Genomic DNA, 922746 nt, shown 5'->3' on the forward strand with positions numbered 1-922746 from the left:
GTTCGCCACCGCGAGCCACACGGTGGCCCTGAACCCGGAGGCGGTGTCCCGGGTACTGGGCACGGGCCACACGACTGCCGACGCGCGGCGGCAGGTGCGGGAGTTGCTCGGCGACAACAGCCGCACCACGCTGTCGCACGCCGCCGGGCAGGGGGCTCCGGCCCGGTAACCGAACAGGAGCGAGGCAAGGGCCCCGGCGATGAACCACCGCCGGGGCCCTCGCCGTTCAGCCTTCCGTGACCCGGGTCCGGACGAGCAGGGCGGGCCCGTCGGGCCGGCCGGTGACGACGCCGTTCATGCCCTTCGACGGCTGCTCCCAGCGATATTCCCATGCGGGTCCGGTGCCGTCCGGGCCGCCCAGCGCGACCTCGACCACGCCGTCCGGCCCGGCGGTCGCCGTCCAGGTCAGGCACGGCAGGGTGAAGGTCGTACCGGACACGAAGGGCCCGGGAGCGTGCAGCAGCAGCGCACCGCCGACCCGCTCGGTGTACGGCTCCGTGTCGCCTAGGCCGCTGCCTCCGGACAGGGTGCCGCCGCTCGCGTCCGCTCCCCGCGGGGGCACGAAGCCCAGCCGCAGGTCCCGGACGAGGCTGCTGAACCGGGGGCTGAAGGTGAGCGGTTCAGGCTGTACGGCGATGGTGAAGGACTCGCCGGGACCCACTGCGTCGGGGGCCGTGACGGTGAAACCGAGGCGGTAGGGGATGTCATGGGTGTCACCGGCGGGCTCGGTGTACACCTGGCAGGTCAGTGCGACCGTCGCGGCGGCCGGGGCGGTGGGCGCGGCCATCCCGTCACCCTTCCCGCACGGCGGTGACCAGTCCGCCCGCGCCGGTGCCGGTGCGGGCGTCGAGGAGGGCCTCTCGTCCGTAGCGCCGGTGCAGTTCCTCCATGGTCGGGGCGTCGGCCGGCCGCCAGCCGTGCCGGATGAGCCAACCCGACGGATCGGGCTGGGTGGAGCGCCACGGGGCGTTGATCGAGGACTGCATGCGCTTGAAGCCGCTGACGTCGCCGCGGTAGGTGGTGGTGGGGTTGACGACTTCGATGCCGACCCGGCTGCCGGGCGCGGACAGTTCGCCGACCCGGTCGACGAGCCGGTCGTTGTCGGTTTCGGTCAGATACGGCAGCAGTCCCTCCGCGAGCCATGCGGTCGGCGCCTGTGGACTGAATCCGGCGCCCGCCAGGGCGGCGCCCCAGTCCTCGCGCAGATCGGCCGGGACGGTCGTGCGTCCGCGTCCGGCGGGCTCGGCGGCCTCGCCCAGGACGTCGTACTTGAAGTCGAGGACGTCCGGCAGGTCTATCTCGAACACCCGGGTTCCGGGGGGCCAGTCGAGCCGCAGGGCGCGGGTGTCCAGGCCGGCGGCGAGGATGACCACCTGGGTGCAGCCGCCCCGGGCCGCGGCCAGCAGGTAGTCGTCGAACAGCGCGGTCCGCAGGGCGATGTAGCTGCCGAACACCTTCATGCTGCCGACCGTCTCGTCGCCGACCGCGTCCACGAACGCCTTGGCGTACGAGTCGTCGAAGAGCCGGTCCTCGCGGGCGCTCTCCCGTGCCCGGGCCAGCGCCACGCCGACCGCCGTCAGTCCGACGCCCTCGGGCAGCCGGCGTCCGTCGCCCTGTGGCGGTGCGCCGCCGAGTCGTGTCTGGTCGAGCTCGCCCATGCGCGCTCCCCTTCCCTTCCCTGTGTCGGGTCTCCGTGTGTCGGGTCTCCGTCCGGCCGCCGGATGCCGGCCGCCGTCCACTTGTGTCAGGTGCCGCTCGACTTCCACTGGAAGCGGCCGAAAGCCGCCGCCGGGCGGGAGCGCGCCTCGTACGGACCGCCGTGCACGAGCCATGCTTGAGCCCCGGTCGAGTCCCCTCGGCCAGCCTGACGACGGACGTGCGGCATCACCGCACCGACGAACGGAGGTCGTTCCCAGTGACTGGTGCTCAGCGGCAGGACACCCACCTGGCTGCCGTCGCCGACCGCCCGGCGCGGCGTCGGCTGCGGGTCGGCGGTGATCTGCCGTACTTCGACGATCCGGCCGAACTCCGCGACTACGCCCAGGCGTTCGAGGATCTCGGCTACGACCATCTGGGCTTCGGTGAGCATGTGCTCTCGGCCCGGACGGACGACTGGCCCTCCGAGATCTCCCCGTGCGCGCCCTGGCACGAGTCGTTCACGCAGGCCGCCTATCTCGCGGCGGTCACCTCCCGGGTGGAGCTGACCGCCGCGGTCCTGCTGCCGCAGCGGCCGGTGGCGCTCGCCGCCAAGCAGGCCGCCGAGGTGGACATCCTGTCCGGTGGGCGGCTCAGGCTGTCGGTGAGCGTCGGCTGGAACCGGGAGGAGGTCCGCGCCCTCGGCGTGGATCCGACCGTCCGCGGCCGGCTGATCGAGGAACAGATCGAGGCCATGCGGCTGCTGTGGGAGGAGCCGGCGGTCAGTTACGGCGGTGAGTTGGTTCAGCTGCGGGACGTGGCGCTCAACCCCCGCCCCGCGCGGCGGCTGCCGGTGTGGATGGGCGGCGGCGACTTCGCCGGGGGCGGCGTGCCACGGCCCGCCGTCCTGGACCGGATGGCGCGCCTGGCGGACGGCTTCAGGATGTTCGGGCCGCTGATGCGGGACACGGAGGCCGGGATGAAGGTCGTCGCGGAGCTGCGCGCACTTCTCGCCCGGTACGGCCGGGACGAGGAGGCCTTCGGGATCGAGGCGCGGATCCCGTTGCAGCTGGTGCCCGAGGAGGAGTGGGCGGCGCGCCTCGCCACCTGGCGGGACGCCGGGGCCACGCACGTCTCGCTGTCCAACCGGCGCGGAGCGGGCGGTGCGGACGCCGAGATCGCCAGGCTGGCCCGGTTCGTGGAGCTGACCCGACAGGACTGGTGACGCCGGAGTGCTGCGCCGACTGACCCCCATCACCGGATACGGGGGTCAGTCGGCGTCCGTCGCCACGTCCCGGGCGTGCACGCCGGGGGTGTCGGGGTCGAGGTTCCAGGCGACGATGCGGGCCGGGTGGATGCGGATCAGCTCGCCGCTGAAGTACGGGTTGGGCGGAGCCTGCTCGCGCAGCGCCTCGGCGCGGCCGCGTATCTCGATGCCCCGGCCGCGGAACGGGGAGTTCGTGCTCCCGGCGGGCGCGAAGTCGTCGACGACGAACGAGACCTCAGGGTGCGCCTCGATGTTGCGGAACTTGCGGCTGGCGGCGAGGTTCGGGCCGCCGATGTCGATGGTGCCGGTGTCCGTGTCGAGGACGAAGCTGACCGGACGGTTCTGCGGCTCGCCGGACGGGCCGACCGTCGCCAGGCGGCCGTGTCCCTGTGTGGCCAGATAGCTCAGTTCCGCCTCGCTGAACGGCACGGTCATCGGGCGCTCCCCTCGTCGGGTTCGGTCACGGTTTCTTCCGGGAACCGCGGTGCGGTGGCTCCGAGGTGGCGTACGAGCCGGCGCAGCTGCTCGCCGTAGGACTCGTTGAACTCCGGTGAGCCGGGGTCCAGGCCGGTCACCTGACGGGCCGTCTGCGGCAGCATGATGGGGGCCAGGATGACGCCCATGAGCGCCAGCCGGACGAAACCGGGGTCGAGGTCGTCGGCGATCTCGCCCCGCTCCTGGGCGTGGCCCAGGTTGGCCACGTCCTGGCCGAGTGTGGCGTCGTCGTACGTGTCCGCCGTCGACTCGCCGGTCAGGCCCCGCCAGATGAGCAGCCGGGCCGGGCGCGGGTCCGCGAGGCCGGCGCCGAGGTAGCGGGTGGCGATCTCCTCCAGTGGCAGGTCCGGGTCGGCGAAGACCGTCTCGTGCTCCGCCCAGCCGCGCTGGATCTCGCGGTAGAGCCCTTCCTTTCCGCCGAAGTAGTAGTTGATCAGCTGCTTGTTGACGCCCGCACGGGCCGCGATGTCCTGGACGCGGGCGCCGGCGAAGCCCTTCTCGGCGAACTCGTCCAGGGCTGCCTCGCACAGCGCCCTGCGGGATCGCTCGGCGTCCCGCTGCCGCTCCTCGGGGGCGGGGGAACGGCGCGACCCCTGCCGTCCGCTCGCTGCCGGTGGGGTCTCCTCGGCCGTCGGGCCGGTGGTCGGGCTCATGACTCCACCCTAGCAAACGTATCAACCACACACCTGACTGAATCAGCCAACTCTCAGCCTTAATCAACCAGTCGTTTGACAGAGGAGAACGTCCGGTTGAGACTGCTGGTGTGACAGCTTCCCCCAGCAATGAACCGGACCGCACGACGGAACAGCCGGGACTGACGCCCGAGGCGCGACGAGCCGTGATCGTCGTGCTCGTCGGCGCCGTACTGGCCTTCCTGGACGCGACCATCGTCAACGTCGCCCTCGACTCGCTGTCGTCGGCGCTGCACAGCTCCCTCCAGACCATCCAGTGGGTGGTCACCGCCTATCTCCTCGCCCAGGCGGCGGTCCTCCCCATGACGGGGTGGGCCGCGCGCAAGGTCGGCCCACGGCGCCTGTACGTGGCGTCGCTGCTGCTGTTCACCCTTGCCTCGGTGGCCTGCGGACTGGTCGACAGCGCCTGGGCCCTCATCGCCGCCCGCACCGTCCAGGGCATCGGCGGCGGCATGATGATCCCGGCCGGGCAGATCATCCTGGTCACGGCGGCCGGGCAGCAGGGGCTGGCCCGGGTGATGGGCGCGGTCGGCATCCCGATGGTGCTGACCCCCGTCTTCGGCCCCACCGTCGGCGGCCTGCTGGTCGATCACGCCGGCTGGCAGTGGATCTTCCTGATCAACCTGCCGCTGGGTCTGGCCGGTCTGACCCTCGCGCTGCGCCTGCTGCCCGCCGACCGGCGGGGAGAGGACCCCGGGCCGCTGGACATGACCGGACTGATCCTCGTCTCGCTGGGCATGGTCGGCATCACCTTCGGACTGTCCGAGGCGGGCAGCGACCACGGGCTCGGCTCGGTCCAGGTGCTCGGCTCGTTCCTGGCGGGCCTGGCGCTGACCGCCGGGTTCGTGCTGCGCGCCCTGCGGGTGCGGCATCCGCTGCTCGACGTACGGCTCTACCGCGACCGGTTGTTCGGCTCCGCCTCGTTCGTGACCTTCGTCTTCGGCGCTGCCACCTACGGCGGAATGATCCTCATGCCGCTCTACTACCAGGTGGTCCGGCACGAGGACGCCTCGACGACCGGCCTGCTGCTCGCCCCGCAGGGCATCGGCGCCGCCGTCGCCATGGGCCTGTCGAGCCGACTGTTCGAGAAGATCGGCAGCCTCACCTGTGTCATCGGGGCGGTGGTCAGCGTGGTCGCCAGCGTGCCGTTCGTGCTCATCGGGGCCGACACCTCGTACTGGCTGCTCGGCCTGGCCATGGTGGTACGGGGCCTGGGCATCGGCCTGTCCGTCATGCCGGCCATGACGGCTGCCTTCCAGGCCCTCGACCCCGGCCAGATCAGCGACGCGACACCGCAGCTCAACATGGCGCAGCGGGTCGGCGGGTCCATGGGCACGGCCGTGTTCGTCGTGGTGCTCCAGCGGCACCTGGCCGGCGGCACCGGGCCGTCCGACCAGGCGGAGGCGTTCGGCACCACGTTCTGGTGGGTGCTCGGCACCGCAGTACTGGCCGTGCTGCCGACCCTGCTGATGGCGGCCGTCGAGCGCCGCCGCCAGCAGGGCACGGTGTCAGCCAAGGACAGCGGGCAGCCCGCCGTGGACGGCGTCGGCACCGCCTGAGCGGGCCGTCGGCCGCGCCGCCCCGCTCACGCGGTGTCCGACGAGGGTGCCACGGTCCGCTCGGACCGCGGCACCGTCCCCCGCTCCCTCGGGCCCGGCACGGCCGCGGGCCCGCGGGGGCGGGACCAGCGCCGCATCACCGGCATCTCGACCAGTGAGTGCAGCAGCCAGGCGACCGGCAGACAGGCGGCCAGGAACAGCAGGCTGAGCCCCGCCGCCTGCCAGCCGGACAGCCCCATGCCGAACCCGATCGCCCGGGTGCCGTAACTGAGCACCAGCTGATGGACCATGTAGAGCGCGAAGGACACCTCGCCCAGCCAGACGGCCACCCGCCCGCGCAGTGGCGAGTACCGCCCGCTCAGGTCGGCGACCGCACCGGCCGGGATGAGCAGGGCCAGCGGCACGATGGTCAGGGCGACCGTGCCGTACTGGCCGGGGGCGTACAGCGCGCCGGCGTAACCGGCGAGGAAGAGCACCGCGGCCGGCCCGAGCCCCACCGGAAGCCAACGGCCGAGGACCACCAGCCGGGCCAGGAACATCCCGAGCACGAACTCGAAGGCCCGCGCCAGCGGGAAGAAGTACACGAACCACAGCTGCGTGACCGAGTAGTCCATACGCGGCGACAGATGCGGGCCGTCGTCGAGGAAGAGCGCGGAGACGACCGGCAGGCACCACACGGCGAGCACCGCGCCCGCCGCACCCCACCACAGCGCCCGGGCGGAGAGCCGGTTCACCAGCGGCAGCAGGAACGGGAACGCGGCGTAGAACACCAGCTCGCTGCAGAGCGACCAGCTCACCTGGTTGATGCCGGTGAGGACGTCGTACCTCGGGATCCAGGACTGCACGAGCAGCAGGTTGGGCACCAACTGCCCCGCGGTGAACGCGTCGCCGAATCCCAGCATCAGCACGACCGCCGCCAGCGCGGTCACCAGATGGGTGGGGTAGATCTTGCACAGCCGGCGCCGCCAGAAGGCACGTGCCGCGGTGCCCGCCCGCGCCGACCAGGTCAGGACGAAGCCGCTGAGCACGAAGAAGAACGACACCCCCGTCGAGCCGGCGGCGCTCCACCAGAAGCCCGGGCCGGTGCCCGAGATCCAGCTCGCGGGCAGCAGGATGAAGAAGGCGTGCGAGAAGAAGACCATTCCGGAGGCGACGAACCGCATTCCGGTGAGGGTCGGCAGGGCGGGGCGGCGCGACTGCGCCGCCGTCTCCACGGAACCGGTCGTTTCCACCTGCCGCCCCCTCACCTGCTCGGCGGCGTCCAGCCGCTGCGGCGCAGGAGGTCGGCGAAGGTCAGCAGGTCCGGGTGGGCGGCGCGCAGCGCGGGGATGTCGGCCCGGTAGCCGATGTCGTTGAACCACTCGAACGTCTTCGCCATCCAGATGTCCTTCTTGGCCAGCTCCTCGAGCGGGATGAACTCGTAGCGCGCCGGGCGGCCGGTGTGCGCCGCGAAGGCGTCCGCGATCTCCGGCCCGGTCAGCGCCTCGCCGGCGACCTCCAGGCTGCGCCCCACGAAGGACTCCGGGTCGTCGAACGCGTCGGCGACGAAGTGGCCCATGTCCTGGGAGGCGATCACCTGCAGCTTGGTGTGCGGATACAGAGCGCGGCGGAACACCAGCGTCCCGTCCGCGTCGGGCTCGGGCGGCAGGTCCAGGAAGTTCTCCATGAAGTAGACCGGGCGCAGGAATGTGGTGGGCACACCCGCCGTGCCGATCGCCTGCTCCGCGCGGAGCTTGGTCTCCCGCCAGCCCACGCCGCCCGGCTTCTCCACGCCGCCGACGGAGCTGTGCACGAGGTGGCGGACACCGGCCCGGCCGGCCTCCTCGGCGAACAGCCGGGCGTGCCGCTCCTCACCGTCCAGGCCGTTGCCGTGGGTCGGGGTGAACACCGTGAACAGGCCGTGGGCGCCGGCCAGGGCCGACCGCACCGCCTCGCGGTCGTCGAACTCGCCGGGCACCAACACGGCGCCCTTGGCGGCCAGTTCACGGGCGGCGGGCTTGTCGGGGTCGCGCACCAACGCGTGCACCGTCCAGCCCCGGTCCAGCAGATGCCGGGCGGCGCTGCCGCCCTGGCGGCCGGTCGCGCCCAGGACCAGGATCCATCGCTTGTCGTCTGCCGTCATCGCGGTCTCCTCGGATAGCCAGAGTGCTGCGCCGCGGAACGCCGGTGCGCCGCGCGGCCAGCGTCACCGCCACCGCTCGAATCCGACTTGAGATGAGCCGCCGGCACGGAGTGCGAGCCGTCTTCGAGCGCTCTTCGAGAACTCGCCGGAAGCCTTGCCCAGGGATTGGCGCGCCGGCGACAGAGCCCGTGAACCCGAGACCCGAGAGACGAATCGCTGAACGCTAAGGAGAAGGCGGCCCATGCCTGAAGGACCTCAGCTCATCAGCCGACTGGCCCGGCCACTGCTGGCGGCGAGCTTCGTCGCCGGCGGCTACGGCGTGCTCCGCGAACCGGGCCCGCTGCCCGAACTGGCCCGGCAGCACGGCGTTCCGCTGCCCGAGGCCGCCACCCGGGCGACCGCCACCGGCATGGTCGTCGGCGGACTGGCCCTGGGCAGTGGCATCGCGCCGGTGCTCGGCGGCGGCACTCTGATCGCCTGCCTGGTGCCGACGACACTGACCGTGCACGCCTTCTGGCGCCAGGCGGACCCGGCGCGACGGCGCATGCAACGCAACGAGTTCTTCAAGAACGTCAGCCTGCTCGGCGGCCTCGTGATCGCCGCCGCGGCCTCGTCCCGGCGATCGCTGCCGGTCGGCGGGGACGGTGCCTGATGTCCGACGACGGACAGACCCGAGCAGTCATGGCGCCGACCGCCCCGCCCGCGCTCGCCGAGCGCGCCCGCGACCTCGCGTCGCTGGCGGGCAAGCACGCCGCCGACGCCGACAGAGAGCGGCGGCTCCACCCCGACGTGGTCCGCTCGGTCGCGGACGCGGGGTTCGGACGGCACTTCGTCCCGGCCCGCTGGGGCGGTGCCGAGGGCACCTTCGCCGACCTGCTGACCGCGGTCGCCCGCGTCGGCGAAGGATGCACCTCCGCCGCCTGGGTCGCTGCCCTGGCCGCGACCGTACCGCGCATGGCCGCGCATCTGCCCCGCCAGGGGCAGGGCGAGATCTGGTCCGACGGCCCGGACACGCTGCTGGTCGGCGCGCTGATGCCGCTCGGCCGGGCGGAGCGGGCGGCCGGCGGATGGCGACTGACCGGCACCTGGTCGTACGTCAGCGGCGTCGACTTCTCCGACTGGGCCCTGGTGTGCGCCAGGACCACGGAGAACGGTGCCGAAGTACCGCGCTACTTCGCGCTGCCGCGCGAGGCGTACGCGATACGGGACACCTGGTTCACCGTCGGGATGCGCGGCACCGGCAGCAACACCCTGTCCGTGGACGACGTGTACGTCCCGGACCACCGGGTGTGCACCCGCGCGGCCGTACTGGACGGCGAGTGCCCGGACGGGCCCGCCACCTGTACCCGGGTGCCGCTGAAAGCGGTGAACGGCCTGTCCTTCGCGGCGCCGGTGCTGGGTGCCACCAGGGCGCTGCTGGCCGAGTGGACCCGCTGGGCCGCACCCAGGATCTCGGCGGCCGGCGGTGGCGATCCCCGCCTCGCGGAGAACGCGCTCCGGCACGGGGTGCTGGCCCGCGCCGCCGGGGAGGTGGACGGAGCCGAGCTGCTCCTGGCCCGCACCGCCCGTGCGGCCGACGCGGGCACGCTCGACCCGCTGGTGACCGCGCGCGGGGGCAGGGACTGCGCGCTCGCCGCGGAGCTGCTGCTGGCCGCGGCGGACCAGCTGTTCAGGGCCGCGGGCACGTCCGCGCAGGTCGAGGGAAGTCCGTTCGAACGCGGCTGGCGCGACGTCAGCGCGGCGGTGAGCCACTTGGTGCTGCGCTTCGAACCGGCGGCGACGGCCTACGCGCAGGCGGTGCTGGCGGCACAGCGGGAGACCTGAGGGGCGGTACGACGCGAAACCCGCCCTCCTCACCGGCGATACGGGAGGAGGGCGGGTCTCGTGGTGTCAGCGGGTGGGGGCGGAGCGCGACACGGTGGCCCGGCGCACCGTCACGCGTACACCGGAGAACTCCGGGATCTCGCTGAACAGGCCGATGCCCAGGGCGAGTCGGTCGGGCCGGACGCTCTCATCGGGACCGTCGGCCGACCGGGTGAGGTGGGCGGAGCGGGACAGGAGGCGGCGGCCCAGGTCCGGCACCGCGAGGACCTCCTCGCCGTCCAGCGACCACACCGCCGTGCCGCGGGCCCGGTCGACCCGTACCGCGCACTGATGGCGGCGGTCCGGCGAACGCTCGGCGACCGGGATCTCGTAGGTGAAGGTGCCGTGGCCGGTGCCGGGCCGGCCGAGCCGCTCGTACAGCACCCAGACCCGGTCGTTGGTGAGCAGGAAGTCGAGAACCAGGCCGGAGCCCAGGTCCACGCAGAGCATCCCGCCCATCCCCGCACGGGTGTCGGCGACGCCGCTACCGCTCACCGGCCCGGTGCCCGGCCCAGCCACGGGCACCCGCACAGCCGGGCCGTATATCTCGGCCGCGAGTTCCATGTGAGCGGTGAGTACCGACCCGTCGCGCAGGGCGAAGCCCGGTGGGGTGGCGGTGCCGGCGAAGGCGACCCAGCGCAGGTGGCTCACGGCGTCCGAGGACGCGGGGGCCGCGAACCGGGGCCGGCCGGTCGCCGGATCGCGGCCCGGCGGCGCCACGACCAGGCCCTCCGGAGTGACGCGGGCGATCCCGTCCCCGGCGGCCAGCCCGGCCGCGGGACGGGCGAGCCACCCCGGCGGCAGCCCGGCCGGTTCCCGGTCCGGTCCCGCGGGCCGGAACTCGTCGACGAATACCGACTCGTCCTGGACGTCCGTCGAAACGCCCGTACCGCTGTGTCGTGTGTACGTCACCGTGCCTCCTGTTTCCCACGCCCCGCCCGGGCGCTGTCCGTTCGCGCGTGCCACGACGCCGGGTCAGTCGCCGACCCCCGACATCTCCAGCGCCTCCGCCGCCGCACGCAGGATCCGCAGCCGCCCGTCCAGGGACGTCGCCGCCGCGGACACCATGACGCCCAGGGTGGTCACGCCGGCCTCCGCGTACGCCTGCATCCGGTCGGCGAGCCGGGGCACCGGGCCGGCGAGCGAGGTCTGGTCGATGAAGTCCAGCGGCAGCGCGGCCGCCGCACCGGCCCGGTCGCCGTCGGCCAGCCGCTCGTGGAAGACCTCGATCTCGTCGGCGTAGCCCATCTCGCGTGCGAGTGCGCAGTAGAAGTTGTGCGCCGGGTCGCCGATGCCCAGCAGGTAGACGTACTGGCCGCGCAACGCGTCCACCGCGGTGGGCACGTCGTCCGCGACCGACGCGGGCAGGCTGGGCAGGATCTCGAAGCCGGTCATGTCCCGCCCGGCCGCCTCCCGGCCCGTACGGATCTCGGTGACGGCCTTGGCCGCCGCCTCGGGCGGAGTGAACACCCCCAGCCAGCCGTCCGCGATCTCACCCGCGAGCCGCAGACTGCGGGGTCCCACCGCCGCCAGGTAGACCGGGATCCGGGACCGGGGCAGCTCGGTCAGCACGTGCAGCGGCGCCCCGTCACGGCCGTCGGCCGGCAGCTGGAAGTGCCGGCCTCGGTAGGTCACGGGGCCGCCACCGAGCGCCTGCCGGACGATATCGACGTACTCCCTGGTCCGCTCCAGCGGCCGGCCGAACGGCACCCCGTACCAGCCGTCCGAGACATCGGGGTTGGACACCCCGAGGCCCAGCCGGAACCGGCCGCCGCTCAACGCGTCCAGGGTGGCCGCGGTGAGCGCGGCGAGTCCCGGCGGGCGCGCCGGTATCTGCATGACGGCGGACGCCAGGCCGATCCGCTCGGTCCGGCCCGCCACCAGGCCCAGCACGCTGGCCGCGTCGGACCGGTAGCCCTCCGGGGCCAGCACGAGCCCGTAGTCCAGAGTCTCTGCGGCGCGGGCGAGTTCGCCCGCGCCCTGGTAGACCAGATTCGCCGCAAGCCGCATCGTCAACTCCCTCGGAGGATCCCGGATTTCGCAGAACTCGTCAGATGAGGTGTGCGCCGCCGTCCACGAGCAGCACCTGCCCGGTCGTGTACGCGGCGTCGGCCAGGCCCAGCACGGCCTCGGCGACGTCCTCGGGCCGGCCCACCCGGCGCAGCGGCGTGCTCTCCCGCACCTTCCGCGCGATCGGCACGAAGAAGTCCTTGCCCTGCGTCCACGGCGTCTCGACCAGGCCGGGAGCGACCGCGTTGACGCGGACCTCGGGCCCGGTGGCGTTCGCCAGCAGCCGGGTCATGTGCTCGATCGCCGCCTTGCTGACGGCGTACGGGATCGAACTGCCCGCCGGGCGGCTGCCGGCGATCGAGGAGATGTTGACCACCGATCCACCGCCGGTCCGGGCCAGGTGCGGCATCGCGGCGACCGTCGTCTGCCAGGTGCCGATGACGTTGAGGCCGAGGATCTCCCGCCAGAGGTCGGGCGTGGCCGCCGCCAGGTCGGCGTGGGGTACGGGCCGGGAGACGCCGGCGTTGTTCACCAGGATGTCGAGCCGCCCGTAGTGCGCGACGGCGGAGTCGACGAGGTGCCGGGCCTGGGCCTCGTCCGAGACGTCGGCCCGTACGTAGATCGCGTCGGGCAGGGCGGCGGCGACCTTCTCGCCGGCCTCCACCGAACGCGCGGAGTTCACGACGACGCGGATCCCCTCGGCGGCGAGGCGGACGGCGACGGCCTCGCCGATACCGGAGGAGGAGCCGGTGACGAGCGCGACCCGTGCCTCGGTCATCAGTAGTTCCCCAGTCCGCCGCAGACGTTGAGGGCCTGGGCCGTCACGGCGGCCGCGTCGTCGCCGACCAGGTACTCGACCATGGCGGCCACCTCGCGGGGCTCCACGTACCGGCCGAGTGGCACGCGCGTGGTGATGCGGTCGTGCGCCTCCTGCTCGTCCACGCCCCAGATGGCCGCGTAGTGCTCGCGGACCCGCGCGGCCATCGGCGTCTCGACGAAGCCGGGGCAGACCGCGTTGACCGTGATGCCGGTGCGGGCCAGCTCCAGGCCGAGGGCCTTGGAGAAGCCGACCACTCCGTGTTTGGACGCCGAGTAGGGCGCGGCGTGGACGACTCCCTGCTTGCCGCCGGTGGAGGCGATGTTGATGATCCGGCCGCGCTCGCGGTCCAGCATGCCGCCGGCGTTGAGCACTTCCTTGGTCATGAGGAAGACACTGTTGAGGTTGGTGTTGATCACGTCGAGCCACAGCTCGTCGGGGATCTCGGCGGTGGCGCCGCCGCCGCTGCGGCCCGCGTTGTTCACGAGGATGTCCACCGGGCCGTACCGTTCGACCGCGGCACGGACGTACCCCCGGATCTGCTCGGGGTCGGCCACGTCGCAGACGGTTCCGTCGACCTCCAGGCCCTTGTCCCGCAACTCCTTGACCACGGCGGTCAGTTCCTCGGAGCGGCGGGCGCAGATGAAGACACTCGCGCCGCGGCTCGCCAGCCGGGTGGTGATCTCCAGGCCGATCCCGCTGGTGGCGCCGGTCACCAATGCCACCGGCCGCACTGCCTCCGTCATGCTGCCTCCCTGCACGTCCTCGACGACGGCCCGCCCCCTGCGGGGCCTGCGCGTCCTGCGGACCGAGACTGACCGGCGGGACTAGAGGCGGGGTGGAAGGCGGATGGAGCCGGGCGGACGGTGGAATCGCGGATCCGGTGGGCGCCGTACCGTCCTTCGAGCTGCCCTCTAGGCGGGCCGGGCACGGTTGGTGCGGCATCAGCCGTTCGCACCCGGAGCCCTGGAGGAGCCGATGACCGTCACCCCGGTCCGTACCGACCTGTACTCGCAGGTCCAGCACTTCTACGCGCACCAGATGCAGGCGCTGGACGCCGGCCGGTTCGCGGACTACGCCGCGACCTTCACGGAGGACGGCAGTTTCCAGCACTCGCCGGGTGCCACGCCCGCGGTCACCCGGCCGGGCATCGTCGCCGAACTGGTCGAGTTCCACCGCCGGTTCGAGAACGATCCGGTCCAGCGCCGGCACTGGTTCAACCACATCGCCCTGGAGTGGCAGCCCGACGGCACGATCCGCTCCACGGTCTACGCGCTGGTGGTCACGGTCCGTCCGGGCGGCAAGCCGGAGATCGCGCCGAGCTGTGTCGTGCACGATGTGCTGGAGGCCGGCGAGGAGGGCATCCTCACCAGGTCGAGGCTGGTCACGCACGACCAGATGTCCTGAGGACCGGAGAAGACGGGGCCGGGCGTCCCAGAAACACGAACTCCCGCCCCCGTCCCCTCCCCACGATCGACGCCCGAGCGGCGCGGCGCGGCGCGTCGCGTCGCCAGACCAGCACACCCCACCGCCCCGGCGGCCCGCCGACCCGACGGACGACCCGGCAGCCCGACGGCACGGTCCTCCAACAGGCCCGACGGCCTGGCGTTCCGACAGGCCGGCGGCGCGGTGGCCTGACGGCTCAGCGACCCGAGGGCTCGGCGGCCCGGCGGTCCGGTGCCTCAGCAGCCCGGCGTGCGAGCAGCCCGGCGCGCCAGCGATGCAGCAGCCCAGCGATCTGACGGCCCGGCAGCCGGCGGCCTGGCGTTCCGGCAGCCCGGCGGCGCGGTGGCCTGACGGCGCGGCGACCCGAGGCTCGACGGCCCGGCGGCCCGGTGCCTCAGCAGCCCGGCGTGCGAGCAGCCCGGCGCGCCAGCGACGCAGCAGCCCAGCGACCTGGCGGTCAGGCAGCCCGCGGCGCGGTGGCCTGACGGCTCAGCGACCCGAGGGCTCGGCGGCCCGGCGACCTGACGGCCCGGCGCTTCAGCAGCCTGGCGCGCCAGCGACGCAGCAGCCCAGCAACCCGGCGACCCGGTGCTCTGACAGCCCGGCGACCTGACGGCCCGGCGCCTCAGTGCGTTGTGGCAAAGGGAGTCCCTGTTCGATGAGCAGGGGCTTCTTCGTGTGCGGGGCATGATCGCGGAGGGGTAGGGGCAGGCAGCGGACGGCTTGTTGTTGATCGAGGAGGGTGCGATGCCGTCGGTGCTGGGGTTGATGGAACAGCGTGAGGCGCGGGCGAGGCAGGATCTGGAGTCCTGGACGGAGGTCCTGGAGCAGGCTCAGGTGGAGGTGGATGCCGCGCGGGAGCGGGTCGAGCGGGCCCGGGTGGGGCGTGAGGAGCTCGTGTCGGTGCTGGCCGGGGAGAGCCCGGTGAATACGCCGGTTTCCGTGCCGTCCGGTGGTGAGATGGCTGCTGCCGTGGGATCGGGCGGCCCTGGCGCAGGGAGGGTGGCGAGAGGCCGCCGGGGTGGCGGTCGGACATGGGCGAGGAGGTGCTCAGCGGCCTGTATCGGGAGGTGTTCGCCGCGGTGGTGGCCGCTTTGGGGCCGGTGAACGGGGTGGAGCTGACGCGGGCGGTGGGCCGGGAGGCGGAGATCAAGAACGAGGTGGAGAAGATCCGGCACCGTGCCCATGTGCTGGAGAAGCGGGGCTGGCTGGTGCGGGCTGAGGACGGACGGTTCATGCCCGCGCCCGGAGCAGTCGGGCGGGACGCTTCTCCGGCCAGCGCGGAGCGTCTGCGGCCAGGCGCCGGGACAGTCTGATCACGGCGGCCCACCACACCATCTGGGCGTGGTGGTGGGGGCGGCGTTCGTGGTCGCGGCTGAGGCGGCGTGAGCGGGCCAGCCAGCTCAGCGTTCGCTCCACGATCCACCTGCGGGCCAGGACGACAAATCCGCGTTGTCCGTCGCAGCGGCGCACGACCTCGATCCGGACTCCGTGGCGGGCGAACGCCTTCGCCAGTGCCGGACCCTGGTAGGCGCTGTCGACCCACACCAGCTTCAGCAGCCGGCCCGGCTGGTCCATGAACGTCTCCAGCAGCGCGGGGGCGGCCTTGGAGTCGTGCACATCGGCCGTGGTCACGGTGACTTCGAGGAGCAGGCCCTCGGTGTCGGTCAGGATGTGGCGCTTGCGCCCGTCACGTGATTTGCCGCCGTCGTATCCGCGGCTGTCCTCGCCGACGGTCTCGGAGGCGTCCACCGACTGACTGTCGATGATTGCCGCACTGGGTTCGGCGTTGCGGCCTGAGCGTTCCCTCGCCGTGCAGCGCAGGCGTTCGTGCAGTTCACGCACGTAGTCGTAGGACCGCCAGCGGCGGAAGAAGTCGTAGACCGCCCGCCAGTACGGGAAGCCGACCGGCATGGCCGTCCACTTCACGCCGTTGTCGACCAGGTAGCGCACCGCGTCGAGTATCTCGCGGTGGCAGTACGCCTCCGGGCGCCCGCCAAGCTCGAGGAGCCAGGCCGGCACCGGCATCGCCGAGCGGACCTCGGCCCACTCCGCATCCGTCATGTCACTGGGACAGCAGCCTGCCCGCAGCCCCGGAGCGATCGAACCGAACCGGTGCACGTAGCAGTCACACCCAGGTGTGACCGCAGTGGACGCAGGCACAGTGGTACTGCTCAACTGATCGGGCAACGGGCTTCCTTGGTCGTGCTGGTGTCGTAACCGCGTCACTACCAAGGGGCCCGTTCTTTCATGCCCGCGACCGCACCCGTACCTCTGTCCAGATGATCACCCGCGCCGCACACCTCGAACGAAATCCGGTTAGCCACAACGCACTGACATGCGGGCAGGATTTTCGGTCCGGCACCGATCCGCTCCCGCAGCCGAACTCGTAACCGCCACGATTCGCCAGACCAACCCTAACCAGCGCATACCTACCCACCCAGGCCGCGCAGCCAAAAGGAAATCCTGAGCCGATCACTACATTCCGAAATGATCACTAAACCTGCACCTCAGAGCTTGCCCGCATCCCAACTGCCCCAGGAAAACCCAGGTCAGAACCATGCCGTACCACGGCAAGAGATCCCGAAACGATCACTAAGATATGCATGTCAGCGCATCATTCACCTAGTGATCATTTGTCACAGGCGCGCTTGTGCCAGATGGCGTGGTCCATGCCGACCACGAAGGTGTCCAGCAGGTTCGGGAGCACCGAGAGCGGGACGGGGACCGAGGAGATTACCCCGCCGTCGTCGAAGATGGTCGCCGCCCAGGTACCCGTGCTGTCCGACCAGACCAGGCGGAGGAGGGCGTGGTCCGTGGCGCTGACCGCCACGGCGCGGAGTTCTGTCGCGGAGGGGGCGATGGCCCTGGGCTCTGAGGCGAGCGGGCCGCTGACCGAGACCGAGTGCTCTCCCCAGCCGTCGGACCACGACCGGTGGTGCAGCGTCATGTCGGTGCTGCGGAAGAAGACGTCCAGCTGGTTCTGGTCCCTGGCGACGATCACGGGTGCCGAGGTCAGGGCGTCGTTGAGTGACTCCCTGATGATGAAGCCGTCAGCAGGCTTGTACACCAGGTGGTACAGGTCGCTGTTCCCGCCGAGGCCCACGATCTGCAGCTCGCCGTTCCAGGCGACGACCGAGGGCCGCGACAGGACGAACCCGCCGCCGTTGTCCCAGGGGCTCCATTTGCTTCCGTCCCAGAAACTGTGCAGCAGAGCGCTGTCCTGACCGACCATCAGCAGATCCAGGCGATCCGCGCCCAGCGACACGGCGGCGACGTCGGAGAACGCTGGGCCGCCGAGCGAGGTCCACTGGCCCCACTGCGTGCCGTCCCAGGACAACTGCCAGACCGCGCTGTCGAGGCCCACGCCGAACACGTCGATCAGGCCCGGGGCCCGGGAGAGGACCGTGGGTGAGCCGACGAGGGCGCCGTGGAGCGGCTCCCACCCGAGCCAGCGGCTGTTCCAGACGTTGCGGTAGAGCGCGGAGTCCGGGCCCACGGCGAATACCTGAATGGTCCCGGACCCCATGGCCAGCACCGCGGGCGGGTGGGCGAGGACACCGCTGAGGGACTCCCACTGCCCCAGCGGGAACGGGTTGTCGGTCAGCAGCCCGCAGGCGGGCCCCGGCGGGAAGAACGTGTCCATCAGCTGCTTGAACGGGCCGAAGGCGTCCGTCTTCCCGGTGAGGTTGCGGTAGGTGTCCGCGAGCGTGGGGCCACCTTTCTGGATGATCTCCTTGAGTTCGTGACCCAGCTGGAAACGCAGGTAGTTGATGAACAGCGCTGCGCAGCCGAGCGAGATGTTGTCCTTGTCGGTCGGAAAGTTCTCACTGACGAAGTCGGGCCGATCACTGTCCAGCCAGTAGTGCGCCGTCGCCCATCCGTAGGCGACGCCCGGCGCGTTGAGCTCGGCCGGGTAGAAGTCGGTCGCAAGAACGCGGGAGAGCGCCTCCCCGTTGCTGGAGCCGCAGTTCCAGCCGACGTCCTGCACCGCCATGAACACTTCGCTCTCCTCTGCGATCGCGAGGAAGCGGACCAGGTCCTGGTCGGTGCCGCTGTAGGTGGACAGCATGATCTGCGGGTTGCGGCAGGTCATGTGGCGCCCTCCCTGGTCCCCCGGAATGAGGTAGAGACCGATGGGGGCACCGATGGTCTCGTCCCAGGGAACGGTGACCCCGAAGAGGTTCGCCAGCCGCGTGTAGTCAGCCTCCGAGGTCGCCTTGAGCGCCTGGGTCAGTGCCTTTCCGGTGGGGCCGAGCGGGGAGAGGTAGAAGTACGCGATATTCGTGGTGGACCCGTCCGCGATGAACTGCACGTCGGAACCGGTCTCTGCGAAGGCGGTCGGAGCGGTGGTGTCGGCGGACAGCACGCGGAAGTCGTCGGTCATGACAAGATCCCTTCTTCTTCGGTCCCCTGGTCGTTGTGGCGGCGCTCGTCGTCCAGGGCGAGTTCCAGCGCCCGGATCAGCGCCACCCATCCGGCGAACGGCTTGTCCGGGCCGTATTCATGGCGCAGAACGCCCTGGACCGGTTCGGCGTTCAGGTCGAGATCCATGGTCAACCGGGCACATGGTCGGAGGTTGCTCACCTGGACAGCGTGCTGGGGACGGGCGGGCCGCGCGTCGGGGGCGGCACCCTGACGTTTGCCGGCCCCGGCGTCTACCGGTCAGGCCTGCGACTGCGGGTGGTGCGCGAAGGCGACCTGCAGCTGTCCGCGGTTGCTGATCGCCAGCTTGCGGTAGGCGCGGGCCAGGTGGGTTTCCACGGTCTTGGTGGTGATGAAGAGCGCCTGGGCGATCTGGCTGTTGCTGTCGCCGTGGAGGGCGAGCAGGGCGACCCGGCTCTCGGCCGGGGTGAGGGCGCCGACGCCCTCGACAGCGGTCCGGCGCGGGCGCACGCCGATGCCGTGCAGCTCGGTGCGGGCCCGCTCGGCGAGCGGACGGGCGTGCATGCCGTCCGCGAGGGCGAGGCCCTGCCGCAGCGGCTCCCGGCAGGCGTCCCGCTGCCCGCTGCGGCGCAGGGCGGCGCCCAGGTCGACCAGGCTGTGCGCGTACTCCAGCGCCGCCGGGGTGCCCCGCAGCACCGCGGCGGCCTCGGCCAGGCGGTCGAGGTCCGGGCGCGGGCGGGCGACCGTGCCGGCCGTGCGCAGCGCCACGCCGACAGCCTGCGCGACGCCGACGGCCCGGGCACGGTCCAGGGCCTGGTCAGCGAGCTCCTGGGCCTGCCTGTGGTCGCCGAGGTGGTGCGCGGCGAGCGCAGCCGTCGTCCGCCAGGGCAGCAGGCCCGGATGGTCGATGCGGTAGTCCTGCTCCAGATGGCGGCCCGCGGCGCGGGCGGCGGCGAAGGCCGTCGACGGGTCGTGCTCGGCCAGTGCGAGCCGGGCGCGGGCGTGCAGCACCAGGGCGGCGTCCATGGAGACTGCGGGGTGCTGGTCGGCCAGGCGCAGGGCCTCGCGGGCGGCGGCGAGATCACCGCGTTCGAGGTGCAACTGGGCGAGCAGCGAGCCGATCCAGCCGTTGCCCGCGGACCAGCCGGCGGCGTGGGCGGTCTGGGCTGCCGCGAGGTCGGCGAGCGCCGGTGCCAGGGCGCCCTGGTGGTAGCGGGACAGAGCACGGTGGTAGTTGGCGTTGGCGTAGGCCAGCAGATCACCCCGCCTGCGGGCCGCGGTCACCGCGGCGTCCGCGGCCTGCTGGGCGGCGTCCAGTTCGCCGCAGATGACCAGGGCGTGCAGGACGATCCCGGTCAGCGCTCCGTGGCCGGCCGGCGGGGGCAGCACGTCGTCGGCCAGCGCGGCGTCGGCCAGCCGGCGCACGTCGCAGGCGGGGTCCCCGGCCAGGGCGAGCCGCAGGGCGACGTGGGCGAGCAGGCTCGGCCGGCTCGGCGGGTTGGCGCCGCGTGCTGCCGCGAGCACCGGGAGCAGCCGGAGATCGGCCTTGGCCAGCAGGGGAGGATAGAACGTCGCGATCGTCAGGTAGTCGGCCAGCAGCCCCTGCCAGACCGGGTCGTGTGGTGGGAGCAGGTCAAGGGCCTCCTCGCTGGCGGCGGCCCCCGCCGGAAAGTCGCCGCGCGCGTGGCAGGCATGGGCCAGCATGCCCAGCGCCTGGGCCCGCTCGTGCGGGGCCGCCCTGCCGAGCAGCGTGAGCGCCTCGGTGAGGGAGTCGTGCGCGGCCATGTCGCCGCCGGTCAACTGCGCCCGAGCCAGTTCGACCAGCAGCTCGCCGCGCTCCCGCGCGGGCTCGGCCAGCGCGCGGTGCAGCAGCCGGGCGGCGGCGGCCGGGTCGCCGCGGCGCAGCGCGCGCCCGGACGCCTCGCGCAGCACGGCCACCGTCGCGGCGTCGCCCGCCGGCTCGGTGGCCAGCAGATGTCCGGCCACCCGGTCGACGCCCTCGCCGTCGGCGGCGAGCAGGTCCGCGGCGCGTCGGTGGGCTCGGGCGCGCTCGAACGCCGGGACGTCGGCGTGGACGGCGGCGGCGATCAGCGGATGGGTGAACGTCAACGGGTTGCCGGGCAGCAGCAGATGCGCCTCGGCGAGCACGTCGGCGGCCCGCTCTGCCGAGGGCAGGTCGAGGGTGGCGTGGGCGGCGGCGCGGCGCAGTGGGGTGCCGTCACCGAGCACGGCGACCGCGGCCGCCAGCCGTCCGGCCTCGGCGGGCAGCCGGGCCATCCGTGCCAGCACGGACCGCAGCACCGTGTCGGGCAGCAGGCCTGCCACGGCGCTTGGCACGGGGCTGAGGCCGTCGGCTCGCAGCGACCGCAGCAACTCACCGACGAGGAAGGGGTTTCCGCCGCTGGCGCGGGCCACAGCCGCCCCGAGCTCGCCGTCCGCGGCTGGAAAGGCGCTGGTCACCAGCAGGTTGACCGCGCCGGTCGTGAGCGGCGCAGGGGTGAGTAGCCGACCGTGCGGATGCGCCGCCAGCTTGTGCAGCATCGACTCGCCGCTTCCGTCCTCACCCTCACGCACGGTGATCACCAGCGTGAGCGCCAGCTCATCGACCCGGTCGGCCAGCATCGCCAGGAAGCGCAGCGAAGCCGCATCCGCCCACTGCGCGTCGTCGACGGCCAGCAGCACCGGCCGTGACGTGCCGTCGGGCAGGTCCCAGCCGCTCAGGTGCGCGGTCAACCAGCACAGGCCGAGCAGGGTGGCGTCGGCGGTCGGCGTGGGGGCCGTGATGCCGTGGGCACCGGCCTCCAGCAGCAGCGGGGCGGTCAAGGCGGCCAGGCCGGTCAGCAGCCGCGCCCGCTCCCGCGCGTCCGCCGCGGCCACCGGTGGTGACAGCAGCTCGACGGCAACACCCAGGGCGATCTGGCGCTCCAGTTCACGTCCGCGCCCCGCCAGCACCCGCAGTCCTGCCATCCGTGCGTAGTGGTCGGCGGCCGCCAGCAGTCTCGTCTTGCCGACGCCGGGCGGCCCCTGCAGCACGACCACCGTCCCGGCCCCGTCCCGCGCCGCGTCGATCGCGGCCCGCAGCGCCCCCAGCTCCTCCTCACGCTCGAGCAGTTCCCCGGCGCTGCCGACCCGTTCGTCCGCCCACGTGTCCACGGCGCGCCCCCCCGTGTGGGGGCCTGCCGACACGCCCGGCCCCACGGCGCATACCCTAGAGGAAAGATGCCTGCTCCAGGGCGATATGACTAGCCGTCACATCAAGTGCGAGCGATGCGACTGACTCCGGGCCGCTCAGTCAATGCCGTGGCAGCGCGCTTCCCCCGCTGACCCTCAGCCGTATCACCAGCCTGCGCGCTCCTGGCCTTCGTGCTGTCCGGTGCACCGTAATACGCCACGCTCATCGGGTCCGCTCCCAGAGTTACTGCCTCCTGGTCGCCCTGAGCCTTGGCAACCCAGACGAACGCCATGAACCGATTCGCGAACTCCGCCGATGCCCCCGACTTCGACGCGCCCCAGATCCTGCGCCGCACCCGGCGCAGGCGCACCATCGGCATCGCCGCCGTCGCCGCCCTCATCGCGGCGGGCGGGGGCACGGCCCTGGCCACCTCGGTCGCCGGCAGCTCGACCCCGGCGGCTACCAGCACGGCCACCAACAGCGACGCCACCACCATGGTCGTGCTGGTGTCGTAACCGCGTCACTACCAAGGGGCCCGTTCTTTCATGCCCGCGACGGCACCCGAACCTGCGTCCAGATGATCACCCGCGCCGCACGCCTCGAACGAAATCCGGTTAGCCACAACGCACTCAGCAGCCCGGCGCGCCAGCGACGCAGCAGCCCAGCGACCTGGCGGCCCGGCAGCCGACGGCCTGGTGTTCCGACAGCCCGGCGGCGCGGTGGCCTGACGGCGCGGCGACCCGAGGGCTCGACGGCCCGGCGGCCCGGTGCCTCAGCAGCCCGGCGTGCGAGCAGCCCGGCGCGCCAGCGACGCAGCAGCCCAGCAACCCGGTGCTCTGACAGCCCGGCGACCTGACGGCCCGGCGCCTCAGCAGCCTGGCGCGCCAGCGACCCAGCAGCCCAGCAACCTGACGGCCCGGCAGCCCGGCAGCCCGACGGCGCGGTGCTCCGGCGGCCCGGCGGCCCGGCGGCCCGGCAGCCCGACGGCCTGACGGCCCCGGCGTTCAGCCGGCAAGTCGTCCCGGGCGTTCCCAGTCAGGGGTCTCCAGGGCGGGGTCGCCGCTGAGTACGGCCTGGTGGAGTCGCTGCAGCCGGGAGGACGGTTCCACGCCGAGTTCCTCGGTCAGGGTCTCGCGCAGTCGGCGGAAGGCGTAGAGCGCCCGCCAGCCGCTGCCGGACCGGTACAGCGCGATCATCAGCAGGGCGCACAGGTTCTCGTTCATGGGGTGGCGGGCCACCAGGGTCCGCAGCTCTCCGAGGAGCGGGGCGTGCCGGCCGAGCCGCAGATCGGCCTCGATCCGCCGCTCCAGCACCTGGGTCCGGCTCTCCTCGATGCCGAGGAGCTCCATCTCCAGCACCCGCCCCACCGGAACGTCGGCGAGCGCCGGCCCCTTCCAGCAGGCCAGTGCCCGGCTCAGGCTGATGGACGCGGCACGCGCGTCCCCCGCCTCCAGAGCGGCTCCGCCGCGGGCGGCCAGTCGCTCGAACTCCCGCAGGTCGAAGGTCTCGAGGGGCGCGGCCAGTTTGTATCCGCCGAGCGACGTGACCAGTACGTCCTTGGCGGACAGGTCCGAGCCGGGCGGCAGCGTCCGCGTGATCTTGCGGCGAAGCTGGAGGATGTAGGTCTGCAGGGTGGTCAGCGCGCTGCGCGGGATGTCGTTCCCCCAGACCTCCTCCATCAGTGTGGGCACCGGGACGAAGTGCCCGGCACGCAGCGTCAGCAGGGACAGAATCTGCCGGGGCTTGCCGGCGCTCGGCACGATCGACAGGCCGCGTTCGCGGACCGAGAACTGTCCCAACACCTCGATGTTCACCGAGAGTGCCCCCATTCGCGTCAGGTTCTCATGTCGTGTTCGGTCGTAGCCGAGCTTGTCACTCAGTGCCTCACGGGGCCCAGTGCACACGTCACGACTCCGCCGTGAACACCTCACCCGGCACGTGAGTTCCTCACAAACTGCCGCTCACCACGGCTTTCTGACGTCACGTCAGGCTCAGACGGGCGGGTTGCCATGCTTGCGGACGGGCAGGTCGGCGTGCTTGGTGTGCAGCATCGCCAGGGACCGGGTGAGCACCTCGCGGGTGTCGGCCGGGTCGATGACGTCGTCGACCAGGCCCCGCTCGGCGGCGTAGTAGGGATGCATCAGCTCGGCCTTGTACTCCTTGACCAGCCGGGCACGTACGGCGTCCGGATCACCGGCCGCGGCGATCTCGCGGCGGAAGATGACGTTGGCCGCGCCCTCGGCGCCCATCACCGCGATCTCGTTCGTCGGCCAGGCGTAGGTCAGGTCCGCCCCGGTGGACTGACTGTCCATCACGATGTAGGCACCTCCGTAGGCTTTGCGCAGCACCAGGGAGATCCGCGGCACGGTGGCGTTGCAGTACGCGTACAACAGCTTCGCGCCGTGCCGGATGATCCCGTCGTGCTCCTGACCCACGCCCGGCAGGAACCCGGGCACGTCCAGCAGGGTGACCAGCGGGATATTGAACGCGTCGCACATCTGCACGAACCGCGCCGCCTTCTCGGACGCCTCGATGTCGAGCACTCCCGCCAGCACCTGCGGCTGGTTGGCGACGATGCCGACGACCCGCCCGTCCAGCCGGGCCAGTGCGCAAACGATGTTGCGGGCCCAGAGCTCGTGGACCTCCAGGTACTCGCCGTCGTCGACGATCTCCTCGATCACCCGGGTCATGTCGTACGGCCGGTTTCCGTCCGCCGGCACCAGGTCCAGCAGCGCCTCGCACCGCCGGTCGGCGGGGTCGGCCGGTTGGGCCGCCGGCGGGTGCTCGCGGTTGTTCTGCGGCAGCAGGGACAGCAGGTGGCGGACCTCTTCGAGGCAGGTCTCCTCGTCGTCGTACGCGAAGTGGCAGACGCCGGAGGTACCGGCGTGCACGTCCGCGCCGCCGAGGGCGTTCTGGCCGACCTTCTCCCCTGTCACCGCCTGGATGACGTCCGGGCCGGTGATGAACATCTGCGCGGTGTCGCGGACCATGAAGACGAAGTCCGTCAGAGCCGGAGAGTACGCGGCTCCGCCCGCGCAGGGGCCCAGCATGACGCTGATCTGCGGAATGACGCCGGAGGCCCTGGTGTTGCGCCGGAAGATGCCGCCGTAGCCGGCGAGCGCCACCACGCCTTCCTGGATACGGGCACCCGCACCGTCGTTCAGGGAGACCAGTGGGGCCCCGGCCGCGATGGCCATGTCCATGACCTTGTGGATCTTGGCGGCGTGCGCCTCACCGAGAGCGCCGCCGAACATGCGGAAGTCGTGCGCGTACACGAACACCGGCCGGCCGTGCACCGTCCCCCAGCCCGTCACCACGCCGTCCGTGTGAGGCCTCTTGGTCTCCATGCCGAAGCCCACCGCGCGGTGCCGCCGCAACTGCTCCAGCTCCGTGAACGATCCCTCGTCCAGCAGCACGTCGATGCGCTCCCGCGCGGTCAGCTTGCCCTTGGCGTGCTGCGCCTCGGTCGCCTTCTCGCTCGGGCCCTGCCGGGCCTGACTGCGGATGGTGCCCAGTTCCGTCACGAGTCGCCGCTGGGGCGAGATGGCCGGCGGCCTTTCTTGAGCGGTCGTCATCGGATGCCTCCTGGTCGGCGCCCGGACGGTGTGTCCGTCCAGGTACCGACTCTCCGGCGACCGCCTAGACGCTGGGTCGAAGGCGGGTGGACCGCAGCCGTCCTCCAGGGGCGGTCCAGCGGGGTTCCAGCAGCGGCCGAAAGGGTCGTCAACGTTCCGGACCCACCGACGTGAGGTGAGACGGCATGGCCGTGGATGTGACGCGCTTTCAAGAACTGTTCGGCTCGTTTCCGACGATGGTCTCGATCGTCACGGCGGTGGACGCGGACGGCAGACCCCGCGGACTGACCTGCAACGCGGTGTCGGCCGTGTCGGCCCGGCCGCCCCTGCTGCTGGTCTGCGTGGACAAGCAGTCGCACACCCTGGACGCCCTGCTGACGTCGGGGGCGTTCGTCGTGAACGTGCTGGCTGACGGCGGGCAGCAGGCGGCCCGGGTCTGCGCGGGCCGCTCCGAGCGGAAGTTCGCCGGGCTGCGGTGGATGCCGTCGGCCGTCGCGGGCGGCGCCCCCGTCCTCGTCGACGCCGTGCTGGCGTACGCCGAGTGCGTCGTCGTACAGACGGTGGAGGCGGGCGACCACTGGATCCTCATCGGCCGGGTGGAGGGGGCCGAGGTGCTGCCGCGGTCACCCGTGCTCTACCACCGGGGGGAGTTCGAGGTGTGGAACCCTCAGGCCCGGCAGGTCGGCAGCCGGCCGTGAAACTCGACCATCTCGGCGAACAGGGCCCCGATGTCCAGCGGCGCTCCCGGAACCGCACCCTGCGCCTCCGCGTAGGCACGGCGCAGGTTCGGCAGTAGCCGCTCGGAGTCGCGGAGCCCGGCGAAGTCGCCCAGGTCGCAGGCGCGGGCGGCCTCCAGGGGGCTCAGTCCCGCGGCCATGCCCTGCCGTGCCGTCGCCTGGACCCACCGCAGGTAGCTCTCGGTGACGTCGAACACCTCGGGGCCCGCGACCGGGCCGTGGCCGGGCACCACGGTGCGGGCGCCCAGCGACCGCAGCCGGTCGAGGACGGCGAGCGATCCGCTGACCGATCCCATCGCGCAGAACGGCGTGACACCCGACATGACGATGTCTCCGGTGAACAACACCTTCTGGTCGGGAAGCCAGACGACGGAGTCGTCGGTCGTGTGCGCCGGGCCCGGGTGCAGCACCTCGACGCGCACCTGGCCCACGTGCAGGGTCACGCCGTCGCGGTAGGTGAGGGCCGGGGGCGCGAGTTCGAGCGCGCCCCAGTGCACCTCGGGCCACAGGCCGGTGAGGTGCAGCCCGGCCGCCATCGCCTCGCTGCGGGTCCGTTCGTGGCCGACGACCAGCGCTTCGGGGAAGACGAAGTTGCCGAAGGTGTGGTCGCCGTGGAAGTGGGTGTTGACCAGGATGCCGGGAGGTGCCGCCGTCACGCCGCGCACGGCCTCCCGCAGGCGGCGGGCCCGGGTTTCGGTCGCGGCGGTGTCGACGAGTGCCGCCCTGCCGTCGTGGACGACGAGGCCCGCGTTGTTCAGGCACCAGCCGCCGTCCGGCTGGACGTAGGCGAAGACGCCGTCCGTCACCTCCTCCAGCCACGCGTCGTCCGGGGCCGCGCGGCCGTGCTGTTCGTCGGATGTCGCACGCGGTGTCATCACATGGGCCTCCCGAGGGCTGCCGCGGTCGTCGCGGGGTCCGGTTGCGGTACGACCCTTGCCGCAGCGGGTCGAGTACGACTCGAACCCTGAACGCCCGGGCCGTGTCCCCGGCACCCGGTGCCGGGAGTCCGGCGCGCGGCCCGGCGGAGCGTTGCGCACCTGCACGGCACCGGGCCCTATTGTGCCGTTCGGGACATGCCACGGACACTGAGTGACAACGGGAGCATCAGGGCTGCGGGAAACGGGGAGGCTTGAGTGATTCGCGTCTTGCTCGCCGAGGACATGGGGATGGTGCGAGGGGCGCTGGTGGCGCTGATGGAGATGGAGCAGGACCTCAGCGTCGTGGCGCAGGTGGCCGACGGCCGTGAGGTCCTCTCCGCCGGTCTGGCGCACCGCCCCGACGTCGCCGTGATCGACGTGGGCCTTCCCGGAGTGGACGGCATCGCGGCCGCGACCCAGTTGCACGAAAATCTGCCGGAGTGCCGGACCCTGATGCTGACCGGCACGGACCAGCCCGGCACCGTGCGTCGGGCGATGGAGGCGAAGGTCTTCGGCTATCTGCTCAAGGACGCCCCGCCGTCGGAACTGGCCGCGGCGATACGCAAGGTGGCGGACGGTCAGCGGGTGATCGACACCCGGCTCGCCTTCACCTTCTGGCAGTGCGACGACCATCCGCTGACCCAGCGGGAGTCCGACGTCCTGTCACTGGCGTCGGAAGGTGCTGAGGTCCCGGAGATCGCGGCTCAGCTTCACCTCGCCGTCGGTACCGTCCGGAACTACCTGAGTTCTGTGGTGACCAAGCTGGGTGCCCGCAATCGTCTGGACGCGGTACGGATCGCCCGTGACGCCGGCTGGATCGCCTGAACCCGTGCCGTGCCGGGGACCGGTCGGGCATTCGGCGACCAGGTAGAACCAGCCGTCCGGATCCGCGGTCGCGCGCAGCCGGCCGCCCACTCGCGTCAGCCGTTCGGTGAGGTTGTCCAGCCCGCCGCCCAGCCGGTTCGTGTTCTCGGAGCCCGGGACGACCCCGTCGTTCGAGAGGGTGAGGCGTACGCCGCCGTCCACCTCGCGCAGGACGATGCGGCAACGTTTCGCCCGGCTGTGCCTCAGCAGGTTGGTCACACCCTCGCGCAGAACCGTGGCCAAAACCGTCTCCTTGTCGACGGGGAGACCGTGCACGGACATGTCCATGGACACCTCGATGCCCGCCGCGAGCAGGACGCCTCGCACCGAAGCGGTCTCGTCGGCGATCCGCATGTTCCGGTAACCGCGGGACATCGAACGCACATCGGAAAGCGCCTGGCGCGAGGTCTGCAGGATGTCCAGGAGTTCCGTCCGGGCCCGGTCGTCGCTCGATCCCACCAGCCGGACGGTCAGCTCGCTCTTGAGAGTGATGACGGACAGGCTGTAGCCGAGCAGGTCGTGCAGGTCCCGGGCCATCCGCAGCCGTTCCTGTTCGGTGGCCAGCCGGGTCGCCGCGCCTCGGGCCCGATGCAATTCGGCCACGAGTTCGGCGATACGGCCGAGACCGTAGATCATCGTGCCGATCATCAATATCGAAACAACCAGCCAGGACGCGCCGAATATTCGGCTCCCGAAGAGGAACGCGATGCCACTGGCGGCGATACACACCCCAGCGAATAGCCCTACGGACAGAGGCGGGTCGAGGACCAGCAGGATCGAACCGGCCAACAGGCCCGCGAGCCCCACCCAATTAAGGCCGAAAAGCATCGGTGGTATAAAGGTCAACAGGGTCTGTAATATCAGGGTCAACTTTCCGTAGCGCTCACGTAACCATAGTGCAGCGGGTGCGCAATGTATGGCCTGTACGGCGCCGACCAGCGGCAGAGTGATCAGGAAACCGACGATTTGCCAGGGTCGTGGATGTGATGCCAGAAAGTTGAGAGCGATCATAAATGCCACGCTGCATTGGATGGCGGCCATGAGATGCAGCGCCAGACGGGGTGCCTGCTCTCCACCAGGAATTTCCGTCACCGTAATTCCCCCGCGAGTCGACCTTCGAAAAATCTCATTGAACCCTAACATGCACCCCCAATCCGCCCCGAAGCTTTTCGGCTGTGGTCGAAGTGCGGGAACGCCGCTCAGTGGGCGGGCGCGTCCTGCGCGTCCGACAGCCAGAGGAAAGCGATTTCGCCGTAGAGCTCGCGAAGCGAAGCGGCTGCACATGAGTACGCCCCCGTGGAGGCCGGCTCCGTGACTTCCTTCGGGACGCAAGGGTGTGTCGGCGTAACGTCTTACCGTGGTCGTGCCGTTCGTGCCGGCCGCGTCTGCCCTTGGGGTGAACGCCCAGGTGTGACCGGGCGGTTGGGCTTCCGCGTCGTTTCGCCTCGCGGCCGTACGGGCAGACCACGGGCACGGGAGGGGGACTCGGCGGTGCCTGATCTGGTGGAGACGAAGAGCGGGCGGCGGCTGCAGGTGGAGGTCTCGGGGGACCCGCGGGGCCGTCCCGTGTTCCTCCTCCACGGCATGCCCGGCAGCCGCGTCGGGCCGCGGCCCCGGTCGATGTTCCTCTATCAACACGGCGCGCGGCTCATCAGCTTCGACCGCCCCGGATACGGCGGTTCGGACCGCAGGCCCGGCCGGCGCGTCGTGGACGTCGTCGAGGACGTGACAGCCGTGGCCGACGCCCTCGGGCTCGGCCGTTTCGCGGTCGTCGGCCGGTCCGGCGGCGGACCGCACGCCCTGGCCTGCGCCGCGCTGCTGCCCGGCCGGGTGACCCGCGCGGCGGCCCTGGTGGCACTCGCGCCGCGGGACGCGAAGGGGCTCGACTGGTTCGCCGGGATGGCGCCCTCGAACGTCCTGGAGTTCCATACGGCGTTCACCGACCCGGAGCGGTACGCGGCCCGGATCATCCCGCGGTCGGCGGCCATCCGCAGCCACCCGGCCCGCCTGCTGGAGGAGCTGCGCTCGGAGCTGACCGACGAGGACCGGCTGATCGTCTCGGACAACAGCATCCGCTCCATGCTGCTGCGCAACTACCACGAGGCGCTGCGGACCTCGCCGTACGGCTGGATCGACGACGCCATCGCCCTGACCCGCCCCTGGGGCTTCGACCCGGCGCACATCGGGGTGCCGGTGCTGCTGTGGCACGGCGCGAAGGACGTCTTCTCGCCCGCCGCCCACTTCTCCTGGCTGGCCGCGCGCATTCCGCGGGTCAAGGGCGTCCTGGAGCCCAAGGCGGCCCATTTCTCGGCGCTGCGCGCGCTGCCCGACGTACTGGACTGGCTGCTGTCGGGCACGCCCCGGGGCTGACGGTCACACCGCGAGCGGTTCCAGGTCCCGGTACACGCGCCGCTCGTGCGTCGCCAGGTGGGTGATGCCGTTGTTCTCGCCGAGCTGCCGTGCCTGCCTGCGCAGTTCGGTCACCGCCTCCTGACGCAGCACGTGGGCCTCGTCGGTGCGGCCGAGCGCGTCGAGGGTGAGCGCGCCGTTGCTGACGACGGCCAGGGTCTCGGGGTGCTGCCGGCCGAGGATCTCGCGCAGCGAGTCGATGGCGCGCTGTTCCAGTTTCCAGGCCTCCTCCAGCCGGTCGGTCTCGGCCAGCACGATCGCGTAGTTGGCGGAGCAGAACAGGGTGTGCGGGTGGTGGTCGCCCAGCACCGCGTTCATCCGGTCCAGCGCCTTGCGGAACACCGACTCGGCCTCTTCGAGGTCGCCGCAGCCCCAGTGGAAGATGCCGAGGTTGTTCATGGCGGTCTGGGTGTACGGGTGGGCCTCGCCCGGCACCTTCACGTACTCGGCGAGCACCCGCTGGGCGGTCCTGCGCGCGTCCTGGCGGTCGCCGGCCGCGAACAGGTCGGCGGCGAGGTTCAGTTCACAGGCCAGCGCGTCCGGTGTGCTCGCCGCGTTCTGCTTGCGGTACTGCTCCAGCGTGGCCGACGTGAGCCGCTGGCCCTCGTCGAACCGGCCCGCCCTGCGCAGCGACACGGCGAGCGACTTCGCGCACCGCAGGGTGCCGGGGAACTCCGGGCCCAGTGTGCGTTCGTGCTTGGCGTACGCGTCCTCCAGCACGGTCACGGACTCGGTGTAGCGGCCGACCTCGCGCAGGTCCCGGCCGAGGTTCTCCCCGGACGACAGCGTGTAGATGTGATCGGGGCCGTGGACCCGGGTGCGCCGGTCGAAGGTGTCCTTGTCGATCTGGCGCGCGTCGCTGTACCTGCCGACCATGCGCAGCGCCAGCGCCAGGTTGTTGGCCGCGTTCAGGGTGCGCGGATGCGACTCGTGGAAGATCTCGCTGAACCCGCTGTGCGCCTCCCGGGCCAGTTCCACGCCCCGCGTGTACTGGCCGAGGGCGGCGAGGTCGGTGGCGAGGCTGGAGGTGGTGACGTACGTGTGCGGGTGGGTGCTGCCCAGGACCCGTCGCTGTCGCTCGCGCAGGGCTTCGTTGATGTCCTGCGCCTCGACGTAACGTCCCTGCGAGCGCAGGACGTTGGCGAGCTGGCCCTGGAGGTAGAGGTACTGCACGTCGTCCTCGCCGAGTATCGGCTTCCAGTGCGCGAGGAGGGTCTCGGCGAGTTGCTGGGCGCGGGGGAAGTCCCCGCGCTTCCACAGGTAGCGGACGCGGTCGATGAGCAGTCGGCGGGGGTCGGACTCCGTGCAGTTGCGGATGTCCGAGGCCGACAGGTGCGGCCAGATGGCGTCGAAGCGGGGCCAGGACTCGCGGTCGTCGGTGGGCTCGTCGCCGTCGGGCCGGGCGCCCGCGAGCACGGTGTGCACCATGTGCCGTGCCGTGCGCCGCTCGTCCTCCGTCATCTGCGAGCGGATCACGGCCTGGACCAGCCGGTGGATCTGGATGGAGCTGGACACCTGGTCGACCTTGGCGAGCGCGAGCCTGCCGATCTCCCGGATCACCCGGCCGAGGAGCAGACCTTCCTGGAGCGCGGGGTCGTAGGGCTTGAGTGCGTCGAGCATCTCCTTGCCGTAGAGCAGATGGGAGGAGATCGGCTCGGGGGCGAGGAAGGCGCAGAGCTGGAGCAGTCGTACCGAGGCGGGTGAACGTTCCTTCAGGCGCTCGATGGAGATGTTCCAGGTCGCGGCCACTGTCTCGGGGTAGTCGGCGGCCTGGTTGAGGGCGAGGACCGCGGCCGCCTGTTCGGTGAGCCTGCGCAGGTACTCGGCGGTCGGGGTGGCGGTCTCGGCCAGCCAGGCCGCGGCCTGTTCCACGGCGAGCGGGAGGTCGCCGACGGCGGTGGCCACCTCGTCGGCCTCCTGCAGGGTGAGCCCCGGGGCGCGGCGGGAGAGGTGCTCGGTGCTCTCGCGGCGCAGGAAGACGTCGACGCCGAGGGTGGCTCCCCGCTGGGACCACGACTGGTTGCGGGAGGTGACGAGGATGTGGCCGCCGCTGCCGGCCGGGAAGTAGCCGACGAGGTCCTCGGGGGCGTCGGCGTTGTCGAAGACGAGTATCCACCGCCGGGTGGGGTTCCCCTCGGAGAGCATGTGCACGGCTTCCTGGCTGGCCAGCGCCATGTCGTCGCCGCCGGGCGCCCCGATGAGGGCACCGAGTTCGGCGAGCGAGGCGACGACGTCGTCGACGTGCTCCGCAGAGACCCACCAGACCAGGTCGTAGTCGGCCATGAAGCGGTGCACGTACTCCAGTGCGATCTGGGTTTTCCCGACCCCGCCCAGGCCGAAGAGGGCCTGGGGCTGCGGCAGGACGACCGACATTCCGCCGCGCAGCTGTTCGCGCACCTGGTCGAGGATCGGGCCGCGCCCGGTGAAGGTGGTGTTGCGCTGCGGCACGTTCACGAACCGGGGCTCGTGCGCGGGGAACCGGGGCGCCGCGGGCCCGGCGTCCGGCAGCTGCACGGGCAGCTCCAGCGCGCTCAGCAGGGCGGCGGCGCACTGCGACTCGTCGGACCCCTGGAGGTCGATCATCAGGTCCTGGTCCAGATACGACTCCTGCGGCCGGGCCTCGTCGATCCGCACCGGCACCAGCGTGCCCGGTGCCGGGGTGGAGCTCACCAGGGCGCTCAGGACGCCCTCGGCATACCGTGAGTGCTGGAGGGCGCTGGACAGCAGGACCAGGGTGCGGGTGGCGGGCCCGGTGCGGTCGACGGGACCGCCGGACAGCTCGTGCAGCGTGACGTTGCAGCCGGCCCGCTTGAGTAACGACTCCACCCAGTCGGCCCACATCCGGTTCTCCGCCGCGTACACGATGATCATCTCGGCCGTGGTGGCCGACGGCCGGCGCCGGATGAAGGCGTCGCGGCAGCGCTGCCGTACCGGTTCCGGGATGGTCGGCAGACTGGTGATCGCGCCGTCGGTGAGGACCGAGGTGAGCCGCTCGAAGGCGGACAGCAGGGACTTGGGATCGCCCTTCTCGTCGCCGAAGGTGGCGAGCGTTTCTTCGTAGGCGTAGTAGGGGCGGTAGGGGATCTCGACATGGCCCCAGTAGTCGGTGATCTCGTCGGCGCCCAGCTGCTCGCCCTGCCGCCCCTTCGGCAGTCCGGCGAACTTCAGCCGGGCCAGCGCGCGGCCCGCGTCGACCTTGTCCTTCTCGCCCTCGTCGATGCGCATCGGCACCGGGAGCACGCGTATGCGCCGTTTGCGGTGCTCGTCCCCGACGCTGTGCGCGACGTCGGCGGCGCCGTTGAGGGACTGGTCGCTCAGGGTGAAGCAGTCGACCAGGACGTCGGGCATCTGCAGGGTGCAGATGTCCGCGGTGTCCGAGAGGCCGGTGCGGGAGTCGATCAGGACGTAGTCGTAGGAACGCTTCATGCTGTCGCGCAGTTCGTCCAGGAAGGCGCCGCCGCCGAGCCGGTCGTAGAAGTTGTCCCACTCCAGGGAGGAGGCGGTCGCCGAGTAGGCGCGGAACTGGCGGCCCGCGGAGAGGAAGTCGAGCGAGCCGCCGTCCGGGAAGCTGAGCCCCAGCGGTTCGGGGGACAGGGAGGCGGCGTGCTGTTCGACGTCCGCGAACTCCCGGTGCCAGGCGCCGGTGCGATGCGTGCCGTCCGTCGCCGCCCAGGCGTAGTCCTGGAGGATGTTGAGGACACCCGTGGTGGCCGTGATCACGTTGGGGTCCAGGAAGGGATGGAAGAACCGGTGCAGGCCCGGTGCCTCCAGGTCCCAGTCGACGGCGAGCACGCGCTTTCCGTTGGCGGCCAGAATCCACGCCGTGTTGGCCAGCGCCATCGTCCGTCCGGTGCCGCCCTTGTACGAGTAGAAGGTGATGATGCGTCCGTCTCGTGCGGCCGTCATGCCTCTCCTTTGTCGTCGTCTTCCGGGTTCTCCGGACCCGGTCCGGGCGGTGCGGAGAGGTCCCGCAGCCGAGGTCGCGGAACATGCGGGACCTCTGGCGGCCGGGCCTCGGCGTGCTTGAGGAACTGCCGGGTGGTGTGTGCCACCACGGCGGGCAGCACATTGGTGAAGGCCGTCAGGGTGGGGACGCCGTTGACGGCGATGCGGTGGTCGCTGCGCCGGGCCCGGTCCAGGATGGTGGGCATCGCCCGCTCCAACTCCTCGGCCAGGCGCTGTCCTTCGGGCCCGCGGCACTGGAGGTCGGCCCGGTTGCGGGGGATGATCGCGCTCAGCCAGGGACGGGCCGCCGCGTCGAACGTCTTGAGCCGGCGCCGGCGTTCCTCGTCGCTCAGCGCCCACTGGTCGACCAGCAGGATGCCGGGGCCCTGGACCGGGGGTTCGTGCGCGCCGGGGGTGAACACGTGCTCGCTGGTGTCCTCGTCGTCGAAGGAGGCGACGGTCACCCGGTAGTCCAGGGTGCGGATCAGATCCTCGGCGACCGCGGGCAGCGGCCGGGTCGACTCCGAGTGGTACGGGTTCCAGCCCAGCGCGTCGTCGCCGTACGGCTGCCGGTCGCGGTGCTGGGGGACGGTGTCGCGGGTGGGCGCGGCCACGGTCAGGCGGATGTGGCGGGGGCCGGTGCCGGGCGGTTTGAAGGCGCTGGGGGTGGCCTCGTAGTCGCGGGGCCGGCTGGGCGGGAGCGCCGACTCGTGGGCGACGCGGACGATGCGCTCGGCGAGACCGAGCACGGTCTCCTCGTACTCCTCGCGCAGGCGCTTGAGCTTGATCAGTCCGTAGATCCCCCGGGTCGCGTATCCGCTGCCGAGACCCGAGTCGTCCAGGTGGATGTGGCGTACGGAGTCGGGCAGTTCGTTGAACTCGACGCGGGTCCACAGCGCGGGCACGATCGCGGGCACATCGCTCTCCCCGGTAGTCCTGGCGTGCAGCATCCGCTCGGTGAACGCGAACCACTCCCGGCCGCACATCTCGCTGGAGAAGTAGCGGGGCGAGAAGAGCGGTACGAACACCCGGCACGAGGCGAGGTTCTGGCTCAGCTTCTCGGGCCAGCCCTCCCCGGAGCGCATCTCCCGGTCCATGAAACCGGCGTTGGAACCGGCGGGCAGGGCGGTGAGGGCCATGATGTGGCTGCACAGATCCTTGAACAGGACACGCACCCAGTGATCGGGGTCCCCGCTGTCCGGACCCCATGGCGGTGTGTGGGCGTAGGACAGGAAGAAGTAGGGCCGATGGTCCGGAACGCGGCCCTGTGCGCGTTCAGCTCTGTCCACCAGTCCCCCTGCCTGCCGACAAGCCGCCGGTCCGCCCCGCCGACGGCGCCCCTCCGGCCGGAACCAACAATGTGCCGGACTGGGCGCCCCTACGGTTCGTTATTTTCAGGCCAAAGGCTGGCGATATCTGGACATCTGGGCTTGGGCGTGACCGACCACGTCCCTTATCCCACACAAGGTGACCGTTTTTGATGCCCACGCGGCTTCGCGCAGCAGTTCTCCCGGCAGCCGGGAGCCGATCGCGCCGAAGTCGCTGTCGTCCAGGACGAGATCGCGGTACTCGACCCAGTTCCCCTCCTGCCCCATCACGCACCGGTACGTCCGCCGGGCGGCCCGGCGACGCAGGAAGCAGTCGGTGCGCGGGCGCGCCAGATACTCGGCGTAGTGGAAGGCGCTGCACACCTCGAACCCCACCCGCAGCAGCAGGATCTGGGCGTCGGCGGCGTACAGCCGCCGCATCGGCGAGAGCCTGCCGAGATGGCTGCGCAGGGGATGCCGGCTCAGCAACTCCCCTGCCCGCGGCCCGAGTCCGGCGAACGAGGTCTGCGGATGCGCGCTGCGCACGGCGCCGGGCGTGGAGCGCACGCACTCGGCGAGCGCCCCCATCGTGGGGCACCCGGTGGAGCCGGGGTCGAAGGGCGGCATCGTCGCGCGGTACCGCTCCGCCTCCTCCTCGCTCAGCCCCGCGACGGCCGTCCGGTACGCCCGTGAGGTGTCGGAGTTCTCGGGAGTGAACGCGGGCACGATCAAGGTGCCGTCGGGGCCGAGCGCGTCCAGCAACGCGTCCCGGACCGGCCCGGGAGCGGTCCCGGTGCCGTTCAGCGCCGCGTGCACCATCAGCACACCACCCCGGCGGATGCCCAACGACCCCAGCAGGGACGGGAGTTCACCGGTCCGCAACCCGCGTTCGGTCACGGAGGCATACGACTGCTCAGCCACGGGCGTCCGCCCACTGGGACCACATCCGGGCCACCAGCACGGCGCCGGTGACGGTCAGTTCGCCCTCGGGCAGCAGGGTGAGCGCGGTCAGTGCGCGGGCGGTCCGGTGGTCGTCCGCCGCCGCGCCCAGCGCCTCGTCCGCCTGGTCCAGCAGGGCGCCGGCCGGGCTGCCCAGCACATGCAGGTCCGCCGTCTCGCGCAGAGCGGTCAGCCGGGCCCGGCGGCCGATGCGGGGGAGTTCCCGGGCGAACTCCTCGGGCCGCACGTCCACCGCCACGCCCAGCGCGCCCAGCCCGTGGGCCCCGAGCCGCAGACCGCTGCCGCGGACGAGCGGGGTGAGGACGGTGGGGCGGAACAGGCCGGGGCCGGTGTGCCGCGCCGAGGTGTCCTTCTCCAGCAGTTCGTAGCCACGGATCACCCGTTCCGCGAACGCTCCGCACTCCAGCGGCGGTGCGACGGGCACGGGGAAGCAGTCGCGGTAGGGATCCGCGTCGTCGATCAGCGGGCCGTCCTTCGCCCACAGCCGGCCGAGCGGGCGCCAGCGCCCGGATGAGGCCGGCTCGTCCAGCGCGATCCGTGTCTCCTCCGTGCCCCCGCCGGACTCACCGCTCTCGCGCACCCGGAACTCGCCCGGTCCCACGGTCACTTCGATGCGGCCCGGGGCGCCCAGCCGGTATGTGCCGAGGGCGGGCAGATGCAGCCGGGTGCCGGGCTGGTCCCAGGAGAGGGAGGTCCTGACCCCCGTCCAGAGGGCCACGGCGACGGACAGCGCCATGAACCGGGCCGTGTCGGGGGGACCGCTGAGGGACCGCTGGAGGCCGGTGCGGACGTAGGGATGGGCGAGGATCTCGTCCAGGAGCGGGGAGGTGTCCCGGTCCCCGTCCACGGCCAGCAGAAACCGCCAGGCCTCCAACTCGTCCGGACCGCCCGCCAGTTGCTCCCGCGCCCGGCGCAACAGCACCCGGTCCAGGTCGAGTTGGGCCCATTGCAACTGCTCGGCGCCCAGCACCGCCGGGGCGAAGGAGCGGTCGGTCACCCGGTCGGCGATACCTTCCACCAGCGAGCGCAGATCGCCGCAGAAGACGCTGGGGTTCCCGAATCCCGGTTCGATGCCCGGCTGTTGCCCGGAGCTGTACCGGTGCCCGTACAGCCCGCCGCCGCACGAACTCACCACGGGACAGCGGCGGCAGGTGTCGCTGATTCCGTCGATCCCCAACTGCCGTGCCTGCACGCCCTCGTGGGAGGCGAACTCGGCGAAACCGTGCTGGAACACGTCGTAGCCGGTCTCGGGAGCGCCCGCATAGGCGGTCTTCAGCCAGTCGGCCTGCTCGAAGGTGCCGTCCGTCTCGATCACGGCCAGATCGCTCGGCGCGAGTCCCATCGCCTCGGTCAGACTGGGCCCCCCGCGCAGGGTGCTGAGCACGGATTCGAAGGTCCGCACCGGCATCGGGCGGCCCTGCTGATCCCAGCGGTCGAAGACCTTGAGCAGCCAGTCCGCGTACGGGGTCTCGGCGCCGGACGGGTTGGGCGGCGGCCGGTCCCAGGTGGAGTGGGGGAGGAGGTAGTCGATGCGGGGCGGGCCGAGTTCGCTGAGGGCGTCCTGGACGGCGACCGGGTCGTTGGTCACGTCCACCGTGCAGAGCAGTCCGCTGAACAGGTGCCGGTACTCGGGCTCCTGGAGCAGCCGGATGCCGCGCAGCACACGGTCGTAGCTGCTGCGTCCCTGACGATCCACCCGGTGTCTGTCGTTCGCCGCACGGCCCCCGTCGAGCGACACGCTGACGTGGACCCCGAACTCCTTGCAGACATCCAGGTGACGGCGGTTGAGGGTGACCGCGTTGGTGTGCATACGCAGGTCGAGTGCGGTGTGCGGGGCGAGGGTGCGGGTGAGTTCCGCACAGATGTCCCGTAATCTCCTCGGGCCCACGAGAAGCGGTTCTCCCCCGTGCATGATGACGGAGACGGAGTCGAGGCCCTGTGCGGTGGCGTGGTCCGCGAGTCGGCGGGCGACGGTCCGCACGGTGTCGGGACGGATGAAGGTAGGGCGGGAGCGCCAGCTCTGGTCGGCGTGCTGGTACACGTAACAGTGGTCGCAGAGCAGATCACACCTACTGTGGATCTTGAGGACCAACTGTCTCAGAGGTGGGTTGCCGGGATCCTGACTCGTCACCGGCAGCACTATCGCAGATTCGGAGCAGAGGGAAGTGCGAATGGCACAACCCTGTCGAAGCATTGACGTCCTGACGGCTCACTGACGTGGGTACGGGTGGTGGACGCGTCCGCCGGGCGCACCCACGTCAGTGTGAAGTTTCGCGGACGGCGGCCCGGATCAGGTCGCCGAGTTGAAGGTGATCGGACGGCGCGTCCCGTGGTCCGGGCGATCGGTGACGCGGCCCGCGTTGTGCACGGTGGCGGCGGTGTACGGGTCGATGTCCTTCAGCGGGGTGGTGCGCCGGGGGGTCCGCCCGGCAGGGCTGGAGGAAGACCTCATGTCATTGATGACGGCGGTCATGTCGGTTGGTCGCTCCGGTTCGACTGGATCGGATGGAGATTACGGGGGAGTCCAGCTAGCCGGTCGACTCGTGTTCCCGATGATGCGGACCATACCGGAGGATCGCGCCAAGAGGTGTCCCACATCAGGCTGGTTCCCGTACTCACGGACTTCTTAGTCTGGGTGCCGGGGCGCGCAAAACAATTCGGGGCGCGCAACGACATCGGGGGGCGCCATGGGGGCTGCTGCCACACCTGTGCCGAGCACCGTATTGCACGACGAGGACCTGCCGCCGCTGTTCCGTTTCAGTGATGAGGCGGCGTTGCACCATCAGAGTGACGCCTTCCGGGGGACCCGCACCCATCTGGCCGTCCTGATCCTGGCCACTGCCGCCGCCGCACTGACCCAGGCGGCGTCCGGCCGGGCGATGACGGTGTGCGCGGGCGTGCTGTACGGCGCGACCATCCTGCTGGGGCTGAGCACCTCGCGTCGTCGCGCCCGGGCCCGCTGGCAGACCCACCGTGCAGCGGCCGAACTGCTCAAGTCGCTGGCCTGGCAGTACATGGTGCACGGCGGCCCCTTCCACTCCGGGGTGCAGGACCCGGACGGGCTGTTCGCCGAACGGCTGGAGGAACGTTTGCGCGAGCTGCGCAAATGGGGCTGGGAGGACTCCCGCGACGGCTCGGGCGAACGCGGAAAGGGGCAGATCACGCCCCGGATGCGGGCGGTGCGGGCCAAGCCGTACGCCGCGCGCCGGGACCTCTATCTGCGCGACCGGCTTCTCGAACAGCTGCTCTGGTATCGGAACAAGGCGTCGAGGGCGTACCGCTCCGCCGCCCGCTGGTCGGCCGTCACCGCGATCCTGACCCTGTTCGCCCTGGTGGCGGCCCTGCTGCCGAGCGCGGGCGCCGGACTCGGCGGCGCGGACGTGGCGGGACTGCTGAGCGCGGCGGCAGCGGCGGGCGTCGCCTGGCAGGAGGTGCGCCGGCACGGTCCGCTGACCTACGCCCACTCCCTCATCGAACAGGACCTGGAGACGACCCGGATCGCCATGTCCACCACGGTGAACCAGGGCGGCTGGGCGGAGGCGGTGGAGCAGGCGGAGCGGCTGATGTCACCGGCGCACACGGAGTGGCTGGTGCGGTTCGGCGGCTGATGTGGCGTCAGTTCACGTCTGTGAAGGGCGGGTTGGTCCGCGGCCGGGCGGTCGGATCAGTCCCGCCGCGCGCCCGGCCGCCACACCACAGTGACCGGCACCCCCGTGCGCTCGGCATACGCCACCACGTCGCCGGTGCCGCCCGGGCCGCGTGCCGGGCGGCCGTCCCAGACGGCGATCAGCAGGTCGCAGTGGTCCACGATCCAGCGGCCCGCGGCGAAGTACGCTTCCTCGTGCGTCGGTTCGACGGGCAGGTAGACGCGGGCCGCGCAGGACCTGAGAATCCTGCGGTACGCGGAGCGGACCTCGGCGCCGCCCAGGTGGGCTTCGTAGTCCATGCCGGGGATCACCGCCGTCAGGGACACCCCGTGGTCCAGGGCGATGTCGGCGAACATCTGGTCGGCTCCCGCCGCGAGGCTGCTGAGGGCCGCCAACTCGCCCTCGGTGCCGGACAGTTTGTGCCGCAGTGCGGAGTGGACCCAGGGCAGTACGGCCGGCGGGATCACGCGATGTCCAGTGATGCCGATACAGGTGGCGGCGACCCGCGTTTTCAGGACGGCGGTGTCGAGGGTCCGGGTGGTCTCAGCCGACATGGGAACGCCCCTCCCGACACCATCAGTACGCATACCATAACTCAGGGCGATGAAGGCGCACAGGGGGCGCAGGGGGTCACGGACGGTGTGCGCTCCGGGGTGTGGGGCGTCGAAGCCCGACCGAGTGAACGCCCGCCGCGCCCCACCCGTACCCCCTGCCGTGACCCACCAGACACAGCAGCCCGACCGGCACCGCACAGCCGGTCTCCGTCTCCGTCGTGGCGCCGTGCTGGCGCTGCTTCCGCTCGCCGTGGCGTGCGGTGGGAGTGAGGACGACGGGGAGGGGAGACGGAGGTCGGCCGCGCCCTCCGTGACCGCCGCCCCCGAAGCCGGTGTGGTCGCGCCCGCGAAGGTCGAGGTGATCGCCGGACTGACCGGATGCACCGCCGAGATCCGGATCGAGGCGGAGGAACTCCGTGAGGGGCAGTGCCGTACGAAGCAGGGCGAGTACCGGATCACCACGTTCCCCGAGGAGCGGTTCAAGGTGACCTGGCTCGACACCGCGGCCGTCTACGGCGGCAAGTACCTCGTCGGCACCCGCTGGGTCGTCAGTGCGCGGCCCGAGCTGCTGGAGGGGTTCCGGGCCCGACTCGGCGGAACCGTACAGGAGTTGCGCGGTGTCGGGCCCGCGGCGTCGCCCTCCTACGGGCCCAAGGCGTCGGCCTCCTGAGTCACCCCTCCGTGCGGAGGTGCCCCAACACCTCCGCCAGCGGCAGGTCGAACCGGTCCTTGTCGCCGGCCCACCGGCGCAGCACGCTCGCCGCGCCCTCCGCCAACTCCGGCGGCAGTTCCGCCGTGCGCAGGGTCGCCGCGATCTCCTCCAACTCCGGTGCCCAGCGCCAGGCCCGGGCGGCGACGCTCGGCAGCTGATCGGTCTCGGCGAGGATGTTGGACGTCAACGAGCCTGCCTCCAGCGCCAGTTCGGCCGCCACGCCGTGGCTCGCGGCGAGCGCGTGTGAGACGGCGGCCAGCACCCGGGCCGACTTCTGGTACGAGGCGTACGACATCTTCAGCGCCGACGCCGCGCCGATCCCGGCGTCGAGGGGACGGGCCAGTACCTGGGTGCCCTCGAACACCGCCGCCACCCTGGCCACTTCCTTCCCGTCGCCGCTCAGATAGAGGCGCGGGGCGCTGCCCGGTCCCGGCGGGCCGCCGACGATCGAACCGTCGAGCATCGGCACGTCGCGCTCCGCGCACGCCGCCGCGATACGCCGTGTGCGGTCCGGGCTGATCGCGTTGGCCTCGACGTACACGCCCCGGAAGGGGTGTGCGAGGACCTCGTGCGCCACGTCCTCCGCCGCGTGCGGCGGGCACACCGACAGCACGAAGTCGCTTGCCGCCAGGGCGGATTGGAGGGACCCGGCCGCCTCCAGGCCCGCGTCCCGGGCCCGTTGGAGGCTGGCGGCGCCGCGGCCGGTCGGGACGTACAGGACCCGGGCACCCGCAAGGGCCGCCTGGCCGCCGACTCTCGCGCCCATGGCGCCGGGATGCAGAAGCGTCAACGTGGTCATGGGCCCCACGTTAGGCGGGGCCCGCGACCGGGTCGGCGCGCGGTGCCGACAACCAAGCGCGGGCCATGACTTGCCCTCCGTCGGCCCCTGCTCACTGAAACATTCAACAAATGGATCTTCGGGACCGGTAAAGGGCTCTACCCGCATAGATGATCCCGGTGCTGTCATGCTCACGACTGCCCGGAATCCCTGCCGGGCACCGCTCCGGGAGATCCCCCATGCCCCGAATATCCCGCTCCCTGGTCACCGCCCTCTCCTCCCTCGCCCTCGCCGCCGCCGGCCTCACGGTCGCGGCGGGCACCGCGCACGCGCAGAGCTGCAGCCAGGGCTACCTCCCGCTCCCCGACCCCAGTTGCCAGCCCGGCGACTTCAACCCGGACGTCACCCAGTCCACCATCGACACCACCATCTGCGTCTCCGGGTGGACCGCGACCGTCCGGCCCTCCAGCTCCTACACCACCGCGCTGAAGAAGAAGCAGATCGTCGAGTACGGCTACACGGACACCAGCACCTCGGACTATGAGGAGGACCATTTCCTCCCGCTCGAACTCGGCGGCTCCCCCAAGAGCGAGCTCAACCTCTGGCCGGAGCCGGAGTACGGCACCAAGACCGCCGCCAACAAGGACACCGTCGAGAACAAGCTGAAGAAGGCCGTCTGCGCGGGCACCGTCACGCTCTCCGACGCCCAGGACGCGATCCTCACGGACTGGACGACCGCACTGTCCGACCTCGGCCTGAGCTGAACCCTCGCCCGACTCAGGGGCCGGTCTCCTCCCTCGGGAGTAGCCGGCCCCTCGCCACTCCTTCCAGGGAGGCAGATCAAGTGCCTCCGCAAGGGCGATGTTCTTGGGCGTCGCGAGGAAGAGTGTGGGGCATAGGAGAGGGGCATAGGAGATATGAGCCTCGGGAGGGCGCCATGAACCGACAGATCCGTGTTCGCGTGATTCGCCGGCCCGCCGCGCCCCGCGACGACACCATCGACCGCAGGACGCCGTCGGGGCGGATCCTGCCCTACTGACGCGAGCGGCCCCCTCTCACAGGGGCGACCGCCAACTCGCCGTCGTACCCGCGCCGTCGTACACCCTCAGTCGTACGGCGTCCCGGCCGTCCGGCAGCGGAGTCGTCACGTCGACCGTGATCTCCAGGCGGGACACGTCGGCACGACCGGACGCGGCGGCGAGGGCGCGGCGCAGGGCGGCGAGGAGCCGGGCCGCCACCCGGTCGGGGACGAGGGCGTCCACCGGGCCCTTGAAGCGGATCGAGGGCTGGACCGCGAGGGTGGCCGCCGCCTCCCGAAGTACCTTGCCGCGCAGACTCGTTGGCGCCCCGGCCGGTGGTTGCTGCAGGGCGAAGATCGCCGTGCGGACCTCCTGGACCGTCGACTGGAGTTCGTCGACGGCGCGTCCGAGGGCCTCGTGGGCCGGGTCGGCCGGCCCGCCCCTGCGCTGCGCGGACTCCAGCAACATGCCGGTGGCGAACAACCGTTGGACGACCAGGTCGTGCAAGTCGCGGGCGATGCGGTCGCGGTCCTCGTAGACCGCGAGGCGTTCCCGGCCGTGCCGGGCGTCGGCCAGGACCAGGGCGAGTGCGGCCTGGGACGCGAACTGCGTCGCCAGCGACCGTTCTACGGCCGTGTAGGGGCGGTCGCCCGGCCGGCGCGGGAGGGCGAGCGTGCCGATGAGGCGGCCCTCCGCCTGGAGCGGCAGCATCATGCTGGGTCCGAACCGGTGCCGTACATGCGTCGTCATGCGCGGGTCGGTCGCCGAGTCGTCGATGAACACCGGTTCACCGCCCAGGAGTTGGACCAGGACGGGGCTGCCGGGCGCGATGGTCGTACCCAAGATGTCGCCCGGGTCCTCGAAGGTGGAAGCGGTGACGATCTCCATGCCGCCCGCCTCGGTGGGCTGCAGGATCACACCCGCCGCGGCTTCGGCCAGCGCCCGGGCGCCCTCGGCGACCGTCAGCAGCGCGTCGGCCGCCCGCTCGCCGGCGAGCAGCGCGGTGGTGACGGCCGCGGCGCCCTCGATCCAGCGCTCGCGCTGCCGGGCCGTCTCGTACAGGCGGGCGTTGCCGATCGCGATACCGGCCTGCGCGGCGAGGACGTGCAGCAGCTGTTCGTCCTCGGCGGTGAAGGGGGCGGCGGGCCGCTTGCCGGCCAGGTGGAGGTGGCCGAACACCTCGTCGTGGACGTGGATCGGCACGCTGAGCACGCCCGTGGGCGGCTGCTCGGCCCCGCCGGTGCGGATCTCGGTGAGGCCGTCCTGCCCGGGATCGGTCGTGCCGAGCGCCGCGTACCGCGCGCCGGTCAGCTCGGCGGCGCCGTCCACGATGTGCTGGAGGGTGGTGCGCAGTTCGAGCTCGGAACCGACGCTCAGGACGGCTTCGAGGAGGCGGGAGAGGCCAGGGACGCCGGCCCGCGGGTCGGCCGGGTCCGGGCTCAGGCGGTCGCCAGGGGGGCCAGGACCAGCGGCTCGATCTTGCCCTCCAGCATGTAGCCGAGGCCCTGTACGGCGCACACGTCCGGCCGCTCGGCGATGTTCACCGGCATTCCGGTCGCCGTGCGCAGCATCTGGTCGAAGCCGGGGAGCAGCGCGCTGCCGCCGACCATCATGATCCCGCGGTCCGCGAGGTCGGCCACCAGGTCGGGCGGGCAGTTGCGCAGCACCCGGCCGATACCGTCGAGCACGGCGGTCAGCGGGGTCTCGATCGCGTCCCGTACGGCCGCGGTGTCGACCCGTACGGAACGGGCGAGGCCGCTCGCCACGTCCCGCCCGTGGATCTCGGTGGTGGTCGGGCCGTGCGGGGTGAGACCGTTGCTGGAGAGAGCGAGCTGCAGCGGACGTACGGACTGGCTCGGCAGCATCAACTCGTGCTCGTGGCGCAGGTGTTGGACGATCGCGTGGTCGACGGCCTCGCCGCCCACCGGGATGCGTTCGGCGGTGACGATCGAGCCGAGGGAGAGCACGGCGACCTGGGTCGCGGCGGCCCCGCACACCATGATCATGGTGGCCTCGGGCCGCTCGACCGGGAGCCCGCAGCCCACGGCGGCGGCGATCAGCGTGTCGACCAGCTCCACCCGGCGCGCCCCGAGCCCGACCAGCGTCTCGATCGCGGCCCGCTGCGCCAGCGGATCGGCGTCGTGCGGGGTGCAGGCGGCGGCCCGCAGCCGGGGCTTGCGGCGCAGCGCGCGGCGCACCTTGTCGCCGAGCAGGTGCCGCAGCATGCGCTGCGCCATCTCGATGTCGACGACGGTCCCGCCGGAGACCGGCCGGACGACCCGGATGTAGTCGGGCGTACGGCCCGTCATCTTCTCCGCGAACTCTCCTACGGCGATCAGCGCGCCGGTCCGCGTGTTCACGGCGGCGACGGACGGCTGGTCGACGACGAGCCCGGCGCCCTTGACGTAGACACGGGTGCGGGCCGCTCCCAGGTCGACGGCGAAATGGCAGCGTCGCAACTGCTCCAGACTGACGGTCATGGAAGGTTCTCCCGAGAGCGGACCGGGGCGTCGCCGGGCGGCGGGCCTCTTTCGCATCGTGCGGGGGCGGGGCAGTCGGCGCGCCTTGTGGTGGGCCGGGCGGGGTGCGGCTGAATGGGGGTATTTGTCTGTTATGTATTAAGTAAGGAAAGCGTAAAGAGTATGGGAGGGTGTCCTCATGACAGCCCGTCGCTCACACGGGCCCGGTCCGGATCACCCCCAGTTCCGCCAAGTCCTCCGGACGCACCCGGAGTTGGTCCGCCGTCCGCTCCGTCTCCGCCGGCGCCCGCTTCAGGATCGCGGTGGCCGGCTCCGGGGCGATCACCGAGAAGTAACTGTCAGGCGTGGCCCAGATGTTGCCCGGCGCGGCCAGCGCCAGCGCACCCCCCGAACCGCCCTCGCCGATCAGCAGCGTGGTGACCGGGACCCGGGCCGACGCCACCGCGCCGAACAGGTCCGCGATCGCCGCCCCCGCGCCCTGCCGCTCCGCCTCGGCGTCGTTCGCCGCGCCCGGCGTGTCCACCAGCGTCAGCACCGGCACCCCGAGCCGGTCCGCGAGCCGGATCAGCCGCGCGGCGGTCCGATACCCGGCGGGCCGGGTCGCCGTCCCGGCCTGCGCGGCATACGCGACGGTCCGCCCCGCCCGCTCCCCGAACCCACACAGCATGCCCGCGTCGGTACCACCGCACCGGTCCCCGCTGATCGCCAGCCGGTAGCTGAAGTAACTGTCCAAGTAGCGCTCGGCGCGGGGCCGTTGGGGAGAACGGGCACGCCGCACGGCTTCCCAGCCGGTGGCCGGGAGGCCGGCCGCCCCGAGAGGCACCGGTACCGGCGCCTGCCCCTCCCACGGCGTGGTCAGCAGCCGCAGCCACCTCCCCAGGGTTTCCCGCAGCTCCTCCGGTTCCACGATCGCGTCGGCCGCGCCCGCCGCCACCTGGGCCTCGGCCGTGTACGCCGTGGGGTCCGCGTCCGGTGGGCGGACCCGGGAGCCCGCGAAGCCGACCTGGGCGCCGGGCAGCGCCAGGATCACATCGGCGCCCGCGCCCAGCGTGGCCCAGCCACCGCCCGTGGTCGGATCCCGCAGCACCGCGATCTGCGGCAGCCCGGCCTCCCTGGTGAGCGCCGACTGCCGTGCCACGCGCTGGAGTTGGGTGAGGGCGATCATGCCCTCCTGCATCCGGCTGCCCCCGGTGGCGATCAACGGCACGACCGGCAAACGGTGTTCACGGGCGTACGTGTACGCCGACTCCAGCCGGTCCCCGGTGCGCTCGCCCAGCGAGCCGCCGAGAAAGCCGAACTCGAAGGCGATCAGCACCGCCCGCGTGCCCCCGACCGTCGCCGTACCGCACACGACCGACTCCGACTCACCGGTGCGGCCGGCGGCGCGGGCCCGCGAGGCGTCGTAGCCCTGCCAGGCGAGGGGGCCGTCGGGCTCGGACTCCCTTGCGGGGTACGGGAGTTCGGTGAAAGTGGAGTCGTCCGTGACCAGGGCCAGGGTCTCGCGGGCGGACAGGCGGTCAGTCATGGGTCAGGGCCCGCTTCAGGATCTTCCCCATGTCGTTGCGGGGGAGCGCGGAGAGGTGGTGGACGACGCGGGGGCGCTTGTGCGGGGCCAGGCGGCCCGCCACATGGTCGGCCAACTCGGCGAGTTCCGGCGGGGATTGGGGGTCCGCCGGCACGATCCAGGCCACGATCCGCTCGCCCAGGTCGGGGTCCGGTTCACCGGTGACGGCGGCCTCGCGCACCCCGGGGTGTTCGAGCAGCGCGTTCTCGATCTCACCCGCGCCGATCTTGTAACCCCCGCTCTTGATCAGGTCGGTGGCCTTGCGGCCGACGATCCGCACATAGCCGTCGGGATCGCGTACGGCCATGTCCCCGGTGCGGAACCAGCCGTCGGCGGTGAACGCGGCGGCCGTGGCATCCGGCCGGTTGAGGTACTCGGTGAACAGGTTCGGCCCGCGCACCTGGATCTCGCCGACGCTCTCGCCGTCGTACACCGGAAGAGGCGTGCCGTCCTCCTCGACCAGGCGCAGTTCCACGCCGGGCAGCGGGACCCCCACCGTCCCGGCGCGCGGCTCGCCGTCCGCCCGCACGCTCGTGTTCATGAGGGTCTCCGTCATGCCGTAGCGCTCGATCACCCGGCGCCCGGTCGCCGACGCGATCCGCTCGTGGTCGTGGACCGGCAGCGCGGCCGAACCGGAGACCAACAGCCGTGCCCGGGCAAGGGACTTGGCGAGTCCGGGGTCGTCGGGGAGGGTCTCCGCGATGCGGTGGTACATCGTCGGGACGCCGAACAGCATGGTCGCCCCGTCGTTCAGCTCCCGTGCCACGCCCTCCGTGCTGAACCTGCCCAGGTGCCGCACCGAGCCGCCGCGCCGCAGCGGGCCCAGGATGCCCAGCACCAGCCCGTGCACATGGAACAGCGGCAGCCCGTGCACGAGCACGTCATCGCCGGTCCACTGCCAGGCGTCGGCGAGCGCGTCCAGCGTCGTGGCGATCGCCCGGCGCGGGAGCACGGCGCCCTTGGGCGGGCCGGTGGTACCGGAGGTGTAGACGACGAGGGCGGGGTCCTCGTCGGACGACTGCACCTCGGCGACCGGTCCCACCGCGTGCACGTCGACGTCGACGCGCTCCAAGTGCCGTAGCGCAGAGGGAAGTTCGTCGCCGGGCGCCGCAAGTACCAGAGTCGGCGCGCTGTCCGCCAGGATGTGCCCCAGCTCCTTGTCGCCCGACTTCGGGTTGAGCGGCACCGCGGCCACCCCGGCCCGCAGTGCCGCCACCACGGCGACCGCCGTCTCCAGCGAGTTGGTGGCCCATACGGCGACCCGGCCGCCGCCCGCGCACCGGACCGCGAGGGCGTCCGCCGCCGCGCCCAGCTCCGCGTAGGTCAGGGAACGGTCACCGAACCTGAGGGCGGGCTGCTCGCCCGGGTTCGTCAGGGCCGGGAAGAGGGTGGACACGCGGCGCGCTCCTTAGCCGTCGGGGGCAGTGGTCCCCGGCGTCGGGGACACCCCCGTTCCTACACCACGTCCGCCACCACACAACTGATGTTGTCCGGACCCCCGGCCGCGTTCGCCGCGTCGACCAGGGACCGTACCGTCTCCTCCGGGTCCTGGCCCGCGGTGAGGAGTTCGCGGATCCGGTGCTCCGGGACGACCGCGGTCAGGCCGTCCGAGCACAGCAGATAGCGGTCGCCGCGGTGGGTGTCGTGGAGTTTCAGGTCGGGGCCGCCGGTGGTGAGGGCCTTGAGGAGCAGCGAGCGCTGCGGGTGGGATCCGGCCTCCTCGGCGGTCAGCCGGCCCTCGTCGATCAGCGACTGGACGACCGAGTGGTCGTGGGTGATCCGGAAGAGCCCGCCCTCGCGCAGCAGATACGCGCGCGAGTCCCCGATGTGCACGAGCGCCAGCTGCGAGCCCGTCCACAGCAGCGCGGTCAGGGTCGTGCCGTTCTCGTCGGGATCGGCCACGTCACGGACCGCGTCGGTGGCGCTCCGTACCGCCTCCTCCAGGAGGTTGAGCACATTGCCCGCGGGCACCTCCTCGGTGTCCAGGAAACGCAGCGCCTCCACCGCCGCGCTGCTCGCGGGCCCGCCCGCCGGACCGAAACCGTCGGCGACCGCGAGCAGCCGCGTGCCCGCGTACGCGGTGTCCTGGTTGGAGGGGCGGACCCGCCCGCGGTCCGAGTGGGCGGAGTAACGCAGTTCGAGCATGGTGGTGTCCTTTCCGGGTACGGCCGCCAGGGCCGCGAGATGGTCGGCGAGGAACCCGGCGAGATCCCGCCGTACCGCCGTCTCCGCCTCGACCCGGGCCCAGAAGGCGCGGATCTCACGGGCGGCGGCGGCCGGTTCGAGGGCACACACCTCACGGATCGAGGCCAGCGGCATCCCCAGCCGCCGCAGCCACGCGACCAGCCGCGCCCGCTCCAGCTGCTCGACCGCGTAGTAGCGGTAACCGGTGTCGTGGTCCACCCGGGCCGGCCGCAGCAGGTCCAGCTCGTCGTACAGCCGCAGCGCCTTCGGCGACAGCCTGCACGCCCGCGCGAAGGCCCCGATCGTCAGCATGCTCATGCGGGCCCCCCTTTCTCTTCCGGTTCCGCCACCGATGCTGGGGCTTCACCGAGGGTGAAGGTCAATCCGGTTGCCCCGGTCGCGGGGGCCGTGGTTACCCTGCGAAAACGATCTACCGCCGTACGAAGCTGGAGGCTCCCGTGCCCCGAATCGCGCTCGCCACCTACGACCCCGGACCGGAACCCAGCAAGGACCGCGACCTCCCGGTGCTGGTCGAGGCGTTGCGGGCGGCCGGGGCGGAGGCCGTCGCCGTGCCGTGGGACGACGGGGGGACCGACTGGGGCGGCTACGACCTCGTCCTCATCCGGTCGACCTGGGACTACAGCTGGCGGGCGGCCGAGTTCGTGGCCTGGGCGGAGCGGGTCGGCAAGGCGACGCGGCTCGCCAATCCGGTGCGGGTCGTGCGCTGGAACACCGACAAGCGCTACCTCGGCGACCTCGCGGCGGCCGGCGTGCCCGTCGTACCGACCCGCTATCTCGCCCCCGGCGACCCGGCCGACCTCCCCGGCGAGCACGAGTACGTCGTCAAGCCGACCTCCGGCGCGGGCGCCCGCTTCGCCGCCCGCTACACACCCGACGAGCACGAGACGGCCGTACGACAACTGGAGCGCATGCACGCGGAGGGGTTCACCGCGATGGTCCAGCCGTACCTCACGAACGTGGACGTCAGCGGGGAGCGGGCGCTGCTCTTCTTCGGCGGGCGCTATGTGCACGCCTCCCGGAAGGGCGCCGTGCTTTCGCGGGGCACGGCCTACGACGACGACAAGGTGTCCCACCCGGACCTGGAGCCGTGGACCGCCACCGAGGCCGAACTCGCCGTCGCCGAACGGGCGTTGGCCGCGGTACCGGACGCGCCGGAGCTGCTGTACGCCCGCGTGGACCTGGTGGACGGGCCGGACGGGGAGCCGTGCGTGATGGAACTGGAACTCGTCGAGCCGAACCTCTTTCTGGATCTGCATCCGGGGTCGGTGGGGGTGGTGGTGGAGGCGGTGCTCGCCGCTATCCGCTGATCGCCGTTCTCTGGAGCAGCCCCCACGTGAACTCGGCCGCGCACCGGTGGCGTACGCCCTGCGCGTCCGGGGCGGTGAAGGCGAGGCCCCAGCGGGTGGGGGCCGTGCCCTCCAGGGGGCGGGCGGGGGCGAAGGCGCGGGCCGCCTCGTCGACCGTGCAGGACCAGGGGGTGAGGTCGTCGAGGGTGCGGAGGGGCGGGGGCGCGGCGCCGGGGGCGCGGACCAGCCATTCGTTCCACACGGCGCCGTTCGGGGCGGTGAGCACCTCGAAGCGGAGGTCGGGCCAGAGCGGGAGGGGCCACTGCCGGGCCTCGCAGTCCAGGTCGCCGATCTTCCTGTTCACGGTCGACTCCGGGGTGCCGAGGATCGCGCGGTAGCGCGAAGCGGCGGCCCGGCCTCTCGGGGAGTGCAGCATGGCCTGCCAGCGCTTGTTGGCCTCGCGCATGTCGGCGATCGAGACGCCCAGCTCATGACGGGCGTCCTCGACCAGGTCCGGGTTGTGGTCCGCCATGCGGCGCAGCAGGACGAGTTGGAAGTCGAGGGGGCTGAAGGGGTTCGCGGGGCGTTTCGCGTCGGGCATGCGATCCATCGTCGCGCACGGCACTGACATCGGGGCTGCGGCCACCTGGGCTGCCGCCGTCGGGCAGGAACAGGACCGAGTTGACGTAACGGGGACCGCGCGCGAAGGGCAGGACGCGGCGCAGCAGGCCCCGGGAGACGACGTACGAGGTGCGGGCCTGGTGTTCCTCCAGGGGGAAGGCCGACAGTCTCATCCAGGTTGTGTCCGGCAGGACCCAGCCCTCGTAGCCCAGCAGCGACAGGTAGGTGACGACCGGGGCGATCGGCTGGATGCGTGATTCCAGTTCGACGAAGAGCGCGGGGCGGTCGCGGGTCAGGAGGCCGGTCGCGCCGTGCAGGACGGCCAGTTCGTTGCCGTCCACGTCGATCTTGATGAAGCCGACGTCCTTGAGGCCGAGCCCGTCGAGCGTGACGCAGGGGACGTGCAGCGCGCGGGCGTGGATGTCCCGGCGGACCAGCGAGGACACACCCCGGTCGCCCTCGTCGTCCGGCGGCAGCCACAGGCGGGCGGTGCCGGGGCGGTCGGAGGCGGCGGCCGGAATCACCCGGGCGTTCGCGGGGGCGGCGGCGGCGAGCAGTCGCGCAAGGTGGGGGACCGGTTCCACGGTCACGACCTGGCGCGCGTGTCTCCAGAGGCGGTGCGTCCAGGGGCCGTACCAGCCGCCGACGTCGACCGCCGTGCCGCAGTCGGGGGGCAACAGGTCGCCCAGGCGGGCCAGCTCGGGTTCGAAGCGGGGGTAGACGGCGCGGGCGGTGGCGGCGACCAGGCGGGTGGGGAGGAGCGGCGCGAGGCGGGCGGTGAGGGTGCGGGGAGTGTGTGCGGCGGTCATCGGGCCATCCGTTTGAGGAGTTCCAAGTGCTCTTCGTCGTCGGTCACTTGCTCTCCGGACGAGGGCAGGAGCTGTGGGATGCCGTCGACGATGGGGTAACGGCGGCGCAGGCGCGGGTTGTAGAGGGCGTCCGTGGGCAGCAGGTGCAGCGGGCCCTTGTCGAGCGGGCAGGCCAGGATCTTCAGCAGGGGGTCGTCCGGGTTCATGGGGGAGTCAACTCCTTGGCCTCGACCGCTGGTTGAGGCGCGTTGTCGTGCTTCGGCATGGTCAGCAGGACGGTGACCGCCAGGGTCGTGCCCCCGATCCGCAGGGCCAGCCGCAGCGGGTCGTGCGGCAGCGCCTCGCCGAACGCGAGCGTGCCGAGTACCGCCGTGAACAGGCTCGTCACCGTCGTGCAGACCGGCACGATCAGCGAGGCGCGGCAGCGCTGCAGCGCCGCCTGGGACATCACCAGGCCGAACGCGCCCGTGCAGAGCAGGAGATACGGGTACGGGGACCGCAGCAGGTCAACCACCGCCCCGCCCAGGTCACTTGTGGTGAGGAAGCTCGACACCCCCTTGATGGCGAGGGAGCTGACCCCGTACAACAGGCCCACCGCCACGCCGTATTCGACGCCCGTGGTGGGCAGCCGGTGCCGGTGGGCCGCGCGGCGCTCGGTGGACCGGTACAGCCAGACGCCGGCCGCCAGCGAGGGCACGCACACCAGCAGGATCAGCGGATAGGGCGCGGCGCGGCTGACGTGGTCCGAGCCCTCCTTCAGTGACAGTACGACCATCAGCAGGGCGGCGAGGATCGCGCCGAGCGCGTACCGTTCCCGGCCGCTGGTCTCCTCGCCGAGCAGGCGTGCGGACAGCAGCACGAGCAGCACCAGACCGGACACGAAGATGCCCTGCGCGGCGGCGATCGGCAGCGTCCGGTACACGGCGAGCTGCGCGCCGAACCCGGCGGCGAGGGCGAGGGACCCGCCGATCCACAGCGGGCTGCCCAGCACCAGCCTCAGCAGCCTTGCCGGTTGACGGACCGTCACCTCGGGCAGGGCCGTGAGCGCCCGTTTCTCCAGCACGAAACCGGTGCTGTACAGCACGTTCGCCAGCAGGGCCGCGGCCACTCCCCACCACACGGCCGCGCCCCCTACGTCTTTCGCGCGTGCAGCAGCAGGATCGACGCCAACTGCGGTCTGGCACAGGCCAGTCGGTCGAGGGGACGTAGCGGGCGCGGTACGCCGTGGAAGGGGGCGCCCTTGAGTCCTACGACCTCGAAGCCGGCCGCCGTCACGAACTCCCGTAGCGCGCGCGGGGTGTAGAGCCGCAGATGTCCTACGACCTCCTTGCCCGGGCGGCCGTGGATCGCGCGCAGGCTCACCTCCGAGAACACGGGCTGGACGCCGGCGAGCAGCAGGGCGCGGTTGTACCAGGCGGCCAAGTTCGGTGTGGACAGCATGAGATGGCCTCCCGGGCGCAGGACACGGTGGATCTCGGCGAGCGCCGTGTCCGGGTCGACGAGATGCTCGATCACCTCGCTGAACAGCACGGCGTCGGCGGCGGCCGTCCGCAGCGGCAGCGCGGTGAGTTCCCCACGGACCGTGTACGGAAGGTGAGTTCGGGCGCGGGCCAGGGCGTCCTGGGACCAGTCGACGCCGATGACGCGGTGGCCGGTGAGGAGGGGTGCGGCGGTGGCGGCCGCCGTGCCGTCGCCGCAGCCGATGTCGAGGACGGTGCGGGGATGTCGGGTGGCCGGGCCGAGGGCGGCGGCCAGGACGCGGGCCTGGCGGAGGGTGCGGGACGGGCCGGAGGCGACCGGGACGGCGGGGTTCTCGTAGAAGTCGCGGAGGCCGGGGTGGTGCGGGGCGGTGGTCGTCATGCCTCGTGCTCCTCCGTCGTGTGCAGGTAGTGCTCGAACAGGTCGCGGAGGTGGGCGCCGTCGCCCGGGCCGAGGAGGGTGCGCGACCAGCGCAGGGCCACGTGCAGCTTTCCGGCGGTGGAGGCGGTGGTCACGGTGAGGCCGCGGGGCATCCGGGCCGGGGCCGAGAACCACACGGCGTGCGCGCGGCCCGCGGTGCCGCCGAAGTCCAGGGCGTACGGGATACGGCCGATGTTGCTCAGGAGGGTGGTCGAGGTCCAGGGCGCGGCGGCTCTGCGCAGGCCCCGGGTGAGGCTCGCCCGCCAGGCCACGGGGACGACGGGAGCGGTCAGCAGAGCTGCCCCGTGGCCCAGTTGGGGGCGGGGGAGGGCCTTCAGCGCGCGGGTGCGGGTCGCTGTGCGGTGGAGCAGTTCGCCCATCTCGGCGGGGTCGGTGGTCAACTCGTGCGGGGCGAAGGTCACTTCGACGAGTCGGGTGCCGTTGCCGATGGGCATGTCGGTGCCTCGGGGGCGGTCGTCGACGGGCATCGTGACGCGCAGCGGGCGGGGGTGCTGGCCGTGTTCGCGGTTCCAGTGGGCGATCATCAGGGCCGTCGTGACCATGAGTTGGTCGTTCACGGTGTACGGGGAGCCCTTGGGGCGGTGCGGGACGCCGAGTTCGGTGAGGAGGAGGCCGTTGCCGCCGGGGGAGGGGTCGGGGGTGCCGGGGGCGACGCGGGCGGGCGGGGTCCATACGGACGGGGTGGGCGTGGGGGGCTCGGGGGTGTCCGGGGGGCGGGTCGGCGGGGCGGTCGGGGCGTTGGAGTGACCGCCGTACAGCTCCGCCGCGGTGGCGAGGATGCGGAGGCAGGCGGGGCCGTCCAGGGCGGTGTGGTTGACGGTGAGGAGGAGGGCGGTTCCGTGGGGGAGTCCGACGGCTTCCAGGCGGATGGGTGGGGATGCGGTCAGGGGCGGGGTGTGGTCCAGGGAACGGGTGCGGGCGTGTTTCAGGGCGTCTCGGGTGGGGGGTGGGAAGGTCACCACCTCTACGTCCGGGTCGTCGGTCAACTCCCATTCGTAGCGGCGGCGGTACCAGGGGCCCGGGGCCTCGCGCATGAGGATGCGGGGGTGGTGGTGCAGGGCCCGCGTGAACGCGGCGCGGAGCCGTTCCGGGTCGAGCGGGCCGGGGAGATGGACCTCTATGTGGACGGTTTCCGGTTCGGTGGACTGGTGGCAGTGGCGGGCTATTTCGTCGACTGTGGGGAAGGAGATGCGGGTGGGGGAGCGGGGGTGGTCGAGTGTGGTCATCGGGGGTCGTCCTTTTCGTGCGGGTGCGTGGGGGCTGGTCGCGCCCGCGCGGCGGAGCCGCTTATGTCACGGCCCCGCGCCCCTTCAGGGGCACCTTGTGGTGACGTCGGCCGAGACTCCCGGTGGCTCGGGCCGCGCGCCGAGATCGTGGGGCCGGACTCGATCGCCCCTGGGCCCTCCACAGCGTCCGGCTCCGGTTCGGTCTCCGACCACCGTCCGGCCAGCTCCTCCCAGGTACTTGGACTTCCCTCGCCTCCCGGCTGCTCGCCCATCGCGCTCGTCCCCCGCTCCCGTTGCGGCAGCGGTGTCGGTGACGGTGACGGTGGCAGGACCAGCGTCGAGTCCGGGGTCTGCGGGTCCCGCCACTCCCGTACGCTCACCAGGCCCGCGAACAAGCCGATCAGCGCGAGGAGTTGGGCCGTGCGGCTGAACGCTCCCTCGCCCGCGCCCACCGGGTCGCCGGCGCCCGTCGCCGCCACGATTCCCGCGCCCGCCAGCGCCACGAACGCGATCGGGACGAGCAACGCGTGGCGGCGGTACGCGAGCAACGCCAGCGCCGGTACCAGTAGGGCGAACCAGCCCGCGATCACCACTCCCACCAGCGTCAGCGCCACCGTGCCCAGCCACAGGCCCGGGAGTGGTGGGGGTGGTTGGAACTCGTCGGGGTTGGGCTCGTGGCGGCGCCAGATCACCAGGGCCAGGAGGGCGGCCAGGGCTACTCCGCTGCCGATGAGGCCTGCCTCGTATGGTGTCGCCGGGGTGTAGGACAGCTTGATCGTGCCGCCCGCGCCTGCGGGGACGCGCCAGCCCTGTTGCCAGCCGTCCAGGCGGACCGGGGACAGCTCCTTGCCGTTCAGGGCGGCTTTCCAGCCGTCGTTGTAGTTCTCGTACGTGGTGAGGTACGAGGCCGTGCCCGAGCCGAGCGTCACCTCTCGGCGGTCGCCCAGCCAGTCCAGGACCCGCAGCCCCCGACCGGCGTCCGTCGCCGGTGTGACACTTCCGCGGGTCAGTGTCACGTCTGTCAGGGAGAGGGGTCCCGCGTCGCCCGCCTCGACCCGGTGCGTGCCCGACGTCAGCTCCAATGCCGGGTCGTCCCGGCCTTCCTGGCAGAGCGTCACCTGCACGGCCCGGCGCTCGGTCAGGTCCCGTACCGTCCCCGTCACGCTCGTCTGGTACAGCTCGCCGTCCACCGCCACCACCGGGCCCTTTCCGCAGGCCAGCGTGAAGGTGCGGGCGGGGTCGGGCTGGGGGGTGCGGTACTGGTCGAGGGCCGGGATGTACGCCTCGGTCAGGCCCACGGGGAGTTGGAGGTTCTCGTCGGCCACCGGGTTGTGGAGCGTGAGCGGGGCCGTCTTCGTGATCGTGATGTCGAGATGGTCCGTGGTGATCGGGTCGAAGCGGACCACGCCGTTCTCGTCGACGCCGGCGATCGTCGCGCCGTCGGGCGAGCTGATGTCGACCTCGGTCGCCCGGGTCGACAGACCGCCCGCGGGCGCCAACACCACTTCACCCACGGCCTGTTTACCGGTCCAGGACAGATGGATCGTGGGGCGGTCGCCCGCCACCCAGCCCGTCGTCAGGTCGCCGTCCGTCAGGTTGCGGGCCGAGAGGCCTGCCCCGAGCGCCGCCGTGGAGTCCGCCGTCGCCGTGATGCGGTGCTGCTGGGCGGGGGCCACCTCGTAGAGGAGTTTGTCCAACTCCTCGCCGGGGATCGCCACCGCGCTCGCCTTCATCTCGTACGTTCCCGCCGTCGACGTCGAGAACGTGCGGTGCAGGCCCGCTTCCGTGCCCGTCGGGGAGAGTCCGGTCGGGTCGGCCGTGCGGTGCAGGGAGACGATCTCGGCGGCGGCGTCGGAGCTGTTCGCGTCGGTGGGGAGTTTCAGGAGCCGGGTGACCTGGACATGCGGCAGGGCGATCTCGGAGAAGCCCGCGCCGGTGAGACCGGTGCGGCGGGCCACCGAGTCGACGATCGTCAGCTTCATCCAACTCGTCGTGCCTGAAGGGGCTTTGATCGTCTGCGTCATGCCGTTCGGCTGGAGGTAGCTGGTCGCCGACCCCTTCGCCGTCTCCACCCGCACCTCCGTCGCCGCCGCCCGCACGCTCTCCTGCGGGAGCGGGGTCACCTTGAACGAACTCGGCATGTCGTACGACCCGCCCGTGAAGCCGATGCGCAGCCACTGCCCGTTCGGGGAGCCCGCCGCGCCCTCCGCCCACGCGGTGTCGGGGTTGCCGTCGAAGGCGTTCACCGGGTCGAACTGGGGCAGCTGGAACAGCCAGTTGCCGCTGGAGGACGCCGTCACCGAGCGGGCGCCGCGCAGCTCGGCCACCGTCTGATGGGCGATGCCCTTGGTCGGCAGGATCTGTTTCGGCTTCTTGCCCGCGTCCTGGACGGCGTCCGGCGCGTTGCGTTCGTCGGGGGTGTACGTGTACGACGTGTTGGCGTCGACCAGTCCGAACCGGGTGTCCGCGCGGCGCAGTCCGTCGCCGAGTATCTGGAGGGCGGGGGAGCCGAGCCCCGGGTGGTTGTCACCGGTCAACACCGTTGCCCGGCCCCGGAGTTCGGTGGCCAGGGGCAGGATCGACTCCGGTCCGCCGGAGACCACCGCCGTGTCGGCCACCGGCGTCAGGCCCGCCTGGCCCGGCCGTACGACGTCCTTGCCCGTCGGCTCGTAGATCTCCACCGCCCGCTGGCGCGGGTAGAGGCCCTCGACCTGGAGCGGGGTGCCGCCCGCGATCCGGCCGCCGGTCATGACCGGGCCGAGGCCGGTCACCCGCTGGTAGCCGGACTGTTCCAGGGTGCGTTTGACGGTGGTCGTCGGGACATAGCCGATCTGGTCGGGGTCGAGGTCGTTGCGGACGACGACGTAGTAGATGCCGGCCCGGCTCAAGTAGTCGGCCAGGCCCGGGACTTCGCCGCCGGAGTCCAGTGCCTGTTCCACCGCGTCCATCGCGCGCCGGTTGCCGGGGGTGCCCATCGGGACGTAGTCGCGCTCCGCCCAGCGGGAGTCGGCCAGGACATCCAGGGGCTCGTCGATGGGGGAGCCCCAGGTGTAGATGCCGTGCGCGGTCGCAGGGACGACCAGGGCGCGGGAGTCGGGGGAGTACTTGTGCAGCCAATCGGCCGTGGACTGCCAGTACTTGGGGAGCTGCTGGAACGAACCCGGGTTCAGGATCGACCCGTTGAGATACGGCCACGCCAGGCCGGGGAGCACCAGGACCACCGCGACCAGCGGGGCGAGCCGGCGCCCCCGGACCCGGCGGGCGCCCCGCGACTCGGCGGCCACGCCCACGAGGTGGGCCAGGCCCAGGACGAGAGCGAGAGCGAGCCCCGCCTGGAACTTGTAGATGTTGCGGAAGGGCACGAGCGGGCCGTTCAGCCAGTCCTGCACCAGCCCGTGGAAGGGCGCCCCGAACGAGCCGCCGTACCCGGCGAACAGGATCAGCGCGACCGACACCGCGACCAGCACCAGCCAGCGCCGCTCCGGCATGTCCCGGCGGGCCAGTCCCGCTAGCCCGAGGCCCGCCGCGAGTGCCGAGCAGACGATCACGATCACCGAGGAGGCGACCGTCCAGCCGGCCGGTATCCAGGCCTCGCCGAGGTGCAGATAGGCGACCCAGTCACCGGCTCCGCGCAGGCCCTCCGTCGCCGACATGGTGTCCGTCGTGGTCTGCGAAGTCTCCACGTAGGGAAGGAAGTTCTCGCCGTAGACACCGAGCATGAGGAGGGGGATCCACCACCATGCCGTAGCCAGAACGACCCCCGGCACCCACCAGGCGATCAGCTTGCGCTGCCGTGGTCCGGCCGGGCGGGAGAGCAGATACAGACCCACCGGGAACAGGGACGCGAGGGTCGCCGCCGCGTTGACTCCGCCCATGAACGGGACGATCAGCGCCGAGCGCAGGGCGGCCACACGGGCCGTGCAGCGCTCGTTGGTCAGCGGCAGCAGGACCCAGGGAAGGAAGGCGCCGGGAAGCGCGGCGGCCGACGTAGAGCCGACGACGATCGTGAACACCGGCCACAGCGCATAGGTCACGGCGGCGAGCAGCCGGGACACCGGGCTCCCGACCCGCAGCCGCTCGGCCAGCCGCAGCGCGCCCCAGAAGGCGACCGAGACGACGAGGGACAGCCACAGGCGTTCCGCCGGCCACACCGGCAGGTGCACGGCGTGGGCCAGCCAGTAGAACGGCAGCATCGGCCAGAGATAGCCGGCGTACTGGTCCTGGATACCGCCGAAGGAACCCCGGTCGTGCCACAACTGGCCCAGATCGGAGAGGAATTGGCCCGGGTCGACGGTGACGCCGAGCTTCGTGTCGAAGGTCTGCCGACCCGGGTGCACGGCCAGGAACAGCACGAACACCACGGCCCAGAACCCCAGCAGCCAGCGCCACGACCGCGGACCCTCCGGGGGCCCCGCCAGGGTCGCGATGGTGGGGTCGGCCGCCGGAGGCGGTGTCTGGACCGTGGTCGCCGTCATCGTGGACACCGCCGGAGGATGAGGAGGAGGTTCCAGGTGGCCAACTCCCTTATCCCGGGCGCCTTGACGACGGCTCGGTCGAGGAAGGGCCAGTAGCGGGAGCGCGCCGCGACGACCATGACGTCGTCGCGGGCACGGACCTGCCGCAGGGTGGCACCGATGTGCACGGCGAACAGGTTCTCGCCGAGGGTGTGCTTGGCGGCCTTGCCGGTACGGCGCCGGTAGCGGGCGCGGGCCCGTTCGGCACCGAGGTAGTGCCAGGGCGCCCACTCGTGACCGCCCCACGGGGACAGCCAGTTGGTGAACGACACATAGATCAGCCCACCGGGCCGGGTCACCCGCGCCAGCTCACTGAGAAACGTCTGCGGATCGGCCACATGCTCAAGGACGTTGGACGAGAAGGTCACATCGGCGACCCCGTCGGACAGCGGCAGCAGATACCCGTCCGCGACGACCGTCCCGTCCGGCGGCTTCTCCCCCAACTCCCGTACGTCGGGCTCGAAAAGGTAGGCGTGGGCCCCGCGCCGCCGGAACTCCTCGGTGAAGTAGCCACTGCCACCGCCGACATCGACGACCGTGCGTCCGGCGAGGGACCCGTCGTAAGCCTCGACCTGATCGGCAGCGTCAAGGGCGAGGAGCGCGTAACAGGCCTCCGGATCGTCCTGCTCATGCAGGAAGGCACGAAAGAGGGAGAGAGATCGACGAAGAGACGGATCTTTGAACCGCCGGTCCACTGTGGCGCCCCTAAAGGGGCGCGGGGAACTGCGCGACCAGCCACGACGCACCCGCACGGGCGTCACGACCCCCAGCCCCTCACCGCCTCAGAGGCAACCGCTCGAAACTGTCTGACGGTCCGGTGCCAGCGATAGCGCGCCGCCCGATCACGAGCCGCCTTGCCCATCAACTCACGGCGATGCGCGGACAGCGCAAGCGCACACCAGGCTGCCGCGAAGGAAGACTCCCCCCGAGCCAGTACCCCCGTCTCCCCGTCCACGACGGAGTCCCGAAGCCCAGGCACGTCGAAGGCGATCGCCGGCGTCTCCCGGGCGGCGGCCTCCGTCACCACCAGCCCCCACCCCTCCAACGCGGAAGGATGCAGCAACAACCAAGCCGCGCAAAGGAGTCGGTGTTTCTCCGCCTCCGAGACATGGCCCGTGAACTCCACCCCGGGCCCCGCGAGTCGCTCCAGAGACTCACGCTCAGGACCGTCACCGACGATCAGAAGACGCCCGCCGACCACGGGACGTACCCGCTCCCACAGCCGTAGCAGCAGATCGATCCGCTTGTACTCGACAAGCCGCCCCACTGCCACGAACAACGGCTCCGGCGAGCGCTCGGCACAAGGACCAGGTTCTTCGACTCCGTTGTGGACGACCCGGATCCGGTCCCGCTCGATCCCGATCCCGCGCAGCGCGTGTGCGGTGGAGGGAGAGACCGCGACCAGCAGGCCACGATGCTGCGCCCCGGTCAGCGCCCACTGTTCGAGCCGTCGGCCGATTCTCGCCGCCGGGGCCATCGGGCCGTCGAACCGCATCCTCCACACATCGGTGTGGACATGGTTGACCAGGCAGATGGTCGGCCCGTGATGCCAGACGGGAGCGAAGTAGGGCATGCCGTTGCACACCTCGACCAGCAGATCGCAGTCACCGATCCGCCGGGTGAACGCCGTACGGGCGCGCAGGAAGTGGCCGTAGGTACCGCCCGCCGACACGACCCGGTAGTCGCGGTAGGCCACGGGGCCGCCGCACAACAGGGTCACCTGGTGGCCGAGCCGGGTCAGGCCGTCGGCGAGTCTGTCCACGAGGAGTTCGGAGCCGCCGGCCGAGGGGTTGTCGAGGTCCCGGTGGGCGAGGAAAACGATGCGGCGCGGTTGCGGCACCGGCGCCGGGGGGTACTGCGCGGCCGGCGGAGACGCGGTGCGCAGCTGGTGGGGCACGTGCTGGGGCATGGGTGCTCCAACTCGTCTCGGGGTGCGGAACTCTGCGGGGACAAGGGGTGGCAAGGGCGGCCAAGGGCGGGCGCGGTGCGGAGTTCTGTGGGCGGGCTGTGCTCGGGTGGGTGGACAGTTTTCGCTTCGGCGTTCCTGACGGCTACTCACCCGCGTGACAATTTCCGGGGTTATTAGAACTGACGTCACGTCACATCGTGGGCGGATACTCGGGCGAAGCGGGCGATTCGGGGCGCCGGCGTCCTCGTAGCACCAAAACGCCGCCGATCACGGCCAGGACGAATCCGGCCACAGCGGTACCGATCGGCAACGACTGCCCCACCAGGCGCAGTTGACCGCTCTCCTTCTTCGCCAGTTTCACCTGTTCCTGCTGCGTGGCCGTGGTGAACGCGAGCTTGTCGGCGTCCAGGAGGAGGACCGCGTCGTAGGCGTGACCGGGGGCGCGCAGGGTGCGGCGGGGGCCGGTCTGGGCGTAGATCACCCGGCCGGTGCGCTGGTCGACGACCAGCTCGATGCCGTGGTTGGAGTACCACTCCTCGGCCAGGATCTGGGGGGAGTCGGGCTGGTCGACGAGGCTGCCGGGGACCAGCCGGGTGCCGATCTTCGTGGGCGGGACCGTGCCCTTGAAGACATAACCCGAGTAGCCCTGCACCTTCTTGGTCCCCGAGTAGCGCAGAGTGACCGTCCCGCCAAGGGAGTTGTCCCACCACTGGTACGGCTGTTTCCGCACGTCGAACGGGAACTTCAGGTAGGCGTCGCCCTCGAAGTGCGGGTTCTCGTGGCAGCAGTGCACCGGCTGGTTCGTCTTACGGTCCGTGACCCAGCGGTTGGGAAAGAACTCCAGCGCGTCGTGCGGATCGGCGGCCGGCAGGGACTTGTCGGTGTCGACGGTCGTGGTGACGTCCCACACCGCGTCCCCGCTCTTCTCGCTGTCCGCGACATCGCCGCGCACCTGCTGGGTGACAGTGATCCGCTGGTCGTCGACGGTCCGCAACTCACCGGTGTCGAAGTAGCTTCCGGTGCCCCGGTACACGGCGGTCGTGTCGATGTCGATCGGCGTCACGGCGGCCCGCGGCTCGACGTACCAGGCCAGCAGCGGCGCCAGGACCAGCAGAAACGTGCCAAGTCCCAGGAGAATCAAGGAAAGTGGAGAGGCTGTACGGCGCATCCGGACACTCCAGTGAATTCGGTGAAGGAGTTCGGGCCGGCCCTTGGGCCGGGAACCGTAGGCGCCCCTTGACGGAGTGTCAATGTCTGCCGACACTGGGCCGACGGGCAGGGGCGGACGACCTCGGGACAGAACCTCAGGACAGAGAGGCCGACCCTGCGATGTCCAGACTGCTCGCCGCCGTACTCACCGTGGCTCTTGCCGCCGCCCTCGCCGTCGGCGCCGCACTCGGTGTCGTCGCGCTGCTCGACGCCAGGCCCGACCAGCCGAACACGCCCCTGATCACCTACGAGCAAGCGGGTCAAGGGAGTTGACCCCATGGCCGCTCGACCGGCGACCGTGACGGCACGCTCGGCATGGCTCGACGTGCCACGCCCCCAGGTGCGCGAGTTCGCCGCGATCGCCATGGCCGAGGCGCCCGTGCTCGCCGAGGAGATCCTGCGCGAGATCCGCCGCGAGCATCCCCAACTGCCCCTGGTCCTCGACGACTCGGGCGAACCCATGGCCCTGATCGGCATCCGCCGCGCCATCGAGGTCTTCGTCCAGCACCTGGAGACCGCCGAGGGCCGCCCGACCGTACCGCCGGGCGTCTTCCAGGAGTTCGGGCGCGGCGAGGGCCTCAACGGCCGCAGCCTCGACTCGCTCCAGGCGATCTACCGCATGGGCGTACGGCTGGCCTGGCGGCGGTTCGCCGAGATCGGCCAGCGCGTCGAGATCCCGCCGCCCGCGATGTACGAACTCGTCGACGCGGGCTACGAGTACCTGGACGGGCTGGTCGATCAGTCCGTGCGCGGCTACGCGGAGGCCGCTGCGAGACAGGCGGGGGAGCGGCTGCGCCTCCAGCGCCGGCTGATGGAACTCCTCCTTGCCGAACATCACCGCGGCGACCCGGCCGAGGTGCTCTCCGAACGCGCCGCCCGCATCGGCTGGCCGCTGCCCGACAAGGTCTCCGTCGGCGTCCTGCTGCGCCCGGCCCGCGAGGCCGTCGCCCCCGCCGTGGGCCAGGAGGTCCTGCTCGACATGGAGTACGAGCAGCCCCGCATGGTCGTCCCGGAACCGGACGCGGCCGGCCGCCCCGAGCTGCTGCACCGCGCGCTGACCGGCTGGGCCGGCGCGATCGGGCCCCCGGTGCCGCTGGCCGACGCGGTGAAGTCGGCGCGCTGGGCCGAGGCCGCCGTAGGGCTGATGGAGCGGGGGCTGTTGCCGGCCGGAGGCGTTCTGTACTGCACCGAGCACACCGAGGCGCTGGTCCTGCTGCAGCCCGAGGAGCTGATCGACGATCTCGCGCTGCGGTGTCTGGCGCCGCTCGCGCACTGCGGGCCGACGCACGGGCGGCGGCTCGCGGAGACCCTGCTGGCCTGGCTGGAGACCCGGGGCGGGGCGCCGGAGGTGGCCGCGCGGCTCGGTGTGCACCCGCAGACCGTGCGTTACCGGCTGCGCCAGATCCGCGAACTGTGGGGCGGCGAGATCGACAATCCCGACCGGCGCTTCGAGCTGGAACTCGTGCTGCGGGCCCAGCGGTTGCGCGGTGCGCTGGGCGATCCGCGGGCCCGGCGGTAGTCGGGCGGTCACCCGACCATTGCCCGTGCAACCCTCTATGGCTAGCCTGTGTTCGTTATCCCGATCGTCAGTTGAAATTTCGAACACGCCAGCTGACGCAGCCACTCATCGACATCCAAGAAGGGGGCCGGTTGTGGGACGCCTCGTACCTGCCGTGACCCGGGCTCTCGACATCCTTGAGCTCTTCCTCGACGGGGACGGGACGCTCTCCGCCCCCGACATCGTGCGCAAGCTGCAACTGCCGCGCACCACCGTGCACGAACTCGTCACCACTCTCTCCGCCCGGTCGTACATCGTGCCCATGCCCGGACAACCCGGACGCTACCGGCTCGGAGTCCGTCCGTACCAGCTCGGGAGCCGGTACGCCGAGCAGCTCGACCTCGCCGCCGAGGGCCAGCAGGTCGCCCGGTCCGTCGCCGAGACCTGCGACGAGACCGTGCACGTGGCCATCCTCGAAGGCACCGACGTCATCTACATCGCCAAGGTCGACTCCACGCACGCGGTGCGCATGGTGTCGGCGGCCGGCCGCCGGCTGCCCGCCCACTGCACCTCCGTGGGCAAGATGCTGCTGGCCTCCCTCCCCGAGCCGGAGCTCACCGCACGCATCCCCGCGGGTGCGTCACTGGTCGCGATGACGCCCAACAGCATCGTCGAACCGGACGCCCTGCGGGAGGCTCTCGCCGAGATCCGGTCGCGCGGGGTCGCGGTCGAGAGTCGTGAGTCGAATCCGGATGTGTCCTGTGTGGCTGCTCCGGTCCGGGACCGCACCGGCCAGGTCGTCGCCGCGCTCTCCATCTCCGTCCCCATGATCCGCTGGAGCGACGAGCGCCGCGTCGAACTGGAGCAGCTCGCCGCGAAGGGTGCCGCCGAACTGTCGGAGCGACTCGGACACCGGAGCGTGGCATGACGTACGAAGTGGCGGTACGGGCCGAGGCCACCCTCGGCGAGGGGCCGACGTGGGACGCGGCGGCCGGGCGGCTGATCTGGATCGACATCCTCGGCTCCAGGGTCCATACGTACGACCCCGCGACCGGCGCGCGTACGGTCCGGGTGACCGAACAGCACGTCGGCGCGGCGAAGCCCCGGGTCGGCGGGGGGCTGGTCCTCAATCTCCGGGACGGGGTCGGGCTCGTCGATCCCGACGGGGAGTTCCGGTGGCTGCACCGGGAGCCGGTGCCCGGGCGGCGCGCCAACGACGCGGCCGTGGCGCCGGACGGGGCGCTGTGGGCGGGGACGATGCGGTACGACGAGGCGGCTTGCGGCGGCACGTTGTCCCGGATCACCGGGGACGGGTCTGTGCGGCTTGTCCTCGACGACGTGGCCGTCAGCAACGGGACGGGGTGGAGTCCGGACGGGCGGCTCATGTACTACATCGACTCGCCCACGCGGCGGATCGATGTCTTCGAGTACGCGGACGGGCGGGTTTCGAAGCGGCGGCGGTTCGCTGAGGTTGAGGCCGGCGCCGGGTTTCCTGATGGGCTGACTGTCGACGCCGATGGGTGTGTGTGGGTGGCGTTGTGGGGTGGGAGTGCCGTGCGGAGGTATACGCCGGACGGTGAGTTGGAGCGGGTCGTTTCGTTGCCTGTGCCGTTGGTGACCGCGTGTGCGTTCGGCGGGGCGGACTTGACTGACCTCTACGTCACTACAGCGCGGGTGGGGCTCAACTCGCCGCATCCTGTTGCTGGTTCGCTGTTGGTTGTGCCGGGGGCGGGGAAGGGGTTGGCGCAACCTGCGTTTGACGGGTGAGGGTTGAGTTTTGAGACAGAGCCTCAGCTCGCCGCTCGCTCCAAGCCGGCCAGTGTTTGTCGTTCCGACGGAGTCAGTGGCGGGCCCGAAAGCGGCGGCAGGAGTGGGCCGTTGAGGGCCGCCAGCAATGTGCCGGGGCGCATCAAGGCTGACGCGTCCGCCTCCATGCTCGTCACCGCCGCCAGTGCTGCCGCCGCCTTGTACGAACCCGTCGCCGACTTGAGGAGGCGGCGGGAGTAGCCGGTGATCAGGCGGTCCGCCCTGGTCGGCTCGGGGCCCTTCGTCTCGGGGTACCAGATGTCCTGGCCCACTGCCATGGCCCAGGCGCCCTCCACGGGGGCGGCCACTCCGTGCTGGACCTTGGCGGCGAGGCCGGGGGCGGTGAAGCCCTCGTGGTCCAGTTCGCGGGCGAGTATCTGTGCGCCGAGCGCGGCCACCGACATGCCTTGTCCGTAGGCCGGGTTGAAGGTGGCGAGGGCGTCGCCGAGGACGACCAGGCCGGCGGGCCAGTCCTGGAGCTTCTCCAGGTAGCGGCGGACGTTCTTGCTGCTGTGGCTGGTGTGGATGTCCGTCAGGGGTTCGGCGCCGGTGACGAGACGGCCGAGGATGGGGTCCGGCAGGTCGCGGATGTACTGGAGGAAGCCGTCGGGGTCGGCGGGCGGTTCGCCGCCGCGGGTGCCGGCGAGGCTGACCATCCAGCGGTCGCCCTCGATGGGCAGGACCATTCCGGCGCGGCCGGGCCGGGACGCGTACGGGTTCGCCTGGAGGATCGTGAGGGGGAAGTGCTCGGCGCCCTCCGGCCTGCGGTAGATCCGGGTCGCGTTGACGAGGCCGGAGTCGACGGTCTTCTCGTCGATCCCGGTGACCCCGAGCGCTCCCAGCCAGCGCACGATCCGGGAGCCGCGGCCACTGGCCTCGACCACGAAGTCGGCGTCAAGTTCCGTGATCCCGGCGTCCGTTGAGATGCGTACGCCGGTCACGCGCCGGGCGTCGCCGAGCAGGTCCAGGCCCCGGGCCGTACGGATCTCGGTCTTCGTGCCGGCCAGGACCGCCGAGCGCACCACCCAGTCCAGCAGCGCGCGGGTGCAGGTGAGCATCCGGGGGCCCTCGTGCTTCCAGCGGCGCAGCCAGCCCTCGGAGGTCAGGGCGAGCATGCCCGAGCTGAGGGAGATCTCGTGGGCGCCCGCGGCGAGCAGCTGTTCGCGCACGCTCGGGCCGGGCACGAGGCCGTCGATCGCGGCCAGGCCGCCGGACATCAGCAGATGGGCGTGGCGCCCCTGCGGGAGACCCCTGCGGTGCTCCGGTCCGTCGGGCAGCTCGTCCCGGTCCAGCACGATCACCTCGTCCGTGTGGACGGACAGGGCGGCGGCGGCCAGCAGGCCGGCCAGACCGGCACCGACGACGACAGCTCTCCGCGGCATGGGGCTCCTCAAATCAGCCTGGTAACAGGGGTGTTCGCGCGACCGAGGGTCAGCGCGGGGTGGCCTTCACCGTACTCTGCGGTACGGCCGTGGCGAGCCGCGAGCGGGCGAGGGCCCGGGCCAGCTCGACCAGGCCACAGGTGTCGGAGACCTCCGTGGCGTAGAGCCGGTAGGTGCTCGGTGTGCCGAAGGGCTCCTCGCGGGCGGCGGCGCGGCGGGCGGCGTCGGCCACCATCGCCGCCTCGGCCGCCACCCGGGCCTCGTGCGCGGAGCGGCCCTCGTTCAGCGCGGCGTCGCGGGTGCGTTCGCGCAGCCGGTCGTCGAAGTACGGGGCGAGCGCCAACAGGCCGTCGTGTATGGACACTTCACGCCAGTGCAGCCGCATCCGGGGCAGCTGCCAGAGCGCGCTGGGCGGCTTCGGGGCGAGGGACGCGAACCGGACCTCCGACCAGAGCGGGCCCAGTCCGCGCAGCGCGCACAGGTCGCGCCGTTGCGCGCGGAGCGCCGGCAGCAGCCTCGGCAGGGCGAAGCCCGCGGAGCAGGTCAGGGCGGCCAGCGAGGCCATCGGCGGGGCCACCCCGGTGGAGAGGAAGTCGAGGTTGTGACCGGTCCAACGGGCCACCACCGACGTGTACTTGGTGAGTTGGAAGCCGACCACGTCCAGCAGGGTGCCGACGAGGATCAGTCGCAGCCCCGTCCGCAGCAGACCGGTGACCTCCCGGGCCCAGGAGACGCACACGGCGCACATGGCGAGGGTGGCCGCGCTGTGCCCGAGCAGATAGAGCACGATCATCTCGCGCACGTAGGGCGTGTTGGCGTAGTACGTGTCCAGGTCGGTGAGCCGCTCGGTGCTCGCGTCGCCCAGCGCGAACAGCACGACGATGGCGACGATCAGCGCGCCGTAGGCGGCCATGCCGCGCAGCATCATGCGGCGGACACGGGCGGGGGAGCCGCCGCGCCACTGGAACAGCAGGATCACCAGGGAGCAGCTGTACGCGGAGATCATGCCGTAGGTGAGGGGGGCGCCGAAGTTCGGGATGCCGGTCAGGCCGTTGACCGCACTTAACGTCGTCGGCGCCGCGCAGACGAGGCCCAGGGAGCCGAGGACGATCGCCGCGCAGGTGGACACGGTCAGCGGGTCGCGAGGGGCGTTCAAGGGCCGGGCCAGCAGGGCGGTGCAGGAGAGCAGGAACACGGCGGCGGCGAGATACACCATGAGGCTCATGCCCGGGTGCTCCCTTCCGTCGTACCGGCGCGGACCCGCGCGGCGTCGACGAGCGGGGACCGGGTCAGCGCGTCGGCGATGGGCACGAGGAGGGCCGTGCTGGGAGCCCGGTCGGGGAGCCCGCCCGGTTCGCCGGCGGGCGCGAGGTGCGGATCGCTCTCGTGTTCCCCGGTGTCACGGTCGCGCTCCTCGGCCACGGCCGCGGCGACGACCGCCGCCCACGCGGTCGCCTCGGCCTGCTCCGCCCCGCCCGTCGTGCGCGCCACGGCCTCCAGCGTCCGCTCGTACAGGGCCCGGTCGAAGAACGCGTCCAGGTGGCCGAGCGCGTTGTGGATGCTGGTCTGCCGCCACACCAGCCGGGTCGCGGGGGAGGAGAAGCGCGGCCGGGGCAGCCGTAGCGCACGGCGGGTGAGGAGTTCGTCCAGTTCGTGTTCGAGCGGTTCGAGGCGGGCGTACGTCCGCCGGGCCTGCCGGCGCTGGGTCAGGCGGGGGCCGGCCAGCGGGATCAGCACGCCGACGACGATCAGGACCGCGCCCAGTCCGGCGGCGGCCGGCGAGACGGTCGTACCGAGCTTTGTCCAGTCCCGTCCGAACCAACGCGCGATCACCGCCGCGAACTTGGTCAGGCTGTATCCGGCGCCGCACAGCGAGCCGACGCCCAGCGTGACCAGCCCGGCGCGCAGCCAGCCGTGCACCTGCCGGGCCCAGCGCAGCGAGGAGACCGTGGTGACACTGACGGCGGCGAGGTGCCCGGCCAGATACAGCACGATCATCTCGGCGGTGAACGGTGTCGTCGCGTAGTAGGTGTCGAAGTCGGTGCGGCGCTCCACGGGGGTGTGGCCGAGCGCGAACATCACGGCGATGCCGACCAGGACGATCGTGTAGGCCACGATCCAGCGGCGGGCGGTGCGGTGGACGTGCGGTCCGCCCCGCCAGTAGACGATCAGGACCTGGGAGGACGCGCTGTACGCGGTGATCGACGCGTACGTCAGCGGTGCGTCGAGGTTGGGGACGCCGCTGAGCCGGTTGACCGCGCCGACGGTGGGCGGCGCCCCGAGGAAGAAGCAGGCCCCGGCCAGGGCGAGGAGTACGCAGATGACCCGGAGATAGGGGTCGCGCCAATGGCGTATGAGATCCGGGGCCTTGACCAGCATGCCCAGCCACAGCAGGCCGCAGCTGAGGTAGTTGATCAGGCCGCTCATTTTCTGGTCCCGCGGTAGTTGAGGGCGGCGCCGATGCGCCCGGCGACACCCTGCTGCGTACCGTCGTCGGTCTCGGCGGGGCCGTACGCGGAGTCGGTGCCGGCCGCGGACTCCAGCCAGGGGCGCAGCCGCCCGCTCATCAACATGCCGAACCGGTCCGCCTCTTGCTCGTCGGCGACGCTGAAGTCGGTGCGGGCGGCGACGGGCCGGGGGCCGCGCTCGGCGGTCAGCTGGGGAGGGCGCTCCGTGGTGCGCCGGTGCATGTGCCACACCTCGTGGCAGAAGATCACGATCTGATGCCAGGCGGCGGCCCGCTTGTCGATCACGATGACGTCGTAGGTGTCGCCCTCCAGCCAGAGCCCGCTTGCGGTGTGCGGCGGGAACACCTCGCGGCGCACCACGATTTCACGTCCCCGCCAGCGGATGACGGAGTCGACCAGCGCGTCGAACAGGGCCTCGGGTTCGGCGGGGACCGGGACGCGCATGGGGTCGATGAGGGCGCCGGCGAGCCGCCTCATCTCCTTCTTCGTGCGCACCGCTGCAATATGCCAGGACATACGTCGACTCAGCCACCTCACCGTCGCCGCGGCAGCGGGAAACCGGCCGCTTCCACCAAGGAGGAGACGGAGGTGATCCAACGTCTGGCGTGTCGGGTCGTGTTCGAGTGATCGGACAGCCCGCCGAGGAAGGTCGTCACCACGTCGTACGCTCCCTCGTCTCGCCGTCCGCCGCACAGCCGGTCCGAGGTTACGCGTCCACAACTGCCGACGTCATGTCGTTCGGTGGCCGTTGTGGGACCGGGAACGACCGCTGTGTCCGGAAATCGACCCCGAGAATGAATGTTGCACTGTGCTCAACCCATTGACGTGGACGCGCTTCGATTTTACGGTCCCGTTCGAAGTTGCGAGCGCTATACGGTATTTCGAACATGACGGGACTCCTACCGGCAAGGGGCGGGGCATGGGACCACGTGAGCCGCAGCGCGGGCACCTCCCGGCCGCGGCCGAACCCGGCCGCACGCCCGGCCGTCTTCCGGATCCCCGGGGCCCGGACCCGCTCGCCAAGTACGGCGTGAAAGAAGCGGACGCGCGGCGGGCCGGTGACTCACCGACGGAGGTGCCGAGTTGAAGCACCCGAGACTGGCGCCTCAAGTCCGGTGGCTACGTGGCCTGTTCGACCGGCGGCGTCATCGGCGCCCGCACCTCCGGGGACCGCGTCAACGCCGTCTCCTCCTGGGGCAGCAACCACTCCGCGATCGGCGTCGCCACCTCCCCGACCGGCCTCCCCGGCACCTGGACCGACCACGGCAAGGCCTTCACCTCCGCATGGTCCGGCTCGACCCCGCGACCGGCGTCAGTATGTCTTGGCATACCACTACTACGACGGAGAGGATTCAGGGATCCCAAAGCTGGGGCTGAACACCTTGAGCTGGACAACCACCGGCTGGCCAAAGCTCCTTTAGGGGCGCGGGGCCGTATCGATATGCGGCTCCGCCGCGATGGGGGTCCCCCGCTCGAGCGAAGTCGAGAGTGGGGGAGCGACCAGCCCCCACAAAGCCGCAGACGAAACTCAACCCAGAAAGGCCCGCATGCGCACCGCCCGCTTCACCCTCGACCCCGCCTTCACGGTCGGCGAAGTCAACCCCCGCCTCTTCGGCTCCTTCGTGGAACACCTCGGCCGCTGCGTCTACACCGGCATCTTCGAACCGGACCACCCCACCGCGGACGAGGACGGCATCCGGCAGGACGTCCTCGACCTCGTCCGCGAACTCGGCGTGACGGCCATCCGCTACCCCGGCGGCAACTTCGTCTCCGGCTACCGGTGGGAGGACTCGGTCGGCCCCGCCGAATCCCGCCCCCGCCGCCTCGACCTGGCCTGGCGCTCGACGGAGACGAACCGTTTCGGCCTCTCCGAGTACATCGCGTTCCTGAAGAAGGTCGGCCCCCAGGCGGAGCCGATGATGGCGATCAACCTGGGCACCCGGGGAGTGGCTGAGGCCCTGCAACTCCAGGAGTACGCCAACCACCCCGCCGGCACCGCCCTCTCCGAGCAGCGCGCCGCCCACGGCGACAAGGAGCCCTTCGGCATCAAGGTCTGGTGCCTCGGCAACGAGATGGACGGCCCCTGGCAGACCGGCCACAAGACCGCCGAGGAGTACGGCAGGATCGCCGCCGAGACGGCCCGCGCGATGCGCCAGATCGACGCCGACGTGGAACTCGTCGCCTGTGGCTCCTCCTCCCAGGCGATGCCGACCTTCGCCGCATGGGAGGCGACCGTCCTCCAGGAGACGTACGACCTGGTCGACTACATCTCGCTGCACGCCTACTACCAGCCGCTCGACGGCGACCTCGACTCCTTCATCGCCTCCGCCGTCGACATGGAGTCCTTCATCGAGAACGTGGTCGCGACCGCCGACCACGTGGGCGCCCGCCTGAAGTCGAAGAAGAAGATCAACCTCTCCTTCGACGAGTGGAACGTCTGGTACACGGCTGACTGGGAGGAGCACACCAAGAACGCGGACCCCGGCGACTGGCCGGAGGCCCCGCGTCTGCTGGAGGACAACTACAGCGTCATGGACGCCGTCGTCTTCGGCTCGCTCCTGATCGCCCTGCTGCGGCACGCCGACCGTGTCACCGTCGCCTGCCTCGCCCAGCTCGTCAACGTGATCGCGCCGATCATGACCGAGCCCGGCGGCCCGGCCTGGCGGCAGACGACGTTCTTCCCGTTCGCGCAGGCCTCGAAGTACGGCCGGGGCCAGGTCCTGGACGTCCGCGTCGACTCCCCGACCCACGAGACGAAGCAGTACGGCGAGGCCGACCTGCTGCACGCCACGGCGGTGCGCGGCGAGGACGGTTCGGTCACGGTGTTCGCCGTCAACCGCAGCCGCACCGAGTCGCTCCCGCTCCAAGTCGGCCTGAACGGGCTCGACTTGACCTCGGTCGTCGAGCACAGCGCCCTCGCGGACGCCGACCCGGACGCCCGCAACACCCTGGCCGACCCGGAGCGGGTGGCCCCGCACCAGGTCGAGGGCACCGCCCTCCAGGACGGCACCCTGACCGCCGTACTGGAGCCGCTGTCCTGGAACGTGATCCGGCTCGCCTGAGGTGGTCAGTGGCCGGGGGAGGCCACCGGTGTCACCGGTACTCCTCCGGCCGCGCTGCCCAGCAGCGTCAGGCGTACGTCCTTCGGGCCCGCCGGTGTGGTGCCGTCGGACAGGACCGCCAGCGCGAGTGTGTTGGTGCCACGTGTGCGGAGGATCCCGTTCGGCAGGGCGAAGGTGTGCTGTGGGCCCACGTCGTTGATGTACTGGCCCATGTTCCAGCCGTTCAGGAAGATCTGGACGCGGTAGGCGCGCGTCGGGTCGTCGTCGAGGACTAGGCCGATCGAGGCGTCGATGCCGGTGTCCACGGCGAGCTTGAAGGTGGTCCGGTACCAGGCCACGCCCTGGCGCTTGTCCGCGCGTGGGAGGGTGACGGCGTCCCAGCCGGAGTCCGGGAAGTCCGGCAGATGCCAGCCCTCGCGTTCGCCGTACAGGCCGCCGTTGTTCTGCGGGCCGCGCACCGGATCGGGCGCCGCCTCGCCCTGGAGGCGCCAACTCACCTTCGGGGAGGCGCCCTTGAAGGTCACGGCGGTGAGGCCGCGGGCGACCTTGTGGGTGTCGAGGGCCTTGCCGTCCTGGTCGTGCTGCATCCGCCGGACCAGGACGGACAGGACGTGCGGACCGGCCGTGCGCAGCTTCTCCGGAACCGCGAGGGTCGCCTTGGCGGTCCAACTCCCTTGCCGCACACTGCTGGTGGTCGGCACCGGCATCCGGTGGGTGCCCAGCGGTTCGCCGTCGAGCCAGGCCATCAGCAGGCCCTGGGTGCCGGAGCTGTAGGCGAGGGTCACCGATTCCAGGGCGTCGGCGGCGGCCGTGGTGAACCGGCCCCGGTACCAGACGTCGCCGTAGTGGAAGCCGTAGTCGTCCGCGAAGAGGACGGGCTGTCCCGACGGGACGGCCGTCGTACTGAACGACGAAGTCCGGTTCGCCTGCGTCCACTTGGAGTCGTCGAAGGCGACCGCGGCCTCCTGGTTCTCCACCTTCCGGCGCCAGCCGTCGAGCGCGGGAAGCGGTACCGCGGGCACTCCCGGCAGCAGCGCGTCCGGGTTCGAGCGCAGGCTGAATGCGTTGGTGACGGTCGCGGGCACGGCCTGCCCGTTCCAGGTGACCTCGGTGATGCCGCGCGGCCCCCACACCTCCAGGCCGGTCTCGCCGATGGTGTCGCCGGTGAGGTGGGCGGTCGTGCCGCTGACGGTGGCCTCGCGCAGCAGCGCCGGGCCGTAGACCAGCGCGGTGCCCGAACCGGTCTCGTAGGGCCACAGGCGTACCGAGCCGGCCTCGTCGGCGAAGACCAGCAGGAGGGGGTTGTCGACGCCGCCGCCCTGGACCAGGATCCGGGTCAGGCCGCCGATGCCGAGCGGGACGGTGACATGCAGGATGCCGCGGTCCCAGACCCAGGCGGCCTGCGCGTCGAGCCGGGTCACCACCGGCTCCTCCGGGCACTCGACCACGGCGTGCGCCATCTCGCCGCGCTTGCCGGCGAACACGGCGATGTCCTGCCGGCCGGCGGTGAGGACCATCATCGGGGTGGCGGTCGAGTACCTCAACTTCCGTCCGCCGAGGGCGAGTCGGGCGACGAGGAGGCGGGCGTCCTGGGCCGGGACGGTGACCTCGATGTCGTCGTCCGGGGCCGACAGTGTCGAAGTCACGTCCGCCGCGGTGTCGTTGCGCAGGACGTAGACGTGCGAGCCGGTGTCGGCGTTGGTGAGGTGGTACGCCTTCAGCCCGTCCACCGTGACGTCCGCCGCCCGGTCCAGCTTGGCGAAGTCGGGCACCGTCCGCAGCAGATGGCCCAGTTGGTGCATCGGGACGAGCTTCGGGGTCGGGTTGCGGCCCTCGTCGAGGGCGGCGCCGTAGTCGTACGACGTGTAGACGACCGGCGCCGGCAGCCAGCCCCACGAGGTGCCGCCGAAGGTCATGTAGACGTTGTGCAGGGTGAGCCCGTTGGCGAGGTTGGTGAGGTAGAAGCGCCGCTCGTACGCCGCGTCACGCGTCCGGCGCGACTCCGCGTAGCCCTTCCCGTCGAACCAGGACCCGCCCCACGGATCGAACCAGCCGCCCCCGAACTCCGGTACGAAACCAGGGGTCTTGGGGCTGGCGGTCGCCCCGCCCTTGGCCCCGCCGATCCCGAAGTGGCCCCAGTCCGGCGGCGGTTGCGTCGGCGTCGGATAGCCGTCGAAGCCGTAGAGCCAACCGCCCGTGTCGCCGCCGGTGTCGAAGGACCCGGGGGTCCAATAGCCGTTGCGGCCCTTGTCGTTGTGGAACAGGGGGACGTCGATGCCGTCGGCGCGCACCTTCTTGTACAGGTGGGACATGTAGGCGGCGCCGGTCGGCTGGGTGGTCTGGGCGTCGTACTCGTTCTCGATCTGGTAGAGCAGCACCGTGCCCGTGCCCTGGGTGAACAGGTGCTTGGAGACGATGGAGTTGACCTGGGTCAGCCACTCGTCGACGTGCGAGAGATACGTCGGATCGGCCGTCCTGGCGGTGCCCTTGGTGGCGGTCAGCCAGCCGGGGAAGCCGCCCGCGTCGATCTCCGCGTTGATGTAGGGGCCCGGGCGCAGGATGACGTAGAGGCCGGTCTCGGCGGCCGTGCGCAGGAACAGGTCGAGGTCGCGGACGCCCGTGAAGTCGTAGTGGCCCTGCGCGGGGGAGTGGTAGTTCCACGAGACGTAGATGCTGACCGCGTTGTAGCCGAAGGCGCGCATCTTCTGCAGGACGTCCCGCCACAGGGACGGGCTCGGCAGCCGGAACGGGTGCATCTCGCCCGACCACAGGACCAGGCGTCTGCCGTCGACGAGCAGGGAGTAGCGGTCGTAGCCGATCGTGTGCGGCAGCCCGTCCGCGCCCGGCGGGGCGGGGGGCGGGCCGGTCGGTACGACGTGCGCGGCGTACGCGTCCGGGGAGCCGGCGCTGCCACCGCCCAGCGCGAGTCCGAGCGCGGCCGTACCCGCGAGGGTGCTGAAGGTACGCCTGCTCAGCTCCACTGGAAGCTCCTTTCGGGTCCGGTCCGTCGGCGGCACGTGCGAAGCCATTTTCCGTGGTGATCCCAGGAGGCTTTCGTGCGGGGTCATTCTGTACGCCAGAACGGCCCACAATGGACGCATGAGGATCTCGGCACGGGCGGATTACGCGGTACGGGCGGTACTGGAGCTCGCCGTACGGGGTGACGACGGCCCGCTGAAGGCCGAGACCATCGCCACCACCCAGGGCATCCCGCACAAGTTCCTGGAGGGCATTCTCGGCGATCTCCGGCGCGCCGGGATCGTCGACAGCCGGCGCGGCGGGGGCGGCGGCTACCGGCTGGCGCGCGACGCGACCGCGATCACCGTCGCGGATGTCATACGCGCGGTGGACGGCCCGATCGTGTCGGTGCGCGGCGAGCGCCCCACCGGCCTCGCCTACACCGGCTCCGCCGAACCCCTCCTCCCGCTGTGGATCGCGCTGCGCGCCAACGTCCGCAAGATCCTGGAGGGCGTCACGCTCGCGGACATCGCGGCGGACGCGCTGCCGGAGCCGGTACGGCGGCTGGCGGCGGAACCGGCGGCGTGGGAGAACCCGTAGCGGCGGGCCGTTCACCGTCGTCTCAGGCCGCGCTCAGATTCACCCTTTAGCGTCACCTCCCGTTCATCCCTACTCAATCGGTGGGAAAGCCGGGAACGGACGGGACGCACCACATGCGCACGCTGATACTGCTCGCTCTCGCGGGCCTGGGGGCCCAGCTCGTGGACGGCAGCCTCGGCATGGCCTACGGGGTCACCTCGACGACGCTGCTGCTGGCCATGGGGACCAATCCGGCCGCCGCCTCCGCCACGGTCCATCTCTCCGAGATCGGTACGACCCTGATGTCCGGGGCCTCGCACTGGCGGTTCGGGAACGTGGACTGGAAGGTCGTCGTGCGGATCGGCGTACCGGGCGCGGTCGGGTCGTTCCTGGGGGCCACCGTGCTGTCGCAGCTCTCGACGGAGGTCGCGGAGCCGGTGATGTCGCTGATCCTGCTCGGGCTGGGTGTCTACGTCATGTCCCGGTTCACCTTCAAGGGGCTGCCGGAGGGGCAGCTGGGCAAGCCGCTGCGGAAGCGGTTCCTGGCGCCGCTGGGCCTCGTCGCCGGGTTCCTGGACGCCACCGGCGGGGGCGGCTGGGGGCCGGTCGGTACGCCCGCGCTGCTGGCCAGTGGCCGGATGGAGCCGCGCAAGGTGATCGGGTCGGTCGACACCAGCGAGTTCCTGGTCGCGGTGGCGGCGAGCCTCGGTTTCCTGTTCTCGCTGGGGTCCCAGGGGCTGAAGTGGACCTGGGTGATCGCCTTCCTGCTCGGCGGGGTGGTCGCCGCGCCGGTCGCCGCCTGGCTGGTCCGGCTGGTGCCGCCCCGGGTGCTGGGCTCGGCGGTCGGCGGGATCATCGTCGTGACCAACGTCCGTACGCTGCTGCACAGCGACTGGATCGGTGCGCCGGGCGCGCTGAGCACACCGGTCTACGTCGTGCTGTACGGGATGTGGGCTGCCGCTCTGGCGTACTCGGTCCGCGCCCATCGCCGGGACGAGGCGAGGAAGGCGCGGACCGAGTCCGAGTCCGCCGAAGGGCGGCAGCCCGTCAGGGTGTGATCGGCGCTCGCCGATCAGTGCGTTCTGATCAACTGCCTCCCGATCAACTAGTACTGACGCCCACGGTCAGGGTGGCCGTGTAGCCGTCGGAGACGCTCGTGCCGAGCGCGGTCAGGGTGAGCAGGCCGGACGCGGCCCCTCCGTCGTCGTAGACCGTGTCGTCGGCGAGGACCGTCTCGGCGGTGGTGTTGTCCGAGTACGGCGAGGTGGCCTGCACCATCTCGTTGAGGTCCGCGTCGAAGAACAGCTGGCCGGTGTGGACGAGCGTGCCGCCGGTGTAGGTGCCGTCGGCGATCGTCACGCCCGTGTGCACCCGCATATGGACGTGGACGGCGCGCGAGACGTAGTGCCCCGGCCAGATGGAGATCAGGCTCACCTGACCGTTGGTGTCGGTCAGTTGCCCGCCGCGCAGGAAGGTGCCGTCGTCGTCCTCCGTGTGTCCGTTCTTGCCGACGTAGCCGGAGTACTCGCCGAGCGCGTCGCAGTGCCAGAGCTCGACGAGGGCGTCGGCCAGCGGCGCGCAGTCGTTGTCCTGGTCGACGACGGTGAAGGTGTACTGGACCTCGACGCCTTCCTTCTCCTCTCTGAGGTCCGTGCGGACGAGAGCGCCGTCGAGCGAGTACGGACCCTCGGTGACCTCGGCGGTGAGGGTGCAGACACCGCTGGAGGCGGAGGCCGACGCGTCCGTGGAGATGGTGGTGGTCGCCTCGTCGGTGGCTGTCGCGCTGCTCGTGACCGTGTCGGCCGAGGCGAGGCCGGCCGCCACCAGGCCTCCCGCCAGGGCCGCGGTGCCGCCGCCGATCAGGACCCGGCGGCGCTGCATTCCCTTGTCCCGGCGGTGCCGGGCGGGTTGTTCGTGGTGTTGCTCGGGGTGCTCTCGTGTTCCCGTCATGGACAGCGAAGTTAGGGCCGTACCTGAAGAATTCCTTAATGTGCGGCTGTGAAGGGCCTGGGGACGGATCGGTCAACGCCCGCTTATTTCCACAGAGTTCACACACTGTGGGGAGAGTGTGAAAGGCGCATCTGTGAATGGCCTGAGTTCGCCCTGACCGTTCCGGGTGCGGCTTCCTACGATGCGAGCGCCCCGTCGGTCTTCACAGGAACTTCATTGGTTCTTCAAAGATTGGGTCTTCAAGGACCTGGGGCACAGCCACCCCCCAACCCAAGGAGAAACCATGCCTGGTGGGCTCCTCCTGAGTGGTGCGGTCGCCGCACTGCTCGCCACCGCGCTGCCGTCCGCGCAGCACTCGTCGTCGCCGGTCTTCGACGACCCGCCGCCGGACAAGATCGTCATCAACGTCGCGACCGTGAACGGCTCGGGCTGCCCGCAGGGCACGACGGCGGTCGCCGTCTCCGAGGACAACACCGCCTTCACGGTGACCTACAGCGCGTATCTCGCCCAGGTCGGCGGCAACTCCGACCCCACGGCGTTCCGCAAGAACTGCCAGCTCAACCTGGTCGTCCATGTCCCGCAGGGCTTCACGTACGCCATCGCGAGCGTGGACTACCGCGGCTTCGCCTCGCTCCAGCGCGGCGCGAGCGGTGCGCAGAAGGCCTCGTACTACTTCCAGGGCTCGTCGAGCACCGCGTCCAAGAACCACCCGTTCAACGGCCCCTACGACGACAACTGGCAGGCGACCGACAGCACCGACTGGGCCCAACTGGTCTGGGCGCCCTGCGGAGTTCAGCGTAACTTCAACATCAACACGGAGCTGCGGGTCGCCGCCGGCACCTCCTCGTCCAGCGCGGTCAGCTTCATGACCATGGACTCGACGGACGGCGACATCAGCACGGTGTACCACATGGCGTGGAAGGAGTGCCCGGCCTCCTGAGGTGATGTGGGGGTGGCCCGTGTCGCACCGCGGGCCACCCCCTTGGGTTCAGCTCTGCTGGACGCCGAGAGTCAGCGTGCCGGTGTAGCCGGACGAGGTCGAACTGCCCAGCGTGGTAAGGGTCATGAGGCCGGACGCGGCGCCTCCGTCGTCGTAGATCGAGTCCTGCGCGAGGGTGGTGCGGGTGACCGTGTTGGTCGAGTACGGCGAGATCTTGGCGACGGCGGTGGTGATGGTCTCGTCGATGAACAGCTGGCCCGTGTGGAGTTCCTGGCCGCCGGTGAACGAGCCGTTCGAGGTGAGCGTGACGCCGGTGTGCACCTTGACGTGGATGTGCACGCAGCGGCCCCGGTACCAACCCGGGTAGATCGTGGTGATGTTGGCGAGTCCGGCGGTGTTCGTCAGGACACCGCCGCGCAGGAAGGTGCCGTCGTCCGGTTCGCTGTGGCCGTTGTTGCCGACGTAGCCGGAGTACTCGCCGAGCGCGTCGCAGTGCCAGATCTCGACGAGCGCGTTGGGGATGACGGCGCAGGTGCTGTCGTTCACGACGGTGAGGGCCAGCTTGAGCGGGATGCCGGCCTTGCCTTCGGTGACGTCGGCGCGGACGAGGGCGCCGTCGAGGTAGTAGGGGCCTTCGGTCATCTCCTTGGTGAGGGTGCAGACTGCCGCCGCGGCGGCGGGAGTTGTGCCCGTCGTGGTGGTTGTGGGGGCCTCGGGCGCGGCGGCGCCGACGGCCAGTACGGCGGCCGTGGTGCCGGTGGCGATCAGTACGGTGCGGCGCCCGATCGGGTTGGTTCCTGCTCCAGAAGTGTCTGTCATGGACACGGCACCATAGGTAAGGATTCTGTTGGTCAGCTGTGGGGTTGGTAAAGTGACACTTCGTCAAGTTCCTTGCAAGACAGGGGACATGGTCTTTGCCGATACCTGCCTCCTGCCGGCTCGATGGCTCGGGAGAGGATCGCAGGGTGAACGACTTCGACTCCCGCCGTGCCGAACCCGGCGAGTTCCCGCGCCTGGGCGCCGCGCTGGACACGGTCAACCGCGACTTCGCGGCGATCTTCCCCGACCGGGAGCCGCTGGTCCTGATGGTCTGGGCGGGGACGAGGACCTTGGCGAGCATGTCTACGTCGCGCTGTCCGACGGCACCTCGCAGGGCAACGGTCTGTCCGAACCCGAGGATACCCACGCCGATCCTCTCGTCCATGTCGCGGAGGCTGCGCAGGAGACCGTGGTCGAACTGCTCTGGCAGGCCTGGCCGGTGTGCCCGTTCCACAAGCTCGGCACGCATCCGCGTCCCGAGGGGACGACGGCCGACTGGGAGTACGGGGAGAGCTGGGGCCCGGGGGTGGTGTGGTGGTGCCGGGGGCATCGCGGGGACGACTGCCACGACCTCGCGTCGGTAGGCGAACTGGCCGGTGCCCTGCCGGGCAAGCAGCGGCGCGAACTCCGGCGCGGGAAGCGGAAGCGGGGCAGGACCGGATGATGCCGCGGCCCCGCTTCACCCCACGTCAGGGAGCCAGGCGGCGTTCGGCCGAGACGGAGTAGGCGTGGCGGCGGAAGGTCACCATGGTGTCGTCGGAGAGGTCCACGCCGGGGGCGAGCCGGGTGGGGTCGAACACCTGCTGCTGCCAGTGGTCCTCCCGCGCCGAGCGGGCCGTGATGTGCAACTGCCCGGCCGGGATCAGCGGCCGGTGCTCGGGCCAGGCCTGTGAGGGGTCGTGGGTCGGGTCGCCCGGCTCCGCGAACTGGAAGACCAGGGTGAAGGAGAGGGGCCCGGCCGCGAGCCGGGAGTCGAGGTCGCCGATGAGGAAGTCCGGGGCCAGCGTCTCGCCGTACGCCGAATCCAGCTCCACTTCACCGAGTTGGGGCACGAGGCGGTAGCGGAACGGCCGGCGCTCACCCGCCTCGTCCACCAACACGAAGGCGTGCAGGCCGTCGTAGCGGGCGGTGGCGAAACTGGCGGGCGCCTGCTGACCCGCGAAGGACTTCAACGCCCCCCGGCTCTCCGGGTGTTGGGCGAGCACGGTGGCGAACTTCCCGGCCGCCGCCAGCTTCCCCTTGGCCCGGTCGGCGAGCCCGCCCTCCGTGCCGGCCTTGCCCAGCGCCTCGACGAGGTCGATGAACCCCTCGGGATCGTGACTGGGAAAGACCCGGAAGGTGGCCGCCACCAGATCCATGACGCCCTTGCCGGCGTCGAGGAACTTCACGGCCATCCCGCGTACGCCGCGCGCCCGGTCGTCGGCGTCGTAGCGGCCCGACCCGTTGGAGAACCGTACGACCGCCTCGGACTCGGCGGTGAGACAGGCGGCGGTCGTCCACTGCGAGACCTGCCCGCTGGGCACGAAGCGCGCGTCGTAGACGGCGCCGCGCGCGTGCAGCCGGCGGTCGTGCGGGCGCGGTGGCGCCGCGGCCTCGATCCGGTCGACGGCCTGTGCCGCGGTCATGCCGTCCTTGGTGACCGAGGAGTCCTGTGATGACTGAGCCATGCCCGCATCATCGCACCAGCGGCTCCCGCAACTCCGTTCCCCGCCGACACCACGGCGCCAGTTGGAGCACGCCGAACACCGCCTCCACGCCGAGGAACAGCCACAGGAACCGAGGGGCGCCCTGCGCGAGGGCGTACCCCTGCCAGGCGGTGAACAGCACACGGGCCACCCCGTCGAGCAGACCGTGCAGAACCAGCGGCCGGACGATCCGCAGCACGGCCCAGACGACCACCACGGATCCCATCAGATTCGCGTACAGAGTCTGTATGGGGTCGAGTTCGGGCAGCACACCCGGCGTCGACAGTGCGTCGTGCACCAGTGCGTACGTCCACGGGGTCGCGAAGCCGGCCGCCACGACACGGGTGGGCCTGAGCAGGGACGCCTTCCGGTTCTACGAACAGGTGGGCATCCTCACGAGCGAGCGCCGGCCGAACGGCTACCGCGACTACCCGCCCGAGGCGGTCTCCTGGCTCGAATACGTCCGTACGGCACAGGCCCTCGGCTTCTCCCTGGCCGAAATCGCCGAGCACGGCGACCTGCTTGTCCTCGCCCGGTTTGCCGACGTGTTCGCCGTCGACCTCAAGCCAGCGAGAGGAAGAGCTTTTCCAGGCGGGCGCGCATCTGTTCGCGGCTCTCGTCGGACGTGGCCTCGCCGTTGACATCCGTCAGGCACTGCTGCAGACCGGTGGCGATGATGGCGAACCCGGCCCGGTCGAGCGCACGGGAGGCCGCGGACAGTTGTGTCACCACATCCTCGCAGTCTCGCCCTTCCTCGATCATCCGGATCACCCCGGAGATCTGGCCCTGGGCCCTGCGCAGCCGGTTCAGCACGGATTTCAGCTCCGCACCCGCGAGTTCCAGATCCACCATCACTCCTCACCGATACCCCTAGGGGTAATGTAACAAATCCGGCCATCACACAGGAGACGGCCGAGGACTGGTCTCAGTCGTGCGAGAAGCGGATCGCGGGCAGCGCCCGGCGCAGCCAGGCCGGGGACCACCAGGCGGCCCGGCCGGTCAGGCGGAGCAGGACCGGGAGCAGGAGAAGCCGGATGAGGAAGGCGTCGAGCAGGACTGCGACGCCGAGGACGATGCCCATTTCCTTGGGCGGCAGTGGATCGGCGAGGGCGAAGGTGAAGAACACGGCGACCATGACCGCGGCGGCTGCGAAGACGACCCGGCCGGAGTGGGCGAGCGCACCGACGACCGCCTGCTTCGGGTCGCCCGTCCTCTCATGGTGCTCCTTGGCCGAGGAGAGCAGGAAGACCGTGTAGTCCATGGCGATGGCGAAGATCATCGCGAAGAAGAACACCGGCCCCCATCCGTCGAGGAAACCCTGTGGTTCGAAGCCGAGCAGGCCCGAGAGACGGCCGTCCTGGAAGATCAGCCTGGCGACGCCGAAGGCGGCGGCGGTCGCGAGCAGGTTCGTCAGTACGCCGACGGCGGCGACCAATGGGGCCTGCAGCGCGACCAGCAGCAGGAGGAAACCGAGAACCAGGATGACTCCGATGACCAGAGGTGCCTTGTCGTCAAGGGCCTGCTTGAGGTCGAGGTTCTCCACGGCCGCGCCGCCGACCAGCGCGTCGGCCGGGAGTTCCGTGCGCACCGTGCTGACGGTCCTCGTCAGTGAGGGGTCGGACGGGTCGACGGACGGCATGGCCTGGATGAGGTTCCACCCGGATCCGTCGGCCGCCCGCTGGGCCGGCAGGACGCTCGCGATGCCGTCGGTCGACTTGAGCGCCGTGAGTGTGGCGGTGACCGACGTGTCGGGTACGGCGACCTGGAGCATGCCCGGCGCACCCTTGCCGAAGCTCTCCTGCACCAGGGTGTAGCCCTGACGTGAACTGTCGTTGGCGGGGACCACCTTGATGGACGGCATCGCCGTCTTCAGTCCGAACACCGGCACGGCCAGGGCGATGAGTACGGCCAGTGCGAGGGCTCCGAAACGCAGAGGCTGCCGCCACAGGCGCTCACCCCACGCACCGAAACGCGGTGACTGCGTCCGGTCGGCGCGGGTGCGCGGCAGGGCCCACCTGTTGACGTTCGGCCCGAGCTTGGCGAGAACCGCGGGCAGCAGCGTGAGGGTGGCGGCGAGGACGAAGAGCACGGAGAGCATGATGCCGACCGCCATGGTCCGCACGGCGGGCGCGGGCACCAGCATGACCGCGGACAGGCTGACCAGCACGGTCAGCCCGGACAGCAGGACCGCCTTGCCCGCGGTGTCCATGGTCTCCTCGACGGCCCGCCGTGGGTCACGGCTGTGCCCCAGGGCGGCGCGGAACCGAATCACCAGGAACAGCGCGTAGTCGATGCCGAGCGCGAGCGCGAACATCAGGGCGAAGTCCATGGCCCAGATGGAGATCGGCGTGACATGGCTGATGAGGACGAGGGAGCCGACCGACGCGGCCAGGCCCGCCATGGTGAGCAGCAACGGCAGTCCCGCGGCGATCAGCGAACCGAACGCCACGACCAGAACGGCGAGGGTCACCGGCCAGGACAGGATCTCCGCGTGGATCATCGCCTTGAGGTTGGCGGTGTTGAAGTCGCTCCACATCGCCGAGGATCCGGTGGCCCGTACGGTCACGTCGGCGGTCGACAGTCTGCGCAGCGGCTCCTTGAGATGCTCCGCGGCACGCACCATGTCGTCGGTGCCGGACGCGGCTGCGCCCAGGACAAGGCCGGTCCTGCCGTCACGGCTGATGCTCGTGCCGGGCTGAGGAGGCACGACCTCACTGATCCGGTCGTCGGACTTCATCTCCTCGGTGACTTCGGCGATGACCCGCCGCACCGAGGGATCGCCGAGCTGATGACTCTTCGACGTCACGACCACCTGGATCGCGGAGGAGCCGGCCCCGCCGAAGTGCTTCTCGGCCAGCTCCCGGACCTTCACCGACTCCGAGCCGTTGCTCTGCCAGCCCGCACCCGAGAGCACGGAGGTCACCTGCGGGGCGAACGCTCCGAGGACGGCGACGATCACCAGCCAGCCGACGAGTACGTGCTTGACGTGTCCGGCGGTCCAGGCCCCGAGCCGACCCAGCGGGCCGACCCGGCCGGGCGGCGAGGGGTCTTCCTCGGTGCTCCTGCCGGTTGCGGCGGTGGCGGATGTGGACATGGTTCCTCCTGGCATTTAATACCCCCGGGGGTATGGCATGCCGATGAGGGTACCCCCAGGGGTATCTAAATTGGTAGGCTGTATACCCGTGGGGGTATTGAAGAAGCGATGTCGGACATCGGCGTCGCCGCGCTCTGAAGGGATCTGAGCCATGCGCTACGACCGCACCGTGTACGTCAGGACCGACTTCGCCACCACTGTGGCGGCGGTGCGTGAGGCTCTCGCCGAGCAGGGGTTCGGGATCCTCACCGAAATCGACGTCGCCGCCACACTCAAGGCGAAGCTCGGTCAGGGCATGGAGGACTACCTGATCCTCGGCGCCTGCAACCCGCCCCTGGCCCACCGGGCTCTTGAGATCGACCGCACCATCGGGCTGCTTCTGCCCTGCAATGTCGTCGTGCGCGGAGACGGTGAGGGGACCGTCGTCCAGGCGCTGGATCCCGACACGATGACCGCCTTCACCGGACTCGAAGCCCTGCGCCCCGTGGCCGAGGAGGCGGGACGCCGGCTTGACGCGGCTCTGGAGGCCATCGAGCGGCCCTGAAGGCGGAGAGGCGGGTGGGCTGTGGGTGACCCGGTGATCAGAGCGTGCGGATGAACTCGGTCCAGGCGGTGGGGGAGAGGGCGAGTTGGGGGCCCTGCTTGTCCTTGGAGTCGCGGATGCGGATGGTGGAGGGGCAGGTGGCGATCTCGACGCAGTCGCCGTCTCCACCGCTGCTGTAGCTGCTCTTGAACCAGGCGAGTTCGGGCGTGCTCATCACGCTCCCAGGGTGATGATGAATTTCGTCCAGGTGGCGGGGGCGAGGGCGAGTTGAGGGCCCTCGGTGTTCTTGGAGTCGCGGACGTGGATGGTGGAGGGGCAGGTGGCGATCTCGACGCAGTCGCCCGAACTGCTGCTGCTGTAGCTCGACTTGTGCCAGGAGAGGGCGACTTCGACGCAGTCGCCATCGCCGCTGCTGCTGTAGCTGCTCTTGAACCAGGCCAGTTCGGACGTGCTCATAGCGCTCCTCGTATCCGTTCCAGCAGGCTCATGGACTCCTCCGAGGTGAGAGCCTGTGAACGCATCCTGGCATAACGCTGCTGGAGCACGCTTACTTCCTTCGCCTCAGAGATCAGCAGACCGGCTCGCTGTCCCTCGCAGTAGGCGAACCACGTGTTGTTGGGGGTCTCCAGCAACTGCATGGGACCGGCCAACCCTGCGTGGCTCTCCCGTACTTGTGGCATGACCTGGATCTCGATGTTCCGCAGCCTGGAGAGCGCAAGTACGTGGTCGATCTGCCCCAGGGTGACCTCAAGCCCGCCGGTGCGCCGCAGGAACGACCCCTCCTCCAGGATGAAGTTGAACGCCGTGTTCGGCCGTCCCCTCAGCAACTCCTGCCTCTTCGCCCGCTCTACCCACTGCGCTTCGACCTGCGCGTCGTCCATCGGCGGTAGTTGTTCGAGGAACAGCGTCCGCGCGTACGCCTCCGTCTGCAACAACCCAGGAATCATCCGGCATTCGTACGTGTACAGCGTGATCGCCGTCTTCTCCTTCAGCGCCCACTGCCGGAACCAGGACGCCAACCCCGGCCGCCGTTCCAGATGTTCCGCCGCCCGCCGAACCGCCCCGGTGTTGCCCAACACCGGGGCGGAGTGCTCGACGAAAGCCTGGTCCGGCATCCGCCTCCCCAACTCCACCGACTCCACGGTGTGTTTGGAGTAGCCGATCCGCCGCCCGAACTCCTCCCGGCCCAACCCCGAGTGCTCCCGCAACGCCTGCAACATCGCCCCGAACGTCCGCAGGCTGTCGGACGCCTCCGGCTCGCCGCTGCCCTCGACCATGGTCACCCACCTCCCGCGCACATGGTCACGGAACGTAGCGCGTACTGTCCAGCGGGTGACCCCGTACGCTCGCGCAGCGTACGGGCCCGGAAGCTGGTGAAGTGGCCTCCCCTAACGCCACATTGGGCACATGACCACCCAACCAACCGTCACCGTACACACGTTCAGTCAGCGCCTCAGCCCCACTCCCCGCGGTGCCCGTCTCGCCCGTCACCTCGCCCTGAACCAGCTCCACGCCTGGGGCATCCCGCACGGCAGTGACGCCTCCGACGCCGTCGCCGTGATCGTCGCCGAACTCGCCGCGAACGCCGTGACCCACGGGCGTGTGCCGGGACGGGACTTCGAGCTGCGGCTCTCCCTCGTCACCGGGAGTATCCGCATCGAGGTCACCGACACCCGTACCGGGCCGCGTCCGCCCGGACCCGGTGCCGTACGGCAGCCCGAGACGCTCGACGATTTCGGGCGTGGGCTCGTGTTGGTGGAGGCGATGGCGGACCGGTGGGAGGTGCTGGACCGGGAGCCGTTGGGGAAAACCGTCCGCGCGGAAGTCGACGTCCGCGCTGGTCATCCCTTTTCCAAGTAGCCCTACTGGTGCGATGATTGGGCAGTGCTCATAGCCCTGAACGTGCTGCTTTTTGCCGCCGCCTTCTTCAGTCTCGCCGTGGGCATCACGGCCGTCACGTCGTCCTGGGTGTTTCCCTGGCTGGCCGGCAAGATGCTCAGGCCCCGGCTCTGGGGCGCCGGATACACCTTGTTCGGCGTCGTCGTCCTGTATCACGCGGTAATCGCGCTGGTGGATGTCGACCCGGAGCTCCAAATGGTGCTGGCGGTCGTCACCTCGGTGGTGGCTCTTGGTGGCCTCGGCATGATGGTCTTCGCCCAGCGGATCGGCCGGGGAGCGCCGCCGTCGCTCCCTACCAGGCCCGGCGCCCCCGAGTAGCCTCCTCCTCACAGGTTCCGGACAAGAACACTTCAGGTTCGGCATGGACTCTGATCCCCATGCATGGACACCGACCCCACACCCCCGCATCCGCACGCAGTCGCCGCTGGTTCATGAACAAGGCGCTGCTCGCCGGAGGTGTCGCCGCCGTGGCGACCATGACCGGATGCTCCAACGACTCGTCGGCCACGGCGAGTTCGTCCTCCGCCGCACAGTCCGGCGCCCCGAGCGGTATGCCCTCGGGCGGGCCCGGAGCCGGCGGTGGCGCGGGCGGCGGCATGGGCCCCGGGGTCTCCCAGGTGAAGTACAAGGACCTCAAGGGCGTCACCGCCGACGGTATGGTCGTCGACGACCTGTTCACGATCCACTCGACCGGTGTGTCCACGGATGGACTGGTCAAGGCGGCGCAGGCGTTCCTCGACGGGCTCTCCGCGAAGGAGCGCAAGTCCTGCACCTTCGACGTCGACGCCGACGAGTGGACGGCCTGGAGCAACGTCGACGGCTACGCCCGCAAGGGCGTCCGCATGGGCGACCTCGCGGAGAAGAAGCGCGACCTCGGCTACGCCCTGCTCGGCGTCGCGCTCTCCGCTGAAGGGCTCACCCAGACCCGCAACATCATGAAGCTCAACCAGTTCCTCGGCGACTCCAACGGCGGCAACCAGAAGACCCTGACCGAGGGCCACTACTTCTTCACCTTCATGGGTACCCCGTCGACCACCAAACCGTGGGGCTTCCAGTACGAGGGCCACCACGTCGCCGTCAACTACTTCGTGCTCGGCGACCAGGTCGTGATGACACCGACCTTCATGGGCTCCGAGCCGACCACGGCCACGTACAAGGGCGAGAAGATCACCCTGTTCCGGCCGGAGACGACGGCCGGCCTGGCGATGATCCGCTCCCTCACCAAGGCGCAGCTCGCCAAGGCGGTCTCCTCGCAGGACAACGGCAACGAGGACATGAAGGCCGGCGCCGGCTCGGACAACCTCAAGCTCGCCTACGCGGGCCTGCGCGGTTCCGAACTCACCACCGCACAGCGGAAGAAGCTGCTGGACGTGGCCGGGGTATACATCGGTTACATCAACGAGGGGCACGCCGAGGTCAAGATGACCGAGGTGGAGAAGCACCTGGACGACACGTACTTCTACTGGATGGGCGAGACGAAGGACGACTCCGCCTTCTACTACCGCATCCACAGCCCGGTCGTGCTCATCGAGTACGACGCCCAGGCCCCGCTCTTCTACCACGAGGCCTCCTCCGCGAGCCCCAGCGCCAGCGCCAGTGCGAGCCCGAGCTCCAACGCCGGCGGCCCTCCCGGCGGCATGGGCATGGGCGGCGGCACCCCGTCCCAGGAGCACATCCACACCATCATCCGCACCCCCAACGGCGGCGACTACGGCGTGGACCTGCTGAAGCTGCACCTGGACAACGACCACTGACATATGCCCAATTGGAGCGGGCCCGGCGGGGCTGGTCCTGGGGAACCTGCTCCTGGACCAGGGCATCGACTGCGAAGAACTCCGCCGCCAGGGCTTCGAACCCGGCTCCGTCACCCCGAGCGTCGTGGTCCGCGAACGCCTCGCCCGCCGCTACGGCCCCACCCTCGCCGAAACCCCGCTCGCCATCGTGCGCGCGGTGGTGACGTCACCGTCCTCTATCACCGCACCCGGACCGCTTCGAACTCCGCCTCCCCGGCCGCCACACCCCCTCCCCGACCCGACCGCCTCACTCCTCGGCGTCATGACGGGAGCCTGGGCCACCCAAGTGGTCGCCACGATGGCCGAGCTGCGCATCGCCGACCACCTGGCCGACCACCCGGGCACCGACGCCGACACCCTGGCCCACCTCACCGCCACCGGCCAACCCCTGTGCACAGGCACGGAGTTCAGCCTCCACCCACTGGCACGCCTCTACGCGGGCCCGTTCTACGACTCCTTCGCGGGGCTGTCGCATTGTGCGGCTCCGCCGCGTGGGCGCGACCAGCCCCCACACACCCGCACCCGGCAACGAACGCCTAGCCCGCCTGCCCCATCCCCGCAGCATTGGGCCAACTCTGAGCATTGGGCCACCCAGTGGCAGGCGCCGGCGCAAGATTCTGCATCCCATTGGGACTGGTAGCCCCCCGCACCTGCGCGGCCGTAAGCCCATTACGAGCAGGAACTCCAGTGGGCGTCGGCCCTTGAGGAGCCGGCGCGGGCGTACCGTACGGCTGCTGCTGAGGCTGCTGCATGACGGGCATCTGCTGCGACACCTGAGCCAACTGCTCCGGCATCTGCGCAACAGGCTGCATCGGCATCTGCGGAACCTGCGCCGCGGCCACCATCGGCTGGTACTGCGGCTGGGGTTGGGGTTGGGGCTGCGGCACGAGCTGCGGCTGAGGTGCCGCGGCCGCCGGCACCTGCATGGGTACGGGCTGCGGCTGCGGCTGCATCTGCGTGATCGCCGCAGGCATCTGCATGCCCGCGCCGTTGGTCGCGCCGACGAGCCGGTCCACGGCCGCCGTACCCGAGCTGTAGCTGGTCCCTGTGCTCAGCTCGGGTACGGCGGCTCCCCTCCTGGTCCCGTAGAGCACCTGTTCCAGGCCGGACACCAGGCGACGCACGTCCACCTGGGGGCGCACCACGAGGCGCAGGAAGCGGCTGGACGAGCCGATCTTGTTGCCGCACTCGCGGACCAGGATGCGGTGCTCGGTGAGCATCCGGTCCCGGACCACGGTCCCCTCGGCGCCCACGGGGAGGCGTACGAAGAGGAAGTTGCCCTGCGACGGATAGACCGTCAGGCCGGGCAGCGCGGAGAGATGGCTCGCCATGTCGAGTCGGTCGCGGCGCACCTGCTGGAGGCTCTGCGCGTACTCCGCGCCGTGCTCCTTGAGGATGAACACCACGTGTTCGGCGAAGGCGTTGAGGTTCCACTTGGGCAGCATCGAGCGGACGCGCCCGGCGAGGGCGGGGTTGGCGACGAGGTAGCCGAACCGTATGCCGTGCAGGCCGAAGTTCTTGCCGAGGCTGCGCAGCACGACCACGTTGGGGCGCAGCATCGCCTCATGTACGACGCTGGGTTCGACCTCCGCGTCGGCGAATTCCAGGAACGACTCGTCGATGACGATGAGGTCCAGGTCGGCCATCGCGTCCATGAACTGGACGAGTGCCTGCTTGTGCAGGAAGCCGCCGTCGGGGTTGTTCGGGTTGCAGATGACCGCGACCTTGGTGTTGCGCTTGCGGATGAACTCGGCGTACTGCGCGAGGTCCAGGGCGAAACCGTTGGACTCCTGGAGCGGGAACATGTCGACCCGCTTGCCGGTCTCCATGGGCTGGTCGGTCCAGCGGCCGAAGGTGGGGACGGGGATGGCGAGTGACTCGCGGACCATCAAGTGGTCGATCCAGGTGATCAGTTCGGTGGAACCGTTGCCCATCGCCACGCAGCTCGGCGGGAGTTGGAGCAGATTGCAGAGCTCGGCCGTGATGGTGTCGGCGCTGCTCGGGTAGTACGTGATGATCTCGCGCAGCCGGGCCGCCATCTGGTCGAACATGGCGGGGGTGGGGAAGTACGGGTTGCACGGGATACAGAAGTCCACGGGGCCTGTGCCGTCGCTCTCACGCGCCAGCGCTGCCATCGACGGGCTGTGCGCCGCCGTACTGCGGAACAGCGAGGTGACGTTGGAGTCGGCCAATGGAACCTCCGTATGAAGGCGGGCCCGGCGGGGACGACCGGGCCCGTCGTCTTGGGTGGCCCGCGCGGGGGAGCACGGGCCGCCCTTGAATACGGAGACGAGTGTGGCGCTGTTCAACGGATGTGAAATTAGTGTGAGTTCGGGAACCCCTGGCCCGAGCTTCGCGTCACGCGCTGAACGTGTGGATCGTCGACGTCTTGTACGTCTGACCCGGCCTCAGCACTGTCGACGGGAAGTTCGCGTGGTTCGGCGAGTCCGGGAAGTGCTGGGTCTCCAGGCAGAGTGCGTCGCCCTGGCGGTAGGTGTGGCCGCCGGTGCCGGTCAGGGTGCCGTCGAGGAAGTTGCCGGTGTAGAACTGCAGCCCCGGCTGGTCGGTGGCGATCTTCAGGGTGCGGCCGGAGTGCGGGTCGTGCAGCGTCGCGGCGTGCTCGGGCTTCGCGGTGATGCCCTTGTCGAGGGCCCAGTTGTGGTCGTATCCCTTGGCCTGCACCTGCTGGACGTGGGCGGCCCGGATGTCGCGGCCGATCGGCTTGGTCTTGCGGAAGTCGAAGGGGGTGGCGGAGACCTTGGCCAGTTCGCCCGTGGGGATCAGCCCCGAGTCGGTGGGCGTGTAGCGGGAGGCGGGGATCGTGAGCTCGTGGTTCTCGATCGTGCCGCTGCCCTCGCCGGCGAGGTTCCAGTAGACGTGGCTGGTCAGGTTGACGACCGTGGCCTTGTCGGTGGTGGCCTCGTAGTCGATGCGCCAGTCGCCGTGCTTGTCGAGCGTGTACGTCACCTTCACCTTGAGGGTGCCCGGGTAGCCCATCTCGCCGTCGACGCTGGTGTAGTACAGGTGCAGGCCGACGTCGGAGCCGGCGGTGAAGCCCTCCACGTCCCAGATGTGCTTGTCGAAGCCCTGGGTGCCGCCGTGCAGGCTGTTGACCCCGTCGTTGACGGAGAGCTGGTAGCTCTTGCCGTCCAGGGTGAACTGGCCCTTGGCGATGCGGTTGCCGTAGCGGCCGATCAGGGCGCCGAAGTACGGGGTCTTCGCCACGTAGTCGGCGATGTTGTCGAAGCCCAGGGAGACGTTGGCGTACCGGCCGTGCCGGTCCGGGAGCTCCAGGGACTGGACGACTCCGCCCCACGACAGCACCTTGAGCCGGGTGCCGCCGTTCTCCAGCGACCAGCGGTAGACCTTGCTGCCGTCGGCGAGCGTGCCGAAGAGTTCCTTCACGGGCTTCCTGCCTCCGGATGCCGCCTGCGCCGTACCTGTACCGAGGGTGCTCGCGGCGATGCCTGCGGCTGCCGCGCCTGCAATGACCGTGCGTCTGTTCAGTTCCATTTAGCGGCTCCTGCAAATGGGAGGGGCCCCGCCGTGCCTTTCGTGCCTTGCGACAGGACAGACAGACGGGGCCCGATCTGGACTTACGAACCGGACTTGCGTTTGTTCCACACGTCGAAGCCGACCGCGGTCAGCAGGGCGAGGCCCTTGATGACCTGTTGCCAGTCGGTGCCGACGCTGAGGAGGTTCATGCCGTTGTTCAGCACGCCGAGGACGAGACCGCCGATGATGGCGCCGAGGACGGTACCGACACCGCCGCTCATGGAGGCGCCACCGATGAACGAGGAGGCGATGGCCTCCAGTTCGAAGCCGTCGCCCGCCTTCGGCGAGGCCGCGTTGAGACGGGCGGTGATCACCAGACCCGCCAGGGCCGCGAGCACGCCCATGTTCAGGAACACCTGGAAGGTGACGCGCTTGTCCTTGACGCCGGACAGCTTCGCGGCCGGCAGATTGCCGCCGATCGCGTAGATGTGGCGGCCGAAGACGGTGTTGCGCATCACATAGCCGTAACCGGCCACCAGGACGCCGAGGATGATCAGGATGATCGGCGCACCGTCGTAGCTGGCGAGCAGCAGGGTGAGCCAGGCGATCGCGGCGACGATCGCGACGAGCTTGAGCAGGAACAGCTTGGTGGGCGGTACGTCGAGCGAGAACTCCTGCTGCCGGCGCCGGTCGCGCACCTCCTGCCACACCACCGCGGCGATCATCACGAGGCCCAACAGCAGCGTGATGTTGTGGTAGTTGGTGTTCGGGCCGGCCGCGGGCAGGAAGCCGTTGCCGATCTTCTGCAGGCCGCCCGGGAAGGGGCCCAGCGTCTGGCCCTGCAGGAGGATCTCCGTGAGGCCGCGGAAGAGCAGCATGCCGGCGAGGGTGACGATGAAGGACGGTATGCCCGCGTAGGCGATCAACAGCCCCTGTACCGAGCCCGCCACGGCGCCCATCAGCAGGCACAGCACCAACGCGACCGGCCACGGGACCTGGTGATTGACCATCAGGACCGCCGCGAAGGCGCCCACGAACGCGGTCAGCGAGCCGACCGACAGGTCGATGTGCCCGGCGATGATGACCAGCATCATGCCGATCGCGAGGATCAGGATGTAGCTGTTCTGCAGCACCAGGTTGGAGACGTTGCGCGGCAGCAGCAGGTCCCCGCCGGTCCAGATCTCGAAGAGGATCACGATCAGGCCGAGGGCGATCAGCATGCCGTACTGCCGCATGTTGCGCCGCAGGCCGTCCAGGACCAGCCACAACAGGCCGCCGCCCGCGCCCGATCCGTCCTTGCCCGGCGGTGCCGCGGCCGGGATCTTGTCGGTGACGTCCGTGCTCATCGCGTTACCTCTTTGTCCTTCGTCATCTGGCGCATCAGCACTTCCTGCGTGGCCTCGGCCCGGGGCACCTCACCGGTCAGCCGGCCCGCCGCCATCGTGTAGATGCGGTCGCACATGCCGAGCAGCTCCGGCAGTTCGGAGGAGATGAAGACCACCGCCTTGCCCTCGGCGGCGAGTTGGTCGATGACCGTGTAGATCTCGTACTTGGCGCCCACGTCGATGCCGCGCGTGGGCTCGTCCAGGATCAGCACCTCGGGACCCGCGAAGATCCACTTGCTGAGGACGACCTTCTGCTGGTTGCCGCCCGACAGCTTGCCCACCGGCTCGAAGACGGTCGGCGCCTTGATGTTCATGGATGTGCGGAACCGCTCGGCGACCTGGCGTTCCTCGTGCTCGTCCACCACACCGCGCTTGGCGACCTTGTTCAGGGCGGTCAGCGAGATGTTCCGGTTGATCGTGTCGATGAGGTTCAGACCGTAGTGCTTACGGTCCTCCGTGACATAGGCGATGCCGTGCCCGACCGCCTCCGCGACGGACTTGGTGCGGATCTCCTGGCCGTCCTTGAGGACCGTGCCGCCGGCGTACCGGCCGTAGGAGCGCCCGAAGACGCTCATGGCGAGTTCGGTGCGGCCGGCGCCCATGAGTCCGGCGATGCCGACGATCTCGCCCCTGCGCACATTTATTGACACATCGTCAACTACCTTGCGCTGCTGGTCGATCGGGTGGAACACGGTCCAGTCGCGGATCTCCAGCGCGGGCGCCGCCTCGGGCTCTCCCGCGTACGGGGTGCGCTCGGGGAAGCGGTGGTCGAGGTCGCGGCCGACCATGCCGGAGATGATCCGCTCCTCGGTCGTCTCCGGCGCCTTCACGTCGAGGGTCTCGATGGTGCGGCCGTCGCGCAGGATCGTCACCGAGTCGGCGACCCTGCGGATCTCGTTCAGCTTGTGCGAGATGATGATGCAGGTGATGCCCTGCTTCTTCAACTCCAGGATGAGATCGAGGAGTTTGCCGCTGTCCTCGTCGTTCAGGGCCGCCGTCGGCTCATCCAGGATGAGCAGCTTCACCTTCTTCGACAGCGCCTTCGCGATCTCCACCAGCTGCTGTTTGCCCACGCCGATGTCGGCTACGCGGGTCTCCGGGTGGTCGCTGAGGCCCACCCGGCGCAGCAGTTCGGTGCCGTGCCGCAGGGTCTCGTTCCAGTTGATGAGCCCGCGCGTGGCGTGCTCGTTGCCGAGGAAGATGTTCTCGGCGATCGACAGGAACGGCACCAGCGCCAGCTCCTGATGGATGATGACGATGCCTCGGTGCTCGCTGGCCCGGATGTCGCGGAAGCGGCACTCCTCCCCTTCGAAGAGGATGTCGCCCGAGTAACTGCCGTGCGGATGGACGCCGGAGAGCACCTTCATCAAGGTGGACTTCCCGGCGCCGTTCTCACCGCAGATGGCATGGACCTCGCCCTGACGGACCGTCAGTGTGACGTCCGAGAGCGCTTTGACACCGGGAAAGGTCTTGACGATCGAGCGCATTTCCAGGACGGGTCCCGCCATGGTCGTGCCTTCCAATCAAGTGTGGGGTCGGGTGACGGGCAGCGGAACTACTTGAGTTGCGCGTCCGTGTAGTACCCGCCCTTGACCAGCACGTCCTCGTAGTTGGACTTGTCCACGCTCACCGGCTGCAGCAGATAGGCCGGGACGACCTTGGTGCCGTTGTCGTAGGTCTTGGTGTCGTTGGTCTTCGGCGTCTTCTTGTTGAGGACGTCGTCGATCATGGTGTCCGCGACCTTGGCGAGCTCACGGGTGTCCTTGTAGACGGTCTGCGTCTGCTCACCGGCGATGATCGACTTCACCGAGGCCAGCTCGGCGTCCTGGCCGGTGATGACCGGCAGGGGCTTGCTGGCGGAGCCGTAGCCGTCCGACTTCAGCGCGGACAGGATGCCGATGGAGATGCCGTCGTAGGGCGACAGCACCGCGTCGACCCGGCCCGTCTTGTACGAGCCGGTGAGGATGTCCTCCATGCGGTTCTGCGCCTTGGTGCCGTCCCAGCGCAGGGTGGTCACCTTGTTGAGCTCGGTCTGCCCGGACTTGACGACCAGCTTCTTCTGGTCGATGTACGGCTGGAGCACGCTCATCGCGCCGTTGAAGAAGTACTTGGTGTTGTTGTCGTCGTTCGAGCCGGCGAACAGCTCGATGTTGAACGGGCCTTTCTTGCCGCTGTTCAGACCGAGCTTCTGGATGAGGTATGTGCCCTGGAGCACGCCGACCTTCGTGTTGTCGAAGGAGGCGTAGTAGTCGACGTTCTTCGTGCCGAGGATGAGGCGGTCGTAGGCGATGACCGGGATCTTCGCGTCGGCGGCCTCTTGGAGCACGTTGTTCAGGGACTTGTTGTCGATCGCCGCGATGATCAGGCCCTTGACGCCCTGGGTGATCATGTTCTCGATCTGGGAGACCTGGGTGTCCGGGTCGTCCTCGCCGTAGACCAGCTTGGTCTTGTAGCCCTTGGACTTGAGGTCGCTGACCATGTTGTTGCCGTCGGAGATCCAGCGCGCGGAGGACTTCGTCGGCATCGCGATGCCGATCGTGCCGCCCTTTGCACTGCTCTCCTTCTCCTTGCTGCCGCCCGAACCGCTCTGCCCGCACGCGGACAGGGTCAGCGCGAGGGTGGCGGCGCCGGCTATGAGGGGGAGGGCGCTTCTGCGGATGCGCATGTGAACTGGCCTCATTCTTCTCGTCGTTGAGAGGTGCAGCGAGTGCGTGGGGGTGGTTCAGGATGCGGTGCGGTGGTGCGGGTGCGGGATGGTGCCGGTTGTGTTGTGTGGTGCGGGCCCGGTGGGGGCTGGTCGCGCAGTTCCTCGCGCCCCTGGAGGGCGGGCCTGCGTTTCCAGGTGCACCTGGAAACCGGGCTGCGTTTATAGGGGCGCGGGGAACTGCGCGACCAGCCACAGGCGGCCTGCAGACCCCATCGGTCAGTCAGTGGCACTCTCTGTCGGGAAACGGTTGAGGGATCCCGGCAACCTGGTACCGAGCGGAGCCATGTCGCCGTCCGCGCCGTGCCTGGCCAGCAGGTCGAGGGCCAGCCGCCCCCGCCGTACCCGCTCGCGCGCCGTGTCGAGGGTGACGTCACGGAGGTGGGTGCCCCACGGGTAGATGCCGGGGGCCTTGGACAGACCGAACTTCAGGTACAGCGGGGCGCCGCGCCGGATCAGCTCGGCGACCTCGTACATCCGGATGTAGCCACCGAGGTCGTCCGGCGCCTCGATGTACATGTCCATCGGAGCCGCCGACACCCGCCGGATCTCGGTGAGATGATCGAGCGTCAGATCGCTGGGCACGTTGAGGGAGTCGGCGCCCAGCCGCTCGTAGACCGCGTACGCCGCCGGGTTGACCGGACCGATCAGCGCCGAGACCTTGAGCGTCGTGTCGGCCGGGATGATCCCGGCGACGCGCGCCCGGTGCAGCGTCCACAGCACGCCCTCGTCGGCGACGAGCAGGCACTTGACGCCCAACTCCGTTGCCCGCACGGCGTCTTCGATACAGCCGGCGACCGCGTCGTGGCCCCGGGCGCGCAGACCCCCGCCGCGCGAGTCGGAGCGGACCGAGCCGCCGATGTCCCAGGTCCCGCGCGGACCCGTGAACAGGCAGAGCTCGATGTCGCGTTCGGCCGTGGCCTCGACCATCTCGGTGATCTCGGCGTCGGTCAGCATCCACACGCCGCTGCCCTGGCTGATCCGGTGGATCGGGACGTCGAGGCGCGAGGACTCCTTGAGGATGACCGCCAGCGCCTCGGGACCCTCGCAGGAGGGGATCTCGGTGCGCCAGCGACCGCCGCCGGGGAAGGTGTGCGGCGAGGCGTCGGCGGGGTCGAGGGCGGGCGCGCCCAGGCCGAGCGCGGAGAGCGCCTGCTCCCCGGGCCTGCGGGCTGCCGTGGCGGTGTCGGTCACTGGCTGTCCTTCGTGTTCGGTATTTCGGACGCGGTTCGCGGCTCGGGGTACGGAAAAACTGTGGTGGTACGTCGGCACGGGGTGGTCAGGACACCCCGTGCCGACGTACGGCTGGGGGTTTCCTACGGCCGCAGCAGCACCTTGCCGACCTTGGGATCGCCGGACCCCACCAGCTCGATGGCCTGCGGGAACTCGGCGAGCGGAAGCTCATGGGTGACCAGGGGAAGCGGATCGAGCAACCCCGCCCCGAACACCCGCACCGTGTGCGCCCAGGCGTCCGGCGGTGCCCCGAAGACGGTGTGCACCTCCAGCTGCCGTACGACGAGATCGGTGGGGTCGAGCCCCTCGGCGCCCGGCGCTGGGATGCCGGTCAGGACCAGGCGTCCGCCGCGCCTCAGCAGCGCGGCGGCCGTGCGGGCCGCGTCCGCGGAGCCGGCGGTCTCGATCACCACGTCGAAGTCGTCGGGGAGGGGTTCGTGCTTGGTACGGAAGTCCGTGGCGCCGAACTGCTGCGACAGGGCCGCACGGTCCGGGCGGGAGCCCACGACCAGGAGTTCGGCGGGGGAGTTCGCCTTGAGGAACTGGATCGCGAACATGCCCAGGGTTCCGGTGCCGACCACGGCTGCCCGCTCACCCGGCCGCGCGTTCGCCTTCAGTGCCGCCGCCGCGATGCAGGCCGCCGGTTCCAGCAGCGCCGCCGCCGTCAAGTCGGCCTCGTCCGGGAGGACATGGAGCAGCCGGGCGGGGAGGGTGAGGGTGGTGGCCATGGCGCCGGGCTGGGTGAAGCCCGTCTCCTCATAGCCTGCCGTACACAACGTTGTCTCGCCCGCGTGACACCGGTCGCACACCTGGCAGTTGCGGAAGCCCTCGCCAACGACCTTGCGGCCGACCAGACTTGACGGCACCCCGGCGCCGACCGCCTCCACCGTGCCGGACCACTCGTGGCCCGGCGTGAGGGGGTAACGGACGTATCCCTCGGGCCTGTTGCCCTGGTACACCTCGCGGTCGCTGCCGCAGATGCCGACCGCGTGGACGCGCACCAGCGCCTCGCCCGCGTCCGGCTGCCGCGCCTCGTGCGGGACCAGCCGGTGCTCGCCCGGTCCCGCGACGACGACCGCCGTGCTCACTTCGAACCCTTCGGCTTGCGCTGCTCCCAGCCGTCCGCCCACAGGTCGAACCGGGCCTGCTGCTGCGGGAATTCGGCCGCCGCGTCGGTGTCCAGCTCGACGCCGAGACCGGGCGCGTCGGAGAGGTGGAAGTAGCCGTCGATCACCTGCGGGGCACCCTTGACGACCTTCTTGATCTCCGCGTCCGCGAAGTCGTTGAAGTGCTCCAGGATCTTGAAGTTCGGGGTGGAGAAGCCGACTTGGAGCGAGGCGGCGGTCAGCACCGGTCCGCCGACGTTGTGCGGGGCGACGAGGACGTAGTGCGCCTCGGCGGTCGCGGCGAGCTTGCGCGTCTCCCAGATGCCGCCGATGTGACCGACGTCGGGCTGGATGATGTCGACGGCCTGGCTCTCGAACAGCTCACGGAACTCGACGCGGTCGTGGATGCGTTCACCCGTGGCGACCGGGATGTCCACCTTGGCGGCGACCTTCTCCAGCGCCTTCAGGTTCTCCGGCGGGACCGGCTCCTCCAGCCAGGCGGGCTTGAACGGCGCGAGTTCGCGCGCGAGCCGTACGGCGGTGGAGGGTGAGAAGCGGCCGTGCATCTCCAGCATCAGCTCGGCGTCCGGGCCGATCGCGTCCCGTACGGCCTCGATGAGCGAGACGGCGTACAGGGTCTGCTCGTGGTCGAGTTCGAAGTGCCCGGTCCCGAACGGGTCGATCTTCAGCGCCTTGTAGCCGCGCTCCATGACTCCCTGGGCGGCCTTGTGATAGGCCTCCGGGGTCCGTTCGGTGGTGTACCAGCCGTTCGCGTACGCCTTCACCTTGTCGGTGACCTTGCCGCCGAGCAGCTGCCACACCGGCACACCGAGGGCCTTGCCCTTGATGTCCCAGCAGGCCATCTCGATCACGGCGATGCCGGACATGACGATTTCGCCCGCCCGGCCGTAGTCGCCGTACTTCATCCGGCGTACGAGGTCTTCCACGGCGAACGGGTCGGAACCGACAATGTGGTTTGCCTCGGCCTCGCGCAGGTAACCGATCAGCGCGTCGGTGTGGCCCAGCATCCGGGTCTCGCCGACGCCGGTGACGCCCTCGTCGGTGTGCACTTGGACGTACGTCAGATTGCGCCATGGCGTCCCGACCACGTGCGTACTGATTCCCGTGATGCGCACGGCAGATGCCCCCTGTGCTCTTCGGTGCTGTTCGAAATTTCGGCTCACGTTCGAAATGCTGGGCAGACAGTAAGGACGGCGGGGCTGGGGTGTCAATGGGTCGAACAAGTAACGGTTTCGGCAAGAGGTTCGATCGCCGGTTGGGTCCCGGATGGGTCTCGGCCGGGTTCGGCGCGCGGTTCCTTGCACAATTTTCACAGACGTGACTATGAACGTTACCTGTGGGGAACTTAGTCTTCGGGCGTCATGGACTACTGCCACCCCTGCGGCCGGCACCTGAACGGCGCCCTCGCGTGCCCGGGGTGCGGCGTATCAGCCGAAGTGCCCGTCGAGTCATCTCCTGCCTACGCGCCCGTAGTTGACGTACGTTCGCAAACGGATGGTGGGGCGGGGGAGGGCCGGGACGCGCCCGAAGGCGGGCATGAGGAAGCCGTCGAGGGCATCGAGGACGGTGAACCCCAGGGGCGCGCTGCGCGGCGGAGGAGTCGCGGGCGGGGTGACGGTGACGGCGCCGCCGAGGGCCCGGACACGCCGGGTGCGAGTCGTCGCGATCGCAAGGCCGCGGCACATCGCCGGCGGCGGCGCCGGGTGCTCCTCGTCACGGCCGGCTTCGTGCTCGCGGCCGGCGGGCTGAGCCTGGCCGAGGTGGGCGCGGACGCGCCGTTCTCGACCTCGAAGCCCGCGGCGCCGGGCGACGCGTCGGCGGAGGGTGCGGCGTCCTCGGAGGCCAGCGGTACGGCCGAGCCCTTGGGTGACACGAAGACCGTGGGGGCGGGTGCGGGTTCGGCGTCTCCGGCCGCGTCGGCGTCACGGTCGGCTTCGCCTTCGGAGTCCGGGAAGGGGACGAAGAGTCCCTCCGCGTCGCTGACACCGACGACCGCCGCCGGCAACACGTCCCCCACATCGCCGTCCACCACCGAGCCGACGACCACTCCGACCTCGGAGCCCTCGTCCTCGCACCCGAGCCCGACGCCGTCGCCTTCGGAGACGTGCAAACAGATCTTGTGGTGGTGCTCCTGAGCCGTTCGGCTTGGGGGTTCGGGGTGGCTCGGGTCGGGGTTCGGGGTCGAGTGGGTTGGGGTTCGGGGTGGCTCGGGTCGGGGGTTCGGGGTGGCGTGGGTCGGGGTTCGGGGTGGCTCGGGTTAGATCTTCAGCATTCGTCGTAGCAGGCCTCGGAGTGCCAACCTTTCGTCGTCCGACAGCCCCGCCAGCGGCTCCCGGGCGAACCGCAGCGATTCGCGCAGGCTACGGGCCACCCGTCGCCCCTCGTCCGTCGCCGCCGCCAGCTTCACCCGCCGGTCGGCGGGATCGGGGCGGCGCTCCACCAAACCCCGCGTCTCCAGCCGGTCCACGATCCCGGTGACGTTCGACGGCTCGCACTTCAGCTTCTGCGCCAGCTTGCGCATCGGCAGTGGTTCCAGGGACAGCAGGCTGAGCAGCCGCGCCTGGGCGCCGGTCAGCGAGTGGTCGCCCGCCGCCTCCTCGTAGTCCTCGTAGAACCGCGCCACGACATCGCCGATCAGCTCGACGACCTCCAGGGTCACGGGGTCGGCGCGGCGCGTGTTGTCGGAGCGCGTCTTTTCGGGTGTGGACATGCGCTCCAGCGTACCCCGTTACTTGACATCATGAAATATTCAGAGGCATGGTTGTTTCAGGTACTGAAGTATTTGAGGCTCCCCGCACGGAGACACGAAGAAAGGCGCTTGTGATGATCAACCGCGAATGGCACCTGCTCAGCCGTCCGGTCGGCTGGCCGAAGCCCGAGGACTTCGCCCTGGTGGAGACCGAGACCCGGACCCCGGGCGAGGGCCAGGTGCTGGTGCGGAACAAGTACCTCTCCGTCGACCCGTACATGCGCGGCCGGATGAGCGCCGCCAAGTCGTACGTCGCCCCGTTCGAGCTCGGCAAGGTCATGCAGGGCGGCGCGGTCGGCGAGGTCGTCGAGTCCAACGCCGAGGGCATCTCCGTCGGCGACCACGTCCTGCACTTCGGCGGCTGGCGCGAGTACGCGACCATCGACGCCAAGGGTGCCGTCAAGGTCGACCCCGACCTCGCCCCGCTCTCCACCTACCTCGGTGTCCTCGGCATGACCGGCCTCACCGCCTACGCCGGGCTGCTGCGCACCGCCTCCTTCAAGGAGGGCGACTCCGTCTTCGTCTCCGGCGCCGCCGGTGCCGTCGGCAGCCAGGTCGGGCAGATCGCCAAGCTCAAGGGTGCGTCTCGGGTCATCGGTTCCGCCGGGTCCGACGAGAAGGTCAAACTTCTCGTGGAGGAGTACGGGTTCGACGCTGCCTTCAACTACAAGAACGGGCCGGTGAGTCAGCAACTGCGGGAGGCGGCTCCGGACGGTGTCGATGTTTACTTCGACAATGTCGGGGGCGACCACCTTGAGGCTGCGATCGGTTCGCTCAACGAGCGTGGGCGTATTGCCATTTGCGGCATGATCTCGGTTTACAACAGCACCGAGCCCGTGGCCGGGCCGAAGAACCTCGGGCGGCTCATTCAGACGCGGGGGCGTATTGAAGGCTTCCTCGTCGGCGACCACTACGACCTTCAGCCTGAGTTCGTGCGGGAGGTCGGCGCCTGGGTGGCTTCCGGTGAGCTGAAGTACCGGGAGACCGTCGTCGAGGGGATCGAGAACAACCTTGAGGCGTTCCTGGGGCAGCTGCGGGGGGACAACACGGGGAAGATGATCGTCAAGCTCTGAGCGGGCGGTGTTGGGTAGGCACCGTGCGCACCTCCTTTGGTTCGGTCGCCTTCGGGGCGCCTGAAGCCGGTGTCGAGAGCCCCACCGTGCTCGGCGCTGCGCGCCTCCGCGCGGTGGGGCTCTCGACACCGGCGCGCCCCTGCGGCTCCCTCTCGGCCGGCGCGTGGGGACAGTGCAACTTGGTGGGCCCTCGTCGTTGGTGAGGGCTTGCGCCGTTGGTTCAGCTTGCCAGTGCTGCTTGGTGGGCGGTTTGGACCAGGCGGGTGTTTTCTGGGGCCGGGCCGCCGGGGAGGGTGAAGCGGCGGCGGGTGTAGCCGTAGGTCAGGCCGGTGCGGGGGTCGGCGAAGGCCTGGGAGCCTCCGGCGCCGCTGTGGCCGATCGTGCCGGCGCTCAGGAACGGGTACCAGGTGCTCGCCGTCGCCTGGAAACCGAGGCCGTACGCCCGGTGCGTGCCGGTGATCATGTCGTGGCCGACGGAGTGGAGCTGGCCGAACTCCGCTACCGTGTCCGGCTTCAGGAGCGGGGCCCGGTCCTCGACCACGCTGATCGCCGCCGCGTAGAGGCCGGCCAGGCCGCGTGCCGATGCCACTCCGCCGACCGATGCGGGGCCCTTGGCGCGGATCGTCGTTTCGTTGGGGAGCGATGAGAGCTCGGTGGGCTGGGCCGCGTGTTCGTTGAAGGCGATGCCGGTGAGGCTGTGGCGGCTGTCCGGTTCGTGGGGGGTGTGCGGGGACTGGTGGTCGGGGGAGGGGGGCTGGGTGGTACGGAAGCGTGGCTCCTGGGTGGAGGGGAGGCCCAGGTAGAAGTCCAGGGTGTAGGGGGCGCGGACTCTTTCCTCGTACACGTCCTGGAGTGAACGGCCTGTCGCTCGTCTGACGATCTCGCCGGTCAGGGCGCCGATGACCAGGGCGTGATAGCCGAAGGCCGTGCCGGGACGCCAGAACGGGCGCTGGTCGGCGAGGCGTTCGGCGACCGCGCGGTCGTCGGCCAGTTCGTCGAGGGTGAAGCCGGTGTCCGTGCCGATCAGGCCCGCACGGTGCGCGAGCAACTCGCGTAGAGTCAGCGCGCCTTTGCCCTCGGATGCGAACTCCGGCCAGTAGTAGGTGACTTTGCGGTCCAGTTCGAGGGTGCCGTCCTGGACCAGCAGGGCCACCACGAGGTGGGCTGCGCCCTTGGTGGACGAGAACACGCCGTAGAGGGAGTTGTTGGTGGTGCCGGACGGTCCGGCCCACAGGTCCACGACCTGTCGGCCGTGTACGTATGCGCACAACTGGCCTTCGTAGTCCGCGCGTTCCGTCGACACGAACGCGGCGAACTCCTCCCGGACCGTTTCGAAGCCGTCGGCTACGGTGCCGTGGATCTCCTGGGTCATCCGCTCTCCTCAACTGATCCGCTGCTCGCGTGTGCCATGGTGAACAACGCCTGTCCGACCTGCGGGAGTTCCCCCTCGGACCTCCTCCTGGTTCCAGAGATCGGTACGGCGAGCGGCACCCGTTCGACTCAATGGGCGAGGGAAGGTGTTGGTGTCACCGATGCCCGGATGTCGCATTCAGGGGGGTGGGGAGTGGGCATGCTGAGTGCAGCTACCGGGTGGCGGGCGCGTGGAGAGGGGTTCCCATGGCGACCATTCCTTCGCTTCCGAGCAGGGACGAGGTGTTGCGCATGGCACGCAGCACCACCGACATCACCGGGCAACTCCTGGACACCGCCGGGAACATCACCAGAATCGCCATCAACACCCTTGATCCACGGGATGGTTCGGGTGCCGAGGCGCTGCGGGTGCTGCGGGAGACCACCGCCGAGCTGGCCGAGGCGAGCGCTTCGCCGCAGGCTCAGGAGGCCTTCTATCGCATGGTCGACACCCTGACGCGGCTCGGTACGACCGGTGCGCCGCTGGCCGTGCATCCGGTGAGTCGGCCGGCGCAGGTGCTGTTGGGTGTGCTGGGGGACAGCCTGTTGCCCGTTCTCGACGTGGTGGAACCCGCCGTCGAGGAGTTCGCCGCCGCGCTCGGCGATCTGGTCGAGGCGGCCTCCCCGCTGCTGCCCGCGGCGGCGGGCGTGGCGGCCGGCATACTGCTCGCCCTCACCCCGCTGCTCCGCGCGGCGGCCGACGCCCTGGCCGACTCCTCCCCCGAACTCCGGCGCATCGCCGAGGCGTTGACGGCAGCGCTGGCTCCGCTGCTGCCCCCGCAGGTGGCCCTCGCGCAACGCGCGGCCGCTGCGGGCGCGAAGGTTCTCCGGGCCACCTTGCCGCCTCTCGCCGACCTTACGGAGGCCGCGGCCGCGACCACGAAGACGGCCGTGCCGATGGTGGTCGCGGGCGAGGAGTTGTTCGTCTCCGCCCTGGAGAGGGTTCAGCCGGTTCTGCTGGCTGCCGCCTTCCGTGCGGGGCGGGTGGCCCGGGCTACCGCGGTACGGGTGACCGCTGCGGTTTCACCTGCGGCGGATCGGGGCGTTGTGGTGGCTGTATCGACGGCCTAGGGCAGGCCCAGGGCAGGCCTGGGACATACCCAGGACATGCCCAGGACCCGTCCGGCGTCGACCCTGAGTAAGGTTCTCCCCATGCATGATCTTGGGGCGGGGTTCGGCTATCTCCTGAAGGGCCAGCGCTGGGTGGCCCGGCACGGGCGGCAGTACGGGTTTGGTTTGGTTCCTGGGCTGATCACGCTGGTTCTCTATGTCGCGGTGCTTGTCGCGCTCGCGGTGTGGGGTGAGGACTTCGTCGGCTGGGCCACGCCCTTCGCGGACGGCTGGGCGAGTCCGTGGCAGGGGCTGTTCCGCGGCTTCCTTACCGTTGTGCTGTTCGTACTGGCCCTGCTGCTCTCGGTGTTGACCTTCACGGCGGTCACCCTGCTGATAGGGCAGCCCTTCTACGAGACCCTCTCCGAGAAGGTCGACCGGGATGTCTCACCCGACGGCACGGCCCCCGAGTCGGGCCTCCCGCTCTGGCGCGAACTGTGGGTCTCGGCCCGCGACAGCCTCCGGGTGCTGATTCGTGCGCTTGTGTGGGGGGTTCTGCTTTTCGCCCTGGGATTCCTTCCGTTCGTCGGCCAGACCGTCGTTCCGGTGATCGGTTTCTTCGTCACCGGGTTCTTCCTCACCGAGGAACTGACGGCCGTCGCCCTGCAGCGCCGAGGCGTCGACCTCCGCGCCCGCCTCACCCTCCTCCGCTCCCGCAAGCCCCTGATCTGGGGCTTCGGCACCCCCCTCGGCCTCGCTTTCCTGGTCCCGTTCGTCGCCGTCTTCCTGATGCCGGGTGCGGTGGCGGGGGCGACGCTGATGGCGCGGGACCTGCTGGGCGAGGAGACCGAGGGGGAGGACACGGAGAGCGGGCCCGCGTCAGTCGACCGCTGACGCGTCCATCGCCGCTGTCACCATCGCTCTGACCTGCGCGATGATGTCCACCCGGTGCTGTACGAAGTCCGGGTCGGTGATCGTCCCGGTCGCCGGGTCCGTGTTGCCCGTTCCGAACTGCAGCACCGGCGTGTGGATGTGTCCGCCCGGCAGCGAGTCGTGCAGCCCGAGCCGGTCCCGCAGCAGGGTCGCGCGGTAGGCGATCTCGTTGGAGAGGTAGTTGCCGCCACCACCGGCACGGGCCGTGGAGCCCGCGGTAGGTCCGTCCGGCCGTACGACGGGGGCCGTCCCGCCCGCCGGGATCTCGGTGACCTCGGTGTGGTCGTAGACGGGGAAACGTCCGGTGTTCGCGGCCACAATCGCCTTGTACGGCAGGGTCGTCGACGTCCACTGGGGCTGCGAGGCCGGGTCGGTGACCGGGACGGTCTCCGTGCGCGAGATGTTGTCGTTGTCCGGATAGCCGCCCCGCCAGGCCCCGTTGGTCCGCTCGACGTCGAAACGGCCCACCCGCCCCTGACTCACCGTCGTGAACAGATCCACCTTCGGGAGGTACGGCCGCAGCGTCCGCTCCACGGTCCCCTCGGCGAAGTCGGCCCAGCGCACCGGGAACATGGCCGTCTCGATGCGGGCCGGACCGTCCGCCGTCTGGATCACCGTGCCGTCGAGCGCGAGCGCGGTGGCCCCGGACGGGTTGGATATCCTGATGTCCGCGTCCAGAGTGAACGGGTCGAAGCCGGTCACCAGGATCCGCTTCAGCCCCTTGTCGCGGGCCGGATAGCGGATGCTGCTCTGTCCGCGCGAGGTCCGCTCCAACTCGGAGAGGAGTGCGGTTCGTTCGGTGCCGCTGATGCCGAACTCCGGTGCCCAGGTCCGCACTTCCCTGGTCATTCCCAACCGCGCCCAGTACAGCGGCCGGTCGTCGTCCCGGCTGAGATCCCCGCCGGCGGGACCCCGTCCCTGCGCCCGGTCGACTGCCCGCTGCCACAGCGCGGTTCCCTCGCTTACGACGATGCGGCGGGCCTGCGCGTAGCTGTGCGCCGCTTCGAGCGCGTGGGTGAACTCCGGTGCCACGGTGTCGAATCCGGAGTGTTCGAGGATCTCCTGGGGGACCGCCCTGTCGAGCCGTTGTTCCTCGACGGTCGGGGGGAGTGTGGTGTCGGCTGCCGCCGCGCTGGTGCCGGTGGCGGAGAAACCGGCCAGCAGGGCCAGTCCGAGGACGCCTGTCCGAACTCGTATGCCATTCAAAGTGGTTGAGGCCTTCCGTCGCAGTGGGGTGCGGTGCCAAACGGCCGCAGTATCGCGTGACGGGAGTGGTCTACGCCACGGGTGCGACGGACGATCCGATCCCCCGTCTCCTCGGCCGGGACGGAGTGATCCGCTCCGGGTGATACTGCCGCTCATGACGGCACTGAAGACAGCGAAGACAGCGAACCTCGGCGTGCTCTTCGCCATCGAGCTCGGCGCCCTTGTCGCCGTCGCCTACTGGGGGTTCACCCGGGACCTCGCCACCCCGCTGACCTGGCTGCTCGGCCTCGGCGCGCCCGTCGTGCTCGCGGTGTTGTGGGGGCTGTGCGGTTCGCCCAAGGCCAAGTACAAGACGCGCGGCGCCGGCCGGGTCGCCTTCGAGGTGGTGTGGTTCGGTGCGGGGGTCGCCGCGCTGGTCCTTGCCGGGGCCTACGACTGGGCGCTTGTCTTCGGCCTCGTGTGCGCGGTGAGCAAGACGCTCGCCGTCATCTGGCGGCAGGTGTAGGGGAGTCGGGCGAGGTCACGTCTCGCCCAGCAGGGTCAGGAAGTCGCGGAACGCCCCGGGCATGTCCACCGACTCCGGGTCCAGCAGCCACTGGTACTGCAGGCCGTCCATCACCGCGACCAGCAGGGGAGCCGTCCGCTCGGGGGTGAGGCCGTTCGGCAACCGGTCGCCGTACTCGGCGCGCAGCACCCCCGCCATGCTCGCCCGCACCCTGGCGTACCGCGCGGTGAAGTAGTCCCGTGCCGGGTGCCCCTCCGTGACGCTCTCGCCGAGGAGTGCGGAGAAGGTCTGGATGATCGCGGGCCGCATCGCGTTGTACTCGACCAGGGATGCGAGGAGGTCGATTCGCCACTGGCTGTCCGGGACCGCGTCCCACTGGTCCCGCTCCTCCAGGACGGCGACCAGCAGCGCGTCCTTCGTGGGGAAGTAGTGCAGCAGGCCCTGCTGGGTCAGCCCGACCCGCTCCGCCACCGCCGCCAGGCTCGCGCCCCGGTAGCCGCGCTCGGCGATCACCTCCAGCGCCGCCCGCACGATCTCGGCGCGCCGCTCCGCACTCTTGGCCCTGGCGTTCATGGCGTCACCGTACGACATCCGTCGTATGCAAATATAACGGCAAGGTTACGAAACCTACCGATCTACAGGTAACCGTTGCACGATGGAGGCGCAGGGCACAGGACGGACTCAACGAGGAGGCGCCGCGGTGGCGGAAACCCATGAAGCGCGTGAAGCAGTCGTCGAAGCGGCCCTCGGCGCACTCGGCCTCGATGCCAAGGCCCGGCTGCTGGCCGGTCAGGACATGTGGTCCCTGCCCGCGCTCCCGGAGATCGGCCTGACGTCCCTCGTCATGTCCGACGGCCCGATCGGCGTCCGGGGCCGGCACTGGACCGCCGACGACCCCTCCGTCGCACTGCCGTCCCCGACCGCCCTCGCCGCCGCCTGGGACCCCGAACTCGCCCGCCGTGCCGGTGTGCTGCTCGCCCAGGAGGCCCGCCGCAAGGGCGTCCACGTGCTGCTCGCGCCCACCGTCAACCTGCACCGCTCCCCGCTCGGCGGCCGGCACTTCGAGGCGTACAGCGAGGATCCGTACCTCACCGGGCGGATCGGCTCCGGGTATGTGGAAGGCGTTCAGGCGGGCGGCGTGGGCACGACCGTCAAGCACTTCGTCGCCAACGACGCCGAGACCGAACGCTTCACCGTCGACAATCTCATCTCCCAACGCGCGCTGCGCGAGCTGTACTTGGCCCCCTTCGAGCTCATCGTCGAGCAGGCCCGCCCCTGGGGCGTCATGACCGCCTACAACACGGTCAACGGCACGACGATGACCGAACACCGCCTCCTGGTGAACGAGATCCTGCGCGGCGAATGGGGCTTCGACGGCTTCAACGTCTCCGACTGGACCGCCGCCCGCTCCACCGTCGGCGCCATCGAGGGCGGCCTCGACGTCGCCATGCCCGGCCCGAAGACCGTCTACGGCGAGGCCCTCGCCCGGGCCGTGCGCGCCGGTGAGGTCGCCGAGGCCACGGTCGACGCGGCCGTACGGAACGTGCTGCGGCTCGCCGCCCGCGTCGGCATCCTGGCCGGCGCGGAACCCGTCGTCGCGGAAGCCGAACTCCCGTCCCCCGTCGACGGCGAGGCTCTCGCCCGCGAGATCGCCCGCCGCTCCTTCGTCCTCGTGCGGAACCAGGACAACGCCCTTCCGCTGAAGCCGAACACCACCGTCGCGCTCATCGGCGCCGCCGCCCGCGACGCCCGTGTCCTCGGCGGCGGCTCCGCCACCGTCTTCCCGGCCCGGATCGTCTCCCCGCTCGACGGCCTCACCGCCGCCCTCCCCGAAGGCACCCTGAGCTACGCCGTCGGCGCCGACCCGAACACCGAACTCGCCGTCGCCGACCAGGGGTTCACCCTGCGCGCGATCTGCCGCGACGCGGCGGGCCAGGTCATCGCGACCGTCCCCCTGCCCAACGGGCAGATCAAATGGGTGGGTTCGGACCTCCCCGAGGGCGTCACCCACGACACCCTCCACACCGTCGAACTCACCGGCACCTTCACCCCGCGCGCCACCGGACAACACACCTTCGGCATCAAGGGCATCGGCGCGTTCACCCTCACCGTCGACGGCACGACGTACTACGACGACGTCCAACGCCCGGCCAAGGACGACCCGTTCATCTCCTTCTTCGGCGCCCCCGAACCCCGCGCCCTCGTCGAACTCACCGCCGACGCCCCCGTTGACGTCTCCCTGACCTACACCGTCGCCCGCCCCGTCGGCATCCCCCTGCGGGTCGTCGGCTTCGCGCTCGCCCACCAGGAACCGCAGCGCGACCCCGACGAACTGATCGCCGAGGCCGTCGCGGCGGCCCGCGCCGCCGACACCGCCGTCGTCGTGGTCGCCACCACCGAACGGGTGGAGTCGGAGGGCTACGACCGCACGGACCTCCAACTCCCCGGCCGCCAGGACGACTTGGTGCGCGCCGTCGCCGCCGCCAACCCGAACACCGTCGTGATCGTCAACTCCGGCTCCCCGGTCGAACTGCCCTGGCGCGAGGAGGTCGCCGCCGTCCTGCTCGGCTGGTTCCCCGGCCAGGAGGCCGGCGCCGCCCTCGCCGACGTCCTCACCGGCGCCCACGAACCCGGCGGCCGGCTCCCCACCACCTGGGGCTCCCTCGCCGACGCCCCGGTCAGTCAAGTGGTCCCCGAGAACGGCGAACTCCCTTACCGCGAGGGCGTGTTCATCGGCTACCGCGCCTGGGAGAAGGCGGGCCGCGTCCCGTCGTACCCCTTCGGGCACGGCCTCGGCTACACCGACTGGACCTATGACGACATCAAGGCCGACAGTTCGTCCGTCACCGTGCGCGTCACCAACTCCGGTGGCCGGCACGGGCGTGAGGTCGTCCAGATCTACCTGGCCCCGACCGAGCACGACCCCGAGCGCCCGGCCCGCTGGCTGGCCGGATTCGCCGGGGTCGAGGCCGGGCCCGGCGAGAGCGTCGAGGTACGGGTCGAACTCCCGCGCCGATCTTTCGAGATCTGGGATGAGACGGCGAACGGGTGGGCAGTTGTAAAGGGTTCGTACGAGATCCAGGCGGGCCGCTCGATCACGGACCGCCGGGTCGCCACGACGATTAACGTCTGACCCGGGACCCGTCTCCCCACAGACAGCCCCGGTCCGGGACCTGACCCCTGGACCGGGGCTCATTTCATGCCCGCGCCGCCGCCACGGTCAGCGGGCCGAGAAGCCGTACACCGTCTCCGAGCGGTAGACCTCGCCCGGGCGCAGCTCCGTGCTCGGGAAGTCCGGGCGGTTCGGGGAGTCCGGGAAGTGCTGGGTCTCCAGGGCGACTCCGGCACCCGGGGCGAACGGGTCGCTCAGGTAGTCACCGGTGTAGAGCTGGATGCCGGGCTCGGTCGTAGCGATCGCCAGTACCCGGCCGGACGCCGGGTCGTGCAGCTCGGCGATCTCGACGGGGGCCGGGGTCAGGCCCTTGTCGAGCGCGAAGTTGTGGTCGTAACCGGTGCCGACCTTCCGTGACTCGCGGAAGTCGAAGCGGGTGCCGGTGACGTCGTCGAGCGTGCCGGTCGGGATCAGGTCGGCGTCGACCGGGGTGAACCGCGAGGCTGCGAGCCGGAGTTCGTGACCGGCCGCGCTGCCGGTGCCGCTCAGGTCGAAGTAGCTGTGGTTCGTGAGGTTCACGACGGTCGGCGCGTCCGTCGTCGCCTCGTAGGCGATGCGCAGCGCGCCCGACTCGTCCAGCGTGTACGTCGCCGAGACGTCCAGGCGCCCCGGGAAGCCCTCCTCGCCGTGCCCGCTGACCCGGCTCAGCCGCACGCCGTGCTCGACCGGCTCGACGTCCCACACCCGCTTGTCGAAGCCGCGCTCGCCGCCGTGCAGGGAGTTGGGCGCGTTGTTCCGCGCGAGGGAGTAGGTCACGCCCTCCAGTGGGAAACGGCCGCCCGCGATCCGGTTCGCGTACCGGCCGACCAGCGCGCCGAGATACGGCTCCGGATGGGTGAGATAGCCGTCCAGACCGGCGAACCCGAGCACCACGTCCGCCGCGTGGCCCGCCCGGTCCGGCACCTCCACCGACTGCACGATCCCGCCGTACGACAGCACCCGCACCCGTACGCCCGCCCGCTCCAGGGTCCAGCGGTGCACGGGAGTGCCGTCGGGAAGGGTGCCGAAAAGTTCGCTCATGAGGGAAACCCTAGGTCACGGGGTCGTTCGCGGTGACGTGCCGGTACGCGATCTCGGCGAGCCGCGCCTGACCGTTCGTACTCGGGTGGAACCAGTCCCAGTGGCTCAACTGGTCCGTGCCGAAGCGGTAGTCGTAGACCGCGCCCCCGTCGAAACGGCAGCGCACATCCGTCGCGCACACCTGTTCCAGGACCTTGTTGTACTCCTGTACCCGGTCCCGCACCGTGTCGCGCCGCTCGGTGGCCGCCGAGTCCAGGGAGTCCGCGTCGGCCAGCATCGAGGGGCAGATGCCCAGCTTCCACACCGCCTTGCCCAGCGGGTTGGTCCGCCCCTGCGACCAGAGGCGCTTGAGATTCGGCACGCTCGCGACGTAGACCTGCGTCTTCGGCAGTGCCCGGCGCAGGGACTTCAGCGAGGTCTCGAACTCGGTGCGGAAGTCGGCGACCGAGGTCATCGCCGAGGCCGAGGTCCGGCAGGCGTCGTTGGCCCCCACCATCACCGTGACCAACTGCGGCTTGCGGGCGACCGCCTGGGTGATCTGGCCGGGCAGGTCGGCCATCCGCGCGCCGGTCTCCGAGTAGTTCCAACTCCGCTCGGCCGCCCCGGTCTTGCCCAGCAGCCGTACGGCGAGACTGTCGACCGAGGCTTCGCTGCCCGTCGCCCAGGACACCTCGGGGCAGTCCGACAGGACCGTACAGGCGTCGAAACCACGGGTGATGGAGTCACCGACCGCCGCGACCGAGGACGGGCTGCGGTCCCAGACCGGGGTGGGGGAGGGGTTCGCCTTGGCCGCCGTACCGCTCTTGCTGTGGGTGCCGGCGGACGTATCCCCGCCCGAGTCGCAGCCGGCCGCGCCCAGCACGGCCGCTGTCATGAGGGCGAGCGCGGCCCGTGAACGACGACGTCGCATTCGCATGTTGAGACCCATCCCCTCCATAACGGTCTCAACCCATAACAACGCGCCAGGGTTCCCGTTGCGGCCGGATGCAACGGCTCACCCCCGTACAAGCGTCCCCCTGGGTGAATGGCAGGGTTTCCTGGCACCGGGAGGGACGGTACGTCACACTCCGCGCGTCGCCGCACGGTAGCCTCGCCCTCAACGTGGCGGCCCTGCCGCCGCCGTTTCCCAGTCAGCAAGATGCCCCGCTCTGTCCGGAGGTCCCGGTGACGACACGTGGAGTTCTGTACGTGCACTCCGCGCCGCGCGCGCTGTGCCCGCACGTCGAGTGGGCCGTCGCCGGGGTGCTCGGCACACGCGTCAGCCTCGACTGGATCCGACAGCCCGCCGCGCCGGGAACGTGGCGCTCCGAATTCTCCTGGCAGGCGGAGGCGGGAACGGCGTCCAAGCTGGCGTCGGCCCTCCGCGGCTGGCACCTCCTCCGCTTCGAGGTCACCGCCGAGCCCTGCCCCACCGCCGAGGGCGAGCGCTACAGCTGCACCCCCGACCTCGGCATCTTCCACGCCGTCACCGGCATCCACGGCGACATCCTCATCCCCGAGGACCGCCTCCGCGCCGCCCTGACGAGGTCTCAGCAGGGTGAGACGAACCTGGAAGCCGACATCGCGAAGCTGCTCGGCAAGCCGTGGGACGACGAGTTGGAGCCGTTCAGGTACGCGGGTGAGGGTGCTCCGGTGCGCTGGCTGCATCAGGTGGTCTGACGTTTCGTTCCGCACACGCTGAGGGCCCCCACCGTCCGGTGGGGGCCCTCAGCGTCGTACAGGAAGTTCTCAGACCGTCCGGAACGCCAGCACCACGTTGTGCCCGCCGAACCCGAACGAGTCGTTCAGGGCGGCGATACGGCCCTCGACCGGCAGCTTGCGGGCCTCGCCGCGGACGACGTCCGCGTTGGCCTCCGCCTCCGGGTCGAGGTTGTCGACGTTGATGGTCGGCGGGGCGATGCGGTTGTAGAGCGCGAGGACGGTCGCGACCGACTCGACGCCGCCCGCGCCACCCAGCAGGTGACCGGTCATCGACTTGGTCGCCGAGACGGCCATGTGGTCGGCGTCGTCGCCGAACACCTTGCGCAGCGCCTTCAGTTCGGCCACGTCACCGGCCGGCGTCGAGGTCGCGTGCGCGTTCACGTGCACGATCTCCGCCGGGTCCAGGTCGGTGCTTTCGAGCAGGTGCTTCAGGGCCTGCGAGATACCGCGGCCCTCCGGCTCCGGCTGCACGATGTCGTGGCCGTCGGCCGAGATGCCCTGCCCGACCGCCTCCGCGTACACCCGGGCACCGCGCTTGGCGGCGTGCTCGGCGGACTCCAGGACCAGGACACCGGCGCCCTCGCCGAGGACGAAGCCGTCCCGGGCGGTGTCGTAGGGACGCGAGGCGCCCTGCGGGTCGTCGTTGTTCTTGGACATCGCCATCATGTTGCCGAACGCGGCGATGGGGAGGGGGTGGATGGCCGCCTCCGTGCCACCCGCGACGACGACGTCGGCGCGGCCGGTGCGGATCATCTCGATGGCGTAGCCGATGGCCTCGGCGCCGGAGGCGCACGCGGAGACCGGCGTGTGCACGCCCGCGCGGGCGCCCACGAGCAGACCCACGTTGGCGGACGGGCCGTTCGGCATCAGCATGGGGACGGTGTGCGGGGAGACACGGCGGACGCCCTTCTCCTTGAGCACGTCGTACTGGTCGAGGAGGGTCGTCACACCGCCGATGCCGGAGGCGATGACGGTGCCCAGGCGGTCGGGGTCGACGGCGGGGTCCTCGCCGGCCTTGTCGGTGAAGCCGGCGTCGGCCCACGCCTCCTTGGCCGCGATCAGCGCGAACTGCGCCGAGCGGTCCAGTCGGCGGGCCTGCGGACGCGGGATCACCTCGGAGGGGTCGACGGCGGCCGGCGCGGCGATACGGACCGCCTGCTCGGCGGCCCACTCCTGCTCCAGGGCCTTCACGCCGGACTTGCCGGCGATCAGACCTTCCCAGGTCGAGGCTGCGTCGCCACCCAGCGGTGTGGTTGCGCCGATACCGGTGACGACCACGGTGCGATTGGTCGGGCTCACGGGAATTCTTTCTCCAACGGTACGAGGATTAAGCGGCGCCACCGCCGGGTGGCGGGGCCATGCAGCCGGGCCTATGGGGTGGCTCGGGCCTGGTGGTGGTCCGGGCCTAGGAAGTGGCTCAGCCCTGGTTCTTGAGGATGTAGTCGGTCGCGTCGCCGACCGTCTTGAGGTTCTTGACGTCCTCGTCGGGGATCTTGACGTCGAAGCGCTCTTCGGCGGCGACGACGACCTCGACCATGGACAGCGAGTCGACGTCCAGGTCGTCGGTGAAGGACTTGTCCAGCTGGACGTCCTCAACCGGGATGCCGGCGATCTCGTTCACGATGTCGGCGAGACCGGCGACGATCTCTTCCTGAGTGGCGGCCATGTCAGGCGCTCCTTCTTTGTGATCCAGAGGGTGTGGCGGTGCTTTCCGAGTCGGATCCGATGATGATCCGGCACGGAGTGCCTAGGGGAGGGTAACGACCGTCGCGGCGTACACGAGACCCGCCCCGAAGCCGATGACGAGCGCGGTGTCGCCGCTCTTCGCCTCGCCGGTCGCCAGAAGCCGCTCCATAGCGAGCGGAATCGAGGCGGCCGAGGTGTTGCCGGTGGTGCGTACGTCACGCGCGACCGTGACGTGCTCCGGCAGTTTCAGCGTCTTCACCATCGAGTCGATGATCCGCTCGTTGGCCTGGTGGGGAATGAAGACATCCAGGTCGTCCGGGGTGATCCCGGCCGCGTCCAGCGCCTGCTGGGCGACCTTCGCCATCTCGAACACGGCCCAGCGGAACACCGCCTGGCCCTCCTGCGTGATCGCAGGGAACTTGCCCGTGGAGTCGTACTCGTTCCACGGCACGGTCTGCTTGATGGTGTCGGACTTGTCACCCTCCGAACCCCACACGGTCGGGCCGATGTGCGGCTCCTTCGCGGGGCCCACCACGACCGCGCCCGCGCCGTCGCCGAACAGGAAGGCCGTCGCGCGGTCCTCCAGGTCGGTCAGGTCGGACAGCCGCTCCACGCCGATGACGAGGACGTACTCCGCGCTGCCCTCGACGACCATGCCCTTGGCGAGCGTCAGGCCGTAGCCGAAGCCCGCGCAGCCCGCCGAGATGTCGAACGCGGCGGCCTTGTTCGTGCCCAGCTTGTCGGCGATCTCCGTCGCCACGGCCGGGGTCTGCTTGAAGTGCGAGACCGTCGCCACGATCACGCCGCCGATCTGCTCGGCGGAGATCCCCGCGTCCGCGATCGCCTTGCCGGACGCCTCGATGGACATCGCGGCGACGGTCTCCTCGTCGTTCGCCCAGTGGCGGGTCTCGATACCGGAACGCGAGCGGATCCACTCGTCGGACGAGTCGATCGTCTCCAGGATCACCTCGTTCGGCACGACGCGGACCGGACGGTAACCGCCCACACCGAGGATGCGCGCGTACGGTGCGCCCTTGCTCGGCTTGATCTTCGACATGTTCGTACGGCTCCTTCTTCAGGCGTTGGCGCCCGCTGCGTCAGCAGCAGAACCGGCCGCAGCTGCGATGAGCTCGCGGGCCGCGTCGAGGTCGTCGGGGGTCTTCAGGGCCAGCGTCTGCACGCCGGGCAGGGCGCGCTTGGCGAGGCCGGTCAGAGTGCCGCCGGGGCACACCTCAAGGAGCGCGGTGACGCCGAGCTCCTTGAAGGTCTCCATGCACAGATCCCAGCGGACCGGGTTGGCGACCTGGCCGACGAGGCGGTCCAGCACCTCGGTGCCGGTGGCGACCGCCTTGCCGTCCTTGTTCGAGACGTACGTCAACTTCGGGTCGGCGGGCGTCAGTTCACGCGCGGCCTCGGCGAGCGCGTCGACCGCCGGGCCCATGTGCTCGGTGTGGAACGCGCCGGCCACCTTCAGTGCCACGACCCGGCGCACCCCCTCGGGCTTGTCGGCCTCCAGGGCGGCGAGCTGCTCCAGCGTGCCGGCGGCCACGATCTGGCCCGCGCCGTTCACGTTGGCCGGGGTCAGTCCCAGCTTCTTCAGGTGCGCGACCGTGGTGTCCGGGTCCCCGCCGAGCAGCGCGGCCATCCCGGTCTCGGTGATCGCGGCGGCCTCGGCCATCGCCAGACCGCGCTTGCGTACGAGGGTCAGGGCGGCCGTGTCGTCGAGGACACCGGCGAACACGGCGGCGGTGATCTCGCCGACGCTGTGACCGGCGACGGCGTTCGGGGACACCTCGCCGAGAGCCGTCGCGGAGACCAGTCCGGCGGCGACCAGCAGCGGCTGGGCGACGGCGGTGTCACGGATCTCGTCCGCGTCGGCCTTCGTGCCGTAGTGCACCAGGTCGAGGTCGATGGCGGTCGAGAGGGCACGCAGACGGTCCTCGACACCGGGGAGGTCGAGCCAGGGGGTCAGGAAGCCGGGCGTCTGGGCGCCCTGGCCGGGAGCGACGAGTACGAGCACTCTCACACTCTCTCTTGGGGACGGGCACGACCGCCCGTGGGGACAGGGACGAAGAACACGAGGGGGTTTTGTGGGGCCCCGACAAAAACCTAGGTCTGGAGATCTCCATCGGCCAGACGCCCCAGGATCAGCGCGATCCGCAGCGTGAACGCGGAGCGTACATCGGACGGCGACCAGCCGGTGACGTCAGTCACACGTCGAAGCCGGTAGCGCACGGTGTTGGGATGGACGAACAGCATGCGCGCCGCGCCTTCGAGACTACTCGCCTGCTCCAGGTAGACGCTGAGCGTCTCCAGGAGCGCGGACCCGGCCTCCTCCAGTGGTCTGTAGATCTCCTCCACCAACTGGTCGCGCGCACTGGGGTCACCCGCCATCGCGCGTTCCGGAAGCAGGTCGTCCGCCAGCACCGGGCGCGGTGCGTCCTGCCAGGCGGAGCAGGCCTTGAGCCCGGCCGCGGCGGCCTGCGCGGACCGGGTCGCGGCCAGCAGATCCGGCACGATCGGCCCGGCCACGACAGGTCCGGCCGCATACGGGCCGATCAGCGACTTGGCGACCGCGAGGGGGTTGTCGCTGCCGCCCGCGATGACCACGAGCCGGTCGCCGAGCACCCCGGTCAGCACCTGGAGCTTGGCGTGCCGGGCGGCCCGCCTGATCGCCTCCACGGTCAGCTCGCTGTCACCGTCGGGCGCGGTACCCAGCACCACGCACACATGCTCGGGCGAGTTCCACCCGAGCGCGGCGGCCCGGGAGACGGCTCCTTCGTCGGCCTCCCCGCTCAGCACGGCGTTCACGACCAGCGACTCCAGCCGTGCGTCCCACGCGCCGCGTGCCTCGGCGGCCTGCGCGTACACCTGGGCGGTCGCGAAGGCGATCTCACGGGCGTACACGAGCAGCGCCTCGCGGAGGATGGATTCGTCGCCGGGGGCCGCCACCTCGTCGATCGCGGACTCCATGACCTCGATCGTCGTACGCACCATCTCCACGGTCTGGCGGAGCGTGATGGCCCGGGTCAGCTCGCGTGGCGCCGTACCGAAGACGTCGGTGGAGATGGCCTGGGGCGCGTCGGGATGCCGGAACCACTCGGTGAACGCGGCGATACCGGCCTGCGCGACCAGCCCGATCCAGGAACGGTTCTCCGGGGGCATCGCCCGGTACCACGGCAGCGACTCGTCCATGCGCGCGATGGCCTGGGCGGCGAGACTCCCGGACGACTGCTCCAGCCGCTTGAGGGTTGCCGGGTGCGAGTGGGCGCGGGGCGGGGGGCCTGCGGGTTTGGTGGTTTCGGGTTCGGGCACGGAACAAGACTGCCTTATCCGGTGTGGCTTGGTTGCTTGCGGGGCGGGGAGGTGGGGCGGTGTTGGGTAGGCGCCGTCGCGCGCACCTCTTTTGGTTCGGTCGCCTTCGGGGCGCTTCAAGCCGGTGTCGAGAGCCCCACCGTGCTCAGCCCTTCGGGCCTCCGCGCGCTGGGGCTCTCGACACCGGCGCGCCCCTACGGCTCCCTCTCGGCCGGCGCGTGGGGACAGCGGGAGTTGGTGGGCCCTTGCCGTTGGCGCGACTACCGTGGTGGGTGTGATGGACGTACGGCGTGCAGTCGAGCGGTACTCAGGGGGGGACCCGCAGGCCGGGATCCAGTCGTGGCACGCCTTTTCCTTCGGGCCGCACTACGACCCCGACAACCTCCGGTTCGGTGCGGTCATCGCCTGCAACGAGGAGCGGCTCGCCCCGGGCGCCGGGTTCGGCGAACACCCGCACAGCCACACCGAGATCGTCACCTGGGTCGTCGAGGGGGAGCTCAGCCACCGCGACTCCACCGGCCACCTCAGCCGCGTCCGCCCCGGTGACGTGCAGCGCCTCAGTTCGGCGGCCGGGGTGCGGCACGTCGAGCGCAACGACAGTGACTCGCCCCTGACCTTCGTGCAGATGTGGCTGGCACCGCTGGAGCCCGGTGGCGAACCGTCGTACGAGATCGTCCACGGCATCGCCGACTCCACCCCGTACGCGGTGCCGGAGGCCGGCGCGATGCTGCATGTGCGGCGGCTGGTCCCGGGCGAGCGGACGGCCGTACCGGACGCGGTGCATGTGTATGTGCATGTGGTGCGGGGTGAAGTGCGGCTCGGGGGAGAGGAGTTGGGGCCCGGGGACGCCGCCCGGATCACGGATGCGCGGGATCTGGTGGTGGAGGCGGCGGCGACCGGGGCTGAGCTGCTGATGTGGGAGATGCTTTAAGGGGTGGGGAGTTCGGCGAGTTCGGCGAGTACCGCGTCCGTGAACACCGGCCAGGCGTCGACCGCCCAGGCTCCGAACGCGTGGTCCGTCAGTGCCACGCAGGCCGCGCCCGCCGTCGGGTCCACCCACAGGAACGTACCGGACTGGCCGAAGTGGCCGAAGGTGCGCGGGGAGGACGAACTGCCCGTCCAGTGGGGGGACTTGGAGTCGCGGATCTCGAAGCCGAGGCCCCAGTCGTTGGGGTTCTGGTGGCCGTAGCCCCGCAACACGCCCTTCGTGCCCGGATATTGGACCGTCATCGCCTCGGCGACCGTCCGGGGGTCCAGGAGGCGTGGTGCCTGGAGTTCGGCGGCGAAGAGGAGGAGGTCGTCGACGGTCGATACGCCGTCCTTCGCCGGGGAGCCGTCGAGGGTTGTTGAGCTCATTCCCAGGGGGGCCAGGACCGCCTGGTGTAGGTACTCGGCGAACTCGATCTCCGTCGCCTTCGCGATGTGGTCGCCGAGCTGCTCGAAGCCCGCGTTCGAGTACAGGCGGCGCTGTCCGGGGGGTACCGTCACGCGGTGTTCGTCGAAGGCCAGGCCCGAGGTGTGGGCGAGGAGATGGCGGACGGTGGAGCCGGGCGGGCCCGCCGGTTCGTCCAGCTCGATGGCGCCCTCCTCGTACGCGACGAGGGCGGCGTAGGCCGCGAGGGGCTTGGTGACCGAGGCGAGCGGGAAGCGGTGGGCGGTCGGGCCGCGGGTCCCGAGGACGGTTCCGTCGGCTCGTACGACACCTGCCGCCGCGGTCGGCACCGGCCAGTTCTCGATCAACGCGAGGCTCTGCAAGGACATGGCGTCGAGCCTAAGCGCTCGGTCTCGGCCGTCCCGCCGATTTCTTACCGGTTCCGCTTGCTTCGAGTGCACTCCAAGGCCATAGCGTGGTGGTCATGACGGTGATGGAGACCACGGGTGCCAGGACCGACAGCTGCGGAGGCCCGCCGCAGACCGAGCGGCGTCCCGACGGCGCGGACAGTTACACGATAAGCGAGGTCGTCGCGTTCACCGGCCTGACGGCTCACACCCTGCGCTGGTACGAGCGCATCGGACTGATGCAGCACATCGACCGCTCGCACACCGGCCAGCGCCGCTACAGCAACCGCGACCTCGACTGGCTCGACCTCGTCGGCAAGCTCCGCCTGACCGGCATGCCGGTCGCCGACATGGTCCGCTACGCCGAGCTGGTGCGCGAGGGCGACCACACTTACGGCGACCGCTTCGACCTCCTCGAAGCCACCCGCCGGGACGTCCTGGCCAGGATCGCCGAACTGCACGACACCCTCGCCGTACTCGACCGGAAGATCGCCTTCTACGGCGAGGCCCACGCCTACGAGAAGGAGAAGGCAGGATGACCGACACCACGATCCCGACCGCGCGGCTCGGCGCGGACGGCCCCGAGGTCGGCGTCCAGGGCCTCGGCTGCATGGGCATGAGTTTCGCCTACGGTCCCCCCGACGCGAAGGAGTCGCTGGCCACCCTGGACCGGGCGCTGGAGCTCGGCGTGACCTTCTACGACACGGCGGACGTGTACGGGGCCGGGGAGAACGAGCGGTTCCTGTCGCCGTTCTTCAAGGCGCATCGCGACGAGGTCGTCGTCGCCACCAAGTTCGCCATGTCGATCCCGCCCGGCGAGCCCACCCGGCGGGTCATCCGCAACGACCGGCCCTACATCCGCCAGGCCGTCGAGGCGAGCCTGCGACGTCTCGACATCGACGTCATCGACCTCTACTACATGCACCGCCGCGACCCGGACGTCCCCATCGAGGAGACCGTCGGCGCGATGGCGGAACTGGTGCGCGAGGGCAAGGTCAGGCATCTCGGGCTGAGCGAGGTCACGGGAGCGGAGCTGCGCGCCGCGCACACCGTGCACCCGATCGCCGCCGTGCAGTCGGAGTGGTCGCTGTTCAGCCGGGACGTCGAGATCAGCCTGGTCGGGGCGGCCGTCGAACTCGGCTCGGCCGTCGTGCCGTACTCGCCGCTCGGCCGCGGCTTCCTCACCGGCTCCTTCGCCAACGCCGAACAGGACCTGACGGAGGGCGACTTCCGCCGGCACCAGCCCCGCTTCACCGGCGAGAACGCGGCGGCCAACGCGGGCCTCCTGGAACCCGTCCGCACGGTCGCCGAGGCCCACGGCGCCTCCCTCGGCCAGATCGCCCTGGCCTGGGCCCAGCAGCGGGCCCAGGTCCACGGCCTCCCGGTGATCCCGATCCCCGGCACCACCAAGCGCACGCGGGTGGAGGAGAACACGGCGGCGACGCGGATCGTCCTCACGGACGACGAGCTGAGTCTGCTGGAGCCGATCGCCGGCAAGGTGGCGGGGGACCGCTACGCGGACATGGCCTTCGCATCGACGAGCAGGGAGTAGGGGTTCTTACAGTTCCGCGAGGAGTTCCGCCTTCTTCACGGTGAACTCCTCGTCCGTCACCAGCCCCGCCTGATGCAACTCCCCGAGGTGCCGGATCCGCTCGGCGATGTCCGCCGGGTCACGCCGAGCAGCCGGTATCACGGCCGTAGGCCGGGCGGACCGCACCGCTGAGAGGACCGCTGCCGCGAACGGCAGCGACTCGTGCACCGGTCCGTACCCGAGCCCGAACACCACGGCCGCCGGGTCCTGATCCACCGGCACAGGCGGCGCGGCCCCCCGCAGCAGCCGTAGATGCCCCTCGAAGACCTCGGGGGAGCGCCACTCGACGCCGTTGAGGTCGGCGACCGGGAAGGTCTGGTCGCCGGCCTTCCACTTCGCGGACGAGGCGCCCGTCCAGAACCAGCGGAAGGACACCGTCTTTCCGTCGAAGGTCGCCTTTCCGTCGTATGCCTTGAAGCGCAGCGGCACTTCGGGCGCGGCCACCAGGAACCGTTCGGCCGGCCCGCGGTCGCGTTTCAGGTGTGCGCGCAGCTCGTCGGCGTAGTACTCGGCGAGGGTCTCGCGCTCGGCCGGCAGCACCAGTTGACAGGGGTCGCTGCCCTCCTTGAGCTGGCCGGCCGCCGCCTCCATGAGGGGGTCGGCGCCGGGGCGCGGCACGATGCGCAGGACGACGGTGCCGCGTCTGCCGGGGGCGAGTGTCACGGTGTCGATCGCGTCGAAGGGGATCAGGCGTTCACCGAGTGTCTGGAACAGCTTGGGTGTCCGAATGCCCCGCTCGTAGCGGATACGCACGAAGTCGGACTCGAACTCCCAAGCGGCATGAAATCCGGCCAGTACGTCACCCATGCGGCTCATCGTAGGCGGCACACACTCCTCCGTCCCATCCCCGCGCAGACCGCAGTTCCTGCTGTTTCTACGCGCGTCCGGCCGCCGTGGCGTCGGACAGACCCTGTCGGCAGGTGTCGGTGTCGTGTGCGCACGACACCGCGTCGTACGCGCCCACACCGATGTCGGCGAAATTGGCGAGGCTGTCGGTGCCCGACGCGAAGTAGCCGGTGTGACCCTTGGCGTCCTTCGCGGCCAGCACCCGCGCGCCGAACACGTTGGACACCGGGTCCTCGCCGTGGCCGAGACCGCCGACCTCCATGTACGGCACGTCCTGGATCCAGTCGTCGGCGTCCCGCATCGCCCACACCCGGGCGAGGGTGTGCAGGTGGGAGGCGTTCGAGGCGCGCATACCGGGGCTGCCGGCCACCGCGATGTCGGTCACCCGGGGCGGCAGTTCGTGCGCGGCGACCCCGCACACCACAGAGCCGTAGCTGTGGCAGAAGAGGGCGATCTGCGAGGAGCCGGGCAGCGCGCGCACCAGCGCGTTCAGCCGTACGGCACCGGCTTCGGCGCGTCCGGCGGTGGCCGAGTCGATGCCGAGGCCGCCGGGCGCGGTGTAGTCGGCCCAGGCGATGACGGCCGTGCGCGTGCCGGTGTCGGTCGCGGACCTCGCCGTGTTCTCGGCGGCGTACAGGTTCTGCGCCATGCCGACCGGCGCCGAGTAGCTCTTGTTCGTCTTCTGGAAGGTCAGCAGGTCGGTGTCGACACCGGGGACGATGATCGAGACGCGCTGCGCGGTGTCCAGGTCGCCGAAGACCTCGGCGATGCGGCCCGAGCCCTCGGGGTCGAAGGCCAGGATGTGGTGGTTCCCGCTCATCAGCGCCTCGAAGCGGTGCATGAGGCGGCCCGCCTCCTGCTTGCCGTAGGGCGTGAGGCGGCTGTCGTGCATGCGCTTTTTCTCGACCTTGCGGGCCTGGTCGAGGGCGATGTGGTTGGCGCGGTAGCGCAGCTGGACCGGGGCGCCGTTCATGTTGCCGACCGCGAGGGGATAGCGGTGCGCGAGGCGCGTGCGCTGCTGTGCGGTGAGCGAGGCGAAGAAGCGGGCCAGCCGGGTCGGGGAGGCGTCCGGGTCGGGCAGCTCGCGCCCGTTTATGTGGCCGTGCTCCCATGCGGAGAGGGAGGCCTGGAGCGCCGTTTTCCCGGGATGGCTGCGCACCGCGGTCCAGCCGGTGGTCGCCAGCATCACGAACACCACGGCCAGCGCGAGCAGCGCGCGCCAGGCGTTCAGCGTGGGGGAGGAGTCGAAGGAAGTCACTGGGAGGACACACTAGGAGAACGAGAGGGTCTCGCGTTAACCGAGTGATGGGGATCACGTTTCAGCGGTACGTGATGAGGAACTCAATACGACTCGCTCGCGCGCCAGTTCCCCGCGAGCGCCGGGCCCACCCCGTCGAGGTAGGCGGCGGTCAGCTCCCGCATCGCCTCGATGCTCAGGTCGTCCCCCGCGATCCAGGTCCGCTCCACCACCCGCATCGCGCCGCCGAACACGGCCACCACCAACCGGGGGCGATGGTCCGTGTCCACGTCGAGCTCCTCGCGTACGGCGATGATCTGCGCGAGTTCCTCCTCCAGCTCCATCGAGCGCCGCAGATGCGCGGCGAGCAGCGCGGGCGTCGACTCGATGACCCGGTAGGTGCGCATGTGCAGTTCCAGCGGTACGACCTGCTGGATCGCCTCGTTGATGGTGTCCCAGCTCTCCAGCACGGCCCGGCGCAGCGCCTCCAGCGGGGCCTCGTGCGGCGGGCGGGCGCGGACGGCTTCGACGAAGTGCGTCTCGGTGAGCCGGGGCACGAAGAACACGGCCTCCTCCTTGCTCGCGAAGTAGCGGAAGAAGGTGCGCTGCGAGACGTCGACGGCCTCGGCGATCTCGTCGACGGTGGTCTGTTCGTAGCCCTTGGCCGTGAACAGTTCGAGGGCGGCACGCAGCAGCGCGTCCCGCGTACGGGCCTTCTTGCGCTCGCGCAATGTCTCCATGCCGTTCTCCTCGCGATTGTTGACAGCCGCCGACATCTGAACCTGTTTGTCAACTGTCAGCGGCTGACACTAGCCTCGAACGCATGACTAGTCAGACCACCATCAGCGCGACGGGGCCGGGGGACAAGGCAGCAGCCGCCCCGTCCGACCCGACGCCCTCCACGGGGCTGCGCGGCCACCCGTGGTTCACCCTCATAACCGTCGCCGTCGGCGTCATGATGGTGGCCCTCGACGGCACCATCGTCGCCATTGCCAACCCGGCCATCCAGAAGGACCTCGGCGCCAGCTTCGCCGACGTCCAGTGGATCACCAACGGCTACTTCCTCGCCCTCGCGGTCTCCCTCATCACCGCCGGCAAGCTCGGCGACCGCTTCGGCCACCGCCAGACCTTCCTGATCGGCGTCACCGGCTTCGCCGCCGCTTCCGGTGCCATCGGGCTCTCCCACAGCATCGCGTTCGTCGTCACCTTCCGCGTGCTCCAGGGCCTCTTCGGCGCGCTGCTGATGCCGGCCGCGCTCGGCCTGCTGCGGGCCACCTTCCCGGCCGAGAAGCTCAACATGGCCATCGGCCTGTGGGGCATGGTCATCGGCGCCTCCACCGCGGGCGGCCCGATCCTCGGCGGCGTCCTCGTCGAGCACGTCAACTGGCAGTCGGTGTTCTTCATCAACGTGCCGGTCGGCGCCATCGCGCTCGTCCTCGGCCTGCTGATCCTGCGCGACCACCGCGCCAAGAACGCGCCGCGCTCCTTTGACATCCTCGGCATCGCGCTGCTCTCCGGCGCGATGTTCTGCCTCGTCTGGGCCCTCATCAAGGCTCCCACCTGGGGCTGGGGTGCCAGCCTGACCTGGACATTCCTCGCCGTGTCCGTGCTCGGCTTCGCCCTGTTCGCCTTCTGGGAGCAGCGGGTGAAGGAACCCCTGATCCCGCTGGGCCTGTTCCGCTCGGTCCCGCTGTCCGCGGGCGTCGTGCTGATGGTCCTGATGGCGATCGCCTTCATGGGCGGCCTGTTCTTCGTGACGTTCTATCTGCAGAACGTGCACGGTATGAGCCCCATCGACGCCGGTCTCCACCTCCTCCCACTCACCGGGATGATGATCGTCGGCTCCCCGCTGGCCGGCGCCGCGATCACCAAGCTCGGCCCGCGCATCCCGCTGGCCGGCGGCATGGCGGCCACCGCGATCGCCATGTACGGCATGTCCACCCTGGAGTCGGACACCAGCAGCCCCGTCATGTCCATCTGGTTCGCCCTGCTGGGCCTCGGTCTCGCCCCGGTGATGGTCGGCGCCACCGAGGTCATCGTGGGCAACGCGCCCATGGAGCTCTCCGGTGTCGCCGGCGGTCTCCAGCAGGCCGCGATGCAGATCGGCGGCAGCCTCGGTACGGCCGTCCTCGGCGCGGTGATGGCTTCCCGCGTCGACAGCGACCTGCCCGGCAACTGGACCGGCGCGGGCCTGCCCAAGCTCACCCAGCCCCAGTTGGACGCGGCCTCCGAAGCGGTCCAGGTCGGTGTCGCCCCGGTCGCCAAGGGCACCCCGGAGGCGATCGCCGCGAAGATCACGACGGTCGCCCACGACACGTTCATCTCCGGCATGAGCCTGGCCTGCCTGGTCGCCGCCGGCGTGGCGGTGGTCGCGGTGTTCGTCGCCCTGCTGACCAAGCGCGGCGAGAACGCGGAGGCGGGCGCCGGAGCCGCTCACATCTGACGGCACATCTAACCCTGATTCAGGGCGAGTTCGCCTATCAGGGTGACTGCGCTAAAGATTCCTGGCGTTCGGTACGCGCCGCAGGTCACAGTAAGTCAAGTCCTCCGCAGGGCAGGGGGGACGGGGTGGTCTGCGGCGCGCTGCCGGAGGGGGGCAGCGCGCAGGCAGGCTTTTTTCATGCGTACGGGGGTAGCCGTCGTAGTACGGAACTGGCGTGGACATCCAGGGAGTTGACGATGACGGGCTCAGGACGCGGAACACGCATCGGGTCGGACCGAGCGACCCTCGCCATCGTCGGACTGGTCTGCGCGATCGCGGGCTTCTTCCTGGCGGGGAACCTGGGGATCGTCCTCGGCCCGATCGCGGTGATCTGCGGCTGGCTGGCCATGGGCCGCAGGTGGGCGGGCTCACGCCGGGTGATGGCCCTGGTGGCCCTGGTCCTGGGCGCGATAGACACGGTGGCGGCGGTTCTATGGACGTTCTTCTGAACCGGGGCCGACCAGGCTCGGCACCCCCGACAGTGCCGCCACCTCCGCCCGCAGCGCCCGCACCTCCTCCGTGAGCGCCTCGATGGCCTCGGTCTGCCGGCGCTCCTCCACGTCGTCCTTCTCGAACCGGGCGATGAACCAGGTGGCGATGTTCGCGGTGACGACACCGAGCAGCGCGATCCCGGACAGCATCAGCCCGACGGCGATCATCCGCCCCAGCCCGGTGGTCGGCGCGTGATCCCCGTACCCCACCGTCGTCATGGTCGTGAACGACCACCACACGGCGTCACCCAGCGTCCGGATGTTCCCGTTGGGGGAGTCCCGCTCCACGGACAGCACCGCGAGCGAGCCGAACATCAGCAGCCCGACCACCGCGCCGGCGACATACGTCGTCAGCTGGATCTGCGAGGCCATCCGGGCCCGCCGCCCGACGAGTATCAGCGTCGACACCATGCGCAGCAGCCGCAGCGGCTGGAGTATCGGCAGCACGACCGCGCACAGGTCCATCCAGTGCGTCCGCACGAACCGCCGCCGGTCCCGGGACATCGCGAGCCGCATCAGATAGTCGGCGGCGAACGCCGCCCACACCACCCACTCGACGGCCGTGCACACCGCCGTCAGCGAATGACCGGCGGTGGTGTCCACGATCGGCACGGCATAGGCCAGGGCAAACGCAACGGCGAGCGCCAGCAACGGCCGCTGAGTCCGCTGCTCCCAACGGGCTTGCGCCGATTGTTGCTTCATGCCCGCATGTTAGGGGGATGGGCAGCCCCGAAGGGGCGCCCATCAGGGGCGCGGGGAACTGCGCGACCAGCCCCCACGCACCCGCAGCCGACGAACTACGCATCTCCTCCAGCAGCCCCAGGATCAGCCGAGGCAACATCCAGCAACTGATACCGATCGATCGCCTGCTTCAGCACAGACCGATCGACCTTCCCCTCCCGGGCCAACTCCGTCAGCACAGCCACCACGATCGACTCCGCGTCGATGTGGAAGAAACGCCGAGCGGCCCCCCGAGTGTCAGCGAACCCGAACCCGTCCGCCCCCAGGGACTGGTACGTCCCCGGCACCCACCGCGAGATCTGATCAGGAACCGACCGCATCCAGTCGGAAACCGCCACGAACGGCCCCTCCGCCCCGCTCAACTTCCGCGTGACATAAGGAACCTGCTGCTCCTCCTCGGGATGCAGCAGATTGTGCCGCTCCACCTCGACCGCCTCGCGCCGCAGCTCGTTCCAGGAGGTCGCCGACCAGACGTCGGCCCGTACGTTCCAGTCCTCCGCGAGGATCCGCTGCGCCTCGATCGCCCACGGCACCGCCACACCGGACGCCATGATCTGCGCCGGAACCGTGCCCGAGGCGCCCTGGCTGATCCGGTGAACACCCTTGAGGATGCCCTCGACGTCGACGTCCGCCGGCTCGGCCGGGTGCTGGATCGGCTCGTTGTAGACGGTGAGGTAGTAGAAGACGTCCTCACTGTCCGGCCCGTACATCCGCCGCAGCCCGTCCTGCACGATGTACGCGATCTCGTACGAGTACGCCGGGTCGTAGGCGACACAGCCCGGGTTGGTGGAGGCCAGCAACTGCGAGTGTCCGTCCGCGTGTTGCAGACCCTCACCGGTCAGAGTCGTACGCCCGGCGGTCGCGCCCAGTACAAAACCGCGCGCCAACTGGTCGGCCATCTGCCAGAACTGGTCACCGGTGCGCTGGAAACCGAACATCGAGTAGAAGACGTAGACCGGGATGAGCGGCTCGCCGTGCGTGGCGTACGCCGAACCCGCCGCGATCAGCGAAGCGGTGCAGCCCGCCTCCGAGATGCCGTCGTGCAGCATCTGCCCGGTCGGCGACTCCTTGTACGCGAGCAGCAGATCGCGGTCCACCGACTCGTACTGCTGGCCCAGCGGGTTGTAGATCTTCGCGCTCGGGAAGAACGAGTCCATGCCGAACGTGCGGTACTCGTCCGGCGCGATCAGCACGAACCGCTTGCCGATCTCCTTGTCCCGCATGAGGTCCTTGAGCAGCCGTACGAACGCCATCGTAGTGGCGATCGACTGCTGGCCGGAGCCCTTCTTCACGCTCGCGTACGTCTTGTCCTCGGGGAGGGCAAGCGGCTTGGAGCGCACGACGCGGGTCGGGACGTAGCCGCCCAGCGCGTTGCGCCGGTCGTGCATGTACTGGATCTCCTCCGAGTTCCGGCCCGGGTGGTAGTACGGCGGCGCGCCGGACTCCAGCTCCTGGTCGGTGATCGGGAGGTGCAGCCGGTCGCGGAAGCCCTTGAGGTCGGCGACCGTCAGCTTCTTCATCTGGTGCGTGGCGTTGCGGCCCTCGAAGTTGGGGCCCAGCGTCCAGCCCTTGACCGTCTGCGCGAGCACGACCGTCGGCTGGCCCTTGTGCTCCTTGGCCGCCTCGAAGGCGGCGAACACCTTCCGGTGGTCGTGGCCGCCGCGCCCCAGGTGCAGGATCTGGTCGTCGGTCATGTTCTCGACCATCGCGCGCAGCCGGTGGTCGTGCCCGAAGAAGTGCTCGCGGATGTACGCGCCGGTCTCCGTGGCGTACGTCTGGAACTGGCCGTCCGGCGTGGTGTTGAGCTGGTTGACCAGCACACCGTCGCGGTCCTGGGCCAGCAGCGGGTCCCAGGTGCGGTCCCAGACCAGCTTGATGACGTTCCAGCCGGCGCCCCGGAACTGCGACTCCAGCTCCTGGATGATCTTGCCGTTGCCGCGCACCGGGCCGTCGAGCCGCTGGAGGTTGCAGTTGACGACGAAGGTCAGGTTGTCCAGGCCCTCGCGCGCGGCGATCGACAGCTGGCCGAGCGACTCCGGCTCGTCCATCTCGCCGTCACCGAGGAACGCCCACACGTGTGACCTGGAGGTGTCCGCGATCCCGCGCGCCTCCATGTAGCGGTTCATCCGCGCCTGGAAGATCGCGCCGAGCGGGCCGAGGCCCATGGACACGGTCGGGAACTCCCAGAAGTCCGGCATCGACCGCGGGTGCGGATACGAGGACAGCCCGTACGGCGCCTTCGACTTCTCCTGGCGGAACGCGTCCAGCTGCTGCTCGCTGAGCCGGTCCAGGAGGAACGCGCGGGCGTAGATGCCCGGCGAGGCGTGCCCCTGGAAGAAGATCTGGTCGCCGCCGTCGCCCTGGTCCTTGCCCCGGAAGAAGTGGTTGAAGCCCACGTCGTAGAGCGAGGCGGAGGAGGCGAAGGTGGCGATGTGGCCGCCGACCCCGATACCGGGACGCTGGGCCCTGGACACCATCACGGCCGCGTTCCAGCGGGTGGCGTTGAGGATCTTGCGCTCGATCTCCTCGTTGCCGGGGAAGAACGGCTCGTCCTTGGTGGCGATGGTGTTGACGTAGTCCGTGCTGCGCATCTCGGGCACGGCCACGCGCTTCTCGCGGGCCCGCTCGATCAGCCGGAGCATCAGATAGCGGGCCCGCTCACGGCCGCGCTGGTCCACGGCGGCGTCGAGCGAGTCGAGCCACTCCTGGGTCTCTTCGGGATCGAAGTCAGGAACCTGACTCGGAAGGCCGCCAATGATGATCGGATTGCGATCGGATCCGGAAGCCACGCTGTTCCTTACCTGTCAGAGGGAGCTGGGTGAGGGGGCTGCACCGTTCCCCATGGTCTACCGCGGGGCGGCAATCGTCATCTCTACCGTGAGGTAACCGTGACTCGTTTAGCAAAGTCATTCGAGTCGCGTACCCTCGGAGGGTTCTCAAACGTGCAAACCGGGCAGAACGCTGTGGTGTACGTCACCAGCGGCCGCGATAGCGTGCCTGGAGTTGCGGCGACACGGCCAGGATCGTCACCGTTTCGGCGTTCCGAATCGCCGGGTACTTGCGCGATCCGGTCCGTCCGTGTGGACTACGGCCAATGCTTCGCGCACGCGCGATGCTGGACATTCATCAAGACATGATCAGGAGGCAACCCGTGAGCGCGACCGCGGACCACGCGGAGGAGCGGACGAACCCTGCCGTCAGGCTGGGGTTCCAGCCCGAGCAGGTGGTCCAGGAGATCGGCTACGACGACGACGTAGACCAGGAACTCCGCGAGGCCATTGAAGAAGTCATCGGCAGCGACCTGGTGGACGAGGACTACGACGACGTCGCCGATGCCGTGGTGCTGTGGTTCCGCGACGAGGACGGCGACCTGACCGACGTGCTGGTGGACGCCATCTCGTACGTCGAGGAGGGCGGCTCCATCCTGCTGCTGACGCCGAAGACCGGCCGTGACGGCTACGTCGAGCCGAGCGACATCTCGGAAGCCGCCACGACCGCGGGCCTTTCCGCCGCCAAGAGCGTCAGCGTGGGCAAGGACTGGAGTGGCAGCCGGCTGGTGACGCCCAAGGCGGCCAAGTCCAAGAGGTAGTCCACGGAGGTACCTCGATCGTCGAACCCCGGACGGGCTGGCCACGCCAGCCCGTCCGTCCGCATGCCGTGATCGCTGCGTAGGGTGGTGGGCCCAGGGTGGTCTCACCCGAACAGCCCCACCGAAGGGATGCAGGACGAGATGGCGATCCAGGTCGGCGACAAGGCCCCCGATTTCGAGCTCAAGGACAACCACGGCGCCACCGTGAAGCTCTCCGACTTCCGCGGCGACAAGAACGTGGTGCTGCTCTTCTACCCCTTCGCCTTCACCGGCGTCTGCACCGGCGAACTGTGCTCCCTGCGCGACAACCTGCCGCAGTTCACCGACCGCGACACCCAACTCCTCGCGGTCTCCAACGACTCCATCCACACCCTGCGCGTCTTCGCCGAGCAGGAGGGCCTGGAGTACCCGCTGCTCTCCGACTTCTGGCCGCACGGCAACACTTCGCGCGCGTACGGCGTCTTCGACGAGGACAAGGGGTGCGCGCTGCGCGGCACCTTCATCATCGACAAGGAGGGCGTCGTGCGCTGGACGATCGTCAACGGTCTCCCGGACGCGCGGGACCTGGGCGAGTACGTGAAGGCGCTCGACACCCTGTGATTGTTAGGTTCCAGGGCCTGCGAGGGTCGGGAACCCGTCACTAGGATCGAGACGTTGATCCGATACCGACGCACTACGGGGCATCCCCGCCCCTGGACACCAATGGAGGACTCGTGGGAGTCAGCCTCAGCAAGGGCGGCAACGTTTCACTGACCAAGGAGGCCCCGGGCCTGACCGCGGTCATCGTCGGTCTGGGGTGGGACGTCCGCACCACCACCGGTACCGACTTCGACCTCGACGCCAGCGCACTGCTGCTGAACAGCGCGGGCAAGGTCGCGAGCGACGCCAACTTCGTCTTCTTCAACAACCTCAAGAGCCCGGACGGCTCCGTCGAGCACACCGGTGACAACACCACCGGTGAGGGCGAGGGCGACGACGAGGCGATCAAGGTCAACCTGGCGGCGGTCCCGGCCGACGTCGACAAGATCACCTTCCCGGTCTCGATCTACGACGCCGAGAACCGCCAGCAGTCCTTCGGCCAGGTCCGCAACGCGTTCATCCGCGTGGTGAACCAGGCAGGCGGCGCCGAGATCGCCCGCTACGACCTCTCCGAGGACGCCTCGACCGAGACGGCCATGGTCTTCGGCGAGCTGTACCGCAACGGCGCGGAGTGGAAGTTCCGCGCCATCGGCCAGGGCTACGCCTCGGGCCTGCGCGGCATCGCCCAGGACTTCGGCGTCAACGTCTGACGTCCCCAGGCTTCACCCCTAGGCGCCGCACGGTTTGCGTGCGGCGCCTGGGGGTCCCCCTCTGGGGGAGCGCAGGACAACTCACACAGCATCGCCTCGGGGAGGACCAGCACTATGGGCGTCACACTCGCCAAGGGGGGCAACGTCTCCCTGTCCAAGGCAGCACCGAACCTCACGAACGTACTCATCGGACTCGGCTGGGACGCGCGTTCCACCACCGGAGCCGACTTCGACCTCGATGCCAGCGCGCTGCTGTGCAACGGCGGCCGGGTGCTCGGGGACGAGTGGTTCATCTTCTACAACCAGCTCAAGAGCCCGGACGGCTCGGTGGAGCACACCGGCGACAACCTCACCGGTGAGGGCGAGGGCGACGACGAGTCGATCCTGGTCGACCTCTCCAAGGTCCCGGCCAACGTCGACAAGGTCGTCTTCCCGGTCTCCATCCACGACGCCGACAACCGCGGCCAGACCTTCGGCCAGGTCAGCAATGCCTTCATCCGCGTCGTCAACCAGGCCGACGGCCAGGAACTCGCCCGCTACGACCTCTCCGAGGACGCCTCGACCGAGACGGCCATGATCTTCGGCGAGCTCTACCGCTACCAGGGCGAGTGGAAGTTCAGGGCGGTCGGCCAGGGGTACGCGTCCGGCCTGCGGGGCATCGCGCTGGACTTCGGGGTCAACGTCTCGTAAAGGGCCTTGGTCCCGACCGGCTGTCCCGGTCCGGGAAGTCTCCCTCTAGACTCAGTGCTCGACGTCAAATTTTAAGTAAAGCCGAGTGCGGCGCGGGGGAGACCCGTACACACAGGGATTGGGTAGCCAGTGCTTCTGAAAACCTTCGGCTGGTCGTTCGCGGTCACCGCGCTCGGTCTGGTCGCGGCGGCGTTCTACGGGGGGTGGGAAGCCTTCGGAATCGTGGCGATCCTGGCCGTTCTGGAGATCTCGCTGTCCTTCGACAACGCGGTGGTCAACGCCGGGATCCTGAAGAAGATGTCGGCCTTCTGGCAGAAGATCTTCCTCACGGTGGGCGTCCTGATCGCCGTCTTCGGCATGCGGCTGGTGTTCCCCGTCGTCATCGTCGCCGTCACCGCCAAGATCGGCCCGATCGACGCGGTCGACCTCGCGCTCAACAACAAGGACCACTACCAGCAGCTGGTCACCGACGCCCACCCGGCGATCGCGGCCTTCGGCGGCATGTTCCTGCTGATGATCTTCCTCGACTTCATCTTCGAGGAGCGGGACATCCAGTGGCTGCGCTGGATCGAGCGCCCGCTCGCCAAGCTTGGCAAGGTCGACATGCTGTCGGTCTGCATCGCGCTGATCGTCCTGCTGATCACGTCCTTCACCTTCGCGGCCCACGCCCACCAGCACGGCGGCGCCCACGCGGACAAGGCGCAGACGGTCCTGATCGCCGGTATCTCCGGCCTGATCACGTACATGATCGTCGGCGGACTCTCCGGCTACTTCGAGGACAAGCTCGAAGAAGAGGAGGAGCGGGAGCACGAGGAGGAGGAAGAGGCCGCGCGCACCGGCAAGCAGCGCTCGGCGGTGGTCCTCGCCGGCCAGGCCGCGTTCTTCATGTTCCTGTACCTGGAGGTCCTGGACGCGTCCTTCTCCTTCGACGGTGTGATCGGCGCGTTCGCCATCACCAACGACATCGTCCTGATGGCCCTCGGTCTCGGTATCGGCGCGATGTACGTCCGCTCGCTGACGGTGTACCTGGTCCGCCAGGGCACGTTGGACGACTACGTCTACCTGGAGCACGGCGCCCACTACGCGATCGGTGCCCTGGCCGTGATCCTCATGGTCACCATCCAGTACCAGATCAACGAGGTCATCACGGGCCTGGTCGGCGTCATTCTGATCGGCTGGTCCTTCTGGTCCTCGGTCCGCCGCAACAACGCGATCGCGGAAGCCGAGGGAAAAGCCGGCTCGGACGAGAAGACTGAGGTCTCGTCCGGGGTGTGACAAGCTCCCTGGTAAGGGAACGCTCTGTTCGGGGCGGCAGACAGAGGACATGCCCTCGGTCCGTCGCCCCGACGGCTTTGTCATGCGGAATGCGGTACGTGGATGTGGACGTGGGGGCGGGAATGGGCTTCTTCGACGGGATCTGGCGGCGTGAGGCCGACTTCGACTCGGGCAGCGCTGCCAGCAACGCGATCGAACTGACCAAACGGCACCACCAGGTCTCGCTCACCAAACAGGGCGCGGCCACCGGCAACCTGCGCGTCAACCTCACCTGGCGGATGCGGACCTCCGACATCGGCGGCCCCCAGCGGGACAGCCTGCTGCGCCACCCCTTCAAGGCCCTCAAGCCGCCCGAGGTCATGGGCCACAGCCAGAGCATGGTCAACGTCGACCTCGACCTGGGCTGCCTCTACGAACTCATGGACGGCACCAAGGGCGTCGTCCAGCCCCTCGGCGGCCTCCTCGGCGACGTCAACTCACCCCCGTACGTGAAGCTCAGCGGCGACGACCGCTTCGGCTCCGCGTCCGGCGAGACGATGTACGTCAACCTCGACCACCGCGACCAGATCAAGCGCCTCCTGGTCTTCGTCTACATCTACGACCAGACCCCGGCCTTCGACCGCACCCACGCGATCGTCACCCTCTACCCCAGCAACGGCCCCCGCATCGAGATAGGCCTCGACGAACGCCACCCCCAGGCCCGCTCCTGCGCGGTGGTGATGATCGAGAACGTCAAGGGCGAGCTGGTGGTCCGCCGGGAAGTGAAGTTCGTCTACGGCTTCCAGGCGGAGCTGGACCGCTTGTACGGCTGGGGACTGCAGTGGGGCAGGGGCTACAAGACGAAGGTGGAGCGATAGCTCCCCTTCAGGGGCGCGGGGCTGTGCCGATTTGCGGCTCCGCCGCGCGGGCGTGCCCAGCCCCCACCGGCCCGCACCCGAAAAACTACGCACTCACCCTCAAATGAACTGCGGCCCCTGCGGAGGCAACCGAAAATCCGGATCCACCGCACTCGCCGCAGGCACAGGCTGGGGATACCCGTAGGTCCCCGCAGGAGCCGCCTGCGGATACCCGTACGCAGGCTGAGTCACCGGCTCCTGCGCCGGCGGATACCCGTACCCGGACTGCACCGGAACCGCCGGAGGCACCTGCACCGGAACCGCCGGAGGCAACGGCTGCGAGACCTCAGGTCCGCCCCCCGCCTCCGACTCGTCGACCGTGATGCCGAAGTCCATGGCCAGCCCGCGCAGCCCGTTCGAGTACCCCTCGCCGAGCGCCCGGAACTTCCACCCCTCACCCCGCCGGTACAGCTCCCCGCAGATCAGCGCGGTCTCCTCGCCGGTCTCCGGCTTGATGTCGAAATACAGCAGCGGATCACCCTCGGCGACGGCGGCGTCGTACAGCATGATGCGCAGGCCCTGTACGCGGTCGAAGGTCTCGTCCTCCGCGGATGCGACCACCAGAATCCGGCTGACTTCGGGCTCGACACCGGCCAGATCTGTCTGGATCGTGTCGGTGGGGCCCTCGGCGACACGCTTCTTGCCGAGTCGCCAGACCTTCCCGGAGGGGTGCCGGGGCTGGTTGTAGAAGACGAAGTCCTCGTCGGAACGCACCCGACCGGCGGGGCCGAGGAGCAGTGCCGAGACATCCACGTCCGGGCCCCCCTGCCCGGGCGTCCAGCGCAGCACGGCACGTACCATGGTGGCCTCCAGCGGGACGTTCGACCCCTTCAGCATCGCGTGCGTCATGCGGTCATCCTGCCCTCTCGGTCCTGGTCACGACAACGTGGGGTGCGGACTCCGACACGGCCGAGTTACCTGAAGTTCATGCCCGGCGGGAACCCCCGACATGGGTTTGTACGTACTATTACCGGCCACCTATCGAAAACACTCACGGTTCACATCGTCACCACGGGGGAGCTTTATGCGTCATTTCGGGCACATTGCCCCTGAGGTGCGGCAGCGTCTCTTCTTCCAGGAGCCGTGCGAGTTCGACGCGGACTCCCCGGCCCGGCTGCTCGCCGCCGCTCTCGGCGCCACGCTCTACAGCCCGGCCACCCGGCCCCGGCTCGCCGACGACATCGTCAAGCTGGCCGGACGCGGCGTCGTGTCGATGGTGCTGTGCCTGGAGGACTCGATCGGCGACGAGGACGTCCCGGCCGCCGAGGAGAACCTGGTCCAGCAGTTCACCGAGCTGGCCGCCCGCCCCGACGCGGAGCTCCCGCTGCTGTTCGTCCGGGTCCGCGTGCCCGAGCAGATCCCCGATCTCGTCCGCCGCATGGGCCCGGCCGTACGACTCCTCTCCGGCTTCGTGATGCCGAAGTTCACCGAGGAGCGCGGCATGCCCTTCCTGGAGGCGCTGGCCGCCGCGGAGGTGTCGAGCGGCCACCGCCTGTTCGGCATGCCGGTCCTGGAGTCGCCCGAGCTGCTCTACCGCGAGTCGCGCGTCGAGACCCTGGAGGGCATCTCCCGCGCGGTCGACAAGTACCGCGACCGCGTCCTCGCCCTGCGCCTGGGCGTCACCGACTTCTGCTCCTCGTACGGCCTGCGCCGGGCCTCCGACATGACGGCCTACGACGTCCAGATCGTCGCCTCCGTGATCGCCGACGTGGTGAACATGCTGGGCCGCGCCGACGGCACCGGCTTCACGGTGACCGGCCCGGTGTGGGAGTACTTCCGGGTCCAGGAGCGCATGTTCAAGCCGCAGCTGCGGCGCAGCCCCTTCCTGGAGGGGCAGGCCGAGGAGCTGCGCGAGGCGCTGATCGAGCACGCCATGGACGGGCTGCTGCGCGAGATCGCCCTCGACCAGGCCAACGGGCTGATGGGCAAGACCTGCATCCACCCCACGCACGTGCTGCCCGTGCACGCGCTGTCCGTGGTCAGCCACGAGGAGTTCTGCGACGCGCAGGACATCCTGCGCCCCGAGCGGGGCGGCGGGGGCGTGCTGCGCTCGGCGTACACGAACAAGATGAACGAGGTGAAGCCGCACCGCGCCTGGGCCGAGCGGACCATGCTGCGCTCCGAGATCTTCGGCGTCGCCCGCGAGGACGTCGGCTTCGTGGAGCTGCTCGCCGCCGGAATCCCCGGCTGAATCGCAAGGGACGCATGAACAAGGCAGTGAACAACGAGGTCTGGTCCGGCAGTTGGGTCGCGGAGCGACTCGGCGTCGAACTCCTCGGCGACCCCGAACTGACCGGCCTCCTGGGCCTGGCCCTCCGCCGCAACCCCAAACGGGCCCACCTCCTCGTCTCGAACGTGCTCGGCAAACACGTCCCCCAGTCCCCGTCGATCGTCTACGGCTACGGCTTCACCCTGGGCCACCGCGTACGCGACCTGCTGGGCCCCGAGGAGTCCCGCCGAGCGGTGGTCCTCGGCTACGCGGAAACCGCGACGGGCCTGGGCCACGCGGTGGCCGACGGCATCGCCGTCGCCCCCTACCTCCACTCCACCCGCCGCCCGGTCCCCGGCGTGGCCACGGCAGGCGGCTTCGAGGAGTCCCACTCCCACGCGACCTCCCACCTCCTGCTGCCGGAGAACCCCGCGCTGCTGGCCGGCGAGGGCCCCTTGGTCTTGGTGGACGACGAGTTCTCCACTGGCAACACGGTCCTCAACACGATCCGCGACCTGCATGGGCGTTGCCCGAGGGACCGGTACGTGGTGGTGGCCCTGGTCGACATGCGGTCGGCGGCGGACGCGGGGCGGTTGGAGGAGTTCGCGGCGGAAATAGGCGCGAGGGTGGACCTGGTGGCAGCGGCTTCGGGCACGGTTCGCCTGCCGGCGGGGGTGCTGGAGAAAGGGCAGGAGTTGGTGGCGCGGTACGAGGCAGGGGGTGCCGGGACAGGTGGTTCGTCGTCCGCAGCGCCGTCTGGGCTGGCCGCGCAGTTCCCCGCGCCCCTAAAAGCCAAAGACCAGGGCGTTGAAAACAGCCCGACCCCCAACTCCCCAGGGGCGCGGCGCAGTGTCGATATGCGGCTCCGCCGCGGGGCGCGACCGGCCCCCACCGACCCGCACCCGACCCACAACCGAACCACCAGAGTCGAACTCCGCTGGCCCCACAACCTCCCCGACGGCGGAAGACACGGCTTCACCCCCGCCCACCGAATACGACTGGAGGCCGCTCTCCCAGCCATGGCCGCCCGCCTGGCCGAGGCGCTCCCCCCAGAAGCCCACCGCGTACACATCCTCGGCTTCGAAGAGCTGATGTACGCCCCCCTGAGACTCGCCCGCGAACTGGAGCAGATAGTCGACGCCGACGTCACCTACTCCACCACCACCCGTTCCCCCGTCCTCGCGGTCGACGACCCCGGCTACGCGATCCGCACCCGCCTCACCTTCCCCGCCCACGACACCCCCGCCGACGGCCCCGGCGACCGCTACGCCTACAACATCGCCGGCGCCGGCTTCGACGCGGTGGTCGCGGTGGTCGACTCCCGCGGGGACACTCCCGAACTGCACGGCCTGCTGGCCGAGTTGGCCGCACACACCCCGCACGTCGTCCTCGCGGTGGTCCCCTCGTACGTCCCCGAAAGGCCCCCCATGCTGCCCGAGCCCCTCCGCGGCCCCGCCTTCTCCTCGTACGCGCCGGAAGAGGTCGGCTGGCTGCTCCAGGATCTCTCGGACGTGACGCTGGAGGCGCCGACCGAGGAGCGCGAGGAGGCCATCCAGAGCGGCGGCGCGCACTACGCGGAGTCGCTGCCGGTGGAGTACCAGCCGAGCGAGCAGTACCAGGAGCTGTTCCACACCGCACTGGACGAGGCCGCCGGACGACTCGCGCTGGCGGTAGGGGCAGTCACCGAACTGGTCCTCGCCGAGCGCTCACCGCACCCCGTGCTCGTCTCGCTCGCCCGCGCCGGCACCCCCGTCGGCGTCCTGATGCGCCGCTGGGCCCAGTACCGCCACGGTCTCGACCTGCCGCACTACGCCGTGTCGATCGTGCGCGGCCGAGGCATCGACGCCAACGCGCTGCGCTATCTCGCCGCCCACCACGACCCCGCCGACGTCGTGTTCGTCGACGGCTGGACCGGCAAGGGCGCCATCACCCGCGAACTCGCCGACGCGATCAGGGAGTTCGAGGAGTCCGACGGCATCACCGGCTTCGACCCGGAGATCGCGGTGCTCGCCGACCCCGGCTCGTGCGTGAAGACGTACGGCACCCGCGAGGACTTTCTCATCCCCTCCGCCTGCCTCAACTCGACCGTGTCGGGGCTGATTTCACGCACGGTGCTGCGCTCGGACCTGGTCGGCCCGCACGACTTCCACGGCGCGAAGTTCTACCGCGAACTCGCGGGCGCGGACGTCTCGGTGGAGTTCCTGGACGCCGTGGCCGCCCGCTTCCCGGACGTCACGGACGCCGTGGCGACCCTCGCCAAGGAACTGCTGGCCGCCGACCGCACCCCAACCTGGGAGGGCTGGGCGGCAGTTGAGCGGATCAGCGAGGAGTACGGCATCCACGACGTGAACCTCGTCAAGCCCGGCGTCGGCGAGACCACCCGGGTGCTGCTGCGCCGGGTGCCCTGGAAGATCCTCGCGCGGGCCGGTGCGGGTGCCGACCTCGACCACGTCAGACTGCTCGCCGAGCAGAGAGGCGTGCCCGTCGAGGAAGTGGCCGAACTGCCGTACACCTGCGTGGGGTTGATCCACCCCAAGTACACGCGCGGTGCGACCGGTGCCGACGGCAAGGCGGTGGCGGTCTGATGCCGGTGCTTGTCGCGAGCGACCTCGACCGTACGCTCATCTACTCCTCGGCCGCCCTCGCCCTGACCATGCCGGACGCGCGGGCGCCCCGGCTGCTCTGTGTCGAGGTGCACGAGAGCAAGCCGCTGTCCTTCATGACGGAGACGGCGGCCGGACTGCTCACCGAACTCGGCGACGCGGCCGTGTTCGTGCCGACCACCACCCGCACCCGCAAGCAGTACCAGCGCATCAGCCTGCCCGGCCCGGAGCCGAAGTTCGCGATCTGCGCCAACGGCGGCCACCTCCTGGTCGACGGCGCGACCGACGAGGACTGGCACGTCGGGGTGCAGGCGAGGCTGGCCGCCGAGTGCGCGCCGCTGGAGGAGGTCCGCCAGTACCTGGCCGACTCCGCCGACCCGGCCTGGGTACGCAAGCACCGCGTGGCCGAGGACCTCTTCGCCTACCTCGTCGTAGAGCGCGAACTCCTCCCCGAGGAGTGGGTCAAGGAACTCGCGGTCTGGGCGGAGAACCGTGGCTGGACGGTCTCCCTCCAGGGCCGCAAGATCTACGCCGTACCGAAGCCACTTACCAAGAGCGCCGCCATGCGAGAGGTGGCCCACCGCACAGGCGCAACCCTGACCCTCGCAGCTGGCGACTCCCTCCTCGACGCCGACCTGCTGCTGGCGGCCGACAAGAGCTGGCGCCCGGGCCACGGCGAACTGGCAGACGAGGCTTGGACCGCCCCACAGGTCACCGCCCTACCCGAGCGGGGGGTCTTGGCGGGCGAGCGCATCCTGCGGGAGTTCTTGCGAGCGACGCACCCGACAACCCCCTAGGGGCGCGGGGCTGTATCGATTTGCGGCCCCGCCGCGTGGGCGCGACCAGCCACGAAGCACCCGCTGCCAATAACGCACAGGCCTTGCCTAGCTGCAGCAGCCCCCGCCGCAACAACCGCCGCCCCCGCCACCAGCTCCGGCCGCGGGGGCGGACGTAGTACCGCCCACCGCCACGGCCGACAGAAGCTTCACTGTGTCGTCATGCCCCGAGGGGCATGACGCCGGCGCGGAGGACTCCGCCATCGGCCGACTCAGTTCGAACGTGGATCCACAGGTGCGGCAGCGGTACTCGTAGCGGGGCATGAGTACAGGCTACTGAGCTTGAACTCGGGTTGTCGTAGCCGCTGACAAGGCTTGATCCTCGCGGTACGCCGTCTCTTATGAGGTATGCGCAGGGTGGCGGTCTGTCGGACGAGCGTCGGCAGTTCCGCGAGGAGATCCGGTTGAGGGCGGCCGATGGGTTCGCTGCGGGTGAGCCGATTTCGGTGATCGCGAAGGAGTTACGGGTCAGTGTCCGGTCGGTGCAGCGGTGGCGGCGGACCTGGGACAAGGGCGGTCCTCGGGCGCTTCGGTCGGCGGGTTCGGCCTCGCCGCCGCGGCTGAGTGAGGCCCAGTTCGTGCAGTTGGAGGCGGAGTTGGCCAAGGGGCCGGTGGCACACGGGTGGCCGGACCAGCGGTGGACGCTCTCCCGGATCAAGACCGTGATCGGCCGTCGGTTCCACAAGAGCTACACCCTGCAAGGGGTGCGCAAGCTGCTGATCCGGCACGGCTACTCCTGCCAGATCCCGGCAAGGAGAGCCGTCGAACGTGACGAGGAGAAGGTCACCGGCTGGGTGAAGGAGACCTGGCCGCAGGTGGAAGGACCGCGGCGGCGCTCGACGCGTGGATCGTCTTCGAGGACGAGTCCGGCTTCTCGATGACGCCGCCGATCGCCCGCACCTGGGCCCGACGCGGACGCACTCCGGTGATCCGGGTCCGTGGCCGCTCCCGCCGTCGCATCTCAATCGCCGCACTGACCTGCTACAAGGCAGGAGAACGGTCCCGGCTGATCTACCGGCCGCGCCGCGACGACGGCCGGCGCGACGGACGCAAGAGCTTCGCCTGGACCGACTACCGCGACCTGCTCATCACCGCCCACCAGCAGCTCGGCGGCCCGATCGTGCTCGTCTGGGACAACCTCAACGTCCATCTCGCCGCCGGGATGCGGCAGTTCACCGCCGGACGGGACTGGCTCACCGTCTACCAGCTGCCGTCCTACGCACCGGACCTCAACCCGGTCGAGGGCATCTGGTCACTGCTACGGCGTGGATGGCTGTCCAACACCGCCTTCACCACCCCCGAACACCTCATCCAGACCATCCGGCACGGCCTCCGCACCATCCAGTACCGCCCCCACCTCATCGACGGATGCCTCGCCGGAACCGGACTATCCCTCACCCCAACGACTTCATGAGTTCAAGCTCAGTAACGGGAGTGATGGGCACGGCGTGCGGCCGCTATCGCCAGGACGCTGGGTGTGGGCGATCCGTCAAGGAGCCAGAGTCCGTGGCCCCGGGTCATGCATGCCACGGATTTCTCTGACGCATCCTCACCACGGCTTCAGGAGAGTGTCTTTGCTCAACCATGACCTGACGATGATCCGCCCTTGGTTCCGAGCGTGCATTTTTTGACCCCATGCGACCAAACGCTTTGGGTTTAATTGCCACCCGAGTGCGCATATTGGCTCGGCGATCATTTTTCGTCGTAATTGATCAGCTTTGGTGGCCTGAAATGTGTCTAGACCGTGAAGATCCCGGCCGGTATCTCTTGTGTGATTCTGGGCGCCGCATGCGCCCTGACATATCAGAGGAGTCCCGTGAGGACCAGTCGCATAGGCCCTTTCCGGAGAAGACCCAACGGCAGACCCCTGGTCTCACCTCGGCAGGTGGCAACGGCAACTACGCTGGTGCTGTTGCTCGTCACCGAAGCGGCCGTAACGCTCTCGACCACAGGACAAGCCTTCGCCGTCTCCGCGCACAAGGCGCGCACCACTTCGGCGGCGAAGTCCCGCTCCGCCTCTGCCGGGCCGCTCTCGGCTCCTGACGCAGCGTCGGCATTCGCCACAGCCCGACTGCGTAAACGCAAGGTCGAGATTCTCGACCAACTCACGGCCAAGACCACCACTTGGGCAAATCCGAATGGCACAGTGACCACCCGGTCATATGCGGCGCCGATCCGCTTCGAGCGAGCCGGGAAATGGGTTGATGTCGATACAACCCTGCATATGAATGCCGATGGCGATGTGGCGCCCAAGGCCCAGCCAAATGCCTTGGTTCTCGCGCCCGGTGGCAAGAATGCCGTGCTGGCCGGCATGGGATCGGGCAAGCATCGGCTAGCGGTTGGCTGGAAGGGCACGCTTCCCAAGCCGTCCCTCAAGGGCACCACCGCCACCTACGCCAACGTGACACCGGGCGCGGATGTGACCGTACAGGCGACGCGGACCGGCTTCGAGGAGAACGTGATCCTCAAGTCGCGCCCCAAGACCGGTTACACGGTGACCATTCCCGTCTCCGCGAAGGGACTGACGGCCAAGCAGCGCAAGAACGGCTCGATCACCTTCACCGATGCCCACCACAAGGTCGTCGGCACCATACCGGCGCCGGTGATGTGGGACGCGCAGGTCGACGCCAAGTCCCTGGAGCACCCGCACCGTGCCCGGGTGAAGATGACGATGTCCCAGTCCGGTGACACGGTGAATCTCACCCTGACCCCGGACGCGAAGTTCCTGGCCGACCCCAACACGCAGTACCCGGTCACGGTGGACCCCTCCACGAGTCTTTCTCCCCTGCTGGACACGTTCGTGGAGAACACCGACACGGCCCCCGAGTACACCTCCACCGACCTGAAGGTCGGCACTTACGACAGCGGCACGGACATCGCCCGCTCGTTCCTGGAGTTCCCGGTCCTCCAGCTCGACAACACGCAGATCCTGTCCTCGTCGCTGAACCTGTACGAGTACTGGGCCGGTGGCTGCGTCCAGTCGCCGTGGGAACTCTGGGAGTCCGGAGAGTCCTCCACGGACACGGTCTGGTCGAACCAGCCGGTCTGGAAGTCGAAGTACGCCACGACCTCCCAGACCAAGGGCTACTCCAGCGACTGCACCACCTCCAGCGCGGAGGGCTGGGTCTCCATCGACCCCTCGACCTTCCTCCAGTACGCCGGTGACAACGGCTACGACGTCGCCTACATGGGCTTGGAGGCGTCCGACGAGACGGACAGCAACAGCTGGAAGCGTTTCTACTCCGCCAACGCCTCCGCCAACGTGCCCTACCTGTCGGTGACGTACAACTCGTACCCGATGCCGTCCGCCCCCACCGTGGCGCCCGGTGTCTCCTCGGTCTCCGGCTCCACCACGACGCTCTACACCAACACGACCACCCCGCAGCTCCAGTCGACCGTCAGCGACGCCGACGGCGGCAACGTCATGGCCCAGTGGAACGTCTACGACACCACCGGTGGCGCCAACACCAAGGTCATCTCCAACCTCAACGGCAGCTGGACCGCCTCCGGAGGCATCTCCAGCGCCTCCGTCCCGTCCGGAACCCTGGTGAACGGCCACACCTACACCGCGTGGCCCTACGGGTACGACGGCTCCCTGTGGTCGCGTCAGACCGTCCCCAGCGGACTGGTCTTCACGATCGACACCACCAAGCCCGGCGCGCCGACGGTCGCCTCCACGGACTACCCCTCCGGCGGCTGGGGCAAGGGTGCCGGGCAGAGCGGCGCGTTCACCATCACCCCGCCCTCCGGCGGCACGGACACCTCCGGCGTCGTCTGGCAGCTCGACTCCGGGGCACAGAACTCCGTGGCGACCACCGGTAGCGCCGTGAGTGTCAGCGTCACCCCGGCCGCGGACGGCCCGCACACCCTGACCGTCTCCACCCGCGACAATGCCGGCAACCTGTCCGCATCGACGGTCTACAGCTTCAACGCGGGCAACGGCGCCGTCACCTCGCCCACCGACGGCACCAGGACCGCGCGGCGTGTCACGCTGACCGCCGCCGCGGCGTCGTCGACGTGGCAGTCGGTTAAGTTCCAGTACCGGCGATCCGCCACGGACAGCTGGACCACCATCCCGGTCGCCGACGTGACGTCCGGCGGCAACGCGGTGAGCAGCTGGCCGGTGGCCGTCACGAGCGGTGCCAACTCCCCGCTCGTCTGGGACGTTTCCAGCACCTTGGGCGACGACGGCTCGGTCCAGGTACGCGCCGAGTTCACGGACACTTCTTCGGCGAGCCACGACACCTCCGCCGTCACCGCCACCCTGGACCGCGCGGCCACCCAGACCGCCACCGCCTCGGTCGGCCCGGGCACGCTCAACCTGTCGACCGGCAACTACACCCTGTCCGGCCCGGAGACCTCCGTCTTCGGCATGTCGGTCGCCCAGACACTCGATTCCCGCACCCCCCAGGGGACCCCGCCGGCCGGTCAGATCGCGCCGTTCGGGCCCGGCTGGCAACTGGCGGGCGCTTCCGCGACGGCGATGACGGACTTCACCGAGATCCGTCCGGTGACCTCCACCGCCGTGCAACTCGTCGGCTCGGCCGGCTCACAGATCTCGTTCACCAAGACCAGCAGCGGGTGGACCCCGGAGCCCGGCGCCGAGGCGTACACACTGACCTACAGCAGCTCCGCGGACACCTACACGCTGACCGACACCGCGGGAACGACGACGGTCTTCGCCAAGTCCTCCACCACGGCGGGTGTGTGGGCTGTCGCTTCGTCGAGCCCGGCGGGCAGCGGCACCTCGGTGCGCTACCGCTTCGACTCCGTGACCAGCGGCGGCACCACTTCGATGCGTCTGGCGCGGATGGCCGCGCCCACGTCCGCGATCTCCGACACCAACACGTCCTGCCTCACCCCGACGACGCCGGCAGTGGGCTGCCGGGTCCTGCAACTGAGCTATGCCACGGCGACCACGGCGACGGGCACGACCAGCGGTACGTTCGGCGACTACGCCGGCCAGGTCAACATGATCGTCATGTGGGCCACCGACCCGGCCACGGGTACGGAGACGTCCAAGGTCGTCACCCAGTACGCGTACGACTCCACCGGTGCCCTCCGTCAGGTGTGGGACCCGCAGATCACGCCCAACCTCGTGACCGCGTACACCTACACCTCGGCCGGCCGGGTGGCCACACTCACGCCTCCGGGCCAGCTCCCCTGGACGTTCACCTACGGCACCGCCGGCACCAACGGCGACACCAACGCGGGACGTCTGCTGAGCGTCTCCCGTCCGACCCTCACCCCGGGCTCCGCGTCGACGACCAACGGCACGGCAACCACCACGGTCGTCTACGACGTGCCCCGCACCACCGCGGCGGGGGGCCCCTACGCGATGGGCGCTTCGGACGTGGCCTCCTTGGCCCAGGCCGACGCGCCGACCGACGGCACAGCGATCTTCCCCGCCGACCAGGTGCCCACTTCCAACACCGGATCCGGGAACCTCACGTCCAGCGCCTACACCCGCGCCACGATCCACTACCTCGATGTCAACGGGCGCGAGTCCAACACCGCTTCCCCCGGTGGGCACATCACCACCACCGACTACGACGCTGTCGGGCACCCCGCTCGCCGGCTCAGCGCCGCCAACCGCGAACTCGCCCTGGCCGCGAGCACCAACACCGAGCTCAACGTGCTCGGACTGGCGGCGATGACCACCGCGCAGCGTGCCAACCTGCTGTCCTCGGTGAGCGTCCTCGACAGCAGCGGCCAGCTCCTGACCGACACTTACGGCCCGCTGCACCAGGTCACTCTGGAGCACGCGTTGGCCGCCTCAGGTACCAGCGCCGCCCGTGCGTCCGGCTCCGTCGTCGCCGCGCGGACACACACCCACAACACCTACGACGAAGGCCGTCCCACCGACGGCTCCGCGAACGCGTCCGGCCTGGCGACCACGTCCGTCACCGGCAGCACCATCGCGGGCTACGCCACGGACGCGGACACGCGTACCACCAAGTCCATCTACGACTGGACGCTGGGACAGGAGACCAAGAGCACGGTCGACCCGGCGGGCCTGGCGATCGCCACCGCGACGGGGTACAACTCCGCCGGCAAGGTGATCTCCAACTCCCAGCCGTCCTCCACCGGTTCCGACGCCGGTGCCACCACGACCACCTACTACACCGCCAGCGGAAGCAGTCCCTGCGGAGGCCACCCCGAGTGGGCCGACATGGTCTGCCGGACCGCCCCCGCCGGCGCCATCACCGGTGGTGGCTCCAACCCGAGCCAGCGGGCCACCACGACGACCACGTACAACCTGTACGGCTTGCCGAGCACGGTGACCCAGACCGCCAACGGCGTCACCCGCAGCACCACCGTCACCTACGACGCGGCAGGCCGCAAGAGCACACTCGCGGTCTCCGGCGGTGTCGGCCAGGCCGTGCAGACGACGACCACGACGTACAACACGAGCAACGGCCTGCAGGCCAAGGTCTCCACGCCGGACGGCGCCTCGACCATCATGAATTACGACCAACTCGGCCGTGCGATGTCCTCGACCGACGCGGACGCGAACACCTCCACCGTCCAGTACGACGCCCTGGACCGACCCACGCAGACCAGCGACTCGGCGCCGTCGACCACCACCTACACCTACGACACCAGCAAAGACCCGCGCGGTGTGCCGACGACGCAGACCGACTCCAAGGCCGGGGCCTTCAGCGCCACTTATGACGCCGATGGCAACGTGAGCACGGAGTCCCTGCCGGGATCGATCACCCTCAAGATCGCCACGGACGAGACCGGGCAGGCCACCTCCCGGGTCTACACCGACGCGAACGGGAACGTGCTGCTCTCCGACCAGGCGGGATACTCCGGAACCGGGCTGGAGGTCAGCCGGGCCCAGTCCACCACCGGAGGCCTCGGCGTCAACAACACGTACGCCTACGACGCCGCGGAGCGCCTCTCGGACGTCAGCCAGACGGTCCTCACCACCAGCGCCACCACCGGCGCGACCAGTACCTGCACCACGCGGCACTACGCCTTCGACAAGGACTCCAACCGCACGGGTCTGACCACGGCCGTCGGCGCCGCCAAGGCGGCCTGCCCCACCAGCGGTGGAACCACGGTCAGCCACAGTTACGACAGTGCCGACCGTGTGGTCGACAGCGGTTACACCTACGACGCCCTCGGTCGCACGACCGCTGAGCCGAGTGGGACGACGACCGCGTACTACGCCAACGACCTGGCCTATCAGCAGACCTCCGGCACGAGCCGCGTCACCTGGCAGTTGGACCCCCTGGGCCGCAACCGGTCCTACACGTCGGAGACCAACACATCCGGAAGCTGGGCCCAGACCGCAGCCCGCACCAACCACTACGACGGCACCTCGGACTCGCCTTCCTGGACCAGCGAGAGCACGAGCGCGTACACGCGCAACATCAACGACATCGCCGGGGACCTCAGCGCCGTCTACTCCTCGGCGAAGGGCGACATCCTGCTGCAACTCACCAATCTGCACGGTGACGTCAACATCGTGCTGCCCATCAACGACAACGCCACGCCGGTCCTGGTGATGGTGGCCGACGAGTACGGCAATCCGCTCACCGGTACCAGCACCTCGCGCTATGGCTGGCTGGGCGGCAAGCAGCGCTCCAGCGAGACGCCCTCGGGCGACATCCTCATGGGCGCCCGCCTGTACAACCCGTCACTCGGCCGCTTCCTCCAGACCGACCCGGTCTTCCAGGGATCTGCCACCGCCTACGACTATGTCAATCAGAATCCCACCACGGGCTTCGACCTGGACGGCACCCGGGGCAACCGCAACGGCATCTACTGCTCCCGGTCCGGCCGTTGGAAGACGTGCGACCTGTACCTCAGCGAGTACCGGACCCGGATGCTCATCGACACCATGTGGGACGGTGTCGGAGCGGCCGGCGTGTGCGCGGCAGCGGGTGCGGCGAGCTTCGTCAGCTTCGTCGGCGCTGCGGCCGGAGCGGTCTGCGCCGTCATCGGTGCGATTCTGGCGATGAGCGCGTACGCACTCAGCCATATCGATGACGCCGGGCACAACCGCGGTATCTACATCGAGATGTGGTTCTACCACTTCCAGTGGTGGTGGTTCGGATGGCACTACAGGTGGGTCCCGTCCGGGGGATACGTCTGGCATCAGTGATCGTCCGACCCTGCGGGGCGGGGGTGCGTCCCCCGCCCCGCAGGGCTTCGTTCCGGTGTGAATGAGAGGAGTGCAGATGGACAGTGCGACGACGCTCGTGCTGTGGATCGCTTTCGCCACGCTGGCCGCCGTGGGGGTGGCCGGCGGGGTCGGTCTGGTACGGGACCGAGGCCGGGAGGCGCCGCCCGCTGCCGCGGGCCTGCGCAATCCCCGTCTGGTGCAGATGGTGCTGGGCCTGTGGGGACTGCTGACGATCCTGCCCAGGCTGCTCGGTGTCGACCCTGCGGTCGGGCTGCTGCTGACCGTCGTGGGCCTGGTGCCGCTGGTCACCGTGCTCGTGCTCGAGGTCAGGGCGCGGCGGCAGCATCGTTGACGAAGACCCAGGTCGACATCCCCCGCACGGGTTGTCCTGCGGCAGGTTCGTACTGACCCTGCCGCACATCCCGAACACCGCTCGGTCTCTAGGGACGGTTGCAGTCGTAGAGCGTGAAGCTGCCGCCGGTGCGGCGGCCGTAGGAGGCGGGCGGGATACGGGTGCAGTGGGACTTCACCCAGGTGGTGGCGGCGGTGGTGGGGCGCTGGGTGGTGAGCAGCGCGTAGCGCACCTGGTGGGCGGTGACGAGGCTGCCGAGCTGCTGGGTGGTGGGGAAGGGGGTGTTGCCGGTGAAACCGCCCATGACGAGGATCGGTTCGGACTTCGCTCGCAGCAGGGGCTCGGCGGCGTAGGCGGTCTGGGTGGCCAGCAGGTACTTCTCGCCGCGGCGGTGCTTGGTGAGGTAGTCGAGCAGGGCGGTGTCGCGGGCGCTGGGCCGGTCGAGCGCTATCCGCCGCGGAGCGTGGTGATCACGGACGCTGTTGTAGTACGCGTTGCCGACCGGACCGGCTATCGGCGCGGTGGAGGCGCCCGCGTAGAGCGGGTCGAGGCTGGAGAGGGCCCAGCCGGCCGGTACGACCAGGGTGGCCGCGATCCCGGCGGCGAGGGCGCCGTGGACCATCCGCGGGGAGGTGCGCGGCCCGCGGCTCCACAGGCCCGCCACCCCGCACAGCGCGAGCATCACGGCGATCGGCAGCAGCCAGGAGACGAATCGGGTCGGCCAGTCCAGCACCAGCGCCCACACCACCGTCAGCACGATCGCCGCCGGCAGCGCCATGTGCCGCCGGCCGCCCGACCTGTCCTCCGACCCATGCGTCGATTCGTCCGCCGACCCGTGCTCCGATTCGTATGCCGACGCGTACGGCGACCAGCGCTCCGGCTCGTGTTCGGGCTCGTACGCCGACTCGTGTTCGGGTTCCGGCTCAGGCTCGGGCTCGGGCTTGTGTTCCGGGTCGTACGCCGACTCGTACTCCGACCGGAAGAGCGCGAGTCCGCCGCCGGTCAGCGCGGCGAGTGCCGGGGCGATGACGGCCATGTAGTAGGCGTGGTTGCCGTTGGAGGCGCTGAACACCACGGCGTGCACGGCCAGCCAGCCGCCCCACATCAGAAATCCCGTGCGCAGCATGTCGGTTCGCGGTTGCCCGGTGCGCCAGACGATGCCCAGGACCGCGGCGAGCACGGCGAGCGGCAGGAACCAGGCGACCTGCGGGCCGACCGTGTCGTTGATCAGCATGTTCCAGCCGGTGTTGCCGGTGGTGCGGCTGTTGGCGGTGCCGGCGACGGCGCCGAACGCGGTGGAATCGCTGCTGAAGCGGCTCAGGCCGTTGTAGCCGAAGACCAGGGCGAACGGATTGTTGTCGGACGTGCCGTCGAGGTACGGGCGGTCGGCGACCGGTGTCACCCAGGCGATCAGTACCCAGAAGCAGGAGACCGCCAGCGCGACCGCACCGCCCAGCAGAAAGCGCAGAGCCCGCTTCAACTGCGTGCCGGGCGCGGCGATTTGGTATACGGCGGCGAAGACCGGCAGCACCAGCCACGCCTGCAGCATCTTGGCCTGGAAGGCGAGCCCGATCCAGATCCCGCAGGTGATCAGCGGCAGCAGCCGCTCGGTGCGCACCGCCTTCTGCAGCGCTCCGGCGGCCGCCACCAGGAGCAGAGTGAGCGCGGTGTCCGGGATGGTGGCCCGGTTGAGGACCACGGTGACCGGGGTGAGGGTGAGCGTCAGCGCGGCGATCAGCGCGGCGAACGGCCCGGCCCAGGCCCGTACGATGCGGTGCAACAGCCAGACCGTCAGCACGCCCTCGACGACCTGCGGAAGAGCGGCCGCCCAGGTGTGCGGGCCGAAGAGCCAGACGGAGACGGCGTCGGGCCAGAAGGCGCCGGGGAGCTTGTCGATGCTGATCGAACCCTGGGTGTCGAGCCCGCCGAAGAAGAAGGCACGCCAGCCGCCGGCCATCGACCGTATCGCCGCACCGTAGAAGGGGTGGAGCGCGGCGTGCCCGATGCCCCAGGAGTACAGCGCCGTGGCGACGGCCAGCACCGCGGCGAGTGCCGGGCGTTCCCAGCGCGGGGCGTCTTCCGGCGGGCCGGTTCGGCGGTTCGCCGCCCGGCGGCCTCGGTGCGCTCCGGTGGGCCGGGCGGCGGAGATGGCGGTCATGGCAGTGGTCCTCGGGTCAGCAGGTCAGGTGGGGCTGCGGTGTGCCGGCGGCGGGATCACAGGCGGCGGGCCGACCGGAAGCCGCGGGCGTAGAAGTCGGTGCCGTCCAGCAGCGCGTGGCCCGACAGGTCGCCCATGGTCGGGCCGTTGGCGGCGGAGCGGCTGGAGTAGAAGCGGTGGCGGCCCTGGTCGTCGAGGCCCATGTAGATGCCCACGTGGTCGATGAAGTCCGGCCGGTCCTTGATGATGGCGAAGAAGACCAGATCGCCGGGTTGCAGGATGCTCAGGTCGGTGGCCTGCTTCGTGCCGGTGTGGGGGATCACCAGGCGGCCGGGACCGTAGGCGGCGATGGCGAAGGCGCGGCGCGGCAGACCGGTGCCCTTGGTGTTGGTGTTGTGCATGGGGATGCCCATGCGGTAGCCCCACACCAGCCGCTGGAAGCCGGAGCAGTCGACGCAGCCGTAGCGGGCCTGCTCCGGCTGCACGCGCGTGCCGTCCGGGAAGTCCCAGGGGACGCCCAGATAGTCGTAGAAGTCGGACTGTTCGTCGTAGTAGGCGAAGTCCAGCGGGTTGGCGACCTTGGAATTGCGCGGGCCGAAGTGTGCGGTGCCCGCGTAGCGCACGTCGTCGGAGTTGTGCTTGTCGGCCGCTCCGGCGCTGCTGTACTGGAAGGCCACCGCGAAGACGTCCGGGCTGGTGTCGCCGAGTGTCTTGCCGAACCAGGTCTTGAACCAGGCGGCCTTCTCCATGCCCGCCTGCCAGGTGTGCGGCAGCACCCGCACCCAGGCCTCCGTGGTCACCTTGGCCTCGGTGGTCCGCCGCTCGCTGAAGGTGCGGGTGGGCCCGGTGAGTACGGCCGTACGGGCTCCGTCGGTGAACGTGGCGAGCGTGCCGCCGTCGGAGCCGCGGACCACGGTGCGGTCGGGGGCCGACAGCCGCTCGAAGGTCTGCTTCCCGGTGTTCGAGCCGGTACCCGCGCCGTCGGCGGCGGTGCCGACGCTGTCGTCGCTGCCGTTTTCCAGGTGGTTCCAGGCGTATCCGCCCGCCACCCCGGCGGCCGCCACGCCCGCGATCGTCCCGAGCAGGGCGCGGCGGGTCGGGCGGCTGCGTCTGCCGGCGGAGTGGGAGTGCATGGCCGTTCCTCCTGGAAGTACGGGGGTGAGAGGGGGCGAGTCAGCCGGTGGGCAGGACGCCGATCAGGAGACCGGAGACCAGCACCACGTACGTGGCCAGCGTCACCGCCGTGGTCGAGATGAGTGTGGCCGCTATCGGCTGACGGACCATCTGGTAGGAGACCAGACCCGGGACGATGAAGCCAAGGGTCTGAGATGTGTACAGCAGCGGGAACTCGTGACTGAGGGCGAGCATCACGGTGGTCTGTATCAGCACCGCGCTCAGCACCACGGCGGCGAACAGCCGCTTGCCGTAGAGAATCACCGTGCGCTGCAGCAGTTTCGTCGTGAAGTACGTGAGTACCGCTACAGCGACCATCAGCCCGGCCATCTGCACGTCTGTGAGGAGCGTGAGGGCGATCCAGCCCGGGGTGATCATCCCTCCGGGGGAGAGGTTGGTGGTCAGGTAGCAGACGAGCGAGAAGACCAGCCCGAGGGCGATCCCGAGCGCGGCGGTCTGGGCGGTGAGGTTGGCGGGGATCACGGGTTCCTCGGGGACTGGGACTGATCGTAGGAGTAACGCGGGTCGTCTGTGGCGCTCTGGCTGTCGGGCCGGCTCTGGCGGGCGGCGAACTGGCGGGCGAGTTCGCGCTGATTCGGGATGTGGATGCTCTGGGTCGTCTCCAGCGGTGCCACCCAGCTGTACGGCTCCGGCTCGGGCGGCCGGGCCGTCGCGACCTGGGGCCGGACCAACACGATCTGCATGGTCTCCTGGTCCAGGCCGTCGCCGGCGGGTACGGCGTCGAACAGGTGGTCCTCGGAGTCGTCCAGCGGCAGCTCGGCCAGGCATTCCAGGAACAGCTCGCCCTGGCCGTGGATGTTGCCGATCGCCACCAGCGAGGAGCTCGGGCCGAGTTCCGCGAGGATCGCCTCGGTCACCTCCTCGGGGTCCCGGCGGTCGCCGCCGAGATCCACCACCCGCCCGGTGAAGCCGGCCGGGATCGCGTCGCGGGCGCTCTTGGTCGGGTGGCCGATCAGGAACACCGTCTCGGCGCCGAGGTCGGGCACGATCGCGCCCATCTGGCCGTTGCGCTCCACCCGGTCCGGGCGGCAGTTGATGACGACGCCGACCGGCCGTCGGATCGCGCCCAGATCCTCCAGCTGCTGGACGTTCATCAGCGTCGACTCGGGGTCGTTGGCCGCGAAGACGTTGGCGAACCGCAGCTGCTTGCCCTCGGGGGTGACATAGCGTTCCACAGACAGCACGCCCGGGTCGGGCGGCGCGTCCCACATGCCCTGCATCGCGGTCTGCCGCTCCACGCCGAGCAGTTCGGCGACGGCGAGCGCGATCGCCACGTTCTCCTTGAAGGTGAACCAGCTGAAGCCGCGCAGCTCGGCGTCGGTCACCGACTCCGGATCGACCGCGATCAGACGGCAGTTCCGCTTGTCGGCCTCCTCCTGGAGGATGTGCAGCCGGTCTTTCTCCGCCGTCACGCACACCCCGCCCACCGGCATCGAGCGGGAGAGCGAGCGGGCGACATCGTCCAGCGTCGGCCCCATCTCCTCCAGGTGGTCCTCGCGGACATTGCACAGCACGCCGATCGTGGAACGGATCAGCTTCTCCTGGTTGATCTCCTGCAGCGCGGGCATCACCGCCATGCACTCGATCACCAGCGCGTCCGGCCGGTAGGTGGCCGCCCGCCGCACGATGCCGATCTGCTCGACGATGTTGGCCAGCCCGAACTTGCGGTACACCGGCTCCTCGGTGGCATCCGGATGGATGAACCGGGCCGCGGTGCCGGTGGTCTTGGCCACCGTGACCAGGCCGCCGCCGCGCAGCGCGCCCGCGCACAGCCGGGTGATCGAACTCTTGCCGCGGATGCCGTTGACCAGCACCCGCGTCGGTATCTGTGCCAGCGAGGCGAAGTGCCGCCGCTGTTCCACGATTCCGGCGATCCACAGCCCGGCGCAGCACAGCAGGACTATGACGTAGAGGAAGAGCACGTCGATTCCGTCCTTACTACCGCTGGAGGGTGGTCTGGCGCAGGGACGGGGAGGGCCCGGCTGCGTGGCTGGATCTGTCCGCCCGGTCGCGTTCCGCCAGGGCCTGGCGCATCAGTTCCAGGCTGCGGGTGACCGAGCCGATCTCGTCGTGGTTGACCGGGTGCAGCACGGTGCGGCGGTCTCCGCCGGCGAGCCGCTCGACGAGTACCGCGACCGAGCGCAGCGGCCGGATCACCACGACGTACAGCCAGCCCAGGCAGGCCGAGCCCATGGTGAGGCCCAGGATCCCCGCGAGCATGGTGCGCTGCTCGGCCTGCACCGCGGGAATCTGGAGCGCGGCCGCGGGTTCCGCGGTCACCACGTGCCAGCCGAGGCGGGCCGTCGGGCCGCTCTGTGCCAGCGGCGCGGCAGCGTCGACCGAGGGGCCCGAGGACGTGTGGAGCACCCGTGAGACCGCGGTGCCCGCGGTCCCCGGGGCGCCCTGGGTGGCGCGGGCGAGACGGCTCAGGCCGGAGTCGGGCAGGGACTGGAAGGCGCGGTAGCCCACACTCGCCGCCAGCACCTTGTCGTCGTCGTCCGTCACCCAGACGCTGCCCAGCTTCGGCCTGGGCAGGATGGAGTTGAGCGCCTTCACGTCGATCTCGCCGAACAGGACCACCCCGGCCGCCGGGGCCTTGCCCTTGGCGGCCGGTACCTGGGCGTAGGCGGCGATCGCCGGGATCCGGCCCGAGGCGTTGACGGTGGTGATCCCGCCGCCGTCGGGCACGTGGACGAGGGTGCGCAGCGGTGTGTCGCCCACGCGCAGCGTGATGCGGCCCGAGCGGTCCAGGAGATACAGCGAGCGGTACTGCTTGTGGTCGGTGAGGGTGTGCCGCAGCACCTTGGCCTGGGCGGCCCTGCTCGTGCCCGGCAGGCTCGCGGTCGCGTCGCTCAGGTCGGTGTACAGCTGGTCGAGGGACTGCCGGATCCGGTTCGACGCGATCTCGGTGCGCGTCTGCTGGACGGCGAGGACCGGAGCCGGAACCGCGGTCGCGGTGTCCGCCCGGTTCAGCACGAAGATCATCGGTACCGTCCAGCAGACCACCACCAGCACGCCGACCACGGCCAGCGCCCGGTAACCCGGTCCGCGCCGGGCCGGGAACTCCTGCGGGCCGCTCTCGCCGAGCAGCTGTCGGCGCAGCGACTCCAACGCCCGCCCGATCCGCGCCAGTTCCCCGAAGCCGTGCACCGGCACCGGCCGGGACAGCTCCTCCCACGCGGTCGGCCCGTCCTCGGTCGTGCCGCGGGCCAGGCGGCCGGCGGACAGGTACAGCCGCAGCAGCGGCCGCTGCAGGGAGTAGTGCAGGGCCAGCCCGAGCAGCAGCGCGAGCAGGGCCAGCGCCCCCGCTGCCTGGAGCGCGAAGCCCGAATAGTCGACGGCGGTGGTCGTGGCGGACACCGCGCGGTGAGTGAGCACCACAAGACCGAGGTCGTCGGTGTCGCCCGGACCGGTCGTCGAAGCGACCTGGGCCCAGCCGGCCACCGTGCGCCCACTGCCCGTGGCGGCGCCCAGCAGGCTTCCCGAGGCGTCGGTGTCACGCGCCGACTCCTTCGCCGCGCGGCTCGCCGCCGAGGGCAGACCGCCCTCGGCGGCGGCCGGTGACGCCGTGCCGTGGGACTTGGTGGCGAGCGCGGTGCCGCTCGCGTCCAGCAACTGGGCGGTGCGTCCGTCGCCGTACACCGTGGGGGCGGGGAGCGCCTCGGAGACCACCAGCAGCCAACGCCGTTGGGTCAGGACCTGGTTCTGGTCCTGGTTGGCGTCCTCCTGCTGCGCGGGCAGAGTGAGCCTGGCGAAGTACAGCAGTTGCCGCGTGCCGGCCGAGGTCACCAGCCGGGGTGGGATCGCCCCGTGCCCGGACGCCGCCTTGACGACGTTCACGCCGGCCAGCTGCACGGTCTTCCCGCCGGCCGCCAGGAGTTTGCCGGTGTGCGGGTCGAGCAGCACACCGCCGAGGATCGCCTTCTTGGCAGAAGTCAGTCCTTTGAGTGCGGTCGCGGGGGTCGAGGTGCTTGTCGCCGGGTACGCGTCGGCTGTACGGCGTACCGTGCGCGCCTCTGCGTCGATCGTGGTGCGCATCGACAGCGAGGTGTCCGCGGCGATCTGCTGCTCCCCGTCCAACGCGGCCTGCGGCACCCGCCCGGCGTGGATGCCGTCGAGGGCGATCATGGTCAGGGTGGCGACCACCAGCAGAAGTACGACGAGTGAGGCGATCGGCGGGCGCACCCCGCCAAGTATCGGCATGTCGGCGCGGCGGCGGATGCGGTGTCGGCGCGGCGCCCGGGGAGCGGAGGGCAGGGCAGGGAATCCTTCCTCAACTGGCGCCGGGCGCCTGAATGTTCGACCAGTCAAACACTCTAGCCCTGCGTCATCACATTACCATCACACAATCATCCCAGTGTCGTACGTGTGAACGGACCACTGGGCGGCGGGCCGGCAGATACCGGGCCACCATCACTCCCGACATGCCGAAGGGCGGGCCCGCGAACGGGATCCGCCCTTCGGATGCCGGATGTCTGATCAGTCGTCAGGTCAGGGGACGAACGAGATCTCCGGGTACTTGCTGCTGGTCCCGTCGAGCAGGGTGCTGTGCTGCTTGCGCAGCTCCTGGTCGAAGAAGGCCGCGAGATAGACGCGCTGGACCGCGATCGCGCGGGTCGGGTCGATCGTGCCGTACTGCTGCTGGAGCTGCGCCTTGGAGAGCCCGAGCAGCTGAGCCTCCTGGGCCAGCATCCACTCGTTGTCGCTGAAGGACAGGTGCGCCGCGCCCTTGAGCTTGATGTCGACCTTGTATCCCTTCAGGTGCGACCACAGCGTGCGCCACGACGCGTCGTTGTTGCGGTTGTGGTTGGCGGAGCTGAAGAGCATGAAGGGGCGCTTCAGGTCCTTGCTCGGCGCCGTCCCGAAGAACTGGCCGTCCAGGTTGGCGCCGGCGACGATACGGCTGTCGAGCTGCATGGCGTTGACGACCGCCGCGCCGCCCAGCGACCAGCCGAACATCCCGATACGGGTCATGTCGACCGACTTCGTCAGCCCGGTGGGGAGCGTGGCCTTGCCGGCGTCCGGGTTGCCGCCCGTGCTGAGCGTTTTGAGCTGGTTGATGACGAACTTGATGTCGGCCGCGCGCACCTTGAGGGTGTCGGAGGAGTGCGTGCCCGACGGCATCTTGTTGGTCTCAAGCCGGTTGCTGGGGAACTGCACCTCGTTGGCGTCGTGGGTGTGGTCGACGGTGACGACGAGGTAGCCGCGGCTGGCGAGATCCTGGACGAGCGCGGTGCCCATCGCACGGTCCGAGTGCAGCCCGGTCGAGTACAGCAGGATGGGCAGCTTGCCGAGCGTGGTGTTCACCGGGGCGAGAACATGACCCGCCGTGGTCGGCAGGGTCACCAGCTGCGGCGACAACCCGCGCGTGGCGAGGAAGTGGGCGCCGGAGATCGACGGCATCCACGGCGCCTGATAGTGCCCGGACGTGGCGGTGGCCGGATACCAGAGCGAGACCATGAGCTCGCGGGACGTGCTGCTGGACACGTACGGATCTGTACGGGTCTTGTCGACGAGGTGCAGACCGACCATGCCCACGCTGTACTTCCCGCTCGGTGCGGGGATCTTGAGCTGCAGAGCGGACGCGGCCTTGCGGTCGGCCGCGAGAGTCTGAGGGTGCACGGCCTTCTGGTTGCCCAGCGGCGCCTCGTCGTTCTCGGGCGCCCAGGGCGTGCTCGGGGCGGACGAGGACGCGGTGGCCGCAGGCTTTGCGGACGGCGTCCCGGTGGCCATCGCCGACGTCAGCCCCACACCCAACGCGACGGCCAGCGCAGCCGCCGAACCGACCGATATCGCGATCAGTCTTCGACGGTGGAGCGGGCGGCGGTGATTCATGAAACCCCCTTGTTGGTCAGCCTTGTTGGTCAGCGATCACAGAACGGGCGATCGACTGCCGCACACCGTACCGCGACAGCGGCCGATGGCCCGCGCCCCGGACGTCGAGCACCGCCACAGTCCGATGATCCGTCGCAGGTTGATCCGGTTGCCGACCTCGGTGCGGGATGTGCTGCGGGAGGCCTTCGTGCCGTAGGAGAGGGGCCTCAGTTGTGCCCGGGCGTCCCGCGCTCCTCGCGGATCTGGCCGACCACCCGCGCGACCGTCTGCCGTACGGCCTCCGTCTCGGTCAGGAAGTGCCAGTAGTCGGGGTGGCGGCCCTCCAGCGTGGCGACCGCGCGGTCCAGGCGGGCCACGGCGTCGTCGAGCGGACGGGCGTGCCGCGGCTCGGGTGTGGTCCGCCCCGACATGGCCAGGCGCTGGGCGTCGCGGATCGCGAAGCGGGTGCGGTCGATCTCCTGCTGGGGGTCCTTCTGTACGGCGTTCAGCCGCCGCAGCCGGTCACCGGCCGCCGACACGGCCTCGTCGGTGGTGTTCAGCAGCGCCCGTACCGTCGACAGCAGTGACGTGGCGTCCGGCCAGCGCTGTGCGTCCCGCGCGGCCTGCGCCTCCTTCAGCTTCAGCTCGGCCTGCCGTACGTTCTCGCCGGCCTGGTCGGGCACGTGCTGGAGGTCCTGCCAGCAGGCGGCCGAGAACCGCCGCCGCAGCTCGCTCAGCACCGGGTCGACCTGCCCCGCGCGGGTGGTCAGCGCCTGCGCGCGGGTCCGCAGCGACACCAGCCGGTGGTCGATCTCGGCGGCCCGCTCGGGCAGTTGACCGGCCTCGGCCGTGATGGCCTCCGCCTCCCGCGCGACCTGCGTCGCCCGCTCCAGCGTCTGCGGCACCCCGTGCTGCCCGGCGCCCTGGTTCAGCTTCGTCAGCTCCGGCCCGAGCTTGGCGAGCCGCCCGGCGAGATCGTCGGCGCGCAGCCCCGACGCCCTTACGGCGTCCAGCGCGTTGCTCGCGGCCAGCAGCGCCTGCCGGGCCCGCTCCACGGCCGGCGCCAGCCGCGCGAGCTGTGTCTCCGCCTTGCCGAGCAGCGGCCCGAGCCCGCTCTCGAACCGGTCCAACTCCTGCTTGACCTGGCCGAGTTGGTCCTTGGCGGCGGTCAGCTCGGCGCGGGCGCGGTTCGCGGCGGCGGCCTCCAGGTCGTCGCGGTCGAGGTCGTGCGCGTCGACGGCGTTGATGTACCGGCCGCTCGCCTCGTCGATCCGCCGGCCCAGCGCCTCGAAGTCGGTCACCGCGCGGCGCGCGGCCGGCGAGGCGTCGACCGCGGTGATGGTGTCTATCGAGATCCGCAGATCCCGCTGGGCGGTGTCCAGCTCGTAGAACGCCGCGGCGGCGGCGTCCTTCGCCGCCTGCGCCTCGGCCCGCTGACTCTCCGCCCGCCCGCCGAACCAGCGCCGGGTGCCACCGCCCGCGAACGCGGCGGCCAGCGCCGGCGCGGCGAGCAGCGGCAGGCTCATCAGCGTGAGGGTGTCGAAGGCGGCACGGGCGGCTGCGGAACCGCGCCGGGGCCGTGTGAGCGGCGAATACGGCTGCGCAGGTGTCGCCGTCACATCCCTCTCCCGTGTCTTGCGTCCTGACCGTTGTCATTCTCCCACCGGTAGAGGACGAACACACGGGCCGGTCAGTTCGCGTTCCGCACCGTGACTTTCCCGTCGCTCGTACGGGCGCTCACCACATGGGAACTCGACGAGTCCCGGGGCACCGACACATCGACCGATCCGTCCCCGGTCCTGGTCGTCACGCGGTACTTCGTGCCATCGCCCTTCGGCAACGTGATCGTCACCGACCCGTCGCCGCTGCGGGACTCCACCAGATCCGGTACGGCCCCGAGTTCCAGATGCACCGACCCGTCGCTGGTGGTCGTGCGCACCTCCCGGGACGACACCTCGGCGTGCACGGACCCGTCCCCGGTGTGCAGCGTCAGCGGCCCCGTGGAGTCGGTCACATGCACGGAACCGTCGCCGGTACGCACACTCAGCGCGTCCTCGAACCCCCGTGCCCGCACACTCCCGTCCCCGTCCTCCACCTTCACGGAGACCCCGCGCGGCACCTCGATCCGGTGCTTGGCCGAACAGTCGGCGATCACCCCGGAACACTTCAGCCGCAGCACCAGCCGGTCGCCCTTCATGGCCCAGGTCACCTTGGGATCCGAACCGAGCGCCACGCTGCCCTGCCACCACCGGGTGACCTCGATCTTCCCCGCCGGGTTGGAGTCCGCGGCGACGACTTCGAGCGCCGAGTCGTCCGAGTCGATGGTGAGGGTACGGCCGGACAGCGCGAAGGTCCGCTGATCGGGATGCTTGTCGTCACCGGCGGAGGCACCGGCGCACGCGGTGGCACCCGTGAGAAGCAGGGCGACACCGGCGGTAGCGGTGAGGACACGGCGGGTGCTGCGGGTGCGGGTCACGGCGATTTCCCCCTGGGACGGTCGCGGAGTCCCGGTGACTCCTACGGCTCCCCTCGACCGTAGGGAGCGACGCTCCTGAGGGGCATCCGGCGCGCTCCCGGACTCGGGGTGGGGAAAACCCCCGGCACATCTCCGTGGGGATACGGGTTTGCAGGACAGGCCCCCTGGCAATGTAGGCTGTCGAATCGTCCTGGGCGCGTAGCTCAGGGGTAGAGCGTCGCCCTTACAAGGCGAATGTCGGCGGTTCGAAACCGTCCGCGCCCACCAGGATCAGTAGCAGGTCAGAGGCTCAGGTCAGCCGGTGTGAATCCGGTGACCTGGGCCTTTGTCTTTTGTCTTCGGTGAGCCTTCTCAGCAGCCGGTGAGGATGCGCCGCACAGCCGCGCGCAGCCCGTCCCGGGCCGGGTCGACGAGGATGCCGGGGATTCCGAGGGCCTGCGCTCCGGCGATGTCGGCCATCGGGTTGTCGCCGACCATCCAGACCCGCTCGGGATCCCCGGCCAGGTCCAGGGCCGTCTCGAAGATCCGGCGGTTCGGCTTCTCCCAGCCGATCAGCGAGGAGTTGACCACGGTCGCGAAGTGTCCGGCGAGGCCGAGATCCCGTAGCAGGCCGTCGAGTTCCGGGACGTGGTTGCTGACGACGACGTGGCGCCAGCCGGCCGCGGTCAGTTCCGCGAGCGCGGCGGTCGTGTCGGGGAAGACGGTCCACCGGGTCGCGTCGGTGTAGTGCGCCCGTACGCCCCGCGCGGCGCGGGCGGCCGGTTCGGCGTCGACGCCCGCGCCGACGTAGGCCTTCACGAAGAGCGGATGAAGGGCGTCCCACCAGGTGTCAGGGGTGTTGAGGGCGGGATGCCCGGTCTCGGGCCGATGCCAGGGGAATCCGTCGTGCAGCCCGGGTGCCAGATCGGCGCGGGCCACGCCGTGACCGGGTGCGACCTCGGTCAACGCCTCCACCAGGCAGCCGCGCCACATGCCGTCCCTGAAGGCCAGGGTTCCGTCGAAGTCCCACAGCACGACGCTTCCGGTCACGCGCGGGATTCTACGGAAGGTACCGGAAGGCGCTCGCGGATTTCGGGGGCGGTGGGCAGGATGGGCTCATGACTCAACCTGGCGCCACGCCCTCGGGCTCCGTGTTGTCCCTGTGGTCGAAGGACTCGGTGTTGTCGATCGGTTCGGTGGGGTCGGTGCTGTCCATCGGGTCCGTCGGGTCGGCCCTGTCCGTCGGGTCGATCGGGAGCTCGCTGTCGGCCGGGTCGATCGGTTCGGCGCTGTCGGTGGTCTCGGCGGGCTCGTGGCTCAGTACGGGTTCCGTGCTGTCGGCGCAGTCGCGGTGGTCGGTGCTGTCGTGGCGTGCGACGCGCGGCTTCTGGGCGGTCGGGGACGGGGCGGGGACCGGCACCGGGGTCCGTTTCGGCGGGGTGCCGGTCGTGGGGGTGGTGGGAGTCGCCGGGGCTGTCGCTGCCCTGGCGCTGGCCCAACGGGCGCTGCGCAAGCCGTAGTTCGGGGACGGCGGGGTCAGGACCAGAACTCGTTCGCCTTGTCGATGTCCTCGACGCACTCGTCCAGGTCCGTCATCTTGTCGCCGAGGATGCGGAACACGATGCCGCCGGTCTCGTCGATGCGCTTGCCGTCGCGCTCGGCCGTGATGCGGTGGAGTGTGACCGCGTGGCCCCGGCCGTCGACAAGGACGTTGCGCAGTTCGACGTGCAGGGTGCCGTTCGTCTGCGCGAAGAGCTGACCGTACATGTCGATGGTCGCGTCCAGACCCTTGAAGTCGCCGGACAGCGGGTGGGTACCGGGAACGTGGTGCGTGACGTCCGAGGACATCAGTGAGCGCAGGGTGTCCATGTCGCCGCGGACGAAGGCGTCGTAGCCCTTGCGGACGAGGAGTGCGTGCGGGTGGTCGGCCATGATCGGTCGCCGCCTCTCGGTTGTTTCGGCGATATAAGGCTTAACTCACCCATTGTCCGCCTTTTCGTCCACCGGTGGCGCCTCGTGGGCGTGCTTCAGCTTCATCCGTGATTCCACGCGCTCCGCCGCGGTGACCTCCGTCCAGAAGCGGTGGCCGCTGACGAAGACCGCGAGTTCGTGCTCGCGCTGCCGGAGCTTCTCCACCTCGGCCTGTTCGTCGGGCGTCCAGCCCGGGGAGGCGGGCCGTTCCACCTTGCGCCAGCCGCCCGTGTCGCTGAACCCGTCCAGGGGCTCGACCGACCAGGGCAGCCGCTTCAGCAGGGTCGCCAGCTCGGCCCGGACCTGATGCAGCTCCTCCTGACCGGCGAGGAGGTCACTCGGGAAGTCGTAGGTCGTTGCCACGCGCTAATGCTACGCCTGTTCGAATTTGGGTCGCGAGTTCCTTCCGGGACTTCATACGAACGGGTGTGGGCGGCCATGGTGGCCGAGGAACCTGGCGGTGTCAGTGGGGCTGCCTACTGTGGTCGGCATGGACGTGGAACGGGTGCGGCTCCGGCCGTGGGCGGACAGTGACTTCTGGTTGTTGGGTCGGCTCAACAGCCCTGAGATGACCGAGCACTTGGGGGGTCCCGAGACCGAGGCGCAGATCGAGGCCCGGCATCGGCGGTACGTCGGGCTGGAGTTGGGGTGCATGTACCGGGTCGAGTCGGCGGGGAGTGCGGAGACCGTCGGTTCGATCGGGTACTGGGAGCGGGAGTGGCGGGGTGAACCGGTGTGGGAGACCGGGTGGGGGGTGTTGCCCGCGTTCCAGGGGCGCGGGCTTGCCGCCCTCGCCGCCCGCGCCGTCATCGAAGCGGCACGGGCAGCGGGGCGGAACCGGCATGTGCACGCCTTTCCGAGCGTCGGCCATCACGCGTCCAACTCGGTCTGCCGGAAAGCCGGGTTCACCCTGCTCGGCGAGGTGGAGTTCGAGTACCCCAAGGGGCACTGGCTCACCTCGAACGACTGGCGGCTCGACCTCGGGGCCTGAGGCGCGGTTCAGTTGGCGCCCGGTGTGCCCAACTCCCGTACCAGCTTTGCCGCCACCGGCACCGCGATCCCGTGCCGCTCCGCCGCCCGCAGCAACGCCCCGCCGATCGCGTCCAGTTCGAGCGGGCGGTGGGCCTCCGCGTCGCGCTGCATCGAGGACTTGGTGCCCGGAGGGAACGTGTCGTAGCGGGCCAGCGCTCCCGCCGGGTCGGACGGGCCGCCGTAGGAGCGGCTCACCGCCGCCGTCTCCTCCAGCAGGGCCGTCAACTCCTCGCGGTGGCGCGTGCGTACGTCGCCGAGGGGGAGGTTGTACCGGGTGGTGAGGAGGGCCAGTGGGGCCAGGAACGTCATCTTGGCCCAGAGTGCCGCTGTCTCGTCGGGCAGGACCCGGGTCGTGGGGCCGGCTGCGCGCAGTGCGGCTGCCAGTGCCTCCAGGCGTTCGCGGGGGACCGGGTCGCCCGTGACGTCGATCTCCGCGAACGGGCTGCCGTGCTCGATCACCCCGGGGGCGACGCGAGTTGACTCGACTCGGATGATCGCGGGGGCGACTTGGGTGGGCGGGTAGTGGGCGCGCAGGTGGGCCGGGTGTTCGACGCCGTTCAGGAACGGGACGAGGAGGCCGTCGCCCAGTGCGGTCGCGGGGACGCGGGCCAGTGCCGGGTCGAGTGCCGTCGCCTTGACCGTGATCAGGCAGGCGTCGACCGGTTCGCGCAGTTCCGTGTCCGCTTCCACCGGTGCCGTGAAGTCCCCGAAGGGGGCGCTGCGGACCCGGATTCCGTTGCTGCGGAGGGTCGCGGCCGTTTCTGCTCCGGCCAGGCAGATCACCCGGTGGCCGGCCCGGGACAGCAGCGCCGCGAGCAGGCCGCCCACGCCGCCGGGGCCCAGTACGGCCACGGTGAGTTCGTTGTTCGCCATGTTGTCGGTCCTCTCGTCGGTCGGCCCCGTGCAGGGTGACGGTGGCCGCCTCGGCAGGATCATCGCAGGTGTGTTCGGGGGAGTGGCGGCGGTATCGCTTCCGGGGCGCGAGACTGGACGTATGTGCCGCAGTATCAAGACTCTTCGACCGCCCGCCCTGCCCGACGAGGCCACGGAGGAGGAGATTCGCGCCGCCGCGCTGCAGTACGTGCGCAAGGTCTCCGGGTTCCGGGCGCCCGCCGCGCACAATCGCGAGGTCTTCGACCGCGCGGTTGATCTGATTGCCGACGCGACGGCTGAGCTGCTCGCGGGGCTTGAGGTGAGGGGGGTTTCGCGGTGAGAGGTGCGGGCGCTTCGCGGGTGGCGCCGTGATCAAAGCGCGGGCCGGTGGGGGCTGGTCGCGCCCACGCGGCGGAGCCGCACATGTCACAGCCCCGCGCCCCTAAGGGCGGTCGCCTGCGGCGCCCGGCCCTTACGGCACGATAGCTCCGGCGCCCAGGCCCCTTGGCGCGACGGCTCCGGCGCCCGGGGCCCTCTACGGCGCGGCCGTCGCCTCCGTCGCCCCCGGCTGCCGTCGCATGACATACGCCGCCCCCGCCCCCGCCCCGAACAGCGCCGCCAGCGACACGCCCGTCGCCAGCCACGTCGTCCCCAGCCACTGGGCGCCGTAGTAGCCGAGTGCCACGCTGTACGCCGCCCAGGACAGGCCCGCCAGGGCCGACCAGGGGAGGAAGTCGCGGACTCGGCGGTGGGCGGCGCCCGCGCCGAGGGACACCACCGAGCGGCCGGCGGGGGCGAAGCGGGCCAGGATGACCAGGGCGCCGCCGCCGCGGGCAAGGGCGTGGCCGAGACGTTCCTGCGCGGTCGTGAGCCGGCGGGAGCGGGAGATGGCGTGGTCGAGGCGTTCGCCGCCCAGCCAGGCCAGCCGGTACGCCACCAGGTCGCCCAGGACGGACGCGGCGGCGGCCGACGCGATCAGGGCCAGGATGCTGGGGACCTCGTGCGGGACGGGCACGGCGTCGGTCGCCGCGCCGGTGCCCGCTGCCGCCGCCGTGGCCGCCGCGATGACCAGGACCCCGCTCGGCAGTACCGGCAGGAACACATCAAGCAGCACGGACAGGGCGATCATGGCGTAGATCCATGGGCTGCCGGTCAGCGACCCCACACTCTCGAACAACGCGGCTCCCCGTGAACTCCCCCGTGGGCCGCGGCAAGGACGGCCAGTGACAGCCATACAGCGTACGCCTGGGTGGGACAGGAGATTCACGGGGGGTGCGTGTGATCGGCACAGCTTGTTCACTCGGCTGCCCGTCCCGAGGGGCGGGGCGGGTCCGCATCCCGTAGCAACGTAAAGGGGCTTCAAGTACACCTGAACGTAAGGAACGGTACACATCATGGTGGCAGGCATGTGCGCGGGCGCCGTCGTCGCGGCCCTACTGGCGAGCGGCGGCACCAACACCGGTACCCCGGACGGCTACTCGATGCGGACGGACGCCCGGTTCGCGCCGGTCGGCGCCCTCGTTCCGTCGGCGGCGGTGACGTACGACACGAAGCTCGTCCCCGCCGCCGCGTGGATCGAGGTCGGCCAGCGGACGACGGTGGGCGGTGCCACGACCGTACGGCTGCGGGTCGACGGGATGGTGCCGGGGCACGCGTACGCCGTCCATGTGCACCAGAAGCCGTGCGGCGCGGACCCCGCCGCCGCGGGCGGGCACTTCCAGCACAAGCCGTCCACCGACCCGGCCGACGTCAGCGCCGACAACGAGGTCTGGCTCGGCTTCACGGCCGACGAGCACGGCGCCGGTGAGGCGAGCGCCCGGCACGACTGGAACTTCCGGGAGGGCGAGGCGTCCTCCGTCGTGATCCACGAGATGCCGGGCAGCGAGGTCCGCGCGGCCTGCTTCACCGTGCCGTTCGGCTGGGCTCCCTGAGCTGCGGATACGTCCAGGGGCGGGCGTCGGTCGACGGCGTCCGCCCTGTCGTCGCGGCCCGGAGAACCGCTCGCGCCACCGCGTCGGCGTCCGACAGCGTGACCGAGTCGACGCCGGGCCGGGCGCCCGCCGCGGTCACCCAGTGGACGCCCTCCGTGGGCACCCCGAACGCGAACCGCCGTGCGTGCGCCCGTCCCTGACGGTCTATCAGACGGTACGGGCGCGCTGTCACATCCAGCCCGCCCGTCTCGTAACCGTCCACGGTGTGCGGCCGGCACCCGCCCCTCTTCAGCAGCCGGCCGAGCAGCGCGTCGGCGGTGCGCCGCAGGTCCGGTTCCGGGAGCCGGGCCTCGACGAGCGTGGTCACCCGCACCGCCGAGCCCGGTATCGCGGCGGAGCGCGCCACCCAGGCGCCCTCTGCCTCCCGCACCTCCAGCCGCGGCCCGAGCACCTCCACCACGCCCGCCGCCACCAGCGCGGCCAGCTCCTCGATACGGCGCCGGGGCGGGCCGATGGACAGGAACGCGTTGAGCGGGGTGTACCAGCGGTCCAGGTGGTCGCGGCGCGAGTCGCCGGCGAGGCCGCGGTGGTCGACGACCAGCCGCAGTTCGTTGCGAAGATCGCGCAGCACGTCCAGGGCGGCCTTGAGCGGGCCGTCCACATTGCCGAGCGCGGCCTGCCCGGCGTCCTCGCGCAGATACGACAGCAGCCAGTCCCGCCAGGCCGCCGGGGCGGCGAGAGCGCGGTCCGGGTACGGCCGGGACAGCCGGTCCCAGCTCCACCGCTCGGCGTCCGGGATTCCGAACTCGTCGAGTATCAGCGCCTCTTGGGGATCGCGGTGCGGGACGGAGAGGAAGCGCCCGGTGAACTCCGGCTCCGGGCGCCAGGACGGCCGTAGCGTCCGCAGCAGCGTGGCGTAGTAGACCGTTTCCACCTCCTTCGCCACCAACGGCCATATCTCCGTGAGGAATTCGGGGGGCTCGCCGGAGTCGGCGCGTTTACGGAAGGCGGCTATGGCCTCCGGGGTGAGGGCGAGGGGGGTGTGGCGGCCGTGCGGGCCCTTCGCGTTGTCGCCGCGGGCCTGGTACGGGATGCCTCGGCGTGAACCGGCGTACAGGCGGGGCTCGTTGCCGGAGGGCAGATAGCGGAGAGAGCCGTCCTCCGCGCGGACGAAACAGCCGCCCCTGCCCGTCGTCAACAGGGCCGTGTGGTCGAAGAAGTTGAGACCGAGACCGCGCAACAGCACTGGTTCGCCCGGCTGTACGGCGGACAGGTCGGCGTCGGCCGGGTTGGCGGGCGGAATGTGGCGCAGGCCGTGGTGGCAGGCGTAGGCGGCGAGGCGCCGTTGGGTCGTGTCGCCGAGCGTCGGGAGGTGGCCCTGGGCCAGGACCACCGCCGAAAGGGCGGACAGGGTACGGCCGTTGTCCAGGGTGAGGGACTGGTGGCCGTCGGGTGTGTCGTCGAGACGAATCGCGCTCGCCCGGTGTGTCGCGACCTCGACGGAGTCCGGCGCCTCGTGGACCGTGCGGGCGAACACCCACTCCAGATAGCGGCCGTAGTGGGCGCGGGTGGGGTAGTCGTCGGGGCCCAGTTCGGCGGGCGCCCACTCGTGCAGGCTCGGGCCGGGGCGGATCGGGCCCGAGCAGTCGACGCTGTCGTCGGTGAAGAGGGTCACCTGGGAGGCCACGGTGTTCATCAGCAGCTCGGGGGACTGCGCGGAGCGCCAGACGCGGCCCGGGCCCGGGGGTGCCGGGTCGACGACGTGGACGGTTAGCCGGGTGCCGGGCGGGAGGAGTTCGGGAGCCGAGGCGCAGAGGCGTTCCAGGACGCTGGTGCCGCGCGGACCGGCGCCGACCACGGCGACGGAGACGGATGCCGGTTCGTCGTCGGACGCGTTCACTGCAGACAAAGGGGGGACTCCCGGGCGTGTGGGGCGCAATGGAGCGGACCGCCCACCGGAAGCGGACGGTCCGCCTCATCATGCCCTCAGTGAGGTCACGGGGATGTCAGCGGGGACTCCTCCACGGTCCTCAGCGTCCCGTCCGCCCGCGCCTGCTCCAACCGAAGCCGGGCCGAACGGCCGTGCAGCGTAAGGGTCATGAGCTGGTTGCCGAACCAAGGCCCGCCCGTCTTCCGCCACTTGACCGAGGGATCGGCGCAGCGGCCGTGCCGGGCGAAGCGGCGGCCCAGGCCACGGGCGACGGCACTCCAGCCGAAGCGGAAGCCGACCCGTATGTAGGCCGGGACGGAGTTGTGGACGGGGGAGCAGGTCAGCTGCAGGACGCGCGAAGTCGGGCCGCCGGTACGCCACTTGGGCTCCGCGACATACGCGTGGTGCACGTCCCCCGACAGCACGAGCACCGACGCCGGTGCCGCCGCGCCCGACCCCACCTCGGCGATCAGCCCCGCCAGCTCCTCGAAGGAGTCCGGGAACGCCGCCCAGTGCTCCAGATCGGCGGCCCGCCGCAGCTTCTCGCCGAACTCGGCCCAGCGGACGCCCCGTTCACCCCGGCACAGGGCCGCGTCCCAGGACTCGGCGTCGTGGATGAGGTGCGGCAGCAGCCAGGGCAGTGAGGTGCCGATGAGGAGATGGTCGTAGGAACCGGGTTCGGCGAGCGCCTCGGTGCGCAGCCAGTCGGCCTCGCCGGGGTCGAGCATCGCGCGCTTCTGCTCTTCGAGGACGCGAGCGGCGCGGCTGTCCACCATCAGCAGGCGTACGCGGCCGAAGTCGCGCCGGTAGCTCCAGCGGACGGAGGCCGGGTCGGCGTCGGCCCTGCAGGCGAAGGCGCGGAGTTCGTCGGTGCCGTCCGGGGTGTCACGGATCGCCAAGTAGAGGGGATCGGCGGCGAGTTCGGCGGGGGAGAGGTTCCCCAGGTGCTGGTGCACCCAGTACGACATCAGCCCGCTCAGCAGCCGCTCGCGCCACCACGGGGTGGCCCGCATGTCGGCGAGCCAGGAGGCGCTGGTGTTCCAGTCGTCGATGACGTCGTGGTCGTCGAAGATCATGCACGACGGCACGGTGGACAGCAGCCAGCGGATCTCCGGGTCCAGCCAGGACTCGTAGTAGAGGCGCGTGTACTCCTCGTAGTCCGCGACCTCGCCGCCGGGCGGCTCGCTCAGGTCGCGGCGGGCGGAGAGCCAGCGGCGGGTCGCGTCGGAGACCTCGTCGGCGTACACCTGGTCGCCCAACAGGAGGAGTACGTCCGGCCGTTCGGCCTCCGGGTCGCGCGCGATGCGCGAGGCCAGCGTGTCCAGGGCGTCCGGGCCCACCGGGTCGTGGTCGTCGGCGGGCGGCGCGGCCCACCGGCAGGAGCCGAACGCGACGCGGACGGTTCCGTCGGCCTCCGGGACGCGGATCACCGGGGGCGGGAACGGCGAGTCGGGCAGCGGCCACACCCGCGTACCGTCAAGGAGGACGTCGTACGGCGTCGAGGTCCCGGGCGTGAGGCCCTCCACCGGCACCAACGCGTAGTGATGGCCCGCGACTTGGAAGGTGCGGGCGGTGCCGCCGGCCCCGTCCGCGCAGCGCACCTCGGCGGTACATGGACGGCTCGCCTCGACCCACACGGTCGCGGACGAGCCGTCGGCGTAGCGAAGCAGTGGTCCAAGGCGCAGTCCGGCCAAGGTTGATCACCTTCCTCCGTCGCCCCGTACGGTACGGAACGACGGAGGCCGGCGCCTAGATCTCCAGGGAGATCAGCAGCCGCTGAGAACCGAGGTCAGCTTGGCCTTCTCGGCGGTGTCGACCGAGAGGTCGTAGTAGTACTTCACCTGGACCCAGGCACGGACGTACGTGCAGGCGTACGAGGTGAGCGGGGGCATCCACTCGGCCGGGTCCTGGTCGCTCTTGGACTGGTTGACGTTGTCCGTGACGGCGATCAGCTGCGGCCGGGTGATGTCGTTGGCGAAGGCCTGGCGCTGGGCGGTGGTCCAGTTGCGGGCGCCGGAGTCCCAGGCCTCGGCGAGCGGGACGAGGTGGTCGATGTCCAGGTCGGAGGCGGCGGTCCAGGTGGCGCCGTCGTAGACCGAGTACCAGCTGCCGCTGGTCGCGGTGCAGGCGGAGTTGGTGACGACGTTCGTACCGTCCCGCTTGAGGATGTACTCACGGGTGTTGCAGGTGCCGCTGATCGTGATCCAGGTGGGGAACAGGTCACGGTCATAGCCGGTCCGGACCTCGGTGGCCACGGTGAGCGAGGCGAGGTAGGTGCGGGCGGTGGCGGCGCTGACGGGGGTGGGGAGGGCGGCGGAGGCGGTCGGGCCGTTGAAGAGCGCGACAGAGGCTATGAATCCGGTAAGAGCCGCGAGTATGCTCAGCCGTCGACGCGCGTAGAACTTCGGCATACGAACTCCCTTGTGGCGTGGGGGTGTTGGAGTCGAGCGAAGGAATGCTTGCGGTGCCGTGTTGCGGCCGGGTGTGCGTTCGGTAAGAAGTTAGTGACGTGTGCATGACAATGCAATGCTTTGGCGGTCGCGTACTATGAATGGCGCAGAAGGGGAGTAGCTCTTCGCCGGACCGTCGACATACTGCTCAGCTCGTCTGAGCCGGCGCCCGGAGGCAGATCCGTTGCGTTGAAGCGCATGGATCGGCCAGCGAGACCTTCGGTAAAGCAGTGCACCATCCGCGTGTGCTGCCGTGCCGAGGTGTCCGCAGACGGTCATCGCACTCTCGGTGGGGCAGTACCCGACCGATTGAGGAACCTTGATCAGCATCAGTGTGACGGCGCTAGTCTTCGGCGTCGTCTTCCTGGCCGAACTCCCCGACAAGACCGCACTCGCCGGACTCGTCCTCGGCACCCGCTACCGCGCCTCGTACGTCTTCGCCGGCGTCGCAGCCGCATTCCTGCTGCATGTGGTGCTGGCGGTCGCGGCCGGCAGTGTGCTGACCCTGCTCCCGCAGCAGCTCGTGGCCGCGGTGACCGGTGTGCTCTTCCTGGGCGGGGCCGCGGTGCTCCTCTTCAAGAAGGGCGACGACGAGGAGGAGGTCCGGGGGCCCAAGGATCAGTCCTTCTGGAAGGTCTCCGGTGCCGGGTTCATGCTCATCCTGGTCGCCGAGTTCGGTGATCTGACCCAGATCATGACGGCCAACCTCGCCGCCCGCTACGACGATCCGTTCTCCGTCGGTCTCGGCGCGGTGCTGGCGCTGTGGGCGGTCGCCGGCCTCGGCATCGTCGGCGGAAAGGCCCTGATGAAGCGGGTGCCGCTGAAGCTGATCACGCAGGTCGCGGCGGTGCTGATGCTGGCGCTGGGAGCGTGGAGCCTGTGGGAGGCCGTGGCGGGCTGAGCGGGCGCGCGAGCTGAACGGTGAGTGAACTGTTTCCGGGGATGGTGGCGCGATGCCGGTCCGGTTTTGTATCGTAGAGAAACAAAGTGGCTCCCGTCCGTTTTCCCTGACCGGCGGACGGGGCCACTTGGGTCTGTCCGCCGGATCAGGTCGGAGGGAAGTGGCGGCGCCTCATCGACCCCGCGTCTCCGACATGATCCGGCGGACAGACCCAAAGTCCCTCCGGGGGCCATCCTGCACCCACTCATCCGTTCCGTTCCTTGGAGCCTGCCGATGACGGCCACCACCGTGCTCACCGCCCGCGCCCTCCTGCTGGACATGGACGGCACCCTCGTCGACTCGCACGCCGTAGTCGAGCGGATCTGGCGGCGCTGGTCCGAGCGGCACGGGCTGAACGCGGACGAGGTCATGAAGGTCGTGCACGGCCGGCAGGGCTACGCCTCCATGGCGCTGCTGCTGCCCAAACGGCCCATGGAGCAGAACCACGCCGAGAACGCCCGCATGCTCGCCGAGGAGACCGCAGACGTCGAGGGCGTCGTCCCGATCCCGGGCGCGCCGGAGTTCCTGGCCTCGCTGCGGGGGCTGCCGCACGCGCTGGTGACATCGGCGGACGTCGCGCTCTCCACGGCGCGGATGGGCGCGGCCGGGCTGGAACTGCCGGACGTCCGGATCACCGCCGAGTCGGTCGGCGCCAGCAAGCCCGACCCCGAGGGCTTCCTGAAGGGCGCCGCCGAACTGGGCATCACGCCCGCGGACTGTGTCGTCTTCGAGGACTCCGGGGCGGGGATCGCGGCGGGGCGCGCCGCCGGGATGCGTGTGGTGGGGGTCGGGCCGCAGGCCGCGTTCCACCGGCCGGACGTGGTGGTGCGGGATTTGCGTGCGGTGCGGGTGGAGGGCGTGGGCGGGGAGATTCGGTTGTACGTGGGGTAGGGGCGGGCCGCCTGGGCGCCTGGGCCTCTGCGAGTGAGGGGGCGGTGTTACGGCTCGGTCGTCTCCGACTCCAGCTTTGCTCGTGTTGCCGCCCCGTACACCCCGAGCGTGTCGGACTGGATGCCGCGCGCCAGCTGGTAGGTGCGTACCGAGGACTGCACCTGCTTGTCGAAGACGCCGTTGTCGGGGCCGGTGTAGAGGTTCAACTGGGCCAGCCGGAGCTGGAGTTCGGTGACCTCGGGGCCCTCGTCGCCGCGTTGCAGTACCGGGGCGGTGCTGCTGCCCTGGCGGTCGGTGGCGGACGCGCCCGACGCCGTGGCGCTGGTCGTCGGGGTCGGGCTGGAGGCCGGGGACCGTGACGCCGTGGCGGACGGGCTGCTCGTCGTCGACGGTGACGTGCTCGCGCTGAGCGTCGGGGACGGAGACGCCGACGTCGGCTGTACGGACGTAGAGGCGCTCGTGGACGGTGTCACCGGTGCCGCGCTCTTCGACGCCGTGGGGACGCTCGCGCGGACGTCCTTCGGGGCCGCCTCGTTCCGCGACGGCGTCTCGTACGAGAGCATGCCGCTCGCGAAACCGGCCGCCGCCACCACCGCCACGACGGCTCCCGCGGCGGCGAGGAGCACGGTACGGCGGCGACGGCGCGGGTGGTCGCCGTCGGCGAGCGGTTCCGGGATGTCCTCGCCGCCCTCGAACAGGCTCAGGTCGTTCATGTCCGGGGCCGTCGGCGGTACCGCGCGCAGTGGCATCGTCTGCTCGACTGCCGGCAACTGCTGCGTCTCACCCTCGGGTGGCGCGGGTGCCTGCATGGGGGGCTGCTCCTGTGAGTTGCCCTCCAGTTCCACATACGGTCTGATCCGCAGGGGGTCGAAGTCCTCCGCCGCTGCCGCCTCCGCCGTGCGCGCGTCGCGCAGCGCGTCGGACGCCCGTTGGGTACAGGTGCAGGACGGGGAGCCGTCGGTCGCCCGGGGCGCCCCGCACTGCGGGCATATGTGGCCCTTCGCCTCGTTCACGTGTTCGTCCCTCCCCGTCGGACTCCCGAGGTTATGCGGATCTCCTTCACGCCGTCTCCTCCGACCCCCGGAATGACTGCTTCCATTCGGACTCGACAGGCCGTAACGGGACACACCGATCACCATGGATGTGTAACGAGAGCCTCGGGAGGTCTTCATGGTCGGCGATGCGCACGGTATGACAGGGAATGTGCACGACGCGCAGCCACCGGAGAAACCCCCGCGGCGGGGCAGCGCCGCCCAGGAACACGTGTCGGGCAACGTCCTCGTCTCCATCGGGGCGCTGCTCCTCGGGCTGCTGCTCGCCGCCCTCGATCAGACCATCGTGTCGACCGCGCTGCCGACGATCGTCAGCGATCTCGGCGGGCTGGAGCATCTGTCGTGGGTGGTCACCGCGTATCTGCTGGCCTCGACCGCCGCGACCCCGCTGTGGGGCAAACTGGGCGACCAGTACGGGCGCAAGAGGCTGTTCCAGATCGCGATCGTGATCTTTCTCGTCGGGTCCGCGCTGTGCGGGGCGGCGCAGAACATGCCCCAGTTGATCGGCTTCAGGGCTCTGCAGGGGCTCGGTGGCGGCGGGCTGATCGTGCTGTCGATGGCGATCGTCGGCGATGTCGTCTCACCGCGTGAACGCGGGCGCTACCAGGGGCTGTTCGGTGCTGTCTTCGGCGCGACGAGTGTCCTCGGGCCCCTCCTCGGCGGGCTGTTCACCGAGCACCTGAGCTGGCGCTGGGTCTTCTACATCAACCTCCCGGTCGGTGTCGTGGCCCTCGCCGTCATCGCGACCGCGCTGCACATCCCGCGCAAGTCCACCCACCATGTCATCGACTACCTCGGCACCTTCCTCATCGCCGCCGTCGCGACCTGCCTGGTGCTTGTCGCCTCGCTGGGCGGTACGACCTGGGGCTGGGGGTCGCCTCAGATTGTGGGGCTGGCGGTGCTTGGGGTGGTGCTGGCGGTGGGGTTCGTTGCGGTGGAGCGGCGGGCCGCCGAGCCTGTGCTTCCGCTCAAGTTGTTCCGCGTCCGCACCTTCTCGCTGGCCGCCGTCATCAGCTTCATCGTCGGTTTCGCGATGTTCGGCGCGATGACCTATCTGCCGACCTTCCTGCAGGTCGTGCAGGGCATCTCGCCGACCATGTCCGGCGTGCACATGCTGCCCATGGTGTTCGGCATGCTGATCTCGTCCACCGCGTCCGGGCAGATCGTCAGCCGTACCGGCCGGTGGAAGGTGTTCCCGATCGCGGGCACTGGTGTTACCGCGCTTGGTCTGCTTCTGCTTCATCAGCTTGACGAGAACAGTTCCACCGGCGAGATGAGTGCCTACTTCTTTGTCTTCGGGCTCGGACTCGGGCTGGTCATGCAGGTGTTGGTGCTGATTGTGCAGAACGCCGTGTCGTACGAAGATCTTGGCGTCGCCACCTCCGGCGCGACCTTCTTCCGGTCCATCGGCGCCTCGTTCGGTGTCGCCATCTTCGGCACGATCTTTGCCAGCCGGTTGGGGGACAAGCTTGCGGATGCTCTGCGGGGTGCCTCGTTGCCGGGTGGCGTCACGGCGGACGGCCTTGAGTCCGATCCGCGTGGCATCTCCCAACTGCCGGGCGCGGTACGGCCGGAGGCGCTGCATGCTTATGCGTCCTCGATCACCGACGTCTTCCTGTACGCCGCCCCCGTAGCCCTCGTCGGCTTCGTCCTGGCGTGGTTCCTCAAGGAGGACAAGCTGCGCGGCTCGGTCACGGCACCGGACCTCACGGAGACCCTTGCCAGCAATCCGGTTCAGCGGTCTTCGTACGACGAGGTGTGCCGCGCGCTGTCCGTGCTCGGCACGCGGGAAGGCCGCCGCGAGATCTACAAGACGATCACTGTGAAAGCGGGCTACGACCTTCTGCCGGCGACGAGTTGGCTGCTGCTGCGCATCAGGCGGGACGGCTGGGCTGAACCGGGTGTGCTCGCCGAACGCAGCTCCGTGCCGCTGCCCGTCATCCTCGCCGCCGTCCGCCAGATCGAGGGGCGGCAGCTGGCGGTGCGGGAAGGGCTGGACCTGCAACTGACCGGCCAGGGGCGGGAGGTGGCCGAACGGCTGGCACAGGCCCGTGAGGAGTCTCTTGCGGAGACGCTGGGCGACTGGTGGGGGCCGGACCGGCCTACTGATTTGATCCAGCTGGTGAAGGAGCTCAACGCGGAGTTGTGCGGGTCGGATCGGGAGCAGCCGCTCAACGGGGCGGTGATCAGCGGTAGTTGAGGGTTTTGAGGGATCCGGTGGTGGAAGGTGTCGCGCAGCTGGGCCGGTGTTGGGTAGGCGCCGGGTAGGTGAGCCCGTGCTGGATAGGCACCGTGCGCGCACCTCTTTTGGTTCGGTCGCCTTCGGGGCGCCTCAAGCCGGTGTCGAGAGCCCCACCGTGCGCACCTCTTTTGGTTCGGTCGCCTTCGGGGCGCTTCAAGCCGGTGTCGAGAGCCCCACCGTGCTCGGCGCTGCGCGCCTCCGCGCGCTGGGGCTCTCGACACCGGCGCGCCCCTACGGCTCCCTCTCGGCCGGCGCGTGGGGACAGTGGGAGTTGGTGGGCCCTCACCGTTGGTTGAGCAGGGCCTTACGGAACCAGTGTTCTGCGTACGGGTCGTTGTTGTGGCGGTCGGTTTCCTTGTAGCCGAGGTGGGTGTAGAGGGCGCGGGCCTCGACTAGGTCGTGGCGGGTGTCGAGGATGATGGTGTTGGCGCCCAGGTCGCGGGCTGCCTCCTCTGCCGCCGTCACCAGCTTTGCGGCGCCGCCCCGGCCGCGCATCCCCTCGTAGAGGAAGACCCTCTTCAGCTCGGCGGTCGTCGGGGAGAGGAGTCGTACGCCCGCGCTGCCGGCCGGTTCGCCCCCGTACCGGGCTACCAGCAACTGGCCCCCGGGCGGGGCGAGTTCGGCGCCGGTGACGGCGGAGATCTCGCGCTCCAGCTCCGCCGGATCCGTCCGCCGCCCCTCGTGGAGCAGGTACCAGCGGTCGCTGACCTCGGTGTAGTACGCCCGCCAGAGCGCGGCGGCGACCGGGGAGTCGTAGGGCTCGGGGGTGATGGTCCAGGTCATGGGCGGTATGTCAGCCGACCGGGTCGGCCTTCCGCAACCGAATATGGGTGACCCCCGGAGAGTCCAGCACCTGTGTCTTCCGCCACTCGATGTGCTCGTCGCCCACATTGTCGAACAGGCGCCGTCCGCCGCACGCGAGCACGGGCACCACATGCAGGAGGAGTTCGTCCAACCACCCGGCGCGGATGAACTGCTGGACCAGGTCGGCGCCGCCGGCGAGGGAGACGGCCCGGTCGCCGGCCGCCTCGCGGGCCAGCTCCAGTGCGCGCTGCGGGCCTTCGGTGACGAAGTGGTAGGTCGTGCCGCCCTCCTTCAGCACCGGCTCGCGCGGGTGGTGGGTGACGACGAACACGGGGGCGTGGAAGGGGGGTTCGTCGCCCCACGGGGTCTCCCCGGTGATGAACATGCCGTGGCCCATGACCACCGCGCCCGGCCGTTCGGTCCACTCGGCGAGCAGTTCGTCGTCCGGGCCCGTGTCCCCGCCCGCCATGCCCTGCATGCGACGGAAGCTCCGCAGCCCGAACACCCACGAGTGCAGCCGCTCCCCGCCGATCCCGAGCGGATGCTCCCGCCCCGACTCCGGTCCCGCGATGTACCCGTCCAGCGACATGGCCAGCCGTGCGATGACCTCACCCTTGACCGTCTCACCCATGACAACCTCCTCGATCGGTTCTTACCCGTACGTCGATCGGGCCGCCGCCGGATCGACACACCGGCACCACGAAATCCCCGGAGTGGTGGCCGTCGTTTGAAGGGGGCCGTTGCGGCAACCCGGTACGAGATCCGACCGGCTACGAGAGCCGGTTGGCCAAGAACCCGGAAGGCACTCATGTCCACAGGCGTGATCATCGTTTTGATCGTGATCGTGGTCGGCGTGGTCGCTGCCGCGGCGGCCTTGGCGCTGCGTTCCCGGGGCGCGATCGGCGGCTCGGGACTGAAGCGCCGCTTCGGGCCCGAGTACGACCGGACCGTGGCCCGGCACGACGGCGACACGAAGGCCGCCGAGCGGGAGCTCGGCGAGCGCGTCCAACAGCACGGTTCGCTGCGGGAGCAGCCGTTGGAGCCCGCGGCCCGTGAGCAGTACCAGGCCCGTTGGGCCGCCGCCCAGGAGCTGTTCGTCGACTCGCCCCGCCAGTCCATGACCGACGTCGACCAGCTGCTCGGCGAGGTGGCCGGGGCCCGGGGCTTCCCCGACGTCGAAGAGTACGAGAAGCAGTTCGACGCACTGTCCGTGCACCACGCGGACCACGTCCACGGCTACCGGCGCGTGCACCGCGTCGTCACCACGCGCGCGAACGGCGCACCGGAGAGCCAGGCCAGTACCGAGGAGATGCGCGAGGCCATGCTCGAAGCCCGCGCCCTCTTCGACGACCTGATGAGCGAGGACAAGGGCACCGGCACTGGCAGTGGCCGCGGGCGCACCGGACGCCACACGTTCGGCTCATTCAACAGGCAAGCAGTGAAGGGAAGTTGAGCCGCATGACCGATGTGACACGACCCAACGGCGACACGACCGACGAGCGCAAGGGCGCGGACACGGGTATGGGTACGGGTACGGAGAGGGGTACGGGTATCGATCGGCGGGAGCCTGCGAAGACCGCCGGACAGCAGCAGGGCCCCGCGAAGACCGCCGAGCGCCGGGAGGCCACGACGGTCACCCCGACCCCGCGCCAAGGCGACCGCCTGGCCGACAAGACGGCACCGCGCGAGCGTGACGAGACGGCCCGGGGCGACCAGCAGGCGCAGTCGACGCGGCCCGTGCACGCCCCCGAGCCCCCGCCCACGTCTTCCGCCGCCGACAAGCGGCACGACCGGCTGGACACCGGGAACGGGAGCCTGCTGCCGCACGACGAGAGCGACAAGTTCAACCTGCGGCTGCAGCACGCGGTGACTGGGTTCGTCGACGAGCCCCGCGCCGCCGTCGAGGAGGCCGCCCACGTCCTGGAGGAGGTCGCCGACCGCCTCACGCAGGCCGTCACCAGGCGGCGTGACACCCTGAACAGTTCCTGGGAGTCCAAGGGCTCGGACGACACCGAGCAACTCCGGCTGGCCCTGCGGGACTACCGCGAACTGACGGAGCGGCTTCTACACATCTGACCCGCCGGGTCCACCGGACCCGTCATCCGCCCGGCGCTCCCGCCACTCCCGTGCGACCTCTTCCACGTCGTACGGCTTCATCCCCAGCGGAGGGCCGGGCGGCGGCTTGAACATCATGTCGCGGATCTTCACGTTGACTTCGGTGATGATCTGCCGAGCGATCCGCTCCGAAGGGGCCGAGTACGCCGCAGCCAGGGCGTCCTCGGCCTCTTTGCGCAGTGCCAGCGTCGGCGGCAGCACGGAGATGCCCTCGCGGGCCATCTTCTGCTTGATCCACCACAGTTCGTCGTACGTCGTGTCGGAACCGGAGGGCAACGGCTTGCCCGCGCCCGGGAGTTGGGCGAACTCGCCGGCTCGCTCGGCGTCCCGGATCTGCTTGTCGACCCAGGATTCGAAGGACACCCCCGGTGGCTTTCGCTCGGTCATGACTCCATTGTGCCGGACGTGGCGCGGCCGGGGGATTTATCATGCGGCGGCTGTGTAAGGACACCTCAAGGGGGAAGCGCACGTGCTCGAACTCACCATGGCCTCGGTCTCCGGGACGGACGAGGGCGCCACGGCCGGCATGCTGATGGCCGAGGCGCCCAGCGACCCGGGCGCGGTGCTGCGGGTGGGCCGCGACGAGTCGGTGTGCCGGCTGGTGACACCGGACGACTGGCTGTTCATCTCACGGGTCCATCTGGAGTTCCTGTGCGGACCCGAGGGCACCTGGCAGGTGAGCTGGCTGCGCGGCTCCCAGCCCGACCCGTCCTCCGAAGTACGGCTGATCGTCGGCGAGTACGCCCAGACCGTCGGCTACGGCGGCAGCGTCCCGTTGCCCCGTGGTGGCAGCGGCGAGATCGTCATCAAGGACCGCACCGGGCCGCGCAGCGTCAACGTCGGCTTCTACCACGGGAGTTGAGCGCCTCGGCGAAAGCCCTCAGTCGATCACCCTGGCCAGCGCGAACCCGTCGTAGCCCTTCTCGCCCACCGTCTGGATCGCCGTGCCCGACAGGCGCGGGTGCGAGCCGATCAGTTCGATCGCCGCGCGGGTGCCCAGGACGTCCGGATCCGTGTTGGCCGGGTCGGCGACCCGGCCGCCGCGGACCACGTTGTCGACGATGATCAGGCTGCCGGGGCGGGTGAGCTTGAGGGCCCATTCCACGTAGTTCGGGTTGTTGGCCTTGTCGGCGTCGATGAAGACGAGGTCGAAGGGGGCAGCGTTCTCGTCGGCGAGTGCGGGCAGTGAGTCGAGGGCCGTGCCGACCCGGATCTCGACGAGCTTGTCGAGGCCCGCGCGGGCGATGTTGCGGCTGGCGACCTCGGCGTGCTTCGGGCTGTACTCCAGGGTGATCAGGCGGCCGTCGGCGGGCAGCGCGCGGGCCAGCAGGATCGTGCTGTAGCCGCCGAGGGTACCGATCTCCAGGATGCGGGCGGCGCCCTGGATCCGGGCGAGGAGATGCAGCAGTTTGCCCGCGGCGGCGGACACCGCGATCTGCGGGAGGCCGGCGGCGTCGCTGTCGCGGAGTGCCGCCTCCAGAACCTCGTCGTGCGGGGAGAGGTGGCCGATCAGGTAGTCGTCGACGTCGTTCCACAGCTGCGACTCGCTCATGTGCCGGTGCCCTTCGTGAATCCGGTGATCGTGAATCGGGTGAGAATTGTTGCGACCCGTTCGTGTGCAATCACTCACTGTACGGATACGCGGTTATTTGCCGTGCCCAGGCAACCCGGGGCCGACTATCGTCATCCGGACAAAAGGAGGGCGGCCGTCAGGTGAAGAGGGGGTTGCCTGCGTCCCTCCCGCAGGGGGTGCGAACCTCATAGGGTTCGCAGAGGGAACAGCCGCGCGTGTGACGCGTGGGACGAGCGGGGCGGGAGGCCTACGAGGCGTGGCGAACGTGGAGCACAGCGGGCGACCGGGGGGAGCGGCGGGAGCCTTCGGGTCGAGTGCCGCCCAGACGGCCAGGGCACGGCTGCGCGCGGCGCGCCTGGTCCTGTGGCTGGTGGCCGCGGTCCTGGCCGTACGGCAGGTGGCCGTGGTCCTCAGGACCCCGCGCGGGGACCGGCTGACCGACCTGGAGACCTGGGTCGGGCCGAACGGTGTGCTGCATGTGAAGGGCTCGCTGTACGACTCGACGCAGTTCACCGGCACCCCCTTCGGCGGGCTCGTCCTCAAACCGCTTACACGGGCGGCCGAGCAGGCCCTCGGCTGGGGCTGGACCTTCGGCACGCTGCTGCTCGTCGTGGCGCTCGGTCTGGTCGTCTCCCGGGCCCTGCCGCAGCCTGTCACCCGCCGTGCCTCGCTGCTCGCCGCGCCCGTCGCGATCAGCCTGCTCATGCTGTCGCTGCCGGTGCGCAACACGCTCTGGCTCGGCCAGACCAGCGTCATCCCGGTCCTGCTCGTGCTGCTCGCCTGTTTCACGGTGCGCGGCGAGCGGGCCAGCGGCGTGCTGATCGGTCTGGCCGCCGCGCTCCAGCCGACGGTGCTGCTGTTCGCGCCGCTGCTGTGGTTCACCGACCGGCGACGGGCCGCCGTGACCTCCGCGCTGACGTTCGCCGCGAGCGTGGTGATCGCCTGGGCGGCGATGCCGCACGACTCGTACACCTACTGGGTGCACCACATGGCCGGCGTCGGCCTCGGCGGCAAGGCGGACGGCCTCGGCAACCAGTCCCTGCACGGCGCGCTGCTGCGGCTCGACCTGACCGGCCCGCTGGAGATCGGTGTCTTCCTGGCGCTCGGCGCGGTCGTCGCGTATGTGGGCCTGCGCCGGGCCGTGGGCTACGCGCGCGACGGGCAGCTGCTGCTCGCGGTCGCGGTCACCGGCTGCGCGGCGATCGCCGTGTCGCCGACGACCTGGCAGCACCAGCTGCTGTGGGTGCTGCTCGCGGTGGTGGGCCGGGTCGGCAAGCGGGCCTCGGACCGGTATGTGTGGCCGGTGGCGGTGGTCCTCGTCGTCACGCTGCCGGCGAAGATGATGCTGCCGAACATGTCGGCCGTCTACCCGCTGCGTGACAACGTCGTTCTGCTCATGGCCCTCGCCGCCGCGACCGTCGTGCCGTTCCTGCCGCGCACCGCGGAGTACTACCGGCGGCCGATCCCCACGGAGTACGCCGAGCCGGTTCCGGCCCGCTGGAAGCACGTCCCGCTGATCCCGCAGCTGCGCCGCGTCCTGACCCGCCCGAACCTCCTCCTCGAACTCCTCCTCATCCGCGTCACCTACGCCGCCTACCAGCAGGTCCGCCTCGCGGCGACGGGCGGCACCAACGCGGGCGGCCGGGTCACGGCGGAACACCACGGCCACCAGATCCTCGACATCGAACGCTTCCTGCACATCGACATCGAGCACGCGGTCAACCACTGGGTGTTCGAGGTCGACTTCCTGCGGGAGTTCTTCAACTTCTACTACGAGTCCTTCCACTTCGTGGTCCCGCTGAGCGTGATGGCCGTCCTGTACTGGCGCCGCCCGGTCGACTACCGCTGGGCCCGCTCCTCCCTCGGCTTCGCCACCCTCCTCGCCCTGGTCGGCTTCTGGCTCTACCCCCTGGCCCCTCCGCGCCTGCTCCCGGGACTGGGCATCATCGACACGGTCCACGGCGTCCAGGACTTCTCCAAGCCGGACTACGGCACCCTCACCGCCCTCACCAACCAGTACGCGGCGATGCCGTCCCTGCACTTCGGCTGGTCCCTGTGGTGCGGTGTGGTCATCGCGATCATCGCCCCGAAGTGGTGGATGAAGGCCCTCGGCCTCCTCCACCCCTTCTTCACCGTCTCCGCGATCGTCGCGACCGGCAACCACTGGGTACTGGACGCGGCGGGCGGCGCGGCGGTCGTCGCGGCGGGCTTCGGCCTGTCGTACGTCTTCCAGGGGCCGCGGGCGCGGTCGCTACGGCCACAACAGGCGGAGGCCAGCGCCGAGTTGGAGCCGGCGACGGGCGCGGCCGGGATGCGGAGCTGATCCGATACTCGTCGGACGCGGGTCCACCGGGGGTGAGGCGCGAAAGTGTGACACTCGGCGTTGAAGTGTCCCACTTTCGCGGGGGCCCCTCCGGCGGGAGCCATCCGGACCGATGGCTCCGCGCAACTACCGGTAGAGGAAGGTCTCGCCCGCGGGGGACCGGGTCCTGACCGCCACGGACGCCATGCGTCGGCCGTAGGCGCTCAGCACCCCTGCGGCCCGCCGTCCCAGGGCGAGCGGCTTCGGACGGCTCATGCACGTCTTCTTTCCGGTTTCCTCGCTGAGGCCCATGACGTTGTCGGTGTCGTAGCCGACGGTACTGCTCGTGGCTTGAGCGCCAATTTGCCGTCCTGAATAAGATCGTGTTCTTGACTGGCGTGAACACGTCTGATTCCAGGGGGAGTTGTGGGGATTTCGGTGCGTGTGGCGTTCGCCGTCGTGCTGCTCGGTGGGGGAGCGGTCGGCTGCGGGGGCGACTCAGCGAAGGCGGACTCGGCCGAGCTGACACCCTCGGCGGCTGTGGCCAAGGCGGTGGAGAAGGCCGAGGGCATCACCTCGCTGCACTACCGGGTCAGCGGGACCGTGCCCGAGAAGGGGCGGCTGACGGCCGAGGCGTCCATGAAGGCGAAACCGGCGGTCATGACCATGGTGATGACCGTGGCCGGCGCGCGTAAGCCCGGCGAGTTGGACATCCGGTTCATCGGTAAGTCGATCTATGTCGGCGGCAGTGGCCTCGACACGTCGAAGTGGGGCGGCAAGAGCTGGCTCACGGCCGAGCCGGCCGTGTGGGGGCGCGGCGCGGCGGACAACAACTCCTATGGCGTGCTGCCCGGTTCCATGGAGGGGAGCCCGGTTGTGCAGTCCACGATCATGGTGGGCTCCCAGGACGTGCGGAGGATCGGCGCCGAGACGGTCGACGGCACGAAGGCCACGCACTACCGGGGAACGGTCACCACCCGCGGCCTGCGCGACGCCCAGAGCGCAGCCAAGGGCAAGGCAGCCTGGCAGCGCCGGACCGACAGCCTCGACCAGTTCGTGGCCATGCAGGTCGACGGGACCATGACCATGGACCTGTGGGTCGACGGCGACGACCACCCCAAGCAGTTCCGGGTACGGGGCAAGACCTATCCCACGCAGAACGACGCCGACGGCGGCAGGCTCGACCTGACCGTCACCTTCCTCGACATCGACCAGAAGGTGACCGTCAAGACCCCGCCCGCCGACGACACCGCCGAACTCGGGGGCTGACGGCCCGAGTTCACGAGCACTCGAACCACACCGTCTTTCCGCCCCTGGACGCCGGTGACACCCCCCACTTGTCGGTCACCGCGTCCAGGATGACGAGCCCGCGGCCGTTCTCCGACTCGGGGTCCAACTCCGGGTTCAGGGTGGGGAGTTCAGGGCAGCCGTCGGTCACCTCCACGCGGATTCCGGCGACCTGGCGTTGCAGCCGCAGTCCGCAGCGCCGGCCCGGGACATGCCGGACGACGTTGGCGAGCAGCTCCGTCACGGCCAGTTCCACCGCGTCCGACAGCTCCGGCATGCCCCACTCCAGCAGGAACGAGCGGACGATACGGCGGATGTGCCGGGCGGAGTGTTCACCCACGGTGAGGTGCATGACGTATTGCCGGCGGTCGGGAAAGGCCAGCATGGCGGGGGGAGTTGGTTCATTCACACTACGAGGCTGACGCCCCGCCGCTACCCTCGGCAACTGTATGAATACAACCCGTTCGCGGGTGGACAGTTCTGGTCAGTTGTCGGGAGGCAGGGGGCTTCGCGTGCACATCAACACCCTCGATCCAGGGGCGTCGCCGCTGGACTACTACGGCTTCGAGCTGCGCCGCTACCGAGAGGCCGCCGGCCTCACACAGCGGGAACTCGGCAAGATCGTCAACTACACCGGGTCACTGATCGGCCAGATCGAGACGGCCCGCAAGCTTCCCACGCTGGAGTTCAGCAGGCGGGTGGATGCCGCGCTCGACACCGACGGGCTGCTGACCAGGTTGCTTGATCTGGTGCTGCGCAGCCAACTCCCCGCGTGGTTCCGCCAGGTGGGCGAGCTGGAGGCGCGAGCCGTCGAGATCTGCTCCTTCGAGGCGCACATGGTCCTCGGTCTCCTCCAGACCGAGGAGTACGCCCGCGCCGTGCTCGGCACGCTGGACCAGAGCAACCTGGACGACCGGACCGCCGTACGAATCGGTCGTCAGCGCATCTTGGAGAAGGAGAATCCGCCGGTCTTCTGGGCGATCCTGAGCGAGGCCGCGCTGTATCTGGAGATCGGCGGCCGGAAGACCATGAGGAACCAACTGGCCCGCCTGTTGGCGTACGAGGACAATCCTCGGGTCAACATCCAGATCCTGCCGTTCTCGGCGGGAGCGCACGCGGGACTGACAGGCTCGTATGACCTCTACCGCTTCCCGAGCGATCCGCCCATCGTCTACACCGAGGGCTACGGAAGCGGGCATCCGACTGCCAACCCGGACACTGTCAACGACTGTTCGCTCCGTTACGATCATCTCCAGGCCGCCGCCCTCTCCATTCGAGACTCGGCGGAGCTGATCCGGCGCGTGATGGAGGAACGTTATGGGGAACAACGCGATGCCGACAGGGACTCAGTGGCGGAAGTCCAGCTACAGCAGTGACCAGGGCGGCCAGTGTGTAGAAATCGCCGAAACCACCTGTCCCACCCCCATCCTCGCCATCCGCGACTCCAAGACCCCGGCGGGGCCGATCCTCACCCTCGACCCCGCCGCGTTCACCACCTTCGTCAACTGGACCGCTACGACGGTTGGTTGAAGTAGTAGTCGTGGTCGAGGTCGGCCAGCAGGCCGATCCGGGTCGGTGTCCAGCCGAACCGCTTCTGCGTGAGCGTGCTCGTTCCCGTGAGGTCGGACGAGACGAAGTGGCCCAGCCAGCCGAAGTGGTCCCCGGCCTCCTCGACCGGCACGCTCGTCACCGGTAGGTCCAGCCGCCTGCCGATGACTTCGGCGATCTCCCGTACGGGGATGCCCTCGTCGGCGACCGCGTGCAGGACCGAGCCCGCCGGGGCGTTCTCCAGGGTCAGCCGGAAGAGGACCGCCGCGTCGTCACGGTGTACGGCGGCCCAGCGGTTCGTGCCGTCGCCGGGGTAGGCCGAGACACCCTTGGCGCGGGCGATGTCGATGAGGGCGGGGACGAAGGCGTGGTCGCCCTCGCCGTGCACCTGTGGCAGCCGTATCGCCGACGCGCGCACGCCCCGGTCCGCTGCCGCCAGAGTCGTCAACTCGGCTGCGAGGCGCGGCATTTCGGGGTGGGTGGCGAGGTCGGGTAGCTCGTCCTCGGTGCGGCCGTGGCTCATCACGGAGCTGATGACGAGAGGGCGGTCCGAACCGGCGAGGGTCTCGATCAGGGCCTCCACCGCGCTCAGGTCCGTCGCGACGCACGCGGCGTAGTTCGAGAAGTCGTGGATGAAACCGGTGTGGATCACACCGTCGGCGGCGGACGCGCCCGCGCGGAGTGCGTCGAGGTCCTCCAGGGAACCCCGGTGGACCTCCGCTCCGGTCGCGGCCAGCCGTTCCGCCGAGGTGTCGGAGCGGGCGAGGCCGAGGACCTGGTGTCCGGAGTCGAGCAGTTCGCGGACGACCGCGCCGCCGACGAATCCGGTCGCGCCGGTGACGAAAACACGCATGACGAAATCACCCCAGGTGGGTCGGGAAGTGGTGTGCTTCCAGCCTGCGCCCGCCCGGGGCCGCCCGTCCAAGACCGACTCCGGAAGACGTGATTCACTTCCGGTATCACCACAGCTCGTACGGTCGTACAGTCGATGTATGAGTGACCTGGACCTGCGCCTCGTCCGCTACTTCACCGTCGTCGCCGAGGAACTGCACTTCGGCCGGGCGGCAGCCGTACTGCATCTCGCGCAGCCTTCGCTCAGTCGCCATGTGCGGCGGCTTGAGGGCGAGTTGGGGGTGCGGCTCCTCGACCGGACCACGCAGGGTACCCAACTCACCGAAGCGGGGGCGGCGTTCCTGCCCCGGGCCGAGGCGCTGTTGCGGTCGGCGGCGGAGGCGACCGCCGTGGCGCGGGCGGCCGGGCATCCGAGCCGGATCGTCATCGGGTACATGACCGGGCTCATCGTCACCCCTGCGGTGCGCGCCCTGCGGGTGCGTTGCTCGGACGCCGAGGTGCAGCACTGCTTTCTCGGGTGGGGCGAAGTGTCGTCCGCCTTGCTGGAGCACCGAGTTGACGTGGTGGTGGGCCGACTCCCCTTCTCCACCGAGGGGTTGAGCGTGACGGTCCTCTACAAGGAGCCCCGGGTGCTGCTGATGCCGGTCGGCCACCGGCTGGCCGGCAAGGAGTACGTCACCCTCGACGACATCGCGGACGAGCCCGTACCCCGTTTCCCCGACCCGGAGCTCAACGCGGTCTGGCGCATCGACCCCCGTCCGGACGGACGGCCGGCGCCGGACGGTCCGCTGGTCGAGAGTCTGGAGGACAAGCTCGAAGTCATCGCCGCGGGCGAGGCGGTCGCGCTCGTTCCGGTGGGCGCCATCCAGAAGGGCCTGCGGCACGACCTGACCACGGTCCCGCTGGAGGGCGCGGACCCCGTCCCGGTCGTCCTGGCCATGCGCGCAGGCGAGGAGAACCGCCGACTGCTCGCGGCCTTCCGCGCCTGCGCGGCGGAGCAACTGACCCCGCAACTGCCCCCTGCCGACCAGGACTTGTCCTAGCTCGGGCTCAGGCCTTCTCGGCGATGTGCCTGCCGAGGTCGAGTTCGATGCCCTGGGGCTGCTGGAAGCCGCGCGCGAAGAGACCGCGTACGCGCTCCGCGCTCTCCGGACGGCTCGCCGTGCGCCGGAAGGCGTCCAGCGAGGCCGCGAAGTCGCTCACCGGAATCGCGGTGGCCGCGTCGACGAGTTCCTTCGTGCCGGAGACCGCGGGCTTCTCGAAACCGGCGATGCGGCGGGCGAACGTATCGACGAAATCGTCCAACTCCCCTTCGGGCAGCGCACGGTTGACATAGCCGTACTCGGCCGCGAGCCGGGCCGGGAAGTCGTCGCCGCCCACCACGATCTCCATCGCGCGGGCCCTGCCCACCAGTTCGGCCAGCCGCCCCATGGCGTTGCCGCCGGGCACGGCGCCGATGCCGATCTCGGGCTGGCCCAGGATGGCGCCCGGGCCCGCGAAGCGGATGTCGGTGCTCAGGACGAACTCGCTGCCCGCGCCCCGGACTCGGCCGTTGATCGCCGAGATCGTGACCGCCGGGACCTTGCTCAGCCGCACCAGGTTGTCCGAGACCAGGGGGAGCCCGGTGGGGCCGAGCGGCATCGCGGCGGCGCGCTTGCCGTCCATCAGCAGGTCGAGGTGCGCCATGAAGTAGTCCGGGTTGGCGCTCTGGAAGACCACGACGTTCAGATCGGGGTCCTGCTCGATACGGGTCACCAGATCGGCGAGCTGCTCGACGGTGTCGAGGTCCATGAGGTTCATCGGGGCGTTCTCGAAGGTCACCTTCCAGTAGGAAGGCGACACCACATGCACATCGAACTGCGAGTGATTACTCATTGTTGTCATCCATTCGGATTTCGGAGGTTTTTGCGCAGGATCTTCCCGGCCGGGGATTTGGGTATCACGGTCAGGAATTCGACCGCTCTCACCTTCTTGTACGGTGCGACCCGCGCCGCGACGAACGTCATCACCTCGTCGGCGGTCAGCGTTTCGTCGGCGGTGACCACGAACGCCTTCGGAATCTCCTCGCCGTCGGCGTCGGGGATGCCGATGACAGCGGCGTCGGCGATGGCCGGGTGCGTGAGCAGCAGTGCTTCCAGTTCGGCAGGGGGAACCTGGTAGCCCTTGTACTTGATGAGCTCCTTGATGCGGTCGACGATGAAGACGCATCCGGTGGAGTCCACCCTGGCCAGGTCTCCGGTGTGCAGGAACCCGTCCGCGTCCACGGTCGCGGCGGTCGCGTCGGCGTTGCCCAGGTAGCCGGCCATCACGTTCGGGCCCCGCACCCAGAGTTCGCCCGGCTCGCTCAGACCGTCCTCGGGTACGCCGATCTCGGCACCGGTCGCGGGATTGACGAGCTTGTTGACGGTGTTGGGCACCGGCCAGCCGCTCGCCGCGATCGGCGCACGCCGGCCGGCGATGGAGACACCGCCGTCGGCGGTCGGCACCAGGTGGCTGACGGGGCTCAGTTCCGTCATCCCGAAGCCCTGCACGACCGGCACCGACAAGCGCTTCGACACGGCCGCGCCCAACTCCTCCTCCAGTGGGGCCGCGCCGCTCACCAGCATCCGCAGCGACGACAGGTCGTAGTCGTCGACCAACGGGTGTTTGGCCAGGGCCACCGCCACCGGGGGCGCGATGAACACGTAGGTGACACGGTGGAGTTGGACGGTCTCCAGGAACCCGGTCAGGTCGAACCGGGTCATGGTCACTATCCGGCTCCGGGCCGCGAGCGCGGAGTTCATCAGGACCGTCATGCCGTATATGTGGAAGAACGGCAGTACCGCCAGCACGACGTCGTCGGCGCGGAGGTCCAGAAGGGGTGCGATCTGCGTGACGTTCGCGACCAGGTTCCGGTGGGTGAGCATCACCCCCTTCGGTTCACTGGTGGTGCCGGAACTGAACGGCAACACGGCCATGCGCTCTGCGGGTTGGAGTCGAGTGTCCAGCGGAATCCGGTGGCCGGAGTCGTCGTGCCCGGCCCGTTCGCCGTCCAGGAGCAGGATCGACGCCTTGTCGAGCCCCGCGCTGTGGACGGCCTCCTCGGCCTGCGGGAGGAAGGCGCGCGCGGTCACCAGCAACACGGCCTTGGCCGCGGTGAGTTGCTTGGCGATCTCCGGGCCGGTGGCCATCACGTTGATCGTGGTCACGATCGCGCCCGACCGGATGATGCCGTGGAACGCGACCGCGAACGCCGGAGCGTTCGGGTGCAGCAGAGCCACCACATCGTCCTCGCCCACGCCGGCGGCCGCCAGCCCGCGGGCGAAGGCGTCGATGCTCGCGACCAGCGATGCGTAGGTCAGTTGCTCGCCCGATTCCGCCTCCGTCAGGGCGACCCGGTGCCGGTCCGCGGGGCTCACGTCGGTGAACAGGAACTCGTGCAGCCCGGTATCGGGGATCCGCACGTCTGGGAAGGGGCCGGCGAAACTCATGGACATGCCTCCGGGGGGTTCACGGGAGGTGGTTGGTCGCTGACATGCAGTCAGTTCAGGGCGGCGTAGACCTCGTTGACGTAGGCGATCGTGCGGTCGCTGCCCAGCAGCCCGGCGCCCATCTTGTTCATGACGTAGGAGATCGTGGTCCGGCGTTCGGTGTCGGCCACGACGATCGATCCGCCGAAGCCGGGCCAGAAGCAGACGCGTCCTCGCGGGATGTACGGAACGGAGGGCGAGGGCAGTCCGTATCCGATGCCGAAGCGCAGGTGTGCGCCGAGGACCAGATCCGGGCCGTCGGACTGCGGCCGGAAGATGAGGGCGATCGTCTCCGGCGACAGCAACCGCACTCCGTCGACCGCACCGCCACAGGCGACGACGGACTGGATCCTGGCGAGTGAGCGGGCGTTGCCCTGGCCGTTGGCCGCGCCGATCTCGGCGCGACGCCACTCGGGTGTCAGCGATTCGCGTGGGCCGACCAACGGTCCTGTGAAGGTTCGCAACCTGATGTGGTCCGGGTCGGGCGCGGAAGGATCGAGCGACGCGCCCTGGGGCGGAACCACATCGGCGACCCGGTCGGCTTCGCTGTCGGGCAGGCCGATGTGGAAGTCGGCGCCCAGCGGACCCGTGACCTCCTCGGCGACGAACCGGCCGAGGGTGCGGCCGTCCACCCGCCGGATCAACTCACCCACCAGATGGCCGTAGTTGAGGACGTGATATCCGGACGCGGTCCCGGGCGTCCACCAGGGCGCCTGCGCGGCCAGTCGGGCCGCCGCGCCCTGGGTGTCGTAGACGTCCTCGATCGTTATCGGCTGTTCCCATCCCGGGACGCCTGAGGTGTGGGACAACACGTGCCTCACTCGCACGTCTTCCTTGCCCGCGGCGGCGAACTCCGGCCAGTACCGCGCCACTTGGGCGTCGACATCGAGGAGACCGCGCTCGACCAGCAGCAGCGCCGCCAGCGCGGTGACCGTCTTCGTGCACGACCAGACGTTGGTGAGCGTGTCCCGCTGCCACGGCCTGGTCCGCTGCCGGTCCGCCCAGCCGCCCCAGATGTCGACCAGCGGCACACCGCCGACGTCGACCACGAGCGATCCGCCCAGCTCGTCGCCCGTGTCGACGTTCTTCGCGAACAGCGCGCGCAGACCGGCGAAACGCTCGTCGCACGCACCGGATATGTCAGTCATCGTCAACCTCACGCTTCGGCTCGGACTGCGGGTTCGGCCGACGGCCTACGGCTCGACGGTCTCGTAGAACTGCATGTCCCGGGTCTCCAGGGCCGGGATGGCCTGTCCGAATCCCCAGGTCCTGAAGTGATCGCTGGCCGCGTGGGCCTCGAAACCGGCGCGGTCCGCATAGATCTCAAGGATGTGGATCGTCCTGGGCCGCGCCGGATCCCGGTACGCGACGTAGCTCAGGCAGGCAGGTTCCCGCCTGCTCGCCGGCACCAGTTGCTCGACGGCCTGATACAGCGTCTTCTCCATCCCTTCGCGGGCGGTCCAGACGACCGAGGCCACGAATGCCATGGCGTCAGCCCTTTCCTCCGGATGCGGCGGTCCGCACCGCGATGGTGATCGCCTTGGTCAGTTCGGGCTGGATGCGGTCCAGCGCCCGGGTGTTCCGCTGGGCCTTGGCCAGCAGCAGCGCGCCTTCGATGGAGGTGAGGACCATCGTGGCCAGCGACTGGGCGTGTTCCATCGTCAGTCCGCGCTGCCACAGGCCCTGGGTGATCAGCTCCTCCCAGGAGGAGAACGATTCACCGGCGGCGGTCATCGCCTCGGGGTAGTTGTCGCCGTGCATCACGCTCGCGGCGACGGGGCATCCGGCTCGGTAGTCACTGGCCCGCAGCTGCTCCCGGAACATGTCGATGATCTCGTCGACGATCCGGGTCGGGTCGTCGTCGGCCACGAGGGCGGCGATCTGCTTGCTGCGCAGCGTCCCGGCCAGGCGGATCGCGTCGCGCAGCAGCTCGGCCTTGCCGCCGGGGAAGTGGTGGTAGATCGAACCGCGCGGAGCCTGGGCCCGGTCGGCGACCTCGGTCAGCGATGTCGCGTCGACACCGTTCTCCTGCACGGTCTCGAACCCGGCGAACAGCATCCGGCGGCGTACATCGGTCCGTGGCTTGCTGGGCACATCAACCTCCTCGCGTTCTATAGCTGAGACTATAGCTCATCGCTTCAGACGTGGGGGAAGAAGGCTGATTAGTCGCTGAGAACGGCTTTCAATGTGACTCATGGCACTCAATTTTCTATATCTCTAGGTATAGGATCCGCTCATGACTGATTCGATGCGGTCCCTCTGGTTCGTCGAGCCCCGTCGGCTTGAGTGGCGTGAAGTGCCCGCACCGGTGCTGACCGGCGACACCGACGCGCTGGTGCGGCCGGTGATCGCCGCACGCTGTCCGCTGGACGTGCCGATCCTGCACGGCCGGCTTCCCATGCCGCCCGGATACGCCTTCGGGCACAACGCGGTCGCCGAGGTCGTCGCCATCGGGGACACGGTCACCGGCGTCGCCGTCGGAGACCTGGTGGTCGTCTCGCCCGAGCTGTCCTGCGGGCAGTGCGAGCCATGTCGGCGCGGCTGGAGCACCCAGTGCACGACCATGCCCCACGGCGCCACCTTCGGAGTGGCGGTGAACGGAGCGTGGGGCGGCCTGTTCGACGACTTGGTGCGCGTCCCCTACGCGGACCAGATGCTGCACCGCATCCCCGCCGGGATCGACCCCCTCGACTGCGCGACGCTCGGCGACATCGCCGGCGCCACCGAGGAGTTGGCCCGCCGTCACATCGTGGACGGCGGCCGCAGGCGGGTCCTCATGCTCGCCCCGGGAATCACGGGCCTCTTCCAGACGGCCCTGGCATTCGCCTACGGCGCCGAGCACGTCCTCTACGTCGATCCCGACCTCGCCAACCGGGCCATCGCCGAACAGTACGGAGCGCAGACCGCGCCCGAGCCCCCGGCCGACGGGGAGGGCCTGTTCGACCTGGCGATCGAGGCGTCCGCGAGGGTCGAATGGTTCCACCGCGGACTCAGCCTGCTCGCGGGGGAGGGCTTCTTCGAGAGCCTCGGCGGTCTCACCGGCGAGATACCGTTCCCCGCGTTCCCCGTGTTCATGAAGGGCATCACCGTGCGCCTCGCGCGCTTCAACAGTGCCTCGAACGTGTCCAGGGCACTCGACGCCGTCGCCGCCGCCAAGTTCAAGCCCTCGGACTTCTACTCCCCGCTCGTGAACTGGGAGGATCTGCCCGAGGCGATGCTCGAACCGGCCCGCATGCTCGTGGCCGCGAAATGACACACAGTCAGGCCGCCCGCCGCGCAAAGGCTTTCGCGGCGGACGGCAGGCTACTGGTGGGGTTCAGAGCCGCTGAATGATCGTGCCCGTGGCCAGCGCCCCGCCCGCGCACATCGTGATCAGCGCGAACTCCTTGTCGGCGCGCTCCAGTTCGTGCAGGGCGGAGGTGATCAGCCGTGCGCCGGTCGCCCCGACCGGGTGCCCGAGGGCGATCGCGCCGCCGTTCACGTTGACCTTCTCCAGGTCCTGTCCGAAGACCTGCGCCCAGCTCAACACCACTGACGCGAAAGCCTCGTTGATCTCGACGATGTCGATGTCCTTGAGCGTCATACCGGCCTTGCCGAGCACGGCTCGCGTCGCGTCGATCGGCCCGTCGAGGTGGTAGTGCGGGTCGGCCCCGACCAGCGCCTGGGCGACGATCCGGGCCCGGGGGCGGAGTTTGAGCGCCCTGGCCATCCGCTTCGACGCCCACATGATCGCCGAGGCGCCATCGCTGATCTGCGAGGAGTTGCCCGCCGTATGAACTGCTGTGGGCATCACCGGCTTCAGCCGCGCCAGCGCCTCCATCGACGTGTCGCGCAGCCCCTCGTCCCGGTCGACGAGCCGCCACATGCCGAGGCCCGCGCGCTGCTCGTCCTCCGTCGTCGGTACCTGGACGGCGAACGTCTCCTTCTTGAAGCGCTCCTCGGACCAGGCGATCGCCGCCCGCTCCTGCGAGATCAGGCCGAGCGAGTCGACGTTCTCGCGGGTCAACTTCCGGTTGCGGGCGATGCGTTCGGCGGCCTCGAACTGGTTGGGCAGGTCCACGTTCCACTCGTCCGGGAACGGCTTCCCGGGTCCGTGCTTCGACCCCGACCCCAGCGGCACCCGCGACATCGCCTCGACACCGCAGCTGATCCCGACGTCGATGACGCCCGCCGCGATCAGGTTGGCGGTCATGTGCGAGGCCTGCTGCGAGGAGCCGCACTGACAGTCGACCGTCGTCGCCGCCGTCTCGTACGGCAGGCCCATCGTCAGCCACGCCGTGCGCGCGGGGTTCATGGACTGCTCGCCGGCGTGGGTCACCGTGCCGCCGACGATCTGTTCGACGCAGTCGGCGTGAATGCCGGTGCGGCCGAGGAGCTCACGGTAGGTCTCGCCCAGCAGATAGGCGGGATGCAGATTGGCGAGCGCGCCGCCGCGCTTGCCGATGGGGGTGCGTACGGCTTCCACGATGACGGGTTCCGCGGCCATGGGACACGTCCTCTCCTCGTCCACCGCGCGGCGCGGGCGTCCCGGCCACCCGCCACGCAGAACTAGTACGCGTTCTAGTTCTGTGTGCAGTCTGCTGACAGGCCGTCCACAACCGCAAGGGTCGTGCAGGGAATTCGGCTTGCCGTGCCTCTTGCTACTTGTAGAACCCGTTATTACCTTCACGGCAGCCGGGTTCCTGATGGACCGTCAGATGACGGGAGTTGCCGATGCCCTGTCCAGCGTTGCCCGAAGGGTTCGACTTCACCGACCCCGATCTGCTCCACCACCGCGTGCCCCTACCGGAGTTCGCCGAACTGCGCGCGGCCGAACCGGTCCGCTGGATCCCGCAGCCCGCGGGCATCGCGGGGTTCCAGGACGAGGGCTACTGGGTCGTCACCCGGCACGCCGACGTCCGGTACGTCTCCACCCACCCGGAGATCTACTCCTCCACCCTCAACACGGCGATCATCCGCTTCAACGAGCACATGGAGCGCGACTCGATCGACGCCCAGCGGCTGATCCTGCTCAACATGGACCCGCCCGAACACACCCGCGTCCGCCAGATCGTCCAGCGCGGCTTCACCCCCCGCGCGATCCGCGCCCTGGAGGAACGCCTGCGCGACCGGGCCCAGTCCATCGTGGCGAACGCCCGCACCCACTCCGGCCCCTTCGACTTCGTCACCGAGGTCGCCTGCGAACTGCCCCTCCAGGCCATCGCCGAACTCATCGGCATCCCGCAGGACGACCGCGTCAAGATCTTCGAGTGGTCCAACAAGATGATCGCCTACGACGATCCCGAGTACGCCATCACGGAGCAGGTCGGCGCCGAGTCCGCCGCCGAACTCATCGCCTACGCCATGGGAATGGCCGCCGAACGCAAGCAGTGCCCGGCCCACGACATCGTCAGCACCCTGGTCGCCGCCGAGGACGAGGGCAACCTGAACTCCGACGAGTTCGGCTTCTTCGTGCTCATGCTGTCGGTCGCCGGGAACGAGACGACCCGCAACGCCATCACCCACGGCATGCACGCGTTCCTCACCCACCCCGAGCAGTGGGAGCTGTACAAGCGGGAGCGTCCGTCGACCGCCGCCGAGGAGATCGTGCGCTGGGCCACCCCGGTCAACGCCTTCCAGCGGACGGCGACCCAGGACACCGAACTCGGCGGCAAACACATCAAGAAGGGCGACCGCGTCGGCATCTTCTACGCCTCCGCCAACCACGACCCCGAAGTCTTCGAGAACCCGGACGAGTTCGACGTCATGCGCGACCCGAACCCGCACCTCGGCTTCGGCGGCGGAGGCCCGCACTACTGCCTCGGCAAGTCCCTCGCGGTCCTCGAAATCGACCTGATCTTCAACGCCATCGCGGACGCGATGCCCAACCTGACCCTGACGGGCGACCCGCGCCGGCTGCGCTCCGCCTGGATCAACGGCGTCAAGGAGCTTCAGGTGACCGCCGGTTGAGAAGCTCGGGCCGGCGGCATCCCGGCGCCGCCGGCCCGTCCTCGATCACCGCTGTACTTACTTCCGTACCGCGAACTTCATGAGTTCCCGCTCGTCTCCCTGCTTGATCTTCCCGGTCTCGTTGATGACCTGGAGCTTCCAACTGGCGCCCTCGCGGACCGCCTTGGCGACCGCGCAACTGTTGTGGTCGCTCAGCAGGTTGGGCCAGATCTCGGCGACCTGCTGGGTGCTGCCGCCCGTCGCGTCGTACACCTTGAAGGCGATGTTCCGTGCCTTCTGGAAGGAACTGCCCTTCTTGTAGGCGGCGGCGACGAAGACGATCGACGTGATGTTGGTCGGTATCCGCGCGAGGTCGACGGTCACCGTCTCGTCGTCGCCCTCACCCTTGCCGGTCTGGTTGTCCCCGCTGTGCACCAACGAGCCGTTGCCCAGCGGGTCCATGGAGTCGAGCCCCGCGAGCCGTACCGGGTCGGAGCCCTGCATCGCGATGGCGATGAGATCGAGGTCCGTACCGGCCTTCTGACGCAGCTTCCCGATGATGCCGCCGCTGCTGCCGACGGTGGGGTCCCAGGACGCCCCGATCGCCAGATGGGTCACTCCGTCCAGATCCGCCGGACCGTCTTCCTTCGTGAGCGTGATCATGTGTGATCGATCCTCTTGATCGTGGGACTTAGACGCACGAATTCTGCCTTCTTGGCCGGGCTTTGGGCTACTCCCGTCCAGATGCGATCACGGCGAACACCCCGGCGACCAGAGCCGCGAGCAGGAGCGGGTAGCGCAGATCGTGGTGCAGGGTCAGCCACGCGCCGAAAAACGCGCCGACGGCCATCGCCACGGCCGCCGACAGGCGACGGAAGGTGCCGCGGCCCCAGCTTTCGCCCGCGACCGAGTCGGCGACCAGTCCGGTCAGGGTCATCGTCAGGACCGTGGTGGTCGAGAAGTCGGTGACCTTGAGCTTGCGGACCACCGCGTTGCGCAGTCCCATCGCGAACGCGGTGAGGGCGATCAAGGGGTACGTGGTGGCGCTGTCGCCCGGTGCCACGAACGCGATCACCGCGGCCACGCCCACGAGCAGCGCCTCCGCGCCGAGACTCACCCGGGCCCAGGTCCGGCGCGAGCCGGTGTCCATCCGCACCGCGATCCGGCCCCCGGCCGCCGCGCCCACCAGAAAGGCACCGAGCGAGGTGAGGGTGCGCGACACCGAGAAACCGGGTGCCCCGGCGGCGGCGAAGCCGAGGACGACGACATTGCCGGTCATGTTCGCGGTGAAGACATGCCCGAGGCCCAGATAACTGACGGCGTCGATCAGCCCGCTGACCACGGTCAGCCCCAGCAGCACGACCACCAGCCGGAGTCCGCGCGCCTCACGGTCGTAGGACTTGGGCTGTGTGTTCTGGTCCATGAACGCAATGTAGCGGCGGCCCCCGGGATGCCGGGGGGCCGCCGCTACGTGTGCGTGTGTGGGCCGGTGATCAGTACCAGCCGTTGGACTGCCAGAAGCTCCAGGCCGCGGCGGGGGAGCCGTAGCGGGAGTTCATGTAGTCCAGACCCCACTTGATCTGCGTGGCGGGGTTGGTCTTCCAGTCCGAGCCGGCCGAGGCCATCTTCGAACCGGGCAGCGCCTGGACCAGGCCGTAGGCGCCGGAGGAGGAGTTCGTGGCGGTGACGTTCCAGCCGCTCTCGTGCTCGACGATCTTGCTGAACGCGTTGTACTGCGCCGCGCTCGGGATCATCTTGTGCGCGATCGACTGAGCGGAGGAGGCGGAGGTCGTCGCGGCCTGAGCGGGAGCCGAGGTCAGCACCAGACCGGTGGTGGCGGCGGCCAGAGCGGCGGCGGTCAGGGCCTTCTTCGGGGAGGCGATGCGAGCGACGATGCGGGAGACGGACACGGAGAACCTGTTTCTTCGGGGACAGAGACGTCGTATGCGTGCCGGTGTCACGTGGTGCGCGGCCCCGGCAAGGCGTCGGCGCCGAGGCCCGTGAGGACTCGTCGGCGCCGTGCGACTGCTCCACAGAAGCACTCTCGATCCGTGTCCGCAAAGACCCCTTTTACTAGTTGTGGTCGCATGTGGGTGAATCGTCAACTGTGTGACGTGGCTCTCAAACCCCAGGTCAGAGGCCATGCGGGCGCGTACATGACACCTATTTGACCTACTAATCCACATCGTTGGTGACTTGCGTCATGTGGGACGCTTCACGCGGTTCGTCCGTCGAAAGTGACCCGCGTCTCGAAGGCCGCCCGCCGGGTCGCCCGGCGGAGCGCCCGCAGCAGCGCCGGACCGACGGTCAGCGTGAGCACGACGGTGACCACCGCCCGCCCCCGGGTCGAAGGCGCACACGCCCGCGCCCCTGGGCATCGGCTGTGGGGAGGGGTGCCCCGGTCCGGAGGCCCCGGTAGGTTCTGGCCATGTCGACGACGGGGAAGACGACGGGGAAACTGATCGGCTCCGGCCGTACCGCGGACGTGTACGAGATCGACGAGACGTGGGTGCTGCGCCGCAGCCGGGAGGACTGGGGGGACGCGGCGGCCGAGGGCGCGGTGATGGAGCATGTGCGCGCGTACGGCTATCCCGTGCCCCGGGTACGGGTACGGCCGGGGGACTCGCTCACCCCGCGCACCGACCTGGTGATGGAACGGCTGGCCGGGCCCACCATGCTGGAGGCCCTCGCCGCGGGCTCGATCGACGTGCGGGAGGCGGGGACCGTACTCGCCGCGCTGCTACGGCAGTTGCACGCGGTACCCGGCCGGCGCCCCGGCACCCGCGTCCTGCATCTCGACCTCCACCCGGAGAACGTGATCCTCACCCCGGCCGGCCCCCGCGTCATCGACTGGGGCACCGCGGAGGACGGCGACCCCGGGCTCGACTGGGGGCTCTCCGCGGTCATCCTCGCCCAGGTCGCCGTGGACGACCAGCCGATCGCCGAACCGGCCCGCGCGGTGCTCGCCGCGCTCCTCGCCGATCCCGCCGACCTCACGGCGGCGGGGCTGGAGGAAGCCCGGCGGAGGCGCGCGGCCAACCCGACGATGACTTTGCGCGAGGTCGAACTCCTCGGTGCGGCAGCGGAGTTGATCCGGTCGCTCGCGTCTCCTCGGGAACCGTGAATCAACGTGAACGCGTCACCGCCGACGAGTGCGTGAGGGGCCGGGGCGCCGAACGGCGTCTTCGGATGGGTTCCGAGGGCTGCGGGGCAGTGTGGGGGAACTTCGGGCACGTGGGGAAGAGGGCGGGATGCGGGGCGGCGCCGTCCCGCTTCGCCGGCGGCTGCTTGCCGGGGTCGTGGCGTCGCTCGCCGTGCTGGCGCTGACAGTTTCCTGCGCCAACTCGGCCGCACCGCAACGTCGTTCGGCCGCCGGGGTGCGCCCGTCCGCGTCCGCCGACAGCCCGTCCGCCTCCGCGAGCGCACCCGCGGCGACCGGCGGGAGCTGCGATCCGTTGCGGTCGTTGAAACCGCTCGCCGACATGCCGACGCCGGGCGGCAAGATGCCCGGCGGTACGGCGATGGAGCGGATCGTCGCCAGGGGGCGGCTGATCGTGGGGGTGGACCAGAACACCTATCTCTTCGGCTACCGCAACTCCGACACGGGGCAGTTGGACGGGCTCGACATCGACCTGGTGCGGGAGATCTCCCGCGCGCTGTTCGGGCGGCCGGACCGGGTGCAGTTCAAGGCCGTGCCGTCCGCGCAGCGGATCGAGATACTGCGACGCGGTCAGGTCGACCTCGTCGCCCACTCCATGACGATCACCTGCGAGCGCATGGAGCAGGTGCTGTTCAGCAGCGACTACCTCGACTCCGGCCAACGCGTCCTCGTCACCGACACCTCCCCGGTGAAGACCCTCGCCGATCTCGCCGGACAGAAGGTGTGCACGGCCCGGGGCACCACCTCACTGACCGAGCTGCAACGCGCCCGCCCGGCAGTGCGGCCGGTGACCGTCTCCGACTGGACCGACTGCCTCCTGCTGCTCCAGCAGGGCGAGGTGGCCGCCGTGTCGACCACCGACAACGTCCTCGCCGGACTGAGCGCCCAGGACCCCGCCACCCGCATCACCGGACCGCGCTTCACCTACGAGCCGCACGGAATCGCCGTACCGAAGACGACACCGGAACTCGTCCGCTTCATCAACGGCGTCCTCGCGCACCTGCGCACCTCGGGCACGCTCCGCGCCCTGCACGAACGGTGGTTGGGCCCCTACGGCGACTTCTACCCGCCCGCGCCGCGCTACCGCGACTGACGGCGCCCGAGCCCGGTACGGAGGATGCGCCAGGCGGACCCGTCACGGGGTCCGGTGACCGCCAGCAGCATTCCGGGGAGCAGGGTGACCCGCGTCACACGGTCCTACCCGGTGACCTCGGACCGGGGACGGCCGGTGTCCGGTGTGCGGGTGGCGGACGCGAGGAGGGCCAGTTTCTCGGCGGCGTCGGTGCCGGGGTCCGGGTGGTAGACGACCAGGGTCTGACCCGGTACGCCGTCGATGCTCAGTCGCTCCCGGTTCAGCTCCAGTCCGCCGACCTGAGGGTGGGCGATGTACTTCGGCGCGGCCTCGCAGGCCTGTACGTCGTGGCGGGCCCAGAGCCGGCTGAAGAGCGGGCTGGCGAGGGAGAGTTCACCGACCAGTTCGATGAAACGGGGGTCGTTCGTGTCGGGGCCCACGGACTCGCGGAACGCTGCGACCATGCCGCCGACGGCGCTCTCCCAGTACGGGTAGAGCGCCTGCTCGGCCGGGTCGAGGAACAGGGACAGCAGCCGGTTGGACCCGGCCGCGAAGCGCGGAGACAGCGCGGTCGCCAGGGAGTTGGCGGCGAGGACGTCGAAGTAGCGGCCCTCGACCAGCGCGGGGAGCGGGAGCGTGACAAGGAGCTTGGCGATCCCCTCGGGCACGGTCTCCTTCACCGGGCGGGGCCGGCGGCGCCGGGGCTTCGCGGCGCCCAGCCGCAGCAGATGGGCCGTCGCGTCCTCGTCGAGCCGCAGCACCCGGGCGATGGACTCCAGGACCTGCACGGAGGGGTTGCGGTCGCGGCCCTGCTCCAGGCGCAGGTAGTAGTCGGCGCTGATACCGGCGAGCAGCGCGACCTCCTCCCGCCGCAGGCCCGGCACGCGCCGTACCCCGTAGGCGGGGATACCGGCCTGTTCGGGGGTGACGAGTTCGCGGCGGGCGCGCACGTACTCGCCCAGCAGATTCGGTTCACCGGCCATCCCCGCACTGTAATTCGGCCGCCGCGCGCGTGCCTGGTCCTGTCACCCCCAGGGGCGCGGGGGCCCTGGCTGGGGCAATGCGCGGACGGCAGCGTCACCGGTGGCCGGCCGAAGGCGTGCCGATGCCGATCGGCGACGCCGGCCACGACGACTAGGAGCGACGACCATGTCCACGTATCTACTGGTGCACGGTGCCTGGCACAGCGGGGCGAGCTGGCAGCGGGTGGTCACGCTGCTGACGGCGGCCGGACACCGGGTGTTCGCGCCCTCGCTGACCGGCCACGGTGACAAGGCGCGGCTGCTCGGCCCCGAAGTGGGCCTCGACACACACGCCGACGACGTCGTCGGGCTCATCGCCGAGGAGGACCTCACCGAGGTGATCCTCGTCGGCCACAGCTACGGCGGGCTGGTTGTCTCGTCGGCCGCCAACCAGGTCCCCGACCGGATCGACCGACTCGTCTACCTCGACGCGATGGTCCCGGAGGACGGGGAGAGCGCGATCGACATCATGCCGGTGACGCAGGTGTTGATCGATCTGGCGGCGAGTTCGGGTACCGGCTGGCGGATTCCGCCGCTGCCCGAACTGCCGCCGCCCGGGGGCCTGTTCGGGGTCACCGAACCGGCGGACGTCGCCTGGCTGCGGACCACGCTCTCGGACCAGTCGGCGCGCTGCCTCCAGCAGCCGGTACGGCTGGACAACCCGGCCGCGCGCTCGATCCCCCGCACCCACATCCACTGCGTGGGCAGCGAACCGGAGGGCTTCGAGCGGCGACCGGTCCCCGCGATCCAGCCCAATGGCACCCCGGCCCAGGTGTGGGAACTGGAGACCGGCCACGACTGCATGGTCACCAAGCCGGCCGAACTGGCCGACCTGCTCGTCAAGTTGGGCTGATCCGGGGCCGGCCTCAGACCCGCACCGGCGCCGTCACCTCCGTCGGCTGGCACAGGACGAGGGCCAGGTCGTCGGTGGGCGGGCCGCCGGCGTGCGCGACCAGACGGTCGTACAGCGCGTGCAGTGCCCCGTCCGGCGTCGGCTCGCTCAACGCCGTCGCGCACTCGGTGAGCAGGGCGAACGGGGTGCCGTCGAGGGCGCGGGACTCGGTGAGGCCGTCCGTGTAGAGGAGGAGGCGGTCGCCGGGCTGGAGGCGGACCCGGTACTGCCGCGGGTCCGGGCACAGGCCCAACGGCAGTGCGGGGAACCGGGGTTCGAGAAGTTCGAGGCGCTGCCCGGAGCGCAGGGGCGCCGGATGGCCGCAGTTGACGAGCCGCACCTCGCCCGGCCCGAACTCGGCCAGCACCGCCGTGACGAAGTCCTCAGGACCGAGACCGGGGGCGAGCCGGGCATCCAGCGCCTTCGCCAGGGTCGTCAAGTCCGGTGCCGCATAGGCGAGTTCACGGAACCCGATGAGCGTGTCGGCCGCCGTCCGCAGCGCGTCGAGCCCGTGCCCGCGCGCGTCCCCGACCAGCACGCGCAGGCCGTACGGCGTCACCGCGAGGTCGTACAGGTCGCCGCCGACCGAGGACTCGCGGTTCGCGCAGTGGTAGCGGGTGCTGACGTGGGTGCCGGAGAGGGTGCGGGAGACCGGCCGCAGGATCGCCTCCTGGGCGATCCGGGCCACCCCCCGCGCCTCCGCGAGCCGTTCCCGCAGCCGGCCGCGCTGCCTCGCCGCGTACACACTGCACGCGCAGCCGAGGAGCAGCCCGCCCCAGCGGACGGCGAAGCCGGCGTTCAGCTGTGCCCCCGAGTCGAGCCCCGCCGCCAGGGCGAGCAGCACCGTCCAGCAGCAGACCAGGAGCGTACGGCGGGTACCCAGGAAGGTGGCGGCCATCAGCGGCCCGATCGCCAGCAGCGGCAGGATGGGCTGCACCCGGCCGATCAGCAGACCCGGCGTGGCCGCCAGCAGACAGCCGACCGGTGCGACGAGCAAGCGGCGTCCCCCGTCCATCGCGTTGTCCATCGCGTTCGTGTCCATCGCGTTCACTCCACGACGATCGCGGAATTCCCGGCTCCGTACCCGTGGCACGGGGGAGTTGACCAGCTCTCGAACACAACTCGTCGAATCAGGGCGGAAGGTGATCGAAAAGGGCGGCTGTTCCGGTGCTATGACGACTTTTGCGGGCAGCCGCGGGCCGGGTTCCGGGACCCGCGCATGGAGCCGGTGATGTACGGACACACTGGCCTAATGCCGGACAGGACTGACCATGGGAACCCAGGCAACTCCCACACCCCCGGGAACCCTGGGAATCTGCCGCCCGAGACCCGCAGTTTTGTCGGGCGGCGCGCCGAACTCGCCCGGCTCCACGCCGCGTTGGACCCCGCCGTCGGCCCGGCCAGGCTGGTCAGCGTCGTCGGGGTCGGCGGGGTCGGCAAGACCCGGCTCGCGCTGCGCGCGGCGGCGGAGGTCCAAGGCGCCTACCCCAACGGCGTCTGGCTGGCCGAACTCTCCCTCCTGCACACCGCCGGACTCGTCGACCTCGCCGTCATGGAAACCCTCCGGCTCGCCGACCAGTCGACCCGCCCGGTCATCGACGTCATCACTGAATGGGCCCACGGCAAAAGGCTGTTGATCGTCCTCGACTCCTGTGAGCACCTTCTCGCCGACTGCGCCAGACTTGCCGCCGCCCTGCTGTCCCGCCTGCCCGGCCTGCGCGTCCTCGTCACCAGCCGGGAACGGCTCGCCCTGCCCGGCGAGGAGGTCCTCCACCTCGAACCACTGCCCGTGGACGGCCGACCCGGCGATCCAGCCCATTCCGGTGCCGGTGACGCCGTAGCCCTGTTCGCCGAGCGTGCCGCAGCCGCCGGACGCCCTCTGAGGGACGACGACTCGGCCGCCCGCGCCACCGCGGTCGCCGTCTGCCGCCGCCTCGACGGCATCCCGCTAGCCCTCGAACTGGCCGCCGCCCGCCTCACCGACCTGACCCTCGACCAGCTCCACACCCGCCTCGGCGAACGCCTGCCCTCGCCGCTGGACCTGCTCACCTCCGACACCGGCGAACGCCCGCCCCGCCACCAGACCCTGCGCACCGCCATCGGCTGGAGTCACGAACTGTGCGCGCCTCTCGAACGGCTGTTGTGGGCGCGGCTGTCCGTCTTCAGCGGTGGCTTCTGCCTGGAGGCCGTCCGGCAGGTCTGCGCGGGCGGGCCGTTGCCCCTGGAGTGGATCGCCGGGCTGCTCGACCGGCTCGTCGCGCAGTCCATCGTGCTGCCCGACCCTGTCATCTCGGCCCGCTACCGGATGCTCGACACCGTCCGCGAGTACGGCGCCGACTGGCTGCACGCCCTCGGCGAGGAACGCGCCGTACGCCGACGCCACCGCGACTACTACGCCCGCCTCGCCCGCGAGGGCTGCGCCGAGTGGAACACCGGACGGCAGGTCGCCTGGTGCGAGCGTGTGCTGACCGAACACGCCAATCTGCGCACGGCCGTCGACTGCGCGCTGGCCGAGCCGGACGGGGCGCCCGCGACCGCCGTGGAGACGGCGGGGCATGTCGGCTTCCTGTGGCGGCACTGCGGCTACCTCCGTGAGGCCCAGCACTGCCTGGACCAGGCCCTCGCCGCCGAGTCGCCGCCCGGCCCCGGCCGCACCCTCGCCCTGTGGTCGCGTGGCGCGGTCGCCATCCTTCAGGGCGACCAGGAGGCGGCGGCCAACTGGGCGGTCCGCTGCGCCGACGCGGCCCGCGAACAGGGCTCCCCGGTCGCCCAGGTCGCCGCCGCCTACCTCAGGGGCGGCCACCTGGCACTCACCGGCCGACAGGCCGAGGCGATCGACGTCCTCGACGCGGCACCTCAACTCCCGGTCCAGGACGACGGGTTCGGCGCCGCCCAGCTCCAGGCCAGGCTCGCGCTGTCCCTCGCGCATGTGCTGCGCGGCGAGTTCGAGCGCGGCCGTGAGGTCGCCGACGAGGTGCGCACGGCCAGCCGGAAACAGGACGAGTACTGGTGCGGGGCCTTCGCGGACTATCTGATCGCCCAGGCGGACCTGGCGCGCGGCGACCTACGGGCCGCGGTGTCCGGCGCCCGCACCTCGATCGCGGGCCACGCCCTGCTGCACAACACCGTCGGCGCCGCCATGTCCCTCGACCTGCTGGCAGCCGCCGTCGTCACCGCGGGCGACGCCCACCGCGCCGCCCGCCTCCTCGGCATCGGCACCCGCCTCTGGGAGCTCACCGGCCGCGCCCAGATGGACTCCCCGGACCTGATCGCCACCCGCCGCACCTGCGAACTCCGCGTCCGCGAACGCCTCGGCGACGACGCCTACACGACCGGCTACCGGGCGGGCCTGGCGATGTCGTACGACGAGGGAATCGCATACGCGGCCATCAGTCAGTGACGCGGGGTGGGGCCGCCGAACGGCAGGAACAGGGTGCGGGCGCTGATCAGCCAACTCCCTTCCACCTGGCGGAAGGTGTCCTCGTAGTGGCCGACCTGGACCGGGGGACCGGCGGGGACCGTGCCGCCGTGGTGGCCGTCGACTCGGTACGTCGTGAAGTACGCCGTCGAGATCGCCGTGCCGGGGGAGGTGAGGGTGACCAGGACGTTCGACATCAGGCGGCGTGAGAGCCGGCCTGCGGGACGGGCGCCGAAGTACTTCCGCAGCGCCTCCCGCCCCTCGACCGCTCTGTTCCCCTCCGGCCACTCCCAGCGGCCGTCCTCGGTGAACAGCCCGGCGACGGAGGACGGTTCACCGAGATCGAGCCGGCGGACGAAGTCCAGGACGACGCGCTCACAGGCACGTTCGGCGAGCAGTCGCTGCAAAGGGTCCAGGTCCATGGGGTCGTTGCTATCAGCCGCGCCCCCCGCCCCACGACCGAATTACACCGCCACGTACGTCACCGGCTCGCTCCCCGTCATGACCTCAGCCTGCCCCAGCTTCACCAGGCGCCGCAGATGCGCCTCCGCCTCGGACACCGCGATGTTCCTTGACGGGAAGGGGATTTGGGCCCAGGGCCGGTTCCACTCCATCCGCTCCGCGACCTGCCACGCGGTGAGCGGCTCGGAGAGCAGGGCGAGCAGCCCGGTCAGCCGGTCCTCGTGGTGCGCGAGCAACTCCCGTACGCGGCCCGGCGCGTCGGTGAAGGTGTGCTGGTGGGCCGGGAGTACTTCGGCGGGCGCGAGCCGCCCGACCCGCTCCAACGAGTCGAGGTAGTCGCCGAGGGGGTCGGCGATCGTGGTGTCGTCGGGGTCCTCGTACAGGCCGATGTGCGGGGTGATCTCGGGAAGGAGGTGGTCGCCGGAGAACAGGCGGCCGTGGCCCGGGAGTTGGGCCGGGTGCTCCTCCTCCAGGTGCAGGCAGACATGGCCGGGCGTGTGGCCCGGCGTCCAGATCGCGCGCAGCCGCCGGCCCGCCAGGTCGAGGAGTTCACCGGGGACGATCTCCCGGTCGGGCAGCGCGGGCGCGAGCCCCGGCACGCTGCGCGGACGGGCCGCGCGGAGCGGGGCGAGGTGTTCCTCGGGGGCACCGGCCGCCGCGAGCTTCGCGGTCATGTACGCCAGCCAGCGGCCCGGTTCGGTGGAACGGGCCCGCCGTACGATCGCCGTGTCCGCCGCGTGCATCGCGAGCCACGCCCCGGACACCTCGCGCACCCGCCCGGACAGGCCGTGGTGGTCGGGGTGGTGGTGGGTGATGATCACGCCGTGCACCTCGCCGACCTGCGTACCGCAGGCATCGAGACCCGCGACGAGGGTGTCCCAGGAGGCCGGGTCGTCCCAGCCGGTGTCGACCAGGACTGGGCCGCGGTCGGTGTCGACTACGTAGACGAGCGTGGTCCCAAGTGGGTTGTCGGGGATGGGGACTTCGATGGAACGAACACCGCCGCCGTGGTCGTGGACCTGACCCGTGGACGTCATGGACTCCCCAATCGCCGCCTTCCGGCCACTATACGTGGACTCCATCGACCGGAACTGGTATTCAGTCCTCGTATCTGATGGATCGTCAGACAGCGGTTCAGGCAGCGGCACCGGGGAGGCGTTCGGCCATGACGGAGCTCGTGGAACACCGACAGCTGTTCATCGGCGGGGAGTTGACCGACCCCCTGGGCAAGGACGTCATCGAGGTGATCTCCCCGCATACGGAAGAGGTCATCGGACGCGTCCCGCACGCGTCGAGGGAGGACGTGGACCGCGCGGTCGCCGTGGCGCGCAAGGCCTTCGACGAAGGGCCCTGGCCGCGTATGACGCTCGACGAACGGGTCGCGGTCGTCACCCGGATCAAGGACGCGATCGCCGCCCGGTACGAGGAGATCGGCCGCGTCATCTCCTCCGAGAACGGGTCGCCGTACTCCTGGAGCATCCTCGGGCAGGCCCTCGGCGCGATGATGGTGTGGGACGCGGCGATCACCGTCGCGAAGAATTTCGGGGGTTCCGGGGGTCGTCCTCCGGGTGGGCACAGCACCTACGAGGAGTACCGGGACGGAGTCCTCGGCAGGATCCTCGTACGGCGGGAGCCAGTTGGGGTGGTCGCGGCCGTAGTCCCCTGGAACGTCCCGCAGTTCGTGGCCGCCGCCAAACTCGCCCCCGCGCTGCTCACCGGCTGCACGGTGATCCTGAAGCCGTCGCCCGAAGCGCCCCTGGACGCCTATCTGTTGGGCGAGATCGCCAAGGAGGCCGGACTGCCGGACGGCGTCCTGTCGATCCTCCCCGCCGACCGCGAGGTCAGCGAGTACCTGGTCGGGCACCCCGGTATCGACAAGATCTCGTTCACCGGTTCGGTCGCGGCCGGCAAGCGCGTGATGGAGGTCGCCGCCCGCCATCTCACCCGCGTGACACTGGAGTTGGGCGGCAAGTCGGCGGCGATCGTGCTGCCCGACGCGGACATCACGACCTCCGTCCCCGGCATCGTCTCGGCGGCCTGGATGAACAACGGCCAGGCGTGTGTCGCCCAGACCCGCATCCTCGTACCCCGCTCGCGCTACGACGAGTTCGCGGACGCGTTCGCGGCGGCGGCGAGCGCGCTCGTGGTCGGCGACCCGCTCGACCCGGCCACCCAGGTCGGCCCCCTGGTCGCCAAACGCCAGCAGCAGCGCAACCTCGACTACATCCGCATCGGCCAGGAGGAGGGCGCCAAAATCCTTACCGGCGGCGGCCGTCCACCCGGCCTCGACCGCGGCTGGTACGTGGAGCCGACCCTCTTCGGAGACGTCGACAACTCCATGCGCATCGCCCGCGAGGAGATCTTCGGCCCGGTCATCTGCCTGCTCCCGTACGGCGACGAGAGCGAGGCCGTGAAGATCGCGAACGACTCCGACTACGGCCTCAGCGGCAGCGTGTGGACGGGCGACGTGGCCCACGGCATCGACATCGCCCGCCAGGTCCGCACCGGCACCTACAACGTCAACACCTTCAGCCTCGACATGCTCGGACCCTTCGGCGGCTACAAGAACAGCGGTCTGGGGCGGGAGTTCGGGCCCGAGGGCTTCTCCGAGTTCCTCGAACACAAGATGATCCACCTGCCCGCCGGCTGGGAGGGGTGAACAGGGGATGGGTGACCGCTGGCAGGTCGAGGTCGACCGCTCCGTCTGTATCGGCTCGGCCCAGTGTGTCCACCAGGCCCCCGACCGCTTCCGCCTCGACTCGGCCATGCAGTCCCACCCGGCCGAACCGGAGACCGACGCCAACGAGCGGATCCTCGCGGCGGCCGAGGGCTGCCCGGTGGAGGCCATCATGATCACGCTGCTGGGGAGCGGGGAGCCGGTGTTCCCGCCCGAGGAGTGATCCTCTCGGGCGGGAGTGGAGTCCGGTCAGCGCCAGCCGGCGATGGCGCGGGCGACGTCGCGGAGGTCGGCTTCCTGTGCGCGGATGGCACCGGTTATGCGGTGCGCCTCGTCGGGCTTCGGCGGTGAAACGGGTTCACCAGAGGCGAGCATGTACTGCGAGACGCACGCCCAACCGATCACCGCGTTGTAGTCGGCGAACGGTCGCAGGAGGACCGCACTGTGCAGGAAGGTGGCTGCCCGGGCTGCGGGCTCCTCGTAGTACGGCTGTTCGTAGGGCTGCTCGAACATGTGGCGCCTGGCCATGGCGTCGAGGGCTCCCCAGTCCGCGATGGGGGTGTTGAGGGGAGCGACGCGGGTCTGGATTTCGAGAATCCATCCTGCGTCGACCCGGATGAGAGGGCTCAACGCTGGCCCTCCGGGGCGTCCTTGAAGACGTCCATGTAGTAGGCGACAGTCTCGTCGACGCCCTTCAGGAACGCCGCCCGCTGTACATCGGCGAGGATTATGTCGTGCGCATGGGCACGCATCGATTTTCCGAGCGAGGCTGCGTGCTCCTTGGCCACGGCGAGTTCTTCCTCGGTGAATTCCACTGTGATCATCGGCATGCAGCCATAGTATCAGCGGTGAAATCATTGGTTATGGCATCGGTCAATCGTCGGTTGACGTCAGGTCGATCAGGCGGCACACCGTCTCGATATCGATCTTCACCTGGGCGATGGACGCGCGGCCCGACAGCCAGGTGATCAGGGCCGAGTGCCAGGTGTGCTCGATCACGCGGACGGCGGAGAGCTGCTCGGGCGTCGGATGCTCCAGGCCCATCGCGTCCAGGATGATCACCGTGGTCTGCCGGGAGACCTGGTCGACCTCGGGGGAGACGCTGCGGTCCGCGAAGGTCAGCGCGCGCACCATCGCGTCGGCGAGATGCGGCTCCCGCTGGAGCGCGCGGAAGGCCCGCATCAGGGTCTCCGCGACCCGCTCGGCCGCCGTCTCACCGCCCGGCGGCTTCTTGCGGAGCGTGCCGTGCATGTGCTCCAACTGGTCCTGCATCGTGGCGACCAGGAGATGCACCTTGGACGGGAAGTACCGGTACAGCGTGCCGAGCGCGACCTGCGAGGACTCCGCGACCTCCCGCATCTGCACGGCGTCGAAACCGCCCCGGCTCGCCAGCTGCGCGCTCGCGTGCAGGATGCGGCGCCGGCGCGCCTCCTGCCGCTCGGTGAGGGGCGGCGAGGTCCGCGCAGTGGCTTCGGGCTTGGCTTCCACTGGCATGGCTCCCGTTCCGTGACTGTTCCCGTGACTGTCGGTGAGGGCGGGTGATCGGACCGATCGTGGCAGGGTCTCAGCCGTGGTGTGAATCACCTGATCCACTTCTCACAGCGCCCGTACCGGCCGGTAGATTCAGAACCTCCTGGACGATCAAGTCTGAAACTTGTTCTAGATTAGCGTCCCGGCGTAATCTCGCGGGACAGTGCAGGCAGAAGGGGGCTCAGAGTGACCGCTGAGGCCAGTCAGGCGGGCCCCCAGGAGGGCCCGGCCGCAGACGGCGAGCGACCGCTCCGTATCGCACTCCTCACCTATAAAGGGAACCCGTTCTGCGGCGGTCAGGGCGTCTACGTCCGCCATCTCTCCCGCGAACTGGCCCGCCTCGGGCACCGCGTCGAGGTCATCGGCTCCCAGCCTTACCCGGTCCTCGACGAGGGCTGCCCCGGCATCTCCCTGACCGAGCTGCCCTCGCTCGACCTCTACCGCTCCCCGGACCCCTTCCGCACCCCGAAGCGCGACGAGTACCGGGACTGGATCGACGCGCTCGAAGTCGCGACGATGTGGACCGGCGGCTTCCCCGAGCCCCTCACCTTCTCGCTGCGCGCCCGCCGCCATCTCCGCGCCAGACGCGGCGAGTTCGACATCGTGCACGACAACCAGACGCTCGGCTACGGCCTGTTGGGCGACGTCGGCGCCCCGCTGGTGACGACGATCCATCACCCCATCACCGTGGACCGGCAGTTGGAGCTGGACGCGGCGGAGAGCTGGCGGCAGCGGATGTCCAAGCGCCGCTGGTACGCCTTCACGCAGATGCAGAAGCGGGTCGCCCGCCGCCTGCCCTCCGTCCTCACCGTCTCCGGCACCTCGCGCCAGGAGATCATCGACCACCTCGGCGTACGGGACGACCGCATCCACGTCGTCCACATCGGCGCCGACACCGACCAGTTCTCCCCGAACCCCGCCGTACCCCAGGTACCGGGCCGGATCGTCACCACGTCCAGCGCGGACGTCCCCCTCAAGGGCCTCGTCTTCCTCGTCGAGGCCCTCGCGAAGGTCCGCACGGAACACCCCGACGCCCACCTGATCGTCGTGGGCAAACGCCCGACGGAGGGCCCGGTCGCCCAGGCCGTCGAGCGCTACGGCCTCGAAGGCGCCGTCGAGTTCGTCAAGGGCATCTCCGACGCCGAACTCGTCGACCTGGTCCGCTCGGCGGAAGTCGCCTGCGTGCCCTCGCTGTACGAGGGCTTCTCGCTCCCGGCGGCCGAGGCGATGGCCACGGGGACGCCTCTCGTCGCGACGACCGGCGGAGCGATCCCGGAGGTCGCCGGAGGCGACGGCGAGACCTGCCTCGCGGTACCGCCGGGGGACCCCGGCGCGCTGGCCACCGCCCTGAGCCGGCTCCTGGCCGACCCGGCGCTGAGAGTGCGGCTGGGCCGGGCGGGCCGGGAACGCGTACTCGCGCGTTTCACCTGGGCCAAGGCCGCCGAGGGCACGGCAGCCAGGTACCGCGAGGCGATCGCGGGCCGTACGACCTCTCCACCCCCGTCTCCGACCAGTGTTACCGGCGTCTATCCCGAAAGCAGGGCCACGTGCTGACCGTCGACTTCTCCCGGTTCCCGCTCGCCCCTGGCGACCGTGTCCTGGACCTCGGGTGCGGTGCCGGGCGGCACGCGTTCGAGTGCTACCGGCGAGGGGCACAGGTCGTCGCCCTCGACCAGAACGCCGAGGAGATCCGCGAGGTCGCCAAGTGGTTCGCGGCGATGAAGGAGGCCGGCGAGGCCCCGGCCGGCGCCACCGCCACCGCGATGGAGGGTGACGCGCTCCAACTCCCCTTCCCCGACGAGTCGTTCGACGTCGTGATCATCTCCGAGGTGATGGAACACATCCCGGACGACAAGGGTGTGCTCGCCGAGATGGTCCGGGTCCTGAAGCCCGGCGGCCGGATCGCCATCACCGTCCCGCGCTACGGCCCCGAGAAGGTCTGCTGGGCCCTGTCCGACGCCTACCACGAGGTCGAGGGCGGCCACATCCGCATCTACAAGGCGGACGAACTCCTCACCAAGATCCGCGAGGCCGGCCTCAAGCCCTACGGCACCCACCACGCGCACGCGCTGCACTCGCCGTACTGGTGGCTGAAGTGCGCGTTCGGCGTGGACAACGACAAGGCGCTGCCGGTGCAGGCTTACCACAAGCTCCTGGTCTGGGACATCATGAAGAAACCCCTCGCCACCCGGGTCGCCGAGCAGGCGCTGAACCCGCTGATCGGCAAGAGCTTCGTGGCCTACGCGACCAAGCCGCACCTCCCCCTGGCGGAAGCCAAGTGACCGCTCCCCGGACAGAACACCTCGTCCTGCCCGGGGTCCTCACCGCGGAGGAGGCCGCCGCGACCGTCGCCGGCATCCTCGCCGTGCAGCGGGAGGACGGGGCGATCCCCTGGTTCAGGGGCCATCACCTCGACCCGTGGGACCACACCGAGGCCGCGATGGCGCTCGACGCGGCGGGCGAACACGAGGCCGCCGAGCGGGCGTACAACTGGCTCGCCCGGCACCAGAACGAGGACGGCTCCTGGTACGCGGCCTACGCCGACGGCGACGCGCACGACGTCACCGACCGGGGCCGCGAGACCAACTTCGTCGCCTACGTGGCCGTAGGCGTGTGGCACCACTACCTCTCGACCGGCGACGACACGTTCCTGGACCGGCTGTGGCCCACCGTCTACGCGGCGGTCGAGTTCGTCCTCCGGCTCCAGCAGCCGGGCGGCCAGATCGGCTGGAAACGGGACGCCGACGGCACGGACACGTCGGACGCGCTGCTGACCGGTTCCTCCTCCATCCACCAGGCGCTGCGCTGCGCGCTCGCCATCGCCGAACAGCGCGAAGAACCGCAGCCCGACTGGGAGTTGGCGGTCGGCGCGCTGCGGCACGCGATCCGCCGCCATCCGGAACGGTTCCTGGACAAGGACCGCTACTCGATGGACTGGTACTACCCGGTCCTGGGAGGCGCGTTGACCGGTACGGAGGCCAAGTCCCGGGTGGAGGAGGGCTGGAGCCGCTTCGTCGTGCCCGGGCTCGGGGTGCGGTGTGTCGTCCCCAACCCGTGGGTGACGGGTGGCGAGTCCGCCGAACTCGCCCTCGCGTTGTGGGTGTTGGGGGAGTCCGACCGCGCGTTGGAGATTCTCCAGTCGATACAGAATCTGCGCGATGCGGAGACCGGGCTGTACTGGACGGGGTATGTCTTCGACGACGATGCGATCTGGCCGCGTGAGCTGACGACCTGGACGGCGGGGTCCCTGCTTCTGGCCGTGGCCGCTCTGGGCGGCCACGACGCTACGTGCGCGGTCTTCGGCGGCGAGCATCTGCCGATGGGGCTGGACCCGGACTGCTGCGGCCGGGTCGTCTAGTACTTGTGCATACGGTTGGCGATGGCGTGGCCTATGAACAGGTAGACCACGGCCGCCAGGCCGTAGCCGCAGACGACACGGGCCCACGCCCTGTGGAACGTGAACAGGTCGTGGGACCAGCCTGCGAGCCAGGTGGCCGCGTCATGGACGAACTTCACGAGGTCGTTGCCTCGGTTCGCGTCCAGTAGGTACATCACGATCCAGAGACCAAGGATCAGGGCCGCGATGTCTGCGGCGACCGCGACGATGTTGCCGGCCTGATTGGGGCCGCGACGGGATTCAGGGGACATGCACACCGGATTGCCGCTCAAACGTGCATGAAACCCGAACGGGTTCCCTCAAGTGGCGCAACCGCCCGGGCCGGGCGAGGCTGCCGGGGTAAGGACACCCACTCGGGGAAAACCCCGGAGGATTCCGTGCCCGTACCGATACGGCGCCTCTTCCTGGCGCTCACCCTGTGCTGCGCCCTGCTCGCCGGCGCCACCGCCTGCGGCAGCGCCACCGGCGACGCCACACAGAACACCGCGGCCGTCGTGGCTGCCGCCGCCACCCCGAGCCCCAGCACCACCGCCGAGCGCCAGAAGCTGGCCAAGACCCGCTTCGTCGCGAACGCGGGCCTCGCGGCCGGTGCCACCTACCAGTGGATCGTGAAGCCCTGGAAGGCCGGCAAGTTCAAGAAGGGTGCGAGCGGACGCAGGTTCGCCCTCGTCAAGGCGGGCCTCGCGGGCGCGTTCGCGTACAACCGGCTCAAGGCGGCCAAGAAGAACGCCCAGGGCGACCCCACGCTCTCCAAGGCACTCGCCCCGCTGACCGCCGGCATCGCCTCCCTCAAGGACCTGCCGTCCAAGCTCCGCAAGGGCGACTCGACCGACGCGACGGCGAGTTCCTTCGACGACATCATCAACAAGGTCAAGGACGCCGGGAAGAGCGCGGGCGCCGAGGTGACCGACAAGGTGCCGTCGGCAGGCCAACTGGCGGGCGGCTCCTAGGAGTTCAGCTCCGCCAGCACCCGCAGTGTGTGCGGGTCGGGCGCAAGGGCCAGCAAGTCCGTCACCGGGCCCTTGCGCCACAACTCCAGCCGCTCCGCGATCCGTTCACGCGGGCCGACGAGCGAGATCTCGTCGGCGAACGCGTCCGGCACGGCGAGGACGGCCTCCTCCCGGCGCCCGCCGAGGAACAACTCCTGTATGTGCCGGGCCTCTTCCTCGTACCCCATGCGTGCCATCAGATCGGCGTGGAAGTTGCGGGCCGCGTGGCCCATCCCGCCGATGTAGAAGCCGAGCATCATCTTCACGGGGAGCAGGCCTTCGGCGACGTCGTCGCAGACCTTCACCTGTGCCATGGGCGCGACGAGGAAGTTGTCACGGAAGTCGGTCGTGCCGTAGACCTCGGGGCGGCTCGGCGACCAGTACAACGGCAGCCAGCCGTCGGCGATTTCGGCCGTCTGCGCCACGTTCTTCGGCCCCTCGGCGCCCAGCAGGACCGGCAGGTCGGGGCGGAGCGGGTGGGTGATGGACTTGAGCGCCTTGCCGAGGCCGGTGCCGTCCGCACCCCGGTACGGATGCGCGTGGAACCGCCCGTCCACCTCGACCGGCGCCTCCCGCCGCAACACCTGCCGTACGACCTCGACGTACTCCCGGGTCGCGGTCAGCGGCGACCTGGGGAACGGCCGCCCGTACCAGCCCTCCACCACCTGTGGCCCCGACAGCCCGAGCCCGAGCATCATCCGCCCGCCGGAGAGATGGTCGAGGGTGAGCGCGTGCATCGCGGTGGTGGTCGGCGAACGGGCCGCCATCTGCGCAACCGCCGTCCCCAGCTTGATCCTTGACGTCTGCGCGGCGATCCAGGTCAGCGGCGTGAAGGCGTCGGAACCCCACGACTCGGCCGTCCACACCGAGTCGTACCCGAGCCGTTCCGCCTCCTGAGCCAGCGGCACATGGTCGGCGGAGGGCCCGCGCCCCCAGTACCCGAGTGCGAGACCGAGCCGCATGTCGCCTCCACAGTCAGCAATCTGACGGACCGTCAGTCAGTCGATGAGACGGCTGCGACTGTACGACAACGGCCCCCCACCCGGAAGGGCGAGGGGCCGTGGGAGACGGTGCGGGGCTCAGCCGCGCTGGATCCCTGACGTGTCTTGCAGTACGCCACGACGGCCGTCCTGCGTCTGTGCGATCAGCGCAGGACCGCGCTGCTCGACGGCCAAGTACCAGGTACCCGGCGCGAGTTCGGCGATCGGCGACGGCGAACCGTCCTCCCCGAACAGCGGCCGGGCCACCGGCACGGCGAACCAGAACGGCGAGAAGTCCCCGGCCGGAGGCGGCGTCGGCTGCGGCTGGGGCTGCCCGAACGGCTGCGCGGTCTGCGCCTGCTGCGGCGGAGTGCCGTACGACGGTTGCGGCGCACCGGCGCCCGGGTAGCCGTAACCACCGGGCGGCTGGGCGCCGTAGGGCTGCGGGGCGGCCGGCTTGGGGGCGGGGACGAGAGCGGCCTGGAGGGCCGGGACGAGCGGCGTCGCGACGGCGGCGCCGGCCAGGACGAGGGCGGCGATGAAGCCGAGGATGAGGCCTGCGCCGGCGCTGACGTTGTCCCCGACGTCGACCAGCGTCCAGAACAGGGCCCACGCGGTGAGAACCGTGAACGCCACGCCGACTGTTCCGAGGTCCAGGCCCAGGATCTTGCGCGGCTGGGGCAGGCTGCGGTTGACGACGATGAGAGCGGCACCGATGACGCCGCCCATGTAAGTGCCGAGGCCGTTACCGAGGCTCGTCCACGCGGTGATGTCCAGGTTGTACCCGTTGGCCGTGTAGAACTTGAGGAACGACGCGATGAAGAGCAATACCGCTGCCCCGATCACCACACCGTCGCCTCGTGTGAGGGAGCGGATATTCACTTCAGGTCCTTCGTAGGTCGTCTCGTCGTCGGTTGACCCTATCGTCCACCTTGCCAGGGTGTCCGCCCGGATCAGCCCACTGATCGCTACCCGCGCAGGAAACTCACGATTCCCTCAGAGATCCCCTGCGCCGCCGTCTGTCTCCAGGCGCCGTTCGTCAGCAGTGCGGCATCCTTGCTATCGCGCATATTGCCGCACTCGATGAACACTTTGGGAACCGTTGACAGATTGAGACCGCCCAGGTCCTTACGCGTGACGAGACCGGTGCCGTCGCCGACGTAGTTGGAAGGCTGTTCGCCCGTCGCGCGACGGTAGTCGCTCTCGATGTCGCGGCCGAGAACGGCGGACGGTGCGACGATCGCGCGGGTGTCGGCGGCGCCCGCGTGCACGGAGCCCGGCAGGATCACATGGAAGCCGCGGTCGCCGGCCGCTGCGCCGTCCGCGTGGATGGAGATCGCGGCGTCCGCGTGTGCGTTGTTGCCGATCTTCGCGCGCTCGTCGACACACGGTCCCCAGGCCGGGGAGCCGCCGTCGTGCGTCAGCTTCACCGTGGCGCCCTGCCGCTCCAGGATCTTCCGCAGCCGGTGGGACACGTCCATCGTGAACTGGGCTTCCGCGTAACCCGAGTTGGTGGACGTCCCGGTCGTGTCGCACTCCTTCCGGTTCGTGCCGATGTCCACCTTGCGGTTGATCTCGGCGGTGTGCTGGAAGTTGGTGACGTTGTGCCCCGGGTCGATGACGACGACCTTGCCCGTGAGGGGCCTGGAGTTCGGCGGCTTGTCGTCGTTCGACGCGGTGACAGAGGGCGAGGAGGACGCACCGGGCGCCGTGGCCGACGTACCGGCCGCCGCCCTGCCCGAGTCACCCGGGCCACCCACCGCCTCGTACACGAACCACCCGATCAGCGCCCCCGGCACCAGCGCGGCCAGCGCCACGGTCAGGGGGCCTCGACGGAAACGACGGGGCTGTGGAGGATCAAAGTCCGGACCTACGTACGACACGGAAGCCACCCTAGCCGTCTGACGGTGCGGTCCCGCCGAAGCGGCGGCAAGCGGCGCCAGGAGTCGCGGTCGACCTCAGATGCCGGTGCCTGTGCGCCGTAGCACCCGCAATGAGTCCGTCACCGACACCTCCGTGAACGCGCCCGAGTCCAGGGCCCGTTGGTACACGCGGTACGGGGCCTGCCCGGTGAACTCGTCCTCCGGGTCCGGGAACACGTCGTGGATGACGAGCAGCCCGCTCTCGGCGACATGCGGCGCCCAGCCCTCGTAGTCGGCGTTCGCGTGCTCGTCGGTGTGACCGCCGTCGATGAAGACGAGGGCGAGGGGAGTGCCCCACACGCGTGCCACTTGCGGCGACCGCCCGACGAGGGCCACCACATGCTCCTCCAGCCCGGCCTTGTGCAGCGTGCGCCGGAACGTGGGCAGCGTGTCCATCAGCCCGATCTCCGGGTCGACGGTCTCCGGGTCGTGGTACTCCCACCCCGGCTGCTGCTCCTCACTGCCCCGGTGATGATCGAGCGTGAGCACGGTGACACCGGCCGCGCGGGCGGCATCGGCGAGGAGGATGGTGGAGCGCCCGCAGTACGTCCCGACTTCCAGCAAGGGCAGCCCGAGGCTTCCGGCTTCTACGGCGGCGGCATACAGGGCCAGTCCTTCACCGACCGGCATGAACCCCTTCGAGGCCTCGAACGCGGCGAGGATTTCGGGCTTGGGTGCCAGGGGCATGCGGCGGTTCCTCCGGTAGGGACGAGCTTGTAGGCGCCCCTAGGCTACGTCTTTGTCTTTGTGCTTTTAGGGGCGCGGGGCTGTGTCGATATGCGGCTCCGCCGCGTGGGCGCGACCAGCCCCCACGCACCCGCACCCAACGAACTACCGATTACGCGCTAACCGTCTCCCCGGGCAACGACAGATCAAGGTCAACCGCAACCTCGTCACCACCGTGCGTCGCGGACGAGGCCAGCGGACCATGCCCGGTGGCACGCGCCGCCAGGACATACGCGCCCTGGGACGGGACCGCGAGGGCGTAGGTGCCGTCCTCGTCGGAGAGCGTCGCCCCCGCCTGCCGCCCCCGCCGGTCGATCAGCGTGACCTTGGCCCGCGCGACAGGCGAACCGTCGGCGCCCAGAACCCGCCCCCGGAAACCCCGCAGGATTTCCTCGGCGCGCTCCAGGTTGGCCTCCTCCTCGCTGCTGAAGTTCAGCTGCGGCGCCCGGTTCGGCTTGGGGAGGAACAGCGCCATCAGCAGGCCTACGGCGACCGCACCCGTCGCGATCATGAAGGACACCCGGAACCCGTGCATGGTGGGGATCGCGACCCCGCCCACATGGTTCGCGGTGTTCGCCAGCACCATGCCGATCACGGCGCTCGACACGGACGTACCGATGGACCGCATCAGGGTGTTGAGCCCGTTCGCCGCACCGGTCTCGGAGGCCGGCACCGCACCCACGATCAGCGCGGGCAGTGAGGAGTACGCGAGGCCGATGCCGGCGCCCAGGACGACCGCGATGACCAGGCTCTGCCAGGCCGCGCTCATCAGGCCGAGGCCGGCGCCGTAGCCGATGCCGATGATCAGCATGCCGAGGATCAGGGTGAACTTGGGGCCGTACTTCGCGGAGAGGCGGGCGTAGACGGGGGCCGTGAACATCATCGTCAGGCCCAGCGGCGCGACCAGCAGACCAGCGGTGACCATCGACTGGCCGAGACCGTAGCCCGTGGCCTTCGGCAGCTGGAGGAGCTGGGGCAGGACGAGGGAGACGACGTAGAAGGAGACGCCGACCATGATCGAGGCGAGGTTGGTGAAGAGGACCGCAGGGCGGGCCGTGGTGCGCAGGTCGACCAGCGGGGCCTTCAGCCGCAGCTCCATCACGCCCCACAGCAGCAGGACGACGGCCGCCGCGGCGAACAGGCCGAGCGTGGTGGTGGAGGTCCAGCCCCAGTCGCTGCCCTTGGTGATCGGCAGGAGGAAGAGGACGAGGCCGGCGGAGAGGCCGATCGCGCCGAGCACGTCGAAGGTGCCCTCGGCGCGCATCGGGGACTCCGGTACGACGAGGAGGGTGAGGGCGATGGCGAGGACACCGAGGCCGGCGGCGCCGTAGAAGAGGGCGTGCCAGTCGGCGTGCTGCGCGACCAGGGCGGCCAGCGGGAGGGCGAGACCGCCGCCGACGCCGATCGAGGAGCTCATCAGGGCCATGGCCGAGCCGAGCTTCTCGCGGGGCAGCATGTCGCGCATCAGGCCGATGCCCAGCGGTATCGCGCCCATCGCGAAGCCCTGGAGCGCACGGCCCGCGATCATCGTGAGGAGATCGCTGGTGAGGGCGCTGACGAGGGCGCCCACCACCATGATGGACAGGCTGGTGATCAGCATCCGCCGCTTGCCGAAGAGGTCGCCGAGGCGGCCCATGATCGGCGTGGCGACGGCTCCGGAGAGGAGCGTCGAGGTCAGGACCCAGGTGGCGTTGCTGGGCTCGGTGCTCAGCAGCTGCGGCAGGTCCTTGATGACCGGGACGAGCAGGGTCTGCATCACCGCGACAACGATGCCCGCGAAGGCGAGCACCGGCACGATGGCGCCGGACGGCCTCCGTGCGGGCTGTTCGGTCGACGTGTGCGTCATGGAGTGAGGCCTCCAGGCCGTAAGTGTGAGGTGATCCGTGCGGGATAAGTGCACGGTAAACCTCGTATGCATGGGCAACTATTCCGATGCTTCGGCGTACTAACGAATTCTTGACCGTCCCATGAATATCTGACCCTCCGTCACCCCTGGCCATTTACTGGAACGTGTTCTAATCTCGCCCGCCATGAAGGCCTATGTCGCCGGCGTCGGGATGACCAGGTTCGAGAAGCCGGAGAGCCGGGAGTGGCAGTACTGGGACATGGTGCGGGAGGCGGGGAGCGCCGCCCTCGCGGACGCCGGGATCTCCTACGGCGACGTAGAACAGGTTCCGATCGGCTACTGCTTCCAGCCCTCGACCGCCGGCCAGCGCGCCGCCTATGAACTCGGTCTCACCGGCATCCCCGTCTACAACGTCAACAACAACTGCGCGACGGGGTCGACCGCCCTGATGCTCGCCCGCCAGTTCGTCGAGGGCGGAGCCGCCGACTGCGTACTGGCGGTGGGCTTCGAGAAGATGAAACGCGGCGCGCTCGGCGGGGGCACGGACGGCGGCGACTTCGCCACGTCCCCCGTCGCCCGCCACTACGGCATCATGGCCGCCCGGCACGGCTTCGAGATGACCCCGCCCACCGCCCAGATCTTCGGCGACGCGGCCCGCGAACACATGGAGAAGTACGGCACGACCGAGGCCCAGCTCGCCGCCGTCGCCGCCAAGAACCACCGCCACTCCGCGCACAACCCCTACGCCCAGTTCCAGGACGTCTACGACGTCGACGACATCCTCGCGGCCCGGGTCGTCCACCACCCGCTGACGAAACTCCAGTGCTCACCGACCTCGGACGGGGCCGCGGCGGCGGTCGTCGTCTCCGAACGCTTCGCGCAGGAACGCGAGTTGAGGGGGTCTCCCGTCGAGATCGTCGCCCAGGCGATGACCACCGACACCGAGGACTCCTTCGCCTCCGGCTCCTGCGTCGACGTCGTCGGACAGCCCATGTCCCGGGCCGCCGCCCGCCAGGTCTACGAACGGTCCGGACTCGGCATCGAGGACGTGGACGTCGTAGAACTCCACGACTGCTTCTCGATCAACGAACTGCTGACGTACGAGGCCCTCGGCATGTGCGAACCCGGGGAGTCCGGGAAGCTCGTCGAGTCCGGGGGTACGACCTACGGCGGGCGGTGGGTGGTCAACCCGTCCGGCGGGCTGATCTCCAAGGGGCATCCGCTGGGGGCCACCGGGATCGCCCAAGTCGCCGAGCTTGTGTGGCAGTTGAGGGGAACGGCGGGGGAGCGGCAGGTGCCCGGGGCCGAGGTGGGGCTCGCCCACAACATCGGGCTGGGCGGGGCGGCGGTGGTCACCTTGCTGCGGGCGACGTAGGTCCTACGGCGGTGGTACGGCTGAGGCGAAATGCCGATGCCAGGGGCGTGGGCCGGTTGACAGTATGACGACCATGCCCCGAGCCGCTGATGTCTCCCGAATATCCCGCCTGTCCAGCAAGGGCGCGGCACCGCCCGCCTGGCTGGTCGTGGCGCTCGCGTGCGCCGGACAGTTCCTCGTCGTGCTCGACGTGTCCGTGGTCAACGTGGCGCTGCCGTCGATGCGGACCGACCTGGGCATGAGCGCGTCCGGACTGCAGTGGGTGGTCAACGCGTACGCCATCGCCTTCGCGGGGTTCATGCTGCTCGGCGGGCGCGCCGGTGACCTCTACGGCCGCAAACGGATGTTCCTGGTCGGGCTCGCGCTGTTCACCCTGGCCTCCCTGTGCGGCGGCCTCGCCCAGGACGGCTGGCAGCTCCTGCTCGCCCGGGCCGTACAGGGACTCGGCGCCGCGGTGCTGGCGCCCTCGACGCTGACGATCGTCACCTCGGCGGTGTCGGAGGGCGCGGCCCGCGCCCGGGCCATCGCCACCTGGACCGCGGTCGGCGCGGGCGGCGGGGCCGCCGGCGGACTCGTCGGCGGAGTGCTCGTGGACACGCTGTCGTGGCGATGGGTGCTGCTGATCAACGTGCCCGTCGGCGCTGTCGTTCTGCTCAGCTCACTGCGGTGGCTCCCGGAGAGCCGGGCCGGGGACGGGCGACGACTCGACCTGCCCGGTGCCGTCCTGGTCACGGCGGGCCTCGGGGTGCTGGCGTACGGGATTTCACAGACCGAGGCCGAGGGCTGGACGGCCACGGCCACCCTGCTGCCGCTGGCCGCCGGACTCGCGCTGGTCGCGCTCTTCCTGATCGTCGAGGCCCGCACGGCGGCTCCGCTGATGCCGCTCGGACTGTTCCGGTCGCGGGCGGTGTCGTCGGCCAACGCGGCGATGTTCCTGAGCGGTTCCGCGATGTTCTGTATGTGGTTCTTCATGACGCTGTACGCGCAGAACGTCCTCGGGTACACCCCGCTGGAGGCCGGGCTCGCACTGGTACCGAGCTCCCTGGCCGTTCTCGTTGGCTCCAAGTCCGCGCCCCGCTTCATGCCGGCCCTCGGCGCGCGCAACGTGGCCGTCCTCGGGACGCTGATCGCGGCGGTCGGCTTCGGCTGGCAGTCGCTGATGACCGCGCGGGGCGACTACCTCACCGAGATCATGCTCCCCGGAATCCTGATGATGCTGGGCGCGGGCCTGACCGCCACCCCGCTCGCCGCGCTCGCCACGTCCGGGGCCGCGCCGGGCGAGGCCGGTCTCGTCTCCGGGCTGATCAACACCTCGCGCACGATGGGGGGTTCGCTGGGCCTCGCCGTGATGTCGACGATCGCGGCGGCGCGGACGGCGAGCAGCGGCGGGAGTACGCGGGAGGCGCTGACGGAGGGGTACGCGCTGGCGTTCCGTACGGGAGCGGGGGTGCTGCTCGGCGGGGTGGTGCTGATGGTGGTGTGGCTGCCGTGGGTTTCCAGGAGAATCTCGACGAGTTCTGCGGGATGAGGCAACGGTCCGGGCGGCTCATGGACTCCTTTAGACATCTAGGAGGTGCCCATGGGGGATCGCAAGGAGGCTCGGGGGACTCGGGATGACGAGTTCCAGAGCTTCGTCATCGGCCGCTGGCCGCGGTTGATGCGGACGGCATTTCTTCTTACGGGGGAGCAGCACGCCGCGGAGGACCTGGTCCAGTCGACGTTGGAGCAGGTCTTCGTGGCCTGGCGCAAGGTCGGCTCGGCGGACGATCCGGAGGCGTACGTACGGCGCGTGATGATCAACGCCCACGCACGCAAACACCGCAGACGGCTCAAGGAGTTCCTGGCCCCGAAGGACGACTCGGGACTGGTGCGCGAGATCGCCGACACCGGTGACCGCATCGCCCAGGCCGAGGACCGCAACGCCCTGCTCAAGGCGCTGGCCCAACTCCCCGCGAGGCAGCGGGAGGCGGTGGTGCTGCGGTACTGGGAGGACCTCACCGAGACACAGACGGCACAGGCGATGGGCTGTTCCGTCGGCGCGGTGAAGAGCAACGCGGCCAAGGGGATCGCGAAACTCCGCGCCATACCAGGACTCGCCGAGACGGTGACGCAGGGAGGGCCGAAGTGATGAGCGCGGACCGGGAGACGAACCACACCATGACGGACAGAGACATCGCCCTCCTGCTGGCCGACGCGGCGGACGGGGTCGAGATCGGCATAGCCCCCTACCAGGCGGTGATCCGCGGCGGCCGTCGCCGCCGGGCCCGCCGCTGGGCGCTCGCCACGGCCGCGGCACTGGTGATCACGGGCGCGTCGGGCACCCTGGCCCTGGCCTCGCTGCGTGACGGGAGCGGCGCGGAGGTGACACCCGCGGTGACCCAGAAGCCGACCCGGCCGTCGACACCGGAGGAGCGGCATGTGTACACGCCGCAGGAGACGATGCTCGGGGCGGGCACCGAGAAGGGCCAGCAGTGGTACGTCACGGTCGATGTGTGGGGCGCCCCCCTCACAAAGGCGGAGGCCCAGGCCCAACTGCTGGCCATGTCCAACCGCCACGAGGAGCCCTGGGACAAGGACAAGGCGTCCGCACTGGTCGGCAAGATCACGTACTTCGTACGGCGGACGTACGGGAGCGGAGCCCCGAGTCTCCTGATGGGTGACTCGGCCTCCCCTCAGGACACCATGGCGGGCACGGACCTCAAGTCGGGCGCGTCCACCCTGGACCCGAAGAAGACCGACGGCCCCCAGCGTCTGGTGGTCGGCCAGGTAGCCAGGACCGCGCAGACGGTCCTCTGCACCTGGAAGGGCGGCACGTCCACCGAGGCCCGCAGGGTGGCCGCGGGCGCCGACGTCAACAGCGACGAAGCGACGATCCGCCCGGTGGCCGGCTCTCCGGACAACTGGTTCGTGTGTGTCGGGGCGGAGGGGGCGATGTTCGACTCGGTGAAGGTGACGAAGTAGCACGGCGCCTCGGGCGAACCGGCGCCGTGGAAAAGTGCGGTCGCCGTGGCCGGGAAGGCCACCCCGACGGCCCTCGGGCGGGGTGCCGGCAGGGGTTCGGTGCGGTGCCGGAGTGACGTCCTCGCGGCGCCGACTCCGGGCCCGCACAGGGGCGTTGACGGTATCCGCGTGAGCGTCCCGGATGGGGGATGACCTGGGCTTCCGGCCCGTTCGACTCTACGCTCGACGCCTCGGGGAGCCGGATAGTCGGAGTGGGGGGACCGGATGGAGGACCGGATGGACCAGAACCGGCACAGGCGGGACATACGCACGGTCGACGACGTACTTCGGCTTCTGGACGGGCTGTTCGCGCCGGAGGCCGATCGTTGGAGTTCTCGGGGTGCCTCCTGGTGGGACAGCTTCTATGCCGATCGGGACAGGGCGGTGCCGTTCTTCGTGGCGAAGCCGGACGAGAGTCTGGCCGGGTATCTCGACCGGGGGCTGATACCCGGGGATGGCCGTGCCCTGGACCTGGGGTGCGGTCCGGGGCGCAACGCTCTTCAACTCGCCGCGTGGGGCTTCGAGGTAGACGGAGTGGATCTGTCGCCCGCGGCTGTCGCGTGGGCAGAGGAGAGAGCCCGTGACTCGGGAGCCCGGGTCCGGTTCCACTGCGGAGACGCGTTCGCCCTCGCCCCCACCGAACTCCCCGGCCCCTACGACCTCGTCTACGACTCCGGCTGCTTCCACCACCTGCCCCCGCACCGGCGCGTCAGCTACCTCGCCCTGCTGGACCAAGTCCTCGCCCCCGGCGGTCACTTCGCGCTCACCTGTTTCGCGGCAGGCGGGATGGGCTCGGAGCTGCCCGACTCCGAGTTCTACGGTGGTTCCGGTCTGCAGGGCGGACTGGCCTACACGGCCGACGAGTTGCGGTGGATTTTCGGGGACCTGGAGGTGGTCGAGCTGCGTCGGATGTGGGACGAACCCGCCGAATCCCCGTGCTTCGGGGAGGACTTCCTCTGGACGGCACTCTTCCGCCGAGCCCCTGAGGTGTAGGGCGGGGCTACAACCACCCCTGTTGCCGGGCCTCCCGCATCGCTTCCATGCGGTTGCGGGTGGCTGTTTTGCCGATGGCGGAGGAGAGGTAGTTGCGGACGGTGGACTCGGAGAGGTGGAGCTTCGTGGCGATGTCGGAGACCGTCGCGCCGTCGACCGAGGCCTTGAGGACGTCGCATTCGCGGGCGGTCAGCGGGTTCGGGCCCGCGCTCAGCGCGGCGGCGGCAAGGGCCGGGTCGATGACCGTGTCGCCGGTCAGGACGCGGCGGATCGCGGCGGCCAGGTCCTCCACCGGGCCGTCCTTCACCAGGAAGCCGGCCGCGCCCGCCTCCATCGCCCGGCGGAGATAGCCGGGGCGGCCGAAGGTGGTGAGGATCAACACCCGGCAGTCGGGGGCCTGTTCGCGGAGTTCGGCGGCGGCGTCCAGGCCGCTCATGCCGGGGAGTTCGATGTCCAGCAGGGCGACATCGGGGCGGTGGGTCAGGGCCGCGTCCACGATCGCGTCGCCCCTCCCGACCTGGGCGACGACCTCCAGGTCCGCCTCCATGCCGAGCAGCAGGGCGAGGGCGCCGCGCATCATGCCCTGGTCCTCGGCGAGCAGCACTCTGACGGACTTGGCGGGCCGGTGCTCCCGGGGCATCTCATCCACGGGGCAAGCGTAAGGCCCGGAGCGGATATCAAAAACTCTTCATTGTTCGCGTCCGTGAGTCTTGACGGCCTTCGGCTGCGGGCAAACAATCGCTTCGGCATTCCGCCGACATCCTGGAATTCCCCGAGCCGGGCCGCTTTCGGAAAACTTTCGACAGTTCGACATTTCGATCGCGAATTGGTTCGGCATTTCGATCGAACGACGTCCGGTATATCGAACATCGCCCATCCCGCCCGCTCCTCCGGATGCCGGCCACCCGCACCGCCCTACCAGAAGCAGAAAAAGAGGTGCACCGTGTTCTTGAGACTCCTCCGCACTCGGCCGCGCCGGCTGAGAAACGCGACCCTGGCCGCACTGTCGGCGCTCGTGACCGTCCTCGCACTCGCCGTAGGTGTTCCGCAGGCGTCGGCCGCCACCTCGCTCCCGTGCGACATCTACGCCACCGCCGGGACACCGTGCGTCGCCGCGCACAGCCTCGTCCGGGCGCTCTACTCGTCGTACAACGGCTCGCTGTACCAGGTGCAGCGCGCCTCCGACAGTGCCACCGCGAACATAGGCCTGCTGACGGCCGGGGGATACGCCAACGCGGCGGCCCAGGACTCGTTCTGTTCCGGAACGACGTGCATCATCACCAAGATCTACGACCAGTCCGCGCGCCACAACGACCTCACGATCGAGGGTGCGGGCGGGGCCGGCGTGGCCGATGTCGGGTCGCCCGCGGACGCCCTGCCGGTGACCGTCGGCGGGCATCAGGTCTACGGCCTGGAGATCTCGGCCGGTATGGGCTACCGCGACAACTCCACCTCGGGCGTGGCCACCAACGGCGCCGCCGAGGGGATGTACATGGTGACCTCGGGCACCCACGTCAACGGCAGTTGCTGCTTCGACTACGGCAACGCCGAGACCAACAACCAGGACACCGGCAACGGTCACATGGACGCGATCAACTTCGGTACCGAGTGCTGGTTCGCGCCCTGCTACGGCAGCGGTCCCTGGGTGCAGGCCGACCTGGAGAACGGGCTGTTCCAGTCGGACTCCGGGTACAGCAAGAACACGGCGAACACCGGCACCGGAGCGATACCGTTCGTCACCGCTTTGCTGAAAAACAACGGTCAGGACCATTTCGCGCTGAAATACGGAAACGCGCAGTCGGGGAGTCTCACGACCACCTATTCCGGGGGTGAGCCCACCACGAGCGGTTACTCGCCCATGCACCAGGAGGGCGCGATCGTCCTGGGCACCGGCGGCGACAACAGCAACGGCTCCATCGGCTCGTTCTTCGAGGGCGTCATGACGGCCGGCATCCCGACGGACGCCGCCGACAACTCCGTACAGGCCAACATCGTGTCCGTCGGCTACGGCGGCTCGACCGGCACCACCGGCACGCTCGCGGCCGGTTCGGAGATCTCGCTGCGGGCGACCACCTCGTGCTGCACGGCCGACTACATCCGCCACCAGAACAACGCGGCGGTCCTCTCGGCCATCACGTCGAGCAGTTCGGCGCTCGACAAGGGCGACGCCACCTGGATCGTCCGCCGGGGCCTGGCCGACAGTTCCTGCTACTCCTTCGAGTCGCGGAACTACCCCGGCGACTTCCTGCGGCACTACAACTACCAGCTCTACCGCCAACCCATGGTCGGCACCGCGCAGTTCAGACAGGACGCCACGTTCTGCTCGTCGACCGGCAAGAGCGGCACGGGCACCTCGTTCGCGTCGTACAACTACCCGACCAGATACCTCCGGCACTACAACTACAACCTCTACATAGCGAGCGACGGCGGCTCGAACGCCTTCGACAGCGCCACCTCGTGGACGGACGACGTGAGTTGGGTCGTCACGGCTCCCTGGGCGCCGTAGCCACGACTGAGGACGTCAAGTCCGCCTGCTCCACCGGGAGTTCGGCGGTCACCGTGAAACCGCCGCGCGGCGACGGGCCGGCCCGCAGGGAGCCGCCCGCCGCCGCGAGGCGTTCCGTGAGGCCCTTCAGACCGGTGCCGCCGATGCCGTCGGCGGAACCGGACACGGAGGAGTCGCCCGGACCGTCGTCCGCGACCGTCAGGCGGGCGCGGTCCAGGACGCCGTCGAGGGTGATCTCGCAGCGGGTCGCGCCGCTGTGCCGTACGACGTTGGTGACCGCCTCGCGGACCACCCAGCCGAGCAGGGCCTCGGTCTGCGGGGTCAGCGGCGGGCCGGACTGGCGGACCACCGGGTCGATGTCGGCGGCGGACAACGCGGAGCGGGCGCGGTCCAGTTCGGTGGCGAGGCTGCCCTCGCGGTAGCCGGTGACGGCCTCGCGGATCTCGGTGAGCGCCTGCCGGCCGACGGCCTCGATGTCGGTGATCTGGCCGAGCGCGGCCTCCATGTCACGGGGTGCGAGGCGCCGGGCCGCCTCCGACTTCACCACGATCACCGAGAGGGTGTGCCCGAGCAGGTCGTGCAGGTCGCGGGAGAAGCGCATGCGTTCCTTCTCGACCGCGCGGCGGGCCAACTCCTCGCGGGCGGCGCGCAGTTCGCGTACGGCCTCGGAGAGGGAGAGGATCGCCGCGGTCACCATCGTCGACAGAAAGGTGCCGTAGGCGACGTTGATCGCGTCCCAGCCCGCCCGGAACACGGAGACCGCCGCCGCGAGCGCGGTCAGCGCGAGGCCGACCTGGCCGAGGCGCGGGCCACGCAGGCAGGCGCCGGTGGCAAGGCCGAGCAGCGGGAAGAAGTACAGCCAGCTGCCGCCGTAGCCGAGGGCGAGGCCGCAGGTGACCAGGCCCATCACGACGAGTGCCACCCGGGTCGAGACCGCCTCGCGCATCTCCTTCACGAAGGAGCGGAACACCACATAGATGTAGAGGGAGTTGAAGGCCAACAGGCCCAGGCCGCCGATCCAGGGGTTGGAGGTCTTGCCCTGGAGGAGGTTGGAGAAGGAGCCCAAACCCATCAGCAGCCACGGCAGCAGGGAGAAGCCGGTCGGCGGCGGGCCGGGGTTCTCGGGCCACTCGCCCCTGCGGCGCGCCTCCTTCTGCGCGACCTTGAACTCCGCCATGTCGGCCCGCCACCGGGCCCGTGCCGCCCGCCAGGCGCGGACCTGGCACCTGATCCCTCGCATCCAGGACATCTTTCTCGCTCCCCCGGTCACACGGTCCGCCCGGTCCGGCGGTACGCCAGCACAGCGTACGAACCGAACGCGAGCAGCCAGGCCGTCAGCACCACGATCGCGCCGAGTGCCGGGGCGTGCCCGTCGGCGACGGAGGTGCCGAGCTGGGCGAAGCGGTTGGTGGGCGTGTACTTCGAGATCGCGCGCAGCCAGCCGGGGAACAGGCTGATCGGGAACCACAGGCCGCCGATCACCGCGAGCCCCAGGTTGCAGGCCATGTTGGCGACGCCGGTGGTCTGGGAGGTGAGGCCGTAGCCGTTGGCGAGGCCGAGGAGGGTGAAGGGGACCGAGCCCAGCCACAGCAGCAGCGCGATCGCCGCCCACTGCCAGGCGTCGAGTCGTACGCCGTTGACCAGGCCGCCCGCCGCGAGCACCGCGACGATCGCCGGCAGCACGGTCACCGAACCGGTCAGCGCGCGGCCCAGGACGACCTGGCGCGGGGTCATCGGCGTCACCCGCAGCTGCCGCAGCCAGCCGATCGCCCGGTCCTCGGCGACCCCGCCGCCGGTGTTGAGCGCGGAGCCGACCGCACCGTAGGCGGCCATGCCGACCATGGCCGTGGCCTGGTAGCCGCTGTCGTCACCGCCGAGGTTCGTGAAGAGCAGATACATCATCACGGGCATCGCGATCCCACCGATCACGAAGCCGATGTCGCGCAGGGTCCGGCGGACTTCGAGGCGCAGGTAGTCGATCATCGGACCGTCTCCAGTTCACGTGCCGTCAGGGCGAGGAACGCGTCGTCAAGAGACGCCGGGGTGACCTCCAGGCCGTGGATCGCGTCCAGGTCCGCCAGTGCGCGTACCGTCGCGTCCGAGTCGTCGGTGCGCAGCAGGGCGCGGTCGCCGCGTATCTCCAGGGTGCGTACGCCGGGGAGCTGGGCCAGGCCCTCGGTGGGGCGGCCCGCCAGGTCGATGGTGACGAGGTTGCCGCCGGCCGCCCGCTTGAGCTGTTCGCCGGTGCCGTCGGCGACGATCCGGCCGCGGTCGATGACGACGATCCGGTCGGCGTGCGCGTCGGCCTCCTCCAGGTAGTGGGTGGAGAACAGGACGGTGTGGCCGCGCCGTGCGTACGCCCGCATCGACTGCCAGAACGCGTGCCGCGCCTCCACGTCCAGCGCGGCGGTCGGCTCGTCCAGCACGATCAGCGACGGGTTCCCGGCCAGCGCCACGGCGAACCGCACCCGCTGCGTCTGCCCGCCCGACAGCCGGTCCACCCGCCGCCCGGCCAGCTCGCCGATCCCGGCCAGCGCCAGGGCCCGCGCGACGGGCATCGGCGCCGGATAGCGCCGGGCGACGAACGCGACCAGCTCGCCGACGGTGACCCGGGGCACCGCCCGCGCCTCCTGCAGCATCGCCCCGACCAGGCCACCTCGTACGGCCGACTCCGGTGCCGCGCCGAACAGTTCTACCGTGCCGGCGTCGGGCGCGTTCAGCCCGAGCAGCAACGAGATCGCCGTCGACTTGCCCGCGCCGTTGCAGCCGAGCAGTGCGACCGTCTCGCCGCGCCCGATCTCCAGGTCCACCCCGTCGACGGCGCGCACCGTGCCGAAGGTCTTGACCGCCCCCGTGAAGGACACCGCGTGCTCTGTCCCACCTGTCTGTGTCATGGCTACGACGCTACGAACCCGCACCCCCTGTCCGGCAGATGCGCATGTACGGACTCGGGCAGGACAAATGTCACCGGTCCTCAGCGGTGGCACGCGGACCTGACACAGTGTCAGGAGCCTTCACAACTGCCGGGTGCTGGGCTATACAAGGGTCGCCGGACTGGAACGCGTTCTAGGTCGGCCCGTGACGACCTCGGTGCGGCCGACGGTGCGGACGGCCGCACCGAGGTCTTCGACCACCGGCGATCAGGAGCCCCATGCCCATCGACGCAGCCCTGGCCCTCGCGGCCGAACCCCGGACCGGCGAGATCTCCTGGACCACCAAGGACGTCCAGCTCTACCACCTCGGCCTCGGCGCGGGCACCCCGGCGACCGACCCCGACGAGCTGCGCTACACCCTGGAGTCCCGGCTGCACGTCCTGCCCAGCTTCGCCACCGTCGCGGGCAACGGCTCACCCGGCGTGATCAGCGGTCTGTCCATGCCCGGCATCGAGGTCGACCTCGCCCGCGTCCTGCACGGCGGCCAGTCCCTCCGCCTGCACCGCCCCATCCCGGCGAAGGGCACCGCGACCAGCACCGGCCGTATCGCCGCCGTGTACGACAAGGGCAAGGCGGCCGTCCTCGTCATGCGCACCGAAGTAGCGGACGCCGACGGCCCGTTGTGGACCAACGACGCGCAGATCTTCGTACGGGGGGAGGGCGGCTGGGGTGGCGACCGCGGCCCCTCCACCCGACTCGAACCCCCAACGGACGCCCCCGACAAGGTGGTTGAGCGCCACATCCGCGAGGACCAGGCCCTCCTCTACCGCCTCTCCGGCGACTGGAACCCGCTGCACGCCGACCCCGAGTTCGCCAAGGTAGCCGGGTTCGACCGGCCCATCCTGCACGGGCTGTGCACCTACGGCATGACGCTCAAGGCCGTCGTCGACACCCTGCTCGACGGCGATGTCACCCGGGTGCGCGGCTACGACACCCGGTTCGCCGGAGTCGTCTTCCCCGGCGAGACGCTGCGCATCCGCATGTGGCGGCAGGGCGACGCCGAAGTGCGGGTCGCGGTGAGCGCCGTGGAGCGGGACGACGCACCCGTCCTCGCCGACACGACCGTCGAACACGCCTGAGCCAGGCCAGAGTTGACCAGAGTTGAGGGGAGCCGCGCCATGCGCGCAGCCGTACTGCACGAGATAGGCCAGGACAAACTGGAAGTCCTCGACGACGTCGAGACGACGGGCTTCGGGCCCGGCCGGGTCAGGATCCGGGTGCGCGCCACGGGGCTGTGCCACTCGGACCTGTCCGCGATGGCAGGCGTACTGCCGCAGCCCGCCCCGTTCGTGCCCGGCCACGAGGGCGCCGGCGAGATCCTCGAAGTCGGCGAGGGCGTAAGCCACTTGAAGCCCGGCGACCGGGTCGTCGTCTGCTGGCTGCCGGCCTGCGGCGTGTGCGCCGCCTGCAAGCGCGGCCAGACCCAGCTGTGTCTGGCCGGGTTCATGAACGCGGGCACCCCCAACTTCAAGCGCCCCGGCGGCGAAGTGTTCGGCTTCGCGGGCACCGGCACCTTCGCCGAGGAGGTCGTCGTCGACGCCGGCTGCGCCGTGCCGATCCCCGACGACGTGCCCTTCGACATCGCGGCCCTCATCGGCTGCGGGGTCACCACCGGACTCGGCGCCGCCCTCAACACCGCAGATGTGGAGGCCGGTTCGTCGGTCGCCGTGATCGGCTGCGGGGGCGTCGGCATCTCCGCGATCCAGGGCGCCCGGCTCAAGGGCGCCGCCGAGATCGTCGCCGTCGACCCGGTCGCCTCGCGCCGCGAGGCAGCGCTCAAGTTCGGTGCCACGAAGGCGGTTTCACCGGACGAGCTGCCCGCCGCCAAGCAGGAGGTCACCGCAGGCGAGGGCTTCGACTACGTCTTCGAGGTCGTCGGCCGCTCCGCCACCGCCCGCACCGCCTACGAGAACACCCGCCGCGGCGGCACCCTCGTCGTCGTCGGAGCGGGCGCGCTCGACGACTTCCTCCAACTCAACATGTTCGAGCTGTTCTTCGACGAGAAGCGCATCCTGCCCTCGATGTACGGCGGGGGAGATGTGCTGCGTTCCTACGAGCGCACGATCGCCCTGTGGCGGGCGGGCCGCGTCGACCTGGAGGGCCTGATCACCCACCGGGTGCCGCTCGCCGACATCAACGAGGCCCTGGACCAGATGCGTTCGGGGACGGCCCTGCGTACGTGCATCGAGATCTGAGGGCTGGGCATGACGTTGCCACTTGAGGGTCTCGCCGCGATCGTCACCGGCGCCGGACGCGGGCTCGGCCGGGCCGAGGCGCTCGAACTCGCCCGGCTCGGCGCGGCCGTGGTCGTCAACGACTACGGGCAGCCGGGCCGGGACGGCTCCGGCGAGGCCTCCGCGGGCCCCGCCGAACGGGTCGCCGCCGAGATCCGCGAGGCGGGCGGCCGGGCCGTCGCCCACACCGGTGACGTGGCCGACACCCAACAGGCCAGCGAACTGGTCGAGTTGGCGATCGACGAGCTCGGCGGGCTCGACATCCTCGTCAACAACGCGGGCATCCTGCGCGACCGCATGGTCTTCTCCATGACGGAGGGCGAGTGGGACTCGGTGATCCGGGTCCACCTCAAGGGCCACTTCAACACGACCCACTTCGCGTCCGCGCACTGGCGCAGGCGGTCCAAGGAGACGGGCGCGCCGGTGTACGGGCGGATCGTGAACACCTCGTCCGAGGCGTTCCTCGCCGGTTCCGCCGGACAGCCCAACTACGCGGCGGCGAAAGGCGGAATCGTCGGCCTGACCACCTCCACGGCCCTCGCGCTGGCCAAGTACGGCGTCACCGCGAACGCCATCTGCCCGCGCGCCCGCACCCGGATGACCGAGGACGTCTTCGCCGGTTTCCAGGAGCCCGACGACGGCCTCGACCCCCTTGCCCCCGAGCATGTCGCCCCGCTCGTCGGCTACTTGGCCTCACCCGCCGCCGCACGGATCAACGGACAGCTGCTCGTCGTGCACGGCGGCATGGTCGCGATCGTCGAACGCCCGCACGTGCAGGCCAAGTTCGACAGCAAGCAGGACACCTTCACCTACGACGAGCTGGACGCCGTACTCACTCCGCACTACGCCCGGCGGCCGGCGGAGGAGACGTTCGCGGCGGCCGAGGTGCTCGGGCTCAAGCGGGAGTCCGGCTCGGCATGACAAAGGGCCCCGCTCGTCCGGAGACGAGCGGGGCCGTGTCGTGCTCAGTGACGCAAGCGGTCTGACGTACCGTCAGGCGTTCGCGTACTCGGACTGCTCGGACGGCTTGCGGTGACGGCCGTGGGCGGCAGCGTCGCCGTCCTGCGCCGAGACCGGGCCCCGGTGCCTGCCGTGGCCGGAGGTGTCCTGGGCGTCGGCGGACATCGTCTGTGCGGTGCTCGTGTCGTTCATCGGAAACTTCACCCCGTAGTAACAAGATCCTTCATACAGCTCGGCGATCTTATCCAGCCGTTCCCGGGGTGACGCGCGACGGCCTGCCGTCCGGAACGACTTCGTTACCGACCCGCACCACTTCGTTACCCGACCGCCACCCGGCCTTTGAGCGGAGCCTCCCGCAACGGCACCGGACGCGGTGCGACCGGCACCGGAGGATCCGGTTCCGACGGTTGCGACGGCTCCGGCGCGGCCTCCCCAGGCGCGCCGGCCGTCCCGTCCCGAACCGGATCCTCCGGGCGTGTATCCCCCGTACCCCCCATTTCCCCCGCCATTCCAGGGTTCCCCCCGACCCCCGAGCCCCCGTGGCCCCCGTTGTCCCCCGCCCCCCTGGGCACCGCCAGCCGCAGCACACCGCACGGTTCGTCCCGTGTGGCGTACGGCAGTTGCAGCACCCCGTCCTCGCTCCACAGCCCGGCGCCCGCCAACCACCCCTCGGGCGCCGGGAGTTGGAGCAGCTGCCGGTCCGAGGGCCGCCATACGCCGAGCCAGCTGCCGGCCGGCCCGTCGATGCGCAGCGCCACCCCGCAGTTCTCCGGCGTCAGCACCTGTCCCGGCTGGATCGCGAACGGTGTCACCGTGCAGTCCGGCACTCGCAGGCACTCAGGGAAGCGCACCGGCAGCGTGGAGCCGATCACCCCCCAGCCCAGCCGCTCCTCCCGCCCGGGCGACGGCGCGTCCGAGCGGATGAGGAGCAGTCCGCTGTCGGGGTCGGCCGCGAGCAGCCGGTCGTCGCTGTCCGCCGCGATCTGCAGCAGCGGCGACACCTCCCCGTCCCGCTCCAGATCCACCACGATCGCCTTGGTCCGCCCGCCGACCTCCCGGTCCAGCGCCAGCATCCGCCCCGCCCGGTCCAGCCAGACCCCGCCCGAACACCGCCCCGGGATCATCGCGAGATGCTCAGGACCGAACGCCCCGCCCGCCACCAGCCACACGGCGGTCGAACGCCGGCCCACGGCGAGGGCGTACGCCTTCTCGCCCCCCGGCGCGGGCGGCAGCAGCCGCAGCCGGGTGTCCGGGTCCGGGCACTCGACCGCGCCGAGCGGCAGCTCACCGGTGCCCGGGCCGGTCGGGTAGAGCAGCGAGAACGTGTGCCGCCCGTCGACCAGCCGCCGGATGAGCACCCGCCCGTCGCCCATCGGCTGCACCTCGCTGCCGGGCTCCTCCGGCTGGTTGCCGGGCAGCGGCACGGCGTACGGCTCGGGGCCGTCCAGGGTCCACCGCTCCGGGAACAGACAGTCGCCGGCCGGCGCCAGGCGGGCGGCGTACGCCCCGTCCGCGGTGATCGCACACGCGGTGCCCCCGGCACCATCAGTCCGCGTCTCCCCGTCCTCGTCCGCCGCCGTGGGCTCGATCGCACAGGCCGTCATGGTTCGGTCACCTCCGGCGACGAAACTAGTTTTCGTACGTACGGACGTGGGACCGATGAGCAGCCTCATCACACATAAGGATGGCCAAGTAACGATTCGCCTGAGGAAACGGGGGCGGGTGTGCTGAACGGGGTCGTAGGCCGGGTACGGCCGCTTCAGCGGTTCAGCCGATCGGTCCAGCCAGGTAGCCTTTCCCCGTGCCCCGTCAGTCCGTACCCCGCCTGTCCGAAGTCGTCGCCGCGCTGGAGAACCTGTGGCCCGCCGAGCGGGCCGAGTCCTGGGACGCGGTCGGCACGGTCGTGGGCGACCCGGAACAGGACGTCACGCGCGTGCTGTTCGCCGTCGACCCGGTCCAGGAGATCGTCGACGAAGCCGTGAAGTTGGGCGTAGACCTGCTGGTCACCCACCACCCCCTCTACCTCCGCGGTACGACCACGGTCGCGGCCTCCACCTTCAAGGGCCGCGTGGTGCACACCCTGATCAAGCACGACATCGCGCTGCACGTCGCCCACACCAACGCCGACCGCGCCGACCCGGGAGTCTCCGACGCCCTCGCGGGCGCGCTCGACCTCCGTGTCGTACGACCCCTCGTGCCGGACCCCACCGACCCGGAAGGCCGCCGGGGCCTGGGCCGCGTCTGCGAGCTGGACCACCCGCTCACCGTCCACGAACTCGCCGCCCGCGCCGCCGAGCGCCTGCCCGCCACCGCGCAGGGCATCCGCGTCGCCGGCGACCCCGACGCCCCGGTCCGCACGGTCGCCGTCAGCGGCGGCTCCGGCGACAGCCTCTTCGACGACGTACGCGCGGCGGGCGTCGACGCCTTCCTCACCGCGGACCTCCGCCACCACCCCGCGGCAGAATTCATTGCGGATCGCGCCCACAGTCCTCTCGCGCTGCTCGACGCGGCGCACTGGGCCACCGAGTGGCCCTGGTGCGAGCTGGCCGCCGCCCAGCTCGACGAGATCTCCGACCGCGAGGGATGGGGCCTGCGGGTCCACGTCTCCAAGACGGTCACCGACCCCTGGACCGCCCACGCGGCGTCCACCACACCTGACTCAATGGGAGCCCCCAACTGAACGCCGCGCCCGCCGACCAGATCCGACTTCTCGACGTCCAGGCCCTCGACGTACGCCTCCAGCAGCTCGCGCACAAGCGCAACTCGCTGCCCGAGCACGCCGAGATCGACGCGCTGACCAAGGACCTCACGCAGCTGCGCGACCTGCTCGTGGCCGTGCAGACCGAGGAGAGCGACTGCGCCCGCGAGCAGACCAAGGCCGAGCAGGACGTCGACCAGGTCCGCCAGCGTGCCACCCGCGACCAGCAGCGGCTCGACTCCGGGGCCGTCACCTCGCCCAAGGACCTGGAGAACCTCCAGCGCGAGATCGTCTCCCTAGCCAAGCGCCAGGGCGACCTGGAGGACATCGTCCTTGAGGTCATGGAGCGCCGTGAGTCCGCGCAGGAGCGCACCGCCGAACTGACCGAGCGAGTCGGTTCCGTGCAGGGCAAGATCGACGACGCGACCGCCCGCCGCGACGCCGCCGCCGAGACCCTCGACGCGGACGAGGCCAAGGCCGAGAAGGAGCGCGAGGTCATCGCGGCCACCATCCCCGCGGACCTCCTCAAGCTCTACGACAAGCTCCGCCAGCAGCAGGGCGGCATCGGCGCGGCCAAGCTCTACCAGCGCACCTGCCAGGGCTGCCGCCAGGAGCTCGCCATCACCGACATCAACGAGATCCGCGCGGCGGCCCCCGACACGGTGGTCCGCTGCGAGAACTGCCGCCGCATCCTGGTGCGCACGTCCGAGTCGGGTCTGTAAGGGGTTAACGGCGTGCGGGAGTTCATCGTCGAGGCAGACGGCGGTTCCCGGGGCAACCCGGGGCCCGCGGGCTACGGCAGCGTGGTCATCGACGCGACGACGGGGGAGACCCTGGTGGAGGCGGCCGAGTACATCGGCGTCGCCACGAACAACGTCGCCGAGTACCGCGGCCTGCTTGCGGGCCTGCGCGCCGCCCACGCCCTGGACCCCGCCGCCCGGATCCATGTCCGCATGGACTCCAAGCTGGTCGTGGAACAGATGTCGGGCCGCTGGAAGATCAAACACCCCGACATGAAGCCGCTGGCGGCGGAGGCGGGTGCGGTGTTCCCGGCGGACCGGGTGACGTACGAGTGGATCCCGAGGGCGCAGAACAAACACGCGGACAGGCTGGCGAACGAGGCGATGGACGATGGGGCGAAGCCCCTCCAGGGGCGCGGGGAACTGCGCGACCAGCCCCCACCGGCCGCAACTGTGACGACAACCGACAAGACTGACGTCCGCGCCGCACGCAACGTAGCCTCCCCCAGCGCGGGTTGGGCCCCCGCAGACATGGGCGCCCCCGCCACCTTCGTCCTCCTCCGCCACGGCGAAACCCCCCTCACCCCCCAGAAGCGCTTCTCCGGCAGCGGCGGCACCAACCCCTCCCTCTCACCCGTAGGCCAGGACCAAGCCGCCCGCGCGGCAACCGAGTTGGCGGCCCGGGGCACCATTCAGCACATCCTCGCCTCCCCCCTCACCCGCACCCGCGAGACCGCCGCGGCCGTGGCGGAGCGCCTCGGTCTGGACGTGACGATCGAAGAGGGCCTGCGCGAAACGGACTTCGGCGCCTGGGAGGGCCTCACCTTCGCCGAGGTCAGGGAGCGCTACCCGGACGACCTGACGACCTGGCTGGCCGACCCGACGGCCCAACCCACGTGCGGCGGCGAGAGTTTCGCGGCCACGGCAACCCGTATCGCCGCCACCCGCGACAAGCTGATCGCGGCCTACGCGGGCCGCACGGTCCTGCTCGTCACGCACGTCACGCCGATCAAGACGTTCGTCCAACTCGCCCTGGGCGCCCCGCCGGAGTCCCTGTTCCGCATGGAACTCTCGGCTGCCTCCCTGTCCGCGGTGGCGTACTACGCGGACGGCAACGCGAGCGTACAGCTGTTCAACGACACGTCCCACCTGCGCTGAGCGTCGCCGCCTCGCGGGCCAGCGCCTCGATCCGCCCCCAGTCCCGCGCGGCCACCGCGTCCGCCGGGATCATCCAACTCCCGCCCACACAGCCGACGTTGGGCAACGCCAGGTATTCCGGCGCCGAGTCGATCCCTATCCCACCGGTGGGACAGAACCGCGCCTGCGGCAACGGCCCGGCCAGCGACCTGAGATAGGCCGTACCGCCCGCCGCCGCAGCCGGGAAGAACTTCATCTCCCGCACCCCGCGCTCCAGCAGCGCGACAACCTCCGACGTCGTCGACACCCCGGGCAGGAACGGCACTCCGGACCCCCGCATCGCCTCCAGCAGCAGCTCCGTCCACCCGGGGCTCACCAGGAAACCCGCCCCCGCCGCCACCGACTCCTTCACCTGCCCCGGAGTCAGCACCGTCCCCACTCCGACCACGGCCCCCGACACCTCGTCCGCGATCGCCCGCAGCGCCTCCAGCGCGGCCGGCGTCCGCAACGTCACCTCGATCGCCGGCAACCCCCCGGCGACCAGCGCCCGCGCGAGCGGTACGGCGTCGGCCGCGTCCTCGATGACGACGACGGGCAGAACGGGAGCGAGATCGAGCAGTGAGGAGGAGACCATGACCTCATCCTGCCGAGCCGATGCAGCCCGCGCAAAGCTCATTGCGCATGCTGCAATGAGTGCCTCCGGGGGCGCTCAGTGAATCTCGTCCACCAGCACATCCAGCGACCAGGCCCGCCCCGCCTGCCCGGGCGCCTCCGCCTCCACCTCGTAACCCAGCCCCCGCAACGCGTCCACCAGCTCGGCGGGCGTTCCCGGCGCGCTCGCCGCCGAGAGCAGACTCCGCACGATGCGCCCCTTCGTCGCCTTGTTGAAGTGGCTGACGACCTTCCGGGTCGGCGCGTGCAGCACCCGTACGGTCGCCGTCCGCCCCGCGACCTCACCCCTCGGCTTCCACGCCGCCGCGTACGCGGAGGACCGCAGGTCGAGCACCAGCCCCTTCCCGGCGGCCTCGGGCAGCACGGCCGCCATCGGCGCCCGCCAGTGCGCGCCCAGCGCCCCGAGCCCCGGCAGCCGTACCCCCATCGAGCAGCGGTACGACGGGATCCGGTCCGTCACCCGCACCGCGCCCCACAGCCCGGAGAACACCAGCAGCGAGCGCGCGGCCCGCTTCTTCGCGGCTGTGTCCAGCGAAGCCAGGTCGAGGGCGTCGTAGAGGACACCGGTGTAGATCTCCCCGGCGGGCCGCGCGCCGGCGGTCCGGAGGTCGACGTTCTTCGCGATCTCGCCGCGCAGCCCCTCGCTCAGCCCGAGCACCTCGCGCGCCTTGTCCTCGTCGGCCGCGCACAGGTCGACGAGTTCGTCGAGTACGGCCGCGCGGGCCTCGGCGAGTCCCGGCAGCGACAGCGATTCCGGCTTGAGCGGGGCACCGCGGCCGGAGGAGGCCTTGCCTTCGGAGGGCGGCAGCAGGACGAGCACGGCGGTTTTCTCCTTACGGTGGGTGCTGCGCCAGCGTAAAGGGTGCGGCCGGGCGGATTGTGCCTACGCTCGTGTCATGCCCCGCCGCCGCATCCGGGTGACCGGCACCCGCGAAGCCCCGCTCCGCGCCGCCCTCACCGCGCTCCGCACCGAACTCGGCGTACCCGAGAGCTTCCCGCCGGCTGTACTGGCCGAGGCGGAACGGGCGGCCGCAGCGCCGCTGCCGCAGGTCCCGGACGTCACGGACATCCCCTTCTTCACCGTCGACCCGCCCACGTCCATGGACCTCGACCAGGCGATGCACCTGTCCCGCCGGGGGACCGGTTTCCGGGTCCGGTACGCCATCGCCGACGTCGCCGCCTTCGTCGTACCCGGCGGAGCGCTCGACGCGGAGGCCCACCGCCGCGTGACCACCCTCTACTTTCCCGACGAGAAGACCCCGCTGCACCCGCCCCTGCTCAGCGAGGGCGCCGCGAGTCTGCTGCCGGACGCGACCCGGCCGGCGGTGCTGTGGACGATCGACCTGGACGCGGACGGCCGTACGGTCGCCGTCGACGTCCACCGGGCCCTCGTCCGCAGCCGGGCCAAGCTCGACTACGCGACCGTGCAGCGGCGGATCGACGCGGGCACGGCCGAGGAACCGCTCGCGCTGCTCAAGGACATCGGCGAGGCGCGCGAACGCCTGGAGGTGGAGCGCGGCGGCATCTCCCTCAACGTGCCCGAGCAGGAGATCGTCGAGCGCGACCACACCTACGAACTCGCCTACCGCGCCCCGCTCCCCGCCGACGGCTGGAACGCCCAGATCTCCCTGCTCACCGGCATGGCCGCCGCCGACCTGATGCTCACGCACGGCACGGGCGTCCTGCGCACCCTGCCCGCCGCCCCCGACGGCGCCGTGGGCCGCCTGCACCGCACCGCGCACGCCCTGCACATCGACTGGCCGCACCACGTGTCGTACGCCCAGCTCATCCGCTCCCTGGACCCGCACCTCCCGCACCACGCGGCCTTCCTCCAGGAGTGCACGACCCTGCTGCGCGGCGCGGGCTACACGGTCTTCCGCGACGGCGACCTCCCGCCCATCACCGCCCACGCGGCCGTCGCCGCCCCCTACACCCACTGCACGGCCCCGCTGCGACGCCTGGTCGACCGCTACGCCGCCGAGATCTGCCTCTCTCCCGCGTCCCCGCCCGCCTGGGTCCTGGCCGGTCTCGACGCCCTCCCCAAACAGATGGCCGACGGCACCCGCCTCGCGGGCACGGTCGAGCGCGAGTGCGTGGACATCGTCGAGGCGGCGCTGCTGAAGGACCGTGTCGGCGACCTCTTCGACGGCTATGTGGTCGACGTGGACGAACACCAACCCGCCGTAGGAAAGGTGCAGTTGGACTCCCCGGCCGTCGTCGCCCGCCTCGACGGCGGTGCGACTCCGCTGCCGCTGGGGGAGCGGCTGCGGGTCCGGCTCACGCAGGCGGACCCGGGGACGTCGAAGGTACGGTTCGCGCCTGCTTGACCGCCGCTACGAGGGTGTCGGCGTCGTCGGCGTGGAAGCGGACGGTGCCCACCTCCCGTTGGCGTCCGAGGAAGGTGAAGTGGGTTACGGGCTCGGCGAGTTGGAGTGTGACGGTGGTCTGCGAGCCGACGGGGAGGTTCAGTTCGCCGTCGGTCCGTTCGTGGGTCATGCGCAACTCCCGCCGTACGGAGGCGACTTGCTCCAGCGGTATGCGCAGGTCGACATGAACGCCCCGGCGGACCCGGAGCGAGTCCGCCGCCAGGACGTGCGGGCGGACCGTGAAGGCCGCGTGCATGCCGACGACGAACACGACCGTGTAGATGTCCAGGGCGAACACGACGCGGTGCACCGCCGGCCAGTTCCGCAGCAGTACGGACATGGTGAGCGTCTCGATCACGCACACGAACACGAGCGCGGCCATCATCGCCCCCTGCCCCCGCCCGTACCCGAACGCCCGCCCGCCGTCCGCCCCTTGGGTCCGCCGGGTGATCCACAGCCAGAGGCTCGCCAGCAGTCGCAGCTCGTGCCGCAGGAGCACGGACACGGTTCTCATGGCCGCTCCCGGGTGACGAGCCGCAGCATTCGGCGGATCGCCTCCGCCTGGGCCGGCGCGAAGTCCGCGTAGAAGGCGCGCAGGAAGCCGCTGTCCTGCTCGACCGGGCTCCCCTCCGGGAGCAGCGTGGCCGGAACGCAGGCGGCGAGGGCGCGGGCCGCCTCGTCCACACGCGGGTCGGCGGGGTCGACGGGGTGCTCGGTGTCGGCGAGCGCGTCGAGCAGCGCGTACGCCTCGTGCGCCCGGGCGACCGCGTCCGGTGTCGCGACGGCGCTGCCCACCAGATCCATGATCCGGGCCCGTTCGGCCGGGGTCGCCACGGTGTCGAGCAGGGCGAGCATCTCGCGGTCCTTGGCGGCCATCGGCGAGTCGGCCGGGAGCGTCGAGGCGTGGGTCAACTCGCTGAACACCGCCGTCAGTTCGGGGGAGACGGGCCCTTCGGCGGGCAGTTCTCCCGAGTCCAGCAGGGTGCGCAGCCGGGCCCGGCGCTCCCGGATCGCCGACTCCTGCCGGGCCAGGTCCTCGTCGAGTTCGGTGAGCACCTCGACGAGATCCCGGCCCGCGTCGTCCGCGAGCACGTCCCGTACCTCGGTCAGCCCCAGACCCAGCTCGGTGAGCCGCCGGATCCGGGCGAGGACGACGGCGTGCCGCAGACCGTAGTCGCGATAGCCGTTGGAGCGCCGCTCCGGTTCCGGCAGCAGGCCCAGGTGGTGGTAGTGCCGGACGGTCCGCGTGGTGACGCCGACGGTCTCGGCGAGTTCTCCGATCCGCATGGGACCAGTAGAAACGCTGACGTTACGGCAGGGTCAAGCGCCGGCCGGCGCGCCGAACCACAGCCGCAGCGCGTCCGAGGGATCGCCCTCGGTGCCGTCCGTGTCCGCCGCCCAGGCGGTGAACCCGTCGGGCCGCACCAACAGCCCGGCGAGCTCCGGCCGCCCGGGGCAGGAGGCGGTGAGGACGTCCACCACACCCTCGTAGCCGTCCGCGCGGGCCCGGAGTTTCGGGTCGTCGGCGAGGTCGAGGAGGAGGGCGCGGCCGTTGTGGAGATGGTCGGCGAGGCGGGTGCCGTCGGCGAGTTCGAGGTCGGGGGCGCCGCGGCCGGTCAGCGGGTGGTCACCGGGGAGGTCGTAGTGCTGCCAGACGCCGGAGATCCGCTTGACGAGATACGTCGTCCCGTCCACCGTCCCCGCGAGGTCGGTGACCACCGAGCGCAGGGCCCGGGAGTGCGGCTCGGGGCGCATCACCGCGATCTGGGCGCGCGTCCAGTCGAGCACCCAGGCGCCGATCGGATGCCGCTCCACCGTGTACGAGTCCAGGAGCTCCACCGGTGCCCGGCCGCGCACCACCAGGGCGAGCTTCCAGCCGAGGTTCATCGCGTCCCCGACACCGAGGTTGAGCCCCTGCCCGCCGAACGGCGAGTGGACGTGCGCCGCGTCGCCCGCGAGCAGCACCCGGCCCGCCCGATAGGTGTCCGCCTGGCGGCAGTTGTCGGTGAAGCGGGTCGAGGAGTGGACCTTGTGCACGGTCACGTCGACGCCGGTCACGCGGCGCACACTCGCCTGCAACTCCTCGGCGGTGACGGGGGATTGGCGGTCGGCGGGCGGCCCGTCGAACTCGATGGAGACCATCCGTCCCGGCATCGGGCCGTAGGTGTACATCCCGGTGCCGGTGGCGTTCCAGCCCTTGCTCAGCCCCTCGGTGCCGGTCAGGTCGGCGATGGCCTGGTAGCCGGTGATCTCCGGTGCGGTGCCCGGGAATTCGATGCCGGCGAGCTTGCGCACGAGGCTGCGGCCGCCGTCGCAGCCGACCAGCCAGCCCGCGCGGACGGCCTGCGGCGCCGATCCGTCCGTAGCGGCGAGGTGGACGGTCACCCCCTCGTCGTCGGCGTCGTAGCCGGTCAACTCGACCTGCCTGCGCGCCTCGACGCCGAGTTCGTCGGCGCGCCGGCCGAGCAGCCGCTCCAACGCGGCCTGCGGGACGAACCGTCCGACCTCGCCGGGCGGGCCGACGTCCGCGAAGGCGGGGTCCGACGCGTCGAGCAGATCGGCCCGCAGGGTGATCCCGGCGAAGTGCCCGGCGGACTTCGGCGGCGGGGCGGCACCCTCGCCGCCGCTCTGTGCCTGCAGGAACTCCTTCATGCCGTTCGCCGTCTCCACCTGCACCTCGGTCAGCGCGGGCAGCAGCCCCCGCCGGTAGAGGGCGACGGCGGTGAGGGTGTTGATCCCGCCCGCCTTGACGGTCTCGTCCACCTTGGCCAACCGCTCCGCGACCAGCACTCGGGCTCCGCCGAGCCGCAGCTCACAGGCGAGCAGCAGCCCGATGGGCCCGGCTCCGGCGATGACGACGTCGTAGTTCGTGTCAGTGTTCACGAGCTTGAGTGTAGTCACTAAAAAATTATGTTGGCTACACTGTTCTCGTGAGCGAGAGCGTGAACAAGAGCAGGGACGCGGCCGAGCTGCCGCTGAGGGAGCGCAAGAAGCGGGCGACGCGGCAACGGATCTCGAACGTCGCCTCGGCGCTGTTCCGGGAGCGCGGCTTCGACCAGGTGTCGGTGGCGGAGGTCGCGCGCGCCGCCGAGGTGTCGACGATGACCGTCTTCAACTACTTCCCGCGCAAGGAGGACCTGTTCCTCGACCGCATCCCGGAGGCGGTCGAGATGTTCAGCGGTGCCGTACGCGACCGCGCCCCCCGCGAGACCCCGCTCGCCGCGCTCCGCCGCCTCGCCCTCGAACTCCTCGACCGGCGCCACCCGTTGGCCGGCCCCGACAGCGGATTCCCGGACTTCTGGGAGGTCGTGGCCGACTCGCCCGCCCTGCGCGCCCGGGGCCGCGAAGCCCTGGAGGAGATAGAGAACGCCCTGACCACCGCCCTCACCGAGACCGCCCCGGACACCCCCGACCCCGCCCTGACCGCGGCCCTGACCGTCGCCGCGTACCGCACGGTCTACGTCACCACCGCGCGCCGCGTCTTCGCGGGAGAGGGCGCGGAGGGACTCGTAGCAGACCATCGGGCAAGGGTGTGCGCCGCCTTCGACGCGTTGGAACGGGCTCTCGCCCCGGCATGACACGCGGCCCCGGCGCGTTGCACCCTGTAGAGGAGAGGGGGTGCGGCCGGTGAACGCACGCGAACAGGCCCTGTGGACGAGGGCGAGACTGGGCCACTGCGGCCCGCCGCTCGACCTCCTGACCGCCCGCTTCGACCGGCACGTCTACGCCCCGCACGCCCACGAGGAGTTCACGATCGGCGTCTGCGTCGACGGCTCCGAACTCATCGCCTACCGCGGCGGCCACATCCGCGCGACCCCCGGCTCCATCGTCGTACTCGCCCCCGACGAAATGCACACGGGCGGCCCGGCCAACGCCACCGACGGCTACGCCTACCGAGCTCTCTACGCCGACCCGGCACTGTTGACGGACGGCATCCTCGGCGGCAGCCTCCCGCACTTCCGCGAACCCCTCCTCGACGACGCCGAACTCGCCGTAGCGCTACGCCTTGCGCACACCGAACTCAGCGTCTGCCCCGACCCGTTGGAGGCGGAGTCCCGTCTCCCGTGGCTGCTCACGGCCCTGGCCCGCCGCCACTCGACGTCCCGCCCCGCGCCGGACGAGATCCCGGGCGCGGCCTGGGTGGCCCACGCGGTGCGGGATCGCCTGGCGGACGACCTGCTGACCCCGCCGTCGCTCTCGGCCCTGGCCGCGGACTTCGACCTGTCCCGCTACCAACTCCTCCGCGCCTTCCGTACGACGATGGGCATACCGCCGTACGCCTGGCTCGCCCAGTACCGGGTCACCCGGGCGCGCGGCCTGCTGGAGGCGGGCGGACGCCCCGCCGAGGTCGCGGCCCAGGTGGGCTTCGCCGACCAGGCGCATCTGACCCGCTGGTTCCGGCGGGTGCTCGGGGTGACCCCGGCGGCGTACCGCAACAGCGTTCAAGACGCCCGATGAGGGGGCGGCGCATCCTCGCCGTATGACTGCACGCGGCTGGTTCCTGTTCTCCCTGATGGGAGTGGTGTGGGGCATCCCCTACCTGATGATCAAGGTAGCGGTGGACGCCCCGCTCTCCCCGTCCATGGTCGTCTTCACACGCTGCGCCCTGGGCGCCGTACTCCTGCTGCCCTTCGCACTACGACAGGGCGGCCTCGTCCACACACTCCGGACGCACTGGCGCCCGATGCTGGCCTTCGCGTGCATAGAGATCATCGGCCCGTGGTTCACACTGACGGACGCGGAACGGCACCTGTCGAGCTCTACGGCGGGTCTGCTGATCGCGGGCGTACCGATCGTCGGGGTGGTCATGGCGCGCTTCTTCGGCGACGCGGAGCGGTTGGGCGGCCGGCGTGTGGCGGGCCTCGCCCTGGGCCTGTCCGGGGTCACGGTCCTCACGGTCCCGCACCTGACGGGCGGCGACGCGCGCTCACTGGCGGAGGTGCTGCTGACGGTGCTCGGCTACGCGACGGCCCCGCTGATCGCGGCCCGCTACCTGAAGGACGTCCCGACTCTCCAACTGACGGCCCCGTGCCTGGCACTGGCGGCGCTGGTGTACGCCCCGGCGGCGGCGCTGACGTGGCCGTCGTCGGTCCCCTCTCCCCAGGTCCTGGCGTCCCTCGCCGGCCTGGGCGTGATCTGCACGGCGGTGGCGTTCGTGGCCTTCCTGGAACTGATCAAGGAGGTCGGCCCGACCCGCTCGACGGTGATCACATACGTCAACCCGGCGGTCGCGGTGGCGGCGGGCGCGCTGTTCCTGGGCGAGGACCTGACGGTCGGCATCGGGGTGGCGTTCACGCTGATCCTGGCGGGGTCGGTGCTGGCGACGGCGGGGAGCGGTCCGAAGGGCGGCGGTCCGAGGGGCGACGGTTCGAAGGGCAGCGGTCCGAAGGGCGGTGCCCGCCCGGTAGCATGGTCGACACGGCAGACGAGCCGGGCGGACGGCCGCGTGGAGTACCCCTAGCGGGAACTCCCCGAGGAACGTCCGGGCTCCACAGGGCAGGGTGATGGCTAACGGCCACCCGGGGTGACCCGCGGGACAGTGCCACAGAAAACAGACCGCCCGGCGCTTCGGCGCCGGGTAAGGGTGAAACGGTGGTGTAAGAGACCACCAGTGCCCAGGGCGACCTGGGCAGCTAGGTAAACCCCACCCGGAGCAAGGTCAAAAGGAGCCACCGCTTCGAAAGAGGCGCGGCTCTGCGCGGACGTCCGAGGGCTGCCCGCCCGAGTCCGCGGGTAGACCGCACGAGGCCGGTGGCAACACCGGTCCTAGATGGATGGCCGTCGCCGGGGGGACCGCGAGGTCCCTCCGGACACAGAACCCGGCGTACGGCCCGACTCGTCTGCCATCCAGGCCCCTTGACCAGCGAAATTGCTGGGCAGGGGCTTTTTTCCGTAGGTCGACGGGCTTCGCCGGACCCCGGTCCATACCGGTTCGAACCGGACCGCGCGGCTACGTACGTAGCCATGAAAGCAGCCATGCCTGTGGGGCTGGAGACGGGCGTCGTGGGGAGTGCTCCTCGAGTGCATCGCTCGCCGGTCACCTCGTGCCGGAAGCCAAGGCTGCCCCTTCACCTTTCGGGACCGGCCTGTCGGGTCATGTGTTCAGGAGCGGTCTCAGACCCAGTCGGCCTTGCCGGAGCCACCACCGGCGTGTGCCGAGGAACGGATCAGGACGCCGGAGGACGAGCTGCGGTTTTGAGAAGAGGGTGAACCAGCACTGACTCCCATGCCGACTGAGGCACTATGGGCTCTTCTGCCTCAGGTGCGAACCGGGTGAAGCGACGGAGGGTGCAAGACGTCATGCAGGCCAAAGAAACTCTGTTCGCCGACCTTGTACAGGGACGGGCTCAGCAGTTCCAGGTTCCTCTCTACCAGCGGACGTACTCCTGGACGGAGAAACAACTGGTGCAGTTGTGGGGTGACATCCTCGAACAGGCCGAACTGCTGGAGTCCGGTGCGGAGGCGAGCACACACTTCCTCGGCTCGGTCGTGCTCGCGCCCTCCCCTCAGAACGAAGCGACCTTTCCCCGCTGGCTCGTTGTCGACGGCCAGCAGCGGTTGACCACCCTCTCCCTGGCGTTGGCCGCGATCCGTGACCACATCGCCGATACGCAGCCGGACGAGGCGGAGCGCATTGATGAGGAGTACCTCATCAACAAGCGCAAGCGCGGCAGCGATTACTTCCGCCTGCTGCCGACCCAGGCCGACCGTGCACAGTACGCCGCTCACATTCGTGTGGCCCAGGAGGAGCAGAGCGCGGGGGACAGGGTCGCCGCCGCCTACCGCTTCTTCCGCCGTAAGCTTGTCGAAGCGCACGATCCGACAGCGTTCCAGAACGTGCTTCGCATCGAGCAGGCGATCACGTCCCGCCTCACGCTGGTGTCGGTGACCGCCGAACGCGGCGACAACGTCCACCGCATCTTCGAGTCCCTCAACAACACGGGGTTGAAGCTCAGTCAGGCGGATCTGCTGCGGAACTACCTGTTCATGCGGCTGCCGACGCTCGGCGAGCAGGTGTACGAAACGTACTGGCTGCCCATGCAGGACAGCCTGAGCAACGGCGAGCTGGAACAGCTCATGTGGCTGCAGTTGGTGCTCGACGGCGACGACCGGGTCCGCCGCCAGGATCTCTATGCCGCGCAGCAGCAGCGCTTCGAGCGCTCGGAGGTGAGCGAGGCCGACATTGAGGCGTACATCAGGGAACTCCACCGCCGCAGCGCCCACTTCCGCCGGATCGTCCGCCCCGAGAACGAATCCGATCCGCTGGTACGAGGGCACCTGATCCGGCTGCAGGACTGGCAGGCGGTGGTGGCCTACCCCGCGCTGATGCTGCTGTTCGACCGTCGGGCACGCGGGGAGGCGGACGCCGCGGAGACGGCACGGGCCATGGAGTACATCGAGAGCTTCCTCGTGCGCCGGACGATCTGCCGGGTGCCGCCGAACAATCTGAACAGGATCTTCCAGGCCGTGCCCGCACAGTTCCCGCAGGGTGTTCCGGTCGCGGACGGCCTGCATCAGCTGCTCTCCGCGGAGAACCGCTTCTGGCCCGACGACGAGGAGCTGCGTACGAAGGTCCGGGAGGCGCCCTTCTACCGGTACGGCCTCCCGCATCAGCGCAGGCGTGTGCTGCAACGCCTTGAGGAGAGTTACGGCCACCCCGAGCCGGTGGACTTCACCTTGGCGCAGCTCACCATCGAGCACGTCATGCCCCAGTCCCCCGGACAGGAGTGGATGAGAGTGCTGGAGGAGGAGGCGGGTGACGGCGAGAGCGCGGAGGACCTGCACTCCCGGCTGATCCACTCCCTCGGGAACCTCACGCTGACCGCGGTGAACTCGGAGTTGTCCAACCATCCCTTCGAGAGGAAACAGGGACTGCTGCAGGGCAGTCACCTGGAAATGAACCGCCGTATCGCCGCCACCGACCGCTGGGGCGTGAAGGAGATCCTGGCCCGGGCCGACGATCTCGCCGACCGGGCGATCAGGTTGTGGCCCGCCCCGTTGCGCGGCGTCGGCCGTGCCGAGCGCAGCCGCGACTGGCACCTTGCCCACCAGGTTCTCGCCGCGCTTCCGCACGGCACCTGGACGTCGTACGGAGATCTCGCGGCGTTCATCGGTTCCGGGGCCCAGGCCGTGGGCAACCACCTTGCCGGTATCGCCGGCGTGGCCAACGTGTACCGGGTGCTCAACGCGGAGGGGAAGGTCGCCGACGGCTTTCGCTGGGGCTCCGAGGACCAGGGCGACGTCCGCGCGCTGCTGACGGCCGACGGCATCCACTTCACGATCACCGGGGCCGCCGATCCCGCCCAGCGGCTCACCAGTGACGACCTCGCCCTGCTCGTCGCGGACGCGGAGGGTGAGCCGGAGGAGGCTGGGGAGGTGGCGCGGCCCGTACCCGGCGGCCAGGCCGTGCAGACCCGGGCCGCGCGGTTCCTCCGGCAGTTGGCGGCGGATGACAGTGCGCAGACCGTGAGCGCGGTGAGTGAGGTGCTGGCGAGGTGGGAAGAACTCGGCGGCTGGGTCGGCTACGGCACCGGGAAGGTCACGACCAGCGCCTTCCTGATGCTGGGTGAAGCGGGCCTCCCGGGCCGAGGCGTCTGGCCACTCACCCTGTACCCAGGCGGTGGTCGGGGCGGTACTGCCGAAGTCGTGTTCCAGCACATGGCGACCCGGGAGCCGTTCACGGACCGTGCGCTGCGCGCCGAACTCCTCGCGCGGCTCAACGAGTTGGCGGGCGTCGACATCCCGGAGGGCAAGCTCGAACTGCGGCCCAACTTCCGCCTGGTGCACTTGGCGGAGAGCGCCAACCGCGAGTTGCTGATCGCGACGCTCACCTGGTTCCGGGACCGCTGGCCGGACCGTGACCCTGTCTGAGGCGCTGGGAGGGCGGGAGTACCGTCCGGTGCGAGCGCCACGCGTCTCGCGCCGCACGTAGCGCCGTACGGGCCCCGCCTCCAACTCGCTCCGCCGTCGCGACCTTTCAGCCTCCGTCGGCTTCTCTGTGAGCATGAACCAGGGCTCGTGCTGGGCGACGAGCGGGTTTTCCTCCCAGCGCGGCCTGACCCACGGCGGATTCCCCACCTGAAGATCAAACCCCCACTAGCCCCCAGAAGACATGCGCGGAGTGCAGCTCCCACTGGCTGTTCCCAAGGGGTGACGCCCTGATCCGGGCTTCCTTGCCAGCCGGAGTGGCGGGCGTCAACCCGTTGTGACCAGCTCGTCGAGTAGCTGCTCCAACAGATTGTTGTCACCGAGGAAGCTCTTCACCGAGGCGTCCTCGTTGCCTTGAGGGTCCAAGCCTGACCAGTTCAGGGCGTATCCCGCGTCGGCGCTGAGTTGGGCAAGGAACGCCCGCTGGGCACGGCCGTTGCCCTCGCGGAACGGGTGGAGCACCTGCGAGTTCCCTGGAGCTCCGCGCAAGTGTGCACGCGTGCGCACTGGGGCGCGGTGCTGGACGGTGGGCTCGATGAGTACTGGCACCGAGCTCCAGGGGAAGTGGGCGAATTCCAGTGATCGTCGCAACACGTAGTCGGTTGATCAGGCAGCGAGCAGTTTAGACAGACGCTCGGCTGGGGTTTTCCAGCCGAGCGTCTTGCGTGGGCGATTGTTCAGTTCGACAGGGACGGCGTCGAGGTCCCGGCGGGTGTGGGTGGACAGGTCGCTGCTCTTGGGGAAGTGCTGTCGCAGCAGGCCGTTCGTGTTCTCGCTGGAGCCGCGTTGGCAGGGGCTGGCCGGGTCGCGAAGTAGACCGGGACATTCGTAGCGATGGTGAACTCGTAGTTGGCGGCCATCTCGGAGCCCTGATCCCAGGTCAGGGACCGCTTCAGATGCGGCGGCAGGGCTTGCACGCTGCCTGGAGGGCGTCGCGGACGCTGACGGCTGTGTGGTCGGCGGGCAGATGGATGAGTATGCCGAAGCGGGTGCTGGGTTCGACCAGCGTCCCGATGGCGGAGCCGTTCTCCTTGCCGACAATCAGGTCGTCCTCCCAGTGGCCGGGAACAGCCCGGTCAGCGGCCTCAGCCGGACGTTTGCTGATCACGACCATGGGCCGCGAGAAGTGCTTCTGGCGCTTGAGTTGCTGCTGGGTCTGGCGATGGGGTCTGCGAAGAGCCGGTCGTCGCCGGCGAAGGCGTGCATCTCGTCTGCCAGGACAGCCCTCACACTGCCCAGCAGGTGGGCGTGGTCCGTCTTCGGGGTCCGAGCCACTGGGCGTGCGTGTGGACGCGGGGCGCCGTTCTGTTGAGCAACGCGCCTTGAGCGGGTCCAGGTAGAGCACTGAGGTGTCCTCCCGCCCTATGTCTGATTTGTGCTGCCAACTCGCCAACCGCTGGCTTTAGTTGTATGAAAATCTGACTGCCATGTGGCAAGGTCATGGGCTCAGTCGATCGTTGGGATCGGCGCAGAGGTAGGCGGTCACGGAGGAAGGCACTTGGCGAGGCACGAGGACAGCCGCAAGGACGACGATCCTGCTCCCCTCCACAGTCCCTCGCGGACATCTTCGTTCGTGATGGTCCACGTAGGCCAAGCGTCCGGAACCCAGCGCAATCTGCAGTACGGGATCGAAACCCGGTCGTGGGGGTTCCCTGCATGGAGGCCCGAGTACCGGTCCGCGCGCCCGCGCTTCGCCGTGCTGGCCACGGGAGTGGGTCCGCGCGTACAACTCGACGTATGGAGTACCAAGAAGATCACTCTGTACCTGTTCGAAGTACGTGAGAACTTCTACGAGGCAGAGGCCCCTCACTGGCCGGACGAGGAAGCCGAGAACGCCATCAAGTACCCGGTGCGCTTCGGCATCGAGCCGTTGGCTGTACTCCACGACGTCCGTCTCGATGAGGACGGGCCGCTGGGAATGGCCGCCAGTGACGCCATCCGTGTTTCGGGGACTCAACGAGGCATAGGCATGGTCGTCGACATGGATCCGCAGCCGTTGCTCGATGCGGCAGGGATCCCAGCGAACTGGTCCGAACGGCAGACGGTGGCCCTGAACCGCACGCCCGGCTTCACCGCGGAGCAGGTGAAGCCGCCCAAGCCACCGAAGCGGCCCTCCAGTGGTGCGGGCTTCGTCTCCGACCCCAAGAAGCGCAAGGCCATCGAACTGCACGCGGAGGACATGGCAGTCGCTCACTACGAGGAGGAGGGCTGGACGGTCGAACGCCTTGGCAAGCCGTACGACCTCCACTGCACCCGTGACAGGGAAGAGCGTCGCGTAGAGGTGAAGGGCACAACGGGAGCGGCCACGAGCGTCGACCTGACGATCAACGAGGTCGAGCATGCCCGGGACCCGCAGAACACCGTGGACCTATTTGTGGTCAGTGACATCAAGGTGGACTTGCGGACCGACAACTACACAGCGAGTGGCGGCAGGGTGTTGCACCTCTATGACTGGGCGCCGGCTGAGGAGGACCTGAGGCCGCGGAGTTTCGAGTACCGCCTACCGCTCGCCTGACTGCCCAGATGCACTTCAGGGGTTCCGGGAGCAAGCCCCCGCTAGCCCCTTGCCTTCGAGTCCACCGCCCTTACGGAGATCTTCCGTGCCTCTTCTTCGCATGTCCGCACGCGCACTGTTCGATCAGTGCAGTGACGGAGCCCTCTCTCAGCGGCTCGCTCAGAAGTACCGCTCCGTGCTCTTCCAGAACCCGCCGCCCAGTGAACGCCGCTCATGGGAGAACAGCATCCCGGCCCTGGCAGAGGTTCTGTGCGATGCAGGGCTTGATGACATCGAGGTGCTGATAGAGCACCGATTACCCCTCACCAGCCTTCGCGCAGACATTATCCTTGCTGGCTCCCACCCCGCGACGGGCAGACCGTCCTACGTCATCGTCGAACTCAAGCAGTGGAGCGAAGCGCGCCTCGTTCCTGGCACTGACAATTTATGTCTAGTAGCGAGAATGGGCAATCGACCGGCTCTGCATCCCGTGGCCCAGGTGCGCCGCTACTGCGACTACCTGCAGGATTTCACCAATGTGCTGAGCGATCAGGAGGGCGCCGTCGCGGGCGTGGCCTATCTGCACTACGCAGCCGATCAAGATGTCAGCGAACTGTTAAGATTACCCGACGCAAAGGCGCAACTCTTCACGGATACATCCCGCGGAGAACTTATTAAGTATCTACAGACCCGCCTTTCTGCCTTGGATGGTTCGGTAGAGGGTGATTATCTCCTGGACAGCCCCCGTGCTCCCGGCCGTCAACTAATGCGTGCCGCTGCTGCTGAGATAATCGACGGCGGTGAGTTCCTCCTGATGGATGAGCAAGAGGTAGCGGCGCGTTTGGTGAAGCGGGCGGCGGACCTGTCGCGACAGTCGGACCAGAAGGAAGTAATAGTGATATCCGGGGGTCCTGGTTCGGGTAAGAGCATCATTGCGCTGCACCTGATGGGACACCTCGGGAGGAACGGGCGAAGCGTTGTCCACGCCACCGGGTCCAAGTCCTTCACTACCACTCTTCGGCATGTCGTCGGCACTAAGAACGGCCGAATTCCAAAGCTCTTCCGTTATTTCTTCGACTTCGCAAGTGCTGAACGAAACGGGCTGGACGTCTTGATCTGTGATGAAGCCCACCGCATTCGCCAGCGGTCGTCGAGGCAGGGCGCGCACGCCGGGCATCGGAGCGGTCGAAGCCAAGTGGAGGAACTCATCGACGCAGCCAGGGTTCCCGTCTTCCTGATCGACGAGCATCAGGTCGTGAGGCCCGGGGAGATGGGAAGTGTCGAGACCATCGACGAGGCTGCTCACGCGCGCGGGTGCATTGTTCGCCATGTCGATCTCAACAGCCAGTTCCGGTGCGGCGGGAGCCGTGCCTACGAACATTGGGTCCTCCGTCTCCTCGGCCTTGAGTCCGGTGGTCCGATTCAATGGCACCCCGAGGAAGATTTCGAGTTACTCGTCGCCGAATCGCCCCAAGGGATGGAGAGCTACCTGCGGGGCAGGCAGGAATCCGGCTACACCTCGCGCATGACGGCGGGATTCTGCTGGCGGTGGAGCGATCCGCGCAGTGACGGCAGCCTCGTCGACGACGTGGTTTTTGGGGAATGGCGCAGGCCCTGGAACCTCAGAGGTGAGCAACCTGTAGGAGGGGCACCCGTTTCCTCGCTGTGGGCCACTGATCCGTCAGGCTTCGGGCAGATCGGGTGCATTTACACGGCCCAAGGATTCGAGTATGCCTGGAACGGAATGATCTTCGGTCCCGACTTGGTGTGGCGCGGAAATGAGTGGTGTGCTGTTCCTGGAGAGAGCAAGGACCACGCCGTGAAAAAGGCGGAGCCAGGAGCCTTCGGGCGCCTTATTCGAAATACCTACAAAGTGCTACTCACGCGGGGGATGGTCGGTACCGTACTCTACTCAACCGATCCCGAGACTCAGGCCATGCTGGCTAGCCTGGTCCCGACTGGGATAAAGCAGGGCTCATGAGTGGGTGACCTTCGCCTTCCCCTTGGTTCGCCGGTGCCCTCAAGGAGCCGGGCGACGCCTACCTGCGCATAATCCCGGTACGCGGCAAGCGCGAGGGTTTCTGCCGTTCGAGGGCAAACGGTTCTCAGCGAGCGTTTTCAGCGTTGCCTCTCCAGGGTGAGGACGGCCTTGGTGATGACGGTCATGCGCTTGGGGCCGATGCGGGATCTGCGGAAGATCTGCCAGGCCTTCAGTCGTGTCATGCCGCGTTCGACGGGCGCTCGTACCTGGGTGAGGGCGCGGTTGAGGGTGCGCTGGGTGGAGGTGAGTTCACGGCCGGGTGGGCGTCTGAGGCCGGTGGTGACCCGGGGGCCGGCGCCCGTGTAGGCACGGTCAGCGGGGATGGGGACGCCTTGTCGCTCGCAGATCCGGACGATCTTGCCTCCAGGGCAAGCATCCGGGCCGTCTCCTCGTTCCCCCAGGCCGTAGCCCCAAGGCTTTCTTCATATCCTTCTGGAGGCCCCTGAGCGTCGCGTCGAGACCGTCGGGGTCTCGCCAACGCGTGCCGTTCCAGCCCCTCCTGGCGCTACCTCGGGCTCATGGAGCTCCGAATCGTCACGGGCCCTCGGTCTCCTGCGGGTCACACAGCGCGAGCCATCGGAGTGCCCTCACGTGGCTCGTACTCATCCTCGGCCTCGACCAGCCGCCACGCAGGGTGGAAGTCGCGATGGCCGTCGTACGCCGCAACGAGTGCGTGGATCACCGGGCTACGGAAGTCCCGCGAGAGTCCGGCCCACAACTCCCTGGCCGCCCTCTTCCAGAGGACGCGCCCCTCGTTGTTCTCCACCCTCCGTGGAAACTCCTCCACCCAGTCCATGAGCTGGCGCTTCGCCTCGACGTCGGCGAGGACCCGGGCCTGCAGCTTTGCCACATCCTGGTTCTTGCCGGGCTTCAGTGCGCGAGCCGCAGTTTCGTCCTCGTGAAGACGGGCCCAGAGGAACTGCATCATGGCCGCGAATTCGTGGTCTCTCATCGCATTACCCCCTAGTCGGCGTTGAGAGGCCATCATCCACCAGACCGGTCAGTCCGTGAGCTTTTTCAGCGTGGGCCACTGGGTGACGCACATGAGGTGGTATGGGGGTCACAACGCACGAGGGTCATGTGCCGTTGAGGGAGGTGTTCGAAGTCTCAACCCATCGGCGAAGGAGCCTCGTTGGTTCCTTATCCTGCCGCACGGCCTGGTCGAGTGGGTCACGAGCTCATCGTCACCGGCGAGGGTGACCGATGCTGCAAACTCCCGCCGCACGAGCGTGCGCTCGTCGCTCTCGTGTACCTGCGCCGTCATGACACTCTCTCCCGCATCGCGGCAGGCTTCGGCATATCCGTCGGTACCGCGCACGCCTACGTCACGGTCGTCGTCGAACTGCTTGCCGACCGGGCTCCGGGTCTGCTGAAGGTACTGCGTGAGCGGGATCCGGACTTCGTCCTGCTGGACGGGACCCTCGCCGAGTGTGACCGTGCCTGCGACAGCCGGGGTGACTACTCGGCCAAGCACCGTCGGCACGGCGTGAACGTGCAGGTCGTCACCGATCCCGCCGGTGAGGTGCTGTGGATCTCGCCCGCACTGCCGGGTCGCACCCACGACCTGACCGCAGCCCGCAACCCGCAGCCACCGCATCGTCCGGATCTGCGAGCGACAAGGCGTCCCCATCCCCGCTGACCGTGCCTACACGGGCGCCGGCCCCCGGGTCACCACCGGCCTCAGACGCCCACCCGGCCGTGAACTCACCTCCACCCAGCGCACCCTCAACCGCGCCCTCACCCAGGTACGAGCGCCCGTCGAACGCGGCATGACACGACTGAAGGCCTGGCAGATCTTCCGCAGATCCCGCATCGGCCCCAAGCGCATGACCGTCATCACCAAGGCCGTCCTCACCCTGGAGAGGCAACGCTGAAAACGCTCAGTGATCCTCAGTAAGGCGTTCCTGCCCGCCGCAGAGGATGAGATCACCGACGAGTCCATCCTCACGCGGATCAGGCGAGGTGCCTGAGGCCGCCGTGACGTTCCGGGACGAGACCGCGAGGCAAGCCGGTCACCGAGCGGGAGGTCGCCGGGCGGCAAGGGGCATAGAGATTCCCACATCGGCCTGCAGATCGCCGTCTGCTGATCTCCGCTGTCCTCTTCCCAACAGCCTGTGCCACATATGCGGAAGACCTGAACTGGAACACTCTGCCCGCGCGTAGGAGAGCTGCAGCACCGGTATCGCTCGGCGACGGGCAAGTGGACGGGGCCGGGTCGTGGTGTCGGACTGGCGGCGGCGCTGTCGGCGGCGGAGCTGTTCCGAGCCGGCGCCCGTGCCGACGGCCGTCATTCCCGCCCAGCAGCATCCCACCGCCCTCGCCGTGACCGAGCCGGGAAACAAACACGGATCCGGCCTGTCGGTGGGGCACGGTAAGGTCGGCCAGGGGATTTCGCCGTGATGAAGGCGAGAAGCGGACAGCGGAGGTCGGACGGTGACGGCAGCAGGATCGCGTCCGGTGCCCAAGCCCGGACCGCCGCGTCCGGCGCAGCAGTGGTTCCAGGATCGGCCATCCCCGTACCCCTGGGAGCAGGACGCTCTCGACCATGTACGCCGCCTGATGCCGGCCGCCGAGCCCTATCGCGCTTGGGCCACGTTCTCCTTCACCGCGCAGTCGGGCCGTATCAACGAGTGCGACCTGCTGATCGCGGTGCCCGCGGGCCTGTACCTGGTCGAGATCAAGAGTCACCCGGGGCGGCTGGAGAACAACGGATCCACCTGGAACTTCCGAGGCTCCGACCGCACCAGGACGATCAACAACCCGCTCCACTTCAACGACGCCAAGTCGAAGGACCTCAAGAGCAGACTCCTGTGGGCGGCGCGCAAGTTGGGCATCCCCGAGCGCTCCGTGCCACGCGTGGAACCGGCGATCTTCCTCTCGGCTCCGGACCTCGAGAGCCATCTTGACGATGTCCAGAGAGTCAAGGTCTACGGGCGCGACGACCGCCCCACCGGTCTGAAGCGCATCTGGCAGGACTTCCTCGGGCTGCCGCCGGACCGCCCCGACCGCCGCATCACGCCCGACTTCTCCCGGGACACTCTGCCGCGTCTGCTGAAGGCCATCGGCGTGCAGCAGTCCACAGCCCATCTCAGGTTCGGCGATGCCTGGAAACTGCAGCCGCACCCCCTGGACCGTGGGCAGTCCTGGGAGGACCGCCTGGCAACGCGCGACGACGGACTTGTCCAGGAGGAGGGTCGCGTCCGCATTTACCTGGTCGGACACATGGCCACCGAGGCGGCGAAGAAGTCGACCGATCGCGCGGCCCGCCGTGAGTACCAGGTACTGCAGGGCATCACGCACCGCGGGATCGTCGAGGCCGTCGAGATCCGGGAGCACCAGGGCGGACCGGCGATCCTCTTCCGTCACAAGCACACGGACCTCCGCCTCGACCAGTATCTGGCCACCTACGGTGGCAAGCTCACCCCCGAGGTCCGCCTCGATCTCGTACGGCAGCTCGCCGAAGCGGTCCGCTACGCGCACAACCGCGCCCTCTACCACCGGGCCCTGGCGGCCAGTTCCGTCTACGTCTCCTTCCGCTCCGACGGGACGCGCCCCGAGCTGCGTATCACCGACTGGCAGACAGCGGCCCGCGACTTCGACAGCAACGCCACCTTCTTCCGGTCCATCGGCGGCTCGGCGCTCGACGCGGCTCTGATCGAGGACGCGGCCCGCCTCTATCTCGCCCCCGAGACCGACCAGCCGTACGCCGACCCGGCCGACCTGGACATGTTCGGGCTCGGTGCCGTCGCGTACCTGGTACTCACCGGCCAACCTCCTGCCCCCCAGCGAAGTGCTCTGAGCGAGCGCCTGCGCACCGACTCGGGCCTGCATCTGTACGCCGTCGCCGACGGCTTCTCGGACGCGCTCGACGAGCTGGTTTTCAAGGCGACCCGCTCGGACGTCAACGAACGCCTCGGCTCCGCCGAAGAGTTCCTCGACCTGCTGGACAGGGCAGAGCGCGCCAGCGTGCTGCCCGAGGCACCCACTGCCACCGGCGTCGACCCGCTGGAGGCACTGCCCGGCCAGTCGCTCGACGCGGAATGGTCCGTACGGCGTGTCCTCGGCACCGGCGCCACGGCCCGCGCTCTTCTCGTGGAGCGTGCGGTCGAGGACGAGGACGGTCACGTACAGATCGACGAGTGGGTCTTCAAGGTCGCTCTGGACGAGCAGAAGGCGGAACGGCTGCGTGCCGAGGCAGGCGTCCTCAAGGAGGTGGGCGGCGGCGCGATCGTGCAGCTGCGGGGCGAGGGGCTGCGCGAGATCGGCGGACGGACAGTCCTGCAGCTCGAGTACGCTGGTGAGCAGTCCCTGGGTGCCCGACTGCGCGGCAAGGGGAAGCTGACTTACCACGAGCTGGAGCGCTTCGGTGACGACCTGTTCAGGGCGCTGGACCAGCTTGCCGCCAACGGAGTCCTGCACCGCGACCTGAAGCCCGACAACTTCGGCATTCACCACAGTAAGGACCGGATCTGGCGTCTGAAGCTGTTCGACTTCTCCCTCGCCGACGCCTCCGAGCGGGACATCAAGGCGGGCACACGCGGCTACCTGGACCCGTTCCTCGGCTCCATGCGCCGGCCGTACTACGACGATCACGCCGAGCGGTACGCCGCGGCCGTCACCCTGCACGAGATGGCCGGCGGAGAGCGCCCCATGTGGGGTGACGGACAGGTGGATCCGCTCACCAACGAGTCCGCCGAACTGTACGTCGCGTCAGAGCTGTTCGAACCAGCCCTCAACGACGGCCTTACGTCCTTCTTCCGGCGAGCGCTGCACCGCGACACCGAGCACCGCTTCGACACGCTGCGGCAGATGCACGACGAGTGGCGCGAGGTGTTCCGGGCTGCCGACGCGACCAAGCCGGCCACCACCCCGGCCACGGTCGGTACCCAGGCCGAGGACGCCGAGGAGGCCCGCGATGCCGCCGCGGAGGCGGCGGACGCCGAGACGCTGCTGGAGGCCGCGGGCCTGTCGCCCCGGGCCGTATCCGTGGCGCACGGGCTGGGTGCCACTAAGGTGGGGGAGCTGCTCAACGTCCAGCCGTACGCGATCTCGAAGGCGCGGGGCGCCGGCGCGCTCGTACGCAAGGAACTCAACCGGCGCCGCAAGCAGTGGGCGGTCGCCCTGCGGCAGCCCGCCGGGAGCGACGCCCGACAGGCCGTGTCGGCCGCGCGCACGGACGGCGACTCCGACGCGGACGGACCGCTGGTCCTGTCGATAGACGACATGGCCGCCAGGCTCACCCCCGACCCCGGTCGCAAGGGTTCCAACCGTGCGCCCGTGGTCCGGCTCACGCTCGGCCTGCCGCCAGAGGAGGGCGGGCTGTCGCCGTTGGGTCCCTGGCCGGTCCAGGCCCGCATCGCCGACCACCTCGAGATCAAGCAGCCGCCGGTCTCCCGCCATCACCGCATCGAGATCAAGCAGTGGGCCGAGGCGGACTGGCTGGGGCGGGTGCGCGACGAGCTCGTCGAGATCGTGACGGCGGCCGGGCGGGTCATGACCGCGCAGGAGGCCGCTGTCGAGCTACGCGTCAGACACGGCGCGGGCGACGACGTGCCCGGGCGCACGCTCGCGCGGGCGCTGGCCGTTGTACGGGCCGCCACCGAGGCCGAGTTGTGGGACGGCGAGGGCGCGGAGCAGCACGAGCCGCGCCTGGCCGTGCACCGGCGAGGCGACACCGTATTGATCGCCGGGGAGTCGCTGCCGGGAACCGACGACCCCAGCCCCCGCGAACTGGCCGACTATGCGGCCGAGTTGGGGACGGAAGCGGAGCGTCTGGCGCGTCAGGAGCCGCTGCCGGGGCGGGCCGCGGTGGTCCGCGACCTGCGTGCGGTGCCCGCCCCGGAGGGCTTCGCCCCGCTCGCGGACACCCGGCTGGTAGCCCTCGCAGCCGCTGTCGCCGTGGGGACCGAGGTCACTCCTCGTCTCGAGCTGTATCCCCGTGACCTCAGCCTGGACCGCGCCCTGCGGATCTCGCAGGCAGGGGCGGGGGTACGACGGGACCGCGGCATCACGGTCGCCGAGCTGCTGGCACGGCTGCGTGCACGCTTCCCGGTGCTCGACGCGCTCTCCGGGGAGCGGGAGCCGACGTATGTCGAGCTGGAGGACCCGCTCAGGGAGGCGCGCTTCGACCTCCGGTACGACACCAAGCTGGAGCGGTTCTTCCCGCCGGCCCTTGAGACGGTAGGCCAGTGGACGTCCACCGGGACGGGCACCAGCTACCTGTCACCCGGTCACGGCGTCCCAGCGGTCGCGGAGGTGGACGGCGATCCGCATGCCGCCACCCGTGCCAGGCTCGCCTCCTGCGTGCAGCGCGGTGGGTTTCTCGCGCTCACCGTGAAGGGCAGTCGGCTGCCGGGAGCCGCCGAGGCGGTGGCCGCGGCGTTCCCCGTCGAACGCGTCGACCTCGGACGGGAGTTCCTCACCGAGTTTCGCGCGCTGGCGGCGGAGAAGGGGCAGGACTGGGAGAAGGTCCTGCGTGCCGACGCGGGCTCCGCGCCGGGGCTGATCAAACGGGGTCTGGCTTCGTTCGTACGTGCGGTGTGGGTGCGTCTGGAGGCCGTGCTGCTGGAGCGGGCCGCGGCGCCGCGCACGGTCCTCTTCCTGCATGACGCGGGACTGCTCGCCCGCTACTGGGACGAGGGTGGCCACGACCTTCTGGTCCGGCTGCAGACGGCGGCCCGCCGACCGGCCGACGACCCGCACGGGCTGTGGCTGCTCTGCCCCGTGGACACGCGGACGCAGGTCCCGCACCTGGATGGGCGGACGGTCGAGGTGATCGGCGGGGACGGCGAACGGGCCTATCTGGATGGCGACTTCCTGTCCGCGGTGGCTACGGCGGCCTAGAACCGCGCAGCCGTCAACGGCGCGCGCAGGGTCGTCCTGCCGGTCGTCAGTGCGCGCGCCTGGAAACGCCGCCCCTGCGGCCGATGCCGAAGGCCAGGCGGTAGACGTCGGGGATGTCGACCGCGTAGTCGCGCAGGTCGGTGGCGCCTGCCGCACGTCGTGTCATCACGCCGAGCCTTTCCAACTCGTCGATCAGCTCGCGGTGGTTGTCGACATCCTCCGGGCCGCTTCCCTGCGAACCGTTCGCCAGGGCCTCGCGCAGCTTCGCGGAGAGGGAGGCGTCCCGCCAGTAGGCGAGGACCACGGACGGCTGCATCGGCACCTGGCCGCCCCGCAGTTGCTCGACGGCGACCGCCGCCCAGCGGATGTCCTCCTTGATCTCGTCCACGCGGATCTGGGAAGCGGTACTCACGGACGCCCGGATGGCGTCGTAGTGGAGAGCGTGGTCGTGTGTGGGATGCCGGTCCCGGGTGATCGTCGCCGCGGTCGAGACGGCCTGGAGCAGAGTACGCGGACTCACCTGGCCCCGGCCGTCCTGAAGGTGGTTGGGAAGCCAGGTGTACGTGTAGCCGCGGCGGTGGCTCGGGCCCATGTACTGGCCGGCCATCGTGACGAACAGCTCGTGCTGGCGTTCCGGAGTGGCGATGACGTCGACGGGGGCGATGAACCGGCCTTCGCCCTCCCTGTGCCAACTGCCGGTCCACGTCCGGAACTTCTCCGCCTCGGGGCTCGGGTGATTGCCGAGCTGGTGGTAGAGCAGGCCGTACAGGTTCTCCGTGGTCCAGGTCAGGTCGGTCGCGTTGGCACCGAGTTTCGAGGCGTCGGGGAAGTGCTTGGGGGCGCTCTCGTACATGTCCGGGCGGACGAAGATCTTCGCCCGGATCGCGCTGGTGCTCATCCGGAGGTCCAGTGCCACCTCGAAGAGGCCGGACACCAGCCGGTCGACGACCGGCCGGTCGTTGTGGAGGTGCTCCAGGGCGTCGAAGATCAGCAGGCGGGTGCGGCCGCTCTTGCGGGCCTCCTGGTCGATCGTCCACAGGGCGCGTTCGTAGGACTCCATATGGTCGGCGACCCAGCGGACGCGTTTGTCCCAGCCTTCGATGCGCAGGATCTCCGGGGCCTGGAGCCCGGTCATGACCACGGCTGACCAGAGGTGCTGGGGCTTGACGCCGTCCTCCATGAGCTTGCTGATGACGCTCTTGCTGGGGTGGTGCAGGTTGGGCTCGCCACCCTTCGCATGGCCCGTGGCGACCGTCATCCGGTCCAGCCGGGGCATCATGTACGAGGCCGCCGCGATCTCACGCATCCGGTCGTAGCTCAGGACCTTGGTCCACACGGTCTTGCCGGAACCGCGTGCGCCGCGCACCACCGTCACGTCGGGGTCCAGCGCGCGCCGGTGGCTCGACGGGGTGAACAGCCGCGTGACGTCCGGGCTCACGGTGTCGGCGTCGAAGGCGCTGCCGGGGGCGGTGGCGAGCAGCGTCCTGTACTCGTCGGTGGACAGCGGGTCCGTCATGACAACTCCTCGCGCGGGAAGACGAGTTGGTAGACCTCTTTGAGGAACCTCTTGTACGCGGCCTCGACAAAGGGCAGTTCGGGCCAGTCGCGGTCCTGGAGCGGGTCGAGGCCGATCAGGTCGTGGCTGAAGAGGATCGGGATGGGCGTGTGCGGAGCCTGGTTGTCTTCCAGGGTCGGGTGGTACGCCTCCAGATCCGCGCCCTCCGCGTTGTCGTAGAGCGTGTCGGCGAACATCTTCTGGGCGTTGTCCCGGAGCTTGTGCAGTCGCTGTATGTCCCCGGCGGACCGGAACATGGCGGCGACGATACGGAGGCGCTCGCGCAGGTCGACGGCCCGGTCCGGGCGCTGCTTCCACTGGGAGAGCAGCATGCCGTAGCCGTACCAGGTGGACGGGTTGTCGACGGCGAAGAGCAGCGAGAGCCCGCTGAGTTGGGTGAGGGTGACGGCGGCGATGTCGTGGATACCGGCGCGGCTGTCGAGCAGGACGACGTCCGGCTGCCGCGAGATCCCGGCGACCTGCGCCTCGCAGGCGGCGATGGCCTCCTCCAGCCGCACGCAGAACGGCGTGGGTGCGCCGCCCGGTTCGGCGGGCGGGAGGTCGCTGTAGATGCGGTTCAGCTTCGCGAGGTAGTCGTAGTCGCCGCGGGGGCGGCCTCCGGCGGGCGCCAGCCAGATCTCGCCGTTGCCCTGCGAGGGCACGAAGAACGAGCTCTGGGTGACGAGCTCCAGCCCTTCGGCGTTGCCGACACCCGCTTCGACCAGGTGGTCGACGATGCCGTGATCGGGCAGTTCGCCGAAGCTGTGCAGGAGCGAGGAGACTCCCGGGGACTCCAGGTCGAGGTCGACGACGAGGACGCAGTGGCCCTTGTCGGCGAAGTGCCGGGCGAGGATGGCGGTGGCGGTGGAGCGGCCCACTCCGCCCTTGAACCCGTACAGGGCGACACGTCGCTCTCGCACCTCGGGCTGCGGCAAAGCGCCCGCTACGGCGTCCCGGGCCCAGTCGGCGCCCACGACGGTCCGTTCGAGTACGGCGACCCGGCCGCGGCTTCCCGGCTCGCCCTCGTCCTGGACGATGAGTTCGGGGGAGGCGAAGAACATCTCCGGTGCGAACATCGTGGACGCGGCCTGGACGGGCTGGGCGCCTGCGAAGGCCTGGGTGTCGCGTCGGAACTCCTCCGCGAGCGCTTCCAGTTCCTCGGCAGACAGCGGGTCTTCCTCGTCGTCGAGGAGGAGCGACGCACGCCCGAACAGGTCGCGTACGAGGACGGTGTCCCTGCCGGTTTCGGCGGCTCGGTGGGCGTGGCCCAGGGCGGCGTTCCACGCGGCGTCGAATCGGGTGGGGTTCATGGGGGTGGGCGCCTGCTTTTCCACTTCGGCTGCGTCTTCTGCTCGGGCTACTTGCTTGGGCTACTTCGCCTGCTGGTAGGCGGCGATAACGGTACGGGCCGCGGCGAGGTGACGTTTCACGCGCTGCTCGGATATCTGGCCGCTGTCACGGTAGCGGTGGGCCACGTCCCACTCGTCGGTGGATTCCCGGAAGGGGTTCTGCTGGGGGATCTGCGCGAGCACGGTGGCGCCGTGGTGGCCGTTGGCGAGCAGGAGGAGTTGGTCCCAGACATGCGGGAGGTGACCGTGCTGGGAGTCCTTCCACGCCTTTTTGGCCTGAGTCTGGCTCTGGGTCGGCCTGTTCCTGATCGTCGGGTTGTACGGAATGCCGAGCGGGGTGTCCTGTACGGACCCGAAGAAGTCGAGGAGCATCGCCTTGATGGCGCACTCTGCGGCGATCCCGGCGAGATGGTCGGCGGGGCCGAAGAGCGGGGGCGACTTGGCGAGTTGCGTTGCCGCGTCGTAGTGGCAGCGGCCCACCTCTAAGAAAGAGTGTTGGTGAGCGGGTGCGGGTGCCGGCGTGGATGCCGCGGGCGCCGGGGTCGCGGGTGCGGTCGGGGCCGCCGGGACCGGAGGGGGTGTCTGAGCCGTCACGGTGATCACCTTAGCGGCGTGATCATGGCAGATGAGAGTACTTTGCGATGACTCCTGGCGGGATCTGTTGCGGTCGACGGTGCTGGCAGGATTGGGACGCGAAGCCGTATGGCGATGTGCGGTGGGTGACATGGTGTTGCGAGAGGGATGGCAAAGAGTGACGGTCACGGGCCAGGATGCGCGGGCGGGGCTGGACCAGGCGGCGCTGCTGAAGGATCTGCGGCGGCAGGTCGTTGTCCTGGAGGACGATCTGCGTGCGCGCAGTGAGTCCGAGGAGGAGTACCGCGTCCGGCTGGAGTCCGAGTATCGGCGGGCTTGTGAGGCGCAACGTACGACGCGTGGCACTTACGGCGCGTGGCGTGATGAGCGGGTGACCCAGGCTGCGGTGGCTTGGGTGCTGGCTTGTGTCTTCGTGCGGTTTTGTGAGGATCACGGACTAATTGAGGTGCCGTTCATCGCCGGGCCCGAAGAGCGGCTGGTTGAGGCGGAGGAGCGACATGAGGCGTACTTCCGTGAGCACCCCGACCGCAATGACCGGGACTGGTTGATCGCCGCGTTCGAGTATCTCGCAGGGGCCAACGAGACGGTCGCCGGGCTCTTCGATCGTGCACACAATCCGCTGTGGGAGCTGATGCCGAGCTATGAGGCCGCGACGGAGTTGCTGCGCTTCTGGCGGCGGTGGGATGCCGAGGGGCGGATCGTTTACGACTTCACGTATCTGGCCTGGGATACGCGCTTCCTCGGCGATCTGTACCAGGACCTGAGCGACCATGCCCGCAAGACGTACGCGCTGTTGCAGACACCGGAGTTCGTCGAGGAATTCATCCTTGATCTGACGCTGGAGCCGGCCATTGCGGAGTTCGGGCTGGATCCTGTGGTGGAAGGACCTGGAGGAGTCGAGCGGCGGGGGCTGCGGACGATCGACCCTGCGTGCGGATCCGGGCACTTTCTGCTGGGGATCTTCGAGCGGCTCGTGGGGAAGTGGCGGGTGGAGGAGCCTGGCGCCGACGTGTGGGTGGTGGTGCGGAGAGCTCTGGAGGCTGTCCATGGCTGCGACAAAAATCCTTTCGCAGTAAGCATCGCTCGGTTCCGCTTGTTGGTTGCGGCCATGCGGGCTGCGGGGGCTGAGCGGTTGGTGGATGCACCTGTCTTTCCCATCAATGTGGCGGTGGGGGACTCGTTGCTTCATGGTCGGGATGCGGCTGGCATTCAAACGGATCTGGACACATTGTTCGCAGAGTTGGACGGGGGCGGGGCCGGGGAGGAGGGTGCCTTTGTCTATTCGACGGAGGATGTGGGAGATTTTGCGAAGCGGGTGGATCTGCTGGGGCGGGGATCCTATCACGTGGTGGTGGGGAATCCTCCGTACATCACCGTGAAGGACAAGCAGGAGAACGAGAACTATCGGAAGGCGTACAAAGAGTCTTGCGCCGGGAAATACGCTTTGTCGGCGCCGTTTGCGCAGAGGCTCTTCGAGCTGGCTTTGAAGGGAATGGGTGGCCGTCAGGGTGGGGGCGGTTTCGTCGGGCAGATCACGGCGAACTCTTTTATGAAGCGGGAGTTCGGCAAGAAGCTCGTTGAAGTGGTCTTCTGGGAGAAGGTAGAGCTGTCCCATGTGATTGACACGTCCGGGGCATTTATCCCCGGGCACGGCACGCCGACTGTGATTCTTGTGGGGCGGAACCGGATGCCGAATCCCGAACGCACTGTGCGGGCGGTGCTGGGTGTTCGGGGAGAGCCGTCCCAGCCTGAGGTCGCGGCTGAGGCAGCCGTCTGGCGGGCGATTGTTGAACAGGTGGATCGGCCTGGCCCCGGGTCGGAGGAGTGGGTTTCTGTTGAAGATGTGCCAGCTGAGACTTTCGCTTCGCATCCGTGGTCGGTGAGTGGAGGTGGGGCGGGTAGCGTTTTTGCCTCAATCGAGGAGGCTGGCACTAGGAAGCTTGCAGCTGCGATCTACCGTATTGGATTCTTCGGCGTCCTGGGAGCGGATGACGCCATGATTGCTCCGCGCCGTGTGTTCGATGCTAGGCGAGTGGATCCCTCCCTCACGAGCAAGCTAGTTCTGGGCGACGAAGTTCGTGATTGGAATGTGAGTGCAGGGGAGGGAGTGATTTTCCCCTACAACTCTGATCATACTCTGAGGGCTCTGGAGGACAGTCCGGGGCTTAGTGCTTGGCTTTGGCCGCTACGGACAGAGCTAGGGAATAGGGCTACATTTGCAAAGCGAACCTACTTTGCTGAAGGACGCCCTTGGTATGAATGGCACCAGCTTCCCCGAGATTTGGGCGCTGCGGCAGTGACCATTGCTCTAGCGTTTGTGGCAACACATAACCATTTTGTGCTTGATGGGGGTGGGAAGGCATTCAACCGTTCCGCGCCAGTTATTAAATTTCCGGCGGACGTGCGTGAGGAGGAACTCCTTGGGCTGTTGGGGGTACTCAACTCGTCGACCGCTTGTTTCTGGCTGAAGCAGGTGAGTCAGGACAAGGGGAACCGGGGCGGAGAGCGATCCACAGGGCGATATGCATGGGAGAGCTTCTACGAGTTCACCGGAACGAAGCTTCAAGAATTCCCGCTGCCGGAACCGATGCCGCAGGACCTGGGGCGCGTCCTCGACTCGCTTGCACAGGAGTTGGGGCGTTGTGACCCTTCCACCGTGTGTGAGTTGGGCACCCCAACTCGGGCTCGCCTCGATGAGACATCCGCTCAGTACGCCTACACGCGGCGGCGCATGATCGCGCTCCAGGAAGAGCTGGACTGGCAGGTCTACCGGCTATATGGGCTGTTGAGCGCTGAAGAGGTGGCTCGCACAACGGTTCTGTCGCCTGTGGGCACCACGATTCCTGAAGTGGACCTGGGGGAGCGAGCGTTTGAGATCGTCATCGCCTCCCGTGCAAACTCTGATGAGGCCGTTGAGCAGTGGTTCGAGCGGCATGGGTCGACTCCTGTGATCGATATCCCGGAGCACTGGCCCGGTTGGTACCGGGACATTGTGCAGGCCCGCATCGAGATCATTGAGCGCCGCAAGGACATCGGGCTGATCGAGCGGCCCGAGTGCAAGCGGCGGTGGTCCGTTGAGCCCTGGGAGAAGAAAGAGAAGGCTGCCCTCCGCGCTTGGTTGCTCGACAGGTGTGAGGATTCGGCACTGTGGTTCAACCTGCGTGACGGTGTAAAGCAGCCTCGTACGCTCACCATCAACCAGCTTGCGGATGCGCTGAGTTCCGACGCCGACTTCAACTCCGTCGCTGCGCTGTACGCCTCCGATCACCTCGACAAGCCTGACCTTCCGCTCGGGCAAGTGCTCGTCGATGTCATTGCCGACGAGCACGTGCCGTATCTCGCCGCCATGCGCTACAAGGACTCCGGCCTGCGTAAGCGTGAGCAGTGGGAAGAGGTCTGGGAGCAGCAGCGGGAGGAGGACAGAACCAGGCAGCGGCTCGATATCCCCGTACCGCCGAAGTACTCGTCCGCCGACTTCCTCAAGCACTCCTACTGGTCCCACCGCGGCAAGCTCGACGTTCCCAAGGAGCGGTTCATCTCCTATCTGGAGGCCGGGCCCGACGCCGACCCGACCATGCTGCTTGGGTGGGCCGGGTGGGATCACAAGGATCAGGCCCAGGCGCTCATCAACCTCATCGAGGACCGTACGGAACAGGGCGGTTGGGACGCCGAGCGGCTCACGCCGTTGCTTGCCGGGCTGCAGGAGGTCATGCCCTGGGTGCGGCAGTGGCACGGTGAGTACGACGCCGAGTGGGAGTCCGTGCCAGCGGAGGACTGTGATGCCTTCCTGGACGAGCAGATGGGCAAGCATCGGCTCAGTGCGGCGGATCTCAAGGCCTGGCGGCCGGTGAAGCGGGCGCGGGGACGTAAGGCTGCCGTGTCGAAGAAGGCGAGCGCCCCGGAGCAGTCCGCCCTCGACGTCGAGTAGGCGGAACGCAGCAGTGGGGGCGCCCGGATTCGCAAACTCCGGGCGCCCCCACTGACGTTGGGGTTGGTTCAGACTCGGGCGTCAGCCGCATAGGCGATGAACTTCGACCACGCCGTGGGCGAGAGGGCAAGATCTTCGCCCTCCTTCCGCTTGGAGTCGCGAACGTGGACGGCTCCGGCCATGGCGACCTCAACACAGTTGTCGCCCTGTGTTCCGCTGTAGCTGCTCTTGAACCAAGTCAGCTCGGTGGTGCTCATAGCGCTCCTCGCATCTCCTTCAACAAGCCCACGGTCGCCTCGTGGCTGAGGGCCTGCGAGCGCATCTTGCCATAGCGCTGAAGGAGGGCGCTGGTGTCTTTCGCGCTGGTGATCAGGGCACTCCCCTGCTGGCCCTCGAAGTAGCCGAACCACTGGTTCTCCGGAGACTCGGCCAGGTACATGGGGCCGTCGAGACCAGCGTGATCGTCCTGTCGCAGAGGCATGATCTGAAGCTGAACGTTGCGGAGTTCGGCCTGTTTGAGCAAGTAGTCGATGAGGATGCCGGTGACTTCGTCTCCGCCCGTCCGGCGTTCAAGCAGCGCCTGCTCGACGATGAAGCTGAAGGCCACGTTCTGCTTCTCGGACAGAAGGCGCTGTCGTTCGAGCCGCGCCTCGACCTGCCGTTCAAGTTGTTCATCAGTCAGCGGAGGCAAGCTGCTGAGGAAGACCGCTCGTGCGTACGCCTCCGGCTGCAGCAACCCAGGAATAGCCCGGCACTCATACGCGTAGAGCGAGATCGCCTCCTCCTCGATCCCCGCCCACTGCACGAACCACGACGCCAGCCCCTGCCTCCGCGTCAGATGTCGCGCCGCCGCCTTGAGCACCCTCGGCGCCTGAAGAACCACCCCCGCCCGCTCGATGAACCTCATCGACGGGAACCGTTTCCCCTGCTCCATCTTGGCCACCGCATGCACGGAGTACCGCACCAGCGGTGCGAACTCCTCCTGCGTCAGGCCCGCTTCCTCCCGCAACGCCTTCAGGACCGCGCCGAAGCTCTTGAGGCCGTCCGACACTTCCGGTTCACTGCTCACGACGCCGTCCAACATGCCCGGCCCACCTCCCACGTACGCCACCGGGACATCAACCCACCCATGGTTACGGGGCGTCACTCACCCTGTCCACTCCGTGAACCCACCCAGTCGCGGCTGTACCAGTGTCGTACCTGTTGAGGCGCTCTCCCTCCCGCGACGCTGAACCGCATGACCGCACCTCAGGCCCAACCAGCCGTCACCGTACGTATGTTCTTCCAACAGCTCAGCGCCACCCGGCGCGGTGCCCGCCTCGCCCGTCACCTCGCCACGCACCAACTCGACGTCTGGGGCGTCCCGTTCGGCTCGGACCTCTCCGACACCGTGGCCCTCGTCGTCGCCGAGCTGGCCGCCAACGCCGTACTCCACGCACGCGTACCGGGCCGCGACTTCGCCCTCCGCCTTGAGCACCGTATGGACGCGCTCCGCATCGAGGTCGCCGACGCCCGCGGCGACCGCCCCGTCGCCGGACAGGTGCCCGCGACCGGTGCCACAGACACGACCGCCGACCACGGCCGTGGCCTTGTCATCGTCGGCGCCCTCGCCTCCCGTTGGGGCGTCACCGACCGCCCAGGACCCGGGAAGGTCGTCTGGGCCGAGATCGACCTCTCCTGAACAACTGAGAACACCACCAGCAACCCTCACGGCATCGGAACCGCCGGCGGGCTCGCCCGCTGCCAGTAGTGCAGCACCGGAGGATGTGCGACCTCCTCCCCGAGGTCGGAGGTCAGCAGGTGATGCCGGGCGACCGCGTCGTCGACGATCTGCCGCCACCACTCCAGCCGGTCCCGGCCCGCATCGGCGGAGATCAACTCGTCGTGCAGCGCGTACAACTGGCACGTGTTGTGCCGCTGCGACTCGCGCACGTCGGCGTTGCTCTCGCTGAACCGCGACAACTCCGCGCCCTCGCACACCGGGCACCCGCACGTCCACGGATCGACGCGCGTGAACCAGTTCTGGAGCACCTCCACCCGGTGGTACTTCAGCAGCTCGCGGACGAGCACCACCGGATACGGCCGCCAGCCCCGGCCCTTGCGGCGCGGATCCATGCCGTGGCGGAGCATGGCGGTGACTCCCACCGCCGTGCCCAGCGCCCCGTGCGCCAGCGCGTCGAACGCCGCCAGGTCCGTGCGCCACAACAGCAGACGCGGGCACGAGCGGCACAGCACGCGCAGACCCTCGGCCACGCCCACCCGCTCCAACGGGTCCTTGTAGTGCTGCATGATCAGCGCCACGGGGTGTCGGCTGGCCCGAACCGCCGCCACCAGGTGCAGCAGCGACTCGTCCCGCAGCCAGCGGTAGCTGCACGGCAGCAGGACGACCGTGTCCGTCCGCTCCAGCCGGTTGGCCTGGGCGATCACCGCACGCAGGACGCGGGCGTCACCGTCCTCGTCCGGCGGTATGAAGCAGGTCGGGGTCACCGCGAACGCCGCCTTGTTGGCCAGCTGGCCGTTCAGGACCTCCTCCAGGCCGGAGAAGTCCAGCGAGTGCCAGCCGTCGGCCGCCTGATAGCCGAAGGGGCGGTCGACGGTCGCGACCCGGTGCTCGTGGCCGCCGTGGTCGACGGCCACGACTGTGTCCGGGTAGCTGTTGCGTATGTTCCGGCACCGCGACGCTGCATCGGCGCCGGTGAGAAGCAGGCCTCCGGCGTTTCCGTCGATGTGCGGCAGCAGGCCGATCGCCGACCTGTCGTTCACCATGATCAGTAACCGGTCGCGCAGTAAGCCTTCGATCCCGTCGCCCCCCATGGGGTCCCCCTCACGGTCATGAAGCACGTCCCGCTGGTCATGAGTGTCGGAGCCGGTCAAAAGGGAGCGCAAGACGGTCGTATGCGGGCGTAAGCGGTTCTCGGCCAGGCCGTCGGCAGGGTTACAGCAAGGCGGACATCACGGTGAGGTGCTCATCCATTGCCCTCCGCGACGATTTCGCCCGCACAAGTCGCTCAACGTGACACCTGCGTCACGGAACTTACGTCTGGCCTGGGCACAAGGCATCTCAAGACTGGCAAGATTGGACGTCGCGCGTGAGATCAATGCACCCCGACTGCTGCCGAGCGAGGGAACGAGAGCCGGATGCCCACCAGCGAGCTCTTCCTGAAGGATGTCATCGACATCAAGGAAGACGTCCATGCCGGCGATTTCAAGGTCGAGCTGTCCGGAGGGTTCACCGAAACCGATGCCCGCGTCGCGGAGTACGTGGTCACCGAGCAGCTGCAAGGGGCCTTCCGCAGGGCGCTCGGGCTGGTCGGGGCGGCGGTCAGGTCGGGGAACTCGCATGCCGCCTACCTGCATGGATCGTTCGGCGCCGGTAAGAGCCACTTCCTGACCGTGCTGCACGCCGTCCTGAACAACAACGCGGCGGCCCGCTCCAAGCCCCGGCTGCAAGAGGTCATCGCCGAGCACGACGACTGGCTGCGCGACAGTCGGTTCCTCACGGTGCCGTACCACCTCGTGGGCTCCACGGACCTGGACTCGGCCCTCCTCGGCGGGTACGTGCACGCGGTGCGCTCCCTGCACTCCGACAAGCCGACCCCTGCCGTCTACCGGGCCGACTCCGCGCTCGCGGACGCGCGCAGGCAGCGGGAGTTCCTCGCCGACGACGCGAAGTTCGTGCAGTGGCTGGGAGACGGAGCCGCCGCGGTGGCGCCGGGCGGTGGTGCCGTCGGCGCGGACGGCGATGACGACGACCTCGACCTGCTCGACGCGGACGACGCGGCCCCGGCCGCCGGCAGCTGGACCTCCGCCGACCTGACCCGCGCCTTCGACGCGCCCGCCGGAGACCCGTACCGCGAAGCACTCGTGTCCGCGCTGCTCTCCGGGCCCATGGCTGCGTACGCGCAGGGAGCCCGCGGTGACAAGGACGCCTTCGTGCCACTGGAGAACGGGCTGTCCGTCATCTCCCGGCACGCCCAGTCCCTCGGCTACGACGGCATCGTGCTGTTCCTCGACGAGCTGATCCTCTGGCTCCAGGCGCACATGGGCGAGCAGGACTTCGTACGCGACCAGGTGCAGCGGCTGGTCAAACTGATCGAGTCCGGGGACACCAACCGGCCTGTGCCGATCGTGTCCTTCATCTCGCGTCAGCGCGACCTGTCGCAGCTCATCGGCTCCGACGTGGCCGGCGCCGAGGTGCAGAACCTCGAGCAGCAGATCGAGTACCTGGCCGGGCGCGTCGACGTCGTCAACCTGGAGGACAGCAACCTCGTCGAGATCATCAAGCGCCGCGTGCTGGAACCGAAACCCGGGATGGAAGCGGCCCGCGACGAGGCATTCACGCTGGTCGAGTCGTCGAAGGACGAGGTGCGGCAGGTGCTCCTGGACGCACATGGGCGGACCTCGGCGACCTGGGACGACTTCCGCACTCTGTATCCGCTGTCACCCGCGCTGCTCAACGTCCTCGTGGACCTCTCCGGAGCGCTCCAGCGCGAACGCACCGGTCTGAAGCTGGTGCAGGAGTTGCTGCGGCGCCGTCGCGATGACCTGAGGATGGGGGAGCTGATCCCGCTCGGCGACCTGTGGGACGTCATAGCGTCGGGCACCGGCGAGGCGTTCACCGCCAAGCTGCGCAGGGAGTCCGAGATCGCGCACCGCTTCCACGCGCGCGTACGGGCCCATCTGCTGGAGAAGTACGGGTCCGTCGACGATCCGCGCTACCGGCGGGACGACCGGCTCGTCAAAACGCTTCTGCTCGGCGCGCTCGCCCCCAATGTGCCGGCTCTGGCGCGGCTGACCGGCGGACGTCTCGCCGCGCTCAATCACGGCACGATCCGGGCACGGGTGGGGTCGGCCGGATCGATCGCGGTGAAGGCGCTGCGAGACTTGCAGGCCCAGGGGTTCGGAGAGCTGAGGAGCGAGGGCGACGCCGACCCGGTGTTCCATCTCCACCTGTCCGACCTGGACGTCGAGCCGCTGCTCGAAGAGGTCCAAGGGGTCGCGGACAAGGTCGGGCAGCGGCGGCAGTGGGTCAAGGACCAGCTGTGGGAGGCGTTCGGCATCCGGGACACCCAGGCGTTCGTGTGCGAGCGCGAGATCGTCTGGCGGGGCACCAAGCGGACCGCCGAGTTCGTCTTCGGGAACGTACGCGATCCGCATCTGCCCGACGAGCAGTTCGAACCGCAGATGGACGGCAACATCCGTTTCGTACTGGACTATCCCTTCGACGAGCCTCAGCGCTCGCCCATTGAGGACGTTCAGCGGATCGAGGCCCTGAAGCGGTCGGGGCGGACCGGGAGCACCATCGTCTGGCTGCCCGACTTCCTCTCCGAGCAGCGGGCCCGGCAGCTCGGACGGCTCCTGAAGATCAACTATCTGCTGGAGCGCGACCGGCTCGACGACGTCACCGCCACCCGCTCGACCGAGGAACGGATCCAGATCCGCCACCAGCTCAAGGCGCAGAGCGACAACCTCACCACCCAACTCTCCGCCGTTCTTGAGCAGTTGTACGGGATCAGCAAGGCGGAGGCCGCGAACATCGGAGCCGAGGTTCCGGCGGACCAGCACTTGTGGTCGCTGCGGCCCGGTTTCACGCGGAAGAAGCCTGAGCCCGGAGTCGGCTTCGAGAAGAACCTCTACGCCCTCGCCGACGAGATGTTCGCCGTGCTCTATCCGAAGCACCCCGACTTCGACCCCGCCCTCACCCGCAAGCCGGTCACCCTGCGCGAGCTGAAGACCGCGCTCGAATGGATCGGCCGGGCCATGGAGAGCGGCGAGCGCCGGGTCGTCGTCGACAGCCACCAACTCGCCATGGTGAAGAAGATCGTGCACCCGCTTGGGCTGGGTGAGGTGCACGACGGTCCGCTGAACGTCAGCCGAGACTGGCGACTGCGGATCAACCAGAAGGCCGCCGACGCCCACGCCGGGACGGACCTGTCCGTCGAGGACGTCCGCAAGTGGATCGACCAGCTCGGGTTCACCGGCCTGGAGAAGAACGTCAGCAACCTGATCATCGCGACGTACGCGCTGCTCGACGACCGGACGTGGGTGTACCAGACCTCGGTGCTGCAGCAGGCCCCGGAGCTGGACAAGATCGGTGCCGGCTACGGTCTGCGGGCGGTCGAGCTGCCGACCGAGGAGGAGTTCGCGACCGCTCGCGAACGGGCCGGGAGGATCTTCGGGGTTCCCGTGCCGCCCGTGCTCTTCGCGCGGAACGTCTCCAAACTTGCCACTGGCGTACGGGAAGTGACTGAGAGGCACCGGGACGCCGTGAGCGGGGTCCGGGCCGTGTTGCAGAAGCGGGCCGAGGAACTGGGGCTGCGTGGACCGCAGGGCGCGGACGCTCCCCGCATGAAGTCCATGAAGGCCGCGGCGGACCTGGTGGCCCGGCTCGCCCGCAGTAACGATGCGACCGTGGCGGTGCGCGAGCTCGCGGCGGTGGCATACGACGTGACCGACCCGGAGATCGGGGCAGCTCTCAAGCAGGCCCCCGAGGTGCTGGCCGCCCTTGACGACACCAACTGGAAGCTGCTCGGCAGCGTGCGCGCCTTCGCCGGGCGGGACGACAACGTGGGGGACCGGGCGGCACGGCTGGCCCGCGTCGTCGAGGAGACCGCGAACGACCATGAGCAGGCCCGCTCGCTCGTCCCGGTGCTGCAGCAGCTCCAGGACCAGGCGCTGGCCCTCGTCAACGAAGTGGCACGTCTGGCGCAGGTGGCCCAGCCCGTGGCACCGCAACCACAGCCGACCGCGGGCGACGTCAGCTTCACGGAACACGGGCAGCCGGTGGTCCAGTCGGGGCCTGGCGTGACGGAGGGCGCGCCCCAGCAGTTCGACGGTGGCGAGCGGACTGTCGACGTACCTGCTCAGGACGTACGGCCGAGTGCCCCGCATGTCGTCGAGCCCACTCGACTCGAAGCAACCCTCGCCGCCACGGTCGCCGATGTGGAGGAGGAGATCAGGTCGTACCTCGCCACCCATCCGGGCACGCGCATCCAGGTCACCTGGCGTCCCGTGCCCACCGACGGCCAGGAGGCCGGACGCTGATGTCCGCCGCTCTGCCCCAGGTGGGCCGTCGCACCATCGAGGCCCTGCTCGCCACGCACGCCTCCGGGCTCGGGGACCGGCGGCTCGTCCTGGTGCACGGGCGCTACACCGCAGGCGCGCCCGAGGAGTTCACCGTGCGGACGGGGGAGGAGACGCGGCGAGTTCGCGTCAGTCACCAGGCGTCCGTCCTGGGCATCCTCGAGGAGTGGACGAAGCACCGGGACAAGGCGGCCAGTGCGGACCTCCTCGTCGTCACCACCGGCGTCGACGACGGCCAGATCGGCTGGGACCTGCGCGGGCAGGCGGTACGGCGGCAGACGCTCACGGTGGAGAACGCCGAGATCGTCATGCAGCGCTTCGGAGCAGCCGGACTCGACCCGCGCATGTACGACGAGGGCTGGCTGCTGGAGGCGCTGCTCGACGCCGAGCCTTCCCAGGGCTGGAAGCGCTTGGGCTCCGTCCTGACGCGGGACGCGGCTCTGCGCGCCCTGGTTGTGGCGCGACTCGGGCTGGGCAACGGCGACGACGAGGCGGGCCCTGTGTCGGGGGCTGTCGTCGATCTGGACGCCCTGCTCACCTGGTCCCGTACGCCCGCAGGGCCCTTGCGCTTCGCGGAGCTGGATCAGACCGAACGGGACGAGCTGAAGAAGTGGCTGGGTGAGACCACGGGCCCGGCGGCACAGGTCCTGATGTCCCTGGCGGAGACCGGGCGCGGACAGGACGCGATGCCGCTCGGTCTGCTGGGAGCGGTCCTGCGCGACCAAGCCGCGAGCCCGGACGTCGTGCTCGCCGTGGGCGGGCTGTTCGGGCAGGTGATGCCGCGCCGGACCGAGCTGCAGTCCTTCACCGAGGCCGTCGAAGGCGCCCTCATCCGCTGGATCGGCGAAGCTCGGCAGAACGCGGTCGCCCGGGCGCGGGTCTTCGCTGTCCTCGACCGCGCCGACCAGCTCGCCGAGGGCGCCGGACTCACAACGGCCCTCGAAACCAACCGCTTCCTGCCGTCCAGCTTCACGGCCCAGCTGCGGCACGTGGCGGCAGCGGCCCGCACCTCCCCCGCAGCGGGAGAAGCCGCCCTGGCCGAACTGAACGCGCACATGCTGGCCCGGCTGAACACGGAACGCGTCGGCGTGGCCGAGATGGCCGTACGGATCGCCCGCTGGCTGGCTCTTCCGCGGTCCGCGGTGGCGTCGGTGGCGGCCGGAGTGCGGGACCAGGCAGGGGACTGGGGCTGGGCGGACCGGGCGCTCGTGGTTCTGTGGGCCGGAGACCCCGACGGGGACGCCGCCACGGGCGAGGACCTCAGTGCCCTGTACGAGGCGGCCCGAGAGCGGCGCGAGCGGCTGGACGAGGAGTTCGCGCGGAGGCTGATGTCCTGGACGCCGAACGCCACCGCCCTCCATCCCGGGGGCTGCCTGGTCGTCGAGAACGTACTGGCCGAAGCGGTCAGGCCGCTGGCCGGCGACACGGCTCCGCTCGTCCTGGTCCTGGACGGCATGAGCTGTGCGGTAGCGGCCCAGCTCGGAGAGGAAGTCGAGCGCGAGGGCTGGACCGAGATCGTACCCAGGGAGGCGGGCTCGGCGGACGAGCCGCAGCGAATGGCCGCGGTGTCCATGTTCCCCTCGGTCACGGAGGTCAGCCGCGCGTCCCTTCTCACCGGCACTGCGGTCAAGGGCGGGCAGACGAAGGAGAGTTCGGGCTTCGCCGCCTTCTGGAGGCAGCGGCGACTCGACGCCCTGCTCTTCCACAAGGCCGGGATAGAGGGAGGAGCGGGAAGGTTCCTCTCCGAGGAGATCATGGCCGCGCTCGCCTCGGAGGCGGTGGTTGGCGTCGTGCTGAACACCATCGACGACGCCCTCGACAAGGGACAGCAGGGGCGGCGTACCCAGTGGAGTCTGGGTGACGTCACATACCTGCGGGAACTGCTGTCGGCGGCCAAGGGGTACGGGCGTCCGGTCGTACTCGTCGCGGACCACGGGCACGTGCTGGAGCGGGGCGCGAGTGAAGGACCCGTGGGTGACGAGGGTCAGGGGCCCGGCTCGGCCCGATGGCGTACGGGGGTGGCTAAGGACGGCGAGGTCCAGCTGTCCGGGCCCCGCGTACTGGAGGGCGGCGGCTCCATCGTCATGCCTTGGCGGGAGGACATCCGCTACACCGGCCGCCGGGCCGGGTACCACGGCGGAGCTTCGCTCGCGGAGGTCACCGTGCCGCTGCTTGTCCTGGTGTCCGACCGGGACCTGGTGCCGAGGGGGTGGGAGGCCCTGCCTCGGGAGCAGGCCGTCCCGCGCTGGTGGGCTCCTCACAAGGGCGGGCAGCCCGAGACCGTCGTACGGCAGGAGGCACCGCGCAAGCCGAAGCGGGGGAAGCTGAAGGAGCAGCCGGCCGGCGAAGGGCTCTTTGCGGCCGACGACCTCGTGGTACCGGCCGTGGACGGAGCCGCCCCCGCCTCTCTAGGCGAGCGTGTGGTTGCCAGCGAGGTGTACGAGGCGCAGAAGGAGTACGTACGCAAGGCCCCCGAGAGCAAGGTCGTGGCGGCCGTCATCGATGCGCTGGCCGGGGCGGGCGGCACCATGTCACCGGCCGCCCTCGCCGGGGCCATCTCGGCGACCGGGCGGGTGCGGCGCAACATCGACGGGTTCATCGCCACCCTGCAGCGGCTGCTCAACATCGAGGGCTACCCCGTCCTCGGCTTCATCGACACCGGGCACACGGTGAAACTCGAACTGACCCTGCTGCGCGACCAGTTCTTCCCGAAGGAGAAAACGTGACGTCGTCGCCCGACGTGAGCGCGGTCCGGCGGCGGGAAGTCGTCGACGCACTGCGCCGGGGCACCGTGCCGCACTCCGGGCTCGACCTCTTCGCGGTCGGACTCGACCGGTTCACCAGTGCCCTCGACGAGGATGTGGCCACGGTGGCGCGGGGCGGAGCCGCCTTTCACGCCATCCGTGGCGAGTACGGATCCGGCAAGACCTTCTTCGCACGCTGGCTCGCCGAACGGGCCAAGCGCGCCGGGCTCGCCACGGCCGAGGTGCAGATCTCCGAGACGGAGACACCTCTGCACCGACTGGAGACGGTGTACCGCCGGCTCACCGAGCGGTTGTCCACGGCGACCCATCAGCCCAGTGCGCTGCGCGCGATCGTCGACTCATGGTTCTACACGTTGGAGGAGGAGGTCCTCGACAACGGGGACGTGGACGAGGAGGACGAAGCGGCGCTGGGTGAAGCCGCCGACGCGCTGATGGAGCGTCGGCTTGCCGAAGTAGCCCGCACCACACCAGCGTTCGCCGCAGCCCTGCGTGGGTATCGGCGCGCGGTCGCAGCCGACGACGCGCCGACTGCGGAAGCCCTCATCGCCTGGCTCGGCGGTCAGAAATCCGTCGCCGCGTCAGCACGCCGGGCCGCCGGGGTGCGGGGCGACCTCGACCACTTCGCGGCGCTCGGCTTCCTGCAGGGTCTGCTCACTGTGCTGCGGGACTGCGGCCACCCAGGTCTGCTGGTCGTCCTCGACGAGATCGAGACCCTTCAGCGCGTGCGCGGTGATGTACGGGAAAAGGGACTCAACGCGCTGCGGCAGCTTCTCGACGAGATCGATGCGGGACGCTTCCCTGGGTTGTTCCTCGTCGTCACGGGGACGCCGGCTTTCTACGACGGTCAGCAGGGCGCGCAGCGGCTTCCGCCGCTCGCGCAGCGGTTGGCGACCGACTTCACCACTGACCCGCGCTTCGACTCTCCGAGGGCGGTTCAACTTCGGCTCGCGGGCTTCGACCTGGAGCGACTCGGTGAGTTGGGCAGACGCGTGCGCGACCTGTACGTGGGCGCTGCCCGGCATCCGGAACGGGTCGTGCGGCAGGTGGACGACGCGTATCTCATGGAGCTCGCCACTGCCGTGACCGGCGGACTCGGGGGCAAGGTCGGGGTCGCGCCCCGCGTCTTCCTTCGCAAACTCGTCGCCGATGTGCTCGACCGGGTGGACGAGTTCGAGGACTTCGATCCACGCAAGCACTACGCGCTCACCATCTCGGACGGCGAGCTGACCGAAGTGGAACGCAACGCGGCTGCCGCACGCGCGGAAGACATCGACCTGGAGATGCCGTGAGTGGCATCGACGACCTCGAACCCGCACTGGTCCACCACGTCGTCAACACGCTCGGCTGGCCCGGACTGCGCCCTCTGCAGGAGGAGGCAATCGGACCGCTGCTCGCGGGTGACGACACGCTCCTTCTGGCTCCCACTGCCGGAGGCAAGACGGAGGCCGCGTCGTTTCCGCTGCTGTCGAAGATGGTGCAGCAGAAGTGGTCGGGGACGTCCGTCCTCTACGTGTGTCCGCTCAAGGCGCTGCTGAACAACCTGTTGCCCAGGCTGGAGACGTACACCTCGTGGCTCGGACGCACGGCCGCCCTGTGGCACGGGGACGTCACGTCCGGCGCGCGGAAGCGGATCCTGGCCGCGCGGCCAGACATCCTCCTCACCACGCCGGAGTCGCTGGAGGCGATGTTGGTCAGCGCGAACGTCGATCACACGTCCTTCTTCTCGGGACTGCGTGCCGTGGTCGTCGACGAGGTGCACGCCTTCGCCGGAGACGACCGGGGTTGGCATCTGCTGGCCGTCCTGGAGCGGCTACAGCGTGTCGTCGGACGTCCCATCCAGCGAGTCGGACTGTCCGCGACGGTGGGAAATCCGGACGAGCTGCTGCTGTGGCTGCAGGGATCCGGAGCAGGGAAGCAGCCGTCCGCGGTGGTGGCACCGCACCTGGCAGATCCGAAGCCGGAGACATCGGCAGCGGCGTCGCCGGCCCCGGCGGACATCCAGCTCGACTACGTGGGCTCCGTCGACAACGCCGCCACCATGATCGCGGCTCTGCACCGCGGCGAGAAACGGCTCGCCTTCTGCGAGTCCCGCAGGCTCGTCGAGGAACTTGGCGAGAAACTGCGTGCCAAAGGGGTGACCACATTCCTCTCCCATGCCTCCCTGTCTGTTGACGAACGCCGACGTGCGGAACAGGCCTTCGCCGAGGCCCGCGACTGCGTCATCGTCTCCACGAGCACCCTCGAACTCGGCATCGACGTCGGGGATCTGGACCGGGTCATCCAGATCGACGCCCCGCTCACCGTCGCCTCCTTCCTGCAACGGCTGGGCCGTACAGGACGCAGGCCCGGAACGTCACGCAACTGCCTGTTCCTCGCGCTGGACCGCAGTGGACTCCTCGGAGCTGCGGCCCTCCTCATGCAGTGGTCGCGCGGCTGGGTGGAGCCCGTCGTCGCTCCGCCGGAGCCGCGGCACATCGTGGCCCAGCAGCTTCTCGCGCTGTGCCTGCAGGAACCGCAGGTCGGCGACCGTCTCTGGCAGGAGTGGTGGAACGGCCTCGGCGCGTTCGGCCAGTCCGCCGAGCCGATCGTCCGGCACCTGGTCGACAACGGCTACCTGGACCAGGACGGCGGACTCCTGTTCATCGGCCCCGAAGCCGAACGGCGCTTCGGGCACCGGCACTTCATGAACCTCACGGCGGTGTTCACCGCGCCCCCGCAGTTCACCGTGCTGCAAGGCCGCAGGGAGATCGGCAGGACTGATCCGAGTCTGCTCACCGAACGGATCGACGGACCAAGGCGGTTGCTCCTGGCCGGGCGGAGCTGGCAGGTCACCTACATCGACTGGAAGCGCAAGCGGTGCTTCGTCGAACCCGTCGACGGCGGTGGCAGAGCGAAGTGGAGCGGTGCCGGACTCGACTTCGGTATCTCCTTCGAACTGATGCGCGCGGTCCGGGAAGTGCTCCTCGGGGCGAACCCGCCGGTAGACCTCACGGCGCGTGCGGAGAAGTACCTGGCCGAAGCACGGGAGCACTTCACGGAGGAGGTACATCCCGGAGGCACGGTGATCACCCGTGGCTCGGGCGGATACGTGAAGTGGTGGACATGGGCAGGCCATCGGGCGAACGCCACGCTCGCGGCGACGCTTGCCGAGGACGCCGTACCTGCCCAACAGATCAATGACTGCTGGATCCGTCTGCGTGAGGACCTCAGCCCCGACGCCTGGAAACAGGTCTCGGCCACCGCCCCGGACCATCTGTGCCTGCCGGATGTCGACGAGCGGGCGGTCAAAGGGCTGAAGTTCGCGGATGCATTGCCACCCAGGCTCGCCGAATCGACGCTGGCGAGGCGGCTGGCGGATCTGGAGTCTGCAGCGCGAGTGCTTTCCGAATCTGTGCGGTTCGTTGTGCGTCCACGATGAGTGCCTGGGCGTCCGCCAGGAGTCGCGCAAAGGCGTCAGTTTTGGGGCCGAGCAGGCATTTAGCGAGCCCGACCCAGTACCGCATCCGGTCGAGCGCCGCTGCCAACAGCCTCTTACCTCCTGAGGTGATGCCGCGGCTGCTCCAGGTACCTCAGCCACAGCGCATGAGCTGCCCGTGCCTCCCGCAGCGACTCCTGCGCAAACCGCTCGTCCGCGAAGCCGGTCCGCCACTGTGACCACCGGTACGACTGCGGTACCGCCAGGTACCCTCAGACACATCGTCAACGCGGCCCGACGGGCTTCCGCTCCACCCCGGTAGAGTCTTGAAGGACATGCCCCCACCCGTACGAGTCTCTTCGTGCTGCCTGGGGGAAGTCCTTGCTGTTCCGCGCGTCCGCGAAAACGGTCGCCGTCATGGCACTCGACGGTTCGCTGTTCCTGCACCTCACCGACCAGTTCGTCCATATGCACGGCTATTGACCTGGCGCCTCGGAGATGCGTTCCTGGGAGCGCAGCATCCCTGTGTTGGTTGCTGCGCTGAATGACGCCGGCCTAGGCGACGCAGAAGTCATGCTGGAGTATTCGCTCCCGCTGAACAGCAAGCGTGCAGACGTCGTGCTCGCCGGAGTACACCCGGTCACGGGAGAGCCGTCTTACGTCGGGGTGGAGCTGAAGCAGTGGAGCCAGGCACTGCCTCATGAGGACGACCTCACTCTGTGTCATGTCGACGCCTACGCTCATCCGGTCCTCAACCCCATCGAGCAAGTGCGCCGCTACTGCGAATACCTCGTCAATTTCAACGGCGCTGTGGCCGAACACGGGCGCCGGGTGGCCGGAGTGGCATACCTGCACAACGCCACCGAGTTCGGCGTGACGGGGCTGCGTGAGATCGAACGTGACGGCCACGGACTGCTCTTCACCGCGGAACGCCGAGGCGCCTTCCTCGACCATCTTCGTTCGAGACTGAGCGACACCTCCGGCAACGTCACCGGCACCTCCTCGGCGTTCTACAACAGCTCCGCGGCGGGCAGCGGCATGGTGCTGCCGACCGTGGCGAGCCTGCCGTCGTACACGGACCTGCTCATCGACTACGCCGGCCGCACCACGCAGTCACGGATCCTGGTCGACGGCGATCCGCAGATCCAGGGCCAGACGATCACCAACTACCACTGCGACTACACCACCACCGTCCCCTCGGCGGGCGACCGCACGAACACCTACACCGATGTGTACGGCCAGGTGTCGAAGGTGGTCGAGTTCGGCCCTTCGACCTACACGACGGTGTACGAGTACACCCGCAGCGGCCAGCTCTCGAAGATCACCGACGCCAAGGGCAACCTCCCCACCTACACGTACAACTGGCTCGGCGAGCGCGTGACGACGACCGATCCCGACGCGGGCGGCTCCTCCACGGTGTACGACGACGGCCAGCAGCTGACGACCACCGACGGCAACGGCACGGTGCTGTCGTACGGGTACGACAACCTGGAGCGCCCGACGACGGTCAAGCAGGGCAGCACGCTGCTGACCGAGACGAAGTACGACACCGCGACCGGCGGCAAGGGCGAACTCGCCTCCGCGACCTCGTACGACAGCGCGGGCAACGCCTCCACCGAGGCCGTCGACGGCTACGACGCCCGAGGCCGCCAGACCGGCACCACCGTCACCATCCCCAACGCGGGCGACGGCGCCGGCCTGAACGGCAGGTACCACTTCGTCTACCACTACGACCAGGCCGACCACCGTACGGCGGTCGACTACCCCGCCATCGGCGGGCTGAAGGCGGAGACGGTCACCACCGGCTACGACAGCCTCGGCATGGTCGACAAGCTGACCAGCCCGTTGGCGACGTACGTCGACGCGACCGACTTCGACACCCTGGGCCGCCTCTCCGGGCGTACGTACGGCAGCAGCACCGACACCACCAACACCCCGGTCACGGCGCGCCGCAGCTACACCTACGACGACGCGACCGGCACCGGCTGGCTGAAGAACATCACCTCCACGACCAGCAAGGCCGGCAGCACCCCGGTGCAGAACGACGACTACGTCCGGGACGCGTCAGGGCAGATCACCGACCGCACCGACGAGCTCACCGGCCAGCACGAATGCTTCACGTACGACGAGCTGAACCGCCTCACCCAGGCGTGGACGACGGCGGTCTCGACCGGCTGCACCGGCGCCTTCACCCCTGACCTGACCAGCACCAACGACCCGTACCAGCTGGCGTACACCTACGACGGCCTCGGCAACCTGCAGAAGGAGACGTCCACGACGTCGAGCGGCTCGACCGTCCGTGACTACGTCTACCCCGGCTACTCCGCCGACCAGCAGAACTACACCGCGGGCGCGGCCCAGCCGCACGGCGTCACCAGCGTCGTCACATCGACCGGCACGGACACCTACGGCTACGACGACGCCGGCCAGATGGACTCCCGTACGGTGAACGGGGTCGCCTCCACGGTGCACTGGTCGTCGCTGCACAAGGTCTCGTCCGTGGTCACGGGCTCGAACACGACCAGCTACGTCTACGACGCCACCGGCAACGTGCTGCTGCGCAACGCCCCGAGCGAGAAGGTCCACTACCTGGAGGGTCACGAGATCCACAAGACGCCGAGCGGCTCGGCGACGGCCAGCCGCTACTACTCGGCGGACGGCACGACGGTCGCGGTGCGTGTCGCGGACGGCTCTGCGAACGGCGCGCTGACCTGGCTGCTCAACGACGGCCAGGCGTCCACCCAGCTCATGATCACCGCGGTCGGCGGCATCGTGACCCGCCGCCGCTATCTGCCCTTCGGCAAGCAGCGCGGCTCCACCGCCCTGCCGGCGTCCATGGACCGCGGCTTCACGGGCAAGGCGGAGGACGACTCCACGGGCCTGTCGATCCTGGGCGCGCGGATGTACGACCCGTCGCTGGGCCGCTTCCTGTCCACCGACCCGGTGAACACGCCGTGACAGGGGATGGCGGGTGAACGGGGCGGCCGCCACCGCGCTCGCGCATCGCAAGAACCGCGACGCACCGCAAGAACCGCGACGCACAGCAGCCGAGCCGGCCGGCGCGTGGCCGGGCGGTCGAGTGTGATGGCGCGGTGCTGCCGGCGCGAAAGTCTCAAGGCGCGAGGTCGGCCAGAAGGATGTCCAGCACGGTCTCCTCCTCGATGCGCACCCCGAGTTCGCCCAGCGCCACGGCCAGTGGGGGATCCCACGCCGCGTCGGCCGGTGTGCCGGTAAGGGGTCGGGCCAGCGGTGTGGCGGCGGCCGCGGTGCGGTAGTCGGCGGCGGTGTAGCGCCAGGGCTGCCAGGGGACGCGGCGCAGCAGGGCGTCGGCGATGCGCAGGCCGCCCCAGTCGAAGTCGCCGTGGTAGCGGAGCGTGGATCCGTGGGAGTTGAGGTGGCGTAGGAGGGTGAGGGCGGCGGCCGAGGGCTGGCCCTGGAGGCAGACCAAGGGCGGGCAGGTGGGGCCGTGGATGTCGGCCGCGGTGGCCAGGACGGTCGGGTTCTCGCACACGTACACGACCCCGGGCGCCGTCCTCGGCGGGCTGTGGGTGAGTTGGCGCAGCGTCAGGACAGCCGGTTCGCCCGCGTCGGTCATCCAGTCGAGAGCGGGGGTGCCGCGCAGGCCCACGGTGAGGACGGTGGAGGAGAGGGCATCTCTGAGCAGGCCGGCCGAGGCCCAGACCTCGCGGCGCCATTCGGCTCCGCTGCCGTCGGGGAAGCCGGTCAGGGCACGGATGCCGGAGAGGACGATCGTGGCGAGCGGGGTTCCGTCGTCGAGCGCGTGAGCATTGCCGAGAGCGGGGGCGGCGAAGGCGGGCAGGGAGACCGCCGGGTCGGCGGGCAGCGTCCGCAGGACCGTCGCGGCGTCGGTGAGCAGGGCCTTCGCCGCTTGCGGGGTGCGGGCGAGGCGGCGTATGAGACCGTCCTTGCGCAACTGGTCGGCCCACTCGGCCAGTTCGGGGCCCAGCGTGGCCAGAGGGGCGTATGCCTCCTGCCAGGCCCCCGCCTCCTGTGCGCGTACGTCGGCGAGCCGGGCGACGGGGCCGGTGAGCGCGGTGACGGCCGTGGCGAGGCCGTCGGGGCTGATGCCGGAGCGGCGCAGCACGGCATCCACCGCGTCGAGGCGCACGGTCAGTGAACGTCCGGCGCGTGGGGTGCGGCCCAGCAGGCGTTCGGCGGCGGCGCGTTCGGCGGTGGTGGGCGAGGTCAGGGCGAGCGGGCCGGTGAGGGGTTCGTCCCGCTCCATACGTCGCCGGACGCGCTCGACCAGCCAGGCCAGGCCGGGGTCGCCGAGCAGGCGGCCGAGGCGGTCGAGGTCGATACGCGGGCCGGGCTCTTCGGGGGGACCGGGCCGCCCGCGCCCACTCATGCCCACAGCGGGTCCTGGCCGGGGTCTGTGCCGTCGGCGGGCACGGGTGCCGCCGCCCCGACCGCAGCGGTCGGGGGAGCCGCCTGGGTGGGGAGGGTCGCCAGGAGGTGGTCCGGTTCGTTGCCCCGTACGCGCTCGGTGCCGTCCCATTCCCAGCGGGTCACCAGGACCGCGGCGATCTCGTCGACGCGGGAGAGCTGGGCGATGGCGATGCCGGGGACCTGGGGGTAGCAGGCCCATTCGCGTTCGCTGGTCATCACCACGTCCAGGTCGAAGGCGTGCAGCAGGCCCAGGCACTTGGCCCGCGAGTCGTCGTCCACGCCCGCGAACGCCTCGTCCAGGGTGACCAGGCGCGGGGCGTCGGGGGCGGCCGTGGCGTAGTGCGAGGAGGCGGCGGCGAACAGCGGTACGGACACGGCCAGGACGCGTTCGCCGCCGGAGGCGGGGCCGGTGGCCGGAACCCAGGCACCGTGCTGGTGGCGCTCGATGCCGAACTCGTGCCAGGACCGGTAGTCCAGCGCTGCGGTGAGCACCTCAAGCCAGCTGCCCGCCGTGTCGTCGGACTGCTGCCGGGCGATCTCGGCCTGCAGGAACTCCCCGACCGCCGCGCGGTCCTCGGGTGGCCACGCGTCCGCGGACTGGCGCAGGCGCTCCCGTGCCTGGGCCAGCCCGGTCGGCGCCTTGCGCGAGGGGCGCCACACCAGACGCAGCTTCATGCCGGTGGAGGTGGGCCGCTCCTGCAGTTCGGCGTTCATGGCCCGCACCTGTCGCTCGGCCGCGGCGATCAGCTCCTGCAGGGTGCCCGCGACCTCGGTGAGCAGGTGGGTTTCGAGGATCTCGCGTTCGTGTGCGGACAGGATGCGCGCCAGTTCGGTCACCTCGGTGGTGAGGGCGGCGGCCAGGGCGGGCACGGTCCGCCGGCGGCCCTGGTAGACGATGTCGACGACCATGCCGTCCTCGACCATGCGGGCGGTGGCGGTGTGGCCGCCGCGGGAGAGGGCGTCCTGGAGTTTCTTGAACTCCTCGCTGAGCCGTTTCTGGACGCGTTCCCAGGCGCCGTCGGAGTCGTCGGTGCCGGACGGGCCCGACAGCTGCGCCTCGATGGAGCGGGCGAGCGCGACGGCGGGGGTGGCAGCCCACGGTCCGTCGTCCAGTGCGGGCGCGGCCACATCGGGCAGCGCGACGGCCAGCAGTCCGGTGGCCGCGAACCGCTGGAGCGCGGCGATCGCCTCGGCGCGGGAGGCGGCGGCCTCGCCCACGTCCTTCTCCAACTGCTCGATACGGCCCTCCGCATGGCCGACGCGCCGGTCGGCAGCGGTGTGCTCCTCGCGGGAGCGGCGCTGGTCGCGGTCGCACGTGACCAGGGCCTCGGCGGTGGCGGCCAGGCGCCGCTCCAGCTCCGCGACGGCGGTGCCGACGGTGGAACGCAAGGTCGTGTGCCGTTCGTCGGCGGCGGCCGCCAGGCGGGCCGACTCCTCGGCCCGCAGGGCCAGTTCGGCCACCCGCGCGCCGGCTTGTTCGGCTTCCGTGCGTTCGTCGGCCACCGCGCGTCCGGCATCGGCGCGCTCGCGCAGGGCGGGCCACAGGGCGGCCAGGACGGCGGTGTAGTCGGCCAGCGCCTGGCGGACGGCGAGCAGCTGTGGACGGTCGGCGGGCAGGTTCACGGCTGCTGCCGTGTCGGTGAGTTCGGTGGCGGCCTCGGCTTCCTGCTCGGCCGCCGCGGCCAGTTCCGCGGAGCGTTCGTCCTGGCGGGCGCGGGCCCGGTGGACGGCGTCCGCGGCGGCTGCGGCCAGCGCGTGGGCGTGACGCAGGGCGGCGTCGTCCGGAACGGCGGCCAGTTCGGCATCCAGCGTGCGGCGGCGCCCGGCGACCGTGGCCCGTTCGGCCTTCAGCTCGTCCGACTGGCGTGCCAGGGCGTCGAGTTCGCCGCGCAGGACGGCGATCCGGGCCCGGCGCGCCTCCTCACGGGCGCCCTCGCCCACGTACACGGCGGCCTGCTTCGACCAGCTGCCGGTCAGCGCTCCGACGCGGAAGCGGCCGTCCGCCGCCACCCAGGTGTCGCCGCCGGAGCCGAGACCCACGGCGGCCAGAAGGCGGGCCACCGTCTGCCCGCCCACCGCCACGGCGCGCGGATCACCGTGGTCCACGGCCGCGCGCAGCACGTCGCCGAGCACCGGCCCGGTGAGCGGGGCCCCCGGTGACAGCAGGACGTCATGTCCGTCGGCGTGCAGGACGGTGCCGTCCGGGCACACCCAGGCGTCCAGGATCCCGGAGGCCTCCAACGCCGCCTCCAGACCCGCACGTTCACCGGCGGCCACATGATCGTGGAAGTCGACCAACCGCCACAGGGGCGCTCCGGGCGCCTGCTCACGCACGCCGGGAGTACGCGTGTGCGGTGCCGCGGGACCGCGCTGGCTGCCTGCTTCCAGGTCGGCGAGCTCCCGCTCGCTCTCGGCGCGCAGGGTGTTCAGTTCGGTCAGCCGTTGACCGAGGGCCGCCGTCCGGTCGGCCAGGTTCGCGGCCCGGGCACGATGGGCGTCGGCGGCATGCACCCGCGCGGGAGAGGGACCCCGCAGATGCGTGACCCAGTCCTGCAGGCCGTCCAGCAGGCCCACCGGGTCCTGGGGCGTCAACTCCTCGCACACGTCGAGGTGTTCGCGTACGACGGCGACCAGCTCCCGGCCCGCCCGGGTCGCGGCGGCCTCCGCCTGGGACTGGCGCTCGGCCGTGTGCCCGGCCTCGGTCTGCGCCTCGTCCAGCCGGCGGGCGGCGGCGCGCCGCTCGGCGGCGGCCTCCTCGGCGCGCGACGCCAGCTCCTCAACGTGATCGACCGTGCGCCGCCTGCGCGCCACCGACTCCTCGGCCGCGCGGCGCAGTTCGGCCTCCGGCGCGCCCTCGATGCGCAGATCACCGTCGAGGCGGGCGGCCGAAGCCGCCTCCCGCTCGCGCGCGAGTGTGTCCGCGACCTGCTCCTCGGCCGCCGCGAACCGTCTGCCGGCACTTGCGAGGCGGCCCAGGGCGCGGGTGTGTGCCTGGGCGGCCTGCTCCCGGTCCGCCTCGGTGCGGGACAGTTCACCAGCGGTGCGGCGGGCGTCGGCGGCCGCCTGCTCCAACTCCCGGGCGCTGCGCATCTCGGGGCCCTCGCGCAGCGCGGCCTCCTGTGCCTTCAGCCGTGCGGCACTCTCGTCCAGCTGTGCGAGCCGCCCCGCGATCGACTCCCTGTCCTCCTCGGCCTGCGCCCGCTCGGTCTGGGCCTGCGCGAGGTCACGGTTCAGCTGCTCGTAGCGGGCGTGTTCGTGGCGGGGGAGCCGGGCACGGCGGCGGGTGGCGACGCGGGCGTAACGGCGGTAGTGGTCAAGGAAGGCGGAGGCGGCCCGCTCGGCCTCGGTGGCCGCCCGCAGCTCCTCCTTCTCCTCGTCCAAGGACCGGAACGCCTCGGCCACATCGGCGATCACCGCCTGGTCCATGGGCGGCAGCGCCTCGGTCAGCGCACGCGACAGCGCCGCCTCATTGGGCCGCTTCGACAGCTGCGGCTGGCGCAACTGGACGAGTAGGTCCACCAGGGCCGCATACCGCCGCTCACCCAGCCCGAACAGCGCCTCGTCCACCGCCCTGCGGTACGCCGTGGCCGTGTCGTACACCATGCCGCGCCCGGCGACAGCCTCCGCGAGCCGGTCCCGCGACAGCGCGGTGCCGGTGGCGTCGAGCAGACTGAGCTCCGGTCCGATCCGCTGGTCGGTGACGGCGTACCAGTGGCGGGCGATGCCCCGCCCCGCCACCGCCTTCAGCCCGCAGGCCAGAGTGAGGAAGCGGTCCTGTCCCACGGCCTCGTCGTGGCGGCCGAACTCGATCCAGGTGTAGCCGAGCCGCTCGGGGTGCGGGTGCTGCCCGCCCAGCAGCAGATTCCACTCCATGCGCTTGCCCGGGTCGGCGTCGGGCTCCACGCGGCGCGCGGACAGGTCGCCGTCCAGGAGGAAGGGCAGGGTGAGGGCGAGGACCTTGGACTTGCCGGTGCCGTTGTTGCCACGCAACAGCAGCCGTCCGTCCCGGAACCAGAACTCCTCGGTGTCGTAGTAGAAGAGATCGACCAGGCCGATCCGCAGCGGCCGCCACCGGCCGGGCGCGGGGGTGGGCAGGGCGGTCACGGCGGTCACGCCTTTCGCTGAGAGGGACGAGGGGTGGGGACTCCCGGATCCCGTACGACGGTCTCGCCGACCGCGTACCGGGCCAGCGCCGGCAGCGGGGCGACGCCGTCGGGTGCGGCGGCGACCAGGCCGAGCGCGGTCAGCCTGGTCAGGGCCTGGTCGACCAACTCCGCTTCCGCGCCCGGCTGTTTGGCGCTCTTGGACCAGAAACCACCGTGTTCGGTGGCCAGTTCCCGCACCCTGCGCTCCAACTCGTCGCGGCTGACCGCGCCGTCGGCGGTCGCGAGGTGCTCGGCGAGCAGCAGGGTGACGTGTCCGCGGGTGCCCTGCTCGGGCATCCGGACATCGGTCAGGTCGTCCAAGGGGTCGACCATGGCGATGCCCTCGGCGCGTGCCTCCGCGACCAGGCCGGTCAGTTCGGTGATCCGGGCGGTGATGAAGGCGCGCTGGCGGGTGAGGTAGGCGAGCTCTTCGTCGGTCAGCTCCGCGTAGTACAGCACCGGGTCGTCCAGCAGCCGCCGGGTCAGCCGCTGGCGGATGGCGCGGAAGCGCAGTTCGTCGCTGTCCAGGGCGCTCTCGGCGGTCAGCTCGGCCAGGCGGTCCTCGAAGCCGTCGGCGGTGACCATCGACGGGCCGCGGCGGGCGGCGAGCAGTCCGGCCAGGACACGGCGCTGGACGTCGTAGAGCACATCGCCCGCCCCGCTGACGTAGGCGTCCTCGTCCCCGGCCACCCGTCGCAGCACGCCGTAGCGCATGAGAAGCCGTACCACCGCCGCCAGATCCAGCCGCTCCTCGCGCCGCTCCAGCGTGAACTCGATCCCGGCGGCGGCCAGATGGGGATCGGCGGCGTCCAGGACCACCTGCTCGGCGAGCCGGCCGAGCGCGATCTGCGCCTCGCCGCGCTCCAGCGCGGCCAGCGCCAGGCACAGCAGCACATAGCGGCGGCGGGTGAACGGCGCGCGGGCGCGGGAGGCCTCGCGGGCCGGATGGGTGGGGTCGGCCAGGGTGCCGGGTGCCCTGCCCAGCCGCGCCGCCTCCGCGTCCACCCGCAGCGGCCAGCCGGTGTTGCGGTCGAACCAGTCGCGCAGGTCGCCGGCGTGCCGGCGCACCAGCCGGAACTCCTCGGCGTGCGGGCCGTGCGCGAGCAGCAGCGGCTCCTTCAGCAGCGCGCGGGCGGCCTTGTGGAACTCGGCGGTGCGCCGACCGTCCAGCACCTCGCCCAGGGGCGTGGTCATGACTCCTCCCCGCTGAAAGTGCCGGCGGCGCGCACCTGACCGTTTCGGGTGAGATCGACGATCTCGACCAGGTGGTCGGGGCCGCGGAAGGTGCCGCCGGGGGTGCGGATCTCGGCCCTCGTACCGTCCGCCGGAGCGGTGAGCCGGATCTCCATCGTGCCGTCGTTGCTGGTCGCGACGGTGGCCGTCATGCCGGGCCGCCAGGTGGCCAGGGCGTCGCCGAGCAGCTGCAGGAACAGGCCGAAGGCGAGCGGGTCGAGCTCACCGAGCGCGGACAGCCGCGTGGCGCCGTCCGTCGCGAGGCGGGCGCGGGCGGCGTCGATCTCCTGCGTCTGCTTGGCGGCGATCTCGGCGAGGCGCCTGCGCTGCTCGGACCGGTCCTGCACCCGGCGGGTTCTGCCGCGCCGCTCGTAGCTGCCGGTGCGGCGCAGTTGCGGACTGATCCGCAGCGGCTCGGCCTCGGCCCACGGGGTGGAAGCGGCCACCGGGTGGGCGGCTCGCCGGTCGAGGGTGTCGGCGTCGACGGTGAGGTGACGTGCGGGATACAGCCCGAACGCGGCACGCCACAGCCGATGCCGCGCCGCGTCGTCGGGGGCCTCGGCGAACCAGCGGGCCAGGGTGCGGAAGTCCGCCGAGCGGTCCGAGCGCCCGGCCCGCCGCTCGTTCAACTGCCGTACGACCGCCAGCAGTTGGGGAATCGCCCCCAGAGCCCGGCCGCGCAGCAGACGGGCCTGCGACTCGCGGCCGTCCGCCGACACGAACCAGGCGGCCAGCCCCGACCACCTGCCCACCCACCGCTCGTACGCCCGCGCCTCGGCGCTCTCGGCCTCGTCCGGGGCGGCGTCGACCGCCTCCCGTGCCGCCGCCAGCCGCAACAGCACGCCGACCCGGCCCCGCTCCTCCAACTCGCCGATGAGCAGGGCGATCCGCCCTCCCAGCGTGATCAGGTCCTGGATGAACCGCTCCAGGTACTGGATCAGGCGGTCCTTGTAGGCGAGGAACACCTCGACCTCCACACCGTGCAGGTCGATTGTGCGCTGCAGGGAACCCATGAACGCCCGCGCGTTCTCCGCCAGCGCCTCGAACCGGCTCGTCAGAGCGGACAGCGCCAGATGCGCCTTGGCGGCGTCCGGCTCGCCTTCCCCTTCCTCCTGCTCGGCGGTGATCACCAGCAGGGCCCGCAACTGGGTGACGATGTCGTGCAGGGCCACCGCCTGCAGTGCGCCGCGCCGCCCCAGCGCCTCGTCGTACGTGGACAGCGCCTGCTCGGCGGCCTCGCCGGCCTGGGTGAGCTGGTAGATGAAGCGTTTGCGGTAGAAGTCCTCGACCGCGGTGACCCGGGAAGTGTCCGGATCCGCTCGCAGATTGCCCCACTCGACGAGGCTGTCCAGCGCCTTGACCACCGTGTCCACGTCGGCGGGCCGGTGCTCCGGCGGCAGCGCCGCGAACACGTCCTCGGGCCGCAGCTGGACAGCGAAGCGCTCCTTGGCGGCCAGGAACGCGCCCATCACCCGGCGGTACAGGGCGGCGTTGGGCACGGTGAGGTGGGCGAAGGGCGCGTACCCGGCCTGCGCCGGTCCGGAAGGCGTCGACGTCATCGTTCAGGCATTCTCCACGACGGACACCTCGCCGCGGCAACCGTGGCCTGACCCTCGCGCAGGGTCACACCGGGCTAGCTCTCGCCGCTTGCGCGCGGTCGGCCGTACGTCGCCGGTCGGCAGGGGGCCGGCAACCGCGTGCTGCTGGCGGGCGGAGGCAAGAAGGACTGGCCGACACGCCTGAGCCAGGCTGGTCGGTGTAGTGGTACCGAGCTTTGAGGATCTTGACTTGTTTGTCGTCGGCTCGGTAGACGAGGCGGTGTTCGTCGTCGATAAGCCGGGGTGCGCGCGGGGTGGGCCGGAGCAACCGCTCCGGCCCACCCCCGTGGCCCGCGACGCCCTGCGGAAGATGACCTTGGCGGCACACGCGGCCGGCGAACCGAGCTTCACCGGTTGCGTAAGGCACTGAACCGTTGAAAGCGCCGTCCGCGGGACTCGGCGCAGGGCGATCAGACCGATGGCCAGTGCCGCGCACACCAGGCCGAAGCTCTGAAGGCGGTTCAGGCGTTCCCCCAGGAACAGCAGCGCGAGGACAACCGGGACGGCGGGACAGAGGGACGAAAGTACCGTGGCCACGGCCATGAGCTGCCGGGCGGTCGCCTCCGGATACAGCACGATGGCGGCCGTCCCGACCATGCCCGCCACGACGGACACCACCCGGCTCAGCACCACCGGCCACAGACCGCTCGGCACCCCCTCGGACATCGCACTCTTTCTCTCCCCGGCGGTGCCCGGCGTGTCCTGCGAGACCAGCCACAGCGCCGGCAGTACGGCAGCCATGCCACCCACACGCGCGGGCGGGGCGCTCTCCTAGCAGCACCGCGCCCCGCCGTAGTCCACGAGCGAGGCAGAACCGCCGGGCCGCCGGACGGACTCCGCGCCGGGACCAGTGCGAGCGCGCTCCCGCCCAACTGGGCATGGAGGGCGACGGTCATTCCGCCGACCCGCCGACCCGCCGACCCGCCGACCCGCCGACCCGCCGGGACACCAGACCGTTGACGAAGCGGCCTGATGGGAGCGCTTGATCCCGCCGTTGCCCCGATTGCCGAAGCAGAGGGCCGAGAAGATCACCAGCGCCCGCGGGCGGAGAGTCAGCTCACCGGGTGGCCCGGGGTGATGCCACGTGCGCTGTCCAGTGACAGCAACGGGGTCGGGGCGCCTGCGAGGTTCTTCGCCGTCTCCGGAGCGAGGAGGAAACCGACGTGGTCGCCGCCGTCGATCCGGCTCTCCACGCGACCGACGAACCAGGCGGGCGCCTCGTCGAGGATCACGGACCCGCCCGGTCCCGGATGCCACGGGACGTCGGCGAACTTGTCCGTACGGTCGCCGGTCTCGCCGCCGAAGAGCTGGGCCAACCGGTCCTGGTCGCGGCGGAGCAGATGGACCGTGAGCCGCTCGGCATGCACAGCGACCCGGTAGGTGTGATTGGCCCTGGACAGCCAGACCACGAACCGCGCGGGCCGGATGGAGCACTGCGAACCGAAGCCGACCAGACAGCCGGACCTCTCACCGGCGGCCTCGGCGGTGACGACGTACATCGGACAGTCGAGCAGGTCGGTGAACGGATCGAGGTCGGTCACGGTTCGTGGCTCCCGGCTCGGGCGACGGATACTGCGGAGACGTTCGACAGTCTGCTTCGATCACAGGGGAGGGCTCGGGACCCTGCCGTCTGTGGTGCCCCGAAAGGCAGCGCCCCGCCGCCCTCAGGAAGCAGGAAGCCGTCAGTGCGTGGAGCGCGACGCTCCGCCGAACAGCCGGGCGAGTGCCCGGAACGGCAGCGTCACGACGGTGGCGATCGCGCTGCCGATGCTGCGGAGTACGTCTGCGATGGCGCGGAGCATGGAGACCTCCAGGATCGGTCTACGTCTTGGACGGATGTCGGTGACGGGTACCCGCCGGGGCATCAGGCACTCGGTGGCACAAGGGGCGTCCCGGCCCGGTTCGGCCCTGCGCCGGCTCCCGTACCGCCTCTCCCGTCGGCTCAGCCGTTGAGGACGCCCGGCAGAGCCAGCGCCGCCAGCAGCGTCGTGCCCAACAGCATCCATGCCACGTAGTCGCCGATGTGGCCGGACTGCAGGCGTCGTAGCGGAACCGTCCACGGCTTGGCGCCGAGCGGTTCCGGGCGCCTCACGGCGAGCGCGGCGAGGCCGAGGGCCAGCAGTGTGGAAGTGAGACCGAGGAGCGACCCGGCCGGGGTCCAGTGCGGGGAGGGGGCCGCGCGGCCGGACACCGCGTGCCCGACCGCGGTGGCGAAGCCGGGCACCGCGCCCACGGCGAGGGACGCGACGAGCAGCACGGCGGGGACCGCGGTCATGGTGTCCGGCACCCGGCTCAGCCGCTGCCGGGTCTCCGGCTCCTCGTCGACGCCGGTGGTCTCGTACGACGACTCGTCGCCGGGCCGGGGGCCGAGGCCGAAGAACACCCGCGCCGCGACCCGGAGCACCGCGCCCGCGGTCACCGCCGACACGGCGACGAACAGCACGGTCAGCGGGCCGCCGACCGCCTCCTCCAGCACCGCTTTCCCGAGGCCGGTGCCGAAGGGCGGCAGGCCGGCGAGGCTCAACGCGCCGACGACGTACAGGACGGCGACTCCGCGCAGTTCGCGGGCGCGTCCGTGCAGGGCGTGTTCGTCCACCGAGCCGTAGCGGTCGAGGAGGACGCCGGTGCAGGCGAACAGGGCGGCCTTCACACCGGCGTGGCCCAGGATGTACAGGGCGACTCCGTCGTCGGCTTCGGGGCTGAGGGAGCCGATGCCGATGAGGAAGAGGCCCATGTGGGCGACCGTGGAGTAGGCCAGCAGCCGTTTGATGTGCCGCTGGTACCAGCACATGACCGCGCCGACCAGGGCGGTCAGCACGCCGAGGACGAGGAGGGCACGGTCGAGGTCGGAGGCCGGGATGCCGCCCGGGCCGGAGAAGACCGTCCGGTAGACCCGCCACACGCCGTAGGCGCCGAGCTCGACCATCACACCCGACAGCAGCATGCACACGGGTGTCGGCGCGACCGCGTGCGCGTCCGGCAGCCAGAAGTGGAAGGGGACGGCCGCCGCCTTCACCAGCAGGCCGGTCAGGACCAGTGCGAAGGCCGCCAGGGTGAGGGCGTCGGGGCCGCCGTGCCGGTCGAGACCCTCACCGATCTTCGTCATGGCGAGTTCGCCGGTGCGCGCGTACAGCAGGCCGATGCCCATCAACATGGCATACGCGCCGAGGGAGTTGAGGACGCCGAAGGACAACGCGCCCTGTACGGCCTTCGGTTCCTCGACGCGGTGGCCGGTCAGGGCGTACGCGACGACGCCCATCAGCTCGAAGAACACGAAGGCGTCGAACAGGTCCCCCGCGATGGCGAAGCCGCACATGCCGCCCTGGAAGAGGAGCATCAGGGCGGGGAAGGAGCCCGCGTGGCGGCGGGGCGGTTCGTCGAAGTAGCGCCAGGAGTACGCCAGTGCCGCCACCGTCAGCAGCGAGGCGAGCGCTGCTATGCCGAGCCCGGGGCCGTCCCCGACGAGGACGATCCCGACGCTCTCGCCGCCCTTGGGGGTCCAGCCGCAGACCCATTCGGTCAGGGGCGGTGAGGAGTTGAGGAGGAGCACGATCGCGAGTGCTGCTGTGCCCGTGGCGAAGACGCAGCCGACCATCTCGGCGGCGGCGCGGGAGAGGTGGCGTCCGGCGGCGACGAGGAGGGCGGCTCCGAGCAGGGGGACGGCGACGAGGACCGGAAGCAGGTGGTGCATCAGCCGCGCAGCTCCGAGAGTTCGTCCGGGTCGACCGTGCCGTGGAGTTTGGAGATCTGCAGGACGAGGGCGAGCAGTACGGCCGTCACCGTGGCGCCCACGACCACGTCGGTGAGGGCGAGGGCCTGGACCACCGGGTCGACGACGGGTCGGGAGCCGGGCTTCAGATCGGAGAAGACGGGCGCGGTGCCGCCGTCGCGGTAGCCCACGGCCAGCAGCAGGACATAGGTGGCCGACTGGCAGACGGCCAGGCAGCCCACCGCGTGGATGAGGTTCCGGCTGGTGACCAGTCCGTAGCAGCCGACGAGGAACACCCAGGCGGCGACGAGGTACGGCAGCACCGACATCACTTCCCGCCGCCCTTCTCGATCTCCACGGCCTGGTCCAGGAAACGGGCGAGCAGGACGACGACCGCGCAGGCGACCTCCATGCCGATGGCCGCGTTCAGGAGGGGGACCGTGCCGCCCGAGGAAAGGGTGTTGAAGGTGCCGTAGGGAAGGAAGTTGGCGAGGAACGCGGTGCCGGCGACCAGTCCGGCGAGGCCCAGGACGAGGTAGGCGGAGGCCGCGAGGGCGTCGGCGATCTCGTACGAGCCGACCGGGCGGATGCGTTCCAGGGCGCGGTAGTCGGCGCCCAGGTAGAGCAGATGGAGCGCGGTCGCCACGACGACACCGCCCTGGAAGCCGCCGCCCGGGCTGAGCTGGCCGTGGGCGATCACGTACAGGCCGGTGACGACGGCGACGGGGAGGACGAGGAGGGCGTACCGGCGTACGGGGAGGGCGACCTGCTCGGGTTCGGGTGCGGCGCGGTGTTCGTCGCGGGTCTGGCGCAGCAGGACGACGGTGCCGAGGACGGACGCGAAGAGGATGCTCATCTCGCCGAGGGTGTCGAAGGCGCGCTGGTCGAAGTTGACGGACGCGATCGTGTTCGCGGTGTGCCGGGCGAGGGAGGCACGTACGGCCCGGTTCCCGTAGGGGTGCTGGTCCCTGCCGAAGCCCGGGAGGTCGAGGCAGGCGGCGACGAGGAGGGCCGCGAGGCCGGTGGCGCCGAGGGCCGCGACGATCAGCCGCGTCCGCCGGGTCATCGTTCCGTCTCCTTCTTCCGCTGCGGCCGTCGGACCTTGCGCACGGACAGCATGATCAGCAGGGGAGTGAGGGCGGAGCCCACGGCCAGTTGGGAGAGCGCCACGTCGGGGGCCTGGAGCACGGTGAACAGGACGGCCAGGACCGTGCCGAGGACGGCCAGGACGAGCGCCTGCCGCGAGGGATCGCGGGTGGCGACGGCGGTGGTCGCGGTCGCGGCGACCAGCAGCAGCGCCACGACGATCAGCGGATCATCCACGCCGGCCCTCCGCAAATCCGCCGGACAGGGCGCGGGAGGCGGTGAGGTTCCCGCCGATCAACAGGGCGCCGACGACCAGGAGTTTGACCAGCGCCCGGCTGGGGCCCGTGGCCACGCACACGGCGATCACGACGGCGGCACCGAACGCGGCGATCGCGTACGTGAGCCCCCATGCGCGCGGCGGATCCTCGGCCAGGTCCTCCGCGAGCAGTCGCGCGAAGACGAGGGTGCCGACCGGGCCCAGCAGGGCCAGCAGCAGGGCGAGATCGACGTACGACGGCCGGTCGTAGCCCTCGGACAGGAGCAGCAGCGCGGGGCAGGCCAGCGAGGTGGACAGGTTCTGCGCCACCACCCGGCGTCGCAACGGGCCCGTGGCGACGCCCCAGACCGCGGCCCCGACCCCCGCCGCGAGCGCGGCCGTCGCGGCGACCGTCCAGCCGTTCACCACCCGCTCACCGCGCGCCGCGCACCCCACGCGGCGAACGCGCCGACCAGCGCGGCGGACGCCCCCACGACGAGTTCCAGGGTGTCCACCGCGCTGATGAACACCAGCCACAGCAGGGCGAGGACCGCCCACCACGCCAGGACCTCGGCCACGCCGAGGAGCGTCGTACGCCGGTTCACCTGGCACCTCCGTCGATCCAACTCGCCCTGTGTGATCGGTTGTTTGCGTTACGTCATCCAAGCATCGCTGTTCCTCCGTCAGGCGGCGGCGCGCGATGACCTGGCCGGCGGCCGGTGTCCTGCTCCGGCAGCAGCAGCTCCTCGTATCTGCCCAACGCGAGCACCAGGCCGAGCATCAGGGGCGGGATGAGCACAGCGAGTACGGCCATGGCATGCCCTTCTCCGGAAAGATGCGCGGGGCGACATGCGGGTGTCCTCGGAGCGAGGGGACAAACCTCCGTGTGGGCACCCGGCCGGCGGGTACGCGGGAGCCCTGAGGATCTGGGCGGGAGCTCTGAAGATCCGAAGGGCCGGACACCACCGCCCGTCCGGCCCCCGACCCGAACGTTCCGACGCCGAGGAGAACCGTGTGACCTCGCTCCACACCTTCACCGAACCGGCCGAACAGATCCTCCGGCTGGTTCGTGCCGGGGCTGGCCGACTGGGTGGTGCACCGGCGGACCCGGATCGAGGACACCTCCGGGACGAAGGAGTCCCTGATCCACGCGCTGATGATGACCGAGGTCGGCATCCCCATCGCGCTGACCCTGCGCTACGAGGTCAACCCCCTGCTCCTCGCGGTGCAGTTGGGGGGCGCCGCGGTCCACGAGGCGACCGCCCTGTGGGACGTACGGACCGCGGTGCGCAGCGAACGGGAGGTCAAGCCGATCGAGCAGCACATCCACAGCTTCCTCGAATCCCTGCCCTTCGCCGCCCTCACCTCCCTGATGTGCCTGCACAGCGACCAGGTCAAGTCCCTTCTGAACGGCGGGCGTTCGGACCCGGGCGCCTGGCGGTTCGTGCCGCGCCGACGACCGCTGTCGCGCGGCTGTCTCGCGGGCATCGCCGCAGGCATCGGCGCGTGCGTGCTCCTGCCGTACGGAGAGGAGTTGCTGCGCTGCCGCAGGGCGGCCCGGACACCGGGAAAGCCGGCCCAGGACGAAACCACCTGGCAAGCCGCACAAGGAGAAGGAGAGGGAGCATCATGCGCATCGCATTCCTGATGGCGCCCGAAGGCGTCGAGCAGATCGAACTGACCGAGCCGTGGCAGGCGGTCACCGACCAGGGCCACGAGACCGCCCTCGTGTCGACGGAACCAGGACAGATCCAGGCGTTCAACCATCTGGACAAGGCGGACGTGTTCCCGGTGCAGCTGGTGGCCCGAGAGGCGTCGGCCGGGACGTTCGACGGCCTCGTCCTCCCCGGCGGGGTCGCCAACCCCGACCTGCTGCGCACCGACGAAGGTGCCGTGTCGTTCGTACGGGACTTCTTCGACCTGGGCCGTCCGGTCGCCGCGATCTGCCACGCTCCGTGGATGCTGGTCGAGGCGGACGTGGTCTCGGGCCGCACGCTGACCTCGTGGCCGAGTCTGCGCACGGACATCCGCAACGCGGGCGGGACCTGGGTCGACGAACAGGTACACATCTGCGACCACGGCCCCAACACGCTGGTCACCAGCCGCAGGCCCGACGACCTGAAGGCGTTCTGCGGAGCACTCCTCACCGAGTTCGCCAAGGCCCGGAAGGCCTTCCGGTGACCGAGCACCGGCACCGGTCCACCCCCGCCGGACGTTAGCCGCCCCGATCACCGGGAACCCGTCCAACGCATCGGAGCGGCACCCCGTGCCGGGGCGCTCGCAGAGGGGAGTCGACGGTGGTCGAGGTACGTGGACCGGAGGCGGCGCTGGACACGCGTGCCCTGGAGCAGGCGCTCCGCGACCGTGTGGACGCCGAGGTGCGATTCGACGCCGGCAGTCGGGGCGCCTACGCCACGGACGGCTCGAACTACCGGCAGGTGCCGATCGGCGTCGTGGTCCCGCACACGATCGACGCCGGCGCGGACGCGGTGGCGGTGTGCGCCGAGTTCGGGGCGCCGGTGCTGTCCAGGGGCGGCGGCACGAGCCTGGGCGGCCAGTGCACCAACACCGCTGTCGTCATCGACTGGACGAAGTACTGCGACAGACTGCCGTCGGTCGACGCCGACCGGCGCACCTGCGTCGTCGAACCGGGCATCGTGCTGGACGAACTCAACCGCCAACTCTCCGACCACCAGCTCCAGTTCGGCCCCAAGCCGTCCACCCACAGCCACTGCTCGCTCGGTGGCATGATCGGCAACAACTCGTGCGGCGGCTCCGCCCAGGCCTACGGCAAGACCGTGGACAACGTCCGGCGCCTGGAGATCCTGACCTACGACGGAACCCGCTGCTGGGTCGGCCCCACCTCCGACGCCGAGTACGAGGCGATCATCGCCGCGGGCGGACGAGTCGCCGAGATCCACCAGGGGCTGCGGCAGATCATCGACCGCACCATGGCGGACGTACGGCGCGGATTCCCCCGTATCCCGCGCCGCGTCTCCGGATACAACCTGGACTCGCTGCTGCCCGAGAACGGCTTCGACGTGGCCCGCGCGCTCGTCGGCAGCGAGGGCACCCTGGTCACCGTGCTGCGCGCCGAACTCGACCTGGTACCGGTCCCGCCGTACGAAGCCCTCCTCGTCCTCGGCTACGACGACATCTGCGCGGCCGCCGACGACGTGCCACGACTGCTGAAGCACAGCAGTCCGACCCAACTGGAGGCCCTGGACGGGCGGATGGCCCAGTTGATGCGTGAAGAGGGCGCCTATCTCGACTCGCTGGACGAGCTTCCGGAGGGCGAGAGCTGGCTCCTGGTCCAGTTCACCGGGGACAGTCAGGACCAAGTCGACGAGCAGGGACGGGAGTTGATCCGTGCGCTCGGACGCGGCGAGGACGATCCGACAGTGGCCTTCTCCGACGACCCGGCGCGCGAACACAAGATGCTCAAGGCGCGCGAGGCCGGCCTCGGCGTCACCGCACGCCCGCCCGACGGCCGGGAGACCTGGGAGGGCTGGGAGGACTCGGCCGTGGCGCCCGAGGTCCTCGGCGACTATCTGCGCGACCTGAAGAAGCTGTTCGCCGACTTCGGCTACGACCACCCTTCCCTGTACGGGCACTTCGGCCAGGGCTGCGTACACACCCGCATCCCCTTCGAACTCACCACCGCCGAAGGCGTCGCGCACTTCCGGGAGTTCCTCTTCCGGGCCGCGGACCTGGTGGCCTCCTACGGCGGTTCGCTCTCCGGCGAGCACGGTGACGGGCAGGCGCGCGGCGAACTGCTGCCCCGGATGTACGGGGAGAACGTGGTCGCCGCCTTCCGGCAGGTGAAAGCCCTGTTCGACCCGGACAACCGGATGAACCCCGGCAAGGTCGTCGACCCGTACCGCGTCGACGAGAACCTGCGCCTGGGACCCCTGTGGCGCCCCAACAGCCATGACACGCACTTCAGCTACCCGGACGACGACCACTCCTTCGACCGGGCGGTACTGCGCTGCGTCGGCATCGGCAACTGCCGTACGCACGAAGGCGGCGTGATGTGCCCCTCCTACCGGGCGACGGGCGAGGAGGAACACTCCACGCGCGGGCGGGCGCGGCTGCTGTTCGAGATGCTCGACGGGCACGCGGACTCCGCCATCACCGACGGCTGGCGCTCCACCGAGGTCCGTGACGCCCTGGACCTCTGCCTCGCCTGCAAGGGCTGCAAGTCCGACTGCCCGGTCGGCGTCGACATGGCCACCTACAAGGCCGAGTTCCTCTCCCACCACTACGAGGGACGACTGCGGCCTGCCGCGCACTACTCCATGGGCTGGCTGCCGGTGTGGGCGCGGTTGTCCCGGCCGGCGCCCCGACTGGTCAATGCCGCACTCGGTGCGCCGGGGATCGCCGGTCTCGGCAAGCGCCTCGCAGGGGTGGCGGTCGAGCGCGACGCGCCGGTCTTCGCCGAGGAGTCCTTCGTCCAGTGGTGGCAGACGCGCGGGACTCCCGACCCCGACCCGGCCGACCCGAGCACCGTCCTGCTGTGGCCGGACACGTTCAGCACCTACTTCCACCCGGGCGTCGCGAAGTCCGCGGTCCGGGTCCTGGAGGACGCCGGATTCAAGGTCGCCGTCCCGACCCGGTCCGTGTGCTGCGGCCTCACCTGGATCTCCACCGGCCAACTCGCCACGGCCAAGCGGGTGTTGACCCATACGCTCGATGTGCTGCGACCCTGGCTGGAGACCGGCACACCCGTCATCGGCCTGGAACCCTCCTGTACGGCCGTCTTCCGCGCCGACGCCCCCGAGCTGATGCCGGACGACCAGGACGTGCGGCGCCTGGCAGGACAGTTCCGGACCTTCGCCGAGCAACTGCTCAACCACAGCCCCGAAGGCTGGCAGCCACCGTCCCTCACCAGGTCGGCGACCGTACAGACCCACTGCCACCAGCACGCGGTCACCAAGGACGACGCCGACCGCGAACTGATGCGGCGCGCCGGGATCGACGCCCGTGTCCTGGACGCCGGTTGCTGCGGCCTGGCCGGCAACTTCGGCTTCGAACAAGGCCATTACGACCTGTCCATGACCGTGGCCGAGCAAGGGGTGCTGCCCGCCGTACGGGAGACCGCCCCCGGCGCGCTGGTCCTCGCGGACGGCTTCAGCTGCCGCACGCAGATCGAACAGGGCGGCACCGGCCGACGCGCCCTGCACCTGGCCGAGGCCCTGGCGCTCGCGATGGACGGACAACACCTGCCCGCCGACCACCCCGAGAAGCTCGCCGACCGGCCCGAGGGCTCCGCCCGGGACGGCCGCCTGCTGGCCGGGGGAGTGGTCGCCGCTGTGCTCGGGGCAGCGGCGACCGTCGGGACCCGGCGGCTCCGTAACAGGCAATCAGCGCGATGAGATGAGAGGAACTCCCGTGTCCATCAAGGTGTCCGACTACGTTCTCCAGCGGCTCCGCGAATGGGACGTCGACCATGTCTTCGCCTACGCGGGCGACGGCATCAACGGCCTCCTCGCGGCCTGGGGCCGCTCCGACAACAAGCCGAAGTTCGTGCAGTCACGGCACGAGGAGATGTCCGCGTTCGAGGCCGTCGGCTATGCCAAGTTCTCCGGCAAGGTCGGTGTCTGCGCGGCGACTTCGGGGCCCGGCGCCATCCATCTCCTGAACGGGCTCTACGACGCCAAGCTCGACCACGTGCCCGTCGTCGCGATCGTCGGGCAGACCAACCGCAGTGCCATGGGAGGCAGTTACCAGCAGGAGGTCGATCTGCTGAGCCTCTACAAGGACGTGGCCTCCGAGTTCTGCGAGATGGTGACCGTCCCCGAGCAACTGCCCAACGTCATCGACCGCGCGATGCGCACCGCGTACGCCAAGCGGACGGTGACCGCGATCGTCATCCCTGCGGACGTACAGGAACTCGACTACTCGGAGCCCAGCCACGCCTTCAAGATGGTGCCCTCCAGCCTCGGCCTGACGCACTCCGCGCCGGTCCCGCCGACGGCGGAACTCGCGCGCGCCGTCGAGGTGTTGGACGAGGGTGAGAAGGTCGCGATCCTCATCGGGCAGGGTGCGCGCGGTGCCCGGGCCGAGGTGGAGGAGATCGCCGAGGTGCTCAGCGCCGGGGTGGCCAAGGCCTTGCTCGGCAAGGACGCGCTGCCGGACGATCTGCCGTACGTCACCGGATCGATCGGCCTGCTCGGCACCCGCCCCTCCTACGAGATGATGCGGGACTGCGACACGCTGCTCGTCATCGGCTCCAGCTTCCCGTACACGCAGTTCCTGCCGGAGTTCGGGCAGACCCGGGCCGTGCAGATCGACATCGACCCGTTCATGATCGGGCTGCGCTACCCCTTCGAGGTCAACCTCGTCGGAGACGCGAAGGAGACCCTTCGGGCCCTGCTGCCGCAGCTGAAGCGGAAGAAGCACGGCTCGTGGCGCAGGAAGATCGAGATGAACACCTCTCGCTGGTGGGAGGTCATGCAGCGGCGGGCAGCCGTGGACGCGGACCCGATCAACCCCGAGTACGTCGTCCACAGCCTGGACGCCCTGCTGCCCGACGATGTGATCCTTGCCGCCGACTCCGGTTCCGCCGCCAACTGGTACGCGCGGCACCTGCGGATGCGCGGCACCATGCGGGGTTCCCTGTCCGGCACGCTCGCCACCATGGGGCCCGGGGTGCCGTACGTCATCGGCGCCAAGTTCGCCCACCCCGACCGCCCGGCGCTGGCGATCGTCGGTGACGGTGCCATGCAGATGAACGGCATGGCCGAACTCATCACCGCCGCCAAGTACTGGCCCGAGTGGGAGGACCCCCGGCTGATCGTCGCGGTCCTCAACAACCAGGACCTGAACCAGGTGACGTGGGAGATGCGCGCCATGGCCGGCGCCCCGCAGTTCCTGCCCTCGCAAGCCCTGCCCGACGTGCCGTACGCCGACTTCGCCCGCTCGATCGGCCTCGGCGGAGTGCGGGTGGAGAAGCCGGGGGAGGTGGAGGAGGCCTGGCAGCGGGCGCTCGGTGCCGACCGGCCGTTCGTCGTCGAGTTCCGGACCGACCCGGCCGTACCGCCGATCCCGCCGTACGCGAGTCTCGACCAGATCGAGGCCGCCGCCTCAGCGGTCATCAAGGGTGACAGCGACCGGGTCGGCATGATCCGGCAGGGCCTGAAGGCGAAGGTGCAGGACATGCTCCCCGGCGGCAAACAGCGCCAGGACAAGCCGGAGGAGTGATGGCCTCGCACACCGCCGGCGGCGGTGACGAGCCGCTCGTGGACCGGGTCGAGACCGCCGTCTACACCGTCCCCACCGACGCCCCGGAGGGCGACGGCACGCTGACCTGGGACTCGACCACCATGGTCGCGGTCCAGGTCAGCGGGGGCGGCGTCACAGGGCTCGGGTACACCTACGGCGCGGCGGCGACCGCCCAGGTCGTCGAGCGGCAACTCGCCGACGTAGTAACGGGCTTGAGCGCCTGGGACGTACCCGCCGCCAACGAGGCGATGAACCGGGCGGTCCGCAACGCCGGACGACCCGGCCTGATCGCCGGTGCCGTATCGGCCGTCGACATCGCCCTGTGGGACCTCAAGGCACGCCTCCTCGACCTGCCCCTGACCCGACTGCTCGGCGCGAGCCGCACCGACGTGCCGGTCTACGGCAGCGGCGGCTTCACGACGTACGACGAGCACCGGCTGGACCGTCAACTGCGCCTCTGGACCGAGGAGTTGGACATCCCCCGGGTGAAGATCAAGATCGGGGAGTCCTGGGGCCGGGCCGAGCGGCGGGACCGGGAGCGGATCGCGCGGGCCCGCCGGAGCATCGGCGACGCGCCGGAACTCTATGTCGACGCCAACGGCGGCTACACCCGCAAACAGGCGGTCCGGATGGCCCGGCACCTCGACGAGCACGGTGTGACATGGTTCGAAGAGCCCGTCTCCAGCGATGACCTGGCCGGGCTGGCAGAGATCCGAGCGGCCGTCGCGCCCGAGGTGACCGCCGGGGAGTACGGCTACACGCTCGCCTACTTCGGCCACATGCTCGGCGCCGGAGCCGTGGACTGCCTCCAGGCCGACGCCACACGCTGCGGCGGAATCACCGTCTGGCTGCGCGCGGCGGCCCTCGCGGAAGCGGCCGGACTGGAACTCTCCGGCCACTGCGCCCCGCACGTCCACGCGCACGCGGCTGCCGCGATCCCCAACCTGCGCCATCTGGAGTGGTTCTACGACCACACGCGCATCGAGGACCTCTTCTTCGACGGCACCCTCGACCCCCACGGCGGCAGCATCCGTCCCGGTGCCGACGGCGCACCCGGCCACGGCCTGACCCTCCGCGCCGAACAGGCGGAGAAGTACCGGACCGGATAGGCCGGGACAGGGACGGAGCCACGATGAACACGCCGAAGACGCCGAACACACGGGAATCCGTCGAGCACGACGCGTATCCGCCGCAGGCGCTGCACGACTACGCCTTCCTCGCCGACGGCGAACGCGGGGCACTGGTCGGCCCGCGCGGGGAGATCTGCTGGCTGTGCGCACCCCGCTGGCACAGCGACGCGGTGTTCTCCACCCTGATCGGCGGAGCCGGTCTCTACGCCGTCACACCGAGGGGCCGCTTCGTGCCCGGCGGACACTACGAAGAGGGCTCCCTGATCTGGCGCAGCCGGTGGATCACGGAAGACGGGATCGTGGAGTGCCGGGAGGCGCTGGCCTTTCCGGGGGAGCCGGGTCGGCTCGTCCTGCTGCGCCGCGTGCGGGCGACGGAGGGACCGGCCCGGGTCCGGGTGGTCCTGCACCCGCTGGCCGGGTACGGCACGCAGCCCCTGCGTGAGGCGCGACGCGACGACGGTGGTGTGTGGACCGCACGGGTGGGCGACCTGTATCTGCGCTGGACCGGTGGCGGCGACGCCTCACTCTCCGAAGTCGGCTCCACGGGGAGGCAGTTCACCCTCGACCTGGCGTTGGGCGAGGGACAACAGCACGACCTGGTCCTCGAACTCGGCGCGCTTCGGTTGCCGGACGACGCCCTCCCCAGGCCGTCCGACCTGTGGGCTCGGACCGAACACGCCTGGTCCGACGCCGTGCCCGCCCTGGACAACACCGTCGCCGCCCGTGACGCACGGCAGGCGTACGCCGTACTGCGGGGCATGACGAGTGCCGACGGAGGCATGGTCGCCGCGGCGACGACCAGCCTCCCGGAACGTTCCGAAGAAGGGCGCAACTACGACTATCGCTACGCGTGGATCCGCGACCAGTGCTATGCGGGCGAGGCGATGGCCGCGGCCGGTCAACACCCCTTGCTGGACGAGGCAGTTCGCTTCGTCGGTGCTCGTCTGCACGAGGACGGGCCGAAGTTGCGGCCTGCGTACATGGTCGACGGCGGACCCGTTCCCGATCAGCGCACGCTCGAACTGCCGGGATACCCCGGCGGCTTCGACCGGATCGGGAATCACGTCAACCGTCAGTTCCAACTCGACGTGTTCGGTGAGGCGCTGCTGCTGTTCGCCGCCGCCGCGCGCCACGACCGGCTCGACCGGGAGGGCCTGCGGGCCGCCGAGATCGCCGTGGCCGCCATCGCGGCCCGCTGGAGCGAACCGGACGCGGGCATCTGGGAGTTGGACGACCGGGCCTGGACACACAGCCGTCTGATCTGCGCCGCGGGACTGCGGCGGATCGCCGACGTGGCACCGGACGCGGCCCGCGAGAGCGAGTGGAACGGGCTGGCCGACATCATCCTCGCGCACACCACGGCGCACGCGACGCACCCCGGCGGACACTGGCAACGCGCCCCGGACGACACGGGGTTGGACGCGGCCCTGCTGCTGCCCCCGGTACGCGGACTGCTCCCGGCCGACGACCCGCGCACCCGCGCCACCCTCCGCGCCTACACCGAGAACCTCACCCGCGACCACTACGCCTACCGCTTCCGGCACGACGAACGGCCACTGGAAGAGGCGGAAGGCGCCTTCCTGCTCTGCGGCTTCGTGACGGCACTGGCCGAACACCACCAGGGACGCGAGGTGGAGGCCTGTCGCTGGTTCGAACGCAACCGGCACGCGTGCGGGGCAGCGGGTCTGTACGCCGAGGAGTACGACAGCGGCCAGCGGCAGCTGCGCGGCAACCTGCCGCAGGCCTTCGTCCACGCCCTCCTCCTCGAAACCGCGGCCACCCTCGCCCATGACCCACCCGTCCGAAGTCCAGGCTTCCCCTCACGACCTCCGAGACGAACAGGACGAGCATGAATCAGCAGACCGTTGTCATCACCGGCGCCAGCGCCGGCATCGGCCGGGCCACCGCACGGCTCTTCGCCGAGCGGGGCGCCAATGTCGTTCTTCTCGCACGGGGCAAGGCGGGCCTCGACGCAGCCGTAGCCGACGTGGAGGAAAGGGGCGGTCGCGCCCTCGCGGTGCCCACCGACATGGCCGACCCCGCACAGGCCGAGGCCGCGGCCGTGGCCGCCGAGGAGGCCTTCGGGCCGATCGACGTCTGGGTCAACAACGCCTTCACGTCGGTGTTCGCGCCGTTCATGGAGATCGAGCCGGACGAGTACAAGCGGGTCACCGAGGTCAGCTACCTGGGCTTCGTGAACGGCACCCGGGCCGCGCTCCGGCGCATGATCCCGCGGGACGACGGTGTGATCGTGCAGGTCGGATCGGCTCTCGGCGACCGGGCCATCCCCTTGCAGTCCGCCTACTGCGGTGCCAAGCACGCCGTCAACGGCTTCACGTCGAGCGTGCGCACGGAACTCATGCACCGGCACAGTCACGTGCACGTGACCGTGGTGCAGATGCCGGCGGTCAACACCCCGCAGTTCTCCTGGGTGTTGTCCCGGCTGCCGAAGCACCCCCAGCCCGTACCGCCCATCTACCAGCCGGAGGTGGCCGCCCGGGCCGTGGCCAACGCGGCGGACCATCCGCACCGCAAGCAGTACTACGTGGGCGCGTCCACCGCCGCGACCGTCCTCGCCAACAAACTGGCACCCGCCCTGCTGGACCGCTACCTCGCCCGCACCGGCTACGCCTCGCAGCAGACCGACGCCGGCGAACCCGGCACCCGCGAGACCAACCTCTGGCACCCGGCGGACGAAGCCCCGGAACACGACTACGGGGCACACGGCACCTTCGACGAGAGGTCCCACTCCCGATCGGCCCAGGCGGCACTCGCGCGACACACCGGGCTCGTGCTGGCCGGCGTGTCGGGAGCGGTGGCGATGGGTGTGGGAGCGGTGATACGGCGCAGGGGGCTCCGGTAGGGCATCTACGAGGCGTCGCGGGTCAGAACCGGACGTCCTCCGCGGCGGAGATACGTGCCCCCATGTTGCGTTCCATCATCCGCAGGGCGGCCTCGGCCAGGTCCGGGTGGATATGGGCCACGGCGTCGCGGGCCACCGTCACCCTCAGATGCCGGATGTGGGCGGCGAGCGCCGAGTACAGCACACACTGCTCGGTGACCTGCCCGCACAGTACGACGTGGTCGGCACCCTGCTGGGTCAGCAGATAGCCGAGCGGGGTCTCGTAGAAGGCGGAGTGCCGTGCCTTGACGACGAAGAGCGAGGCGTCGTCGGGTGCGACGGGCCGGACGAGGTCGGCGTGCGGTCCCTTCAGGGCCGTCTCCAGGATCTCGCCGTGATGGGACCGCCACTGCCCGAAGTTGTCGTTGACGTAGATGACGGGGACGTCGAGTTCGCGCGCGCGGTGCAGCAGCCTGGTCACGGCGGGCAGGGACTCCTCCACCGAGGGGATCAGCAGGGCGGCGTCGTCGTGGTCGTACGTGTTGATCATGTCGATGACGATGAGTGCGCTCTGTGCCATGCCTTCCACCCTGCGCCGGCGACGGCGTCCCTGCGGGCCGGGCCTCGTGATCAGCGGCCGAGGGCCTTCTGCAACTGCCGCTTGTCCATGGAGGAGCGGCCGTGGATGTTGCGCTTCTTCGCCTCGGCGTAGAGCTGGTCCTTCGTGGGGCCCTCGGCGCCGCTGTGTGAGCGCTGCCCGCCGCGCTGGGAGGCGGACTTCGGGTCACGCGTGGAGGTCTTGCTCGCGGTTTTCGACTCGCCGGCGCGGGCGCGCTCCTTGTTCACCGTGCGGGCCGCGATCTCCTTCGCCCGGCGCGTGGACTCGCCCCGCTGCTCGGCGCTCTCCTTCACATGCTCGTACTGTCGTTCCCTCTTCTTGTTCGATCCTGCAGGCATCGCGTCGCTCCTCTCCTGTGTGCTGCTGCCTCTCCTGCATCGCTCCACGGGTTCCCCTTCGGGGCGCCGCGTAACAGCCGTAGGGGGACTCGTCAGCCTTCGAGGCGGGGCAGCACCTTGGTGCGGTAGAAGTCGAAGAAGCCCTGTTGGTCCGGGCCGATCTGGTTGACGTAGACGGTGTCGAAGCCGGCGTCGACGTATTCCCTGACCGCCTTCACGTGGGCGTCCGGGTCGTCGCCGCAGGTGAGGCTCGCTTCGATGCGCTCGGGGCCGACGAGCTGCGAGGCCTGTTCGAAGTGGCGTGGGGTGGGCAGGAGTTGGGCGAGTTCGCCGGGGAGCTGTTCGTTGGCCCAGAGGTGGTGTGCCGTACGGACGGCTTCGTCCTTGTCGGTTGCCCAGCACACCTTGAGTCCCGCGGAGACGGGTTTGGTGCCGCCGCCGCTGCGCCGGAACCGTTCGATGGCTGGGGCCTCCGGGGCCATGGTGATGAATCCGTCTCCGATACGGCCGGCGACCTCGGCGGCGTGCGGGCCGAACGCGGAGACATCGATGGGCACCGGTTCGTCGGGGACCGTGTACAGGCGGGCGTTCTCCACCGTGTAGTGCTTGCCGCGGTGGCTGATCTGCTGCCCGGTGAACAGTTGGCGCATGACGTGGACGGCTTCCTCCAGCATCTCCAGGCGCACGTCGGCCTCGGGCCAGGCGTCACCGAGGATGTGCTCGTTGAGCGCTTCGCCGCTGCCGATGCCGAGCCGGAAGCGGCCATCCAGCTGGACGGCGCTGGTGGCCGCCGCCTGGGCGACGACGGCCGGATGCATACGGATGAGGGGGCAGGTCACCGCGGTCTGCACGGGCAGGGAGACGGCTTGGGAGAGGGCGCCGATCACCGACCAGACGAAGGGGCTCTGTCCTTGGTTGTCGTTCCAGGGGTGGTAGTGGTCCGAGATCCACAGTGACGTGAATCCGGCCTGTTCCGCCATCCTGGCCTGCTCCACCAGCTTGGCGGGACCGTGTTCCTCACAGGAGAGGAAGTAACCGAACTCCGTCATGGCGCTCTCCTCACGGGTGGTGGGTCGTCCGTCCTCCGGGTGGCCGTGGAACGTGGCGGGAAACGTCCGTCCCGCGCCGGTCTATGCCGGGCGTGAGATCTCGGCGATCGCCGTGGTGATCCGCTGGTGCAGGTGGTCGGGCAGCGGCGGCCCGTTGACCGAGCCGACGAGGTCCTCGGCGAGCTGGTGGAGTTTGGTGTTGGTGTGCTGGGAGACGTCGACCAGGACGCTCCAGGCTTCCTCGGGGCTGAGGCCGAAGGAGGCCATCAGGACGCCGCGGGCCAGATCGATGACCGGCCGGGTCAGCATCGCGCGCTTGAGCTGCACGACTTCCACGCGCAGCTCCTCGGCCTCGTCGGACACCCCGTTCCCCTCCATGAGGTCGTGCGCCGCAGCGGAATGTTCGTGCCAGTCGTGGGCAAAACCGTTGACGGGGGCGCGTGTTGACGCGAACAGCGACGACGTGTGGGTGAGGGCGAACAGCCTCTCGACCCACGGACTGAGAGCCCGCACGCCGAGTGTCTTGCCGTCCGCCAGCGCGAGTCGCCGGACCCGCAGCAGGACGTTGAGGCCGGAGCAGTCACAGAAACCGACGCCGGTCAGGTCGAGGTCCACGCCTGCGGGCGACCGGGCCAGTGCCAGGCGGAGGGCCTGCTGCATGATCTGTTCCGTGTCGATGTCGATCTCTCCGGAGACCGTCACGACCGTCCGGGTTCCGGCCGGGTGCGTCACGATCTCCAGGAAGGCCGACCGGGCAACGGCCGCCGGGACGCGCGTCGTTGCACAGACAGCTCGGCTGCTGCTCCTGGGCGGAGCGGAAGATCCGTGTTCTGACATGGCAGTCGCTCCCGAAGCGTTCGCCTGTCCTCTGCCGCTACAAGTTTCATCCGGCGTATGAAGCCCGTCAAGATATACCTGAAATCTATTTCGCGCCTTTGAATGCGTGAATGTTACGCCCTAGGCTGGGGCGCATGGGTGAAGTATCCGAGACACATGCCGGATGGACGTTCCTCACCAGCCATGCCAGGGTGCTGGCCACGATCGCCGAGGATCACCGCATCCGCATCCGTGACATCGCCGCGCGCTGCAGGCTCACCGAGAGGGCCGTCCAGAAGATCATTTCCGATCTGGAGGAGGACGGTTATCTCACCCGGACGCGGGAGGGGCGCACCAACGCGTATCGCATCGAGCCGGGCACCATCCTCAGGCACCCCGCCGAGGCGGGGATGACGGTCGAAGCACTGCTGTCCGCCCTCGCGCGGCACGACGACCAGCGTGACGGACGGCCGCAGCCGTCGTCGCCGGTACTGCGGCGGGAGCGTGACTCCGAATCCGCCAGGTGACGACGGCGGCTTGACGGTGCGACGGTTTGAGGTGCGCGGCGAGGGAGACTCGGCCGGTGCTGGGTGGTCAAGGGGAGTGGGGCTGCTGGGCCGTCTCCCCGCCTGATGCGGCGGGCGCGATTCGCAGCCCCACGGGTCCAACCGCGGCGTTGCCGTTGTCCACGCCGATCGGCTGCGCGTGGCAGGCGCCGTAGAAGCGTGCGGCTGAGTCCCGCGGCACGGGGGCGCTGACCCGGCGTCGCGACCGGGCGTTTCCTCGCCTCATTCGTCACGATCTGCCAGCTTTTCCTGGCTCGGCGTCATCGTGTGTGCGCGCTTGTTTCAGGGCTCCCCGAGCGGGAAGGCGGCATAGGAGTGCTTCGGACAGGAGGCACGTCCGTGGGAGCCGGTGTACGCCGGATCGCGGGTGTGTTCCGCCTGTTCAGTGCGTGCTCGCTCCCATGGGGACCGTCCAGTCGAAACCCCCGTGAGGGAGTTGTGAGCACCATGGACACCATCACCAGGAAGCGCCATCCGCACGACGACGCTCCGCAGACCGCCGCCGCCTTCGCCCGCCTCTCGCACCTGCCCGACGGACCCGAACGGGACGTGCTGCGCGACGAACTCGTCCAGGCGTGGCTGCCCATGTCCGAACGTATCGCCGGCCGCTACCGGGGAAAGGGCGAGGACTTCGAGGACCTGTGCCAGGTCGCGGCACTCGGCCTGGTCAAGGCCGTCGACGGCTACGACCCCGACCGGGGCCACGCCTTCGAGAGCTACGCCGTCCCGACCGTCACCGGCGAGATCAAGCGCCACTTCCGCGACCACATGTGGGCCCTGCACGTCCCGCGTCGGGTCCAGGAACTCCGCAACAGGGTGCGCGTCGCCCTCCGTGACCTGTCCGCGGAGGGCCCCGGCCGGCGCCCGACCGTCGCCGAGATCGCCGAGTACGCGCAGCTGAGCGAGGAGGACGTACGCGCCGGCCTGGAAGCGCTGGACAGCTTCGCCGCGCTCTCGCTGGACGCCGAGACACCGGGTGAGGACGCCGGTATGACACTCGTCGGCCTGCTGGGGGAGCGGGATGCCGGCTTCGACCTGGTTGTCGACCGCGAGGGCGTCAAGCCCGCCCTGCGGACGCTCCCCGAACGCGAACGCACCATCCTCTACCTCCGCTTCTTCCGGGGCATGACCCAGAGCCGCATAGCGGAGCAGCTCGGCGTCTCCCAGATGCACGTCTCCCGCCTGATCAGCACCTCCTGCGCCCAGGTGCGCGAACGCGTGCTGGCCGACGCCGCCTGAGCGCTCCGCTGGAAGTGCCGCAATGGGCTGTTGTTCGTCTGCGGCGCCATCGTGGCTGGTCGCGCTCCGCGGCGGAGCCGCATATCGGTGCGGCCCCGCGCCCCTTCAGGGCGCTGCTGAACCGCAGCGGCCTTCGCCCGACCCGCTCAGCCCGCCTCTGAGGCGGGCCGGCCGCCCTGCGGGACTTCTCCCGGGGCGGCCGGTGGCGGGCTCACTGCCGAACCCTCCCGGGAGCGGTTGGACAGTTGTCCGCCCTCTTCTGACTACCGGGCTGGGCCCGCCGCAAACAACAACAGCGGATCACGATGGGGGCGGAGCTCCGGGAATCTGGGCGGGCCCGTACTTGTCGAGGGCTTCTTCCAGCGGTGCCCGGACGTCGGACGGGAGGTCTCCGTTGCGCCCCCAGATGAGGATCAGTTCCGCGATGTTGCGCAGCTTGATGTTGGTGAGCTGGGAGACCTCGCGAAGCACGGCCCACCCCTCGTCCGGCGTGACACGTCCGAGGGCGACCATCATGCCGATGGCCTGGTCCACCGTGGCGTGCGAGGTGACGGCCTCCTTCAACTGGCCGACCTCTTCCCGCAGTTCCACGATCTCTTCCACGACCTCCGCGGGCACGGAGGGCTCTGTCGGGCCGTCATGTTGCGCACCGTCTCCCGAACGGGTGTCTGAAGTCATCGTTTTCTCCGAGGTCGCGATCCCGGTCCTGTGCAGTCGTCCTTCAGGTACATGGTCGCCAACCGGGCGCGCCAGTGCCAGATCACGCAGACCGCCAAAACAGTGCCACAGGTGTCGACGAGCAGGTGACGCTTGATGCCGCTGACCTCCTTGCCGCCGTCGTAGCCGTGCAGGCCACCGCGTTCACCGGCCCGGACGCTCTGGCTGTCCACGATGGCGGCGCCGGGAGTGGGATCACGGCCGAGCTGCACCCGCTCGCGCTCGCACAGCGTCGTCAACATCCGCTCCCACACGCCTTCAGTCTCCAGGCACAGCCGGCCCTCAGCCAGTACGCCGGCGCGTCGAGGATCTCCCGCCCGGGCCTGTATCGCCGGCCGACCACCGGCCCTGACCGTGGGAACCAGCGGACGAAGGATCTCCCGCTCCGGATCAGAAAGATCCGTCGAGTAACGTCCTCTAGCTGGCCCGTTCGATACGTCCGCGCAGGCCAGAGTGCATTTTTGCGCGAGATGGCACTGTCCCCGGCGTACGGCCCGGCTCGTCTGTTCACCAGGGCTCTGACCTGCGCTTATGGCCAGATCCGGACCCCTTGCGGTGTCCGGAGGCTCCCCCTTCTGCCTGCGAGTTCCCGGGAGTTCCCGTGGAAGTGTGCACGCGTTGTGCACTCGGAGACGCCATCCGGCCGCTGTGCGCCCTCGTGGTTGCTTGTGGTTGCTCGGTTTTCCTCAGCTGTGAGGCTTCAGCCCGCCGAGCGGGAAGTCCGGTGGAAGCAGGGGCGCCGCCAAGGCGGTGATTTCCGAGAGTTCCGTGCGGTGTTGCGGCAGTGATGCCCACAGCCGGCGCTGCACGGCAGCGAACCGGGCTGCTTCGGTGTTCGTGTAGGGGCGTTGCCGCTCCCTTTCCAGCATGGCAGCGGTACCACCTTGCCGGTTCCGCAGCACGCGAACGTCCCGGTCGGTCACCGTGACGGTGTGCACTGCCGGATGGCGGTCGAGGGCCGGTGCGAGTGCGGCGAGCGCTCGGTAGCACCGGTCGTGCCCGTGAGGGATGGTGAAGCGGGAGGGCAGTCCTTGTTCCAGGCCGAGGGCGAACCGATGCGCGGTGCCCTGGCGGCTGTCGGCCGCACGTACCGCCAGGACCAGCATCTCGACCCGGTAGCCCGCGGCCTGGAACCGGGAGGCCGAAGCCAGCAGGTCCGTGCCGGTGGCCGGCGCCGCCTCCACCACCACATCGGCCCTCCGGCTTCGGAGCCATTCCGCCGCCGCGTGCTGCCAGGCCCGGTAGTCGGCTCGCAGCACAGCTCCAGCCGTACGCGGACGGTCGGCGAGCAACCGGGCGTACTCGGGGTGGAACGCGCGGAAGTCCTCGCTGGACACAAGGACAGCACCTGGACGCATGGCGCGCAGCACCAGGACGGAGGCTGCTGTCTTCCCGGCGCCGGGCTGCCCCACCACGTAGACCGCCACCGGGTGGCGCCGGGGTTCGGGGTCGCCGAGATGGCTCGGAACGATCAGGTCCGTGAAGATGCGCCGGTGTTCCGCGAGCGACAGCTGGCGCTAGCCGCCCCCTCGGGCAGCGGCCGGATCGGCGCAGCCCCGGGGGAGCAGCGGTGCGGCCCATCGGAGGCTGTGACGGATGTCCTCGGCAACGGCCGTCCGTCGCGCCGGCCCAGGGGTTGTGCGCGCGATCTGCCGGACGCGCGAGGCGGTGTCGCGGAAGCGGTGGGCTTCGGTGACTGTCCATGGCCGTGTCCGCTCGGCGTTCACCGTTTGGGCGGCGCGCGGTGGGCGTGACCAACTTCCGTTCGGCGCCAGGCGGTTCAGGTACCGAATGCCGTTGACGCTGATCACTGTCACCAGGTTCGCCAGCTGCTCGGCCTCGATGATCCGCAGGACTTCGGGCAGTTCCCGGGAGCAGTGGTCGTGGTGGTGCGCTGACACGTAGCGGCCGGTCCCGGTGGCCCGCACCTGCTGGAGGTAGCGGTGCAGTACGGCCAGGCTGCTGAGGGCCTGCGGAATTGCGAGCGCGGTCAGTTCGACCCGGTGGCCGGCGTGTCGGTAGGCGCCCAGGGTGGTGCGGGCCTCCTGCGGGTCGGCCAGAGCGGTTTCGATGACGGCGTCCAGCCGGTGGCGGCGGGTGTAGTCCTCCACCTCGGCCTGCCAGCGGCGTGTGTCCGGGCGCGTTCGGACTCCGGCGCTGAGGTCGTCGACCGCCAGGAGTGCCGGATAGCAGGGGTGGACCCGTTTGTAGTCGTCGCTGCCGATGCGCACGGCGCCTCCGCGGTGGTCCAGCGCGTGGTGCACCAGGTCCGCGAAGGTGGATTTGCCGACGCCGGGCTGGCCCGCCACGAACACCGCGACCGGGGAAGTCTGGGGCGTGGCCTTCTTGGTGACGGCCGGCAAGATCGTGGTGACGAGCAGGTCGAGGTGGCGCTCTTCGGGCAGTACGGCAGGGGTAAACCGTTGTTCACCGTCACATGGCCGCGTCAATCGGCGTCCCGCGCGGTGGGCGCCCCTGCCCGATCCGGGCACGACTCCGTGGCCCGACAGGCATGAGGGAGTCGAGGACGACTGCAGAGGGTGATCGCGGAAGTGCGGCAGTCATCTGGCGTCGGGATCCTTCGAGCGGAGCTCGGCGCGCAGCAGTCGGGGTTCTGGGCCGGGGCCGCGGCCCTGCACGCTCCAGGCGTCGGCGTCGTCGAGTGCGTTCTGCACGTCGACCCAGGCGTCCTCGGAACCGACCGGGTCGATGGTGCACAGGACAAGTGCGCCCCGGTTGATTTCCTGGATCCGGGTGGTGCCGCCCGTGAGGTCCGCGAGCCGGGCGGCGAGTGCCGCGGCACGCCCTGCCAGGACCGCATCCACTCCTCCCCCTCACACCGCACTGATTACTGACCGTATTGCTAATCGATTAGCGTGCCGTTAACCGATTAGCGTGTCAAGGGTTGCAAGGAGTAGCCAGTTCCTCTCCGGGAGTAGGCAGTGCCCACTGCGGACTATCAGCGCATCGCCGAAGACCTGCGCAGGCGACTAGCGGAAGGAGAATGGTCGCCTGGTGAGCGGCTGCCCCCGCGGGCCCAACTGGCTCACGAGTACCGGACCAGTCCGGCCGCGATCCAGCGGGGCCAAGAACTGCTGATCGACACCGGCCTGCTGGAGGGGCGCAAGAGCGTCGGCGTCTTCGTCCGCGCCCCGGAGGCGCGTATCGCGCTGCCCGTGCTGCTGCCGATTCCGGACGCGATCCGGCAGGCAGGGCTCGTCCCGGCCATCGAATACCGGTCGGACGTCAAGGTCCCGGCTCCAGAGCCGATCGCCCGGCGGCTGTCGGTCGACATCGACACACTGTGCGTCCGCACGCGCTACGAGTATCTGGGCAACGCCCGCCCTCTTGCCCTCGGTGAATCGTGGGAGCCCATGGCCCTCACGCATCGCACGCCCGTTCTCCTGCCGGAGGACGGGCCGCTGGCCGGAACCGGCGTGGCTCGCCGGATGGCCTCGGTCGGCGTCCGGGTCGGCCACGCCCAGCTCCGCACTCACGCCCGGCACCCGGACGACCATGAGGCACTGCGGCTCGGGATCACCCGCCGCACGTTGATCATCAGGCTGGATCGGACCCACCTGACCGACACGGGCCAGCCGGTCGAGACCGCCACCTTCCTTCTCCCGCAGACGCGTTGGGAACTGGTCTACGACGTCCCGATACCGGCCAGCGAACCCCTCGGCGACGGGCATCGCCCGCGGGGAGCCGATGGTCACGCTGCCGAGAGCCGAGCGATCAGACAGGACGGCACCCCCCGCAGGCGGTGACCGCTGAGTGGGACGTGGTGGAGGGATGCCGGCCACGCGGACCGGCAGTCACAGATCGGGATCGGATGACCATCAGGGGGTGGGCGTGGCAGGTCGGGACTTGAGGGCTCTGTTCGGCTCCAACGACCACCGAGTGGGAGCGGATGAGGCGTTCACCAATCGGGAGGGCCAATGGCGGATGTTCGTGAGCGCTCTGGACGCCCACTTGCAGCACGTGACCGCTGCGGGTTTCGACGCCGCCGACCTGGAGGCACCACGACGCAACCTGCTCGTCTTCCACGGTGTCGGCGGCATCGGCAAGTCGACGCTGTCACGGAGGCTGGAGGCCGCGCTGGCCCATGCCGAACACAGGCCGGCGCAATGGGGTGAACCGGCCTGGCACGGGCCGCGGATCGTCCCTGTCCGGCTCGACCTGGCGCGCTCGGCGAACACTGATTTCGAACGCGTCATCGTCACGATCCGGCTTGCCGTCGCGGCCGCGGTCGGCCGGCCCATGCCCGCTTTCGACATCGCGCTGCGCCGCTACTGGGACCACCGGCATCCGGGCGAGCCGTTGGAGGAATACCTGCGCCGTGACGGCCTGGTGACCCGCTTCGGCCAGGCGCTTCCGCAGCAGATGCAGGCGGCGCTCGGCGAAGTCGCCCAAAGCCTGACACTGCCCGGAATGCTCGGATCCGCGGTCGGGCAGCTCACCGGGGCGCTGGTGAGGGCGCTGCGCGAACACCGCCGCTCAGTGCGCGCGTTGGCCGGCTGCGCGCGGCTGGCCGACCTCCTGGAGGCCGACACCGACCTGGAGGCGCTCTCCTACTACCCGCACCTGCTCGCCTGGGAGCTGGCCCGCTTACCCGCCCGCAAGCAGATCGCCCCGGTGGTGCTGCTGGACACCTTCGAGGACATCGGAGACCGCACCCACCGGGACATGGAGCGGCTGCTGCAGCACGTGGTGTGGCTCATGCCCAACGTCTTCTTCGTCGTCACCGGACGCAACCGGTTGCAGTGGGCCGACCCGGCCCTGCACGGCCAACTCGACTGGACCGGCCCGGCAGCCTGGCCCGGGCTGGCCGGCCACGGTGTGCCGGCGCCCCGCGCCGACGCAGCCGATCCGGGCGGTCGCGGTCAGATCCTGATCGGGGACTTCAGCGACGAGGACCGCCAGGATTACCTCACCCACCGCCTCACCGCCGACGGCCGGCCTCTGATCGACCCGACGCTGCGACGCGTGATCGCCGAGCGCTCCCACGGCCTGCCCCTCTACCTCGACCTGGCCGCCATGCGTTTTCTTGAGATCCGCCGCACCGGCCTCACCCCGCAACCGGCCGACTTCGACGTCGACTTCCCCGCCCTGATCGCCCGTACCCTCACCGACCTCACCCCCGACGAACGCCACGTCCTGCGCTCGGTCAGCCTCCTGGACGCCTTCGACATCCCCCTGGCCACCGCCAGCGCCGGAATCAGCCGCGACGCCCCAGTCCTCCGCCTGCTTGAGCGGCCCTTCATCCGCCACACCCCCACCGGCCTGTGGCCGTACCACCTGCACGCCCTCATCCGCTCAACCCTGCGTACCGCCGAAGACACCACCGACGACCGCTGGTCACCGCGAGACTGGCGAAACGCGGCTGAACGCGCCCACAGCGCCGTAGGCCGGCAGTGGGCCGAGCACACCGGTCCTGGCCGCCGTCTGCTGATCGCCTGCCTACGTCAAGGTCTCACCCTCGCATCCGAGTTCCACCTCGACCTGGGCTGGCTGGCCGAGGCGGCCTGGCGGTATGTCGGCGACTCGGTGTGGGAACCCGTCACCCCCACCTGGCGGGGCACCGGCGACGAGGCACATCCGCAGACGCAGGCCGACGCCCTGGTCGAACTGCTCAACACGCTCGGCCGTCGACAACACGAACACCGCCGCAGGACGGCCAACCGGCTCGCCGCCGTCATCGACACCGGTCTGCTGCCGGAGGAACTGGGCCCAATGGCCCGCTATTACCTGGCCAAAGCCCACCGTGACCTCGGTGACTCAGCCGCCTCCCGAACAGGGATGCAGCAGGTCGCCGAGGGAGGAGGCCGCCTCGCCCCCGCGGCCCGCCGCGGCCTGGCCCACCTCGCCCGCCTGGCCGGCGACTTCCCTGCCGCCCTGACCGTTGCCGAAACCCTTGGGTGGGCCGGCCGGCAAAACCGCGTACTCGGCGACATCCACTGGCCTCAAGGCGACATCACACGAGCGGCCGACGCCTACGAACATGCCCGCAACGACGCCGAACAACGCGGTATCGCAGGAGAACGCGCAACCGCCCAGGCACACCGCGCACTTGTACTGGCCTTCACGGACCCCACGACCGCGGACAGCGAAATCGCCCTCGCCCACCACCTCCTGACCGACCTCACACTCCACGCCACCACCCTGACCCTCGGCATCGCCATCCTCATCCGCGACGCGGGCCGCGGCACGGACGCCGACGAACGCGCCCAGGCGCTGCGCGCCGAGATCGAGACCGCCGGGCTGACTTCCCTCCTCCCCCTGCTTGAGCTCGCCGTCTGCTTCCACCACGCCGTCCGCGGCGACGAGGAACTCCTCGCCGCCGCCATCCACCGACTGCGCCGGATCACCAACGACGGCGATCACGCCTACCTCGCCGACATCGCATGCTTCATGGACAACCGGCCAATCACGCCAGATGGCAGCCCTGTCCGGTGGTTGGAGAACGAAGAGACCATCCGCCGACGCTGGCGCAGGCTCGTCACCGAGAGATGCGGCACTTAGCCCGTGCCTTGGCCGGCCTAGTCGGTTCGGTCGCAAGCCAGTGCTGGAAGTCGTCCCAGGCGGCTGGGTCGATGTTGACGTCTCTCACTCGTCACCGGCCAGTCCCTGGAGATCCTCCAGGGTCTTGGTGACCCCGGTCTGGCCCGCACGGTCGCGGGCGACGGCGTCCATCAGGCGGAGGGCATTGGCCGGCGAGCGCAGGAGGTCGATGGTCTCCTGCCAGGCGTCGTAGTCCTCTGCCGACATGAGGATGGCGTCGCCGTTCTTGAAGTGAATCCGTACGGGTGCATCGAAGCTATGCCGGGCGTGGGGCCCGGCTCGTCTGTCGGCAGGCTCTGACCTGGAACAGCGGAGTCTGCCTCGCACTGACGGCCACCGTGATGGGGGGATGCCTGGCATTGTGGTCGCCGCGGTTGCCGGTGAGCTCAGTTGCCGGCTGTCCGAAGAGCACTGGACGACTGGCGGTTACGCCGAGCCGATCGGCACTGCGGCAGCGTTCTCCCACGACGATGGAGGTGAGGTGCGGATGAGCTCTTGCGGGAGGGTGGAGGCGCTGGCCGCTCGGTATCCGGTGCGCACCGGCCTGATCGCCGCGGTCGGGTTCGGCGGTGTCGCCGGCCTGGCCAAATCCGCCGTCACCTGGGGTGTGGTGCTGTGGGGAGTGGGGATGGGAGTGGTGTTCGGCCTGGCGAGCCTTGGCGTGCGCTGGGAACTGGCCCGGCGCAGGCCCGACGGATCCTGGGGGCGGACTCCTGTTGCGCCGTCCGCGGGACAGCGGCGGGCGACAGCAACCGGTGTCGCCCTCTGCCTGGTGGCCTGGGGCGCGGGGACGGTGTTCCTCTGGCTCGCGGGACACCTCCGTCCCGCGCCCGTCGACTGGCCCGCCAGCGCAGTCATCGCGGTCGTGCCCGTGGCGATCGGTGTGCTCAGCGGCTTGCGCAGGACGAGGGCGTCGCGCCTGCCCCCGAGCGAGGACTGAGATCCCGGAGCGAGGACTGAGGTCCTGGCCCGCAAGCCGGCGTCGCTCTCGCACGTCGAGGCGGCGGCGCTGCCGGTCGTCGGGCTGACGGCGTGGCCGGGACTTGTCGACTTCACCGGGGCGGTCCACGACATCGACGTCGTGCTCGACACGATCGGCAACGACACCGTCGAGCGGTCGCTCGAAGTGCTGTGCCCGGGCGGTCACTTGGCATCAGCGGCCTGTTCGGCGGCTGACGCACAGGCCCCGGTCGAGAAGAGGAAATGACGAAGAGCCTGGAGCACATCAGCCCCTGGGGGGACCGCCGGGTCATGGCATCGAGGGTGTCATCGCGCTCCTGTGACCGGCGTGTGTCCCAACAGGGTTTTCTCGAACCCCTGTTGAACCTCCTGTTGCACCCCTGCGCCCGCCGGACACGTAGGGGCAGACGACAGGAAAGGAAGACCATGCCGATCGCCACCGAAGCCCAGTTCACCGAGGTGTACCGGGCGCACTACGAGGACGTGCTGCGGTTCGTCCGCCGGCGCGCGCATCCGATGAACGTCGACGACGTCGTCGGCGAGACGTTCCTCGCCGCGTGGCGCCGTCGGCGCGAGCTACCGGAGAACGCGCGGCCCTGGCTGTTCGGCACCGCACGCAACCTGATGCTGAACGCGAACCGGGGCATGCGCCGGCAGTCCGCGCTCGTCGTGCACATCGGCCGGACCGCCACCGCCACCGCCGACGCCCACGACCCGACGGCCGGCGTGGACAGCCGGCTGGAGCTGGTCGAGGCCTGGCAGGCGCTCGCCGCCGCCGACCAGGAAGTCCTCGCGCTGCACGTCTGGGAGGACCTCGGCGCCAAGGAGGCGGCCCGGGTACTGGGCTGCACCCGGGCCTCGTACTCGATGCGTCTCACCCGTGCGAAACGACGACTGGCCGACCGCCTGGGCCACTCCGCCGCGACCGCGTCGACCGCGCTCTCCCTCTCCACGCGCTGAGCCCGCGCGCACCCACCAGCCACGCGCCTCGCCGAGCCTGCCCCCACTCACCAGCCACGCCCTGAACAGGAAGCCAGGAACTCTCATGACCAACGACCTGCTCGCCCGCCTCGCCGATCTCGACGCCGCGCCGCGCCGCACACCGACCGCCCAGGAGACCGACCGCGAGGAGACGCTGCTGCGGAGCATCCTCGACGACACCGAGCGCCCGGGCCGCCCGGCCGGCGCCGTGTTCCGCCGCCCGCTGGTACGGCGGCTCTCCTTCACGGCGGCCGGAGCACTCGCGGCCGGCCTCGCGCTGGTCGCGGTGAACGGCGGTCTGCCCGGCGGCAGTTCGGGTCCGCTGTCCTCCTCGGAACTGGCCGCCTGGACCGGTACCGCCAAGAGCATGGACGTCGTCGCCGCACGCGGCTCCGCCGCCGGAAAGTGGTGCCTGGACGCGACGGACTCGAACGGCACCGGCACCGAGCCGGTGATCAGCAACGCGGACCTGCGCGGGAAGGTCGCCTCGATGATCGTGACGCGCGGCGGTCGGTCCGCGTACTGCCTGGCCGGTTCGGACGGTGGCATCTCGATGGGCATCTCCGCGGCGCGCCAACAGCCCGACGGGCACATCGAGGTGGACACGCTGGGCGCCCGGGGCAGCGGCGACCAGGAGCTCAACTACGTGATCGGCTGGGCGGGTTCGGACGTCCGGGGCATCACCGTACGGGACCACGGACACACGACCGAGGCCATGGTCCAGGACGGCCGCTTCACCGCCTGGTGGCCCGACGGCAACCCCGACGGCCTGCTCACGGGCACCTTCACCCTGCACCTGGCCGACGGCTCGACGCACACGGTGAAGGGCGCCGGCCTGCTTGGCTGACGCGGCCCTTCAACGGGCCCGGGAGCGCCCGCTGCTACCGCGCGCTCCCGCGGAACGCCCCCGTCACCACCGGCACCAACTGCCGCTCCAGCCGCTCGGCGGGCATGGCGGCCAGTTCGGTGCCGATGGGGGCCAGGGCGAGCCAGTTCAGCAGGCCGGCCGCGCAACGGGTACGGAAGATCAGTTCTTCCTCGTCGACTCCGGGGATGTTCGGCCCCAGTACCCGCAGGACGTCCCGGCGGCTCTTCTCGAACTTGCCGGTCAGGCGCTCCCACCCCTGGGGCGGCTCGATGCCGATGCGTGCCACGGTTCGCATCACGGCGAGGTCTTGCCCGCCGGCCGCGAACGCGCGCATCATCGGCCCGGCGAACGCCGCGGCCACTTCCTCGAGTGCCGGGGCGGGGCCGAGGGAGTCGATCGCGGCCATCTGGGCGTCCAGATACTGTTCCAGCGCGTGCTCGATCGCCGCGTCGCACAGTGCCTTGAGCGACCCGAAGTGGTAGCTCACCGCCGCGACGTTGGCCCCGGCGCGATCCGTGATCTCGCGGAGTGTCACGCCCTCCTGGCCGCGTTGCGCGAGCAACTCGAGGGCGGCCGACTGCAGGCCGTCCCGTGTGCGTTGACCGGCCTCCCGGCGCAGGTCCGTCTTTTTCACCCTTATCACGCCATGTACTCAATCATTTGTTTGACTGCATTGTCAAGGGGTCGGTTCGTCTCGCGGGCGGAGATCGAGGTCGGGGGCGCGGGGGGTCGCGGGGGGCTGCGGGACCACACAATTCAAACAGTGGCTTGACAGCTTGCCGTCGCCTCCATAAAGTCAAGCCATCGCTTGATTTACTAAGAGCGAGCGGGGGACCGCTGCTGTGCGGCTCCCGGATCCTGAGGACAAACATGAAGGAATGCGCCATGAAGCTGCTCAGCCGGAAGTCGATCACCGCCGCGACCGCGGTAGCTGTTCTGGGTGGTCTTTCCATCGCCGCCGTGCCGTCACAGGCCGCGAGCCCCGCCCACCACAAGTCCGCCGCCCCGACCCTGACCGCGCGTCAGCTGGCGGCGCTGCCGCTCACCGACCGCCACCTGACCAAGCACGAGAAGACCAACCTCGCGATCGTCCTGCGCGACTACTACGTGGCCGAGGGCAGCCACATCGACGTCCCGACCTTCGTCAACAGCTTCGCCAAGGACGGCGTCTTCAACGACATGGTCCCCGGCGTCGCCTACCGGGGTAAGGCGCTCGGCAGCGTGCTGCCCTACATGAAGGGCCTCTTCTCCAACGTTCACCGTGACCTCAAGCGCATCACCGTGAACGGCGACACCATCAGCATCGAGCTGTCGATCCAGGGCACGTTCGACGGTCAGCTCCAGGCGCCGACGGGTGGCGTCGTCAAGGGCAAGGGCCAGAAGGTCGACGCCCCGACCGCCGACTTCTGGTACCTGAAGAACGGCAAGGTCGAGAAGTTCGACTGCTTCGTCGGCTACTCGAAGATGTACTCCGACATGGGCGTGAACTTCGACTGGGCCTCGGCCGTCAACCAGCACTGAGCCACTCGCCGGCGGGTGATGCCGGGCCCTCGTGGCCTCGCATCACCCGCCGCGGCCCGTCCCGTCCAAGTGCCCTTCTTCGGCAAGTGTCTTTCTTCAGGTGGGGAACCCCTTGAACGCCACAGGCAACACCGTCCTCGTCGCCGGAGCGACCTCCGGCATCGGCCTCGGACTGGCGCTGCGGCTGCACGCGGCAGGCAACCGGGTCATCGTCTCCGGGCGCCGCGAGGACCGACTGAAACAGATCGTCTCGGAGCACCCCGGCATCGAGTCCGTCGTGCTCGACGTCACCGACCCGGCCGCCGTCCGGGATGTCACCGCGCAGCTCCTGCAACGCTTTCCCGACCTCGATGTCCTGGTGACGATGGCCGGCATGATGCTGCCGGAGGACCTCCGCCACGCCGATTTCCTCGCCGTGGCGGAAGCGACGGTGGCGACCAACCTCCTCGGCACCGTCCGCCTCGTGGCCGCGCTGACCGAACACCTCGCCACTCGGCCACGGGCGACGATCATGACCGTCTCCTCCGGGCTGGCCTTCGTCCCGCTGCCGATCGCCCCGACGTACAACGCCACCAAGGCCGCCGTCCACTCCTTCACGGAGAGCCTGCGTGTCCAACTGGCCGACACCGGCGTCGAGGTGTTGGAACTGGTGCCCCCGGCCGTGCGCACCGCCCTGATGGGCCAGGAGGACTCGCAGACCGCGATGCCCCTCGACGCCTTCCTCGACGAGGTCATGAGCATCCTCGGCGCCGCCGAACAGCCCGACGAGATCCTCGTCAAGGCCGTTGAACCGGTGCGCTTCGCCGAGGCCCGCGGCGAGTACACCACCATGCTGCGCCTGCTGTCCGGCCGGTGACGCGGCGATATCAACTTGATTGCGCAATCAACCGAAGAGTCAACCGCAGAGGAACGCATCGGCATGACGACCCGGCTGGGAATCGGTCTCCCGCAGAATCGCCAGTACGACCTCGGCAAGGACGTGCCCGATGTGGCCCGCGCCGCCGAGGACATCGGATACGACAGCCTCTGGGTGTACGAACGCGCCCTGTTCCCGGAACCACAGACCCAGCCGCTCTACGGCGTCCCCGGCCTGCCCTGGCCCGACGCCTACCGGGGCGTGGCCGAGCCGCTGGTCACGCTGACCCTCGCGGCGGCGGCCACCGAGCGGGCCGAACTGGGCACCGCCGTACTGGTCGCCCCGCTGCACATCCCCTTCCAACTGGCCAAGTCCCTGGCCACGTTGGACGCGGCGAGCGGCGGCCGGGTGGTCGCGGGCCTCGGCAGCGGCTGGTCCCTCGACGAGTACGCCGCCGCCGGAGTACGCCCGTTCGCGGAGCGCGGCAAGGTCATGGACGAGGTCTTCGAGGTGTGCCGGGCGGTGTGGGGCCCGGACCCGGTGGCCTACGACAACGGCCGGATCACGAGGATCGCCTCGGCAGTGGTCGGACCGAAGCCGGCCCGACCGATCCCGATCCTCGTCCCGGCCAACTCCCCACGGGCCATGCGCCGGCTCGTCGACCAGGCCGACGGCTGGCTGCCGTACGCCGACGGCCCCGAGCAAGTGGCCGCGAGCTGGCGCCAGTTGCAGGACCTCGCCGCCGAGCGGGGCCGAACCCGCCCGCTGCGGACGGTGGTTCGCGTCAACCCGGACTACACCGCCAAGCGGTACGAGGGCCCGGACCGCCGCCCCTTCCAGGGCGACGTCGAGCAGATCGTCAGCGACCTGATGGCGTACGACGGGATCGGCCTCGACGAGTTCCTGGTCGACCTCTCGTGGGCCGCGCGGGACGCGCAGGAACTCAAGGACGTCTCCGCCGAGGTGTACACGGCGGCACGCGCGGCCGGGTTCTGACCGGCCGGCTCAACTCCTGAGAAGATGACAGGATCCGGGGTCCGGAGCGCCCCCCGCGCGCCCCGGACCGTGGACCCCCCATCCCCCCGTCGTCATTCAGCTCTTCGGTGCCGGGCGGACCACGCGGTGGGTGTGCCGCGGGCGAGTGCCTCCGGCATATCGACCCCCGTCGACGCCACAGGTTCGCCCGAAGGCATGACCAGTGCTCCTGTTCCGCCAATGGGCACGCCCCTGTGCCCGGTAGGCTCCCGGCACAGACAGCTTCGTCGGTAATCGTGCCGGTCCGCAGGGGTCGGGTGTTGCCAGCGGGTAATTGGCAACACCGGTCGGCCGGCGTGTTGTTGGGGGGATGGCCATCGAGCACGACGGATTCGGCGCGGAGTTGCGCCGGCGCCGCATCGCGGCCGGTATGTCGCTGAGTGAACTGGCCGGCAAGGTGTACTGCAGCCGCAGCTTCCTCAGCCGCGTCGAGAACGGACGCCGCAGGGCGTCCCTGGAGTTGGCCCAGCTGTGCGACGAAGTCCTGGGCGCCAAAGGGGCGTTGGCCGGCCTGGCGCCACCACCCGACACCGACACGCCGCCGAGGGCCGTCCGCGGGGAGACCGTCCGACTGGTCAAGTCCCCCGGGAAGAACGGCCGTTCGGCCCCGGCACAGGAACGGGCCGAGTTCCGGCGGCTGCTGCGGCGCGGTGATCTCAGCCATGCCGCCGGTGAGATGCGCGAGGCCGAACGGCACTACACGGCCGCCTATCGCGGTGCCGCCGGGGACCCGAGGGCGCAGGCCGAAGCCGTGATCAGGCTGGCCCGCCGCTGGTCCGACCCCGGGCAGGTCGACCGTGAGCTGCTCCAGTCGGTCAAGGGGTGCCTGGCCGCCCTTGAGGGCGACAACGGCCCCGAGGCCGCGGGGCTGCGGCTGCGGCTCGAAGCGCATCTGGCGAAGAAGATGGCCCTGGCGGTCAGCCAGGACACGGCGGCGGGGCTCGCCGGTCCCGCCGAGGGCGCCCGGCTCGCCGAGGACACGCTGCGCCGATTACCCGAGGACGGCGACGACGAGGTGCGCTGCGAGGTCCTCACCGAATGCCGTTGGGCACGCTACGACTTCATGAGCGCTCCCGATTCACTGGACCTCTCCGAGCGGCTGCGCGAGGCCGCGGCCCGGCACGACTCGGCGTACTTCCGCGGTGAGGCGCTCATGGCCGTCGCCATCGACCAGTTGCGCAACGGCAGGATCTTCAGCGCCCTGGCCACCGCCAACCAGTACCGCAAGCACGCGGCGGACACCCAGAGCGTCCTGGCCCGCTGGCAGCGGCACACCCTCGACGCCCTGCTCGACCTGTGGCACGGCCGGTTCGACGCCGCCGCAGAGTGGATCTTCGTGGAGTCCCTGAAGTTCATCGAACTCCTCCGCGCCGACTACGCCGTACCGGCGGACAACCTGACACAGACCCGGCTTGGCCAGGCCTACTGGCTGTTGCGCCAACAGGGCCGCCTTGCCGAACTGTTCACCTCCGATCTGGCCGGCGACGTCGAGCGCCACGCCTACTTCCCCGTCTGGCGGGCCGGGCTGGCCCTGGCCCTGTGCGAGACCGGGCAGCATGCCGAGGGGGCGGACCTGTTCCTCGGCTGTGTCGCCGACGTCGACCGGTTCCCGCCGTCGGGCTGGGCCGTGCCCGCGCTCGTCCTGCTGGCGGAGGGCTGCGCGGCGCTGGACCTCGAGGGCGGATTCGAGGCCGAGGTGGCGCAGGCGGTGCCCTCGCTGCGCGCCCGGCTGGCGCCGCACGACGGCGGGCAGATCGCCCTGGGCGGCTGGCCCACCGTCCTCGTCGGCCCGACCGCCCGGGCCTGCGGGCTGCTGGCGCTGGCGGCGGGGGAGCCGGAGACCGCCCTCGACCACTTCCGGCAGGCGGCGGTCCCGGCCCGCTCCTCGCAGCCCGAACTCGCCCGCCTCCGCCTGGCCCAGGCCCGCGCGATACGCCGGGCGGGCGGCCTGGGCAGTGAGCCGCACGCGGTCCGGCTGCTGCGGGAGGCGGCGCGCGGGGCGGAGACGTACGGTATGACGTCGCTCGGGGCGCAGAGCCTGGCGCTGCTGGAGGAGCCGGGGAGAGGGTGAGCAACGGCCTCTGCGGCCGGTGGAGTTGGTGTGCCCGGCCGGTGTTTATACTGTGAAGTAGGTCACATCGGCGTTCGCCTCGGGCGCCCCGCCCCGTCGCTCCCGTCACGCCCCCGATGTCCCCCGCCCCACCCTCTGCCCCACACCTCACCCTGGGTAGTCAGCCAAAACGTCTTCGTGGGCGGGCGGTTGGGCATGTGGGCCACCGGATTGTCTACGCGCGTAGTGTACTGAACGCCCTAAACGGCTGTGCCTGGCGTGTTTGTGGGGTCCCTTGACCCGGGTCGGATGGCTCGGTTTCATACCTAACCAACTGCGCGGGGGGCTCGGGCGCCCGTCGGGAAACCGCAGCCCGTCTTTGGCGTACGTGCCGTGCTACGCCGCCAACTCCCCAGTTCTGTGCAGGCGTGTTGACGTATGCCCGCGATCCGACGCGTCACGCGCCACCCCGGAAAGGAAACCACCGGTGTCGCAGTTCCTCACCGCAGCCCGCCTCCATCGTCGCGCCGTCGGACACCGGTGGGTGAAGTGAGCAGACACCGGGATACGTCCGCGCAGACCGGACCCGGTACCGGTCGCGGGCGCAGTATCCGCGCCTCGCTCATCACGCTCGCCGTGGTGCCGGCGACGGCGATGGTCCTGCTCTGGGTCAGTGGTTCCTTCGCGCTGTTCGACCAGTGGCACCAGTCCAACAACGTCGGGCAGGCGGCGAAGACCACGTACGCCCTGCAGCCGGCGATCGGCGAGTTCCAGAAGGAACGGCAGCTGACGGTCGGCCTGCTGGCCTCGCACGGCAGCCGTACCGCGCTGGAGGCGCAACGGCGCAAGACCGATGCCCTGCTCGCCGGCTTCCGCAAGGCGGACGCCGCCTCCGGCGGTGTCGGATCGGCGCAGTACAAGGCCCAGTTGGCCACCGTACGCAAGCGGCTCACCGCGCTGACCACCGAACGGACCGCGGTCGACGCCGGGAAGAGCACCCGCCAGCAGGCCTACACCGTCTACTCCGACGCCGTCTCGTCGGCGCTGAACCTCTTCGGGATGCTGAGCACCGACAGCGGCGACGCGGCCACCGCGGCCGACGCCGGGCACGCCCTGGCCTTCCTGCGCGGCACGGAGGCCCTCTCGCAGGAGCAGGCGATCCTCGGCGGGGCCGCCGCGTCCGGGAAGCTGAGCGTCCAGGAGCGGTCGGCGCTGGCGGCGGCCGAGGCCGTCCGGGTCTCCGTGCTGTCCAACGAGGTGGAGCCGTACCTGCCCACGGACATGGGCGCGGCGCTGGAGCAGGTCATGGGCGGCCGGGACTGGGAGGCCATGGTGGCCTTCGAGACGGCCGTCGCGGCGGCGTCCGCCGGGCACGACGGCACGATCGCGGTGCCGCACACCACGGCGGCCCGGGCTGCGGCCCCGGCGCGGGTGACCGGCGGGGTGCAGGCAGTGGAGGGCCAGTTCCTGTACAAGGTCACCACGGACGCCCAGGACCGGACCCACCAGGTGCTCGTCAAGGCACTGTTCGGCAGCGCCCTCGCCCTGGTCGCCGTACTCGCCGTCGCCCTGCTGTCCTGGCGCATCACCCGCTCCCTCCTCGGCCGGATGTCCGGCCTGCGCGCCGAGACCCTCGAACTCGCCGAGGAACGGCTGCCCGAGCTGATCACCCGGCTGCGCACCCAGGGCAAACGCGCCGAACTCGACGACCTGCCCGAACTCGACTACGGCACCGACGAGTTGGGCAAGGTCGCGGAGGCCTTCAACAGCGCCCAGCGGACCGCGGTGAGCGTCGCGCTGGAACAGGCCTCGCTGCGTGAGGGCGCGCGGCTGGTCTTCCACAACATGTCCCGCCGCATCCAGCTCCTGGTGCACCGTCAGCTCACGGTGATCGACTCCATGGAACGCAAGGAGCAGGATCCCCAACTCCTCGCCGACCTCTACCGCGTGGACCACCTCGCCACCCGGATGCGGCGCAACGCGGAGAGCCTCACCGTGCTGTCCGGCGCGTCCCCCAGGCGCCGCTGGAAGCAGGCGGTGCCGCTCGCCGACCTGCTGCGCAGCGCGGTGTCCGAGATCGAGGGCTACACCCGGGTCGTCGTCGAACCCCTGCCGCCGATAGCGGTGTTGGGCCCGGCGGTCGGCGACACGATCCACCTCATGGCCGAACTCATCGAGAACGGCGTGACGTTCTCCCCGCCGCACACCGAAGTACGCGTCCGCGCACTGCCGGTGGCGCAGGGATACGCCGTCGAGGTCGAGGACCGGGGGCTCGGCCTGGCCGTGGACGAGTACGCGGCGGCGAACGAACTCCTGCACCACCCCAAGGACTTCAGCTTCACCACGCTCGGCGAGGACCCGCGCCTCGGCCTCTTCACCGTCGGCCACCTCGCCCAGCGCCACGGCATCACCGCCAGCCTCCAGGCCTCGTCCTACGGCGGATCACTCGCCGTCGTCGTACTGCCGCAGGCGCTCACCGAGCCGGTGGCCGACGGCGTACCGTCCCCGCTGGACGCCCGCGCGGAACGCCACCTGGCGTCGGTGGCCGGTTTCCCCACCGACCCGCTCCCGGGCCGGCCCACCGGCCCGGTCGGCGGCCCGCCGCGCGCCGGGGTGACGTCAGGCGGCATGCCGATGCGCACCCGCACCCGTCCGCGCGACACCCCGGCGGCACCTCCGCATGCGGGGCCCACCATCGCCACCACGACGCCGTCCCATGAGGACACGCCCTCTTACGAGACCGCGCCGTCCTACGAAGCGGCGCCGCCCCACGAGACCGGTTCTTTCACCGGCTCGCGCACGGGGGACGCGCCGTCCGAGGGCCCGCGCACGGGAGATGCGCCGACGCCGGGTGACATGCCGTCCGGGGGCTCTCGTGCGGGGGACATGTCGTCCGCAGGGTCCCGAGCAGGGGACCTGCCCTCGACCGGTTCCCGAGCGAGGGACCTGCCGTCCACGGGTTCACGCCTCGGGGAGATGCGGGCCCTGGGGTCCCGCAAGGGGGGCGCGCCGTCCTCCGGTTCCCGCGCGGGGGAGACGCCGTCCCTGGGATTCCAGGCGGGGGACGCGCCGTCCGTGGGCTCCCGCACCGGCGAGATGCCGTACGCGGGTTCCCCCGCCCGGGAGACGCCGTCCGCCGGTCTTCGCGCCGGAGACACGACTTCCGCCGGCTTCCGTGCCGGCGGCGGTGCGTCGCCCGGCGGTTCCCGGCCCGGTGGGGGCGCGTCGTCGCTCGGGGCCCGGGCGGGAGGCGTGCCCGGCGCGGGTGCCCGGGGCGGTTCCGGGCGGTTGCCGCGGCGGGTGCGGCAGGCCAATCTGGCGCCGCAGTTGCGGGACCGGGTCGTGCAGCCCGACGGTGACCGCGGTCCGGGGCGGGTGGCGGAGCGGCGGCCGGAGCAGGCGCGTTCGATGCTCGCCGCGCTCCGGGACGGCACCCGCAGGGCCCGTGCCCAGGAGGAAGTGCCCATGCCCGCCTGGCCCTCGTCGACGCGCGGGGAAGTCTCCGCGCCCGGCCGCCCGCCCGCCCCGCAGGACGAGTTCCCGCCGGCCACCTGGCCCACCACCCCGCCCGAGCGGCGTCAGCTGCCCACCCGTCCCCGTCCGACAAGGAACAACCCATGACTGCGCCCAACACCACGCACGGCGGACTGGCCTGGCTGCTGGACAACCTGATCGAGCGGATCCCCGAGACCCTGCACGCCATCGTCCTGTCGGAGGACGGACTCCTCGTCGGCTCCTCCGAGCAGCTCGCCCAGGACGACGCCGAGCAACTCGCCGCCATTTCCTCGGGAGTTCACTCGCTCGCGCTCGGCACCAGCCGTCACTTCGGCGGCGGCCGGGTGCAGCAGACCGTCATCGAGATGGACGACCTCTTCCTCTTCGTCACCACCGCCGGCGGCGGCGCCCGGCTCGCCGTACTCGCCACGTCCGAGGTCGACGTCGGCAACGTCGGCTACGAAATGACCATGGTGGTACGGCAGGTGGGGCAGTTCCTCAGTGCCGCTCCCCGGTTCCCGGAGTACAGCGGTGTGCCCTTCGCGGGTGAGCATGAATGAGACATTGGTCAGAGGAAGATCCGTGGGAGGACGAAGACCCCGCCCTGCTCGTCCGCCCGTACACGGTGACCGGCGGCCGCACCCCGACCGCCCACTCCGGCATCGAGCTGATCACGCTGATCAGCACCGTCCGGCCACCCACCCGCGACCAGCGCCTCCAGCCCGAACAGAACCGGCTGCTCGCGCTCTGCCGCGCCCCGACGGCGCTCGTGGAGGTCGCCGCCCGGCTCGATCTGCCCGTCGCGGTGATCCGGGTCCTCCTCGATGACCTGCTGGACAACGAACTCGTCTCCGTCTCCCCGCCCACCGCGGCCGGTACTCCCGACGCCCGTTTCCTCCAGGCAGTGATCGATGGAATTCGCAGAATCTGACCCCCGCGCAAGCCGCTCTCGCGCCGTCGCCGTCGCGCCCAACGCCGCCACGGCCAAGATCCTCGTCGCGGGCGGCTTCGGCGTCGGCAAGACCACGCTCGTCGGCGCGATCAGCGAGACGACGCCGTTGCGCACCGAAGAACTCATCACCGAGGCCAGCGTCGGCATCGACAACCTCGCCGGCGTGGAGCAGAAGACCACGACGACCGTCGCCATGGACTTCGGCCGGATCACGCTGAGTTCGGCCCTCGTGGTCTATCTCTTCGGCGCCCCGGGACAGGACCGGTTCTGGTTCATGTGGGACGACCTGTCCCGCGGCGCGCTCGGCGCGGTCGTGCTGGCCGACACCCGGCGGCTGGCGAGCTGTTTCCCGTCCGTCGACTTCTTCGAGCACCGCGGCATCCCCTTCGCCGTGGGCGTCAACTGCTTCAACGGCATCTGCGAGGAGGACCCCGAGGAGATCCGGACCGCGCTCGACCTCGCCCCCGACATCCCGCTCGTCCTGTGCGACGCCCGCGACCGCGAGTCGGTCAAGACGGTCCTGCTCGCCCTCCTCGAACACGTCATGCGGGGGCTGGCGGCGGAGGCATCGGGAGACCGCCAGTCGGTCTAGGGCCTGCCCGGCGGATCACGCCGCAGACGCGGGGTCTGGCACGCCCTCCCCCACTGCTGCCCTAAAGGCGTGGGAGGACCCCCAGCGGCGTTGCCGTCGGTTGTCGACGTCCCCCAGCCTTCGGCCGGGAGGTGCCCCCACCGCGTCGACGCCCTCCTCCGCCTTGCAGCTGGACGCACCAGACCCCGCTCACCGGCGCTGACCAGTCACCGTTGCTTTCCTGCGACCTGATCCGCCGGACAGGCCCTAGCCGTACGGCCGACCAGCGGTCCTCTGGTTCCTACGGTCAGGAGGGCTTCGTCGCCGTCACGGCCGTCGCGGTCAGCGTGCCGTCGCACTCCGCGAACTGCCCGTCGTCCAAAGCGACTTGGTTCGCCCCGGCGCCGGGCAGCCCGATCACCATCGTCGGGTAGATCACCGGCGCTGAACCGGACTTGCAGTAGCCGTCACCCTCACCCTGCACCTGCACGAAGGTCAGCTTCAGCCAGGCCTGACCACCGGGGGCGAGCTTCACCGGGGAGGCGGAGCCGACGGGGGTGACCTGGAGAGGGACGTTGAGCTCCGGGGAGCCGTTCGCCGCACCGGCGACGGTGGGGTGCCCCTGGAGGACACACGCCTTCGCGGTGGTGTTGGTGAACTGGACGATCGCCGCCCCGGTACCGGTGCCCTGCGGCCGGTCGGCGGCCTGGTAGGCGCTCGCCTTGAGCGAGGCCGCCGCGCACGTCTTCACCGAGGTGCCCGCGCGGCCGGACGCCTCCGTGGACCCGGTGGACCCCGTGGACCCGGAGGTCCCCGTAGACCCGGAGGAGATGGGGGAGGCGGTCGCGGTCGGCGTCTGGGACGAGACGTCGGACCCGCTGTCCGCGTTGCCTGGCTGACACGCCGTCATCACCAATGTCGCCGACAGTGCGGCCATCGCCATCGCGGCCCTGCGGATGCTGCTCTTCTGCATGACGTCCCCCGAGTTCGGTTCGTGCGACCGGACATGCCGGCGTTTCGGCGGGGGAGACAGTTCCGGCCGCACGCCCGGTTTCTTCTGTGCGCTCGCTGTGCCCTGGCTGTGACGAGATCAAGGCCGGATCAGGACGGCTCGTCCCGGGCCATGACCGCGCGGGCCGCGTCGAGGAAGGCCAGTCGGTTGTCCTCCAGGTAGTCCCGCACGCTCTCACCGTCGGGCAGGCCCCACCACACGGTCCGGTTGAGGTCGAGGAAGTACCGGCGGGCCGCGTCGTGCACCGGAAGCGGGAACTGAATGCGGACCAGCCGTTCCACGATCCAGAACCTGTTCATGACGTCCTGGGCCTTGAGGTTCCACGGGGTCGTGTCCTCCCACTCCGGCGGCCGAGTGAAGGCCATCCGCTCGGCCTCGGCCGCGACCTCGATGAACCGCTCCAGCAGCGCGAGCCGTTCCGCGCGCCGGGCCTCCGTCAACTCCGTTCGCTGCCGCTGCTGTTGGGCCCGTTCGGCCGACCGCTGGGTCGTGAACTGGACGAGGAACGACAGCACGCCGCCGAGGACCACGCCGCCGAACGACGTGAGGGACACCCAGACCTGACCGGACACGGCGGCCATCGTGCCATGTCCGGTGCCTCCAACGCCCGCCCCTTACCGGGAAGTTGGCCCGTCAGTCGGTCGGCTTTCCCGCCTCGAAGCTGGCGAAATACGCCGCCGCCATGTCCTCGTCCCCGTGCCCCTGTGCCGCCGCCCGCGCGAACCGTTCCGCGCCCGCCGCCGCCACGTCGAGGCGGACGCCGTGGGCCGCGCCGGCCTGGACGATCAGGCGGGCGTCCTTCTCCGCCGTCGTGACCGCGAAACTCGCCGGAGTCAGCTGGTCGTTGAGGATCGCGGCGGACTTGGCGTGCAGGTAGCCCATGTCGAGGGGGCCGCCGGCGATGAGGTCGAGGAAGCTCTGGGGGTTCACGTCCAGGGCCTGGGAGAGGGCCAGGGCCTCGCCCGCCGCGTTGGTCACGGCGAGGACCCAGCTGTTGGCGACCAGTTTCAGGCGGGTCGCGGTGGCCGCCGCGCCGTTCTCGCCGACCCACACCGTGCGGGCGCCGACCGCGTCGAAGGCCGGGGTGACCGTCTCGCGGCCGGACTCCGGGCCCGCCGCCAGGACCGTCAGCTGACCGGCCTCGGCGGGCTGGCGGGTGCCGAGCACGGGGGCGTCGTAGAAGACCAGCTCGTGGCGGCCGGCGAACGCGGCCTGTTCGCCCACCGATTCGAGGCCCGACGTCGTCGACTGGATCCACGCGGCGCCGGGGCGCAGGACGGGCGCGGCCTCGCGCATCACGTCCAGGACGGTGTCGCCGTCGTAGAGCATGGTGAGGATCACGTCCGCGTCGCGTACGGCCTCCGCCACGGTGTCGGTGACGTGCGCGCCGTCGGCGGACAGGGGTTCGGCCTTGGCGCGGGTGCGGTTCCAGGCGTGGACGGTGTGTCCGGCGCGGGCGAGGTTGCGGGCCATCGCGGCGCCCATGATGCCGGTGCCCAGGACGCCTACGGTGAGCTTCTCGGTGGTCATGACTCGGCTTTCGTCCTCGACGGTGTTGTCGAGGACCAGGGTGCCAGGGTGACGCGCGCCCGGCCTCCCGGCAGGCCGCGCGGCATCCATCCGCTTCGCCCGTCAGCCGGTGACCGTGAACCAGGTCGAGCGGGACTTCTGCCACTCTGGGTGCGTGAGATCCTTCGCCTCGGTGCCGTCGCCGTAGAGGTCGGCCGCGCCGTCGTCGGTGATCAGCTGGGCGCGGGCGCCCGCCACCGTCAGGTCCGGTACGTCGACGACCGCCTCCCAGGCGCCCGGGTCCGTGGTCGGCAGGTCGCGCAGCTCGACCGGCTTGTCGGCCGCGTTGCCGGTCCAGGAGTAGAGGGCGTACGGGTCGGAGTTGTCGTCGGCGGCCCAGGAACCGGCGACGATCAGATACTGGTTCGCCGCGTTCTTGCGGATGTCGCGCACCGAGAGACCGCCGAGGTCCAGCCCGACCGGCGTGCCGAAGGTCGCGGCGGTGCCGTTCGCGACCACCTTGTCGATGTTGGTGACCGGCACGAGGAGCGCCTTGCCGCCCGCCACCGCCGGAGCCAGCGGCGCCCGGAAACCGATGTACGCCGTGGTCGTCGAGCCGGGCGCGAACTCCAGGCCCTCCACGTTGAATCCGTCGATCTCCTTGGGGATCTCCCCGTCCGCGGTGCCCGCCGCGAAGCCGTACCTGTTGCCGTTCGCCTTGTCCCAGGCCACCAGGTCGTCGCGCAGCTTGCCGTACGAACTGCCGTAGGAGAGCGTCGTGTTGGCGCCGGTGCCGGTCACCTCGGTGGTGAAGACCGTGTTGCGGGCCGCCTTGTACTCGCCGTCCTTGTTGTTGCCGAGCGAACCCGTCCAGTAGATCGTGTCGCCGACGCGGGCCGCGCCCTCGATGTCGATCTCCTTGTCGACGCCGATGTCGTTGCTGAAGTCCCAGGTCCTGACGGGAGCGCCGGAGGCCGAACGGCCGTACAGGCGGAGGACGTTGGACTCGTCATCCGCCACGACGACGTAGCCGCCGCCCACGTCGACCGCGGCGGAGGCGTCGCTGGAGCCGGTGAAGTAGCGGGTGTCGGCGGGCTGTTGGACCGCCGCCGAGGCCGCGTAGTGGAGGGTCTTGGTGGCCGTCCTGCCGCCGAGGCCCGTGACCTTCACCGTCAGGTCGGTGTAGCCCTGCGCGGCTGCCGCCACGGCGAGTTGACGGGTGGCGCCGGTGCCGGTGACGGTCACCGCGCTCGGCGGCGCGACGGACGTCTTGCTGCTCTTGCTCGCCGCGACCGTCAACGCGCCCGCGTCCGCGCCGCTTTGGGCGACCGTCACCTGGACCGTCGGATCGCCGACCGCGCCCACCGAGCCCGAAAGGTAGCCGGCCGACAGGGAGATGGTCGGTGTGCCGTAACTCGCCGCGTGCGCCTGGCTGTTCAGGCCCAGGCCGAGCGCGGTGAGGGCGAGGCAGGTGCCCGCCACGGCGACCGTCCTGCGTCCGCTGGAGAAGACTCCGTTGGACAAAACTCCGTTGGGAAATGCGTAGTCCTGCACGGGGACCCCTTCGTCGGCTCGGTGTCGACGAGAAGGCTCAGCGGATCTCACCAACTCCGCGCGGCGCGGGCAGGTCCTGAGGGTGAACAACGGCGGACGGGCCGAGAGAGCGTTCCGTGACCCGGGCCAGGTGACGGGTGAAGACCTCCTGCGTGTCGGGGGTCAGCGTGCGCAGCGCGATCAGCGCGGTGATCACGACGTCGCACAGTTCGGCCTGCACGTCGTCCCAGGTGTGGGTGACGCCCTTGCGCGGGTTCTGGCCGGTCACCCCGATCACCGCCTCGGAGACCTCGCCGACCTCCTCGGACAGCTTCAGGATGCGGAGGAGGAGCCCCTCCCGGCCGTCGAGGGGACGGTTCGTGTCCACCCAGGTCCACAGGCTGTCGATGCCGTCCCAGAGGCCGGCCGGCTGGTCCTTCTGATCACTCATGGACCCAGCCTGCCATCAGGTCCCTACTCGTCGAACAGCGTCTCCTGCTCGAACTCCGCCGCCTCCCGCACCCGCCGGTTGCGCAGGCCCACCACCACGGCCGTCGCCGCCCCGGTCACCGCGAGCGCCGCCGGGACCATCCAGCCCCGGTTCACCGCGTGGCCGAGCGCGTGGTCCAGGGAGAGACGGCCCGGGCCCGTGATCGCGAGACCGGCCGCGGTCAGGGCGAGGGAGGCCGCGTACTCGTAGCCGCCGCCCACCGCGAAGAAGCCGTTGGGCGCGTGCACGGCGGTCGCGCCCGCCATCGCACCGGCCGCCGCGGCGCCCGCCGCCGGGGTCGCCAGACCCAGCGCGAGCAGGGCGCCGCCGCCCGCCTCGGCGAGGCCCGCCATCGTGGCGCTCTGTCTGCCGGGGGAGTAGCCCATCGCCTCCATGGCCGCGCCGGTGCCCTCGATCCCGCCGCCGCCGAACCAGCCGAACAGCTTCTGCGAACCGTGCGCGGCCAGCACACCGCCGGTACCCAGCCGGAGCAGCAGCAGGCCCAGATCTTGTCGGTCGAAACAGGTCACGGTGACTCCCTGGACGGACGGCGGGGACGGGCCCCTGCGGTGCCCCCCGACGTCTCTCCACCGTCGCACCTCCGACCCCCGGCGGGCCTGCGCAGACCGCCGTTCGGGTGGCGGCCCCCGGGGAACGGTGTGAGTCTGGCCGGCATGACGATTCAGCCAGCCAAACTCAGTGATCCGGCCGTCCGGGCCTTCGTCAGCGCCGTCAACGCCCATGACCGCGACGCCTTCCTGGCGCTCCTCGCGCCCGGCGCGACGATGGCGGACGACGGCTCCGACCGTGACCTCGCCGAGTGGATCGACCGGGAGATCTTCTCCTCCCACGGCCACATGGAGGTCGACCGCGAGTCGAACGGCGGCCGGGCCCTGGTCGCCCGCTACTCCAACGACGCGTGGGGCGAGATGCGCACCCGGTGGAGTTTCACGGTCGGCGAGGACGGCAGGATCGCCCGCTTCGAGACCGGGCAGGCCTGACCGACGTAAAAACCCTTGCCTTGGTGTGCACTCCAACTCCTAGTGTCCGCAGGCATGGAGACGTACAGCAGGACTCTCGGACGCACCGGTATCGGCGTGAGCGCTCTCGGCTTCGGCTGCTGGGCCATCGGCGGGGAGTGGCAGGACGCGAGCGGGCAGCCGCTGGGCTGGGGCAAGGTCGACGACGAGGAGTCCGTACGGGCGGTCCGGCGCGCCCTCGACCTGGGGGTCACCTTCTTCGACACCGCCGACACCTACGGCGCCGGGCACAGCGAACGCGTCCTCGGCCGCGCGCTCGGCAAGCGCCGGGACGACGTGGTCCTCGCCACCAAGTGGGGCAACGTCTTCGACGAGGACACCCGCACCCTCACGGGCTCCGACGACTCCCCGGAGTACGCCCGCCGAGCCCTCACCGCGTCGCTGGCACGGCTCGGCACCGACCACATCGACCTCTACCAACTGCACCTGTCCGACGCCGACTTGGAGCACGCCGCCCAACTCCGCGACCAGTGCGAGGAGTTCGTGCGGGAGGGGCTGATCCGGGCCTACGCCTGGAGCACCGACGACCCCGCGCGCGCAGCCGTGTTCGCCGAGGGGGAGCACTGTGCGGCCGTGCAGCACGCGGCGAACGTGTTCCAGGACGCGCCCGAAATGTTCGCGCTGTGCGAGGAGTTGGGGCTCGCCAGCATCAACCGCAGCCCGCTGGCCATGGGGCTGCTCACCGGCAAGCAGGCCGCCGGGCGGACCCTGGAGGCCGGCGACATCCGCAACACCCCGCCCGCCTGGATGCAGGGCTTCAAGCAGGGCGCCGGCGCCGACGAGGACTGGGTCGCCCGGGTCGACGCCCTGCGCGAGATCCTCACCTCCGAGGGCCGTACGTCCGCACAGGGTGCCCTCGCCTGGCTGTGGGCGCGCAGCCCGCGCACCGTCCCGATCCCGGGCTTCCGCTCGGTCGCGCAGGCCGAGCAGAACGCGGGCGCGATCGCGAAGGGGCCGCTCACCGCCGGGCAGTTGGCGGAGGTCGAGCGGGTGCTCGGACGGTGAGCGGTCGACGGGGCCGCGTCAGGGGGCGGTAGTACTTGGGCCGTGGGCCCGCGCGGTCCCGGGGCGGTTCCCGGTCCGCGGGTTTCCGCGCGGCCCCGCATGTCGAGCAGAACGCGGGCGCGATCGCGAAGGGGCCGCTCACCGCCGGGCAGTTGGCCGGGGTCGACCAGGTGCTCGGTAGGTGAACGGCCCCGACGGGACCAACAGGCGGGCTCACTAACCCTGGTTGCCGTGTTGTGCGTACTGCTGCTGCGGGGTGAACCGGCCGCCCCGGCCCTGCTCGGTCAGGGTGATCTGGCCGGCCTTGATGTTGGCCAGGCGCGGGGCGCGGCGGGCGATCGACGAGTCGTGGGTGACCATGATGAAGGTCAGCCCGTACTCGTGCCAGAGGCCTTCGAGCAGGCCCATGATGTCGTCGCGGGTGCCCTCGTCGAGGTTGCCGGTGGGCTCGTCGGCGAGCAGCACCTTCGGCTTCTTGACCAGTGCGCGGGCGATCGCGACGCGCTGCTGCTGGCCGCCGGAGAGCTCGGAGGGGGCGTGCTTGAGGCGGTCGCCGAGGCCGACCGAGGTCAGCGCCTCGGCGGCCCGCTCGCGCCGCTCGGTCGGCTTGACGCCGAGCGGGACCAGGGCCGTCTCGACGTTCTCCTGCGCGGTGAGTGTCGGGATGAGGTTGAAGGACTGGAAGATGATGCCGATCTTCTCGGCCCGCAGCCGGGTCAGCTTGGCCTCGCTGATGGTGGCGAGGTTGACGCCGTCCAGCTCGACACTGCCCTCGGTGGGGCGGTCCAGGCCGCCGATCATCTGCAGCAGCGTCGACTTGCCGCCGCCGGTGGGGCCCTGGATGACGAGCTGGTCGCCGTCCTCGATCGTCAGATCGACGCCGCGCAGCGCCTCGACCGTCTCCTTGCCCCGCGTGTAGCGCTTGGTGACGCCGGTGAGCTTGTACATGGGATCTCCGTCTGAACGTCCGTGAAGAAGAAGAGAGTTGGGGCGCCGTCTCCCGGGGGGAGTGGAGGCGGCGCCCCGGATCAGGGGTCGCGACCGAGCGACTACGACACGCTGCGCAGGGCGTCCGCCGGGCGCATCCGGGAGGCGCGCCAGCCGCCCATCGCGCCGGCGATCAGACCGCCGGTGACGGCGAGGCCGACCGCGAGGGCGATCGTGGTGAGCGAGACCGGCGCGTTGAGGGCGATCTCCAGGGTGTTCTGGGTGGCCTGCTGGCCGGGGCCGCCGCCCTGACCGCCGCCGGGGCCGCCCTGGCCGCCGCCGGTGGAGCCGAGCTGCGCGGTCAGCTTGGGGCTGATCGCGGTGACCGTGTAGGCCGCCGCGAGGCCCAGCGCGATACCGAGACCGCCGCCGATCAGACCGTTGACCATGGACTCGCCAACGACCTGACGGGTCACCTTGCGGCTCGGCCAGCCGAGCGCCTTCAGGGTGCCGAACTCACGCACCCGGCGGGACACGGCGGAGGAGGTGAGCAGCGCGGCCACCAGGAACGCGGCGATCAGCACCGCGATGGACAGCCACTTGCCGACGCTGGTCGCCAGGTTGGAGGCGGTGGACAGCGAGCCGGAGACGGTGGACGCGAGATCGGCGGAGGTGGTGACCGTCGTACCCGAGATGTTCTTCTGGATCGTCGTCTTGACGGCCGAGATCTGCTTGGAGTCGGTCGCCTTGACGTAGATCGTGGTGACCTTGTTCTTCGAGTCGCCCAGCGTCTGCGCCTGCTTCAGCGGCACGTACACGTCGATCGTGGACTCGCTGCTGTTGGGCGTCGCGATGCCGATGACCGTGAACTTGGTGCTGGAGATCTTGAAGGTCGAACCGACCTTGTACTTCTTCGTCTTGGCGTACGACTTGCTGACGACGGCGACCTTCGCGTTGGTCTGCGCGGTCGTGAACGTCTTGCCGGTGGTGATCTTCGACGTGGACAGCGGGCCGAGCGTCTGGTTGGTGACGTCGATGCCCGCGACCGAGTACGAGTTCACGTTGAAGTTGGCGCCGCCGCCCTGGACCTGCGGTGCAGCGGTGCTGCCTGTGCCGCTGCCGCCGCCGGGGCCGCCCTGCTGCGAACCGGAGGAGGAGCCGGAGGTGGTGGAGGACTTCGCCTTGCCCTGGGTGAAGGAGCCGTCGACCTTGGTGACGTTGAGCGTGAGCGCGCCGACCGCGGCGGACACGCCCTTCTGCGAGCCGACCTTGGTGACCAGGGAGGACGCGAGGGCCTGACCACCCTGCGTATTCACGCGGTCAGAGCTCTGCGAGCTGCCGCTGGAGGAGGTGGCGCCGAACTTGAAGCTGGGACCCTGTGAGCTGCCGGCCTTGGGGGCCGACTGCGCCTTGGTCACGGTCATGTCAGTTCCGAGACCGTAAAGAGACTTGAGGACCTTGTCCTGAGCCTGATTCATGCCGGCCGACACCGAGTTGACGGTGATGACCAGCGCGATACCGAGCGCCAGACCCATGGCGATGACCAGGGCCGCCTTCTTGCGCCGGCTCAGCTCGCGCTTGAGATAGATGCCAAACATCCCATTCCCCAAAGGTTCTTGGCGCCCGCTGTGGGCGCGGCCACAAACTATGGAGAAACCTTTGAGTCGACCTGAGTGCAGGATGTGTCTGGCCTGAGAAAAAAGCGCCCGAAATCAGAATTGCGTCAGACAGCTCATTCCTAAGCTGCGGAGGGCGTCCTGCCAGGAAACACCAGTTCAATGACCTGTTGGTATGGGGTCCCGCGCCTTCCTTCCGGCGTCTTTCGCCACCCCGCCGTGAACCGCCCCGGTCCGATTTTGTACGGTCCCCGGATGCGCGATTCCTCTCGGCTCACCCGGCGTGCCGCTCTCGGTCTGACCGCCGCCGCCCTTCCCGTGGCAGCGGCCACTCCAGCGTCCGCGGCGACAGTGATAGGCGGTGAGCGTCTGGCCCGCGACGGGATCCAGACGAGTGGTGCCACCGGTCTGCCCAAGAAGCTCACCGCCCGTTCCTGGCTCGTCGCCGACCACAAGACCGGTGAGGTGCTCGCCTCCTACCGCGCACACCAGCGCCTCGCGCCAGCGTCCACGCTGAAGATGCTGTTCGCCGACACCGTGCTGGGGAAGTTCGAGCGGACCCTGACCTACCGGGTCACCGACGCCGACCTCGCCGACGTCCCCTCCGGCTCCAGCATGGTCGGCGTCAAGCCCGGCATCACCTACACCGTCCACCAGCTGTGGCAGGGCGTCTTCCTTCGCTCCGGCAACGACGCCGTGCATGTGCTGTCCCACATGAACGGGGGGATCGCCAGGACGGTCGCCGAGATGCAGGCCAAGGCGAAGGACCTCCAGGCCCTGGACACCCATGTGGTGAGCCCGGACGGCTTCGACCACCCCGGGCAGGTCTCGTCGGCGTACGACCTCACCCTCTTCGCCCGGCACGGCCTGCACGACGACGACTTCGGCGCCTACTGCTCCACCAGGACCGCGAACTTCCCGGCCGGCGGCAAGAAGACCTTCCAGATCCAGAACACCGACCGCCTGCTCACCGGCGCCTACGGACTGCGCCCGTACAAGGGCATGATCGGCGTCAAGAACGGTTACACCAGCCACGCCGGAAACACCTTCACCGGCGCCGCCACCCGCGACGGCCGCACCCTCCTGGTCACCGTGATGCACCCGGCCAACGGCGGCAACGAGGTCTACAAGGAGACCGAGGCACTGCTCGACTGGGGCTTCGGCAAAGGGAGTTCGGCCCGGGCGGTGGGCACGCTGGTCGAGCCGCTGAGCGAGGGCGGGGCGACCGCGAGCCCCGCACCGTCGGGGAAGGGCGCCAAGGGGGCTCCGGGGGCCACGGGCGCGTCGGCCTCGTCGTCGGACGGCGGTGCCTCGCCCTGGCGGTTGCTGGAGGGAGCGGCCGGAACGGTGGTCCTGCTCGCGGGCGGCACGTTCGCGCTGCGCAGGCGGCGGGCGGCCGTAGCGGCGGCCAAGGCCGAAGAGAACCAGGGGAGTTGAATCAATTACGCGACAGCCGTTCCACCGCCCGGTGTGAAACCTCGCGGTCCCACGCGAGGCCCACCCCCACCCGGGCGGTGGAACGACTGTCGCCTCCCCCCTCGGGTGTGGTCTGTGGAAGCTCAGTGCCCCAAGTGTGAAGCTTTGGTGGAGAAGAGTTGAGCATAAGTCAGTAACCGGGCGCAATGGTACGGACGGTCAAATTCCGTTTGTGCAACTTGCCTCAGCCACGGCCCACATACGGCATAGAGGTCGCCAACACCGTCGCGAACTGCACATTCGCCGCCAACGGCGGCTCCGCCATGTGCCGCACCGTGCGCGCCACATCCGCGACATCCATCACCGGTTCCGGGGCTACCACCCCGTTGGCCTGCAGCGCCCCGCTCTCCATCCGCCGCGTCATGTCCGTCGCCGCGTTCCCGATGTCGATCTGCCCGACCGCGATCGAGAGTGGGGGAGATTTGGTGGCCCGGTCAGCGCGTGCTTGGTCGCGGTGTAGGCCACGGAGTGCGGCCGGGGCGTGTGTGCCGCACACAGGAACGCCCCAGATTGGTGTCCACAACCTGCCGCCACGCGTCGTACGGCAGTTCCTCCACCGGCACCAACCGGGTACAGGCCCATGTCAATCAGCCCGTCCGGCGTTTGAGGACGAGGCCCGTTCAGGGCCGGGGGGCACAGCCCCCAGGGCGTCGGCACCGACACCCCGCGCCGGTCACCACGGCGATCCTCGACTGCTCAGCGTTCATGGACCGCAGGCTACGAGCCGGCGTCAGCCCTCCTGCGGGTACCGCACCCCGATCCGCTCCCGCACCGCGTCCAGCGTGCGCATCACCGCGAGGGTGCCCTCCAGCGGCACCAGCGGTGACTCGGTCTCACCGGCCCGCAGCGCCCGCATCACCTCGGCCGCCTCGTGCCGCAGTGTGTTGCGCGGCCCGTCGGCCGGGTCGAGGACGAACTCCTCGGGGTCGCGGCCGTCCCGGTGCAGCACGAACCGCTCCGGGTGGAAGAAGCCGTCCGGGATGTCGATCCGGCCCAGCGATCCGGTCACCGACGCGGAGGTCCCCGTACCGCCGACGATCGAGCAGTGCAGCGACGCCAGCGCGCCGCTGTCCCAGGAGAACAGGGCCGCCGTCTGCAGATCGGCGCCCTCGGCGGACAGCACGGCCGACGCCTTGATGTCGGCGGGCTCACCGAGCAGCAGGTGCGCGAACGACACCGGGTACACCCCGAGGTCCAGCAGCGCGCCGCCGCCCTGCGCCGGGTCCCGCAGCCGGTGCGAGGGCCGGAAGGGCCCCGCGAGCCCGAAGTCGGCCTGGACGGTACGCACTTCACCGATCGCACCGTTGTCGACGAGGGCCTTCAGCCGCCGTACCAGCGGATTGCAGTACATCCACATGGCCTCCATCAGGAAGCTGCCGCGCGCCCTCGCCAGTTCCACGAGCTCCGTGGCCTCACGGGAGTTGAGGGTGAAGGCCTTCTCGACGAGCACGTTCCGTCCGGCCTCCAGACAGAGACCGGCCGCCGCGCGGTGCGCCGAGTGCGGGGTGGCGACGTAGACGACATCGATGTCCCCGTCCTCCGCCAGCGCGGCCCAGTCGCCGTAGGCCCGCTCGATCCCGAACCGTTCCGCGAACGCCTTCGCCGACTCCTCCGTCCGCGAGGCCACCGCGACCACCTCGGCGTCCGGCCCCGCGGCGGAGCCGCTATCGGATGCTTCGATCAGCGCCGCCGTGAACGCGGCGGCGATCCCGCCGGTCGCCAGGATCCCCCAGCGCACCTTCTCTTCCGTCATCGCGGCCCCACCCTCGTTCACCAGTACCTCGGCACCCTGTACGAGCTGAGAGCATAGGTGGCGGATCAGCCAGGGAGGGAGGGGCACATGCCCGAGCAGAAGGCGCAGGCGCAGGCCGCGCCGCAGTCCGTCGTACCGTCGTCGATCGAGGCGACCCGCCGCGCGGGCCTCCTCGTCATCCTCATCCTCGGCGGCCTCACCGCGACACCCCCGCTGTCGATGGACATGTACCTCCCCGCGCTCCCGGCGGTCACCCGCGCCCTGCACGCCCCCGCAGCGACCGTGCAGCTCACCCTCACCGCGTGCCTCGCCGGCATGGCGCTGGGGCAGCTGGTGGTCGGCCCGATGAGCGACAGATGGGGCCGCAGACGCCCGCTGCTGACCGGCCTCGCCGTCTACGTCGTGGCGACCGCCCTGTGCGCGTTCGCGCCGAACGTGGAGTTCCTGGTCGCCTTCCGCCTGCTCCAGGGCCTCGCGGGCGCGGCCGGAATAGTGATCGCACGAGCCGTCGTACGAGACCTCTACGACGGTGTGGCCATGGCCCGCTTCTTCTCCACCCTCATGCTGGTCTCCGGGGTCGCCCCGATCGTCGCGCCGCTCGTCGGCGGCCAGATCCTGCGGGTGACGGACTGGCGGGGCGTGTTCGTCATCCTGACCTTGGTCGGGGCGGCCCTCGCGGTCCTCGTCTGGACCCGCCTCCCCGAGACCCTCGCACCCGCCGACCGGCACGTCGGCGGCACCGGCGAGGCCCTGCGCTCCATGCGCCGCCTCCTCGCCGACCTCCCCTTCACCGGCTACATGCTCACCGGCGGCTTCGCCTTCGCCGCCCTGTTCGCCTACATCTCCGCCTCCCCCTTCGTCGTCCAGGAGATCTACGGCGCCTCCCCGCAGACCTTCAGCCTGCTGTTCGGCGTCAACTCGGTCGGCCTGGTCGCGGTCGGCCAGATCAACGGCAAGCTGCTGGTCGGCCGGGTCTCCATGGACAAGGTGCTGGGCGCGGGCCTGGCGGTGGTGGTGCTGGCCGCGACGGCGTTGCTGCTGATGGCGACGGGCGTGTTCGGAGAGGTGGGGCTGGCCCCGGTGGCCACCGCCCTCTTCGTCCTCATGTCGGCGATGGGCGTGACCCTCCCCAATGCCCAGACCCTCGCCCTCATGCGCACCAAGCACTCCGCGGGCTCCGCCTCCGCGCTGCTGGGCACCTCCTCCTTCCTCATCGGAGCCGTGGCCTCCCCGCTCGTCGGCATCGCGGGCGAACACACCGCCGTACCCATGGCCGTCGTCCAACTGGTGGCCGCACTGGTGGCGGTGGCCTGCTTCGTGGGAATGTGCCGTCCCTGGAACACCCGTACGACCGCGGAGGGAGTGGGGAGCTGAGCGCCCCGAGACTGCGCAGCGACACACCGGAACGGGCGGGCCTCGACCCCGGGGAACTCCGTCACCTGATCCGGGAGGTCCACGACCTCACCACCGGCGACCGCCCCTGGGCGGCCGGCACCGTCGTGGTCGCCGGCCGCGGCCCGGTGATCGCCGTGGAGGAGGCGGCGGGCTGGGCCGTACGGTATTCGGCCTACGACCCCGAGACCGACCGGGGCGTCGACCTGCCACCGGCATCCCGTGTCCCGACGACGGTCGACACCCCCTTCGACCTGGCCTCCCTCACCAAACTCTTCACGTCCGTCGCCGCGATGCAGCAGATCGAGCGGGGCACCCTGGGCATCGACGCCCGCGTCGGCGCCTACCTCCCGGACTTCCGCGCCGCCGCCCGCCACGACATCACCGTCCGCCAGCTCCTCACCCACACCTCCGGCCTGCGCCCCGAACTCCCGCTGTACGACTGCGCGGACGACGCGGAACGGCTGGCGATGCTCCGGGAGGAGGCGCCGGCAGGGGAGCCGGGCACGTATGTGTACTCCGACCTGAACCTCCTCCTGCTCCAGTTCGTCCTGGAACGCGTCAGCGGGCGCACCCTCGACGTCCTGGTCCACGACGGCATCACCCGCCCCCTGGGCATGACCTCCACCGACTTCGGCCCCTGCCCCGGCGCGGCGGCCACCGAGGACCAACGCCGACCGTGGGCCAAGGCGGACCGGGGAATGCTGCGGGGCGTCGTCCACGACGAGAACGCCTGGGCACTGGGCGGCGTGGCCGGCCACGCGGGCCTCTTCTCCACCGGCCGCGACCTGGCCGTCTTCTGCCGCACGCTGCTGGCAGGGGGTTCCTACGGCCCCGCCCGCATCCTCGGCGCGGACTTCGTGGAGTTGTTGCTGACCCCGCCGGGGCTCGGCTTCGGGGTCGATCAGGCCTGGTACATGGGGGAGTTGGCGGGACGCGGGGCGGTGGGGCACACGGGGTTCACGGGGACGTCACTGGTGCTGGACCCGGCGACGGACACGTTCCTGGTGCTGCTGGCGAACACGGTGCACCCGCGGAGGAGGGGGCCGGACAGCGGGCCGCGGGCGGCGGCGGGGACGCGGGTGGCACGGGCGGTGCGGGGTTTTTAGACGGTCACTTCTTGACCGACAGTAAACGGGCGGTGGGTGGGCACAGGTCCCGGGGGTCTGGGGGCGGAGCCCCCAGGGACGGCGGCACTCACCCCGGGCCACTTAGAATCGGCGGGTGAACGACCCCGTGACCCCGGCCGAAACCCTCCGTACCGCTCTCGCCGCGCTGCTCGGCGGGCTTCCGCCCAGGCAGGCCGCCGGTGCCGTGGAACGCCTGATCGGCAAGTACCGCGGGGCCACCCCGACCGACGCCCCGATCTTCAGGGACCGCGCGGATGTCGTCGCCTACGCCGCCTACCGGATGCCGGCGACCTTCGAAGCCGTACGCTCCGCGCTGGACGCGTTCGCCGACGCCGTACCCGGCTGGACTCCGCGGGGACACACGGACGTCGGCGGCGGCACCGGCGCCGCGACCTGGGCCGTCACCGCGACCTGGTCCGGCGACCGCCCGGTGACCGTACTCGACTGGGCCGAACCCGCACTCACGCTGGGGAAGGAGATCGCCGCCGCCAACCCCGGCCTGCGGAACGCCAGTTGGCGGCAGGCTCGCATCGGCTCGGCGCTCACCCTCGACGCCACCGACCTCGTCACCGTCTCCTACGTCCTCAACGAACTCACCGTCCCCGACCGCGCCGCCCTCGTCGACGCCGCCGCGTCCGCCGCCCAGGCCGTGGTGATCGTCGAGGCCGGCACCCCCGACGGCTACGCCCGCGTCATCGAGGCCCGGGACCGGCTGATCGGCGCCGGGTTCCGCATCGCCGCCCCCTGCCCGCACAGCGCCGCCTGCCCGATCGTCCCCGGTGAGGACTGGTGCCACTTCTCGGCCCGGGTCAGCCGCTCCTCCCTGCACCGGCAGGTGAAGGGCGGTTCCCTGCCGTACGAGGACGAGAAGTTCAGCTACGTCGCCGCCACCCGCCTGCCCGTCGAACCCGCCCCCGCCCGGGTCGTACGCCGTCCGCAGATCCGCAAGGGCCAGGTGCTCCTCGACCTCTGCGAGAGCGACGAGCAGCTGCGCCGGACGACGGTCACCAAACGCCACGGCGACCTGTACAAGGCGGCGCGGGACGCGAACTGGGGGGACCCCTGGCCGTCGTAGGCCTGAAGGTCGTAAATCCTGGCAAATCGTGCGATAGGCGGTGATCCGGGTCTCGGTGTGTCTCGTCCCACCTACCCCGCATGTGGGGTACCGCCTCCCGGGGCGCAGGATGGTGCGACGATGGGGGAAGTTCTCCGTGCAACAACAGGACGAGAACAGCAGGGCGACAACAGCGGGGCGAGGAGATAGATGAGCGCGACGTTCGGTGGCCGGACCGGTCGGCAGGGCAGACTCTCCTCGTGGCTGCGCGGACGCCGCCCGCAGGAGGAGGCCGCCGACGGCAGCGGGCGCGAGGCGCTGCTGCTCGCCGCCGCCGGAGCGGGACTGCCGCTCGCCCCCGCCGCGCACCCGGCCCCGGGCTATCGATGTTCGTGCGACCGTGTGGGCTGCCCCACACCCGCCCGGCACCCGGTGTCCTTCGCCTGGCAGACGCAGTCCACGACCGACCGCGCGCAGATCGAGCGCTGGGCCCGCCACCAGCCGCAGGCCAACTTCATCACCGCGACCGGCATGGTCAACGACGTCCTCGACGTCCCCCTGGAGGCCGGGCACGAGGCGCTGGAGCGGCTGCTCGCCGCAGGCATCGAGGTCGGGCCCGTCGCCGCGAGCGACGACGGCCGGCTACTCTTCTTCACCCTCACCCGCGGCACTCCCGAGGACGAGGACGAGTGGTGGCCGTGCGAACTGGACTGCCACCCCGAGACGATGGACGAACACCCGGGGCTGCGCTGGCACTGCCGCGGGTCCTACGTCCTCGTACCTCCGGCCCAACTGCCCGGTGAGAACCAGTCCGTTCACTGGGTACGCGGCCCCGAGCATCCGCTGCCCGACCCGCTGACCCTCCTCGAAACCCTCACGGACGCCTGCGCCCGCCACGCCGGCCAGGAGCCCGATCACGCGAACGCGGCCTGGCCGCTGGGCCGTTGACCGCCGGGGCTTGCTGACCGCCAGGGTTTTCGACCGCCCGATCCGTCAGCCGCCCTGCGCGGAGGTCAGCCCCTCGATCCGGCCCAGCACCGACACCCTGCCGCCCCGCTTCGGGTCCAACGCCACCTGGTTGGACACGAGTTGGAGGGTGAGGGACTGCTGCACGGCGCCCGTCGTCAGCGCCTGCACGTCCTTGTTCTGGGCCGGCACCGAGGTGCCCGTCGCCGCGGTCTCCTTCTGGAAATAGCGCGTCGTGTAGAACACCAGCGCCCCGCCGTCCGCGGTGCGCAGCGCCAGCGGCGCGTAGTCGCCGTTCGTCACCGGTTCGTCGAGGAACTGGACGGCCAGACCGGGCTTGGTGGCCTTCTCGCGGTCCGCGCGCCACGCGCTGGTGTGCGCGCCGTCCGCGAAGTCCGTCCCGCCGCTCTTCAGATATGTCGCATAGCGCTTGCTCAAGTCCCCCGGCGCGACGGCGAGTTCGGCCGAGTTCGTGGGCACGGCCTCGGCCCAGCCGTCCTTGTCGGTCCTGAACTTCGGTACGGCGGTGGGCGCGAGCAGGGTCAGATACGCCACCTGCCACGGCTCGGACAGGTCGTTGCGGGTGAACACCAGCAGCCAGCGGGCGCTGCCGCCCTTGTTGGCTGCGGTGTCGGCGAGGAACCAGCGCGGCCAGCCGGCCTTCTTCGGGATGGTGAACTTCGCGTCCGTCAGCTCCAGCGGGGAGTAACTCGGGTTCCCCGACGGGTAGTTGGTGTGCCCCGCTTTCAGCCGCGCCGCGTCGATGTCACCGAGCGCGCCGGTGACATGGGCGGCGTCCTGGGAGCTGTCGTACGCCTTGTCCGCCGCGTTGTACGCGGTCGTGAACTGCTGGAGCGCCTTGGCGGCCTCGGCGCGCGTGGTGGCCGGGAGGACCTCGCGTTCCCCGTGGACCACCACGCACCCGCTCGCCGTCAGCGACAAAGCGGCCATCGAGGCCGCTGTCAGTACGCGCCGGTCAAGCCTGCGGAGCCTTCGAGGGCTGCGATCCCTGCTCATCAGGTGTCTTCACCTTCCCCTTCCCGGAGGCGAACCCTACCGGGACGAAGAACAGGGTGAGCGTGGGGATCAGGTACAGCAGCCACACCGTGATCTGCAGGACGGTCGGGTCCGGCTGGAAGTTGAAGACGCCCTTGAGGAGGGTGCCGTACCAGCTGTCCGGCGGGATCGTGCCGCTGATGTCGAAGGCCACATTCGTCAGCCCCGGGATCCAGTCGGCCTCCTGGAGGTCGTGGAAGCCGTAGGCCAGCACGCCCGCCGCCACGACGACGAGCATCGCGCCGGTCCAGGTGAAGAACTTGGCGAGGTTGATCTTCAGGGCGCCGCGGTAGAACAGCCAGCCCAGGAACACGGCGGTGGCCAGGCCGAGGCCCACGCCGACCAGCGGGCGCGGGGTGCCGTCGCTCGCCGCGTGCACCGACGCCCACACGAACAGCGCGGTCTCCAGGCCCTCGCGGCCGACGGCGAGGAACGCGGTGGCGACCAGGGCGCCGGTGCCCATCGCGAGGGCCGCGTCCAGCTTGCCGTGCAGCTCGGACTTCAGGTGCCGGGCGGTGCGCCGCATCCAGAACACCATCCACGTCACCAGACCGACCGCGAGGATCGACAGCGAGCCGCCGAGCGCCTCCTGCGCCTCGAACGTCAGCTCCTGGGAGCCGAATTCGAGCGCGCAGCCGAAGCCCATCGCGATGAGGACGGCGACACTGATGCCGATCCAGATCGGCTTCAGCGCGTCCCGCCGGTCCGTCTTGACCAGATAGGCGATCAGAATGCAGACGACGAGGCTGGCCTCCAGCCCTTCGCGCAGACCGATCAGATAGTTGGAGAACACGGTCTACGACTCCTTTGCGTTCTTGGAGAACAGCGTGCTGCCCCACCAGTCGTCCTTGTCACGGACGCCCGGCGGGACGGCGAAGACCGCCGAACCCACGTGCTGGATGTACTCGTTGAGCGCGTCGGTCGCCGACAGCCTGCGCTGCAGCGGGATGAACCCCTTGCGGACGTCGCGCTGGTAGGCCAGGAAGAACAGGCCCGCGTCGAGCCGGCCGAGGCCGTCGGTGCCGTCGGTGAAGGAGTAGCCCCGGCGCAGGATGGTGACCCCGCCGTTGGAGTCGGGGTGCGCGAGCCGGACGTGTGCGTCGGGCTTCATCGCCTTCAGGAAGGGCGCGTCGTGCTCCTTCGCCTTGCCGACCGGCGCGCCCTCGCCCTTGTCCCGGCCGAAGACGTCCTCCTGCTCCTGGAGCGAGGTCCGGTCCCAGGTCTCGATGTTCATCCGGATGCGCCGGGCGACGAGATACGAACCCCCGGTCATCCAGGCCGAGTTCTCGCTGACATCCCCTTCGCCGACCCACACGAACTTCTTCAGCCGGTCCGTCTCGGTGCCCGCGATGTTGCGGGTGCCGTCCTTGAACCCCATGAGATTGCGCGGGGTTTGAGCCCCCGGGGTCGTCGACGAGGTCTTCCCGAAGCCGAGTTGGGACCAGCGGATGGCGACCTTGCCGAAGCCGATCCGGGCCAGGTTGCGGATCGCGTGCACGGCGACCTGCGGATCGTCCGCGCAGGCCTGGACGCAAAGGTCGCCGCCCGTACGGGACTTGTCGAAGTTGTCGCCGGGGAACTGCGGCAGGTCGACGAGCGCTTCGGGGCGGGCGTCCTTGAGCCCGAACTTCTCGAAGAACGACGGCCCGAAGCCGATCGTGAGGGTCAGCCGCGAGGGTTTCAGCCCCAGCGCCTCACCGGTGTCGTCCGGCGGCGCCTCGGCGAGCCCGCCGTAGGCCCCCTCGCCGACCGCGTGTCCGCCGGTCATCCGCCGGGCGGCGGCCGTCCAGTCCTTCAGCATCCGCACGAACTCGGCGCGGTCGTCGGTCTTCACGTCGAACGCGGCGAAGTGCAGCCGGTCCTGCACGGGCGTGGCGATGCCCGCCTGGTTGGCGCCGTGGAAGGCGACCGCGGCACCGGTGTCGGCGCCCGCCGGATCGACGTCCTCACCGACCCGGGTCATCGCGACCGCGCCACCGGCCGCGACGGCACCGAGCGCGAGCCCGGCACCGCCCCAGCCGATCAGCGAACGGCGGGACGGCGAACCGCTCTGCTGGACTTCGCTCTCCTGAACTTCGGTCATTTCAGGCCTACTTCACAACGGCGGCGGCGAGCTTGGACAGCGGCTCCGCGAGGGCGTTGACCGCGTCCGACAGTTCCTTGCGCTGGTCCTTGGTGACCTTGTCGTACGGCACGAAGCCGTCCGAGGTCGTGGTCGAGCGGTACTTGTCGAGCAGCGTGTCGATCGCGGCGAACTGCTTGTCCAGCTCGGTGGTCAGCGCCGCGTCGTTCTTCTGCGCGACCGGCTTCAGCAGCTCGTACGCCTTCTCGGCGCCGTCGACGTTGGCCTTGAAGTCGCTCAGGTCGGTGTGCGAGTAGCGGTCCTCCTCGCCGGTGACCTTGCCGGTGGCGACCTCGTCGAGGAGTTCCTTGGCGCCGTTGGCCATGGAGGTCGGGGTGATCTCCGCCTTGCCGACCCGCTTCTGCCAGTCCTTCAGATCGGTGAGCAGCTCATCGGCGAGGGCCTTCTGCGCGGTGCCGACCTTCTTGTCCACCCACAGGGCCTTCTCCAGCGCGTGCCAGCCGGTCCACTTCTGGCCCTTCTCCAGGTCGTTGACGCGGGTGTCGGTCTTGGGGTCGATGTCCCCGAACGACTCGGCGATCGGCTCGGTGGTCTCCCAGCCGACGCGGGAGGGGGCGTAGGCGTTCTTGGCGGCGGTGAGGTCGCCCGCCTTGATGGCGTTGACGAACGTCTCCACCTTCGGGATCGTCGCGTCGGCCTCGTTCTGCGCGTACTCGCGGTAGGCGGCGACGGCCGCGTCCAGCTTCGGATCGCGCTTGGCGACCGAGCCACCGGTGACGGTCAGCTTCTGCCGCACACCGTGGCCCTTCATCCCGGGCCGGCAGGCGATCTCGTACGACCCCGCCTTCACCTCTGCGGTGAGCGTGTACTTGGTGCCCGGCCCGATGTTCTCCTTCTCGGAGACGATCCGGTCGTCCGGGAAGAGGATCTCGACCTCGGTCGCCTTCGAGCCGGTGTTCTCGATCTTCAGCGTGACCTGGCCGGCCGGGATCGACTTGGTCGAGGTCGTGCACTTGGAGTCGGCCGCGGTGACCTGGATCGCGTCGCCGTCCTTGGCGTCGCTCTTCGCGGTGCACGCCGTGACGGCGGTCAGTGCGGCCGCGGCGGCGACAGCGGTGACGACGGGAAGTCGGACGGCACGCATGCAGGCTCCAAGCGGGAGTGTCTGGTGAGGCAGTGTGGTGAGGCTGCCCTAACTTACCTGAGGCTTACCTCACTCATACCCGCCCGGGTGGGTATTCACTGATCACAGAAAAATCACAGACACGGCTTGATCTCGATGGCGGAAAGCGCATGGCAAGGAATGGTCAAGGGAAGGTCAAGCGTGGTGCCGTGGAGCCACGACGGCCGCCCCCGTGCGCGGATGCGGAAACACCTCAACCGGCTGGTCGTAGACGTCCGAGAGCAACTCCTCGGTGAAAACGTCACCCGGCGGCCGGCGCCAGATCGTGCAGCGCCACGACCACCGCGTCCCCGGCGTGCGCCCTTTCCCGGCACAGCCGCAGCACCAGTTCCTGGTGCCGGAGGTCGAGCGCGGCCGTCGGTTCGTCTGGGGGTGACCTTCCTCGACGGCTGGCTGATCCTCGACGGCCACGACCGCGCCGTGGCCGCGCTCGCGGAGGGCGCGCAACCGGTGTGCATGGTGCTGTGCCGCGTACCGGACGAGCCGGACTGGCGCCGTACCGCCGATGAACTGACCGAGGCGCACGAACAGCGCATGAGCCGCCCCGCGGAGTACCCCACACGCCAACGGGCCACCCTGGAAAGGGGATTCGGCGAGGCGCTGTCCGCGCTGCCCTACGACGCGCGCACCGGTAGCTGCCCCCTCACCGGCGGCCTGGCCACCTGGGACGACCTGGCCGCCGATGTGATGCTTCAATTCCCCCGTGACTGACTACGACGTACTGCGTGTCTTCTGCGGCCCCAGCGGCGGATACGGCAACGAACTCGGCGTCGTCCGCGAGGGTTCCGTCATGCCGGACCCGGGCGAGCGACAGCTGTTCGCCGGGAAACTCGGCTTCAGCGAGACGGTGTTCGTCGACGACCCCGAGCGCGGAGTCATCGACATCTACACCCCCACCCTGCGCCTGCCCTTCGCCGGCCACCCCTGCGTCGGCACGGCCTGGCTCCTGGACATACCCGAACTGGTCACGCCCGCAGGCATAGTCGGCGCCCGCCTGGACGGCGAGTTCAGCTGGATCGAGGCGCTCCCGGAGTGGGCCCCGCCGCGCACCCTGCGCCAGTACGCCACCGCCACCGAGGTCGACGCCCTGCCCGTGCCCCCGCCCGGCGAGTGGATCTACGCCTGGGCCTGGGAGGACGAGGCAGCGGGCCGCGTCCGCGCCCGCGCCTTCCCCGGCCGCGACGACGGCATCCACGAGGACGAGGCGACGGGCGCGGCGGCGTTGTTGCTGACCGACCAGTTGGGCCGCGCTCTCAACATCACTCAGGGTGCGGGGTCGCAGATCCTTACGGCTCCGCAGCCCGGGGGTTGGGTCGAGGTCGGCGGCAGGGTCTTTCTGGAGCGCTGAGACTCAGCCGAGGTGTGCGACGAAGGCGCGCCAGGCGTGGCGGCCGAACGGGATGACTGGGCCGGCGGGGGTCTTGCTGTCGCGGACGGGGGCGAACGCGGGGATATCGGGGGCGAGTTCGAGGCATTCGCCCTGGCCGCCGCTGTAGCTGCTCTTACGTCATATCGCTGTCCCGGGACGCGAGGTTTCGTGGCCTTCGTGGGTCATTGACCGTACTCCTTGGCAGTGCGACGGATGAGTGCGAGTGATTCCGTCGGCGGCAGCGCAGCGGTGCGCGCATCGTCGAAGAGCGCCCGATAGTGGGCGACTTCAAGCCTTCGCTCCATCCAGATGTTGCCCGTGGGAGTCTCCGTCAATACGAGATCCTCTGCCGTCACCTGCGGAAAGCCCATCAACAGGTACGGCCCGGCGATGGAGTGACTGCGCTTCCTGTGAGGCCCAGAGTCACGCCGACAGAGGAAACTCCTCCCCCAACGCCCGGAACACCCCCGTGTTCAACGCGAACGCCCGCTTGAACGCCGCCGGATTGCCGATCCCCTCGAAAACATAGAACCGCACCCCGTCCCCCTTCCGCGAGAACCCCCACGTCCGCTCCGCCTTGTCCCGGATGATCTGCCCGCCGGAGAGGTCCCCGAGGTAACGCGTGTAGTGATGGGCGATGTACCCGGCCGGCCACGACTCCGCGCACTCCCGGACCCGGTCCGCATAGGCCCGCGTCGCGGGAAGCGCAGTCAACCCCGCCCGCCAGTCCGCACCCCGCAGATGCTCAAGGTCCCGCTCCAGCGCGGGCAGCCGGAACAACTCGCCCCGAATGAACGGCCCGGCCACCGGATCCGCCGCCAGCCGCTCGGCACCGGTCTCCAACGCCTCGTACACGAACCACAGTTGCTCGGTGTAGCGGGCGTACGCGGCCACGCCCAGCCGGTCGCCGAGCAGGTCGCTCATGAAGGTGAAGGTCTCGGCCTCCACATGCTGTCAACGGGTTGCCGACATTCTGTCGGTAAAAGCGTACAAGAAAAGACCCGCCCTCAGCAGAGGACGGGTCCCGAGGTGGTCCCGGGGTGCTACGGCAGCGTGAGAACCTCCGCCCCCGTCTCCGTCACCACCAACGTGTGCTCGAACTGCGCCGTCCGCTTCCGGTCCTTCGTGACGACCGTCCACCCGTCGTCCCACATGTCGTACTCGTGCGTCCCCAGCGTCAGCATCGGCTCGATGGTGAACGTCATCCCGGGCTGGATGACCGTCGTCGCGTGCGGGCTGTCGTAGTGCGGGACGATCAGGCCGGAGTGGAACGAGGTGTTGATGCCGTGGCCGGTGAAGTCCCGGACCACGCCGTACCCGAAGCGCTTGGCGTACGACTCGATGACCCGGCCGATGATGTTGATCTGGCGGCCCGGCCTGACCGCCTTGATCGCGCGGTCGAGGGATTCGCGGGTGCGCTCCACCAGGAGTCGGGACTCTTCGTCGACGTCGCCGACCAGGTACGTCGCGTTGTTGTCGCCGTGCACCCCGCCGATGTACGCCGTCACGTCGAGGTTGATGATGTCGCCGTCGCGCAGCACCGTGGAGTCCGGAATGCCGTGGCAGATCACCTCGTTGAGGGAGGTGCACAGGGACTTGGGGAAGCCGCGGTAGCCGAGCGTGGACGGATAGGCGCCGTGGTCGCACATGTACTCGTGCGCCACCCGGTCGAGTTCGTCCGTGGTCACACCCGGCGAGATGACCTTCGCGGCCTCCGCCATCGCTCGCGCGGCGATCCGCCCGGCGATCCGCATCGCCTCGATCGTCTCGGGCGTCTGCACCTCCGGCCCGGTGTACGGGGTCGGCGCGGGCTTGCCGACGTACTCGGGGCGACGGATGTTTCCGGGCACGGAACGGGTGGGAGAGAGCTCCCCTGGTACGAGCAGCGACTGGCCAGACATGCCAGCGAGTCTAACCAGCGGACATGGGGGAACATGGCCGTAGGGAAAGGAGCCGTTGATGGCCCTGTTCAAGAAGCGCACGGTCGGGAAGCCCGGCGAGTGGTACTACTGCCTCGAACACAAGAAGGTCGAGGAGGGGCCGGAGTGCCCCGCCAAGGACCGCTTCGGGCCGTACGCCACCCGCGCGGAGGCCGAGCACGCGATGGAGACGGCCCGCGAGCGCAACCTGGAGTGGGAGAACGACCCCAAGTGGCACGACGCCACGAAGGGGAGCGCCGACGAGGACTGATCAGGCACTGGCAGTGGCGTCGGCGGCGCGCTGCTCCTTCAGCCGCAGCGCGTGCTCGTCCGTCCTCGCGTCGTACGACATCAGCTTCGGCAGTCCTGCGGCCAGCAGCCCCACCGCGCCCACGCACGTCAGCCCGCCCGCCCACACCGAGGTCCGCACCCCGGACAGCGCGGCCATGCCACCGGACCTGACCTGGCCCAGCTGCGGGCCCACCGAGTAGGACAGCAGCTCGATCCCGGCGAGCCGGCCGCGCAGCTCGTCGGGGATCGTCTGGTTCCAGATCACCGCGCGGAAAATGCCGCTGACCATGTCGCAGCCGCCCGCGACGGTGAGGAACAGCAGCACCAGCCATACGTTGCCCACGGCACCCGCGCAGGCGATCGCCACGCCCCACAGCGCGGCGGCCAGCACCACCATCCGCCCGTGCCGGTGGATCCGCGAGGTCCAGCCGCTGGTCACACTCACCAGCAGGGCGCCCGCCGGGACCGTCGAGTACATCAGCCCCAGCGCCCACTCGGCGTGCAGGTCGTCCGCGAGGAACGGCAGCACCGCCAGCGGCATCGCGAAGAACATCGCCGCGAGGTCGATCGCGTACGTACCGAGCAGCTCCTTGCGGCTCCACGCGTACCGGGCGCCCTCCGCGATCGACCGCAGCGACGGCTTCTGCGCCTCGTGGGCGCCGGGGGAGGCGGCGATCCGGAAGATCAGGACCACGGACACGACGAACGTCAGCGTGTCCGCCGCGTACGCGTAGGGCAGCCCCGCGAACGCCACCACCACACCCGCCAGCGCCGGTCCGACGACCCCGCCGACCGTCCAGCGCAGGGAGTTGAGCGCCGACGCGGCCGTCATGTGCTCGTGGGCCACGATCCGCGGCCACAGCGAGTCCAGCGCGGGCCGCTGCACCGAACCGAGCACCGAGGTCAGCGCCGCGATCACATACAGCGGCCATACGGCGGGCGCCGGCAGCAGCGAGTTGAGCAGCAGCGCCCCGCACAGCACGCCCAGCCCGACCTCGGTCCACACGATCAGCTTCCGTTTGTCCCACGCGTCGGCGAGCGCACCGCCGTAGAGCCCGAACACGATCAACGGCACGAGTTCCACGGCACCGATCGCGCCCACCGCCGCGGCGGAACCGGTGAGTTCCTTGAGCTGGACCGGGAGCGCGACGAAGGACAGGAAGTTCCCGAAGTTCGAGATCAGGCCCGCGACCCAGAGCCGGCGGAAGTCGGCGGAGGCGTGCCAGGGGGCGAGGTCGGGGAGGAGGGCGCGGAGGCGGGCAGGGGGAGCGGTGCTGTCGGTCACGAGGGGCAATGGTCGGGGCCGGGGGAGGGCCTGGCAACCGGATTTCAGGCTCCCTACCAGCGGGCGGGCGGCGGGGCCGTCAACTGGTCGGTGAGACGGGAGAGTCGGTCCCGGAACCGCCTCCGCCCCCGCGCCGCCGGCAACACGTTCTCCCCGGCCGCCGCGCTCACCAGATGCTGCACGGTGTCGAGGTCCAGGTCCGTGCCGTCCGGTACGGCGAGCGACTCATGGGCCAGGGACGCCAGTTCACGGTCCTCGGAGCCGAGGGAGAGGACGGTCGCCCCGGCCCGGCGGGCGTCGTGCACCCGTTCAAGGAGCGGATCACCCGGCCCCTCCGGCGACACGACGAGCAGTGTCTCGCCGCGCCGGGCCGCCTCGATCCGGCCGAGTCCGACGGCCAGATGGGCCGGGTTGGAGGGTCGCGCGTCATGCCGTACCAGAGTCGGGGCCAGTTCCGGTGTGCCCGACCAGGCGGCCTCGTCGACCAGATGCGCCGCGAGATGCCACGGCTCGTACGCGGGCGTGCCCACCAGCAGCAGCCCGCCCCCGTGCGCCACCACCGACCCGCGCAGCACCCCCGCGAACCGCCGCGTGGCCCCCAACCACTCGGTCCCGGCGAGCACTTCGCGAAGCAGCGCGACCCGTACGGCGTCCATGTCCGCGCATCCTGCCGCAACCGGCCACTCGTGACGTGGAGTTCACCGCGAATTCGCCCAACTTGGGGAAGGTGCGGGCTCATCGGCCGCACGTCGCACGAGGAGCCACCCCATGACGGACACCGCAGACGTCACCGTCCCCTTCCGCGCGGGCCAAGGGGGCTACGCGAGTTACCGGATCCCGGCGATCGTGGTCTCCCGCGCCGGTACCCTCCTCGCGTTCTGCGAGGGCCGGGTCGCCTCCGCGAGCGACTACGGCCACATCGACATCGTCCTGCGCCGCTCCACGGACGGCGGGCGCACCTGGGGCCCGCAGACCGTCGCCGCCGACAACGCCACCGACCTCGCGGGCAACCCGGCCCCCGTCGTCCTGGACACCGGCCGCATCCTGCTCGTCCACGTCCGCTCCGCCGCCTCCGCGAGCGAGGACGCCATCCTGCGCGGCAAGGTGAAGGCGGCCGACGGGCGGCGGGTGTGGGTGCGCTACAGCGACGACGACGGGGTCACCTGGTCGAGTCCGAAGGAGATCACCGAGCAGGTGAAGAAGCCCGAGTGGCGCTGGTACGCCACCACCCCCGGGCACGCGATCCAGTTGAGCACCGGCCGGGTGGTCGTCCCCGGCAACCACACGATCCCGCCCACCGGCACCGACGTCGGCAACGAGGCCGAGTACAACAGCGGCCACTGCCTGCTCAGCGACGACCGCGGCGAGACCTGGTACCTCGGCTACGTCGACGAGAACACCGACGGCTACATCAACTGCAACGAGACCACCGCCGCCGAACTCCCGGACGGGCGCGTCTACTTCAACACCCGCAACGACTCCCCGTCCCCCGGCAACCGCGCCGACGCGTACTCCGAGGACGGCGGGAGGACCCTCGTCAAGCCGTTCCGCCCGCAGGCCGGTCTCGCCGCCCCCGTCTGCGAGGCCGGCGTCCTCCAACTCCGCGATCCCGACGTGCTGTTGTACTCCGGCCCCGGCGACCCGGCCGCCCGCGCCCTGATGACCCTGCGCGCCTCGGCCGACGGCGGCACCACCTGGCGCCCGGTGTTCACGGTCGACGGCCTGCCCGCCGCCTACTCCGACCTCGTCCGCGTCGACGACGACACGGTCGGACTCCTCTACGAGACCGGGGACTTCGGGGCGTACGAGACGATCACGTTCTCGCGGGTGCCCGTGACGGACCTCACCTGAGCCGATACGGGTGCGGAGGCGGACGTAAAGTCGGCCCATGACCTCTACCGACAGTGCTGCACAGACCCCCGCGACGCCTCCGGCGAAGGCCCCCGCCAAGGACCCGTGGGATCTCCCCGACGTCTCCGGACTGGTGGTCGGCGTGCTCGGCGGGACCGGGCCGCAGGGCAAGGGCCTCGCCTACCGGCTCGCCAAGGCCGGCCAGAAGGTGATCATCGGCTCCCGCGCCGCCGAGCGCGCGCAGGCAGCCGCCGACGAACTCGGCCACGGTGTCGAGGGCGCCGACAACGCGGAGACCGCGCGCCGCAGTGACGTCGTGATCGTCGCCGTGCCCTGGGACGGCCACGGCAAGACGCTGGAGTCGCTGCGCGAGGAACTGGCCGGGAAGCTCGTCGTCGACTGTGTCAACCCGCTCGGCTTCGACAAGAAGGGCGCCTACGCGCTGAAGCCGGAGGAGGGCAGCGCCGCCGAACAGGCCGCCGCCCTGCTGCCGGACTCCCGGGTCGCCGCCGCCTTCCACCACCTGTCGGCCGTACTGCTCATGGACACGGAGATCGCCGAGATCGACACGGACGTCATGGTCCTCGGCGAGGAGCGGGCCGACGTCGAGATCGTCCAGGCGCTGGCCGGCCGCATCCCCGGCATGCGGGGCGTCTTCGCGGGCCGGCTGCGCAACGCCCACCAGGTGGAGTCCCTGGTCGCGAACCTGATCTCGGTCAACCGCCGCTACAAGGCACACGCGGGGCTGCGCGTCACGGACGTCTGAGCGGGTGGGGGACACTGGTGGCGACCAACCGCATCAGCGTCCCCCACGTTCCGCCGACAGGAGCCGATCCCATGCCCCGCCTCGCCCTCTACGCCCTCGTCGTCTGCCTGCTCGCCGTGGCGGCCGCGGTCGTCTCCTTCGTGGAGGGCAGCTGGATCGGCATCGTGTGGGTACTGCTCGCGGGCCTCTCGTCCAACATGTGCTGGTACTACCTCAAGCGCGGACGCGCGGCCCAAGACCTTTCCTAGCGCCAGAACTGGTAGAGGCTGTAGCCGTACGACGTCGCCCAGTCGCTGACGCCCAGGCCCCGCAGGATCGCGTCGATCATGTCGAAGAACTCCCGGTTGATCGACGGCACCCACAGCAGCGCGAACACGAACAGCAGACCGAACGGCGCGAACGGCTCGACCTGCCGCTTGATGTCGTTCGACAGCCAGGGCTCGATCACGCCGTAGCCGTCCAGGCCCGGCACCGGCAGGAAGTTCAGGATCGCCGCGGTCACCTGGAGCAGGGCCAGGAAGGCCAGCGCGTACTGGAACTCGGCCGGCACCCCGTCGAGGGCGTGCAGCCAGAACGGGGCCGTGCAGACCGCCGCGAACAGTACGTTCGTCAGCGGGCCCGCCGCCGAGATCAGGCTGTGCTTCCAGCGGCCGTGAATACGGCCCCGCTCGATGAACACCGCGCCGCCCGGCAGCCCGATGCCGCCCATGATGACGAAGATCACCGGGAGCACGATGCTGAGCAGCGCGTGCGTGTACTTCAGCGGGTTGAGGGTCAGATAGCCCTTCCCGCCGATCGAGATGTCACCGCTGTGCAGCGCGGTGCGCGCGTGCGCGTACTCGTGCAGACACAGGGAGACGATCCACGCGGCCGTCACGAACAGGAACACGGCGATGCCCGGCTTCTCGGCGAACCCGGTCCAGGTGGCCCAGCCGGTCACCGCCGTGACGGCCAGGATCCCGAGGAAGACGGGACTGATCCGCCGGTCGCTCGGGCGGGTGGTGGTGGCGGTCATGGGGGCGGGCTCCCTGCTGGGGGTCGGTGGATCGCGAAGCCCGACGGTACCGGGCACTAGGGGAAAACGTCTCGCGGGTGGCCACCGGTTCCGGGGAAGGTGGGCGCATGGGACTCTGGCACGCGATCCGCGACCCCGTCACCCCTCGGGGACGGCGGCTCCCGTACGCCGTGCCCGGCGCCGCGCCGCCCCAACCCCGTGACCGCTTCCGTCGCCACCAGAGACAATGGACCCCGTGCGCTATCGCATTCTCGGCACCACCCAGGCACTCCGTCCCGACGGCACACCTGTCCCGGTCGGCGGGGCGCGGCTGCGCGCCCTGCTCACCGTGCTCGCCCTGCGGCCCGACCGGGCCGTGCCCGCGAGATTCCTGGTGGACGAGGTGTGGGGCGCCGACCCGCCCGCCGACGCGACGGGCGCACTGCAGGCGCTGGTGGGCAGGTTGCGCCGGGCACTCGGCGCGGACGCGATCGGCTCCACGGAGAGCGGTTACCGGCTCGCCGTCGCCGCCGACGACATCGACCTGCACCGTTTCGAGCGGCTGACCGGCGAGGGGCTGCGGGCGCTGGCCGACGGCAACCCCGCGAAGGCGGCCGAGGCCCTGGACGACGCGCTGGCACTGTGGGGCGGCCCGGCCCTCGCGGACCTCCCCGACCGTACGGCGGAGGCGGCCCGCTGGGAGACCCGTCACCTGGACGCCCGCCGCGCCCGCCTGACGGCGGCCCTGGCCCTGGGCGACGCGGACACCGCCCTGCCCGAACTGACCGCCCTGTGCGATACCCACCCCCTCGACGAACCCCTCCAGTCCCTCCGTCTCCAGGCCCTCCGAGCCACCGGCCGCACGGCGGAGGCACTGGCCGCCTACGAGGACGTACGACAGCTGCTGGCGGACCGGCTGGGCTCCGACCCGGGGCCCGAACTGCGGGCGCTGCACGGGGAGTTGCTCAGTCCCGGTGGTGAGGGGAGCAGTGGTGGCGCCGCGGGACCCGGCGGGCTCGGCGGTCGTGCCGGCCTCGGCGGACCTGGCGCCCACGACCGCACCGGCGGACCGGGCGACGGCAACGCGTCCGGTGCTCACGGCACGACCGTCGGCGACGCCGATCACGGGCGGCCCGGCACCGACGCCCCCGCGGACCACGCCGTCCCACCCCCCGGCAACCTCCGCGCCCGCCTCACCTCCTTCGTCGGCCGGGAGGCCGACATCGAGGCCATCCGCGGGGACATCGCGGCGGCCCGGCTGGTGACGCTGCTCGGGCCGGGCGGGGCCGGGAAGACACGGCTGTCGCAGGAGGCCGCCGAACGCGTGCGGTACGCGTCGCGGGACGGCGTGTGGCTGGCCGAACTCGCCCCCGTCGACGACCCCGAGGCCGTACCGGAGGCCGTGCTCACCGCCCTCGGGGCGCGCGAGACCGTGATGTACGGCGCCGGCGCCGAGGCGATCCGGGCCGCCGGGGGAGAGCGGCACGACGACCCCGTGGAGCGGCTCGCCGAGCACTGCGGCCGGCGCCGGATGCTGATCGTCCTCGACAACTGCGAGCACGTCGTGGACGCCGCCGCCCGCCTCGTGGAGGCCCTGCTGGAGCGCTGCCCCGAGCTCACCGTGCTCGCCACCAGCCGCGAACCCCTGGGCGTACCGGGGGAGTTGCTGCGCCCGGTGGAGCCCCTGCCCGACCCCGTCGCGCTACGGCTGCTCGCCGAACGGGGCGCGGCGGCCCGGCCGGGGTTCGCGGTCGAGGACGACATCGAGGCCTGCGCCGAGATCTGCCGACGGCTCGACGGGATGCCGCTGGCCATCGAGCTGGCGGCGGCCCGGCTGCGGATGTTGACGCCGCGTCAGATCGCCGACCGGCTCGACGACCGCTTCCGGCTGCTCACTTCGGGCAGCCGTACGCTCCTGCCCCGCCAGCAGACCCTGCGGGCCGTCGTCGACTGGTCCTGGGACCTGCTCGACGCGGACGAACGGGACGTGCTGAGCACCCTGTCCGTCTTCGCCGGCGGCTGCGACCTCGCCGCCGCCGAGGCCGTGTGCGGGCCCGTCGCGTTCGAGACGCTCGGCTCCCTGGTCGACAAGTCCCTTGTGGTGGCGGCCCCTTCGGGAGACGGGGAGATGCGCTACCGGCTCCTGGAGACCGTCGCCGAGTACGCGGGCGAACGGCTCGACGAGGCCGGCCGCCGCCCTCGCGCCGAGCGCGCCCATCTGACGTACTACCGCGAACTCGCCCGCACCACCGACCCGTTGCTGCGTGGCCCCGGCCAACTCGCCGCCGTGGAGCGGCTGGAGCGCGAGTACGAGAACCTCCGCACCGCGCTGCGGCACGCCGTCGCCGAGCGCGACGAACAGGAGGCCATCTGTCTCGTCCTGTCGCTGATCTGGTACTGGCAGATGCGCGACGTCCGTATGGAGGCCCGCAACTGGTGCGCCGAGGTCATGGCCCTGGGGCCGAACCCCTTCGCCGCCCCTCTCCAGCGCGCCGCCCCGGTCTGGCAGCGCTGTACCGACGTCCCGCCCCCGCTCACCGGAGAACTCCTCGCCGAGGCCCGGCGCGGAGTCCATCTAGCACATCTGGCCTGCATGGACACGGAGTTGGACGCCTGGGAGACACCGGCCGCGAAGGAGAAACTGCGCCTCATCGCCGAGGTCTACGAACCGGGCCTGCCGCAGACCTGCCGTACGCCCGGCATGTTCTGGTTCTTCGCCGTGATGCTGAGCGGCAGCGTGGAGCGGCTGCCCGAGATCCTCGACGCCGACGTCCACACCTGCCGGACCACCCCCGGTATGGAGTGGGAGCTCGCCACCACCCTCCAGATGCGCGCCAACATGCTCGCCAACCGTACCGACTGGGCCGGCGACGCGGCCCGGGACGCCGACGAGTCACTGGAGATCTTCCGCCGCCTCGGCGACACCTGGGGCGTCGCCGAGGCGCTCTCCGCCCGCGCCGAGGCCCGGGAGCGCATCGGCGAGTACCGGCTCGCCGCCGTCGACTACGAGGCCGCGATCGAACACGCCGAACGGCTCGGCGCCCACGGGCAGACGGCCGTGCTCGGTGCCCGGCTCGGCAGTGTGCTCATCGAGGAGGGCGAGTTCGAACGCGGCGAGCGCATCCTGCGCGAGGTCATCGACCGGCCGCACGGCGCGAGCAGCGAGGCGATGCCCGCCGCCCGGATGTTCCTCGCGAGCCGCCTCGCCACGTCCGGCCGGATCCCGGAGGCGCGCGAGGAACTGCGCCTGCTGCGCGAGGAGTTCCACATCGCGCACTTCATCGTCTTCGATGCGTTCATCCTCGGCTCGGAGGCCTGGGTGGCGGCGCTGGACGGCGAGTACGAGGAGTCCGTGGACAAGATTCGCAAGGCGCTGAAACGGGCCGGTGACCCGCTGTCCGAGGCCATCGCCCCGCACATGACCTCGCTGTACCTGGGGATCGCCGCGGTCGCCCTCGCCGAGCTCGACGGTGGCGGCCGGGCCCGGGACGGCGTCCGCTGCCTCGTCGCGGCGGAGGCGCTGCTGCCGCCCGGGCATGTCCGGACCTTCATGGAACGCGAGGTCTACCGCCAGGCCGAACAGCACGCGCGCGGCGCGCTCGGCGACGCGGCCTACGAGGCGTGCGCGGCCGGGTACGCCGAAGGCGGCAGCCTCTCCGCGAAGGAGGCCGCCGCCCTGGTGTGAGCCGGTACGAACCCGCTGGGACGGGACGCATGGCCCGGTCAGGTCTTGGTGCGGAACTTGTAGATCGAGATCGGGGCCATCACCGCGGTGAGCCCCACCGACCAGGCGAGGGTCAGCAAGGTGCCGTGGGCGACCGGGCCGCCCACCATCAGCCCGCGGGCCGCGTCCGCCAGGGCGGAGAGCGGGTTGTAGTCGGTGAAGTTCTGCAGCCAGCCCGGCATCGAACCGGTCGGCGCGAAGATCGACGAGCCGAACTGCAGCGGCATCAGCACCAGGAAGCCCATGGCCTGCACGGACTGCGCGCTCTTCATGGTCACGCCGAGGGTGAGGAACACCCACATCAGGGCCGAGCCGAACACCGCGGACAGCCCGATCGCGGCGAACATGCCGAGCCAGTGGTGGATGTGGAAGCCGACGAGGACACCGACGACCATCAGCACGGCGGAAGCGACCAGCATCCGCATCATCTCGACCGAGATCTTGGCGATCAGCACCGAGGCCCGACCGATGGGCAGCGACCGGAACCGGTCCATGACCCCGGTGTGGAAGTCGGTGTTGAAGCCGGTGCCCACCCCCTGGGCCATGTTCATCCCCATCATGGCGAGCAGGCCGGGCACGACGTACTGCACGTACGCCTCCTGCCCGCCGCCCAGCGACTGCCCGATCGAGCCGCCGAAGACGTACACGAACAGCAGCGTGAAGATGACCGGGAACAGGATGGCGTCGAACATCGACTCCGGGTCCTGCCGGATCCACAGCAGATTGCGCCGGATCAGGGCGCCGGTGTGGCGCAGGTGGTTGCGCAGCGGGATACGGGGGTCCGACGCGACGGCGCCGGGATTCACGGCGACGGCGCTCATACGGCGACCTCCTCGCGGTCGGGGGTGGGCACGGAGTCCTGCGGGGCGCTGGCGCGGTGGCCGGTGAGGGAGAGGAACACCTCGTCCAGGCTGGGCAGTTCGGTGGTGATGGAGGCGATGGTGAGGCCGCGGGCGCTCACCGCGCCGACCACGGCGGTCAGTTGCTCGTCGCTGAGGATCGGCACCAGGACCGTGCCGCTCTCCACGTCGACGGTGACGGTGGCGAGTCCGGTGATGCCCAGCTCGTCCAACGCGTGGGCCAGCGGCCGCAGTTGCAGCGGATCGGCGGGCCGGATGCGCAACGCCCGTCCGCCGACCTTCGCCTTCAGCTCGTCGATCCCGCCGTTCGCGATGACCTTGCCGTGGTCCACCACGGTCAGCTCGGAGGCGAGCGCCTCGGCCTCCTCCATGTACTGGGTGGTGAGCAGCACGGTCACGCCCCCGCCGACCATGGACTTCACCTCGTCCCACACCTCCATGCGGGTGCGCGGGTCGAGACCGGTGGTCGGTTCGTCGAGGAACAGCACCTGCGGGTGCCCGATCATCGAGGCGGCCAGGTCGAGCCGCCGCCGCATACCGCCGGAGTACGTGCTCGCGGGCCGCTTGGCGGCATCCGTCAGCGAGAACCGCTCCAGCAGTTCGTCGGCGCGGGCGCGGGCGTCCTTGCGGGACAGGTCCAGCAGCCGCCCGATCATGTAGAGGTTCTCCCAGCCGGGGAGCTTCTCGTCGACGGAGGCGTACTGGCCGGTGAGGCCTATCACCCGGCGCAGCTGGCGGGGCTGGCGCAGGACGTCGTAGCCGGCGACGGCGGCCTCGCCGGCGGTCGGGGCGAGCAGCGTGGACAGGATGCGTACGAGGGTGGTCTTGCCGGCACCGTTCGGCCCGAGCACACCCATCACGGTGCCCTCCCGGACGTCCAGGTCGACGCCGTCCAGCGCCTTGGTCTCGCCGTAGTGCTTGACCAGCCCCCGCACGGTCACTGCCGTGCCGCTGGGAGTGTTGTCGATTCGCGTCATGCCGATGACGGTGCCAGGGCCTGCCGACAGAACACCTACATCTCACCGACAGGGACCTGTCGGTACCCACACCTCGCCGACAAAGACACCGCAGCCCCGCCGACGGGGGAAGATCGGCGGGGCTGCCTGGTGCCGCAGTGGCTCTGATCCGGTCAGTGAACCGAGTGCTCCTCAAGAGGGAACGTTCCGCCGACCACGTCCTCCGCAAACGCCTTCGCCGCGTTGCCCATGACCGCACGCAGATCGGCGTACTGCTTCACGAACTTGGGCATCCGACCGCCCGTCAGCCCCAACATGTCGGTCCACACCAGGACTTGGGCGTCGGTCTCCGCCCCCGCCCCGATCCCGACGGTAGGAATGTGCAGCACCCGAGTCACCTCGGCCGCCAGCTCCGCCGGCACCAGCTCCAGTACGACCGCGAACGCCCCCGCGTCCTGCACGGACTTGGCGTCCCGCAGCAACTGCTGGGCGGCCTCCTCGCCGCGCCCCTGCACGCGATACCCCATCGCGTTCACGGACTGCGGAGTGAGACCGATGTGCGCCATGACCGGGATCCCGGACTCGACCAGCAGCCGGATCTGCTCGTGCGACCGCTCGCCGCCCTCCAGCTTCACCGCGCCGACCCCGGCCTCCTTCACCAGCCGGGTCGCCGAGCGCAGCGCCTGCACCGGACCCTCCTGGTAGGACCCGAAAGGCAGATCGCCCACGATCAACGCCCGCTGCGTGCCGCGCACGACAGCGGCGGACAGCATGGTCATCTCGTCCAGCGTGACGGGCACGGTCGACTCGTACCCGAGGTGGCAGTTGCCCGCCGAGTCGCCGACGAGCATGACCGGGATCCCGGCCTCGTCGAAGACGGACGCGGTCATCGCGTCGTAGGCGGTGAGCATGGGCCACTTCTCGCCGCGTTCCTTGGCGAGAGCGATGTCGCGAACGGTGATACGACGTGTGCCCTTGCCTCCGTACAGCGCCTTGCTGCCGTCGGAGGAACTGTTCCGCACAGTCTGGGCAGCCGAAAGCTGCGTCATTGCAACGGCTCCTTCAGTCATCTCGAGGCACCCTCACGGTGTCCCCGGATCCCCTCCATGGTGGCACCTCGTGCCACTGAGGGCCAGAGGGACCCCCGTCACGTCGACTTGTGTAAGGGCTGAGTAAAATATTTACGATACGGGACGGTCCCGTATCGTAATTCGTCCGGGACTCCTTAGTCTGGACCGCATGACCACTCCACCCGTCCCGGGCACCCGGATACCCGAAGCGGTGCACCGTCGCCGCTGGGCCATCCTCGGCGTGCTGATGCTGAGCCTGCTGATCGTGGTGCTCGACAACTCGATCCTCAACGTCGCCATCAAGACCATCTCCACCCCGGCCCCGACCGGCCTGGGCGCGACACAGAGCGAGCTGGAGTGGGCGATCAACGCCTACACCCTCGTCTTCGCCGGCCTGCTGTTCACCGCCGGCCTCCTCGGCGACCGGCTCGGCCGCAAGAAGACCCTGCTCGGTGGCCTCCTCGTGTTCGGCATCGGCTCCGCGCTGGCCGCCGAGTCCGGCTCGCCCGACCAGCTCATCGCCTTCCGCGCCCTGATGGCCCTCGGCGCCGCGTTCGTGATGCCCGCCACCCTCGCCGTCCTCATGAACGTCTTCGAGCGCGACGAGCAGCCCAAGGCCATCGGCATCTGGGCCGGCGGCGTCGGCCTCGCCATCGCCATCGGCCCGATCACCGGCGGTGTGCTCCTCGACCACTTCTGGTGGGGCTCGGTCTTCCTGATCAACGTGCCCATCGTGATCGTCGCGCTCGCCCTGATGATCTGGCTGGTCCCCGACTCCCGCGACCCGAGGCCCGGCCGCCTCGACCCGATCGGCGTCGTCCTGTCCGTCGTAGGCCTCGTCCTCCTGGTCTACGGCATCATCGAGGGCGGCGAACTGGCCGACTTCACGGCGCCCAAGGTGCTGTCGACGATCCTCGCCGGTGTCGTGGTCCTCGCCGGGTTCGTCTGGTTCGAGAAGCGCAGCGACCACCCGTCGATCGACGTCACGTACTTCAAGAACAAGGCGTTCTCGGCCGCGATCGCTGCCATCGCGCTGGTCTTCTTCGCGCTGATGGGCGTGACCTTCTTCTCGGTCTTCTACACCCAGAGCGTGCGCGGCTACTCGCCGCTGCAGACCGGTCTGCTGATGCTGCCGCTGGCCGCCGCGCAGATGATCTTCGCGCCGCGCGCCCGGCTGGTCGTCGACCGCTTCGGCAACCGGATCACGACCGGCGTCGGCCTGCTGCTGCTCGCCGGGATGCTCGCCGCCTTCGCGACCCTCAAGTCGGACACGCCGATCTGGATCCTGGAGGTCGTCTTCTTCCTCATGGGCGCGGGCATGGCACACGTCATGACCCCGACCAGCGTCGTCATCATGCAGGCCCTGCCGCGCGAGAAGGCGGGCTCCGCGTCCGCGCTGAGCAACACCTTCCGCCAGGTCGGCGGCGCGCTCGGCATCGCCGTACTCGGCTCGGTGCTCTCCACCGCCTACCGCAACGGCATCGAGGGCAAGCTCGGCTCGGTGCCGGCCGCCCTCCGCGACACGGCCGGCGAGTCCATCGAGGCCACCCTCGGCGTCGCCGCGAAGCTCGGCCCGCAGGGCAGGGCCCTGGTCGGCCCGGCCAACGACGCCTTCCTGCACGCCATGCACGTCACCGCGCTGTGCGGCGCGGGCGTCGCGGTGGTCGGCGCGGTGGTCGCCTTCCTCTTCCTGCCCGGGAAGCCGTCGGTCCGCCAGGAGGGCAAGGAGGAGCAGGAGTTGGTCGTCGTGGGCGAATAGCGACGACAATCGCCACAGACGCGGACGGGTGACAGCGAAGGGACGGAGTGAAGTGAGCCTTGCCGACAACGGGACTCAGCCGGGTGCCCCCACCAGGGGACGCCCGCGCAGTGAGGCCGTCGAACGCGCCATCACGGAGGGTGTGATGAAGCTCCTGGAGGAAGGCGTGCCACTGGCCGAACTCTCCATCGAGCGCATCGCCCGCACCGCCGGAGTCGGCAAGGCCACCATCTACCGCCGCTGGCCGGGCAAGGAGGAACTCTTCGTCGACGTCGTCCGCGCGGCCGAGCCGCAGGACCCCGAACTGCCCGGCGTCTCCCTGCGCGACGACCTCGTCGCGATGGCGGAACAACTGCGCCAGCGCGGCCTGATGACCCGTTCCTCGGCCCTGCTGCACAACGTGTACGCGCAGATGAAGAGCGCCCCGAAGGTGTGGGCGGCCTACCACGCGACGGTCGTGGAACCCCGCCGCCGCATGCAGGTCGAGCGGCTGCGCCGGGCCCAGGAGAACGGCGAACTCCGCACCGACCTCGACCCCGAGCTGATGAACGACATGCTGGTCGGCCCGATGCTCCTGCGCACCGTCATGCGCGCCGACGCCGACCTCCCCGAGGGCCTGTCCGAACTCCTCGTGGACACCGTGCTGGTGGCCCTGCGCCCGGCCGATTCCCAGGCCGATCCGGCCTGAGCCCGTATGTGCGCGTCTCGTCACAAGCACGCCCGACGGGCCGGTATCCGGAACTCACGGTGCGGACTTGTTCGTCCTCGTCCCCGTACGGCCGTCATGGGACGGCGGATCGGAACCGATCATCCCCTAGGGTCGTAGGCGCGGGGACGATGGTGTGCACGGCAGGTAGTGAGGCGACGGTATGGCACAGCAGGCGTATGTGGCGGAGACGGACGGCGGCGGCTCGGGGGACCAGTCGCGCGGAAACCGATTTCGGCGCCTGCGGAACAGACTGTTCGACGGCTGGCGGGGCGACCGGAGGATCTGGCTCCGGGGTCTGGTCCTCGCCGCGCTGGCGATCGTCCTCGCCCTGGTCATGCTGCTGCACTCGCGCATCCCGAACCGGATCGGAAACCTGGGCAGCCTCACGGAGACCTTCCTGCCCTGGTTCGGGATCACGATCCCGCTGCTGCTGATCCTCGGCCTGGTCCGCAAGTCGGCGACCGCGCTGATCGCCGTCGTACTCCCGGCGGTCGTCTGGCTGAACCTCTTCGGCGGGCTGCTGCTCAGCGACAAGACCGGCACCGGCGGCGACCTGACCGTGGCCACGCACAACGTCAACGCCGACAACCCCGACCCGGCCGGCACGGCCCGTGACGTGGCGGCGTCCGGCGCGGACATCGTCGCCCTGGAGGAGCTGACGGCCTCGGCGGTCCCGACGTACGAGAAGGCGCTCGCGTCGACGTACAAGTACCACGCGGTCGAGGGCACGGTCGGCCTGTGGAGCAAGGACCCGATGACCGGCGTCAAGGCCGTGGACATAAAGCTCGGCTGGACCCGCGCGATGCGCGCCACCGTCACCACCCCCGAGGGACAGATCGCGGTCTACGTCGCCCACCTCCCCTCGGTGCGGGTGAAGCTCGAAGCCGGCTTCACCGCACGGCAGCGCGACACGAGCGCGGACGCGCTCGGCGAGGCCATCGCCGCCGAGCCGCTCAAGCGGAAGATCCTCCTCGGCGACCTCAACGGCACGATGAACGACCGCTCGCTGAACGCGGTCACCTCCCAGATGCGCTCCACCCAGGGCGCGGCGGGCGACGGCTTCGGGTTCAGCTGGCCGGCCTCGTTCCCGATGGCGCGGATCGACCAGATCATGGTCCAGGGCGTGGACCCGGTCACCTCGTGGACACTCCCCAGGACCGGCAGCGACCATCTCCCGATCGCGGCCCGTGTGAACCTGGACACGAGCTCTTAACCTCGTGGAATAGCGGGCCTGGGAGTCTTTGTTCCGTAAATGAACTTAAGCTGTACGGAACTCCGCTCTCCCTTGAAAGGCACAGGCACCTCCATGCCCCTGGCCCTGCTCGCTCTGGCCGTCGGCGCTTTTGGTATCGGCACCACCGAATTCGTGATCATGGGCCTGCTGCCCGAGGTCGCGGACGACCTCCACGTCTCGATCCCCACGGCGGGACACCTGGTCTCGGCGTACGCGCTGGGGGTCGTCATCGGTGCCCCGCTCCTCGCGGCGGTCACCGCCCGTCTGTCCCGCCGCACGGTCCTGATCGGCCTGATGGTCCTGTTCGTGGCGGGCAACGCCCTGTCGGCCTTCGCAGCGAACTACGACTACTTGCTCGTCGCCCGCTTCCTGAGCGGCCTGCCGCACGGTGCCTTCTTCGGCGTAGGAGCGGTGGTCGCTACGACGATGGTCGCGCCCGAACGCAAGGCGCGCTCCGTCTCGTTGATGTTCCTGGGCCTCACGGTCGCCAACATCGTGGGCGTACCCGCGGCCACGCTGATGGGCCAACACCTGGGCTGGCGGGCCACGTTCCTCGCCGTCAGCGTGATCGGCGTAGCGGCGATAGCGTCGCTGGCCCTGCTGATCCCGCACGACCACGCACACGCCCCGGCGGTGGGCCTGCGCCGCGAGATGGCGGCGTTGAGGTCGCTCCCGGTATGGCTGGCCCTCGGCACCACAGTGGCCGGTTTCGGGGCGCTCTTCTCCGCGTACAGCTACATCACCCCGATGCTCACGGACGCGGCAGGCTTCGCCGACGGCAGCGTGACGCTGCTGCTGGCCCTGTTCGGCGTGGGCGCGACGGCAGGCAACCTGCTGGGCGGCCGCCTCGCGGACCACTCCCTACGGGGCACGCTGTTCGGCGGGTTGGTGTCCCTGGGTGCGGTCCTGGCCCTGTTTCCGCTCCTGATGACCACGGAGTGGACGGCGGCCCTGTCGGTCGTCCTCCTGGGCGTAGCGGCGTTCGTGACGGGCTCCCCGCTCCAGCTGATGGTGATGGAAAAGGCTTCTGCGGGCCCCTCGTTGGCTTCTTCCGCGAACCAGGCGGCTTTCAACTTGGCGAATGCGGGCGGCGCTTGGATCGGCGGCCTCGCCCTTGCCGCAGGCTTCGGCGCTACGTCACCTGCGGTGGCCGGCGCGCTGTTGGCCGTACTGGGGCTGGGAGTTGCTGCCACGGCGTGGAGCGTGGACCGGCGCCGGGGTGTGTCGGGGAGTGGCCGCGAGCGGCTGGTCGCGACGCACGTACCTGAACAGGCGACAGCACTCCAGTCCTGACCTTTGCCCACCCGACTACCCGTTACGGTCGGTGTGGGAAACGGGGGTCTGGGGGGAGCCCCCAGGGCCGCGCACCCCCGTGGCCCGCACTAGTCGAACCGCGCCAGGTCCCGCAGCCAGGCCGTAGCCGACCCGTCCGAAGGCGCCCGCCAGTCCCCGCGAGGCGACAGCGAACCCCCCGCCGAAACCTTCGGCCCGTTCGGCATCGCCGACCGCTTGAACTGCGCGAAGCCGAAGAAGCGGCGGCAGAAGACCTCCAACCACCGCCGGATCTCCGGCAGGTCGTACGCCACCCGCTTCGCCTCCGGGAAGCCCGGCGGCCAGGCCCCCGCCCCCGCCTCGTGCCACGCGTGCCACGCCAGGAAGGCGATCTTCGACGGGCGGAAGCCGTAGCGCAGGACGTGGAACAGGGTGAAGTCGTGCAGTGCGTACGGGCCGATCTTCGACTCCGTCGACTGCATCTCCTCGCCGGGGACCAACTCGGGGCTGATCTCCGTGTCGAGGATCGCGGTGAGGATCTTGCCGGTCTCCTCGTCGAACTGGTCGCTGCTCACCACCCAGCGGATCAGGTGCTGGATCAGGGTCTTCGGTACGCCGGAGTTGACGTTGTAGTGGCTCATCTGGTCGCCGACGCCGTACGTCGACCAGCCCAGCGCCAGCTCGGACAGGTCACCGGTGCCCAGCACGATGCCGTTGCGCTGGTTGGCGAGGCGGAACAGGTAGTCCGTGCGCAGGCCTGCCTGCACGTTCTCGAAGGTGATGTCGTACACCGGCTCGCCGGAGGCGAAGGGGTGGCCCATCTCCTTCAGCATCAGGCGCGCGGTCGGCGTGATGTCCAGCTCGGCGGCCGTGACGCCGATCGCCCGCATCAGCGCGTGCGCGTTGTCCTTCGTGTGGTCGCTCGTCGCGAAGCCGGGCAGCGTCCAGGCCAGGATGTCGCTGCGCGGACGGCCCGCGCGGTCCATCGCGCGCGCGGCGACGATCAGCGCGTGCGTGGAGTCCAGGCCGCCCGACACCCCGATGACGACCTTCGGGCCGCCGATCGCCGCGAGCCGCTGCTGAAGGCCCTCGACCTGGATGTTGTACGCCTCGTAGCAGTCCTGCGCGAGCCGGTCCGCGTCGGCCGGCACGAACGGGAAGCGCTCCAGGCGCCGACGGAGACCCAAGTCGGTGAGCGGCGGGGCGAGTTCGAAGGCGATCGTCCGGAAGTCGGCCGTCCGCGCGCGGTGCGTACGGCGGTTGTCGTCGAACGTGCCCATCCGCTGCCGCTCCTGCCGCAGCAGGTCGAGGTCGATGTCGGCCACCGCGTACTCGTCGCCGAGCGGGAAGCGGTCGGTCTCGGCCAGCAGTACACCGTTCTCGTAGATCATGGCCTGGCCGTCCCACGACAGGTCCGTCGTCGACTCGCCGAGGCCGGCCGCCGCGTAGACGTACGCGGCGAGACAGCGCGCGGACGCCGAGCGGCACAGCAGCTTGCGGTCCTCGGCGCGGCCGACCGTGATGGGGCTGCCGGAGAGGTTGACGAGGACCGTGGCGCCCGCCAGGGCGGCCTCGGCGCTGGGCGGCACCGGCACCCACATGTCCTCGCAGATCTCCGTGTGCAGCACGAGGGAGGGGACGTCCTGGGCCGCGAACAACAGGTCCACGCCGAAGGGGACTTCCTCCCCGCCGACGCGGATCGTCCCGCCGCGCTCGTCCGCGCCGTCGGCGATCTGGCGGCGCTCGTAGAACTCGCGGTAGTTCGGCGGGTACGACTTCGGTACGACACCCAGGATCCGGCCGCGGTGCACGAGCACCGCGCAGTTGTAGATCCGGTTGCGGTGCCGCAGCGGGGCGCCGACGACCAGCACCGGCAGCAGGTCCGCGGACCCCGTCACCACGTCCCGTAGCGCCTCCTCGACCTGGTCGAGGAGCGCGTCCTGGAGCAGCAGGTCCTCGATGGAGTAGCCGCACAGGCCCAGCTCCGCGAAGACGGCGACGGCGACGCCCTCCTCGTCGCAGCGGCGGGCGTGGCGCAGGACGGCTTCGGCGTTGGCGTGCGGGTCCGCGATCACGGTGTGGCCCGTGCAGGCGGCGACGCGGGCGAAGCCGTGCTGATAGATCGACCAGAAGTTCAGTGGAGGCACGGGTCCACTGTAATCGTCAGTGAGACGCGATGGGGTGGCGCGGGGTGTCGTATACCCCACGCCACCCCATCAACAGGTGACTCGCTTACCGCCTACCGGGTCAGTGGTGACCCTGCGAGCGGCTGAACGACTCGACGTAGCCGTTCGCGGGCGTACCCACGCCGGTCACGTCGTCGTAGCCCTTGACCGCGGACAGCGAGCTGTCCTTGCCGAGGCTGCGGACCGAGGTCAGCAGGCCGCCGGTGGCGTCGTAGCCGTTGGCGAAGTCCACGCGCGCCACCGCCAGGCCGGAGCCCGTCGGGTTGTCGGTCACGTCGTGGTAGACCTTCGTGCCGTACTTGGCGTAGATCGACGGGTTGGCGAAACCGATCGCCTTGCCGCCGCGCGCCTCCTGGGCCAGGGCCTGGACCGCCGCGATCACCGGGGAGGCGAGCGAAGTGCCGCCGATCCGGTACTCGCTGTACGACTCCGAGCCGTCCGACTGGGTCTGCGTCTGGCCGACCTTGAAACCGGTGTTCGGGTCGGCGATCGCCGAGATGTCCGGGACCACGCGGTTGCCGGTGGCGCTGTTGGCCTTGGCGAGCGCGTCCGGGACGACACCCTTCTGGTAGAAGGGCTCGGCCACGGTCTTGCTGGTGCCGCCGCCCGCGCCCGAGGTGAAGGCGCCCGGGAAGGCGGTCCAGCTCTTGCCGTCGGTCGACAGCGCGGCCTTCTCGGTCCCCCAGCCGGTCTCCCACAGGTACTTGTCGCCCTTGCCGACGGCGAGGGAGGTACCGCCGACCGCCGTCACCCACGCCGAGTTGGCCGGGGTGTCGACCTGCTTCACCTTGGTGTTGGCGACCTCGTCGCCGTTGTCACCGGAGGAGAAGTAGAAGCCGATGCCCTCGACCGCGCCCAGCTGGAACACCTGGTCGTAGGCGGCCGCGAGGTCCGGGGTCTGGTTGGCCTCGATGTCGCCCCACGAGTTGGAGACGATGTCGGCCAGGTGGTTGTCGACGATCTTGCTCAGCGAGTCGAGCAGGTCGTCGTCCATGCAGGAGGCGGCGCCCACGTACGTGACGTTCGCGTCCGGAGCCACCGCGTGCACGGCCTCGACGTCGAGGGTCTCCTCGCCGTACCAGCCCGAGGCGTCGCACTCGTCGGCGCCGGTGTGCGTGTAGTCGCTGGGCAGGACCTGCTTCAGCTGACTGGTCTTCCAGGTGGCGTCGCCGTGCTTCTTCGCGTAGGTGGCCGCGTCGAACGCGATGGTCGGCGAGGCGTAGGCGTCGGTGATGGCGACGCGCACGCCCTTGCCCGTGTACTTGCCGGCGCCGTAGGCGGCCCGCAGCTGCTTGCCGGTGTAGCCCTCGATCGCGTACGGGATCTTCTGGCCGTACGCCGAAGGCAGGGTGGTCGCGGTGTTGGAGCCGTAGTACGAGGAGAACGGCCCCGAGTTCTTGAACACCGCGGTCGGACCCGGCAGCGTGTCGTCGTGGTTCGCCTTGTGCGGGGCGTTGTCGAGACCGGTGACGGTCAGGACGGCACCGCCCAGGCTGTCCGGCGCGGAGGCCGTCTTCGACGGGGCGCGGTAGGTCTTCGACCCCTTCGAGTAGTTGTGCAGCGAGGTGCTGAACGCCTTCTCGACCGCCGCCACGTCACCGGAGACGGTGACGTAGTGCTGCGTGGTGCCGGTGATCTTCAGCCCGGCGGACTTCAGCCAGGACTTGACGGCGCTCACCTGGGCCGTCGTGGCGCCGAAGCGCTGCTGCACCTGAGCCGCGCTCAGGTACTTGCCGTACTGAGCCGACTCCGGGTCGGAGACGGCCTTGGCGTACGCCGCGAGGCCGGAGGCGTTCCGGCCGGCGAGGTAGACCCGGGCGGAGAGCTTGGAGCTGTCGGCGGTCGCTCCCTTGTCCGCCTTGGCCGTCGCCCACGCGGGCTTGGTGCCCGCGAGAGCGTCCCGGCCCGGGGTGTCCACGGCGTGCGCCGCGGGTATACCGAGCGCCAGAGCGCCGGCGAGCATGGGCAGTGTCGCTGCCATGCTCACGCCGGCGCGCATGGTGGCGCGATTGGATCTCATAAAACCCCCTGCTATGCGGTTCCACGCATGGAGTGGTTGGTCGTCGTCGATCCGTACGGAACCTGCGGCGGGAAGGTCCGCGGATGGATCACACGTGGGGCCACTCTTTCGATGAACCGTTCATGCCAGGGGAACGCGAAAGTCAAGAGAAACCCAAGGAACCGTCAGGCAGGGCGAATTGGATGGTTTTTTCCTTACGGGCGTGTAACGAACGACCGAGGGTGCTTTACGAACGCGCTTTTGCGCCACGCTCCTTGAGCATGCCGGCCATCAACTGGATCTCCGACTGCTGCGCGTCGACCATCCCCTGCGCCAGCCGTTTCTCCACCCCCACCCGGCACTTCTCCACACACCCCTCGGCCATGTGGATCCCGCCCTTGTGATGGTCCGTCATGAGCTGCAGGAAGAACACCTCGGCGGACTTGCCGCTCAGCGAATTCAGCTTCTTCAGCTCGGTGTTGGTCGCCATCCCCGGCATCAGCGCGCCGTCCTTACCGGATGCCATGTCACCCATGCCCATCCAGGTCATCGGCGGATCGGCCGACACCTTCGGCAGGTTCCACAGGTCCAACCAGCCCAGCAGCATGCCCCGTTGGTTGGCCTGCGTCTGCGCGATGTCGTATGCGAGGCGCCGCACTTCCACGTTTTTCGTCCGGTCCCGCACGATGTACGACATCTCGACGGCCTGCTGGTGGTGGACCGCCATGTCCCGCGCGAACCCGGCGTCCGCCGAATCCGCCGTAGGAGTGGGGGAGTTGGCCGATCCGCCGCCGTCCTCGGCGACCGCGTACGTGATCGCGCCGGCCGCGACCAGCGCCACCGCCGCGGCCCCCGCGATCAGTCCCACCTGCCTCACTGCGACAGCCCGCCCGTGCACGCGGCACCCGGCTCGGGCGTCTGGCTGCCCTGCACGAACTTCTCGAAGAACTTGTTCACGGCCGGGTCGCTCGCGCTCTTCACGGTGCGCTGGTGCCCCCACGCCGACAGCGTGATCGGGTCCTTCTGGCTGTCGTACGGGCTCATCAGCGAGTACGGCGTCGACTTCACCTTCGCCGCGAGCGCCTTGACGTCGGCGGCCGAGGCCTTCTTGTTGTACGTCACCCAGACCGCGCCGTGCTCCAGCGCGTGCACCGCGTTCTCGTCCTTGACGGCCTTGGCGTAGACGTCGCCGTTGCAGTTCAGCCAGACCGGGTTGTGGTTGCCGCCGACCGGCGGGTGCATCGGGTAGTTCACCGTGCCGGTGACGTGGGTGCGGCCCAGCGTCCCCTTCCACGTGTCCACGCCGTCCGCGCCGGCCACGAAGTGCCCCGAACCGCCGCTCTTGGAGTCACTCGCGGAACTGTCCTTCTTGCCGGACTGCGCGTGCACGACGGCGACCCCGCCGATGACGAGACCTGCGGCGACCACCGTGCTCGCCACGATCTTCACGAGCTTGGCGCGTCGCTCGCGGACCTGCTCGGCGCGCCGCATCTCCTCGATGCGGGCCTTGCGCGCCGCGTTGCCGGTGTTCTTCGCGGAACCCATGAGATGTGTGTCCTTTTGGGGGAAGGGACGGGAAGGTCGGGACCCGCTGATCGTAGTGGGGGAGGAAAGGGTTCTCGCAGGGCGCCCACAGCAAAGACCGCGGAAGAGTGCGAAGTGCCCCGGGCCAGGCATTACGAATGTCAGTCCGAGCAGGCAAGATGGTCAGCAGATGGGCATCAGCGCAGGACACCTGCCGTTCGCGAGCCGTTCAGCCCGAGGACGGCCGGTCGATCAAGGTCGGCAACGCGCACGAAATGGTGTTGTGGTGGGATGCTCAGGTGCCCGACCGCCTCCTGCGGTACGAGGACAGGCGGCCTGACCAGCAAGGATGGGGAAGCGGAAGATGGACAAGCAGCAGGAGTTCGTGCTCCGGACGTTGGAGGAGCGCGACATCCGGTTCGTACGGCTGTGGTTCACGGACGTGCTGGGCTTCCTCAAGTCCGTCGCCGTGGCCCCCGCCGAGCTGGAACAGGCCTTCGACGAGGGCATCGGCTTCGACGGCTCCGCGATCGAGGGCTTCGCCCGCGTGTACGAGTCCGACATGATCGCCAAGCCGGACCCCTCCACCTTCCAGGTCCTGCCGTGGCGGGCCGAGGCCCCCGGCACGGCCCGCATGTTCTGCGACATCCTCATGCCGGACGGCTCCCCGTCCTTCGCGGACCCGCGCTACGTGCTCAAGCGCGCCCTCGCCAAGACCTCCGACCTGGGCTTCACCTTCTACACCCACCCGGAGATCGAGTTCTTCCTCCTGAAGGACCGCCCCCTCGACGGCTCCCGCCCCACCCCCGCCGACAACTCCGGCTACTTCGACCACACCCCGCAGAACGTCGGCATGGACTTCCGCCGCCAGGCGATCACCATGCTGGAGTCGATGGGCATCTCGGTCGAGTTCTCCCACCACGAGGGCGCCCCCGGCCAGCAGGAAATCGACCTCCGCTACGCCGACGCGCTCTCCACGGCGGACAACATCATGACCTTCCGCCTGGTCATGAAGCAGGTGGCGCTGGAGCAGGGCGTGCAGGCGACGTTCATGCCGAAGCCGTTCTCGGAACACCCGGGGTCCGGGATGCACACGCACTTGTCGTTGTTCGAAGGCGACCGGAACGCTTTTTATGAGTCCGGCTCGGAGTACCAGCTCTCGAAGGTCGGCCGCTCGTTCATCGCGGGCCTGCTGAAGCACGCGGCGGAGATCTCCGCCGTCACCAACCAGTGGGTCAACTCCTACAAGCGCATCTGGGGCGGCTCCGAGCGCACGGCCGGCGCCGGCGGCGAGGCCCCCTCGTACATCTGCTGGGGCCACAACAACCGCAGCGCCCTGGTCCGCGTCCCCATGTACAAGCCCGGCAAGACGGGTTCGGCGCGGGTCGAGGTCCGCTCCCTCGACTCCGGCGCGAACCCGTACCTGGCCTACGCCCTCCTCCTCGCCGCCGGCCTCAAGGGCATCGAAGAGGGCTACGAACTCCCCCCGGGCGCCGAGGACGACGTCTGGGCCCTCTCCGACGCGGAACGCCGCGCGATGGGCATCGAGCCGCTGCCCCAGAACCTGGGTGAGGCCCTGACCCTGATGGAGCGCAGCGACCTCGTCGCCGAGGCCCTCGGCGAACACGTCTTCGACTTCTTCCTGCGCAACAAGCGGCAGGAGTGGGAGGAGTACCGGAGCGAGGTCACGGCGTTCGAGCTGCGGAAGAACCTGCCGGTGTTGTAGCCCGGCCGCTCTACTTCACTTCACGAACGCGGGAGACACGGCCGCGGTGCTGATGCGCCGCGGCTTTCCCCTGCCGGCCGCCGGTACCGCGTACAGGTCCGCCCCGTAGTCCCCGGGCAGTGCGTAGACGATCGTCCCCTCGCCCCGCCACACCGCCTGGTCGTCCACGCTCCGCGGCTCGGCCAACGGCGTCTCTCGCATCGTTTGGAGGTCCAGGACGTACAGATGCCACGGGGCGTCCTTCGGAAGGCCCTTCACCCGTTTCTTGAAGGCGATCCTCGTGCCGTCGGGGGAGAGGGACGGGCATTCGACGTTCGTGTGGATCGTGGTGACCGTCCGTGTGCGCAGGTCGCCCCTGACCAGGTACGTGCCGCCCTTTGTCGCCAGCGTCGCGTAGAACGTGTGGTCGTCCGCCGCGAAGGTCACGCCCCAGAAGTTGACGTCGGCCGCGTGGTAGGCGTGGCCGTTCTTGAGGATGCGGAACGACTCCAGGGACGGGATCAGCCGGCCCGACCTCGTGTCGACGATCGCCGCTCGGGTCGAGAAGTTCGTACCCGCGTACGAGTCGCCGCCGACGAATGCCGTCCAGGCCGCGAAGTGACCGGTGGGGGAGACCCGGGCCCGGGAGGGGATGCCGGGGACGTCGTAGTGGGCCTTCTCCTTGAGGTGGGCGTCGAGGATCAGGGCGCGGTAGGTGTCCGTGACCGTGCCGTGGACCGCCTGGAGGCAGACTCCGGTGCCCGAACTGGCGTAGAAGCGGAGGCACTTGAGGCCGGAGGCGGTGCGTGGGCCGGAGGGGTTGGAGGCCGGGACCGTGGTCAGTTCGTCTCGGTGGGGGCCCCAGGCCATGTTGCGGAACACCATGGTGCCGGGAGACGTGAGGGTGACCCGGCCCGCGGTGACCTGTGGGCCGTCGGGCTGGACCTGGTCCCGCTGCCCGGCACGCGCCGACGCGTGGAGTACCGAGGCGACGGCGACCCCTGCGAGCAGGACGATCGCCGTGGCGAGGATCAGGACGCGGTTGCGCAGAGTCATGAGGCAGGCTCCAGTACTGATCGGCCGGGGCGGAGCGTCAGTGCGAACACCGCGCAGACCGCCAGTGCCGCCGCCGACGCCATGAGCGCCGTACGGTCGCCCCACAGCGTCCACGCCGCGCCGAAGCCCAGCGAGCACACGAACCGCGCCGCCGCCTGGCCCGTCTGCACCAGCGCCAGGCCCGACGAGCGCAGCTCTTCCGGCACGCTGTCCGAGGCCGCCGCCATCAGTACGCCGTCGGTCGCCGCGTAGAAACCGCCGTGCAGGAGGAGGACGGCGTAGGGGAGGGCCGTGCCGTGCCAGGAGGTCAGCAACAAGGCGTACGCCGTGAGGAGGGCTCCGTGGCCGGCCAGGAATATCCGCCAGCGGCCGACGCGGTCCGCCAGGCGGCCCAGTGGTACGGCGAGCAGTAGGAAAGCCGCCGCCGTGCCCAGGGGGAGCAGGGCGAACCAGCGGTCGGGGACGCCGAGGCGGCGTTGCAGGAGCAGGTACACGAAGGAGTCGCTGACCGTCGCCAGGCCCAGGAGCAGTGCGCAGACGGTGATGCGGCGCAGGTCGCGGCGGGCGAGGAGGGCGAAGGCGGCGCCCAGGGCGGGGCGGCTCGAAGGCAGCGGCGCCGATGCCCGGCCACCCGGAACGACCAGCGCCGGCGCCGATGCCCGGCCACCCGGAACGAACAGCACCAGCACCAGCACCCCGACCACGGCCACGCAGAAACTCACCGTGAACACCGCGTCGTACCCGTCGACCGTCGCCCGCAGGATCAGGAACGCCACCAACGGGCCGAGCAGCGCGCCCGCCGTGTCCATCGCGCGGTGTACGCCGAAGGCGCGACCCCGGTTTTCCGGGGTGGAGGACAGGGAGATCAGCGCGTCGCGCGGTGCCGTGCGCAGGCCCTTGCCCGTGCGGTCGGCGGCCAGGATCAGGCCGATGGGGGTGAGGGTGTGGGCCAGGAGGAGGAGAGGCTTGCAGGCCGCCGAGACGGCGTAGCCCACGCCCGCCACCCACTTGTGGCGACCGCCGCCCCGGTCGGCGAGGTGGCCGCCGGCCAGGCGGACGAGTGCCGAGAAGCCGTTGTAGACGCCGTCCAGGAGACCGAAACCCAGCGGGGAGAGGCCGAGGCCTGTCACCAGGTACAGCGGCAGCACCGCGGTCACCATCTCGGACGACACGTCGGTGATCAGGCTGACCGCGCCGAGCGCCAGGACCGTGGGGGCGACGCCCGCGGACACCCGCGCCGCAGTACCCGTAGTACCCCGGGCACCCGGGGCAGCGTTGGCGCGGCTGTCCGCCACGTACATCTCAGGACGCCCAGATGCCGGTGATGTCCGCGGCCGAGGCCGCGTTGCCCGCGTGGGTGGTCAGGCCCTGGGAGTCCTCCAGGGTCCGCAGCAGGTTGTAGTGGTTGTACGTGGTCGAGGACGTGGCGCCCGCGGTCACCGGCTGGCCGTAGAACACCGTCGGGATGCGGTTGCCGCTGAGCAGGTTGTCCTCGTCGAAGGTGACGACGAGCAGGCTGTTGTGCGTCTTGGCCCAAGTCGCGTACGCGCCGAGGTTGTTCTTCAGCCAGGTGTCACCGGTCGCCACCGAGCAGTCGTGCATGTCGCTGCACAGGTTGGGCGTGACGAAGGAGATGTCGGGGAGTGTCGTGTAGTCCGTGGGGAACTGCGCGAAGGTCTTCGCCGTCGACGTCGCGACGTTGGAGAAACCGAACCACGGGTTGTGCTTACGCGCGTAGTTGCCGCTGCTGCATGTCGTCGAACCCTGGCTCGGCAGCGTCTCGTTGTAGCTGGCCCAGGTGCCGCCCGCCGCCGTCACCTCGGAGGCGAGGTTCGCGGCCGAGGAGAAGCCCGCCGTGTAGCAGCTGTCGCTGGTGATGCCCTGGGTGGAGCCGGAGAACAGGGCGAAGTAGTTCGGCTGGCTCGGGTGGGTGATCCCGTACGACTGGGTGAGGGCGGCGCCGCCGGACGCGAGCGAGTTGATGTAGGGGGCACTGGAGGAGCCGATGACCTGGCTGTAGGCATGGTTCTCCATCACCACGACGACGACGTGGTCCGGGGTCGGCACCCCGGTCGCGGCGTGCGCGGTCGAGGCGGTGCCGAAACCGGTCCAGACCCCGACGGCGGCTGCCGAGAAGGCGAGCGCGGACGCCACGACGGCGCGACCGCGGCGGTACACGGAACCGACGGAACTGCTGGAACTGCCAGAAATGTCAGAACTGCCGGACACTTCAACCTCCGGGTGGGGGGGAGGACGGGGGTGACGGTGCGGACAGAGCATGCACACGCCAAAATGCCCGCATCCCACCTCGCCCAACCCGATGGATGAAGAAGTGATGAACTACTGCCGCGGTCCGGCCAGTTGGGCCAGCACCTGATGCAGCGGCTCGGTGGCCCGCTTCCGGTACTCCTGGATCGCCCACCCGTTCCCGTCCGGGTCCTTGAAGTACATGAACGTCGCCCCGTCCTGCGGCGCGAACTGCACCGGCTCGCTGACGTCGAGCCCGCGCGCGGTCAGCTCGTCGTAGGCCGCCTTCGCGTCCTGCACGCACAGCTGCATGCCGTGGTACGTCCCCGGCTGCGGCGTCCCGGTCGGCACCTGCAGGCCGTCGACCAGCGCGATCGAACACCCGGACCCCGGCGGCGTGAGCTGCACGATCCGCACGCCCTCCATCACCTCGCCGTCGAGATCCACGTGGAAACCGACCTTGTCCTGGTAGAACGCCTTGGCACGGTCCACGTCCGAGACCGGCAACAGGATCACTTCGAGGGTCATGTCCATGGCTTGACTCCTTTGTCAGGCGCGTCACTCGAACCGCCACCGCGTCTGGCTGAACGGCTCCCCCTTACCGAAGCCGAAAACCGTGCGCGGCGCCACAGCGAAGACGAACGCGGATCCGCCACCGTGCTGGAAGGCCCCGTCCCGCACCTCGAAGTGCCAGAAACTGCCGTACTTCGCCTCCCACGCGGCGGCCAGCTCCCGCAGCCGGTCCTCGTCCGCGACCCGTACCGCCGCGCCCTCGACGACCAGGTCGTACCCCTTGTCCCAGGTGCTCGTGCCGGTCGTCAGCACGACGTGCGGGTTGTCGGCGAGATTGCGCGCCTTGCGCTCCTCGGGCCCGGTGCAGAAGTGCAGCGCCCCGTCCGACCACACCGCCGGCAAGGGCGTCACATGCGGCCGCCCGTCCGGCCGCACCGTCGAGATCCAGAACTGCTCGGCCGCCTCGAGCCGCGCCTCGGCCGTGGCCCAGTCGGTCGCGGTGGCCGCCGGGTCGCTGTAGCGGGGGGCGAGACGGGTCTGCGGTGCGCTGTCGGTCATCGGATACCCCTAGTCCCTGAGTCGTACGTCATCGGCTTCTCCCGGCGTCGGCTGTGCGTGCTCCTGCAGGACAGACCCCGTACCCCTCCGGAACTCATCGCCGCACGCCCCGGGGCCACCGCCCGCACCTGCGGTTAGGCTCGGGGCGTTACGACCTAGATCGGAACGACGTAGATCCGAACAACCTTGATCCGAACGACCTTGATCCGAACGACCTTGATCCGAGGGAGGCCGAGGATGACGGCGCTGGGACGCAGAAGCAGTACCTTCACGCGGCTGCTGCGGCACGGCTTCACCGATCCCTCGGCTGCCGAGCGGCTTCTGGAGAGCGCGGAGCTGGCGCCGATAAGGAACGACCCGGTCCTGCTGGAGGCCCTCGGCGCCACCGCCGACCCCGACCTCGCCCTTCAGGGTCTCGTACGGCTCCTGGAGGCGCAGCCCGAGCCCACCGCACGGCGCGAGCTGACGGACACGCTGATCGCGGCGAAACCCCTACGGGACCGGCTGCTCGGCGTGCTCGGCGCCTCCGCCGCCCTCGGCGACCATCTCGCCCGGCACCCGCGCGACTGGCACGCCCTCGTGATGTACGAGCCCCGTGACCTCCACCCCGGGGTGGAGGAGTTCGAACGCGGGCTGGCAGAAGCCACCGACCCCGTCGCCCTCCGCGTCGCCTACCGCCGCTGCCTGCTGTCCATCGCCGCCCGCGACGTGTGCGGGACCACCGACCTCGCGCAGACCGCCGCCGAACTCGCCGACCTCGCCACCGCCACCCTGCGCTCCGCCCTCGCCATCGCGCGCGCCGCCGCACCCGACGACGCCGCGCTGTGCAGGCTCGCGGTGATGGCGATGGGCAAGTGCGGCGGGCACGAGCTGAACTATGTCTCCGACGTCGACGTCATCTTCGTCGGCGAGGCGGTCGACGGCGCCGACGAGGGCAAGGCGCTCCGCGCCGCCACCAAGCTCGCCGCGCACATGATGCGGATCTGCTCCGAGACCACCGTCGAGGGCTCCATCTGGCCCGTCGACGCCAATCTCCGCCCCGAGGGCCGCAACGGCCCCCTGGTCCGCACCCTCGCCAGCCACCTCGCCTACTACCAGCGCTGGGCCAAGACCTGGGAGTTCCAGGCCCTGTTGAAGGCCCGCCCGGTGGCCGGCGACCTCGCGCTCGGCGCGGAGTACGTCGCCGCCCTCGAACCCCTCGTGTGGCAGGCCGCCGAGCGCGAGAACTTCGTCACCGACGTGCAGAAGATGCGCCGCCGGGTCGTCGAGAACATCCCCGCCGCCGAGATCGACCGCGAACTGAAACTCGCGCCCGGCGGCCTGCGGGACGTCGAATTCGCCGTCCAGCTCCTGCAGTTGGTGCACGGTCGCGCCGACATCTCGCTGCGCAGCGGCAGCACGCTCGTCGCGCTCCAGGCCCTCGCCGCCGGCGGCTACGTCGGCCGCGAGGACGCCGCCCGGCTCGACGACGCCTACCGCTTCCTGCGCACCATGGAACACCGCATCCAGCTCTACCGGTTGCGCCGCACCCACCTGGTCCCCGTAGAGGAGGCCGACCTGCGCCGCCTGGGCCGCTCGATGGGCCTGCGCACCGACCCGGTGGCCGAGCTGAACCGCGAGTGGAAGCGGCACGCGACGGTCGTACGACGCCTGCACGAGAAGCTCTTCTACCGCCCGCTGCTCGACGCGGTGGCCCAACTCGCCTCCGGCGAGACCAGGTTGAGCCCTCAGGCGGCCCGCGAACGCCTGGTGGCCCTCGGCTACGTCGACCCGGCGGCGGCCCTGCGCCACATCGAGGCCCTCGCCTCCGGCGTCACCCGCAAGGCCGCCATCCAACGCACCCTGCTGCCCGTCCTGTTGGGCTGGTTCGCGGACTCCGCCGACCCGGACGCGGGCCTCCTCAACTTCCGCAAGGTGTCCGACGCGCTCGGCAAAACCCCTTGGTACCTACGGCTGTTGAGGGACGAGGGCGCCGCCGCCGAGAACCTCGCCCGCGTCCTGTCGGCCGGCCGCCTCGCCCCCGACCTCCTCATGCGCGCCCCCGAAGCGGTCGCCCTCCTCGGCGACGGCGACGGCGGCAGCGGCCTCGAACCCCGCGACCGCGCCCACCTGGACCAGGAGCTACTGGCCGCGGTCGGCCGCGCCGACGACGCCGCCCAGGCGGTCACCTTCGCCCGCGGCGTTCGCCGCCGCGAACTCTTCCGTACGGCCGCCTTCGACATCGTCGGCTCCTACGGCACCGAGACCCAGCCCGCCGAGGCCGACCAGGGCGCCCTCGTCGACCGGGTCGGCGCCGCCGTCTCCGACCTCACCGCGGCCACCCTCGCCGGCACCCTGCGCGCGGTCGTCCGCGCGGGCTGGGGCGACACCCTCCCCACCCGCTTCGCCGTCATCGGCATGGGCCGCTTCGGCGGCCACGAACTGGGCTACGGCTCCGACGCGGACGTCCTGTTCGTGCACGAACCCCGCGAGGGCGTCCCGGAACGCGAGGCCTCCGAGGCGGCCAACAAGGTCGTCTCCGAGATGCGCCGACTGCTCCAGGTCGCCAGCTCGGACCCGCCCCTGCTGATCGACGCGGACCTGCGTCCCGAGGGCAAGTCGGGGCCGCTCGTACGGTCGTTGAACTCCTACGAGGCGTACTACCGCCGGTGGTCCCTGGTTTGGGAGTCGCAGGCGCTGTTGCGGGCCGAACCCGTGGCCGGGGACGAGGAGTTGGGCCGCCGGTTCATCGAGCTGATCGATCCGCTGCGGTATCCGGCCGAGGGGCTCGGCGACGATGCCGTACGGGAGATCCGGCGGCTGAAGGCCCGGATGGAGTCCGAGCGGCTGCCTCGTGGAGCGGACTCGACGCTGCACACCAAGCTGGGGCGTGGGGGGCTCTCCGACGTCGAATGGACCGTGCAGCTCATGCAGTTGCGGCACGGGTGGGTCGAGCCGGGGTTGCGTACCACGCGTACCCGGGAGGCTCTCGCGGCAGCCTGCGCCGCCGAACTCATCTCCGCCGAGGATGCTTCGACGCTGGACGAGGCTTGGGTGTTGGCGACCCGGGTTCGTAACGCGGTGATGTTGGTGCGGGGGCGGGCGGGGGACACGTTTCCTTCTGATCCTCGTGAACTGGCTGCTGTGGGGCGGTACTTGGGGTACGGGCCGGGGCATGTGGGGGACATGCTCGATGACTATCGGCGGACCACTCGGCGGGCTCGGGGTGTGGTGGATCTGTTGTTCTACGGGGCGTGAGTGGTTGAGTTCTGGCTGATCGCCGGTGGGGGCTGGTCGCGCCCGCGCGGCGGAGCCGCAAATGTGACGGCCCCGCGCCCCTTGGAGCGCGCCTGCCCTGGCCGGGGTCTTGAGAGGGCTACGCATTGGTCGGCAACCAAAGGCCGTCCGCTCTCCGTACCGCCACCGTGCGCTGCAGGGCGTACGGGAAGGCGCCGTACCAGACGCGGGAGACCGTGAAGCCGAAGGCGAGGCAGAGCATGCCGCCGACCGCGTCGAGCCAGAAGTGGTTGGCGGTGGAGACGATGACCATGAGGGTCGCCGCCGGGTAGAGGAGGCCGAGGATCCGGACCCAGGGGAGTTTCGCCAGGGTGAAGATCGTCAGGCCGCACCACAGGGACCAGCCGATGTGCATGGACGGCATCGCGGCGTACTGGTTCGACATGTGCTTGAGGTCGCCGGAGGCCATCGAACCCCAGGTCTCGTGGACCATGACGGTGTCGACGAAGTGGCCGCCGTTCATCAGCCGGGGCGGGGCCAGCGGGAAGAAGTAGTAGCCGACCAGGGCCACGGCCGTCGTCGCGAAGAGGACCAGGCGGGTCGCCGCGTACCGGCCCGGATGACTGCGGTACAGCCACACCAGGACACCCAGCGTCACCACGAAATGCAGTGTCGCGTAGTAGTAGTTCATCCCGACGATCAGCCAAGTCGCCGAGTTCACCGCGTGGTTGACCGACTGCTCGACGGCGATGTCGAGGTCGTTCTCCACGCGCCAGATCCAGTTGGCGTTGCGCAGTGCCTCGGTCCGCTGCTCCGGAACCGCGTTGCGGATCTGTGAGTACGTCCAGTAACTCACCGCGATCAGCAGGATCTCGAACCACAGCCGGGGCCGGCGCGGAGTCCGCAACCGGCGCAGGAAACCCTGCCCCGCGGCGTCCGCGACGGGGCTCGGAACGGCTTCTTCACGGCCTTCCAATGTCGTCACGGTGGTCTCACCCATAGACACAAAGTCTGCCAGAAAAGGCTTCCGGGACCGATCATCCCTTGGTCGGGTCCGGCTCGCATGTTCTACGACGAGAAGAGTCCCCGTACTACTACCAGCGCAGGGGAAGTCGCCGCGTTTTCTCCCCCTTAGGGACGATTTCGCTCCCCAGGCGCCGAAGCCGTCGAACCCCGCACCACCAGTTCCGGCATGAACACGAACTCACTGTGCGGCGCGGGAGTCCCGCCGATCTCCTCCAGCAACGTCCGAACCGCCGCCTGTCCCATCGCCGGCACCGGCTTGCGGATCGTGGTCAGCGGCGGGTCGGTGAACGCGATCAGCGGGGAGTCGTCGAAGCCCACCACCGAGACGTCCGTGGGCACCTGAAGCCCCCGCTGCCGGGCCGCCCGTATCGCGCCGAGCGCCATCATGTCGCTCGCGCACACGATCGCCGTGCAGTCGCGGTCGATCAGCGCGGCGGCGGCGGCCTGCCCGCCCTCCAGCGTGTACAGCGAGTGCTGCACGAGCCGGGTCTCCACGTCCTCGGCGGTCAGGGCCAGTTGGTCCTGCATCGAGCGGACGAAGCCCTCGATCTTGCGTTGTACGGGTACGAAGCGCTTGGGGCCCAGCGCCAGGCCGATGCGGGTGTGGCCCAGCGAGACGAGGTGGGTGACGGCGAGGGTCATCGCCGCGCGGTCGTCCGGCGAGATGAACGGCGCCTGCACCTTGGGCGAGAAGCCGTCCACGAGCACGAACGGCACGCCCTGCGCCCGCAGTTGCTCGTAGCGCTGCATGTCCGCGGAGGTGTCCGCGTGCAGTCCGGAGACGAAGATGATGCCGGCCACCCCGCGGTCGACGAGCATCTCGGTCAGCTCGTCCTCCGTGGACCCGCCCGGGGTCTGGGTGGCGAGCACCGGGGTGTAGCCCTGTCGCGTCAGCGCCTGCCCTATGACCTGCGCCAGGGCGGGGAATATCGGGTTCTCCAGCTCCGGCGTTATGAGGCCGACCAGGCCCTCGCTGCGCTGCCGCAGCCGTACCGGACGCTCGTAGCCGAGCACGTCGAGGGCGGCGAGGACGGACTGGCGGGTGGTGGCGGCGACGCCCGGCTTGCCGTTGAGGACGCGGCTGACGGTCGCCTCGCTCACCCCCGCCTGGGCGGCGATGTCGGCAAGCCGTGTGGTCACGGGAGTGGACTGTACCGGCCGTCGGCGCGCTGCGGGTTGCTGCGTCATCGCGATCCCTCGTGTTCTGGTCGGCATACGGCGTGCGGCAAGAGCTTGCAGAGTCTTGCACAAGTGTCTCATCGCCCGCTGAGCCGCATCAATACTCGGTTTCACCCAGATCGAGAGGAGGTCACGGGCGGGTAACTCTCAGGCCGTCTTGCAGTTTTTTGCAGCAAGGACTTTCGCGACGCTTGCATCGCTGTTACGTTCGGCGACGCCCGGCGGCGGCGAAGGAGCGGTCGGCGAGTCACAGGGGCGGCGGACGGGCCCGCCCCCTGCGGCACACGGGCTTTCACCCTCAAGGAGAACTCATGCGGCGTGGCATAGCGGCCACCGCTCTGGTGGCGTCCCTCGCCCTCGCGGCGACGGCCTGCGGCGGCAGTGACAGTGGCAGCGGCAAGTCGGACGGGCCGGTCACCATCACCTGGTGGGACACCTCCAACGCCACCAATGAGGCGCCGACGTACAAGGCCCTGGTCGCCGAGTTCGAGGCCGCCAACAAGAACATCAAGGTCAAGTACGTCAACGTGCCCTTCGACCAGGCGCAGAACAAGTTCGACACCGCCGCCGGCTCCAAGGGCGCCCCGGACGTGCTGCGTTCGGAGGTCGGCTGGACCCCCGCCTTCGCGAAGAAGGGCTACTTCCTGCCGCTCGACGGCACCGAAGCCCTCGCCGACCAGGCCAAGTTCAAGCCGAACCTGATCACGCAGGCCCAGTACGACGGCAAGACCTACGGCGTGCCGCTGGTCACCGACACCCTCGCCCTCGTCTACAACAAGGCGATCTTCAAGAAGGCCGGCATCACCACACCGCCCACCACCTGGGACGAGTTGAAGGCCGATGCCTCCAAGATCGACGCCAAGGAGAACGTGTACGGCTACTGGGGCTCCACCCAGGCCTACTACGCGCAGACCTTCCTCTACGGCGAGGGCACCGACACCGTCGACGCCGCCGCCAAGAAGATCACCGTGAACTCCGCCGCCGCGCAGAAGGCCTACGGCACCTGGCTCAGCCTCTTCACCGGCCAGGGCCTGCACGACGCCGACACCACCGCCGACGCCTACGCCCACATCCAGGACGCGTTCGTCAACGGCCAGGTCGCGTCCATCATCCAGGGCCCCTGGGAGATCACGAACTTCTACAAGGGCTCGGCCTTCAAGGACAAGTCCAACCTCGGCATCGCCCAGATCCCGGCCGGCTCCACCGGCAAGTCCGGCGCCCCGACCGGCGGTCACAACCTCTCGGTCTACGCCGGCTCGGACTCCGCGCACCAGAAGGCGTCCCTGAAGTTCCTCAACTTCATGACCTCCGCCGCCTCCCAGTCGACGATCGCGCTGAAGAACTCGACGCTGCCGACCCGCGACGACGCCTACACCGCCGCCGTCAAGGCCGACCCGGGCATCGCCGGCTTCCAGAGCGTCCTCGGCGCGGCCCAGCCGCGCCCGGCGCTCGCCGAGTACAGCTCGCTGTGGGGTCCGCTGGACACCGAACTGCCCAAGATCGCCGGTGGAAAGGAGTCCCTCACCAAGGGCCTGAGCAACGCCGAACTCGCGATCCAGAAGCTGGTCCCGGACTTCAGCAAGTAGCCCGAGTGGCCGTCGGATCCGCCAGGTCTGGGGGGACGGATCCGGCGGCCGTCGGCCTGCGCACCGGCCCAACTCCTGACCTTCCAGAAGGTGTCGAACGAACCATGACAGTCGCCATCGACCGCGCGACCGGCAAGCGCCACGGTGAACGCGCACCCCGACCCGGACCCCGCGGGCGCCTCAAGTCCGCCTACCAGAAGCACTGGTACGCGTACGCGATGATCATCCCCGTGGTCGTCGTACTCGGCGTCCTCGTGCTCTACCCCCTGGTGTACGGCCTGTACCTGACGCTCACCGACGCCAACAGCCTCAACACCGCGCGCACGATCGGCGTCAACCACATCGACGCCACCTACAAGTTCATCGGGCTCGACAACTACAAGGACATCCTGTTCGGCCCGACCTCGTACGACCGCTTCTGGTCGCACTTCATCTGGACGATCGTCTGGACCGCGGTCTGCGTCACCCTGCACTACACGATCGGCCTCGCCCTCGCCCTGCTGCTCAACCAGAAGCTGCGCGGACGCACCCTGTACCGGCTGATCCTGATCCTGCCGTGGGCCGTCCCCACCTTCGTCACCGTGTTCGGCTGGCGCTTCATGCTCGCCGACGGCGGCATCATCAACACCGCGCTGCACACCCTGCACCTGCCCCAACCCGACTGGCTGGAAAGCACGTTCTGGCAGCGGACCGCCGCGATCATGGTCAACACCTGGTGCGGTGTGCCGTTCATGATGGTCTCGATGCTGGGCGGACTGCAGTCCATCGACGCCTCGCTCTACGAGGCCGCCGAGATGGACGGCGCGAACCCCTGGCAGCGCTTCCGCTACGTCACCCTCCCGGGTCTGAGGTCGGTCAGCTCCACCGTCGTACTCCTCGGCGTCATCTGGACGTTCAACCAGTTCGCCGTCATCTTCCTGCTGTTCGGCAACACGGCCCCCGACGCCTCGATCCTCGTCACCTGGTCGTACTACCTCGGCTTCGGCCAACAGCCGCGTGACTTCGCACAGTCGGCCGCCTACGGCATCCTGCTGCTGGCCATCCTGATCGTCTTCACCTCCTTCTACCGCCGCTGGCTGAACCGCAACGACCAGCAGCTCGCGATCTGAGGCAGGAGTCCCCATGAGCACCACGACCACACCCCAACGGACGCGCCGCCGCGGCGAGTTGGGCCGAGCCGGCTCTCTCACCGCGCACGGCATCCTGATCGTCGCGAGCCTGATCGCCCTCTTCCCGATCGCCTGGCTGGTCTTTCTCTCCCTCGGCCCGGACTCGGACGACTACCTCCACCCGGCCGGCATCTGGAAGAAGATGACGCTCGGCAACTACTCGTTCGTGCTCCAGCACACCGAGTTCTTCGACTGGTTGAAGAGCTCGCTGATCGTCTCGCTCGGCACGACGGTCATCGGCGTCACCATCGCGGCCAGCACCGGCTACGCCGTCTCGCGCATGCGCTTCCCCGGCTACCGGAAGTTCATGTGGGTGCTGCTGGTCACCCAGATGTTCCCGATAGCGGTACTTATTGTGCCGATGTACCAGATTCTGGCGGATCTGCAGCTCATCGACAGCTACCTTGGTCTCATCCTCGTCTACTGCTCGACGGCGGTGCCGTATTGCGCCTGGCTGCTCAAGGGTTACTTCGACACGATCCCGTTCGAGATCGACGAGGCCGGACGCGTCGACGGGCTGAACCCCTTCGGCACGTTCGCGCGACTGATCCTGCCGCTCGCCAAGCCGGGTCTGGCGGTCGCCGCGTTCTACAGCTTCCTCACGGCGTTCGGCGAGGTCGCCTTCGCCTCGACGTTCATGCTGTCCGACACGAAGTACACGTTCGCGGTCGGGTTGCAGACGTTCGTGAGCGAGCACGACGCGCAACGCAATCTGATGGCTGCGACCGCTGTGTTGATCGCGATACCCGTGGCCGCGTTCTTCTATCTCGTGCAGAAGAACTTGGTCACCGGGCTTACCGCGGGTGGCACGAAGGGCTGACGGCGGGTTCGTTGTCGGCTGCGGCGCCGTCGTGGCTGGTCGCGCCCGCGCGGCGGAAGCCGCATATCGATACAGCCCCGCGCCCCTATGGGGGGCGCTGCCCCCCTACCCCCTTGAGACCCGAGGCGGCCGTGACGTCCATCCGACCCCGCTGACATCACGGCCGCCTCGCCCCCCAACTCTCCATGACCGAACTCCAGTTACGCACCAAGGACGCCATGACCCACCAGCACTCGGCCATCGCCCCGGCACCGAAAAACCCCGCCAAAGCCAAGCGCGGCGACTGGTGGCGGGACGCGGTGATCTACCAGGTCTATCCGCGCAGCTTCGCCGACAGCAACGGCGACGGCATGGGTGACCTGGAGGGCGTACGCTCCCGACTCCCGTATCTGCGTGACCTCGGTGTCGACGCCGTCTGGCTCAGCCCGTTCTACGCCTCCCCGCAGGCGGACGCGGGCTACGACGTCGCCGACTACCGTGCCGTGGACCCGATGTTCGGCAACCTGCTCGACGCCGACGCGCTGATCCGTGACGCCCACGGACTCGGTCTCCGCATCATCGTGGACCTGGTCCCCAACCACTCCTCGGACCAGCACGAGTGGTTCAAGCGGGCGTTGCGGGAGGGACCCGGCTCGCCGCTGCGGGAGCGCTATCACTTCCGGCCCGGAAAGGGTGAGCACGGCGAACTCCCGCCCAACGACTGGGAGTCCATCTTCGGCGGGCCGGCCTGGACCCGAGTCGAGGACGGGGAGTGGTACTTGCACCTCTTCGCCCCCGAGCAGCCCGACTTCAACTGGGAACACCCGGCGGTGGGCGACGAGTTCAGGTCCGTGCTCCGGTTCTGGCTGGACATCGGCGTCGACGGTTTCCGGATCGACGTCGCCCACGGGCTGGTGAAGGCGGAGGGGCTGCCCGACCTCGGCTCGCACGACCAAGTCAAGCTGCTGGGCAACGATGTCATGCCGTTCTTCGACCAGGACGGCGTGCACGACATCTACCGGCAGTGGCGCACGGTCCTCGACGAGTACGCGGGCGAGCGCATTTTCGTCGCCGAGGCGTGGACCCCGACTGTGGAGCGGACGGCCAACTACGTCCGCCCGGACGAGCTCCACCAGGCCTTCAACTTCCAGTACCTGGCGACGGATTGGGACGCCGAGGAGCTCCGTACGGTCATCGACCGGACGCTGGAGGCCATGCGGCCGGTCGGCGCCCCCGCCACCTGGGTCCTCTCCAACCACGACGTCACCCGGCACGCCACCCGCTTCGCCAACCCGCCCGGCCTCGGCACCCAGATCCGCACCGCCGGGGACCGGGAGCTGGGCCTGCGCCGGGCCCGCGCGGCGACGCTGCTGATGCTGGCGCTGCCCGGCTCGGCGTACGTCTACCAGGGTGAGGAGCTCGGCCTGCCCGACGTCGTCGACCTGCCGGACGAAGTGCGCCAGGACCCCGCCTACTTCAGGGGCGCGGGCCAGGACGGCTTCCGCGACGGGTGCCGGGTGCCGATCCCGTGGACGCGCACCGGGTCGTCGTACGGCTTCGGGGACGGCGGGAGCTGGCTGCCGCAGCCGGACGGCTGGGGCGAGTTGAGCATCGAGGCGCAGACGGGGACGGCCGGTTCCACGCTGGAGCTGTACCGGGCCGCGCTCGCCGCCCGTCGTACGCAGCCCGATCTCGGCGCGGGCGACTCGGTGGAGTGGCTGCGGGCACCCGAGGGTGTACTCGCCTTCCAGCGGGGGGAGTTCGTGTGTGTCGCGAACACGAGCGGGGAGTCGGTGACGACGTCGGTGTACGGCCGGCTGCTGCTCGCCAGCGGTGAGGTGACCGAGGCGGACGGCGAGGCGAAGCTGCCCGCCGACACGACGGTCTGGTGGACCACCACCCCGTAGCGCGAAAGTTCTTGCAGCAACTTCACACGGCCCGCTGCCCTTTTGGGCGGCGGGCCTTTAACATCTGGCCACCGCAAGGTTTCCACGGGATTTCAGCAAGAACATTCAAGAGCCTTCAACGGAGAAGGAACCCCACATGGCCAGCAGCAGATCACTTGCAGGCGCCTTCGCCCTCGCCGCCGCGACGGCGGTCCTGGTGTCCGGTACCGCACACGCCTCCCCGCCCGGCACCAAGGACGTCACCGCCGTCCTCTTCGAGTGGAACTTCGCCTCGGTCGCCAAGGAGTGCACCAACACCCTCGGCCCGGCGGGCTACGGCTACGTGCAGGTCTCCCCGCCCGCCGAGCACATACAGGGCTCGCAGTGGTGGACCTCGTACCAGCCGGTGAGCTACAAGATCGCCGGGCGGCTCGGCGACGCGACCGCCTTCCAGAACATGATCAACACCTGCCACGCGGCGGGCGTGAAGGTCGTCGTCGACGCGGTCATCAACCACATGTCGGCGGGCAGCGGCACCGGCACCGGCGGCTCGTCGTACACGAAGTACAACTACCCGGGCCTGTACTCCTCGTACGACATGGACGACTGCACGGCGACGGTCAGCGACTACACCAACCGCGCCAACGTGCAGAACTGCGAACTGGTCGGCCTCGCCGACCTGGACACGGGCGAGGAGTACGTCCGGTCCACGATCGCCGGCTACATGAACACCCTCCTCGGCTACGGCGCCGACGGCTTCCGCATCGACGCGGCCAAGCACATCCCGGCGACCGACCTCGCGAACATCAAGTCCCGCCTGACCAACCCCTCCGTGTACTGGAAGCAGGAGGTCATCTACGGCGCGGGCGAGGCCGTCCAGCCCACCGAGTACACCGGCAACGGCGACGTCCAGGAGTTCCGCTACGCCTACGACCTCAAGCGCGTCTTCAACAACGAGAACCTCGCCTACCTGAAGAACTACGGGGAGGGCTGGGGGTACATGAGCAGCTCGGTCGCCGGTGTCTTCGTCGACAACCACGACACCGAGCGCAACGGCTCCACCCTCAACTACAAGGACGGCGCCAACTACACGCTGGCCAACGTCTTCATGCTCGCCTACCCCTACGGCGCCCCGGACATCAACTCCGGCTACGAGTGGTCGGACGCGGACGCCGGACCGCCCAACAACGGTGCGGTGACGGCCTGTTGGCAGGACGGCTGGAAGTGCCAGCACGCCTGGCCGGAGATCAAGTCCATGGTCGCCTTCCGCAACGCGACCAGCGGCCAGTCCCTCACCAACTGGTGGGACGACGGCAACGACGCGATCGGCTTCGGCCGCGGCAGCAAGGGCTATGTGGCGATCAACCACGAGTCGTACTCGCTGACCCAGACCTACCAGACGTCGCTGGCCGCGGGCACGTACTGCAACGTGCAGAACAACACGTCGGTGACCGTCAACTCCAGCGGGCAGTTCACCGCCACTCTGGGTTCCAACACGGCTCTGGCGATCTACGCGGGCAAGACGAGCTGCTGAGCGGAGCGGGGCCGGAACTCCCGTGAGGGGTGCGGGAGTTCCGGCCCCGCGCATGGAGGAAGATCGCCGTATGGACACCTCCGGCAACCTCCCGACCTTGAGATCACCGCGGTTGCGGCCAGGAGACCGGGTGCGGATCGTCGCTCCGGCGTGTCCCCCCAGCCGTGAGCATGTCGCCCGTGGCGTCGAGCAGTTGACGTCATGGGGGCTGCGGCCCGAGGTGGGTGAGCACGTCTTCGACCAGTGGGGATACATGGCCGGCCGGGACGAGGACCGGGTCTCCGACCTGAACTCCGCGTTCGGCGACCCGGGGATCCGCGCGGTGTTCGCCGCCATGGGCGGCAAGGGCACCTACCGCATCGTCGACGACCTCGACACCGCCGTGCTGCGCCGTGACCCGAAACCGGTGGTCGGCTTCAGCGACATCACCCATCTCCATCTCGCCCTGTGGGCCCGCTGCCGCCTGGCCGGCCTGCACGGCCCCTTCCCCAACGCGGGCGACGCATGGTGCGGGCCCGCGTCGGCCGACGCCGTCCGCAGCGCGCTGATGACCACCGATCCCGTCGTCATCCACCGGGACGCCGGCGAGGCCAGTGGGTCCGTCACCGTCGAGGGCACCGCGACCGGTGTCCTGGTCGGCGGCAACCTCAGCGCGGTCCGCACCGAGGCCGGCGCCGGTCTGCCGAGCCTCAAGGGGGCGATCCTCTTCCTCGAACACCAGCGAGGAACAGGGCTCGGGGAGGTCGACCGCGCGCTGACCCAGTTGACGCGGGCCGGGGCGCTGGAGGGGTTGCGCGGTGTCGCGCTCGGCCAGTTCCTCGGCTTCGAGCAGGATGCCGACGACGCGACCCTCGGGGGATGGGGCATCGCCGACATCCTGCGCGACCGGCTGACCCGCCTGGGCGTTCCCGTCCTCGGCGGGCTCCCGGCCGGCCACGGCCCGCACCCACCGACGATTCCGCTGGGCACGCGCGCCACGATCGACACCGCAGAAGGGACCCTGACGGTTCAGGCGGCCGTCGTCTGACCGTCGACCGCGCAGGTCAGGAGGTGACGGTGATGTGCCTGGCCAGCGCGGTGACGGAGAGGTCGCCGTGATCGACCCACTGGGGGAAGGCCAGCGTCTTGTGCTGGGTGGCGCCGGGCGGGGTGATCTCCAGGAAGGAGGCGCGCACCGCGCCCGACGTGCCCGTGTTGGCGTGGGTCCAGGCCACAACGGCCTCGGCGCTCTGGCCGTCCTTGAGGGTGAGGGTCTTCTTCCCGGGGTTGTGCGCGTACCAGGTGTTGCCCCAGTGGGTGTGGGCCGTGAGCTTCTTGTGCGCGGAGTTCTCCAGGCCAAGGCCGGGGTAGCCGCGCAGCGCACATGTCCTGCCGCTCAGGTTGCGCAGCGTGATGACGACACCCTGGTGGTTCATGCCACCGGCGAGCCCGCGGCCGAAGGTGACCTTGAGCGCGGCGGTGGAGCAGGTCGGTGTCGCCTTCGCGGTGCTGGTGGTCGCGGCGTTCGCGGTGGTCGCCCAGGCCGCGAGCCCCAGCCCGGCGACGGCGGCCAGACCGACCACCGTACGCCCGAAGCGGCGGTCGGCACGGTGCCGGGGCTTGGTGGGGCCGGCCTGGTCGGTGGTGTTCTGCTGCTCGTTCACGGTGATGGTGCTCCACTCCTGCTCCGCGGCGCCGGGCCGTGGTGTGCGCCCTGTGCCGTCCTCTGGTGCCCTGCACAAGGTCCGATGCGCGGCCCCGCGGATTTGTTCGCGGAAGGTGTCAGAAGTTCGCAGGAAGTGGTCGGGGACGGTCTCGACGTGGTGAGGTCCTCCAGTCCGGCCAGCGCCGCCCTTCAGCCGGGCGACGACTTTCGGGACACGTCCGTCCGCGCGCCGCGCCGCGTATCCCGGGCGCTCGGTGTCGTACCAGCTCTCGGAGTCATCGGTTCCAGACCCTTTCGGCGGGAACCGTCAAGGCCGCAAGTGAAAATTCTTTCCATGCCTTTCACGACTCTTGCTGCAACCCTTGCGTCGGCGATACGGTCTCGCCGGGGTCGGACCCGAACTGAGCCGTAATCGCAAGGAGTTCACGCCTGTGATACCGAGATGGCCGGCGCCCCGCACGCGCCGCAACGAGCGACGGAGAAGGGCCACGGGCATCGTCGTCGCCGCGCTCCTCGCGGCGTTCGTCCCACCCCTCGCCGCCCACGCCGCGACCCCGCCCGCACCCCCGTCCGACGCGAAGCTGGCGGCCACGCCGGTCCGGCACGACGACACCCGCGAGCAGTTCTACTTCGTGATGCCGGACCGGTTCGCCAACGGCGACACCGCCAACGACCAGGGCGGGCTGACCGGTTCACGCCTCAGCACCGGCTACGACCCCACCGACAAGGGCTTCTACCAGGGCGGCGACCTCAAGGGCCTGACAAAGAAGCTCGACTACATCAAGGGCCTGGGCACCACCGCCATCTGGATGGCCCCGATCTTCAAGAACCAGCCCGTGCAGGGGACAGGGAGCGACGCCTCCGCCGGCTACCACGGTTACTGGATAACGGACTTCACCAAGGTCGACCCGCACTTCGGCACCAACAAGGACCTCGCGACCCTCATCTCCAAGGCGCACGCCAAGGGCATGAAGGTCTTCTTCGACGTCATCACCAACCACACCGCCGACGTCGTCGACTACGAGGGCAAGTCCTACGACTACCTCTCCAAGGGCGCCTTCCCCTACCTCACCCAGGACGGGCAGCCCTTCGACGACGCCGACTACGCGGACGGCACGAAGTCCTTCCCCGCCGTCACCACCTCCTCCTTCCCGAAGACCCCGACCGTCCCCGCCGGCAAGGCGGACGTGAAGGTCCCGTCCTGGCTCAACGACCCCACGATGTACCACAATCGCGGCGACTCGACCTACGTCGGCGAGAACGCCACCTACGGCGACTTCTCCGGCCTCGACGACCTGTGGACCGAGCGTCCCGAGGTCGTCAGCGGCATGGAGAAGATCTACGAGAAGTGGGTGCGCGACTTCGACGTCGACGGCTTCCGCATCGACACCGTCAAACACGTCGACATGGCCTTCTGGACCCAGTGGGCCACCGCGCTCGACAACTACGCGGCCCAGCACGGCCGGAAGAACTTCTTCATGTTCGGCGAGGTCTACTCCGCCGACACCTCCGTCACTTCGCCCTACGTCACCCAGGGCCGCCTGGACGCCACGCTCGACTTCCCCTTCCAGGACGCGGCCCGTGCCTACGCCTCCCAGGGCGGCAGCGCGCAGAAGCTCGCGAGTGTCTTCGGCGACGACTACAAGTACACGACCGACAAGGCGAACGCGTACGAGCAGGTCACCTTCCTCGGCAACCACGACATGGGCCGCATCGGCTACTTCCTCGACCAGGACAACCCGAAGGCCACCGATGCCGAACTCCTCGCCAAGGACAGACTCGCCAACGAGCTGATGTTCCTCAGCCGCGGCAACCCCGTCGTCTACTACGGCGACGAACAGGGCTTCACCGGCTCCGGCGGTGACAAGGACGCCCGCCAGACGATGTTCGCCTCGAAGGTCGCCGACTATCTCGACGACGACGAGATCGGCACCGACCGGACCGCCGCGAGCGATGCCTACGACTCAACTGCCCCGCTGTACAAGGAGATCGCCGCTCTCTCCAAGCTGCGCAAGGACAACCCGGCACTGACCGACGGGGTGCAGACCGAGCGTTACGCGGCCGACGGCGCCGGTGTCTACGCCTTCACGCGGACCAGCGGCAGTGCCGAGTACGTCGTCGCCCTCAACAACGCCGACACCGCGAAGACGGCGACCTTCGCGACCGGTTCGCCGGACATGAAGTACCGGGGGATCTACGGCACTTCGGCCACGGCGACGAGCGGCGCCGACAACAAGGTCACCGTCACCGTCCCGGCCGGTGCCGCGATCGTCCTCAAGGCAGCCGGCGCTCTCGCCCGTCCTGTGAGCAAGCCGACGATCACCCTCAAGGCGCCGGACGCCGGAGCTACCGGCACCGTCGAGCTGAGCGCCGACGTCAACGGCGGCCAGCTCAATCGGGTCGTCTTCGCCGCCCAGACCGGCAACGGCAAGTGGCAGACGCTGGGCTCCGCCGACCACGCCCCGTACAAGGTCACGCAGACCATCGGCAAGGACGTGGCGCCCGGAACGGCCCTGCGGTACAAGGCAGTTGTGGTCGATTCCACCGGCCGCACGGCGAGCGCGACAGCCGCCTCCACCTCCGGCACCCCGCCCGCCGAGGAGATCCCCACCGCCTCCTCCCGCGACTACGCGATCGTCCACTACAAGCGCACCGACGGCGACTACGACAACTGGGGCCTCTACGCCTGGGGCGACCTCGCCGACGGCGAGGCGACGACGTGGCCCGCGAGCCATCCCTTCGTCGGGCGGGACGCCTACGGTGCCTTCGCCTACGTCAAGTTGAAGCCCGGCGCGACGAACGTCGGCTTCCTGGTGGTCGACAAGGACGGCAACAAGGATGTCTCCGCCGACCGTTCGATCGATGTCACCAAGACCGGTGAGGTCTGGATCGAGCAGGGCAAGGAAGCCGTACAGACTGAAAAGCCCGACTATCCGGCGCAGGACACAGCCAAGGCCGTCATCCACTACCACCGCGCGGACGGCGACTACACCGGCTGGGGCCTGCACGTCTGGACGGGTGCCGCGAACCCCACCGACTGGTCGAGCCCGCTGCAGCCGGTGAGGACCGACGCCTACGGCGCGGTCTTCGAGGTACCGCTCAACTCCGGTGCCACCAGCCTCAGTTACATCATCCACAAGGGCGACGAGAAGGACCTGTCCGCCGACCAGTCGCTCGACCTCAAGTCCAACGGCTATGAGGTGTGGCTGTTGAACGGCCAGGAGAAGTACCTCCTGCCACAGCCGGCGGGCAGCGCGGCGGCCCTCGACCTGACCACCTCCAAGGCGGTCTGGATCGACCGGAACACGGTCGCCTGGAACGGCTCCGACGCGGCTGCGTCCACCCAACTCCTGTACTCCCACGACGGTTCGATCGCCGTGCAGGACGGCACGCTGAGGAGCGACGACGAGCGCTGGCTGCGGCTGTCGAAGACCGCGCTCACCGATGCCCAGAAGGCCGAGTTCCCCTATCTGAAGGACTACACGGCCTGGTCCGTCGACCCGCGTGACCGGGGCCGGGTGCGGGAGGCCCTGACCGGCCAGCTCGTCGCCTCCCAACGGGCCGTCAACGGCGCCGTGTTGGCGGCGACCGGCGTACAGATCGCCGGTGTCCTCGACGACGTGTACGCCGCCGCGACCAAGGCCGACCTCGGTCCGACCTTCCGCAAGGGCCGTCCCACGTTGGCCGTCTGGGCGCCGACGGCCCAGTCCGTGCAGTTGGACCTCGACGGCTCGCTCAAGAAGATGAACCGTGACGCCACCACCGGCGTCTGGTCCGTCACCGGTCCGGCCTCCTGGAAGAACAAGCCGTACCGGTACGTCGTGAAGGTGTGGGCGCCGACGGTCCGGAAGGTCGTCACCAACCAGGTCACCGACCCCTACTCGGTCGCCCTCACCGCCGACTCCGGGCGCAGCCTCGTCGTCGACCTCGCCGACAAGTCCCTTGCCCCGAGCGGCTGGTCGGGCCTGAAGAAGCCCAAGGCGGTGACGCTGAAGGATGCCGAGATCCAGGAGCTGCACATCCGGGACTTCTCCGTCGCCGACAGGACGGTCCCCGCGAAGGACCAGGGGACGTACCTCGCCTTCACCGACAAGAACAGCGACGGCTCGAAGCATCTGCGGGAGCTGGCCAAGTCGGGGACGTCGTACGTGCATCTGCTGCCCGCCTTCGACATCGCCACCATCCCGGAGAAGAAGTCCGAGCAGTCCACCACCGACTGCGACCTCGCCTCCTACGCGGCCGACTCGGAGAAGCAGCAGGAGTGCGTGGCGGCCGTCGCCGCGAAGGACGCCTACAACTGGGGTTACGACCCTTACCACTTCACGGTTCCGGAGGGTTCGTACGCGACCGATCCGGACGGCACCGGCCGTACCGTCGAGTTCCGGAAGATGGTCAAGTCCCTGAACGAGGACGGGCTTCGGGTCGTCATGGACGTGGTCTACAACCACACGGCGGCCAGTGGGCAGGCGGACTACTCGGTCCTGGACAAGATCGTGCCCGGCTACTACCAGCGGCTGCTGGCCGACGGCAGCGTGGCCACCTCCACCTGCTGTGCCAACACGGCGACCGAGAACGCCATGATGGGCAAGCTCGTCGTCGACTCCGTGGTCACCTGGGCCAAGGAGTACAAGGTCGACGGCTTCCGCTTCGACCTCATGGGGCACCAGCCGAAGGCCAACATCCTCGCCGTACGCAAGGCGTTGGACGCGCTGACGCTCGCGAAGGACGGTGTCGACGGCAAGAAGATCATCATGTACGGCGAGGGCTGGAACTTCGGCGAGGTCGCCGACGACGCCCGTTTCGTGCAGGCCACGCAGAAGAACATGGCCGGCACGGGCATCGCGACCTTCTCCGACCGGGCCCGTGACGCGGTGCGCGGCGGCAGCCCCTTCGACGCGGACCCCGGTGTCCAGGGCTTCGCGTCCGGGCTCTACACCGACCCCAACTCCTCCACCGCGAACGGCACTTCGGCCGAGCAGAAGGCCCGCCTCCTGCACTACCAGGACCTCATCAAGGTCGGCCTGAGCGGCAACCTCGCCAAGTACCGGTTCACCGACACCGACGGCAAGGAGGTCACCGGCGCCGAGGTCGACTACAACGGCACGGCCGCCGGGTACGCGGACGCGCCCGGCGACGCCCTCGCCTATGTCGACGCGCACGACAACGAGTCGCTGTTCGACGCGCTGACGTACAAGCTGGCCGCCGGGACGAGCGCCGCCGACCGGGCCCGGACGCAGGTCCTCGCGATGGCCACCGCCACCCTCTCGCAGGGGCCGTCCCTCTCCCAGGCCGGTACCGATCTGCTGCGTTCCAAGTCCCTGGACCGCAACTCGTTCGACAGCGGTGACTGGTTCAACGCGATCCACTGGAACTGCGCTGACGGCAACGGCTTCGGGCGGGGGCTGCCGATGGCGGCCGACAACGCGTCCAAGTGGCCGTACGCGAAAGGCCTGTTGACGTCGGTCAAGGTGGGCTGCGGGCAGATCGAGGGGGCCTCGGCCGCGTATCAGGATCTGCTGAAGATCCGTACGACGGAGGATGTCTTCTCGCTCGACACGGCCGGGCAGGTGCAGGCGAAGCTGTCCTTCCCGCTGTCCGGGAAGGACGAGACGCCCGGGGTGATCACCATGGAACTCGGTGATCTCGTGATCGTGTTCAACGCGACGCCGAGCGGGCAGGAGCAGAAGGTCGACGCCCTCGCCGGTACCGGCTACCGGCTGCACCCGGTGCAGGCGGCGGGCGCGGACGCCGTGGTGAAGTCCGCGTCTTACGACAAGGGGACGGGCACTTTCGTGGTTCCGGAACGCACTGTGGCGGTATTCACCCGGACATCCTGAAAGCGCATTATCGTGGTGGGGCGGGCTGTGGACATCGGCCTGCCCCACCGGTGTGTCAAAGGGCCAGGGCTGACAAATGGACGTCAATGGCAAGCTGACGCACGCGACCGTGCTGCTCGTGGACGACGAGCCCGCGAGCCGGTTCGCGGTCGAGAGTGTGCTGAGCCGGGCCGGTCATCGGGTCCTCGCGGTCGGCAGCGGCGGCGAGGCGCTCACCGAACTGGATGTGCGGCTGCGCAAGGGGAACGTGCCCGACGTGGCGCTGATCGACGTGCACCTGCCGGACATGAGCGGCTTCGAACTCTGCCGGCTGCTCAAGGAACGCCCGCGCATGGCGGGCCTGCCTGTCGTGCACGTGTCCGCCCTCGCCACCCCTCCGAGCGACCGCTGCCCGGCGCTCGACGCGGGCGACGAGGCCTATCTGACGGTGCCCGCCGAGCCCGAGGAGATCGAGGCGGCCGTCCGGGCCGCGGTCCGCGCCGCCCGGCTGCGGGCCGACGACCAGGCACTCGTCAAACGGCTGACCCTGCTCTCGGAGATGATCGTCACCATCCAGGCGGCGCGCTCCCTCCAGGAACTCGTCGAGGTCGCCGCCGACGGCACCGCACGGCTCACCAACACACCCGCCGCCGTGTTCGTCCTCGACCGGGACGACGAGCTCTACCGCGGCCTGCCCCGGGACCGCACCTCGGTCGCGCTGCCCGGACCCGGCGCCGACCGGGCCGTGGCCCGGTTGCTGCGGCGGCTCTCCCAGGGGCAGTCCGGGGTGCAGATCACCACCGTGCCCGCGCCCCTGTGGCCCACCGGGTTCTTCCGGCCCGGCGTCGAACACGACGCCCGGCTGGCGCTGGTCCTCACCCAGGAGGGCCGGGCCCCGGTCTGCCTCGCCGCCCCCACCCGCGGGCTGCGCCGCGTGGGCCCCGAGGCCGAGGCGCTGCTGGCGCAGCTCGCCCAGGCCACCGCGCTCGCCGCCGAGCCGCTCCTCATGTACCAGGTCGAACGGCATGTCGCCCTCACCCTCCAGCGCAGCTTCCTGCCCAAACCGGACCAGCTGCCCGAACTGCCAGGCGTCGACGCCGCCGTCCGGTACGTGCCCGCCTCCCAGGACGCCGAGATCGGCGGCGACTTCTACGCTGTCCTGCGGGCCGGCGGGGGAGTGCTCTTCGCCGTCGGCGACGTCGTCGGGCACTCGCTGGAGGCGGCCACCGTCATGGTGGAGATACGGCACGCGCTGCGCGCCTACTGCGTCGACGAGAGCGACCCGAGCGTGCTCGCCGAGCGGCTGGACCGGATGCTGCGGCACTACCACCCCGAGACCACGGCCACCATGTGCCTGGCCCTCGTCGACCCCGCCACCGGGCGCACCCTCATCTCCAACTCGGGCCACATCCCGCCGCTGATCGTCCGGGACGCAGGCACCGCGGACTACGCCAAGGCGGCGGGTCCCCTGCTCGGCGTGGGCCTGTCCCACCCGCCGCCCACCGAGCTGTTCCTCGAACCCACCGACCGGCTCCTGATGATCACCGACGGTCTGATCGAGACCCGGGGTACGGACATCTCGGCCTCCATGGAACACCTGCGCGCCGCCGCCTCCGGCGCCCTGCCCGGCCTCGACGCCCTGTGCGACACCCTCCTCGACTGCTTCGGCGTCGACCGGGAGGACGACATCGCGATGCTGGCGCTGCGGCTAGGGTGAGCCCGTCATTGGCTGAGAACAACAGGGGAACCCCATGCCGCAGATCACCGTCGACCACTCCCACACGATCTCCTTCGACCAGGACGGTTTCGCCCGTGCGCTGCACCAGGCGGTGGTCGAGATCGCTGCGGCGAAGCCGGAGGCGTGCAAGACCCAGTTCCGCCCGAGCGAGTACACGGCCTTCGGGTACGAGGGTCTCGACGAGCTGGGACACACCGTCGTCCATGTCACCCTCGGCCTGCTCGCCGGCCGCACCGAGGAGACCAAGGCGAAGCTGACCGAGAAGGTCCTGGAACTCCTCCGCGAGTACATCGACGAGGACGGCTCCGTGCTGCACGCCTCCGCCGAGGTACGCGAACTCGACGCGTCCTACCGGAAGTTCGAGCGCTAGAGGCTGTCCTTGGCCGCTGTTCTACGACGCCAGGGCGACCAGCCGGACGACGAGGTCGGTGAACGGCCCGTCGCCCGGCTCGTTCCGGAGGGACTCGCGCAGCAGCGCGGCCAGTTCCTCGTCGTACGCCGCGCTCACCGCCGCCAACGCCCCGAAGTCGTGCACGAGTTGGCGTTCCAGATCGGCGCGCGGGATGCGTCGGCCGTCCAGCCAGATCAGTGCCGTCGACTCGACCAGCGAGATCCACGAACGGATCATCAACTCCAGTCGGACGGGCGGCTGTTGGACCTTCATGTGGGACAGGATCTGGAGGTACGCGGCCTGCCGCACCCCGTCCACGAGCGCGTTGGTGGTGGACGAGCCGACCGCCGGACCACCGCGCATCAGCGCCGCGAAACCGGGCCCGTGGTCGTCCACGAAGTCGAAGAACCGGCCCATCACCCGCAGCAGCCGTCCCCCCAGCGAGCCCTCCTCGGGGACCATGAACCGCCCGGCGAGATCGTCCGAAGCACGCTGCAACGCGGCCTCGTACAGGCTGAGTTTGCCGGGGAAGTAGTGGTAGACGAGCGGTCGCGAGATGCCCGCTGCGGCGGCTATCTCGTCGATGGAGACCTCGTCGGGCGAGCGATGGCTGAACAGGTCGAGAGCGACGCCGATCAACTGCTGCCGCCGTTCCTCGACTCCCATCCTGCGGCGAACCCCGGTACTCATGCGAACACCTTACCGATCTGATCCGGCCCCGAACGGACCGGACCGACCAGGGTTGTTCACATCACCCCATCACAGATCCAACACCAGACGCACACTTCTGGCCCGGGACACGCAGATCAGCATCGAGTCGGCCCGCTCCGCATCCGTCAGCAACTCGTCCCGATGCTCCACTTCCCCTTCCAGCACCCGCTGTTGACAGGTTCCGCAGAAGCCCTGCTCGCAGGAGTAGAGGGTGTTCGGCAGCTCCGCGCGGACGGCGGCGAGCACGGTGGAGTCGGCGGGAACCGTCAACGTCCGTCCGCTGCGCCGGAGTTCGAGCTCGAACGCCTCGCCCTTCGCCGAGGCCCGGGGCGTGAAGCGCTCCAGGCGTACGTCCGGGAAGCGTTCCGCGACGGCCGTCATGAGCCCCTCCGGCCCGCAGCAGTAGACGACGGTCCCCTCCGGTACGTCCGCCAACTCCCCGTCCAGATCCGGCAGTCCGGCCACCACGGTCACCCGGTCCGCGCCGAACCCCTCGATCTCCGCCAGGAACGGCATCGACTCCCGCGTCCGACCGGCGTACAACAGCCGCCAGTTGACGCCCTCGGGCAGCGCCCGCAGCATCGACAGGACGGGCGTGATCCCGATGCCGCCGGCCACGAAGACGTACCCGGGCGCCTCGACGAGCGGGAACCTGTTGCGCGGCCCCCGCACCTCCAACTCCGCGCCCACCCGCACCTGTTCGTGCACCTCGCGCGACCCGCCCCGCCCGTCCTCGACCAGCCGCGTCGCGACCGTGTACGACGAGGTGTCCGCCGGGTCCCCGCACAGCGAGTACTGCCGCACCAGCCCCGAAGGCAGCACCAGATCGATGTGCGCCCCCGGCTCCCAGCCCGGCAAGTCCCTTCCTTCCAGACGCAGTTGTACGACACCCTCGGCGACCGTCTCCCGCGCGGCGACCCGCAGCCGCAGTGCCCGGGTGCGCGGCCGGCCGGAGGTCGGCGGGTCCAGCGCGGGCAGCGGCCACAGCGGTGAGACCCGCACCCGGCGCCGCAGCGCGCGCCGGGTCAGCAGCGCGGCACCGGCCAGCACCGCGACCGTGAGCGGCTTGGGCACTACTCCGCCCTCTTCTCGGCGGCCAGTGCCGCGGGCGAGGAGGCCAGATAGGCGACGGCCTGCTCGGTGCTGCCCTCCTGCGAGGGGTGGTAGGCGCGGCTCAGATAGCGGGGTATGGACCTGAGCATGTCGCCGGTGGCGGGCAGGGTGCCGCGCCGGCCGGCGACGTAGAAGTCCTTGAAGCTCGCGCGGCGGTCGACGAGGGTCGGGTCGTTCGCCATGAAGAAGCGGGCGCCGCGCTGCCACAGGAACATCAGCGCGGCGAACGCGGTGGCCCAGGTGCGGGCGCGCCGCCGGTAGCTGCCGTCGACGTGCATGAAGAGGTCGAAGGCGACGGACCGGTGCTCGACCTCCTCGGCGCCGTGCCAGCGCAGCAGGTCCAGCATGGTCGGATCGGCGCCCCGGCGGTCCAACTCCCCGGCGTTCAGTACCCAGTTGCCGAGGAACGCGGTGTAGTGCTCGATGGCCGCGATGATCGCGACCCGCTCCAGCAGCCACCACTTCCGGGCCCGGCCCGGGGGCAGGGTGCGGTCGCCGAGCAGCTTCTCGAAGAACCAGTCGACCTGCGCGGTGTACGGGGTCGGGTCGAGGCCCAACTCCCGCAGGTGCGGGAGGACTTCGTCGTGGGCCTGGGAGTGCATCGCCTCCTGGCCGATGAACCCGATCACGTCCTCGCGCAGCCTCTCGTCCCGGATGAGGGGGAGCACCTGTTTGTAGACGTGCACGAACCACCGCTCGCCGGCGGGCAGCAGCAGATGCAGCACGTTGATCGTGTGCGTGGTGAACGGATCACCCGGCACCCAGTGCAGCGGGGTGCCCTCCCAGGAGAAGGACACCTTTCGGGCCTTGAGCGGCTGCTTGTTGGACATGGCGTCAATGTACTGACGGGTAAGTCCGTGGGGAACCCTTGTGCGGGGACTTGTTGACGCGAGTGTCAGCTAGCGGAGGCCGGTGATCGTCCCGCCGTCGTCCAGCGTGCCCGTCAGCTCGGCCTGGACGCCCTGCTTCGTCTTCACGGCCAGCAGGCCGCCCTGCGCCGAGCCGGTCACCCCGCCCGTCGCCCTGATCGACTTCGTGTCCTTGCCGCCTGCGGCCAGCAGGTACCAGGTGCCCGCCGCCGACTTCCACAGCACTCCGGCCAGCACCCGCGGGTCGCGCGCCCCGCACGCCGCCACGTCCTGCGCCTTCGCGGCGACCGCGCCGTACGTCCCGCCCGGCGTGTGGAACTGCGCCAGGACCCGCTCGCCGCCGCCCCGCCAGGTCTCGGCCCGGGTGCACATCCACGCCGCCGTGCCGCTCGCGTCCGGCAGCGGCTGCTGGGCGTACTGCCAGGCGTTCACGGACCGTACGCCGAGCGAGCGCATCGCGCCGAGGGAGCAGGCGAAGGGCGCCCAGGCGTGCTGGGTCTGCGCGCCGGACACCTCGTGGGCCGAGCCGGGCCGTCCGGCGGTGAGATGCGCGGGGACCAGCTCGCCGAGGTCGCTCATCAGGCGGGTGCCGGTGTCGTCGGTCAGCTGGAGCACGTTCCACGACGTGCACGCGCCGGTCTTCTGGGCGGAGCTGGCCAGCGGCGAGGTGATGCCGTCGGTGAGGGCCATCGGCAGGGCGCCGGCGCTCGGCTTCAGCAGGTCCCGCTCGGCCGCCTTCCTCACCCAAGGGGCCGTCAGGTAGCGGACGTTGCCGTCGGCCCGGTCCAGGACCACCGCGTTCGCCTCGGTGCCGGTCGCGCCGTCGACCCGCGCGAAGTCCAGCGCGGCGCCCTTGGTGCCGTCCTTCGGTTCGGCATAGCGGGCGATACGCAGACCGTCGTAGAGGATCACCACGCGGGCGTTGTCGACCGTTCCCGCGTACAGGAGCTGGGGCGGTCCGGCCGGGCCGCCGGAGGGGGTGCCGGGGGTCGCCGAGACCTGGACGGACTCGCCGGGGCGGGCCCAGACGGCGAGGGCGCGGCGCAGCAGGGCGGTGTTCTCGGTGAGGTCGCCGCGGGCGGGCCAGACGGAGAAGTCCTTGCGCGTGGCGGACTCCCAGGCGGTGGGCACGACCCTCGTCAACTTGCCGGGGTTCAGGGCGGCTTCGGCCGCCGGGTTCTCCGCGTACGCGGGTGCGGCGGCGCCGTCCGGGCCCCAGCCGCCGCCCGGCAGCGCGAGCAGCGCGCCGCACACGGCGACGGCCGCCGCGGCGGCGAGCGCGGCCTTGCCGTGCTGACGGCGGCGCATCAGATCGGTGGGCCGGGCGTGCACCGAACAGGGGTCGAACTCGGGGGAGTCGAGCAGCGGGTACTGCGCGGGCGCCTCGTCGGCCTCGCGCAGCGCCGCGTCCACCTCGTCGACTCCGGCCGCGGCCAGCACGCGTCGTACGTCGCCGTCGGGCAGCTTCTCCAGGCCGCGCAGCGCGTACACCGCGCGGGCCGGTCCCGACAGGGCGGACAGCCGCTGGTCCAGGGCGAGTTCGTCGGCGCCGCCCGAGCGCGGGAAGAGCCGCAGGCCCCACACCTGGGGGAGCAGCGGCGGGAGTTGGGCGCGCTTGGGCCATGCCCGGAACGACAGCGGGAGGCCCGCCTCCAGTGCCGCACGCACGACCTGGAGGCGGACGAAGGCGTAACCGGGGTCGCCGTCCCGTCCTGTCGACTGGGCCGGGATCGCGGACGCCGAGGCGCGGCCCCTGGGCAGGGCGCGCTGGGTGAGGGCGTGCGCGGTCAGGACGCGCCGGTTGCGGCCGAGGCTCGGGGGGAGCACCAGATAGGCGAGCCGGACGAGCCGTGGATAGTGCTCGACGAGCGCGGCCTCGGCCTGTTCGACATCGACGACCGGGTCGGTGGGTGAAGCTGCGGGGCGCTTGGCGACATCCTGTGACTGCACGTTCAGCAAAACGAGCGAATCGTGAGTTGGTCACCGGCACCCGGGCGACTCAGGCCTCGGGCTCGACCAGGGCCCGCGCGTAGTTCGCCATCGACCGCTGGTAGCGCGGCAGATGGGGCGCCAGCGCGCCCAGCACGAGGGACAGGCCCTCGCGGTCGCGGCCCAGCTCTGCCAGACACAGGGCGAGGCACGCGCGTACCGCGTCGTCCAACTCGTCCGAGGGGCCGTCGAGTTCGGGTGTGAGCAGCTTGACGCCCTCCTCCGCCTGTCCGATGTTCCGCAGCGAACTGGAGAGTTGGATCTTTGCGCGACGGCCCTTGTAGCCATGCAGTCCAAGTGCCAGAGCCTCCCGATACAGCGGAACGGCCTTGTCCGAGTGCCCGGTCGAGTCCCAGGCGCAGGCCCGCTCGAAGGGCCCCAGCGGGCTGCCGGCCGGAAGTTCGGCGACTAGCGCGTCGATCATGCTCCGGAAGTCGGCCGCCCGCTCCTCCGGATAGTCGTCGAAGGTCGCCCAGGCGGCGGTCGTACGGTCTTCCCAGTCTTGGTTCACAGGCGCCACCTTCGCACACGCGTACAGCGGGCGACGATGGGATTGAGCGCGGGGCGCATCGCGGCCGTATCGAAGGAGAAGGCCCCTCGTCGGGGCCGTCTGCGGCATGCTGCTGACCGGACTAGCGGAGGAACGACAGATGAGGCTGACCCGACCGATGCTCGCGGTGGCCGGTGCCACGGCGGCGCTGGCGCTGGTGGGCTGTGGCGCCGACACCAAGGCCGCGACCATACCCACGGCGGCCACCGGCAGCCTGGAGAGCCTGGCGGCCAAGGTGAAGTGCACGCCCGACATCCAGACCGACGCCGACGAACTCCGCCAGGCCATCTGCAAGATGAGCTACGGCAAGTTCGTCCTCGCGACCTTCGCCACCGACCGCGGCCAGCGCGAGTGGATCAACGACGCCAAGGACTACGGCGGTTTCTACCTCGTCGGCCGCAAGTGGGTCGCCGTCGGCACCGACAAGATCGTCAAGAAGCTGCAGACGACGCTCGGCGGCGACGAGGAGATCGGCACCGACCACTCGAAGCACACCAGCTGAACTCCTCGTACGGACACACGGAAGCGGGCGGTGGGAGAATCCCACCGCCCGCTTCGTACTACCGGGTGCTACCGGCTAGCCGTGCTCACTGGCACTTCTTGCCGGTGTTGACGCAGTTGGCGATCTTCGCCGCCAGGTTGTTCTTGGTGACGCTGATGAAGTCGTCGTGGTCGGTCGACGCCTTGTGCAGCTGCTCCGGGAAGCCGTCCACCGCGTAGGCGTTCTTCACGGTGCCGTCCGCCTGGATGGTGGGGGGCGTGACCTTGTAGACCAGGCGCATCGTCAGCTGGGGGATGGCCTTGAAGCCGTTCCCGCAGACACCGCTCGCCGGGTCCGCGAAGGCCACGTGCGTACGGTGGTTGGCGCTGTCGATGTTCACGCCGTCCCAGCAGCTCTGGAAGGCGAAGGTGCGCACCACGTTGCTGCCCTGCGGGCAGATCGGGTACTGCTCCGTCAGCTGGACCTTGTTCTCGAAGCCGGTGCAGCTCCAGTGCGCGTTGGCGTTCGCCAGACCGTTGGTGAGGGTCTTGGCGTCACCGGTGATGATGCGCAGGAACTGCGGCATCGCGACGACCTTGCTGGCCGGCGAGCCGACGTACTTGATCTGCGCCGACTGCGGGGTCAGGATCTTGCCGACGTTGCCTTCCTTGCCACCGCCGAGCGCGTTCGCGTCGAACTCCTGCGAACCGTCCTGCACACGCACGACCGGCCAGTAGTACGCCGAGAGGTCACTCTGGTTCTGGCAGCTGGAGGGGGCGGCCAGCAGCGAGTCGTTCGTGGAGAACGCGTTGACCTTCTGGTTGCCGACGTAGTCGTGCTCGTGGTGCGCGCCGTTGGTCACGCCGGGCGCCACGATGACGTTGTCGGTGTTGTGGTTCTTGTTGGCGTTCACACCGCACTTGGTGGTGAAGGAACCCGTCGAGGCCTGAGCCTGGTTCTGCGGCTTCGCCAGAACGTTGTTCGCGGCCTTCGTGATGTCCACGAAGTCCGCGGCCGTCGGACCGTTGCCGGCCTGACCACCGTTGTTGGCGGCGGGCGCGGAGGCACTGGCACTGGCGCTCGGGGCGGCCGTGTTGCCGTTGTTCTGACCGCCGTTGTTGTTGTTCTGACCACCGTTGTTGTTATTGCCACCGTTGTTGTTCTGACCCCCCGCGGTGGTCGTGTTGGTGGCGTTCTGCGTCGTACAGGCGGCGAGCTGCTTCAGTGCAGCCGCGTTGACACTGCCGCCCACTCGCTGGATGTCGATGCGGATGCGGTCGATCGTCGCGGCCCGCTTCTCCTTGAGGGGGCCGACGATCGCGTTCTGCACGAAGCTCGCGTCGTTGGTCTGTGCCTGGCGCGTCGAAGCGAGCCGGGCGTAGGCCTCGGTGATCTGCTTGTCCAGGTTCGCCAACTCGGTGGCGACACCCTGACGAGCCTTCTGCGGCACGTTCGTCAGCTGCTGGCCGACGTCCGGGCAGGCGATCGTCGCGACCTGAGCCGCGGCGGCCTTCGTCTGGTTCTGGCCCGACGAGTTGGACTCGTGAGCCGAAGCGTTCATCTGCGCCCAGAGCAGCCCGGCCCCACCGAGCGCTAGGGCAGCCGAGGCGGCAATGGCCTTGGTGGCCATCGGCGTACGGCGTTTACGATCATTGCGTCCCATGGAACTCCTCTGACTTCCTTGCGGGGCAGCGAGGCGCCCGACAGGAGTGAAGCGGCGCCCTTTGATACGCAGGGAGTCCCAGGAGTGTTCAGCCGTCTCAGAAACTGATGAGAGATTCTTGGGTAAGTCCCCTCTCAACTGCCCTTTAAACACCGGCAGTTGTGATCGACTCACAGCCAGTGCTCAGCGTCCCTGGTCCAAATAGGCCAATACCGCCAGCACGCGGCGATTGTCATCGTCGGAGACTTCCAGTCCCAGTTTGGCGAAAATATTGGACGTGTGCTTCCCGATCGCCCGTTCCGTCACGACAAGTTGCCCCGCGATCGCCGCGTTCGACCGCCCCTGCGCCATCAGTTCGAGGACCTCGACCTCCCGAGGGGTCAACCGCCCCAGCGGCCGGTCGTCGGCCGCCCGCCGCGCCAGCAACTGCTGAATGACCTGCGGATCCATCACCGTCCCACCGCCCGCCACCCGCCGTACGGCGTCCACGAACTGCTCCGCCTCGAACACCCGGTCCTTCAGCAGATAGCCCACCCCGCCACTCCCGTCGGCGAGCAACTCCCGCGCGTACAACTGCTCCACGTGCTGCGACAGCACCAGCACCGGAAACCCGGGCCGCTCCCGCCGCGCCCGCAACGCGCACTGCAACCCCTCGTCGGTGTGCGTGGGCGGCAGCCGTACGTCGACCACGGCCACGTCCGGCGCCAACTCGGCCAGCGCCCGGGTGAGTTCGGGCCCGCTCTCCACAGCGGCGGCGATCTCGAAGTCGTAGGCCTCCAACAGCCGAACCAGCCCGTCCCGCAGCAGGAACAGGTCTTCGGCTAGGACAACGCGCACGGAATCTCCATGGTCACCACGGTGGGACCGCCCGCGGGGCTGCTGACGGCCAGGACGCCGTCGAATGTACCGAGTCGCCGCCCGACTCCGGAGAGTCCCGACCCCGCCCCGACCACGGCGCCACCCCTACCGTTGTCGGTGGCGGAAATCCGCAACAGACCTTCCCCGTAGCGCATATCGACCCACATACGGTCGGCCCCCGAATGCTTCACCGCGTTGGTCAGCACCTCGCTCACCGCGAAGTACGCGGCCGACTCGACCGGCGCGTCCGCCCGCCCGCCCCCGAAGTCCACGCTCACCTCCGTCGGCACCGGCAGCCGCAGCGCCAACGCCCTTACGGCATCGCCGAGTCCGCGCTCCGCCAGCACCGGCGGATGGATCCCGCGCACCAGATCACGCAACTCGCCCAGCGCCTCGACGGACGACTGCCGAGCCCGGGCGAGCAGTTCCCGGGCCTTCGCCGGATTCTTTTCGAGCAGCGCTTCGATTGTCCCGAGATCCATCCCCATGGCCACCAGCCGGGCCTGCGCACCGTCGTGCAGATCACGCTCGATACGCCGCAGCTCGGCCGCCGAGGAATCCACCGCGTCCCGCCGAGTCTCGGTCAACACCCTTACCCGCTCGGCGAGTTCACCCTGCCCCGGAGCGAGCAAGGAGCGGGTGAGCAGAAAATGGACCCGCAGCAGGGCGGGCGTGAGGAAGGAGGAAGCGACGAGCAGCGCGACACCCAGCAGCCCCGCGAGCAAGGCACTGCCCTGCCCACTCACCGGCACGAACCCGTACCACCACCCGACATACGTCCCGTCCGTGAACACCCGCCACAACCCGAAGGCCAGCGCGAACCCCTCCAGCGGATAGAACACCAGGGCAGCGGGCACCAGCGCGGTGACGAACCCGGCGACCATGTCGACGGGCAGCCACCGGAGATCACGCCAGGTGGCGGGGTCACCGAGCATCCGGAAGGTACGCGTCCAGGGCCGCGCACCGCTCGGGACCGGCCGATACGCCGGCGGAATACGCACCCCGCACCACCGCACGGCAAGCAGCCGCCGCCGATCCGCGTGCGCCCGCACCCCGGCCAGCACCCAGGGTGTGGTGATCAGCCCGAGCCCCACAGGGATGAGCACGAGGGAGACGAGGGTGAGGACGAAGAGGGCGAGGGACCCGTAGAGGGAGATGAGAGCGAGGGCGAGGCCGCGCAGCCCGGCCGTGACAACCGTACGGGCCCTGTTCGTGTCCATACGCCCAGTCTCACGGAGAGGGGCGAGGAGGTCACGGGGCCGGGCCACCGTGGAGGGGGTGTCGCTACCACCACCGGTTGTTTTCGTTTTTAGGGGCGCGGGGCTGCATCGATGTGCGGCTCCGCCGCGTGGGCGCGACCAGCCCCCACGCACCCGCAGCCGACAAACTACGACCCCAACGGCACCCCAAGCACCTTCGCCTCCACAACAGGGTCAAGCCCCACCCCCGGCCGATCCGGCCGCTGCGGCGCGGAACCCCCGATGCCCTGCAACCACTCCCACGTATCAGCCACCGTCTCCTCGACAGGACGACAGCTCAGCCCAGCCGCCACCGCCCGGGACACATCCGCACTGTGCAACGCGTCGTACCCCTCACTAAAGCCCGGAATCCACACCGGCAGCTGAGTCCACGGCTCGATACCGGCATCGAGCACGACATCCGGAGAGGTCCACCGCAACTCGGCCGCCCCACCAGTGACCCGCACACACGCGTCCAACAAGGACCCCATCGTCGCGTGCCCCTGCGGAGAGGTCAGGTTGTACGCCCCGCTCAACCCGCGCTCCACCGAACCAAGCACCCACTCCGCGAGATCCCGCACATCCACGTACTGGATGGGAAGCCCCCGCGGCCCCGGCGCCAACACCGGCCCACCCCGCGCAACCCGCCCCAGCCACCACGGCAACCGCCCGACGTTCTCGTACGGCCCGAGAATCAGCCCGGCCCGCACGAGCACCGACCGCTCCGCTCCGAACGCCCCCAGCGCCGCGAGCTCCCCGCCCAGCTTGTCGCGCGCGTAGTCCGTCTTGTCGGCGTCGGGCTCGGCGCCCTCGACGACGGGCGCGTCCTCGGCGTATCCGGCGGGCGGCGCCCACTCGTACACCGAGCGGCTCGACACATACACATACCGGCCCGCCCGCCCGGCGAGCAGCCGCGCAGCGTCGTGCACCGCGCGGGGCGCCGCCGACCAGGTGTCGACGACGGCGTCCCACTCGCCCTCGGCCACCGCGTCGAGCCCACCGGACGCGGTGCGGTCACCCCGCAACGCCCGTACCCCGGGCAGGGCCTCGTGCCGTCCCCGGTTGAGGACGGTCACCTCCCAGCCCCGCCCGAGGGCCGCCTCCACGACGGCCCGTCCCGCGAACTCCGTACCGCCCAGCACCAGAAGTCTCATACCTGCGACTCTGCCCGGGCGGCCCACGGAACGGAACGTGAATCTGCCGTCAGCAGACGATCAACGCGCGGTCGGCGGCGTGTACTTGTACCCGACCCGGCGCACCGTCTGGATCGCCTTGCGGTGCTCGACGCCCAGCTTGCGGCGCAGCCGGGCGATGTGGACGTCGACGGTACGGCCGTCACCCACGTGTCCGTAGCCCCACACCGTGGTGACCAACTGGTCGCGGGTGTGCACCCGGTTGGGGTGGGCCACCAGGTGGGCGAGGAGTTCGAACTCCAGGTACGTGAGGTCGAGTTCCTCGCCCTTGAGCTGTGCGGTGCGCTGCACGGTGTCGATGCGGACGAGCGGTTCGGCGTCGACGGTGATGCCGGGTACGTCGTCCGGCAGGACGTCGGGGTGCCCGGTCCGGGCGAGATGCGGGCTGTCGGCCGGGATGAGGACGAGGTACCCGACCATCGGCGGCTGCCCCGGCAGGGTGGGCAGCGTGTGCGGCGGCGCCGGCAGCCAGGTGGCACCCGGCGGCAGGAACTCCGCGACGTCGATCACCTCGTCCCGGTCGACGGCACGCAGATGGTTCCGCGTGCCGTTCGGAGCGGGGGAGGGTGCCGGGGCGTCGAGGGTGGCGGAGGGCAGAGAACGGATGATCGCCATGAGAGGTCAGCTCTTTCGCGCGAGAGGTTCGTCGAGGGACGTACGTCGAGTCGCGCAGGCCGGAGGCCGAGGGTGTACGGCTTTAGAGGGCCGGCGCGTTCATCGCGCGACAACACACCCGGTCGAAGTCATGGTGCTGACGGGAAGGCCAGAAGGGCTCCAGGTCACGGCGACCCGTCGCTCCGCACTTCTGGTAGTTGCCCATGGGCCCATTGAAGCAGACACACGCCCGCAACAGGACCCTCCTCTCACAGCTTGGACGCCCCCTTGGCGGGAAATTGACGTCCGGCCCCTCATCCCACCAGCCGTCTGTGCCAGGTCAGCGGCTTGACGTCGATGGCGTTGTCCGGATCGCCGTCCCAGCCGGCGGACAGCCCGGCGGCCCGGAGCGCGGCCAGCACCTCGTGCCCGACGGCCGTGGTGGTCTCGGCCGAGCCGTCGAATCCGCCGTAGTGCAGAGCGAGTCCGTGCCCCTCGGCGGCGCGCTCCGTGGCCTGTTCGTGGAAGAAGACGAAACCCCGGGCGCCCTCCTGCTTCGCGGCTATCTCCGCGAGGCCGCAACCTCCGCAACAGCCGAAGTTCTCCCTGGCCGTGATACCGCTCGCCTCCAGCGCCTCGAAGGCGTGGGTGAGCCGGTCCGGTTCGGTGACCCCCTCCCAGTCCGCCTGCTCGGTCACCCGCTCCACCCACAGCCGGTCCACCAGCCGTGCGGCCTGCGCGCGGGACACCGGCCGCTCGTCGCCCTTGACGAGGTAGTCCTCGGCGATCTCGGTCAGCGTCTTCCGGTCGTCGTAGCCGCAGCGCAGCCGCGTCCTGACCCGCTCCTCGACCTTCTCCCGCACCTCGTCGGGGAGTTCGGGCACCTCCTCCGGGGGCCCCAGGTCGACCGGCTTCCAGCCGACGCCCGCGTCCCAGCCGGCCGTCTGCCGTGCCCAGCCGGTCAGCAGCTCCGCCACTTGCCCGGGATCCGTGAGATTCGTGCCGTAGAACTCGTCCTCGGTCAGGCGGTGTTCGAGCCGGTAGTCCCCGCCCTTCTCGTGCCAGACCTGCGCGAACACGTCAGGGAGGTCGGGTATCCGCTGCACGACCAGGAAACGGTCGCGGGCGCCCCCGATCCGCGCCACCAGTTTCCGCAGCCTCCCCCACTCTCGACTTCGCTCGAGCGGGGGGACCCCCATCGCCGAAATCCGTGGGTACGCCTGCCCGTTCTCCGTCCCGGCCTTGATGTCGAGGCCCTCGTCGAGGCCCCCGTTGCCGTCCATGGATCAAGACTCGCACGCGCCACTGACAACGCGAGGGGGCGCCCACCGTGACGGTGGGCGCCCCCTCGCGCGAGTGCGGGGCGGATCAGACCTGGCCGGCCTTCTCCAGGGCGGAGCAGCACGTGTCGACGATGAGGCGCGTCACGAGGTACGGGTCGACGTTGGCGTTCGGACGGCGGTCCTCGATGTAGCCCTTGCCGTCCTTCTCGACCTGCCACGGGATACGGACCGAGGCGCCGCGGTTGGAGACGCCGTAGGAGTACTCGTTCCACGGGGCGGTCTCGTGCAGGCCCGTCAGGCGGTCGTCGATACCGGCGCCGTAGTGCTTGACGTGGTCGAGGGGCTTGGAGCCCTCGCCGAGGGACTCGCACGCGGTGATGATCGCGTCGTAGCCCTCGCGCATGGCCTTGGTGGAGAAGTTGGTGTGCGCGCCCGCGCCGTTCCAGTCGCCCTTGACCGGCTTGGGGTCGAGGGTCGCGGAGATGCCGAAGTCCTCGGCGGTGCGGTAGAGCAGCCAGCGGGCGATCCACAGGTGGTCGGAGACCTCCAGCGGGGAGACCGGGCCGACCTGGAACTCCCACTGGCCGGGCATGACCTCGGCGTTGATGCCGGAGATCGCGAGACCGGCCTTCAGGCAGTTCTCCAGGTGGGCCTCGACGATCTCGCGGCCGAAGATCTCGTCGGCGCCGACACCGCAGTAGTAGCCGCCCTGGGGCGCCGGGAAGCCGCCCTCGGGGAAGCCCAGCGGACGGGCGCCGTCGAAGAAGGTGTACTCCTGCTCGATGCCGAAGATCGGCTCCTGCGCGGCGAACTTCTCGGAGACCTCGACGAGCGCGGCACGCGTGTTGGACTCGTGCGGCGTCATGTCGATCTCGAGGACCTCGCACATGACGAGGATGTCGTCGCCGCCGCGGATCGGGTCCGGGAAGCTGGCGACCGGCTTGAGCACGCGGTCCGAGGAGTGCCCCTCGGCCTGGTTCGTGGACGACCCGTCGAAGCCCCAGATCGGGAGCTCGGCGCCCTTGGCGTCGTCGGCCAGAATCTTCGTCTTGGAACGGAGCTTGGCCGTCGGCTGGGTGCCGTCGATCCAGATGTACTCAGCCTTGAAGGTCACGGGCCACATCCTTCGGGGTGGGTCATTCGTCGCACTTGCGGGTGCTGCGGCGCAGCGGCACTGGAGCGCCGCGATTCATGCCGGGCAGCCTGTCAACATGCGATTTCCCGATCATTGCTCAAGTGTGAACCCCGTGTTACCTGGCGATGCTGTGGCGCGATTCACCCCACCCGCGCCCGGCCGACTGTTCGCAGTCGCAGACGGGGGCGGTCCGACGGCTCGTATGCGATGGGGTTAGCCCTCGGCGGCGGCCTCGCGGACCCCGCTCAGGAAGCCCCGGATCGCCGCCAACTCCCGCTCGTCGTACCCCTGGAGCAGTGCTACGGCGCTCCCGATGAGCGGACCGAAGAAGGACTGCCCGAGGTCGACCGCCCGCTGGTCCACTTCGACCACGACCTTGCGCCGGTCCCCCTCGCTCCGCGTCCGTCGCACATGCCCGGCCCGTTCCAGCCGGTCGACCAGGGCGGTGGTCCCCGCCGAGTTGAGCCCGAGCGCGGCGCCGAGGCGTCCGGTCGTCATCTCCTCGCCGGCCCGGGCGGCGTCCATGAGGGCGATCAGGGCGCGTACGTCCGTGGGGTGCATGCCGTTCTGGTTCGCGAACCGGGCGCTGTGCAGGCCGAGTTCGACCGCGACGGCCCGCAGGAGATGCACGATCTCCATCTCTGGCCCCGGCTCCGATCCCTGGTTCGGCACGCTCGCCTCCGATATCATCTCGCTCACCGAGTATCTCGTTCAGCGAGATAATAGGGGAGGGTGGCCGACCATGGGAACGCGCAGCACGTACGACCCCGAGCGCTTCGGGTCCGCCTACGACAAGGTCATGGCGAAGTGGCCCGAGCAGCGGGAGGCGGCGGTCGTCCCGACGCCGTTCGGGGAGACGTACGTGAATGTGTGCGGGCCCGCCGACGGGCGGCCGCTCGTACTGCTGCCGGGCGGCGGGGGAGCGACCTCGGCGTCCTGGTACGCCCAGGCCGGCGAGCTCGCCAGGGCCGGCCACCGCGTCCACGCCGTCGACCTGATCGGCTTCCCGGGCCGGAGTGTCGCCGCGCCCGGCCGCCGCCCGCGCACGGTGGCCGACCTGATGACCTGGCTGGACGCGGTGTTCGACGGGCTGGGCGTGACGCCGGCCGCCGACCTCGGCGGTCATTCCTACGGCGGCTGGATCGCCCTGCACCACGCCCTGCACGCGCCCGACCGGATACGCCGTCTGTTCCTCCTCGACCCGACCCAGTGCTTCGCCGGGTTCGAGACGGCGTATCTGCTGCACGCGCTGCCGATGCTGCTGCGGCCCACCGCGCGCCGGGTCCGCGCGTTCCTGGAGTGGGAGACCGGGGGAGCGGCGCTTGACCCCGACTGGCTGCGCCTCCAGGAGGCGGGCGCGGGGTTCCCGTCCGCGAAACCGGTGACCGGTCCCCGCCCGGCGCCGAACGCGCTGCGCGGGCTGAACGCGTCGGTCCTGCTGCTTCTGGCCGGAAGCAGCAGGACCTATGACACGCACCTGGTGGCGACCCGGGCGGCCGGACTGCTGCCGCACGTGGAGACGGAGATCCTCGCGGACGTCTCCCACCACGCGCTGCCGCATTCCGCGCCTGAGCGACTGGGCCGTCACCTCACCGGTTTTCTCGGACCCTGAGCGTCACCCCACCTTCTGGATCAGAGCACGGCGGATGAGGAACTTGCCGGGCTCACGGACCTGTTCGAAAGCGGCGTTGTTCAGCAGGACACAGCTGCCGGAGACCGAAGTCACCTTCACCGTCGTGGACTTGTTGTTGTCCAGGTTGGTGACCTTCAGCGTCGTCCCCGCCGGGAACTGGTTGCTGGAGGCGGCGGGCGCACCGGCCTCGCCGGAGAGCGTGACGGTCGAGCCGTTGCACACCTGGCTGCCCGCAGCGGCACCGGTGCCGGTGTTGCCAGTGTTGCCCGCCGGAGGGGTCGCCTTGGAGGTGGCCGTGGCCGTGGCCGCGGGTGCGGACTGCGCGGGCTGTGCGGCCTGGGAGCCCTGAGCCGACTCCCCAACCGTGCAACCGGACGCCTTCTGCTGCACCTTGATCTGCGCGATGACCGCCTCGCGGTTGGCGATCCGTGCCGCCGACTGCGCGTCGGGATTGGCCTTCTGGCCGGCGATGAAGCTCTGGTTGTTGCCGAGAGCGGTGGCGAGCCCCTGGCAGACCGTCGAGTTCGTCGCGGACAGCGTCTTGGCGTTCTGGGCCGTCGACTGCGACGCGTTCGACGTGGTGGCGAGAGCGAAGGCCCCGCCTCCGGCGACCGCCGCGGCGGTGACCAGCAGCGCCAGCTTCTTCTTCGTGCTGGCAGTTCTCCTGCGCGACATGCGCGTCTCCTGTGGGGTAGGGGACCGTACGCCGCTATGTACGGGATGCCGAACGATGTAACTCATCCGACACAGAAGTCACTGAAGTGACGTACGCCACACAGGAGTTGTGGATCAGTCACCGCACCCCGCTACCGGGACAGCGCCTCCCGTACGGCCTCGTCACTGCGCGCGACCACCGCCGTACCGTCGTCCGCGGTGATGATCGGCCGCTGGATCAGCTTCGGATGCGCGGCGAGCGCCGACACCCACCGCTCCCTCGAACTCGCGTCCCGCGCCCACTCCTTGAGCCCCAGCTCCTTCGCCACGGCCTCCTGGGTGCGGGTGATGTCCCACGGTTCGAGCCCGAGCCGCTCCAGTACGTCCCTGATCTCGGCCTCGCTCGGCACGTCCTCCAGATAGCGGCGGACGGTGTACTCGGCCCCCTGGGCGTCGAGCAGGCTCACGGCACTGCGGCACTTGGAACAGGCCGGGTTGATCCAGATCTCCATGGGACTCACGGTACGCGAAAACCCGTCTTCCACCTGCGTCACAGCGCCCTCAACAGCCGTTGTGGCCAGGGCGTTTGTCAGTGGCGGGCAGTAGAATAGAAGCAGTGTTCGAGGGTGTCGCCGGGGGGTCCGGACGGCGCCCTGACCGCGACAGGAGGATGTCCGTGCCCGCTGCCGCACTGAAGCCGAAGCCGCTGCCGACCCAGTCCACCGCGAAGCGCTCCGTCCAACTCGACCTGCCCTACGTCCCCGTGGCGAAGCGGCCGCTGCCGCCCGGACGCCCGCGGGAGTGGTACGTCACGCACAACCGCCGCCTCAAGGCGATGCGGCTGGCCATCGCCCTGCTCGACTCGGGCGTGTACGTCCCGAACCAGGCCCGCAACGAGACGATCCGCACCACCGCCGAACTGATCGGCGTCCACGCACCGTCGGACACGACGTGTCATATGGTGCGGGCGCTGATGCGGTACTCGCGCTGAGCCGTGGCGCCGGGCGCCCTGTGTTCTCGGGGCGCCCGGCGCCGGTATCCGGCAACGCTGAAAAGGCGTGCCCCTACGCCGACAACTCCTTCTCCACCGGCGTCCGGAACCGCGGTGTCACCCGTGTCGCCCCCACCCACCCCCGCAACCGCTCCGCCGCCTCCCCGATCGCCGCCTCCGCCTCCCGGCCGACGTCCGTCCGGTCGAGCACGCGCCACACGATCTCCCCGTCCGGCCGCTGGGCCCAACTGCCCACCACCCGCCCGTTCCACCACACCGTGGGCCCCACGTTGCCGCTGTAGTCGAACAACGCGGGACGCAACTCCGGTGCCAGGTACCAGTCCCGGTGCTGCCAGCCCATCGCCGTCGGATCGAGCGCGGGCAGCAGGGCCGCCCAGGGTTCGGCGGGGCCGGCCAGCGGGGCGAGGTCACCGGCGGCGACGTACCCCGTGCCCTCGTCCAGGGACACCGGCTCCGCGCCGATCGCCGTCAGCGCCCGGCGGACTTCCGTCACCCGCCACCCCGTCCACCACTTCAGGTCGGCCTCGGTGGCCGGGCCGCAGGCCGTGAGCCAGCGTCGCAGCAGGGCCGACTGGGCCTCGGCGACGTCCAGTTCGGGATGTTCCGGCGCCACCGCCCAGCGCAGCTGGTTCGACGTCCAGCCGCCGAGCGGACGGCCCCTTACGATCTTCCCCTCGACCCCCAGCACCCTCAGCAGCCGGGTCGAGAGGGTGTGGACGCCCTCGTAGTTCTTCCCGGCCGCGTACACCCACTGTTCCCTCAACCTCGGTTCGTCCTCGGCGAGTTCGGCCGCCGTCGCCTGCCCGCGCCGGGCCAGCGCGGCGAGCGCCGCGTCCTCCACCTCCTTCAGCCAGACCGCGTCCGGCGCCCCCGCCTTCGCCATGTCCTTGATCAGCGAGGCCCGTTCACGTGCGGCGACGGCGAGTCCGGTCGACGCGTGCACGACGGCGGTCAGATCGGCTGGGAACACGAACACCGTGTGCCGCATGCCGTGCATACGGACGAGGGTGCGGTCCTCGTACAGGGCGCGGGCGGTCTCCGCCACCGTGACGGCAGGGTCGGCGAGGCGTGCGCCCACGGCCAGGTACACGGTCGCCGGGTCCGTGCCGTGCAGGGCGACGAGGGAGTCGGCGACTTCTTCCGGGCATGCCGCGCGTGTCGTTCCGGCGAGTCGGTGGCGCAGCGCGAGCCTGGCCTGCCGTTCGGCTGCGCCGACGTACCGTCCCTTGCCGCTCATCCAGGCCTCCAGCCTGAGAGGTCCACTTCTCGACAGACAGTAAACGGGTGGGTGGGCAGACAATCTGTCCGTTCACCCGATCGCCCTGCGCGAAATGCGCCCCCACGCCCACCCGGTTTCACTGCGTACATGACCACCCCGGCCGACCGAGCGGAGCGAGGCCGCGCCGCGCGCAAACGCGTCCCCCGTTCCGCGCACGCCGGCTGGATCCCCTCCGTGGACCGCCCGGACCCCGTCGCCGTACTGGAACGCCAGGGCCGCGACCGTCTCCCGGAACTCCTCCCGATCCGCTACGGCCGCATGTCCGCCTCCCCCTTCGCCTTCCTGCGCGGCTCGGCCGCCGTGATGGCCGCCGACCTCGCCTCCCAGCCGCACACCGGGCTCACCGTGCAGCTCTGCGGCGACGCGCACCTCCTCAACTTCGGCCTGTACGCGTCCCCGGAACGTGCCCTGCTCTTCGACCTCAACGACTTCGACGAGACGTTCCCGGGCCCCTTCGAGTGGGACGTCAAACGCCTCGCCGCCAGCATCACAGTCGCCGCCCGCGAGAACGGCCACGGCGACACCAAGGCCCACCGCGCCGCACTGGAGGCGACCGCCACCTACCGTACGGCGCTGCGCGCCCTGGCCCGCAAGGGCGAACTCGACGTCTGGTACGACCGGATCGACGCCGACAGCCTGCTGCCCCTGGTCCGCTCCGCCCGCAACCGCCGCCGCGTCGAGTCCAGCCTCACCCGCGCCCGCCGCCGCACCAGCCTGCACGCCGTGGGCAAGCTCACCGAGACCGTCGACGGCCGCCACCGCATCGTCCACGACCCGCCCCTCCTGGAACCGGCCGGCGCCTCGGACATGGCTGCCGTACGCAAGATCTTCAGCGACTACCGCTCCACCCTCGCCGAGGAACGCCGCCTGCTGCTCGACCGCTACCGCTTCGTCGACGCCGCCCGCAAGGTCGTCGGCGTCGGCAGCGTCGGTACCCGCTGCTTCATCGTGCTGCTCGCCGGCCGCGACCAGGACGACCCGCTGTTCCTGCAGATCAAGGAGGCACGGAAGTCCGTACTGGAGGAGCATCTGCCGAGCGGACCGTACGTCCACCCCGGTCACCGCGTCGTCGCCGGACAGCGTCTGCTCCAGGCCGCGAGCGACATCTTCCTCGGCTGGATGACCGGACCGCAGGGCCGCGCCTTCTACTGGCGCCAGCTGCGCGACATGAAGGGCTCCGCCGACGTCGCCGGCATGAGCCCGGCGGAACTCCTCGCCTACGGCCGCCTGTGCGGCACGGCGCTGGCCCGCGCCCACGCCCGCTCCGGCGACCGCGTCGCCATCGCCGCGTACCTGGGCGGCACCGACACCTTCGAACACGCCGTGGCCGACTTCGCCTCGGCCTACGCCCCCCAGACCGCCGCCGACCATGCGAGCCTGAGCGCGGCGGTGGCGGCGGGCGTGGTGACAGCGGCGCCGGGGATCTGACGGGGTCGACTCCGGGTCGCCCAAAAAGAAGATGCACGCCGAGTGATCGCGCCCCTACGCTGGACACACGTTGCGGAGCTGCCCACCACCGCTTTACGCAGGACAGGCACCACCCCGCGGACTCGGGGCTACTCTCTACGCACCGACGGCCGGACGCCCTCCCCCAGCGCCCCGTCGCGCCCACAACAGATCACCGCTCGTACACACCCACGCCCACGGAGGCCCGTCATGGGCACCATCGTCATATCCGGGACCGTCGTCCTGGTCGTCTTCGGCTTCGGCAACCACGTCTGGTGGCTGGCCGCAGTCGCCGTTCTCTTCCTGTACCTGCAGTACGGCAGGGACTCCTCGTCCTCCTCGTCCTCGTCCTCCTCGGCTTCGTCCTCGTCGGCCGCGGGCTCCTCCTCGGGAGGCGGAGCCACACCGACGAGCTACCGCGCGTACCGCGACCGCCGGGACAAGCAGGCCAGGTGGGAGCGCCGCTACCAGCGCGAACGCCCCCTGGAGTCGCGTCGGCAGGCGCGCGAGAAGAGCAAGTGAGAGCAGGGGGAGATCAAGTAGGACACGGGGGCGCCCCTCACAACCCGGGGGCGCCCCACACCGGGAACCACCGGCTCAGATCCTGCTCGATCCGCAGGTCGTTGCCGAGCATCGACTTGACCTGCAGTTCCAGTGAGCTGTCGCGCCGCTGACCGTCACCGGCCAGCGGCGCGAACGGGAAGAACGTCCCGCGCTTGTAGAGATAGACGAGCGCGAGCCGCCGGCCCCCGTCGGCCCCTCCGTCCTCGAACCCGGCCAGCGAGCACAGCAGTTGGGGCCCGAAGCCGTTGACCTCCATCGCGCTGTTGACCGCGTGCAGATCGTTGACCAGCGCCGAGAGCTGGTCGGGCGCCCGGTGCGAGACCAGCCAGGAGTAGCCGTAGGCGTCCTGGGTCAGCTCCACCGGCGGACCGGTGCGCTCCGCGTCCGCATCCAGGAGTGCCTGGACCTCCCGGTGCGTCTGCTCGAAGGCCCCGCCCTCCACCGTGGCGAAGCACACCGCACCGCGCCCGGTCGCGGTGAATCCGGCCGCCGCCTCCAGCGTCACCGCCGCCGAGGGCAGCGCGAACAGCTGGTCGAGATCGGGGGCGACCGGTTTCGTACGGCCGAGCAGGATGTCGAGCAAGCCCATCCTCAGCCCGCCTTGTCGATTCCGGGCACCGCCGCCTCACCCAACTCGGCGGAGATCCGCCCCAGTTGGTCGAGCCGCTGCTCCAGGCTCGGGTGCGTCGAGAAGTACTTCGAGATACCGGGCTCGTTGCCGGTCGCCGGCGTGAAGTAGAAGGCGTTGAAGGCCTGCGCGGTCCGCAGGTCCTTGGTCGGGATCCGGGCGATGTCCCCGTCGACCTTGGTGAGCGCGGAGGCCAGCGCCGAGGGCCGCCCGGTGAGCAGCGCCGCCGCCCGGTCCGCCGCCAGTTCCCGGTACCGGGACAGCGCCCTGATCAGCAGGAAGCTGATCGCGTACACGGCCGCCGAGATCCCCATGATCCCCGCGAAGACGGCCAGCGTGTTCTGGTCCTTGCGCCCCCGGAAGATCTGCGAGTAGAACGCGAACCGCACCATCAGCCCGGCGAGCACCCCGAGGAACGACGCCACCGTGATCACGGCCACGTCCTTGTGCGCCACATGCGACAGCTCGTGCGCGAGCACACCCTCCAGCTCGGCCGGCTCCAGCCGCCGTAGCAGACCGGTGGTCACACAGATGACGGCGTTGTCGGCGTTACGCCCTGTCGCGAACGCGTTCGGCATATCGATGTCCGACACGGCGACGACGGGCTTGGGCATGTCGGCCACGGCACACAGCCGGTCGATCACACCGTGCAGATCGGGATACTCCTCCCGCTCCACGATCCGCCCCTTCATCGCGTACAGCGCGATCCGGTCGGAGAACCAGTACTGCGCGACGAGCAGCCCACCGGCCAGCACCACGACCAGCACCCAGGACTTCAGCAACACGATCAGCGCGGCCACGAACGCCACGTACAACAGCCCGAGCAGGAACAGCGTCAGACCCATACGCACGGTCAACCGCCGGTCGCTCCGGAAGCGGCTCTGCATCTGCCATCACCCCGCAGTCAGGCACTCGTCCCACCGCCCAGTGTGCACCCGTCCTCTCCCATGAAGCGGTCCCGATCGGGCCTAGGCGGAGCAAAAGGTGCCTGTGAATCCGGGTCCGGTCCTCACCCCCGCTTTACGGCGTGCTCGGCCCACCCGCGCAGTTTCACATCCGGATCGTCCAACAACGCCTCGGCCGCCCGCCGTCGTACGCCCCCGCCCCGCGCGTCGAGCAGCCGGAACGCGGCGACCCGCACCGGCCGCGGCCACCGTGCCCCCAGCCTTTCCGTCAGCCACTCCTCGGGCACCAGCTCCGCGGACGGCAAGAGCGCGGCCGTCACCTCACGCACGACGCCGGCCGCCGGATCGTCCAGCAGCGGCCGCAACCGTCGTACGTCCGTCACGTCCAGCGCCCGCAGTCCGGCCACGGCCCGCGCCCGCACCGCGCCCGTCGGATGGCCGACGAGCGTCCACAGCAGCTCGGCATCCGCCCGCCCACCGCACTCCGCAAGCCCGATCACGGCCCCGGGCACCGGCTCGGGCGTCGCGCACCACGCCCGGTACACCGGCAGCGGATCGACCCCGTCCTGCCGTACGACATACCGCGCACAGGCCCGTACGACCGGGGCCCGGTCGGCCAGGAACCCCACCGCGAGCTCGGCCCGTCCGGCCGGCCGCAGCACGGTGACGCCGGCGGAACGGACGCGCGGACTGCGCGCCCCGAGCAGCGGTTCGTAGACCTCGTCGTACGCCCCGACCTTCGCCACGGCGGCCAGCGCGGCGTCCGCGCAGAAGGTCTGTACGACGGTGTCGGTGTCCCGGGCTGCGGCGCGGGCGAGTTCGGCGGGGGAGAGGAGACCGTCCTCGACGGCGAGAGAGTAGGCGTAGCGGCGCACGGCGCGGTCGGGGCCGGCGCAGAGCGCGACGATCCGGTCGCGGGGGGCCCGGCGCAGGGTCTCGTCGAGCAGGCGTACGGCGAAATCGGCCCGGTTGCGGCGGCCGACGAGCAGGATCATCGGTGCGAGCGAGCCGGCGGTCAGGGCGTCGAGGCCCTCGGCCAGCCGCTGCCGGGCCCGGTCACGCACCGGCGGGGCCCACTCGGCGCAACGCAGCACGACCAGGGGCAGCAGCACCGGGTGCCCGGCGGCCCGGTCCAGCGCCGCCTGCCGGATCCGGCCGTCCCGGTGACACAGGGCGAGCGCGAGCTGGGACTCGGTGAGCGGGCCGGAGCCGCGCAGGACGTCGGAGAACTCGCGTCCGCCGGCCGTCCGCTCCCACGGCACGACACCCGGCGGACAGAAGAACTCGTCCACACGCGCCCCCGCGTCCAGCCCGAGCCACGCGCGCGGATCGCGGACGTCGAGCACGTCCCGTACCGATTCCCCCTGCGCGAGCCGCGCCGCGGCGGCCACTCCACGCCTGATGTCCGCACGCAGCTCTAGGGCCTTGATAGACGGCATACGGTGGCGAACCCGGACCGGTGCTCCCTGGCGTGATGTGCCGGAACGTTACGGGCCGTGGGACCGGGCCTATCACCTATTCCGGCGCTGGCAGCGGGACGGCACCTGGGCGAGGATCGTTACCCGGCTGCAGGCCGAGGTGGCTAGGGCGGACGCGCAGGGACTCATCATGTGGGAGGTCAGCGTGGACTCCACCATCGCACAGGCGCACCAGCACGCTGCCGGGGCATGCAAAAAGGGGCAGAGCAGAAGGAACCGCCCGGCGGCGTCGACACCGAGCCTGACGACCACGGTCTCGGACGCTCGCGCGGGGGACTGACCACCAAGCTGCACCTGGCCGTCGAGCAGGGACAAAAGCCGCTCTCGCTACGCATCACGGCCGGTCATCGGCATGACAGCCCGCAGTTCCAGCCGGTCCTGGAAGCCATCCGAGTGCCTCGCCTCGGCCGGGGTCGACCGCGCACCCGTCCGGACAAGGTCCGGGCGGACAGTGCGTACGGCTCTCGCGCGAACCGCGGCTACCTTCGCAGACGCGGCATCGGCTGCACGATCCCGGAGAAAGCCGATCAGGTCCGCAACCGTCAAAGACGCGGCTCACGCGGTGGCCGCCCGCCGAAGTTCGACAAGATCGGCTACCGCGAGCGGCACGCCGTGGAGTGTGGGATCAACCGCCTGAAAAGGCGCCGAGCCGTGGCGACGAGATACGACAAGCTAGCCGTCCGCTACGAGGCGACGGTGCTGATCGCCGTCATCAACGAATGGCTGTGACCGGCAGCATCACACTGCCGGCCCGCGCACCTGCGCCACGATGATCACGTTCCCGTACAGGTCGGCCAGGTGCAGTGACCGGCTGTCGGCGTCTTCCCGCTCGTTCCATACTCGCACCCCGTGCCCGCGCAGGTGTGCGCGGACCGCATCCAGGTCGGCGGTGTACAGGACGAGCAGAGGCTGACCGCCGCACTGCCGGCCGATCATCTCGCGTTCCCGGTCGCTGGTGGCGGTCATGAGCCAGAGGCCGACCACCTCCTGGCCGGGCACTCCGATATGCAAATAGCGATAACCATCTGCCGTCTGGTCGTGCAGGACACAGAAACCGAGAACGCCGCGGTAGAAGGCCAGGGCCGCATCGGGGTCGTCAACAAGGACAACGAGACGGCCGAGCCCCGAGAACAGGCCCTTTTCAGCATGAGGAGTCATGATCGGCACCCTAGACCGAGCCACTGACAACGAGCCGAAGCGCTCGAGGCGACTGTAGCCGGAGCAGAGCAGGGCAGGGCAAGATCGACTTTCGCAACAGGCCCTAGTACGGCGCCCGGAAGTTGACCCACCCCAGCAGCACGACGACCGCGGCGACACTCCCCAACACGATCACCGTCGACACCCAGGACGACCGCCGAGGCCCCACCCCCTCCGGCTCCGCCCGGAACGGCACCGGTCCCGGCGGATTCTCCTTCCACCGAGCAGCCAACATCCGGGCCCGCGCGGACGGCTCCTTGTGCTCGGCACCGTCGGCCCACTTGATGTCGAACTCGCGCTCTTCGTCGTCGTGTTGCTGCCCCATCCCCGTGTCCCCCTCCTGAACAACCGTGTCAGTGAAGATGATCCCTCGACCGCGGGCTGCCTGGGAAGCCAGTTGTTGACTACCCGGCGTCGTCCGCCCCGCCCGAAGGTTCCCCCGCCGTGCCGTCGCCGTCGGTCAGTTCCCGCCGTACTCGACGCCATGCCCTGATGACCTCCGGCAGTTTGGACAGGAGGTCGTTGACCTGGGCCAACAGGAGTGTCACGCAGCCGAACCCGGCGAGGATGGCCAGGGTGATGTCGTCCCACCGCATTGTGTGCTTCCGCCTTCCCTGTCGGTACTACTGGTCGAGCAGCGCACGGCCGCACAGCCAGTCGAGGGCGTCCACGCCCAGCCGGTCGGGTGCTTCGAGCAACACGGCCTGCACCGACGCCGGATCGGCCAGTGCCTCCGGCGCGTCGGAGTGGTCCAGGGCGGAGAGTTCCTCCATGGCCGACGCGATGGCCGCGGGCCATCCAGGCATGCCGAATTGGGCGGGATCGATCAGTCCGGCCGACGCGGCTCGGTGCAACACCCCGGTCCGCCAACCCAGTTCGCGCATGATCTTCGACGTGTACCAGACCCGGTTGTCGACGTTCTGTACGAACTCCTCCGTGGGCTCGCCACAGCCACGCAGGGCGAACTTCGAACCGCCGGCCCACGGAAGATCCAGGTCCGAGGCGACGGCCTGGAAGGCGAGCAGTGCCTCGGGTCCGTCGTCCCGGGCGGCGAGCAGGGCGGCCCTGGCCCGGCGATACAGATCGACACTCTGCGCGAAGACCTCCCCGTCGCTGGGCCCTCCGGCCGCCTCACGAATCTCGTTCAGCGGCCCGTCCCGCCAGGCAGCAGCCACAAGCCCGACTGCCGCCGCACTGACGAGGAGTTCCGTGTCGTCCGCGTCGATGCCGCAGTGGGTCAGTACGGCGACCAGGTCTTCGCTGTCGACGGCGAGGTCGGACTGCTCCGGAACTGCGGGGGAGGGGTGGGCCGCATCATCCGGGCGGTCGATCGTCACCCCGTGTTCCGTCAGATCCTCGAAGATCCCGTCGGGGCCGCAGTCGATGTGTTCGGTGTCGTGCCGTCCGGAACAGTCCTCGGGGCATTCCAGCTCCGCGCAGAGCTCGGGCTCCGCAGGGGTGGCTTGGTTGATGAGGTGATACGCGAGCCGGTTCGCGACGGCCTCGCGTGCGGAGATCATCTCCAGCCTGAGCCGGAACTCCTCGTCCTTCAACGCGTTGTCGTCGGAGCCAAGGGACTCCGGCGGCTCGGGCGCGTCCTCGGGGACCCACGCGTACGCCGACTCCAGTGACACCAGGAGCCAGGCAATGTTTTTGGCGTCCACGGTTCTCTCGTCGGCGAGCTTGGCGACGGCTTCGGCCGCCTCGCGCACACAGGTGACGTCGGCCAGATACCGCTCGCGCTCCGCCTCCCAGAGGGCTGACTCCGTCTTGGCCTGCTCGGCGTTCCGGACCAGCCGGGTGTCACGTGACCGGCGTGCCTGCGTCACCAGCCGGGTCAGACAGGGATGGCAGCCGAACAGCCCGGAGGTCGGTGTCGGGCCGAGGGGTATCGGTGCCCGTTCCTCGCCGAACGACTCGTCGCACAAGCAGCAGTCCAGGACGCCCCCGTGGCGCGAGGTGGGCATGGTCGGCAGGGCGGCGCGGATTGTGGCATGGGCGTACGAAGGGATGTGCATACGGGGCAGCTCCTCGGGCGACGGCGCTCCATCGGCGCCTCCTCCATGCTCACCTCGTCGCACCTCCGCGAGTCACGGTTTGACGGGCAGGACCGGGAACTTGACGAAAGGTGACTCGGCTCTGGCCTGCGGCTTCTACGGTGTTGGCGGAACGTGACACCGTGAGGGGGAGGAATTTCAGGTGGCTGTCTTGGAGCCCGAGGCCCAACTGACCGGCCCGCACCAGGAGTTGGCCGAAGCGCTGCGGGAACTGCGTCGCGCGGCGGGCGGGCCGAGTTGGCGGAAGCTGAGCATGCTCATCCGTGGGCGTGACGACCTGTTGTCGGGCGCCAGCCATGAGAGCGTGCGGGCCGCGGTCAACGGGATACGGGTGCCGCGCTGGGAGACCGTCCACGACGTCGTCGTGGTCCTGGCGGAGCTGTGCAGCCCACCCCGGGACGCCGAATCCGAGACGGCGAGGTTTCTGCCGCTGTGGCGCGCGATCCACGAAGGGGAAGCAGGCGCGCTGAAGTCGTTCCAGGAGATCGCCCACGCCGGTTGGGGAGGTGAGGACGGCAACTGGACCCCGGAATTGGTCATGGGCACGCTGGTCAACCCCTTCAGTGCCATCGAGATCCATCCCTCGCTCGCCGTACCGCACAAGCCGCTGGTCTCGGAGGACCAGTGGGTTCGCGTGATGGTGAGGTTCATCGAGGAGCAGGGCGCCGAACACGCGATGCGAATCCTGTTGCACACGCTGAAGGGGGACTACGTAGGGGCGGAGGAGGGCTCGCCGTACGGCTATCACCATCCCGACCGCGAGGCCATGGAGATGTATGCGGGGTTCCAGTACGGCTGCCGGGAGATCCTCCGGCGTCTTCGCCGTGAACCCAATCTCCTCGCGGACTCGATCCGCGCGATGCGCGCCGACGAGGAGATGAGCAGGGACGACCGGGCCGAGATGCTGGAGGCCGAGTCGGATATGAGCCTCATGCGCGAGGTGATGATCGTGACTCCGGACACCTGGGAGGAGGTCTCGGAGGAGGCCCATCACATGGTTTTCGGATACCTCGTCAAACACTTCGGTCCGGTGGGCCGGCCGGGACTGCCCGATGCCGAGCGCTTCCGGATCGTCTGGCGCGTCCCCGAGCCCTCCGCCGAGTGACGCCACAACGCGGCCGGGGCCGCCACCCTCTCGGATGGCGGCCCCAGAAGCTCTCGACGGCGTCGATCACACGTCGAAGTACAGCTCGAACTCGTGCGGGTGCGGACGCAGCTGCAGCGGGGCGATCTCGTTCGTGCGCTTGAAGTCGATCCACGTCTCGATCAGGTCGGACGTGAAGACGTCGCCCGCGAGCAGGAACTCGTGGTCGGCCTCAAGGCGGTCGAGGACGGCCGGGAGGGAGGTCGGGACCTGGGCGACACCCGCGTGCTCCTCGGGGGCCAGCTCGTAGAGGTCCTTGTCGATCGGCTCGGCCGGCTCGATCTTGTTCTTGATGCCGTCCAGGCCCGCGAGGAGCAGGGCGGAGAAGGCGAGGTACGGGTTGCCGGAGGAGTCGGGCGCGCGGAACTCGACGCGCTTGGCCTTCGGGTTGGAGCCCGTGATCGGGATACGCATCGCGGCGGAGCGGTTGCGCTGCGAGTAGACCAGGTTGACCGGGGCCTCGAAGCCGGGGACCAGGCGGTGGTACGAGTTCACCGTCGGGTTGGTGAACGCGAGCAGCGACGGGGCGTGCTTGAGGATGCCGCCGATGTAGTAGCGGGCGGTGTCCGACAGACCCGCGTAACCGGCCTCGTCGTAGAAGAGCGGGGAGCCGCCCGCCCACAGCGACGAGTGGATGTGCATGCCCGAGCCGTTGTCGCCGAAGATCGGCTTCGGCATGAAGGTCGCGGTCTTGCCGTTGCGCCAGGCCACGTTCTTCACGATGTACTTGAAGAGCTGGAGGTCGTCGGCCGCGGCGAGCAGCGTGTTGAACTTGTAGTTGATCTCGGCCTGGCCGGCGGTGCCCACCTCGTGGTGCTGGCGCTCGACCTGGAGGCCGGACGCGGCCAGCTCCAGGGAGATCTCCGCACGCAGGTCGGCGAAGTGGTCGACCGGCGGGGTCGGGAAGTAACCGCCCTTGTAGCGGACCTTGTAACCGCGGTTGTCCTCGACCGCACCGGTGTTCCAGGCGCCCGCCTCGGAGTCGATGTGGTAGAAGGCCTCGTTCGACTTGGTCTCGAAGCGCACGCTGTCGAAGACGTAGAACTCGGCCTCGGGACCGAAGTACGCGGTGTCGGCGATGCCGGTGGAGGCGAGGTACGCCTCGGCCTTCTTCGCCACGTTGCGCGGGTCACGGGAGTACTGCTCGCCCGTGATCGGGTCGTGGATGAAGAAGTTGATGTTGACCGTCTTGTCGCGGCGGAAGGGGTCCACGCGCGCGGTCGACAGGTCGGCGCGGAGCGCCATGTCGGACTCGTGGATGGCCTGGAAGCCGCGGATCGAGGAGCCGTCGAAGGCGAGTTCCTCGTCCGGGTCGAAGGCCGTCGCCGGCAGCGTGAAGTGCTGCATCACACCCGGCAGATCGCAGAATCGGACGTCGACGAACTTGACGTCCTCGTCCGCGATGAACTTCTTGGCCTCGTCGGCGTTCTGGAACATCCAGCTCCTCCTACTCCCGACCGTCCGTGCCGGGGTGGTAGTTCGTTCGTGCGGCCAGTGCGGTGGCACACGCTGGACCCGACCTTAGGGACGGGGGATTTCTCAGGCGTGACCCATTTGTTTCGCCCAAGTTAACCGGTCTTGGGCCGCCTGGCCCCTCCTGTCCGCATGGCAGAACGGGGGCAGTACCGTGGACGGGTGGACAACAGGGATGCAATCGGTTCATGGCTCTCCGGGCCCCGGGAAGCCGCGGAGCGGGCAGGTGTCGACTTCGGCTACCGCGGTGAGCAGCTCGGCCTGCCCGAGGACGGCCCCGGCTCGATCGCCCGCCCGGGCCGCCGCCTCGGCGCCCTCGCCGTCGACTGGGCCCTGTGCCTGTTGATCGCATACGGCCTGCTCACCCACGGCTACGACCAGGCGACCGGCAACTGGGCCCTGCTCATCCTCTTCGTCCTGAGCACCCTCACGGTCGGCACCATCGGCTTCACCCCGGGCAAGCGCCTCTTCGGCCTCCGCGTGGTAGCCCTCGACACGGGCCGCCCCAACCCCCTGCGCGCCCTGCTCCGCACCGCTCTCCTGTGCGTGGCGATCCCGGCCCTGATCTGGGACCGCGACGGACGCGGCCTGCACGATCGCCTTGCGAGGACGGTCGAGATCCGCCTCTGATTTCTCGCCCGCGCGGCTTCTGGTCCGGGGTTGCGTCGAGGGGGTGCTGCGGTCTTCCGGGTGCGGCGCCGTTGTGGCCGTTCGCGCAGTTCCCCGCGCCCCTGGTGGGGTGCGGTGGTCGCTCGGTGAAGCGCGCAGCGGCTGCACCCCGCTGGCGCGGGGGAGCGAACCCCACCCCCGGGCCGGCCCCCGCGCCGGGCACCGCTCACGCCCTGTGCAGTACCGATTCCACCGCCCTCCGCAGCTTGGCCTCCGGGGACGGCGACGCGCCGGGCGTGCGCCAGGCCACGAAGCCGTCGGGGCGTACCAGGACCGCGCCCTCGGGCGTCGTGCCGTGGGTGGTGGCCCAGTCCGCGGGGGGCGTGTCGTAGGTCAGGTCGGCGTCCGGGGCGTCCCCGATCCGGTGGACGTCGAGGCGTACTCCCTCGGTAGCCGCCACCCGGGCGGCCGCCGCGGGCCACGCAGGGGATCCCGTGCCGCAGAGCAGGACCAGTGACCGCTCGTAGAGGTCCAGCGTGGAGATCCGCTCACCCGCGCGGCGTAGCCACAGGTGGGGGGCCCGGCTGCCGGGCTGGCCGGTCAGGTTCATGCCGTCGGGGACGACCGGCTGGTCCGGGTCCGCGTCCACGACCGCGCCCTCGGGGTAGCGGTAGCCGAGGACGATGTTGAGGATGCCGCCGCGCTTGCCGCCGCCGATGCCGGGGGCGGGTGCGAAGCCGGGGTGGCTGTGCTCCACGGAGCGGGCCGAGGCGCGGGCGCTGGTGGCCAGGGCGACGGGGCGGCGCTCGGTGTCGTAGGTCTCCAGGAGCCCGGGCCCGGCCCAGCCGTCGAGAACCGCGGCCAGTTTCCAGGCCAGGTTGTGGGCGTCCTGGATACCGGTGTTGGAGCCGAAGGCACCGGTCGGCGACATCTCGTGCGCGGAGTCGCCGGCGAGGAAGACCCGGCCGGTCGTGTACCGTTCCGCGACCCGTTCGGCGGCACGCCACGACGCCTTTCCGGTGATCTCGACGTCGAGGTCGGGCACGCCGACGGCATGGCGGATGTGCCGGGTGAGCCGCTCCTCGGTGAACTCCTCCAGCGTCTCGCCGCGTTCGGGGTGCCAGGGCGCGTGGAAGACCCAGTTCTCCGTGTTGTCGACGGGCAGCAGCGCGCCGTCGGCGTCCGGGTCGGTGAGGTAGCAGCAGATGAACCGCCGGTCCCCGACGGTGTCCGCGAGCAGCTTGGAGCGGAAGGTGACGCTGACGTTGGCGAAGAGGTCGCCGGGGCCGCTCTGCCCGATGCCGAGCCGGTCACGGACGGGGCTGCGCGGGCCGTCGGCCGCGACGAGGTAGTCCGCGCGGACCGTGTAGACCTCGTCCGACTCACGGTCCCGGACGACCGCCGTCACCCCTTCGGCGTCCTGCGTGAACGACTCCATCTGGTGGAAGTACCTGAGGTCGCCGCCCAGCGCGCGGGCGCTCTTCAGCAGCACCGGCTCCAGGTCGTTCTGGCTGCACAGGCACCACGCGGTGGGGCTGAACCGGGCGAGCCCGCCGCCGGGGTCGATCTCCTTGAACAGCCACTCCCCGGCGTCACCCACCAGTGTCGGGGTCTGCAGGATGCCGTGGTTGTCGGCGAGGAGCGCGGCCGCGGCCTTGATGTCCGCCTCGATGCCCGCCGTCCGGAACAGCTCCATCGTCCGCACGTTGTTGCCCCGGCCGCGCGGGTGGATCGAGGTCCCGGAGTGCCGTTCGACCAGCATGTGCCGTACGCCGAGACGGCCCAGGAACAGGGACAGGGACAGGCCCACGAGCGAGCCGCCCACGACGAGGACGGGTACCCGCTGATCGGCTTTCTGCTGCATCAGGGCTCCAGAGGGAGGGGGTCGGTGGGTGGGGCGCGTCGCAATCTTCATGCCCTCTGGTTGTCCATGCCCCTTGGGGAGGGGTTCCGCGTGCTCAATCACCCGCCTGGTTCACGCGAGTCGCGCGGCACCGAGGACCGGCACACGATCAAAAAGCGCTGACGTCGCGTCATCGGCTTCAGGCGCTGCCGCTGCCCCCGCGAAGGAGATTGCGATCCATGACGACCATGTCGGAACAGGTGTCGGAGAAGCTGAAGCGAACGGCGTCGAGACGGGTGTCCCAGTCCGTCTTCGACGGCTCCCGTCTTCGGGTCGTCCTGCTGGTGGACGTGTACGACGGCGCGCAGCAGCAGTTCCTGGAGGCCTACGAGCAGCTGTGCAACCAGGTCGCCTCGGTGCCCGGTCACGTCAGCGACCAGCTGTGCCAGTCGATCGAGAACCCCTCGCAGTGGCTGATCACCAGCGAGTGGGAGAGCGCCCCGCCGTTCCTCGCCTGGGTGAACAGCGAGGAGCACGTCCGCATGGTGGAGCCGCTGCACAGCTGCGTCCGGGACACCCGGTCGCTGCGCTTCCACATCGTCCGCGAGACGGGCGGTGACACGGCGAAGGCCTCCGCGGCACAGCGCCGGCTCCAGGCGTCGCCGCGCATCGGCGACGGGGTGATCCGGCACGCGCTGACCTTCACCGTCAAGCCGGGCAGCGAGGACCGGGTCGCGAAGATCCTCTCGGACTACGCCTCACCGGAGGCGAAGGTCGACGAGACCACCCGGCTGTCCCGCACCTCCCTGTTCATGCACGGCAACCGGGTCGTGCGGGCCATCGAGGTGCGCGGCGACCTGCTGGCGGCGCTGCGTCATGTCTCCCGGCAGCCCGAGGTGCGGGCGGTCGAGGAGGCCATCAACCCTTACCTGGAGCAGGACCGGGATCTCAACGACCAGGAGTCCGCACGGGTGTTCTTCACCCGGGCGGCGCTGCCCGCCGTCCACCACGTCACCGCCGAGGAGCGGGCCGAGGGCGAGCGGCACGCGCTGCACTACCCGGCCCGGCCGGGCTGTGGGATGCGGCTGGCCGAACTGCTCGCCCAGCAGGACGAGGCGGCGGCCGAGGACCCGGCGAGCCCGGTCCTGCGCAGCACGATCTTCCAGCGCGACGACGTCGTCGTACGGCTGATCGACCAGCGGCCCGGCGTCGACGTGGACGTCACCCCCGCACACGCGCTGACCGCCCTGCTGGACGGCGACGCCGTCGGTATGCAGCTCATCACCGACCGCCGCTCGCCGGACGCCTGACCCCCACCGCCGCATCACACCCACGGAGGAACGTCGAGATGAAACCACTTCCGAAGATCGTGGACCTCAGCGAGGTCGAGCCCAACACGCGGCGCGGCGGCGATCTGCGCGCCATGCTCACTCCCGCCACGGTGGGGTCGACCAGCGGTTTCATGGGCGTGGCGATCGTGGCGCCGGGTGACCACATCGCCGAGCACTACCACCCGTACTCCGAGGAGTTCGTCTACGTCGTCTGCGGCGAGCTGGAGGTCGACCTGGACGGCGAGCCGCACCCGCTGCGGCCCGAGCAGGGACTGATGATCCCGATCAACATGCCGCACCGGTTCCGCAACGTGGGCAACGTGGAGGCGCGGATCGTCTTCCACCTCGGCCCGCTGGCGCCGCGCCCGAGCCTGGGCCATGTCGACACGGAGCAGACGGAGCCCGTCGCCGTGGGGCAGGTCCGGTCATGACCCGGCGCGTGGCGGTGACCGGCATAGGTGTGGTGGCTCCTGGCGGAATCGGCGTACCGGCGTTCTGGGACTTGCTCGCCGACGGCCGGACCGCCACGCGCGGCATCACGTTCTTCGATCCGGCCGGCCTGAGGTCGCGGATCGCCGCCGAGTGCGACTTCGACCCGGCGGCACACGGCCTGGACCCGGCGGAGGTGGAGCGCGCGGACCGGTACATACAGTTCGCGCTGGTCGCCGGGGACGAGGCGGTCCGGGACTCGGGGCTCGACCTCGGCCGGGAGGACCCGTGGCGGGTCGGGGTGTCGCTGGGCACCGCCGTCGGCGGCACCACCCGGCTGGAGAACGACTACGTCCTGGTGAGCGGCGGTGGCCAGCACTGGGACGTGGACCACCGGCAGGCCCGGCCGCAGCTGCACCGGGCGTTCTCGCCGAGCACGCTGGCCTCCGCGGTGGCGGAACGTTTCGGCGCACAGGGTCCGGTGCAGACCGTCTCCACCGGCTGCACCTCCGGCCTGGACGCCGTCGGATACGCCTTCCACACCGTGCAGGAGGGGCGCGCCGACATCTGCGTCGCCGGCGCCTCCGACTCCCCGATCTCCCCGATCACCATGGCCTGCTTCGACGCCATCAAGGCCACGTCCTGCAACAACGACGACCCCGCACACGCCTCCCGGCCCTTCGACAACAACCGCGACGGGTTCGTGATGGGCGAGGGCGGCGCGGTGGTCGTCCTGGAGGAACTGGAACACGCGAAGGCCCGCGGCGCCCGCGTCTACTGCGAGCTCGGCGGCTACGCCACCTTCGGCAACGCCTACCACATGACCGGCCTGACCAGCGAGGGCCTGGAGATGGCCCGGGCCATCGAGGACGCCCTCGACAGCGCCCGGCTCGACCCCACCGCCATCGACTACGTCAACGCGCACGGCTCCGGCACCCGGCAGAACGACCGCCACGAGACCGCCGCCGTGAAACGGGCCCTCGGGCAGCACGCCTACAAGACGCCCATGAGCTCCATCAAGTCCATGGTGGGCCACTCGCTCGGCGCGATCGGCGCGATCGAGATCGTCGCCTGTGTGCTCGCCCTGGCCCATCAGGTCGTACCGCCCACCGCGAACTACGACACCCCCGACCCCGAGTGCGACCTCGACTACGTGCCGCGCGTCGCCCGCGACCGGAAGCTGAACGGCGTCCTGTCGGTGGGCAGCGGCTTCGGGGGTTTCCAGTCTGCGGTGATCCTGACCCGGCCGAGAGGAGGAAGGACACGATGAGCGAATCCCGCCCTCGGCGGGCGGCCGTCACCGGTATCGGTGTCGTCGCGCCCAACGGAACCAGCACCGAGACCTTCTGGAAGTCCGTCCAGCAGGGCATCAGCGTCCTCGACAAGGTGAGGCGCGAGGGCTGCGAGGACCTCCCGCTCAGAGTGGCCGGCGAGGTCCGCGGCTTCGACCCGACCGCCGCGGTCGAGGGCCGCCTCCTCGTGCAGACCGACCGCTTCACCCACTTCGCGCTGATCGCCGCCGACCTCGCGCTGGAGGACGCCCGGCTGGGCCGGGCCGACACCGACGACTCGCCGTTCGACGTGGGCGTGGTCACCGCGGCCGGCTCCGGCGGCGGCGAGTTCGGCCAGCGCGAACTCCAGCAACTGTGGGGCAAGGGCAGCCGGTTCGTCGGCCCCTACCAGTCCATCGCCTGGTTCTACGCCGCCAGCACCGGCCAGATCTCCATCCGGCGCGGCTTCAAGGGGCCCTGCTCGGTGGTCGCCGCCGACGAGGCCGGCGGACTGGACGCCCTGGCACACGCCGCCCGCGCTGTGCGCCGCGGCACCGACGTCATCGTGGCCGGCTCCACCGAGGCGCCGATCGCGCCGTACTCGGTGGTGTGCCAGCTCGGTTACGACGAGCTGAGCCGCGAGCCCGACCCGGCCCGCGCCTACCGCCCGTTCACCGAGCATGCCTGCGGCTTCGTCCCCGCCGAGGGCGGCGCCATGCTCGTCGTGGAGGAGGTCGGCTCCGCCCTGCGGCGCGGGCTGCCCGTACGGGCCACCCTCGACGGACACGCGGCCACCTTCACCGGCGCCTCCCGCTGGACCGAGTCCCGCGCCGGACTCGCCCAGGCCATCCGCGGCGCCCTCGACGAGGCCGGCTGCGCCCCCGAGGAGATCGACGTCGTCTTCGCCGACGCCCTCGGCGTGCCGGAGGCCGACCGCGCCGAGGCACTGGCCATCGCCGACGCCCTCGGCGCCCACGGCCTGCGGGTGCCCGTCACCGCCCCCAAGACCGGGATCGGCCGGGGCTACTGCGCGGCCCCCGTGCTCGATACGGCGGCCGCCGTGCTCGCCATGGAACACGGCCTGATCCCACCGACCCCCGGCGTCTTCGACATCTGCCACGACCTCGACCTCGTCACCGGCCGGGCCCGTCCCGCCGACGTGCGCACGGCGCTGGTCCTCAGCCGGGGACTCATGGGGTCGAATGCGGCGCTCGTGCTGCGCCACGGCACCGCCGAGTGAGCCGAACACACCAGCTGCCCAGCAGCGAAGGAGAAGGAGTCCTATGAGCATCACCGTGGACGAACTGTCCGAACTCATGAAGAAGGCCGCCGGCGTCACCGTCTCCCCGGAGGACCTCGAGCAGCGGTGCGACAGCGGTTTCGACGCCCTCGGTGTCGACTCGCTCGGTCTGCTCGGCATCGTCGGCGAGCTGGAGAACCGGCACGGCGTGCCGATGCCGGTCGACGCCGAACGCTGCAAGACGCCCCGCCAGTTCCTCGACCTCGTCAACAGCGCACTGACCACGGGAGCCTGACATGGCCGGACACACCCAGAACGAGATCACCATCGCCGCCCCTGTCGACCTGGTCTGGGACATGACCAACGACGTGGCCAACTGGCCGCAGTTGTTCACCGAGTACGCCAGTGCCGAGATCCTCTCCAAGGAGGGGAACAAGGTCACCTTCCGGCTCACCATGCACCCCGACGAGACCGGCAAGGTGTGGAGCTGGGTCTCCGAACGGGAGACGGACCGCGCCCACCTCAGCGTCAGGGCCCGCCGCGTGGAGACCGGACCCTTCGCCCACATGAACATCCACTGGCAGTACCAGGAGGTACCCGCCGGCACCCGGATGGTGTGGACCCAGGACTTCGAGATGAAGCCGGAGGCGCCGGTCGACGACGACTGGATGACCGACAACATCAACAAGAACTCCAAGATCCAGATGGCCCTCATCCGGGACAAGATCGAGAAGGCGGCCGCCGGTCACCGGCCCGCCCCCGCCCTGGCCGACTGAGCCGGACGACAGGAGAACACCGTGCACCAGGCCCTGATCGTCGCCCGTATGGCCCCGGGCTCCGCCCCCGACATCGCCAAGGTGTTCGCGGAGTCCGACCGGGGAGAGCTGCCGCACCTCGTCGGCGTCGTCCGGCGCAGCCTCTTCCAGTTCGGTGATGTGTACATGCACCTCATCGAGTCCGAGCGCGAGCCGGGACCGGCCATCACCAAGGTCACCTCGCACCCCGAGTTCAGGGACGTCAGCGAACGCCTCTCGGCATACGTCAGCGCGTACGACCCGGAGACCTGGCGGTCCCCGAAGGACGCGATGGCGCAGCGCTTCTACCTCTGGGAGCGCGACGCCGGCGCCTGAAGCCGGGCCGGAACACCGGTGCCGGGCCCGCGTCGTGCGCGGGCCCGGCACCGGTGCTGCGTGCGGGGGTCCGCTCACCCGCGGACCGTGCACTCGAACGCGTGCAGATACGGGTTCACCGGCCGGATGTCACCCACCGTCAGACCCGCCCCGGTCAGCCGCCGGACCATGCTGTCGGTGGTGTGCTTGGCCCCGCCGACGTTCAGCAGCAGCAGCAGGTCCATCGCGGTGCTGAACCGCATCGACGGCGTGTCGTCGACGAGGTTCTCGATCACGACGACCCGGGCACCGGGACCGCCCGCCTCCACGACGTTGCGCAGCAGCCGCGCGGTGGACTCGTCGTCCCACTCCAGGATGTTCTTGATGACGTAGACATCGGCCTCGACCGGCACGGCGTCCCGGATGTCGCCCGGTACCACCCGCGCACGGTCCGCGAGATCGCCGCCCTCGCGCAGCCGCGGCAGGGCCTTCTCCACCACCCGGGGCAGATCCAGCAGGTATCCGCGCATCGACGGGTACTTGTCCAGCAGGCTCGCCACCACATGCCCCTGGCCGCCCCCGAGGTCCGCGACGGACGAGGCGCCGGACAGGTCGAGCAGCGCGGCCACCTCGCGCGCCGACTGCTCGCTGGACGTGGTCATCGCCCGGTTGAAGACGTCCGCCGACTCCGGGGCGTCCTCGTTGAGGTAGACGAAGAACTCCTTGCCGTACAGGTCCTCGACCACGTTACGGCCGCTGCGCACCGCCTCGTCCAGCCTCGGCCAGGCGTCCCAGGTCCACGGCTCGGTGCACCACAGGGCGATGTAGCGCAGGCTGTGCGGGTGGTCCTTGCGCAGCAGCCGGGACATGTCGGTGTGGGCGAACGTCCCGTCCGGCCGCTCGGCGAACAGGCCGTAGCAGGACAGGGCGCGCAGCAGCCGGCGCAGCGGCCCCGGCTCGGCGCGGACCGCGGCCGCCAGGCTCTCCACGGTCATGGGGGCGTCCCCGAGGGCGTCGGCGACGCCCAGCCGGGCGGCGGCCCGGACGGCGGCGGCACACGCCGCGCCGAACACGAGCTCCCTCAGCCGCATCGACGGCGGCGGGGCCGACGGCGCCCCCTGTTCCGACGGGGCTGTGAGCTCGCGGGATGGTGCGGTCATGTGCCGCCTTCCTTCCTTGCGTGGATGTCTTACGGCCGTACGGTCAGCACAGCCCCGAGGGCTTCGAGGTACGGCAGCTGTTGGCCTCGAAGGCGTTGCCGGTCTTGGCGGCTTCCTGGTTGACGACGTCGGCCGGGGAGTTGTCCGACAGGGTGTTGCCGTTGATCCGGTTCCGCTCGCTGGTGACGCCCACGAAGCTCTTGAACAGCACCACGCCGCCGGACAGCGGGGACTTCCCGGAGTTCCCGGTGACCAGGTTCCGCGTCACCAGGGTGTCCTCGGCGCCGGTCAGGACGATGCCGGAGCCCTGGAGGAAGGCCAGCCGGGCCGTCTTCTCGCAGTACTTGTTGTTCTTCTCGACGCGGTTGTCACTGACGGTCAGGGCGCCCGCCTTCGGTTTGTTCTCGTCGCCGACGACGAACACGCCCGCGCAGTTGCCGGTGACGGAGTTGCCCGCGACGATGAGGTTGCGCAGCCGGCGCACGGTGACGCCGATCCGGTTGTTCACCAGCCGGTTGCCCTGGATGAGCGTGCCGCCGGTGTCGGTAGCGCCCTTCTCCGCGGTGATGGAGTTGGCGAGGAACAGGCCGGCGTCGCCGTTGGAGCGGGCGATGTTGTGCCGGTAGAGGCTCCGGACGGAACGCTCCTCGGCGATGCCCCACTGGCCGTTCTTCTCCGCGGTGACGCCCTCGACGGTCAGGTGGTCCGCGCCGACGGCGATGACACCGATCCGCGAGAACCCCTTCACGGTCAGGGCGGCGACGGTGACGTCCTGGACGGGGTTGTTCTTGGCGCCGACGACACAGATGCCGTTCCCCAGTTCGGCACAGGACTTCTCGGCTCTGGCGGCACGGGCGGGCTTCTTCACGGGCTTCCTGGAGCCCGCCGGCTTCTTCGCCGGTTTCCTGGAGCCCGCCGGTTTCTTCGCGGGCTTCTTGGTCGGGGCGGCCGGTTCGAGCACGGTGCCCCGGCCCTCCCCGCGCAGCGTGATCCCGGGCGTGGTCACCTTCACGCTCTCGTGGTAGATGCCGGCCAGCACCAGGACTGTGTCCCCGGGCTGGGCCGCGTCCACAGCCTTCTGGATCGACTCACCCGGATGCACGACGTGGGTGAGGTGGGCGGCCGACGCCGGGGTCGTGCCGAGGAGCGCGCCGCACAACGTGGTGGCGCAGGCGAGGTATGCAATATGGCGTTTTGTCACATTCGGAAGATTAGGAGCGGATGACCCGATTACCGGCCGGATGCTCTGTTCGGGGGCGTGTCGTCGGACCAGTGGGTGGGCTCGTGCCCGGGCGCCCCGGGATGGGCGGCGCGGGCTGCTAGCTTCGCCAGCTGTCGAAGGGCTCCCGACCTTTCAGCCGGAGGCCGGGACAGGGCCATGAGTGGAGGCAACGTGACAGGTACGCGGGAAGAACCGGACGAGTCGGCGATCTCCCCGGTCGGGCGCAGGAGCGTTCTCGCGTCGGCCGCCCTGGCAGCCGCCGCGCCGGTCACGGCCGCCGCTCCCGCGCACGCCGCCGCGGGTTCCGGGCACGCCGCGGTGGCCGCCGGTTCCGGGCCGGCCGCCGTTCCGGTCGCCGCGTCCGGGCCTGCCGCCGTCGCCCCGGACGGCCCGCCCTGCGAGCCCGGGAGCGGGGCCGTGGCCCGGCTGCTGGCCGTTCCCGAGGGCGGTCGGGGGGTCACGTGGCTCAGGGCGGCGCTCCAGGTCGCCGCGGAACTCGAACTCGCCACCATCCCGCCGTACCTGTGCGGCTGGTGGTCCGTCGTCGACCGCCGCGGCGAGGCCGCGCGGCTGATCCAGCGCATCGTCGGCGACGAGATGTACCACCTGGGCGTGGTCTGCAACCTGCTCGTGGCCGTGGGCGGCCGGCCCCGGTTGCGCGACACGGCGCCCACCTACCCCGGGCCGCTCCCCGGCGGTATGCGCGCCGGGGTGAACGTCTACCTGTCGGGCCTGACCAGGTCCTTCGTGCGCGACGTGATGATGGCGATCGAGGCCCCGAACGAGCCCCTGGCCCGGACGAAGCACGCCTCGCCCAGCGTCGGAGACTTCTACACCGACCTGCTCAAGGCGTTCCACCGCACGGCGCCCAGGCTGTCCACGCGCGCCCAGCTGTCCAGCACCATCGGCTCCGACGTGCTCAAGCCGGTCAGGACCCTGTACGACGTCGAGCGGTCCATCGAGATCATCAAGGAGCAGGGCGAGGGCACCACGAGCTCGCCCGCCGACGCCTTCCATGACGACCACCCGGCGCACTTCTACGCCTTCGCCGAGATCTACCACGGGCGGCAGCTGCGCGAGACCTCGCGCGGCTGGCACTTCACCGGCCCGGCCGTGCCCTTCCCGGACGCCCGCCCCATGGCCCGGGTCCCGGCCGGCGGCTGGCCGCACCCGCCGGGCGACGTCCAGCGGCTCCTGGACCGGTTCGACGGCATCTACAACGACCTGCTGGCCGCCCTCGACGACACCTGGGGCGACGGCGGCCCACGCAGCCTGGGCACGGCCGTCCGCGCCATGCGCGCGCTGGAGGACCCGGCCGTGCGGCTGATGGAGACCACGATCCCGGACGCCCCGGGCAACTACGGCCCCCAGTTCCGCCGGCTCTGACACCGGTCACACGGACCGCCCGCCCCTGTGGGGACACACGGGAACCGGCCCACACGAAACCGGCCCACGCCTACGGGCCCGTGCGGGCCGGCTCGCGTGGCCCGGGTGTCGAAGCCTTGCGGCGCGGAGGGGGTCAGCGGGCCTTCCCGCCGCCCTTGGGGAGCTTCATGCCCTTGGGCATCGGGCCCTTCGGCAGCGGCATGTTGCTCATCAGGTCGCCCATCGCGCGCAGCCGGTCGTTCGTGGCCGTCACCTGTGGGCCCGTCAGGACGCGCGGCAGCTTCAGCATCGTCGTACGGACCTTCTTCAGCGGGATCTGGCCCTCGCCGGCGCCCACCATCACATCGTGCACCGGGACGTCCGCGACGATGCGGTTCATCTTCTTCTTCTCGGCTGCCAGCAGGGACTTCACCCGGTTCGGGTTGCCCTCGGCCACCAGCACGATGCCGGCCTTGCCGACCGCCCGGTGCACCACGTCCTGGCTGCGGTTCATCGCCACCGCCGGAGTCGTCGTCCAGCCCCGGCCGATGTTGTCCAGTACCGCGGCGGCAGCGCCCGGCTGACCCTCCATCTGCCCGAAGGCGGCGCGCTCGGCACGTCGTCCGAAGACGATCGCCGCCGCGAGGAAGGCGAGCAGCAGGCCGAGAATGCCCAGATAGATGGGGTGACCGAGCAAGAAGCCGATCGCGAGGAAGACACCGAAGGTGACAATTCCGACAGCCGCGAGTACAAGACCAATCGTCTTGTCGGCCTTGCGCGTCATCTTGTACGTCAGAGCGATCTGCTTGAGTCGCCCGGGGTTCGCAGCGTTGTCCGCTGTCGTGTCCTTCCTCGCCATGCCACGAGTCTACGTGGCTCCCGGAGCGCCGACGACGGCGGTGCCCCGGCGAGGGGGGTCAGGAGTGGGAGGTGAGGGACTGCTCCAGGACGAGCTGTGCCTCGACGCGGTCCTTGGCGCGGCGGCGGTCCTCCAGCACGGAGGTCCAGGCGTTGCGGCGGGCGGTGCGCTGGCCGCCGCTCATCAGCAGCGACTCGACGGCGCGCAGGGCGTCGGCGACGGACGGGATGGCGGTGGCGCGGACGGGTGCGGCCTGCATCGTGGAGGTCCCCCCTCGGAACGGCTCTGGGTATGGGGCTACGTGCTGTGAGTCAAGTGTCACTGTTTGGTGTTACCAGGGCGTGACCGACCGGTCAAACGCCAATGAAGCCTTGATGCGGAGGGCCGAAACGCTGACGCGGCCCTGATGACGCCCTCAACTGGGAGGACGGTCAGGGCCGCGCCGACAACGGGTGCTACTGGCGGGTAGCTGCTTGTGCGCGAATTCACACGGCCTTGCTTCAGACCGCCTGCGACGCGACGTACGCGCCCCGCTTCTCGATCGCCATCTGGTAGAGGCGACCCGCACGGTACGAAGAACGCACCAGCGGGCCGGACATGACACCGGAGAAGCCGATCTGCTCGGCCTCCTCCTTGAGTTCGACGAACTCGTGGGGCTTCACCCAGCGCTCGACGGGGTGGTGACGAACCGAAGGCCGCAGATACTGCGTGATCGTGACCAACTCGCAGCCCGCCTCGTGCAGTTGGCGCAGCGCCTCGCTGACCTCCTCGCGGGTCTCGCCCATGCCGAGGATCAGGTTCGACTTGGTGACCAGGCCGTAGTCGCGGGCCTCGGTGATGACCTTGAGGGAGCGGTCGTAGCGGAAGCCGGGGCGGATGCGCTTGAAGATGCGCGGGACCGTCTCGACGTTGTGCGCGAAGACCTCGGGGCGGGAGGAGAAGACCTCGGCGAGCTGCTCGGGGACCGCGTTGAAGTCGGGGGCGAGCAGTTCGACCTTCGTACGGCCGCCTTCGCGGGACTCCGTCTGCTGGTGGATCTGACGGACCGTCTCGGCGTACAGCCAGGCGCCGCCGTCCTCCAGGTCGTCGCGGGCGACGCCGGTGATCGTGGCGTAGTTGAGGTCCATCGTGACCACGGACTCGCCCACGCGGCGCGGCTCGTCGCGGTCGAGGGCCTCGGGCTTGCCGGTGTCGATCTGGCAGAAGTCGCAGCGCCGGGTGCACTGGTCGCCGCCGATGAGGAAGGTCGCCTCGCGGTCCTCCCAGCACTCGTAGATGTTGGGGCAGCCGGCTTCCTGGCAGACCGTGTGCAGGCCCTCGCTCTTCACGAGGCTCTGCATCTTCGTGTACTCGGGACCCATTTTCGCCCGGGTCTTGATCCACTCGGGCTTGCGCTCGATGGGGGTCTGGGCGTTCCGGACCTCCAGGCGCAGCATCTTGCGTCCGTCGGGTGCGACTGCGGACACGATGGGCTCCCTAGCGATTGATTCCTCGGCGCCCTTAAGGGTACGCCCGTTGATTTGAATGCCCGGTGCTGGTGTCGGCCCCCAGGGGCTGCCGCCCCCGGACCCCCGCTTCGGCCCTGAAAGGGGCCTCGTCCTCAAACGCCGGACGGGCTGACAGTTGCCGGTGTTTTCTCGATCGGCCTCGGCTTCAGGTCCGCGTGCTCCAGTACGTCCTTCAGGTGACGCTCGACCACCGGCAGGACCTCGTCGATCGTGACGTCCCGGCCCAGCTCGGCCGCGAGCGAGGCCACGCCCGCGTCGCGGATGCCGCACGGGATGATGCGGTCGAACCAGCGGTTGTCCGGGTTCACGTTCAGCGCGAAGCCGTGCATCGTCACGCCCTTGGCCACGCGGATGCCGATCGCGGCGATCTTGCGGTCCTCGCGGCGCTGGCCGGCGTTCGAGGGCGCGTACTCCGGGCCGTTCATCCGGGGGTCGAACTCCTCGTCCTGCAGACGGGGGTCGAAGTCCAGGGACAGTCCGCCGATCGACGGCCGCTGCTCCACCGGATCGCCGAGCACCCACACCCCGCTGCGGCCCTCGACCCGGCTGGTCTCCACGCCGAACTCCGCGCAGACGCGGATCAGCGCCTCCTCCAGGCGGCGTACGTGCGCGACGACGTCCACCGGGCGGGGCAGCTTCTGGATCGGGTAGCCGACCAGCTGGCCCGGGCCGTGCCAGGTGATCTTGCCGCCGCGGTCGACGTCGATGACCGGGGTGCCGTCGAGCGGGCGCTCGCTGTCCGCCGTACGGCGGCCGGCCGTGTAGACCGGCGGGTGCTCCAGGAGCAGCACGGTGTCGGGGAGCGCGTCCTCGAAACGGGCCGCGTGCACCCGGCGCTGCTCGTCCCACGCCTCCTGGTATTCGACGGCGTCCGCGCCGAACCCCATCCGGACGAACCGCAACTCACCCACGGCAAGCGCCTCCCTCACAGCACCCACGAGTCGTAAGGCACGAAACATGCCTACGCCACAGTACGACCGACCGCTGACACCCCACCGGGCGGCCGGGACCGTCAGCCCTACGACCAATCCTCACACGATCGGATGAATGCACGTCGGAATGTGCGACGAGCCGCTTACGCTCCGCTACATTCGCGCCGTTCACGAGGCCAAAAGGGCTGCTCACAGGCAATCCGGGCAGCAGGGGTCGCATCGGCCTCTGTGAGGCCCGAAAGGCAGGAGACCGCACCGCAGATGACGGAACGACCCGCGCAGCGCACTCCCAACCGTCAGCTCGCCGCGCTCATCGCAGAAGCGGGGTTCTCCAACGCAGGTCTCGCCCGTCGCGTGGACCAGCTCGGTCTTGAGCACGGACTCGACCTGAGATACGACAAGACGTCCGTCACCCGATGGCTGCGCGGCCAGCAGCCCAGAGGCACCACCCCCGCCCTCATCGCCGAGGTCTTCACCCGCCGGCTCGGGCGCCGGCTCACCGCGCAGGACCTCGGCCTCGACGCCTGCGCGCCGGTGTACGCCGGGCTCGAATTCGCCTCGACCCCCGAGGAGGCCGTCGACATTGTCAGCGGGCTGTGGCGCAAGGACTCCGGCAGCCACGCCGAGCTGCGCAAGATCGCCTTCACCCCGGCCGGGCTGGTCGTGCCCAGCCGGGACTGGCTGATCGGCCGCGCCGACGACCGGGTCGGCCGCGCCGAACCCGCGAACCGGGTCCCCCCGCAGGGCCGCCCCGCCGTACCCCGGCAGTACGGAGCGGGCGAGCGCGGCCCCGGCCAGAAGGTCACCGGCGGCGACATCTCCGCGCTCCGCTCGGTCGGCGAACTCTTCCGCACCCTCGACAACGCCTACGGCGGCGGCCACGCCCGGCAGGCCCTCGTGCGCTACCTGGAGCACGAGACCGAGCCGATGCTGCGCGGCACCTACGGCGAACAGACCGGCCGGCGCTTGTTCGCGGCGGCGGCCGACCTCACCCGGCTCGCCGGCTGGACGTCGTACGACATCGCCGCGCACGGGCTCGCGCAGCGGTACTTCGTGCAGGCGCTGCGGCTCTCGCAGGCGGCCGGGGACCGGGCCTACGGCTCGTATGTGCTCATGACCATGAGCAGGCAGGCCGTGTACCTCGGGCACGGGCGCGAGGCCGTGCAGCTGGCTCGGGTGGCGCAGCAGGGGGTCGGGACCAGCGGGCCCCCTGTCGTGCAGGCGCTGCTGCACTCCGTCGAGGCGCGGGCGCACGGGGTGCTCGGGGAGGTGCGGGCGTGCACGTCCGCGCTCGTACGGGCCGAGCGCGCCCTCGAAGCGGCGCGGGCCGGGGACGAAGTGCCGTACTGGGCGCGGTTCTTCGACGAGGCGCAGCTCGCCGACGAGTTCGGGCACGCGCACCGGGATCTTCAGCAGTTCCGGGCCGCGGCTCAGCACGCGGAGCGCTCGCTGCAGTTGCAGGCGCCCGCGTTCGCCCGCAGCCGGCTGTTCTGCCGGGTCGTTCTCGCCTCCGCGCGGCTCGGGCTCGGTGAACTCGATCAGGCCTGTGCGCTGGGGGCGGAGGCGGCGGGGCAGGCGGCGGAGATGCGCTCGGTGCGGGCGATCGAGTATGTGCGGGACTTCGAGCGTCGGCTTGAGCCGTACAAGGATGCTGCGCCGGTACGGGGGTATCGCGACAAGGTCGCCGCGTTTGGGTGAGGTGGGTGGCGGGTGGGCGGGACTGTGCGGCGCCCCTGAAAGGATGCAGAAGCCGTTGTCCTTCCGGTTGTGATCGCTGAGTTCCCGCTGATCAGGCATGGTGTTGGTGTCGCCGAGGAGGACTCGGTCCGGCCGCGGCGGTGTGGGGGCGCCGGGTGATCACTCGGGTGGAGCCGGCCGAGGCCCTGGCCGCTGGTGACGATGCGGCCGGAACTCCTCGGGCTCCGGCAAAGAGCGAAGGCCCGCCTCGCTGAGTCCAGGCACCTCGGGTTGCGCTTCCTTGCGAGAGCGGCGAGCACCCGCCGCTCTCCGGCACACACGCCGGCACGCGGGCGTGTGGACGAGGCATGCCTGGATACCCGGACCGGGGGAATCCGCATCGTCCGAAAGGCATGCACACCATGGGGAGCCAGACCCACGGCGGCGTCATGGGTGACGCGGTCCACCGACCCGAGGGCCCCGACGACCGGGAGGACGAAGGCATCCTCGGCCCCGAGGACACGCTCACCGACCAGGGCAGCGACGCCTCCGAGGAGGGCTGGTCGCCGTCCGGGCGACCGCTCGCGGTGGAACACGAGGGCACGACGGCGCGGGAGCGGTACGAGGACGAGGGCCCGGACCAGGACGCCACGCCCCCCTAGCCGTGGACACGCCACCTTTCAAGACACCCGTACACCATCCGACGGCCTGTACGCACGGGAGGCCTTCCATGGAATCCGACATCGCACACGCCACCACCGGCTCACCCGACCACCACCACTCGGAGATCACTCTGCGGGTGAACGGCAAACCGCACACGCTCACCGTCGACCACCGCTCGGTGCTCCTCGACGTACTGCGCGAAGACCTCTCCCTGACCGGCGCCAAGAAGGGCTGTGACCACGGTCAGTGCGGCGCCTGCACGGTTCTGGTCGACGGCCGCCGGGCCAACGGCTGCCTGCTGCCCGCCGTCGCGCTCGACGGCGGCGACATCACGACCGTCGAGGGACTCGGCGCGGACGGCGAGGAACTCCATCCGCTCCAGCGTGCCTTCCTGGACCGTGACGCCTTTCAGTGCGGTTACTGCACTCCGGGGCAGATCTGCAGCGCCATCGGCGCCATCGCCGAGGCCGCCGCCGGCCATCCCTCCCATGTCACCGACCCCGGCGCCCCCTCCGGGCCGCCCGTCGCGCTGGACCGGGCCGAGATCCGCGAGCGGCTCAGCGGCAACCTCTGCCGCTGCGGCGCCTACCCGAACATCGTCGAAGCCGTCGTGGACGTGATCCTGTGAAGCCCTTCGGATACGTGCGCGCGGGCAGCGTCGAGGAGGCGGCCGACGCGTACGCCTCGCATCCCGGCGCCCGCTATCTCGGCGGCGGCACCAATCTGGTCGACCTGATGAAGCTCGGCGTGGAGCAGCCGGCCACTCTCGTCGACGTCAGCCGGCTGCCCCTGGACTCGGTGGAAGAGCTGCCCGGCGGTGCGCTGCGGATCGGGGCCACCGTCCGCAACAGCGACCTCGCGGCCCACCCCCTGGTCCGCGACCGCTATCCGGTGCTCTTGCAGGCGCTCCTCGCCGGAGCCTCCGGACAACTGCGCAACATCGCCACCACCGGCGGCAACCTGCTCCAGCGAACCCGCTGCCCCTACTTCCAGGACACCGGCAAGCCGTGCAACAAGCGCGAGCCGGGCAGCGGCTGCGGTGCCCTGCACGGCGTCCACCGCGACCACGCGGTCCTGGGGCATTCGCCGCACTGCATCGCCACACATCCGTCCGACATGGCCGTCGCGCTGGCCGCCCTCGACGCGCATATCGAGCTGTACGGAGCCGACGGCGAGCGTTCGGTCCCCGCCGCCGAGTTCCACCGGCTGCCCGGTGACCATCCGGAGCGCGACACCGAGATCCGCCCCGGCGAACTCATCACCGCCGTAGTCCTGCCTGCCGCCGCGGCCGGACTGCCGTCGCTCTACCGCAAGGCCCGCGACCGCGCCTCGTATGCCTTCGCCCTCGCCTCCGTCGCGGCGGTCCTGCGGGTGGACGACGGTGTCGTGCGGCACGTCGGAATCGCCTTCGGGGCGCTCGCCCACCGACCCTGGCGCGCCCGGCGCGCGGAGGAGGCGCTGCTGGGTGCCGCGCCCACCGCCGCCGCTTTCGAGCGGGCCGTGGACCTCGAACTCGCCGCCGCCCAGCCCCTGTCCGACAACGCCTACAAGGTGCGCCTGGCCCGCGGCCTCGCCCTCGACGTCCTGACCCGGTTGGCGCCGCCGACGACCAGCACCTGACAGGGCTTTCGCCCGGGTACCACGAGGAGGACTCCATGGCCGACACGCACACCGCACTGGGCACGCCCACCGAGCGCCGGGAAGGCCGCGAGAAGGTCACGGGCACGGCCCGCTACGCAGCCGAACACCCCGTCCCCGGACGCGTTCACGCCTGGCCCGTCACCGCCGCGATCGCCTGCGGTGCGGTCCGCGCGATCGACACCACCGACGCGCTGCGACTGCCCGGGGTCCTTGCCGTGCTCACCCACGAGAACGCTCCCCGGCTCGCCGACGCCGACGATCCCACGCTCGATGTCCTGCAGAACTCCCGTGTGCCGCACCGTGGTTGGCCGATCGCCCTGGTCGTCGCCGAGACGCTGGAAGCGGCCCGGGCCGGTGCCGGCGCCGTCCGTGTCGAGTACGACGCGCAGGACCATGACGTGACGCTCACGGACAGCCACCCCGGGGCGTACGTCCCCGAGAAGGCCAACGGCGGGTATCCCGGGCACCGGGACCGCGGCGAGCCCGAGGACGCCTTCGCGGCAGCCGCGGTCCGCGTCGACGCCGCCTACCGCGTGCCGCCCCTGCACAACCACCCCATGGAGCCGCACGCGGCCACCGCCCACTGGGACGACAACCGGCTCGTCGTGTACGACTCCAGCCAGGGAACCACTGCCGTACGAGCCACGTTGGCCGCACTGTTCGAGCTTCCCGAGGAGCAGGTCACCGTCGTGTCGGAACACGTCGGCGGCGGCTTCGGGTCCAAGGGGACGGCCCGCCCGCACGTGGTGCTCGCCGCGATGGCGGCACGGCGGACGGGACGCCCCGTCACCGTGGCCCTTCCCCGCCGCTCCCTGCCGGCCCTCGTCGGACACCGCGCGCCCACCCTGCACCGGGTCCGCCTCGGCGCCGATGATCAAGGCTCCCTCAGCGCCCTCCTGCACGAGGTCACCACGCACACCTCCCGTATCAAGGAGTTCGTCGAGCAGGCCGCCGTGCCCGCCCGCGTCATGTACGCCTCCCCCCACAGCCGTACGACCCACCGTGTCGTACCGCTGGATGTGCCGAGCCCGTCCTGGATGCGCGCGCCCGGCGAGGCGCCCGGCATGTTCGCCCTGGAGTCGGCCATGGACGAACTCGCGGTCGCGCTCGGCATGGACCCCGTCGAGCTGCGCGTCGCCAACGAGCCCGGCACCGAACCGGACAGCGGCAAACCCTTCAGCAGCCGGCACCTGGTCGAGTGTCTGCGCGAGGGCGCCCGGCGCTTCGGCTGGGCGCACCGCGACCCCCGCCCGGGTCCGCGCTCCGCCGGCCCCCTGCTCGTGGGGCAAGGGATGGCCGCCGCCGTCTACCCCGTGCTGATCCAGCCCTCCACCGCCACCGCGCAGGCACTGCCGGACGGGAGCTTCACGGTACGGGTCAACGCGGCCGACATCGGCACCGGCGCCCGTACCGTCCTCGCCCAGGTCGCCGCCGACGCCCTCGGCGTCCCGCTGGACCGGGTCCGTACCGAGATCGGCAACAGTGACCTGCCGTCCGCCTCGCTGGCCGGCGGTTCCTCCGGCACCGCCTCCTGGGGCTGGGCGGTCCACGATGCCTGCACGCGGCTGCGCGCCGACCTCGCGGAACATCCGGGGCCGCTGCCCGAGCCGGGGCTCACCGCGAGCGCCGACACGGCAGGGAGCGCGGACGCCGACAGCGACTACGCGCGGCACGCCTTCGGCGCCCACTTCGCCGAGGTCGCCGTCGACACGGTCACCGGCGAGGTCCGCGTCCGCCGCCTGCTGGGCGTGTACGCGGCCGGGCACATCCTCAACGCCCGGACCGCACGCTCCCAGTTCATCGGCGGAATGACGATGGGCCTGGGCATGGCCCTGACCGAGGGCAGCACCATGGACGCCGCGTTCGGCGACTTCACCGAGGCGGACCTGGCCGCCTACCACGTCCCCGCGCGCGCCGACGTGCCCGCCGTCGAGGCGCACTGGATCGACGAGGACGACCCCCACCTCAACCCGATGGGCAGCAAGGGCATCGGCGAGATCGGGATCGTCGGGACGGCGGCGGCCCTCGGCAACGCGGTCCACCACGCCACCGGTGTCCGCTGTCGCGAGCTGCCCCTGACACCGGACCGAGTGCTGGCGGGCCTGCCGCCGTTCATGGAAGCGTGAGCGCGGAGGGACGTTCTCGGACGACGCCCCGCGCCGCCATGAACGGCAGCAGGTCCGGCAGCGGTATGGCCCGACCCACGGGTTCGCGGGACCGGCCGGCGCCACCTCGGGGTCCTATGCGGCAAGGGCATCCGCGGCCACTCGCAGGTCCGCGACCAGACCGGCGTACGCCGCCTCTCGATCAGTGGCCCGCAGGACGGCGGACGGGTGGACGGTCGCCACGACGCCACCCGCGGCGGGTGGCGCGCCGCCTTGCACGTCGGGCAGCGACAGCACTGTGCCGCGGTCCTCGGTCACCCGGAAGGACGGGCCGGGGAGCGCGCGGCCCGCCGTGGCGCCCAGCGCCACCACCAATTCGGGACGGACGAGCCGTAGTTCGGCGGCCGGCCAGGGGCGGCAGGCCGCTGCCTCGCGCAGGCTCGGTGGTTTGTGGATGCGACGCTTGCCTCGTTCGGCGGGGGCGAATTTGAAGTGCTTGACCGCGTTGGTGACGTACGTCTTCTCGTCCCCGAGTCCTGCCTCGGCCAGTGCCTTGTGCAGCAGGTGGCCGGCCGGGCCGACGAAGGGCCGGCCGGCCCGGTCTTCTTGATCGCCGGGCTGCTCGCCGACGAGCATCAGGCGCGCGGTGGCCGCGCCGGAGCCGATGACGGTCTGCGTCGCGGCGCGGTACAGCGGGCAGCCACGGCATTCGGCGGCGGCCCGCTGGTGCGCCGGCAGGCCGCCCCGGGGCGGTAGATACGGGGTCGCGTCGTAGTCGTCCGGCGTCACGGTCCACCTCCTGTCCGGGTGTCGTGAGTCACCGCTTCCACCCGTCGCCGGTCGGCGTCGGCTGCCCGCCCCGGAAGACGGCAGACGTGCTTTCAGTCTGTCCGCCGACGCGTTCTTCTGCCAGACGCAGAATCCTCTGGTGATGCCCGACCCCGCCCACCGACGACGACGCAACGGCCGCCCGGGAAGCGGCGGCCCCGGTCGGTTCGGCTTCGCGTGGTACGCGGTCGTCCGCAGGGAAGTCCGTGGGGGAGTCCGTGGGCTGGATTCAGGAGCGCATCGCGTCGCGCGCCTTGTCCATCATGGCGGCGAAGGGCCCGGTCAGAGCGAGTACTGCCGGCTTGCCGGCGGCGCCGGGGTGCGAGTGGGTCGGGGCGAGATGCTCCGCCTTCGACAGACGCTGCCCCATCCTCCGCCGCTGTTCCAGGCTGCACTGGGCCACAAGCGCCGGGAACTCCTCGGCCTCCTCGTGGTTACGGGCCTCGGCTTCCTCATCGCCCGCCGTCTTCTTCGCCACCGGGCGGACAACCAGTTCCTCTGCGGCCTCGTGGACGGCCAGCAGCGCGCGCAAACCGTCGAACGCCGCCTTCCGGGTCTCACCCTGGCCGTTCCTGATTTCCGTGAACAACTCCCTTATCCTGGCGTGTTGTTCGAGCAGCAGGGCCACGATGTCCCCCTGCGGCAACTGTGCCGCAGCCGCCCGCTCTTCCCGAGCCGTCCCCATAGGGAACTCCTCACTCCAACGGTGCACTTTTCGTCGCCCCAGGTACCCCTGCGCGCTCGGACAAACGCCTGGACCCGGAAGCCGCGGCACACGTCGGCAGCCGACATCGTCGGCTGTTCGATCCCGCGACCTGTCCGAACGCTGGGCGCACCCTTGGCTGCCTGGAGGCGCGGTCCGCGGCGTTGAGGTCGTGGACCGGTGACTCCGCCGAACCGGCCGCGGCAAGTCCAGCGGCAGGGTAGTTCCCCCTGCCGGATCAGAACGGTCCCGTTTCGGCGGTCCGGTGGCGGGAAACCGGCGGGCGGAGAGCTCATCGCAGGTCCGGAGAGCTCATCGCAGGTCCGGCGAAAGGAAGGCGTGATGACCGTATCCGAGGAAAATCAGCCTGAGACCTACGAGACCGGCGCCCCGCCCGCTGCCACCGTCTCCCGCCTGATCGCGGACTACGCCCCCGACGAGGACGCCCCGCTGGGCGGCTACGCCGCGCTCGCCGCGGCAACGCACAAAGGCGCGCGCTTTGTAACCAAGGACAAGATCACCAGCTTCTCCGGGCGCCGTTCACCCAGCGGAAGGAAGCCACCACCGCGAGCGAGGTCATGGACGAGCCGCGCGGGCACGGGCTGCGACTGGCGGCCGGCGAGCTACTGGCCTGCCCGTTCTGCATGTCCGCCTGGGTCGCCGGCGCCCTGTTCTGCGGGTACGCCGCGGCACCTCGCGCCACCCGACTGGCCGCCGGTGCGCTGAGCGTGGTGACGATCGCGGACTGGCTCCAGTACGCATAGAGAGCCTCACTCGACAGCAGGCCGAGGGATGACCGCGTCGGCGAGGATGCGGGCGGTTCCCCGTCCATGTGCGCCCTACGTGTGGGCGACTCACCTTGCCGAGTCGGACTGAGTACTGAGGTCGCCGTCGCGGTTCACCGGAGGACGGGCACGCCGAACACGCCACCGCTCCGCCACAAAGGTATCCGTGGCCGGGCCGATCGGGGGTAGTCGGTGACCATGACGACAGGCGTGACGCTGGGGGTGGAGGAAGAGTTCTTGCTGCTCGACAGCCGGACCGCGCTGCCGGCGTCACGCGTCGGCCAGCTCCGGAGGGCAGCGCGGCGAGAGCCCGGACTCAGGCAGGAGGAAGTCGACACCGAACTTCTGCAGGCCATGGTGGAGGTGGCGACCCCGGTGTGCTCCGATCTTGACGAGGTCGCCCTGCACCTCGGTCGGTTCCGACGCTCGATGAGCGCGACGGCGCAGCGTGTGAACTGCCGACTGGCCTCAACCGGCGGCGCACCGCTGATGGGGGAGGGGAGAGTGCCGGTCACCGGTACGCAGCGGTACCGGGAGATGCGGGCGGCCGCGACACAACTGGTGGACGAGCAGCTGATCTGCGGCACGCACGTGCACGTCGCCGTGCCGGACCGTCAGGCCGGCGCCGCCGCGCTCGGCCGGCTGCGCCCCTGGCTGCCGGTACTGGTGGCGCTGGGCGCCAACTCCCCGTTCTGGAACGGGCGCGACACCGGGTTCGCCAGCTGGCGCACAGTGGTTTTCGGTCGCTGGCCGGTCAGCGGCCCTCCCCCGTTCTTCTCCGGCGCCGCCCACTACGAACAGCAGGTGGCCGCTCTGTTGGGTACCGGTGTGATAGCTGACCGGCACCAGCTCTACTGGCACGCCCGCCTCTCCGACGAGTATCCGACGCTGGAGATCCGGGCGCCCGACGTCCAACTGGACGTCGAGAGCGCTGTCACCATCGCCGGGATCGCCCGCGGACTGGTGGTGACCGCTCTGCGCGAGGGCCGTCGGGGCGCTCGCCCCCTGAATCCGTCGCCGAGCATCCTGCAGGCAGCGGGCTGGCACGCCGCTCGTCGCGGACTGAGCGCCGACCTGGTCGACCCGCGCACGGACAGACCTTCGCCCGCCGCCGACGTGGTCGGCGCACTGCTGGGCCACGTCACGCCTGCGCTCAAGGAGCTCGGTGACGTCGAGCGGGTGACAGCCGGCGTGCAACGGCTTGTCGACGAGGGGACGGGGGCCACCAGGCAGCGGGCCGCGCTCTCCCGAAGCGGCACCAAGGGCCTGCTCGACCTGATAGCGCCCGAGCCCGCCGAACCAAACGGTACAGAGCGCCCTTGAAGGCCCTCACCTCCACTCGAACCACTGCGCCTCACGTGCATCTCGCGGGCGACGGAGACGCTCGGGGTCTACCGACTCACCGGAACCGTTCGCAGGGGGCGCCAGTCCCTGACCCTGCTCAGGCGGCCCGCGTGGTTGGCATCGGGTCGGCCATGTGCATCGAACCTGCCGCGCCCAGGTCCGCCAGGATCGCCGACGACGCCCGGTGTCCCGAGTGCAGCGCCCCCTGGACCGTGCTCGTGTCCCGGTGGTCGCCGCACACGTACAGGCCGGCCAACAGCCGTACGGGACGCCGTAGATCGTGCGGTGGGCGCATCGCCGGGACGGCCGTGGCGGTGTGGTGGACGGCGAGGGTCTCCCAGCGGGCGGTCGAGGTGCCGTAGAGGCGGGACAGATGCCTGCGTACGGCGGTCTCGACGTCCGGCGGGGGAGGGCCCAGGACCGTCGAGGAGACGAGGGCGCGGCCGGCGGGCGCGCGGCTCGGGTCGACCTCGCTGACGATCGCGGTGTGCGCGACCGGGCCGCCGCGGTCGGAGTCCACGAGCAGGGCGGCTCCGATGGCGGGCGGGTCGTCGGTCGTGTGGTGCACCACGGTCACCTGGTGGAAGTCCGGTACGCGCAGGCCGGGCAGGAGTTCGGCCGCCGCGCGCGCGTCCGTCGCGACGAGCACGGCCCGGCAGTGGATCTCGCCGTGCTCGGCGGTCGTCACCGAGGTCGTCGATACGGCGGTGACGCGCACGCCGGTGTGCACGGTGCCCGGCGGCAGCGCGGCGGCCAGCACCTCGGGCAGCATCTCCGCGCCGCCCTCCGGCAGGCACAGCCGCCCGCCCGCGAAGGCACGCAGCGCGAGGTCGGCGCACCGGCTGGAGGTGGTCAGCTCCGGGTCGCACAGCAGCGCGGCGAGCAGCGGGCGCAGAAACCCGTCGATGGTCCGCGCGGGCACCCCGCGCGCCGCGAGCGCCTGCCCGGCGGGCAACTCGGGCCGGGACAGGAGCCGTTCGACCGGGGTGCCCGCGAGCCGCGTCAGCGCGGCCCCGAGCCGGGCCTGGTCGACCGGCCCGCCGAGCGGTGCGCCGGACCGGGACCTGGGCACGGCGGCGGCTCCTCGGGCGTCCACGGGCCGGTCCTTGAGCACGGGCCCGCCCCACGAGGAGTCCCTGCGGTCGCCGACGGCCGTCCCGCCCCGGGAGGCACCTGTTCGGTCCCTGAGCGCACCCCAGGTGGCGCCGGTCAGCCCGCCCGGGGACGCGGTCCGGTCCTTGGATGTGCGGGCACCCGCGGAGGTTCCCGTGCGCTCTTCGGGCGCTGACCCGTCACCGGAGGTTCCCGTACGGGTCTTGTGCGGCGCGGCGTCTCCGGAGGCTGCCCCTCGGCCCGTGCGTGTCGCCCCGTCCGCGGGAACGCCCTCCGGCGCCGCCGCGGCCCGGGCGACGCCCCCGCGTCCCCTCGGCGTCGGGCCGCCCCAGGGGGAGCCCGCTCGTCCCTTTGTCGCCGGAGCGCCCCAGAAGGAGGCCCTTCGGGGGGCGCTGCCCCACACCGACCCCGCCCGCACCCGCGGCACCGCCCCCGCCCTGGGGGCGCTCGCCAGGGCGCGTACTGCGTGGAGTGCGCCCCATGCGCTCCCTCCGGGCGCCGGAGTGCCCGCGCGGTGGTGGCGGCCGTCGCTGTGGAGGAGGACGCCCGGGGCGAAGGGGCGCAGCACCAGGGCGTCGAGGCCCGGGGTGAGGCGCAGTTCGGGGTATGAGGTGGACAGGAGCTGTCCGATCCGGTCGAGCCGGAAACCGTCGACCTTCTCGGTCGACATACGGCCGCCCACGTAAGGGGCGGCCTCCAGGACTGCGGTCGTTACTCCTGCGCTGATCAGCCGATGCGCCGCGGCGAGTCCGGCGACCCCGGCTCCCACGACGACGACGTCCGCCTGGTACGCGTGCTCAAGCACGTGCCCCTCCTCAGGGTTGCGCGGCCGGTGGAAGCGTCATGCCCCCAACAGCCTCCAGGGATACCCGAGTTCGGGTCGAGGTTAGGGCCGTGATCGGTCGGGGGAAGTCGCGCATACGCAGGGCACGGTCGCACGGCGGTCGCATACGGTCGCCGTGCGTCACCATGCGCCGTCGGTCAGATTCCGGACGGTCACAGCGCCGCCCGGATCGCCCCCTCGATCTCCGGGAACGTGAAGGTGAACCCCGACTCCAACAGCCGCTTCGGCAGCACCCGTTGACTCCCCAGCACATCCCCCGACATCTCGCCGAGCACCAGCTTCAGCGCGGGCGCCGGCACCGTGAAGAGGGACGGGCGGCGCAGCACGCGGCCCATCGCCGCCGCGATCTCACGGTTCGTCAGCGGGTTCGGGGCGGTGAGGTTGAACGGTCCCGACAGGCCCTCGGTGTCGATGAGATGCCGGATCGCCGCGACCTCGTCGTGCAGCGCGACGAACGACCAGTACTGCCGCCCGTCGCCGAACCGCCCGCCGACACCCGCCTTGAAGAGGGGGAACAGCTTGGCCCACGCCCCGCCGTCCTTCGCCACGACCAGACCGGTCCGCGCGAACACCGTCCGCACGCCCGCCTCCTGCACGGGCGCCGTCGCCTCCTCCCACTCCACGCACAGCTCCGGCAGGAAGCCGTCCCCGGGAGGCGCGTCCTCGTCCACGGCACGGTCGCCGGTCTCGCCGTAGAAGCCGATCGCGCTGCCGTTCACCCACACCCGCGGCGGCCGGTCCAGCGCCGCCACGGCCTCCGCGAGGGCCGCCGTGCCGAGCACGCGGCTGTCGCGGACCGTCTTCTTGTAGGCGTCCGTCCAGCGGTGGTCGCCGATGCCGGCACCGGCCAGGTTGACCACGGCGTCGCAGCCGTCGAGCGCCGCCGCGTCGACGTACTCACCCTCGGGGTCCCAGCAGACCTCGTCGGCGCCCCGGGCGGCCCGTCGCACCAGGCGCACCACCTCGTGACCGTCCGCGGTCAGGGACCGCACCAGTGCGCTGCCGATCAGACCGGAGGCGCCGGTCACCGCGATTCGCGAGCGTTCCATGGCGCCCATCCTGCCTCGTTGATCCATAAAAGCCCCATGAGGACGGCGAGGCCCCCGCCGTAGTCTGGCTCACATGTCCGAGCCGTACATACGTACCGCCCTGCCCGACGACGACGAGGAACTCGGCGCACTGGACCGCGCGACCTGGTCGCACCTGCACGCGGTCATGCCGCGCCCGCGGCCGCCGTACGGCCCCTTCTTCGACGAGCGGCACGCGCCCGGAGACCATCTGGTCGCCGAACTCGACCGCCGGATCGTCGGCTACATCCGGCTGGCCTTCGCCAGCCCGCTCGCCTGCAACGCGCACGTGCGGCAGATCCAGGGGCTCGCCGTCGCCGAGGACGCGCGCGGGCACGGGGTCGGCCGGGCGCTGGTCCGGGCCGCCGTCGAGGAGGCCCGGCGGCGCGGCGCCCGGCGGCTCACGCTGCGCGTGCTCGGGCACAACACCCCGGCGCGGAAGCTCTACGCGGCCGAGGGGTTCGCGGTCGAGGGCGTGCTGCCGGAGGAGTTCCTGCTCGACGGGGAGTACGTCGACGACGTGCTGATGGGCCGCTCTTTGTGACCTATGACGTGACCAGGTCGCCCGTGTCGACCTCCGCCGTCGCGGTCGCCGCGCGCTGGGCGTCGCCGGAGACCTCGTCGGCCGTCAGCACGTACCCCGTCTCGTCGTCCGAGGTGGAGCGGGCGAAGACCACGCCGTAGACCTTGCCGCCGGTCGTCAGGAGCGGGCCGCCGGAGTTGCCGGGGCGGACCGTGGAGCGGATCGAGTAGATCTCGCGGGTGACGGTCCCGTCGTTGTAGATGTTCTGCCCCGTCGCGTTCACGCGGTTGGCGACGGTCGCGGCCTGGAGGTTCAGGTCGCCGTCCTGCGGATAGCCCGCGACCACCGCCGAGTCGCCGCGCGCCGCGCCGTCGTCGAAGCGCAGCACGGGCGCGGCCAGTCCCGGCACGTACAGCACGGCGACGTCCTTGTTCGGGTCGAAGAGCACCACCCGTGCCTCGTACGACCGCCCGACCCCGCCGATGCGGACGGTCGGGTCGTCGATGCCCGCCACCACGTGCGCGTTGGTCATCACGTGTTGCGGCGCGTACACGAAGCCGCTGCCCTCGCGGCCCTGGGTGCCCGAGGAGCCCTCGATCTTGACCGTGCTCCGCTTGGAGGCGTTCGTCGCGGCGGCGGTGACGCTGTCGCCGGTGGGCTTGGCGACCTCGGCCGTCGACTCGTTCTCGAACGGGTTGAAGACCTGCGGGAAACCCGCCTCGGTGAGTGCGGAGGTGGCCCGCGAGAACCAGGCGGGTGTCGTGTCCGGCATGAGCTTCTGCACGCTGCCCAGCAGCGTCGAGTCCCTGATCGCGGTGGTGACCAGCGCGGACGAGGAGGCGCCGAGGACGCTCGCCGCCACCCACGCCACGATCAGCACCGCCACCGAGTTCGCCGCCGCCCCGCCGATCCCGTCGGCCACCCGCAGCGGCCCCTGGTCCAGCTCCTTGCGCAGCCTCAGCGCGAGCCGCCCGGCCAGTTCGTGCCCGACCACCGCCGGCACCAGCACGGTGAGCACGGCGGTCACCGTCGCCGCCGTCGTCCCCGGTGTCACCAGGTCCATCACCCACGGCAGCACCCACACGCCGACGACCGCACCGCCCACGAACCCGGCGAGCGACACACATCCGGCGACGAGGCCGCGCCGGTACCCGGACGCCGCGTAGGCGAGGATCACCAGCAACAACAGCAGGTCGAGCAGGTCCACGGAGCCGCCTTTCTCTCGGAACCCTTAGTACGCGAGGAACGGGCCCACTGATCAGTCACGCGCGCGTGGCCCCCGGGAAGCCGCCACGCGTGCGTGTACCCCCAGAAACGTGCCGGACCAGGACGATGGTTCCACCGGGTGGCACAGCACACATCGCGGACGGAGCGTTTCCGGCCGAGAGTGTGATCATGCGTGTTCCGAGAAGAACGCCGGGTGCCCGGCGTCGGCGCCGGAGACGAATACCGCGCCCGGCGCTGGTGCTGCTGGCCTGCCTGCCCGGCCTCGCCGCCGTCCTGGTGCTGGCACTGTGCGCGAACGGCATCGGACGCAGGGCCACGGCCGCCGCGCACGCCCCGGTCGCCGCCCGCCCCGCGGCGCTCCGGCACACCGCGCCCGAGCCGCGCATCGTGCCCCGCTCGGCCTGGCTCGACGCGCACTCCCGGCACGCGCAGCCGCCGCCGCGCTACGACGACAAGGTCGTCGCCGTCTTCGTCCACCACACCGACTCGCCGAACGGCTACGACTGCGCGGACGCGCCCCGCATCATCCGCTACCTCTACGTCGGCCAGACCGGCGCCCGGGACTGGGACGACATCGGCTACAACTTCCTCGTCGACCGGTGCGGCACGATCTACGAGGGCCGCGCGGGAGGTGTCGACCGGGCGGTCACCGGGGCGCACGCGCAGGGCTTCAACCACCGTACGACCGGGATCGCGGCGATCGGCACGTTCACCTCCGGGATGGTGGTCCCGAAGGCGATGACGGACGCGATCGCGGCACTGGCCGCGTGGAAACTGGGTCTCGCGGACGTCGACCCGCGCGGCAAGGCGCGTCTGGTGTCCAGCAACAGCCTCAGCCGGTACGCCGCCGGAACGACCGCCGTCCTTCCCGCTCTCGCGGGGCACAAGGACGGTTACATGACGAGTTGTCCGGGGGCGGCGTTGCTGGCGCGGCTTCCGGGGGTTAGGGAGCGGGCGGCGCGGTTGCAGGGGCGGTGACCGCCCCCGCCGCCCTACCCGTCCCCGGGGCTGTGCCCCCGGACCTCGGCTATCTGCGCCCGAGATACACCCCCAACGCCCGTTGCAGCATCTTCCCTTGGGTGCCCACCGGGCGTTCCCACTCGCCTAGGTACTCCACGGCCTGGCCGCCCGCGCCGGTCTTGAAGAGGAGGCGGCCGACCAGGCGGTCCTCGGCTACGAGGGACGGGGTGATGGAACGGAGGTCGTAGGTGTCGGCGCCGGAGTCCAGGGCCTCGCACAGCATGCGCCACAACAGGAGGCTGCTGGGGCGGAGTTCGCGTCCTCGGCGGCCGGAGGCGGGGTACGAGTGCCAGACTCGGGGGCCGACGCCGATCATGAGGGCGGAGGACAGGACCTCGTCGTCGTACTCGGCGAGATAGATCCGCATCCGGTCGGACTCCTCGGCGTTGAGCGCCTGCCACATGCGCCGGAAGTAGTCGAGGGGACGGGCCTTGAAGCCGTCCCGCTCCGCCGTCGCGCGGTACAGCCGGTGGAACGCGGGCAGATCGTCGGCCGAACCCCAGAAGACCCCGACACCGCCCCCCTCGGCGGTCTGCAGGGCCTGCAGCCAGTGCGGGGCGAGACCGCGGCGCAGTTCGTCGACCGACCGTCCCGTCAACGGAATCCGACAGCCGTACCGGGGCTGCCCGAGCCCGAACCCGCTGTTCTCGTTCTCCTTGCACGGCCGCCATCCCAGCCGCCTGAGCCGCTCCGCGGCATCCAGCGCGTACCCGTCGATCCCGTCCGTCGGCAGATCCCGCAGATGCCGTACGGCGGGGTCGGCGACGCCCGCCGCGACGGTGGCCGCGTCCCAGTGCCGGACCACGAGCGGCGGGCCGATCCGGACCGAGAACGCGCCCTCCTTCTCCAGGTGTGCGATCAGCGGGTCGAGCCAGCGTTCCAGGCGCTGGCTGTGCCAGTCGATCGCGGGCCCGTCGGGAAGGTAGGCGAGGAAACGCCCGGTCCCGGGAAACGCCCGGTACAGCACGAGCGCCACGGCGACCAGCGCGTCCCCCTCGAACCAGCCGACGCTCTCCGCGGTCCAGTCGGGCTTCACATCGGCCCACTCGGGGATCTGCAGATGGCTCGCGTCCGGGTGCAGCCGGAGATGCTCGAGGTGTTCCTCGCGGGTGATCCCCTTCACGTACGGGCTGGTCATGGGCACGACGCTCCTGTTCGGCGGCGGCCACCGTAAGCCGGACATCACGGCACGGGTCAAGACCTCAAGTCTGTGAACCGCGCGAACACTTGGCCGCGCCACGCTCACAGGTTTCTCGCAGGCAACTCACCGGGTCCCCCGAGGCACGCTCCCTATCGTCATGCACACGCACTGACTGGAGGTGGGGAAAATGAACAGCAGTCACACCAACACCACGGAGAAGTCGGCCGGTTGGGCCAAGTCCGCCCGCGGCCCCTGGGCCGTCGTCTGCGCGATCGCCACCGTGATCCTCGGCCCGGCCGCCGTCACGGCCTCCGCGCTCGACCAGGCCAACGCGGCCCCGATGCACCACGCGGTACGGGCCGACCAGAACCAGGCCTACATCCCGACGGACACGAGCCGCCGCCGGTCCGCCGTCCAGTAGTCCCCGCGGGCAAGCTTTTCGACGCTGGTCTAACTGATGGCACGTCGCGCTCGGGTCTGTGATGTTGGGGGCACTCCGCGTCACCGACCTCAGGGATGTGCTCATGACCAAGGCCTCACCCCGCGCCGCCCGACTCGCAGGCTCCGCGGCCTGCGCGTTCGTCCTCGTCAGCACCTTGACGAGTGCCGCCGTCGCGCAGCCCGCCGAGAAAGCCGTGGCCGCCCGCCCACTTACCACCGACTGCGTGGTCGATGCCCTCACCAACCACTGGTGGTGCCAGAACAAGCCGGGGATCCGCGTTCAGTGGGCCGGGCAGACCGTCGGCTACCTCAACTCCGACGTCAACTGGTTCAAGTGCCGGTACGAGGGCGATCCGACCGGCGGCGGCGGTCCCCACCCCAACCGCTGGATCTACACGCTCGCCGACACTCCTCACCTCGCCCATGGCGGCTGGGGCTTCGTGAAGGACAGCGACGTCATCGAGGAGACCAATCCACTGCCGCGCTGCTAACGCCGGCCCAGTTCCCAGTACTGCTCGCCCACCGGGTCGATGTCCACGCCCAGGCCGTTCAGCAGGCCGGCCAGCATCGTGTAGTACCCGACCGTCGTGATCAGCTCGACCACCTGACGGTCCGTCAAATGCTTGCGCAGCGAGCCCAATGTGCCGTCGGTGAGCGTGCGCCTGGCCAACAGCTCCTCCGTCGCGGTCAGCAGCGCCGACTCGGCCGCGTCGAACTCGCCTTCCTCCGCACGGAGTTCGACGACAGCGTCCAGCTGCTCGGCCGTCACCCCCGCGTGCAGCGCGATCGGGCGGTGCTGCACGACCCCGTACGCGCAGTCCGTACGCGCGGCCACCGCCACTATCACCAGCTCGCGCAACCGCACCGGCAACGACGACCCGAGCACCGCCAACCCCAGGTCGATCGCCGGACCCGTCAGCTCCGGGGCGTGGGACAGCATGCGGAACGCGTTCAGTGGAGTGGGGAGCTTGTCGAGGGCTTCGGCGGAACGCTCCGGGTACGGTATTCGAGCCACAATGACCTCACGGTATCCGGTGTGTCGGTGGACGGGGCACTCATCGCCGTACCCCCCTCACTCCTGCCGGAACCTCTCCCGCAGCTTCGGGAAGCGTTCCGCGAGCACGGCCTCGTTCTCCAGGTCGAGCGGCGCCCCGAGCGGCTCGGCGGGCGCCGGCGGAATGCCCAGGTCGGGGGCGACGGTACCGGTGAGCTGCTCGTACGCCTCGTCGGCCGCGTACCCCAGCTCCTCCCCGTCGCCGTCGATCTCTTCGTCGAAGTCGTCGATGAGGTCGGCCAGCGAGTCGGCGTCGTGCACGGCACCCTCGTAGACCTCGCGGCCCTGGCCGATCAGCCAGCACCGGAAGAAGTCGAACGCGTCGTCGCTCGCCCCGTCCAGCAGCACCCACGCGGCACCCCACAGGTCCCAGGTGTAGGCGCGGTTGTAGCGGGCCTCGAAATGACGGGCGAAGTCCAGCACCAGCTCCGGATCCAGCAGGAGCAGCCGGTCCACGAGCAGGTCCGCCTGCTCCTCGGGGTCGCCCTCGGCGGCCTCGCGGGTGGCGTCCACCAGCTCCCAGAACTCCGTCTCGTCCATCACGGGTCAAGCATCGGTCCTGGACGGGTGGTGCGCACGTGGAGTACGGCGGATTGTCACCTGGAGAGGGGCAGATCGTTATGGGCGGTACAGCGCCGCCGGCCGCAGCGCGTCCCGGGTGAAGCGCGCCCGGGTTCCGTCGGCCGCCCCTGTCCGGGGTGGCCGAAATCCCACGGCCCTCCGGCGCCGGGTACAGGGAACGGAGCACGTGGTCATGTCCCGTACAACGCAGCCAGTCGCGCCGCGTCGCGCACGAACCGCGCCCGCAGACTCGCCGGAGCCAGCACCTCCACCTCAGGACCCAGCCCCGCGAGCTGGCCGTGGGCCACCTCCTCGGACTCCACCGGCAGGGTCACCGTCACCCACCCGTCCCCGTCGCCGTCCGGCGCGGCCGCGAGCTCCAGCGCCTCCCGCGCGGCGGTGGGATCGACGGCGTACGGCAGTCTTCGGGCGCCCTCGGGGGACACCCGTACCACCACCTCCGCCCGCAGGATCGACCGCGCGAACTGCTCCGCCCGGTCCTCCCAGAACGCCGGGAGATCGAAGTCCTCCCGCCGCGTGAAGCGCTCGTCGGACGCCGTCGGGCCGACCGCCGTGAAACGGTCGATCCGGTACACCCGGAAGGAATCGTGGTCCGCCACCCGCGCGCACAGGTACCAGACACCCGCCTTCAGCACGAGCCCGTACGGCTCCAGCTCCCGTTCGACGTCGGAGTCCCCGCGCCGGTACCGGGCGACCACCCGCCGGTCGTCCCACACCGCGTCCGCCACGGCGGGCAGGAGCTCGGGGGTCTTCGGTTCCGTGAACCAGCTCGGCGCGTCCAGGTGGAACCGCTGGGCCGCCGCCCGTGAGGCGTCCGACAGGGACGGGAGCAGGGCCGCGGACACCTTCAGGCGGGCCGCCGACGCGGCGTCCTCCAGCCCCATCTCGCGCAGCGCGCCCGGGACTCCGCTCAGGAACAGCGCCTCCGCCTCGCCCCGGGCCAGCCCGGTCAGCCGCGTCCGGTACCCGCCGACGAGCCGGTAGCCGCCGGCCCGTCCCCGCTCCGCGTACACCGGCACACCCGCCTCGGACAGCGCCTGCGCGTCCCGCGTCACCGTCCGCTCGGACACCTCCAGCTCCCGCGCCAGCTCGGCGGCGGTCATGGAGGCGCGGGACTGGAGCAGCAGCACCATTTTGATGAGACGGGCAGCGCGCATGGCTTCATGATGAGGGATCTCGCCCCCGCCGCCCCTACCCTCCCCCCACTCTCGGCTTCGCTCGAGCGGGGGGACCCCCATCGTCCCTGGGGGCTGCGCCCCCAGACCCCTGCCTCGGCCTGAACGGCCTCGTCCTCAAACGCCGGACGGGCTGAATTTCAGCCCGTCCGGCGTTTGAGAAGCGGGGTGACAGCGCCTACAGCCCGTACCGCTCCCGCGCCTCCTTCACCGCCGTCGCCTTCACCTCGCCGCGCCGTGCCAGCTGGGCCAGCGCCGCCACGACGATCGACTCCGCGTCGACGCCGAAGTAACGGCGGGCCGCGTCACGGGTGTCGGAGAGGCCGAAGCCGTCCGCGCCCAGCGAGGAGTAGTCCTGCTCGACCCACTGCGCGATCTGGTCGGGGACCTGCCGCATGTAGTCGGAGACCGCGAGCACCGGGCCCTCGGCGCCGTGCAGCGCCTGCCGGACGTACGGCACCCGCTCCTCGCCCCGCAGCAGCGCCGCGTCCGCCTCCAGCGCGTCGCGCCGCAGCTCGGTCCAGGACGTCGCCGACCACACGTCGGCCGCGACACCCCAGTCCTCGGCGAGCAGCTGCTGTGCCTTCAGTGCCCAGTGGATGGCCGTACCGGAACCGAGGAGCTGAATGCGCGCCGTGTTGGCCGCGGGCGAAAGTCCCGCCGATTCCGCCGTGTTGAAGCGGTACAGGCCCTTGACGATGGCCTCGTCGATACCGAGTCCGGCCGGCTTGGCGGGCTGCGGGATCGGCTCGTTGTAGACGGTGAGGTAGTAGAAGACGTTCGGGTCCTCGCCGGGCGCCGACTCGCCGTACATCCGGCGGATGCCGTCCTTCACGATCGCCGCGACCTCGTACGCGAACGCCGGGTCGTACGACAGCGCCGCCGGGTTCGTCGCCGCGATCACCGGCGAGTGACCGTCCGCGTGCTGCAGACCCTCGCCCGTCAGCGTCGTACGGCCCGCCGTCGCACCGACCAGGAAGCCGCGGCCGAGCTGGTCGCCGAGCTGCCACATCTGGTCGGCCGTGCGCTGCCAGCCGAACATCGAGTAGAAGATGTAGAAGGGGATCATCGCCTCGCCGTGCGTCGAGTACGACGTCGACGCGGCGATGAAGTCCGCCATGGAGCCCGCCTCGGTGATCCCCTCGTTGAGGATCTGGCCGTTCTTGGCTTCCTTGTAGTACATGAGCTGGTCGCGGTCGACGGGCTCGTACGTCTGGCCCTTGGGGGAGTAGATCCCGAGGGACGGGAACAGCGACTCCATGCCGAACGTGCGCGCCTCGTCGGGGACGATCGGCACCCAGCGCTTGCCCGTCTCCTTGTCGCGGACCAGGTCCTTGACCAGGCGGACGAAGGCCATCGTCGTCGCCACGTTCTGCGTGCCCGAACCCTTGTCGAAGGACGCGAACGCCTTCTCCGAAGCGGAGGGCAGCGGAGCGATCGCGTGCGTACGGCGAGCCGGGGCCGGACCGCCGAGCGCCGCGCGGCGCTCCTGGAGGTAGCGGACCTCGGGGGAGTCGGCGCCGGGGTGGCCGTAGGGCACGACACCGTCGATGAACTGAGCGTCGGAGATGGGAAGTTCGAGCAGGTCACGCATCTGCTTGAACTCGTCCGTCGACAGCTTCTTCATCTGGTGGTTGGCGTTCTTCGACGCGAAGCCCGCGCCGAGCGTGTGGCCCTTGACCGTCTGCGCCAGGATGACCGTCGGGCCGCCCTTGTGCTCTACGGCGGCCTTGTACGCGGCGTACACCTTGCGCGACTCGTGACCACCGCGGGAGAGGTGGAAACACTCAAGGATCTTGTCGTCGCTCAGCAGCTTCGCCAGCTCGACGAGCGCCGGGTCCTTGCCGAAGAAGTCCTCGCGGATGTAGGCCGCGTCGCGCGTCTGGTACGTCTGCACCTGGGCGTCGGGTACCTCGCGCAGGCGGCGTACGAGCGCGCCCGTGGTGTCGAGCTGGAACAGCTCGTCCCAGGCGTTGCCCCACAGCGACTTGACGACGTTCCAGCCGGCGCCGCGGAACTGTGCCTCCAGCTCCTGCACGATCTTGAAGTTCGCGCGGACCGGGCCGTCGAGGCGCTGGAGGTTGCAGTTGATGACGAAGGTCAGGTTGTCCAGACCTTCGCGGGAGGCGAGCGCGAGGGCGGCCGTCGACTCGGGCTCGTCCATCTCGCCGTCGCCGAGGAAGGCCCACACATGGGACTCGGAGACGTCCTTGATGCCGCGCGCGGTGAGGTAGCGGTTGAAGCGCGCCTGGTAGATCGCCGACAGCGGGCCGAGGCCCATCGACACCGTCGGGAACTCCCACAGCCAGGGCAGCCGGCGCGGGTGCGGGTACGACGGGAGGCCGTTGCCGCCCGCCTCCTGGCGGAAGTTGTCGAGGTGCGCCTCGGTGAGGCGGCCGTCGAGGAAGGCGCGGGCGTAGATGCCGGGGGAGGCGTGGCCCTGGATGTAGAGCTGGTCGCCGGAGCCGTCCGCCTCCTTGCCCTTGAAGAAGTGGTTGAAGCCGGTCTCGTACAGCCAGGCCGCCGAGGCGAAGGTGGCGATGTGGCCGCCGACGCCGTGTTTCGCGCCCCGGGTCACCATGGCTGCCGCGTTCCAGCGGTTCCACGCGGTGATCCGGCGTTCCAGCGCCTCGTCGCCGGGCACGGCCGGTTCGGCGACGGTCGGGATGGTGTTGACGTAGTCCGTCTCAAGCAGCTTGGGCAGCGCGACGCCGTTGCCCTCCGCGCGCTCCAGCGTGCGGCGCATCAGATACGCGGCGCGGTGCGGGCCGGCAGCCTTCGCGACGGCGTCCAGGGAGGCCTGCCATTCGGCGGTCTCCTCGGGGTCGCGGTCCGGGAGCTGGTCGAGCTCGCTCGGCTGGATGGCGTAGGGGTCGGTCATAACGCCGCCTTCCTCAGTCGAAGGGGGGTTCCCTCGTCGGCAAGGGGTTTTCGGGGGTGCCCTTGGTCTTTGGCAGGACAGGGCGGCGGGCCCTTGTGCTGTGACACGGTGCGGCTTCCGCCGCGTGGCCCGTCGGTGACTGTAACTCCCTGATCGATGATCGATCAAAGGTTCCCGGGCAAAATATCTTGATTACGAGAAAGTCGGCACGGCGTGCCTTTTGCGGGGGCACCCGGTGCCGTGATTTTCGCCCATTTCCGGGGAGTTTTCGCAGGTGAGCATGGCTGCGCTCGGCTGCGTCAAGGGCGCGGGGCGCAGCCGAGAACGTGCGCCTTCACCAGCTCCGCGATCCGCGGATCCCGGCGCCGGAACGCGGCCACCAACTCCTCGTGCTCCTCCGCGTACGACTGCTGCACCGTCCCCAGCCAACGGATCGACAGCGCCGTGAACACCTCGATACCGAGCCCCTCCCAGGTGTGCAGCAGCACCGAGTTGCCGGCCGCCCGCACCAGCTCCCGGTGGAAGCCCACCGTGTGCCGCACCTGGCCCGTCCCGTCCGCATCACGGTCCGCCTCGTACAGCGCGGCGACGTGCGGTTCGAGCGCCGAGCAGTCCTCGGCCAGCTTCTCGGCCGCCAGCTCCGCCGCGATCGCCTCGAGACCGGCCCGCACCGGGTAGCTCTCCTCCAGGTCGGCCGCCGTCAGATTCCGGACCCGTACACCCTTGTTCGGCGCCGACTCGATCAGCCGCAGCGACTCCAGCTCGCGCAACGCCTCCCGCACCGGCGTCTGGCTGACCTCCAGCTCGGTCGCGATCCGACGCTCCACGATCCGCTCGCCCGGCTTCCAGCGCCCGCTGACGATCCCCTCCACGATGTGCTCGCGGATCTGTTCGCGCAGCGAGTGGACGACGGGCGCGGTCATGAGAGCTCCTTAAGGGCGTTTGACGTTTAGACAATAAGGCCGCACGCCCGCTCGGGAGGGGCGCACGGGGGCGCTTTCATGCAGGTGAGACGAGACTTACACGGGGCCGGCCCCGCTGTGCCGGTACGGAAACGCACGGCGCCCCCGCCCGGAGAGTTCCGGACGGGGGCACCGTGCAAACAGGCCAGGTGGCTGACTACAGGCCGAGCTCGACCTCGAACTCGCCCGCCTCCAGGATCGCCTTGACGGCCGTCAGGTAACGGGCCGCGTCGGCGCCGTCCACCAGGCGGTGGTCGTAGGAGAGGGTCAGGTACGTCATGTCGCGGACGCCGATGACCGTGCCCTCCTCCGTCTCGATGACGGCCGGGCGCTTGACCGTGGCGCCGATGCCGAGGATCGCGACCTGGTTCGGCGGCACGATGATCGTGTCGAAGAGCGCGCCGCGCGAACCGGTGTTGGAGATGGTGAAGGTCGCGCCGGACAGCTCGTCCGGGGTGATCTTGTTCGCCCGGACCTTGCCCGCGAGCTCGGCGGTGGCCTTGGCGATACCGGCGATGTTCAGGTCGCCCGCGTGCTTGATGACCGGGGTCATCAGGCCCTTCTCGGAGTCCACCGCGATACCGACGTTCTCGGTGTCGAAGTAGGTGATCGTGCCCTCTTCGACGTTGATCCGGGCGTTGATGGCCGGGTGGGCCTTCAGCGCCTGGGCCGCCGCCTTCACGAAGAACGGCATCGGGGAGAGCTTGACGCCCTCACGCGCCGCGAAGGAGTCCTTCGCCTGGCCGCGCAGCCGCATCAGGCGCGTGACGTCGACCTCGACGACCGAGGACAGCTGCGCCTGCTCGTGCAGCGCCTTGACCATGTTGTCGCCGATGACCTTGCGGATGCGGGGCATCTTCACGGTCTGGCCGCGGAGGGGCGAGGCCTCCAGGGTCGGCGTCTTCTTCGCGGCGGCGGCCGGAGCTGCGGCGGCCGCGACGGGAGCCGGAGCCGCCGCAGCTGCCTTCGCGGCCTCGGCGGCGGCGAGGACGTCCTGCTTGCGGATACGGCCGCCGACGCCGGTGCCCTTGACGGTGCCCAGGTCGACGCCGTTCTCGGCGGCGAGCTTGCGCACCAGCGGGGTCACGTAGGCGCCGTCGTCCGTGGCCTGCGCGGCGGCGGGCGCAAGAGCGGCCGGGGCCACGGGAGCCGGAGCCGCGACCGGCGCGGGGGCCGGAGCGGCGGGGGCGACCGGAGCGGCGGCGACCGGGGCGGGCGCCGGAGCCGGGGGTGCCACGGGGGCAGGAGCCGGGGCCGGGGCCGGAGCCGGAGCGGCAGCCGCCGGAGCGGGCGCCGGGGCGGCCGGAGCCGGGGCAGCCGCCGGAGCGGCACCCGCGGCGCCGACGACGGCGAGCTTGGCGCCGACCTCGGCGGTCTCGTCCTCGCCGACCAGGATCTCCAGCAGCACGCCGGCGACCGGCGAGGGGATCTCGGTGTCGACCTTGTCGGTCGAGACCTCCAGGAGGGGCTCGTCCTCCGCGACCTCCTCGCCGACCTGCTTCAGCCAGCGGGTGACGGTGCCCTCGGTGACCGACTCGCCCAGTGCGGGCAGCACGACGTCGGTACCGGAGGCGCCGGCCGCCGGAGCGGCGGCAGCGGGGGCGGGCGCGGCCGGGGCGGGCGCCGGAGCCGCGGGGGCCTCGGCGACGGGCGCGGGAGCGGCCACGGGAGCCGGCTCTGCGGCCGGGGCCGGTGCCGCGGCGGGCGCGCCGGTGCCGTCGTCGATCACGGCCAGCTCGGCGCCGACCTCGACGGTCTCGTCCTCGGCCACCTTGATGGAGGCCAGGACACCGGCGACGGGCGAGGGGATCTCGGTGTCGACCTTGTCGGTCGACACCTCCAGCAGCGGCTCGTCGGCCTCGACGCGCTCGCCCTCGGCCTTCAGCCAGCGGGTGACAGTGCCCTCGGTGACGCTTTCACCGAGCGCCGGAAGGGTTACGGAAACCGCCATGGTTTCGGTTGCTCCTTACGAATTGCGGAAGTCTGTGTCGTCGTCCGACCGAGGGGGTCAGTCGTGGGAGTGGAGAGGCTTGCCGGCCAGCGCCAGGTGGGCCTCGCCGAGCGCCTCGTTCTGCGTCGGGTGGGCGTGGATGAGCTGCGCGACCTCGGCGGGCAGCGCCTCCCAGTTGTAGATCAGCTGGGCTTCGCCGACCTGCTCGCCCATGCGGTCGCCGACCATGTGGACGCCGACCACGGCACCGTCCTTCACCTGGACGAGCTTGATCTCGCCGGAGGTGCCCAGGATCCTGCTCTTGCCGTTGCCCGCGAGGTTGTACTTCAGAGCGACGACCTTGTCCGCGCCGTAGATCTCCTTGGCCTTGGCCTCGGTGATGCCCACGGAGGCGACCTCGGGGTGGCAGTAGGTCACCCGGGGGACACCGTCGTAGTCGATCGGGACGGCCTTCAGACCGGCCAGCCGCTCCGCCACCAGGATGCCCTCGGCGAAGCCGACGTGCGCGAGCTGGAGCGTCGGGACGAGGTCGCCGACGGCGGAGATGGTCGGGACGTTCGTCCGCATGTACTCGTCGACCAGGACGTAGCCGCGGTCCATCGCGACGCCCTGCTCCTCGTAGCCGAGGCCGGCGGAGACGGGGCCGCGGCCGACGGCGACGAGCAGCAGCTCGGCCTCGAACTCCTTGCCGTCGGCGAGGGTGACCTTGACGCCGCTCTCGGTGTACTCGGCCTTCGAGAAGAAGGTGCCCAGGTTGAACTTGATGCCGCGCTTGCGGAACGCGCGCTCAAGAAGCTTGGAGGAGTTCTCGTCCTCAAGAGGGGCGAGGTGCTTGAGGCCTTCGATGATCGTCACGTCGGCGCCGAAGGACTTCCACGCGGAGGCGAACTCCACGCCGATGACACCGCCGCCCAGGATGATCGCGGACTGCGGCACGCGGTCCAGGACGAGGGCGTGGTCCGAGGAGATGATCCGGTTGCCGTCGATCTCCAGGCCCGGCAGCGACTTCGGCACGGAGCCGGTCGCCAGCAGGACGTGGCGGCCCTGGATGCGCTGGCCGTTGACGTCGACGGAGGTGGGGGAGGAGAGGCACCCCTCACCCTCGAGGTAGTGCACCTTGCGGGATGCGATCAGACCCTGGAGACCCTTGTACAGGCCCGAGACGACGCCGTCCTTGTACTTGTGGACGGCGGGTACGTCGATGCCCTCGAAGGTGGCCTTGACGCCGAACTGCTCGCTCTCGCGGGCCTGGTCGGCGATCTCGCCCGCGTGGAGCAGAGCCTTGGTGGGGATGCATCCCCGGTGCAGGCAGGTGCCGCCGACCTTGTCCTTCTCGATCAGGGCGACGTCCAGTCCCAGCTGGGCCCCGCGCAGCGCCGCGGCGTAACCGCCACTACCACCGCCGAGGATCACTAGGTCGAAAACGGTGCTGGCGTCGTTCGCCACGTCACGTCCTCCATGCATGTGCGCCGTACGCCGGTCGTCAGTGACCGGGCGGCGGCTGGTGTCCGGCCGCTCTTTCTTCGGCCCTGTGGTGGGGGCCCTGTCCTGCCGAGCCCCATCTTCGCACTTGTCGAGGCCCAACGAGACGCCGGGCCGGGGTGTGAGACACCACACGCTCACATGAGAGACGCTGCCGCGATGGAGACACCTAGGTGCGACACCCTAGGGGCGCGGGGAACTGCGCGACCGGCCACAACCGACCCGCAGTCGCCCGCGCACCCAAGGCATCGAGCTATTGGGCGAAGAACGTCAGCCCAGATCCCCGGCCGCAGTCAGCTCCGCAAGCCGCACCAACGTCCGCACCGCAGAACCCGTACCCCCCTTGGGGGTGTAGCCGAAGGGCCCGCCCTCATTGAAGGCCGGTCCCGCGATGTCGACGTGCGCCCAGGTGATCCCCTCACCCACGAACTCCCGCAGGAACAGCCCCGCGACCAGCCCGCCACCCATCCGCTCACCCATGTTCGCGATGTCGGCGGTGGGAGAGTCCATCCCCTTGCGCAGGTGCTCGGGCAGCGGCATCGGCCACGACGGCTCCCCGACCTCCTCCGCGGCGTCGACGATCGCCGCACGGAACGCGTCGTCGTTCGCCATGACACCGAAGGTCCGGCTCCCGAGAGCCAGCACCATCGCACCCGTCAGCGTCGCCACGTCCACGATCGCGTCCGGCTTCTCCGCCGACGCCGCCCACAGCGCGTCCGCGAGGACGAGCCGTCCCTCGGCGTCCGTGTTGAGGACCTCGACGGTCTTGCCGCTGTACATGCGCAGCACGTCACCGGGACGGGTCGCGGAACCGGACGGCATGTTCTCGGCGAGCGCCAGCCAGCCGGTCACGTTGACCTCGAGGCCCAGCCGCGCGGCGGCGACCACGGCGGCGAAGACCGCCGCCGCACCGCTCATGTCGCACTTCATCGTCTCGTTGTGCCCGGCCGGCTTGAGCGAGATGCCGCCCGAGTCGTAGGTGATGCCCTTGCCGACGAACGCGAGGTGCTTGGAGGCAGTGGCGTGCGTGTACGACAGCTTCACCAGGCGCGGACCGGCCGCGGATCCGGCGCCGACGCCGAGGATGCCGCCGTAGCCGCCCTTCTCCAGGGCCTTCTCGTCGAGCACCTCGACCTTGATGCCGTGCTCCTTGGCCGCGGTCTGCGCGACGGCGGCGAAGGCCTCGGGGTCGAGGTCGTTCGGCGGGGTGTTGATGAGGTCGCGGGCGCGGTTCAGCTCCTCGGTGACCGCCAGAGCACGCTCTACGGCCGCCTTGTACTCCTTGTCGCGCGGCTTGCCGCCGAGCAGGGCGACCTCGCCGAGCGGGCCCTTGCCCTTGGCGTCCTTGCCGTTGTCCTTGTACGCGTCGAAGGAGTACGCGCCGAGCAGCGCGCCCTCGGCGATCGCGCCGGCGTCGGCCGCGTCGGCGAGGGGCAGCGCGAAGGCGGCCTTCTTGGCACCGGTCAGGGCGCGGGCGGCGACGCCGGCGGCCCGGCGCAGCGCCTCGGCGTCGTACGCGTCGCCGTCCTTGGGCTCGGCGCCGAGGCCCACCGCGAGCACGAGCGGCGCCTTGAAGCCGGCCGGGGCGGGCAGCTTCGTGATCTCGCCTTCGGCACCGGAGGCGCCCAGGGTCTCCAGGACGCCGGCGAGCCTGCCGTCGTACGCCTTGTCCACGGCGTCGGCGCCCGGTGCGACGACCGGGCCCTTGCCGCCCTTGCCGACACCGATCACGATCGCGTCGGCCCGCAGGCCGGGCGCCGCGGCGGTGCTGAGAGTGAGAGCAGTCACAGTGGTGAATTCTCGCTTCCGATGTGAAGTTTCCGTGGTCGAACGGGGTGGGTCGACCGGGCCCGACAGCCGACCCTATTTCCGACCTGCGGCGGCGGTGGACACAGGGGGCTGGTGACGGCCCAGAACGGAGCCTACGCGCGTGTGCGCGACGGGGCGTTCGCGCGGGGCCCCGGAAAAGGCGATGCGGTACGCGCCGGAACCGGAGCGGCCACTTCTCGATCCTGACCCCGGATGCCCTGCGTCACACTCGTGAGGTCCATGTGGGCGACACGCCCGTCCGTTTGCTCGGCTTCCACGGATCCTCCGCGCGAGGGGCCTCGGCGCACTGCGCGGTACCGGGCATGGGAGATCATCCCTGGGGAACCCTGCCCCACACCCTGGAGCCCGTCCCGTGAGACGCCCCGCCGCGCTGTTCCCCCTGCTCCTCCTGCTCCTCGCGGGCTGCACCTCCACCCCCGACGACAAGCCGGAGACGGGGAAGCGCTGGCAGCCCCGCCCGGGTGTGGCCTGGCAGTGGCAGCTCAGCGGACGCCTGGACACCTCCGTCGACGTCCCGGTCTACGACATCGACGGCTTCGACCAGTCCAAGGCCACGGTGACCGCGCTGCACGACAAGGGCCGCAAGGTCATCTGCTACATCTCCACCGGCGCCTGGGAGGACTTCCGCCCGGACGCCAAGAAGTTCCCCAAGTCGGTGCTGGGCAAGGGCAACGGCTGGAAGGGCGAACGCTGGCTGGACATCCGCCGTACAGCCGTCCTCGAACCCCTGATGGCGACCCGCCTCGACATGTGCCGTGCGAAGGGCTTCGACGCGGTGGAGCCCGACAACATGGACGGCTACCAGAACGACACCGGCTTCCCCCTGAAGGCCGCCGACCAGCTCCGCTACAACCGCCTCGTCGCGAAGCTGGCAGCTCCGCTACAACCGCCTCGTCGCGAAGCTGGCCCACGACCGGGGCATGGCGGTCGGCCTCAAGAACGACCTCGACCAAATCCCCGCCCTGGTGGGCGACTTCGACTTCGCGGTCAACGAACAGTGCGCCCAGTACGGCGAATGCGACACCCTGACCCCCTTCATCAAGGCGAACAAGGCGGTCTTCCACGTCGAGTACGAACTCCCGACCACCAAGTTCTGCGCGAACTCCCGCCGCCTGAAGCTGAGTTCACTGGAGAAGAAGTACGAACTGGGAGCATGGCGCCGGTCCTGTTGAACACGCTTCAGGCCAGCCCACTCAGGGGCGCGGGGCTGTGACATCTGCGGCTCCGCCGCGCGGGCGCGACCAGCCACGACGCACCCGCACTCAGCCCCCCAGCGCAAGCACGACGAGCGCAGTCGTCGCAGCAGTCTCCGCAAGCCCCCCGAACACGTCCCCCGTGACCCCGCCGAACCGACGCCGACAGTGCCGCAGCAGAATCTCGGCGACAACCAGCGCCACGGCAACGGCGACAACCGCCCGCACCCTCCCGTACGCCCCGAAAATCGCCCCGAGCGCCGCAGAGATCACCAAGTAGGACAAGGTCACAGCCACCGCACCCCCCACCGGCACAACGCCCGCGACCGCGGCCCCCAGCCCTTCCGGCCGAGCCGCAGGCACCCCCGCACGAGCAGCCCAGGTCAACGCGAGCCGCGCAGCAACCGCAGACACGATCGCCGCAGCCGCCCCCCGCGCCCACGCGTCGCCGTAGAGCTGCGCCAGCACAGCCACCTGAGCGAGCAGGACGAAGACGAGACTGAGCACCCCGAACGGCCCGATGTCCGACTGCTTCATGATCCGCAGCGCGTCCTCCGCCGGCTTCCCGCTGCCGAGCCCGTCGGCGGTGTCCGCGAGCCCGTCCAGGTGCAGCCCCCGCGTGAGGACGGCGGGCACGGCGACCGTGCCGACGGCGGCGAGCAGCGCACCCGCGCCCAGGAACAGCAGCAACAGCCCGAACCCCGCCGAGCACACACCGACGACCACCCCGACGACCGGGGCGGCCATCATTCCGGCACGCGCGGCCTCCCGGTCCCAGCGGGTGACCCCGACCGGGAGAACCGTCAGGGTGCCGAACGCGAAGCGGAGGCTGTCGAGAGGCGGGGTCTTGGACACCGGCGCAGGTTACCCGGTGGTCCGGGGAGCGGTACCGGCGGCCATCGTTAAAGTGCACATATGGGACATTGGCTGCACCGCAACATCGTCGAGCCGGGCAAGCTGCCCCTGCTCCTCGCGCTCACCGCCTTCGTCCTGACGTTCGTCATCACCCGTGTCATCACCCGGCTGATCCGCGTGGGCAAGGGCCCCTTCGGCAACATCAAGGCCGGTGACGTGCACATCCACCACGTCGTCCCGGGCGTGGTCCTCTCCGTACTCGGCGGCTTCGGCGCGGTGGCCAGCACGCGCTACGGCGTCGGGTCCGCCCTGTTCGCGATCGTCTTCGGCATCGGCGCGGGCCTGGTGCTGGACGAGTTCGCGCTGATCCTCTACCTCGACGACGTGTACTGGACCGAGGCGGGCCGCAAGAGTGTCGAGGCGGTGGTGCTCACGGCGGCCCTGGTCGGCTTCGTCCTCGCCGGCTTCTCGCCCTTCGGTGTCAACGACCTCACCGCCGCCGAGCTCCACGACCGCGCCGGCGTGATCGTCAGCGTCGGGGTCAACTTCCTCTTCTCCCTCATCGCCCTGAGCAAGGGCAAGGCCCGCACGGCGGTCTTCGGCGTCCTCGTCCCGCTGGTCGCCCTCGTCGGCGCGATCCGGCTGGCCCGCCCGGGTTCCCCCTGGGCCAAGCGCTTCTACCGCAAGCGCCGCCATCGGGCCCGGGCCCGCTCGACCCTCCGCGCCTACCACCACGACCGCCGCTGGGCGGGCCCGCGCCGGGCCCTCCAGGACTGGATCGGCGGCAAACCGGATCCGGAGCCGGTGCGGATCCCCGGCCGGCAGTGACGGTCTCCCCGCCGCACCTACCGCAGCCGCAGCCGCCGATGCCGTAGCGCCGAAGCCAGACACAGCAAGCCCACCGCGATGATCGCCGCCAGATGCTCCTTGCCGGCGAGGTTGCCCTTCAGCATGACCTCGATGGCCATCGCGCCGGTCACCACGAGCGCCGTCGCGTAGGCGCCGTAGCGCCACGCGACGAACACCGCGAGGCCGACCACCGCGGCCGAGGGGCCCGTGTCCACGACCAGGCGGTCGGAGCCGGGCAGCCCGAACGGGTTGTCGAAGCCGAGCCAGATGCCGAGGCGGGCGTAGAGCGTGCCGGCGAGGGTCGCGGCGTAGGCGATGACCAGCGTGCGCCAGTGGCCGATGCAGATCTCCGCGATGCCGAAGACGAACAGGATCTGGGCCAGGGCGCCCCAGACGGGGAGGTCCAGCGCCGGGACGAAGAGGGAGGGCGGGGTGCGGAGGAGGGCCAGCCACAGCGGGTCCTCGGCCCGTACCGCGCCCGCGTCCTGCACGAACTGATAGCCCCAGGACTGGTTCTGCACGAACTGCAGTGCCGCCGTCAGCAATACCGCCCCGATCGTCATCGGGATCGCCCGCCAACGCTGTTTCAGCAGTGGCTCGCGCACGGTGACGTAGAGCAGTCCCCATTCGGCGCGGGCCCAGCGGGCGAGGCGGTTCATCTGTGCGTCTCCAGGTGCTTTCGGTGCAGCCACTTCGGCAGTCCCGGCGCCTCCAGGAACCCTTCCGCGCGCGCCGACGCGAGGCCGATGCGCAGCAGGTCCGCGCTCTTCTCGAAGAGCAGGAACCGGGGTTCCCAGATGGGCCGGTACTTGGCGTTGGCGCGGTACAGCGATTCGATCTGCCACCACCGGGAGAAGAAGCTGAGGAGTGACCTCCACAGCCGCAGCACCGGTCCGGCGCCGATCCGCGCCCCCCTTTCGAAGACCGAACGGAACATGGCGAAGTTGAGCGAAACCTGGGTGATTCCGATCTCCTGGGCGCGGCGCAGGAGTTCGATCACCATGAACTCCATGAGCCCGTTGTCGGAGTCGCGGTCCCGGCGCATCAGGTCGAGCGACAGCCCGTGCGGGCCCCACGGCACGAAGGACAGCACCGCCCTCAACTCGCCCTCCCCGTCGGTGCATTCGAGCATCACGCACTGCCCGTCGTCGGGGTCCCCGAGCCGCCCCAGCGCCATACTGAAGCCGCGCTCGGTGGCCCCGTCCCGCCAGTCGTCGGCCCGCTTCAGCAGGTACGCCATCTCCTCGGCCGGAATGTCCTCGTGGCGGCGGATACGGACCGTGTACCCGGCCCGCTTCACCCGGTTGTAGGCCTGCCGCACGGTCCGCATGGCGCGTCCCTCAAGGGTGAAGTCGGCGACCTCGACGAGGGCTTCGTCACCGAGTTCGAGGGCGTCGAGTCCGTGCCGTGCGTAGACGGTGCCCGCTTCCTCGCTCGCGCCCATGACGGCCGGAATCCATCCGTGAACGCGGGCTTCCGCGAGCCAGGGCTCGATCGCGCCGGGCCACGCCTCGGGGTCGCCGATCGGGTCGCCGGAGGCCAGCGACACCCCGCCCACCACCCGGTAGGCGACGGCGGCCTTGCCGGTCGGGGACCACACCACGCTCTTCTCCCGGCGCAGCGCGAAGTACCCGAGCGAGTCCCGCTCGCCCTGCCGCTCCAGCAGTGCCCGCAGCTTCTTCTCGTCGTCCTCGGTGAGCGGGTCGACGGCGCGCCGGGAGCGGAAGGCGGCGTAGAAGACCGCGAGAACCAGGACGGTGCTGAGCACGTTGATGGTGACGTTGGCCCAGTTCGGGGTCCAGATGCCGGGGAAGCGGTTCTCCGGGGCGGCGATGGACACCAGCCGGAACGAGCCGTAGTGCCAGCGCTCCAGGAACGTCGAACGGGACGCGTCGTGCGCCTGGTTGGTGACCGTCACCAGCAGCGCGGCCAGCAGCGAGGCGGCCAGGGTGCCGCCGACGGCGACGACGGCGGCGAGCCGGGGGTTGGACCGGTCGCCCTTCGCGTAGAACTCCCGGCGCCCCACCAGCAGCGCGGCGACGAAGGCGGCGGTCAGGCCCAGGGAGATCCAGTTCTGCGCGTACTGGCGGATCTCCTGGAACGACATGGCGAACCCGAACAGCGCCAGGAACAGCCCGCTGACCACCAGGTTCAGGATCCATGCGGCGCGTTTGCGGCGCCGCATGGTGATGGCGAGGAACGCCGTGAACACCCCGGAAGCGAAACCGGCCGTCAGCAGATACGGCGTGAAGAAGTTCTCCTGGTTGTGCCGTCGTACGTCCTGCCCCAGCGAAACCCACGCCGCGCTGAGGAAGTTGATGAACGCGACGGCCCGCAGATACCAGACGGCGAAGGCCGCGGCCCGTCGCGAGGCGCCTGAGCTATGACGTTCTTGAACGGGCCCGACCCGGACATCTCCCATGAAGGAGGATCATATGGGTGTTGTCGCGGCGAACGTTTCTTTTCCGTCGCCGCAACGATCACGCACAGGTCACTCCTCGGGCTTCTCGGCCTCTTCGGACTCCGCCGGCTCCTCCGGCTTGAGCGGGAGTTCGGCCGCGAGTGCCGCCGCGGCCTGCACCAGCGGCAGCGCGAGCAGCGCGCCCGCACCCTCGCCGACGGTCACCCCGTGGTCGAGCAGCGGCTCCAACGCCATCCGGTCCAGCGCCTTCGCCTGCCCCGGCTCCCCGCTGTTCTGTCCGGCCAGCCACCAGTCCGGCGCCCGGAACGCGACCCGCTGACCCACCAGCGCGCAGGCGGCGGCCACCACCCCGTCCAGGATCACCGGCAGCTTCCGTACGGCGCTCTGCAGCAGGAACCCGGTCATCGCGGCGAGGTCGGCCCCGCCCACCGTCGCCAGCAGCTGCAACTGGTCGCCCAGCACCGGCCGGGCCCGGCGCAGCGCGTCCCGGATCGCCGCGCACTTGCGCATCCACGCCAGGTCGTCGATCGCGAGGCCGCCCCGCCCGGTGACCACGGACGCGTCGGTCCCGCACAGCGCGGCGATCAGCACGGAGGCCGGGGTCGTACCGCCGACGCTCACATCGCCGAGGACCACCAGATCCGTACCGGAGTCGGCCTCGTCGTTCGCGACGGCGACGCCGGCCTCGAACGCGGCCGTCGCCTCCTCCAGCGTCAGCGCGTCCTCGATGTCGATCCGCCCGCTGCCCCGCCGTACCCGGTGCTTCACGACCTCGTCGGGCAGCGAGTCCGGCTCGCAGTCCAGGGCCATGTCCACGATCCGCACCGGCACCCCGAGCCGCCGGGCGAGCACCGCGGCCGGGCTGCCGCCCTCCAGCAGCGACCGCACCAACTCCCCGGCGCTGCCCGCCGGCCGGGCCGACACACCGAGTTCGGCGACTCCGTGGTCGCCCGCGAACAACACCACGCGCGGCCGTTCGACCGGCCGCACCGGCACGGAGGACTGCGCCGCCGCCAGCCACTCACCCAGGTCGTCGAGTCGGCCCAGCGACCCGGGCGGCACGATCTGACGTTCACGCCGCGCCTCGGCGTCACGGCGCACACCGCCGTCGGGGCGCTCGATCAGATCGGTGAAGTCGTCGAGATTAAGCGAGCTCATTCGCCGAACAGTACCGGCAGCGATCGAACGTCACAGAGCCACATGGCCACCACGCCCCCAGGACGTCCTTGCCTCGAAGATCGAGATCCCGTGCGTATCGTTTTGCACCGTATTGTCGTACGCCCCGGGAGTCGCCATGAACAGCCTGCGCACCCGCGTCAGCGCCCTCGACGAGCGACGCCGTCACCGGACACTGGCCCGCGCGATCCTGCGCCTGCTCCCCGAACCGGAGAGCTGGCTCGACGTCGGCACGGGCGACGCCCACTTCCCCGAGACCGCGAAGGAACTCTTCCCGTACACCTCCTTCGACGGCCTCGACCCCACCCCCCGAGTCGTCCGGGCCCGCGCCGCCGAACGCATCGAGGAGGCCTACGCCGGCCACCTCACCGACCCGCACATCACCACCGCCCTGCACGCCCGCTACGACGTGGTCACCCTCCTCCGCGACCGCACCCCCGCCCCCGACCCCGCCGCCGAACTCCACGCGGCCCTCACGGTCCTGCGCCCCGGCGGCCTCCTCCTCCTGGAAGGACGCCCGGACGACCTGCGCGCCCAACTGGAGCCCCAGGACTGCGAGATCGTCCCGGAACACCGCCGCCGCCCGGACCGGCTCCCGGCCCCGCAGCGGATCGTCGCGCGCCGGAAGCCGTCAGCCCCGTAGCGCGACCGCCTGCCCCGCCACCACCAGCAGCACGTGCTCGCACTCACCGGCGATCGCCGCGTTCAGCCGGCCCAGCTCGTCGCGGTACCGGCGCCCGGACGCGGTCGCCGGCACGATCCCCGAGCCGACCTCGTTCGACACGGCGACCAGGGTCCGCCGGGTGGCCCGCACGGCGGCGGTCAACTCCCGTACCCGCTCCCGAAGTTGCTTCTCCCCACCGTCCCCCCACTCCGTGTCGTCCCACGCCCCCACGGAGTCCATCGCGTCCGTCAGCCACAGCGACAGACAGTCGATCAGCAGCGGCGGCCCGTCCTCGGCCAGCAACGGCACCAGGTCACAGGTCTCCGCCGTACGCCACGACCCCGGCCGCCGCTCCCGGTGCGCGGAGACCCGTGAGGCCCACTCGGTGTCCCCGTTGCGCGAGCCGCCGGTCGCGACGTACAGCACGTCGGGGAACGCCTCCAGCCGCCGCTCCGCCTCCACGGACTTCCCGGACCGCGCCCCGCCCAGCACCAGCGTCCGCCGCGGTACATCGGGCACGTCCTCGTAGACCCCCACCGTCAGCGTCGACCCGTCCGGCACGGCCCGCGCCCCCACGGCGGCCAGCCGCCGCGTCAACTCCGCGCCCGGCGGCACATCGTGGTCGAGATGCACGGCGATCACATCGGTCGCGGGCCCCATCGCCCCCACCGCCCGCAGCTTGGCCAGCGCGTCCGGCCGCCCCACGACATCGGCGAGCACCATGTCGTACGACTCGACGGCCCCCTCCTCAAGACCGGCCGGCCCGGCCCCCGGCGGCAGATACAGCACCCGCTGACCGTCCGGGCCCGTGACGGCGTACCCGGTGCCGGGCGCGTCCATCGCCACCGCCCGCACCCGGTGCCCCGTCAGCAGCGCCAGCTCCCGCCCGTCCGGCACCCGCCCCGGCTGCGGCAGCCCCACCGGCACCTCCACCGCGGGCCCGTCGTGCGGATGCGACAACAGCACCTGCCGTACGCCGCCCAGCGAATGCCCGGCCCGAGCCGCCGCGAAGGCCGCGCCGGGCGTCAGATCGAGCAACAGAGTCCCGTCAACGAGCACGGCGGTGGCCGCCCGGGCATCGACCCCGAGCGACACGGCACAGGCCGCACAGGGACAGTCGAGGCGGGGGAGCCCCGCGGGAGCGCCGGTGCCGAGCAGAGTGAGTTCCACGGTGTTGATTTTCGCGCGCCTGACCAGGTGTTGCGCATCAGACTAGGCTTCTCGGCAGAAGCCGGACCAAGATCCGGCTTCTGCTCTGCATGCGCTGAGACCTTGGAGGCGTACATGGCGGCATGGATCTGGCGGTTCGAGAAGTCCGACGGGACCGAGGTCGAACCCGCGGTCCCGCCGGAGGAGTTCACCACGCAGGGGGACGCGGAGTCCTGGCTCGGCGAGGTGTGGAAGGACCTCGTCGCGGGTGGCGCGGACCAGGTACGGCTGTTCGAGGACTCCACAGAGATCTACGGCCCGATGAGCCTGCACGCCGAGGAGGCGTAACAGGGGGAGGGGCGGCCGAAGAAGTGCCGGCCGCCCCCTCCTCACTGCTCGCCCAGCGTCACATCGACCTTCTTCGACGCGCCGTTCCGCGTGTACGTCACCGTCGTCCTCTGCCCCGGCTTGTCGGAAGCCAGCGCCTCCGACAGCGAGGTGATCGTGCTGATCCCCGTGTCGCCGAGCTTCGTGATGATGTCCCCGGCCCGGATGCCGGCCTTGTCCGCGGCCCCGCCGCTCTTCACCGCGACGACGGCCACCCCGGCGGCCTGGTAGCTGTCGTCGACGACCGTACGGCCGGTGATGCCGAGCGCGGCCCGCCCGGAGTCGGTCACCTTGCCGTCCTGGACGATCTGGCCGGCGACCGTCTTCACCATCGTGGACGGGATCGCGAACCCGATACCGGGCGCGGCACCTCCCCCGAAGTTCGGGTCGGTCGCCGCGAGCGTCGGGATGCCGATGACCTGCCCGTTGAGGTTGACCAGCGCGCCCCCGCTGTTGCCGGGGTTGATCGCCGCCGAGGTCTGCACCATGTTGGCGATGGTCGCGCCCGTACCCCCGCCGCCGCTGCCCTCGCTGACGGTCCGTCCGGTCGCCGACACGATGCCCTGCGTCACGCTGGACGACAGTCCCAGCGGCGAGCCCATGGCGAGGACGATCTGCCCGACCTCGACCTTGGCGGAGTCGGCGAAGGTCGCCGCCTTCAGCCCGGCCGGCACCTTGTCCAGCTTGACGACGGCCAGGTCCTGCTCGGGATACGAGTAGACGAGCTTGGCGGTGAGCACGTCCTCGCTGTTCGCGGTGGTCACCTTGAAGACCTTCTCGTTCCCGACGACGTGCGCGTTGGTGACGATGTGCCCCTGGCCGTCGTACACGACCCCCGACCCCAGATCACTGCTGGCCTGGATCTGCACGACCGACGGCAGGACCTCCTTGATCACCTTCTGGTAGTCGCTCTGCAGGTCGTCGCTCGCCATCGGTACGGCGGCCTCGGCGGCCTGCGTGGTCGAGCGGTCCTCCTTCGACGCTGACGACGATGACGACGAGGACCCGGCGCCCGAACACCCCGCGACCAGCGCGAGCGAACAGGCGAGAAGAGCTATGGGGCGGAAGGCACGCGTACGGGTCCGGGTACGGGAAGAGTCCATACGCCGAGTGTCTCTTTGGGGTGAATGCCAGGCTTGTGCTGCTGACCCGAACGGGCCCCTCGCGGTGGGACCGCGCTCAGCCCCGCACGCCGCACAGATGCAGCAGCGCGGCCACCGCCCGGTACGGATCCGTCCGCCCGGCCCGCTCCTCGGCGGCCAGCAGCGGTTCGACGTCCGTCGGGATCTCGACGCCTTCCGGAGCGGTGTCGGTGAAGACCCGCACGCCGTACCAGGCCTGCAGCGGCGCCCCGATCCCCGCCAGCGTCGCCGTCAGGGTGTCCAGCCGGTCCGCCCGCACATCCAGGCCCAGCCGGTTGCGGTACGCCGTCGAGTCGAACGCGGTCAGCGCGGTCGCCCAGTCCCAGGACAGCCCGGGCCGCATCGCCAGCGCGTCGGCGTTCCGCACGAGCAGCGACAGCAGACCACCCGGCGCCAGCATCCGGGCCAGACCCGCGAGCAGCGGATCGGGCTCGGACACGTACATGAGTACGCCATGACAGAGCACGACGTCGAAACTGCCCGGCAGGAAGTGCACACCCGTGTCCCGGCCGTCGCCCTCGATGATCCGCACCCGCTCCCGGATGCCCTCCGGCTCACCGGACAGCGCCTCACGGGCCGCGGCGACCATCTTCGGTTCCTGCTCGAGCCCGGTCACCTGATGCCCGGCCCGGGCCAGCCGCAGCGCCTGCGTGCCCTGGCCCATCCCGACGTCGAGCACCCGCAGCCGCTGTCCGACCGGATACCGGCCGGCTATCTGCTCGTCGAGCTGCCGGGCCACCAGCTCCTGGCGTACGACATCCCGCAGCCCACCCAGCCTGCTCAGCCAGGCATCCGCCGCGCCCCCGGAGAAGGAGTCCGCGCTCAGGGCCGCTCTCCGCGCTTGACCTGCGGCTTCGGCAGCCGGAGTCGACGCATCTGAAGGGAGCGCATGAGCGAGTACCAGACCGTGCCCTTGGTGTCCTGGCCGGGGAAGCGCTCGGCGAGCCGCTTGCGCAGCCGGAACACGTTCAAGATCGTGTCGACCACGATCAGGATGATGATCACGAGCCACAGCAGCAGCGCGATGTTCTGCAGCGCGGGCACCTGCACCACGCTGAGCACGAGGATCACCACGGCCATCGGCAGGAAGAACTCGGCGACGTTGAAGCGCGAGTCGATGTAGTCACGCGCGAACTTGCGGACCGGGCCCCTGTCGCGGAGCGGAAGATCCCGCTCGTTGCCGCGGCCGGCCAGCGCCTGGCGCTGCTTGTCCATCTGCGCACGGCGCTCGTCGCGCTGGCGCTTGGAGGCGTCCTTGCGCGTCATCGAAGTGTTGGCGACGCTGCGGCGCTGGGTCTGGGACTCACTGCGCTTGGGCGTGGGCCGACCCTTCGGGGCCTGAGGGTCTCGGGGCTGCTTGGAGTCGGTCAGCGGCACCTTGTCGGTGGGCGCTGCCTGCTCTTCCTTGGAACGGCTACGGAACACAAAACCCAAGCTTACGGGGTGGGTGGGGTTGGACCCCAGTCCGGTGGGGAACGATCCGGCAACACCAGTCGTCTGTAGGGGAACAAGAGAGACGTCGCAGACGGTCGGCTCCGGGTTGTTACCCGGGGAACACCTACTCCTTACGCCGGAGCAGGACCGTAGGCAGTCGTCCTTGGGGATGAGCGCATCCGTCCCCGAACAGTGCGGTAATGGATGCAGGGCCCGTACTGTGGGTTCTGTTGCAGTCGCTGGAGCTGGAGTCCGTCAGAAGGGGGCGCGCGAAGCCCATGAGCGGTGTCATGAAGCGTATGGGGATGATCTTCCGCGCGAAGGCGAACAAGGCCCTTGACCGGGCCGAGGACCCGCGCGAAACCCTCGATTACTCGTACCAGAAGCAGCTGGAGCTGCTTCAGAAGGTGCGCCGGGGTGTGGCCGACGTCGCCACCTCCCGCAAGCGTCTGGAGCTCCAGCTCAACCAGCTGCAGTCGCAGTCCTCGAAGCTGGAGGACCAGGGCCGAAAGGCGCTCGCCCTCGGCCGCGAGGACCTGGCCCGCGAGGCGCTCTCGCGCCGGGCCGCGCTCCAGCAGCAGGTGACGGATCTGGAGACCCAGCACACCACCCTCCAGGGCGAGGAGGAGAAGCTCACCCTCGCGGCCCAGCGCCTCCAGGCCAAGGTGGACGCCTTCCGCACGAAGAAGGAGACCATCAAGGCCACGTACACGGCGGCCCAGGCACAGACCCGGATCGGCGAGGCCTTCAGCGGCATCTCCGAGGAGATGGGCGATGTCGGGCTTGCCATCCAGCGCGCCGAGGACAAGACCCAGCAGCTCCAGGCCCGCGCCGGCGCCATCGACGAACTGCTCGCCTCCGGAGCCCTGGACGACCCGACCGGAATGGCCAAGGACGACATCCAGGCCGAGCTGGAACGGCTGTCGGGTGGTACGGATGTAGAGCTGGAACTCCAGCGGATGAAGGCGGAGCTGGCCGGCGGCTCGTCGTCGCAGCAGGCGATCGAGGGCGGCAAGGACCAGTCCCAGTCTCAGTCGAACTCATCGGCTCAGCCGCAGGACACCCCGCGCTTCGACAAGCAGTGACTTGATGTGACGGCCCACGCCTGAGGAGGGCGACGTGATCGTACGGATCATGGGGGAGGGGCAGGTGAGGCTGGCCGACGGCCACCTCACCGAACTGAACAAGCTGGACGACGTACTCCTGAGGGAAGTACAGAACGGTGACGGCCCCGCCTTCCGCGAGACCCTCCAGGCCCTCCTTGCCAAGGTCCGCGAACTGGGCGAGCCCCTCCCGGACGACTCCCTGGAGCCCTCCGAACTCATCCTCCCGTCCCCGGACGCGACGCTGGAGGAAGTCCGGGACCTGCTGAGCGACGACGGCTTGATCCCGGGGTGAGGGAAGCCCGTCCGGCGCCCTTTCAGGCGCAGGCCAACAAAATCAGCCCGTCCGGCGTTTGAGGACGAGGCCCCTTCAGGGCCGACCGGGGGCCTGGGGACGGAGCCCCCAGAGACGCCCACACCAACACCCTGCACCAGTACAGGGAACGTACAGCTGACCCCCGTTCCGCCCCCGCCAGGGACCCCGTACCGTTGCCAGAATGACGCCCCTCGACCGCGCGCGCTGTCACATGGAGGCACACCCCTCCGCGCTGGACGCGGTGCTCGCCGCCGCGGTGCTCGTGTGCATGGTGGCCGGGTCGTTCGTGGACCCGCACAGCGGGCACGGCGTCAGCTGGGGCATCCGCACCCCTGACCCGCTCAGCCTGGTCCTCATGGCGGTCGGCGCCGCCGCGCTCGTCTTCCGCCGCCGCGCCCCGATGATGGTCCTCGCCGTCACCGCCACCGCCTCCCTCGTCGAGAGCGTCACCAGCGACCCGCGCGCCCCGGTCGCGATGTGTGCCGTGGTCGCCCTGTTCACCGTCGCGGTCTCCACCGACCGCTCCACCACCTGGCGCGTGGGCCTGCTCACGATGACCGTGCTGACCGGCGCCGCGATGCTCGGCGGCCCCCTCCCTTGGTACGCGCAGGAGAACCTCGGCATCTTCGCCTGGACCGGCATGGCCGCCGCCGCAGGGGACGCCGTACGCAGCCGCAAGGAGTTCGTGCACGCCATCCGCGAGCGCGCCGAACGGGCCGAACGCACCCGCGAGGAGGAGGCCCGCCGCAGGGTCGCCGAGGAGCGCCTCCGGATCGCCCGCGACCTGCACGACGTGGTCGCGCACCACATCGCCCTGGTCAACGTCCAGGCCGGAGTCGCCGCGCACGTCATGGACAAGCGCCCCGACCAGGCCAAGGAAGCCCTCGCCCACGTACGCGAGGCCAGCCGCTCGGCGCTCAACGAACTCCGCGCCACCGTCGGCCTGTTGCGCCAGTCCGGCGACCCCGAGGCCCCCACCGAACCGGCTCCCGGACTCGACCGCCTCGAAGAGCTCGCCGGCACCTTCCGCAGCGCCGGCCTCCAGGTCGAGGTGGCCCGCGCGGACAACGGCACCACCCTCCCCGCCGCCGTCGACCTGGCCGCCTACCGCGTCATCCAGGAGGCCCTCACCAATGTGCAGAAGCACGCCGGTATCGAGGCGAAGGCCGAGGTGAGCGTCGTACGCGTGGGACCGAACGTGGAGGTCACCGTCCTCGACAACGGCTCCGGCGAGGACCAGGACCCCGACTCCGGCGGCGGCCACGGCCTGCTCGGCATGCGCGAGCGCGTCACCGCCCTGCGCGGCACCCTCACCACCGGTCCCCGGTACGGAGGCGGCTTCCGCGTCCATGCGATCCTGCCGGTCAAGACCCGCCCACGCGCCTCGGGGGACCCCGTATGACGACGATCCGTGTCCTGCTCGCCGACGACCAGGCCCTGCTGCGCAGCGCCTTCCGCGTACTCGTCGACTCCGAGCCCGACATGGAGGTCGTGGGAGAGGCCTCGGACGGCGCGCAGGCCGTGCGGCTGGCGAAGGAGGAGCGGGCCGACGTGGTGCTGATGGACATCCGGATGCCCGGCACGGACGGTCTCGCCGCCACCCGCATGATCAGCGCCGACCCGTCGCTCGCCCATGTCCGGGTGGTCATCCTGACGACCTTCGAGGTCGACGACTACGTGGTGCAGTCCCTGCGCGCGGGCGCCTCCGGCTTCCTCGGCAAGGGTTCCGAGCCGGAGGAACTCCTCAGCGCGATCAGGGTCGCCGCGGCCGGCGAGGCCCTGCTGTCTCCCGTGGCGACCAAGGGCCTGATCGCCCGCTTCCTCGCCCAGGGCGACCTGGACGAGGACCGCGACCCGGCTCGCGCCGAACGCCTCGAAGCCCTCACCGTGCGCGAACGCGAGGTCCTGGTCCAGGTGGCAGGCGGCCACTCCAACGACGAGATCGCCGAACGCCTGGAGGTCAGCCCGCTGACGGTGAAGACCCACGTCAACCGCGCCATGGCCAAACTGGGCGCCCGCGACCGGGCCCAACTCGTCGTCATCGCCTACGAGTCGGGGCTGGTCCGGCCGCGGGTGGAGTAGAACCACAGACGTACGGGCTTACGGCAGCGCCAGCATCCGCTCCAGCGCCAGCTTGGCGAAGGCCTCCGTCTCCTTGTCCACCTCGATGCGGTTGACGAGGTTGCCCTCGGCGAGGGACTCCAGGGTCCAGACCAGGTGGGGGAGGTCGATGCGGTTCATGGTCGAGCAGAAGCAGACCGCCTTGTCGAGGAAGACGATCTCCTTGCCCTCGGGCGCGAAACGGTTCGCGAGCCGTCGTACGAGATTCAGCTCGGTGCCGATGGCCCACTTCGAACCGGCCGGGGCCGCCTCAAGTGCCTTGATGATGTACTCCGTTGAGCCGACGTAGTCGGCCGCGGCCACGACCTCGTTCTTGCACTCGGGGTGGACGAGGACGTTGACACCCGGGATCCGGGCCCGTACGTCCTCCACCGACTCCAGCGAGAAACGGCCGTGCACCGAGCAGTGGCCGCGCCACAGGATCATCTTCGCGGCCCTCAACTGTTCAACGGTGAGGCCCCCGTTGGGCTTGTGCGGGTTGTAGACGACACAGTCGTCCAGGCTCATGCCCAGGTCGCGGACCGCCGTGTTGCGCCCCAGGTGCTGGTCGGGCAGGAACAGCACCTGCTCGCCCTGCTCGAAGGCCCACTCCAGCGCGCGCTGCGCGTTCGACGAGGTGCAGATCGTGCCGCCGTGCTTGCCCGTGAACGCCTTGATGTCCGCGGACGAGTTCATGTACGAGACGGGCACGACGCGCTCGGCTATGCCGGCCTCGGTCAGCGCGTCCCAGCACTCGGCGACCTGCTCGGCGGTGGCCATGTCGGCCATCGAGCAGCCGGCGGCGAGGTCCGGCAGGACGACCTTCTGGTCGTCGCCGGTCAGGATGTCCGCGGACTCCGCCATGAAGTGCACACCGCAGAACACGATGTACTCGGCCTCGGGGCGCGCGGCGGCGTCCCGGGCCAGCTTGAAGGAGTCGCCCGTGACATCGGCGAACTGGATGACCTCGTCGCGCTGGTAGTGGTGGCCGAGCACGAAGACCTTGTCGCCGAGCTTCTCCTTGGCCGCGCGGGCCCGCTCGACCAGGTCCGGGTCGGACGGCGAGGGCAGGTCGCCGGGGCACTCGACACCGCGCTCGCTCCTCGGGTCGGCCTCACGGCCGAGCAGCAGCAGGGCGAGGGGCGTCGGCTGAACGTCGAGCTCCTGGGTCTGGGCGGTGGTCACGACACGCACCCTTTCTGTTCTGACAGACAAGCCTTTTCGTCGAATTGACGTTATCTATCATAACTGCTTCACGTCAGTTTGACGATGCCCATAGCGTCGATGTGACATCAATCCCGGTACGCACTCAGCGGGGGACCTTGCGGGGGTGTGCGAGCATGGAGAGAGGTGCCGGGGGAAAGACACCGGGCACGGCCCGGAATGAATCCACGGCCCCGGCGGTTGACATCGTCGGCAAGCAGTCTCCGTACAACCCGGGAGAGATGTAGATGTCCGTATCGGACGAGACCAGCACCGTCACCGACGGCATCCTTCTGTCCGACGCCGCTGCGGCGAAGGTCAAGGCCCTGCTCGACCAGGAAGGCCGGGACGACCTGGCCCTGCGCGTCGCCGTGCAGCCCGGTGGCTGCTCCGGCCTGCGCTACCAGCTCTTCTTCGACGAGCGCTCCCTCGACGGCGATGTCCTCAAGGACTTCGGCGGCGTCAAGGTGGTCACCGACCGCATGAGCGCCCCGTACCTGGGCGGCGCCTCGATCGACTTCGTCGACACCATCGAGAAGCAGGGCTTCACGATCGACAACCCGAACGCGACGGGCTCCTGCGCCTGCGGCGACTCGTTCAGCTAAGCCCCACTAGACGTAAGCCCCACAGGGCAGTTGAGTACGGCGAAGGCGGCGGCCCCCTCCGACAGGGCCGCCGCCTTCGGGCTTTTCCGGTGCCCGTGGAGAAGTGCTTAACGAGCCAGTGAGGGCCCCGCGCCCGCCGTCGGCCGGGTGCTCTTCTCCACGGGGATCGCCTTGCCGTCCGGACCCACGACCTTGCGGTCGCCGAGCGGGGCCTTCAACTCCACGTTCTGGTGGTAGATCTTGGCGATCATGATGCAGACCTTGTTCGGCCAGGGCGTCGCGGTCACCGTGACGGTCACCTTGTCCGAACTCTCCACGGCCGTCGTCTTGTAGTCCGCGCACACCCCGCCGGTGAAGGTCACGGTGAGGCTCTTCCCGTCGGCCGAGTAACCGTCCGCCTTCACATCGTGCGGAGCCGCGGTCGCCGTCGAGGTCGGCGTCGGAGTGGGCGTGCCGGCCGAGGCCAGATACTTCGGATCGATCGCCGGGTACGTCACCGTGAAGCTGTCCTGCGTACCCGACTGCCGCACCTCGAACAGCCAGGACGGCACCAGCGTCTGCTTCCCGTCCACGGAATGCGTGGCGAGCCCGAACACCGCGTGCTCGACGGTGGCCGAAGGCTGCGCGGGCGTGGCGGAGGCAGCGGTCGACGATCCGCAGGGTGCCTCCAGCCGGTCCTTCAGCGGTACGGGACTGGCGCAGCCGCCGATGCCCATGCGGTGGTCGGTCCCGGGCGCCGCGTTCAGCAGGGCCAGCGTCTTCCGCGCGCTCAGCACCGGATAGACGTCACCCTTCACCGGCGCCGCCAACTGCCCGCTCGCGCCGACCACTTCACCCTGGGCGCTGACCGTCAGCCCGGTCGTCCAGCCGTGCGTGGGCAGCCCGCCGACCACCGGTTCGGCGTTCACCACCCGCTGCTCGCCCATGAGTTGACTCGCGTCCACCTTCGCGTCGTCCTGACCGACGGCCTTGAGGATCGGTGCGGCGGCCTTCTTCGCGACCGCCACACTCACCGGGTCGGTGGCCGAAGTGCCGGGATCCTGCGCGCACTTGAGGGTGCCGGTGCAGCTGTCGGTGCCGGGCGCGTAGCGGTTGAACGTCCACAGCCCGGGCGCCGCCTTGTTCACCTGGAGACTCGGCCCGCTGCCGTCCTGCCCGCCGACCTTCCAGTACTGCCCCTCGGCCACCGGTGTCCCCACGACACCGAGCGCCTTCGCGAGCCGGGCGACCGAGTCCTTGCCGACGTCACCCTGCGGCGAGTAGACGGCCGCGGAACCGGGTCCGGCGGGCAGGGTGCCCTTGGCCTTGTAGGTCTCGCCGTACGGATTCGGCTCCCCGGACGCGATCCCGTTCGTACCGCCCGTCGCGTACCCGTCGAGCGCGAGCGCCGGCGGAGTCCCACCGCCGCCGGACGCCGCGGATCCCGTCCCGTCCCCCGAACCCCCGGAGGACGAGGAGGAGGACGCGAGGTACGCCCCGCCACCTCCGACGAGCAGTACGGCGGCGGCCACGGAGGCGATGACGAGGGGGGACCGGGACCGGGATCGCGCCGGGTGCCCTTCGTCGGTGTGGTCCGCGTGGTCGTGCGGGTGGGCGGCTTCTGGTGCTTGGGAGCCTTCCGGCTGATCGGCCTGCGGCACGGACGTCACCGGATCGAGCTGTTCCGAAGGGTCGGGTTCTACGTCGGATGCCTCGGGCTCCGTCTCCTCGGGCCCTGTCTCCTCGGGTTCCGTCTCCTCCGACAGGCCGGCCTCCTCGGAAACGGCACCCTCATCCGTGTCCTCGCCGTCCTCGCCCGCGACGGCAGGCGTCGTAGCGCCTCCGCCGGCCCCGGTGTCCTCGACCTCGGGCTCCTCCGCGGAGCCCTTCACGGCGTCCCCCACGCCCGGCACATCATCGGAGGCGCCTGTCGCGTCCTCGTTGTCGGGTCGCTCGGTGTTCACCGCATCGCTCCTTCGGCTGCGCAACTGTCCCATGACCCTGACCAGCCCCTGTCAAAGAGGCAGGCGGAAGGGTCGTATCCCGCATCCCCTTTACGGGGGACAGCGATGGGACGCAGCGGGGGAGCGCACGGTTCCCCCGAGCGCGCCGATGGAGCCGACGGGCTTCGAACTCAGTTGCCGTATTCGCCCATCGCGTCCAGCAGCCTGGCCGACTTCGACGGCACCGACACGCCGTGGATGAGGGACGGGGACACCGGAAGGGAAACGATCCGGTCGGGAACCGCCCAGTGGGGAGCCATCCGGGCGCAGTCGCCGCGCAGCGCCGCGAGGTCCGCCTCACCTTCGCCTTCGAGGGGGACCGGAACGGGGCCGTCGACCTTGAGGTTCGTCATAGCGGCACCGTAGGCACGCTTGACCTCGCGAAGAAAGATCTACTATCGGGTAGTTTTGGCCGCTTCAGAGCCGCCGCGCCGACCGGGTAGCGTGAACTGTCAACGCAGCCTCCCTCAGGAGAGTCCTCGCCGTGCGCATCGCAGTCACCGGCTCCATCGCCACCGACCACCTCATGACCTTCCCCGGCCGCTTCGCCGACCAACTGGTCGCGGACCAGCTGCACACGGTGTCGCTCTCCTTCCTGGTCGACAACCTCGACGTACGCCGGGGCGGCGTCGGCGCCAACATCGCCTTCGGCATGGGCCAGCTCGGCACCGCGCCGATCCTGGTCGGCGCCGCCGGCTCCGACTTCGCCGAGTACCGCGACTGGCTCGACCGCCACGGCGTCGACACCGGCTCGGTCCGTATCTCGGAGACGCTGCACACCGCCCGCTTCGTGTGCACCACCGACTCCGACCACAACCAGATCGGCTCCTTCTACACCGGCGCCATGAGCGAGGCCCGCCAGATCGAGCTGAAGACCGTCGCCGACCGCGTGGGCGGTCTCGACCTGGTCCTGATCGGCGCCGACGACCCCGAGGCGATGCTCCGCCACACGGAGGAGTGCCGTACCCGGTCCATCCCCTTCGCCGCGGACTTCTCCCAGCAGATCGCGCGCATGGACGGCGGCGACATCCGCATACTGCTGGAGGGCTCGGCGTACCTCTTCTCGAACGAGTACGAGAAGGGCCTCATCGAGTCCAAGACCGGCTGGAGCGACGAGGAGATCCTGTCGAAGGTCGGCCACCGCGTCACCACGCTCGGCTCGCGCGGCGTCCGCATCGAGCGCGTCGGCGCGGACCCGATCGAGGTCGGCTGCGCGGAGGAGGAGCGCAAGGCCGACCCCACGGGTGTCGGCGACGCGTTCCGTGCGGGGTTCCTCTCGGGGCTGGCGTGGGGTGTCTCGCTGGAGCGGGCGGCGCAGGTCGGCTGCATGCTCGCGACTCTCGTCATCGAGACGGTTGGTACGCAGGAGTACCAGGTGTCTCGTGCGCACTTCATGGAGCGGTTCACCAAGGCGTACGGGGATGATGCGGCGGTGGAGGTCCGTAAGCACCTGGGCTGATTGGTCGGGTGCGGGTGTGTGGGGGCTGGTCGCGCCCCGCGGCGAAGCCGCAAGTGTGACAGCCCCGCGCCCCTGTCGGGCGCGTCAGCTGGTTCGGCGGATTACGTAGGCCGGACCTTCCTCCTCGCCCACGTACTCCTGTCCCCGCATCTCGCACCACGCCGGGATGTCCAGCCGGGCCGCCTCGTCGTCGGACAGGACGCGCACCGTTCCGCCCACGGGCACATCCCCGATGACCTTCGCCAGCTCGATGACCGGGATCGGGCAGCGCTTCCCGAGAGCGTCCACGACCAGCGAGTCCTCCTTTACGACGGCTGTGGGCGCCGCCGCCCCCAGCTTCTCCCGTACCCCCGCCACGGCCCCCGGCAGCACGGCGAGGAAACGCTCGACGTCCGCCTCCGTCGTCCCCGTCGGCAACGACACCCGCACATTCCCCTCACTCAGCACCCCCATCGCCTTCAGCACATGGCTGGGCGTCAGCGTGCTGCTCGTGCAGGACGATCCGGACGAGACGGAGAAACCGGCCCGGTCCAGTTCGTGCAGGAGAGTCTCTCCGTCGACATAGAGACAGGAGAAGGTGACGATCCCGGGCAGCCGGCGCACCGGATCGCCGACCACGTCCACATCCGGCACCGACCGCGGCACCCGCGCCCGGATCCGCTCCGTCAGCTCCCGCAGCCGTAGCGCCTCCTCGGCCGCCTCCGTGCGGACCGCGCGCAGGGAGGCCGCCGCGGCCACGATCGCCGGGATGTTCTCGAAGCCGGGGGAGCGCCCCGACTCCCGTTCGTCGACGGGCCCTTGGGCCGCGAACCGCACGCCCTTGCGCACCGCCAGCAGTCCGACCCCGGCCGGTCCGCCCCACTTGTGCGCGCTGGCCGCGAGCAGCGACCACGCGCCCTCGACCGGCCCCCACCCCAGCGACTGCGCCGCGTCGACCAGCAACGGCACCCCGGCCGCCCGGCACACCTCGGCCACCTCGGCGACCGGCTGCACGGTCCCCACCTCGTGGTTGGCCGACTGCAGACAGGCCAGCGCGGTGTCCGGGCGCAGCGCCTCGCCGTAGGCCCGCGCACTCACCGCCCCCGTCCGGTCCACGGGCACCTCGGTCACCGAACCGCCCGCCGACACCAGATTCTCGGCTGAATGGAGCACGGAAGAGTGTTCAACCGCTGACACGATCAGGTGACGTCCGACGCGCCGCCGCCCTGCCAACGCCCCAGCGATACCCGTGTGTACGGCCCGAGTACCCGAGGTGGTGAACACCAGCTCGTCGGGCCTGCACCCGACGGCCTCGGCGGCGGCCTCCCGCGCGGCGTCCAGCAGCAACCGTGCCTTACGTCCCTCCCGGTACAGCCGAGCAGGATCCGCCCACCCTTCGTCCAGAGACGCCAACAGCGCCTGCCGGGCGACGGGATGAAGGGGCGCGGACGAAGCGGCATCGAAGTAGGACACAAGGCAACGTTAAAACGCGGGTGAGTTAAAAGGGGCTCGGGGAACTGCGCGACAAGCCACAACGCGTCCCGCACCCGCCCAAATCACCTGAACCCCCGAGCTATTAGACGCAAGGAGTAACGGGCCGCGCGTATGCCACCCTCCCCGCGAACCCCCGGAGGGCGTCGGCTAGGGTTTGGTCCGCATAAACATCCAAACCCCTGCCCGACGCAGGGCGGCGACCGACCCGCGTGAAGGCAGGCCGCAGCCAATCCGCGCGGGCGAGACTCTCGGGAAGGCGCTACGTGAGTCCCAACGGCTCCGACCGCTCGCCGCGGCGCCCGATGCGGCGGAAGCTGCTGCAGGCAATGACTGCGGGCCTGGTCCTGGCGACCGCGACCGGTTGCACATCCAAGGACTTCCCTCGCCTTGGTTTCCCCACCCCGACCACGGAGGAGGGTCCGCGGATCCTCTCTCTGTGGCAGGGATCCTGGGCTGCCGCGCTCGCCGTCGGCGTCCTGGTGTGGGCCCTGATCATGTGGAGCGTCGTGTTCCACAGGCGCAGCCGCACCAAGGTCGAGATCCCCCCGCAGACCCGGTACAACATGCCCATCGAGGCGCTGTACACGGTTGTTCCGCTCATCATCGTCTCGGTGCTGTTCTACTTCACGGCCCGCGACGAGACGAAGCTCCTGAGCCTCGACAAGAAGCCCGACGTGACCATCAACGTCGTGGGCTTCCAGTGGAGCTGGGGCTTCAACTACGTCGAGAACGTCGACGGTGTCAGTGGTGACGCGACGACCGACAAGAACCTGGCCGCGATTCCGGACCGGTTCAAGAAGGAATTCCCGGCGAACGCCGGCGGTGTCTACGACGTCGGTACGCCCGCCACGAAGAACCCGCAGACCGGCAACCCGGGTCCGACCCTCTGGCTCCCCAAGGGCGAGACGGTCCGCTTCGTCCTCACCTCGCGTGACGTCATCCACGACTTCTGGGTGGTGCCGTTCCTCATGAAGATGGACGTCGTCCCGGGTCACACCAATGCCTTCCAGGTGACCCCCACCAAGGAGGGCACCTACCGCGGCAAGTGCGCCGAGCTCTGCGGCGTCGACCACTCCCGGATGCTGTTCAACGTGAAGGTCGTCTCGCCGGAGCGTTACCAGCAGCACCTCAAGGACCTCGCCAAGAAGGGGCAGACCGGTTACATCCCCGCTGGCATCGCGCAGACGAGCCACGAGAAGAACCGGGAGACGAACAACCTGTGAGCATCCTCAACGAACCTCAGGGTGCCGCGGCAGCAGAGTCCCACTACGCGGATGAGCTGCCGGTAAGGCGCAAGCAACCCGGCAACGTCGTGATCAAGTGGCTCACCACCACCGACCACAAGACGATCGGCACGCTGTATCTGGTCACGTCCTTCGCGTTCTTCCTGATCGGCGGCGTCATGGCGCTGCTGATGCGCGCCGAGCTGGCACGGCCGGGTCTGCAGATCCTGTCGAGCGAGCAGTTCAACCAGGCGTTCACGATGCACGGCACGATCATGCTGCTGATGTTCGCGACGCCGCTGTTCGCCGGTTTCACGAACTGGATCATGCCGCTGCAGATCGGCGCGCCCGACGTGGCGTTCCCGCGGCTGAACATGTTCGCCTACTGGCTCTACCTCTTCGGCTCGCTGATCGCGGTGGGCGGTTTCCTCACCCCGGACGGCGCGGCCGACTTCGGCTGGTTCGCGTACTCGCCGCTGTCGAGCGCGGTCAATTCGCCGGGCATCGGCGGCGATATGTGGATCATGGGGCTGGCCTTCTCCGGCTTCGGCACGATCCTCGGCTCGGTCAACTTCATCACCACCATCATCTGCATGCGCGCACCGGGCATGACCATGTTCCGCATGCCGATCTTCTGCTGGAACGTGCTGCTGACCGCAGTCCTGGTCCTGCTGGCCTTCCCCGTCCTCGCCGCCGCGCTGTTCGCGCTGGAGGCGGATCGGAAATTCGGGGCACATGTCTTCGACGCCGCCAACGGCGGGGCGTTGCTGTGGCAACACCTCTTCTGGTTCTTCGGCCATCCAGAGGTGTACATCATCGCCCTGCCGTTCTTCGGCATCATCTCCGAGGTCATCCCGGTCTTCTCCCGCAAGCCGATGTTCGGCTACATGGGCCTGGTCGCGGCGACCATCTCCATCGCCGGCCTGTCCGTGACCGTGTGGGCCCACCACATGTACGTCACCGGCGGAGTCCTCCTCCCGTTCTTCTCCTTCATGACGTTCCTCATCGCCGTGCCAACAGGCGTGAAGTTCTTCAACTGGATCGGAACGATGTGGAAGGGGTCCCTGTCGTTCGAGACCCCGATGCTCTGGGCCACCGGCTTCCTGATCACCTTCACCTTCGGTGGTCTGACCGGTGTCATCCTGGCCTCGCCGCCGATGGACTTCCACGTCTCGGACTCGTACTTCGTCGTCGCCCACTTCCACTACGTGGTCTTCGGTACGGTCGTGTTCGCGATGTTCTCCGGCTTCCACTTCTGGTGGCCGAAGATGACCGGCAAGATGCTCGACGAGCGCCTCGGCAAGATCACCTTCTGGACGCTGTTCATCGGCTTCCACGGCACCTTCCTGGTCCAGCACTGGCTGGGTGCCGAGGGCATGCCCCGTCGCTACGCGGACTACCTCGCGGCCGACGGCTTCACCGCCCTGAACACGATCTCGACGATCAGCTCCTTCCTGCTCGGCCTGTCGATCCTGCCGTTCCTCTACAACGTGTGGAAGACGGCCAAGTACGGCAAGAAGGTCGAGGTCGACGACCCGTGGGGCTACGGCCGCTCCCTGGAGTGGGCCACGTCCTGCCCGCCGCCGCGGCACAACTTCCTCACCCTGCCGCGGATCCGCAGCGAATCCCCGGCGTTCGACCTGCACCACCCCGAGATCGCCGCTCTCGACCAGCTCGAGAACGCGTACCACGGTGACAAGGCCCTCGCCGGCGGCAAGGAGGCGGGCAAGTGAAGGTCCAGGGCTGGATGTTCATGTGGCTGAGCGTCTTCGTGCTCGCCATGGCGGTTGTCTACGGCCTCTGGTCCAAGGAGGCGGCCGGTACCACGGCCCTCTTCATGGCCTTCGGCCTCTGCGTCATGGTCGGCTTCTACCTGGGCTTCACGGCCCGGCGGATCGACACGCTGGCGCAGGACAACAAGGAGGCCGACGTCGCGGACGAGGCCGGCGAGGTGGGCTTCTTCAGCCCGCACAGCTGGCAGCCCCTCGCCCTCGGCATCGGGGGCGCGCTGGCCTTCCTCGGCGTGGCCATCGGCTGGTGGCTGCTGTACTTCTCGGCGCCGCTCATCATGCTCGGCCTGTTCGGCTGGGTCTTCGAGTACTACCGCGGTGAGAACCGCACGCAGTAGCACACACCGAACGCCCACGAGCCCGGACACTCCGTCAGGAGGGTCCGGGTTCGTGCTTTTGCCGCATTGTCGGTCACTCGTCCGAGTGACCCACCGCGCCGGGGCTGACGAACCTTCATAGCCTCGGCTCATGAACCACTCTCCTCGCATCCGCACCGTCGTCAGCTGCACCCTGCTGGTGATCTCCCTCGGCGCGGGCGTCACCGCCTGCGGGTCCGGCGGCGGCAACCCGCTGTCGGACAAGCCGTACGACGCGGCGGGGCAGATCTCCTTCAACGGCCTGTCCGGCAAGGGCAAGAAGGCCGACCCCGACAAGCCCCTGGAGGTCACCGCTTCCGGTGACGACGGGCGGATCACGGACGTCACGGCCACGGACGCCGCGGGGCGCTATGTCACGGGCGAACTCAACGCCGACGGCACCCGCTGGCGCAGCACCTCCCCGCTGGCCGCCAACGCCCACTACACGGTGCGGGTGAGCACGGAGGACGAGGACGGCGCCCCCGGCCGCAAGGTCCTCACCTTCGACACCACCAAGCCGACCGCCAAGAAGAGCCTGACCGTGCAGTTCGGTCCCGACGCGGGCACCTACGGCGTCGGCCAGCCGGTCACCGCCCAGCTGAACAAGCCCGTCAAGGACAAGGCACAGCGGGCCGTCGTGGAACGCGCCCTCAGGGTGGACTCCACGCCCGCCGTGGAGGGCGCCTGGCACTGGGTGGACGACACGGAGCTCCACTACCGCCCCAAGGAGTACTGGCCCGCCCACGCCACCATCCAGGTCCACAGCGACCTCGACGGCGTGAAGATCAGCGACCGCCTGCGGGGCGGCAGGTCAAAGGGGCTGAAACTCACCACCGGCGACAAGATCATCGCCGTGACGGACGCCGCGTCCCACGAGATGACGGTCTACAAGAACGGCGAGGAGATCAACGAGATCCCCGTCACCACCGGCAAGCCCGGCTTCGAGACCCGAAACGGCGTCAAGGTCGTACTGAGCAAGGAGTACTTCGTACGGATGCGCGGTACCACCGTCGGCATCTCCCAGGGCTCCTCGGACTCGTACGACCTCCCCGTGTACTACGCCACCCGCGTCACCTGGAGCGGCGAGTACGTCCACGCCGCCCCCTGGTCCGTCGGCTCCCAGGGCTCCGCGAACGTCAGTCACGGCTGCACCGGCATGAGCACCAGCAACGCCGAGTGGTTCTTCGACACCGTCCACGAGGGCGACGTGGTCAAGGTCGTCAACTCCAACGGCGACGACATGGAACCCTTCGGCAACGGCTTCGGCGACTGGAACCTGGGCTGGAAGAAGTGGCGGGGCGGCAGCGCGCTGGTGGGCGGAACACCGGATGGTCCCCGACCGGAAGACGCGGCGAGACTTCGTCCCGAGTCAGTGTGACCCACCCAGGAGTGACGTACCCAGGGGCGCGGGGAACTGCGTGACCAGCCACAACTGGCCCGCGGTCGCCACACATCTCGCGCCCCACCCCACTAGGCGTTCAAGGCCGGCTTCTGATGCAACAGAGAGGCAAGAGAGGCCGCGAACTCAACGGGATCCACCGGCAACGTCACCGCGGCGTCCGCCCGGCTCCACGTGGCAAGCCACGCATCCTGAGGCCGCCCGATGAGCACCAGCACCGGCGGGCAGTTGAAGACCTCGTCCTTCACCTGCCGGCACAACCCCATGCCCCCCATCGGCGAGGACTCCCCGTCGAACACACAGACATCGATCCCACCCCGGTCCAGCTCCTTCAAAGCCGCCGCAGGCGTCGCGCACTCCAGGAACTCCACCAGCGGCGCGTCCGGAGCCGGCCGGCGCCCGGCGGCCAGCCGGACCTGCTCGCGGGTGTTGGAGTCATCGCTGTAGACCAGCACCGTGGCGGTCGGCTGCATGCTTCCTCCGAAGGTCCGTTCCAAGGTCCGTTGCGCGGATGCTACTCCCTTGAACACCCCGTCAACACCTGTTGGAACACCCCTGCGATCGGCCATACGGGCAGTACACACGCTGCGAACACTCCGAACGGCACCCCCCGGAGTGAGGGCGGGATAAGCGACCGACATAATGTCGGTCGTGGCGACAGCAACGACAGTAGAAACCGGGCACGCGCACCCGTCGGTCAACCGGCCGAACCTCACCAGCGTCGGAACCATCATCTGGCTGAGTTCCGAGCTGATGTTCTTCGCGGCCCTCTTCGCGATGTACTTCACCCTGCGATCGGTGACCGGTCCGGATCACTGGAAGGAGATGGCGAGTCATCTCAACATTCCGTTCTCCGCGACGAACACCACGATCCTGGTGCTCTCCTCCCTCACCTGCCAGCTCGGTGTGTTCGCCGCCGAGCGCGGGGATGTGAAGAAGCTCCGGGGCTGGTTCATCATCACGTTCGTGATGGGTGCGATCTTCATCGGCGGTCAGATCTTCGAGTACACGGAGCTGGTGAAGAAGGACGGCATCTCGCTGTCCTCCGACCCGTACGGCTCGGTGTTCTACCTGACCACCGGTTTCCACGGCATGCACGTGACGGGCGGCCTCATCGCCTTCCTGTTCGTCCTCGGCCGCACCTACGCGGCGAAGAGGTTCACCCACGAACAGGCGACCGCGGCCATCGTCGTGTCCTACTACTGGCACTTCGTCGATGTCGTCTGGATCGGCCTCTTCGCCACGATCTACTTGATCAAGTAGTCGGGCCCGATCCCGCGCGCAGCCAAGAAGCGCACATTCCAGAAGCATCGACGCAGAAGATCCTGACACCGGGGTAATCCGTGAAAAAGCTCTCCACACGACGACGCCATCCGCTGGCGGCTGTCGTCGTACTACTCCTCGCGCTGGCGGTATCCGGGGGGGTGTACAGCCTGCTCGCGCCCGCGAGCAAGGCGCAGGCCGACGAGTCCGCTCAGTCCCTCTCCATCGACGAGGGCAAGAAGCTCTTCGCCGTCGGTTGCGCCAGCTGCCACGGCACCGGCGGTCAGGGCTCCTCCGACGGACCGAGCCTCGTGGGCGTCGGCGCCGCGGCGGTCGACTTCCAGGTGGGCACCGGCCGTATGCCGGCCCAGCAGCCGGGCGCCCAGATCCCGGCCAAGAAGGTCATCTACTCCCAGGCCGAGATCGACCAGCTCGCGGCGTACATCGCCTCGCTGGGCGCCGGTCCGGTCATCCCGACGAAGAACGAGTACGGGCCGGAGGGGTCGGACATCGCCAAGGGCGGCGAGCTGTTCCGCACCAACTGCGCCCAGTGCCACAACTTCACCGGCAAGGGCGGCGCGCTGACGCACGGCAAGTTCGCGCCGAGCCTCGAAGGCGTTGCCCCGAAGCACATCTACGAGGCCATGCAGACCGGCCCGCAGAACATGCCTTCCTTCCCCGACACCACGCTGTCGTCGAAGAACAAGAGGGACATCATCGCGTACCTCAACGCGGTCAACGGCGACAACACCGAGAGCCCCGGCGGTCTTGAGCTGGGCGGTCTCGGTCCGGTCAGTGAGGGTCTCTTCGCCTGGATCTTCGGTCTGGGCGCGCTGATCGCGGTAGCCGTCTGGGTCGCCGCTCGGACCGCAAAGGCCAAGAAGTCATGAGTAGCCAAGACATTCCAGAAGAGAACCTGCCCGCTGAGCAGGACGCGCACGGCGCGGTGTCGGTAGCGGACGAGCAGAACCCGTTCGCCGACCCGGGACTGCCGCCGCACGAGCACCGTGTCCAGGACATCGACGAGCGGGCCGCCAAGCGGTCCGAGCGCGTCGTCGCCTTCCTGTTCACGCTGTCGATGCTCCTCACGGTCGGCTTCATCGCCTCGTACGTGGCGATCCCGGCCGACAAGTCGATCTTCGTCTTCCCGATCGGTCACATCAGCGCGCTCAACTTCGCGCTGGGCCTGACCCTCGGCGGAGCGCTCTTCACCATCGGCGCGGGCGCGGTCCACTGGGCCCGTACCCTGATGTCCGACGTGGAGATCGCCGACGAGCGGCACGCGATCGAGGCGCCCCCCGAGGTCAAGGCCAAGGTCATGGCCGACTTCAAGGACGGTGCCAAGGAGTCGGCGCTCGGCCGTCGCAAGCTGATCCGCAACACGATGTTCGGCGCGCTGGCCCTGTTCCCGCTCTCCGGCGTGATGCTGCTGCGCGACCTGGGCCCGTTGCCCGGGACCAAGCTCCGCCACACCATCTGGTCCAAGGGCAAGCTGCTCGTCAACATGAACACGAACCTGCCGCTGCGTCCCTCGGACGTGGCCGTCGGCTCGCTCACCTTCGCCAAGCCCGAGGGCCTGGAGGAGACCGACGAGGACTTCCAGACCCAGATCGCCAAGGCGGCGCTGTTGATCGTCCGGCTCCAGCCGGAGAACATCAAGGACAAGCGCGAGCTGGAGTGGGGGCACGAGGGCATCGTGGCCTACTCGAAGATCTGCACCCACGTGGGTTGCCCGATCTCCCTGTACGAGCAGCAGACGCACCACGTGCTGTGCCCGTGCCACCAGTCCACCTTCGACCTCTCCGACGGTGCCCGAGTGATCTTCGGCCCGGCCGGTCACGCCCTGCCGCAGCTGCGCATCGGCGTGAGCGACGAGGGCTACCTCCAGGCGCTCGGCGACTTCGAGGAGCCCGTCGGTCCTGCATTCTGGGAGCGCGGATGAGCACCAACGAGACGCACACATCAGCCGCGGCGGGCGAGCGGCGCGACAAAGCACCGGCCGGCGAGCGTGTCGCCGACTGGGCGGACGGACGCCTCGGGATCTACTCCCTGGCCAAGTCCAACATGCGCAAGATCTTCCCCGACCACTGGTCGTTCATGCTGGGCGAGGTCTGCCTCTACAGCTTCATCATCATCATCCTCACGGGTGTGTATCTGACGCTGTTCTTCCACCCGTCGATGAACGAGGTGACGTACCACGGCAGCTATGTCCCGCTCCAGGGGCAGCTGATGTCGGAGGCGTTCAATTCGACGATGCACATCTCCTTCGATGTGCGCGGCGGTCTGCTGATCCGTCAGATCCACCACTGGGCGGCGCTGATCTTCCTCGCCGCCATGTTCGTGCACATGATGCGCGTGTTCTTCACGGGCGCGTTCCGCAAGCCGCGTGAGGTCAACTGGCTGTTCGGCTTCCTGCTGTTCGTCCTGGGCATGTTCACCGGCTTCACCGGTTACTCGCTCCCGGACGACCTGCTCTCCGGCACCGGTGTCCGCTTCATGGAGGGCGCGGTCCTGTCCGTGCCGATCGTCGGCACGTACCTGTCGTTCTTCCTCTTCGGCGGCGAGTTCCCGGGCGGCGACTTCGTCGCGCGGTTCTACTCGATCCACATCCTGCTGCTGCCGGGCATCATGCTCGGGCTGGTGGTCGGCCACCTGATCCTGGTCTTCTACCACAAGCACACGCAGTTCGCGGGCCCCGGAAAGACGAACAACAACGTCGTCGGCATGCCGCTGCTGCCGGTCTACATGGCCAAGGCCGGAGGCTTCTTCTTCCTGGTCTTCGGCGTCATCGCGGCCGTCGCGGCGATCGCCTCGATCAACCCGATCTGGGCCATGGGTCCTTACCGTCCGGACATGGTGTCCACGGGTGCCCAGCCCGACTGGTACATGGGCTTCTCCGAGGGCCTGATCCGTACGATGCCGGGCTGGGAGATCAACCTCTGGGGCCACACGCTCGTCCTGGGCGTGTTCATCCCGCTGGTCATCTTCCCGCTGGTCCTGGTCGCGATCGCGGTCTACCCGTTCATCGAGTCCTGGGTCACCGGCGACAAGAGCGAGCACCACATCCTGGACCGCCCGCGCAACGTCCCGACCCGTACGGCCTTCGGTGTCGCGTGGATCTCGTGGTACTTCGTCCTGCTCGTCGGCGGCGGCAACGACATCTGGGCCACGCACTTCCACCTGTCGATCAACTCGATCACCTGGTTCGTGCGTGTCGGCTTCTTCGTGGTGCCGGTGCTCGTGTTCATCGCCACCAAGCGGGTCTGCCTCGGTCTCCAGCGCCGGGACAGGGACAAGGTGCTGCACGGCCGCGAGTCGGGCATCATCAAGCGCCTGCCGCACGGTGAGTTCATCGAGGTGCACGAGCCGCTCAGCCAGGACGCGCTGCACACGCTCACCGCGCACGAGCAGTACGTGCCGGCCGCGATCGGCGCGACGGTCGACGAGAACGGTGTCGAGCGCAAGGTGAAGGGCTCCGAGAAGCTGCGCGCCAAGCTGAGCGAGGCGTACTACGGCGAGGAGTCCCAGATCCCCAAGCCCACCGTCGAGGAGTACAAGGAGATCACGAGCGGCCACGGCCACCACTGATCGCTGAGGCGTCGCCACGCCACAGTCGAAGGGCCCCGTCCGAACACCGGACGGGGCCCTTCGCCATGTCCCGCGCTGGATAGGGTGGGGGCACATCGTTGAACCATTTTTCTACGACACCCAGGAGCGGCCGTATGAGCGCTGTGACCCCCGCTGGAGGCGACACCGCGGCGGCCCGTTCCTGGCCCGACGTACTGAGTGCGCTGCTGGCCGGACAGGACCTGAGCACCGCCGACACGGCGTGGGCGATGGACCGGATGATGAGCGGTGAGGCGGCGGACGCGCAGGTCGCCGGTTTCCTGGTGGCGCTGCGGGCCAAGGGCGAGACGGTCGAGGAGATCACCGGTCTCGTCGAGACGATGTACGCCCACGCGAAGCCGCTGGACATCCCGGGGCCGGCCGTCGACATCGTCGGTACGGGCGGCGACCGGGCCAGGACGGTCAACATCTCGACGATGTCCGCGATCGTGATCGCCGGTACCGGCGCGAAGGTCGTCAAGCACGGCAACCGGGCCGCGTCCTCGGCGAGCGGCTCCTCCGACGTGCTGGAGAAGCTCGGCATCAATCTGGACCTGCCGACCGAGCAGGTGGCGCGGGTGGCGGCGGAGGCCGGGATCACCTTCTGTTTCGCGGCCAAGTTCCACCCCTCGATGCGGTTCGTCGGCGCGGTCCGGGGGGCGCTGGGGATTCCGACCGCGTTCAACCTGCTCGGCCCGCTCACCAACCCGGCGAAGGTCACCTCGTCGGCGGTCGGCTGCTTCGACACCCGCATGGCCGGGCTCATCGCGGGCGTGCTCGCCGAACGCGGCTCCTCGGCGCTGGTGTTCCGCGGTGACGACGGCCTCGACGAGCTGACCACCACCGCGACCTCCCGGGTGTGGATCGTCCGCGACGGCAAGGTCACCGAGGAGTCCTTCGACCCCCGGGACGTCGGCCTCGAACTCGTCCCGGTGGAGGCCCTGCGCGGCGCCGACCCCGACTACAACGCGGGTGTCGCCCGCCGTCTCCTGGACGGCGAGACGGGCCCGGTGCGGGACGCCGTACTCCTGAACTCGGCGGCTGCCCTGGTGGCGCTGGAGCGCGGGGACGGGCCGCTGGCGGACCGGATCCGGGGCGGGATGGAGAAGGCCGCGGAGTCGATCGACTCGGGCGCCGCCAAGCGGACGCTGGAGCGCTGGGCGGCTGCCACCAACGCGTAGCGGTATAGCGGTCGTCGTCCCGCGATCCGGACACGGGTTGCGGGACGACGATCACCTCACGTAGGTTTTCTGACCAGGTCATGAGTGACAGTCATGAGGCCCCGGCCGACTGTCCGGCAACCCTCCGTCCGTGGCGGGGTGCCCCGGGTGAAGACCAGGCCGTAGGCAGCGAGGTCTGCGGCAAGCGCGGGCCCCTCGAAAGACACCAGGGGTCCTGGTCATCGAGGGAGCCCTCTGTGAGCAAGCGAATGCGATAGGGCGTCGAGCCCCGCCTCCGCATACCCCCTTTCACCCTCCTCCGTGTTTGAGCCCTGCGCGTTCGCACGGTGGTTCCGTCTTGCCTCTCACAGGAGTTCGCCATGTCTGTCTCCACCGCTGCCGCCGCTCAGACCATTTGTGCCCAGCTGCCCGTTCTCGGCCGGGATGTCACCGTCCCGCTCGTCACGGGTGGCGAAGTCACCTACGCGGCGCTCGACTACGCGGCCAGCGCCCCCGCCCTGCAGCGCGTCTGGGACGACGTGGCGGCCTACGCCCCGTACTACGGCAGCGTCCACCGCGGCGCCGGCTACCTCTCCCAGCTGTCGACGGACCTCTTCGAGAACGCGCGGAAGACCGTCTCCGAGTTCCTCGACTGCCGCGCCGACGACCAGCTGATCTTCACCCGCTCGACCACGGACTCCCTCAACCTCCTCGCCGCCGCCCTCCCCGCCGACTGCCAGGTCTTCGTCTTCGAGACCGAGCACCACGCGTCGCTGCTGCCCTGGAAGGACGCCCGGGTCACCTACCTCAACGCCCCGCGCACCCCGCGCCAGGCCGTGGAGACCCTGGAGCAGGCGCTCGCCGCCCGAGACCCGTACGGCCCGGCCCTGGTCTGTGTCACCGGCGCCTCGAACGTCACCGGCGAGCTGTGGCCGGTCCGCGAACTGGCCGCCGCCGCGCACGCCCACGGCGCCCGGACCGTCCTGGACGCCGCCCAACTCGCCCCGCACCACCCGGTGTCCGTCCAGGACCTCGACGTCGACTGGATCGCCTTCTCCGGCCACAAGCTCTACGCCCCCTTCGGCTCCGGAGTCCTCGCCGGCCGCGCCGACTGGCTCCAGGCCGCCGACCCCTACCTCGCGGGCGGCGGCGCCAGCCGCAAGGTCACCCGGCGCGAGGACGGGGGAGTGGACGTCGAGTGGCACGACAGCGCCGCCCGGCACGAGGCCGGCTCCCCGAACGTCATCGGCGCCTACTCCATCGCGTCGGCCTGCAAGGCGCTCACCGAGGCCGGCTTCGACACGCTGGTCGCGCGCGAGCAGTACCTGATCGAGAAGGTGCGGGCGGGCCTGGCCGAGGTCCCGGCAGTCCGCGTCCTGTCGCTGTTCGGCGACGACGCCCCGCGCGTCGGTGTCCTCTCCTTCGTCGTCGACGGCTGGAACAGCTCGCACTTCGCCGCCGCCCTCTCCGCCGAGTACGGCATCGGCGTCCGCGACGGCCTCTTCTGCGCCCACCCGCTGGTACGCACCCTGCTCGGCAGCGACCCGCAGACCCAGGGCGAGTGCGGTGCCCCCGAGGCCGCCCCGGGCGAGAAGTCCCTCAACGCGATCCGCGTGAGCTTCGGCGCGGGCACCCCGGACGAGCACGTCGAGCGCTTCGTGTCGGCCGTACGGGAGCTCGTGACCGACGGCGCGAAGTGGAACTACCGTACGCAGGACGGCCGTTGCGTGCCGGCCGTGTGACGATCCAGGGACGGGCGGCCCCGCCGCTGGGCGGACGTGACGCACTGGCGCTCCACCATGGACGTGACCGTCGGACAGGACGAGCGACACGGCGTCGGCTGGTACGGCTGCGGCCACCGGCACCGGCTGCGCTTCGCCGACGGGGTGGAACAGGCCTTCATTGTCGACGAGTGGCAGATCCAGGTCGGCTCGGCGGACCAGGACCGCCCCGAGAACCAGCGGATACGGTCAGTCGTCGAGCACCTCCGGCAGCGGATGGCGGACGCGCAGGTGCCCGCCCTGCTGGACCGTCTCGAAGCGGGGAGGCAGGTCACCTTCGGCCCCCTCACCGCCGACGCGGACGGCTTGTTCGTCCCGGGCGGGCTGTCGGCCTACCGGTGGGCCGACCTGCGGGAGCCGCGGCTCGATGCCGATCTGCCCGACTGGTCCGTGCCGTCGTCGTGGTGGCCGAAGCGGCGGGACGCCCGGCTCTCCCTGCGAGGCGGTCATGGTCGCCGCACCGACCTACCGGCCTGGGAGGTCGTGAACTGGGGCGCGTTGGTCACCCTGTGGAAGCGGCTCAACGCCCGCTAGGAGTCCAGCCCGATCGCGAACGCCGCCTCCAGGTCGTGCTGGGAGTACGTCCGGAACGCCACGTGCGTGTCCGTCCCCTCCACTCCGGGGATCTTGCTGATCCGCCCGGGGATGACCTCCGCCAGGTCCTCGTGCTGCCGGACCCGCACCATCGCGATCAAGTCGTACGTACCGGTGACGGAGAAGACCTCGCTCACGGATTCGAGCGCGGCGATCGACTCGGCGATCTCCGGAATCCGGTCCACGCTGGTCTTGATGAGGACGATCGCGGTGATCACGGCTGGTTCTCTCCCTCGGGGACCGTTGCTGGGGCGGGTTTCACTCTAGTCGTACGGCCGAACCGCACCCACGCGTAACCGAAGCCCAGCGTGAAGCCGACCAGGTGGGCGAGGTACGCCACCCCCGGTCCCTGCGCGGCCCGGCCCGCCGCCAGCCACTGGAGGGCCGCCCAGAACGGCAGCACGACCCAGGCGGGGAAGCGCAGGGGCAGAAAGAAGAGGAAGGGGAGGAGGCTCGTCACGCGGGCCCGGGGGAAGAGGTACAGGAACGCCCCTAGGACCGCCGAGATCGCCCCGGACGCGCCGACGAGGGACTGCGCGGAGCCGGCGTTGGCCAGCGCGTAGCCCAGCAGCGCCAGATAGCCGCAGACCACGTAGAACAGGGTGAACTCGACCCGGCCCAGCCGTTCCTCGGTCATCGCTCCGAAGACGTAGAGGAAGAGCATGTTGCCGAGGAGATGGATCCAGCTGCCGTGGACGAAGAGGGCCGTGACGGGGGTGAGGGCCTCTCGGGCGGGGTGCGCGAACAGGTCGGCCGGTACCACTCCCCAGCGGTGGAAGTACTCGCGCTGGACGGCGAGCAGCGCGTCCCCGGTGCCGTAGGACGGGACGAAGCCCGAGGCCGGGCCGAGGACGAAGATCAGGCAGCACAGGGCGATCAGGGCGTATGTCATCGGTGCCGAGGTGTTCCGGAGGGCTCTGACGGCCGCTGTTCCCCAATTGCTGATCATGGACACAGAGCATGGCGTAACGGGACGTATCAGAGCAGGGTGCCTCGCCGCTGCGGACGGCCGAGCGGCGAGTACCCGCCAGGCCGTAGGGTTACGAGCCACACTCGCCGGGGAAACCGGCGATCACGGAAACTGGAACAAGAAGGAAGCGGACAGCCACGATGACGGTACCCCTGCCGACCGCCTCGACGCGGTGGCGCTGCACCCTCTGCGGCAACCTCACGCGCTTCAACGTGACGCGTTCGTCGAAGGTCGTGGAGTACCTCCACCTGGACCTGGCGGGTGAGCCGAAGGTGGAGGAGCGCGAGGTGGTCAGTGAGACCATCGAGTCGGTGCGCTGCCGCTGGTGCAACGCCGTGGATCAGGTGGAACTCGTGGACAGGCCGGGCGCCGGCTCCTGAGAGGGAGTGGCCCCGCACAGGTATTGGGGTGTGAGGGATGGTGGAGAACTCAGGCGGGGGGCCGGGCGACGGCGCCGCCGAGGTGCTCGACCGCCCGCTGCCCGACGGCGTGCGGAGAAGGGTCGTACAGATCGTTTCGGACGGTTTCGGCGGACTCACGGTCGCCGAACTGCCCGCGCAGCTACGACAGTACGCCCGCTTCGCCCCCAACCGGCGCGCCAAGTTCGCCGGCAATGCCATGGCCGCCGCGCTGGAGACCGATCCGCTGTTCCGGCAGCGGATCGGGGAGAAGCTGAGAGAGGCCCAGTCGGAACTCGCCGGCGCGCTCGACTCCGGCTCGCCGCCCCCGGCCGCGGATCCGCTCGACGTGGCGGCCGCGGCCTATGTTCTGCGCCCCACCGGCTGGGTGAAGCTGGTGACCGCCGCCGGCGAGGAGGCGCTGCGCGCCGACGCCGAGCGCGCGGACGAGGAGAGCCGGGCCGAACTGGAGCGCCTGCGCGAGGAGTTGGCGCAGGCGCGGGACGCCACCCGGACCGAGACCGAGCGGCTGCGCACCGAGCTGGACGCGGCGAAGAAGGAAGCGGAATCGCTGCACCGCAAGCTGCGTTCCGCGCACAGCGACATCAAGCGCGGTGAGGCCGCTCTGCGCAAGCTGCGGGCCGAGACGGACGCCGCGCGCGCCGAGGGCCAGGCCCAGGTGTCCGCGGGCGAGGTCGAGACCCGGCGGCTCAAGGCCCGGCTCGCCGAGGCGGAGGCGGCCCTGGAGGCCACCCGCAAGGCGGCCCGGGAGGGGCGCAGCGTCGAGGACATGCGGGTACGGCTGCTGCTCGACACCGTGCTGGAGGCGACCCAGGGGCTGCGCCGTGAGCTGGCGCTGCCGCCCGTCTCCGTACGGCCCGCCGAGACCGTCGACGCGGTCGAACCGGGACGAATGACCCCGAAAGACATCGCGGCGCGGGCGCTGTCCGAGAACGACCCCGCGATCCTGGACCAGTTGCTGGCGCTGCCGCAGGCCCATCTGGTGGTCGACGGCTACAACGTCACCAAGACCGGCTATCCCCAAATGCCCCTGGAGAAGCAGCGGTTGAGGCTGCTGGGGCAGCTCTCGCAGCTGGCCGCGCAGACCGGCGCCGAGGTCACCTGTGTCTTCGACGGGGCCGAGCTGGCCGCGCCGGTACTGCTCGCGCCACCGCGCGGAGTGCGGGTGCTGTTCTCCAAACCGGGCGTCACCGCCGACGAGTTGATCCGCCAGCTGGTGCGCGCGGAGCCGCCGGGCCGGCCGGTCATCGTCGCCTCGACCGACCGCGAGGTGGCCGACGGGATCGCGAAGGCGGGCGCGCGGCCCGTCGCTTCTGCGGTACTCCTCAAGCGACTGTCGTGAAGGTCAACGTACAGGTTTAATGCCGGAATTGACCGAACCGTCACGCAACGTAGCGTCAATCGACCATCACTGCATGTTGGTTATGTGCAAAGAATGCTTTGAGTGACGGCATTTTTTCGTGTGAGGATTTGAACTGATCACAGGAACGTCACTAGGGTCATGCCTCGAACCTCCGAACGGGTGATCACTCAATAGAAGGAGCTCGACTCCGTGGCGTCCCATCGTCGACCGAAGCAGCCGAGCCGCACGCGCGTCACTGTGCTGACCACCGCAGCCGCAGCCGCCGTTGCCTTCAGTGCTCAGGCCGCCAATGCCGCGCCGAGCGAGAAGCCCAGCAAGGTGGACGAGGTCAAGGCGAAGGTCGACACCCTCTACGAGCAGGCCGAGCAGGCCACCGAGAAGCTCGACGGCGCCCAGGAGAAGCAGAAGAAGCTCCAGAAGGAGATCTCCACCATCCAGGACAACGTGGCCCGCGGTCAGGAGGAGCTCAACAAGCTCCGGGACGGCCTCGGCACGATGGCCAGCGCCCAGTACCGCACCGGCGGCATCGACCCGTCGATCCAGCTGTTCCTGTCCTCCGACCCGAGCGACTACCTCGACAAGGCGTCCACCATGGACCAGTTGAGCGCTCAGCAGGTCGAGGCGCTGACGAAGATCCAGGGCAAGCAGCGCGAACTCGCCCAGGAGCGCGCGGAGGCGAGCACCAAGCTCAAGGACCTCTCCGCCACCCGCACCGAGCTCAAGAAGAAGAAGGACGAGGTCAAGAGCAAGCTGGCCGCGGCCCAGAAGCTGCTCAACACCCTGACCGCCAAGGAGAAGGCGGCCCTCGACGCGCAGCAGGCGCAGGCCGCCAACCGCTCCAGCTCGCGGGTGAACCTCGGCAACACCGGTTCCGCCTCCAGCCGCGCCGCCTCGGCCTTCGCGGCCGCCCAGTCCGTGATCGGCTCGCCGTACGTCTACGGCGCCTCCGGCCCGTCCTCCTTCGACTGCTCCGGCCTCACCTCCTGGGCCTACGCGCAGGCGGGTGTCTCCATACCCCGCACGTCGGAGGCGCAGGCGAACGCCGGTACCCGGATCTACAGCGAGAGCGACCTCAAGGTCGGCGACCTGGTCATTTTCTACGGCGACTACCACCACGTCGGCCTCTACGCCGGCAACGGCCAGGTGCTGCACGCCCCGCACACCGGCGCCGTGGTGCGCTACGAGGCGATCGGCAACATGACGTTCGAGTTCGGCGTCCGGATCTGATCTCGTCCGTATCCGGTCGTTCCGGACCGCCCGAACGGGCGAATTACGACACTCCAGGCTGACCCCGCGCCCCGCCCATGACCTGCGTCATAGGCGGGGCGTCACGTTATGTGGCCGTGGAGGTCTTTGGCCCGCACCCCTTCACAGAGCTACTGTCTGGCGCGTTTCCCCGCATCGGGGGAGCGGTCCGTGTCCGCCAGCGGAAGGAGTGCGGCTTCCCGTGGGATCCCGTCGTCGCCATGCACCGTCCGGGTTCGACCGAGGCGCCAGTGCCGCGGTCTGTGTGATGTCCGCTGCTGCCGCGGCACTCGGCGCCCTTCCGGCCACGTCCGCCGTGGCCGCGCCGCACGACGACGCCCGGGCCGAGGTGGACCGGCTCTACCAGGAGGCCGAGAAGGCGACCCAGGCCTACGACAAGGCCGACGAGCGCGCCGGGCAGCTGCACCGGCAGGTGAGCGACGCCCAGGACCGGATCGCCCGGCAGCAGCAGCGCATCAACACCATGCGGGACGCGCTGGGTTCACTCGCCGGCGCCCAGTACCGCTCCGGCGGCATCGACCCCACCGTCGCGCTGCTGTTCTCCGACGACCCGGCCGACTACCTCGACAAGGCCTCCGTCCTCGACCGCATCACCACCGAACAGGCGGGCGAGCTCAAGGACCTCCAGGACGCCATGCGCGAACTCGCGCAGGAGCGCAGCGAGGCCACCGGGCACCTCGCCGAACTGGAGCGCAGCCGCAAGGCCGTGGCCAGTCACAAGAAGACCGTCGAGAGCAAGCTCGCCAAGGCCCGGCAGATCCTCAACGGGATGCCGCTCGCCGACCGCGCCGCCTTCGACCGGGCCTCCCGCTCCTCCCGCCAGGACATCCCCGACCCCGGCGCCGGCGTCCCGTCCTCGGGCCGCGCCGCAGAGGCCGTGGCCGCCGCCCAGTCCGCACTCGGCAAGCCCTACGTCTGGGGCGCCACCGGCCCCGGCGGCTTCGACTGCTCCGGCCTGATGCAGTGGTCGTACGCCCGGGCGGGCGTCCACCTCCCGCGCACCTCGCAGGAGCAGCGCTACGCCGGCCACCAGATCCCGCTCTCCCAGGCCCAGCCCGGCGATCTGGTCGTCTACCGCTCCGACGCCAGCCATGTCGCGATGTACGTGGGCAACGGCCAGGTCATCCACGCCCCCTACCCCGGCGCGCCGGTGCGCTACGACCCGGTCGGCATGATGCCGGTCTCGTCGGTCACGAGGGTCTGAACCGGCGCGAAAGGGTCGTACGATCGGGAAGTGACTGGTCGTAGGCGGGCGTCGCGCTCCGGAGTGCTCGCGCTGTGTCTGCTGTTCGGCTCGCTGGTGGCGTGCGGCGGGCAGCCGGCGCCGGACAGCGCGAAGGCGGCGGTGCAGCGCCTGCTGGACGGACAGGCGGCGGCCGTCCTGCACCACGACGGGACGGCGTACACCCGCACCGGCGCGCGCACCGCGTACGAGAACCTGAGCGCCGTACCGCTGGCGTCCTGGTCCTACCGGCTGACCGCGCTGCACCGCACCGGTGCCACCGCGACCGCCGACGCCGACCTCAGCTACCGCGTCCGGGGCTACGACACCTCACCCGTCACCGTCGGCCGCACGCTCACGCTCCGCCTCACCGCCGACGGGAAGTGGTACGTCGACTCCGACAAGCCCGCGAAGAAGTCGGGCCAGCAGCTGTGGGACCAGGGGAAGGTGAGCGTCGTCAAGGGCGCGGACAGCCTCGTCATGGGGGTCGGGCAGTCCACCGCCGGCCTGCGCGAGTACCGCTCGCTCGCGGACCACGCCGTACCGGCCGTGTCGGGCGCCTGGGGCACCGACTGGACCCGGCACGTCGTCGTGCTCGTTCCCGGCTCCCTGGACGGCATGGCGGGGCTCCTGGGCGCACCGGCCGCGTCCTACCGGGGCATCGCCGCGGTGACGACGGGGGAGGCGGGCGGTTCGGGCGACGCCCCGGCGGACCGGATCATCGTCAACCCGGACGCGTACGCCATGCTGGGCTCGGTCGGCAAGCAGGTCGTGCTGACCCACGAGACGACCCATGTGGCCACCCGCGCCGACACCACCCCCGCGACCCCCCTCTGGCTCTCGGAGGGCTACGCCGACTGGATCGGCTACCGGGGCACCGGCCGCACCCCCACCCAGGCCGCCCCCGAGCTCTACCGCGCGGTCGAGGACGGCCACGTCCCGTCGGCACTCCCCACCGACAAGGACTTCGGTTTCAGCAGCGAGGCCGGCGAACTGGCGCAGGCCTACGAGGGCGGCTGGCTGGCCTGCCGGATGATCGAGGACCGGTGGGGGGTGCGTCAACTGGGCAAGTTCTACCGGGCCGTTGGCGCGCACAAGAAGCGGGGAGGGGCGGTGGAGGACGCGATGAAGAAGGTTCTCGGGGTGAGCCTGGACGACTTCACCGCGCAGTGGCGGGACTATCTCAAGACTCAACTCGGCTGATCCAGCCGGTCGATGGCCTCGGTGAGCCACTCCCGCTCCGCCGCGCCCGTCGCCCGCGCGACCCGCAACATGCCCTGCCGGAACAGGTCTTGGGCCTCCTCGGCCCGCACCGGATCGCCGTCCCGGTAGAAGAAACTCGCCGGGGTCTCCAGGAACTCCAGCCGCCGGCGCAGCACGTCCGCCTGCTCCCGCCGGTCCGGCAGATGCCGTAGGAAGGCCAGGACCGTGTTGAAGCGGACGTGGTCGGTGATCTCGGTCTGCTTGGGGTGGCGGAGGCGTTCCAGGAGGTCCGCGCGGCCCGTCTCGGTGAGGGACAGGACCCGGCGCGGGGCCGCGCTCGTGCCGTCCTCCGTGTGCTGGTCGAGCTTGCCGGCGGTGACCAGGCGGGTGATCGCCGGGTAGAGCGCGCCGTCGCTGACCGGGCGGACATGGCCGCTGAGTGCCTTGATCCGCTCCTTCAACTCGTAGCCGTGCAGCGGCTGTTCGGCCAGGAAGCCGAGGATCGACAGCTCCAGCATGTTTCTCCTTGCGGACGCGGTGAGGCCATGGTACCTCTTATCGAGCTACCTCGAATAGAGGTAGCTCGTATCGAGGGGGTCCAGTCGCCGTGAACAGTCACCGCAAGCAGCTCATATCGCTCGCCCACCCCGTCTACCTCTCGCTCCTCGCCTCCGTCGCCGCCGGGATCATCAACACCGTCTGGGTCGCCCGGCTCGGCGGCCCGGCCGTCGCCGCGGTGGCCGTCGCGACCAGCACCGAGAACGTGCTGCTGGGCATCGCCCTGGTCTTCGCCTCCGGTACGACCGTGCTGGTCGCCCACGCGAGGGGAGCCCGCGACCCGGCGGCGCTGCGCTCGGCGGTAAGGGGTGGCTGGGCCCTGTGCGCGCTGGTCACCCCGGTGGTCGTCACGGCCGGCTTCCTGCTCCGCGCCCCCCTGTCCCGCCTGCTTCTCGGCGGCACAGGGCCCGAACTCCCGCTCGCGGTCGCCTACTTCACGATCTCCCTGCCGGGCATCGCCGTCTTCTACGCCCAGCAACTCGTCGACGGCATCCTCAAGGGCACCGGCGACACGAGGACCCCGATGCGCCTGGCCCTCCTGGCCAACGGCCTGATCCTGGTCTGCGACCCGTTCCTCATCCACCTCTACGGCGTCCGGGGCGCCGCCGCCTCGACCGTGCTGTGCCGGGTGCTCGCGCTGGGGGTGGGGCTGCGCGCCCTGCGCCGCAACGCCCTGCTGCGGACGGTGGCCGTGCCCGCCGAGCCCGTCCCCGCCGCCCTGCGCCGGACGTTCACCACCGGTTTGCCCATGTCCGCCGACTTCACCGTGCGGCAGGGCGGCGCGCTGGTGCTGGTCGCGATCGTGGCGCGGCTCGGGGTGTCGGCGGTGGCCGCGTACGCCATCGGCTACAAGGTCCTGTACGTCGCGACCATGGCCTTCTACTCCGTGCGGCAGGCCGCCTCCATCCACACCGCGCACCTGCGGGGGACGGGGAAGGACGCGAGGCGGGAGGTCGGACGGCAGGCGATGCTCGTGTCCGGCACGGTCGGCGTGGCGGCGGCCGTCCTGCTCTGCGTCACCGCCCCCTGGATCATGGCCGCCTTCGGCACCGGGCCCCAAGTCGCCCACGAGGGCGCCCTGTTCCTGCGCTGCGTCGGCCCCTATCTGCTGCTGATGGCCTGCTTCATCGCGCTCGGCGGGGTCTTCGAGGGGAGCGGGGGAGCACCGGCGCTGCTCCGGGTCACCGTGCTCGGCACGGCGGTCCAACTCCCGCTGGCGTACGGGCTGTCGGGGCTCGGGCTGCCCGGTGTGTGTCTGGCGATGGCGCTCTCGATGGGCGTGCAGTGCGCGGTGGTGGCGGTGCTGTTCCGGCGGGCGGCCCGGCGTCAGGAGGAGGCCGAGGTCGCCTTCGAGCGGGTGGCCTGACTCGGGAGCGGGGGTACGTCCGCCCAGGTGACCGAGGCCCGCCACAGTTCCCGGGCGGCGGTGAGCGCCGCCGCGATCAGCAGGCCGTTGCGGAGGAGCAGGAGGGCGATACCGAGTCTGTCGCCGGCGACCACGTCGGCGAACCAGACCGGGAACTCCAGGACCGTCACGAAGGCCGCCGCCAGCACCAGACCGACCGGCAGTTTCATCCGGCTGGCCCGGAAACAGGAGCAGACGGCCGCGAGACCGATCAGCCAGACGACGTACTGCGGGCTGATCACCCGGCTGGTGACCGTGAACATCAGCACCGCCACGAAGGCCGCGTCCGCGAGGGTGTGCGGGAGGAATCGGGCCGCCGTCAGACGCCAGAGCATGAGCCAGCCGAAGGCGATCGCCGTGAGGCCCAGGGCGGCCGTGCTGACCCAGTTGACGTAGGGGCCGACGAACTCGACCGAGCCGTAGTTGAGGAGCACCTGGCCCTGCCAGCCGAAGTGCCGGGCCACATGGAAGACCAGGGAGCCCAGCGACTCCACCTCCGTGCCCCGCTCGCGCTGGAAGGTCAGGAAGGCGAACGCGCCCGGCATCGACACCGCGAAGACGGCGGTGACCACTCCGACCGTCACCGCCGCCGCGCCCCACGCCCGGCGCCTGACCGCACCCAGCAGGAGCAGCGCCGGCCACACCTTCAGCAGGGCGCCGAAGCCCACCAGCGCGCCCATCACGCGCGGGTGCCGGGCGCCGGCGAGCAGCGCGGCCACGGCGACCGCGGTCACCATCACGTCGTAGCGCGCGTACACGGTCGGCCCGAGGAGCGGGATGCCCGCCACCCACACCCAGGCGCCGCGCAGTGTCCGGCCGGGGCGCAGGCCGGTGTACAGGAGCAGGGCCAGGACGGCCAGGTCGGCGAGGAAGGCGAGGACGAAGAACGCGGACGCGTAGTCGAGGAAGCCCAGCAGGGCGGGGGAGAGGATCGGGAGGGCGGCGGCGGGCGGGTACTGCCAGGTGACGTCGTCCAGCGGGAAGCTGCCGTGCCGCAGGGTCTCGTACCAGCCCTGGTAGATCACCGACACATCGCTGGTGACGTCCGGGCCGGGGAACACGAACACCTTGAAGACGAACAGCAGCAGAACGATCCGGGTCAGGCCCCAGGTCCCCAGCAGCACTGCCAGCCGCCGTCTCGCGCCCGCGATCTCCACCTGAGCCCCTGTTCCGTGCCGTGCCTGCCGGGTGAGGGCCACATGTTCTCCCGACCTGCTGTGCGATGGCCATGAAGCGCGGCCGTGCCGAGCTGTGAACCCCCGCCCGGTAGGGTCTGCCGCGTGCGCAAGACCCTGATCGTGACCAATGACTTTCCGCCCCGGCCCGGGGGCATCCAGGCCTTCCTGCACAACATGGCGCTGCGGCTGGAGCCCGAGCGGCTCGTCGTCTACGCCTCGACCTGGAAGCGCGGCCGAGAGGGCGCCGAGGCGACCGCCGCCTTCGACGCCGAGCAGCCCTTCAAGGTCGTACGGGATGCCACGACCATGCTGCTGCCGACGCCCGCGGCGACCCGCAGAGCCGTCGGGCTGCTGCGCGAACACGGGTGTACGGCGGTGTGGTTCGGGGCGGCGGCGCCGCTCGGGCTGATGGCGCCGGCGCTGCGGAAGGCCGGTGCCGAGCGGCTGGTGGCCACCACGCACGGGCACGAGGCCGGATGGGCGCAGTTGCCCGCTTCGCGTCAACTCCTGCACCGCATCGGGGAGTCGACGGACACCGTCACCTACCTCGGGGAGTACACCCGGTCGCGGATCGCCGGTGCGCTGAGCCCGGAGGCGGCCGGGCGGATGGTTCAACTGCCGCCGGGCGTGGACGAGAAGGTCTTCCATCCGGGTTCCGGTGGCGCCGAGGTGCGGGCGCGGCTCGGGCTGACCGAGCGGCCCGTCGTCGTGTGCGTGTCGCGGCTCGTGCCGCGCAAGGGGCAGGACACGCTGATCCTCGCCATGCCGCGCATCCTGGCCCGGCAGCCCGACGCCGTCCTGCTGATCGTGGGCGGCGGACCGTACGAGAAGGAGCTGCGGCGGCTCGTGCGCGAGACCGGCGTCGGCGACTCCGTGCGCTTCACGGGGGCCGTGCCCTGGGCCGAGCTGCCCGCGCACTACGGCGCCGGTGACGTCTTCGCGATGCCCTGCCGGACCCGGCGCGGCGGGCTCGACGTCGAGGGGCTCGGGATCGTCTACCTGGAGGCGTCGGCCACCGGGCTGCCCGTCGTCGCCGGTGACTCCGGCGGCGCGCCCGACGCGGTGCTCGACGGCGAGACCGGGTGGGTGGTGCGCGGCGGGTCACCGGAGGAGGCCGCCGACCGGATCGTCGCGCTGCTCGGGGACCCGGAGCTGCGCCGGAACATGGGGGAGCGGGGGCGGCAGTGGGTCGAGGAGAAGTGGCGGTGGGATCTCCTGGCGGAGAGGCTGAGGGCGCTGCTCTAGGGGCGCCATCCGGGGTGCCAGTTGATCGATCAGGGCGGGTGCGGGTTGTGGGGGCTGGTCGCGCAGTTCCCCGCGCCCCTAAAAGCCCCAGGCGAACCCCCTGTCTTTAGGGGCGCGGGGAACTGCGCGACCAGCCACCCACGCACCCGCACCCGCCCGACCACCGCACCCCCTACGGCACCCCAAAACCGGCGCAGCCCCTTGGCGGAACCGAATAATCCGCACATGCTGCGCGCATGACAGCAAAACTGACGCAGCATCAGCTGACGAGACGTCAAATACTGGGCATGATCGCCCTCCAGACCGCCGCCGCGGCCGGTCTCACCCGAATCGGCCTCCAGTCGGCGCAGGCGGTCGAACCCGCGGCCGTCGAAACCGCCCCCGCGATCGTCGTCGGCTCCGGCTACGGCGGCGCGGTCGCCGCCCTCCGCCTCGGCCAGGCCGGCCTCACCACCCTCGTCCTGGAGATGGGCAGGCTCTGGAACACCCCCGGCTCCGACGGCAAGGTCTTCTGCAACACCGCCAACCCGGACCAGCGATCGATGTGGTTCAAGACCCGCACCGAGGCCCCGCTCGCGAGCTTCCTCTGGCTGGACGTCGTCAACAAGGACATCACCCCGTACCCGGGCGTCCTGGACCGTGTGCACTACGACAACATGTCCGTCTACGTCGGCCGGGGCGTCGGCGGCGGCTCGCTGGTCAACGGCGGGATGGCGGTCACCCCGCGCCAGTCGTACTTCACCGAGCAGTTCCCCACCGTGGACGCGACCGCGATGTACAACACGTACTTCCCGCGCGCCCGCACCATGCTCGGCGTCAACACCGTCGACCCGACGTGGTTCGAGTCGACCGAGTGGTACCAGTTCACCCGCACCTCGCGGAAGGCCGCCACGAACACCGGCCTGACGACCACCTTCGTGCCCAACGTCTACGACTTCGGGTACATGCAGCAGGAGGCGGCCGGCACCGCCACCAAGTCCGCGCTCGCCCAGGAGGTCATCTACGGCAACAACTACGGCAAGAAGAGCCTCGACAAGACCTACCTCGCCTCGGCGCTCGGCACCGGCAGGGTCACGATCCACACCATGGAGAAGGTGAAGGCCGTCACCCGGGCGAGCGACGGGTCGTACCTGCTGACCGTCGACCGGATCGACAACGCCGGCGCGGTCGTCGAGACCAAGCAGTACAGCTGCACCTATCTGTTCCTCGGCGGCGGCAGCCTCGGCACCACCGAACTCCTCGTCCGCGCCCGGGACACCGGCACCCTGCCCGCGCTGGACGCCACGGTCGGGGCGGGCTGGGGGCCCAACGGCAACACCATGGTGGGCCGCGCCAACCACATCTGGGACACCACCGGTGCCAACCAGGCGACCATGCCGGTCATGGGCATCGACGACTGGTCCAACACCGACAACCCGGTCTTCGCGGAGATCGCCCCACTGCCCATCGGGTTCGAGACCTGGGTGAGTCTCTATCTGGCGATCACCAAGAACCCCCAACGGGCCTCCTTCACCTACGACTCGGCGAGCGGCACGGTGAAGCTGGGCTGGACCGCGGCCCAGAGCGCGGTCTCGGTCGCCATGGCCAAGAAGCTGTTCGACCGGATCAACTCGGCCAACGCGACGCTCTACCGGTACGACCTGTTCGGCTCCACCAGCAAGGTGTTCGCGGACGACTTCTGCTACCACCCGCTGGGCGGCTGCGTGTTGGGCAAGGCGACCGACAACTACGGCCGGGTGAAGGGGTATTCGAAGCTGTACATCACGGACGGTTCGCTGGTGCCCGGCAACATCGGCGTGAACCCGTTCGTCACGATCACCGCGCTCGCCGAACGCACGATGGAACGGGTCCTCGCCGAGGACATGTGACCCGACTTGCCCTCTACTTCTGGTAGATGGCCTCGATCTCGTCCGCGTAGTCCTTCGCCACCACATTGCGCTTGAGCTTCAGTGACGGCGTCAGGTGGCCCGACTCCTCCGTGAACTGGGAGGACAGAATGCGGAACTTCCGCACCGATTCCGCCTTCGACACCGCGGCGTTGCCGTCGTCGACGGCGTCCTGGATCGCCTGCACCAGATCCGGGTCGTCCCGCAGCGACGCCGCGGTGGAACCCGCCGGCTTGCCGTGCTCGGCCGCCCAGCGGCCCAGGAACTCGTCGTCGATGGTGACCAGCGCGCCCACGAAGGGCCGCCCGTCCCCGACGACCATGCACTCCGCGACCAGCGCGTGCGCGCGGATGCGGTCCTCGATCACGGCCGGGGCGACGTTCTTGCCGCCCGCGGTGACGATGATCTCCTTCTTGCGGCCGGTGATCCTGAGGTAGCCGTCCTCGTCGAGGGTGCCGATGTCCCCGGTGTGGAACCAGCCGTCGGCCAGCGCCTCGGCCGTGGCCGCCTCGTTGTTCCAGTAGCCCTTGAACAGGTGCTCGCCGTGCAGCAGCACCTCGCCGTCGTCCGCGATGCGCACGACGGAGCCGGGCAGCGGCTGCCCGACCGTGCCGATCTTCGTGCGGTCCCAGGGGTTGAAGGCCGTGGCGGCACAGGACTCGGTGAGCCCGTACCCCTCAAGGACGGTGAAGCCGATGCCCCGGAAGAAGTGCCCCAGCCGCTCGCCCAGCGGGGCGCCGCCGGAGATCGCGTACTCGCCCCGCCCGCCGAGGACAGCGCGCAGCTTGCTGTAGACGAGCTTGTCGAAGGTCCTGTACTTGATCTTCAGACCGAGGGACGGACCCGACGGCGTGTCCAGCGCGCGGCTGTACGCGATCGCGGTGTCGGCCGCCTTGTCGAAGATCTTGCCCTTGCCGTCCGCCTGCGCCTTGGCGCGCGCCGAGTTGTAGACCTTCTCGAAGACACGCGGCACACCGAGGATCAACGTCGGCCGGAACGAGGCGAGTTCGTCGGTGAGGTTCTTGATGTCCGGGACCAGGCCCAGCTTGATCGGCGCCATCATCGGCGCGATCTGCACCAGCCGCCCGAAGACGTGCGCGAGCGGCAGGAACAGCAGCACCGAGCACTCGCCGGTGCGGAACAGCGGGCGCAGCCGCTCCACGATGTTGCCGCACTCCGCGAAGAAGCTGCGGTGGGTGAGCACACAGCCCTTGGGCCGGCCGGTGGTGCCACTCGTGTACACGATGGTCGCCGGGTCGTCGGCCTTCGCCTGCGAGCTGCGCTCCTCGACGGTCGCGTCCGAGACGTCCTTGCCCGCGCGGCCCAGCTCGTCGATCGCGCCGGCGTCGATCTGCCAGACGTGCTTGAGCGCGGGCAGCCGGTCACGCACCGACTCGACGGCGGCGGCGTGCCCGTCCTGCTCCACGACGAGCGCGGTGGCCCCCGAGTCGCTCAGGATCCACTGCACCTGCTCCGGCGAGCTGGTCTCGTACACCGGCACGGTGATCGCGCCCGCACACCAGATCGCGAAGTCGAGCAGCGTCCACTCGTACCGCGTGCGGGACATCAGCCCGACCCGGTCGCCGGGCTGGACACCGGAGGCGATGAGCCCCTTGGCGGCGGCGTGCACCTCGGCGAGGAAGACCGTGGCGGTCACGTCCTGCCAGCCGCTGTTCGCCTTGCGGGCGATGACGGCGACATCTGGGTGCTGCGCGGCGTTTCTGCGGACGATGTCGGTCAGATTGCCGTCCGCAGGGACCTCGTACAAAGCCGGAAGGCTGAACTCGCGCAAGACTGCTGCTCCTCATAGGGGCGCCGGCGCCACGACGTTGTGTGATGCGACGGTCCGGTCCAAGGCTCGGGCAGGTGCGTCAGGACCCGGTGGTTGAAATCCTGAGCACGACTGGACTGCCCGGACGTTACCCGCCGGTATGGCTCCTACGACAGGGGGGCCCGGCGAGATGTTCGCTGCGTCACACAGATTGGTGTTTCCTCGCGCACAGTAGTCCACCCCTTTCTTGACTGGCCAGTAACGGCAAGCGGGGCCGCCACTGTTCACGTTTGCCGCACACGCCTACGCTTGATCGTCATGGCACCCACACCATCCGGTAACTCCCGGACGCGCGTACATGTGGTCAGCGACGTGCACGGCAACGCCCGCGACCTGGCCGGAGCCGGCGAGGGTGCCGACGCCCTGATCTGCCTGGGCGACCTGGTCCTCTTCCTCGACTACGCCGACCACGCGCGCGGCATCTTCCCCGAACTGTTCGGCGAGGAGAACGCCGACCGCCTGGTCGAGCTGCGCACCGCCCGCCGCTTCGAGGAGGCCCGCGAACTCGGCGCCCGCCTCTGGAACACGGTCGGCGGGGACCGCGCGGCCCTCATCGAGAAGGCGGTCCGCAAGCAGTACGCGGAGATGTTCGCCGCCTTCCCCGCCCCGACGTACGCCACCTACGGCAATGTCGACATGCCGACCCTGTGGCCCGAGTACGCCGAACCCGGAACGACCGTGCTCGACGGCGAACGCGTCGAGATCGGCGGCTGGACGTTCGGCTTCGTCGGCGGCGGCCTGCGCACCCCCATGCGCACCCCGTACGAGATCAGCGACGAGGAGTACGCCGCCAAGATCGAGGCCGTCGGCGAGGTCGACGTCCTGTGCACCCACATCCCGCCCGAGGTGCCCGAGCTGGTCTACGACACCGTCGCGCGCCGTTTCGAGCGCGGCAGCCGGGCCCTCCTGGACGCGATCCGCCGCACCGGGCCCCGCTATTCACTGTTCGGCCACGTCCACCAGCCGCTGGTGCGCAGGATGCGGATCGGGGCGACGGAGTGCGTGAACGTGGGGCACTTCGCGGGGAGCGGGAAGCCCTGGGCGCTGGAGTGGTGACCTCCTCCTGATGGCCGCAGGTAGGGGGTGCGGTAAGGGGGTTGGCGGGGAGGTAGCCTTCACGCTGCACGCACAAGCGCACGACGACGACGCCCTGCCGGTCCGCATCTGGAGGAGCCACAGCGATGGCGGAACACACCAGTTCGAGCATCACGATCGAGGCGGCACCGGCCGACGTCATGGAGGTGATCGCCGACTTCGCCCGCTACCCGGACTGGACCGGCGAGGTGAAGGAGGCGGACGTCCTCAAGACCGACGAACGGGGCCGCGCCGAACAGGTCCGACTCGTCATGGACGCCGGCGCGATCAAGGACGACCAGGTCCTCGCGTACACCTGGACCGGCGACAACGAGGTCTCCTGGACCCTCGTCAAGTCCCAGATGCTGCGTTCCCTGGACGGCTCCTACCTCCTCAAGCCCACGGCCGCGGGTGCCACCGAGGTCACCTACCTCCTCACCGTGGACGTCAAGATCCCCATGCTGGGCATGATCAAGCGCAAGGCGGAGAAGGTCATCATCGACCGGGCGCTGGCGGGGCTGAAGAAGCGGGTGGAGTCGGGGGAGAAGTAAGCGGGCGTGTGTGTCAGCCCGTCCGGCGTTCGAGGACGAGGCCCCTTCAGGGCCGACGGGGCCCGGGAGCGGAGCCCCCGGCAACGGCGCCCAACCCCCAGCGACCGACTACCGTTCACTCATATGCGCACCCTCCTGATCACCGGCCCAGGCGGCAGCGGCCGCAGCACCGTCGCCGCAGCCACCGCACAAGCCGCCGCAGGCACCGGCACCCGGACACTCCTCCTGGGTGCCGACCGCGGCGACGCCCTCGGCGCGGCCCTGGGCGTGCCGACAGGAGCGGCCCCCGTGCAGGTCACCGAACACCTCACCGCCTGGCGCCCCGACGCCACGGAGTCGTTCCGCACCGACCTCACCGCCTTCCAGACCCGGGCCTCCTCCGCCCTCGAACTCCTGGGCGCCGCACGCCTGGACGCGGAGGAACTCACCCCCCTCCCCGGCGCCGAGGAACTGGCCCTGCTCCGCGCCCTGCGCGACGCGGCCCTGTCGGAGGCCTACGACCTGCTCGTGGTCGACCTCCCGCCCACCCCTCACGCGCTCGCCCTCCTCGCCCTCCCCGAGGAACTCCGCCGCTACCTCCGCCGCCTCCTCCCCGCGGAGCGCCAGGCGGCCCGCGCCCTGCGCCCGGTCCTCGGCCGCCTCGCCGGCGTCCCGATGCCCTCGGAGTGGCTCTACGACACCGCGGGCCGCTGGGACGTGGAACTGGCCGCGGTCGAGGCGGTCCTCGCCGACCGCAACACCTCCGTACGCCTGGTCGCCGAACCCGGACCGGCCGGCGCCGACGCCGTGCGCGCGGCTGGTCTCGCCCTCGCCCTGCGCGGACTGCGCCCCGACGTGCTGATCGCCAACCGGGTGCTCCCGGAGTCCGTCGAGGACACCTGGCTCGCCGCCCTCAACGCCCAGCAGCGCAAGACCCTGGACGAGTGGCAGGGCACGTACGACGTCCGGCACGTCCGCCACCTCGGCCACGACCCGCGCGGCAGCGACGACCTCGCCGCGCTCGCCGTGCCCGGTGTCAACGCGACCGGTTCCACGATCGAGTGGCCCGTGACCGACGAGCTGGCCGAGGACGGCGTTCTGGTCTGGCACATCCTGCTGCCCGGCGCGATACGGGACGAGCTGGACCTCGTCCGCCGCGGCGACGAACTCGTGGTCACCGTCGGGCAGTTCCGCCGTATCGTGCCGTTGCCGTCGGCCCTGCGCCGCTGCACCGTGGCCGGCGCCGCCCTGCGCGAGGGCGAGCTGCGCATCCGCTTCACGCCCGACCCGGGCCTGTGGCCGCAGGGAAGGTGAGCATTGGTGCGTGCGGAGACGTGAAGCACGTACGCCCATTCGGGTAACGTCGTAGAGACGAACCGTAGTCAGGAGTCCGTCATGAGCGAAGAGCTCCCCCCGTACGAGGCCGGCGAGGAAGAGGCGCTCGACGAGGTGCGGGCGACCGACGCCGACGCCTGGGCGACGGCGGCCGCTGAAGACCTCGCGGCGGAGAAGGCCCGCCGCCGCACCCAGTACGGCCCGCCCCCGGGCTCGGCCGCAGAGGAACTGCGCAAGCTCGTCGACACCGTCACGGACAAGCTGTCCGGCCTCCAGTCCCCGCTGCTCGGCCAGGTCGCGGGACCGGCCGCCCAGCAGGTGGTCAAGCAGGTCGTCCAGCAGGCCAAGGCCGCCGTCGAGCCCGTCATCGAACGCAACCCGGACGTCTTCGACCACCTCGCGGCGGCCGGCAGCGAACTGCTCGCCGCGTACCGCTCCGCCGTCCAGGCACAGGAACAGCGCTGGACGGCCCGCGACAGCGAACTGAAGAACCTGCGCGACCCCGGCGACGACTCCGGCCCCGGGGAGCGCATCGACCTCGACTAGCCAGTCCCGAGGGTCCGCCGCCGCCGTCCCGTCCGCACGGTGGTGACGGGTCCCGTCCTCCGGACCGACGTCGCGAATCCGACGTCGGCCCCTCGGGTACGGTGGGCCGTAGCGGGGCTCGACCGAAACTGAGGGATTCATGGGACTCACCATCGGCGTCGACATCGGCGGCACCAAGATCGCGGCCGGCGTGGTCGATGAGGAAGGCAACATCCTGTCGACCCACCAGGTGCCCACTCCGGGCACGCCCGAGGGCATCGTCGACGCCATCGCCGCCGCCGTCGAAGGAGCGCGCGCCGGGCACGAGATCGTGGGCGTGGGCATCGGCGCGGCAGGGTACGTCAACCGCCAGCGCTCCACGGTCTACTTCGCGCCGAACATCGACTGGCGCCAGGAGCCGCTGAAGGAGAAGGTCGAAGCCCGCGTGGGCCTCCCCGTCGTCGTGGAGAACGACGCGAACGCCGCGGCCTGGGGCGAGTACAAGTTCGGCGCCGGCAAGGGCCACCGCAACGTCATCTGCATCACCCTCGGCACCGGCCTCGGCGGCGGCATCATCATCGGCAACAAGCTGCGGCGCGGGCACTTCGGGGTGGCCGCGGAATTCGGCCACATCCGCATGGTGCCGGACGGCCTGCTGTGCGGCTGCGGCTCACAGGGCTGCTGGGAGCAGTACGCGTCGGGCCGCGCGCTCGTGCGCTACGCGAAGCAGCGCGCCAACGCGACCCCCGAGGCCGCGGACGTCCTGCTCTCGCTCGGCGACGGCACCCCAGAGGGCATCGAGGGCAAGCACATCTCCATGGCCGCCCGGCAGGGCGACCCGGTCGCCGTCGACTCCTACCGCGAGCTGGCCCGCTGGGCCGGCGCCGGCCTCGCCGACCTGGCCTCCCTCTTCGACCCCTCCGCGTTCATCGTCGGCGGCGGCCTCTCGGACGAGGGCGAACTGGTCCTCGACCCGATCCGCAAGTCCTACAAACGCTGGCTGGTGGGCGGCAACTGGCGCCCGGTGGCCGACGTGATCGCCGCCCAACTGGGCAACAAGGCGGGCATGGTCGGCGCGGCGGACTTGGCGAGGGAACCCGACCCGATCATGTAGACGCCGGTAATTGTGCCCACCAGGGGCGCGGGGCGGTAGTCGATTTGCGGCTACCGCCGCGTGGGCGCGACCAGCCACATCGGACCGGCAGTCGCACACGAACCTCGCGCCCCGAGCCGTTGGACGCGCGGCCTTTTCCATCGGCGCGTAAATTGATCCACATGGCGCCGCTCCCCAACTCCCGCACCGAATCCGACGGTTCCGCGATCATCCGCGTCCTGAGCTACAACATCCGCTCGATGCGCGACGACACAGACGCCCTGGCCCGGGTGATCCGCGCCTGCGCCCCGGACCTCGTCCTCATCCAGGAAGCCCCCCGCTTCTTCCGCTGGCGCAAGAAACTCGCCCGCCTGGCCTCCGCGTCCGACCTGGTCGTCCTCTCCGGCGGAGGCACCGCCGCCGGCCCGGCCCTGCTCTGTTCCCTCCGCGCCACGGTCGAGCGCACCGAGGACGTACTCCTCCCGCTCACCCCCGGCGAACACCGCCGCGGCTTCGCGACCGCGGTCGTCCGCTTCGGCGCCGCCCGGCTCGGCGTCCTCAGCTGCCACCTCAGCCTCCGCGACGACGAGCGCTACGACCAGGGCGGCATGCTCCTCGACCGGCTGGCCGGCATGGGCGTGGACCACGCGATCGCGGGCGGCGACCTCAACGACCGCCCGGGCGGCCGCACCTTCACCCGGCTGGCCAAGGACCTCCAGGACTGCTGGGCCACCTCACCCTGGGGCGACGAGTACACCTGGACCCCCGGCAACCCCTTCCAGCGCATCGACGCGATCTTCGCCACGCAGGGCGTCGAGGTGCTGGGCTGCGGGGTGCCGTCGGAGCAGCCGGGAGTGACGGAGACAGATGTGAGGGCGGCCACGGACCACTTCCCGGTCCTGGCCGCCCTCAAAGTGCCCGCGAACTAGCCGCCCTCGGAATCCCCGCGAGTCAGACGACGGCCCCGCGCCCGGGGTCGTCCCCCTCCTCGTCGTCCGTCCGCATCCGCATCACCAGCGTGCCGAAGCCGCCCAGGAAGCCGCCGATGCCGACGGTCGCCAGCCACCAGGTCATGTCCCAGCCGAGCAGCACCGCAAGCAGCAGCAGGATCGGGCCGCCGATCACCCCGAGCCAGGCGAACTTGGCCGTCGTGTCGGCGGCCGGCAGCGGAGGCGGCTCCGGCGGCACGAAGTGGCCCTCGTCGTCCTCGTCGAAGTCCTCCTCGGAGGAGTCCGGCGCGGTGTAGTCACGGGGGCCGCCGACGCCGGGCGCGAAGGAGACGGAGCTGCCCAGCGGCTTGGCGGGTGCCGGCTCCTCCGTGCCCTTGTCCTGCTCCTTGGCCTGGGGCTGTTCGTCGTTCTTCTCGGGGTCGAGCAGCGCCAGGTCCTCGATCGACTTGAACGGCTTGGCGCCCGGCGGGTCCTTGGGCTCGTCGCCGTATCCGGCGACGATCGCGGCCCACGCGGCCTCCTCGTCGAACGGGACGCCCTGCTCGTCCGGTTCGAGGCCCTCGCGGTCGGAGTCGTGCTCAGCCACCTGTGGCCGTCCCTTCCTGCTCGCTCACCCGGCCCGTGTCGGACGCCTGCTTGCCGACACTGGGTGCGAGCCGGCCGATGAACGTGAAGCTCTCCTCGAAAATCCGGTCCGCGTCGTGGTCCAACGTCGCGACGTGGTAGCTCTGTTCCAGCAGGATTTCCGTCACGTCGGCCGAGGAAACGCGACTGAGGACACGGGCCGAGTCGGCCGGCGGCACCACATGGTCCTGGGCGCTGTGCAGCAGCAGGAGCGGCTGGGTGACCTGCGGGAGCTCGCGGTCGACCAGCCGGAAGAAATTGCGCAGCGAGTGCGCGGAGTGCAGCGGCACCTTGTCGTAGCCGACCTCGTCGCTGCCCTCCTTCGCGATGTCGCTGGCGATACCCGGCGCCGTACGCACCAGATGGCGGGCCACCGGAAGGGCGTACGCGGCGAGGCCGTGCACCTTGATACCGGGGTTGACGACCACGACGCCGCTGACCTCGTCGCCGTGCTTGGCGGCCAGCCGCAGGGCCAGTGCGCCGCCCATGGACAGGCCCGCGACGAAGACCTGCGAGCAGCGCTCGCGCAGGGCGCGCAGCTCGCGGTCCACCTCCGCGTACCAGTCCTGCCAGCCGGTGAGCTGCATGTCCTCCCAGCGGGTGCCGTGCCCGGGCAGCAGCGGCAGCGAGACGGTGAGGCCGCGCTCGGCCAGATACTCCGCCCAGGGGCGCAGCGACTGCGGGGAACCGGTGAAGCCGTGGCAGAGGAGAACTCCGGCCTCCCCGCCCTCGTGGCGGTACGGCTCGGCTCCGGGGAGGACCGGCACCTTCGGTCTCCTGTTCATGAGAGGGGCGTGTTCATGTTCATGAGAAGGGTGTGCGTGAGTGAGGCGTGAACGAGTCCAGGTGCGGTTAACCGTACGCGACCGCACTGACACCGACCAGGGCCGTCGGGTCCTTTGACGGTGCTCCGGGTTAAGGTCTGATCGACGAGCACAGGAGGCACTCGGTTGTTGTACGGCACGATGAAGGTCGCCATCGGTGGGCCGCTGAAGGTCGCCTTCCGGCCGTGGGTGGAGGGCCTCGAGAACATTCCGGCGGAGGGTGCCGCCATCCTGGCGAGCAATCACCTCTCGTTCTCGGACTCGTTCTTCCTGCCCGCGGTCCTCAACCGCAAGGTGACCTTCATCGCGAAGGCCGAGTACTTCACCACGCCCGGGGTGAAGGGCAAGCTGACGGCCGCGTTCTTCAAGGGGGCCGGCCAGCTCCCGGTGGACCGCTCAGGTGCGCGCGGGGCCGGCGAGGCCGCGATCAAGGCCGGGCTCGACGTCCTGGAGCGCGGTGAGCTGTTCGGTATCTATCCGGAGGGCACGCGCTCCCCGGACGGCCGCCTGTACCGCGGCAAACCCGGCGGCCTCGCGCGCGTGGCGCTCGCCAGCGGTGCCCCGGTGATCCCGGTCGCGATGATCGACACGGAGAAGATCCAGCCGCCCGGCAAGGTCGTGCCGAAGCTGATGCGCCCGGGCATCCGGATCGGCAAGCCGCTCGACTTCAGCCGGTACAACGGCATGGAGCACGACCGTTTCGTGCTGCGCGCCGTGACCGACGAGGTCATGTACGAAATCATGAAGCTCTCCGGCCAGGAGTATGTCGACATCTACGCGACGGCCGCCAAGCGGCAGCTCGCGGACGCGGCGAAGGCCGAGAAGGAAGCGGACAGGGCCACCAAGGCCGCGCTCGCACAAGCGGAGAAGGAACAGACCGGCCCCTAGGTGGGACGGTCTGTGTCGGGGGTGGGGAAGATGGCCAAGCAGGTGCGTGTCATCAGGATGTCCGTCGAGCAGCCACTGTGGCGTGCCCTGAGCGGCTACCGGGTGCTGACCATGTTCTACGCGGTCGGGCTGTTCGCCTCCGAGTACGACCAGTTCGACCGTCCGGGCATCGCCATCGCCTTCTACGTCGTCCTGTTCGTCTGGACGCTCGCCACCCTGCCCCGCGTGCAGAGCGCGGTCGCCTGCACCAAGCGCTTCCTCGCCGTCGACCTCGCGATCGCGCTGACCGGCATCGTCCTCACTCCGCTCGCGGCCAACGACCACCACATAGACAGCGGCGGCCCCACCCTGCCGTCGATATGGACCGCCGGCTCGGTCCTCGCGTTCGCCATCAAGGGCGGCTGGCGCTGGGCCGCGTTCGCCTCCACCCCGGTCGCCGTCGCCAACCTGATCGAGCGCGGCTCCCCGGCCCGCGACACCGTCCACAACGTGGTCCTCGTCTGGGTCGCCTCCATCGCGATCGGCTACGTCGTGGAGGTCGCCCGCGCCTCCGAGCGCACCCTCGCCCGCGCCCTGGAGATCGAGGCCACCACCCGGGAACGGGAGCGGCTCGCCCGGGACATCCACGACGGTGTCCTCCAGGTGCTGGCCATGGTGCAGCGGCGCGGTGCCGTGCTCGGCGGCGAGGCGGGCGAACTGGGCCGGATGGCGGGCGAGCAGGAGATCGCGCTGCGCACCCTGGTCTCCGGCGGTCTGGTGCCCGTCTCCCGGGTGTCGCTGGACGCGGCCGAGGGCGCGGTCGTGAGAGCCGTGGAAGTGGAACCCGATGACGACGACGGTCCGGTCGATCTTCGGTCGCTGCTCGCCCCTTACGCCGCCGCGACGGTGAGTTTCGCCGAGCCCGGTGCCCCGGTGCCGCTGCCCGCGCCCGCCGCGAAGGAGCTGGCCGCTGCTGTCGGTGCCGCCCTGGACAATGTGCGCAGGCATGCCGGTGCGGACGCCCGTGCCTGGATCCTGGTCGAGGACGAGCCCGGGGAGGTCGTGGTGACCGTACGGGACGACGGGCCCGGCATCCCCGAGGGGCGGCTGGCGCAGGCCGAGGGGGAGGGGCGGCTCGGGGTCGCCCTGTCGATCCGGGGCCGGCTGCGGGACCTCGGCGGCAGCGCCGAGCTGGTCTCGATTCCCGGGCAGGGCACGGAAGTTGAGCTGAAGGTACCGAAAGCGCGGGGGAAGGCGGGGACACGATGAGTGAGCAGCGGGGCCCGATCAGGGTCATGGTGGTCGACGACCATCCGATGTGGCGCGACGCGGTCGCCCGCGACCTGGCCGAGTCCGGCTTCGACGTGGTCGCCACCGCCGGGGACGGCGAGCAGGCGGTACGCCGGGCACGGGCCGCCGCCCCGGACGTCCTGGTCCTCGACCTGAACCTGCCGGTGCTGCCCGGCGTCCAGGTCTGCAAGGAACTGGTGGGCGCCAACCCGGCGTTGCGCGTCCTGGTCCTCTCGGCGAGCGGTGAGCACGCCGACGTACTGGAGGCGGTGAAGTCGGGCGCGACCGGCTATCTGCTCAAGTCGGCGTCCACGGAGGAGCTGTTGGACGCGGTGCGCCGGACGGCGGTCGGTGACCCGGTGTTCACCCCCGGGCTGGCCGGACTGGTCCTCGGCGAGTACCGCCGCCTGGCCTCGGACCCGGTACCGGCCGCCGGCAGCGACGAGCCCAAGGCGCCCCAACTCACCGACCGCGAGACCGAGGTGCTGCGCCTGGTCGCCAAGGGCCTGAGCTACAAGCAGATCGCCGAGCGCCTGGTCATCTCGCACCGCACGGTCCAGAACCACGTCCAGAACACCCTGGGCAAGCTCCAGTTGCACAACCGGGTGGAGCTGGTGCGGTACGCGATAGAACGCGGCCTGGACGACGCGTAGATCAACTACCCCACAATTCAGGTGAATTGACCTTCCCGCCCATCCCTCTGTGACCTGGATCACCACTAGCGTGGCTGTCACAGGAAACTGCGGCGAAGGGATATTTCCATGCGCGTCGGAGTACTGACCGGAGGCGGCGACTGCCCCGGACTCAACGCCGTCATCCGGGGCATCGTCCGCAAGGGCGTCCAGGAGTTCGGCTACGACTTCGTCGGCTACCGGGACGGCTGGCGAGGTCCGCTCGAAGGCGACACCGTTCGTCTCGACATCCCCGCCGTGCGCGGCATCCTGCCCCGCGGCGGCACGATCCTCGGCTCCTCCCGCACCAACCCGCTGAAGCTGGAGAACGGCATCGGCCGCATCAAGGCCAACCTCGCCGCACAGGAGGTCGACGCGCTCATCGTGATCGGCGGCGAGGACACCCTGGGCGTGGCCGCGCGGCTCTCGGACGAGTACGGCGTGCCGTGCGTCGGCGTACCGAAGACCATCGACAACGACCTGTCCGCCACCGACTACACCTTCGGCTTCGACACCGCCGTGGGCATCGCCACCGAGGCCATCGACCGGCTGCACACCACCGCCGAGTCGCACATGCGGGTCCTGGTCTGCGAGGTCATGGGCCGGCACGCCGGCTGGATAGCGATCCACTCCGGCCTGGCCGGCGGCGCCAACGTCATTCTCATCCCCGAGCAGCGCTTCGACGTCGAGCAGGTGTGCGGCTGGATCACCTCCCGCTTCAAGGCGTCGTACGCCCCGATCGTGGTCGTAGCGGAAGGAGCCATGCCCAAGGACGGCGATGTCGTGCTGAAGGACGGAACCCTCGACTCCTTCGGGCACGTCCGGCTGTCCGGGGTCGGCGAGTGGCTGGCCAAGGAGATCGAGAAGCGGACCGGCAAGGAGGCCCGCACCACCGTCCTCGGCCACATCCAGCGCGGCGGCACCCCCAGCGCCTTCGACCGCTGGCTCGCCACCCGCTTCGGCCTGCACGCCATCGAGGCCGTCCGCGACGGCGACTTCGGCAAGATGGTCGCCCTGCGCGGCACGGACATCGTCCGCGTCCCGATCGCGGAGGCCACGGCACAACTGAAGACCGTGGACCCGAAGCTGTACGAGGAGGTCGGGGTGTTCTTCGGCTGAACTCTGGGCATGCACGGTGCTGGAGTACGCCGGTCCACTCCCCGGAGGGGCTCGTACTCCGTCGCCGAGTTCGCCTGGACCCCCGCGATGGCCGTCAACCACCGGATCGTCCGCGCCGCGACCCGCACCCGTGACTTCGACTTTCGGCATGCGACTGCTCGGCTGGGACGTCGCCGAGAACCCGGCCTGTGTGGACCTCGGCATGACCTACGTTCCCAAGGAACAGCTCCTCGCCAAGTCCGACCTGGTCACCCTGCACGTCCCGATGCTGCCGGACATCCAGCGGCTCATCGAGGCCGACGCCCTGAAGACGATGAAGGACGACGCGATCCTCATCAACTCCAGCCGCGGCGGCCTGATCGACACCGCGGCCCTCGTCGCCGAACTGCGCGAGGGCCGCTTTGTGGGCGTGGGCCTGGACGTCTACGGGGCGGAGACGGGCCTGTTCTTCCTCGACAAGTCCCTAGAGGCCGTCGACGACGACACCCTGGCCCGCCTGGTCACCTTCCCGAACGTCCTGGTCCCCTCCCACCAGGCGTACTACACCGAGGACGCCGTCGGCCAGATCATCGACGCCACCGTGCGGAACGTCCTCGACTACACGGTCGGCCGCCGCTCCGAGAACGTGCTCGTCCCGCGCAGCCGACCCATCAACTCCCGTACGACAGCAGCCCCGTTGAGCGTCAGCACCGACTCGGGGTGGAACTGGACCCCGGCGAAGCCGAACCCCCGTAGCGCATGCACTTCACCACTCGCGCTACGGCTGACCTCCACAGCGTGGGCGCCCAGCTCGGCGGCGGCCTCGTCGTCGCACCGTGCCACGAAGCTGTTGTAGAAGCCGACGGTCTCCTCCCGTCCGAACAGGTCGACCGTCGTCTGCGCCCCCTGGTACGGAACCTCCTTGCGTACGATCTCCAACCCCAGCTCCGCCGCGATCAGTTCGTGCCCGAGGCACACGCCGAGGACGCCGTGCCGGTTCTCGCGGAGGGCCTCGGCGGTCAGCGCCCGCAGGAACCGCATCTTCGGGTCGGACATGTCCGAGGGGTCGCCCGGTCCGGGGCCCAGAACCACGGGCCCTTCGTGTGCGAGCACCGCCTCCCGCAACTCCGCCTCGTCGTACCGGCGCACGGTCACCTCCAGGCCGCTCGACCGCAGTACGTGCGCGAGCATCGCCGTGAAGGTGTCCTCCCCGTCGACGACCAGCGCGTGCCCGGTCAGCTCCTCGGACCGCTCCTGCATCCGCAGCCAGAAGGGGGCCAGGGAGGTGCGGCGGCTGTCCAGCGCGGCCCGCACCCGGGGGTCGTCGGCGAGCCGGGGGCGGGTGCTCTCGTCGCCCGGCCGGGACGGTCGTACGCCAAGAGCCGCCAGGACTCCCGCCGCCTTCGCGCGGGTCTCCGCGACCTCGCTCGCCGGGTCGGAGCCGCGGACGAGGGTGGCGCCGACCGGGACCCGCAGCCGGCCGGCCGGGTCGATGTCGGCGGTGCGGATGAGGATGGGGGAGTCGAGGGTCTGGGCGCCGCCGGAGTCGTGGCCGAGCAGGGCCAGCGCGGCGCCGTAGTAGCCGCGCCCGCCGGCCTCGTGCCGTTCGATGACCCGGCAGGCGTTCTGTACCGGTGACCCGGTGACGGTGGCCGCGAACATGGTCTCCTTCAGGACCTCGCGCACGTCCAGCGAGGACCGGCCGCGCAACTCGTACTCGGTGTGCGCGAGATGGGCCATCTCCTTCAGCCGGGGCCCGACGACGACCCCGCCCATGTCGCCGACCGTGCACATCATCTTCAGTTCCTCGTCGACGACCATCGACAGCTCCTCGATCTCCTTGCCGTCGGCCAGGAAATCCAGCAGGTGCTCGGGCGTCGGCCCCTCCGCCGGATACCGGTACGTCCCGCTGATCGGGTTCATGACGACCGTCCCGCCGGACATCCGGACGTGCACCTCGGGGCTCGCACCCACGAGCGTCCGCTCCCCGGTGTGCACGACGAACGTCCAGTACGCGCCCCGCTCACCCACCAGCAGCCGCCGGAACAGCGCCAGCGCGTCGGCCCTGCCGTACCCCGGGACCTCGCCCTCATACGTCCGCCGGATGACGAAGTTGGCGCCCTCGCCGCGCCCGATCTCCTCCCGCAGCACCCGCCCGACGATCTCCCCGTACGCCTCGTCGCCGACGTCGAAGCCGCCGCCCTCGACCCGCACGTCGTGCGCGGGCAGCTGGTCCAGGGCGTCCGCGAGCGGGATGCCGTACGACTCCTCGGGGGTGAGGAAGGCCAGGGGAGTGCCGTCGTCGCGGACGTCGAAGCCGCGCTCGCGGATCTGGCGGTAGGGGATCAGGGCCAGGCCCTCGGCGGGGAGGTCGGCGAGGCGGTCGTGGGTGGAGACCGGGCCGAGGAAGACCTCCACCGTGTTCTCGTCGTGGCCCGGCGTGCGGCGGCGCAGCAGGGCGAACGGTCGGTCGTCGTTCAGCAGCTGTGTCAGGTCCATGGTTCCTCTGCCATCGATGGGTGAGGAACGGCCCCGGAAACGCCGAAGGCCGCCCTCAGGCGGCCTTCGCGAAGTACTGGGAGTACGCGCAGTCAGTGGGCCGCCGGATGAGCGGTCCACCACCAGTTCTGGGTCGAGTGCGCGAACATGCGAGGCACCCTACCCCACGCGCACCTGAGCGTGCGGGTGTCTCACCTGTCGAGCCATGCGAAAACCGGTCGACACGACCCCGTAATGTTGAGTCCGTGACCGTGACCGCTAAGACCAGCGCCAGCGCTGGCAACACCTGGCGAGACCTGCCCGCGGCGCAGCAGCCCGAGTACCCCGACACCGAGGCTCTGCGCGCAGTGATCGCGGACCTCGCGTCGTATCCGCCGCTCGTCTTCGCGGGCGAGTGCGACCAGCTGCGTGCCCGGTTGGCGGCCGTCGCCAAGGGAGAGGCTTTCCTCCTCCAGGGCGGCGACTGTGCCGAGGCCTTCGACGCGGTGTCCGCCGACCACATCCGCAACAAGCTGAAGACCCTGCTCCAGATGGGCGCCGTACTGACGTACGCCGCCTCGGTGCCGGTGGTCAAGGTCGGCCGGATCGCCGGCCAGTACTCCAAGCCGCGCTCCAAGTCGACCGAGACCCGCGACGGGGTGACCCTCCCGACCTACCGGGGCGACTCCGTCAACGGCTTCGCCTTCACCGAGGAGGCCCGCGTCCCGGACCCCGAGCGCCTGAAGCGGATGTACAACGCGTCCGCCTCCACGCTCAACCTGGTGCGCGCCTTCACCACCGGTGGTTACGCCGACCTGCGCCAGGTGCACGCCTGGAACCAGGACTTCGTGAAGTCGTCCCCTTCCGGCCAGCGCTACGAGCAGCTCGCCCGCGAGATCGACAACGCGCTGAACTTCATGCGGGCCTGCGGGACCGACCCGGAGGAGTTCAAGACCGTCGAGTTCTACTCCTCGCACGAGGCGCTGCTGCTGGACTACGAGTCGGCCCTGACCCGGGTCGACTCCCGCACCGGCAGGCTCTACGACGTCTCCGGGCACATGGTGTGGATCGGCGAGCGCACCCGCCAGCTGGACGGGGCGCACATCGAGTTCGCCTCCCAGATCCGCAACCCGATCGGCATCAAGCTCGGCCCGACGACCACCGCCGAGGACGCGCTGCAGTACATCGAGCGCCTCGACCCGGACCGCGAGCCCGGCCGCCTCACCTTCATCGTGCGGATGGGCGCGGACAAGGTCCGCGACAAGCTGCCCGAGCTGGTCGAGAAGGTCACCGCGTCCGGCGCGACCGTCGCCTGGATCACCGACCCGATGCACGGCAACACGTACGAGGCGGCCTCCGGTCACAAGACCCGCCGCTTCGACGACGTGCTCGACGAGGTGAAGGGCTTCTTCGAGGTCCACAAGGGCCTCGGTACCCACCCGGGTGGCATCCACGTCGAGCTCACCGGTGACGATGTCACCGAGTGTGTGGGCGGCGGCGACGAGATCTTCGTCGACGACCTGCACCAGCGCTACGAGACGGCCTGCGACCCGCGCCTCAACCGCAGCCAGTCCCTTGACCTGGCCTTCCTCGTCGCCGAGATGTACAGGGACCAGTAACCGTTTCACCTGTTACAGCAGAGTGCTGTGGGGCGGGGATCACATACGATCCCCGCCCCACAGCACTTTTACAGGACCTGCGGGCCGGGTAAGGTTAGGTTGGCCTTATCAAGTTCCGGCGGGAGGTGAATCCGCGTGTACGTCTGCAGCTGCTTCCAGGTGACCGAGGCGCAGGTCCAGCAGCACGCGGGTGGGGGTGCCTGCACGCCCCGCCAGATCGCCTCCGCCTGCAAGGCCGGTACCGACTGCGGTTCGTGCGTCCGCCGGATCCAGGCGATCCTCGGCCGCGGCAGCTGCCCGCGCCGCGATCTCGTGGAAGAGGGCGCGCCGGTCTTCGCCGAACTGGACGAAGCCGCTTAGGGGCAGACCCTAGCTGGGCTGCTCGATCTGCTGCGCGATGTAGAGCGCCTCGCCGAGCTGCTCGATCAGCTGGAGCTGCGTGTCGAGGTAGTCGATGTGGTGCTCCTCGTCCTCGAGGATGTCCTCGAAGATGTTCGCGGACGTGACGTCGCCCTTCGCGCGCATCACCTCGATACCCCGCTTGAGGCGGTCGATCGCCTCGACCTCCACCTGCCGGTCCGCCTGGAACATCTCGGTGACCGTCTGACCGACCCGGACGTGGAACAGCCGCTGGTAGTTCGGCAGACCGTCGAGCATCAGGATGCGCTCGGTGATCCTGTCCGCGTGCTTCATCTCGTCGATGGATTCTTCACGCGTGTACTTGGCGAGCTTGGTCCAGCCGTTGTTGTCCTGGATGCGGTAGTGCAGCCAGTACTGGTTGATCGCGGTCAGCTCACCGGTGAGCTGCTCGTTCAGGAACTCGAGGACCTCGGGGTCGCCCTGCATCGCAGAGGCTCCTTCCAAAACAAGGGAACTGGCGGGTTGCGCCGCATGATTGCACCGGCGCGAAGAGGCCGTCCAGTAAGTGCATGCTTAGTAGGAGTTGCCCGAATCCACCCAGGGCCGGTCATGTGCACCGGCCCCCGTCTGTCAGGATGGAGCCATGGGTCAGAGAGGGGTCGAACAGTCCGAGCTGCCGCCCGGCCAGCGACTTCAGCGCGGCTGGCCGGTCACCCACTACGGCCCGGTCCCCAAGTTCCGCCCCGAGCGCTGGGAGTTCAGGGTCTTCGGCGCCACGGCCGACGGTGACAAGCACTGCTGGAACCACGACGAGTTCACGGCTCTGCCCTACGACTCGGTCGTGGCCGATCTGCACTGCGTCACGAAGTTCAGCATGCTGGGCGCCGAATGGGGCGGCATCCCCGCCCGCACGATCCTGGAGACCGCCCCGCCGTCACCCGCCGTCACCCATGTCATGGTCTGGGCGGAGTACGGCTTCAGCGCCAACCTCCGGCTCGCCGACTTCGCCGCCGACGGCACCATCTTCGCCACCCACAAGGACGGCGAACTCCTCACCGCCGAACACGGCTTCCCGCTCCGCCTGGTCGTCCCCCACCTGTACGCCTGGAAGGGCCCGAAGTGGGTCCGGGGCGTCGAGTACATGACGGCCGACCGGCGCGGGTTCTGGGAGGAGCGCGGGTACCACAACGTCGGGGACCCGTGGAAGGAACAGCGGTACTCGTACCAGGAGGGGCCCGGCGAGGGTCCCGAACTATGAGTCCCTGAGCTTCTTCAGCCGCTCCACGTCCGCCGCGTGCCCTTCCCTGCCGCCGGGCGTCTCGATGATCAGCGGTACGCCCGCGGTCGCCGGGTGGGTCATCAGCGCGCGGAACGGTTCCTCGCCGATGTGCCCGGAACCGATGTTCTCGTGGCGGTCCTTGTGGGCGCCGACGACGTCCTTGGAGTCGTTGGCATGGATCAGTTTCAGCCGCCCCTCGCCCACCGTGTCCACCAGCAGATCGAGCGTCTGGTGCATCCCGCTCGGACCGGTCAGATCGTGCCCGGCGGCGAAGATGTGGCACGTGTCCAGGCACACGCCCAGCTTCGGATGGGCGTCCAGCGCCTCGAAGTACGGCCCGAAGTCCCAGGTCCGCGAACACAGCGACGAACCCTGGCCGGCCGTCGACTCCAGCAGCAGGAACGGGTCGTCGTCATGGGTGAGTTCGTCCAGCAGCGGCAGCAGCCGCTCCCGCACCTGCGCCAGCGCCACCGCCCGCTCCCGCCCACCCGTCGCACTCCCGGTGTGCACGACCACACCGAGCGCGCCGATCTCCCGTCCCCGCCGGAGCGAATGCCGTAGCGACTCCACCGATTTTTCTACGGTGGCCTCGGTGTGCGAGCCGAAGTTGATCAGGTACGGCGCGTGCACGTACGTCGGGATCGACTCGGCCGCGCACACCGCGCGGAACTCCTCGTCCTGGCGCGGGTTCCCGACCGGTGTGGCCCAGCCGCGCGGGTTGGCGACGAAGACCTGCACGGTCTCGGCGGCCAGCTCACGGGCGTAGGACAGCCCCACGGAGTGGAGACCGCCGGCCACCGGGACATGGCCGCCGACGGGGTTGCGGGAAGGGATGCGGGAGGGGGACGCGCTGCTCACCCGTCCAGGGTGTCACGCGCGCGTGCCGCCCCCGTCACCGGATGGTGATCGTGATCGTCGACCCCTTGGGGGCCTGCTCGCCCGCGTCCACGGACTGGCTCTTCACGGTGTCGCCGAACAGGCCGAGCAGTCCGCGGTCCTCCTTGACCTTGAAGCCGGACTCCTCAAGGAGCTTCGTCGCGGCGTCGACGCTGGCGCCGACCGCGTTCGGGACCTCGACCATCTCCGGGCCCTTGGAGAGTGTCAGCGTCACCGTGTCGCCCGCGGCGGCCTGGCTGTCGCCGGCCGGGGTCTGCTGGGCGACCTGGCCCGCGTCGTACTCCGAGGTGACCTCGGTGTCGGACACCTTCACCGTGAGACCGGCCTCCTGAAGGTCCGACTTCGCGTTGTCCAGGTCCTCACCGGTGACGTCGGGCACGTCGACCGCGCTGCCCTTGCTGACGGTCAGGGCTATCGCGGAGCCCGCGTGGCGCTCGGTGCCCGCCTCGGGGTCCGTGCTGATCACGAAGTTCTTGGGGACGTCGTCGCTGAACTCCTTGGTGACCATGCCGGCCGCCAGCCCGTCCTGCTTCAGCAGGGCCTGCGCCTTGTCCAGGACGAAGCCCGTCAGATCGGGCACCTTCACGGTCTCCGGCCCGTCCGAGATGGTCAGGGTCACCGAGTCGTTGTCCCGGATGCGGGCGCCGGCCACCGGGTCGGTGCTGATGACGGTGCCGCGCTTCACGGTGTCGCTGTAGGCGTGCTTCACCGACTTGACGTCCAGACCCGCCTCCTTCAGCCGCTCCTTCGCCTGCGGCTCGGTCTTCGCCAGCAGCGGCGGGACCTTCGTGAACTGGCCGGAGTTGATGTACCAGACGCCCGTCCCGACCCCGATGATTAGCAGTACGGCGGCAATGACCGCCAGCAGCCCGCGCCGGGGCCGCCGTGCGTCGCGCCGCCGGGGCGGCAGCGGCGGCCCGCTCTCGAACCGGCTGGTCCGGTTGAACGGGTCACCGGGCTCGTCGTCCTCGTTGACCGGCAGCGGACGCGGCACGGTCAGCGAGCGCGGGATCACACTCGTACGGTTCTCGGAGTGGGGATGTTCCGAGGTCAGCGCCTGCGGCGGCACCGCGTCCAACTGCTCGTCGCTCAGCCCCGCCCGCGCCTCCCGGACCAGACCGAACAGCGAGACAGCGTCGTACGGCCGGATGTCCGGGGTACGCGCGGTGGCCGTGGCGACCAGCTCGTCCAGCTCGTACGCCAGCCCCGGCACGACGGCCGAAGGCGGCGGGACGTCCTCGTGCAGGTGCTTGTAGAGCACGATCGCGGGGGAGTCCCCGTCGTGCGGCTTCTGGCCGGTGAGCATCTCGTACAGGACGACACCGCACGCGTACACGTCGACCCGGGGGGACGCCGTGCCGCCCTCGATCTGCTCCGGCGCCAGATACGAGACCGTGCCGAGCACGTTCTCCGTGGTGCTGGTGACCGTGTCCACGGACCGGACCAGCCCGAAGTCGGCGACCTTGACCCGGCCGTCGTCCCCTATGAGCACGTTCTCCGGCTTCATGTCCCGGTGCACGAACCCGGCCCGGTGCGCGGCACCCAGCGCGGCCAGCACCGGCTCCAGGATGTCCAGCGCGGCACGCGGCTGCAGCGCCCCGCGCTCGCGCAGCACGTCCCGCAGGGTGCAGCCGGCGACGTACTCCATCGCCAGATAGACGTACGTCCCCTGGGCGCCCTGGTCGAAGACCTGCACCACGTTCGGATGCGCCAGCCGCGCCACCGACTTGGCCTCGCGGATGAACCGGTCGACGAAGGAGGCGTCGGCCGCCAGCGTCGGGTGCATCACCTTGAGCGCGAGGACCCGGTCCAGGCGGGTGTCCACGGCCCGGTAGACCGTGGCCATCCCGCCGACGGCGATCCGCGCGTCGACGCGATAGCGGCCGTCGAGCAACTGCCCGACGAGAGGGTCATGAAGGGTCGTATCCACGCAGGTGAGTGTACGAGCCGAGGCTGACAGCACCGCCTTTTCGGCCAGTTTCGGGGCGGTACTGCAGCCGAGCTGTGACGGATCCCACCCTGGGGAGCGGGAGTTCAGAACGCCGGACGTTCGGGGTCCAGACGGGCCAGGCCGGTCGTCGGAGACGACGCCTCGGCGAAGTGCCTACGGGGGATACGCCCCGCCCGGAACGCCAGCCGCCCCGCCTCCACCGCGCTCCGCATCGCGGACGCCATCAGCACCGGCTCCTGCGCCCGCGTCACCGCCGAGGCAAGCATCACACCCGCGCACCCCAGCTCCATCGCGAACGCCGCGTCGGACGCCGTACCGGCCCCCGCGTCCAGAATCACCGGCACGCGCGCGTGCTCGGTGATCAGCTGGAAGTTGTGCGGATTGCGGATACCGAGCCCGGAACCGATCGGCGACCCCAGGGGCATGATCGCCGCACACCCGACGTCCTCCAGCTTCCGCGCCAGCACGGGATCGTCGTTCGTGTACGGCAGCACCGTGAACCCGTCGTCGACCAGGGTCTCGGCGGCGTCCAGCAGCTCGATCGGGTCGGGCAGCAGGGTGCGCTCGTCCGCGATCACCTCAAGTTTGACCAGTGCCGTCCCGAGCGCCTCCCGCGCGAGCCGGGCCGTCAGCACCGCCTCGCCCGCCGTGAAGCAGCCCGCGGTGTTGGGCAGCACCCGGATGCCGAGCCGCTCCAGGACGGACAGCACCGAACCGTGCACGGAAGCGTTCACGCGCCGCATCGCGACCGTCGTGAGCTCCGTCCCGGAGGCGACCAGCGCGCGCTCCAGGACGTCGAGGCTGGGCGCGCCCCCGGTGCCCATGATCAGCCGGGACGTGAAGGACGTACCACCGAGGACGAAGGGGTCGTCGGCCATGGGTCAGCCTCCTTGGACGGCGGTGAGGACCTCGACGCGGTCCCCCTCGGAGAGGGAGGTCGAGGGCCACTCCGCGCGCGGGACGACGGTTTCGTTGAGGGCGGCGGCCACCCCGGAGGGCGACGGGGCCAGGGTGCGCACAAGGGTGTCGAGAGCCGTGCCGGGCGCGATCACCCGGGGCTCCCCGTTGACGGAGACGTTCATGCGGGCTGCTCCACGAGTGCCGTGCGTTCCGCGCGGGCGAACCGCTTCGGGGTGAACGGGCGTGCCTCGTCCGGGAGTTCGCCGGTGGCCAGGGCGTGTGCGAGGGCGTCGCCGGTGACCGGCGTGAGCAGCACGCCGTTGCGGTAGTGCCCGGTGGCCAGCAGCAGTCCCGGCAGTTCGGTCGGGCCCAGCAGCGGCGCGTTGTCGGGGGAGCCCGGGCGCAGTCCGGCCCGGGTCTCGGTGAGCGGCAGTTCGGTGATCCCGGGGACCAACTCGTGGGCGTCGCGCAGCAGTTCGTAGACACCGCCGGCGGTCACCGTGGTGTCCCAGCCCAGTTCCTCGCTGGTCGCGCCGACGACCAGCTCGCCGTTCTCGCGCGGCACCAGATAGACGTGGCTGCCACGCACCACGGCCCGCACGGTCCTGCTCAGGAACGGCGCGTACCGCTCCGGCACGGTCAGCCGCAGCACCTGCCCCTTCACGGGCCGTACGGGCGGCAGGACGTCGCCTGGGACCCCGGCAAGCCGCCCGCTGAGGCTGCCGCCCGCGAGCACCACCTGGTCCGCGCCCAGCACATCACCCTCACGCGTGACGACCCCCGTGGCGCGGTCCTGCCCGACCGTGAGCCGCTCGGCCCACGTCCGGTGGAAGGCGACCCCGGCGCGCTCGCACGCGGCCACCAGGGCGCCCGCCAGCCGCCGCGGGTCGACCTGGTGGTCCCCGTCGACCCGGAGCCCCCCGCGCACCCCCGGTGCGAGCATCGGCTCCAGGCGCCGGCAGTCGCGCCCGGACAGCCACTCGGAGTCCAGGCCCGACCGGTGCTGCAGGGCGTGCAGTTCACGGAGGTGGGCGCGGTCGTCGGCGTCCAGGGCGACGGCCAGGGTGCCGCAGCGCCGGTAGCCGAGGTCGAGGCCGGTGAGGTCGGTCAGCTCGGCCGCGAAGTCCGGGTAGCGCTGCGCCGAGGCCAGGTTGAGGGCGAGCAGCGTCTGTTCGCCGTAGTGCAGTTCCGTGACGGCGGCCAGCATCCCGGCGGCCACCTGCGCGGCCCCGCCGCCCGGGTCGGGGTCCACGACGGCGGTGGCGAACCCGCGTTGCGCGGCCCGCCAGGCCGTGACCAGGCCGATGATCCCGCCCCCGACGACGAGGACGTCTGACGTACGTGTAGGCATGGGCGTCCAGCCCCTCCCTTCGCCGGCATGACCCGGATCAGGTTCGTACGGTCGGAGGCCGCCAGCCTCCCTCTCAGCCCGGTGCGTCCGGACTCCCGCGAGTGCTTGTACGTTGGCCACCCTAGCCCGTACCCCATGTCCCAGTAAGGGAGCCTCCGTCCATGGTCCGCTCGCTCGAGGGTCTCGTCCTCGCCCCGGTCGCGGACCAGGCACCGGGTCAGGTCGGCACCCGCACCCGGTTCGCCTACCACGAGAAGGACGGCGAGATCTGGGCCGAGTACGCGGGCGGCGACGTCGTACGCGGGCATCTCGTCGGCACGCGCGCGGGGGACCGTCTCGACGAGACCTGGGAGTGGGAGTCGCAGCCGGGGAGCGGGACGAGTGTTGTGGAACAGGTCACTGAACGCGCCCCCTGACTGACGATTTGGCAGGTGTCTATGGTGATCGGATGAGCGAGCAGACACGGGGACAGGGCGCGGGGGCAGGGCGGCGAGTGGTCGTCGTCGGCGCGGGCATGGCCGGGGTGCAGACCGCGGTCGCCCTGCGCGAACAGGGCTTCACCGGCACCGTCACCCTTCTCGGCGCCGAACCCCATCAGCCCTACGACCGGCCCCCGCTGTCCAAGGCCGTCCTGCTCGGCAAGGCCGAGGGCTCCGCCTTCGACGTCGACTTCGAGGCGCTCGGCATCGAACTCCGGCTCGGGCGCGAGGTGTCGGGCCTGCGCCCCGGAGACCACGAACTGGACACTGCCGAGGGCCCGGTGCCCTACGACGTCCTCGTCCTCGCCACCGGCGCCGAACCGATCCGGCTGCCGGGCGCCGACGGCATCCCCGGGGTGCATCTGCTGCGCACCCTGGACGACGCCGAGCGGCTGCGGCCGGTGCTCGCGCGGCAGCACGACATCGTGGTCGTCGGCGCGGGCTGGATCGGCGCCGAGTTCGCCACGGCCGCGCGCGAGGCGGGCTGTGCGGTGACCGTCGTAGAAGCCGCCGACCGGCCGCTCGCGGGCGCGCTGCCCGCCGACGTGGCCGCGCCGATGGCCGCCTGGTACGCGGACGCCGGAGCCGTGCTGCGCACGCACACGCGCGTGGAGCGCGTCGAACCCGGCGCGGTGGTCCTCGACGACGGCACCCGGCTGCCCGCCGGAGCCGTCGTGGTCGGGATCGGCGCCCGCCCCGCCACCGGCTGGCTCGCGGACTCCGGCATCGAGCTGGGCGCCCACCGCGAGGTCGTGGCCGACGACCGGCTGCGCACCTCGGTGCCGGACGTGTACGCGGTCGGCGACTGCGCCTCCTTCCCTTCGGGAAGGTACGGCGAGCGCCTTCTCGTCCACCACTGGGACAACGCCCTCCAGGGCCCGCGCACGGTCGCCGCGAACATCGTCGGCCAGACCCCGGCGGTCTACGACCCGGTGCCGTACTTCTGGTCCGAGCAGTTCGGCCGCTTCGTCCAGTACGTCGGCCATCACGCGTCCGCCGACACGACCCTGTGGCGCGGCGACCCGGCCACCCCGGCCTGGACCTTCTGCTGGCTGCGCGGGGACCGCCTGGTGGCCGTTCTCGCGGTCGGCCGCCCCCGTGACCTGGCCCAGGGCCGCCGCCTGATCGAGTCGGGCACGCCGATGAATCCCGGGCCGCTGGCGGACCCTTCTCTCCCGATGAAGGCCGCTATCGCCTAGTTCGTCCCCCCGAGTCGGACCGGCCCGGCTTCCGACTGTCAGTCCGGGATGGCACGCTGTTTACGTGACCGAGATTGACGCAAAGATCGATGCTCTCGTCCCCGCCTGGCTCACGCTGCCCGACATCGCAGAGATGCTCGATGTCGAGGTGACACGCGTGCGGCAGCTGGTCAAGGAGGGCCAAGTCATCGCCGTACGCCGTGGTGAGAACCGCGCGCTGCACGTCCCCGCCGCCTTCATCGACGGGGCCGAGCAGAAGGTCGTCAAGGGCCTCACGGGGACCCTGACGCTCCTGCGGGACGACGGCTTCTCCGACGAAGAGATGCTGGAGTGGCTCTTCACCCCCGACCCCAGCCTGCCCGGCACCCCCGCGCAGGCCCTGAGCGAGAATCGCGGCACGGAGGTGAAGCGCCGCGCCCAGGCGCTCGCCGTCTGACCCGGACGACCGGCTGACCCGGACGACCGACCGGTGTACGGGCCGCGGCACGCTCGCCCGCGGCCCGTACACGGCACCACCGCGCAACGAAGACGAACGACAACGGGGGACACACGCATGCCCGACACCGCAGCCGCCGTACGCGCGGAACTCGCCGACGCCCGGGTCTACCTCTGCACGGACGCCCGCAGACGCCAGGGCGACCTCGCCCAGTTCCTGGACGCGGTCCTGGCCGGCGGGGTCGACATCGTGCAGCTGCGCGACAAGGGCATGGAGGCCGCCGAGGAGCTGGAGCACCTCCAGGTGTTCGCCGACGCCTGCGCCCGGCACGGCAGACTGCTCGCGGTCAACGACCGCGCGGACGTCGCCCATGCCGCCGGCGCCGACGTACTGCACCTGGGGCAGGGCGACCTCCCGGTCCCCGCGGCCCGCGCGATCCTCGGCGACGACGTCCTGATCGGCCGCTCCACGCACGCGGAGGCGGAGGCGGCCGCAGCCGCCGTCCAGGAGGGCGTGGACTACTTCTGCACCGGCCCGTGCTGGCCGACCCCCACCAAACCCGGCCGTCACGCCCCGGGCCTCGACCTGGTCCGGTACACGGCTGCCCTGGGCACCGACCGCCCCTGGTTCGCCATCGGCGGCATCGACCTCGGCAACCTCGACGAGGTGCTCGAAGCGGGCGCCCGCCGGGTCGTCGTCGTACGGGCGATCACGGAGGCCGACGACCCGGGCGCGTCAGCGGCCGAGTTCGCCAAGCGGCTCCGGCAGCCCTGAGAGCGGTCCGGGTGTCGGGCTGTTGTCCGGTGGGTGGACAACAGGACGACAAATCAGGCAAATTTCCGGTTCCGGTTGGGTGACCGCCGTCCCCTGACTAACCTGCGGGTATGGCCTTCGGAATCGCATCCACCAGGACCGATCGCGCACGGACGGTGCGCGACATGCTCGCGACCGGCAAGAACACGTACTCGTTCGAGTTCTCCGCGCCGAAGACCCCCAAGGGTGAGCGAAGCCTGTGGAGCGCGCTGCGGAGGGTCGAGGCGGTAGCCCCCGACTTCGTCTCCGTGACCTACGGCGCCGGCGGTTCGACCCGCGCGGGCACCGTCAAGGAGACCGAGCAGATCGTCGCCGACACCACGCTCACCCCGGTCGCCCACCTCACCGCGGTCGACCACTCCGTCGCCGAACTGCGCAACATCATCGGCCAGTACGCCGACGCCGGGATCCGCAACATCCTCGCCGTGCGCGGCGACCCGCCCGGCGACCCCATGGCCGACTGGGTGGCGCACCCGCAAGGCCTGACGTACGCGGCCGAACTGGTGCGGCTCATCAAGGAGTCGGGCGATTTCTGCGTCGGCGTCGCCGCCTTCCCGGAGCTGCACCCGCGCTCCCCGGACTGGGACACGGACGTCAGGCACTTCGTCGACAAGTGCCGGGCCGGCGCCGACTACGCGATCACCCAGATGTTCTTCCGCCCGGAGTCGTATCTTCGCCTGCGCGACCGCGTCGGCGCCGCGGGCTGCGCCACCCCGGTCATCCCCGAGGTCATGCCGGTGACCAGCGTGCGGATGCTGGAGCGGTTGCCGCAGCTCAGCAACGCCGTCATCCCGGACGCTCTGAAAGAGCGAATCCTCACAGCCAAAGACGATCCGGCGGCTGTACGCTCGATCGGGATCGACTTCGCCACGGAGTTCTGCGCCCGGCTGCTGGCCGAGGGAGTGCCCGGACTGCACTTCATCACGCTCAACAACTCCACGGCGACGCTGGAAATCTACGAGAACCTGGGCCTGCACCACCCACCGCGGGCCTAGACCGGCCGCCCGGACATACGACACACTGCGTAGCGGCCACTGGGAGAGGGGCGTACATGGGCTGGACGGTCCTCTACATCGCGTTCGGCATCGTCGCACTGTGGTTGCTCGGTGAGGTGCTGCTGCAGTACAAGGCGCGGCTGCGCTGGCGACTGCTCGCCTTCGTCGGCTTCCTGGGCGTCGTGCTCGGCGTCCTGATGCCCTCCGTCGTCGTGATCGGACTGGGCGCGGTGGCCTTCGCCATCGGCCAGACCTATGTCACCCTGTCGTTCCGCCGCGGCTTCGAAGCCGGCTGGGCGGTCTCCGGGCGACCGGGCGCCGGCGGTTTCATGCGCCGCGGCGGCGAACCGGACGAGCAGGACCCGGGCCTGGAGGCCTCCGGCCTGGACTCGACCGGCGCCCAGCCCGCATTCCAGGAGTACGGCCAGAACAAGTCCGACTTCGGTGCGGACGGCGACTACGACCGCGACGACGTCTTCACCCCGAACCGGCCGCTCGACCCCACGGCCGCCGAGACCACCTCGGTCTACGAGCCGCAGCCCCTGCCGGACGACACCGGTTCCTACGGCGTCTACAGCGCCACCGCGTACGCGAACGCCGCCGACCCGAACTACGCGGGCACGGACCAGGCCTACGCGGCAGCGGCGGCCGGCCAGACCCAGGACCAGGCCTACGCGGCGGCCGACCAGCAGCAGTACGGCTACGACACCTACTCCGGCTACGACCAGCAGCAGTACGGCTACGACACGACCGGCCAGCAGCAGTACGCGGCCTACTCCGACCCGTACATCGGCACCCAGACCTACGGCGGCGCCACGTACGACACGGGCTACGACGGCCAGCAGCAGTATCCCCAGCAGGGCTACACGCAGGACCAGTACGGCAACGGCTATGTCGGCGAGACCCCGGCCGGCGGGGTGTGGGTCCCGCAGCAGCGCAATGACGAGACCTACGGCGGCGAACTCCCGGCGGATCAGCAGTACTACCAGGGCGACGGCCAGCAGCAACAGCAGCAGCCGCAGTCGGGCCCCGGTTACGACGAGCAGTACCGTTTCTGAAGCCTACTGAGACCCTCTGAACTGCGGCCCCTCCACGATCAGTCCGGCCACCAGCGCGCCGGACATACCGGCGTGCGGGAGCCCGCCGCCGGGGTGCGACCAGCCGCCGACGCGGTAGAGACCGGGCAGGCGTGTGGCGTTGGCCGGATGGAGGAAACGGCCCCGGCCGGCGGCGAGCGAGGGTGCGGGCACGGCTCCGGAGCGGGCGCCGGTCTCGCTCTCCGTGTCCCCGGGTGTGCGCACCTCGTGCCACAACAGGCGCTCCCGCAGACCCGGCACGGCGGACTCGGCGGCCTTGAGGAGGAAGTCGGTGTAACGCGCGACCGTGCTCTCCTCCCCCCAGCCGGCCTCGCTCGACAGCACGGCGGACACCACCGCCGACTCGTGCTCGCCGTCCGGCCGCAGCGCGGGGTCGTCGGGGCGCAGCACCGTCACCGTGGGGCAGCGGGGCTCGTCGCCGCCCGGGGAGGCCAGGAAGTCCAACTCGGCCTCGCGGTCCGGGGCGTGGACCACCGTCCGATGGGCGGCTCCGGCCTCGCGCGCACCGCGCAGGGCCAACAGGAGTGTCAACCGCACCGGCCGGGGCGAGTCGGGGTCGGCCCGCACGTCACCGTCCCCGTCCAGCGGACGATCCGTCAGGGCCCGCAGCCGCGCGGGGTCCACATCCGCCACGACATGGTCCGCGTCGACCACGGTCCCGTCGGCCAGTTCGACTCCCGCCGCCCGCCCGTCCTTCTCCAGGACCCGGGTGGCCTCGGTCCCGAAGACGAACTCGACCTTCCGCGCCACGCACCGCTCGTACACCGCATGCGCCAACTCCCGTATGCCGCCCCGCACATACCAGGTGCCGAAGGCGTGCTCCATGTACGGCAGCACGGCCGCGCCGGCCGGAGCGGACCGGGGATGGAGGCCGTACGCGAGGGCGTGGCTCTCCAGGAGGGCCGTCAGGCGCTCGTCGCGCAGCTCCCAGGCGCCGATCTCGGCGAGGGTGCTCGCCCGGCGGGTGCGCAGCAGCTTCTTGTGCGGGACCGCCGGATAGGGCTCCTGCTCGGCCAGCACCGACCAGTTGGGCCACAACGGCTCCTCCAGGAGGGGCCTGCGGGTGCGGTCCCAGGCCTCGCGGGCCCGGATCAGGAAGTCGCCCCAGCGCTGCCCCGCGCCGGCGCCCAGCGCCTCGTCCAGGGCCGTGACGACGCCCGCGCGGGAGGCGTTCGGCAGCGACACCTCCGTGCCGTCCGCGAAGACGTGTCGCGAGGACGGGTCGACCTGGACCAGCTCGACCAGGTCCTCCAGCGGCTCCTTGCCGGTCTTGATGAACAGGTCGCGGTAGACCGCGGGGACGGGCAGCAGCCCGGGGCCGGTGTCGAAGGAGAAACCGTCCCGCTCGAAGCGGCGCACCGCACCGCCGTACGTCTCCGTACGCTCGTACACCGCCACCCGGTGGCCCGCGACGGCCAGCCGGGCAGCGGCCGCCATCGCGCCCATGCCGGCGCCGATCACCGCAATCCGTGCCATGCCTGCGACTTTATCGGCCACCACTGACAGTCCGGTCACGGGTCGTCACCACGGCGATCGGTGCGGTGGCCCTCCCACCTGCGAGGCCAGCCGTTTCTCCTCCCGGAGCTGGGCCCGGCGGCGCAGGAACCGGCGGATCCGCGAGACCAGGAAGAACAGGACCGTCAGCCCGGCCGCCAGCAGCACGGCCGCGATGATCGCCGCCGCCTGGGGATGGAACATCGCGAACGAGACGATCCCGCCGACCCCGAGGTCCTCCGCGAGACTCATGACCACATTGCTGAACGGCTCAGGCGAGGTGTTGATCGCCATCCGTGTCCCGGCCTTGACCGTATGACTGGCCAGCGCCGTCGAACCGCCGATCAGTCCCGCCGCCACATCGTTCAGCGAACCGCTGTGCCCGGCGAGCACCGCGCCGACCCACGCCCCGGCGGCCGGCCGGATCAGGGTGTGCACGGAGTCCCACACGGAGTCGACGTAGGGGATCTTGTCGGCGACCGCCTCGCACAGGAACAGCACGGCCGCTGTGACGAGGACCTCAGGGCGTTGCAGCGACTCGGGGACGGCGTCGCTCACCCCGGTCGCGCCGAAGACACCGAGCAGCAGCACCACCGCGTAGGCGTTGATGCCGCTGGCCCAGCCGCTGGTGAAGACCAGGGGGAGTACGGACACGGGGGCGATAGTAACCACTCGGCAACAGGGCGTCCTGGGCCTGAGTGCGTACGGCTGAGTATGCGTACCTAGGGGGTGAGATGAGTACGCGCGCGGATGGGGTGCGACCTGCGCGAACGAGAGAGTGGAGACACGGAAAGGGGCGCGGCTCCGGTACCGCCGACACGGGGCGGCGGAACGGGGCCCGCGCCCTTGGCCGCTCCTTCCGCCGGAACGTCGGCGGAAGCGAGGCACGGGGGAACCCAGGGGGACTGACCGACGGGGGTTCCAACAGGGGGAACGTACGGGGGAAGCACAAGGGAGCGCCGGTTCGGGGCGGCCCGCGGGGGACGCGGCCACAACGGACCGGCGCTTCTGTGCGTGCTCTTCTTGTGTGCCGCCTCAGCGGTCTCCGCTCACCCGCCCCTGGAGCAGCCGGGACAGCGCCGAGTGGACGTCGTCCAGGGAGCGCTCCGGCTGGAACGACTGCCAGTCCAGGGCGGCCACCAGGACCATCCCGACCAGCGCCGCCGCGGTCAGCCGGACATCGATCTCAGGGCTGAACTCGCCGTTCGCCACGCCCGCGTGCAGCACGTCCTCGATGGCCGCGTTCACCTGCTGCCGCACCACCATGAGCGTGGACTGCCAGGCGCGGTTGGTGCGCCACAGCTCGGCCACGTAGAGCTGGGTGAAGGACGGGTAGCGGGCGATGAAGCCGAGGCCCGCGCGGATCATCGCGTCCAGGGCGTCCACCTTGCTGCCGCCGTCCCGCGCGGTCTGCTCGGCGGCCTCCCTCAGGGATGCGGTGAGGAGGCCCACACCGTGTCGCAGCAGTTCCTCGAAGAGGACGGACTTGCTCGCGAAGTTGTAGTAGACGGTGCCCTTCGCGACCCCGGCACGCTCGGCGATCTCGTCCACCGTGGTGGCCGAGAAGCCCTGTTCTGCGATGAGCGTGACGGCCGCCTCGTAGAGCTTCTGCCGGGTGGCCTCGCGGCGCGTGCTGCCGCCCGACGGGGTGCTGCTGCTTTCCATGGGCCTGATTGTCACAGGCTCGGCTGCCGCCGCGGGCACGGGTGTCGAGGTCCCGCGCGCGCTCACAGGCTCAGCTCCGGGTGTAGCCGGTCGAGCGTCCACACCTGGCGGCGGCGCGCCGACAGCGCGGTCAGCGCGAGCGCACCCGCGGTGAAGGCGACGAGGACCACGCACGCGTGCCACACGGGTTCCGGACCGCCGCCCGTGATGAGCCTCCGTAGTGCCTCGACGACGTAACTCATCGGCAGGAAGGGGTGGATCGCGTTGAAGAAGCCCGGGCTGGTCTGTACCGGATAGGTGCCGCCCGCCGACGTCAACTGGAGCATCAGCAGGGCGAGTACGAGGATCCGGCCCGCCGCCCCGAAGCACGCGTTCAGCCACTGCACGATCGCCGCGAAGCACGCCGTCACCAGGAACAGGAAGCCGACCGTGCCGGCCGCGTGCGTCATCTGCAGACCGATCGCCCAGTGCAGTACGGCCATCAGGGCCACCGTCTGGAGCATCCCGACCGCCACCACCGGCAGCCAGCCCGCGAGCGCGATCCGCCGGGCCGGGGCACCGGCGGCGAGCGCGCGCCGGTTCATGGGCGCGATCAGCATGTACGCCACCATCGCGCCCACCCACAGGGACAGCGGGATGAAGTACGGGGCGAATCCGGTGCCGTAGTTGGGCGCCTTGTGCAGGTTCTGGGAGGCCAGTTGGACCGGGTCGGCCATGACCCCGGTGCGCTGCTCGCGGTCCTGCTTGTCGTAGTCGGGGATCTGGGCGGCGCCGTCGTGCAGTCCCCCGGCGAGCTTCCCGGAGCCGTCGACGAGCTTGTACAGGCCGCTGCTGAGGTCCACGGCGCCCGTCTTCAGCTTGCCGACCCCGGTGTCCAGGGCGGTCGCGCCGGTCTTGGCCGTGCCGAGCCCGGTGTGCAGCGTCTTGGCGCCCGCGGCGACCTTCCCGGCGCCGTCGTTCAGCTTGTTGATCCTGGCCACCGCGTCGTCGAGGTCCTCGGAGAGGTGCGGTGCGCGGTCGGCGAGCGCCTGGGCCTGCGTCTGAAGGGTGCGCAGATTCGTGTCGAGCTTCTTCAGGTCGCCGTTCTGATCGGCCACCAGGCTGTCGACGTCGTCGGCGACCTTGGCCACGTCCGCGGCGGCCTGGGCGGCCTTCTTCAGGTCGGGGCAGGCGGTGTCGTCAAGGACGGCGGTTTCGCAGCGCGCCCTGTAGACGTCGTTCAGGGTGTCGGACGCCGCGTGCGCTCCCTTGGCGGCGACCGGGGCCGTCTTCACCAAGGTGCCCAGGTTGGCGCGGATCGTCCTGGCCGAGTCGGCGACCAACTGGGCCGCGTCCCCGATGGACTTCTCGTTGTCCTTCAGGAAGGGCCCCACCCTGCCGGCGACCCCGTTGACCGTGTCCGAGAGGGTCTGTGTCCCGGCCGCCACCTGCCGCGAACCGTCCTCCAGGTCGCCCGCGCCCGTGTCGAGCTTCGCCAGGCCCTTGAAGAGCTTCCCGCTGCCCTTCTTGGCGTCCTTCAGGCCATCGGCGAGATCCTTGGAGCCCGCCTCGGCCGTACCGATGCCGCCCTTGAGCCGATCGGCGCCGTCGGCCGCTTTCACGGTCTGGCCGTGGATGTCGGAGAACGACACGAAGATCCGGTCCAGGAAGGTCCGCGAGGCCTTGGTGGAAGCGGCCGAGCGCACCTCGCTGAACACCGTCCGGGAGATCTGGCCGACGATGTAGTTGTTCGCGTCGTTCGTGCGCACCTGGAGCGCGCCCGTCTCCGGGGAGTCGCCCGCACTCGAGGCGATGCGCCGGCTGAAGTCGGCCGGCATGGTCAACGACAAGTAGTACGTGCCGTCCTCGACGCCCTTCCGCGCGGTGCCCGCACTCACCTCGTGCCACTCGAACGTCCTGCTCTCGCGCAGCCCTCGGGTGATGTCGTCGCCCGCCGTGAGCTTCTTCCCGTCGGCCGTCGTCCCCCGGTCGTCGTTGACGAGCGCCACGGGGATGCGGTCCAGGCGGCCGTACGGGTCCCAGAAGGACCACAGGTACAGGGCGCCGTACAGCAGTGGCAGCAGCAGGAGGGCGACGAGCGCGGCGCGCGGCAGCTTGCCCCTGCCGAAGCGCCTGAGCTCAAGCGCGGCCAGTTTGGGCGCGTGCATCGGCCTTCTCCGTTCCCTCGGTGGACACTGCCACGACAGTCGTTCCGGAATCCGCGAGGGACCTCAACAGGTCCCAGATCTCCGCCCGTTCGGCATCCGAGAGCTTGAGATCGACGTCGTCCACACCGAGCAGGGCCGGCCGCCCGACGAGCGCCAGCGCAATGGACAGCCGCAACTCCTGCGGCCGTTCCAGATCCCGTACGGCGGTCCGTGAGCCCTTGGGCAGGGCGTCGAGGTCGAGACCGGCCGCGGTCAGCGCCCGCTCGATCCGCAGTCCCGCATCGACCGCCCTCCCCCACTCTCGACTTCGCTCGAGCGGGGGGACCCCCATGGACCGTGGCCGCAGCATCGCGCGTACGGAGTCCCCGAACCGCCGTTGCAGAGCGGCCCGTTCGCGCAGGTGCTCGCCGACGGTCAGTGCCGGATCGAGGTCGGTGACCCCGGCGACATTGGCCAGCGCGCCGACCCGCCGTACGGCCGCCGACTGCTTCGGCAGCGTCAACTCGCCAACCCGGGCGGTCCCTTCGGACGCCTTCATCCGCCCGGTGAGCGCGAGCAGCAGGCTCGTACGCCCGGACCCCGACGGCCCCTCGACGGCGATCAGCGACCCGGGCCCGGCGTCCAGGGAGATTCCCCGGAACGCCCAGCCACGCGGCCCCTTGACCCCGAAGTCCTCGGCCGTGACACCGACCCCACCCACGCTTCCCCATCCCCTGGTGCCGAACTTTTGAACTGACTGGTCAGTGCAAAAACTAACGCGAACCTTCGATCGAAGCAAAAGCGCAGGTCAGAACGGATTGTCAGTGCCATACCTCACGATGGGCACATACGGCACCAGTGCCGTCACACAGACGACAGGAGGTTCGTCATGGCCAACTCGTCCGCAGCCGCCGCCCGTCGGCGCCGCGCCCCCGGCCCTGCCCCCTCACTGACCGGCCCGGCGAGCGACGTGCACCCCGTGCTCCGCCGGGCCACGGCCCCGCCCGCCGCCCTCGACCTGCTCGCCCAGGCCCGCGCCGGACTGGACGAGGCAGCCGTCCTCGAAACGCCGAACGAGCGTTACGCGACGGCCCACCTCGCCGCCCTGCGCACCGCCGCCGCGGTACTCGCCGCGCGCGCCCAGCCGGAACCCACGGCCCGGCGCCGCGCCCGCATCCGCAGCGCCTGGGAAGTACTCCCCGAGATAGCACCCGAACTCACCGAGTGGAGCGCCCTGTTCGCCTCCGGTGCCCGGCGCCGGGCCCGGGCCGAGGCGGGCATCCAGGGCGCGGCGACCCGCCGGGACGCCGACGACCTCATACGCGACGTGGCGATGTTCCTGCGCCTGGTGGAGCGGATGCTCGTCCTCCAGCCGGTCTTGCCCCAGCCACGCCAGGACCCGGAGCGGCCGGGGGACCGCGCGGGGTAAACGGCGCCCGGGCGAACTCCGGTGATTTACCGCGCCCCGAAAGGGGGCGCGGGGCTGTATCGATATGCGGCTCTGCCGCGTGCGCGCGACCAGCCCCCACCGGCCCGCAGGTTCACCACCGCTCCACCAGCGGAGCGCGTACGTGTTCGCCGCGCGAGACACATGACCGGGTGCGGCACCGGAGGCAATAGGGTGGAGGGCGCCTGAAGCCCTCCCTCCGCCCGCCTCCGGGCCGGGGAGGCAGCCCGTTCGCTCCGCCGTGCACAGGCGGTGCCGCGCCGAGGAGTCAACTGCCGTGTCGGACCCGAGCCGCCCCCGCGCCTCCCTCCGTACCGCCGTGGTCTGGGACGTCCTGCAGGACGCCCTCGACCGCCGGGTCAAGGCCACGGGTCGGGACGCGCTGGACGTCCTCGACACCGGAGGGGGCAGCGGCAACTTCGCGGTGCCCGTCGCCCGCCTCGGCCACCGGGTCACCGTCGTCGACCCCAGCCCGAACGCGCTGTTCGCGCTGGAGCGCCGCGCCGCCGAGGCCGGTGTCGCCGACCGCGTGAAGGGCGTCCAGGGCGACGCGCACGGCCTCTTCGACGTGGTCGAGCGCGGCGGCTACGACGCGGTGCTGTGCCACGGAGTCCTGGAGTACGTCGAGGACCCCGCCGAGGGTGTCCGCACGGTGGTGGCCGCGCTGCGCCCCGAGGGCGTCCTCAGCCTGCTCGCCGCCGGACTCGGCGGTGCCGTCCTCGCGCGCGCCCTCGCCGGCCACTTCACGGAGGCCCGCCAGGCCCTCGCCGACCCGAACGGCCGCTGGGGCGCCGCCGACCCCGTCCCGCACCGCTTCACCGCCGAGCAGCTCACCGCGTTCGTCGAGGGCGCGGGCCTCGACGTCGGCGCCGTGCACGGGGTGCGGGTCTTCGCCGACCTGGTTCCCGGTGTGCTCGTGGACACCGAGCCCGGCGCCCTGGACGCGCTGCTGAAGCTGGAGGCCGCGGCGGCCGAGCTCCCGGCGTACCACTCCGTGGCCACGCAGCTTCATGTGCTCGGCGAGACGCGGGGTGCCGGGGAGGCGTGAGTGGCCTCCCGCGACGGAGCCCTGATCAGGGGCTCGGCCGCACATGGAGTACGCCACAGGCCCCCCGATCGCGGGCCCGGCGCCGTATGATCGAGGGAGACCGCCCGGCATGACGGGACGGCAGCTGGGGAATGGAAGCTTCAGCGAGCCGGAACGGCCATGGCGGATTCCGGTTGGTCAATTGGCGTAGAGGGGCGGGTTTCACGGGGGCGATTCCCTGCCTATCCTGAAGGGACCCCCCGGGTCGCCCCGGCGACTGCACGATGAGGAGGACTCCGTGCCGCTCTCGGAGCACGAGCAGCGAATGCTCGAGCAGATGGAGCGAGCGCTGTACGCCGAAGATCCCAAGTTCGCGACAGCGCTTGAGGGAAGCGGGCTGCGCACGTACACCCGGCGACGGGTCTACCAGGCGGTGGCCGGCTTCCTCGTAGGTATTGCGCTCCTCATGGCAGGAATGGTCGCACAGCAGATTTGGGTCAGCGTGGTGGGATTCCTCGTCATGCTGGGCTGTGCGGTACTCGCCGTGACCGGCTGGCGCAAGGCTCCGAAGCCTGGCGAACAGCCCGCCGCGGGCGCTCCGCACGCCCGCCGCCAGGGACGGCAGCGGCGCTCGGTCATGGATCGTATCGAGCAGCGCTGGCAGCGCCGCCGCGACGAGCAACAGGGCCAGTAACGGCGGCCCGGCTCCGCACGACGCGAGGCGCCCCAGAACACGAGTGAGGGGGTGACCACCGAACCGGTGGTCACCCCCTCCCGTATGCCCTGGCCCCTCCGCCGCTTCCGCGGAGGGGCCAGGGCATCAGCCCTGCTGTCCCGAGGGCTTGCGCAGAGTCGGCCGGATCGCCGCCGCCCGCGCTGTCACGGACGCCCACCAGGCCGACAGCGCCCACACCACCCGGACGGTCGAGCGCGGGGCGATCACCGCGCGCAGTCGCGTGGAGCGGCTTGCCGTGTCCTGGAAACCGACGACCACCCGGCGCACGTCCTGCGCGAGCCCCGCCGCCGGCTGCGGCCTGGGGGCGTAGAGGACCTGCTCCACGGCGTCCGCCACCCGGTGCACCGAGGTGGCGGTCGGCGGATCGAGATGCCCGAGCCGCACGATCCGGGCGGCGGCCTTGCGCGGGGTCAGCGAATCGTCCGGTGAGATCCCGAAGTCCCAGGCCGTATCGGTCAGTTCCTCCCAGACCGCCAGCGTGTGCATGGCCGCGTCAGCCGCCGTACGGCCGTGCGCGCCCAGCCGTACCGAGCGCGTCCGGGCCCGCCACAGCATCGGCGAGAACGGGACCGTCAGCAGCAGCAGTGCGCCCAGGCCCAGCAGCGACATCCGCAGATACCACCACGGGCCCCTGCCGTCGTCGCCCGCCGCGAGCGCCGGGGCCTGGCTCTCGCAGCCCTCCACCTTCTTCAGCTGGGCCGTGCAGCTCTCGCTCGCCGAGGGGGCGGCCGAGGGCGCGGAGCTCGCCGCGGCCGAGGAGCCGGCCGGGTCAGGGATGTCGCTGCCTGGGGTGGTCGACTGGGTGTACGACGGCACCGAGCCCCGGTTGGGGGTCGGCTCGAAGCGGGTCCAGCCGATGCCCTCGAAGTACAGCTCGGGCCAGGCGTGCGCGTCCTTCAGGCCCACCGACACGGTCTGGTTCGCCTCCGGGGTGCCGGGTGCGAAGCCCACCGCGACCCGGGCCGGGATGCCCAGGGTGCGGGCCATCGCCGCCATCGCGAAGGAGAAGTGGACGCAGAAACCCTGCTTGTCCTTGAGGAACTTCGCTATCGCGTTGCGGCCGGTACCGACGTCCACCTGGGTGTCGTACTGGAAGCCGCCGGTCACCGCGAAGTAGTCCTGGAGCTTGACCGCCTGCTCGTACGCGTTGGCCGAGCCCGCGGTGACCCGGCGGGCGGTCTGGGCCACCACCGCCGGCAGCGAGTTCGGCACCTTGGTGTACTGGGTCTCCAGGGCCTTCGACGGTGCCGGCGCGGTGGCCAGCTGCTCCGCGGTCGGCTCCACGTCCAGGCTGGTGACCGTGTATGTCACCCCCCGCGTGTTCTGGCCGTGGTCGCCCACGACCGTCATGCCCACGGGCTCGTAGCGCCAGCTGCCGTCGATGTTCACGCCGCTGGGCGGGTACGGCATCGGCAGCCAGTCCTGGGCGTACCAGTCCGCGGCCGAGATCCGGGTCGTGATCTTCGAGCGCTTGACGTCGGCGCCGAGACCGGTCGGCGTGGGGAACGTGTCCGGCACGCCTTCGATGTGCCGCTGCGACGGCTTCCAGGTGATGCCGTCGAAGTCGTCCAGGGACACGATCCGCAGATACATGTCCGAGAGGTCGTTCGAGTCGGTGCGCAGGGACAGGACCTGGCGGTTCTCGTCCACGTTCAGGCTGTCGCGCAGCGAGACCAGCGGGTTGACCGCGGAGATCGTGCCGCCGCCCCCGGTGCCCGCGCCCACACCGGTCCCGGCGGCGTCCAGCAGACCGCCCGAGATGGTGGGCAGCGGCAGCAGGGCGATGGCCACCGCGACCGCGCCGATCCGCCGTCCGGTGCGGACCGGGGCGAGCGGCCCGGAGGAGTCCGAGCCCGGGGCGGTGCGTGGCGCCCCGCCGAAGACCCGGCCCCACTGGGCGAGCCGGTCCCGGCCCTCGGACAGCAGCAGCATCAGATAGCCCGCCGCCGCGAACAGGAACCACAGCCAGTCGTAGCCGCTGTTCGACAGCCCGGCGGCCACCGAGTACAGGGCGAGCAGCGGCAGCCCGGCCGGGGCCGCGCTGCGGAAGGTGACCGCGAGCGTGTCCACCGCGAGGCCGATCACCAGCACACCGCCGATGATCATCAGTCGGATGCCGTCGTGCAGCGGTGCCGGGATCGCGTACCGGGAGACGTCGTCGGAGCCCTGCTGCAGCAGATCGCCGAAGTGCTGGAAGGTCTCGGGGCCCGGGACGATCCCGGCGAAGGCCTGCGCCCGCGCGAAGACCAGGGTCAGCATCAGCAGCGTGACCAGGGCCTGCGCCGCGACGGTCAGCGGCCGGGCCAGCGGGACCCGCCGGGTCGCCGCGCCCACCCCGGCCTGGATCGCCAGCATGAAGCCGGCCTGGAAGATCCAGATCGCCGGGGAGACCAGGGGGATCAGCGCGGTGGACGCCAGCATCGTCGCCGCCCAGGCGCAGAGCGCCAGTCGTGCCCGCCCGCTCATCCCCATCCCTCCCCGAGACCGGCCGCGGTGATGCCGTTGCGCTCCCGGTCGGCCTGCCGCCACAGCTCGGTCAGGGACGCGCCGCGCGGTACGCCCACGGCGGTCCAGCCCGCGTCGCGCAGCATCCGCAGCCGCTCCTCCTGCTCGTTCTCCGGCCCGGGTACGTCGGTCGGCTCGCGCACCCAGCCGCCGCTGTCCAGCACGAAGGCGAGGGCGCCCCCGCTGCGCTGCCGCATCCGGGCGACGATCGCCGCCTGTTCCTCGTCGAGGTCGCCGAAGAAGGCCACCAGCAACCCTTCGTTTCCGCCGCGCAGCAGGTCGTAGGCCCGGGACAGGCCGGCGCCGTCCGAGTGGTCGATCACCGCGAGGGTGTCCATCATCAGCCCGGCCGCGTCCGCCGACCCCTGGCTCGCGCCCGCGAACCCGTCGGCGCCCTCGCCAGGCACCGAGTTGCCGGTGTCGGTCAACAGCCGTACGGAGAAGCCCCGTTCCAGCATGTGCACCAGGACGGAGGCGGCGCCCGAGACGGCCCACTCGAAGGCCGAGTCCGGGCCCTGGCCCGCGAAGGCGATGCCCCTGGTGTCGAGGAGCACCGTGCAGCGGGCGCGCTGCGGCTGCTCCTCGCGGCGCACCATCAGCTCGCCGTAGCGGGCGGTGGAGCGCCAGTGCACGCGGCGCAGGTCGTCGCCGTAGCGGTAGCCGCGCGGGATCACGTCGTCCTCGCCGGCCAGGGCCAGCGAGCGGTTGCGTCCGTCGCCGTACCCCTTGGCCTCGCCGCTGAGGCGGACCTGGGGCAGGGCCTCCACGCGCGGGATCACGGTCAGGGTGTCGAACGTCGAGAAGGAGCGGGTCAGTTCGCACATCCCGAACGGGTCCGTCAGCCGCAGCTGCAGCGGGCCCAGGGGATAGCGGCCGCGCAGATCGGAGCGGACCCGGTAGGACACCTCGCGTCGGCCGCCCGCCTCCACCCGGTCCAGGACGAACCGGGGGCGCGGGCCGAGCACGTACGGCACCCGGTCCTGGAGCATCAGCAGGCCCGTGGGCAGCCGCGAGACGTTGTCCATCCGCAGATGGACGCGGGCCTCGCTGCCGGCGGGCACGCGCGCGGGGGAGAGCCGGCGGCTGCCGGCGACCCGGTACCGGGTGCGGTAGAGCACGGTCGCACAGACCAGGGGCAGCACGGCCAGCAGCAGTCCGACCCGGAGCAGATCGCCCTGCCCCAGGACGTACGCGCAGACGGCCGCCGCGATACCGGCGGCCAGGAAAGAGCGGCCGCGGGTGGTCAGCCCCGCCAGGGCCGTGCGGACACCGCCCTTCTCGTCCCGCTCGGGTTCCGGGACCCCCGGCCCCCCTACGGCCATCACAGCCTCCGGGGCGGCTGCTCGCCGTAGGACGCAGTGCCGCGGCCCATGCCGAAGCTGCTCTGCTGCGGCGGCGCCGCGGGCACGGGGGTGCGCTGCAGGATCTCCTGGACGACCTGCTCCGCCGTACGCCGGTTCAGCTGGGCCTGGGCGGTGGGCAGCAGGCGGTGGGCCAGGACCGCGACCGCGAGCGCCTGGATGTCGTCCGGCAGCGCGTACTCACGGCCGCTCAGGGCGGCGGACGCCTTGGCCGCGCGCAGCAGATGCAGCGTCGCGCGCGGGGAGGCGCCGAGTCTGAGGTCGGGGTGGGTGCGCGTGGCGGAGACCAGGTCCACCGCGTATCTGCGCACCGCGTCGGCGACATGGACGCCGCGGACCGCCTCGACCAGCTTGACGATGTCGTGCGCGTGGGCCACGGGCTGGAGGTCGTCCAGCGGGTTCACCCCGCCGTGGATGTCCAGCATCTGCAGCTCGGCCTCCGCGCTGGGATAGCCGATGGAGACCCGGGCCATGAAGCGGTCGCGCTGGGCCTCGGGGAGCGGATAGGTGCCCTCCATCTCGACCGGGTTCTGCGTGGCGACCACCATGAAGGGGCTGGGCAGCTCGTAGGTCTGGCCGTCGATGGTGACCTGGCGCTCCTCCATGGACTCCAGGAGCGCGGACTGCGTCTTCGGCGAGGCGCGGTTGATCTCGTCGCCGATCACGATCTGCGCGAAGATGGCGCCCGGTTTGAACTCGAAGTCCCGCTGCTGCTGGTCCCAGATGGACACACCTGTGATGTCCGAGGGCAGCAGGTCTGGCGTGAACTGGATTCGCCGCACCGAACAGTCGATCGACCGTGCCAGCGCCTTGGCCAGCATTGTCTTGCCCACGCCCGGAACGTCCTCGATCAGAAGATGTCCCTCGGCGAGCAGCACGGTCAGCGAAAGCCGTACGACCTCGGGCTTGCCCTCGATCACTCCTTCCACCGAACTGCGGACTCGCTCCACAGTGGCGGTCAGATCTGTAAGGCTCGCTCGATCGTCATAGGTCGTCACCCGGCCCTCCTCGGCCCGTTCTTTCCATGGGCCGGCGCACGCACTGCGGACCGGCCCACCCCGAAACACGGACGGCACGCGGGAAAAGTTCCGCGTGACGCCACACCCGCATTCTTGTTGCCGTTACCGGTTCGTGTCACTCGCCTGTGGACAACTGCCTTCGCTTTGTCGGGTCTTACGACCCTTTGGGCGGTCCGAGGCGCGAGCTTTTCGGGGCGGGCCGGTGCGTCAGGCGGGGTCGATCTCGCGCAGCAGACCCGACTTCACGTCGAACACGAAGCCGCGCACATCATCAGTGTGCAGCAGGAACGGCGAGGTGCGCACACGCTGCATGGACTGCCGTACGTCCTGCTCCACGTCCCGGAAGGCCTCCACGGCCCAGGCGGGGCGCTGGCCGACCTCCATCTCCAGGTCGTGCCGGAACTCCTCGGTGAGGGACTCCAGGCCGCAGCCGGTGTGGTGGATGAGCACGATGCTGCGGGTGCCGAGCGCCCGCTGGCTGATGGTGAGGGAGCGGATGACGTCGTCGGTGACGACACCGCCCGCGTTGCGGATGGTGTGGCAGTCGCCGAGTTGGAGGCCGAGCGCCGCGTGCAGGTCGAGACGGGCGTCCATGCAGGCCACGACGGCCACCTGGAGGACGGGGTGGGCGTCCATCCCGGGATCGGTGAACGCGGCGGCGTACTGCCCGTTGGCCTCGACGAGGCGGTCCGTCACGGTCCCGCCGTCTGTTATGGCGCCTTCGGACTCTGTGGGTACGGATGCGGAGGTCGTCATACCTATGACGGTACTGGTCACCGGCGGTGCGGTCTTGGCGCGGGATGGGAAAAAGAGCGTCATTGTGTCCTCTTGTGAGGTAACCCACACGGGTGGCGGGGGTGCGCCTGCGTGGGTGATTCTTCCCGTTTTGAGGCTTCGCACGCGCCCCGGTCCGCGACGCGCAGGCCGGTTGATTGACCGTGAGACAGCGTGGACTAAAGTTGCGCGAAGCGGGAGGCGAGGCCTCCCTGCTGGACTTTTCCCGGAGACCCCGGCGACTTTCCGGATTCTCCCCACGTGCGCGGCGCGTACGTACGGCTCGGCCTCCTCCCGCTCCCGGTCGGCTGACGCTTCCGGCGCCGGCAGGCCTTCCCCTTCCTGAGCGGGCGGGGACCCGGCGGTGCGTACGGGCCCGCCGGACCTGAGAGGGCCCCTTGAGCAACAGTCGACACGTCCCGGTGATGCTCCAGCGGTGCCTGGACCTGTTGGCACCCGCCCTGGAGCGGCCGGGAGCGGTGGTCGTCGACTGCACCCTCGGCCTCGGCGGCCACAGCGAGGCACTGCTCGCGCGCTTCCCCGAGGCCCGCCTCGTCGCCCTCGACCGCGACAAGGAGGCCCTGCGCCTCTCCGGCGAGCGCCTCGCCCCCTTCGGGGAACGCGCCACCCTCGTGCACGCCGTCTACGACGAGCTGCCCGACGTACTGGAGCGGCTCGGCCACGCGCGCGTGGAGGGCGTTCTGTTCGACCTCGGCGTCTCCTCCATGCAACTGGACGAGGCCGACCGCGGCTTCGCCTACGCCCAGGACGCGCCCCTCGACATGCGGATGGACCAGACGGCCGGCATCAGCGCCGCCGAGGTCCTCAACACCTACCCGGCGGGCGAACTCGTCCGCATCCTGCGGGCGTACGGCGAGGAGAAGCAGGCCAAGCGGATCGTGTCGGCGGTCGTACGGGAACGCGACAAGGAGCCGTTCAGCAACAGCGCGCGGCTCGTCGAGCTGATCCGCGACTCGCTGCCCCAGGCCGCCAAGCGCACCGGCGGCAACCCGGCCAAGCGCACCTTCCAGGCGCTGCGCATCGAGGTCAACGGCGAACTGTCCGTCCTGGAGCGGGCGATTCCCGCCGCCGTGAAGTCCCTTGCCGTGGGCGGCCGGATCGCCGTCCTGTCGTACCACTCGCTCGAAGACCGCCTGGTGAAGCAGGTGTTCGCGGCCGGCGCCGCCAATACCGCGCCCCCTGGACTGCCGGTGGTGCCCGAGCAGTACCAGCCCCGGCTCAAGCTCCTGACGCGCGGTGCCGAACTTCCCACCGAGGAAGAGGTCGCCGAGAACCGGCGGGCGGCACCCGCGCGGCTGCGGGGGGCCGAGCGCATCAGGGAGGACATCGGGTGAGTACGTACCAAGTCGGTGCGGGGTGCGTGAGTGAGTAGGAAACCCGAACTGAGGGGCAGGGCCGCCCGGCTCGCGCGGCTCTTCCCGACCGGCCCGGGACGGGCGGCCCGTACCCCGTTCGTCCTCCTTGTCGTGCTCCTCCTCGGCGGCGGCCTGATCGGGCTGCTCGTGCTGAACTCCGCGCTCAGCGAAGGGCAGTTCAAGCTGGACGACCTCCAGAAGCAGACGAAGAGCCTCACCGACGAGGAACAGGCCCTTCAGCGGGACATCGACGCCTACTCCGCCCCCGACGCCCTCCAGCGTCGCGCCCACGAGCTCGGCATGGTGCCCGGGGGAGACCCCGCCTTCCTCGACCCGAACGGCACCGTGAAGGGTGTCCCCGAGCAGGCCACCGCCGAGAAGACCTCGGCGGACACACCGGTGGTCCGCGCCCCGGAGGCCCTCATCAGCAGGCCGAGCCCGAGCCCGACCCGCGCGGCCGGAGCGGCGGCACCCGTGACCACCCCCACCCCGGCCCGGTCCGTACCGCCCGTGCAGTCCTCGACAGTTCAGTCCTCCACCCCGACTACACCCGGCAGGTGACGGAAGTGTCCGACAGGGAACCGCCGCGCCGCCGAGTGCCCGGACCGGCCAGGCCCGAACGGCCCGATGCCCGGCGCCGCCCCGGGCCCGGCGCCCGCCCGGCCCGCCGCCCGGCATCGGCCCCTCCTGCCGCTCGCCCGGGAGGCCCGCGCTCCCTCCGACTCGGCAGCCCCCGCCCCCGGCTGCGGATGATCAGCCTCGCGCTGACCCTCGTCCTGATCGCGTTCGTCGTACGGCTGCTCCAGGTGCAGGCCGTCGACGCGAGCGCGTACGCCGCCAAGGCCGCGCAGAACCGGTACGTCGACTACGTCCTGGCCGCCGAGCGCGGTGAGATCACCGACCGCTCCGGGGTGGCCCTCGCGACCAGCGTGGACGCGTACACGATCACCGCCGACCCGACGCTGTTCACCCGCAAGCAGCTGAAGATCGACGACGGGCCGGAGCAGGCGGCGGCCCTCCTGGCCCCGATCCTCGGTGTGGACCAGGCCTCGATCGTCAAGAAGCTCAGGCCCGCGAACAAGAACCTGCGCTACGTGGTGCTCGCCAACCGGCAGACCCCACAGGTCTGGAAGCAGATCAAGGACCTGAAGAGCGCGCTCACCACCAAGTCCGGAACCGACCCGACCACGGTCAACGTCCTTGCCGGTGTCCTCGCCGTCCCCACCACCAAGCGCGTGTACCCGAACGGTGATCTCGCCGCCGGGATACTGGGCTGGGTCAACGCCGACGGCAAGGGCGGCGGCGGGGTCGAGCAGCAGTTGAACAAGGACCTGACCGGCAAGGACGGCAAGGTCCGCTACGCCCAGTCCGGCGGCCTCCAGGTGCCCACCGCGGGCTCCACGGAGACGCCCGCCGTGCCCGGTTCCGACGTCGAGCTGACCATCGACCGCGACATCCAGTGGGCCGCGCAGAACGCCATCACGGAGCAGGTGAGGAAGTCGAAGGCGGACCGCGGGTACGTGATAGTGCAGGACACCCGCACCGGAGAGATCCTCGCCATGGCCAACGCGCCCGGCTTCGACCCGAACGACCTCGCGCAGGCCAACGCGGCCTCCCTGGGCAACGCGGCCCTCCAGGACGCCTACGAGCCCGGTTCCACCGCCAAGGTCATGACGATGGCCGCCGTACTCCAGGAGAACGTGGCCACCCCGCTGACGCATGTCGTCGTGCCGAACCGGCTGCACCGCGGCGACCGGCTCTTCCAGGACGACGTCGACCACGCGACCTGGAACCTCACGCTCAACGGCGTCCTCGCCAAGTCCAGCAACATCGGCACCATCGAGGCGGCCGGCCAGCTCGGCAAGACGCAGGCGCAGGCCAACGAGGTCCTGTACTCGTATCTGCACAAGTTCGGCATCGGCACCTACAGCGGGCTCGACTTCCCCGGTGAGACGAAGGGCATCCTCGCGACCCCCGACAAGTGGTCGACCTCGCAGCAGTACACGATTCCTTTCGGCCAGGGCATGTCCCTCAACGCGCTTCAGGCGGCCTCCGTCTACTCGACGGTCGCCAACGGCGGAGTCCGCGTCGAGCCCACCCTGGTGCGCGGCACGAAGGGCCCCGACGGTCGCTTCACACCGGCCGCCGCGCCCAAGAAGACCCGGGTCATCAGTGCGAAGACGGCGAAGACCCTCGCCCAGATGCTGGAGTCCGTGGTGGACGACGAGCAGGGCACGGGTGGTAAGGCCGCGATTCCGGGGTACCGGGTCGCGGGCAAGACCGGTACCGCCAACCGCGTGGATCCGGCCACCGGCAAGTACAAGGGCTACACCTCGTCGTTCGCCGGGTTCGCGCCCGCCGACAACCCCCGCATCACCGTCTACTGCGCGATCCAGAACGCCACCAGCGGAAGCTACTTCGGCGGTCAGATCTGCGGACCGATCTACAAGCAGGTGATGGAGTTCGCCCTCAAGACCCTCCAGGTCCCGCCCACCGGGGCGAAGGCCGCGAACCTGCCCGTGACCTTCACTCCCTGATCAGCGCAACAGCCAGGAACCGATCCGTGACCATGATCACCTCCCAGTCCGGGAACCAGGGCGAGCCCCGCCCCTCGCCCACCCGTCGCCCACCACCACCCTTGCAGGACCGCGCTGCGCGCGGGCACCTCTTTGGCTCCGAGGCGGGTGCGCCCGGTACGCTCACCGCCGTGCCATCCGCCGATCAGTCCCAAACCCCCCAGAAGGGCGCATCCGTGACATACCCGGGGCCGCCCAGGCCGGCGCAGCTCTCCGCCACACCCCTCGCGGAACTCTCCGACCAACTGGGCGCCACCGCGCCGGTGTCGACCGCCGAGGTCACGGGCATCACCCATGACTCGCGCGCCGTCCGCCCCGGCGACCTGTACGCCGCGCTGCCCGGCGCCCGTGTGCACGGCGCCGACTTCGTGACCCAGGCGGCCGGCCTCGGTGCCGTCGCAGTCCTGACGGACCCGGCAGGCGCCGACCGCGCGACCGCGACCGGCCTGCCGGTGCTGGTCGTGGCCGATCCGCGCGGGCAGATGGGCGAGCTGGCGGCCACCATCTACGGCCACCCCGGCCGCGATCTGCTCCAGATCGGCATCACCGGCACCTCCGGGAAGACGACCACCGCGTACCTCGTCGAGGGCGGCCTGAAAACGGTCCGGTCCACCGGTCTGATCGGCACGGTCGAGACCCGCATCGGCGACGAGCGCATGAAGTCGGAGCGGACGACCCCCGAAGCCACCGATCTCCAGGCCCTGTTCGCGGTCATGCGCGAGCGTGGGGTCGACGCGGTCGCCATGGAGGTCTCCAGCCACGCACTGGTCCTCGGCCGGGTCGACGCCTGCATCTTCGACATCGCGGTCTTCACCAACCTCAGCCCGGAACACATGGAGTTCCACTCGGGCATGGAGGACTACTTCCAGGCCAAGGCGCAGTTGTTCACCCCGCTGCGCAGCCGGCAGGGCGTGGTCAACCTCGACGACGAGTACGGCCGCAGGCTCGCCGCCGAGGCCACGGTCCCCGTGGTCACCTACTCCGCCGAGGGCCACCCGGACGCCGACTGGCGCGCCGAGGACGTCCAAGTCGGCCCGATGGACTCGACGTTCACCGCGGTCGGCCCCAAGGGCGAGCTGATCACCGCCAGATCGCCGCTCGCGGGTTCCTTCAACGTGGCCAACACCCTCGCCGCGATCGCCGCCCTGGCCACCGCGGGCCTCGACCCGCAGCTCGCCGCCGACGGCATCGCCGCGGTGCCGGGCGTGCCGGGGCGCCTGGAGCGCGTGGACGCCGGGCAGCCGTATCTCGCGGTCGTCGACTACGCCCACAAGACGGACGCCGTCGAATCGGTCCTGCGCGCGCTGCGCAAGGTCACCGAGGGCAAGGTGCACGTCGTGCTCGGCTGCGGCGGCGATCGGGACAAGACCAAGCGCGAGCCGATGGGCGCCGCGGTCGCCCGGCTCGCCGACACCGCCGTACTGACGTCGGACAACCCCCGCTCCGAGGACCCCCTCGCGATCCTCGCGACCATGCTCCAGGGGGCGGCGTCCGTGCCGGCGCACGAGCGCGGCGAGGTCCAGGTCTTCGAGGACCGGGCCGCCGCCATCGCCGCCGCCGTCGCCCGCGCGCGGCCGGGGGACACCGTGCTGGTCGCGGGCAAGGGCCACGAGCAGGGCCAGGACATCGCCGGAGTGGTCCGTCCCTTCGACGACCGCCAGGTGCTTCGCGAAGCTATCCAGAAGACCCAGGGATGAACTTGTGATCGCCCTCTCCCTCGCCGAGATCGCAGAAGTCGTCGGCGGGCAGACGCACGACATACCGGATCCGTCCGTCCAGGTCACCGGTCCGGTGGTCCGCGACTCCAGGGAAGTGCAACCAGGCAGCCTCTTCGTCGCCTTCGTGGGCGAGCGCGTCGACGGCCACGACTTCGGACACGCGGTCGTCGAGGCGGGCGCGGTGGCCCTCCTGGCGTCCCGCCCGGTCGGCGTGCCCGCGATCGTCGTGGACGACGTCCAGAGCGCCCTGGGCGCCCTCGCCCGCCATGTCGTACGACGGCTCGGCGCGACCCTCGTGGCCCTCACCGGCTCGGCGGGCAAGACCAGCACCAAGGACCTCATCGCCCAGGTGCTCGCCCGCAAGGCGCCCACAGTGTTCACACCGGGATCGTTGAACAATGAGATCGGGCTGCCGCTGACCGCGCTGAGCGCCACCGACGAGACGAGGTTCCTCGTCCTGGAGATGGGCGCCCGCGGGATCGGTCACATCCGCTACCTCACGGATCTGACGCCCCCGAAGATCGGCCTCGTCCTCAACGTCGGCACCGCCCACATCGGGGAGTTCGGCGGCCGGGAGCAGATCGCGCAGGCAAAGGGTGAACTCGTCGAGGCCCTCCCGGAGGATGGCGCCGCGATCCTCAACGCCGACGATCCGCTCGTACGGGCCATGGCATCCCGTACGAAGGCGAAGGTGATCCTTTTCGGAGAGTCCGGCGAAGCGGACGTACGGGCCGAGAACGTGAGACTCACGGACAGCGGACAGCCCGCCTTCAGCCTTCACACACCCTCCGGGTGCAGCGAAGTGACCATGCGCCTGTACGGTGAGCACCACGTGTCGAACGCGCTCGCCGCGGCCGCCGTCGCCCATGAGCTGGGCATGTCCGCAGACGAGATCGCCACCGCGCTCTCCGAGGCGGGCTCCCTCTCCCGCTGGCGGATGGAGGTCACCGAGCGACCGGACGGCGTGACCATCGTCAACGACGCCTACAACGCGAACCCCGAGTCCATGCGAGCCGCCTTGCGCGCGCTCGCGGCCATGGGCAAGGGGCGGCGGACCTGGGCGGTGCTCGGCAAGATGGCCGAGCTCGGGGACGAGGCGCTCGCCGAGCACGACGCGGTCGGACGGCTCGCCGTCCGGCTCAATGTCGGCAAGCTCGTCGCGGTCGGGGGCAGGGAAGCGTCCTGGCTGCAACTGGGCGCATATAACGAGGGTTCGTGGGGTGAGGAGTCGGTGCACGTGTCCGACGCACAGGCGGCGGTCGACCTGTTGCGCAGCGAGTTGCGCACGGGAGACGTCGTTCTCGTGAAGGCGTCCCGTTCGGTCGGTCTGGAGAGCGTGGCGCAGGCGCTCGTCGAGGCCGGTACCGAGGGTGAGGTTGCCGCCCGATGATGAAGCAGATCCTGTTCTCAGGAGTCATCGGCCTGTTCCTGACCCTGGTGGGCACCCCGCTGCTGATCAAGCTGCTGGCCCGCAAGGGCTACGGCCAGTACATCCGGGACGACGGGCCGCGCGAGCACGCCGCGAAGCGCGGTACGCCGACGATGGGCGGCATCGCCTTCATCTTCGCGACGGTCGCCGCGTACTTCCTGTCCAAGCTCATCACCGGCTACGCGCCGACCTATTCGGGTCTGCTGGTGCTCGGTCTGATGGTCGGCATGGGCCTGGTCGGTTTCCTCGACGACTACATCAAGATCGTCAAGCGGCGTTCGCTGGGCCTGCGGGCCAAGGCGAAGATGGCCGGTCAGCTGATCGTCGGCATCAGCTTCGCGGTGCTCGCCCTGCAGTTCCAGGACGCCCGCGGCAACACCCCGGCCTCCACGAAGCTGTCGTTCATCACGGACTTCGGCTGGAAGATCGGCCCGATCCTGTTCGTGATCTGGGCGCTGTTCATGATCCTCGCGATGTCGAACGGCGTGAACCTGACGGACGGTCTGGACGGTCTGGCCACCGGCGCCTCGGTGCTGGTCTTCGGTGCCTACACTTTCATCGGTGTCTGGCAGTTCCAGGAGTCCTGCGCCAACGCGCAGACCCTGACCAACCCGAACGCCTGCTACGAAGTGCGCGATCCGCTCGACCTCGCGGTCATCGCCTCCGCGCTGATGGGCGCCTGCCTGGGCTTCCTGTGGTGGAACACCTCGCCGGCCAAGATCTTCATGGGTGACACGGGCTCACTCGCCCTCGGCGGTGTCCTCACCGGTCTGGCGATCCTCTCCCGCACCGAGCTGCTCGTCGCCATCATGGGTGGCCTCTTCGTCCTCATCACCATGTCGGTGGTCATCCAGGTCGGCTCCTTCAAGCTCACCGGCAAGCGGGTCTTCCGGATGGCCCCGCTCCAGCACCACTTCGAACTCAAGGGCTGGTCCGAAGTGCTCGTGGTGGTCCGTTTCTGGATCATCCAGGGCATCTGCGTGATCGTCGGCCTGGGCCTCTTCTACGCGGGATGGGCAGCGGAAAAGTGACCGATGGGCAGGGGCTCTCCTGGGAGGGCAAGCACGTCACCGTCGCCGGGCTCGGTGTCTCCGGCATCCCGGCAGCCAAGGTCCTGCACGGCCTCGGCGCGCTCGTCACGGTCGTCAACGACGGCGACGACGAGCGCTCCCGGGCCCAGGCGGCCGACCTGGAGACGCTCGGCATCACCGTGCGCCTCGGCGACGGGGCGACCCTGCCCGACGGCACCGAACTGATCGTCACCACCCCCGGCTGGAAGCCCGACAAGCCGCTGTTCACGGCGGCCCGGGCAGCCGGCGTCGAGATCTGGGGCGACGTAGAACTCGCCTGGCGCCTGCGCGGCCCCGAAGCGGCCCCCTGGCTCGCAGTCACCGGCACCAACGGCAAGACCACCACCGTCCAGATGCTCGCCTCCATCCTGAAGGCGGGCGGCCTGCGCACGGCCGCCGTCGGAAACATCGGGGTCTCGGTCCTCGACGCCGTACTCGGGGACGAGCAATACGACGTCCTCGCCGTCGAACTGTCGAGCTATCAGCTGCACTGGGCGCCCTCCGTGCGCGCCCACTCCGCCGTCGTCCTGAACCTGGCACCCGATCACCTCGACTGGCACGGCTCCATGGAGGCGTACGCCGCCGACAAGGGCCGTATCTACGAAGGCAATCGGGTCGCCTGCGTCTACAACGTCGCCGACAAGGCCACCGAGGACCTGGTCCGCGAGGCCGACGTCGAGGAGGGGTGCCGGGCCATCGGGTTCACGCTGGGCTCGCCCGGGCCGTCCCAACTCGGCGTCGTGGACGGCATCCTGGTCGACCGCGCCTTCGTCGAGGACCGGCAGCGGAACGCGCAGGAGCTGGCGGAGATCTCCGACGTCAATCCGCCCGCCCCGCACAACATCGCCAACGCCCTTGCCGCCGCTGCCCTCGCGCGCGCCTTCGGGGTGCCCGCCAAGGCCGTACGGGACGGGCTGCGGGCCTTCACGCCCGACGCGCACCGCATCGCGCACGTGGCCGATGTGGACGGTGTCGCGTACATCGACGACTCCAAGGCCACCAACACCCATGCGGCGGAAGCCTCGTTGGCGGCCTACGAGTCGATCGTGTGGATCGCGGGCGGACTCGCCAAGGGCGCCACCTTCGACGAGCTCGTCGCCAAGTCGGCAAAGCGACTTCGGGGCGTGGTGCTGATCGGCGCCGATCGTGCGCTCATCCGGGAAGCCCTGGCGCGACACGCGCCGGAAGTACCCGTCGTCGACCTCGCCCGGACCGACACTGGGGCGATGCTCGCGGCTGTCCAGGAGGCACAGCGGCTCGCCGCCGCCGGCGACACGGTGCTGCTCGCCCCGGCCTGCGCCTCCATGGACATGTTCGCCAACTACAACAAGCGCGGTGACGCGTTCGCCCAGGCGGTTCGCGAACTCGGCGCCTGACCGACGTGAGCGGAGGCGCTGATGCCCAGTAGCCGTACCGGCCGGCCGCCCGTGCAGCAGCGGACCCCCAGACGTCCCGCCGCCGCACGGACCGTACGGGACAACCCCGTACGCCGGTTGTACGCCAACGCGCGCCGGGCCTGGGACCGGCCGCTGACCGCCTACTACCTGATCGCCGGCGGCAGCGTGCTGATCACCGTGCTCGGTCTGGTGATGGTCTACTCGGCCTCCCAGATCACGGCGCTCCAACTGTCGCTGCCCGGCTCGTATTTCTTCCGCAAACAGTTTCTCGCCGCCTGCATCGGCGGGGTGCTGGCGCTGGCCGCCTCGCGGATGCCGGTCAAACTGCACCGGGCGCTGGCCTATCCGATCCTCGCGGGCGCCGTCTTCATGATGGCGCTGGTGCAGCTGCCGGGGATAGGGATGTCGGTCAACGGCAACCGCAACTGGATCTCGCTCGGCGGCTCCTTCCAGATCCAGCCCAGCGAGTTCGGCAAGCTGGCCCTCGTCCTGTGGGGCGCCGATCTGCTCGCCCGCAAGCAGGACAAGGCGATGCTGTCCCAGTGGAAGCACATGCTGGTGCCGCTGGTGCCGGTCGCGTTCATGCTGCTCGGGCTGATCATGCTCGGCGGCGACATGGGTACGGCGATCATCCTCACCGCGATCCTGTTCGGCCTGCTCTGGCTGGCCGGAGCGCCGACCCGGCTCTTCGTCGGCGTGCTGTCGATCGCCGCCGCGATCGGTGTGATCCTCATCAAGACCAGCCCCAACCGCATGGCCCGGCTCGCCTGCATCGGCGCCACCGAGCCCAAGACCGGGGTCGCCGACTGCTGGCAGGCCGTGCACGGGATCTACGCGCTCGCATCCGGCGGGATCTTCGGCTCCGGGCTCGGCGCGAGTGTGGAGAAATGGGGTCAACTCCCCGAAGCCCACACCGACTTCATCTTCGCCGTCACCGGTGAGGAACTGGGTCTGGCAGGGACGCTGTCGGTCCTCGCCCTCTTCGCGGCTCTAGGCTATGCGGGTATCCGCGTGGCCGGACGCACGGAGGACCCCTTCGTGAGGTATGCCGCGGGAGGCGTGACCACCTGGATCATCGCTCAGGCGGTGATCAACATCGGTGCGGTGCTCGGCCTGCTGCCGATCGCCGGCGTCCCGCTCCCGCTGTTCTCCTACGGGGGTTCTGCCCTGCTGCCGACCATGTTCGCCATCGGGTTGCTGATCGCCTTCGCGCGCGACGACCCCGCTGCGCGGGCGGCGCTTGCGATGCGGCAACCCCGCTTTGGTAGAAAACGGGGGGCCAGGGGACCCGGTTCCGGCCGGAGTCCCCGCAGATGGAACACGATGCGACGGCGTGCCTCGGCGGCGCGTTCGTCCGGAGAGCGGTGAATTTCGGTGCATGTCGTACTCGCCGGTGGGGGGACCGCCGGCCACATCGAGCCCGCGCTCGCCCTCGCGGACGCCCTGCGCAGGCAGGACCCCACCGTGGGGATCACGGCGCTGGGCACGGAACGCGGCCTTGAGACCCGCCTCGTACCCGAGCGGGGCTACGAACTCGCGCTGATCCCCGCCGTACCGCTGCCCCGCAAGCCCACCCCGGAACTGATCACCGTACCGGGCCGGCTGCGCGGCACGATCAAGGCCGCCGAGCAGATCCTGGAGCGCACCAAGGCGGACGCGGTCGTCGGCTTCGGCGGCTATGTGGCGCTGCCCGGCTACCTCGCCGCCAAGCGCCTCGGTGTGCCGATCGTGATCCACGAGGCCAACGCCCGGCCCGGGTTGGCCAACAAGATCGGCTCGCGCTACGCGGCCCAGGTCGCCGTCTCCACCCCGGACAGCAAGCTGCGGGGCGCCCGTTACATCGGCATCCCGCTGCGCCGCTCCATCGCCCTCCTGGACCGCGCGGCCGTACGGCCCGAGGCCCGGGCCGCGTTCGGCCTCGACCCGAACCTGCCGACGCTGCTGGTCTCCGGCGGCTCGCAGGGCGCCCGGCACCTCAACGAGGTGGTCGAGCGGGTCGCGCCGTACCTCCAACAGGCCGGAATCCAGATCCTGCACGCGGTCGGACCGAAGAACGAACTGCCGCAGGTGCACCAGATGCCGGGGATGCCCCCCTACATCCCGGTACCGTACGTGGACCGGATGGATCTCGCGTACGCCGCGGCCGACATGATGCTCTGCCGCGCGGGCGCGATGACCGTCGCCGAACTCTCCGCCGTCGGACTCCCGGCCGCCTACGTCCCGCTGCCCATCGGCAACGGCGAACAGCGGCTGAACGCCCAGCCGGTGGTCAAGGCCGGCGGCGGACTCCTGGTCGACGACGCGGAACTGACGCCCGAGTGGGTCCAGGGCAACGTCCTGCCCGTGCTCGCCGACCCGCACCGGCTGTACGAGATGTCGCGCGCGGCAAGCGAGTTCGGCCGCCGGGACGCCGACGACCTGCTCGTCGGCATGGTGTACGAGGCGATCGCCTCGCGGCACCGCTAGCCAGATGTGAGAGAGGCAGGGGATCGTGGCCGGACCGACGACCGCCGAACGCGGTGAACGCCAACAGGAGTCGTCCGGCCCGCCCCTTGTCCGGCGCCTGGGGCCGCGACGCCTTCGTCTGATTGTCGTACTCGCCCTCGCGGCAGTCCTGTTGGGCGCCGCCACGGTCTGGCTGCTCTACGGCTCTCAGTGGCTCCGGGTGGAGAAGGTGTCGGTCTCCGGGACCGAAGTCCTGACGCCGGAGCAGGTGCGCGAAGCCGCCGGAGTTCCGGTCGGCGGACCGCTCATTTCCGTCGACACCGCTGCGATCGAAGCCCGACTCCGCAGGAAATTGCCCCGAATTGACACCGTTGATGTAGTCCGTTCCTGGCCTCATGGAATCGGGCTGAAAGTGACCGAACGCAGCCCGGTCCTGGTGGCTAAAAAGGGCGGAAACTTCGTCGAAGTGGACGACGAGGGCGTGCGATTCGCCACCGTTTCCACGCCACCGAAGTCCATCCCCACCCTCGAATTGGCGCTCTCTCCCACGGCTTCCTCCGCCATCGGCCTGCGTCGTTTCGGCGAGGACCGACTCATCCGCGAGGCGGTGCGCGTCGCGGGTGACATTCCGGCCGCCGTCGCGCGCGACACACGGGTCGTCAAGGTCCGTTCCTACGACGACATCTCACTGGAGTTGAGCGGCGGCCGGACCGTCTCGTGGGGAAGTGGCGACAAGGGTGCGGCGAAGGCGCGTACGCTCACCGCTCTCATGAAAGCAGCTTCCGGAGCCCGGCACTTCGACGTAAGTGTTCCCACCGCCCCTGCGTCAGCCGGGAGTTGACGCACATTCGCGCAGGCCAGCACCCTGGTTGGGCAGCGCTACGGCTGATCACATAGGGTGAAAAGAAAAACGGGAGGTTCGGCGTGTTCGTTGAACGTGCGCCACTTGTCGACTTAGTGTCCTGTTCAGAAGACTTCAAGGAACGGACACACTGGTAACCCTAAACTTCAACGTTAGGGTTCGGGTCGGCGCTACGGACCGTCCCATTCGGCATCCGTCGTCGGATCGCGGAGCACCGCGATCGACGACACGTAACTCGAGGCGAGAGGCCTTCGACGTGGCAGCACCGCAGAACTACCTCGCAGTCATCAAAGTCATCGGTGTCGGCGGCGGTGGTGTCAATGCCATCAACCGGATGATCGAGGTCGGTCTCAAGGGCGTCGAGTTCATCGCCATCAACACCGACGCGCAGGCGCTGTTGATGAGCGACGCCGACGTCAAACTCGACGTCGGCCGCGAACTCACCCGCGGACTCGGCGCCGGCGCCAACCCGGCCGTCGGCCGCAAGGCCGCCGAGGATCACCGCGAGGAGATCGAGGAGGTCCTCAAGGGGGCCGACATGGTCTTCGTGACGGCCGGCGAGGGCGGCGGCACCGGCACCGGCGGCGCCCCCGTCGTGGCCAACATCGCCCGCTCCCTGGGCGCCCTCACCATCGGCGTGGTCACCCGCCCCTTCACCTTCGAAGGACGGCGCAGGGCCAACCAGGCGGAGGACGGCATCGCCGAACTCCGCGAAGAGGTCGACACCCTCATCGTCATCCCGAACGACCGGCTGCTGTCCATCTCGGACCGCCAGGTCTCGGTCCTCGACGCCTTCAAGTCGGCGGACCAGGTCCTGCTCTCCGGCGTTCAGGGCATCACCGACCTCATCACCACACCCGGCCTGATCAACCTCGACTTCGCCGACGTCAAGTCCGTGATGTCCGAGGCCGGTTCGGCCCTCATGGGCATCGGCTCGGCCCGCGGCGACGACCGCGCGGTGGCGGCGGCCGAGATGGCGATCTCCTCGCCGCTCCTCGAGGCCTCCATCGACGGCGCCCGCGGCGTCCTGCTCTCCATCTCCGGCGGCTCCGACCTCGGCCTGTTCGAGATCAACGAAGCGGCCCAACTGGTCAGCGAGGCCGCCCACCCCGAGGCCAACATCATCTTCGGTGCGGTCATCGACGACGCCCTCGGCGACGAGGTCCGGGTCACCGTGATCGCGGCCGGCTTCGACGGCGGCCAGCCGCCGACCCGCCGCGAGAGCACCATGGGTTCGTCCTCGGCCCGCCGCGACGAGCCGACTCCGGTACGGCAGAACGAGAGCCGGCCGTCCTTCGGCTCGCTCGGCAGCGTCAAGCCCAAGGAGGAGCCGGAGCCCGCCCAGGAGCCGGTCGCCGACCTCCCGGTCGCCCCGCCGGTCCCGCCGTCGCGGGCCTACTCGGACAGCGCCGCCGAGGAGCTGGACGTACCGGACTTCCTGAAGTGATAGGACAGTTCGACACCGTGAGCGGCGCGCACTTCTCCTTCACCGACAGGTGGGGCGGGGTGAGCGCCGTTCCGTACGAGGAGCTCAACCTCGGCGGCGCGGTCGGCGACGACCCCGACGCGGTACGTACCAATCGCGAACTGGCCGCCAAGTCACTGGGCTTGGACCCGGCGCTGGTGGTCTGGATGAACCAGGTGCACGGCGCGGACGTGGCGGTCGTCGACGGGCCCTGGGGCGCCGCCGGCATCCCGTCCGTCGACGCGCTCGTCACCGCCCGGCGCGGACTCGCCCTCGCGGTCCTGACCGCCGACTGCACCCCGGTCCTGCTCGCCGACCCGGTCGCCGGGATCGCGGGCGCGGCCCACGCCGGACGCCCGGGCATGGTGGCAGGGGTCGTACCCGCCGTCGTACGGGCCATGACGGAACTCGGCGCCGAGCCCGCCCGGATCGTCGCCCGCACCGGACCCGCGGTCTGCGGCCGGTGCTACGAAGTGCCCGCGGACATGCGCGCCGACGTCGCCGCCGTGGAACCCGCGGCGTACGCCGAGACGAGCTGGGGCACTCCCGCGGTCGATGTGACCGCCGGGGCGCACGCGCAGCTCGACCGGCTCGGAGTGCGCGACCGGGAGCAGTCGCCGGTGTGCACCCGTGAATCGGGCGACCACTTCTCGTACCGCCGCGACCGCACCACCGGGCGGCTCGCGAGCTATGTGTGGCTGGACTGATGGTGCATGACGGACCGTAGGGACGAACTCGCCGCGAATCTGGCGAAAGTCGAGGAGCGCATCGCCGCCGCCTGTGCCGCGGCCGGGCGGAAGCGCGAGGAGGTGACCCTGATCGTGGTCACCAAGACCTATCCGGCGAGCGACGTACGAACGCTGGCCGAACTCGGTGTGCGTCATGTCGCCGAGAACCGGGACCAGGACGCCGCCCCGAAGGCGGCCGAATGCGCAGATCTGCCGCTGAGTTGGCACTTCGTCGGCCAGTTGCAGACCAACAAGGTGCGATCTGTGGTCGGTTACGCCGATGTCGTGCAATCGGTCGACCGGGCCCGCCTCGTGACCGCGCTGTCGAAGGAGGCCGAGCGGTCCGGGCGCGAACTGGGCTGTCTCATCCAGGTCGCTCTCGACGCGGGAGTGAGCGGGCGGGGCGAGCGGGGTGGCGTGGGGCCGGGCGGCGTAGGGGAGTTGGCCGACCTGGTGGCCGCCTCCCCGGGGCTGCGGCTCGACGGTCTGATGACCGTCGCTCCGCTCACCGGGGAGTACGCGGGACGCCAACAGGAGGCGTTCGGGCGGTTGATGGATTTGTCGACTGACCTGCGCCGAGCCCATCCGGCTGCGAACATGGTGTCGGCAGGGATGAGTGCGGACCTCGAACAGGCCGTGGCAGCCGGAGCGACACATGTACGCGTCGGCACTGCGGTACTCGGCGTGCGCCCCAGGCTCGGGTAACGTCGCCAGGAAGTCGGACCACAGCAGAAAATATGGTCATTGCCGCCGAAGGCGGGCGTAACGACCTCGTGGATCGCGGGCACTTGGCAGTCGTCAGCCGATCCACCACAGAGCGGAGGACTCAGAGAATGGCCGGCGCGATGCGCAAGATGGCGGTCTACCTCGGCCTCGTGGAGGACGATGGGTACGACGGCCGGGGTTTCGACCCCGATGACGACTTCGAACCCGAACTGGACCCCGAGCCCGAGCGGGACCGGCGGCGGCACGAGCCGTCGCATCAGGTACACAGTTCACATCAGTCCCAAAGGGATGAACCGGTACGAGTGGTGCAGCCTTCGGCCCCTCGCGATCCCGTGTCCCATTCCGCTTCACTGGGTGCGGAATCAGGGCGTCCGGCGCGTATCGCGCCCGTGGCATCCATCACACAAGAACGCCAGTCCCTGGAGAAGAACGCACCGGTGATCATGCCCAAGGTCGTGTCGGAACGAGAGCCTTACCGGATCACCACACTTCACCCCCGGACCTACAACGAGGCCCGTACTATCGGGGAACACTTCCGTGAAGGCACCCCGGTGATCATGAATCTGACTGAGATGGATGACACAGACGCCAAGCGACTTGTCGACTTTGCGGCCGGTTTGGTGTTTGGTCTTCACGGCAGCATCGAGCGGGTGACGCAGAAGGTGTTCCTGTTGTCGCCTGCTAACGTCGATGTCACGGCGGAGGACAAGGCCCGCATCGCAGAGGGCGGGTTCTTCAATCAGAGCTGAGACAGACAGCCGCTAGGAAGCACGGAACAGGGGAGAGGGAAAGACAGACCATGAGCGTGTTCGCGCAGGTGATCTACATCGCGCTGATGGTGTTCCTCATCGTGCTCATCTTCCGGTTGGTCATGGACTACGTCTTCCAGTTCGCCCGCTCATGGCAACCCGGCAAGGCGATGGTGGTCGTTCTGGAGGCCGCCTACACTGTCACCGATCCACCGTTGAAGCTTCTACGGCGGTTCATTCCGCCGTTGCGTCTCGGGGGCGTGGCGCTCGACCTGTCCTTCTTCGTCCTGATGATCATCGTCTACATCTTGATCTCTATCGTGGGCAATCTCGCGGGGTGACAGTGGACGATACGGTCTTGCCGACTGCCGATGACTACGTTGAGGTGAAGAGATGCCGTTGACCCCCGAGGACGTGCGGAACAAGCAGTTCACGACCGTCCGCCTTCGAGAAGGCTATGACGAGGACGAGGTTGATGCCTTCCTCGACGAGGTCGAAGCCGAACTGACGCGCTTGCTCCGCGAGAACGAGGACCTGCGCGCCAAACTGGCCGCGGCCACGCGTGCCGCTGCCCAGAACCAGCAGAACATGCGCAAGCCCCCGGAACAGGACCAGCAGCAGGGCGGCATGCAGCAACAGGGGATGCCCCAGCAGGGCATGCCCCCGCAAGGCATGCCGCAGCAGGGAATGCCGCAGCAGGGCATGCGCGGTCCGGGCGCCCCGGTGCCCGCCGGCATATCGGGCCCGCCGCAGCAGCAGATGGGCGGCCCCATGGGCGGCCCGCCCCAGCTGCCGAGCGGCGCCCCGCAACTGCCGCCCGGCCCCGGCGGCCAGGGTGGCCCGCAGGGCCAGGGTCCGATGGGACAGGGCCCCATGGGCCAGGGTCCGATGCAGGGCCAGATGGGCCAGGGCCCGATGCAGGGTCAGATGCAGCAGATGGGCCAGGGCCCGATGCAGGGTCAGATGGGCCAGCCCCCCATGCAGCAGCAGATGGGCATGGGCGGACCGATGGGCGGCGGTATGCCGCAGCAGGGCCCCGGTGGCGACAGCGCCGCCCGTGTCCTCTCGCTGGCTCAGCAGACCGCCGACCAGGCGATCGCCGAGGCCCGTTCCGAGGCCAACAAGATCGTCGGCGAGGCCCGTTCGCGCGCCGAGGGTCTCGAGCGCGACGCCCGTTCCAAGGCCGACGCCCTGGAGCGGGACGCGCAGGAGAAGCACCGCGTTGCGATGGGCTCCCTGGAGTCCGCCCGCGCCACGCTGGAGCGCAAGGTCGAGGACCTGCGCGGCTTCGAGCGCGAGTACCGCACGCGTCTGAAGTCCTACCTGGAGTCCCAGCTGCGTCAGTTGGAAACCCAGGCCGACGACTCGCTGGCTCCGCCGCGCGCTCCGGCCGCCGCGTCGCTTCCGCCGTCCCCGGCGCCCTCGATGGCCCCGGCCGGCGCGAGCGCCCCGTCGTACGGCGGCCCGCAGGGCATGGGTGGCATGGGGGGCCCGGCTCCGGCCGGACCGTCCTATGGCGGCCAGCAGCAGATGTCCCCGGCGATGACCCAGCCGATGGCTCCGGTACGGCCGCAGGGCCCCTCCCCGATGGGCCAGGCCCCCTCGCCGATGCGCGGCTTCCTGATCGACGAGGACGACAACTGACCGGCCTGTAGTACGCCTCGGGCGTCGGCAGCGTTCAAAGGGCGGGGCCCCCGGATCTTCCGGGGGCCCCGCCCTTTGACGCGGGATGCCTGATCTCACTCAGGGGCGCGGGGCTGTATCGATTTGCGGCTCCGCCGCGTGGGCGCACGTTCCAGGTCCCACCCGAGCCAATGAGAAAGGGCCCAGCCTCCTCCACGGAGACCGGGCCCTTTCTCACACCAGTGGTGCTTACGCCTTACGCAGGCGGAACACCAGCGACAACCCCTCGTCCGTGAACGGGACGCCGTACGTGTCGTCCGCCTCACCCTGGGCGAAGTCCAGCGCCAGCACCTCGTCGGCGATCAGGGCCGCGTGCTCGGCCAGCGCCGAGATGACCTCCGGGTCGGTCGACGTCCAGCGCAGCGCGATCCGGTCGGCCACGTCCAGGCCGCTGTTCTTGCGGGCCTCCTGGATCAGCCGGATCGCGTCACGGGCCAGGCCCGCCTGCCGCAGCTCCTCCGTGATCTCCAGGTCGAGGGCGACCGTCGCACCCGAGTCGGACGCCACGGACCAGCCCTCGCGCGGGGTCTCTGTGATGATCACCTCATCCGGAGCCAGCGTGATGGTCTCGCCGTCCACGTCGACGGTCGCCGTGCCCTCGCGCAGGGCCAGGGACAGGGCAGCCGCGTCCGCGTTCGCGACGGCCTTCGCGACATCCTGGACGCGCTTGCCGAACCGCTTGCCCAGGGCGCGGAAGTTGGCCTTCGCCGTGGTGTCGACCAGCGAGCCGCCGACCTCGCTCAGTGAAGCGAGCCCCTCGACGTTCAGCTCCTCCGTGATCTGCGCGTGCAGTTCGCGGTCCAGGGCGGCGAAGCCCGTCGCCGCGATCAGCGCGCGGGACAGCGGCTGGCGCGTCTTGACGCCCGACTCCGCGCGCGTGGCCCGGCCCAGCTCCACCAGGCGCCGTACGAGGACCATCTGCTTGGACAGCTCCGGGTTGATGACGGACAGGTCCGCCTCCGGCCACGAGGAGAGGTGGACGGACTCCGGGGCGCCCGGGGTCACCGGGACGATCAGGTCCTGCCAGACCCGCTCGGTGATGAACGGGGTCAGCGGGGCCATCAGCTTGGTGACCGTCTCGACGACCTCGTGCAGGGTGCGCAGCGCGGCCTTGTCGCCCTGCCAGAAGCGGCGACGGGAGCGGCGGACGTACCAGTTGGACAGGTCGTCGACGAACGCCGACAGGAGCTTGCCGGCGCGCTGGGTGTCGTAGGACTCCAGAGCCTGTGTCACCTGGTCGGTGAGCGCGTGGAGTTCGGACAGCAGCCAGCGGTCCAGGACCGGGCGGTCGGCCGGGGCCGGGTCCGCCGCGCTCGGTGCCCAGTCGGACGTGCGCGCGTACAGGGCCTGGAAGGCGACCGTGTTCCAGTAGGTGAGGAGCGTCTTGCGGACGACCTCCTGGATGGTGCCGTGGCCCACGCGGCGTGCCGCCCACGGGGAACCGCCGGCCGCCATGAACCAGCGCACCGCGTCCGCGCCGTGCTGGTCCATCAGCGGGATCGGCTGCAGGATGTTGCCCAGGTGCTTGGACATCTTGCGGCCGTCCTCGGCGAGGATGTGGCCGAGGCACACCACGTTCTCGTACGACGACTTGTCGAAGACAAGGGTGCCGACCGCCATCAGCGTGTAGAACCAGCCGCGGGTCTGGTCGATCGCCTCGGAGATGAACTGCGCCGGGTAGCGGGACTCGAACATCTCCTTGTTCTTGTACGGGTAGCCCCACTGCGCGAACGGCATCGAACCCGAGTCGTACCAGGCGTCGATGACCTCGGGCACGCGCGTGGCCGTCTCGCCGCACTGGGGGCAGGCGAAGGTGACCGCGTCGATGAACGGGCGGTGCGGGTCTAGGTTCGACTGGTCGGTGCCGGTCAGCTCGGTCAGCTCCGCGCGGGAACCGACGACCGTGAGGTGGTCGTCCTCGCAGCGCCAGATCGGCAGCGGGGTGCCCCAGTAGCGGCTGCGGGACAGCGCCCAGTCGATGTTGTTGTTCAGCCAGTCGCCGTACCGGCCGTGCTTGACGGTGTCCGGGAACCAGTTGGTGTTCTCGTTCTCCTGGAGGAGACGGTCCTTGACGGCCGTGGTGCGGATGTACCAGGAGGGCTGCGCGTAGTACAGGAGCGCGGTGTGGCAGCGCCAGCAGTGCGGGTAACTGTGCTCGTACGGCACGTGCTTGAAGAGCAGCCCGCGGTCCTTGAGGTCCTCGGTGAGCTTTTCGTCGGCCTTCTTGAAGAAGACACCGCCTACCAGCGGGACGTCCTCGGCGAAGGTGCCGTTCGGGCGGACCGGGTTCACGACCGGCAGGCCGTACGCGCGGCAGACCTTGAGGTCCTCCTCGCCGAAGGCGGGGGACTGGTGGACCAGACCCGTACCGTCCTCGACCGTCACGTACTCGGCGTTCACCACGTAGTGGGCCGGCTCCGGGAACTCCACGAGCTCGAACGGACGTTGATATGTCCAGCGCTCCATCTCGGCGCCGGTGAAGGTCTCACCGGTGGTCTCCCAGCCCTCGCCGAGGGCCTTGGCGAGCAGCGGCTCGGCGACGACGAGCTGCTCCTCGCCGTTCGTCGCGACGACGTAGGTGACCTCGGGGTGGGCCGCGACGGCCGTGTTGGACACCAGCGTCCAGGGCGTCGTCGTCCACACCAGGAGCGCGGCACGACCGGCCAGCGGACCGGAGGTGAGCGGGAAACGGACGTACACGGAGGGGTCGACGACCGTCTCGTAGCCCTGCGCCAGCTCGTGGTCCGAGAGACCCGTCTGGTCGCGCGGGCACCAGGGGGCGACGCGGTAGTCCTGGACCAGCAGGCCCTTGTTGAAGATCTCCTTGAGCGACCACCAGACCGACTCGATGTACTCGGGGTCCATCGTGCGGTACGCGTCGTCCAGGTCGACCCAGTACCCCATGCGGGTCGTCAGCTCGGTGAAGGCGTCGGTGTGCCGGGTCACGGACTCGCGGCACTTGGCGTTGAACTCGGCGATGCCGTACGCCTCGATGTCCTGCTTGTCGGTGAAGCCGAGTTCCTTCTCGACCGCCAGCTCCACCGGGAGGCCGTGGCAGTCCCAGCCGGCCTTGCGGCCCACGTGGTAGCCGCGCATGGTCCGGAAGCGGGGGAAGACGTCCTTGAAGACGCGCGCCTCGATGTGGTGGGCGCCCGGCATGCCGTTGGCCGTGGGCGGGCCCTCGTAGAACACCCACTCGGGGCGCCCCTCGGACTGGTCCAGGGTCTTGGCGAAGATCTTCTGCTCGCGCCAGAAGTCGAGCACGGCGTGCTCGAGCGCGGGCAGGTCGACCTGGGCGGGCACCTGGCGGTACGTCGGCGTTGTCATCAGCGAGCTTCCTCCGGCGGACTTTCTGCCTTCCGTCCGGAGGGACGAGAGCTACGACTTTCCGTACGCCGTGTGCGGCGCGCTCCCGCGGTACCACCCTCCTTGGCTCCCCGGTGCACCCTGCGCACCAGTGAGCCCCCTCATTGGGGTCGCGATACCGGGTCTACTCGCCGCGGCCGGTCGGCTGCGGCTTTCTTCCGGCGGCTCCGGGGTGATCTTCACGTCGCGCTCGCCCCCGGGCTTCCACCGTCCCCGGGTCGCTCTGGGCTGCGTACGCCGCTACTCGTCCCCATCCACGCTTCTCGCTCCGCCCAGTGTACGGGCCCGCGCGGACAGCGGCCGACCGGTTTTGCGGGGGCCTCGGCCGGGGGCTTCCCGGCCTGCCGTGTGACTCGAATGGCGCTGAACGCGCGTTCGAGGTCCGGGCTGCCGGGCTCGGCGGATTACCCGGCGGGGAGCTGGGCACAACGCATGAAGGCTCGCCGCGCGGGGCCGGAAGGGTGGACGAATCGGGCGGCGTGCCCCGTTGCCGCGGGACTCAAGTCGATTTATCGTCCCAGCACGATTCGCGTGCGTGATCACAAAATGTGAAGGGGCCGCGGCCATGGTGGCGAAGAAGACCGCCGTACAGCAGTCGGCGTCCGGGTCCACGAGCGCCAGTGCCTCCGGCGGTGGGGCCAAGGACGTGAGCGGCAAGAAGAGCGCGGTGAAGACGACCGCGGCGAAGAAGGCGGCCGTGAAGACGACTGCCGTGAAGAAGGCGGCCGTGAGGAAAGCGGCTGTGAAGAAGGCGGTCGCATCGAAAGTGGCTTCTTCCGGGAAAGCTCCGGAGGAGGGACCCGAGAGACCGGCGGCCACCAAGAAGGCGGCGGCCAAGAAGAGCACCGCGAAGTCGGCGGTGGTGAAGAAGGCGGCGACGAAGAAGGCCACGGCTACGAAGACGGCGGCTACGAAAGTCGCGACTCCTGGGACGACGGTGGCGAAGAAGGCGGCTGTGAAGAAGACCGCCGCTCCGAAGGCCGCAGGCGCCCCGAGTGAATCCCCGAAGAGCACCCCTACGAAGAAGAGCACCCCTACGAAGTCGACCGCGAAGGCGGCCACCAAGAAGTCGGCGATCGAGAAGTCGGCCACCAAGGCGACCACGAAATCGACGGCCAAGTCGACGGCCAGGTCGACGGCGACCGCCAAGACGACGAACAGCGCGAAGCGCACGAAGAGTGCGGCCAAGAAGGCAACGGCGGGCGCGGCGCGGGCCGCGGAGCAGACGGGAGCCACGACGGTGGTTGCGAAGAAGACTCCTGGTACGGCCACGGCGGCGAAGACACCCGTTCCCAAGGCGCGGCTCGCCGCGGCGGCCGGGCCGGGCGAGCTGGCGGTCCGCCCGGGCGAGGACCCCTGGACGCCTCAGGAGGTCGAGGAGGCCCGCACCGAGCTGCAGGCCGACGCCGAGCGGCTGAGCGAGGAGATCACGTCCACCGAGCGGGCCCTCGCCGGCCTGATGCGGGACTCCGGGGACGGCGCCGGCGACGACCAGGCCGACACCGGCACCAAGAACATCACGCGCGAGAGCGAGATGGCGCTGGCCGCCAACGCGCGCGAGATGCTGATCCAGACCGAGCGCGCCCTCGGGAAGCTGGACGCGGGCACGTACGGCCTGTGCGAGAACTGCGGCAACCCGATCGGCAAGGCGCGCATGCAGGCCTTCCCGCGGGCCACCCTGTGCGTCGAGTGCAAGCAGAAGCAGGAACGCCGCTACTGAGCGCCGGTACTGAACGCCGGTACAGAGGGTGCCGAGAGGTGTGCCGTACCCTCTTCCTCAGTCAGGTACCTAGGTTCGAGGGACTCACGTGGCAGAGGCGGAGCGCATCATCGGTACGCCGGATACCCCAGAGGCGGCGGGGGCCGAGCCGGAGTGGGGCGAGACCGCGCGCCCCAGGGGCAGGCGCCGGATCGCCGTGTTGTTCGCGGTGGCCGCGTTCGCGTACACCCTCGACCTGGTCAGCAAGCTGCTCGTGGTGGCCAAGCTGGAGCACCACGCGCCGATCGAGGTCCTCGGGGACTGGCTGGAGTTCCACGCGATCCGCAACCCCGGCGCGGCCTTCGGGTTCGGCGCGGCCTTCACGGTCATCTTCACGATGATCGCCGCCGCCGTGATCGTGGTGATCGCCCGGCTGGCCCGCAAGCTCTACAGCCTGCCCTGGGCGATTGCGCTCGGGCTCCTGCTGGGCGGCGCCCTCGGCAACCTCACCGACCGGATCTTCCGCTCGCCCGGCATCTTCCAGGGCGAGGTCGTCGACTTCATCGCGCCCAAGGGCTTCGCCGTCTTCAACCTCGCCGACTCGGCGATCGTCTGCGGCGGCATACTGATCGTGCTGCTCTCCTTCCGCGGCCTCGACCCGGACGGCACGGTCCACAAGGACTGAGCGCGAGGCCCATGAGGGCCGAGCGCACCGGCTCGCGTAAGGCGGTGTCGGACCCGTCCGGCATACTCGACCGGGTGAGCACAGTTCCCGAGATCCGAAACCTGCCCGTGCCCGACGGCCTGGAGGGCGAGCGTGTCGACGCCGCCATCTCCCGCATGTTCGGCTTCTCCCGTACGAAGGCCGCCGAGCTGGCCGCGGCGGGGAAGGTCACGGTCGACGGCTCGGTGGTCGGGAAGTCCGAGCGCGTGCACGGCGGGGCCTGGCTGGAGGTCGAGATGCCGCAGGCGCCCGCGCCCGTGCAGATCGTCGCCGAGCCCGTCGAGGGCATGGAGATCGTCTACGACGACGATGACGTGATCGTGATCGTGAAGCCGGTCGGCGTCGCCGCCCACCCCAGCCCCGGCTGGACCGGCACGACCGTCATCGGCGGGCTGGCCGCCGCCGGGTACCGGATCTCGACGTCCGGTGCCGCCGAGCGCCAGGGCATCGTGCACCGCCTCGACGTAGGCACCTCCGGCCTGATGGTGGTCGCGAAGTCGGAGCGCGCGTACACCTCGCTGAAGCGCCAGTTCAAGGAGCGCACGGTCGACAAGCGCTACCACACGCTGGTCCAGGGCCACCCCGATCCGACCAGCGGCACCATCGACGCCCCCATCGGCCGCCACCCGAACCACGACTACAAGTGGGCGGTCACTGCCGAGGGCAAGCCGTCCGTCACGCACTACGACCTCATCGAGGCGTTCCGCGCGGCCTCCCTGCTCGATGTGAAGCTGGAGACCGGCCGCACCCACCAGATCCGCGTCCACATGGCAGCCCACCGGCACCCGTGCGTGGGCGACCTGACGTACGGCGCCGACCCGACGCTCGCCAAGCGGCTGCGCCTGACCCGCCAGTGGCTGCACGCCGTCCGGCTCGGCTTCGAGCACCCCGCCGACGGCCAGTGGGTTGAGTTCGAGAGCGGGTACCCGGACGACCTCCAGCAGGCCCTGGACCTGGTGCGTGAGGAGACGTACGCATGAGTACCACGCCTTATGTGGTGCGTGTCGCCGAGGATCCGGCCGACCAGGAGGCCTGCTTCGCGGTGCGCAAGGAGGTCTTCGTCGTCGAGCAGGGCGTGCCCCAGGAGCTCGAGTACGACGAGTACGACGCCGTAGCGACGCATGTGCTCGCCGTGCGGGAGGACGGGCTGCCGCTGGGCACCGGGCGCCTGCTGCACGGTGAGGCCGCCGCGGCCAAGACCGACGGCGATCTCACTGCGGGCTCCCTGGGGCGGCTGGCCGTCACCAAGGAGGCGCGGGGGCTCGGGGTCGGGGTCGCGCTGGTGCGGGCCATCGAGGACGCGGCACGCGCGCGTGGGCTGGCCGCGGTGGACCTGCACGCCCAGACGCACGCGCTGGGGTTCTACGAACGGCTCGGCTACGAGGCGTACGGCCCGGAGTTCCCGGACGCCGGGATACCGCACCGGGCGATGCGGCGCGCTCTGCGGCCGTAGGGCGTCGTAAGGCTGGTCCGGCAGGCGGCGTGGCAGGCTGGGGCGTCCGCTGCGTGAACCGAACGTCTAGATCCCGCCGGAGCACTGACCGTGGATCAATTGGCCCTGTTGTTCGTCCTGTTGCTCGGGGCCGTGGTGAGTGTCCCGTTGGGGGACCGGTTCGGTCTGCCGGCGCCGGTGCTCATGACGCTCCTCGGGATGGCCCTCGCGATCGCCGACTTCGTGCCGAACGTGAACGTCCCGCCCGACCTGATCCTGCCCCTGTTGCTGCCACCGCTGCTGTACGCGGCCGTACGGCGCACCTCCTGGCGGCAGTTCACCGCCAACATCCGGCCCATCTTCCTGCTGGCCGTGGCGCTGGTGTTCGTCACCACCCTCGCCGTGGCCGCCGTCGCGAGCGCGATCGTGCCCGGGCTGCCGATCGCCGCCGCCGTCGCGCTCGGCGCGCTGGTGGCACCGCCGGACCCGGTCGCAGCGACCGCCGTCGCCGGGCAACTCGGGCTGCCGCGGAGGCTGGTGTCGATCCTGGAGGGTGAGGGCCTCTTCAACGACGTCACGGCCATCGTGCTGTACCACGTGGCGATCGCCGCAGCCGTGAGCGGGTCCTTCAACGCCTGGCGCGCGGGGCTCGACTTCGTGCTGTCCGCGGTCGTCGCCGTGGCGGTCGGACTGGCCCTGGGCTGGGCCGCGAACAAGCTGATGTCGCTGCTCGACGACGCCACCCTGCAGATCGGCCTGACGCTGCTGGTGCCGTACGCCTCGTACGTCCTGGCCGACGAACTGCACGGCTCCGGCGTGCTCGCCGTGCTCACCACCGCCCTGTTCCTCGCCGAGTACTCGCTCGGCGCCGACGACGTGCTGACCCGGCTCGCCGGGGCGACCGTGTGGGACGTGGTGGACACGCTGGTCACCGGGGTCGCGTTCGGGCTCATCGGGCTGGAGCTGCACAACGCGATCCGTACGGCGTCCGGGCGTTGGGGCGAGATGCTCGGCTGGGCCGCCGCGATCGTCGGTGTCGTCGTGGTCGTACGGCTGGCGTGGCTGCTGCCGGCGACCTGGCTGACCAAACGGCTGCACGCCAAGCGGGACTACGACGAGGAGATCCCGACGTCCTGGCGGGAGACCGTGATCATGTGGTGGTCGGGGATGCGCGGGGTGGCCTCTGTGGCCCTGGCGCTGGCGATCCCGCTCACGATGGACGACGGGTCGGCGTTCCCCGACCGGGACGAGATCGTGTTCATCGCGTTCGGCGTGATCATGGCGACGCTGGTGCTGCAGGGGCTCACGCTGCCGTGGCTGGTGAAGCGGCTCGGGGTGCGGGCCGATGTCGACAGCGAGAAGGCGTTCGAGAAGGAGCTCGCGGTGCGGGCGGCGAAGGCCGCGAAGCGGCGGCTGCGGGAGATCGAGGATGTGGAGGAGCTGCCGGAGGAGGTGTCCGAGCAGTTGCTGCGGCGGGCGTTCGACATCGGGGTGCGGATCTCTCCCGAGGTGGGGGACGGGGAGCGGCGGGAGGCGTACGAGAAGAGGGTGAAGCGGGTGAAGCGGATGCGGCGGATCCAGGGCGAGATGATGAGCGCGGCTCGGCATGAGGTGCTGGCGGCGCGGAGCGAGCCGGGGGCGGATCCGGAGATCGTGGACCGGGTGCTTCGGCATCTCGACGTGCGTAGTCTGCGGTGATCTCCCACCCACGCACCGCCCGTTCACCGTCGGCTGGAGGGTGGACGTTTCCGTGGGGGCTCGGCGCCGTCGGCGGCTGCGCGTACGCTCTTGTCATGGCTCGCAATGTCGTAATCAGTGGTGGTGGTACGGGAATTGGGCTCGCCGCGGCGCATGCCTTCGTGGCCGGTGGGGATCGGGTGCTGCTGCTCGGGCGGCGGCGTGAGGTGCTGGAGAAGGCCGGGGTGCCCGGGGCGCTGACGTACGCCGGGGATCTCAGTGAGCCCGAAGTGGTGCGGGGCGTCGCGCGGTTCGTCGCCGAGGAGTTCGGCACGGTGGACGTGCTGGTGCACAGCGCGGGTGGCAACGGGACCCTGGAACCGGCCGGCGGCAGCGGCGACGCGCTGGACGCCGTCGCGCACGACTGGACCGTCAACTTCCGCAGCAACACCCTGAGCGCCGCGCTCCTCACCGAGGCCCTGAAGTCACGGCTCGCGGAGCCGGGCGGGCGGGTGCTGTTCGTCAGTTCCATCGCCGCGTACCGGGGGTCGGGGAGCGGGGCGTACGGCGGGGCCAAGGCCGCGTTGCACCCGTACGCCCATGATCTGGCCCGGGATCTCGGGCCGCGCGGCATCACCGTGAACGTGGTCGCGCCCGGGTACATCGAGGACACCGAGTTCTTCGGACCACAGATCGCGGAGGCCCGGCGTGAGCGGATGATCCGCGACACCTCGACCGGGCGGGCCGGTACCCCCGGGGACATCGCCGCGACCCTGCACTGGCTCGCCTCCCCGGCCGCCGGGCACATCACCTCGCAGGTGATCCAGGTCAACGGTGGTGCCGAGCGCGGGCGTTGAGACGCTTGGTACCGCTCAGCCGCGGTCCGCTCCCGGCGGCTCGTGGGCCGGGCGTGCGCCCCCGCCGTTCGGGAACGTGTTCTCGCCCGGTACCGGTGCCGCGTCCGCCGTGTTGACGCGGGGGAGGGCGTACGGGTGTTCCACGTACAGCCAGCGGATCATCTGTTCGCGGACCGTGACCCGTACCGTCCAGATGTCGTCCGCGTCCTTGGCCGTGACCAGGGCCCGCACCTCCATGGTGTTGGGGGTGGTGTCGGTGACGACCAGACCGTAACTGCGGCCGTCCCAGGCGGGGCAGGCGCGGAGGATCTCGCGGAGCTGCTCGCGCATCGCGTCTACGGGCGCCGAGTGGTCGACCTGGAAGTAGACGATGCCGGTCATCTGCGGGGTGCCGCGCGACCAGTTCTCGAACGGCTTGGACGTGAAGTACGACACCGGCATGGTGATCCGGCGCTCGTCCCAGGTCCGTACCGTGAGGAAGGTCAGGGTGATCTCCTCGATCGTGCCCCACTCGCCGTCCACGACCACGGTGTCGCCGATGCGGACCATGTCGCCGAAGGCGATCTGCAGCCCGGCGAAGAGATTGGCGAGCGTCGACTGCGCCGCCACACCGGCGACGATGCCGAGGACGCCCGCGGAGGCCAGCAGCGAGGCGCCGGCCGCGCGCATGGCGGGGAACGTCAGCAGCATCGAGGCGACCGCCACCACGCCGACGATCGCGGCCACCACCCGCGTGATCAGCGTCACCTGGGTACGGACCCGGCGGACCCGGGCCGCGTCGCGGGAGGCGCGGGCGTAGCGCGCGTACGACGACTCCACGATCGCCGCCGCGACCCTGATCATCAGCCAGGCGGTGGCGCCGATCAGCACCAGGGTCAGGGTCTGGCCGATGCCGACCCGGTGTTCCTCAAGGAGTTGTGCCTGGTCGTAGGAGCCTCTCAGGAAGGCCGCGCAGAGCACCAGTTGGTAGGGGATTCGGCCTCGGCGCAGCAGGCCCCACAGCGTGGTGTCGTCGTGGCGGGCGTCCGCCTTGCGCAGCAGCAGGTCGGTGACCCAGCCGATGAGCAGCGTGAGGACCACGGAGCCGCCGATGACGATCAGCGGGCGCAGTACGTTCTCCATGTGTCCGACCGTACTGGCACGATGGCTTCATGAACATCATGCTCTTCCACTCGACGTACGGACTCCGGCCGGCGGTCCGCGAGGCCGCCGACCGGCTGCGCGCCGCGGGCCACGAGGTGTGGACGCCGGACCTCTTCGAGGGGCATACGTTCGAGACGGTCGAGGAGGGCATGGCCTTCAACGACGGGATCGGCAAGGACGAGCTGCTGAAGCGGGCCGTGCTGGCCGCCGCCCCCTACTCCGAGCGCGGCCTCGTCTACGCCGGGTTCTCGCTCGGCGCCTCCATCGCCCAGACCCTCGCCCTCGGCGACGAGAAGGCCCGCGGACTGCTGCTCCTGCACGGCACCTCGGACATCGCGGCCACGGCCTCCGTCGACGACCTCCCGGTCCAGCTGCATGTCGCCGAGCCGGACCAGTTCGAGACCGACGACTGGCTCAGCTCCTGGTACCTCCAGATGGGCAGAGCCGGCGCCGACGTCGAGATCTACCGGTACGCCGGAGCCGGCCACCTGTACACCGACCCCGGCCTCCCGGACTACGACGAGGAGGCCGCCGAGGCCACCTGGCGGGTGGCCTTCGGCTTCCTCGAAACGCTGTAGCTACACCGGGTCGTACGTCCGCTCGACCTTCTGTGTGCCGCTGCGCGTACGGTACGAGCGCTCCCAGGACGAGGTCGCGGTGGCCGAGGTGCGGTCGGACAGGACGTAGTAGTCCATCTGCGCCCGGTCGGCCGTGATGTCGAGGACGCCGTAGCCGTGGCGGTCCGTGTCGACCCAGTGGACGTGCCGGTTGGCGAGCTGGATGAGCGGGGCGGCGAGCGCGGAGACCGTGCCTTCGGGCACCTTCACTATGTCGTCGAGGTTGTCGGAGGTCACCGAGGTGATCACGAACTCCGTTGCCGCGGACGGCGAGAGCGGGTAAGTGCCGGCGTCCACCGGCACGTCGTTGGCCCAGGACATGTGGATGTCGCCGGTGAGGAAGACCGTGTTGCCGATCGCGTTCGAGCGCAGATGGGCGAGGAGTTCGCGGCGGTCGTCGGTGTAGCCGTCCCACTGGTCGGTGTTGACGCCGATGCCGTCCTGCGGCAGGTCCAGCAGCTTCGCGAGCGGCTTGAGCAGGTCCGCGGTGAGCGAGCCGATGACGAACGGCGCGATCATCACCGAGTTGCCGACCAGCCGCCACTTGGTGTCCGAGGCCTTCAACCCGGCCTTCAGCCAGTCGAGTTGGGCGCGTCCCGTGATCGTACGGTCCGGGTCGTCGACCGAGCCGCTGCCCGAACTCGCCTGCTGCGAACGGAAGGAGCGCAGGTCGAGGAGTGAGAGATCGGCGAGCTTGCCGAAGCGCAGGCGGCGGTAGGTGGTGCCCGCGATGGCGGGACGGACCGGCATCCACTCGAAGTACGCCTGTTTCGCGGCTGCTTGGCGTGCGGTCCAGGTGCCCTCGGCGCCCTCGGTGTGGTTGACCGCGCCGCCCGACCAGGCGTTGTCGGCGAACTCGTGGTCGTCCCAGATCGCGACGACCGGCGCCTTCAGATGCAGCGCCTGGAGGTCGGGGTCCGTCTTGTACTTGCCGTGCCGGGTGCGGTAGTCGGCGAGCGTGATGATCTCGTTCAGCGGCGCGTGCGGCCGTACGACCGTGCCGCGCGCCGCGTACTCGCCGGACTTGTACTCGTAGATGTAGTCGCCCAGGTGCAACCAGGCGTCGAGGTCGTTGCGGGCCGCGAGATGGCGGTACGAGGAGAAGTAGCCCGCTTCCCAGTCGGCGCAGGTGACGACGCCGAAGCGGAGGGCGGAGACGTTCGCGTCCGCCGCCGGCGCGGTGCGGGTGCGCGCCGCCGGGGAGTCGGCGCCGCCGGCCGAGAAGCGGAAGAAGTAGTCGGTGGCCGGGGCCAGGCCGCGGATGTCGGCCTTGACGGTGTGGTCGGAGGCGGCGGTCGCGGTGAGCGAGCCCCTGGAGACGATGTTCGTGAACGCTTTGTCGGTGGCGACGGTCCAGCTCACCTCGGTGTCCGGGCCGAGCCCCGAACCCGGGACCGCCTCGGCGGTGGGCGTCACCCGGGTCCACAGCAGGACGCCGTCCGGGAGCGGGTCCCCGGAGGCGACCCCGTGCAGGAAGGAGGGGGTCTCGGTCGCGGCCCCGGCGGGCAGCGCGGCGACGAGCGGGCCGGCCGGCACGGCGGTGGCGGCAGCGGCCTTGACGACCGTACGGCGGCGCGGGAAGGGCGAGTTGGCGCCCTCGGTTGCTCTGTATCGACTGGTCACGAGCGACCAGGTTACTGATCAGTATTAGCGACAGCGGGCGAACTCGTAAAAGTTCGCCCGCTGTTGTACCGCGTGTCTCACAAAGAGATGGCCGGACGGCTCAGGCCTTGAGGGCCGCCGTGATCGCCGTGGTGAAGTCGGCCACCGTCATCGGCGCGTTCGTGCCGTCGGAGCCGGTCAGTGTCTTGCCGTCCATCTTCAGGGTCGGGGTGCCGGTGACCCCGCTCTTGTCGAAGGTGGCGGACATGTCCAGCGCCCACTTGTCGTAGGTGCCGTCCTTCACGGCCTTCTGGAAGGCCGTGTTGTTCTTCAGGGCGGGGACCGTGTTCGCGACCTTGATCAGGTACGAGTCGTTCTTGAACGTGTCGGTCGTCTCGTCCGGGTGGTACTTCGTCGAGTAGAGAGCGGTCTTGTACTCGAGGAAGGCCTCGGGGCTGACGTTCAGCGCGGCGCCCATGGCGCTCAGCGCGTTCTTGGAGCCCTCGCCGTTGTCCTTGTTGTCGATGAACGTGGCACCGACGTACTGGATCTTGAACTTGCCGGCGTCCCAGTCGCTCTTCACGGTCGAGCCGACGGTCTGCTCGAACTGGGCGCAGATCGGGCAGCGCGGGTCCTCGTACATGACGAGGGTCTTCTTGGCGGTGCTCTTGCCGAGAACGACGGTGGTGCCGTTGGTGCCGGTGGTGTTGGCCGGCTTGACGAGCTTGTCGTCCTTCGCCGCCTCCCAGTAGCCGGGCTTGTTGCCCTGCACGACCGCGTAGCCGATACCGCCGGCTATCGCGAGGACGCCGACGACCGAACCGGCGACTATGAGCTGCCGCTTGACCTTGGCGCGCTTGGCCTGGCGCTCGCGCTCGGCGCGCAGCCGCTCACGGGCCTGCGTCTTGGCGGCCGCGCTGTTCCGCTTGCTCATGGTGGTGATCTCCATCAGGGACGCGCATGTGTGGTGCGCGGAATAGGTATGGGGGACTGACTACTGGGGGTGCTTGGGCGCGCGGTGCTGTTTCAGACCGCGAGGAGGACCGAGCACGGCGGTCCACGCCGTCCCAGGGAGTGCACCAGCAGGCGCTCACGGGCGCCGGCCGTACGGTGCGAGGTGCGCGGCAGCCGGCCGACCGCCGGGGTGCGCCGGCCCGTCATCGCGGTCACGGCGAGCAACAGTGGCCGGAATCCGACCGCCGTAGCCGCGCGCAGCAGTTCGGTCAGCGCGCGCTCGCCGCGGCGCAGATACGCGGCGGCCAGCAGCCCCACGCCGATGTGCGCGCCGAGCAGCAGCCAGGCGGCGGTGGCGTCGGTGTGCGCGAGCAGCGCCGCCGCCTGCTGGGGATTGTCGGTCATCCGGGCCAGCGGGGTGCCCACGCTGCCGCCGCTGCACAGCACGTCCAGGCCGACCGCGCGCAGCGGTCCGGCGACCGGGCCGCCCGCCCTGCCGTAGCAGGCGTGCTGGCCGGTGGTGAACACCGTGTCGGCGGCCAGTTCCAGCGGGATCAGCAGTGCGGCGATGCGGCCGAAGCCGCGCTCGCGGCCCGCCAGCGCGTACGCGAGCACGAACACGGTGGCCGCGATTACGGCCACCGTGCCGAACGGAAGCGGAACCCGGGACAGCAGCACGTGCGACGCGGTGCTGAGCGTCACGACCAGTGCCGTGAACAGCGCCGCGCGTACGGCCCTGAGCTGGATCCCGGATATGTCCATAGCGGAGGTGAGTCTGTCATGTGCTCCGGTAAGGGACCCCTAAAGGGTTCCTGTGAGCGTACGGATGGTTACAGACCCGGAATCCGGCCGTTGCGGAACAGGTCGACGAAGATCTGGTGGTCACCGCGCGCGCGTGCGCCGTAGTCGTGCGCGAAGTCGACCAGGACGCCCGCGAAGCCGTCCTCGTCGGCCGCGATCGCCGCGTCGATGGCCCGCTCGGTGGAGAACGGCACCAGGGACTCGCCGGACTGGTCGTCGGCCGCCGCGTGCATGGTGGCCGTGGCCCGCCCGAGGTCCGCGACGACGGCGGCGATCTCCTCCGGGTCGTCGATGTCGCTCCAGTCCAGGTCCACCGCGTACGGCGACACCTCGGCGACCAGCTGCCCCGAGCCGTCCAGCTCGGTCCAGCCCAGCCACGGGTCCGCGTGCGCCTGGAGGGCGCGCTGCGAGATCACCGTGCGGTGGCCCTCGTGCTGGAAGTAGTCCCGGATCGCCGGATCCGTGATGTGCCGGGAGACGGCCGGCGTCTGGGCCTGCTTGATGTAGATCACGACGTCGTTCTCCAGGGCGTCGCTGTTGCCTTCCAGGAGGATGTTGTACGACGGCAGCCCGGCCGAGCCGATGCCGATCCCGCGGCGGCCGACGACGTCCTTCACGCGGTACGAGTCGGGGCGGTCAAGGGAGGACTCGGGGAGGGTCTCCAGGTAGCCGTCGAAGGCCGCGAGGACCTTGTACCGGGTGGCCGCGTCCAGCTCGATGGAGCCGCCGCCCGACGCGAACCGGCGCTCGAAATCACGGATCTCCGTCATCGAGTCCAGCAGTTCGAAGCGGGTCAGCGAGCGGGCGGTGCGCAGCGCGCCCAGCAGGGGCCCGTCGGCGGTGTCCAGGGTGAACGGCGGCACCTCGTCGCTCTTCGCGCCGGTCGCCAGGGCGTGCACCCGCTCGCGGTAGGCGCCCGCGTAGATCTTCACCAGCTCGGTGATCTGCTCGTCACTGAGCGCCTTCGCGTACCCGAGGAGTGCGATGGAGCCCGCGAAGCGCTTCAGGTCCCACGTGAACGGGCCGACGTAGGCCTCGTCGAAGTCGTTGACGTTGAAGACCAGGCGGCCGTTGGAGTCCATGTACGTGCCGAAGTTCTCGGCGTGCAGGTCGCCGTGGATCCACACGCGCGAGGTGCGGTCGTCCAGGTAGGGGCCGCCCCGCTTCTCCGCGTCGAGGTCGTGATAGAAGAGGGCCGCCGTGCCCCGGTAGAAGGCGAAGGCGGAGGCCGCCATCTTCCGGAACTTCACGCGGAACGCGGCCGGGTCGGCGGCCAGGAGCTCGCCGAAGGCGGTGTCGAAGACAGCGAGGATCTCCTCGCCGCGGTGCTCGTCGTTGAGCTGCGGAACCGACATCGCTCTGTGCCTCCTGGTACGGGTGGTGCATGACATGTGACGGGTCTGTCGTCACTTTCCAACGCTTGAAGGTACGTGGGAGTGCCCGCCCTGTGTCAGTGGTGAGGCATAGGATTCGGTCTCGTCCCCCCAGACCGCCCGCTGTCTGTTGTCGACTGTTTCCCCTGGAGGCCAAGCCGTGTCAAAGCCGCCGTTCACGCACCTGCACGTCCACACCCAGTACTCGCTGCTGGACGGTGCCGCGCGGCTGAAGGACATGTTCAACGCGTGCAACGAGATGGGCATGACCCACATCGCGATGTCCGACCACGGCAACCTCCACGGTGCCTACGACTTCTTCCACACGGCCAAGAAGGCGGGCGTCACGCCGATCATCGGCATCGAGGCGTACGTCGCCCCCGAGTCCCGGCGCAACAAGCGCAAGATCCAGTGGGGCCAGCCGCACCAGAAGCGCGACGACGTGTCCGGTTCCGGTGGTTACACCCACAAGACGATCTGGGCGGCGAACAAGACGGGCCTGCACAACCTCTTCAAGCTGTCCTCGGACGCGTACGCCGAGGGCTGGCTCCAGAAGTGGCCGCGCATGGACAAGGAGACCATCTCCCAGTGGTCCGAGGGGCTCATCGCCTCCACCGGCTGCCCCTCGGGCGAGCTGCAGACCAGGCTGCGCCTCGGCCAGGAGGAAGAAGCCCTCAAGGCGGCGGCCGAGTACCAGGACATCTTCGGCAAGGACCGCTACTTCCTGGAGCTGATGGACCACGGCATCGAGATCGAGCGCCGGGTCCGTGACGGCCTCCTCGACATCGGCCGCAAGCTCGGCATCCCGCCCCTGGTGACCAACGACTCGCACTACACGTACGCGCACGAGGCGACCGCCCACGACGCCCTGCTGTGCATCCAGACCGGCAAGAACCTCTCCGACCCGGACCGCTTCCGGTTCGACGGCACCGGCTACTACCTGAAGTCCACCGACGAGATGTACGCCGTGGACTCCTCGGACGCCTGGCAGGAGGGCTGCCGCAACACCCTCCTGGTCGCCGAACAGATCGACACCACCGGCATGTTCGAGGCCAAGAACCTCATGCCGAAGTTTGACATCCCGGAGGGCTACACCGAGGTCACCTGGTTCAAGGAGGAGGTGCGCCTCGGCATGGAGCGCCGCTTCCCGGGCGGCGTCCCCGAGGACCGCCAGAAGCAGGTCGAGTACGAGCTGGACGTCATCATCCAGATGGGCTTCCCCGGCTACTTCCTCGTGGTCGCCGACTTCATCATGTGGGCCAAGAACAACGGCATCGCGGTCGGCCCCGGCCGAGGCTCCGCGGCCGGTTCGATCGTCGCGTACGCCCTGGGCATCACCGACCTCGACCCGATCCCGCACGGCCTGATCTTCGAGCGGTTCCTCAACCCCGAGCGCGTCTCCATGCCCGATGTCGACATCGACTTCGACGAGCGTCGGCGCGTCGAAGTCATCAGGTACGTGACGGAGAAGTACGGCGCCGACAAGGTCGCCATGATCGGCACCTACGGCAAGATCAAGGCCAAGAACGCCATCAAGGACTCCGCGCGCGTGCTGGGCTACCCGTACGCGATGGGCGACCGCCTCACCAAGGCGATGCCCGCCGACGTCCTCGGCAAGGGCATCGACCTCGACGGCATCACCAACCCCTCGCACCCCCGCTACGGCGAGGCGGGCGAGATCCGCGGGATGTACGAGAACGAGGCGGACGTCAAGAAGGTCATCGACACCGCCAAGGGCGTCGAGGGCCTGGTCCGGCAGATGGGCGTGCACGCCGCCGGCGTCATCATGTCCAGCGAGCCCATCGTCGACCACGCCCCGATCTGGGTGCGGCACACGGACGGCGTGACCATCACACAGTGGGACTACCCGCAGTGCGAGTCGCTCGGCCTGATCAAGATGGACTTCCTGGGCCTGCGCAACCTCACCATCATGGACGACGCCGTCAAGATGGTGGAGAGCAACAAGGGCGTCAAGCTCCAGCTCCTCGACGTCGCGCTGGACGACCCCAAGACCTATGAACTGCTGTGCCGCGGCGACACGTTGGGCGTGTTCCAGTTCGACGGCGGCCCGATGCGTTCGCTGCTGCGCCAGATGCAGCCCGACAACTTCGAGGACATCTCCGCCGTCTCGGCCCTGTACCGGCCCGGCCCGATGGGCATGAACTCGCACATCAACTACGCCGAGCGCAAGAACAAGCGCCAGGAGATCACCCCGATCCACAAGGAGCTCGCGGAGCCCCTCGAAGAGGTCCTCGCGGTCACCTACGGCCTGATCGTGTACCAGGAGCAGGTGCAGAAGGCCGCCCAGATCGTCGCCGGTTACTCGCTCGGCGAGGCCGACATCCTGCGCCGCGTGATGGGCAAGAAGAAGCCCGACGAACTGGCGAAGAACTTCACCATCTTCCAGGAGGGCGCCCGGAAGAACGGCTACAGCGACGAGGCGATCCAGGGTCTGTGGGACGTCCTGGTCCCCTTCGCCGGCTACGCCTTCAACAAGGCGCACTCCGCCGCGTACGGCCTGGTCTCGTACTGGACCGCCTACCTCAAGGCCAACTACCCGGCCGAGTACATGGCGGCGCTGCTCACCTCGGTCAAGGACGACAAGGACAAGTCCGCGATCTACCTGAACGAGTGCCGGCGCATGAAGATCAAGGTGCTCCCGCCGAACGTCAACGAGTCGGTGCACAACTTCGCCGCCCAGGGCGACGACGTGATCCTCTTCGGCCTGGAGGCCGTGCGCAACGTCGGCACGAACGTGGTCGACTCGATCATCAGGTCCCGCAAGGCGAAGGGGAAGTACGCCTCCTTCCCCGACTACCTGGACAAGGTCGAGGCCGCCGCCTGTAACAAGCGCACCACCGAATCCCTCATCAAGGCAGGCGCGTTCGACACCCTCGGGCACACCCGCAAGGGCCTCACCGCGCACTTCGAGCCGATGATCGACAACGTGGTGGCGGTCAAGCGCAAGGAGGCCGAGGGGCAGTTCGACCTCTTCGGCGGCATGGGCGACGAGGACACCAGCGAGCCCGGCTTCGGACTCGACGTGGAGTTCACCACCGACGAGTGGGAGAAGACCTATCTCCTCGCCCAGGAGCGGGAGATGCTCGGTCTGTACGTCTCCGACCACCCGCTCTTCGGGCTGGAGCACGTGCTGTCCGACAAGGCCGACGCGGGCATCGCCCAGCTCACCGGAGGTGAGCACGCGGACGGCGCGGTCGTCACCATCGGCGGCATCATCTCGGGCCTCCAGCGCAAGATGACCAAGCAGGGCAACGCCTGGGCGATCGCCACCGTCGAGGACCTCGCGGGCTCCATCGAGTGCATGTTCTTCCCGGCGACCTACCAGCTCATCTCGACCCAACTCGTCGAGGACACCATCGTGTTCGTCAAGGGGCGCCTGGACAAGAGGGAAGACGTGCCCCGTCTTGTCGCGATGGAGATGCAGGTCCCGGACGTGTCGAACGTGGGCACCAACGCGCCCGTGATCCTCACCATCCCGGCGACCAGGGTCACCCCGCCGATGGTGAGCAGGCTCGGTGAGATCCTCAGCCACCACCGCGGCGACAGCGAGGTCCGCATCAGGCTCCAGGGCCCGACGAAGACCACCGTGCTGCGCCTGGACCGGCACCGGGTGAAGCCCGACCCGGCGCTGTTCGGCGACCTGAAGGTGCTGCTCGGCCCGGCCTGCCTGGCGGGCTGAGCAACGGACTTGCAGAAGTGACTGAGGGGCGCATCCGCCAACGGATGCGCCCCTCAGTCGTTCAACAACCCTTGAAACGGGCCTCAGTTGTGGCCGAAGCGCTTCTGTTTGCCCTTGCGGGCCATGTCGCTCGGCGTCGCCTGGGATATGCGCTGTTCGGCCTGTGCCTCCATCGAGGACGACGTGGCCTGCTCCTGGGCGCGCTCCGACTGCGGCTGCTTACGGTCACGGTGCTTGTTCTTGGCCATGGTGATCTGCCTCCTGAAGGGGATCTAGGGGCCAGGGCCGCGACCAGATTCACATAGGCTGACGAAGAACGCATTTCGGATAATTACCGTGTGTGACATGGTTGGTGCGAGACGGAAGCACCGAAACGCCACGCCGAAGATCGAGTTTCGGGCCGTTAACCCCAGTGCGGTCGGGCAGACTCGAAGCGAGCCCGAAGCAAAACCGACCGGGAAGAGGGTGAGTCGCGTGGACCGCTGCATCGTCCTGGTGGACGCCGGGTATCTGCTGGGGGCGGCGGCCAGTCTCCTCGCCGGAGAGCCCTCGCGTTCCCGGATCACCGTCGATCACGCCGCCCTCATCCAGGGCCTGCGCGAGCGCGCCGAGTCCGACACGGAACGGCCCCTGCTCCGCATCTACTGGTTCGACGGCGCCCCCGACCGCGTCCCGCAGCCCGAGCACCGCAGGCTGCGCGTGATGCCCCGCGTGACCGTCCGCCTAGGCGCCCTGACCCGCAGCGACGGCCGCTGGGCGCAGAAGGGCGTCGACGCCGCCATGCACGCCGAACTGACCGAACTGGCCCGCAACCGCGCCTGCTCCGACGTCGTCCTTGTCACCGGCGACGGCGACCTGCTGCCGGGCATGATGGCCGCCAAGGAGCACGGCGTCGCCGTACACCTGTGGGCCGTGCAGGCCGCCGACGGGGACTACAACCAGTCCGAGGACCTGGTCGCCGAGGCCGACGAGCGGCGGGTGCTCGACCGGACGTGGATCACCAAGGCCGTACGGGCGAAGGACCTCGGCGGGGTGTGTGCGCCGCAGCCCGTGCCCAGGCCGGAGATCGCCGCGATCCTGTCCGCGCCGCTGCCCGAGTCCGCGCCGGCGGCGCGCGAGCGGGTGGTCGAGGAGGGTGAGCACGCGGCGGCGGAGGCCGGCTCGGAGAACGGCACGCAGGAGCGGGTGCCCGCGCCCAAGGGCGTGCCGACCCCGAAGGACCTGGCGAGCCTGAAGGCCCCGGGGGCCGCCGCTCCCGCGCAGAATCCCGCGAGCGCGACCCTGCGCTGGTCCTCCGACAAAGGGTGGGTCGACCGGCCGGGCGGCGCCGCCGAGCCGCCCGAGGTCGCCTCGATGCCGACGCTGGCGCAGCTGACCACCGCCGAGCAGCGCTGGGCCGACCGCGAGGAGGACATCACCACGGTCGGCGGCGACCCCTTCGAGGTCGGACAGGTGTTCGCCCGCCGGTGGATGGGCCGCCTCGGCGACCAGGGCGCCCACCTGCAGAAACTCTCCGGAATGTATCCCCGCGTCCCGCACCGCATCGACGGGGAACTGCTGCGCTACGCGGCCCGCTTCGGACTTCTCGCCCACAAGGACGACCAGATCGACGAGCACGACCGGTACGCGATCCGGGCCGGGTTCTGGCGCGAGATCGACGTACGCACGGCGGCCGAGCACGCCCCCGCGGGGGATTGACGCTCTTTACCGGGGTATTTGCGGTTCTCGACCGACCCGCGAGCGGGCGGGGGCCGCGGACCCCGTAGTCTCGTCCCTTGTGAGTACGCGCGCGGGACAGGCACTTCGACACGGTGGGGATGTCGTGTGCGCGGTGCGCGGACTCGGCAAGACCTATCCCGCGGTGCGCGGTCGGCGCGGTGCGCCGGGCACCCCCGAGGTACGGGCCACCGACGCGGTGACCCTCGACATCCGCCGGGGCGAGATCTTCGGACTGCTCGGACCGAATGGCGCCGGCAAGTCCACCCTCGTACGCCAGCTCACCGGGCTCATGCGGCCCGACGCCGGCAGCGTCGAGATCCTCGGGCACGACATCGTGCGCCACCCTGAGCGGGCCGCTCGGATCCTCGCCTACCTCGGCCAGGAGTCCTCCGCGCTCGACGAACTGACCGTATCGCTCGCCGCCGAGACCACCGGGCGGCTGCGCGGCCTGGAACTGCGCGAGGCGCGGGCCGAACGGGACGCCGTACTGGACGAGTTGGGCCTTACGGCCATTGCCGGGCGGCCGCTCAAGAAGCTGTCCGGCGGGCAGCGGCGGCTGGCGTGCGTGGCCGCCGCGCTGGTCGGGGAGCGCCCGCTGCTGGTGCTCGACGAGCCGACCACCGGGATGGATCCGGTGGCGCGCCGGGCCGTGTGGTCCGCCGTCGACCGGCGCCGGGCCGAGCGCGGGACCACCGTGCTGCTCGTCACCCACAACGTCATTGAGGCCGAGACCGTCCTCGACCGGGTCGCCGTCCTCGACCAGGGCCGGGTCATCGCCTGCGACAGCCCCGCCGGGCTCAAGGAACAGGTCGCCGGAGAGGTGCGGGTCGAGCTGGTGTGGCGGGAGAAACCGCCGCTGGACGTCCCGGAGGTCGCCGCCCTGCGGGACCGGGCCGTCGAGTCAGGCCGCCGCTGGACGCTCAGGCTCGCCCCCGAGGAGGCCCGGGTGGCCGTCGCCACGGTGACCGGCGGGGCCGCCTTCGCCGCCCTGGACGACTTCACCCTGGCCACGCCCAGCCTGGAGGACGTGTATCTGACGCTGGGCGGCAACGGGCAGGGGCTGGTGAAGGCATGAGTGCACGGGCCGTCGTATCCGTATGGGACAGGGCGACTGCCGGCGTCGAGAGGAGCAGCGCGACGTGAGTGTCGTATCCGCCGATGTTCTGCCGAGTGGCCCGCTGGCCGTGCCGGAGGCCGCCGGGGCAGGCGCTGCCGAGCTGGGGCCGAAGGCGCGGCTGTGGCCCTCACTGGCCGCCGTGTACCGGGCGCAGCTGTCCCGGGCGCGGGTCGCGCGGATCCCGCTGCTGTTCGTGGCGACCTTCCAGTCCGTCGGCATCCTGATCATGATGCGCGGGGTCGTCGACGGCGGGAGTCATGATGCCCGGTTCGTCGTCGCCGGTTCGTCCGTGCTGGTCGTCGCCTACGTCGGGCTGAACCTGCTCGCGCAGTACTTCGGCCAGCTGCGCGGCAGCGGCGGGCTCGACCACTACGCCACCCTGCCGGTGCCGCCCGCCGCCGTGGTGCTCGGCGCCGCGGGCGCGTACGCCTCCTTCACCGTGCCGGGAACCGCGCTCACCGCCGTCTTCGGATGCGTGCTGTTCGGGCTGCCGATGGGCAACATCTGGATCCTGGCGGCGGTCATCCCGCTCGCCGGAGCCGCCCTCGCCGGGCTCGGCGCCGCCCTCGGGCTGCTCGCGCCGCGGCCCGAACTCGCCACGCTGCTCGGCCAGTTGGGCATGTCGGCGGCGCTGCTGCTCGGGGTGCTGCCGGCCGACCGGATGCCGGACGCGGTGCGGTTCCTGCGGGACCTGGTGCCCTCGACCTACGGCGTCGAGGCCTTCGCGCATACCTTCGCGGCGCACCCCGACTGGGCGCTCGTCCTCGGTGACCTCGCCGTATGCGCCGCGGTCGGCGTCGTTTCGCTGGCCGTCGCCGCCTGGGCCTACCGTCGTGCTGCCGTCCGGTGACGCGCCGCACAGCCGGGCCTGGCACGATGGCGTTGTGACCGCACCGCTGACTCCGCCTCCGCCGCCGCGTGACCAGTCCCCGCACGACCCGTGGCAGCCGCCGGGCGACCCGGGCGCCGGGTACCCCGCGCACGGCCCGCAGGACGCGTCCTACGGACAGGACGGCCCCGGACTGAAGACCGAAGTGATCGAGGCGGTGGTCGCCACGGTCGTCGTGGCGCTCGGCGGGGTGCTGCTCGGGCTCCTGTGGTGGTGGCTGGCACCGCATGTGCCGCTGGTCGGGGACGTGGTCGACAAGAGCTGGGTCGTCTACCTCAAGGACTCCGAGGGCGAGCAGGCGGTGGGGGTGGACGGAACGTTCACTCTGCTCGCGGTCGGTTTTGGCGTGCTGAGTGCGCTTGCCGCGTTTCTGCTGCGGCGGCGTGGGGGAGTGGCGTTGGTGGTCGCGCTGACCGTGGGTGGGCTGCTCGCCTCGTTGCTCGCTTGGCGGCTGGGGATGTGGCTGGGGCCGACGAAGGACGTCCTCGCGCACGCGAAGTCCGTGGGCAAGGGGGTTACGTTCTCCGCGCCGTTGAAGCTGGGGGCGAAGGGGGCGCTGCTGGCCTGGTCCGTGGCCGCGCTGGTTGTCCACCTGGGGCTGACGGCGCTGTTCGGGCCGCGGGATCCTGAGCCGCAAGGTGTTCCGACCGACGTCTACGGGGCGCCGCTGTCGTAGGGGCGGGGGGTTTCTCCGCCACCGCCGCCCCTACCCGTCCCGTACCTGGGGGCTGCCGCCCCCAGACCCCCGCTTCGGCCCTGAAGGGGCCTCGTCCTCAAACGCCGGACGGGCTGACTACAACTGACCCGACTTACCTACGCCGGCCGGTGTCCATGGTTCGAGCGGCGTTTTTTGATGCGCCACTTTCGTTTCCTGGTTTTCTTCGACATGCCCCTTGTGCTTAACCGAGGACGGGGCCGGCGTCGAGGGGTCACGCACGGCCGATGGGGGCCAGTACCGCTGCGGTGAGGGCTGCCAGGTGTTCGGGGGAGAGTTCGACCTCCAGGCCGCGGCGGCCCGCCGAGACGCAGATCGTGGGGTGGGCGGCGGCCGAGTCGTCGAGGACCGTGCGGAGCTTCTTGCGCTGGCCGAGGGGGGAGATGCCGCCGCGGACGTAGCCCGTGGTGCGTTCGGCCAGGGCCGGGTCGGCCATCGCGGCCCGCTTGCCGCCGACCGCCGCCGCCAGGGCCTTCAGGTCCAGCTGGCCCGCCACCGGGACGACGGCCACCGTCAGCGCGCCGTCCACGTCCGCGACCAGTGTTTTGAAGACGCGGTCGGGGGAGACGCCCATCGCCTCGGCAGCCTCCTCGCCGTAGGACGGGTGGGCGGGGTCGTGGTCGTAGGCGTGCACCTCGTACGGCACTCCGGCGGCCGTCAGGGCCACGGTCGCCGGAGTGCCGCCCGACTGGGGCTGCTGTTTCCTGGGCTTCTTCGCCATCGTGGGTCTCAGTTCAGGCTCGTCGGGTTGCGCGTCAGGTCCGACGCGGGCAGGGACGGCAGGTTGCGGATGATGGCCGTCTCGGAGCGCAGGAGCTTCAGCTCGTCGCGCAGCCGGGAGGCGGTGTCGGGGGCCTGGAGCAGGCGTTGCTTCGTCGTCGTGTCGAGCATCATCGCGGCGGCGACCAGGTACGACACCACTGCCGGTTCGTCGGGGAGTTCCGCGTCGCCGGTCGACAGGGAGCGTTCGCGGGCGCCCGCCAGGCGCTTCTGGTACTGGCGGAACGCGCGTAGCACCCCCTGGGCCAGCGCGCCTGCCTCGTCGCCCTTCTCCTCGGGCAGCTCCTCCAGCTCCGCCGTCAGGAACGGGCCCGAGGCGTCCACGGAGAGCAGCCGCATGCGGGTGGTGCCCGTCGCCAGTACCTCGAAGGTGCCGTCGGCGCGCTCCCGGATGGTCGCCGCGTCGGCGACGCATCCCACCGAGTGGAAGGCCTTGAGCGGGTCGGGGCCGAAGCCGGCCGTGGGCCCGCGCTCGGGCACGGCGGTCTGGTCCGGCATGCCCTGGGCGGTCGGGGCCACCTCGTGGCCGTCACGGATGGCGACGACGGCGAATCGGCGCGGTTCCTCCTCGGGGGTCTTGAGCAGTTCGCGCATCATGGCGCGATAGCGCTCCTCGAAAATGTTCAGAGGAAGCACGAGCCCCGGGAACAGAACCGAGTTCAGGGGGAAGAGCGGCAGCCGGACGGTGGTCACGGCGCAAAAGCCTAGTGGTCGCCGGAGCGGGCGCGACCGTCGTGCTCACTCCGTGGATACGGCGGCGCGTCCACGAAGCCCCACGGCCGCCCCGGAACCGCCGTGAGACCGGGCGGAACCGGCGCGCCCAGCGGCAGTTGCGCGGCCACCGCGATCCGCACCCCGTCGCGCACCTCCAGGAACTGGCCGAGCGGGTCGTCCGAGATCCGGTCCCAGGGGAAGGACGTGGCGTACGGGCCGATCAGGCGCAGCTGGTCGAGGGCGTCCGGCCAGCGTTCGAGGCGGATGAGGACGTAGGCCAGCAGGTTGCGGACCTCGGCGGGCCAGGGGTCGGCCGCCGCGTAGCCGGCCGAGAGGGCGATCGCGAGGTCGGCCGCCGCGTCCAGCCGCGCGCGCGGCACCGTGGCGCCGCAGCCGTCGGTCAGACAGGCGAAGGCGGCCCGCACCGGCAGCGCCTGGACGAGCGAGCAGGGCAGGGCGTCCTGCGCGGCCCGTTCGGCGAAGTCGAAGCACTCGCGGTGGGAGGGCCGCTCGGTGTGGGGCGTGTCGCCCCACTGGGCGCAGCAGGAGGCCGAGAGGTACTGGAGGGCGGCCACATGGCAGCCGTAGTGGTGCGGCGAGCGGCGGACCGCCTCGCCCCACAGCCGTTCGAACCCCGCGTGCCCGGCGTGTGTGCCCCGCGCGTGGTCCAGGGCGATCCGCCAGGGCACCGGGTCGCGCGGGTCGGCATCGGCCGCCGCCGTGATCAACGGGCCGAGTCCGCCGAGCAGTTCGGCGCGGGCCGGCGACTCCCAGCAGCGGTCCACCGCCAGCTGGGCGCCGACCAGCAGCGCGTCGGGGTCGTGCGGGGCGGTGGCGCGCCAGTCGGCCAGCCACTCGGGACGGGAGCGGGCGAAGGCCGCGAGTCGGCGGGTGCAGCGGTCGCGGTCCTCCCACTCGGCGGCGGCGCGGGTGGTGGCCAGCAGCTCGGCGGCCGGCCCGTACTCGCCGCGGCCGGCCGCGACCAGCGCGGGGCCGAGCCGGTCGTCGGGCGCGTCGAGGAGGACCTCGTCGTCGGCCGGCAGTCCGGCGGCGAGCCGCGAGGTGTTCCTTGCCATCCGGGCGGTACGGATGAAAGCGCGCAGCAGAGCCATGGTGCCGACCATTGAAGGACCGGGATCCGGAGTGCGCCAGACCGTTTGAGCACCCCGTGGAAAGTTGTACGCGTCTCGGTCAAGCCCAGGTAAAAGGTGACTTTTGCTCATCTGTTCGAGTGCTGTGCGCGGCCGGTGGGGCTAGCCCCGCCTGAGCAGCCGGGTCGCCCCCGCCGCCACCGTCGTCGCCAGGATCCAGCCCAGCAGGATCAGTGCCACGGACAGCCACTGCCAGCCCCCGTGCAGCTGCCACTGGCCCACCTGCCCCAGGTCGATCACCGGCAGCAGCAGATCCAGCGCGAACAGGGCGGGGCTCCACAGCGGATGCCCGCCGCTGTTCACCGGCACATGGTCCGCGTGCGCGAAGGCCAGCGAACCGGCCGCCCACAGCACCGCCATCCATACGGCGGCCCGGCCCGGCCGGTACCCGTAGGCGACCGTCCAGTCCTGCGCGAACCCCCACAACTTGGCCGCGACGGGCAGGCTCTCCCGGCGCCGCCGCTGCTTGGCGAGCAGCACCTCGCGCGCGTCCTCGTCCTCACCGGCACTGCGCAGCACCGTCGCGAGCCGCTCGTACGGCTCCGGGTTGTACTCGGCGGTCGCGGCGGCCACCCAGTCGAGGCGGGCCTCCAGCGGGAACGGGCCCTGCGGTACGAGGTTCTCGTACACGAAGCCGCCCATGTGGAGGTTGCCCGGGCCCGGCCAACTGTCCTTGCCGTCAATGAGGTTGACGACCCGGGCCCCCGACAGCACCACCTTGCCGCGCTGCGGTTTCTCGCCGAGGAAGCGCAGTTCGGGCGCCTGGACGCGCAGCAGCGACAGCTCCTGGTCGTCCGTGAAGGTGAACCGGGCGCGCTCCAGGTCCACCGCGTCACCGAACCGCCCGTCGTCCAGGCGCACCCCGCCCTGGCACGTGAAACGCTGGATGCGGGTCCCGCGCGCGGGCGTGGTGCCGCTCAGCCAGGGGCCGCCGACGCCGGCCGGGGTGAGGTACAGGGTGCGGCCGACGGTCAGCTGCGGCGCGTTCAGGGCGAGCCGCGAGTACGGGTTGGCCAGCCGGGCGCCGCGCAGGCTCAGCGAGACGCCGACCTTGGCGCTGCGCAGGCTCAACTCGCCGTGCGATTCGAGGAGTTCGGCCTGGAGGTCCTGTCCTACGGTCATGCCGTCCGCGGCGATCGAACGGCCCGTGCGGTCCCGGTAGACGATCGCCTGGTTGAGCAGCAGATCGGTGCCGATGTGCGCGTCGGTCAGCCGTACCCCGTTGTGGAAGCGGCAGCGCGGCAGATGCAGGTCACCCTCCGTGTGCACCCGCGCCGCCTCCAGCCGCGGCACCGAGCAGTCCACCAGCCGTACGGTCTGGAAGCGGGCCTCCGGCAGCAGGATCTCGCGCTCGAAGCGGCAGCCCTTCAGCTCGACGAACGGTGCGATCGTGCCGCCCGCCAGGTCCAGGGTGCCGCTGATCTGCACACCCGTGAGTTTCAGCGAGGTCACCCGGCCCGACAGCGCGGGCGGCCCGTCCAGGAGCAGCCAGCACACGAACCGTGCCCGAACGGTCCGCTCCGGGCCCCACGGATGACCGCCGTGCGGATCGTCGACGACGGTGTCGCCGCTGCTCAGGTCGTACACGCTGCCGTTGCGGAAGGCCTGCCACATACCGGCCTCGGCGGCGGTCGCATCGTCCGGCACATCCCCCGCGCGGATGCCGACACCCTCGGTCACTGCTCTTTCATCCCTCTCAACTACTCACGGGTTTCGCACAGCTGTTCATGCCCGATCCGTGACGCCCCGAACACTAGACGTGAAGGGGATCTTCCGGGTTCCGGCCACGTTCTGTATCAGCCATTGATACGCGCGGACGACGCCCGATCGCCGTCTGAGAGAATTGGTTCGTGATCTCCCGAATCGATCTGCGCGGCGACGCCCTCCCCGAGGGACCCGCCCTGCGCGACCTGCTGCCCCGAGCCGACTTCGACGTCTCGGCCGCCCTGGAGAAGGTGCGGCCGATCTGCGAGGCCGTGCATCATCGGGGCGACGCGGCGCTGATCGACTTCGCCGAGAAGTTCGACGGTGTGCGGCTGGAATCGGTGCGGGTCCCGGTCGAGGCCCTCAGTGACGCGCTGGAGCAGCTCGACCCGGCCGTGCGCGCGGCCCTGGAGGAGTCCATCCGGCGCGCCCGGCTCGTCCACCGCGAGCAGCGCCGTACGACCCGCACGACCCAGGTCGTGCCCGGCGGCTCGGTCACCGAGAAGTGGGTGCCGGTCGACCGGGTGGGGCTGTACGCGCCCGGCGGACGGTCTGTCTATCCGTCGTCCGTGATCATGAATGTGGTGCCCGCCCAGGAGGCCGGCGTCGGCTCCGTCGCGCTCGCCTCGCCGCCGCAGGCGGACTTCGGCGGTCTGCCGCACCCGACGATCCTCGCCGCCTGCGCACTGCTCGGCGTCGACGAGGTCTACGCCGTCGGCGGCGCCCAGGCCGTCGCGATGTTCGCCCACGGCACCGAGTCCTGCGCCCCCGCCAACATGGTCACCGGCCCCGGAAACATCTGGGTCGCCGCCGCCAAGCGCTACTTCACCGGCCGGATCGGCATCGACACCGAGGCCGGACCCACCGAGATCGCGGTCCTCGCGGACGAGACCGCCGACCCGGTGCACGTCGCCGCCGACCTGATCAGCCAGGCCGAGCACGACCCGCTCGCCGCCGCCGTCCTGGTCACGGACTCCGTCACGCTCGCGGACGCGGTCGAGAAGGAACTCGAACCGCAGGTCGCGGCCACCAAGCACATCGAGGACCGGATCGCCCCGGCGCTCGCGGGCAGGCAGTCCGCGATCGTCCTCGTCGACGGTGTCGAGGAGGGGCTGCGGGTCGTGAACGCGTACGGCGCCGAGCACCTGGAGATCCAGACGGCGGACGCCGCTGCCGTCGCCGACCGGGTGCGGAACGCGGGCGCGATCTTCGTCGGACCCTGGGCGCCCGTCTCCCTCGGCGACTACGCGGCCGGCTCCAACCACGTGCTGCCGACCGGCGGTTGCGCCTGCCACTCCTCCGGGCTCTCCGTGCAGTCCTTCCTGCGCGGCATCCACATCGTCGACTACACCCGCGACGCCCTCGCCGACGTAGCGCATCACGTGGTGACGCTGGCGGAGGCGGAGGACCTGCCCGCGCACGGCGCGGCGGTCAAGGCGCGGTTCGGATGGAAGGTTCCAGAGAGCAAGTGACCGGCATCGACGATCTTCCCGTACGGGACGAACTGCGCGGCAAGTCCCCTTATGGCGCGCCCCAGTTGGACGTCCCCGTACGACTGAACACCAACGAGAACCCCTACCCGCTGCCCGAGGCACTGGTCGAGCGGATCGCCGAGCGGGTCCGCGAGGCCGCCCGCAGCCTCAACCGCTACCCCGACCGGGACGCGGTCGAGTTGCGCACGCAGCTCGCCAACTACCTGACGAAGACGGCCGATTACCGGGTCGGCGTCGAGAACGTGTGGGCGGCCAACGGCTCCAACGAGGTCATCCAGCAACTGCTGCAGACCTTCGGCGGCCCCGGTCGTACGGCCATCGGCTTCGAACCGTCGTACTCGATGCACGCGCTCATCGCGCGCGGCACGGGCACGGGCTGGATCTCCGGGCCGCGCAACGAGGACTTCACGATCGATCTCGCCGCCGCCGAGCGGTGGATCGCCGAGAACAAGCCCGACGTCGTGTTCATCACGACCCCCAACAACCCCACGGGCAACGCGGTTCCGCCCGAGACGGTCCTCGCGCTGTACGAGGCGGCGCAGGCCGCCAAGCCGTCCATGGTGATCGTCGACGAGGCGTACATCGAGTTCAGCCACGGTGACTCGCTGCTGCCGCTGCTCGAAGGTCGGCCGAATCTCGTCGTCTCGCGGACGATGTCGAAGGCGTTCGGGGCGGCAGGGCTGCGCCTGGGCTATCTCGCCGCGCACCCGGCGGTCGTCGACGCCGTCCAACTCGTACGGCTGCCCTACCACTTGTCGGCCGTCACCCAGGCGACCGCGCTGGCCGCCCTGGAGCACACCGACACACTGCTGGGGTATGTCGAGCAGCTGAAGTCCGAACGGGACCGGCTGGTGGGCGAGTTGCGGGCCCTCGGCTGCGAAGTCGTCGAGTCCGACGCCAACTTCGTGCAGTTCGGCCGGTTCGAAGACTCCCACACCGCCTGGCAGGCGATCCTCGACCGGGGTGTCCTGGTCCGGGACAACGGCATCCCGGGGTGGCTGCGGGTCTCCGCCGGAACCCCCGAAGAGAACGACGCGTTCCTCGACGCGGTCCGTGAGTTGACGAAGGAGCAGAGCGCATGAACCGCGTAGGACGTGTGGAGCGGACGACCAAGGAGACCTCGGTCCTCGTCGAGATCGATCTCGACGGCCACGGCAAGGTCGACGTCTCGACAGGAGTCGGCTTCTACGACCACATGCTCGACCAGCTCGGCCGGCACGGTCTGTTCGACCTCACCGTGAAGACCGAGGGCGATCTGCACATCGACTCCCACCACACCATCGAGGACACCGCCCTCGCCCTCGGCGCCGCCTTCAAGCAGGCGCTCGGCGACAAGGTGGGCATCTATCGGTTCGGGAACTGCACGGTCCCGCTGGACGAGTCCCTGGCCCAGGTGACCGTCGACCTGTCCGGCCGCCCGTACCTCGTGCACACCGAGCCCGAGAACATGGCGCCGATGATCGGCGAGTACGACACCACGATGACCCGGCACATCCTGGAGTCCTTCGTGGCCCAGGCCCAGATCGCGCTGCACGTGCACGTGCCGTACGGGCGCAACGCGCACCACATCGTGGAGTGCCAGTTCAAGGCGCTGGCCCGCGCCCTGAGGTACGCCTCCGAGCGCGACCCGCGCGCGGTCGGCATCCTCCCCTCCACGAAGGGCGCGCTGTGACCAGCCTGTCGAGCCTCCTCATCGTCGTCGGGCTCTTCCTGCTCGGCGGGGTCTACTCCTTTGTCAAGCAGAAGATGCCGCGCCAGCTCATCGTGCTGATCTCCATCGCCGCCGCGATGTGTCTGGTCGCCGGGGTCATGAGGCTGGAGGTGTGGAATTGAGCGCAGCGAAGAAAGTAGTCGTCTTTGACTACGGCTTCGGGAACGTCCGTTCCGCCGAGCGTGCCCTCGCGCGCACGGGTGCCGAGGTCGAGATAACGCGTGACTACGACAAGGCGATGAATGCGGACGGGCTGCTGGTGCCCGGCGTCGGCGCCTTCGCCGCCTGCATGGAGGGCCTGCGCGCCGCGCGCGGCGACTGGATCGTCGGCCGCCGACTGGCCGGTGGGCGCCCTGTGATGGGCATCTGCGTGGGCATGCAGATCCTGTTCGCGCGCGGCATCGAGCACGGCGTGGAGACCGAGGGCCTGGACGAGTGGCCCGGTTCGGTCGAGCCGCTGCAGGCCGAGATCGTGCCCCACATGGGCTGGAACACCGTGGACACCCCGGCGGGCTCCCAGCTCTTCGCGGGCCTCGACGCGGACGCGCGCTTCTACTTCGTGCACTCCTACGCCGTCCACGACTGGACCCTCGAAGTCGTGAACCCGGCCATGCGCGCCCCCCTGGTGACCTGGTCGACGCACGGCAAGCCCTTCGTGGCCGCCGTGGAGAACGGCGCCCTGTGGGCCACCCAGTTCCACCCCGAGAAGTCCGGCGACGCCGGAGCGCAGCTGCTCACCAACTGGATCGGAACCCTGTAGACCATGGCCAAGCTCGAACTCCTCCCCGCCGTCGACGTCCGCGACGGCCAGGCCGTCCGTCTCGTCCACGGCGAGTCCGGGACCGAGACCTCCTACGGCTCCCCGCTGGAGGCCGCCCTCGCCTGGCAGCGCTCCGGCGCCGAGTGGCTGCACCTCGTCGACCTGGACGCGGCGTTCGGCACCGGCGACAACCGCAAGCTCATCGCCGAGGTCACCGGCGCCATGGACATCAAGGTCGAGCTGTCCGGCGGCATCCGCGACGACGACACCCTCGCCGCGGCCCTCGCCACCGGCTGCACCCGGGTGAACCTCGGCACCGCCGCCCTGGAGACCCCGGAGTGGGTCGCCAAGGTCATCGCCGAGCACGGCGACAAGATCGCGGTCGGTCTCGACGTACGCGGCACGACCCTGCGCGGCCGGGGCTGGACCCGCGACGGCGGCGACCTCTACGAGACGCTTGACCGCCTCAACTCCGAGGGCTGCGCCCGTTACGTGGTCACCGACATCGCCAAGGACGGCACCCTCCAGGGCCCCAACCTGGAGCTGCTGCGCAACGTCTGCGCGGCGACCGACCGCCCGGTCGTGGCCTCCGGCGGCGTGTCGTCGCTCGACGACCTCCGCGCCATCTCCGAGCTGGTACCCCTCGGTGTCGAGGGCTCCATCGTCGGGAAGGCCCTGTACGCGAAGGCGTTCACTCTGGAAGAGGCCTTGGAGGCGGTGGCCCGGTGACCGAGCTACGACGCGTGTCGACCGGCGCGCCCTGGGAGGACGCCTTCGGCTACTCCCGCGCGGTGGAGCTGCCGAACGGCCTGGTGCTGGTCTCCGGGTGCACGTCGATAGTGGACGGCGAGATCGCCGGGGGCGGTCCCTACGAGCAGACGGTCAACGCGTTCAACGTCGCGTTCGCGGCGCTGGAGCAGCTGGGTCTCGGCCCCGCCGATGTGGTGCGCACCCGTATGTACATCACCCACGCCCGGGATGTGGAGGACGTGGGCCGCGCACACAAGGAGCTGTTCGACGCGATCCGGCCCGCCGCGTCCATGATCATCGTGTCCGGCTTCGTCGACCCCAGCCTGGTCGTCGAGGTCGAGGTGGAGGCGTACCGAGGGGAGGGTTCCTCATGACCCTCGCCGTACGCGTGATCCCCTGCCTGGACGTCGACAACGGCCGGGTGGTCAAGGGCGTCAACTTCCAGAACCTGCGCGACGCGGGCGACCCCGTCGAGATGGCCAAGGTCTACGACGCCGAGGGCGCCGACGAGCTGACCTTCCTGGACATCACCGCGTCCTCCGGCAACCGCGAGACGACGTACGACGTGGTCCGCCGCACCGCCGAGCAGGTGTTCATCCCGCTCACGGTCGGCGGCGGCGTCCGCACGGCCGAGGACGTGGACAAGCTGCTGCGGGCGGGCGCGGACAAGGTCGGCGTCAACACGGCGGCGATCAACCGGCCGGAGCTGATCAAGGAGATCGCGGAGCGGTTCGGGCGGCAGGTGCTGGTGCTGTCGGTGGACGCGCGGAGGACTGACAGCGGGTCCTTCGAGGTGACCACCCACGGCGGACGCCAGGGCACCGGCATCGACGCCGTCGAATGGGCCCACCGGGCCGCCGAGTTGGGTGCGGGGGAGATCCTGCTCAACTCGATGGACGCGGACGGCACGAAGGACGGCTACGACCTGGAGATGATCGCGGCGGTCCGCAAGCACGTGACCGTGCCGGTCATCGCCTCCGGCGGCGCGGGCAAGCTGGCCGACTTCCCGCCGGCGGTGGCGGCGGGCGCGGACGCGGTGCTGGCGGCCTCCGTCTTCCACTTCGGGGATCTGCGGATCGGCGAGGTCAAGCAGGCGCTGAGGGAAGCGGGACATCCGGTGCGGTGACCCCTCCTGCGGAGGCGTTGTAAGCCCCGATCGCCTGGCGGTCGGGGCTTACTCATGTCCTCCTCATGGGCAGATACAAAAGGAAAGTTGCGCAAAAAATATTGTGCAACTCTTCTTTCGCTTCTAGCGTGGGGGTGTGGCTGACAAGAAGACAGACCGTCGCATCACGGATGTGGGCACGCTCAAGGCGATCGCGCACCCGCTGCGGGCCCAGTTGTACCGGCTGCTGATCCTCGCCCAGGTGGCGACCGCCTCCCAGCTCGCCGACCGGGTCGACGAGGCCGTCTCACTGGTCAGCTACCACCTGCGCAAGCTGGCCGAGCACGGGCTGATCGAGGAGGCCGAGCCGCGTAGCGGGGACGGCCGGGAGCGGTGGTGGCAGCCCGCCTCGGACGGCCTGAGCGTCCGTGGCGAGGACTTCCGGGACGCCCCGGAGAAGGCCGCCGCGCACACCGCGGCCAGCCGTATGTTCCTCGACCAGCGGATCGACATGTACCGGCGCTACCTCGACGAGCGTGCCTACTGGAGCGACGAGTGGACATCGGCCTCCGACGACTCCGAGTGGCTGCTGCGGCTCACCCCGGCCGAACTGGCCGAACTGTCCAAGGAGTTGGGCGACGTCGTGCGCCGGTACCAGGAGGACAGCCGGGCCGCCGTCGCCGCCGGTGACACCGAGGGCCGCGATCACGTCGCGGTGCACACGTACGGCTTCCCGTTCCGCGTCTGAGGTCCCGCGCCCGAGAGGACGGTCCGCCGTGACCACCACGCCCGTGCTCCAGGCCGGCCCGGACGACCGGCCGGCGCACCGCGACCCCAACGTGCTGCGCTGGCTCGGTGCCTACGCGGCGTCGATGGCAGGCGACGGCGTCTACTACATCGCCCTGTCCTGGGCCGCCGTACAGGCCGGATCCCCGGCGCAGGCCGGCCTGGTGATGTCGGTCGGCGCGCTGCCGCGCGCGGTGCTGATGCTGGGCGGCGGAGTGATCGCCGACCGCTTCGGTCCGCGCCGGGTCGTCATCGGCAGCGACGCCGTGCGCTGCGCGGCCGTACTCGCCGTGGCCGCGCTGCTGTTCCTCACCGGCCTGGGGCTGTGGCCGCTGGCCGCGCTCGCCCTGGTCTTCGGCACCGTCGACGCCGTCTTCGTACCCGCCGTCGGCGCGCTGCCCGCCCGCATCACCGGCAAGGCGCAGCTCGCGAGGGTGCAGGGGATGCGGGGACTCGCGTACCGGTTCGCCGTGATCGTCGGCGCCCCGCTCGGGGGTCTCGGTGTGGCGTTCGGGGGTGTGGCTGTGGCGTTCGCGTTCTCCGGGCTGCTGATCGCGGTGTCGGTGCCGTTGCTGATCTCTGTACGGGTCCGAGAGCTGCCGCCCGACAGCACGACCACCGCCTGGCGCGACCTGGTGGTCGGCCTCCGCTACATCCGCCGTCACCCCGTCCTCGCCCCCTTGGTGCTCGCCATCGCCCTTGGCGACCTCGGCTTCGTGGGCCCGCTCAACGTGGGCCTGACGCTGTTGGCCCACGAGCGCGGTTGGGGCGCGTCCGGCATGGGCTGGGTGCTCTCCGGCTTCGGAACGGGCGCCGGGGCAGCCGCGCTGCTGCTCGCCGTACGGGGGCGGCTCCCGCACGCCGGGCGGGTCGCCGGCTGGGCGTGCCTCGCGGGCTCGGTCGCCATCGGAGCCCTCGCCCTTGTCCCGAGCGTCCTCGCGGCAGTCGGTATCGCCCTGCTCATCGGGCTGCTCGCCGGTCTCAGCGGCGCGATGTGCATAGCCCTGCTCCAGACCCACTCCGACCCCGCCTGCCTCGGCCGCGTCACCGCCGTCTCCAGCCTGGCCAGCCTCGGCCTCGCCCCGCTCACGATGCCGCTGTCGGCGGCGGCGATCGGCGCGTGGGGCACCGGCCCGGTGTTCGTGGTGAGCGCGGTGGTCTGCGGGCTCGGCGGGGTCATCGCCCTGGGCGTACGGGATCTGCGCCGGGCCGAACTGCCCGGCTGACCTCTCAGATCCCCAGCTGCTTGGCCTCATGGAGCTTGGCGATCGCGTTCTCGTCGCCGTCCAGCTCCACCTTGGCCACGGTCTGCCGCCCGTGTGCGAACAGCAGTAGCTCCGAGGGTTCGCCGGTCACCGTCACGACCGGTGCTCCCTTGTGGGCGACCGCCGTCTGTCCGTCCGGGCGGCGCAGCACCAACCCGGTCGGCGCGCTCCGGCCCACCAGCCGGGCCATGCGCTCCAGACGGGACCACAGGGCGTCCTGGAACACCGGGTCCAGCTCGCGCGGAGTCCAATCCTCCTGGGCCCGCCGTACGTCCTCGGTGTGGACGTAGAACTCGACCGTGTTGGACGCCTCGTCGAGCTGCTTGAGCTGGAACGGCGAGAAGCGCGGCGGGCCGGTACGGATGAGCTGGATCAGCTCTTCGTACGGCTTCGCCGCGAACTCCGCCATCACCCGGTCCAGGCGTGGCGCGAGCTGCTTGATCATGATGCCGCCGGCCGCGTCGGCACGGCGCTCCCGCACCACCACGTGCGCGGCCAGGTCACGGGTCTGCCAGCCCTCACAGAGGGTCGGGGCGTCCGGGCCCGTCGTCTCCAGGAGGTCGGCGAGAAGAAGTCGTTCACGCTTGGCGAAGGTCGACATACCGTCAGCCTACGACCGCCCGTCCGGTCCGCACAGTGGACGTCCGCCGGGGCTGTCGGTGCAGCGCGGCACAATGGCCCCATGACCAGCGCGCCCCAGTCCAGCAGCCTCGACCCCGAGATCGCCGCCCGCCTCAAGCGGAGCGCCGACGGGCTCGTCCCCGCCATCGCCCAGCAGTACGACACCGGTGAGGTGCTCATGCTCGGCTGGATGGATGACGAGGCGCTGCACCGCACCCTGACGACCGGCCGCTGCACCTACTGGTCCCGCAGCCGCCAGGAGTACTGGGTCAAGGGCGACACCTCCGGCCACTTCCAGCACGTACAGTCCGTCGCCCTGGACTGCGACGCCGACACGGTCCTGGTGAAGGTCGACCAGATCGGCGCCGCCTGCCACACCGGCGCCCGCACCTGCTTCGACGCGGACGTGTTGGTCAAGGACGGCGCTGATTCCAGCACCGCCGCCTCGGATCAGTAGGGTCAGCCGCCATGGACCTTGACACGTTCCGCAAGCTGGCCACCGACCGTCGCGTCATCCCGGTCACCCGCAAGCTCCTCGCCGACGGGGACACCCCGGTCGCGCTCTACCGCAAGCTCGCCGCGGAGCGCCCCGGCACCTTCCTCCTGGAGTCCGCGGAGAACGGCCGCACAGCTTTTCAATGGTCTCGGTACTCCTTCGTGGGCGTCCGCTCCGCCGCCACCCTCACCGCGCGCGACGGCCGGGCCCACTGGCTGGGCACCCCGCCCGTCGGCGTCCCGGTCGACGGCGACCCCCTCGCCGCCCTGCGCGCCACCATCGACACCCTGCACACCCCGCACCAGGAGGACCTGCCGCCCTTCACCGGCGGCATGGTCGGCTACCTCGGCTACGACATCGTCCGCCGCCTGGAGAAGATCGGCCCCGGCGAGCGGGACGACCTCAGGCTCCCCGAGCTGACCATGCTCCTCACCAGCGACCTCGCCGTGATGGACCACTGGGAGGGCTCGGTCCTGCTGATCGCCAACGCGATCAACCACAACGACCTCGACACGGGCGTCGACGAGGCCTACGCGGACGCGGTGGCCCGCCTGGACGCCATGGAGGCCGACCTCTCCCGCGCGGTCGCCCAGCCGCCCGCCCAGCTCCCGCCCTCCGAGCTCCCCGAGTACACCGCGCTGTGGGGCGGCCCCGACTTCAAAGAGGCCGTCGAGGACATCAAGGAGCGCATCCGCGCGGGCGAGGCCTTCCAGGTCGTCCCCTCCCAGCGCTTCGAAACCCCGTGCACGGCAAGCGCGTTGGACGTGTACCGGGTGCTGCGCGCGACCAACCCCTCCCCGTACATGTACCTGTTCCGCTTCGACGGCTTCGATGTCGTCGGCTCGTCCCCCGAGGCCCTCGTCAAGGTCGAGGACGGCCGCGCGATGGTCCACCCCATCGCCGGCACCCGGCACCGCGGCGCGACCCCGCAGGAGGACCAGGCCCTCGCCGACGAACTCCTCGCCGACCCCAAGGAGCGCGCCGAGCACCTCATGCTGGTCGACCTCGGCCGTAACGATTTGGGACGCGTCTGCGAGCCCGGCTCGGTCGAGGTCGTCGACTTCATGTCGGTGGAGCGCTACTCCCACGTGATGCACATCGTCTCGACGGTGACCGGCCGCGTCGCACCCGGCCGCACCGCCTTCGACGTCCTCACCGCCTGCTTCCCCGCCGGCACCCTCTCCGGCGCGCCCAAGCCCCGCGCGATGCAGATCATCGACGAACTGGAGCCCTCCAGAAGGGGGTTGTACGGCGGCTGCGTCGGCTACCTCGACTTCGCGGGCGACTCCGACACCGCCATCGCCATCCGTACGGCCCTCCTCCGCGACGGCACGGCCTACGTCCAGGCGGGCGCCGGCATCGTCGCCGACTCGGACCCGGAACTGGAGGACCAGGAGTGCCGCAACAAGGCGGCGGCGGTCCTCCGCGCGGTGCACACGGCGAACCGGCTCGGGCAATAGGACGAGGGTCATATGAACCCCGGGTGACGGTTCGCCCGGGGTTCGAGCGATAGTGGACTACGTGACTGCAGCTGTTCCTCACCCCCGTTCCGAAGGCGAAGGCCTCGCACGCGCCGGCCGCCGCAGCCTCGCCGTAGCGCTGATGAGCGGTGCGCTCGGCGCGGCCGTGGCGCTGCTGGCCACCCGTCAGCGCTGGTCGGAGGGGATCGCGACGGTGGCAGGCGGCCCGTTCCCGCTGTCCGCCAAGGGCAGCGACGTCACGGGTGTGCCCGCGGCGCTCGCCATAGTGGGCCTCGCCGCGCTCGTCGCCGTCTTCGCCGTCCGCAGGACGGGCCGCTTCGCGGTCTCCGCCCTCCTCGCGCTCTCCGGCGCGGGCATCGTCGCCGCCGCCCTGCTCGGCGCCACCGACAGCTCGGCACTCGACGACAAGGCCACCCAGGCCTCCGGCGGCACCTCGTCCGCCGTGCACGCCTTCGACCACACCGCCTGGCCCTACGTCGCCGCGGTCGGCGGCGGCCTGATCCTGCTGGCCGGCCTGCTCGCCCTGCTCTACGGCCGCCGCTGGCCCGCCATGTCCGGCCGCTACGAACGCAACGGCACGCCTCGCCCCCGGCGGACTCCCGTGGTGGACCCCGACCGTCCCGAGGACATCTGGAAGGCGTTGGACCGCGGCGAGGACCCGACAGGCGCTTAGCGGGGTCGACGCGCGCCTGCACCCACCCCGTAGCACCGGACACGCACGCGTGCGGAACAATGAGCCGCGAGCGTCTGCTCACACACGTACACAGCAACGAGGAGCACGTCATGGCGGGCAACAGCCACGGTCACACTTTGGCCGCCTGGACCGGTACCACCATCATCTTCATCGGTTTCCTGGTCGCGGGCGCCTTCATGGTCATGGGGCAGCCGATCGGCTTCTGGGCCGGTATGGCGATCACGGTCATCGGCGGAATCGTCGGCTGGGTCATGAGCGCGATGGGTATGGGCATGCCCAAGGACCGTCCCCAGGACCTGACCGAGCTGCTCGGCAAGACCGCGCACGCCGACAGCTGACCTGCGGCTGTCAGCCACCACTTCGTGGAGGGGCGGTTCCGGCCACACCGGGGACCGCCCCGCACGCGCGCGTGCCGCACGAAGGGGCCAGGGGGCACAATGCGAGACGTGAACGCCGACAGCCGGAGCATGCCGAAGACCCGCACCCCCGGTTCCGCCTCCGTGCTGAACCGCGTAGCCGTGCCCGCAGGCGTCCTGGCGGCCGTTGCGGGAGCTTTCGCGTACGTCGGCACGGTCGACCCAAACCAGCCCGGCCACTACCCCGTCTGCCCCCTGTACCGCCTCACCGGCCTGTACTGCCCCGGCTGCGGCGGCCTGCGCAGCGCGCACGAGTTCATCCACGGCGACTTCCTCGCCGCTCTCCAGGACAACGCGATCGCCGTGGTGGGCTATCTGGCCTTCACGGTCGTATGGACCGTCTGGGTGGTCCGCGAGGCACGCGGCCGACCGGTGCGGATCGAGCTCGGCAGGGTCCAGCTCTGGACTCTGGGCGCCTTGGTGCTGGTCTTCACGGTTGTCCGGAACCTGCCGTTCGGTGGCTGGCTACATCCTTGATCAACCGGCGGATGTCCAGGTAGTGGGACCGGCGTCAACCGGATGTGAGGGCTACGCCTTCCTCCGGATACCATCGAGGTCAGATATGACCATTGCTTTTCCACCGTTCGGAAGGGGGCCGCTCGCGTGAGTGTGCTCGACGAGATCATCGACGGAGTCCGTGCCGACCTGGCGGAACGGCAGGCGCGCGTCAGCCTCGACGAGCTCAAGGAGCGCGCGGCGAAGGCACCCGCGGCCAAGGACGGCATCGCGGCCCTGCGCGGCGAGGGCGTCAAGGTCATCTGTGAGGTCAAGCGCTCCAGCCCATCCAAGGGCGCACTCGCGGCGATCGCCGACCCGGCGGGCCTCGCCGCGGACTACGAGGCGGGCGGCGCCGCCGTCATCTCCGTCCTCACCGAACAGCGCCGCTTCGGCGGCTCCCTGGCCGACCTGGAGGCTGTCCGCGCGCGGGTGGACATCCCGGTCCTCCGCAAGGACTTCATCGTCACGTCCTACCAGCTCTGGGAGGCCCGGGCCTACGGCGCCGACCTCGTCCTGCTGATCGTCGCGGCCCTGGACCAGCCCGCCCTGGAGTCCCTCATCGAGCGCGCCGAGTCGATCGGCCTCACGCCGATCGTCGAGGTCCACGACGAGGACGAGGTCGACCGCGCGGTCGACGCCGGCGCGAAGATCATCGGCGTCAACGCCCGCAACCTCAAGACCCTTGAGGTCGACCGCGCCACCTTCGAGCGCGTCGCCCCCGAGATCCCGGCCCACATCGTCAAGATCGCCGAGTCCGGAGTCCGCGGCCCCCACGACCTCATCGCCTACGCCAACGCAGGCGCCGACGCGGTCCTGGTGGGCGAGTCCCTGGTCACCGGCCGCGACCCCAAGTCGGCGGTCTCGGACCTGGTGGCAGCAGGCGAACACCCGGCACTGCGACACGGCCGCAGCTGATCACCCGCTAGGCTGATCCCGATGACACTCACCCTGACCCCCATGGACCGGCACGCCCGCCTCGCGCGCGGCTGCCGCCCGCGGGGCTGCCGTGCGCCTGCGAGGCGAGTCCACGGTCGTCGGGTGCGTTACGTCATCGGTGACGAACCTGGGCAAGTGAATGGGCGTCGATGGCGGGTCTTTAGGGGCGCGGGGAACTGCGCGACCAGCCACGACGGTCCCGCAGTCATCTGAACAACCCCCGCCCCCACGGCGCTTAGTGTCTTTCCAAACACTCACCGTGAGGTTTCCGCATGCCCAGCGAGTTCTTCATCCCCGACCCCGACGGTCAAATCCCCAGCCCCGAAGGCTACTTCGGCGCCTTCGGCGGCAAGTTCATCCCGGAGGCCCTCGTGGCCGCCGTGGACGAGGTGGCCGTCGAGTACGACAAGGCCAAGCACGACCCCGAGTTCGCCCGCGAGTTGGACGACCTCCTCGTCAACTACACCGGCAGGCCAAGCGCGTTCACAGAGGTCCCCCGCTTCGCGGAACACGCGGGCGGCGCCCGGATCTTCCTCAAGCGCGAGGACCTGAACCACACCGGCTCCCACAAGATCAACAACGTCCTCGGCCAGGCCCTGCTCACCAAGCGCATGGGCAAGACCAGGGTCATCGCGGAGACCGGCGCCGGCCAGCACGGCGTGGCGACGGCCACCGCCTGCGCGCTCTTCGGCCTCGAATGCACCGTCTACATGGGCGAGATCGACACCCAGCGCCAGGCCCTGAACGTGGCCCGCATGCGCATGCTCGGCGCCGAGGTCATCGCCGTGAAGTCCGGCAGCCGCACCCTGAAGGACGCCATCAACGAGGCGTTCCGCGACTGGGTCGCCAACGTCGACCGCACCCACTACCTCTTCGGTACGGTCGCGGGCCCGCACCCCTTCCCGGCCATGGTCCGCGACTTCCACCGCGTGATCGGCGTCGAGGCCCGCCGCCAGATCCTGGAGCGCGCCGGCCGCCTGCCCGACGCGGCCATCGCCTGCGTCGGCGGCGGCTCGAACGCCATCGGCCTCTTCCACGCCTTCATCCCGGACGCCGGCGTACGCCTCATCGGCTGCGAACCGGCCGGCCACGGCGTCGAGACCGGCGAGCACGCGGCGACCCTCACCGCGGGCGAGCCCGGCATCCTGCACGGTTCGCGGTCCTACGTCCTCCAGGACGAGGAGGGCCAGATCACCGAGCCGTACTCGATCTCGGCCGGACTGGACTACCCGGGCATCGGCCCCGAGCACTCCTACCTCAAGGACAGCGGCCGGGGCGAGTACCGCGCGATCACCGACGACGCGGCCATGCAGGCCCTGCGCCTGCTGTCGCGCACCGAGGGCATCATCCCGGCCATCGAGAGCGCCCACGCGCTCGCCGGTGCGCTGGAGGTCGGCAGGGAGCTGGGCAAGGACGGCCTGATCGTCGTCAACCTGTCCGGGCGCGGCGACAAGGACATGGACACGGCCGCACGCTACTTCGGCCTGTACGACAACGGGACCGACGCCACCGTCGCCGCCAACGCGGCCGACACCGCCGAGATCGAGGGGGACGCCAAGTGAGCGGGAACATTCAGCTGCTGTCCGACACCCTCGCCGCCGCCAAGGCCGAGGGACGCGCCGCGCTCATCGCCTACCTCCCGGCCGGGTTCCCGACCGTGGACGGCGGCATCGAGGCGGTCAAGGCCGCGTTCGACGGCGGCGCGGACGTCGTCGAGGTGGGCCTGCCGCACAGCGACCCGGTCCTCGACGGCCCCGTCATCCAGACCGCCGACGACATCGCCCTGCGCGGCGGAGTCAAGATCGCGGACGTCATGCGCACGGTCCGCGAGACCCACACGGCGACCGGCAAGCCGGTGCTCGTCATGACGTACTGGAACCCGATCGACCGCTACGGCGTCGAGCGCTTCACTGCCGAACTGGCCGAGGCGGGCGGCGCCGGCTGCATCCTGCCCGACCTGCCCGTGCAGGAGGCCGGGCTGTGGAGGGAGCACGCGGAGAAGCACGGGCTCGCCACGGTCTTCGTAGTCGCGCCCAGCAGCAAGGACGCGCGCCTCGCCGAGATCACCAAGGTCGGCACCGGCTTCGTCTACGCCGCCTCGCTCATGGGCGTCACCGGCACCCGTGAGTCCGTGGGCGCGCAGGCGCAGGACCTCGTCGAGCGCACCCGGGCCACCACCGACACGCCCGTGTGCGTCGGACTCGGTGTCTCCGACGCCCGGCAGGCCGCCGAGGTGGCCCGCTTCGCGGACGGCGTGATCGTCGGCTCGGCCTTCGTCAAGCGGATGCTGGACGCGCCGGACGACGCGGCCGGCGTCGAGGCGGTCCGCACCCTCGCCGGTGAACTCGCGAAGGGCGTGCGCGGACAGGCGTAACAGAACGATGGGTCCCTCATATGGGTGGACCTGGGACCGGGGAGGCGCGCTGCGCCTCCCCGGTTCGTTCTGCGGGGTGTGAGCGAGAAGAACCGTGACGGAAAGCGCACCGCCCGCGAGCGGCTGGCGGCAGAGCGTGAGAAGCAGAAGTCCGCGGAGAGGCGGCGGCGCACGCTGATCGTGGCCGCGAGCGTCGTCTGCGTGCTGGGGTTGGCGTCGGTGATCGGCGTCCTCGCCGCGAACCACGGCAAGGACGACAGCGGCAGCAAGAGCACGGGCCTGGTCGTGGCGCCCTCCGGGGCGACCGGCAAGGACAGCCTGGCGATCCAGGTCGGCAAGGACAGCGCCAAGCCGACGCTCACGGTGTGGGAGGACTTCCGCTGCCCGGCCTGCCAGGCCTTCGAGACGGCGTACCGCTCGACGCTCCACGAACTGACCGACTCCGGGCAGCTCAAGGTGCAGTACCACCTGGTCACGATCATCGACGGCAACCTCGGCGGCAGCGGCTCCAAGCGCGCGGCCAACGCGGCGGCCTGCGCCCAGGACGCCGGGAAGTTCCGCGACTTCCACGACGTGCTGTACGAGAACCAGCCCAAGGAGACGGACGACGCCTTCGCCGACAACGCCAAGCTGATCGAGCTGGCGGGCAAGGTGAAGGGCCTCGACACGCCCGCCTTCCAGAAGTGCGTCAACAGCGGTACGCACGACAGCTGGGTCACCAAGTCCGCCGCCGCGTTCCAGGCCGGCGGATTCACCGGCACCCCGACCGTCCTCTTCGACGGCAAGAACATCTACGCGGACCAGACGATGACCCCGGCGAAGCTGAAGCAGCTGGTCCAGGCGGCGAACAAGGGGTGACGAGGAGTAAGCGGGCGGGCCGGTTTTCATACCGGCCCGTTATGGAGCCGTAGCCGGGCCGCTTGCCGCCGCCACGGTCCGGCACGGTAGCGTCGACCCTGCCATGGAACTTGCCTACATTCCCAGCCCGTCGCGCGGGGTCTACCACCTCGGCCCCATTCCGCTGCGCGGTTACGCGTTCTGCATCATCATCGGCGTCTTCGTCGCCGTCTGGCTCGGCAACAAACGCTGGGTCGCCCGCGGCGGCAAGGTCGGGACGGTGGCCGACATCGCTGTCTGGGCCGTGCCGTTCGGCCTCGTCGGCGGTCGCCTGTACCACGTGATCACGGACTACGAGCTGTACTTCAGCGAGGGCCGCGACTGGGTGGACGCCTTCAAGGTGTGGCAGGGCGGCCTCGGCATCTGGGGCGCGATCGCGCTCGGTGCGGTGGGCGCGTGGATCGGCTGCCGCCGCCGTGGCATCCCGCTGCCCGCCTGGGCCGACGCCCTCGCCCCCGGCATCGCCTTCGCCCAGGCCATCGGCCGCTGGGGCAACTGGTTCAACCAGGAGCTCTACGGCCGCGAGACGCACCTCCCCTGGGCACTGCACATCACGTCCTCGACGGACGGCCGCGTCCCGGGCTACTACCACCCGACCTTCCTGTACGAGTCCCTGTGGTGCGTCGGCGTCGGCTTCCTGGTCATCTGGGCCGACCGCCGCTTCAAGCTGGGCCACGGCCGGGCGTTCGCGCTCTACGTCGCCTCGTACTGCGTGGGCCGCGGCTGGATCGAGTACATGCGCGTCGACGACGCCCACCACTTCCTGGGCCTGCGGTTGAACGACTGGACCGCGATGATCGTCTTCCTGCTCGCGGTGATCTACTTCGTCATCTCGGCGAAGAAGCGCCCGGGCCGCGAGGAGGTCGTCGAGCCGGAGGTCTCCGACGGCGGAACCGACGGCGACAGCGAGCCGACGCCGGAGGAGGACCCGAAGGCCGAGGCCGATGCCGATGCTTCGGAGACGACGGAAACCGGGGCCGAGACCGAGGCCGAGGACGTGAAGGAAGACGAGCCCGAGTCGGCGAAGAAGGGCTGACAGCTGGTTCTACGACGACGAGGGCGCCCTGTGATCGACAGGGCGCCCTCGTCGCATGTCAGGTCCGGCGCGCCAACGCAAGCGTGCGCTGCGCAGCCGCCACCACCGCCGCGTCGATGAACTGCCCGCTGGGCAGCGCCTGGGCGCCCTCCTCCCGCATGGCCGCCTTGACGATCGTCTCGGCCTGTTCGAGTTCGCGGTCGGTCGGGAGGAACGCGCTCTCGATGACCGGGAGTTGGCGGGGATGGATCGCCGCGCGCCCGAGGAAACCGAGAGCACGGCCGTGCGCACAGGAGGCCGCGAGGCCGTCCAGATCGCGGATGTCCGGATGGACGGCCTGCGGCGGCGGGGCCAGGGCCGCCGCCCGGGCGGCGACGATCACCCGCGAGCGCGACCAGTCGAGCCCGGCGTCGTCACGTACGCCGAGGTCGGCCCGTAGATCCGCCTCGCCGAGCGAGATGCCGCGCAGTGAAGGGTGCGCGGTGGCGATCGAGAAGGCCCGCTCGATGCCGAGGGCCGTTTCCAGGAGGGCGTACAACGGGCGGCCGCCCGCCCTTTCCGCTACGGCTACGACCTCCTCGGCGGACGTCACCTTCGGGAGCCGTAGACCGGACACGCCCGGGAGGGGTGCGAGTGTCCGGAGGTCGTCGGCCGTCCACGGGCTGTCCGGGGCGTTCACCCGGACGTGGACATTGAGTTGAGGCTCCGAGAGAAGCTCCGCCGTGGCCGCGCGGGCGTACTCCTTGCGGTCCGGGGCGACCGCGTCCTCCAGGTCGATCACGACCACGTCGGCGCCGGCGGCGAGGGCCTTGGTGACGATCGGGGGGCGGTCGCCGGGGACGTAGAGCCAGGTCAGGGGGTGCGGGGTCACAGGGCGCCCTCCTCGCGGAGAGTGCTCAACTCGGTCTCGGTCAGGCCCAGTTCGGTCAGCACGGTGTAAGTGTCGGCGCCGTGGGGGCGGCCGGGCCAGCGGATGGCGCCGGGGGTGGCGGAGAGGCGGAAGAGGACGTTCTGCATGCGGAGGGGGCCGAGTTCGGGGTCGTCGACGGTGGTGATCGTGTCGAGGGCCTGGTACTGGGGGTCTGTCATCACGTCCCGTACGTCCTGGATGGGGGCCACCGCCGCTTCCGCCTTCTCGAAGGCGGCCAGGACCTCGGTGCGGGTGCGTTGGCCGATCCAGTCGCCCACCGCCGCGTCGAGGACGTCGGTGTGCCGGGCCCGGTCCGCGCCCGTCGCGAACCACGGTTCGTCGATCAGTTCCGGGCGGCCGACCAGGCGCATCACCCGCTCGGCGATCGACTGGGCCGAGGTCGAGACGGCGACCCAACTGCCGTCCGCCGTACGGTAGGTGTTGCGCGGGGCGTTGTTCTGAGAGCGGTTGCCGGTGCGCGGCTGGACGTGGCCGAGCTGGTCGTACCAGAGGGGCTGGGGGCCCAGCGCGGTCAGGATCGGTTCGATGATCGCCATGTCCACCACCTGGCCCTCGCCGGTGCGGTCGCGGGCCGCCAGAGCCGTCATCACCGCGTAGGCCGTCGCCAGCCCGGCGATCGAGTCGGCGAGGCCGAACGGCGGGAGGGTCGGGGGCGCGTCCGGTTCGCCGGTGATCGCGGCGAAGCCGCTCATCGCCTCGGCGAGGGTGCCGAAGCCGGGGCGATGAGCGTAGGGCCCGAACTGGCCGAAGGCGGTTACCCGGGCGAGGATCAACTGCGGGTTGGCGGCGGAGAGTTCGGCCCAGCCCAGGTCCCACTTCTCCAGGGTTCCCGGGCGGAAGTTCTCGATGATCACGTCGGCGGTGGCCGCGAGGCGGAGCAGAGTGGCGCGCCCGCCCGGGGTCGACAGGTCGAGGGTGATCGTGCGCTTGTTGCGGCCGAGGAGCTTCCACCACAGGCCGACGCCGTCCTTCGAGGGGCCGTGGCCCCGGGACGGATCGGGCTTCGCCGGGTGCTCGACCTTGATGACCCCGGCGCCGAAGTCGCCGAGCATGGTGGCGGCGAGGGGGCCGGCGAAGAGCGTGGCGAGGTCGAGAACGCGCAGGCCGGACAGGGGAGTTGTGGTCGTCTCGGTCATGAGGCGTACTGCTTGTCGATCTCCGCGCGGTACGGCATCGACGCCGTCGCACCCGGCCGCTGCACGGAGAGCGCTGCCGCAGCTGCCGCCCAGCCCAGCGCGTCCCGCGTCGGGCGGCCCTCGGCGAGGGCCACCGCCAGCGCGCCGGCGAAGGTGTCGCCCGCGCCGGTCGAGTCCACGGCGGTCACTTGGGGCGCGGGGACGGTGAACGGCCCGGCGCCCCGGGCCGCGTACAGGCTGCCCGCCGAGCCCAGGGTGACGATCACCTCGGGGACTTGGTCGAGGAGGGCCGCGGCTGCCTTGCGCGGGTCGGTGTGTCCGGTGAGGGCGGTGGCCTCGTGCTCGTTGGGGACCAACAGGTCGGTGGCGGCGAGGAGTTCGGGTGGGAGGGGTCGCGCGGGGGCGGGGGTGAGGATCGTACGGACGTCGTGACGCCGGGCCGCCTCCGCGCCCGCGACCACTGCCGCGAGGGGGATCTCCAGTTGGAGGAGCAGGGCGTCGGCGGAGGCGATGAGGGCCTCGTCGCCGGGGGCGAGGTGGTCGACGGTGCCGTTGGCGGCGGGGATGACGACGATCGCGTTGCCGCCCTCGTCGTCCACGACGATGTGCGCGGTGCCGGAGGCGCCCTCGACGGTGCGCAGATGGTCGGTGTCGACGCCGGAGTGCTCCAACGTGGAACGGAGTTGGGCGCCGTAGGCGTCGTCGCCGACCGCTCCGATGATGGTGACGTCGGCGCCCGCGTGGGCCGCGGCGATCGCCTGGTTGGCACCCTTGCCGCCGGGGATCGTACGGAACTCCCGTCCCGTCACGGTCTCTCCGCGCTGCGGGGCCTTCGTGACGTAGGCGACGAGGTCCATGTTCGTGCTGCCGAGCACGGCGATGAGGGTCATGGGCGGGCGGTCTCCTGGTGGGTGAGCCGGGCGAGGGTGTCGAAGCCGATTCCGTTGAAGTCGCCTACGGAGGTGGCGAGTCGGTTCTTGAGCGGGGTCGTCCAGCGGTCGGGGAGCGCGGTGGGGGTGCCGGCGAGGAGGGCGGAGATGGAGCCGACCGTGGCGCCGTTGGAGTCGGTGTCCCAACCGCCGGACACCGCACGGCAGATGGAGCCGGTGAAGTCGCCGTCCGCGTGGGTGAGGGCGGCGGCGATCAGGGCGGTGTTGGGGATCGCGTGGACCCAGTGGTGGGTGCGTGCGTGGGTGGTGTGGAGTTCGTCCACCACGGCGTCGAAGTCCCGGTGTTTCCAAGCCAGTTGGAGGGCGTGGTAGAGCGCCTTGGTGAGGCGGGAGTTGGGCGGTACGACCGTCAGTCCCGTGCGCAGGCAGGAGTGGATGTCCTGGGTGCCGGTGGCCGCGGTGGCGATGACGGCCGCCGTGAACATCGCCGCGTAGACGCCGTTCGCGGTGTGGGTGAGGGTGGCGTCGCGGTGGGCCTGTTCGGCCGCCGCGCCCGGGTCTCCGGGGTTGGTCCAGCCGTGTACGTCGGCGCGGATCAGGGCGCCGATCCATTCGCGGAACGGGTTGCGGTGGCGGGCCGTTCGCGGGGGTTCCAGGCCGGAGAGCAGATTGCGGTAGGCGATGCGTTCGGCGGTGAAGGTGCGGCCTGCGGGGAGTTCGTCGAGCCAGAGCTTCGCCACGTCGGCGGTGGTGAAGTCCTTGCCGTGGCGCTGCAGCAACAGGAGGTTCAACAAGGGGTAGTTGAGGTCGTCGTCCTCGGGCATGCCGTCGATGTTCTCGGCGAGGGAGGTGGGGGCGGAGCGGCGGTTCCAGGGGTGGGCGGCGAGGAGTTCGGCGGGGACGCCCTGGGCGGTGAAGTAGGTGTTCAGGGGCCAGTTACCGGTGACTTGGGCGAGTTGGCGAATGCCGTCGAGGGGGAGTTTCTCGACCGGCTTGCCGAGGAGGCAGCCGACGGCCCGGCCCAGCCAGGCGGCCTGGAGGGTAGCCGGGTGGGGTGGGGAAGTCGCCTGTGGGGCAGGCCAGTTGGGGCACAGGCTCTTGATCCTCGCCAGGTCCGTCGGCTCCTGGTCCGCCAACCGGCTGGGCAGGTCGGCCAGTTCGTCCAGCAGGTCTTCGGCAAGCAACCGGAGGTAACGGGTGGCGGGCTGCTCCGACGCGCCCGCCCGGGCCGGTGCCTCCGTACCGCCCGCCGCCCGCCAGCGCGCCGCGATCGCCGACGGCTCGCGTCCGTCCTGGACGGCCTGGCGCAGTTCGTGGCCGAGCAGGTCCTCCGGCTGGACCCAGGTCAGTCGGAGCACCGCTCCCCTCCGATCCCGGTGAACGCGGCCTCGTGGGCCCGGCGTAGGCGGACGTCCTGGGCGAAGACCTCCCGTGTCACCCGGGCGAGCTTGGCCGCCGGTTCCCAGAGGTCCAGGCGGCTGGCCTCGGCGACCGTCTTCGACCAGTCCTGCGGAACCGGCGAACCGAGCGCACCGGCCACCGCGCCCGCCATCGTCGCGATCGAGTCGCAGTCCCGGCCGTAGTTCACCGAACCCAGCACCGCATGGCGGTAGTCGCCGCCGGAGACCACCAACATGCCGAGGGCGACCGGCAGTTCCTCGATCGCACGGGTGCGGGATGGACGGCGGGCGTCCAGGGAGGGGGATCGGTAGTCGGGGCCCACCGTGTCGTACGGCGTGACGGCCTCCCGCAGCGGAGCGAGCGCCGACTCGAAGTCCGAGTAACGGGCGGCCACTTCACACACCCGCTCGATGGCGGTGCGCGTGCCGTCCTTCGCCAGGGCGAGACAGGCGGTCACCACGGAATCCGGGCTCGCACCCGGCACGCAGGCCGCGGCGACGGCAGCCGCGAAGACACCGGCCGCCTCACGGCCGTACGACGACTGGTGCGCGCCCGCGATGTCCAGCGCCTCGGCGTAAGCGCCCGCCGGATTGGCCGCGTTGACCAGGCCCACCGGTGCCATGTACATCGCGGCACCGCAGTTGACGATGTTGCCGACGCCGGCCTCACGGGGGTCGACATGGCCATAGTGGAGACGGGTCGCGAGCCACTTCTCGGCGAGGAAGATCCGCTGGAGCGGGATGGCCTCCGCCTCCAACTCCGGGATCCAGCGCGGGTTCGTCATCAGGTCGGGGACCAGGTGGTCGGCGATCGCGTATGCGTCGAGGTGGTCGCGGACGGTCGCGTAGACCCGTACCAGAGCGTGGGTCATCAAGGTGTCGTCGGTGACGTGGCCGTCGCCCTTGTGGTACGGCGCGATGGGGCGGGCGGTGCGCCACGCGTCGCCGTTCCAGGGGCCGACGATGCCGTGGACGCGACCGCCGTGGCGTTCCAGGATCTGGTCGGGGGAGTAGCCCTCGACGGGACCGCCGAGGGCGTCGCCGACCGCGGCACCGACGAGGGCTCCGGTGATCTTCTCGTCAAGGCTGCTTTCTGGTTCTTTGGGCGTCATGCACCGAATCATCCTCCTGGTGGGGGCGGTTGTGTGGCTTCCAGGAGTTCGGCGAGTTCTACGAGGTCGGTGCCGGTGAGACGGGGGAGGGCGCAGCCGGAGAGGGTGCGGCAGGCGTCCCGCCAGGTGGACGGGATCGCTCGTCCGCCGCTCAACGCACCGGTGAGGGCGCCCGCGAGGGCGGGTGCGGAGTCGGCGACGCGGGAGAGGCAGGCCGCGGCGGGTACCGCTTCCGCGATACGGCCGCGGGATGCGGTGGCGAGGGCCAGGGCGACCGGGACGGTTTCGGCGGCGGCGATGCCGTAGCTGTAGACGTGGTCGACGATCTGGTGTTCCAGGAGGGGGATCAGGGCGAACGCGTTGTCGCTGTCCCGGGCCAACTTCAGGGCGTGGCGGGCGTTGCGGCCGATCTCGGTGACTTCGGGGAGTTCGGCGAGGGCGGCTGCGACGCATTCGTCCACGTCCGCGCCGACGAGCGCGAGTGCGAGGGCCGCCGCCATGGCTCTGGCGCCGTGGACTCCGTCGCCGTCCTGGGTGTAGCGGGCGTCGAACTCGGCGAGGGCGGCGGCGCGTTGGGGGTCGCCGGGGTGGGCCACTGCCAGTACGCAGGCCCTGATGCAGGCCGCGTCGTCGAAGTAGTGGGGGTTGTCGTGGCCGGTGGCGGGTGGGCGGAGGCCGGCGGCGAGGTTGCCGAGGCCGGCTCGTACGGAGATGCGGGCGCGGAGGGGGAGTACGGCGGACTCGACCTCGGGGGCGCGGTCCGCCGCGGCGGCCACTTCGCTGGCTACGGCGTTCCAGCTGAGGTCGATTGAAGCGCGCGTTCTGCGTTCTCTGCTGAGGTCGCCGAGGACTGTGTCGTCGCCGGCTCGTAGTACGGCTTCTGCGGCGAAGGCTGCCCATTCGGCGTCGTCGGAGGGGCCCAGGCGTAGCGGCTCGGGGGGCTGGTTGAGGGCGATGGGGACGGGGAGTGTCGTGGTCGCGTTCTGTTCGGCGAAGGTGTCGAGCTCGCGGGTGAGACGGCGGGTCCACTCCGGCATCCGAGCGGCGCGGTGCCTTGCGGCGGGCCAACCGGCGGCATCCCCTGCGGCGAGCCCGAGCAGCAGCCCCTCGATCCGACACGCCTCGGCTCCGCCATCGCCTTCCGTTTTCCCACCCGCACCGCCCGTACACCTTTTGTTGTCGGGTGCGGGTGGTCCCTCTGGGGCGGAATCGCTGTCGGCCGCTCCCGGTTCCATCGGGTACTGCGGAGTGTTCGCGTCCTCCGCGGCCAGCCCTTCGGCGTTGGTCGTGCTCATGGCTGCACCTCGTCCTCGTCCGCCGCCAGTACGTACGCCCCCTGATCCCGTCGCACCGCGCCCCACTTGCCGCCGTCCCCCGGAACCAGCAACTCCGCGATGTCCAGCACATGGTGGCCGGCCATCGCCGGCAGGCAGCTGCCGCGGGCCGGGCCGATCGCCGACGCCCAGTCGGCGGGGATCGACGAAGCGCCTCGCGTCGCTCCCGCCAGCGCGCCCGCCACCGCCGCCGTCGTATCCGCGTCGCGCCCCATGTTCACCGCCGTGAGGACGGAGTCCACGAAGTCGCCGTCCGCCGCCGCGTACGCGCCGAAGGCGAGGGCGACCGCCTCGGGGGCCAGGTCGGTCCAGGGGTAGCCGCCGATGACGACCGCGGAGCGGACCGCGCGTTCGCCCCGGTGGGCCACCGCCACCGCCCGGCGCAGGGAGCGGGCCGTCCAGGAGTCGTCCGGGACGACGGCGAGGGCCGATGCGACCACCGCGATCGTCGGCGCTCCCGCCATCGCCGCCGCCACGCCCGCCGCGACCGCCTGGCCGCCGTAGATGCCCTCGCCGTCGTGGCTCACCGAACCGTCGATCGCGACCAGGCGGGCCGCCTCGGCGGGGCGGCCCGCCGCGAAGACGCCGAAGGGGGCCGCCCGCATGGCCAGGCCGTCGCTCCAGGCGTGGCGGTGCTGGGCGGAGATGGGGGCGGCGAGGCCCCGGCGGAGGTTCTCCAGGGTGCCGCGTTCGCTGAAGCCCGCGCCCCGGAACGGGCCCTCGTCCCGGTCCGCGATCCACTCGTGCCAGGCCGCCTCCACATGGGAGGGGGTGAGGGCGGAGCCGTGGCGGGCGAGGAGGAGGCCGGAGAAGATCGCGTACTCGGTGTCGTCGGTGCCCGCCGGGTTCTCCGCCACGTAGCCCTCGATGCGGCCCCAGCGGGCGCGGATCTCGGAAGGCTTCATGTTTTCCGCGGGTGCCCCCAGGGCGTCCCCCACCGCCAGGCCGAGCAGCGCGCCGCGTGCCCGTTCGCGGAGTTCGGTGGCGTTCTTGGGCGCCGGGACCGGGGGAATGCAGGCGATCGATGCCATACGCGGCCTCTCCCTACGGGGTTCCCTCAGAGCGCCTCAGGGCGCGGAACCCTTTGCGGATGTCTCCCACGGGAGGCCTTCGGCAGAGCCTGACGGAGTGCAGTGTCACCCGGTCGACATTTGATGAGCTCATTGCTCGGATGAGCGTTCGAGGGTAAAGGTGCAGGTTAGCCCAGCCTTTCCTTGCTGGTCACCATGAAATGGAAGGCGTATGTTCAGTGTTGTCGAATAATGGAATCTGTCCAAACTTAGCCTAGCCTTAGCTTCCTGGGGGATCACCGCATGGCCATCATCGAGACCGAGGCGACGCTCCACGAGGCGCACCGCGACAACCACACCCACCGCGATGTGAACGGCGGCTGGCTGCGCCCCGCGGTGTTCGGCGCGATGGACGGTCTTGTCTCCAACCTCGCCCTGATGACCGGTGTCGTCGGCGGTGCCGTCAGTCATCAGACCGTCGTCATCACCGGGCTGGCCGGGCTGGCCGCCGGTGCCTTCTCCATGGCGGCCGGCGAGTACACCTCCGTCGCCTCCCAGCGCGAGCTGGTCGAAGCCGAACTCGAGGTCGAGCGCCGGGAGTTGCGCAAGCATCCGGAGGACGAGGAGAGCGAGCTCGCCTCCCTCTACGAGAGCCGCGGGGTCGAGGCCGCGCTCGCCCGTGAAGTCGCCCGGCAGCTCTCGCGCGATCCCGAGCAGGCCCTGGAGATACATGCCCGGGAGGAGCTGGGGATCGACCCGGGCGATCTGCCCTCGCCGCTCGTCGCCGCCGTGTCGTCCTTCGGCTCGTTCGCGCTGGGCGCGCTGCTTCCCGTACTGCCCTTCCTGCTCGGCGCGACCGCGCTGTGGCCGGCGCTGCTGCTCGCGTTTGTCGGGCTGTTCGGCTGTGGTGCGGTGGTGGCCAGGGTGACCGCGCGGACCTGGTGGTTCAGCGGGCTGCGGCAGCTCGCGCTGGGCGGTGCGGCGGCCGGTGTGACGTACGCCCTGGGCACCCTGTTCGGAACGGTCGTAGGATAGCTCGACGCGCACCTATGCGGCGGTCTGCATAAGTAGCCGTTACTCGCTGGTTTCGAACGCTTAACCACTGGGCATGAGCCGTAAGCGCTGCGGGCAACGACGCCCGGAGCGCACCCGCGGGATGGGCGACGACGCTCCCTCTGCCCTGGACCGACGGACATCGATCTGTCCGCTTTGGTCCCCTTAGCTTCCACCGCTTGAGCGGTGCACCGCCGCCACCCCGCGGCGTCCGCATGTTGGAACGGAGTATCCGGTTCCCGAGAACCGTTCCATCATGTAACCTGCACGAAATTTTGCGCTTACCCGCAGAGGGCCAACGTCGTCCCTATGCCCATGCATATGCCACGACGACGACGGGAGAGCCGATGCGTACGCCGCGCCAGCCGTCCCAGCAGCCCACGAATGGCCAGAACTGGTCCTTCATGGATGCTCGCCCTGCCGCGCAGGGTATGTACGACCCCCGCAACGAGCACGACGCCTGTGGCGTCGGCTTCGTGGCCACCCTCACCGGCGAGGCGAGCCACGCGCTGGTCGAGCAGGCGCTCACGGTGCTGCGCAACCTGGAGCACCGCGGTGCGACGGGTGCCGAGCCCGACTCCGGCGACGGCGCGGGCATCCTGTCCCAGGTGCCGGACGCCTTCCTCCGTGAGGTGGCCGGATTCGAACTGCCCGCCGCCGGCGGATACGCGGTCGGCATCGCCTTCCTGCCCCCGGACGGCGCGGACGCCGCCGTCTCACAGATCGAGACGGTCGCCGCCGAAGAGGGCCTCACCGTCCTCGGCTGGCGTGAGGTTCCGACCGCGCCCGAACTCCTCGGTGCAACCGCCCGCTCCACCATGCCGCTCTTCCGGCAGGTCTTCGTGAGCGACGGCGAGACGCAGGGCATCGACCTGGACCGCAAGGCCTTCGCGCTGCGCAAGCGCGCCGAGCGCGAGGCCGGCGTCTACTTCCCGTCGCTCTCCGCGCGGACCATCGTCTACAAGGGCATGCTCACCACCGGTCAGCTGGAGCCCTTCTTCCCGGACCTGTCCGACCGGCGCTTCGCCTCCGCGATCTCGCTCGTGCACTCCCGGTTCTCCACGAACACCTTCCCTTCGTGGCCGCTCGCCCACCCGTACCGCTTCGTCGCGCACAACGGCGAGATCAACACGGTCAAGGGCAACCGCAACTGGATGGCCGCCCGCGAGTCCCAGATCGCCTCCGACCTCTTCGGCGACCAGGAGAAGATCGACCGGATCTTCCCGATCTGCACGCCCGAGGCCTCCGACTCCGCGTCCTTCGACGAGGTGCTCGAACTGCTCCACCTCGGTGGCCGGTCGCTCCCGCACTCCGTGCTGATGATGATCCCGGAGGCGTGGGAGAACCACGACTCCATGGACCCGGCCCGCCGCGCCTTCTACCAGTTCCACGCCACGATGATGGAACCCTGGGACGGCCCGGCCTGCGTCACCTTCACCGACGGCACCCAGGTCGGCGCGGTCCTCGACCGCAACGGCCTGCGCCCCGGCCGCTACTGGGTCACCGACGACGGCCTCGTCGTCCTCGGCTCCGAGGTCGGCGTCCTCGACATCGACCCCGCGAAGGTCGTCCGCAAGGGCCGCCTCCAGCCCGGCCGCATGTTCCTCGTGGACACCGCCGAGCACCGCATCATCGAGGACGACGAGATCAAGGCCGGCCTCGCCGCAGAGAAGCCGTACGCCGACTGGCTCGAAGCCGGCGAGATCGAGCTGTCCGACCTGCCCGAGCGCGAGCACATCGTGCACACGCACGCCTCGGTCACCCGCCGCCAGCAGACCTTCGGCTACACCGAGGAGGAGCTGCGCGTCATCCTCGCGCCGATGGCCAAGGCCGGTGCCGAGCCCATTGGCTCGATGGGCACGGACTCGCCGATCGCCGCGCTGTCCTCGCGCCCGCGCCTGCTCTTCGACTACTTCACCCAGCTGTTCGCGCAGGTCACCAACCCGCCGCTGGACGCGATCAGGGAAGAGCTCGTGACCTCCCTGCGCTCGTCGCTGGGCCCCGCGAGCAACTTGCTTGAGCCGACGGCCGCGTCCTGTCGTAGCGTCACCCTGCCCTTCCCGGTGATCGACAACGACGAGCTGGCCAAGCTCATCCACATCAACGCCGACGGCGACATGCCCGGCATGAAGGCCGCGACCCTCTCCGGCCTGTACCGGGTCTCCGGCGGCGGCGACGCCCTCGCCGCCCGCCTCGCGGAGATCTGCACCGAGGCCGACGCGGCCATCGAGAACGGCGCCCGGCTGATCGTCCTCTCGGACCGGCACTCCGACGCCGAGCACGCGCCGATCCCCTCGCTGCTGCTCACCGCCGCCGTCCACCACCACCTCATCCGCACCAAGCAGCGCACCCAGGTGGGCCTGCTGGTGGAGGCCGGTGACGTGCGCGAGGTCCACCACGTCGCCCTGCTCATCGGCTTCGGCGCCGCCGCCGTCAACCCGTACCTGGCGATGGAGTCCGTCGAGGACCTCGTCCGCGCGGGCACGTTCCTCACCGACATCGAGGCCGAGCAGGCCATCCGCAACCTGATCTACGCGCTCGGCAAGGGCGTCCTCAAGGTCATGTCCAAGATGGGCATCTCGACGGTCGCCTCCTACCGGGGCGCCCAGGTCTTCGAAGCGGTCGGCCTGGACGAGCAGTTCGTCAACAGCTACTTCAGCGGTACGGCCACCAAGATCGGCGGCGTCGGCATCGACGTCATCGCCCAGGAGGTCGCCGCCCGCCACGCGAAGGCGTACCCCGCGAGCGGAATCGCGCCCGCGCACCGCGCCCTCGACATAGGCGGCGAGTACCAGTGGCGCCGCGAGGGCGAGCCCCACCTGTTCGACCCGGAGACGGTCTTCCGCCTCCAGCACTCGACGCGCACCAACCGCTACGACATCTTCAAGAAGTACACGGACCGCGTGAACGAGCAGTCCGAGCGGCTGATGACGCTGCGCGGGCTCTTCGGCTTCAAGTCGGACCGCCCGTCGATCTCCATCGACGAGGTCGAGCCCGTCTCCGAGATCGTCAAGCGCTTCTCCACCGGCGCCATGTCGTACGGCTCCATCTCCCTGGAGGCGCACGAGACGCTCGCCATCGCCATGAACCAGCTGGGCGGCAAGTCCAACACCGGTGAGGGCGGCGAGGACGCGGACCGGCTCTACGACCCGGCCCGGCGCAGCGCCATCAAGCAGGTCGCCTCCGGCCGCTTCGGTGTCACCTCCGAGTACCTGGTCAACGCGGACGACATCCAGATCAAGATGGCCCAGGGCGCCAAGCCCGGCGAGGGCGGCCAGCTGCCCGGCCACAAGGTCTACCCGTGGGTCGCGAAGACGAGGCACTCGACGCCCGGTGTCGGTCTCATCTCGCCGCCGCCGCACCACGACATCTACTCCATCGAGGACCTCGCCCAGCTGATCCACGACCTGAAGAACGCGAACCCGCAGGCGCGGATTCACGTCAAGCTGGTCTCGGAGGTCGGCGTCGGCACGGTCGCCGCGGGTGTGTCGAAGGCGCACGCGGACGTCGTCCTCATCTCCGGCCACGACGGCGGTACGGGTGCTTCTCCTCTTACTTCTTTGAAGCACGCTGGTGGACCTTGGGAGTTGGGCCTCGCCGAGACGCAGCAGACCCTGCTGCTCAACGGACTTCGGGACCGGATCGTCGTCCAGACCGACGGTCAGCTGAAGACCGGCCGTGACGTCGTCATCGCCGCGCTGCTCGGCGCCGAGGAGTTCGGTTTCGCGACCGCGCCGCTCGTCGTCTCCGGCTGCGTCATGATGCGCGTCTGCCACCTCGACACCTGCCCGGTCGGTATCGCCACGCAGAACCCGGTGCTGCGCGACCGGTTCGCCGGCAAGGCCGAATACGTCGTGAACTTCTTCCAGTTCATCGCCGAAGAGGTCCGCGAGATCCTCGCCGAGCTGGGCTTCCGCACCATCGAGGAGGCCGTCGGCCAGGCGGGCACGCTCGATGTCGAGCGCGCCGTCGACCACTGGAAGGCACAGGGCCTGGACCTGGCCCCCCTCTTCTACGTCCCCGAACTCCCGGACGGCGCCTCCCTCCACCAGGTCATCAAGCAGGACCACGGCCTGGAGAAGGCGCTCGACAACGAGCTGATCAAGCTCGCCGCCGACGCCCTCGCCGCGTCCAGCGCCACCGACGCGCAGCCGGTCCGCGCCCAGGTCGCGATCCGCAACATCAACCGCACGGTCGGCACGATGCTCGGCCACGAGGTGACGAAGAAGTTCGGCGGGGCCGGTCTGCCCGACGACACCATCGACATCACCTTCACCGGCAGCGCGGGCCAGTCCTTCGGTGCCTTCCTCCCGCGCGGTGTCACGCTGCGCCTGGAGGGCGACGCCAACGACTATGTCGGCAAGGGCCTTTCGGGCGGCCGGGTGATCGTCCGTCCCGACCGGGGCGCCGACCACCTCGCCGAGTACTCCACCATCGCGGGCAACACCATCGCCTACGGCGCGACCGGCGGCGAGCTGTTCCTGCGCGGCCGTACCGGTGAGCGGTTCTGTGTCCGCAACTCCGGTGCCACCGTGGTCTCCGAGGGTGTGGGCGACCACGGCTGCGAGTACATGACCGGCGGCAGGGCGGTCGTGCTCGGCGAGACCGGCCGCAACTTCGCGGCGGGCATGTCCGGCGGCATAGCCTACGTCATCGACCTGAACCCCGACAACGTGAACGTCGGAAACGCGGGCGCCGTAGGGGAGTTGGACGACACCGACAAGCAGTGGCTGCACGACGTGGTGCGCCGTCACGCCGAGGAGACCGGTTCGACGGTCGCCGAGAAGCTGCTCGCCGAGTGGGCCGTCTCCGCGGACCGCTTCAGCAAGATCATCCCCAGCGCGTACAAGGCAGTGCTCGCCGCCAAGGACGCCGCCGAGCGAGCGGGTCTCTCCGAGACCGAGATCACCGAGAAGATGATGGAGGCGGCGATCAATGGCTGACCCGAAGGGCTTTCTGAACCACGGGCGCGAGGTCGCCAAGTCCCGTCCCGTAGACGTCCGTCTCAAGGACTGGAACGAGGTCTACGTCCCCGGTTCGCTGCTGCCGATCATCGGCAAGCAGGCCGGCCGGTGCATGGACTGCGGTATCCCGTTCTGCCACAACGGCTGTCCGCTGGGGAACCTGATCCCCGAGTGGAACGACTACGCCTACCGCGGGGACTGGACGGCAGCCTCCGAGCGCCTGCACGCGACGAACAACTTCCCCGAGTTCACCGGGCGGTTGTGCCCCGCGCCGTGCGAGTCGGCCTGTGTGCTGGGCATCAACCAGCCGCCGGTCACCATCAAGAACGTCGAGGTCTCCATCATCGACAAGGCCTGGGAGACGGGCGACGTCGCCCCGCAGGCTCCCGAGCGCCTCTCCGGCAAGACCGTCGCGGTCATCGGCTCGGGCCCGGCGGGCCTCGCCGCCGCCCAGCAGCTCACCCGGGCCGGCCACACCGTCGCCGTCTACGAGCGCGCGGACCGCATCGGGGGCCTTCTCCGGTACGGCATCCCCGAGTTCAAGATGGAGAAGCGGCACATCAACCGCCGTATCGAGCAGATGCGCGCGGAGGGCACCCGCTTCCGCACCGGCATCGAGATCGGCGTCGACCTCAAGGCCACCGACCTGCGCAAGCGCTACGACGCGGTCGTCATCGCCGCCGGTGCCACCACCGCGCGTGATCTCCCCGTCCCCGGGCGGGAGTTGACCGGTGTCTACCAGGCGATGGAGTACCTGCCCCTGTCGAACAAGGTGCAGGAGGGCGACTACGTCACCGCCCCGGTCTCGGCCGCGGGCAAGCACGTCGTCGTGATCGGCGGCGGCGACACCGGCGCGGACTGCGTGGGTACGGCGCACCGCCAAGGGGCCGCCTCCGTCACGCAGTTGGAGATCATGCCCCGCCCGGGCGACGAGCGGAACGCGGTCTCCCAGCCGTGGCCGACCTTCCCGATGCTCTACAAGGTGACGTCCGCGCACGAGGAGGGCGGCGAGCGGGTCTACTCCGTCAACACCACCCACTTCGAGGGCGACGAGGACGGCAACGTCCAGTGGCTGCACCTCGTCGAGGTCGAGTTCGTCGAGGGCAAGCTGACCCAGAAGCCGGGCACGGAGCGCAAGATCCCCGCCCAACTGGTCACGCTGGCCATGGGCTTCACGGGAACGGACCGCGAGAACGGTCTGGTCGACCAGTTCGCCCTGGACCTCGACGAGCGCGGCAACATCGCCCGCGACGCCGACTTCCAGACCAACGTCCCCGGCGTGTTCGTCGCCGGTGACGCGGGCCGCGGCCAGTCCCTCATCGTCTGGGCGATCGCGGAGGGCCGCTCGGCCGCCCGCGGCGTCGACCGCTTCCTCACGGGCGCCAGTGAACTCCCGGCCCCGATCCGCCCGACGGACCGTTCGCTGATGGTCTGACGCACCAAGAAGATCGAGGGGAATCCCCTCAACAGACGTCCCGCACAATGGCGTGCGGAACAGAGCGCGGCGCCTGCTCAGTCCCCGACCGGACCGGCAGGCGCCGCGGCGCGTCCGTCCTCACTTCTACGGCACCCGGTAGGTCTCCCCGTACACCTTCCACACCAACGGCGTCCGCAGGCTCAACTTCCCCTCCTCCAGGAACTTCCGCTGGGCCGTGTCGACGCGGGAGGTGTCGATCCCGGGGTGCTTGGCCCGCATCGTGGCGCGGCGGACGTCGAGGAAGGCGCTCAAGTAGGCCTTCTCGTCGCCGCCTTGGGCAGGAGGCGCGGCCCGCTGCATCGTGCGCGTGCGGATGCCGTAGAAGCCGTCCGTGCCCGGGCCGTGGAAGACCATCGCGTCGTAGTAGATGAACTGCCCCAGCGGGCCCAGGCCGTCGCGTCGGGCGGTGCTGATCGCCGGGTCGAAGTAGATGCGGTCGCGTTCCGCGTCCTGCGCCGCCTGGAAGGCGGGGACCTTCGCCTCGGCGCGCCAGGCCGCCGGGAAGCCGGGGTCCAGGCCCTGGTGGGAGTCCGTGCCGTCGACCCTGCGCAGCGCGGGGAGGTAGCGGGCGAGGCCGTTGTCGGGGTGGGCGGCTGTGTACTTCTCGACCAGGACGAGCAGGTCGTGGGTGCCGGTGCAGAAGCCGATGATGCCCGCGGTGTAACCCTGGCCGTCGCCGATGTCCTGCACATAGCCGTACGCGCTGCGCCAGTTGAGCGTCGAGTTCTCGGCACTGGCCACCAGCTCCTGCGCGAGGTTCTTCATGGCCGGCGCGGCCAGGCCTTCCGGGGCTCTCCGTTGTGCCGCGGCCGACGGATGCGCGGGCCGCGGGTCGTCGTGGGCGGTGGGCGAGGAGCCGTAGGCCGTCGCCGCGAGGACGACGGGTACGGCGGCGAGCATCAGGACGCCGGCGCGTTTCATGAGCCCAGAGTAGGAGCGGTTACGTCCCATATTCCGGAGTTGGGGGGACATTGCTCTCGCGGTACCGGCGTGGCGTAATCTCGGCCTTTTCGCCGTGATCCGAAGGGGGCCCTGTGGCCGCGATCTCGCTCAGCAAGGTCGAGGAGACCGCGCCCGCGCTGGTCAGCCTCTACAAGAGTGCCGGGGTTTCCCTCCGCAAGCACGGACTGGACGGGCAGCGGGCCGCCGTCTATCTCGTGGTCGACTACTCGGGCTCCATGAGGCCGTACTACAAGGACGGCAGTGTGCAGGCGCTCGCCGACCGGGTGCTCGGGCTGTCGGCCCATCTGGACGACGACGGGACCGTGCCGGTGATCTTCTTCTCGACGGACGTCGACGCCGTCACGGACATCGCCCTCGACGCCCACCAGGGGCGGATCGAGCAGATCGTCTCCGGGCTCGGGCCCATGGGGCTGACCAGCTATCACCTGGCCATGGACGCCGTCATCGACCACTATCTCGACAGCGGCGCGAAGGACCCGGCCTTCGTCGTCTTCCAGACCGACGGCGGGCCCAGCAACAAGGCCGCCGCGGAACGGTACTTGTGCAAGGCGGCGAGGCTTCCGCTGTTCTGGCAGTTCGTCGGGTTCGGCAAGGCGCGGAGCAAGCAGTTCGAATTCCTGCGCAGGCTCGACGAGTTGGCGGTGCCACAGAAGCGGGTGATCGACAACGCCGGTTTCTTCCCGGCCGGTTCGGATCCCCGGAAGATGTCCGACGGCGAGCTGTACGACCGGCTGATGGGCGAGTTCCCGCAGTGGCTCGCGGCGGCCCAGGAGCAGGGGATCGTCCGATGATCCGGTTCCTGCCCGCCTCGGCGCGGACCGCCGTGCCCTGGAAGAACGGCGGCGGTGTGACGCGTGAGATCGCCGCGTGGCCCGAGGGGGCGGGCATGGACGACTTCGCGTGGCGGGTGAGCCTGGCCGAGGTCGGCGCGGACGGGCCGTTCTCCGCCTTCCCCGACGTCGACCGGACCCTGACCGTCGTCGAGGGCGCCGGCATGGACCTCACCGTCGGCGGCGAACCGCAGCTCGTCAACACCCGTTACGTACCAAGGGACTTCAGGGGCGACGTGCCGACCGACTGCCGGTTGCCGGCCGGCCCCGTCGTCAACCTCAACGTCATGTGGCGCAGGGGAGCCGGTTCTACGGCCCCCACGGTGGCCGTCGTCCGCGGGCGGCTGCGCCTGTGCGCGGACACTCTGGTCGTGGCACTGGACGGGACCGCCGAAGTGGCTGGACTGACTCTGCGGCCTTACGACGCCGTGCAGTTGGGCGGCGAGGGGGCGCTGCTGCACGCACGGGGGCGGACCGCCGTGATCGGATTGTCGTTGCCTGCTGACGCACCGTTGGCTTAGCCGGGGCCTCGTGACACCCTGTGGGGTGATCTGACGGGGAGGGCGGCGAACGTATGGACGGCGCACGATCGGTGAACGGAGCGGTGGGTGCCGGGCGTCCGGACGAGGCCGGCAAAGGGGAGAAGCTCGCCGACTGGGCGGACGGACGGCTCGGGCTGTACGCGCTGGCCAAGGCCAATATGCGCAAGGTCTTCCCGGACCACTGGTCCTTCATGCTGGGCGAGATCTGCCTCTACAGCTTCATCATCCTGATCCTCACCGGCGTCTATCTCACCCTGTTCTTCGAGCCGAGCGGCGTCGAGGTCATCTACCACGGCTCGTACACGCCGTTGAACGGCATCCCGATGACCCGGGCGTTCGAGTCGACGCTGGACATCAGCTTCGACGTGCGCGGCGGGCTGCTGATCCGGCAGATCCACCACTGGGCGGCCGTCGTCTTCATCGCGGGCATGCTCATCCACATGATGCGGGTGTTCTTCACCGGCGCCTACCGCAAGCCGCGGGAGCTCAACTGGGTGTTCGGCTGGACCCTGTTGTTCCTCGGCATCATCACCGGGCTGACCGGCTACTCGCTCCCCGACGACCTGCTGTCCGGCACCGGCATCCGCTTCGCGGACGGCGCGATCCTGTCCGTGCCGATCGTCGGGACGTACATCTCGATGTTCCTGTTCGGCGGGGAGTTCCCGGGGCACGACATCATCTCGCGGCTCTTCCCGATCCATGTCCTGGTGCTGCCGGGGATCATGCTGGGCCTGGTGGTCGCGCATCTGATCCTGGTCTTCTACCACAAGCACACGCAGTACCCCGGGCCCGGACGGGACCAGAAGAGCGTGGTCGGCATGCCCTTCCTGCCCGTCTACATGGCCAAGGCGGGAGGCTTCTTCTTTCTCGTCTTCGGGGTGCTCGCCATCATGGGCGGCATCGCCAGCATCAACCCCGTGTGGGCCTTCGGACCGTACCGGCCCGACCTGGTGACGACCGGCGCCCAACCCGACTGGTATCTCGGCTTCTCCGAGGGACTGATACGTGTGATGCCGGGCTGGGAGATCGACGCCTGGGGCCACACGCTGGAGCTGGGCGTCTTCATCCCCTTCACGCTCTTCCCGCTGATCCTCGCCGCCATCGGTGCCTACCCGTTCATCGAAGCGTGGATCACCGGCGACAAACGCGAACACCACATCCTGGACCGGCCGCGCAACATGCCCGTGCGCACCGGACTCGGCGTGGCCTGGCTGAGCCTGTACGGCGTGCTGCTGATCGGCGGCGGCAACGACGTGGTCGCCACCCATCTCAACCTGTCGATCAACGCGATCACTTGGTTCGTACGGGTCTCGTTCCTCGTGATGCCGGTGGTGGCCTTCCTCGTCACCAAGCGCGTCTGCATGGGACTCCAACGCCGGGACCGGGACAAGGTGTTGCACGGCCGCGAGTCCGGCCTCATCAAGAGGCTGCCGCACGGCGAGTACGTCGAGGTCCACGACCCCCTCACGCAGGACGAGTTGTTCCGGCTCACCCAGCACGAGCAGGAGCCGCCCTACGAGATCGGACCGCTCGTCGACGCGAACGGGGTGGAGCGGCAGGTCAAGGGCGGACAGCGGGTGCGGGCCCGGCTCGCCAAGGCGATGTTCGGGCCGGAGACGCGGATCGCGAAGCCGACGGTGGAGGAGTACAAGGAACTCACGAGCGGCGATCATCACCACTGATGCCGTTGAGTACGGTTGCCCGGCATTCGCCCGGGCTGCCCCAAGCCGTGCGCAGGGCACGGGCCTTGGTCAGCCACAGCGACAGGTCGTACTCCGCCGTGTAGCCGATCGCGCCGTGCAACTGAAGCGCAGTACGCGCCGTCGCGTACGCCGCCTCGCACGCGGCGACCTTCGCGGCGGCCACGTCCGACTCCGCCATGGTGAGCGCGGCACCGAAGACCAGCGGACGCGCGAACTCCAACGCGATCTTCGCATCGGCCAGTTGATGCTTCACGGCCTGGAACGAGCCGACGGCGACGCCGAATTGGGTGCGCTGCTTGACGTAGGCGACGGTCCTGTCGAGCAGGGCGAGGCCGACACCGAGCGCCTGGGCGGCGGTGGCCAGCCGGGCCCAGGTGAGGGCGTGGGCCAAGGACGGCTCCGGGGTGAGGAGTTCACCGCCCGGGTGGAGCAGGGTGAGACGGCGGGCCGGGTCGAGGGACGCGCGTACCGGCCCGTGCCCGGGCGCCAGCCGCAGACCGTCGGTGTCCCAGCTCAGGCGGATCGTCGCCACGTCACCGTCCAGTGCGTACGATCCCGCCGGCGCCGCCGTGGCCATCGCCCCACCCGCCGCCAGCGCGGGCAACAGGCGCTTGGCCAGGGCGGGTTCGGTCAGCAGGGCGGCCGCCACGACCGTCTCCACCAGCGGCCCCGGAACCGCGTGCCGCCCCAACTCCACGAACGCCACCGCGAGTTCGACCGGCCGGGGACCGAGCCCCTCGTAGGCCTCGGGCACCGCCAGCGCGAACACCCCGGCGCCCGCGACACGGCGCCACAGCGACCGCCCGCTCGCCGGCTCGCCGCGGCTCCAGGACCGTACGACCGACGGGGTGTCCGCGGCCGTCAGCATCGCGTTCAACGAGTCGGCGAACGCCCGCTGTTCGGGGTCGCGGAGGAAGTGCATCAGCGGCGGCCCTTCGGCAGGCCGAGCAGGCGCTCGGCGATGATGTCGCGCTGGATCTCGTTCGTACCGGCGTAGATGGGGCCCGCGAGGGCGAAGACATACCCCTCGGCCCAGTCGGTGTCAGCCAACTCGCCGTCCACGCCCAGCAGTTCGAGGGCCGTCTCGTACAGGGCGATGTCGTACTCGGACCAGAAGACCTTGTTCAGGCTGGACTCCGGGCCGATGGACTCGCCGTCGAGGAAACGGGAGGCGTTGGCGTAGGTGAAGAGCTGGTAGGCGCGGGCGCCGATCACCGCGTCGGCCACCCGGTCCCTTGCCGCTTGTGAACTGCCCTGCGTCCGCCAGAGGTTGAGCAGGCGGTCGGCGGCGGCGAGGAAGCGGCCGGGGGAGCGGAGGGTGAGGCCGCGTTCGTTGCCGGCGGTCGACATGGCGACCCGCCAGCCCTGGCCCGGCTCGCCGATCACGTCCTCGTCGGGGACGAACACCTCGTCCAGGAAGAGTTCCGCGAAGGCCGGTTTGCCGTCCAGGCGGCCGATCGGGCGGACCGTGACGCCGGGCGCGCGCAGGTCGAACATCAGGTAGGTCAGGCCCTGTTGGGGCTTCGGGGTGTCCGGCTCGCTGCGGAACAGGCCGAACGCGCGGTCCGCGAAGGCCGCCCGCGACGACCACGTCTTCTGCCCGCTCAGCAGCCAGCCCCCGCCGGTGCGCACCGCCCGCGAGGTGAGCGACGCCAGATCCGAACCTGCCTCCGGCTCCGACCAGGCCTGCGCCCACACCACCTCGCCGGTCGCCATCGACGGCAGCACACGCGCGCGTTGCTCCCGCGTGCCGTGGTCGAGGAGGGTCGGGGCGAGCAGGCTGATGCCGTTCTGGCCGACCCGGCCCGGCGCGCCCGCCGCGTAGTACTCCTCCTCGAACAGCAGCCACCGCACGATGTCCGCGCCCCGGCCGCCGTACTCCTCCGGCCAGGACACCACCGACCAACGGTCCGCGGCGAGTTGGGCCTCCCAGGCGCGGTGCGCGGCGAAGCCCTCCTTCGTCTCCAGGGACGGGAGTGGCGTGGCCGGCACATGCGCGTGCAGCCAGCCGCGGGCCTCGGCGCGGAACGCCTCCTCGGCGGGAGTGAAGTCGAGGTCCATCGCCAACCATCCTTCCCTAACAAGTGTTTGGTAGGTTAGCGTGGCCGTATGACAGGCGTCGAGAGTCCGGCATACGTCCCCGGGCACGGGCTGCTGAAGGGGCGCACCGCCGTCGTCACCGCCGCCGCCGGCGCGGGGATCGGCGGGGCCACCGCCCGCCGCTTCCTCCAGGAGGGCGCCCGCGTGCTGATCAGCGACGCACACACGCGGCGGCTGAAGGAGTACGAGGCCGAGCTGGCCGGGGAGTTCGGCGCGGAGTCGGTCGCCGCGCTGGCGTGCGATGTCACCGACGAGACACAGGTACAGGCCCTCTTCGACACGGCCGTCGCGGCGCACGGGCGGCTGGACGTCGTCGTCAACAACGCGGGCCTGGGCGGCACTTCGGACCTCGTCGACATGACGGACGAGCAGTGGTCGAAGGTGCTGGACGTGACGTTGAACGGCACCTTCCGCTGCACCCGGGCCGCCCTGCGCGCCATGCGCGGGACCGGCGGCGGGGTGATCGTCAACAACGCCTCCGTCATCGGCTGGCGCGCCCAGGCCGGACAGGCGCACTACGCGGCGGCCAAGGCGGGCGTGATGGCGCTGACCCGGTGCGCGGCGATCGAGGCCGCCGAGTACGGGGTGCGGGTCAACGCGGTCTCGCCGAGCCTCGCCATGCACCCGCACCTGGTGAAGGTGACGACGCCCGAACTGCTGGCGGAACTCACCGCGCGCGAGGCCTTCGGGCGGTACGCCGAGCCCTGGGAGGTGGCCAACGTGATCGTGTTCCTGGCCTCGGACTACTCCTCGTACATGACGGGCGAGGTCGTCTCCGTGAGCAGCCAGCATGCGTAGCGGCGCAAGAGGTCGCGCGAGGGGCACGACAATGGTCCTGTGCCAACCAAGAAGAAACCCCCGGTGACCGCCGCTCCGGCCCGCCGTCGTGAACTCCTCGACACGGCGGCCGAGGTCTTCGCCGAGCAGGGCTACAACGCCACCACCGTACGGAAGATCGCGGACCACGCGGGCATGCTCGCGGGCAGCCTCTACTACCACTTCGACTCCAAGGAATCGATGCTGGAGGAGATCCTGCGGACCTTCCTCGACGAACTCTGGGGCGGCTACGACACCGTCCTGGACGCCGAGTTCGGGCCGCGCGAGACGCTTGAGGCCCTGGTCACCGAGTCGTTCCGGGAGATCGACCGGCACCGCGCGGCCGTCGCGATCTACCAGAAGGAGAGCAGGCAACTGGTCGCGCAGGAGCGGTTCGCGTTCCTCGCCGAGTCGCAGCGCAAGTTCGAGAAGGCGTGGCTGTCCACGCTGGAGCGCGGGGTCGTCGCCAAGGTCTTCCGGGCCGACCTCGACGTCCGGCTCACCTACCGGTTCGTGCGGGACACGGTGTGGGTCGCCGCGTCCTGGTACCGGCCGGGCGGACAGCACAGCGCCGAGGAGATCGCCCGGCAGTACCTGTCGATGGTGCTGGACGGGATCGCCGTACGCACGTAACTCACGTGTCTGGATGAGGAGTTGGCATGGCAGCCGAGGCCTACGTCGTCGAAGCGGTCCGTACGCCCGTCGGGCGGCGCGGAGGAGGGCTGAGCGGGGTCCATCCGGCCGACCTCGGTGCGCATGTGCTCAAGGAGCTGGTCGCGCGCTCGGGGATCGATCCCGCCGCCGTCGAGGACGTCGTCTTCGGGTGTCTGGACGCGGTGGGGCCGCAGGCCGGGGACATCGCGCGCACCGCCTGGCTGGCGGCCGGGCTGCCCGAGGAGGTGCCGGGCGTGACGGTGGACCGGCAGTGCGGGTCCTCGCAGCAGGCCGTGCACTTCGCGGCCCAGGGCGTGCTGTCCGGCACCCAGGACCTGGTCGTCGCCGGGGGCGTCCAGAACATGTCGCTGATCCCCATCGCCTTCGCTTCCCGGCAGGCCGCCGAACCGCTAGGCCTCACGGACGGCCCCTTCGTGGGAAGTGAGGGCTGGCGCGCCCGGTACGGGACACAGCCCGTCAACCAGTTCGCCGGGGCCGAGATGATCGCCGCGAAGTGGGGCATCAGCAGGCAGGACCAGGAGGAGTTCGCGCTCCGCTCGCACCGGCGGGCCCTGCGCGCCATCGACGAGGGCCGCTTCGAGCGGGAGACGGTGGCCTACGGCGCGGTCACGGTCGACGAGGGGCCGCGCCGGGACACCTCGCTGGAGAAGATGGCCGGCCTGAAGCCGGTCGTCGACGGCGGCACCATCACCGCTGCCTGCTCCTCCCAGGTCTCCGACGGCGCGGCGGCGATGCTGCTCGCCTCGGAACGGGCGGTGCGCGAACACGGGTTGACGCCCCGCGCCCGCATCCACCACCTCTCCGTCCGGGGCGAGGACCCCATCCGTATGCTCTCGGCGCCCATCCCGGCCACCGCCCACGCCCTGAAGAAGACCGGGCTGACCATCGACGCCATCGACCTCGTCGAGATCAACGAGGCCTTCGCGCCCGTCGTCCTCGCCTGGCTGAAGGAGACGGGCGCCGACCCCGACAGGGTCAACGTCAACGGCGGCGCGATAGCCCTCGGCCACCCCCTCGGCGCGACCGGAGTCAAACTCATGACCACCCTCCTCCACGAACTGGAGCGCACCGGCGGCCGGTTCGGCCTCCAGACCATGTGCGAGGGCGGCGGCCAGGCCAACGTGACGATCATCGAACGGCTGTGAGGGAGCAGGGCAGTCGAAGGGTGATTCAGGAGTCGGCCCGGACCAGCGTCCACAGCACCTCGTCGGCCTCCTTCATCACCCGCGCCACCAGCTCCGCACATGACGGCAGGTCGTCGATCACCCCGGCGACCTGCCCGGACGCCATCACCCCGAGATCCGTACGGCCGTCCACCATCGACGCCTTGAGCAGCATCGGCGTGTTCGCGGCCAGCAGCACCTGGCTCCAGGTCAGCTCCTTGCCGTGTTTCATCGCGAGGCCGTCGCGGATCATGCGCCGCCACGTCAGACCGGACAGGCGACGGAAACCGGCAGCCCGGCGTATCGCCTGGAGCAGCGCCCGCGTACGGCCGGAGTGCTCCAGGGCGTCGACCAGTTCCGTACGGAGCATGCGGTGCGGCAGGCCGTCCACCGCCCGCGTGACCGTGACGTCCTTGACCGTCGCCGCCAGATAGGCCGCTTTCACCGCGTCCGGGACCGTCGAGTCCGAGGTGAGCAGGAAACGCGTGCCCATCGCGACCCCCGCCGCCCCGTACGCCAGCGCCGCCACCAGGCCCCGCCCGTCGAAGAAGCCGCCCGCCGCCACCACCGGTATGTCCACCGCGTCCACCACCTGGGGCAGCAGCACCGTCGTCGCCACCTCCCCGGTGTGGCCGCCGCCCTCCCCGCCCTGCACGATCACCGCGTCCGCGCCCCAGGCCGCGACTTTCTCCGCGTGCCGCCGCGCCCCGATCGACGGGATCACGACGACGCCCGCCTCCTTCAGTTCGGCGATCAGCTCGGCGGACGGCGCGAGCGCGAAGGACGCGACCCGTACGCCCTCCTCGATCATGATCCGCACCCGGTCTCCGGCGTCCGCCGCGTCCGCGCGCAGATTCACCCCGAACGGCTCCCGCGTACGGGACTTGACCTCGCGGATCGCCTCCCGGAGCCGGTCGGTGTCCATGGTCGCGGAGGCCAGGATGCCCAGCGCGCCCGCGTTCGCCGTGGCCGACACCAGGCGTGGGCCCGCCACCCAGCCCATCCCCGTCTGCACGATCGGATGCCGCACCCCGACCAACCGGGTCAGCGCGGTCTCCATCAGACAGCCACCTCCCTGCGGCGGGTGTCGGCCGGGTCGATGACCTCGCGGATCAACCGCAGCTCCTCCGGGGTGGGTTCACGGGTCGGCGGAGCCTCGTCCGGGACCGTCAGCTCGAAGCCGGTCGCCTCCCTGACCTGCTCCACCGTGACCCCCGGATGCAGCGAGGCCAGCCGCATCGAGCGGTCCGGGGTCGCGAAGTCGAACACGGCGAGGTCGGAGACGACCCGGGGGATGCGGTGGAAGCGGGCCGTCCCCGGGTGCTCGGCGACCCGGTCGTAGCCCACCCCGCACACCATGTCGACCTTCTCCACGAACACCCGCCGGGAGTGCCGCGGTATCCAGTAACTCGTCGGATTGTTCAGTGTGTTGATCGGCGCCCCGCGCACCCCGAGCAACTGCCGCTTGGGCCGCGCCCAGTCGCCGATGCACGAGATGTTCTGGTTGCCGTACCGGTCGATCTGGCTCGCGCCCATCATCACGTGCCGGCGTCCGCCGGACACCAGGGCCAGATGCTGCCGGTAGGGCAACCAGCCCTCCGGGGTGCCGTCCGGACGCACCAGCAGGGCCTCGCCGTCGGTGAGCAGCAGGTCCGGGGCGAAGGTGAGCCGGGCCAGCCGTGCCCCGACGGAGGGGATCAGCCCCATCGGGCTGGCCAGGATCTCCCCGGCGCCGCGCCATGCCTCGGCACAGGCGATCACGCAGTACTCGGAGCGCGACACCTCTGTGAGCCGTACGTCCGTCATCCCTGCTCCCCTTCCTGTTCCTGCCAGTTGCGCACGGCCGACCGGTAGTCCGCCTCGTCACCGGAGAGGAAGCGCTCGGAGAACTCCGCCCAGGGTGTCGTCGCGTACAGCCGCTGGAACTCCTCGTCCCTGCCGTGGTCGGGGGCGCACGAGGTGAAGTGGGCGCCGCCGGGCGCCTCGACGACCCCGGTCACGTGCAGCCGCTTGACGAGCAGGGACTGCGGCGGCGCCTCCTTCGTCAACTCGGCCGTGTCCACGATCCGTTCGCAGGAGACATAGGCCGCGTCCGCCGCCTCGCAGAACAGGTCGTCGAAGTACGGGTCGGGGCCCAGATACTGCCCGTTGCCCAGCCGGTCGGCCCGGTTGACGTGCACCAGCGCCGCGTCCAGCCGCAGCGCGGGCATAGCCACGAACGTCTCCCCGTCCTCGTACGGCGAAGTCACCGTCCGCAGGCCGGGGTTGACCCGCATGACGTCCGAGCCGATCCCCGCGCGCACGGGCAGGAACGGCAGCCGGTTCGCCGCGGCGCGCAGGCCCCACATGAACATGCCCTCGTCGACCTCCGTCAGCTCGAACTCCCCGCGCTCGCGCCCCGCCCGGTAGTGCGGTTCGAGCGGGATGGAATCGAGGGTGACGAAGGGCGCCACCAGCCTGCGGACCCGGCCGGCCGCCACCAGCATCCCGACGTCCGGGCCGCCGTACGAGACCAGGGTGAGATCGCCGATGTCGCTCCGTAGCAGCGCTCGGACCAGTGACATCGGCTTGCGCCGGGAACCCCAGCCGCCGATGCCCAGGGTCATGCCGCTCGCCAGCCGGGACACGACCTCATCGGCGGTCATCGTCTTGTCGGTCACCTACGCCTCCTCCCTTCCGGTCGTTCCGAACGTGTCGCGCACCCGGTCGGCCACCCCGCTGACGCTCGCCTCGAAGGTGAAGCCCTGCTCGAAGCGGTAGCTGCGGCGGACGTCGACGGGGTCGATGCCGTTGATCGCGGACTTGGCGAGCCGGATCAGCTCGCCGTCCTTGGCGGCTATCTCGGTCGCCAACTCCATCGCGGCGGGCAGCAGTTCGGCGCGCGGCACGACCCGCCACACCGAGCCGTGGGCGTGCAGCTCGGCCGCCGTCGCCGTGCGCGAGGTGTAGTACAGGGCACGCATCACGTGCTGGGGGACCAGCCGGGCCAGATGCGTGGCGGCACCCAGCGCGCCACGGTCCAGCTCGGGCAGCCCGAAGGTGGCGTCCTCGCTCGCCACGATCACGTCCGCGTTGCCCACCAGACCGATGCCCCCTCCCAGACAGAAGCCCTGCACGGCCGCCACCACGGGCACCTCGCACTCGTACACCGCGGCGAAGGCCTCGAAACAGCCCCGGTTCACCCCGACCAGGGCCGACTGTCCGCGCGCCTGTATCTCCTTGATGTCCACGCCCGCGTTGAAGCCCCGCCCCTCGGCCGCCAGCACCACACACCGCACGCCGGGGTCGCGGCCCGCCGCGCGCACGGCGTCGGCCAGCGCGAACCAGCCGTCCACCGGCAGCGCGTTCACCGGCGGGAAGTCGACCGTGACGACCGAGATCCCCTTGCTCGCGAACGAGTTTTCCGGGGAGGAGGTGGAGACACCCATGGACGCATCAGCTACCTTTCCACCAAACATTTGTTAGGTGTGAGGCTTCGAAGCTAGCAGCCGCAGAATCCGAGCGGGAGGGCCTGTGGACAACCACCCTGTGGACAACTCGCCCGACCGCCCGTTGAACGGCCGGACCGTCCTTGTCACCGGCGGCACCCGAGGCGTCGGCGCCGGAATCGCGCGCGCCTTCGTCGAGGCCGGCGCCCATGTGCTGACCTGCGCGCGCAAACCGCCCGAAGACCCGGTCGAGGGAACGGAGTTCAGCGCCCTGGACCTGCGCGACCCGGACGCCGTACGGGAGTTCTTCGCCGCGCTGCCCCGGCTCGACGTCCTCGTCAACAACGCGGGCGGCGCGCCGTACCGCCCACTCGTCGACGCGGAGGCCGAACGCCACGCGCGGATCATCGAGTTGAACCTCCTCGCCCCGCTCACCGCCTCCCTCGCCGCGTACGAACACCTCAGGCGGGCCAGGGGCTCGGTCGTGATGATCGGCAGCGTCAGCGGCAGCCGGCCGTCGCCCGGTTCGGCGGCGTACGGGGCGGCCAAGGCGGGCCTGGAGAACCTGGCCCGCTCGATGGCGGTGGAGTGGGCGCCGGACATCCGTGTCAACACCCTCGTCGTCGGCATGGTCCGCACGGAGTCGTCCCATCTGCACTACGGCGGCGAGGACGCCATCGCGGCCGTCTCCCGCACCGTCCCGCTCGGCCGCCTCGCCGACCCGTCCGACGTGGGCGCGGCGGCGGTCTTCCTCGCTTCCCCCGCCGCCGCGTACATCAGCGGGGCGAGCCTCCTCGTCCATGGGGGCGGGGAGCGGCCCGCGTTCCTGGACGCCGCGACCGCCAACAAGGAGACACGAAAGGAGACATGAGATGAGTGCTCTCTGCGACGGCCGGGTCGTCGTCGTCACCGGCGCGGGCCGGGGTCTGGGCCGCGCCCATGCCCTCGCCTTCGCCGCCGAGGGTGCCAAGGTCGTTGTCAACGACCTCGGCGTCGGCCTCGACGGCACCCCGGACCCCGACAGCCCCGCCGCACAGGTCGTCGCGGAGATCCGCGCGGCGGGCGGCGAGGCGGTGGCCCACGGCGGCGACATCGCCACCGGCACCGGTGCCGCGTCCCTGGTCACGACCGCCCTGGAGACCTACGGCCGCCTCGACACCCTTGTCAACAACGCGGGTTACCTGCGCGACCGCATGCTCGTCAACCTCGACGAGGACGACTGGGACGCGGTGCTGCGCGTCCACCTGAAGGGCCACTTCCTGCCCCTGAAACACGCCGCCGCGCACTGGCGGGCGGAGTCCAAGGCGGGCCGCACCCCGACCGCCCGGATCATCAACACCAGCAGCGGAGCAGGCCTGTTGGGCTCGGTGGGCCAGGGCAACTACAGCGCCGCCAAGGCCGGCATCATCGGCCTCACCCTCGTCGCGGCGGCCGAACTGTCCCGCTACGGCGTCCAGGTCAACGCGATCGCCCCCGCGGCGCGCACCCGCATGACGGAACACACCTTCGCCGAGACGATGACGGCCCCCGACTCCGGCTTCGACACGATGGCCCCGGAGAACGTCTCCCCCCTGGTGGTGTGGCTGGGCTCCGCCGCGAGCGCGGGGGTCACCGGCCGGGTCTTCGAGACGGAGGGCGGGCGCATCACCGTGATGGAGGGGTGGCGAGCGGGCCCGAGCGCGGACAAGGGGGCGCGGTGGAGTGCGGGGGAGGCGGGGGAGGCGGTGCTGAAGCTGCTGGCGGAGGCGGAGGTTCCGGGGGTGGTGTACGGGGCGTAGGCGGAGAGGAGGCGTGTGCGTTTCCCGGCCGACCGAGTCTGCCTTTGTGGGTTCACTTCTCGGCGGACCGAGTCGGGTGGTGGGCGGGTAAAGGCCGGGGGTCTGGGGGCGGAGCCCCCAGCGGGACGCACCGGCCTACGTGTCGCACTCCAACACCGTCCGGCACAAGGAACACCGCGCCCGTACCCTCCCCCGCACCGGCACCCTGATCCGCTGATGACACGTGGGGCAAGGGAACGACACCCGCAAGCTGCCCCGCCCGTCGGGAGAGAAGGAGTACGGCACCCCTTTCTGCACTCCGGGCCCGTGCCGCCGGTCGTGCGCGTAGCGCCGCCGCCCCGCCCACCCCGCCGCCGTAAGAGGAGGTTGCTGCTCGTCACGCCGGGCCTGCTCCATGCCCTTGACGTACGCCGTGTAGGCCTGCGGACTCGTGAACCACACCGAGGGATCCTCGCCGAAGACCAGCGCCCGCTTGGCGAGGACGTACCCGAACTCCTCCGGAGTGAGATAGCCGAGCTTCTGCGAGGACGCCGAGTCCTCCCGGTACGCGTCCAGCAGCAGCCACCCCGCGCCGAGATACGTCGCCGCCGTGTCCGTGAGGATCTCGTTCTCCCGGGTGCCGGGGAACGACAGGTCGAGACGGTGCAGGTAGACATGCATGACCTCGTGCGCGAGAGCCGCGCCGATGTCCCGCCGATGGGTGCGGAACCGGTCGTTCAGCTCCACGAAGTACTCGGGCCCGGCCGTGAGTTCGACGTTCGCCGCATGCTTCATCTCACGGAAGCCGACGATCAGCCGGGCATCCGGGAGCCGGTAGTGCCGGACCATCTCCCGGGCCACCCGCTGCGCCCCCAGATGCAGGTCGTCCGTGTCGCAGAACGCCACGTCGACGGGGGCCACACTGGTGGCGAACGTCTGGACGGTGTCGTACGACAAGCGCTTGTAGAGCGCGGTGATGGACTCCCGCACCGTGTCCAGATGCGGGTAGCCGTGCTCGACCGGTCCGTCGTCCGCCACGTCCACAACCCCCAGAGACGCCCTGAACCCGCATCCACTCTATGCCGAGGGGCGTGGATGCACGCCCCCAGTATTTCCCTGACGGATCGCGGCGGAGAAGGCTATGCTCCCCGCGATGACGACTCACTCTGTTCACAGAATGGGGGTCCCGTCCGCGCAAGGTGAGTGCTGATGCTCCCTCACACCGCGAACGGGAATTCCCGGCTTTCCTTCTGGCCGCGCGTGCGCGAGTTCGCCGTGCCGCCCTCCATGATCGAGACCGCCACGGTCCGCCGCGATGCCGGGGACTGGGCGGGCGCCTGCGCCGCCGCCGGTGTCGACATCGATCTCGACCTACGATCCGTCGCGCGCACCCACGGCCGGGAACTGGCCACCCGAGTGCGCGCCGATCTCCGCCGACTCGCCCCTGACCTGCTCCGTTGGCATCTGCCGAGGATCGCGCCCGACGGGTTGCTGCGCCCGGGACTGACCCTCACCCTGGCCCGCTACGGGCACGATGCCTCGCACCTGCTCCACCTGGTGGTCCGGACTCCACCCGCCTGGGCCGACGGCGGCCAGCGGATCGGCCTCGCGCTGTGGGACGGCACCCACCGCGAGGCCGTAGCCCGTCGGCATCCGCATCCCCGGCCGAGCCGACGGTTCCGGCTCGACCTGCACCGACACCTGTGGGATGCGGGAAGGAGTGGTGAGCTGCGGGTCCGCTCCGGGGCCGACCGGCCACCCGGCGACGAACCTCCACCGATCCCGGCTCCGCTGGACACGGTGCCCGAGGCGTGGAACTGCGCCGTCGACCGGTGGGCCGCCGAGGCGGCGATCCTGCTCCGCGCCGAGGGCCGGACGACCGGTCCCGTCACCGTACGGTTCGGTTCCAGGCACCGGTTCGTGCTGGATCCGGCCGCCGACACCCTGCGGATCGCACCGGCACCGACCGACGGCAGCGCCGCCGCCCTCCCGGTCCTGCCCGACGCGGCGACCCGGGTCCCGCCCGACCTGGAACTCCTCCGCACCGGTGCGATCGAGGCCGGCCGGCTCCATCCGCTGGTCGCCGCCGCACTCGTACCGGATCGCTCTCGGCCGGACGGTTCCGTACGGACTCCGGACCGGGCAGGACAGCCGCACCTGGTCGAATGCCGGGGCGCCCTGCACCGGATCGGGCTGGTCGACGGCGTACTGGCACCCCTCGACCACGATCCGGACGAGATCCGGCGCGAGGAACTGCTGGTCGCGTTGACCGGTACTCCGCTGCCCTGCCTCCAGGCCATCGACGAGGCACACCGCCACCCGGACTGCCTCACCGGTGTCCGCGAACGCCTCATCCACGGCGACACCGCCGGCGCGCTGGCCGTCGTAGAGAGACTGCTCGGTCCCGACGCGGTGCTGCGCGGCGGCGCGCTACGGGACGAACTCCAGGCGGCGGCGCAACGGCGGCTCACGTACGGGCTGTTCAGGGCGGGCCTGACCGGCCCCGGACCGCGATCCGGCCACTTCTTCCCGGGACTTCCGCTCCCCCGTAAGGAACGCCTCCGCCGCGCCAACGGCCACTGACCGCACGGAACTTCACCCCCGCCGCACCAACAGCCGTTGGCCGCACGTCACTTCAACCCTGTCCTCACGCGCGCTCCATCCCTCACCCACGCACGCCCCACCGCAACCCAAAGGTGACCACATATGCCCACACGCGCCCTGTACGCCGCCACCGACACCCCTGCCCACCCCACCCAACTCGACGTCGCGGGTGACCTGTTGACCCTCCTGCGCGACACCACCACCGAACCGCGCCCCGACATCCAGCTGGAGGCCCTGACCCTGGCCGTCGCCGCCGACCTCCCCGTGCTGCTGTGGGGCGAGCCGGGAATCGGCAAGACGGCGGCGCTGACCCAGCTCGCCGCGGCCCTCGATCTGCCGTTGACGACGGTGATCGCCAGCGTGCACGAGCCGTCCGACTTCTCCGGGCTGCCCGTCGTGGGGGACGACCCCGCGGAGCAGGGCGTCCCGATGGCCCCGCCGGACTGGGCCGTACGACTCGTGCGGGCGGGCCGGGGGCTGCTGTTCCTGGACGAGTTGTCGACCGCGCCGCCCGCCGTGCAGGCCGCGCTGCTGCGGCTGGTGCTGGAGCGGCGGATCGGCGCGCTGCGGCTGCCGCCCGGGGTGCGGATCGTGGCCGCCGCCAACCCCCGCTCCTCGGCGGCCGACGGCTGGGAGCTGAGCCCGCCGCTGGCCAACCGGTTCGTGCACCTCCAGTGGACCCACGACCACGAGGTCGTCGTACGCGGCCTCGGCGGCACCTGGCCCCGGGCGACCCTCCCGCGACTCGACCCGGAGAAGCTGTCCGGAGCCGTGGACTACGCGCGCCGCGCGGTGTGCGGACTGCTCACCGGCCGCCCCAAGCTGGTCCACCAACTGCCCAGCGGCGAGACCCGGCGCGGCGGTGCCTGGCCCTCGCCCCGGAGCTGGGAGATGGCACTGTGCCTGATCGCGTTCGCGACCGCGGCCGGCTCTTCCCGGGAGGTGCTGTCCCTGCTGGCCAGGGGCACGGTCGGGGACGGCCCCGGGCTGGAACTGCTGGCCGCCGTGGACCGCATGGACCTCCCCGACCCCGAGACGTTCCTCGCCGATCCGACGGCCGGTGAGCTGCCCGAGCGCGGGGATCTGCGCCAGGCCGTGCTCGACGGCGTGGTGGCCGCGGTCCGCAACCGTCCCGACCGGGCCCGCTGGGACGCGGCGTGGGCGCTCCTGGTCCGGGCGCTGGAGACCGGTGCCCCGGACCTGGTCGTCGTCCCCGCGACCACCCTCGCCTCGCTGCGCCGGGAGGACTGGGACGTACCCGCGTCCATCGAGCAACTGGCCGGAGTGGTCGCCCTGTCGCAACGGGCGGACCGCGCCGCCGCGACCGTGAAGGGCGGCCGATGAACCCCGACCCGGCCGCGGACCTCGACCTCGACAAGCTCTTCGCCGCCCGCCTCTACGCGGCCCGAGTCCGCCCCTACCTGGCCACCGCCCTGTTCGCCCTGCACACCGTCGCGTCGCGGCAGGTACCGACGATGGCCGTCGACCGGCACTGGCGCTGCTATGTCTCGCCGGGGTTCGTGGACCGGATGCCGGTCGAGGACCTGGCCGGAGTCTGGGTCCACGAGGTCTCGCACCTGCTGCGCGACCACCACGGACGCAGCGACCGCCTCGCCCGCGAACGCGGACTGACCGGCCCGGGGGAGCGGCTGCGGATGAACATCGCCGCCGACATGGAGATCAACGACGACGCGTACGGCGAGGGCCTGGTCACCCCCGAAGGCGCGGTCCGGCCGGAGTCGTTGGGCCTGCCCGCCGGGAACCTGATGGAGGACTACCTGCGCTGGTTCCAACTGGGGCCGCGCACCCAGGCCTTGGCGTGGCTGGACTGCGGCAGCGGCGCCGACGGGCTCGACCGGGGCTGGGAGCTGGGTCCGGACGGCGCGCACGGGCTCAGCGAGCAGCAGCGCGACGCGGTCCGCTTCCGGGTGGCGCAGGGCATCGCCGGCCGCCCGGGCAGCGCCCCGAACGGATGGCGGCGGTGGGCCGAGGAAGCCTTCCATCCGCCGCAGCCGTGGCGGGAGTTGCTGGGGGCGGCGGTCCGCTCGGCGGTCTCCGCTCCCGGCGCGGGCGAGGACTACAGCTACGGCAGACCCTCGCGCCGCTCGGCCGGACTGCCCGGCGTGGTGCTGCCGAGCCTGCGCCGCAGACCGCCCCGGGTCTGCGTGGTCATCGACACCTCCGGGTCGGTCAGCGACGCCGAGCTGGGCAGCGCGCTCCTCGAAGTCGCCGCGATCTCAAGGGCGGTCGGTGGCCGCCGCGACCTGGTCACCGTGGTGCCCTGCGACGCGGCGGCCCGGGTCGCGCAACCACTGTGCCGCGCCGAGGGCATCGAGCTGCTGGGCGGCGGCGGTACGGATCTGCGCACCGGCTTCGCCAGGGCGCTGCGCACCCGGCCCGACGCCGTCGTGGTCCTCACCGACGGCCAGACCCCCTGGCCGGAGCGGCGACCGCCGTGCCGGACGGTGGTGGGCCTGTTCCCGCGCCGGTACGAGACCGGGATGTACGCCGAGGACGACCCCGACTACGTGCCGGACACACCGCCCGACTGGGCCCGCGTGGTCGAGATCGGGTCCGCCCCCGTCTCCCGCTGAGCACGCAAGGACACGGACTTCCCGGCGAGCGGCGCCTCCTGGAGCTCCAGCACCCAGACGTCGTTCACCCCTTCCCGCAGCACGGGCCCGGGCACGTACAGCTCCCGCTGCGGCCCGGCCGACCAGTACCGCCCCAGGTTGAACCCGTTGACCCACACGAACCCCCGCGTCCAGCCCGGCAGTTCGAGTACGGCGTCCCCGGCGCCCCGCACCTCGACGGCGCCCCGGTACAGGCCGGGGGAGTCGCCCGGGGGCAGCGCCCCCAGCGGAATGCCCTCGACATCGTCCAGCGCGTCCAGCCGCAGCCCACACGCGCGTACGTCGTGCAGGTACTGTCGCTCGTGCAACAGGCCCCCGGTGATCCCCTTCGATTCCCCGAGCCGGGGCCCGTAATTGGCCCTCCCCAGGGACTCCACCCACAGCTCCACGCGCGCGTGCCCGGCGACGGGTTCCTTGAGCTGCTCGTCGCCCTCCGTGAGGATCCCGGCCCGTTCCCCGTCGACGTAGACCACCGCCAGGTCCCGCAGTCCCCGCGCGGTGAGCGGATACGGGGCGCGCGGTCCCGGCACGGTCACCGCGTAGCGGACGAGACCGCGGTCGACGTCCAGTTCCTCGAAGGTGGGCGGGACCGGGCCCGTGTGCTCCGGTCCGCCGCGTGCCTCCAGTACGTCGGCCAGGGGCGCCCAGCCGGTCAGGCTCGCCTCGGCCGGGTGGTCCAACACGGGCGGTGCGGGCGGGAGTCCGGGCAGCGGGGCGTCGGCGTACTCGGCGAACACCTCGCGCAGTCGCCAGAACTTCTCCGTGGGGCGCCCGTACTCGTCGATCGGGGCGTCGTAGTCGTACGACGTCACATCGGGCTCCAACGGGCCCTCGTGCAGGGCGCCGCCGCCCCGGTTGGCGCCCGCCCAGCCGGCGAAGTTGGTGCCGCCGTGCGCCATGTAGACGTTGACCGACGCGCCGCACTCCAGGATCTCCCGCAGTGCGGACGCCGCGTCCTCGGCGGAGCGGAAGATGTGCTCGCCGCCCCAGTGGTCGAACCAGCCACACCAGAACTCCATGCACATCAACGGCCCCTCGGAGCGGAACTCGCGCAGCGTCTCGAAGGCCACGCGCGCGTGGGACCCGAAATTCACCGTCGCCAGGACACCGGGGAGCGAGCCGCCGTCCAGCATGTGGTCCTCGGGGCCGTCCGAGGTGCACAGCGGAACCGCCACTCCCTGGTCCCGCAACAGCGCCTCCACCTGCCGCAGATAGGCCGCGTCGGAGCCGTAGCTGCCGTACTCGTTCTCGACCTGCACCATGATCACCGGGCCGCCGCGGTCGAACTGGCGGGGCACGACCTCGGCCAGCAACCGGCGAAACCAGCGCTCCAGGTGGCCCAGGAAGCGCGCGTCACGGGTACGCGCGCGTGGCCCTAGCTCGCCCGTCAGCCAGTGCGGCAGCCCGCCGTTCTCCCACTCCGCGCAGATGTACGGCCCCGGGCGCACGATCGCCCACAGGCCCGCCTCCCGGGCCGCGTCCAGGAACCTGCCCAGCGCCCCCACGTCCCGGAAGTCGCCCGGCGCCGGCTCGTGCAGGTTCCACGGGACGTACGTCTCCACGCAGTTGAGGCCCATCGCCCGCAGCATCGCCAGCCGGTGCCCCCACTGCGCCTCGTGCACCCGGAAGTAGTGCAGCGCCCCGGACAGCAGCCGCACCGGCCGCCCGTCCAGCAGAAAGTCCCTGTCGCCCACCGTGAACTCGCTCATGCGCCGACTCTCTCCCCTTGGCGGCGATCACGTCCATGGACAAAGATCGCCACTACTTGGACCGAGTGACCCGTGAGGGGGCGCGGATGTACCACACCTGGATGCGGTTCTTCACGCCCACACCCGCCCACCACCGCCTCGGCCTCGCCTGCCTCGGCGTCGGCCTCCAGTACGGCGCCCTGCCCACGGTCGGCCCCCGCACCCTCGACCACCACGTGGCCGTGGTGATCAGCGCGGGCGGCGGCTGGTACCTGACCCCCGACGGCCGCCGCACCACCGTCACCGCGCCCGCGCTGCTGTGGCTCACCCCCGGGGTACCGCACCACTACGCGCCCGACCCCGGCGCCGGCTGGGACGAGGGGTTCGTCGACTTCACCGGGCCCGCGACGGCGACGTACACCGAACTCGGCTACATCGAGCCGGAGCGGCCCGTGGTGCCCCTCTCGGACGCGAGCGGACCCCGCGCGGTCATCGGGCGCATGGCCCGCGCCGCACGCCGCGGAAACCCCCTCCTGGAGGTGGAGACCGGCGCCGCCGTCCACGAGCTCCTGGTGGCCCTGCGCCTGGCCCGCGCCGACCTCGCCCCCGACGGCGACCCGGTCCTCCAGGGCCTCGCCCGCGACGCCTGTCTGCCGCTGACCGTCGCCGACCACGCGTCCCGGCACGGCATGACGCCCGCCGCCCTGCGCGCCGCCGTCCGCCGGGGCGCCGGCTGCAGCCCCAAGGACTACCTCCTGGGCATCCGCCTGGGCCGCGCCAAGGAACTCCTCGCCGCCACCGAACTCCCCGTCGCCGCCGTCGCCCGCCGCGTCGGCTACGACGACCCCGCCTACTTCTCCCGCCTGTTCACCCGCCGCGTCGGCATGCCACCCGTCCGCTTCCGCGCCCAGCAGGGCCGCACCGTCCCCGGCGGCTGGAGCGACCAGGTCCCCGATCCGGCCGATCCGCCGATCATCGGGTGGGCGCACTCCACGTAGGGTGGTCGCCCATGACCACCAGCAACAACGGAACCGGTGACGTCGACCCCGCCGTGCGCGAGGAACTGGCCAGGCTGCGCGACAGCATCGACAACATCGACGCGGCCGTCGTCCACATGCTCGCCGAACGCTTCAAGGCCACCCAGCAGGTCGGCTTCCTCAAGGCCACCCACCGGCTGCCGCCCGCCGACCCGGCCCGCGAGGCGCGCCAGATCGAGCGCCTGCGCACCCTGGCCGAAAACGCCAAGCTGGACCCGGCGTTCGCCGAGAAGTTCCTCAACTTCATCATCGCCGAGGTGATCCGGCACCACGAGCGCATCGCGGAGGACGCCGTCAACGGCGGTTCACCCACGGCGAACTGACCCCGACGAACCCGTAAGGGGCGTGACAGCGGGGTGTGTTCGGGGCGATGCTGCGCTGTGCACCGCTCGCGCACTCCTTGTCAGCCGACGGGCACACCCCGTCAGCGCCTGCCTCATAAGCTGGTCGTCCCACGCGGGAGGGACCTCGGGTCATGCCGTCGGATGCCAGGATCCTCATCGTCGACGACCATGAGGACACGCTGTACGCGCTGGAGAGCGCCCTCGCCCCGCTGGGCTACCGGCTCGCCCGCGCCACCAGCGGCGACGAGGCGCTCAAGCAGGTGCTCCGGGGCCAGGTCGGCCTGCTCCTCCTCGACGTGCGGATGCCCGGCGTCAGCGGCCTGGACGTGGTCCGCTATCTGCGCCGCCTCGAACAGACCCAGCACATCCCCGTCGTCCTCCTCACCGGCTTCGGCCTCGACCCCGAACTGACCGCCGCCGCCTTCGGCCTCGGCGTCGCCGACCTCATCACCAAACCCGTCGACCCCTGGACCCTGCGCACCAAGATCCGCTACCTCTACGACGCCCACCAGCGCCACCAGACCCTGGAACGGGAGCTCCGCGAACTGCGCGCCCTCCTCAAGGACCCGCCCGACCCCGGCCCGGCGCTGCCCCACCCGTCCCCGCCGCACCCGGACGCCCGCGTGCCCTACCAGCGCGACCCCAAGAACACCGCCACCCCCGCCACCCCCACCCCCGACCGGACATAGGCCGCGTACCGGACCGACCCTGTGCCATGTCAGTGCCATCAGGCAGCATGTCCACCATGTCCGTACTGACGCGCGACGAAGCGCAGACCCGTGCCAGGCTCCTCGACGTCCACCGCTACACGATCGAACTCGATCTGACGACGGGCGAAGACACCTTCGACTCCCGCACCGTCATCCGGTTCACCGCTCGTGCCGACGCGGACACCTTCGTCGAACTCAAGCCCGCCGAGCTGCGCTCCGTCACCCTCGACGGACACCCCCTCGACCCGGAACAACTCGTCGAGAACCGGCTCCCGCTGCCCGCTCTCACCGCGGGCGAGCACGAACTGCGCGTCGACGCGAGCATGCGCTACTCCCGCACCGGCGAGGGCATGCACCGCTTCACCGACCCCACCGACGGCGAGACCTACCTCTACACCCAGCTCTTCATGGACGACGTCCAGCGCGTCTTCGCCGCCTTCGACCAGCCCGACCTCAAGTCCGTCTTCGACCTCACCGTGACCGCCCCCGAAGGCTGGACCGTCCTCGCCAACGGCATCACCGAACACCTCGGCGAAGGCCGCTGGCAGGCCGCCACCACCCCCCTCATCCCCACCTACCTCGTGGCCGTGGCCGCCGGCCCCTGGCACTCGATCCGCACCGAACACCGAGGCCTGCCCTTCGGCATCCACTGCCGCCGCTCGCTGGCCCCGCACCTCGACGCGGACGCCGAGGAGATCCTCGACATCACCCGCCAGTGCTACGACCGCTACCACGAGAAGTTCGAGGAGCCCTACCCCTTCGACTCCTACGACCAGGCCTTCGTCCCCGAGTTCAACGCCGGCGCCATGGAGAACCCCGGACTCGTCACCTTCCGCGACGAGTTCGTCTACCGCTCCGCCGTCACCGACACCGAGCGCCAGACCCGCGGCATGGTCATCGCCCACGAAATGGCCCACATGTGGTTCGGCGACCTCGTCACCCTCCAGTGGTGGGACGACATCTGGCTCAACGAGTCCTTCGCCGAGTACATGGGCTACCAGACCCTCACCGAAGCCACCCGCTTCACCGACACCTGGACCGACTTCGGCGTCGTCCGCAAGGCCTGGGGCTACGACGCCGACCAGCGCCCCTCCACCCACCCCGTGGCCCCCGAGAACGTCGACGACACCGCCTCCGCCCTCCTCAACTTCGACGGCATCTCCTACGCCAAGGGCGCCTCCGCACTGCGGCAGTTGGTGGCCTGGCTCGGCGAGAAGGACTTCCTCGCCGGCATCAACACCCACTTCGCCCGCCACAAGTTCGCCAACGCCACCCTCGCCGACTTCATCGACTCCCTCGCCTCCGGCACCGAACGAGACGTCCACGCCTGGGCGGACGCGTGGCTGCGCACGACGGGCGTGGACACGCTCACGCCCACCATCACCCGCGCCGAAGACGGCACCCACACCCTCACCGTCGACCGCGCCGGCAGCCGCCCCCACCGCATCGCCGTCGGCCTCTACGACCAGGACCTCGGTGACACCGGCCGCCTCGTCCTGCGCGAACGCCTCGACCTCGACATCCCGCAGAGCGACCCCCAGGCCCTCGGTAAGCGCCCCGCACTGCTCCTCCTCAACGACGGCGACCTCACCTACGCCAAGGTCCGCTTCGACCCCGACTCCTTCGAAGCCATCCGCACCAGCCTCTCCGGCCTCCCCGGACCCCTCACCCGCGCGGTCGCCTGGAACGCCCTGCGCGACGCGGTCCGCGACGGCGGCAGCATCTCTCGGGGGGCGACCCCCGAACCCCCGATGCCCGCCTCCACCTACCTGGACGCCGCCCGAGCCCACCTCCCGCACGAGACGGACCTCGCCCTCGTCCAGGGCGTCCTCGCCTTCGCCTCCGCCCAGGTCACCGACCGCTACCTCACCCCCGAGGCCCGCCCGGCCGCCCTCGCCACCCTCACCGACCTGTGCCGCGACCTCATCCGCCGCACCGAGGACGGCTCCAACCCCGGCCTGCGCCTCATCGCCGTACGCCACTTCATCGACGTCGCAGCCCACCCCGAGACCATCGCCGCCTGGCTCGCCGAAGGCACCGTCCCCGGCGGCCCGGAGTTGGACCCCGAGCTGCGCTGGCGCGTCCTGGCCCGCCTCGCCGTCCTCGGCGCCACCGAAGAGAGCGCGATCGCCGCCGAGTTGGCACGGGACCCGTCCGCCACCGGCCAGGAAGGCGCCGCCCGCTGCCGCGCCGCCCTGCCCGACCCCGAGGCCAAACGCACGGCCTGGGACGCGATGTTCACCACCGACGACCTCTCCAACTACCTGTTCACCGCCACCGCCCAGGGCTTCTGGCAACCCGAACAGGCCGACCTCGTAGGGGAGTACGTGCCCCGCTTCTACGAGGACGCGGTCACCCTCGCCGCCCGCCGGGGCCCCGCCATGGCCGACGCCGCAGGCCGCTGGGCCTTCCCCACCCACGCCGTCGACCCCGAAACCCTCCGCCTCGGCGAGGAATGCCTCCGCGACGCCGACCTCACCCCGTCCCTGCGCCGCAAGCTCGTCGACCAACTCGACGACCTGGCACGGGCGTTGCGGGTACGGGGGGCAGCACCGCGACCCGAGTGATCCTCCCTGCCGACGATGCGGCGGGCTGATCGTCCTTCCTAGGCTCGGTTGAGCCAAGGACGATCAGCCCAGGAGGAACCCGTGATCGTAGTGACAGGTGCCACCGGCAACGTCGGCCGCGCACTGGTGGAACGCCTCACCGCCGCGGGCCGGCCCGTGCGGGCGCTGACGCGCGACCCCCAGCGGGCCGGATTACCGCCGCAGGCGGAGGTCGTCCGCCACCAACTCGACGACCCCGCCGCCCTGTTCACCGGCGCGACCCAGCTCTTCCTGAACCTCCAGGCCACCGGCGACGCGACCGGGGCACTGCTCGACGCGGCCCGCGCGGCCGGCGTCCGGCACGTCGTCATGCTCTCCTCCGGAATCGTCCGAGAGGGCGCCGACACCAGCCACCCCATCCACATCTGGCACGCCAAGGCCGAACAACAGGTACACGACAGCGGCCTGGCGGCGACCATCCTGCGGCCCCACGCCTTCGCGGCCAACGCCCTCCAGTGGACCGCGCAGATCCGCGTCGGCGACACCGTGCGCGGCCCCTACGCCGACGCGGTCTCGGCCCCCATCCACGAGGACGACATCGCCGCCGTGGCCGAACGCACCCTCCTCGACCCCGGCCACGAAGGCGCCGCCCACCGCCTCACCGGCCCCGAACCGATCACCACGGCCCAGCAGATCACCGCGATCGGCCACGCGGTCGGCCGCGATCTGCGCTTCACCGAGATCCCGGCCGACGAGGCGGACTCCCGCCTCTTCCCGCACGTACCACCGGAAATGCTCCGCGGCCTCCTCAAGGGCCTCGCCGCGAGCGTCGGCACGACACCGGAGACCACCACCGCGGTCGAGGACATCACCGGGGTACCGGCCCGCCCGTTCACCACCTGGGCGAAGGACCACGCGGACGACTTCAAGGCCTGACCCCCCAACACGTTTTCCCCGCACGGCAGTACCCCCTTTCGGGTTCTGATCGTTGTACTTTCCGGGCGCGTCGACCCACCTGCGTACAAGCTGGAACTCCCCCTGCCCCGCGCCCCGGAGGACAGCCCATGAGCAACGCGCCCCTCGCCTCAGGCGCCGAAGGCCCCGACGCCCTGCGGCCGTTGCTCGACACCGTCCTCGCCGCGCTCGGCACCGGACGGCGCGCCCGCGGCGGACCGTTCCCGGCCGGCGGCCCCGACGCGGTCGCCGCCCGGCTCCGGGAGGCCGTGGGGGACGTACTCCCCGAAGACGGCGACCCAACCGCCCTGCGCACCCTCGTGCACGCCCTCGCCGAAGGCGCCGCCGACCCCGCCGACCCGCTGTGCGCGGCACACCTGCACTGCCCGCCGCTCGCCGTCGCCACCGCCGCCGACCTCGCCGTCAGCGCGCTGAACCCCTCGCTCGACTCCTGGGACCAGGCCCCCGCCGCCTCCGCCCTCGAAGCCCTCGTCACCCGCACCCTCGCCCACGAGATCGGCCTCGCCGACGCCCTCGTCACCAGCGGCGGCACCGAAGCCAACCAACTCGCCCTGCTCCTCGCCCGCGAAGCCCACAGCGGCACCGTGCAGTTGGTCTGCGGAAGCAACGCCCACCACTCCCTGCCCCGCGCCGCCTGGCTCCTCGGCCTGCCCGACCCCGTCGTCGTCCCCGCACCCGCCGGCACCCTCGACCCCGCCGCCCTCGACGAGGCCCTCACCGCCCTGCCCGGCCCCCGCGGCTCCGTCCTGGTCGCCGCCACCGCAGGCACCACCGACGCCGGCCTCATCGACCCGCTCCCCGAGATCGCCGGCCTGTGCGCCGCCCATGGCGCCCGCCTCCACATCGACGCCGCCTACGGCGGAGGCCTCGTCTTCAGCGACCGCCACCGCGACAAACTCGCCGGCCTCGACCGCGCCCACACCGTCACCCTCGACCTGCACAAACTCGGCTGGCAGCCCGTCGCCGCCGGCCTCCTCGCCGTACGCCACCCCCGCGACCTCGCCGCCCTCACCCAGCGCGCCGACTACCTCAACGCCGACGACGACACCGAAGCCGGCCTCCCCGACCTCCTTGGCCGCTCCATGCGCACCACCCGACGCCCCGACGTCCTCAAACTCGCCGTCACCCTGAAAACCCTCGGCCGCACCGGACTCGGCACCCTCGTCGACCAAGTCTGCGCCCGCGCACGGGAGTTCGCCGCCATGGTCCACAACCACCCCGGCTTCGAGCTCTACGACCCGCCCGTCATCAGCACCGTGCTGTTCCGGCCCGCCGAAGCCACCGACGAGGCCGTGGCCGCCGTACGCCGACAACTCCTCCACGACGGACGCGCCGTCCTCGGCCGGGCCGCCCTCGACGGCCGGCTCTGGCTCAAGGCCACCCTCCTCAACCCCCACACCCGGCCCGACGACCTGGCCGCCCTCCTGAAACTGGTGGAAGGGCACACCCCCCGATGAGCCACCCCCCGATGAGCCACCCCTCGACGGGTCACCCCCAGACCCCCAACCCCCCACGCCACGAACCCGATCCACCCCGCGACCTGGTCGGCATCGGCATCGGCCCCTTCAACCTCTCCCTCGCCGCCCTCGCCCACCCCCTCACCGAGCTCGACACCGCCTTCTACGAACAGCGCCCCGGCTTCGACTGGCACCCCGGCCTGCTCATCGACGGCACCACCGTCCAAGTCCCCTTCCTCGCCGACCTGGTGACCCTCGCCGACCCCGCGAGCCCCTGGTCCTTCCTCAACTACCTGCGGGCCCGCGACCGGCTCTTCCCCTTCTACTTCGCCGAGCGCTTCCGCATCCAGCGCGCCGAGTACGACGCCTACTGCCGCTGGGTCGCGGACAGCCTCCCCGGACTCCACTTCGGCCACCAGGTCGACGCCGTCCGCTTCAACCCCGAACGCGACGTCTTCGAAGTCGACTTCACCCAGCTCGACAGCGACGGAGAGGCCGGGGCCCTCGGGCGGACGTACACCAAGAACATCGTCCTCGGCGTCGGCACCGCCCCCTACGTCCCCGACCCGCTCAAGCCCCTCGTCGAAGCCCCCGGCGTCCCCGTCATCCACGCCGCCGACTACCTCGCCCACCGCGAAACGCTCCTCGCCGCCGAACACATCACCGTCATCGGCTCCGGACAGACCGGGGCCGAAGTCTTCCTCGACCTGCTCCGCAACCGGCCCGCGGGACTCGAGAAACTCCACTGGATCGGCCGCAGCGAGGCCTTCGCCCCCATGGAGTACTCCAAGCTCGGCCTGGAGCACTTCACCCCCGACTACACCCGCTACTTCCACGCCCTCGCCGAACCCGTCCGCGACCGCCTCGTCACCGCACAGTGGCAGCTCCACAAGGGCATCGACGCCGACACCATCGCCGCCATCCACGACGAGCTCTACCGCCGTACCCTGCACGGCGGTTGGCCCGACGCCATCCTCACCCCCGGCGTCCGCGTCCGCACCGCCGGCCGGATCACGACCACCAAGGTCGAACTCCACCTGGAACACGTCCAGCAGAACACCCGCTCCCGCCTCACCACCGACGCCGTCGTCCTCGCCACCGGCTACCGCGAACGCCCCCTCGGCCGCATCCTCGCCGGACTCGACCCCTACCTGCGCCGCGACAGCGCCGAACGCCCGCACATCGACAAGCAGTTCAGACTCGTCCTCGACCCCTCCGTCACCGGCGCCGACTGCCACGTCTACGTCCAGAACGCCGAACTCCACACCCACGGAGTCGGCGCCCCCGACCTCGGCCTCGCCGCCTGGCGCAGCGCCACCATCCTCAACTCCCTGACCGGCAAAGAGCCTTACCCCCTGCCGGACCGAACGGCCTTCACGACCTTCGGGCTCGACCCGCAGGCCCAGATCCCCCAGGCCCGGCAGGCCCGGACCCTCACCTCCTCGTCGAAGGCAGGTGAGGGCTCCAGCGGGCGCCAGAAGACAGACAAGCACTAGAAGACAGGCGTGCCGTTCCGCGTCAACTTCCAGTCCACCGAAGCGAACTCCGCCGGATCCAGCACACCCTTCGCGGTCACCCACTCCGCGATCCGCGTCCGGATCTCCGTCGACTCCGACCACACCTCGGTCGCCGACGCCACATGCGGGAACGCACCGCCGCCGTTCGCCCGGTAGTTGTTCACCGCCAGCACGAACTGCTGCGCGTCGTCCAGCGCCGCACCGTTGCAGGTGAGGTTCTTGATTCGCGAACCGGCCGCCTGCGCGATGTCGATGTCGTACGAGAACCCCGACACGTAGTCGTAGTTGTAGTCCGGACGGCCACCCGCGTTCGTCAACTTCTCCGTGTCGACGACCGCGTCGGCGGCCGTCTGCACGAAGTACTCCGCCGAGTACTCCAGATACGCCCGCACCTGAGCACCCGACAGCAACTTCGCCACCAGCGTGTTGTCGTACACGTACAGACCCGACAGATCCCGGATCGTCACCTCGCCCGCCGGGATCTCCGAGGTCCGCGAGAACGGCGACGCCTGCGCGATCACCGGCAGCGACGCATACGCCGTCCCCGCCAACGCCGCCTTCACCACGTCTTCCTGGACCTTGGTGATCAGATCGATGATCGGCGCGTCCTTGTACCGCGCGTCCACCGTCGTCAGCGTCGCCGTCGCCGTACCGACCACCTGGTTGACGTACTCCACGACCAGCGCGTGCTCGTCCTTCAGCAACCGCGTGATCTTCGGATCGTCCGCGACCGTCTTCGCGTCCCGCAGCGAAGCCGCCACCGACTCGACGGTCCAACGCCCCTTCTCGAAGACCAACTCGAAGTCGAACACGCTCAACCGCTCGGCGTAGCACAGCGGTTCGGACAGCACGACCGTCTTCCCCGTCGCCGTGTTGGTGACCTTCAACTCCGGGATCTCCACATGCGCGTGACCCACCAGAATCGCGTCGATCCCCGGCACCTGCTGCGCGACCAGCGCCGCCGAGTTCTCCACGTACGGCAGCTGATCACCGTACGACGACGTCCCCGACGACCCCGAATGCGCCGACACCACGACGACATCCGCCCCCATCGACCTGAGCTTCGGCACCCACTTCGCGGCCTGCTCCTCAAGCCCCGGGAACGTCAACTTCCCCTGCACATACGCCTTGTCCCAGATCGCGATCCCCGGGTTCGTCAGCCCCAGCACCGCCACCTTCACCGGCGGCGCGCCCGGCACCTGGAACTTCTTGATGAAGTACGGCGGGAACGCCGGCTTCAGCGTCTTCGCGTCCAGCGCGTTCGCGCCCAGCAGCGGGAAGCGGCACTGGTCCTCGAACTTCCGCAGCGTCTCGATGCCGTAGTTGAACTCGTGGTTGCCCAGCGCCGCCGCGTCGTACCCGATCGCGTTCATCGCCTGCGCCATCGGATGCACCGGACCGCCCTTGGCGGTGATCGGATCCACCTTCGCGAAGTAGTACGTCAGCGGCGTGCCCTGGATCGTGTCGCCCGCGTCCAGCAGCAGCGTGTTCCGCCGGCCCTTCTCCTGCCGGATCTGGTTCACCAGGGTCGACACCCGCGCCAGACCCATGGCGTTGCCCTTGGCGTCCGAGTACTCCGCGTCCTTGAAGTAGTCCCAGTTGAAGACATGCCCGTGCAGGTCGGTCGTGCCCAGCACGGTCAGCGAGTACCGCTTCGGGGGCCTGCCCGGCTTCTGCTCCGCGGCCTGCGCCGCCGGAGCCGCCGCCGCACCGGCCAGCGCCACCCCCGCACCCGTCACGGCGGACTTCTTCAGGAACTTCCGGCGGTTCAAGGGCATGTCTGGATCTCCTCGGGAAACGGTCAACAACGCGCGTAGATTCTTACTCGTCTCTTACTGGAAGCGACAGGCTCCGCAGGTTTCGATCTGATGACCAGAAGACGCCACAACTGACAGAGTGGGACGTATGACCACCCCCACCCCGGACGAACCCCAACCCGCCGTCCCCTACGGCACCCCCGACGCCCCGCGCATCGCCGTCCGCGGCGAGGCCCGCCTCGAAGTCGACCCCGAAATCGCCCGCATCGGCATCACCGTCGCCGCCCGCGGCACCGACCGCCGCACCGCCCTCGACGACCTCACCCGCCGCAACGCCACCGTCCTCGACCTGGTCAAAAGCTACGGCGAAGCAGTCGAACGCCTCGAAACCGGCGGCTTCTCCATCACCCCCGAACTCACCAAGCACGGCCGCGGCGAACGCGTCCACCGCTACCACGGCAGAGTCCACATCACCGCCGAACTCGCCGACTTCACCACCCTCGGCGAACTCACCACCCGCCTTGCCGACCTGGAACTCACCCGCGTCGACGGCCCCTGGTGGGCCCTGCGCCCCGACTCACCCGTCCACCGCCAGGCCCGCCAGCAAGCCGTACGCGAAGCCGTCCAACGCGCCCGCGAATACGCCGAAGCACTCGGCACCACCCTCGCCGCCCTCGTGGAACTCGCCGACATCGGCGCCGAGAACGCCGAAACCTACGGATCTCCCCAGCGCCGTATGCGCTCCATGTCCCTCGCGGGAGCAGCCGCCGAGGACACCGCCGCCGCACCCCTCGACCTCGAACCCCAACGGCAACACGTCTACGCCCAGGTCAACGCACGCTTCACCATGGCGCCCCCGAGCCTGTGATCCGACCCCGCAATTCACCGATTCGAACGCTCATTGGAGCACCCCACCGCACATTCAAGCCTTGTCAATAATCCTTCACCCAAAGGTTGTTGAGTAGTCATGCGCGACCAATTCCCTACCCGTCGGTAAGCTCTAGGCTCAAACCATGCGCCGAGCAAAAATCGTCTGTACATTGGGCCCCGCCACCGACTCGTACGACCAGATCAAAGCCCTGGTCGAAGCCGGAATGGACGTAGCCCGCTTCAACCTCAGCCACGGCACCCACGCCGAACACGAGGAGCGCTTCCAGCTGGTGCGAAAGGCCGCCGAAGAGACCGGCCGCAGCATCGGAATGCTCGCCGACCTTCAAGGCCCGAAGATCCGACTCGGCCGATTCACCGAAGGCCCCGTACTCCTTGAACGCGGAGACACCTTCACCATCACCGTCGAAGACGGCGCCGAAGGCGACCGCCAGTCCTGCGGCACCACCTACGCCGGCCTCGCCACCGACGTCACCCCCGGCGAACGCGTCCTCGTCGACGACGGCAAGGTCTGCCTCGAAGTCACCTCCGTCGACGGCCCCCGCGTCCACACCCAGGTCGTCGAAGGCGGCATGGTCTCCGACCACAAGGGCCTCAACCTCCCCGGAGTCTCCGTCTCCGTCCCCGCCCTCTCCGACAAGGACGAGAACGACCTCCGCTGGGCGCTGCGCTCCGGCTTCGACGTCATCGCCCTCTCCTTCGTCCGCAGCGGCAAGGACATCGACGACGTCCACCGCATCATGGACGAGGAGGGCCACCGCCTCCCCGTCATCGCCAAGGTCGAGAAGCCCCAGGCGGTCGAGGCCATCGACGGCATCGTCGCCGCCTTCGACGGCATCATGGTCGCCCGCGGCGACCTCGGCGTCGAAATGCCCCTCGAACAGGTTCCGATCGTCCAGAAGCGCGCCATCAAACTGGCCAAGCGCAACGCCAAACCGGTCATCGTCGCCACCCAGATGCTCGACTCGATGATCGAGAACTCCCGCCCGACCAGGGCGGAAGCCTCCGACGTGGCGAACGCGGTCATCGACGGCACGGACGCGGTGATGCTGTCCGGCGAGACCAGCGTCGGCAAGTACCCCATCGCCACCGTCACCACCATGGCCCGCATCGTCGAAGCCGCCGAGGAAGACATCCTCGCCAAGGGCCTGCCCCCGCTGACCGAACGCAACAAGCCCCGCACCCAGGGCGGCGCGGTGGCCCGGGCCGCCGCCGAGATGGGCGACTTCCTCGGCGCGAAGTACCTGGTCGCCTTCACCCAGTCCGGCGACACCGTCCGCAGGCTCTCGCGCTACAGGTCCCCCATCCCCGTGATGGCCTTCACCCCCGACCCGGCCACCCGCGCCCAACTCACCCTTACCTGGGGCGTGGAGACCATCCTCGGCCCCCACGTCGACTCCACCGACGCGATGGTCGACCAGGTCGACGAACTCCTCCTCAAGTACGGCCGCTGCCAGAAGGGCGACATCGTCGTCATCACGGCGGGCTCGCCCCCCGGAGTGGCCGGCTCGACGAACCTCGTCCGCGTGCACCATGTCGGCGAGGACGACAGTCCCAAGTAGCGGAGGAGGGTCAGTGTTTGGGGCCCACGTGGGTGTCCATGAGGGCTACTGAGGCTTTGCGGGCGACGGAGATGTTCTGCGCGTTCGCCTGTTTCCAGCTGACGCCGACTTTGTCGAGGGTGTCGGTGTAGAGCTGCCTGATATCTGTTGAGAGGTTGGTGAAGAAGTACCGGGGGTATTCGTAGCGCTTGCGTTCACCGGCGACCATGCGGGTGGTCCAGTTGGTGATACGACAGCCGTCGGAGTGGATGAGACCCCGGGTGAATTCCCAGGGGTGGGCGTCGACGATTTCCTGCTGCCAGGGTTCGAGGGCGATGCGGCGCTGGTGCTTCTTGCCGGGGGCATGCTGGGGAAACAGATTGGGCCAGTGCCGGAAGTAGCTGGTGACCATCGCGTAGCCCTCCTTCTGGAGTGCGTGGACGCCAATGCCAGGGCGCACCTTCGAGATGGCTTCACGACACAGTTGGAGGAGACCGGGCCATGCGTCGGCGCACGCGATCCTGAGGTAGTAGCCGGTGCCGCGAGGGTGGGGGCTGATACAGCCGTCGCCGAGGTACAGGCCCAGGAGGTAGGCGTAGGCGTGATGGTCGGCAGGTGGTCCGGGGTCCGGAGTCGAGATGCTGGGCAGCGGTTCGAGCCGATCCTGCCAAGAGCGGATCGCTGCGCGTGAGATGCCGGTCTCGCGGCTCACGGAGTTGAGGCTGCGGCCTTGTTCGACCAGCGCGAGTGCTCGCTTGCGTGTGCTGATGTCGTACATATGGACACTCTGTGAGAGTGATCGTCACGGCACGCAGCAAAAAGCGGAGGTTCACGCGAACGTGAACCTCCGCTTACAAGTGCCCGGTGTGGGATTCGAACCCACATGCCCTAAGGCACGGTGGTTTGAGCACCGCGAGTCTGACCAGTTCCTCCAACCGGGCAGGTTGGTGAGCCGTCGGGAAGTCTACCGGGTCACCGCAGGTCCCCGCCTCTAGGTAGGCTGCATAAGCAGCACAACCTGCCCGGCCCGCACCAAGGAGCCCCCGTGACCGCCCCCGAGTCGCCCCAGCCCGTAGACGCGCCCGACGACGACAAGTCGCACGTGCCTCCGCTGACGACCCGTGTCGTCATCGCCGAGGACGAGGCCCTGATTCGGCTCGATCTCAAAGAGATGCTCGAAGAAGAGGGGTACACCGTCGTCGGTGAGGCCGGCGACGGTGAGCAGGCCGTCGAGCTGGCCCGTGAGCACAAGCCCGACCTCGTGATCCTCGACGTGAAGATGCCGAAGCTGGACGGTATCTCCGCGGCCGAGAAGATCGCCGAGGAGGGCATTGCCCCCGTGCTGATGCTCACCGCCTTCTCGCAGCGTGACCTCGTCGAGCGGGCCAGGGACGCCGGTGCGATGGCGTACCTCGTGAAGCCGTTCAGCAAGAGTGACGTCGTGCCCGCGATCGAGATGGCGGTGTCGCGCTTCACCGAGCTCAAGCAGCTTGAGCAGGAGGTCGCCGACCTCACGCTGCGGCTGGAGACCCGCAAGCTGGTCGACCGCGCGAAGTCGATCCTGCAGACCGAGTACGGACTGTCCGAGCCCGCCGCGTTCCGCTGGATCCAGAAGACGTCGATGGACCGTCGGATGTCGATGCAGCAGGTCGCCGAGGCGGTCATCCAGGACGCGGACGAGAAGAAGTCCTCGAAGGGCTGACACTGCCGACAGTCACTACGACGAGGCCCGCGCCCCCAGCTCAGGGGGCGCGGGCCTCGTCGTGGAGAAGGACGCTGGTGACCTCAGTCCTCGCCGAGGTACGCCTTCCGTACCGACTCGTCGTGCAGCAGGTCCTCGCCCGAGCCGGAGAGGACGATGTTGCCGACCTCCATGACGTGGCCCTGGTCGGCGAGGGACAGGGCTGCCTGGGCGTTCTGTTCGACCAGCAGGATCGTCGTGCCCGACGCCTTGAGCTCGACGATCGTCGCCATGATCTTCTGCATCATGATCGGGGAGAGGCCCATGGACGGCTCGTCCAGCATCAGCAGTTTCGGCTGGGACATGAGCGCGCGGCCCATGGCCAGCATCTGCTGCTCGCCGCCGGAGAGGGTTCCCGCGGCCTGCTTCTGACGTTCTCCGAGGATGGGGAAGAGGTCGTAGGCGCGCTGGATGTCCTTTTCGATGCCTTCTTTGTCCTTGCGGAGGAAGGCGCCGAGCTGGAGGTTCTCCGCGATGGTGAGGCGGGGGAAGATGTGCCGGCCTTCGGGGGAGTGGGCCAGGCCGAGGGCGACGATCTTGTGGGCGGGGACGCTGTTGAGCGGCTTGCCGTCGAAGGTGATCTTGCCGCCGGAGGGCTGGAGCAGGCCCGAGAGGGTGCGCAGGGTCGTCGTCTTGCCGGCGCCGTTGGTGCCGATGAGGGTGACGACCTGGCCGGCCTCGACGCTGAAGGAGATGCCCTTGACGGCTTCGATCTTGCCGTAGGAGACCCTGAGGTCCTCGACCTCTAGCAGTGCGGTCACTGGGCTTCTCCCTTGGCGCTGGTGTTGCTCTCCGCTTCCGTCGCGGGCGATGTGTCTTCGGGTATGCCTTCGAACGGTTCGCCGAGGTAGGCGGCGACGACGCGTTCGTCGGCCTGGACGACGTCGGAGGTGCCTTCGACGAGTTTCTCGCCCTGGACGAGGACGGCTACGCGGTCGCAGAGGTTGAAGATGAAGCGCATGTCGTGCTCGATGACGAGGACGGCGATGCCCTTGTCGCGGATGGCGAAGACCAACTCTTCGGTGGCGCGCGTCTCTTGGGGGTTCATGCCGGCCGTCGGCTCGTCGAGCAGGAGCAGGCCCGGCTCGGACGCGAGGGCGCGTGCGATCTCCAGCTTGCGCTGTTCGCCGTAGGGGAGGTTCCTGGCGAGGTGGTCTCGCTTGTGGGCGAGGCCGATGAACTCCAGGAGTTCCATGGCGCGTTCTTCGCTGGCCTTTTCGGCCTTCTTGAAGCCGGGGCCGCGCAGGAGGGCCGACCAGAGGCCTTCCTTGGTGCGGGTGTGGCGGCCGACGAGGACGTTTTCCAGGACCGTCATGTTGGCGAACAGGCGGATGTTCTGGAAGGTGCGGGCGATGCCGGCCTTGGTGACGAGGTGGGGCTTCGGGGGAAGCACCGTGCCCTGGTAGGAGACCGTGCCCTCGGTGGGGACGTAGAGGCCGGTGAGGCAGTTGAAGAAGGTGGTCTTGCCGGCGCCGTTGGGGCCGATGAGGCCTACGATCTCGCCGGAGTTGACGGTGAAGTCGACGGATCGGACGGCGGTGAGCCCGCCGAAGCGCATGGTGACGTCACGGGCTTCGAGTACTGGTGTCGTCATGGCTCTCTACGCCCCTGCCTTGGTGATGGCCGGTTCGTCGGTCAGGGTCGTGGTGTCCGGTACGTCGAGTTGGCCGGTCTCGTGGAATTCGAGCTGGCGTCGGCGGTTGGGGATGAGTCCTTCGGGGCGGAAGCGCATCAGGAGGATGAGCGCGATGCCGAAGGCGAGGAGCGACTTGTCCTGGAGGGCGACGAGCTTCTCCGGGAGCAGGTAGAGCAGGGCCGCGCCGAGGAAGGGTCCGGAGACCGTGCCCATGCCGCCGAGGACTACGGCGGCCAGGAGGAACGCGGAGTTGGGCGGGGCCGCTCCGGCGAACTGGTACGGGTTCGGCACCACGCTGTAGGTGACGTGGGCGCTGACGGTGCCGGCGAGGCCGGCGAGGGTGGCGCCGAGGGCGAAGGCGATGAGCTTGACGCGGAAGCCGTTGATGCCCATGGCGGTGGCGGCGGTCTCGTCCTCGCGGATGGCGATCCAGGATCGGCCGATGCGGGAGTCGGAGGCGCGGCGGTAGATCGTGACGACGAGGGCGCTGATCAGGACCATGAGCAGGTAGTAGTTGGCGAACCGGCCGATGGTGAATCCGGCGATGTCGTGGTTGTGGCCGAAGTTGAAGCCGAAGAACGACAGGTCGGGGATGGACGGGATGCCGTTGGGGCCGTTGGTGATGTCGGGGCCGGAGACGCCGTCCATGTTGTTGACGGAGATGCGGAAGATCTCTCCGAAGCCGAGGGTCACGATGGCGAGGTAGTCGCCGCGCAGGCGCAGGGTGGGGGCGCCGATGAGGACGCCGAAGATGAGGCTGGCGGCTGCGCCGGTGAGTGCTGCGGCCCAGAAGGGGAACTGGACGCCGGAGAACTTGGAGAACTCGGAGCCGGAGACCAGGGCGGCGGTGTAAGCGCCGACGCCGAGGAAGGCGACGTAGCCGAGGTCGAGGAGTCCGGCGAGGCCGACGACGATGTTGAGGCCGAGGGCGACGGTCCCGAAGATCAGGATGTTGACGCCGAGGTTGGCGTAGTGGTCGTTGGTCTGGGTGAAGGGGAAGCCGATCGCGGCGACGAAGCCCATGGCGAGGGCGAAGCTGCGGTTGGCGGCCGTGAGGTGGCTGAACCGGTCGAAGAGGCCGGCGCTGTGCAGGGCCCAGGTGGTGAAGACGACCACGATGAGGAAGCCGACGAAGAGTTGGTCCTCGGCGTCGATGCCGTAGGCGAAGACGGTGAGGGCGAGGGCGGCGACGATCGTGATGACGAGTCGCTGGATCCAGGGGGCGGTGGGTGCGGCGGCGGGGATGGTGGCGGGTTTGCCGATATAGGCGTTGAGGAACTTGACGCCGGCGAGGACGAGCCGCAGCCGGGAGCGGCCGTGGATGGCGAGGTAGGAGCCGGACGCTTCCTTCGCCCTCTGGACCGCGCCTTCGCCGGCGGGCAGGCCGAAGGCGCCGATGACCGTGGCGAGGGAGGCGATGGCCGCGATGTACGCGCCGGGTTCGAGGTTGACGAATCCGCCGAGTTTCACGGCGATCGCTATGACCGTGTACCAGGTGGTGGCGAAGACGCCGAGTGCGGTGAGGAGGGTGGCGCCAGTGGCGCCGGCGGGGGTGAGCCAGCCGAGGCCGCGGACGCCGTATCCGGCGAGGGCGAAGAGGGCTACGAGGAGGCCGCCCACGACGGTGAGCCATTGCAGGCCGCCGGGGTAGCCGTAGACCGTGAGGTCGCCGGGGAAGTCGGAGGTCCACGTCCAGGCGAGGAACGCGGAGACGATGGTGGCGATGCCGCCGCCGAGGGTGAGTGCGCGGGCCGCTGCGGCGGGCATCGGGATGAGGCCCTGGTGCGCGGTCGCGGTGGCGTCGTGGGTGGGCGGGGTGGCCGGGGTTTTGGTCGTCTCGGTCATGTGATCACGCCCTGTCCGCGACGCGTTCGCCGAGCAGGCCCTGTGGCCTGAACAGCAGTACGAGGATGAGGAGACAGAAAGCCCATACGTTGGCCCAGCTGGAGCCGCCGAGCTGTTCCATGCCGGGGATCTTGCTGATGTAGGCGGAGGCGAGGGTCTCGGCGACGCCGAGGACGACTCCGCCGAGCATGGCGCCGTAGATGTTGCCGATGCCGCCCATGACGGCCGCGGTGAAGGCCTTGAGGCCCATCAGGAAGCCCATGCGGTAGTCGATGTTGCCGTACTTGAGGCCGTAGGAGACGGCTGCTACGGCGGCGAAGAAGCCGCCGATGGCGAACGCGATGACGATGATCCGGTTGGTGTCGATGCCCATCAGCTGGGCGGTGTCCGGGTCCTGGGCGGTGGCCTGCATGGCGCGGCCGGTGCGGCTCTTGCGGACGAACCAGGCGAGGCCGGACATGCAGATGACGGCGGCGATGACCAGGAAGATGTCGGCGTCGGAGATGGTGACGGAGCCGATGCCGTGGTTGCCGTCGAGGCTGGGGAAGGAGCGGGCCTTGTCGGCGCCCGGGTAGAAGTTCCGGACGAGTTCCTGCAGTGACAGGGAGAGGCCGATGGCGGTGATCAGGGGTGCCAGTCGTGGTGCTTGCCGCAGGGGGCGGTAGGCGAATCGTTCGGCCCCTACCGCGACGAGGACGGAGACGATTCCGCCGCCGATCAGCATGAGCGGTACGGCGACCACCATCGAGGTGCCGTCGGGCAGGATGTAGGCGTAGACCGTGAGGGCGCCGAAGGCCCCGGTCATGAAGATCTCGCCGTGCGCGAAGTTGATGAGCTGGACGATGCCGTACACCATCGTGTAGCCGATGGCGATCAGCCCGTACATCGAGCCTAGGAGCAGCCCGTTGGCCAGCTGCTGCGGCAGGGTGTTCACCGCGTGGCCTCCATTGTCGCTGGGGTCGTGTGCACAGATCGCGTGCCTGGGGGTGGGGGTGTGACAACGGGCCGCGCGGTCGGGATCCTCCTTCCGCGCGGCCCGTGGTGCGGTGGTGCTGGAGCTGAGGTCAGCTGCCGTTGAAGGTGCCGGTCTTCACGGCCTTCCAGGCGCCCTTGGTGACCTGGTAGACGGTGAGCTGCTTGTTCGTGGTGTCGCCGTACTCGTCGAAGGCGACCTTGCCGGAGATGCCCTCGAAGTCGGACTTCTGGACGGCGTCGACGACCTTGGAGCGGAGGTCGCTGCTCGCGGGCAGCTTGTCGCCGTTGGCGTCCTTGGCGGCCTTCACTGCCTTGATGATGGCGGTGGCGGCGTCGTAGGCGTAGGCACCGTAGGCGCCGTAGTCACCCTTGTAGCCCTTGGCCTTGTAGGTCGCGATGAACTGCTTGGCGGCGGGCAGGGTGTCGGCGGGGACGCCGACGGAGGTGGCGAGGTCGCCTTCGGCTGCCGCGCCGGCGGTCTGGATGTAGGTGGTGGCGAACATGCCGTCACCGCCGAACAGCGGGATCTTGACGCCGGCGCCCTTGAGCTGCTTGGTGATCTTCTCCGACTCGTCGTACTGGCCGCCGTAGTAGAGCAGGTCGGCGCCGGAGTTCTTGATCTTTGTGACGAGCGAGCTGAAGTCGGTGTCGCCGGTGTTGACGTGGTCGGTGCCCGCGATGGAGCCGCCGAGCTTCTTGAAGGCGCTGTTGAAGATCCCGGCCAGGCCGGCGCCGTAGGTCTGCTTGTCGTCGACGACGAAGGCCTTCTTCTTCTTGAGGCCGTTGTACGCGTAGTCGGCGGCGAAGGCACCCTGGAGGGCGTCGGTGGTGGCGGTGCGGAAGTACGTCTTGTACGGCCGCGTCTTGGTGGTCGCCCAGTCCTTGCCCTGGGTCAGGGCGGGGTTGGTGTTCGAGGGGGATATCTCGACCATGTTGGCCGAGGCGAACACCTGCTGCATCGACTGGGCGACGCCGGAGTTCAGCGGGCCGACGGCGCCGACGACGTTGCTGTCCCCGGTGAAGGCGGTCGCGTTGGACTGGCCGGTGGCGGGCTGCGCCTTGTCGTCCAGGGCCTTGATCTTGAACTTGACGCCCGGGACCCAGTTGTTCTTGTTGGCGTCGTCGACGGCTATCTGGACGCCGTACTGGATACCGAGGCCGGTGGTGGAGTTCTCACCGGACAGGGGAGCGTCGACGCCGATGGTCAGGGTGGTGGACCCACTGTCACTCTTGCTGCCGCTGTCCCGGGAACCGCAGGCGGTGAGGGTCAGAGCTCCGGTGGTGAGTACGGAGGTAAGAATCACCAGAGAACGCTGTCGCACAATCTGTCCTTTCCGCAGGCACAGTCGCCCGGGTGGGGGCGGAGGGTGCTGCGCTGGTACCGAACTCCCGATGGAGCGGTGACTGGCCGTGACTCTAAGCCCGGTCTGTAGGCATGGGCATCGTCGTGCGCTGGCTTGTGACTTTCTTGTTATGACGTGCCGGTTGGCGGGCTTCGCGGAAGGTGGGTCTCAGCCGGTTTGGCGGAATTCAGCCGAGGTCCACATTTTGAGAACCTGCACTTCCGCTTGGCCGTGGGCCTGGCCTGGCGTTTGTGGCACCGCAGGCCCTGTGGAGGAGCTGGGAAAGGTCCTTGGAGTAGGAGGCGCCGAAGATGAAACTATGGCGTTGTATTGCGCGCGTGTTACGCAGCGTTACGTCCAGAAAGGCGAGGTCCGCATTCAGGGGCAGTCCCGAACAGTCGGAAACGGATATCTCCACGGTGACGCGGCGGGTCGCTCCGGTGTGCACGGTGAAGGACGGCTCGGGGACGGCCTCGGCGGTGAGTCCGTCGAAGGCGGCGCCGGTGACCCGCAGGGTGACGGCGGGTCCGCTGTCCACGGCGACCGCGAAGCGGAAGAAACCGGTCGTGGTGGGGGAGTCGGTGGTCTGGGCGAGTCCGACGTAGCGCCACTCGGTGACGTTCGCGGGCCATGGCGTGGGTGGTTGCGGGTCGCTCTGCCGGGAGGTGTGGACGGGCGGCAGGAGGACGGCTCCGACACCCAGGACGGCGATCGCGCCCGCCGTGAGCGCGGCTCTGCGGGTGCGCGGCGACAGGGTGTGCCAACGGTCCGTCAGATGGGGCGGATCGCCGCCGATGACTTCGTAACTCCCGTTCGCCTCCGGCGAGTCGACGGATTCGACGGGCCCGATACCGCTCATGCCGGCAGCCTCATGGGAAAACGGTAGGGGAGTGGGCGGGGGTGCGGAAGACTGAGTCCGGCCCACCACCCCCGATGAGGTGACGGACCGGCGGGATCAGCTCGCGGCGCCGGCGGGGATCCCGTCCCCGGGCTTCACGTCCCGCAGCAGACAGGTCAGCCGCGCACTGCACACCCGTCGCCCTTCCTCGTCAGTGATCACGATCTCGTATGTCGCCGTCGAGCGTCCTCGGTGCACGGGTGTGGCCACTCCGGTGACCAGGCCGGAGCGGGCGCCGCGGTGGTGGGTGCAGTTCAGATCGACGCCGACGGCGATCTTCGAGCTGCCGCCGTGCAGCATGGACCCCAGGGAGCCGAGCGTCTCGGCGAGTACGGCGGACGCGCCGCCGTGCAGCAGTCCGTAGGGCTGGGTGTTCCCCTCGACAGGCATGGTGCCGACAACGCGCTCGGCGGACGCCTCCACGATCTCCACGCCCATGCGCGTGCCGAGGTGACCCGCCGAGAACAGGGCGACCAGGTCGATGCCGAGTGCTGAGTACTCGTCGATGACGTCCTGCGGGAACTTCCCTTGCTGCTGCTCGCCCATGGGACCGGACTCCGTTCGTCTTTCGCCTGACTGGATGGACCTGACACTCGGCTGAGCAAACGCTCAGTCGGTCGCCGATTGTTCCAGACGTACGACGACGGACTTGCTGGCCGGGGTGTTGCTGGTGTCGGCGGTGGCGTCCAGCGGGACGAGGACGTTGGTCTCGGGGTAGTAGGCGGCGGCGCAGCCCCGCGCGGTCGGGTAGTGCACCACCCGGAAGCCGGGCGCCCGCCGCTCCACGCCGTCCTTCCACTCGCCGACCAGATCGACGTACGACCCGTCGGCGATCCCGAGCCGGGCGGCGTCGTCGGGGTGGACCATGACGACCCGGCGGCCGTTCTTGATGCCCCGGTAGCGGTCGTCGAGGCCGTAGATCGTGGTGTTGTACTGGTCGTGCGAGCGCAGCGTCTGCAACAGCAGGCGCCCTTCGGGCAGTTCGGGGTATTCGACGGGCGCGGCGGTGAAGTTGGCCTTTCCGCTGGCCGTGGGGAAGCGGCGTTCGTCGCGCGGGGCGTGCGGGAGGGCGAAGCCGCCGGGGTGGGCGACCCGCTTGTTGAAGTCCTGGAATCCGGGGATCACGCGCGCGATGCGGTCGCGGATCGTCCCGTAGTCCTTCTCGAACTCCTCCCACGGAGTACGGGATTCGGCGCCGAGGACGCGGCGGGCGAGGCGGCACACGATGGCCGGCTCGGACAGCAGCTCCTTGCTCGCGGGCTCCAGCCGGCCGCGTGAGGCGTGCACCATGCCCATCGAGTCCTCGACGGTCACGAACTGCTCGCCGCCGCCCTGGAGATCGCGCTCGGTACGGCCCAGGGTGGGCAGGATGAGGGCACGCGCGCCCGTGACGGCGTGCGAGCGGTTCAGCTTCGTCGACACGTGCACCGTGAGGCTGGCGCGCCGCATGGCCGCCTCGGTGACCTCGGTGTCGGGGGAGGCGGACACGAAGTTGCCGCCCATCGCGAAGAACACCTTCGCGTCGCCGTCGCGCAGGGCGCGGATCGCGGCGACCACGTCGTAGCCGTGCTCGCGCGGCGGGGCGAAGCCGAACTCCTTCTCCAGGGCGTCCAGGAAGGCGGGCGCGGGGCGCTCGAAGATGCCCATGGTGCGGTCGCCCTGCACGTTGCTGTGGCCGCGCACCGGGCACACGCCCGCGCCCGGGCGGCCGATGTTGCCGCGCAGCAGAAGGAAGTTGACGACCTCGCGGATGGTCGGGACGGCGTGCTTGTGCTGGGTGAGGCCCATCGCCCAGCACACGATGGTGCGCTCGGAGGCGAGCACCATCTCCAGGGCCTTCTCGATCTCCGGGCGGGTCAGTCCGGTCGCGAGCAGCGTCTCGTCCCAGTCGGCGTCCCGCGCGGCGGCGGCGAACTCCTCGTAGCCGTGCGTGTGTTCGTCGACGAAGGCCTGGTCGACGGCGCCTTCCGTCTCCAGGACGAGCTTGTTCAGGAGGCGGAAGAGGGCCTGGTCGCCGCCTATGCGGATCTGCAGGAACAGGTCGGTGAGGGCGGCGCCCTTGAGCATGCCCTGCGGGGTCTGCGGGTTCTTGAACTTCTCCAGGCCCGCCTCGGGCAGCGGGTTGACGCTGATGATCTTCGCGCCGTTGGCCTTGGCCTTCTCCAGGGCGGAGAGCATGCGCGGGTGGTTGGTGCCCGGGTTCTGGCCGGCGACGACGATCAGGTCGGCCTGGTAGAGGTCCTCCAGCAGGACACTGCCCTTGCCGATGCCGATCGTCTCGTTCAGCGCGGAACCGGACGACTCGTGGCACATGTTCGAGCAGTCCGGCAGGTTGTTGGTGCCCAGCTCCCGCGCGAACAACTGGTACAGGAAAGCCGCCTCGTTGCTGGTGCGGCCCGAGGTATAGAACAGCGCCTCGTCGGGCGAGCCGAGGGCGGCGATCTCCTCGGCGACGATGTCGAACGCCCGCTCCCAGGTGACCGGTTCGTAGCGCTCGGCCCCTTCGGGGAGATACATGGGATGCGTGAGACGGCCCTGCTGGCCCAGCCAGTAGCCGCTGCGGGTCGCGAGATCGGCCACCGGATGCGCGGCGAAGAAATCGGGGGTCACCCGGCGCAGGGTGGCCTCCTCGGCGACCGCCTTCGCGCCGTTCTCGCAGAACTCCGCGGCATGCCGGTGGTCCGGCTCCGGCCAGGCGCAGCCCGGGCAGTCGAAGCCGTTCTTCTGATTGACCCGCAGCAGTGTCAGCGCGGTGCGCTTCACGCCCATCTGCTGCTGGGCGATGCGCAGCGTGTGCCCGATCGCCGGGAGGCCGGCCGCGGCATGCTTCGGCTCGGTGACCTGCGGCGCGTCCTGGACCGGATCGCCCTGGGGCGGCTTCGTGGCCATCGCGGGCCCTCCTTCGCTGGCACGTGTGCACTACATCTGCGATCCTCGCACGCGGCACGGACAACGCCGAGGTCGGTTCGTGGGCTCAATGGTTTCGGCCTGCGTGCGAGGTGTGGGGTGGGACGGGGTGGGCTTGTCCGGCTCCCCGCTGCGGCGGGCCGGGGCGCGTTCGACCGCGTCCGCCGCCGCGACGGTGGCCTCTCACACGAGCGTGGTGCTTCGCGCGGCTGCCGGGAACGGTTCTGCGGGTCGCGCCGAGTTGGCCGCTACCGCTATCGCGGCGGCGACTCCGGCGCCCCTTCCGCGACCCCCGTTCATCCCGGCCGAGCAGTCCGACGCGGTGACCGTGACCCCGACTGTCAGTGGGGCGTGGCAGGATCGGGGTCGTGGCAGAGACAGCATCGAAGAAGACCGACAAGACCTCCGGCGGAGACCGTCCACGGCTGATGCTGATGGACGGGCACTCGCTGGCCTACCGCGCGTTCTTCGCGCTGCCCGCGGAGAACTTCACGACCGCGACGGGCCAGCCGACGAACGCGATCTACGGCTTCGCGTCGATGCTGGCCAACACCTTGCGCGACGAGGCGCCCACGCACTTCGCGGTGGCCTTCGACGTGTCCCGCAAGACCTGGCGCTCCGAGGAGTTCACCGAGTACAAGGCGAACCGCTCCAAGACCCCGGACGAGTTCAAGGGCCAGGTCGAGCTGATCGGCGAGCTGCTCGACGCGATGCACGTCTCCCGGTTCGCGGTCGACGGCTTCGAGGCCGACGACGTCATCGCCACGCTCGCCACCCAGGCCGAGGCCGAGGGCTTCGACGTGCTGATCGTCACCGGCGACCGGGACTCCTTCCAGCTGGTGTCCGACCACACCACGGTGCTCTACCCGACGAAGGGTGTCTCCGAGCTGACCCGGTTCACTCCGGAGAAGGTCGTCGAGAAGTACGGCTTGACGCCCGCCCAGTACCCCGACTTCGCGGCCCTGCGCGGCGACCCGTCCGACAACCTCCCCGGCATCCCCGGTGTCGGCGAGAAGACCGCCGCGAAGTGGATCAACCAGTTCGGTTCGTTCGCCGAGCTGGTCGAGCGCGTCGAGGAGGTCAAGGGCAAGGCCGGACAGAACCTCCGCGACCACTTGGACGCGGTCAAGCTCAACCGCCGCCTGACCGAGATGGTCAAGGACGTCGAACTGCCCAAGACGGTCGTCGACCTGGAGCGCGCTCCCTACGACCGCACGGCCGTCGCGATGGTTCTCGACACCCTGGAGATCCGCAACCCCTCGCTGCGCGAACGGCTCCTCGCCGTCGACCCGGGCAGCGAGGAGGCCGACGCGACCCCGCCCGCCGAGAGCGGAGTGGCGGTTGACGGCTCGGTCCTCGGCACCGGCGAACTGCCCGGCTGGCTCGCCGACTACGGCACCGAGCCCCTCGGCGTCGCCACCGTCGACACCTGGACCCTCGGCTCGGGTTCGGTGACCGAGGTCGCGCTCGCCACCGCCGGGGGACCGGCCGCCTGGTTCGACCCGGCCGAGCTGGACGAGAGCGACGAGAACGCGTTCGCGGCCTGGCTGGCCGACGCCGACCGCCCCAAGGTGTTCCACAACGCCAAGGGCGCGATGCGGGTCTTCGCCGAGCACGGCTGGACCATCAACGGCATCACCATGGACACCGCGCTCGCCGCCTACCTGGTCAAGCCCGGCCGCCGCTCCTTCGACCTGGACGCGCTGTCCCTGGAGTACCTCGGCCGCGAGCTGGCCCCCGCCGCCACGGCCGACGGCCAGCTGGCCTTCGGCGCGGACGACGGCGCCGAGGCGGACGCCCTGATGGTGCAGGCCCGCGCGATCCTCGACCTGGGAGGCGCCTTCGGGGAGCGCCTCCAGGAGGTCGGCGCGGCGGACCTCCTCCGGGACATGGAACTGCCGACCTCGATCCTGCTGGCCCGCCTGGAGCGGTACGGCATCGCGGCCGACAAGGCGCACCTCGAAGCCATGGAGCAGATGTTCGCCGGTGCCGTGCAGCAGGCGGTGAAGGAGGCGCACGCGGCGGCCGGCCACGAGTTCAACCTCGGCTCGCCCAAGCAGCTCCAGGAAGTCCTCTTCGGCGAACTCGGCCTGCCCAAGACCAAGAAGACGAAGACCGGCTACACGACGGACGCGGACGCTCTCGCCTGGCTGGCCAACCAGACGGAGAACGAACTGCCGGTCATCATGCTCCGCCACCGCGAACAGGCGAAGCTGCGCGTCACCGTCGAGGGCCTGATCAAGACGATCGCGACGGACGGCCGTATCCACACCACCTTCAACCAGACGGTCGCCGCGACCGGCCGCCTCTCCTCGACGGACCCGAACCTGCAGAACATCCCGGTCCGCACGGACGAGGGCAGGGCGATCCGCAGGGGCTTCGTGGTCGGCGAGGGCTTCGAGTCCCTGATGACCGCGGACTACAGCCAGATCGAACTGCGCGTGATGGCCCATCTCTCCGAGGACGAGGGCCTGTTGGAGGCGTTCACCTCCGGCGAGGACCTGCACACCACGGTCGCCTCCCAGGTGTTCTCCGTCGAGGGCTCCGCGGTGGACGCGGAGATGCGCCGCAAGATCAAGGCGATGTCGTACGGCCTTGCCTACGGGCTGTCCGCGTTCGGCCTCTCCCAGCAGCTGAACATCGACGCGGGCGAGGCACGGGTCCTCATGGACACGTACTTCGAGCGCTTCGGCGGTGTCCGGGACTATCTGCGCCGCGCGGTCGACGAGGCACGGGCCACGGGTTACACGGCGACGCTCTTCGGGCGCCGCCGCTACCTCCCCGACCTCAACAGCGACAACCGTCAACGCCGCGAGGCCGCCGAGCGGATGGCGTTGAACGCGCCGATCCAGGGCACCGCGGCGGACATCGTCAAGATGGCCATGCTCAAGGTGGACACCGCCCTGCGCGAGGCCGGCCTCAAGTCCCGCATGCTCCTCCAGGTCCACGACGAAATCGTCCTGGAGATCGCCCCCGGCGAACGAGCGGCCACGGAGGAACTGGTCCGCCACGAGATGGCGGGCGCGGTGCATCTCCGGGCGCCGCTCGACGTCTCGGTGGGAGTGGGCCCGGACTGGGAGTCGGCGGCGCACTAGCTGGCGGTGGTGCGGAGGAGGGTTGGTCCCGAGCGAGCTTGTCACTCGGGCCTGGCTTGACTCTCCGCCGCAACGGCGCGCACGCACCACGGCGCATTCCGGCGGTACCGAACCCACTTTCACCCCTCCCCGGCAACAGAAACTCCCCGTACAACCCCTGCCCGCCCCCTGGAGGGCCCGTCACCCGCGTGGCCCTCGCGGAGGCGCCCCCCGCCCCCGGTGACCGTAAGGATGCGGGCATGGGTATACGCATGCTCCATCGCCGGTCGGGCCGGGCACGGACGCAGGCGCAGGCAGCGGGCGCCGCTGCCGCACCGGTCAAGCCCCGCCCGCCGGTCCCGGCCTTCGCCGCCGGCGCAAGCACCGCCCGCATCCCCGCCGACCTCGCCATGGCCGTCCGGCACACGGCCGCAGGCCTCCGGCAGCGCCTCACGTTCCGGGACGACACGGTCGTAGACCCCCGAGAACAGGCCAGACACCCGCAGGGGCCGGCCACCACCCCCACCGGCACCCCCGTGTGGCGGCTGTGGGCCGAGCTGGGCCGGAGTTACCTGGACCTCGTGCTCACCCGGCTCCCGAGGTCACGCTCCGTGCACACCGTGACGGTGTTCATCGCGACCCCGCCGGACGGCTCCGCTCCGCGCTGACCTCGTCGGGTACCCCGGAGGTCGCCGGGCGCCATACACGGACGCCCACGGCGTACAGCAGCACGCCCAGGACCAGCCCGGCCCCCGCCCCGAAGCACAGGGCCGGGATCAGGTCCCAGGCGCTCGCCGTCGACCCCCAGTACGCCCACCAGTGCGACGCCCGTTCCACCGCCGCCACCAGTGCGCAGCCACCGAGGACGACCCCGGCCGCCCATCGGTCCCGTACCGACAGCACGGGCACCCCCACCGGCCCGGTGGCCGGAACCCGTCGTAGCGCACGCGCCAGGAACGCGGCGATCAGCAGCGCGCCGACCGCCGAACTGCCGTACTGGAGAGCCGAGAACAGCGGTCTGCCGTCCACCGTGCGGTCGAGGACGGGGAACAGCCGTACGCCCCACCGGTCATGGTGCGTGAACGCGTCCCACACGACATGGGTCAGGCCGCCGAGGACCGCGGAGACGTACCACCACGCGGCCAGCGACGGGGTCGCACGCGCGCGTGGTGTGCCGCAGCGCAGGAGGGCCGCCGTCCGGGGCTGTCGGGCGCGCGGGAGGAGGGCCACCAGGGGTTCGCGCAGCAGGAGCCACAGGGCGACCGTCGTCCAGGTGATGAGGACGTCGACCGTGAAGACGCCGGGGAAGGAGTGCGTGACGTTCCCGAACTCCATCGCCCCGGGGACCGCGCTCGCCGCGTAGTAGGTCATGTCGGGGGCGAAGGAGCCCGCCACCAGCACCGCCGGTACCAGCCGGCCGCGCCCTCTGCCGTCGCCGCGCAGGGCGGGCAGTACGGCGGCGGCATGACTCAAAGTGAACGGCAACAGGGCTCCCCGTAGGAGTCATCGGCATATGGCCAGGCGGTGAATAAGGGTCACCAACGGGTGCCCGTGCAAAGCAAGTTGTCGTAGGGTCGCCTGGGCCCCCACGCGGGGTCCACGGGCAGGCGGAGACGGAGAACAAGTACACACCATCCGATAACCACCACGAGGGCAACCTGCGGGGCGGCTCGACCGTCACAACAGGCGCAGAGGCAACAGACAAGGACGGGCGCTCGGGCGTCCCTGGGAGGGGTTCACTCCATGACGGCGCATTTCGGCAGGCGGCTGCGCAAGGGTGCGGCGACGACAGCGGTGGCCGCGGCAGCGGTCGCGGCACTGTCCGCGTCCCAGGCTCCGGCGGCGACCGGCGGCCACAGAACGCTCGCCACCGGCCAGACCGCGCCCGACGGGAGTGACGGAAGCACTGGCCGCAGCGCCACCGGAGACTCGCCGTACTACACGGACCTCCCGCCGCTCAGCAGCCCGAACCCCAGCCCCAGCCAGTCGCCCTCCATAGGGACCCCGGTCTCGGTGGGCGAGGCCGAGGCGGGCATCCCCGCTACTGTTCTCGACGCCTACAAGAAGGCCGAGGCCGAACTCGCCGAGTCCAAGCCGGGCTGCAATCTGCCCTGGCAACTCCTCGCCGCCATCGGCAAGGTGGAGTCGGGCCAGGCGCGCGGCGGTCAGGTCGACGCGAACGGCACCACGACCTCCAAGATCCTGGGCCCCGCGCTCGACGGCAACGGCTTCGCGCTCATCAGGGACACCGACAACGGCAAGTACGACGGCAACAGCGAGTACGACCAGGCCGTCGGGCCCATGCAGTTCATCCCGTCCACCTGGGCCTGGGCGGGCCGCGACGGCAACGGCGACGGGGTCAAGGACCCCAACAACGTCTACGACGCCGCGCTCGCCGCCGGCCACTACCTGTGCCGCAACGACTGGAACCTGTCGACCGACGCGGGCCTGCGCAGCGCGATCCTCAGCTACAACAACTCGACGGACTACCTGAACACGGTCCTGTCGTGGCTGGAGTACTACCGCAAGGGCACCCACTCGGTCCCGGACGGCACGGGCACCCTGCCCTCCGGCCGCAGCGACGACGGCTCCGGAGCCAGCCCCTCGCCCTCGCCTTCGCCCTCGACTCCGGCCACTTCGACGCCGAGCCCGAGTCCGAGCACGCCGGGCGACACCACCAGCCCGAGCCCTTCCGCCCCGGCTACCCCGACGCCCACGCCGACGCCGACCCCCACCGACACCGTGGCCAAGCTGGCGGACGCGGGCACGGCGAAGCTCACCGCGACGGCGGGCGACGCGTTCACCAAGAAGATCAGCACCCGCGCCCAGGACTCGGCCGGCAAGGGCGTCGCCAAGGTCAGGATCCGGTTCACGATCGTCGGCAGCACGGACGCCACGTTCGCCGGCGGCGAGAAGGTCGCCCAGGCCGTCACCAACGCCTCCGGTGTGGCCGTCGCCCCGGCCCTGCAGGCCGGCGAGACCACCGGTGACTTCACCGTCCGCGCCACGCTCCTCGGCCGTACGATCACCGGTCTCGACTACACGGCGAGCGTCACGCCCCGGGTCGCCGACACCCTCGCCCGCACCAGCACCACCGCGCTGACCTGCACCCCGGGCGGCGAGTTCGCCGACCAGGTCGAGGTGAAGGCCACCTACGGCGGCGCGGTCGCCGACAAGGTCGCGGCCACCGCGACCCTCATCAAGGCGGCCGACGACGCCACCGAGAACGACAAGGGCCCCTACTTCAAGGACGCCGACGGCAAGACCGTCCGCACCCTCACCGGCCTGGCCACGGACGCCGACGGCCTCCTGAAGCTGCCGAAGCTGTACGCGGACGACACCACCGGCACCTTCCTGCTCCGGATCACCACCACGGGCGGCGCGACCCTCACGGTCGAACTGACCGTGGCCGCAGCGACCGACACCTCCTCGCCCAGCCCGAGCGCCTCGGCCGACCCGAGCCCGTCGGCCTCACCGAGCGCGTAGTCCGACCGCACGACCCTGCGACGAGGGCGCCCCACCGCTTCGGCGGGCGGGCGCCCTCGTCGTGTCCCCGCCGCTCAACGCCTCGTCCGTGTGCAACGTGTTCTCATCTCGTCCTCGCGTTGCTACGGTGCCCGACCTGACGACCTATCAGTTCCTGTCCGTCGGGAGGCCCGTCATGCGTGCCCTGATCGCCGCCGCGACCGGACTCGTGCTCGCGTTCGCGCTGATCCTGACCATCACCGCGATGGGCTCACCGATGGGGAAGACCTCCCCGAAACCGCTGCTGACGACGGTGCCCGCGCACCCGTAAACGTTTGCGCAAGCGTTTAACTCCTTGAGGGGAGGCCGAGATGCGCCGCAAGGCCAGCCTGATCCTGCTCGCCCTCGCCGTGTTCTTCACGGCATTGTCCCCGCTGCTGCGCTGGTACGCCTTCCCGCGCCTGGCCAAGATCCCGGCGAACCAGTACCAGGACATGGTCCTGGAGGCGAAGAACGCCACCCTCCTCGACTACGGCACCATGCAGGCCAAAACAGTCCCCAAGGTCACCATCGTGCAGACCCTCAAGGGCAACGTGGAGGCCGCCAAGAAGATCGACAGGACCGCCGGCCGGGACGTCGTCGTCTGGGACGGCCTGTCCTACGTCCAGGGCCCCGACGGCAAGATGGTCTCCTCGATCCCTGAGCGCTACATCTTCGACGCGCACAACCAGGACCCCGTCCACGCCACCGGCGAGATGGTCGACGGCGACCCGGTGAAACGGGACGGCATCGAGTTCAAGTGGCCGTTCCTGACCCAGAAACGGGACTACGAGTACTTCGACGCGCAGACCCGCACCACCAACCCCATCCACTACAAGGGCACCCAGAACTTCCGCGGCGTGAAGGTCTACTACTTCGAGCAGACCATCCCCTGGACCAAGGTCCCCTTCCCCAGGACGATGCCGGTCAAGGGCATCACCCCGGAGTCCGTCGCCAAGACGGGCACCACCCGCTGGTACACCACGGTCCGCAGGTTCTGGGTCGAACCCGTCACCGGGGCACCGGTCTACGGCGAGGAGATCCACAAGGAGGAACTGCGCGGCGGCACCCTCCTGGGCGGCCGGGCCAAGGTGACGGCGTTCGCGGGCGACGTGAAGATGCGCGAGGACTACATCAAGCACACCGTCGCCCTGGTGAAGTCCAACCGCACCCTCGTCCTCCTGATGGTCTCCTACCTCCCCTGGGGCTTCCTGACCCTCGGCCTCCTCCTGCTGGCCCTCTCCCTCTACCTGGAGGCCCGCAGCAGGCGCCCCGGCGACCCCGCCCCCACCGAGGTCCAGGAACCGGAACCGGTCACCGCCTGAGCCGCGCGTTGGTGAACCGCGTGGCCTCGGCGGTCGCCGGGTCCTCGGGCCACGGATGCTTCGGATACCGCCCCCGCAACTCGGCCCGCACGCCCCGGTACCCGTCCTTCCAGAAGGACGCGAGATCGGCGGTCACGGCGGCGGGCCGCCCGGCGGGGGACAACAGATGCACGAGCACCGGCACCCCGGCGACCTTCGGCGACTCGTGGAGCCCGAACATCTCCTGCAACTTCACGGCCAGTACGGGCTGTTCGGGGTTCCCGTAGTCGATCCGGACCCTGGACCCACTCGGCACGGCAAACCGCTCCGGCGCCAACTCGTCCAACCGCCCGGCATCCCCCGAGGCCCACGGCAGCAACCGCCGCAGCGCCTGCCCCGCCTCGATCCGCCCCAGATCGCTCCGCCGCCGGGCCCGTCCCAACTCGGGCTCCAACCACTCGTCCACACGCGCGTGCAGCGCCTCGTCGGACACGTCGGGCCACGGCGCCCCGACGTTCAGACGCAGGAACGCGAGCCGCTGCCGGAGCACCTGGGCATCCGCCGACCACCGCAACAGCCCGAACCCTTCCTCCCGCAGCCCTTCAACAAGCGCATCCCGTACGGCGACGGGGTCGGCGTCCTTGAGCGGCCGTACCGCCAACTCGACTGCCCCGAGCCGCTCGACGCGCCGGGCCACGACGTCGCCACCGGCCCAGTGCACCTCGTCCACCTCGCTGAGCAGCGCCCCGGCCGCGAACCGGGCGACGTCCTCGTCGACGACGGCCCCGAGCTGCACGCGCGCGTGCCCCTTGCCGATGGGCCGGTCGGCCGCGGCGATGGCGATCCAGGGGGCGCCCCGGAGGGTACTGGCTTCGCCGACTTCGGCACGGGTGCCGGACACGAGGAGATGGGAACCACCGTCGGCCTTGGCGACACGTTCCGGATAGGCGAGGGCGGCGACGAGCCCGACGAGGGCGTCGTCGCTTTCGACGTCCACCTTTACCGGAAGGGAGCGGCGGGTGGCCGGTTGGGAAATCTCCGCCCCCAGGGCCCGCAGCCGCCGAACCTCCGCACGCCACCGCCCGGCATAGGCGTCACCCCCACGCCGGGCGAGCCGCAAAGCCCCGGCAAGATCATCACCGTACTCGCGCGGAGCCTCCTCGCTGAGCAGCGCGACGACCTCCGCACCCGCCGCCCCCGCGTCCAACAACGCCCGCCCCAGCCGGGGATGCAAGCCCAGCCGAGCCAACTGCACACCCCGGGACGTGGCCCGCCCGACGGAGTCGACCGCGCCCACCGCCGCCAGAACACCCCGCGCCGCCGCCATCGCCCCGGAGGGAGGCGCGTCGAGCAGCGCCAGTCCCGACGCCCCAGGATCGCCCCAGCACGCCGCCTGGAGCGCGAACGCGGTCAGGTCGGCCACCTTGATCTCCGGCGCCGGAAAACGCGGCAGACGCGCGTCCTCGGCCTCCGCCCAGCACCGGTACACCGCCCCCGGCGCCTCCCGCCCGGCACGCCCCGCCCGCTGCCGTCCGGCCGCCTGCGAGGCACGTACCGTCGCGAGCGCGCTCAGCCCGCGCGCGTGATCGACGCGCGGCTCCCGCGCCAGCCCCGAGTCCACGACCACCCGGACACCGGGAACCGTCAGCGAGGACTCCGCCACGGACGTCGCCAGCACCACCCGCCGCCGCGTCCCCGGAGACAGCACCGCGTCCTGTACGGCGGCCGGCGCCCGCCCGTGCACCTGGAGAACGTCGACGTCACCGAGGTTCCCCAACTGCCCGGCGACACGGGCGATCTCACCCACGCCGGGCAGGAAACACAGCACGTCCCCGTCCCGCTCGGCGAGCGCCCGCCGCACCACCGACGCCACGTGCGTGAGCAGCGCCGGATCCACGCGCATCCCGTGCGGCGGCCGTACCGGGCGTACCGGAGGCGTCCACACGACCTCCACCGGGTACGCGACGCCCTCCGCCTCGACCACCGGTGCCCCGCCCAACAGCCTGGCCCAGCCCTGCGCGTCCGTGGTCGCGGACGCCGCGAGCAGACGCAGCTCGGGCCGCAGCGCCTCCCGTACGTCGACCAGGAAGGCCGCCACGGTGTCCGCGTCCAGGTGCCGTTCGTGGCACTCGTCCAGGACCACGGCGTCGACGCCCGTCAACTCCTGGTCCCGCTGCAGGCGTTGGAGCAGCACTCCGGTCGTGACGACCTCCACGCGTGCGTGCCGTCCCACGACCCGCTCACCGCGCACGGTGTAGCCGACGCTCTCCCCGACCTTCTCGCCGAGCAGCCAGGCCATCCGCCGGGCCGCAGCCCGCGCCGCGATCCGCCGGGGCTCGGCGACGACCACCCGCCGCGCGGTCCCCTCGTTCCCCTTGCCGAGCAGCCCGGCCAGCGCGAGCGGCACCAGCGTTGTTTTGCCGGTACCGGGCGGGGCGACGAGCACCGCGGCACCGCCCGCCTCCAGGGCGGAGTCGAGTCCGGGCAGGGCACTGCGGACGGGCAGCGCGTCGAGGGCGTCGTAGCGGATCACGCCCCCAGTGTCGTACGGCTTCCGAAACGACCTCTACGCGCGCGTGCCTCTGTTCCGGCGGGTCTCCGTCAGTCCCGGTCGCGTTCGCAGACGTAGATGGCCGTTCCCGGGATCAGGTTGCCGCGCAGGGGCGACCAGCCGCCCCACTCGGCGGTGTTCCAGGACGGCCACTCCGGCTCGACCAGGTCCACCAGGCGCAGGCCCGACGCCACGATGTCGCGGATGCGGTCGCCGAGGGTGCGGTGGTGCTCGACGTAGACCGCGCGGCCGTCGTCGCCCTGCTCGACGTACGGAGTGCGGTCGAAGTAGGAGGCGGAGACCGTCAGGCCCTCGGGGCCCGGCTCGTCGGGGAACGCCCAGCGGATCGGGTGCGTCGCCGAGAAGACGAACCGGCCGCCGGGCCGCAGTACCCGGTGCACCTCGCGCAGCACCAGGGCGGGGTCGGCGACGAACGGCAGCGCCCCGTAGGCCGAGCACGCCAGGTCGAAGGACTTGTCCGCGAAGGGCAGGGCGCCGGCGTCGCCGCACACCAGAGGGAACGATCCGCCGATCCGCAGCGCGTGCTGGAGCTGGCGGTGCGAGAGGTCCAGGGCCACCGGACGGGCGCCCTGGGCGGCCAGCCAGCGCGAGCACTGGGCCGCACCGGCGCCGATCTCCAGGACGTCCTTGCCCTTCAGCTCCTCCGGCGGGCCGAGCAGTTCGGCCTCCACCTCGTCGAGGCCCTCGGGCCCCCACACGAACCGGTCGTCGCCGAGGAACGTGCCGTGTTCGACCTGGTAGTCGTCCGCGTTCCGGTCCCACCAGCCGCGGTTGGCGCGGGAACTCTCGGTGACGTCGGCGTCACGTCGGGTGGCTTCCGGTTCGAACGTATCGGGCTCTTGGATGATCGGCTCCCTCGTCGTACTCTTCCGTCACCTCTACGGTGCGGCTGTCCCGGCGGCGTCACTGAAGGGGTGTGTCAGGCCTGCGTGGCCTCGCGGGACACGTTTTGTGCCGGGTATGCGGCGATCCGCCCCGGGTGTGCGCCTTCGCGCATTGACCCTGTCCGGCTGCCCCCGTATGCTACAAGTTGCGCTGCGGGCCTGCGCACCTCAGACGTAGCAGGTTGCGCTCGCATCTGTATGTATGTCCCCTCGGTTTTCGAGGCGCCACCGGACACCTGGTGTTCCGGATCGGCGCTTCCTTGGCTGTCCGGCCTTCTGCAGAGCGAAGCGAAAAAGGCTCTCGGCGTGAGCAGTACCTACGACTTCAATGTCCGTACCGGAGCCCTTTCCCACATGACGAGCAGCACCGAGACCACCGCCACCACCCCGCAGGTAGCGGTCAACGACATCGGTAACGAGGAAGCCTTCCTCGCCGCGATCGACGAGACGATCAAGTACTTCAACGACGGCGACATCGTCGACGGCGTCATCGTGAAGGTCGACCGGGACGAGGTCCTGCTCGACATCGGTTACAAGACCGAAGGTGTCATCCCGAGCCGCGAGCTCTCGATCAAGCACGACGTCGACCCGAACGAGGTCGTCAAGGTCGGCGACGAGATCGAAGCCCTTGTTCTCCAGAAGGAGGACAAGGAAGGCCGCCTGATCCTCTCGAAGAAGCGCGCCCAGTACGAGCGCGCTTGGGGCACCATCGAGAAGATCAAGGAAGAGGACGGCATCGTCACCGGTACCGTCATCGAGGTCGTCAAGGGTGGTCTCATCCTCGACATCGGCCTCCGTGGCTTCCTGCCGGCTTCTCTCGTCGAGATGCGCCGTGTCCGCGACCTCCAGCCCTACGTGGGCAAGGAGCTCGAGGCCAAGATCATCGAGCTGGACAAGAACCGCAACAACGTGGTCCTGTCCCGCCGTGCCTGGCTGGAGCAGACCCAGTCCGAGGTCCGCCAGACCTTCCTCACGACCCTCCAGAAGGGTCAGGTCCGCTCCGGCGTGGTCTCCTCGATCGTCAACTTCGGTGCCTTCGTGGACCTGGGTGGCGTCGACGGTCTGGTTCACGTCTCCGAGCTGTCCTGGAAGCACATCGACCACCCCTCCGAGGTTGTCGAGGTCGGCCAGGAAGTCACCGTCGAGGTCCTCGACGTCGACATGGACCGCGAGCGTGTCTCCCTGTCGCTGAAGGCGACCCAGGAAGACCCGTGGCAGCAGTTCGCCCGCACCCACCAGATCGGCCAGGTCGTGCCCGGCAAGGTCACGAAGCTGGTTCCGTTCGGTGCGTTCGTCCGCGTGGACGAGGGCATCGAGGGTCTGGTGCACATCTCCGAGCTGGCCGAGCGCCACGTGGAGATCCCGGAGCAGGTCGTCCAGGTCAACGACGAGATCTTCGTCAAGGTCATCGACATCGACCTCGAGCGTCGCCGGATCTCGCTGTCCCTGAAGCAGGCCAACGAGTCCTTCGGTGCCGACCCGGCCTCGGTCGAGTTCGACCCGACGCTCTACGGCATGGCCGCGTCGTACGACGACCAGGGCAACTACATCTACCCCGAGGGCTTCGACCCCGAGACCAACGACTGGCTCGAGGGCTACGAGACCCAGCGGGAGGCGTGGGAGCACCAGTACGCCGAGGCGCAGCAGCGCTTCGAGCAGCACCAGGCGCAGGTCATCAAGTCCCGCGAGGCCGACGCCCAGGCGGCGGCCGAGGGTGTCGACACCCCGGGTGCGGCTCCGGCCGCCGCCGGCGGTGGCGGTTCGTACTCCTCCGAGGGTGCGGACACCTCCGGTGCGCTGGCGTCGGACGAGGCGCTCGCTGCCCTGCGTGAGAAGCTGGCCGGCGGCCAGAGCTGACCACCTGAGCAGTAGCTGAACTGAGGGGCCGTACCTTTCGAGGTGCGGCCCCTCAGCCGTTTCCTCGGCCTTGCAGAAACTTGCGGGATACATCAGTAACTGCCATGCCGTAACCGGCCGTTGGCACGCTTCCCCGGTCATTCTTGATCGGAGAGGAGAGCCGGACCATGGCAAGCAACCAGAGCCGACGTGCTTTTCTGCGGAACGTAGGCCTCACCGGTGGCGCGGGCACCATGTTCGCCACCATGGGGGCCCTCGGGCTCGCCCCCACCGCGCAGGCAGCCCAGCGGGAGCAGCCCTTCCATGCCCTGAACGCAAGCGACTTCACGCTCACCGGACGCGCCGCGGCCAAGGTCGTCATCGTCGGCGGTGGCATCGCCGGACTGGCCACGGCGTACGAACTGGGCAAGGCCGGCTACGACTGTACGGTTCTGGAGGCCAGGGACCGTACCGGAGGCCGCAACTTCACCGTCCGCGGCGGCGACACGACGACCGACCTCTACGGCAACCGGCAGACCGCCCGCTTCGCCGACGGGCACTACATGAACTGCGGTCCCGCGCGGATCCCGCAGTGGATGATCACCCTCGACTACTGCCGTGAACTCGGCGTCCCCATCCAGGTGTTCACCAACGTCAACGCGGACGCGTACATCTACAACGAGTCCGCCGGCATGACCAAACCCGAGCGCTACCGCACCGCCAAGGCCGATGTCTACGGCTATGTCTCGGAGTTGCTCGCCAAGGCCACCGACAAGGGCGCCCTGGACAAGGAGTTGACCGCCACCGACCAGGAGCGGCTGGTCGAGTTCCTGAAGGACTGGGGCGAGCTGGGCGACACGCTGACGTACACGGGCGGTGAGCGGCGTGGGTACACGACCGTACCGGCCGCCGCGGGCACCCCGGGTGTGCTGCTCGGTGACGTACCCACCGCCTCCGAGGTCCTCGCCAGCGGTGTCGGCCGCTACTTCTCCTTCGAATTCGGCTTCGACCAGGCCATGTTGATGTTCCAGCCGGTCGGCGGCATGGACCAGATCCCGAAGGCGCTGACCCGGGCGATCGGAGCGCATCGCATCCGTACCGGAGCGGTCGTCTCGAAAATCACCGACAAGGGGAGTGGTGTTTCGGTCACCTACACCCAGGGAGGCCGTACAAGGGTCGTCGAGGCCGACTACTGCGTCGGCGCCCTTCCGCCCAACATCCTCGCCAAGATCCCGCACAACCTCGGCACCGGCGTCCAGACCGCCCTTGAGGCGATCACCCCGTCGTCCGCCGCGAAGATCGGCCTTGAGTACAAGTCCCGTTGGTGGGAGCTCGATCACCGGATCTACGGCGGCATCACCGAGACCGACCAGGACGTGACCCACATCTGGCACCCTTCGTACGGCTTCCATGGTGAGCGGGGCGTCCTGATCGGGTACTACAACTACGACGACGACGCGGACTCGTACGCGAAGCTCACCCCGAAGGGGCGCGAAGAGCGGGCGGTGGCCGCGGGCGTGAAGATCTACGGCGAGAAGTACCGCAGCGAACTGGCATCGTCCTTCTCCCACCACTGGCGTCAGACGCCCCACCTGGAGGCCGCGTGGCACGACACCCCGGGCGGCCCCGACGACGCCCGCTACAAGCCGCTCAACGAACCCACGGGACGCGTCTACTTCGCCGGCGACTGGCTCAGCTACACCGACGCCTGGCAGCACGGCGCGTTCTCCTCCGCCCGCAAGGCCGTGACCGCACTCCACGCGCGCGTGCTGTCCTCGTGACGTGGGCGCCCTCCTGGTGACGCAGGGGAGCGGCGCATGAAAAGCCAGTAAGAGGTGCCTGATCAGGGGCATGGGCGGGAATGCCCATGCCCTGGAGGGCGTTGTGCAGTACGAACACGAGGAGGAGCGGTCACAGTGCTTGATCCGCAGGGTTTGTACGCATGGGAGCCGAAGGGCCTGGCCGTCGTCGACATGGCGCTCGCACAGGAGTCGGCCGGTCTTGTCATGCTCTACCACTTCGACGGATACATCGACGCGGGCGAGACGGGCGACCAGATCGTCGAACGACTGCTCGACTCGCTGCCCCACCAGGTCGTGGCCAGGTTCGACCACGACCGGCTCGTGGACTACCGCGCGCGCCGTCCGCTGCTCACCTTCAAGCGCGACCGGTGGACGGACTACGAGGAGCCCACCCTCGACGTACGGCTGGTCCAGGACGCCACCGGAGCGCCCTTCCTGCTGCTCTCCGGCCCCGAGCCGGACGTGGAGTGGGAGCGCTTCGCCCTGGCCGTCCAGCAGATCGTGGAGCGCCTCGGCGTCCGCCTGTCCGTGAACTTCCACGGCATCCCCATGGGCGTCCCGCACACCCGCCCGGTGGGCCTGACCCCGCACGGCAACCGCACCGACCTCGTCCCGGGCCACCGCAGCCCCTTCGACGAGGCGCAGGTCCCCGGCAGCGCCGAGGCGCTCGTCGAGTACCGCCTCATGGAGGCCGGCCACGACGTCCTGGGCGTCGCCGCACACGTCCCGCACTACATCGCCCGCTCCCCGTACCCGGACGCGGCTCTGACCGTCCTGGAGGGCATCACGGCGGGCACCGGACTGGTCCTCCCGGGCATCGCGCACTCCCTGCGCACCGAGGCCCACCGCACCCAGACCGAGATCGACCGCCAGATCCAGGAGGGCGACGAGGAGCTCGTGGCGCTCGTCCAGGGCCTGGAGCACCAGTACGACGCCGCCGCGGGCGCCGAGAGCCGCGGCAACATGCTCGCCGAGCCGGTCGAGATCCCGTCGGCGGACGAGATCGGGCAGGAGTTCGAGCGCTTCCTGGCGGAGCGCGAGGGCGACAGCTAGCAGGCAGTCAGCGGTCGCCGGTTGCCGGGTGGCCTGTCAGTGACAGGCCGTAGGCTTCTGTCCATGCTGAAGGTCGGCCTCACCGGGGGCATCGGTGCCGGTAAGAGTGAAGTGTCGCGGCTGTTGGTCGGGCACGGTGCCGTGCTGATCGACGCCGACCGCATCGCGCGCGAGGTCGTCGCGCCCGGAACTCCCGGGCTCGCGGCGGTCGTCGAGGCCTTCGGCGAGAGCGTGCTCGGCGCGGACGGTGGCCTCGACCGGCCGAAGCTGGGCTCCATCGTCTTCGCCGACCCCGAGAAGCTGGCCGTCCTCAACTCGATCGTCCACCCCCTGGTCGGCAGACGCTCCCGAGAGCTCGAAACCGCTGCGGCCGACGACGCCGTAGTGATCCACGACGTACCCCTCCTCGCCGAGAACGCCCTCGCCGCGCTGTACGACCTCGTGATCGTCGTCGACGCGAGCCCGGAGACGCAGCTCGACAGGCTGGTGCGGCTGCGCCGCATGACCGAGGAGGACGCACGCGCGCGTATGGCCGCCCAGGCGACGCGCGAGAAGCGGCTCGCCATCGCGGACATCGTCATCGACAACGGCGTACCCCTGGAGGCACTGGAGCGGCGCGTAAGCGACGTATGGGCCGAACTCGTGCGCAGGGCGCACGCGCCCCAGCAGCCACCCCAGGAATAGCGGGCCTTCCACTGGGCGTTGAAACGTGCGAGCGAGGGAAGGAATTCGGCGTGCCCGAGAACAGCGGAACGACCGGACGTACTCCGGAGACGCATGTCATCGACTTCCGCGCCGCCGAGCAGCTGCTCGCCGCGCGGGACCCGCGGGGCGCGGTGAAGCTGCTCGACAACGTCATCGACGCGCACCCCGAGAACACCGCCGCCCGCCTGCTGCGCGCGCGTGCCTTCTTCGCCGCCGCGCAACTGCGCCCCGCCGAGCTGGAGTTCACCATCGTCCTGGAGCGAGAGCCGGACAACGCGTTCGCGCACTTCGCGCTCGCCCGCACCTATGAGCGGCAGGGACGCGCCGACCAGGCCAAACGCCACTTCCGGCTGGCCGCCGCGCTCGATCCCCAACCGCAGTACCTGAAGGCTGCCCGCTTCGACGGGTAGGCCCGCTTCCGCACGTCAGGGATGGCGGTGCTCCGGCGGCCGGTACGGCGGGATGTCGGGGCCCGGCTGGTAGTGCGGGCCCTGGCGCATATGTCTGAGGATCATGGTCATGTCGATCGTGACGACCAGCCACAGCACCCCGCAGGCCGCCGCCCAGCCGGGGCGCCCGGCGAGCGCGAACGCCGCTGTGCCGAAGATCGCCCAGACCAGCCCCCACACGCTCAGCCAGAACCGCGCCCGCAGCGGGCTGCGCGCGGTCGTCGGCTCACTGCCCGTACGCATCAGGATCACTACTCCTCCTTGAAACGTACTCTTCGGATCGGACGTTCTCCACAGGTAGGAGACCCGACAGGGAGGGGAAACGCACTGTGCTGCCGGACGCCGAGGAACTGCCCGAGATCCTGCTCGACCTCGCCGTACCCCACGAGGACATCAACGAACTGGTCCGACTGCGCCGGGTGCTGGCGCGCGACACCGACGCGATGCGGCTCCTGGAGGAGTGCGTCGAGGCGCTGGTGAAGGACATCGGGGAGCACGGCCACTGGACCCGGCTCACCGAGCTGCTCCTCGCCCGGCTGCCCGAGGCACCGCCGGAGATCGGCGCCTACTTCTCCGTGTACGTGTTCGTCGCCGCGCTGCCCGCCACGCGCGCGTACCACCTCGAACGCGACATCCCCGCCGACATCTCCCGGCACACCCTCGCCGACCTGGGACGCAACATCGCGGTCAACCACAAGCGGTACGGCGGGGGAGGCGTACCGATCCCGCAGTGGCTCGTCCCGCACTTCCGCGGCGAGCTGTACCAGCTGGGGCGACTGCAGTACGAACGGGCGCGGCTCGGGGAACGCACCGCGCGGGGGCTCGCGGCGGCCGGACTGGACGTCGAGCCGGGGACACCCTGCCTGAACCTGCACATCCCCGACTTCCAGGGACCGCTCTCGCCGGCCGCCTGCGACCGCTCGCTCGACCTGGCCCGCCCGTTCTTCGCCCGGCACTTCCCCGAGGAACGTCACGCGGTCGCGGTCTGCCACTCCTGGCTGCTGGACCGGCAGTTGAAGCGACACCTCCCGGCCGGCTCGAACATCGTCCACTTCCAGGAGCGGTTCCGGGTGGCCTACGACGACACGGAGCCGGCCGACGCCGATCCCGTCCAGTTCGTGTTCGGCAACTCCGATCTGCCGGTGGCGACCCTGCCTCGGCGTACGTCCGTGGAGCGGGTCGTCGGGGATCATCTGCGGGCGGGCGGACACTGGTACCTCGGGCACGGGTGGTTCCCGCTCTGAGCCCTGGCCCGCCGTCCGGGTCCGGCAGCTTCCGCTCCAATTCCGGCAGGTTCCGCTCCAACTCCGCTCCAACGGTTGCCTCTCCAAAGGGAATTGACTCGTACGGGTGAACCAGTGCGAGTCGGGAACGGACGTGCGGACGCGGGCCGTTGGACGGGCATGCGACTCGAAATGCGTGAGGGGTACGAGGGGACAGGACCCGGGGCGATCACCCCGGACGGCTGCGCGGTGGAGCTGTACTCACGGCTGCCCGTGGGAGCGGAGCCGGACATCATCACGGCGGCCGTGCCGGCGGGCGCGCGCATCCTGGAGCTGGGCAGCGGAGTGGGACGGGTGACCCATCCCCTCCTGGAGCGAGGGTTCACGGTCACGGCGGTCGACGAGTCCGCCGAGATGCTGGAGCGGGTCCGGGGCGCGCGCACGATATGCAGCCCGATCGAGAACCTCGACCTGGGCGAGACCTTCGACGCCGTGATGCTGGCGTCGTTCCTGGTGCACGCCGGGGACGAGGAGGTACGGCGCGGACTGCTGCGGACCTGTGTACGGCATGTCGCGGCGGGCGGCTGTGTGCTGATCCAGCGGGAGGGCGAGGACTACCACTCGAACCTGCCGCGCGAGCGCGTCGACCCCAGCGGCTTCACCCTGCGGATCGTGTCGGCGGAGCCGGTCGGCGACGGCGTCGACTCCGTCCGCGCGGAGTATGTGTTCCCGGACGCGGTCTGGACCCAGACATTCCTGTCCCGGCCGTTGACGAAGGAGCAGTTCGAGGAGGCGCTCGCGGAGGCGGGACTGAAGGTGGACAGCTATCTGACACCGGACCGGGTGTGGGTGCGGGCGGTGCCGATGGACTGACAGCGCCGGATGTCACCGTTGCGTGCCCCGGCGGGTGTTGTGGCGGGCGGTGCCGTGTGCTCCGCGGTGCGGGTCGGGCGTTTCGCCGGGGGAGTTGGAGGTGGGCAGATCGCGCAGCCGTTCCAGCTCGCGGCGGTCCCGCTTGGTGGGGCGGCCGGTGCCGCGGTCGCGGATACCGGCCGGAGCCACGGTCTCGCGGGGCGGGGGCGGCGGGGAGTTGTCCACATAGCACTCGGCGGCGACGGGAGCGCCGACCCGTTTGCGGATGACGCGCTTCACGACGACGATCCGTTCCCAGCCCTCGTGGCGCAGGCGTACCTCGTCGCCGACGCGGACGGAGTGGGCGGGCTTCACCCGCTCGCCATTGACGCGGACGTGGCCGCCCTTGCAGGCGGCGGCGCCCATGGAGCGGGTCTTGACCAGACGGACGGACCAGATCCAGCTGTCGACGCGGACGCTCTCGCCGTTCGAGGGACCGGCGGCCACGGCGGCTGCCGCGGCATCCCCCTGCGGTTCGGGTGCGGGGCGATGGTCGTCGGTCTCGTCGCTCACGTCGCTCTCGTGCACGCCCTCGGAAGCCATGCCGCGATTTTAGTCCCCGGGGGACAGCGGGCAGTGGCAGTTGCCGATGCTGCTGGTCAGGGTGATCCGCGGCTGCCCGGTGCTCGGCGCGGTCCGCACCGGAGTCCGTACGGTGATCGCCGGAGCCCGTACGGTGAGGGGATGAACCTGTCCGACCTCGATCGGAGGATCACCGGCTGCCGGGCCTGCCCCCGGCTGGTCGCCTGGCGCGAGGAGGTCGCCCGCACCAAACGCGCGGCCTTCGCCGACTGGACGTACTGGGGCCGCCCGGTACCCGGCTTCGGTCCCGCCGACGCACCCCTGCTGATCATCGGCCTCGCCCCGGCCGCGCACGGTGCGAACCGGACCGGCCGCATGTTCACGGGTGATCGCTCCGGGGACGTACTGTACGAGGCCCTGTACGACGTGGGTCTCGCCTCGCAGCCGACCGCCGTGAGTGCCGACGACGGCCTGGAGCTGTACGGCGTGCGCATCACCTCGCCGGTGCGCTGCGCGCCGCCCGCCAACAAGCCCACCCCCGAGGAGCGGGACACCTGCCGCTCCTGGCTCGTCGACGAACTGACGCTGCTGCGGCCGACGTTGAAGGCCGCGATCGTGCTCGGCGGCTTCGGCTGGCAGGCCGCGTTGCCCGCGTTCGCGGCGGCGGGGTGGGCCGTGCCGAGGCCGCGACCGGTGTTCGGGCACGGGGTGCGAGTGTCGCTCGACGGCCTCGACCTCTTCGGCTGCTTCCACGTCAGCCAGCGCAACACCTTCACCGGGAAGCTCACCCCCGCGATGCTGCGGGACGTGCTGCGCACGGCGGCCGGGGCGGCGGGGCTGCCGACCGCGCCATAACCGGTGGCAGGGGTTTCGCGGCGGACGTTAGGGTCGCCGGATGGGCCTGTATCCGGAGATCGAACCGTACGACCACGGCATGCTCGACGTCGGAGACGGCAACCTCGTCTACTGGGAGACCTGCGGAAACCCGCACGGCAAGCCGGCGGTCGTGCTGCACGGCGGCCCGGGATCGGGCTGTTCGCCTTACCCCCGGCGCTTCTTCGACCCCGCCGCCTACCGGATCGTGCTGCTCGACCAGCGCGGGTGCGGACGCTCCACCCCGCACGCGAGCGCCTACGACACCGACATGAGCGTGAACACGACGGCTCACCTGATCGCCGATCTGGAGCTGCTGCGACGGTACTTGGGGATCGAACGATGGCTGGTGCGGGGCGCGTCATGGGGGTCGGTGCTCGGACTGCGGTACGCGCAGACGCATCCCGAAGCGGTGTCCGAGCTGGTGCTGACCTGCGTCGCCACCGGATCCAATCGCGAAGTGGCCTTGCTGACCAGGGGACTTGGGAAACTCTTCCCGGAGGCGTTCGAATGGTTCGTCGGTGAACTGCCCGTGGGGGAACGCGACGGGAACCTCGCCGCCGCCTTCAACCAGCTCATCGAGTCTCCCGACCGGGCGGTGCGGGAGCGGGCGGCACGTGCGTGGACCGACTGGGAGACGGCGATCATCCCCGCCCCACCGCGCTCCGAAAAGCGGTACGAGGACCCGGAGTTCCGTATGTGCTTCGCCCGCACCGTCACGCACTACTTCGGCAACGACCACTTTCTCGGCGAGGACAACGACGAGGGCGTCGTGCTCCGGGACGCGCACCTGCTCAAAGGCATCCCCGGCACCCTCGTCCAAGGCAGCCTCGACCTCGGCAACCTTCTCGGTATCGTCTGGCGGCTTCAACATGCCTGGCCCGAGAGCGAGTTGGTGATCGTGGACGAGGCCGGGCACGATGCGAGCGCGCCCGGTGTCGCGGAGGCGCTGGTGGCGGCGACGGACAAGTACGCCCGCCGTTAGCCAAGTTGGTCGGCTAGCCCAGTTCGTCACCGAAGAGGTGGCGCACCGTGGAGCGGTAGTTCGCCTGGACGTGGCTGAGGGCGTGGGCGCGGGCGCGGTCCGGGTCGCCGGAGGCGATCGCCTCGTACAACTCCTCGTGCTCGGTGAGGAGTTGGGGCCACTCCTCGTTCTGCCGGGTGAGCCAGCGCAGTCGGCCGTCGACCGGTTCCATGACCGAGATCAGCAGGCTGTTGCCGGCCAGCGCCAGGATGCGGTCGTGGAAGCGGGTGTTGACATCGGTGATCGCCTCGGCGTCGTCGGACCTGGTGGCCTCCGCCGCGCTGTCCAGCAGCTCCCGTAGTTCGGCGAGTGCTTGAGGAGTGGCGCGGGACGCGGCGAGCCCGGCCGCGTACACCTCCAGCGCCTCGCGCAGCTCGAACAGTTCCTTGACGTCGGTCGGGGTCAGCCGTCGTACGACCGTGCGGCGCGCCGACTCGAACAGGACGAAGCCCTCCGCGACCAGGGCCCGGATCGCCTCCCGGACCGGCACCCGCGAGACCCCGAAGCGTTCGGCCAGTTCGCGCTCCACCAGTCGGTCTCCGGGACGGAGGCGACCGGCGATGATGTCCTGCCGCAGGGTCGCCAGGACGCGTTCGCGCACCGCCCCGAGGGGTTCGATCTTCGCTGTCATGGAGCTCATGGGGCCATCTTCGCCGACTCCGGGGGTCTTTTACGGAGCGTTAACAGTGGGGACATCGGTCGGAACGGTTGACGGGAGGACTATGACCGAAGTTTGGTATACCAAACGACGTCGACGGCCGTCCTGTTTCCCCCTTCTCCCACCCCACCCCCCACCCCTCCTCGCACCTCCGTCCCCTTGCCCTGGAGGCCCCGTGTCCCTCGCCGACCGTGCCGAAGCCACCGGTACACCAGCGTTCGTCCCCGACCCCCGGCTCACCAACGAAGACCTCGCCCCCGCCGACAAGCGCAACTGGAAGGTCTTCGACCTCTTCGCCATGTGGATGTCGGACGTCCACAACCTCGGCAACTACACCTTCGCCGCGGGCCTGCTGGTCCTCGGCATGAACGTCTGGCAGGTCTTCACCTCCCTCCTCGTCGGCTTCGTGCTCATCTACGTCGGCATGAACTGGATGGGGAAGATCGGACAGGCGCACGGCGTCCCGTTCCCGGTCGTCAGCCGCATCAGCTTCGGCGTGTGGGGTGCCAACATCCCGGCCCTGATCCGGGCCGTGATCGCCATCATGTGGTACGGCATCCAGACCTACCTGGCCTCCGTCGCCGTCAACGTGATGCTGCTGGCCGCCTGGCCGGGGCTGGAATCCTGGACTCACCACTCCTTCCTGGGACTTGACGCCCTCGGCTGGGTCTCCTTCGTGACCCTGTGGCTGATCCAGGCGGTGATCATCAGTCAAGGCATGGAGTCAGTACGGAAGTTCCAGGACTTCTGCGGCCCGGCGATCTGGCTGGTGATGATCGCGCTGGCCATCTGGGTGCTGGCGAAGGCCGGTTGGTCGATCTCGCTGACCTCCACCCCGCACCCGGTCTCGTTCGGCGAGCAGTGGCGTCAGTGGTTCGGCGCGATCGGCCTGATCCTCGCCACCTACGGCACGCTGATGCTCAACTTCTGCGACTTCTCCCGCTTCGCGCCGGACTACAAGACCGTCCGCCGCGGCAACTTCTGGGGCCTGCCCATCAACTCCACGGCGTTCGTGGTCGTTTCGGTGATCGTCACGGCCGGCTCGCTGGAGGTCTGGGGCCAAGCCATTACCGACCCGGCCGAGTTGGTCGCCAAGGTCGGCAACACCTGGGTGATGGTGCTGGGCGCGTTCACGTTCGCCGTCGCCACCATGGGCGTCAACATCGTCGCCAACTTCGTCTCCCCGGCGTACGACCTGGCCAACGTCTGGCCGCAGAAGATCACCTTCAAGATCGGCGGAATGATCAGCACGGTCGCGGCACTGGTCGTCACTCCGTGGAACCTCTTCTCGAACCCCACGGTCGTCAACTACTTCCTCGGTGGCCTCGGCGCCTTCCTGGGCCCGCTGTTCGGCGTGATCATGGTCGACTACTACTGGGTGAAGCGCGGCCGTATCGACGTCGACGAACTCTTCGACGCGACCCCCGGTTCCCGCTACTACTACCGCAAGGGCGTCAACCCCAAGGCCCTGTGGGCGTTCCTGCCCTCGGCGGGCGTCGCGGCCGTACTCGCACTGGTGAAGACGTTCAGCGATGTCGCCCCGTACTCCTGGTTCATCGGCACGGCACTCGGCGCCGGCCTGTACCTGCTGATCTGCCGCTCCGAGCGAGCCGCCGCCGAACCCGCCCTCAAGCCGGTGGAGGTCTGAGCGGAGTGCGCATCGTCGTCACCAACTGCAACACCACGCAGGAGATGACCGAAGAGATCGTACGAGGTGCCCGGGCCGCCGCAGGCCCGGGCACCACCGTGACCGGACTGACCCCCGCCTGGGGACCGGAGTCGGCGGAGGGATGGCTCGACAGCTACCTCTCGGCGGCGGCCGTCATGGACCTGCTGCGGACATACGACGGCCCGTCCTACGACGCGGTCGTCATGGCCGGCTTCGGGGAGCACGGACGGGAAGGCGTCCGGGAGTTGGTGGACGTACCGGTCGTCGACATCACCGAGGCGGCTGCCCATCTGGCCTGTCTGCTGGGCCGCCGGTACGGCGTCGTCACCACGCTGGAACGCTCGTGCGGCCAGATCGAGGACAGCCTGGAGTTGGCGGGGGTGGGTCGCAACTGCGCGGCGGTCGTGGGGACGGGGCTGAGCGTGCTCGACCTGGGGGACGACGGGGAACGGACAGAGACGGCGTTCCTCGCGGCGGCCGAGCGGGCCCGGGAGGCCGGGGCCGAGGTGCTGGTGCTGGGCTGCGCCGGAATGACGGGGCTGCAACGGGCGGTGGGGGAGAAGCTGGGACTGCCGGTGGTGGACGGGGTCGGCGCGGCGGTGAAGCTGGCGGAGTCGCTGGTCGGGCTGGGGCTGAGGACGAGCAGGGCGGGGAGCTATGCGAGCCCGGTACCGAAGAAACGGACCTGGGGGCGGCGCCCCTGAAGGGGCGCGGGGCTGTATCGATATGCGGCTCCGCAGCGCGGGCGCGACCAGCCACGACGGCGCCGCAGTCGCCGGACAGCACGTCGCACCCCTCTCGGTAGCGCGCATCGCATCCGTAGGGGTGATCTTGCAGCGACCTGACCGACGCCACAGCGACTCGCGGACCGACCCCCGCAGACTCCCGGAAGGACGAATCACCACCGGCGAGAACGGAGTCACCCTTGCCCACGCCGGTACGCCGAGCCCTTCTCGCCACACTCCTCACAGGACTCTGCTGTGCTGGGGCGACTCGCGAAGTACCGGAACCCTTCTGGACCGATCCCGACTCCCGAGCCGCGCAGCAAGCGACCACCTGGCGCGAGGACGGCCGAACAGCCGACGCCGCGTTGCTGGACCGTATCGCCGGCAGGCCGGTCGCGGAGTGGCTCAACGGCCCGAACCCCGGCGCCGTCGTGCGGGCCCGCACCACGGCCGCCGTCCGCACCGGCCGCGTCGCCGTACTCGTGGCGTACTACATCCCGAACCGCGACTGCGGCCAGTACTCCCTGGGCGGCGCCTCCACCGCGGCTGCCTACCGCGCCTGGATCGACGAGTTCGCGACCGCGCTCGGTGACCGGGGCGCCTACGTCATCGTCGAACCGGACGCCGTCGCTCAGGTGGTCGCCGACTGCACCCGGGTCGTGGCGAACGACCGCTACGCCCTGCTCGCGTACGCCGTCTACCGCCTCAAACGCCAGCCGCGCACCCACGTCTACCTCGACGCCGGCAACTCCGGCTGGATCCCCGAGGCCTGGCGACTGGTCGACGCGCTGAAGGCGTCCGGGGTCGCCCGTGCCGACGGGGTTGCCCTGAATGTCTCCAACTTCCGGACGGACAAGGTGAGTTCGGCGTACGGCGACCAGCTCTCCAAGGACCTCGCGGGCAAGCACTACGTCATCGACACCAGCCGCAACGGCAACGGCCCCTACTCCGGCACCGACGCGTGGTGCAATCCGCCGGGCCGCGCACTGGACACCCCGCCGACGACCCGCACGGACAACCCCCTTCTCGACGCCTACCTGTGGATCAAACGCCCCGGTGAGTCCGACGGCACCTGCCGGGGCGGCCCGGCAGCGGGCCAGTGGTGGCCGTCGTGCGCCTTGGAACTGGCCCGCAACGCAGGCCCCTGACCTAGGACTTGGGCTCCCACACGTACCGCACGTCCGGCTCCCGTTCCTCGTTGCTGCTGCCGTCCGTGAACTCGACGGCGACGAAGCCGTGCCGCTCGTAGAACCGGTGGGCGGGCTTGTTGACCTGGAAGGTCCACAGCTGCAGGCCCACCGGACTCCGCTCCTTTGCCAGCTCCACGAACCGGTCCCCGAGGCCGCGCCCGCGCCAGTCCGGATCGAGGTAGAGCTGCGACAGCAGACCGCCGTTGAGCACCATCAGCCCCACGACTCCGCCACCGTCCCCCGCGTCGGCCACCCAGACCTCGCGCAGCGGCACGACGACGTCCCGGAAGTATTCGCGCACGTCGTCGGCGGACCGCGGGCTGACAACGGTCGGCAGTGCGGCGGCGAAGGACCGCAACCACACGTCGGCGGCGGGACGCGCGTCGGGGGCGGTCGCCCGGCGGAGGGCGACGACGGTCTCGGGGTCGGGATTCACGGCCGCGCCACCTCTTCCGGTACGGACGATGCGACCGGTACGGCTGGTACGACGGCTGTCGCCGTGATCTCCACGAGCTGCCCGGTGTACCCGAGGCAGGCCACGCCGACGAGCGTGGACGAGTGCGGCCCCACGCTCAGCCCGGATGCCTCGACCACCTCCCACACGGCGGACAGCACCGAGGGCTCACTACTCACGACGTACACGTCCGTCGCCACGACATGCCCCAAGTCGCTGCCGACCGCCCGCAGTTGCTCACCCAGATTCACCAGCACCCGCTCGGCCTGCCGCACCGCGTCCCCCTCACCGACCACCTTGCCGTCGGCGCCGAGCGGCACGGCCCCGGCAAGGAAGGCGAGCTTCGTACCGGCTTCGACGACGGTGGCATGGGAGTACGTGGGCGGTGGGAAGAGGGCCGGGGCGGTGACGCGTTCGAGCACGGGGGCTCCCAGGGATCGGTCGATCGACAATCGGCGGTCGGCGCGGCGCGGAGGGCAGCCGATCACAGGGACGACGCTGATCGCACCCCAATTTTCGCGGAGACGCGGAGACTCCGAAGGCGGAGGGGCAGGGATACGGGCTCTCCACTCGCCGGCCGTCCTCCCGTGCCACCCGCTCGAAGACCCCGATCTTGCGGCCCAGGTGGTGGTGGACGGTCCGCTGCCCGTGGCCGGCCAAGGGTGCCGGGAACATCGCCCAGGCATGTCATTCCGGAGGTGGACCGCACTCCCGTTCAGACAGCCGGCGTTCGCACTCCTGTGCAAGGAGCGGGTACGCCTCGGTGATGGCCACGTAGAGCCGCCGCCGGAGCAACTCCTCGGCCGCGGCCCGCCCGGCACTCCCGAGCCCGTGCAGAAGGTCGTCGTAGCGAAGCAACCGGTGACGCAGATAGTCGACCTTCCACCGGTCGAGCGCGGCGGGATCGGTGCTCTCGACCGCCGCGGGATCCGCCGAGGGTGCCCCTCGCTCGTATCCCCCGGACTCACGTCCCCCCTCCTCACCCCGCCGATCGCGGTGCTCGACCGCCAGTCCCGCCAGCTCGCAGCCGCCGACACGGCCCGGAACTCCTCACTCCGCTCGGCGGCCTCGACCCGCTCCACGCAGTACAGACGGGTCCGCGGGGCCGCCCGGAAATGCGGATTCACCCGGAACTGATCTGGTCCACCGAGCAGTTGACGCACCATCCCGGCTGTCCATCCCCGAGCGCGCAACCCGGCCAATGAGAGCTGTGTACGAGCGGCCCGTGCGTCGTCGCCGCCCGCCGACCCCTGCTCCTGCCCGTTCTCATTCGTTTCGTACGGTGCCATCGACCGCTCCCTCGTGGTGACTCTCAGTGACCACTCAAGTGAAGCGTGTGCCACTGACAATCGGCCCGACGGCTTCACGCGACGCCCCTTCACCGCTGCCTGGCCGCAGGCCGAGGCGATGCGCACCGAACTGACCACACTGCGCGAGCCGTTGCTCCTGCGTGAAGGAGGACGCGGCCGACACCACCCCGCTGCCCGACAGCAGCGCGTCCGACACCGCCAAGTCGGAGGAGCGCACTGTGGAACGTCGACGTCTCTTGGCCGTGCTGGCCGTCGTCACCGGCTGCTCGACCCATGACGACAAGGCCGAACTCCCCCACTCGGTATCCTCCGGATCCCCCGATGGGGCACGCCACGCCGTCGAGGCTTACGTGGACGCCCTCAACTCCCGCAGCGCCACCGGTCTGATCAAGCTCGTCGGGGTCAAGGACGAGAGCTGGTCCCGGCAGGAGGCCGCGCAGATCTCCTCGACCGACAGGCCCGCTTCCTGACACCACGGAAAGCAGCCTCCCCGCGCCGAGGGTCGGACTACCGTGGAGTCTTGAACTGCGCGGAAAGGGGCTGGACTTGGTGGATGCGAAGCTGTCCCCACCCACGTCGGCGGGTGGCACCGCGTTGGTGACGCACATGGTGAGCTGCGGCTGGGGGCAGCTGGCTCCCGAGTCGGACGTGCGGGCCATGGGGTCCGTCCAGTGACCATCGAAGACGAGACGTTCCTCGGCGGAGTCGCGGACCTTCTCGCCGAATTGCCGACCGTGCGAGCAGTCGCCCTGGGTGGCTCCCGCGCCCAGGACACCCACCGCCCCGACAGCGACTGGGACTTGGCGGTCTACTACCGCGGCCCCTTCGACCCCGCCGAACTCCGCGCCCTCGGCTGGGAGGGGGAGGTCTCAGAGGTCGGCGGCTGGGGCGGGGGAGTCTTCAACGGGGGTGCCTGGCTGACCGTCGACGGGCGGCGGGTCGACGTGCACTATCGCGATCTGGACGTGGTGGAGCGGGAGTTGGCGGAGGCGGTGGAAGGGCGTTTCCGGGTGGAGCCGTTGTTGTTCCATCTCGCAGGAATCCCCAGCTACTTGGTCGTCGCCGAACTCGCGATCAACCATGTGCTGCGGGGTGAACTGCCCCGCCCCGACACGTATCCCGAGAAACTGCGGCACTCCGCCGCCGAACGCTGGCACGGCACCGCCCGCGCCACCCTCGCGTATGCGCGGGACAACCACGCGCCGAAGGGCCGCCTCACCGAGGTCGCCGGCGCGCTCGCCGTGGCCGCCGTACAGGCCGGGCACGGTGTGCTGGCGGGGCGCGGGGAGTGGGTGACGAACGAGAAGCGGCTGCTGGAGCGGGCCGGGCTGCGGCGCGTCGACGACATCGTGGCGGGGCTGCGCCCGGAACCGGAGGCGCTCACCCGTGCGGTCTCCGACGCGGAAGCAGTTCTCCAGGCGCTGCGCGCATAAGGAAGCGGAAGCTGTGTTCCGGGCGTTGCGTTCATAAAGAAAGCCCCCCACCGGCCAACCTTCACACCCCCGAAATACCACCGGCCCGTTCCGCACAAGTCCCCGAACTACCGTGGACACACAGCCTCAGTCTCCGCCCCGGCCACCGTCGCCCGAAGGCACACCCCGCCCTCGTCAAGACAGGAGCCCTGTGTCCCGTCGTACCGTCGCGGTCTCCCTTCCACCCTGGCTCGCCCACACGCTCCGGGCCCAGCGCGGGCCGGTTCCCTGGAGCGCGGTCACGCGGGGGGCGCTGTCCGCCGGGCCGCTTCTCCTCGTCGCCGTGCTCGTCGGGCGTACGTCCCTCGGGGTGCTGGCCGCGCTCGGGGCGATGCTCGCCGGGATCAACGACCGGCCCGGCAGTCGGCGGGCCTCCGTCAAGCGGCTCGGCGGGCCCGCCCTCGCGGGCGCCTCGGGGCTGCTCGTCGGGACCTATGCCGGGGAGCATGTCGGAGCTGTCACGCTGACGCTTCTCCTCACCGGGATCGGGCTGGTCGCAGGCGGGTTCAGCGCCATCGGGCCGGTCGCGTCCGGTGCCGGTACGCAACTGCTCGTCGCCTCCGCCATCGGTGCCGGGATGCCCCTGCCCGAACCGGGCTGGCAGCGGGCCCTCGCGTTTCTCGCCGGGGCCGCCTGGCTGGTCGGGCTGCGGCTGGCACTGCCCACGCCCGGGGCCATCGCCGGCGACTACCGCTTCGACGGCGAGCGGGACGCCGTAGCCGCCGTGTACGACGCGATCGCCGCGCTGCTCGACGCCACCGGCGGTCCGGAGGCGACGGCCCGGCGCGCCGCGCTCACCGCCGCTCTCGATCACGCGCAGGACGCCCTTGCCGGGCCCCGGTTGCGGCGGTACGCCAGTTCCGCGGCCGAGCGGCGGCTGCACGGGCAGTACGCCGCCGCGCTGCCGCTGGCCGAGGCCGCGACCGCGCTCGCCTGGGCGGGGGAGGCGGTGTCGGCCCGGGTGGGCGAAGGGCCGCGTCGACTCGCCGCCGCCGTGCGCGACAACGCGCACACCGGGCCGCTGCCCGCCCCGAACCGTTCCGCGCCCGCGCTGCGCGCCCTCGACGACGCCCTGCTGCACGCCGCCGACGCCTTCGACCAGGCGGAGGGGAGTGATCTGCACACGCGGAGGCGGACGGCAACTGATCTGCTTCGTACGGCATTTGGGGCCGGAGGGCGGGAGTACGGGCTGCGGGTCGCCCTCTGCTTCGGGGCCAGTGCCGGTGTCGCGCAGGCCTTGCACCAGGCCCGCTGGTACGGGCTGCACGAGCACTGGTACTGGTTGCCCGCCACCGCCGTCTTCCTCGTCAAGCCCGACCTCGGACCGCTCGCCTCCCGGGTGCTGTGCCGGGCGGCGGGGACCGTGCTGGGGGCGCTGCTCTTCGCCGGGTTCGCCGCCGTGCTGCCCCGGCCCGAGGGGCTCGTCGCGCTCGTGGCGCTCAGCGGGGCGCTCATTCCCGTCGCCACCCGGCACTTCGCCGCGCAGACCGCCGTCGTCACCGTCCTCGTGCTCTCCCTCGTGATGGTCGGCGGCGAACCGCAGGCCTCCGCAGGCCGGATCGGGGAGACGCTGATGGCCTGCGCGATCGTGCTGATCGTCGGGCATCTGCCGATGCCGGGGAAGAGCGGCGGGGGAGTGCGCGCCCGGCTCGCGGCGGCGGGCGACGCCGCGCACGCCTACCTCGTACACGTGCTGAGCGAGTCCGGCGACCGCGCCGAGCGCTGGACCCTGCGCCGCGAGGCCTACCGCACGCTCGCCGAGGCCCGCGGCGCCATCGCCGTCTCGGCAGCCGAACTCCCCGCCCTCGCCCGGCACACGGAGGGCACCGACGAGGTCGCCGCCGTCCTCGAACGGCTCGTCGACACCACCACCGCCTGCGCCGTCCACCTCGACGACACGGGACGGCTCACCCGTCGGCACATCGAGCAACTCACCGAACTGCTGGAGGAGTTCGAGCGGGGGCGGGGACGGGTCGGGCTGCGCGCCATCGAACTCCCGGTCGCGGTATAGCCACTTGGACCGTCCCGGTCACTCCACCCGCACCCACACCGGTGCGTGGTCCGACCCCGGCGCCTCGCGCCGCGCCGCCGGATCCGGTCCCACGGACGGCAGTTGGGGCGCTTGCGCACCGGGCAGTCCCGTCCCCGCCGCCGTCACCCGGTGCACCAGGTGATGGCTGGCCAGAATGTGGTCGATCAGTTCGCGGCGCCCGGAGTCGATCCGGGAGTAGCGCTGGTCGGCGGGGATGAGCGGGGCCACGTCCCACAGCCGGACCGCGTCGCCCTGGTCCGGCCGGTCGTAGCCGGGTGTGCCGATCTCGGAGCCGGGCGGGCCGAGCAGGATCTGTGTGGTGGCCGCCTGCACCTCGTCGTTCATGTCGCCGAGTACCGCCACGTCCCGGGTACGGCCGTCACCGGCCAGCAGTTCGTCGGCCAGCGCCCGCAGGGTCGCCGCCTCGGCGGCCCGCCGGTAGAGGGCGTAGGCGCCGTACCGGGCCCGTTCACCCTCGTCGTGGGGGAAGAAACGGTTCCCCGGGTACGTCAGCAGCTTCGACTTCAGATGGGCGACCGCTACGGTCAGCGCGCCGGTGTCCGTCGTGACCTCCACCGCCAGGAAGCCGCGGCCCGCGGCCGACTCCTGGCCGCCCGAGTCGTCGGACTGCACCGGGCGAAACTTCGCCGGGAACGCGTTTGTGTCGGCGATCACCTGTGGTGCTGTACGGCTGAGGAAGCCGACCCGGATGCCCCGGCCGTCCGGATGCGTGGACAGGGCGATGTGCCACTCGCCGGTCAGCATCCCGGCCAAGTCCTGGAGCGCCTCGGGCTCCCCGACCTCCTGGACGCCCAGCAACACCGGGTCCAGCTCCGTGATCACCGCGGCCAGGGCGGCGAGTTTCGTCTCGTAGGTGGCCTTGTCCTTGGGGCCGAACGGGCCGCCGGGACGGTACAGGTTCTCCAGGTTCCAGGTGCCGAGGAGCATGTCGGGCTCCTTCCAGAAGCCTTGTCCTGAGCCAAGGGTGCTGGCCCGGACCGGTCCGGGCCAGCGCAACGCCGGGATGAGCGGTTCGGCTCACGCGACGCGAGGACGGCGTCGTACGTTGGCGTGATGAGGCCCTCTCGAACCGAAGCTGCCGCCGATCTCATCATCACCCGATGCATCGTCCTCGTGCACGACGATCAAGAGCGGATCGGGTTCCGGGAGGACGCCGCGATCGTCGTACGGGACGGGCTCGTCGCGTCGGTGACGAGCGCGGCGGACGTGGCCGGCCTCGCCGCCGTCGAACACCTCGACGCGCGCGGGCAGGTCGCCATGCCGGGGCTGATCAACTGCCACACCCACGCGCCGATGGTCGCGCTGCGCGGGCTCGCAGAGGACCTGCCCACGGAGGAGTGGTTCAACGACGTCGTCTGGCCCGTCGAGTCCAACCTCACCGAAAAAGACGTGGAGTTGGGGGCGCGGCTCGCCTGCGCCGAGATGGTCCGCGCCGGGGTCACCTGCTTCGCCGACCACTACTTCTCGATGGACACGGTCGCCGCCGTGGTCGCCGAGTGCGGGATCCGCGCCCACCTCGGCGAGGCCTACTTCTCCTCCCAGGGACCTCAAGGCCGGGAGAAGTCGGTGGAGTTCGCGCTACGGCACCGGGGCTCGGCCGACGGCCGCATCACCACCTCCCTCGCCCCGCACGCCCCGTACACCGTGACCGACGCCGACCTCGCCGCCACCACCCGACTCGCCCTGGAACACGGCCTCCCCGTCCACCTCCACGCCGCCGAGAACCGCGACCAGACCGACACCAGCCTCGCCCGCCACGGCGTCACTCCGATCGAAGTCCTCGACCGCACCGGCCTGTTGGGCACCGACCTGCTCATCGCCCACGGCACCGGCATCATCGACCGCGACCTGCCCGTCCTGGAGCGCGCGACCGGCCGTGTCGCGGTCGCCACCGCACCCCGCGGCTACCTCAAGTTCGGCTGGCCCGACACCACTCCGATCCGCGCCCTGCGCGCCATCGGCATCCCGGTCGGACTGGCCACGGACGGCGCCGCCTCCAACAACTCCCTCGACGTGTGGGAGTCGATGGCCCTCACGTCCCTCGTCCAGAAGTCGACCGAGGGCGACCCGCGCTGGCTGACGTCCCGTCAGGCGCTGCACCACGCCACCCTCCAGAGTGCCCGGGCGGTCGGACTGGGTGACTCGATCGGGTCCATCGCGCCGGGGCGGCGGGCGGACCTGATCCTCGTCGACCTCACCGGTCCGCACACCCAGCCCGTCCACGACCTCGCCGCCACCCTCGTGCACAGCGCCCGCTCCGCCGACGTCCGCACCACGATCGTCGACGGCCGGGTCCTGATGCGCGACCGAGAGCTGCTGACCCTCGATGTGCCCGCCGTCGTACGGGAGTTGGGGGATCGGCTGCCCGCGCTCGTCGACCGGAGCCACGGCCGGCGCATTCAGGAATACGACACCTGAGCTGCCTCTAGGCTGTCCTCCATGGATCTCGCGGACGGCCTTCTCGACCACCCGTACGACGTGTACCGGCGCCTGCGCGACAGCGCCCCCGTGCACCGCATCGCCGGCCCCGACGGCACCCCCGCCTGGCTCGTCACCCGGTACGAGGACGTCCGGGCGGCGCTGGCCGACCCGCGGCTCTCGCTGGACAAGAGGCATGCCACGGCCGGGACTTACAAGGGGTTCGCGCTGCCGCCCGCGCTCGACGCGAACCTCCTCAACATGGACCCGCCGGACCACACCCGCGTCCGCCGCCTGGTCGGCCGTGCCTTCACCCCGCGCCGAACCGAGCAGCTCCGTACGCCCGTTCGGCGCACCGCCGACCAACTCCTCGACGCACTGGGGGAGAACGGCGACACCGACCTCATCGCCTCCTACGCCGCGCCCCTGCCCATCACCGTCATCTGCGACCTGCTCGGCGTGCCCGACCGGCACCGGCGGGACTTCCGGGTGTGGACCGACACCCTGGTCGCGCCCGCCCCCGGGACACCGCCCGAGGCCGGCAAGCAGGCGATCGTCGCGATGCTCGGCTTCTTCACCCGACTCCTCGCCGACAAACGGGAGGAGCCCGGCGACGACCTGCTCTCCGACCTGACCGCCGTACGCGACGAGGGCGACCGGCTCAGCGAGGACGAGCTGATGTCGCTGGCCTTCCTGATCCTCTTCGCCGGGTACGAGAACACGGTTCAGCTCATCGGGAACGCCATGCTCGCTCTGCTGCAACACCCCGAGCAACTGGCCGCGTTGCGCAAGGACCCCACCCAAATCCCGGCCGCCGTGGAGGAGTTCCTGCGCTACGAAGGGCCCGCGCTGCTCGCCATCCGGCGCTTCCCCGTCGAGGACGTCACCATCGGCGGGGTCACCATCCCCGCCGGCGAGACGGTCTGGGTGTCCGCGTCCGCCGCGAACCGCGACCCGGACCGCTTCCCCGACCCGGACCGGCTCGACCTCACCCGCGACACCACCGGGCATCTCGCGCTGGGCCACGGCATCCACTACTGTCTGGGCGCGCCGCTGGCCCGCGCCGAGACCGAGATCGCGCTCGCCGCCCTGCTGGAGCGCTTCCCCCGGCTGGAGCTGGGGGAGGGCGAGGTGCGGTGGCGGCCCTCGCTGCGCGCGCGGGGACTGCTCGCGCTCCCGGTGTCGTACGCGACGAATCTCTAGAAGTTTCTGACGAATCTCCAGAAGTTTCTCGCGGCAGCGATGAGTTCCGGTCCGTGCTCCGGTCCACCCCTCAACGGACCGTTGTCACAGGAGGGCCCATGTCGCTTCCGGAGATCGTCTCGCGTGTGCAGTGGCGCGCGGCGCGCGAGGAACTGCTCGGCAAGGAGAAGGCGGCCACGCGCGCGCGGGACGCGCTCAACACCGAGCGGCGCGGGCTGCCCATGGTGGAGATCGACAAGGAATATCTCTTCGAGGGCGGCGACGGGAAGGCCACCCTGCTCGACCTCTTCGAAGGGCGCGGCCAACTCGTCGTCTACCACTTCATGTTCGCGCCCGAGTGGGAGGCGGGCTGCCGCAGCTGCTCGGCATTCCTCGACCAGATCGGACATCTCGCCCATCTGAAGGCGCGCGGCACTACGTTCGCCGCCGTGTCGAGGGCGCCGTACACGAAGATCCTGCCGTTCAAGGCGCGGATGGGGTGGACGGTGCCCTGGTACTCGTCCTTCGGAGGGGAGTTCAACTGGGACTTCGACGTGACGCTCGTCGGGGACGGGGAGCCCGTCGAGCGGCCCGGGGTCAGCTGCTTCCTGCGGGACCGCGACCGGGTGTTCCACACCTACTCGACCTACGAGCGCGGGCTCGACGGGCTCGGTTCGACCACGTCCTTCCTGGACCTGACCGCGCTGGGGCGGCAGGAGGAGTGGGAGCAGCCGAAGGGGCGCGCATCGGCGCTCGGGGCCCCCGCGGGCAGCGAGCGCATCCGCTATCACGACGAGTACGAGGACTGAGACGAGTACGGGGACCGCATACCTTAAACCTGTTACGGGAACCTGTGCCGAAGATGTGTGGCCAGGTGTCGACTATGTCTCAGTACCGTCACTTCGCGAGCCGTTCACCGTACTGTCGGCGTTTAACTCTACGAGGCTTCACGAAGCTCTCCGAGTTCAGCACGACAGGGAGGTACAGGGTGAACGGGCGAACGGTGCTTCAGCGTTTTCCCGCCGGCGGGCCGCGTGGCTCGTGGCCGGCGGAGGAGTTCGCGCAGGCACGCCGTCTGGAAGGGCTGCCCGCCGAGGTCGTCATGGACATCGCGACCGACATGTTTCTGGTGATCGTGCGGAGCGCCGGCACCGTGGACGTGGCTGCCTGACCCGTCAGCCCGCCTTCGGGGCGGGCACCTTCGCCGTGAACTGGTCCGCCTGTAACGCGTACAGCTCCGCGTAGACACCGCCGCTGAGCAGGAGTTCGTCGGGCGTCCCGGACTCCACCAGCCGCCCCTGGTCGAGGACGTGCACCAGATCCGCGTGGCGTACGGACGCCAGCCGGTGGGTGATCAGGACGACCGTCTGTCCGGTGCCTGCCAGCGCGCGGATCTTCTCGAAGACCTCCAGCTCGGCACGGGCGTCGAGGGCCGCGGTCGGCTCGTCCACGATCAGGATGCGGCCCTTGCGGTAGGCGGCCCGGGCGATACCGAGGCGCTGCCACTGGCCGCCCGACAGTTCGTGTCCGCCGCTGAAGTTGCGGGCCAGCAGGGTGTCCAGGCCGCGCGGCAGATCCGCGATCACCTCCTCGGCACCGGCCTCGGCGAGCGCACCGGCCAGCCGCTCCTCGGTGAGCGGCGCGGCGGACCGCCCGATGGCCACGTTGACGCGGGCCGTGAACGGCCACCGCTTGAAGTTCTGCGCCACCATCGCGATCCGGTCGGCCAGTTGGTGCCGGTCCGCCGTCGCCGCGTCGACGCCGTCCCACAGGATCCGGCCCCGGTCCGGCCGGTACAGCCCGGCCAGCAGCTTGACCAGGGTCGTCTTGCCGGAGCCGTTCTCGCCGACCAGCGCGATGATCCGGCCGAGCGGCAGCCTGAGCGTGACGTCGTCGAGCGCGGGGTGGGTGGACTCGCCCGGGTAGCTGAACGTGACGTTCTCGAAGCGGATCTCCCGCGGCTCCTCGGGCAGCGCCGCCCCGCCGACCGGAATCGCCCGCTCGGCCGCCTCCTCGTACAGCTTCTGCAGATCGCCCACGAACAGGGCCTCCTCGTGCAGCTGGTTCACCGCAAGCACCAGCGTGTCGAGGCTCCCGGAACCGGTGCGGATCGCGATCACCGCCGTACCCGCCACCGACAGCGCCATCGCACCGGACAGCAGCAGCCCGCCCAGCGTCGCGTACGTCGCCGCCGTCGCGAGGCCCGTCCAGGTCGCCGCGATCAGACCGGTACGGGCCGCGAGCCGGGCCAGCCGGGCCTGCTCCGCCTCCGCGCTCTCCGACATCGCGTGGAAGTGGCGCAGCAGGAACGGGCCGACCCCGTGGACCCGGATCTCCGGCGCCGCCTCCGGTTCGGTGAGCAGACCGCTGATGAGATGGCCGGCGCGGGCGTGCTGCACCCAGATGTGGAACGACTCGTAGCGGCGGCGCGCGTTCGTCAGGGCACCCCACGCGCTCGGCAGCGTCATCGTCACCAGCAGCGGGAGCAGCGCCGGATGCAGCACGGTCAGCACACCGGCCGCCGCGATCAGCGAGATCACCGCGTTCATCACCCGCGTCGCCAGCGAGATCATCCGGCGGGCCGAGGAGGCACCGTACTGCGCGGTGTCCAGCAGCTTGTGGAACGCGTGGTCCTCGATCGCGGCCAGCTCCACGGCCGCCGCCCGCTCCAGATACAGCTCGGTGGCGACCCGCTCCACCTTCGGCTCCAGCCGGCCCGTCGCATACGTCGACGCGGCCCGCAGCAGCGCGCCCACCAGCAGCACGGCGGCCATCGTGACCAGCGCCGGCACCGCACCGTGCAGCCGGTCCGCGATCGCGCCGCCGGTGATCAGCCGCCCCAGCACGCTGTTGACCGCGAGCAGACTCACCGCCTGCGTGACACCCCGGCCCGCCTCGGCGGCCAGCACGATCCGCGCGGCCCGTGGATCGGCCTGCCAGGCCAGCCGGAAACTCGACCCCAGCATCGCCGGCAACCGCGTCACCATGGCCCGGAAGCCCAGCTCCAGGAACGCGTCGGTGTGCTGGTTCCATCCCATGTCGTAGCGCAAGGGCCCACCGAAGAGCAGCTGCTCCGACGCGGACGGCCCCGCCTGCCCCGAGTCACCCTTGCTTCCCACCGTCGACCTCCCCCGATAGCGGACGAACGGCCACTATCGCGGGGCGGGGCGGTGTGGGGGAGAGCGCGTGGGAAGGGGTTTGCGGACGCGCGGGCGTACGCCGGGAGAGGCTGCGATGGGCGTGCCCCGTCAGGGGCGCGGGGCTGTGTCGATATGCGGCTCCGCCGCGTGGGCGCGCCCAGCCCCCACCGAACCCGCAGACGAAAAACCGCCCACCCCGCGGAGCGCTACGCGCTAATGGGCCGCGACCAGGAAGGCGTAGCCCCCGTCACCCGGCAAACAGCCAGATACAACGGAATCGGCGGCGTATACGGCAGCTTGCCGTCAGGCCGATGAATGAGGCCGGGCGCGCGCGGCGCGTCCGGCACCAGCGCGCCGGTGGTGTATCGCGCCGGCGCCGGCCAGTCCAGGGCGTAGTCGGAGTCGGACGGCACGATCCACCACCAGTGCGCCTCGTCGGCGTAGACACAGCCGACGCGCGGCAGCCGGGGCAGGACCAGCGGTCCGAAACGGGCGGGCACCGCCACGGCGTCGCAGCCGAGCGGGGCCGTCATGCCTTCGGGGACGGGCAGTCGCCGGGGCGTGCCCGGTCCGTGCAGCGCGCGCCCCAGACGGACCAGCGTGTCGAGACTGAGTACCTGGCCGGGACCGGATGCGCCGCTCAGACCCATGCGACCCCCGACCCGAAGTCCCCGAACCCGCCGACATCCCCGGTGCCCGCCGTGTCCGCGGAGTCCGGGAGGTCGCCGGCGTCCAGGTGGCCCCGGCCTCTGGAGGTTCCTGTGTCCTCCCGGCCCGGCTCCCCGAAGTGTCCGGCGACCTCCCGGCTCCGGTGTACGGAGCCGGTCCCGCTGCCGGGACCCACCCCGTTTCCGTGTTCCCGGCCCCCGAAGCCGCCGAGATCCAGGCCTCCGAAGCCGCCGGCACCCCCATGCCCGCGGGAGGCATCCCCATGCCCCCGTCCCGGAAATACGCCCAGATTCTCGAAGGCCCCGAAGTGTGCCGTCGCCTCGTCCTCGTCGCCCGTACCGCCCGACGGCACCGGTTTGGGTCGTGCGCCCCACCCCAGGTCGTTGCGCGGTATGGAACTGTCGTGGCCGGGGGCCGGGTGGAGGCCGTGGGTCGGGTCGGCCTGCCGGGGCAGGTCGGCCCAGACGAGCAGGCCGGGTCCGTGTTCCTTTGCGCCCCAGGCCCGGCACAGCGCGTCGATGAGAAGCAATCCCCTCCCGTGCTCCTCGTCGGGCCGCTGCGGGGACGGATGCGGCTCGCCAGGAGCACAGCCCTCGTCACGGACGGCTATCCGCACCAGGTCGTCGCCGTCGTGCAGCTCGCAGACTATGTGGCTGCTCGCGGTGTGCACGATGGCGTTGGTGACCAGCTCGGAGACGACCAGAACCGCCGTGTCGCAGGTGTCCTCGCACACGGACCAGCCGGACAGCCGGGCCCGCGTCAGGCGTCTCGCCTGGGCGGGGGAACCCGGATGGGCGGCCAGCTCGAACCGGAACCGGCGCTCGGCAGCGGCCCCACCTGGGGCGGCTCCCGTGGCGGCACCGAGACCGAGGAGGCCTGCGGCGGCGTCTGTTCCTAAGGGCGCGGACGGAATCACGCTTGCAACTATCGCCCCGCCGTGAACACTTGGCAAGTGTCACTATGAAAAATGCAGAGTGCCGTATGACGCTCTGCACGGTCGTGGCACACTGCTCGCAACAGAACGTCGCGCGGCGCCAGTTGGAATCTCCGGAGGTCCCTCCCGATCTTCGAATGAGTCTTCGAATGGCGCCGCAGGGCTGTCAGGATTCAAGCGCCGGGCTCATTCGCCGTACGGGACTCATTGGGGGGAAGGTGGAGCGTGAGCGAGCCGCGGTCCGCACCGACGGTCGGCCAGGTCGTCCTCGGCCGGCGCCTGCTGGACCTGCGGGAACGCGCCGGGCTCAAGCGCGAGGAGGCCGCCAAGGTCCTGCGCGTCGCGCCCGCCACGGTCCGTCGTATGGAGATGGCCGAGGTCTCCCTCAAGATCCCGTACCTCCAGTTCCTCCTGAAGTCTTACGGCGTCTCCGACGAGGAGGCCGCGGCCTTCGTGCGGCTGGCCGAGGAGGCCAACAGACCCGGCTGGTGGCAGCGTTTCCACGACATCCTGCCGGGCTGGTTCTCGATGTACGTCAGCCTGGAGGGCGCCGCCGCGCTCATCCGGTCGTACGAGCCGCACTTCGTGCCCGGGCTGCTGCAGACCGAGGAGTACGCGCGCGGTGTGCTGCTGTCGGGCGCCATCGGCCAGACCGAGCCCGACGAGATCGAGCGCCATGTCGCGCTGCGCATGCAGCGCCAGGACCTGCTGACGCGTCCCGACGCGCCCCGCTTCTGGGCCGTCATGGACGAGACCGCCCTGCGCCGCCATGTCGGCGGCCCGGAGGTGATGCGTGCCCAGATCGACAAACTGCTCGACGCCACGAAGCTGCCCAACGTGACCCTGCAGGTCGCCCCGTTCTCCTCGGGGCCGCACCCGGGCACGTACGGGCCCTTCGTGCTGTTCCGATTTGCCATGCCGGAACTGCCGGACATGGTCTACAGCGAGTACCTGACCGGCGCCGTCTATCTGGACGCGCGCGAAGAGGTGGCGACCCATCTCGAGGTCATGGACCGCATGGCGGCGCAGGCCGCTACGGCACATCGCACGAAGGAGATCCTCAAGGATCTCCGCAAGGAGCTGTGAATGGATCGCATCAAGCCGCGTATGAGCGTCTACAACGGTATGCCCGCGCGGGACTTGGGAAGCGAAGGCTGGCACAAGCCGTGGAGCGGCGGCAACGGCGGCAACTGCCTGGAGGCGATGAAGCTCGCCGACGGCCGGATCGCCGTCCGCCAGTCCACCGACCCGGACGGGCCGGCACTTATCTACACCACCGACGAGATGACGGCCTTCATAGAGGGGGCGAAAGCGGGCGAGGCGGATTTCCTGCTGTCCTGACCCGACCTGCGACCCAGCTGTGCTGAATGCTTTTTCCTTACCGAACCTGCTTATTTTGGTACTGACTTGATCACCCGGTATCCCGAGATGTCTTATTTCAGAACCACGACAGCATGCGTCGCGGCGCGTCCACCAGCCGGCTGACGGCGACCACCGGGAACGGCGGTTGCTCCGGCCGGCCGGGGCCGAGGCTCAGCGCGTAGTAGATCTGCTCGATCGAGGGCGGTCCGACGGCGAGATTCCGCCGGACCGCCCTCGTCGGCGTCTTCTCTCCGGTCCGCACGAGATACGCCGCCGCCATCGTCCCGGTACGGCCCACCCCCGCCCCGCAGTGCACGAACACCGGCCCGCCCGCGGATCCCACGACCCTCAGAAATCGCTGTACCTGCACGGGAGCCGGCGTCTGCCCGTCCCGGATCGGCAGTCGTACGACGGTCAGCCCGGCCCTGCGCGGTTCGGCGAGCTGGGCCGCGGTCAGGTCCTCGGCGCGCAGATCGACGACGGGTGCCCGGCGGTGCCGGGGTCTCCTCGCGCGCCCAGTACGACAGCGCGAGGATGCCCAGTGCGCCGGTGGCCCACAGGGCGACGTAGCCGAGGACGATCGTGAGGAGAACCCTCATCGCGCGTCTCGGCAATCGGCGTGCGGGCAGAGCGAGTCGGGGCGAGGGCGGGACAATGGCAGCCATGGGTGACCCGGGCCGCCCGGGCGAGGTTGGCCGCCTTGGAACCGGCGAGCCCGGGCAGTGCGGCAGCGGGCTGATCGAGGGGGACTGCGGCGGCCGGGCGGTACGGCCCCTCGGCCCCCTGCGCTCCCGCCGCCTCGCGCGCGCCCTCTCCATGACGTTCGTCGAGCGTCGTTATCAACCCCCTCCAGGACCGACCGCCAACAGGGGGGACGCGCGGGGGTGGCCCCGCGCCTGACGGCGGAACGAAGGTTGGGGGCGGGCCGCGTCCGGCCCCACCCCGGGCCCGACGACAACTCGCCTCCTGCGCCAAGGATCCCACCGCCGTTGGGTTCCGCATCGGCCGGAAGGTGATTTCCGGCCCACCGCCGGTGGATTTCGTGAGCCGGGAGGAGACCGCGCCGGACGACTCGTACCGGCGCAGTACGCCCCGCCTCCTCCGCAGGTGGAGCCGGGCGGTAGGGCCGCTCATCCGGCAGCAGAGGAACCCCTCAGGCCGCCGGGCGGGAGCACCTCGCACAGTGCCTCCAGCGCGGCACCGAACTTGGCCTCCGAGGGCGTCGCGTACCCCACGACGAGACCGTCCTGAACTCCCGCCCCCGGCCCCGTGGCCGCCGCCTCCGGATGCCGGAACGCGGCCAGTCCGTCCAGCGCGACGCCCTGCCACGCGGCGGCCTTCAGCGCGGAGCGCTCCGTGCCGGGCGGCAGCCGCAGCACCGCGTGCAGGCCCGCGGAGACCCCGGTGACCTCGATGTGCGGGGCCCGAGCGGCGAGCGCCGCGACGAGGCGGTCACGGCGGCTCCGGTACCGCTGCCGCATCCGCCGCACATGACGGTCGTAGGACCCCGATGTGATGAAGTCGGCGAGGCTCAGCTGGTCGAGGACGCTCGCCCAGGCCTCGCGTTCGCCCTTGGCCGCGAGCACGCCCTCGACGTACCGCTCCGGCAGGACCAGCCAGCCCAGGCGCAGTGCGGGGGACAGGCTCTTGCTGACCGAGCCGAGGAGGATCACCCGCTCAGGGTCGAGGCCCTGGACGGCGCCGACGGGCTTGCGGTCGTAGCGGAACTCGCCGTCGTAGTCGTCCTCCAGGACCACCCCGCCACGCGCGCGTGCCCAGTCGATCACGGCGGCCCGGCGCTCGGCGTGGAGCGGGCCGCCGGTGGGGAACTGGTGCGCGGGCGTGAGCAGTACGGCCCGCTCCCTCGCCAACTCCCCGACGCGTGCGCCGTGTTCGTCGACCGGCAGTGGCACGGTCCGTACGCCGGCCGCCCGCAGCAGCTCCCGGTGGAAGCCGAGTCCGTACGCCTCCACCGCCAGCGGTCCGCCGCCACCCTGGCCGAACAGCAGCCGCAGCCCGTGCGCGAAGCCGGAGCAGATCACGATCCGGTCGGGTGCGGTGCGTACGCCACGCGCGCGTGCCAGGTATTCGGTGAGCGCCTCCCGCAACTCGACTCGGCCGGCCGGATCACCGGGCCCGAACACCTCGTCGGGCGCCCGCCGGAGCGCCCGTCGGTAGGACGCCAGCCATTCCGCGCGCGGGAACGCCGACGTGTCGGGAGTGCCCTGCCGCAGGTCGTGCCGGGGCGCACGCGCGCGTGGAGGTGCCGTAACCGGGCCGTTCCCGGCGTGTCGCGGCGGCTGCGCCCGTAGTGGCCGGGTTCTGTCGGCGACCCGGGTGCCCGAGCCCTGGCGCGCGGTCAGCCAGCCCTCCGCGACCAGTTCCGCGTACGCGTCCGCGACCGTGTTCCGGGCGACCCCGAGGTCGGCGGCGAGCGAGCGGTACGGCGGCATCCGGGTGCCGGGGGCGAGCCGCCCGCCGCGCACGGCCTCCCGCAGCGCGTCGATGAGGGCGGCCCGCCGGCCACCGCCGCCCGCCAGCTCCAGATGCAGATCGGCGCCGATCCGCTCCGCGGAATTGACCCACGATTTCGCCATGGAAATGCACTCTACAGGGGGTCTTTCCGGCTCGTAGATTTGTCGCATGACGACGCACCCGAACGCTCCTGTCAGCGCCACGGCGACCCGCCTGGACCTCGCCCGCTCCGCCCCGAAGGTCTTCCGCGCCCTCATCGGTTTCGACGCCGCCGCCCGTGAGGGCCTGGATCCGGCCCTGGTCGAGCTGATCCAGATCCGCGCCTCGCACCTCAACCACTGCGCGTACTGCCTCCACATGCACACGAACGACGCCCGCAAGGCCGGCGAGAGCGAGGACCGGCTGCACATGGTCGCGGTCTGGCGCGAGGCCCGGCACTTCTTCACCGAGCGCGAGCAGGCGGCCCTCGCCCTCACGGAGTCGGTGACCCTGGTGGCCGACGGCGGTGTCCCGGACGACGTCTACGCGCAGGCGGCCGCCCAGTTCGACGAGGAGGAACTGGCCCACGTCCTGTCCCTGATCCTCACGATCAACACCTGGAACCGGATGGCCCTGTCGACCGCGAAGGTGGCGGGCACGGACCAGCGACGCTGACGCGGCCCGTCACACAGTCATCGGCCGGTCGTACGGCCCGATCGGCGCCGGCAGCTGCGAACTCCCCGTCAGATAGCGGTCGACGGCCGCCGCCACCGCCCGCCCCTCCGCGATCGCCCACACGATCAGCGACTGGCCCCGAGCCGCGTCCCCCGCGACGAACACGCCCCGCGCGCTCGTCGCGAAGTCCGCGTCCCGGGTGATCGTGCCGCGCGGTGCCATCGCCAGCCGCAGCTGATCGATGAGCCCGTCCGCCCGGTCGGGCCCGGAGAACCCGAGCGCGAGCAGCACGAGATCGGCGGGCAGACTGCGCCCGGAACCGTCCAACGGGCGCCGCTCCGCGTCGACTTCGACCAGATGCAGCGACCGCACTCGCCCCTCGGCGTCCCCCTCGAAGCGGAGTGTCGACGCCGCGAACAACCGGGCGTCCGCGTCCGCCACGGGTGCCGTCCTCAGATCCCGCGCCTCCTCGTGCGCGGCCGACATCCGATAGATCTTCGGATACGTCGGCCAGGGCTCCGCGTCCTCGTCGCGCTCGGCGTCCGGCTGGGCGTAGATGTCCAACTGGGTGACGGACGCGGCCCCTTCACGCACCGCGGTGCCGAGACAGTCGGCCCCGGTGTCGCCGCCGCCGACGATGACGACATGCTTCCCGGCGGCGGACACCGGGGACTCGGCCAGGTCCCCCTCGCACACCCGGTTGGCCAGCGGCAGATACTCCATCGCCTGGTGGATTCCGGTCAACTCCCGCCCCGGCACGGCGAGTTCACGCCACGCGGTCGCTCCCGTGGCGATCACCACCGCGTCGTAGCGCGCCCGCAGTTCGGCCGCTCCGACATCCCGTCCGACCATCGTCGATGTACGGAACTTGGTGCCCTCGGCCCGCATCTGCTCCAGCCGCCGTTCCAGATGCCGCTTCTCCATCTTGAACTCGGGGATGCCGTACCGCATCAGCCCGCCGAGCCGGTCGTCCCGCTCGTACACGGCGACCGTGTGGCCGGCGCGCGTCAGCTGCTGTGCCGCGGCAAGGCCGGTGGGTCCGGAGCCGACCACCGCGACGGTCCGCCCGGACAACCGGTCCGGCGGTCTGGGTGGCGTGAAACCGTCGGTCCACGCGCGGTCGGCGATGGCCACCTCGACGTTCTTGATGGTGACCGCGGGCTGGTTGATGGCGAGCACGCAGCCGGCCTCGCACGGCGCCGGACACAACCGCCCGGTGAATTCGGGGAAGTTGTTGGTGGCGTGCAGCCGGTCGGCCGCCGCCCGCCAGTCCTCCCGGCTGACCAGATCGTTCCACTCGGGGATCAGATTGCCGAGCGGACAGGCGTCGTGGCAGAAGGGGACACCGCAGTCCATGCAGCGGTCGGCCTGCTTGCTCACGATCGGCAGCAGCGCGCCCGGGACATACACCTCGTCCCAGTCCCGCACCCGCTCGTCGACGGGCCTGCGGGGCCACTCCTCGCGCGGAGTGGTCATAAAACCCTTGGGATCGGCCATGGCGGTCTTCCTCGCGTCCGCATGCGACAGGCCGTGCGTCATCGAGCGGCACTCTTTCAGCCACGATAAGGCCCCCCGGCCGAGCGTGCAGAGTGGGCGAGACCGTTTTCTCAAGGGGGTTTGCGCAGGCTTGTGCCGCCCTTTCCCGGTGTTCCTCAGCGCGCGCTCAGTTGATCTTGGGACTTCGCTCAGGCGAGAGCCAGCATGTAGACCAGCGCGGCGGCGGCCGAGGTCACCGCGCGGACGTGATTCCACATCGTCCACTCGCGTACGTACGACGGCCAGTAAGCGGCTGCCTCCGGGGTCCCCGGGTCCAGTTTCAGCAGGGCGTCGTTGCGGGGCACGTTCGCGACGAGGGTCAGCCCGAACGACCCGAACAGATACAGCGCGCTGCCCAACAGCAACTCCACCGTCCCCTGGTCCGGCCACAGCACGAACGTCACCACGGCGATCACCGCGCACACCAGCGCCGAACCGGCGAACAGCAGCATGAACGCGGGAGTCATCGCCGCCCTGTTGATCGAGTTCATCGCGGCGACACCCTGCGCGGGCGGCAGCTCGGCCAGCCCCCGCACGACCAGCACGGAGAAGGCACAGAACACACCGGCCATCACCCCGGTCGCGAGCACCCCCAGAACCGTCAGCGCGAAATACGGTTCACCGATCATGCCGACACCAACTCCCGCCCGTAGAGCCGAGATCCTGCCCACCACCAACCATCACGACAAGTCGAACCCATCCCCGCCCGCGCAACCATGGCCGAGAACCGCCGGGCCATACGCGTGCGTCCAGAACGCCGCCCGCCCGCCAACACCGGTGGACAGCGGCCGACACCGGCGGACGTCATGCGGAGACATCCCGCCAGCGCCGCAGCACCTGCTCCACCCCCGCCGTGATCCGCCGTCGTGCCTCGTGTCTCGGCACCCCGCTCATCAGCAACTGGTCGTACGGCGTGTCCACATGCCGTACGGACGCCACCACCGCCGAGACCACCGCGCCCTCGGACAACGCCCGGCCCGCCGCGCTCCGCCCCACCCGCCCGCTGCCCCGCAGCGAGGCGTGCGCGGCGATCGTCCGGGCCCGCTCCTCCGGGCAGCCCGGGAACAGCCGCCGTATCTCCGCCGCGAACGCCTCCGTGAAGCGCACGTCCTCCATGGCCCGCCGCCCCGCGTCCCGCACCCGGCGCCGCCGCCGTGCCTCGGCGTCCGCGAGGCACCGTTCCTCGGCCCGGGCGAGCCCCGCCTCCTCGACGAGGACGCCCTGCCGCTCGTACCGGCCCCGGCGCCGGTCGAACCGCACGACCACCGCCGACAGCGCGCTCTCCTCCCGCGCCCTGCGCGTCAGCGCCGTGTCGCCGCGCGGCAGGAACACCAGATGCCCGAGGTCGGCACAGTCGAGACACCGCGGCACCCCGCCCTCGAGGACCAGCAGCGCCAACGGCCCTCGACGACACCCCGCACAGTGCCGTTTCCTGAGCGGCTGGACGACCACGAGTCCACTGCCGACCACAAGTCCGTTGCGGACCGGGGGAGTCGAGAGCGATGCCATACGAGATCCATTCCCTGCCACCGACCACCTCTCTCCTGTCTTCTTTTACCTGTCTTCTACATCCGCCGCACATGCGCCTCGCGCGGAACGAACACCGACACACGCGTCCGGTGCCGGCTCGGCGTCCCGACCTCGTCGAGCACCGCCACGGCCAGATCCGCGTACGACAGCCCGGGCGCACCCTCCGGCACCCGCTCGTCGCCGAACCGGTGGCGCCCGGTGCGCGGGGCGTCCTGGTCCAGCCCGCCGCCCGGCGGGAGCATCAGCCAGTCGACCGGGCCCTCGCCCGACTCCCGCAGGCGCCGCAGGCCCGCCGTGTGGGCCAGCGCGAACGGCCGGATCTCCGGCGGAAACGCCGCGGGGTCGTCCATCACCGGGCGCCCGTCCGCCCCGAGGAGGTTCGCGAACAGCCCGACCGCGACCAGCCGCCGCACCCCCGCCGAGGCCAGCCCCGCCAGCAGCGCGTCCGCCGCCTTGACGAAGAAGTCGGGATCGAGCGACGCGAACCCCTGCTCGGGCCCGCTGAACGGCGACACCGCGTGCACGGCGCCCACCGCCCCGCCCGCGACCTCCCGCACCGACCCGGCATCGGTCACATCACCCCGTACGACCGAGACGCCCTCCGTGGCGAGTTCCGCGTACCGCTCCGGATCCCGCACCACGGCCGTCACCCCGTACCCACGCCCGAGCGCCTCGGCCGTCATCGCCCGTCCCGCCCGGCCCCCGGCCCCGAAGACGACGATCCCGTCCATGCCCAACCCCCTTGCCCGGCAGCGCCCTTCGCCGCCCGACCTGGACGTTAGGGACCGGAGGCCCGGTTACTTCAACGGTATCGGCGCTAGCCTCGACGGATGACCGAAGCGACGGACGCCGCCGTGCGGCGGGATTCGCAGGATCCGCTGGACCCCGACATGTTCGACCCCGTCTGCCCCTCCTCCGTGATGCCCTTCCGGGTCGGTGACAAGTGGACCGGTATGGTCGTTCGCTGTCTCGAAGGCGGCCCGCGCCGGTTCACCGAACTCCAGGTGCCACTCAGGGCCGTCACCCCCAAGGTCCTCAGCGAGACCCTGCGTGCCATGCGGCGCGACGGCCTGCTGACCAGGACCGCGTACGACGAGAACCCACCGCGTGTCGAATACGCCCTCACCCCTCTCGGCCGCAGCCTCATTCCCCTCCTCGACGCCGCGCGCGCCTGGAGCGAGACCCATCTCCCGCACTTGCTCGCCGCCCGCCGGAGCCACTCGCGCGACACCTCCTGACCGAGGCCTGACGCATCATGGGCCCTGTGCGACTGGAAGCGATCACCTGGGACCGGCTCGGCGACCTCCTCGCCGAGCGCCTGCTCGACCTGAAGCCGGCCGACGGCGGCCCCTGGCCGCGCATCGCCTTCGACGGCGCCCCGGCGGCCCGTCCGGGCGACCTCGCCGAGCGCGTCTCGGAGGCGCTGCGCGTCCGCGGCCGTTCCTCGCTCGTCGTCGGCACGCAGGGCTTCCTGCGCCCCGCCTCGCTGCGCCTGGAGTACGGGCACCAGGACACCGACGCCTACTACGACGGCTGGTTCGACACCCGGGCCCTGTGGCGCGAGGTCTTCGGGCCACTCGAACCGGACGGCGACGGCCGCGTCCTGCCCGACCTGTGGGACCCGGCCGCCGACCGCGCCACCCGCAGCCCCTACGTCCAACTCCCGCGCGGCGCCCTTCTGTTGCTGCACGGCCCCCTCCTTCTGCGGCACTGGTTCCCCTTCGACCTGACCCTCCACGTCCTCCTCTCGCCGGGCGCCCTGCGCCGCCGTACCCCCGAGACCGAGCACTGGACCCTGCCCGCCTTCGAGCGCTACGAGGACGAGACCGACCCGGCCGGCACGGCGGACGTCCTGGTGCGTGCCGACGATCCACGTCACCCGGCGTGGGGCGGGTTGCCCAAGAGTTGAGCGACCCGAGCCAAGGGCTGTTATATGCGTGTGCATTTAGTTAGGGTGTCGGTATGCCGATCTTCGACGAGTCCGTCCGCGCCCTGCTCGACGGCAAGAACTTCGCCAGCGTCGCCACTCTCCGCCCCGACGGCGCCCCGCAGACCTCGGTGGTCTGGGTCAAGCGCGAGGGTGACACCGTCGTCTTCTCCTCCCTCCAGGACCGCCAGAAGGTGCGCAACCTCCGCCACGATCCCCGCGTCAGCCTGTCGGTGTTCGACCTCGCCAACCCCTATGCCTCGGTCGAGATCCGCGGCACCGCCGAGATCCTCCCCGACCCGGACAAGCAGCTCCCGTACGAGCTCTCGCACAAGTACCTCGGCATCGACCCGCCCGGCGAACGGGACGACCAGGTGCGGGTGATCGTCCGCGTCGTGCCGCAGAAGATCGTGGGCTTCCAGGTCTGAGCGCCGTCCCGGATTCCCGGTCGGTGCCCCGGAAGTCCCGACCGTCCGGGTGCGTTCGCCCCGCCGCGCGGCGAGAATGTAGGGCGCCGGGACTAGCGGAACGTTCTGTGCCGCGCCGGCCGTCCGGCACCGGGAGGTACTTCATGACCACCGCCGGAGACATCATGCACAGGGGCGCCCAGTGGATCCCCGCCCATGAAACCCTGGACCGCGCCGCCCAGCTGATGCGCGAACTGGGCGTCGGAGCCCTGCCCATCAGCGACGAGAACGAACGGCTCTGCGGCATCCTCACCGACCGGGACATCGTCGTCGGCTGTGTGGCCATGGGCCACGATCCGGCGAAGATCACCGCGGGCGAGATGGCCCAGGGCACGCCCCGCTGGATCGACGCCGGCGCCGATGTCGGCGAGGTGCTCCAGGAGATGCAGGGACACCAGATCCGCCGGCTTCCCGTCATCGAGAACAAACGCCTCGTCGGCATGATCAGCGAGGCCGACCTCGCCCAGCATCTGACGGAGGACCAGCTCGCCACCTGGGTCGAGAGCGTCTACGCCCGAAGCGCCATGAGCTGAACCTCCGGACGGTTGTGCTCTGGGCCGCCGGACGGTTAACGCCGGAGGGTTCAGAGCCAGCCGTTGCGCCGGAAGCCCCGGTACAGCGCCAGACAGGCCACGGATATCACGCCGAGGACCAGCGGATAGCCGAACCGCCAGTGCAGCTCCGGCATGTGGTCGAAGTTCATGCCGTACACACCGCACACCATCGTCGGCACGGCGATCACCGCGGCCCAGGCCGTGATCTTCCGCATGTCCTCGTTCTGCGCGACCGTCACCTGGGCGAGGTGCGCCTGCAGAATCGAGTTGAGCAGTTCGTCGAAGGACGCGATCTGCTCCTTCGCCCGCAGCAGATGGTCGGAGACATCGCGGAAGTAGGCCTGTATCTCCGGTCCGACCACCCGCATCGGCCGTGTGGACAGCGCCTCCAGCGGGCCGCTGAGGGGGACCACCGCCCGCTTCAACTCCAGCAGCTCACGCTTGAGTTGGTAGATACGGCCCGGGTCCGCCCGCGCGCCGTTCTCCGCGAACACGTCCGTCTCCACCTGGTCGATGTCCGCCTGCACCGAGTCCGTGACGCTCAGATAGTCGTCGACCACGTGGTCCGCGATCGCGTGCAGCACCGCGGCCGGCCCCTTGGCGAGCTGCCGGGGGTTCGACTCCAACTCCTCGCGCAGCGGCCCCAGCGAGCCGTGCCGTCCGTGCCGCACGGTGATGACGAACTCGGCGCCGACGAACACCATGATCTCGCCGGTGTCCACGACCTCGCTCGTCGCCGTCAGCTTCTCGTGCTCGACGTAGCAGACCGTCTTGAACACCGCGAACAGCGTCTCGCCGTAGCGCTCCACCTTCGGGCGCTGATGGGCCTCGATCGCGTCCTCGACCGCCAGCGGGTGCAGGTCGAAGAGCTCGGCGATGCCCGCGAACTCCTCGTTCGTCGGCTCGTGCAGACCGAGCCAGACGAACCCGTCGTCCTTCTTGCGCACCCGCTCGACGGCGTCCACCAGATCGCCGCCGACCGGGACCCGGACGCCGTCCTGATACGTGACGCACTTCACCACCGAGGAGCCCAGGGGTGACCGGGCGTGGTGGCTCAGGTCGACCCGCGGGCGCCGTCGCGCCAGCCGCGCCACCTTGCGGAGGCCGCCGACCCTGCCGAGGCCCGTGACCTTCCGAAGATTCCCTGCCATGGACATCCGGATCTCCTTGCGTGGATCCCCTCGCATCGCATTTCTGCGCCTGGCGTGCCAGTTTGCCAGGCCGACGTGAGCGGCGGGTAAGCCTGTGGGAACGGAATCCTCCGCTTTGTTCCCGCCTGTGGACGAAGCCGTGCGTGCGCCTTGTTCCCCGCTGTGGACGAAGCCGTGCGGGAGCGGGCGCACGGCCGTGGCAAGGGCGTTCCGAACCGGAGCGTCGCCCCCTCCCGAGAAGCGGAGCAACTGGGATGATCACGGCATGACGCGATCCGACGGGTATCTCCTCGACAACCGGCAGTCCGAGGCGGGGCAGCGCTTCGACGCCTTCGCCACGCTCTTCGACCCCACGACGTTCCGTCACCTGGAGGGGTCCGGCGTCGGATTCGGTTGGCGCGTCTGGGAGGTCGGCGTCGGCGGTACGTCGGTGGTGTCCTGGCTGGCCAAGAAGGTCGGACCGACCGGGAAGGTCCTCGCGACCGACATCGACACCTCCCAGGTCGCCTCGGTGGCCCGCCCGCCGATCGAGGTGCGCGTCCACGACGTCGGCGCCGAGGAGCCGCCGGGGGAGGGCTTCGACCTCGTGCACGCCCGACTGGTCCTCGTCCATGTCCCGGACCGGGAACGGGCGTTGCGCTCGATGATCAAGTCCCTGCGCCCCGGCGGACGCCTCCTGATCGAGGACGCCGACCCCGCCCTCCAGCCCCTGCTCTGCCCAGACGAACACGGCCCCGAGCAGCAACTAGCGAACCGTCTCCGCAACGGCTTCCGCACCCTCCTCGGCGACCGCGGCGCCGACCTCTCCTACGGCCGGAAACTCCCGCGCCTGCTCCGCGAGGCCGGTCTGCGCCGGGTGGAGGCCGACGCGTACTTCCCGGTCACCTCACCGGCCTGCGCCGCCCTGGAATCCGCCACGGTCCGCCAGATCCGCGGCCAACTCGTCAACGCCGGCCTTGCCACTGACGAGGACATCGACCGCCACCTGGCCAACGTCGCCTCCGGCACGATGGATCTGGCGACGGCACCGATGATCTCGGCTTGGGGGCGGAAGGGGTAGGCGGGGAGAGGGAGTTGGCGCCGGGTGGGTGCGGGAGGCGGGGGTTGCTTCAGGGGTGACTGCCCGTCATTCACCCTCGTCCAGGTGGTCGCCCTCCCACCCGTTCCACCGCCTGCGCCCCCGCCCGGCACCCTTCCCGCGCCGCTTTCTCGGGATCGGCGCCCGTCAGCAGGGTCGCGAGGAACGCCCCTGTGAACGCGTCGCCCGCGCCCGTGGTGTCCCGGGGCGTGGCGGGCTCGGCCGGTACGTGTGCGTGGACCGTGCCGGAGTGGGCCAGCAGGGCTCCCTCGGCGCCCTGCTTGGTGACGACCAGGGGGACATGACGGCTCAACTTGGCCGCCGCGTCCGCCGGATCGGGCAACCCGGTGAGCAGACACGCCTCGTCCCGGCTGGGCAGCAGCACGTCCACCCCCTCGACGAGCGCCAGGAAACGGTCCACGCCCAGCTCCACCAGGAACCCCGCCGACGCCGGATCCAGACTCACCGGCACTCCACGCGCGCGTGCCGACTCCACCGCCGCGGCCACAAACGCCCGGCTCGGTTCGGAGAACAGCAGATAGCCCGACAGATGCAGCCGTACGACGCCGTCCAGCAGCGAGTCCGACCAGTCCTCGGGGCCGAGCCGCAGGGCCGCGCCACTGTCGGTGAGGAACGTCCGCTCGGCCGACGCCCCCGTGTCGACCAGGCAGATCACCGTCCCGGTCGCCGCCTCCGGATCGACGACGAGACGGGGCCGTACCCCGGAGGCGAACAGCTCCCGCTCGTGCCACGCCGCCGCGTCCGCACCCACGCGACCGAGCAGCCGTACGTCCGCACAGCCCCAATGGGCCGCCCAGCACGCCACGTTGGCGCCCGCGCCGCCCGGCACGGTCCGGATCACGGCGGCCGTGTCGGTGCCCGGGGCGAGCGGGCCCCGATGCCGGGCCACAATGTCCGTGACCACGTCTCCGACGACCAGGAGCGCGCCGCTCGGCCCGGTCGTCACGCCTCCTCGGCCCAGGCCGCCGCGATCCGCCCCGCCAGCCGTACGTTGCCGCGCACGGCCGCCAGATTGGCGCTCAGCGAGGCACCGTCGGTGTGCTCCACGAGGTAGCCGAGGAGGAACGGGGTGACCGCCTGCCCGGTGATGCCCTCCGCCTCGCACGCGTGCAGCGCGTCGGCGAGCACGCGCGCGTGCAACGCGGGATCCAACTGCTCGTCCTCGGGCACCGGGTTGGCGACGATCAGCGTCGACTCAGGGGCGTCGAGCGCGTCCTGCGCCCGCATCACGGCCGCCACCTGCTCGGGGGTCTCCAGCGTCCAGTCCACCGGGTATCCGGAGTCGGAGAGGTAGAAGCCGGGGAAGCGGTCCGTGCCGTATCCGGCGACCGCCACGCCCAGCGTCTCCAGGCGCTGCAAGGTCGCCGGCACGTCCAGGATCGACTTCACGCCTGCGCACACCACCGTGATCCGGGTGGACGCCAGCAGCCCCAGGTCGGCGGACTCGTCCTGCGTCACCGTCCACTCCCGGTGCACCCCGCCCAGGCCTCCGGTCGCGAACACCCGGACGCCTGCCCGCGCCGCCAGCAGCGCCGTCGCCGACACCGTGGTCGCCCCGCTGGCCCCCGCCGCCACCGCGAGCGGCAGATCGCGGTGGCCGAGCTTGCGGATCCCGTCCTCGTTGGCGACCCGCTCCAACTGCTCCTTGTCCAGGCCGACATGGGGCCGTCCGTCGAGCACGGCGATGGTCGCGGGGACGGCGCCCTCCTGGCGTACCGCCGCCTCCAGTTCCAGCGCAACCTGCAGATTGCGCGGGCGCGGCAGCCCGTGCGCGATGATCGTCGACTCCAGGGCCACCACGGGTCGACGCGCGTCGATCGCCTCGCGTACTTCCTCGGACACCACCAGCACCACGCGCCTCCTGTCGTTCGGTCTTCCCTCATCCCTGGCGGGCTCGGCCCCCGGTCAAACCCTCGCGGGCTGTGGGAGACATCATCCCCGTCCGACATGGAAAACGGGGGCCACGCGTGCGTGGCCCCCGCGTTCTCGTCCGTCAGACCGGGCTGATGCCCGCCAGCGTCCCGTGCGGATCGAGCACGTACTTGCGACTGGCGCCCTGGTCGAACTCGGCGTAGCCGCGCGGTGCGTCCTCCAGTGCGATCGGGGTCGCGTTGACCGCCTTCGCGATGTGCACGCGCCCGTGCAGGATCGCCATCATCAGACTCCGGTGGTACGTCATCACCGGGCACTGACCGGTCGTGAACCGGTGGCTCTTGGCCCAGCCGAGGCCGAGCCGCACCTTCAGGGTGCCGCTCTTCGCGTCCTCGTCGACCCCACCGGGGTCGGCGGTGACGTACAGCCCGGGGATGCCCAGGGCACCACCCGCGCGCGTGACGCCCATCAGCGAGTTGAGGACGGTCGCCGGCGCCTCCGGGGCGTTCGGGCCGTGGGCCCGTGCCTCGAAGCCGACCGCGTCGACCGCCGCGTCCACCTCGGGCTCGCCGAGGATCTCGGCGATCTGCTCTCCGATGTCGCCGCGTGAGACGTCGACGGTCTCGCAGCCGAAACTCCTTGCCTGGGCCAGGCGTTCGGCGTTGAGGTCGCCGACGATGACGACCGCGGCGCCCAGCAACTGCGCCGACGCTGCCGCCGCCAGACCGACCGGACCCGCCCCGGCGACGTACACCGTGGACCCGACCCCGGCGCCCGCGGTGACCGCGCCGTGGAAACCGGTCGGGAAGATGTCCGAGAGCATGGTCAGATCGAGCAGCTTCTCGCGTGCCTCGTCCCGGTCCGGGAACTTCAGCAGGTTGAAGTCCGCGTACGGGACCATGGCGTACTCGGCCTGACCGCCGACCCAGCCGCCCATGTCGACATAGCCGTAGGCCGCCCCCGGACGGGCCGGGTTGACGTTCAGGCAGATGCCGGTCTTGCGTTCCTTGCAGTTGCGGCACCGCCCGCAGGCGATGTTGAACGGTACGGAGACGATGTCGCCCACGTCGATGAACTCGACGTCCGGCCCCCGTTCGACGACCTCTCCGGTGATCTCGTGTCCGAGGACCAGCCCCTCGGGCGCGGTCGTCCGACCGCGCACCATGTGCTGGTCGCTGCCACAGATGTTGCTGGCGAGCACCTTCAGGATCACCCCGTGCCGGACCTTGCGGCCGACGTTGGCTTGGGCGACTCCCGGCCCGTCCTGCAGTTCAAGCGTCGGGTGGTCGATGGTCCTGACTTCCACCGCTCCCGGCTTGAGATACGCGACTGCCCTGTTTCCGCTTCCACTCATGCGTGATCGCCGTCCCTTCGGCTCCGATCCCCCGGATGCCAGTGGCTGTGCGCGCGCATGGCGGAGTCTGCTACCGGCTCGGCGTCCCGGCCACCCTCCGCGGGCCATCGGAAACCGGGGTTTTCCGGGAGCGGGTGAACAGCGCCAGCGCGGCCAGGGGTATCAGCAGGCAGGCGGCGGCGAGGTTCAGCCAGCCGTAGCTCGCCTCCGCGACCACCAGGCCGGCCACCGCCCCGCCGATCCCGGCCGAGGTGTTCATGGTGAGGTCGGAAAGGCCCTGTGCGGCGGCGCGCGCGGGCTGCGGCACCGAGTCGGTGAGCAGCGCCGAGCCGGAGACGAGCCCCGCCGACCAGCCCAGGCCCAGCACGAACAGCCCCAGCGCGATCCGCCCGTGACTCCCGCCCGCCGTACCGGCAAGGAACGCGGCGCAGGCCAGCAGCCCCACCGCGAGCCCTGTCCCCGACAGCCGCCCCACCCGGTCGGACAGCCTCCCCATCAGCGGCGAGAACGCGTACATCCCCGCGATGTGCCCGCTGATCACCAGCCCGACCAGATCGATGCTCGCCCCGTGATGGCCCAGCTCGACCGGAGTCATCGCCATCACCGACACCATCGCGGTGTGCACCACGGCCACCGTCACCAGCGCGAGCCGGGCCCGCGGCGAGGCGGCCACCGCGGCGAACCCCGCCCGCAGCGACCGCGCGGCCGGCGACCGGTCCTCGTCCGGCGCGAGCGCCCGGGCCGTCAGCAACGGATCGGGCCGCAGCAGTACGGCGACCACGACCGCGGCGACCAGGAAGATCCCGCCCGCCCACAGGAAGGGGCCCGCCGCCTCGGGTATCCCGAGCCCCGCGACGCTACGCCCAGCGGGCGCGGCGATGTTGGGTCCGAGGACCGCCCCTATGGTCGTCGCCCACACGACACGCGAGATGGCCCGGGCCCGCTGCTCCGGCTCGGCCAGATCGGCGGCGGCGAACCGGGACTGCAGATTCGCCGACGAGGCCGCCCCGAAGCAGGCCATGCCGCACAGCAGCAGCGGAAAGCTCCCGATGCCCGCCGCGAGCACCACGACACCGGCTCCCAGCGCCCCGACCAGATAGCCGAGGACCAGGCCGGGACGCCTGCCGCGCGCCGTCATCAGCGCCGCGAGCGGCATCGACAGCAGCGCCGTGCCCGTGACGGTCGCCGTGGGCGCCAGCCCGGACAGCGACTCGGTCCCGCTGATCTGCTTGGCCAGGACGGCGGCCAGCGCGATCCCGGTGGCGACACCGAGCCCGCCCAGGATCTGGGTCGTGATCAGCACGCCGGAGGTCCGACGGCGCAGGGCGGGTAGCTGGTCGGCCGTGACGGCTCGCCCTTCCAGGGCGGTCACAGCGCGCACCCGGTACCGCCGTGGCCGCACGCGCACGTGCAACCGGTCTTCCCCAGCACGGTCTCCCCCCTCGTAGTCACCTGCCCGAGCTCAGAACAACGGCTCGGGCAGCACCCCCTCCAGCGCCAGCAGCTTCCTCTTCGTCTCCAGGCCGCCCCCGAACCCGCCGATGCCGCCGTCGCTCTCGACGACCCGATGGCACGGCACGACGACCGGCAGCGGATTGGAACCCATCGCCACCCCCACCGCCTGGGCCGCGCGCGGCTGACCGACCTGCCCGGCCAGATCGCCGTAGCCGACGACCGAGCCGTACGGGACGCCGGACGCCAGCTCGCGCAGCACCTGCCGGTTGAAGCCGGAGATCAGGGACCAGTCGAGCGGCAGGTCGAAGTCGCGTCGCGTTCCGGCGAAGTAGGCCGCGAACTGACGTATCGCCTCGGCCAGCAAGGGGGAGTCGGGTGCCTCGACGGGTTCGGCGCCCAGCCGGGACGCCAGCCGGTCGAGTGTCTTCTCGCGCACCGCGTCCGTGGCGTGGAAGACGACGTTGACCAGGCCGTCCTGTGTCGCGGCCAGCAGCAGCGGACCGATGTCGGTGCCGACGACGGTCCACACGACCCGCTGCTCGTTCTGCCCATGGCTGTCCATGCGCCCACCGTACGACCCGGCACTGACAACGCCCCGCGAGCGGTCTCAGAACCCGTTCAGCGCGGACCGCACGACATCCGGTTTGTTGGTGATGATTCCGTCCACGCCGTACCCGGCGACCTTCCATGCCGTGGGTGCGTCGTCGACGGTCCAGGCGTACACCTCCATCGGAGTGCCGTGCGGGCCCGTGAACCCGTGCACGGCGGAGACGTAGCTCGTGGAGATCGAGCCGTACGACGGGTTGATCAGGTCGGTGAAGGCGGCGTACTCGTGCAGGGCGGAGACGGAAGGTGTGCCGAGGAAGCCGGTCCTGATGCCAGGGCTGAGGTCGTGCACGATCCGGATGCTGTCCGCGCTGAAGCTCTGCACGATCAGCCGGCTGTCCAGATGGGACTGGTCCAGCCATCCTTCGTTGCCCAGGACCTTGAGGGTCTGCTGCTCGATGCCGGGGTACAGCTCCGGGTTCTTGATCTCCAGGAGCAGGCTCTGGTGGTTGTGCTCCACCTCGCGCATGTACTGCGTGAGCGTGGGCACGCGCGTGCCCGTGTATGCGGCGCCGAACCAGCTGCCCGCGTCGAGGCGGGCGATCTCGGCGGCGGTGAAGTCCTTCACCTTCCAGGGGGCCCGGTCGGGGAACACCTTCGCGACGTCGGTGGTGCGCTTCAGGCTCTCGTCGTGGATGACGACGAGTTCGCCGTCCTTGGTGCGCTGGACGTCGTTCTCCACCCACTGGAAACCGAGCCGGGCCGCCTTGTCGATGGAGGCCAGGGTGTTCTCGGGGGCGTAGGCGGACGCGCCGCGATGGGCGACCACGGTGGGCCACTGGGCGGCGTCACCGGCACTGGCCCGGGGGGAGGGGAGCAGGAGGGCGGCGGTCCCCAGGAGCGCGGTGGTCGAGGCGGCAACTGCGCGCAGGTGCATGCGTACTCCTCGCGTCGAGTGATCACATACAGCTCAAGGATGAAAGCGGAACGTCACTACCCGTGGGGTACAGGATGGACACAGAATGAATGGAGTTGCCCAAGTCCGCTCACCGGTGCCGCACAAGTGGGGCAGGGTCGTGTTTCTTTGCCGGAAAATCGTTCGACCATTCCGGTGGGGGTCATACTCTCTGCGTCGACCCTGACCGTTCCTGCGGTCCTGGGGCTGGGCGGGTTTCAGGAATTTGCGGGACGGAACAGGGCGGAAGGGTTACTGCGCATGCAGGGCACGGTCGACGGTTTCAGCTACGGACTCGTGACACCGCTGGTGGCCTACCTCATGGCCTGCCTCGGCGGTGCGCTCGGCCTGCGCTGCACCACCAGATCGATGCTCGTGACCCAGTCCTGGCGCCCCGGCTGGCTCGCCCTGGGATCGGCGGCGATCGGTTCCGGCATATGGACGATGCACTTCATCGCGATGATGGGGTTCTCGGTCCGCCAGACACCGGTCCACTACGACAAACCGATGACCTTCGCGAGCCTCGCCGTCGCCATCGTCATGGTGGGCGTCGGGATCTTCATCGTCGGCTACCGGGGAGCCAGGGGGACGGCCCTGTTCACCGGCGGCACCCTCACCGGCCTGGGCATCGCCTCGATGCACTACCTGGGCATGGCCAGCATGCGCCTCAACGGAAAGCTCGAGTACAACACCTTCACGGTCGCCGGCTCCGTCGTCATAGCGGTCGTCGCCGCGACCAGCGCCCTGTGGGCGGCCGGACAGGTCCGCGGGTTCCTGTGGAGCGTGGGCGCGAGCCTCATCATGGGGCTCGCCGTCACCGGCATGCACTACACCGGGATGGCCGCCCTCACCGTCCACGTCCACGGCACGGCCGCGACCACCGACGGAGTCTCCGCCGCGTCACTGCTCGCGCCCATGATGATCGGCCCCCTCGCCTTCCTCCTCCTGGCCGGCGTCGTCGTGATGTTCGACCCGCTGATGGTCATGGGGAAGCCCGCCCGGCTTCCCGTCGAGCACAAGCCCGGCGTCCCGGCCGGCGCCGTCGTCCCGCACCCCCGGCGCACCCCGGTCCGCGCCGACCGCGACCTCGGACACCGCCGCTCCCGCACTCCGCAGAACCGCTGATCCGACCCCGTTGTCAGTGGCGGGTCGTACGGTTGGTTCCATGCGGCCCGTTTCCCACATCGAACGCACGGTGGCGCCTTTCGAGGTCGTCAGTTCCTACCAGCCCAGCGGCGACCAGCCGGCGGCCATCGCCGAGCTGGCCCGGCGCGTCGAGGCAGGTGAGAAGGACGTCGTCCTGCTCGGCGCGACCGGCACCGGCAAGTCCGCCACCACCGCGTGGATGATCGAGAAGCTCCAGCGCCCCACCCTCGTGATGGCGCCGAACAAGACCCTGGCCGCCCAGTTGGCCAACGAGTTCCGCGAGCTCCTGCCGAACAACGCGGTCGAGTACTTCGTCTCGTACTACGACTACTACCAGCCCGAGGCCTACGTCCCGCAGTCGGACACCTACATCGAGAAGGACTCCTCGGTCAACGAGGAGGTCGAGCGCCTGCGCCACTCCGCGACCAACTCGCTGCTCACCCGCCGCGACGTCATCGTGGTCGCCTCGGTCTCCTGCATCTACGGCCTCGGTACTCCGCAGGAGTACGTGGACCGCATGGTCCCTCTCAAGGTCGGCGACGAGATCGACCGCGACCAACTGCTGCGCCGTTTCGTGGACATCCAGTACACGCGCAACGACGTGGCCTTCACCCGGGGCACCTTCCGCGTCCGCGGCGACACCATCGAGATCTTCCCGGTCTACGAGGAACTGGCCGTCCGCATCGAGATGTTCGGCGACGAGATCGAGGCGCTCTCCACCCTCCACCCGCTGACCGGCGAGATCATCAGCGAGGACGAGCACCTCTACGTCTTCCCGGCCTCCCACTACATCGCGGGCCCCGAGCGCATGGAGCGGGCCGTCAACGACATCGAGAAGGAACTCGCCGAGCGGCTGGCCGAGATGGAGAAGCAGGGCAAGCTCCTGGAGGCCCAGCGCCTGCGGATGCGCACGACCTACGACCTGGAGATGCTCCGCCAGATCGGCTCCTGCTCCGGCGTCGAGAACTACTCGATGCACTTCGACGGCCGCGAGCCCGGCTCCGCGCCGAACACCCTGATCGACTACTTCCCCGAGGACTTCCTCCTCGTCATCGACGAGTCGCACAACACGGTCCCGCAGATCGGCGCGATGTACGAGGGCGACGCCTCCCGCAAGCGCACCCTCGTCGACCACGGCTTCCGGCTGCCCTCCGCCCTGGACAACCGCCCCCTGAAGTGGGAGGAGTTCCAGAAGCGCATCGGGCAGACGGTCTACCTGTCGGCGACCCCGGGCAAGTACGAGCTCTCGCGCGCGGACGGCACCGTCGAGCAGATCATCCGTCCCACCGGCCTCATCGACCCCGAGGTCGTCGTCAAGCCCACCGAGGGCCAGATCGACGACCTGGTGCACGAGATCCGCAAGCGCACCGAGAAGGACGAACGCGTCCTGGTCACCACCCTCACCAAGAAGATGGCCGAGGACCTCACCGACTACTTCCTCGAACTCGGCATCCAGGTCCGCTACTTGCACAGCGACGTCGACACCCTGCGCCGCATCGAGCTGCTGCGCGAGCTGCGCTCAGGCGAGTTCGACGTCCTGGTCGGCATCAACCTCCTCCGCGAGGGCCTCGACCTGCCCGAGGTGTCCCTGGTGGCCATCCTGGACGCCGACAAGGAGGGCTTCCTGCGCTCCGGCACCTCCCTGATCCAGACCATCGGCCGCGCGGCGCGCAACGTCTCCGGCCAGGTCCACATGTACGCCGACAAGATCACCCCGGCGATGGAGAAGGCCATCGAGGAGACCAACCGCCGCCGGGAGAAGCAGGTCGCGTACAACACGGCGCACGGCATCGACCCCCAGCCGCTCCGCAAGAAGATCAACGACATCGTCGCGCAGATCGCCCGCGAGGACGTCGACACGGAGCAGCTGCTCGGCTCCGGCTACCGCAAGGCGGCCAAGGACGGCAAGGGCGCCAAGGCCCCCGTGCCCGCGCTCGGCGGCAAGGCCGCGAAGGCGTCCAAGTCGGCCAGGGGGAAGGCCAAGGACGGGGTGCCGACCGACCGCCCCGCGGCCGAACTCGCCGAGCAGATCGAGGAGATGACCGCGCGCATGCGCGCCGCCGCCGCGGACCTCCAGTTCGAGGTCGCCGCCCGGCTGCGCGACGAGGTCCACGAGATGAAGAAGGAACTGCGGCAGATGAAGGAGGGCGGCCTGGCCTGATCGCCCGGGTGGACCGCCGGACCTCGGGATATGCGCTCTGTGTTGCAAGACCGACACAAAGTCCGATGCGGGGTTCGGCACTGTCAGTGCCGCTGCGTAGGGTTCTCGGCAGCCGCGGATTCCGCGGCAACAGGGGACAGTTCGAGAGGGGAACAGCCGTGACCGTCAACATGACCAAGGGTCAGGCCATCAGTCTTGAGAAGAACGACGGGACCGGCCTGACCGCGGTGCGCATGGGTCTCGGCTGGCAGGCGGCTCCCCGGCGCGGCCTGTTCGGCTCGCGCACCCGGGAGATCGACCTCGACGCGTCCGCCGTGCTGTTCGCCGACAAGCAGCCGGTCGACGTGGTGTTCTTCCGCCACCTGGTGAGCGACGACGGCTCCGTCCGGCACACCGGCGACAACCTCGTCGGCGGTGTCGGCCAGGGCGGCGACGACGAGGCCATCCTCGTCGACCTCGCGCGCGTGCCGGTCCACATCGACCAGATCGTCTTCACCGTGAACTCCTTCACGGGCCAGACCTTCCAGGAGGTGCAGAACGCGTTCTGCCGCCTGGTCGACGAGACCAACGGCCAGGAACTGGCCCGCTACACGCTGGCGGGCGGCGGCCAGTACACGGCCCAGATCATGGCGAAGGTGCACCGCTCCGGCTCCGGCTGGACGCTGACGGCCCTCGGCACACCGACCAACGGCCGCACCTTCCAGGACCTGATGCCGGCGATCCTGCCGCACCTCTAGGGCGGCCCGGCGCACACAGGACGACACGGCTGAGCAGGGGGACGAGAGCGATGGCGGCCGAGCTGGTGCGAGGGCAGAACCACCCGCTCTCCCAGATGCGTCTGGAGATCCGGGTCGCGGCCGGCAAGCCGGTCGTGGCCGCCGCCACGCTCGGCGACGAGCGCGGCAGGATCCACGGCGTGGAGTGGGTGGCCCACCCGGGCACACCCACCCTGCCCGGCCTGGAGGTCTCCAAGCAGGCCGCCGCCGACCACCGCCTCGCGGTGGACCTCGGTGCCGTGCCGGAGGCCGTCCACCGCGTCAGCGTGCTGCTCGCGCTGCCCCTCGGCGCCGACGGCCCCACCCGCTTCGGAGCCGTCGCCGCACCCTTCGTCGCGGTCACCGGCCTCGACGGCACCGAGGTTGCCAGCTACACGATCACCGGCCTGGACGCCGAATCGGCCGTCGTGGCCCTGGAGTTGTACCGCAGACAGGGCACCTGGAAAGTGCGCGCCGTCGGCCAGGGCTACGCGGGCGGCCTGGCCGAACTCCTCACCGACCAGGGCCTGCCCCAGGCCACCCACCTCGCGGGCAGCATCAACGAAGCGGTGGCCCGGGGCCTGGCCCGCTCCGTGGCGGCACCCCCACCCCGCACCACCGACGGCGACCGCACCCGCCAGACGGCCACACCGGGCATCGGCCCCGACGGGAGCGGCCCTACGACACCGGGTGCCTCCGGCGCCGTAGCACCGCAGCCGTCGAACTCTCCGTACGGTGCGCAAGGTGCTGTGGCGCCGCCGTCCGGATACCCAGCGGACCCGGCCGCCACCCAGCCCGCCGCCCCCGCCGCCGGTGGCCCGATCGACTACAGCCACCCGCGTCGGCAGACCGGGGCGCCTCCGTCGCCCGCGCCGACCGTGCCCCCGGCTCCGCCCGGAGAGGCCGCGCAGCCCGTCGCCGGTGACGCGACCGGGTGGTCGATGGAGGAGCGGCTCTACAACCAGGTGTGGGGCATGTTCGAGGACCTGGCCCGCACCATGGCCGCCTACCGCAGCGCGGTCGACTTCGCCGACTCGCGCATGGAGAAGGAACTCGACCAGGCGCTGTCCGACCCGCGCAGCCGGATCGGCGGTCAGGGCGACGCGGCCCGGGAGGCGGCCCAGGCCAAGCACGCCCAACTCGTCGACCACGCGCGCGCGGCCCTCGACCGGGACCTCGCCCAGCTGGCCGCCGAGTCCGAGGTGGTCGAACCCGCGCTCCCACTGGCCTTCGCCGGCTGGGACAACCCCGTCTGGCACGGCTACCGCGTCCCGATGGAGATCCCCATGGCCCTGCGCCTGGGCGACCTCCATCTACCGGAGAGCCCCGACCTGCGCATCCCGATGCTGGTCCGGCTCCCGTTGGAGCGCGGTCTGTGGATCGACAGCGGTGGCGGGGAGTCCCTGGACGGCTCGTTCGCCGACTCCCACGAGCTGCGGCGCCTCGCGCTCGACACGGCCATGGCGCACGCGGCCAGGCTGCTGGCCGTCTATCCGGTCGGCGAGTTCGCCGTGCACGTCATTGACCCGGCAGGTTCGGCGGCGCAGGCGCTGGTCCCGCTGGTGCACACGGGCGTGCTCGCGGCGCCGCCCGCCGTGGGGGCCGCCGGGGTCGCGGACGTGCTGGCGCGGCTCACCCAGCGGGTGGATCTGGTGCAGATGGCGGTGCGCGGCGGAGCTGCCGACTCACTGCCGCCCGGCCTCGACACGGCCGAACAACTGCTGATCGTCAACGACTTCCCGCACGGCTTCGACGACCGTGCCGTGACCCAGCTGCGCTATCTCGCGGACGAGGGCCCGGCCGTCGGCGTCCATCTGATGATGGTCGCGGACCGCGAGGACGCCGCGGGCTACGGCCCGTTGCTCGACCCCCTCTGGCGTTCGCTGATGCGACTCACCCCGCTGCCCGACGACCATCTCGCCGACCCGTGGGTGGGCCATGCCTGGACGTACGAGCCCTCGCTCGTGCCGCCCGGCAGCCAGGTGCTCCAGCGGGTGCTGACCGAGGTCGCGACAGCGCGTACCAAGTACAGGTAAAGGGCTCCCATCTGCCACTTTGCCTTTCTTTTGCCCATCTCTTTACCTTCCCTTGGTGATTGGGGTAAGCTCTTCCGTACGGAGGGGAGTACTCCCTATCTGCTGCGGCGTACCCGTCAATACGGATCAGGCCAGATCCCGGGGCGTCGGCCCTGGACGCCCGTCCAAGGTGGAAGAGACCTCCGGTAGCGACGACGCTGACCATTTGCCGTTAATACCGCCGGAGGAGCAGTAGTGGATGTTTCCGTGACCCTGTGGGTCCTGACCATCGTGGGGCTGGCCGCCCTCATCGCCGTCGACTTCTTCATCGGCCGCAAGCCGCATGACGTGTCGATCAAGGAAGCCGGGATCTGGACGATCGTCTGGATCGCCCTCGCCGGACTCTTCGGACTCGGCCTGCTCATCTTCGGAGGCGGCCAGGCCGGCGGCGAGTTCTTCGCCGGCTTCATCACCGAGAAGTCGCTGAGCGTCGACAACCTCTTCGTCTTCGTCCTGATCATGGCGAAGTTCGCCGTGCCCTCGCAGTACCAGCAGCGGGTGCTGCTCGTCGGCGTCCTCATAGCCCTGGTCCTGCGGGCCATCTTCATCGCGGCGGGCGCGGCCGTCCTCGCCAACTTCGCCTGGGTCTTCTACATCTTCGGCGCCTTCCTCATCTGGACCGCCTGGAAGCTCATCCAGGAGGCCAGGGCCGACGAGGAGAACGAGGAGTTCGAGGAGAACAAGCTGCTCAAGGCCGCCGAGCGCCGCTTCGGCGTGGCCGACCGCTACCACGGCACCAAGCTGTGGATCCAGGAGAACGGCAAGCGGGTCATGACCCCGATGCTGGTCGTGATGCTCGCCATCGGTACGACAGACGTGCTGTTCGCCCTCGACTCCATCCCCGCGATCTTCGGCCTGACGCAGGACCCGTACATCGTGTTCACGGCCAACGCGTTCGCCCTGATGGGCCTCAGGCAGCTGTACTTCCTCATCGGCGGCCTGCTCAAGAAGCTGGTCCACCTGAGCTACGGCCTGTCGGTCATCCTCGGCTTCATCGGCGTCAAGCTGGTGCTGCACGCACTGCACGAGTCCGGGGCCCATGTCCCGGAGATCTCCATCCCGGTCTCCCTCGGCGTGATCTGCGGGGTTCTGATCGTCACCACGATCACCAGCCTGATGGCCAACAAGAAGCAGGCGGCGGCCGAGGCGGCGCAGACGGGGACCGAAGGCGCTCCGAAGGACAGCATCGACGCCTGACCGCGCCGGACGTAGGAACAACGATCACCGGGAGCACCGCACGATGAATTGCCGACCAACGCTCCCGGTGCTTCGTTGGATACCGAGCGCCCCCGCCCCGGGGGTGGCCCGCCCGGGTGGAGGCATCCATGGACGCATCGATGAAATTCGTGCAGATCGTCGACTTCGAGACCGACCGCTTCGACGAGATGCGAGCGGTGGCGGAGGAGGCGGACAAGCGCTTCGCGGGCCGGGCCGGCGGACCGACGCATCGGCTCGTCCTGCGGGACCGGAACAATCCCGGCCATGTCCTCGTCGTGATCGAGTTCGACTCGTACGAGGACGCCATGCGCAACAGCCAGGACCCCGAGACCGGCAAAATGGCCGAGCAGATGGCCGCGTTGTGTACCAGGCCGCCGTCCTTCACCGACTGCGACGTACTGGACATGACCGAGTTCAAGTAGCGCACGACGGGCTCCGCGACGCCGGAGTGCGGGGCCCGTACGCCCCTGCGAGGATCTCTTCATGATCACTCGGCTCAGGTCGCTCACCACCCGGTGGACGACCTTCGTACCGGTGCTCGCAGCCGTCCTGCTGATCTTCACCTGGGGGCGCAAGGACCTGCCAGGCGTGGTCGTCGCCCTGGTGACCCTGGTCCTCGCCGGGGCCGTCCTGTCCGCGGTGCATCACGCCGAGGTCATCGCCCACCGCGTCGGCGAACCCTTAGGCTCCCTGGTCCTCGCCGTCGCCGTCACGATCATCGAGGTCGCCCTGATCGTCACGCTGATGGCCGACGGCGGCGACAAGAGCTCGACCCTCGCCAGGGACACCGTCTTCGCGGCCGTCATGATCACCTGCAACGGCATCGTCGGCCTGTGCCTGATCGTCGCCTCGCTGCGGCACGGCACGGCGGTCTTCAATCCCGAGGGCACCGGCGCCGCCCTCGCCACCGTGGCGACCCTGGCCACGCTCAGCCTGGTCCTGCCGACCTTCACCACGAGCAAGCCGGGCCCGGAGTTCTCCGGCGCCCAGCTCACCTTCGCCGCGCTCTCCTCACTCGCCCTGTACGGCCTCTTCGTGGCCACGCAGACCGTGCGGCACCGCGACTACTTCCTGCCGGTCTCCCGGCAGGGCTCAGTGATCACCAAGGACCACCACGCGGACGCGCCGACCGCCCGCACCGCCCAGATCAGCCTGGGCCTGCTGGGCCTCGCCCTGATCGGTGTCGTAGGACTGGCCAAGGGCGTGTCGCCGACCATCGAGTCCGGCGTCGAGGCGGCCGGGCTGCACCACGCCGTCGTCGGCGTGATCATCGCGCTGCTCGTGCTGCTCCCCGAGACCATCGCTCACCATCCCCGCCGTCGCCCTGGCATCCATCTGGCTCTCCGGACCGCTTGTCCTCGGCCTCGGCTCGACCCACATGGTGCTGCTCGCCCTGACCGTGGTGGTCAGCTCGCTGACAGTGGTGCCGGGACGGGCGACACCGCTCCAGGGCGGCGTCCATCTGGTGCTGTTCGCGGCGTACTTGGAGCTGGCGATCAATCCGTAGCCGTGTCACCCGACGGCAGGCTCGGGGACCGCCGCCCGTACCGGCCGGGTCTCCGGCAGCAGCGCGAAGCAGCCCAGGCTGAACAGGGCGATCCCCGTCAGATAGGCGCCCACACCCCAGGGAACCCGCCCGCCGTGCTCCGCGAGCGCCGTCGCCACGATCGGGGTGAGCGCGCCGCCGAGAACCCCGCCGAGGTTGTAGCCCACGGCGGCGCCCGTGCAGCGCACCCGCGGCTCGTACAGCTCGGGCAGATACGCGCCGAGCACGGCGAACATCGTCACGAACGCGAGCAGCGCCCCCAGGAACCCGAGGAACATCAGCAGCGGTGCACCCGTGGCGAGCAGCGCGACCATCGGGAACATCCACAGCGCGGCGGCCGCGCACCCCAGCAGGCACAGCAGCCGGCGCCCGTAGCGGTCGCTCAGCAGCGCCACCAGCGGGGTCAGCGAGCCCTTCACCACCACGGCGGCCATGATGCAGGCCAGCATCTCGGTACGGCCGACCCCGAGCCGCCCCGTGCCGTAGGCGAGGGACCAGGTCGTCACGGCGTAGAAGATGGCGTACCCCACCGACAGCGCGCCGGCGGTCAGCAGGACCAGCCGCCAGTGATCGCGCACGACCTCGGCGAGCGGCACGCGCGCGTGGTCGTCGATTTCGAGGAACCGGGGACTCTCGACGAGCGACGAACGCAGCCACAGCCCGCCCAGTGCCAGTGCCCCCGCCACCCAGAACGGCACCCGCCAGCCCCACTGCGCGAACTGCGCGTCGGTCAGGGTCGCCGACAGCGCCAGCATCACACCGTTGGCGAGCAGGAACCCCACCGCCGGCCCGATCTGCGGAAAGCTCGACCACAGTCCGCGCCGCCCGGCGGGCGCGTGCTCGGCGGTCAGCAGCACTGCCCCGCCCCACTCTCCGCCGAGCCCCAGGCCCTGCAGAAAACGCAGCACCAGAAGGAGCACGGGAGCGGCCACCCCGATCGAGCCGTACGACGGCACGCAGCCGACCGCGACCGTCGAGGCACCGGTCAGCAGCAGCGAGGCGACAAGCACCGGCCGCCGCCCGCGCCGGTCCCCGAAGTGCCCGAACAGGATCGAGCCCAGTGGTCGCGCCACGAAGCCCACACCGAACGTCCCGAAGGCGGCCAGTGTCCCCGCGACCGGCGAGAACGTCGGGAAGAACAGGGGCCCGAGGACCAGGGCCGCCGCCGTGCCGTAGACGAAGAAGTCGTAGAACTCGATCGCGGTTCCGGCGAGGGAGGCGGCGGCGAGCCGCAGCATCGACGGTGGACTTACGGTGCGTGCATCGTGCATGCCGCGTCAACTACCCACAGTGAACAACGGTTACGGGGGCGCACGGTGGTGCGGAGGCGGCGTGATAGACCGGGTCCGAGCAGTGGTCGTCAATCGGCGGCCCATCTCGAACGACATGTCCGAACGGACCGGAGGAACCGTGCCCCGCACCCTGGCCAACGCCCCGATCATGATCCTCAACGGCCCCAACCTGAACCTCCTCGGCCAGCGCCAGCCGGAGATCTACGGCTCCGACACGCTCGCCGACGTCGAGGCCCTGTGCCTCAAGGCGGCGGCCGGGCACGGCGGCACGGTGGACTTCCGGCAGTCCAACCACGAGGGCGAGTTGGTCGACTGGATCCACGAGGCGCGGCTCAACCACTGCGGCATCGTGATCAACCCGGGGGCCTACTCCCACACGTCCATCGCGATCCTGGACGCCCTCAACACCTGTGACGGGCTGCCGGTGTTGGAGGTCCACATCTCCAACATCCACCAGCGCGAGTCGTTCCGGCACCACTCCTACATCTCGCTGCGCGCCGACGGTGTCATCGCGGGGTGCGGTGTGCAGGGGTATGTGTTCGGTGTGGAGCGCGTCGCCGCGCTGGCGGGGGCGGGGAAGGCCGACGCGTAAGCACCGGCCTCCAGGCGCACGCCCCTTACAGACCACCAGTTACAGACGTCCCGTCACAGCCGGCCCGCCTCCATGATCCGTCGCAGGAAGCGCTGTGTGCGCTCCTGCTGCGGGTCGCCGAAGATCTGCTGAGCGGTGCCGCGCTCCAGGACCACGCCTCCGTCAAGGAAGCACACCTGGTCGGCGACGTCCCGGGCGAAGCCCATCTCGTGCGTGGCCAGCACCATGGTCATGCCCTCGTCCTTCAAGTCCCGGACCACGGCGAGCACTTCACCGACCAGCTCGGGGTCGAGCGCGGCGGTGATCTCGTCAAAGAGCAGCAGCCGGGGCCGTACGGCAAGGGCGCGCACGATCGCGACCCGCTGTTGCTGACCGCCGCTCAGCCGGTCCGGGTAGGCGCCCGCCTTGTCCCCGAGCCCGAGCCGCTCCAGTAGCTCACGCGCGTGTGCCTCGGCCTCCGCGCGGGACACGCCGTGCACCCGCCGTGGGGCGAGGGTGATGTTCTCCAGGACCGTCATGTGCGGGAACAGGTTGTACGCCTGGAATACCACGCCGATACGGCGCCGTATCGCGTCCTGGTCGACGCGCGGGTCGGTGATCTCCTCGCCGTCCAGCCAGATCGCGCCGTCGTCGATGTCCTCCAGGAGGTTCGCGCACCGCAGCAGCGTGGACTTGCCGGAGCCGGACGCGCCGATCAGGGCGGTCACGGTGTGGTGCGGGACCTCCAGGTCGACGTCCCGCAGGACGACGGACGTACCGAAGGTCTTGCGGACGGACTCCATGCGCAGCACGGGAGAGGTGTCGTCGGTGCTCATGTCGTGCCTCCCTGGGCGCGCTGCCGGTCCATCCTGGCCGTCACCCAGTCCGTGAAGCGGGTCATCGGGATGGTCAGCGCCACGAAGACGAGCCCCGCGACGATGTACGGCGTGTAGTTGAGGGCGCGCTGCGCGATGATGTCGGACGCCCGTACGGCGTCGATCGCGCCGCCGATCGACACGAGCCCGGTGTCCTTCTGGAGGGACACCAGATCGTTCAACAGGGGCGGCACCTGTCGGCGTACGGCCTGGGGGAGCACCACGTGCCGCAGCGCCTGCCGGTTGGTCAGGCCCAGGGCGCGGGCCGCGGCGCGCTGCGAGGGGTGGATGGACTCGATGCCGGCGCGGAACACCTCGGCGACGTACGCCGAGTACGTCAGCGTCAGCGCGGTACCGCCCAGCCACACGGGATCGACGGTCACGCCCTGGAGGCGTAGCGCGGGCACACCGAAGACCACGATCATCAGGTTGATGATGAGTGGCAGCCCGCGGAAGAAGTCCGTGTACGCCGCCGCCAGCACCCGCAGGGGGAAGAACACCGGCCCGCGCAGGGTGCGTGCGACGGCGATCAGCATCCCCAGGACGAGCACCAGGACACCGCAGATCAGCAGCAGCCGGATGTTCAGCCACAGGCCTTCGAGGACCTTGGGGAACGCCTCGCGCGCGTAGTGGCCGTCGAAGAACGTCTCCTTGGTGCGCTCCCAGCCCGGCGCGCTGACCACGACCAGGTACAGGACGACGGCCGTGACCAGGGTCGACACCGCGGCGATCGCGGTCGCGCGCCGGGCACGCGCGCGTTTGTGACGCTCGCGCTCCAGGCGCCGCTGGGAGGGGAGGTACGAGTCGCCCCCGCCGGGCATGTCGCCCTTGTCGTCCGCGCCCTCCCGGCCCGACTCGTCCTTCACCACGGTCACTTGAGGACCGGGGCGTCGACGGCGTCGGACAGCCACTGCTTCTCCAGCGCCGCCAGCGTGCCGTCCTTGCGGAGCGCGTCCACGGCCGACGTCACGCACGAGGTGAGGTCGCTGCCCTTGTCGAGGACGAGCCCGAACTGCTCGGGCGTGCCGCCCTGGTTCTCGAACTGGCCGACGATCTTGGCGTTGGTCACCTCGGCCGAGGTGATGTAGAAGGCGGTCGGCAGGTCGACTACGATCGCGTCGACCTGGCCGTTCTTGAGCGCGGAGACGGCCTGGTCGTTCTTGGAGAACGCGGCCTCCTGCTGCGTCGGCTTCACCACGTCGCTGATGTAGTTCAGGCTCGTGGTGCCGACCTGGGCGCCCAGCTTGAGGCCCTTCAGGCCGGCGATGCTCGTCGCCTTGGCGGCCTTGCTGCTCTTGAGCGCGATGACGGCCTGGCGGACGTCGTAGTAGCCGGACGAGAAGTCGACGGCCTTCTTGCGCTCGGTGCTGATCGACACCTGGTTGATGTCGAAGTCGAAGGTCTTCACACCGGGCGCGAAGGCCTTGTTGAAGGGAACGCTCTGCCAGGCGACGGCACTCTTGTCGTAGCCGAGCTGCTTCGCCACGGCGTACGCCACAGCCGACTCGAAGCCCTTGCCGTTGGCCGGCTTGTCGTTCTCGAACCAGGGCTCGTACGCCGGTTCGTCCGTCGCGATGGTCAGCTTGCCGGAGGTCTGGGTGGCCAGCTTGCCCTTGGCGCAGGTGGTCCCGGCGGACGTGGAGGCCTTGTCGGAGGCCTTGTCGTCCGGTTGCGGAGCACAGCCGACAGCGGTGGCGAAGAGGGCAATGGTGACGGCGGCTATCGCGCGACGCGGTGCGCGAGGGGCAAGGTGCATGGCGGGAGAGTGACAGCCAAACGTCCCGTTTGTCGAGGTCACAGCCCTCAATGTCCGCATATTGGGAACGGGTGTTGCGTTTTCGTGAACAACCCCTGTGCGATCCCGCCCGCGACACGCTTGCCGGGGCCGCCGGTCGAGGGCGGGGATCGATGGACCGGCGGCCCATCCGCACAGGAGCCGTCATCCTGAGCGGGGCTGCTTCCAGTTGACCGCGCAACCATGTGTGCCGGGAGCGCGCGTACGGCACCGGCGCGTGCGAAGGATTCACACGGGGCGCGCGGGAACCGCTTCACGCCCAGTGGTTCACCACCCGCGCGCGTGCCACTCCGGCAGATGCGGGCGCTCCGCCCCCAGCGTCGTGTCGTTGCCGTGCCCCGGGTAGACCCACGTCTCGTCCGGGAGTGCGTCGAAGATCTTCGTCTCGACGTCGTGGATCAGGCTGGCGAACGCCTCGGGGTTCTTCCAGGTGTTGCCCACGCCGCCCGGGAACAGACAGTCCCCCGTGAACACATGAGGATGCCCGTGCGGGTCGTCGTAGACGAGCGCGATCGAGCCCGGGGTGTGGCCCACGAGGTGACGCGCGGTCAGTTCGACCTGCCCCACCCGGATCGTGTCGCCGTCGTCGACCAGGACGTCGGTCGGCACCGGGATGCCGTCGGCGTCCTCGCGGCCCGCGTACGTACGCGCGCGCGTGGCCGTCACGACCTCGGCGAGCGCCTGCCAGTGGTCGCCGTGCTGGTGGGTGGTGACGACGGACGCGATGCCGTCGTCACCGATCGTGCCGAGCAGGTTCTCCGCGTCGTTGGCCGCGTCGATCAGCAACTGCTCGTCCGTAGCCCGGCAGCGCAGCAGATAGGCGTTGTTGTTCATGGGCCCGACCGCGATCTTGGTGATCATCAGGTCCGTGAGCTCATGCACGTCCGCCGGACCGCCGACCGTCACCTCTCCGCTGTACGTCATGGCGGTCACCCTATAGCGGGGGAAGCGCCGGCAAGGCGCCGCCGTCGACCGTCAGACCGGACCCGTCCCGGCGTCCGCAGAGCCAGCCGAGCAGATCCGCCGGGCTGCCGGTGACGGTGACTTCGGGCTTCTCGGCGGGCCGGCCCGTGCTCCGCGCGTGCGTGCCGTCCGAAAGGTGTGTCGACGGCACTTCGGGGTGCCCGGTGAACCGCTCGGCGAGGAAGTCGATCTCCCGCTGGGTGAACTCCTCGGGCAGGTCCTCCAGTTCGTACCCGATCCCCATGTCCACGTGATGCAGCTCGACCTCGACCCACCGCCGGAACGGCACGCGCGACGCGGTGTCGAGGACCCCGTTGCGCAGCTCCACCGTGCGCGTCCAGTCCGCCGGAGCGGCACCCGCCTCCTGGAAACGGACCCCGCTCTCGCGCACGTCGGCGAGCTGGACGTCGAGGGGGCGCGGGGCGTCGCGCTCGATGTCGGCGTCACGGGTGCTCGCCGCGGCGTACATGGGGCGCCCCTCCAGGACGTTCACGAGAGCGTCCGCGTTCCGGGCGAGGTGGGCGAGGACGTGGCCGCGGCTCCAGCCGGGCAGCCGTGACGGCTCGGCCACGGAAGCGTTGTCCAGTCCGGCGGCTGCGGTGAGCACCCGCTCGGTCGCGTCATGTACAGAGGCCAGGTCAGCAGCGTGATCAATCATGCTGCTGACCCTAGTCCCGCCGCACCTTTGGGTGAAGGTGGTGAAGCAGTGCCGTAAATCGAATGCGCGTGCTATATCGTCGGGTGTGGCGTCGGGCATGCTGGAAGGCCGGAGGTTGTTATGCCTCGGCCGGGATTCCGACCGGCGTTGTCAGTGGCTCCCCCTAGTCTGAGAACGACGGGGGCCCCGCCCCTGTCACTTCTCTCAAGAAAGGTGCGGACCGGCGTGGCCGACCGTCTCATCGTCCGTGGCGCGCGCGAGCACAATCTGAAGAATGTCTCGCTCGACCTTCCACGCGACTCGCTCATCGTTTTCACGGGCCTGTCCGGGTCGGGCAAGTCCTCCCTGGCCTTCGACACGATCTTCGCCGAGGGCCAGCGGCGCTACGTGGAATCGCTCTCCTCGTACGCCCGTCAGTTCCTCGGCCAGATGGACAAGCCGGACGTCGACTTCATCGAGGGTCTGTCCCCGGCCGTCTCCATCGACCAGAAGTCGACCTCGCGCAACCCGCGCTCGACGGTCGGCACCATCACCGAGGTCTACGACTACCTGCGTCTGCTCTTCGCGCGCATCGGCAAGCCGCACTGCCCCGAGTGCGGCCGGCCCATCTCGCGCCAGTCGCCGCAGGCCGTCGTAGACAAGGTCCTCGCGCTGCCCGAGGGAAGCCGCTTCCAGGTTCTCTCGCCGCTGGTGCGCGAGCGCAAGGGCGAGTTCGTCGACCTGTTCGCGGATCTCCAGACCAAGGGCTACAGCCGCGCGCGCGTGGACGGCGAGACCATCCAGCTCTCCGAACCGCCCGTCCTGAAGAAGCAGGAGAAGCACACCATCGAGGTGGTCATCGACCGCCTCACGGTGAAGGACTCCGCCAAGCGCCGCCTCACAGACTCCGTGGAGACCGCCCTCGGGCTGTCCGGCGGCATGGTCGTGCTCGACTTCGTCGACCTCCCCGAGGACGACCCCGAGCGCGAGCGCATGTATTCGGAGCACCTGTACTGCCCGTACGACGACCTGTCCTTCGAGGAGTTGGAGCCCCGCTCCTTCTCCTTCAACTCGCCCTTCGGCGCCTGCCCCGAGTGCTCCGGCATCGGCACGCGCATGGAGGTCGACGCCGAGCTGATCGTCCCGGACGAGGACAAGTCCCTCGACGAGGGCGCCATCCACCCGTGGTCGCACGGCCACACCAAGGACTACTTCAGCCGCCTCATCGGCGCCCTCGCGGACGCGCTGGGATTCCGGACCGACATCCCCTTCGCGGGGCTCCCGCAGCGCGCCAAGAAGGCCCTGCTGTACGGCCACAAGACGCAGATCGAGGTCCGGTACCGCAATCGGTACGGCCGTGAGCGGGTCTACACGACGCCCTTCGAAGGCGCCGTCCCCTTCGTCAAGCGCCGGCACGGCGAGGCGGAGAGCGACGCCAGCAGGGAGCGCTTCGAGGGCTATATGCGCGAGGTGCCCTGCCCCACCTGTCACGGCACGCGCCTGAAGCCCGTCGTCCTCGCGGTCACGATCATGGACAAGTCGATCGCCGAGATCTCCGGCATGTCCATCAGCGACTGCGCGGAGTTCCTGGGCGGCATGAAGCTCGACGCCCGCGACAAGAAGATCGCCGAGCGGGTGCTGAAGGAGTGCAACGAGAGGCTGCGCTTCCTGGTCGACGTCGGCCTCGACTACCTCTCGCTGAACCGCGCGGCCGGTACCCTCTCCGGCGGTGAGGCCCAGCGCATCCGCCTGGCCACCCAGATCGGCTCCGGACTCGTCGGCGTCCTGTACGTCCTCGACGAGCCGTCCATCGGCCTGCACCAGCGCGACAACCACCGGCTGATCGAGACCCTGGTCCGGCTCCGCGACATGGGCAACACACTCATCGTCGTCGAGCACGACGAGGACACCATCAAGGTCGCCGACTGGATCGTCGACATCGGCCCCGGCGCGGGCGAGCACGGCGGCAAGGTCGTGCACAGCGGCTCGCTGAAGGAACTGCTCGCCAACGACGAGTCGATGACCGGTCAGTACCTGTCCGGCAAGAAGGCCATCCCGCTCCCCGAGATCCGGCGCCCGCTCGACCCCTCCCGGCGACTCACGGTGCACGGCGCCCGGGAGAACAACCTCCAGGACATCGACGTCTCGTTCCCCCTGGGCGTGTTCACCGCGGTCACCGGCGTCTCCGGCTCCGGCAAGTCGACCCTGGTCAACGACATCCTGTACACGCACCTGGCCCGCGAGTTGAACGGCGCGAGGAACGTGCCGGGGCGGCACACGCGCGTGGACGGCGACGACCACGTCGACAAGGTCGTGCACGTCGACCAGTCGCCCATCGGCCGCACCCCCCGGTCCAACCCGGCGACGTACACCGGAGTCTTCGACCACGTCCGCAAGCTGTTCGCGGAGACGACCGAGGCGAAGGTGCGGGGCTATCTGCCCGGCCGCTTCTCCTTCAACGTCAAGGGCGGTCGCTGCGAGAACTGCGCGGGCGACGGCACGATCAAGATCGAGATGAACTTCCTGCCGGACGTCTACGTCCCGTGCGAGGTGTGCCACGGCGCCCGCTACAACCGGGAGACCCTGGACGTCCACTACAAGGGCAAGTCCATCGCCGACGTCCTGAACATGCCGATCGAGGAGGCCACGGAGTTCTTCGAGGCGGTCCCCGGTATCGCCCGCCACCTCAACACCCTCAAGGACGTCGGCCTCGGCTACGTCCGGCTCGGCCAGTCCGCGACCACCCTGTCCGGTGGTGAGGCCCAGCGCGTGAAGCTCGCCAGCGAGCTCCAGCGGCGGTCCACCGGCCGTACGGTCTACGTCCTGGACGAGCCCACCACCGGCCTGCACTTCGAGGACATCAGCAAGCTCCTCACCGTGCTCGGCGGCCTGGTCGACAAGGGCAACACGGTCATCGTCATCGAGCACAACCTCGACGTGATCAAGGTGGCCGACTGGGTCGTCGACATGGGCCCCGAAGGCGGTGCGGGCGGTGGACTCGTCATCGCCGAGGGCACCCCGGAGCAGGTCGCCGCGGTAGGGGCCAGCCACACCGGCAAGTTCCTGCGCGAGATCCTCGACGCCGACCGGATCAGCGACGGAGCCCCGGTGAAGGCCCCGCGCAAGGTGGTCGCGAAGAAGACCGCGGTGGTCGCGAAGAAGACCGCGGCGCCTGCCAAGAAGGCCGCGCCCGCGAAGAAGACGACGCGAGCCCGCAAGGCCTGACCGGAGCAAGGACACCGATGCGGCGCCGCGCGGGGGACTCCCCGCGCGGCGCCGCATCCGCTCAACGCCCGCTACAGATCGCCCAGTTCGGAGGCGTACGGCGGTTCCGCCCCCGCCCGTGAACAGGTGATCGCCGCCGCCCGCGCCGCGTACCGCAGCAACCGGGTCCAGCCGTCGCTGCCGAGGCCGGCCAGCCCCTCCGGAGACAGTGCGTCCCGGGCCGACAGTCCGTGCAGCAGCGCCGCGTTGACGGTGTCGCCGGCCCCGATCGTGTCCACGACGTCGACCTTCTCGCCCGGCACCGGATACACCTTGCCGTCCCGGGTGAACGCGGTGAGACCGTCGCCGCCCTGGGTGATCACGACGGCCGAGGGCCCGGCGTCCAGCCACTCACGAGGGTTGCCCCCGAGCCACTGCGCGTCCTCCTCGGAGAGCTTCAGGAGCGACACGTGCGGCAGCCAACTCCTGAAGCGCGCCCGGTAGGCATCGGCGTCGGGGATCAGACCGGCCCGGATGTTCGGGTCGAGCGCGGTGAACACGCCCTGTGCGGCAGCGGTCCGCATCAGCTCCTCGTAGGCGCTCGCACCCGGCTCCAGGACGAGCGAACAGGTACCGAAGGACACCGCCTCGGTCTCGGCCGGCAGCGCGTAGGGCATCGCGAAGAGCCGGTCGGCGGTGCCGTCGACGTAGAAGGAGTAGGTGGCCGAGCCGTTCGCGTCGAGCGTGGCCGCCGCGAGCGTGGTCGGCTCCGGGCCGCGCTGTACGTCCAGGACGTCCACGTCGGCCTGGCGCAGCCCGGCGAGCAGGGCCTCGCCGAAGGCGTCCTGGGAGACGCGCGAGCAGAAGGCGGTGGCGGAGCCGAGACGGCCGAGTGCGACGGCGGTGTTGTAGGGACCGCCGCCGAGCGCCGGCTTGAGGACCGCGAGGGCGCCCGGGCCCTGCGGTACCAGATCGATCAGGGCCTCACCGGCGACGACGATCACGAGACGTTTCCCTTCGTGTGCTTCTCGGGCTGGTCGGGGCAGCCGCACGACGTGCGGTGGACGAACGCGCAGGGGAGCCGCAGCACACGGGCGGGCCGGTCCGGCGCGGCGAGCCGGTCCAGCAGCAGCCGTACGGCCTCGGCGCCGATCTCCTTGCTGGGCTGGGCGATCGCGGTGAGCCGGGGCTCGAACAGGTCGGCCCAGGCGAAGTCGTCGAAGCAGCACAGCGCGAGGTCGCCGGGGACGGACAGACCGCGCTCGCGCAGGGCGCGCAGGGCGCCGATGGTCATCGCGTTGTTGGCGGTGACCAGGGCTGTAGGCGGCGCGGCGAGGGACAGCAGGGCCGCGGTGGCCCGCTCGGCGGCGGCCGACTCGGAGTCGCCGTGTGCCAACAGCCGCTCGTCGTAAGGGAGTCCGGCGGCGGCGAGGCCGTGCCGGTATCCGGCGATCCGCTCGCCGGTCGTGCTGAGCCCGGGCAGGCCCGCGACGAGGCTGATACGGCGGTGGCCGAGTCCGGCGAGATGGGTGACCAGTTGCGCCGTCGGCTCGATGTTCTCGGCGCACACCTGGTCGAAGGGACCCGCCTGGTCGGAGGGGGACGGGTCGTCCGAGGGCGCCTCGACCACCCGGTCAAGGAACACCGTCGGTACGGAGTGCCGTCCGAGGTACGCGACGAGGGCGTCGGGGTCCGCCGACGGCGCGACGATCATGCCGTCCACCCGGCGCTCGTGCAGGAGTCGGCCGACCTTGAGCTCGTGCTCCGGGTCGTCGTGCGGGTCGGCGATGAGCAGGCTGTAGCCGTGCTCCAGGGCGCTTGCCTCGACACCCTGGAGGATCTCCGTGAAGTACGGGTTGCTGATCGCCGACACCGCGAGGCCGATGGAGCGGGTGCGGGACGTCACCAGGGAGCGGGCCAGGGTGTTGGGGATGTAGCCCAGCTCCTCGATCGCGCTCAGCACGGCCTGCCGGGTGCCGGGCAGCACCGGGCGGGTGTCGTTCAGGACGTGCGAGACGGTCGCGACGGACACACCGGCGCTGCGTGCGACGTCCACCATGGTGGCCACCGTGAGTCCCCCTCTCTGAAGCACGGCAGGTCTTCCGGCCGGGAACCTATCTCATCCGGTGCCCGACGTAAACGCTTGCGCAAACGTTTACGTACCGTGAGTGCCTCTCCGGTGAACCCATCGCAAAGCGGGTGGAACGCCGTGGGCATCGTCGCCGGGCTCGGGCTCGCCGCCTGCTCGGGCGGCGGCTCGGGGGCCTCCGCGACGCCGACCGCGCCGGTGGACCTCGGCGCGGAGAGCGAGGTCGCCAAGGGAAGCGCCAAGCTCTAACGGGACAGCAACGTCGTCGTCAGCCGGGCCGCGGACGGCACCCTCAAGGCGTACAGCACGATCTGCACGCACGCGCAGTGCCCCATCAACAAGCTGGACGGCACGACTCTCATCTGCCCGTGCCACGGCAGCCAGTTCGACGCCACCACGGGCAAGGTGCTCCAGTCCCCGGCCACCGAGCCGCTGCAGGAGCTGAAGGTGACGGCCGAGAACGGCAGGATCGTCGCGGGACGGGGCGCCTGACCCCCGGGGCGTCCGGGCCGCGGCGGCTCACTCCCAGTCCCAGCCGATGCCCACGATCCCCGACCGCATCCGCGGCTCCACGAGGTGCACCGAGTGGTGGCCGGTCAGGCGCAGCTCCTGACGGCCGCTGCGCGGGGCCGCCGCCGAGTGCTGGGTGAAGCGGTGGCAGCGCGTCGGCAGCGTGTTCTCGTCGAAGCTCACCTGAAGCGCGTACTGGCCGCCCGCGGAACCGAAGTCACGGACGTACTCGCGGGAGACGCCGGCCGTGCCGTCCTCGACGCCGTACCGGAAGAGGAACGTATCTCCGGAGCGCAACCGGGTGCCGAAGAGGAGCTCGGCGACCAGCATGCCCGTGTCGTGGTGGCGGCGGACGCGGCCCGTGCGGCAGTTCTCCAGGGCGTGCACCGTCATGTGCTCCGGGGTGCAGCCCGGGTCGCCGTAGTGGATGGCGATGAAGCGGTCGATGCCGTCCCGGTGGGCGCGGACGATGTGGTGCGACTCGCGGCTCGCCAGCTCACGGCGCGGGCCGACGCGCACCCGCTCGTGGTGCCCGAAGGTGTGCAGCCCGCTGTCGGGCGTGGACTCCAGCTCGGCCAGCATCTGCTCCAGGACGCCCGAGGCCTCGACGAAGGAGCGGTAGGAGCGGGCCGCGGGGCGGGCGGCGACCGAGCGTTCCTCGGCCTCGGCGAGCAGCCGGATCAGTGACTCCTCCGGGAGCTGGAGGATCTCCTCCAGCGCGCGTACGGCGCGCAGCGACTCGGGGCGCTGCGGGCGGCGGGCGCCCTGCTGCCAGTAACTCAGGCTGGTGACACCGACCTTGACCCCGTAGCGCGTCAGATGGTGCTGGACGCGCTGCAGCGGCAGTCCGCGGGCGGCGATGGCGGCGCGCAGTGCGACATGGAAGGGGCCGCCGCGCAGGGCCGAGTCGAGTTCCGCGGTGGCGACATCCGCCTGCTGTGTGGCGTGCGGCATGCAGGGGCCCTTTCTGTGAATGTTCACAACGGCTGGTCAGGCCGTTCACGCGGGTTGCTTCGGGGCCCCCGTCGCCGCCGGAGAAGGGTCTTCACATCCGTACGCCGTCGTTCACGCCCCGAGTTCCCCCGCATTGAAGCGTGTTGACCAAGTCCCGACAACACCTGCCGCCCAACAGTCCGGTGTGACCTGGCCGAGTCGTGGTGGGTGGGTTCAGGGCGGTGCGGTCGGCCCGCCGTCGCTCAGGACGTCTCTGATCGCCCGCGCGGACAGGGACGACTTGTGCAGGAATCCGTGCGCAGGGCTGGCGGCGATCAGTTCCTGGAAGTCCTCCCCGGAGTGGGTCGAGATGAGGATCACCGCCGGTACGTCGCCCACCAGGCGGCGCGCGACGTCGAGGCCGTTCTCGCCGTCGAGGTCGAGATCGACCAGGACGACGTCAGGTGCCGTCTCCCGGGCCCGGGAGACGGCGTCCGCGCCCGTCGAGGCAATACCGACGACCTCGACTCCGCCGCGTTCCAGCAGGGCACGAGCCGCCTCCAGGAACCGGGCGCTGTCATCGACGAGGAGACAGCGCAGCGACATGTCCACAGCTTGCCAACGAGCGGTCGGTCGCGCCTTCCGGCTAGCCGGAAAGTGCTGAAGTCCTGTGCCATGAACGGAGGTTCTCGTGCACACAGGGCGATGGCGATACGACGGGCGGTAGCATGTCGCGACCCTGGGTAGGCCGAGTCGTCTGGTCGAGTGGGGGTGTGCCATGAGCGGTACGAGCGCCACGCGCGCGTGGCCCGCGGTCCGCCGGAGCCGCCGGGTACGGGGCACCCTGGTCCCCTGGGTGCTGTGCGCGGCCCTGCTACTGGCCGCGTGCGACGGCGGCGGGAGCGACGCCAAGGGGGTGAGCGCGTCCCCGAAGGACACCACCTGCGACGGGAAGATCAACGGCACCGCGCACATCACCGTGTGGTTCCACGCGGGCCCGAGCGGCGAGTCCACCACGCTGCAGAGCCAGGTGAAGGAGTTCAACAAGCGGCAGAAGCAGGTGCGGGTCGAGCTGGTCACCCTCCCGGAGAACCGCGTCTACACGGATCTGGTGCTGTCCGCCGCGGCCAGCGGGGACCTGCCCGACCTCCTCGACTTCGACGGGCCCAACCTCTACAGCTACGCCTGGTCGGGCAAGCTCCGGCCGATCGACTCCTGTGTGCCCGCGAGCGTCCGCGCGGACCTGCTGGCGACGATCCGTCAACAGGGCACCTACGCGGGCAGGTTGTGGGGCATCGGCACCTTCGACTCGGGCATGGGCCTGTACGTGCGCAAGTCCGTCATGAAGGAGGCCGGAATACGCATCCCGACCGGTCCCAAAGACGCCTGGACGGCCACCGAACTGACCGGCATCCTCCGCAAGTTGCGCACACAGGGCTACCAGGCGCCGCTCGACCTGCGACTCGTCTACTCGCAGCCGGGCCAGGAGTGGAACACCTACGGCTTCGCGCCCGCCGTGTGGTCGGCGGGCGGCGACCTCGTGGAGCCCGGGAACCACCGCACCGCCGACGGCTATGTGAACGGCCCCGGTTCGGTCAAGGCGCTCACCACCATGCAGAACTGGGCCAAGGCCGGGCTCATCGACATGGTCAAGGACGACAAGGCGTTCGTCAGCGGCCGCAGCGCGATCTCCTGGTGCGGCCACTGGACCTATCCGGAATTCAACAAGGCCTTCCCCGGGGACGTCACGATCGTCCCGCTGCCCGATTTCGGCCAGGGCACCGTCACCGGCATGGGCTCCTTCCAGTGGGGAGTTCCGGCGGGCAACGCCGACGGGGACGCCGTCTGGCGCTTTCTGTCCTTCCTGCTCCAGCCCGCCCAGGTGCACCGGATGACCGTGGCCAACGGGGCGATCCCGGCCACCGAGAGCGCGATCAGACTCTCGCCGCAGTACGCCCCAGGCGGAGCCGAGCACCTGTTCATCGAGCAGCTCCGGGACGGCGTGGCCCGCCCCCGGCCGCAGACGCCGGCCTACCCGGCGATCACCGACGCCTTCTCCCGCGCCTTCGCGAAGATCATCTTCGATCGGGCTCCGGTCAAGGCCACCCTCGACGAGGCCGCCGAGAAGATCGACAAGGACCTCGCGGCGCACGACGGGTATCCGACGAACACATCGTGAGAACGGGCGCCACGCGCGTGTGCCGCCCCGAGCGACACGCGCGTGTACCCGACATCGCGGTACCCGTCCTCTCCAAGACCCTGACGGTCATGGCTGGTTCGGGGCAGGCTGAGCACGTGACCGACCACCACCCGCACTCCCCACCCGCCGGCCGCTGCTGAGAGCCCGCCATGCGCCGCTCCCGGCCCACCGCCGCCCTCCGCATCCCCTTCCTCGCCCGGCTGCGCGTCGGGCGCAAGCTGATGCTCCTGGTGCTGCTCCCGGTGACCGGCATGATGGCGTTCACCGCGTTCGGCGCCGTCTCGCAGTGGCACGACGCGCAGACCCTGCGGGACTTCCGTACGGCGACGGAGCTGTCGTTCCGGACCATCGCGCTGACCGACGCGCTCGCCAGGGAACGCATCGCCGCCGTGAAGGCCCGGCTGCGTCCCGGACCCACGACCCTGAAGGAGCGCACCGGGGCGCAGCACGGCACCGACGGAGCCCTGCGCGCGGCCCTCCTCGGCACCGCCGACTGGACCGGACCGCTCGACGTGCCGGGCCGGCTCGACGCCCGTAGCCGTCAACTGCGCGCCCTGCGGCTGCAGACCGGGACCGGCTCCCTCACCGCGCCCCAACTGGCCGACCAGTACGACACGATCGAGAGCGACCTCCTGGAGCTGGCCGCCACCCTGGAGTCCGGCCGCCCGACCCGCACCTCGGGCCAGGCCGCCGACGCCCACATCGCGCTCCTGAACGCCATCGAGGCCGCCGAACGCGAACGCACCGAGCTGGCCGTCCTCTTCGCCGCCCCCAACGCCCCGCACCCCATCGCCACGGACCGCTGGTCCGCACTGGAGAAGGCGCTCCTGGACGACTTCGGCCAGACCGCGCCCGCCGGCCTCAGGAGCAGGCTGTACGTCCTCCTCCTCCAGCACCCCGGCCTCGTCGTCCGCCAGACCCGCGAGACTCTCGCCGACCCGAGCGCAGGCAGGAACGCCTGGCCGTCGTACGCCGGTTGGCTGACCGCTTCGACCCAACGCATCGAGGCACTGCGCGTCATCCAGCACCGGGCCGCCGCCGAACTGGGCCGTGACGCCACGCGCGACCTGAACACCGCACGCGCGCGTGAGACCCGCGACTTCAGCGTCTCGCTGGCCGTCCTGGCCGCCGTCACCGTCCTCGCACTGGCCCTGCGGCTGTCGATCACCCGCCCGCTCAGCGAGGTCTCCGCGGGCGCCCGGGCGCTGTCCGAGGGCGATCTGTCGTACGACATCCGGTACGCAGGCCGGGACGAACTCGGCGCCGTCGCCGACACGTTCCGCGAACTACGCGTGACCACCGGACGGCTCGCCGCCGAGATCAGCAGCATGAACGCGGCGATCGACGACAACCGGCTCGGCCACCGCGCGGACGTCGCCGCTTTCGACGGGACGTGGGCGCAGCTGCTGGGCGGCATGAACGGCACCATGGCGTCCTTCGCCGCCGCCCACGGGCGACGCGACAAAGCCGAGCAGGAACTGGCGAGCGTCTTCCACCTCTCCCTCGACCTGTTGTGCATCGCGGGACTCGACGGCTACTTCAAGCGGGTGAACCCCGCCTTCGAGCGGACCCTCGGCCACTCCGCCGAGGCGCTGCTCGGCAGACCGTGGCTGGAGTTCGTGCACCCGGAGGACCGGGCACGCACGCGTGCCGTCCTCGACCGACTGGCGAGCGGTGTCGAACTGGGCGAGTTCGAGAACCGCCTCCTCCGGGACGACGGCACCGAACGCTGGCTCCAGTGGAGCGCCCACCCGGTCACCGGAGAGGGACTGATCTACGCCGCCGCGCGCGATGTCACCGAGAGTCGCCGCACCGCCCGCGAACAGACCGCCCTGCGCCGCGTCGCCACTCTCGTCGCGCGCGGAGTGCCGCCGCACGAGGTGTTCTCCGAAGTCGCCGACCAGGTCGGCAAGGTCCTGAGCAGCGGCTCGGCCGCCGTTCTGCGCTACGGCGCCGACGGGACGGCCACTGTCCTCGGTGCCGCCCACGGGCCCTCCGCCGAGAGCGACACGGCCGCGGCGGCGGCCGCGGAGGAGGTGGGCCGCACCGCTCGCCCCGCGCGCGTGGGCCGCTCGGTGGGCGCCCCCATCGTCGTGGACGACCGGCTGTGGGGTGCCGTCGTCGCGACCGCAGCCGGACCCGAACCACTGCCCCCGGGCACCGAGTCCCGGCTCGCCGACTTCACCGAGCTCGTCGCCACCGCCCTCGCCAACGCCGACAGCCGCGACCAGCTCACGGCGTCGCGCGCGCGTGTGGTGGCCGCCGGGGATGCCTCCAGGCGCCGTATCGAACGCGATCTGCACGACGGTGTCCAGCAGCGGATCGTCTCGCTCCAACTCGACCTCAGAACTGCCCAGTCGATGCTGGACGAACAGCCGGTGGAACTCGCCGAGCAACTGGATCACATCTCCAAGGGCCTGGACGACGCCTTCACCGACCTGCTGCAGGTCGCGCGTGGCATCCACCCCGCGATCCTCTCCAAGGGCGGCCTCGGCCCCGCCCTGCGCGCGCTCGCCCGCCGCTCGGCCGTCCCCGTGGAACTCGACCTGCGGCTGCCCCCGGGCCGCCTCCCGGAACAGACGGAGGTCGCCGTCTACTACGTGACCTCCGAGTCCTTCACCAACGCCGCCAAGCACGCGCGCGCGAGCTTTGTGCAGGTGACTGCGCGGGCCGGGGACGACGTCCTGGAGGTGACGATCGCCGACGACGGAGTGGGCGGCGCCGACCTCGGGCCCGGCTCCGGGCTCATCGGACTCGTCGACCGGGTCGAGGCGATCGGCGGCAAGCTGCGCGTCGACAGCCCACCAGGGGTGGGCACGACACTCACCGTACGGCTGCCACTGCCCCGGACGGAGGTGTGACCGCCCGAGGCGCACGCGATGGGGGTCCAGGCCGGGGGGAGCCGTGGACTCGGTGACGTTGCGTACGCTTCGGGCGGTCTTCTCGGACGGAGAGGCGACCGTCCGGCTTCAGGGGTGCCGCGAAGGGCCGGCGCGCAGCTGCTTGGCGCGCACTATGTCCGGGTCCCGGGGGTCCAGGAAGTCCTTCGGGGACCGGGTGTCGTCCTCGTACCGGCGGACACGGACCGACCGCCGTCGTCTCTCCGCCCGTGTCCGCCGCATCTCCCGCAGCCCTTCCGACCCGCGGCCCGTTGCCCCTCACCCGGGGCGACCGGTCCGCTTGCGTCTGCACTGCTACGAGAATCGTCCGGACCCGGCACCTTGTCGTCACGGTCGCCCCCAATTCCCTTACCCGCTAGCCGTACCCGACCGGGTCCGGCAGGCTGTGCGTGGCGCACGGCACCGGTCGGGCAAGGGGAGCCGCGACGATGGACGCATCGCAGCAGACCGCGCGGGGAAGGGTCGTTCTCGCTGACGACGACGTCCTGCTCAGAGAGGGCCTGGCGAGCCTGTGCGAACGCCTGGGCTACGAGGTGGCGGGCCAGGCGGGCGACGCCGTACGGCTCCTGGAACTGGTCGACACCGAGCGGCCCGACCTCGCGATCGTCGACATCAGGATGCCCCCGGACCACTCCATCGAGGGCCTGAAGGCGGCCCGTACGATCCGGGAGCGCCACCCCGGCACCGGCATCCTCGTCCTCTCGGCGTACGTCGAGGTCGAGGAGGCCCTGGAGCTGCTGGCCGGCGGGCACAGGATCGGGTATCTCCTCAAGAGCCGGATCACGGTCGTCGACGACTTCATCGAAGCCCTCGACCGGATCCACAAGGGTGGCTCGGTCGTCGACCCCTCCCTGGTGCACGAGCTGTTCTCGGCGCAGCGCCGCGACGACCCGCTGTCCGTCCTCAGCACCCGCGAGCGCGAGGTCCTGGCGCTGATGGCGGAGGGCCGCTCCAACGCCGGGATCGGCCGCAGGTTGTGGGTCACCGAGGGCACCGTCGAGAAGCACGTCCGCAGCATCCTGGGCAAACTCCGCCTTCCGGAGGCCGCCGACGACCACCGCCGGGTCCTGGCGGTTCTCACCTTCCTGGAGTCGCGGTAGGAGTTCCGTTCGGAGTTCCGCCGGGCGTGCCCGGCGTTGTCCACAGCCCCGCCGCGCTGTCACTCCGCGCCAGTAGGGTGTGAAACATGGCCGATCCCTCCAGCTACCGCCCCAGGCCGGGAGAGATCCCGGACTCGCCCGGGGTCTACAAGTTCCGCGACGAGCACCGCCGGGTGATCTACGTCGGAAAGGCGAAGAGCCTGCGCCAGCGCCTGGCGAACTACTTCCAGGACCTGGCTGGACTCCACCCGCGCACGCGCACGATGGTCACCACGGCCGCGTCGGTGGAGTGGACGGTCGTGTCCACGGAGGTCGAGGCACTTCAGCTGGAGTACTCCTGGATCAAGGAGTTCGACCCCCGGTTCAACGTCAAGTACCGCGACGACAAGAGCTACCCGTACCTCGCGGTGACGATGAACGAGGAGTACCCGCGCGTGCAGGTGATGCGCGGTCACAAGAAGAAGGGCGTCCGCTACTTCGGGCCGTACGGACACGCGTGGGCGATCCGCGACACCGTGGACCTGCTGCTGCGGGTGTTCCCCGTCCGCACCTGCTCGGCCGGCGTCTTCAAGAACGCCGCCCGCACCGGCCGTCCCTGCCTCCTCGGCTACATCGGCAAGTGCTCCGCGCCCTGCGTCGGCCGCGTCTCCGAGGAGGAGCACCGCGAACTGGCCGAGGAGTTCAGCGACTTCATGGCCGGGCGCACCGGCACGTACATCCGCCGCCTGGAGCAGCGGATGACGGAGGCGGCCGAGGAGATGGAGTACGAGCGGGCGGCCCGGCTGCGCGACGACATCGAGGCCCTGCGCAAGGCCATGGAGAAGAGCGCCGTCGTCCTCGCCGACGCCACCGACGCGGACCTGATCGCGGTCGCCGAGGACGAGCTGGAGGCGGCCGTCCAGATCTTCCACGTCCGCGGCGGACGCGTGCGCGGCCAGCGCGGCTGGGTCACCGACAAGGTCGAGGACGTCACCACCGCGGCCCTCGTCGAACACGCCCTCCAGCAGCTCTACGGCGAGGAGACCGGGGACTCCGTCCCGAAGGAGGTCCTCGTCCCGGCCCTGCCCGACCCGGTGGAGCCCGTCCAGCAGTGGCTGACCGACCGACGCGGGTCGAACGTGTCGCTGCGCATCCCGCAGCGCGGCGACAAGAAGTCCCTCATGGAGACCGTCGCGCGCAATGCCCAGCAGTCCCTCGTCCTCCACAAGACCAAGCGCGCCTCCGACCTCACCACCCGCTCGCGCGCCCTGGAGGAGATCTCCGAGGCCCTCGACCTGGACAGCGCCCCCCTCCGGATCGAGTGCTACGACATCTCGCACCTCCAGGGCGACGACGTCGTGGCGTCCATGGTCGTCTTCGAGGACGGGTTGTCGCGCAAGAGCGAGTACCGCCGCTTCCAGATCAAGGGCTTCGAGGGCCAGGACGACGTCCGCTCCATGCACGAGGTGATCACCCGCCGCTTCCGGCGCTATCTCGCCGAGAAGGAGAAGACGGGGGAGTGGGCGGACGGCGACGAGCTGAAGGACGAGGAGGGGCGTCCCAAGCGGTTCGCCTATCCGCCGCAGCTCGTGGTGGTCGACGGCGGCCAGCCGCAGGTCGCCGCCGCCAAGAAGGCCCTCGATGAACTGGGCATCGACGACATCGCCGTGTGTGGTCTCGCCAAGCGCCTGGAGGAGGTCTGGCTGCCCGGCGAGGACGACCCCGTGGTGCTGCCCCGGACCAGCGAGGGCCTCTACCTCCTCCAGCGCGTCCGCGACGAGGCCCACCGCTTCGCGATCACCTACCAGCGCGCCAAGCGCGCCAAGCGGTTCAGGGCGAGCCCCCTGGACGACGTGCCCGGACTCGGCGAGACCCGCAAGCAGGCGCTGATCAAGCACTTCGGTTCGGTGAAGAAGCTGCGATCCGCCACAATCGATCAGATCTGCGAGGTTCCGGGCATAGGTCGCAAGACCGCCGAGACCATCGCGGTGGCCCTCGCCCAGGCGGCCCCGGCCGCACCCGCCGTGAACACGGCGACTGGAGAGATCATGGATGACATGGAAGACGGGACACCCGGGACGACGGCGGGTGCACCGGGGGAGCCCGTACCCGCGGGCGCCCCGGACGAGCGACGGGGGCAGGAGACATGACGGAACAAGAGAAGCAGCCCACAGCGGACCGAGATCGGACGCACAAGGAAACCGGCGACGATCAGACTTCGCAGCAGGCGGTCCAGGACGACGGAGCACAGGTGAGTACGGACAGCACGACAGCCGGCGGGGTGCCCGAGGCGGCCATTCCCGAGCTGGTGATCATCTCCGGCATGTCCGGGGCCGGGCGGTCGACGGCCGCCAAGTGTCTGGAGGACCTCGGCTGGTTCGTCGTCGACAACCTCCCGCCCGCCCTGATCCCCACCATGGTGGAGCTCGGCGCCCGCTCCCAGGGCAACGTGGCACGGATCGCGGTCGTCGTCGACGTACGCGGACGCCGCTTCTTCGACAACCTCCGCGAGTCCCTCGCCGATCTGGAGTCGAAGAACGTCACCCGGCGGATCGTCTTCCTGGAGTCCTCGGACGAGGCCCTGGTGCGCCGCTTCGAGTCGGTGCGCCGCCCGCACCCCCTCCAGGGCGACGGCCGCATCGTCGACGGCATCGACGCCGAGCGCGAGCTGCTGCGCGAACTGCGCGGCGACGCCGACCTCGTCATCGACACCTCCAGCCTCAACGTCCACGAACTGCGCGCCAAGATGGACGCCCAGTTCGCCGGCGAGGAGGAGCCCGAACTGCGGGCCACCGTCATGTCCTTCGGCTTCAAGTACGGCCTCCCGGTCGACGCCGACCTCGTCGCCGACATGCGCTTCCTGCCCAACCCGCACTGGATCCCGGAACTGCGCCCCTTCAACGGCCTCAACGAAGAGGTCTCGGCGTACGTCTTCAACCAGCCCGGCGCCAAGGAGTTCCTCGACCGGTACGCCGAGCTGCTGCGGCTCATCGCGGCCGGCTACCGCCGTGAGGGCAAGCGGTACGTGACGATCGCGATCGGCTGCACCGGCGGCAAGCACCGCTCGGTCGCCACGGCGGAGAAGCTCGCCGCGCGGCTCGTGGCCGAGGGCGTCGAGACGGTGGTCGTACACCGGGACATGGGACGGGAATGACGGGACGCAGCCCACGGCTCGGCCGGCTGCGCCGAGCGGTGCCCGAGGGACGTACGACCAGGCCCGTGGAGGCCCGCGGCGGCAAGCCCCGCCGGCGCGGCACCCAGCCCAAGGTGGTCGCCCTCGGCGGCGGCATGGGCCTGTCCGCCTCGCTCACCGCGCTGCGCCGCATCACCGGCGACCTCACCGCCGTCGTCACCGTGGCCGACGACGGCGGCTCCAGCGGACGCCTGCGCGACGAACTCGGCGTGCTGCCCCCGGGCGACCTGCGCAAGGCGCTGGCCGCGCTGTGCGGCGACGACGACTGGGGCCAGACCTGGGCCCGGGTCATCCAGCACCGCTTCCAGTCCAAGGGCGACCTGCACGAGCACGCGGTCGGCAATCTGCTGATCGTCGCCCTGTGGGAGCAGCTCGGCGACCACGTCCAGGCCCTCGACCTGGTCGGCAAGCTGCTCGGCGCGCACGGGCGCGTGCTGCCCATGTCCGCCGTACCGCTGGAGCTGCAGGCCCTGGTCAAGGGGCACGATCCGGCGCGACCCGACGCCGTCGACACCGTGCGGGGGCAGGCGACCGTGGCGCTGACGCCCGGCGAGGTGCAGTCCGTGCACCTGGTGCCGCACGACCCGCCGGCCGTGCCCGAGGCCGTCGCCGCCGTGCTCGACGCGGACTGGGTGGTGCTCGGTCCCGGCTCCTGGTTCTCGTCGGTCATCCCGCATCTGCTGGTGCCGGAACTGCTCGACGCGCTCACCGAGACGAAGGCGCGCCGGGTACTCTCCCTGAACCTCGCTCCGCAGCCCGGAGAAACCGATGGCTTCTCCCCGCAGCGTCATTTGGAGGTTTTGGGACGACACGCCCCTAAACTCGCCCTGGACGTGGTGCTGGCCGACGAGGCCGCCGTGCCCGATCGTGCGTCGCTCACCGAAGCCGCCAAGCGGCTGGACGCCGCGGTCGAGCTGGCGCCGGTGGCCCGGACCGACGGAACTCCAAGGCACGACCCGGAGCTGTTGGCCGCCGCGTACGACCGTATTTTTCGGATGCATGGAAGGATCGGCCCATGGCGATGACGGCAGCGGTGAAGGATGAGATCTCCCGGCTCCCCGTCACCCGGACCTGCTGCAGGAAGGCGGAGGTCTCCGCCATTCTGCGGTTCGCCGGAGGCCTCCACTTGGTGAGCGGGCGCATCGTGATCGAGGCGGAGCTGGACACCGCGATGGCGGCGCGCCGGCTCAAGCGGGACATCCTGGAGATCTTCGGCCACAGCTCCGAACTGATCGTGATGGCGCCCGGCGGACTGCGCCGCGGCTCCCGTTACGTCGTCCGGGTGGTCGCGGGCGGCGATCAGCTGGCGAGGCAGACGGGCCTCGTGGACGGCCGCGGACGCCCCATCCGGGGTCTCCCACCGCAGGTGGTCTCCGGGGCGACCTGTGACGCCGAGGCGGCCTGGCGCGGCGCGTTCCTGGCGCACGGCTCGCTGACCGAGCCCGGCCGGTCCTCCTCCCTGGAGGTGACCTGCCCGGGTCCGGAGGCCGCGCTGGCGCTGGTCGGCGCCGCCCGACGGCTGTCGATCGCGGCGAAGGCGCGCGAGGTGCGCGGGGTCGACCGGGTGGTCGTCCGTGACGGCGACGCGATCGGCGCCCTGCTCACCCGGCTCGGCGCGCACGAATCGGTGCTGGCCTGGGAGGAGCGCCGGATGCGCCGCGAGGTGCGCGCCACGGCGAACCGTCTCGCCAACTTCGACGACGCCAACCTGCGCCGCTCGGCCCGCGCGGCCGTCGCCGCCGGCGCCCGTGTGCAGCGCGCGCTGGAGATCCTCGCCGACGAGGTCCCCGAGCACCTCGCCGCCGCCGGCCGGCTCCGCATGGACCACAAGCAGGCCTCCCTGGAGGAACTGGGCGCGCTCGCCGACCCGCCGCTCACCAAGGACGCGGTGGCAGGCCGTATCCGCCGCCTGCTGGCGATGGCCGACAAGCGGGCCCAGGACCTCGGCATCCCGGGCACGGAGTCCAGCATCGCCGAGGAGATGGCCGACAACATGGTCGGCTGACGAGCCGTCAGGGTGGGTGGGCGGCCCCTCGTCACAAGGGGAGCCGTCTGCCGGCCGGCGTACGGAGCTGCGAAAGCGTGACACTTCCGAGAGGAGCGTCACGCTTTTTCGGATCGGTGCCCCTGCCGCGCCCGAGTCGCCGGCCGCGCCCCATGACGGCGGGACCGGTTCAACACGCCGGTGCGGACGCCTCCTTGGACCCTCGCCCGGCGTTTGGCCGTAGCGATGCGCCCCCTTGACTCGATCATGAAGTGTCATGAGCCTGGCAACTGTTCGCTGCTGTGGCGGACAGTCGCAAGGGGGGTTCATGAGACACAGAGCGAGATCGATCCTCGCTGTCGGCGCGCTCCTGATGGCCGGGGCGAGCATCGCACCCATCGCCCAGGCGCAGGGCGGGAGTTCCGCGAAGGCCGACCCCGACGAGGTCAAGGTCTTCCACGCCGACGTCACCCAGAAGCAGATACCCCTGCTCCTGAAGGCCGGACAGGACGCCCACGAACTCGGTGACAACCAGTTCTCGGCCGCCGGCAAGACCTCCGTCGAGGTCTATCTCACCGACCAGCAGGCCCAGAAGCTGGAGAAGCAGGGCGTCGACCTCACCGAGCACACCCTTTCGGCGAAGGCCGAGACGCGCGTCGAGGACGCGGCGCAGGGCGTGTTCCGGCCGTACAGCGGAAGCGGCGGTCTGAAAGAGGAGATCGTCAAGACCGGGCAGGCCAACCCCGGTCTCACCAAGGTCGAGTCCATCGGCAAGACGATCAACGGCCAGGACATCCTCGCGCTCAAACTGACCAAGAACGCGAAGAAGACCAAGGACGGCTCCAAGCCGTCGGTGCTGTACGTGTCCAACCAGCACGCGCGCGAGTGGATCACGCCGGAAATGACCCGCCGGCTGATGCACTACTACCTGGACAACTACAAGACCGACAAGCGCATCAAGAAGATCGTCGACTCCACCGAGCTGTGGTTCGTGCTGTCCGCCAACCCGGACGGCTACGACTACACCTTCAAGGACTCCAATACCCGCCTGTGGCGCAAGAACCTGCGGGACGTCAACGGCGACGGCACCATCTCCACGGGCGACGGCGTCGACCTCAACCGCAACTTCGCCTACAAGTGGGGCTACGACGACGAGGGTTCGTCCCCGAACCCGACGAGTGAGACCTACCGCGGCACGGCTCCGGCCTCCGAGCCCGAGACCCAGGCACTCGACAACTTCGAGAAGCGGATCGGCTTCACCTACGGCATCAACTACCACTCCGCCGCCGAACTCCTCCTCTACGGAGTCGGCTGGCAGGTCGCGACCCCGACCCCGGACGACGTCCTCTACAAGGCCCTCGCGGGTACGCCCGACAACCCGGCGATCCCCGGCTACCACTCGCAGGTCTCCTCGGAGCTGTACACGACCAACGGCGAGGCGGACGGCCACGCGTCGAACGTCAACGGCATGTCGATGTTCACCCCCGAGATGTCGACCTGCCAGACCGCGTCGAACATCGACCCCAACGACGCCTGGAACGCGGCCGACTGCCAGTCCGTCTTCAACTTCCCCGACGACGAGAAGCTGATCCAGGACGAGTTCGCGAAGAACATCCCGTTCGCGCTCTCCGTCGCCGAGACGGCCGTCCACCCCGACCAGCCGAAGTCGTCCGTCGGCCTCGGCGCCGCCGACTTCACCCCGGCCACCTTCTCAACGTCCTACTCGCGCGGCGCCGACCAGGAGGTCTCCGTAGTCGTACGGAAGTCCGTGCGCGACAAGGAGCTCAAGTACCGCGTCAACGGCGGCCGTACGCAGGACGTGGCGCTCAAGGCATGGAAGGGCGGCCAGACCTACGGCGGGGACGACAACCTGTACTTCGACGAGTACCGGGCCAAGGTCAAGGACGGCGACCCGGGCGACAAGGTCGAGGTGTGGTTCACCGGCAGGACGAAGGCCGGGAAGCCCACCTCCAGCGCCCACTTCACCTACACAGTCGCCCAACGCCCTGCCGCCGACACCCTGGTGGTCGCCGAGGAGGGCGCTGCCGCCACCCAGGCGCAGGCCTACGTGGACGCGCTGAAGGCGAACGGCCGTAAGACCGTCGTCTGGGACGTCGCCACCCAGGGCGCGCCCGACGCGCTCGGCGTGCTCGACCACTTCAAGACGGTCGTCCACTACTCCGGACCCGCAGGCCCGGGCAACGACACCCAGCTCCAGCTGCGCGCCTTCCTCAACGAGGGCGGCAAGCTGATCGAGGCCGGCGAACAGGCCGGCGGCTCCGTCGCCCTCGCCGACGGCACCCCCTCGAACGACTTCAGCCAGTACTACCTGGGCGCCTATTCGCGTACGTCCACCCCCGGGGCCACCGGCTTCACCGGCTCCGGCAAGCTCGACGGCTTCACCGGACCGCTCAGCGGCGCGCCCGGCAACCCGCTGGACCGGGCGGGCACCTACAGCGTCACCTCCGACTCGCTGTCGCCCACCACGTACCCGCAGTTCGCGAGCGCGGGGGCGGGCAAGTTCGCCGGGACGGTCAACCCGTACGGTCCCTACGCGGGCTCCTACATGGCCGCCGCCGTCCACACCGACGACGCCTACAAGCGCCTCACCCGCACCATCGACCTCACCGGGGCGACCGCGGCCGACAAGCCCACGCTGCGCACCGAGCTGCTGTGGGACACCGAGCCCGGGTACGACCACGCCGTCGTCGAGATCCACACCACCGGGGCCGACGACTGGACCACGCTCCCGGAGGTCGGCGGCGCCACCAGCACCGCCGTACCGACGGAGTGCGAGGCCGGGTTCCTGGTCGCCGAGCACCCCTGGCTCAAGCACTACCTGACGGTCGCCAGCAGCGGCTGCACCGCGACCGGCACCACCGGTTCGTGGAACAGCCTCACCGGCGCCTCCAACGGCTGGCAGCAGGTCGGCTTCGACCTGAGCGCCTACGCGGGCAAGTCCGTTGAGGTCGCGCTCAGTTACATCACCGACCCGGGCACCGGCGGCCACGGCGTCCTCGCCGACGACACCTCGCTCGTCGTGGGCGGCACGGCGACCCAGACCGAGGGCTTCGAGACCTCCCTCGGCGCCTGGACCGTGACCGGCCCGCCCGCCGGCAGCCCCGCGGTCCTGAACGACTGGACCCGCACCGGAGCCCTCTTCCAGACATACGGCGCGGTCGCCACCGACCGGACCGTACTGCTGGGCTTCGGCCTGGAGCAGGTCACCTCGGCCGCCGACCGCGCGGCCCTGCTCAAGAAGGCACTGGCGGCCCTGCGGAGCTGACTCGGTGTGACGATGTCATGAACATCCAGGGCGGTCCGTACCCCTACTGGCGGGTACGGACCGCCCTGCGGTGTATGGGGCATCTCGATGTCACCACGGAGGGCTCAGGGAGGTAGGGTCGTAGGCGGTCGGGGACATCCCATACAACTCGCCGGCACTGAGCCGGCGTACCAACGAGGAGATCGGTTCGTGACGATCCGCGTAGGCATCAACGGCTTTGGCCGCATCGGTCGTAACTACTTCCGCGCGCTGCTGGAGCAGGGTGCTGACATCGAGATCGTGGCTGTCAACGACCTGGGTGACACCGCGACCACCGCTCACCTTCTGAAGTACGACACCATCCTGGGCCGACTCAAGGCCGAGGTGTCGCACACCGCCGACACGATCACCGTCGACGGACACACCATCAAGGTGCTGTCCGAGCGCAACCCCTCAGACATCCCGTGGGGCGAGCTGGGCGTCGACATCGTCATCGAGTCGACCGGCATCTTCACGAAGAAGGCCGACGCCGAGAAGCACATCGCCGGCGGCGCCAAGAAGGTCCTCATCTCGGCTCCGGCCAAGGACGAGGACATCACCATCGTGATGGGCGTCAACCAGGACAAGTACGACGCGGCCCAGCACCACGTCATCTCGAACGCCTCCTGCACCACCAACTGTGTGGCGCCGATGGCCAAGGTTCTCGACGAGAACTTCGGCATCGTCAAGGGCCTGATGACGACGGTCCACGCGTACACCAACGACCAGCGCATCCTGGACTTCCCGCACTCGGACCTGCGCCGCGCGCGTGCCGCCGCGGAGAACATCATCCCGACCACGACCGGTGCCGCCAAGGCCACCGCCCTGGTCCTCCCGCAGCTCAAGGGCAAGCTGGACGGCATCGCGATGCGCGTCCCGGTCCCGACCGGCTCGGCCACCGACCTGGTCGTCACGCTGCAGCGCGAGGTCACCAAGGACGAGGTCAACGCCGCGTTCAAGAAGGCCTCGGAGGACGGCGACCTCAAGGGGTACCTGTCCTACACCGAGGACCCGATCGTCTCCTCGGACATCGTCGGTGACCAGGCCTCCTGCACCTTCGACTCCCTCCTGACCATGGTCCAGGAGGGCAACACGGTGAAGATCCTCGGCTGGTACGACAACGAGTGGGGCTACTCCAACCGCCTCGTCGACCTCACGGTCTTCGTCGGCGGCCAGCTCTAGTTCCCAGAGCAGGCAACTCGATGTGAGCCAGGGCTCGGGCAGCGCACGCCGCGCTGTCCGAGCCCTGCGCTGCGTAGTGATCGATCAGCCTCTCTCGGATCCGAAGAGCCTGAAGAGCCTTCCCTAGGAGCCCCTTTCATGAAGACGATCGACGAACTTCTCGCCGAAGGCGTGGACGGCAAGCGGGTCTTCGTCCGCGCCGACCTCAATGTCCCGCTGGCCGACGGCCTCATCACCGACGACGGCCGCATCCGCGCCGTCCTGCCCACGATCAAGGCCCTCGTCGAGGCGGGCGCCAAGGTGATCGTGGCCTCGCACCTGGGCCGCCCCAAGGGCGCCCCGGACCCGGCCTTCTCCCTGCTCCAGCCCGCCGAGCGGCTCGCCGAACTCCTCGGCGCGCCCGTCGCGTTCGCCCAGGACACCGTCGGCCCCGCCGCCCACGACGCGGTGCGCGGCCTCGAACCCGGCCAGGTCGCGGTCATCGAGAACCTGCGCTTCACCGCGGGCGAGACGTCCAAGGACGACGTCGAGCGCGGCGAGTTCGCCGACCAGCTCGCCGCCCTGGCCGACATCTACGTAGGCGACGGTTTCGGCGCCGTGCACCGCAAGCACGCCTCCGTGTACGACCTCCCGGCCCGTCTGCCGCACTACGCCGGCTACCTCATCGCCACCGAGGTCGGCGTCCTGAAGAAGCTCACCGAGGACGTCAAGCGGCCCTACGTCGTCGCCCTCGGCGGCTCCAAGGTCTCCGACAAGCTCGCCGTCATCGACCAGCTCCTCGGCAAGGCCGACCGGCTGCTCATCGGCGGCGGCATGGCCTTCACCTTCCTCAAGGCCCAGGGCTACGAGATCGGCGCCTCCCTGGTCCAGGACGACCAGCTGCCCGCCGTCACCGAGTACGTCGAGCGCGCCGAGAAGAACGGCGTCGAACTGGTCGTACCCGTCGACGTCGTGGCCGCGACCGCCTTCCCGGACCTGAAGACGAAGGCCCCGTCCCACCCCGTCACCGTCGCCGCGGACGCCATCCCGGCCGACCACATGGGTCTCGACATCGGTCCCGAGACCGGTGCCCTGTACGCCTCGAAGCTCGCCGACGCGGCCACCATCTTCTGGAACGGCCCGATGGGCGTCTTCGAGCACCCCGACTACGCCGAGGGCACCAAGGCGGTCGCCCAGGCCCTCGTCGACTCCCAGGCCTTCACCGTCGTCGGCGGTGGCGACTCCGCCGCCGCCGTCCGCATCCTGGGCTTCGACGAGACGGCATTCGGCCACATCTCGACCGGCGGCGGCGCCTCCCTCGAATACCTCGAGGGCAAGACGCTCCCCGGCCTCGCCGCACTGGAGGACTGACCTACATGAGCACGCGCACGCCGCTGATGGCGGGCAACTGGAAGATGAACCTCAACCACCTCGAGGCCATCGCCCACGTCCAGAAGCTCGCCTTCGCCCTCGCGGACAAGGACTACGAGGCCGTCGAGGTCGCCGTCCTGCCGCCCTTCACCGACCTGCGCTCCGTGCAGACCCTGGTCGACGGCGACAAGCTCAAGATCAAGTACGGCGCCCAGGACATCTCGGCGCACGACTCCGGCGCCTACACCGGCGAGATCTCCGGAGCGATGCTGGCCAAACTGAAGTGCACCTACGTGGCCGTCGGCCACTCCGAGCGCCGCCAGTACCACGCCGAGACCGACGAGATCGTCAACTCCAAGGTCAAGGCCGCCTACAAGCACGGCCTCACCCCGATCCTGTGCGTCGGCGAGGAACTGGAGATCCGCGAGGCGGGCAACCACGTTGCCCACACGCTCTCCCAGGTCGAGGGCGGCCTCAAGGACGTCCCGGCCGAGCAGGCCGAGACCGTCGTCATCGCCTACGAGCCCGTCTGGGCCATCGGCACCGGCAAGGTCTGTGGCGCCGACGACGCCCAGGAGGTCTGCCAGGCCATCCGCGGCAAGCTCGCCGAGCTGTACACCCAGGAGCTGGCCGATCAGGTCCGCATCCAGTACGGCGGCTCCGTCAAGTCCGGCAACGTCGCCGAGATCATGGCCAAGCCCGACGTCGACGGCGCCCTGGTCGGCGGTGCCTCACTGGACGCCGACGAGTTCGTCAAGATCGTGCGCTTCCGCGACCAGTGAGACCGTGAGTAGGCCTTAGCGACGATCCGTCGTACCCTTGCGGGGACATGGCTCCACGGCCATGTCCCCGTCGTCCGTCCGAATCCGAGGAAGTTGGTCCAGCCGTGGTTTTGGGGTTCTCGATCGCCCTGATCGTCTTCAGCCTGCTGCTGATGCTGCTGGTGCTGATGCACAAGGGGAAGGGTGGCGGTCTCTCCGACATGTTCGGTGGCGGCATGTCGTCGTCCGTCGGTGGTTCCTCGGTCGCCGAGCGCAACCTCGACCGAATCACCGTGGGGCTCGGTCTGCTCTGGTTCACCTGCATCGTCGTGCTCGGCCTGCTGATGAAGACGAACTGACCGCACGTTCCATACGCACATTCTGTACGTAAGGCCCCATGTTCGGTACGCGCAGCTGAGCGCGGCCTATCATGGGGCTTGCGTCTAGGTGTAGGGGCTGTAACTCCAACCACTGGACGCGCGTTGGGCCTTACGTAGACTGAGGCGCTCGCAACGGAGCGAAAACGCCGACTCGCTTCGCGGCACCATCACGCAGGGAGTTACGACCGTGGCAAGTGGCAACGCGATCCGTGGAAGCCGGGTCGGGGCGGGGCCGATGGGCGAGGCCGAGCGTGGCGAGTCCGCGCCCCGGCTGCGCATCTCCTTCTGGTGCTCCAACGGGCACGAGACGCAGCCCAGCTTCGCCAGCGACGCGCAGGTCCCCGACACCTGGGACTGCCCCCGCTGCGGCTTTCCCGCCGGACAGGACCGGGACAACCCGCCGGACCCGCCGCGCACCGAGCCCTACAAGACGCACCTCGCGTATGTACGGGAGCGGCGCAGCGACGCGGACGGCGAGGCGATCCTCGCCGAGGCACTCGCCAAACTGCGGGGAGAAATCTAGGAGTTGAACCGGCCGGACGCCCACAAGGTGTCTGGCCGGAGCTGTTTCACACCCCGGCGGCCGGCCGCCTCCGGACCGATTGTCAGTGGCACCCTCTACGGTTTGTGCATCGGCGAATCATGAGGGGGAGCCGTGGCGACAGTCGAGGTGACGGGCAGTCATGTGCCCGCGTGGCGCGGGGGATTCGGGCGGCTGTGGACCGCCGCCGTGATCTCCCGGTTCGGGGACGCGCTGCGGGGTGCCGCCCTGCCCCTGCTCGCTGTCTCGCTCACCGACCGGCCCCTGCTCATCGCCTCCGTGACCGCCTGCGGCTATCTGCCCTGGATCGTCTTCGGACTGCTCGGCGGCGCGGTCGCCGACCGGGTGGACCAGCGGCGCGCGATGTGGACGGTGGACGCGGTCCGCGCCCTTCTCGTCGCCGCCTTCGCCGCGGCCGTCGCCCTCGGCCACGCCTCGATCCTCCTGCTCATCACGCTGGCCTTCGCGCTGACCACGCTCCAGACCCTCTTCGACAACGCCTCCACGGCCCTGCTGCCGGCCCTCGTCGACCGCGCGGCGCTCAGCAGCGCCAACGCCCGGCTGATGACCGGCCAGCAGATCGCGGGCGGCTTGATCGGGGCACCCGTGGTGCCCCTGCTGATCGCCGCGGGGGCGGCGGTTCCCTTCGTGGCCGACGCGGGGACCTTCCTCCTCGCCGCCGCGCTGGTCGCCTCCCTGCGGACCGGGGCACCCGAGCGGGCGCCGAGACCGGCGGGCGGCACACTGCGCGCGGAGATCGCCGACGGGCTGCGCACCCTGTGGCGCGACCGGCCCCTGCGCGGGCTGTGCGCCGCGACGGCCCTGTGCAACGTCGGCATGGGCGCTCTGATCGCCACCCTGGTCCTCCTGGTGACCGGCCGGCTGGACGCGGGCACCGCCGGATACGCGGCGGCGACCACCGCGTACACCGTCGGCGGCCTGGCCGGGGGAGTCCTGAACCGGCGGATCACGGCCCGGCTCGGCCCGCTGCGGAGCGTGCTGCTCGCGGGCCTCGTGCAGATCGCCGCCCTCGTCGTGATGGGCAGCGTGCGGAGCCTGACCGCCGTGGTGGCGGCCCTCGCGGTCTTCGGCTTCATGGGGATGCTGTGGAACGTCAACACGACCACGCTGATGCAGCAGCGCGCCCCCGCCGACATGCTGGGCCGGGTCAGCTCCGCCTTCCGTACCCTGGCCGTCGCAGGAGCCCCGCTGGGCGCCCTCCTCGGCGGCCTCACCGCGACGGCCTGGGGCCTGAACACACCAGCCCTGCTCACCGCAGCCTTCTTCGTCCTGTCGGTCATCGCACTGATACCTGGGGTCAACCCGGACGTACCTGTTGTTGCCCCGCAGGACAACGGGACGACCGCTCGCGCCACGATCAATTAGGTTGGAACCGGCCCCCAGGTCGGTAGGAAAGAAGGCTGAAGTCGCAATGAACGCAGACGGCCGTACCAGGCTCAACCAGACGCCCGAGTGGACCGCCTTGGCCAAGCACCGTGAGGAGCTCGGCGAGGTCCGGTTGCGGGAGCTGTTCGCCGCCGATCCCGGACGCGGCACCGGCTACACGCTCCGGGTCGGTGACCTGCACCTCGACTACTCGAAGCACCTCGTCACCGACGAGACCCTGCGGCTGCTGCACGCGCTGGCCGCCGCCACGGACGTGTTCGGGCTGCGGGACGCGATGTTCCGCGGCGAGAAGATCAATGTGACCGAGGACCGCGCGGTTCTGCACACCGCGCTGCGCGCCCCGCGTGACGCCGTCATCGAGGTCGACGGCGAGAACGTGGTGCCCGCCGTGCACGCGGTCCTCGACAAGATGGCCGGCTTCGCCGAGCGTGTCCGCTCCGGCGAGTGGACCGGCCACACCGGCAAGCGCATCAAGAACATCGTCAACATCGGCATCGGCGGCTCCGACCTCGGCCCGGCGATGGCGTACGAGGTGCTGCGCAGCTTCACGGACCGCGATCTGACGGTCCGCTTCGTGTCGAACGTGGACGGCGCCGACCTGCACGAGGCGACACGCGACCTCGACCTGGCGGAGACGCTGTTCATCGTCGCGTCGAAGACGTTCACCACCATCGAGACGATCACCAACGCGACCTCGGCCCGCGACTGGCTGCTCACCGAGCTGAAGGCCGGTCAGGACGCCGTCGCGAAGCACTTCGTGGCGCTGTCGACGAACGCCGGGAAGGTGTCGGACTTCGGCATCGACACGGACAACATGTTCGAGTTCTGGGACTGGGTCGGCGGCCGCTACTCGTACGACTCGGCCATCGGGCTGTCGCTGATGATCGCCGTCGGGCCGGACCGCTTCCGGGAGATGCTCGACGGTTTCCACCTCGTCGACGAGCACTTCCGCACCGCGCCCGCCGAGTCCAACGTGCCTTTGCTGCTCGGCCTGTTGGGCGTCTGGTACGGCAACTTCCACGACGCCCAGTCGCACGCGGTGCTGCCGTACAGCCACTACCTCTCCAAGTTCACCGCGTATCTGCAGCAGTTGGACATGGAGTCCAACGGTAAGTACGTGGGCCGGGACGGCCAGGAGGTCGACTGGCAGACCGGGCCGGTGGTGTGGGGCACGCCCGGCACGAACGGGCAACACGCCTACTACCAACTCATCCACCAGGGCACGAAGTTGATCCCGGCGGACTTCATCGGCTTCGCCGAGCCGGTGGCCGAGCTGAGTGACGGGCTGAAGGCGCAGCACGACCTGCTGATGGCCAACTTCTTCGCCCAGACACAGGCGTTGGCGTTCGGCAAGACGCCCGACGAGGTGCGCGCCGAGGGAGTCCCCGAAGAACTCGTGCCGCACAAGACCTTCAAGGGCAACCACCCCACGACCACGATCCTGGCCCGCGAGCTGACCCCCTCCGTGCTCGGCCAGCTCATCGCGCTCTACGAGCACAAGGTGTTCGTGCAGGGCGCGGTCTGGAACATCGACTCCTTCGACCAGTGGGGCGTCGAGCTGGGCAAGGTCCTCGCCAAGCGCGTCGAACCCGCCCTCACCGAAGGCGCCGACGTACCGGGCCTGGACGCGTCGACGACGGCCCTGGTCGCCAAGTACCGCGAGCTGCGCGGGCGTTGAGACAGCGAAGAGCCCGTACGGCAGACGTCGTACGGGCTCTTCGGCAGGTTGCCGGGGTCAGGCCGAAGCCGGCGGATACAGTGCGCGCGGCAGCTGTGAGGCCGCCGCCGCGTCCAGCAGCCACAGGGTGCGGGAGCGGCCCTGGGCGCCGGCGGCCGGTGCCTGGATCTCGCCCGCGCCCGACAGGGCGATCGCCGCGGCCTCCGCCTTGTCCGCGCCCGCCGCGAGCAGCCACACCTCACGCGCGGAGCGGATCGCCGGCAGGGTCAGGGTGACCCGGGTCGGCGGCGGCTTGGGCGCGCCGTGCACGCCGACCACCGTGCGCTCGGTCTCCCGTACGGCGGGCAACTCCGGGAAGAGCGACGCCACATGGGTGTCCGGGCCGACGCCCAGCATCAGGACGTCGAAGGTCGGGACGGAGCCGTGGTTCTCGGGACCGGCGGACCGGGCGAGTTCCTCGGCGTAACCGGCCGCCGCGGCGTCCACGTCGGCGCCGTAGAGACCGTCCGACGCGGGCATGGCGTGCACGCGCTTCGGGTCCAGCGGCACCGCGTCGAGCAGCGCCTCGCGGGCCTGGGTGACATTGCGCTCCGGGTCGCCCTCGGGCAGGAACCGCTCGTCGCCCCACCACAGGTCCAGCCGGGCCCAGTCGATGGCGTCCCGGGCGGGCTGTCCCGCCAGAGCCGCCAGCAGACCGTTGCCGTTGCGACCGCCGGTGAGCACGATCGAGGCGTAGCCGCGCGAGGCCTGCGCGTCCACGATCTTCGTGATCAGCCGGGCCGCGGCGGCCTGGGCCATCAGTTCCTTGTCGCGGTGGACGACGAGTTGGGGAGTGCTCACTGCGGATCAGCCTTCTTCACCGGGGGCATCTTCGCCGGGGTGGGCCGGTCGGCATCGCCGTGATCGGCCGAAGCCGAGGCCGAAGCGGACGCCGAAGCCGAACCCGATGCGGAAGCAGACGCCGAAGCCGACGCGGGCGCCGCCTCCGGTACCGCGCGGACCGGCAGCGCCGGCACGGGCTGGTCGGCAGCCGCCTCGGCCCGCTCCGCCGCCGACTGGATCCCGCCCAGCCGGTCCACGCCGAACCGCAGCGCGGACGCGTACGTGTCGTCCGGGTCGAGCCGGCGCAGCTCCTCCGCGAGCAGCTCGGACGTCTCGCGCCGCTTGAGCGCCACCGCGCGGTCCGGCTGGCCGGGCAGCGCCAGGGTGGCCATCGCCCCGTCCGACCGGTGCAGCGTGATCGGACCGCCGGTCGTCTCCAGGCGCACCTGGGTCAGACCGGGACCGGCCGAGATCGCCCGCCGGACATGCACATGGAGCCGGTCGGCGAGCCACATCGCGAGCAGTTCGACGCTCGGGTTGGACTCCTCGCCCGCCACCTCGACGGAGACGATCTCCGAGGAGACCTGGTCGAGCGCGGCGGCCAGCATCGAACGCCACGGGGTGATCCGGGCCCAGGCCAGGTCGGTGTCGCCCGGTTCGTAGCTCTCGGCGCGGGACCGCAACTCGTCGACGGGCTTCTCCGCCGCATAGCTGTCGGTGACCCGGCGCTGGCTCAGGGCGCCCAGCGGGTCGTTCGCCGGGTCGCGCGGCGCGTCCACCGACCACCAGACGACGACTGGCGCGTCCGGCAGCAGCAGCGGCAGCACCACGGACTGGGCGTGGTCGGAGACCTCGCCGTACAGCCGCAGGACGACCGTCTCGCCGCTGCCCGCGTCCGTGCCCACCCGGACCTCGGCGTCGAGGCGGGACTGGGTGCGGTCCCGGGGGGAGCGCGAGACGCGCTTGATGACGACGAGCGTGCGCGAGGGGTGCTCGCGCGACGCGTCGTTGGCGGCCTTCAGGGCGTCGTAGGCGTTCTCCTCGTCCGTGACGACGACGAGGGTGAGCACCATGCCGACGGCCGGGGTACCGATGGCGCGGCGGGCTTTCACCAGCCCCTTGTTGATCTTGCTGGCAGTGGTGTCGGTGAGGTCTATCTTCATGGCCGGCGCCAGCTCCGTCCCTCTCGTGCGAGCATTTCGTCCGCCTCGACCGGACCCCAGGTGCCGGACTGGTACTGCGCGGGCTTGCCGTGCTTGTCCCAGTACCGCTCGATCGGGTCGAGGATCTTCCAGGACAGCTCGACCTCCTCGGTGCGCGGGAAGAGGTTCGAGTCGCCCAGGAGGACGTCGAGGATCAGCCGCTCGTACGCCTCGGGGCTCGACTCCGTGAACGACTCGCCGTAGGCGAAGTCCATGGAGACGTCCCGGATCTCCATCGAGGTGCCGGGCACCTTGGAGCCGAAGCGGACCGTGACGCCCTCGTCGGGCTGGACGCGGAAGACGATGGCGTTCTGGCCCAGCTCCTCCGTCGCCGTCTGGTCGAAGGGGGAGTGCGGGGCGCGCTGGAAGACGACCGCGATCTCGGTGACGCGCCGGCCAAGACGCTTGCCGGTGCGCAGGTAGAAGGGGACGCCCGCCCAGCGGCGGTTGTCGACCTCGACCTTGATGGCGGCGTAGGTGTCGGTCTTCGACTGCGGGTCGATGCCGTCTTCCTGGAGGTAGCCGACGGCCTTCTCGCCGCCCTGCCAGCCCTCGGCGTACTGCCCGCGGACCGTGTTCTTGCCCAGGTCCTTCGGTAGCCGTACCGCGCCGAGCACCTTCTCCTTCTCGGCGGCCAGCGCGTCGGCGGAGAAGGAGGAAGGCTCCTCCATCGCGGTCAGCGCCATCAGCTGGAGCAGGTGGTTCTGGATGACGTCACGGGCGGCGCCGATGCCGTCGTAGTAGCCGGCCCGGCCGCCGATGCCGATGTCCTCGGCCATGGTGATCTGCACGTGGTCCACGAAGGACCGGTTCCAGATCGGCTCGAACATCGTGTTGGCGAAGCGGAGCGCCAGGATGTTCTGGACGGTCTCCTTGCCGAGGTAGTGGTCGATGCGGAAGACCTGGTCCGCGGCGAAGACCTCGTGCACGACCTTGTTGAGGTCCTCGGCCGACTTGAGGTCGTGACCGAAGGGCTTCTCGATGACCGCGCGGCGCCAGGAACCCTTGTCCTGGTCGGCCAGCCCGTGCTTCTTCAACTGCTGGATGACGACCGGGAAGGAGCGCGGCGGCACCGACAGATAGAAGGCGAAGTTGCCGCCTGTGCCCTGCGCCTTGTCCAGTTCGTCGATCGTGTCGCGCAGCCGCTCGAACGCGTCGTCGTCGTCGAAGGTGCCCTGGACGAAGCGCATCCCCTGGACGAGCTGCTGCCAGACCTCCTCACGGAACGGCGTACGGGCGTGCTCCTTGACCGCGTCGTGGACCTCCTGCGCGAAGTCCTCGTGGGCCCACTCGCGCCGGGCGAAGCCGACGAGCGAGAAACCCGGCGGCAGCAGGCCCCGGTTCGCGAGGTCGTACACGGCGGGCATCAGCTTTTTGCGTGACAAATCGCCTGTGACGCCGAAGATGACCAGGCCCGACGGCCCCGCGATGCGCGGGAGCCGTCGGTCGGCGGGGTCACGCAGCGGGTTGCTGCTCGACAAGGTTTCAGCCCTCCGAGGGGGCGAGGCGCGAGAGCTCCGCCTCGGTCGACTTGAGCAGGTCGGTCCAGGACGCCTCGAACTTGTCGACGCCCTCGTCCTCCAGCAGCTGCACCACCTCGTCGTACGAGATGCCGAGCGCTTCCACGGCGGCGATCTCGGCGCGGGACTGCTCGTACGTACCGGAGATGGTGTTGCCGGTGATCTGGCCGTGGTCGTCGGTGGCCTCGAGGGTGGCCTCCGGCATGGTGTTCACCGTGTTCGGCGCCACCAGGTCGTCCACGTACAGGGTGTCCTTGTACGCCTTGTCCTTGACGCCGGTCGAGGCCCACAGCGGACGCTGCTTGTTGGCCTGCGCCTTGTCGAGGGCGGCCCAGCGGTCCGAGGAGAAGACCTCCTCGTACGCCTCGTAGGCGAGCCGTGCGTTGGCGAGACCGGCCTTGCCGCGGGCGGCCTTGGCCTCGTCGGTGCCCAGCGCGTCGATCCGCTTGTCGATCTCGGTGTCCACCCGGGACACGAAGAAGGACGCCACCGAGTGGATCTTCGAGAGGTCCAGGCCACGCTCCTTGGCCTTCTCCAGGCCGGAGATGAACGCGTCCATGACCTCGCGGTAGCGCGCCAGCGAGAAGATCAGCGTGACGTTGACGCTGATGCCGAGGCCGATGACCTCGGTGATCGCCGGGAGACCCGCCCTGGTGGCCGGGATCTTGATGAGGGTGTTGGGACGGTCCACCAGCCAGGCCAGCTGCTTGGCCTCGGCGATGGTTGCCGCCGTGTTGTGCGCAAGGCGCGGGTCGACCTCGATGGAGACCCGGCCGTCCTGGCCGCCGCTCGAGTCGTAGACCGGACGCAGGATGTCGGCGGCGTCGCGGACGTCCGCCGTCGTGATCATGCGGACGGCTTCCTCGACGGTGACCTTGCGGGCGGCGAGGTCGGCGAGCTGCTGCTCGTAACCGTCGCCCGCCGAGATGGCCTTCTGGAAGATCGACGGGTTGGTGGTGACGCCCACGACGTGCTGCTGGTCGATCAGTTCGGCGAGGTTGCCGGACGTGATCCGCTTGCGCGACAGGTCGTCCAGCCAGATCGCGACGCCTTCCTCGGAGAGGCGCTTGAGTGCGTCTGTCATGGAAAATGCATCTCCTACGTGTCGTTTGTCAGCGTCAGCTCTGGGCGGCGGCGATGGATTCCCTGGCCTTGGCGGCCACATTCTCGGCAGTGAAGCCGAACTCCTGGAAGAGCACCTTGCCGTCGGCGGAAGCCCCGAAGTGCTCCAGGGAAACGATGCGACCGGCGTCCCCGACGAACCGGTACCAGGTGAGACCGATCCCGGCCTCGACCGCGACCCGCGCCCTGACCGACGGCGGCAGCACGCTGTCCCGGTACTCCTTGTCCTGCGCGTCGAACCACTCCACGCACGGCATGGACACGACCCGCGTCGGTACTCCGTCGGCTTCGAGCTGCTCGCGGGCCTCCACGGCCAGGTGCACCTCGGAACCGGTACCGATGAGGATGACCTCGGGCGTACCCGTGGACGCCTCGAACAGGACGTAACCGCCCTTGGCGGTGTCCTCGTTGGCCTCGTACGTCGGCACACCCTGGCGCGTCAGCGCGAAGCCGTGCGGGGCGCCCTCGCCGTAGACCTTGGTGTAGCGGCGCAGGACCTCGCGCCACGCGATCGCGGTCTCGTTGGCGTCGGCCGGGCGGATCACGTTCAGGCCCGGGATGGCGCGCAGCGAGGCCAGGTGCTCGACCGGCTGGTGCGTGGGGCCGTCCTCGCCGAGACCGATCGAGTCGTGCGTCCACACATACGTCACCGGTACGTGCATCAGCGCGGAGAGACGGACCGCGTTGCGCATGTAGTCGGAGAAGACGAGGAACGTACCGCCGTAGACACGGGTGTTGCCGTGCAGGGTGATGCCGTTCAGCTCCGCGGCCATCGAGTGCTCGCGGATGCCGAAGTGGATCGTGCGGCCGTAGGGGTTCGCCTCCGGCAGCGGGTTGTCCGCCGGGAGGAACGACGAGGTCTTGTCGATCGTCGTGTTGTTCGAGCCCGCGAGGTCGGCCGAGCCGCCCCACAGCTCCGGGATGACCGCGCCGAGCGCCTGGAGCACCTTGCCGGACGCGGCACGGGTGGCGACACCCTTGCCCGCCTCGAACACCGGGAGCTTGTCCTCCCAGCCGACCGGCAGTTCGCCCGCGGAGATGCGGTCGTACTCGGCGGCGCGCTCCGGGTTGCTGGCCCGCCACTCCTGGTACGACGGCTCCCACGCGGCCTTCGCATCGCGGCCCCGCTCCAGCGCCTGGCGGGTGTGCTTGAGGACGTCGTCGGAGACGTCGAAGGACTTCTCCGGGTCGAAGCCGAGAACGCGCTTGGTGGCCGCGACCTCGTCGGCGCCGAGCGCCGAGCCGTGCGCGGCCTCGGTGTTCTGCGCGTTCGGCGCGGGCCAGGCGATGATCGAGCGCATCGCGATGAACGACGGCTTGTTCGTCACCTTCTTCGCGGCCTCGATGGCGTTGTAGATGGCGTGCGGGTCAAGGTCGCCGTCCGGCTTCGGGGCGACGCGCTGGACGTGCCAGCCGTAGGCCTCGTAGCGCTTGACGGTGTCCTCGGAGACCGCTGTCTCGGTGTCGCCCTCAATGGAGATGTGGTTGTCGTCCCACAGGAGGATCAGGTTGCCGAGCTCCTGGTGGCCGGCGAGCGAGGACGCCTCCCCGGAGATGCCCTCCTGGAGACAGCCGTCACCGGCGATGGCGAAGATGTAGTGGTCGAACGGAGACTCGCCCTGCGGGGCGTCCGGGTCGAACAGACCGCGCTCGTAGCGGGCGGCCATGGCCATGCCCACGGCGTTGGCGACACCCTGGCCCAGCGGGCCGGTGGTGGTCTCCACTCCGGTGGTGTGGCCGTACTCGGGGTGACCCGGAGTCTTGGAGCCCCAGGTGCGGAACGCTTCCAGGTCGGCCAGCTCCAGGCCGAAACCGGCCAGATAGAGCTGCGTGTAGAGGGTCAGGGACGAGTGGCCGGCGGACAGCACGAACCGGTCGCGCCCCACCCAGTCGGCGTCGGCGGGGTCGTGCCGCATCACCTTCTGGAAGAGGGTGTAGGCGGCGGGCGCGAGGCTCATGGCCGTACCGGGATGGCCGTTACCGACCTTCTGTACGGCATCGGCGGCCAGGACGCGGGCGGTGTCCACGGCCCGCTGGTCCAACTCGGTCCACTCGAGGTCTGTGGTGGTCGGCTTGGTGCTCACCCTGAGTCAGGGCTCCTCTCCACATGTCACGCATGTCGGATGCCGGTGCACTTGGCGCCCACCGGCCGTTGTCGAGCCTACCCCCGTAAGAACGTGCATTTTTTCGAGTCATTCCAGACTGCCGGGACTCTCGCGGATCCGCCTCCCGACTGGCCTGTTTCGTATTCGGCAACTGAATACGGAGGTGCTCGTTCGAGTGCTCAACAGAGTGCTGATCAGCTCTTCCGGGGGCGGTGCCCAACACGACCCCACCCCCGCGAATGTCCGGGTCTGGGCAACGTCTACAGTGGCGTGGTACGCGCGAGCCTTTACGGGGAGTTCACACCCGGAGGCTTGCTGGGATGTCTCTGTCAGGGGTGTGCGTGACGGCCGTTGAATCCCGTCCAGCGGGGATTGTCGGGGCGAGTCAGAGCCCGAGCCGGCGGCCGATCGGGGCCCGGGTCATGGCGTTCGTGGCGCTGACCAAGCCGCGGATCATCGAGCTGTTGCTGATCACCACCGTTCCGGTGATGTTCCTGGCCCAGCAGGGTGTGCCCGACCTCAAGCTGGTCCTCCTCACCTGCCTCGGCGGCTATCTCTCCGCCGGGGGCGCGAACGCGCTCAACATGTACATCGACCGCGACATCGACGCGCTCATGGACCGCACCTCGCAGCGCCCCCTCGTCACCGGGATGGTCAGCCCCCGCGAGTGCCTCGCCTTCGGCATCACCCTCGCCGTCGTCTCGACACTCCTCTTCGGTCTGACCGTCAACTGGCTGTCCGCGTGGCTCGCGCTCGGAGCGCTCCTCTTCTACGTCGTCGTCTACACGATGATCCTCAAACGACGTACCTCGCAGAACATCGTGTGGGGCGGAATCGCCGGCTGCCTGCCCGTCCTCATCGGCTGGTCGGCGGTAAAGGACTCCATGTCCTGGGCCCCGATCATTCTTTTCCTCGTCATGTTCTTCTGGACGCCGCCGCACTACTGGCCGCTCTCCATGAAGGTCAGGGACGACTACGCGCGCGTGGGCGTGCCGATGCTCCCGGTCGTGGCCTCCAACAAGGTGGTCGCCCGGCAGATCGTGATCTACAGCTGGGTCATGGTCGCCGTCTCCCTCCTCCTCACGCCCCTCGGCTACACCGGCTGGTTCTACACCCTGGTCGCGCTGCTGGCCGGCGGCTTCTGGCTGTGGGAGGCACACGGCCTGCAGAACCGGGCCAAGTCCGAGGTGACGGGCGGCAAGCTCAAGGAGATGCGCCTGTTCCACTGGTCGATCACCTATGTGTCGATCCTCTTCGTGGCGATCGCGGTGGACCCCTTCCTGCGATAGGCCTGAGGCAGGAGTCACTCCCCCCGCCCGTCGCCGTTCGATCTACCCGTCGGTAGCATCCTGGCCATGGCAGACACGCAGCAGGTTGACGCGAAGGCCGAGCGCCAGGTGGCCCGCCTCGCCAAGCAGATCGGCACCTTCTCCAAGGCGCACGGCGGGGCCGAGGGCCAGGTCGCGTACATAGGGGAACGCGGCGCCCGCATCGTCCTCGTGGGCGAGGACGGCGGCTGGGGCGACCTGGTGGCCACGACCTACGAGATCGCCCAGCGGGCCGTCGAGAAGTCCGGCATCACCGTCCACGAGGCCTTCGACGGCGAGTTCGCGGCGAAGGTGACGACGGGGCGGTACGAGTGGAAGCGGATGGCGGGAATCCAGGTCGGAGGGTAGCGCCCCAAAGGGGCGCGAGGAACTGCGCGACCAGCCCCCACGGACCGTCGATCGCTGACGAACCCGCACCCCCTCCCCATGGCGCCCCCTCACACGGGGTGCGTACGAGCAACACCTCACCCCCGGTTCACCCGTTAGGCCCCGTACAAGCGACGCAGTCACTGTCACGGGGAGCCCGGATGATCGAAACGCCGTCCCTCGTGGACCAGTACTGCCACGGCGTACTGAGAACGGAGCTGGGCCTCGGCACCTTCGAGGCCCAACTCGCCCGCACCGAGGGCCCACCCGCCCCCGGCACCACCCTCTTCGACACCCAGACCGGATTCGCCGTACGACGATGGTGCCCGCCCCTCCTCGGTCTGGAGCCGCACTGCCCGCCCGCCCGCTATCTCGCCCGGCGCCGTGAACTCGGCGTACTGGAAGCGGGCCGCAGGCTGCTGCGCGGCAGTGGCGTCACGACGTATCTGATCGACACGGGCCTGCCCGGCGACCTCACCGGGCCCGCCGAGATGGCGACGGCCGGCCAGGCGGACGCGCGGGAGATCGTCCGCCTCGAACTCCTCGCGGAACAGGTCGCCGACACCTCCGGCACCGTCGAGTCCTTTCTCGCCAACCTCGCCGAGTCGGTGCACGGCGCCGCGGCCGGCGCGGTGGCCTTCACCTCCGTGGCGGGCGTACGGCACGGTCTCGCGCTCGCGCCCGAACCGCCCGGCCCTGGCGAGGTCCGGGGCGCGGCGAGCCGCTGGCTGGCAGGCCGCAGGGTCGGCGGCGCGCTCAGCGATCCCGTACTCCTACGACACCTGCTGTGGATCGCCGTAGCGTCCGGGCTGCCCCTCCAACTGCACGCAGGACTGGGCGAACCGGGCCTGCGGATCGACCGCACCGACCCCGTCCTGCTCACCGACTTCGTACGCGCGACGGCCGGGCTCGGCACGGACCTGGTGCTGCTGCACAGCTACCCCTACCACCGGCACGCGGCCCATCTCGCGGGCGTCTTCCCGCACGTCTACGCCGACTCGGGCGCCGCGCTCGTCCGCACCGGCGCCCGCGCCGCGACGGTGCTCGCCGAGATCCTGGAGCTGGCCCCCTTCGGCAAGATCCTGTTCTCCAGCGGGGCCCACGGGCTGCCCGAACTGCATGTCGTGGGCGCGCGGTTGTTCCGCGAGGCGCTCGGGCGGGTGCTCGGCAACTGGGTGGCCGAAGGGGCCTGGTCGCTGGCCGACGCGCAGCGGGTGGCGGGACTGATCGCGGTCGGCAACGCGAAGAGGGTGTACGGGCTGGAGTGAGCTGTACAGACTGGGCCAATGCCGACCGACGCGTTGCTCGACCGCTTCCTGAACGAACTGGCCCCTTTGAAGCCCGTCGCCGTGTGGGCCCACGGTTCGCTCGCCGGGGGCGACTACCAGGAGGGCCGCAGCGACCTGGACCTGATAGCCATCCTGGACCATCCCCTCAAGCCGAGCACCGCCCGCCAACTCGTCGCCCTGCACCGCGGGTTGCGCACCGACCCCCTCGCCACCCACCTGCACTGCAGCTACCTCGCCCCCGGCACCCAGGACGCCCCGAACCAGCGCCACCTCACCTGGGCCCACGACCACGTCACCCGCCGGCCGGTCACGCCTGTCACCCGGCGTGAACTGCACGACTTCGGGCGGGTGTTGCAGGGCGGATCACCGAAGGAGCTGCTGCCGGCCGTGACGGACCAGGAGCTGGGCGAGTTCGTCGTACGCGACCAGCGGGAGTTCTGGCGGCCGTCCGTCGACAAGGCGCACCTCTGGCGCCAGGACATCTGGGTCGACCTGGGCCTGACCACCTTCGCCCGCGCGACGGTCACCCGACGGGAGGGCCGCCTCATCACCAAGCGCGAGGCACTCGACGTACTGCCTGGCCTCGGGGCCCCGGTGGAGGTCGTGGAGGACGTCGTACGGCGGCGTTACGACGATCCGGTACCGTCCTCGCCCCGCTCCGGGGAGGGCGACTGGCCCGACCGCCGGGCGAAGCTGACCCGGGCCTATCTCGGCCCGGCGATAGACGAGTTGGTCACCCGCTACGGGTGATGACTCACGCGCGCGTGGGCAGTGACTGTTCCACCGACGGCCCCGGCAGGTCCGCCACGACCGCCGACCGCTCGCGCAGCGACAGCAGCACCCGCAGCACCCCGATCCACACCAGGCAGGAGCCGAGCATGTGGAGGGCGACCAGGGCCTCGGGGAGGTTCGTGAAGTACTGGACGTAACCGATGACGCCCTGGGAGAGCAGGATCAGGAACAGCTCACGGGTGCGGTCCAGGGGGCCCTTGGGGGCGTCGACCGCCTTGAGGACGAACCACAGGGCGAACGTCAGCGTGACCACGATCCAGGCGAGCACCGCGTGCAGCTTGGCGACCGTCTCCCAGTCGATCGGGATCCGTTCGACCTCCTTGGAGTCGCCCGCGTGCGGGCCCGCGCCGGTCACCACCGTGCCGACCGCGATCAGCAGCATGGAGGCGGTCACCAGGAACCACACCAGCTGCTGCACGGCCTTGCCGACCAGCGGCTTGGACTCCGCGTCGCCCTCCCGGCTGCGCTGCCACATCAGCGTGGCGACCGCGATCAGCGCCGAGGAGAGCAGGAAGTGGGCCGCGACCGTGTACGGGTTGAGGCCGACCAGCACCACGATCCCACCGAGGATCGCGTTGCTCATCACGATCCAGAACTGCGCCCAGCCCAGCCGGGTGAGGCTGCGTCGGTACGGCTTCTCCGAGCGCGCGGCGATGATCGCCCAGCCGACGGCGGCACACAGGACGTACGTCAGCATCCGGTTGCCGAACTCGATGGCACCGTGGAAGCCCATCGCGCTGGTCGTGGTCAGCGAGTCGTCCGTGCACTTGGGCCAGGTCGGGCAGCCGAGCCCCGATCCCGTCAGCCGCACGGCACCGCCGGTGACCACGATGACCACCGACATGACGAGCGCGGCGAGAGCCGCCCGCTGAACCGTCCGGGGATCCGGGGTCCAGCGCGCGGCGATGAAGGCGAGGGGGTTGCGCACGGCGGCTACGACGTCGGCGTGGGTCACGTTTGGCACGGGGACCATCGTAGGGCGCCGCTTGTGCACGCTTTCACGAGGGTCCGGAACAGGCCTACTCCCAGCGGAAGAACGCCCCCGCCGCCCCCAGCCCCGCAACCGCCCACACGCCCAGGATCCCCAGGTCCCCCCACGGCATCCCGGCCCCGTGCTGCAGCACGTCCCGCAGGCCGTCCGAGAGGGCCGAGATGGGCAGGAGGCCCAGCACGTCCTGGACTCCCGACGGGTACTTGTCCATCGGCACGATCACCCCGCCGCCGACCAGGAGCAGCAGGAACACCAGGTTCGCGGCGGCGAGGGTGGCCTCCGCCTTCAGGGTGCCCGCCATCAGCAGGCCCAGGCCCGAGAAGGCCGCCGTGCCGAGGATCAGCAGGAACAGGACGGCCGCCGGGTTGCCGTGCGGGGACCAGCCCAACGCGAACGCGATCGCCGTCAGCAGGATGATCTGGAGGATCTCCGTGACCAGGACCGACGCCGTCTTGGCGGTCATCAGGCCCCATCGGGGGAGCGGGGAGGACGCCAGGCGCTTCAGGACGCCGTAGCGGCGCTCGAAGCCCGTCGCGATGGCCTGGCCCGTGAACGCCGTCGACATCACGGCGAGCGCGAGGATGCCGGGGGTGAGGAAGTCGACGGACTTGCCCTTTCCGGTGTCGACGATGTCCACCGAGCTGAACAGGACCAGCAGGAGGGTCGGGATGACCACCGTGAGGAGGAGCTGCTCGCCGTTGCGCAGGAGCATCTTCGTTTCGAGGGCCGCCTGCGCCGTGATCATGCGGGGGAGGGGCGCCGCTCCGGGCCGCGGGGTGTACGTCCCGGGAATCGTTGTCGTCATGAGCGCAGCTCCTTGCCCGTGAGCTCCAGGAAAACATCCTCCAGGGTGTGCCGTTCGACCGAGATCTTCTCCGGCATCACCCCGTGCTGCGCGCACCACGAGGTGACCGTGGCGAGCAGCTGCGGGTCGACCTTGCCGCCGACGCGGTAGGAGCCCGGGGTCAGTTCGGCGGCCGTGGAGTCGGCCGGGAGGGCCTTCAGCAGGGAGCCGACGTCGAGGCCGGGGCGGCCGGTGAAGCGGAGGGTGTTCTCGGCGCCGCCCCGGCACAGGTCCTCGGGGGAGCCGTGCGCGATGACCTTGCCGGCGTCGATGATCGCGACGTCGTCGGCGAGTTGCTCGGCCTCGTCCATGTGGTGGGTCGTGAGGATGACCGAGACGCCGTCCGCGCGGAGGTCGCGGATGAGGTCCCAGGTGGCGCGGCGGGCCTGGGGATCGAGGCCGGCGGTCGGTTCGTCCAGGAAGACCAGCTCGGGGCGGCCCACGACGGCCATCGCCAGCGCGAGGCGCTGCTGCTGGCCGCCGGAGAGGCGCCGGTACGTCGTACGGCCGCAACTGCCGAGCCCCAGCCGCTCGATGAGCGCGTCCACGTCCAACGGGTGTGCGTGCAGCTTGGCGACATGGCGGAGCATCTCGCCGGCGCGGGCGCCCGAGTAGACGCCGCCGGACTGGAGCATCACGCCGATTCTGGGGCGCAGTGCGGCGGACTCACGGACCGGGTCGAGGCCCAGGACGCGCACCGTGCCGGAGTCCGGCTTCCGGTACCCCTCGCAGGTCTCGACCGTGGTCGTCTTGCCCGCCCCGTTGGGACCTAGCACTGCGGTGACACCCGCATCGGCCACCAGGTCGAGGCCGTTCACCGCGGTCTTCGTGCCGTACCGCTTCACCAGGGCCTGGACCTGGAGCACGGGCTCGCTTCGCATGGGCCCGAGTCTAGGTACGCGATCTGCGGCTCAGGAGTGGGGGTCCCCCCGCTCGAACGGAGTTGAGAGTGGGGGAGGGTGCAGGATCTCCTCCTCACGGGGGCGGTGCAGGGGCAGCCACCGCTCGGCGTAGGCCACGGCGTCGCCCACCGGAAACAGCCGTACATCGGCCGCGCCTGCCTTTCCGCGTACGACGGGACGGTCCCGTTCGAAGTCGTGGCCCAGTTCGTCGAAGCGGTCCGAGGAGATCGACACCTCGGTCACCGTCTCCCAGCCGTCCGGGCCGGGGCGGCCGAGTTCGACCAGCGGGGACGGGACGCGGTACTCGGCGAGATGGAAGCTCGTGCAGGTGTCGTAGCCCGCGCCGAGCAGCAGCACGCGCGCGTGGAGGCCCTCCATGCGGGCCAGCGGGCTGCGCTCGCCGAGCCGGCAGTCGAGGGCGTGGCCGTCGAGGATCTCGGCGGCGTGCGGGCCGATCGCCGCGAAGGAGGTCTGCGGGTGCGCGGAGCGCCGGGCGCCGGGCCAGGTGCGGACGGTCTCCGGGACGACGCCCACGCCGCGCGAGGGCGTGACGAGGGGGTCGTAGGACGGCATGGAGGTGCGGATGGTGTCCCACCATTCGCGGGGGACCGGCGGGTTTCCCCAGTGGGCCGGGTCCGAGACGTCTCCGGTCTGGGTGGGGACCACCAGGGTGCCGTCCGGGCCGAGTGCGTCGAGGATTCCCAGGACCACCGCCACGGCGCCTCCGCAGACCCATCCGAGGGAGCTCAGAGAGGTGTGCGCGAGGAGGGTCTCGCCGGGGCGGACGCCCGCCTCGCGCAGGTCTGCGGTGAGGCTGTCCCGGGTGACAAGTGGGCCGGTGGGAGAGGGTGTGGGCATGGTCGTGGAGTCTCCCGGAAGGGGGTCGGCGGCGCCACCCGATTGATCGATCAAAGATCGTTTCCGCAGGTCGGATTAGGTATACCTAAGTGACGCAGTGCACCGCCGGGTGGCCGGGGCGCGGGTTGCCTGCCTCTGAGGAATTACGCAACAATGGCGTTGTGAAAAACGTTGGCGAGGCTCCGCAGGAGGAACTCGCGACCGGTGAGCGGTCCACCCGCAACCGTGTCGCGCGCTCCATCCTGGACCACGGCCCGTCGACCGTGGCCGACCTCGCCGGCCGGCTGGGGCTGACCCAGGCCGCCGTACGCCGTCATCTCGACGCGCTCGTCGCCGACGACGTCGTGGAAGCACGTGAGCAGCGGGTCTACGGAGCGCGCACGCGCGGCCGGCCCGCCAAGGTGTTCGCCCTGACCGACTGCGGCCGGGACGCCTTCGACCAGTCCTACGACAAGCTCGCCGCGGACGCGCTGCGCTGGATCGCCGCGCACAGCGGCGGGGACGAGGCCGTCGTCGCCTTCGCCCGTGATCGCATGGCCGCCCAGGCCATCGCCTACCGCAAGGTCGTCGAGGCCGCCGCCCCCGAGAACCGCGCGGAAGCGCTGGCCAAGGCCCTGAGCGCGGACGGGTACGCTGCTACGGCGCGTAGCGCACCGGTCGGTGAGCAGCTCTGCCAGCACCACTGCCCGGTCGCCCATGTCGCCGAGCAGTTCCCGCAACTGTGCGAGGCGGAGACAGAGCTCTTCTCCCAGCTGCTCGGCACCCATGTCCAGCGACTGGCGACCATCGCCCACGGCGACGGTGTGTGCACCACGTTCATCCCTAAGACCACACATAACGCATCTGCAAGTACCGCCGGGAGGAACCCCGCATGACGCTCCCCATCGAGGAGACTGCCCACCCCGAGCTCGAGGGTCTGGGTACGTACGAATACGGCTGGGCCGACTCCGACGTGGCCGGTGCCTCCGCCAAGCGCGGCATCAACGAGGACGTCGTCCGGGACATCTCCGGCAAGAAGAGCGAGCCGGAGTGGATGACCAAGCTCCGCCTCAAGGGCCTGCGCCTGTTCGAGAAGAAGCCCATGCCGAACTGGGGCTCCGACCTCTCCGGCATCGACTTCGACAACATCAAGTACTTCGTGCGCTCCACGGAGAAGCAGGCGGAGTCCTGGGAGGACCTGCCCGAGGACATCAAGAACACGTACGACAAGCTCGGCATCCCCGAGGCGGAGAAGCAGCGCCTCGTCGCCGGTGTCGCGGCCCAGTACGAGTCCGAGGTCGTCTACCACCAGATCCGTGAGGACCTGGAGGAGCAGGGCGTCATCTTCCTCGACACCGACACCGCGCTGAAGGAGCACCCGGAGCTCTTCAAGGAGTACTTCGGCACCGTCATCCCGGTCGGCGACAACAAGTTCGCGTCGCTGAACAGCGCGGTCTGGTCCGGCGGTTCCTTCATCTACGTGCCGAAGGGCGTGCAGGTCGAGATCCCCCTGCAGGCGTACTTCCGGATCAACACGGAGAACATGGGCCAGTTCGAGCGGACCCTGATCATCGTCGACGAGGGTGCCTACGTGCACTACGTCGAGGGTTGTACGGCGCCGATCTACAAGTCGGACTCGCTGCACTCCGCGGTCGTCGAGATCATCGTCAAGAAGAACGCCCGCTGCCGCTACACGACCATCCAGAACTGGTCGAACAACGTCTACAACCTGGTCACCAAGCGCGCCGTCGCCTACGAGGGCGCGACCATGGAGTGGATCGACGGCAACATCGGCTCCAAGGTGACGATGAAGTACCCGGCCGTCTACCTGATGGGCGAGCACGCCAAGGGAGAGACCCTCTCCATCGCCTTCGCGGGCGAGGGCCAGCACCAGGACGCCGGCTCCAAGATGGTCCACATGGCGCCGAACACGTCGTCGAACATCGTCTCCAAGTCGGTGGCGCGCGGCGGTGGCCGTACGTCCTACCGCGGTCTCGTCGAGATCGGCGAGGGCGCCCACGGCTCCAAGTCGAACGTGCTCTGTGACGCGCTGCTCGTCGACACGATCTCCCGCTCGGACACGTACCCGTACGTGGACGTCCGCGAGGACGACGTGTCCATGGGCCACGAGGCGACCGTCTCCAAGGTCTCCGAGGACCAGCTCTTCTACCTGATGAGCCGCGGTCTGACCGAGTTCGAGGCGATGGCGATGATCGTGCGCGGCTTCGTCGAGCCGATCGCCAAGGAGCTGCCGATGGAGTACGCCCTTGAGCTCAACCGGCTGATCGAGCTGCAGATGGAAGGCGCGGTCGGTTAACACCGGTCTTCTTAAAAGCAGCAAGCGAAACCTGACGCAGGAAAGAGAGCAGACCGACAGCCATGGCTGAGGCTCAGAACATCCCGGTGGGCAGCACGACCGCCGGCCAGATCGCGGTGGCCGCCGAGTCGACCGTCGCCACGCGCATGAGCGCGCCCCCTTCCTTCGACGTGGCGGACTTCCCGGTCCCCCACGGCCGCGAGGAGGAGTGGCGGTTCACCCCGCTGGAGCGCCTGCGCGGGCTGCACGACGGCACCGCGGTCGCCGACGGCGACGGCGTGAAGGTCGCCATCGGCACCCCCGACGGGGTCACCGTGGAGACCGTCGGCCGTGACGACGCGCGGCTCGGCAAGGCCGGCACCCCGGTGGACCGCGTGGCCGCGCAGGCCTACTCGTCCTTCGAGAAGGCCTCGGTCGTCACCGTCCCCAAGGACACGGTCCTCACCGAGCCGATCCGCATCGTCGTGCACGGCGAGGGCGGGGTCGCCTACGGCCACCAGGTCGTCGAGCTGGGAGCCTTTGCCGAGGCCGTCGTCGTCATCGACCACACCGGTGACGCGGTCCTCGCCGCCAACGTCGACTACATCCTCGGCGACGGCGCCAAGCTGACCGTCGTCTCCGTCCAGGACTGGGACGACAAGGCCGTGCACGTCGGCCAGCACAACGCCCTGATCGGCCGGGACGCCACGTTCAAGTCGTTCGTCGTCACCTTCGGCGGCGATCTCGTACGACTGCACCCGCGCGTGGCCTACGCCGGACCCGGCGGCGAGGCCGAGCTGTTCGGCCTGTACTTCACGGACGCCGGCCAGCACCAGGAGCACCGTCTCCTGGTCGACCACAACACCCCGCACTGCAAGTCCAACGTCGCCTACAAGGGCGCGCTGCAGGGCGAGGGCGCCCACGCGGTGTGGATCGGCGACGTGCTCATCGAGGCCAAGGCCGAGGGCACCGACACGTACGAGATGAACCGCAACCTCGTGCTGACCGACGGCGCCCGGGTCGACTCCGTGCCGAACCTGGAGATCGAGACCGGCGAGATCGTCGGCGCCGGCCACGCGAGTGCCACCGGCCGCTTCGACGACGAGCAGCTCTTCTACCTGATGGCCCGCGGCATCCCGGCCGACGAGGCCCGTCGTCTCGTCGTCCGCGGCTTCTTCGCCGAACTGGTCCAGCAGATCGGTGTCGCCGACATCCAGGAGCGGCTGCTGGAGAAGATCGACGCGGAGCTGGAGGCGTCGGTCTGATGTCTGCCTTCCACGCTGCTCAATTTCTTCGGGCCTGCGGGCTGAGCGAGCTGGAGGAGGACACCCCGAAGCGGGTGGAACTCGACGGCACGCCGGTCTCGGTCGTGAAGACCGAGGGGGAGGTGTTCGCGATCAACGACATCTGCTCGCACGCGAACGTCTCGCTCTCCGAGGGCGAGGTGGAGGACTGCCAGATCGAGTGCTGGCTGCACGGCTCCGCGTTCGACCTGCGCACCGGCAAGCCGTCCGGCCTCCCCGCCACCCGCCCCGTACCCGTATACCCCGTAAAGATCGAAGGGGACGACGTGCTCGTCTCCCTCACCCAGGAGTCCTGAGGAACCCATGGCAACGCTTGAAATCCACGACCTGCACGTCACCGTCGAGGCCGACAACGCCACGAAGGAGATCCTCAAGGGCGTCGACCTCACCGTGAAGCAGGGCGAGACCCACGCCATCATGGGCCCGAACGGCTCCGGCAAGTCGACCCTCGCCTACTCGCTCGCGGGCCACCCGAAGTACACGATCACCGGCGGCACCGTCACCCTCGACGGCGAGGACGTCCTGGAGATGTCCGTCGACGAGCGCGCCCGCGCCGGCCTGTTCCTCGCGATGCAGTATCCGGTCGAGGTCCCCGGTGTCTCCGTCTCCAACTTCCTTCGTACGTCAGCCACCGCCATCCGCGGTGAGGCGCCGAAGCTGCGCACCTGGGTGAAGGAGGTCAAGGAGACCATGGAGCGCCTCTCCATGGACCCGGCCTTCGCCGAGCGCAACGTCAACGAGGGCTTCTCCGGCGGTGAGAAGAAGCGCCACGAGATCCTTCAGCTGGAGCTGCTCAAGCCGAAGATCGCGATCCTCGACGAGACCGACTCCGGCCTGGACGTCGACGCCCTGCGCGTCGTCTCCGAGGGCGTCAACCGCGTCCGCGAGACCGGCGAGGTCGGCACCCTGCTGATCACGCACTACACGCGCATCCTGCGCTACATCAAGCCCGACTTCGTGCACGTCTTCTCCGGCGGCCGGATCGTCGAGTCCGGCGGCGCAGAGCTCGCCGACAAGCTGGAGAACGAGGGCTACGAGGCTTACACCACGAAGGGTGGCGTATCAGCGTGACGCAGACGCCGGGCCTCCTCACGAGTTCTTCTCAGCTGCTCGACGAGGCGATCCGCAAGGACTTCCCCATCCTGGACCGCACGGTCCACGACGGTAAGAAGCTCGTGTACCTGGACAACGCGGCGACCTCGCAGAAGCCGCGCCAGGTGCTCGACGCCCTGAACGAGTACTACGAGCGCTACAACGCCAACGTCCACCGCGGTGTGCATGTGCTCGCCGAGGAGGCCACGGCGCTGTACGAGGGCGCGCGCGACAAGGTCGCGACGTTCATCAACGCGCCCAGCCGCGACGAGGTGATCTTCACCAAGAACGCCTCCGAGTCGCTCAACCTCGTCGCGAACATGCTGGGCTGGGCCGACGAGCCCTACCGCGTGGACCACGAGACCGAGATCGTCATCACGGAGATGGAGCACCACTCCAACATCGTGCCGTGGCAGCTGCTCTCGCAGCGCACGGGCGCGAAGCTGAAGTGGTTCGGCCTCACGGACGACGGCCGCCTGGACCTGTCGAACATAGACGAGGTCATCACGGAGAAGACGAAGATCGTCTCCTTCGTGCTGGTCTCCAACATCCTCGGCACGGTCAACCCGGTCGAGAAGATCGTGCGCCGCGCGCAGGAGGTCGGGGCCCTGGTCCTGATCGACGCCTCGCAGGCCGCTCCGCACATGCCGCTGGACGTCCAGGCCCTCCAGGCCGACTTCGTGGCCTTCACCGGCCACAAGATGTGCGGCCCGACCGGCATCGGCGTCCTCTGGGGCCGCCAGGAGCTCCTTGAGGACCTGCCTCCGTTCCTCGGCGGCGGCGAGATGATCGAGACCGTGTCGATGCACTCGTCGACGTACGCCCCCGCCCCGCACAAGTTCGAGGCGGGCACCCCGCCGATCGCCCAGGCGGTCGGTCTCGGCGCGGCGATCGACTACCTGTCGGCGATCGGCATGGACAAGATCCTCGCCCATGAGCACGCGCTGACCGAGTACGCGGTGAAGCGCCTGCTGGACGTCCCCGACCTGAAGATCATCGGCCCCACCACGGCCGAGGACCGGGGCGCGGCGATCTCCTTCACGCTGGGCGACATCCACCCGCACGACGTGGGCCAGGTCCTCGACGAGGAGGGCATCGCGGTCCGGGTCGGACACCACTGCGCACGGCCCGTCTGCCTGCGCTACGGAATTCCTGCGACCACGCGAGCGTCGTTCTATCTGTACTCCACGCCGACCGAGATCGACGCACTGGTCGACGGCCTGGAGCACGTACGGAACTTCTTCGGTTAAGGGACGTGAGCTGAGACCGTGAAGCTGGATTCGATGTACCAGGAAGTCATCCTGGACCACTACAAGCACCCGCACGGGCGGGGCTTGCGGGATGGCGACGCCGAGGTGCACCACGTCAACCCGACGTGCGGCGACGAGATCACGCTGCGCGTGAAGTACGACGGCGAGCAGATCACCGACATCTCCTACGAGGGTCAGGGCTGCTCCATCAGCCAGGCCTCGGCCTCCGTACTGAACGACCTCCTCGTCGGCAAGGAGCTGTCCGAGGCGCGGAAGATCCAGGAGACCTTCCTGGAGCTGATGCAGTCCAAGGGCCGGACCGAGCCCGACGACGACATGGAGGAGGTGCTGGAGGACGCGGTCGCGTTCGCCGGTGTCTCCAAGTACCCGGCACGGGTGAAGTGCGCCCTCCTCAGCTGGATGGCGTGGAAGGACGCGACGGCCCAGGCCCTGGGCGGAGCCGACGCCGACGCGGAAAGGAAGACGGCATGAGCGACACCGAGACCATGGAGATCAAGCCCGCCTCCGAGGAGGAGGTCCGCGAGGCCCTGCTCGATGTCGTCGACCCCGAACTGGGCATCGACGTCGTCAACCTCGGCCTCATCTACGGCGTGCACATCGACGACGCGAACATCGCGACCATCGACATGACGCTGACCTCGGCGGCCTGCCCGCTGACGGACGTCATCGAGGACCAGGCCAAGTCCGCCACGGACGGCCTCGTCAACGAACTCCGTATCAACTGGGTCTGGATGCCGCCGTGGGGCCCGGACAAGATCACGGACGACGGGCGCGAGCAGCTTCGGGCGCTGGGCTTCAACGTCTGAGCCCTCTGGTTCTTTTGGGTTCACCGGAAACGGCCATACCTTTCGGGTATGGCCGTTTCGCTGCATCACGTAGTCATCGACACACACGATCTCCCGGGGCTCGCCCGCTTCTGGTGCCAGGTGCTCGACTGGCGGATCCTGTCCGAGAAGGAACGCGAAGTCGTCATCGGGCCGGGGGAGTTCGCGGAGACCGGCATCTGCTTCATGCCGGTGAGCGAGCCGAAGGCCGCCAAGAACCGACTGCACTTCGACCTTGCCCCCGACGACCAGGACGTCGAGGTGGAGAGGATCCTCGCGCTGGGTGCGCGGCGGGTCGACATCGGACAGAGCGAGACCGTGGGCTGGGTGGTCCTCGCCGACCCGGAGGGCAACGAGTTCTGCGTACTGCGGCCCAAGGCCTCGCTGATCGCCTTTCGGGACGCGGCTGTCAGTTGAGCCCGGTCACCAGTCGGAATGCCGAGTCCGCCCGGTACAGGCTGCTGTTCTGGTACTGGTCCAGCTTGAGCTGGAAGTTCTGGTGACGCAGATAGCGGCCCGGGTAGTTGACCGACTCCAGCATCACCGCGCCCGAGTAGGACGAGGTGCGGGGGCAGAAGGTGGCGTCCTGCTTGAAGAGGGACGAGCCGTCGTTGCGTTGCGCGCGGAGGATGAAGTTGCGGTGGCGGAGATAGCTGCCGTCGGCCGTCGTGAACGAGTAACAGGAGCTCTTGGCAAGGCCCTTGACCACTTTGAAGGTCGACGCGCGGCGGGCCGCGGCGGAACCGGCCGGGTTGAGCTTCACGTAGTCGCCGCTCACCTGCCAGTACCGGTCCGGGTAGTTGACCGAGCGGACCGACTTCCAGGCGGACGAGGAACTCGACGAGCCGCCCGACCCGGACGATCCCGCCGAGCCCGAACCGCCGTTGGACGAGGCCGACTTGGACGGTGCGGGCGCCTTCGCGGAGGGCGTGGAGCTGTGCTCCGCTGCGGTGGCCGACGCGGAAGGTGACTTCGTGGCGGCCGTTGTGTGCGCGTCGGGCGTGGGCGTGTCCTTCTTCGACGGCGAGGCGAACGAGAGCAGCCCGGGACCGTCCGTTCCGACCGACGACGGGTCCGTCGCCTTCTTGGTACGTGAAGTGTCGTCAGGTTGCTTGTCCGTGATGACGATCGCCGTGGCGCACACGGCGATCGTGGTGAGGGCGAGCGCCCCGGCCAGCCAGAGCCGGCGGGTTCCAGGGGCCCGGGAACTGTCGGGGGTCCAGCCGTTCTCCCAAGGGGTGTGGTGCGGGGGAGGGTGCTGGGATGTGTTGTCTGGCATGCGCTGTTCCTCCAGCGGCGCCCATGGCGACGGCCGTGGCCGTGAAATCCAGGTGAGTGAACGGTGAAACAGTAGTGGAGCGAGAGGCCTGTGAGCAGCCGTTTCAGTGAGCGGTTTCTACGAGTTCCGAGGTCGGCGTGCGACGTAATGGGACGTCACCTCTCATTCCTCGGGCACTTTTATCAACTCCGCTCAGAACACGGCTACTTGGGTGGCGGATGCGCCCCGGCCGACCGGGCGCCGCCGCCGCGGACCGACCGCTCCGTCCGCCGTTATGTACACTCGTACACATGGGATTCCTGATGCTCCTCACGGCGATCGCCGCGGAGGTGGGCGGCACCACCGCCATGAAGTTCAGCCACGGCTTCAGCCGGCTGTGGCCGTCGGTCCTCACGGTCGTCGGATACGTGCTCTCCTTCGCCCTGCTCGCGCAGACCCTGAAGTCCATGTCGGTCGGTACGGCCTACGCGATCTGGGCCGGCCTCGGCACGGCCGCCATCGTGGGCATCGGGACGGTGTTCCTGGGCGAGGGGATGACCTTCGCGAAGGCCGCCGGTATCGCGCTGATCATCATCGGGGTGGTCGTCCTCAACCTGGGCGGCGCGCACTGATGGCCCGGCGCCACGACCCCGAGCGGCGTCAGCGGATCATCGACGCGGCGATCCGGGTCGTAGGACAGAAGGGCCTCGCGGGACTCAGCCACCGCTCCGTCGCCGCCGAGGCCGATGTGCCGCTCGGCTCGACGACGTACCACTTCACGACCCTCGACGAACTGATGGTCGCGGCGCTGCGCCAGGCCAACGAGGGCTTCGCCAAGGTGATCGCCGCGCGCGGCGGCCTGGAGGACCCGCGCACCGACCTGGCCGGGGAGCTGGCCGGCTGGATGGGCGAATGGCTCGCGGGCGACCGCACGGGCGTCGAGCTCGAGTACGAGCTGTACTTGGCCGCCCTGCGCCGCCCCGCCCTGCGCCCCGTCGCCGACGAGTGGGCCCGCGACCTCGCCGAGCGCCTGTCCCGCCGGACGGACCCGGTGACCGCGCGGGCCCTGGTCGCGCTGATGGACGGGATCTGCCTGCAGGTGCTGCTGACGGACGCGGCGTACGACGAGGGGTACGCGCGGGAGGTGTTGGGGCGGGTGATCCCGCGGTCCGCCGAGAAGTGAAGTGCCTGCCCACCCCGTGAACTCTCCGGCCCCCACCGGGTAACAGCGGGCGACACGACGGCAATCGGCACTGAGGAATCGGGGGGCAGCCTGGTGAGTGGACCACCGCCGACGGCGGAGCGGACCGGGGACGACGCGGAGATCGTCGTCCAGTCGCTCGAGCGACCGGAGTTGTTCGCCCTGCTCTACGACCGGTACGCGTCGGACATCCACCGCTACGCGGCCCGGCGTCTGGGCGACGGAGCGGCCGACGACATCACCGCCGACACCTTCCTCGCCGCGTTCCGCATCCGCTCGCGCTACGACCGCTCGCGCCCCAACGCGCGCCCCTGGCTCTACGGCATCGCGGGCAACCTCATCGGCAAGCAGCGCCGTACCGAGGTGCGGGCGCTCAAGGCGCTGGCCCGCACCGGGCGCGACCCCGTCGCCGCGTCCTGGAGCGACTCCTGGGTCGAGGACCCCGACAGCCGGATCGCCGCGCGGGGCCCGCTGGCCGGAGCCCTCGCCGCGTTGTCGGCGGGCGACCGGAACGTGCTCCTGCTCGTCGCCTGGGCCGACCTCACCTACCAGGAGGTCGCCGAGGCGCTGGACATCCCGGTCGGCACCGTCCGCTCCCGGCTCAACCGGGCGCGGCGCAAGGTACGTACCGCACTGGGCGCCGATCCCGCGTTCGTGCACGACGCGGCGGAGGTGGCATAGCGATGGACGAGATGACACAGGTGCGCGCACTGCGCGCCGAAGCACCGGCGCCCGACCGGGCAGGGCTCGCGTCGGGACGTACCCGGCTGACCGAGGCTGCACGGGCCGGAGAGCGGCACCAAGGGCTGTGGCGGCGGCGGGAGTTGGTGATCCTCGCGGTCGTGGCGGCGGTCACCGCCGTGGCCGTCACCGTCACCGTGCTGCTGGGCGGGACCTCCCCCGGGCGCAAGGTGGAGCCCGCAGGCACGCCGAACGCGAGCCTCAAGGGGCTCAGCGCGGCCCAACTCCTCAAGCAGGCCGCCGATTTGGTCGAGACGGAGCCGGACTCCGCAGTGCCGCGGGCCGATCAGTGGATCTACACCCTGCAGATGTCCGAGGCGCCCGCGGCGGCGGTGGTCGAGATGCCGAGCTGGATCCGGTACGACGGCAGCGCGTCCGCGTCCGAGGAGCTCGCCCGCAAGGGGCAGCGCCCCCAACTCATCGTCACACCGCTGCACTTGGAGAACGGCGGGGAGGGTCACGACCGTTCGCCGCGCGAGATGTACCAGGTCCTGACATCGCTTCCGGCCGGCGGTGAACAGACCCTGAAGTTCCTGCGCCACAAGAACGCCGTCGCCGACAGGGCCGGGCAGACCCGGGCCGAGTCGGACTACACCGAGATCAGCGTCCTCCTGGGCGCCCATGTGACGACGTCCAAGGGGCTGGCCTCGCTCTACCGCGCCCTCGCGACCCTGCCCGGCGGCAAGGTCACCGACCACCTGGTGAAGGACGTCATGGGACGCCGGGTGATCGTCCTGACCTATGTCAGAAGGGGCACCCTCGACTCCGGGGAAGCGGACCAGTGGCTCTTCGACCCGCAGACGTACCGGATCACCGGGACGCGGATGCTGCTGGACGGCAAGGTCGTCGGCGGCAGCTCGACGGCGGCGTGGGCCGTGGTGGACAAGGCCGGCGAACGCGGCTGACCCGGCCGCCCCTGCGACCACGGGCGCCCCGCACGACGAGGGGGGTGCGGGGCGCCCGTGCAGCCGGAGACCGGGCCCGTGCGTGTCGTTCCCTGAGACGCCCCGTGGACGAGTTGGTCCCCGCCGCCCCCTCCAGGTTAGGTTTCCCTCATGACCGACACGACCGCACCTCGCACCACCGGCGCCGTTGCCGCCGGCCTCGCCACCGTCACCGCCGACGGAACCGTCCTCGACACCTGGTTCCCCGCGCCCGGACTGTCCGCCGAACCCGGCCCCGCCGGTACCGAGCGGCTGTCCGCCGAGCGCGCCGTGGAACTGCTCGGCGAGGGTGCGGCGAAGGCGATCGGTCCCGACGCCCGTCGCGGCGTCGAAGTGATCGCGGTCCGCACGGTCATCGCCTCCCTCGACGACAAGCCGCTCGACGCGCACGACGTCTACCTGCGCCTGCACCTCCTCTCGCACCGCCTGGTCAAGCCGCACGGCCAGAGCCTGGACGGCATGTTCGGCTTCCTCGCCAACGTCGCCTGGACCTCGCTCGGCCCGGTCGCGGTCGACGAGGTGGAGAAGGTGCGGTTGAACGCCCGCGCCGAGGGCCTGCACCTCCAGGTGACGTCGATCGACAAGTTCCCGCGCATGACGGACTACGTGGCCCCGAAGGGCGTCCGGATCGCCGACGCCGACCGGGTCCGCCTGGGCGCGCACCTCGCCGAGGGCACGACGGTCATGCACGAGGGCTTCGTCAACTTCAACGCCGGCACGCTCGGCACGTCGATGGTCGAGGGCCGGATCTCCGCCGGTGTCGTGGTCGGCGACGGCTCGGACATCGGCGGCGGCGCGTCCACGATGGGCACGCTGTCCGGCGGCGGCAACGTCCGCATCACCATCGGCGAGCGCTGCCTCGTCGGCGCCGAGGCCGGCGTCGGCATCGCGCTCGGCGACGAATGCGTCGTGGAGGCCGGCCTCTACGTCACCGCCGGCACCCGCGTCACGATGCCCGACGGCCAGATCGTCAAGGCCCGCGAACTCTCCGGCGCCTCCAACATCCTCTTCCGCCGCAACTCGGTCACCGGCACGGTCGAGGCCCGCCCGAACAACGCGGTCTGGGGCGGCCTGAACGAAATCCTGCACAGCCACAACTAGCAGTACGGTGACGCGAGTCGAGCGCCCTTCCGTCCACCGGGAGGGCGCTCGACTCGTATCAGGACTCACGCCTGCACGGCCGCCGCGAACCCCGCCAGCGCCGGGCCGGGATGGCGGGCGGTCTTCCAGTGGACCCCGTCGGGCCGCTCGGCGAACAGCGCGTCGCCGAAGTCGACGTAGGGCAATTCGGGCAGGCCGACGGCCGGGGCGATCCAGCGGTTCGCGGCGGCCATCCACGTGGTCGCCCAGCACAGGTCGTAGCCGAGACCGAGAAGTGCCGGTCCGTGCGCGGGGTTCAGCCCGGTGGTTGGGCGGGCGGAATTTTCCCGGGGCGGCAGGCATAGCGGGCGCTGTCCGTACGCGTCCCAAGGATCACAGGGCGGAGCATCGGGTGCCGTCGGGGAAGTGAGTGAAGGTGACGATGGATGCCGAAGAGCTGGAAGGTTTCCGGGACTTCGTGGACAACAGGTCGTCGGCGCTGCTGAGGACCGCCGTGCTGCTCAGCGGGGGAGACCGGCACGCGGGTGAGGACCTGCTCCAGAACGCTTTGGTCAAGGTCGCTGGACGGTGGCAGCGGATCGACGAACCCGAGGCCTACGTACGGCGGATCCTCTACCGCCAGCAGGTCAGCCGCTGGCGGCTGAAGTGGCGCAGACGCGAGGTCAGCGTCGCCGAACCGCCCGAGGTCGGCGCGGCGGCCGACGCCGCGTCGGCGGCCGAACTGCGCCTGGTGATGCGCGAGGCGTTGTCGAGGCTCACCGCCCGCCAGCGCACCGTGCTCGTGCTGCGCTACTTCGAGGACCTGCCCGAGGCCGACGTGGCCCGCCTCCTCGGCTGCTCCGTCGGCACCGTACGCTCCACCACCCACCGTTCCCTGGCCCGACTGCGCGTGCTCGCACCGGAGTTGGCCGCCGTCGGCCGGGCCGGCGCCGAGGAACTGCCGTCCCGTGACTTCTCGCCCGCGGAGGTGCGTCCATGAGCATCGAGGAACTGGTGCGTGACTCCCTGCGCGAGCAGGCCTCCGGACAGCCGTCGCCGGCAACGGGGTTCGCCGACCGGGTGCTGGCCGTCCGCCGTCGCCGTATCCGCCGGCTCGCGTCCGTTGCCGCCGCCGCGGCCGCCGTGGTCGCGGTCGCGGTGACCGTGCCGCTGCTGGACTCGGGCCGGACCGACGTACGTCCCGCCGAGGTGATCGACGGGACCGTGGCGCACCCCGACCAGTGGCTTCCGCGCGACATGATCGCGGCCGGCCGGACGACGCTCGCCGCGTACTACACGGAGCAGACCGTGCCGACGACACCCAGTCGGGGAGTCGCCACCCGCACCTACTGGCTGCTCAACCCGCGGACTGAGAAGTACTGGATGACCCCCGCGTTCTCCGACGTCGCCGTCGCGCCCGGAATGCGCACCGCCGCAGTGCTGGAGCAGAGCCTGCCCGCCCACCGGATCGGGATCCTCAACCTCACGACGATGAAGATCGAGCGGTGGATCCCGGTCGAGCACGGGGTCGGCGGCGTCGAGTTCTCGCGCGGCGGCAGCAAGCTCCTCGCGACGACGTACATCGAGAACCCCGATGTGCGCGCGCCCTCGGCGGTCAACGAGGAGACCGGGGAGTGGGCCTGGCAGGGGCCGTTGGGTTCGCCCCGCGATGGTTTCTACGTCCTCGACGCCGTCTCCGGGGCCGGCCGGTGGAGCGCCGTCTCGGCGGGCCGCGAGATCAACGGCCGTCAGGACTTCGCCTTCAGCCGGACCGGCGAGCAGGTGTACTCGCGGATCATCGGGAGCCGGGACGGTCTCCAGCAGTTCTACGACCTCGACGGCAACAAGATCGCCGCGCCCGCGAACGAGAAGTACCTGCGGTCGGACGTCGGCGCGCGGCTGTCCCCGAACGGCAGGCTCGCCGCCCTCGGCCTGACGAAGGAGGTGGGCGGATCCCCCGGAAAGTCGTACTCCTCGATCCGTGATCCGCTCACGGGCAAGGAGATCACCAAGGTCCGCGGCGCCCAGCTGCTCGCCTGGGCCGACGACAGGCACCTCATCGCCTGGGAGCGGACCACGAGCCTGGAGGCGCCGTACCTGCCCCGGCTCGTGATGGTCACGATCGGCAGCGACAAGGTCGTACCCCTCAGCGGCACGTACAAGAACATCGGGAAGGTCGTCTGGGAACCCGTCTTCGCCGAGCGGTGACGACCGCGCACGAGCACGGTCAGGCGGCCACGAACTCCTCGTACGCCGCCAGCAGTTCACGGACCGCCTCGCGGCCGGCGGCCCGCAGCGGCGCCCGGACCGAACCACCGGGCAGGCCGAGGGAGTTGAGGAGCGCCTTGGCCGTCACGGTGCCGGGCAGTCCCGCCGACATCATCAACTCGATGAGGGGCGTGGCGCGTTGCTGGAGGCGGGCGGACACGGGGGTGTCGCCCGCCTCGAACGCGTCGAGGATCGCGCGCAGTTGGGCCGGTACGACGTTGGCGACGGTGCTCACATATCCCGTGGCCCCCACCGCGTACAGCGCCAGAATGTGTTCGTCGCAGCCCGCGTAGTACGCCAAGTCGGTGCGGGCCAGCACCTTTTGGGTGCCGAGGAAGTCGTAGGAGCAGTCCTTGACCGCCACGATCCGGGGGTGTTCGGCGAGCCGGATCATGGTCTCCGGTTCGATACGGGTGCCGGTGCGGCCCGGGATGTCGTAGAGCACGAGAGGCAGTCCGGAGGAGTCGGCGACCTCGCGGAAGTGGGCCTCCAGGGCGTCCTGCGGGGGCCTGCTGTAGTACGGCGAGACCACCAACACCCCGTCGGCGCCCGCCTTTTCGGCCTGCAGGGCGAGTTCCACGGTGTGCCGGGTGTCGAAGGTGCCCACACCCGAGACGAGCGGGACGCGGTCGCCGACGGCCTCGCGGACGGCCATGACGAGCGCCGCCTTCTCCGCGTCCGTCGTGGTCGGCGACTCACCGGTCGTCCCGGACAGTACGAGCCCGTCGCACCCCTCCGACACCAGCCGTACGGCGAGGAGTTGGGCCCCGTCGAGGTCGAGCGCCCCCGACTCGGTGAAGGGGGTGATCATCGCGCACAGGGCGCGGCCGAAAGGGGACGTGGAGGCGGTGGCGGCGTTCGTCATGGGAGTAGTCTCGGCAGAGCAACAGTGAAGCTCCACTTAAATTTCCTACAGGGTATTGATAAGAGATGCTGCGGAATGGGTGAAGAGGGCAGGCCCGACGAAGCACGAGCGACGAGGGCGGGGGAGGCATCGAGCGGCTCGACCTCGGCGAAGTGCCGTACGAGGAGGCCGTCGAGCGGATGACCGGCTGGGTCGGGCAGCGCCGCGCCGGCGAGATCCCCGACCGGCTCGCCCTGCTCAGCCACCCGCCCGTCATCACCTACGGCTCCCGCACCCCGCCCACCGAACTCCCCGCCGACTCACCGATCCCCCTGGTCCCGGTCGACCGCGGCGGCCAGGCCACCTACCACGGCCCCGGCCAGCTGATCGGCTACCTGGTCCTGAACCTGCGCGAGCGCGGCCCCGCCGACATCGTGCGCCAGGTCGAGCACGCCCTGATCGACGCCTGTGCCACCCTCGGTTTCGAGACGCTACGACGGGATACCCCGCCCGGCGCCCAGTCCCTGGTCGGCGGGTGGACACCGGACGGCGGCAAACTCGCCTCGATCGGCATGCGCAGCAGAGGCGGCGTCACCAGCCACGGCTTCGCCCTCAACATCGCCCCAGACCTCACCGAGTTCACCCGCTTCACGGCCTGCGGCCTGCCCGGCGTACCGATGACCTCAGGGAGACCCCCGGTCGCGTCGCGTCCCTCGGACCAAGGCCCTATGTCCAATTGGCCCCTTCATGGGTCACCATGGCCAGGAAGGTCACCGGCGTGGGACGTTCATCCACCCCCTGGTCACGGGAGGCGTCATGAAGCTCGGCAAGGCACTGGCCACCGGAGTCGCCGAGGAGCGGCCGCAGATCCGCCACGAGGAAGTCGAACTCCCCGAGGACATCGCGGAGTTCACGGAGGAGAAGGCGCCCGAAGAGGTTCCGGCCGCCCGATGAGACTGCGGCTCCCCGAGGAACGCCCGACGGAGCCGCCGACCGGATTCAAGATCGCCCACCCGATGCTGTCCCAGGACGGCACCCGGGCCGGGTTCACCGGTGTGTCGCTGGGCGGCGCGCTGCCGTACGGAGTCGTGGCCGACGCGTCCTGCGTCTACGGCCGGCGGCACCGGGCACCCGCGCGCCGCTGCGACTGCGGCTTCCACTGTGTGCACGAACGGACGGCGGCGGAAGCCCTGTTGTGCACCGCCGAGCACCGCGAGGCGGTCCTCCTCGACATCACCGTCCTCGGCCCCTACATCCGCTTCGAACGCGGCTTCCGCTACGCCCGCCAGCGCGTCCGCACCGCCACCGTCGGCCCTTGCGCCTGCGGCGCCCGAGCCGCCGCACTCGCCGACGCGGGCTGGGGCAGGCCGGGTTGGCACGCCCTCGCCGCCGCGTGCGCGGGGTGCGTGCGTGGTCGTACGTCCGTCTTGCTCGCGGCGTTCGCGCGGCTGGCCGGGGACGGACTGCGGGTGGTGGCGGCGAGCGGCGGAGCGGCGCCGACCGCCGACCCCGGACTTCCCGAGGGACTCGGCGTGCCCGAACTCGTCGCGGAGGCAGCCCTGTTGCAGGCCCGGCTCGACTGGTTCCAGAGCCGGCTGGCGCGGCTGGAAGGGGGCACGGCACAGCAGTAGCCCGGGCCTTGACCTCAACATCGGTCGAGGTTGAAGGCTGGTCGGCGTACCCACCCGTACCGATCAGCGGAGGCCCGCATGACCCGTCGTACCGACTCGCACCCCGACCTCGCCGACCCCCGCGTCGGCGCCCCCTTCTTCAGCACCTGGCGCGTCGGCACACCGCTGCGCCAGCGGCAGACCGTCGAGGCGGTCGCCGTCGCCTGGGAACGCCGGCCGTGGCCCGCCGACGACCTCCTCGGCTATCACCTCTACACCGGGCACGACACCGCCACCCTGCTGCACTACTCGCAGTGGGCGAGCGAGCAGGCCTACGAGGCCTTCGTCAGGACCCGCCGCCAGGAGCGCGTCGACGAGATCGACACCGCCGTGCCGGGCATCGAGCGGCTTGGCCTCGGCCGCTACCGGCACTACCGCAGCGGCGGCCCGGCGGACCGGGGCGGGCGTGTCCCCGGGTGCGTCGTGATCGTCGACGTCGAGTTCGAGGGACCCGACCCCGACCGCCAACGGGCCTGGGTGGACGCGGTGTTCGAGGCGATGGAGAACGAGCCCGCGCCGCACCCCGGCGGTATCGCCGCCCAATTCCACCTCTCCACCGACGGCACCCGCGTCCTCAACTACGCCGAATGGGAGAGCGCCCAGGCCCACCTGGAAGCCCTCACGGCCCCCGGCGACGGCATCGGCTCCGCCACCGCCCTCTGGGAACGCGTCCAGACCTGGCCCGGCCTGAAGAGCAGCACGGTCAGCCGCTACGACCACGCGCTCGGTCTCGTCGCCGACTGACCGCGGTACTCCGGCCGTGGTCCCATGAGGGGCGTCGCCGCGGCTATTCGGCCTTCGGCCTCACGGAGGCCGGCTTCGGCCACGTACCGCTGGTACTCGGCCTCGGCGGCCGGGTCCAGGAAGCCCGCCTGCCGCCACCGGACCGGGTCGTAGCCCTCGCTCTCGTGCCAGACGCGAACGATGCCGCAGAGCTGGTTCCAGTACTCCCTGATCATGGTGAGCCGCTGCTTCTCCCCCGCGATCCGCTCGCTCGCGGTCGGCGCCGGGGCGGGAGCGTGCGCTCGGGCCGCGGATCTGCGCCTCGATGACCGCTGACGGCTTCTACCGACAATCGCATTCCCCTGGACAAAAAAAGTTTTCGGTGAGACGGTGGACGCATGCTGGACGTCACCGTGATCGAGGACCCCGAGGCCGCAGCCGTCTCGCTGGACCCCATAAGGGCCCGGCTGCTCGCCGAGCTGGGGGCGGGACCCGCGTCCGCCGCCATGCTGGCCGGCAAGGTCGGACTGCCCCGGCAGAAGGTGAACTACCACCTCAAGGCGCTGGAGCGGCACGGCCTGGTCGAGCTGGCGGGGGAGCGGCGCAAGGGTAATGTCACCGAGCGGCTGATGCGGGCGACCGCCGCGTCGTACGTCATCTCGCCGCTCGCGCTCGCCGCCGTGCAGCCGGACCCGGACCGCTTCCGCGACCAGCTCTCCGCGCGCTGGCTGCTGGCGCTCGGCGCCCGGCTGGTGCGGGACGTCGGTTCGCTGATCACCGGCGCGGCCAAGGCCCACCAGCGGCTCGCGACCTACGCGCTGGACGGCGAGGTGCGCTTCGCGTCCGCCGCCGACCGGGCCGCGTTCATCCAGGAACTGACCGCCGGGGTGGGCGCTCTCATCCGCAAGTACGAGGCGGGTGAGGCGGAGGAGGGCCGCGACCACCGGATCGTGGTCGCCGTCCACCCCACGGTCAAGAAGCCATCCACCCCAGAACTGGACCAATAGAGCCAGTAGAACCAGTAGTACTCAGGAGTCAGCCATGTCCAAGGAATTCGAGATCGTCTACGAGTTTGAGGTCGACGCCACTCCGGAGCAGGTGTGGGACGCCATCACCTCCGGCACCGGCGGCTGGCTGTGGCCGATGGAGTTCGACGGCGAGAAGCGCGTCGGGCCCTTCGGGTCGACCCTCACGAACTTCGACCCGCCGCACCGGCTCACCGCCCGCACCGAGGACGTCGGTTTCCCGATCCAGAGCCTCAACCAGATCGACGAGACCGTCGAACCCCGCGACGGTGGCCGGCGGGCCTGGGTGCGGTACGTGCACAGCGGGATCTTCACCGACGACTGGGACAACCAGTACGACGGCGCGCGCAAGCACAACGCCTTCTACCTGCACACGCTGCGGGAGTACGTCGTTCATTTCGCGGGCCGGCCGGTCGCGTTCGCGACGCTCAACGGGCCCGACGCCTCAACCGCCGCCGACGCCTTCGGAGTTGTCGGCCGGGCGCTCGGCCTCGCGGACGACATCGAGCAAGGGGCACGGGTCCAGGCCCGCGGGCCCGAGGGCCAACTGCTGGACGCCGTACTGGACTTCCGCGACCCGTACTTCATCGGACTGCGCACCGACAGCGCGCTGATCCGCTTCTTCGGGCGCAACCACTGGGGCGCCCCGGTCGGCATCAGCGTCCACGACTTCGCCCCGGACGCCGACGCCAAGACGAACGAACTCGCCTGGCAGAACTGGCTGGACGGGGCCTTCGCCTGACCTGGTGCAAGTCGGCGAGACCCCGTCCACCCCCCCCGTGAGCCCCCGTGGCTCCCCGTAGGTGCTACGGCTGGAAGCGCAGCACCTGCGGGTCGTGGTCGCTGATCTGGTCGTTGAACTCCGAGTTGATGTGGACGCTGTCGTACTCGAAGCAGTCCTTGCGGATCGACGGGCTGATCAGGATCTGGTCCAGGACTTGCTGGTTGCCCTGGTAGTCGTACGTGTAACGCTCGTTCTTCGGCAGGGACTTGATCGCCGAGTACAGCTCGCCGTCGCCCTCGAGGATCTTCGCGGTGTCGGAGAACTCGAAGTCGTTCATGTCGCCGAGCGCGATCACGTCCGCGTTCTTCTGCGCGGCCAGGATCTCGTTGACGAAGGCGTTGACCGCCGTCGCCTGCGCGTGACGCTGGGTCTCGGAGCTGCGGGTGACCGGCTGGTACTGCGCGGTCAGGGGCTGGTCGCCGCCCTTGGAGATCAGGTGGTTGGCGATCACGAAGACCGTCCTGCCCTTGAAGACGAACTCGCCCGCGAGCGGCTTGCGGCTCGCGGTCCAGGCCGCGTTGGCCGGGTCGATCCGGCCGGGGGAGACGGTCAGCTGGGCCTTGCCGTGCACCTTGGTGACGCCGACGGCGGTCGTGGAGTCGCCGCCCGCGCGGTCGGTGAAGGAGACCCGCTGCGGGTTGAACAGGAACACCTGGCGGATGTTGCCGCCGGGCTCGCCGCCGTCCTTGTCGTTGACCGGGTTGATCGAGCGCCAGTCGTACTTCGGGCCGCCCGCCGCGACGATCGCGTCGATCAGCTTGTCGACCGTGACGCTCGCGTCGACCGTGCCGTCGTCCGTCGCACCGTTGTTGTCCTGGATCTCCTCCAGGGACACGATGTCGGGGGACTGGAGGTTGTTCACGATCGCGGCGGCGTGCGCGGCGAACGTGCCGTCCGACGGGTCGAGGTTCTCGACGTTGTACGTCGCGACCGCCAGCTGGTTCCGCGACTGCTTCTCCGTCGTCTCGCGCTTCAGACCGCCGCTCTTCACGGTGCCGATCTCGTTCGCGACGAGGGTGTAGCCGCCGTACTGGTTGAAGTCCAGGGGGCCTGCCGTGGTGCCCGTCAGCTTGTCGCCGACGTTGACGACCGGGAAGTCCGCCGTCGCGCCCAGGGACTGGATCTGCAGGCGCCCGCCGTTCTGTGAGTCGTAGGACCCGTAGACCGTGCCACCGCGCGGGGTGGCGTTCTCGTGCGGCTTCACCGTGACCCACAGCTCCGCGTACGGGTCGGTCGCGGTGACCACGCGCGCGTCGGAGACCTGGACGTTCATGCCCTCCAGGGACTCGTAGTAGTCCAGGGCGTACTTCTTGGGCTCCAGGGTCAGCGCGTTGATCGAACCGCTCGCAGCGCTGTCGCCGGCCGGCGTGTAAGCGCTCGGCACGGACCGGGAGTTGATCACCACGGGGGCCGGTACGGCGTTGCCGCTGGAGACGACGGTGACCGTCGGCTTGGTGATCTCCGTCAGCGACTGGTTGCCCGTGGCGGCGCCGCCCGGGACGTACTCGGAGACCGTGCCGGAGACGGTGACCGAGTCGCCGACCGCGACCTTCGGGGCCGAGCTGGTGAAGACGAACACGCCCTCACTGGTGGCCGGGTTGTCGTCCGGGGTCGCGTCCTGGAACCAGAAACCCTTGGACGAGCCGTACGTACGTACGCCCGTGACGATGCCCGGTACGTCCGCGACCTTCTGGCCGGCGTACGGCGACACCCGGGTCGTGCCCTGGATGTCGTGGATGCGGACGCCGTCGGCGTGCGCGGGCGAGGTGAGAACGATCGTGGACGCCACGGAACAGACGGCGGCGACGGTGAGCGCGGCGAGACGCGCGGAGGACTTGCTCGGCAACGGGATCCCTCCGGGGACATGCATGAGTGCCGGGACGAGGGTGGACGGAGCTGTGCAGCGGCGGTGGGAGCCGCGACCGGTGGGGCGGTAGCGACGCGCGTAGAAGATACCGGGATCAGGTGTCCATGACATTTCTACGCGCGTCAATCTCATTGCGGGGCCGCCCAGTTGTCAAGGTTTCAGCCAGGTACACCTCGTGGCCGGGACATGAACCGGGCGGCATGGGTCGAAATCCGTCTAGGCTGAGCGGCTGAGTCGTGTGTCGTGTACGGCCGTCGTACGGCCTTCGAGGCGCCCTAGGAGAACCCACCGATGTCAGACAGCTCCCCCCTGCCGCCGGTGCGGCTGCACTCCGAAGCGGAGCTGGCGCGTGACGCGCTGTCCACACCCCTGCTCGCCCGCGCGGCCCGGCTCGCCCGCTGGGCCGGCCCCGACACCCGCATCGACGCCGGTGGCGGCCTTGTCGACGAGCAACTGCCCGCCGCCGCCGAGCTGCTGGGCCTGACTGGCGACGACGCGGCTGCCGACGCGAGCGAGGCCTGGCGGGTCGCGGTCGACACCGGGCTCGTCGAGATCGTCGACGAGGACGAGGGCACCGTGGCGGCCGGCGAGGAGCTGGCCCTGCTCACCTCCGGCTCGCCGCACGACGTCCTCGCGGTGTGGCTCGGCGTCCTCGACACCCTCCTCGCGGACGCGAGCGTGCCCGATCTGGACGGTCTTGTCGACGCCGTCGGCGAGGGCGGCGAGGTCGATTTCTCGTCACTCGACTGGGACCCCGAGGCGGAGGCCGAGTTCCTCGACGGCGTCCTCGGCAACCTCTATCTCCTCACCGTCAACGAGGAGGGCCCCGGCGACGGCCCCGTTCCGCTGCCCGCGCTGGCCGCGTCGATGATCGTGCCCAGCGACATGGGGGAGCCCACCAACGACGTACTGGAACAGGTCTCCGATGCGATGATGCGCCTCGACGACCAGTTCCGGCTGCTCGCACCGGTCGGGATCGTCGAGTACCAGCCCGTGGACGAGGCCCTGATGGCCGACTTCGACGAACCGGCCGACGGATCCGCGCCCTCCGTCGACGAGACCGACGTCACCCGCTACGGCATGGTGCGGCTCACCCCGCTCGGCCTCTACGGCCTGCGGGCCCGGCTCCAGGAGGCCGGCTTCGTGGCGCCCGCCGTCGGAGACCTCGCCGACAAGGGCGCGGACGCGCTCCTCGACGGTACGTCGGCCTTCCCGCAGAAAGCCGCGCGGGCCGAGACCGAACAGTGGCTGGCGGGCCGCCAACCCCTCGCCGCCGCACGGGAGTTGCTCGCGGCGGCCCGCGGCGCCGACACCGGCGCACCACTGCGCCGACTGCTCTGCCAGCAAGCCCTCTCCCTCGTCGGCGGGGAGGCCGAGCCCGCACTGCGCGAGGTGCTCGACGACCCCGAACTCGGCGGCCTCGCGAGGGTCTGGCTGAGCGAACACGGCGCGAGCGACGTCCCCGCGCCCTCCGAGGACCTGGTCTTCTGGCTGACCGTCGACACGGTCGCCGCGCAACTGGCCGCCGAGGGCAACTCCGAGGAGTTGCAGGCTCTCGTCGAGGGCCTGGCCCAGCAGCACAGCGGCTTCTTCGCGGCAGCCTGGCGGGTGGACCACCCGGCGACCGCGGACGTCCTGGAGGCGATGGGCCGGCTGCACCCCGACAAGCGGATCGCGAAGGAAGCCCGCAAGGCGGCCTTCAAGGCACGCTCCCAGCAAGGGAGTTGAGCCGATGTGGCGCCGGCGGCTTTTGAGTCCCATGGGTGACGGCATACGACTTCCTGGCTGATCGCAGAGGGATCCATGGCCGATTGCATACGGATTCATGGAAGAGGGCCCGGCGAAGTCGACCGGTGTTCAACTCGTGTTCAGACATGGGCGGAAGCGTGGCGCCGACCGAGGTCCGCCACCCTCCACGGCACACCCACCGTCACAGGAGACACACCATGTCGCTCACCCGCAGAGACTTCGCCGCGAAATCCGCGATCACCGGTGCCGGGGTCGCCCTGGCGGGCAGCGTCGGCGCCCTCGCCACCGCCCCCAACGCCCTCGCCGCCACCGACACCGAGACCGCGGCCGAGGAGCCGGCGACCGGCTACGGCCATGTAGGCGTCGGCTACGGACCGCTGGTCCCCGACCCGGACGGTCTCCTCGCCCTCCCCGCCGGCTTCGAATACCGCGTCATCACCTACAGCGGCAAGACCAAACTGGAGTCGGGCGAGTTCACCCCCTCCAACCACGACGGCACCTCCACCTTCGACGGCCCGCGCGGCGCCACCCTCCTCGTCAACAACCACGAGCTGGCCGGCCCCCGAGCCAACTGGCCCCACCCCGTCCCGCTCACCGAGGGCCTCGTCTACGACCCCGCCGCGGCCGGCGGCTGCACGGTCGTCGAGGTCCGCCGCGACCACGTCGCCGAGTGGGTCGGCATCGCCGGCACCGCCACCAACTGCGCGGGCGGCAACACCCCCTGGGACACCTGGCTCACCTGCGAGGAGACCGAGGACAAGGCCGGCACCAACGGCTTCACCAAGGACCACGGCTACGTCTTCGAGGTCGACCCCGCCGACCGCCGCGCCAACCGGAACCCCAAGCCGATCAAGGCACTTGGCCGCTACGCCCACGAGGCGGTGGTCGTCGACCCCAAGCGCGGCCACCTCTACCTGACCGAGGACGCGGCCAACCCCAACGGCCTCCTCTACCGCTGGACCCCGCCCGAGCACTTCCACCACGGCCGCGGCAAGTTCCGCACCCTCGCCGACGACGCGGGGGTCCTTGAGGCCTTCAAGTGCTTCGACTCCGGCGGCAAATTCATCGACGACCTCTCCCGCGCCACGAAGATCGGCACGGTCTACGGCGTCGACTGGGTGACCGTCCCCGACCGCGACGCGAAGACCACCTCCGTCCGCAAGCAGTTCGCGGCCGGCGAGATCACCCGCGCCCGCAAGCTGGAGGGCATGTGGTGGGGCGACGGCGGCACCTACATCGTCTCCTCGTTCGCCCGCACGGAGAGCCCCGTCCAGCACGACGGCGCCGTCTGGTTCTACGACCCCAAGCGCCGCACCCTGACGCTGAAGGTGCTGATCGGCGTCAACCCGGACCCGTCCGTGGACGGCGCCTTCGACGGCCCCGACAACATCACCGTCTCCCCCTACGGCGGCCTCGTCATCGCCGAGGACGGCGAGGGCATCCAGCACCTGTTCGGCGCGACGGAGAGCGGCCGCACGTACCCGATCGCCCGCAACGAACTCAACATCGGCACCGCGGACAAGCCGGAATACAGCGAGTTCACCGGCGTGACCTTCTCGCCCGACGGCAAGACCCTGTACGCGAACATCCAGACGCCGGGGATCATGCTGGCGATCACGGGGCCGTGGAAGCGGCAGAAGCGCGGCTGAACTCCCGGGCGGATTTAATTGGTTGGCCCCTCCAGAGCTGCGCCTCCTACGCTGAGATCACAACAACACGCACCTCCCGGTGCGCAGGCTGCGGTTACTTCGTTGCAACCGAAATAGACACCGCAGCCGTTTTTGATCTCGGGAGGCGCAGCTCTGGAGGGTGTCCGGTGCGCAGGCAGCGGATACTTCGGGACACGGTATGTTGCGGGTTCGAATCCCGTCATCGACCTCGGTCGGTGTGGCGGAATGGCAGACGCGCCGGGTTATAAGAACCGCCGCCGACTTCGAACTCGGACACCCTCCTTCTGCTGCCCTCCTTCCGAAAGACACTGAATTCGGGGGGAATTCACCATGGCGCGATTCAATACCAAGGCGGCGAAGACCCAGCCCACTTCGCGGGTCACCTCCACCGGCCGAGTACTCCGTACCTACCAGGGTGGCCGAGGCCGTGAGCGAGACGCGCGCTCCGAGCTCTTTCTGCTCTCCGTCGCCAACTTCGTTTCGCAGCAGACCTCTTACGAGTCCGGCGCCGACCGCGACGACCGCTTCGCGACCCTCGTGCGCGAGCTCGCGGTCACCGACCCGGCCTGGACGGCCGGCCTCCTGGGCTGGCTGCGCGGCGAAGGCAACCTCCGTACGGCCGCCGTCGTGGGCGCCGCCGAGTACGTGAAGGCCCGCCTCGACGCCGGCGCCACGGACGGCCCCTCGAACCGGCTGGTCGTCGACTCCGTGCTCCGGCGCCCGGACGAGCCCGGCGAGCTGCTCGCCTACTGGACCGCGCGCTACGGCCGCAACATCCCCAAGCCCGTCAAGCGCGGTGTCGCCGACGCCGTACGACGCCTCTACGGCGGCACGTCTCTGCTGAAGTACGACACCGCGTCCAAGGGATACCGCTTCGGCGACATCCTCAACCTGGTGCACGCGGCGCCGGACCCGGACAAGGCGTGGCAGGGCGAGCTGTTCCAGTACGCCCTGGACCGCCGGCACCACCCGGACACCGCCGTACCACCCGCGACGAACCCTGTACTGACCGCGCACCGCGAGCTGATGGCCCTGCCGGTCGCACAGCGGCGCGCGGTCGTCACGGCGGCCGACGGCGCCGAGCGGCTCGCGGCGGCCGGGATGACCTGGGAGGCGCTGGCCGGCTGGCTGCAGGGCCCGATGGACAAGGCGGCCTGGGAGGCGGTCATCCCGTCGATGAACGCGATGGCACTGACGCGGAACCTGCGCAACTTCGACGAGGCCGGCGTCTCGGACGAGGTCGCCGCGCAGGTGGCGGCGAAGATCAGCGACCCGGCGGAGGTCGCGCGCTCGCGGCAGTTCCCCTTCCGGTACCTCGCCGCGTACCGGCACGCGCCCTCGCTGCGCTGGGCGTACCCGCTGGAGCGGGCGCTCGGCCACTCGCTGGCCAACGTGCCCGCGCTGCCGGGCCGCACGCTGGTGCTCGTGGACCGCTCGGGTTCGATGTTCTACTCGCGGCTGTCCGACCGCTCGGAGCTCAACCGGGCCGACGCGGCGGCGATCTTCGGCACGGCGCTCGCGCTGCGGGCGGCGGACGCGGACCTCGTCGAGTTCGGCACCACGAGCAAGCGCCTGGACTTCGGTGCGGGCGAGTCGGTGCTGAAGATCCTCGGCCGCTTCGGCGACCTGGGCGGCACCGACACCACCTCCGCGGTCCGCTCGCACTACCGGGGGCAGGACCGGGTGCTGATCATCACCGACGAGCAGGCCGAGTACAGCCACTACGGCGACCCGACCGAGCAGGTCCCGGCCCACGTGCCGGTCTACACCTGGAACCTCGCCGGGTACCGGGCAGGCCACGGCCCGTCCGGCACCGCCAACCGGCACACCTTCGGCGGCCTCTCGGACGCGGCCTTCCGGATGGTGCCGCTGCTGGAGGCCGCCCGGGACGCGGACTGGCCCTGGGCTGCCTGAGAGCCGAGCTGTGGCCCGCACTTCCACGGGGGGTGCGGGCCACACCCTTGTCCGACGGGAGATTGACATCTAACATTTCAGTTCATGAACGCCCTACGGCCCGTCCCGCGCACCCTCCTCCGGGACCACGCCTACGCATCCATCCGGGACGCCATCGTGGCCGGCGAGATCGAACCCGGGACGGTGGTGCGGGACGCCGATCTCGCCGAGCGGCTCGGGTTGTCGCGCGCGCCGGTACGCGAGGCGTTCTCGCGGCTGGTGGAGGAGGGGCTGCTGGAGAGCAAGCCGCAGAGCTACACCCGGGTGACGCCGGTCGTGGCCGCCGAGGTGCGGGATGCCGCCGCCGTGGTCGGGGCCATGCACGAGCTGGTCACCCGGGTCGCCGTGCCCCGGTTGCGGGACACGGACCTGGACGAGATGCGCGCGGCCAACGACCGGTTCGCCGCCGCCGTGGCCGCCGGTGACGTGGACGCGGCCCTGCGCGCCGACGACGAACTCCACGACGTACCGGTGCGGGTGAGCGGCAATCGCGCCGCCGCCGCCACCGTCGCCCGTTACACCCCGCTCATCCGCCGACTGGAGCGACGACGCTTCGGCGAGGGCGGCTCATGCCGCTCGGCCGGACTGCACGAGCGGCTGATCGAGGCCTGCGCCGAAGGTGACACGGACGGTGCGGTCCGCGTCACGGCCGACATCTGGCACACCCTCGCAGACCTGGCCGACGCCGACTGACCCTGGAGATCTCATGTCCCTTTCCTCGTACGACCGTTACCCCCTCCTCTTCGGCCCCTCGCCCGTCCACCCGCTGGAGCGGCTCACCGCACACCTCGGCGGCGCCGCCCTGTGGGCCAAGCGGGAGGACTGCAACTCCGGTGTGGCGTACGGCGGCAACAAGACGCGCAAGCTGGAGTACCTCGTCGCGGACGCCCTCGCGAAGGGCTGCGACACCCTTGTGTCGATCGGCGGTGTGCAGTCCAACCACACCCGTCAGGTCGCCGCCTGCGCCGCCCGCGCCGGGCTCAAGTGCGTGCTGATCCAGGAGAGTTGGGTGGAGTGGCCCGACTCCGTCTACGACAAGGTCGGCAACATCCTGATCAGCCGGCTCGCCGGAGCGGACGTACGCCTGGTGAAGGCCGGGTTCGGCATCGGCTTCAAGGAGAGCTGGGAGCAGGCGCTGCGGGAGGTCGAGGAGAGCGGCGGCAAGCCGTACGCCATCCCGGCCGGCGCCTCCGACCACCCGCTCGGCGGCCTCGGTTTCGCCAACTGGGCGCACGAAGTCGCCGAGCAGGAGCGGGAGTTGGGCGTCTTCTTCGACACCGTGGTGGTGTGCTCGGTGACCGGCTCCACGCAGGCGGGCATGGTCGCCGGGTTCCGGGCGATCGAGGAGGCGGGCGGGCGTGAGCGCCGCGTACTCGGCATCGACGCGTCGGCCAAGCCCGCCGAGACCCGCGAACAGGTGGCCCGCATCGCGCACGGCACCGGCCAACTGATCGGGGTCAAGCGGGAGTTGACCGTCGACGACGTCGAACTCGACGACCGCTACCACGCCGGTATCTACGGCATCCCGGACGAGACCACCCTGGAGGCGATGCGCCTGGCCGCCCGCACCGAGGGGATGGTCACCGACCCCGTGTACGAGGGCAAGTCGATGGCCGGGATGATCGACCTCGTCGCGCGCGGCGAGATCGGCCGGGACTCCACCGTCCTCTACGCCCACCTCGGCGGACAGCCCGCGCTGAACGCGTACAGCGCGCTGTTCTGACCGGGAGCGGCGCGCGACGGACGCGGTCCGCCCGCTGATCCGGACCGGACTGCCCGGGGTCAGCCGCGCACGTGCGGACCGTTTCCGTCCGCTGTGACCTGGGCCGCGATCCGGGCGAAATTGGCGGCGGACCGGGGTGCGTCCTCGCGATGGACGACAGCCACCTCGCAGTCGGCCATGCCCTCGATGGGTACGTAGCGGACGCCCTGTCGGCCGTAGAGGCGGGCGACGGACTCGGGGACCACGGAGAGGCCGCGGCCGATAGCCACGGACTGCAACTCGGCCTCGAAGGTGGCCGCTTCATGGGTGATGTTCGCCGGGGTGCTGCGGTAGGAGGCGAGGATCCAGTAGTCCCGCCAGGCGTTGTCGCCGGGTGCCGCGACGATGGGCTCGGCCAGGACCTGTGCGACGGTCACCCGGGGCAGTTCCGCGAAGGGGTGCAGCGCGGACACGCAGGCCACGCACCGCTCGCTGAGCAGGGTGGTGGTCACCGCGTCCGGCACCCCGTCCAGCGGCGGCCGGACCAGGGCGACGTCGGTTTCCCCGCTGTCCAGGCCGCCGTTGGGGGAAGCGAAGTCGTACTCGGTGAGTTCGAGGGCCACATCGGGGTACTGGTCGGCGAACGCGCGCAGGATCGCGGGCACATGATCGACGGCGGCTCCGATCAGATAGCCGACGCGCAGTCGGCCGAGTTCACCGCCGGCCATCCGTGAGGACTGTTCCATGGCCGCGTCGAAGCGGTCGAGGACGGCCTGCGCCTCGACGAGGAAGCGCTCGCCGTCCTGCGTGAGGGCGGTGGAGCGCGTTGTCCGGGCGAACAGCCGGATGCCGAGCGCAGTCTCCAGCTGGCGGATGGTGTGGCTCAGTGAAGGTTGCGCGATGTGCAATTGCTCGGCGGCCCGCGTGAAGTTCACCGTCCGGGCGACGGCGACGAACGCCCGCAGGTGCCGAAGCTCCACATTCATAGACGCCATCTATGAAGTCTACGGAATTCGGTCTTTCACAGGAGCCCAATCCGGCTCCTAGCCTGCGGAGACACAGCTCACACCCGAGACGGAGTCGCCGTGACAGACACCCTCATCCATCAGGCACAGGCCCACGCCCGGGGCCGGGAAGTCCTGCTGCACGAGCCGACGGGCGGCGATCCGGACAAGCTCACCCTCGTCAAGGCGCGTGGCTCGCTGGTGTGGGACGAGGCAGGCAAGGAGTACATCGACTGCACAGCGCAGGCCTGGTCGAACAACCTCGGCGCCAACGACCCGCGCGTCATCGAGGCGGCGATCGAGCAGACCCGGCAGATCACCCATGCCCGGCCGACGTTCCACACCCCGGCCCTGCTGGAACTCGCCGAACTGCTCGTGTCGATAGCCCCCGACGGTCTGGACCGCGTCGGCTTCACGCTGCACGGCTCGATGGCGGTGGAGATGGCGCTCAAGCTCGCCCTGCGCAACCGCCCGGACGCCCGGCACGTCGCCGTTCTGCACGACGCCTACCACGGCCGCTCGATCACCACCATGGCGGCGAGCTGGCCGCACCCGGGCAACGCCTTCGGGGTACTCCAGCCGCAGTTCCTCCGGCTCCCGCGGCCCGACCTGTACCGGCCGCGCCCCGGCCTGACCGCGGACCAGGACACCGAACTGACGCTCCGGATCGTCCGCGACATCCTCACCAAGGGCACCGAAGGCCCCGTCGCCGCGCTGATCTACGAGCCCATCCAGGGCAACGGCGGCCACAACGGCTTCTCCGAGCGCTGGCACCGCGGCATCCGGGAGATCTGCGACGAGCTCGGCATCATGCTGATCATCGACGAGGTGCAGACCGGCCTCGGCCGCACCGGCCGCATGTGGGCCAGCGACTACTACGGCATCGAGCCGGACGTCCTCGTCTTCGGCAAGGGCGTCGGCGGCGGCTTCCCGCTCGCCGGAGTACTGGCCAAGAACCGCTTCGCCGCCTTCCTTCCCGGCGACGACCAGCTCACCTTCGGCCAGTTCCCGGTCTCCGTCGCCGCCGGCCTCGCAGCTGTCCGGGCGATCATCGACGACGGCCTGTGCGACCGCGCCGCCGCACACGGCGAGTACGCCACCGAACGGCTGCGCGAGATGCAGACCCGCCATCCGCTCATCGGCGACGTACGCTCACCAGGACTGATGGTGTCGATCGAGCTGGTCCGCGACCGGGTCACCAAGGAGCCGGCCACCACCGAGGCGCACGCCGTGTTCGAACTCGCCCAGGAACGCGGTGTCATCTTCGGCGAGAGCCGCTACGCCGGACTCGGCAACCTGATCAAGGTCAAACCACCGCTCGACATCAGCCGGGACCACCTGGCCACCGCACTCGACGTCCTGGACGAGGTGCTGACCGAGGTCGAGAAGACCGCCGGGACCACCGCAGGAGGGCTGTCATGACCGCTGCCGAAGACCTGCCGGCGAGAACCACCGACGCCGACGACCTCGCGGCGCTGGGCTACGGCCAGCAGCTGAACCGGTCGATGAGCTCCTTCACCGCGTTCGCGCTCGCCTTCTCGATGGTCTCGATCAACACCGGCATCGTCACCCTGTTCACCGACCCGTTCTCACGGGTCGGCGGCGCCGCGGTGCTGCTGTGGCTGCTCGTCCTGCCCATGGTGCTCACCCTGGTCGCGGTCTACGCCCACCTGTCCGGACGGATGCCGATCACCGGCTACGCCTACCAGTGGTCCAGCCGTCTGGTGGGGCCGCACTTCGGCTGGTTCACCGGCTGGATCGCGCTGGTCTCCTTCCTCGCGGGCACCGCCGGGACCGCCGCCGCGGTCGGCACGGTCTTCGCCCCGGAGATCTGGCGGCACCCGACCACCCACCAGATCCAGGCGTTGTCGATCGGCTGCACGCTCGTCGCCGCGGTGCTCAACATCATCGGGGTCAAGGTCGCGACCCGGATCAACAACATCGGCGCGTCGATCGAGTTGATCGGCACGTTCGTCCTGGTACTGGTCCTGGCCGCGGGTGTCCTGGTGTTCTTCAAGCACACCCAGGGACTGTCGATCCTCGCCGACGCCAGGCCGCTGACCGGGAAGCCGGTCACACTGACGAGCGTCGCGCTGGCCGGTCTGCTGCCGGTCTACGTGCTGCTCGGGTGGGAGGGCGCGGCGGACCTCGCCGAGGAGACGGTCGACCCGCGCAGGGCGGCGCCACGCGCCATGTTCCGCTCGGTCGTCGTCTCCGGGATCATCGGCTTCGTGGTCTTCGCCCTGCTGGCGATGGCCCTGCCGAACAGTCCGGCGGCGTTTCTGACCGGGTCGGAGAACCCGGTGCTGAAGCTCATCTCGCAGCAGATCGGGCCGTTCGCCCGCGCACTGATGATCGTGGTGGCCTTCGCCTCCATCTTCGCCTGCCTCATCGCCAACATGGCGGTCGCCACCCGGATGATCTTCGCGCTCTCCCGCGACAACATGCTCCCCGCGTCGAAGGGCCTGCAGAGCGTCGGGCGGCGCAGCAGGGCACCCGTCCCGGCCATTGTCGCCGTCACCGTCGTGGCCGTCGTCCTCAACCTGCTCAACTCCGGTCTTGTGGGCAAGATCTACGCGATGGTCGGGCTCACCTACTACCTGACCTACGCGCTGACGATGACCGCCACGGCGGTCGCCGAACGACGCGGCACCATTCCCGCGGCCACCGAAGGGGTCTTCGACCTCGGTCGCTGGCTGAACCCCGTCGTCGGGTTCGCGCTCCTGTGGTGCGGCGTCGTCATCGCCGTGCTCACCTTCCCCGCGGAGAACAACCAGAACGCCGTGACGGTGTCGGTCGTGCTGGTCGTCGGCTTCCTGTGGTGGGCGCTCGTCCTGCGACGCCGTCTGAACGCCGGTACCGCCGGACCGCCGGGAGCATCGCGGACGCTCGGGGGCGCGAGCTCACGGCCGGCCGAGCAGAACGCCGGTCCACCGCCGGCGCACTGAACGGAATCATGCGCTCCGGGTGCGCGGGTGACGACGGTCCCCGCGCGTCCGGGGCTCCGATCCGTCCGGCGAACCCCCAGGAAGTACTGCGGGCCGCGAGCGCCGCCGCGACGGTCGCGGCGGAGAACGCGACGGTACGGCCCGCGGTGCTCACGGTCCGCCGTACGGCGCCGTCCACGTCAGGAAGCCCCGCTCCGGGCAGTCCCCTCGGCCTTCCTGCCGGTGATCACGAACGCCGACACCAGCAGCGCGGTCAGGGCGATCAGCGCACCGACGCCGAACGCCCGGGCCGAGCCGTGGACGAGGATGTCGGACGGCGATCCGGTCGCGTGCCGGGTCGCCGTGCCGAAGACGGTGACCAGGATGGACAGTCCGAGGGTGCCGCCGAGCCACTGGAGGGTCTGCAGGAGACCGGACGCGGCGCCCGCCTCGCGCGGCTCGATGCCCGCGAGGATCGTCGCGTTGAGCGGCATGAAACTGAGGCCGACGCCCACGCCCATCAGGACGAGCGGGCCGAAGAGGCCGGTCAAGTAGCCGTCGCCGGGCCGGAGTTGCCAGAGCCATGCGGCCGACACGACGAGCAGCGCCATTCCCGTGAGCAGGACCGGTTTGGCGCCGAGGCGGGCGAGCAGGCGCGGTACGAAACGCACGACCGTGAACATCGCCAGGGTCAGCGGCAGGAAGGCGAAGCCCGCGCGCAACGGGCTGTAGTCCAGGACCCGTTGGCTGATCAGGGTGAGGAAGTAGAACGCGCCGAACATGCCCGCCGGAAGCAGCAGGACGCCCACGTAGCCGCCCGCGCGGTTGCGGCTCGCGAACAGCCGTAGCGGCATGATGGGTTGGTCGGCGCGGGACTCGACCAGGGTGAAGCCCAGCAGCAGTGCCGCCGCCGCGCTGAACCCCAACTCCGCCTGGAGATCGCCCCAGCCGTCCGAGGAGACCCGGATGAACGCGTACACCAGCGAGGTCATCCCGGCGGTCCCGGTGAGCGCGCCCGCGGCATCGAACCGGCCCGCGTGGCGCGGGGTTTCGCCGACGAAGCGGGGGAGCGCCAGGGCCACGGCCGCGCCGATCGGCACGTTGATCAGCAGGGACCAGCGCCAGGACGCCCAGGAGGTGAGCATGCCGCCGATGACGAGGCCTATCGAGGCGCCGATGCCTGCCATGGAGGTGTAGATGCCGAGCGCGTGGTGACGGCGCGGTCCCTCCGGGAAGTTGGTGGTGATCAGGGCGAGGGTGTTGGGCGCGATCAGTGCGGCGCCCAGGCCCTGGAGCGCGCGGGCCGCGAGCAACCAGGCGCTGTCGGTGGCCAGTCCGCCGAGCAGGGAGGACGAGGCGAAGAGCAGGACGCCGATCGTGAGTGTCCGGCGGCGGCCGACGATGTCGCCGACCCGGCCGCCCAGCAGGAGCAGCCCGCCGAAGGCGAGGGTGTAGGCGTTGAGGACCCAGGACAGGCCGGTGGGGCTGAAGTCGAGGTCCTTCTGGATGTCGGGCAGCGCGACGTTGACGACGGTGGAGTCGACGCCGACCATCAGGTAGGCGGTGACGACGACGAAGAGGACGGTGCCGAGCCTGGCGGGTCCGGGTGGTGCGAGGAGAGGATCGGCGGTGGTGGACGGTGCGGACGGGGTGGACATGGAGTTCTCCCGGTCTGGCGTCCCCGGCTGAGAGGCGTGCGGGCAGCACGGACTGCCCGCCAAATAAGCGGGGACTGTCTCCGTTTAACCCTCGTTAAGATACGGAGAGGGTCCCCGGTTCGCAAGGAGTATCTGGATGACGCAGGCCAAGCCCATGCGCGCGGACGCCCGGCGCAACTACGAGCGGCTGCTGAAGGTGGCGGTGGAGGCGTTCACCGAACACGGGGAAGGCGCGTCCCTCGACGACATCGCCAAGCGCGCGGGGGTCGGCTCCGGCACCCTGTACCGGCATTTCCCCACCCGGCAGGCGCTGCTGGAAGCGGCCTACGTCGACCGGGTCGAGGCGCTCGCGTCCCGCGCCGACGAACTGGCGAAGGAACTTCCGTCGGGTGAGGCGCTGGCCGAGTGGCTGTACGAGGTGTGCGTCGGCACGATCCAGGTGCGCGGTATGAAGGCCCTGTTGGGCTCGGCCGTGATGGACGGCAGCCAGGTCGCGCTCACGGCCTGCGCCACCTCCATGAAGGGCGCGGCCAAGCGGCTGGTCGAGGCGGCCCAGCGGGAGGGGACCCTGCGTGCGGACATCGAGCCGATCGAGGTCCTGCGGCTGGCCCACGGGGTGTCCACGGCTTCCGAACTGGCGGACGGCCAGGGGAAGTTCATCCGCCGCTATCTGTCCCTGCTGACGGACGGGCTGCGGCCTGCCGCTGCCCGGGGGGAGTGAACGCCGGGCGCCCCTCGACCAGGGGCGCCCGCAGCGGTCGTAGGACTGCTCGTCGAAGGACTGCTTACAGTGCCTGGGCCGCCGGCTTCACCATGCCTCGCACCGTGCGGGACTTCACGAAGTCGCCCATCGCGGTCATGTCCCATTCGCCGGAGAACTGCTTGACAAGCTTGGCCATCATGACGCCGGTCTGGGCCTCGGCGTTGGTGAGGTCGAAGCGGACCAGTTCCTCGCCGGTCGCGGCGTCCAGGAGGCGGCAGTAGGCCTTGGCGACCTCGGTGAACTTCTGGCCGGAGAAGGAGTTGACCGTGAAGACCAGGCCGGTGACCTCCTGGGGGATGCGGCCGAGATCGACCACGATCACCTCGTCGTCACCGCCGCCCTCGCCGGTGAGGTTGTCCCCGGAGTGCTTGATCGCGCCGTTGAGGATCGACAGCTTGCCGAAGTAGCAGCTGTCGACGTGGTTGCGCTGCGGGCCGTAGGCGATGACCGAGGCGTCCAGGTCGATGTCCTTGCCGCGGAACGCGGGCTCCCAGCCGAGGCCCATCTTGACCTGGGAGAGGAACGGCCGGCCGCCCTTGACCAGGGACACCGTCTGGTTCTTCTGGAGACTGACGCGGCCCTTGTCGAGGTTGATCTTCCCGGCGCCGAGCGGCGGCGCGGCGGGCGGGGCCGGGGGAGCGGCGGGCACCGGAGGCGCCACCGGGGCCTGCGTCACGGGGGCCTGCGTCACGGGGGCCGGCGGAGCGACCGGCGCCGGGGCCGGTTCCTCCACCGAGACGCCGAAGTCCGTGGCGATGCCCGCCAGGCCGTCGGCGTATCCCTGGCCGACCGCGCGGGCCTTCCAGACGCCGTTGCGGAGATAGATCTCCACGATCACGAGTGCCGTCTCGGCGCCGAGCTGCGGGGGCGTGAAGGTGGCCAGCACCGAGCCGTCGGCCGCGTTGCGGATCGTCGCCGTCGGCTCGATGCCCTGGAAGGTCTGCCCCGCGGCGTCGGGGCTCGCGGTGACGACGATCTTCTCGATCCCGGGCGGCACCGCGGCCGTGTCGACGGTGATCGCGTCCGGGGACGTACCGCCGCCGGAGCGGTACGTCACACCCGGGCCGTTCGGCTGGTTGTAGAAGATGAAGTCGTCGTCCGAGCGCACCTTGCCGTCGCCGGTGAGCAGCAGGCTCGACACGTCGAGCCGCACGGGGGCGGCGACATCGACCGCCACCCGGGAGACCGGAAGAGGGATGTTCGAGCCAGGGGTCATAGCTGTCATGCCTCGTGAACGACCGAGACCATTTTGCCGTTCCCTTACCAAGTGACCAATTGGCCAAGCTTTGGAAGTACTGGCTCGAATCCCGTCGATTCGCTCAGGGAATCACCACGATCTTCCGCCCCACCCCGGCCGCGAACTGGGCCAGCGCCTCCGGATACCGCTCCAGCTCTATCCGGTCGCTGATGAAGATCCCGGGGTCGAGAACCCCGTTCGCGAACAGCTCCGCCGCCCGCTCGAAGCTGTGCAGCACGGCCATCGAGCCGGTGATGGTGATCTCCTGGTTGTAGATGCGGTACGGGTCGATCGACACCCGGGCCGCGTAGTCGGCCACCCCGAACTGCAGGAACGTGCCCGCCTTCGCCACCCGGTCCAGGCCGTCCTGGATCGCCGCCGCGTTGCCGGTCGCATCGATCACGAGGTCCCAGCCCTGCGGCCGGTCCAGCTCGTCCGCGTTCGCCGCCGACCCGGAGACGCCCAGCGTGCGGGCGGTCTCCAGGCGGGCCGGGTTCAGGTCCACGATGTCGACGCTCGCCGCGCCGGTGCGCTTGGCCAGCTCCAGCATCATCAGGCCCATGGTCCCGGAGCCGTAGATCAGGACGTGCGCGCCGAGGCGGGACTGGAGGACGTCGTAGCCGCGCACCGCGCAGGAGAGCGGTTCGATCAGGGCCGCGTCCTCGGTGCGTACGTGCTCGGGCAGTTTCACGCAGTTCGCCACCGGGGCCACCGCGAACTGGGCCGCGCCGCCGGCGGTCGTGACGCCGATCGCGGCCCAGCGTTCGCAGAGGTTGTTGTGGCCGTTGCGGCACTGCCGGCACTCGAAGCAGTACAGCGACGGGTCCACGGCCACCTGGTCGCCGACCGAGACCTCGGTGACCTGGGTGCCGACCGCGACGATCTCGCCGGCGAACTCGTGGCCCGGCACGATCGGCAGCTTGGGCGCGAACTCGCCCTGGAGGATGTGCAGATCGGTGCCGCACAGGCCGCACGCGGCGACCTCGACGACGACCTCGCGGGGACCCGGCGTCGGGTCCGGGACCTCGGTGACGACGGCGCGGCCCACGGACTCGATGACGGCGGCCTTCATTTGACGGCTCCCAGGGAGAGGCCCTGGACCAGCTTGTCCTGGGCGGCGAACCCTGCGGCGAGCACCGGCAGGGAGACGACGAGCGACGCGGCGCACACCTTCGCCAGGAACAGGCCCTGGCTGGTGATGAAGCCGGTCAGGAAGACGGGGGCGGTCTCGGCGACCACGCCCGTGAGCACGCGTGCGAAGAGCAGTTCGTTCCAGCTGAAGATGAAGCAGATCAGGGAGGTCGCGGCGATGCCGGGCAGGGAGATCGGGGCGACCACGCGCGCGAGGATCGTCGGTAGCCGGGCGCCGTCCACCCGCGCGGCCTCGATGACCGCGACCGGGACCTCGGCGAGGAAGGACTGCATCATCCACACCGCGATCGGCAGGTTCATGGAGGTGTAGAGGATGACCAGGAGCCAGATGTTGTCCAGCATCCCGGCGTTCTTCGCGAACAGGTAGATCGGCAGCAGGCCCGCCACGGCCGGCAGCATCTTCGTGGAGAGGAAGAAGAACAGGACGTCCGTCCACTTCTGCACCCGGCGGATCGACAGCGCGTAGGCCGCCGGGAAGGACAGCAGGAGGACGAAGAGCGTCGAGACCACCGACGCCATCGCCGAGTTGATCAGCGCGGGCCACGGGCTCGCCCCGCCGCCGATGCCGAAGAACTCGCGGTAGCCGTCCAGGGTGAGGGCGGCGGTGAAGGACGGCGGGTTGGTCGCCGCGTCCGACTCGGAGTGGAAGGACGTCAGCGCCATCCAGGCGATGGGCAGGAAGAACACGATTCCGGTCAGCCAGGCGACCAGCCCGAGTCCGTTGCGTCGTACCACGTTCAGGGCGGTGTTCATGCGCGGGCCCCCTCCTCGCGGAACAGCGACGACACCACACGTAGGGCGAAGGTCGCGATGATGATCGAGCCGATGACCACCACGACGCCGGCGGCCGAGGCGAGGCCGTTCTCGTGCGCCTGGTAGAAGCTCTGGTAGACGGTGTAGGGGAGGTTGGCGGTGCCCAGGCCGCCGGAGGTGATCGTGAAGACCGCGTCGAAGTTCTGCACGATGTAGATCGAGCCCAGCAGACCGCCGAGTTCGAGGTACCGGCGCAGGTGCGGGAGGGTCAGGTAACGGAAGATCTGCCAGTCGCTCGCGCCGTCCACCCGGGCTGCCTCCAGCTGCTGCTGGTCACGGCTCTGGAGCCCGGCCAGCAGGATCAGCATCATGAACGGCGTCCACTGCCACACCAGGGCGGCCTCGACCGCGAGCAGCGGGGTGTCGGAGATCCAGTCCGGCTGCGGGCCGCCGACATAGTGCAACAGGCCGTTGAGCAGGCCGTACTCGGGGTTGTAGAGGACGTGCTTCCAGAGCAGCGCCGCCGCGACCGGGACGATCAGGAACGGGGCGATCATCAGCGTGCGGACCACACCGCGGCCCCGGAACTTCCGGTTGAGCAGCAGCGCCACCACCAGTCCCAGGACCAGGCTGACCAGCACCACGGTGACCGTCAGCAGGACCGTCGTCCACACCGAGTGGCGCAGGTCCGGGTCGCTCAGGACCTGGCGGTAGTTGTCGATACCGGTGAAGTGGCGGTCCTTCGGATAGAGGGCGTTCCAGTCGAAGAACGAGATCACCACGGTCGCCACGAACGGCAGCTGGGTCACCACGATCATGAAGACCAGCGCCGGCAGCAGCGGGGCTCGGGTGGCCCAGGCCCGCAGACGGTCGGAGGGCGGCCGGGGCGCCGGCCGCACGGAGGCGGTGGCGACCCGGGCGGAGGTGGTGGCGGTCATGATCCCTCGTATTTCTTGCCGACGGCCTCGGCGAGCTTCTGTGCCTTCTTCAGCGCGTCGTCCACGGACTGCTGGCCGGCGACGGCGGAGCTGATCTCCTGGGAGACCTTGGTGCCCAGGTCGGTGAACTCGGGGATGTCGACGAACTGGATGCCGGGCGCGGGCCGGGGCTGCACGCCCGGGTCGTTGGGCTTGGCGCTGGCGATGGCGTCCCGGGTGACGTCCGCGAAGGCGGCTGCCTCCTTGCGGTACTCCGGGATGTCGTACGTCGAGGTGCGCTTGCCGGCAGGCACGTTGGCCCAGCCCGCCTTCTCGCCCACGAGCTTCTCGTAGCCCTTGCTGGACGCCCACGAGATGAACTTCCAGGCGTCGTCCGGGTTCTTGGACGCCTTCTGGATGCCCCACGCCCAGGTGTAGAGCCAGCCGGAGCTGTCGGTCTTGTCGACCGGCGCCGGGACGTAGCCCATCTTGCCCTTCACCGGGGAGCCGGAGGCCTCCAGCGAGCCCGCACCGGAGGTGGCGTCGTACCACATCGCGGTCTTGCCCTGGGTCGTGTCGTTGAGGCACTCGGCGAAGCCGGACTGGGCGGCGCCGGCCTCGCCGTGCTTGCGGACCAGGTCGACGTAGAACTGCGTGGCCTTCTTGAACTCGGGGGCGTCCAGCTGCGCCTTCCAGTCCTTGTCGAACCAGGTGCCGCCGAAGGTGTTGACGACCGTGGTCAGCGGGGCCAGCATCTCGCCCCAGCCGGGCAGCCCGCGCAGGCAGATGCCCTTCATGCCGGGCTCCGCGCCGTCCAGCTTGGCGGCCAGGTCGGCGACCTGCTGCCAGGTGGGGTTGGCGGGCATGGTCAGCCCCTTCTTCTGGAGGACGTCCTTGCGGTACATCAGGAAGGACGACTCGCCGTAGAAGGGCTCGCCGTAGAGCTTGCCGTCCGCCGCGGTGAGGGCCTGCTGCATCGGCTTGAGGATGTCCTGCTGGTCGAAGGCGGTGTCCTTCTTGACGTACGAGTCCATCGGCTCCAGCCAGTTGTTCTTGGCGTAGATCGGGATCTCGTAGTTGGAGAGGGTGGCGACGTCGTACTGGCCGGCCTGGTTGGCGAAGTCCTGGCTGATCTTGTCGCGGACGTCGTTCTCGGGCAGCACGGTGAAGTTCACCTTGATCCCGGTGTCCTTGGTGAAGTTGGCCTTGGTGAGCTTCTGCAGCTCCACCATCTGCGGGTTGTTCACCATCAGGACGTTGATGGAGTGGGCGGAGGAACCGCCGCCCGCGCCGGCGCCCGAGCAGCCGGCGAGCAGCGGGGTGATCAGCGTTCCTGCGGCGGCCACCGCAAACAGGGCGCGGGGCGTTCGTCGGCTCTGGGTTCGCATGGGGTGCTCCTGGAGAACTTATGTGGATATAACGGGTCCACGCGGGCGTGGTGTGCTGCGGCTCGGGGACTGGGTTCGGTGTGTCAGACGCGGATGACCTGTGGGCCCTGGAGCGAGTAGCGGTGGGCTTCGGAGGTGGGCAGCAGGGTGCTGGTGACGATGGTCTCCAGCTCGCCGATCTCCGCGAACCGGCAGAAGCTGACCGCCCCGAACTTGGTGTGCACACCCGCGAACACGGTGCGCCGGGCGGCGCGGATGGCCTGTGCCTTGACCTCGCTGACGGCGGGGTCGGGCGTGGTCAGGCCGTGTTCGCGGGAGATGCCGTTGGCGCCGATGAAGGCGAGGTCGAGGACGAAGCCGGCGAGCATCTTCGTCGTCCAGTGGTCCACAGTGGCGAGGGTGCCGTGCCGGACCCGGCCGCCGAGCAGCAGTACCGAGGTGTTCTCGGACTCGGCGAGCACGCCCGCGACGGGCAGGGACGCGGTGACCACGGTCAGCGGCCGGTCCCTGGGCAGCGCCTCGGCGATGAGCTGGGGGGTGAAGCCCTCGTCGACGTAGACCGTCTCGGCGTCCCCGAGCAGCTCGGCCGCGGCGACCGCGATCCGGCGCTTCTCCGGGACATGGCTGGTGGCGCGGAAGGCGAGCGTCGTCTCGAAGCCGGCGCTCTCCACGGGGTAGGCCCCGCCATGGGTCCTGCGGACCAGCCCGTGGTCCTCCAGGGCGCGCAGATCGCGCCGTACGGTCTCCTTGGCCACGCCCAGCTCGGCGGCTAGCGCGGTGACGTCGACCGAGCCGGTGCGGCGCGCGGCGCGCACGATCTCCCGCTGACGTTCTTCCGCCGAACTCGTCCCCATGGCCGACACCGCCTTCCCGCTCACCTGGAGTGCTGCCCGTTTCGGGCCCGGTGGGACCCTTGGGGGAAGTTCTACAGCGGGTGCGCGGCACTGACCAGGCCTGTTGCACGGCCGATGCTGCCCGTGTGTGACCGTTTACCGCGCGCTGTGCCCGTCGCGGACCTGCATGGCTGTCCGCCGGGGCGTGGGATCGGGCAGCGTCCGTGCCCGAACACGCCGGTGGGCGGGCCCGTTCGGTGCCCGCCCACCGGCGCGAAGGTGTCTTTCCAGTCAGTACGGCCAGATCGGCGGGTCGTTCACGAAGTGGCCGCCGAGACAGGCGTGCGCCTCGACGTCCGGCCGCAGCTCGCCCTGCTCGGCGATCAGCTTCTCGGCGTACGGCTCGGAGTCGTCCTGCGGTTCGTAACCGAGCGCCCGCGCGGTCGACAGGTCCCACCACAGGCGCGTGTTGGCGGAGGAGCCGTAGACGACCGTGTGCCGTACGTCCTCGGCGGTCAGGGCCGCGTGGAAGAGGCGGGCGCCGTCTGCGGGGCTCATCCAGACCGACAGCATGCGCACGCTGCTGGGCTCCGGGAAGCAGGAGCCGATGCGGACGGAGACGGTCTCCAGACCGTGCTTGTCCCAGTAGAGCTGCGCGAGGTCCTCGCCGAAGGACTTGGACAGGCCGTAGAAGGTGTCGGGGCGGTGCGGGGTGTCGATCGGGATGAGGGGGTCGTTGCCCTGAGGCCTCGGGGTGTAGCCGACCGCGTGGTTGGAGGAGGCGAAGACGACGCGGGTGACGCCCTCCTCGCGGGCGGCCTCGTAGAGGTTGTACGTGCCCTCGATGTTCGACCTGAGGATGTTGTCGAAGGAGGATTCCAGGGAGATGCCGGCGAGGTGGATGATCGCGTCGACGCCCCGCACGGCCTCGCGGAGCGCCGCCCGGTCGGAGAGGTCGGCGGTGATCGCGTCCGGCTCGCCCTCGATCGGGCGCAGATCCAGCAGCCGCAGGTCGTAGCCGTAGGAGGGGAGCAGGTCCCGCATCAGGGTGCCGAGTCCGCCTGCGGCGCCGGTGAGCAGAACGGTGCGGGGAGCGGGCATCCTCGGTCTCCTAGGATCATCGGCCTCATGCGTGAACGGAATTCACATGCATGGACAAGCTAAGGATCGGTCACTGTGCCCGTCAAGTGTGGCGCGGACCTGGGAAATCCGCTTCCTTCTCGCTCATTTGCCTGCTTGACCCGCCCTGAGGCAGATCCTTAGGGTGGGGCTGTTCAGAAATGTAGACGTTGATCAGAAGAACGTACGCGCCTGTTTCAAGGGAGAGCCCGTGACGCCAGCCCCTCTCGCCGACCGGCTCACTGTCCCCAGCGGGCCGCTGTTCTTCCCCGTCACCGCGTACGGCCCCGACGGCGCCGTCGATCTCGACGTGTACCGCGCCCATGTCCGCCAGGGTGTCGAGGCCGGTGCCGCCGCCGTGTTCGCGTGCTGCGGCACCGGGGAGTTCCACGCGCTGCTGCCCGAGGAGTTCGAGGCGTGTGTGCGGGCCGCCGTGGAGGCGACCGGGGGCCGGGTGCCGGTGGTCGCGGGCGCGGGCTACGGCACCGCGCTCGCCGTACGGTACGCACGGCTCGCGGAGGCCGCCGGGGCGGACGGGCTGCTCGCGATGCCGCCGTACCTGGTGGTCGCCGGGCAGGAGGGACTGCTGCGGCACTACCGGGAGGTGGCCGCGTCGACGGCGCTGCCCGTCATCGTCTACCAGCGCGACAACGCCCTGTTCACCCCGGCCACGGTCGTCGAACTCGCCCGCACCGAGGGCGTCATCGGCTTCAAGGACGGCCTCGGCGACCTCGACCTGATGCAGCGGATCGTGAGCACCGTGCGCACCGAAGTCCCCGGCGACTTCCTGTACTTCAACGGACTGCCCACCGCCGAACAGACCCAACTCGCCTACCGGGGCATCGGCATCACCCTCTACTCGTCCGCCGTGTTCTGCTTCGTCCCCGAGATCGCGCTCGCCTTCCACCGGGCCCTCGCGACCGGCGACGACACCACGGCGAACCGCCTCCTGGACGGCTTCTACCGGCCGTTTGTCGAACTGCGCGCCCAGGGACGCGGTTACGCGGTCTCGCTGGTCAAGGCAGGCGTACGGATGCGCGGCCTGGACGTCGGCGAGGTCCGCCCACCGCTGACGGAACCGACCGAGGATCATGTCAAGCAGCTGGCCCAACTCGTCGAGCGCGGCTACACGTTGATCGAGCCGCAGATCGATTCGCAGGTGGATTCACAGATGGAGGAGGGCGCGTGAAGGCATCGGCGTTCGTCTATCCCTGGGACGTCAACGGCGATCCCGAGGCGGGCGAGAGGATCGCGGGGCTCGGCGTACGGCAGGCGACCCTCGCCTCCGCGTACCACTCCACGCGCGCACTGACCCCCCGTCACCCGCGCCACCGCGTCGTCACCGCCGAGCACGCGGCCGTCCTGTATCCGCCGGACTCCCGTTGGCAGGGGCGGGAGTTGAGGCCGTACGCGGCCGGCGACTGGGCGCCGGGCGACGCCTACGGGGAGGCCGCTGCCGCCCTTGCGGACGCGGGCCTGGAGGTGCACACCTGGGTGGTACTCGCCCACAACTCCCGGCTGGGCGCGGAACATCCGGACACCTCGGTGGTCAACGCCTACGGCGACCGCTACCCCTGGGCACCCTGCATCGCCCAGCCCGCAACGCGCGCGTACCTGGTCGACCTCGCCGCCGAAGCGGCCGTACGCCCCGGCGCGCACGGCACCGAGCTGGAGTCCCTGGGCTGGTACGGCCTCGCCCATCTGCACGCCCACGACAAGACCGGGGGAGTCCCTCTCGGGGACGCGGGCCAGTACCTGATGTCCCTGTGCTTCTGTCCGGCCTGCCGGGAGGGCTACGGCGAACAGGGCATAGACGCCGAGGAGTTGGCGGCGGTCGTACGGGCCGCGCTGGAACCGGCGTGGCAGGGGGCGCCCTCCGACGGCGGCTGGGCGGGGGTCGAGAAACTACTCGGCGAGGCGAACGCGGCGGCCACGCGCGCGTGGCGCGACGACAGGGCCCGCACACTCCAGGAGACGGCGGTCGCCGCGGTCCGGGCGGCCGCACCCGCCGACTTCCAGGTCCTGCTGCACGCGGACCCGGAGTCGTACCACTGCGGTGCCAACGCGGGTGTGGACCCGGGGCACATTCTCTCGGTGGCCGACGGTGTGGTGGTCCCCTGCACGGGCGGCGCGGGCCTGCTGACCCCGTTCGCCGAACAGGGCCTGGACGGCGGGGTGTTGGCGGCCAACTTCACGGTGGTCTCCGGGATGGGGGGACGCCCGGGGGCACTCACGGCGGACGCGGAGCGGGCGCGCGGCCTCGGGGCGACGGAACTGCGGCTGTATCACGCGGGGTTGGCGTCGGACGGGGACTTGGCGGAGGTGCGATCGGCGCTGACCGGGCTCTGATCCGAGGGCGCCCTCCTCCTGAACAGTGCCGAAATCGCGCCGGTCCCATTCAGCCCCAGCCACGCCCCCGTCGAGATCAGCGCCAGCCCGACCAGGCTCAACAGCAGCCGGAAGTCGGCCAGTTCGACCAGTGCCGCGCCCGCCGCCAGCCCGATCACGTTCGGTGTGAAGATCAGGGTGTTGGCGGTCGCGGTTGCCCGGCCCAGCAGCGGGCCGGGCAACTCCCGCTGCACGGCGGTGAACGCGGCGATCAGTACGCACGGGAGCCCCAGACCGACCGCCGTGCCGCCCGCCAGGACCACCGGGTCGGACGGCACCGCCCGCGCGGCCACCCCGACCGCCGCGAGGGCGATCCCGGCCGCCCCGAACCGCCGCTCGCCGAGCCGTCGTAGCGCGGGCCCGGAGACAAGACCGACCACCGCCGAGCCGACGCCCTGGGCCACGTACAGCACCCCCGTGTAGGCGGGAGCGTGCCCCAGGGCCTCGACGATCGCGTAGTTCGTCGAACTGCTCAGGGAGGCCAGGAACATCATGGTCCCGCCCGCCAGGACCAGCCGGCGCAGCCGGGGATGTCCCCACAACTCGCGGACGCCCTCGGCGGTTTGGGACCGCCAGTCGCCGGCCGGGCGCCGGGGCCGCTCCTCGTGCGCGCGCACGAACAGCCACAGGCCCGCCGCCAGCGCGAACGTCACCGCGTCCAGACAGGCCACCGCGGGCCCGCCGAACGCGGCGTACAGACCCGCGCCCGTCAGCGGCGCGACCAGCTTCATGCCCTCCACGGCCGTCATCCGCAGCCCGTTGAAGTCGCCGAGGAGATCCCGGTCCACCACGGCGGCGACAAGAGCCGACTCGGCGGGGTCCTGGACGACGACGATGGTGCCGTAGACGAGCAGGACCGTGAACAGGAGCCACAGGTCGGCGCGGGAGTCGACGGCGAAGAGGGTGAGGAGGAGCGCGGCGAGGGCGAGGTTCGTGCGGATCAGCAGGGGCTTGCGGCGGACGCGGTCGGCGATCGTGCCGAGGGCCGGGCCGCACAGGGTCGGCGCCCAGACCGCGAACACGCACAGTGCGGCCAGACCGTTCGAGCCGCTGAGGTCCTTCACCCACACGCCGGCCGCCAGCCCCAGCGCGGACGTGCCGAAGGCCGACACCACCAGACCCGTGAAATACAGCCCCGCGTCGCGGTCCCGCAGGATGCGGGTCACCGTCCAGTTCTTCGTCATGCCTGGTCATCGTGGGTCTAAGGCCGGGGGTGAGACATCGGGCAGGTGCCCTAGAAACGCGTGGCGCGGCGCGGGCGGGAATCCGTCGCAAGCTGTCGGCAATACCCCTGGGGCGGCGGGCGGGACGGTTCTAGCGTCGCCGCATGCGCTATCTCATGCCGATCGTCATCGGCCTCGTCTACGTGCTGATCATGTCCCTCGTCCCCGAAGCGCACCGGCGGCGCCTCAACGCCGTGATGGTCGCGGGAGCGGGCGCCGCGTATCTCAGCGGAGGCGGCCTGGGCGGCTGGGAGTTCGCGTTCACCGCCCTCGCCACCTACGTCGCCTACCGCGGTCTGGAATCGTGGACCTGGATCGGCGTCGGCTGGCTGCTGCACACCGCGTGGGACATCGTGCACTACCTCAAAGGGCACCCCATCGTCCCGTTCGCCCACGACTCCTCGCTGGGCTGCGCCATCTGCGACCCGGTGATCGCGCTGTGGTGTCTGCGCCAGGGGCCGTCCGCGCGGGAACTCGTCCGGGGCCGGGCGATGAGTTCCCGGGCCGCCGTCGGTCTACCTCCTGAGTGAGACCGATCCCCGGAAGGGAAGCGCATGACCGACAGCATCTTCGACCTCGGCCCGCAGACCCGTGTCGTCGCCCGGCTCGTGGAGGGCGTCACCGACGAGCAGCTCAGAGACGTGACCCCGTGCCCCGGCACCGCCGTACGCAACATGCTGGGACACCTGCTCGGCCTGTCCGTGGCCTTCCGCGACGCCGCGCGCAAGGACCTGGGCGTCATGACGGACACCGCACCGGACACCGCCGCCTCGGACATCGGCCCCGGCTGGCGCGAGGAGTTCCCCAAGATCCTCGACGGACTCGCCGAGGCCTGGCGCGACCCGGCCGCCTGGACCGGCATGACCCGCGCGGGCGGCGTCGACCTCCCCGGCGAGATCGCCGCCGTCGTCGTGGCCGACGAACTGGTCGTCCACGGCTGGGACCTGGCCCGCGCCACCGGCCAGCCCTACGACCCCGACCCGACCGCGCTCCAGGCCTCGTACACCTTCCTGCTGGCGGCGGCCGAGGACCCGACCGGCGGCGGAGGCATCTTCGGACCGGTGGTGCCGGTACCGGCGGACGCACCCCTGCTGGACCGGGCGGTGGGCCTCAGCGGACGGGACCCGGGCTGGAAGCCGTAGACCCGGCGCCCTCAGGTGTGGACCGGGAACGACGCCTGGAACGCCAGCCGCTCGTCCGCCCCGTCGCCGATGCGGGCGAGGACCTCGTCGAGTGCCATGAACTCCTCCCACACCGCCCGGCCGCTCGCCCCGGCCAGCCGGGCCACGACGAGATCCTCCAGCTCGGGGACCCGCTTGTTCTTCCACACCTTGTCGGCGAGGCTCACCAGGAGGTCCTCCAGACCGACACCCGGCCGCGCCCACGAGGCGTGCGTCGCGGCGAAGCGGGCCAGCTCCGGGCCGACGCCGTGGCCCAGCAGCAGGGTCCGTCCCGCCTCCTCGTGCGCGGCCCCGGGCCCGGAGAGCTCGCAGACGTGCACCGTCTTCCCCACGTCGTGCGTCGCCGCCCCGAAGAGCACCGCTTCGCGGTCGACCGGCACGGCCGGACAGTGCTGCTCCAGCCAGTCGACCAGCTGGTGCGCGACGTCATGGACGGCTCGCAGGTGAGCCGCCAGCCGCGGCGGGCTCCCAAGCTCCGACAGCAGCCCGACGACACGGTCCGGCAGAGGAAGCAGCGGCGGGTCGACGGTGCCGCTCATCGCCCCCGACAGGAGAGTGTTGGCCATCACCGCGTCAGGGTACTGACCGCAGCATCCTCGCCCCAGAGGGCCGGACGTGGCGGAAGGTCCCGAACCGTGAGTGCCGCGGGCCCCGGAACCGTACTCTTCCCCACCATGCCTCTCAGTCTCACCGTCCTCGGCACCGCCTCCCCGCATCCGCGCCCCGGCCGCCCCTGCTCCGGGTACCTGCTGCGCGGTGGCGGCGCCGAGGTGTGGGTGGACGCGGGCACCGGAACGTTCGCGGAGTTGCAGCGGCACACCGACCCGGCGCGGCTCACCGCGATCTGGATCTCGCACCTGCACGCCGACCACAGTGCCGATCTCCTCGCCGCCGCCTACGCGTTCGCCTTCGGCGGGATGACCCCGGCCGCCCCGATCCCGCTCTACGCCCCACAGGACTGCGCCCGCCGCCTCGCCGGCTTCTTCGGACAGCCGGACGTCCGGTTCCTGAGCGGCGTCTTCGACTTCCGCCCGCTCTACGACGGTCACGCAGTCCGGCACTGGAACCTCCGCCTCACCGCACGCGCCGTCGTCCACGACGCCGAGGCCTACGGGCTGCGCGCCGAGTGCCAGGGGAGTGTCCTCGGCTACTCCGGGGACAGCGGACCCTGCGAGGCGCTGTCCGAACTCGCGGGCGGCGCCGACGTGTTCCTCTGCGAGGCCGACATCGACCGGCATCGCGAAGGCGAACGCCGGGTGCACCTCACGCCCGAGGACGCCGGCGCCTGCGCCAAGGGTGCGCGCGAACTCCTCATCACCCACGTGGGACCCACCCTCACCAGGGAAGCGGCGCTGGAGCGCGCCGCCGCGATCTTCCCCGGCCGGACCTCGGCCGCGCTGGAAGGCGTCACCAAGACCATGTGAGGCCGTGCGAGGGGAAGTTGACGGTTCTTCTGTCAGAAGCATTGACGAAACACAGGGCCGCTCCTAACTTCAACGCGTCGTACTTCGTACGTCATATATGAGACGCGATATGTGAGATCCGAGAGGCGCGCATGACCTCTGTGCCCACGCCGATCCCGTCCCGCACGCAGTTCGTGCTGGAAGGGATCAAACACCGCATCCTCACCGGGCAGTTGACGCCGGGTCAGCCACTGGTCGAGACCGAACTCGCCGCACAGTTCGGGGTGTCCAAGACCCCGGTGCGCGAGGCGCTCAAGACCCTGGCCGGCACCGGGCTCGTCGTGATGAACCAGTACAAGGGCGTCACGGTGCGCATGGTGGACGCGGACATGGCGCGCGAGGTGTACGACGTCCGGCTGCTCCTCGAACCCGAGGCGCTACGGCGGGCCGTACGGCTGGGCGCCTCCCTGGACGCCGCACGCGAAGCGCTGACCCGCGCCGACGAGGCCGCCGACACCGCCGAACGCTCCCTCGCCAACCGGGAGTTCCACCGCGCCCTGTATCTGCCGTGCGGCAACCCGCTGCTCGGCCGGATGCTTGACGAGGTCCGCGACCAGGCCGCCCTGGTCTCCGCCGTCGCCTGGGCCGCCTCGCCCTCCTGGGAACGGGAGGCAGGCGAACACCGCGAGATCCTGCGGCTCGCCCTCGACGGCGACGCGGACGCCGCGGCGACCGCGCTGCACGCCCACATCGCGTCGTTCGTACAACGAGCTTTCCCCGGCACCGAGTTGGGACAAGGACCCGGCACCGAGCCGGGAACCCAGGGAGAGGACGGTCAGGCATGACAGCGGCGTTCGAGGCCCAACGGGCCGCCCTGGCCGACGTGGTGGCGATCCCGGTGACCCCGTTCGCCGCGGACGGCACCGTCGATCAGGACACCCACCGGACCCTGCTGCGCCGCCTGCTCGACGGCGGGATCGGCATCCTCACGCCGAACGGCAACACCGGCGAGTTCTACGCCCTCACTCCTCAAGAACGCCGTCTGGTAACGGAGTTGACCATCGACGAGGCGGGCGAACGCGCCGCCGTCCTCGTCGGCGTCGGCCACGACGTGCCCACCGCCATCGCCTCGGCCCGGCACGCCCGCGCCCACGGCGCCCAGATGGTGATGGTCCATCAGCCCGTCCATCCCTACGTCTCCCAGAGCGGCTGGGTCGACTACCACCGCGCCATCGCCGAGGCCGTGCCCGACCTGGGCGTCGTCCCGTACATCCGCAACGCCCAACTCCTCGGCGCCCGTCTCGCCGAACTCGCCGACGACTGCCCGAACGTCGTCGGAGTCAAGTACGCCGTCCCCGACGCGGCCCGCTTCGCCGCCTTCGCGCGGGACGCGGGGCTCGAACGCTTCGTATGGGTGGCCGGGCTGGCCGAACCGTACGCGCCCTCCTACTTCTCGGCGGGAGCCACCGGCTTCACCTCGGGACTCGTGAACGTCGCCCCGTCCGTTTCGCTGAACATGATCGAAGCGCTTCGATCGGGCGACTATCCCGGGGCGATGAAGGTGTGGGAACAGATCCGCCGATTCGAGGAACTAAGGGCCGCAAACGGCTCGGCCAACAACGTCACGATCGTGAAGGAAGCGCTTGCGTCCCTCGGCCTGTGCCGCCGCGACGTACGGCCCCCCAGCAAGCCCCTGCCCGAGAGCGAGCGCGCCGAAGTCGCCGCGATAGCCGCCGGATGGTCCATATGAAGGCACCGGAAGAGCTCAGAAGCCACCAGTGGTACGGCACCGACGGGCTGCGCTCCTTCAGCCACCGGGCCCGCACCCGCCAGCTCGGCTACCTCCCCGAGGAACACCTCGGCAAGCCCGTCATCGCGATCCTCAACACCTGGTCGGACATCAATCCCTGTCATGTACACCTCCGCGACCGTGCCCAGGCGGTCAAGAGGGGCGTGTGGCAGGCGGGCGGCTTCCCGCTGGAGTTCCCCGTCTCCACGCTCAGCGAGACCTTCCAGAAGCCGACCCCGATGCTCTACCGCAACCTCCTCGCGATGGAGACCGAGGAACTGCTGCGGTCGTATCCCGTCGACGGTGCCGTGCTCATGGGCGGCTGCGACAAGTCGACCCCCGCGCTCCTCATGGGCGCGGCCAGCGTCGACCTGCCCACCGTCTTCGTCCCCGCCGGGCCGATGCTGCCGGGCCACTGGCGCAACGAGGTCCTCGGCTCCGGCACCGACATGTGGAAGTACTGGGACGACAAGCGCGCCGGCCTCATCGGCGACTGCGAGCTGGCCGAGCTGGAGAGCGGCCTCGCGCGCTCGCCCGGGCACTGCATGACCATGGGCACGGCGTCCACGCTGACGGCGGCGGCGGAGGCGCTGGGTGTGACCGTGCCGGGCGCGTCGAGCATTCCCGCCGTGGACTCGGGGCACGATCGGATGGCCGCGCAATCCGGCATGAGGATCGTTGAACAAGTCCACAAGGGGCGTGTTCTCTCGTCGATCCTCACCCAGGACGCGTTCGAGGACGCGGTCACCACCGTCCTCGGCCTCGGCGGCTCCACCAACGCCGTGATCCACCTCATCGCCATGGCCGGCCGCGCGGGCGTCCGCCTCACGCTCGACGACTTCGACCGCATCGCGCGCACGGTCCCGGTCCTGGCGAACGTACGGCCCGGCGGACGGACGTATCTCATGGAGGACTTCCACTTCGCCGGCGGCCTGCCCGGGTTCCTCTCCCGCATCACGGACCTGCTCCACCTGGACCGCCCGACCGTCTCCCACGACACCCTGCGCGAACAGCTCGAAGGCGCGCAGGTGCACAACGACGACGTCATACGCCCTCGCGACAACCCGGTCGCACACGAAGGCGGAGTCGCCGTCCTGCGCGGCAACCTCTGCCCGGACGGCGCCGTCATCAAGCACATCGCCGCCGAACCGCACCTGCTCAAGCACACCGGCCCCGCGGTCGTCTTCGACGACTACCGGACCATGCAACGCACCATCAACGACCCGGAGCTGGACATCACCGCAGACAGCGTGCTGGTGCTGCGCAACGCGGGCCCCAAGGGCGGCCCCGGTATGCCGGAGTACGGCATGCTCCCGCTCCCCGACCACCTCCTCAAGCAGGGCGTCCGGGACATGGTCCGGATCTCCGACGCCCGGATGAGCGGCACGAGTTACGGCGCGTGCGTGCTGCACATCGCGCCCGAGTCGTACGTCGGCGGACCACTGGCGCTCGTGCGGACCGGGGACACCATCACCCTGGACGTCGAGGCGCGCACCCTCCAACTCAACGTGGACGACGAGGAGTTGGAGCGGCGCAGGGCGGAGTGGACACCGCCGCCCGCACGGTACGAGCGCGGCTACGGCGCGCTCTACAACGACCAGATCACCCAGGCGGACACCGGCTGCGACTTCGAGTTCCTGGCCCGGCCGGGCAAGGTGCCTGACCCGTACGCCGGTTGAGCACCCTCTTGCTTCGCATGCCCGTCGAGCAAGCGCTTCCTGCACCCGCTGTACCCGCCCCACTGGAACGGAGAACAGTCATGGCCCAAGCCGCAGCCGTGGCGAAACCGCCCGCGCCACCCCGGCGGCGCCGTGCCTCCGCGACCCCGCGCAGGCTCCCGTATCTGCTGATCGCCCCGGCCGCGCTGCTCATGCTGGGCTTCATCGCCTACCCGGTCATCAGCGTCTTCTACTACAGCCTGCAGAACTACAACCCCACCAAACCCTGGCGCAACGGCTTCGCGGGCCTCGACAACTTCACCCACGCCTTCACCAACGACCCCCAGTTCTGGGACACGTTGACCTTCAGCGCCAAGTGGGTCGTCGTAGAGGTAGGCCTCCAACTCCTCTTCGGACTGGCACTCGCGCTCATCGTCAACCAGAGCTTCGTGGGGCGGTCCATCGGCCGGGCGCTGGTCTTCTCTCCCTGGGCCGTGTCGGGCGTACTGACCTCCGCGATCTGGGTGCTGCTCTACAACTCCCAGACGGGCGTGACCCGTTACCTCGCGGACATGGGAATCGGCCAGTACGGCACGAGTTGGCTCTCCGACCCCTCAACCGTCTTCTCCGCGGCCGTAGTCGCGGACCTCTGGCGGGGTGTCCCCTTCTTCGCGATCCTCATCCTCGCCGACCTCCAGTCCGTCTCGAAGGACTTGTACGAGGCCGCCGAGGTCGACGGCGCCAGCCGCTTCAAGCAGTTCCTGCACATCACGCTGCCGCACCTCAAGGACGCGATCGTGCTGTCCACGCTGCTGCGCGCGGTGTGGGAGTTCAACAACGTCGACCTCCTCTACACCCTGACCGGCGGCGGCCCGGCCGGCGAGACGACCACGCTCCCGCTCTACGTCGCCAACACCAGCGTCGAAGCACACAACTTCGGCTACGCGTCGGCCCTCACCACGGTCGCGTTCGTGATCCTGCTGTTCTTCTCGATGGTCTATCTGCGGCTGAGCAAGTTCGGAGGCGGCGACAAGTGATCACCGAGATCGCCCCGGCCCGCGAGCGGGAGTCCGCCGCACCGCACCAGCCGCGCAAGGCGCGCCGCGCCTGGGACGAGGTCCCGCGCTGGCAGATCTACGTCCCCCTCGGCATCTACCTCGTCTTCACCCTGATCCCCTTCTACTGGATCCTGCTCTTCGCGTTCCGCCCGGCCGGCTCGACCTCCCTCGTGCCCTGGCCGATGACACTCGACCACTTCCAGAAGGTGTGGACCGAGCGCAGCTTCGGGGTCTACTTCCAGAACAGCGTCTACGTCGGCGTCGCCACCCTGGTCCTCACCACGGTCGTCGCTCTGGCCGGCGGCTACGCCCTGGCCCGCTTCGAGTTCAGGATCAAACGCACCTTCATGCTGGCCCTGCTCTGTTCCCAATTCGTGCCGGGCGCACTGCTGTTGGTCCCGCTGTTCCAGATCTTCGCCAAGCTCCAGATGATCAACTCGCTCGGCAGCGTCGTCCTCGCGGAGACCGTCTTCCAGCTCCCGCTGTCGATGATCCTGATCAGCGGCTTCATCCGGAACGTCCCGCAGTCCCTGGAGGAGGCCGCCTGGGTCGACGGCTGCAACCGCTTCGCCGCCTTCCGCATCGTCGTCCTCCCGTTGCTGCGGCCCGGCCTGATCGCCGTCGGCTCCTTCGCCTTCGTGCACGCCTGGAACCACTTCCTCTTCGCCCTGATGTTCCTCTCCGACCAGAGCAAGCAGACCATCCCGGTCGGCCTCAACACCCTGATGAGCGCGGACAGCGTCGACCTCGGCGCGCTCGCGGCGGGCGGCATTGTCGCGGCCGTACCCGTGGTGATCGTCTTCGCCTTCATCCAGAAGTGGCTGATCACCGGCTTCAGCGCGGGGGCGGTGAAGGGATGAGGCAACCGCTTACCCTGCTGGCGAAGATCGTCGACGCAGGGAGAATCCCATGACCCACCTGAACGGTGCTACGACCGTTTCCACACCCGTCCCCGTCGTCCTCGCCGGCGCCCGGGGCCACGGCCGCTGGCACGTCGAGAACATCCGCCGGCTCCAGGACAAGGGCCTCGTACGCCTCGTCGGCATCTGCGAGCTGACCCCGCTGACCGAAGAGGAGTTCGGCGCCGAACTCCCGGCCCAGTCACCGGACTTCGGCGAACTCCTCGACTCCACCGGTTCCCAGGTGGCCGTGGTCTGCACCCCGATCCCGACCCACACGGACCTCGCCCTGGCCGCCGCGAAGCGGGGCGTGCACCTGCTGCTGGAGAAGCCGCCCGCGCCGTCGTACGCCGAGTTCCGCAGGATGGCCGACGGGGTCGCCGCGGCCGGGGTGGTCTGCCAGATCGGGTTCCAGTCGCTCGGCTCGCACGCCCTACCCGCGATCCGCGAGCTGATCGCCAAGGGCGCCATCGGAACGCTGACCGGAGTAGGCGGGGCCGGTGCCTGGGCACGCGACGAGGCGTACTACCGGCGCGCCCCCTGGGCGGGCAAGCGTCGCCTGAACGGCGTTGACGTGATCGACGGCGCGCTGACCAACCCTCTCGCGCACGCCGTCGCCACCGCCCTCGCCCTGAACGGCACGACCCGTGCCGAGGACGTCGCCCGCATCGAGACCGAGCTCGTGCGCGCCAACGACATCGAGTCCGACGACACCTCCTGCGTCCGCGTCACCACCGTCCAGGGCCGCCCGGTCACCGTCGCCGTGACCTTGTGCGCCGAACACCCCGGCGAGCCCTATGTGTTGGTGCACGGCAGCGAGGGCCGGATCACCTACTGGTACAAGCAGGACCGCGTCCTGCTCCAGCGGGCGGGACACGGCCCGGAGGAGTTCGAGTTCGGCAGCACGGACCTGTTGGAGAACCTGGTCGCCCATCTCACCGACGGCGACGCGCTGTTGGTCGAACCGGACTCGACGGGCGCCTTCATGAAGGTCGTCGAAGCGATCCGCCAGGCCCCTGACCCGGCCCAACTCCCCGCCGACGCCTGGCACTTGCTGACCGCCGAGAGCCGCCGGGTCGTCCCCGGCATCGACGCAATGGTCACGGCGGCGGCCGACACCCTCGCCCTCTACTCAGAGCTGGGCGCCTCCTGGGCCCCACCGAAAGAGGTGAGCACCTGATGATCACCCATGACACACCGGTGCTGCGCGTCGCGGGCCGCCCGGTCGCCCGGTACGTCACCCGGCCCGAGCTGCCCGCCCGGCTCTCCCCACGCCCGTATCTGCACCCCGTAACCACCCTGGCCGGCACGGCGGTCACCGAACTGAGCCCCGTCGACCACACCCACCACCTCGGCGTCGGTGTCGCCGTTCCCGACGTCGAGGGGCACAACTTCTGGGGCGGCCGCACCTACGTCCAGGGCCGGGGTCCGACCGAACTCGACAACCACGGCGCCCAACGCCACTCCGCCTTCCAGCTCCGCGACCCCGACGGCTTCGTCGAGGAACTCCGCTGGGTGGCCTCGGGCGCCGAGCTGCTGCGCGAACGCCGTACGGTCGCCGCCACCGAACTCACCGACGCCGCCTGGGCGTTGGACTTCACCTTCTCCCTCACCAACGTAACGCCGGACCCCCTGTCGATCGGCTGCCCCGCCACCAACGGCCGCCCCGGAGCCGCATACGGCGGCTTCTTCTGGCGGGCCCGCAAGGCAGCGGAGACCCCGCGCGTCTTCACCGCCGACCACGAGGGCGAACCGGCCGTCCACGGCACCCGCGCCGACTGGCTGGCCCTCGCCGGCACCGGCTGGACGCTGGTCTTCGCCGGCGCCACGGGCCGCTCCCGCCGTGACCCGTGGTTCGTCCGCACCGCCGAATACCCGGGCGTGGGCTCGTCGTTGGCCTCGGACGAGCGGCTGCCGATCCCGCCCGGCGACACGGTCGTACGACGCATCGTCACCGTCGTCGCGGACGGCAGCCTGGACCGGGGCGAGGCGGCGGTGCTGGTGCGGAAGGCGGTCGGCCAGTGACCCCCGAGACGTACACCAACCCCGTCCTGAACGCCGACTGGTCCGACCCGGACGTCATCCGCGTCGGCGACGACTTCTACCTCACCGCGTCCAGCTTCGGCCGCGTGCCGGGCCTGCCGCTGCTGCACTCCCGCGACCTGGTCAACTGGACGTTGGTCGGCCACGCCCTCCAACGCCTGGAACCCGAACGGGAGTTCAGAACTCCACGTCACGACTGCGGCGTCTGGGCCCCCGCGTTGAGGTACCACGACGAACGCTTCTGGATCTTCTGGGGCGACCCCGACCAGGGCATCTTCCAGATCAACGCCCCCGAGATACGCGGCCCTTGGACCCGCCCCCACCTCCTCAAGGAGGGCAAGGGCCTGATAGACCCGTGCCCCTTGTGGGACGAGGACAACGACGAGGCCTACCTCGTCCACGCCTGGGCCAAGTCCCGCGCGGGCATCAAGAACCGCCTCACCGGCCACCGTATGCACCCCGACGCCACGACTCTGCTCGACGACGGCAAGGTGATTGTCGACGCGGACCACATCCCCGGCTGGTTCACCCTGGAGGGCCCCAAGGTCCACCGCCACGACGGCTGGTTCTGGATCCTCGCGCCCGCAGGGGGAGTCGAGACCGGCTGGCAGGGCGCGTTCCGCTCCCGCGGCTTCTTCGGACCGTACGAGGAGAAGGTCGTCCTGGAGCAGAAGGACACCGACGTCAACGGCCCGCACCAGGGCGCGTGGGTGCGCACCGCGTCCGGCGAGGACTGGTTCCTGCACTTCCAGCAACGCGGCGCCTACGGCCGAGTTGTGCACCTTCAGCCGATGGAGTGGGGTGACGACGGCTGGCCGGTCATCGGCGACGCGGGCGCCCCCGCGGCCGTGCACCGGAAACCGGATCTCCCGCCGCAGCCGCCCGCCGCGCCCGCCACCGACGACGACTTCCCCGGCGGACGGTACGGCCGCCAGTGGCAGTGGACGGCGAACCCGCAGGACGGCTGGGCCACCCACCACTCGGGCGACGGCCTACGACTGACGTGCGCACGCTCCGCCGACGCACACGACCTGCGCAAGCTCCCGAACCTCCTCACCCAGCGCCTCCCCGGCACGCCCGTAGCCGTCGAGGTCGAACTACGGCTGCACACTGAGGAGTTGGGGACGAGGGCGGGGCTGGCCGTGCTGGGCGACGCGTACAGCTGGATCGGACTCCAGCGGGGTGCGGACGGGGAGGTGCGATTCGTGCACCGCTTCGCCGAGCCCGTCGCCATGGGGGCACCTCCCACGCCTTTCGGGCAGTGGGGGAGTGAACGGGACGCGGGGGAGTCCTGCCCCGCCCCCGAGGGCCGGGTCCGGCTGCGGATCGAGATCGGCGCCGGGGCGCGGTGCCGCTTCCTCTACGACGTCGGGGACGGTCCGCGGCCGAGCGGCCAGGTCTTCGCCGCCACCCCCTGGCGCTGGGTCGGTGCCCTGCTCGGGCTCTTCGCGCTCGCGCCCGCCGGCACGGGACATGCCGGCGCGGCCGTGTTCACGCGGTTCCGGATCAGTCCTCTCCACTAACTCGCCCTGCCCGTACGCCTGTTGGGAGTCGCAATGACGCACCTCCGTAGCAAGCGCTTGCCAGCCCCTCCACAAGAAGAGAGCCGACCTATGAAGACCAGCATCCGCAGAAGCCGGCGGGCCGCGATGGCCGTCGCCCTGGGCTCCGTGCTCGCGCTGACCGCCACCGCCTGCGGCGACGACGGCAGCGGCGGAGCGGGGGACAAGGGCGACGAGGGCTCCGGCAAGGGCACGATCACCTTCTGGGACAACAACGGCGGTGTCCGCACCGACATCTGGAAGCAGATCATCGCGGACTTCGAGAAGAAGAACCCCGACATCAAGGTCAAGTACGTCGGGATACCCGCCGCGAGCGCCCAGTCCAAGTACGACACCGCCATCCAGGGCGGCGGGCTGCCCGACGTCGGCGGTGTGGGGACCGCGGTGCTCGCCGAGGTCGCGGTGCAGGGGGCGCTCGAGCCGTTGGACAGCCGGCTCAAGTCCAGTGCGCTGAACGGCAAGTTGAGCCAGAACCTGCTCGACGTGAGCAAGTCCGCCGGTGGCGGGGACACGCTGTACCAGATTCCGACCTCCGCCAACAACGGCACGCTGTGGTACCGCACCGACCTGTTCAAGGCGGCCGGTCTGGACGCACCGACCACCTGGTCGAAGTTCTACGCCGCCGCCGACAAGCTCACCGACAAGGCCAAGAACAAGTTCGGTTTCACCATCCGGGGCGGTGAGGGGTCCATCGCGCCCGCTCTCGACGCGGTGTACGGGCAGACCGGCATCACCTCGTTCTGGAACGGCGACAGGACGACGGTCAACGACCCCAAGAACGTTGCCGCGTTGGAGAAGTACATCGCCCTGTACAAGAAGGACACCCCGTCCGCCGACCTCAACAACGACTTCACCAAGATGGTCGCGCAGTGGGACAGCGGCACGATCGGGATGCTCAGTCACAACCTCGGGTCGTATCAGGATCATCTGAAGGCGCTGGGCGCGGACAAGTTCAAGGGAATTCCCAATCCGACCCTGGACGACGGTACGCGCGTGCAGATCTCCAACCCCGTTGACGGGCTGAGCCTGTTCAAGTCCAGCAAGAACAAAGAGGCGGCCTGGAAGTTCATCGAGTTCGCGGTTTCCGCGGCGGAGAACTCCAAGTTCAACGAGTCTGCGGGGCAGGTGCCGGCGAACACGGATGCGGCGGGCGCCGCGTGGATCCAGAAGTCGGAGCCCACTCGGTTGGCTGCGGAGGCGCTCAACGGGGCCGACACGAAGATTGTGCAGCTGCCGTATTACCTGCCGGACTGGAACACCATCTCCAAGGCGGACAACGAGCCGAACTTCCAGAAGCTGTTGCTCGGGAAGATGACGGCGAAGGCGTTTCTGGACACGCTTGCCGACCAGTTGAACGCGGCGCAGGCGGACTGGAAGAAGAACCACTGAGTTGGGTGGTTTCGGTTGTGGGGGGCTGCGGGCCTGTGAGGGCTGGTCGCGCAGTTCCCCGCGCCCCTGAAGAAACGAGAGGTGAGCCAGTCGTGTCTCTTACCCGGCGGCAAGTCGCGTTAGGTGCTCTTGCTGCCGTTCCCTTACGAGGTGGTCGGCGAGATCGCACTCTCTACATCGCCGGTGATTCCACCGCCGCCCAGAAGTACTCCACCGAAGCGCCCGAGACCGGGTGGGGAATGGCCCTTCCCTTCTTTCTGCGGCGGGGAGTGAAAGTCGCCAACCATGCCGTGAACGGGCGGAGTTCGAAAAGCTTCGTCGACGAAGGGCGGCTGGATGTGGTCCTCGCCGCCATTCGGCCCGGCGATCTCCTTCTCGTCCAGTTCGCGCACAACGACGAGAAGATCGCCGACCCGACCCGATACACCGAGCCCTGGACGACGTACCAGGACTATCTGCGGCTCTGCATCGCAGGGGCCAGGGCTCATGGCGCCCGGCCCGTGCTCGCCACCCCCGTCGAGCGACGCAGGTTTGACGCCGACGGCAACTCCGTTGCCACCCACGGCGATTACCCGGCGGCGATGCGCGCGCTCGCCCAGCAGGAGCGGGTCGCGCTGCTCGACATCGAGGCGCTGTCGCTGGCGTTGTGGCAGCGGCTCGGGGTCGAGGAGACGAAGGTCTACTTCAACTGGACCGACACCGAGCAGGACAACACGCACTTCAATCCGCCCGGTGCGATCGCCGTTGCGCGGCTCGTGGCGCGGGAGTTGGCGCGTACCCGGGTGCTCGCGCCGCGTGATGTCGTACGGCTGCGCGACGAGATTCCCACGTCCTGGATCACCTGGCCCGAGGCGACGGACGCCTCGGGCTTCCTCTGAGCAAGGAGACCCGCACAGTGCGTACATTCGTATGTCATGGACGCGTCATAGCTTCGCTGGTGGGGTGCACGGCACTGGCTCTCGCCCTCACCGGTACCACCGCCCAGGCCCATCCCCGCAGCCTCGCCCGCGAGACCCTCGGCGCCGGTGACGGCTGGGCCTCCTACGGCACCGGCACCAGCGGTGGTGCCGCCGCCACCCCCGACCACGTCTACACCGTCTCCAACTGGGCTGATTTCAAAGCCGCGTTGGCCGCCGGCGGCACCGCGCCGAAGGTCATCAGAGTCAAGGGGACGATCGACGCCAACGCCGAGGGCTGCGACTCCTTCGCCGCGCCCGGCTACGACTTCGCGCAGTACCTCGCCACCTACGACCCCGCTGTCTGGGGCTACGACCAGAACCTCGACAACGAGCCCGCCGACAGTCCCGAGGGCCTGCGCAGGGTCTCCGCCGCCAACCAGAACACCGCCATCAAGGCGTTCGTGCCCGCCAACACCACCATCATCGGCATCGGCAGCAACGCCGGGTTCAAGGGCGCCAGCCTGCAGATCACGGCCGTCGACAACGTCATCGTCCGCAACCTCGCCTTCGAGAGCCCGCTCGACTGCTTCCCGCAGTGGGACCCGACCGACGGCGACACCGGCAACTGGAACTCCGAGTACGACAGCGCCGTCATCTACGGCTCCACCCATGTGTGGCTGGACCACAACACGTTCACCGACGGCGACCACCCGGACAGCTCGCTGCCCACCTACTACGGGCGGATCTTCGAGCAGCACGACGGCGAACTCGACATCGTCAAGGGCGCCGACTACGTCACCGCCTCCTGGAACGTCTTCACCGACCACGACAAGACGATCCTCATCGGCAACAGCGACAGCGCTTCGACCGCCGCCGTCGACCGGGGCCATCTGAAGGTCACGCTTCACCACAACCTGTTCGCCAACCTCGTCGAGCGCGCACCCCGCGTCCGGTTCGGTCAAGTCGACTCCTACAACAACCACTTCGTCGCCGAGCCCGGATACGGCTACAGCTACGGCATCGGCCTGGAGTCCCAACTCGTCGCGGAACACAACGCGTTCACGGTCCCGGCCGGCATCTCCGAGGCCACCGTCCTCAAGAAGTGGTCCGAGGCGCCGCTCACCGCCGACGACAACTACGTCAACGGCGAGCTCACCGATCTGATCGCCGTCCACAACGCCGGTGTGCCCACCGAGGTCCTCCAGTCCGGCGCCGGCTGGACACCGACCCTGCGCACCAAGATCGACCCCGCGAGGGCCGTGCCGTTCGTCGTCGACCACAACGCCGGTGCGGGCCGCCTGCGCTGACCCCTCGTCATAAGGAGCACCCGCATGCCCTTGCACGAGCACCTCCAACGCCCGTTGTCCAGACGGGGGTTCCTCGCGGCGGGCGCCGTCGCCACCGCCGGCGCCCTGCTCGGCCTCGCCCCGGCCCCCGCCCCGGCCGCCGCCCGGCCCCGTCCGTTCGGCCGCTACGGTTCACCGGCCGCGCGCCTCACCCCGCTCACCCTGTACGTCGACCGGCGCGGCCGGGGCGACTTCACGACCGTCCAGGCCGCCGTCACCGCCGCGACCGGCGCCGGGTACACCCTGGTCATCGCGCCCGGCGTCTACCGCGAGCCGGTCACCGTCGGCGTCACCGACCCGGCGACCGGCCAACTCAGCGACGCCGGGCGCGAGATGACATGGCTCGGCGCCGGTGAGGACCCGCGTGCCGTCGTCATCGTCTACGACAACGCCAACGGGACGCAGAAACCCGACGGTTCGGGCACCTACGGCACCTCCGGCTCGGCCACCACCCTCATCCGCACCGACGGTTTCACCGCCCGCCGGATCACCTTCGCCAACGACTGGCTGCGCGCCGAGCACCCCGACATCACCGGTACGCAGGCGGTCGCGATCAAGGTGCAGGGCGACCGTTCGGCGTTCTTCGACTGCCACTTCCTCGGACACCAAGACACCCTGTACGCCGACTCGTCGGCCCTCGGTGTCTTCGCCCGGCAGTACTACGCGCGCTGCTACATCGAGGGAGACGTCGACTTCGTCTTCGGGCGGGCGACGGCCGTCTACGACCACTGCCACTTCCGGACCCTGAACCGCACCGACCTGGCGACAGCACCGTACGGCTTCGTCTTCGCGCCCTCCACGGCGGTCGCCAACCCGCGCGGATACCTGGTGACGCAGAGCCGTTTCAGCAGCCAAGCCCCGGACGGCTACTACAAGTTGGCCCGCCCCTGGGTGCCCGGCTCGGACACCACCGCCCGTCCGATGCTCACCGTGCGGGAGACGGCGCTCGGCACGGGGATCGACGCGGGGGCGCCGTACACCAACATGTCGGACGCCTATCCCTGGCAGAGCCAGCGGTTCGCCGAGTACCGCAACACGGGTCCCGGTGCCGTGATCGGCGTCCCGGAGAACCGGCCCCAACTCACCGCCGAACAGGCCGGGTCGGCGACGCGAGAGGTCTACCTCGGCGACTGGAAGCCGGGGCGGAGATGACCCTGCGCAGACGCACGCTCCTGACGGGGATCGCCGGGGGACTGGTGACCGCCGGTGCCGTGCCCGCCGTAGCCCTCGACCGTCGTCGTGTGCTGCACATCCGGCCCGGCGACTCGGTGCAGGCAGCCGTGGACGCCGTGGAGGGCAGCGGCTGGACGATCGTCGTGCACCCGGGGACGTATCGCGAGGTCGTCAACGTGCCTGCGGGGGTCGGGGAGTTGACCTTGCGCGGTGCCACCGGTGACCCGCGTGCCGTCGTCATCGTCTACGACAACGCCAACGGGACGCAGAAACCGGACGGTTCGGGGACGTACGGTACGGCGGGCTCCGCGACCTTCACCTCTGCGGCGCCGGGGCTGACCGTCCGCGATCTCACGCTCGCCAACGACTGGCTGCGCGCCGACCATCCGGAGATCACGGGCACGCAGGCGGTGGCCGCGTATGTGACGGGCGACCGTTCGCGGTTCTCACGCGTCCGACTGCTGGCCCACCAGGACACGCTGTTTGTGGACACGACGGCGCTTGACGTCTTCGACCGGCAGTACTTCACCCACTGCTACATCGAGGGGGATGTCGACTTCGTCTTCGGGCGGGCCACCGCCGTCTTCGCGGACTGCCACTTCCACACCCTCCAACGGGACGTGACCTTCACGCCGAAGGGCATGGTCTTCGCCCCTTCCACCGCCCGCGCCAACCCGTGCGGCATTCTCGCGGTCCGCTCCCGGATCACCTCCGGCGCCGAGGACGCCGCGTACAAGCTGGCCCGCCCGTGGGTCCCGTCGTACGAGACGACGGCCTGGCCATCCCTCGTCGTGCGGGACACCCGGATCGGGCCCGGTATCGACCCGGTCGCGCCCTACACGAACATGCGCGACGCCTACCCCTGGCAGTCGATGCGCTTCCACGAGTACCGCAACACGGGCCCGGGCTCCGTGATCACCGTCCCGGAGAACCGGCCCCAACTCATGGCCGCCGAGGCCGCGTTGCACACCCCCGCGACCTACCTCGGTGACTGGCGTCCCTGAAGTCCCCCATCCGCAAGAGAACGACGAAAGGACCGCACTCCTATGTCTCGTCGTACCGCTCTCACCCTGGCCACGGCCCTGGCGCTCGGCGCCGGCCTCGCCGTCCTCCCCACCCAGGCCCAGGCCGCCACGGTCGTCGTCGACACGACCGCCGAACTGACCAGCGCGATCTCAAGTGCCGCCGCCGGCACGGTCATTCAGGTGCGCGGCGGAACGTACTACCCGACGGCCACCCTCCAGTCCACGACCAACGGCACCTCGTCCTCGCCGGTCACGCTCACCGCGTACGGCTCGGAGACCGTCAAGATCGACGGTTCGTCGCTGCCGTCCGGCTCCTGGATCTTCAAGCTGACCGCCGACTACTGGAACGTCTCCAACCTGACCTTCCAGAACTCCCCGGACAGCGCGGTCGTCTGCCAGTCCTGCACCGGCACCAACTGGAACAACGTCAAGACCATCAACGGCGGTGACTCCGGCTTCACGCTCACCGGCGACGGCACCGTCAACAACACGGTCAAGAACCTTGACTCGTACGGCAATTACGACGCCGCGACACATGGCGAGAACGCGGACGGCGTAGCCATCAAGTTCGGCTCCGGCAGCGGCAACCTCGTCACCGGCGCACGCCTGTACAACAACTCGGACGACGGGATCGACTTCTGGTCCTTCTCCACCCCGGTCACCGTCGAGCACACCTGGTCCTTCGGCAACGGCGTCAACCGCTGGTCGGACTCGTCGTTCGCGGGCGACGGCAACGGCTACAAGCTGGGCGGTGACGGCGAGGTCGTCGCGCACGTCATCAACAACTCGGCCGCCTGGGGCAACGCGGGCAACGGCTTCACCGAGAACTCCAACACCGGCGCCCTCGTCATCAACCGGACCACCGCGTACGCCAACAGCAAGTGGGGCTACTACTTCGCCACCAGCTCCGCCAAGCTCGGCAAGAACCTCGCGGTGAGCAACGGCAGCGGCTCGGTCACCAAGGGCTCCGCGGTCACCTCGGCCGGCAACAACTGGGACTCCGGCATCTCCACGCCGTCCTTCATCTCCACGGACGCGTCGACGACGTACAACGCCCGCTCGTCGAGCGGCACACTGCCGGCGACGACGTTCCTCACGACGGGGTCTACGACGATCGGGGCGACGATGAACTGACCTGATCCGTGGGCCCGGTTCGGGAAACCAGGACCGGGCCCGCACCCGTCAGGGTGCCCAGCGCAGCAGAGCGGGCATGGAGGCGTGGTCGTTTCCCTCCATGGTGACGACGACCTCCCGGCCTGTTGAATTCCCAAGCCATTTCACGAAATCGCGAACCGGCGCGAAGGTTTCCGCGTCCACCACGTCGGACGGATCGAAGGTGAACTCGATCTCCTCGATCTCGAAGAAGTAGGAGGTGAACCAGATTCCGTCGATCTCGATAGCCAGGCTCGCCGATTCCTCCGGGTCGTCCTGGAGTTTCGACCACACGGCGGAGGCCTCGGGAATTCCGGTTTCCGTCGTGTCGGCGAGTGTCCAGGTGAGGACATGCCGTCCCGGCAGCTTCCGCAGTCCGTCGAACATGTGCTGCCAGTCGTCGAGCGCGGTGTCGAGTACGCATACGTCGCGCAGGGATCCGTCGGCGACGAAGTCCTGTGCCCGGTACGTCGGTTCGCTCTCGTGCTGACCTGCCATTACAGGAACCCCTCAAAGGTGAGCTGACCTCCGCGCCAGCTCCATCGGGCACCCCAGCCGCCCGGGACCCGGAAATCCCTGGTGATGCCACCGTATTGGGCCGTGGCTGACGTGTTCACTTTCTCCACCACGTTCGGATCCGTCAGGATGTCCTGGATCATTTCGTTGGCGATCTCGGTCCGTTCGCTATTGGTGACCTTGCCGAAATTGTACATGTCGACATGTGCCTGGCCTCGTTTGGCCAGGTTTCCGGGGCTCGGGTCGCCGTGTTTCTGCAGGGCCCGGCCAGCCGGGGACAGTTGGCCCTTCTTGATGGTGGTGGCGCTCGAATACAGGTCGTCCGTGCCGTAATTGCACGGAGAAAGACCGAGCGGGTCGACCCAGGTGAGCGGGGCGTGCACATAGCTGTGGTGATTGCTCGCGGGCTCCAGTCCCAGCGGGTCCGGGCTGAGGTACCGGGCGGTCCCGGGGTCGTAGTAGCGGTGCAGGTTGTAGTGCAGCCCCGTCTCGGGGTCGGCGTACTGCCCCGGGAAGCGCAGCGGGCAGTACGCCGTGGCGTCGTCGTCCCCGAGTGGCGGGAAGCCCGTGCCCCACAGGCTGGTGCGGTGCTGCCAGACCAAGTCCCCGGTCGCGGAGACCAGTTCCATGGGGGTGCCGACGGTGTCCGTGATCACGGCGTGGAAACGGGCCGCCCGCGCGGGGTGCGTCTCCTCCGCCAGCCGGGCCAGGAAGGACGAGTTGGGGGCCGCGGCCGACGGTTCGTGCAGGGTCTGGGCCACCGGGCGTGGTGTCCCCGGTTCGTAGTCCCAGGTGGTGACCAGGCCGTCGGGGTCGGTCTGTTCGGACAGACAGGTGCCGTCCCACGCGAACTCGGTGCGCTCGGCGGCCGAACCGTCCTCCGTCACCCGGTACTTGGACACCCGGCGGCCGAACGGGTCGTAGGCGTACCGCCATTGACCGCCGTCCGGGGTGCCCGCCTCGGTCAGCCGGCCCTCGGTGTTCCAGGCGTAAGTCCACGTACGGCTCTGGCCGTTGAGCAGCCGGAGGGTCCTGCGGACGAGGCGGCCCTGTGCGTCGTGCTCGTACGTGTTGCGGCCAGCAGAGCGGACGAGGGTGCCGTCGATGTCGTGTGCGTCGGGGTCAGGCCGGCCGGGCGCGGTCGCGCTCACCACGTTGCCCGCCGTGTCGTAGGCGTAGGTCTCGGTCCAGCCGTGGGCGCGTACGCCCGTGACCCGGCCCATGGTGTCGAGGTCGAAGTGGCGGGTGCCGGAGGTGAGTTCGCGGATCTCGGTGATGTACCCGTCGGCACGGTGGGTGTAGGTCCGGTGCTGCAGCAGCCCTTCGACACCGGCCGCTCGTGCCGCGGCGGCCAGGGACTGCCCGGTGAGCTGCCCCCGCGCACTCCAACTCTGGGTCAGCGTCACCTCCGTACCGATGCGGCGTTCGATCTCGCGGCCCGCCGCGTCGTAGGAGAAGTCCAGCGCACCCGCGGGCGTGCGCAGGGCAAGCGCGCGGCCGACCGGGTCGTAGGACCAGTCCGAGGCCAGACCCGACGGTGTCACCCGCCGGACGCGACGCCCGAGGGCGTCGTAAGTGTGCGTGGTGCGCCGCCCGTCGACCGTCTCCGCCAGCACCCGCCCCAGCGCGTCACGCTCCAGTACGACATCGGCCTCGGCGTTGGCCGCACGGGCCAGCCTGCCGTCCGGGCCGTAGGCATACGTCGTGACCTCGCCCGAGTCGGCGTGCTGCGACGCCACGCGTCCCGCCTCGTCGCGGGTGAAACGCAGCGTCTCCCCGGCGCCGTTCGTGCGACGACTCAGCCGCCCCGCCTCGTCGTGCTCGTACGTCAGCGTCCGCCCGTTGAAGTCCGTCTCCGTGCTCAGCCGTCCGGCCTCGTCGTACGTGTACGACCATGTCCGCCCCTGCGGACTGGTCACTTCCGTCAGCCGCAACTCCGTGTCGTACGCGAACTCGTACCGCGCCCCGTCCGGGTCGACCCGCGCGGCGGGCACGTCGAAATGGGTGGCGAAGTGGTGCGTGACATTGCCCGCCGGGTCCGTTTGGACACTCAGGTTGCCCTCCGCGTCCCACGTCCACGACTCCCTTGCACCGCCGGGGAGTTCGCGCCAGGACGGCTTGCCCTCCGGGGTCCAGCCCATGCGGGTCGTATGGCTCAGCGGGTCGGTCACCGCGATGATCCGGCCGAAGGAGTCGCGGCGGACCGACGTCGTGTGGCCCGACTCGTCCGTCAGTGACACCGGCAGACCGGCCGCGTCGTACACCAGCGTGCGGGTGTGGCCGAGCGCGTCGGTGACCGCCGTCGGGCAGCCGTGCGCGTCGTACGCGTAGCCGGTCTCGGCACCCGTCGGGTCGAGCGTCGTCAGCAGGTTTCCCCGCTCGTCGTACGTGTGCCGCCACACCGCCCCGCCCGGCTCCACGACCTCCGTCGGCAGACCGAGCGCGTTGTAGGCCGCCCGCGTCAACGACCCGTTGGGCAGGGTGAGTTCGGTGAGATTGCCGAAGTCGTCGTAGGAGTACCGGGTCGTGTGGCCCAGCGGGTCAGTGACCGTGACGGGGCGGGAACCGTACTCGTCCCAGCGGGTGCGGGTGACGTTGCCGAGCGGGTCGGTCTCCTCCTCGACCAGGCCCTCCGCGTTGTGCCGGTGGGTGGAGACGCGGCCCTGCGAGTCGGTGTACGTCGTCGTGCGCGTCGTGTCGTCGTAGGCCAGCGTCCCGGACAGGATGCCGTCGACGCCCTCGGTGCGCACGACCCGGCCGCGCTCGTCGTAGACGTAGCAGAACCAAGTCCCGTTCCGGTCCGTCCACTTGGTGATCCGGCCCTGCTCGTCGTACGCGAACCGCAGTGCTTCCCCACTGGAGTTGACGACCTCGGTGAGGTTGCCGGCGCCGTCGTAGCCGTAGCGCATGACGACCGTGCCTTCGCCCACCGGGCCCTCGGGGCCGTAGCGGGACGGGGCTTCGTCGAGCAGGCGCAGCGCGGTGATGCGGGGGCCGGTCGTGTCGACGGCGACGTAGTGGCCGCCGGAGTGGCGGATGCCGAACGGGACGCCCTCGTCGTCGCGTTCGACATCGGCGCGGTTGCCGTTGCGGTCGCTCCAGGAGTCCAGCGCCAGATGGAAGACGCCGAAGGTCGGGGAGGGGACCGGGGCGCCGAACGTGCGGACCACACCGGTCGCCGGGTCGGTGACCGTCATCGCGCTGTCCGGCTTGCCGTCCCACTCCAGCGGCCAGCGCACACCCTTCAACGGCATCGTCGCCACGCCCGGTTCCGGCACCGGGTAGACCAGGCGCATGCCGTCCGCCGCCGCGAACACCACGCCCTCACCGTCGATCTGGAGGCATTCGTCGAGGGTGGAGATCCAGGTCGGGCCGAAGCGGACACCGCCGCGGTAGGAGGAGAGGTGGGTGCGGGTGAACTCCAGGGGGAGCGCGCCCGGCAGCGCCAGGTCCGTCGCGCTCATCAGCATCGCGCCGGTCGCCACGTCGATCGGCTCGCCGACGCAGGGCGTTCGGTCGGCGGTGCGTGCGGCCGGGCCCAGTTCGACCAGATCGGGGCGGAGCGACGCGGGCCGCAGCAACAGCGGTGTCGTATCGCTGAACGCGCCCTCGATACCCGCCTTGACGACCCCGCCGCCGGCGCCCAGCGCGCCGCCGAAGAGCATGCCGTCCTTGGCGGCCTGATTCACCTCGTCGAGGCTGAAGCCCTGCTGCAGACCGGTCGCCATCTTCAACGGCTGGGCCACGGCCAGGTCGACGGTCACCGACTCGATACCGCCGAACGCGGCGGCGACCAGCGTGCCCCCGGCGATCTCGGCGATCGTCGTGGAGACCGCGACACCCAGCCCGGCACCGAACTCGATCACCAGGTCGGCCGCCGCGACGGCGGCGCCGGAGGCGAGGCCCGCGGTGAAGAAGGCCAGCGCCACCCCGCCCGCGATCACCGCCGCGTCGATGCCGATCTGCGTCCAGAGTTTGTTGATGGCGTCGTCGATCGCGTCGGCGAACTTCTCGAGCGCGGTGGCCATTTCACGCCCGGAGTCGGCCAGGTCCTTCAGCCAGCCGCTGTCCTTGTCCTTGGCGTAGCGGCCCCAGAACTTCCCGAACGCCTCGATCGACTCACCCGTGTTGTTGTGGATGACCGACGACGCGCTCTGCTGGACCGGGCCCCGCAGATCGTCGACCGCGCCCGCGAAGGTGCGCCAGGCAGTCGCCGCCGACCGCAGCTTCCCCGAGTCCGCCTCCGGCCACCACATGCCCAGATCGAGCAGGATCTTCCGGGCCTCGTCCTCAACGCTCACCGGCACCGTCCGCCTTGGTGACCTTCACTTCGGTGAACATCCCGGCGATCAACTCGTCGTTGTCCACATGACCGTCGGCCAGATCGACCATGGCCTCGTGAATGCTCGTCAGCCCGAGCACCAGCGTGCCCGCCGCGCCCTCGATCTTCTTCTGCAGCGGCTTGTAGGAGTCGCCGAACTCCTTGCCCTGCTTGTCGTCTCCCCACGGCTCGCCCAGCCCGTCGAGGGACTTCACGAGCGCGGTCAGTGCCTTGCCCAGATCAACTGCCGCCGTCTGGAAGTCCGGAGCCGTCCGCTTCAGGTCGGCCGTCTTGATGTCGAGGACCTTGGCCGGGTCCTTTCCGTCACCCATCGCGCGTTCCCCCGTTCGCAGTCGCAGCCACGACCCTAGGAGAAGCCGGCCAAGGGAGGGTCAAGTACACCCCATGGCGGGGTAATTCCGCGGCCCGTGGGTTGTGTATCGATCGGATAAAGACTCTCGCCTCCACGGTGTGATGCGCGTAGACAGTCCCTGGCCTGGTGCATCACCCAAACAACCAGATCCGGAGATTCCATGCGGAAGTCCCTCAGAGCGGCCGCCGTCGGCGCCGCCTGTGTCGTCGCCGGTGCAGCCCTCTACGGCACGGGCGTCGCCACGGCCGGCCAGTCGACGGCCAACTCGACCCACGAGCCGTACAACATCGGCCTGTTGACGAAGGACATCGACACCTACTACGGCACCACGCTCGACGCCAACGGCGTCTACCAGGCCTCGGCGACCAGTCCCTACGCCAAGGACCTGGCGCGCATCGACGCGTCCGCCAAGAAGTACATCGACGAGGCCGTCCGCAAGCACCACAAGGGCGCCAAGCCCGCGGTCGTCTTCGACATCGACGACACGCTGCTGCTCAGCCTCGACTACGAGAAGAAGAACAACTACGGCTACAGCTCGGCCACTTGGGCCGCGTATGTCGCGCAGGCCAACCGCCCGGAGGTCTTCGGCACCCCCGAGCTGGTCAAGTACGCCGCGTCCAAGGGCGTCACGGTCTTCTACAACTCGGGCCTGAAGGAGTCGCAGCGCACCTACGCGGTCGACAACCTGAAGAAGGTCGGCGCGGACGTCGACCTCGACGCCGACCACATGTTCCTGAAGGACGCGGACAACCCGCCGTCGTACCTGAGCAGTTGCGCTACTCCGGGCACCTGGACCTGCACCACCGTGCAGTACAAGTCCGGCACCCGGAAGCACATCGAGGACCTCGGGTACAACATCATCGCCAACTTCGGCGACCAGTACTCGGACCTCGACGGGGGCTACGCCGACAAGACGTACAAGATCCCGAACCCGACCTACTTCGTCAGCTAGTCCGTACGGGGGCAGTCCCTACCGGGCTGATCGACCCGAGGGTGGGCACCACCGGCAGGATCGTCCCGTCCGCCGCGAACCGCAGGCGGTCGATCGTGGTCTCCCGGTGGGTGCCGTCCCCACCAGGCTTTCCCGGCCCGTTCAGGGCGAACCGGTGGTAGACGATGTACCAGTCGTCGGTCCCCGGGGCGTTCACCACGGAGTGGTGGCCGGTGCCGAGGATGCCGTACTCGGGGTTCTTGGACAGGATCGTGCCCCGCTTGGTCCACGGACCGAGCGGGGACGGTCCCGTCGCGTAGGCCACGTGGTAGTTCTCGCTCCGGGTGTCGTCCTCGGACCACATGAAGTAGTACGTGCCCTTGCGCTTCACCACGAAGGACCCCTCACGGAAGTCGTCCGTCGTGATGTCCTTGACCTTCGTCGCGTCGTACGACGTCATGTCGGCGTTCAACGGCACCACGTACGCGTGCCCGTTGCCCCAGTAGAGATACGACTGCCCGTCGTCGTCCGTGAAGACGGCCGGGTCGATCATCTGGCCCGCCAACTTTCCTTTCCCCACGAGGGGTTGGCCCAGCGCGTCCTTGAACGGGCCTGCGGGCGAGTCCGCCACCGCGACCCCGATCTGTTGCTCGGCACAGAAGTAGAAGTAGTACTTCCCGTCGCGCTCCGCGACCGCCGGCGCCCACGCGTTCTTGTCGGCCCAGGAGACGTCAGGGCCCAGGTCGAGGACGACTCCATGGTCCTGCCAGTGGACCAAGTCCCTTGAGGAGTACGCCTTGAAGCTCGTCCCGCCCCAGTTCGCGTAGCCGTCGCTCGTCGGGTAGATCCAGTACTGGCCGTCGAGATAGTGCACGTCGGGGTCGGCGGTCAGCCCCGGCAACACGGGACTTCGCGTCGGCACCGCCTCCACCGTCCAGGTCCGGCTCGTCCCGTCCGCGGCCGTGACCGTGTACTGCTGCGGTGTGCGGAAGTCACGTCGGCCACCGGACGGCGGGTTGATCCTCGCCCCCGCGCCCACGGCCAGCGTCGGCGCCAAGTGCCGCAGATCCGCGCCGGGTTGCATCGGCAGCACGACCTTCGACGAGGCCTCCGTGACGACCGCGTACCCCTTCTGCCTGTGCGCCGTAGCGTCCACGATCGAGGTCGCAGTCGCCGGGTACGCGGCCAGCAGGCGGTCGTACTCGGCCTGCGTCACCGGAAGTACCGTGCCGTGCCGGGGACTTGCCGGGAGTTGGTAGTCCGTGGACGGGGTCCATCGGCCGGAGTCGAGGTCGGTGGTCTCGAAGGGGATGTAGCCGCGCAGCCCGTACTCGTCGACGAACAGGTACCACTTCTTCCCGGTGTTGGACTTGAACACCGTCGGGCCTTCGCCCCGCTCGATGGCACCGCTGCCGATGCACTCGGAGACGAAGTCGTACGACGTGGAGGTCAGCGAGGTCGACTTCTCGCCGGTGATGAACTTCGAGCAGGGGGAGCTGGAGGACGGGTCGCGTTCGTCCTTGGTGTAGCGGTAGTAAGTGTCCTTGTACTTCACGACGGTTGAGTCGATCACCGAGTAACCGGGGTCGTCCCAGACCTTCGGCGCGCTGAAGGCACGGAAGTCCTTCGTCGTCGCGTACATCATGCGGTTGTACGTCGAGCCGGTGTGGTCGGGGTCGTCGTCGGCGTACAGCTTCGACGCCCAGAAGATGACGTACTCACCGAGCGAGTCGTCCCAGTAGGCCTCCGGCGCCCAGGTGTTGCCCGCGTTGTCGGGGGCCACCTTCACCAGCCGCTGGTCGGTCCAGTGGACGAGGTCGGTCGACTCCCAGATCATCACGGACTTGCTGCCGTGCCGCTGGACGTCGTCCCAACTGCCGCTGCTGTTCTGGTACATCCGCAGGTCGGTGGCGATCAGATAGAACTTGTCGCCCTTCGGCGAGCGGATCACGAACGGGTCGCGCAGCCCCTGCTCGCCGATCGTCGACGTCAGGACCGGCTTGCCCTGGTTCAACTCCCGCCAGTGCAGCGGGTCGTTGCCACGGCTGAGGGCGTAGCGGATCTGCTCGCCGTCGGCGGTGCCCTCGCCGGTGAAGTAGGCGAAGAGATAGCCGGCGTACTTGGGATGGGTCACGGGCGGTGCTCCTGAGTACGCGGTACTGGGCGGGGCGGCGAGCAGGCTGAGGAGGAGGGCCAGGAAGGGGAGCAGGAGGGCGCGGGCGGTGCGGGGTCGCATGGCACATCCTGTGGGGGTGTGGGGGATTCTGTTGAGTGGCTGTGCCTTCGGAGTGTCACCAGTGGGGTGCGGTGCGTCAATCGGTGCGGGTGGGGCCGGGCTGATCGAAAGTTTCGGTTCTCCTCCCGTGGCCGTGGCAACCTTTCCGGCCACGGCGGCGACCAGGAACCAGAAACGGGCCGGGGCGGCCCCTCCGGCCCGTTTCGTCCTCGTCATCCAGGAAAGGAACCAACGCCGTGCGTACGAGTACCGGACGCCACCGCAGGACCCGCACCCTCTCGATCGCCGCCGCGGTGGCCGTCGCCGCAGGGGCGGGCGGCGTCTACCTCGGCCTCAACAGCGGCGGCGCACAAGCCGCTTCGTCGACGGTCACCGTGTCCACCACCGCCCAGCTGGAGTCGGCCGTCGCCAACGCCACGGCGGGGACGGTCATCCAGGTCAGGGCGGGCACCTACACCCCGGCCGCGACCCTCAAGTCCACGGCGAACGGCACGAGTTCGGCCCGCATCACCTTGCAGGCGTACGGCACGGAGAAGGTGAAGATCGACGGCTCCAAGCTGCCGGCGGGCCAGTGGCTGGCCGGTATCTACGGCGACTACTGGACCGTCCAGAACCTCACCTTCCAGAACTCCCCGGCCCAGGGCTTTGTTGTCACCTCGTCGGTTGGCGGCATCTTCAAAAACCTGGTCACGGCGAACAACGGTGACTCGGGCTTCACCCTGCGCGGCGACGGCACGACCAATAACCTCGTGCAGAACTTGGACAGTTACGGCAACTACGACGCCGCCGGGCACGGCCAGAACGCCGACGGCATCGCCATCAAATTCGGCTCCGGCACGGGGAACAAGGTCACCGGCGCCCGCCTCTACAACAACTCCGACGACGGCCTCGACCTCTGGCAGTTCTCCTCGCCGGTCACCATCGAGCACTCCTGGGCCTTCGGCAACGGCAAGAACCGCTGGAACGACTCCGCCTTCGAGGGCAACGGCAACGGCTTCAAGCTCGGCGGCGGAGGCGTCGCGGTCGCCCACGTCGTCAACGACAACGCGGCCTGGGACAACAGCCTCAACGGCTTCACCGAGAACTCCAACACCGGCGCGATCATCCTCAACCGCAACACCGCGTACTCCAACACGGCGGCCGGCTTCTTCTTCGCCACGAGCAAGTCCCGCCTCGCCCGCAACCTGGCCGCCGGCAACAAGGGCGGCCCGGACAAGCTCGGTTCGTCGACGGTGTCCGCGGCCAACAACTGGGACGGCGGGGTCGCTACCCCGTCCTTCAAGTCCGTGGACGCGACGACGGCGTACGGCGCCCGTTCGTCGAGCGGCACGCTGCCGGCGACGACGTTCCTGACGACGGGGTCTACGACTATCGGTGCGACGATGGACTGAGGTGCCCCACCCGCGGACTCCGCTTTTCACGGGACGACGCGCAGAGGTGATGCGCGAAAGGCCCCGGTCGCTGCGAGTCGACCGGGGAGTTTCCTCTGTTTCTGGGGCGGGTTACCAACCCAGCTCCCGATACTGCTTGTTCCGCTCCTCGCGGCGGAGGGTGACCTTCAGCTTCTCGTCGCTGGGAGCTGTCCAGGTGGCCGTCCACATGCAGACGGGGCCCAGGACGTACGTTCCGTCGCCCGTCACGTCGGTGACGATGCCTTCCCTGCCCGCGTCGGCGTCATAGACCTGGTCGCCGACCCACGCCCGAGCCTTCTTCTCGCTCATACGGCTGACTCGCTCAGGAGCTCTGCCCAGACCTGCTTGCCCCAGCGGTACATGTCCGTCCCCCAGCGCTCGGCCAGGGCATCGATCAGCAGGAGACCCCGACCACTGGTGGACAGGTCGTCGCCGGGCTTGACCATCTGCGGCAACGCGCGGGCCTTGTCGACCACACCGATCCGTACGAACCGCTCGCTAGGTCTGGAGACGACGACCCGGATGTTCCGGGTGTTCGTGTGCTTGATCGCGTTGGCCACTAACTCCGTGACGAGGAGAACCCCCGAGTCCGTCAGCTCGTCCAGGTGCCAGGCGGCCAGCGCAGTTCTGACCAGCTTGCGGGCTGCATCGGCACTCTCCTCCAGAGCAGGAAGGGTCTCGGAGTATCCGGGGTGCCCGATGGGGCGTGGCTGCGCTGACACGATCATCTGGACCTCAGGGGTGTCGGTGGACGACGGCCTCGCTCAAGTCAACGGCTGCGCACTCGTGGCGAGGAGGAAAAGTCGGCCCCGTGCGCATCGTGGGCAACCGGAAATTTCTCGCCACTCACACCTACTCACGGGGTTGAAGTGGCTACCGTGGGTGCATGGAGGGGAACGCGAGCCTCATCAACGCCATGGGCGAGTCGGCCCTCAAACAGGCCGAGTTGGCTGAAGCCGTGAACGACTTCCTGCGCGCTCGTGGAGACGAAGGAACGGTGAGTGACCGTACCGTCCGGAACTGGCTCACCGGAAAGACCCGCTGGCCCCACCCCCGCCAACGCGAAGCCTTAGAGGCAGTATTCGGTTGTACGGCCGAGGAGTTGGGCTTCAGTCCGCCTACGGCGTCACACACCACCACCGAACCGGAGTCATCCGTGAGGCGCAGGAACTTCCTCACCGGCACCGCTGCCGCCGTCGCGGCGCCCATCCTGGATTCGCGGCCAATGTCTGTCGGCACAGCCGATGTGATCCGCCTACGTAGCGGACTGGACGCCCTGATGGCTCTGGACGCGTCCAGAGGCGGACACGAAGACTTGGAGCGGTCGGCGCTCGCCGGTGCGGACGAGGCACTCGGCAAGGTCGGGCAGGCCGCTTCCCAGCGCATCCGCCAACGGCTGTACTCAGTGGCTGCCAACTACCTTTCGACGGCAGCGTGGGCTGCCATCGACGGCCGCCAACTCGACCGCGCCCAGACCCGCTTGGACCGCGCCCTGTACCTCGCCGGGATGGCCAAGGATCCCGTCGTAGAACTGCGAGTCTGGAACTCGTACGCGATGCTCGCCCACCAGTGGGACAAGTTCACTGATGCGGTGGACGCCGGATACGCGGCCCAATCAACTGCGATTGCCAGACGGGACCCCTTCTACGGCTCCCTCGCCCACGCCCGTACGGCCCTCGCCCACGCCACCCTCGGCGACCGCCAGGCCACCATCAGGTCTCTCGGGTACGCCGAGGAGACGTTGGCCAAGGCGACCGACGACGAGACCCGCCCGAGCTGGGTGGGCTTCTACGGGGTGGCCGAGTTGACCGCGATGACAGCCATCGCCCGGGACCGGATCGGGGACTCCGCCGAGGCCGAAGCCGCCTCCCACAAGGCACTGAGCGGCATTCCGAAAACCTTCAAGCGAAACTGTGCCCTGGCCACGGCCCGACTAGCCCTGACGCAGGTCCACCAGCGGGACTTGGACCCGGCATGCAGGTCGGCCTCTGAAGTCTTCGAGCTGATGTCCGACCACCCGATCCCCGGCCGTATGCGATCCCTACTCGGCGATTTCTACCGGGACTTGATCACTCTTGCGCCGGACGCGTCGATCGCCCGAGAGTGGGGAGACCGCTACCGATCCGAATGGAGCCGAGCCTGATGGCCGACCTGGACGTCCGTCGCTACAGCCGTGAGGACCTGCCGCAGATCCGGCAAACGATCACCGACATTCACGCGGATGCCCAGGGCGAGCGGCCGGACGAGTTCCGCAAGAAGTTCCCCTGGTTCGTCGACCAGTGGGGCTCGCGCGAGGGCTACTCCTGCGTGATCGCGTGGGACGGGGACACGGCTGTCGGGTTCGCGTACGGAGCCCCGGCGGTCGATGGCCGGGAGTGGTGGCGCGAGTACGTCGACCCGGCGCCCGAAAAGACCCTGACCTTCGCCTACTCCGAGCTGGCTGTCTGCCAGGCGTACCGGAAGCAGGGCGTCGCTGACCTCCTCTCCAGAGCCCTCCTGGAGGACCGGACGGAGGACCTGGCCGTCCTCCTGGTGGACGTCGAACACCCCCGCGTCCAGGCGCTGTACGAGGACTGGGGTTTCAAGAAGGTGGGCGAACAGCGGCCCTTCCCGGACTCCCCGGTCTTCGCCGTGATGCTGGCTCAACTGCCACTGGCGTAGGCGCAGAACGCAGGGGACCGCCCTCTTTGGACCGGCACAGGGGTGGTCGGCCGAGTTCGATGGACGCGATCAGGTTGCCGTACCCGTAGTGCTCTGTTGTGGGCGTGGAGCCGCTTTTCAGGTAACCGCTCCCGTCGGGTGAATCACAACGGTGTTGCTCTTCCAGCTAGTTCGCCCCACGTGACCCGAGGTGTCCTTACCGTGAGTGTCACGCATCACAAGCAGGGGGGACAGTGAGCACACCGCCATCTCCGCAGAGACCGCCGCGTCCTGATGAAGTGCTCGCCTTCCACAACGGCGACACACTGGAGAACATCCCTGTCATCCGTGAGGCCCCGCCCCAGCGCTTCCCCTGGAAGGCCACGATGGCAGGGGGAGCCGTGGCGATCGTCCTCGGGGTTTGCGTAGCTCTGCTCCTGCGTCACACGGCAGGAGACGGTCACTCCGTCGCCGCCGCACCCCATACCCAAGCGACAGCGACGCGCAGTGCACCCGGAGCTCAGAGGGCGAAGACCGCTGCCTCCTCCCCGTCGTGGATGGCATCTCCCTCTGTGGTCACGACGCCGTCGACCACGGTGAGCAAGGCGCCCACATGCGTTCAGGTGACGTACAAGACACCTCGCGGCGAGGCAAGTTGTGAGTCGAAGACGGACGTCTGCAGCCCGGGGGCGCCCTGGTACGTAACTGACATTGAGGCGCTCTGCGGTGGGCCCACACCCATCCAAGCCATCCACGTCATCTCGGAGCCAGCCACTGGCGGAGATCCCTCATCCAGCTACTGCCTCGCCTGGACGGGCAGCAGCGACGGCACAGGGAAGGACGCCACCCTGCTCATGAACGCACCGGGATACCAGTGCGGGGCTGACCTGGTCGGCACGGACGGACAAGCGATTCAAACGGACGGCACATCCGTCTTCTACGACAGTCCCCCAGACTGCGCGCAGTCGTACCCGGACACCCGGATGACCTACCCGGCCGTTTTGGACTTCCCGGACGATGGCGGGACACAACCCCCTGAGTACGTCTGCGTCGCCGCTAACGCAGGTGCCTGAGCCGAGGTCGCTGCGGCCCGAAGAGCGAGCGGTTTCTGGTATCCCGTTCACCGAGAAAAGGCCCGTCGCTGCGGCGGAGCGCGCGTATCACATCTCCGACACAAAGCGCGCGCGCACATTCACCCCTGCTACATCAACGCGACAATGGTCAGTCTCAGTACCGCCCTTGGGGGAGGGACTATGCACGGCAGAACGGTGCTCGTCGCCATCGCCGCATTCGTTGCCACGCTAACCGCCTGTGCCGGCAGTCACGAGCAAGGCGCAGCAGAGCGCGCGACGCCCACCGCGGACAAGGCCTCATCGAAGTCGCCTGATTGCGGGCCCAACTCAACGCTGTCACAGTCCGACTGGATCGATCAGTGCAGCAGCAACAGTGCAGTTCCAACCACCGACAAACCGAACACCGAGTTGGCCGTCGGGGACACCTTCGCCTACAAGGACGGCATGAAGGTACAGGTCAACGGCATCAACAAGATCACCCGGTACGGGGAGTACGGCGACAAGCCGTCCGCCGACAAGACCGCGTTCCGCGTCGTGTGGACCGTCACAAACGGCACCACCAAGCCATACGACCTCGACGACATGAGCTCCGACGCAAAGGGCGCCACCAACGGGGGCGAGACCGAGTCCATTTACGTCGAGGTCGACTCCAAGGAGATGACGGGCCGCCTTGCTCCGGGCCGCGGCGGCAGGTTCACGTCCGAGTACACCATCGCCAAGAGCGACGGCACGCAGATTGTCTTCACCATGAGCCGCACCGACGACGCCTTCCTACAGGACGACAGCGCCTACCTCGGCGAAGATCCGCATTGGACCGGCACCATCAAATAGGCCACTTACACCATCGTTGAATCCAACCGTCATCGCAATGAGTCAACCAGCCTGGTCAAACACCGTCTCAGTTCCCGTCTCGTTCACCGCCGTTCAGGCGAGACCACAAGCCCACTCCTGTACACCAACCATCCGCGGATGAACGCAGACGAACGCGCCGCACACACCCCACAACCCCACCCCCCACAGTTGGAAATGGTCTTGGTCCAACGCTCGGAGATGAGCGACGGGCGTAAAGCAAGCGCTGGGGGACGCGCCATGGTTGGGAATGCCGCCATGCCCCAACGACCTGGTGGCGTTCCTCAAGGCGCGCCTGGACGAGGACGCCGACCTGGCCCGGCGCTGTGACAGGGCCGGATTCTCCCCAGCATGGACCGCGCACGGGGCCGCAGTCGACTTCGGCCGGGGTGATCTCAGCAGCTTCCACACCGCGATCGCGCGGCACGTGGCCCTGTACGACCCTGCCCGCGTGCTGCGCGAAGTCGAGGCCAAGCAGCGTGTGCTGAACCGGTACACGCTCAGCCCGGCCGACGGTGATCCCGAGCGACCTTGGGACGACCGTGACGACTGCCAGTTCGACGGTGACCTCTGGCCCTGCGACGACTTACTCGATCTCGCCCTGCCCTACCAGGAACACCCCGACTTTCCCGAGCGCTACAAGCCGAACCGGGTAACCGAGGAACGGAGCGACCGCACCACAGGCGCACCAGATAAGGCGGGGAACAGTGGGGAATCACGGTGAAGACAACCGAGCCCGTCGATGCCATAGGTCCGCCGTTCGCCCAGTTCAGCGCCTAAACCACCCCCAAACGCCCACAGCTTCCCAAGTTCATGGTCACCCTCGCGACGGCGGAGGGTGGCGGAGCCGCGCCCGGCGTGCGAGTCACTGGGCCCGCCGGACCAAGACTGTTGGTGCACGCGACTAGCCTTGCCGTTTCACTTGGGTACGGCCGGCTTCGGGGCGGAAACGCGAAAGTGCCTTCCTGCCTGGGACGATGAACCCTGCTGAGGGGTTCTGTCGGTCCAGGCGGAGGGCACTTTCTACGTGCAGGCTATCGGGTTGCGTCCCAAGATCCAGGTCAGCGCCGATGGTTCGGGGGTGGTTGGCCACGCCGGGACACGGCTGCTGGCGGATCTCGCCGATGCCACCGGGCGGACCGCCGCATACTCCGCCGCGCTCAGGCCGCTTCGGCCGCGCGGGACCGGGCATGACCCCGGCCGGATCGCCACCGACCTGGCGGTGATGCTCGCCGACGGCGGTGAGGCCATCGCGGACCTGGCCGTGCTACGGGACCAGGCAGGGGTGTTCGGCCCGCTCGCCTCCACGCCCACCGCTTGGCGGTTGCTCGCCGACACCGACGAGGCTGCACTCGCTTCGCTGCGAGCGGCCCGCGGTTCAGCCCGGGAAGTCGCCTGGATGCAGGCCGCCGAGACCGGCGAGGGCATACCTGCTGATCAAGCTGGCGGACGAGAACTTCCCGGCCTGGTTCTGGACCTCGACGCCACGCTGGTGACCTGCCACTCCGAGAAAGAGCAGGCTGCACCCACCTATAAGGGCGGCTTCGGCTTCTACCCGCTGCTGTGTTTCCTCGCGAACACCGGCGAGGCCGTGTCGGGGCGGCTGCGGCCCGGGAACTCCGGAGCCAACACTGCCGCCGATCACATCGCGCCAACCAAAACGGCGAGGCTAGGGAATGGGCCGCCACTTCTGGAAACTGTTACCCAGACAGTCGTAGACGCGAAGAAGGGCGCCGAGCGCGGCGTTCTCCAGTGGGTCCAGGCACTTTCCGGTTCCTGCGTTGAAGTACGCCTGGCTGCCCGGCATGTACATCCACTGCTGTGCAGCGCCGTTGCCGCAGGCCGCCGACTTCACCGGTCCGCTGGTTTCCGCGGTCAAGCACAGCCCGGGCTTTTCAGAGAGTGTCAGCCGGTAGGTGGTGTCTTGTGTCAGGAGCTGGTTTGCGTTGCTCTGGCAGTGCCACAGGCCGGCGTCAGGTCCGCCGCCGAGCATGTCCAGACAGTAGTTGCTGTGGATGTTCTGCAGCTTTGCCCGGTTCGGCAGATTCCCTTGGTTGACGGTGAGTGTGCACATCTGCTCGGGCGTGCACACGGACTTGGCGATGGAGGCACAGTTGCCGTAGGTGCGGGACGTACTGCCGGTCGGCGTGACGGTGCCGCCGTTGGCCGTCGGCCTGCCGTAGATCGCGGTCGCCGGGGGAACAACAGCACAGCTCGCCGGCTGGTTGCTCCCCTGGGCGAAGTTCTCCACCCATTGACTCAGGGTGCTCAGCCCGCCGCGGTCTTGCGGCAGGACGATGGTCGCTACGTGGCTGGTGCTGCCGGTGCGGGTGTTTGTGATGGAAGCCAGCCAGCCGTCGGGACCGGACCTGGCTACCTTGATGCGGTAGGTGACGCCCTCCTGCCAGGCGTAACGAGCGTCGCACTGCACGCCGCTGCCCTCATGGCCGAAGAACCGACAGTTGGTCCCGCTGCCCATGTCGCGCCAGCCGGAGGCACCCCAGATGGAGAAGTTGATGTACTTGTCGTTGCCGGTTCTGTTCTGCAGTCCGACATAACCACCCTCGGGGTGCTTGGCATAGCCCCACTGGTGCGCCCAGAACGTCTGACCGTTGTAGCCGGGCTCCCGGGTGATGGTGATGGACGTCTCGAAATCGTCGTAGCCGTTCGCCGTGTTGGGCCACGACCGGTCGATCACCGCCATCCCGCCGGCAACTACGCGCGACTGCGCGGCAGCGACCGACTGCGGAGCCGTCGCCGATGGGCCGGACTCCACCGACCCCGATCGCCCCGTCATCGCTACAGCAGGCCCAGCGCCCACTAGTCCGACGAGCCCCACTGCCACGGTGAACAACACTTTCGCCGCGCGCAGCGCTGCTGCCGCCCTCAATCTACTGCCGCCCAAAGGCATAGCCTTGCACCCGCCTGACTCAGAATTTCCGGTAGAGAACCAGATACCTTGGAACCATAGATTCCAGGCAAATGGTCCCATGTAGGACGCAAGTGCCGAGACAGGCGTGGCTGGCGCGGAGGGGTGAAGCTCCCCCCTGCTGCTTGACAGCATCCACGTCACCAGGACCACGGCCAGGGCGCCGAAGAGCATGAGTGCGGGGCGTTGGCCGATGCGGTCGGACAGGGCTCCTGCGAACGGTGTGACGACGATGACGGCGAACGCGGCGACGGTGGACAGCCGCAGCAAGTCGGCCTCGCCGAAGCCGCTGACAGCGCCGAGGTAGGTGGGGACGTAGGTGATGCCGACGTAGTAGGTCGACGAGCTGCCGGACCTCGCTCCCGGCCCCGGCGAAGTCCGGGTCCGGGAGCGGTATTGGGCGTCACCCCCGGCGAGACCAAGAAGCGGCGCGGCTGGCTCGGCTCGGCGATGCCGTATCCGCGGGTGATCCCGCACAGCGACGCGGCCGGAGTCGTCGACGCGGTCGGCGAAGGCGTCGACGCTCGCCTAGCCTGCGCGTTTCACTTGTTGCTGTGTCCGGATCTTGAGCGGAAACACGAAAGTGCCTTCTGAGCTGGGATGATGAGGCTTGTCCAGGGCTTCTGTCACCACAGCAGGAAGGCACTTTCTGCGTGAACACTACCGGGTCGCGTCCCAAGCTTGTCGTCTCGGCCGACGGTCGCGGAGTGGTCAGCCACGCGGGATCCCGCCTGCTGGCCGATCTCGCCGACGCCACGGGCCTGACCGGCTCCTTGTCCAACGCGCTGCACCGGTTGCGGCCGCGCGGCACCGGCCACGACCCAGGCAGGGTGGCGGTGGACCTGGCGGTGACGCTCGCCGACGGCGGTGAAGCGATAGCCGACCTGACCCTCCTGCGCGACCAGCGCGAGGTGTTCGGCCCGGTGGCCTCCACCCCCACCGCCTGGCGCGTCCTGGCCGACATCGACACCACCACACTCGCGGCACTGCGCACGGCCCGCGCCGCCGCCCGGGAGACCGCATGGCTGCAGGCCGCCGAGACCCAGCGCGGGATACCGGTCTCCCTCGCGGGCGGACGCGACCTGCCCGGCCTGGTCCTGGACCTCGACGCCACCCTCGTCGCCTGCCACTCCGAGAAGGAACAGGCAGCCGCCACCTACAAACACGGCTTCGGCTTCCATCCGCTGCTGTGCTTCCTTGACAACACCGGCGAGGCTCTGGCCGGCCTGCTACGGCCGGGCAACGCCGGCGCGAACACCGCAGCCGACCACATCACCGTCCTGGACGCCGCCCTCGCCCAGATCCCCGATGCCCATCGCCACGGCAACGACATCCTCATCCGCGCCGACAGCGCAGGCGGCGCCAAAGCGTTCCTGGCCCACCTGCGCAACCTGCGCCGACAGGGCATCCAAACACGCTTCTCCGTCGGACACCCCGTCACTGAACCGGTCCGCCGCGCGATCCGGGCCCTGCCCCGGCAGGTCTGGCACCCGGCCCTGGAACAGGACGGATCCCTGCGCGGCACGGCCGAGGTCGCCGAACTGACCGGCATCGTCGACCTGATCGGATATCCCGACGGCACCCGTATCATCGTCCGCCGCGAGCGACCGCACCCCGGTGCCCAGCTCTCCCTGTTCGACCTCGATGAAGGCATGCGCCACCAGGTCTTCCTCACCGACACCCCCTACGGCGAGGGCTCCGTGCAGCATCTGGAGGTCCGCCACCGCGCACACGCCCGGGTCGAGGACCGCATCCGCTGCGGCAAGACCACCGGCTTCGGCCGCTTCCCCTCCCGCCACTTCCAGATCAACGCGGCCTGGCTGGAGCTGTCCCTGACCGCGATCGACCTGCTCGCCTGGACCCGCACCCTGCTCCTGCACGGCGAACTCGCCGGTGCCGAGCCCAAGAAGCTCCGCTACCAGCTGCTGCACGCAGCCGCCCGCCTCACCCGCGGAGGCCGCCGCCTCCACCTGAAGATCGCCGCCACCTGGCCATGGCGGCACGAGCTGGCGAACGCTTTCGCCTGCCTCGCGGCCCTGTCGAGACCGGCCACCTGACCAGTGGCATCCTCCCTGACCGCCCACTACACGAGGACCTGGAGCACCCGACCACGCGCCGGGCCCCAGCCATGCCCACCGGATGAGAAACAGCCAACAGCCACGGCCATTGAGACCAGTTCGGCCCACTCGAGCCGACTGAAACGGCGAGGCTAGGACTTGACCTCTCCACGATCCGGAAGGTCGTGGACCGTGAGCTGTCGCTTCCCGAGGTCGCCGCGGCGCACGCCGAAGCGCTGGCCGTGCAGATCCGTGTTCTGCGTCTGCGGCAAGCGGTGCTGACGGCGGTGGCCGAGCTTGGGTCGACACCTGAGGAGACGGAACTCATGCACCGGCTGGCCCAGCTCTCCGAGGACGAACGCCGACGTCTGGTCGGCGAGTTCCTCGACGCAGTCTTCGGTGGCCTTGTCGCCGCCGCCCCCGCGTTCGCCGGGGTCAGGCGATCGATGACCCCTGAGCTGCCCGACAACCCGGATGCGGAACAGGTCCAGGCGTGGGTGGAGTTGGCCGAACTGTCCCTTGACCCTGAATTCCGCACCTCCGTGCGGCAGTTGGCCGAGGACCAGGCCGCCGAGCAGGCCCGAGGCGATACGACGGTCCCGCGCCGCGATATCGCCGCAGCCGTGCGTGAGCAGGCCGGGCCGGCTCTCGCCGCCGGTATCGACCCGGTCTCGCCTCAGGCCGATCCGTTCGTCGCGGCGGTTGCGGTGTACTACGCGGACTTCCTCGGCTGCCCCGACGACATCGAGCTTCGGCGCCGGCTGGCGACTCGGCTGGAGAGCGTGAACGACCCCCGCCGGGAGCGGTATCTCCAGTTGCTCGCGGTGGTCAACGGCTGGCCCGCCCCGGAGAGTCTGGCTCCGGTGCTCGATTGGTCCGTTCAGGCTCTGCGCGTCCGGACAGCGCGATGATGTCTGGGCAGTCGCGAGACCCGAGGTGCGAGGTGCGGCAGGGTGAAATCGCCGCTACCCATAATCAGTTCATGATTGCTCCCGTCGTACTTCACGTGGCCGCGACCCCGACCGTCCCCGCTCTCGCTCTCCGCCCCTGGCGCATCGCGGACGTTCCCGCGCTGGTCGACGCGGGCCAGGATCCCGTCCTGCGTCAGTCGATAACTTCCGTCGTCGACAACGAGGTTGACGGGGCGCGGTGAGTGCGGGACCAGGAGCGGGGTTGGGTAGCGGGGGAGCGGTTCGGGTTCGCCGTGCTTGGGGCCCAACCTGGCTCAGTTCGGGAGCAGTTGGTGCGCAATGTGGTTCTCAAGGACGTCAGCCCCGGCAAGTCGGCCGCCGAGGTGGGCTACTGGACCGCCTCGCCCGCTCGCGGACGGGGAGTGGCACCCCGCGCCCTGGACGCAGTCACCGACCCGGCCTTCGACACCTTCGCAGCCGCCCGCCTTCCTCCGTGACAGCCACCTGCACATACGGCGCACGAGCGGCTGGGTTTCTCCCGAGCCGCCGGATGGACGACGCCCCCGCCGGTCGTCACCGGCAGGGGCGTCGCTCTGCTGACCGAGGGGGGCTCAGATCAGCAGGTCAATGCAGTCGAACGACGTGCCCGGGCTGAGGAAGCCCGAGCCTGTCGAACCACTGACGGCGTTGATCTTCAGGACGTTGTACTGCGTCGCGTCTGAACTCCACGCACTGGAAGGGACGTTGAAAACGAACGTGTGGTTGTTTCCGCGGTACGAACCTGTGGTGAGATCGCGCGTCGAGGGCTGCGTGGGAGGCGTGGGGATGGCGGAGACCCAGTCGTTCACGGTGACTTGGGGGCGGGCGTTGATGTACGCCGTTGTGACACCCACCCGCAGTGTGTGCGCTACCGCTGCCTGCGCCGGCGTCAGTTTGAAGTAGATCAGGACGCCGTCGTTCACGTCCTTCCAGATGTACGCCGGGAAGGACGCGGCCTCGCTCCCGCTCCCGATCGTGACGTTCCCCGTCCACTTCGCCGCCCGCGCGTCGGACGGATGCGCGTACGTCATCAGCTCCGCGTTCTTGAACTCCCCCGGTGTGCCATCCCAGTTGCCCAGGCGCCACACCGCCGCCGCGGTGGACGGGTCACCCGTGATCGTCAGGGTGTGCAACGACGTCGTACCGCCCGCCGCCACCGTCACCGACTGTGTGTGCACGGCGAGTTCGCCCTTGAAGACGGTCAGTGTGTACGTCCCCGGCAGCATCCCCTTGCAGGAGAAGGCGCCGGTGCCGGCCGCGGCCTTCGCCCAGTACTGCGCGTCCGTGTTGGAAAAGCCCACCGTGTAGGGGTACTTGGCATCCATGCCCTTCAGGCCGACCCCCGCCACCTTCCCCCGCCCCGCCTTGCCCACCCAGCCCGTGATGCCCAGTGAGTCCACCCACGACGTGTCGAGGTTCGCCGCGAAGAGGGAGGACGAGGGGGTCCCGCCGTCCGTGAAGGCGACCACGAACGGGCCCTGGAGACCGAAGCGTTCGGGCTCCGTCTGGGCCTCGTTGTAGTGCAGGATCTCGTACAGCCCGGCCCCGCCCTCGTTCGAGTGGCGCAGCAGCGAGCGGTAGAACGGGCCGCCGGACGCTTTCTCGTGGTTGGAGCGGACGACCCACAGGCCGACCGAGCCCGTCGTGAAGCCGACGTGGTCGTAGTCGATGGTCCGCTTGCCCGAGTAGTGCTTGGAGCGGGTGGTGCCGTCGGGGTGCTTCCAGACGTCACCCGCCTCGATGATCGTGTCCGTGGTCGAATCCCACGCGTCTGAAGCAGAGTTGGGGAACAGCCCCGGCTTCACCCGCACGATGTAGCGGGTCGCGGTGAAGGAGGCGTCCGCCTTGTTCGTCCACAGGTAGACGTTGTTCTCGCCGCTGCGGGCCGCGTACCACTGGGTGATCGCCCCGTGCGCGACCTTCACCAGGATCGTCGACCCGGACTGCTTGATGGTGACCGTGGAGGCGCCGAGCCCGGACTCGACGTGCGAGTGCTTGCCGCCGTAGCCCTCGTACTCCTTGCCCTTGTAGGCGAGGGACGTGATGTCGCCGGTCGACTTGGAGATCTTGAGGACGAGTGAAGCGCCCGTGGTTATTACGTAGTTGGAGCCGTCGTCGGTGTATCCGAAGGCTGCGGCGGAGGCGGACGAGAGGAGGCCGGTGCCGCCCGCGACGGCCGCGCCGGTGGCGGCGACACCGATCGCGGAGGCCCCGAGCACCCGTCTGCGGGTGAGGTGCTTCTTGTGCGTGCTCAAGCGACTTGCTCCGTGTGACCTCGTGCGAGAGGAACCTTGCGCTTCCTGGTCGTCACAGATGGAGAAAGGGTTGCCGCCCGCCCGAAGAATTTTCCGCGACCGGAGGCTACGACTTCTGCGCCGCGAAGTCGCCCTTCACGGACAGCTGTTGGCCGGCCGCCGTGCCCGCCGCCGAATAGCTGTCGTCCTTGGCGTCCCGGCCGCCGCGCTCATGCTCGTACTGCCCGGCGAAGACCCACTCGCCGACCGCGACCGTACGGCCCTCCTTGAGCACCCAGGTGTAGACCAGGAACCCGTCCTGCTCCGTCACCGTCTGCGTGAAGTCCTGCTCGGGCAGCGAGCGCCAGGCGCCCGCGGAGGTGACCCCGCCGGTCAGCTTGACCTTCAACTGGACGGTGAGCGCGGTGAGTTGCTTGCTCGTCTTCAGGGTGACGTCGCTCTGCGCCCAGAAGTCGTTGCTGCCCGGGTCGATCGAGCCGTCCGACCACAGCGGTCCGTCCTGGGTACCGGAGGCCGGCGGCAGCACGGGTGTGGAGGGCGAGGCGGTCGCGGACTTCGTCGGGGAGGCACTCGCCTCGGATGAGCTGTGCGAGGCGCCGGAACCCGAACTCGGCTTCGGGGCAACCGGCTTGATCGGGGTACGGCTCGTCGCGTCCGGCGACGGCGTGGGGGTCGGAGTCGGCGAGACGGACACAGTCTGCTCGGCGGGGGAGCCGCCCTTCACCGCGGACGCCACCGCGTAGCCGCCGATCGCGAGGACGCTCGCCACCGCTGCCGTCGCGCTGACGACCCGCACCCAGCCGAACACGGGCGGTCGGGTGGCCCGGTGGTCGGGACGCGACTGCGCGGCCATGCCGCGTTCGAGCCGCGCCAGGATGCGCGCCCGGTCGGGCTCGTGGGCCTCGGCCGCCTCGTGCAGCCGGGCGCTCAGCTCGTCGTCGTGGACGTCCTGGTGCCTCATCGGTTCCTCCCTCCGGTCTCGCCGCCGCGCGCCATCGCCGCGTGCATCCGCAGCGGAGGGCTCTGCGGGCCGAGCAGGCGCTGCAACTCGGCCATGCCCTTCGACGTCTGGCTCTTGACCGTACCGACGGAAACACCGAGGGCGAGCGCGGTGTCCTTCTCCGACAGATCGAACGCGTGCCGCAGCACCACACAGGCCCGCTTGCGGAACGGCAGCCTGCGCAGGGCCTCTTGGACGTCGACCACGCCGGCCACGTCCGGGTTCTCGGTCTTCTCCTCGCGCTGCGACCAGAACAGGGCGACCCGCCGCCGCTCGCGCACGGCGCTGCGGATCCGGGTGCGGGCCAGATTGGCGACGACTCCACGGGCGTAGGCAGCGGGATGGTCGGCGGCGCGCACCCGGTCCCAGCGGTGCCAGAGCGCGAGCAGCGCGTCGGCCGCGAGATCGTCGGCTGCGTCCGCCTCGCCCGTCAACAGGTGGGCGAGGCGCGACAGTTCGGCGTAGTGGCGTTCGAAGAAGGCGTGGAACTCCACGGAGGCGGCGTCGTCGACGACTGTGCCCACGGCGGACCTCTCCTCGCTGCGTGGTGTGTGTGTCATGTAGATGACACGTGATCATTCGGGGGTGACCCCGACGAGATCCGGAAGCGTAGCAGTGATCAACTGGCTGGATTGGTACAGGCCTTCGAACGCCGTCTGGCAGGTCGACCACAGACTGGCGCGTCGACCCTGATTCCGTAACACGGGGAAAACCTGAAACAGGTTCAACGCGGGAACAATCCAGCCAGCATCCGCGCACCGATCACTGAGGCAACGAGGAGTACCCGCATGTCCGAGTCACAGAAGGTGGCTGACCGGCCAAGTGCCGAACCACCGGCGGCGAACAGCGTCGACCGGTACTTCAAGATCTCCGAACGGGGATCCACCTTCGGCCGTGAGATACGCGGCGGCTTCGCCACGTTCTTCACGATGGCCTACATCCTCGTCCTGAACCCGATCATCCTGGGCAGCGCCAAGGACAAGTTCGGGCACTCGCTCGACACCGGCCAACTGGTCACCGCCACCGCCCTGGTGGCCTGCGTGATGACGGTCATCATGGGCGTCGGCGGCAATCTGCCCCTCGCCATCGCCGCGGGACTCGGCCTCAACGCCGTCGTCGCCTTCCAGTTGGCGCCGCTGATGAGCTGGCCCGACGCGATGGGCCTCGTCGTCATCGAGGGCGTCCTGATCTGCGTCCTGGTCCTCACCGGACTGCGCGAGGCGATCATGAACGCGATCCCGCAACAGCTCAAGCAGGCCATCGGCGTCGGCATCGGTCTGTTCATCGCGTTCATCGGCTTCGTCGACGCCGGCTTCGTCAGTCGTATACCGGACGCCGCGCAGACCACGGTCCCCGTGCAGCTCGGCGCCGTCGGCCGGCTGACCGGCTGGCCCGTCCTGGTCTTCTGTCTCGGCGTACTGCTGACCATCGCGCTGGTCGCCCGCAAGGTGAAGGGCGCGATCCTGATCAGCATCGTCACGATGACCGTCCTCGCGATCATCATCAACTCGGCGGCGGACATCAAGAGTTGGGGTCTGATGACCCCCAAGGTGCCGGACAAGATCGTGGCCGCGCCCGACTTCGGGCTCATCGGTCACTTCAGCCTGTTCGGGGCCTTCGGCGAGACCGGCGCGATCACCGTGATCCTGCTGATCTTCACGCTGATCCTGTCGGACTTCTTCGACGCCATGGGCACGATCGTGGGTATCAGCGCGGAGGCCGGTCTCCTGGACGACGATGGACAGGTGCCGAACATCGGTCGCGTCCTGTTCATCGACGGTGCCGCGGCCGTCGCCGGCGGAATCGGGTCCGCTTCCTCCAACACCGCCTATATCGAGTCGGCTTCGGGGGTCGGTGAGGGGTCGCGTACGGGGTTCTCGAACCTGATCACCGGTGGGCTGTTCGGGCTTGCGCTGTTCCTCACGCCGTTGCTGACGATCGTGCCGTTGCAGGCCGCCGCGCCTGCGCTGATCGCCGTCGGGTTCCTGATGATGACCCATGTCAAGCACATCGACTGGGACAAGTACGAGATCGCGATTCCGGCGTTCCTGACCATCGCGGCGATGCCGTTCACGTACTCGATCACTGACGGTATTGGTGCTGGGTTCATCTCTTACGTCGTGATCAAGGCGGTGCTCGGCAAGGCGAAGGAGGTCAACTGGCTGCTGTGGGGTGTGTCGGCGCTGTTCCTCGTGTACTTCGCGATCGACCCTGTGGAGCAGATTCTGGGCGTCAAGTAGCGACGCTGCGCGATCAGTTGCGGTCCGCCGTGGCTGGTCGCGCCCACGCGGCGGAGCCGCAAATCGACACAGCCCCGCGCCCCTAAGGACAAAAGACCAAAAGCAGGGCGTTACTGCACCGCCGCCTTCATCATCGCCTTGGCCACCGGGGCCGCCAGGCCGTTGCCGCTGATCTCCGACCTCGCCGCGTCCGACTGCTCGACCACCACCGCCACCGCGACCTCCTTGCCGGTCGAGTCGGACTTGCCGTAGGACGTGAACCACGCGTACGGGGACTGGTCGTTGTTCTCGCCGTGCTGGGCCGTGCCCGTCTTGCCGCCCACGGTCACGCCCGCGATCTGGGCGTTCGTGCCAGTGCCATCGGTGATGACCGTCTGCATCGCCGACTGGAGCTGCTGGGCGGTGTGCGAGCTGACGATCTCCTTCGTCGTCGTGCTGTCGTCATAGTTGTGGACCACGTCGCCGCCGCTGTCGGTGGTCTCCGACACCATGTGCGGGGAGACCAGCTTGCCGTCGTTGGCTATAGCGGCCGACACCATGGCCATCTGGAGCGGCGTGGCGGTCACGTCGTACTGGCCGATGCCCGTCAGGGCCGTGGACGACTGGTTCATGTTCGACGGGTAGACGCTCGGGTACGCCCGCACCGGGATGTCCAGCTTGTCGTCGTTGAAGCCGAACTTCTCGGCCATCGCCTTGACCTTGTCCTGTCCCAGGTCGACGGCCATCTTCGCGAACACGGTGTTGCACGAGTACTGGAGCGCGACCCGGATCGAGGCGTTCGTGCAGGGCGCGGACGAACTCTCGTTCTTCAGCGGAGTGACCGTGCCCGGCAGGGTGTACGGCGAGGGGCTCGTTGTCTTCTCGTCCACCGAGGAGTAGAGCCCGTTCTCCAGGGCGGCTGCCGCCACGACCAGCTTGAACGTGGAGCCCGGCGGCAGCGGCTGGCGTAGCGCGCGGTTGGTCAGCGGCTTGTCGGGGTCGGCGTTGAGCTGCTTCCAGGCAGCGGCGGCGGTGTTCGCGTCGGTCAGCGACGAGGGGTCGTAGGACGGCGTCGAGACGACGGCGAGGATCTTGCCGGTCGTCGGATCGATCGCGACCGCGGCGCCCTTCTTGTCGCCGAGCGCTTCGTACGCGGCCCTCTGCACGTCCGGGTCGATCGTCGTGACCACGTTGCCCGGGGCCGTCCGCTCCCCGGTGACCGTGTCCATGACGGTCTTCAGGCCACTGTCCGTGCCGTCGAGGAGGTTCGCGTAGATCCCCTCCAACTGCGTCGGCGCGTAGCTCTGCGAGGCGTAGCCCGTCACCGCCGCGTACAGCTTGCCGTCCGTGTAGGTGCGTTTGTACGCGAGGTCGCTGCTGTCCCCTGTCCGCGTCGAGCCGGTGATCGCGTTCCCGGCCACGATGATGTTCCCGAGCGGGTCCGCGTACGTCGCGATCGCGTTGCGCCGGTTGTCCTTGTCGTCCGCGAGCGCCTGGCCGTCGTAGAACTGCACCCACGTCGCCCTCACCAGGAGGGCGAGCACCAGGAGCAGTGCGAAGACGGAGGCGCGCCTGATCGTCTTGTTCATCCCGCATGGAGGACGAGCGGACGGGACGGAATCGTTCCCTTACGCCGCTTTTCTCATCGAGTGCTCATGAAACCGAGTGCTCACGGACCCAGCTTCAGCATCAGCTCGTCGATCTCCTCGCCCCGAGCGTTCGTGAACCCCCGGGCGTGCCCGGTGACGCGGAACCCGCACTTCTCCAGCACACGCCGGGAGCCCGCGTTGTCGGCCGCCACGCGCGCGTGCAACGGGCGTTCGGGCACCTCGGCCAGCAGGTCGCGCAGCGCGGCCGTCGCGATGCCCTTGCCCCAGTAGGCGCGGTCGATCCAGTACGTCACCTCGCGCTCGCCCGGTTCGCCGTACACCGCGGCGCTGCCCACCACGTCACCGTCCACCAGGACCGTGCGCAGCACGTCGGACGATGCGCGGACGCGTTTCCAGTGGGCGTCGAAGGCGTCCCGGTCGGCCGGGTCCTTGGGCGCGAAGGCGGCCATCCGGAGCGACTCGGGGTCGTTCGTCTGCCGGAAGAAGACCGGCAGGTCGCTGTCGTGGACCGGGCGGAGCGCGACCTCCATGAGTACCTCCATCATGCGGAGCTCCATGCGTCAGAGCCTCCGGGTGGCGAGGGTGAGCCGGTCGCGGGCGTCGAACAGGGCGTCCTTCACCATCTGCTCGTGCGCGGGCGTCAGCCGCGCCACCGGCACCGAGCAGCTGATCGCGTCGCGGGCCGGGGTGCGGTAGGGGATCGCGACGCCGAAGCAGCGCAGCCCGAGCGTGTTCTCCTCGCGGTCCACGGCGAAGCCCTGCTCGCGGACCTGGTGGAGTTCCTCGATGAGCTTCTCGCGGTCGGTGATCGTGTGCTCGGTGAGCGCGGGCAGGGTCTCCGGGAGCATCTTGCGGACCTGCTCGTCCGAGTAGGTGCTCAGCAGCGCCTTGCCCAGCGAGGTCGAGTGCGCCGGGAGGCGGCGGCCGACGCGGGTGAAGGGCCGTAGATAGTGCTGGGACTGGCGGGTGGCCAGGTAGACCACGTTCGTGCCGTCGAGGCGGGCGAGGTGGATGGTCTCCGTGGTGTCGTCGGAGAGCCGGTCCAGGGTGGGGCGGGCCGCCGCGACCACCTCGTCGCCGTCGATGTACGACGTGCCGACCAGCAGTGCCCGTACGCCGATGCCGTAGCGCGTGCCCGTGGCGTCCGTCTCCACCCAGCCCAGTTCCACCAGTGTGCGCAGCAGCATGTAGAGGCTGGACTTGGGATAACCGACGGCCTCCTGGACCGCCGCGAGGGAGTGCATACCGGGCCGGCCCGCGAAGTATTCGAGCAGCTCCACCGTCCGCACCGCGGACTTGACCTGTGCCCCGCCGCCTGTCTCGCCTGCCGACATCGCCCTTGACCCCTTCGTTCGACGAGAACCTTGAGTTATCGTCTCCACGAGCATATTCATCACCAGAGACAGCGTTCAGCATATCGAACGAGCCTGGTGAATGACCCAGAACTGCGGCATTACATGTGGAGGGACCCGCGGTGGCAGCAGCACCAGTCTGGAGTGTCGACCCCCGAACCGGGAAGCAGCGCGAACAGGTTGCGGTGGAGGCCACAGCCCAGGAGGTGGACGCCGCCGTCCGCGCCGCGTACGCCGCACGGGGTTCCCTCGCCGACCGCGCGGTCCGCGCGGCCTTCCTGCGCGGAGCGGCCGACCAGCTCGAAGCGGCCAAGAACCAGTTGGTCGAGGTCGCCGACGCGGAGACCGCGCTCGGCCCGGTCCGGCTGAACGGCGAACTCGCCCGCACCTGCTACCAGTTGCGCGCCTTCGCGGACATCGTCGACGAGGGCGCCTTCCTCGACGTCGTCATCAACCACCCCGACGACACGGCCACCCCGCCGATCCCGGACCTGCGCCGCTACAAGGTGCCGCTGGGTGTCGTCGCCGTCTACTCGGCCTCCAACTTCCCCTTCGCCTTCTCCGTCCCCGGCGGCGACACCGCGAGCGCGCTGGCGGCGGGCTGCCCGGTCGTCGTCAAGGCCCACCCCGACCACCCCGGCCTGTCCGAGCTGGTCGCGAAGGTGCTGCGCCGGGCGGCCGCCGAGCAGGGCATCCCGGACGGCGTCCTCGGCCTGGTGCACGGCTTCGAGGCGGGCGTAGAACTGGTCAAGCACCCGCTGGTCTCGGCGGCCGGCTTCACCGGTTCCGTACGCGGCGGTCGTGCCCTCTTCGACGCGGCGGCGTCCCGTCCCGTCCCGATCCCCTTCCACGGCGAACTGGGCTCCCTCAACCCCGTCGTGATCACCGAGGCGGCGGCGGCCGAGCGGGCCGAGGCGATCGGCACGGGGCTCGCCGGGTCCATGACCCTGGGCGTCGGCCAGTTCTGTGTGAAGCCGGGGCTGGTGCTGGTGCCGGCCGGCTCCGCCGGGGACGGGCTGGTCAAGTCCCTCACCGACGCCGTCAGTGACACGGACTCCGGTGTTCTGCTGGACCACCGGATGCGGGACAACTTCCTCGCCGGTGTCGCCGAGCGGACTCAACTCCCTGATGTGGACTCGCCGGTGACGCCCGGCGCGGGCAGCGAGCACACCGTGAGCCCGGGGTTCCTTACGGTTCCGGCGGAGAAGCTCGCGGCTGAAGGGGCGTACGACCTGCTGCTCGAAGAGTGCTTCGGGCCGGTCACCGTGGTGGCCCGCTACGACGACGACGCGCAGGCGAATGCCGTGCTGTCGCGGCTGCCGGGGAATCTTACGGCGACGGTTCATCTGTCGGCGGAGGAAGCGGCGGGGGAGGGGCGGGGGGCCGAGATTCTGGCCGAACTCACGCCGCTCGCCGGGCGGGTGTTGGTGAACGCGTGGCCCACGGGTGTTGCGGTGGCGCCTGCGCAGCATCACGGAGGGCCGTACCCGGCTACGACTTCTACGTCGACTTCCGTTGGCGGTACGGCTATTGAGCGGTGGCTGCGGCCTGTGGCTTATCAGAACACGCCTGAGGCTCTGTTGCCGTTGGAGCTTCGGGATGACAATCCGCTGGGGCTGCCTCGGCGTTATGACGGGCGGTTGGAGCGGTAGCGCCGTTGGGGGTGCGGTTTCGTTGCGTGTGCCGCTCCGCTGTGGCTGGTCGCGCAGTTCCCCGCGCCCCTGAAAAACACTCCCCCTGGCCTGAGATGATTAGTTGATGGACTTGGAACTCTCCGAACTACCCTTCCCCCTCCGTACTTACGGGCCCGACGGGCACTGGTCCTACGAGGACGGTGTGCTCAGTGGATGGGCAGGGCCCCGACAGGACCGGTTTGTGCCGCCCACCGGCGAAGCGCTGGACCCCGCCTCCGACGCGCCCCGGTTGCTCGGGGCGCCGCACGGTGACTTTCAGCTCATCGCTCGTGTCACCGTCGGGTTCGCGGGGTCGTTCGATGCCGGGGTGCTCTATGTCCATGTCGGGGAGCGGGCCTGGGCGAAGTTGTGCTTGGAGTACTCGCCCGATGTGCCCACTGTCTGCACGGTGGTCACCCGGGGGCACTCGGACGACGCCAACTCCTTCACCGTGGACGGCAGTTCGGTATGGCTTCGAGTCAGTCGCACCGGTCGTGCCTTCGCCTTCCACGCCTCCCGCGACGGCAAGCGCTGGACCTTCGTCCGGCTCTTCACCCTCGGTGACGAGAAGGAGACGGACGCCGCCCTGGTCGGCTTCATGACGCAGTCGCCGATGGGGGAGGGGTGTGTCGTGACGTACGACCACCTTGAGTTCAGGGCGAGTTGGCCGGACGACCTGAGAGACGGAAGCTGAGCGAGGCCGTCACCGCGAAGAGGGCCGCGCTGATCGCGAGGCTCTCCCGCAGGCCCGTCGTGAATCCGTCGGAGACCAGTGCTCCGAACACGGCGATGCCCAGCCCGCCGGCCACCTGGCGCGCCGAGTTGAGCACCCCGGCCGCCAGCCCCGCCCGCTCTGCCGGTACCGCGTCCATCATCACGATGGTCAGCGGCGGGACCGTCAGGGCGCAGCCGAGGGCCATAGGCACGAGCAGCACGGCCACCAGGAGCGGGGGCGTGCGCTCGTCGACGAAGAGCAGGCCGAGGGTGCCCGCCGTGGCCAGCAACTGCCCGATCAGCATGGGCAGTCGGGCTCCGTAGCGGCCGGCCAGTTTGCCCGACACGACGTTCGTCACCGAGATCAGGCCGGCCATCGGCAGGAACATCAGCCCGGCGTACAGCGCCGAACGGCCCTGCACCTGCTGGAAGAAGAGCGAGAAGAGGAAGACCACGCCGTAGAAGGCGACACTGCACGCCGCACCCGCCGCGACCGCCACGGACACCGTACGACTGCGGAACAGGCCGAGCGGTACCACGGGATGTGCTTGGCGGAGTTCGACCCGGACGAAGACCGCGCCCGCGACCAGGGCGACAAGCGAGGCCACAACTCCCGTTGTGCCGCCCTCGATCACCGCGAAGGTCACGGCGGTGAGCGCCACCACCGCCGTCAGCTGGCCCGGCAGGTCGAGTGGCGATGGCCGGCGTTCCGAGCGTGGTGAGCGGACCAGTAGCGCCAGTGCCACCGCGCCCAGGGGCAGGTTGATGAAGAAGATGCCGCGCCAGTCCCAGACCGTGGTCAGCGCACCGCCGGCGACCGGGCCGAGGGCCACCGCGATCGCGCCGCCCGCCGCCCAAGTGGCCACCGCCCGCGCCCTCTTGGCCGGCTCGGGGTAGGCCTGTCGTACGAGGGACAGCGAGGCCGGGAGGACGACGGCCGCCGCCACACCCTGCACCACGCGCGCGGCGATCAGCGTCGGCAGGTTCGGGGCCAGGCCGCAGGCCGCCGAGGCGACGGTGAACACGGCGATGCCGATCGCGTACGCCCGGCTCGCCCCGGCCCGGTCCGCGAAGGCGCCGGTGGACAGCATCAGGGCGGCGAAGGAGAGCGTGTACGCGTCCACCACCCACTGCAGGCCCGACATCCCGCCGCCGAGCGCCTGCCCGATCGACGGCAGCGCCACGTTCACCACGGACGCGTCGAGGGTGATGAGCGCGAAGCCGAGGAGAGCGGCGGTGAGGGTGAGCGCGGGGGAGGGCGGGGTCACATCGCGGGTGCGGGGCGTGAGTTGGGTGGTGGTCGTTGGCATGTACCCATGCTGCGGAACCGCGACGGCATAGAGTAGTGGCCGGAACGCCATACAGCCGGAGGTTCTGGCCATGCCGAGGAAACGGCCCCCGCACCGCGTCGCGATCGTCGCGCCGTCCCCCGTCTCCATGTTCAACCTGGCCATCCCCGAGATGCTCTTCGCCAAGGTCGAGGTCGACGGCGGGCCCGGCTACGAGGTGACCATCTGCAGCTCGGACGGCGGCCCGGTGGTGACGACCGGCGGCCTGCACCTCCAGGTGGGCCGGGGCCTCGACATCCTGCGCACCGCCGACACCGTGGTGCTCGCGGGCACCGGCGAGCGCTACGAACCCGACCCGGTCGCGGTCGCCGCCGTCCGCGAGGCCGCCGCCGCGGGCAAACGCGTCGCCTCCATCTGCAGCGGCGCCTTCCTGCTCGCCGAGGCCGGGCTGCTCGACGGCCGCAGCGCCACCACGTACTGGGGAATGGCGGACGAGCTCCGCGAGCGCTACCCGGCCCTCGACCTCAGGGGCGACGTCCTCTACGTCCAGGACGGCCAGGTCCTCACCGCCTCCGGATACGCCGCCGGCATCGACCTCTGTCTGCACATCATCCGCACCGACTACGGCGCCGCCGTCGCCAACGAGGTCGCCCGCCTCGCCCTCGTCGCACCCGTACGGCCGGGCGGGCAGACGCAGTTCACCCAGACCCCGCTGCCGCCCGAACGCGGCACCGCCTGCGCCGACACCCGGGGCTGGGCCATGCGCAACCTCGACAAGCCGCTCACCCTCACCGACCTGGCCCGGCACGCGGGCGTGAGCGTCCGCACCCTCACCCGCCGCTTCCACGCCGAGAGCGGGGTGAGCCCCCTGCAGTGGCTGCTCCACCAGCGCGTCGAACGCGCCAAGGAACTCCTGGAGACCACCACCCTCCCCATGGACCAGGTGGCCCGCGCCTGCGGCCTGGGCACGGCTGACTCGCTGCGCGGCCACCTGGTCCGCCGCACCGGGCTGACCCCGAGCGCCTACCGGACGCAGTTCAGCCGCCTGGGAACCGGAGCGGCGGAGGTCGCGTCATCGGTCGCATGACGAGTGATCGCGCCACCGACACCCTGATGATCCGCACGGTCCTGCCCGCCGAGGCCGAGGCCATCGCCGACCTGCACTTCCGCGCCCGCTCGACCTACTATCCCGACGGCCTCCCGCAGTCCGACGTCGACTGGCGCGCCGCCTGGCTGGGCTCCATCGAACGCCCCGACGCCCATGTGCTGTGCGCGGTCGAGGACGGCCGTGTCGTCGCCGTCGCCTCCTTCCGCACCCCGGACGGCGCCCCCGCGGACACGGTCAAGCTCTTCCAGTTCCACGTCGCCCCCGACCGCTGGCGCTCCGGCCTCGGCACGGCCCTGCACACGGCCTGCGTCGAGCAGTGGCGGACCGACGCCCGGCGGACCGCCGTACTCGACGTGCATGTCGACAACGAACGGGCGCAGGCCTTCTACCTCCGTCAGGGCTGGGTCGCCGATCCGTCCGACGGTGATCACCATCTGGGGATGCGGCTGGCCCTCGCCGGGGAATGAAGCGGGTCGGCGGAACGTTCACGGGGGAAACGGAGGGAGTCTCCGTCAACCGCACACGTCCTGGAGAGCCGAAGAAGATGCGCGTCGAAATCTGGTCCGATATAGCGTGCCCCTGGTGCTATGTCGGAAAGGCCCGCTTCGAGAAGGCCCTCGGCGCCTTCCCGCACCGCGACGGCGTCGAGGTCGTCCACCGGTCCTTCGAGCTCGATCCGGGCCGCGCCAAGGGCGACATCCAGCCCGTGCTGAAGATGCTCACCAAGAAGTACGGCATGAGCGAGGCGCAGGCGCAGGCGGGCGAGGACAACCTCGGCGCGCAGGCCGCGGCCGAGGGCCTCGACTACCGCACCCACGACCGCGACCACGGCAACACCTTCGACATGCACCGCCTCCTCCACTTCGCCAAGGAGCAGGGCCGCCAGGACGAGCTGGTCCAGGCGCTGTACAAGGCGAACTTCGCGGAGGAGCGGTCCGTGTTCGGCGACGACGAGCGCCTCGTCGAACTCGCCGCCGGTGTCGGGCTGGACGCCGACGAGGCCCGCAAGGTACTGGCCGACTCCACCGCCTACGCCGACGACGTCCGCGCCGACGAGCGCGAGGCCGCCGAACTGGGCGCGAACGGCGTGCCCTTCTTCGTCCTCGACCGCAAGTACGGCGTCTCGGGCGCCCAGCCCGCCGAGGTCTTCGCCCAGGCACTGACCCAGGCGTGGGGCGAGCACTCACCGCTCAAGCTGATCGACAACGGTGACGCGGAGGCCTGCGGCCCCGACGGGTGCGCGGTGCCGCAGGCCTGAAAGCCGCAGGTCAGAGGCGACGCATAAGCATCGCTTAGAGGATTCACGCAAAAACGCGCAATGGACGAGGGGCGCACGGCACCGCAGAGTGGAGCCATGGAGACCTTCGAGAGCCTCGTCCGCGCCGAGTTCGCCCCGAAGAACACCTACCTCAACACGGCGAGCACCGGCCTCCTCCCGAGGCGCACCGTCACCGCCATGCACACCGCCGTCGAGGCGGCCTCGGTCGGCACACCGACCGACATGTTCGACGACGTCGAGGCGTCCCGCGCCGCCTTCGCCCGCCTGACGCGGGTGCCCGTCGGCCGGGTGGCGGCCGGGGCCTCGGTGGCGGTCTACAGCGGACTGATCGCCTCCTCGCTCCCGTCCGGCGCCGAAGTCCTCACCGCCGAGGCCGACTTCAGCTCGGTGGTGAACCCCTTCCACATGCGTGCCGACCTCAAGGTGCGCGCCGTCCCGCTGGAGCGGATCGCCGAGTCGGTACGCCCCGGCACCGCGCTCGTCGCGGTCAGCGCCGCCCAGTCCGCGGACGGCCGGATCGCCGACCTGCCCGCGCTCCGGGCGGCGGCACGCGAACACGGGGCGCGTACGTACGTCGACGCCTCGCAGGCCGCCGGCTGGCTGGACCTCGACGCGGACGCCTACGACTATGTCGCCGCCGTCGGCTTCAAGTGGCTCTTCTGCCCGCGCGGGGTCGCCTTCCTGGTCACCCCGGAGGACCTCGGCGGCCTCAACCCGGTCTTCGCCGGCTGGGTCGCGGGCGAGGCCCCGTGGGACAGCTGCTACGGCCCGGTCGCCGAACTCGCCCACTCCGCCCGCCGCTTCGACGAGAGCCCGGCCCTCTTCTCCTACGCCGGCGCCCGCCACTCCCTCACCTTGTTGGAGGAGTTGGGCGTGGACGCCGTACGCACCCACGACCTCGACCTGGCCGACCGCTTCCGCGCGGGCCTCGCCACCCTCGGCCACGAGCCGATCCCGTCCCCGGGGTCCCCGATCGTGTCCGTACCCGGACTCGGGCGGCGGCAGGGCGAGTTGAGCGCGGCCGGAGTCGAAGTCTCCGATCGCGCCGGGAACCTGCGCGCCGCCTTCCACCTCTACAACACACCCGAGGACGTCGACCGCCTGCTGGACGTCCTGTCCCGCTGACGCTAGGAAGGGCACCAGGGGGTGGTGCCGGTGCAGCCGACGGGCAGCAGCACGTCCGTACCATCCGCCGCCGACACGGAGCTGCACCGACGGCTCGTGTACGGCGACGAGTCCGCGCTGACCGAGGCGTACCGGATCTACGGCGGCCTGGTGCGAGGGGTCGCCGCACGGGTCACCCGCAGTCCGGTCGCCGCCGAGGACGTGGCGCAGGAGGTCTTCGCCCAACTGTGGAGCAGGCCCTACGCCTTCGACGCGCGCCGCGGCTCGCTGCGCACCTGGCTGTCGCTGCTGGCCCACCGGCGGGCCGTGGACTGGGTGCGCGGCGAGGCCAGACACCGCAAGCACGGCCACGCCGACGACTCGGCGCTGCACGCGATCCCGGACGCCGGACCGGGCCCGGACGAGACGGTCGTGGACCGCGAACGTGCCCTGCTCCTGCACACCGCGCTCGCCGAACTCCCCCAACCCCAGCGGGAAGTGGTGCACCTCGCCTACTTCGCGGGCCGCACCTACCGCCAGGCCGCCGCCGAACTCGGCATCCCCGAGGGCACCGCGAAGACCCGCCTGCGCACGGCGTTACGCACCTTGGCCGAGTCTTTGGCGGACCCACCGGACCCGGCGCTGGAAAGAGGCGCATGATGACGACAAGGAAGGGGGACGCGCGATGACCGATCACGACGGTGTACGGGACCTGCTGGCCGCCTGGGCCTTCGGCGCGCTCCCGCCCGCCGAGCGCAGGAGCGTCCAGCCGCACCTGGCCGAGTGCGAGAGCTGCTCCGCCGAAGCCGCCCGACTGCGCGAGACGGTACGCCTGTTGGACGGCCCGCCCATGAACGGCACCCCGGCCGAACCCACCGCCGACGCGCAGGTGCTGACCCGCGCCCTGCGCACCCGCCCCGCCGCACCCCAAGTCGCCCCGCACGCGGCCCCGTACGCCGCCGCGGTGGCCGGACTCCGCGCCCTGCTCCCCGAGTTGGACGGCCGCTGGGGCACTCCGGTGGTCCACGACTGGGACGCCCACGCGACACTCGCCCATCTCCTCTCCGCCGACGAGCACTTGGCCGTACGCCTGGGCATCGGCGCGCGAGTCCCCGCGTCCCGGATCGAGGAGGGCACGGCCTGGGAGGACGCCTGGGACCGCCGTACGACAGACGTCATCACCCATGAACACGGCCGTGAACCCGGGGCGACGGTCGCCGACTGGTCCGCCCAGGCGGCGGACCTCCTCGCGACCCCGGAAGCGCGCGACTCCGAACTCGCGTCCTGCGCAACGCTGTTGATGGGGATCAGGCTGCCCGTGGCCGACCACTTCGTGGTGCGGGCCTTCGAGACGTGGATCCACACCGACGACCTGGGCCGCGCCCTCGGCCTGCATGTACCGCCGCCGCCCGAGGAACACCTCGGGCGGCTGGTCCGGCTGGCCGTCCGCATTCTCGGCCTGGCACTCGGCCCCACCGCGCCGCCGGTGCTCCTCGCGATCACGGGCGCGGGCGAGCGGGTGCTGGGTTCCGAGGACGAGCCCGTACGGGCCGAACTCGTCCTGGATCCCGTCGACTTCTGCCTGCTGGTGGGCGGGCGACACACCCCCGACGCGGTGCCGCGCGGGGCGACGGGCGACGAGGACGCCGTGCGGAACGTACTGGAGCAGGCCGCGGCCCTGGCCTGGCTCTGACCCTCTCGCCGCCCTCGTCCCTCACTTCACCGGCGTGAAGTCCCGCGCCCCGATGCTGTGTTCGATTGCCGCTCCGCGGCGGGCCGGCCGCAGGCGTCGGGCGGTGGCGATCAGTGAATCGGGGTGAAGTCTCGTGCGCCGATGAACTCGGGCCTGCGCACCGGCGCGGCGAACGGCTCAACTGCCTTGTTTTCCACGCTGTTGAAGACGATGAAGACATTGCTGCGCGGGAACGGGGTGATGTTGTCGCCGGAGCCGTGCATGCAGTTGCAGTCGAACCAGGTCGCCGAACCGGCCCTGCCCGTGAACAACTTGATGCCGTACTGGGAGGCCATGTCGGTCAGCGCCTCGTCGGACGGCGTGCCCGCGTCCTGCATCTGGAGCGACTGGCGGTAGTTGTCCTCGGGGGTCGCGCCCGCGCAGCCGAGGAACGTGCGGTGCGAGCCCGGCATGATCATGAGGCCGCCGTTGGTGTCGTGGTTCTCGGTGAGCGCGATCGACACGGACACGGTCCGCATGTTCGGCAGACCGTCCTCGGCGTGCCAGGTCTCGAAGTCCGAGTGCCAGTAGAAGCCGCTCGCGCCGAAGCCCGGCTTCACGTTGATCCGGGACTGGTGGACGTACACGTCCGAACCGAGGATCTGCCGGGCCCGCCCGACGACCCGCTCGTCCCGCACGAGCCGCGCGAACACCTCGCTGATCCGGTGCACCTCGAAGACCGACCGGATCTCCTTCGACTTCGGCTCGACGATCGACCGCTCGTCGGCCCGGATCGCGGGGTCGACGACCAGGCGTTCCAACTCCCGCCGGTACACGTCGACTTCGTCGTCGCGGAGGAGTTCCGGCATGGCGAGGAAGCCGTCGCGCTCGAAGGACTGGAGGTCGGCCGCCGGGATCGGTCCCGGGGTGTCGGGGGAGCCCCAGACAACGGGGTCCTTGCGCGGGACGGACACCTCGGTGGTGCCGCGGCTGGGGTACAGGTCGGTGATGTCGGTGACGGTGGTCATGCTCGTCACACCTCCTCGGGCTCGGTCAGTAGCGGGTATACGCCGTTCTCGTCGTGGTCCTCCCGTCCGGTGACGGGCGGGTTGAAGACACAGATGCAGCGGAAGTCCTCCTTGATCCGCATGGTGTGCCGTTCGTGTCCGTCGAGGAGGTACATGGTCCCGGGCGTGATCGTGTAGGTCTGCCCGGTCTCGTTGTCGGTGAGTTCGGCCTCGCCCTCGACGCATACGACTGCCTCGATGTGGTTCGCGTACCACATCGACGTCTCGGTCCCCGCGTAGAGGACGGTCTCGTGGACCGAGAAGCCGACCCGCTCCTTGGCGAGGACGATGCGCTTGCTCTCCCAGGTGCCGGACGCGGCCCTGATGTGCCGGTCGGTGCCTTCGAGTTCCTTGAACGAACGGACAATCACGGTGCTTTGACGCCTCCTTGACGTGGTGTCAGATGGTCAGGGCTGTTCAAACGGTTTCGCGGACGGCGCGGGCCAGGATGCTCAGCCCCTCGTCCAGCTCCTCCGGGGTGATGGTCAGCGCGGGGAGCAGTTTCACGACCTCGCCCTGCGGGCCCGACGTCTCGACGAGCAGGCCGAGTTCGAAGGCGCGGGCGCAGATCCGGCCGGCGCGCTCGGGGTCCTTGAACTCGATGCCCCAGACCAGTCCGCGGCCCCGGTACTCCTTGATGTCGGCGAGGTTCTCCTCCGTGATGGAGATCAGCCCCTGCTCGACCTGCTCACCGCGGGTCCGGGTCTGCTTCTCCATCGCGGAACCGTCCGCCCAGTACGTCTCCAGGGCGGCGGTCGCGGTGACGAACGCCGGGTTGTTGCCGCGGAACGTGCCGTTGTGCTCGCCCGGCTCCCAGATGTCCAGCTCGGGCTTGAACAGGCACAGTGACATCGGAAGGCCGTAGCCGCTGATGGACTTGGACACGGTGACGATGTCGGGGACGATCCCCGACTCCTCGAAGGAGAAGAACGCGCCGGTGCGGCCGCAGCCCATCTGGATGTCGTCGACGATGAGAAGCATGTCCTGGCGCTCGCACAACTCGGCGAGCGCGCGCAGCCATTCGGGGCGGGCGACGTTGACGCCGCCCTCGCCCTGCACGGACTCGACGATCACGGCGGCGGGCTTGTTGAGGCCGGAGCCCTGGTCCTCCAACAGCCGCTCGAACCACAGGAAGTCGGGGACCTTGCCGTCGAAGTAGTTGTCGAACGGCATCGGCGTGCCGTGCACCAGCGGGATACCGGCACCGGCCCGCTTGAAGGCGTTGCCGGTCACGGCCAGCGAGCCCAGCGACATCCCGTGGAAGGCGTTGGTGAACGACACGATCGACTCGCGGCCCTTCACCTTCCGCGCCAACTTCAGCGCGGATTCAACGGCGTTGGTGCCGGTCGGGCCCGGGAACATCACCTTGTACGGCAGGTCGCGGGGCCGTAGCACCAGGTCCTGGAACGTCCGCAGGAACGCGCGCTTCGCACTGGTCGACATGTCGAGCCCGTGGGTGACGCCGTCGCGCTCCAGGTAGTCGATCAACGCCCGTTTCAGGACAGGGTTGTTGTGCCCGTAGTTGAGCGAGCCGGCGCCCGCGAAGAAGTCGAGGTAGGCGTGGCCGTCCTCGTCGTACATACGGCTGCCCCGGGCCCGGTCGAAGACGGTGGGCCAGCCGCGGCAGTAGCTGCGGACCTCGGACTCCAGGGTCTCGAAGACGCTGAGATCGGGCTGGGTGATGGTCACGCGAATCGCTCCTCAGTGGGTGTGGGGGGTTCAGAGGCTGGGGGCTCAGAGACTCAACGGGCCGATCCGGTACAGCACTTCGGGGTCGTGCGGTCCGTCCGGGAAGTCACCGGCCTCGAAGAGCACCGTGCGCTCGACGGTGGCGCCGTGGCGTTCGGCATACGAGGCGAAGAGGCGCTCGGACGCGATGTTGCCCGGCGTGATCGTGGTCTCGATCGCGGTCAGTCCGTACGCGGCCGAGACCCGCTCGGTGAGCCCGTCGAGCAGCCCGGCGGCCAGCCCGCGGCCACGCTGCGCGGCGTCGACGGCGACCTGCCACACGAGCAGGGTGCCGGGCCGGTCCGGCGGGATGTAGCCGGTGACGAAGCCGACCGGTTCCCCGCGCTCGTCCCGCACGACGGCGGAGGTGCCGGCGAAGTCCCGGCACCACAGCAGATAGCTGTACGACGAGTTCAGGTCGAGGGCGTTCGAGTCCTTGGCAATACGCCAGAGCGCGGCGCCGTCGGCCACCGTGGGGCGCTCTATGTGCAGGTCTGCTCGGGTGGCGGTCATGCGAATTGAATTTACCGAGGGAAATTCGGAATTGCATGGAGGGATGGGGTTTACGTATGGGCTGTGCTGTGTTATCACGCGTGCGAGCGCGGGGGATATGCGGAGATTTGGACCGAAGATAAAGGGCAAAACGGTCTGTCTGTGTAACGGGTCACAAGGGCGTAACCCTCACGAGATCTACGCGAATTATTTGCGTTTAGGTGCGCGAAAATCGGGCAGAAGAATTCTGGAATTACATCCGAATTAGGCGCCGGTCATACCGTCGATGCTTTCCCGCAAGATATCGGCGTGACCGTTGTGCCGCGCGTACTCCTCGACCATATGAATAAGCACCCACCGCAGACTGACCTCGACCCCGGCCAATGGCCCGTCCGGGATCCGCCCGAGATCGTCCAGCGCCAGCCCGGCGCACTGCGGCGCGTCGAGCCCGAACACCCGCTGGAACCAGTTCCGTCCGACCTCGGAACCCTGTGACTGCGGACCTCTGCCACTCTCAGCCCGTCCGGCGTTTGAGGACGAGGCCGTTCAGGCCGATCGGGGGTCCGGGGGCGGCGCCCCGGGGGTACCGCGGCCGAGGGCTACCGCCACGCTCCTTCCACGGCTGCCCGAGCCCCCTCCCGGTCCACCGGCACCCGCTGCTCGGCCAGCGCGGCGCCCAGTGCTGCCAAAGAGGTCTGTACCGCGTCCGCCGTCGCGTCGACCCCGTAGTGGTTGACCCGGATCATCTCCTTCGACAGGGCGCCGCCGCCCGCCGCCAGCGGCAGGGTCGGGTCCGTCGCCAGGGCCCTTGCCACCAGCTCCGACGCGATGACGCCCGAGGGCGTCCTGAGCGTCGTAGCGACCGGTGCGGCTTCGGTCGCGTCGTGGACGTACGGCTCCAGGCCGCCGCCCAGGGCCAGCGCGCCCGCCCGGGTCGCCGCGGCCGCGACGGCGTGGCGGCGCATCACCGTGTCGAGGCCCGCCGTCTCGATCCGCTCGACGCATGCCTCCAGGGCGAGCATCTCCAACTGGGCCGGGGCATGGAGGAGGGTCTTGCGGCCCGCGTCCACCCAGCGGTCCTTCCAGTCCAGCAACGAGAGGTACGAGCGGCGCGGGGCCCCGGGGGTGGACGTCATACGGGCCCATGCGCGTGCGCTCACCGACACCGCCGACACACCCGCGGGGCCGCCCATCGCCTTCTGCGCCCCGATCACGCACAGGTCGACACCCCACGCGTCCGGCAGTACCGGCTCCGCGCCGATGGAGGCCACCGCGTCGAGGTAGAAGAGGGCGCCGTGCGCGCGCACGACCTCGCCGATCTCCGCGACCGGATTGGTGTTGCCGGTCGCCGCCTCCGCGTGGACCAGGGACACGAAGTCGATCTCCGGGCGTGCGAGGAAGGCTTCTCGGATCTGCTCCGCCGCCACCGCCGTGTGGAACGGGACCGCCAGGTCGATCACCTCCGCGCCGCAGTCCCGCAGCCAGTTCCCGAAGGTCTGCCCGTAGGGGCCGGTGATGACGTTCAGCGCGACCGTGCCCGGACCGGCCGTCGAACGGATCGCGCCCTCCAGCGGCAGCAACGCCTCGCCCTGCATGATCACGACATCCTGCTCGGTGCCGAGCAGCTGGGCCACCCGGTCCTCGATCGAGGCGAAGTGCGCGGCACTCAGCGGGGCCAGGTCGAGGAAGGGGTGCGTCACGGCGGTGCTCTTTCACTCGCGGGGACCAAGGCGTCCCGGGGATCGATGGGAACGAGCGTAACCGGCGCTCCTGGGGCCCCTCTGACCGGCGACTTCTTAGCCCGTACGGCCCTCTGACCGACACCTCACCACGAGCGGTCCGCCCCGCCCCTCCGAATAATCGGAAGCCATAGTTCCGTCACAGGAGGCCTCCGTGAACACGCTCCTCGGCCGCCGGGCCCGCACCCTGGCCGCCACCACCGCGACGGCCGCACTCGTCCTAGTGGCCGGCTGCACGTCGAGCGACAGCGGCGGCAGCGCTTCGAAGACCGCCGCCGGTGGCGTCGAACTCGTCAAGGCCGGTCAGCTCACGACCTGCACGCACCTGCCCTACCCGCCCTTCCAGTCCGAGATCGACGGCAAGGTGCAGGGCTTCGACGTCTCCCTCATCGACCTGGTCGCCAAGAACCTCGGCGTG

The 922746-nt window shown here is 70.2% G+C and carries 839 protein-coding genes, 2 tRNA genes, 1 other RNA gene, 25 pseudogenes and 2 riboswitches (2 of these 869 running past the window's edge); of the genes and pseudogenes, 455 read left to right on the plus strand and 412 right to left on the minus strand.

From position 1 onward, the window contains the following. Nucleotides 1-169, plus strand: the 3' end of a protein-coding gene (locus OH768_RS35665; protein ID WP_406460052.1) for an aromatase/cyclase. The gene continues 779 nt to the left of window position 1, outside the view; only the last 169 of its 948 coding nucleotides appear in the window; the start codon falls outside the window, past its left edge; the stop codon is at nt 167-169. Between the two features lie 57 nt (nt 170-226). Here OH768_RS35665 and OH768_RS35670 read toward each other — a convergent pair whose 3' ends face one another. After that, nucleotides 227-787, minus strand: coding sequence for a hypothetical protein (locus OH768_RS35670; RefSeq protein WP_406460053.1), 561 nt, complete (start codon nt 785-787; stop codon nt 227-229). 4 nt (nt 788-791) lie between these two features. Beyond that, complete coding sequence (locus tag OH768_RS35675) at nt 792-1658, minus strand: SAM-dependent methyltransferase (protein ID WP_406460054.1); 867 nt, start codon at nt 1656-1658, stop codon at nt 792-794. 257 nt (nt 1659-1915) lie between these two features. Here OH768_RS35675 and OH768_RS35680 point away from each other — a divergent pair, with 257 nt between their 5' ends. Next, nucleotides 1916-2860, plus strand: a complete 945-nt coding sequence (locus tag OH768_RS35680) for a TIGR03619 family F420-dependent LLM class oxidoreductase (RefSeq protein ID WP_406460055.1) — start codon at nt 1916-1918, stop codon at nt 2858-2860. A gap of 45 nt (nt 2861-2905) precedes the next feature. Here the strand turns inward: OH768_RS35680 and OH768_RS35685 are convergent, their stop codons facing one another. Together OH768_RS35685 and OH768_RS35690 are read right to left on the minus strand one after the other, a co-directional pair. Continuing rightward, a complete protein-coding gene (locus OH768_RS35685; RefSeq protein ID WP_406460056.1) occupies nt 2906-3337 on the minus strand; it encodes a PPOX class F420-dependent oxidoreductase in 432 nt (143 codons plus the stop codon). Then, nucleotides 3334-4050: a TetR/AcrR family transcriptional regulator gene (locus OH768_RS35690; RefSeq protein WP_406460057.1), complete on the minus strand. Its 717-nt coding sequence runs from the start codon at nt 4048-4050 to the stop codon at nt 3334-3336. The genes OH768_RS35685 and OH768_RS35690 overlap by 4 nt, the downstream gene beginning before the upstream one ends. A 110-nt stretch (nt 4051-4160) precedes the next feature. Between OH768_RS35690 and OH768_RS35695 the strand changes: the two genes are divergently transcribed. Then, the gene (locus OH768_RS35695) at nt 4161-5648 is read left to right on the plus strand and encodes a DHA2 family efflux MFS transporter permease subunit (protein ID WP_406460058.1); all 1488 of its coding nucleotides are present in this window, start codon (nt 4161-4163) and stop codon (nt 5646-5648) included. Between the two features lie 26 nt (nt 5649-5674). On the opposite strand, the gene OH768_RS35700 is transcribed toward OH768_RS35695, so the two are convergent. Continuing rightward, nucleotides 5675-6880: an acyltransferase family protein gene (locus tag OH768_RS35700; protein ID WP_406460059.1), complete on the minus strand. Its 1206-nt coding sequence runs from the start codon at nt 6878-6880 to the stop codon at nt 5675-5677. 11 nt (nt 6881-6891) lie between these two features. Further along, nucleotides 6892-7770, minus strand: a complete 879-nt coding sequence (locus OH768_RS35705) for an NmrA/HSCARG family protein (protein ID WP_406460060.1) — start codon at nt 7768-7770, stop codon at nt 6892-6894. A gap of 241 nt (nt 7771-8011) precedes the next feature. On the opposite strand from OH768_RS35705, the gene OH768_RS35710 reads away from it, so the two are divergent. Both OH768_RS35710 and OH768_RS35715 read left to right on the plus strand, forming a co-directional pair. After that, a complete protein-coding gene (locus tag OH768_RS35710) occupies nt 8012-8422 on the plus strand; it encodes a DoxX family protein (protein ID WP_406460061.1) in 411 nt (136 codons plus the stop codon). Next, nucleotides 8422-9594, plus strand: a complete 1173-nt coding sequence (locus OH768_RS35715; protein WP_406460062.1) for an acyl-CoA dehydrogenase family protein — start codon at nt 8422-8424, stop codon at nt 9592-9594. Before OH768_RS35710 ends, OH768_RS35715 begins: the two co-directional genes overlap by 1 nt. 66 nt (nt 9595-9660) lie before the next feature. On the opposite strand, the gene OH768_RS35720 is transcribed toward OH768_RS35715, so the two are convergent. From OH768_RS35720 to OH768_RS35735, 4 genes are all read right to left on the minus strand, one after another. Further along, a complete protein-coding gene (locus OH768_RS35720) occupies nt 9661-10545 on the minus strand; it encodes a DUF6081 family protein (RefSeq protein WP_406460063.1) in 885 nt (294 codons plus the stop codon). 63 nt (nt 10546-10608) lie between these two features. Beyond that, a complete protein-coding gene (locus OH768_RS35725; RefSeq protein WP_406460064.1) occupies nt 10609-11643 on the minus strand; it encodes an LLM class flavin-dependent oxidoreductase in 1035 nt (344 codons plus the stop codon). A gap of 40 nt (nt 11644-11683) precedes the next feature. Further along, on the minus strand, nt 11684-12421 hold the full coding sequence (locus OH768_RS35730; RefSeq protein WP_406460065.1) for an SDR family NAD(P)-dependent oxidoreductase: 738 nt from the start codon (nt 12419-12421) through the stop codon (nt 11684-11686). Beyond that, a complete protein-coding gene (locus tag OH768_RS35735) occupies nt 12421-13206 on the minus strand; it encodes a 3-oxoacyl-ACP reductase (RefSeq protein WP_406460066.1) in 786 nt (261 codons plus the stop codon). Before OH768_RS35735 ends, OH768_RS35730 begins: the two co-directional genes overlap by 1 nt. A 232-nt stretch (nt 13207-13438) precedes the next feature. Between OH768_RS35735 and OH768_RS35740 the strand changes: the two genes are divergently transcribed. Together OH768_RS35740 and OH768_RS35745 are read left to right on the plus strand one after the other, a co-directional pair. Then, entirely contained in the window at nt 13439-13867 is a 429-nt protein-coding gene (locus tag OH768_RS35740) for a nuclear transport factor 2 family protein (RefSeq protein WP_406460067.1), read from the plus strand. Between the two features lie 1073 nt (nt 13868-14940). Further along, nucleotides 14941-15222: a hypothetical protein gene (locus OH768_RS35745; protein ID WP_406460068.1), complete on the plus strand. Its 282-nt coding sequence runs from the start codon at nt 14941-14943 to the stop codon at nt 15220-15222. Here OH768_RS35745 and OH768_RS35750 read toward each other — a convergent pair. The 4 genes from OH768_RS35750 to OH768_RS35765 all read right to left on the minus strand — a co-directional run bounded on the left by OH768_RS35750 (nt 15140) and on the right by OH768_RS35765 (nt 21445). Beyond that, nucleotides 15140-15970: an IS5 family transposase gene (locus tag OH768_RS35750; protein ID WP_406460069.1), complete on the minus strand. Its 831-nt coding sequence runs from the start codon at nt 15968-15970 to the stop codon at nt 15140-15142. The two genes, OH768_RS35745 and OH768_RS35750, sit on opposite strands and share 83 nt — an antisense overlap. Nucleotides 15971-16538: 568 nt before the next feature. After that, nucleotides 16539-18293: a hypothetical protein gene (locus tag OH768_RS35755; protein WP_406460070.1), complete on the minus strand. Its 1755-nt coding sequence runs from the start codon at nt 18291-18293 to the stop codon at nt 16539-16541. Then, nucleotides 18290-18460, minus strand: coding sequence for a hypothetical protein (locus tag OH768_RS35760; RefSeq protein WP_406460071.1), 171 nt, complete (start codon nt 18458-18460; stop codon nt 18290-18292). The genes OH768_RS35755 and OH768_RS35760 overlap by 4 nt, the downstream gene beginning before the upstream one ends. A gap of 111 nt (nt 18461-18571) precedes the next feature. Then, nucleotides 18572-21445, minus strand: a complete 2874-nt coding sequence (locus tag OH768_RS35765; protein ID WP_406460072.1) for an ATP-binding protein — start codon at nt 21443-21445, stop codon at nt 18572-18574. Nucleotides 21446-21754: 309 nt separating this feature from the next. On the opposite strand from OH768_RS35765, the gene OH768_RS35770 reads away from it, so the two are divergent. Beyond that, nucleotides 21755-21979 carry a hypothetical protein gene (locus OH768_RS35770; RefSeq protein ID WP_406460073.1) on the plus strand — a complete coding sequence of 75 codons (225 nt, stop codon included), beginning with the start codon at nt 21755-21757 and terminating at the stop codon, nt 21977-21979. 489 nt (nt 21980-22468) lie between these two features. On the opposite strand, the gene OH768_RS35775 is transcribed toward OH768_RS35770, so the two are convergent. Then, nucleotides 22469-23278, minus strand: coding sequence for a BTAD domain-containing putative transcriptional regulator (locus OH768_RS35775; RefSeq protein ID WP_406465584.1), 810 nt, complete (start codon nt 23276-23278; stop codon nt 22469-22471). Between the two features lie 177 nt (nt 23279-23455). Then, a complete protein-coding gene (locus OH768_RS35780) occupies nt 23456-25039 on the minus strand; it encodes an acyl-CoA carboxylase subunit beta (protein ID WP_406460074.1) in 1584 nt (527 codons plus the stop codon). 185 nt (nt 25040-25224) lie between these two features. Here OH768_RS35780 and OH768_RS35785 point away from each other — a divergent pair, with 185 nt between their 5' ends. Further along, the gene (locus OH768_RS35785) at nt 25225-25737 is read left to right on the plus strand and encodes a flavin reductase family protein (protein WP_406460075.1); all 513 of its coding nucleotides are present in this window, start codon (nt 25225-25227) and stop codon (nt 25735-25737) included. Here the strand turns inward: OH768_RS35785 and OH768_RS35790 are convergent. Continuing rightward, nucleotides 25707-26651, minus strand: coding sequence for an MBL fold metallo-hydrolase (locus OH768_RS35790; protein WP_406460076.1), 945 nt, complete (start codon nt 26649-26651; stop codon nt 25707-25709). The two genes, OH768_RS35785 and OH768_RS35790, sit on opposite strands and share 31 nt — an antisense overlap. 258 nt (nt 26652-26909) lie before the next feature. Here OH768_RS35790 and OH768_RS35795 point away from each other — a divergent pair, with 258 nt between their 5' ends. Beyond that, nucleotides 26910-27518, plus strand: a complete 609-nt coding sequence (locus OH768_RS35795; RefSeq protein ID WP_406460077.1) for a DNA-binding response regulator — start codon at nt 26910-26912, stop codon at nt 27516-27518. Nucleotides 27519-27926: 408 nt separating this feature from the next. Here OH768_RS35795 and OH768_RS35800 read toward each other — a convergent pair. Next, nucleotides 27927-28841: pseudogene (locus tag OH768_RS35800) on the minus strand (sensor histidine kinase); the annotation flags it as partial. 207 nt (nt 28842-29048) lie between these two features. Here OH768_RS35800 and OH768_RS35805 point away from each other — a divergent pair. Then, a complete protein-coding gene (locus tag OH768_RS35805) occupies nt 29049-29927 on the plus strand; it encodes an alpha/beta fold hydrolase (protein WP_406460078.1) in 879 nt (292 codons plus the stop codon). A gap of 3 nt (nt 29928-29930) precedes the next feature. On the opposite strand, the gene fxsT is transcribed toward OH768_RS35805, so the two are convergent. From fxsT to OH768_RS35830, 5 genes are all read right to left on the minus strand, one after another. Next, nucleotides 29931-33872 carry an FxSxx-COOH system tetratricopeptide repeat protein gene (gene fxsT / locus OH768_RS35810; protein WP_406460079.1) on the minus strand — a complete coding sequence of 1314 codons (3942 nt, stop codon included), beginning with the start codon at nt 33870-33872 and terminating at the stop codon, nt 29931-29933. Beyond that, complete coding sequence (locus OH768_RS35815; RefSeq protein WP_406460080.1) at nt 33869-35200, minus strand: TIR-like protein FxsC; 1332 nt, start codon at nt 35198-35200, stop codon at nt 33869-33871. Before OH768_RS35815 ends, fxsT begins: the two co-directional genes overlap by 4 nt. Nucleotides 35201-35305: 105 nt before the next feature. Then, nucleotides 35306-36139 (minus strand): AAC(3) family N-acetyltransferase, encoded by an 834-nt coding sequence (locus OH768_RS35820; protein WP_406460081.1) that lies wholly within the window; start codon nt 36137-36139, stop codon nt 35306-35308. Beyond that, nucleotides 36132-38309: a radical SAM/SPASM protein FxsBH, inactivated beta-hydroxylase extension form gene (fxsBH, locus tag OH768_RS35825; RefSeq protein ID WP_406460082.1), complete on the minus strand. Its 2178-nt coding sequence runs from the start codon at nt 38307-38309 to the stop codon at nt 36132-36134. Before fxsBH ends, OH768_RS35820 begins: the two co-directional genes overlap by 8 nt. Before the next feature lie 159 nt (nt 38310-38468). Further along, nucleotides 38469-38630 (minus strand): hypothetical protein, encoded by a 162-nt coding sequence (locus tag OH768_RS35830; protein ID WP_406460083.1) that lies wholly within the window; start codon nt 38628-38630, stop codon nt 38469-38471. Between the two features lie 235 nt (nt 38631-38865). Between OH768_RS35830 and OH768_RS35835 the strand changes: the two genes are divergently transcribed. Then, complete coding sequence (locus OH768_RS35835) at nt 38866-39786, plus strand: DUF4231 domain-containing protein (RefSeq protein ID WP_406460084.1); 921 nt, start codon at nt 38866-38868, stop codon at nt 39784-39786. Nucleotides 39787-39842: 56 nt separating this feature from the next. Here the strand turns inward: OH768_RS35835 and OH768_RS35840 are convergent, their stop codons facing one another. Beyond that, on the minus strand, nt 39843-40379 hold the full coding sequence (locus OH768_RS35840; protein WP_406460085.1) for a hypothetical protein: 537 nt from the start codon (nt 40377-40379) through the stop codon (nt 39843-39845). Between the two features lie 160 nt (nt 40380-40539). Here OH768_RS35840 and OH768_RS35845 point away from each other — a divergent pair, with 160 nt between their 5' ends. Further along, entirely contained in the window at nt 40540-41049 is a 510-nt protein-coding gene (locus OH768_RS35845) for a hypothetical protein (protein ID WP_406460086.1), read from the plus strand. A gap of 1 nt (nt 41050) precedes the next feature. Here OH768_RS35845 and OH768_RS35850 read toward each other — a convergent pair whose 3' ends face one another. Beyond that, entirely contained in the window at nt 41051-41890 is an 840-nt protein-coding gene (locus tag OH768_RS35850) for a DUF1932 domain-containing protein (protein ID WP_406460087.1), read from the minus strand. A 218-nt stretch (nt 41891-42108) separates the two neighbouring features. Between OH768_RS35850 and OH768_RS35855 the strand changes: the two genes are divergently transcribed. Beyond that, nucleotides 42109-42633, plus strand: a complete 525-nt coding sequence (locus OH768_RS35855; protein WP_406460088.1) for a hypothetical protein — start codon at nt 42109-42111, stop codon at nt 42631-42633. 291 nt (nt 42634-42924) lie between these two features. Here OH768_RS35855 and OH768_RS35860 read toward each other — a convergent pair whose 3' ends face one another. The 5 genes from OH768_RS35860 to OH768_RS35880 all read right to left on the minus strand — a co-directional run bounded on the left by OH768_RS35860 (nt 42925) and on the right by OH768_RS35880 (nt 49434). Further along, nucleotides 42925-44331, minus strand: coding sequence for a GAF domain-containing protein (locus OH768_RS35860; RefSeq protein WP_406465586.1), 1407 nt, complete (start codon nt 44329-44331; stop codon nt 42925-42927). Further along, nucleotides 44328-45368 carry a rod shape-determining protein gene (locus OH768_RS35865; RefSeq protein ID WP_406460089.1) on the minus strand — a complete coding sequence of 347 codons (1041 nt, stop codon included), beginning with the start codon at nt 45366-45368 and terminating at the stop codon, nt 44328-44330. The genes OH768_RS35860 and OH768_RS35865 overlap by 4 nt, the downstream gene beginning before the upstream one ends. A gap of 193 nt (nt 45369-45561) precedes the next feature. Continuing rightward, on the minus strand, nt 45562-46893 hold the full coding sequence (locus OH768_RS35870; protein ID WP_406460090.1) for a carboxyl transferase domain-containing protein: 1332 nt from the start codon (nt 46891-46893) through the stop codon (nt 45562-45564). After that, on the minus strand, nt 46886-48328 hold the full coding sequence (locus OH768_RS35875; protein WP_406460091.1) for an acyl-CoA synthetase: 1443 nt from the start codon (nt 48326-48328) through the stop codon (nt 46886-46888). The genes OH768_RS35870 and OH768_RS35875 overlap by 8 nt, the downstream gene beginning before the upstream one ends. 59 nt (nt 48329-48387) lie before the next feature. After that, nucleotides 48388-49434, minus strand: a complete 1047-nt coding sequence (locus OH768_RS35880) for a MerR family transcriptional regulator (RefSeq protein ID WP_406460092.1) — start codon at nt 49432-49434, stop codon at nt 48388-48390. A gap of 140 nt (nt 49435-49574) precedes the next feature. Between OH768_RS35880 and OH768_RS35885 the strand changes: the two genes are divergently transcribed. Then, nucleotides 49575-50444, plus strand: a complete 870-nt coding sequence (locus OH768_RS35885; protein ID WP_406460093.1) for a RimK family alpha-L-glutamate ligase — start codon at nt 49575-49577, stop codon at nt 50442-50444. Here OH768_RS35885 and OH768_RS35890 read toward each other — a convergent pair. The 10 genes from OH768_RS35890 to OH768_RS35935 form a co-directional block, all read right to left on the minus strand. Continuing rightward, nucleotides 50434-51024, minus strand: a complete 591-nt coding sequence (locus tag OH768_RS35890) for a hypothetical protein (protein ID WP_406460094.1) — start codon at nt 51022-51024, stop codon at nt 50434-50436. The genes OH768_RS35885 and OH768_RS35890 overlap by 11 nt on opposite strands. Then, nucleotides 50912-51853, minus strand: a complete 942-nt coding sequence (locus OH768_RS35895) for an FkbM family methyltransferase (RefSeq protein ID WP_406460095.1) — start codon at nt 51851-51853, stop codon at nt 50912-50914. Before OH768_RS35895 ends, OH768_RS35890 begins: the two co-directional genes overlap by 113 nt. Further along, nucleotides 51850-52059: a Trm112 family protein gene (locus tag OH768_RS35900; protein WP_406460096.1), complete on the minus strand. Its 210-nt coding sequence runs from the start codon at nt 52057-52059 to the stop codon at nt 51850-51852. Before OH768_RS35900 ends, OH768_RS35895 begins: the two co-directional genes overlap by 4 nt. Further along, nucleotides 52056-52961 (minus strand): hypothetical protein, encoded by a 906-nt coding sequence (locus tag OH768_RS35905; protein WP_406465587.1) that lies wholly within the window; start codon nt 52959-52961, stop codon nt 52056-52058. The genes OH768_RS35900 and OH768_RS35905 overlap by 4 nt, the downstream gene beginning before the upstream one ends. Nucleotides 52962-52984: 23 nt before the next feature. Beyond that, complete coding sequence (locus OH768_RS35910; RefSeq protein ID WP_406460097.1) at nt 52985-53713, minus strand: methyltransferase domain-containing protein; 729 nt, start codon at nt 53711-53713, stop codon at nt 52985-52987. Continuing rightward, entirely contained in the window at nt 53710-54999 is a 1290-nt protein-coding gene (locus tag OH768_RS35915; protein ID WP_406460098.1) for a condensation protein, read from the minus strand. The genes OH768_RS35910 and OH768_RS35915 overlap by 4 nt, the downstream gene beginning before the upstream one ends. Then, a complete protein-coding gene (locus OH768_RS35920; protein ID WP_406465589.1) occupies nt 54996-59474 on the minus strand; it encodes an alpha-(1->3)-arabinofuranosyltransferase family protein in 4479 nt (1492 codons plus the stop codon). The genes OH768_RS35915 and OH768_RS35920 overlap by 4 nt, the downstream gene beginning before the upstream one ends. Then, nucleotides 59471-60208, minus strand: coding sequence for a class I SAM-dependent methyltransferase (locus tag OH768_RS35925; protein ID WP_406460099.1), 738 nt, complete (start codon nt 60206-60208; stop codon nt 59471-59473). Before OH768_RS35925 ends, OH768_RS35920 begins: the two co-directional genes overlap by 4 nt. A gap of 62 nt (nt 60209-60270) precedes the next feature. Beyond that, the gene (locus tag OH768_RS35930) at nt 60271-61422 is read right to left on the minus strand and encodes a glycosyltransferase family 4 protein (protein WP_406460100.1); all 1152 of its coding nucleotides are present in this window, start codon (nt 61420-61422) and stop codon (nt 60271-60273) included. Nucleotides 61423-61612: 190 nt separating this feature from the next. Then, a complete protein-coding gene (locus tag OH768_RS35935) occupies nt 61613-62590 on the minus strand; it encodes a DUF3068 domain-containing protein (RefSeq protein ID WP_406460101.1) in 978 nt (325 codons plus the stop codon). Nucleotides 62591-62751: 161 nt separating this feature from the next. Here OH768_RS35935 and OH768_RS35940 point away from each other — a divergent pair, with 161 nt between their 5' ends. From OH768_RS35940 to OH768_RS35955, 4 genes are all read left to right on the plus strand, one after another. Continuing rightward, entirely contained in the window at nt 62752-62904 is a 153-nt protein-coding gene (locus tag OH768_RS35940; RefSeq protein WP_406460102.1) for a hypothetical protein, read from the plus strand. A gap of 4 nt (nt 62905-62908) precedes the next feature. Next, on the plus strand, nt 62909-64150 hold the full coding sequence (locus OH768_RS35945; RefSeq protein ID WP_406460103.1) for a helix-turn-helix domain-containing protein: 1242 nt from the start codon (nt 62909-62911) through the stop codon (nt 64148-64150). 133 nt (nt 64151-64283) lie between these two features. Then, entirely contained in the window at nt 64284-65057 is a 774-nt protein-coding gene (locus OH768_RS35950; protein WP_406460104.1) for an IclR family transcriptional regulator, read from the plus strand. Then, complete coding sequence (locus OH768_RS35955) at nt 65054-65896, plus strand: SMP-30/gluconolactonase/LRE family protein (protein WP_406460105.1); 843 nt, start codon at nt 65054-65056, stop codon at nt 65894-65896. Before OH768_RS35950 ends, OH768_RS35955 begins: the two co-directional genes overlap by 4 nt. Before the next feature lie 23 nt (nt 65897-65919). On the opposite strand, the gene OH768_RS35960 is transcribed toward OH768_RS35955, so the two are convergent. From OH768_RS35960 to OH768_RS35975, 4 genes are read right to left on the minus strand one after another with little or no spacing between them, the layout of a single operon-like run. After that, nucleotides 65920-67317, minus strand: a complete 1398-nt coding sequence (locus OH768_RS35960; protein WP_406460106.1) for an NAD(P)/FAD-dependent oxidoreductase — start codon at nt 67315-67317, stop codon at nt 65920-65922. Between the two features lie 49 nt (nt 67318-67366). Then, nucleotides 67367-68542: an MAB_1171c family putative transporter gene (locus tag OH768_RS35965; protein ID WP_406460107.1), complete on the minus strand. Its 1176-nt coding sequence runs from the start codon at nt 68540-68542 to the stop codon at nt 67367-67369. Continuing rightward, complete coding sequence (locus OH768_RS35970; RefSeq protein ID WP_406460108.1) at nt 68539-69744, minus strand: MAB_1171c family putative transporter; 1206 nt, start codon at nt 69742-69744, stop codon at nt 68539-68541. The genes OH768_RS35965 and OH768_RS35970 overlap by 4 nt, the downstream gene beginning before the upstream one ends. Beyond that, nucleotides 69741-70280, minus strand: a complete 540-nt coding sequence (locus OH768_RS35975; RefSeq protein ID WP_406460109.1) for a toxin — start codon at nt 70278-70280, stop codon at nt 69741-69743. Before OH768_RS35975 ends, OH768_RS35970 begins: the two co-directional genes overlap by 4 nt. 424 nt (nt 70281-70704) lie before the next feature. Here OH768_RS35975 and OH768_RS35980 point away from each other — a divergent pair, with 424 nt between their 5' ends. The 3 genes and pseudogenes from OH768_RS35980 (at nt 70705) to OH768_RS35990 (ending at nt 72847) form a co-directional block, all read left to right on the plus strand. Further along, the gene (locus OH768_RS35980) at nt 70705-70872 is read left to right on the plus strand and encodes a hypothetical protein (RefSeq protein ID WP_406460110.1); all 168 of its coding nucleotides are present in this window, start codon (nt 70705-70707) and stop codon (nt 70870-70872) included. Between the two features lie 15 nt (nt 70873-70887). After that, nucleotides 70888-71088 (plus strand): annotated as a pseudogene (locus OH768_RS35985) (arabinan endo-1,5-alpha-L-arabinosidase); the annotation flags it as partial. A gap of 244 nt (nt 71089-71332) precedes the next feature. Further along, nucleotides 71333-72847 carry an alpha-N-arabinofuranosidase gene (locus OH768_RS35990; RefSeq protein WP_406460111.1) on the plus strand — a complete coding sequence of 505 codons (1515 nt, stop codon included), beginning with the start codon at nt 71333-71335 and terminating at the stop codon, nt 72845-72847. 5 nt (nt 72848-72852) lie between these two features. On the opposite strand, the gene OH768_RS35995 is transcribed toward OH768_RS35990, so the two are convergent. Continuing rightward, nucleotides 72853-75828 (minus strand): glycoside hydrolase family 35 protein, encoded by a 2976-nt coding sequence (locus OH768_RS35995; RefSeq protein ID WP_406460112.1) that lies wholly within the window; start codon nt 75826-75828, stop codon nt 72853-72855. 118 nt (nt 75829-75946) lie between these two features. Here OH768_RS35995 and OH768_RS36000 point away from each other — a divergent pair, with 118 nt between their 5' ends. Both OH768_RS36000 and OH768_RS36005 read left to right on the plus strand, forming a co-directional pair. Next, nucleotides 75947-76405 carry an Rrf2 family transcriptional regulator gene (locus OH768_RS36000; RefSeq protein ID WP_359615435.1) on the plus strand — a complete coding sequence of 153 codons (459 nt, stop codon included), beginning with the start codon at nt 75947-75949 and terminating at the stop codon, nt 76403-76405. Between the two features lie 113 nt (nt 76406-76518). Beyond that, complete coding sequence (locus tag OH768_RS36005) at nt 76519-77442, plus strand: sulfite exporter TauE/SafE family protein (protein WP_406460113.1); 924 nt, start codon at nt 76519-76521, stop codon at nt 77440-77442. 43 nt (nt 77443-77485) lie between these two features. Here the strand turns inward: OH768_RS36005 and OH768_RS36010 are convergent, their stop codons facing one another. Next, nucleotides 77486-78334 carry an intradiol ring-cleavage dioxygenase gene (locus OH768_RS36010; protein WP_406460114.1) on the minus strand — a complete coding sequence of 283 codons (849 nt, stop codon included), beginning with the start codon at nt 78332-78334 and terminating at the stop codon, nt 77486-77488. Between the two features lie 283 nt (nt 78335-78617). Between OH768_RS36010 and OH768_RS36015 the strand changes: the two genes are divergently transcribed. Next, nucleotides 78618-79274: a DUF4360 domain-containing protein gene (locus OH768_RS36015; RefSeq protein ID WP_406460115.1), complete on the plus strand. Its 657-nt coding sequence runs from the start codon at nt 78618-78620 to the stop codon at nt 79272-79274. Between the two features lie 48 nt (nt 79275-79322). Here OH768_RS36015 and OH768_RS36020 read toward each other — a convergent pair whose 3' ends face one another. After that, nucleotides 79323-80093 carry an intradiol ring-cleavage dioxygenase gene (locus tag OH768_RS36020; RefSeq protein WP_406460116.1) on the minus strand — a complete coding sequence of 257 codons (771 nt, stop codon included), beginning with the start codon at nt 80091-80093 and terminating at the stop codon, nt 79323-79325. A gap of 409 nt (nt 80094-80502) precedes the next feature. On the opposite strand from OH768_RS36020, the gene OH768_RS36025 reads away from it, so the two are divergent. Further along, nucleotides 80503-80757, plus strand: a complete 255-nt coding sequence (locus OH768_RS36025; RefSeq protein ID WP_406460117.1) for a hypothetical protein — start codon at nt 80503-80505, stop codon at nt 80755-80757. Nucleotides 80758-80782: 25 nt separating this feature from the next. Here the strand turns inward: OH768_RS36025 and OH768_RS36030 are convergent, their stop codons facing one another. Both OH768_RS36030 and OH768_RS36035 read right to left on the minus strand, forming a co-directional pair. Beyond that, nucleotides 80783-81760 carry a catalase gene (locus OH768_RS36030; RefSeq protein WP_406460118.1) on the minus strand — a complete coding sequence of 326 codons (978 nt, stop codon included), beginning with the start codon at nt 81758-81760 and terminating at the stop codon, nt 80783-80785. Between the two features lie 7 nt (nt 81761-81767). Continuing rightward, nucleotides 81768-82136, minus strand: coding sequence for a hypothetical protein (locus OH768_RS36035; protein WP_406465591.1), 369 nt, complete (start codon nt 82134-82136; stop codon nt 81768-81770). On the opposite strand from OH768_RS36035, the pseudogene OH768_RS36040 reads away from it, so the two are divergent. Then, a pseudogene (locus OH768_RS36040) lies at nt 82123-82302 on the plus strand (MerR family transcriptional regulator); the annotation flags it as partial. The gene OH768_RS36035 and the pseudogene OH768_RS36040 overlap by 14 nt on opposite strands. Nucleotides 82303-82339: 37 nt before the next feature. Here the strand turns inward: OH768_RS36040 and OH768_RS36045 are convergent. Both OH768_RS36045 and OH768_RS36050 read right to left on the minus strand, forming a co-directional pair. Further along, nucleotides 82340-82627: a metal-sensitive transcriptional regulator gene (locus tag OH768_RS36045; RefSeq protein ID WP_359615506.1), complete on the minus strand. Its 288-nt coding sequence runs from the start codon at nt 82625-82627 to the stop codon at nt 82340-82342. Between the two features lie 76 nt (nt 82628-82703). Beyond that, complete coding sequence (locus tag OH768_RS36050) at nt 82704-84872, minus strand: MMPL family transporter (RefSeq protein WP_406460119.1); 2169 nt, start codon at nt 84870-84872, stop codon at nt 82704-82706. Nucleotides 84873-85023: 151 nt separating this feature from the next. On the opposite strand from OH768_RS36050, the gene OH768_RS36055 reads away from it, so the two are divergent. Continuing rightward, nucleotides 85024-85416: a DUF302 domain-containing protein gene (locus tag OH768_RS36055; protein ID WP_406460120.1), complete on the plus strand. Its 393-nt coding sequence runs from the start codon at nt 85024-85026 to the stop codon at nt 85414-85416. Between the two features lie 37 nt (nt 85417-85453). On the opposite strand, the gene OH768_RS36060 is transcribed toward OH768_RS36055, so the two are convergent. The 3 genes from OH768_RS36060 to OH768_RS36070 are packed head-to-tail and all read right to left on the minus strand — an operon-like array spanning nt 85454 to nt 86693. Next, nucleotides 85454-85630, minus strand: a complete 177-nt coding sequence (locus tag OH768_RS36060) for a DUF397 domain-containing protein (RefSeq protein WP_406465593.1) — start codon at nt 85628-85630, stop codon at nt 85454-85456. Further along, a complete protein-coding gene (locus OH768_RS36065; protein WP_406460121.1) occupies nt 85630-85872 on the minus strand; it encodes a DUF397 domain-containing protein in 243 nt (80 codons plus the stop codon). Before OH768_RS36065 ends, OH768_RS36060 begins: the two co-directional genes overlap by 1 nt. Continuing rightward, nucleotides 85869-86693, minus strand: coding sequence for a helix-turn-helix domain-containing protein (locus tag OH768_RS36070; RefSeq protein ID WP_406460122.1), 825 nt, complete (start codon nt 86691-86693; stop codon nt 85869-85871). Before OH768_RS36070 ends, OH768_RS36065 begins: the two co-directional genes overlap by 4 nt. A gap of 130 nt (nt 86694-86823) precedes the next feature. Here OH768_RS36070 and OH768_RS36075 point away from each other — a divergent pair, with 130 nt between their 5' ends. From OH768_RS36075 to OH768_RS36085, 3 genes are read left to right on the plus strand one after another with little or no spacing between them, the layout of a single operon-like run. After that, the gene (locus OH768_RS36075; RefSeq protein ID WP_406460123.1) at nt 86824-87276 is read left to right on the plus strand and encodes an ATP-binding protein; all 453 of its coding nucleotides are present in this window, start codon (nt 86824-86826) and stop codon (nt 87274-87276) included. A 24-nt stretch (nt 87277-87300) separates the two neighbouring features. Next, nucleotides 87301-87633, plus strand: a complete 333-nt coding sequence (locus OH768_RS36080) for a hypothetical protein (protein WP_406460124.1) — start codon at nt 87301-87303, stop codon at nt 87631-87633. Between the two features lie 59 nt (nt 87634-87692). Continuing rightward, nucleotides 87693-89069: a DUF3500 domain-containing protein gene (locus OH768_RS36085; protein WP_406460125.1), complete on the plus strand. Its 1377-nt coding sequence runs from the start codon at nt 87693-87695 to the stop codon at nt 89067-89069. Between the two features lie 575 nt (nt 89070-89644). Here the strand turns inward: OH768_RS36085 and OH768_RS36090 are convergent. The 10 genes from OH768_RS36090 to OH768_RS36135 all read right to left on the minus strand — a co-directional run bounded on the left by OH768_RS36090 (nt 89645) and on the right by OH768_RS36135 (nt 101762). Next, the gene (locus tag OH768_RS36090; protein WP_406460126.1) at nt 89645-91300 is read right to left on the minus strand and encodes a pyridoxal phosphate-dependent aminotransferase; all 1656 of its coding nucleotides are present in this window, start codon (nt 91298-91300) and stop codon (nt 89645-89647) included. 166 nt (nt 91301-91466) lie between these two features. Beyond that, entirely contained in the window at nt 91467-92621 is a 1155-nt protein-coding gene (locus tag OH768_RS36095) for an aldose epimerase family protein (protein ID WP_406460127.1), read from the minus strand. Between the two features lie 83 nt (nt 92622-92704). Beyond that, on the minus strand, nt 92705-93949 hold the full coding sequence (gene mmsB, locus OH768_RS36100; RefSeq protein ID WP_406460128.1) for a multiple monosaccharide ABC transporter permease: 1245 nt from the start codon (nt 93947-93949) through the stop codon (nt 92705-92707). Beyond that, a complete protein-coding gene (gene mmsA / locus OH768_RS36105; protein WP_406460129.1) occupies nt 93946-95496 on the minus strand; it encodes a multiple monosaccharide ABC transporter ATP-binding protein in 1551 nt (516 codons plus the stop codon). Before mmsA ends, mmsB begins: the two co-directional genes overlap by 4 nt. Before the next feature lie 47 nt (nt 95497-95543). Then, nucleotides 95544-96653, minus strand: a complete 1110-nt coding sequence (chvE, locus tag OH768_RS36110) for a multiple monosaccharide ABC transporter substrate-binding protein (RefSeq protein WP_406460130.1) — start codon at nt 96651-96653, stop codon at nt 95544-95546. 258 nt (nt 96654-96911) lie between these two features. Next, on the minus strand, nt 96912-97886 hold the full coding sequence (locus tag OH768_RS36115) for a hypothetical protein (RefSeq protein WP_406460131.1): 975 nt from the start codon (nt 97884-97886) through the stop codon (nt 96912-96914). Nucleotides 97887-98008: 122 nt separating this feature from the next. Beyond that, nucleotides 98009-99013, minus strand: a complete 1005-nt coding sequence (locus tag OH768_RS36120) for a zinc-binding dehydrogenase (RefSeq protein WP_406460132.1) — start codon at nt 99011-99013, stop codon at nt 98009-98011. Further along, on the minus strand, nt 99010-100167 hold the full coding sequence (locus OH768_RS36125) for a mandelate racemase/muconate lactonizing enzyme family protein (RefSeq protein WP_406460133.1): 1158 nt from the start codon (nt 100165-100167) through the stop codon (nt 99010-99012). The genes OH768_RS36120 and OH768_RS36125 overlap by 4 nt, the downstream gene beginning before the upstream one ends. Nucleotides 100168-100511: 344 nt before the next feature. After that, on the minus strand, nt 100512-101162 hold the full coding sequence (locus OH768_RS36130; protein WP_406460134.1) for a hypothetical protein: 651 nt from the start codon (nt 101160-101162) through the stop codon (nt 100512-100514). A 147-nt stretch (nt 101163-101309) separates the two neighbouring features. Then, nucleotides 101310-101762 (minus strand): MarR family winged helix-turn-helix transcriptional regulator, encoded by a 453-nt coding sequence (locus tag OH768_RS36135; protein ID WP_406460135.1) that lies wholly within the window; start codon nt 101760-101762, stop codon nt 101310-101312. Nucleotides 101763-101875: 113 nt separating this feature from the next. Between OH768_RS36135 and OH768_RS36140 the strand changes: the two genes are divergently transcribed. Beyond that, on the plus strand, nt 101876-102874 hold the full coding sequence (locus OH768_RS36140) for an NADP-dependent oxidoreductase (protein ID WP_406460136.1): 999 nt from the start codon (nt 101876-101878) through the stop codon (nt 102872-102874). Between the two features lie 220 nt (nt 102875-103094). On the opposite strand, the gene OH768_RS36145 is transcribed toward OH768_RS36140, so the two are convergent. Further along, nucleotides 103095-104246, minus strand: a complete 1152-nt coding sequence (locus tag OH768_RS36145; RefSeq protein WP_406460137.1) for a serine hydrolase domain-containing protein — start codon at nt 104244-104246, stop codon at nt 103095-103097. A 290-nt stretch (nt 104247-104536) separates the two neighbouring features. On the opposite strand from OH768_RS36145, the gene OH768_RS36150 reads away from it, so the two are divergent. Both OH768_RS36150 and OH768_RS36155 read left to right on the plus strand, forming a co-directional pair. Next, a complete protein-coding gene (locus OH768_RS36150) occupies nt 104537-105355 on the plus strand; it encodes a hypothetical protein (protein WP_406460138.1) in 819 nt (272 codons plus the stop codon). A gap of 81 nt (nt 105356-105436) precedes the next feature. Continuing rightward, nucleotides 105437-106228 (plus strand): EI24 domain-containing protein, encoded by a 792-nt coding sequence (locus tag OH768_RS36155; RefSeq protein ID WP_406460139.1) that lies wholly within the window; start codon nt 105437-105439, stop codon nt 106226-106228. Here the strand turns inward: OH768_RS36155 and OH768_RS36160 are convergent. Continuing rightward, nucleotides 106214-107473 carry a pyroglutamyl peptidase gene (locus OH768_RS36160; protein ID WP_406460140.1) on the minus strand — a complete coding sequence of 420 codons (1260 nt, stop codon included), beginning with the start codon at nt 107471-107473 and terminating at the stop codon, nt 106214-106216. The genes OH768_RS36155 and OH768_RS36160 overlap by 15 nt on opposite strands. Before the next feature lie 154 nt (nt 107474-107627). Here OH768_RS36160 and OH768_RS36165 point away from each other — a divergent pair, with 154 nt between their 5' ends. After that, nucleotides 107628-107978 carry a YrdB family protein gene (locus tag OH768_RS36165; RefSeq protein ID WP_406460141.1) on the plus strand — a complete coding sequence of 117 codons (351 nt, stop codon included), beginning with the start codon at nt 107628-107630 and terminating at the stop codon, nt 107976-107978. A 15-nt stretch (nt 107979-107993) separates the two neighbouring features. Here the strand turns inward: OH768_RS36165 and OH768_RS36170 are convergent, their stop codons facing one another. Further along, nucleotides 107994-108569, minus strand: a complete 576-nt coding sequence (locus OH768_RS36170) for a TetR family transcriptional regulator (RefSeq protein WP_362970729.1) — start codon at nt 108567-108569, stop codon at nt 107994-107996. Between the two features lie 64 nt (nt 108570-108633). On the opposite strand from OH768_RS36170, the gene OH768_RS36175 reads away from it, so the two are divergent. Further along, a complete protein-coding gene (locus OH768_RS36175) occupies nt 108634-111111 on the plus strand; it encodes a beta-glucosidase (protein WP_406460142.1) in 2478 nt (825 codons plus the stop codon). Between the two features lie 87 nt (nt 111112-111198). Here the strand turns inward: OH768_RS36175 and OH768_RS36180 are convergent, their stop codons facing one another. Beyond that, on the minus strand, nt 111199-112170 hold the full coding sequence (locus OH768_RS36180) for an aldose epimerase family protein (protein WP_406460143.1): 972 nt from the start codon (nt 112168-112170) through the stop codon (nt 111199-111201). A gap of 10 nt (nt 112171-112180) precedes the next feature. Further along, nucleotides 112181-113086 carry an SGNH/GDSL hydrolase family protein gene (locus OH768_RS36185; RefSeq protein ID WP_406460144.1) on the minus strand — a complete coding sequence of 302 codons (906 nt, stop codon included), beginning with the start codon at nt 113084-113086 and terminating at the stop codon, nt 112181-112183. A gap of 248 nt (nt 113087-113334) precedes the next feature. On the opposite strand from OH768_RS36185, the gene OH768_RS36190 reads away from it, so the two are divergent. Beyond that, nucleotides 113335-113829, plus strand: coding sequence for a DUF3145 domain-containing protein (locus OH768_RS36190; protein ID WP_026178291.1), 495 nt, complete (start codon nt 113335-113337; stop codon nt 113827-113829). A 69-nt stretch (nt 113830-113898) separates the two neighbouring features. On the opposite strand, the gene fabF is transcribed toward OH768_RS36190, so the two are convergent. The 5 genes from fabF to fasR form a co-directional block, all read right to left on the minus strand. Beyond that, nucleotides 113899-115170 carry a beta-ketoacyl-ACP synthase II gene (gene fabF / locus OH768_RS36195; RefSeq protein WP_406460145.1) on the minus strand — a complete coding sequence of 424 codons (1272 nt, stop codon included), beginning with the start codon at nt 115168-115170 and terminating at the stop codon, nt 113899-113901. Nucleotides 115171-115288: 118 nt separating this feature from the next. Further along, nucleotides 115289-115537, minus strand: coding sequence for an acyl carrier protein (locus OH768_RS36200; protein WP_019067091.1), 249 nt, complete (start codon nt 115535-115537; stop codon nt 115289-115291). An 81-nt stretch (nt 115538-115618) separates the two neighbouring features. Continuing rightward, on the minus strand, nt 115619-116614 hold the full coding sequence (locus tag OH768_RS36205) for a ketoacyl-ACP synthase III (protein WP_406460146.1): 996 nt from the start codon (nt 116612-116614) through the stop codon (nt 115619-115621). Between the two features lie 18 nt (nt 116615-116632). Further along, nucleotides 116633-117577 carry an ACP S-malonyltransferase gene (locus OH768_RS36210; RefSeq protein ID WP_406460147.1) on the minus strand — a complete coding sequence of 315 codons (945 nt, stop codon included), beginning with the start codon at nt 117575-117577 and terminating at the stop codon, nt 116633-116635. Between the two features lie 89 nt (nt 117578-117666). Next, nucleotides 117667-118872, minus strand: coding sequence for a fatty acid biosynthesis transcriptional regulator FasR (fasR, locus tag OH768_RS36215; RefSeq protein WP_359615352.1), 1206 nt, complete (start codon nt 118870-118872; stop codon nt 117667-117669). Between the two features lie 277 nt (nt 118873-119149). Between fasR and OH768_RS36220 the strand changes: the two genes are divergently transcribed. Then, entirely contained in the window at nt 119150-119803 is a 654-nt protein-coding gene (locus tag OH768_RS36220) for a pirin family protein (RefSeq protein WP_406460148.1), read from the plus strand. Here OH768_RS36220 and OH768_RS36225 read toward each other — a convergent pair. Further along, on the minus strand, nt 119800-120633 hold the full coding sequence (locus OH768_RS36225; RefSeq protein ID WP_406460149.1) for a serine hydrolase domain-containing protein: 834 nt from the start codon (nt 120631-120633) through the stop codon (nt 119800-119802). The two genes, OH768_RS36220 and OH768_RS36225, sit on opposite strands and share 4 nt — an antisense overlap. Nucleotides 120634-120728: 95 nt before the next feature. Between OH768_RS36225 and OH768_RS36230 the strand changes: the two genes are divergently transcribed. Together OH768_RS36230 and OH768_RS36235 are read left to right on the plus strand one after the other, a co-directional pair. Further along, entirely contained in the window at nt 120729-121190 is a 462-nt protein-coding gene (locus OH768_RS36230; protein WP_406460150.1) for a MerR family transcriptional regulator, read from the plus strand. Continuing rightward, a complete protein-coding gene (locus OH768_RS36235; RefSeq protein ID WP_406460151.1) occupies nt 121187-122203 on the plus strand; it encodes an aldo/keto reductase in 1017 nt (338 codons plus the stop codon). The genes OH768_RS36230 and OH768_RS36235 overlap by 4 nt, the downstream gene beginning before the upstream one ends. Before the next feature lie 6 nt (nt 122204-122209). Here OH768_RS36235 and OH768_RS36240 read toward each other — a convergent pair whose 3' ends face one another. The 3 genes from OH768_RS36240 to OH768_RS36250 form a co-directional block, all read right to left on the minus strand. Beyond that, a complete protein-coding gene (locus tag OH768_RS36240; protein WP_406460152.1) occupies nt 122210-123058 on the minus strand; it encodes a DUF4429 domain-containing protein in 849 nt (282 codons plus the stop codon). Nucleotides 123059-123116: 58 nt separating this feature from the next. Then, nucleotides 123117-124346: an alpha/beta hydrolase gene (locus tag OH768_RS36245; protein WP_406460153.1), complete on the minus strand. Its 1230-nt coding sequence runs from the start codon at nt 124344-124346 to the stop codon at nt 123117-123119. A gap of 83 nt (nt 124347-124429) precedes the next feature. After that, nucleotides 124430-125065, minus strand: coding sequence for a TetR family transcriptional regulator (locus OH768_RS36250; RefSeq protein ID WP_406460154.1), 636 nt, complete (start codon nt 125063-125065; stop codon nt 124430-124432). An 83-nt stretch (nt 125066-125148) separates the two neighbouring features. Here OH768_RS36250 and OH768_RS36255 point away from each other — a divergent pair, with 83 nt between their 5' ends. Then, nucleotides 125149-126768 carry an MFS transporter gene (locus tag OH768_RS36255; RefSeq protein ID WP_406460155.1) on the plus strand — a complete coding sequence of 540 codons (1620 nt, stop codon included), beginning with the start codon at nt 125149-125151 and terminating at the stop codon, nt 126766-126768. 236 nt (nt 126769-127004) lie between these two features. After that, nucleotides 127005-127256 (plus strand): hypothetical protein, encoded by a 252-nt coding sequence (locus OH768_RS36260; RefSeq protein ID WP_406460156.1) that lies wholly within the window; start codon nt 127005-127007, stop codon nt 127254-127256. Here OH768_RS36260 and OH768_RS36265 read toward each other — a convergent pair. Together OH768_RS36265 and aceE (OH768_RS36270) are read right to left on the minus strand one after the other, a co-directional pair. After that, nucleotides 127239-128000 carry a potassium channel family protein gene (locus tag OH768_RS36265; RefSeq protein ID WP_406460157.1) on the minus strand — a complete coding sequence of 254 codons (762 nt, stop codon included), beginning with the start codon at nt 127998-128000 and terminating at the stop codon, nt 127239-127241. The two genes, OH768_RS36260 and OH768_RS36265, sit on opposite strands and share 18 nt — an antisense overlap. A 95-nt stretch (nt 128001-128095) precedes the next feature. Continuing rightward, nucleotides 128096-130828, minus strand: coding sequence for a pyruvate dehydrogenase (acetyl-transferring), homodimeric type (gene aceE / locus OH768_RS36270; protein ID WP_406460158.1), 2733 nt, complete (start codon nt 130826-130828; stop codon nt 128096-128098). Between the two features lie 362 nt (nt 130829-131190). On the opposite strand from aceE (OH768_RS36270), the gene OH768_RS36275 reads away from it, so the two are divergent. From OH768_RS36275 to OH768_RS36300, 6 genes are all read left to right on the plus strand, one after another. Beyond that, nucleotides 131191-131628 carry a DUF3052 domain-containing protein gene (locus OH768_RS36275; RefSeq protein ID WP_019060358.1) on the plus strand — a complete coding sequence of 146 codons (438 nt, stop codon included), beginning with the start codon at nt 131191-131193 and terminating at the stop codon, nt 131626-131628. 141 nt (nt 131629-131769) lie between these two features. Beyond that, nucleotides 131770-132228 carry a peroxiredoxin gene (locus OH768_RS36280; protein WP_406460159.1) on the plus strand — a complete coding sequence of 153 codons (459 nt, stop codon included), beginning with the start codon at nt 131770-131772 and terminating at the stop codon, nt 132226-132228. A 113-nt stretch (nt 132229-132341) separates the two neighbouring features. After that, on the plus strand, nt 132342-132917 hold the full coding sequence (locus tag OH768_RS36285; protein WP_019060360.1) for a TerD family protein: 576 nt from the start codon (nt 132342-132344) through the stop codon (nt 132915-132917). 114 nt (nt 132918-133031) lie between these two features. Further along, the gene (locus tag OH768_RS36290; protein WP_019067108.1) at nt 133032-133607 is read left to right on the plus strand and encodes a TerD family protein; all 576 of its coding nucleotides are present in this window, start codon (nt 133032-133034) and stop codon (nt 133605-133607) included. A gap of 129 nt (nt 133608-133736) precedes the next feature. Further along, nucleotides 133737-134882: a DUF475 domain-containing protein gene (locus OH768_RS36295; protein ID WP_406460160.1), complete on the plus strand. Its 1146-nt coding sequence runs from the start codon at nt 133737-133739 to the stop codon at nt 134880-134882. Between the two features lie 122 nt (nt 134883-135004). Then, nucleotides 135005-135739 (plus strand): Tellurium resistance, encoded by a 735-nt coding sequence (locus OH768_RS36300; RefSeq protein ID WP_359616068.1) that lies wholly within the window; start codon nt 135005-135007, stop codon nt 135737-135739. A 99-nt stretch (nt 135740-135838) separates the two neighbouring features. Here the strand turns inward: OH768_RS36300 and OH768_RS36305 are convergent, their stop codons facing one another. Then, nucleotides 135839-136627 (minus strand): TerD family protein, encoded by a 789-nt coding sequence (locus tag OH768_RS36305; protein WP_406460161.1) that lies wholly within the window; start codon nt 136625-136627, stop codon nt 135839-135841. A gap of 175 nt (nt 136628-136802) precedes the next feature. Here OH768_RS36305 and OH768_RS36310 point away from each other — a divergent pair, with 175 nt between their 5' ends. From OH768_RS36310 to OH768_RS36320, 3 genes are read left to right on the plus strand one after another with little or no spacing between them, the layout of a single operon-like run. After that, nucleotides 136803-137969, plus strand: coding sequence for an HpcH/HpaI aldolase/citrate lyase family protein (locus tag OH768_RS36310; protein WP_406460162.1), 1167 nt, complete (start codon nt 136803-136805; stop codon nt 137967-137969). A 14-nt stretch (nt 137970-137983) separates the two neighbouring features. Continuing rightward, entirely contained in the window at nt 137984-140572 is a 2589-nt protein-coding gene (locus OH768_RS36315; RefSeq protein WP_406460163.1) for a phosphoribosyltransferase, read from the plus strand. Continuing rightward, nucleotides 140572-141387: an HAD family hydrolase gene (locus OH768_RS36320; protein ID WP_406460164.1), complete on the plus strand. Its 816-nt coding sequence runs from the start codon at nt 140572-140574 to the stop codon at nt 141385-141387. The genes OH768_RS36315 and OH768_RS36320 overlap by 1 nt, the downstream gene beginning before the upstream one ends. 87 nt (nt 141388-141474) lie before the next feature. Here OH768_RS36320 and OH768_RS36325 read toward each other — a convergent pair whose 3' ends face one another. After that, nucleotides 141475-141690 carry a zinc ribbon domain-containing protein gene (locus OH768_RS36325; RefSeq protein ID WP_406460165.1) on the minus strand — a complete coding sequence of 72 codons (216 nt, stop codon included), beginning with the start codon at nt 141688-141690 and terminating at the stop codon, nt 141475-141477. Nucleotides 141691-141767: 77 nt separating this feature from the next. On the opposite strand from OH768_RS36325, the gene OH768_RS36330 reads away from it, so the two are divergent. The 4 genes from OH768_RS36330 (at nt 141768) to OH768_RS36345 (ending at nt 149915) form a co-directional block, all read left to right on the plus strand. Continuing rightward, a complete protein-coding gene (locus OH768_RS36330) occupies nt 141768-142307 on the plus strand; it encodes a transposase (RefSeq protein WP_406460166.1) in 540 nt (179 codons plus the stop codon). After that, nucleotides 142304-142840 carry a transposase gene (locus tag OH768_RS36335; RefSeq protein ID WP_406460167.1) on the plus strand — a complete coding sequence of 179 codons (537 nt, stop codon included), beginning with the start codon at nt 142304-142306 and terminating at the stop codon, nt 142838-142840. The genes OH768_RS36330 and OH768_RS36335 overlap by 4 nt, the downstream gene beginning before the upstream one ends. Before the next feature lie 810 nt (nt 142841-143650). After that, nucleotides 143651-149542 carry an RHS repeat-associated core domain-containing protein gene (locus OH768_RS36340; protein WP_406460168.1) on the plus strand — a complete coding sequence of 1964 codons (5892 nt, stop codon included), beginning with the start codon at nt 143651-143653 and terminating at the stop codon, nt 149540-149542. 76 nt (nt 149543-149618) lie between these two features. After that, the gene (locus OH768_RS36345; protein ID WP_406460169.1) at nt 149619-149915 is read left to right on the plus strand and encodes a hypothetical protein; all 297 of its coding nucleotides are present in this window, start codon (nt 149619-149621) and stop codon (nt 149913-149915) included. Between the two features lie 88 nt (nt 149916-150003). Here OH768_RS36345 and OH768_RS36350 read toward each other — a convergent pair whose 3' ends face one another. The 8 genes from OH768_RS36350 to OH768_RS36385 form a co-directional block, all read right to left on the minus strand. Then, nucleotides 150004-152073 carry an ArnT family glycosyltransferase gene (locus tag OH768_RS36350; RefSeq protein WP_406460170.1) on the minus strand — a complete coding sequence of 690 codons (2070 nt, stop codon included), beginning with the start codon at nt 152071-152073 and terminating at the stop codon, nt 150004-150006. Between the two features lie 56 nt (nt 152074-152129). Further along, nucleotides 152130-153206, minus strand: coding sequence for an NlpC/P60 family protein (locus tag OH768_RS36355; protein WP_406460171.1), 1077 nt, complete (start codon nt 153204-153206; stop codon nt 152130-152132). A 40-nt stretch (nt 153207-153246) separates the two neighbouring features. Continuing rightward, on the minus strand, nt 153247-153729 hold the full coding sequence (locus OH768_RS36360; RefSeq protein WP_406460172.1) for a poly-gamma-glutamate biosynthesis protein PgsC/CapC: 483 nt from the start codon (nt 153727-153729) through the stop codon (nt 153247-153249). Next, the gene (gene pgsB / locus OH768_RS36365) at nt 153726-155189 is read right to left on the minus strand and encodes a poly-gamma-glutamate synthase PgsB (RefSeq protein WP_406460173.1); all 1464 of its coding nucleotides are present in this window, start codon (nt 155187-155189) and stop codon (nt 153726-153728) included. Before pgsB ends, OH768_RS36360 begins: the two co-directional genes overlap by 4 nt. A 16-nt stretch (nt 155190-155205) precedes the next feature. Then, on the minus strand, nt 155206-157452 hold the full coding sequence (locus OH768_RS36370; protein WP_406460174.1) for a HAMP domain-containing protein: 2247 nt from the start codon (nt 157450-157452) through the stop codon (nt 155206-155208). A 306-nt stretch (nt 157453-157758) separates the two neighbouring features. Beyond that, the gene (locus tag OH768_RS36375; protein WP_406460175.1) at nt 157759-159102 is read right to left on the minus strand and encodes an alpha/beta hydrolase family protein; all 1344 of its coding nucleotides are present in this window, start codon (nt 159100-159102) and stop codon (nt 157759-157761) included. 206 nt (nt 159103-159308) lie between these two features. Beyond that, the gene (locus OH768_RS36380) at nt 159309-160700 is read right to left on the minus strand and encodes a hypothetical protein (protein ID WP_406460176.1); all 1392 of its coding nucleotides are present in this window, start codon (nt 160698-160700) and stop codon (nt 159309-159311) included. A 71-nt stretch (nt 160701-160771) separates the two neighbouring features. Next, nucleotides 160772-161557: a DUF4097 family beta strand repeat-containing protein gene (locus OH768_RS36385; protein ID WP_406460177.1), complete on the minus strand. Its 786-nt coding sequence runs from the start codon at nt 161555-161557 to the stop codon at nt 160772-160774. A 192-nt stretch (nt 161558-161749) separates the two neighbouring features. Between OH768_RS36385 and OH768_RS36390 the strand changes: the two genes are divergently transcribed. Further along, nucleotides 161750-161824: transfer RNA gene (locus OH768_RS36390), tRNA-Val, on the plus strand. 84 nt (nt 161825-161908) lie between these two features. Here OH768_RS36390 and OH768_RS36395 read toward each other — a convergent pair. Further along, nucleotides 161909-162586, minus strand: a complete 678-nt coding sequence (locus OH768_RS36395; protein ID WP_406460178.1) for an HAD family hydrolase — start codon at nt 162584-162586, stop codon at nt 161909-161911. A 68-nt stretch (nt 162587-162654) separates the two neighbouring features. Between OH768_RS36395 and OH768_RS36400 the strand changes: the two genes are divergently transcribed. Then, entirely contained in the window at nt 162655-163056 is a 402-nt protein-coding gene (locus OH768_RS36400) for a hypothetical protein (protein WP_406460179.1), read from the plus strand. A gap of 16 nt (nt 163057-163072) precedes the next feature. On the opposite strand, the gene OH768_RS36405 is transcribed toward OH768_RS36400, so the two are convergent. Further along, the gene (locus tag OH768_RS36405) at nt 163073-163468 is read right to left on the minus strand and encodes a nuclear transport factor 2 family protein (protein WP_406460180.1); all 396 of its coding nucleotides are present in this window, start codon (nt 163466-163468) and stop codon (nt 163073-163075) included. A gap of 45 nt (nt 163469-163513) precedes the next feature. Next, nucleotides 163514-163870: a hypothetical protein gene (locus OH768_RS36410; RefSeq protein ID WP_019067123.1), complete on the minus strand. Its 357-nt coding sequence runs from the start codon at nt 163868-163870 to the stop codon at nt 163514-163516. Nucleotides 163871-163997: 127 nt separating this feature from the next. On the opposite strand from OH768_RS36410, the gene OH768_RS36415 reads away from it, so the two are divergent. After that, nucleotides 163998-164498, plus strand: a complete 501-nt coding sequence (locus OH768_RS36415) for a GNAT family N-acetyltransferase (RefSeq protein WP_406460181.1) — start codon at nt 163998-164000, stop codon at nt 164496-164498. Nucleotides 164499-164506: 8 nt separating this feature from the next. Here the strand turns inward: OH768_RS36415 and OH768_RS36420 are convergent, their stop codons facing one another. Further along, nucleotides 164507-165412, minus strand: a complete 906-nt coding sequence (locus OH768_RS36420; RefSeq protein WP_406460182.1) for a ketopantoate reductase family protein — start codon at nt 165410-165412, stop codon at nt 164507-164509. A 121-nt stretch (nt 165413-165533) separates the two neighbouring features. Here OH768_RS36420 and OH768_RS36425 point away from each other — a divergent pair, with 121 nt between their 5' ends. Further along, nucleotides 165534-165752: a DUF2277 domain-containing protein gene (locus OH768_RS36425; protein WP_093626182.1), complete on the plus strand. Its 219-nt coding sequence runs from the start codon at nt 165534-165536 to the stop codon at nt 165750-165752. A 195-nt stretch (nt 165753-165947) separates the two neighbouring features. On the opposite strand, the gene OH768_RS36430 is transcribed toward OH768_RS36425, so the two are convergent. Then, a complete protein-coding gene (locus tag OH768_RS36430) occupies nt 165948-166589 on the minus strand; it encodes a DedA family protein (RefSeq protein WP_406460183.1) in 642 nt (213 codons plus the stop codon). Nucleotides 166590-166806: 217 nt separating this feature from the next. Between OH768_RS36430 and OH768_RS36435 the strand changes: the two genes are divergently transcribed. Then, a complete protein-coding gene (locus OH768_RS36435) occupies nt 166807-167343 on the plus strand; it encodes a superoxide dismutase family protein (protein ID WP_406460184.1) in 537 nt (178 codons plus the stop codon). On the opposite strand, the gene OH768_RS36440 is transcribed toward OH768_RS36435, so the two are convergent. The 3 genes from OH768_RS36440 to OH768_RS36450 all read right to left on the minus strand — a co-directional run bounded on the left by OH768_RS36440 (nt 167315) and on the right by OH768_RS36450 (nt 171684). Further along, nucleotides 167315-169252: an FAD/NAD(P)-binding protein gene (locus OH768_RS36440; protein ID WP_406460185.1), complete on the minus strand. Its 1938-nt coding sequence runs from the start codon at nt 169250-169252 to the stop codon at nt 167315-167317. The genes OH768_RS36435 and OH768_RS36440 overlap by 29 nt on opposite strands. Nucleotides 169253-169338: 86 nt before the next feature. Further along, entirely contained in the window at nt 169339-170967 is a 1629-nt protein-coding gene (locus tag OH768_RS36445; RefSeq protein WP_406460186.1) for an alkaline phosphatase D family protein, read from the minus strand. 72 nt (nt 170968-171039) lie between these two features. Further along, nucleotides 171040-171684, minus strand: coding sequence for an HNH endonuclease family protein (locus OH768_RS36450; RefSeq protein WP_019067131.1), 645 nt, complete (start codon nt 171682-171684; stop codon nt 171040-171042). Between the two features lie 358 nt (nt 171685-172042). On the opposite strand from OH768_RS36450, the gene OH768_RS36455 reads away from it, so the two are divergent. Then, the gene (locus OH768_RS36455) at nt 172043-172624 is read left to right on the plus strand and encodes a TMEM165/GDT1 family protein (RefSeq protein ID WP_406460187.1); all 582 of its coding nucleotides are present in this window, start codon (nt 172043-172045) and stop codon (nt 172622-172624) included. Nucleotides 172625-172897: 273 nt separating this feature from the next. After that, a complete protein-coding gene (locus tag OH768_RS36460) occupies nt 172898-173554 on the plus strand; it encodes an HAD-IA family hydrolase (protein WP_406460188.1) in 657 nt (218 codons plus the stop codon). 47 nt (nt 173555-173601) lie between these two features. Here OH768_RS36460 and OH768_RS36465 read toward each other — a convergent pair whose 3' ends face one another. Then, nucleotides 173602-174567: a peptidoglycan-binding protein gene (locus tag OH768_RS36465; RefSeq protein ID WP_406460189.1), complete on the minus strand. Its 966-nt coding sequence runs from the start codon at nt 174565-174567 to the stop codon at nt 173602-173604. A 157-nt stretch (nt 174568-174724) separates the two neighbouring features. On the opposite strand from OH768_RS36465, the gene OH768_RS36470 reads away from it, so the two are divergent. Continuing rightward, the gene (locus OH768_RS36470) at nt 174725-176806 is read left to right on the plus strand and encodes a DHA2 family efflux MFS transporter permease subunit (protein WP_406460190.1); all 2082 of its coding nucleotides are present in this window, start codon (nt 174725-174727) and stop codon (nt 176804-176806) included. Between the two features lie 324 nt (nt 176807-177130). Here the strand turns inward: OH768_RS36470 and OH768_RS36475 are convergent, their stop codons facing one another. Then, nucleotides 177131-177631 (minus strand): GNAT family N-acetyltransferase, encoded by a 501-nt coding sequence (locus tag OH768_RS36475; RefSeq protein WP_406460191.1) that lies wholly within the window; start codon nt 177629-177631, stop codon nt 177131-177133. 10 nt (nt 177632-177641) lie between these two features. Continuing rightward, nucleotides 177642-178283, minus strand: coding sequence for a dihydrofolate reductase family protein (locus OH768_RS36480; RefSeq protein ID WP_406460192.1), 642 nt, complete (start codon nt 178281-178283; stop codon nt 177642-177644). 177 nt (nt 178284-178460) lie between these two features. Here OH768_RS36480 and OH768_RS36485 point away from each other — a divergent pair, with 177 nt between their 5' ends. Further along, nucleotides 178461-179105, plus strand: coding sequence for a hypothetical protein (locus OH768_RS36485; RefSeq protein ID WP_406460193.1), 645 nt, complete (start codon nt 178461-178463; stop codon nt 179103-179105). Nucleotides 179106-179110: 5 nt separating this feature from the next. Beyond that, nucleotides 179111-179728 (plus strand): hypothetical protein, encoded by a 618-nt coding sequence (locus OH768_RS36490; protein ID WP_406460194.1) that lies wholly within the window; start codon nt 179111-179113, stop codon nt 179726-179728. Here OH768_RS36490 and OH768_RS36495 read toward each other — a convergent pair. After that, nucleotides 179717-180154, minus strand: a complete 438-nt coding sequence (locus OH768_RS36495) for a DUF1992 domain-containing protein (protein WP_406460195.1) — start codon at nt 180152-180154, stop codon at nt 179717-179719. The two genes, OH768_RS36490 and OH768_RS36495, sit on opposite strands and share 12 nt — an antisense overlap. An 82-nt stretch (nt 180155-180236) precedes the next feature. On the opposite strand from OH768_RS36495, the gene OH768_RS36500 reads away from it, so the two are divergent. Continuing rightward, nucleotides 180237-180629: a hypothetical protein gene (locus OH768_RS36500; RefSeq protein WP_406460196.1), complete on the plus strand. Its 393-nt coding sequence runs from the start codon at nt 180237-180239 to the stop codon at nt 180627-180629. 18 nt (nt 180630-180647) lie between these two features. Here the strand turns inward: OH768_RS36500 and OH768_RS36505 are convergent, their stop codons facing one another. Next, nucleotides 180648-181319 (minus strand): O-methyltransferase, encoded by a 672-nt coding sequence (locus tag OH768_RS36505; protein ID WP_406460197.1) that lies wholly within the window; start codon nt 181317-181319, stop codon nt 180648-180650. Nucleotides 181320-181596: 277 nt separating this feature from the next. On the opposite strand from OH768_RS36505, the gene OH768_RS36510 reads away from it, so the two are divergent. Further along, the gene (locus OH768_RS36510) at nt 181597-183663 is read left to right on the plus strand and encodes a bifunctional glycosyltransferase 87/phosphatase PAP2 family protein (protein WP_406460198.1); all 2067 of its coding nucleotides are present in this window, start codon (nt 181597-181599) and stop codon (nt 183661-183663) included. A 126-nt stretch (nt 183664-183789) separates the two neighbouring features. Here OH768_RS36510 and OH768_RS36515 read toward each other — a convergent pair whose 3' ends face one another. Next, a complete protein-coding gene (locus OH768_RS36515; protein ID WP_406460199.1) occupies nt 183790-183918 on the minus strand; it encodes a hypothetical protein in 129 nt (42 codons plus the stop codon). A 168-nt stretch (nt 183919-184086) separates the two neighbouring features. Here OH768_RS36515 and OH768_RS36520 point away from each other — a divergent pair, with 168 nt between their 5' ends. Beyond that, nucleotides 184087-184911, plus strand: coding sequence for a hypothetical protein (locus tag OH768_RS36520; RefSeq protein ID WP_406460200.1), 825 nt, complete (start codon nt 184087-184089; stop codon nt 184909-184911). Nucleotides 184912-184921: 10 nt separating this feature from the next. Here OH768_RS36520 and OH768_RS36525 read toward each other — a convergent pair whose 3' ends face one another. Then, nucleotides 184922-185314 (minus strand): ATP-binding protein, encoded by a 393-nt coding sequence (locus OH768_RS36525; RefSeq protein ID WP_406460201.1) that lies wholly within the window; start codon nt 185312-185314, stop codon nt 184922-184924. 127 nt (nt 185315-185441) lie between these two features. Between OH768_RS36525 and OH768_RS36530 the strand changes: the two genes are divergently transcribed. Both OH768_RS36530 and OH768_RS36535 read left to right on the plus strand, forming a co-directional pair. Then, nucleotides 185442-186305, plus strand: coding sequence for a helix-turn-helix domain-containing protein (locus OH768_RS36530; RefSeq protein WP_406460202.1), 864 nt, complete (start codon nt 185442-185444; stop codon nt 186303-186305). After that, nucleotides 186262-186459: a DUF397 domain-containing protein gene (locus OH768_RS36535; protein WP_406460203.1), complete on the plus strand. Its 198-nt coding sequence runs from the start codon at nt 186262-186264 to the stop codon at nt 186457-186459. Before OH768_RS36530 ends, OH768_RS36535 begins: the two co-directional genes overlap by 44 nt. Here OH768_RS36535 and OH768_RS36540 read toward each other — a convergent pair. Beyond that, nucleotides 186443-187330 carry an SDR family oxidoreductase gene (locus tag OH768_RS36540; protein ID WP_406460204.1) on the minus strand — a complete coding sequence of 296 codons (888 nt, stop codon included), beginning with the start codon at nt 187328-187330 and terminating at the stop codon, nt 186443-186445. The two genes, OH768_RS36535 and OH768_RS36540, sit on opposite strands and share 17 nt — an antisense overlap. Before the next feature lie 139 nt (nt 187331-187469). On the opposite strand from OH768_RS36540, the gene OH768_RS36545 reads away from it, so the two are divergent. Further along, nucleotides 187470-188372, plus strand: coding sequence for a LysR family transcriptional regulator (locus tag OH768_RS36545; RefSeq protein WP_406460205.1), 903 nt, complete (start codon nt 187470-187472; stop codon nt 188370-188372). 7 nt (nt 188373-188379) lie between these two features. Here OH768_RS36545 and OH768_RS36550 read toward each other — a convergent pair whose 3' ends face one another. Genes OH768_RS36550 through OH768_RS36570 form a run of 5 tightly spaced genes read right to left on the minus strand, consistent with a single transcriptional unit; the run spans nt 188380 to nt 192932 of the window. After that, entirely contained in the window at nt 188380-189204 is an 825-nt protein-coding gene (locus OH768_RS36550) for an enoyl-CoA hydratase/isomerase family protein (RefSeq protein WP_406460207.1), read from the minus strand. 5 nt (nt 189205-189209) lie between these two features. Continuing rightward, nucleotides 189210-190799 (minus strand): AMP-binding protein, encoded by a 1590-nt coding sequence (locus tag OH768_RS36555; protein WP_406460209.1) that lies wholly within the window; start codon nt 190797-190799, stop codon nt 189210-189212. A 50-nt stretch (nt 190800-190849) separates the two neighbouring features. Continuing rightward, on the minus strand, nt 190850-191986 hold the full coding sequence (locus OH768_RS36560) for a serine hydrolase domain-containing protein (RefSeq protein WP_406460211.1): 1137 nt from the start codon (nt 191984-191986) through the stop codon (nt 190850-190852). A 45-nt stretch (nt 191987-192031) separates the two neighbouring features. Continuing rightward, nucleotides 192032-192325, minus strand: coding sequence for a putative quinol monooxygenase (locus OH768_RS36565; RefSeq protein ID WP_329549806.1), 294 nt, complete (start codon nt 192323-192325; stop codon nt 192032-192034). 4 nt (nt 192326-192329) lie between these two features. Next, nucleotides 192330-192932, minus strand: a complete 603-nt coding sequence (locus tag OH768_RS36570; protein ID WP_406460213.1) for a TetR/AcrR family transcriptional regulator — start codon at nt 192930-192932, stop codon at nt 192330-192332. A 142-nt stretch (nt 192933-193074) separates the two neighbouring features. Here OH768_RS36570 and OH768_RS36575 point away from each other — a divergent pair, with 142 nt between their 5' ends. Continuing rightward, nucleotides 193075-194091, plus strand: a complete 1017-nt coding sequence (locus tag OH768_RS36575; protein WP_406460215.1) for a zinc-binding dehydrogenase — start codon at nt 193075-193077, stop codon at nt 194089-194091. 63 nt (nt 194092-194154) lie between these two features. Here the strand turns inward: OH768_RS36575 and OH768_RS36580 are convergent, their stop codons facing one another. Then, nucleotides 194155-195324, minus strand: coding sequence for a steroid 3-ketoacyl-CoA thiolase (locus OH768_RS36580; RefSeq protein WP_262057784.1), 1170 nt, complete (start codon nt 195322-195324; stop codon nt 194155-194157). Nucleotides 195325-195551: 227 nt separating this feature from the next. Here OH768_RS36580 and OH768_RS36585 point away from each other — a divergent pair, with 227 nt between their 5' ends. Beyond that, nucleotides 195552-196787: a cytochrome P450 gene (locus tag OH768_RS36585; protein WP_406460218.1), complete on the plus strand. Its 1236-nt coding sequence runs from the start codon at nt 195552-195554 to the stop codon at nt 196785-196787. Between the two features lie 57 nt (nt 196788-196844). Here OH768_RS36585 and OH768_RS36590 read toward each other — a convergent pair whose 3' ends face one another. From OH768_RS36590 to OH768_RS36600, 3 genes are all read right to left on the minus strand, one after another. Beyond that, nucleotides 196845-197429 carry a TerD family protein gene (locus OH768_RS36590; protein ID WP_406460220.1) on the minus strand — a complete coding sequence of 195 codons (585 nt, stop codon included), beginning with the start codon at nt 197427-197429 and terminating at the stop codon, nt 196845-196847. Nucleotides 197430-197496: 67 nt separating this feature from the next. Next, complete coding sequence (locus tag OH768_RS36595) at nt 197497-198189, minus strand: YoaK family protein (RefSeq protein ID WP_406460221.1); 693 nt, start codon at nt 198187-198189, stop codon at nt 197497-197499. Between the two features lie 70 nt (nt 198190-198259). Continuing rightward, complete coding sequence (locus tag OH768_RS36600; RefSeq protein WP_200712962.1) at nt 198260-198676, minus strand: transglycosylase SLT domain-containing protein; 417 nt, start codon at nt 198674-198676, stop codon at nt 198260-198262. A 518-nt stretch (nt 198677-199194) separates the two neighbouring features. Here OH768_RS36600 and OH768_RS36605 point away from each other — a divergent pair. After that, a complete protein-coding gene (locus tag OH768_RS36605; RefSeq protein ID WP_406460223.1) occupies nt 199195-199890 on the plus strand; it encodes a phosphotransferase in 696 nt (231 codons plus the stop codon). Between the two features lie 127 nt (nt 199891-200017). Next, nucleotides 200018-201019: a glutamate ABC transporter substrate-binding protein gene (locus tag OH768_RS36610; RefSeq protein WP_406460225.1), complete on the plus strand. Its 1002-nt coding sequence runs from the start codon at nt 200018-200020 to the stop codon at nt 201017-201019. Between the two features lie 104 nt (nt 201020-201123). Here OH768_RS36610 and OH768_RS36615 read toward each other — a convergent pair whose 3' ends face one another. Then, nucleotides 201124-201981: a helix-turn-helix domain-containing protein gene (locus OH768_RS36615; RefSeq protein ID WP_406460227.1), complete on the minus strand. Its 858-nt coding sequence runs from the start codon at nt 201979-201981 to the stop codon at nt 201124-201126. 166 nt (nt 201982-202147) lie between these two features. Between OH768_RS36615 and OH768_RS36620 the strand changes: the two genes are divergently transcribed. Beyond that, nucleotides 202148-202873 (plus strand): alpha/beta fold hydrolase, encoded by a 726-nt coding sequence (locus OH768_RS36620; RefSeq protein ID WP_406460229.1) that lies wholly within the window; start codon nt 202148-202150, stop codon nt 202871-202873. A 13-nt stretch (nt 202874-202886) separates the two neighbouring features. Here the strand turns inward: OH768_RS36620 and OH768_RS36625 are convergent, their stop codons facing one another. Next, nucleotides 202887-203954, minus strand: coding sequence for a PP2C family protein-serine/threonine phosphatase (locus OH768_RS36625; protein WP_406460231.1), 1068 nt, complete (start codon nt 203952-203954; stop codon nt 202887-202889). A 210-nt stretch (nt 203955-204164) separates the two neighbouring features. On the opposite strand from OH768_RS36625, the gene OH768_RS36630 reads away from it, so the two are divergent. Next, nucleotides 204165-206312, plus strand: coding sequence for an ATP-binding protein (locus OH768_RS36630; protein ID WP_406460233.1), 2148 nt, complete (start codon nt 204165-204167; stop codon nt 206310-206312). On the opposite strand, the gene OH768_RS36635 is transcribed toward OH768_RS36630, so the two are convergent. Continuing rightward, nucleotides 206306-206752: a nuclear transport factor 2 family protein gene (locus OH768_RS36635; RefSeq protein ID WP_406460235.1), complete on the minus strand. Its 447-nt coding sequence runs from the start codon at nt 206750-206752 to the stop codon at nt 206306-206308. The genes OH768_RS36630 and OH768_RS36635 overlap by 7 nt on opposite strands. A gap of 42 nt (nt 206753-206794) precedes the next feature. Beyond that, complete coding sequence (locus OH768_RS36640; protein WP_406460236.1) at nt 206795-207829, minus strand: MBL fold metallo-hydrolase; 1035 nt, start codon at nt 207827-207829, stop codon at nt 206795-206797. Nucleotides 207830-207957: 128 nt separating this feature from the next. On the opposite strand from OH768_RS36640, the gene OH768_RS36645 reads away from it, so the two are divergent. Together OH768_RS36645 and OH768_RS36650 are read left to right on the plus strand one after the other, a co-directional pair. Next, nucleotides 207958-209451 carry an aldehyde dehydrogenase gene (locus OH768_RS36645; protein WP_406460238.1) on the plus strand — a complete coding sequence of 498 codons (1494 nt, stop codon included), beginning with the start codon at nt 207958-207960 and terminating at the stop codon, nt 209449-209451. Between the two features lie 7 nt (nt 209452-209458). Continuing rightward, nucleotides 209459-209692 carry a ferredoxin gene (locus tag OH768_RS36650; protein ID WP_019067177.1) on the plus strand — a complete coding sequence of 78 codons (234 nt, stop codon included), beginning with the start codon at nt 209459-209461 and terminating at the stop codon, nt 209690-209692. A 26-nt stretch (nt 209693-209718) separates the two neighbouring features. Here the strand turns inward: OH768_RS36650 and OH768_RS36655 are convergent, their stop codons facing one another. From OH768_RS36655 to OH768_RS36665, 3 genes are read right to left on the minus strand one after another with little or no spacing between them, the layout of a single operon-like run. Further along, nucleotides 209719-210099 (minus strand): hypothetical protein, encoded by a 381-nt coding sequence (locus tag OH768_RS36655; protein ID WP_406460240.1) that lies wholly within the window; start codon nt 210097-210099, stop codon nt 209719-209721. Next, complete coding sequence (locus OH768_RS36660) at nt 210096-210299, minus strand: hypothetical protein (RefSeq protein WP_406460241.1); 204 nt, start codon at nt 210297-210299, stop codon at nt 210096-210098. The genes OH768_RS36655 and OH768_RS36660 overlap by 4 nt, the downstream gene beginning before the upstream one ends. 43 nt (nt 210300-210342) lie before the next feature. Then, nucleotides 210343-210963, minus strand: a complete 621-nt coding sequence (locus OH768_RS36665) for a TetR family transcriptional regulator (RefSeq protein ID WP_359613803.1) — start codon at nt 210961-210963, stop codon at nt 210343-210345. 222 nt (nt 210964-211185) lie between these two features. Between OH768_RS36665 and OH768_RS36670 the strand changes: the two genes are divergently transcribed. Genes OH768_RS36670 through OH768_RS36680 form a run of 3 tightly spaced genes read left to right on the plus strand, consistent with a single transcriptional unit; the run spans nt 211186 to nt 214357 of the window. Then, a complete protein-coding gene (locus OH768_RS36670; protein WP_406460243.1) occupies nt 211186-212553 on the plus strand; it encodes a glycosyltransferase family 4 protein in 1368 nt (455 codons plus the stop codon). Continuing rightward, entirely contained in the window at nt 212547-213281 is a 735-nt protein-coding gene (locus OH768_RS36675) for a class I SAM-dependent methyltransferase (protein WP_388112096.1), read from the plus strand. Before OH768_RS36670 ends, OH768_RS36675 begins: the two co-directional genes overlap by 7 nt. Continuing rightward, nucleotides 213278-214357, plus strand: coding sequence for a prenyltransferase (locus OH768_RS36680; RefSeq protein WP_406460245.1), 1080 nt, complete (start codon nt 213278-213280; stop codon nt 214355-214357). Before OH768_RS36675 ends, OH768_RS36680 begins: the two co-directional genes overlap by 4 nt. Here OH768_RS36680 and OH768_RS36685 read toward each other — a convergent pair. Then, nucleotides 214354-214647 (minus strand): hypothetical protein, encoded by a 294-nt coding sequence (locus tag OH768_RS36685; protein WP_406460246.1) that lies wholly within the window; start codon nt 214645-214647, stop codon nt 214354-214356. The two genes, OH768_RS36680 and OH768_RS36685, sit on opposite strands and share 4 nt — an antisense overlap. 126 nt (nt 214648-214773) lie before the next feature. Here OH768_RS36685 and OH768_RS36690 point away from each other — a divergent pair, with 126 nt between their 5' ends. Further along, a complete protein-coding gene (locus tag OH768_RS36690) occupies nt 214774-215346 on the plus strand; it encodes a hypothetical protein (protein ID WP_406460248.1) in 573 nt (190 codons plus the stop codon). Here the strand turns inward: OH768_RS36690 and OH768_RS36695 are convergent. The 5 genes from OH768_RS36695 to OH768_RS36715 all read right to left on the minus strand — a co-directional run bounded on the left by OH768_RS36695 (nt 215343) and on the right by OH768_RS36715 (nt 220859). After that, on the minus strand, nt 215343-216347 hold the full coding sequence (locus tag OH768_RS36695) for an LLM class F420-dependent oxidoreductase (protein WP_406460250.1): 1005 nt from the start codon (nt 216345-216347) through the stop codon (nt 215343-215345). The two genes, OH768_RS36690 and OH768_RS36695, sit on opposite strands and share 4 nt — an antisense overlap. A gap of 117 nt (nt 216348-216464) precedes the next feature. Continuing rightward, nucleotides 216465-217247, minus strand: a complete 783-nt coding sequence (locus OH768_RS36700) for a hypothetical protein (RefSeq protein ID WP_406460252.1) — start codon at nt 217245-217247, stop codon at nt 216465-216467. Between the two features lie 86 nt (nt 217248-217333). After that, nucleotides 217334-218248, minus strand: coding sequence for an N-acetylmuramoyl-L-alanine amidase (locus OH768_RS36705; RefSeq protein WP_406460253.1), 915 nt, complete (start codon nt 218246-218248; stop codon nt 217334-217336). A 75-nt stretch (nt 218249-218323) separates the two neighbouring features. Next, nucleotides 218324-218974: a class I SAM-dependent methyltransferase gene (locus OH768_RS36710; RefSeq protein WP_406460254.1), complete on the minus strand. Its 651-nt coding sequence runs from the start codon at nt 218972-218974 to the stop codon at nt 218324-218326. A gap of 151 nt (nt 218975-219125) precedes the next feature. Then, on the minus strand, nt 219126-220859 hold the full coding sequence (locus tag OH768_RS36715; RefSeq protein WP_406460256.1) for an MFS transporter: 1734 nt from the start codon (nt 220857-220859) through the stop codon (nt 219126-219128). 184 nt (nt 220860-221043) lie between these two features. Between OH768_RS36715 and OH768_RS36720 the strand changes: the two genes are divergently transcribed. From OH768_RS36720 to OH768_RS36740, 5 genes are all read left to right on the plus strand, one after another. Further along, nucleotides 221044-222234: a lipid-transfer protein gene (locus OH768_RS36720; RefSeq protein WP_406460258.1), complete on the plus strand. Its 1191-nt coding sequence runs from the start codon at nt 221044-221046 to the stop codon at nt 222232-222234. Nucleotides 222235-222298: 64 nt separating this feature from the next. Beyond that, nucleotides 222299-223762 carry an MFS transporter gene (locus OH768_RS36725; protein ID WP_406460260.1) on the plus strand — a complete coding sequence of 488 codons (1464 nt, stop codon included), beginning with the start codon at nt 222299-222301 and terminating at the stop codon, nt 223760-223762. Nucleotides 223763-223813: 51 nt separating this feature from the next. Beyond that, on the plus strand, nt 223814-224362 hold the full coding sequence (locus OH768_RS36730; RefSeq protein ID WP_406460261.1) for a SigE family RNA polymerase sigma factor: 549 nt from the start codon (nt 223814-223816) through the stop codon (nt 224360-224362). Then, nucleotides 224362-225195: a hypothetical protein gene (locus OH768_RS36735; RefSeq protein WP_406460263.1), complete on the plus strand. Its 834-nt coding sequence runs from the start codon at nt 224362-224364 to the stop codon at nt 225193-225195. The genes OH768_RS36730 and OH768_RS36735 overlap by 1 nt, the downstream gene beginning before the upstream one ends. Nucleotides 225196-225471: 276 nt before the next feature. Then, nucleotides 225472-226227, plus strand: a complete 756-nt coding sequence (locus OH768_RS36740; RefSeq protein WP_406460265.1) for a class I SAM-dependent methyltransferase — start codon at nt 225472-225474, stop codon at nt 226225-226227. Nucleotides 226228-226234: 7 nt separating this feature from the next. Here OH768_RS36740 and OH768_RS36745 read toward each other — a convergent pair whose 3' ends face one another. After that, on the minus strand, nt 226235-226867 hold the full coding sequence (locus OH768_RS36745) for a response regulator (protein ID WP_406465596.1): 633 nt from the start codon (nt 226865-226867) through the stop codon (nt 226235-226237). A 303-nt stretch (nt 226868-227170) separates the two neighbouring features. On the opposite strand from OH768_RS36745, the gene OH768_RS36750 reads away from it, so the two are divergent. Next, a complete protein-coding gene (locus tag OH768_RS36750) occupies nt 227171-228733 on the plus strand; it encodes an alpha-L-arabinofuranosidase B (RefSeq protein ID WP_406460267.1) in 1563 nt (520 codons plus the stop codon). Here OH768_RS36750 and OH768_RS36755 read toward each other — a convergent pair. Genes OH768_RS36755 through OH768_RS36765 form a run of 3 tightly spaced genes read right to left on the minus strand, consistent with a single transcriptional unit; the run spans nt 228711 to nt 231627 of the window. Further along, complete coding sequence (locus OH768_RS36755) at nt 228711-229982, minus strand: sensor histidine kinase (RefSeq protein WP_406460269.1); 1272 nt, start codon at nt 229980-229982, stop codon at nt 228711-228713. The genes OH768_RS36750 and OH768_RS36755 overlap by 23 nt on opposite strands. Nucleotides 229983-229999: 17 nt before the next feature. Beyond that, on the minus strand, nt 230000-230716 hold the full coding sequence (locus OH768_RS36760) for an ABC transporter permease (RefSeq protein ID WP_406460270.1): 717 nt from the start codon (nt 230714-230716) through the stop codon (nt 230000-230002). Then, nucleotides 230713-231627, minus strand: coding sequence for an ATP-binding cassette domain-containing protein (locus OH768_RS36765; protein ID WP_406460272.1), 915 nt, complete (start codon nt 231625-231627; stop codon nt 230713-230715). The genes OH768_RS36760 and OH768_RS36765 overlap by 4 nt, the downstream gene beginning before the upstream one ends. A gap of 257 nt (nt 231628-231884) precedes the next feature. On the opposite strand from OH768_RS36765, the gene OH768_RS36770 reads away from it, so the two are divergent. The 3 genes from OH768_RS36770 to OH768_RS36780 are packed head-to-tail and all read left to right on the plus strand — an operon-like array spanning nt 231885 to nt 234821. Then, nucleotides 231885-232745: a MaoC/PaaZ C-terminal domain-containing protein gene (locus OH768_RS36770; protein WP_406460274.1), complete on the plus strand. Its 861-nt coding sequence runs from the start codon at nt 231885-231887 to the stop codon at nt 232743-232745. A 39-nt stretch (nt 232746-232784) separates the two neighbouring features. Further along, entirely contained in the window at nt 232785-233861 is a 1077-nt protein-coding gene (locus tag OH768_RS36775) for a Zn-dependent alcohol dehydrogenase (protein ID WP_406460276.1), read from the plus strand. A 9-nt stretch (nt 233862-233870) separates the two neighbouring features. Then, nucleotides 233871-234821, plus strand: coding sequence for a 3-oxoacyl-ACP reductase (locus tag OH768_RS36780; protein ID WP_406460278.1), 951 nt, complete (start codon nt 233871-233873; stop codon nt 234819-234821). A gap of 72 nt (nt 234822-234893) precedes the next feature. On the opposite strand, the gene OH768_RS36785 is transcribed toward OH768_RS36780, so the two are convergent. Next, the gene (locus tag OH768_RS36785; protein ID WP_406460280.1) at nt 234894-235052 is read right to left on the minus strand and encodes a hypothetical protein; all 159 of its coding nucleotides are present in this window, start codon (nt 235050-235052) and stop codon (nt 234894-234896) included. A gap of 125 nt (nt 235053-235177) precedes the next feature. After that, nucleotides 235178-236464, minus strand: coding sequence for a hypothetical protein (locus OH768_RS36790; RefSeq protein ID WP_406460282.1), 1287 nt, complete (start codon nt 236462-236464; stop codon nt 235178-235180). A gap of 197 nt (nt 236465-236661) precedes the next feature. Here OH768_RS36790 and OH768_RS36795 point away from each other — a divergent pair, with 197 nt between their 5' ends. From OH768_RS36795 to OH768_RS36805, 3 genes are read left to right on the plus strand one after another with little or no spacing between them, the layout of a single operon-like run. Beyond that, a complete protein-coding gene (locus OH768_RS36795) occupies nt 236662-237540 on the plus strand; it encodes a Nif3-like dinuclear metal center hexameric protein (RefSeq protein WP_406460284.1) in 879 nt (292 codons plus the stop codon). Continuing rightward, nucleotides 237537-238280 carry a C4-type zinc ribbon domain-containing protein gene (locus OH768_RS36800; protein ID WP_359613916.1) on the plus strand — a complete coding sequence of 248 codons (744 nt, stop codon included), beginning with the start codon at nt 237537-237539 and terminating at the stop codon, nt 238278-238280. Before OH768_RS36795 ends, OH768_RS36800 begins: the two co-directional genes overlap by 4 nt. Before the next feature lie 12 nt (nt 238281-238292). Beyond that, a complete protein-coding gene (locus OH768_RS36805; protein ID WP_406460285.1) occupies nt 238293-239456 on the plus strand; it encodes a bifunctional RNase H/acid phosphatase in 1164 nt (387 codons plus the stop codon). On the opposite strand, the gene eda is transcribed toward OH768_RS36805, so the two are convergent. Further along, nucleotides 239431-240069, minus strand: a complete 639-nt coding sequence (gene eda, locus OH768_RS36810) for a bifunctional 4-hydroxy-2-oxoglutarate aldolase/2-dehydro-3-deoxy-phosphogluconate aldolase (protein WP_406460287.1) — start codon at nt 240067-240069, stop codon at nt 239431-239433. The genes OH768_RS36805 and eda overlap by 26 nt on opposite strands. Before the next feature lie 75 nt (nt 240070-240144). Continuing rightward, nucleotides 240145-240927 (minus strand): peroxide stress protein YaaA, encoded by a 783-nt coding sequence (gene yaaA / locus OH768_RS36815; RefSeq protein ID WP_406460289.1) that lies wholly within the window; start codon nt 240925-240927, stop codon nt 240145-240147. A gap of 76 nt (nt 240928-241003) precedes the next feature. Between yaaA and OH768_RS36820 the strand changes: the two genes are divergently transcribed. Then, complete coding sequence (locus tag OH768_RS36820; protein ID WP_406460291.1) at nt 241004-242434, plus strand: RNB domain-containing ribonuclease; 1431 nt, start codon at nt 241004-241006, stop codon at nt 242432-242434. Here the strand turns inward: OH768_RS36820 and OH768_RS36825 are convergent. Genes OH768_RS36825 through OH768_RS36835 form a run of 3 tightly spaced genes read right to left on the minus strand, consistent with a single transcriptional unit; the run spans nt 242385 to nt 245356 of the window. Next, a complete protein-coding gene (locus OH768_RS36825) occupies nt 242385-242987 on the minus strand; it encodes a hypothetical protein (protein WP_406460292.1) in 603 nt (200 codons plus the stop codon). The genes OH768_RS36820 and OH768_RS36825 overlap by 50 nt on opposite strands. Then, nucleotides 242984-243760 (minus strand): MerR family transcriptional regulator, encoded by a 777-nt coding sequence (locus OH768_RS36830; RefSeq protein WP_406460294.1) that lies wholly within the window; start codon nt 243758-243760, stop codon nt 242984-242986. The genes OH768_RS36825 and OH768_RS36830 overlap by 4 nt, the downstream gene beginning before the upstream one ends. A gap of 33 nt (nt 243761-243793) precedes the next feature. After that, complete coding sequence (locus OH768_RS36835; protein ID WP_406460296.1) at nt 243794-245356, minus strand: FAD-dependent monooxygenase; 1563 nt, start codon at nt 245354-245356, stop codon at nt 243794-243796. A gap of 47 nt (nt 245357-245403) precedes the next feature. On the opposite strand from OH768_RS36835, the gene OH768_RS36840 reads away from it, so the two are divergent. The 5 genes and pseudogenes from OH768_RS36840 (at nt 245404) to OH768_RS36860 (ending at nt 251344) form a co-directional block, all read left to right on the plus strand. Further along, on the plus strand, nt 245404-246051 hold the full coding sequence (locus tag OH768_RS36840; RefSeq protein ID WP_406460297.1) for a TetR/AcrR family transcriptional regulator: 648 nt from the start codon (nt 245404-245406) through the stop codon (nt 246049-246051). A 49-nt stretch (nt 246052-246100) separates the two neighbouring features. Continuing rightward, on the plus strand, nt 246101-246931 hold the full coding sequence (locus OH768_RS36845; RefSeq protein ID WP_406460298.1) for an AraC family transcriptional regulator: 831 nt from the start codon (nt 246101-246103) through the stop codon (nt 246929-246931). Between the two features lie 22 nt (nt 246932-246953). After that, nucleotides 246954-247736 (plus strand): annotated as a pseudogene (locus tag OH768_RS36850) (DMT family transporter); the annotation flags it as partial. Between the two features lie 163 nt (nt 247737-247899). Further along, an RNA gene (rnpB, locus tag OH768_RS36855) (RNase P RNA component class A) lies at nt 247900-248316 on the plus strand. A gap of 457 nt (nt 248317-248773) precedes the next feature. Next, nucleotides 248774-251344 carry a DUF262 domain-containing protein gene (locus tag OH768_RS36860; RefSeq protein WP_406460300.1) on the plus strand — a complete coding sequence of 857 codons (2571 nt, stop codon included), beginning with the start codon at nt 248774-248776 and terminating at the stop codon, nt 251342-251344. A gap of 324 nt (nt 251345-251668) precedes the next feature. On the opposite strand, the gene OH768_RS36865 is transcribed toward OH768_RS36860, so the two are convergent. Both OH768_RS36865 and OH768_RS36870 read right to left on the minus strand, forming a co-directional pair. Further along, entirely contained in the window at nt 251669-251863 is a 195-nt protein-coding gene (locus OH768_RS36865) for a hypothetical protein (protein WP_406460302.1), read from the minus strand. 144 nt (nt 251864-252007) lie between these two features. Next, nucleotides 252008-252581 (minus strand): annotated as a pseudogene (locus OH768_RS36870) (IS30 family transposase); the annotation flags it as partial. Between the two features lie 318 nt (nt 252582-252899). Between OH768_RS36870 and OH768_RS36875 the strand changes: the two are divergent. Together OH768_RS36875 and OH768_RS36880 are read left to right on the plus strand one after the other, a co-directional pair. Next, the gene (locus tag OH768_RS36875; protein WP_406460304.1) at nt 252900-253916 is read left to right on the plus strand and encodes a protein NO VEIN domain-containing protein; all 1017 of its coding nucleotides are present in this window, start codon (nt 252900-252902) and stop codon (nt 253914-253916) included. A gap of 100 nt (nt 253917-254016) precedes the next feature. Continuing rightward, on the plus strand, nt 254017-255876 hold the full coding sequence (locus OH768_RS36880; protein WP_406460306.1) for a DNA/RNA helicase domain-containing protein: 1860 nt from the start codon (nt 254017-254019) through the stop codon (nt 255874-255876). 137 nt (nt 255877-256013) lie between these two features. On the opposite strand, the pseudogene OH768_RS36885 reads toward OH768_RS36880, so the two are convergent. Together OH768_RS36885 and OH768_RS36890 are read right to left on the minus strand one after the other, a co-directional pair. Next, a pseudogene (locus tag OH768_RS36885) lies at nt 256014-256295 on the minus strand (transposase family protein); the annotation flags it as partial. Nucleotides 256296-256495: 200 nt separating this feature from the next. Beyond that, a complete protein-coding gene (locus OH768_RS36890) occupies nt 256496-256888 on the minus strand; it encodes a DUF6221 family protein (protein ID WP_406460307.1) in 393 nt (130 codons plus the stop codon). Nucleotides 256889-257078: 190 nt separating this feature from the next. On the opposite strand from OH768_RS36890, the pseudogene OH768_RS36895 reads away from it, so the two are divergent. Both OH768_RS36895 and pglW read left to right on the plus strand, forming a co-directional pair. Beyond that, nucleotides 257079-257810, plus strand: a pseudogene (locus OH768_RS36895) (transposase family protein). A gap of 583 nt (nt 257811-258393) precedes the next feature. Further along, nucleotides 258394-262779 (plus strand): BREX system serine/threonine kinase PglW, encoded by a 4386-nt coding sequence (gene pglW / locus OH768_RS36900; RefSeq protein WP_406460309.1) that lies wholly within the window; start codon nt 258394-258396, stop codon nt 262777-262779. A gap of 46 nt (nt 262780-262825) precedes the next feature. On the opposite strand, the gene OH768_RS36905 is transcribed toward pglW, so the two are convergent. Genes OH768_RS36905 through OH768_RS36915 form a run of 3 tightly spaced genes read right to left on the minus strand, consistent with a single transcriptional unit; the run spans nt 262826 to nt 266163 of the window. After that, nucleotides 262826-264295 carry a hypothetical protein gene (locus tag OH768_RS36905; protein ID WP_406460311.1) on the minus strand — a complete coding sequence of 490 codons (1470 nt, stop codon included), beginning with the start codon at nt 264293-264295 and terminating at the stop codon, nt 262826-262828. Then, nucleotides 264292-265644: a KGGVGR-motif variant AAA ATPase gene (locus OH768_RS36910; RefSeq protein ID WP_406460313.1), complete on the minus strand. Its 1353-nt coding sequence runs from the start codon at nt 265642-265644 to the stop codon at nt 264292-264294. The genes OH768_RS36905 and OH768_RS36910 overlap by 4 nt, the downstream gene beginning before the upstream one ends. Before the next feature lie 60 nt (nt 265645-265704). Further along, a complete protein-coding gene (locus OH768_RS36915) occupies nt 265705-266163 on the minus strand; it encodes a hypothetical protein (RefSeq protein WP_406460315.1) in 459 nt (152 codons plus the stop codon). A gap of 271 nt (nt 266164-266434) precedes the next feature. On the opposite strand from OH768_RS36915, the gene pglX reads away from it, so the two are divergent. Next, nucleotides 266435-270205: a BREX-2 system adenine-specific DNA-methyltransferase PglX gene (gene pglX, locus OH768_RS36920; protein WP_406460317.1), complete on the plus strand. Its 3771-nt coding sequence runs from the start codon at nt 266435-266437 to the stop codon at nt 270203-270205. Nucleotides 270206-270273: 68 nt separating this feature from the next. Here the strand turns inward: pglX and OH768_RS36925 are convergent, their stop codons facing one another. Together OH768_RS36925 and OH768_RS36930 are read right to left on the minus strand one after the other, a co-directional pair. Further along, the gene (locus tag OH768_RS36925) at nt 270274-270462 is read right to left on the minus strand and encodes a DUF397 domain-containing protein (protein WP_406460319.1); all 189 of its coding nucleotides are present in this window, start codon (nt 270460-270462) and stop codon (nt 270274-270276) included. After that, nucleotides 270459-271289, minus strand: coding sequence for a helix-turn-helix domain-containing protein (locus OH768_RS36930; RefSeq protein ID WP_406460320.1), 831 nt, complete (start codon nt 271287-271289; stop codon nt 270459-270461). The genes OH768_RS36925 and OH768_RS36930 overlap by 4 nt, the downstream gene beginning before the upstream one ends. Before the next feature lie 153 nt (nt 271290-271442). Between OH768_RS36930 and OH768_RS36935 the strand changes: the two genes are divergently transcribed. After that, complete coding sequence (locus tag OH768_RS36935; protein WP_406460322.1) at nt 271443-271886, plus strand: ATP-binding protein; 444 nt, start codon at nt 271443-271445, stop codon at nt 271884-271886. Between the two features lie 26 nt (nt 271887-271912). On the opposite strand, the gene OH768_RS36940 is transcribed toward OH768_RS36935, so the two are convergent. Further along, on the minus strand, nt 271913-273019 hold the full coding sequence (locus OH768_RS36940) for a hypothetical protein (RefSeq protein ID WP_406460323.1): 1107 nt from the start codon (nt 273017-273019) through the stop codon (nt 271913-271915). A 324-nt stretch (nt 273020-273343) separates the two neighbouring features. Here OH768_RS36940 and OH768_RS36945 point away from each other — a divergent pair, with 324 nt between their 5' ends. The 6 genes and pseudogenes from OH768_RS36945 to OH768_RS36970 all read left to right on the plus strand — a co-directional run bounded on the left by OH768_RS36945 (nt 273344) and on the right by OH768_RS36970 (nt 286426). Next, complete coding sequence (locus OH768_RS36945) at nt 273344-277249, plus strand: PglY protein (RefSeq protein WP_406460325.1); 3906 nt, start codon at nt 273344-273346, stop codon at nt 277247-277249. After that, nucleotides 277249-280014, plus strand: a complete 2766-nt coding sequence (gene pglZ, locus OH768_RS36950; protein WP_406460327.1) for a BREX-2 system phosphatase PglZ — start codon at nt 277249-277251, stop codon at nt 280012-280014. The genes OH768_RS36945 and pglZ overlap by 1 nt, the downstream gene beginning before the upstream one ends. After that, the gene (gene brxD / locus OH768_RS36955; protein ID WP_406460329.1) at nt 280011-281342 is read left to right on the plus strand and encodes a BREX system ATP-binding protein BrxD; all 1332 of its coding nucleotides are present in this window, start codon (nt 280011-280013) and stop codon (nt 281340-281342) included. Before pglZ ends, brxD begins: the two co-directional genes overlap by 4 nt. Continuing rightward, entirely contained in the window at nt 281339-283471 is a 2133-nt protein-coding gene (locus OH768_RS36960) for a DEAD/DEAH box helicase (protein WP_406460331.1), read from the plus strand. The genes brxD and OH768_RS36960 overlap by 4 nt, the downstream gene beginning before the upstream one ends. Before the next feature lie 378 nt (nt 283472-283849). Next, nucleotides 283850-284443, plus strand: a pseudogene (locus OH768_RS36965) (ATP-binding protein); the annotation flags it as partial. A 1773-nt stretch (nt 284444-286216) separates the two neighbouring features. Then, nucleotides 286217-286426, plus strand: coding sequence for an RHS repeat-associated core domain-containing protein (locus OH768_RS36970; protein WP_406465598.1), 210 nt, complete (start codon nt 286217-286219; stop codon nt 286424-286426). 154 nt (nt 286427-286580) lie between these two features. On the opposite strand, the gene OH768_RS36975 is transcribed toward OH768_RS36970, so the two are convergent. The 5 genes and pseudogenes from OH768_RS36975 to OH768_RS36995 form a co-directional block, all read right to left on the minus strand. After that, on the minus strand, nt 286581-287837 hold the full coding sequence (locus OH768_RS36975) for a TIGR02679 family protein (protein ID WP_406460333.1): 1257 nt from the start codon (nt 287835-287837) through the stop codon (nt 286581-286583). After that, a complete protein-coding gene (locus OH768_RS36980; RefSeq protein ID WP_406460335.1) occupies nt 287834-291982 on the minus strand; it encodes a TIGR02680 family protein in 4149 nt (1382 codons plus the stop codon). The genes OH768_RS36975 and OH768_RS36980 overlap by 4 nt, the downstream gene beginning before the upstream one ends. A 5-nt stretch (nt 291983-291987) precedes the next feature. Further along, complete coding sequence (locus OH768_RS36985) at nt 291988-293217, minus strand: TIGR02678 family protein (protein ID WP_406460337.1); 1230 nt, start codon at nt 293215-293217, stop codon at nt 291988-291990. Then, on the minus strand, nt 293214-294815 hold the full coding sequence (locus OH768_RS36990) for a TIGR02677 family protein (protein ID WP_406460339.1): 1602 nt from the start codon (nt 294813-294815) through the stop codon (nt 293214-293216). Before OH768_RS36990 ends, OH768_RS36985 begins: the two co-directional genes overlap by 4 nt. Nucleotides 294816-295014: 199 nt before the next feature. Next, a pseudogene (locus OH768_RS36995) lies at nt 295015-295095 on the minus strand (type II toxin-antitoxin system YoeB family toxin); the annotation flags it as partial. A gap of 288 nt (nt 295096-295383) precedes the next feature. On the opposite strand from OH768_RS36995, the gene OH768_RS37000 reads away from it, so the two are divergent. Further along, complete coding sequence (locus OH768_RS37000; protein ID WP_406460341.1) at nt 295384-295629, plus strand: hypothetical protein; 246 nt, start codon at nt 295384-295386, stop codon at nt 295627-295629. 277 nt (nt 295630-295906) lie between these two features. Here the strand turns inward: OH768_RS37000 and OH768_RS37005 are convergent, their stop codons facing one another. From OH768_RS37005 to OH768_RS37045, 9 genes are all read right to left on the minus strand, one after another. Then, nucleotides 295907-296395 (minus strand): flavin reductase family protein, encoded by a 489-nt coding sequence (locus tag OH768_RS37005; RefSeq protein ID WP_406460343.1) that lies wholly within the window; start codon nt 296393-296395, stop codon nt 295907-295909. A gap of 141 nt (nt 296396-296536) precedes the next feature. Continuing rightward, a complete protein-coding gene (locus tag OH768_RS37010) occupies nt 296537-296656 on the minus strand; it encodes an LPFR motif small protein (protein ID WP_406460344.1) in 120 nt (39 codons plus the stop codon). A 140-nt stretch (nt 296657-296796) separates the two neighbouring features. Then, on the minus strand, nt 296797-298545 hold the full coding sequence (locus tag OH768_RS37015; RefSeq protein WP_406460346.1) for a complex I subunit 5 family protein: 1749 nt from the start codon (nt 298543-298545) through the stop codon (nt 296797-296799). Beyond that, on the minus strand, nt 298545-298892 hold the full coding sequence (locus OH768_RS37020) for a sodium:proton antiporter (protein WP_401321384.1): 348 nt from the start codon (nt 298890-298892) through the stop codon (nt 298545-298547). The genes OH768_RS37015 and OH768_RS37020 overlap by 1 nt, the downstream gene beginning before the upstream one ends. Next, nucleotides 298892-299629, minus strand: a complete 738-nt coding sequence (locus OH768_RS37025; protein ID WP_406460348.1) for an MnhB domain-containing protein — start codon at nt 299627-299629, stop codon at nt 298892-298894. The genes OH768_RS37020 and OH768_RS37025 overlap by 1 nt, the downstream gene beginning before the upstream one ends. Further along, nucleotides 299626-299886, minus strand: coding sequence for a Na(+)/H(+) antiporter subunit B (locus OH768_RS37030; RefSeq protein WP_406460350.1), 261 nt, complete (start codon nt 299884-299886; stop codon nt 299626-299628). The genes OH768_RS37025 and OH768_RS37030 overlap by 4 nt, the downstream gene beginning before the upstream one ends. Then, nucleotides 299879-300331: an MrpF/PhaF family protein gene (locus OH768_RS37035; protein WP_406460352.1), complete on the minus strand. Its 453-nt coding sequence runs from the start codon at nt 300329-300331 to the stop codon at nt 299879-299881. The genes OH768_RS37030 and OH768_RS37035 overlap by 8 nt, the downstream gene beginning before the upstream one ends. Beyond that, entirely contained in the window at nt 300328-300510 is a 183-nt protein-coding gene (locus OH768_RS37040; RefSeq protein WP_406460354.1) for a hypothetical protein, read from the minus strand. The genes OH768_RS37035 and OH768_RS37040 overlap by 4 nt, the downstream gene beginning before the upstream one ends. 53 nt (nt 300511-300563) lie before the next feature. Beyond that, a complete protein-coding gene (locus OH768_RS37045) occupies nt 300564-300719 on the minus strand; it encodes a hypothetical protein (protein ID WP_406460356.1) in 156 nt (51 codons plus the stop codon). Nucleotides 300720-300974: 255 nt separating this feature from the next. Here OH768_RS37045 and OH768_RS37050 point away from each other — a divergent pair, with 255 nt between their 5' ends. From OH768_RS37050 to OH768_RS37080, 7 genes are all read left to right on the plus strand, one after another. Next, the gene (locus tag OH768_RS37050) at nt 300975-301553 is read left to right on the plus strand and encodes a diguanylate cyclase (RefSeq protein WP_406460358.1); all 579 of its coding nucleotides are present in this window, start codon (nt 300975-300977) and stop codon (nt 301551-301553) included. After that, the gene (locus tag OH768_RS37055; protein WP_406460360.1) at nt 301535-302086 is read left to right on the plus strand and encodes a type 1 glutamine amidotransferase domain-containing protein; all 552 of its coding nucleotides are present in this window, start codon (nt 301535-301537) and stop codon (nt 302084-302086) included. The genes OH768_RS37050 and OH768_RS37055 overlap by 19 nt, the downstream gene beginning before the upstream one ends. A 116-nt stretch (nt 302087-302202) precedes the next feature. Further along, nucleotides 302203-305280, plus strand: coding sequence for an FAD-binding and (Fe-S)-binding domain-containing protein (locus OH768_RS37060; RefSeq protein WP_406460361.1), 3078 nt, complete (start codon nt 302203-302205; stop codon nt 305278-305280). 1 nt (nt 305281) lies between these two features. Then, nucleotides 305282-307108, plus strand: coding sequence for a thiamine pyrophosphate-requiring protein (locus OH768_RS37065; RefSeq protein WP_406460363.1), 1827 nt, complete (start codon nt 305282-305284; stop codon nt 307106-307108). Continuing rightward, nucleotides 307108-308238, plus strand: coding sequence for an enolase C-terminal domain-like protein (locus OH768_RS37070; RefSeq protein ID WP_406460365.1), 1131 nt, complete (start codon nt 307108-307110; stop codon nt 308236-308238). The genes OH768_RS37065 and OH768_RS37070 overlap by 1 nt, the downstream gene beginning before the upstream one ends. A 23-nt stretch (nt 308239-308261) precedes the next feature. Continuing rightward, entirely contained in the window at nt 308262-310112 is a 1851-nt protein-coding gene (locus OH768_RS37075) for a glycoside hydrolase family 15 protein (RefSeq protein ID WP_406460366.1), read from the plus strand. After that, nucleotides 310109-311122 carry an SDR family oxidoreductase gene (locus OH768_RS37080; protein WP_406460367.1) on the plus strand — a complete coding sequence of 338 codons (1014 nt, stop codon included), beginning with the start codon at nt 310109-310111 and terminating at the stop codon, nt 311120-311122. The genes OH768_RS37075 and OH768_RS37080 overlap by 4 nt, the downstream gene beginning before the upstream one ends. A gap of 22 nt (nt 311123-311144) precedes the next feature. On the opposite strand, the gene OH768_RS37085 is transcribed toward OH768_RS37080, so the two are convergent. The 4 genes from OH768_RS37085 to OH768_RS37100 form a co-directional block, all read right to left on the minus strand. Next, on the minus strand, nt 311145-311681 hold the full coding sequence (locus OH768_RS37085; protein WP_406460369.1) for a cysteine hydrolase family protein: 537 nt from the start codon (nt 311679-311681) through the stop codon (nt 311145-311147). A gap of 50 nt (nt 311682-311731) precedes the next feature. Then, complete coding sequence (locus OH768_RS37090) at nt 311732-312058, minus strand: plasmid stabilization protein (protein WP_406460370.1); 327 nt, start codon at nt 312056-312058, stop codon at nt 311732-311734. Nucleotides 312059-312150: 92 nt separating this feature from the next. Further along, nucleotides 312151-313107: an LLM class F420-dependent oxidoreductase gene (locus OH768_RS37095; RefSeq protein WP_406460372.1), complete on the minus strand. Its 957-nt coding sequence runs from the start codon at nt 313105-313107 to the stop codon at nt 312151-312153. 81 nt (nt 313108-313188) lie between these two features. Further along, entirely contained in the window at nt 313189-313809 is a 621-nt protein-coding gene (locus tag OH768_RS37100) for an ANTAR domain-containing protein (protein WP_406460374.1), read from the minus strand. 269 nt (nt 313810-314078) lie between these two features. Between OH768_RS37100 and OH768_RS37105 the strand changes: the two genes are divergently transcribed. After that, nucleotides 314079-314450, plus strand: a complete 372-nt coding sequence (locus OH768_RS37105; RefSeq protein ID WP_406460375.1) for a helix-turn-helix transcriptional regulator — start codon at nt 314079-314081, stop codon at nt 314448-314450. 486 nt (nt 314451-314936) lie between these two features. Beyond that, on the plus strand, nt 314937-315728 hold the full coding sequence (locus tag OH768_RS37110) for a SigB/SigF/SigG family RNA polymerase sigma factor (protein ID WP_406460376.1): 792 nt from the start codon (nt 314937-314939) through the stop codon (nt 315726-315728). Between the two features lie 300 nt (nt 315729-316028). On the opposite strand, the gene OH768_RS37115 is transcribed toward OH768_RS37110, so the two are convergent. The 5 genes from OH768_RS37115 to OH768_RS37135 form a co-directional block, all read right to left on the minus strand. Next, on the minus strand, nt 316029-316331 hold the full coding sequence (locus OH768_RS37115) for an ANTAR domain-containing protein (protein ID WP_406465599.1): 303 nt from the start codon (nt 316329-316331) through the stop codon (nt 316029-316031). A gap of 71 nt (nt 316332-316402) precedes the next feature. Next, nucleotides 316403-316699 carry a transposase gene (locus OH768_RS37120; protein WP_406460378.1) on the minus strand — a complete coding sequence of 99 codons (297 nt, stop codon included), beginning with the start codon at nt 316697-316699 and terminating at the stop codon, nt 316403-316405. 432 nt (nt 316700-317131) lie between these two features. Continuing rightward, nucleotides 317132-317956 (minus strand): zeta toxin family protein, encoded by an 825-nt coding sequence (locus OH768_RS37125; RefSeq protein WP_406465601.1) that lies wholly within the window; start codon nt 317954-317956, stop codon nt 317132-317134. Nucleotides 317957-317962: 6 nt separating this feature from the next. Then, nucleotides 317963-318808: a zeta toxin family protein gene (locus OH768_RS37130; protein WP_406460379.1), complete on the minus strand. Its 846-nt coding sequence runs from the start codon at nt 318806-318808 to the stop codon at nt 317963-317965. Nucleotides 318809-319006: 198 nt separating this feature from the next. Further along, nucleotides 319007-319270: a hypothetical protein gene (locus OH768_RS37135; RefSeq protein ID WP_406460381.1), complete on the minus strand. Its 264-nt coding sequence runs from the start codon at nt 319268-319270 to the stop codon at nt 319007-319009. 117 nt (nt 319271-319387) lie between these two features. Between OH768_RS37135 and OH768_RS37140 the strand changes: the two genes are divergently transcribed. Then, entirely contained in the window at nt 319388-320212 is an 825-nt protein-coding gene (locus OH768_RS37140) for a GntR family transcriptional regulator (protein WP_406460383.1), read from the plus strand. A gap of 178 nt (nt 320213-320390) precedes the next feature. After that, complete coding sequence (locus OH768_RS37145) at nt 320391-322967, plus strand: tetratricopeptide repeat protein (protein ID WP_406465603.1); 2577 nt, start codon at nt 320391-320393, stop codon at nt 322965-322967. Nucleotides 322968-323051: 84 nt separating this feature from the next. On the opposite strand, the gene OH768_RS37150 is transcribed toward OH768_RS37145, so the two are convergent. After that, nucleotides 323052-323366, minus strand: coding sequence for a type II toxin-antitoxin system Phd/YefM family antitoxin (locus OH768_RS37150; protein WP_406460386.1), 315 nt, complete (start codon nt 323364-323366; stop codon nt 323052-323054). A gap of 127 nt (nt 323367-323493) precedes the next feature. On the opposite strand from OH768_RS37150, the gene OH768_RS37155 reads away from it, so the two are divergent. The 4 genes and pseudogenes from OH768_RS37155 (at nt 323494) to OH768_RS37170 (ending at nt 325794) form a co-directional block, all read left to right on the plus strand. After that, nucleotides 323494-323946, plus strand: coding sequence for a hypothetical protein (locus OH768_RS37155; protein WP_406460388.1), 453 nt, complete (start codon nt 323494-323496; stop codon nt 323944-323946). 24 nt (nt 323947-323970) lie between these two features. After that, nucleotides 323971-324165, plus strand: a pseudogene (locus OH768_RS37160) (NADP-dependent oxidoreductase); the annotation flags it as partial. 227 nt (nt 324166-324392) lie between these two features. Then, nucleotides 324393-324926 (plus strand): RNA polymerase sigma factor, encoded by a 534-nt coding sequence (locus OH768_RS37165; RefSeq protein WP_406460389.1) that lies wholly within the window; start codon nt 324393-324395, stop codon nt 324924-324926. Nucleotides 324927-325011: 85 nt separating this feature from the next. Then, complete coding sequence (locus OH768_RS37170; RefSeq protein ID WP_406460391.1) at nt 325012-325794, plus strand: hypothetical protein; 783 nt, start codon at nt 325012-325014, stop codon at nt 325792-325794. A gap of 34 nt (nt 325795-325828) precedes the next feature. On the opposite strand, the gene OH768_RS37175 is transcribed toward OH768_RS37170, so the two are convergent. Beyond that, nucleotides 325829-326449: a TetR/AcrR family transcriptional regulator gene (locus tag OH768_RS37175; protein WP_406460393.1), complete on the minus strand. Its 621-nt coding sequence runs from the start codon at nt 326447-326449 to the stop codon at nt 325829-325831. Between the two features lie 251 nt (nt 326450-326700). On the opposite strand from OH768_RS37175, the gene OH768_RS37180 reads away from it, so the two are divergent. From OH768_RS37180 to OH768_RS37215, 8 genes are all read left to right on the plus strand, one after another. Further along, on the plus strand, nt 326701-327336 hold the full coding sequence (locus tag OH768_RS37180; protein WP_406460395.1) for a nuclear transport factor 2 family protein: 636 nt from the start codon (nt 326701-326703) through the stop codon (nt 327334-327336). Nucleotides 327337-327448: 112 nt separating this feature from the next. Beyond that, complete coding sequence (locus OH768_RS37185) at nt 327449-328192, plus strand: SDR family oxidoreductase (RefSeq protein WP_406460397.1); 744 nt, start codon at nt 327449-327451, stop codon at nt 328190-328192. Nucleotides 328193-328255: 63 nt separating this feature from the next. Further along, on the plus strand, nt 328256-329188 hold the full coding sequence (locus OH768_RS37190) for an LLM class F420-dependent oxidoreductase (protein ID WP_406460399.1): 933 nt from the start codon (nt 328256-328258) through the stop codon (nt 329186-329188). Between the two features lie 349 nt (nt 329189-329537). Next, complete coding sequence (locus OH768_RS37195) at nt 329538-331298, plus strand: helix-turn-helix domain-containing protein (protein WP_406460400.1); 1761 nt, start codon at nt 329538-329540, stop codon at nt 331296-331298. Between the two features lie 528 nt (nt 331299-331826). After that, nucleotides 331827-334898 carry a nitrate- and nitrite sensing domain-containing protein gene (locus OH768_RS37200; protein WP_406460401.1) on the plus strand — a complete coding sequence of 1024 codons (3072 nt, stop codon included), beginning with the start codon at nt 331827-331829 and terminating at the stop codon, nt 334896-334898. Then, the gene (locus tag OH768_RS37205) at nt 334895-335332 is read left to right on the plus strand and encodes a roadblock/LC7 domain-containing protein (protein WP_406460403.1); all 438 of its coding nucleotides are present in this window, start codon (nt 334895-334897) and stop codon (nt 335330-335332) included. Before OH768_RS37200 ends, OH768_RS37205 begins: the two co-directional genes overlap by 4 nt. Beyond that, a complete protein-coding gene (locus OH768_RS37210) occupies nt 335329-335703 on the plus strand; it encodes a DUF742 domain-containing protein (RefSeq protein WP_406460405.1) in 375 nt (124 codons plus the stop codon). The genes OH768_RS37205 and OH768_RS37210 overlap by 4 nt, the downstream gene beginning before the upstream one ends. After that, nucleotides 335684-336316, plus strand: a complete 633-nt coding sequence (locus OH768_RS37215; protein ID WP_406460407.1) for a GTP-binding protein — start codon at nt 335684-335686, stop codon at nt 336314-336316. The genes OH768_RS37210 and OH768_RS37215 overlap by 20 nt, the downstream gene beginning before the upstream one ends. A 286-nt stretch (nt 336317-336602) precedes the next feature. Here OH768_RS37215 and OH768_RS37220 read toward each other — a convergent pair whose 3' ends face one another. The 6 genes from OH768_RS37220 to OH768_RS37245 all read right to left on the minus strand — a co-directional run bounded on the left by OH768_RS37220 (nt 336603) and on the right by OH768_RS37245 (nt 341369). Continuing rightward, a complete protein-coding gene (locus tag OH768_RS37220) occupies nt 336603-337268 on the minus strand; it encodes a DUF4232 domain-containing protein (protein WP_406460409.1) in 666 nt (221 codons plus the stop codon). Between the two features lie 128 nt (nt 337269-337396). Further along, nucleotides 337397-337888: a hypothetical protein gene (locus tag OH768_RS37225; RefSeq protein WP_406460411.1), complete on the minus strand. Its 492-nt coding sequence runs from the start codon at nt 337886-337888 to the stop codon at nt 337397-337399. A 52-nt stretch (nt 337889-337940) separates the two neighbouring features. Next, nucleotides 337941-338927 (minus strand): NAD(P)-dependent oxidoreductase, encoded by a 987-nt coding sequence (locus OH768_RS37230; protein ID WP_406460413.1) that lies wholly within the window; start codon nt 338925-338927, stop codon nt 337941-337943. Nucleotides 338928-338939: 12 nt separating this feature from the next. Continuing rightward, the gene (locus OH768_RS37235) at nt 338940-340340 is read right to left on the minus strand and encodes a hypothetical protein (protein ID WP_406460415.1); all 1401 of its coding nucleotides are present in this window, start codon (nt 340338-340340) and stop codon (nt 338940-338942) included. A gap of 67 nt (nt 340341-340407) precedes the next feature. Then, complete coding sequence (locus OH768_RS37240) at nt 340408-340800, minus strand: MazG-like family protein (RefSeq protein ID WP_406460417.1); 393 nt, start codon at nt 340798-340800, stop codon at nt 340408-340410. A 23-nt stretch (nt 340801-340823) separates the two neighbouring features. Next, complete coding sequence (locus tag OH768_RS37245) at nt 340824-341369, minus strand: DoxX family protein (RefSeq protein ID WP_406460419.1); 546 nt, start codon at nt 341367-341369, stop codon at nt 340824-340826. A gap of 144 nt (nt 341370-341513) precedes the next feature. On the opposite strand from OH768_RS37245, the gene OH768_RS37250 reads away from it, so the two are divergent. The 3 genes from OH768_RS37250 to OH768_RS37260 are packed head-to-tail and all read left to right on the plus strand — an operon-like array spanning nt 341514 to nt 343069. Further along, nucleotides 341514-341840 carry a nuclear transport factor 2 family protein gene (locus OH768_RS37250; protein ID WP_262057877.1) on the plus strand — a complete coding sequence of 109 codons (327 nt, stop codon included), beginning with the start codon at nt 341514-341516 and terminating at the stop codon, nt 341838-341840. A 54-nt stretch (nt 341841-341894) separates the two neighbouring features. Next, a complete protein-coding gene (locus tag OH768_RS37255; RefSeq protein WP_406460421.1) occupies nt 341895-342884 on the plus strand; it encodes an aldo/keto reductase in 990 nt (329 codons plus the stop codon). Nucleotides 342885-342919: 35 nt separating this feature from the next. Next, nucleotides 342920-343069 carry a hypothetical protein gene (locus tag OH768_RS37260; protein WP_406460423.1) on the plus strand — a complete coding sequence of 50 codons (150 nt, stop codon included), beginning with the start codon at nt 342920-342922 and terminating at the stop codon, nt 343067-343069. Between the two features lie 31 nt (nt 343070-343100). Here OH768_RS37260 and OH768_RS37265 read toward each other — a convergent pair whose 3' ends face one another. Together OH768_RS37265 and OH768_RS37270 are read right to left on the minus strand one after the other, a co-directional pair. After that, nucleotides 343101-343832, minus strand: coding sequence for an ABC transporter ATP-binding protein (locus OH768_RS37265; RefSeq protein WP_406460425.1), 732 nt, complete (start codon nt 343830-343832; stop codon nt 343101-343103). 101 nt (nt 343833-343933) lie between these two features. Beyond that, nucleotides 343934-345409 (minus strand): ABC transporter permease, encoded by a 1476-nt coding sequence (locus OH768_RS37270; protein ID WP_406460427.1) that lies wholly within the window; start codon nt 345407-345409, stop codon nt 343934-343936. Nucleotides 345410-345682: 273 nt separating this feature from the next. Here OH768_RS37270 and OH768_RS37275 point away from each other — a divergent pair, with 273 nt between their 5' ends. Continuing rightward, nucleotides 345683-346864: a D-alanyl-D-alanine carboxypeptidase family protein gene (locus tag OH768_RS37275; RefSeq protein ID WP_406460429.1), complete on the plus strand. Its 1182-nt coding sequence runs from the start codon at nt 345683-345685 to the stop codon at nt 346862-346864. Between the two features lie 223 nt (nt 346865-347087). Here the strand turns inward: OH768_RS37275 and OH768_RS37280 are convergent. Continuing rightward, nucleotides 347088-347466 (minus strand): annotated as a pseudogene (locus tag OH768_RS37280) (SDR family oxidoreductase); the annotation flags it as partial. Between the two features lie 167 nt (nt 347467-347633). After that, nucleotides 347634-348656 carry a Gfo/Idh/MocA family protein gene (locus OH768_RS37285; RefSeq protein WP_406460431.1) on the minus strand — a complete coding sequence of 341 codons (1023 nt, stop codon included), beginning with the start codon at nt 348654-348656 and terminating at the stop codon, nt 347634-347636. 87 nt (nt 348657-348743) lie between these two features. On the opposite strand from OH768_RS37285, the gene OH768_RS37290 reads away from it, so the two are divergent. The 4 genes from OH768_RS37290 (at nt 348744) to OH768_RS37305 (ending at nt 353180) form a co-directional block, all read left to right on the plus strand. Further along, nucleotides 348744-350030: a multidrug effflux MFS transporter gene (locus tag OH768_RS37290; protein ID WP_406460433.1), complete on the plus strand. Its 1287-nt coding sequence runs from the start codon at nt 348744-348746 to the stop codon at nt 350028-350030. Beyond that, nucleotides 349982-351157, plus strand: coding sequence for a serine hydrolase domain-containing protein (locus OH768_RS37295; RefSeq protein ID WP_406460435.1), 1176 nt, complete (start codon nt 349982-349984; stop codon nt 351155-351157). The genes OH768_RS37290 and OH768_RS37295 overlap by 49 nt, the downstream gene beginning before the upstream one ends. Before the next feature lie 115 nt (nt 351158-351272). Then, nucleotides 351273-352253, plus strand: coding sequence for a small ribosomal subunit Rsm22 family protein (locus OH768_RS37300; RefSeq protein ID WP_406460437.1), 981 nt, complete (start codon nt 351273-351275; stop codon nt 352251-352253). A gap of 189 nt (nt 352254-352442) precedes the next feature. Beyond that, the gene (locus OH768_RS37305) at nt 352443-353180 is read left to right on the plus strand and encodes a bifunctional DNA primase/polymerase (RefSeq protein ID WP_406460439.1); all 738 of its coding nucleotides are present in this window, start codon (nt 352443-352445) and stop codon (nt 353178-353180) included. 45 nt (nt 353181-353225) lie between these two features. On the opposite strand, the gene OH768_RS37310 is transcribed toward OH768_RS37305, so the two are convergent. The 5 genes and pseudogenes from OH768_RS37310 to OH768_RS37330 all read right to left on the minus strand — a co-directional run. Further along, nucleotides 353226-354215, minus strand: coding sequence for a hypothetical protein (locus tag OH768_RS37310; protein WP_406460441.1), 990 nt, complete (start codon nt 354213-354215; stop codon nt 353226-353228). Further along, the gene (gene efeU / locus OH768_RS37315; RefSeq protein ID WP_406460443.1) at nt 354175-355047 is read right to left on the minus strand and encodes an iron uptake transporter permease EfeU; all 873 of its coding nucleotides are present in this window, start codon (nt 355045-355047) and stop codon (nt 354175-354177) included. Before efeU ends, OH768_RS37310 begins: the two co-directional genes overlap by 41 nt. A gap of 3 nt (nt 355048-355050) precedes the next feature. Further along, the gene (efeB, locus tag OH768_RS37320; protein ID WP_406460444.1) at nt 355051-356337 is read right to left on the minus strand and encodes an iron uptake transporter deferrochelatase/peroxidase subunit; all 1287 of its coding nucleotides are present in this window, start codon (nt 356335-356337) and stop codon (nt 355051-355053) included. A gap of 7 nt (nt 356338-356344) precedes the next feature. After that, nucleotides 356345-357481, minus strand: coding sequence for an iron uptake system protein EfeO (gene efeO, locus OH768_RS37325; RefSeq protein WP_406460446.1), 1137 nt, complete (start codon nt 357479-357481; stop codon nt 356345-356347). 174 nt (nt 357482-357655) lie between these two features. Then, nucleotides 357656-357887: pseudogene (locus OH768_RS37330) on the minus strand (hemin ABC transporter ATP-binding protein); the annotation flags it as partial. Nucleotides 357888-357892: 5 nt separating this feature from the next. On the opposite strand from OH768_RS37330, the gene OH768_RS37335 reads away from it, so the two are divergent. Together OH768_RS37335 and OH768_RS37340 are read left to right on the plus strand one after the other, a co-directional pair. Then, nucleotides 357893-358231, plus strand: coding sequence for a hypothetical protein (locus tag OH768_RS37335; RefSeq protein WP_406465843.1), 339 nt, complete (start codon nt 357893-357895; stop codon nt 358229-358231). Next, on the plus strand, nt 358224-358868 hold the full coding sequence (locus OH768_RS37340; RefSeq protein WP_406460448.1) for a PhzF family phenazine biosynthesis protein: 645 nt from the start codon (nt 358224-358226) through the stop codon (nt 358866-358868). The genes OH768_RS37335 and OH768_RS37340 overlap by 8 nt, the downstream gene beginning before the upstream one ends. Nucleotides 358869-358871: 3 nt before the next feature. On the opposite strand, the pseudogene OH768_RS37345 reads toward OH768_RS37340, so the two are convergent. The 4 genes and pseudogenes from OH768_RS37345 to map all read right to left on the minus strand — a co-directional run. Next, a pseudogene (locus tag OH768_RS37345) lies at nt 358872-359015 on the minus strand (DUF397 domain-containing protein); the annotation flags it as partial. 56 nt (nt 359016-359071) lie between these two features. Beyond that, nucleotides 359072-359281, minus strand: a complete 210-nt coding sequence (locus OH768_RS37350; RefSeq protein ID WP_406465604.1) for a Scr1 family TA system antitoxin-like transcriptional regulator — start codon at nt 359279-359281, stop codon at nt 359072-359074. 31 nt (nt 359282-359312) lie between these two features. Continuing rightward, nucleotides 359313-359837, minus strand: a complete 525-nt coding sequence (locus OH768_RS37355; RefSeq protein WP_406460450.1) for a heme oxygenase (biliverdin-producing) — start codon at nt 359835-359837, stop codon at nt 359313-359315. A 95-nt stretch (nt 359838-359932) separates the two neighbouring features. Then, nucleotides 359933-360790, minus strand: a complete 858-nt coding sequence (map, locus tag OH768_RS37360; protein WP_406460452.1) for a type I methionyl aminopeptidase — start codon at nt 360788-360790, stop codon at nt 359933-359935. A 58-nt stretch (nt 360791-360848) separates the two neighbouring features. Between map and OH768_RS37365 the strand changes: the two genes are divergently transcribed. Beyond that, entirely contained in the window at nt 360849-361079 is a 231-nt protein-coding gene (locus tag OH768_RS37365) for a hypothetical protein (protein WP_019067283.1), read from the plus strand. On the opposite strand, the gene OH768_RS37370 is transcribed toward OH768_RS37365, so the two are convergent. Both OH768_RS37370 and OH768_RS37375 read right to left on the minus strand, forming a co-directional pair. Continuing rightward, complete coding sequence (locus tag OH768_RS37370; protein WP_406460454.1) at nt 361080-362384, minus strand: MFS transporter; 1305 nt, start codon at nt 362382-362384, stop codon at nt 361080-361082. A gap of 53 nt (nt 362385-362437) precedes the next feature. After that, nucleotides 362438-363040, minus strand: coding sequence for a hypothetical protein (locus tag OH768_RS37375; RefSeq protein ID WP_406460456.1), 603 nt, complete (start codon nt 363038-363040; stop codon nt 362438-362440). A gap of 112 nt (nt 363041-363152) precedes the next feature. Here OH768_RS37375 and OH768_RS37380 point away from each other — a divergent pair, with 112 nt between their 5' ends. The 3 genes from OH768_RS37380 (at nt 363153) to OH768_RS37390 (ending at nt 365249) form a co-directional block, all read left to right on the plus strand. Beyond that, a complete protein-coding gene (locus OH768_RS37380) occupies nt 363153-364235 on the plus strand; it encodes an exo-alpha-sialidase (RefSeq protein WP_406460458.1) in 1083 nt (360 codons plus the stop codon). Between the two features lie 37 nt (nt 364236-364272). Next, nucleotides 364273-365001 carry an NADPH-dependent F420 reductase gene (npdG, locus tag OH768_RS37385; RefSeq protein ID WP_359613904.1) on the plus strand — a complete coding sequence of 243 codons (729 nt, stop codon included), beginning with the start codon at nt 364273-364275 and terminating at the stop codon, nt 364999-365001. Between the two features lie 71 nt (nt 365002-365072). Further along, on the plus strand, nt 365073-365249 hold the full coding sequence (locus tag OH768_RS37390) for a hypothetical protein (protein WP_406460460.1): 177 nt from the start codon (nt 365073-365075) through the stop codon (nt 365247-365249). On the opposite strand, the gene OH768_RS37395 is transcribed toward OH768_RS37390, so the two are convergent. Beyond that, nucleotides 365246-366016 (minus strand): site-2 protease family protein, encoded by a 771-nt coding sequence (locus OH768_RS37395; RefSeq protein WP_406460462.1) that lies wholly within the window; start codon nt 366014-366016, stop codon nt 365246-365248. The genes OH768_RS37390 and OH768_RS37395 overlap by 4 nt on opposite strands. A gap of 226 nt (nt 366017-366242) precedes the next feature. Between OH768_RS37395 and OH768_RS37400 the strand changes: the two genes are divergently transcribed. Further along, the gene (locus OH768_RS37400; RefSeq protein WP_406460464.1) at nt 366243-369680 is read left to right on the plus strand and encodes an AfsR/SARP family transcriptional regulator; all 3438 of its coding nucleotides are present in this window, start codon (nt 366243-366245) and stop codon (nt 369678-369680) included. A gap of 38 nt (nt 369681-369718) precedes the next feature. Here the strand turns inward: OH768_RS37400 and OH768_RS37405 are convergent, their stop codons facing one another. The 3 genes from OH768_RS37405 to panB all read right to left on the minus strand — a co-directional run bounded on the left by OH768_RS37405 (nt 369719) and on the right by panB (nt 372584). Next, entirely contained in the window at nt 369719-370540 is an 822-nt protein-coding gene (locus OH768_RS37405; RefSeq protein WP_359613906.1) for an ABC transporter permease, read from the minus strand. Beyond that, nucleotides 370537-371556, minus strand: coding sequence for an ATP-binding cassette domain-containing protein (locus OH768_RS37410; RefSeq protein ID WP_406460466.1), 1020 nt, complete (start codon nt 371554-371556; stop codon nt 370537-370539). Before OH768_RS37410 ends, OH768_RS37405 begins: the two co-directional genes overlap by 4 nt. A 152-nt stretch (nt 371557-371708) precedes the next feature. Further along, entirely contained in the window at nt 371709-372584 is an 876-nt protein-coding gene (gene panB, locus OH768_RS37415; RefSeq protein ID WP_406460468.1) for a 3-methyl-2-oxobutanoate hydroxymethyltransferase, read from the minus strand. A 190-nt stretch (nt 372585-372774) separates the two neighbouring features. On the opposite strand from panB, the gene OH768_RS37420 reads away from it, so the two are divergent. From OH768_RS37420 to OH768_RS37435, 4 genes and pseudogenes are all read left to right on the plus strand, one after another. Next, a complete protein-coding gene (locus OH768_RS37420) occupies nt 372775-374364 on the plus strand; it encodes an MFS transporter (protein ID WP_406460470.1) in 1590 nt (529 codons plus the stop codon). Nucleotides 374365-374416: 52 nt separating this feature from the next. Then, complete coding sequence (locus OH768_RS37425) at nt 374417-375052, plus strand: TetR/AcrR family transcriptional regulator (RefSeq protein WP_406460472.1); 636 nt, start codon at nt 374417-374419, stop codon at nt 375050-375052. Nucleotides 375053-375301: 249 nt separating this feature from the next. After that, nucleotides 375302-376286 (plus strand): annotated as a pseudogene (locus OH768_RS37430) (endonuclease/exonuclease/phosphatase family protein). Between the two features lie 93 nt (nt 376287-376379). Continuing rightward, a complete protein-coding gene (locus tag OH768_RS37435; protein WP_406460474.1) occupies nt 376380-377600 on the plus strand; it encodes an MFS transporter in 1221 nt (406 codons plus the stop codon). A gap of 89 nt (nt 377601-377689) precedes the next feature. Here the strand turns inward: OH768_RS37435 and OH768_RS37440 are convergent, their stop codons facing one another. The 4 genes from OH768_RS37440 to OH768_RS37455 all read right to left on the minus strand — a co-directional run bounded on the left by OH768_RS37440 (nt 377690) and on the right by OH768_RS37455 (nt 383309). Beyond that, a complete protein-coding gene (locus tag OH768_RS37440; protein ID WP_406460475.1) occupies nt 377690-379726 on the minus strand; it encodes an NAD(+) synthase in 2037 nt (678 codons plus the stop codon). A 100-nt stretch (nt 379727-379826) separates the two neighbouring features. Next, complete coding sequence (locus OH768_RS37445) at nt 379827-381785, minus strand: protease pro-enzyme activation domain-containing protein (protein WP_406460477.1); 1959 nt, start codon at nt 381783-381785, stop codon at nt 379827-379829. A gap of 226 nt (nt 381786-382011) precedes the next feature. Continuing rightward, nucleotides 382012-382641: a DUF305 domain-containing protein gene (locus OH768_RS37450; RefSeq protein WP_406460479.1), complete on the minus strand. Its 630-nt coding sequence runs from the start codon at nt 382639-382641 to the stop codon at nt 382012-382014. Next, nucleotides 382638-383309 carry a DUF3105 domain-containing protein gene (locus OH768_RS37455; RefSeq protein ID WP_406460480.1) on the minus strand — a complete coding sequence of 224 codons (672 nt, stop codon included), beginning with the start codon at nt 383307-383309 and terminating at the stop codon, nt 382638-382640. Before OH768_RS37455 ends, OH768_RS37450 begins: the two co-directional genes overlap by 4 nt. 343 nt (nt 383310-383652) lie before the next feature. Between OH768_RS37455 and glnA (OH768_RS37460) the strand changes: the two genes are divergently transcribed. Next, the gene (glnA, locus tag OH768_RS37460; protein WP_093631824.1) at nt 383653-385014 is read left to right on the plus strand and encodes a type I glutamate--ammonia ligase; all 1362 of its coding nucleotides are present in this window, start codon (nt 383653-383655) and stop codon (nt 385012-385014) included. Nucleotides 385015-385029: 15 nt separating this feature from the next. Here glnA (OH768_RS37460) and OH768_RS37465 read toward each other — a convergent pair whose 3' ends face one another. The 5 genes from OH768_RS37465 to OH768_RS37485 form a co-directional block, all read right to left on the minus strand. After that, nucleotides 385030-386049, minus strand: a complete 1020-nt coding sequence (locus OH768_RS37465; protein WP_406460482.1) for a TolB family protein — start codon at nt 386047-386049, stop codon at nt 385030-385032. Next, complete coding sequence (locus OH768_RS37470) at nt 386046-387350, minus strand: MFS transporter (RefSeq protein ID WP_406460483.1); 1305 nt, start codon at nt 387348-387350, stop codon at nt 386046-386048. Before OH768_RS37470 ends, OH768_RS37465 begins: the two co-directional genes overlap by 4 nt. 1 nt (nt 387351) lies before the next feature. After that, the gene (locus OH768_RS37475) at nt 387352-388227 is read right to left on the minus strand and encodes an alkaline phosphatase family protein (RefSeq protein WP_406460484.1); all 876 of its coding nucleotides are present in this window, start codon (nt 388225-388227) and stop codon (nt 387352-387354) included. A 162-nt stretch (nt 388228-388389) separates the two neighbouring features. Beyond that, nucleotides 388390-388830: a VOC family protein gene (locus OH768_RS37480; protein ID WP_406460486.1), complete on the minus strand. Its 441-nt coding sequence runs from the start codon at nt 388828-388830 to the stop codon at nt 388390-388392. Between the two features lie 24 nt (nt 388831-388854). After that, the gene (locus OH768_RS37485) at nt 388855-389367 is read right to left on the minus strand and encodes a pyridoxamine 5'-phosphate oxidase family protein (RefSeq protein ID WP_406460487.1); all 513 of its coding nucleotides are present in this window, start codon (nt 389365-389367) and stop codon (nt 388855-388857) included. 237 nt (nt 389368-389604) lie between these two features. Between OH768_RS37485 and OH768_RS37490 the strand changes: the two genes are divergently transcribed. Next, the gene (locus tag OH768_RS37490; RefSeq protein ID WP_406460489.1) at nt 389605-392604 is read left to right on the plus strand and encodes a bifunctional [glutamine synthetase] adenylyltransferase/[glutamine synthetase]-adenylyl-L-tyrosine phosphorylase; all 3000 of its coding nucleotides are present in this window, start codon (nt 389605-389607) and stop codon (nt 392602-392604) included. Between the two features lie 118 nt (nt 392605-392722). Here the strand turns inward: OH768_RS37490 and OH768_RS37495 are convergent, their stop codons facing one another. Together OH768_RS37495 and OH768_RS37500 are read right to left on the minus strand one after the other, a co-directional pair. After that, on the minus strand, nt 392723-393583 hold the full coding sequence (locus OH768_RS37495) for a phosphatase PAP2 family protein (protein ID WP_406460491.1): 861 nt from the start codon (nt 393581-393583) through the stop codon (nt 392723-392725). A gap of 131 nt (nt 393584-393714) precedes the next feature. After that, nucleotides 393715-394749: a LacI family DNA-binding transcriptional regulator gene (locus tag OH768_RS37500; RefSeq protein WP_406460493.1), complete on the minus strand. Its 1035-nt coding sequence runs from the start codon at nt 394747-394749 to the stop codon at nt 393715-393717. 350 nt (nt 394750-395099) lie between these two features. On the opposite strand from OH768_RS37500, the gene OH768_RS37505 reads away from it, so the two are divergent. The 6 genes from OH768_RS37505 to OH768_RS37530 all read left to right on the plus strand — a co-directional run bounded on the left by OH768_RS37505 (nt 395100) and on the right by OH768_RS37530 (nt 402789). Further along, on the plus strand, nt 395100-396374 hold the full coding sequence (locus tag OH768_RS37505; RefSeq protein ID WP_406460495.1) for an extracellular solute-binding protein: 1275 nt from the start codon (nt 395100-395102) through the stop codon (nt 396372-396374). 104 nt (nt 396375-396478) lie between these two features. Then, nucleotides 396479-397483, plus strand: a complete 1005-nt coding sequence (locus OH768_RS37510) for a carbohydrate ABC transporter permease (protein WP_406460497.1) — start codon at nt 396479-396481, stop codon at nt 397481-397483. Nucleotides 397484-397496: 13 nt separating this feature from the next. Then, nucleotides 397497-398363 (plus strand): sugar ABC transporter permease, encoded by an 867-nt coding sequence (locus OH768_RS37515; protein WP_406460498.1) that lies wholly within the window; start codon nt 397497-397499, stop codon nt 398361-398363. Nucleotides 398364-398581: 218 nt separating this feature from the next. Next, complete coding sequence (locus OH768_RS37520; protein ID WP_406465606.1) at nt 398582-400249, plus strand: glycoside hydrolase family 13 protein; 1668 nt, start codon at nt 398582-398584, stop codon at nt 400247-400249. 136 nt (nt 400250-400385) lie between these two features. Further along, nucleotides 400386-401762, plus strand: coding sequence for an alpha-amylase family protein (locus OH768_RS37525; RefSeq protein WP_406460500.1), 1377 nt, complete (start codon nt 400386-400388; stop codon nt 401760-401762). 130 nt (nt 401763-401892) lie between these two features. Further along, nucleotides 401893-402789, plus strand: coding sequence for an LD-carboxypeptidase (locus OH768_RS37530; RefSeq protein ID WP_406460501.1), 897 nt, complete (start codon nt 401893-401895; stop codon nt 402787-402789). Between the two features lie 16 nt (nt 402790-402805). Here OH768_RS37530 and OH768_RS37535 read toward each other — a convergent pair whose 3' ends face one another. After that, nucleotides 402806-403405, minus strand: a complete 600-nt coding sequence (locus OH768_RS37535; protein ID WP_406460503.1) for a DUF4232 domain-containing protein — start codon at nt 403403-403405, stop codon at nt 402806-402808. 433 nt (nt 403406-403838) lie between these two features. Between OH768_RS37535 and pulA the strand changes: the two genes are divergently transcribed. The 3 genes from pulA (at nt 403839) to OH768_RS37550 (ending at nt 411331) form a co-directional block, all read left to right on the plus strand. Next, on the plus strand, nt 403839-409244 hold the full coding sequence (gene pulA, locus OH768_RS37540) for a pullulanase-type alpha-1,6-glucosidase (RefSeq protein ID WP_406460504.1): 5406 nt from the start codon (nt 403839-403841) through the stop codon (nt 409242-409244). A 76-nt stretch (nt 409245-409320) separates the two neighbouring features. Beyond that, nucleotides 409321-410940: a SpoIIE family protein phosphatase gene (locus OH768_RS37545; protein WP_406460506.1), complete on the plus strand. Its 1620-nt coding sequence runs from the start codon at nt 409321-409323 to the stop codon at nt 410938-410940. A gap of 34 nt (nt 410941-410974) precedes the next feature. After that, nucleotides 410975-411331, plus strand: coding sequence for a 5-carboxymethyl-2-hydroxymuconate Delta-isomerase (locus tag OH768_RS37550; RefSeq protein ID WP_266767949.1), 357 nt, complete (start codon nt 410975-410977; stop codon nt 411329-411331). A gap of 21 nt (nt 411332-411352) precedes the next feature. Here the strand turns inward: OH768_RS37550 and OH768_RS37555 are convergent, their stop codons facing one another. The 5 genes from OH768_RS37555 to OH768_RS37575 form a co-directional block, all read right to left on the minus strand. Then, the gene (locus OH768_RS37555) at nt 411353-412042 is read right to left on the minus strand and encodes a TetR/AcrR family transcriptional regulator (protein ID WP_406460507.1); all 690 of its coding nucleotides are present in this window, start codon (nt 412040-412042) and stop codon (nt 411353-411355) included. A gap of 69 nt (nt 412043-412111) precedes the next feature. Further along, nucleotides 412112-413137: a PDR/VanB family oxidoreductase gene (locus OH768_RS37560; RefSeq protein ID WP_406460508.1), complete on the minus strand. Its 1026-nt coding sequence runs from the start codon at nt 413135-413137 to the stop codon at nt 412112-412114. After that, nucleotides 413137-414006 carry a metal-dependent hydrolase gene (locus OH768_RS37565; protein WP_406460509.1) on the minus strand — a complete coding sequence of 290 codons (870 nt, stop codon included), beginning with the start codon at nt 414004-414006 and terminating at the stop codon, nt 413137-413139. The genes OH768_RS37560 and OH768_RS37565 overlap by 1 nt, the downstream gene beginning before the upstream one ends. Nucleotides 414007-414075: 69 nt before the next feature. Beyond that, nucleotides 414076-415995: a hypothetical protein gene (locus tag OH768_RS37570; RefSeq protein ID WP_406460511.1), complete on the minus strand. Its 1920-nt coding sequence runs from the start codon at nt 415993-415995 to the stop codon at nt 414076-414078. A 49-nt stretch (nt 415996-416044) separates the two neighbouring features. Beyond that, nucleotides 416045-416545 carry a tetratricopeptide repeat protein gene (locus OH768_RS37575; protein ID WP_406460513.1) on the minus strand — a complete coding sequence of 167 codons (501 nt, stop codon included), beginning with the start codon at nt 416543-416545 and terminating at the stop codon, nt 416045-416047. 139 nt (nt 416546-416684) lie between these two features. Between OH768_RS37575 and OH768_RS37580 the strand changes: the two genes are divergently transcribed. Further along, nucleotides 416685-417086, plus strand: coding sequence for a hypothetical protein (locus OH768_RS37580; RefSeq protein ID WP_262063015.1), 402 nt, complete (start codon nt 416685-416687; stop codon nt 417084-417086). A gap of 85 nt (nt 417087-417171) precedes the next feature. Here the strand turns inward: OH768_RS37580 and OH768_RS37585 are convergent, their stop codons facing one another. From OH768_RS37585 to OH768_RS37620, 8 genes are all read right to left on the minus strand, one after another. Then, nucleotides 417172-418728, minus strand: coding sequence for a DUF1996 domain-containing protein (locus tag OH768_RS37585; protein WP_406460514.1), 1557 nt, complete (start codon nt 418726-418728; stop codon nt 417172-417174). Nucleotides 418729-418911: 183 nt separating this feature from the next. Then, on the minus strand, nt 418912-419565 hold the full coding sequence (locus OH768_RS37590) for a LuxR C-terminal-related transcriptional regulator (RefSeq protein ID WP_406460515.1): 654 nt from the start codon (nt 419563-419565) through the stop codon (nt 418912-418914). Next, complete coding sequence (locus OH768_RS37595) at nt 419550-420806, minus strand: sensor histidine kinase (protein ID WP_406460516.1); 1257 nt, start codon at nt 420804-420806, stop codon at nt 419550-419552. The genes OH768_RS37590 and OH768_RS37595 overlap by 16 nt, the downstream gene beginning before the upstream one ends. A gap of 167 nt (nt 420807-420973) precedes the next feature. Further along, nucleotides 420974-421978, minus strand: a complete 1005-nt coding sequence (locus OH768_RS37600) for an NAD-dependent epimerase/dehydratase family protein (protein WP_406460518.1) — start codon at nt 421976-421978, stop codon at nt 420974-420976. A gap of 60 nt (nt 421979-422038) precedes the next feature. Beyond that, nucleotides 422039-422632 (minus strand): winged helix-turn-helix domain-containing protein, encoded by a 594-nt coding sequence (locus tag OH768_RS37605; protein ID WP_406460520.1) that lies wholly within the window; start codon nt 422630-422632, stop codon nt 422039-422041. A 293-nt stretch (nt 422633-422925) separates the two neighbouring features. Further along, nucleotides 422926-423894, minus strand: a complete 969-nt coding sequence (locus tag OH768_RS37610) for a DUF6891 domain-containing protein (RefSeq protein ID WP_406460522.1) — start codon at nt 423892-423894, stop codon at nt 422926-422928. A gap of 85 nt (nt 423895-423979) precedes the next feature. Continuing rightward, nucleotides 423980-425008: a glutamine synthetase gene (gene glnII / locus OH768_RS37615; RefSeq protein WP_262063008.1), complete on the minus strand. Its 1029-nt coding sequence runs from the start codon at nt 425006-425008 to the stop codon at nt 423980-423982. A gap of 234 nt (nt 425009-425242) precedes the next feature. After that, nucleotides 425243-425719 carry a MarR family winged helix-turn-helix transcriptional regulator gene (locus tag OH768_RS37620; RefSeq protein ID WP_406465608.1) on the minus strand — a complete coding sequence of 159 codons (477 nt, stop codon included), beginning with the start codon at nt 425717-425719 and terminating at the stop codon, nt 425243-425245. Between the two features lie 52 nt (nt 425720-425771). Between OH768_RS37620 and OH768_RS37625 the strand changes: the two genes are divergently transcribed. After that, nucleotides 425772-426641: an alpha/beta fold hydrolase gene (locus OH768_RS37625; RefSeq protein WP_406460524.1), complete on the plus strand. Its 870-nt coding sequence runs from the start codon at nt 425772-425774 to the stop codon at nt 426639-426641. Between the two features lie 3 nt (nt 426642-426644). On the opposite strand, the gene OH768_RS37630 is transcribed toward OH768_RS37625, so the two are convergent. Together OH768_RS37630 and OH768_RS37635 are read right to left on the minus strand one after the other, a co-directional pair. After that, on the minus strand, nt 426645-427337 hold the full coding sequence (locus OH768_RS37630) for a hypothetical protein (protein WP_406460525.1): 693 nt from the start codon (nt 427335-427337) through the stop codon (nt 426645-426647). A gap of 131 nt (nt 427338-427468) precedes the next feature. Then, nucleotides 427469-427828 carry an arsenate reductase family protein gene (locus OH768_RS37635; RefSeq protein ID WP_406460527.1) on the minus strand — a complete coding sequence of 120 codons (360 nt, stop codon included), beginning with the start codon at nt 427826-427828 and terminating at the stop codon, nt 427469-427471. 164 nt (nt 427829-427992) lie between these two features. On the opposite strand from OH768_RS37635, the gene OH768_RS37640 reads away from it, so the two are divergent. Continuing rightward, nucleotides 427993-428307, plus strand: coding sequence for a hypothetical protein (locus OH768_RS37640; protein ID WP_026179521.1), 315 nt, complete (start codon nt 427993-427995; stop codon nt 428305-428307). A gap of 73 nt (nt 428308-428380) precedes the next feature. On the opposite strand, the gene OH768_RS37645 is transcribed toward OH768_RS37640, so the two are convergent. After that, complete coding sequence (locus OH768_RS37645) at nt 428381-429565, minus strand: winged helix DNA-binding domain-containing protein (protein WP_406460529.1); 1185 nt, start codon at nt 429563-429565, stop codon at nt 428381-428383. Between the two features lie 129 nt (nt 429566-429694). Here OH768_RS37645 and OH768_RS37650 point away from each other — a divergent pair, with 129 nt between their 5' ends. Further along, entirely contained in the window at nt 429695-431035 is a 1341-nt protein-coding gene (locus OH768_RS37650; RefSeq protein ID WP_406460530.1) for a DUF2252 domain-containing protein, read from the plus strand. A 228-nt stretch (nt 431036-431263) separates the two neighbouring features. Beyond that, nucleotides 431264-431575, plus strand: a complete 312-nt coding sequence (locus OH768_RS37655) for a hypothetical protein (RefSeq protein WP_406460532.1) — start codon at nt 431264-431266, stop codon at nt 431573-431575. Nucleotides 431576-431612: 37 nt separating this feature from the next. Here OH768_RS37655 and OH768_RS37660 read toward each other — a convergent pair whose 3' ends face one another. From OH768_RS37660 to OH768_RS37670, 3 genes are all read right to left on the minus strand, one after another. After that, complete coding sequence (locus OH768_RS37660) at nt 431613-432206, minus strand: hypothetical protein (protein WP_406460534.1); 594 nt, start codon at nt 432204-432206, stop codon at nt 431613-431615. A 2-nt stretch (nt 432207-432208) separates the two neighbouring features. After that, on the minus strand, nt 432209-433132 hold the full coding sequence (gene htpX / locus OH768_RS37665; protein WP_093625888.1) for a zinc metalloprotease HtpX: 924 nt from the start codon (nt 433130-433132) through the stop codon (nt 432209-432211). Nucleotides 433133-433254: 122 nt separating this feature from the next. Then, a complete protein-coding gene (locus OH768_RS37670) occupies nt 433255-434589 on the minus strand; it encodes a hypothetical protein (RefSeq protein WP_406460535.1) in 1335 nt (444 codons plus the stop codon). Here OH768_RS37670 and OH768_RS37675 point away from each other — a divergent pair. Both OH768_RS37675 and OH768_RS37680 read left to right on the plus strand, forming a co-directional pair. Then, nucleotides 434552-434908 carry a transposase gene (locus OH768_RS37675; RefSeq protein WP_406460536.1) on the plus strand — a complete coding sequence of 119 codons (357 nt, stop codon included), beginning with the start codon at nt 434552-434554 and terminating at the stop codon, nt 434906-434908. The genes OH768_RS37670 and OH768_RS37675 overlap by 38 nt on opposite strands. Next, nucleotides 434818-435357, plus strand: coding sequence for an IS5 family transposase (locus OH768_RS37680; RefSeq protein ID WP_406460538.1), 540 nt, complete (start codon nt 434818-434820; stop codon nt 435355-435357). Before OH768_RS37675 ends, OH768_RS37680 begins: the two co-directional genes overlap by 91 nt. Before the next feature lie 9 nt (nt 435358-435366). Here the strand turns inward: OH768_RS37680 and OH768_RS37685 are convergent, their stop codons facing one another. The 4 genes from OH768_RS37685 to OH768_RS37700 all read right to left on the minus strand — a co-directional run bounded on the left by OH768_RS37685 (nt 435367) and on the right by OH768_RS37700 (nt 437843). Then, entirely contained in the window at nt 435367-435786 is a 420-nt protein-coding gene (locus tag OH768_RS37685) for a VOC family protein (protein ID WP_406460540.1), read from the minus strand. Between the two features lie 103 nt (nt 435787-435889). Further along, nucleotides 435890-436150: a hypothetical protein gene (locus OH768_RS37690; RefSeq protein ID WP_406460541.1), complete on the minus strand. Its 261-nt coding sequence runs from the start codon at nt 436148-436150 to the stop codon at nt 435890-435892. A 79-nt stretch (nt 436151-436229) separates the two neighbouring features. Continuing rightward, on the minus strand, nt 436230-436421 hold the full coding sequence (locus OH768_RS37695) for a hypothetical protein (protein WP_406460542.1): 192 nt from the start codon (nt 436419-436421) through the stop codon (nt 436230-436232). A gap of 27 nt (nt 436422-436448) precedes the next feature. Next, a complete protein-coding gene (locus OH768_RS37700; protein ID WP_406460543.1) occupies nt 436449-437843 on the minus strand; it encodes a hypothetical protein in 1395 nt (464 codons plus the stop codon). 181 nt (nt 437844-438024) lie between these two features. Between OH768_RS37700 and OH768_RS37705 the strand changes: the two genes are divergently transcribed. After that, nucleotides 438025-438987: a hypothetical protein gene (locus tag OH768_RS37705; RefSeq protein ID WP_406460544.1), complete on the plus strand. Its 963-nt coding sequence runs from the start codon at nt 438025-438027 to the stop codon at nt 438985-438987. Nucleotides 438988-439053: 66 nt separating this feature from the next. Here the strand turns inward: OH768_RS37705 and glnA (OH768_RS37710) are convergent, their stop codons facing one another. Beyond that, entirely contained in the window at nt 439054-440463 is a 1410-nt protein-coding gene (gene glnA, locus OH768_RS37710) for a type I glutamate--ammonia ligase (protein WP_406460546.1), read from the minus strand. A 198-nt stretch (nt 440464-440661) separates the two neighbouring features. Between glnA (OH768_RS37710) and OH768_RS37715 the strand changes: the two genes are divergently transcribed. Beyond that, on the plus strand, nt 440662-441129 hold the full coding sequence (locus tag OH768_RS37715; RefSeq protein WP_406460548.1) for an RDD family protein: 468 nt from the start codon (nt 440662-440664) through the stop codon (nt 441127-441129). Nucleotides 441130-441334: 205 nt separating this feature from the next. On the opposite strand, the gene OH768_RS37720 is transcribed toward OH768_RS37715, so the two are convergent. Continuing rightward, nucleotides 441335-442972 carry an FAD-dependent oxidoreductase gene (locus OH768_RS37720; protein ID WP_406460550.1) on the minus strand — a complete coding sequence of 546 codons (1638 nt, stop codon included), beginning with the start codon at nt 442970-442972 and terminating at the stop codon, nt 441335-441337. 218 nt (nt 442973-443190) lie between these two features. On the opposite strand from OH768_RS37720, the gene OH768_RS37725 reads away from it, so the two are divergent. From OH768_RS37725 to OH768_RS37755, 7 genes are read left to right on the plus strand one after another with little or no spacing between them, the layout of a single operon-like run. Beyond that, nucleotides 443191-444261, plus strand: a complete 1071-nt coding sequence (locus OH768_RS37725) for a SchA/CurD-like domain-containing protein (protein WP_406460552.1) — start codon at nt 443191-443193, stop codon at nt 444259-444261. Nucleotides 444262-444299: 38 nt separating this feature from the next. Further along, a complete protein-coding gene (locus OH768_RS37730; protein ID WP_406460553.1) occupies nt 444300-444713 on the plus strand; it encodes a cupin domain-containing protein in 414 nt (137 codons plus the stop codon). Continuing rightward, nucleotides 444710-445981: a beta-ketoacyl-[acyl-carrier-protein] synthase family protein gene (locus OH768_RS37735; protein ID WP_406460555.1), complete on the plus strand. Its 1272-nt coding sequence runs from the start codon at nt 444710-444712 to the stop codon at nt 445979-445981. Before OH768_RS37730 ends, OH768_RS37735 begins: the two co-directional genes overlap by 4 nt. Further along, a complete protein-coding gene (locus tag OH768_RS37740) occupies nt 445978-447222 on the plus strand; it encodes a ketosynthase chain-length factor (RefSeq protein WP_406460556.1) in 1245 nt (414 codons plus the stop codon). The genes OH768_RS37735 and OH768_RS37740 overlap by 4 nt, the downstream gene beginning before the upstream one ends. 43 nt (nt 447223-447265) lie before the next feature. Further along, nucleotides 447266-447517 carry an acyl carrier protein gene (locus OH768_RS37745; RefSeq protein ID WP_406460557.1) on the plus strand — a complete coding sequence of 84 codons (252 nt, stop codon included), beginning with the start codon at nt 447266-447268 and terminating at the stop codon, nt 447515-447517. A 1-nt stretch (nt 447518) separates the two neighbouring features. Then, nucleotides 447519-447998, plus strand: coding sequence for an SRPBCC family protein (locus tag OH768_RS37750; protein WP_406460558.1), 480 nt, complete (start codon nt 447519-447521; stop codon nt 447996-447998). A gap of 21 nt (nt 447999-448019) precedes the next feature. Next, nucleotides 448020-448352, plus strand: a complete 333-nt coding sequence (locus OH768_RS37755) for a TcmI family type II polyketide cyclase (protein ID WP_406460560.1) — start codon at nt 448020-448022, stop codon at nt 448350-448352. Nucleotides 448353-448426: 74 nt separating this feature from the next. On the opposite strand, the gene OH768_RS37760 is transcribed toward OH768_RS37755, so the two are convergent. Next, nucleotides 448427-449491, minus strand: coding sequence for a methyltransferase (locus OH768_RS37760; RefSeq protein WP_406460561.1), 1065 nt, complete (start codon nt 449489-449491; stop codon nt 448427-448429). A gap of 43 nt (nt 449492-449534) precedes the next feature. Further along, the gene (locus tag OH768_RS37765) at nt 449535-450692 is read right to left on the minus strand and encodes a nitrous oxide reductase family maturation protein NosD (protein WP_406460563.1); all 1158 of its coding nucleotides are present in this window, start codon (nt 450690-450692) and stop codon (nt 449535-449537) included. A gap of 192 nt (nt 450693-450884) precedes the next feature. Between OH768_RS37765 and OH768_RS37770 the strand changes: the two genes are divergently transcribed. Beyond that, nucleotides 450885-452099, plus strand: a complete 1215-nt coding sequence (locus tag OH768_RS37770) for a ferritin-like protein (protein WP_406460565.1) — start codon at nt 450885-450887, stop codon at nt 452097-452099. A gap of 133 nt (nt 452100-452232) precedes the next feature. Here the strand turns inward: OH768_RS37770 and OH768_RS37775 are convergent, their stop codons facing one another. The 4 genes from OH768_RS37775 to lipB (OH768_RS37790) all read right to left on the minus strand — a co-directional run bounded on the left by OH768_RS37775 (nt 452233) and on the right by lipB (OH768_RS37790) (nt 455356). Continuing rightward, nucleotides 452233-452937 (minus strand): DUF4191 domain-containing protein, encoded by a 705-nt coding sequence (locus tag OH768_RS37775; RefSeq protein WP_406460566.1) that lies wholly within the window; start codon nt 452935-452937, stop codon nt 452233-452235. A 58-nt stretch (nt 452938-452995) separates the two neighbouring features. After that, a complete protein-coding gene (locus tag OH768_RS37780) occupies nt 452996-453196 on the minus strand; it encodes a hypothetical protein (RefSeq protein WP_359604764.1) in 201 nt (66 codons plus the stop codon). A 241-nt stretch (nt 453197-453437) separates the two neighbouring features. After that, entirely contained in the window at nt 453438-454403 is a 966-nt protein-coding gene (gene lipA / locus OH768_RS37785) for a lipoyl synthase (RefSeq protein WP_406460568.1), read from the minus strand. A gap of 134 nt (nt 454404-454537) precedes the next feature. After that, entirely contained in the window at nt 454538-455356 is an 819-nt protein-coding gene (lipB, locus tag OH768_RS37790) for a lipoyl(octanoyl) transferase LipB (protein ID WP_406460570.1), read from the minus strand. Nucleotides 455357-455638: 282 nt separating this feature from the next. Here lipB (OH768_RS37790) and OH768_RS37795 point away from each other — a divergent pair, with 282 nt between their 5' ends. From OH768_RS37795 to OH768_RS37815, 5 genes are all read left to right on the plus strand, one after another. After that, nucleotides 455639-457075: a regulator gene (locus tag OH768_RS37795; protein WP_406460572.1), complete on the plus strand. Its 1437-nt coding sequence runs from the start codon at nt 455639-455641 to the stop codon at nt 457073-457075. 401 nt (nt 457076-457476) lie between these two features. After that, nucleotides 457477-457716: a hypothetical protein gene (locus tag OH768_RS37800; protein WP_406460574.1), complete on the plus strand. Its 240-nt coding sequence runs from the start codon at nt 457477-457479 to the stop codon at nt 457714-457716. 68 nt (nt 457717-457784) lie between these two features. Then, nucleotides 457785-458345, plus strand: a complete 561-nt coding sequence (locus OH768_RS37805; RefSeq protein ID WP_406460576.1) for a (2Fe-2S)-binding protein — start codon at nt 457785-457787, stop codon at nt 458343-458345. Beyond that, complete coding sequence (locus OH768_RS37810; RefSeq protein WP_406460578.1) at nt 458342-459337, plus strand: FAD binding domain-containing protein; 996 nt, start codon at nt 458342-458344, stop codon at nt 459335-459337. Before OH768_RS37805 ends, OH768_RS37810 begins: the two co-directional genes overlap by 4 nt. A gap of 35 nt (nt 459338-459372) precedes the next feature. Then, on the plus strand, nt 459373-461484 hold the full coding sequence (locus OH768_RS37815) for a xanthine dehydrogenase family protein molybdopterin-binding subunit (protein ID WP_406460580.1): 2112 nt from the start codon (nt 459373-459375) through the stop codon (nt 461482-461484). A gap of 114 nt (nt 461485-461598) precedes the next feature. Here the strand turns inward: OH768_RS37815 and OH768_RS37820 are convergent, their stop codons facing one another. Then, on the minus strand, nt 461599-462252 hold the full coding sequence (locus tag OH768_RS37820; RefSeq protein WP_406460582.1) for a UdgX family uracil-DNA binding protein: 654 nt from the start codon (nt 462250-462252) through the stop codon (nt 461599-461601). Between the two features lie 268 nt (nt 462253-462520). After that, the gene (locus OH768_RS37825) at nt 462521-462976 is read right to left on the minus strand and encodes a hemerythrin domain-containing protein (protein ID WP_406460583.1); all 456 of its coding nucleotides are present in this window, start codon (nt 462974-462976) and stop codon (nt 462521-462523) included. 596 nt (nt 462977-463572) lie between these two features. Here OH768_RS37825 and OH768_RS37830 point away from each other — a divergent pair. Further along, nucleotides 463573-463758 carry a DUF1360 domain-containing protein gene (locus tag OH768_RS37830; RefSeq protein ID WP_406460585.1) on the plus strand — a complete coding sequence of 62 codons (186 nt, stop codon included), beginning with the start codon at nt 463573-463575 and terminating at the stop codon, nt 463756-463758. 219 nt (nt 463759-463977) lie between these two features. Beyond that, nucleotides 463978-465102 (plus strand): glutamate--cysteine ligase, encoded by a 1125-nt coding sequence (locus OH768_RS37835; RefSeq protein ID WP_406460587.1) that lies wholly within the window; start codon nt 463978-463980, stop codon nt 465100-465102. 118 nt (nt 465103-465220) lie between these two features. On the opposite strand, the gene OH768_RS37840 is transcribed toward OH768_RS37835, so the two are convergent. Both OH768_RS37840 and OH768_RS37845 read right to left on the minus strand, forming a co-directional pair. Then, nucleotides 465221-467041, minus strand: a complete 1821-nt coding sequence (locus OH768_RS37840; RefSeq protein WP_406460588.1) for an FAD-dependent oxidoreductase — start codon at nt 467039-467041, stop codon at nt 465221-465223. A gap of 191 nt (nt 467042-467232) precedes the next feature. Further along, on the minus strand, nt 467233-468129 hold the full coding sequence (locus OH768_RS37845) for a TIGR01777 family oxidoreductase (RefSeq protein ID WP_406460589.1): 897 nt from the start codon (nt 468127-468129) through the stop codon (nt 467233-467235). A gap of 73 nt (nt 468130-468202) precedes the next feature. On the opposite strand from OH768_RS37845, the gene OH768_RS37850 reads away from it, so the two are divergent. Continuing rightward, nucleotides 468203-468691, plus strand: coding sequence for a GNAT family N-acetyltransferase (locus tag OH768_RS37850; protein ID WP_406460590.1), 489 nt, complete (start codon nt 468203-468205; stop codon nt 468689-468691). Nucleotide 468692: 1 nt separating this feature from the next. On the opposite strand, the gene OH768_RS37855 is transcribed toward OH768_RS37850, so the two are convergent. After that, entirely contained in the window at nt 468693-469877 is a 1185-nt protein-coding gene (locus OH768_RS37855) for a MarP family serine protease (protein WP_406460592.1), read from the minus strand. Nucleotides 469878-470065: 188 nt separating this feature from the next. Between OH768_RS37855 and OH768_RS37860 the strand changes: the two genes are divergently transcribed. Continuing rightward, nucleotides 470066-470875, plus strand: a complete 810-nt coding sequence (locus OH768_RS37860) for a peptidoglycan recognition protein (protein WP_406460594.1) — start codon at nt 470066-470068, stop codon at nt 470873-470875. Nucleotides 470876-470924: 49 nt separating this feature from the next. Here the strand turns inward: OH768_RS37860 and OH768_RS37865 are convergent, their stop codons facing one another. Continuing rightward, complete coding sequence (locus tag OH768_RS37865) at nt 470925-472055, minus strand: lipid II:glycine glycyltransferase FemX (RefSeq protein ID WP_406460595.1); 1131 nt, start codon at nt 472053-472055, stop codon at nt 470925-470927. A gap of 190 nt (nt 472056-472245) precedes the next feature. Between OH768_RS37865 and OH768_RS37870 the strand changes: the two genes are divergently transcribed. Further along, nucleotides 472246-472479, plus strand: coding sequence for a hypothetical protein (locus tag OH768_RS37870; RefSeq protein WP_406460596.1), 234 nt, complete (start codon nt 472246-472248; stop codon nt 472477-472479). A gap of 103 nt (nt 472480-472582) precedes the next feature. Next, on the plus strand, nt 472583-472990 hold the full coding sequence (locus OH768_RS37875; protein WP_406460598.1) for a hypothetical protein: 408 nt from the start codon (nt 472583-472585) through the stop codon (nt 472988-472990). On the opposite strand, the gene OH768_RS37880 is transcribed toward OH768_RS37875, so the two are convergent. The 8 genes from OH768_RS37880 to OH768_RS37915 all read right to left on the minus strand — a co-directional run bounded on the left by OH768_RS37880 (nt 472987) and on the right by OH768_RS37915 (nt 484374). Beyond that, entirely contained in the window at nt 472987-473514 is a 528-nt protein-coding gene (locus OH768_RS37880; RefSeq protein ID WP_406460599.1) for a carboxymuconolactone decarboxylase family protein, read from the minus strand. The genes OH768_RS37875 and OH768_RS37880 overlap by 4 nt on opposite strands. Nucleotides 473515-473571: 57 nt before the next feature. Further along, a complete protein-coding gene (locus OH768_RS37885; RefSeq protein ID WP_406465610.1) occupies nt 473572-474093 on the minus strand; it encodes a DUF4240 domain-containing protein in 522 nt (173 codons plus the stop codon). Nucleotides 474094-474305: 212 nt separating this feature from the next. Beyond that, nucleotides 474306-475292, minus strand: coding sequence for a helix-turn-helix transcriptional regulator (locus OH768_RS37890; RefSeq protein ID WP_406460601.1), 987 nt, complete (start codon nt 475290-475292; stop codon nt 474306-474308). Between the two features lie 196 nt (nt 475293-475488). Next, a complete protein-coding gene (gene aceE, locus OH768_RS37895) occupies nt 475489-478191 on the minus strand; it encodes a pyruvate dehydrogenase (acetyl-transferring), homodimeric type (RefSeq protein ID WP_406460602.1) in 2703 nt (900 codons plus the stop codon). Between the two features lie 299 nt (nt 478192-478490). After that, nucleotides 478491-479114, minus strand: a complete 624-nt coding sequence (locus tag OH768_RS37900) for a GntR family transcriptional regulator (protein ID WP_019065401.1) — start codon at nt 479112-479114, stop codon at nt 478491-478493. 196 nt (nt 479115-479310) lie between these two features. Beyond that, nucleotides 479311-481104, minus strand: a complete 1794-nt coding sequence (gene sucB / locus OH768_RS37905) for a 2-oxoglutarate dehydrogenase, E2 component, dihydrolipoamide succinyltransferase (protein ID WP_406460603.1) — start codon at nt 481102-481104, stop codon at nt 479311-479313. Between the two features lie 57 nt (nt 481105-481161). After that, nucleotides 481162-482550 carry a dihydrolipoyl dehydrogenase gene (gene lpdA / locus OH768_RS37910; RefSeq protein WP_406460605.1) on the minus strand — a complete coding sequence of 463 codons (1389 nt, stop codon included), beginning with the start codon at nt 482548-482550 and terminating at the stop codon, nt 481162-481164. A gap of 306 nt (nt 482551-482856) precedes the next feature. Beyond that, nucleotides 482857-484374 carry a leucyl aminopeptidase gene (locus OH768_RS37915; protein ID WP_406460607.1) on the minus strand — a complete coding sequence of 506 codons (1518 nt, stop codon included), beginning with the start codon at nt 484372-484374 and terminating at the stop codon, nt 482857-482859. A 394-nt stretch (nt 484375-484768) separates the two neighbouring features. Here OH768_RS37915 and OH768_RS37920 point away from each other — a divergent pair. Next, a pseudogene (locus OH768_RS37920) lies at nt 484769-485588 on the plus strand (endo alpha-1,4 polygalactosaminidase). 90 nt (nt 485589-485678) lie between these two features. Here OH768_RS37920 and OH768_RS37925 read toward each other — a convergent pair. Further along, nucleotides 485679-486464 carry an adenosylcobinamide-GDP ribazoletransferase gene (locus tag OH768_RS37925; protein ID WP_406460609.1) on the minus strand — a complete coding sequence of 262 codons (786 nt, stop codon included), beginning with the start codon at nt 486462-486464 and terminating at the stop codon, nt 485679-485681. Between the two features lie 60 nt (nt 486465-486524). On the opposite strand from OH768_RS37925, the gene OH768_RS37930 reads away from it, so the two are divergent. Then, nucleotides 486525-487292, plus strand: coding sequence for a hypothetical protein (locus tag OH768_RS37930; protein ID WP_406460611.1), 768 nt, complete (start codon nt 486525-486527; stop codon nt 487290-487292). A gap of 17 nt (nt 487293-487309) precedes the next feature. On the opposite strand, the gene OH768_RS37935 is transcribed toward OH768_RS37930, so the two are convergent. From OH768_RS37935 to cobT, 3 genes are all read right to left on the minus strand, one after another. After that, nucleotides 487310-487972, minus strand: coding sequence for a hypothetical protein (locus OH768_RS37935; protein ID WP_406460613.1), 663 nt, complete (start codon nt 487970-487972; stop codon nt 487310-487312). Beyond that, nucleotides 487969-489735, minus strand: a complete 1767-nt coding sequence (locus tag OH768_RS37940) for a phosphatidylglycerol lysyltransferase domain-containing protein (RefSeq protein ID WP_406460615.1) — start codon at nt 489733-489735, stop codon at nt 487969-487971. Before OH768_RS37940 ends, OH768_RS37935 begins: the two co-directional genes overlap by 4 nt. A gap of 69 nt (nt 489736-489804) precedes the next feature. Further along, a complete protein-coding gene (cobT, locus tag OH768_RS37945; RefSeq protein WP_406460617.1) occupies nt 489805-490893 on the minus strand; it encodes a nicotinate-nucleotide--dimethylbenzimidazole phosphoribosyltransferase in 1089 nt (362 codons plus the stop codon). A 136-nt stretch (nt 490894-491029) separates the two neighbouring features. Between cobT and OH768_RS37950 the strand changes: the two genes are divergently transcribed. After that, nucleotides 491030-491554 (plus strand): methyltransferase domain-containing protein, encoded by a 525-nt coding sequence (locus tag OH768_RS37950; protein WP_406460619.1) that lies wholly within the window; start codon nt 491030-491032, stop codon nt 491552-491554. On the opposite strand, the gene OH768_RS37955 is transcribed toward OH768_RS37950, so the two are convergent. Next, a complete protein-coding gene (locus OH768_RS37955; protein ID WP_406460620.1) occupies nt 491543-492745 on the minus strand; it encodes a bifunctional adenosylcobinamide kinase/adenosylcobinamide-phosphate guanylyltransferase in 1203 nt (400 codons plus the stop codon). The genes OH768_RS37950 and OH768_RS37955 overlap by 12 nt on opposite strands. A gap of 114 nt (nt 492746-492859) precedes the next feature. Between OH768_RS37955 and OH768_RS37960 the strand changes: the two genes are divergently transcribed. Then, nucleotides 492860-493072, plus strand: coding sequence for a hypothetical protein (locus OH768_RS37960; RefSeq protein WP_019075820.1), 213 nt, complete (start codon nt 492860-492862; stop codon nt 493070-493072). Nucleotides 493073-493113: 41 nt separating this feature from the next. Here the strand turns inward: OH768_RS37960 and OH768_RS37965 are convergent, their stop codons facing one another. The 3 genes from OH768_RS37965 to OH768_RS37975 form a co-directional block, all read right to left on the minus strand. Next, a complete protein-coding gene (locus tag OH768_RS37965) occupies nt 493114-494214 on the minus strand; it encodes a S1C family serine protease (RefSeq protein ID WP_406460622.1) in 1101 nt (366 codons plus the stop codon). Between the two features lie 76 nt (nt 494215-494290). Continuing rightward, nucleotides 494291-494992, minus strand: coding sequence for a class I SAM-dependent methyltransferase (locus tag OH768_RS37970; RefSeq protein WP_388115048.1), 702 nt, complete (start codon nt 494990-494992; stop codon nt 494291-494293). 83 nt (nt 494993-495075) lie between these two features. Next, a complete protein-coding gene (locus tag OH768_RS37975) occupies nt 495076-495678 on the minus strand; it encodes a DUF3043 domain-containing protein (RefSeq protein WP_406460624.1) in 603 nt (200 codons plus the stop codon). A 287-nt stretch (nt 495679-495965) separates the two neighbouring features. Between OH768_RS37975 and OH768_RS37980 the strand changes: the two genes are divergently transcribed. From OH768_RS37980 to OH768_RS37995, 4 genes are all read left to right on the plus strand, one after another. After that, nucleotides 495966-496772, plus strand: a complete 807-nt coding sequence (locus OH768_RS37980; RefSeq protein WP_406460626.1) for a PspA/IM30 family protein — start codon at nt 495966-495968, stop codon at nt 496770-496772. Nucleotides 496773-496806: 34 nt separating this feature from the next. After that, complete coding sequence (locus tag OH768_RS37985) at nt 496807-497085, plus strand: PspA-associated protein PspAA (RefSeq protein ID WP_200716464.1); 279 nt, start codon at nt 496807-496809, stop codon at nt 497083-497085. A gap of 202 nt (nt 497086-497287) precedes the next feature. Further along, a complete protein-coding gene (locus tag OH768_RS37990) occupies nt 497288-498508 on the plus strand; it encodes a sensor histidine kinase (protein ID WP_406460628.1) in 1221 nt (406 codons plus the stop codon). Continuing rightward, nucleotides 498505-499188, plus strand: a complete 684-nt coding sequence (locus OH768_RS37995) for a response regulator transcription factor (protein ID WP_019075812.1) — start codon at nt 498505-498507, stop codon at nt 499186-499188. The genes OH768_RS37990 and OH768_RS37995 overlap by 4 nt, the downstream gene beginning before the upstream one ends. 18 nt (nt 499189-499206) lie before the next feature. On the opposite strand, the gene nadA is transcribed toward OH768_RS37995, so the two are convergent. Then, nucleotides 499207-500391 carry a quinolinate synthase NadA gene (gene nadA / locus OH768_RS38000; RefSeq protein WP_406460629.1) on the minus strand — a complete coding sequence of 395 codons (1185 nt, stop codon included), beginning with the start codon at nt 500389-500391 and terminating at the stop codon, nt 499207-499209. 266 nt (nt 500392-500657) lie between these two features. Between nadA and OH768_RS38005 the strand changes: the two genes are divergently transcribed. Next, entirely contained in the window at nt 500658-501014 is a 357-nt protein-coding gene (locus OH768_RS38005) for an iron-sulfur cluster assembly accessory protein (RefSeq protein WP_406460631.1), read from the plus strand. 107 nt (nt 501015-501121) lie between these two features. Here OH768_RS38005 and OH768_RS38010 read toward each other — a convergent pair whose 3' ends face one another. Further along, on the minus strand, nt 501122-502957 hold the full coding sequence (locus OH768_RS38010) for a hypothetical protein (RefSeq protein ID WP_406460633.1): 1836 nt from the start codon (nt 502955-502957) through the stop codon (nt 501122-501124). A 170-nt stretch (nt 502958-503127) separates the two neighbouring features. Continuing rightward, complete coding sequence (locus OH768_RS38015; protein ID WP_406460635.1) at nt 503128-503349, minus strand: hypothetical protein; 222 nt, start codon at nt 503347-503349, stop codon at nt 503128-503130. A 131-nt stretch (nt 503350-503480) separates the two neighbouring features. Here OH768_RS38015 and OH768_RS38020 point away from each other — a divergent pair, with 131 nt between their 5' ends. Then, entirely contained in the window at nt 503481-504455 is a 975-nt protein-coding gene (locus OH768_RS38020) for a carbohydrate kinase family protein (protein WP_406460637.1), read from the plus strand. A gap of 84 nt (nt 504456-504539) precedes the next feature. Here the strand turns inward: OH768_RS38020 and OH768_RS38025 are convergent, their stop codons facing one another. Then, on the minus strand, nt 504540-505907 hold the full coding sequence (locus tag OH768_RS38025) for a cysteine desulfurase/sulfurtransferase TusA family protein (RefSeq protein WP_406460639.1): 1368 nt from the start codon (nt 505905-505907) through the stop codon (nt 504540-504542). A 284-nt stretch (nt 505908-506191) separates the two neighbouring features. Between OH768_RS38025 and coxB the strand changes: the two genes are divergently transcribed. The 4 genes from coxB (at nt 506192) to OH768_RS38045 (ending at nt 510675) form a co-directional block, all read left to right on the plus strand. Beyond that, nucleotides 506192-507151, plus strand: a complete 960-nt coding sequence (gene coxB, locus OH768_RS38030) for a cytochrome c oxidase subunit II (protein WP_406460640.1) — start codon at nt 506192-506194, stop codon at nt 507149-507151. Next, nucleotides 507148-508884, plus strand: a complete 1737-nt coding sequence (gene ctaD, locus OH768_RS38035; protein ID WP_406460642.1) for a cytochrome c oxidase subunit I — start codon at nt 507148-507150, stop codon at nt 508882-508884. The genes coxB and ctaD overlap by 4 nt, the downstream gene beginning before the upstream one ends. After that, entirely contained in the window at nt 508881-509279 is a 399-nt protein-coding gene (locus OH768_RS38040; protein WP_406460643.1) for a cytochrome c oxidase subunit 4, read from the plus strand. The genes ctaD and OH768_RS38040 overlap by 4 nt, the downstream gene beginning before the upstream one ends. A 130-nt stretch (nt 509280-509409) precedes the next feature. After that, nucleotides 509410-510675 carry an Ig-like domain-containing protein gene (locus tag OH768_RS38045; protein WP_406460645.1) on the plus strand — a complete coding sequence of 422 codons (1266 nt, stop codon included), beginning with the start codon at nt 509410-509412 and terminating at the stop codon, nt 510673-510675. Between the two features lie 92 nt (nt 510676-510767). Here the strand turns inward: OH768_RS38045 and OH768_RS38050 are convergent, their stop codons facing one another. Then, the gene (locus tag OH768_RS38050) at nt 510768-511169 is read right to left on the minus strand and encodes a hypothetical protein (RefSeq protein ID WP_406460647.1); all 402 of its coding nucleotides are present in this window, start codon (nt 511167-511169) and stop codon (nt 510768-510770) included. Between the two features lie 169 nt (nt 511170-511338). On the opposite strand from OH768_RS38050, the gene OH768_RS38055 reads away from it, so the two are divergent. The 7 genes from OH768_RS38055 (at nt 511339) to OH768_RS38085 (ending at nt 519040) form a co-directional block, all read left to right on the plus strand. Next, nucleotides 511339-511959, plus strand: a complete 621-nt coding sequence (locus OH768_RS38055) for a heme-copper oxidase subunit III (protein ID WP_019062389.1) — start codon at nt 511339-511341, stop codon at nt 511957-511959. Nucleotides 511960-512039: 80 nt separating this feature from the next. Continuing rightward, nucleotides 512040-512849, plus strand: a complete 810-nt coding sequence (locus OH768_RS38060) for a c-type cytochrome (protein ID WP_406460649.1) — start codon at nt 512040-512042, stop codon at nt 512847-512849. Then, nucleotides 512846-513901, plus strand: coding sequence for a Rieske 2Fe-2S domain-containing protein (locus OH768_RS38065; RefSeq protein ID WP_406460651.1), 1056 nt, complete (start codon nt 512846-512848; stop codon nt 513899-513901). Before OH768_RS38060 ends, OH768_RS38065 begins: the two co-directional genes overlap by 4 nt. Then, on the plus strand, nt 513898-515547 hold the full coding sequence (locus OH768_RS38070) for a cytochrome bc complex cytochrome b subunit (RefSeq protein WP_406460653.1): 1650 nt from the start codon (nt 513898-513900) through the stop codon (nt 515545-515547). Before OH768_RS38065 ends, OH768_RS38070 begins: the two co-directional genes overlap by 4 nt. A 134-nt stretch (nt 515548-515681) precedes the next feature. After that, the gene (gene trpD / locus OH768_RS38075) at nt 515682-516746 is read left to right on the plus strand and encodes an anthranilate phosphoribosyltransferase (protein WP_406460655.1); all 1065 of its coding nucleotides are present in this window, start codon (nt 515682-515684) and stop codon (nt 516744-516746) included. Nucleotides 516747-516822: 76 nt separating this feature from the next. Further along, a riboswitch (SAM riboswitch) is annotated at nt 516823-516939 on the plus strand. A gap of 166 nt (nt 516940-517105) precedes the next feature. Beyond that, entirely contained in the window at nt 517106-518467 is a 1362-nt protein-coding gene (locus OH768_RS38080; protein ID WP_406460657.1) for an aminotransferase class V-fold PLP-dependent enzyme, read from the plus strand. A gap of 36 nt (nt 518468-518503) precedes the next feature. Continuing rightward, on the plus strand, nt 518504-519040 hold the full coding sequence (locus OH768_RS38085; protein WP_406460658.1) for a hypothetical protein: 537 nt from the start codon (nt 518504-518506) through the stop codon (nt 519038-519040). Here OH768_RS38085 and OH768_RS38090 read toward each other — a convergent pair. Both OH768_RS38090 and OH768_RS38095 read right to left on the minus strand, forming a co-directional pair. Next, a complete protein-coding gene (locus tag OH768_RS38090; protein ID WP_019062383.1) occupies nt 519037-519318 on the minus strand; it encodes an Lrp/AsnC family transcriptional regulator in 282 nt (93 codons plus the stop codon). The two genes, OH768_RS38085 and OH768_RS38090, sit on opposite strands and share 4 nt — an antisense overlap. Beyond that, the gene (locus tag OH768_RS38095) at nt 519315-520049 is read right to left on the minus strand and encodes a rhomboid family intramembrane serine protease (RefSeq protein ID WP_406460660.1); all 735 of its coding nucleotides are present in this window, start codon (nt 520047-520049) and stop codon (nt 519315-519317) included. The genes OH768_RS38090 and OH768_RS38095 overlap by 4 nt, the downstream gene beginning before the upstream one ends. Nucleotides 520050-520210: 161 nt before the next feature. Between OH768_RS38095 and OH768_RS38100 the strand changes: the two genes are divergently transcribed. From OH768_RS38100 to OH768_RS38120, 5 genes are all read left to right on the plus strand, one after another. Continuing rightward, nucleotides 520211-520450 carry a hypothetical protein gene (locus OH768_RS38100; protein ID WP_406460662.1) on the plus strand — a complete coding sequence of 80 codons (240 nt, stop codon included), beginning with the start codon at nt 520211-520213 and terminating at the stop codon, nt 520448-520450. 37 nt (nt 520451-520487) lie between these two features. Then, on the plus strand, nt 520488-521831 hold the full coding sequence (locus tag OH768_RS38105) for an NYN domain-containing protein (protein WP_406460664.1): 1344 nt from the start codon (nt 520488-520490) through the stop codon (nt 521829-521831). A 210-nt stretch (nt 521832-522041) separates the two neighbouring features. After that, complete coding sequence (locus OH768_RS38110; RefSeq protein WP_406460665.1) at nt 522042-523079, plus strand: NlpC/P60 family protein; 1038 nt, start codon at nt 522042-522044, stop codon at nt 523077-523079. A 220-nt stretch (nt 523080-523299) separates the two neighbouring features. Beyond that, entirely contained in the window at nt 523300-524322 is a 1023-nt protein-coding gene (locus tag OH768_RS38115) for an NlpC/P60 family protein (RefSeq protein ID WP_406460667.1), read from the plus strand. Between the two features lie 30 nt (nt 524323-524352). After that, on the plus strand, nt 524353-525543 hold the full coding sequence (locus OH768_RS38120) for a hypothetical protein (protein WP_406460668.1): 1191 nt from the start codon (nt 524353-524355) through the stop codon (nt 525541-525543). On the opposite strand, the gene OH768_RS38125 is transcribed toward OH768_RS38120, so the two are convergent. After that, nucleotides 525531-526061 carry a PadR family transcriptional regulator gene (locus OH768_RS38125; RefSeq protein WP_406460670.1) on the minus strand — a complete coding sequence of 177 codons (531 nt, stop codon included), beginning with the start codon at nt 526059-526061 and terminating at the stop codon, nt 525531-525533. The genes OH768_RS38120 and OH768_RS38125 overlap by 13 nt on opposite strands. An 89-nt stretch (nt 526062-526150) precedes the next feature. On the opposite strand from OH768_RS38125, the gene OH768_RS38130 reads away from it, so the two are divergent. Continuing rightward, entirely contained in the window at nt 526151-527467 is a 1317-nt protein-coding gene (locus tag OH768_RS38130) for an MATE family efflux transporter (protein ID WP_406460672.1), read from the plus strand. Here the strand turns inward: OH768_RS38130 and OH768_RS38135 are convergent. Beyond that, nucleotides 527428-528663, minus strand: coding sequence for a glycosyltransferase 87 family protein (locus OH768_RS38135; protein WP_406465611.1), 1236 nt, complete (start codon nt 528661-528663; stop codon nt 527428-527430). The two genes, OH768_RS38130 and OH768_RS38135, sit on opposite strands and share 40 nt — an antisense overlap. A 123-nt stretch (nt 528664-528786) precedes the next feature. Between OH768_RS38135 and OH768_RS38140 the strand changes: the two genes are divergently transcribed. Further along, entirely contained in the window at nt 528787-529929 is a 1143-nt protein-coding gene (locus tag OH768_RS38140) for a glycosyltransferase family 4 protein (protein ID WP_406460674.1), read from the plus strand. Nucleotides 529930-530216: 287 nt separating this feature from the next. Next, nucleotides 530217-531797 carry a GMC oxidoreductase gene (locus OH768_RS38145; RefSeq protein ID WP_406465613.1) on the plus strand — a complete coding sequence of 527 codons (1581 nt, stop codon included), beginning with the start codon at nt 530217-530219 and terminating at the stop codon, nt 531795-531797. A gap of 13 nt (nt 531798-531810) precedes the next feature. Here OH768_RS38145 and OH768_RS38150 read toward each other — a convergent pair whose 3' ends face one another. Next, on the minus strand, nt 531811-533607 hold the full coding sequence (locus tag OH768_RS38150) for an AMP-dependent synthetase/ligase (RefSeq protein ID WP_406460676.1): 1797 nt from the start codon (nt 533605-533607) through the stop codon (nt 531811-531813). Nucleotides 533608-533946: 339 nt separating this feature from the next. Here OH768_RS38150 and OH768_RS38155 point away from each other — a divergent pair, with 339 nt between their 5' ends. The 6 genes from OH768_RS38155 to OH768_RS38180 all read left to right on the plus strand — a co-directional run bounded on the left by OH768_RS38155 (nt 533947) and on the right by OH768_RS38180 (nt 539132). After that, entirely contained in the window at nt 533947-534702 is a 756-nt protein-coding gene (locus OH768_RS38155) for a metallophosphoesterase (protein WP_406465615.1), read from the plus strand. 125 nt (nt 534703-534827) lie between these two features. Then, on the plus strand, nt 534828-535271 hold the full coding sequence (locus OH768_RS38160) for an SRPBCC family protein (protein ID WP_019067802.1): 444 nt from the start codon (nt 534828-534830) through the stop codon (nt 535269-535271). Nucleotides 535272-535394: 123 nt separating this feature from the next. Next, a complete protein-coding gene (locus tag OH768_RS38165; protein ID WP_406460678.1) occupies nt 535395-536564 on the plus strand; it encodes an ArsA family ATPase in 1170 nt (389 codons plus the stop codon). A gap of 81 nt (nt 536565-536645) precedes the next feature. Next, nucleotides 536646-537131 carry a DUF5304 domain-containing protein gene (locus tag OH768_RS38170; protein ID WP_406460680.1) on the plus strand — a complete coding sequence of 162 codons (486 nt, stop codon included), beginning with the start codon at nt 536646-536648 and terminating at the stop codon, nt 537129-537131. A gap of 139 nt (nt 537132-537270) precedes the next feature. Next, nucleotides 537271-538224, plus strand: coding sequence for an ROK family glucokinase (locus OH768_RS38175; RefSeq protein ID WP_019067799.1), 954 nt, complete (start codon nt 537271-537273; stop codon nt 538222-538224). 161 nt (nt 538225-538385) lie between these two features. Next, entirely contained in the window at nt 538386-539132 is a 747-nt protein-coding gene (locus OH768_RS38180; RefSeq protein WP_406460682.1) for an endonuclease/exonuclease/phosphatase family protein, read from the plus strand. A gap of 22 nt (nt 539133-539154) precedes the next feature. Here the strand turns inward: OH768_RS38180 and OH768_RS38185 are convergent, their stop codons facing one another. After that, nucleotides 539155-539739: a hypothetical protein gene (locus OH768_RS38185; protein WP_406460684.1), complete on the minus strand. Its 585-nt coding sequence runs from the start codon at nt 539737-539739 to the stop codon at nt 539155-539157. Then, nucleotides 539732-540544, minus strand: a complete 813-nt coding sequence (locus OH768_RS38190; protein WP_406465617.1) for an alpha/beta hydrolase — start codon at nt 540542-540544, stop codon at nt 539732-539734. The genes OH768_RS38185 and OH768_RS38190 overlap by 8 nt, the downstream gene beginning before the upstream one ends. Before the next feature lie 198 nt (nt 540545-540742). On the opposite strand from OH768_RS38190, the gene OH768_RS38195 reads away from it, so the two are divergent. From OH768_RS38195 to OH768_RS38215, 5 genes and pseudogenes are all read left to right on the plus strand, one after another. Beyond that, entirely contained in the window at nt 540743-541489 is a 747-nt protein-coding gene (locus OH768_RS38195; protein ID WP_406465619.1) for a lysophospholipid acyltransferase family protein, read from the plus strand. A gap of 30 nt (nt 541490-541519) precedes the next feature. Next, nucleotides 541520-542737, plus strand: coding sequence for a MacS family sensor histidine kinase (macS, locus tag OH768_RS38200; protein ID WP_406460685.1), 1218 nt, complete (start codon nt 541520-541522; stop codon nt 542735-542737). Then, nucleotides 542734-543411: a response regulator gene (locus tag OH768_RS38205; protein ID WP_406460686.1), complete on the plus strand. Its 678-nt coding sequence runs from the start codon at nt 542734-542736 to the stop codon at nt 543409-543411. Before macS ends, OH768_RS38205 begins: the two co-directional genes overlap by 4 nt. A gap of 108 nt (nt 543412-543519) precedes the next feature. Beyond that, entirely contained in the window at nt 543520-544548 is a 1029-nt protein-coding gene (locus OH768_RS38210) for a 6-phosphofructokinase (RefSeq protein ID WP_406460688.1), read from the plus strand. Between the two features lie 3 nt (nt 544549-544551). Then, nucleotides 544552-545191, plus strand: a pseudogene (locus OH768_RS38215) (NAD(P)-dependent oxidoreductase); the annotation flags it as partial. On the opposite strand, the gene OH768_RS38220 reads toward OH768_RS38215, so the two are convergent. Together OH768_RS38220 and OH768_RS38225 are read right to left on the minus strand one after the other, a co-directional pair. Next, a complete protein-coding gene (locus OH768_RS38220; protein WP_406460690.1) occupies nt 545146-547026 on the minus strand; it encodes an anthranilate synthase family protein in 1881 nt (626 codons plus the stop codon). The pseudogene OH768_RS38215 and the gene OH768_RS38220 sit on opposite strands and share 46 nt — an antisense overlap. Nucleotides 547027-547118: 92 nt before the next feature. After that, nucleotides 547119-547175 carry a trp operon leader peptide gene (locus OH768_RS38225; RefSeq protein ID WP_071528813.1) on the minus strand — a complete coding sequence of 19 codons (57 nt, stop codon included), beginning with the start codon at nt 547173-547175 and terminating at the stop codon, nt 547119-547121. Nucleotides 547176-547271: 96 nt separating this feature from the next. Between OH768_RS38225 and OH768_RS38230 the strand changes: the two genes are divergently transcribed. Further along, entirely contained in the window at nt 547272-548624 is a 1353-nt protein-coding gene (locus tag OH768_RS38230) for a class II 3-deoxy-7-phosphoheptulonate synthase (RefSeq protein ID WP_406460691.1), read from the plus strand. A gap of 135 nt (nt 548625-548759) precedes the next feature. After that, nucleotides 548760-548984, plus strand: a complete 225-nt coding sequence (locus tag OH768_RS38235) for a bacterioferritin-associated ferredoxin (protein WP_406460693.1) — start codon at nt 548760-548762, stop codon at nt 548982-548984. Nucleotides 548985-548993: 9 nt separating this feature from the next. Here the strand turns inward: OH768_RS38235 and bfr are convergent, their stop codons facing one another. Then, nucleotides 548994-549470, minus strand: a complete 477-nt coding sequence (gene bfr / locus OH768_RS38240) for a bacterioferritin (protein ID WP_019067787.1) — start codon at nt 549468-549470, stop codon at nt 548994-548996. A 157-nt stretch (nt 549471-549627) separates the two neighbouring features. On the opposite strand from bfr, the gene OH768_RS38245 reads away from it, so the two are divergent. Then, nucleotides 549628-550242, plus strand: coding sequence for a sulfite oxidase-like oxidoreductase (locus OH768_RS38245; protein ID WP_388109250.1), 615 nt, complete (start codon nt 549628-549630; stop codon nt 550240-550242). Here the strand turns inward: OH768_RS38245 and OH768_RS38250 are convergent. From OH768_RS38250 to thiO, 5 genes are all read right to left on the minus strand, one after another. Next, entirely contained in the window at nt 550237-551121 is an 885-nt protein-coding gene (locus OH768_RS38250; RefSeq protein ID WP_406460696.1) for a deoxyribonuclease IV, read from the minus strand. The genes OH768_RS38245 and OH768_RS38250 overlap by 6 nt on opposite strands. Nucleotides 551122-551155: 34 nt before the next feature. Continuing rightward, nucleotides 551156-553090 carry a Stk1 family PASTA domain-containing Ser/Thr kinase gene (gene pknB / locus OH768_RS38255; protein ID WP_406460698.1) on the minus strand — a complete coding sequence of 645 codons (1935 nt, stop codon included), beginning with the start codon at nt 553088-553090 and terminating at the stop codon, nt 551156-551158. 104 nt (nt 553091-553194) lie between these two features. Then, nucleotides 553195-553989: a thiazole synthase gene (locus OH768_RS38260; protein ID WP_406460700.1), complete on the minus strand. Its 795-nt coding sequence runs from the start codon at nt 553987-553989 to the stop codon at nt 553195-553197. A gap of 3 nt (nt 553990-553992) precedes the next feature. Then, nucleotides 553993-554193: a sulfur carrier protein ThiS gene (gene thiS / locus OH768_RS38265; protein WP_201049026.1), complete on the minus strand. Its 201-nt coding sequence runs from the start codon at nt 554191-554193 to the stop codon at nt 553993-553995. Further along, nucleotides 554190-555362 carry a glycine oxidase ThiO gene (gene thiO / locus OH768_RS38270; protein ID WP_406460702.1) on the minus strand — a complete coding sequence of 391 codons (1173 nt, stop codon included), beginning with the start codon at nt 555360-555362 and terminating at the stop codon, nt 554190-554192. The genes thiS and thiO overlap by 4 nt, the downstream gene beginning before the upstream one ends. Then, nucleotides 555360-555471, minus strand: a riboswitch (TPP riboswitch). It overlaps the preceding gene by 3 nt. A 52-nt stretch (nt 555472-555523) precedes the next feature. Between thiO and OH768_RS38275 the strand changes: the two genes are divergently transcribed. The 6 genes from OH768_RS38275 to OH768_RS38300 all read left to right on the plus strand — a co-directional run bounded on the left by OH768_RS38275 (nt 555524) and on the right by OH768_RS38300 (nt 560342). Beyond that, entirely contained in the window at nt 555524-555778 is a 255-nt protein-coding gene (locus tag OH768_RS38275; protein ID WP_406460704.1) for a hypothetical protein, read from the plus strand. Nucleotides 555779-555810: 32 nt separating this feature from the next. Then, entirely contained in the window at nt 555811-557040 is a 1230-nt protein-coding gene (locus OH768_RS38280; protein WP_406460705.1) for an NAD(P)/FAD-dependent oxidoreductase, read from the plus strand. Between the two features lie 64 nt (nt 557041-557104). Continuing rightward, nucleotides 557105-557476, plus strand: a complete 372-nt coding sequence (locus tag OH768_RS38285; protein ID WP_019067778.1) for an Rv2175c family DNA-binding protein — start codon at nt 557105-557107, stop codon at nt 557474-557476. 117 nt (nt 557477-557593) lie between these two features. Then, on the plus strand, nt 557594-558250 hold the full coding sequence (gene thiE / locus OH768_RS38290) for a thiamine phosphate synthase (RefSeq protein WP_406460707.1): 657 nt from the start codon (nt 557594-557596) through the stop codon (nt 558248-558250). A 110-nt stretch (nt 558251-558360) separates the two neighbouring features. Next, nucleotides 558361-559284 (plus strand): methylenetetrahydrofolate reductase [NAD(P)H], encoded by a 924-nt coding sequence (metF, locus tag OH768_RS38295; protein WP_400973535.1) that lies wholly within the window; start codon nt 558361-558363, stop codon nt 559282-559284. 56 nt (nt 559285-559340) lie between these two features. Beyond that, nucleotides 559341-560342 carry a hypothetical protein gene (locus OH768_RS38300; protein ID WP_406460709.1) on the plus strand — a complete coding sequence of 334 codons (1002 nt, stop codon included), beginning with the start codon at nt 559341-559343 and terminating at the stop codon, nt 560340-560342. Nucleotides 560343-560345: 3 nt separating this feature from the next. Here OH768_RS38300 and OH768_RS38305 read toward each other — a convergent pair whose 3' ends face one another. From OH768_RS38305 to OH768_RS38325, 5 genes are all read right to left on the minus strand, one after another. Next, nucleotides 560346-561857, minus strand: a complete 1512-nt coding sequence (locus tag OH768_RS38305) for a phytoene desaturase family protein (RefSeq protein WP_406460711.1) — start codon at nt 561855-561857, stop codon at nt 560346-560348. A gap of 45 nt (nt 561858-561902) precedes the next feature. Then, nucleotides 561903-562529, minus strand: coding sequence for a DUF4126 domain-containing protein (locus tag OH768_RS38310; RefSeq protein ID WP_406460713.1), 627 nt, complete (start codon nt 562527-562529; stop codon nt 561903-561905). A gap of 381 nt (nt 562530-562910) precedes the next feature. After that, nucleotides 562911-563540, minus strand: coding sequence for a TetR/AcrR family transcriptional regulator (locus tag OH768_RS38315; protein ID WP_093625738.1), 630 nt, complete (start codon nt 563538-563540; stop codon nt 562911-562913). A gap of 62 nt (nt 563541-563602) precedes the next feature. Beyond that, nucleotides 563603-565687, minus strand: a complete 2085-nt coding sequence (locus OH768_RS38320; protein ID WP_406460714.1) for a YhgE/Pip family protein — start codon at nt 565685-565687, stop codon at nt 563603-563605. Then, a complete protein-coding gene (locus OH768_RS38325; protein WP_406460715.1) occupies nt 565659-566387 on the minus strand; it encodes an ATP-binding cassette domain-containing protein in 729 nt (242 codons plus the stop codon). The genes OH768_RS38320 and OH768_RS38325 overlap by 29 nt, the downstream gene beginning before the upstream one ends. A 168-nt stretch (nt 566388-566555) precedes the next feature. On the opposite strand from OH768_RS38325, the gene OH768_RS38330 reads away from it, so the two are divergent. From OH768_RS38330 to OH768_RS38340, 3 genes are all read left to right on the plus strand, one after another. Next, nucleotides 566556-567095 (plus strand): SAV_6107 family HEPN domain-containing protein, encoded by a 540-nt coding sequence (locus OH768_RS38330; RefSeq protein WP_359604943.1) that lies wholly within the window; start codon nt 566556-566558, stop codon nt 567093-567095. Nucleotides 567096-567390: 295 nt separating this feature from the next. Next, complete coding sequence (locus OH768_RS38335) at nt 567391-568161, plus strand: methyltransferase (protein ID WP_019067768.1); 771 nt, start codon at nt 567391-567393, stop codon at nt 568159-568161. Nucleotides 568162-568438: 277 nt separating this feature from the next. Further along, a complete protein-coding gene (locus OH768_RS38340; RefSeq protein ID WP_355922421.1) occupies nt 568439-568834 on the plus strand; it encodes a DUF3040 domain-containing protein in 396 nt (131 codons plus the stop codon). A 126-nt stretch (nt 568835-568960) separates the two neighbouring features. Here OH768_RS38340 and OH768_RS38345 read toward each other — a convergent pair whose 3' ends face one another. The 4 genes from OH768_RS38345 to OH768_RS38360 form a co-directional block, all read right to left on the minus strand. Then, nucleotides 568961-571342 carry a DUF3488 and DUF4129 domain-containing transglutaminase family protein gene (locus OH768_RS38345; protein WP_406460716.1) on the minus strand — a complete coding sequence of 794 codons (2382 nt, stop codon included), beginning with the start codon at nt 571340-571342 and terminating at the stop codon, nt 568961-568963. Then, nucleotides 571339-572703 (minus strand): DUF58 domain-containing protein, encoded by a 1365-nt coding sequence (locus tag OH768_RS38350; protein WP_406460718.1) that lies wholly within the window; start codon nt 572701-572703, stop codon nt 571339-571341. The genes OH768_RS38345 and OH768_RS38350 overlap by 4 nt, the downstream gene beginning before the upstream one ends. Beyond that, complete coding sequence (locus OH768_RS38355) at nt 572703-573740, minus strand: AAA family ATPase (RefSeq protein ID WP_406460719.1); 1038 nt, start codon at nt 573738-573740, stop codon at nt 572703-572705. The genes OH768_RS38350 and OH768_RS38355 overlap by 1 nt, the downstream gene beginning before the upstream one ends. 228 nt (nt 573741-573968) lie before the next feature. Next, nucleotides 573969-574517: a beta-class carbonic anhydrase gene (locus OH768_RS38360; protein WP_406460720.1), complete on the minus strand. Its 549-nt coding sequence runs from the start codon at nt 574515-574517 to the stop codon at nt 573969-573971. Between the two features lie 416 nt (nt 574518-574933). Between OH768_RS38360 and rsmH the strand changes: the two genes are divergently transcribed. The 16 genes from rsmH (at nt 574934) to OH768_RS38440 (ending at nt 592720) form a co-directional block, all read left to right on the plus strand. Beyond that, nucleotides 574934-575890, plus strand: coding sequence for a 16S rRNA (cytosine(1402)-N(4))-methyltransferase RsmH (gene rsmH, locus OH768_RS38365; RefSeq protein ID WP_406460722.1), 957 nt, complete (start codon nt 574934-574936; stop codon nt 575888-575890). A gap of 30 nt (nt 575891-575920) precedes the next feature. Beyond that, nucleotides 575921-576472, plus strand: coding sequence for a hypothetical protein (locus OH768_RS38370; protein WP_406460723.1), 552 nt, complete (start codon nt 575921-575923; stop codon nt 576470-576472). Nucleotides 576473-576477: 5 nt separating this feature from the next. Beyond that, entirely contained in the window at nt 576478-578448 is a 1971-nt protein-coding gene (locus tag OH768_RS38375) for a peptidoglycan D,D-transpeptidase FtsI family protein (RefSeq protein ID WP_406460725.1), read from the plus strand. Nucleotides 578449-578663: 215 nt separating this feature from the next. Continuing rightward, the gene (locus OH768_RS38380) at nt 578664-580184 is read left to right on the plus strand and encodes a UDP-N-acetylmuramoyl-L-alanyl-D-glutamate--2,6-diaminopimelate ligase (protein ID WP_406460727.1); all 1521 of its coding nucleotides are present in this window, start codon (nt 578664-578666) and stop codon (nt 580182-580184) included. 4 nt (nt 580185-580188) lie between these two features. Next, on the plus strand, nt 580189-581595 hold the full coding sequence (gene murF / locus OH768_RS38385) for a UDP-N-acetylmuramoyl-tripeptide--D-alanyl-D-alanine ligase (protein ID WP_406460729.1): 1407 nt from the start codon (nt 580189-580191) through the stop codon (nt 581593-581595). Beyond that, the gene (gene mraY / locus OH768_RS38390; protein WP_359604966.1) at nt 581592-582665 is read left to right on the plus strand and encodes a phospho-N-acetylmuramoyl-pentapeptide-transferase; all 1074 of its coding nucleotides are present in this window, start codon (nt 581592-581594) and stop codon (nt 582663-582665) included. Before murF ends, mraY begins: the two co-directional genes overlap by 4 nt. Continuing rightward, nucleotides 582647-584080 carry a UDP-N-acetylmuramoyl-L-alanine--D-glutamate ligase gene (gene murD / locus OH768_RS38395; protein WP_406460731.1) on the plus strand — a complete coding sequence of 478 codons (1434 nt, stop codon included), beginning with the start codon at nt 582647-582649 and terminating at the stop codon, nt 584078-584080. The genes mraY and murD overlap by 19 nt, the downstream gene beginning before the upstream one ends. A 21-nt stretch (nt 584081-584101) precedes the next feature. Further along, entirely contained in the window at nt 584102-585469 is a 1368-nt protein-coding gene (gene ftsW / locus OH768_RS38400; protein ID WP_365309908.1) for a putative lipid II flippase FtsW, read from the plus strand. Between the two features lie 6 nt (nt 585470-585475). Then, nucleotides 585476-586567 carry an undecaprenyldiphospho-muramoylpentapeptide beta-N-acetylglucosaminyltransferase gene (gene murG, locus OH768_RS38405; RefSeq protein ID WP_406460733.1) on the plus strand — a complete coding sequence of 364 codons (1092 nt, stop codon included), beginning with the start codon at nt 585476-585478 and terminating at the stop codon, nt 586565-586567. A 25-nt stretch (nt 586568-586592) separates the two neighbouring features. After that, a complete protein-coding gene (locus tag OH768_RS38410; RefSeq protein ID WP_406460735.1) occupies nt 586593-587387 on the plus strand; it encodes a cell division protein FtsQ/DivIB in 795 nt (264 codons plus the stop codon). 277 nt (nt 587388-587664) lie between these two features. Beyond that, complete coding sequence (ftsZ, locus tag OH768_RS38415; RefSeq protein WP_406460737.1) at nt 587665-588855, plus strand: cell division protein FtsZ; 1191 nt, start codon at nt 587665-587667, stop codon at nt 588853-588855. After that, nucleotides 588852-589580, plus strand: coding sequence for a peptidoglycan editing factor PgeF (gene pgeF / locus OH768_RS38420; protein WP_406460738.1), 729 nt, complete (start codon nt 588852-588854; stop codon nt 589578-589580). Before ftsZ ends, pgeF begins: the two co-directional genes overlap by 4 nt. Before the next feature lie 6 nt (nt 589581-589586). After that, nucleotides 589587-590306, plus strand: coding sequence for a YggS family pyridoxal phosphate-dependent enzyme (locus tag OH768_RS38425; RefSeq protein WP_406460740.1), 720 nt, complete (start codon nt 589587-589589; stop codon nt 590304-590306). A gap of 128 nt (nt 590307-590434) precedes the next feature. Continuing rightward, nucleotides 590435-591076: a cell division protein SepF gene (locus tag OH768_RS38430; protein ID WP_406460742.1), complete on the plus strand. Its 642-nt coding sequence runs from the start codon at nt 590435-590437 to the stop codon at nt 591074-591076. Between the two features lie 50 nt (nt 591077-591126). After that, nucleotides 591127-591417: a YggT family protein gene (locus tag OH768_RS38435; RefSeq protein ID WP_019067748.1), complete on the plus strand. Its 291-nt coding sequence runs from the start codon at nt 591127-591129 to the stop codon at nt 591415-591417. 52 nt (nt 591418-591469) lie between these two features. Then, on the plus strand, nt 591470-592720 hold the full coding sequence (locus tag OH768_RS38440) for a DivIVA domain-containing protein (protein WP_406460745.1): 1251 nt from the start codon (nt 591470-591472) through the stop codon (nt 592718-592720). 228 nt (nt 592721-592948) lie between these two features. Here OH768_RS38440 and ileS read toward each other — a convergent pair whose 3' ends face one another. Next, complete coding sequence (gene ileS, locus OH768_RS38445) at nt 592949-596086, minus strand: isoleucine--tRNA ligase (protein WP_406460746.1); 3138 nt, start codon at nt 596084-596086, stop codon at nt 592949-592951. A 604-nt stretch (nt 596087-596690) separates the two neighbouring features. Between ileS and OH768_RS38450 the strand changes: the two genes are divergently transcribed. The 6 genes from OH768_RS38450 to OH768_RS38475 all read left to right on the plus strand — a co-directional run bounded on the left by OH768_RS38450 (nt 596691) and on the right by OH768_RS38475 (nt 602514). Continuing rightward, entirely contained in the window at nt 596691-597845 is a 1155-nt protein-coding gene (locus tag OH768_RS38450) for a TraR/DksA C4-type zinc finger protein (RefSeq protein ID WP_406460748.1), read from the plus strand. A gap of 88 nt (nt 597846-597933) precedes the next feature. Further along, a complete protein-coding gene (lspA, locus tag OH768_RS38455; RefSeq protein WP_406460749.1) occupies nt 597934-598509 on the plus strand; it encodes a signal peptidase II in 576 nt (191 codons plus the stop codon). A 74-nt stretch (nt 598510-598583) separates the two neighbouring features. Beyond that, complete coding sequence (locus OH768_RS38460; RefSeq protein WP_033284519.1) at nt 598584-599528, plus strand: RluA family pseudouridine synthase; 945 nt, start codon at nt 598584-598586, stop codon at nt 599526-599528. Next, entirely contained in the window at nt 599525-600001 is a 477-nt protein-coding gene (locus OH768_RS38465) for a GNAT family N-acetyltransferase (RefSeq protein WP_406460752.1), read from the plus strand. The genes OH768_RS38460 and OH768_RS38465 overlap by 4 nt, the downstream gene beginning before the upstream one ends. 90 nt (nt 600002-600091) lie before the next feature. Next, complete coding sequence (locus OH768_RS38470; RefSeq protein ID WP_406460754.1) at nt 600092-601678, plus strand: Na+/H+ antiporter; 1587 nt, start codon at nt 600092-600094, stop codon at nt 601676-601678. Between the two features lie 95 nt (nt 601679-601773). Further along, complete coding sequence (locus OH768_RS38475; RefSeq protein ID WP_406460756.1) at nt 601774-602514, plus strand: SDR family NAD(P)-dependent oxidoreductase; 741 nt, start codon at nt 601774-601776, stop codon at nt 602512-602514. Between the two features lie 15 nt (nt 602515-602529). Here the strand turns inward: OH768_RS38475 and OH768_RS38480 are convergent, their stop codons facing one another. Beyond that, a complete protein-coding gene (locus tag OH768_RS38480) occupies nt 602530-603636 on the minus strand; it encodes a mechanosensitive ion channel family protein (protein WP_406460758.1) in 1107 nt (368 codons plus the stop codon). Nucleotides 603637-603665: 29 nt separating this feature from the next. On the opposite strand from OH768_RS38480, the gene OH768_RS38485 reads away from it, so the two are divergent. Then, nucleotides 603666-604235: a dienelactone hydrolase family protein gene (locus OH768_RS38485; RefSeq protein WP_406460760.1), complete on the plus strand. Its 570-nt coding sequence runs from the start codon at nt 603666-603668 to the stop codon at nt 604233-604235. Here OH768_RS38485 and OH768_RS38490 read toward each other — a convergent pair whose 3' ends face one another. From OH768_RS38490 to OH768_RS38505, 4 genes are all read right to left on the minus strand, one after another. Beyond that, nucleotides 604236-605897, minus strand: a complete 1662-nt coding sequence (locus OH768_RS38490; RefSeq protein WP_406460762.1) for an alkaline phosphatase D family protein — start codon at nt 605895-605897, stop codon at nt 604236-604238. It abuts the gene before it with no gap. Nucleotides 605898-605997: 100 nt separating this feature from the next. Next, the gene (locus OH768_RS38495) at nt 605998-606810 is read right to left on the minus strand and encodes a thioredoxin domain-containing protein (protein ID WP_406460764.1); all 813 of its coding nucleotides are present in this window, start codon (nt 606808-606810) and stop codon (nt 605998-606000) included. Nucleotides 606811-606902: 92 nt separating this feature from the next. Next, on the minus strand, nt 606903-607592 hold the full coding sequence (locus tag OH768_RS38500) for a hypothetical protein (protein ID WP_406460765.1): 690 nt from the start codon (nt 607590-607592) through the stop codon (nt 606903-606905). 68 nt (nt 607593-607660) lie between these two features. After that, the gene (locus OH768_RS38505) at nt 607661-608986 is read right to left on the minus strand and encodes a DUF2252 domain-containing protein (RefSeq protein ID WP_406460767.1); all 1326 of its coding nucleotides are present in this window, start codon (nt 608984-608986) and stop codon (nt 607661-607663) included. A gap of 178 nt (nt 608987-609164) precedes the next feature. On the opposite strand from OH768_RS38505, the gene dnaE reads away from it, so the two are divergent. Beyond that, nucleotides 609165-612704, plus strand: a complete 3540-nt coding sequence (dnaE, locus tag OH768_RS38510; RefSeq protein ID WP_406460769.1) for a DNA polymerase III subunit alpha — start codon at nt 609165-609167, stop codon at nt 612702-612704. Nucleotides 612705-612787: 83 nt separating this feature from the next. Here the strand turns inward: dnaE and OH768_RS38515 are convergent, their stop codons facing one another. Beyond that, entirely contained in the window at nt 612788-612952 is a 165-nt protein-coding gene (locus OH768_RS38515; protein ID WP_019067731.1) for a hypothetical protein, read from the minus strand. A 226-nt stretch (nt 612953-613178) separates the two neighbouring features. Between OH768_RS38515 and OH768_RS38520 the strand changes: the two genes are divergently transcribed. From OH768_RS38520 to OH768_RS38535, 4 genes are all read left to right on the plus strand, one after another. Beyond that, nucleotides 613179-614402, plus strand: coding sequence for an NYN domain-containing protein (locus tag OH768_RS38520; protein ID WP_406460770.1), 1224 nt, complete (start codon nt 613179-613181; stop codon nt 614400-614402). A 124-nt stretch (nt 614403-614526) separates the two neighbouring features. Further along, nucleotides 614527-615498 (plus strand): ABC transporter ATP-binding protein, encoded by a 972-nt coding sequence (locus tag OH768_RS38525; RefSeq protein ID WP_406465621.1) that lies wholly within the window; start codon nt 614527-614529, stop codon nt 615496-615498. Between the two features lie 64 nt (nt 615499-615562). Further along, complete coding sequence (locus tag OH768_RS38530) at nt 615563-616390, plus strand: ABC transporter permease (RefSeq protein WP_406460772.1); 828 nt, start codon at nt 615563-615565, stop codon at nt 616388-616390. A gap of 34 nt (nt 616391-616424) precedes the next feature. After that, complete coding sequence (locus OH768_RS38535; protein WP_406460774.1) at nt 616425-617105, plus strand: DUF2567 domain-containing protein; 681 nt, start codon at nt 616425-616427, stop codon at nt 617103-617105. A gap of 253 nt (nt 617106-617358) precedes the next feature. Here OH768_RS38535 and ybaK read toward each other — a convergent pair whose 3' ends face one another. The 4 genes from ybaK to OH768_RS38555 form a co-directional block, all read right to left on the minus strand. Beyond that, a complete protein-coding gene (gene ybaK, locus OH768_RS38540) occupies nt 617359-617865 on the minus strand; it encodes a Cys-tRNA(Pro) deacylase (protein WP_406460776.1) in 507 nt (168 codons plus the stop codon). An 8-nt stretch (nt 617866-617873) separates the two neighbouring features. Further along, nucleotides 617874-618617 (minus strand): LON peptidase substrate-binding domain-containing protein, encoded by a 744-nt coding sequence (locus OH768_RS38545; protein WP_406460778.1) that lies wholly within the window; start codon nt 618615-618617, stop codon nt 617874-617876. A gap of 11 nt (nt 618618-618628) precedes the next feature. Then, the gene (locus tag OH768_RS38550) at nt 618629-619762 is read right to left on the minus strand and encodes a hypothetical protein (RefSeq protein WP_406460780.1); all 1134 of its coding nucleotides are present in this window, start codon (nt 619760-619762) and stop codon (nt 618629-618631) included. Nucleotides 619763-619891: 129 nt separating this feature from the next. Then, the gene (locus tag OH768_RS38555) at nt 619892-621469 is read right to left on the minus strand and encodes an oxidoreductase (protein ID WP_406460781.1); all 1578 of its coding nucleotides are present in this window, start codon (nt 621467-621469) and stop codon (nt 619892-619894) included. Between the two features lie 170 nt (nt 621470-621639). On the opposite strand from OH768_RS38555, the gene hisD reads away from it, so the two are divergent. From hisD to OH768_RS38605, 10 genes are all read left to right on the plus strand, one after another. Beyond that, nucleotides 621640-622965, plus strand: a complete 1326-nt coding sequence (hisD, locus tag OH768_RS38560; RefSeq protein ID WP_406460782.1) for a histidinol dehydrogenase — start codon at nt 621640-621642, stop codon at nt 622963-622965. Beyond that, nucleotides 622941-624068, plus strand: coding sequence for a histidinol-phosphate transaminase (locus tag OH768_RS38565; protein ID WP_406460784.1), 1128 nt, complete (start codon nt 622941-622943; stop codon nt 624066-624068). Before hisD ends, OH768_RS38565 begins: the two co-directional genes overlap by 25 nt. Beyond that, on the plus strand, nt 624065-624658 hold the full coding sequence (hisB, locus tag OH768_RS38570; RefSeq protein WP_390921688.1) for an imidazoleglycerol-phosphate dehydratase HisB: 594 nt from the start codon (nt 624065-624067) through the stop codon (nt 624656-624658). The genes OH768_RS38565 and hisB overlap by 4 nt, the downstream gene beginning before the upstream one ends. Beyond that, nucleotides 624655-624819 carry a hypothetical protein gene (locus tag OH768_RS38575; protein ID WP_200811998.1) on the plus strand — a complete coding sequence of 55 codons (165 nt, stop codon included), beginning with the start codon at nt 624655-624657 and terminating at the stop codon, nt 624817-624819. Before hisB ends, OH768_RS38575 begins: the two co-directional genes overlap by 4 nt. Next, complete coding sequence (gene hisH / locus OH768_RS38580) at nt 624810-625457, plus strand: imidazole glycerol phosphate synthase subunit HisH (RefSeq protein ID WP_406460787.1); 648 nt, start codon at nt 624810-624812, stop codon at nt 625455-625457. The genes OH768_RS38575 and hisH overlap by 10 nt, the downstream gene beginning before the upstream one ends. Before the next feature lie 3 nt (nt 625458-625460). Further along, the gene (priA, locus tag OH768_RS38585; protein WP_019067718.1) at nt 625461-626186 is read left to right on the plus strand and encodes a bifunctional 1-(5-phosphoribosyl)-5-((5-phosphoribosylamino)methylideneamino)imidazole-4-carboxamide isomerase/phosphoribosylanthranilate isomerase PriA; all 726 of its coding nucleotides are present in this window, start codon (nt 625461-625463) and stop codon (nt 626184-626186) included. Beyond that, on the plus strand, nt 626183-626581 hold the full coding sequence (locus OH768_RS38590; RefSeq protein WP_200714878.1) for a RidA family protein: 399 nt from the start codon (nt 626183-626185) through the stop codon (nt 626579-626581). The genes priA and OH768_RS38590 overlap by 4 nt, the downstream gene beginning before the upstream one ends. Further along, nucleotides 626578-627333: an imidazole glycerol phosphate synthase subunit HisF gene (gene hisF, locus OH768_RS38595; protein ID WP_406460790.1), complete on the plus strand. Its 756-nt coding sequence runs from the start codon at nt 626578-626580 to the stop codon at nt 627331-627333. The genes OH768_RS38590 and hisF overlap by 4 nt, the downstream gene beginning before the upstream one ends. 136 nt (nt 627334-627469) lie before the next feature. Continuing rightward, entirely contained in the window at nt 627470-628060 is a 591-nt protein-coding gene (locus OH768_RS38600; RefSeq protein WP_406460792.1) for an ArsR/SmtB family transcription factor, read from the plus strand. A gap of 28 nt (nt 628061-628088) precedes the next feature. Then, the gene (locus OH768_RS38605) at nt 628089-629324 is read left to right on the plus strand and encodes an MFS transporter (RefSeq protein ID WP_406460794.1); all 1236 of its coding nucleotides are present in this window, start codon (nt 628089-628091) and stop codon (nt 629322-629324) included. Nucleotides 629325-629328: 4 nt separating this feature from the next. On the opposite strand, the gene OH768_RS38610 is transcribed toward OH768_RS38605, so the two are convergent. Beyond that, nucleotides 629329-629964 (minus strand): TIGR03085 family metal-binding protein, encoded by a 636-nt coding sequence (locus tag OH768_RS38610; protein ID WP_359605041.1) that lies wholly within the window; start codon nt 629962-629964, stop codon nt 629329-629331. 81 nt (nt 629965-630045) lie between these two features. On the opposite strand from OH768_RS38610, the gene hisI reads away from it, so the two are divergent. The 11 genes from hisI to lgt all read left to right on the plus strand — a co-directional run bounded on the left by hisI (nt 630046) and on the right by lgt (nt 638812). After that, complete coding sequence (hisI, locus tag OH768_RS38615; RefSeq protein WP_406460796.1) at nt 630046-630441, plus strand: phosphoribosyl-AMP cyclohydrolase; 396 nt, start codon at nt 630046-630048, stop codon at nt 630439-630441. Nucleotides 630442-630452: 11 nt separating this feature from the next. Further along, nucleotides 630453-631940, plus strand: coding sequence for an anthranilate synthase component I (locus OH768_RS38620; protein ID WP_406460798.1), 1488 nt, complete (start codon nt 630453-630455; stop codon nt 631938-631940). Nucleotides 631941-631992: 52 nt separating this feature from the next. Then, nucleotides 631993-632634 (plus strand): TIGR02234 family membrane protein, encoded by a 642-nt coding sequence (locus tag OH768_RS38625; protein WP_406460800.1) that lies wholly within the window; start codon nt 631993-631995, stop codon nt 632632-632634. A gap of 110 nt (nt 632635-632744) precedes the next feature. Beyond that, the gene (locus OH768_RS38630) at nt 632745-632993 is read left to right on the plus strand and encodes an HGxxPAAW family protein (RefSeq protein ID WP_406460802.1); all 249 of its coding nucleotides are present in this window, start codon (nt 632745-632747) and stop codon (nt 632991-632993) included. Nucleotides 632994-633092: 99 nt separating this feature from the next. After that, the gene (locus OH768_RS38635; protein ID WP_406460804.1) at nt 633093-633548 is read left to right on the plus strand and encodes a DUF2752 domain-containing protein; all 456 of its coding nucleotides are present in this window, start codon (nt 633093-633095) and stop codon (nt 633546-633548) included. Nucleotides 633549-633674: 126 nt separating this feature from the next. Further along, complete coding sequence (gene trpC / locus OH768_RS38640) at nt 633675-634484, plus strand: indole-3-glycerol phosphate synthase TrpC (protein WP_406460805.1); 810 nt, start codon at nt 633675-633677, stop codon at nt 634482-634484. Nucleotides 634485-634505: 21 nt separating this feature from the next. Continuing rightward, nucleotides 634506-634718, plus strand: a complete 213-nt coding sequence (gene trpM / locus OH768_RS38645; RefSeq protein ID WP_406460807.1) for a tryptophan biosynthesis modulator TrpM — start codon at nt 634506-634508, stop codon at nt 634716-634718. A gap of 59 nt (nt 634719-634777) precedes the next feature. Then, a complete protein-coding gene (trpB, locus tag OH768_RS38650; protein WP_406460809.1) occupies nt 634778-636067 on the plus strand; it encodes a tryptophan synthase subunit beta in 1290 nt (429 codons plus the stop codon). Further along, complete coding sequence (gene trpA / locus OH768_RS38655) at nt 636064-636879, plus strand: tryptophan synthase subunit alpha (RefSeq protein ID WP_406460810.1); 816 nt, start codon at nt 636064-636066, stop codon at nt 636877-636879. The genes trpB and trpA overlap by 4 nt, the downstream gene beginning before the upstream one ends. Nucleotides 636880-636957: 78 nt before the next feature. Further along, nucleotides 636958-637737 carry a DsbA family protein gene (locus OH768_RS38660; protein ID WP_406460812.1) on the plus strand — a complete coding sequence of 260 codons (780 nt, stop codon included), beginning with the start codon at nt 636958-636960 and terminating at the stop codon, nt 637735-637737. Between the two features lie 103 nt (nt 637738-637840). Further along, the gene (gene lgt, locus OH768_RS38665; RefSeq protein ID WP_406460814.1) at nt 637841-638812 is read left to right on the plus strand and encodes a prolipoprotein diacylglyceryl transferase; all 972 of its coding nucleotides are present in this window, start codon (nt 637841-637843) and stop codon (nt 638810-638812) included. Nucleotides 638813-638870: 58 nt separating this feature from the next. Here lgt and OH768_RS38670 read toward each other — a convergent pair whose 3' ends face one another. Genes OH768_RS38670 through OH768_RS38700 form a run of 7 tightly spaced genes read right to left on the minus strand, consistent with a single transcriptional unit; the run spans nt 638871 to nt 646646 of the window. Then, on the minus strand, nt 638871-639683 hold the full coding sequence (locus OH768_RS38670; RefSeq protein WP_406460815.1) for an HpcH/HpaI aldolase/citrate lyase family protein: 813 nt from the start codon (nt 639681-639683) through the stop codon (nt 638871-638873). Next, entirely contained in the window at nt 639680-640879 is a 1200-nt protein-coding gene (locus OH768_RS38675; RefSeq protein ID WP_406460817.1) for a CaiB/BaiF CoA transferase family protein, read from the minus strand. Before OH768_RS38675 ends, OH768_RS38670 begins: the two co-directional genes overlap by 4 nt. Next, the gene (gene rbsK / locus OH768_RS38680; protein ID WP_406460819.1) at nt 640876-641769 is read right to left on the minus strand and encodes a ribokinase; all 894 of its coding nucleotides are present in this window, start codon (nt 641767-641769) and stop codon (nt 640876-640878) included. The genes OH768_RS38675 and rbsK overlap by 4 nt, the downstream gene beginning before the upstream one ends. Further along, nucleotides 641766-643127, minus strand: coding sequence for an ADP-ribosylglycohydrolase family protein (locus OH768_RS38685; protein ID WP_406460820.1), 1362 nt, complete (start codon nt 643125-643127; stop codon nt 641766-641768). Before OH768_RS38685 ends, rbsK begins: the two co-directional genes overlap by 4 nt. Further along, a complete protein-coding gene (locus OH768_RS38690) occupies nt 643115-644281 on the minus strand; it encodes an ADP-ribosylglycohydrolase family protein (RefSeq protein WP_406460822.1) in 1167 nt (388 codons plus the stop codon). The genes OH768_RS38685 and OH768_RS38690 overlap by 13 nt, the downstream gene beginning before the upstream one ends. Before the next feature lie 8 nt (nt 644282-644289). Further along, on the minus strand, nt 644290-645516 hold the full coding sequence (locus OH768_RS38695; RefSeq protein WP_406465623.1) for an ADP-ribosylglycohydrolase family protein: 1227 nt from the start codon (nt 645514-645516) through the stop codon (nt 644290-644292). Nucleotides 645517-645572: 56 nt separating this feature from the next. Then, a complete protein-coding gene (locus OH768_RS38700; RefSeq protein ID WP_406460824.1) occupies nt 645573-646646 on the minus strand; it encodes an ADP-ribosylglycohydrolase family protein in 1074 nt (357 codons plus the stop codon). Between the two features lie 282 nt (nt 646647-646928). Between OH768_RS38700 and OH768_RS38705 the strand changes: the two genes are divergently transcribed. The 3 genes from OH768_RS38705 to OH768_RS38715 all read left to right on the plus strand — a co-directional run bounded on the left by OH768_RS38705 (nt 646929) and on the right by OH768_RS38715 (nt 654077). Beyond that, the gene (locus OH768_RS38705; RefSeq protein WP_406460825.1) at nt 646929-647660 is read left to right on the plus strand and encodes a VIT1/CCC1 transporter family protein; all 732 of its coding nucleotides are present in this window, start codon (nt 646929-646931) and stop codon (nt 647658-647660) included. Nucleotides 647661-648025: 365 nt separating this feature from the next. After that, nucleotides 648026-652621, plus strand: a complete 4596-nt coding sequence (gene gltB / locus OH768_RS38710; RefSeq protein WP_406460827.1) for a glutamate synthase large subunit — start codon at nt 648026-648028, stop codon at nt 652619-652621. Beyond that, nucleotides 652614-654077: a glutamate synthase subunit beta gene (locus OH768_RS38715; RefSeq protein WP_406460828.1), complete on the plus strand. Its 1464-nt coding sequence runs from the start codon at nt 652614-652616 to the stop codon at nt 654075-654077. Before gltB ends, OH768_RS38715 begins: the two co-directional genes overlap by 8 nt. 126 nt (nt 654078-654203) lie before the next feature. Here OH768_RS38715 and OH768_RS38720 read toward each other — a convergent pair whose 3' ends face one another. After that, nucleotides 654204-655040: a chitosanase gene (locus tag OH768_RS38720; RefSeq protein ID WP_406460830.1), complete on the minus strand. Its 837-nt coding sequence runs from the start codon at nt 655038-655040 to the stop codon at nt 654204-654206. Nucleotides 655041-655153: 113 nt separating this feature from the next. Between OH768_RS38720 and OH768_RS38725 the strand changes: the two genes are divergently transcribed. Genes OH768_RS38725 through OH768_RS38735 form a run of 3 tightly spaced genes read left to right on the plus strand, consistent with a single transcriptional unit; the run spans nt 655154 to nt 658136 of the window. Next, the gene (locus OH768_RS38725; RefSeq protein WP_406460831.1) at nt 655154-655873 is read left to right on the plus strand and encodes a vWA domain-containing protein; all 720 of its coding nucleotides are present in this window, start codon (nt 655154-655156) and stop codon (nt 655871-655873) included. Continuing rightward, the gene (locus OH768_RS38730) at nt 655870-656433 is read left to right on the plus strand and encodes a HutD family protein (protein WP_406460832.1); all 564 of its coding nucleotides are present in this window, start codon (nt 655870-655872) and stop codon (nt 656431-656433) included. The genes OH768_RS38725 and OH768_RS38730 overlap by 4 nt, the downstream gene beginning before the upstream one ends. Nucleotides 656434-656486: 53 nt before the next feature. Then, complete coding sequence (locus tag OH768_RS38735) at nt 656487-658136, plus strand: cytochrome bc complex cytochrome b subunit (protein ID WP_406460834.1); 1650 nt, start codon at nt 656487-656489, stop codon at nt 658134-658136. Here the strand turns inward: OH768_RS38735 and OH768_RS38740 are convergent. Together OH768_RS38740 and OH768_RS38745 are read right to left on the minus strand one after the other, a co-directional pair. Beyond that, the gene (locus OH768_RS38740) at nt 658111-659079 is read right to left on the minus strand and encodes an acyl-CoA dehydrogenase family protein (protein ID WP_406460836.1); all 969 of its coding nucleotides are present in this window, start codon (nt 659077-659079) and stop codon (nt 658111-658113) included. The two genes, OH768_RS38735 and OH768_RS38740, sit on opposite strands and share 26 nt — an antisense overlap. After that, entirely contained in the window at nt 659079-660218 is a 1140-nt protein-coding gene (locus tag OH768_RS38745) for an acyl-CoA dehydrogenase family protein (protein WP_406460838.1), read from the minus strand. Before OH768_RS38745 ends, OH768_RS38740 begins: the two co-directional genes overlap by 1 nt. A gap of 48 nt (nt 660219-660266) precedes the next feature. On the opposite strand from OH768_RS38745, the gene OH768_RS38750 reads away from it, so the two are divergent. Genes OH768_RS38750 through OH768_RS38760 form a run of 3 tightly spaced genes read left to right on the plus strand, consistent with a single transcriptional unit; the run spans nt 660267 to nt 662893 of the window. Next, entirely contained in the window at nt 660267-661055 is a 789-nt protein-coding gene (locus OH768_RS38750) for an SDR family oxidoreductase (protein WP_406460839.1), read from the plus strand. A 39-nt stretch (nt 661056-661094) separates the two neighbouring features. Continuing rightward, on the plus strand, nt 661095-661706 hold the full coding sequence (locus tag OH768_RS38755) for a TetR/AcrR family transcriptional regulator (protein WP_406460841.1): 612 nt from the start codon (nt 661095-661097) through the stop codon (nt 661704-661706). Nucleotides 661707-661732: 26 nt separating this feature from the next. Further along, entirely contained in the window at nt 661733-662893 is a 1161-nt protein-coding gene (locus tag OH768_RS38760) for an acetyl-CoA C-acetyltransferase (protein WP_406460843.1), read from the plus strand. A gap of 25 nt (nt 662894-662918) precedes the next feature. Here OH768_RS38760 and OH768_RS38765 read toward each other — a convergent pair whose 3' ends face one another. Genes OH768_RS38765 through OH768_RS38780 form a run of 4 tightly spaced genes read right to left on the minus strand, consistent with a single transcriptional unit; the run spans nt 662919 to nt 666339 of the window. Then, nucleotides 662919-663971, minus strand: a complete 1053-nt coding sequence (locus tag OH768_RS38765; protein ID WP_406460844.1) for an NAD(P)H-dependent flavin oxidoreductase — start codon at nt 663969-663971, stop codon at nt 662919-662921. Then, entirely contained in the window at nt 663971-664717 is a 747-nt protein-coding gene (locus tag OH768_RS38770) for a CoA-transferase subunit beta (protein ID WP_406460846.1), read from the minus strand. The genes OH768_RS38765 and OH768_RS38770 overlap by 1 nt, the downstream gene beginning before the upstream one ends. Continuing rightward, entirely contained in the window at nt 664714-665571 is an 858-nt protein-coding gene (locus OH768_RS38775; RefSeq protein WP_406460847.1) for a CoA transferase subunit A, read from the minus strand. Before OH768_RS38775 ends, OH768_RS38770 begins: the two co-directional genes overlap by 4 nt. Beyond that, nucleotides 665572-666339, minus strand: coding sequence for an enoyl-CoA hydratase family protein (locus tag OH768_RS38780; RefSeq protein WP_406460849.1), 768 nt, complete (start codon nt 666337-666339; stop codon nt 665572-665574). A gap of 85 nt (nt 666340-666424) precedes the next feature. Between OH768_RS38780 and OH768_RS38785 the strand changes: the two genes are divergently transcribed. Both OH768_RS38785 and OH768_RS38790 read left to right on the plus strand, forming a co-directional pair. Then, nucleotides 666425-667210: an SDR family oxidoreductase gene (locus OH768_RS38785; protein ID WP_359605106.1), complete on the plus strand. Its 786-nt coding sequence runs from the start codon at nt 666425-666427 to the stop codon at nt 667208-667210. A 1-nt stretch (nt 667211) separates the two neighbouring features. Beyond that, nucleotides 667212-668117 (plus strand): SDR family oxidoreductase, encoded by a 906-nt coding sequence (locus OH768_RS38790; RefSeq protein WP_406460850.1) that lies wholly within the window; start codon nt 667212-667214, stop codon nt 668115-668117. Between the two features lie 135 nt (nt 668118-668252). Here the strand turns inward: OH768_RS38790 and OH768_RS38795 are convergent, their stop codons facing one another. Further along, nucleotides 668253-669134 carry a hypothetical protein gene (locus OH768_RS38795; RefSeq protein ID WP_406460852.1) on the minus strand — a complete coding sequence of 294 codons (882 nt, stop codon included), beginning with the start codon at nt 669132-669134 and terminating at the stop codon, nt 668253-668255. Nucleotides 669135-669305: 171 nt separating this feature from the next. Here OH768_RS38795 and OH768_RS38800 point away from each other — a divergent pair, with 171 nt between their 5' ends. The 3 genes from OH768_RS38800 to OH768_RS38810 all read left to right on the plus strand — a co-directional run bounded on the left by OH768_RS38800 (nt 669306) and on the right by OH768_RS38810 (nt 673294). Further along, entirely contained in the window at nt 669306-670679 is a 1374-nt protein-coding gene (locus tag OH768_RS38800; protein WP_406460854.1) for a hypothetical protein, read from the plus strand. Between the two features lie 123 nt (nt 670680-670802). Further along, on the plus strand, nt 670803-672044 hold the full coding sequence (locus OH768_RS38805; RefSeq protein ID WP_406460855.1) for an AAA family ATPase: 1242 nt from the start codon (nt 670803-670805) through the stop codon (nt 672042-672044). Beyond that, nucleotides 672041-673294, plus strand: a complete 1254-nt coding sequence (locus OH768_RS38810) for a DUF2201 family putative metallopeptidase (protein WP_406460857.1) — start codon at nt 672041-672043, stop codon at nt 673292-673294. The genes OH768_RS38805 and OH768_RS38810 overlap by 4 nt, the downstream gene beginning before the upstream one ends. Here the strand turns inward: OH768_RS38810 and OH768_RS38815 are convergent. After that, nucleotides 673225-675042, minus strand: a complete 1818-nt coding sequence (locus tag OH768_RS38815) for a glycoside hydrolase family 35 protein (protein WP_406460859.1) — start codon at nt 675040-675042, stop codon at nt 673225-673227. The genes OH768_RS38810 and OH768_RS38815 overlap by 70 nt on opposite strands. 86 nt (nt 675043-675128) lie before the next feature. On the opposite strand from OH768_RS38815, the gene OH768_RS38820 reads away from it, so the two are divergent. The 7 genes from OH768_RS38820 to OH768_RS38850 all read left to right on the plus strand — a co-directional run bounded on the left by OH768_RS38820 (nt 675129) and on the right by OH768_RS38850 (nt 683586). Further along, a complete protein-coding gene (locus OH768_RS38820; protein WP_406465625.1) occupies nt 675129-676019 on the plus strand; it encodes a helix-turn-helix domain-containing protein in 891 nt (296 codons plus the stop codon). An 11-nt stretch (nt 676020-676030) separates the two neighbouring features. Then, nucleotides 676031-676381 carry a chorismate mutase gene (locus tag OH768_RS38825; RefSeq protein ID WP_093625585.1) on the plus strand — a complete coding sequence of 117 codons (351 nt, stop codon included), beginning with the start codon at nt 676031-676033 and terminating at the stop codon, nt 676379-676381. 152 nt (nt 676382-676533) lie between these two features. Further along, a complete protein-coding gene (locus OH768_RS38830; protein WP_406460862.1) occupies nt 676534-677091 on the plus strand; it encodes a two-component system response regulator in 558 nt (185 codons plus the stop codon). A gap of 56 nt (nt 677092-677147) precedes the next feature. Beyond that, complete coding sequence (pepN, locus tag OH768_RS38835; protein ID WP_406460864.1) at nt 677148-679679, plus strand: aminopeptidase N; 2532 nt, start codon at nt 677148-677150, stop codon at nt 679677-679679. Nucleotides 679680-679760: 81 nt separating this feature from the next. After that, entirely contained in the window at nt 679761-680594 is an 834-nt protein-coding gene (locus tag OH768_RS38840) for an SDR family oxidoreductase (RefSeq protein WP_406460865.1), read from the plus strand. 128 nt (nt 680595-680722) lie between these two features. Further along, nucleotides 680723-682090: a pyridoxal phosphate-dependent decarboxylase family protein gene (locus OH768_RS38845; protein ID WP_406460867.1), complete on the plus strand. Its 1368-nt coding sequence runs from the start codon at nt 680723-680725 to the stop codon at nt 682088-682090. 11 nt (nt 682091-682101) lie between these two features. Beyond that, nucleotides 682102-683586 (plus strand): lysine N(6)-hydroxylase/L-ornithine N(5)-oxygenase family protein, encoded by a 1485-nt coding sequence (locus OH768_RS38850; protein ID WP_406465626.1) that lies wholly within the window; start codon nt 682102-682104, stop codon nt 683584-683586. Here the strand turns inward: OH768_RS38850 and OH768_RS38855 are convergent. Beyond that, the gene (locus tag OH768_RS38855) at nt 683583-685385 is read right to left on the minus strand and encodes a bifunctional metallophosphatase/5'-nucleotidase (RefSeq protein ID WP_406460869.1); all 1803 of its coding nucleotides are present in this window, start codon (nt 685383-685385) and stop codon (nt 683583-683585) included. The two genes, OH768_RS38850 and OH768_RS38855, sit on opposite strands and share 4 nt — an antisense overlap. A gap of 127 nt (nt 685386-685512) precedes the next feature. Here OH768_RS38855 and OH768_RS38860 point away from each other — a divergent pair, with 127 nt between their 5' ends. Then, nucleotides 685513-686232, plus strand: coding sequence for an SIMPL domain-containing protein (locus OH768_RS38860; RefSeq protein ID WP_406460871.1), 720 nt, complete (start codon nt 685513-685515; stop codon nt 686230-686232). 145 nt (nt 686233-686377) lie between these two features. Then, nucleotides 686378-687814, plus strand: coding sequence for a pyruvate kinase (pyk, locus tag OH768_RS38865; RefSeq protein WP_406460873.1), 1437 nt, complete (start codon nt 686378-686380; stop codon nt 687812-687814). 10 nt (nt 687815-687824) lie between these two features. Here pyk and OH768_RS38870 read toward each other — a convergent pair whose 3' ends face one another. After that, the gene (locus OH768_RS38870; protein WP_406460875.1) at nt 687825-688571 is read right to left on the minus strand and encodes a helix-turn-helix domain-containing protein; all 747 of its coding nucleotides are present in this window, start codon (nt 688569-688571) and stop codon (nt 687825-687827) included. 80 nt (nt 688572-688651) lie between these two features. Next, nucleotides 688652-688734 (minus strand) — tRNA-Leu (locus OH768_RS38875). Nucleotides 688735-688838: 104 nt separating this feature from the next. Between OH768_RS38875 and OH768_RS38880 the strand changes: the two genes are divergently transcribed. After that, complete coding sequence (locus tag OH768_RS38880) at nt 688839-689495, plus strand: ANTAR domain-containing response regulator (protein ID WP_019062225.1); 657 nt, start codon at nt 688839-688841, stop codon at nt 689493-689495. An 83-nt stretch (nt 689496-689578) separates the two neighbouring features. On the opposite strand, the gene OH768_RS38885 is transcribed toward OH768_RS38880, so the two are convergent. The 8 genes from OH768_RS38885 to OH768_RS38920 all read right to left on the minus strand — a co-directional run bounded on the left by OH768_RS38885 (nt 689579) and on the right by OH768_RS38920 (nt 699120). Then, nucleotides 689579-690295: an ABC transporter ATP-binding protein gene (locus OH768_RS38885; protein ID WP_019067662.1), complete on the minus strand. Its 717-nt coding sequence runs from the start codon at nt 690293-690295 to the stop codon at nt 689579-689581. Then, nucleotides 690292-691128, minus strand: a complete 837-nt coding sequence (locus OH768_RS38890) for an ABC transporter ATP-binding protein (RefSeq protein ID WP_406460878.1) — start codon at nt 691126-691128, stop codon at nt 690292-690294. The genes OH768_RS38885 and OH768_RS38890 overlap by 4 nt, the downstream gene beginning before the upstream one ends. A gap of 6 nt (nt 691129-691134) precedes the next feature. Further along, entirely contained in the window at nt 691135-693015 is a 1881-nt protein-coding gene (locus OH768_RS38895; protein WP_406460879.1) for a branched-chain amino acid ABC transporter permease, read from the minus strand. 4 nt (nt 693016-693019) lie between these two features. Beyond that, nucleotides 693020-693949: a branched-chain amino acid ABC transporter permease gene (locus OH768_RS38900; RefSeq protein ID WP_406460881.1), complete on the minus strand. Its 930-nt coding sequence runs from the start codon at nt 693947-693949 to the stop codon at nt 693020-693022. 130 nt (nt 693950-694079) lie between these two features. After that, a complete protein-coding gene (locus OH768_RS38905) occupies nt 694080-695297 on the minus strand; it encodes a branched-chain amino acid ABC transporter substrate-binding protein (RefSeq protein ID WP_406465628.1) in 1218 nt (405 codons plus the stop codon). 223 nt (nt 695298-695520) lie between these two features. Continuing rightward, nucleotides 695521-696192: a hypothetical protein gene (locus OH768_RS38910; protein ID WP_406460882.1), complete on the minus strand. Its 672-nt coding sequence runs from the start codon at nt 696190-696192 to the stop codon at nt 695521-695523. A 96-nt stretch (nt 696193-696288) separates the two neighbouring features. After that, nucleotides 696289-696777, minus strand: coding sequence for a PaaI family thioesterase (locus OH768_RS38915; RefSeq protein ID WP_406460884.1), 489 nt, complete (start codon nt 696775-696777; stop codon nt 696289-696291). Nucleotides 696778-696840: 63 nt separating this feature from the next. Further along, nucleotides 696841-699120 carry an FdhF/YdeP family oxidoreductase gene (locus OH768_RS38920; RefSeq protein WP_406460886.1) on the minus strand — a complete coding sequence of 760 codons (2280 nt, stop codon included), beginning with the start codon at nt 699118-699120 and terminating at the stop codon, nt 696841-696843. 386 nt (nt 699121-699506) lie between these two features. On the opposite strand from OH768_RS38920, the gene polA reads away from it, so the two are divergent. Both polA and OH768_RS38930 read left to right on the plus strand, forming a co-directional pair. Then, the gene (gene polA, locus OH768_RS38925; RefSeq protein WP_406460888.1) at nt 699507-702233 is read left to right on the plus strand and encodes a DNA polymerase I; all 2727 of its coding nucleotides are present in this window, start codon (nt 699507-699509) and stop codon (nt 702231-702233) included. A gap of 239 nt (nt 702234-702472) precedes the next feature. After that, on the plus strand, nt 702473-702880 hold the full coding sequence (locus OH768_RS38930; RefSeq protein WP_406460889.1) for a hypothetical protein: 408 nt from the start codon (nt 702473-702475) through the stop codon (nt 702878-702880). Here the strand turns inward: OH768_RS38930 and OH768_RS38935 are convergent. Next, complete coding sequence (locus OH768_RS38935) at nt 702843-703697, minus strand: DUF4184 family protein (RefSeq protein WP_406460891.1); 855 nt, start codon at nt 703695-703697, stop codon at nt 702843-702845. The genes OH768_RS38930 and OH768_RS38935 overlap by 38 nt on opposite strands. A gap of 258 nt (nt 703698-703955) precedes the next feature. Between OH768_RS38935 and OH768_RS38940 the strand changes: the two genes are divergently transcribed. From OH768_RS38940 to OH768_RS38950, 3 genes are all read left to right on the plus strand, one after another. Continuing rightward, the gene (locus OH768_RS38940) at nt 703956-705698 is read left to right on the plus strand and encodes a lytic transglycosylase domain-containing protein (RefSeq protein ID WP_406460892.1); all 1743 of its coding nucleotides are present in this window, start codon (nt 703956-703958) and stop codon (nt 705696-705698) included. Between the two features lie 175 nt (nt 705699-705873). Then, nucleotides 705874-706008: an SPW_0924 family protein gene (locus OH768_RS38945; protein ID WP_106417094.1), complete on the plus strand. Its 135-nt coding sequence runs from the start codon at nt 705874-705876 to the stop codon at nt 706006-706008. Nucleotides 706009-706048: 40 nt separating this feature from the next. Next, complete coding sequence (locus tag OH768_RS38950) at nt 706049-707041, plus strand: DUF3068 domain-containing protein (RefSeq protein ID WP_406460894.1); 993 nt, start codon at nt 706049-706051, stop codon at nt 707039-707041. Here the strand turns inward: OH768_RS38950 and hrpB are convergent. Together hrpB and OH768_RS38960 are read right to left on the minus strand one after the other, a co-directional pair. After that, nucleotides 707031-709553: an ATP-dependent helicase HrpB gene (hrpB, locus tag OH768_RS38955; protein ID WP_406460896.1), complete on the minus strand. Its 2523-nt coding sequence runs from the start codon at nt 709551-709553 to the stop codon at nt 707031-707033. The genes OH768_RS38950 and hrpB overlap by 11 nt on opposite strands. A 68-nt stretch (nt 709554-709621) precedes the next feature. Then, nucleotides 709622-710437: a class I SAM-dependent methyltransferase gene (locus OH768_RS38960; protein WP_406465629.1), complete on the minus strand. Its 816-nt coding sequence runs from the start codon at nt 710435-710437 to the stop codon at nt 709622-709624. Nucleotides 710438-710830: 393 nt separating this feature from the next. Here OH768_RS38960 and rpsA point away from each other — a divergent pair, with 393 nt between their 5' ends. The 5 genes from rpsA to OH768_RS38985 all read left to right on the plus strand — a co-directional run bounded on the left by rpsA (nt 710831) and on the right by OH768_RS38985 (nt 716282). Next, the gene (gene rpsA, locus OH768_RS38965; protein WP_019067645.1) at nt 710831-712333 is read left to right on the plus strand and encodes a 30S ribosomal protein S1; all 1503 of its coding nucleotides are present in this window, start codon (nt 710831-710833) and stop codon (nt 712331-712333) included. Between the two features lie 233 nt (nt 712334-712566). Then, nucleotides 712567-714093: a flavin monoamine oxidase family protein gene (locus OH768_RS38970; RefSeq protein WP_406465632.1), complete on the plus strand. Its 1527-nt coding sequence runs from the start codon at nt 712567-712569 to the stop codon at nt 714091-714093. A gap of 135 nt (nt 714094-714228) precedes the next feature. Beyond that, the gene (locus OH768_RS38975; protein WP_026178381.1) at nt 714229-715167 is read left to right on the plus strand and encodes a PAC2 family protein; all 939 of its coding nucleotides are present in this window, start codon (nt 714229-714231) and stop codon (nt 715165-715167) included. Between the two features lie 63 nt (nt 715168-715230). After that, the gene (coaE, locus tag OH768_RS38980) at nt 715231-715851 is read left to right on the plus strand and encodes a dephospho-CoA kinase (RefSeq protein WP_406460898.1); all 621 of its coding nucleotides are present in this window, start codon (nt 715231-715233) and stop codon (nt 715849-715851) included. A gap of 50 nt (nt 715852-715901) precedes the next feature. After that, on the plus strand, nt 715902-716282 hold the full coding sequence (locus tag OH768_RS38985; protein ID WP_019067641.1) for a tetratricopeptide repeat protein: 381 nt from the start codon (nt 715902-715904) through the stop codon (nt 716280-716282). Between the two features lie 15 nt (nt 716283-716297). Here OH768_RS38985 and OH768_RS38990 read toward each other — a convergent pair whose 3' ends face one another. Continuing rightward, nucleotides 716298-716564, minus strand: coding sequence for a DUF6343 family protein (locus OH768_RS38990; protein ID WP_406460900.1), 267 nt, complete (start codon nt 716562-716564; stop codon nt 716298-716300). A gap of 86 nt (nt 716565-716650) precedes the next feature. On the opposite strand from OH768_RS38990, the gene OH768_RS38995 reads away from it, so the two are divergent. Both OH768_RS38995 and OH768_RS39000 read left to right on the plus strand, forming a co-directional pair. Beyond that, the gene (locus OH768_RS38995; protein ID WP_406460902.1) at nt 716651-717565 is read left to right on the plus strand and encodes an acyltransferase domain-containing protein; all 915 of its coding nucleotides are present in this window, start codon (nt 716651-716653) and stop codon (nt 717563-717565) included. 159 nt (nt 717566-717724) lie between these two features. Then, nucleotides 717725-718417, plus strand: coding sequence for a class I SAM-dependent methyltransferase (locus OH768_RS39000; protein WP_406460903.1), 693 nt, complete (start codon nt 717725-717727; stop codon nt 718415-718417). Nucleotides 718418-718429: 12 nt separating this feature from the next. On the opposite strand, the gene OH768_RS39005 is transcribed toward OH768_RS39000, so the two are convergent. After that, entirely contained in the window at nt 718430-718999 is a 570-nt protein-coding gene (locus OH768_RS39005; protein WP_406460905.1) for an RNA-binding S4 domain-containing protein, read from the minus strand. Between the two features lie 141 nt (nt 719000-719140). Here OH768_RS39005 and OH768_RS39010 point away from each other — a divergent pair, with 141 nt between their 5' ends. Together OH768_RS39010 and pip are read left to right on the plus strand one after the other, a co-directional pair. Continuing rightward, a complete protein-coding gene (locus OH768_RS39010; protein WP_406460907.1) occupies nt 719141-719833 on the plus strand; it encodes a uracil-DNA glycosylase in 693 nt (230 codons plus the stop codon). Between the two features lie 40 nt (nt 719834-719873). Continuing rightward, nucleotides 719874-720836, plus strand: coding sequence for a prolyl aminopeptidase (gene pip / locus OH768_RS39015; protein ID WP_406460909.1), 963 nt, complete (start codon nt 719874-719876; stop codon nt 720834-720836). A gap of 13 nt (nt 720837-720849) precedes the next feature. Here the strand turns inward: pip and OH768_RS39020 are convergent, their stop codons facing one another. After that, the gene (locus OH768_RS39020) at nt 720850-721515 is read right to left on the minus strand and encodes a GntR family transcriptional regulator (RefSeq protein ID WP_362980081.1); all 666 of its coding nucleotides are present in this window, start codon (nt 721513-721515) and stop codon (nt 720850-720852) included. 193 nt (nt 721516-721708) lie between these two features. Between OH768_RS39020 and OH768_RS39025 the strand changes: the two genes are divergently transcribed. From OH768_RS39025 to OH768_RS39035, 3 genes are all read left to right on the plus strand, one after another. Beyond that, a complete protein-coding gene (locus OH768_RS39025; protein WP_406460911.1) occupies nt 721709-723181 on the plus strand; it encodes an NCS1 family nucleobase:cation symporter-1 in 1473 nt (490 codons plus the stop codon). 5 nt (nt 723182-723186) lie between these two features. Then, nucleotides 723187-723906, plus strand: coding sequence for an aspartate/glutamate racemase family protein (locus OH768_RS39030; RefSeq protein ID WP_406460913.1), 720 nt, complete (start codon nt 723187-723189; stop codon nt 723904-723906). A 221-nt stretch (nt 723907-724127) separates the two neighbouring features. Next, a complete protein-coding gene (locus OH768_RS39035) occupies nt 724128-725075 on the plus strand; it encodes a glycoside hydrolase family 6 protein (RefSeq protein WP_406460915.1) in 948 nt (315 codons plus the stop codon). Nucleotide 725076: 1 nt separating this feature from the next. Here OH768_RS39035 and OH768_RS39040 read toward each other — a convergent pair whose 3' ends face one another. Both OH768_RS39040 and OH768_RS39045 read right to left on the minus strand, forming a co-directional pair. After that, the gene (locus tag OH768_RS39040; RefSeq protein WP_406460916.1) at nt 725077-725553 is read right to left on the minus strand and encodes a GNAT family N-acetyltransferase; all 477 of its coding nucleotides are present in this window, start codon (nt 725551-725553) and stop codon (nt 725077-725079) included. Further along, complete coding sequence (locus tag OH768_RS39045; RefSeq protein ID WP_406460918.1) at nt 725550-725993, minus strand: RidA family protein; 444 nt, start codon at nt 725991-725993, stop codon at nt 725550-725552. The genes OH768_RS39040 and OH768_RS39045 overlap by 4 nt, the downstream gene beginning before the upstream one ends. Before the next feature lie 262 nt (nt 725994-726255). Here OH768_RS39045 and OH768_RS39050 point away from each other — a divergent pair, with 262 nt between their 5' ends. The 5 genes from OH768_RS39050 to OH768_RS39070 all read left to right on the plus strand — a co-directional run bounded on the left by OH768_RS39050 (nt 726256) and on the right by OH768_RS39070 (nt 730364). Continuing rightward, entirely contained in the window at nt 726256-726708 is a 453-nt protein-coding gene (locus tag OH768_RS39050; protein WP_406460920.1) for a hypothetical protein, read from the plus strand. 313 nt (nt 726709-727021) lie between these two features. Continuing rightward, a complete protein-coding gene (locus tag OH768_RS39055) occupies nt 727022-727351 on the plus strand; it encodes a hypothetical protein (RefSeq protein WP_406460922.1) in 330 nt (109 codons plus the stop codon). Between the two features lie 76 nt (nt 727352-727427). Further along, entirely contained in the window at nt 727428-727556 is a 129-nt protein-coding gene (locus tag OH768_RS39060) for a hypothetical protein (protein ID WP_406460923.1), read from the plus strand. Continuing rightward, nucleotides 727553-728314 (plus strand): nucleotidyltransferase domain-containing protein, encoded by a 762-nt coding sequence (locus tag OH768_RS39065; RefSeq protein ID WP_406460925.1) that lies wholly within the window; start codon nt 727553-727555, stop codon nt 728312-728314. The genes OH768_RS39060 and OH768_RS39065 overlap by 4 nt, the downstream gene beginning before the upstream one ends. 190 nt (nt 728315-728504) lie before the next feature. Then, entirely contained in the window at nt 728505-730364 is a 1860-nt protein-coding gene (locus OH768_RS39070) for an FUSC family protein (protein ID WP_406460927.1), read from the plus strand. A gap of 18 nt (nt 730365-730382) precedes the next feature. Here OH768_RS39070 and OH768_RS39075 read toward each other — a convergent pair whose 3' ends face one another. Next, nucleotides 730383-731333, minus strand: a complete 951-nt coding sequence (locus OH768_RS39075) for an endonuclease/exonuclease/phosphatase family protein (protein WP_406460929.1) — start codon at nt 731331-731333, stop codon at nt 730383-730385. A gap of 126 nt (nt 731334-731459) precedes the next feature. Here OH768_RS39075 and OH768_RS39080 point away from each other — a divergent pair, with 126 nt between their 5' ends. The 4 genes from OH768_RS39080 (at nt 731460) to OH768_RS39095 (ending at nt 735177) form a co-directional block, all read left to right on the plus strand. Continuing rightward, nucleotides 731460-732824: an amidohydrolase gene (locus OH768_RS39080; protein ID WP_406460930.1), complete on the plus strand. Its 1365-nt coding sequence runs from the start codon at nt 731460-731462 to the stop codon at nt 732822-732824. Between the two features lie 21 nt (nt 732825-732845). Further along, nucleotides 732846-734027 carry a cytochrome P450 gene (locus OH768_RS39085; protein WP_406460932.1) on the plus strand — a complete coding sequence of 394 codons (1182 nt, stop codon included), beginning with the start codon at nt 732846-732848 and terminating at the stop codon, nt 734025-734027. A 98-nt stretch (nt 734028-734125) separates the two neighbouring features. Continuing rightward, a complete protein-coding gene (locus OH768_RS39090) occupies nt 734126-734815 on the plus strand; it encodes a DUF899 domain-containing protein (RefSeq protein WP_406460934.1) in 690 nt (229 codons plus the stop codon). 179 nt (nt 734816-734994) lie between these two features. After that, nucleotides 734995-735177: a hypothetical protein gene (locus OH768_RS39095; RefSeq protein WP_406460935.1), complete on the plus strand. Its 183-nt coding sequence runs from the start codon at nt 734995-734997 to the stop codon at nt 735175-735177. A gap of 4 nt (nt 735178-735181) precedes the next feature. Here OH768_RS39095 and OH768_RS39100 read toward each other — a convergent pair whose 3' ends face one another. From OH768_RS39100 to OH768_RS39110, 3 genes and pseudogenes are all read right to left on the minus strand, one after another. Then, nucleotides 735182-737125 (minus strand): ABC transporter ATP-binding protein, encoded by a 1944-nt coding sequence (locus OH768_RS39100; RefSeq protein ID WP_406460937.1) that lies wholly within the window; start codon nt 737123-737125, stop codon nt 735182-735184. A gap of 227 nt (nt 737126-737352) precedes the next feature. Next, nucleotides 737353-737796: a hypothetical protein gene (locus OH768_RS39105; RefSeq protein WP_406460939.1), complete on the minus strand. Its 444-nt coding sequence runs from the start codon at nt 737794-737796 to the stop codon at nt 737353-737355. 335 nt (nt 737797-738131) lie between these two features. Further along, nucleotides 738132-738767: pseudogene (locus OH768_RS39110) on the minus strand (ATP-binding protein); the annotation flags it as partial. Nucleotides 738768-738974: 207 nt separating this feature from the next. Here OH768_RS39110 and OH768_RS39115 point away from each other — a divergent pair. Both OH768_RS39115 and OH768_RS39120 read left to right on the plus strand, forming a co-directional pair. Continuing rightward, nucleotides 738975-739835 carry a helix-turn-helix domain-containing protein gene (locus OH768_RS39115; RefSeq protein ID WP_406460941.1) on the plus strand — a complete coding sequence of 287 codons (861 nt, stop codon included), beginning with the start codon at nt 738975-738977 and terminating at the stop codon, nt 739833-739835. Further along, nucleotides 739836-740090 (plus strand): DUF397 domain-containing protein, encoded by a 255-nt coding sequence (locus tag OH768_RS39120; protein ID WP_019060458.1) that lies wholly within the window; start codon nt 739836-739838, stop codon nt 740088-740090. 97 nt (nt 740091-740187) lie between these two features. Here the strand turns inward: OH768_RS39120 and OH768_RS39125 are convergent, their stop codons facing one another. Further along, a complete protein-coding gene (locus tag OH768_RS39125) occupies nt 740188-740583 on the minus strand; it encodes a fused DSP-PTPase phosphatase/NAD kinase-like protein (protein ID WP_406465634.1) in 396 nt (131 codons plus the stop codon). Between the two features lie 191 nt (nt 740584-740774). Between OH768_RS39125 and OH768_RS39130 the strand changes: the two genes are divergently transcribed. Continuing rightward, entirely contained in the window at nt 740775-741011 is a 237-nt protein-coding gene (locus tag OH768_RS39130) for a hypothetical protein (protein WP_406460942.1), read from the plus strand. A 230-nt stretch (nt 741012-741241) separates the two neighbouring features. Here OH768_RS39130 and OH768_RS39135 read toward each other — a convergent pair whose 3' ends face one another. Next, on the minus strand, nt 741242-742708 hold the full coding sequence (locus tag OH768_RS39135; protein ID WP_406460944.1) for a PLP-dependent aminotransferase family protein: 1467 nt from the start codon (nt 742706-742708) through the stop codon (nt 741242-741244). Nucleotides 742709-742754: 46 nt separating this feature from the next. Here OH768_RS39135 and OH768_RS39140 point away from each other — a divergent pair, with 46 nt between their 5' ends. After that, entirely contained in the window at nt 742755-743240 is a 486-nt protein-coding gene (locus OH768_RS39140) for a carboxymuconolactone decarboxylase family protein (RefSeq protein WP_406460945.1), read from the plus strand. Nucleotides 743241-743249: 9 nt separating this feature from the next. Here OH768_RS39140 and OH768_RS39145 read toward each other — a convergent pair whose 3' ends face one another. The 4 genes from OH768_RS39145 to OH768_RS39160 all read right to left on the minus strand — a co-directional run bounded on the left by OH768_RS39145 (nt 743250) and on the right by OH768_RS39160 (nt 747037). Then, on the minus strand, nt 743250-744737 hold the full coding sequence (locus OH768_RS39145) for a glutamate synthase subunit beta (protein WP_406460947.1): 1488 nt from the start codon (nt 744735-744737) through the stop codon (nt 743250-743252). A 188-nt stretch (nt 744738-744925) separates the two neighbouring features. Next, the gene (locus OH768_RS39150) at nt 744926-745405 is read right to left on the minus strand and encodes a DUF1772 domain-containing protein (RefSeq protein ID WP_406460949.1); all 480 of its coding nucleotides are present in this window, start codon (nt 745403-745405) and stop codon (nt 744926-744928) included. A gap of 175 nt (nt 745406-745580) precedes the next feature. Beyond that, complete coding sequence (locus OH768_RS39155; RefSeq protein WP_406460951.1) at nt 745581-746285, minus strand: DUF2293 domain-containing protein; 705 nt, start codon at nt 746283-746285, stop codon at nt 745581-745583. A gap of 56 nt (nt 746286-746341) precedes the next feature. Continuing rightward, on the minus strand, nt 746342-747037 hold the full coding sequence (locus tag OH768_RS39160) for an NAD(P)-dependent oxidoreductase (RefSeq protein WP_406460953.1): 696 nt from the start codon (nt 747035-747037) through the stop codon (nt 746342-746344). 99 nt (nt 747038-747136) lie between these two features. Between OH768_RS39160 and OH768_RS39165 the strand changes: the two genes are divergently transcribed. The 4 genes from OH768_RS39165 to OH768_RS39180 all read left to right on the plus strand — a co-directional run bounded on the left by OH768_RS39165 (nt 747137) and on the right by OH768_RS39180 (nt 749233). After that, complete coding sequence (locus OH768_RS39165; protein WP_406460955.1) at nt 747137-747544, plus strand: winged helix-turn-helix transcriptional regulator; 408 nt, start codon at nt 747137-747139, stop codon at nt 747542-747544. A 17-nt stretch (nt 747545-747561) separates the two neighbouring features. Then, on the plus strand, nt 747562-748215 hold the full coding sequence (locus tag OH768_RS39170) for a uridine kinase (protein WP_406460957.1): 654 nt from the start codon (nt 747562-747564) through the stop codon (nt 748213-748215). A gap of 53 nt (nt 748216-748268) precedes the next feature. Then, nucleotides 748269-748661: a PPOX class F420-dependent oxidoreductase gene (locus tag OH768_RS39175; RefSeq protein WP_406460959.1), complete on the plus strand. Its 393-nt coding sequence runs from the start codon at nt 748269-748271 to the stop codon at nt 748659-748661. A 143-nt stretch (nt 748662-748804) separates the two neighbouring features. Continuing rightward, complete coding sequence (locus OH768_RS39180) at nt 748805-749233, plus strand: CBS domain-containing protein (protein WP_406460961.1); 429 nt, start codon at nt 748805-748807, stop codon at nt 749231-749233. 50 nt (nt 749234-749283) lie between these two features. Here the strand turns inward: OH768_RS39180 and OH768_RS39185 are convergent, their stop codons facing one another. Continuing rightward, complete coding sequence (locus OH768_RS39185) at nt 749284-750411, minus strand: magnesium and cobalt transport protein CorA (protein ID WP_093625477.1); 1128 nt, start codon at nt 750409-750411, stop codon at nt 749284-749286. A gap of 259 nt (nt 750412-750670) precedes the next feature. Here OH768_RS39185 and OH768_RS39190 point away from each other — a divergent pair, with 259 nt between their 5' ends. After that, nucleotides 750671-751465, plus strand: a complete 795-nt coding sequence (locus tag OH768_RS39190; RefSeq protein WP_406460965.1) for a methyltransferase domain-containing protein — start codon at nt 750671-750673, stop codon at nt 751463-751465. A 70-nt stretch (nt 751466-751535) separates the two neighbouring features. On the opposite strand, the gene OH768_RS39195 is transcribed toward OH768_RS39190, so the two are convergent. The 6 genes from OH768_RS39195 to OH768_RS39220 form a co-directional block, all read right to left on the minus strand. Next, entirely contained in the window at nt 751536-752450 is a 915-nt protein-coding gene (locus OH768_RS39195) for a carbohydrate kinase family protein (RefSeq protein WP_406460967.1), read from the minus strand. Then, a complete protein-coding gene (locus tag OH768_RS39200) occupies nt 752447-753358 on the minus strand; it encodes a pseudouridine-5'-phosphate glycosidase (RefSeq protein WP_406460969.1) in 912 nt (303 codons plus the stop codon). The genes OH768_RS39195 and OH768_RS39200 overlap by 4 nt, the downstream gene beginning before the upstream one ends. 139 nt (nt 753359-753497) lie before the next feature. Next, nucleotides 753498-754730, minus strand: a complete 1233-nt coding sequence (gene fdhA, locus OH768_RS39205; protein ID WP_406460971.1) for a formaldehyde dehydrogenase, glutathione-independent — start codon at nt 754728-754730, stop codon at nt 753498-753500. Between the two features lie 70 nt (nt 754731-754800). Beyond that, the gene (locus tag OH768_RS39210) at nt 754801-756102 is read right to left on the minus strand and encodes an MFS transporter (RefSeq protein WP_406460973.1); all 1302 of its coding nucleotides are present in this window, start codon (nt 756100-756102) and stop codon (nt 754801-754803) included. A gap of 90 nt (nt 756103-756192) precedes the next feature. After that, nucleotides 756193-756747, minus strand: a complete 555-nt coding sequence (locus tag OH768_RS39215) for a methylated-DNA--[protein]-cysteine S-methyltransferase (RefSeq protein WP_406460975.1) — start codon at nt 756745-756747, stop codon at nt 756193-756195. 45 nt (nt 756748-756792) lie between these two features. Next, on the minus strand, nt 756793-757668 hold the full coding sequence (locus tag OH768_RS39220; RefSeq protein WP_406460977.1) for a glycerophosphodiester phosphodiesterase: 876 nt from the start codon (nt 757666-757668) through the stop codon (nt 756793-756795). Between the two features lie 279 nt (nt 757669-757947). On the opposite strand from OH768_RS39220, the gene OH768_RS39225 reads away from it, so the two are divergent. From OH768_RS39225 to OH768_RS39255, 7 genes and pseudogenes are all read left to right on the plus strand, one after another. Beyond that, nucleotides 757948-758811 (plus strand): MHYT domain-containing protein, encoded by an 864-nt coding sequence (locus OH768_RS39225; RefSeq protein ID WP_406460979.1) that lies wholly within the window; start codon nt 757948-757950, stop codon nt 758809-758811. Between the two features lie 40 nt (nt 758812-758851). After that, a complete protein-coding gene (uvrB, locus tag OH768_RS39230) occupies nt 758852-760993 on the plus strand; it encodes an excinuclease ABC subunit UvrB (protein WP_406460981.1) in 2142 nt (713 codons plus the stop codon). A gap of 158 nt (nt 760994-761151) precedes the next feature. Next, entirely contained in the window at nt 761152-761730 is a 579-nt protein-coding gene (locus tag OH768_RS39235) for a TerD family protein (RefSeq protein WP_200710494.1), read from the plus strand. 50 nt (nt 761731-761780) lie between these two features. Beyond that, nucleotides 761781-763784, plus strand: a complete 2004-nt coding sequence (locus tag OH768_RS39240; protein ID WP_406460983.1) for a TerD family protein — start codon at nt 761781-761783, stop codon at nt 763782-763784. Between the two features lie 234 nt (nt 763785-764018). Further along, nucleotides 764019-765020: a TerC family protein gene (locus OH768_RS39245; protein ID WP_406460985.1), complete on the plus strand. Its 1002-nt coding sequence runs from the start codon at nt 764019-764021 to the stop codon at nt 765018-765020. Between the two features lie 128 nt (nt 765021-765148). After that, nucleotides 765149-765463 carry a hypothetical protein gene (locus tag OH768_RS39250; RefSeq protein WP_406460987.1) on the plus strand — a complete coding sequence of 105 codons (315 nt, stop codon included), beginning with the start codon at nt 765149-765151 and terminating at the stop codon, nt 765461-765463. A gap of 61 nt (nt 765464-765524) precedes the next feature. After that, nucleotides 765525-766548: pseudogene (locus OH768_RS39255) on the plus strand (calcium:proton antiporter). Between the two features lie 5 nt (nt 766549-766553). Here OH768_RS39255 and OH768_RS39260 read toward each other — a convergent pair. Beyond that, nucleotides 766554-767825 (minus strand): MFS transporter, encoded by a 1272-nt coding sequence (locus OH768_RS39260; RefSeq protein WP_406465635.1) that lies wholly within the window; start codon nt 767823-767825, stop codon nt 766554-766556. Nucleotides 767826-767997: 172 nt separating this feature from the next. Between OH768_RS39260 and aroQ the strand changes: the two genes are divergently transcribed. Continuing rightward, nucleotides 767998-768471, plus strand: a complete 474-nt coding sequence (gene aroQ, locus OH768_RS39265) for a type II 3-dehydroquinate dehydratase (RefSeq protein ID WP_406460989.1) — start codon at nt 767998-768000, stop codon at nt 768469-768471. A gap of 53 nt (nt 768472-768524) precedes the next feature. Here the strand turns inward: aroQ and OH768_RS39270 are convergent, their stop codons facing one another. The 5 genes from OH768_RS39270 to OH768_RS39290 all read right to left on the minus strand — a co-directional run bounded on the left by OH768_RS39270 (nt 768525) and on the right by OH768_RS39290 (nt 772741). After that, entirely contained in the window at nt 768525-769286 is a 762-nt protein-coding gene (locus OH768_RS39270) for an amino acid ABC transporter ATP-binding protein (protein ID WP_406460991.1), read from the minus strand. After that, on the minus strand, nt 769283-770200 hold the full coding sequence (locus OH768_RS39275; protein ID WP_406460993.1) for an amino acid ABC transporter permease: 918 nt from the start codon (nt 770198-770200) through the stop codon (nt 769283-769285). The genes OH768_RS39270 and OH768_RS39275 overlap by 4 nt, the downstream gene beginning before the upstream one ends. Continuing rightward, nucleotides 770197-771081 (minus strand): ABC transporter substrate-binding protein, encoded by an 885-nt coding sequence (locus OH768_RS39280; protein ID WP_406460995.1) that lies wholly within the window; start codon nt 771079-771081, stop codon nt 770197-770199. The genes OH768_RS39275 and OH768_RS39280 overlap by 4 nt, the downstream gene beginning before the upstream one ends. A gap of 306 nt (nt 771082-771387) precedes the next feature. Beyond that, the gene (locus tag OH768_RS39285) at nt 771388-772044 is read right to left on the minus strand and encodes an MBL fold metallo-hydrolase (RefSeq protein WP_406460997.1); all 657 of its coding nucleotides are present in this window, start codon (nt 772042-772044) and stop codon (nt 771388-771390) included. A gap of 10 nt (nt 772045-772054) precedes the next feature. Then, the gene (locus OH768_RS39290; protein WP_406460999.1) at nt 772055-772741 is read right to left on the minus strand and encodes a maleylpyruvate isomerase family mycothiol-dependent enzyme; all 687 of its coding nucleotides are present in this window, start codon (nt 772739-772741) and stop codon (nt 772055-772057) included. 225 nt (nt 772742-772966) lie between these two features. Here OH768_RS39290 and uvrA point away from each other — a divergent pair, with 225 nt between their 5' ends. Further along, nucleotides 772967-775945, plus strand: a complete 2979-nt coding sequence (uvrA, locus tag OH768_RS39295; protein WP_406461001.1) for an excinuclease ABC subunit UvrA — start codon at nt 772967-772969, stop codon at nt 775943-775945. A gap of 71 nt (nt 775946-776016) precedes the next feature. Here the strand turns inward: uvrA and OH768_RS39300 are convergent, their stop codons facing one another. Together OH768_RS39300 and OH768_RS39305 are read right to left on the minus strand one after the other, a co-directional pair. After that, complete coding sequence (locus OH768_RS39300) at nt 776017-776928, minus strand: carbohydrate kinase (RefSeq protein WP_406461003.1); 912 nt, start codon at nt 776926-776928, stop codon at nt 776017-776019. Further along, the gene (locus OH768_RS39305; protein WP_406461005.1) at nt 776925-777992 is read right to left on the minus strand and encodes a LacI family DNA-binding transcriptional regulator; all 1068 of its coding nucleotides are present in this window, start codon (nt 777990-777992) and stop codon (nt 776925-776927) included. Before OH768_RS39305 ends, OH768_RS39300 begins: the two co-directional genes overlap by 4 nt. 96 nt (nt 777993-778088) lie before the next feature. Between OH768_RS39305 and OH768_RS39310 the strand changes: the two are divergent. Beyond that, nucleotides 778089-778505, plus strand: a pseudogene (locus OH768_RS39310) (Rieske (2Fe-2S) protein). Between the two features lie 27 nt (nt 778506-778532). On the opposite strand, the gene OH768_RS39315 reads toward OH768_RS39310, so the two are convergent. Both OH768_RS39315 and OH768_RS39320 read right to left on the minus strand, forming a co-directional pair. Continuing rightward, nucleotides 778533-779477: a hypothetical protein gene (locus tag OH768_RS39315; RefSeq protein ID WP_406461006.1), complete on the minus strand. Its 945-nt coding sequence runs from the start codon at nt 779475-779477 to the stop codon at nt 778533-778535. Nucleotides 779478-779690: 213 nt separating this feature from the next. Further along, nucleotides 779691-780062, minus strand: coding sequence for a response regulator (locus OH768_RS39320; RefSeq protein ID WP_406461008.1), 372 nt, complete (start codon nt 780060-780062; stop codon nt 779691-779693). 172 nt (nt 780063-780234) lie between these two features. On the opposite strand from OH768_RS39320, the gene OH768_RS39325 reads away from it, so the two are divergent. From OH768_RS39325 to pgi, 15 genes are all read left to right on the plus strand, one after another. Beyond that, nucleotides 780235-781635, plus strand: coding sequence for an ABC transporter substrate-binding protein (locus OH768_RS39325; RefSeq protein ID WP_406461010.1), 1401 nt, complete (start codon nt 780235-780237; stop codon nt 781633-781635). Nucleotides 781636-781805: 170 nt separating this feature from the next. Further along, nucleotides 781806-784517 carry a PAS domain S-box protein gene (locus tag OH768_RS39330; protein ID WP_406461012.1) on the plus strand — a complete coding sequence of 904 codons (2712 nt, stop codon included), beginning with the start codon at nt 781806-781808 and terminating at the stop codon, nt 784515-784517. Nucleotides 784518-784984: 467 nt separating this feature from the next. Continuing rightward, nucleotides 784985-785656, plus strand: coding sequence for a response regulator (locus OH768_RS39335; RefSeq protein ID WP_406461014.1), 672 nt, complete (start codon nt 784985-784987; stop codon nt 785654-785656). Between the two features lie 86 nt (nt 785657-785742). Continuing rightward, on the plus strand, nt 785743-787785 hold the full coding sequence (gene uvrC, locus OH768_RS39340; protein WP_406461015.1) for an excinuclease ABC subunit UvrC: 2043 nt from the start codon (nt 785743-785745) through the stop codon (nt 787783-787785). Continuing rightward, nucleotides 787782-788789, plus strand: a complete 1008-nt coding sequence (rapZ, locus tag OH768_RS39345) for an RNase adapter RapZ (RefSeq protein ID WP_406461016.1) — start codon at nt 787782-787784, stop codon at nt 788787-788789. Before uvrC ends, rapZ begins: the two co-directional genes overlap by 4 nt. After that, the gene (yvcK, locus tag OH768_RS39350) at nt 788786-789853 is read left to right on the plus strand and encodes a uridine diphosphate-N-acetylglucosamine-binding protein YvcK (RefSeq protein ID WP_406461018.1); all 1068 of its coding nucleotides are present in this window, start codon (nt 788786-788788) and stop codon (nt 789851-789853) included. The genes rapZ and yvcK overlap by 4 nt, the downstream gene beginning before the upstream one ends. Continuing rightward, the gene (whiA, locus tag OH768_RS39355; RefSeq protein WP_406461020.1) at nt 789844-790833 is read left to right on the plus strand and encodes a DNA-binding protein WhiA; all 990 of its coding nucleotides are present in this window, start codon (nt 789844-789846) and stop codon (nt 790831-790833) included. The genes yvcK and whiA overlap by 10 nt, the downstream gene beginning before the upstream one ends. Before the next feature lie 307 nt (nt 790834-791140). Then, nucleotides 791141-794098: a M14 family zinc carboxypeptidase gene (locus tag OH768_RS39360; RefSeq protein ID WP_406461022.1), complete on the plus strand. Its 2958-nt coding sequence runs from the start codon at nt 791141-791143 to the stop codon at nt 794096-794098. Between the two features lie 189 nt (nt 794099-794287). Further along, nucleotides 794288-795298, plus strand: a complete 1011-nt coding sequence (gene gap, locus OH768_RS39365) for a type I glyceraldehyde-3-phosphate dehydrogenase (RefSeq protein WP_406461024.1) — start codon at nt 794288-794290, stop codon at nt 795296-795298. A 138-nt stretch (nt 795299-795436) separates the two neighbouring features. After that, a complete protein-coding gene (locus OH768_RS39370) occupies nt 795437-796648 on the plus strand; it encodes a phosphoglycerate kinase (RefSeq protein WP_406461026.1) in 1212 nt (403 codons plus the stop codon). Nucleotides 796649-796653: 5 nt separating this feature from the next. After that, nucleotides 796654-797430: a triose-phosphate isomerase gene (gene tpiA / locus OH768_RS39375; protein WP_406461027.1), complete on the plus strand. Its 777-nt coding sequence runs from the start codon at nt 796654-796656 to the stop codon at nt 797428-797430. A gap of 104 nt (nt 797431-797534) precedes the next feature. Beyond that, nucleotides 797535-797768 (plus strand): preprotein translocase subunit SecG, encoded by a 234-nt coding sequence (secG, locus tag OH768_RS39380; protein WP_328832163.1) that lies wholly within the window; start codon nt 797535-797537, stop codon nt 797766-797768. Nucleotides 797769-797976: 208 nt separating this feature from the next. Further along, nucleotides 797977-798312 carry an RNA polymerase-binding protein RbpA gene (locus OH768_RS39385; protein WP_003957010.1) on the plus strand — a complete coding sequence of 112 codons (336 nt, stop codon included), beginning with the start codon at nt 797977-797979 and terminating at the stop codon, nt 798310-798312. Between the two features lie 132 nt (nt 798313-798444). Then, nucleotides 798445-799716 (plus strand): MFS transporter, encoded by a 1272-nt coding sequence (locus OH768_RS39390; protein WP_406461029.1) that lies wholly within the window; start codon nt 798445-798447, stop codon nt 799714-799716. Between the two features lie 46 nt (nt 799717-799762). Next, nucleotides 799763-801415 carry a glucose-6-phosphate isomerase gene (gene pgi / locus OH768_RS39395; protein ID WP_406461030.1) on the plus strand — a complete coding sequence of 551 codons (1653 nt, stop codon included), beginning with the start codon at nt 799763-799765 and terminating at the stop codon, nt 801413-801415. A 57-nt stretch (nt 801416-801472) separates the two neighbouring features. On the opposite strand, the gene pgl is transcribed toward pgi, so the two are convergent. From pgl to tkt, 5 genes are read right to left on the minus strand one after another with little or no spacing between them, the layout of a single operon-like run. Further along, nucleotides 801473-802255 (minus strand): 6-phosphogluconolactonase, encoded by a 783-nt coding sequence (pgl, locus tag OH768_RS39400; RefSeq protein ID WP_406461032.1) that lies wholly within the window; start codon nt 802253-802255, stop codon nt 801473-801475. Continuing rightward, nucleotides 802252-803400 carry a glucose-6-phosphate dehydrogenase assembly protein OpcA gene (gene opcA, locus OH768_RS39405; RefSeq protein WP_406461034.1) on the minus strand — a complete coding sequence of 383 codons (1149 nt, stop codon included), beginning with the start codon at nt 803398-803400 and terminating at the stop codon, nt 802252-802254. Before opcA ends, pgl begins: the two co-directional genes overlap by 4 nt. Then, the gene (zwf, locus tag OH768_RS39410; protein WP_406461036.1) at nt 803397-804920 is read right to left on the minus strand and encodes a glucose-6-phosphate dehydrogenase; all 1524 of its coding nucleotides are present in this window, start codon (nt 804918-804920) and stop codon (nt 803397-803399) included. Before zwf ends, opcA begins: the two co-directional genes overlap by 4 nt. A gap of 4 nt (nt 804921-804924) precedes the next feature. Next, nucleotides 804925-806043 carry a transaldolase gene (gene tal, locus OH768_RS39415; RefSeq protein ID WP_406461037.1) on the minus strand — a complete coding sequence of 373 codons (1119 nt, stop codon included), beginning with the start codon at nt 806041-806043 and terminating at the stop codon, nt 804925-804927. Nucleotides 806044-806077: 34 nt separating this feature from the next. After that, nucleotides 806078-808165 (minus strand): transketolase, encoded by a 2088-nt coding sequence (gene tkt, locus OH768_RS39420; protein ID WP_406461039.1) that lies wholly within the window; start codon nt 808163-808165, stop codon nt 806078-806080. Between the two features lie 356 nt (nt 808166-808521). On the opposite strand from tkt, the gene OH768_RS39425 reads away from it, so the two are divergent. The 4 genes from OH768_RS39425 (at nt 808522) to OH768_RS39440 (ending at nt 811919) form a co-directional block, all read left to right on the plus strand. Beyond that, entirely contained in the window at nt 808522-809475 is a 954-nt protein-coding gene (locus OH768_RS39425; RefSeq protein WP_406465637.1) for a heme o synthase, read from the plus strand. A gap of 66 nt (nt 809476-809541) precedes the next feature. Then, nucleotides 809542-809862 (plus strand): hypothetical protein, encoded by a 321-nt coding sequence (locus tag OH768_RS39430; RefSeq protein WP_406461041.1) that lies wholly within the window; start codon nt 809542-809544, stop codon nt 809860-809862. A 179-nt stretch (nt 809863-810041) separates the two neighbouring features. Then, the gene (locus OH768_RS39435) at nt 810042-811148 is read left to right on the plus strand and encodes an amidohydrolase family protein (protein ID WP_406461043.1); all 1107 of its coding nucleotides are present in this window, start codon (nt 810042-810044) and stop codon (nt 811146-811148) included. A gap of 18 nt (nt 811149-811166) precedes the next feature. Continuing rightward, entirely contained in the window at nt 811167-811919 is a 753-nt protein-coding gene (locus OH768_RS39440) for a nucleotidyltransferase domain-containing protein (RefSeq protein ID WP_406461045.1), read from the plus strand. A 4-nt stretch (nt 811920-811923) separates the two neighbouring features. Here OH768_RS39440 and OH768_RS39445 read toward each other — a convergent pair whose 3' ends face one another. Genes OH768_RS39445 through OH768_RS39460 form a run of 4 tightly spaced genes read right to left on the minus strand, consistent with a single transcriptional unit; the run spans nt 811924 to nt 815556 of the window. After that, entirely contained in the window at nt 811924-812934 is a 1011-nt protein-coding gene (locus tag OH768_RS39445; protein WP_406461047.1) for a COX15/CtaA family protein, read from the minus strand. 46 nt (nt 812935-812980) lie between these two features. Next, nucleotides 812981-813757 (minus strand): ABC transporter permease, encoded by a 777-nt coding sequence (locus OH768_RS39450; protein WP_406461049.1) that lies wholly within the window; start codon nt 813755-813757, stop codon nt 812981-812983. Next, nucleotides 813754-814677: an ABC transporter ATP-binding protein gene (locus OH768_RS39455; RefSeq protein WP_406461051.1), complete on the minus strand. Its 924-nt coding sequence runs from the start codon at nt 814675-814677 to the stop codon at nt 813754-813756. Before OH768_RS39455 ends, OH768_RS39450 begins: the two co-directional genes overlap by 4 nt. Nucleotides 814678-814707: 30 nt before the next feature. Next, entirely contained in the window at nt 814708-815556 is an 849-nt protein-coding gene (locus OH768_RS39460) for an aminoglycoside N(3)-acetyltransferase (RefSeq protein WP_406461053.1), read from the minus strand. 161 nt (nt 815557-815717) lie between these two features. On the opposite strand from OH768_RS39460, the gene OH768_RS39465 reads away from it, so the two are divergent. The 9 genes from OH768_RS39465 to OH768_RS39505 all read left to right on the plus strand — a co-directional run bounded on the left by OH768_RS39465 (nt 815718) and on the right by OH768_RS39505 (nt 822739). Beyond that, nucleotides 815718-816431 carry a helix-turn-helix transcriptional regulator gene (locus OH768_RS39465; protein WP_406461055.1) on the plus strand — a complete coding sequence of 238 codons (714 nt, stop codon included), beginning with the start codon at nt 815718-815720 and terminating at the stop codon, nt 816429-816431. After that, on the plus strand, nt 816428-817852 hold the full coding sequence (sufB, locus tag OH768_RS39470; protein ID WP_200716327.1) for a Fe-S cluster assembly protein SufB: 1425 nt from the start codon (nt 816428-816430) through the stop codon (nt 817850-817852). The genes OH768_RS39465 and sufB overlap by 4 nt, the downstream gene beginning before the upstream one ends. A gap of 62 nt (nt 817853-817914) precedes the next feature. After that, a complete protein-coding gene (gene sufD, locus OH768_RS39475; protein WP_406461057.1) occupies nt 817915-819096 on the plus strand; it encodes a Fe-S cluster assembly protein SufD in 1182 nt (393 codons plus the stop codon). Next, entirely contained in the window at nt 819096-819431 is a 336-nt protein-coding gene (locus tag OH768_RS39480) for a non-heme iron oxygenase ferredoxin subunit (RefSeq protein ID WP_362978714.1), read from the plus strand. Before sufD ends, OH768_RS39480 begins: the two co-directional genes overlap by 1 nt. Before the next feature lie 7 nt (nt 819432-819438). After that, entirely contained in the window at nt 819439-820206 is a 768-nt protein-coding gene (gene sufC / locus OH768_RS39485; RefSeq protein WP_019060532.1) for a Fe-S cluster assembly ATPase SufC, read from the plus strand. After that, nucleotides 820203-821477 carry a cysteine desulfurase gene (locus tag OH768_RS39490; RefSeq protein WP_406461059.1) on the plus strand — a complete coding sequence of 425 codons (1275 nt, stop codon included), beginning with the start codon at nt 820203-820205 and terminating at the stop codon, nt 821475-821477. Before sufC ends, OH768_RS39490 begins: the two co-directional genes overlap by 4 nt. An 18-nt stretch (nt 821478-821495) precedes the next feature. Continuing rightward, nucleotides 821496-821969, plus strand: a complete 474-nt coding sequence (sufU, locus tag OH768_RS39495) for a Fe-S cluster assembly sulfur transfer protein SufU (RefSeq protein WP_406461061.1) — start codon at nt 821496-821498, stop codon at nt 821967-821969. Then, a complete protein-coding gene (locus OH768_RS39500) occupies nt 821966-822304 on the plus strand; it encodes a metal-sulfur cluster assembly factor (protein ID WP_280877144.1) in 339 nt (112 codons plus the stop codon). The genes sufU and OH768_RS39500 overlap by 4 nt, the downstream gene beginning before the upstream one ends. Nucleotides 822305-822352: 48 nt before the next feature. Beyond that, nucleotides 822353-822739 carry a VOC family protein gene (locus OH768_RS39505; RefSeq protein WP_406461063.1) on the plus strand — a complete coding sequence of 129 codons (387 nt, stop codon included), beginning with the start codon at nt 822353-822355 and terminating at the stop codon, nt 822737-822739. Here OH768_RS39505 and OH768_RS39510 read toward each other — a convergent pair. After that, nucleotides 822732-823601, minus strand: coding sequence for an AbfB domain-containing protein (locus OH768_RS39510; RefSeq protein WP_406461064.1), 870 nt, complete (start codon nt 823599-823601; stop codon nt 822732-822734). The two genes, OH768_RS39505 and OH768_RS39510, sit on opposite strands and share 8 nt — an antisense overlap. Nucleotides 823602-823891: 290 nt before the next feature. Here OH768_RS39510 and OH768_RS39515 point away from each other — a divergent pair, with 290 nt between their 5' ends. From OH768_RS39515 to dapD, 5 genes are all read left to right on the plus strand, one after another. Then, the gene (locus tag OH768_RS39515) at nt 823892-824212 is read left to right on the plus strand and encodes a multidrug efflux SMR transporter (RefSeq protein WP_262062023.1); all 321 of its coding nucleotides are present in this window, start codon (nt 823892-823894) and stop codon (nt 824210-824212) included. Then, nucleotides 824212-824763 carry a TetR/AcrR family transcriptional regulator gene (locus OH768_RS39520; protein WP_406461066.1) on the plus strand — a complete coding sequence of 184 codons (552 nt, stop codon included), beginning with the start codon at nt 824212-824214 and terminating at the stop codon, nt 824761-824763. The genes OH768_RS39515 and OH768_RS39520 overlap by 1 nt, the downstream gene beginning before the upstream one ends. Before the next feature lie 93 nt (nt 824764-824856). Then, nucleotides 824857-825462, plus strand: coding sequence for an RNA polymerase sigma factor (locus tag OH768_RS39525; RefSeq protein WP_406461068.1), 606 nt, complete (start codon nt 824857-824859; stop codon nt 825460-825462). Between the two features lie 2 nt (nt 825463-825464). Further along, entirely contained in the window at nt 825465-826427 is a 963-nt protein-coding gene (locus tag OH768_RS39530; protein ID WP_406461070.1) for a CU044_5270 family protein, read from the plus strand. A gap of 150 nt (nt 826428-826577) precedes the next feature. Then, nucleotides 826578-827567 carry a 2,3,4,5-tetrahydropyridine-2,6-dicarboxylate N-succinyltransferase gene (dapD, locus tag OH768_RS39535; protein ID WP_406461072.1) on the plus strand — a complete coding sequence of 330 codons (990 nt, stop codon included), beginning with the start codon at nt 826578-826580 and terminating at the stop codon, nt 827565-827567. Nucleotides 827568-827686: 119 nt separating this feature from the next. Here dapD and OH768_RS39540 read toward each other — a convergent pair. After that, nucleotides 827687-827866 (minus strand): annotated as a pseudogene (locus OH768_RS39540) (hypothetical protein); the annotation flags it as partial. Between the two features lie 122 nt (nt 827867-827988). Here OH768_RS39540 and OH768_RS39545 point away from each other — a divergent pair. Both OH768_RS39545 and OH768_RS39550 read left to right on the plus strand, forming a co-directional pair. Next, on the plus strand, nt 827989-828546 hold the full coding sequence (locus OH768_RS39545) for a SigE family RNA polymerase sigma factor (protein ID WP_406461073.1): 558 nt from the start codon (nt 827989-827991) through the stop codon (nt 828544-828546). Beyond that, nucleotides 828543-829754 carry a WD40 repeat domain-containing protein gene (locus OH768_RS39550; protein WP_406461075.1) on the plus strand — a complete coding sequence of 404 codons (1212 nt, stop codon included), beginning with the start codon at nt 828543-828545 and terminating at the stop codon, nt 829752-829754. The genes OH768_RS39545 and OH768_RS39550 overlap by 4 nt, the downstream gene beginning before the upstream one ends. Before the next feature lie 19 nt (nt 829755-829773). Here the strand turns inward: OH768_RS39550 and dapA are convergent, their stop codons facing one another. Beyond that, nucleotides 829774-830679, minus strand: coding sequence for a 4-hydroxy-tetrahydrodipicolinate synthase (dapA, locus tag OH768_RS39555; RefSeq protein ID WP_406461077.1), 906 nt, complete (start codon nt 830677-830679; stop codon nt 829774-829776). 179 nt (nt 830680-830858) lie between these two features. Between dapA and lipB (OH768_RS39560) the strand changes: the two are divergent. The 4 genes and pseudogenes from lipB (OH768_RS39560) to OH768_RS39575 all read left to right on the plus strand — a co-directional run. After that, nucleotides 830859-831284 (plus strand): annotated as a pseudogene (gene lipB, locus OH768_RS39560) (lipoyl(octanoyl) transferase LipB); the annotation flags it as partial. Nucleotides 831285-831474: 190 nt separating this feature from the next. Beyond that, complete coding sequence (locus OH768_RS39565; RefSeq protein WP_406465639.1) at nt 831475-831612, plus strand: hypothetical protein; 138 nt, start codon at nt 831475-831477, stop codon at nt 831610-831612. Further along, nucleotides 831609-832289: a hypothetical protein gene (locus OH768_RS39570; RefSeq protein WP_406465640.1), complete on the plus strand. Its 681-nt coding sequence runs from the start codon at nt 831609-831611 to the stop codon at nt 832287-832289. The genes OH768_RS39565 and OH768_RS39570 overlap by 4 nt, the downstream gene beginning before the upstream one ends. Nucleotides 832290-832367: 78 nt before the next feature. Next, nucleotides 832368-833072, plus strand: coding sequence for an antibiotic biosynthesis monooxygenase (locus OH768_RS39575; RefSeq protein WP_406461079.1), 705 nt, complete (start codon nt 832368-832370; stop codon nt 833070-833072). On the opposite strand, the gene OH768_RS39580 is transcribed toward OH768_RS39575, so the two are convergent. Next, nucleotides 833039-833287: a hypothetical protein gene (locus OH768_RS39580; protein ID WP_406461081.1), complete on the minus strand. Its 249-nt coding sequence runs from the start codon at nt 833285-833287 to the stop codon at nt 833039-833041. The genes OH768_RS39575 and OH768_RS39580 overlap by 34 nt on opposite strands. 162 nt (nt 833288-833449) lie before the next feature. Here OH768_RS39580 and OH768_RS39585 point away from each other — a divergent pair, with 162 nt between their 5' ends. After that, complete coding sequence (locus OH768_RS39585) at nt 833450-834058, plus strand: ArsR/SmtB family transcription factor (RefSeq protein ID WP_406461082.1); 609 nt, start codon at nt 833450-833452, stop codon at nt 834056-834058. Between the two features lie 34 nt (nt 834059-834092). Further along, a complete protein-coding gene (locus OH768_RS39590; protein ID WP_406461083.1) occupies nt 834093-834818 on the plus strand; it encodes an SRPBCC domain-containing protein in 726 nt (241 codons plus the stop codon). A 64-nt stretch (nt 834819-834882) separates the two neighbouring features. Here OH768_RS39590 and OH768_RS39595 read toward each other — a convergent pair whose 3' ends face one another. Then, complete coding sequence (locus tag OH768_RS39595; RefSeq protein ID WP_406461085.1) at nt 834883-836706, minus strand: endonuclease/exonuclease/phosphatase family protein; 1824 nt, start codon at nt 836704-836706, stop codon at nt 834883-834885. 312 nt (nt 836707-837018) lie between these two features. Between OH768_RS39595 and OH768_RS39600 the strand changes: the two genes are divergently transcribed. The 5 genes from OH768_RS39600 to OH768_RS39620 all read left to right on the plus strand — a co-directional run bounded on the left by OH768_RS39600 (nt 837019) and on the right by OH768_RS39620 (nt 843822). After that, entirely contained in the window at nt 837019-838455 is a 1437-nt protein-coding gene (locus OH768_RS39600; RefSeq protein WP_406461087.1) for a hypothetical protein, read from the plus strand. A 218-nt stretch (nt 838456-838673) separates the two neighbouring features. After that, nucleotides 838674-840125, plus strand: coding sequence for an alkaline phosphatase PhoX (locus OH768_RS39605; RefSeq protein ID WP_406461088.1), 1452 nt, complete (start codon nt 838674-838676; stop codon nt 840123-840125). 351 nt (nt 840126-840476) lie between these two features. Then, nucleotides 840477-842060, plus strand: a complete 1584-nt coding sequence (locus OH768_RS39610; protein WP_406461090.1) for a TROVE domain-containing protein — start codon at nt 840477-840479, stop codon at nt 842058-842060. An 84-nt stretch (nt 842061-842144) separates the two neighbouring features. Continuing rightward, entirely contained in the window at nt 842145-842792 is a 648-nt protein-coding gene (locus tag OH768_RS39615; RefSeq protein ID WP_406461091.1) for a GntR family transcriptional regulator, read from the plus strand. Nucleotides 842793-842805: 13 nt separating this feature from the next. Further along, nucleotides 842806-843822 carry a 1-aminocyclopropane-1-carboxylate deaminase gene (locus tag OH768_RS39620; RefSeq protein ID WP_262062003.1) on the plus strand — a complete coding sequence of 339 codons (1017 nt, stop codon included), beginning with the start codon at nt 842806-842808 and terminating at the stop codon, nt 843820-843822. Between the two features lie 59 nt (nt 843823-843881). Here OH768_RS39620 and OH768_RS39625 read toward each other — a convergent pair whose 3' ends face one another. Beyond that, complete coding sequence (locus OH768_RS39625; protein WP_406461092.1) at nt 843882-844796, minus strand: LysR family transcriptional regulator; 915 nt, start codon at nt 844794-844796, stop codon at nt 843882-843884. Between the two features lie 90 nt (nt 844797-844886). Between OH768_RS39625 and OH768_RS39630 the strand changes: the two genes are divergently transcribed. Continuing rightward, nucleotides 844887-846227: an aspartate aminotransferase family protein gene (locus OH768_RS39630; RefSeq protein WP_406461093.1), complete on the plus strand. Its 1341-nt coding sequence runs from the start codon at nt 844887-844889 to the stop codon at nt 846225-846227. After that, entirely contained in the window at nt 846224-847753 is a 1530-nt protein-coding gene (locus OH768_RS39635; RefSeq protein ID WP_406461094.1) for an amino acid permease, read from the plus strand. The genes OH768_RS39630 and OH768_RS39635 overlap by 4 nt, the downstream gene beginning before the upstream one ends. 179 nt (nt 847754-847932) lie before the next feature. Here the strand turns inward: OH768_RS39635 and OH768_RS39640 are convergent, their stop codons facing one another. Further along, nucleotides 847933-849390 (minus strand): MFS transporter, encoded by a 1458-nt coding sequence (locus OH768_RS39640; protein ID WP_406461095.1) that lies wholly within the window; start codon nt 849388-849390, stop codon nt 847933-847935. 136 nt (nt 849391-849526) lie between these two features. Here OH768_RS39640 and OH768_RS39645 point away from each other — a divergent pair, with 136 nt between their 5' ends. Further along, entirely contained in the window at nt 849527-850111 is a 585-nt protein-coding gene (locus OH768_RS39645; RefSeq protein ID WP_406461096.1) for a TetR/AcrR family transcriptional regulator, read from the plus strand. Between the two features lie 64 nt (nt 850112-850175). Here the strand turns inward: OH768_RS39645 and OH768_RS39650 are convergent, their stop codons facing one another. From OH768_RS39650 to OH768_RS39680, 7 genes are all read right to left on the minus strand, one after another. Next, the gene (locus OH768_RS39650; RefSeq protein ID WP_406461098.1) at nt 850176-851369 is read right to left on the minus strand and encodes a TerD family protein; all 1194 of its coding nucleotides are present in this window, start codon (nt 851367-851369) and stop codon (nt 850176-850178) included. A gap of 103 nt (nt 851370-851472) precedes the next feature. Further along, a complete protein-coding gene (locus tag OH768_RS39655) occupies nt 851473-852462 on the minus strand; it encodes a zinc-dependent alcohol dehydrogenase family protein (RefSeq protein ID WP_406461100.1) in 990 nt (329 codons plus the stop codon). Beyond that, nucleotides 852459-853295, minus strand: coding sequence for a carbohydrate ABC transporter permease (locus OH768_RS39660; protein WP_359605408.1), 837 nt, complete (start codon nt 853293-853295; stop codon nt 852459-852461). The genes OH768_RS39655 and OH768_RS39660 overlap by 4 nt, the downstream gene beginning before the upstream one ends. Next, the gene (locus OH768_RS39665; RefSeq protein ID WP_406461102.1) at nt 853292-854233 is read right to left on the minus strand and encodes a carbohydrate ABC transporter permease; all 942 of its coding nucleotides are present in this window, start codon (nt 854231-854233) and stop codon (nt 853292-853294) included. The genes OH768_RS39660 and OH768_RS39665 overlap by 4 nt, the downstream gene beginning before the upstream one ends. Continuing rightward, entirely contained in the window at nt 854230-855600 is a 1371-nt protein-coding gene (locus OH768_RS39670) for a sugar ABC transporter substrate-binding protein (protein ID WP_359605412.1), read from the minus strand. The genes OH768_RS39665 and OH768_RS39670 overlap by 4 nt, the downstream gene beginning before the upstream one ends. 83 nt (nt 855601-855683) lie before the next feature. Continuing rightward, nucleotides 855684-856454, minus strand: coding sequence for a DeoR/GlpR family DNA-binding transcription regulator (locus OH768_RS39675; protein WP_406461104.1), 771 nt, complete (start codon nt 856452-856454; stop codon nt 855684-855686). A gap of 270 nt (nt 856455-856724) precedes the next feature. Beyond that, entirely contained in the window at nt 856725-857534 is an 810-nt protein-coding gene (locus OH768_RS39680; RefSeq protein ID WP_406461105.1) for an NAD-dependent epimerase/dehydratase family protein, read from the minus strand. A gap of 229 nt (nt 857535-857763) precedes the next feature. On the opposite strand from OH768_RS39680, the gene OH768_RS39685 reads away from it, so the two are divergent. Then, nucleotides 857764-858741, plus strand: coding sequence for a 5-dehydro-4-deoxyglucarate dehydratase (locus tag OH768_RS39685; RefSeq protein ID WP_406461107.1), 978 nt, complete (start codon nt 857764-857766; stop codon nt 858739-858741). Next, entirely contained in the window at nt 858738-859901 is a 1164-nt protein-coding gene (locus OH768_RS39690) for a hypothetical protein (protein ID WP_406461109.1), read from the plus strand. Before OH768_RS39685 ends, OH768_RS39690 begins: the two co-directional genes overlap by 4 nt. Here the strand turns inward: OH768_RS39690 and OH768_RS39695 are convergent. Then, complete coding sequence (locus tag OH768_RS39695; protein ID WP_406461110.1) at nt 859838-861124, minus strand: MFS transporter; 1287 nt, start codon at nt 861122-861124, stop codon at nt 859838-859840. The two genes, OH768_RS39690 and OH768_RS39695, sit on opposite strands and share 64 nt — an antisense overlap. 143 nt (nt 861125-861267) lie before the next feature. Here OH768_RS39695 and OH768_RS39700 point away from each other — a divergent pair, with 143 nt between their 5' ends. Continuing rightward, a complete protein-coding gene (locus tag OH768_RS39700) occupies nt 861268-861693 on the plus strand; it encodes a DUF6010 family protein (RefSeq protein ID WP_406461112.1) in 426 nt (141 codons plus the stop codon). Between the two features lie 24 nt (nt 861694-861717). Next, nucleotides 861718-862305, plus strand: a complete 588-nt coding sequence (locus tag OH768_RS39705) for a TIGR03086 family metal-binding protein (RefSeq protein ID WP_406461114.1) — start codon at nt 861718-861720, stop codon at nt 862303-862305. An 11-nt stretch (nt 862306-862316) separates the two neighbouring features. Here OH768_RS39705 and OH768_RS39710 read toward each other — a convergent pair whose 3' ends face one another. Continuing rightward, nucleotides 862317-862910 carry an HD domain-containing protein gene (locus OH768_RS39710; protein WP_406461115.1) on the minus strand — a complete coding sequence of 198 codons (594 nt, stop codon included), beginning with the start codon at nt 862908-862910 and terminating at the stop codon, nt 862317-862319. Between the two features lie 108 nt (nt 862911-863018). Between OH768_RS39710 and OH768_RS39715 the strand changes: the two genes are divergently transcribed. From OH768_RS39715 to OH768_RS39785, 15 genes are all read left to right on the plus strand, one after another. Further along, complete coding sequence (locus OH768_RS39715) at nt 863019-863768, plus strand: MBL fold metallo-hydrolase (RefSeq protein ID WP_406461117.1); 750 nt, start codon at nt 863019-863021, stop codon at nt 863766-863768. Between the two features lie 131 nt (nt 863769-863899). Then, complete coding sequence (locus OH768_RS39720; protein ID WP_406461118.1) at nt 863900-864592, plus strand: GntR family transcriptional regulator; 693 nt, start codon at nt 863900-863902, stop codon at nt 864590-864592. Continuing rightward, nucleotides 864589-865497: a dihydrodipicolinate synthase family protein gene (locus tag OH768_RS39725; RefSeq protein WP_406461119.1), complete on the plus strand. Its 909-nt coding sequence runs from the start codon at nt 864589-864591 to the stop codon at nt 865495-865497. Before OH768_RS39720 ends, OH768_RS39725 begins: the two co-directional genes overlap by 4 nt. Continuing rightward, the gene (gene araD, locus OH768_RS39730) at nt 865485-867215 is read left to right on the plus strand and encodes an L-arabinonate dehydratase (protein ID WP_406461120.1); all 1731 of its coding nucleotides are present in this window, start codon (nt 865485-865487) and stop codon (nt 867213-867215) included. The genes OH768_RS39725 and araD overlap by 13 nt, the downstream gene beginning before the upstream one ends. Before the next feature lie 80 nt (nt 867216-867295). Continuing rightward, the gene (locus OH768_RS39735) at nt 867296-868231 is read left to right on the plus strand and encodes a carbohydrate ABC transporter permease (protein ID WP_406461122.1); all 936 of its coding nucleotides are present in this window, start codon (nt 867296-867298) and stop codon (nt 868229-868231) included. Then, nucleotides 868228-869112: a carbohydrate ABC transporter permease gene (locus OH768_RS39740; RefSeq protein ID WP_406461124.1), complete on the plus strand. Its 885-nt coding sequence runs from the start codon at nt 868228-868230 to the stop codon at nt 869110-869112. The genes OH768_RS39735 and OH768_RS39740 overlap by 4 nt, the downstream gene beginning before the upstream one ends. Before the next feature lie 49 nt (nt 869113-869161). Beyond that, nucleotides 869162-870331 carry a Gfo/Idh/MocA family protein gene (locus OH768_RS39745; protein ID WP_406461126.1) on the plus strand — a complete coding sequence of 390 codons (1170 nt, stop codon included), beginning with the start codon at nt 869162-869164 and terminating at the stop codon, nt 870329-870331. Then, nucleotides 870331-871176, plus strand: coding sequence for a PmoA family protein (locus tag OH768_RS39750; RefSeq protein WP_406461127.1), 846 nt, complete (start codon nt 870331-870333; stop codon nt 871174-871176). The genes OH768_RS39745 and OH768_RS39750 overlap by 1 nt, the downstream gene beginning before the upstream one ends. Further along, nucleotides 871173-872717, plus strand: coding sequence for a family 43 glycosylhydrolase (locus OH768_RS39755; RefSeq protein ID WP_406461128.1), 1545 nt, complete (start codon nt 871173-871175; stop codon nt 872715-872717). Before OH768_RS39750 ends, OH768_RS39755 begins: the two co-directional genes overlap by 4 nt. A 90-nt stretch (nt 872718-872807) precedes the next feature. After that, nucleotides 872808-874145, plus strand: coding sequence for an ABC transporter substrate-binding protein (locus OH768_RS39760; protein ID WP_406461129.1), 1338 nt, complete (start codon nt 872808-872810; stop codon nt 874143-874145). Between the two features lie 92 nt (nt 874146-874237). Further along, the gene (locus tag OH768_RS39765; protein WP_406461131.1) at nt 874238-875023 is read left to right on the plus strand and encodes a rhamnogalacturonan acetylesterase; all 786 of its coding nucleotides are present in this window, start codon (nt 874238-874240) and stop codon (nt 875021-875023) included. A gap of 17 nt (nt 875024-875040) precedes the next feature. Further along, on the plus strand, nt 875041-876351 hold the full coding sequence (locus OH768_RS39770; RefSeq protein ID WP_406461133.1) for a polysaccharide lyase family 1 protein: 1311 nt from the start codon (nt 875041-875043) through the stop codon (nt 876349-876351). A gap of 24 nt (nt 876352-876375) precedes the next feature. Then, the gene (locus OH768_RS39775) at nt 876376-877542 is read left to right on the plus strand and encodes a pectinesterase family protein (RefSeq protein WP_406461135.1); all 1167 of its coding nucleotides are present in this window, start codon (nt 876376-876378) and stop codon (nt 877540-877542) included. A gap of 2 nt (nt 877543-877544) precedes the next feature. Continuing rightward, a complete protein-coding gene (locus OH768_RS39780; RefSeq protein WP_406465641.1) occupies nt 877545-878567 on the plus strand; it encodes a pectinesterase family protein in 1023 nt (340 codons plus the stop codon). A 42-nt stretch (nt 878568-878609) separates the two neighbouring features. Then, nucleotides 878610-879722, plus strand: coding sequence for a right-handed parallel beta-helix repeat-containing protein (locus OH768_RS39785; RefSeq protein ID WP_406461136.1), 1113 nt, complete (start codon nt 878610-878612; stop codon nt 879720-879722). Nucleotides 879723-879770: 48 nt separating this feature from the next. On the opposite strand, the gene OH768_RS39790 is transcribed toward OH768_RS39785, so the two are convergent. Genes OH768_RS39790 through OH768_RS39800 form a run of 3 tightly spaced genes read right to left on the minus strand, consistent with a single transcriptional unit; the run spans nt 879771 to nt 884909 of the window. Further along, nucleotides 879771-880238: a hypothetical protein gene (locus OH768_RS39790; RefSeq protein ID WP_406461138.1), complete on the minus strand. Its 468-nt coding sequence runs from the start codon at nt 880236-880238 to the stop codon at nt 879771-879773. Further along, the gene (locus tag OH768_RS39795) at nt 880238-884557 is read right to left on the minus strand and encodes a DUF6531 domain-containing protein (RefSeq protein WP_406461140.1); all 4320 of its coding nucleotides are present in this window, start codon (nt 884555-884557) and stop codon (nt 880238-880240) included. The genes OH768_RS39790 and OH768_RS39795 overlap by 1 nt, the downstream gene beginning before the upstream one ends. Beyond that, a complete protein-coding gene (locus OH768_RS39800) occupies nt 884547-884909 on the minus strand; it encodes a hypothetical protein (RefSeq protein WP_406461141.1) in 363 nt (120 codons plus the stop codon). The genes OH768_RS39795 and OH768_RS39800 overlap by 11 nt, the downstream gene beginning before the upstream one ends. Before the next feature lie 201 nt (nt 884910-885110). Here OH768_RS39800 and OH768_RS39805 point away from each other — a divergent pair, with 201 nt between their 5' ends. Beyond that, nucleotides 885111-885902, plus strand: a complete 792-nt coding sequence (locus OH768_RS39805) for an HAD family acid phosphatase (RefSeq protein ID WP_406461143.1) — start codon at nt 885111-885113, stop codon at nt 885900-885902. On the opposite strand, the gene OH768_RS39810 is transcribed toward OH768_RS39805, so the two are convergent. After that, nucleotides 885895-888117 (minus strand): family 43 glycosylhydrolase, encoded by a 2223-nt coding sequence (locus OH768_RS39810; RefSeq protein WP_406461145.1) that lies wholly within the window; start codon nt 888115-888117, stop codon nt 885895-885897. The genes OH768_RS39805 and OH768_RS39810 overlap by 8 nt on opposite strands. Nucleotides 888118-888353: 236 nt before the next feature. Between OH768_RS39810 and OH768_RS39815 the strand changes: the two genes are divergently transcribed. Next, nucleotides 888354-889508 carry a right-handed parallel beta-helix repeat-containing protein gene (locus OH768_RS39815; protein ID WP_406461146.1) on the plus strand — a complete coding sequence of 385 codons (1155 nt, stop codon included), beginning with the start codon at nt 888354-888356 and terminating at the stop codon, nt 889506-889508. Nucleotides 889509-889619: 111 nt separating this feature from the next. Here the strand turns inward: OH768_RS39815 and OH768_RS39820 are convergent, their stop codons facing one another. Then, nucleotides 889620-889838: a hypothetical protein gene (locus tag OH768_RS39820; protein WP_406461147.1), complete on the minus strand. Its 219-nt coding sequence runs from the start codon at nt 889836-889838 to the stop codon at nt 889620-889622. Then, on the minus strand, nt 889835-890257 hold the full coding sequence (locus tag OH768_RS39825; protein ID WP_406461148.1) for an ATP-binding protein: 423 nt from the start codon (nt 890255-890257) through the stop codon (nt 889835-889837). Before OH768_RS39825 ends, OH768_RS39820 begins: the two co-directional genes overlap by 4 nt. A 158-nt stretch (nt 890258-890415) precedes the next feature. On the opposite strand from OH768_RS39825, the gene OH768_RS39830 reads away from it, so the two are divergent. The 5 genes and pseudogenes from OH768_RS39830 to OH768_RS39850 all read left to right on the plus strand — a co-directional run. Then, the gene (locus OH768_RS39830; protein WP_406461149.1) at nt 890416-891672 is read left to right on the plus strand and encodes an XRE family transcriptional regulator; all 1257 of its coding nucleotides are present in this window, start codon (nt 890416-890418) and stop codon (nt 891670-891672) included. Further along, complete coding sequence (locus OH768_RS39835) at nt 891672-892190, plus strand: GNAT family N-acetyltransferase (protein ID WP_406461151.1); 519 nt, start codon at nt 891672-891674, stop codon at nt 892188-892190. The genes OH768_RS39830 and OH768_RS39835 overlap by 1 nt, the downstream gene beginning before the upstream one ends. 1232 nt (nt 892191-893422) lie before the next feature. Further along, entirely contained in the window at nt 893423-894073 is a 651-nt protein-coding gene (locus tag OH768_RS39840) for a hypothetical protein (protein ID WP_406461153.1), read from the plus strand. 268 nt (nt 894074-894341) lie between these two features. Then, nucleotides 894342-894815 (plus strand): DUF6221 family protein, encoded by a 474-nt coding sequence (locus OH768_RS39845; RefSeq protein WP_406461155.1) that lies wholly within the window; start codon nt 894342-894344, stop codon nt 894813-894815. A 303-nt stretch (nt 894816-895118) separates the two neighbouring features. Next, a pseudogene (locus tag OH768_RS39850) lies at nt 895119-895724 on the plus strand (transposase); the annotation flags it as partial. A gap of 36 nt (nt 895725-895760) precedes the next feature. Here OH768_RS39850 and OH768_RS39855 read toward each other — a convergent pair. Beyond that, nucleotides 895761-896795: a DUF3472 domain-containing protein gene (locus OH768_RS39855; RefSeq protein ID WP_406465643.1), complete on the minus strand. Its 1035-nt coding sequence runs from the start codon at nt 896793-896795 to the stop codon at nt 895761-895763. 571 nt (nt 896796-897366) lie between these two features. On the opposite strand from OH768_RS39855, the pseudogene OH768_RS39860 reads away from it, so the two are divergent. The 5 genes and pseudogenes from OH768_RS39860 to OH768_RS39880 all read left to right on the plus strand — a co-directional run. Further along, nucleotides 897367-897548, plus strand: a pseudogene (locus tag OH768_RS39860) (alcohol dehydrogenase catalytic domain-containing protein); the annotation flags it as partial. A gap of 95 nt (nt 897549-897643) precedes the next feature. Next, complete coding sequence (locus tag OH768_RS39865; protein ID WP_406465644.1) at nt 897644-899077, plus strand: IS1380 family transposase; 1434 nt, start codon at nt 897644-897646, stop codon at nt 899075-899077. A gap of 143 nt (nt 899078-899220) precedes the next feature. After that, nucleotides 899221-899988 (plus strand): annotated as a pseudogene (locus OH768_RS39870) (MerR family transcriptional regulator); the annotation flags it as partial. Between the two features lie 71 nt (nt 899989-900059). Further along, nucleotides 900060-900230 carry a hypothetical protein gene (locus OH768_RS39875; RefSeq protein WP_406461157.1) on the plus strand — a complete coding sequence of 57 codons (171 nt, stop codon included), beginning with the start codon at nt 900060-900062 and terminating at the stop codon, nt 900228-900230. Between the two features lie 90 nt (nt 900231-900320). After that, nucleotides 900321-900485, plus strand: a complete 165-nt coding sequence (locus tag OH768_RS39880; protein WP_406461159.1) for a GNAT family N-acetyltransferase — start codon at nt 900321-900323, stop codon at nt 900483-900485. A 114-nt stretch (nt 900486-900599) separates the two neighbouring features. On the opposite strand, the gene OH768_RS39885 is transcribed toward OH768_RS39880, so the two are convergent. From OH768_RS39885 to OH768_RS39895, 3 genes are all read right to left on the minus strand, one after another. Further along, nucleotides 900600-902282: a rhamnogalacturonan lyase B N-terminal domain-containing protein gene (locus OH768_RS39885; protein WP_406461161.1), complete on the minus strand. Its 1683-nt coding sequence runs from the start codon at nt 902280-902282 to the stop codon at nt 900600-900602. A gap of 106 nt (nt 902283-902388) precedes the next feature. Further along, nucleotides 902389-903243, minus strand: a complete 855-nt coding sequence (locus OH768_RS39890; RefSeq protein ID WP_406461163.1) for a hypothetical protein — start codon at nt 903241-903243, stop codon at nt 902389-902391. Next, nucleotides 903240-903806 (minus strand): SigE family RNA polymerase sigma factor, encoded by a 567-nt coding sequence (locus OH768_RS39895; RefSeq protein WP_362978848.1) that lies wholly within the window; start codon nt 903804-903806, stop codon nt 903240-903242. Before OH768_RS39895 ends, OH768_RS39890 begins: the two co-directional genes overlap by 4 nt. 264 nt (nt 903807-904070) lie before the next feature. Here OH768_RS39895 and OH768_RS39900 point away from each other — a divergent pair, with 264 nt between their 5' ends. Then, the gene (locus OH768_RS39900; protein ID WP_406461165.1) at nt 904071-905522 is read left to right on the plus strand and encodes an NCS2 family permease; all 1452 of its coding nucleotides are present in this window, start codon (nt 904071-904073) and stop codon (nt 905520-905522) included. A gap of 110 nt (nt 905523-905632) precedes the next feature. On the opposite strand, the gene OH768_RS39905 is transcribed toward OH768_RS39900, so the two are convergent. The 3 genes from OH768_RS39905 to OH768_RS39915 all read right to left on the minus strand — a co-directional run bounded on the left by OH768_RS39905 (nt 905633) and on the right by OH768_RS39915 (nt 908445). Beyond that, entirely contained in the window at nt 905633-907090 is a 1458-nt protein-coding gene (locus OH768_RS39905) for a peptidoglycan D,D-transpeptidase FtsI family protein (RefSeq protein ID WP_406461167.1), read from the minus strand. Nucleotides 907091-907170: 80 nt separating this feature from the next. Beyond that, on the minus strand, nt 907171-907641 hold the full coding sequence (locus tag OH768_RS39910) for a GNAT family N-acetyltransferase (protein WP_406465646.1): 471 nt from the start codon (nt 907639-907641) through the stop codon (nt 907171-907173). 30 nt (nt 907642-907671) lie between these two features. Continuing rightward, nucleotides 907672-908445 (minus strand): IclR family transcriptional regulator, encoded by a 774-nt coding sequence (locus tag OH768_RS39915; protein WP_019067473.1) that lies wholly within the window; start codon nt 908443-908445, stop codon nt 907672-907674. Nucleotides 908446-908585: 140 nt separating this feature from the next. Between OH768_RS39915 and OH768_RS39920 the strand changes: the two genes are divergently transcribed. Together OH768_RS39920 and OH768_RS39925 are read left to right on the plus strand one after the other, a co-directional pair. Continuing rightward, nucleotides 908586-910115 (plus strand): aldehyde dehydrogenase (NADP(+)), encoded by a 1530-nt coding sequence (locus tag OH768_RS39920; RefSeq protein WP_406461169.1) that lies wholly within the window; start codon nt 908586-908588, stop codon nt 910113-910115. Between the two features lie 106 nt (nt 910116-910221). Continuing rightward, nucleotides 910222-910830: a DUF1349 domain-containing protein gene (locus OH768_RS39925; RefSeq protein WP_406461170.1), complete on the plus strand. Its 609-nt coding sequence runs from the start codon at nt 910222-910224 to the stop codon at nt 910828-910830. Here the strand turns inward: OH768_RS39925 and OH768_RS39930 are convergent. Then, entirely contained in the window at nt 910790-912160 is a 1371-nt protein-coding gene (locus OH768_RS39930; RefSeq protein WP_406461172.1) for an MFS transporter, read from the minus strand. The genes OH768_RS39925 and OH768_RS39930 overlap by 41 nt on opposite strands. Nucleotides 912161-912230: 70 nt before the next feature. Between OH768_RS39930 and OH768_RS39935 the strand changes: the two genes are divergently transcribed. The 6 genes from OH768_RS39935 to OH768_RS39960 all read left to right on the plus strand — a co-directional run bounded on the left by OH768_RS39935 (nt 912231) and on the right by OH768_RS39960 (nt 917323). Beyond that, nucleotides 912231-913226, plus strand: a complete 996-nt coding sequence (locus tag OH768_RS39935) for a GlxA family transcriptional regulator (protein WP_406461174.1) — start codon at nt 912231-912233, stop codon at nt 913224-913226. Beyond that, nucleotides 913223-913714: a GNAT family N-acetyltransferase gene (locus OH768_RS39940; protein WP_406461176.1), complete on the plus strand. Its 492-nt coding sequence runs from the start codon at nt 913223-913225 to the stop codon at nt 913712-913714. The genes OH768_RS39935 and OH768_RS39940 overlap by 4 nt, the downstream gene beginning before the upstream one ends. Before the next feature lie 77 nt (nt 913715-913791). Then, on the plus strand, nt 913792-914505 hold the full coding sequence (locus tag OH768_RS39945; RefSeq protein WP_406461178.1) for a DsbA family oxidoreductase: 714 nt from the start codon (nt 913792-913794) through the stop codon (nt 914503-914505). A gap of 96 nt (nt 914506-914601) precedes the next feature. After that, a complete protein-coding gene (locus tag OH768_RS39950) occupies nt 914602-915651 on the plus strand; it encodes an aminotransferase class V-fold PLP-dependent enzyme (RefSeq protein ID WP_406461180.1) in 1050 nt (349 codons plus the stop codon). Nucleotides 915652-915672: 21 nt separating this feature from the next. Continuing rightward, nucleotides 915673-916290, plus strand: coding sequence for an RNA polymerase sigma factor (locus OH768_RS39955; protein WP_406461182.1), 618 nt, complete (start codon nt 915673-915675; stop codon nt 916288-916290). Between the two features lie 25 nt (nt 916291-916315). Next, on the plus strand, nt 916316-917323 hold the full coding sequence (locus OH768_RS39960; protein ID WP_406461183.1) for a zf-HC2 domain-containing protein: 1008 nt from the start codon (nt 916316-916318) through the stop codon (nt 917321-917323). A gap of 110 nt (nt 917324-917433) precedes the next feature. On the opposite strand, the gene thpD is transcribed toward OH768_RS39960, so the two are convergent. The 6 genes and pseudogenes from thpD to OH768_RS39990 form a co-directional block, all read right to left on the minus strand. Then, complete coding sequence (thpD, locus tag OH768_RS39965; protein WP_406461185.1) at nt 917434-918330, minus strand: ectoine hydroxylase; 897 nt, start codon at nt 918328-918330, stop codon at nt 917434-917436. Nucleotides 918331-918335: 5 nt separating this feature from the next. Next, a complete protein-coding gene (locus tag OH768_RS39970; RefSeq protein ID WP_406461187.1) occupies nt 918336-918740 on the minus strand; it encodes an ectoine synthase in 405 nt (134 codons plus the stop codon). Nucleotides 918741-918786: 46 nt separating this feature from the next. Beyond that, the gene (ectB, locus tag OH768_RS39975; protein ID WP_406461189.1) at nt 918787-920058 is read right to left on the minus strand and encodes a diaminobutyrate--2-oxoglutarate transaminase; all 1272 of its coding nucleotides are present in this window, start codon (nt 920056-920058) and stop codon (nt 918787-918789) included. A gap of 45 nt (nt 920059-920103) precedes the next feature. After that, the gene (gene ectA / locus OH768_RS39980) at nt 920104-920610 is read right to left on the minus strand and encodes a diaminobutyrate acetyltransferase (protein ID WP_406461191.1); all 507 of its coding nucleotides are present in this window, start codon (nt 920608-920610) and stop codon (nt 920104-920106) included. Nucleotides 920611-920853: 243 nt separating this feature from the next. After that, nucleotides 920854-921075: pseudogene (locus OH768_RS39985) on the minus strand (DUF664 domain-containing protein); the annotation flags it as partial. Between the two features lie 113 nt (nt 921076-921188). Next, complete coding sequence (locus tag OH768_RS39990) at nt 921189-922289, minus strand: aminotransferase class V-fold PLP-dependent enzyme (protein WP_406461193.1); 1101 nt, start codon at nt 922287-922289, stop codon at nt 921189-921191. Between the two features lie 193 nt (nt 922290-922482). On the opposite strand from OH768_RS39990, the gene OH768_RS39995 reads away from it, so the two are divergent. Further along, nucleotides 922483-922746 carry the 5' end (the start) of a transporter substrate-binding domain-containing protein gene (locus OH768_RS39995; RefSeq protein ID WP_406461194.1) on the plus strand. 594 nt of this gene lie beyond the right edge of the window, so 264 of the gene's 858 nt are visible here — the first part of the coding sequence; it begins with the start codon at nt 922483-922485; its stop codon lies beyond the right edge, outside the window.

The sequence above is a fragment of the Streptomyces sp. NBC_01622 genome, from assembly GCF_045209635.1.
Classification (GTDB): domain Bacteria; phylum Actinomycetota; class Actinomycetes; order Streptomycetales; family Streptomycetaceae; genus Streptomyces.

Excerpts from the sequence above, each read along its gene's own strand:
- OH768_RS37285 (WP_406460431.1), bottom strand. The coding sequence starts at position 348,656 with ATGACGGAAGAGAAGGTGCGCTGGGGGATCCTGGCGACCGGCGGGATC.
- OH768_RS36650 (WP_019067177.1), top strand. The coding sequence starts at position 209,459 with ATGGGTGACCGCTGGCAGGTCGAGGTCGACCGCTCCGTCTGTATCGGC.
- OH768_RS37015 (WP_406460346.1), bottom strand. The coding sequence starts at position 298,545 with ATGCACCACCTGCTTCCGGTCCTCGTCGCCGTCCCCCTGCTCGGAGCC.
- OH768_RS35725 (WP_406460064.1), bottom strand. The coding sequence starts at position 11,643 with ATGCGGCTTGCGGCGAATCTGGTCTACCAGGGCGCGGGCGAACTCGCC.
- OH768_RS35755 (WP_406460070.1), bottom strand. The coding sequence starts at position 18,293 with ATGACCGACGACTTCCGCGTGCTGTCCGCCGACACCACCGCTCCGACC.
- OH768_RS37680 (WP_406460538.1), top strand. The coding sequence starts at position 434,818 with ATGCAAAAAGGGGCAGAGCAGAAGGAACCGCCCGGCGGCGTCGACACC.
- OH768_RS38495 (WP_406460764.1), bottom strand. The coding sequence starts at position 606,810 with ATGAGCAAGCGGAACAGCGCGGCCGCCAAGACGCAGGCCCGTGAGCGG.
- OH768_RS36335 (WP_406460167.1), top strand. The coding sequence starts at position 142,304 with ATGACGCCGCCGATCGCCCGCACCTGGGCCCGACGCGGACGCACTCCG.
- OH768_RS37180 (WP_406460395.1), top strand. The coding sequence starts at position 326,701 with ATGAAGCTGCTCAGCCGGAAGTCGATCACCGCCGCGACCGCGGTAGCT.
- OH768_RS39845 (WP_406461155.1), top strand. The coding sequence starts at position 894,342 with ATGCCGCCATGCCCCAACGACCTGGTGGCGTTCCTCAAGGCGCGCCTG.
- OH768_RS38765 (WP_406460844.1), bottom strand. The coding sequence starts at position 663,971 with ATGGAGACCGCGCTGACCCGGTTGGTCGGGGTGCGGCATCCGATCGTG.
- OH768_RS36755 (WP_406460269.1), bottom strand. The coding sequence starts at position 229,982 with ATGTCCTGGATGCGAGGGATCAGGTGCCAGGTCCGCGCCTGGCGGGCG.
- OH768_RS38465 (WP_406460752.1), top strand. The coding sequence starts at position 599,525 with ATGAGTACCACGCCTTATGTGGTGCGTGTCGCCGAGGATCCGGCCGAC.
- OH768_RS39440 (WP_406461045.1), top strand. The coding sequence starts at position 811,167 with ATGCCGACCGACGCGTTGCTCGACCGCTTCCTGAACGAACTGGCCCCT.
- OH768_RS37555 (WP_406460507.1), bottom strand. The coding sequence starts at position 412,042 with ATGAGTACCGGGGTTCGCCGCAGGATGGGAGTCGAGGAACGGCGGCAG.
- OH768_RS39930 (WP_406461172.1), bottom strand. The coding sequence starts at position 912,160 with ATGCCAACGACCACCACCCAACTCACGCCCCGCACCCGCGATGTGACC.
- OH768_RS39650 (WP_406461098.1), bottom strand. The coding sequence starts at position 851,369 with ATGACCCCTGGCTCGAACATCCCTCTTCCGGTCTCCCGGGTGGCGGTC.
- OH768_RS36550 (WP_406460207.1), bottom strand. The coding sequence starts at position 189,204 with ATGAGTAATCACTCGCAGTTCGATGTGCATGTGGTGTCGCCTTCCTAC.
- OH768_RS39600 (WP_406461087.1), top strand. The coding sequence starts at position 837,019 with ATGTCAGACAGCTCCCCCCTGCCGCCGGTGCGGCTGCACTCCGAAGCG.
- OH768_RS37870 (WP_406460596.1), top strand. The coding sequence starts at position 472,246 with ATGAACAGCAGTCACACCAACACCACGGAGAAGTCGGCCGGTTGGGCC.
- OH768_RS35745 (WP_406460068.1), top strand. The coding sequence starts at position 14,941 with ATGGGCGAGGAGGTGCTCAGCGGCCTGTATCGGGAGGTGTTCGCCGCG.
- OH768_RS35675 (WP_406460054.1), bottom strand. The coding sequence starts at position 1,658 with ATGGGCGAGCTCGACCAGACACGACTCGGCGGCGCACCGCCACAGGGC.
- OH768_RS37935 (WP_406460613.1), bottom strand. The coding sequence starts at position 487,972 with ATGAACCGCCTCGCCCGCTGGGCCCGCGCCGAATGGGGACTGCTCTAC.
- OH768_RS38730 (WP_406460832.1), top strand. The coding sequence starts at position 655,870 with ATGATCCGGTTCCTGCCCGCCTCGGCGCGGACCGCCGTGCCCTGGAAG.
- eda (WP_406460287.1), bottom strand. The coding sequence starts at position 240,069 with ATGGTCTCCTCCTCACTGCTCGATCTCGCTCCCGTTCTGCCCGTCGTC.
- OH768_RS37595 (WP_406460516.1), bottom strand. The coding sequence starts at position 420,806 with ATGGACACGAACAGGGCCCGTACGGTTGTCACGGCCGGGCTGCGCGGC.
- OH768_RS37045 (WP_406460356.1), bottom strand. The coding sequence starts at position 300,719 with ATGGCCGTACTCGCTGTGCTCATCCCGCCCCTGATGCTCGGCCTGGTG.
- OH768_RS36625 (WP_406460231.1), bottom strand. The coding sequence starts at position 203,954 with ATGGACACGAACGCGATGGACAACGCGATGGACGGGGGACGCCGCTTG.
- OH768_RS39940 (WP_406461176.1), top strand. The coding sequence starts at position 913,223 with ATGACGAGTGATCGCGCCACCGACACCCTGATGATCCGCACGGTCCTG.
- OH768_RS36345 (WP_406460169.1), top strand. The coding sequence starts at position 149,619 with ATGGACAGTGCGACGACGCTCGTGCTGTGGATCGCTTTCGCCACGCTG.
- OH768_RS39830 (WP_406461149.1), top strand. The coding sequence starts at position 890,416 with ATGGAGGGGAACGCGAGCCTCATCAACGCCATGGGCGAGTCGGCCCTC.
- OH768_RS37220 (WP_406460409.1), bottom strand. The coding sequence starts at position 337,268 with ATGCAGAAGAGCAGCATCCGCAGGGCCGCGATGGCGATGGCCGCACTG.
- OH768_RS38780 (WP_406460849.1), bottom strand. The coding sequence starts at position 666,339 with ATGGGTGTCTCCACCTCCTCCCCGGAAAACTCGTTCGCGAGCAAGGGG.
- mraY (WP_359604966.1), top strand. The coding sequence starts at position 581,592 with ATGATGAAGCAGATCCTGTTCTCAGGAGTCATCGGCCTGTTCCTGACC.
- OH768_RS37725 (WP_406460552.1), top strand. The coding sequence starts at position 443,191 with ATGACGACCATGTCGGAACAGGTGTCGGAGAAGCTGAAGCGAACGGCG.
- metF (WP_400973535.1), top strand. The coding sequence starts at position 558,361 with ATGGCCTTCGGAATCGCATCCACCAGGACCGATCGCGCACGGACGGTG.
- OH768_RS36070 (WP_406460122.1), bottom strand. The coding sequence starts at position 86,693 with ATGGTCGAGGGCAGCGGCGAGCCGGAGGCGTCCGACAGCCTGCGGACG.
- OH768_RS38165 (WP_406460678.1), top strand. The coding sequence starts at position 535,395 with ATGCGCACCCTCCTGATCACCGGCCCAGGCGGCAGCGGCCGCAGCACC.
- OH768_RS37850 (WP_406460590.1), top strand. The coding sequence starts at position 468,203 with ATGTCCGAGCCGTACATACGTACCGCCCTGCCCGACGACGACGAGGAA.
- OH768_RS36880 (WP_406460306.1), top strand. The coding sequence starts at position 254,017 with ATGTCCGCACGCGCACTGTTCGATCAGTGCAGTGACGGAGCCCTCTCT.
- OH768_RS37310 (WP_406460441.1), bottom strand. The coding sequence starts at position 354,215 with ATGAGCAGGGATCGCAGCCCTCGAAGGCTCCGCAGGCTTGACCGGCGC.
- OH768_RS35965 (WP_406460107.1), bottom strand. The coding sequence starts at position 68,542 with ATGAGCCTCATGGTGTATCTCGCCGCCGCCGTGTTCCTGCTCTCCTGC.
- OH768_RS39665 (WP_406461102.1), bottom strand. The coding sequence starts at position 854,233 with ATGACCGCCACCACCTCCGCCCGGGTCGCCACCGCCTCCGTGCGGCCG.
- map (WP_406460452.1), bottom strand. The coding sequence starts at position 360,790 with ATGTCTGGCCAGTCGCTGCTCGTACCAGGGGAGCTCTCTCCCACCCGT.
- OH768_RS37550 (WP_266767949.1), top strand. The coding sequence starts at position 410,975 with ATGCCGCAGATCACCGTCGACCACTCCCACACGATCTCCTTCGACCAG.
- OH768_RS36535 (WP_406460203.1), top strand. The coding sequence starts at position 186,262 with ATGCCGACAGGGACTCAGTGGCGGAAGTCCAGCTACAGCAGTGACCAG.
- OH768_RS37445 (WP_406460477.1), bottom strand. The coding sequence starts at position 381,785 with ATGAGATCCAATCGCGCCACCATGCGCGCCGGCGTGAGCATGGCAGCG.
- OH768_RS37670 (WP_406460535.1), bottom strand. The coding sequence starts at position 434,589 with ATGCCGTCTATCAAGGCCCTAGAGCTGCGTGCGGACATCAGGCGTGGA.
- OH768_RS36340 (WP_406460168.1), top strand. The coding sequence starts at position 143,651 with ATGAATGCCGATGGCGATGTGGCGCCCAAGGCCCAGCCAAATGCCTTG.
- OH768_RS38610 (WP_359605041.1), bottom strand. The coding sequence starts at position 629,964 with ATGTCGACCTTCGCCAAGCGTGAACGACTTCTTCTCGCCGACCTCCTG.
- OH768_RS38815 (WP_406460859.1), bottom strand. The coding sequence starts at position 675,042 with ATGAGCGAGTTCACGGTGGGCGACAGGGACTTTCTGCTGGACGGGCGG.
- OH768_RS37105 (WP_406460375.1), top strand. The coding sequence starts at position 314,079 with ATGGGTGAAGTATCCGAGACACATGCCGGATGGACGTTCCTCACCAGC.
- OH768_RS36030 (WP_406460118.1), bottom strand. The coding sequence starts at position 81,760 with ATGGCTCAGTCATCACAGGACTCCTCGGTCACCAAGGACGGCATGACC.
- opcA (WP_406461034.1), bottom strand. The coding sequence starts at position 803,400 with ATGAAGATAGACCTCACCGACACCACTGCCAGCAAGATCAACAAGGGG.
- OH768_RS36055 (WP_406460120.1), top strand. The coding sequence starts at position 85,024 with ATGCGCTACGACCGCACCGTGTACGTCAGGACCGACTTCGCCACCACT.
- OH768_RS39005 (WP_406460905.1), bottom strand. The coding sequence starts at position 718,999 with ATGGCTTCCGAGGGCGTGCACGAGAGCGACGTGAGCGACGAGACCGAC.
- OH768_RS36555 (WP_406460209.1), bottom strand. The coding sequence starts at position 190,799 with ATGAGTTTCGCCGGCCCCTTCCCAGACGTGCGGATCCCCGATACCGGG.
- OH768_RS36585 (WP_406460218.1), top strand. The coding sequence starts at position 195,552 with ATGCCCTGTCCAGCGTTGCCCGAAGGGTTCGACTTCACCGACCCCGAT.
- OH768_RS36770 (WP_406460274.1), top strand. The coding sequence starts at position 231,885 with ATGCCCATCGACGCAGCCCTGGCCCTCGCGGCCGAACCCCGGACCGGC.
- OH768_RS37545 (WP_406460506.1), top strand. The coding sequence starts at position 409,321 with ATGGACGTCAATGGCAAGCTGACGCACGCGACCGTGCTGCTCGTGGAC.
- OH768_RS37225 (WP_406460411.1), bottom strand. The coding sequence starts at position 337,888 with ATGGCCGCCGTGTCCGGTCAGGTCTGGGTGTCCCTCACGTCGTTCGGC.
- OH768_RS37635 (WP_406460527.1), bottom strand. The coding sequence starts at position 427,828 with ATGGAGATCTGGATCAACCCGGCCTGTTCCAAGTGCCGCAGTGCCGTG.
- OH768_RS37170 (WP_406460391.1), top strand. The coding sequence starts at position 325,012 with ATGACCAACGACCTGCTCGCCCGCCTCGCCGATCTCGACGCCGCGCCG.
- OH768_RS39720 (WP_406461118.1), top strand. The coding sequence starts at position 863,900 with ATGACCTCTGTGCCCACGCCGATCCCGTCCCGCACGCAGTTCGTGCTG.
- OH768_RS35890 (WP_406460094.1), bottom strand. The coding sequence starts at position 51,024 with ATGCCCGACGCGAAACGCCCCGCGAACCCCTTCAGCCCCCTCGACTTC.
- OH768_RS39670 (WP_359605412.1), bottom strand. The coding sequence starts at position 855,600 with ATGCGAACCCAGAGCCGACGAACGCCCCGCGCCCTGTTTGCGGTGGCC.
- OH768_RS36020 (WP_406460116.1), bottom strand. The coding sequence starts at position 80,093 with ATGACAGACACTTCTGGAGCAGGAACCAACCCGATCGGGCGCCGCACC.
- dapA (WP_406461077.1), bottom strand. The coding sequence starts at position 830,679 with ATGACGAACGCCGCCACCGCCTCCACGTCCCCTTTCGGCCGCGCCCTG.
- OH768_RS36220 (WP_406460148.1), top strand. The coding sequence starts at position 119,150 with ATGGACGTACGGCGTGCAGTCGAGCGGTACTCAGGGGGGGACCCGCAG.
- OH768_RS39155 (WP_406460951.1), bottom strand. The coding sequence starts at position 746,285 with ATGGCATCGCTCTCGACTCCCCCGGTCCGCAACGGACTTGTGGTCGGC.
- OH768_RS38500 (WP_406460765.1), bottom strand. The coding sequence starts at position 607,592 with ATGGACATATCCGGGATCCAGCTCAGGGCCGTACGCGCGGCGCTGTTC.
- OH768_RS38305 (WP_406460711.1), bottom strand. The coding sequence starts at position 561,857 with ATGGCACGGATTGCGGTGATCGGCGCCGGCATGGGCGCGATGGCGGCC.
- OH768_RS36475 (WP_406460191.1), bottom strand. The coding sequence starts at position 177,631 with ATGACCTGGACCATCACCCCCGAGCCCTACGACTCCCCGGTCGCCGCC.
- OH768_RS39840 (WP_406461153.1), top strand. The coding sequence starts at position 893,423 with ATGCACGGCAGAACGGTGCTCGTCGCCATCGCCGCATTCGTTGCCACG.
- OH768_RS39625 (WP_406461092.1), bottom strand. The coding sequence starts at position 844,796 with ATGGCGTCTATGAATGTGGAGCTTCGGCACCTGCGGGCGTTCGTCGCC.
- OH768_RS37775 (WP_406460566.1), bottom strand. The coding sequence starts at position 452,937 with ATGGCGAGGAAGGACACGACAGCGGACAACGCTGCGAACCCCGGGCGA.
- OH768_RS36355 (WP_406460171.1), bottom strand. The coding sequence starts at position 153,206 with ATGCACTCCCACTCCGCCGGCAGACGCAGCCGCCCGACCCGCCGCGCC.
- thiO (WP_406460702.1), bottom strand. The coding sequence starts at position 555,362 with ATGCCTACACGTACGTCAGACGTCCTCGTCGTCGGGGGCGGGATCATC.
- trpM (WP_406460807.1), top strand. The coding sequence starts at position 634,506 with ATGACACTCACCCTGACCCCCATGGACCGGCACGCCCGCCTCGCGCGC.
- OH768_RS36075 (WP_406460123.1), top strand. The coding sequence starts at position 86,824 with ATGACCACCCAACCAACCGTCACCGTACACACGTTCAGTCAGCGCCTC.
- OH768_RS37090 (WP_406460370.1), bottom strand. The coding sequence starts at position 312,058 with ATGCCTGCAGGATCGAACAAGAAGAGGGAACGACAGTACGAGCATGTG.
- OH768_RS37510 (WP_406460497.1), top strand. The coding sequence starts at position 396,479 with ATGACAGTCGCCATCGACCGCGCGACCGGCAAGCGCCACGGTGAACGC.
- OH768_RS39185 (WP_093625477.1), bottom strand. The coding sequence starts at position 750,411 with ATGTCCATGGCAGGGAATCTTCGGAAGGTCACGGGCCTCGGCAGGGTC.
- OH768_RS37900 (WP_019065401.1), bottom strand. The coding sequence starts at position 479,114 with ATGACCGCGCCCGTCGTCCACTCGCTGCGCGAACAGATCCGCGAGCAC.
- OH768_RS38810 (WP_406460857.1), top strand. The coding sequence starts at position 672,041 with ATGAACCCCGACCCGGCCGCGGACCTCGACCTCGACAAGCTCTTCGCC.
- OH768_RS37965 (WP_406460622.1), bottom strand. The coding sequence starts at position 494,214 with ATGGACTCTTCCCGTACCCGGACCCGTACGCGTGCCTTCCGCCCCATA.
- OH768_RS39585 (WP_406461082.1), top strand. The coding sequence starts at position 833,450 with ATGCTGGACGTCACCGTGATCGAGGACCCCGAGGCCGCAGCCGTCTCG.
- OH768_RS35870 (WP_406460090.1), bottom strand. The coding sequence starts at position 46,893 with ATGACTGACCGCCTGTCCGCCCGCGAGACCCTGGCCCTGGTCACGGAC.
- OH768_RS37815 (WP_406460580.1), top strand. The coding sequence starts at position 459,373 with ATGGCCGACACGCACACCGCACTGGGCACGCCCACCGAGCGCCGGGAA.
- OH768_RS39520 (WP_406461066.1), top strand. The coding sequence starts at position 824,212 with ATGGCCCGGCGCCACGACCCCGAGCGGCGTCAGCGGATCATCGACGCG.
- OH768_RS37625 (WP_406460524.1), top strand. The coding sequence starts at position 425,772 with ATGGGAACGCGCAGCACGTACGACCCCGAGCGCTTCGGGTCCGCCTAC.
- OH768_RS38895 (WP_406460879.1), bottom strand. The coding sequence starts at position 693,015 with ATGACCGAGACGACCAAAACCCCGGCCACCCCGCCCACCCACGACGCC.
- OH768_RS37695 (WP_406460542.1), bottom strand. The coding sequence starts at position 436,421 with ATGCGGTGGGACGACATCACCCTGGCCATCCTCGCCGGGTTCGGCTGC.
- OH768_RS37845 (WP_406460589.1), bottom strand. The coding sequence starts at position 468,129 with ATGGAACGCTCGCGAATCGCGGTGACCGGCGCCTCCGGTCTGATCGGC.
- OH768_RS38360 (WP_406460720.1), bottom strand. The coding sequence starts at position 574,517 with ATGACGACCTCCGCATCCGTACCCACAGAGTCCGAAGGCGCCATAACA.
- OH768_RS39370 (WP_406461026.1), top strand. The coding sequence starts at position 795,437 with ATGAAGACGATCGACGAACTTCTCGCCGAAGGCGTGGACGGCAAGCGG.
- OH768_RS36255 (WP_406460155.1), top strand. The coding sequence starts at position 125,149 with ATGACTAGTCAGACCACCATCAGCGCGACGGGGCCGGGGGACAAGGCA.
- OH768_RS36610 (WP_406460225.1), top strand. The coding sequence starts at position 200,018 with ATGCGGGGCGGCGCCGTCCCGCTTCGCCGGCGGCTGCTTGCCGGGGTC.
- sufC (WP_019060532.1), top strand. The coding sequence starts at position 819,439 with ATGGCAACGCTTGAAATCCACGACCTGCACGTCACCGTCGAGGCCGAC.
- OH768_RS36540 (WP_406460204.1), bottom strand. The coding sequence starts at position 187,330 with ATGCGTGTTTTCGTCACCGGCGCGACCGGATTCGTCGGCGGCGCGGTC.
- OH768_RS36910 (WP_406460313.1), bottom strand. The coding sequence starts at position 265,644 with ATGAACCCCACCCGATTCGACGCCGCGTGGAACGCCGCCCTGGGCCAC.
- OH768_RS36665 (WP_359613803.1), bottom strand. The coding sequence starts at position 210,963 with ATGCCAGTGGAAGCCAAGCCCGAAGCCACTGCGCGGACCTCGCCGCCC.
- OH768_RS38915 (WP_406460884.1), bottom strand. The coding sequence starts at position 696,777 with ATGGGCGAGCAGCAGCAAGGGAAGTTCCCGCAGGACGTCATCGACGAG.
- OH768_RS37830 (WP_406460585.1), top strand. The coding sequence starts at position 463,573 with ATGGACGAGCCGCGCGGGCACGGGCTGCGACTGGCGGCCGGCGAGCTA.
- OH768_RS38920 (WP_406460886.1), bottom strand. The coding sequence starts at position 699,120 with ATGGCCACGAAGCCGCCCCAGGGCGATCCGGTCCAGGACGCGCCGCAG.
- OH768_RS36180 (WP_406460143.1), bottom strand. The coding sequence starts at position 112,170 with ATGAGCGAACTTTTCGGCACCCTTCCCGACGGCACTCCCGTGCACCGC.
- OH768_RS38055 (WP_019062389.1), top strand. The coding sequence starts at position 511,339 with ATGTCGGTCGTGGCGACAGCAACGACAGTAGAAACCGGGCACGCGCAC.
- OH768_RS39285 (WP_406460997.1), bottom strand. The coding sequence starts at position 772,044 with ATGACGTACAGCGGAGAGGTGACGGTCGGCGGTCCGGCGGACGTGCAT.
- coaE (WP_406460898.1), top strand. The coding sequence starts at position 715,231 with ATGCTGAAGGTCGGCCTCACCGGGGGCATCGGTGCCGGTAAGAGTGAA.
- OH768_RS39330 (WP_406461012.1), top strand. The coding sequence starts at position 781,806 with ATGCGCCGCTCCCGGCCCACCGCCGCCCTCCGCATCCCCTTCCTCGCC.
- pyk (WP_406460873.1), top strand. The coding sequence starts at position 686,378 with ATGCGCCGAGCAAAAATCGTCTGTACATTGGGCCCCGCCACCGACTCG.
- yvcK (WP_406461018.1), top strand. The coding sequence starts at position 788,786 with ATGACGGGACGCAGCCCACGGCTCGGCCGGCTGCGCCGAGCGGTGCCC.
- OH768_RS38315 (WP_093625738.1), bottom strand. The coding sequence starts at position 563,540 with ATGGAAAGCAGCAGCACCCCGTCGGGCGGCAGCACGCGCCGCGAGGCC.
- OH768_RS38440 (WP_406460745.1), top strand. The coding sequence starts at position 591,470 with ATGCCGTTGACCCCCGAGGACGTGCGGAACAAGCAGTTCACGACCGTC.
- OH768_RS35955 (WP_406460105.1), top strand. The coding sequence starts at position 65,054 with ATGACGTACGAAGTGGCGGTACGGGCCGAGGCCACCCTCGGCGAGGGG.
- OH768_RS37760 (WP_406460561.1), bottom strand. The coding sequence starts at position 449,491 with ATGACCGCACCATCCCGCGAGCTCACAGCCCCGTCGGAACAGGGGGCG.
- OH768_RS37480 (WP_406460486.1), bottom strand. The coding sequence starts at position 388,830 with ATGGACATGACCCTCGAAGTGATCCTGTTGCCGGTCTCGGACGTGGAC.
- OH768_RS39715 (WP_406461117.1), top strand. The coding sequence starts at position 863,019 with ATGCCTCTCAGTCTCACCGTCCTCGGCACCGCCTCCCCGCATCCGCGC.
- OH768_RS37795 (WP_406460572.1), top strand. The coding sequence starts at position 455,639 with ATGACGGAACGACCCGCGCAGCGCACTCCCAACCGTCAGCTCGCCGCG.
- OH768_RS36615 (WP_406460227.1), bottom strand. The coding sequence starts at position 201,981 with ATGGCCGGTGAACCGAATCTGCTGGGCGAGTACGTGCGCGCCCGCCGC.
- OH768_RS39725 (WP_406461119.1), top strand. The coding sequence starts at position 864,589 with ATGACAGCGGCGTTCGAGGCCCAACGGGCCGCCCTGGCCGACGTGGTG.
- OH768_RS38675 (WP_406460817.1), bottom strand. The coding sequence starts at position 640,879 with ATGACCGAGACGACCACAACTCCCCTGTCCGGCCTGCGCGTTCTCGAC.
- OH768_RS38790 (WP_406460850.1), top strand. The coding sequence starts at position 667,212 with ATGAGTGCTCTCTGCGACGGCCGGGTCGTCGTCGTCACCGGCGCGGGC.
- OH768_RS36060 (WP_406465593.1), bottom strand. The coding sequence starts at position 85,630 with ATGAGCACGCCCGAACTCGCCTGGTTCAAGAGCAGCTACAGCAGCGGT.
- OH768_RS37835 (WP_406460587.1), top strand. The coding sequence starts at position 463,978 with ATGACGACAGGCGTGACGCTGGGGGTGGAGGAAGAGTTCTTGCTGCTC.
- OH768_RS37585 (WP_406460514.1), bottom strand. The coding sequence starts at position 418,728 with ATGGGACGCAATGATCGTAAACGCCGTACGCCGATGGCCACCAAGGCC.
- OH768_RS37860 (WP_406460594.1), top strand. The coding sequence starts at position 470,066 with ATGCGTGTTCCGAGAAGAACGCCGGGTGCCCGGCGTCGGCGCCGGAGA.
- OH768_RS39545 (WP_406461073.1), top strand. The coding sequence starts at position 827,989 with ATGGATGCCGAAGAGCTGGAAGGTTTCCGGGACTTCGTGGACAACAGG.
- OH768_RS39050 (WP_406460920.1), top strand. The coding sequence starts at position 726,256 with ATGTCATTCCGGAGGTGGACCGCACTCCCGTTCAGACAGCCGGCGTTC.
- OH768_RS36165 (WP_406460141.1), top strand. The coding sequence starts at position 107,628 with ATGACGGCACTGAAGACAGCGAAGACAGCGAACCTCGGCGTGCTCTTC.
- OH768_RS36745 (WP_406465596.1), bottom strand. The coding sequence starts at position 226,867 with ATGCCCCGGGAGCACCGGCCCGCCAAGTCCGTCAGAGTGCTGCTCGCC.
- OH768_RS39675 (WP_406461104.1), bottom strand. The coding sequence starts at position 856,454 with ATGGGGACGAGTTCGGCGGAAGAACGTCAGCGGGAGATCGTGCGCGCC.
- OH768_RS36205 (WP_406460146.1), bottom strand. The coding sequence starts at position 116,614 with ATGTCGAAGATCAAGCCGAGCAAGGGCGCACCGTACGCGCGCATCCTC.
- OH768_RS39855 (WP_406465643.1), bottom strand. The coding sequence starts at position 896,795 with ATGGCGGTGATCGACCGGTCGTGGCCCAACACGGCGAACGGCTACGAC.
- OH768_RS37210 (WP_406460405.1), top strand. The coding sequence starts at position 335,329 with ATGAGACATTGGTCAGAGGAAGATCCGTGGGAGGACGAAGACCCCGCC.
- rbsK (WP_406460819.1), bottom strand. The coding sequence starts at position 641,769 with ATGACCCTCATCGCCGTGCTCGGCAGCACGAACATGGACCTCGTCGCC.
- OH768_RS37020 (WP_401321384.1), bottom strand. The coding sequence starts at position 298,892 with ATGTCGGTGCTGCCGTACCTCGTCGCCGCCTGGGTGTTCCTCGTCGGC.
- OH768_RS37685 (WP_406460540.1), bottom strand. The coding sequence starts at position 435,786 with ATGACTCCTCATGCTGAAAAGGGCCTGTTCTCGGGGCTCGGCCGTCTC.
- OH768_RS39695 (WP_406461110.1), bottom strand. The coding sequence starts at position 861,124 with ATGACGAAGAACTGGACGGTGACCCGCATCCTGCGGGACCGCGACGCG.
- OH768_RS37080 (WP_406460367.1), top strand. The coding sequence starts at position 310,109 with ATGAATCAGCAGACCGTTGTCATCACCGGCGCCAGCGCCGGCATCGGC.
- OH768_RS39090 (WP_406460934.1), top strand. The coding sequence starts at position 734,126 with ATGTCGCTTCCGGAGATCGTCTCGCGTGTGCAGTGGCGCGCGGCGCGC.
- gltB (WP_406460827.1), top strand. The coding sequence starts at position 648,026 with ATGCGTACGCCGCGCCAGCCGTCCCAGCAGCCCACGAATGGCCAGAAC.
- OH768_RS36790 (WP_406460282.1), bottom strand. The coding sequence starts at position 236,464 with ATGACGGCCTGTGCGATCGAGCCCACGGCGGCGGACGAGGACGGGGAG.
- OH768_RS36685 (WP_406460246.1), bottom strand. The coding sequence starts at position 214,647 with ATGTCCCCTGAATCCCGTCGCGGCCCCAATCAGGCCGGCAACATCGTC.
- OH768_RS38800 (WP_406460854.1), top strand. The coding sequence starts at position 669,306 with ATGCTCCCTCACACCGCGAACGGGAATTCCCGGCTTTCCTTCTGGCCG.
- OH768_RS35705 (WP_406460060.1), bottom strand. The coding sequence starts at position 7,770 with ATGACGGCAGACGACAAGCGATGGATCCTGGTCCTGGGCGCGACCGGC.
- OH768_RS36435 (WP_406460184.1), top strand. The coding sequence starts at position 166,807 with ATGGTGGCAGGCATGTGCGCGGGCGCCGTCGTCGCGGCCCTACTGGCG.
- OH768_RS38180 (WP_406460682.1), top strand. The coding sequence starts at position 538,386 with ATGGCGCCGCTCCCCAACTCCCGCACCGAATCCGACGGTTCCGCGATC.
- pgi (WP_406461030.1), top strand. The coding sequence starts at position 799,763 with ATGAACGCAGACGGCCGTACCAGGCTCAACCAGACGCCCGAGTGGACC.
- OH768_RS36560 (WP_406460211.1), bottom strand. The coding sequence starts at position 191,986 with ATGACTGACATATCCGGTGCGTGCGACGAGCGTTTCGCCGGTCTGCGC.
- OH768_RS37075 (WP_406460366.1), top strand. The coding sequence starts at position 308,262 with ATGAACACGCCGAAGACGCCGAACACACGGGAATCCGTCGAGCACGAC.
- OH768_RS37645 (WP_406460529.1), bottom strand. The coding sequence starts at position 429,565 with ATGAGCGGCAAGGGACGGTACGTCGGCGCAGCCGAACGGCAGGCCAGG.
- OH768_RS38485 (WP_406460760.1), top strand. The coding sequence starts at position 603,666 with ATGAACATCATGCTCTTCCACTCGACGTACGGACTCCGGCCGGCGGTC.
- rapZ (WP_406461016.1), top strand. The coding sequence starts at position 787,782 with ATGACGGAACAAGAGAAGCAGCCCACAGCGGACCGAGATCGGACGCAC.
- OH768_RS39335 (WP_406461014.1), top strand. The coding sequence starts at position 784,985 with ATGGACGCATCGCAGCAGACCGCGCGGGGAAGGGTCGTTCTCGCTGAC.
- OH768_RS35895 (WP_406460095.1), bottom strand. The coding sequence starts at position 51,853 with ATGACCGCCGCACACACTCCCCGCACCCTCACCGCCCGCCTCGCGCCG.
- panB (WP_406460468.1), bottom strand. The coding sequence starts at position 372,584 with ATGACGCAGCTTTCGGCTGCCCAGACTGTGCGGAACAGTTCCTCCGAC.
- OH768_RS39430 (WP_406461041.1), top strand. The coding sequence starts at position 809,542 with ATGGCAGACACGCAGCAGGTTGACGCGAAGGCCGAGCGCCAGGTGGCC.
- OH768_RS38760 (WP_406460843.1), top strand. The coding sequence starts at position 661,733 with ATGGCAGCCGAGGCCTACGTCGTCGAAGCGGTCCGTACGCCCGTCGGG.
- OH768_RS36975 (WP_406460333.1), bottom strand. The coding sequence starts at position 287,837 with ATGAGTGGGCGCGGGCGGCCCGGTCCCCCCGAAGAGCCCGGCCCGCGT.
- OH768_RS37890 (WP_406460601.1), bottom strand. The coding sequence starts at position 475,292 with ATGCGCGCTGCCCGTCTCATCAAAATGGTGCTGCTGCTCCAGTCCCGC.
- OH768_RS37995 (WP_019075812.1), top strand. The coding sequence starts at position 498,505 with ATGACGACGATCCGTGTCCTGCTCGCCGACGACCAGGCCCTGCTGCGC.
- OH768_RS38700 (WP_406460824.1), bottom strand. The coding sequence starts at position 646,646 with ATGGCATCGATCGCCTGCATTCCCCCGGTCCCGGCGCCCAAGAACGCC.
- OH768_RS38945 (WP_106417094.1), top strand. The coding sequence starts at position 705,874 with ATGCGTGCCCTGATCGCCGCCGCGACCGGACTCGTGCTCGCGTTCGCG.
- OH768_RS36375 (WP_406460175.1), bottom strand. The coding sequence starts at position 159,102 with ATGAATCACCGCCGCCCGCTCCACCGTCGAAGACTGATCGCGATATCG.
- ileS (WP_406460746.1), bottom strand. The coding sequence starts at position 596,086 with ATGACAACGCCGACGTACCGCCAGGTGCCCGCCCAGGTCGACCTGCCC.
- OH768_RS37420 (WP_406460470.1), top strand. The coding sequence starts at position 372,775 with ATGACCACTCCACCCGTCCCGGGCACCCGGATACCCGAAGCGGTGCAC.
- OH768_RS38300 (WP_406460709.1), top strand. The coding sequence starts at position 559,341 with ATGGGCTGGACGGTCCTCTACATCGCGTTCGGCATCGTCGCACTGTGG.
- OH768_RS36660 (WP_406460241.1), bottom strand. The coding sequence starts at position 210,299 with ATGCCGATGATCACAGTGGAATTCACCGAGGAAGAACTCGCCGTGGCC.
- OH768_RS35930 (WP_406460100.1), bottom strand. The coding sequence starts at position 61,422 with ATGCCCCAGCACGTGCCCCACCAGCTGCGCACCGCGTCTCCGCCGGCC.
- OH768_RS38770 (WP_406460846.1), bottom strand. The coding sequence starts at position 664,717 with ATGACGGACGTACGGCTCACAGAGGTGTCGCGCTCCGAGTACTGCGTG.
- OH768_RS38890 (WP_406460878.1), bottom strand. The coding sequence starts at position 691,128 with ATGACGACACCAGTACTCGAAGCCCGTGACGTCACCATGCGCTTCGGC.
- pglZ (WP_406460327.1), top strand. The coding sequence starts at position 277,249 with ATGTCCGCCGCTCTGCCCCAGGTGGGCCGTCGCACCATCGAGGCCCTG.
- OH768_RS39610 (WP_406461090.1), top strand. The coding sequence starts at position 840,477 with ATGGCGCGATTCAATACCAAGGCGGCGAAGACCCAGCCCACTTCGCGG.
- OH768_RS36860 (WP_406460300.1), top strand. The coding sequence starts at position 248,774 with ATGCAGGCCAAAGAAACTCTGTTCGCCGACCTTGTACAGGGACGGGCT.
- uvrC (WP_406461015.1), top strand. The coding sequence starts at position 785,743 with ATGGCCGATCCCTCCAGCTACCGCCCCAGGCCGGGAGAGATCCCGGAC.
- OH768_RS37800 (WP_406460574.1), top strand. The coding sequence starts at position 457,477 with ATGGGGAGCCAGACCCACGGCGGCGTCATGGGTGACGCGGTCCACCGA.
- OH768_RS36235 (WP_406460151.1), top strand. The coding sequence starts at position 121,187 with ATGACCGACACCACGATCCCGACCGCGCGGCTCGGCGCGGACGGCCCC.
- OH768_RS35790 (WP_406460076.1), bottom strand. The coding sequence starts at position 26,651 with ATGACACCGCGTGCGACATCCGACGAACAGCACGGCCGCGCGGCCCCG.
- OH768_RS36765 (WP_406460272.1), bottom strand. The coding sequence starts at position 231,627 with ATGACACAGACAGGTGGGACAGAGCACGCGGTGTCCTTCACGGGGGCG.
- OH768_RS39085 (WP_406460932.1), top strand. The coding sequence starts at position 732,846 with ATGGATCTCGCGGACGGCCTTCTCGACCACCCGTACGACGTGTACCGG.
- OH768_RS36485 (WP_406460193.1), top strand. The coding sequence starts at position 178,461 with ATGTCCACAGGCGTGATCATCGTTTTGATCGTGATCGTGGTCGGCGTG.
- OH768_RS36640 (WP_406460236.1), bottom strand. The coding sequence starts at position 207,829 with ATGACGTCCACGGGTCAGGTCCACGACCACGGCGGCGGTGTTCGTTCC.
- OH768_RS37265 (WP_406460425.1), bottom strand. The coding sequence starts at position 343,832 with ATGTACAAGCTCACCGGCGTCACCAAGCGCTACACGCGGGGCAAGGAG.
- OH768_RS37930 (WP_406460611.1), top strand. The coding sequence starts at position 486,525 with ATGGGACATTGGCTGCACCGCAACATCGTCGAGCCGGGCAAGCTGCCC.
- OH768_RS35685 (WP_406460056.1), bottom strand. The coding sequence starts at position 3,337 with ATGACCGTGCCGTTCAGCGAGGCGGAACTGAGCTATCTGGCCACACAG.
- priA (WP_019067718.1), top strand. The coding sequence starts at position 625,461 with ATGGCCAAGCTCGAACTCCTCCCCGCCGTCGACGTCCGCGACGGCCAG.
- OH768_RS39890 (WP_406461163.1), bottom strand. The coding sequence starts at position 903,243 with ATGAGGCACCAGGACGTCCACGACGACGAGCTGAGCGCCCGGCTGCAC.
- OH768_RS39775 (WP_406461135.1), top strand. The coding sequence starts at position 876,376 with ATGCCCTTGCACGAGCACCTCCAACGCCCGTTGTCCAGACGGGGGTTC.
- OH768_RS39445 (WP_406461047.1), bottom strand. The coding sequence starts at position 812,934 with ATGGTCCCCGTGCCAAACGTGACCCACGCCGACGTCGTAGCCGCCGTG.
- OH768_RS37190 (WP_406460399.1), top strand. The coding sequence starts at position 328,256 with ATGACGACCCGGCTGGGAATCGGTCTCCCGCAGAATCGCCAGTACGAC.
- OH768_RS36415 (WP_406460181.1), top strand. The coding sequence starts at position 163,998 with ATGGACGTGGAACGGGTGCGGCTCCGGCCGTGGGCGGACAGTGACTTC.
- OH768_RS39760 (WP_406461129.1), top strand. The coding sequence starts at position 872,808 with ATGAAGACCAGCATCCGCAGAAGCCGGCGGGCCGCGATGGCCGTCGCC.
- OH768_RS38690 (WP_406460822.1), bottom strand. The coding sequence starts at position 644,281 with ATGACGCCCAAAGAACCAGAAAGCAGCCTTGACGAGAAGATCACCGGA.
- ectA (WP_406461191.1), bottom strand. The coding sequence starts at position 920,610 with ATGACCGCCACCCGAGCAGACCTGCACATAGAGCGCCCCACGGTGGCC.
- OH768_RS38170 (WP_406460680.1), top strand. The coding sequence starts at position 536,646 with ATGAGCGAAGAGCTCCCCCCGTACGAGGCCGGCGAGGAAGAGGCGCTC.
- OH768_RS37805 (WP_406460576.1), top strand. The coding sequence starts at position 457,785 with ATGGAATCCGACATCGCACACGCCACCACCGGCTCACCCGACCACCAC.
- rpsA (WP_019067645.1), top strand. The coding sequence starts at position 710,831 with ATGACGAGCAGCACCGAGACCACCGCCACCACCCCGCAGGTAGCGGTC.
- OH768_RS36905 (WP_406460311.1), bottom strand. The coding sequence starts at position 264,295 with ATGACGGACCCGCTGTCCACCGACGAGTACAGGACGCTGCTCGCCACC.
- trpB (WP_406460809.1), top strand. The coding sequence starts at position 634,778 with ATGCCCAGCGAGTTCTTCATCCCCGACCCCGACGGTCAAATCCCCAGC.
- OH768_RS37410 (WP_406460466.1), bottom strand. The coding sequence starts at position 371,556 with ATGACGCGAATCGACAACACTCCCAGCGGCACGGCAGTGACCGTGCGG.
- OH768_RS37780 (WP_359604764.1), bottom strand. The coding sequence starts at position 453,196 with ATGCAGGCCGCACCCGTCCGCGCCACCGCCATCCCGTCCGTCGCCGAC.
- OH768_RS36515 (WP_406460199.1), bottom strand. The coding sequence starts at position 183,918 with ATGAGCCGTCCGAAGCCGCTCGCCCTGGGACGGCGGGCCGCAGGGGTG.
- OH768_RS36135 (WP_406460135.1), bottom strand. The coding sequence starts at position 101,762 with ATGTCCACACCCGAAAAGACGCGCTCCGACAACACGCGCCGCGCCGAC.
- OH768_RS39750 (WP_406461127.1), top strand. The coding sequence starts at position 870,331 with ATGATCACCCATGACACACCGGTGCTGCGCGTCGCGGGCCGCCCGGTC.
- OH768_RS37215 (WP_406460407.1), top strand. The coding sequence starts at position 335,684 with ATGGAATTCGCAGAATCTGACCCCCGCGCAAGCCGCTCTCGCGCCGTC.
- OH768_RS37660 (WP_406460534.1), bottom strand. The coding sequence starts at position 432,206 with ATGGGCTTGCTCGACATCCTGCTCGGCCGTACGAAACCGGTCGCCCCC.
- OH768_RS37010 (WP_406460344.1), bottom strand. The coding sequence starts at position 296,656 with ATGCTCCGCGCCATCGCAGACGTACTCCGCAGCATCGGCAGCGCGATC.
- hisI (WP_406460796.1), top strand. The coding sequence starts at position 630,046 with ATGACCAGCGCGCCCCAGTCCAGCAGCCTCGACCCCGAGATCGCCGCC.
- bfr (WP_019067787.1), bottom strand. The coding sequence starts at position 549,470 with ATGCAGGGCGACCCCGAGGTCCTCGAGTTCCTGAACGAGCAGCTCACC.
- OH768_RS36925 (WP_406460319.1), bottom strand. The coding sequence starts at position 270,462 with ATGAGCACCACCGAGCTGACTTGGTTCAAGAGCAGCTACAGCGGAACA.
- OH768_RS37885 (WP_406465610.1), bottom strand. The coding sequence starts at position 474,093 with ATGGACGAGACGGAGTTCTGGGAGCTGGTGGACGCCACCCGCGAGGCC.
- OH768_RS36935 (WP_406460322.1), top strand. The coding sequence starts at position 271,443 with ATGACCGCACCTCAGGCCCAACCAGCCGTCACCGTACGTATGTTCTTC.
- OH768_RS39240 (WP_406460983.1), top strand. The coding sequence starts at position 761,781 with ATGGCGGCCGAGCTGGTGCGAGGGCAGAACCACCCGCTCTCCCAGATG.
- OH768_RS39225 (WP_406460979.1), top strand. The coding sequence starts at position 757,948 with ATGCAGGGCACGGTCGACGGTTTCAGCTACGGACTCGTGACACCGCTG.
- OH768_RS39145 (WP_406460947.1), bottom strand. The coding sequence starts at position 744,737 with ATGGCCGATCCCAAGGGTTTTATGACCACTCCGCGCGAGGAGTGGCCC.
- efeB (WP_406460444.1), bottom strand. The coding sequence starts at position 356,337 with ATGACCGAAGTTCAGGAGAGCGAAGTCCAGCAGAGCGGTTCGCCGTCC.
- OH768_RS36545 (WP_406460205.1), top strand. The coding sequence starts at position 187,470 with ATGAGTGACCTGGACCTGCGCCTCGTCCGCTACTTCACCGTCGTCGCC.
- OH768_RS37520 (WP_406465606.1), top strand. The coding sequence starts at position 398,582 with ATGACCCACCAGCACTCGGCCATCGCCCCGGCACCGAAAAACCCCGCC.
- ftsW (WP_365309908.1), top strand. The coding sequence starts at position 584,102 with ATGCCCAGTAGCCGTACCGGCCGGCCGCCCGTGCAGCAGCGGACCCCC.
- OH768_RS38100 (WP_406460662.1), top strand. The coding sequence starts at position 520,211 with ATGACGGTACCCCTGCCGACCGCCTCGACGCGGTGGCGCTGCACCCTC.
- OH768_RS35760 (WP_406460071.1), bottom strand. The coding sequence starts at position 18,460 with ATGGATCTCGACCTGAACGCCGAACCGGTCCAGGGCGTTCTGCGCCAT.
- OH768_RS35835 (WP_406460084.1), top strand. The coding sequence starts at position 38,866 with ATGGGGGCTGCTGCCACACCTGTGCCGAGCACCGTATTGCACGACGAG.
- OH768_RS39280 (WP_406460995.1), bottom strand. The coding sequence starts at position 771,081 with ATGCACCTTGCCCCTCGCGCACCGCGTCGCGCGATAGCCGCCGTCACC.
- OH768_RS37675 (WP_406460536.1), top strand. The coding sequence starts at position 434,552 with ATGTCCGCACGCAGCTCTAGGGCCTTGATAGACGGCATACGGTGGCGA.
- macS (WP_406460685.1), top strand. The coding sequence starts at position 541,520 with ATGGCCAAGCAGGTGCGTGTCATCAGGATGTCCGTCGAGCAGCCACTG.
- chvE (WP_406460130.1), bottom strand. The coding sequence starts at position 96,653 with ATGCGCATCCGCAGAAGCGCCCTCCCCCTCATAGCCGGCGCCGCCACC.
- OH768_RS38630 (WP_406460802.1), top strand. The coding sequence starts at position 632,745 with ATGGCGGGCAACAGCCACGGTCACACTTTGGCCGCCTGGACCGGTACC.
- OH768_RS37110 (WP_406460376.1), top strand. The coding sequence starts at position 314,937 with ATGGACACCATCACCAGGAAGCGCCATCCGCACGACGACGCTCCGCAG.
- OH768_RS38850 (WP_406465626.1), top strand. The coding sequence starts at position 682,102 with ATGAGCCACCCCTCGACGGGTCACCCCCAGACCCCCAACCCCCCACGC.
- OH768_RS36565 (WP_329549806.1), bottom strand. The coding sequence starts at position 192,325 with ATGGCATTCGTGGCCTCGGTCGTCTGGACCGCCCGCGAAGGGATGGAG.
- OH768_RS37525 (WP_406460500.1), top strand. The coding sequence starts at position 400,386 with ATGGCCAGCAGCAGATCACTTGCAGGCGCCTTCGCCCTCGCCGCCGCG.
- OH768_RS37290 (WP_406460433.1), top strand. The coding sequence starts at position 348,744 with ATGCCCGAGCAGAAGGCGCAGGCGCAGGCCGCGCCGCAGTCCGTCGTA.
- OH768_RS36710 (WP_406460254.1), bottom strand. The coding sequence starts at position 218,974 with ATGCCCCTGGCACCCAAGCCCGAAATCCTCGCCGCGTTCGAGGCCTCG.
- OH768_RS36400 (WP_406460179.1), top strand. The coding sequence starts at position 162,655 with ATGACTCAACCTGGCGCCACGCCCTCGGGCTCCGTGTTGTCCCTGTGG.
- OH768_RS36525 (WP_406460201.1), bottom strand. The coding sequence starts at position 185,314 with ATGCTGGCCTTTCCCGACCGCCGGCAATACGTCATGCACCTCACCGTG.
- OH768_RS35915 (WP_406460098.1), bottom strand. The coding sequence starts at position 54,999 with ATGACCACACTCGACCACCCCCGCTCCCCCACCCGCATCTCCTTCCCC.
- OH768_RS36575 (WP_406460215.1), top strand. The coding sequence starts at position 193,075 with ATGACTGATTCGATGCGGTCCCTCTGGTTCGTCGAGCCCCGTCGGCTT.
- OH768_RS39480 (WP_362978714.1), top strand. The coding sequence starts at position 819,096 with ATGTCTGCCTTCCACGCTGCTCAATTTCTTCGGGCCTGCGGGCTGAGC.
- OH768_RS39455 (WP_406461051.1), bottom strand. The coding sequence starts at position 814,677 with ATGCGAAGCGAGCCCGTGCTCCAGGTCCAGGCCCTGGTGAAGCGGTAC.
- OH768_RS38210 (WP_406460688.1), top strand. The coding sequence starts at position 543,520 with ATGCGCGTCGGAGTACTGACCGGAGGCGGCGACTGCCCCGGACTCAAC.
- tal (WP_406461037.1), bottom strand. The coding sequence starts at position 806,043 with ATGACAGACGCACTCAAGCGCCTCTCCGAGGAAGGCGTCGCGATCTGG.
- OH768_RS35850 (WP_406460087.1), bottom strand. The coding sequence starts at position 41,890 with ATGACCACGTTGACGCTTCTGCATCCCGGCGCCATGGGCGCGAGAGTC.
- fdhA (WP_406460971.1), bottom strand. The coding sequence starts at position 754,730 with ATGAGTGGAAGCGGAAACAGGGCAGTCGCGTATCTCAAGCCGGGAGCG.
- dapD (WP_406461072.1), top strand. The coding sequence starts at position 826,578 with ATGACCGACACGACCGCACCTCGCACCACCGGCGCCGTTGCCGCCGGC.
- OH768_RS36010 (WP_406460114.1), bottom strand. The coding sequence starts at position 78,334 with ATGACGGGAACACGAGAGCACCCCGAGCAACACCACGAACAACCCGCC.
- fxsT (WP_406460079.1), bottom strand. The coding sequence starts at position 33,872 with ATGACGGCCGCACGAGACGGACGCATCATCACCTTCTACTCGTACAAG.
- OH768_RS38870 (WP_406460875.1), bottom strand. The coding sequence starts at position 688,571 with ATGTACGACATCAGCACACGCAAGCGAGCACTCGCGCTGGTCGAACAA.
- OH768_RS39290 (WP_406460999.1), bottom strand. The coding sequence starts at position 772,741 with ATGATTGATCACGCTGCTGACCTGGCCTCTGTACATGACGCGACCGAG.
- OH768_RS36725 (WP_406460260.1), top strand. The coding sequence starts at position 222,299 with ATGACGACCATGCCCCGAGCCGCTGATGTCTCCCGAATATCCCGCCTG.
- OH768_RS37875 (WP_406460598.1), top strand. The coding sequence starts at position 472,583 with ATGACCAAGGCCTCACCCCGCGCCGCCCGACTCGCAGGCTCCGCGGCC.
- OH768_RS38160 (WP_019067802.1), top strand. The coding sequence starts at position 534,828 with ATGGCGGAACACACCAGTTCGAGCATCACGATCGAGGCGGCACCGGCC.
- uvrB (WP_406460981.1), top strand. The coding sequence starts at position 758,852 with ATGCGGCCCGTTTCCCACATCGAACGCACGGTGGCGCCTTTCGAGGTC.
- OH768_RS36000 (WP_359615435.1), top strand. The coding sequence starts at position 75,947 with ATGAGGATCTCGGCACGGGCGGATTACGCGGTACGGGCGGTACTGGAG.
- OH768_RS36225 (WP_406460149.1), bottom strand. The coding sequence starts at position 120,633 with ATGTCCTTGCAGAGCCTCGCGTTGATCGAGAACTGGCCGGTGCCGACC.
- OH768_RS39835 (WP_406461151.1), top strand. The coding sequence starts at position 891,672 with ATGGCCGACCTGGACGTCCGTCGCTACAGCCGTGAGGACCTGCCGCAG.
- htpX (WP_093625888.1), bottom strand. The coding sequence starts at position 433,132 with ATGCAGAGCCGCTTCCGGAGCGACCGGCGGTTGACCGTGCGTATGGGT.
- OH768_RS37390 (WP_406460460.1), top strand. The coding sequence starts at position 365,073 with ATGCCCCGCCTCGCCCTCTACGCCCTCGTCGTCTGCCTGCTCGCCGTG.
- OH768_RS37375 (WP_406460456.1), bottom strand. The coding sequence starts at position 363,040 with ATGGACGCCGTACGGGTCGCGCTGCTTCGCGAAGTGCTCGCCGGGACC.
- OH768_RS38145 (WP_406465613.1), top strand. The coding sequence starts at position 530,217 with ATGATCGCCCTCCAGACCGCCGCCGCGGCCGGTCTCACCCGAATCGGC.
- OH768_RS37145 (WP_406465603.1), top strand. The coding sequence starts at position 320,391 with ATGTTCGTGAGCGCTCTGGACGCCCACTTGCAGCACGTGACCGCTGCG.
- OH768_RS35920 (WP_406465589.1), bottom strand. The coding sequence starts at position 59,474 with ATGACGGCGACCACGGTCCAGACACCGCCTCCGGCGGCCGACCCCACC.
- sucB (WP_406460603.1), bottom strand. The coding sequence starts at position 481,104 with ATGGCGGTTTCCGTAACCCTTCCGGCGCTCGGTGAAAGCGTCACCGAG.
- OH768_RS39565 (WP_406465639.1), top strand. The coding sequence starts at position 831,475 with ATGAAGCTCGGCAAGGCACTGGCCACCGGAGTCGCCGAGGAGCGGCCG.
- OH768_RS37365 (WP_019067283.1), top strand. The coding sequence starts at position 360,849 with ATGGCCCTGTTCAAGAAGCGCACGGTCGGGAAGCCCGGCGAGTGGTAC.
- OH768_RS38475 (WP_406460756.1), top strand. The coding sequence starts at position 601,774 with ATGGCTCGCAATGTCGTAATCAGTGGTGGTGGTACGGGAATTGGGCTC.
- OH768_RS39915 (WP_019067473.1), bottom strand. The coding sequence starts at position 908,445 with ATGTCGGCAGGCGAGACAGGCGGCGGGGCACAGGTCAAGTCCGCGGTG.
- OH768_RS39570 (WP_406465640.1), top strand. The coding sequence starts at position 831,609 with ATGAGACTGCGGCTCCCCGAGGAACGCCCGACGGAGCCGCCGACCGGA.
- OH768_RS35750 (WP_406460069.1), bottom strand. The coding sequence starts at position 15,970 with ATGACGGATGCGGAGTGGGCCGAGGTCCGCTCGGCGATGCCGGTGCCG.
- OH768_RS37230 (WP_406460413.1), bottom strand. The coding sequence starts at position 338,927 with ATGGATGCCGCGCGGCCTGCCGGGAGGCCGGGCGCGCGTCACCCTGGC.
- OH768_RS37825 (WP_406460583.1), bottom strand. The coding sequence starts at position 462,976 with ATGGGGACGGCTCGGGAAGAGCGGGCGGCTGCGGCACAGTTGCCGCAG.
- OH768_RS38125 (WP_406460670.1), bottom strand. The coding sequence starts at position 526,061 with ATGCTGGAGCTGTCGATCCTCGGCTTCCTGGCCGAACAGCCGCTGCAC.
- OH768_RS38450 (WP_406460748.1), top strand. The coding sequence starts at position 596,691 with ATGGTGGCGAAGAAGACCGCCGTACAGCAGTCGGCGTCCGGGTCCACG.
- OH768_RS35670 (WP_406460053.1), bottom strand. The coding sequence starts at position 787 with ATGGCCGCGCCCACCGCCCCGGCCGCCGCGACGGTCGCACTGACCTGC.
- OH768_RS39820 (WP_406461147.1), bottom strand. The coding sequence starts at position 889,838 with ATGAGCGAGAAGAAGGCTCGGGCGTGGGTCGGCGACCAGGTCTATGAC.
- OH768_RS39960 (WP_406461183.1), top strand. The coding sequence starts at position 916,316 with ATGACCGATCACGACGGTGTACGGGACCTGCTGGCCGCCTGGGCCTTC.
- OH768_RS37455 (WP_406460480.1), bottom strand. The coding sequence starts at position 383,309 with ATGGGTTCCGCGAAGAACACCGGCAACGCGGCGCGCAAGGCCCGCATC.
- OH768_RS39450 (WP_406461049.1), bottom strand. The coding sequence starts at position 813,757 with ATGACGACAACGATTCCCGGGACGTACACCCCGCGGCCCGGAGCGGCG.
- glnA (WP_406460546.1), bottom strand. The coding sequence starts at position 440,463 with ATGTTCCAGAACGCCGACGAGGCCAAGAAGTTCATCGCGGACGAGGAC.
- OH768_RS39180 (WP_406460961.1), top strand. The coding sequence starts at position 748,805 with ATGACCACCGCCGGAGACATCATGCACAGGGGCGCCCAGTGGATCCCC.
- OH768_RS36695 (WP_406460250.1), bottom strand. The coding sequence starts at position 216,347 with ATGCGGCTCGGTCTCGCACTCGGGTACTGGGGGCGCGGGCCCTCCGCC.
- OH768_RS36330 (WP_406460166.1), top strand. The coding sequence starts at position 141,768 with ATGAGGTATGCGCAGGGTGGCGGTCTGTCGGACGAGCGTCGGCAGTTC.
- OH768_RS39875 (WP_406461157.1), top strand. The coding sequence starts at position 900,060 with ATGATTGCTCCCGTCGTACTTCACGTGGCCGCGACCCCGACCGTCCCC.
- OH768_RS35980 (WP_406460110.1), top strand. The coding sequence starts at position 70,705 with ATGGGACCACGTGAGCCGCAGCGCGGGCACCTCCCGGCCGCGGCCGAA.
- OH768_RS39645 (WP_406461096.1), top strand. The coding sequence starts at position 849,527 with ATGACGCAGGCCAAGCCCATGCGCGCGGACGCCCGGCGCAACTACGAG.
- OH768_RS38320 (WP_406460714.1), bottom strand. The coding sequence starts at position 565,687 with ATGCACGCGCCCAAACTGGCCGCGCTTGAGCTCAGGCGCTTCGGCAGG.
- OH768_RS39900 (WP_406461165.1), top strand. The coding sequence starts at position 904,071 with ATGTCCGAGTCACAGAAGGTGGCTGACCGGCCAAGTGCCGAACCACCG.
- OH768_RS36985 (WP_406460337.1), bottom strand. The coding sequence starts at position 293,217 with ATGACCACGCCCCTGGGCGAGGTGCTGGACGGTCGGCGCACCGCCGAG.
- lgt (WP_406460814.1), top strand. The coding sequence starts at position 637,841 with ATGGAACTTGCCTACATTCCCAGCCCGTCGCGCGGGGTCTACCACCTC.
- OH768_RS36450 (WP_019067131.1), bottom strand. The coding sequence starts at position 171,684 with ATGCCGAAGTTCTACGCGCGTCGACGGCTGAGCATACTCGCGGCTCTT.
- OH768_RS36310 (WP_406460162.1), top strand. The coding sequence starts at position 136,803 with ATGCGTCATTTCGGGCACATTGCCCCTGAGGTGCGGCAGCGTCTCTTC.
- OH768_RS39360 (WP_406461022.1), top strand. The coding sequence starts at position 791,141 with ATGAGACACAGAGCGAGATCGATCCTCGCTGTCGGCGCGCTCCTGATG.
- OH768_RS38745 (WP_406460838.1), bottom strand. The coding sequence starts at position 660,218 with ATGGACCTCGACTTCACTCCCGCCGAGGAGGCGTTCCGCGCCGAGGCC.
- OH768_RS36155 (WP_406460139.1), top strand. The coding sequence starts at position 105,437 with ATGCATGATCTTGGGGCGGGGTTCGGCTATCTCCTGAAGGGCCAGCGC.
- OH768_RS37865 (WP_406460595.1), bottom strand. The coding sequence starts at position 472,055 with ATGACCAGCCCGTACGTGAAGGGGATCACCCGCGAGGAACACCTCGAG.
- OH768_RS36460 (WP_406460188.1), top strand. The coding sequence starts at position 172,898 with ATGACGGCCACCACCGTGCTCACCGCCCGCGCCCTCCTGCTGGACATG.
- whiA (WP_406461020.1), top strand. The coding sequence starts at position 789,844 with ATGGCGATGACGGCAGCGGTGAAGGATGAGATCTCCCGGCTCCCCGTC.
- OH768_RS38695 (WP_406465623.1), bottom strand. The coding sequence starts at position 645,516 with ATGGAACCGGGAGCGGCCGACAGCGATTCCGCCCCAGAGGGACCACCC.
- OH768_RS38950 (WP_406460894.1), top strand. The coding sequence starts at position 706,049 with ATGCGCCGCAAGGCCAGCCTGATCCTGCTCGCCCTCGCCGTGTTCTTC.
- OH768_RS36715 (WP_406460256.1), bottom strand. The coding sequence starts at position 220,859 with ATGACGCACACGTCGACCGAACAGCCCGCACGGAGGCCGTCCGGCGCC.
- OH768_RS36580 (WP_262057784.1), bottom strand. The coding sequence starts at position 195,324 with ATGGCCGCGGAACCCGTCATCGTGGAAGCCGTACGCACCCCCATCGGC.
- glnA (WP_093631824.1), top strand. The coding sequence starts at position 383,653 with ATGGACAAGCAGCAGGAGTTCGTGCTCCGGACGTTGGAGGAGCGCGAC.
- OH768_RS37305 (WP_406460439.1), top strand. The coding sequence starts at position 352,443 with ATGAGCGCGACGTTCGGTGGCCGGACCGGTCGGCAGGGCAGACTCTCC.
- OH768_RS39655 (WP_406461100.1), bottom strand. The coding sequence starts at position 852,462 with ATGAAGGCCGCCGTCATCGAGTCCGTGGGCCGCGCCGTCGTCACCGAG.
- OH768_RS36730 (WP_406460261.1), top strand. The coding sequence starts at position 223,814 with ATGGGGGATCGCAAGGAGGCTCGGGGGACTCGGGATGACGAGTTCCAG.
- aceE (WP_406460602.1), bottom strand. The coding sequence starts at position 478,191 with ATGACCGACCCCTACGCCATCCAGCCGAGCGAGCTCGACCAGCTCCCG.
- OH768_RS38080 (WP_406460657.1), top strand. The coding sequence starts at position 517,106 with ATGTCTGTCTCCACCGCTGCCGCCGCTCAGACCATTTGTGCCCAGCTG.
- OH768_RS39825 (WP_406461148.1), bottom strand. The coding sequence starts at position 890,257 with ATGATCGTGTCAGCGCAGCCACGCCCCATCGGGCACCCCGGATACTCC.
- OH768_RS36590 (WP_406460220.1), bottom strand. The coding sequence starts at position 197,429 with ATGATCACGCTCACGAAGGAAGACGGTCCGGCGGATCTGGACGGAGTG.
- OH768_RS36250 (WP_406460154.1), bottom strand. The coding sequence starts at position 125,065 with ATGGAGACATTGCGCGAGCGCAAGAAGGCCCGTACGCGGGACGCGCTG.
- OH768_RS39120 (WP_019060458.1), top strand. The coding sequence starts at position 739,836 with ATGGATCGCATCAAGCCGCGTATGAGCGTCTACAACGGTATGCCCGCG.
- OH768_RS37980 (WP_406460626.1), top strand. The coding sequence starts at position 495,966 with ATGAGCGGTGTCATGAAGCGTATGGGGATGATCTTCCGCGCGAAGGCG.
- OH768_RS37255 (WP_406460421.1), top strand. The coding sequence starts at position 341,895 with ATGGAGACGTACAGCAGGACTCTCGGACGCACCGGTATCGGCGTGAGC.
- pip (WP_406460909.1), top strand. The coding sequence starts at position 719,874 with ATGGGCCTGTATCCGGAGATCGAACCGTACGACCACGGCATGCTCGAC.
- OH768_RS39800 (WP_406461141.1), bottom strand. The coding sequence starts at position 884,909 with ATGGGTGACGGAAAGGACCCGGCCAAGGTCCTCGACATCAAGACGGCC.
- OH768_RS36620 (WP_406460229.1), top strand. The coding sequence starts at position 202,148 with ATGTCCACGTATCTACTGGTGCACGGTGCCTGGCACAGCGGGGCGAGC.
- OH768_RS37940 (WP_406460615.1), bottom strand. The coding sequence starts at position 489,735 with ATGGGAGATGTCCGGGTCGGGCCCGTTCAAGAACGTCATAGCTCAGGC.
- OH768_RS36185 (WP_406460144.1), bottom strand. The coding sequence starts at position 113,086 with ATGCGAATGCGACGTCGTCGTTCACGGGCCGCGCTCGCCCTCATGACA.
- trpD (WP_406460655.1), top strand. The coding sequence starts at position 515,682 with ATGAGCGCTGTGACCCCCGCTGGAGGCGACACCGCGGCGGCCCGTTCC.
- OH768_RS37700 (WP_406460543.1), bottom strand. The coding sequence starts at position 437,843 with ATGCACATCCCTTCGTACGCCCATGCCACAATCCGCGCCGCCCTGCCG.
- OH768_RS37465 (WP_406460482.1), bottom strand. The coding sequence starts at position 386,049 with ATGACTCTGCGCAACCGCGTCCTGATCCTCGCCACGGCGATCGTCCTG.
- OH768_RS37740 (WP_406460556.1), top strand. The coding sequence starts at position 445,978 with ATGAGCGAATCCCGCCCTCGGCGGGCGGCCGTCACCGGTATCGGTGTC.
- OH768_RS36775 (WP_406460276.1), top strand. The coding sequence starts at position 232,785 with ATGCGCGCAGCCGTACTGCACGAGATAGGCCAGGACAAACTGGAAGTC.
- OH768_RS39075 (WP_406460929.1), bottom strand. The coding sequence starts at position 731,333 with ATGCTCCTCGGCACCTGGAACCTGGAGAACCTGTACCGTCCCGGCGGC.
- OH768_RS39130 (WP_406460942.1), top strand. The coding sequence starts at position 740,775 with ATGGGTGACCCGGGCCGCCCGGGCGAGGTTGGCCGCCTTGGAACCGGC.
- OH768_RS36720 (WP_406460258.1), top strand. The coding sequence starts at position 221,044 with ATGAAGGCCTATGTCGCCGGCGTCGGGATGACCAGGTTCGAGAAGCCG.
- OH768_RS36630 (WP_406460233.1), top strand. The coding sequence starts at position 204,165 with ATGCCGGACAGGACTGACCATGGGAACCCAGGCAACTCCCACACCCCC.
- OH768_RS38050 (WP_406460647.1), bottom strand. The coding sequence starts at position 511,169 with ATGCAGCCGACCGCCACGGTGCTGGTCTACAGCGATGACTCCAACACC.
- OH768_RS36990 (WP_406460339.1), bottom strand. The coding sequence starts at position 294,815 with ATGACGTCGACGCCTTCCGGACCGGCGCAGGCCGGGTACGCGCCCTTC.
- OH768_RS36945 (WP_406460325.1), top strand. The coding sequence starts at position 273,344 with ATGCCCACCAGCGAGCTCTTCCTGAAGGATGTCATCGACATCAAGGAA.
- OH768_RS39260 (WP_406465635.1), bottom strand. The coding sequence starts at position 767,825 with ATGCTGCGGCTCGCCGCCGCCTCCCTCGCCGGAACCGCGATCGAGTTC.
- OH768_RS38825 (WP_093625585.1), top strand. The coding sequence starts at position 676,031 with ATGACCACCAGCAACAACGGAACCGGTGACGTCGACCCCGCCGTGCGC.
- OH768_RS39550 (WP_406461075.1), top strand. The coding sequence starts at position 828,543 with ATGAGCATCGAGGAACTGGTGCGTGACTCCCTGCGCGAGCAGGCCTCC.
- OH768_RS36305 (WP_406460161.1), bottom strand. The coding sequence starts at position 136,627 with ATGACGCACGCGATGCTGAAGGGGTCGAACGTCCCGCTGGAGGCCACC.
- OH768_RS39460 (WP_406461053.1), bottom strand. The coding sequence starts at position 815,556 with ATGCCCACACCCTCTCCCACCGGCCCACTTGTCACCCGGGACAGCCTC.
- OH768_RS38330 (WP_359604943.1), top strand. The coding sequence starts at position 566,556 with ATGGCCAACTCGTCCGCAGCCGCCGCCCGTCGGCGCCGCGCCCCCGGC.
- OH768_RS36405 (WP_406460180.1), bottom strand. The coding sequence starts at position 163,468 with ATGGCCGACCACCCGCACGCACTCCTCGTCCGCAAGGGCTACGACGCC.
- OH768_RS39660 (WP_359605408.1), bottom strand. The coding sequence starts at position 853,295 with ATGAACACCGCCCTGAACGTGGTACGACGCAACGGACTCGGGCTGGTC.
- OH768_RS36735 (WP_406460263.1), top strand. The coding sequence starts at position 224,362 with ATGAGCGCGGACCGGGAGACGAACCACACCATGACGGACAGAGACATC.
- OH768_RS36170 (WP_362970729.1), bottom strand. The coding sequence starts at position 108,569 with ATGTCGTACGGTGACGCCATGAACGCCAGGGCCAAGAGTGCGGAGCGG.
- OH768_RS37990 (WP_406460628.1), top strand. The coding sequence starts at position 497,288 with ATGACGCCCCTCGACCGCGCGCGCTGTCACATGGAGGCACACCCCTCC.
- OH768_RS35935 (WP_406460101.1), bottom strand. The coding sequence starts at position 62,590 with ATGCGCCGTACAGCCTCTCCACTTTCCTTGATTCTCCTGGGACTTGGC.
- OH768_RS36760 (WP_406460270.1), bottom strand. The coding sequence starts at position 230,716 with ATGATCGACTACCTGCGCCTCGAAGTCCGCCGGACCCTGCGCGACATC.
- OH768_RS39785 (WP_406461136.1), top strand. The coding sequence starts at position 878,610 with ATGTCTCGTCGTACCGCTCTCACCCTGGCCACGGCCCTGGCGCTCGGC.
- OH768_RS39805 (WP_406461143.1), top strand. The coding sequence starts at position 885,111 with ATGCGGAAGTCCCTCAGAGCGGCCGCCGTCGGCGCCGCCTGTGTCGTC.
- hisF (WP_406460790.1), top strand. The coding sequence starts at position 626,578 with ATGACCCTCGCCGTACGCGTGATCCCCTGCCTGGACGTCGACAACGGC.
- OH768_RS39080 (WP_406460930.1), top strand. The coding sequence starts at position 731,460 with ATGAGGCCCTCTCGAACCGAAGCTGCCGCCGATCTCATCATCACCCGA.
- OH768_RS39435 (WP_406461043.1), top strand. The coding sequence starts at position 810,042 with ATGATCGAAACGCCGTCCCTCGTGGACCAGTACTGCCACGGCGTACTG.
- OH768_RS39150 (WP_406460949.1), bottom strand. The coding sequence starts at position 745,405 with ATGATCGGTGAACCGTATTTCGCGCTGACGGTTCTGGGGGTGCTCGCG.
- OH768_RS38095 (WP_406460660.1), bottom strand. The coding sequence starts at position 520,049 with ATGATCAGCAATTGGGGAACAGCGGCCGTCAGAGCCCTCCGGAACACC.
- OH768_RS37490 (WP_406460489.1), top strand. The coding sequence starts at position 389,605 with ATGACGGCGCTGGGACGCAGAAGCAGTACCTTCACGCGGCTGCTGCGG.
- OH768_RS38045 (WP_406460645.1), top strand. The coding sequence starts at position 509,410 with ATGAACCACTCTCCTCGCATCCGCACCGTCGTCAGCTGCACCCTGCTG.
- OH768_RS35735 (WP_406460066.1), bottom strand. The coding sequence starts at position 13,206 with ATGACGGAGGCAGTGCGGCCGGTGGCATTGGTGACCGGCGCCACCAGC.
- OH768_RS37690 (WP_406460541.1), bottom strand. The coding sequence starts at position 436,150 with ATGGGGCAGCAACACGACGACGAAGAGCGCGAGTTCGACATCAAGTGG.
- OH768_RS36350 (WP_406460170.1), bottom strand. The coding sequence starts at position 152,073 with ATGACCGCCATCTCCGCCGCCCGGCCCACCGGAGCGCACCGAGGCCGC.
- OH768_RS38565 (WP_406460784.1), top strand. The coding sequence starts at position 622,941 with ATGGAAGGTTCCAGAGAGCAAGTGACCGGCATCGACGATCTTCCCGTA.
- OH768_RS35855 (WP_406460088.1), top strand. The coding sequence starts at position 42,109 with ATGCCCCGAATATCCCGCTCCCTGGTCACCGCCCTCTCCTCCCTCGCC.
- OH768_RS38065 (WP_406460651.1), top strand. The coding sequence starts at position 512,846 with ATGAGTAGCCAAGACATTCCAGAAGAGAACCTGCCCGCTGAGCAGGAC.
- OH768_RS36095 (WP_406460127.1), bottom strand. The coding sequence starts at position 92,621 with ATGGAACTGAACAGACGCACGGTCATTGCAGGCGCGGCAGCCGCAGGC.
- OH768_RS37750 (WP_406460558.1), top strand. The coding sequence starts at position 447,519 with ATGGCCGGACACACCCAGAACGAGATCACCATCGCCGCCCCTGTCGAC.
- OH768_RS38805 (WP_406460855.1), top strand. The coding sequence starts at position 670,803 with ATGCCCACACGCGCCCTGTACGCCGCCACCGACACCCCTGCCCACCCC.
- OH768_RS35900 (WP_406460096.1), bottom strand. The coding sequence starts at position 52,059 with ATGAACCCGGACGACCCCCTGCTGAAGATCCTGGCCTGCCCGCTCGAC.
- OH768_RS37405 (WP_359613906.1), bottom strand. The coding sequence starts at position 370,540 with ATGAGCGCCGTCGCCGTGAATCCCGGCGCCGTCGCGTCGGACCCCCGT.
- OH768_RS37275 (WP_406460429.1), top strand. The coding sequence starts at position 345,683 with ATGCGCGATTCCTCTCGGCTCACCCGGCGTGCCGCTCTCGGTCTGACC.
- OH768_RS36085 (WP_406460125.1), top strand. The coding sequence starts at position 87,693 with ATGCATGGACACCGACCCCACACCCCCGCATCCGCACGCAGTCGCCGC.
- OH768_RS39105 (WP_406460939.1), bottom strand. The coding sequence starts at position 737,796 with ATGGGTCTGAGCGGCGCATCCGGTCCCGGCCAGGTACTCAGTCTCGAC.
- OH768_RS38550 (WP_406460780.1), bottom strand. The coding sequence starts at position 619,762 with ATGGTCGGCACCATGGCTCTGCTGCGCGCTTTCATCCGTACCGCCCGG.
- OH768_RS37165 (WP_406460389.1), top strand. The coding sequence starts at position 324,393 with ATGCCGATCGCCACCGAAGCCCAGTTCACCGAGGTGTACCGGGCGCAC.
- OH768_RS38430 (WP_406460742.1), top strand. The coding sequence starts at position 590,435 with ATGGCCGGCGCGATGCGCAAGATGGCGGTCTACCTCGGCCTCGTGGAG.
- OH768_RS36830 (WP_406460294.1), bottom strand. The coding sequence starts at position 243,760 with ATGCGGATCGGAGAACTCGCCGAGACCGTCGGCGTCACCACGCGGACC.
- OH768_RS37240 (WP_406460417.1), bottom strand. The coding sequence starts at position 340,800 with ATGAGTGATCAGAAGGACCAGCCGGCCGGCCTCTGGGACGGCATCGAC.
- OH768_RS39270 (WP_406460991.1), bottom strand. The coding sequence starts at position 769,286 with ATGAGCACCGACGACACCTCTCCCGTGCTGCGCATGGAGTCCGTCCGC.
- OH768_RS39905 (WP_406461167.1), bottom strand. The coding sequence starts at position 907,090 with ATGAACAAGACGATCAGGCGCGCCTCCGTCTTCGCACTGCTCCTGGTG.
- OH768_RS36140 (WP_406460136.1), top strand. The coding sequence starts at position 101,876 with ATGATCAACCGCGAATGGCACCTGCTCAGCCGTCCGGTCGGCTGGCCG.
- OH768_RS35960 (WP_406460106.1), bottom strand. The coding sequence starts at position 67,317 with ATGCCGCGGAGAGCTGTCGTCGTCGGTGCCGGTCTGGCCGGCCTGCTG.
- OH768_RS39635 (WP_406461094.1), top strand. The coding sequence starts at position 846,224 with ATGACCGCTGCCGAAGACCTGCCGGCGAGAACCACCGACGCCGACGAC.
- OH768_RS39215 (WP_406460975.1), bottom strand. The coding sequence starts at position 756,747 with ATGGACAGCCATGGGCAGAACGAGCAGCGGGTCGTGTGGACCGTCGTC.
- OH768_RS37395 (WP_406460462.1), bottom strand. The coding sequence starts at position 366,016 with ATGACCGCCACCACCACCCGCCCGAGCGACCGGCGGATCAGTCCCGTC.
- OH768_RS36635 (WP_406460235.1), bottom strand. The coding sequence starts at position 206,752 with ATGGACCTGGACCCTTTGCAGCGACTGCTCGCCGAACGTGCCTGTGAG.
- OH768_RS37495 (WP_406460491.1), bottom strand. The coding sequence starts at position 393,583 with ATGGGTGAGACCACCGTGACGACATTGGAAGGCCGTGAAGAAGCCGTT.
- OH768_RS39170 (WP_406460957.1), top strand. The coding sequence starts at position 747,562 with ATGGGCCCTGTGCGACTGGAAGCGATCACCTGGGACCGGCTCGGCGAC.
- OH768_RS39190 (WP_406460965.1), top strand. The coding sequence starts at position 750,671 with ATGACGCGATCCGACGGGTATCTCCTCGACAACCGGCAGTCCGAGGCG.
- OH768_RS39620 (WP_262062003.1), top strand. The coding sequence starts at position 842,806 with ATGTCCCTTTCCTCGTACGACCGTTACCCCCTCCTCTTCGGCCCCTCG.
- OH768_RS38105 (WP_406460664.1), top strand. The coding sequence starts at position 520,488 with ATGGTGGAGAACTCAGGCGGGGGGCCGGGCGACGGCGCCGCCGAGGTG.
- OH768_RS38820 (WP_406465625.1), top strand. The coding sequence starts at position 675,129 with ATGTACCACACCTGGATGCGGTTCTTCACGCCCACACCCGCCCACCAC.
- OH768_RS36315 (WP_406460163.1), top strand. The coding sequence starts at position 137,984 with ATGAACAAGGCAGTGAACAACGAGGTCTGGTCCGGCAGTTGGGTCGCG.
- OH768_RS39680 (WP_406461105.1), bottom strand. The coding sequence starts at position 857,534 with ATGCCCGCTCCCCGCACCGTTCTGCTCACCGGCGCCGCAGGCGGACTC.
- OH768_RS39745 (WP_406461126.1), top strand. The coding sequence starts at position 869,162 with ATGACCCACCTGAACGGTGCTACGACCGTTTCCACACCCGTCCCCGTC.
- OH768_RS35785 (WP_406460075.1), top strand. The coding sequence starts at position 25,225 with ATGGCCGTGGATGTGACGCGCTTTCAAGAACTGTTCGGCTCGTTTCCG.
- OH768_RS35990 (WP_406460111.1), top strand. The coding sequence starts at position 71,333 with ATGCGCACCGCCCGCTTCACCCTCGACCCCGCCTTCACGGTCGGCGAA.
- OH768_RS36260 (WP_406460156.1), top strand. The coding sequence starts at position 127,005 with ATGACGGGCTCAGGACGCGGAACACGCATCGGGTCGGACCGAGCGACC.
- OH768_RS37580 (WP_262063015.1), top strand. The coding sequence starts at position 416,685 with ATGAGGCTGACCCGACCGATGCTCGCGGTGGCCGGTGCCACGGCGGCG.
- OH768_RS35840 (WP_406460085.1), bottom strand. The coding sequence starts at position 40,379 with ATGTCGGCTGAGACCACCCGGACCCTCGACACCGCCGTCCTGAAAACG.
- murD (WP_406460731.1), top strand. The coding sequence starts at position 582,647 with ATGGGCAGCGGAAAAGTGACCGATGGGCAGGGGCTCTCCTGGGAGGGC.
- OH768_RS36780 (WP_406460278.1), top strand. The coding sequence starts at position 233,871 with ATGACGTTGCCACTTGAGGGTCTCGCCGCGATCGTCACCGGCGCCGGA.
- OH768_RS39925 (WP_406461170.1), top strand. The coding sequence starts at position 910,222 with ATGGACTTGGAACTCTCCGAACTACCCTTCCCCCTCCGTACTTACGGG.
- OH768_RS36605 (WP_406460223.1), top strand. The coding sequence starts at position 199,195 with ATGTCGACGACGGGGAAGACGACGGGGAAACTGATCGGCTCCGGCCGT.
- OH768_RS38195 (WP_406465619.1), top strand. The coding sequence starts at position 540,743 with ATGAAGGTCGCCATCGGTGGGCCGCTGAAGGTCGCCTTCCGGCCGTGG.
- pepN (WP_406460864.1), top strand. The coding sequence starts at position 677,148 with ATGTCCGTACTGACGCGCGACGAAGCGCAGACCCGTGCCAGGCTCCTC.
- OH768_RS37435 (WP_406460474.1), top strand. The coding sequence starts at position 376,380 with ATGCCCCTGGCCCTGCTCGCTCTGGCCGTCGGCGCTTTTGGTATCGGC.
- OH768_RS36240 (WP_406460152.1), bottom strand. The coding sequence starts at position 123,058 with ATGAGCCGCATGGGTGACGTACTGGCCGGATTTCATGCCGCTTGGGAG.
- OH768_RS39220 (WP_406460977.1), bottom strand. The coding sequence starts at position 757,668 with ATGCACCTGCGCGCAGTTGCCGCCTCGACCACCGCGCTCCTGGGGACC.
- OH768_RS39640 (WP_406461095.1), bottom strand. The coding sequence starts at position 849,390 with ATGTCCACCCCGTCCGCACCGTCCACCACCGCCGATCCTCTCCTCGCA.
- OH768_RS37630 (WP_406460525.1), bottom strand. The coding sequence starts at position 427,337 with ATGTCGCGCAGGAGAACTGCCAGCACGAAGAAGAAGCTGGCGCTGCTG.
- OH768_RS39160 (WP_406460953.1), bottom strand. The coding sequence starts at position 747,037 with ATGGACGGGATCGTCGTCTTCGGGGCCGGGGGCCGGGCGGGACGGGCG.
- OH768_RS39325 (WP_406461010.1), top strand. The coding sequence starts at position 780,235 with ATGAGCGGTACGAGCGCCACGCGCGCGTGGCCCGCGGTCCGCCGGAGC.
- OH768_RS37400 (WP_406460464.1), top strand. The coding sequence starts at position 366,243 with ATGGACCCCGTGCGCTATCGCATTCTCGGCACCACCCAGGCACTCCGT.
- OH768_RS36480 (WP_406460192.1), bottom strand. The coding sequence starts at position 178,283 with ATGGGTGAGACGGTCAAGGGTGAGGTCATCGCACGGCTGGCCATGTCG.
- OH768_RS39790 (WP_406461138.1), bottom strand. The coding sequence starts at position 880,238 with ATGGCAGGTCAGCACGAGAGCGAACCGACGTACCGGGCACAGGACTTC.
- OH768_RS36015 (WP_406460115.1), top strand. The coding sequence starts at position 78,618 with ATGCCTGGTGGGCTCCTCCTGAGTGGTGCGGTCGCCGCACTGCTCGCC.
- OH768_RS37250 (WP_262057877.1), top strand. The coding sequence starts at position 341,514 with ATGACGATTCAGCCAGCCAAACTCAGTGATCCGGCCGTCCGGGCCTTC.
- thpD (WP_406461185.1), bottom strand. The coding sequence starts at position 918,330 with ATGACCACCGTCACCGACATCACCGACCTGTACCCCAGCCGCGGCACC.
- OH768_RS38220 (WP_406460690.1), bottom strand. The coding sequence starts at position 547,026 with ATGGACCTGACACAGCTGCTGAACGACGACCGACCGTTCGCCCTGCTG.
- tpiA (WP_406461027.1), top strand. The coding sequence starts at position 796,654 with ATGAGCACGCGCACGCCGCTGATGGCGGGCAACTGGAAGATGAACCTC.
- OH768_RS36230 (WP_406460150.1), top strand. The coding sequence starts at position 120,729 with ATGACGGTGATGGAGACCACGGGTGCCAGGACCGACAGCTGCGGAGGC.
- sufB (WP_200716327.1), top strand. The coding sequence starts at position 816,428 with ATGACGCTCCCCATCGAGGAGACTGCCCACCCCGAGCTCGAGGGTCTG.
- OH768_RS39710 (WP_406461115.1), bottom strand. The coding sequence starts at position 862,910 with ATGGCCAACACTCTCCTGTCGGGGGCGATGAGCGGCACCGTCGACCCG.
- OH768_RS39315 (WP_406461006.1), bottom strand. The coding sequence starts at position 779,477 with ATGCCGCACGCCACACAGCAGGCGGATGTCGCCACCGCGGAACTCGAC.
- OH768_RS37515 (WP_406460498.1), top strand. The coding sequence starts at position 397,497 with ATGAGCACCACGACCACACCCCAACGGACGCGCCGCCGCGGCGAGTTG.
- OH768_RS38990 (WP_406460900.1), bottom strand. The coding sequence starts at position 716,564 with ATGCGTACGGGCAGTGAGCCGACGACCGCGCGCAGCCCGCTGCGGGCG.
- OH768_RS39500 (WP_280877144.1), top strand. The coding sequence starts at position 821,966 with ATGAGCGACACCGAGACCATGGAGATCAAGCCCGCCTCCGAGGAGGAG.
- OH768_RS37720 (WP_406460550.1), bottom strand. The coding sequence starts at position 442,972 with ATGCAGCAGAAAGCCGATCAGCGGGTACCCGTCCTCGTCGTGGGCGGC.
- OH768_RS35865 (WP_406460089.1), bottom strand. The coding sequence starts at position 45,368 with ATGACCGTCAGTCTGGAGCAGTTGCGACGCTGCCATTTCGCCGTCGAC.
- OH768_RS38855 (WP_406460869.1), bottom strand. The coding sequence starts at position 685,385 with ATGCCCTTGAACCGCCGGAAGTTCCTGAAGAAGTCCGCCGTGACGGGT.
- thiE (WP_406460707.1), top strand. The coding sequence starts at position 557,594 with ATGCCCGACACCGCAGCCGCCGTACGCGCGGAACTCGCCGACGCCCGG.
- OH768_RS36495 (WP_406460195.1), bottom strand. The coding sequence starts at position 180,154 with ATGACCGAGCGAAAGCCACCGGGGGTGTCCTTCGAATCCTGGGTCGAC.
- OH768_RS35715 (WP_406460062.1), top strand. The coding sequence starts at position 8,422 with ATGTCCGACGACGGACAGACCCGAGCAGTCATGGCGCCGACCGCCCCG.
- OH768_RS37960 (WP_019075820.1), top strand. The coding sequence starts at position 492,860 with ATGGCGGCATGGATCTGGCGGTTCGAGAAGTCCGACGGGACCGAGGTC.
- OH768_RS38750 (WP_406460839.1), top strand. The coding sequence starts at position 660,267 with ATGACAGGCGTCGAGAGTCCGGCATACGTCCCCGGGCACGGGCTGCTG.
- OH768_RS39575 (WP_406461079.1), top strand. The coding sequence starts at position 832,368 with ATGACCCGTCGTACCGACTCGCACCCCGACCTCGCCGACCCCCGCGTC.
- OH768_RS38830 (WP_406460862.1), top strand. The coding sequence starts at position 676,534 with ATGCCGTCGGATGCCAGGATCCTCATCGTCGACGACCATGAGGACACG.
- OH768_RS36300 (WP_359616068.1), top strand. The coding sequence starts at position 135,005 with ATGGGCTTCTTCGACGGGATCTGGCGGCGTGAGGCCGACTTCGACTCG.
- OH768_RS35710 (WP_406460061.1), top strand. The coding sequence starts at position 8,012 with ATGCCTGAAGGACCTCAGCTCATCAGCCGACTGGCCCGGCCACTGCTG.
- OH768_RS38350 (WP_406460718.1), bottom strand. The coding sequence starts at position 572,703 with ATGGCCGTAGGGGGGCCGGGGGTCCCGGAACCCGAGCGGGACGAGAAG.
- OH768_RS38735 (WP_406460834.1), top strand. The coding sequence starts at position 656,487 with ATGGACGGCGCACGATCGGTGAACGGAGCGGTGGGTGCCGGGCGTCCG.
- OH768_RS39950 (WP_406461180.1), top strand. The coding sequence starts at position 914,602 with ATGGAGACCTTCGAGAGCCTCGTCCGCGCCGAGTTCGCCCCGAAGAAC.
- OH768_RS39175 (WP_406460959.1), top strand. The coding sequence starts at position 748,269 with ATGCCGATCTTCGACGAGTCCGTCCGCGCCCTGCTCGACGGCAAGAAC.
- OH768_RS37380 (WP_406460458.1), top strand. The coding sequence starts at position 363,153 with ATGACGGACACCGCAGACGTCACCGTCCCCTTCCGCGCGGGCCAAGGG.
- OH768_RS38620 (WP_406460798.1), top strand. The coding sequence starts at position 630,453 with ATGGACCTTGACACGTTCCGCAAGCTGGCCACCGACCGTCGCGTCATC.
- OH768_RS36325 (WP_406460165.1), bottom strand. The coding sequence starts at position 141,690 with ATGCCCCGCTACGAGTACCGCTGCCGCACCTGTGGATCCACGTTCGAA.
- OH768_RS38260 (WP_406460700.1), bottom strand. The coding sequence starts at position 553,989 with ATGGCCGACGACCCCTTCGTCCTCGGTGGTACGTCCTTCACGTCCCGG.
- OH768_RS38720 (WP_406460830.1), bottom strand. The coding sequence starts at position 655,040 with ATGAAACGCGCCGGCGTCCTGATGCTCGCCGCCGTACCCGTCGTCCTC.
- OH768_RS38435 (WP_019067748.1), top strand. The coding sequence starts at position 591,127 with ATGAGCGTGTTCGCGCAGGTGATCTACATCGCGCTGATGGTGTTCCTC.
- OH768_RS35770 (WP_406460073.1), top strand. The coding sequence starts at position 21,755 with ATGAACCGATTCGCGAACTCCGCCGATGCCCCCGACTTCGACGCGCCC.
- OH768_RS35830 (WP_406460083.1), bottom strand. The coding sequence starts at position 38,630 with ATGAGGTCTTCCTCCAGCCCTGCCGGGCGGACCCCCCGGCGCACCACC.
- OH768_RS35690 (WP_406460057.1), bottom strand. The coding sequence starts at position 4,050 with ATGAGCCCGACCACCGGCCCGACGGCCGAGGAGACCCCACCGGCAGCG.
- OH768_RS37650 (WP_406460530.1), top strand. The coding sequence starts at position 429,695 with ATGACCACCCCGGCCGACCGAGCGGAGCGAGGCCGCGCCGCGCGCAAA.
- OH768_RS37150 (WP_406460386.1), bottom strand. The coding sequence starts at position 323,366 with ATGCCAGGCATCCCCCCATCACGGTGGCCGTCAGTGCGAGGCAGACTC.
- OH768_RS38930 (WP_406460889.1), top strand. The coding sequence starts at position 702,473 with ATGGGTATACGCATGCTCCATCGCCGGTCGGGCCGGGCACGGACGCAG.
- OH768_RS36970 (WP_406465598.1), top strand. The coding sequence starts at position 286,217 with ATGATCACCGCGGTCGGCGGCATCGTGACCCGCCGCCGCTATCTGCCC.
- OH768_RS39320 (WP_406461008.1), bottom strand. The coding sequence starts at position 780,062 with ATGTCGCTGCGCTGTCTCCTCGTCGATGACAGCGCCCGGTTCCTGGAG.
- OH768_RS38245 (WP_388109250.1), top strand. The coding sequence starts at position 549,628 with ATGGGTCAGAGAGGGGTCGAACAGTCCGAGCTGCCGCCCGGCCAGCGA.
- OH768_RS36265 (WP_406460157.1), bottom strand. The coding sequence starts at position 128,000 with ATGAAGCAACAATCGGCGCAAGCCCGTTGGGAGCAGCGGACTCAGCGG.
- OH768_RS38480 (WP_406460758.1), bottom strand. The coding sequence starts at position 603,636 with ATGGAGAACGTACTGCGCCCGCTGATCGTCATCGGCGGCTCCGTGGTC.
- OH768_RS38940 (WP_406460892.1), top strand. The coding sequence starts at position 703,956 with ATGACGGCGCATTTCGGCAGGCGGCTGCGCAAGGGTGCGGCGACGACA.
- OH768_RS39735 (WP_406461122.1), top strand. The coding sequence starts at position 867,296 with ATGGCCCAAGCCGCAGCCGTGGCGAAACCGCCCGCGCCACCCCGGCGG.
- OH768_RS38205 (WP_406460686.1), top strand. The coding sequence starts at position 542,734 with ATGAGTGAGCAGCGGGGCCCGATCAGGGTCATGGTGGTCGACGACCAT.
- ybaK (WP_406460776.1), bottom strand. The coding sequence starts at position 617,865 with ATGGCGAAGAAGCCCAGGAAACAGCAGCCCCAGTCGGGCGGCACTCCG.
- OH768_RS36005 (WP_406460113.1), top strand. The coding sequence starts at position 76,519 with ATGCGCACGCTGATACTGCTCGCTCTCGCGGGCCTGGGGGCCCAGCTC.
- OH768_RS37505 (WP_406460495.1), top strand. The coding sequence starts at position 395,100 with ATGCGGCGTGGCATAGCGGCCACCGCTCTGGTGGCGTCCCTCGCCCTC.
- OH768_RS35740 (WP_406460067.1), top strand. The coding sequence starts at position 13,439 with ATGACCGTCACCCCGGTCCGTACCGACCTGTACTCGCAGGTCCAGCAC.
- efeO (WP_406460446.1), bottom strand. The coding sequence starts at position 357,481 with ATGCGTGCCGTCCGACTTCCCGTCGTCACCGCTGTCGCCGCCGCGGCC.
- OH768_RS36150 (WP_406460138.1), top strand. The coding sequence starts at position 104,537 with ATGGCACGCAGCACCACCGACATCACCGGGCAACTCCTGGACACCGCC.
- OH768_RS36280 (WP_406460159.1), top strand. The coding sequence starts at position 131,770 with ATGGCGATCCAGGTCGGCGACAAGGCCCCCGATTTCGAGCTCAAGGAC.
- OH768_RS36065 (WP_406460121.1), bottom strand. The coding sequence starts at position 85,872 with ATGAGCACGTCCGAACTGGCCTGGTTCAAGAGCAGCTACAGCAGCAGC.
- OH768_RS35940 (WP_406460102.1), top strand. The coding sequence starts at position 62,752 with ATGTCCAGACTGCTCGCCGCCGTACTCACCGTGGCTCTTGCCGCCGCC.
- OH768_RS37950 (WP_406460619.1), top strand. The coding sequence starts at position 491,030 with ATGAACAGCCTGCGCACCCGCGTCAGCGCCCTCGACGAGCGACGCCGT.
- OH768_RS39135 (WP_406460944.1), bottom strand. The coding sequence starts at position 742,708 with ATGGCGAAATCGTGGGTCAATTCCGCGGAGCGGATCGGCGCCGATCTG.
- OH768_RS38910 (WP_406460882.1), bottom strand. The coding sequence starts at position 696,192 with ATGAGCGGTATCGGGCCCGTCGAATCCGTCGACTCGCCGGAGGCGAAC.
- OH768_RS35910 (WP_406460097.1), bottom strand. The coding sequence starts at position 53,713 with ATGACGACCACCGCCCCGCACCACCCCGGCCTCCGCGACTTCTACGAG.
- OH768_RS39615 (WP_406461091.1), top strand. The coding sequence starts at position 842,145 with ATGAACGCCCTACGGCCCGTCCCGCGCACCCTCCTCCGGGACCACGCC.
- OH768_RS39000 (WP_406460903.1), top strand. The coding sequence starts at position 717,725 with ATGCGACTCGAAATGCGTGAGGGGTACGAGGGGACAGGACCCGGGGCG.
- npdG (WP_359613904.1), top strand. The coding sequence starts at position 364,273 with ATGACCTCTACCGACAGTGCTGCACAGACCCCCGCGACGCCTCCGGCG.
- OH768_RS36145 (WP_406460137.1), bottom strand. The coding sequence starts at position 104,246 with ATGACCCAGGAGATCCACGGCACCGTAGCCGACGGCTTCGAAACGGTC.
- OH768_RS37620 (WP_406465608.1), bottom strand. The coding sequence starts at position 425,719 with ATGATATCGGAGGCGAGCGTGCCGAACCAGGGATCGGAGCCGGGGCCA.
- OH768_RS37470 (WP_406460483.1), bottom strand. The coding sequence starts at position 387,350 with ATGTACGTGGCGGACAGCCGCGCCAACGCTGCCCCGGGTGCCCGGGGT.
- OH768_RS37065 (WP_406460363.1), top strand. The coding sequence starts at position 305,282 with ATGAGAGGAACTCCCGTGTCCATCAAGGTGTCCGACTACGTTCTCCAG.
- OH768_RS37485 (WP_406460487.1), bottom strand. The coding sequence starts at position 389,367 with ATGACCGACAGCGCACCGCAGACCCGTCTCGCCCCCCGCTACAGCGAC.
- OH768_RS35780 (WP_406460074.1), bottom strand. The coding sequence starts at position 25,039 with ATGACGACCGCTCAAGAAAGGCCGCCGGCCATCTCGCCCCAGCGGCGA.
- OH768_RS38425 (WP_406460740.1), top strand. The coding sequence starts at position 589,587 with ATGACGGACCGTAGGGACGAACTCGCCGCGAATCTGGCGAAAGTCGAG.
- OH768_RS36490 (WP_406460194.1), top strand. The coding sequence starts at position 179,111 with ATGACCGATGTGACACGACCCAACGGCGACACGACCGACGAGCGCAAG.
- OH768_RS36470 (WP_406460190.1), top strand. The coding sequence starts at position 174,725 with ATGGTCGGCGATGCGCACGGTATGACAGGGAATGTGCACGACGCGCAG.
- OH768_RS36200 (WP_019067091.1), bottom strand. The coding sequence starts at position 115,537 with ATGGCCGCCACTCAGGAAGAGATCGTCGCCGGTCTCGCCGACATCGTG.
- OH768_RS37655 (WP_406460532.1), top strand. The coding sequence starts at position 431,264 with ATGGGCACCATCGTCATATCCGGGACCGTCGTCCTGGTCGTCTTCGGC.
- OH768_RS35880 (WP_406460092.1), bottom strand. The coding sequence starts at position 49,434 with ATGAGCATGCTGACGATCGGGGCCTTCGCGCGGGCGTGCAGGCTGTCG.
- OH768_RS38845 (WP_406460867.1), top strand. The coding sequence starts at position 680,723 with ATGAGCAACGCGCCCCTCGCCTCAGGCGCCGAAGGCCCCGACGCCCTG.
- OH768_RS39810 (WP_406461145.1), bottom strand. The coding sequence starts at position 888,117 with ATGCGACCCCGCACCGCCCGCGCCCTCCTGCTCCCCTTCCTGGCCCTC.
- araD (WP_406461120.1), top strand. The coding sequence starts at position 865,485 with ATGGTCCATATGAAGGCACCGGAAGAGCTCAGAAGCCACCAGTGGTAC.
- OH768_RS35730 (WP_406460065.1), bottom strand. The coding sequence starts at position 12,421 with ATGACCGAGGCACGGGTCGCGCTCGTCACCGGCTCCTCCTCCGGTATC.
- OH768_RS37155 (WP_406460388.1), top strand. The coding sequence starts at position 323,494 with ATGAGCTCTTGCGGGAGGGTGGAGGCGCTGGCCGCTCGGTATCCGGTG.
- OH768_RS35945 (WP_406460103.1), top strand. The coding sequence starts at position 62,909 with ATGGCCGCTCGACCGGCGACCGTGACGGCACGCTCGGCATGGCTCGAC.
- OH768_RS36420 (WP_406460182.1), bottom strand. The coding sequence starts at position 165,412 with ATGGCGAACAACGAACTCACCGTGGCCGTACTGGGCCCCGGCGGCGTG.
- OH768_RS38515 (WP_019067731.1), bottom strand. The coding sequence starts at position 612,952 with ATGGCCAAGAACAAGCACCGTGACCGTAAGCAGCCGCAGTCGGAGCGC.
- OH768_RS39530 (WP_406461070.1), top strand. The coding sequence starts at position 825,465 with ATGGACGAGATGACACAGGTGCGCGCACTGCGCGCCGAAGCACCGGCG.
- OH768_RS36940 (WP_406460323.1), bottom strand. The coding sequence starts at position 273,019 with ATGGGGGGCGACGGGATCGAAGGCTTACTGCGCGACCGGTTACTGATC.
- OH768_RS39515 (WP_262062023.1), top strand. The coding sequence starts at position 823,892 with ATGGGATTCCTGATGCTCCTCACGGCGATCGCCGCGGAGGTGGGCGGC.
- OH768_RS39945 (WP_406461178.1), top strand. The coding sequence starts at position 913,792 with ATGCGCGTCGAAATCTGGTCCGATATAGCGTGCCCCTGGTGCTATGTC.
- OH768_RS38275 (WP_406460704.1), top strand. The coding sequence starts at position 555,524 with ATGGTCCGCTCGCTCGAGGGTCTCGTCCTCGCCCCGGTCGCGGACCAG.
- OH768_RS37600 (WP_406460518.1), bottom strand. The coding sequence starts at position 421,978 with ATGAGACTTCTGGTGCTGGGCGGTACGGAGTTCGCGGGACGGGCCGTC.
- OH768_RS39605 (WP_406461088.1), top strand. The coding sequence starts at position 838,674 with ATGTCGCTCACCCGCAGAGACTTCGCCGCGAAATCCGCGATCACCGGT.
- thiS (WP_201049026.1), bottom strand. The coding sequence starts at position 554,193 with ATGAACGTCTCCGTCAACGGGGAGCCCCGGGTGATCGCGCCCGGCACG.
- OH768_RS36290 (WP_019067108.1), top strand. The coding sequence starts at position 133,032 with ATGGGCGTCACACTCGCCAAGGGGGGCAACGTCTCCCTGTCCAAGGCA.
- OH768_RS37745 (WP_406460557.1), top strand. The coding sequence starts at position 447,266 with ATGAGCATCACCGTGGACGAACTGTCCGAACTCATGAAGAAGGCCGCC.
- OH768_RS39140 (WP_406460945.1), top strand. The coding sequence starts at position 742,755 with ATGACGACGCACCCGAACGCTCCTGTCAGCGCCACGGCGACCCGCCTG.
- hisB (WP_390921688.1), top strand. The coding sequence starts at position 624,065 with ATGAACCGCGTAGGACGTGTGGAGCGGACGACCAAGGAGACCTCGGTC.
- OH768_RS38345 (WP_406460716.1), bottom strand. The coding sequence starts at position 571,342 with ATGAGCGGGCGGGCACGACTGGCGCTCTGCGCCTGGGCGGCGACGATG.
- OH768_RS37095 (WP_406460372.1), bottom strand. The coding sequence starts at position 313,107 with ATGACGGAGTTCGGTTACTTCCTCTCCTGTGAGGAACACGGTCCCGCC.
- OH768_RS39935 (WP_406461174.1), top strand. The coding sequence starts at position 912,231 with ATGCCGAGGAAACGGCCCCCGCACCGCGTCGCGATCGTCGCGCCGTCC.
- OH768_RS37735 (WP_406460555.1), top strand. The coding sequence starts at position 444,710 with ATGACCCGGCGCGTGGCGGTGACCGGCATAGGTGTGGTGGCTCCTGGC.
- OH768_RS36505 (WP_406460197.1), bottom strand. The coding sequence starts at position 181,319 with ATGAGCGAGTCGCAGCTGTGGAACGACGTCGACGACTACCTGATCGGC.
- OH768_RS37055 (WP_406460360.1), top strand. The coding sequence starts at position 301,535 with ATGCGCATCGCATTCCTGATGGCGCCCGAAGGCGTCGAGCAGATCGAA.
- sufD (WP_406461057.1), top strand. The coding sequence starts at position 817,915 with ATGGCTGAGGCTCAGAACATCCCGGTGGGCAGCACGACCGCCGGCCAG.
- OH768_RS36820 (WP_406460291.1), top strand. The coding sequence starts at position 241,004 with ATGCCCCGCCGCCGCATCCGGGTGACCGGCACCCGCGAAGCCCCGCTC.
- OH768_RS35970 (WP_406460108.1), bottom strand. The coding sequence starts at position 69,744 with ATGAGCGGCCTGATCAACTACCTCAGCTGCGGCCTGCTGTGGCTGGGC.
- OH768_RS36050 (WP_406460119.1), bottom strand. The coding sequence starts at position 84,872 with ATGTCCACATCCGCCACCGCCGCAACCGGCAGGAGCACCGAGGAAGAC.
- OH768_RS36175 (WP_406460142.1), top strand. The coding sequence starts at position 108,634 with ATGGAGGCGCAGGGCACAGGACGGACTCAACGAGGAGGCGCCGCGGTG.
- OH768_RS36890 (WP_406460307.1), bottom strand. The coding sequence starts at position 256,888 with ATGAGAGACCACGAATTCGCGGCCATGATGCAGTTCCTCTGGGCCCGT.
- OH768_RS36595 (WP_406460221.1), bottom strand. The coding sequence starts at position 198,189 with ATGGACCAGAACACACAGCCCAAGTCCTACGACCGTGAGGCGCGCGGA.
- OH768_RS38705 (WP_406460825.1), top strand. The coding sequence starts at position 646,929 with ATGGCCATCATCGAGACCGAGGCGACGCTCCACGAGGCGCACCGCGAC.
- OH768_RS36425 (WP_093626182.1), top strand. The coding sequence starts at position 165,534 with ATGTGCCGCAGTATCAAGACTCTTCGACCGCCCGCCCTGCCCGACGAG.
- OH768_RS39910 (WP_406465646.1), bottom strand. The coding sequence starts at position 907,641 with ATGGAGGTCGCGCTCCGCCCGGTCCACGACAGCGACCTGCCGGTCTTC.
- OH768_RS39505 (WP_406461063.1), top strand. The coding sequence starts at position 822,353 with ATGGCCGTTTCGCTGCATCACGTAGTCATCGACACACACGATCTCCCG.
- OH768_RS38005 (WP_406460631.1), top strand. The coding sequence starts at position 500,658 with ATGTCCGTATCGGACGAGACCAGCACCGTCACCGACGGCATCCTTCTG.
- OH768_RS37085 (WP_406460369.1), bottom strand. The coding sequence starts at position 311,681 with ATGGCACAGAGCGCACTCATCGTCATCGACATGATCAACACGTACGAC.
- OH768_RS36740 (WP_406460265.1), top strand. The coding sequence starts at position 225,472 with ATGGACCAGAACCGGCACAGGCGGGACATACGCACGGTCGACGACGTA.
- OH768_RS39010 (WP_406460907.1), top strand. The coding sequence starts at position 719,141 with ATGAACCTGTCCGACCTCGATCGGAGGATCACCGGCTGCCGGGCCTGC.
- OH768_RS37565 (WP_406460509.1), bottom strand. The coding sequence starts at position 414,006 with ATGTCCAACAAGCAGCCGCTCAAGGCCCGAAAGGTGTCCTTCTCCTGG.
- OH768_RS38070 (WP_406460653.1), top strand. The coding sequence starts at position 513,898 with ATGAGCACCAACGAGACGCACACATCAGCCGCGGCGGGCGAGCGGCGC.
- OH768_RS36320 (WP_406460164.1), top strand. The coding sequence starts at position 140,572 with ATGCCGGTGCTTGTCGCGAGCGACCTCGACCGTACGCTCATCTACTCC.
- OH768_RS38970 (WP_406465632.1), top strand. The coding sequence starts at position 712,567 with ATGTTCGCCACCATGGGGGCCCTCGGGCTCGCCCCCACCGCGCAGGCA.
- OH768_RS39250 (WP_406460987.1), top strand. The coding sequence starts at position 765,149 with ATGGACGCATCGATGAAATTCGTGCAGATCGTCGACTTCGAGACCGAC.
- OH768_RS38015 (WP_406460635.1), bottom strand. The coding sequence starts at position 503,349 with ATGACGAACCTCAAGGTCGACGGCCCCGTTCCGGTCCCCCTCGAAGGC.
- mmsA (WP_406460129.1), bottom strand. The coding sequence starts at position 95,496 with ATGGCGGGACCCGTCCTGGAAATGCGCTCGATCGTCAAGACCTTTCCC.
- OH768_RS37730 (WP_406460553.1), top strand. The coding sequence starts at position 444,300 with ATGAAACCACTTCCGAAGATCGTGGACCTCAGCGAGGTCGAGCCCAAC.
- OH768_RS36785 (WP_406460280.1), bottom strand. The coding sequence starts at position 235,052 with ATGAACGACACGAGCACCGCACAGACGATGTCCGCCGACGCCCAGGAC.
- OH768_RS36645 (WP_406460238.1), top strand. The coding sequence starts at position 207,958 with ATGACGGAGCTCGTGGAACACCGACAGCTGTTCATCGGCGGGGAGTTG.
- OH768_RS38860 (WP_406460871.1), top strand. The coding sequence starts at position 685,513 with ATGACCACCCCCACCCCGGACGAACCCCAACCCGCCGTCCCCTACGGC.
- OH768_RS37025 (WP_406460348.1), bottom strand. The coding sequence starts at position 299,629 with ATGACCCGGCGGACGCGGCTGATCGTCGCGGCCCTCGGCGCCACCGGC.
- OH768_RS38505 (WP_406460767.1), bottom strand. The coding sequence starts at position 608,986 with ATGTCGGTTCCGCAGCTCAACGACGAGCACCGCGGCGAGGAGATCCTC.
- OH768_RS36825 (WP_406460292.1), bottom strand. The coding sequence starts at position 242,987 with ATGAGAACCGTGTCCGTGCTCCTGCGGCACGAGCTGCGACTGCTGGCG.
- OH768_RS37205 (WP_406460403.1), top strand. The coding sequence starts at position 334,895 with ATGACTGCGCCCAACACCACGCACGGCGGACTGGCCTGGCTGCTGGAC.
- OH768_RS38635 (WP_406460804.1), top strand. The coding sequence starts at position 633,093 with ATGCGAGACGTGAACGCCGACAGCCGGAGCATGCCGAAGACCCGCACC.
- OH768_RS39510 (WP_406461064.1), bottom strand. The coding sequence starts at position 823,601 with ATGCCAGACAACACATCCCAGCACCCTCCCCCGCACCACACCCCTTGG.
- OH768_RS39165 (WP_406460955.1), top strand. The coding sequence starts at position 747,137 with ATGACCGAAGCGACGGACGCCGCCGTGCGGCGGGATTCGCAGGATCCG.
- OH768_RS39020 (WP_362980081.1), bottom strand. The coding sequence starts at position 721,515 with ATGAGCTCCATGACAGCGAAGATCGAACCCCTCGGGGCGGTGCGCGAA.
- OH768_RS36930 (WP_406460320.1), bottom strand. The coding sequence starts at position 271,289 with ATGTTGGACGGCGTCGTGAGCAGTGAACCGGAAGTGTCGGACGGCCTC.
- OH768_RS38175 (WP_019067799.1), top strand. The coding sequence starts at position 537,271 with ATGGGACTCACCATCGGCGTCGACATCGGCGGCACCAAGATCGCGGCC.
- OH768_RS37610 (WP_406460522.1), bottom strand. The coding sequence starts at position 423,894 with ATGGACGGCAACGGGGGCCTCGACGAGGGCCTCGACATCAAGGCCGGG.
- OH768_RS38715 (WP_406460828.1), top strand. The coding sequence starts at position 652,614 with ATGGCTGACCCGAAGGGCTTTCTGAACCACGGGCGCGAGGTCGCCAAG.
- OH768_RS37070 (WP_406460365.1), top strand. The coding sequence starts at position 307,108 with ATGGCCTCGCACACCGCCGGCGGCGGTGACGAGCCGCTCGTGGACCGG.
- OH768_RS37270 (WP_406460427.1), bottom strand. The coding sequence starts at position 345,409 with ATGTTTGGCATCTATCTCAAGCGCGAGCTGAGCCGGCGCAAGAAGGCG.
- OH768_RS39590 (WP_406461083.1), top strand. The coding sequence starts at position 834,093 with ATGTCCAAGGAATTCGAGATCGTCTACGAGTTTGAGGTCGACGCCACT.
- cobT (WP_406460617.1), bottom strand. The coding sequence starts at position 490,893 with ATGAGCTCGCTTAATCTCGACGACTTCACCGATCTGATCGAGCGCCCC.
- OH768_RS39580 (WP_406461081.1), bottom strand. The coding sequence starts at position 833,287 with ATGATCAGGGAGTACTGGAACCAGCTCTGCGGCATCGTTCGCGTCTGG.
- OH768_RS38740 (WP_406460836.1), bottom strand. The coding sequence starts at position 659,079 with ATGCACTTCCTCCGCGACCCCGAACAGCGGGCGTTCGCCGACTCGTTG.
- mmsB (WP_406460128.1), bottom strand. The coding sequence starts at position 93,949 with ATGAGCACGGACGTCACCGACAAGATCCCGGCCGCGGCACCGCCGGGC.
- OH768_RS39705 (WP_406461114.1), top strand. The coding sequence starts at position 861,718 with ATGACCGACAGCATCTTCGACCTCGGCCCGCAGACCCGTGTCGTCGCC.
- OH768_RS38280 (WP_406460705.1), top strand. The coding sequence starts at position 555,811 with ATGAGCGAGCAGACACGGGGACAGGGCGCGGGGGCAGGGCGGCGAGTG.
- OH768_RS37195 (WP_406460400.1), top strand. The coding sequence starts at position 329,538 with ATGGCCATCGAGCACGACGGATTCGGCGCGGAGTTGCGCCGGCGCCGC.
- OH768_RS37605 (WP_406460520.1), bottom strand. The coding sequence starts at position 422,632 with ATGGCGATCATCCGTTCTCTGCCCTCCGCCACCCTCGACGCCCCGGCA.
- OH768_RS39700 (WP_406461112.1), top strand. The coding sequence starts at position 861,268 with ATGCGCTATCTCATGCCGATCGTCATCGGCCTCGTCTACGTGCTGATC.